The organism is Methyloprofundus sp., from assembly GCF_965251085.1.
GTDB lineage: Bacteria > Pseudomonadota > Gammaproteobacteria > Methylococcales > Methylomonadaceae > Methyloprofundus.
In genome coordinates this window covers 1,903,157-2,825,902 of the sequence record NZ_OZ252594.1, presented here as the reverse complement: position 1 = coordinate 2,825,902, position 922,746 = coordinate 1,903,157, and the positions used below count along the sequence as shown (strand labels likewise).

At 41.9% G+C, this 922,746-nt stretch carries 846 protein-coding genes, 5 tRNA genes, 38 pseudogenes and 1 CRISPR repeat array (2 of these 890 only partly in view); of the genes and pseudogenes, 515 read left to right on the top strand and 374 right to left on the bottom strand.

Features of this window, described 5'->3' with window-relative positions:
- The 10 genes from aceF to lipB all read left to right on the top strand — a co-directional run.
- Window positions 1–194, top strand: the end of a protein-coding gene (gene aceF / locus ACQY3F_RS13130; protein WP_428357683.1) for a dihydrolipoyllysine-residue acetyltransferase. It extends 1,066 nt beyond the left edge of the window; only the last 194 of its 1,260 coding nucleotides appear in the window; its start codon lies off the left edge, out of view; the stop codon is at window positions 192–194.
- Between the two features lie 12 nt (window positions 195–206).
- Window positions 207–1,619, top strand: a complete 1,413-nt coding sequence (gene lpdA / locus ACQY3F_RS13125) for a dihydrolipoyl dehydrogenase (RefSeq protein ID WP_428355329.1) — start codon at window positions 207–209, stop codon at window positions 1,617–1,619.
- A gap of 164 nt (window positions 1,620–1,783) precedes the next feature.
- Complete coding sequence (gene mltB, locus ACQY3F_RS13120) at window positions 1,784–2,770, top strand: lytic murein transglycosylase B (protein WP_428355328.1); 987 nt, start codon at window positions 1,784–1,786, stop codon at window positions 2,768–2,770.
- A complete protein-coding gene (locus ACQY3F_RS13115; protein WP_428355327.1) occupies window positions 2,767–3,555 on the top strand; it encodes a septal ring lytic transglycosylase RlpA family protein in 789 nt (262 codons plus the stop codon). The genes mltB and ACQY3F_RS13115 overlap by 4 nt, the downstream gene beginning before the upstream one ends.
- 372 nt (window positions 3,556–3,927) lie before the next feature.
- A complete protein-coding gene (locus ACQY3F_RS13110) occupies window positions 3,928–5,124 on the top strand; it encodes an ISAzo13 family transposase (protein WP_428352931.1) in 1,197 nt (398 codons plus the stop codon).
- Window positions 5,125–5,195: 71 nt separating this feature from the next.
- Window positions 5,196–6,350 carry a D-alanyl-D-alanine carboxypeptidase family protein gene (locus ACQY3F_RS13105; RefSeq protein ID WP_428355325.1) on the top strand — a complete coding sequence of 385 codons (1,155 nt, stop codon included), beginning with the start codon at window positions 5,196–5,198 and terminating at the stop codon, window positions 6,348–6,350.
- 4 nt (window positions 6,351–6,354) lie between these two features.
- On the top strand, window positions 6,355–7,194 hold the full coding sequence (locus ACQY3F_RS13100) for a D-amino acid aminotransferase (RefSeq protein ID WP_428355323.1): 840 nt from the start codon (window positions 6,355–6,357) through the stop codon (window positions 7,192–7,194).
- Window positions 7,191–7,463 carry a YbeD family protein gene (locus tag ACQY3F_RS13095; RefSeq protein WP_428355321.1) on the top strand — a complete coding sequence of 91 codons (273 nt, stop codon included), beginning with the start codon at window positions 7,191–7,193 and terminating at the stop codon, window positions 7,461–7,463. The genes ACQY3F_RS13100 and ACQY3F_RS13095 overlap by 4 nt, the downstream gene beginning before the upstream one ends.
- A gap of 123 nt (window positions 7,464–7,586) precedes the next feature.
- Window positions 7,587–8,087, top strand: a complete 501-nt coding sequence (locus tag ACQY3F_RS13090) for a DUF523 domain-containing protein (RefSeq protein ID WP_428355320.1) — start codon at window positions 7,587–7,589, stop codon at window positions 8,085–8,087.
- Window positions 8,077–8,700 carry a lipoyl(octanoyl) transferase LipB gene (gene lipB, locus ACQY3F_RS13085; RefSeq protein WP_428355318.1) on the top strand — a complete coding sequence of 208 codons (624 nt, stop codon included), beginning with the start codon at window positions 8,077–8,079 and terminating at the stop codon, window positions 8,698–8,700. Before ACQY3F_RS13090 ends, lipB begins: the two co-directional genes overlap by 11 nt.
- Here lipB and ACQY3F_RS13080 read toward each other — a convergent pair.
- Complete coding sequence (locus ACQY3F_RS13080; RefSeq protein WP_428355316.1) at window positions 8,693–9,229, bottom strand: hypothetical protein; 537 nt, start codon at window positions 9,227–9,229, stop codon at window positions 8,693–8,695. The two genes, lipB and ACQY3F_RS13080, sit on opposite strands and share 8 nt — an antisense overlap.
- A 470-nt stretch (window positions 9,230–9,699) precedes the next feature.
- Here ACQY3F_RS13080 and ACQY3F_RS13075 point away from each other — a divergent pair, with 470 nt between their 5' ends.
- From ACQY3F_RS13075 to ACQY3F_RS13065, 3 genes are all read left to right on the top strand, one after another.
- Complete coding sequence (locus ACQY3F_RS13075; RefSeq protein WP_428353676.1) at window positions 9,700–10,164, top strand: hypothetical protein; 465 nt, start codon at window positions 9,700–9,702, stop codon at window positions 10,162–10,164.
- The gene (locus ACQY3F_RS13070; protein WP_428357611.1) at window positions 10,161–11,957 is read left to right on the top strand and encodes a putative transposase; all 1,797 of its coding nucleotides are present in this window, start codon (window positions 10,161–10,163) and stop codon (window positions 11,955–11,957) included. The genes ACQY3F_RS13075 and ACQY3F_RS13070 overlap by 4 nt, the downstream gene beginning before the upstream one ends.
- Window positions 11,958–12,316: 359 nt before the next feature.
- Window positions 12,317–13,069 (top strand): glycerophosphodiester phosphodiesterase, encoded by a 753-nt coding sequence (locus ACQY3F_RS13065; protein ID WP_428355314.1) that lies wholly within the window; start codon window positions 12,317–12,319, stop codon window positions 13,067–13,069.
- A gap of 255 nt (window positions 13,070–13,324) precedes the next feature.
- Here the strand turns inward: ACQY3F_RS13065 and glnD are convergent, their stop codons facing one another.
- Both glnD and map read right to left on the bottom strand, forming a co-directional pair.
- Window positions 13,325–15,943, bottom strand: coding sequence for a [protein-PII] uridylyltransferase (gene glnD, locus ACQY3F_RS13060; protein WP_428355313.1), 2,619 nt, complete (start codon window positions 15,941–15,943; stop codon window positions 13,325–13,327).
- Window positions 15,940–16,704 (bottom strand): type I methionyl aminopeptidase, encoded by a 765-nt coding sequence (gene map, locus ACQY3F_RS13055; protein ID WP_428355312.1) that lies wholly within the window; start codon window positions 16,702–16,704, stop codon window positions 15,940–15,942. Before map ends, glnD begins: the two co-directional genes overlap by 4 nt.
- A 287-nt stretch (window positions 16,705–16,991) precedes the next feature.
- Between map and rpsB the strand changes: the two genes are divergently transcribed.
- The 12 genes from rpsB (at window position 16,992) to ACQY3F_RS12995 (ending at window position 28,441) form a co-directional block, all read left to right on the top strand.
- Window positions 16,992–17,735: a 30S ribosomal protein S2 gene (gene rpsB, locus ACQY3F_RS13050; RefSeq protein ID WP_428355311.1), complete on the top strand. Its 744-nt coding sequence runs from the start codon at window positions 16,992–16,994 to the stop codon at window positions 17,733–17,735.
- A 141-nt stretch (window positions 17,736–17,876) separates the two neighbouring features.
- The gene (gene tsf, locus ACQY3F_RS13045) at window positions 17,877–18,755 is read left to right on the top strand and encodes a translation elongation factor Ts (RefSeq protein ID WP_428355309.1); all 879 of its coding nucleotides are present in this window, start codon (window positions 17,877–17,879) and stop codon (window positions 18,753–18,755) included.
- A 199-nt stretch (window positions 18,756–18,954) separates the two neighbouring features.
- Window positions 18,955–19,674 (top strand): UMP kinase, encoded by a 720-nt coding sequence (gene pyrH, locus ACQY3F_RS13040; RefSeq protein WP_428355307.1) that lies wholly within the window; start codon window positions 18,955–18,957, stop codon window positions 19,672–19,674.
- 5 nt (window positions 19,675–19,679) lie between these two features.
- Complete coding sequence (frr, locus tag ACQY3F_RS13035; RefSeq protein ID WP_428355306.1) at window positions 19,680–20,237, top strand: ribosome recycling factor; 558 nt, start codon at window positions 19,680–19,682, stop codon at window positions 20,235–20,237.
- Between the two features lie 11 nt (window positions 20,238–20,248).
- On the top strand, window positions 20,249–21,004 hold the full coding sequence (locus tag ACQY3F_RS13030; RefSeq protein WP_428355304.1) for an isoprenyl transferase: 756 nt from the start codon (window positions 20,249–20,251) through the stop codon (window positions 21,002–21,004).
- A gap of 55 nt (window positions 21,005–21,059) precedes the next feature.
- Window positions 21,060–21,932, top strand: coding sequence for a phosphatidate cytidylyltransferase (locus ACQY3F_RS13025; protein ID WP_428355303.1), 873 nt, complete (start codon window positions 21,060–21,062; stop codon window positions 21,930–21,932).
- Complete coding sequence (gene ispC / locus ACQY3F_RS13020; RefSeq protein ID WP_428355302.1) at window positions 21,929–23,113, top strand: 1-deoxy-D-xylulose-5-phosphate reductoisomerase; 1,185 nt, start codon at window positions 21,929–21,931, stop codon at window positions 23,111–23,113. The genes ACQY3F_RS13025 and ispC overlap by 4 nt, the downstream gene beginning before the upstream one ends.
- Window positions 23,113–24,474 carry an RIP metalloprotease RseP gene (gene rseP, locus ACQY3F_RS13015; RefSeq protein ID WP_428355301.1) on the top strand — a complete coding sequence of 454 codons (1,362 nt, stop codon included), beginning with the start codon at window positions 23,113–23,115 and terminating at the stop codon, window positions 24,472–24,474. The genes ispC and rseP overlap by 1 nt, the downstream gene beginning before the upstream one ends.
- Before the next feature lie 43 nt (window positions 24,475–24,517).
- Entirely contained in the window at window positions 24,518–25,240 is a 723-nt protein-coding gene (locus ACQY3F_RS13010) for a DsbC family protein (RefSeq protein ID WP_428355300.1), read from the top strand.
- A gap of 281 nt (window positions 25,241–25,521) precedes the next feature.
- A complete protein-coding gene (rpe, locus tag ACQY3F_RS13005) occupies window positions 25,522–26,190 on the top strand; it encodes a ribulose-phosphate 3-epimerase (RefSeq protein WP_428355299.1) in 669 nt (222 codons plus the stop codon).
- 162 nt (window positions 26,191–26,352) lie between these two features.
- Window positions 26,353–27,012, top strand: coding sequence for a ribose-5-phosphate isomerase RpiA (gene rpiA / locus ACQY3F_RS13000; RefSeq protein WP_428355298.1), 660 nt, complete (start codon window positions 26,353–26,355; stop codon window positions 27,010–27,012).
- Window positions 27,013–27,502: 490 nt separating this feature from the next.
- On the top strand, window positions 27,503–28,441 hold the full coding sequence (locus ACQY3F_RS12995; RefSeq protein ID WP_428355296.1) for a hypothetical protein: 939 nt from the start codon (window positions 27,503–27,505) through the stop codon (window positions 28,439–28,441).
- A 295-nt stretch (window positions 28,442–28,736) separates the two neighbouring features.
- On the opposite strand, the gene ACQY3F_RS12990 is transcribed toward ACQY3F_RS12995, so the two are convergent.
- The 20 genes from ACQY3F_RS12990 to dsbD form a co-directional block, all read right to left on the bottom strand.
- Complete coding sequence (locus tag ACQY3F_RS12990) at window positions 28,737–30,038, bottom strand: DUF3422 family protein (protein WP_428355295.1); 1,302 nt, start codon at window positions 30,036–30,038, stop codon at window positions 28,737–28,739.
- A gap of 254 nt (window positions 30,039–30,292) precedes the next feature.
- Window positions 30,293–31,567: a phosphoribosylamine--glycine ligase gene (gene purD / locus ACQY3F_RS12985; RefSeq protein ID WP_428355294.1), complete on the bottom strand. Its 1,275-nt coding sequence runs from the start codon at window positions 31,565–31,567 to the stop codon at window positions 30,293–30,295.
- Between the two features lie 125 nt (window positions 31,568–31,692).
- A complete protein-coding gene (purH, locus tag ACQY3F_RS12980) occupies window positions 31,693–33,252 on the bottom strand; it encodes a bifunctional phosphoribosylaminoimidazolecarboxamide formyltransferase/IMP cyclohydrolase (protein ID WP_428355293.1) in 1,560 nt (519 codons plus the stop codon).
- A gap of 27 nt (window positions 33,253–33,279) precedes the next feature.
- Window positions 33,280–33,525, bottom strand: coding sequence for a helix-turn-helix domain-containing protein (locus tag ACQY3F_RS12975; protein WP_428355292.1), 246 nt, complete (start codon window positions 33,523–33,525; stop codon window positions 33,280–33,282).
- 1 nt (window position 33,526) lies between these two features.
- Window positions 33,527–34,531, bottom strand: coding sequence for a tRNA dihydrouridine synthase DusB (gene dusB / locus ACQY3F_RS12970; RefSeq protein ID WP_428355290.1), 1,005 nt, complete (start codon window positions 34,529–34,531; stop codon window positions 33,527–33,529).
- A 387-nt stretch (window positions 34,532–34,918) separates the two neighbouring features.
- A complete protein-coding gene (locus ACQY3F_RS12965; protein ID WP_428355288.1) occupies window positions 34,919–35,710 on the bottom strand; it encodes an EcsC family protein in 792 nt (263 codons plus the stop codon).
- 8 nt (window positions 35,711–35,718) lie between these two features.
- Window positions 35,719–36,516 carry a sulfite exporter TauE/SafE family protein gene (locus ACQY3F_RS12960; protein WP_428355287.1) on the bottom strand — a complete coding sequence of 266 codons (798 nt, stop codon included), beginning with the start codon at window positions 36,514–36,516 and terminating at the stop codon, window positions 35,719–35,721.
- A 1-nt stretch (window position 36,517) separates the two neighbouring features.
- Window positions 36,518–38,971, bottom strand: coding sequence for a heavy metal translocating P-type ATPase (locus tag ACQY3F_RS12955; RefSeq protein WP_428355285.1), 2,454 nt, complete (start codon window positions 38,969–38,971; stop codon window positions 36,518–36,520).
- Between the two features lie 14 nt (window positions 38,972–38,985).
- Window positions 38,986–39,600 carry a hypothetical protein gene (locus ACQY3F_RS12950; protein ID WP_428355284.1) on the bottom strand — a complete coding sequence of 205 codons (615 nt, stop codon included), beginning with the start codon at window positions 39,598–39,600 and terminating at the stop codon, window positions 38,986–38,988.
- Window positions 39,601–39,792: 192 nt separating this feature from the next.
- Window positions 39,793–40,134, bottom strand: coding sequence for a hypothetical protein (locus tag ACQY3F_RS12945; RefSeq protein ID WP_428355283.1), 342 nt, complete (start codon window positions 40,132–40,134; stop codon window positions 39,793–39,795).
- A 35-nt stretch (window positions 40,135–40,169) separates the two neighbouring features.
- Entirely contained in the window at window positions 40,170–40,337 is a 168-nt protein-coding gene (locus tag ACQY3F_RS12940; RefSeq protein WP_428355282.1) for a heavy metal translocating P-type ATPase metal-binding domain-containing protein, read from the bottom strand.
- A 176-nt stretch (window positions 40,338–40,513) separates the two neighbouring features.
- Window positions 40,514–40,762 carry a hypothetical protein gene (locus ACQY3F_RS12935; protein ID WP_428355281.1) on the bottom strand — a complete coding sequence of 83 codons (249 nt, stop codon included), beginning with the start codon at window positions 40,760–40,762 and terminating at the stop codon, window positions 40,514–40,516.
- A 446-nt stretch (window positions 40,763–41,208) separates the two neighbouring features.
- The gene (locus ACQY3F_RS12930; RefSeq protein ID WP_428355280.1) at window positions 41,209–42,405 is read right to left on the bottom strand and encodes a class I SAM-dependent rRNA methyltransferase; all 1,197 of its coding nucleotides are present in this window, start codon (window positions 42,403–42,405) and stop codon (window positions 41,209–41,211) included.
- 806 nt (window positions 42,406–43,211) lie between these two features.
- Complete coding sequence (locus ACQY3F_RS12925; RefSeq protein WP_428355278.1) at window positions 43,212–43,727, bottom strand: DUF3426 domain-containing protein; 516 nt, start codon at window positions 43,725–43,727, stop codon at window positions 43,212–43,214.
- Window positions 43,728–43,866: 139 nt separating this feature from the next.
- Window positions 43,867–44,745 (bottom strand): 50S ribosomal protein L11 methyltransferase, encoded by an 879-nt coding sequence (gene prmA, locus ACQY3F_RS12920; RefSeq protein ID WP_428355277.1) that lies wholly within the window; start codon window positions 44,743–44,745, stop codon window positions 43,867–43,869.
- A gap of 381 nt (window positions 44,746–45,126) precedes the next feature.
- The gene (gene accC, locus ACQY3F_RS12915; protein ID WP_428355275.1) at window positions 45,127–46,470 is read right to left on the bottom strand and encodes an acetyl-CoA carboxylase biotin carboxylase subunit; all 1,344 of its coding nucleotides are present in this window, start codon (window positions 46,468–46,470) and stop codon (window positions 45,127–45,129) included.
- Window positions 46,471–46,486: 16 nt separating this feature from the next.
- The gene (gene accB, locus ACQY3F_RS12910; RefSeq protein WP_428355273.1) at window positions 46,487–46,930 is read right to left on the bottom strand and encodes an acetyl-CoA carboxylase biotin carboxyl carrier protein; all 444 of its coding nucleotides are present in this window, start codon (window positions 46,928–46,930) and stop codon (window positions 46,487–46,489) included.
- Window positions 46,931–46,933: 3 nt separating this feature from the next.
- The gene (gene aroQ, locus ACQY3F_RS12905) at window positions 46,934–47,380 is read right to left on the bottom strand and encodes a type II 3-dehydroquinate dehydratase (protein WP_428355271.1); all 447 of its coding nucleotides are present in this window, start codon (window positions 47,378–47,380) and stop codon (window positions 46,934–46,936) included.
- Window positions 47,381–47,692: 312 nt separating this feature from the next.
- Window positions 47,693–48,211, bottom strand: a complete 519-nt coding sequence (locus ACQY3F_RS12900) for a TlpA family protein disulfide reductase (protein ID WP_428355270.1) — start codon at window positions 48,209–48,211, stop codon at window positions 47,693–47,695.
- A 345-nt stretch (window positions 48,212–48,556) separates the two neighbouring features.
- The gene (gene dsbD / locus ACQY3F_RS12895) at window positions 48,557–50,803 is read right to left on the bottom strand and encodes a protein-disulfide reductase DsbD (protein ID WP_428355269.1); all 2,247 of its coding nucleotides are present in this window, start codon (window positions 50,801–50,803) and stop codon (window positions 48,557–48,559) included.
- 67 nt (window positions 50,804–50,870) lie between these two features.
- On the opposite strand from dsbD, the gene ACQY3F_RS12890 reads away from it, so the two are divergent.
- Window positions 50,871–51,068 carry a hypothetical protein gene (locus ACQY3F_RS12890; RefSeq protein ID WP_428355268.1) on the top strand — a complete coding sequence of 66 codons (198 nt, stop codon included), beginning with the start codon at window positions 50,871–50,873 and terminating at the stop codon, window positions 51,066–51,068.
- Between the two features lie 505 nt (window positions 51,069–51,573).
- Window positions 51,574–52,014 (top strand): FxsA family protein, encoded by a 441-nt coding sequence (locus tag ACQY3F_RS12885; RefSeq protein WP_428355267.1) that lies wholly within the window; start codon window positions 51,574–51,576, stop codon window positions 52,012–52,014.
- A gap of 286 nt (window positions 52,015–52,300) precedes the next feature.
- On the opposite strand, the gene ACQY3F_RS12880 is transcribed toward ACQY3F_RS12885, so the two are convergent.
- Together ACQY3F_RS12880 and ACQY3F_RS12875 are read right to left on the bottom strand one after the other, a co-directional pair.
- A complete protein-coding gene (locus tag ACQY3F_RS12880; protein ID WP_428355266.1) occupies window positions 52,301–54,016 on the bottom strand; it encodes a mechanosensitive ion channel family protein in 1,716 nt (571 codons plus the stop codon).
- A gap of 267 nt (window positions 54,017–54,283) precedes the next feature.
- The gene (locus tag ACQY3F_RS12875; protein WP_428355264.1) at window positions 54,284–55,063 is read right to left on the bottom strand and encodes a UDP-2,3-diacylglucosamine diphosphatase; all 780 of its coding nucleotides are present in this window, start codon (window positions 55,061–55,063) and stop codon (window positions 54,284–54,286) included.
- Between the two features lie 232 nt (window positions 55,064–55,295).
- Here ACQY3F_RS12875 and ACQY3F_RS12870 point away from each other — a divergent pair, with 232 nt between their 5' ends.
- Window positions 55,296–56,492 carry an ISAzo13 family transposase gene (locus tag ACQY3F_RS12870; RefSeq protein ID WP_428352931.1) on the top strand — a complete coding sequence of 399 codons (1,197 nt, stop codon included), beginning with the start codon at window positions 55,296–55,298 and terminating at the stop codon, window positions 56,490–56,492.
- Here the strand turns inward: ACQY3F_RS12870 and ACQY3F_RS12865 are convergent.
- From ACQY3F_RS12865 to ppx, 4 genes are all read right to left on the bottom strand, one after another.
- Entirely contained in the window at window positions 56,423–57,112 is a 690-nt protein-coding gene (locus tag ACQY3F_RS12865) for a TVP38/TMEM64 family protein (protein ID WP_428355263.1), read from the bottom strand. The genes ACQY3F_RS12870 and ACQY3F_RS12865 overlap by 70 nt on opposite strands.
- 480 nt (window positions 57,113–57,592) lie before the next feature.
- Window positions 57,593–58,420, bottom strand: coding sequence for a 23S rRNA (guanine(745)-N(1))-methyltransferase (gene rlmA / locus ACQY3F_RS12860; RefSeq protein WP_428355261.1), 828 nt, complete (start codon window positions 58,418–58,420; stop codon window positions 57,593–57,595).
- An 11-nt stretch (window positions 58,421–58,431) separates the two neighbouring features.
- Complete coding sequence (locus ACQY3F_RS12855; RefSeq protein WP_428355260.1) at window positions 58,432–59,685, bottom strand: hypothetical protein; 1,254 nt, start codon at window positions 59,683–59,685, stop codon at window positions 58,432–58,434.
- Window positions 59,686–59,690: 5 nt separating this feature from the next.
- Complete coding sequence (gene ppx, locus ACQY3F_RS12850) at window positions 59,691–61,202, bottom strand: exopolyphosphatase (RefSeq protein WP_428355259.1); 1,512 nt, start codon at window positions 61,200–61,202, stop codon at window positions 59,691–59,693.
- A 229-nt stretch (window positions 61,203–61,431) separates the two neighbouring features.
- Between ppx and ACQY3F_RS12845 the strand changes: the two genes are divergently transcribed.
- From ACQY3F_RS12845 to ACQY3F_RS12825, 5 genes are all read left to right on the top strand, one after another.
- Window positions 61,432–62,352: an ABC transporter ATP-binding protein gene (locus ACQY3F_RS12845; protein WP_428355257.1), complete on the top strand. Its 921-nt coding sequence runs from the start codon at window positions 61,432–61,434 to the stop codon at window positions 62,350–62,352.
- 222 nt (window positions 62,353–62,574) lie between these two features.
- The gene (gene mutL / locus ACQY3F_RS12840; RefSeq protein WP_428357682.1) at window positions 62,575–64,422 is read left to right on the top strand and encodes a DNA mismatch repair endonuclease MutL; all 1,848 of its coding nucleotides are present in this window, start codon (window positions 62,575–62,577) and stop codon (window positions 64,420–64,422) included.
- Between the two features lie 69 nt (window positions 64,423–64,491).
- Window positions 64,492–65,400, top strand: coding sequence for a tRNA (adenosine(37)-N6)-dimethylallyltransferase MiaA (gene miaA / locus ACQY3F_RS12835; RefSeq protein WP_428355256.1), 909 nt, complete (start codon window positions 64,492–64,494; stop codon window positions 65,398–65,400).
- Window positions 65,401–65,743: 343 nt separating this feature from the next.
- Window positions 65,744–67,114: a right-handed parallel beta-helix repeat-containing protein gene (locus ACQY3F_RS12830; RefSeq protein WP_428355254.1), complete on the top strand. Its 1,371-nt coding sequence runs from the start codon at window positions 65,744–65,746 to the stop codon at window positions 67,112–67,114.
- Between the two features lie 43 nt (window positions 67,115–67,157).
- On the top strand, window positions 67,158–67,715 hold the full coding sequence (locus ACQY3F_RS12825) for a hypothetical protein (protein ID WP_428355252.1): 558 nt from the start codon (window positions 67,158–67,160) through the stop codon (window positions 67,713–67,715).
- Window positions 67,716–67,911: 196 nt separating this feature from the next.
- Here ACQY3F_RS12825 and ACQY3F_RS12820 read toward each other — a convergent pair whose 3' ends face one another.
- On the bottom strand, window positions 67,912–69,042 hold the full coding sequence (locus ACQY3F_RS12820; RefSeq protein ID WP_428355251.1) for a PQQ-dependent sugar dehydrogenase: 1,131 nt from the start codon (window positions 69,040–69,042) through the stop codon (window positions 67,912–67,914).
- A 90-nt stretch (window positions 69,043–69,132) separates the two neighbouring features.
- Between ACQY3F_RS12820 and ACQY3F_RS12815 the strand changes: the two genes are divergently transcribed.
- Window positions 69,133–69,711, top strand: coding sequence for a DUF4136 domain-containing protein (locus tag ACQY3F_RS12815; protein ID WP_428355250.1), 579 nt, complete (start codon window positions 69,133–69,135; stop codon window positions 69,709–69,711).
- Window positions 69,712–69,750: 39 nt separating this feature from the next.
- A complete protein-coding gene (locus tag ACQY3F_RS12810; RefSeq protein WP_428355248.1) occupies window positions 69,751–70,011 on the top strand; it encodes a hypothetical protein in 261 nt (86 codons plus the stop codon).
- On the opposite strand, the gene ACQY3F_RS12805 is transcribed toward ACQY3F_RS12810, so the two are convergent.
- The gene (locus tag ACQY3F_RS12805) at window positions 70,008–70,166 is read right to left on the bottom strand and encodes a hypothetical protein (RefSeq protein WP_428355247.1); all 159 of its coding nucleotides are present in this window, start codon (window positions 70,164–70,166) and stop codon (window positions 70,008–70,010) included. The genes ACQY3F_RS12810 and ACQY3F_RS12805 overlap by 4 nt on opposite strands.
- 327 nt (window positions 70,167–70,493) lie before the next feature.
- On the bottom strand, window positions 70,494–71,213 hold the full coding sequence (locus tag ACQY3F_RS12800) for a Crp/Fnr family transcriptional regulator (protein WP_428355246.1): 720 nt from the start codon (window positions 71,211–71,213) through the stop codon (window positions 70,494–70,496).
- 303 nt (window positions 71,214–71,516) lie between these two features.
- Here ACQY3F_RS12800 and ACQY3F_RS12795 point away from each other — a divergent pair, with 303 nt between their 5' ends.
- The 5 genes from ACQY3F_RS12795 (at window position 71,517) to ACQY3F_RS12775 (ending at window position 75,120) form a co-directional block, all read left to right on the top strand.
- Entirely contained in the window at window positions 71,517–71,648 is a 132-nt protein-coding gene (locus tag ACQY3F_RS12795; protein WP_428355245.1) for a hypothetical protein, read from the top strand.
- Window positions 71,649–72,249: 601 nt separating this feature from the next.
- Window positions 72,250–72,744 carry a 5-(carboxyamino)imidazole ribonucleotide mutase gene (gene purE / locus ACQY3F_RS12790; protein ID WP_428355244.1) on the top strand — a complete coding sequence of 165 codons (495 nt, stop codon included), beginning with the start codon at window positions 72,250–72,252 and terminating at the stop codon, window positions 72,742–72,744.
- Complete coding sequence (locus ACQY3F_RS12785) at window positions 72,744–73,838, top strand: 5-(carboxyamino)imidazole ribonucleotide synthase (protein ID WP_428355243.1); 1,095 nt, start codon at window positions 72,744–72,746, stop codon at window positions 73,836–73,838. Before purE ends, ACQY3F_RS12785 begins: the two co-directional genes overlap by 1 nt.
- A 33-nt stretch (window positions 73,839–73,871) precedes the next feature.
- On the top strand, window positions 73,872–74,354 hold the full coding sequence (locus ACQY3F_RS12780; RefSeq protein WP_428355242.1) for an FKBP-type peptidyl-prolyl cis-trans isomerase: 483 nt from the start codon (window positions 73,872–73,874) through the stop codon (window positions 74,352–74,354).
- Window positions 74,355–74,649: 295 nt separating this feature from the next.
- Entirely contained in the window at window positions 74,650–75,120 is a 471-nt protein-coding gene (locus ACQY3F_RS12775) for an NUDIX domain-containing protein (protein ID WP_428355241.1), read from the top strand.
- A 69-nt stretch (window positions 75,121–75,189) separates the two neighbouring features.
- Here ACQY3F_RS12775 and ubiD read toward each other — a convergent pair whose 3' ends face one another.
- The 5 genes from ubiD to ACQY3F_RS12750 all read right to left on the bottom strand — a co-directional run bounded on the left by ubiD (window position 75,190) and on the right by ACQY3F_RS12750 (window position 81,425).
- Entirely contained in the window at window positions 75,190–76,656 is a 1,467-nt protein-coding gene (ubiD, locus tag ACQY3F_RS12770) for a 4-hydroxy-3-polyprenylbenzoate decarboxylase (protein ID WP_428355240.1), read from the bottom strand.
- Complete coding sequence (gene prlC / locus ACQY3F_RS12765; protein WP_428355239.1) at window positions 76,653–78,689, bottom strand: oligopeptidase A; 2,037 nt, start codon at window positions 78,687–78,689, stop codon at window positions 76,653–76,655. The genes ubiD and prlC overlap by 4 nt, the downstream gene beginning before the upstream one ends.
- Window positions 78,690–78,727: 38 nt before the next feature.
- Window positions 78,728–79,483 (bottom strand): HDOD domain-containing protein, encoded by a 756-nt coding sequence (locus ACQY3F_RS12760; RefSeq protein ID WP_428355238.1) that lies wholly within the window; start codon window positions 79,481–79,483, stop codon window positions 78,728–78,730.
- Window positions 79,484–79,508: 25 nt separating this feature from the next.
- Complete coding sequence (locus tag ACQY3F_RS12755; RefSeq protein WP_428352931.1) at window positions 79,509–80,705, bottom strand: ISAzo13 family transposase; 1,197 nt, start codon at window positions 80,703–80,705, stop codon at window positions 79,509–79,511.
- Between the two features lie 66 nt (window positions 80,706–80,771).
- Window positions 80,772–81,425: a hypothetical protein gene (locus tag ACQY3F_RS12750; RefSeq protein ID WP_428355236.1), complete on the bottom strand. Its 654-nt coding sequence runs from the start codon at window positions 81,423–81,425 to the stop codon at window positions 80,772–80,774.
- 451 nt (window positions 81,426–81,876) lie between these two features.
- Here ACQY3F_RS12750 and ACQY3F_RS12745 point away from each other — a divergent pair, with 451 nt between their 5' ends.
- Window positions 81,877–82,521 (top strand): transposase, encoded by a 645-nt coding sequence (locus ACQY3F_RS12745; RefSeq protein ID WP_428355235.1) that lies wholly within the window; start codon window positions 81,877–81,879, stop codon window positions 82,519–82,521.
- Between the two features lie 9 nt (window positions 82,522–82,530).
- Here the strand turns inward: ACQY3F_RS12745 and ACQY3F_RS12740 are convergent, their stop codons facing one another.
- Window positions 82,531–84,285, bottom strand: a complete 1,755-nt coding sequence (locus ACQY3F_RS12740) for a putative transposase (RefSeq protein WP_428357615.1) — start codon at window positions 84,283–84,285, stop codon at window positions 82,531–82,533.
- 38 nt (window positions 84,286–84,323) lie between these two features.
- On the bottom strand, window positions 84,324–84,788 hold the full coding sequence (locus ACQY3F_RS12735) for a hypothetical protein (RefSeq protein ID WP_428353676.1): 465 nt from the start codon (window positions 84,786–84,788) through the stop codon (window positions 84,324–84,326).
- A 172-nt stretch (window positions 84,789–84,960) separates the two neighbouring features.
- Between ACQY3F_RS12735 and ACQY3F_RS12730 the strand changes: the two are divergent.
- A pseudogene (locus tag ACQY3F_RS12730) lies at window positions 84,961–85,713 on the top strand (transposase); the annotation flags it as partial.
- A gap of 621 nt (window positions 85,714–86,334) precedes the next feature.
- Here the strand turns inward: ACQY3F_RS12730 and ACQY3F_RS12725 are convergent.
- Together ACQY3F_RS12725 and ACQY3F_RS12720 are read right to left on the bottom strand one after the other, a co-directional pair.
- Window positions 86,335–87,411 carry an IS91 family transposase gene (locus ACQY3F_RS12725; protein ID WP_428352924.1) on the bottom strand — a complete coding sequence of 359 codons (1,077 nt, stop codon included), beginning with the start codon at window positions 87,409–87,411 and terminating at the stop codon, window positions 86,335–86,337.
- Window positions 87,408–88,315: pseudogene (locus ACQY3F_RS12720) on the bottom strand (tyrosine-type recombinase/integrase). The gene ACQY3F_RS12725 and the pseudogene ACQY3F_RS12720 overlap by 4 nt, the downstream one beginning before the upstream one ends.
- 182 nt (window positions 88,316–88,497) lie before the next feature.
- Here ACQY3F_RS12720 and ACQY3F_RS12715 point away from each other — a divergent pair.
- Window positions 88,498–90,153, top strand: a complete 1,656-nt coding sequence (locus ACQY3F_RS12715; protein WP_428355234.1) for a hypothetical protein — start codon at window positions 88,498–88,500, stop codon at window positions 90,151–90,153.
- Between the two features lie 173 nt (window positions 90,154–90,326).
- Here ACQY3F_RS12715 and ACQY3F_RS12710 read toward each other — a convergent pair whose 3' ends face one another.
- From ACQY3F_RS12710 to ACQY3F_RS12695, 4 genes and pseudogenes are all read right to left on the bottom strand, one after another.
- Window positions 90,327–90,671: a zf-TFIIB domain-containing protein gene (locus ACQY3F_RS12710; RefSeq protein WP_428355232.1), complete on the bottom strand. Its 345-nt coding sequence runs from the start codon at window positions 90,669–90,671 to the stop codon at window positions 90,327–90,329.
- 34 nt (window positions 90,672–90,705) lie between these two features.
- Window positions 90,706–92,438: pseudogene (locus ACQY3F_RS12705) on the bottom strand (putative transposase).
- 59 nt (window positions 92,439–92,497) lie between these two features.
- Complete coding sequence (locus ACQY3F_RS12700; protein ID WP_428353027.1) at window positions 92,498–92,962, bottom strand: hypothetical protein; 465 nt, start codon at window positions 92,960–92,962, stop codon at window positions 92,498–92,500.
- A gap of 159 nt (window positions 92,963–93,121) precedes the next feature.
- Entirely contained in the window at window positions 93,122–93,463 is a 342-nt protein-coding gene (locus ACQY3F_RS12695; protein ID WP_428355231.1) for a zf-TFIIB domain-containing protein, read from the bottom strand.
- A gap of 300 nt (window positions 93,464–93,763) precedes the next feature.
- Here ACQY3F_RS12695 and ACQY3F_RS12690 point away from each other — a divergent pair, with 300 nt between their 5' ends.
- Window positions 93,764–94,294 (top strand): gamma carbonic anhydrase family protein, encoded by a 531-nt coding sequence (locus tag ACQY3F_RS12690; protein WP_428355229.1) that lies wholly within the window; start codon window positions 93,764–93,766, stop codon window positions 94,292–94,294.
- 197 nt (window positions 94,295–94,491) lie between these two features.
- Here ACQY3F_RS12690 and fdxA read toward each other — a convergent pair whose 3' ends face one another.
- A complete protein-coding gene (gene fdxA, locus ACQY3F_RS12685) occupies window positions 94,492–94,815 on the bottom strand; it encodes a ferredoxin FdxA (RefSeq protein ID WP_428355228.1) in 324 nt (107 codons plus the stop codon).
- A 335-nt stretch (window positions 94,816–95,150) separates the two neighbouring features.
- On the opposite strand from fdxA, the gene ACQY3F_RS12680 reads away from it, so the two are divergent.
- Window positions 95,151–96,512 carry an IS1380 family transposase gene (locus ACQY3F_RS12680; RefSeq protein WP_428352972.1) on the top strand — a complete coding sequence of 454 codons (1,362 nt, stop codon included), beginning with the start codon at window positions 95,151–95,153 and terminating at the stop codon, window positions 96,510–96,512.
- Window positions 96,513–96,858: 346 nt separating this feature from the next.
- On the opposite strand, the gene ACQY3F_RS12675 is transcribed toward ACQY3F_RS12680, so the two are convergent.
- The 3 genes from ACQY3F_RS12675 to ACQY3F_RS12665 are packed head-to-tail and all read right to left on the bottom strand — an operon-like array spanning window position 96,859 to window position 98,532.
- Window positions 96,859–97,683, bottom strand: coding sequence for a sulfite exporter TauE/SafE family protein (locus ACQY3F_RS12675; RefSeq protein WP_428355227.1), 825 nt, complete (start codon window positions 97,681–97,683; stop codon window positions 96,859–96,861).
- A gap of 7 nt (window positions 97,684–97,690) precedes the next feature.
- Window positions 97,691–98,104 carry a DUF6691 family protein gene (locus ACQY3F_RS12670; protein ID WP_428355226.1) on the bottom strand — a complete coding sequence of 138 codons (414 nt, stop codon included), beginning with the start codon at window positions 98,102–98,104 and terminating at the stop codon, window positions 97,691–97,693.
- Window positions 98,104–98,532 carry a YeeE/YedE family protein gene (locus ACQY3F_RS12665; protein WP_428355225.1) on the bottom strand — a complete coding sequence of 143 codons (429 nt, stop codon included), beginning with the start codon at window positions 98,530–98,532 and terminating at the stop codon, window positions 98,104–98,106. Before ACQY3F_RS12665 ends, ACQY3F_RS12670 begins: the two co-directional genes overlap by 1 nt.
- Before the next feature lie 115 nt (window positions 98,533–98,647).
- Between ACQY3F_RS12665 and pap the strand changes: the two genes are divergently transcribed.
- The 7 genes from pap (at window position 98,648) to metA (ending at window position 104,902) form a co-directional block, all read left to right on the top strand.
- Window positions 98,648–100,132 (top strand): polyphosphate:AMP phosphotransferase, encoded by a 1,485-nt coding sequence (gene pap, locus ACQY3F_RS12660; RefSeq protein ID WP_428355224.1) that lies wholly within the window; start codon window positions 98,648–98,650, stop codon window positions 100,130–100,132.
- A complete protein-coding gene (locus ACQY3F_RS12655; protein ID WP_428355222.1) occupies window positions 100,132–100,650 on the top strand; it encodes a methylated-DNA--[protein]-cysteine S-methyltransferase in 519 nt (172 codons plus the stop codon). The genes pap and ACQY3F_RS12655 overlap by 1 nt, the downstream gene beginning before the upstream one ends.
- A complete protein-coding gene (gene xerD / locus ACQY3F_RS12650) occupies window positions 100,640–101,524 on the top strand; it encodes a site-specific tyrosine recombinase XerD (RefSeq protein ID WP_428355221.1) in 885 nt (294 codons plus the stop codon). Before ACQY3F_RS12655 ends, xerD begins: the two co-directional genes overlap by 11 nt.
- 5 nt (window positions 101,525–101,529) lie before the next feature.
- Complete coding sequence (gene lpxA, locus ACQY3F_RS12645) at window positions 101,530–102,306, top strand: acyl-ACP--UDP-N-acetylglucosamine O-acyltransferase (RefSeq protein WP_428355220.1); 777 nt, start codon at window positions 101,530–101,532, stop codon at window positions 102,304–102,306.
- A 270-nt stretch (window positions 102,307–102,576) separates the two neighbouring features.
- A complete protein-coding gene (locus ACQY3F_RS12640) occupies window positions 102,577–102,876 on the top strand; it encodes a DUF6763 family protein (protein ID WP_428355219.1) in 300 nt (99 codons plus the stop codon).
- 106 nt (window positions 102,877–102,982) lie between these two features.
- Entirely contained in the window at window positions 102,983–103,831 is an 849-nt protein-coding gene (locus tag ACQY3F_RS12635; RefSeq protein ID WP_428355218.1) for an ATPase, read from the top strand.
- Window positions 103,832–103,837: 6 nt separating this feature from the next.
- Window positions 103,838–104,902 carry a homoserine O-succinyltransferase MetA gene (metA, locus tag ACQY3F_RS12630; protein WP_428355216.1) on the top strand — a complete coding sequence of 355 codons (1,065 nt, stop codon included), beginning with the start codon at window positions 103,838–103,840 and terminating at the stop codon, window positions 104,900–104,902.
- 261 nt (window positions 104,903–105,163) lie between these two features.
- Here the strand turns inward: metA and ACQY3F_RS12625 are convergent, their stop codons facing one another.
- The gene (locus ACQY3F_RS12625) at window positions 105,164–106,324 is read right to left on the bottom strand and encodes an ISAzo13 family transposase (protein ID WP_428355215.1); all 1,161 of its coding nucleotides are present in this window, start codon (window positions 106,322–106,324) and stop codon (window positions 105,164–105,166) included.
- Between the two features lie 318 nt (window positions 106,325–106,642).
- Here ACQY3F_RS12625 and ffh point away from each other — a divergent pair, with 318 nt between their 5' ends.
- From ffh to rplS, 5 genes are all read left to right on the top strand, one after another.
- Entirely contained in the window at window positions 106,643–107,998 is a 1,356-nt protein-coding gene (gene ffh / locus ACQY3F_RS12620) for a signal recognition particle protein (RefSeq protein ID WP_428355214.1), read from the top strand.
- A gap of 104 nt (window positions 107,999–108,102) precedes the next feature.
- Entirely contained in the window at window positions 108,103–108,360 is a 258-nt protein-coding gene (gene rpsP, locus ACQY3F_RS12615) for a 30S ribosomal protein S16 (protein WP_428355212.1), read from the top strand.
- Window positions 108,361–108,362: 2 nt separating this feature from the next.
- Window positions 108,363–108,866, top strand: a complete 504-nt coding sequence (gene rimM, locus ACQY3F_RS12610) for a ribosome maturation factor RimM (protein WP_428355211.1) — start codon at window positions 108,363–108,365, stop codon at window positions 108,864–108,866.
- A complete protein-coding gene (gene trmD / locus ACQY3F_RS12605) occupies window positions 108,866–109,615 on the top strand; it encodes a tRNA (guanosine(37)-N1)-methyltransferase TrmD (RefSeq protein ID WP_428355210.1) in 750 nt (249 codons plus the stop codon). The genes rimM and trmD overlap by 1 nt, the downstream gene beginning before the upstream one ends.
- Window positions 109,616–109,624: 9 nt before the next feature.
- The gene (gene rplS / locus ACQY3F_RS12600; RefSeq protein ID WP_428355209.1) at window positions 109,625–109,969 is read left to right on the top strand and encodes a 50S ribosomal protein L19; all 345 of its coding nucleotides are present in this window, start codon (window positions 109,625–109,627) and stop codon (window positions 109,967–109,969) included.
- 139 nt (window positions 109,970–110,108) lie between these two features.
- On the opposite strand, the gene ACQY3F_RS12595 is transcribed toward rplS, so the two are convergent.
- Window positions 110,109–111,035 carry an ExeA family protein gene (locus tag ACQY3F_RS12595; RefSeq protein ID WP_428355208.1) on the bottom strand — a complete coding sequence of 309 codons (927 nt, stop codon included), beginning with the start codon at window positions 111,033–111,035 and terminating at the stop codon, window positions 110,109–110,111.
- Between the two features lie 207 nt (window positions 111,036–111,242).
- Between ACQY3F_RS12595 and rapA the strand changes: the two genes are divergently transcribed.
- Complete coding sequence (gene rapA, locus ACQY3F_RS12590; RefSeq protein WP_428355206.1) at window positions 111,243–112,769, top strand: RNA polymerase-associated protein RapA; 1,527 nt, start codon at window positions 111,243–111,245, stop codon at window positions 112,767–112,769.
- Window positions 112,770–112,798: 29 nt separating this feature from the next.
- Here rapA and ACQY3F_RS12585 read toward each other — a convergent pair whose 3' ends face one another.
- Window positions 112,799–114,532 carry a putative transposase gene (locus ACQY3F_RS12585; RefSeq protein ID WP_428355181.1) on the bottom strand — a complete coding sequence of 578 codons (1,734 nt, stop codon included), beginning with the start codon at window positions 114,530–114,532 and terminating at the stop codon, window positions 112,799–112,801.
- Window positions 114,533–114,591: 59 nt separating this feature from the next.
- On the bottom strand, window positions 114,592–115,056 hold the full coding sequence (locus ACQY3F_RS12580) for a hypothetical protein (RefSeq protein ID WP_428353027.1): 465 nt from the start codon (window positions 115,054–115,056) through the stop codon (window positions 114,592–114,594).
- 164 nt (window positions 115,057–115,220) lie between these two features.
- On the opposite strand from ACQY3F_RS12580, the gene ACQY3F_RS12575 reads away from it, so the two are divergent.
- The 3 genes from ACQY3F_RS12575 to sodB all read left to right on the top strand — a co-directional run bounded on the left by ACQY3F_RS12575 (window position 115,221) and on the right by sodB (window position 118,394).
- Entirely contained in the window at window positions 115,221–116,465 is a 1,245-nt protein-coding gene (locus tag ACQY3F_RS12575; RefSeq protein WP_428355204.1) for a helicase-related protein, read from the top strand.
- A gap of 81 nt (window positions 116,466–116,546) precedes the next feature.
- Window positions 116,547–117,272 carry a hypothetical protein gene (locus tag ACQY3F_RS12570; RefSeq protein WP_428355202.1) on the top strand — a complete coding sequence of 242 codons (726 nt, stop codon included), beginning with the start codon at window positions 116,547–116,549 and terminating at the stop codon, window positions 117,270–117,272.
- Window positions 117,273–117,812: 540 nt separating this feature from the next.
- Window positions 117,813–118,394: a superoxide dismutase [Fe] gene (sodB, locus tag ACQY3F_RS12565; protein WP_428355201.1), complete on the top strand. Its 582-nt coding sequence runs from the start codon at window positions 117,813–117,815 to the stop codon at window positions 118,392–118,394.
- An 81-nt stretch (window positions 118,395–118,475) separates the two neighbouring features.
- On the opposite strand, the gene ACQY3F_RS12560 is transcribed toward sodB, so the two are convergent.
- The 4 genes from ACQY3F_RS12560 to ACQY3F_RS12545 form a co-directional block, all read right to left on the bottom strand.
- Window positions 118,476–118,850, bottom strand: a complete 375-nt coding sequence (locus ACQY3F_RS12560; protein ID WP_428355200.1) for a ClpXP protease specificity-enhancing factor — start codon at window positions 118,848–118,850, stop codon at window positions 118,476–118,478.
- A complete protein-coding gene (locus tag ACQY3F_RS12555; protein WP_428355198.1) occupies window positions 118,847–119,458 on the bottom strand; it encodes a glutathione S-transferase N-terminal domain-containing protein in 612 nt (203 codons plus the stop codon). Before ACQY3F_RS12555 ends, ACQY3F_RS12560 begins: the two co-directional genes overlap by 4 nt.
- A gap of 735 nt (window positions 119,459–120,193) precedes the next feature.
- Window positions 120,194–121,459 (bottom strand): cation:proton antiporter, encoded by a 1,266-nt coding sequence (locus ACQY3F_RS12550; protein WP_428355197.1) that lies wholly within the window; start codon window positions 121,457–121,459, stop codon window positions 120,194–120,196.
- A gap of 160 nt (window positions 121,460–121,619) precedes the next feature.
- Complete coding sequence (locus ACQY3F_RS12545) at window positions 121,620–122,195, bottom strand: STAS domain-containing protein (protein WP_428355195.1); 576 nt, start codon at window positions 122,193–122,195, stop codon at window positions 121,620–121,622.
- 101 nt (window positions 122,196–122,296) lie between these two features.
- On the opposite strand from ACQY3F_RS12545, the pseudogene ACQY3F_RS12540 reads away from it, so the two are divergent.
- The 6 genes and pseudogenes from ACQY3F_RS12540 to ACQY3F_RS12515 all read left to right on the top strand — a co-directional run.
- Window positions 122,297–122,590 (top strand): annotated as a pseudogene (locus ACQY3F_RS12540) (hypothetical protein); the annotation flags it as partial.
- An 18-nt stretch (window positions 122,591–122,608) separates the two neighbouring features.
- Window positions 122,609–123,757, top strand: a complete 1,149-nt coding sequence (locus ACQY3F_RS12535) for a hypothetical protein (protein ID WP_428357681.1) — start codon at window positions 122,609–122,611, stop codon at window positions 123,755–123,757.
- 120 nt (window positions 123,758–123,877) lie between these two features.
- Window positions 123,878–124,795: a hypothetical protein gene (locus ACQY3F_RS12530; protein ID WP_428355194.1), complete on the top strand. Its 918-nt coding sequence runs from the start codon at window positions 123,878–123,880 to the stop codon at window positions 124,793–124,795.
- Between the two features lie 24 nt (window positions 124,796–124,819).
- Window positions 124,820–125,581 (top strand): annotated as a pseudogene (locus tag ACQY3F_RS12525) (DcaP family trimeric outer membrane transporter); the annotation flags it as partial.
- Window positions 125,582–125,604: 23 nt separating this feature from the next.
- Window positions 125,605–126,252, top strand: coding sequence for a hypothetical protein (locus tag ACQY3F_RS12520; protein WP_428355193.1), 648 nt, complete (start codon window positions 125,605–125,607; stop codon window positions 126,250–126,252).
- Window positions 126,253–126,465: 213 nt separating this feature from the next.
- The gene (locus tag ACQY3F_RS12515) at window positions 126,466–126,951 is read left to right on the top strand and encodes a protease complex subunit PrcB family protein (RefSeq protein WP_428355192.1); all 486 of its coding nucleotides are present in this window, start codon (window positions 126,466–126,468) and stop codon (window positions 126,949–126,951) included.
- Window positions 126,952–127,659: 708 nt separating this feature from the next.
- On the opposite strand, the gene ACQY3F_RS12510 is transcribed toward ACQY3F_RS12515, so the two are convergent.
- Window positions 127,660–128,856: an ISAzo13 family transposase gene (locus ACQY3F_RS12510; RefSeq protein ID WP_428352931.1), complete on the bottom strand. Its 1,197-nt coding sequence runs from the start codon at window positions 128,854–128,856 to the stop codon at window positions 127,660–127,662.
- Window positions 128,857–128,957: 101 nt separating this feature from the next.
- The gene (locus ACQY3F_RS12505; protein ID WP_428355191.1) at window positions 128,958–129,434 is read right to left on the bottom strand and encodes an ion channel; all 477 of its coding nucleotides are present in this window, start codon (window positions 129,432–129,434) and stop codon (window positions 128,958–128,960) included.
- Between the two features lie 96 nt (window positions 129,435–129,530).
- Here ACQY3F_RS12505 and ACQY3F_RS12500 point away from each other — a divergent pair, with 96 nt between their 5' ends.
- Entirely contained in the window at window positions 129,531–130,892 is a 1,362-nt protein-coding gene (locus ACQY3F_RS12500) for an IS1380 family transposase (RefSeq protein WP_428352972.1), read from the top strand.
- Window positions 130,893–131,516: 624 nt separating this feature from the next.
- On the opposite strand, the gene ACQY3F_RS12495 is transcribed toward ACQY3F_RS12500, so the two are convergent.
- Window positions 131,517–132,713, bottom strand: coding sequence for an ISAzo13 family transposase (locus tag ACQY3F_RS12495; RefSeq protein WP_428352931.1), 1,197 nt, complete (start codon window positions 132,711–132,713; stop codon window positions 131,517–131,519).
- Window positions 132,714–132,900: 187 nt separating this feature from the next.
- Between ACQY3F_RS12495 and ACQY3F_RS12490 the strand changes: the two genes are divergently transcribed.
- Window positions 132,901–133,953 carry a Druantia anti-phage system protein DruA gene (locus ACQY3F_RS12490; protein ID WP_428353913.1) on the top strand — a complete coding sequence of 351 codons (1,053 nt, stop codon included), beginning with the start codon at window positions 132,901–132,903 and terminating at the stop codon, window positions 133,951–133,953.
- On the top strand, window positions 133,932–134,681 hold the full coding sequence (locus tag ACQY3F_RS12485; protein WP_428353157.1) for an ISAs1 family transposase: 750 nt from the start codon (window positions 133,932–133,934) through the stop codon (window positions 134,679–134,681). The genes ACQY3F_RS12490 and ACQY3F_RS12485 overlap by 22 nt, the downstream gene beginning before the upstream one ends.
- A gap of 413 nt (window positions 134,682–135,094) precedes the next feature.
- Here ACQY3F_RS12485 and ACQY3F_RS12480 read toward each other — a convergent pair whose 3' ends face one another.
- From ACQY3F_RS12480 to ACQY3F_RS12445, 8 genes are all read right to left on the bottom strand, one after another.
- The gene (locus ACQY3F_RS12480; RefSeq protein ID WP_428355189.1) at window positions 135,095–135,805 is read right to left on the bottom strand and encodes an aminotransferase class III-fold pyridoxal phosphate-dependent enzyme; all 711 of its coding nucleotides are present in this window, start codon (window positions 135,803–135,805) and stop codon (window positions 135,095–135,097) included.
- Between the two features lie 34 nt (window positions 135,806–135,839).
- A complete protein-coding gene (locus ACQY3F_RS12475) occupies window positions 135,840–137,573 on the bottom strand; it encodes a putative transposase (RefSeq protein WP_428355188.1) in 1,734 nt (577 codons plus the stop codon).
- 59 nt (window positions 137,574–137,632) lie between these two features.
- On the bottom strand, window positions 137,633–138,097 hold the full coding sequence (locus ACQY3F_RS12470) for a hypothetical protein (protein ID WP_428353027.1): 465 nt from the start codon (window positions 138,095–138,097) through the stop codon (window positions 137,633–137,635).
- A gap of 159 nt (window positions 138,098–138,256) precedes the next feature.
- A complete protein-coding gene (locus ACQY3F_RS12465; protein ID WP_428355186.1) occupies window positions 138,257–138,850 on the bottom strand; it encodes an aminotransferase class III-fold pyridoxal phosphate-dependent enzyme in 594 nt (197 codons plus the stop codon).
- Between the two features lie 24 nt (window positions 138,851–138,874).
- Window positions 138,875–140,329, bottom strand: a complete 1,455-nt coding sequence (locus ACQY3F_RS12460; RefSeq protein ID WP_428355185.1) for an NAD-dependent succinate-semialdehyde dehydrogenase — start codon at window positions 140,327–140,329, stop codon at window positions 138,875–138,877.
- Between the two features lie 229 nt (window positions 140,330–140,558).
- On the bottom strand, window positions 140,559–141,203 hold the full coding sequence (locus ACQY3F_RS12455) for a hypothetical protein (RefSeq protein WP_428355184.1): 645 nt from the start codon (window positions 141,201–141,203) through the stop codon (window positions 140,559–140,561).
- Between the two features lie 440 nt (window positions 141,204–141,643).
- Window positions 141,644–142,195, bottom strand: a complete 552-nt coding sequence (locus ACQY3F_RS12450) for a hypothetical protein (RefSeq protein ID WP_428355183.1) — start codon at window positions 142,193–142,195, stop codon at window positions 141,644–141,646.
- A gap of 495 nt (window positions 142,196–142,690) precedes the next feature.
- Window positions 142,691–144,052 carry an IS1380 family transposase gene (locus ACQY3F_RS12445; RefSeq protein ID WP_428352976.1) on the bottom strand — a complete coding sequence of 454 codons (1,362 nt, stop codon included), beginning with the start codon at window positions 144,050–144,052 and terminating at the stop codon, window positions 142,691–142,693.
- A 234-nt stretch (window positions 144,053–144,286) separates the two neighbouring features.
- On the opposite strand from ACQY3F_RS12445, the gene ACQY3F_RS12440 reads away from it, so the two are divergent.
- The gene (locus ACQY3F_RS12440; RefSeq protein ID WP_428355182.1) at window positions 144,287–144,658 is read left to right on the top strand and encodes a hypothetical protein; all 372 of its coding nucleotides are present in this window, start codon (window positions 144,287–144,289) and stop codon (window positions 144,656–144,658) included.
- Here the strand turns inward: ACQY3F_RS12440 and ACQY3F_RS12435 are convergent.
- Both ACQY3F_RS12435 and ACQY3F_RS12430 read right to left on the bottom strand, forming a co-directional pair.
- Window positions 144,597–146,330, bottom strand: a complete 1,734-nt coding sequence (locus tag ACQY3F_RS12435; protein ID WP_428355181.1) for a putative transposase — start codon at window positions 146,328–146,330, stop codon at window positions 144,597–144,599. The two genes, ACQY3F_RS12440 and ACQY3F_RS12435, sit on opposite strands and share 62 nt — an antisense overlap.
- A gap of 59 nt (window positions 146,331–146,389) precedes the next feature.
- Window positions 146,390–146,854, bottom strand: a complete 465-nt coding sequence (locus tag ACQY3F_RS12430) for a hypothetical protein (RefSeq protein ID WP_428353027.1) — start codon at window positions 146,852–146,854, stop codon at window positions 146,390–146,392.
- 135 nt (window positions 146,855–146,989) lie between these two features.
- On the opposite strand from ACQY3F_RS12430, the gene ACQY3F_RS12425 reads away from it, so the two are divergent.
- A complete protein-coding gene (locus tag ACQY3F_RS12425) occupies window positions 146,990–148,009 on the top strand; it encodes a hypothetical protein (RefSeq protein ID WP_428355179.1) in 1,020 nt (339 codons plus the stop codon).
- 465 nt (window positions 148,010–148,474) lie between these two features.
- The gene (locus ACQY3F_RS12420; RefSeq protein ID WP_428352931.1) at window positions 148,475–149,671 is read left to right on the top strand and encodes an ISAzo13 family transposase; all 1,197 of its coding nucleotides are present in this window, start codon (window positions 148,475–148,477) and stop codon (window positions 149,669–149,671) included.
- A gap of 52 nt (window positions 149,672–149,723) precedes the next feature.
- On the opposite strand, the gene ACQY3F_RS12415 is transcribed toward ACQY3F_RS12420, so the two are convergent.
- The gene (locus ACQY3F_RS12415) at window positions 149,724–151,022 is read right to left on the bottom strand and encodes an ISNCY family transposase (RefSeq protein ID WP_428355177.1); all 1,299 of its coding nucleotides are present in this window, start codon (window positions 151,020–151,022) and stop codon (window positions 149,724–149,726) included.
- A gap of 79 nt (window positions 151,023–151,101) precedes the next feature.
- On the opposite strand from ACQY3F_RS12415, the gene ACQY3F_RS12410 reads away from it, so the two are divergent.
- Entirely contained in the window at window positions 151,102–152,298 is a 1,197-nt protein-coding gene (locus ACQY3F_RS12410) for an ISAzo13 family transposase (protein WP_428352931.1), read from the top strand.
- On the opposite strand, the gene ACQY3F_RS12405 is transcribed toward ACQY3F_RS12410, so the two are convergent.
- Window positions 152,299–152,541, bottom strand: a complete 243-nt coding sequence (locus ACQY3F_RS12405) for a hypothetical protein (protein WP_428355175.1) — start codon at window positions 152,539–152,541, stop codon at window positions 152,299–152,301.
- A 382-nt stretch (window positions 152,542–152,923) separates the two neighbouring features.
- Here ACQY3F_RS12405 and ACQY3F_RS12400 point away from each other — a divergent pair, with 382 nt between their 5' ends.
- The 5 genes from ACQY3F_RS12400 (at window position 152,924) to ACQY3F_RS12380 (ending at window position 155,326) form a co-directional block, all read left to right on the top strand.
- Window positions 152,924–153,352 carry a hypothetical protein gene (locus tag ACQY3F_RS12400; RefSeq protein ID WP_428355174.1) on the top strand — a complete coding sequence of 143 codons (429 nt, stop codon included), beginning with the start codon at window positions 152,924–152,926 and terminating at the stop codon, window positions 153,350–153,352.
- On the top strand, window positions 153,349–154,398 hold the full coding sequence (locus ACQY3F_RS12395) for a hypothetical protein (protein WP_428355172.1): 1,050 nt from the start codon (window positions 153,349–153,351) through the stop codon (window positions 154,396–154,398). The genes ACQY3F_RS12400 and ACQY3F_RS12395 overlap by 4 nt, the downstream gene beginning before the upstream one ends.
- A 139-nt stretch (window positions 154,399–154,537) precedes the next feature.
- Window positions 154,538–154,750 carry a DUF1656 domain-containing protein gene (locus ACQY3F_RS12390; RefSeq protein ID WP_428355171.1) on the top strand — a complete coding sequence of 71 codons (213 nt, stop codon included), beginning with the start codon at window positions 154,538–154,540 and terminating at the stop codon, window positions 154,748–154,750.
- A 3-nt stretch (window positions 154,751–154,753) separates the two neighbouring features.
- On the top strand, window positions 154,754–155,098 hold the full coding sequence (locus ACQY3F_RS12385; RefSeq protein ID WP_428355170.1) for an HlyD family secretion protein: 345 nt from the start codon (window positions 154,754–154,756) through the stop codon (window positions 155,096–155,098).
- Window positions 155,099–155,170: 72 nt separating this feature from the next.
- On the top strand, window positions 155,171–155,326 hold the full coding sequence (locus ACQY3F_RS12380) for a hypothetical protein (protein ID WP_428355169.1): 156 nt from the start codon (window positions 155,171–155,173) through the stop codon (window positions 155,324–155,326).
- A gap of 29 nt (window positions 155,327–155,355) precedes the next feature.
- Here ACQY3F_RS12380 and ACQY3F_RS12375 read toward each other — a convergent pair whose 3' ends face one another.
- Window positions 155,356–157,089, bottom strand: a complete 1,734-nt coding sequence (locus ACQY3F_RS12375) for a putative transposase (protein ID WP_428353026.1) — start codon at window positions 157,087–157,089, stop codon at window positions 155,356–155,358.
- Window positions 157,090–157,148: 59 nt separating this feature from the next.
- Window positions 157,149–157,613 (bottom strand): hypothetical protein, encoded by a 465-nt coding sequence (locus tag ACQY3F_RS12370; RefSeq protein WP_428353027.1) that lies wholly within the window; start codon window positions 157,611–157,613, stop codon window positions 157,149–157,151.
- A 210-nt stretch (window positions 157,614–157,823) separates the two neighbouring features.
- Between ACQY3F_RS12370 and ACQY3F_RS12365 the strand changes: the two genes are divergently transcribed.
- On the top strand, window positions 157,824–158,354 hold the full coding sequence (locus ACQY3F_RS12365; RefSeq protein ID WP_428355167.1) for an efflux RND transporter periplasmic adaptor subunit: 531 nt from the start codon (window positions 157,824–157,826) through the stop codon (window positions 158,352–158,354).
- Window positions 158,355–158,488: 134 nt separating this feature from the next.
- On the opposite strand, the gene ACQY3F_RS12360 is transcribed toward ACQY3F_RS12365, so the two are convergent.
- Window positions 158,489–159,802, bottom strand: a complete 1,314-nt coding sequence (locus tag ACQY3F_RS12360; protein WP_428355166.1) for a TolC family outer membrane protein — start codon at window positions 159,800–159,802, stop codon at window positions 158,489–158,491.
- Window positions 159,803–159,932: 130 nt separating this feature from the next.
- On the opposite strand from ACQY3F_RS12360, the gene ACQY3F_RS12355 reads away from it, so the two are divergent.
- Together ACQY3F_RS12355 and ACQY3F_RS12350 are read left to right on the top strand one after the other, a co-directional pair.
- Window positions 159,933–161,294 carry an IS1380 family transposase gene (locus ACQY3F_RS12355; RefSeq protein WP_428352972.1) on the top strand — a complete coding sequence of 454 codons (1,362 nt, stop codon included), beginning with the start codon at window positions 159,933–159,935 and terminating at the stop codon, window positions 161,292–161,294.
- Window positions 161,295–161,643: 349 nt separating this feature from the next.
- Window positions 161,644–163,005 (top strand): IS1380 family transposase, encoded by a 1,362-nt coding sequence (locus ACQY3F_RS12350; RefSeq protein WP_428352972.1) that lies wholly within the window; start codon window positions 161,644–161,646, stop codon window positions 163,003–163,005.
- Window positions 163,006–163,300: 295 nt separating this feature from the next.
- Here ACQY3F_RS12350 and ACQY3F_RS12345 read toward each other — a convergent pair whose 3' ends face one another.
- The 4 genes from ACQY3F_RS12345 to ACQY3F_RS12330 form a co-directional block, all read right to left on the bottom strand.
- Entirely contained in the window at window positions 163,301–164,317 is a 1,017-nt protein-coding gene (locus tag ACQY3F_RS12345; protein ID WP_428355164.1) for a helix-turn-helix domain-containing protein, read from the bottom strand.
- A gap of 60 nt (window positions 164,318–164,377) precedes the next feature.
- Entirely contained in the window at window positions 164,378–165,439 is a 1,062-nt protein-coding gene (tnpC, locus tag ACQY3F_RS12340; RefSeq protein WP_428355163.1) for an IS66 family transposase, read from the bottom strand.
- Between the two features lie 290 nt (window positions 165,440–165,729).
- Window positions 165,730–165,951, bottom strand: a complete 222-nt coding sequence (locus ACQY3F_RS12335) for a DUF6444 domain-containing protein (protein ID WP_428355162.1) — start codon at window positions 165,949–165,951, stop codon at window positions 165,730–165,732.
- 385 nt (window positions 165,952–166,336) lie between these two features.
- On the bottom strand, window positions 166,337–167,005 hold the full coding sequence (locus ACQY3F_RS12330) for a leucine-rich repeat domain-containing protein (RefSeq protein ID WP_428355160.1): 669 nt from the start codon (window positions 167,003–167,005) through the stop codon (window positions 166,337–166,339).
- Between the two features lie 347 nt (window positions 167,006–167,352).
- Between ACQY3F_RS12330 and ACQY3F_RS12325 the strand changes: the two genes are divergently transcribed.
- Window positions 167,353–168,102, top strand: coding sequence for a DUF547 domain-containing protein (locus ACQY3F_RS12325; protein WP_428355159.1), 750 nt, complete (start codon window positions 167,353–167,355; stop codon window positions 168,100–168,102).
- Window positions 168,103–168,208: 106 nt separating this feature from the next.
- Here ACQY3F_RS12325 and ACQY3F_RS12320 read toward each other — a convergent pair whose 3' ends face one another.
- Together ACQY3F_RS12320 and ACQY3F_RS12315 are read right to left on the bottom strand one after the other, a co-directional pair.
- Window positions 168,209–168,475 carry a Txe/YoeB family addiction module toxin gene (locus tag ACQY3F_RS12320; RefSeq protein WP_428355158.1) on the bottom strand — a complete coding sequence of 89 codons (267 nt, stop codon included), beginning with the start codon at window positions 168,473–168,475 and terminating at the stop codon, window positions 168,209–168,211.
- A complete protein-coding gene (locus ACQY3F_RS12315; RefSeq protein WP_428355156.1) occupies window positions 168,456–168,728 on the bottom strand; it encodes a type II toxin-antitoxin system Phd/YefM family antitoxin in 273 nt (90 codons plus the stop codon). The genes ACQY3F_RS12320 and ACQY3F_RS12315 overlap by 20 nt, the downstream gene beginning before the upstream one ends.
- 378 nt (window positions 168,729–169,106) lie before the next feature.
- On the opposite strand from ACQY3F_RS12315, the gene ACQY3F_RS12310 reads away from it, so the two are divergent.
- The 18 genes from ACQY3F_RS12310 (at window position 169,107) to ACQY3F_RS12225 (ending at window position 181,321) form a co-directional block, all read left to right on the top strand.
- Window positions 169,107–169,850, top strand: a complete 744-nt coding sequence (locus ACQY3F_RS12310; protein ID WP_428355155.1) for a DUF547 domain-containing protein — start codon at window positions 169,107–169,109, stop codon at window positions 169,848–169,850.
- A gap of 22 nt (window positions 169,851–169,872) precedes the next feature.
- On the top strand, window positions 169,873–170,352 hold the full coding sequence (locus ACQY3F_RS12305) for an arsenate reductase ArsC (RefSeq protein ID WP_428355153.1): 480 nt from the start codon (window positions 169,873–169,875) through the stop codon (window positions 170,350–170,352).
- Between the two features lie 346 nt (window positions 170,353–170,698).
- Window positions 170,699–172,846, top strand: coding sequence for an FAD-dependent oxidoreductase (locus tag ACQY3F_RS12300; RefSeq protein WP_428355152.1), 2,148 nt, complete (start codon window positions 170,699–170,701; stop codon window positions 172,844–172,846).
- Between the two features lie 208 nt (window positions 172,847–173,054).
- Entirely contained in the window at window positions 173,055–173,624 is a 570-nt protein-coding gene (locus ACQY3F_RS12295; protein ID WP_428355151.1) for a sigma-70 family RNA polymerase sigma factor, read from the top strand.
- 3 nt (window positions 173,625–173,627) lie between these two features.
- Window positions 173,628–173,885 carry a hypothetical protein gene (locus tag ACQY3F_RS12290; RefSeq protein ID WP_428355150.1) on the top strand — a complete coding sequence of 86 codons (258 nt, stop codon included), beginning with the start codon at window positions 173,628–173,630 and terminating at the stop codon, window positions 173,883–173,885.
- Window positions 173,886–174,728: 843 nt separating this feature from the next.
- The gene (locus tag ACQY3F_RS12285; protein WP_428355149.1) at window positions 174,729–175,301 is read left to right on the top strand and encodes a Uma2 family endonuclease; all 573 of its coding nucleotides are present in this window, start codon (window positions 174,729–174,731) and stop codon (window positions 175,299–175,301) included.
- A gap of 196 nt (window positions 175,302–175,497) precedes the next feature.
- Window positions 175,498–175,695 carry a hypothetical protein gene (locus tag ACQY3F_RS12280; RefSeq protein ID WP_428355148.1) on the top strand — a complete coding sequence of 66 codons (198 nt, stop codon included), beginning with the start codon at window positions 175,498–175,500 and terminating at the stop codon, window positions 175,693–175,695.
- Window positions 175,696–176,071: 376 nt separating this feature from the next.
- On the top strand, window positions 176,072–176,305 hold the full coding sequence (gene vapB / locus ACQY3F_RS12275; RefSeq protein ID WP_428355146.1) for a type II toxin-antitoxin system antitoxin VapB: 234 nt from the start codon (window positions 176,072–176,074) through the stop codon (window positions 176,303–176,305).
- A complete protein-coding gene (locus ACQY3F_RS12270; protein ID WP_428355145.1) occupies window positions 176,305–176,700 on the top strand; it encodes a type II toxin-antitoxin system VapC family toxin in 396 nt (131 codons plus the stop codon). Before vapB ends, ACQY3F_RS12270 begins: the two co-directional genes overlap by 1 nt.
- A gap of 188 nt (window positions 176,701–176,888) precedes the next feature.
- A complete protein-coding gene (locus ACQY3F_RS12265; protein ID WP_428355144.1) occupies window positions 176,889–177,101 on the top strand; it encodes a hypothetical protein in 213 nt (70 codons plus the stop codon).
- A gap of 175 nt (window positions 177,102–177,276) precedes the next feature.
- Entirely contained in the window at window positions 177,277–178,842 is a 1,566-nt protein-coding gene (gene tnpC / locus ACQY3F_RS12260; RefSeq protein WP_428353782.1) for an IS66 family transposase, read from the top strand.
- A gap of 88 nt (window positions 178,843–178,930) precedes the next feature.
- Window positions 178,931–179,143 (top strand): hypothetical protein, encoded by a 213-nt coding sequence (locus ACQY3F_RS12255; protein ID WP_428355143.1) that lies wholly within the window; start codon window positions 178,931–178,933, stop codon window positions 179,141–179,143.
- A gap of 198 nt (window positions 179,144–179,341) precedes the next feature.
- On the top strand, window positions 179,342–179,602 hold the full coding sequence (locus ACQY3F_RS12250) for a type II toxin-antitoxin system RelB/DinJ family antitoxin (RefSeq protein ID WP_428355142.1): 261 nt from the start codon (window positions 179,342–179,344) through the stop codon (window positions 179,600–179,602).
- The gene (locus ACQY3F_RS12245; RefSeq protein WP_428355141.1) at window positions 179,599–179,874 is read left to right on the top strand and encodes a type II toxin-antitoxin system YafQ family toxin; all 276 of its coding nucleotides are present in this window, start codon (window positions 179,599–179,601) and stop codon (window positions 179,872–179,874) included. The genes ACQY3F_RS12250 and ACQY3F_RS12245 overlap by 4 nt, the downstream gene beginning before the upstream one ends.
- Before the next feature lie 128 nt (window positions 179,875–180,002).
- The gene (locus ACQY3F_RS12240) at window positions 180,003–180,215 is read left to right on the top strand and encodes a DUF2281 domain-containing protein (protein WP_428355139.1); all 213 of its coding nucleotides are present in this window, start codon (window positions 180,003–180,005) and stop codon (window positions 180,213–180,215) included.
- Entirely contained in the window at window positions 180,212–180,595 is a 384-nt protein-coding gene (locus tag ACQY3F_RS12235) for a type II toxin-antitoxin system VapC family toxin (protein ID WP_428355138.1), read from the top strand. Before ACQY3F_RS12240 ends, ACQY3F_RS12235 begins: the two co-directional genes overlap by 4 nt.
- 142 nt (window positions 180,596–180,737) lie before the next feature.
- Window positions 180,738–180,992, top strand: coding sequence for a type II toxin-antitoxin system HicA family toxin (locus tag ACQY3F_RS12230; RefSeq protein ID WP_428355137.1), 255 nt, complete (start codon window positions 180,738–180,740; stop codon window positions 180,990–180,992).
- A complete protein-coding gene (locus ACQY3F_RS12225; protein WP_428355136.1) occupies window positions 180,989–181,321 on the top strand; it encodes a type II toxin-antitoxin system HicB family antitoxin in 333 nt (110 codons plus the stop codon). Before ACQY3F_RS12230 ends, ACQY3F_RS12225 begins: the two co-directional genes overlap by 4 nt.
- A gap of 158 nt (window positions 181,322–181,479) precedes the next feature.
- On the opposite strand, the gene ACQY3F_RS12220 is transcribed toward ACQY3F_RS12225, so the two are convergent.
- A complete protein-coding gene (locus ACQY3F_RS12220) occupies window positions 181,480–181,872 on the bottom strand; it encodes a hypothetical protein (protein ID WP_428355134.1) in 393 nt (130 codons plus the stop codon).
- 103 nt (window positions 181,873–181,975) lie between these two features.
- Complete coding sequence (locus ACQY3F_RS12215; RefSeq protein WP_428357680.1) at window positions 181,976–182,392, bottom strand: pilin; 417 nt, start codon at window positions 182,390–182,392, stop codon at window positions 181,976–181,978.
- A 1,000-nt stretch (window positions 182,393–183,392) separates the two neighbouring features.
- Here ACQY3F_RS12215 and ACQY3F_RS12210 point away from each other — a divergent pair.
- The 5 genes from ACQY3F_RS12210 (at window position 183,393) to ACQY3F_RS12190 (ending at window position 185,374) form a co-directional block, all read left to right on the top strand.
- On the top strand, window positions 183,393–183,653 hold the full coding sequence (locus tag ACQY3F_RS12210) for a DUF4160 domain-containing protein (RefSeq protein ID WP_428355133.1): 261 nt from the start codon (window positions 183,393–183,395) through the stop codon (window positions 183,651–183,653).
- A 10-nt stretch (window positions 183,654–183,663) separates the two neighbouring features.
- Complete coding sequence (locus ACQY3F_RS12205; RefSeq protein ID WP_428355132.1) at window positions 183,664–183,951, top strand: DUF2442 domain-containing protein; 288 nt, start codon at window positions 183,664–183,666, stop codon at window positions 183,949–183,951.
- A 388-nt stretch (window positions 183,952–184,339) separates the two neighbouring features.
- Complete coding sequence (locus ACQY3F_RS12200) at window positions 184,340–184,519, top strand: hypothetical protein (protein WP_428355131.1); 180 nt, start codon at window positions 184,340–184,342, stop codon at window positions 184,517–184,519.
- A 348-nt stretch (window positions 184,520–184,867) separates the two neighbouring features.
- Window positions 184,868–185,071, top strand: coding sequence for a DUF4160 domain-containing protein (locus ACQY3F_RS12195; protein ID WP_428355130.1), 204 nt, complete (start codon window positions 184,868–184,870; stop codon window positions 185,069–185,071).
- Window positions 185,072–185,176: 105 nt separating this feature from the next.
- Entirely contained in the window at window positions 185,177–185,374 is a 198-nt protein-coding gene (locus tag ACQY3F_RS12190; RefSeq protein ID WP_428355129.1) for a DUF2442 domain-containing protein, read from the top strand.
- 145 nt (window positions 185,375–185,519) lie between these two features.
- On the opposite strand, the gene ACQY3F_RS12185 is transcribed toward ACQY3F_RS12190, so the two are convergent.
- Both ACQY3F_RS12185 and ACQY3F_RS12180 read right to left on the bottom strand, forming a co-directional pair.
- The gene (locus tag ACQY3F_RS12185; RefSeq protein WP_428355127.1) at window positions 185,520–185,855 is read right to left on the bottom strand and encodes a type II toxin-antitoxin system RelE/ParE family toxin; all 336 of its coding nucleotides are present in this window, start codon (window positions 185,853–185,855) and stop codon (window positions 185,520–185,522) included.
- Entirely contained in the window at window positions 185,843–186,100 is a 258-nt protein-coding gene (locus ACQY3F_RS12180; RefSeq protein WP_428355125.1) for a type II toxin-antitoxin system Phd/YefM family antitoxin, read from the bottom strand. The genes ACQY3F_RS12185 and ACQY3F_RS12180 overlap by 13 nt, the downstream gene beginning before the upstream one ends.
- A 140-nt stretch (window positions 186,101–186,240) precedes the next feature.
- Between ACQY3F_RS12180 and ACQY3F_RS12175 the strand changes: the two genes are divergently transcribed.
- The 17 genes from ACQY3F_RS12175 (at window position 186,241) to lpxK (ending at window position 198,514) form a co-directional block, all read left to right on the top strand.
- Entirely contained in the window at window positions 186,241–186,534 is a 294-nt protein-coding gene (locus ACQY3F_RS12175) for a BrnT family toxin (RefSeq protein ID WP_428355123.1), read from the top strand.
- Entirely contained in the window at window positions 186,524–186,808 is a 285-nt protein-coding gene (locus tag ACQY3F_RS12170) for a hypothetical protein (protein WP_428355122.1), read from the top strand. The genes ACQY3F_RS12175 and ACQY3F_RS12170 overlap by 11 nt, the downstream gene beginning before the upstream one ends.
- Before the next feature lie 464 nt (window positions 186,809–187,272).
- Window positions 187,273–187,503, top strand: a complete 231-nt coding sequence (locus ACQY3F_RS12165) for a hypothetical protein (protein ID WP_428355121.1) — start codon at window positions 187,273–187,275, stop codon at window positions 187,501–187,503.
- Between the two features lie 1,067 nt (window positions 187,504–188,570).
- On the top strand, window positions 188,571–188,957 hold the full coding sequence (gene sdhC / locus ACQY3F_RS12160) for a succinate dehydrogenase, cytochrome b556 subunit (protein WP_428355120.1): 387 nt from the start codon (window positions 188,571–188,573) through the stop codon (window positions 188,955–188,957).
- 2 nt (window positions 188,958–188,959) lie between these two features.
- Window positions 188,960–189,343, top strand: a complete 384-nt coding sequence (gene sdhD, locus ACQY3F_RS12155; RefSeq protein WP_428355119.1) for a succinate dehydrogenase, hydrophobic membrane anchor protein — start codon at window positions 188,960–188,962, stop codon at window positions 189,341–189,343.
- A gap of 6 nt (window positions 189,344–189,349) precedes the next feature.
- The gene (gene sdhA / locus ACQY3F_RS12150) at window positions 189,350–191,134 is read left to right on the top strand and encodes a succinate dehydrogenase flavoprotein subunit (RefSeq protein ID WP_428355118.1); all 1,785 of its coding nucleotides are present in this window, start codon (window positions 189,350–189,352) and stop codon (window positions 191,132–191,134) included.
- Window positions 191,134–191,919, top strand: a complete 786-nt coding sequence (locus tag ACQY3F_RS12145; protein WP_428355117.1) for a succinate dehydrogenase iron-sulfur subunit — start codon at window positions 191,134–191,136, stop codon at window positions 191,917–191,919. Before sdhA ends, ACQY3F_RS12145 begins: the two co-directional genes overlap by 1 nt.
- A gap of 10 nt (window positions 191,920–191,929) precedes the next feature.
- Entirely contained in the window at window positions 191,930–192,163 is a 234-nt protein-coding gene (locus ACQY3F_RS12140) for a succinate dehydrogenase assembly factor 2 (protein WP_428355116.1), read from the top strand.
- The gene (locus ACQY3F_RS12135) at window positions 192,129–192,554 is read left to right on the top strand and encodes a protein YgfX (RefSeq protein WP_428355115.1); all 426 of its coding nucleotides are present in this window, start codon (window positions 192,129–192,131) and stop codon (window positions 192,552–192,554) included. Before ACQY3F_RS12140 ends, ACQY3F_RS12135 begins: the two co-directional genes overlap by 35 nt.
- Window positions 192,555–192,647: 93 nt before the next feature.
- Window positions 192,648–193,580 carry a 50S ribosomal protein L3 N(5)-glutamine methyltransferase gene (gene prmB, locus ACQY3F_RS12130; protein WP_428355114.1) on the top strand — a complete coding sequence of 311 codons (933 nt, stop codon included), beginning with the start codon at window positions 192,648–192,650 and terminating at the stop codon, window positions 193,578–193,580.
- A 2-nt stretch (window positions 193,581–193,582) separates the two neighbouring features.
- Window positions 193,583–194,671, top strand: coding sequence for a chorismate synthase (aroC, locus tag ACQY3F_RS12125; protein WP_428355113.1), 1,089 nt, complete (start codon window positions 193,583–193,585; stop codon window positions 194,669–194,671).
- A gap of 35 nt (window positions 194,672–194,706) precedes the next feature.
- A complete protein-coding gene (locus ACQY3F_RS12120; protein WP_428355111.1) occupies window positions 194,707–194,922 on the top strand; it encodes a hypothetical protein in 216 nt (71 codons plus the stop codon).
- Entirely contained in the window at window positions 194,912–195,316 is a 405-nt protein-coding gene (locus ACQY3F_RS12115; RefSeq protein ID WP_428355110.1) for a PIN domain-containing protein, read from the top strand. The genes ACQY3F_RS12120 and ACQY3F_RS12115 overlap by 11 nt, the downstream gene beginning before the upstream one ends.
- A complete protein-coding gene (locus ACQY3F_RS12110) occupies window positions 195,316–196,473 on the top strand; it encodes an MFS transporter (protein WP_428355109.1) in 1,158 nt (385 codons plus the stop codon). Before ACQY3F_RS12115 ends, ACQY3F_RS12110 begins: the two co-directional genes overlap by 1 nt.
- A gap of 151 nt (window positions 196,474–196,624) precedes the next feature.
- Window positions 196,625–197,116, top strand: a complete 492-nt coding sequence (locus ACQY3F_RS12105; RefSeq protein ID WP_428355107.1) for a MotA/TolQ/ExbB proton channel family protein — start codon at window positions 196,625–196,627, stop codon at window positions 197,114–197,116.
- A complete protein-coding gene (locus ACQY3F_RS12100; RefSeq protein WP_428355106.1) occupies window positions 197,116–197,526 on the top strand; it encodes an ExbD/TolR family protein in 411 nt (136 codons plus the stop codon). Before ACQY3F_RS12105 ends, ACQY3F_RS12100 begins: the two co-directional genes overlap by 1 nt.
- 1 nt (window position 197,527) lies before the next feature.
- Complete coding sequence (gene lpxK, locus ACQY3F_RS12095) at window positions 197,528–198,514, top strand: tetraacyldisaccharide 4'-kinase (protein ID WP_428355105.1); 987 nt, start codon at window positions 197,528–197,530, stop codon at window positions 198,512–198,514.
- 195 nt (window positions 198,515–198,709) lie between these two features.
- Here lpxK and ACQY3F_RS12090 read toward each other — a convergent pair whose 3' ends face one another.
- Window positions 198,710–199,003 carry a DsrH/TusB family sulfur metabolism protein gene (locus ACQY3F_RS12090; protein ID WP_428355104.1) on the bottom strand — a complete coding sequence of 98 codons (294 nt, stop codon included), beginning with the start codon at window positions 199,001–199,003 and terminating at the stop codon, window positions 198,710–198,712.
- Between the two features lie 184 nt (window positions 199,004–199,187).
- On the opposite strand from ACQY3F_RS12090, the gene ubiA reads away from it, so the two are divergent.
- Window positions 199,188–200,063: a 4-hydroxybenzoate octaprenyltransferase gene (ubiA, locus tag ACQY3F_RS12085; protein WP_428355102.1), complete on the top strand. Its 876-nt coding sequence runs from the start codon at window positions 199,188–199,190 to the stop codon at window positions 200,061–200,063.
- A 371-nt stretch (window positions 200,064–200,434) separates the two neighbouring features.
- On the opposite strand, the gene ACQY3F_RS12080 is transcribed toward ubiA, so the two are convergent.
- Complete coding sequence (locus ACQY3F_RS12080) at window positions 200,435–200,704, bottom strand: DUF5710 domain-containing protein (RefSeq protein ID WP_428355100.1); 270 nt, start codon at window positions 200,702–200,704, stop codon at window positions 200,435–200,437.
- Window positions 200,705–201,126: 422 nt separating this feature from the next.
- Window positions 201,127–203,019 carry an ATP-binding cassette domain-containing protein gene (locus ACQY3F_RS12075; RefSeq protein WP_428355099.1) on the bottom strand — a complete coding sequence of 631 codons (1,893 nt, stop codon included), beginning with the start codon at window positions 203,017–203,019 and terminating at the stop codon, window positions 201,127–201,129.
- 7 nt (window positions 203,020–203,026) lie between these two features.
- Here ACQY3F_RS12075 and ACQY3F_RS12070 point away from each other — a divergent pair, with 7 nt between their 5' ends.
- The gene (locus ACQY3F_RS12070; protein ID WP_428355098.1) at window positions 203,027–203,203 is read left to right on the top strand and encodes a hypothetical protein; all 177 of its coding nucleotides are present in this window, start codon (window positions 203,027–203,029) and stop codon (window positions 203,201–203,203) included.
- Window positions 203,204–203,293: 90 nt separating this feature from the next.
- Here ACQY3F_RS12070 and ACQY3F_RS12065 read toward each other — a convergent pair whose 3' ends face one another.
- The 8 genes from ACQY3F_RS12065 to ACQY3F_RS12030 all read right to left on the bottom strand — a co-directional run bounded on the left by ACQY3F_RS12065 (window position 203,294) and on the right by ACQY3F_RS12030 (window position 215,817).
- The gene (locus ACQY3F_RS12065; protein WP_428355097.1) at window positions 203,294–203,815 is read right to left on the bottom strand and encodes a YcxB family protein; all 522 of its coding nucleotides are present in this window, start codon (window positions 203,813–203,815) and stop codon (window positions 203,294–203,296) included.
- Window positions 203,816–204,304: 489 nt separating this feature from the next.
- Complete coding sequence (locus ACQY3F_RS12060; protein WP_428355096.1) at window positions 204,305–206,428, bottom strand: molybdopterin-containing oxidoreductase family protein; 2,124 nt, start codon at window positions 206,426–206,428, stop codon at window positions 204,305–204,307.
- A 472-nt stretch (window positions 206,429–206,900) separates the two neighbouring features.
- Window positions 206,901–208,262, bottom strand: a complete 1,362-nt coding sequence (locus ACQY3F_RS12055) for an IS1380 family transposase (RefSeq protein ID WP_428352976.1) — start codon at window positions 208,260–208,262, stop codon at window positions 206,901–206,903.
- A 283-nt stretch (window positions 208,263–208,545) separates the two neighbouring features.
- Window positions 208,546–209,916, bottom strand: coding sequence for a DNA repair protein RadA (radA, locus tag ACQY3F_RS12050; RefSeq protein WP_428355094.1), 1,371 nt, complete (start codon window positions 209,914–209,916; stop codon window positions 208,546–208,548).
- An 86-nt stretch (window positions 209,917–210,002) separates the two neighbouring features.
- Window positions 210,003–210,374, bottom strand: coding sequence for a PilZ domain-containing protein (locus ACQY3F_RS12045; RefSeq protein WP_428355093.1), 372 nt, complete (start codon window positions 210,372–210,374; stop codon window positions 210,003–210,005).
- 2 nt (window positions 210,375–210,376) lie between these two features.
- Window positions 210,377–211,000 carry an FHA domain-containing protein gene (locus ACQY3F_RS12040; protein ID WP_428355092.1) on the bottom strand — a complete coding sequence of 208 codons (624 nt, stop codon included), beginning with the start codon at window positions 210,998–211,000 and terminating at the stop codon, window positions 210,377–210,379.
- Between the two features lie 290 nt (window positions 211,001–211,290).
- The gene (locus ACQY3F_RS12035) at window positions 211,291–212,550 is read right to left on the bottom strand and encodes an HlyC/CorC family transporter (protein ID WP_428355091.1); all 1,260 of its coding nucleotides are present in this window, start codon (window positions 212,548–212,550) and stop codon (window positions 211,291–211,293) included.
- 621 nt (window positions 212,551–213,171) lie between these two features.
- Window positions 213,172–215,817 (bottom strand): efflux RND transporter permease subunit, encoded by a 2,646-nt coding sequence (locus tag ACQY3F_RS12030; protein ID WP_428355090.1) that lies wholly within the window; start codon window positions 215,815–215,817, stop codon window positions 213,172–213,174.
- An 83-nt stretch (window positions 215,818–215,900) separates the two neighbouring features.
- Between ACQY3F_RS12030 and ACQY3F_RS12025 the strand changes: the two genes are divergently transcribed.
- Complete coding sequence (locus ACQY3F_RS12025) at window positions 215,901–217,262, top strand: IS1380 family transposase (RefSeq protein WP_428352972.1); 1,362 nt, start codon at window positions 215,901–215,903, stop codon at window positions 217,260–217,262.
- Between the two features lie 230 nt (window positions 217,263–217,492).
- On the opposite strand, the gene ACQY3F_RS12020 is transcribed toward ACQY3F_RS12025, so the two are convergent.
- The 4 genes from ACQY3F_RS12020 to ACQY3F_RS12005 form a co-directional block, all read right to left on the bottom strand.
- Window positions 217,493–217,813, bottom strand: a complete 321-nt coding sequence (locus tag ACQY3F_RS12020) for an efflux RND transporter permease subunit (protein WP_428355088.1) — start codon at window positions 217,811–217,813, stop codon at window positions 217,493–217,495.
- A gap of 1 nt (window position 217,814) precedes the next feature.
- Window positions 217,815–219,182 (bottom strand): efflux RND transporter periplasmic adaptor subunit, encoded by a 1,368-nt coding sequence (locus tag ACQY3F_RS12015; protein ID WP_428355087.1) that lies wholly within the window; start codon window positions 219,180–219,182, stop codon window positions 217,815–217,817.
- 201 nt (window positions 219,183–219,383) lie between these two features.
- Window positions 219,384–220,049 carry an alpha/beta hydrolase gene (locus tag ACQY3F_RS12010; RefSeq protein ID WP_428355085.1) on the bottom strand — a complete coding sequence of 222 codons (666 nt, stop codon included), beginning with the start codon at window positions 220,047–220,049 and terminating at the stop codon, window positions 219,384–219,386.
- Between the two features lie 16 nt (window positions 220,050–220,065).
- Window positions 220,066–220,884 carry a DsbA family protein gene (locus tag ACQY3F_RS12005; RefSeq protein ID WP_428355084.1) on the bottom strand — a complete coding sequence of 273 codons (819 nt, stop codon included), beginning with the start codon at window positions 220,882–220,884 and terminating at the stop codon, window positions 220,066–220,068.
- A 602-nt stretch (window positions 220,885–221,486) separates the two neighbouring features.
- On the opposite strand from ACQY3F_RS12005, the gene ACQY3F_RS12000 reads away from it, so the two are divergent.
- On the top strand, window positions 221,487–223,190 hold the full coding sequence (locus ACQY3F_RS12000) for a SulP family inorganic anion transporter (protein WP_428355083.1): 1,704 nt from the start codon (window positions 221,487–221,489) through the stop codon (window positions 223,188–223,190).
- 470 nt (window positions 223,191–223,660) lie between these two features.
- Here ACQY3F_RS12000 and ACQY3F_RS11995 read toward each other — a convergent pair whose 3' ends face one another.
- The 7 genes and pseudogenes from ACQY3F_RS11995 to fae (ACQY3F_RS11965) form a co-directional block, all read right to left on the bottom strand.
- Entirely contained in the window at window positions 223,661–223,762 is a 102-nt protein-coding gene (locus ACQY3F_RS11995) for an IPTL-CTERM sorting domain-containing protein (RefSeq protein WP_428357678.1), read from the bottom strand.
- A gap of 9 nt (window positions 223,763–223,771) precedes the next feature.
- Window positions 223,772–226,039: pseudogene (locus ACQY3F_RS11990) on the bottom strand (Ig-like domain-containing protein); the annotation flags it as partial.
- A gap of 342 nt (window positions 226,040–226,381) precedes the next feature.
- On the bottom strand, window positions 226,382–227,458 hold the full coding sequence (locus ACQY3F_RS11985) for an IS91 family transposase (protein WP_428352924.1): 1,077 nt from the start codon (window positions 227,456–227,458) through the stop codon (window positions 226,382–226,384).
- Window positions 227,455–228,362 (bottom strand): annotated as a pseudogene (locus tag ACQY3F_RS11980) (tyrosine-type recombinase/integrase). Before ACQY3F_RS11980 ends, ACQY3F_RS11985 begins: the two are co-directional and overlap by 4 nt.
- 73 nt (window positions 228,363–228,435) lie before the next feature.
- Window positions 228,436–229,962: an Ig-like domain-containing protein gene (locus ACQY3F_RS11975; RefSeq protein ID WP_428355082.1), complete on the bottom strand. Its 1,527-nt coding sequence runs from the start codon at window positions 229,960–229,962 to the stop codon at window positions 228,436–228,438.
- Window positions 229,963–230,336: 374 nt separating this feature from the next.
- The gene (locus ACQY3F_RS11970) at window positions 230,337–231,122 is read right to left on the bottom strand and encodes a CshA/CshB family fibrillar adhesin-related protein (protein ID WP_428355080.1); all 786 of its coding nucleotides are present in this window, start codon (window positions 231,120–231,122) and stop codon (window positions 230,337–230,339) included.
- A 767-nt stretch (window positions 231,123–231,889) separates the two neighbouring features.
- Window positions 231,890–232,438, bottom strand: a complete 549-nt coding sequence (gene fae, locus ACQY3F_RS11965; protein WP_428355079.1) for a formaldehyde-activating enzyme — start codon at window positions 232,436–232,438, stop codon at window positions 231,890–231,892.
- Window positions 232,439–232,514: 76 nt separating this feature from the next.
- Between fae (ACQY3F_RS11965) and ACQY3F_RS11960 the strand changes: the two genes are divergently transcribed.
- The gene (locus tag ACQY3F_RS11960; protein ID WP_428355078.1) at window positions 232,515–233,375 is read left to right on the top strand and encodes a radical SAM protein; all 861 of its coding nucleotides are present in this window, start codon (window positions 232,515–232,517) and stop codon (window positions 233,373–233,375) included.
- Between the two features lie 403 nt (window positions 233,376–233,778).
- On the opposite strand, the gene ACQY3F_RS11955 is transcribed toward ACQY3F_RS11960, so the two are convergent.
- Both ACQY3F_RS11955 and ACQY3F_RS11950 read right to left on the bottom strand, forming a co-directional pair.
- Window positions 233,779–235,005, bottom strand: a complete 1,227-nt coding sequence (locus ACQY3F_RS11955) for an ISKra4 family transposase (RefSeq protein ID WP_428357676.1) — start codon at window positions 235,003–235,005, stop codon at window positions 233,779–233,781.
- A gap of 252 nt (window positions 235,006–235,257) precedes the next feature.
- The gene (locus ACQY3F_RS11950; RefSeq protein ID WP_428352976.1) at window positions 235,258–236,619 is read right to left on the bottom strand and encodes an IS1380 family transposase; all 1,362 of its coding nucleotides are present in this window, start codon (window positions 236,617–236,619) and stop codon (window positions 235,258–235,260) included.
- A gap of 715 nt (window positions 236,620–237,334) precedes the next feature.
- Here ACQY3F_RS11950 and ltrA (ACQY3F_RS11945) point away from each other — a divergent pair.
- Window positions 237,335–238,648 (top strand): group II intron reverse transcriptase/maturase, encoded by a 1,314-nt coding sequence (ltrA, locus tag ACQY3F_RS11945; protein WP_428353786.1) that lies wholly within the window; start codon window positions 237,335–237,337, stop codon window positions 238,646–238,648.
- A gap of 477 nt (window positions 238,649–239,125) precedes the next feature.
- Here the strand turns inward: ltrA (ACQY3F_RS11945) and ACQY3F_RS11940 are convergent.
- Window positions 239,126–239,210: transfer RNA gene (locus ACQY3F_RS11940), tRNA-Leu, on the bottom strand.
- A 97-nt stretch (window positions 239,211–239,307) separates the two neighbouring features.
- Between ACQY3F_RS11940 and ACQY3F_RS11935 the strand changes: the two genes are divergently transcribed.
- Window positions 239,308–239,517: an S-adenosylmethionine:tRNA ribosyltransferase-isomerase gene (locus ACQY3F_RS11935; RefSeq protein WP_428355077.1), complete on the top strand. Its 210-nt coding sequence runs from the start codon at window positions 239,308–239,310 to the stop codon at window positions 239,515–239,517.
- A gap of 137 nt (window positions 239,518–239,654) precedes the next feature.
- Here the strand turns inward: ACQY3F_RS11935 and ACQY3F_RS11930 are convergent, their stop codons facing one another.
- Window positions 239,655–240,659 carry an IS630 family transposase gene (locus ACQY3F_RS11930; RefSeq protein WP_428353111.1) on the bottom strand — a complete coding sequence of 335 codons (1,005 nt, stop codon included), beginning with the start codon at window positions 240,657–240,659 and terminating at the stop codon, window positions 239,655–239,657.
- 27 nt (window positions 240,660–240,686) lie between these two features.
- On the opposite strand from ACQY3F_RS11930, the gene ACQY3F_RS11925 reads away from it, so the two are divergent.
- Window positions 240,687–241,379 (top strand): transposase, encoded by a 693-nt coding sequence (locus tag ACQY3F_RS11925; RefSeq protein WP_428355075.1) that lies wholly within the window; start codon window positions 240,687–240,689, stop codon window positions 241,377–241,379.
- A 210-nt stretch (window positions 241,380–241,589) separates the two neighbouring features.
- Here ACQY3F_RS11925 and ACQY3F_RS11920 read toward each other — a convergent pair whose 3' ends face one another.
- From ACQY3F_RS11920 to ACQY3F_RS11905, 4 genes and pseudogenes are all read right to left on the bottom strand, one after another.
- Window positions 241,590–242,666 (bottom strand): IS91 family transposase, encoded by a 1,077-nt coding sequence (locus ACQY3F_RS11920; protein ID WP_428355073.1) that lies wholly within the window; start codon window positions 242,664–242,666, stop codon window positions 241,590–241,592.
- Window positions 242,663–243,570 (bottom strand): annotated as a pseudogene (locus ACQY3F_RS11915) (tyrosine-type recombinase/integrase). Before ACQY3F_RS11915 ends, ACQY3F_RS11920 begins: the two are co-directional and overlap by 4 nt.
- 457 nt (window positions 243,571–244,027) lie before the next feature.
- Window positions 244,028–245,104: an IS91 family transposase gene (locus ACQY3F_RS11910; protein ID WP_428355073.1), complete on the bottom strand. Its 1,077-nt coding sequence runs from the start codon at window positions 245,102–245,104 to the stop codon at window positions 244,028–244,030.
- Window positions 245,101–246,008: pseudogene (locus tag ACQY3F_RS11905) on the bottom strand (tyrosine-type recombinase/integrase). The gene ACQY3F_RS11910 and the pseudogene ACQY3F_RS11905 overlap by 4 nt, the downstream one beginning before the upstream one ends.
- A 127-nt stretch (window positions 246,009–246,135) precedes the next feature.
- On the opposite strand from ACQY3F_RS11905, the pseudogene ACQY3F_RS11900 reads away from it, so the two are divergent.
- From ACQY3F_RS11900 to ACQY3F_RS11880, 5 genes and pseudogenes are all read left to right on the top strand, one after another.
- Window positions 246,136–246,927: pseudogene (locus tag ACQY3F_RS11900) on the top strand (IS1380 family transposase); the annotation flags it as partial.
- 234 nt (window positions 246,928–247,161) lie between these two features.
- The gene (gene queA, locus ACQY3F_RS11895) at window positions 247,162–248,019 is read left to right on the top strand and encodes a tRNA preQ1(34) S-adenosylmethionine ribosyltransferase-isomerase QueA (RefSeq protein WP_428355072.1); all 858 of its coding nucleotides are present in this window, start codon (window positions 247,162–247,164) and stop codon (window positions 248,017–248,019) included.
- Between the two features lie 227 nt (window positions 248,020–248,246).
- Complete coding sequence (gene mfd, locus ACQY3F_RS11890; RefSeq protein ID WP_428355070.1) at window positions 248,247–251,699, top strand: transcription-repair coupling factor; 3,453 nt, start codon at window positions 248,247–248,249, stop codon at window positions 251,697–251,699.
- The gene (locus ACQY3F_RS11885; RefSeq protein WP_428355069.1) at window positions 251,696–252,226 is read left to right on the top strand and encodes a CsiV family protein; all 531 of its coding nucleotides are present in this window, start codon (window positions 251,696–251,698) and stop codon (window positions 252,224–252,226) included. Before mfd ends, ACQY3F_RS11885 begins: the two co-directional genes overlap by 4 nt.
- Window positions 252,223–252,480 (top strand): hypothetical protein, encoded by a 258-nt coding sequence (locus tag ACQY3F_RS11880; RefSeq protein ID WP_428355068.1) that lies wholly within the window; start codon window positions 252,223–252,225, stop codon window positions 252,478–252,480. Before ACQY3F_RS11885 ends, ACQY3F_RS11880 begins: the two co-directional genes overlap by 4 nt.
- Before the next feature lie 631 nt (window positions 252,481–253,111).
- On the opposite strand, the gene ACQY3F_RS11875 is transcribed toward ACQY3F_RS11880, so the two are convergent.
- The 3 genes from ACQY3F_RS11875 to ACQY3F_RS11865 form a co-directional block, all read right to left on the bottom strand.
- Window positions 253,112–254,032, bottom strand: a complete 921-nt coding sequence (locus ACQY3F_RS11875; protein ID WP_428355067.1) for an ABC transporter ATP-binding protein — start codon at window positions 254,030–254,032, stop codon at window positions 253,112–253,114.
- A complete protein-coding gene (locus ACQY3F_RS11870) occupies window positions 254,029–254,850 on the bottom strand; it encodes an ABC transporter permease subunit (protein ID WP_428355065.1) in 822 nt (273 codons plus the stop codon). Before ACQY3F_RS11870 ends, ACQY3F_RS11875 begins: the two co-directional genes overlap by 4 nt.
- Before the next feature lie 562 nt (window positions 254,851–255,412).
- Window positions 255,413–256,318, bottom strand: coding sequence for an IS110 family transposase (locus ACQY3F_RS11865; protein ID WP_428355063.1), 906 nt, complete (start codon window positions 256,316–256,318; stop codon window positions 255,413–255,415).
- Window positions 256,319–256,905: 587 nt separating this feature from the next.
- On the opposite strand from ACQY3F_RS11865, the gene ACQY3F_RS11860 reads away from it, so the two are divergent.
- The 4 genes from ACQY3F_RS11860 to ACQY3F_RS11845 all read left to right on the top strand — a co-directional run bounded on the left by ACQY3F_RS11860 (window position 256,906) and on the right by ACQY3F_RS11845 (window position 262,544).
- Entirely contained in the window at window positions 256,906–258,654 is a 1,749-nt protein-coding gene (locus tag ACQY3F_RS11860) for a carbamoyltransferase family protein (protein WP_428355062.1), read from the top strand.
- Complete coding sequence (locus tag ACQY3F_RS11855) at window positions 258,647–260,821, top strand: iron-containing redox enzyme family protein (RefSeq protein WP_428355060.1); 2,175 nt, start codon at window positions 258,647–258,649, stop codon at window positions 260,819–260,821. The genes ACQY3F_RS11860 and ACQY3F_RS11855 overlap by 8 nt, the downstream gene beginning before the upstream one ends.
- Window positions 260,822–260,901: 80 nt before the next feature.
- A complete protein-coding gene (locus ACQY3F_RS11850) occupies window positions 260,902–261,972 on the top strand; it encodes a fatty acid desaturase (protein WP_428355058.1) in 1,071 nt (356 codons plus the stop codon).
- A complete protein-coding gene (locus ACQY3F_RS11845; protein WP_428355057.1) occupies window positions 261,969–262,544 on the top strand; it encodes a CDP-alcohol phosphatidyltransferase family protein in 576 nt (191 codons plus the stop codon). Before ACQY3F_RS11850 ends, ACQY3F_RS11845 begins: the two co-directional genes overlap by 4 nt.
- Before the next feature lie 201 nt (window positions 262,545–262,745).
- Here the strand turns inward: ACQY3F_RS11845 and ACQY3F_RS11840 are convergent, their stop codons facing one another.
- Together ACQY3F_RS11840 and tnpC (ACQY3F_RS11835) are read right to left on the bottom strand one after the other, a co-directional pair.
- A complete protein-coding gene (locus ACQY3F_RS11840) occupies window positions 262,746–263,603 on the bottom strand; it encodes a Druantia anti-phage system protein DruA (RefSeq protein WP_428355056.1) in 858 nt (285 codons plus the stop codon).
- Window positions 263,600–265,321: an IS66 family transposase gene (gene tnpC, locus ACQY3F_RS11835; protein WP_428355055.1), complete on the bottom strand. Its 1,722-nt coding sequence runs from the start codon at window positions 265,319–265,321 to the stop codon at window positions 263,600–263,602. Before tnpC (ACQY3F_RS11835) ends, ACQY3F_RS11840 begins: the two co-directional genes overlap by 4 nt.
- Window positions 265,322–265,922: 601 nt before the next feature.
- On the opposite strand from tnpC (ACQY3F_RS11835), the gene ACQY3F_RS11830 reads away from it, so the two are divergent.
- From ACQY3F_RS11830 to ACQY3F_RS11810, 5 genes are all read left to right on the top strand, one after another.
- Entirely contained in the window at window positions 265,923–267,815 is a 1,893-nt protein-coding gene (locus ACQY3F_RS11830) for a TIGR00341 family protein (protein ID WP_428355054.1), read from the top strand.
- Window positions 267,816–267,877: 62 nt separating this feature from the next.
- On the top strand, window positions 267,878–269,044 hold the full coding sequence (locus tag ACQY3F_RS11825) for an ABC transporter substrate-binding protein (RefSeq protein ID WP_428355052.1): 1,167 nt from the start codon (window positions 267,878–267,880) through the stop codon (window positions 269,042–269,044).
- Window positions 269,045–269,118: 74 nt separating this feature from the next.
- Entirely contained in the window at window positions 269,119–269,970 is an 852-nt protein-coding gene (locus tag ACQY3F_RS11820) for an META domain-containing protein (RefSeq protein WP_428355051.1), read from the top strand.
- A 275-nt stretch (window positions 269,971–270,245) separates the two neighbouring features.
- Window positions 270,246–271,166, top strand: coding sequence for an endonuclease/exonuclease/phosphatase family protein (locus ACQY3F_RS11815; RefSeq protein WP_428355050.1), 921 nt, complete (start codon window positions 270,246–270,248; stop codon window positions 271,164–271,166).
- A gap of 62 nt (window positions 271,167–271,228) precedes the next feature.
- Window positions 271,229–273,007: a phospholipase D-like domain-containing protein gene (locus ACQY3F_RS11810; RefSeq protein WP_428355049.1), complete on the top strand. Its 1,779-nt coding sequence runs from the start codon at window positions 271,229–271,231 to the stop codon at window positions 273,005–273,007.
- Window positions 273,008–273,256: 249 nt separating this feature from the next.
- Here the strand turns inward: ACQY3F_RS11810 and ACQY3F_RS11805 are convergent, their stop codons facing one another.
- Window positions 273,257–273,631 (bottom strand): hypothetical protein, encoded by a 375-nt coding sequence (locus ACQY3F_RS11805; RefSeq protein WP_428355048.1) that lies wholly within the window; start codon window positions 273,629–273,631, stop codon window positions 273,257–273,259.
- Between the two features lie 417 nt (window positions 273,632–274,048).
- Here ACQY3F_RS11805 and ACQY3F_RS11800 point away from each other — a divergent pair, with 417 nt between their 5' ends.
- Window positions 274,049–274,513 (top strand): hypothetical protein, encoded by a 465-nt coding sequence (locus ACQY3F_RS11800; RefSeq protein ID WP_428353676.1) that lies wholly within the window; start codon window positions 274,049–274,051, stop codon window positions 274,511–274,513.
- Entirely contained in the window at window positions 274,510–276,306 is a 1,797-nt protein-coding gene (locus ACQY3F_RS11795; RefSeq protein WP_428357611.1) for a putative transposase, read from the top strand. The genes ACQY3F_RS11800 and ACQY3F_RS11795 overlap by 4 nt, the downstream gene beginning before the upstream one ends.
- Window positions 276,307–276,706: 400 nt before the next feature.
- On the opposite strand, the gene ACQY3F_RS11790 is transcribed toward ACQY3F_RS11795, so the two are convergent.
- Complete coding sequence (locus ACQY3F_RS11790) at window positions 276,707–277,210, bottom strand: SOS response-associated peptidase (protein ID WP_428355047.1); 504 nt, start codon at window positions 277,208–277,210, stop codon at window positions 276,707–276,709.
- 760 nt (window positions 277,211–277,970) lie between these two features.
- Between ACQY3F_RS11790 and ACQY3F_RS11785 the strand changes: the two genes are divergently transcribed.
- The 6 genes from ACQY3F_RS11785 to ACQY3F_RS11760 are packed head-to-tail and all read left to right on the top strand — an operon-like array spanning window position 277,971 to window position 281,386.
- On the top strand, window positions 277,971–278,378 hold the full coding sequence (locus tag ACQY3F_RS11785; protein ID WP_428357674.1) for a LexA family protein: 408 nt from the start codon (window positions 277,971–277,973) through the stop codon (window positions 278,376–278,378).
- On the top strand, window positions 278,375–278,629 hold the full coding sequence (locus ACQY3F_RS11780; protein WP_428355045.1) for a hypothetical protein: 255 nt from the start codon (window positions 278,375–278,377) through the stop codon (window positions 278,627–278,629). Before ACQY3F_RS11785 ends, ACQY3F_RS11780 begins: the two co-directional genes overlap by 4 nt.
- Window positions 278,630–278,671: 42 nt before the next feature.
- The gene (tnpA, locus tag ACQY3F_RS11775) at window positions 278,672–278,989 is read left to right on the top strand and encodes an IS66 family insertion sequence element accessory protein TnpA (protein ID WP_428352923.1); all 318 of its coding nucleotides are present in this window, start codon (window positions 278,672–278,674) and stop codon (window positions 278,987–278,989) included.
- A complete protein-coding gene (gene tnpB, locus ACQY3F_RS11770) occupies window positions 278,986–279,351 on the top strand; it encodes an IS66 family insertion sequence element accessory protein TnpB (protein ID WP_428353150.1) in 366 nt (121 codons plus the stop codon). Before tnpA (ACQY3F_RS11775) ends, tnpB (ACQY3F_RS11770) begins: the two co-directional genes overlap by 4 nt.
- Window positions 279,335–281,032, top strand: a complete 1,698-nt coding sequence (gene tnpC, locus ACQY3F_RS11765) for an IS66 family transposase (RefSeq protein ID WP_428354273.1) — start codon at window positions 279,335–279,337, stop codon at window positions 281,030–281,032. Before tnpB (ACQY3F_RS11770) ends, tnpC (ACQY3F_RS11765) begins: the two co-directional genes overlap by 17 nt.
- A gap of 33 nt (window positions 281,033–281,065) precedes the next feature.
- Window positions 281,066–281,386: a hypothetical protein gene (locus tag ACQY3F_RS11760; protein ID WP_428357673.1), complete on the top strand. Its 321-nt coding sequence runs from the start codon at window positions 281,066–281,068 to the stop codon at window positions 281,384–281,386.
- Between the two features lie 198 nt (window positions 281,387–281,584).
- Here ACQY3F_RS11760 and ACQY3F_RS11755 read toward each other — a convergent pair whose 3' ends face one another.
- Window positions 281,585–282,946 (bottom strand): IS1380 family transposase, encoded by a 1,362-nt coding sequence (locus ACQY3F_RS11755; RefSeq protein ID WP_428352976.1) that lies wholly within the window; start codon window positions 282,944–282,946, stop codon window positions 281,585–281,587.
- A gap of 124 nt (window positions 282,947–283,070) precedes the next feature.
- Between ACQY3F_RS11755 and ACQY3F_RS11750 the strand changes: the two genes are divergently transcribed.
- Window positions 283,071–283,853: a DUF4113 domain-containing protein gene (locus ACQY3F_RS11750; RefSeq protein ID WP_428355043.1), complete on the top strand. Its 783-nt coding sequence runs from the start codon at window positions 283,071–283,073 to the stop codon at window positions 283,851–283,853.
- A gap of 225 nt (window positions 283,854–284,078) precedes the next feature.
- On the opposite strand, the gene ACQY3F_RS11745 is transcribed toward ACQY3F_RS11750, so the two are convergent.
- The 6 genes from ACQY3F_RS11745 to ACQY3F_RS11720 all read right to left on the bottom strand — a co-directional run bounded on the left by ACQY3F_RS11745 (window position 284,079) and on the right by ACQY3F_RS11720 (window position 293,973).
- Window positions 284,079–285,989, bottom strand: a complete 1,911-nt coding sequence (locus tag ACQY3F_RS11745; RefSeq protein ID WP_428355041.1) for a DmsC/YnfH family molybdoenzyme membrane anchor subunit — start codon at window positions 285,987–285,989, stop codon at window positions 284,079–284,081.
- A gap of 131 nt (window positions 285,990–286,120) precedes the next feature.
- Window positions 286,121–288,322 (bottom strand): molybdopterin oxidoreductase family protein, encoded by a 2,202-nt coding sequence (locus tag ACQY3F_RS11740; RefSeq protein ID WP_428355039.1) that lies wholly within the window; start codon window positions 288,320–288,322, stop codon window positions 286,121–286,123.
- A 272-nt stretch (window positions 288,323–288,594) separates the two neighbouring features.
- Window positions 288,595–289,515, bottom strand: a complete 921-nt coding sequence (locus ACQY3F_RS11735) for a PhzF family phenazine biosynthesis protein (RefSeq protein ID WP_428355038.1) — start codon at window positions 289,513–289,515, stop codon at window positions 288,595–288,597.
- A gap of 4 nt (window positions 289,516–289,519) precedes the next feature.
- Window positions 289,520–289,852, bottom strand: a complete 333-nt coding sequence (gene nirD, locus ACQY3F_RS11730; RefSeq protein ID WP_428355036.1) for a nitrite reductase small subunit NirD — start codon at window positions 289,850–289,852, stop codon at window positions 289,520–289,522.
- Window positions 289,852–292,389, bottom strand: coding sequence for a nitrite reductase large subunit NirB (gene nirB, locus ACQY3F_RS11725; RefSeq protein ID WP_428355034.1), 2,538 nt, complete (start codon window positions 292,387–292,389; stop codon window positions 289,852–289,854). Before nirB ends, nirD begins: the two co-directional genes overlap by 1 nt.
- Window positions 292,390–292,887: 498 nt before the next feature.
- On the bottom strand, window positions 292,888–293,973 hold the full coding sequence (locus ACQY3F_RS11720; RefSeq protein WP_428355033.1) for a lipocalin family protein: 1,086 nt from the start codon (window positions 293,971–293,973) through the stop codon (window positions 292,888–292,890).
- Between the two features lie 122 nt (window positions 293,974–294,095).
- On the opposite strand from ACQY3F_RS11720, the gene ACQY3F_RS11715 reads away from it, so the two are divergent.
- On the top strand, window positions 294,096–294,947 hold the full coding sequence (locus ACQY3F_RS11715) for an NAD(P)H-binding protein (RefSeq protein ID WP_428355032.1): 852 nt from the start codon (window positions 294,096–294,098) through the stop codon (window positions 294,945–294,947).
- Window positions 294,948–295,049: 102 nt separating this feature from the next.
- Here the strand turns inward: ACQY3F_RS11715 and ACQY3F_RS11710 are convergent, their stop codons facing one another.
- Both ACQY3F_RS11710 and ACQY3F_RS11705 read right to left on the bottom strand, forming a co-directional pair.
- Window positions 295,050–296,390 carry an alginate export family protein gene (locus ACQY3F_RS11710; protein WP_428355031.1) on the bottom strand — a complete coding sequence of 447 codons (1,341 nt, stop codon included), beginning with the start codon at window positions 296,388–296,390 and terminating at the stop codon, window positions 295,050–295,052.
- Window positions 296,391–296,417: 27 nt separating this feature from the next.
- A pseudogene (locus ACQY3F_RS11705) lies at window positions 296,418–296,686 on the bottom strand (ABC transporter ATP-binding protein); the annotation flags it as partial.
- Window positions 296,687–297,023: 337 nt separating this feature from the next.
- On the opposite strand from ACQY3F_RS11705, the gene ACQY3F_RS11700 reads away from it, so the two are divergent.
- Together ACQY3F_RS11700 and ACQY3F_RS11695 are read left to right on the top strand one after the other, a co-directional pair.
- Window positions 297,024–297,185, top strand: a complete 162-nt coding sequence (locus ACQY3F_RS11700) for a hypothetical protein (protein WP_428355029.1) — start codon at window positions 297,024–297,026, stop codon at window positions 297,183–297,185.
- Window positions 297,186–297,366: 181 nt separating this feature from the next.
- Entirely contained in the window at window positions 297,367–298,299 is a 933-nt protein-coding gene (locus ACQY3F_RS11695; RefSeq protein ID WP_428355028.1) for a hypothetical protein, read from the top strand.
- 338 nt (window positions 298,300–298,637) lie between these two features.
- Here ACQY3F_RS11695 and ACQY3F_RS11690 read toward each other — a convergent pair whose 3' ends face one another.
- Window positions 298,638–299,168, bottom strand: a complete 531-nt coding sequence (locus ACQY3F_RS11690; RefSeq protein ID WP_428355027.1) for a hypothetical protein — start codon at window positions 299,166–299,168, stop codon at window positions 298,638–298,640.
- Window positions 299,169–300,355: 1,187 nt separating this feature from the next.
- On the opposite strand from ACQY3F_RS11690, the gene ACQY3F_RS11685 reads away from it, so the two are divergent.
- From ACQY3F_RS11685 to ACQY3F_RS11670, 4 genes are read left to right on the top strand one after another with little or no spacing between them, the layout of a single operon-like run.
- Entirely contained in the window at window positions 300,356–300,697 is a 342-nt protein-coding gene (locus ACQY3F_RS11685) for a PilZ domain-containing protein (protein WP_428355026.1), read from the top strand.
- A gap of 22 nt (window positions 300,698–300,719) precedes the next feature.
- Complete coding sequence (locus ACQY3F_RS11680) at window positions 300,720–301,052, top strand: hypothetical protein (protein WP_428355025.1); 333 nt, start codon at window positions 300,720–300,722, stop codon at window positions 301,050–301,052.
- Window positions 301,045–301,644 (top strand): c-type cytochrome, encoded by a 600-nt coding sequence (locus ACQY3F_RS11675; protein ID WP_428355023.1) that lies wholly within the window; start codon window positions 301,045–301,047, stop codon window positions 301,642–301,644. The genes ACQY3F_RS11680 and ACQY3F_RS11675 overlap by 8 nt, the downstream gene beginning before the upstream one ends.
- Before the next feature lie 2 nt (window positions 301,645–301,646).
- Window positions 301,647–303,143, top strand: a complete 1,497-nt coding sequence (locus tag ACQY3F_RS11670; protein ID WP_428355022.1) for a cbb3-type cytochrome c oxidase subunit I — start codon at window positions 301,647–301,649, stop codon at window positions 303,141–303,143.
- A gap of 429 nt (window positions 303,144–303,572) precedes the next feature.
- Here the strand turns inward: ACQY3F_RS11670 and ACQY3F_RS11665 are convergent, their stop codons facing one another.
- From ACQY3F_RS11665 to ppa, 6 genes are all read right to left on the bottom strand, one after another.
- Entirely contained in the window at window positions 303,573–304,226 is a 654-nt protein-coding gene (locus ACQY3F_RS11665) for an NrsF family protein (protein WP_428355020.1), read from the bottom strand.
- Window positions 304,223–304,774, bottom strand: coding sequence for a sigma-70 family RNA polymerase sigma factor (locus ACQY3F_RS11660; RefSeq protein ID WP_428355019.1), 552 nt, complete (start codon window positions 304,772–304,774; stop codon window positions 304,223–304,225). The genes ACQY3F_RS11665 and ACQY3F_RS11660 overlap by 4 nt, the downstream gene beginning before the upstream one ends.
- Before the next feature lie 59 nt (window positions 304,775–304,833).
- Window positions 304,834–305,523 (bottom strand): spondin domain-containing protein, encoded by a 690-nt coding sequence (locus tag ACQY3F_RS11655; protein ID WP_428355018.1) that lies wholly within the window; start codon window positions 305,521–305,523, stop codon window positions 304,834–304,836.
- Between the two features lie 571 nt (window positions 305,524–306,094).
- A complete protein-coding gene (locus ACQY3F_RS11650; protein WP_428355016.1) occupies window positions 306,095–306,835 on the bottom strand; it encodes an alpha/beta fold hydrolase in 741 nt (246 codons plus the stop codon).
- 51 nt (window positions 306,836–306,886) lie between these two features.
- Window positions 306,887–307,855: a M14 family zinc carboxypeptidase gene (locus ACQY3F_RS11645; protein ID WP_428355015.1), complete on the bottom strand. Its 969-nt coding sequence runs from the start codon at window positions 307,853–307,855 to the stop codon at window positions 306,887–306,889.
- 1,168 nt (window positions 307,856–309,023) lie between these two features.
- A complete protein-coding gene (ppa, locus tag ACQY3F_RS11640) occupies window positions 309,024–309,560 on the bottom strand; it encodes an inorganic diphosphatase (protein ID WP_428355013.1) in 537 nt (178 codons plus the stop codon).
- A 126-nt stretch (window positions 309,561–309,686) separates the two neighbouring features.
- On the opposite strand from ppa, the gene ACQY3F_RS11635 reads away from it, so the two are divergent.
- Complete coding sequence (locus ACQY3F_RS11635) at window positions 309,687–310,481, top strand: DUF2797 domain-containing protein (protein WP_428355012.1); 795 nt, start codon at window positions 309,687–309,689, stop codon at window positions 310,479–310,481.
- Window positions 310,478–311,017: a peptide deformylase gene (def, locus tag ACQY3F_RS11630; RefSeq protein WP_428355011.1), complete on the top strand. Its 540-nt coding sequence runs from the start codon at window positions 310,478–310,480 to the stop codon at window positions 311,015–311,017. Before ACQY3F_RS11635 ends, def begins: the two co-directional genes overlap by 4 nt.
- A 298-nt stretch (window positions 311,018–311,315) precedes the next feature.
- Here def and ACQY3F_RS11625 read toward each other — a convergent pair whose 3' ends face one another.
- The 5 genes from ACQY3F_RS11625 to ACQY3F_RS11605 all read right to left on the bottom strand — a co-directional run bounded on the left by ACQY3F_RS11625 (window position 311,316) and on the right by ACQY3F_RS11605 (window position 314,306).
- Entirely contained in the window at window positions 311,316–312,500 is a 1,185-nt protein-coding gene (locus ACQY3F_RS11625) for a patatin-like phospholipase family protein (RefSeq protein ID WP_428355010.1), read from the bottom strand.
- Between the two features lie 235 nt (window positions 312,501–312,735).
- A complete protein-coding gene (locus tag ACQY3F_RS11620; RefSeq protein ID WP_428355008.1) occupies window positions 312,736–313,116 on the bottom strand; it encodes a type II toxin-antitoxin system VapC family toxin in 381 nt (126 codons plus the stop codon).
- On the bottom strand, window positions 313,116–313,367 hold the full coding sequence (locus ACQY3F_RS11615) for a hypothetical protein (RefSeq protein WP_428355006.1): 252 nt from the start codon (window positions 313,365–313,367) through the stop codon (window positions 313,116–313,118). The genes ACQY3F_RS11620 and ACQY3F_RS11615 overlap by 1 nt, the downstream gene beginning before the upstream one ends.
- Before the next feature lie 175 nt (window positions 313,368–313,542).
- A complete protein-coding gene (locus ACQY3F_RS11610; protein ID WP_428355005.1) occupies window positions 313,543–313,947 on the bottom strand; it encodes a type II toxin-antitoxin system VapC family toxin in 405 nt (134 codons plus the stop codon).
- Complete coding sequence (locus ACQY3F_RS11605) at window positions 313,947–314,306, bottom strand: AbrB/MazE/SpoVT family DNA-binding domain-containing protein (protein WP_428355004.1); 360 nt, start codon at window positions 314,304–314,306, stop codon at window positions 313,947–313,949. Before ACQY3F_RS11605 ends, ACQY3F_RS11610 begins: the two co-directional genes overlap by 1 nt.
- 371 nt (window positions 314,307–314,677) lie before the next feature.
- Between ACQY3F_RS11605 and ACQY3F_RS11600 the strand changes: the two genes are divergently transcribed.
- The 3 genes and pseudogenes from ACQY3F_RS11600 to ACQY3F_RS11590 all read left to right on the top strand — a co-directional run bounded on the left by ACQY3F_RS11600 (window position 314,678) and on the right by ACQY3F_RS11590 (window position 317,797).
- Window positions 314,678–316,039 (top strand): IS1380 family transposase, encoded by a 1,362-nt coding sequence (locus ACQY3F_RS11600; protein ID WP_428352972.1) that lies wholly within the window; start codon window positions 314,678–314,680, stop codon window positions 316,037–316,039.
- Between the two features lie 215 nt (window positions 316,040–316,254).
- Window positions 316,255–317,459 (top strand): annotated as a pseudogene (locus ACQY3F_RS11595) (ISAzo13 family transposase).
- Window positions 317,460–317,563: 104 nt separating this feature from the next.
- The gene (locus ACQY3F_RS11590; protein WP_428355003.1) at window positions 317,564–317,797 is read left to right on the top strand and encodes a hypothetical protein; all 234 of its coding nucleotides are present in this window, start codon (window positions 317,564–317,566) and stop codon (window positions 317,795–317,797) included.
- Window positions 317,798–317,819: 22 nt separating this feature from the next.
- Here ACQY3F_RS11590 and ACQY3F_RS11585 read toward each other — a convergent pair whose 3' ends face one another.
- From ACQY3F_RS11585 to ACQY3F_RS11530, 12 genes are all read right to left on the bottom strand, one after another.
- On the bottom strand, window positions 317,820–318,125 hold the full coding sequence (locus ACQY3F_RS11585; RefSeq protein WP_428355002.1) for a hypothetical protein: 306 nt from the start codon (window positions 318,123–318,125) through the stop codon (window positions 317,820–317,822).
- A complete protein-coding gene (locus tag ACQY3F_RS11580) occupies window positions 318,109–321,135 on the bottom strand; it encodes an SNF2-related protein (protein WP_428355000.1) in 3,027 nt (1,008 codons plus the stop codon). Before ACQY3F_RS11580 ends, ACQY3F_RS11585 begins: the two co-directional genes overlap by 17 nt.
- Before the next feature lie 135 nt (window positions 321,136–321,270).
- Window positions 321,271–322,224 carry a 4-hydroxy-3-methylbut-2-enyl diphosphate reductase gene (ispH, locus tag ACQY3F_RS11575; protein ID WP_428354999.1) on the bottom strand — a complete coding sequence of 318 codons (954 nt, stop codon included), beginning with the start codon at window positions 322,222–322,224 and terminating at the stop codon, window positions 321,271–321,273.
- 7 nt (window positions 322,225–322,231) lie between these two features.
- Window positions 322,232–322,717, bottom strand: coding sequence for a ribonuclease E activity regulator RraA (rraA, locus tag ACQY3F_RS11570; RefSeq protein WP_428354997.1), 486 nt, complete (start codon window positions 322,715–322,717; stop codon window positions 322,232–322,234).
- A gap of 58 nt (window positions 322,718–322,775) precedes the next feature.
- Window positions 322,776–322,970, bottom strand: coding sequence for a YgaP family membrane protein (locus ACQY3F_RS11565; RefSeq protein ID WP_428354995.1), 195 nt, complete (start codon window positions 322,968–322,970; stop codon window positions 322,776–322,778).
- 1,015 nt (window positions 322,971–323,985) lie between these two features.
- Window positions 323,986–324,273 carry a type II toxin-antitoxin system RelE family toxin gene (locus ACQY3F_RS11560; RefSeq protein WP_428354993.1) on the bottom strand — a complete coding sequence of 96 codons (288 nt, stop codon included), beginning with the start codon at window positions 324,271–324,273 and terminating at the stop codon, window positions 323,986–323,988.
- Window positions 324,263–324,517: a type II toxin-antitoxin system Phd/YefM family antitoxin gene (locus ACQY3F_RS11555; protein WP_428354992.1), complete on the bottom strand. Its 255-nt coding sequence runs from the start codon at window positions 324,515–324,517 to the stop codon at window positions 324,263–324,265. Before ACQY3F_RS11555 ends, ACQY3F_RS11560 begins: the two co-directional genes overlap by 11 nt.
- 198 nt (window positions 324,518–324,715) lie before the next feature.
- Window positions 324,716–325,078, bottom strand: a complete 363-nt coding sequence (locus tag ACQY3F_RS11550) for a hypothetical protein (protein ID WP_428354990.1) — start codon at window positions 325,076–325,078, stop codon at window positions 324,716–324,718.
- A 23-nt stretch (window positions 325,079–325,101) separates the two neighbouring features.
- A complete protein-coding gene (locus ACQY3F_RS11545) occupies window positions 325,102–325,467 on the bottom strand; it encodes a hypothetical protein (RefSeq protein WP_428354988.1) in 366 nt (121 codons plus the stop codon).
- Between the two features lie 3 nt (window positions 325,468–325,470).
- Window positions 325,471–327,150: a dynamin family protein gene (locus tag ACQY3F_RS11540; protein WP_428354987.1), complete on the bottom strand. Its 1,680-nt coding sequence runs from the start codon at window positions 327,148–327,150 to the stop codon at window positions 325,471–325,473.
- Entirely contained in the window at window positions 327,147–328,955 is a 1,809-nt protein-coding gene (locus tag ACQY3F_RS11535; protein WP_428354986.1) for a dynamin family protein, read from the bottom strand. Before ACQY3F_RS11535 ends, ACQY3F_RS11540 begins: the two co-directional genes overlap by 4 nt.
- Before the next feature lie 56 nt (window positions 328,956–329,011).
- A complete protein-coding gene (locus ACQY3F_RS11530; RefSeq protein WP_428354985.1) occupies window positions 329,012–330,835 on the bottom strand; it encodes a dynamin family protein in 1,824 nt (607 codons plus the stop codon).
- 482 nt (window positions 330,836–331,317) lie between these two features.
- Here ACQY3F_RS11530 and rpsF point away from each other — a divergent pair, with 482 nt between their 5' ends.
- From rpsF to waaA, 5 genes are all read left to right on the top strand, one after another.
- A complete protein-coding gene (gene rpsF / locus ACQY3F_RS11525) occupies window positions 331,318–331,794 on the top strand; it encodes a 30S ribosomal protein S6 (protein WP_428354983.1) in 477 nt (158 codons plus the stop codon).
- Window positions 331,795–331,824: 30 nt separating this feature from the next.
- Window positions 331,825–332,055 carry a 30S ribosomal protein S18 gene (gene rpsR, locus ACQY3F_RS11520; protein WP_428354982.1) on the top strand — a complete coding sequence of 77 codons (231 nt, stop codon included), beginning with the start codon at window positions 331,825–331,827 and terminating at the stop codon, window positions 332,053–332,055.
- A 19-nt stretch (window positions 332,056–332,074) separates the two neighbouring features.
- Window positions 332,075–332,983 (top strand): DUF2232 domain-containing protein, encoded by a 909-nt coding sequence (locus tag ACQY3F_RS11515; protein WP_428354981.1) that lies wholly within the window; start codon window positions 332,075–332,077, stop codon window positions 332,981–332,983.
- A 44-nt stretch (window positions 332,984–333,027) separates the two neighbouring features.
- Entirely contained in the window at window positions 333,028–333,477 is a 450-nt protein-coding gene (rplI, locus tag ACQY3F_RS11510; protein WP_428354979.1) for a 50S ribosomal protein L9, read from the top strand.
- A gap of 343 nt (window positions 333,478–333,820) precedes the next feature.
- A complete protein-coding gene (gene waaA / locus ACQY3F_RS11505) occupies window positions 333,821–335,107 on the top strand; it encodes a lipid IV(A) 3-deoxy-D-manno-octulosonic acid transferase (protein ID WP_428354978.1) in 1,287 nt (428 codons plus the stop codon).
- Here waaA and ACQY3F_RS11500 read toward each other — a convergent pair.
- Complete coding sequence (locus tag ACQY3F_RS11500) at window positions 335,070–335,408, bottom strand: ComF family protein (RefSeq protein WP_428357804.1); 339 nt, start codon at window positions 335,406–335,408, stop codon at window positions 335,070–335,072. The two genes, waaA and ACQY3F_RS11500, sit on opposite strands and share 38 nt — an antisense overlap.
- A gap of 174 nt (window positions 335,409–335,582) precedes the next feature.
- Window positions 335,583–335,777 (bottom strand): annotated as a pseudogene (locus ACQY3F_RS11495) (double zinc ribbon domain-containing protein); the annotation flags it as partial.
- A 58-nt stretch (window positions 335,778–335,835) separates the two neighbouring features.
- On the opposite strand from ACQY3F_RS11495, the gene bioB reads away from it, so the two are divergent.
- From bioB to ACQY3F_RS11450, 9 genes are all read left to right on the top strand, one after another.
- Complete coding sequence (gene bioB / locus ACQY3F_RS11490) at window positions 335,836–336,819, top strand: biotin synthase BioB (RefSeq protein ID WP_428354977.1); 984 nt, start codon at window positions 335,836–335,838, stop codon at window positions 336,817–336,819.
- A 195-nt stretch (window positions 336,820–337,014) separates the two neighbouring features.
- Window positions 337,015–338,178, top strand: coding sequence for an 8-amino-7-oxononanoate synthase (gene bioF / locus ACQY3F_RS11485; protein WP_428354976.1), 1,164 nt, complete (start codon window positions 337,015–337,017; stop codon window positions 338,176–338,178).
- On the top strand, window positions 338,175–338,963 hold the full coding sequence (gene bioH / locus ACQY3F_RS11480) for a pimeloyl-ACP methyl ester esterase BioH (protein ID WP_428354975.1): 789 nt from the start codon (window positions 338,175–338,177) through the stop codon (window positions 338,961–338,963). Before bioF ends, bioH begins: the two co-directional genes overlap by 4 nt.
- Entirely contained in the window at window positions 338,950–339,741 is a 792-nt protein-coding gene (gene bioC, locus ACQY3F_RS11475; protein WP_428354974.1) for a malonyl-ACP O-methyltransferase BioC, read from the top strand. The genes bioH and bioC overlap by 14 nt, the downstream gene beginning before the upstream one ends.
- Entirely contained in the window at window positions 339,738–340,409 is a 672-nt protein-coding gene (gene bioD, locus ACQY3F_RS11470) for a dethiobiotin synthase (protein ID WP_428354973.1), read from the top strand. The genes bioC and bioD overlap by 4 nt, the downstream gene beginning before the upstream one ends.
- Before the next feature lie 554 nt (window positions 340,410–340,963).
- On the top strand, window positions 340,964–342,124 hold the full coding sequence (coxB, locus tag ACQY3F_RS11465; RefSeq protein ID WP_428354972.1) for a cytochrome c oxidase subunit II: 1,161 nt from the start codon (window positions 340,964–340,966) through the stop codon (window positions 342,122–342,124).
- 59 nt (window positions 342,125–342,183) lie between these two features.
- Complete coding sequence (gene ctaD, locus ACQY3F_RS11460) at window positions 342,184–343,797, top strand: cytochrome c oxidase subunit I (RefSeq protein ID WP_428354971.1); 1,614 nt, start codon at window positions 342,184–342,186, stop codon at window positions 343,795–343,797.
- A gap of 147 nt (window positions 343,798–343,944) precedes the next feature.
- Window positions 343,945–344,481, top strand: coding sequence for a cytochrome c oxidase assembly protein (locus ACQY3F_RS11455; RefSeq protein ID WP_428354970.1), 537 nt, complete (start codon window positions 343,945–343,947; stop codon window positions 344,479–344,481).
- Between the two features lie 6 nt (window positions 344,482–344,487).
- Window positions 344,488–345,354 carry a cytochrome c oxidase subunit 3 gene (locus ACQY3F_RS11450; protein WP_428354968.1) on the top strand — a complete coding sequence of 289 codons (867 nt, stop codon included), beginning with the start codon at window positions 344,488–344,490 and terminating at the stop codon, window positions 345,352–345,354.
- 286 nt (window positions 345,355–345,640) lie between these two features.
- On the opposite strand, the gene ACQY3F_RS11445 is transcribed toward ACQY3F_RS11450, so the two are convergent.
- A complete protein-coding gene (locus ACQY3F_RS11445; protein ID WP_428354966.1) occupies window positions 345,641–345,886 on the bottom strand; it encodes a twin transmembrane helix small protein in 246 nt (81 codons plus the stop codon).
- 79 nt (window positions 345,887–345,965) lie between these two features.
- Between ACQY3F_RS11445 and ACQY3F_RS11440 the strand changes: the two genes are divergently transcribed.
- From ACQY3F_RS11440 to ftsX, 5 genes are all read left to right on the top strand, one after another.
- A complete protein-coding gene (locus ACQY3F_RS11440; RefSeq protein WP_428354965.1) occupies window positions 345,966–346,709 on the top strand; it encodes an SURF1 family protein in 744 nt (247 codons plus the stop codon).
- A complete protein-coding gene (locus ACQY3F_RS11435; protein ID WP_428354963.1) occupies window positions 346,702–347,298 on the top strand; it encodes a hypothetical protein in 597 nt (198 codons plus the stop codon). Before ACQY3F_RS11440 ends, ACQY3F_RS11435 begins: the two co-directional genes overlap by 8 nt.
- Before the next feature lie 132 nt (window positions 347,299–347,430).
- Window positions 347,431–349,239, top strand: a complete 1,809-nt coding sequence (gene ftsY / locus ACQY3F_RS11430; RefSeq protein WP_428354962.1) for a signal recognition particle-docking protein FtsY — start codon at window positions 347,431–347,433, stop codon at window positions 349,237–349,239.
- Window positions 349,240–349,242: 3 nt separating this feature from the next.
- Window positions 349,243–349,905: a cell division ATP-binding protein FtsE gene (gene ftsE, locus ACQY3F_RS11425; RefSeq protein ID WP_428354960.1), complete on the top strand. Its 663-nt coding sequence runs from the start codon at window positions 349,243–349,245 to the stop codon at window positions 349,903–349,905.
- Window positions 349,902–350,891: a permease-like cell division protein FtsX gene (ftsX, locus tag ACQY3F_RS11420; protein ID WP_428354959.1), complete on the top strand. Its 990-nt coding sequence runs from the start codon at window positions 349,902–349,904 to the stop codon at window positions 350,889–350,891. Before ftsE ends, ftsX begins: the two co-directional genes overlap by 4 nt.
- A 474-nt stretch (window positions 350,892–351,365) precedes the next feature.
- Here ftsX and ACQY3F_RS11415 read toward each other — a convergent pair whose 3' ends face one another.
- On the bottom strand, window positions 351,366–353,540 hold the full coding sequence (locus ACQY3F_RS11415) for a TonB-dependent siderophore receptor (RefSeq protein WP_428354958.1): 2,175 nt from the start codon (window positions 353,538–353,540) through the stop codon (window positions 351,366–351,368).
- 268 nt (window positions 353,541–353,808) lie between these two features.
- On the opposite strand from ACQY3F_RS11415, the gene ACQY3F_RS11410 reads away from it, so the two are divergent.
- On the top strand, window positions 353,809–354,723 hold the full coding sequence (locus ACQY3F_RS11410; protein WP_428354956.1) for an ISAzo13-like element transposase-related protein: 915 nt from the start codon (window positions 353,809–353,811) through the stop codon (window positions 354,721–354,723).
- Here the strand turns inward: ACQY3F_RS11410 and ACQY3F_RS11405 are convergent.
- Entirely contained in the window at window positions 354,665–355,294 is a 630-nt protein-coding gene (locus ACQY3F_RS11405) for a TonB-dependent receptor plug domain-containing protein (protein ID WP_428354955.1), read from the bottom strand. The two genes, ACQY3F_RS11410 and ACQY3F_RS11405, sit on opposite strands and share 59 nt — an antisense overlap.
- 268 nt (window positions 355,295–355,562) lie before the next feature.
- Between ACQY3F_RS11405 and ACQY3F_RS11400 the strand changes: the two genes are divergently transcribed.
- Window positions 355,563–356,759, top strand: a complete 1,197-nt coding sequence (locus ACQY3F_RS11400) for an ISAzo13 family transposase (protein ID WP_428352931.1) — start codon at window positions 355,563–355,565, stop codon at window positions 356,757–356,759.
- 350 nt (window positions 356,760–357,109) lie between these two features.
- Window positions 357,110–358,123 carry an IS110 family transposase gene (locus ACQY3F_RS11395; RefSeq protein ID WP_428354954.1) on the top strand — a complete coding sequence of 338 codons (1,014 nt, stop codon included), beginning with the start codon at window positions 357,110–357,112 and terminating at the stop codon, window positions 358,121–358,123.
- Window positions 358,124–358,191: 68 nt separating this feature from the next.
- Here ACQY3F_RS11395 and ACQY3F_RS11390 read toward each other — a convergent pair whose 3' ends face one another.
- The 9 genes from ACQY3F_RS11390 to ACQY3F_RS11350 form a co-directional block, all read right to left on the bottom strand.
- Window positions 358,192–359,361, bottom strand: a complete 1,170-nt coding sequence (locus ACQY3F_RS11390; protein ID WP_428354953.1) for a hypothetical protein — start codon at window positions 359,359–359,361, stop codon at window positions 358,192–358,194.
- A 116-nt stretch (window positions 359,362–359,477) separates the two neighbouring features.
- Window positions 359,478–360,482 carry a hypothetical protein gene (locus tag ACQY3F_RS11385; protein WP_428354951.1) on the bottom strand — a complete coding sequence of 335 codons (1,005 nt, stop codon included), beginning with the start codon at window positions 360,480–360,482 and terminating at the stop codon, window positions 359,478–359,480.
- A gap of 191 nt (window positions 360,483–360,673) precedes the next feature.
- Complete coding sequence (locus ACQY3F_RS11380) at window positions 360,674–361,513, bottom strand: DJ-1/PfpI family protein (protein ID WP_428354949.1); 840 nt, start codon at window positions 361,511–361,513, stop codon at window positions 360,674–360,676.
- Window positions 361,514–361,561: 48 nt separating this feature from the next.
- The gene (locus ACQY3F_RS11375; protein WP_428354948.1) at window positions 361,562–364,039 is read right to left on the bottom strand and encodes a TonB-dependent siderophore receptor; all 2,478 of its coding nucleotides are present in this window, start codon (window positions 364,037–364,039) and stop codon (window positions 361,562–361,564) included.
- Between the two features lie 52 nt (window positions 364,040–364,091).
- Window positions 364,092–365,117, bottom strand: a complete 1,026-nt coding sequence (locus tag ACQY3F_RS11370) for a FecR family protein (protein ID WP_428354947.1) — start codon at window positions 365,115–365,117, stop codon at window positions 364,092–364,094.
- 255 nt (window positions 365,118–365,372) lie between these two features.
- Entirely contained in the window at window positions 365,373–366,734 is a 1,362-nt protein-coding gene (locus tag ACQY3F_RS11365; RefSeq protein ID WP_428352972.1) for an IS1380 family transposase, read from the bottom strand.
- A 154-nt stretch (window positions 366,735–366,888) separates the two neighbouring features.
- Window positions 366,889–367,218: an RNA polymerase sigma factor gene (locus ACQY3F_RS11360; RefSeq protein WP_428354946.1), complete on the bottom strand. Its 330-nt coding sequence runs from the start codon at window positions 367,216–367,218 to the stop codon at window positions 366,889–366,891.
- On the bottom strand, window positions 367,215–368,411 hold the full coding sequence (locus ACQY3F_RS11355) for an ISAzo13 family transposase (protein WP_428352931.1): 1,197 nt from the start codon (window positions 368,409–368,411) through the stop codon (window positions 367,215–367,217). The genes ACQY3F_RS11360 and ACQY3F_RS11355 overlap by 4 nt, the downstream gene beginning before the upstream one ends.
- 101 nt (window positions 368,412–368,512) lie before the next feature.
- Complete coding sequence (locus ACQY3F_RS11350) at window positions 368,513–368,797, bottom strand: RNA polymerase sigma factor (RefSeq protein WP_428354945.1); 285 nt, start codon at window positions 368,795–368,797, stop codon at window positions 368,513–368,515.
- A 506-nt stretch (window positions 368,798–369,303) separates the two neighbouring features.
- On the opposite strand from ACQY3F_RS11350, the gene hfq reads away from it, so the two are divergent.
- The 6 genes from hfq to ACQY3F_RS11320 all read left to right on the top strand — a co-directional run bounded on the left by hfq (window position 369,304) and on the right by ACQY3F_RS11320 (window position 375,585).
- On the top strand, window positions 369,304–369,540 hold the full coding sequence (gene hfq, locus ACQY3F_RS11345) for an RNA chaperone Hfq (RefSeq protein WP_428354944.1): 237 nt from the start codon (window positions 369,304–369,306) through the stop codon (window positions 369,538–369,540).
- A 32-nt stretch (window positions 369,541–369,572) separates the two neighbouring features.
- The gene (hflX, locus tag ACQY3F_RS11340; RefSeq protein ID WP_428354943.1) at window positions 369,573–370,844 is read left to right on the top strand and encodes a ribosome rescue GTPase HflX; all 1,272 of its coding nucleotides are present in this window, start codon (window positions 369,573–369,575) and stop codon (window positions 370,842–370,844) included.
- A gap of 112 nt (window positions 370,845–370,956) precedes the next feature.
- A complete protein-coding gene (hflK, locus tag ACQY3F_RS11335) occupies window positions 370,957–372,150 on the top strand; it encodes an FtsH protease activity modulator HflK (RefSeq protein WP_428354941.1) in 1,194 nt (397 codons plus the stop codon).
- A 2-nt stretch (window positions 372,151–372,152) separates the two neighbouring features.
- The gene (gene hflC / locus ACQY3F_RS11330) at window positions 372,153–373,010 is read left to right on the top strand and encodes a protease modulator HflC (protein WP_428354940.1); all 858 of its coding nucleotides are present in this window, start codon (window positions 372,153–372,155) and stop codon (window positions 373,008–373,010) included.
- Window positions 373,011–373,086: 76 nt separating this feature from the next.
- Window positions 373,087–374,280 (top strand): ATP phosphoribosyltransferase regulatory subunit, encoded by a 1,194-nt coding sequence (locus ACQY3F_RS11325; protein ID WP_428354938.1) that lies wholly within the window; start codon window positions 373,087–373,089, stop codon window positions 374,278–374,280.
- A gap of 12 nt (window positions 374,281–374,292) precedes the next feature.
- Window positions 374,293–375,585: an adenylosuccinate synthase gene (locus tag ACQY3F_RS11320; RefSeq protein WP_428354937.1), complete on the top strand. Its 1,293-nt coding sequence runs from the start codon at window positions 374,293–374,295 to the stop codon at window positions 375,583–375,585.
- A gap of 419 nt (window positions 375,586–376,004) precedes the next feature.
- On the opposite strand, the gene ACQY3F_RS11315 is transcribed toward ACQY3F_RS11320, so the two are convergent.
- Window positions 376,005–376,292: a DUF2325 domain-containing protein gene (locus ACQY3F_RS11315; RefSeq protein ID WP_428354936.1), complete on the bottom strand. Its 288-nt coding sequence runs from the start codon at window positions 376,290–376,292 to the stop codon at window positions 376,005–376,007.
- Between the two features lie 163 nt (window positions 376,293–376,455).
- On the opposite strand from ACQY3F_RS11315, the gene lnt reads away from it, so the two are divergent.
- From lnt to ACQY3F_RS11285, 6 genes are all read left to right on the top strand, one after another.
- A complete protein-coding gene (gene lnt, locus ACQY3F_RS11310; RefSeq protein WP_428354935.1) occupies window positions 376,456–377,985 on the top strand; it encodes an apolipoprotein N-acyltransferase in 1,530 nt (509 codons plus the stop codon).
- A gap of 307 nt (window positions 377,986–378,292) precedes the next feature.
- The gene (locus tag ACQY3F_RS11305) at window positions 378,293–379,987 is read left to right on the top strand and encodes an imelysin family protein (protein WP_428354934.1); all 1,695 of its coding nucleotides are present in this window, start codon (window positions 378,293–378,295) and stop codon (window positions 379,985–379,987) included.
- A gap of 421 nt (window positions 379,988–380,408) precedes the next feature.
- On the top strand, window positions 380,409–382,217 hold the full coding sequence (locus ACQY3F_RS11300) for a di-heme oxidoredictase family protein (RefSeq protein WP_428354933.1): 1,809 nt from the start codon (window positions 380,409–380,411) through the stop codon (window positions 382,215–382,217).
- Between the two features lie 34 nt (window positions 382,218–382,251).
- Window positions 382,252–383,505: an imelysin family protein gene (locus tag ACQY3F_RS11295; RefSeq protein WP_428354932.1), complete on the top strand. Its 1,254-nt coding sequence runs from the start codon at window positions 382,252–382,254 to the stop codon at window positions 383,503–383,505.
- Complete coding sequence (locus ACQY3F_RS11290; protein WP_428354931.1) at window positions 383,477–384,646, top strand: DUF1513 domain-containing protein; 1,170 nt, start codon at window positions 383,477–383,479, stop codon at window positions 384,644–384,646. Before ACQY3F_RS11295 ends, ACQY3F_RS11290 begins: the two co-directional genes overlap by 29 nt.
- A gap of 88 nt (window positions 384,647–384,734) precedes the next feature.
- The gene (locus tag ACQY3F_RS11285) at window positions 384,735–385,136 is read left to right on the top strand and encodes a hypothetical protein (protein ID WP_428354930.1); all 402 of its coding nucleotides are present in this window, start codon (window positions 384,735–384,737) and stop codon (window positions 385,134–385,136) included.
- Window positions 385,137–385,503: 367 nt separating this feature from the next.
- On the opposite strand, the gene tnpC (ACQY3F_RS11280) is transcribed toward ACQY3F_RS11285, so the two are convergent.
- From tnpC (ACQY3F_RS11280) to ACQY3F_RS11245, 8 genes are all read right to left on the bottom strand, one after another.
- Window positions 385,504–387,138 (bottom strand): IS66 family transposase, encoded by a 1,635-nt coding sequence (tnpC, locus tag ACQY3F_RS11280; RefSeq protein ID WP_428352934.1) that lies wholly within the window; start codon window positions 387,136–387,138, stop codon window positions 385,504–385,506.
- A 46-nt stretch (window positions 387,139–387,184) separates the two neighbouring features.
- A complete protein-coding gene (tnpB, locus tag ACQY3F_RS11275; protein ID WP_428353150.1) occupies window positions 387,185–387,550 on the bottom strand; it encodes an IS66 family insertion sequence element accessory protein TnpB in 366 nt (121 codons plus the stop codon).
- Window positions 387,547–387,864 carry an IS66 family insertion sequence element accessory protein TnpA gene (gene tnpA, locus ACQY3F_RS11270; RefSeq protein ID WP_428352923.1) on the bottom strand — a complete coding sequence of 106 codons (318 nt, stop codon included), beginning with the start codon at window positions 387,862–387,864 and terminating at the stop codon, window positions 387,547–387,549. The genes tnpB (ACQY3F_RS11275) and tnpA (ACQY3F_RS11270) overlap by 4 nt, the downstream gene beginning before the upstream one ends.
- 186 nt (window positions 387,865–388,050) lie before the next feature.
- Window positions 388,051–388,521, bottom strand: a complete 471-nt coding sequence (locus ACQY3F_RS11265; protein WP_428354928.1) for a hypothetical protein — start codon at window positions 388,519–388,521, stop codon at window positions 388,051–388,053.
- A 68-nt stretch (window positions 388,522–388,589) separates the two neighbouring features.
- Window positions 388,590–389,126, bottom strand: coding sequence for a flavodoxin (locus ACQY3F_RS11260; RefSeq protein ID WP_428354927.1), 537 nt, complete (start codon window positions 389,124–389,126; stop codon window positions 388,590–388,592).
- A gap of 288 nt (window positions 389,127–389,414) precedes the next feature.
- Entirely contained in the window at window positions 389,415–389,708 is a 294-nt protein-coding gene (locus tag ACQY3F_RS11255; RefSeq protein WP_428354925.1) for a hypothetical protein, read from the bottom strand.
- A gap of 589 nt (window positions 389,709–390,297) precedes the next feature.
- Window positions 390,298–390,507, bottom strand: a complete 210-nt coding sequence (locus tag ACQY3F_RS11250; protein WP_428354924.1) for a DUF2934 domain-containing protein — start codon at window positions 390,505–390,507, stop codon at window positions 390,298–390,300.
- 614 nt (window positions 390,508–391,121) lie between these two features.
- On the bottom strand, window positions 391,122–391,457 hold the full coding sequence (locus ACQY3F_RS11245; RefSeq protein ID WP_428354923.1) for a DUF2325 domain-containing protein: 336 nt from the start codon (window positions 391,455–391,457) through the stop codon (window positions 391,122–391,124).
- A gap of 152 nt (window positions 391,458–391,609) precedes the next feature.
- Here ACQY3F_RS11245 and ACQY3F_RS11240 point away from each other — a divergent pair, with 152 nt between their 5' ends.
- Complete coding sequence (locus ACQY3F_RS11240) at window positions 391,610–391,915, top strand: hypothetical protein (RefSeq protein ID WP_428354922.1); 306 nt, start codon at window positions 391,610–391,612, stop codon at window positions 391,913–391,915.
- On the opposite strand, the gene ACQY3F_RS11235 is transcribed toward ACQY3F_RS11240, so the two are convergent.
- Window positions 391,854–393,539 carry a putative transposase gene (locus ACQY3F_RS11235; RefSeq protein ID WP_428354407.1) on the bottom strand — a complete coding sequence of 562 codons (1,686 nt, stop codon included), beginning with the start codon at window positions 393,537–393,539 and terminating at the stop codon, window positions 391,854–391,856. The genes ACQY3F_RS11240 and ACQY3F_RS11235 overlap by 62 nt on opposite strands.
- A gap of 107 nt (window positions 393,540–393,646) precedes the next feature.
- The gene (locus ACQY3F_RS11230; protein ID WP_428353676.1) at window positions 393,647–394,111 is read right to left on the bottom strand and encodes a hypothetical protein; all 465 of its coding nucleotides are present in this window, start codon (window positions 394,109–394,111) and stop codon (window positions 393,647–393,649) included.
- 183 nt (window positions 394,112–394,294) lie between these two features.
- Here ACQY3F_RS11230 and ACQY3F_RS11225 point away from each other — a divergent pair, with 183 nt between their 5' ends.
- On the top strand, window positions 394,295–396,316 hold the full coding sequence (locus ACQY3F_RS11225; RefSeq protein ID WP_428354921.1) for an IS4 family transposase: 2,022 nt from the start codon (window positions 394,295–394,297) through the stop codon (window positions 396,314–396,316).
- 66 nt (window positions 396,317–396,382) lie between these two features.
- On the opposite strand, the gene ACQY3F_RS11220 is transcribed toward ACQY3F_RS11225, so the two are convergent.
- The 3 genes from ACQY3F_RS11220 to ACQY3F_RS11210 form a co-directional block, all read right to left on the bottom strand.
- Window positions 396,383–397,357 (bottom strand): hypothetical protein, encoded by a 975-nt coding sequence (locus ACQY3F_RS11220; RefSeq protein WP_428354919.1) that lies wholly within the window; start codon window positions 397,355–397,357, stop codon window positions 396,383–396,385.
- A gap of 163 nt (window positions 397,358–397,520) precedes the next feature.
- Window positions 397,521–397,784, bottom strand: coding sequence for a hypothetical protein (locus ACQY3F_RS11215; protein WP_428354918.1), 264 nt, complete (start codon window positions 397,782–397,784; stop codon window positions 397,521–397,523).
- Window positions 397,785–397,840: 56 nt separating this feature from the next.
- A complete protein-coding gene (locus ACQY3F_RS11210) occupies window positions 397,841–398,212 on the bottom strand; it encodes a hypothetical protein (protein ID WP_428354917.1) in 372 nt (123 codons plus the stop codon).
- Window positions 398,213–398,785: 573 nt separating this feature from the next.
- Between ACQY3F_RS11210 and ACQY3F_RS11205 the strand changes: the two genes are divergently transcribed.
- Window positions 398,786–399,589: a spermine synthase gene (locus ACQY3F_RS11205; protein ID WP_428354916.1), complete on the top strand. Its 804-nt coding sequence runs from the start codon at window positions 398,786–398,788 to the stop codon at window positions 399,587–399,589.
- A pseudogene (locus ACQY3F_RS11200) lies at window positions 399,586–400,680 on the top strand (YgiQ family radical SAM protein); the annotation flags it as partial. The gene ACQY3F_RS11205 and the pseudogene ACQY3F_RS11200, both read left to right, overlap by 4 nt.
- 28 nt (window positions 400,681–400,708) lie before the next feature.
- Here the strand turns inward: ACQY3F_RS11200 and ACQY3F_RS11195 are convergent.
- Together ACQY3F_RS11195 and ACQY3F_RS11190 are read right to left on the bottom strand one after the other, a co-directional pair.
- On the bottom strand, window positions 400,709–401,458 hold the full coding sequence (locus ACQY3F_RS11195) for an ISAs1 family transposase (RefSeq protein ID WP_428354915.1): 750 nt from the start codon (window positions 401,456–401,458) through the stop codon (window positions 400,709–400,711).
- Window positions 401,437–402,489, bottom strand: coding sequence for a Druantia anti-phage system protein DruA (locus ACQY3F_RS11190; RefSeq protein ID WP_428353913.1), 1,053 nt, complete (start codon window positions 402,487–402,489; stop codon window positions 401,437–401,439). Before ACQY3F_RS11190 ends, ACQY3F_RS11195 begins: the two co-directional genes overlap by 22 nt.
- A gap of 115 nt (window positions 402,490–402,604) precedes the next feature.
- On the opposite strand from ACQY3F_RS11190, the pseudogene ACQY3F_RS11185 reads away from it, so the two are divergent.
- The 4 genes and pseudogenes from ACQY3F_RS11185 to ACQY3F_RS11170 all read left to right on the top strand — a co-directional run.
- Window positions 402,605–403,663, top strand: a pseudogene (locus tag ACQY3F_RS11185) (DUF3362 domain-containing protein); the annotation flags it as partial.
- Between the two features lie 184 nt (window positions 403,664–403,847).
- Window positions 403,848–403,923: transfer RNA gene (locus tag ACQY3F_RS11180), tRNA-Thr, on the top strand.
- 46 nt (window positions 403,924–403,969) lie between these two features.
- A tRNA-Thr gene (locus tag ACQY3F_RS11175) sits at window positions 403,970–404,045 on the top strand.
- A gap of 423 nt (window positions 404,046–404,468) precedes the next feature.
- Window positions 404,469–406,652, top strand: coding sequence for an IS4 family transposase (locus ACQY3F_RS11170; protein WP_428354914.1), 2,184 nt, complete (start codon window positions 404,469–404,471; stop codon window positions 406,650–406,652).
- A gap of 346 nt (window positions 406,653–406,998) precedes the next feature.
- Here the strand turns inward: ACQY3F_RS11170 and ACQY3F_RS11165 are convergent, their stop codons facing one another.
- The 4 genes and pseudogenes from ACQY3F_RS11165 to ACQY3F_RS11150 all read right to left on the bottom strand — a co-directional run.
- Window positions 406,999–407,196, bottom strand: coding sequence for a (2Fe-2S)-binding protein (locus tag ACQY3F_RS11165; RefSeq protein ID WP_428354912.1), 198 nt, complete (start codon window positions 407,194–407,196; stop codon window positions 406,999–407,001).
- 33 nt (window positions 407,197–407,229) lie between these two features.
- Window positions 407,230–407,469 (bottom strand): hypothetical protein, encoded by a 240-nt coding sequence (locus ACQY3F_RS11160; RefSeq protein WP_428354910.1) that lies wholly within the window; start codon window positions 407,467–407,469, stop codon window positions 407,230–407,232.
- Window positions 407,470–407,505: 36 nt separating this feature from the next.
- A complete protein-coding gene (locus ACQY3F_RS11155; RefSeq protein ID WP_428357672.1) occupies window positions 407,506–408,231 on the bottom strand; it encodes a CBS domain-containing protein in 726 nt (241 codons plus the stop codon).
- A gap of 6 nt (window positions 408,232–408,237) precedes the next feature.
- Window positions 408,238–408,696: pseudogene (locus tag ACQY3F_RS11150) on the bottom strand (HPP family protein); the annotation flags it as partial.
- A 448-nt stretch (window positions 408,697–409,144) separates the two neighbouring features.
- On the opposite strand from ACQY3F_RS11150, the gene ACQY3F_RS11145 reads away from it, so the two are divergent.
- The gene (locus ACQY3F_RS11145) at window positions 409,145–410,119 is read left to right on the top strand and encodes a hypothetical protein (protein ID WP_428354909.1); all 975 of its coding nucleotides are present in this window, start codon (window positions 409,145–409,147) and stop codon (window positions 410,117–410,119) included.
- 320 nt (window positions 410,120–410,439) lie between these two features.
- On the opposite strand, the gene ACQY3F_RS11140 is transcribed toward ACQY3F_RS11145, so the two are convergent.
- Both ACQY3F_RS11140 and ACQY3F_RS11135 read right to left on the bottom strand, forming a co-directional pair.
- Window positions 410,440–411,516, bottom strand: coding sequence for an IS91 family transposase (locus ACQY3F_RS11140; RefSeq protein ID WP_428352924.1), 1,077 nt, complete (start codon window positions 411,514–411,516; stop codon window positions 410,440–410,442).
- Window positions 411,513–412,420, bottom strand: a pseudogene (locus tag ACQY3F_RS11135) (tyrosine-type recombinase/integrase). The gene ACQY3F_RS11140 and the pseudogene ACQY3F_RS11135 overlap by 4 nt, the downstream one beginning before the upstream one ends.
- Window positions 412,421–412,563: 143 nt before the next feature.
- On the opposite strand from ACQY3F_RS11135, the gene ACQY3F_RS11130 reads away from it, so the two are divergent.
- The 10 genes from ACQY3F_RS11130 to ACQY3F_RS11085 all read left to right on the top strand — a co-directional run bounded on the left by ACQY3F_RS11130 (window position 412,564) and on the right by ACQY3F_RS11085 (window position 424,248).
- The gene (locus ACQY3F_RS11130; RefSeq protein WP_428354908.1) at window positions 412,564–413,196 is read left to right on the top strand and encodes an MFS transporter; all 633 of its coding nucleotides are present in this window, start codon (window positions 412,564–412,566) and stop codon (window positions 413,194–413,196) included.
- 155 nt (window positions 413,197–413,351) lie between these two features.
- Window positions 413,352–417,113 carry a nitrate reductase subunit alpha gene (locus ACQY3F_RS11125; protein WP_428353484.1) on the top strand — a complete coding sequence of 1,254 codons (3,762 nt, stop codon included), beginning with the start codon at window positions 413,352–413,354 and terminating at the stop codon, window positions 417,111–417,113.
- On the top strand, window positions 417,113–417,580 hold the full coding sequence (locus ACQY3F_RS11120; RefSeq protein WP_428354907.1) for a Uma2 family endonuclease: 468 nt from the start codon (window positions 417,113–417,115) through the stop codon (window positions 417,578–417,580). Before ACQY3F_RS11125 ends, ACQY3F_RS11120 begins: the two co-directional genes overlap by 1 nt.
- A gap of 12 nt (window positions 417,581–417,592) precedes the next feature.
- Window positions 417,593–419,164 (top strand): nitrate reductase subunit beta, encoded by a 1,572-nt coding sequence (narH, locus tag ACQY3F_RS11115; protein ID WP_428353481.1) that lies wholly within the window; start codon window positions 417,593–417,595, stop codon window positions 419,162–419,164.
- Complete coding sequence (gene narJ / locus ACQY3F_RS11110) at window positions 419,161–419,688, top strand: nitrate reductase molybdenum cofactor assembly chaperone (RefSeq protein ID WP_428353479.1); 528 nt, start codon at window positions 419,161–419,163, stop codon at window positions 419,686–419,688. Before narH ends, narJ begins: the two co-directional genes overlap by 4 nt.
- An 8-nt stretch (window positions 419,689–419,696) precedes the next feature.
- Complete coding sequence (gene narI, locus ACQY3F_RS11105; RefSeq protein WP_428353478.1) at window positions 419,697–420,392, top strand: respiratory nitrate reductase subunit gamma; 696 nt, start codon at window positions 419,697–419,699, stop codon at window positions 420,390–420,392.
- A gap of 294 nt (window positions 420,393–420,686) precedes the next feature.
- Entirely contained in the window at window positions 420,687–421,208 is a 522-nt protein-coding gene (locus tag ACQY3F_RS11100; protein WP_428353477.1) for a hemerythrin domain-containing protein, read from the top strand.
- A 236-nt stretch (window positions 421,209–421,444) separates the two neighbouring features.
- Entirely contained in the window at window positions 421,445–422,527 is a 1,083-nt protein-coding gene (gene nirK / locus ACQY3F_RS11095) for a copper-containing nitrite reductase (protein WP_428353476.1), read from the top strand.
- Between the two features lie 241 nt (window positions 422,528–422,768).
- On the top strand, window positions 422,769–424,088 hold the full coding sequence (locus tag ACQY3F_RS11090; protein WP_428354906.1) for an MFS transporter: 1,320 nt from the start codon (window positions 422,769–422,771) through the stop codon (window positions 424,086–424,088).
- Window positions 424,072–424,248: a hypothetical protein gene (locus tag ACQY3F_RS11085; protein WP_428354905.1), complete on the top strand. Its 177-nt coding sequence runs from the start codon at window positions 424,072–424,074 to the stop codon at window positions 424,246–424,248. The genes ACQY3F_RS11090 and ACQY3F_RS11085 overlap by 17 nt, the downstream gene beginning before the upstream one ends.
- A gap of 173 nt (window positions 424,249–424,421) precedes the next feature.
- On the opposite strand, the gene ACQY3F_RS11080 is transcribed toward ACQY3F_RS11085, so the two are convergent.
- The 3 genes from ACQY3F_RS11080 to ACQY3F_RS11070 all read right to left on the bottom strand — a co-directional run bounded on the left by ACQY3F_RS11080 (window position 424,422) and on the right by ACQY3F_RS11070 (window position 427,316).
- Window positions 424,422–426,176, bottom strand: coding sequence for a putative transposase (locus ACQY3F_RS11080; RefSeq protein ID WP_428357602.1), 1,755 nt, complete (start codon window positions 426,174–426,176; stop codon window positions 424,422–424,424).
- A 38-nt stretch (window positions 426,177–426,214) separates the two neighbouring features.
- Window positions 426,215–426,679 carry a hypothetical protein gene (locus ACQY3F_RS11075; protein WP_428353676.1) on the bottom strand — a complete coding sequence of 155 codons (465 nt, stop codon included), beginning with the start codon at window positions 426,677–426,679 and terminating at the stop codon, window positions 426,215–426,217.
- A 388-nt stretch (window positions 426,680–427,067) separates the two neighbouring features.
- Window positions 427,068–427,316, bottom strand: coding sequence for a hypothetical protein (locus ACQY3F_RS11070; RefSeq protein ID WP_428354903.1), 249 nt, complete (start codon window positions 427,314–427,316; stop codon window positions 427,068–427,070).
- Window positions 427,317–427,585: 269 nt separating this feature from the next.
- On the opposite strand from ACQY3F_RS11070, the gene ACQY3F_RS11065 reads away from it, so the two are divergent.
- Window positions 427,586–428,050 (top strand): hypothetical protein, encoded by a 465-nt coding sequence (locus ACQY3F_RS11065; protein ID WP_428353676.1) that lies wholly within the window; start codon window positions 427,586–427,588, stop codon window positions 428,048–428,050.
- Here the strand turns inward: ACQY3F_RS11065 and ACQY3F_RS11060 are convergent.
- On the bottom strand, window positions 428,010–428,270 hold the full coding sequence (locus ACQY3F_RS11060; protein ID WP_428354902.1) for a hypothetical protein: 261 nt from the start codon (window positions 428,268–428,270) through the stop codon (window positions 428,010–428,012). The genes ACQY3F_RS11065 and ACQY3F_RS11060 overlap by 41 nt on opposite strands.
- Window positions 428,267–429,463, bottom strand: coding sequence for an ISAzo13 family transposase (locus ACQY3F_RS11055; RefSeq protein WP_428352931.1), 1,197 nt, complete (start codon window positions 429,461–429,463; stop codon window positions 428,267–428,269). Before ACQY3F_RS11055 ends, ACQY3F_RS11060 begins: the two co-directional genes overlap by 4 nt.
- 75 nt (window positions 429,464–429,538) lie before the next feature.
- Between ACQY3F_RS11055 and ACQY3F_RS11050 the strand changes: the two genes are divergently transcribed.
- Together ACQY3F_RS11050 and ACQY3F_RS11045 are read left to right on the top strand one after the other, a co-directional pair.
- Window positions 429,539–431,164, top strand: a complete 1,626-nt coding sequence (locus tag ACQY3F_RS11050; RefSeq protein ID WP_428354901.1) for a putative transposase — start codon at window positions 429,539–429,541, stop codon at window positions 431,162–431,164.
- Window positions 431,165–431,416: 252 nt separating this feature from the next.
- The gene (locus tag ACQY3F_RS11045) at window positions 431,417–431,590 is read left to right on the top strand and encodes a hypothetical protein (protein WP_428357803.1); all 174 of its coding nucleotides are present in this window, start codon (window positions 431,417–431,419) and stop codon (window positions 431,588–431,590) included.
- Window positions 431,591–431,738: 148 nt separating this feature from the next.
- On the opposite strand, the gene ACQY3F_RS11040 is transcribed toward ACQY3F_RS11045, so the two are convergent.
- Together ACQY3F_RS11040 and ACQY3F_RS11035 are read right to left on the bottom strand one after the other, a co-directional pair.
- Window positions 431,739–431,966, bottom strand: coding sequence for a hypothetical protein (locus ACQY3F_RS11040; RefSeq protein ID WP_428354899.1), 228 nt, complete (start codon window positions 431,964–431,966; stop codon window positions 431,739–431,741).
- A 6-nt stretch (window positions 431,967–431,972) separates the two neighbouring features.
- Window positions 431,973–433,922: an IS4 family transposase gene (locus ACQY3F_RS11035; protein ID WP_428354897.1), complete on the bottom strand. Its 1,950-nt coding sequence runs from the start codon at window positions 433,920–433,922 to the stop codon at window positions 431,973–431,975.
- A gap of 373 nt (window positions 433,923–434,295) precedes the next feature.
- On the opposite strand from ACQY3F_RS11035, the pseudogene ACQY3F_RS11030 reads away from it, so the two are divergent.
- Window positions 434,296–434,994 (top strand): annotated as a pseudogene (locus tag ACQY3F_RS11030) (Druantia anti-phage system protein DruA).
- A gap of 241 nt (window positions 434,995–435,235) precedes the next feature.
- On the opposite strand, the gene ACQY3F_RS11025 reads toward ACQY3F_RS11030, so the two are convergent.
- Window positions 435,236–436,597, bottom strand: coding sequence for an IS1380 family transposase (locus ACQY3F_RS11025; protein WP_428352972.1), 1,362 nt, complete (start codon window positions 436,595–436,597; stop codon window positions 435,236–435,238).
- Between the two features lie 202 nt (window positions 436,598–436,799).
- Between ACQY3F_RS11025 and ACQY3F_RS11020 the strand changes: the two genes are divergently transcribed.
- From ACQY3F_RS11020 to rpoS, 6 genes are all read left to right on the top strand, one after another.
- Complete coding sequence (locus ACQY3F_RS11020) at window positions 436,800–437,135, top strand: ArsR/SmtB family transcription factor (protein WP_428354895.1); 336 nt, start codon at window positions 436,800–436,802, stop codon at window positions 437,133–437,135.
- Between the two features lie 174 nt (window positions 437,136–437,309).
- Window positions 437,310–438,320: an ArsJ-associated glyceraldehyde-3-phosphate dehydrogenase gene (locus ACQY3F_RS11015; protein ID WP_428354894.1), complete on the top strand. Its 1,011-nt coding sequence runs from the start codon at window positions 437,310–437,312 to the stop codon at window positions 438,318–438,320.
- Window positions 438,321–438,819: 499 nt separating this feature from the next.
- Window positions 438,820–440,028: an organoarsenical effux MFS transporter ArsJ gene (gene arsJ / locus ACQY3F_RS11010; RefSeq protein WP_428354893.1), complete on the top strand. Its 1,209-nt coding sequence runs from the start codon at window positions 438,820–438,822 to the stop codon at window positions 440,026–440,028.
- A 258-nt stretch (window positions 440,029–440,286) separates the two neighbouring features.
- Window positions 440,287–440,664: a DnaJ domain-containing protein gene (locus tag ACQY3F_RS11005; protein WP_428354892.1), complete on the top strand. Its 378-nt coding sequence runs from the start codon at window positions 440,287–440,289 to the stop codon at window positions 440,662–440,664.
- A 24-nt stretch (window positions 440,665–440,688) separates the two neighbouring features.
- Window positions 440,689–441,393, top strand: coding sequence for a peptidoglycan DD-metalloendopeptidase family protein (locus ACQY3F_RS11000; RefSeq protein ID WP_428354891.1), 705 nt, complete (start codon window positions 440,689–440,691; stop codon window positions 441,391–441,393).
- Window positions 441,394–441,441: 48 nt separating this feature from the next.
- Entirely contained in the window at window positions 441,442–442,416 is a 975-nt protein-coding gene (rpoS, locus tag ACQY3F_RS10995; protein ID WP_428354889.1) for an RNA polymerase sigma factor RpoS, read from the top strand.
- A 241-nt stretch (window positions 442,417–442,657) separates the two neighbouring features.
- Here rpoS and ACQY3F_RS10990 read toward each other — a convergent pair whose 3' ends face one another.
- The 3 genes from ACQY3F_RS10990 to ACQY3F_RS10980 all read right to left on the bottom strand — a co-directional run bounded on the left by ACQY3F_RS10990 (window position 442,658) and on the right by ACQY3F_RS10980 (window position 444,593).
- Window positions 442,658–443,236: a Sua5/YciO/YrdC/YwlC family protein gene (locus ACQY3F_RS10990; RefSeq protein ID WP_428354887.1), complete on the bottom strand. Its 579-nt coding sequence runs from the start codon at window positions 443,234–443,236 to the stop codon at window positions 442,658–442,660.
- The gene (gene lgt / locus ACQY3F_RS10985) at window positions 443,233–444,015 is read right to left on the bottom strand and encodes a prolipoprotein diacylglyceryl transferase (protein WP_428354886.1); all 783 of its coding nucleotides are present in this window, start codon (window positions 444,013–444,015) and stop codon (window positions 443,233–443,235) included. Before lgt ends, ACQY3F_RS10990 begins: the two co-directional genes overlap by 4 nt.
- A gap of 101 nt (window positions 444,016–444,116) precedes the next feature.
- A complete protein-coding gene (locus ACQY3F_RS10980) occupies window positions 444,117–444,593 on the bottom strand; it encodes a DUF302 domain-containing protein (protein ID WP_428354884.1) in 477 nt (158 codons plus the stop codon).
- A 203-nt stretch (window positions 444,594–444,796) separates the two neighbouring features.
- On the opposite strand from ACQY3F_RS10980, the gene ACQY3F_RS10975 reads away from it, so the two are divergent.
- The 3 genes from ACQY3F_RS10975 to ACQY3F_RS10965 are packed head-to-tail and all read left to right on the top strand — an operon-like array spanning window position 444,797 to window position 448,689.
- Window positions 444,797–446,032 (top strand): cytochrome P450, encoded by a 1,236-nt coding sequence (locus ACQY3F_RS10975; protein ID WP_428354883.1) that lies wholly within the window; start codon window positions 444,797–444,799, stop codon window positions 446,030–446,032.
- Between the two features lie 7 nt (window positions 446,033–446,039).
- Complete coding sequence (locus ACQY3F_RS10970; RefSeq protein ID WP_428354881.1) at window positions 446,040–448,007, top strand: non-ribosomal peptide synthetase; 1,968 nt, start codon at window positions 446,040–446,042, stop codon at window positions 448,005–448,007.
- A gap of 4 nt (window positions 448,008–448,011) precedes the next feature.
- Complete coding sequence (locus ACQY3F_RS10965; protein ID WP_428354880.1) at window positions 448,012–448,689, top strand: lysophospholipid acyltransferase family protein; 678 nt, start codon at window positions 448,012–448,014, stop codon at window positions 448,687–448,689.
- 199 nt (window positions 448,690–448,888) lie between these two features.
- Here ACQY3F_RS10965 and ACQY3F_RS10960 read toward each other — a convergent pair whose 3' ends face one another.
- Window positions 448,889–449,899 (bottom strand): endo alpha-1,4 polygalactosaminidase, encoded by a 1,011-nt coding sequence (locus ACQY3F_RS10960; protein ID WP_428354879.1) that lies wholly within the window; start codon window positions 449,897–449,899, stop codon window positions 448,889–448,891.
- Between the two features lie 261 nt (window positions 449,900–450,160).
- Between ACQY3F_RS10960 and mobA the strand changes: the two genes are divergently transcribed.
- Together mobA and ACQY3F_RS10950 are read left to right on the top strand one after the other, a co-directional pair.
- Complete coding sequence (mobA, locus tag ACQY3F_RS10955) at window positions 450,161–450,751, top strand: molybdenum cofactor guanylyltransferase MobA (protein WP_428354878.1); 591 nt, start codon at window positions 450,161–450,163, stop codon at window positions 450,749–450,751.
- A gap of 2 nt (window positions 450,752–450,753) precedes the next feature.
- Window positions 450,754–451,563, top strand: a complete 810-nt coding sequence (locus ACQY3F_RS10950; protein ID WP_428354876.1) for a formate dehydrogenase accessory sulfurtransferase FdhD — start codon at window positions 450,754–450,756, stop codon at window positions 451,561–451,563.
- A 184-nt stretch (window positions 451,564–451,747) separates the two neighbouring features.
- Here the strand turns inward: ACQY3F_RS10950 and egtD are convergent, their stop codons facing one another.
- The 5 genes and pseudogenes from egtD to egtB form a co-directional block, all read right to left on the bottom strand.
- Window positions 451,748–452,698: an L-histidine N(alpha)-methyltransferase gene (gene egtD, locus ACQY3F_RS10945; RefSeq protein WP_428354875.1), complete on the bottom strand. Its 951-nt coding sequence runs from the start codon at window positions 452,696–452,698 to the stop codon at window positions 451,748–451,750.
- Between the two features lie 23 nt (window positions 452,699–452,721).
- Window positions 452,722–452,940, bottom strand: a pseudogene (locus ACQY3F_RS10940) (ergothioneine biosynthesis protein EgtB); the annotation flags it as partial.
- Window positions 452,941–453,000: 60 nt separating this feature from the next.
- Window positions 453,001–454,734 (bottom strand): putative transposase, encoded by a 1,734-nt coding sequence (locus tag ACQY3F_RS10935; RefSeq protein ID WP_428354873.1) that lies wholly within the window; start codon window positions 454,732–454,734, stop codon window positions 453,001–453,003.
- Between the two features lie 59 nt (window positions 454,735–454,793).
- On the bottom strand, window positions 454,794–455,258 hold the full coding sequence (locus ACQY3F_RS10930) for a hypothetical protein (RefSeq protein ID WP_428353027.1): 465 nt from the start codon (window positions 455,256–455,258) through the stop codon (window positions 454,794–454,796).
- Between the two features lie 64 nt (window positions 455,259–455,322).
- Complete coding sequence (gene egtB / locus ACQY3F_RS10925; protein ID WP_428354872.1) at window positions 455,323–456,447, bottom strand: ergothioneine biosynthesis protein EgtB; 1,125 nt, start codon at window positions 456,445–456,447, stop codon at window positions 455,323–455,325.
- 689 nt (window positions 456,448–457,136) lie between these two features.
- On the opposite strand from egtB, the gene ACQY3F_RS10920 reads away from it, so the two are divergent.
- On the top strand, window positions 457,137–457,814 hold the full coding sequence (locus ACQY3F_RS10920; protein ID WP_428354871.1) for a hypothetical protein: 678 nt from the start codon (window positions 457,137–457,139) through the stop codon (window positions 457,812–457,814).
- A gap of 43 nt (window positions 457,815–457,857) precedes the next feature.
- Window positions 457,858–459,054: an ISAzo13 family transposase gene (locus ACQY3F_RS10915; protein ID WP_428352931.1), complete on the top strand. Its 1,197-nt coding sequence runs from the start codon at window positions 457,858–457,860 to the stop codon at window positions 459,052–459,054.
- 308 nt (window positions 459,055–459,362) lie between these two features.
- Here the strand turns inward: ACQY3F_RS10915 and ACQY3F_RS10910 are convergent, their stop codons facing one another.
- Together ACQY3F_RS10910 and ACQY3F_RS10905 are read right to left on the bottom strand one after the other, a co-directional pair.
- Window positions 459,363–461,072, bottom strand: a complete 1,710-nt coding sequence (locus tag ACQY3F_RS10910) for a ferric reductase-like transmembrane domain-containing protein (RefSeq protein WP_428354870.1) — start codon at window positions 461,070–461,072, stop codon at window positions 459,363–459,365.
- A 20-nt stretch (window positions 461,073–461,092) separates the two neighbouring features.
- Complete coding sequence (locus ACQY3F_RS10905) at window positions 461,093–461,566, bottom strand: hypothetical protein (RefSeq protein ID WP_428354868.1); 474 nt, start codon at window positions 461,564–461,566, stop codon at window positions 461,093–461,095.
- An 83-nt stretch (window positions 461,567–461,649) separates the two neighbouring features.
- On the opposite strand from ACQY3F_RS10905, the gene ACQY3F_RS10900 reads away from it, so the two are divergent.
- The 7 genes from ACQY3F_RS10900 (at window position 461,650) to ACQY3F_RS10870 (ending at window position 471,198) form a co-directional block, all read left to right on the top strand.
- Window positions 461,650–463,011 (top strand): IS1380 family transposase, encoded by a 1,362-nt coding sequence (locus tag ACQY3F_RS10900; protein ID WP_428352972.1) that lies wholly within the window; start codon window positions 461,650–461,652, stop codon window positions 463,009–463,011.
- A gap of 107 nt (window positions 463,012–463,118) precedes the next feature.
- Window positions 463,119–464,315, top strand: a complete 1,197-nt coding sequence (locus tag ACQY3F_RS10895; RefSeq protein ID WP_428352931.1) for an ISAzo13 family transposase — start codon at window positions 463,119–463,121, stop codon at window positions 464,313–464,315.
- Window positions 464,316–464,439: 124 nt separating this feature from the next.
- The gene (locus tag ACQY3F_RS10890) at window positions 464,440–465,636 is read left to right on the top strand and encodes an ISAzo13 family transposase (RefSeq protein ID WP_428352931.1); all 1,197 of its coding nucleotides are present in this window, start codon (window positions 464,440–464,442) and stop codon (window positions 465,634–465,636) included.
- Between the two features lie 1,394 nt (window positions 465,637–467,030).
- A complete protein-coding gene (msrB, locus tag ACQY3F_RS10885) occupies window positions 467,031–468,131 on the top strand; it encodes a peptide-methionine (R)-S-oxide reductase MsrB (RefSeq protein WP_428354867.1) in 1,101 nt (366 codons plus the stop codon).
- A gap of 300 nt (window positions 468,132–468,431) precedes the next feature.
- Complete coding sequence (locus tag ACQY3F_RS10880; RefSeq protein ID WP_428354866.1) at window positions 468,432–469,073, top strand: hypothetical protein; 642 nt, start codon at window positions 468,432–468,434, stop codon at window positions 469,071–469,073.
- 452 nt (window positions 469,074–469,525) lie between these two features.
- Window positions 469,526–469,897 carry a helix-turn-helix domain-containing protein gene (locus ACQY3F_RS10875; protein WP_428354865.1) on the top strand — a complete coding sequence of 124 codons (372 nt, stop codon included), beginning with the start codon at window positions 469,526–469,528 and terminating at the stop codon, window positions 469,895–469,897.
- Window positions 469,897–471,198 carry a type II toxin-antitoxin system HipA family toxin gene (locus tag ACQY3F_RS10870; protein WP_428354863.1) on the top strand — a complete coding sequence of 434 codons (1,302 nt, stop codon included), beginning with the start codon at window positions 469,897–469,899 and terminating at the stop codon, window positions 471,196–471,198. Before ACQY3F_RS10875 ends, ACQY3F_RS10870 begins: the two co-directional genes overlap by 1 nt.
- A gap of 932 nt (window positions 471,199–472,130) precedes the next feature.
- Here ACQY3F_RS10870 and ACQY3F_RS10865 read toward each other — a convergent pair.
- The 4 genes from ACQY3F_RS10865 to ACQY3F_RS10850 form a co-directional block, all read right to left on the bottom strand.
- The gene (locus tag ACQY3F_RS10865) at window positions 472,131–472,427 is read right to left on the bottom strand and encodes a hypothetical protein (protein ID WP_428354862.1); all 297 of its coding nucleotides are present in this window, start codon (window positions 472,425–472,427) and stop codon (window positions 472,131–472,133) included.
- A 69-nt stretch (window positions 472,428–472,496) separates the two neighbouring features.
- A complete protein-coding gene (locus tag ACQY3F_RS10860; RefSeq protein WP_428354860.1) occupies window positions 472,497–473,456 on the bottom strand; it encodes a hypothetical protein in 960 nt (319 codons plus the stop codon).
- Window positions 473,457–473,487: 31 nt separating this feature from the next.
- Complete coding sequence (locus ACQY3F_RS10855) at window positions 473,488–473,781, bottom strand: hypothetical protein (RefSeq protein WP_428354859.1); 294 nt, start codon at window positions 473,779–473,781, stop codon at window positions 473,488–473,490.
- Window positions 473,782–473,907: 126 nt separating this feature from the next.
- Window positions 473,908–474,621 (bottom strand): hypothetical protein, encoded by a 714-nt coding sequence (locus tag ACQY3F_RS10850; RefSeq protein WP_428354858.1) that lies wholly within the window; start codon window positions 474,619–474,621, stop codon window positions 473,908–473,910.
- Window positions 474,622–474,695: 74 nt separating this feature from the next.
- Here ACQY3F_RS10850 and tnpA (ACQY3F_RS10845) point away from each other — a divergent pair, with 74 nt between their 5' ends.
- Genes tnpA (ACQY3F_RS10845) through tnpC (ACQY3F_RS10835) form a run of 3 tightly spaced genes read left to right on the top strand, consistent with a single transcriptional unit; the run spans window position 474,696 to window position 477,056 of the window.
- Window positions 474,696–475,013: an IS66 family insertion sequence element accessory protein TnpA gene (tnpA, locus tag ACQY3F_RS10845; RefSeq protein WP_428352923.1), complete on the top strand. Its 318-nt coding sequence runs from the start codon at window positions 474,696–474,698 to the stop codon at window positions 475,011–475,013.
- Window positions 475,010–475,375, top strand: a complete 366-nt coding sequence (gene tnpB, locus ACQY3F_RS10840; RefSeq protein ID WP_428353150.1) for an IS66 family insertion sequence element accessory protein TnpB — start codon at window positions 475,010–475,012, stop codon at window positions 475,373–475,375. The genes tnpA (ACQY3F_RS10845) and tnpB (ACQY3F_RS10840) overlap by 4 nt, the downstream gene beginning before the upstream one ends.
- Before the next feature lie 46 nt (window positions 475,376–475,421).
- Window positions 475,422–477,056: an IS66 family transposase gene (gene tnpC / locus ACQY3F_RS10835; RefSeq protein WP_428354787.1), complete on the top strand. Its 1,635-nt coding sequence runs from the start codon at window positions 475,422–475,424 to the stop codon at window positions 477,054–477,056.
- Window positions 477,057–477,217: 161 nt separating this feature from the next.
- On the opposite strand, the gene ACQY3F_RS10830 is transcribed toward tnpC (ACQY3F_RS10835), so the two are convergent.
- Window positions 477,218–477,370 (bottom strand): hypothetical protein, encoded by a 153-nt coding sequence (locus ACQY3F_RS10830; RefSeq protein WP_428354857.1) that lies wholly within the window; start codon window positions 477,368–477,370, stop codon window positions 477,218–477,220.
- A gap of 545 nt (window positions 477,371–477,915) precedes the next feature.
- Between ACQY3F_RS10830 and tnpA (ACQY3F_RS10825) the strand changes: the two genes are divergently transcribed.
- The 3 genes from tnpA (ACQY3F_RS10825) (at window position 477,916) to ACQY3F_RS10815 (ending at window position 479,535) form a co-directional block, all read left to right on the top strand.
- Window positions 477,916–478,317: an IS200/IS605 family transposase gene (tnpA, locus tag ACQY3F_RS10825; protein ID WP_428353936.1), complete on the top strand. Its 402-nt coding sequence runs from the start codon at window positions 477,916–477,918 to the stop codon at window positions 478,315–478,317.
- A gap of 269 nt (window positions 478,318–478,586) precedes the next feature.
- Window positions 478,587–478,958: a thiol-disulfide oxidoreductase DCC family protein gene (locus ACQY3F_RS10820; protein ID WP_428354856.1), complete on the top strand. Its 372-nt coding sequence runs from the start codon at window positions 478,587–478,589 to the stop codon at window positions 478,956–478,958.
- A gap of 133 nt (window positions 478,959–479,091) precedes the next feature.
- Window positions 479,092–479,535: a ferritin-like domain-containing protein gene (locus ACQY3F_RS10815; protein ID WP_428354855.1), complete on the top strand. Its 444-nt coding sequence runs from the start codon at window positions 479,092–479,094 to the stop codon at window positions 479,533–479,535.
- 102 nt (window positions 479,536–479,637) lie between these two features.
- Here ACQY3F_RS10815 and ACQY3F_RS10810 read toward each other — a convergent pair whose 3' ends face one another.
- Together ACQY3F_RS10810 and ACQY3F_RS10805 are read right to left on the bottom strand one after the other, a co-directional pair.
- Window positions 479,638–483,159, bottom strand: coding sequence for an FAD-dependent oxidoreductase (locus ACQY3F_RS10810; RefSeq protein ID WP_428354854.1), 3,522 nt, complete (start codon window positions 483,157–483,159; stop codon window positions 479,638–479,640).
- Between the two features lie 259 nt (window positions 483,160–483,418).
- On the bottom strand, window positions 483,419–483,649 hold the full coding sequence (locus ACQY3F_RS10805) for a DUF2789 domain-containing protein (RefSeq protein ID WP_428354853.1): 231 nt from the start codon (window positions 483,647–483,649) through the stop codon (window positions 483,419–483,421).
- Window positions 483,650–484,230: 581 nt separating this feature from the next.
- On the opposite strand from ACQY3F_RS10805, the gene ACQY3F_RS10800 reads away from it, so the two are divergent.
- On the top strand, window positions 484,231–485,715 hold the full coding sequence (locus ACQY3F_RS10800; RefSeq protein WP_428354851.1) for a peptidoglycan-binding protein: 1,485 nt from the start codon (window positions 484,231–484,233) through the stop codon (window positions 485,713–485,715).
- A gap of 1,927 nt (window positions 485,716–487,642) precedes the next feature.
- Window positions 487,643–488,647, top strand: coding sequence for an IS630 family transposase (locus tag ACQY3F_RS10795; RefSeq protein ID WP_428353111.1), 1,005 nt, complete (start codon window positions 487,643–487,645; stop codon window positions 488,645–488,647).
- Window positions 488,648–488,945: 298 nt separating this feature from the next.
- Here ACQY3F_RS10795 and ACQY3F_RS10790 read toward each other — a convergent pair whose 3' ends face one another.
- Window positions 488,946–491,177 (bottom strand): IS4 family transposase, encoded by a 2,232-nt coding sequence (locus tag ACQY3F_RS10790; protein ID WP_428354849.1) that lies wholly within the window; start codon window positions 491,175–491,177, stop codon window positions 488,946–488,948.
- A gap of 814 nt (window positions 491,178–491,991) precedes the next feature.
- On the opposite strand from ACQY3F_RS10790, the gene istA reads away from it, so the two are divergent.
- The 6 genes from istA (at window position 491,992) to ACQY3F_RS10760 (ending at window position 497,687) form a co-directional block, all read left to right on the top strand.
- Entirely contained in the window at window positions 491,992–493,542 is a 1,551-nt protein-coding gene (gene istA / locus ACQY3F_RS10785) for an IS21 family transposase (protein WP_428357671.1), read from the top strand.
- Between the two features lie 93 nt (window positions 493,543–493,635).
- Window positions 493,636–494,391, top strand: coding sequence for an IS21-like element helper ATPase IstB (gene istB / locus ACQY3F_RS10780; RefSeq protein ID WP_428354848.1), 756 nt, complete (start codon window positions 493,636–493,638; stop codon window positions 494,389–494,391).
- 106 nt (window positions 494,392–494,497) lie between these two features.
- A complete protein-coding gene (locus ACQY3F_RS10775; RefSeq protein WP_428353027.1) occupies window positions 494,498–494,962 on the top strand; it encodes a hypothetical protein in 465 nt (154 codons plus the stop codon).
- A 59-nt stretch (window positions 494,963–495,021) separates the two neighbouring features.
- Window positions 495,022–495,519 carry a putative transposase gene (locus ACQY3F_RS10770; protein ID WP_428354847.1) on the top strand — a complete coding sequence of 166 codons (498 nt, stop codon included), beginning with the start codon at window positions 495,022–495,024 and terminating at the stop codon, window positions 495,517–495,519.
- The gene (locus ACQY3F_RS10765) at window positions 495,500–496,702 is read left to right on the top strand and encodes a putative transposase (RefSeq protein ID WP_428357669.1); all 1,203 of its coding nucleotides are present in this window, start codon (window positions 495,500–495,502) and stop codon (window positions 496,700–496,702) included. The genes ACQY3F_RS10770 and ACQY3F_RS10765 overlap by 20 nt, the downstream gene beginning before the upstream one ends.
- Window positions 496,703–496,937: 235 nt before the next feature.
- Window positions 496,938–497,687 (top strand): ISAs1 family transposase, encoded by a 750-nt coding sequence (locus ACQY3F_RS10760; RefSeq protein WP_428353157.1) that lies wholly within the window; start codon window positions 496,938–496,940, stop codon window positions 497,685–497,687.
- Between the two features lie 94 nt (window positions 497,688–497,781).
- Here the strand turns inward: ACQY3F_RS10760 and ACQY3F_RS10755 are convergent, their stop codons facing one another.
- From ACQY3F_RS10755 to ACQY3F_RS10745, 3 genes are all read right to left on the bottom strand, one after another.
- Window positions 497,782–498,093, bottom strand: coding sequence for an anti-sigma factor family protein (locus ACQY3F_RS10755; protein WP_428354845.1), 312 nt, complete (start codon window positions 498,091–498,093; stop codon window positions 497,782–497,784).
- On the bottom strand, window positions 498,090–498,686 hold the full coding sequence (locus ACQY3F_RS10750) for an RNA polymerase sigma factor (RefSeq protein ID WP_428354844.1): 597 nt from the start codon (window positions 498,684–498,686) through the stop codon (window positions 498,090–498,092). The genes ACQY3F_RS10755 and ACQY3F_RS10750 overlap by 4 nt, the downstream gene beginning before the upstream one ends.
- 618 nt (window positions 498,687–499,304) lie before the next feature.
- A complete protein-coding gene (locus ACQY3F_RS10745; protein ID WP_428357667.1) occupies window positions 499,305–499,763 on the bottom strand; it encodes a DUF924 family protein in 459 nt (152 codons plus the stop codon).
- Here ACQY3F_RS10745 and ACQY3F_RS10740 point away from each other — a divergent pair.
- From ACQY3F_RS10740 to ACQY3F_RS10680, 13 genes are all read left to right on the top strand, one after another.
- Entirely contained in the window at window positions 499,718–499,894 is a 177-nt protein-coding gene (locus ACQY3F_RS10740) for a helix-turn-helix domain-containing protein (protein WP_428357666.1), read from the top strand. The genes ACQY3F_RS10745 and ACQY3F_RS10740 overlap by 46 nt on opposite strands.
- Window positions 499,895–500,194: 300 nt before the next feature.
- Entirely contained in the window at window positions 500,195–500,674 is a 480-nt protein-coding gene (locus tag ACQY3F_RS10735) for a hypothetical protein (protein ID WP_428354843.1), read from the top strand.
- Between the two features lie 41 nt (window positions 500,675–500,715).
- Window positions 500,716–501,465, top strand: coding sequence for a putative transposase (locus ACQY3F_RS10730; RefSeq protein ID WP_428354551.1), 750 nt, complete (start codon window positions 500,716–500,718; stop codon window positions 501,463–501,465).
- The gene (locus tag ACQY3F_RS10725) at window positions 501,431–502,411 is read left to right on the top strand and encodes a putative transposase (protein WP_428354842.1); all 981 of its coding nucleotides are present in this window, start codon (window positions 501,431–501,433) and stop codon (window positions 502,409–502,411) included. The genes ACQY3F_RS10730 and ACQY3F_RS10725 overlap by 35 nt, the downstream gene beginning before the upstream one ends.
- Before the next feature lie 40 nt (window positions 502,412–502,451).
- Entirely contained in the window at window positions 502,452–502,922 is a 471-nt protein-coding gene (locus ACQY3F_RS10720) for a DUF308 domain-containing protein (protein WP_428354841.1), read from the top strand.
- A gap of 85 nt (window positions 502,923–503,007) precedes the next feature.
- Window positions 503,008–504,261, top strand: coding sequence for a paraquat-inducible protein A (locus tag ACQY3F_RS10715; RefSeq protein ID WP_428354839.1), 1,254 nt, complete (start codon window positions 503,008–503,010; stop codon window positions 504,259–504,261).
- Window positions 504,254–505,822 (top strand): intermembrane transport protein PqiB, encoded by a 1,569-nt coding sequence (locus tag ACQY3F_RS10710; RefSeq protein ID WP_428354838.1) that lies wholly within the window; start codon window positions 504,254–504,256, stop codon window positions 505,820–505,822. Before ACQY3F_RS10715 ends, ACQY3F_RS10710 begins: the two co-directional genes overlap by 8 nt.
- A 2-nt stretch (window positions 505,823–505,824) precedes the next feature.
- On the top strand, window positions 505,825–506,433 hold the full coding sequence (locus ACQY3F_RS10705; RefSeq protein WP_428354837.1) for a PqiC family protein: 609 nt from the start codon (window positions 505,825–505,827) through the stop codon (window positions 506,431–506,433).
- A 101-nt stretch (window positions 506,434–506,534) separates the two neighbouring features.
- Entirely contained in the window at window positions 506,535–507,050 is a 516-nt protein-coding gene (locus ACQY3F_RS10700) for a hypothetical protein (RefSeq protein WP_428354836.1), read from the top strand.
- Window positions 507,051–507,115: 65 nt separating this feature from the next.
- Window positions 507,116–507,463, top strand: a complete 348-nt coding sequence (locus ACQY3F_RS10695; RefSeq protein ID WP_428354835.1) for a hypothetical protein — start codon at window positions 507,116–507,118, stop codon at window positions 507,461–507,463.
- Window positions 507,464–507,541: 78 nt separating this feature from the next.
- Window positions 507,542–508,438 (top strand): AsmA family protein, encoded by an 897-nt coding sequence (locus ACQY3F_RS10690; RefSeq protein WP_428354834.1) that lies wholly within the window; start codon window positions 507,542–507,544, stop codon window positions 508,436–508,438.
- Window positions 508,439–508,530: 92 nt separating this feature from the next.
- A complete protein-coding gene (locus ACQY3F_RS10685) occupies window positions 508,531–509,892 on the top strand; it encodes an IS1380 family transposase (protein ID WP_428352972.1) in 1,362 nt (453 codons plus the stop codon).
- A 215-nt stretch (window positions 509,893–510,107) separates the two neighbouring features.
- On the top strand, window positions 510,108–510,536 hold the full coding sequence (locus tag ACQY3F_RS10680) for a hypothetical protein (protein WP_428354833.1): 429 nt from the start codon (window positions 510,108–510,110) through the stop codon (window positions 510,534–510,536).
- Window positions 510,537–510,694: 158 nt separating this feature from the next.
- On the opposite strand, the gene ACQY3F_RS10675 is transcribed toward ACQY3F_RS10680, so the two are convergent.
- Window positions 510,695–511,597: an NAD(P)-dependent methylenetetrahydromethanopterin dehydrogenase gene (locus ACQY3F_RS10675; RefSeq protein ID WP_428354831.1), complete on the bottom strand. Its 903-nt coding sequence runs from the start codon at window positions 511,595–511,597 to the stop codon at window positions 510,695–510,697.
- Window positions 511,598–511,641: 44 nt separating this feature from the next.
- Window positions 511,642–512,550, bottom strand: a complete 909-nt coding sequence (locus ACQY3F_RS10670; protein ID WP_428354830.1) for an NAD(P)-dependent methylenetetrahydromethanopterin dehydrogenase — start codon at window positions 512,548–512,550, stop codon at window positions 511,642–511,644.
- Between the two features lie 141 nt (window positions 512,551–512,691).
- On the opposite strand from ACQY3F_RS10670, the pseudogene ACQY3F_RS10665 reads away from it, so the two are divergent.
- The 5 genes and pseudogenes from ACQY3F_RS10665 to ACQY3F_RS10645 form a co-directional block, all read left to right on the top strand.
- A pseudogene (locus tag ACQY3F_RS10665) lies at window positions 512,692–513,378 on the top strand (isocitrate/isopropylmalate family dehydrogenase); the annotation flags it as partial.
- A gap of 5 nt (window positions 513,379–513,383) precedes the next feature.
- Window positions 513,384–514,388: an IS630 family transposase gene (locus ACQY3F_RS10660; RefSeq protein WP_428353111.1), complete on the top strand. Its 1,005-nt coding sequence runs from the start codon at window positions 513,384–513,386 to the stop codon at window positions 514,386–514,388.
- Between the two features lie 29 nt (window positions 514,389–514,417).
- Window positions 514,418–514,801, top strand: a pseudogene (locus ACQY3F_RS10655) (isocitrate/isopropylmalate family dehydrogenase); the annotation flags it as partial.
- 80 nt (window positions 514,802–514,881) lie between these two features.
- The gene (locus ACQY3F_RS10650; protein ID WP_428354828.1) at window positions 514,882–515,478 is read left to right on the top strand and encodes a 5-formyltetrahydrofolate cyclo-ligase; all 597 of its coding nucleotides are present in this window, start codon (window positions 514,882–514,884) and stop codon (window positions 515,476–515,478) included.
- Window positions 515,479–515,779: 301 nt separating this feature from the next.
- Complete coding sequence (locus ACQY3F_RS10645) at window positions 515,780–516,115, top strand: DMT family transporter (RefSeq protein WP_428354826.1); 336 nt, start codon at window positions 515,780–515,782, stop codon at window positions 516,113–516,115.
- 43 nt (window positions 516,116–516,158) lie between these two features.
- Here the strand turns inward: ACQY3F_RS10645 and cyoE are convergent, their stop codons facing one another.
- The gene (gene cyoE / locus ACQY3F_RS10640) at window positions 516,159–517,049 is read right to left on the bottom strand and encodes a heme o synthase (RefSeq protein WP_428354825.1); all 891 of its coding nucleotides are present in this window, start codon (window positions 517,047–517,049) and stop codon (window positions 516,159–516,161) included.
- A gap of 283 nt (window positions 517,050–517,332) precedes the next feature.
- Here cyoE and ACQY3F_RS10635 point away from each other — a divergent pair, with 283 nt between their 5' ends.
- The 10 genes from ACQY3F_RS10635 to ACQY3F_RS10590 all read left to right on the top strand — a co-directional run bounded on the left by ACQY3F_RS10635 (window position 517,333) and on the right by ACQY3F_RS10590 (window position 527,006).
- Complete coding sequence (locus ACQY3F_RS10635) at window positions 517,333–518,685, top strand: M16 family metallopeptidase (protein WP_428354823.1); 1,353 nt, start codon at window positions 517,333–517,335, stop codon at window positions 518,683–518,685.
- The gene (locus ACQY3F_RS10630; protein ID WP_428354822.1) at window positions 518,675–519,979 is read left to right on the top strand and encodes a M16 family metallopeptidase; all 1,305 of its coding nucleotides are present in this window, start codon (window positions 518,675–518,677) and stop codon (window positions 519,977–519,979) included. The genes ACQY3F_RS10635 and ACQY3F_RS10630 overlap by 11 nt, the downstream gene beginning before the upstream one ends.
- On the top strand, window positions 519,972–520,526 hold the full coding sequence (gene rsmD, locus ACQY3F_RS10625; protein WP_428357664.1) for a 16S rRNA (guanine(966)-N(2))-methyltransferase RsmD: 555 nt from the start codon (window positions 519,972–519,974) through the stop codon (window positions 520,524–520,526). Before ACQY3F_RS10630 ends, rsmD begins: the two co-directional genes overlap by 8 nt.
- Before the next feature lie 384 nt (window positions 520,527–520,910).
- Window positions 520,911–521,396: a pantetheine-phosphate adenylyltransferase gene (coaD, locus tag ACQY3F_RS10620; RefSeq protein ID WP_428354820.1), complete on the top strand. Its 486-nt coding sequence runs from the start codon at window positions 520,911–520,913 to the stop codon at window positions 521,394–521,396.
- 2 nt (window positions 521,397–521,398) lie between these two features.
- Window positions 521,399–521,644, top strand: coding sequence for a YfhL family 4Fe-4S dicluster ferredoxin (locus tag ACQY3F_RS10615; protein WP_428354819.1), 246 nt, complete (start codon window positions 521,399–521,401; stop codon window positions 521,642–521,644).
- Window positions 521,645–521,999: 355 nt separating this feature from the next.
- Complete coding sequence (locus ACQY3F_RS10610) at window positions 522,000–523,895, top strand: ATP-binding cassette domain-containing protein (RefSeq protein ID WP_428354818.1); 1,896 nt, start codon at window positions 522,000–522,002, stop codon at window positions 523,893–523,895.
- A gap of 67 nt (window positions 523,896–523,962) precedes the next feature.
- Window positions 523,963–524,050, top strand: a tRNA-Ser gene (locus tag ACQY3F_RS10605).
- 92 nt (window positions 524,051–524,142) lie between these two features.
- Entirely contained in the window at window positions 524,143–524,610 is a 468-nt protein-coding gene (locus ACQY3F_RS10600; RefSeq protein ID WP_428354817.1) for a hypothetical protein, read from the top strand.
- A 216-nt stretch (window positions 524,611–524,826) separates the two neighbouring features.
- Entirely contained in the window at window positions 524,827–526,080 is a 1,254-nt protein-coding gene (locus ACQY3F_RS10595; protein WP_428354815.1) for a glutamate-5-semialdehyde dehydrogenase, read from the top strand.
- A 311-nt stretch (window positions 526,081–526,391) separates the two neighbouring features.
- On the top strand, window positions 526,392–527,006 hold the full coding sequence (locus ACQY3F_RS10590) for a YqiA/YcfP family alpha/beta fold hydrolase (protein WP_428354814.1): 615 nt from the start codon (window positions 526,392–526,394) through the stop codon (window positions 527,004–527,006).
- Between the two features lie 1,118 nt (window positions 527,007–528,124).
- Here the strand turns inward: ACQY3F_RS10590 and ACQY3F_RS10585 are convergent.
- The gene (locus tag ACQY3F_RS10585) at window positions 528,125–529,486 is read right to left on the bottom strand and encodes an IS1380 family transposase (RefSeq protein ID WP_428352972.1); all 1,362 of its coding nucleotides are present in this window, start codon (window positions 529,484–529,486) and stop codon (window positions 528,125–528,127) included.
- Between the two features lie 83 nt (window positions 529,487–529,569).
- Here ACQY3F_RS10585 and ppsA point away from each other — a divergent pair, with 83 nt between their 5' ends.
- On the top strand, window positions 529,570–531,987 hold the full coding sequence (gene ppsA / locus ACQY3F_RS10580; protein ID WP_428354813.1) for a phosphoenolpyruvate synthase: 2,418 nt from the start codon (window positions 529,570–529,572) through the stop codon (window positions 531,985–531,987).
- Window positions 531,988–532,079: 92 nt separating this feature from the next.
- Window positions 532,080–532,592, top strand: coding sequence for an RNA 2',3'-cyclic phosphodiesterase (thpR, locus tag ACQY3F_RS10575; RefSeq protein WP_428354812.1), 513 nt, complete (start codon window positions 532,080–532,082; stop codon window positions 532,590–532,592).
- Here thpR and ACQY3F_RS10570 read toward each other — a convergent pair.
- Together ACQY3F_RS10570 and ACQY3F_RS10565 are read right to left on the bottom strand one after the other, a co-directional pair.
- A complete protein-coding gene (locus ACQY3F_RS10570) occupies window positions 532,589–533,611 on the bottom strand; it encodes an NAD(P)/FAD-dependent oxidoreductase (RefSeq protein ID WP_428354810.1) in 1,023 nt (340 codons plus the stop codon). The two genes, thpR and ACQY3F_RS10570, sit on opposite strands and share 4 nt — an antisense overlap.
- Window positions 533,612–533,630: 19 nt before the next feature.
- Window positions 533,631–533,801, bottom strand: coding sequence for a rubredoxin (locus ACQY3F_RS10565; protein WP_428354809.1), 171 nt, complete (start codon window positions 533,799–533,801; stop codon window positions 533,631–533,633).
- Between the two features lie 555 nt (window positions 533,802–534,356).
- Here ACQY3F_RS10565 and ACQY3F_RS10560 point away from each other — a divergent pair.
- The 5 genes from ACQY3F_RS10560 (at window position 534,357) to eutC (ending at window position 542,284) form a co-directional block, all read left to right on the top strand.
- Entirely contained in the window at window positions 534,357–537,086 is a 2,730-nt protein-coding gene (locus ACQY3F_RS10560) for a cytochrome C (protein WP_428354808.1), read from the top strand.
- A gap of 485 nt (window positions 537,087–537,571) precedes the next feature.
- Window positions 537,572–538,579 (top strand): zinc-binding alcohol dehydrogenase family protein, encoded by a 1,008-nt coding sequence (locus ACQY3F_RS10555; RefSeq protein ID WP_428354807.1) that lies wholly within the window; start codon window positions 537,572–537,574, stop codon window positions 538,577–538,579.
- A gap of 333 nt (window positions 538,580–538,912) precedes the next feature.
- The gene (locus ACQY3F_RS10550) at window positions 538,913–539,287 is read left to right on the top strand and encodes a group I truncated hemoglobin (protein WP_428354805.1); all 375 of its coding nucleotides are present in this window, start codon (window positions 538,913–538,915) and stop codon (window positions 539,285–539,287) included.
- Between the two features lie 762 nt (window positions 539,288–540,049).
- Entirely contained in the window at window positions 540,050–541,435 is a 1,386-nt protein-coding gene (locus ACQY3F_RS10545; RefSeq protein ID WP_428354803.1) for an ethanolamine ammonia-lyase subunit EutB, read from the top strand.
- Between the two features lie 42 nt (window positions 541,436–541,477).
- Complete coding sequence (gene eutC, locus ACQY3F_RS10540) at window positions 541,478–542,284, top strand: ethanolamine ammonia-lyase subunit EutC (RefSeq protein WP_428354801.1); 807 nt, start codon at window positions 541,478–541,480, stop codon at window positions 542,282–542,284.
- A gap of 752 nt (window positions 542,285–543,036) precedes the next feature.
- Here the strand turns inward: eutC and ACQY3F_RS10535 are convergent.
- Window positions 543,037–543,828 (bottom strand): annotated as a pseudogene (locus ACQY3F_RS10535) (IS1380 family transposase); the annotation flags it as partial.
- Window positions 543,829–543,955: 127 nt separating this feature from the next.
- On the opposite strand from ACQY3F_RS10535, the pseudogene ACQY3F_RS10530 reads away from it, so the two are divergent.
- Together ACQY3F_RS10530 and ACQY3F_RS10525 are read left to right on the top strand one after the other, a co-directional pair.
- Window positions 543,956–544,863, top strand: a pseudogene (locus tag ACQY3F_RS10530) (tyrosine-type recombinase/integrase).
- Complete coding sequence (locus tag ACQY3F_RS10525; RefSeq protein ID WP_428352924.1) at window positions 544,860–545,936, top strand: IS91 family transposase; 1,077 nt, start codon at window positions 544,860–544,862, stop codon at window positions 545,934–545,936. Before ACQY3F_RS10530 ends, ACQY3F_RS10525 begins: the two are co-directional and overlap by 4 nt.
- A 210-nt stretch (window positions 545,937–546,146) precedes the next feature.
- On the opposite strand, the gene ACQY3F_RS10520 is transcribed toward ACQY3F_RS10525, so the two are convergent.
- Entirely contained in the window at window positions 546,147–546,836 is a 690-nt protein-coding gene (locus tag ACQY3F_RS10520) for a transposase (RefSeq protein WP_428353770.1), read from the bottom strand.
- 210 nt (window positions 546,837–547,046) lie between these two features.
- Between ACQY3F_RS10520 and ACQY3F_RS10515 the strand changes: the two genes are divergently transcribed.
- Entirely contained in the window at window positions 547,047–547,832 is a 786-nt protein-coding gene (locus tag ACQY3F_RS10515) for a hypothetical protein (RefSeq protein WP_428354800.1), read from the top strand.
- Between the two features lie 853 nt (window positions 547,833–548,685).
- Window positions 548,686–552,123, top strand: a complete 3,438-nt coding sequence (locus ACQY3F_RS10510; RefSeq protein ID WP_428354799.1) for an ATP-binding protein — start codon at window positions 548,686–548,688, stop codon at window positions 552,121–552,123.
- 125 nt (window positions 552,124–552,248) lie between these two features.
- On the opposite strand, the gene ACQY3F_RS10505 is transcribed toward ACQY3F_RS10510, so the two are convergent.
- A complete protein-coding gene (locus tag ACQY3F_RS10505) occupies window positions 552,249–552,686 on the bottom strand; it encodes an exosortase system-associated protein, TIGR04073 family (RefSeq protein ID WP_428354798.1) in 438 nt (145 codons plus the stop codon).
- A 632-nt stretch (window positions 552,687–553,318) separates the two neighbouring features.
- On the opposite strand from ACQY3F_RS10505, the gene ACQY3F_RS10500 reads away from it, so the two are divergent.
- From ACQY3F_RS10500 to ACQY3F_RS10480, 5 genes are all read left to right on the top strand, one after another.
- Window positions 553,319–554,221, top strand: a complete 903-nt coding sequence (locus ACQY3F_RS10500) for a serine/threonine protein kinase (protein WP_428354797.1) — start codon at window positions 553,319–553,321, stop codon at window positions 554,219–554,221.
- Between the two features lie 288 nt (window positions 554,222–554,509).
- Window positions 554,510–555,439 carry a bifunctional riboflavin kinase/FAD synthetase gene (ribF, locus tag ACQY3F_RS10495; RefSeq protein WP_428354796.1) on the top strand — a complete coding sequence of 310 codons (930 nt, stop codon included), beginning with the start codon at window positions 554,510–554,512 and terminating at the stop codon, window positions 555,437–555,439.
- 6 nt (window positions 555,440–555,445) lie between these two features.
- Window positions 555,446–558,277 carry an isoleucine--tRNA ligase gene (gene ileS / locus ACQY3F_RS10490; RefSeq protein ID WP_428354794.1) on the top strand — a complete coding sequence of 944 codons (2,832 nt, stop codon included), beginning with the start codon at window positions 555,446–555,448 and terminating at the stop codon, window positions 558,275–558,277.
- A gap of 265 nt (window positions 558,278–558,542) precedes the next feature.
- A complete protein-coding gene (lspA, locus tag ACQY3F_RS10485) occupies window positions 558,543–559,010 on the top strand; it encodes a signal peptidase II (protein WP_428354793.1) in 468 nt (155 codons plus the stop codon).
- 69 nt (window positions 559,011–559,079) lie between these two features.
- Window positions 559,080–559,265 carry a hypothetical protein gene (locus ACQY3F_RS10480; protein WP_428354792.1) on the top strand — a complete coding sequence of 62 codons (186 nt, stop codon included), beginning with the start codon at window positions 559,080–559,082 and terminating at the stop codon, window positions 559,263–559,265.
- Window positions 559,266–560,088: 823 nt separating this feature from the next.
- Here the strand turns inward: ACQY3F_RS10480 and ACQY3F_RS10475 are convergent.
- From ACQY3F_RS10475 to ACQY3F_RS10465, 3 genes are all read right to left on the bottom strand, one after another.
- Window positions 560,089–561,873, bottom strand: a complete 1,785-nt coding sequence (locus ACQY3F_RS10475; RefSeq protein WP_428354791.1) for a vanadium-dependent haloperoxidase — start codon at window positions 561,871–561,873, stop codon at window positions 560,089–560,091.
- A gap of 769 nt (window positions 561,874–562,642) precedes the next feature.
- Complete coding sequence (locus ACQY3F_RS10470) at window positions 562,643–562,963, bottom strand: hypothetical protein (protein WP_428354790.1); 321 nt, start codon at window positions 562,961–562,963, stop codon at window positions 562,643–562,645.
- 164 nt (window positions 562,964–563,127) lie between these two features.
- Window positions 563,128–563,523 carry a tyrosinase family protein gene (locus tag ACQY3F_RS10465; RefSeq protein WP_428354789.1) on the bottom strand — a complete coding sequence of 132 codons (396 nt, stop codon included), beginning with the start codon at window positions 563,521–563,523 and terminating at the stop codon, window positions 563,128–563,130.
- A gap of 375 nt (window positions 563,524–563,898) precedes the next feature.
- Here ACQY3F_RS10465 and ACQY3F_RS10460 point away from each other — a divergent pair, with 375 nt between their 5' ends.
- Window positions 563,899–565,782 carry an IS1634 family transposase gene (locus ACQY3F_RS10460; RefSeq protein ID WP_428353388.1) on the top strand — a complete coding sequence of 628 codons (1,884 nt, stop codon included), beginning with the start codon at window positions 563,899–563,901 and terminating at the stop codon, window positions 565,780–565,782.
- Between the two features lie 42 nt (window positions 565,783–565,824).
- On the opposite strand, the gene ACQY3F_RS10455 is transcribed toward ACQY3F_RS10460, so the two are convergent.
- Window positions 565,825–566,235 (bottom strand): tyrosinase family protein, encoded by a 411-nt coding sequence (locus ACQY3F_RS10455; protein WP_428354788.1) that lies wholly within the window; start codon window positions 566,233–566,235, stop codon window positions 565,825–565,827.
- Window positions 566,236–566,547: 312 nt separating this feature from the next.
- Here ACQY3F_RS10455 and tnpA (ACQY3F_RS10450) point away from each other — a divergent pair, with 312 nt between their 5' ends.
- Genes tnpA (ACQY3F_RS10450) through tnpC (ACQY3F_RS10440) form a run of 3 tightly spaced genes read left to right on the top strand, consistent with a single transcriptional unit; the run spans window position 566,548 to window position 568,908 of the window.
- On the top strand, window positions 566,548–566,865 hold the full coding sequence (gene tnpA, locus ACQY3F_RS10450; protein WP_428352923.1) for an IS66 family insertion sequence element accessory protein TnpA: 318 nt from the start codon (window positions 566,548–566,550) through the stop codon (window positions 566,863–566,865).
- Window positions 566,862–567,227: an IS66 family insertion sequence element accessory protein TnpB gene (tnpB, locus tag ACQY3F_RS10445; protein WP_428353150.1), complete on the top strand. Its 366-nt coding sequence runs from the start codon at window positions 566,862–566,864 to the stop codon at window positions 567,225–567,227. Before tnpA (ACQY3F_RS10450) ends, tnpB (ACQY3F_RS10445) begins: the two co-directional genes overlap by 4 nt.
- A 46-nt stretch (window positions 567,228–567,273) precedes the next feature.
- Entirely contained in the window at window positions 567,274–568,908 is a 1,635-nt protein-coding gene (tnpC, locus tag ACQY3F_RS10440; RefSeq protein ID WP_428354787.1) for an IS66 family transposase, read from the top strand.
- On the opposite strand, the gene ACQY3F_RS10435 is transcribed toward tnpC (ACQY3F_RS10440), so the two are convergent.
- From ACQY3F_RS10435 to ACQY3F_RS10420, 4 genes are all read right to left on the bottom strand, one after another.
- On the bottom strand, window positions 568,891–569,268 hold the full coding sequence (locus ACQY3F_RS10435; RefSeq protein WP_428354786.1) for a hypothetical protein: 378 nt from the start codon (window positions 569,266–569,268) through the stop codon (window positions 568,891–568,893). The genes tnpC (ACQY3F_RS10440) and ACQY3F_RS10435 overlap by 18 nt on opposite strands.
- Window positions 569,232–569,735, bottom strand: a complete 504-nt coding sequence (locus tag ACQY3F_RS10430; protein ID WP_428354722.1) for a transposase — start codon at window positions 569,733–569,735, stop codon at window positions 569,232–569,234. Before ACQY3F_RS10430 ends, ACQY3F_RS10435 begins: the two co-directional genes overlap by 37 nt.
- Window positions 569,696–570,811, bottom strand: a complete 1,116-nt coding sequence (locus ACQY3F_RS10425) for a Druantia anti-phage system protein DruA (RefSeq protein ID WP_428354785.1) — start codon at window positions 570,809–570,811, stop codon at window positions 569,696–569,698. Before ACQY3F_RS10425 ends, ACQY3F_RS10430 begins: the two co-directional genes overlap by 40 nt.
- 825 nt (window positions 570,812–571,636) lie before the next feature.
- Window positions 571,637–572,998, bottom strand: a complete 1,362-nt coding sequence (locus ACQY3F_RS10420; protein ID WP_428352972.1) for an IS1380 family transposase — start codon at window positions 572,996–572,998, stop codon at window positions 571,637–571,639.
- Window positions 572,999–573,701: 703 nt separating this feature from the next.
- On the opposite strand from ACQY3F_RS10420, the gene ACQY3F_RS10415 reads away from it, so the two are divergent.
- Window positions 573,702–574,307, top strand: coding sequence for a YfiR family protein (locus ACQY3F_RS10415; RefSeq protein ID WP_428354783.1), 606 nt, complete (start codon window positions 573,702–573,704; stop codon window positions 574,305–574,307).
- 5 nt (window positions 574,308–574,312) lie between these two features.
- A complete protein-coding gene (locus ACQY3F_RS10410; RefSeq protein WP_428354782.1) occupies window positions 574,313–575,794 on the top strand; it encodes an ATP-binding protein in 1,482 nt (493 codons plus the stop codon).
- Between the two features lie 256 nt (window positions 575,795–576,050).
- Here the strand turns inward: ACQY3F_RS10410 and ACQY3F_RS10405 are convergent, their stop codons facing one another.
- The 4 genes from ACQY3F_RS10405 to ampD form a co-directional block, all read right to left on the bottom strand.
- Window positions 576,051–576,275 carry a winged helix-turn-helix domain-containing protein gene (locus ACQY3F_RS10405; protein ID WP_428357662.1) on the bottom strand — a complete coding sequence of 75 codons (225 nt, stop codon included), beginning with the start codon at window positions 576,273–576,275 and terminating at the stop codon, window positions 576,051–576,053.
- A gap of 12 nt (window positions 576,276–576,287) precedes the next feature.
- Entirely contained in the window at window positions 576,288–577,484 is a 1,197-nt protein-coding gene (locus ACQY3F_RS10400) for an ISAzo13 family transposase (RefSeq protein WP_428352931.1), read from the bottom strand.
- Between the two features lie 43 nt (window positions 577,485–577,527).
- A complete protein-coding gene (locus ACQY3F_RS10395) occupies window positions 577,528–578,085 on the bottom strand; it encodes a response regulator transcription factor (protein ID WP_428354780.1) in 558 nt (185 codons plus the stop codon).
- Window positions 578,086–578,450: 365 nt separating this feature from the next.
- Entirely contained in the window at window positions 578,451–579,002 is a 552-nt protein-coding gene (ampD, locus tag ACQY3F_RS10390) for a 1,6-anhydro-N-acetylmuramyl-L-alanine amidase AmpD (protein WP_428354779.1), read from the bottom strand.
- A 158-nt stretch (window positions 579,003–579,160) separates the two neighbouring features.
- On the opposite strand from ampD, the gene ACQY3F_RS10385 reads away from it, so the two are divergent.
- From ACQY3F_RS10385 to greA, 6 genes are all read left to right on the top strand, one after another.
- Window positions 579,161–579,724, top strand: a complete 564-nt coding sequence (locus ACQY3F_RS10385) for a hypothetical protein (RefSeq protein ID WP_428354778.1) — start codon at window positions 579,161–579,163, stop codon at window positions 579,722–579,724.
- A gap of 288 nt (window positions 579,725–580,012) precedes the next feature.
- Window positions 580,013–580,840: a carboxylating nicotinate-nucleotide diphosphorylase gene (gene nadC, locus ACQY3F_RS10380; protein WP_428354776.1), complete on the top strand. Its 828-nt coding sequence runs from the start codon at window positions 580,013–580,015 to the stop codon at window positions 580,838–580,840.
- Window positions 580,841–580,842: 2 nt separating this feature from the next.
- Window positions 580,843–581,331: a flavin reductase family protein gene (locus tag ACQY3F_RS10375; protein WP_428354775.1), complete on the top strand. Its 489-nt coding sequence runs from the start codon at window positions 580,843–580,845 to the stop codon at window positions 581,329–581,331.
- Between the two features lie 683 nt (window positions 581,332–582,014).
- Window positions 582,015–583,142: a glutamine-hydrolyzing carbamoyl-phosphate synthase small subunit gene (carA, locus tag ACQY3F_RS10370; RefSeq protein ID WP_428354774.1), complete on the top strand. Its 1,128-nt coding sequence runs from the start codon at window positions 582,015–582,017 to the stop codon at window positions 583,140–583,142.
- Between the two features lie 23 nt (window positions 583,143–583,165).
- Window positions 583,166–586,384, top strand: a complete 3,219-nt coding sequence (gene carB / locus ACQY3F_RS10365) for a carbamoyl-phosphate synthase large subunit (RefSeq protein WP_428354773.1) — start codon at window positions 583,166–583,168, stop codon at window positions 586,382–586,384.
- A 315-nt stretch (window positions 586,385–586,699) separates the two neighbouring features.
- On the top strand, window positions 586,700–587,176 hold the full coding sequence (gene greA / locus ACQY3F_RS10360) for a transcription elongation factor GreA (RefSeq protein ID WP_428354772.1): 477 nt from the start codon (window positions 586,700–586,702) through the stop codon (window positions 587,174–587,176).
- Window positions 587,177–587,586: 410 nt separating this feature from the next.
- Here greA and yhbY read toward each other — a convergent pair whose 3' ends face one another.
- Window positions 587,587–587,910 (bottom strand): ribosome assembly RNA-binding protein YhbY, encoded by a 324-nt coding sequence (gene yhbY, locus ACQY3F_RS10355; RefSeq protein ID WP_428354771.1) that lies wholly within the window; start codon window positions 587,908–587,910, stop codon window positions 587,587–587,589.
- Window positions 587,911–587,958: 48 nt separating this feature from the next.
- Here yhbY and rlmE point away from each other — a divergent pair, with 48 nt between their 5' ends.
- The 11 genes and pseudogenes from rlmE to ACQY3F_RS10300 all read left to right on the top strand — a co-directional run bounded on the left by rlmE (window position 587,959) and on the right by ACQY3F_RS10300 (window position 597,959).
- Entirely contained in the window at window positions 587,959–588,582 is a 624-nt protein-coding gene (gene rlmE / locus ACQY3F_RS10350; RefSeq protein ID WP_428354770.1) for a 23S rRNA (uridine(2552)-2'-O)-methyltransferase RlmE, read from the top strand.
- A gap of 316 nt (window positions 588,583–588,898) precedes the next feature.
- A complete protein-coding gene (ftsH, locus tag ACQY3F_RS10345; RefSeq protein WP_428354768.1) occupies window positions 588,899–590,818 on the top strand; it encodes an ATP-dependent zinc metalloprotease FtsH in 1,920 nt (639 codons plus the stop codon).
- 118 nt (window positions 590,819–590,936) lie between these two features.
- A complete protein-coding gene (glmM, locus tag ACQY3F_RS10340; RefSeq protein WP_428354767.1) occupies window positions 590,937–592,277 on the top strand; it encodes a phosphoglucosamine mutase in 1,341 nt (446 codons plus the stop codon).
- Window positions 592,278–592,331: 54 nt separating this feature from the next.
- Complete coding sequence (gene tpiA / locus ACQY3F_RS10335) at window positions 592,332–593,084, top strand: triose-phosphate isomerase (protein ID WP_428357661.1); 753 nt, start codon at window positions 592,332–592,334, stop codon at window positions 593,082–593,084.
- Window position 593,085: 1 nt separating this feature from the next.
- Window positions 593,086–593,526 (top strand): preprotein translocase subunit SecG, encoded by a 441-nt coding sequence (secG, locus tag ACQY3F_RS10330; protein WP_428354766.1) that lies wholly within the window; start codon window positions 593,086–593,088, stop codon window positions 593,524–593,526.
- Between the two features lie 11 nt (window positions 593,527–593,537).
- Window positions 593,538–593,622 (top strand) — tRNA-Leu (locus tag ACQY3F_RS10325).
- Between the two features lie 269 nt (window positions 593,623–593,891).
- The gene (locus tag ACQY3F_RS10320) at window positions 593,892–594,437 is read left to right on the top strand and encodes a hypothetical protein (protein ID WP_428354764.1); all 546 of its coding nucleotides are present in this window, start codon (window positions 593,892–593,894) and stop codon (window positions 594,435–594,437) included.
- Between the two features lie 50 nt (window positions 594,438–594,487).
- Window positions 594,488–595,291 carry a site-specific integrase gene (locus ACQY3F_RS10315; protein ID WP_428354763.1) on the top strand — a complete coding sequence of 268 codons (804 nt, stop codon included), beginning with the start codon at window positions 594,488–594,490 and terminating at the stop codon, window positions 595,289–595,291.
- 295 nt (window positions 595,292–595,586) lie between these two features.
- The gene (locus ACQY3F_RS10310) at window positions 595,587–595,988 is read left to right on the top strand and encodes a hypothetical protein (protein ID WP_428354761.1); all 402 of its coding nucleotides are present in this window, start codon (window positions 595,587–595,589) and stop codon (window positions 595,986–595,988) included.
- Window positions 595,957–596,763: pseudogene (locus ACQY3F_RS10305) on the top strand (ISL3 family transposase); the annotation flags it as partial. The gene ACQY3F_RS10310 and the pseudogene ACQY3F_RS10305, both read left to right, overlap by 32 nt.
- Before the next feature lie 191 nt (window positions 596,764–596,954).
- Entirely contained in the window at window positions 596,955–597,959 is a 1,005-nt protein-coding gene (locus ACQY3F_RS10300; protein WP_428353111.1) for an IS630 family transposase, read from the top strand.
- Window positions 597,960–597,963: 4 nt separating this feature from the next.
- On the opposite strand, the pseudogene ACQY3F_RS10295 reads toward ACQY3F_RS10300, so the two are convergent.
- A pseudogene (locus tag ACQY3F_RS10295) lies at window positions 597,964–598,317 on the bottom strand (IS1595 family transposase); the annotation flags it as partial.
- Window positions 598,318–598,426: 109 nt separating this feature from the next.
- Here ACQY3F_RS10295 and ACQY3F_RS10290 point away from each other — a divergent pair.
- Window positions 598,427–598,876: pseudogene (locus ACQY3F_RS10290) on the top strand (Druantia anti-phage system protein DruA); the annotation flags it as partial.
- A gap of 87 nt (window positions 598,877–598,963) precedes the next feature.
- On the opposite strand, the gene ltrA (ACQY3F_RS10285) reads toward ACQY3F_RS10290, so the two are convergent.
- The gene (ltrA, locus tag ACQY3F_RS10285; protein ID WP_428354428.1) at window positions 598,964–600,277 is read right to left on the bottom strand and encodes a group II intron reverse transcriptase/maturase; all 1,314 of its coding nucleotides are present in this window, start codon (window positions 600,275–600,277) and stop codon (window positions 598,964–598,966) included.
- A 729-nt stretch (window positions 600,278–601,006) separates the two neighbouring features.
- Here ltrA (ACQY3F_RS10285) and ACQY3F_RS10280 point away from each other — a divergent pair.
- A complete protein-coding gene (locus ACQY3F_RS10280; protein ID WP_428354759.1) occupies window positions 601,007–601,459 on the top strand; it encodes a transposase family protein in 453 nt (150 codons plus the stop codon).
- The gene (locus ACQY3F_RS10275) at window positions 601,438–602,187 is read left to right on the top strand and encodes an ISAs1 family transposase (protein ID WP_428353157.1); all 750 of its coding nucleotides are present in this window, start codon (window positions 601,438–601,440) and stop codon (window positions 602,185–602,187) included. The genes ACQY3F_RS10280 and ACQY3F_RS10275 overlap by 22 nt, the downstream gene beginning before the upstream one ends.
- A gap of 3 nt (window positions 602,188–602,190) precedes the next feature.
- On the opposite strand, the gene ACQY3F_RS10270 is transcribed toward ACQY3F_RS10275, so the two are convergent.
- From ACQY3F_RS10270 to mtaB, 3 genes are all read right to left on the bottom strand, one after another.
- Window positions 602,191–602,403, bottom strand: coding sequence for a transposase (locus ACQY3F_RS10270; protein WP_428354758.1), 213 nt, complete (start codon window positions 602,401–602,403; stop codon window positions 602,191–602,193).
- 51 nt (window positions 602,404–602,454) lie between these two features.
- Complete coding sequence (locus ACQY3F_RS10265) at window positions 602,455–602,790, bottom strand: transposase (protein WP_428357659.1); 336 nt, start codon at window positions 602,788–602,790, stop codon at window positions 602,455–602,457.
- Window positions 602,791–603,052: 262 nt separating this feature from the next.
- On the bottom strand, window positions 603,053–604,339 hold the full coding sequence (gene mtaB / locus ACQY3F_RS10260; RefSeq protein ID WP_428354757.1) for a tRNA (N(6)-L-threonylcarbamoyladenosine(37)-C(2))-methylthiotransferase MtaB: 1,287 nt from the start codon (window positions 604,337–604,339) through the stop codon (window positions 603,053–603,055).
- A 319-nt stretch (window positions 604,340–604,658) separates the two neighbouring features.
- Between mtaB and ACQY3F_RS10255 the strand changes: the two genes are divergently transcribed.
- Window positions 604,659–604,811 carry a hypothetical protein gene (locus ACQY3F_RS10255; RefSeq protein WP_428354756.1) on the top strand — a complete coding sequence of 51 codons (153 nt, stop codon included), beginning with the start codon at window positions 604,659–604,661 and terminating at the stop codon, window positions 604,809–604,811.
- Window positions 604,812–604,940: 129 nt separating this feature from the next.
- On the opposite strand, the gene ACQY3F_RS10250 is transcribed toward ACQY3F_RS10255, so the two are convergent.
- The 7 genes from ACQY3F_RS10250 to ACQY3F_RS10220 all read right to left on the bottom strand — a co-directional run bounded on the left by ACQY3F_RS10250 (window position 604,941) and on the right by ACQY3F_RS10220 (window position 612,998).
- Window positions 604,941–605,381: a VOC family protein gene (locus ACQY3F_RS10250; RefSeq protein WP_428354755.1), complete on the bottom strand. Its 441-nt coding sequence runs from the start codon at window positions 605,379–605,381 to the stop codon at window positions 604,941–604,943.
- Window positions 605,382–605,768: 387 nt separating this feature from the next.
- Window positions 605,769–606,329, bottom strand: coding sequence for a chorismate--pyruvate lyase family protein (locus ACQY3F_RS10245; protein ID WP_428354754.1), 561 nt, complete (start codon window positions 606,327–606,329; stop codon window positions 605,769–605,771).
- Window positions 606,330–606,334: 5 nt separating this feature from the next.
- Window positions 606,335–608,425: an ATP-dependent DNA helicase RecG gene (gene recG, locus ACQY3F_RS10240; RefSeq protein ID WP_428354753.1), complete on the bottom strand. Its 2,091-nt coding sequence runs from the start codon at window positions 608,423–608,425 to the stop codon at window positions 606,335–606,337.
- An 87-nt stretch (window positions 608,426–608,512) separates the two neighbouring features.
- Window positions 608,513–608,911, bottom strand: a complete 399-nt coding sequence (locus ACQY3F_RS10235; protein WP_428354752.1) for a RidA family protein — start codon at window positions 608,909–608,911, stop codon at window positions 608,513–608,515.
- Window positions 608,912–608,920: 9 nt separating this feature from the next.
- Window positions 608,921–611,089 (bottom strand): RelA/SpoT family protein, encoded by a 2,169-nt coding sequence (locus ACQY3F_RS10230; protein ID WP_428354751.1) that lies wholly within the window; start codon window positions 611,087–611,089, stop codon window positions 608,921–608,923.
- Window positions 611,090–611,092: 3 nt separating this feature from the next.
- Complete coding sequence (gene rpoZ, locus ACQY3F_RS10225) at window positions 611,093–611,338, bottom strand: DNA-directed RNA polymerase subunit omega (RefSeq protein WP_428354749.1); 246 nt, start codon at window positions 611,336–611,338, stop codon at window positions 611,093–611,095.
- A gap of 490 nt (window positions 611,339–611,828) precedes the next feature.
- On the bottom strand, window positions 611,829–612,998 hold the full coding sequence (locus tag ACQY3F_RS10220) for a phosphoglycerate kinase (RefSeq protein ID WP_428354747.1): 1,170 nt from the start codon (window positions 612,996–612,998) through the stop codon (window positions 611,829–611,831).
- Window positions 612,999–613,183: 185 nt separating this feature from the next.
- Between ACQY3F_RS10220 and ACQY3F_RS10215 the strand changes: the two genes are divergently transcribed.
- A complete protein-coding gene (locus tag ACQY3F_RS10215) occupies window positions 613,184–613,663 on the top strand; it encodes a flavin reductase family protein (protein ID WP_428354746.1) in 480 nt (159 codons plus the stop codon).
- Window positions 613,664–614,009: 346 nt separating this feature from the next.
- Here the strand turns inward: ACQY3F_RS10215 and ACQY3F_RS10210 are convergent, their stop codons facing one another.
- On the bottom strand, window positions 614,010–615,218 hold the full coding sequence (locus ACQY3F_RS10210; protein WP_428354745.1) for a N(5)-(carboxyethyl)ornithine synthase: 1,209 nt from the start codon (window positions 615,216–615,218) through the stop codon (window positions 614,010–614,012).
- Window positions 615,219–615,870: 652 nt separating this feature from the next.
- On the opposite strand from ACQY3F_RS10210, the gene ACQY3F_RS10205 reads away from it, so the two are divergent.
- Together ACQY3F_RS10205 and ACQY3F_RS10200 are read left to right on the top strand one after the other, a co-directional pair.
- Window positions 615,871–617,232: an IS1380 family transposase gene (locus ACQY3F_RS10205; RefSeq protein ID WP_428354744.1), complete on the top strand. Its 1,362-nt coding sequence runs from the start codon at window positions 615,871–615,873 to the stop codon at window positions 617,230–617,232.
- A 731-nt stretch (window positions 617,233–617,963) separates the two neighbouring features.
- Window positions 617,964–618,137, top strand: a pseudogene (locus ACQY3F_RS10200) (DDE-type integrase/transposase/recombinase); the annotation flags it as partial.
- 20 nt (window positions 618,138–618,157) lie between these two features.
- Here ACQY3F_RS10200 and ACQY3F_RS10195 read toward each other — a convergent pair.
- Both ACQY3F_RS10195 and ACQY3F_RS10190 read right to left on the bottom strand, forming a co-directional pair.
- Window positions 618,158–619,633, bottom strand: coding sequence for a lipase family protein (locus ACQY3F_RS10195; protein ID WP_428354743.1), 1,476 nt, complete (start codon window positions 619,631–619,633; stop codon window positions 618,158–618,160).
- A 209-nt stretch (window positions 619,634–619,842) separates the two neighbouring features.
- A complete protein-coding gene (locus ACQY3F_RS10190; protein WP_428354741.1) occupies window positions 619,843–620,856 on the bottom strand; it encodes a multiheme c-type cytochrome in 1,014 nt (337 codons plus the stop codon).
- A gap of 77 nt (window positions 620,857–620,933) precedes the next feature.
- Between ACQY3F_RS10190 and ACQY3F_RS10185 the strand changes: the two genes are divergently transcribed.
- Window positions 620,934–621,938, top strand: a complete 1,005-nt coding sequence (locus ACQY3F_RS10185) for an IS630 family transposase (RefSeq protein WP_428353111.1) — start codon at window positions 620,934–620,936, stop codon at window positions 621,936–621,938.
- On the opposite strand, the gene ACQY3F_RS10180 is transcribed toward ACQY3F_RS10185, so the two are convergent.
- The 3 genes from ACQY3F_RS10180 to ACQY3F_RS10170 form a co-directional block, all read right to left on the bottom strand.
- Complete coding sequence (locus ACQY3F_RS10180) at window positions 621,917–622,147, bottom strand: multiheme c-type cytochrome (RefSeq protein ID WP_428354740.1); 231 nt, start codon at window positions 622,145–622,147, stop codon at window positions 621,917–621,919. The two genes, ACQY3F_RS10185 and ACQY3F_RS10180, sit on opposite strands and share 22 nt — an antisense overlap.
- Window positions 622,148–623,075: 928 nt before the next feature.
- Complete coding sequence (locus ACQY3F_RS10175; protein ID WP_428352972.1) at window positions 623,076–624,437, bottom strand: IS1380 family transposase; 1,362 nt, start codon at window positions 624,435–624,437, stop codon at window positions 623,076–623,078.
- Window positions 624,438–624,767: 330 nt separating this feature from the next.
- Window positions 624,768–624,893 (bottom strand): hypothetical protein, encoded by a 126-nt coding sequence (locus ACQY3F_RS10170; RefSeq protein WP_428354739.1) that lies wholly within the window; start codon window positions 624,891–624,893, stop codon window positions 624,768–624,770.
- Window positions 624,894–625,477: 584 nt separating this feature from the next.
- On the opposite strand from ACQY3F_RS10170, the gene ACQY3F_RS10165 reads away from it, so the two are divergent.
- Entirely contained in the window at window positions 625,478–626,644 is a 1,167-nt protein-coding gene (locus ACQY3F_RS10165) for an ATP-binding protein (RefSeq protein ID WP_428354738.1), read from the top strand.
- Window positions 626,645–627,239: 595 nt separating this feature from the next.
- Entirely contained in the window at window positions 627,240–627,605 is a 366-nt protein-coding gene (locus ACQY3F_RS10160) for a NifB/NifX family molybdenum-iron cluster-binding protein (protein ID WP_428354736.1), read from the top strand.
- Window positions 627,606–627,786: 181 nt separating this feature from the next.
- Here the strand turns inward: ACQY3F_RS10160 and ACQY3F_RS10155 are convergent, their stop codons facing one another.
- From ACQY3F_RS10155 to ACQY3F_RS10130, 6 genes are all read right to left on the bottom strand, one after another.
- A complete protein-coding gene (locus tag ACQY3F_RS10155) occupies window positions 627,787–628,410 on the bottom strand; it encodes an IS4 family transposase (RefSeq protein ID WP_428357658.1) in 624 nt (207 codons plus the stop codon).
- Between the two features lie 21 nt (window positions 628,411–628,431).
- The gene (locus ACQY3F_RS10150) at window positions 628,432–629,628 is read right to left on the bottom strand and encodes an ISAzo13 family transposase (RefSeq protein WP_428352931.1); all 1,197 of its coding nucleotides are present in this window, start codon (window positions 629,626–629,628) and stop codon (window positions 628,432–628,434) included.
- Window positions 629,629–629,948: 320 nt separating this feature from the next.
- On the bottom strand, window positions 629,949–631,310 hold the full coding sequence (locus tag ACQY3F_RS10145) for an IS1380 family transposase (protein WP_428352972.1): 1,362 nt from the start codon (window positions 631,308–631,310) through the stop codon (window positions 629,949–629,951).
- 92 nt (window positions 631,311–631,402) lie between these two features.
- Complete coding sequence (locus ACQY3F_RS10140) at window positions 631,403–632,308, bottom strand: IS3 family transposase (RefSeq protein WP_428354721.1); 906 nt, start codon at window positions 632,306–632,308, stop codon at window positions 631,403–631,405.
- The gene (locus ACQY3F_RS10135; RefSeq protein ID WP_428354722.1) at window positions 632,272–632,775 is read right to left on the bottom strand and encodes a transposase; all 504 of its coding nucleotides are present in this window, start codon (window positions 632,773–632,775) and stop codon (window positions 632,272–632,274) included. Before ACQY3F_RS10135 ends, ACQY3F_RS10140 begins: the two co-directional genes overlap by 37 nt.
- Window positions 632,776–632,797: 22 nt before the next feature.
- Entirely contained in the window at window positions 632,798–633,376 is a 579-nt protein-coding gene (locus ACQY3F_RS10130; RefSeq protein ID WP_428354734.1) for a hypothetical protein, read from the bottom strand.
- 369 nt (window positions 633,377–633,745) lie between these two features.
- On the opposite strand from ACQY3F_RS10130, the gene ACQY3F_RS10125 reads away from it, so the two are divergent.
- The 3 genes from ACQY3F_RS10125 (at window position 633,746) to ACQY3F_RS10115 (ending at window position 635,709) form a co-directional block, all read left to right on the top strand.
- On the top strand, window positions 633,746–634,102 hold the full coding sequence (locus tag ACQY3F_RS10125; protein ID WP_428354732.1) for a DUF2782 domain-containing protein: 357 nt from the start codon (window positions 633,746–633,748) through the stop codon (window positions 634,100–634,102).
- A gap of 4 nt (window positions 634,103–634,106) precedes the next feature.
- Complete coding sequence (locus ACQY3F_RS10120; protein ID WP_428354731.1) at window positions 634,107–635,051, top strand: homoserine kinase; 945 nt, start codon at window positions 634,107–634,109, stop codon at window positions 635,049–635,051.
- Window positions 635,052–635,322: 271 nt separating this feature from the next.
- Window positions 635,323–635,709 (top strand): hypothetical protein, encoded by a 387-nt coding sequence (locus ACQY3F_RS10115; protein WP_428354730.1) that lies wholly within the window; start codon window positions 635,323–635,325, stop codon window positions 635,707–635,709.
- Between the two features lie 39 nt (window positions 635,710–635,748).
- Here ACQY3F_RS10115 and bluB read toward each other — a convergent pair whose 3' ends face one another.
- From bluB to ACQY3F_RS10085, 6 genes are all read right to left on the bottom strand, one after another.
- A complete protein-coding gene (gene bluB, locus ACQY3F_RS10110) occupies window positions 635,749–636,393 on the bottom strand; it encodes a 5,6-dimethylbenzimidazole synthase (protein WP_428354729.1) in 645 nt (214 codons plus the stop codon).
- Window positions 636,386–637,120 (bottom strand): adenosylcobinamide-GDP ribazoletransferase, encoded by a 735-nt coding sequence (locus tag ACQY3F_RS10105; protein WP_428354728.1) that lies wholly within the window; start codon window positions 637,118–637,120, stop codon window positions 636,386–636,388. Before ACQY3F_RS10105 ends, bluB begins: the two co-directional genes overlap by 8 nt.
- 39 nt (window positions 637,121–637,159) lie before the next feature.
- The gene (locus ACQY3F_RS10100; RefSeq protein ID WP_428354727.1) at window positions 637,160–637,579 is read right to left on the bottom strand and encodes a TM2 domain-containing protein; all 420 of its coding nucleotides are present in this window, start codon (window positions 637,577–637,579) and stop codon (window positions 637,160–637,162) included.
- 495 nt (window positions 637,580–638,074) lie between these two features.
- On the bottom strand, window positions 638,075–638,497 hold the full coding sequence (locus ACQY3F_RS10095) for a helix-turn-helix domain-containing protein (RefSeq protein ID WP_428354726.1): 423 nt from the start codon (window positions 638,495–638,497) through the stop codon (window positions 638,075–638,077).
- 393 nt (window positions 638,498–638,890) lie between these two features.
- Window positions 638,891–639,763 carry an IS1634 family transposase gene (locus ACQY3F_RS10090; RefSeq protein ID WP_428354725.1) on the bottom strand — a complete coding sequence of 291 codons (873 nt, stop codon included), beginning with the start codon at window positions 639,761–639,763 and terminating at the stop codon, window positions 638,891–638,893.
- Complete coding sequence (locus tag ACQY3F_RS10085) at window positions 639,735–640,322, bottom strand: IS1634 family transposase (RefSeq protein WP_428354724.1); 588 nt, start codon at window positions 640,320–640,322, stop codon at window positions 639,735–639,737. Before ACQY3F_RS10085 ends, ACQY3F_RS10090 begins: the two co-directional genes overlap by 29 nt.
- 217 nt (window positions 640,323–640,539) lie before the next feature.
- On the opposite strand from ACQY3F_RS10085, the gene ACQY3F_RS10080 reads away from it, so the two are divergent.
- Together ACQY3F_RS10080 and ACQY3F_RS10075 are read left to right on the top strand one after the other, a co-directional pair.
- The gene (locus ACQY3F_RS10080) at window positions 640,540–641,043 is read left to right on the top strand and encodes a transposase (protein ID WP_428354722.1); all 504 of its coding nucleotides are present in this window, start codon (window positions 640,540–640,542) and stop codon (window positions 641,041–641,043) included.
- On the top strand, window positions 641,007–641,912 hold the full coding sequence (locus tag ACQY3F_RS10075) for an IS3 family transposase (RefSeq protein WP_428354721.1): 906 nt from the start codon (window positions 641,007–641,009) through the stop codon (window positions 641,910–641,912). Before ACQY3F_RS10080 ends, ACQY3F_RS10075 begins: the two co-directional genes overlap by 37 nt.
- A gap of 230 nt (window positions 641,913–642,142) precedes the next feature.
- Here the strand turns inward: ACQY3F_RS10075 and ACQY3F_RS10070 are convergent, their stop codons facing one another.
- A complete protein-coding gene (locus ACQY3F_RS10070; RefSeq protein ID WP_428352972.1) occupies window positions 642,143–643,504 on the bottom strand; it encodes an IS1380 family transposase in 1,362 nt (453 codons plus the stop codon).
- Window positions 643,505–643,587: 83 nt separating this feature from the next.
- On the opposite strand from ACQY3F_RS10070, the gene ACQY3F_RS10065 reads away from it, so the two are divergent.
- Window positions 643,588–643,812 carry a hypothetical protein gene (locus tag ACQY3F_RS10065; protein ID WP_428354720.1) on the top strand — a complete coding sequence of 75 codons (225 nt, stop codon included), beginning with the start codon at window positions 643,588–643,590 and terminating at the stop codon, window positions 643,810–643,812.
- A 158-nt stretch (window positions 643,813–643,970) separates the two neighbouring features.
- Here the strand turns inward: ACQY3F_RS10065 and ACQY3F_RS10060 are convergent, their stop codons facing one another.
- On the bottom strand, window positions 643,971–644,204 hold the full coding sequence (locus ACQY3F_RS10060) for a hypothetical protein (protein ID WP_428354719.1): 234 nt from the start codon (window positions 644,202–644,204) through the stop codon (window positions 643,971–643,973).
- 134 nt (window positions 644,205–644,338) lie between these two features.
- On the opposite strand from ACQY3F_RS10060, the pseudogene ACQY3F_RS10055 reads away from it, so the two are divergent.
- From ACQY3F_RS10055 to ACQY3F_RS10035, 5 genes and pseudogenes are all read left to right on the top strand, one after another.
- Window positions 644,339–645,010 (top strand): annotated as a pseudogene (locus ACQY3F_RS10055) (IS110 family transposase); the annotation flags it as partial.
- A 220-nt stretch (window positions 645,011–645,230) separates the two neighbouring features.
- Entirely contained in the window at window positions 645,231–646,727 is a 1,497-nt protein-coding gene (locus ACQY3F_RS10050; RefSeq protein WP_428354718.1) for an ISNCY family transposase, read from the top strand.
- Between the two features lie 182 nt (window positions 646,728–646,909).
- Window positions 646,910–647,290, top strand: a pseudogene (locus ACQY3F_RS10045) (transposase); the annotation flags it as partial.
- Between the two features lie 401 nt (window positions 647,291–647,691).
- Window positions 647,692–647,898 carry a hypothetical protein gene (locus tag ACQY3F_RS10040; protein ID WP_428354716.1) on the top strand — a complete coding sequence of 69 codons (207 nt, stop codon included), beginning with the start codon at window positions 647,692–647,694 and terminating at the stop codon, window positions 647,896–647,898.
- Window positions 647,899–648,426: 528 nt separating this feature from the next.
- A complete protein-coding gene (locus ACQY3F_RS10035) occupies window positions 648,427–648,702 on the top strand; it encodes a hypothetical protein (RefSeq protein ID WP_428354715.1) in 276 nt (91 codons plus the stop codon).
- Between the two features lie 65 nt (window positions 648,703–648,767).
- Here the strand turns inward: ACQY3F_RS10035 and tnpC (ACQY3F_RS10030) are convergent, their stop codons facing one another.
- Genes tnpC (ACQY3F_RS10030) through tnpA (ACQY3F_RS10020) form a run of 3 tightly spaced genes read right to left on the bottom strand, consistent with a single transcriptional unit; the run spans window position 648,768 to window position 651,128 of the window.
- Window positions 648,768–650,402, bottom strand: coding sequence for an IS66 family transposase (gene tnpC / locus ACQY3F_RS10030; protein ID WP_428352934.1), 1,635 nt, complete (start codon window positions 650,400–650,402; stop codon window positions 648,768–648,770).
- 46 nt (window positions 650,403–650,448) lie between these two features.
- Window positions 650,449–650,814: an IS66 family insertion sequence element accessory protein TnpB gene (tnpB, locus tag ACQY3F_RS10025; protein ID WP_428353150.1), complete on the bottom strand. Its 366-nt coding sequence runs from the start codon at window positions 650,812–650,814 to the stop codon at window positions 650,449–650,451.
- Window positions 650,811–651,128: an IS66 family insertion sequence element accessory protein TnpA gene (gene tnpA / locus ACQY3F_RS10020; RefSeq protein WP_428352923.1), complete on the bottom strand. Its 318-nt coding sequence runs from the start codon at window positions 651,126–651,128 to the stop codon at window positions 650,811–650,813. The genes tnpB (ACQY3F_RS10025) and tnpA (ACQY3F_RS10020) overlap by 4 nt, the downstream gene beginning before the upstream one ends.
- A 67-nt stretch (window positions 651,129–651,195) precedes the next feature.
- Between tnpA (ACQY3F_RS10020) and ACQY3F_RS10015 the strand changes: the two genes are divergently transcribed.
- Window positions 651,196–652,131 (top strand): DUF2235 domain-containing protein, encoded by a 936-nt coding sequence (locus ACQY3F_RS10015; protein WP_428357656.1) that lies wholly within the window; start codon window positions 651,196–651,198, stop codon window positions 652,129–652,131.
- Window positions 652,132–652,716: 585 nt separating this feature from the next.
- Here the strand turns inward: ACQY3F_RS10015 and ACQY3F_RS10010 are convergent.
- The 5 genes from ACQY3F_RS10010 to ACQY3F_RS09990 all read right to left on the bottom strand — a co-directional run bounded on the left by ACQY3F_RS10010 (window position 652,717) and on the right by ACQY3F_RS09990 (window position 658,595).
- Window positions 652,717–654,861, bottom strand: a complete 2,145-nt coding sequence (locus tag ACQY3F_RS10010; RefSeq protein ID WP_428354714.1) for an AMP-binding protein — start codon at window positions 654,859–654,861, stop codon at window positions 652,717–652,719.
- Window positions 654,862–654,934: 73 nt separating this feature from the next.
- Window positions 654,935–655,918, bottom strand: coding sequence for a COX15/CtaA family protein (locus tag ACQY3F_RS10005; RefSeq protein ID WP_428357654.1), 984 nt, complete (start codon window positions 655,916–655,918; stop codon window positions 654,935–654,937).
- Between the two features lie 5 nt (window positions 655,919–655,923).
- A complete protein-coding gene (locus ACQY3F_RS10000) occupies window positions 655,924–656,847 on the bottom strand; it encodes a YgfZ/GcvT domain-containing protein (protein ID WP_428354713.1) in 924 nt (307 codons plus the stop codon).
- Window positions 656,848–657,198: 351 nt separating this feature from the next.
- Window positions 657,199–657,471 carry a hypothetical protein gene (locus tag ACQY3F_RS09995; protein WP_428354712.1) on the bottom strand — a complete coding sequence of 91 codons (273 nt, stop codon included), beginning with the start codon at window positions 657,469–657,471 and terminating at the stop codon, window positions 657,199–657,201.
- 545 nt (window positions 657,472–658,016) lie between these two features.
- Window positions 658,017–658,595, bottom strand: coding sequence for a beta-class carbonic anhydrase (locus tag ACQY3F_RS09990; protein ID WP_428354711.1), 579 nt, complete (start codon window positions 658,593–658,595; stop codon window positions 658,017–658,019).
- A 299-nt stretch (window positions 658,596–658,894) separates the two neighbouring features.
- Here ACQY3F_RS09990 and ACQY3F_RS09985 point away from each other — a divergent pair, with 299 nt between their 5' ends.
- The 3 genes from ACQY3F_RS09985 (at window position 658,895) to aqpZ (ending at window position 662,295) form a co-directional block, all read left to right on the top strand.
- Complete coding sequence (locus ACQY3F_RS09985) at window positions 658,895–660,256, top strand: IS1380 family transposase (protein ID WP_428352972.1); 1,362 nt, start codon at window positions 658,895–658,897, stop codon at window positions 660,254–660,256.
- A gap of 273 nt (window positions 660,257–660,529) precedes the next feature.
- Window positions 660,530–661,414, top strand: coding sequence for a LysR family transcriptional regulator (locus ACQY3F_RS09980; RefSeq protein ID WP_428354710.1), 885 nt, complete (start codon window positions 660,530–660,532; stop codon window positions 661,412–661,414).
- A gap of 188 nt (window positions 661,415–661,602) precedes the next feature.
- Window positions 661,603–662,295: an aquaporin Z gene (gene aqpZ / locus ACQY3F_RS09975; protein WP_428354708.1), complete on the top strand. Its 693-nt coding sequence runs from the start codon at window positions 661,603–661,605 to the stop codon at window positions 662,293–662,295.
- A 470-nt stretch (window positions 662,296–662,765) separates the two neighbouring features.
- Here the strand turns inward: aqpZ and ACQY3F_RS09970 are convergent, their stop codons facing one another.
- Window positions 662,766–663,623, bottom strand: coding sequence for a glycosyltransferase family 2 protein (locus tag ACQY3F_RS09970; protein ID WP_428354707.1), 858 nt, complete (start codon window positions 663,621–663,623; stop codon window positions 662,766–662,768).
- Window positions 663,624–663,740: 117 nt separating this feature from the next.
- Complete coding sequence (locus tag ACQY3F_RS09965; RefSeq protein WP_428354706.1) at window positions 663,741–664,157, bottom strand: hypothetical protein; 417 nt, start codon at window positions 664,155–664,157, stop codon at window positions 663,741–663,743.
- A gap of 189 nt (window positions 664,158–664,346) precedes the next feature.
- Between ACQY3F_RS09965 and dusA the strand changes: the two genes are divergently transcribed.
- The 5 genes from dusA (at window position 664,347) to ACQY3F_RS09940 (ending at window position 669,656) form a co-directional block, all read left to right on the top strand.
- A complete protein-coding gene (gene dusA / locus ACQY3F_RS09960; RefSeq protein WP_428354705.1) occupies window positions 664,347–665,360 on the top strand; it encodes a tRNA dihydrouridine(20/20a) synthase DusA in 1,014 nt (337 codons plus the stop codon).
- 203 nt (window positions 665,361–665,563) lie between these two features.
- The gene (gene folE, locus ACQY3F_RS09955; RefSeq protein ID WP_428354704.1) at window positions 665,564–666,106 is read left to right on the top strand and encodes a GTP cyclohydrolase I FolE; all 543 of its coding nucleotides are present in this window, start codon (window positions 665,564–665,566) and stop codon (window positions 666,104–666,106) included.
- Between the two features lie 15 nt (window positions 666,107–666,121).
- Entirely contained in the window at window positions 666,122–667,096 is a 975-nt protein-coding gene (gene hemH / locus ACQY3F_RS09950) for a ferrochelatase (protein WP_428354703.1), read from the top strand.
- 388 nt (window positions 667,097–667,484) lie between these two features.
- Window positions 667,485–669,056, top strand: a complete 1,572-nt coding sequence (locus ACQY3F_RS09945; RefSeq protein WP_428354702.1) for a MutS-related protein — start codon at window positions 667,485–667,487, stop codon at window positions 669,054–669,056.
- Entirely contained in the window at window positions 669,057–669,656 is a 600-nt protein-coding gene (locus ACQY3F_RS09940; protein WP_428354701.1) for a lytic transglycosylase domain-containing protein, read from the top strand. It abuts the gene before it with no gap.
- 69 nt (window positions 669,657–669,725) lie between these two features.
- Window positions 669,726–671,014: direct repeats of the CRISPR family, unit length 28 nt; unit sequence TTTCTAAGCTGCCTGTGCGGCAGTGAAC.
- A gap of 144 nt (window positions 671,015–671,158) precedes the next feature.
- Here the strand turns inward: ACQY3F_RS09940 and ACQY3F_RS09935 are convergent.
- The 11 genes from ACQY3F_RS09935 to cas3f form a co-directional block, all read right to left on the bottom strand.
- Window positions 671,159–671,746 carry a zeta toxin family protein gene (locus ACQY3F_RS09935; protein WP_428354700.1) on the bottom strand — a complete coding sequence of 196 codons (588 nt, stop codon included), beginning with the start codon at window positions 671,744–671,746 and terminating at the stop codon, window positions 671,159–671,161.
- Entirely contained in the window at window positions 671,743–672,159 is a 417-nt protein-coding gene (locus tag ACQY3F_RS09930; protein ID WP_428354699.1) for a TA system antitoxin ParD family protein, read from the bottom strand. Before ACQY3F_RS09930 ends, ACQY3F_RS09935 begins: the two co-directional genes overlap by 4 nt.
- 325 nt (window positions 672,160–672,484) lie before the next feature.
- Window positions 672,485–672,586: a type I-F CRISPR-associated endoribonuclease Cas6/Csy4 gene (locus tag ACQY3F_RS09925; RefSeq protein ID WP_428354698.1), complete on the bottom strand. Its 102-nt coding sequence runs from the start codon at window positions 672,584–672,586 to the stop codon at window positions 672,485–672,487.
- Window positions 672,586–672,816, bottom strand: a complete 231-nt coding sequence (locus ACQY3F_RS09920; protein WP_428354697.1) for a hypothetical protein — start codon at window positions 672,814–672,816, stop codon at window positions 672,586–672,588. Before ACQY3F_RS09920 ends, ACQY3F_RS09925 begins: the two co-directional genes overlap by 1 nt.
- 182 nt (window positions 672,817–672,998) lie before the next feature.
- Window positions 672,999–673,553 (bottom strand): type I-F CRISPR-associated endoribonuclease Cas6/Csy4, encoded by a 555-nt coding sequence (gene cas6f, locus ACQY3F_RS09915; protein WP_428354695.1) that lies wholly within the window; start codon window positions 673,551–673,553, stop codon window positions 672,999–673,001.
- Window positions 673,553–674,560: a type I-F CRISPR-associated protein Csy3 gene (gene csy3 / locus ACQY3F_RS09910; RefSeq protein ID WP_428354694.1), complete on the bottom strand. Its 1,008-nt coding sequence runs from the start codon at window positions 674,558–674,560 to the stop codon at window positions 673,553–673,555. The genes cas6f and csy3 overlap by 1 nt, the downstream gene beginning before the upstream one ends.
- Window positions 674,557–675,450, bottom strand: a complete 894-nt coding sequence (gene csy2, locus ACQY3F_RS09905; protein ID WP_428354693.1) for a type I-F CRISPR-associated protein Csy2 — start codon at window positions 675,448–675,450, stop codon at window positions 674,557–674,559. Before csy2 ends, csy3 begins: the two co-directional genes overlap by 4 nt.
- A complete protein-coding gene (gene csy1 / locus ACQY3F_RS09900) occupies window positions 675,447–676,697 on the bottom strand; it encodes a type I-F CRISPR-associated protein Csy1 (RefSeq protein ID WP_428354691.1) in 1,251 nt (416 codons plus the stop codon). The genes csy2 and csy1 overlap by 4 nt, the downstream gene beginning before the upstream one ends.
- A 28-nt stretch (window positions 676,698–676,725) precedes the next feature.
- Window positions 676,726–676,959 carry a DUF2442 domain-containing protein gene (locus tag ACQY3F_RS09895; protein WP_428354689.1) on the bottom strand — a complete coding sequence of 78 codons (234 nt, stop codon included), beginning with the start codon at window positions 676,957–676,959 and terminating at the stop codon, window positions 676,726–676,728.
- Window positions 676,960–676,978: 19 nt separating this feature from the next.
- Entirely contained in the window at window positions 676,979–677,239 is a 261-nt protein-coding gene (locus tag ACQY3F_RS09890; protein ID WP_428354688.1) for a DUF4160 domain-containing protein, read from the bottom strand.
- A 255-nt stretch (window positions 677,240–677,494) separates the two neighbouring features.
- Entirely contained in the window at window positions 677,495–680,665 is a 3,171-nt protein-coding gene (cas3f, locus tag ACQY3F_RS09885) for a type I-F CRISPR-associated helicase Cas3f (protein WP_428354686.1), read from the bottom strand.
- Window positions 680,666–680,764: 99 nt separating this feature from the next.
- Between cas3f and ACQY3F_RS09880 the strand changes: the two genes are divergently transcribed.
- Entirely contained in the window at window positions 680,765–680,965 is a 201-nt protein-coding gene (locus ACQY3F_RS09880) for a type II toxin-antitoxin system VapB family antitoxin (RefSeq protein WP_428354685.1), read from the top strand.
- Window positions 680,966–681,176: 211 nt separating this feature from the next.
- Here the strand turns inward: ACQY3F_RS09880 and cas1f are convergent, their stop codons facing one another.
- Window positions 681,177–682,136, bottom strand: coding sequence for a type I-F CRISPR-associated endonuclease Cas1f (cas1f, locus tag ACQY3F_RS09875; protein WP_428354684.1), 960 nt, complete (start codon window positions 682,134–682,136; stop codon window positions 681,177–681,179).
- Between the two features lie 470 nt (window positions 682,137–682,606).
- Here cas1f and gyrA point away from each other — a divergent pair, with 470 nt between their 5' ends.
- From gyrA to ACQY3F_RS09825, 10 genes are all read left to right on the top strand, one after another.
- Entirely contained in the window at window positions 682,607–685,315 is a 2,709-nt protein-coding gene (gene gyrA / locus ACQY3F_RS09870) for a DNA gyrase subunit A (RefSeq protein ID WP_428354683.1), read from the top strand.
- Window positions 685,299–686,378, top strand: coding sequence for a 3-phosphoserine/phosphohydroxythreonine transaminase (serC, locus tag ACQY3F_RS09865; protein WP_428354681.1), 1,080 nt, complete (start codon window positions 685,299–685,301; stop codon window positions 686,376–686,378). The genes gyrA and serC overlap by 17 nt, the downstream gene beginning before the upstream one ends.
- 16 nt (window positions 686,379–686,394) lie before the next feature.
- Complete coding sequence (pheA, locus tag ACQY3F_RS09860; RefSeq protein WP_428354680.1) at window positions 686,395–687,480, top strand: prephenate dehydratase; 1,086 nt, start codon at window positions 686,395–686,397, stop codon at window positions 687,478–687,480.
- 600 nt (window positions 687,481–688,080) lie between these two features.
- On the top strand, window positions 688,081–688,743 hold the full coding sequence (locus ACQY3F_RS09855) for a hypothetical protein (RefSeq protein ID WP_428354679.1): 663 nt from the start codon (window positions 688,081–688,083) through the stop codon (window positions 688,741–688,743).
- Between the two features lie 561 nt (window positions 688,744–689,304).
- Window positions 689,305–690,411, top strand: a complete 1,107-nt coding sequence (gene hisC / locus ACQY3F_RS09850) for a histidinol-phosphate transaminase (protein ID WP_428354678.1) — start codon at window positions 689,305–689,307, stop codon at window positions 690,409–690,411.
- The gene (locus ACQY3F_RS09845; protein WP_428354677.1) at window positions 690,404–692,596 is read left to right on the top strand and encodes a bifunctional prephenate dehydrogenase/3-phosphoshikimate 1-carboxyvinyltransferase; all 2,193 of its coding nucleotides are present in this window, start codon (window positions 690,404–690,406) and stop codon (window positions 692,594–692,596) included. Before hisC ends, ACQY3F_RS09845 begins: the two co-directional genes overlap by 8 nt.
- The gene (cmk, locus tag ACQY3F_RS09840; RefSeq protein ID WP_428354675.1) at window positions 692,596–693,255 is read left to right on the top strand and encodes a (d)CMP kinase; all 660 of its coding nucleotides are present in this window, start codon (window positions 692,596–692,598) and stop codon (window positions 693,253–693,255) included. The genes ACQY3F_RS09845 and cmk overlap by 1 nt, the downstream gene beginning before the upstream one ends.
- 96 nt (window positions 693,256–693,351) lie before the next feature.
- Window positions 693,352–695,013 (top strand): 30S ribosomal protein S1, encoded by a 1,662-nt coding sequence (rpsA, locus tag ACQY3F_RS09835; RefSeq protein WP_428354674.1) that lies wholly within the window; start codon window positions 693,352–693,354, stop codon window positions 695,011–695,013.
- 137 nt (window positions 695,014–695,150) lie between these two features.
- Window positions 695,151–695,456 (top strand): integration host factor subunit beta, encoded by a 306-nt coding sequence (locus ACQY3F_RS09830; RefSeq protein ID WP_428354672.1) that lies wholly within the window; start codon window positions 695,151–695,153, stop codon window positions 695,454–695,456.
- Window positions 695,457–695,476: 20 nt separating this feature from the next.
- Window positions 695,477–695,740 carry a LapA family protein gene (locus ACQY3F_RS09825; RefSeq protein ID WP_428354671.1) on the top strand — a complete coding sequence of 88 codons (264 nt, stop codon included), beginning with the start codon at window positions 695,477–695,479 and terminating at the stop codon, window positions 695,738–695,740.
- Between the two features lie 444 nt (window positions 695,741–696,184).
- Here the strand turns inward: ACQY3F_RS09825 and ntrC are convergent, their stop codons facing one another.
- The 3 genes from ntrC to glnA form a co-directional block, all read right to left on the bottom strand.
- Window positions 696,185–697,612: a nitrogen regulation protein NR(I) gene (gene ntrC, locus ACQY3F_RS09820; RefSeq protein WP_428354670.1), complete on the bottom strand. Its 1,428-nt coding sequence runs from the start codon at window positions 697,610–697,612 to the stop codon at window positions 696,185–696,187.
- Entirely contained in the window at window positions 697,605–698,660 is a 1,056-nt protein-coding gene (gene glnL / locus ACQY3F_RS09815; RefSeq protein ID WP_428354669.1) for a nitrogen regulation protein NR(II), read from the bottom strand. Before glnL ends, ntrC begins: the two co-directional genes overlap by 8 nt.
- A gap of 587 nt (window positions 698,661–699,247) precedes the next feature.
- A complete protein-coding gene (glnA, locus tag ACQY3F_RS09810; protein ID WP_428354667.1) occupies window positions 699,248–700,657 on the bottom strand; it encodes a glutamate--ammonia ligase in 1,410 nt (469 codons plus the stop codon).
- 368 nt (window positions 700,658–701,025) lie between these two features.
- On the opposite strand from glnA, the gene ACQY3F_RS09805 reads away from it, so the two are divergent.
- Window positions 701,026–701,625 (top strand): OmpA family protein, encoded by a 600-nt coding sequence (locus tag ACQY3F_RS09805; RefSeq protein ID WP_428354666.1) that lies wholly within the window; start codon window positions 701,026–701,028, stop codon window positions 701,623–701,625.
- Window positions 701,626–701,664: 39 nt separating this feature from the next.
- Complete coding sequence (locus tag ACQY3F_RS09800; protein ID WP_428354665.1) at window positions 701,665–702,960, top strand: alginate export family protein; 1,296 nt, start codon at window positions 701,665–701,667, stop codon at window positions 702,958–702,960.
- Between the two features lie 67 nt (window positions 702,961–703,027).
- Here the strand turns inward: ACQY3F_RS09800 and ACQY3F_RS09795 are convergent, their stop codons facing one another.
- From ACQY3F_RS09795 to ACQY3F_RS09785, 3 genes are all read right to left on the bottom strand, one after another.
- Window positions 703,028–704,212: a pyridoxal phosphate-dependent aminotransferase gene (locus ACQY3F_RS09795; RefSeq protein WP_428354664.1), complete on the bottom strand. Its 1,185-nt coding sequence runs from the start codon at window positions 704,210–704,212 to the stop codon at window positions 703,028–703,030.
- 192 nt (window positions 704,213–704,404) lie between these two features.
- Window positions 704,405–705,166, bottom strand: coding sequence for a Nif3-like dinuclear metal center hexameric protein (locus tag ACQY3F_RS09790; protein WP_428354663.1), 762 nt, complete (start codon window positions 705,164–705,166; stop codon window positions 704,405–704,407).
- A gap of 4 nt (window positions 705,167–705,170) precedes the next feature.
- Window positions 705,171–705,668, bottom strand: a complete 498-nt coding sequence (locus tag ACQY3F_RS09785) for an NUDIX hydrolase (protein WP_428354662.1) — start codon at window positions 705,666–705,668, stop codon at window positions 705,171–705,173.
- Window positions 705,669–705,802: 134 nt separating this feature from the next.
- Here ACQY3F_RS09785 and ACQY3F_RS09780 point away from each other — a divergent pair, with 134 nt between their 5' ends.
- Window positions 705,803–706,387 (top strand): TetR/AcrR family transcriptional regulator, encoded by a 585-nt coding sequence (locus ACQY3F_RS09780; RefSeq protein ID WP_428354661.1) that lies wholly within the window; start codon window positions 705,803–705,805, stop codon window positions 706,385–706,387.
- A 4-nt stretch (window positions 706,388–706,391) separates the two neighbouring features.
- Here ACQY3F_RS09780 and ACQY3F_RS09775 read toward each other — a convergent pair whose 3' ends face one another.
- Window positions 706,392–706,694 (bottom strand): transposase, encoded by a 303-nt coding sequence (locus ACQY3F_RS09775; RefSeq protein WP_428354660.1) that lies wholly within the window; start codon window positions 706,692–706,694, stop codon window positions 706,392–706,394.
- Window positions 706,695–706,792: 98 nt separating this feature from the next.
- Between ACQY3F_RS09775 and tnpC (ACQY3F_RS09770) the strand changes: the two genes are divergently transcribed.
- Window positions 706,793–708,358, top strand: a complete 1,566-nt coding sequence (tnpC, locus tag ACQY3F_RS09770) for an IS66 family transposase (protein ID WP_428353782.1) — start codon at window positions 706,793–706,795, stop codon at window positions 708,356–708,358.
- On the opposite strand, the gene ACQY3F_RS09765 is transcribed toward tnpC (ACQY3F_RS09770), so the two are convergent.
- Together ACQY3F_RS09765 and ACQY3F_RS09760 are read right to left on the bottom strand one after the other, a co-directional pair.
- Complete coding sequence (locus ACQY3F_RS09765; RefSeq protein ID WP_428354659.1) at window positions 708,304–709,062, bottom strand: IS630 family transposase; 759 nt, start codon at window positions 709,060–709,062, stop codon at window positions 708,304–708,306. The two genes, tnpC (ACQY3F_RS09770) and ACQY3F_RS09765, sit on opposite strands and share 55 nt — an antisense overlap.
- 66 nt (window positions 709,063–709,128) lie before the next feature.
- Window positions 709,129–709,806, bottom strand: a complete 678-nt coding sequence (locus ACQY3F_RS09760) for a DNA-3-methyladenine glycosylase (RefSeq protein ID WP_428354658.1) — start codon at window positions 709,804–709,806, stop codon at window positions 709,129–709,131.
- A 358-nt stretch (window positions 709,807–710,164) separates the two neighbouring features.
- On the opposite strand from ACQY3F_RS09760, the gene ACQY3F_RS09755 reads away from it, so the two are divergent.
- From ACQY3F_RS09755 to ACQY3F_RS09640, 24 genes are all read left to right on the top strand, one after another.
- On the top strand, window positions 710,165–710,893 hold the full coding sequence (locus ACQY3F_RS09755; RefSeq protein WP_428354657.1) for a M48 family metallopeptidase: 729 nt from the start codon (window positions 710,165–710,167) through the stop codon (window positions 710,891–710,893).
- A gap of 120 nt (window positions 710,894–711,013) precedes the next feature.
- Window positions 711,014–711,484 (top strand): hypothetical protein, encoded by a 471-nt coding sequence (locus ACQY3F_RS09750; protein ID WP_428354655.1) that lies wholly within the window; start codon window positions 711,014–711,016, stop codon window positions 711,482–711,484.
- 481 nt (window positions 711,485–711,965) lie between these two features.
- Entirely contained in the window at window positions 711,966–712,454 is a 489-nt protein-coding gene (locus ACQY3F_RS09745) for a protein disulfide oxidoreductase (protein WP_428354654.1), read from the top strand.
- A gap of 66 nt (window positions 712,455–712,520) precedes the next feature.
- Window positions 712,521–713,453: a Gfo/Idh/MocA family oxidoreductase gene (locus ACQY3F_RS09740; protein ID WP_428354653.1), complete on the top strand. Its 933-nt coding sequence runs from the start codon at window positions 712,521–712,523 to the stop codon at window positions 713,451–713,453.
- Between the two features lie 332 nt (window positions 713,454–713,785).
- A complete protein-coding gene (locus tag ACQY3F_RS09735) occupies window positions 713,786–714,883 on the top strand; it encodes a DegT/DnrJ/EryC1/StrS family aminotransferase (protein ID WP_428354652.1) in 1,098 nt (365 codons plus the stop codon).
- Between the two features lie 6 nt (window positions 714,884–714,889).
- A complete protein-coding gene (locus ACQY3F_RS09730; protein WP_428354651.1) occupies window positions 714,890–715,624 on the top strand; it encodes an HAD family hydrolase in 735 nt (244 codons plus the stop codon).
- Window positions 715,625–715,695: 71 nt separating this feature from the next.
- Entirely contained in the window at window positions 715,696–715,920 is a 225-nt protein-coding gene (locus ACQY3F_RS09725) for a type II toxin-antitoxin system VapB family antitoxin (RefSeq protein WP_428354650.1), read from the top strand.
- Window positions 715,910–716,344 carry a PIN domain-containing protein gene (locus ACQY3F_RS09720; RefSeq protein WP_428354649.1) on the top strand — a complete coding sequence of 145 codons (435 nt, stop codon included), beginning with the start codon at window positions 715,910–715,912 and terminating at the stop codon, window positions 716,342–716,344. Before ACQY3F_RS09725 ends, ACQY3F_RS09720 begins: the two co-directional genes overlap by 11 nt.
- Window positions 716,341–716,709: a 4a-hydroxytetrahydrobiopterin dehydratase gene (locus ACQY3F_RS09715; RefSeq protein ID WP_428354648.1), complete on the top strand. Its 369-nt coding sequence runs from the start codon at window positions 716,341–716,343 to the stop codon at window positions 716,707–716,709. The genes ACQY3F_RS09720 and ACQY3F_RS09715 overlap by 4 nt, the downstream gene beginning before the upstream one ends.
- Before the next feature lie 10 nt (window positions 716,710–716,719).
- A complete protein-coding gene (locus ACQY3F_RS09710; RefSeq protein WP_428354647.1) occupies window positions 716,720–717,979 on the top strand; it encodes a formylmethanofuran dehydrogenase subunit B in 1,260 nt (419 codons plus the stop codon).
- 12 nt (window positions 717,980–717,991) lie between these two features.
- Window positions 717,992–719,656 carry a formylmethanofuran dehydrogenase subunit A gene (locus tag ACQY3F_RS09705; RefSeq protein WP_428354646.1) on the top strand — a complete coding sequence of 555 codons (1,665 nt, stop codon included), beginning with the start codon at window positions 717,992–717,994 and terminating at the stop codon, window positions 719,654–719,656.
- A complete protein-coding gene (locus ACQY3F_RS09700) occupies window positions 719,653–719,970 on the top strand; it encodes a coiled-coil domain-containing protein (RefSeq protein ID WP_428354645.1) in 318 nt (105 codons plus the stop codon). The genes ACQY3F_RS09705 and ACQY3F_RS09700 overlap by 4 nt, the downstream gene beginning before the upstream one ends.
- On the top strand, window positions 719,967–720,863 hold the full coding sequence (gene fhcD / locus ACQY3F_RS09695) for a formylmethanofuran--tetrahydromethanopterin N-formyltransferase (protein ID WP_428354644.1): 897 nt from the start codon (window positions 719,967–719,969) through the stop codon (window positions 720,861–720,863). Before ACQY3F_RS09700 ends, fhcD begins: the two co-directional genes overlap by 4 nt.
- Complete coding sequence (locus ACQY3F_RS09690; protein ID WP_428354643.1) at window positions 720,860–721,723, top strand: formylmethanofuran dehydrogenase subunit C; 864 nt, start codon at window positions 720,860–720,862, stop codon at window positions 721,721–721,723. Before fhcD ends, ACQY3F_RS09690 begins: the two co-directional genes overlap by 4 nt.
- Window positions 721,724–721,959: 236 nt before the next feature.
- The gene (gene ribA, locus ACQY3F_RS09685) at window positions 721,960–722,565 is read left to right on the top strand and encodes a GTP cyclohydrolase II (RefSeq protein ID WP_428354641.1); all 606 of its coding nucleotides are present in this window, start codon (window positions 721,960–721,962) and stop codon (window positions 722,563–722,565) included.
- A gap of 151 nt (window positions 722,566–722,716) precedes the next feature.
- A complete protein-coding gene (gene miaB, locus ACQY3F_RS09680; protein ID WP_428354640.1) occupies window positions 722,717–724,072 on the top strand; it encodes a tRNA (N6-isopentenyl adenosine(37)-C2)-methylthiotransferase MiaB in 1,356 nt (451 codons plus the stop codon).
- A gap of 3 nt (window positions 724,073–724,075) precedes the next feature.
- The gene (locus tag ACQY3F_RS09675) at window positions 724,076–725,050 is read left to right on the top strand and encodes a PhoH family protein (protein WP_428354639.1); all 975 of its coding nucleotides are present in this window, start codon (window positions 724,076–724,078) and stop codon (window positions 725,048–725,050) included.
- 5 nt (window positions 725,051–725,055) lie between these two features.
- Window positions 725,056–725,523: an rRNA maturation RNase YbeY gene (ybeY, locus tag ACQY3F_RS09670; protein ID WP_428354637.1), complete on the top strand. Its 468-nt coding sequence runs from the start codon at window positions 725,056–725,058 to the stop codon at window positions 725,521–725,523.
- Window positions 725,516–726,364, top strand: coding sequence for an HlyC/CorC family transporter (locus ACQY3F_RS09665; RefSeq protein ID WP_428354635.1), 849 nt, complete (start codon window positions 725,516–725,518; stop codon window positions 726,362–726,364). The genes ybeY and ACQY3F_RS09665 overlap by 8 nt, the downstream gene beginning before the upstream one ends.
- 166 nt (window positions 726,365–726,530) lie before the next feature.
- Window positions 726,531–726,785, top strand: coding sequence for a UDP-N-acetylglucosamine 2-epimerase (locus tag ACQY3F_RS09660; RefSeq protein ID WP_428357652.1), 255 nt, complete (start codon window positions 726,531–726,533; stop codon window positions 726,783–726,785).
- 119 nt (window positions 726,786–726,904) lie between these two features.
- Window positions 726,905–727,153, top strand: a complete 249-nt coding sequence (locus tag ACQY3F_RS09655) for a hypothetical protein (protein WP_428354634.1) — start codon at window positions 726,905–726,907, stop codon at window positions 727,151–727,153.
- On the top strand, window positions 727,141–727,260 hold the full coding sequence (locus ACQY3F_RS09650; RefSeq protein WP_428354633.1) for a hypothetical protein: 120 nt from the start codon (window positions 727,141–727,143) through the stop codon (window positions 727,258–727,260). The genes ACQY3F_RS09655 and ACQY3F_RS09650 overlap by 13 nt, the downstream gene beginning before the upstream one ends.
- A gap of 52 nt (window positions 727,261–727,312) precedes the next feature.
- Window positions 727,313–727,585: a hypothetical protein gene (locus ACQY3F_RS09645; RefSeq protein WP_428354632.1), complete on the top strand. Its 273-nt coding sequence runs from the start codon at window positions 727,313–727,315 to the stop codon at window positions 727,583–727,585.
- Window positions 727,586–727,956: 371 nt separating this feature from the next.
- Window positions 727,957–729,153: an ISAzo13 family transposase gene (locus ACQY3F_RS09640; protein ID WP_428352931.1), complete on the top strand. Its 1,197-nt coding sequence runs from the start codon at window positions 727,957–727,959 to the stop codon at window positions 729,151–729,153.
- 371 nt (window positions 729,154–729,524) lie between these two features.
- On the opposite strand, the gene ACQY3F_RS09635 is transcribed toward ACQY3F_RS09640, so the two are convergent.
- The 5 genes from ACQY3F_RS09635 to ligA all read right to left on the bottom strand — a co-directional run bounded on the left by ACQY3F_RS09635 (window position 729,525) and on the right by ligA (window position 737,471).
- On the bottom strand, window positions 729,525–730,481 hold the full coding sequence (locus tag ACQY3F_RS09635; protein ID WP_428354631.1) for a DHH family phosphoesterase: 957 nt from the start codon (window positions 730,479–730,481) through the stop codon (window positions 729,525–729,527).
- Between the two features lie 4 nt (window positions 730,482–730,485).
- Window positions 730,486–731,109, bottom strand: a complete 624-nt coding sequence (gene cysC, locus ACQY3F_RS09630; RefSeq protein WP_428354630.1) for an adenylyl-sulfate kinase — start codon at window positions 731,107–731,109, stop codon at window positions 730,486–730,488.
- Window positions 731,110–731,333: 224 nt separating this feature from the next.
- Window positions 731,334–732,173, bottom strand: coding sequence for an alpha/beta fold hydrolase (locus ACQY3F_RS09625; RefSeq protein ID WP_428354629.1), 840 nt, complete (start codon window positions 732,171–732,173; stop codon window positions 731,334–731,336).
- Between the two features lie 1,047 nt (window positions 732,174–733,220).
- Window positions 733,221–735,104 (bottom strand): IS1634 family transposase, encoded by a 1,884-nt coding sequence (locus ACQY3F_RS09620; protein ID WP_428353388.1) that lies wholly within the window; start codon window positions 735,102–735,104, stop codon window positions 733,221–733,223.
- A 342-nt stretch (window positions 735,105–735,446) separates the two neighbouring features.
- Window positions 735,447–737,471, bottom strand: coding sequence for an NAD-dependent DNA ligase LigA (gene ligA / locus ACQY3F_RS09615; RefSeq protein ID WP_428354628.1), 2,025 nt, complete (start codon window positions 737,469–737,471; stop codon window positions 735,447–735,449).
- A gap of 55 nt (window positions 737,472–737,526) precedes the next feature.
- Here ligA and ACQY3F_RS09610 point away from each other — a divergent pair, with 55 nt between their 5' ends.
- The 8 genes from ACQY3F_RS09610 to ACQY3F_RS09575 all read left to right on the top strand — a co-directional run bounded on the left by ACQY3F_RS09610 (window position 737,527) and on the right by ACQY3F_RS09575 (window position 746,497).
- Complete coding sequence (locus ACQY3F_RS09610; protein WP_428354627.1) at window positions 737,527–738,669, top strand: diguanylate cyclase domain-containing protein; 1,143 nt, start codon at window positions 737,527–737,529, stop codon at window positions 738,667–738,669.
- Window positions 738,670–738,690: 21 nt separating this feature from the next.
- Entirely contained in the window at window positions 738,691–740,064 is a 1,374-nt protein-coding gene (locus ACQY3F_RS09605) for a V-type ATP synthase subunit B (RefSeq protein WP_428354626.1), read from the top strand.
- A 7-nt stretch (window positions 740,065–740,071) separates the two neighbouring features.
- Entirely contained in the window at window positions 740,072–740,680 is a 609-nt protein-coding gene (locus ACQY3F_RS09600; protein ID WP_428354625.1) for a V-type ATP synthase subunit D, read from the top strand.
- A complete protein-coding gene (locus tag ACQY3F_RS09595; RefSeq protein ID WP_428354624.1) occupies window positions 740,680–742,479 on the top strand; it encodes a V-type ATP synthase subunit I in 1,800 nt (599 codons plus the stop codon). The genes ACQY3F_RS09600 and ACQY3F_RS09595 overlap by 1 nt, the downstream gene beginning before the upstream one ends.
- Window positions 742,479–742,928 carry an ATP synthase subunit C gene (locus tag ACQY3F_RS09590; RefSeq protein WP_428354623.1) on the top strand — a complete coding sequence of 150 codons (450 nt, stop codon included), beginning with the start codon at window positions 742,479–742,481 and terminating at the stop codon, window positions 742,926–742,928. The genes ACQY3F_RS09595 and ACQY3F_RS09590 overlap by 1 nt, the downstream gene beginning before the upstream one ends.
- A 223-nt stretch (window positions 742,929–743,151) precedes the next feature.
- Complete coding sequence (locus ACQY3F_RS09585; RefSeq protein ID WP_428354622.1) at window positions 743,152–743,841, top strand: hypothetical protein; 690 nt, start codon at window positions 743,152–743,154, stop codon at window positions 743,839–743,841.
- Complete coding sequence (locus ACQY3F_RS09580) at window positions 743,838–744,530, top strand: DUF2764 family protein (protein WP_428354621.1); 693 nt, start codon at window positions 743,838–743,840, stop codon at window positions 744,528–744,530. The genes ACQY3F_RS09585 and ACQY3F_RS09580 overlap by 4 nt, the downstream gene beginning before the upstream one ends.
- A 146-nt stretch (window positions 744,531–744,676) precedes the next feature.
- Window positions 744,677–746,497 carry a V-type ATP synthase subunit A gene (locus tag ACQY3F_RS09575; RefSeq protein WP_428354619.1) on the top strand — a complete coding sequence of 607 codons (1,821 nt, stop codon included), beginning with the start codon at window positions 744,677–744,679 and terminating at the stop codon, window positions 746,495–746,497.
- A 125-nt stretch (window positions 746,498–746,622) separates the two neighbouring features.
- Here the strand turns inward: ACQY3F_RS09575 and ACQY3F_RS09570 are convergent, their stop codons facing one another.
- Window positions 746,623–747,168: a DUF4136 domain-containing protein gene (locus ACQY3F_RS09570; RefSeq protein WP_428354617.1), complete on the bottom strand. Its 546-nt coding sequence runs from the start codon at window positions 747,166–747,168 to the stop codon at window positions 746,623–746,625.
- 624 nt (window positions 747,169–747,792) lie between these two features.
- Between ACQY3F_RS09570 and ACQY3F_RS09565 the strand changes: the two genes are divergently transcribed.
- The 8 genes from ACQY3F_RS09565 to ACQY3F_RS09530 all read left to right on the top strand — a co-directional run bounded on the left by ACQY3F_RS09565 (window position 747,793) and on the right by ACQY3F_RS09530 (window position 759,192).
- A complete protein-coding gene (locus ACQY3F_RS09565; RefSeq protein ID WP_428354616.1) occupies window positions 747,793–748,965 on the top strand; it encodes an efflux RND transporter periplasmic adaptor subunit in 1,173 nt (390 codons plus the stop codon).
- 4 nt (window positions 748,966–748,969) lie between these two features.
- Window positions 748,970–752,083: an efflux RND transporter permease subunit gene (locus ACQY3F_RS09560; protein ID WP_428354614.1), complete on the top strand. Its 3,114-nt coding sequence runs from the start codon at window positions 748,970–748,972 to the stop codon at window positions 752,081–752,083.
- Between the two features lie 206 nt (window positions 752,084–752,289).
- Window positions 752,290–753,192, top strand: coding sequence for a DUF4105 domain-containing protein (locus ACQY3F_RS09555; RefSeq protein ID WP_428354613.1), 903 nt, complete (start codon window positions 752,290–752,292; stop codon window positions 753,190–753,192).
- Between the two features lie 12 nt (window positions 753,193–753,204).
- Complete coding sequence (locus tag ACQY3F_RS09550) at window positions 753,205–754,743, top strand: sensor histidine kinase (RefSeq protein WP_428354611.1); 1,539 nt, start codon at window positions 753,205–753,207, stop codon at window positions 754,741–754,743.
- A gap of 2 nt (window positions 754,744–754,745) precedes the next feature.
- A complete protein-coding gene (locus ACQY3F_RS09545; protein ID WP_428354610.1) occupies window positions 754,746–755,267 on the top strand; it encodes a hypothetical protein in 522 nt (173 codons plus the stop codon).
- Window positions 755,268–755,274: 7 nt separating this feature from the next.
- Window positions 755,275–756,666 carry a sigma 54-interacting transcriptional regulator gene (locus ACQY3F_RS09540; RefSeq protein WP_428354609.1) on the top strand — a complete coding sequence of 464 codons (1,392 nt, stop codon included), beginning with the start codon at window positions 755,275–755,277 and terminating at the stop codon, window positions 756,664–756,666.
- Between the two features lie 268 nt (window positions 756,667–756,934).
- Complete coding sequence (locus ACQY3F_RS09535; RefSeq protein ID WP_428353027.1) at window positions 756,935–757,399, top strand: hypothetical protein; 465 nt, start codon at window positions 756,935–756,937, stop codon at window positions 757,397–757,399.
- A 59-nt stretch (window positions 757,400–757,458) separates the two neighbouring features.
- A complete protein-coding gene (locus ACQY3F_RS09530; protein WP_428354458.1) occupies window positions 757,459–759,192 on the top strand; it encodes a putative transposase in 1,734 nt (577 codons plus the stop codon).
- Window positions 759,193–759,297: 105 nt separating this feature from the next.
- On the opposite strand, the gene ACQY3F_RS09525 is transcribed toward ACQY3F_RS09530, so the two are convergent.
- Window positions 759,298–759,630, bottom strand: coding sequence for a hypothetical protein (locus ACQY3F_RS09525; RefSeq protein WP_428354608.1), 333 nt, complete (start codon window positions 759,628–759,630; stop codon window positions 759,298–759,300).
- A gap of 777 nt (window positions 759,631–760,407) precedes the next feature.
- On the opposite strand from ACQY3F_RS09525, the gene ACQY3F_RS09520 reads away from it, so the two are divergent.
- On the top strand, window positions 760,408–760,611 hold the full coding sequence (locus ACQY3F_RS09520) for a hypothetical protein (RefSeq protein ID WP_428354607.1): 204 nt from the start codon (window positions 760,408–760,410) through the stop codon (window positions 760,609–760,611).
- Window positions 760,612–761,048: 437 nt separating this feature from the next.
- On the opposite strand, the gene ACQY3F_RS09515 is transcribed toward ACQY3F_RS09520, so the two are convergent.
- Window positions 761,049–762,410, bottom strand: coding sequence for an IS1380 family transposase (locus tag ACQY3F_RS09515; RefSeq protein ID WP_428352972.1), 1,362 nt, complete (start codon window positions 762,408–762,410; stop codon window positions 761,049–761,051).
- Between the two features lie 492 nt (window positions 762,411–762,902).
- On the opposite strand from ACQY3F_RS09515, the gene ACQY3F_RS09510 reads away from it, so the two are divergent.
- The 3 genes from ACQY3F_RS09510 (at window position 762,903) to ACQY3F_RS09500 (ending at window position 765,855) form a co-directional block, all read left to right on the top strand.
- On the top strand, window positions 762,903–764,099 hold the full coding sequence (locus ACQY3F_RS09510; protein WP_428352931.1) for an ISAzo13 family transposase: 1,197 nt from the start codon (window positions 762,903–762,905) through the stop codon (window positions 764,097–764,099).
- Between the two features lie 155 nt (window positions 764,100–764,254).
- Complete coding sequence (locus ACQY3F_RS09505; protein WP_428357651.1) at window positions 764,255–765,415, top strand: ISAzo13 family transposase; 1,161 nt, start codon at window positions 764,255–764,257, stop codon at window positions 765,413–765,415.
- Between the two features lie 74 nt (window positions 765,416–765,489).
- On the top strand, window positions 765,490–765,855 hold the full coding sequence (locus ACQY3F_RS09500; RefSeq protein WP_428354606.1) for a hypothetical protein: 366 nt from the start codon (window positions 765,490–765,492) through the stop codon (window positions 765,853–765,855).
- Between the two features lie 319 nt (window positions 765,856–766,174).
- Here the strand turns inward: ACQY3F_RS09500 and ACQY3F_RS09495 are convergent, their stop codons facing one another.
- The gene (locus tag ACQY3F_RS09495; RefSeq protein WP_428354605.1) at window positions 766,175–767,389 is read right to left on the bottom strand and encodes a fatty acid desaturase family protein; all 1,215 of its coding nucleotides are present in this window, start codon (window positions 767,387–767,389) and stop codon (window positions 766,175–766,177) included.
- Window positions 767,390–767,456: 67 nt separating this feature from the next.
- Between ACQY3F_RS09495 and ACQY3F_RS09490 the strand changes: the two are divergent.
- Window positions 767,457–768,364: pseudogene (locus ACQY3F_RS09490) on the top strand (tyrosine-type recombinase/integrase).
- The gene (locus tag ACQY3F_RS09485) at window positions 768,361–769,437 is read left to right on the top strand and encodes an IS91 family transposase (protein WP_428352924.1); all 1,077 of its coding nucleotides are present in this window, start codon (window positions 768,361–768,363) and stop codon (window positions 769,435–769,437) included. Before ACQY3F_RS09490 ends, ACQY3F_RS09485 begins: the two are co-directional and overlap by 4 nt.
- A gap of 320 nt (window positions 769,438–769,757) precedes the next feature.
- On the opposite strand, the gene ACQY3F_RS09480 is transcribed toward ACQY3F_RS09485, so the two are convergent.
- Both ACQY3F_RS09480 and ACQY3F_RS09475 read right to left on the bottom strand, forming a co-directional pair.
- Window positions 769,758–770,723, bottom strand: coding sequence for a 2-hydroxyacid dehydrogenase (locus ACQY3F_RS09480; protein WP_428354604.1), 966 nt, complete (start codon window positions 770,721–770,723; stop codon window positions 769,758–769,760).
- A 91-nt stretch (window positions 770,724–770,814) separates the two neighbouring features.
- Complete coding sequence (locus tag ACQY3F_RS09475) at window positions 770,815–771,984, bottom strand: aminotransferase class V-fold PLP-dependent enzyme (RefSeq protein WP_428357650.1); 1,170 nt, start codon at window positions 771,982–771,984, stop codon at window positions 770,815–770,817.
- A gap of 468 nt (window positions 771,985–772,452) precedes the next feature.
- On the opposite strand from ACQY3F_RS09475, the gene ACQY3F_RS09470 reads away from it, so the two are divergent.
- Window positions 772,453–772,803, top strand: a complete 351-nt coding sequence (locus ACQY3F_RS09470; RefSeq protein ID WP_428354603.1) for a hypothetical protein — start codon at window positions 772,453–772,455, stop codon at window positions 772,801–772,803.
- A 183-nt stretch (window positions 772,804–772,986) separates the two neighbouring features.
- Here ACQY3F_RS09470 and nirJ read toward each other — a convergent pair whose 3' ends face one another.
- The 5 genes from nirJ to ACQY3F_RS09445 all read right to left on the bottom strand — a co-directional run bounded on the left by nirJ (window position 772,987) and on the right by ACQY3F_RS09445 (window position 776,270).
- Window positions 772,987–774,120: a heme d1 biosynthesis radical SAM protein NirJ gene (gene nirJ, locus ACQY3F_RS09465; protein ID WP_428354602.1), complete on the bottom strand. Its 1,134-nt coding sequence runs from the start codon at window positions 774,118–774,120 to the stop codon at window positions 772,987–772,989.
- Entirely contained in the window at window positions 774,107–774,595 is a 489-nt protein-coding gene (locus tag ACQY3F_RS09460; RefSeq protein WP_428354601.1) for an AsnC family transcriptional regulator, read from the bottom strand. Before ACQY3F_RS09460 ends, nirJ begins: the two co-directional genes overlap by 14 nt.
- A gap of 244 nt (window positions 774,596–774,839) precedes the next feature.
- Window positions 774,840–775,283, bottom strand: coding sequence for an Lrp/AsnC family transcriptional regulator (locus ACQY3F_RS09455; protein ID WP_428354599.1), 444 nt, complete (start codon window positions 775,281–775,283; stop codon window positions 774,840–774,842).
- Window positions 775,284–775,296: 13 nt separating this feature from the next.
- Window positions 775,297–775,791 carry an AsnC family protein gene (locus ACQY3F_RS09450; protein ID WP_428354598.1) on the bottom strand — a complete coding sequence of 165 codons (495 nt, stop codon included), beginning with the start codon at window positions 775,789–775,791 and terminating at the stop codon, window positions 775,297–775,299.
- The gene (locus ACQY3F_RS09445; RefSeq protein WP_428354597.1) at window positions 775,788–776,270 is read right to left on the bottom strand and encodes an Lrp/AsnC family transcriptional regulator; all 483 of its coding nucleotides are present in this window, start codon (window positions 776,268–776,270) and stop codon (window positions 775,788–775,790) included. Before ACQY3F_RS09445 ends, ACQY3F_RS09450 begins: the two co-directional genes overlap by 4 nt.
- 509 nt (window positions 776,271–776,779) lie before the next feature.
- On the opposite strand from ACQY3F_RS09445, the gene ACQY3F_RS09440 reads away from it, so the two are divergent.
- Complete coding sequence (locus ACQY3F_RS09440; protein ID WP_428354596.1) at window positions 776,780–778,129, top strand: IS4/Tn5 family transposase DNA-binding protein; 1,350 nt, start codon at window positions 776,780–776,782, stop codon at window positions 778,127–778,129.
- Window positions 778,130–778,205: 76 nt separating this feature from the next.
- Window positions 778,206–779,132: an IS1595 family transposase gene (locus ACQY3F_RS09435; RefSeq protein ID WP_428354595.1), complete on the top strand. Its 927-nt coding sequence runs from the start codon at window positions 778,206–778,208 to the stop codon at window positions 779,130–779,132.
- A 64-nt stretch (window positions 779,133–779,196) separates the two neighbouring features.
- Here the strand turns inward: ACQY3F_RS09435 and ACQY3F_RS09430 are convergent, their stop codons facing one another.
- Both ACQY3F_RS09430 and ACQY3F_RS09425 read right to left on the bottom strand, forming a co-directional pair.
- The gene (locus tag ACQY3F_RS09430; RefSeq protein ID WP_428354594.1) at window positions 779,197–780,069 is read right to left on the bottom strand and encodes an IS1634 family transposase; all 873 of its coding nucleotides are present in this window, start codon (window positions 780,067–780,069) and stop codon (window positions 779,197–779,199) included.
- Window positions 780,041–781,000, bottom strand: coding sequence for an IS1634 family transposase (locus ACQY3F_RS09425; RefSeq protein WP_428353366.1), 960 nt, complete (start codon window positions 780,998–781,000; stop codon window positions 780,041–780,043). Before ACQY3F_RS09425 ends, ACQY3F_RS09430 begins: the two co-directional genes overlap by 29 nt.
- 80 nt (window positions 781,001–781,080) lie before the next feature.
- On the opposite strand from ACQY3F_RS09425, the gene ACQY3F_RS09420 reads away from it, so the two are divergent.
- Window positions 781,081–782,022: an IS4 family transposase gene (locus ACQY3F_RS09420; protein WP_428354593.1), complete on the top strand. Its 942-nt coding sequence runs from the start codon at window positions 781,081–781,083 to the stop codon at window positions 782,020–782,022.
- A gap of 237 nt (window positions 782,023–782,259) precedes the next feature.
- Here ACQY3F_RS09420 and ACQY3F_RS09415 read toward each other — a convergent pair whose 3' ends face one another.
- The 5 genes from ACQY3F_RS09415 to ACQY3F_RS09395 all read right to left on the bottom strand — a co-directional run bounded on the left by ACQY3F_RS09415 (window position 782,260) and on the right by ACQY3F_RS09395 (window position 786,305).
- Window positions 782,260–783,426, bottom strand: coding sequence for a cytochrome D1 domain-containing protein (locus tag ACQY3F_RS09415; protein WP_428354592.1), 1,167 nt, complete (start codon window positions 783,424–783,426; stop codon window positions 782,260–782,262).
- A gap of 155 nt (window positions 783,427–783,581) precedes the next feature.
- Window positions 783,582–784,043 carry a CreA family protein gene (locus ACQY3F_RS09410; protein ID WP_428354591.1) on the bottom strand — a complete coding sequence of 154 codons (462 nt, stop codon included), beginning with the start codon at window positions 784,041–784,043 and terminating at the stop codon, window positions 783,582–783,584.
- 41 nt (window positions 784,044–784,084) lie between these two features.
- Window positions 784,085–784,417, bottom strand: coding sequence for a c-type cytochrome (locus ACQY3F_RS09405; protein ID WP_428354590.1), 333 nt, complete (start codon window positions 784,415–784,417; stop codon window positions 784,085–784,087).
- Window positions 784,414–784,725, bottom strand: coding sequence for a c-type cytochrome (locus ACQY3F_RS09400; protein WP_428354589.1), 312 nt, complete (start codon window positions 784,723–784,725; stop codon window positions 784,414–784,416). Before ACQY3F_RS09400 ends, ACQY3F_RS09405 begins: the two co-directional genes overlap by 4 nt.
- Before the next feature lie 5 nt (window positions 784,726–784,730).
- Entirely contained in the window at window positions 784,731–786,305 is a 1,575-nt protein-coding gene (locus tag ACQY3F_RS09395; protein ID WP_428354588.1) for a cytochrome D1 domain-containing protein, read from the bottom strand.
- A gap of 373 nt (window positions 786,306–786,678) precedes the next feature.
- Here ACQY3F_RS09395 and ACQY3F_RS09390 point away from each other — a divergent pair, with 373 nt between their 5' ends.
- Window positions 786,679–788,889, top strand: a complete 2,211-nt coding sequence (locus tag ACQY3F_RS09390; protein ID WP_428354587.1) for a bifunctional SulP family inorganic anion transporter/carbonic anhydrase — start codon at window positions 786,679–786,681, stop codon at window positions 788,887–788,889.
- 141 nt (window positions 788,890–789,030) lie between these two features.
- Here the strand turns inward: ACQY3F_RS09390 and ACQY3F_RS09385 are convergent, their stop codons facing one another.
- Entirely contained in the window at window positions 789,031–789,864 is an 834-nt protein-coding gene (locus ACQY3F_RS09385) for a DNA ligase (protein ID WP_428354586.1), read from the bottom strand.
- Window positions 789,865–790,733: 869 nt separating this feature from the next.
- Between ACQY3F_RS09385 and ltrA (ACQY3F_RS09380) the strand changes: the two genes are divergently transcribed.
- The 3 genes from ltrA (ACQY3F_RS09380) to ACQY3F_RS09370 all read left to right on the top strand — a co-directional run bounded on the left by ltrA (ACQY3F_RS09380) (window position 790,734) and on the right by ACQY3F_RS09370 (window position 794,027).
- Window positions 790,734–792,047: a group II intron reverse transcriptase/maturase gene (gene ltrA / locus ACQY3F_RS09380; protein ID WP_428354585.1), complete on the top strand. Its 1,314-nt coding sequence runs from the start codon at window positions 790,734–790,736 to the stop codon at window positions 792,045–792,047.
- 418 nt (window positions 792,048–792,465) lie between these two features.
- The gene (locus ACQY3F_RS09375) at window positions 792,466–792,990 is read left to right on the top strand and encodes a phosphatase PAP2 family protein (protein WP_428354584.1); all 525 of its coding nucleotides are present in this window, start codon (window positions 792,466–792,468) and stop codon (window positions 792,988–792,990) included.
- On the top strand, window positions 792,987–794,027 hold the full coding sequence (locus ACQY3F_RS09370) for an MJ1255/VC2487 family glycosyltransferase (protein WP_428354583.1): 1,041 nt from the start codon (window positions 792,987–792,989) through the stop codon (window positions 794,025–794,027). Before ACQY3F_RS09375 ends, ACQY3F_RS09370 begins: the two co-directional genes overlap by 4 nt.
- Before the next feature lie 555 nt (window positions 794,028–794,582).
- Here ACQY3F_RS09370 and ACQY3F_RS09365 read toward each other — a convergent pair.
- The 4 genes from ACQY3F_RS09365 to ACQY3F_RS09350 all read right to left on the bottom strand — a co-directional run bounded on the left by ACQY3F_RS09365 (window position 794,583) and on the right by ACQY3F_RS09350 (window position 799,171).
- Complete coding sequence (locus ACQY3F_RS09365; protein WP_428354581.1) at window positions 794,583–794,756, bottom strand: hypothetical protein; 174 nt, start codon at window positions 794,754–794,756, stop codon at window positions 794,583–794,585.
- Between the two features lie 69 nt (window positions 794,757–794,825).
- A complete protein-coding gene (locus tag ACQY3F_RS09360) occupies window positions 794,826–796,022 on the bottom strand; it encodes an ISAzo13 family transposase (RefSeq protein WP_428352931.1) in 1,197 nt (398 codons plus the stop codon).
- A gap of 43 nt (window positions 796,023–796,065) precedes the next feature.
- Window positions 796,066–797,106 carry an ISAzo13 family transposase gene (locus ACQY3F_RS09355; protein ID WP_428354579.1) on the bottom strand — a complete coding sequence of 347 codons (1,041 nt, stop codon included), beginning with the start codon at window positions 797,104–797,106 and terminating at the stop codon, window positions 796,066–796,068.
- A 43-nt stretch (window positions 797,107–797,149) separates the two neighbouring features.
- Window positions 797,150–799,171, bottom strand: coding sequence for an IS4 family transposase (locus ACQY3F_RS09350; RefSeq protein ID WP_428354578.1), 2,022 nt, complete (start codon window positions 799,169–799,171; stop codon window positions 797,150–797,152).
- Window positions 799,172–799,505: 334 nt separating this feature from the next.
- On the opposite strand from ACQY3F_RS09350, the gene ACQY3F_RS09345 reads away from it, so the two are divergent.
- From ACQY3F_RS09345 to ACQY3F_RS09335, 3 genes are all read left to right on the top strand, one after another.
- A complete protein-coding gene (locus tag ACQY3F_RS09345; RefSeq protein WP_428354577.1) occupies window positions 799,506–799,886 on the top strand; it encodes a hypothetical protein in 381 nt (126 codons plus the stop codon).
- A 231-nt stretch (window positions 799,887–800,117) separates the two neighbouring features.
- A complete protein-coding gene (locus tag ACQY3F_RS09340; RefSeq protein WP_428354576.1) occupies window positions 800,118–801,389 on the top strand; it encodes a lipase maturation factor family protein in 1,272 nt (423 codons plus the stop codon).
- A gap of 59 nt (window positions 801,390–801,448) precedes the next feature.
- On the top strand, window positions 801,449–802,174 hold the full coding sequence (locus tag ACQY3F_RS09335; protein WP_428354574.1) for a glutathione S-transferase family protein: 726 nt from the start codon (window positions 801,449–801,451) through the stop codon (window positions 802,172–802,174).
- A gap of 38 nt (window positions 802,175–802,212) precedes the next feature.
- Here the strand turns inward: ACQY3F_RS09335 and ACQY3F_RS09330 are convergent, their stop codons facing one another.
- Complete coding sequence (locus tag ACQY3F_RS09330) at window positions 802,213–802,689, bottom strand: MEKHLA domain-containing protein (RefSeq protein WP_428354573.1); 477 nt, start codon at window positions 802,687–802,689, stop codon at window positions 802,213–802,215.
- A gap of 151 nt (window positions 802,690–802,840) precedes the next feature.
- Between ACQY3F_RS09330 and ACQY3F_RS09325 the strand changes: the two genes are divergently transcribed.
- The 7 genes and pseudogenes from ACQY3F_RS09325 to ACQY3F_RS09295 all read left to right on the top strand — a co-directional run bounded on the left by ACQY3F_RS09325 (window position 802,841) and on the right by ACQY3F_RS09295 (window position 807,433).
- Complete coding sequence (locus ACQY3F_RS09325; protein WP_428354572.1) at window positions 802,841–803,197, top strand: hypothetical protein; 357 nt, start codon at window positions 802,841–802,843, stop codon at window positions 803,195–803,197.
- The gene (locus ACQY3F_RS09320) at window positions 803,194–803,508 is read left to right on the top strand and encodes a hypothetical protein (protein WP_428354571.1); all 315 of its coding nucleotides are present in this window, start codon (window positions 803,194–803,196) and stop codon (window positions 803,506–803,508) included. Before ACQY3F_RS09325 ends, ACQY3F_RS09320 begins: the two co-directional genes overlap by 4 nt.
- 181 nt (window positions 803,509–803,689) lie before the next feature.
- A pseudogene (locus tag ACQY3F_RS09315) lies at window positions 803,690–803,998 on the top strand (EamA family transporter); the annotation flags it as partial.
- 204 nt (window positions 803,999–804,202) lie between these two features.
- Window positions 804,203–804,616, top strand: coding sequence for an alternative ribosome rescue aminoacyl-tRNA hydrolase ArfB (gene arfB / locus ACQY3F_RS09310; RefSeq protein ID WP_428354570.1), 414 nt, complete (start codon window positions 804,203–804,205; stop codon window positions 804,614–804,616).
- Between the two features lie 529 nt (window positions 804,617–805,145).
- Entirely contained in the window at window positions 805,146–806,360 is a 1,215-nt protein-coding gene (locus ACQY3F_RS09305; protein WP_428354568.1) for a cation:proton antiporter, read from the top strand.
- A 7-nt stretch (window positions 806,361–806,367) separates the two neighbouring features.
- Window positions 806,368–806,796: a CBS domain-containing protein gene (locus ACQY3F_RS09300; RefSeq protein WP_428354566.1), complete on the top strand. Its 429-nt coding sequence runs from the start codon at window positions 806,368–806,370 to the stop codon at window positions 806,794–806,796.
- Window positions 806,797–806,884: 88 nt separating this feature from the next.
- Window positions 806,885–807,433, top strand: a complete 549-nt coding sequence (locus ACQY3F_RS09295; RefSeq protein WP_428354564.1) for an ADP-ribosylglycohydrolase family protein — start codon at window positions 806,885–806,887, stop codon at window positions 807,431–807,433.
- 846 nt (window positions 807,434–808,279) lie between these two features.
- On the opposite strand, the gene ACQY3F_RS09290 is transcribed toward ACQY3F_RS09295, so the two are convergent.
- Complete coding sequence (locus tag ACQY3F_RS09290) at window positions 808,280–808,942, bottom strand: ISAzo13 family transposase (protein WP_428354562.1); 663 nt, start codon at window positions 808,940–808,942, stop codon at window positions 808,280–808,282.
- Between the two features lie 135 nt (window positions 808,943–809,077).
- Here ACQY3F_RS09290 and tnpA (ACQY3F_RS09285) point away from each other — a divergent pair, with 135 nt between their 5' ends.
- Entirely contained in the window at window positions 809,078–809,527 is a 450-nt protein-coding gene (gene tnpA, locus ACQY3F_RS09285) for an IS200/IS605 family transposase (protein ID WP_428354560.1), read from the top strand.
- On the opposite strand, the gene ACQY3F_RS09280 is transcribed toward tnpA (ACQY3F_RS09285), so the two are convergent.
- A complete protein-coding gene (locus tag ACQY3F_RS09280) occupies window positions 809,466–809,825 on the bottom strand; it encodes a putative transposase (protein WP_428354558.1) in 360 nt (119 codons plus the stop codon). The genes tnpA (ACQY3F_RS09285) and ACQY3F_RS09280 overlap by 62 nt on opposite strands.
- 79 nt (window positions 809,826–809,904) lie before the next feature.
- Between ACQY3F_RS09280 and ACQY3F_RS09275 the strand changes: the two genes are divergently transcribed.
- On the top strand, window positions 809,905–811,101 hold the full coding sequence (locus ACQY3F_RS09275; RefSeq protein ID WP_428352931.1) for an ISAzo13 family transposase: 1,197 nt from the start codon (window positions 809,905–809,907) through the stop codon (window positions 811,099–811,101).
- Here ACQY3F_RS09275 and ACQY3F_RS09270 read toward each other — a convergent pair whose 3' ends face one another.
- From ACQY3F_RS09270 to ACQY3F_RS09255, 4 genes are all read right to left on the bottom strand, one after another.
- The gene (locus ACQY3F_RS09270) at window positions 811,102–812,520 is read right to left on the bottom strand and encodes a putative transposase (protein ID WP_428354557.1); all 1,419 of its coding nucleotides are present in this window, start codon (window positions 812,518–812,520) and stop codon (window positions 811,102–811,104) included.
- Window positions 812,521–812,579: 59 nt separating this feature from the next.
- Entirely contained in the window at window positions 812,580–813,044 is a 465-nt protein-coding gene (locus tag ACQY3F_RS09265; RefSeq protein ID WP_428353027.1) for a hypothetical protein, read from the bottom strand.
- 264 nt (window positions 813,045–813,308) lie between these two features.
- Complete coding sequence (locus ACQY3F_RS09260) at window positions 813,309–813,917, bottom strand: ISAzo13-like element transposase-related protein (protein ID WP_428354555.1); 609 nt, start codon at window positions 813,915–813,917, stop codon at window positions 813,309–813,311.
- Window positions 813,918–814,117: 200 nt separating this feature from the next.
- Complete coding sequence (locus ACQY3F_RS09255; RefSeq protein WP_428357648.1) at window positions 814,118–814,507, bottom strand: single-stranded DNA-binding protein; 390 nt, start codon at window positions 814,505–814,507, stop codon at window positions 814,118–814,120.
- 60 nt (window positions 814,508–814,567) lie between these two features.
- On the opposite strand from ACQY3F_RS09255, the gene ACQY3F_RS09250 reads away from it, so the two are divergent.
- The 12 genes from ACQY3F_RS09250 to ACQY3F_RS09195 all read left to right on the top strand — a co-directional run bounded on the left by ACQY3F_RS09250 (window position 814,568) and on the right by ACQY3F_RS09195 (window position 820,935).
- Window positions 814,568–814,798, top strand: coding sequence for a hypothetical protein (locus ACQY3F_RS09250; RefSeq protein ID WP_428354554.1), 231 nt, complete (start codon window positions 814,568–814,570; stop codon window positions 814,796–814,798).
- Window positions 814,795–815,136, top strand: a complete 342-nt coding sequence (locus ACQY3F_RS09245) for a putative transposase (RefSeq protein ID WP_428357646.1) — start codon at window positions 814,795–814,797, stop codon at window positions 815,134–815,136. The genes ACQY3F_RS09250 and ACQY3F_RS09245 overlap by 4 nt, the downstream gene beginning before the upstream one ends.
- Before the next feature lie 177 nt (window positions 815,137–815,313).
- On the top strand, window positions 815,314–815,787 hold the full coding sequence (locus ACQY3F_RS09240) for a hypothetical protein (RefSeq protein ID WP_428354553.1): 474 nt from the start codon (window positions 815,314–815,316) through the stop codon (window positions 815,785–815,787).
- 41 nt (window positions 815,788–815,828) lie between these two features.
- Window positions 815,829–816,578 (top strand): putative transposase, encoded by a 750-nt coding sequence (locus ACQY3F_RS09235; RefSeq protein WP_428354551.1) that lies wholly within the window; start codon window positions 815,829–815,831, stop codon window positions 816,576–816,578.
- Complete coding sequence (locus ACQY3F_RS09230; RefSeq protein WP_428354549.1) at window positions 816,544–817,494, top strand: putative transposase; 951 nt, start codon at window positions 816,544–816,546, stop codon at window positions 817,492–817,494. The genes ACQY3F_RS09235 and ACQY3F_RS09230 overlap by 35 nt, the downstream gene beginning before the upstream one ends.
- A 39-nt stretch (window positions 817,495–817,533) precedes the next feature.
- Window positions 817,534–818,388, top strand: coding sequence for a putative transposase (locus tag ACQY3F_RS09225; RefSeq protein WP_428357645.1), 855 nt, complete (start codon window positions 817,534–817,536; stop codon window positions 818,386–818,388).
- Window positions 818,389–818,411: 23 nt separating this feature from the next.
- A complete protein-coding gene (locus ACQY3F_RS09220; RefSeq protein WP_428354547.1) occupies window positions 818,412–819,017 on the top strand; it encodes a putative transposase in 606 nt (201 codons plus the stop codon).
- 34 nt (window positions 819,018–819,051) lie between these two features.
- Window positions 819,052–819,285, top strand: a complete 234-nt coding sequence (locus tag ACQY3F_RS09215) for an integrase core domain-containing protein (protein WP_428354545.1) — start codon at window positions 819,052–819,054, stop codon at window positions 819,283–819,285.
- A 51-nt stretch (window positions 819,286–819,336) separates the two neighbouring features.
- Window positions 819,337–819,492, top strand: a complete 156-nt coding sequence (locus tag ACQY3F_RS09210) for a hypothetical protein (protein WP_428354543.1) — start codon at window positions 819,337–819,339, stop codon at window positions 819,490–819,492.
- 307 nt (window positions 819,493–819,799) lie between these two features.
- Window positions 819,800–820,162 (top strand): antitoxin Xre/MbcA/ParS toxin-binding domain-containing protein, encoded by a 363-nt coding sequence (locus ACQY3F_RS09205; protein WP_428354541.1) that lies wholly within the window; start codon window positions 819,800–819,802, stop codon window positions 820,160–820,162.
- Between the two features lie 2 nt (window positions 820,163–820,164).
- On the top strand, window positions 820,165–820,698 hold the full coding sequence (locus ACQY3F_RS09200) for an RES family NAD+ phosphorylase (protein WP_428354539.1): 534 nt from the start codon (window positions 820,165–820,167) through the stop codon (window positions 820,696–820,698).
- 39 nt (window positions 820,699–820,737) lie between these two features.
- The gene (locus ACQY3F_RS09195; RefSeq protein ID WP_428354537.1) at window positions 820,738–820,935 is read left to right on the top strand and encodes a hypothetical protein; all 198 of its coding nucleotides are present in this window, start codon (window positions 820,738–820,740) and stop codon (window positions 820,933–820,935) included.
- Between the two features lie 196 nt (window positions 820,936–821,131).
- On the opposite strand, the gene ACQY3F_RS09190 is transcribed toward ACQY3F_RS09195, so the two are convergent.
- Window positions 821,132–822,493: an IS1380 family transposase gene (locus tag ACQY3F_RS09190; RefSeq protein WP_428352972.1), complete on the bottom strand. Its 1,362-nt coding sequence runs from the start codon at window positions 822,491–822,493 to the stop codon at window positions 821,132–821,134.
- Window positions 822,494–822,612: 119 nt separating this feature from the next.
- Here ACQY3F_RS09190 and ACQY3F_RS09185 point away from each other — a divergent pair, with 119 nt between their 5' ends.
- The gene (locus ACQY3F_RS09185) at window positions 822,613–824,415 is read left to right on the top strand and encodes a hypothetical protein (RefSeq protein WP_428354535.1); all 1,803 of its coding nucleotides are present in this window, start codon (window positions 822,613–822,615) and stop codon (window positions 824,413–824,415) included.
- Window positions 824,360–824,761 (top strand): MotA/TolQ/ExbB proton channel family protein, encoded by a 402-nt coding sequence (locus ACQY3F_RS09180; RefSeq protein WP_428354533.1) that lies wholly within the window; start codon window positions 824,360–824,362, stop codon window positions 824,759–824,761. The genes ACQY3F_RS09185 and ACQY3F_RS09180 overlap by 56 nt, the downstream gene beginning before the upstream one ends.
- Here the strand turns inward: ACQY3F_RS09180 and ACQY3F_RS09175 are convergent.
- Entirely contained in the window at window positions 824,694–826,004 is a 1,311-nt protein-coding gene (locus ACQY3F_RS09175) for a mechanosensitive ion channel family protein (RefSeq protein WP_428354531.1), read from the bottom strand. The genes ACQY3F_RS09180 and ACQY3F_RS09175 overlap by 68 nt on opposite strands.
- A gap of 1,720 nt (window positions 826,005–827,724) precedes the next feature.
- On the opposite strand from ACQY3F_RS09175, the gene ltrA (ACQY3F_RS09170) reads away from it, so the two are divergent.
- The 9 genes from ltrA (ACQY3F_RS09170) to ACQY3F_RS09130 all read left to right on the top strand — a co-directional run bounded on the left by ltrA (ACQY3F_RS09170) (window position 827,725) and on the right by ACQY3F_RS09130 (window position 838,957).
- Window positions 827,725–829,038 carry a group II intron reverse transcriptase/maturase gene (gene ltrA / locus ACQY3F_RS09170; protein WP_428354428.1) on the top strand — a complete coding sequence of 438 codons (1,314 nt, stop codon included), beginning with the start codon at window positions 827,725–827,727 and terminating at the stop codon, window positions 829,036–829,038.
- Window positions 829,039–829,389: 351 nt separating this feature from the next.
- Window positions 829,390–830,751, top strand: a complete 1,362-nt coding sequence (locus ACQY3F_RS09165; protein WP_428352976.1) for an IS1380 family transposase — start codon at window positions 829,390–829,392, stop codon at window positions 830,749–830,751.
- A 267-nt stretch (window positions 830,752–831,018) separates the two neighbouring features.
- Window positions 831,019–831,207, top strand: a complete 189-nt coding sequence (locus ACQY3F_RS09160) for a hypothetical protein (RefSeq protein ID WP_428354529.1) — start codon at window positions 831,019–831,021, stop codon at window positions 831,205–831,207.
- Window positions 831,208–831,295: 88 nt separating this feature from the next.
- A complete protein-coding gene (gene hrcA / locus ACQY3F_RS09155) occupies window positions 831,296–832,336 on the top strand; it encodes a heat-inducible transcriptional repressor HrcA (protein ID WP_428354527.1) in 1,041 nt (346 codons plus the stop codon).
- Window positions 832,337–832,583: 247 nt separating this feature from the next.
- Window positions 832,584–833,195, top strand: a complete 612-nt coding sequence (gene grpE, locus ACQY3F_RS09150; protein WP_428354525.1) for a nucleotide exchange factor GrpE — start codon at window positions 832,584–832,586, stop codon at window positions 833,193–833,195.
- A gap of 93 nt (window positions 833,196–833,288) precedes the next feature.
- A complete protein-coding gene (gene dnaK, locus ACQY3F_RS09145; RefSeq protein ID WP_428354523.1) occupies window positions 833,289–835,217 on the top strand; it encodes a molecular chaperone DnaK in 1,929 nt (642 codons plus the stop codon).
- A gap of 335 nt (window positions 835,218–835,552) precedes the next feature.
- Window positions 835,553–836,695 carry a molecular chaperone DnaJ gene (gene dnaJ / locus ACQY3F_RS09140; RefSeq protein WP_428354521.1) on the top strand — a complete coding sequence of 381 codons (1,143 nt, stop codon included), beginning with the start codon at window positions 835,553–835,555 and terminating at the stop codon, window positions 836,693–836,695.
- Between the two features lie 5 nt (window positions 836,696–836,700).
- Entirely contained in the window at window positions 836,701–837,510 is an 810-nt protein-coding gene (dapB, locus tag ACQY3F_RS09135; RefSeq protein ID WP_428354519.1) for a 4-hydroxy-tetrahydrodipicolinate reductase, read from the top strand.
- Window positions 837,511–838,348: 838 nt separating this feature from the next.
- Window positions 838,349–838,957, top strand: a complete 609-nt coding sequence (locus tag ACQY3F_RS09130) for a DUF3465 domain-containing protein (RefSeq protein WP_428354517.1) — start codon at window positions 838,349–838,351, stop codon at window positions 838,955–838,957.
- Window positions 838,958–839,187: 230 nt separating this feature from the next.
- Here the strand turns inward: ACQY3F_RS09130 and ACQY3F_RS09125 are convergent, their stop codons facing one another.
- From ACQY3F_RS09125 to ubiG, 6 genes are all read right to left on the bottom strand, one after another.
- On the bottom strand, window positions 839,188–840,549 hold the full coding sequence (locus ACQY3F_RS09125) for an IS1380 family transposase (RefSeq protein WP_428352972.1): 1,362 nt from the start codon (window positions 840,547–840,549) through the stop codon (window positions 839,188–839,190).
- A 417-nt stretch (window positions 840,550–840,966) separates the two neighbouring features.
- Window positions 840,967–841,749 carry a pentapeptide repeat-containing protein gene (locus ACQY3F_RS09120; protein WP_428354516.1) on the bottom strand — a complete coding sequence of 261 codons (783 nt, stop codon included), beginning with the start codon at window positions 841,747–841,749 and terminating at the stop codon, window positions 840,967–840,969.
- Window positions 841,750–841,889: 140 nt separating this feature from the next.
- A complete protein-coding gene (sufT, locus tag ACQY3F_RS09115; protein ID WP_428354514.1) occupies window positions 841,890–842,438 on the bottom strand; it encodes a putative Fe-S cluster assembly protein SufT in 549 nt (182 codons plus the stop codon).
- Between the two features lie 11 nt (window positions 842,439–842,449).
- A complete protein-coding gene (locus ACQY3F_RS09110; protein WP_428354513.1) occupies window positions 842,450–843,178 on the bottom strand; it encodes an SDR family NAD(P)-dependent oxidoreductase in 729 nt (242 codons plus the stop codon).
- Window positions 843,165–843,851, bottom strand: a complete 687-nt coding sequence (locus ACQY3F_RS09105; RefSeq protein WP_428354512.1) for an HAD family hydrolase — start codon at window positions 843,849–843,851, stop codon at window positions 843,165–843,167. Before ACQY3F_RS09105 ends, ACQY3F_RS09110 begins: the two co-directional genes overlap by 14 nt.
- Before the next feature lie 4 nt (window positions 843,852–843,855).
- The gene (gene ubiG / locus ACQY3F_RS09100; protein WP_428354511.1) at window positions 843,856–844,563 is read right to left on the bottom strand and encodes a bifunctional 2-polyprenyl-6-hydroxyphenol methylase/3-demethylubiquinol 3-O-methyltransferase UbiG; all 708 of its coding nucleotides are present in this window, start codon (window positions 844,561–844,563) and stop codon (window positions 843,856–843,858) included.
- A 331-nt stretch (window positions 844,564–844,894) separates the two neighbouring features.
- On the opposite strand from ubiG, the gene ACQY3F_RS09095 reads away from it, so the two are divergent.
- The 3 genes from ACQY3F_RS09095 (at window position 844,895) to fae (ACQY3F_RS09085) (ending at window position 847,269) form a co-directional block, all read left to right on the top strand.
- Window positions 844,895–845,806 (top strand): ATP-grasp domain-containing protein, encoded by a 912-nt coding sequence (locus ACQY3F_RS09095; RefSeq protein WP_428354510.1) that lies wholly within the window; start codon window positions 844,895–844,897, stop codon window positions 845,804–845,806.
- A gap of 14 nt (window positions 845,807–845,820) precedes the next feature.
- Window positions 845,821–846,651: a triphosphoribosyl-dephospho-CoA synthase gene (locus ACQY3F_RS09090; RefSeq protein WP_428354509.1), complete on the top strand. Its 831-nt coding sequence runs from the start codon at window positions 845,821–845,823 to the stop codon at window positions 846,649–846,651.
- Window positions 846,652–846,753: 102 nt separating this feature from the next.
- Window positions 846,754–847,269, top strand: coding sequence for a formaldehyde-activating enzyme (gene fae / locus ACQY3F_RS09085; RefSeq protein WP_300371908.1), 516 nt, complete (start codon window positions 846,754–846,756; stop codon window positions 847,267–847,269).
- A gap of 64 nt (window positions 847,270–847,333) precedes the next feature.
- Here the strand turns inward: fae (ACQY3F_RS09085) and ACQY3F_RS09080 are convergent, their stop codons facing one another.
- Window positions 847,334–847,975: a DUF3047 domain-containing protein gene (locus ACQY3F_RS09080; protein WP_428354508.1), complete on the bottom strand. Its 642-nt coding sequence runs from the start codon at window positions 847,973–847,975 to the stop codon at window positions 847,334–847,336.
- Window positions 847,976–848,255: 280 nt separating this feature from the next.
- On the opposite strand from ACQY3F_RS09080, the gene ACQY3F_RS09075 reads away from it, so the two are divergent.
- The 3 genes from ACQY3F_RS09075 to yaaA all read left to right on the top strand — a co-directional run bounded on the left by ACQY3F_RS09075 (window position 848,256) and on the right by yaaA (window position 850,280).
- A complete protein-coding gene (locus ACQY3F_RS09075) occupies window positions 848,256–848,942 on the top strand; it encodes a rhomboid family intramembrane serine protease (RefSeq protein ID WP_428354507.1) in 687 nt (228 codons plus the stop codon).
- A 96-nt stretch (window positions 848,943–849,038) separates the two neighbouring features.
- Entirely contained in the window at window positions 849,039–849,362 is a 324-nt protein-coding gene (locus tag ACQY3F_RS09070) for a hypothetical protein (RefSeq protein WP_428354506.1), read from the top strand.
- A gap of 147 nt (window positions 849,363–849,509) precedes the next feature.
- Window positions 849,510–850,280: a peroxide stress protein YaaA gene (gene yaaA, locus ACQY3F_RS09065; protein ID WP_428354505.1), complete on the top strand. Its 771-nt coding sequence runs from the start codon at window positions 849,510–849,512 to the stop codon at window positions 850,278–850,280.
- A gap of 196 nt (window positions 850,281–850,476) precedes the next feature.
- Here the strand turns inward: yaaA and ACQY3F_RS09060 are convergent, their stop codons facing one another.
- Window positions 850,477–851,094, bottom strand: coding sequence for a hypothetical protein (locus ACQY3F_RS09060; RefSeq protein ID WP_428354504.1), 618 nt, complete (start codon window positions 851,092–851,094; stop codon window positions 850,477–850,479).
- 1,377 nt (window positions 851,095–852,471) lie between these two features.
- Between ACQY3F_RS09060 and ACQY3F_RS09055 the strand changes: the two are divergent.
- The 16 genes and pseudogenes from ACQY3F_RS09055 (at window position 852,472) to ACQY3F_RS08980 (ending at window position 868,117) form a co-directional block, all read left to right on the top strand.
- Window positions 852,472–853,682 (top strand): annotated as a pseudogene (locus ACQY3F_RS09055) (ISAzo13 family transposase).
- 128 nt (window positions 853,683–853,810) lie between these two features.
- Window positions 853,811–854,062 (top strand): helix-turn-helix domain-containing protein, encoded by a 252-nt coding sequence (locus ACQY3F_RS09050; RefSeq protein WP_428354502.1) that lies wholly within the window; start codon window positions 853,811–853,813, stop codon window positions 854,060–854,062.
- Window positions 854,063–854,168: 106 nt separating this feature from the next.
- Window positions 854,169–855,569 (top strand): mannose-1-phosphate guanylyltransferase/mannose-6-phosphate isomerase, encoded by a 1,401-nt coding sequence (locus ACQY3F_RS09045; RefSeq protein ID WP_428354500.1) that lies wholly within the window; start codon window positions 854,169–854,171, stop codon window positions 855,567–855,569.
- Window positions 855,570–855,959: 390 nt separating this feature from the next.
- The gene (gene ccmA / locus ACQY3F_RS09040) at window positions 855,960–856,577 is read left to right on the top strand and encodes a cytochrome c biogenesis heme-transporting ATPase CcmA (RefSeq protein WP_428354499.1); all 618 of its coding nucleotides are present in this window, start codon (window positions 855,960–855,962) and stop codon (window positions 856,575–856,577) included.
- Window positions 856,574–857,242, top strand: coding sequence for a heme exporter protein CcmB (ccmB, locus tag ACQY3F_RS09035; RefSeq protein ID WP_428354498.1), 669 nt, complete (start codon window positions 856,574–856,576; stop codon window positions 857,240–857,242). The genes ccmA and ccmB overlap by 4 nt, the downstream gene beginning before the upstream one ends.
- Window positions 857,243–857,420: 178 nt before the next feature.
- Window positions 857,421–858,170, top strand: coding sequence for a heme ABC transporter permease (locus tag ACQY3F_RS09030; RefSeq protein ID WP_428354497.1), 750 nt, complete (start codon window positions 857,421–857,423; stop codon window positions 858,168–858,170).
- Window positions 858,171–858,271: 101 nt separating this feature from the next.
- Window positions 858,272–858,454 (top strand): heme exporter protein CcmD, encoded by a 183-nt coding sequence (gene ccmD / locus ACQY3F_RS09025; RefSeq protein ID WP_428354496.1) that lies wholly within the window; start codon window positions 858,272–858,274, stop codon window positions 858,452–858,454.
- Window positions 858,451–858,888: a cytochrome c maturation protein CcmE gene (gene ccmE / locus ACQY3F_RS09020; RefSeq protein ID WP_428354495.1), complete on the top strand. Its 438-nt coding sequence runs from the start codon at window positions 858,451–858,453 to the stop codon at window positions 858,886–858,888. The genes ccmD and ccmE overlap by 4 nt, the downstream gene beginning before the upstream one ends.
- Entirely contained in the window at window positions 858,885–860,843 is a 1,959-nt protein-coding gene (locus ACQY3F_RS09015; RefSeq protein ID WP_428354494.1) for a heme lyase CcmF/NrfE family subunit, read from the top strand. Before ccmE ends, ACQY3F_RS09015 begins: the two co-directional genes overlap by 4 nt.
- Window positions 860,836–861,375 (top strand): DsbE family thiol:disulfide interchange protein, encoded by a 540-nt coding sequence (locus tag ACQY3F_RS09010; RefSeq protein WP_428354493.1) that lies wholly within the window; start codon window positions 860,836–860,838, stop codon window positions 861,373–861,375. The genes ACQY3F_RS09015 and ACQY3F_RS09010 overlap by 8 nt, the downstream gene beginning before the upstream one ends.
- Entirely contained in the window at window positions 861,362–861,850 is a 489-nt protein-coding gene (locus tag ACQY3F_RS09005; protein WP_428354492.1) for a cytochrome c-type biogenesis protein, read from the top strand. Before ACQY3F_RS09010 ends, ACQY3F_RS09005 begins: the two co-directional genes overlap by 14 nt.
- Entirely contained in the window at window positions 861,850–863,145 is a 1,296-nt protein-coding gene (gene ccmI / locus ACQY3F_RS09000; protein ID WP_428354491.1) for a c-type cytochrome biogenesis protein CcmI, read from the top strand. The genes ACQY3F_RS09005 and ccmI overlap by 1 nt, the downstream gene beginning before the upstream one ends.
- A 255-nt stretch (window positions 863,146–863,400) precedes the next feature.
- Window positions 863,401–863,937, top strand: coding sequence for a PAQR family membrane homeostasis protein TrhA (trhA, locus tag ACQY3F_RS08995; protein ID WP_428354490.1), 537 nt, complete (start codon window positions 863,401–863,403; stop codon window positions 863,935–863,937).
- 92 nt (window positions 863,938–864,029) lie between these two features.
- Window positions 864,030–865,391, top strand: coding sequence for an IS1380 family transposase (locus tag ACQY3F_RS08990; RefSeq protein ID WP_428352976.1), 1,362 nt, complete (start codon window positions 864,030–864,032; stop codon window positions 865,389–865,391).
- Window positions 865,392–866,055: 664 nt separating this feature from the next.
- Window positions 866,056–866,748 carry an SAM-dependent methyltransferase gene (locus tag ACQY3F_RS08985; protein ID WP_428354489.1) on the top strand — a complete coding sequence of 231 codons (693 nt, stop codon included), beginning with the start codon at window positions 866,056–866,058 and terminating at the stop codon, window positions 866,746–866,748.
- 157 nt (window positions 866,749–866,905) lie between these two features.
- Entirely contained in the window at window positions 866,906–868,117 is a 1,212-nt protein-coding gene (locus ACQY3F_RS08980) for an acetylornithine transaminase (protein WP_428354488.1), read from the top strand.
- On the opposite strand, the pseudogene ACQY3F_RS08975 reads toward ACQY3F_RS08980, so the two are convergent.
- The 6 genes and pseudogenes from ACQY3F_RS08975 to tnpA (ACQY3F_RS08950) all read right to left on the bottom strand — a co-directional run bounded on the left by ACQY3F_RS08975 (window position 868,106) and on the right by tnpA (ACQY3F_RS08950) (window position 873,804).
- Window positions 868,106–868,783: pseudogene (locus ACQY3F_RS08975) on the bottom strand (Druantia anti-phage system protein DruA). The gene ACQY3F_RS08980 and the pseudogene ACQY3F_RS08975 overlap by 12 nt on opposite strands.
- 176 nt (window positions 868,784–868,959) lie before the next feature.
- Window positions 868,960–870,459, bottom strand: a complete 1,500-nt coding sequence (tnpC, locus tag ACQY3F_RS08970; RefSeq protein WP_428354487.1) for an IS66 family transposase — start codon at window positions 870,457–870,459, stop codon at window positions 868,960–868,962.
- An 80-nt stretch (window positions 870,460–870,539) separates the two neighbouring features.
- Window positions 870,540–872,273 (bottom strand): putative transposase, encoded by a 1,734-nt coding sequence (locus tag ACQY3F_RS08965; RefSeq protein ID WP_428354486.1) that lies wholly within the window; start codon window positions 872,271–872,273, stop codon window positions 870,540–870,542.
- Between the two features lie 59 nt (window positions 872,274–872,332).
- On the bottom strand, window positions 872,333–872,797 hold the full coding sequence (locus ACQY3F_RS08960; RefSeq protein ID WP_428353027.1) for a hypothetical protein: 465 nt from the start codon (window positions 872,795–872,797) through the stop codon (window positions 872,333–872,335).
- A gap of 146 nt (window positions 872,798–872,943) precedes the next feature.
- Window positions 872,944–873,156: a hypothetical protein gene (locus ACQY3F_RS08955; RefSeq protein ID WP_428354485.1), complete on the bottom strand. Its 213-nt coding sequence runs from the start codon at window positions 873,154–873,156 to the stop codon at window positions 872,944–872,946.
- 207 nt (window positions 873,157–873,363) lie between these two features.
- Window positions 873,364–873,804 (bottom strand): annotated as a pseudogene (tnpA, locus tag ACQY3F_RS08950) (IS200/IS605 family transposase).
- Window positions 873,805–874,450: 646 nt separating this feature from the next.
- Here tnpA (ACQY3F_RS08950) and ACQY3F_RS08945 point away from each other — a divergent pair.
- The 4 genes from ACQY3F_RS08945 (at window position 874,451) to ACQY3F_RS08930 (ending at window position 877,789) form a co-directional block, all read left to right on the top strand.
- Window positions 874,451–875,101 carry a class I SAM-dependent methyltransferase gene (locus ACQY3F_RS08945; protein WP_428354484.1) on the top strand — a complete coding sequence of 217 codons (651 nt, stop codon included), beginning with the start codon at window positions 874,451–874,453 and terminating at the stop codon, window positions 875,099–875,101.
- Between the two features lie 238 nt (window positions 875,102–875,339).
- Complete coding sequence (locus tag ACQY3F_RS08940; RefSeq protein WP_428354483.1) at window positions 875,340–876,164, top strand: Mur ligase family protein; 825 nt, start codon at window positions 875,340–875,342, stop codon at window positions 876,162–876,164.
- Between the two features lie 442 nt (window positions 876,165–876,606).
- The gene (locus ACQY3F_RS08935) at window positions 876,607–876,864 is read left to right on the top strand and encodes a DUF1488 domain-containing protein (RefSeq protein WP_428354482.1); all 258 of its coding nucleotides are present in this window, start codon (window positions 876,607–876,609) and stop codon (window positions 876,862–876,864) included.
- A gap of 361 nt (window positions 876,865–877,225) precedes the next feature.
- Window positions 877,226–877,789: a hypothetical protein gene (locus ACQY3F_RS08930; protein WP_428354481.1), complete on the top strand. Its 564-nt coding sequence runs from the start codon at window positions 877,226–877,228 to the stop codon at window positions 877,787–877,789.
- Window positions 877,790–878,623: 834 nt separating this feature from the next.
- Here the strand turns inward: ACQY3F_RS08930 and ACQY3F_RS08925 are convergent.
- Window positions 878,624–878,974: a cupin domain-containing protein gene (locus tag ACQY3F_RS08925; RefSeq protein ID WP_428354480.1), complete on the bottom strand. Its 351-nt coding sequence runs from the start codon at window positions 878,972–878,974 to the stop codon at window positions 878,624–878,626.
- A 595-nt stretch (window positions 878,975–879,569) separates the two neighbouring features.
- On the opposite strand from ACQY3F_RS08925, the gene ACQY3F_RS08920 reads away from it, so the two are divergent.
- Window positions 879,570–880,511 carry a hypothetical protein gene (locus ACQY3F_RS08920; RefSeq protein ID WP_428354479.1) on the top strand — a complete coding sequence of 314 codons (942 nt, stop codon included), beginning with the start codon at window positions 879,570–879,572 and terminating at the stop codon, window positions 880,509–880,511.
- An 872-nt stretch (window positions 880,512–881,383) separates the two neighbouring features.
- Here the strand turns inward: ACQY3F_RS08920 and cobT are convergent.
- The 4 genes from cobT to ACQY3F_RS08900 all read right to left on the bottom strand — a co-directional run bounded on the left by cobT (window position 881,384) and on the right by ACQY3F_RS08900 (window position 884,312).
- Window positions 881,384–882,427 (bottom strand): nicotinate-nucleotide--dimethylbenzimidazole phosphoribosyltransferase, encoded by a 1,044-nt coding sequence (gene cobT, locus ACQY3F_RS08915; protein ID WP_428354478.1) that lies wholly within the window; start codon window positions 882,425–882,427, stop codon window positions 881,384–881,386.
- 2 nt (window positions 882,428–882,429) lie between these two features.
- Entirely contained in the window at window positions 882,430–882,954 is a 525-nt protein-coding gene (cobU, locus tag ACQY3F_RS08910; protein ID WP_428354477.1) for a bifunctional adenosylcobinamide kinase/adenosylcobinamide-phosphate guanylyltransferase, read from the bottom strand.
- Window positions 882,955–882,957: 3 nt separating this feature from the next.
- A complete protein-coding gene (locus ACQY3F_RS08905; RefSeq protein ID WP_428354476.1) occupies window positions 882,958–883,401 on the bottom strand; it encodes a universal stress protein in 444 nt (147 codons plus the stop codon).
- A gap of 266 nt (window positions 883,402–883,667) precedes the next feature.
- Window positions 883,668–884,312, bottom strand: coding sequence for a hypothetical protein (locus tag ACQY3F_RS08900; protein ID WP_428354475.1), 645 nt, complete (start codon window positions 884,310–884,312; stop codon window positions 883,668–883,670).
- Window positions 884,313–884,529: 217 nt separating this feature from the next.
- Between ACQY3F_RS08900 and ACQY3F_RS08895 the strand changes: the two genes are divergently transcribed.
- From ACQY3F_RS08895 to ACQY3F_RS08870, 6 genes are all read left to right on the top strand, one after another.
- Entirely contained in the window at window positions 884,530–885,471 is a 942-nt protein-coding gene (locus ACQY3F_RS08895; protein WP_428354474.1) for a CsgG/HfaB family protein, read from the top strand.
- 49 nt (window positions 885,472–885,520) lie between these two features.
- Window positions 885,521–887,032, top strand: a complete 1,512-nt coding sequence (locus ACQY3F_RS08890; RefSeq protein WP_428354473.1) for a COG3014 family protein — start codon at window positions 885,521–885,523, stop codon at window positions 887,030–887,032.
- Window positions 887,033–887,056: 24 nt separating this feature from the next.
- Window positions 887,057–887,518, top strand: coding sequence for a DUF1425 domain-containing protein (locus tag ACQY3F_RS08885; RefSeq protein ID WP_428354472.1), 462 nt, complete (start codon window positions 887,057–887,059; stop codon window positions 887,516–887,518).
- Window positions 887,519–887,558: 40 nt separating this feature from the next.
- A complete protein-coding gene (gene lpoB / locus ACQY3F_RS08880) occupies window positions 887,559–888,173 on the top strand; it encodes a penicillin-binding protein activator LpoB (protein ID WP_428354471.1) in 615 nt (204 codons plus the stop codon).
- A gap of 509 nt (window positions 888,174–888,682) precedes the next feature.
- A complete protein-coding gene (locus ACQY3F_RS08875) occupies window positions 888,683–889,525 on the top strand; it encodes a hypothetical protein (protein WP_428354470.1) in 843 nt (280 codons plus the stop codon).
- The gene (locus tag ACQY3F_RS08870) at window positions 889,522–890,721 is read left to right on the top strand and encodes a hypothetical protein (RefSeq protein ID WP_428354469.1); all 1,200 of its coding nucleotides are present in this window, start codon (window positions 889,522–889,524) and stop codon (window positions 890,719–890,721) included. The genes ACQY3F_RS08875 and ACQY3F_RS08870 overlap by 4 nt, the downstream gene beginning before the upstream one ends.
- A gap of 82 nt (window positions 890,722–890,803) precedes the next feature.
- Here ACQY3F_RS08870 and ACQY3F_RS08865 read toward each other — a convergent pair whose 3' ends face one another.
- Both ACQY3F_RS08865 and ACQY3F_RS08860 read right to left on the bottom strand, forming a co-directional pair.
- Window positions 890,804–891,208 carry a DUF4332 domain-containing protein gene (locus tag ACQY3F_RS08865; protein WP_428354468.1) on the bottom strand — a complete coding sequence of 135 codons (405 nt, stop codon included), beginning with the start codon at window positions 891,206–891,208 and terminating at the stop codon, window positions 890,804–890,806.
- A 256-nt stretch (window positions 891,209–891,464) separates the two neighbouring features.
- A complete protein-coding gene (locus ACQY3F_RS08860; RefSeq protein ID WP_428354467.1) occupies window positions 891,465–892,268 on the bottom strand; it encodes a sulfite exporter TauE/SafE family protein in 804 nt (267 codons plus the stop codon).
- A 244-nt stretch (window positions 892,269–892,512) separates the two neighbouring features.
- On the opposite strand from ACQY3F_RS08860, the gene ACQY3F_RS08855 reads away from it, so the two are divergent.
- Genes ACQY3F_RS08855 through ACQY3F_RS08845 form a run of 3 tightly spaced genes read left to right on the top strand, consistent with a single transcriptional unit; the run spans window position 892,513 to window position 893,844 of the window.
- A complete protein-coding gene (locus ACQY3F_RS08855; RefSeq protein WP_428354466.1) occupies window positions 892,513–892,839 on the top strand; it encodes a hypothetical protein in 327 nt (108 codons plus the stop codon).
- A 40-nt stretch (window positions 892,840–892,879) separates the two neighbouring features.
- Window positions 892,880–893,176 (top strand): hypothetical protein, encoded by a 297-nt coding sequence (locus tag ACQY3F_RS08850; RefSeq protein WP_428354465.1) that lies wholly within the window; start codon window positions 892,880–892,882, stop codon window positions 893,174–893,176.
- Between the two features lie 38 nt (window positions 893,177–893,214).
- Window positions 893,215–893,844 (top strand): group II intron maturase-specific domain-containing protein, encoded by a 630-nt coding sequence (locus tag ACQY3F_RS08845; protein WP_428354464.1) that lies wholly within the window; start codon window positions 893,215–893,217, stop codon window positions 893,842–893,844.
- Between the two features lie 133 nt (window positions 893,845–893,977).
- On the opposite strand, the gene ACQY3F_RS08840 is transcribed toward ACQY3F_RS08845, so the two are convergent.
- Together ACQY3F_RS08840 and ACQY3F_RS08835 are read right to left on the bottom strand one after the other, a co-directional pair.
- Complete coding sequence (locus ACQY3F_RS08840; RefSeq protein WP_428354463.1) at window positions 893,978–894,265, bottom strand: helix-turn-helix domain-containing protein; 288 nt, start codon at window positions 894,263–894,265, stop codon at window positions 893,978–893,980.
- Complete coding sequence (locus ACQY3F_RS08835; protein WP_428354462.1) at window positions 894,246–894,599, bottom strand: type II toxin-antitoxin system RelE/ParE family toxin; 354 nt, start codon at window positions 894,597–894,599, stop codon at window positions 894,246–894,248. Before ACQY3F_RS08835 ends, ACQY3F_RS08840 begins: the two co-directional genes overlap by 20 nt.
- A 332-nt stretch (window positions 894,600–894,931) precedes the next feature.
- Between ACQY3F_RS08835 and ACQY3F_RS08830 the strand changes: the two genes are divergently transcribed.
- Window positions 894,932–895,387, top strand: coding sequence for a hypothetical protein (locus ACQY3F_RS08830; RefSeq protein WP_428354461.1), 456 nt, complete (start codon window positions 894,932–894,934; stop codon window positions 895,385–895,387).
- A 594-nt stretch (window positions 895,388–895,981) separates the two neighbouring features.
- On the opposite strand, the gene ACQY3F_RS08825 is transcribed toward ACQY3F_RS08830, so the two are convergent.
- The 3 genes from ACQY3F_RS08825 to ltrA (ACQY3F_RS08815) all read right to left on the bottom strand — a co-directional run bounded on the left by ACQY3F_RS08825 (window position 895,982) and on the right by ltrA (ACQY3F_RS08815) (window position 900,438).
- The gene (locus ACQY3F_RS08825) at window positions 895,982–897,178 is read right to left on the bottom strand and encodes an ISAzo13 family transposase (RefSeq protein ID WP_428352931.1); all 1,197 of its coding nucleotides are present in this window, start codon (window positions 897,176–897,178) and stop codon (window positions 895,982–895,984) included.
- A 151-nt stretch (window positions 897,179–897,329) separates the two neighbouring features.
- On the bottom strand, window positions 897,330–898,526 hold the full coding sequence (locus ACQY3F_RS08820) for an ISAzo13 family transposase (RefSeq protein WP_428352931.1): 1,197 nt from the start codon (window positions 898,524–898,526) through the stop codon (window positions 897,330–897,332).
- 409 nt (window positions 898,527–898,935) lie between these two features.
- Complete coding sequence (gene ltrA / locus ACQY3F_RS08815) at window positions 898,936–900,438, bottom strand: group II intron reverse transcriptase/maturase (protein WP_428353824.1); 1,503 nt, start codon at window positions 900,436–900,438, stop codon at window positions 898,936–898,938.
- Between the two features lie 584 nt (window positions 900,439–901,022).
- Here ltrA (ACQY3F_RS08815) and ACQY3F_RS08810 point away from each other — a divergent pair.
- The 7 genes from ACQY3F_RS08810 to ACQY3F_RS08780 all read left to right on the top strand — a co-directional run bounded on the left by ACQY3F_RS08810 (window position 901,023) and on the right by ACQY3F_RS08780 (window position 906,594).
- Window positions 901,023–901,343 carry a hypothetical protein gene (locus ACQY3F_RS08810; RefSeq protein ID WP_428354460.1) on the top strand — a complete coding sequence of 107 codons (321 nt, stop codon included), beginning with the start codon at window positions 901,023–901,025 and terminating at the stop codon, window positions 901,341–901,343.
- Window positions 901,325–902,329, top strand: coding sequence for an IS630 family transposase (locus ACQY3F_RS08805; protein WP_428353111.1), 1,005 nt, complete (start codon window positions 901,325–901,327; stop codon window positions 902,327–902,329). The genes ACQY3F_RS08810 and ACQY3F_RS08805 overlap by 19 nt, the downstream gene beginning before the upstream one ends.
- Before the next feature lie 29 nt (window positions 902,330–902,358).
- On the top strand, window positions 902,359–902,589 hold the full coding sequence (locus ACQY3F_RS08800; protein ID WP_428354459.1) for a hypothetical protein: 231 nt from the start codon (window positions 902,359–902,361) through the stop codon (window positions 902,587–902,589).
- Window positions 902,590–902,648: 59 nt separating this feature from the next.
- Window positions 902,649–904,382: a putative transposase gene (locus ACQY3F_RS08795; protein ID WP_428354458.1), complete on the top strand. Its 1,734-nt coding sequence runs from the start codon at window positions 902,649–902,651 to the stop codon at window positions 904,380–904,382.
- Window positions 904,383–904,869: 487 nt separating this feature from the next.
- A complete protein-coding gene (locus tag ACQY3F_RS08790; protein WP_428354457.1) occupies window positions 904,870–905,196 on the top strand; it encodes a hypothetical protein in 327 nt (108 codons plus the stop codon).
- Between the two features lie 40 nt (window positions 905,197–905,236).
- Complete coding sequence (locus tag ACQY3F_RS08785) at window positions 905,237–905,533, top strand: hypothetical protein (RefSeq protein ID WP_428354456.1); 297 nt, start codon at window positions 905,237–905,239, stop codon at window positions 905,531–905,533.
- Window positions 905,534–905,571: 38 nt separating this feature from the next.
- Window positions 905,572–906,594, top strand: a complete 1,023-nt coding sequence (locus ACQY3F_RS08780) for a reverse transcriptase domain-containing protein (RefSeq protein WP_428354455.1) — start codon at window positions 905,572–905,574, stop codon at window positions 906,592–906,594.
- A gap of 133 nt (window positions 906,595–906,727) precedes the next feature.
- Here the strand turns inward: ACQY3F_RS08780 and ACQY3F_RS08775 are convergent, their stop codons facing one another.
- Complete coding sequence (locus tag ACQY3F_RS08775) at window positions 906,728–907,033, bottom strand: helix-turn-helix domain-containing protein (protein ID WP_428354454.1); 306 nt, start codon at window positions 907,031–907,033, stop codon at window positions 906,728–906,730.
- On the bottom strand, window positions 907,033–907,386 hold the full coding sequence (locus tag ACQY3F_RS08770; RefSeq protein WP_428354453.1) for a type II toxin-antitoxin system RelE/ParE family toxin: 354 nt from the start codon (window positions 907,384–907,386) through the stop codon (window positions 907,033–907,035). The genes ACQY3F_RS08775 and ACQY3F_RS08770 overlap by 1 nt, the downstream gene beginning before the upstream one ends.
- Before the next feature lie 770 nt (window positions 907,387–908,156).
- On the opposite strand from ACQY3F_RS08770, the gene ACQY3F_RS08765 reads away from it, so the two are divergent.
- Complete coding sequence (locus ACQY3F_RS08765; protein WP_428354452.1) at window positions 908,157–908,582, top strand: hypothetical protein; 426 nt, start codon at window positions 908,157–908,159, stop codon at window positions 908,580–908,582.
- A 47-nt stretch (window positions 908,583–908,629) separates the two neighbouring features.
- Window positions 908,630–909,442 carry a reverse transcriptase domain-containing protein gene (locus ACQY3F_RS08760; RefSeq protein ID WP_428354451.1) on the top strand — a complete coding sequence of 271 codons (813 nt, stop codon included), beginning with the start codon at window positions 908,630–908,632 and terminating at the stop codon, window positions 909,440–909,442.
- 123 nt (window positions 909,443–909,565) lie between these two features.
- On the opposite strand, the gene ACQY3F_RS08755 is transcribed toward ACQY3F_RS08760, so the two are convergent.
- Complete coding sequence (locus ACQY3F_RS08755) at window positions 909,566–909,877, bottom strand: hypothetical protein (RefSeq protein ID WP_428354450.1); 312 nt, start codon at window positions 909,875–909,877, stop codon at window positions 909,566–909,568.
- A gap of 393 nt (window positions 909,878–910,270) precedes the next feature.
- Here ACQY3F_RS08755 and ACQY3F_RS08750 point away from each other — a divergent pair.
- From ACQY3F_RS08750 to ACQY3F_RS08720, 7 genes and pseudogenes are all read left to right on the top strand, one after another.
- A pseudogene (locus tag ACQY3F_RS08750) lies at window positions 910,271–911,178 on the top strand (tyrosine-type recombinase/integrase).
- On the top strand, window positions 911,175–912,251 hold the full coding sequence (locus ACQY3F_RS08745; RefSeq protein WP_428352924.1) for an IS91 family transposase: 1,077 nt from the start codon (window positions 911,175–911,177) through the stop codon (window positions 912,249–912,251). Before ACQY3F_RS08750 ends, ACQY3F_RS08745 begins: the two are co-directional and overlap by 4 nt.
- Window positions 912,252–912,708: 457 nt before the next feature.
- Window positions 912,709–913,176: a site-specific integrase gene (locus ACQY3F_RS08740; protein ID WP_428354449.1), complete on the top strand. Its 468-nt coding sequence runs from the start codon at window positions 912,709–912,711 to the stop codon at window positions 913,174–913,176.
- 66 nt (window positions 913,177–913,242) lie between these two features.
- Entirely contained in the window at window positions 913,243–914,439 is a 1,197-nt protein-coding gene (locus ACQY3F_RS08735; RefSeq protein WP_428352931.1) for an ISAzo13 family transposase, read from the top strand.
- 60 nt (window positions 914,440–914,499) lie between these two features.
- Window positions 914,500–914,820 carry a type II toxin-antitoxin system RelE/ParE family toxin gene (locus ACQY3F_RS08730; RefSeq protein ID WP_428354448.1) on the top strand — a complete coding sequence of 107 codons (321 nt, stop codon included), beginning with the start codon at window positions 914,500–914,502 and terminating at the stop codon, window positions 914,818–914,820.
- The gene (locus tag ACQY3F_RS08725; RefSeq protein ID WP_428354447.1) at window positions 914,813–915,115 is read left to right on the top strand and encodes a helix-turn-helix domain-containing protein; all 303 of its coding nucleotides are present in this window, start codon (window positions 914,813–914,815) and stop codon (window positions 915,113–915,115) included. The genes ACQY3F_RS08730 and ACQY3F_RS08725 overlap by 8 nt, the downstream gene beginning before the upstream one ends.
- 262 nt (window positions 915,116–915,377) lie before the next feature.
- Entirely contained in the window at window positions 915,378–915,701 is a 324-nt protein-coding gene (locus ACQY3F_RS08720; protein WP_428354446.1) for a hypothetical protein, read from the top strand.
- Window positions 915,702–916,355: 654 nt separating this feature from the next.
- On the opposite strand, the pseudogene ACQY3F_RS08715 reads toward ACQY3F_RS08720, so the two are convergent.
- Together ACQY3F_RS08715 and ACQY3F_RS08710 are read right to left on the bottom strand one after the other, a co-directional pair.
- Window positions 916,356–916,904, bottom strand: a pseudogene (locus ACQY3F_RS08715) (IS91 family transposase); the annotation flags it as partial.
- Between the two features lie 20 nt (window positions 916,905–916,924).
- Window positions 916,925–918,121: an ISAzo13 family transposase gene (locus ACQY3F_RS08710; protein WP_428352931.1), complete on the bottom strand. Its 1,197-nt coding sequence runs from the start codon at window positions 918,119–918,121 to the stop codon at window positions 916,925–916,927.
- A 379-nt stretch (window positions 918,122–918,500) separates the two neighbouring features.
- On the opposite strand from ACQY3F_RS08710, the pseudogene ACQY3F_RS08705 reads away from it, so the two are divergent.
- The 4 genes and pseudogenes from ACQY3F_RS08705 to ACQY3F_RS08690 all read left to right on the top strand — a co-directional run.
- Window positions 918,501–919,408 (top strand): annotated as a pseudogene (locus tag ACQY3F_RS08705) (tyrosine-type recombinase/integrase).
- A complete protein-coding gene (locus tag ACQY3F_RS08700) occupies window positions 919,405–920,481 on the top strand; it encodes an IS91 family transposase (protein ID WP_428352924.1) in 1,077 nt (358 codons plus the stop codon). Before ACQY3F_RS08705 ends, ACQY3F_RS08700 begins: the two are co-directional and overlap by 4 nt.
- A 457-nt stretch (window positions 920,482–920,938) precedes the next feature.
- Window positions 920,939–921,846 (top strand): annotated as a pseudogene (locus tag ACQY3F_RS08695) (tyrosine-type recombinase/integrase).
- Window positions 921,843–922,746, top strand: the 5' portion of a protein-coding gene (locus tag ACQY3F_RS08690; protein ID WP_428354445.1) for an IS91 family transposase. 173 nt of this gene lie beyond the right edge of the window; only the first 904 of its 1,077 coding nucleotides appear in the window; its start codon is at window positions 921,843–921,845; its stop codon lies beyond the right edge, outside the window. The pseudogene ACQY3F_RS08695 and the gene ACQY3F_RS08690 overlap by 4 nt, the downstream one beginning before the upstream one ends.

Sequence of the window (922,746 nt, the reverse complement as noted above, 5' to 3'; positions counted from 1 at the left end):
CACCAGAAGTGGCAATACTAGGAGTCACTCGCTCGTCTATGCAGCCAGTGTGGAATGGTTCTGAGTTTGTTCCTAAGCTGATGTTGCCCCTGGATATAACTTATGATCATCGGGTGGTTGATGGTGCAGATGGAGCGCGATTTATGTCGACAATAATTAAATACTTAAGCGATATACGCCGCTTATTACTATAGGGAGTTGAGAATATGACAGAAGTTATACATGCGGAAGTCCTGGTTTTAGGTGGTGGTCCTGGCGGTTATACGGCGGCATTTCGTGCAGCAGATTTAGGTAAGCAGGTTGTGCTGGTGGAGAAATATCCTGTTTTAGGCGGGGTATGCCTGAATGTTGGTTGTATTCCTTCCAAAGCTTTATTGCATGTAGCACAGATAGTGCACGAAGCTAAACATTTTGAACAACACGGCTTAAGCTTTGGTAAACCTGAGTTTGATTTAGATAAAATCAGAGGCTGGAAAGAAGGTATTACCAATACCTTGACAGGAGGTTTAGCAAAATTAGCTAAACAGCGTAAGGTTCAGCTAGTTCAAGGTCTGGGTGAATTCACCGGGGCTAATTCTCTGCAGGTAGTCAGTGAGTCAGGCACTCAGCAAATCACCTTTGATAACGCTATTATTGCAGCAGGTTCGCAGGTTAATAAAGTTCCTGTCTTCCCTAATGATGATCCACGTTTGATGGATTCTACTGAAGCTTTGAATCTAGAAGATGTACCCAAAAAACTGTTGGTAGTGGGTGGCGGTATTATCGGTCTGGAAATGGCAACGGTTTATCATGCCTTGGGTTCTGAAATAAGCGTAGTCGAGCTTATGGATCAGATTATTCCTGGCTGCGATAAAGATTTAGTCACGCCATTGCAACGCCATATTAAAAAGCAATATAAAAACATCTGGTTAAAAACCAAAGTTGCGAGTATAGAGCCTCAAGATGATGGGCTTAAAGTGACTTTTGATGGGGATAAAGCACCCGAGCCTGAAGTCTTTGATAAAGTGCTGGTTGCTATCGGGCGTAAGCCAAATGGACTTTTGATCGGTGCTGAAAAAGCAGGTGTGAATGTTGATGAGCGTGGCTTTATTGCAGTTGATAAACAACAAAAAACCAACGTGCCGTATATTTATGCGATTGGCGATATAGTGGGTAACCCCATGCTGGCACATAAAGCCGTTTATGAAGGCAAAATTGCAGCTGAAGTAACTGCAGGACATAAATCCGGGTTTGATGCGCTAACGATTCCTTCGGTTGCCTACACCGATCCAGAAGTCGCATGGATGGGCTTAACTGAAAATCAGGCGAAAGAACAAGGAATAGCCTATGACAAAGGAGCTTTTCCTTGGGCAGCAAGCGGACGTTCTTTAAGTCTAAGCCGCAATGAAGGTTTAACAAAAATGCTGTGCGATCCTGAAACAGGGCGTATTTTAGGGGCGGGTATGGTGGGTCCAAATGCCGGCGAACTGATTGCCGAAGCAGTTTTAGCGCTGGAAATGGGGGCTGATGCTGAAGATGTAGGTTTAAGCATACATGCACATCCTACACTTTCAGAAACCTTTGCTTTGGCAGCAGAAATGGTGACGGGTACGATCACCGATCTGTATGTTAAAAAATAAGCTTATTATGAGTTTTTTTGCTTTGTATTGCTGCCATTAAGTTAAGCAAGTTGATACAGGATGTGCTGAGGAACGAAGCGCATCTTTTGTTCTTGATGAGCTTCCTGTCGTCAGCAGATCCTATGTAATTCGTATCTATATTTATTATATAAACAACCTTTATTATGCAAAAACTATTGCTTGCTACCTTGTTTTTTTTCGCACTTATCAGTCATTCGGTTGCTCAGGCAGAGATCAAAGATAAGGCGGCTGTTGATAAATTTATCAACAAAATGGTTACTGAGCATCAGTTCGATCGTGCCGAGTTAAATACTTTATTCGAATCTGTAGAGATACAACCCAAAATTATCGCAGCGATGACTCGCCCTGCAGAAGGTATGCCCTGGTATAAATATCGTAAAATTTTTATACGTGACTCACGCATACAGGGCGGTGTTAAATTCTGGCAGGATAATCAGCAGAGTTTAGCGGCAATGCAGCAGAAACATGGCATTCCTGAAGAAATTATTGTGGCGATTATCGGTGTTGAAACCTTGTATGGAGAAAGGACTGGCGGACATCGGGTTATTGATGCACTGGCGACATTAGGTTTTGATTATCCTAAGCGTAGCAAGTTCTTTCTCAGCGAGTTAGAGAACTTTTTGCTATTGTGCCGTGAAGAAAAAATGGATCCATTAGTTCCGGTTGGCTCTTATGCGGGTGCTATGGGCATGCCACAGTTTATGCCAAGTAGTTACCGTAACTTTGCTGCTGATTATGAAGGCGATGCTAAGCGTGATATCTGGAATAATCCTGCAGATGCGATTGCCAGTGTGGCAAATTATTTTGCTAAACATCACTGGCAGCCCGGCAAAGATATTGCGTTTCCTGTTACTGCGACAGGCGAGCAATATAAACAGGCATTAACGAAAGGCTTGAAGCCAGATACTAATGCAGCGCAATTGAGAGCTATGCAGGTCGAGCTTCCAAAGCAAATGGCGGATGATGAGCCGCTAAAATTATTAAGCTTTGAGCAAGAAAAAGGCCAGGATTTATGGGTAGGCTTAGAGAATTTTTATGTGATTACCCGCTATAACCATAGCCCTCTATATGCTTTGGCAGTTTTTCAATTAAGTCAGGCAGTTAAACAGCAATACCCTGGTCATCAATGAATAAAGCCGTACTCGTATTATTGATAGCAGGTTTAAGTGCCTGTTCTGCTCCAGAAAAAAAAGAGCCTATTGTTGTTATCGATGGTGGCCCAGAAAATATAACGGTTAATATTTCGGCCATTCCGGATGCGGTGCCACGCTATGAACCCTGGTCGCCCTCTGTTAACCCTGAATCTTATATTGTTTTGGGTGAAACTTATCATGTGCAGCCTAGCAATAAGGGTTATAGAAAGCAAGGCATCGCTTCCTGGTATGGCACTAAGTTTCACCAGAAAAATACCGCAACAGGAGAGGTTTATGATATGTGGGCGATGACTGCTGCACATAAAACATTACCTATTCCCAGTTATGTACGCGTGACAAATTTAGATAACCAGCGTAGCGTAATAGTTAGAGTCAATGATCGCGGACCTTTTCATGCGCATAGAATTATTGATTTATCATTTGCGGCTGCTGCGAAATTAGGTCTGGCTAAAGCAGGCACCGGTTTTGTGGATGTTATTGCGCTGCAGCCTGGGGATAATGAAATGGGTGATGATGTTGCTCAGACTCATAAGATTTATTATCAGGTCGGTGCTTTTTCAACACGTGAAAATGCGCTTTTATTGCAACAAAAAATGTCCGCTGTGGAATTGTCAGAAAGTAGAATCGTAACGGACGAAAGCGCAGGAAGTAAATTCTTTAAAGTACAGCTTGGCCCTATCTCTTCAGTAACAGAAGCAGATCATATCAGCGCAAAATTAAAACAGCTAGGTATAGAGCAGGGTCATTATATTTCTGAATGAAACATCAGGCCTCTAGTCTAGACCTTGCTTGGAATAAAAACCTGTTTTTTACCATGAAGAGCATGAAGGGCTTGAAGGTGTATTGTCATTGTTTCGTCATTCCTGCATGCTTTTAGCAGGAATCTCGCAGGTTAAGCATAGATTCCCGATAAAAGACTTCGGGAATGACGCTTTTTTGTCCTTCATGGCAATAAAAAATAGTCTTCAATATATTTCAAATTACCTGCGAAAATGCAGTGCTCTATAAAAAATGCACTGAAAGCATTATTAGGGAGATGGAAAGAAATAATCATCCAAACGAAGTAAGCTTGTGTCTCAATAATTTATAATAATGAATTCTGAATTTATTCTCACACTAGGCAGATAAGCTTGTTGATATTAACAGATAGCATTATAGGTTGGATTATAAATACAGCCCATCGTTTAAAAGGCTCGGTACGTCGTATATTCATGGCTGAAACGGTGGAGCTACTAGGCTCAGGTGGTGCAAGTATTGCTGAAGAAAAACTAGGATGGAATAGAGGCACTATCCGAAAAGGACAATATGAACTTGAAACTCAGCCCATAGAAGATAATTTTTCAGCGAGAGGGCGTAATAAAAGTGAAGAGCATTTTCCTCATCTACTTGATGACATAAAAAAAATTGCTGAACCGGAGTGTCAAACGGATCCCTCTTTTAATTCCTGTCGATTATATACCCGGCTAACGGCTAAAGAAGTTAGAAAACGTTTACTGGAGATTGATTATTACGATGAAAAAACATTACCTTGCTCAAAAACTATCAATACAAAATTAAATGACCTGAGTTACCATCCAAAAAAGGTACAAAAAACAAAGCCTCATAAGAAAATCAAGGAAACGGATGCAATTTTTGAACAAGTTCATTCAGTCAATGGAATGGCAGATATCAACCCAAAAGAGATTCGTATATCAATTGATGCCAAAGCAAGAATGAATATAGGAAATTTTTCACGGGGAGGACGAAATCGGGTTTTAACAAAAGCAGAGGATCATGATTTAGATGTTAAGGAAAAGTTAACTCCTTTTGGTTTTTATCTGCCTGAACATGATGATTTTTTCCTTTTCTTTACAGCAGGCTATGCCAGCAGTGATTTCATCGTTGACCGATTGGAAGAAATTTGGCCAGAAATTCAAGAAAAATATGGAGTAGATATTCTGACAATTAACGCTGACAATGGTATGGAGAACAGTAGCTCCAGAACTCAGTTTATAAAAAGGCTTGTGGAGTTTGCTGAAAAAAGCAACATAAAGATAAAACTGGCCTACTACCCTCCTTATCATAGTAAATATAACCCAATTGAACGAGTATGGGGAGCCTATGAAAATCATATTAGTGGCGACATAATGGATACAGTTGAAACAACTTTAAAATTTGCCAAAAGTATGACCTACAATGGCAAAGCACCTATTGTTAAATTAACAGAAAAAATATATGAAACAGGAGTAAAGGTAGGTAAAAAAGCAATGAAGACGTATTATCAGTTTGTTGACCGAATGCCATCGTTGGAGAAATGGTTTTTGACCATTTCTCCTGGTTGTTCTGGATGATTATTTCTTTCCATCTCCCTTAGATATACATGGTATAATTTTTTCAACTTATAGTTCATACCCTTACGTTTATGTTCCCAAAAATCCAGCAACAATTAGTTTTATTTGTTTTTTTATTACTGCCTTTGACCTACAGTCAGGCAGAAAATGAAATAAAAATACCTGCACCCCCTCGCTTGAATGCAAGCAGCTATTTTTTACAGGATTTCGATAGTGGACGAATTTTAGCCGAGAGAAATGCGGATGAAGTGCTTCCACCAGCAAGTCTGACTAAAATTATGACGGTTTATATCGCTTTTCGTGAATTGAGTAATAACCGCTTGAGTCTTGATGAGATGGTCACTATCAGCGAAAAAGCCTGGCGTACACCGGGTTCAAAAATGTTTATTGAAGTTAATAAACAGGTCAAGGTAGAAGATTTACTCAAAGGCATCATTATTCAATCTGGAAATGATGCCAGTGTTGCTATTGCAGAACATATCGCAGGTGATGAACATACTTTTGCTGAAATGATGAACCAGCAGGCGCAGCGTCTGGGAATGTATAGTACGCATTTTATGAATGCCACAGGTTTACCCGTTCCTGACGAACATTACACAACGGCACGCGATTTAGCGACTTTAACGCGTGCGGTGATTAATGAATTTCCAGAATATTATCGCTGGGATTCTGAAAAAGAATTCACGTATAACAATATCACCCAACAAAACCGCAATACTTTATTATGGCGCGATGAGTCAGTTGATGGAGTTAAGACGGGACATACGGAAGAAGCAGGGTATTGCTTAATCGCATCTGCAAAACGCGAACAAATGCGTTTGATTTCAGTCGTTTTAGGTACTAAAAGTAAGAGCGCCCGTGCCAATGAAAGCCAGACTTTATTGAATTATGGTTTCCGCTTTTTTGAAACGCACAAGCTCTACGACGCGAATACCGAATTAACCACTGCCAGAGTCTGGAAGGGCGCAAGCGACACAGTAAGCCTAGGTGTTCCAGAAGACTTATACGTGACCATTTCCAGAAGACATTATAAAGAAATGAAAGCGGCAACCAGTGTTGACGTTAATATTATGGCACCTGTAAAACAAGGTGATCAGCTGGGTGTGGTTAACGTTACCTTACGTGATGAAACCGTTCGGTCTATGCCTTTGGTAGCACTTAATGCTGTGGAAAAAGGCAGCTTTTTACAGCGCACCTACGATTCAGGTTTAATGTTAATCAAATAAGCTTATGCAAGGTAAAGCAGTTTATTTGAATGGCGAATATTTGCCTTTATCAGAGGCAAAAGTTTCCGTGCTGGACCGAGGGTTTTTATTTGGTGATGGCGTGTATGAAGTGATTCCCGCTTATTTCGGCCATTTATTTTGCCTGGAAGCACATTTGCAACGCCTGAATAATAGTTTAAATGGGATACGCCTGACAGTCTCTTTAGATACTCAGCAATGGCTAGATATCATACAGCCGTTGTTAGTTGAAGGTGAGGCGCAATATATTTATCTGCAAATTACCCGTGGCGTAGCCGATACCAGGGACCATGCATTTCCGCAGCAGAGCAAGCCAACAATTTTTGCCATGTGTTCTGCGATTGCTCCTTTTGCACGAGAACAGGGCGTAAAAGCAATTACTCTGGATGATATGCGCTGGGAATTGTGTAGTATTAAAGCAACGACCTTATTGGCAAATATATTATTACGTCAGCAAGCGGTAGATAAATCCTGTGCTGAAGCTATTTTGATTAAAGACGGCTTTGCTACAGAAGGCGCTGCGAGTAATGTTTTTGCTGTGATAGAGGGTGTATTGGTCACGCCACCCAATAGCAATGAAATTTTGCCGGGCATCACCCGAGATGTCATTATAGATTTAGCTAAATCAAATAAGATGAGTCTGCGCGAAGAAGCAATTGCCGAAGTAGATTTGCGCAAAGCAAGTGAAATCTGGTTGACCAGTTCTACGCGAGAAATTTTACCGGTTATCACGCTGGATAATGAGCGAGTAGGTGATGGCCAGGTGGGTCCTGTGTGGGAAAAAATGCAGCAATTATTTCAACAATACAAGCGAGCAGTTTCATGACCGAATTAGAACATGAATCACCCTTTGATTTCCCTTGCCAGTTTCCGATCAAGGCCATGGGTAAAAATATCCCTGATCTGGATGCGATTATCGTGGAACTGGTTCGTCGCCATGTGGAGGATTTAACTGAAGGAGCCGTTAAAACACGCTTGAGTAAAGGCGGCAATTTTATTGCCATTACGGTAGAAATTGAAGCACAAAGCAAAGCGCAACTGGATGCTATTTATACGGATTTAAACGCTTGCCCGCATATAACTATGACGTTGTAGGGCGTGGCTTTAGCCCGCCAATTTTTAGATTATTAAAGGCGGGCTAAAGCCGCGCCCTACGGTTTATATCGAAACCTGCATTCCAGAACTCACTATTTTATAGTAATCCCCGAGTACGCAAGAATGCCACAAATAAAATCCATAGCAATCAGCGCCTGCCTACTAGGCCATAAAGTCCGCTACGATGGGGATCACCAGGAAAACACGATCATCAAGCAACTAACCGAGCACTTTACTATTATTCCCGTCTGCCCCGAAGTAGAAATCGGTCTGGGTGTGCCGCGTGCAAAAATAGAACTACATCAACAAGGCACAAAAATTCATTTGTTAACCTGTACTCAGCCGGTAGTCGATCTAACAGAAAAGATGATGAGCTATGCAGAAACCTTTCTGGACAATTCGCAAATATCCGGTTTTATTTTAAAAGATAAATCGCCGAGTTGCGGAGTCGATAATTGCAAACAATGGAATGAGAAAGGGAAAATGCAACGTAATGGCACAGGCATTTTTACGGCTGCAATTTTAAAGTTAAAACCTGGCTTACCGATGTTACAAAGTAATTTAGTAACACAGGCGAGTGATCTGGATAATTTTATCCAGCAAGTGGCTGCTTATGAAGATTAGTATTTATAATAAAAGCCACCAAGACTATCTAAGTTGCTGGCAGAAAATGCAGGATTTTACTTTGGCCAGAGGTGAACATAGCGCAGATGAAATCTGGATAGTCGAACATGCTCCGGTGTTTACTCAGGGGCTCAATGGTAAACCGGAACACTTATTACAGGCTGTAGATATTCCGCTAGTCAATACTGATAGGGGCGGACAAATTACCTATCATGCGCCAGGGCAGTTGGTTGTTTACACGCTTATAGATATTAAGCGTAGAGGGCTGGGAGTACGCCAGTTGGTGAGCATTATTGAACAGGCTATGATGACAGCCCTTGCTCAATATGGTTTGCATGCAATTGCAAAAGCTGAAGCACCAGGCGTTTACATTCAGGGCAAGAAAATTGGCTCAGTGGGCCTACGCATTAAAAAGGGCTGTAGTTATCATGGCTTGAGCTTAAATAACAATATGGATTTAAGCCCGTTTAGTTTTATAAATCCTTGCGGATACCAAGGCTTGCAGGTTACACAACTAGCCGAACTGGGGGTAAATATTAACACTAGTGAACTGGCGTTACCTGTGGTGAATTCTATCGTTGATGCGCTCGGTGAAATTCCGGCTATTAATTAAATATTTTTAATCCGCCTATCGCCCTGATGGCATAATGGCGGTTTGTTATATGAGTAAAACTGGTTGCTGCATCATTACTGCCCCCTGCATCAGAGTTCGTTAACAGTGTTGTGCCATTGTTATCCTCGCTATAACTCACTGAACTCTGGTCGGGATAGTACATACCCACAAAATCTCCAGCCTTAACATCAATTAGTTTGTTGCGTAGTTCAAACTGATTATATCCCTCTTGGGGTGTTTCTATTTCGCTCCTACCAACGACAATGAATTTATCACCTTCCCGTCTGTAAATAACCAGCTGGACTAAATTTTCATTATTGGCAATAATTTCCCAGCGCTTAAGTATACCCCCGGCATTAAAAGGCTTGCCTAGGTCAATTATATGGAAGTTTCTCCATGAGTCGGAAATTTCATTATTCAGAAAGAGGCTTTGATCTATAATAGTAGAGCCAGCTTTGGTAGGTCCGGTTAGGAATATTATCAGGGCAAGCATAATGCCTGAAAATAATGCGGGTAAAGTTTTCATCATTAGACTCCTTGAATTATCATGAGTTTAGTTGTTATTCGTATTTGTTATGGGGCCTGTGTATTTACTCATAAATTAAGGTCATGAACTATGAACTAAATCACTTTGAGAAATTTTTTTATAATTCTCTTTGTCTAAGTACGCGGACAGCGAATGTAGCTTAAGTTGCTTTGTCCAGGCTGGAAGGGGAGGCAGAATGTACCTTTCTCTTGTTAAACAATACGTTTAAATACATAATTAACCTAACTGGGGAGTCATCTTGTGCGTTAGAGTGTCATAAAAAATGCCTGGATAAACAACTTCAGACATCTTGATTCGCTATCCTGAAAGAAATCCATTAAAACTTAAACTAGGCAATATAATTAAAGGGTTAGGGAATTATTGTCAAATGATTGATATTTTCAGCTAAAGAAATGAAAACGGTACTCATTTAGGTTAAACTAAGCCCTCATATCATACGAGGTATTCAATTAATGCAGCAACTCATGCTCCCAATAATTCCTCAGGGTACGACTATTATAAATGGTCAGGTCAGTGTTGATAACCGAAATGATGAGTGGTTTTATTTCCTCGGCGGTATCCCGATCTATTCTCACCAGGCTGACAATAAGAGATTATTTAGACTTCACACCTCTCAACTCATCAATACCGGCTCCTGTCGTTCAATCGATATTATTACAACCTTTGGTGTCTCTAAAAGTAGTGTTATGCGCTCATTAAGGCAACTACGAGAAAAAGGGGCTGATTCGTTTTTTGAACCTCGCCCGACTCGCAAGGGAGGACCACTCTTTACGCTTGAGGTTTTGCAGCAAGCTCAGGAATATCTGGATCAAGGTATGACGCCTAACGAAGCCGCTAAAGAATTAGGCATCCGGGCAGATACCTTTCGCAAGGCGATCAGTGATGGACGTTTAAAAAAAAGTCTGCCGTATCAATAGACCCCAATGATGGCAGTACCAAATCAGCCCGTGATATTATTGATGCCAGTGCAGCCGAGTCACTCGGTACGGCCTGCACTCGAGTAGAAGAGCGAATCCAGGCGGCTTTGGGTGAGCAGGAAAAGGGAGCCTCAATCGAATTCGAATCCTGTTTAGATGTTCCTAAAGGCGGTGTGTTATGTGCATTGCCCGCGTTACTTAGCAATGGCTTATTAAATGACATTGAGCACCACCTTGGCAAACTGACAGGTTATTATCAAACCTTTCATATCCTATTGCTACTCGCCTTTATGGGACTATGTCGCATCAAAAATGCCGAACAACTTCGCGAGCATGCACCGGGTGAATTCGGCAAACTACTTGGCCTGGATCGGGTTCCCGAAGTGCGCTGTTTAAGAACCAAAGTAAAAGGACTGTCTGATCCAGAATCAGTTGAAAGCTGGGCGGCCGACCTCAGTCGACAATGGATGGAAAATGAACCAGAGGCAGCAGGAACACTCTACATAGATGGTCATGTCCGTGTCTATCATGGACACTTGACTAAACTTCCCAAACGGCATGTTTCACGCGAAAAACTCTGCTTACGGGGTATCACCGACTACTGGGTTAATGATGGTACGGGGCGTCCCTTCTTTGTCGTTGAAAAAACGGTGGATCCGGGCTTACTAAAAACGCTGGAAGAAGATATCGTCCCCCGATTACTCAAAGACATTCCGAATCAACCGAGTGCACAAGCATTACAGCAAAACAAACAAGCCTGTCGTTTTATCCTGGTGTTTGATAGAGAAGGCTATAGCCCCGCATTCTTTAGAAAGATGTGGGACAAGCATCGTGTCGCTTGCATGACCTATCATAAATTTCCCACCGAAAATTGGCCACTGGACAATTTTTCCAGTCAGGAGATCACACTACCGAGTGGTGAAAAAGTCATCATGAAACTCGCCGAACGAGGCAGTCTGGTTGGAACCAAAAAACAGGCGATGTGGATGAGAGAAGTGCGCAAGTTGACTGATTCTGGTCACCAAACCAGTATTATTACCACAGCCTATGAACTAGAATTGACGGCTGTTTCTGGGCGAATGTTTAGCCGGTGGTGCCAAGAGAACTTTTTTAGATATATGAAGCACCACTATGGGCTAGATATGCTACAGGAGTATGGAATAGAGCCACTATCCGATACCCAAAAGGTGGTCAACCCTGATAGGCGCCAACAGGAAGGACAGCGTAATTCGATACAATCCAAACTCAATTACCGTCTATCTCGATTTGCAGCGATGGAACTTCATCCGGTGATTAAAAAAGATGAAACGGAAGATGTGAAATACAAGAAATGGGAAAGAAAACGAGCAGAATTACTCGAAGAAATAGAGCATTATGAAAATGAACTAAAAACCATCAAGGAAAAACTAAGCCAAACGCCCAAACACATTACCTGGCAAGAGTTGAGAGACGAAGATAAGTTCGAACAGCTTCTGCCAGGGAAAAAGCGGCTGATAGATACTGTCAACATGATCGCTTATCGGGCAGAAACAGCAATGGCCGCTCTGCTAACCTCACCGACAATCGACTTTCCGATGGCAAGGCAACTATTACAAACGCTGTTTGTGACAGAAGCAGATATATTACCCGATGAAGTAAAAAAACAACTTCGGATACGTGTGCATAGTACTTCCCGACCTGCAAGTAATAAAGCAATAGAAAAGTTATTTGAACAACTCAATCAAACGGAACTCAATTATCCAGGAACCGATCTGCGCTTAATTTATGAGCTGACTTCATCCGCAAAAAATTAGGAAATGGTCTCAAATTAGTTTCGTCTGAATCAAGATGTCTGAACTTAGTGCTGCATTGTTTAAATAAAGTAATTTCGTGTGCCACGCGCAGTCGTTCTACACTCTGGGCTCTTCGCTACTAAATACGTTCGCATATTTTCAGTCATGATAAAGTTTTCCATTCTACTTTGACTGCGTGTACCTCGCGCTGATTTTGAACAAACTGCTAATTCAAGTTCTGCATTATTAATTCGTGCTGTGATGATTTCTTTAGTTAAACTGATTTTTCTAGGTTTAAGCAGCCAATTGCACCGTTATGGGTATAGGTTGGCAAAGCTCTTTGTGCTACTATCAAGATTGCATATTAAATGGGCTAAAGCATGAGAATAGAACCCTTAAATTTTTGTAATATCTATGCGCACCGAGGTGCCAGACTGGAAGCTGCAGATAATACAAGGAAGGCCTTTGAAAAAGCATTGTTGTACCCAGTCGATGGCATGGAGACAGATGTACAATTAACAAAAGATAGTGTATCTGTACTCTGGCATGATCGCTATCTTGATAAATTGGGTTATCCAGGAAAACACATCGATGATTTCACTTTTGCAGAACTGCAGCAGTTTAATTTCGCGGCTTTTTTTACAGGTGCCGAAGAGGAAGGGGTCTTTAGTTTACAAGCCTTTGTCAATCAGTATAGAGGCCGCTGCAAATTACAGATCGAAATCAAGAATCGTGAGTGGGAAACACTGCAGCGGCAGCAAAAAAAAGTGCAGCAATGCCTAGAAATTCTAGGTTCAGCTCATGATCTGGATGTGTTTATTTCCTCGTTTAATCTGCACAGTCTGCAATACGCACATCGATTAAGCACTGATATAGAACTGGTTTATGCTGTGGATGAAAGTGATAAAATTTCGGATATTATAACGACGGTGAGCGAAAATCATTTTTTAGCGGGAATCTGTCAGCCCATTGCAACACTTAATGAAGAGCTGGCTGACTTTCTGCGGGAACACAATAAACTGATTGTGACCTATACTTGTAATACTGGGCAAGATATTCAAAAAGCTTTAGACCTTAACGTTGACATATTGATCACTGATGATCCGGCAAAAGCAATACATATGAGAGGCTAATGTAAAGACCAAAGCTGGCGTTGAAAAATCAGCAGTTGGACTTGCTGGTCTGTGGCGGCGCGGCATTTATGGTGCATGGATTGCCTATGATGCTAGAAAAATCAGTTGCTCACGGCTTCTAGCACAAGTTCTTGATTCCACCGCACTTGCAAAAAATATCCGCCTAAGCTATGGGTGAAGCTAAGATTTTTTGAAAGTATTATATGAATTCAATATCTTGCACTATAAATTCGCGCTCAACTGATTTTTCTAGAATTATTGTCTGAGTAAGTTTTTTAACTCATCAATAAAAACCTGTTGCTGTTCAGGGTTGATTGGTTGTTTATTCTGTGTGCTAAGGGTAAACATATCTTCGGCACGACTACCGATGGTGGTAATTTTTGCATTCAGAAGATTAAAGTGATGCTCGCGGAAAAGGCTGGCTAATTTAGAGAGTAGGCCTGGGTGGTCGGTGGTAATTAGCTCTAAAATACTATGCTGATTTTGCACATCCTGATGAAAATGTGCTTTGGTGGCGATAGGGAAATGCTCAGCCTGGCGTGATTGATGATGTAGGTTTTGCTCTAGTTTGCTGGATTGTTTTTGTAGTTGTTGATTGACGGTAGAGCATATATGTAATTCTCTGCGCAGGTCACTGATAGGTTCGCCTGATTGCTCTAATACTTGAAAGCTATTTATTGCGTATTGGTTCTCTGTGGTAATAATTCTTGCATCCAGGATGGTTAGGCCAAGTTTATCTAATGAGGCGGTTGTATTTGAAAAGATAAAATCTTCTTGCTGGTGAGCCGCGTAGATAAAAATTTCCGCACTACCTCGTTGATTTTGAGGGCGTAAAAGCACCAAAGGTAAATCCTGGTCGGCGCAATTATTGATGGCAATAGTATGCCAGATGATTTCATCGGCATAATAGCGCAGAAAATAATCGGAATTGATATGCTGCCAGGCTTTATCAATGCTGCTGTTGGAAAGGCCTTTTCTGAGTAGTTCGCTGCGTGCTTCTGCTTTGGTTTCCTTGATAGTGTCTTGTTGGTTAATCGGGTTTTCCAGTCCGCGTCTTAAGGCATTCAGGGTTGCGATATAAAGCTCTTTAAGCAATGAGTCTTTCCAGGAAGTCCAAAGCTTGGGGTTGGTTGCTCGTATATCGGCAACTGTCAGTAAATAGAGATAATTCAGGTTTTCCGTTTTACCAACCTTTGCTGAGAATTCATGGATGACATCGGGGTCGCTAATATCCTTGCGCTGGGCCGTCGTTGACATGACCAAATGGTTTTTGACTAGCCAGCAAATTAGCTTGGTATCGTGCTCTGAGATTTCATGATCTATACAAAACTGTTGTGCAATGACTTGACCTAGTTCGGAATGGTCGCCTTTTTTGCCTTTAGCTATATCATGAAATAATCCAGCTATATAGAGTATATGCGGCTTAGAAATTAACAGAAAGATATCATTGCAAAAGGGCAGTTCATGATTGTGCTTGGTTAGCGCAAAGCGGCGTAAATTACGGATGACAAACATTGTGTGCTCATCCACGGTATAGATATGAAATAGGTCGTATTGCATACGCGCGACGATGTTATCAAAGCTTGGCAGGTAGGCTGCCAATATGCCATAGCGATTCATACGCCGTAAGGCTGAAGTGATGCCGCGAGGCTGACGTAATATTTTGATAAACAGTTGGCGGTTTACTGGGTCTTTGCGGAAGTTATCATCGATCAGGTGTAAATTACTTCTAATCAGGCGAATTGTTGTTGCTCTTACGCCTTTTAATGAGGGGATTTTTTGTATTAGTATGAATATCTCAAAAAAAGCGTGCGGGTGGGTTTGGAAAATATTGACACTACGTGCGGCGATATATCCAGCTATGCTGTCAAATTTGTCGTTTATGACATTTGCTTTGTAGGCTTTATCATCATGGGGCAGGCAGTATTCGTTGAATAGTTGCAGCAGTGTTTCGTTAAGGCGCTCTAATTGCATTACGGTTTTAAAAAAAAGCTGCATAAACTGCTCGACACCGTGATTATTCTCCTGCTCAGTAAAGCCGAAAGTGTTCGCTAGGTCACGTTGGTAATCAAACAGTAAACGGTCTTCGCAGCGTCCGGTTAATAAGTGTAATGCGAAACGAATTTTCCATAATAATTCCTGAGCAGCATATAGTTCCTCATATTCTGACTGTGGTAAAAAATCGAATTTTGTGAGTTCGCCTAAGGTTGCCGTTTGATAATGATGCTTGAATACCCAGGCTAAAATTTGTATGTCTCTCAAGCCGCCTGGACCTTCTTTAATGTTGGGCTCAAGGTTATAAGCCGTGTTATGAAATTTTAGGTAGCGTGATTGTTGCTCCTCGATTTTTGCGTTATAAAATGCTTCTGAAGACCAGGGTGGGTTGGTTGATAATTGCTTGCCAAGGCCGGAGTTTAGTTTTGGGTTCCCTATCAGGTGGCGAGATTCCATCAAGTTGGTGAGGATGGTTTGATCATCAATACAGGCTTGAAAGCATTCTGAACTACTACGTACGCTTAATCCTAGCTTTAACCCGATATCCCAGAGAAAGGTGCAGAAATCACTGAGTTGTTGTTTTTCGGCTTCGGTCGTGTCGTCGTGAAAGAGTATCAGTAGGTCAATATCAGAATGTGGGAACATTTCCTGGCGACCATAGCCTCCCACCGCGACTAAGGCAAAATTATCTGGGTTATCGCGAATAAAGTATTTCCAGGGAATACACAGTGCCTCATCAATAAACTGTGTTTTTGCGTGTAAGAAGTCTTGAATCGGTTTTTGCGGAGAGAATGTTTCTTGCAATAGGATATTGTGTCGTTTTATAGCCTGTTTGATTCGTTTGGCATCGGGGCGGGGTTGGGTGTTGATAGGGTTCATTGTTCTTCTTTGCGTAAAGTTAGAACTTCATGCCCTGTCGGGGTAACCAGGATGGTATGTTCCCATTGAGCAGAGAGTGAGCGGTCCTTGGTAACAGCAGTCCAGCCATCTTTTAAAACTTTGGCATGGCGCTTGCCGATATTGATCATCGGCTCAATAGTCAATATCATGTTTTCTTTTAGAGCAATGCCTTCGCCGGGTTTGCCGTAATGCAGTACCTGGGGCTCTTCGTGGAATTTCTTACCTATGCCATGACCACAGAACTCGCGTACGACCGAGTAGCGATTCGATTCGGCATGTTTTTGGATAGCGTAGCCAATATCCCCTAAAGTGCAACCTGGTTTAACGTGTTCAATTGCGAGCATTAGGCATTCCTGGGTAATGCTGCATAAGCGCTTCGCATGGGGTGCAACATCTCCTACATAAAACATCTTACTGGTGTCGCCATGATAATCATCTTTGATGACGGTGATATCCACATTAATAATATCGCCTTTTTTTAGTTTTTTATCATTGGGAATGCCGTGACAAATTGTATGGTTGATTGAGGTGCAAATTGATTTGGGAAAACCACGATAATTAAGGGGGGCTGGAATGGTGTCCTGGATATTCACCATATAATCGTGACAAAGCTGATCAATTTCATTACTGGTGATGCCCGGTACTATATGAGGCTCTATGAACTCTAGAACTTCTGCTGCTAGTCTTCCGGCGATGCGCATTTTTTCAATTTCGGCATCCGTTTTAATAGTAATGGTCATGAGTGTGAGCTTAAACGTAAGGTGAAATAAATAGTATGTTATCAGACTTTCAGAATAGATAAGCTTTAACAGGTTTTTCGTTGTTGTAAAAAGATAAATATGGTATAAAGGTAAGTTCATTAGTGCTCTGCTTGACTGTTTTTTAGATAGTCGGCCTGGCATGATTAAAACTCACATCTATCGTCACGGTTGGTAGGGTGCTGGTTTTTTATAAAACTGGTTTCCAGCTGGGGTAGGTGGAGGCGTAACCCTTTCGGAATTGCTTCCGAAAATTATTGGAGAAAAAAATGGCCGCAGTATCAATGCGTCAAATGCTAGAAGCAGGTGTTCACTTTGGGCACCAAACTCGTTACTGGAATCCTCAAATGGCACCTTATATCTTTGGTGCGCGCAGCAAAATTCATATTATTAACCTGGAAAAAACACTTCCTTTGTTTAATGATGCAATGAATTATGTAGGACAAATGACAGCAAATAAAGGTAATATTTTATTTGTTGGAACTAAAAAATCTGCTCGTAAAGCAGTTGCCGAGCAAGCTCTTCGTTGTGGCATGCCTTACGTAAATCACCGCTGGTTAGGCGGAATGCTAACTAACTTTAAAACCATTAAAAAATCAATTGGTCGTTTAAAAGAGCTGGAAGCAATGCAAGCAGACGGTACTATGCTACAGCGTTTTAGTAAAAAAGAAGCGTTGGGTATGGAACGTGAAATGGAAAAACTAGAGCGTAGTTTAGGTGGTATTAAAGACATGCGTGGAACTCCTGATGCAATTTTCGTGTTAGATGTGGGTTACGAAAAAAATGCATTAAGCGAAGCGAAAAAATTAGGTATTCCTGTTATCGGTATTGTTGATACTAACAACTCTCCGGTTGGTGTTGATTACGTTATTCCTGGTAATGATGATTCAATTCGTGCAGTTAAGCTATATACAGAAAGTATTGCTACCGCTATTTTAGAAGCGAAAGCTGCAAGACTGGATGTTTCTGCTAAAGCTGATGAGTTTGTTGAACAAGTAACAGACGCGGAGTAAGCGATTAAACAAACAACAAGCAGTTGTTTGTTGAGCTTTTAGGACGCCTCCATCTGGGGGCGTTTTTATAGAATTAGACCTGAGTTTTTGTCGCTTTAAAGACAATGGACTCGGGTTAAAGAACTTTAAGGTATAAATAGCATGAGTGTAACTGCTGCAATGGTAAAAGAACTACGTGGAAGAACGGGTTCTGGAATGATGGAATGTAGAAGAGCTTTGGTTGAAGCCAATACTGATATGGAGCTTGCAATCGAAAACATGCGTAAAGCAGGTTTGGCAAAAGCGGATAAGAAGTCGAATCGTATTGCCGCTGAAGGGCGTATTGCAGTCGCGCAAAGTGCAGATACTAAGAGTGCTGCCATTATTGATGTGAATTGTGAGACTGATTTTGTTGCTAAAGGCGATACTTTCAAAGAGTTTGCGAATGCAGTGGCAGAAGCAATTCTAGCCGCTGATGTTAGTACGGTAGATGAAGCTTATACGCTTAAATTAGCCGATGGCAAAACGATTGATGAAGTACGTCGTGGTTTGATTGCTACTCTGGGGGAAAATATCACTTTAAGGCGTTTCCAGAAAGTGGCTACAGAGGGTGGTACAGGTTTTTACCTGCATGGTGAAAAAATTGGTGTTTTAGTTGAATTAGCAACACCGGATGCTGAATTGGCTAAAGACGTTGCAATGCATGTTGCGGCAAGTAAGCCTATGTGTGTTGCTGAAGCTGATGTACCTGCAGAGACTGTAGCAAAGGAAAAAGCAATTTTTGTTGCACAAGCAGAAGAGAGTGGTAAGCCAGCCGCAATTATTGAAAAAATGATTGGTGGTCGTATCAAGAAATTCCTTGCTGAAGTGACTCTGGAAGGCCAGTCGTTTATTAAAGATGACAAAGTAACCGTTGCTCAGCTTGTAAAAGGTAAAGGTAATCAGGTGCTAAGTTTTATTCATCTACAAGTGGGTGAAGGCATAGAAAAAGACGAAGGCGATTTTGCCGCTGAAGTTATGGCGCAAGTTCGCGGAGCCTAAGTCGCGTTAAACCTTTGGACGTGAGGGGTATTGCGAAGGTCGCATACTGTCTGTAATATTTGTTACGGGCAGTTTAACGCCAGGTCTAAGAAAATGGAAAGGAGCAAAACTAAATAGTAAATCAATGGATTGCTATTATTTACAGCATAGGTAAGAAACTAAACCTAGAAAAATCATTAACCAATAAAGGAAAATAGTCATGACTAAACTCATTTGCCAAAGAATTATGCTGAAATTAAGTGGTGAAGCGTTAATGAGCGAAACGGGGGGCAATATTGACCCGGCAATCGTAAAGCGCTTGGCAACAGAAATAAAAGAACTCTGTGATGCAGGCGTACAGGTTGGTTTAGTTATTGGTGGGGGAAATATTTTACGCGGTGCAGACCAGGCTGCTGAAGGTTTAAATCGCGTTACGGGCGACCAGATGGGAATGCTGGCGACGGTAATGAATGCTTTGGCAATGCAGGATTGCTTAGAGTTTCTGGGCCAGCCTGTGCGGGTAATGAGTGCGCTGAAAATCAACCAGGTTTGTGAAGATTATATCCGCCGCAAAGCTGTTAGGCATTTGGAGAAAGGCCGAGTCACCATTTTTGCTGCAGGCACGGGAAATCCATTTTTTACCACGGATTCGGCTGCAAGTTTACGAGCGATTGAGGTTGATGCGGAGTTGATGATTAAGGCAACTAAAGTAAAAGGTGTCTATTCCGCAGATCCTGAAAAAGTTGCGGATGCTGTTTTTTATCCGACATTAACTTATGATGAAGCATTGGATCAACGACTGAATGTTATGGATACTACGGCATTAGTACTTTGTCGAGATAATAATTTACCCATGCGGGTGATGAATATTTTTGAATCAGGTGCTATTATGCGTTTGATGCAAGGTGAAGATATAGGCTCTCTTATAGAGCGAGGATAATAATAATGATAAGTGATATTCAACAAGATGCATCTGGCAAGATGGATAAAAGTATCGAAGCGCTTAAAAAAGGCTTTACAAAAATAAGAACAGGTCGTGCTCATCCCAGTTTGCTGGATCAGGTAGTTGTGTCTTACTACGGTGCTGATACCCCCTTGTCTCAGGTGGCTAGTGTTGCTGTTGATGATTCACGTACTCTGGCTGTTACACCCTGGGAAAAGGGTATGATGCAAGCGATAGAAAAAGCCATTATGTCTTCGGATCTAGGATTGAACCCAGTGACAAATGGCAATATTATTCGTGTGCCATTACCTATGTTGACTGAAGAACGTCGTCGTGATTTGGTCAAAGTGGTTAAAGCAGAAGCCGAGAATGGTCGCGTCTCTATTCGTAGTATTCGCCGTGATGCTAACTCTGAAATAAAGGAAGCATTAAAAGAAAAAATGGTCTCCAAGGATGAGGCACATGCAGGTGAAGAAAAAGTTCAGAAGATTACCAATGAATACATCAAGCAGGTAGAAAAGCTTTTAGAGGAAAAAGAGGCTGATCTACTGTCGATATAAGGCACATTATTATGCAAGAAAAACCAGGCGATATGGATAAGTCGCACTACCCTAAGCATATAGCCATTATTATGGATGGTAATGGCCGCTGGGCGCAAAAGCGTCATTTGCCTCGCATAATGGGGCATCCGGCTGGGGTAAAAGCAGTTAAGCGAGTGGTCAAGTTTTGTGCCGAGGAAGATATACAGGTGCTTACTTTATTTGCTTTCAGCAGTGAGAATTGGCGTCGCCCTAAGGATGAAGTTTCCAAGTTAATGGGACTTTTTATGCTGACCATGGAAAAAGAAGTCAAACGTCTGCATAAAAATAATATACGTCTGCGCTTTATCGGCGAGCGTACTGATTTCTCAGAGAGTATTCAGCTTAAAATGGCCGAAAGTGAGCAGCTGACGCAAGATAATGCCGGATTAACTCTGGTAATTGCTGCAAATTATGGGGGACATAGAGATATAACCCTTGCTGTACAGGATATTGCTCAACAGGTTAAAGAAGGAATTATTGCGCCTGACGAGATCGATGAGACGATGATCGCCGGTAGCTTATCGATACCCGATTTGCCAGACCCTGATTTGTTTATCAGATCAGGAGGGGAGAAGCGCATTAGTAATTTTCTGTTATGGCAACTGGCTTATACAGAGTTTTATTTTACGGATGAACTTTGGCCAGACTTCAAAGCAGAAACCATGCAAGTAGCGATTGATGATTTTCTCACCCGGGAGCGTCGATTTGGCCGGACTAGTGAACAAGTTCAAAGTATGTCTAACTAGATTTTATTGTTAGGCTGTCTTTTTATAACCTTTTTTAGAAAAAATAATAAAAAATATGTTACTTCAACGCGTTATTACAGCTTCTATCTTGGCTCCTTTGGTAGCTTTGGCTGTTTTTAAATTAGATCATCTCTATTTTTCAATACTTTGGGCCGTTATTATATTTGGCGCTGCCTGGGAATGGGCAAACCTGGCAGGCGTTAAATCAGTCATAGGAAAACTAGCGTTTTTACTTGTTATGCTGTTGCCAATGTTATTCCTACATTTCTGGACCCAGGTACTTGAAATTATTACGCAGTTAACTAACTATCCTGAAATTAGAAAATATTCGGGTGTGATAGAAACTTTGATGATTCCTATCGTTTTGTTCTGGCTTTGGATGATGTTTAAAATTCGCAAGTCTGCTGATGAATTATTAGACCCCAATAAAAGCAAGGGTAAACAGTTATTTATTGGTGGTTTTGTTTTAGTTTCAGCATGGTTCTTCTTAAGCCGCTTAATGGTAATGGAAGAGCCTGCTATGACCATGTACTTGTTTCTGTTAATCTGGGCTGCTGATGTTGCCGCCTATTTTGTCGGTAAAAAATTTGGTATTACCAAATTAGCGATAGAGATTAGTCCGGGGAAAACAGTAGAAGGTATGTATGGCGCGATAGGCGCTGCAGTTGTTATGGGCTTGTGTTTAACACTGTATTTTGGTTATCCTGCGTTGGTCACTATTGATTTTATTTTACTTTCAGTCATTACCGTCATGGTCTCTATTTACGGAGACCTATTCTTTAGTGCGGCAAAACGTACTCGTGGCGTTAAAGACAGCGGTTCAATTTTACCTGGGCACGGTGGGCTGCTGGATCGTCTGGATAGTTTTATTGCAGCAATTCCTATCTTTTATTCTGGTGTTTGGTTTATACGGTGGATGTATTCATGAAGGGAATATGCATATTAGGAGCGACAGGCTCGATTGGTGTTAGCACTTTAGATGTTGTTAAGCGCCATGCAGATCAATATAAGGTCATTGCTTTAACGGCGAATACTAATACCTATGCTTTATTTAACCAGTGTATGGAGTTTAAGCCTGAATATGCAGTGGTTGTTAATGAAGCAAAGGGTGCTGAATTTAAACAACAAATCGTCGGCACTGATATTGCTGGCATGACGGTTCTGGTCGGTGCTGAAGCATTGGAAACGGTAGCAACGCTAGAATCGGTTGACTCTGTTATGGCTGCCATCGTTGGCGCCGCAGGATTACTTTCTGCATTAGCAGCGGCTCAGGCAGGTAAAACAGTGTTGCTTGCCAATAAAGAATCACTGGTAATGTCGGGCGACATTTTTATGCAGGCGATAAAAGACGCAGGTGCAGTCTTATTACCTATTGATAGTGAGCACAATGCCATCTTTCAATGTATGCCTGCTAACTATACGGCTGGGCATGATGCGCATGGTGCAAGACGTATACTCTTAACGGCATCCGGTGGCCCGTTTAGAACAACACCTCTGGATCAATTAGCGGATGTAACCGTGGCTCAGGCAGTAGCACATCCTAAATGGGATATGGGCAGAAAAATTTCAGTTGACTCTGCGACCATGATGAATAAAGGTCTGGAGTTAATTGAAGCGTGCTTGCTATTCAATATGCAGCCGGAGCAAATTCAAGTCGTTATTCATCAGCAAAGTATTATTCACTCGATGGTAGATTATGAGGATGGCAGTGTGCTGGCGCAAATGGGTAATCCCGATATGCGTGTGCCGATTGCCCATGCAATGGCATGGCCTGAACGGTTTGACTCGGGAGTTGCGCCACTGGATATTTTTGCGGTCAAGCATATGGATTTTGAGCCGGCTGATTTAAAGAGATTTCCTTGTTTACGTCTTGCAATGGAAGCCATTTCAGCTGGTGGTATTATGCCTACCGTTTTAAATGCGGCTAATGAGGTTGCTGTTGAAGCCTTTTTAAATGAGCAAATACGCTTTACCGATATTCCGCTGGTGATAGAACGCAGTATGCATCAATTTACGCCTACACAGGCCGATACTTTAGAACATATTCTTGATGCAGATAAGCAGGCTCGGGAACAAGCTGATAAAGTTATTGAAACGTTAGTTGCCTGATGGAAACTTTAAATTCCCTGTTTTATTTTATTGTCGCCGTCGGGCTATTAGTTGCGATTCATGAGTTTGGTCACTTCTGGGTGGCTAGAAAAGCCGGGGTAAAAGTACTCCGCTTCTCAATCGGTTTTGGTAAGGTTATCTGGAAATATCAGAAAGATAGTGCCGCGACCGAGTATGTCTTGTCGGCAATTCCTCTGGGTGGCTATGTAAAAATGCTTGATGAGCGTGAGGGTGATGTTGCAGCAGAAGATTTGCCCTATGCGTTTACGCAGAAATCTTTATGGGCACGCACAGCTATTGTTGCAGCGGGACCAATCTTCAACCTATTGTTGGCAGTATTGCTTTACTGGGCCATTTTTATGCTGGGTGATACCGGTATGCGTCCTGTGGTTGGTCAGGTTGAATCAGGTACTTTGCTGGATAAAGCTGGGTTTGTGGAAGGTGAAGAGATCGTTGCCGTTAATAATAGAAACACCGCGACCTTGCGCGAAGCCGTTGAAACAATTCTATCCTCAGCAATGGATGCTGATCAAGGTATACCGGTAGAAGTAAAAACTGCAGAAGGCGCTCTACTGACGCATAATTTAGTCATCCCTTTAGAGTTTAGCCAAGAGCCAGAACGCTTATTTGCAGAACTCGGTTTTCAGGCATGGCAACCTGCTTTAATTCCTGTCATAGGACGAGTAATACAGGATAGCGTTGCTGCGCATGCGGGTTTGCGGGTCGGGGATTTGATTGTTAGCGCGGATGGCATTGAATTTACGGACTGGATGGACTGGGTCGCGTATGTTCAAGAGCATGCAGGTCAGCTTATGAATGTTATAGTCGAGCGTGATGGACAAATAAAGGATATTGCTTTAACTCCTGAGAATGTTATCGAGAATGAGAAGATTACAGGAAAAATTGGTGTAGGAGTTCAGGTTCCGGAAGGTTTACGTGAATCAATGATGATCACATACTCACTACCACCTTTACAGGCACTACAAGCAGCAGTCGAACGTACCTGGTATTATTCCGGTGTAACTTTAAAAATGATGGGCTATATGTTTGTTGGCAAGGCATCGGTAGAAAATCTGAGCGGGCCAGTAAGTATTGCAAAATATGCAGGCAAATCTGCAGAAATGGGCTTGATAGCATTTCTTAAATTTTTAGCCATAGTCAGTATCAGTTTAGGGATACTTAACTTATTACCTATCCCGGTTTTAGACGGTGGGCATTTATTGATGTTTGCCATTGAAGCAATTAAAGGCAGTCCAGTGTCTGAGAAAGTGCAAATATTTTTTCAGCAAATTGGCATGACAGCCTTATTAGCATTGATGGGGCTGGCCATGTTTTTAGATATAGAGCGTTTATTTCAATAACAAACAGCCCTGCTGGGCATGTTTATACTTTTATGGATTAGAAATGAAAAGATTTATACAGACGTTATTAGTAGTTAGCTTTTTTATATCCGCTAGTGCAAATGCGGAACTGGATAAAAGTGAGTTGAAAAAGGTGCTGATGGAAAGTATGCCATCACTGGTAGTTGAAGAAAAGAATATCAGCTCTTCTGAAATAAAAGGTCTGTATGAGGTGATGGTCGGAGCGAATATCTACTATGTGTCTGTTGATGGCAGATATTTAATTCAAGGTCGTATGTTTGATTTAGTAGATAAAAAAGACTTAACTGAAGAAAAACTGGCGGTTGCAAAAGCAGCCATGATCAATGCCGTGCCATTAGAAGAAATGATCATATTTAAAGCACCTATGCAGAAATATGTGATTAATATATTTACAGATATAGACTGTGGCTATTGCCGCAAGCTACATTCTGAAATTGATCAATATATGGCAGAAGGAATCACCGTTAGATATTTATTCTTTCCACGCGCTGGGAAAGGCTCAGATTCTTATAAAAAAGCAATTTCAGTCTGGTGTGCAGATGACAGAGCGGCAGCTTTAACAGCCGCTAAATCTGGTACAACTCCACCCCCTGAAAAAACCTGTGATAACACAGTTGATAAGCAAATGGCTTTAGGCGACGAATTAGGAGTACGTGGTACGCCAATGATGATTAGTCCAAAAGGCTATGTATATCCGGGGTATATGCCTGCCAAGCAATTAGTTGAAGCCTTGAGTCAGGAATAATAAAAGCGATCCTTGATTCGTGATAGATAAGATGTAATAAGCTATGTTAAGATTAAAAGTTGCATAAAGACGAGCATAGGCATCAGGAAATAAATAAGTGTCCAGTATTTGGGCAGTATTTTTGTTTGTCATCAGTGCTGTAGCAATAGGAGCACAGCAGGCTACGTAACTGTTGCTACTGTGCTGATGGCGGACAAAAAGGCTAGCAAGGATGTTTATTTGTTTCTAGGTGCCTTAGTATGACCTATAAAATATAACAATAATTTAATTGGAGAAACGATATGACTGATAACTGGATTGCACCCTCTATTCTATCTGCGGATTTTGCAAAACTAGGTGAAGAAGTTGATAAGGTCCTGGCCGACGGCGCTGATGTTGTGCATTTTGATGTAATGGATAATCACTTTGTACCTAATTTAACTATCGGGCCTCTGGTTTGTGATGCACTAAGAAAACATGGTGTTACTGCGCCGATTGACGTGCATTTAATGGTAGAGCCAGTAGATCGCATTATTCCTGACTTTGCAAAAGCAGGCGCAAGCATGATTACTTTTCACCCAGAAGCGTCCACGCATATTGATAGAACTTTGCAAATGGTGCGTGACTTAGGCTGTAAATCTGGTCTGGTATTTAACCCGGCGACTTCTTTATCTTATCTTGATTATGTGATGGATAAAGTAGATATTATCTTATTAATGTCAGTTAACCCAGGTTTTGGTGGCCAGTCATTTATTCCTGCTACCTTAGACAAGTTACGTGAAGCAAGAAAAAGAATTGATGACAGTGGTTTCGATATACGCCTGGAAATTGATGGTGGTGTAAAAGTAGATAATATCCGTGGAATTAAAGCAGCAGGCGCAGATATGTTTGTTGCCGGCTCTGCGATTTTCAGTCAGCCGAATTATAAAACGGTTATTGACGAAATGCGTGTTGAATTAGCAAAAGCATAGTCGCTAACGCTATTGCTCTGAACTCTAAATAATCGAAAAACGGGTTAAATGCTGCATCGGGGAGTAGGCTTTAGCCTACACTAGCCCTTATACAGGCAGGCTAAAGCCGACTCCCCAGTTTTTCCTTTTTTTAACTTACATAATGTTTAGGAAGATAAACGCATGACACAAGATGAAAGCAAACGTAAAGCAGCAGAAGCGGCTTTACCTTATATTAAAGGTGTTTCAATATTAGGTGTAGGTACTGGTTCGACAGTTAATCATTTTATTGATTGTCTGGTGGACTTTAACTTAACAAACGATATTAAAGGTGCGGTTTCAAGCTCGATTGCGACCACAGAAAGACTGAAAAAAATCGGTATTCCGGTTATGGAGCTCAGCGAATCAGGTAATCTGGATGTGTATGTCGATGGAGCTGATGAAGTTAACCCACTAAAAGAATTGATTAAAGGCGGCGGTGGTGCATTAACACGCGAAAAAATTATAGCCGGCGCAAGTAAGAAATTTGTTTGTATCGTTGATCAAAGCAAAACAGTTAAAGTATTAGGTGAGTTTCCTCTGCCGATTGAAGTTATCCCAATGGCACGTAGTTATGTCGCACGTGAAATTGTTAAACTAGGTGGCCAGCCCATCTGGCGGGAAAACTACCTTACCGATAATGGCTGTGAAATTATCGATGTACATAATATGCAAATCGCAGAGCCACTGGCACTGGAAAGATTAGTTAATAATATTGCTGGAGTAGTAACAGTGGGTATTTTTGGCGTAAGACCAGCTGATGTTGTGTTGATTGCCACAGATTCTGGCGTTGAAACCATGTAAGTATTGGGGTTCAGCATTGCTTAAGAAAGGGCTAGTTTGCTTATAGTATAAAGCAAGCTGGCCCTTTTTTTGTCGCTAATATATATTGACCAGCATGAAGAGTGCTAAGGAAGACGTATATTAGTCTGGATAAAGATGCAATCTTACTACAAATAGGCAGCCATGCTCAGTTGTTTAAATAGAGGCACTAGTGCGGCACTAATACGGATTTAACAACTATTATCCTAAAAAAATCAGTTGCCCACAATTTCTAGCACAAGCTCTTGATTCCACAGCACTTCAGAAAAATACCCACTTAAGCTATGGGTGAAGCTAAGGTTTTTTGATTGTATTATAATAACTCAATAACTTGCACTATAAATCCGCGTTCAACCGATTTTTCTAGGATGATGCCTCAAATATCTCAAGAAACATTATGAAACTATCTTTGTCTATATTGTGTTATCTTTCTGTGTTTATAAATACTAGCCTAGCTGCTGAATTACCTAGCGTGAGCACACTACTTCTTGAAACACCTTTTAGCGAAAAACATACGCAACAAGTGCTGGCAGGTAAAATTACTACCACCGATATCGTCCCGGTATCCAAAAATGAACTTGCTCAAGGCGTAGCCTGTTTAGTTAAAGATGATGCGCAAATTAACCTGGACACAATTCGGCAAGGTACATGGTTAGCACCCGAGCAACATATTCTAGCAAGCTCTCTAATAGCTGAAAATGCTACACCAGCTGATTTTGAGGCTATCCGCTTTAATGCGCAGAATGAAAAGGAGTTAAAGCGATTTATAGACGCCAAAGAGGGCAGGGAGCTTAATCTTTCTGCGCTGGAAATCAGCGAATTTGCAAAACTAAAGCAAGCGCAAAACAAGCATCTGGATGTACAAAATACCCAACTGCTTATTCAGAATATATTGCTGAAGCGTTATCAGCAATACCGCAAACTAGGCTTAAAAGGCTTGTCACCCTATGCGCGAGGTGGCAATAAACAAACGCAACCAGAATACCAGTTGAAGACTTCTCTGGAAGAATCTTTGGGATTGAAAAAATTGTATCCGCAGTTATATTCCTTGCTAAAGGATTATCCCCAGGGTATTAACGATTCGCTCGTCGAAGACTATTACTGGTACCTGGTAAACCTGGGTGATCGTCCGGCAGTGGGCTTGAGTCATCGCATCTATAGCAATAGTGGTGGAGTCACTTTGCAAATCGAACGTGGTTATTATATTAGCCATACTTTGGATTCAGTGCAGGTTTTTATAGGGCTGATACCGGTAAAGGAAGGCAACTTGCTAGTCTACATCAATCGCACTTGGACAGAGGAAATTTCGGGATTTTTCAGTTTTGTAAAACGAAAAATTGCACACAAAATTATGTTATCCGAAATGGATCATGTAATGAAAAATATTAATATCTGTAGAAAGGTGAATTAGTGAATCTCACTGTCCTGAAGATCGGACACTGTTCTAGCGTGTTCCTGATATTTAAATTAAACCATGGTGAAATCATCTTTTCGTCTGGACTACAACCCTATTTTCATCCTGTAGAGCGTGGTTTTAACCGACAAATTTATCTAATGCCTGAAAATTGAGCTAAGCCTCTGACGCTTGAAAAGCATGCTGGAGTTCAGGGTTGATAGGTGTTGTAGAGCGGACTTTAGTCCGTAATTTTCATGGCTATTAGCAGACTAAAGTCCGCTCTACCGGGAAAAGGAATAGTGTATACCAGTCATTCAATTTTTTTTATTACTTTATGCAAACGTCGTACACCGATAGCAACAATAATCAGCACAAAAGGAATGGCGACCCCGGCAATTATATCCGGATGAAATTCCTTGAATCCGAGTGTGTGAATTGCTTTTACGCTTGAGTGTAGTAGGCTGATAATATAGGTAGTGATGGCAACAATAGACAGGCCTTCAACGGTCTCTTGAAAGCGCAGTTGTATTTTTGCGCGTAAATCCATCGAGGTAAGGAGTGCCTGATTTTGCCTTTCTATGGAAATATCGACACGGGTGCGTAATAATTGACTGGCATTGCTGATTCTTTCCGAGATTGAATCGAAGCGCTGCGAGGTTGTTTTACAGGACATGATTGCAGGCTGTAGTCGTTTGGTCAGAAACTCACCAATCGTTTGTATGCCCTGAATTTTTATTTCGCGTATATCAGTAATGCGCTGTTCTACAATTTTGTAATAAGCCTGTGCTGCCCAGAAGCGAAATTGACTGTGTGAAATATGGCTTTCTACTTCTGCAGCTAGCTGGGTCAAGTTATCCAGTAAAACCGTATCATTACATTTGGGCTGGGCCATTGCCGTAGTAATATCTGATAAACGTTGCTCCGATTCATTTACTTTAGGGGCAAGCTGTTGCGCTATCGGTAGCGCTAGTAGTGCCATTACCCGATAGACCTCAATTTCAAAAAGCCGTTGCAATAATCGCCCTGCCTGTTGAGATTGTAGTTTTTTATCGAATATAATAAACCGGCTAAAGCCATCATTATGGATACGGAAATCAGTAAATGCCATGGCATCTTCGCCGGTCATTTTGGAACCTACGATTGCATTCCCTGCGAAATAAGCGCTGAGAGTCTCAGGGTCTACTTGTTGTTGCTGGTTGGCAGGCATTATCACTGCGTGAGCTGCAACAATGGTTTGGCCCGCTAGTTTATCAAGCCAGTCTATAGGCGCGAATGCTAATGCGGGTTTTGCGAAAGGGTCTTTTATGTTTACGCTGTTAACATAAAAGCAATAAGTGCTAAATTCACCATGTTGTTCCCAGTGAAGCAGAAAGTTATCGCAACTTGCAATAAAGTGTCTGGCATCCTTTTGGGGGGGGTTAATAGCAAATCTTTGACATAAGTTCGCTAAATGTACATGTTCTTGCTGCTTTTCCTGGTCACTAAAAGTGATAGCCAGATGGCTTGCGCTCACCGGGAGTTTTAATGATACGGGCGGGCGTGCATGAATCTCATTATGCAAGGCGAAGCGTTGCGCATGATTTTCAGGGATAGGGAATAATTTTGGCACCATATGATGTTTAGTCTGTTCATCCTAGAAGAATCAGTTGAGCGCGAATTTATAGTGCAAGATATTGTTTTCACAGTGCTTTCAGAAAATTTTAGCTTCACCCATAGGTTAAGCGGACATTTTTTGGAAGTGCGGTGGAATCAAGAGCTTGTGCTAGAAAACGTGAGCAACTGATTTTTCTAGGTTCATGTAGGGCGCGGCTTTAGCCCGCCTATATCGATATCAATAAAGGAGGATTAAAGCACGCTCACAGAATGTTATTTGAGAGCTTTAAAACCAATATCAGTACGATAATAGACTTTATCCCAGCTGATTTTCTCAGTGAGCTGATAGGCCTTTTCCTGGGCCTGTTTAATATCGTCACCCAGGGCACAGGCACATAAAACTCGTCCGCCTGCAGTGACAACTTCGTTGTCGACTAAACGGGTACCTGCATGAAAAACTTTGCTATCATTCGTACCAGTATCTGGTAGTCCGCTAATCACATCATCTTTAAGATAGTTATCGGGATAGCCGCCAGCCGCTAAAACAACACCTAATGCACTGCGTTCATCCCATTCAGTACTAAGATTAGCTAAGTCCTGGGTTAATGCTGCTTCACATAGCTCCACTAAGTCACTTTTCAGGCGCATCATAATCGGCTGCGTTTCCGGATCACCGAAACGGCAGTTATACTCTAAAACTTTGAGCTCACCATTAGGCTTAATCATTAAGCCGGCATATAAAAAGCCAGTATAGGGCATGCCATCTTCGCTCATGCCTTTTAACGTGGGATTAATCACTTCGTTCATCACTCGTTGGTGAATATCATCGGTGATAATCGGGGCAGGGGAATAAGCACCCATACCGCCAGTGTTCGGACCTTTATCACCATTGTCACGCGCTTTATGGTCTTGTGAGCTAGCCATAGGGAGTGCCTGTATACCATCGGCGATTACGATAAAGCTGGCTTCTTCTCCGCTTAGGAATTCTTCGATTACGACGCGGCTACCCGCTGCTCCAAAGCTATTGCCAGAAAGCATATCTTGCACAGCAGAAATAGCCTCGGCTTCACTCTGGGCAACGATAACGCCTTTGCCCGCAGCCAGGCCATCGGCTTTAACGACGATAGGTGCGCCTTTTTTCTGAATATAATCGATGGCTGCTTTGGTCTCTGTAAAGGTCTGGTACTCTGCTGTCGGGATGTTATGTCGTGCCATAAAGTCCTTACAGAATTTTTTCGAGCCTTCCAATTGTGCCGCCTGTGCACTTGGGCCAAAGCATTTAAGCCCAGCTGCTTGAAAGGCATCGACTATGCCTGCGACCAGAGGTACTTCAGGGCCGATAATGGTTAGACCTATCTTTTCCTTTTGCGCAAAGCTGAGTAAACCTTGGATATCTTCTACTGCAAGATCTATATTGGTGAGTTTGTCTTCTAAAGCTGTACCTGCATTGCCTGGAGCTACATAAACAGTGTCTACTTTAGGAGATTGACTAGCTTTCCAGGCCAGCGCATGTTCACGCCCGCCACTACCGACTATAAGAATTTTCATAATACTGGAGATTTTGGTATAGAGGTTTTATCGTGTAGGGCGTGGCTTTAGCCCGCTTTACTTGCTATTTAGCATCAAAAAAGGCGAGTTAAAGTCACGCCCTACAGGGTATGAAGTGGAGTTATTTAATGCTTGAAATGACGCATGCCGGTAAATACCATGGCGATATTATGCTCATCTGCGGCGGCAATAACTTCGGCATCACGCATCGAACCACCCGGCTGAATAACGGCAGTAATACCTGCTTCTGCCGCGGCATCCAGGCCATCTCTGAATGGGAAAAAAGCATCTGATGCCATGACCGACCCGGGAACTGTTAAGCCTTCATCTGTTGCTTTTATGCCTGCGATTTTGGCAGAATAAACACGGCTCATTTGCCCAGCGCCCACACCGATTGTGCGACCGTCTTTGCAATACACGATGGCATTGGATTTAACAAATTTAGCCACTTTCCAGGCAAATAATAAATCAGTTAATTCCTGCTCGGTTGGTGTGCGTTTGCTGACTACTTTAACTTCTGCGGCGGTGATCATACCATGATCTTTGTCTTGAACTAATAAACCACCAGATATGCGCTTATAGTCCAGGCTAGGTTCGTTACCACTATTCCATAGCCCACATTCTAGAACCCGGACATTTTGTTTTGCTGTCAGTACTGTTTGTGCTTTAAGGCTAATTGTCGGGGCAATAATAACTTCGACGAATTGGCGCTTAATGATCTCGGCAGCAGTCGCTGCATCTAATTCTCGGTTAAACGCAATGATACCGCCAAAGGATGATGTGGGGTCAGTAGCATAAGCTAGCTTATAAGCGTCCAGAATAGAGTCTGCCTGAGCAACACCACATGGGTTGGCATGTTTGACAATAACGCAGGTGGCTTTATTTTCGAAGGATTTAACACATTCTAATGCAGCGTCGGTATCGGCAATATTATTATAGGAAAGCTCTTTACCTTGCAGTTGTCTGGCCGCTGCAATCGATCCCGCGACAGGTGATTTTTCTTTGTAAAAAGCTGCATTTTGATGGGGGTTTTCTCCGTAACGCATGCTTTGGATCTTATTAAATTGCAAATTAAGCGTTTCAGGAAAGGTTTGCTGGTTCACTTTAGCTAAATATTGTGCAATAGCAGTATCGTAACTTGCTGTGTGTTCAAAGCTTTTCAGCGCAAGATTAAAGCGTGTTTGTTCGGATAATTGCTTTTCATTATTAAGCAGTTCATTTAATACCGTTGTATAGTCGTTTGGATCTACTACAATTGCGACGTCTTTGTGGTTCTTGGCGGCACCACGAATCATGCTTGGCCCACCAATATCTATATTTTCTATAGCGGTGTCAAAATCACAATCAGGGCGGGCAACGGTTTCTTCAAACGGGTAAAGGTTAACCACCACCATATCAATCGCTTTGATACCGCTATCCGCCATGATGTTATCATCAATACCCCGGCGTCCTAAAATACCCCCGTGAATTTTCGGGTGTAAAGTCTTGACCCGGCCATCCATCATTTCGGGGAAACCGGTGTAATCAGATACCTCGGTAACATTAATATCATTGTCGGCTAATAAACTGGCCGTGCCGCCTGTAGATAATAGTTCTATGCCTAACTGGTCCAGCTCACGGCAAAAATCAAGTACGCCAGTTTTGTTAGAAACGCTGATTAATGCGCGGTTAACTTTTTTATTCATGTAGATCTCTAAAGAAAAAGGAGGGGGTTAGGATATGCCGTATTGATCTAGTTTTTTACGTAAGGTGCTACGGCTGATACCAAGAATTTGTGCGGTTTTGGTCTGGTTATAACCTGAGTATTGATAGGTTGCTTCAAATAGCGGTTTTTCGATTTCAGTGAGTACCAGCGCGTGCAGGTCTGTTGTGTGATGTCCATCCAGTTGTGCGAGGTATTGATCTACAGCTGTCCTTACCTGCATAGATAAGGGAATAGGGGTGGTAATTGTCATCATATCAATACTTTATTGCTGCTTGCTTCTGTGGCAAAGCTTTATCAAAAAGGTCAAACGCAGAGCTAACGAGAGATAGCTGGGTTTCCGGGGAGATTGTCTGGTATATCGGTTTTTTTATCGCAGCGGGTAGTGAACCTAAATGTTCGAAATACCAGCCGATATGTTTCCTGCCTATTCTAACACCATTCAGTGCACCGTAAAATAGATACAGCTCTTCTAAATGCAGCAGTAAGGTGTTTTTAATTTTATTTATATCAGCCTGAATAGCTTGTTCGCCGGTTTGTAAATAGTGTTGAATTTCATTAAAAAACCAGGGCCTGCCTTGAGCAGCGCGGCCTATCATAATAGCGTCTGCAGAGGTGTAATTTAGCACGTATCTGGCTTTTTCTACCGTGGATATATCACCATTTGCGATGACCGGAATGGATACGGCTGCTTTGACCGCTTTAATGGTATCGTATTCAGCTGCACCCTTAAATGCACAGGCGCGTGTACGGCCATGCACGGTCAGGGCGGCAATACCGGATTGTTCAGCTAATTGGGCAATATTAATAGCATTGCGACTGTCTTTATCCCATCCGGTACGAATTTTTAGAGTGACCGGAACATCAACTGACTGTACAACCTTGTGTAGAATTCGTTTTACTAGCTCTTCATCGCGTAATAATGCAGAACCCGCTGCAACTGAGCAGACTTTCTTTGCCGGGCAACCCATATTGATATCGATAATTTGTGCGCCGCGTTGGGCGTTAAATTGTGCCGCGTCTGCCATTTGTTCGGGGTCTGTGCCAAGAATCTGCACGGAGCGCAAACCTGTTTCGCCTGTATGGTCGGCTTTTAACAAGGTGCGTTTATGTTTGCGTAAGGCCGGATTAGACGCGACCATTTCCGAAACAGCCAGTCCCGCACCGTTTTGTTTGCATAAGTTTCTAAACGGCCGGTCGGTAATCCCTGCCATGGGCGCTAAGATAAGATTATTTTGTAATTGGTAGGAACCTATCTTCATTATTATTGCAGGATAATTCTTTACGGGGCTAACTATAATACTACGAAACCATTTTTAATCTTAGGAATATTGGGTTAAGAAACAATTTAGTTTTACGCTTATGGAAATGGATAGTTTTCAGGATTTTTTATCCTAAAAACCGCAGTTGAATGCTAAAAAATACTCTAAGCATTTGAATATAAATCATAATGACCGTAACAACTTATCCCCTGCAGGGTGAACAGACTCCGCTTCACGGTTTTGTGAATAAACCTGATCGCGAAATGCTGCGTTACAGCTATTGCCAAGGGCTATGGCCATTGCCTGCTAGCGGTGCCTTGTCTTTCGCACTCAGATTCCCCACAAAATCCCTGCTCAACTGCGGTTTCTAGGATAATGGGGGGGATATTAGTACTGCTGCTGTGCCAGATATTTTTGGTAATTTAATTTGACGATTTCTGGTGTGTAGTTACGTTCTAGCCTGCGCAAAGCAAAATGCGCGTGAGCCAGGTTCTGGAAATAGCTAATAAATAACAGGTTAATTGTTGCGCCGCCAATAGCACCAATAACAGGTACGGATTGGGCCGCTAATTTTTCAGAAACAGGAACACTAAATCGAGCTGCAATTTGATTAATGGCTTTACTGACTATAGGTGCACTTTCCTTGCTTATAACTGGAGTGCTCAGTTGGGTTGATGCATCGGCTAGCCCTTTAGCTAATATTGAACGAATCGCATAATAACCCGTTTCTGATCCATGCTTAGTCGTGTCACTTAAGGCAAAAACCTCCAGGCAGGCCATCTTGGTATTGCTGTGGCTCAGGTTTTCACCATAGAAACGTGCTATATCGGCAATAGAGCGCAGCATAATAGTGGTTGAAATAGGCAGTTCTACAGTAATCGCAGTAAAACCGAAAGCACCGCCTACTGCACCGCTTAAGCAAGCAAAAAATTTATGCGTTCTATTATAGGGAATGCTGCTTTTGCGGGAATTTAAAGTGAATATTGCACCTTCCAGTGATTTTTCCAGGGCTGTGCGAGTTATATCATTTAATGATAGAGCGACTTGTGCGGGTAATATAGCAATCGTTTTTTCAACAGCACCACCCACAGTTTTTGTGAGTTTAGAACTAAAGCTAGGGTTTTCTAATACATCTGCTGCCTGATGCAAAACTGTTAGATCTTTAGTGGTGAGTTTCATCTTAAACGTTAAGGCATATTGTGCTTAGAGTGATCCATTTCCATGCCGGTTTGTTGTTCTGGTTTGCTGCCCAAGCTCATCAATTCCATCGATTGCATATGGTGCTGCATGTCCTTGAATCCGTTATCAGCAGCAAGGAAACGAATGCCGTTATACATGGTATTTGCTCCCATTACAATCATAAGGACAGCAGCGACTTTCAGCATTAATCCTCGTGCTGCAGTGCCTAGCTTACCAAATGCAAAAGTAACCACAAACATGGTGGGTAAGGTGCCCACGCCTAAAGCCAACATCATTAGGCCACCTTCTAAGGGGCTCGGTGCCGTGGTTGCATTGACGGCCATAGCAAAGGTTAGCGGGCAGGGCATTAGGCCATTTAACATACCGCCCATGCTGGCACCTAAAACAGAGCCACGTCTAGCCGCTGACATAAATATTTTATTCAGTACATTAGTCGGCATGTACTTCATTGAAAATTGCCAGGGAGAGAGTCCTACGATACCTAGGGCTAAAACAATGACGAAAAAGCCAATGGTGACCTGTAAAAACCCCTGAATATGTCCTAATAAACCAGTAGATACCAGTGCTACGCCTAGCAAGGCAGCGATAATGCCGACTATAAAATACATCGTAATGCGGGCAAAGTGATAGGCTATATAAGGCCAGACACTTTTCTTCTCGGTTTTCATAAAGAAGCCAGCAACCAGCGCTCCGCACATACCAGCGCAGTGTCCGCTACCAAAAAAACCAGTCAATAAAGCAAGGGTGTAAACCGTGTAATCCAGGTTGGCAAAAAAATCGACCACGTTATTTTCCGTTAATACGTAAAGAGTTGACGATCACCGAGACAGAGCTTAATGCCATGGCAGCTGAAGCTATCATTGGGTTTAGCTTGCCGACTGCAGCAATAGGGATGGCGATGGTGTTGTAACCGAAAGCCCAGAATAAATTTTGTTTGATAATTTTCATCGTGTAAGTGCTGAGTTCAACTGTTTCAGCTACTTTGGAAATATCTCCATTGACCAATGTCAAATCAGCCGATTCAATTGCAATATCAGTTCCATGACCTATGGCAAAACCAACATTCGCAGCCGCCAGGGCAGGAGCATCATTAATACCATCACCAATCATACCGACTGAACCGCCTTCATTTTGCAGGCGATGAATTTCCTGCAGTTTTTGCTCAGGTGTTGCATGAGCGATAACTGTTTTAATGCCGACCAGATCAGCAATATGGTTGGCTGTCTCAATAGTATCACCTGTGACCATCAGGGTTTCAATATTTAACTGGTTCAGTGCGGCAATCGCCTGTTTGGCTGATTCTCTGGGTTGGTCAGCAATACCAAATATCGCACTTGCCTTACCATTAAAAGCAGTAAAAACAGGTGTTTTGCCTTTTAGCCCTAATTCGTAAGCATGAGGCAGTAATTCATTAATACCGATATTTTGTTCTTCTAACCAGGCCTGGTTACCAATCAATACCTGGTAATGTCCTACTTTTGTTTGCAGACCACGACCCGCGGTAACCTGAAAATCTTTTACCGCTTTAAAATCAAAATCATGTTCTGTCTGTGCATAATTAACAATCGCCTGAGCCAGGAAATGCTCTGAGTTATTTTCGGCAGAAGCAATATGCGTAAGCAGTATTTCATTATCCAGTTGACTGATGTTAATAAAGTCGGTCACCACCGGTTTTCCTTCGGTAATGGTTCCAGTTTTATCAAAGATTATGGCTGTTAAGTGGGTGGCTGTTTCCAAGCTTTCGCCATTGCGGATAAAAACGCCGCGTTTCGCGGATTGCCCAGTACCCACCATGATTGCTGTTGGTGTTGCTAAACCCAGTGCGCAAGGGCAGGCAATGAGTAGCACAGTCACTGCGCTGCTAAAAGCAAAGCTGAAAGGTGCCCCCGCAATAGTCCATGAAACAAAGGTGAGTGCTGAAATACCCATAACACTGGGCACAAATACGGCCGAAATTTTATCGACCATTTTTTGTACCGGTAATTTAGATGCCTGTGCGTGATCGACCATATGGATAATCCCCGCGAGCACTGTATCCATGCCGATAGCTGTTGCTTCGATAGTCAGTACGCCAGTGCCATTAACGCAGCCGCCAATGACTTTGTGTCCGGTTTCTTTGATAACAGGAATACTTTCACCGGTCACCATGGCTTCATCTACGGTTGAAATTCCATCAATAACTTCGCCATCTGTAGGGATTTTTTCCCCAGGGCGGACGAGTAAGGCATCGCCTAATTCGATATCATCAATACCAATAGTAATTTCGCTACCATCTTTTAACAGTGTCGCCGTTTGTGGTTGTAAATCTACCAGCTTCCTAATGGCTTCGCCGGCCTTTCCTTTGGCACTTTCTTCCATATAACGTCCCAGCAGGACAAAGGAAATAATACTGGCAGCCGCTTCAAAATACAGATGTCCACTACCTCTTAACAGGGAGGGTATGCTATAGCCATAAGCGGAGCCAACACCGATAGCGATTAAACTATCCATATTTGCCCGGCCCATTTTTGCAAGCAACCAGGCTTTGCTAAAAAAGCTTAGGCCTGCGCCAAACACTACCGGGGTCGTTAATGCAAATTGAATCCAGTGATATACACGTCCTGCAGGCATTGCCATACCGATTGCAACGACCGGGGCGCTGAGGACGCTGGCCCAAATAAATCGTTTTTTAGCGCTGGCCAGGCGCAGGTGCTCCTTTCTTATAAGCTCCTGACGCTGCGACAGCGTATCCATTAAGTTAGCTTTATAACCGACTTTGCTGATGATTTGAGCCATGTCCTGACGCGATAAACGGCCATTAGATGAAGCGATAGCCGAGGCAAAGTTGACTGTAGCGTCATGGACGCGTGGGTCCCGCTTTAGGCTCATTTCCAGTAATAATGCGCAAGAGGCGCAGCTCATACCTTCAATAGCCAGGCTAATATCTTGTAAAGGAATACTGGTGTCTTCAATAATATTGCTTTTTGGCAGGCTGATTTTTTTCTTGCCGATATTACCCAGCACCAAATCCAGCAAGGTCAGGAAATTCTCTTTAGGTAAGTTTTTGTGATCAAAATACAGGGTTACCGAGCCAATTTCCGGGATAGATTTTATGCTTTTTATTGCAGGGCGTTTTTTTAATATGATCTCAAAAATATAAGTTCGCTCAGGATCCTTTTTCAGAATAGGAACTAAAATCCGAATACGGTTTTTCAATTCATGAACGAGCTTAAAATTTTTAGGCTGAAAAGATGAATTCATAAGAAACTTGAGCGTTATTTGTTTTTAGAGGTTTTAGAGCGAATAAATAAAAACATCAGGTAAAAAATGGTTAGCCATTGATAGCGGTACTTCATAGGCGCCAATATCCATTTTTTAGTAATCAGCTTCCAGTGCGTTTTAATGAGGAAAAGTACTAAAACGTCATTAAAAAAAGTAATCAGGGTTTTTTCGGGGTTAGCGAGAATTTCGGGTTTTTTTTTCAGCCCTAGTTTCGCCAAAATGCTGATGGCTTGTGCTGTTTCTTTGGTTTCTGTATATTTTTCTTTAGCCCAGCGGGTGCTTTTCCAGTTAGGTAGCTTAAAGTTTTCAGTGAACTTGCTGCTGTTTCCGGTGTCTGGTTTAGCTTTGAAAAAGCCTTTTTTTTCCAGGTCGGTAAGCAATTTAAAAAGCTGCTGATCTAATTCTTGCAGTGACAGGATTTCTTCAGTGTAACGAATGGCCAGTTTGCGCTTGTTTCTGAATAAATTAACCCGATACACACCGTCAAAATCATTGATTGCATCAGCTACGAAACTTGCGACTTCGTCGCTACATAAGCGTTCCGGAATTTGGAATCTCACATGGCCAGAAGATTTGTAACGCAAAATAATTTCTTGTTGTATAGACATGTCAGTAGTAAAACGAGAGATAAGAGTGACTGTTGAAAAGGAAAATCAGCATTAGTCAAGTGCTACGAATTAGCACCAATAAGAGACACTATTGAACTGCGCTCCCTGCATTTTTCGCTAGGGCGGGGTTACAAACCTCGCCCTAAATCGAGTGACTCAGTAAAATACATCGCCGCTGTGAGGAGAAGAATTTTATTCTTGGTCTTCCTTAGACTCAGCAACCATATCTTCCAGGTTTTCTTTTTGTTGTAGTACAAAGTCCTTACCTTTATCGCCAACTGAGGTGACTGAAGAAAGGATTTCTTTGCGGTATTTGTGAGCATAGTAGCCAGCTACCATGCCAATACCTATTAATAATAGTGGGTGTTTAGTGATTTTACTCATAATTGTTTTTCCAGTTTGTGCGCCTGCAGACATAACAGCACCTTTAATTAATGTAGTTGAAACTTCATGCTTATCCATCCCATGATGGGCTAGGTTTTTAGCATGTTTTAATGTTGTAGCAGCAGCTTTTTTACCATGATTGTGAGCCATTATTTAATAGTCCAGTTGAAAATGTGAATAAAGATTTATTTTTGGGCTTCTTCAGGTAGCAGGTTTTCTTCGTTGAGCATTTGATAAATGCCCTGGCAGCCTTCGCAGCAAAATTCTTTGTTACCTTCTTTTGTAAGCAGAGTAAAGCCTTCGACTTCTACAGGGAGCCCACATAAATCACATGATTTCTTTTCGTCAGCCATAAGTGTCAATTGTAAGGATAGATAATAAATTCGAGAAGCGTATTCAGGGATTATTTGACATTCAATAATAAGCCTTGGGTACGCTCTGAAAAAAGACTATACCAGAATTTAGGTATAAAAGTGGGGTTTTTGTTGGAAATTAGAGGTAGTTAACAGTAAAACCTAGGGAGGGAGTGTTAATTACATTCGGTATCCGGAGCGCAGATTTCTGAATTATTTTGCCCATTGTTGGGATTTTGATGACAGACTTTAGTTGATGCTTTCATTAAAGCGATGCGCATGGCTCCCGTTAGACTGGACCCTAGACCAAGACGTGCTGCAACAGCAGGGAGTACGATAAATGAGGCGAGTGCGAGGCCCGCACCCAACAGAATTGCACTATTTGAAACCTGAGATTCTTGTTGTACTGATGGTTGATTGCTCATTTTTCCGACTTGATTAATTGAGGATGGTATATTAATCATACAAAAAGTAAGCCAACTTTTAACTAATTGTTATATAAAAATAAAAGTCTTTTAAAAATATAAATAAGGTTAAAAATAAGTTATTTGATGGTGTTGTTTTCAGTTATATAACATAGCTTAATAAATGTCTTCCTGGTATTGAACTATCGCTACAGTGCTGATGATGGACAAAAAGACCAGCAAGGATGGATGATTGTTTTTTTTTAGGTCCCTGAACACGCAGTTAATAATTTGAGTAAAAGTAGCGTGTGGCTTATTTTTCTATAGTCTCAGTAACCTGATCTCTCTGAAAACAATTGGATACTTATTACGGCATCGTAGGATGCTGCTGAGGAACGAAGCGCATCATTCGCGATAGATGCGCTTCATGGTGATTATTGCCCCGCTTTAAGTGTGTAACCTTTTTACTAAAGACTCTCAGAAACAGCGCAGAAATAAGTTTTTAAGTATTCTGTTTCTGAAATTGCGGGATGAATTGGATGATCAGGTGCCTGCCCGCCCATTGCGACGATACTTAGACTTCTATCTATATGGCGTGCTGACGAACGTAATATTTCATGTAAATTCGCTTTGCTTAAATGGTACGAGCAAGATGCAGAAACTAGAATGCCATCTTTTTCTAATACTTGCAAAGCCAGATGGTTGAGGCGGCGGTAGGCTTCATAACCTGATTTAAAGTCTTTTTTACGTTTAATTAAAGCGGGTGGATCTAAAATTACAATATCAAATCGCTGCTTTTCCAGACGTGCCTTTTTTAAGAATTCGAATACATCGCTGTGTACAAACTGCATGCTATCGCTGACATGATTTAAGTGGGCATTTTGCTCTGCCAAGGCGATTGCGCCGGCTGAAGAATCAACACAGGTTACTTGCTGCGCAGCATTCATTGCGGCAGGTATGCCCCAGGCTCCGGCATAGGAAAATAGGTCTAACACCGTTTTGCCTTTAGTTAATTTTGCCAATTCGGCACGGCTGCTGCGGTGATCGTAGAACCAGCCAGTTTTCTGTCCCGCTACGATATCTATTTTGAATTGTGCGTTATTTTCTTCAATAATTAATTGTTCGGGTAATGCGCCGTATGCACAGACAGACTCGGTGGATAAGCCCTCTAACTCTCTTTGTGGGTTATCATTTTTAAGCAAGATGGCACTGGGTTGTAACAGTTCTACTAATACCTCTAATAAGGGTTCCTTTTGGCGTTCAATGCCTGCGGTTGTTATTTGTACGGATAATACATCGGCAAAGCGGTCGATTACCAGACCTGGGAGGCCGTCCGATTCGCCAAATATAAGCCGGTAATAGGGTTTGTTGTAAAAACGTTCGCGCAAGGCCAGTGCCCGGGCAATGCGTGTACTAAACATTTTGGCACCTAATTTTGCAGTAGGTTTTCTGGATAATACTCGCGCGCAAACAAGAGTGGCTGGATTGATATAGGCACTCCCCATAACTTGACCATCACTTGCGACAACCTTAACCATGTCACCCGGCGTAAATTGATTGAGCGGGCTGCGCGCAGTGTCAACCTCATTACTGAACACCCAAAGGTGACCTTTGCGTAAGCGCTTATCTTCGTTTTTCTTTAGAAATAATTCAGGGTGTGCCATAAGGGATATTAGTTGTTAAGAGCGAGTTGAGTATTATAACGAACTCCGCTGAGCGCATGGAATAAATCCCGCGATAGCGCAAGTCTCTAATGGGTAGGGGTTAACTTTGTAAAGTGGTGGGGTTATTATTTTTTACCATGAAGGTCATGAAGGTCATGAAGAGCATGAAGGTGGGGAGTTTATTATCAGTATAAGTAGTAAAACCAATTGTTTTTCTTCATTATCTTTGTGCGCTTTATGGTAATAATACTTGGTTACGGTGATACTTAAGCCGTACTAAAAGCCTTTATATCAGGCTGTTCAGATTATTATTTGTTTTACCATGAAGTTAATGAAGAACACGAAGGTGGGGGGGGGGATTATCTGTATAGGTAGTATAAGCCAACTGCTTTTCTTCATTATCTTCATGCGCTTTATGGCAATAATACTTGGTTACGGTGATACTTAAGTCGTGCTAAAAAACCTTCATATCAGGCTGTTCAGGTTATTATTTTTTTACCATGAAGTTCATGAAGAACACGAAGGTGGGGGGGGGGTTATCTGTATAGGTAGTATAAATCAACTGCTTTTCTTCATTATCTTCATGCGCTTTATGGCAATAATACTTGGTTACGGTGATACTTAAGCCGTGCTAAAAAACCTTCATATCAGGCTGTTCAGGTTATTATTTTTTTACCATGAAGTTCATGAAGAACACGAAGGTGGGGGGGGGATTATCTGTATAGGTAGTATAAACCAACTGCTTTTCTTCATTATCTTCATGAACTTCATGGTAAAAAAATAAGTCCTACGTTCTAGTGCTGCACTTATTTTAACTCGATGCTATAGCCAGCAATTTCCTGCTCAGGAACAGAAATAAAGAAATCAATATCAGCAGTAGCAGAACTCTGAATAAGCTGAATTGCGTTTTGCTTGATTAAATATTCACTGGGAACGAGTGTTCTTTGGGCAAATAAACCGCCATGCAAGTTATGCAACGATACAAGAAGATCCGGGTAACGTTGAGCAAAGTCAGCATGGTTAATCAGGCTGACCTGCAGGCGATAGTTGTTAGCATTAAGTTTATCTAGTGCACTGCCGATAGTGGTGAATTCGGCAAGATTACGGTAAGTAGGTAGTGGGTAATTAAGCTGTGTACTTAGAGCCTGGAGCGAAGGTCTTAGGTGCGCATTTTGTGCCAGCGGGTAGCCATAAAAGTAAACCAGCTGATACGCAAATAATAAAACTGCGACGAAGCTTCCTGTTATCCAGCTTTTGGTATGAGGGATGTTAGTTTTTTGCCAGGGATAGGTTTCAATAATGCTAGGTTCATCCTTTGGCAAGGAGGGTTCGCTTAAGCAGTCGTGAAGGTTAAACTTAAACTTGCATTGCGCACAGCTTATTCTGCCGTGCTTTTTTTTCAGTTGTCTGGTGCTGATTTTTTGTGGGTGCGAACACTTGGGGCAAAAAGTGTCCATGTGCTTAGTTTTTTACACCATCCAGACGACACCAGTCATCCTGAATAATAGGGTTATTCATAGCAAAATTGGCCTGATAAGCCGTAGCAACAGCATCAGCCTGTTCTTTGAGTATGCCAGATAATACCAGGCTACCTTTAGGTTTCACTAAGCTGCTAATATGCTCAGAAAGTTCAATAAGAGGGTTGGCAAGAATATTTGCCAGCACAATATCTGCTGCCAAAGGATCAAATTGTTCCGCTAAATAGGTTTTTATTTTAGAGCCTACCTGATTTTTCTGTGCATTATCCTGAGTGGCAGTCAGAGCCTGAGGGTCTATATCAATCGCGTGCGCTTGTTTAGCGCCAAGTAATACCGCAGCAACCGCGAGAATGCCAGAGCCACAGCCGAAATCAATGACTGTTTTTCCCGTGACATCATTCTTTGCCAACCATTCAAGACAGAGTGCAGTGGTCGGGTGGGTGCCTGAGCCAAAGGCTAGTCCCGGGTCGAGAATTAAACTGACCGTCCCTGTTTTGGACTGCTCTTGACCAGTAGGATATACCCATAGGCGTTCGCCAAACTGCATAGGCTGGAAATGCTCCATCCAGGCGCGTTCCCAGGTTTGGTCCTGCAGGATTTCAGCATGCCAGTCGTGTACGGTTTTGCTGTCAAACTGCTGCAAAAGCACAGTCTTGATGATTTCAGGAGAGGCATCTAGTTCGAATAAGGCAACAGTTTTAGTATGCTCCCAGATTCTTGTCTCGCCTATATCTGGCTCATAAACGGGCTGAGCTGAGGCATTCATAAAGGTGACTGAAACAGCGCCGAGTTCACTAAGAAAATCGGAAATATCGTCTGCGGCAGCTTTGTCGCTGACCACAGAAATTTGATGCCAGGCCATAATGATTTTTTCGAGTAGAGCGGACTTTAGTCCGCTAAGGCATAGAAAGAAAGGGAATGGGTAAATGCTATATTGAAATTAGTGCAGGGCTAGCGATTATAACCATGAAGGTTTATTCAGCTAAATATCTTTCGTGCGGTCACGGATGCAGATTTCTAACGGCTGATTTTTTGCCGCTAGCCACGTTGCTGAAACCTTTACGTAGCTAACTATGCCAGTTTCAGCATCTTGCTATCGACAAAAATCAGCTCACTATATTTCCTCATCCGTGACCGCGCGAAGTATATTAGATTGAAGTAGGCGGTGTATTTCTTCAGGCTCTTCATGATTAAAAAACATGGTTAGCTGATACGGGCGGACTGAAGTCCGCCCTACACAGGCTTAACTCTTACCTAGCTTCTTTTCCAAATAATGGATGTTCTGGCTACCTGCTACGAAAGCGCTATCTGCCATAATCTCCTGTTGTAATGGAATATTGGTCTTGATGCCATCGATGACCATTTCACTTAGCGCTGTACGCATACGCGCGATAGAGCTGGCTCTGTCATCGCCATGGGCAATCAGTTTGCCGATCATTGAGTCATAATATGGAGGCACTTTATAACCATTATAAATATGCGTTTCGCAACGAATACCCGGGCCTCCCGGCATGTGAAACAGATCTATCGTGCCAGGGCACGGCATAAAAGTAACGGGATCTTCTGCATTTAAACGGCACTCAATCGCATGACCGCGTATAACCACATCGTCCTGAGTATAAGACAAAGGTTCACCTGCCGCTATACGTAATTGTTCTTTGACAATATCAATCCCGGTGACCATTTCTGTGACCGGGTGTTCTACTTGAATACGGGTATTCATTTCGATAAAGAAAAACTCGCCGTTCTCAAACAGGAATTCGAAGGTCCCCGCTCCTAGATAGCCCATGTCAACACAGGCTTGTGCACATCGCTCACCTATAAACTTACGCTGTTCTTCGGTGATACCTGGCGCGGGGGCTTCTTCAACCACTTTTTGATGCCGACGTTGCATAGAGCAATCTCGCTCGCCTAAGTGTATGGCATTGCCGTGCGCATCGGAAAGCACCTGAATCTCGATATGGCGGGGGTCTTCAAGGAATTTTTCCATATAGACCGTTGGGTTTCCAAAAAACGAGCCCGCTTCTGATTTGGTCAGGGCAATTGAGCTAATTAATGCGCCTTCCGTGTGTACCGTACGCATACCGCGACCACCACCGCCGCCAGCCGCTTTGATGATAATCGGATAGCCAATTTCGTGCGCCATTTTTTGGTTAGTCGCATTATCATCCCCCAAAGGGGCGCCATTACCGGGAACACAAGGAATACCTGAAGCAATCATGGCTTTTTTAGCTTCGATTTTGTCACCCATTTTGCGAATGGTATCGGCTTCAGGGCCAACAAAAACAAAACCGCTTTGTTTTACTTTTTCAGAGAATTCGGCGCTTTCAGCTAGAAAACCATAGCCGGGGTGTATCGCTTCGGCATCAGTTACTTCGGCAGCACTAATAAGTGCAGGAATATTTAAATAACTATCTACAGAGGCTGGAGGACCAATGCAAATAGCTTCATCAGCCAGGCGTACATGTTTTAAGTCGCGATCCGCACTAGAGTAGACAGCGACTGTTTTAATGCCTAATTCACGACAGGCACGTAAAATTCGTAGAGCAATTTCACCACGATTTGCAATAACAAGTTTATCGAACATAGTTTTTACCTCGTTATTATTCTATGATGAATAGTGGTTGATCATATTCAACCGCTTGTGCATCTTCGATTAACATTTGCTTGATAACGCCAGTTTTATCCGCTTCTATCTGGTTAAGAATCTTCATTGCTTCAATTATACAAAGCGTATCGCCTTCATTAACAGACTGGCCGACCTCTACAAACGGAGCTGAGCCAGGAGAGGCCGAACGATAGAAGGTACCTACCATCGGTGATTTAACTGCATGGCCTGAAGGTTCATTCACTACCGGCGCGTTAGCCGTAGGAATTGCTACAGGTGCCGCAGCAACTGGTGCGGGCGCAGCAGCAACTGCAACCGGGGCAGCCAAACTAGAGTAGCGGTTAATACGCACAGACTCTTCGCCTTCGGTAATTTCAATTTCAGCGATATCTGATTCTTCAATAATTTCGATTAGTTTTTTTATTTTTCTAATATCCACGATTTATTTTCTCTCGAGTAGTATCTGGTGAGCAGCCTGTAAGGCCAGTTCGTATCCAGTTGCTCCCAGCCCACAAATAACACCCTCTGCGATATCAGAGAAATAAGAGTGTTTGCGAAATGATTCGCGCGCGTGGACATTGGACAAATGGACTTCTATAAAAGGAATTTTTGTTGCTAATAAAGCATCGCGAATCGCGACGCTGGTATGCGTAAATGCGGCCGGGTTGATAATAATAAAATCAACCTGATCAGAAAAAGCCTGATGAACAAGTTCAACAAGTTCGTGTTCGGCATTTTTTTGATAAAATTTTAAGCTATGCCCGGCATTGGTAGCAAAGGATTCGCTATTTTTTTGAATATCGGCCAGAGTTTTATTGCCATAATGACCTGGCTCCCGAATACCGAGCAGGTTGAGATTAGGGCCATTAAGAACAGTGATTTTTGCCATTTTGTTACGTTGTTATTTTTATTTTACGTAAGAAAGGTCTAATTTTCCCTAATTTGTAAGGTTTTGTCCAGATATATGTTTTTTAGCAACAGTTCGCGACAAAACTAGCTATTTTTTTACTACTTAAGTGTGTAATGAAGTTAGGGCTTGGCACTTAATAAGCCACCTGGAAACTAATGATCATTCATCCTTGCTGGTCTTTTTGTGCGTCATCAGCAATGTAGCAATAGTTACGTAGCCAGCTATGTGCCTATTGCTACAGCACTGATGACAAACAAAAATCCTGCCCAAATATTAGGCAGTTATTTATTTTCAGGTGCCTAATGCTCCAATAATAAGTTCTTGTAAACGTTGTTTAGATAATTCCCCTGGATGATAAAAAATAATTTCTTGTTGCCGGTTAACTAGCGCAGTAAAGGGGATGGCTTTAATAGTATTACCTAACTTTTGCGAGAGCTCTGCTCCTTCTGATTCAGCAATCAGCACAGGGTAATTAATGTTGCTAAAGCTTAAGTAGTCAGCTACTAAATCAGCATCATCGATAGCGATGCCAATAAATTGCACATTCTGTTCTGCATACTCAGCTTGTAATTCAATAAATTCAGGAATTTCTTTTAGGCAAGGTGGACACCAGGTAGCCCAGAAATTAATCACCAAAATTTTTCCATGCCACTCAGAAATAGGGTGGATAGTGCCTGCAAGGTCGGGGAGAGAAAATTCAGGCAATGTAATAGTAGGTTGTGCTTGCGCGGGTTTTAAACTATTTTCCCATACAAGAAATGTGCTGATTAGCAGTGTAATGGCTATTAGAGCAATAAAGGGCTTAGGCATAATCCTAGAAACCGCAGTTGAGCAGGGATTTTGCGGGAAATCTGAGTGCGAAAGACAAGGCACAGCTAGCAGGCAATGGCCGTAGCCCTTGGCAATAGCTGTAACGCAGTATTTCGCGCGCAGATTTATTCACAAAACCGTGAAGCGGAGTCTGTTCACCCTGCAGGTGATAGGTTGTTATGGTCATTATTTTTTATATTCAAATACTTAGAGTGTTGTTTAGCGTTCAACTGCGGTTTTTAGGATAATTAAGGCTAGGTTAAAAACTGTGGGCGGGCATACAGCCCTTGTTTGTCATTTGATATAAATTACTGTGAATAGCGGATTGAAGTACGCCTTACAGAATTAATTAAACTGGCTCAAGTGTTGCAAAAATTCATCTGCTTTTTGGTAGCCAATGACTCGTGCAGCAGATTGTTCCTGCTGTTCAGGGTTAAAGAATAATATTGCAGGAGGGCCTATTAGGTTATAGGCTTTTAATAAGGCTTTTTCCTGCTCATTATTGGCAGTAACATCTGCTTGCAAGATCACAAAACCAGACAGGGCCTGTTTAACTTCGGGATTGCTTAATGTATAGGCTTCCATTTCTTTACAGCTGATACACCAATCAGCATAGAAATCCAGCATGACCCACTTTCCTTGAGCGCTTGCAATTTGTAGTTGCTGGTTTAATTCGCTTAGAGAGACCACACGTTTAAATTTGATTGGTGTTTCCTGTTGCGAGCTGGATAAACCTGGCGAAAGTCCTTTTAAGGGGAGTAAGGGGTTACTACTGCCAGCGCTCAGACCTAAAAGAATAAATAAGCCATAAGCAAATAAAATGACCCCAAATCCTTTCCATAGTTTATGCCAGCCACTATCTACTTCAGGTAAAGGGTCTAACACGCGCAGATAGATAGCTGGAATAATACACAGCATAGCCCAGAATAACATAGTGACTTCAGGGGCTATTACTCGCTCAAGCATCCATACCGCGACAGCCAGCATAATAACGCCAAACACAGATTTGCTGGCATTAAGCCAGTGCCCGGCTTTGGGTAATAAGCTACCCGCAGAGGCACCTATAATTAATAGTGGAATACCCATGCCAAAGCCCATTACAAACAATGCAGAACCGCCGAGGATAACATCCCCCGTCTGTCCTATATACATCAGTGCTGCAGCCAAAGGAGCGGCTACACAAGGCCCGACTATAAGTGAAGAAAATATGCCCATCAAAGCTGCACCGATAAACGATCCATCCCGGTGATGATCGCTGGCATTGTGTAAGCGTGACTGTAAAGACTTTGGCAGCTCAAAATTGTAAAAGCCAAACATCGATAAAGATAAAGCGACAAAAATACCACTAAATAAGTAAATTACCCAGGGCGCTTGAAAGGTTGCCTGGAGATTACTGCCAAATAATGCGGCAAGCACACCAAATAAGGTATAGGTAATAGCTGAAGCTAGAACAAAGCTTAAAGACAGGAAGAAAGCCTTGCGATGGGTGATATCCTTACCCTGACCAACGATAATACCCGATAAAATGGGGATCATTGGAAACACACAAGGCGTAAAAGCTAATAATAAGCCAAAGCCTAAAAAGCTCAGCAAGGTTAGGAAAAAAGAGTCCTGCTGTAAAGACGCTACGATGAGGTCTTGCTCAGAATCGGTTTTTTTAGCTGGACCGGCTGTATCCGAGATTGCTGCAGTACTAATAGCAGGTAATAATAATGTGACTGATTGCTGCATAGGTGGGTAGCAAACCCCCCGTTCCGCACACCCTTGAAACTTGGCGATTAGCGTAATATTTTGTTCTGTGACTTTACTGCGTGCCAGAGGAACATCTATACTGAGATTGTTATATAACAGCTCAACATCGCCAAAAGCTTCATCATATTTAGCTATGCCGTGTGGGATTTCATAACTGAGCAACTGCGTATCGGTAGTAGCGGATAATTGCAGCTCAAATTTTTCCCGATACAGATAATAGCCATCGGCAATACGCCATTGTAAATTCAAAGTTTGACCATCTTTAACGCTGGCAAAAAATTGAAAAGCTTCTTCAGCCGGTAATAATTTATCAGAAAATAGCTGTAAACCTAGGTTTAGGCCTTTGCTTAACTGATCCAACGGGTTAAATGAGCCGCTAGATTGTGGCGTCTTTATAGCAGGCAAATCAATCTGCAGAAGGGTTTGTTGCGGAGGGTAACAAAGTCCTAAATCAGAGCAACCCTGGTGCTTAATTAGCAGGGAAAAAGTCAGCGCAGTGACTGGACGTTTAAGAGTTAATAAAGATTCTGCCGCATGACGATAAATCTGCATATCACCAAAATTTGGATCCTTTTTCATTTCACCAGCCGGTAAATCAGCTTGCTCAATAATGACCGAATCCGTTTTAGAGCTAAAAGATATTTTCTTGCGATATAAATAATAACCATCGGCAATTAGCCAGGAAACCTTTACATTACCATCGGCAGTAGCAACTGCAGAGACTTTAAATGCCTGCTCAGGGGGCAATAACTTATCCGGATCAAGTGCATAAGCCCACTGGCTTACAAGAACAAAAAAACAGGCTAAAGTAAATTTCAAATAATGCATTAAATTATCCATTGTAGTAAAGTCAGATCAGCTCTATTGCTAGGAAAAACCGATTATAGTGTTTGTTGTGGCAGCTACTTTGACAAAAAATTCTCGGTATCTGTTTGCAGCAGGTGTAGGGCGTAGAAACTTATTATGCTTATGGATTAACCGAGTTAGGAGCGAGGATTTAATGCTATCCGCAAGTATGACGCAGGATTTTGGCATCACACCTGCGGAGTCAAAAGAAACGTCATTCCTGCGTAGGCAGGAACAAGTCAGACTCGGGTATTATTGAATTCTCGCTCCTAAGTTAGTAAGAATATTACCACAGGCAGCTAGTTTGGTTGCAAGGATTTACGCGGGAAAGGTTTTTCCAGATTAAAAAATCCTACGCAATATGGGTGGGTTTTTATTGCGCGTTACCATAAACCTAAAAACCGCAGTTGAACGCTAAAAAACACTTTAAGTGTTTGAATGTAAAACATAATGACCGTAACAACTTATAACCTGCAGGGTGAACAGACTCCGCTTCATGGTTTTGTGAATAAATCTGAACGCGAAATACTGCGTTACAGCTATTGCCAAGGGCTACGGCCATTGTCTGCTAGCGGTGCCTTGTCTTTCGCACTCAGATTTTCCACAAAATCCCTGCTCAACTGCGGTTTCTAGGATAAACAGCATTCTGCGGTGACTGAAATTTGATTTTTTAAAAAAAGTCCTTATTGTAGATAGATCGCACATATAAAACTAAATCAGTTTGTTGCAACTGAATTTCTTAGGATAAACAAAGAGGTCATACCATGAACCCAGTACAGCTCGTCTTTTTAGCCTTTTTAATTGTCCCGTTTATAGAGATATACTTATTACTCCAGATTGGCGGTATGGTTGGGGTATTCCCTACCATTGCTCTGGTTGTTACTACCGCTGTTATTGGTGCGAGCATGTTAAGGACGCAAGGCCTGGCGACCCTGCAACGCTTTCAGGATAATTTACAAAGAGGTGAACTGCCTGCTTATGAAATGGTAGAAGGGCCTATATTACTGGTTGGTGGTGCATTATTATTGACTCCGGGTTTCTTTACCGATGGCATAGGTTTTGCTTGTTTAATCCCTTCAGTTCGTAAAAGAATCGCTCAATACATCATTGAGAAGCGCCTAGTACAGGCTGGCGTAGCTCCAGGGCAACAAAAACCAAAAGCAGAACCAGGAGTCATCGAGGGAGAATATAAGCGGGACGACTAGGCCCCTTGTAGAGCGGACTTCAGTCCGCTACAAGCAAAACCAGCAGTGTAAAATTGCGCATTTAAGTCTGCTCTAGCGCATACGAAAAACCTAGGTAGATAAGTTTTAGGCAACGCGCAATAAATAACCCCCCCATATTGCGTAGGATTTTTGTTTGTCTTCAAAGCCTGCCCCGTACTTGATACGGGGGCGTAGAAATAGGCGCATAGCTAGCTACGTCACTATTTTTACAACGTAGAAGACGGACAAAAAAACTAGCAAAGTGAGTTATTTATTGCGCATTGCCTTAGCTACTTTGGCCTTCTTGAATAACATGTACATCGCGTTGAGGAAAAGGAATGGAAATGCCCTCGGCATCAAAACGCTCTTTTACTTGACGCGTAATATCCCAGTAAACCTCCCAGTAATCCTGAGTTTTTACCCAGGGGCGGACAATAAAATCAACAGAAGATTCCCCTAAAGTATGTATTTTGATGACTGTTTCTGGTTTTTTTAAAATCAGCTCATGCTTGTCTACAATATCCTGCAAAACCCTTTCAGCCTCATTCATACTATCTCCGTAGCCTATGCCAAACACGAAATCTATGCGGCGTACCCTTTCTGCGGTCACATTAGTGATAATATCGCCCCATATTTTGCTGTTTGGAATAATCAAACGTTGATTATCAATAGTTAAAATGGTGGTTGAAACCAGGTTCATTTGTTTTACTTCACCGCTAATACCGCCGGCAACATTCACAAAATTACCAATATCAAAAGGCCGATAAAACAAAATCATCAAGCCAGAAGCAAAGTTTGATAAGGAATCCTGTAGGGCAAAGCCCACCACAAACCCCATAATCCCCATACCTGCTAACAGGGGAGCAATTTCAATACCTAGTTGTGATAGGGCAATCATAAAACCAATAATCATGACCAGTCTATGCGCCATTGAACCGAGGAAATCTTTTAACAATTGTGACAAATCAAATTTTGCTCTAGCGGTAGCCTTATTAACGACACCACGGAAAACCGCAGCAATAATTCTAAACACCAAAATAATTAAGATAAAAGATAAAACCCGAAAAATCATCAGCGGCAAGTTGTCCTGTAACCAAAGCATGGACTTGTTTAGTAGCTTCTTGAATAAACTAATAACAACTTTGGTCTCAACATTGGCGTGTAAAATCTCACCGGTAGCAACAACCAATACTTGTCCGAATTTAGTGGTATCCATATGTAGTTGTTGCATAATCTCCATCATTAGCTCGAGATTTTTCGCTGCCGTTGATTTAGTCCATTCCAGATTGGTCAATTGCTTAGTGATGAGGTTTTGATCTTCCGCATCGGCATTAGCCATCATTGCATCCAATTCCTTAATCGTATCCAGGCTGATCTGAATTTTACCGGTCTGGGCAATAGCAATAAACTGAACAATTCTGCGTAGTCGATCCAGGCTGGCAGTAACATCCATATCGAGCAACTTTTGGTGTTCAATATTATTTTGCCAATCAAAGAGTAGGCCAAAAAGTGTTTGTTTTGCCCGCTCTACGGTTAAATCTGTTGAGCTGCCTGGACTGTCCTGAGTTTTTAATTTCCCAATGAGGTCTTTAAGAATTGAGATTTCATTTTTTAAAGTTTCTTCCTGCGCAGTCGTCAGCTGGTTAAGCTGTTTGCTTAAATCTGCATATTCAATACTATTTTTGTTCAGTTTTTGTTGAATTGCCATTAAGCGGTCAATTTCAACCCGAACCTCTTTTTCAACATTAATGATCAGGGTGATAAACAATAAGCGGTCAAAAGCAGGTATTTCGGTAGCGAAAGCCTTGAGTTCAGCAGTGCGTACGGATAGATTGTGGATATTATCTAAAATCGCCTCACTTTCAACGATAGATGATGGTTCGGTATTCAGCTCAGTGACCGTTGTTTCAGGGCTTGCTTCTTCGGCAATGGCTAGCGAACCTGATGTAGAGAATAATAAGCACAGTAGACAAGCTAAAAGCCTGATATTAATCATGTTCATAATGATATTGGGTCCTGGTGGCTGTCAATTCGAGGGTCGTTATATTTCGCGCGGTCACGGATGCGGAGAATATAGTGAGCTGATTTTTGTCGATAGCAAGACGCTGAAACAGGCGCATAGCTTGCTGCGTAACGATTTCAGCAACGTAGCTATCGGCAAAAATTCAGCCACTAGAAGTCCGCAGTCGTGGCCGCGCGAAGTATAATAGTACTAGAATTTTGCGGCTTTCGTTGGTTTACGAAACTAAATATCAATTGGCTTCTGCACTCAATTTATTTCATTTAACTCTGTATTATTTTCAGGGCTCGATTCTGTCCAGTGTACTAGCTCTAGGCGGCCATCAAAATGTTCGACAATTGCGGTACAACTTTCTACGAAGTCGCCTGTGTTGATATACAGAAATTGATCGATCTGTTTGATTTCAGCATGGTGAATATGCCCGCATATCACGCCGTCAACATCCTCTTTTTTTAGTGTGTTGACTATGTTTTCTTCATAATCTGAGATGAATTGAACGGCATTTTTTACTTTATATTTAATATAAGCCGCGAGTGAGAAATGGGAAGTCACTCCAAAATATCGTCTGACGGTTTTAATCACTCGGTTTATCTCGATAAGAATATCATAGCCACTACTGCCTAGTTTTGCGATCCATTGGTGATATTGTGCGATGGTATCGTACTCATCGCCGTGGACGATTAAGAAGCGCCTGTTATCTGCCGTAGTATGGATATCCGAGTTTTTTACGATAATATCTCCGAAGACATAACTATCGTAGTCTCTGACATTTTCATCATGATTACCTGGTACATAAATGATATGTGTTCCATGGCGGGCTTTACGCAGAATTTTCTGGATCACCGTGTTATGTTCTCTGGGCCAGTACATTTTTTTTGAGAGTGCCCAAAAATCGATGATGTCACCGACTAGATATAGTTTTTCACTTTCATTGCATTTTAAAAAGTCCAGTAGTATGTCTGCCTGACATTGTGTCGAGCCAATATGTAAATCTGAAATCCAGATGGTTCGGTAGGTATTAATGTTCATTTTCTTCTTCCGTAACTTATGATGATGCTGGGTAAATGTTAACGGGTGATGATATTAAATTTTTTGTTTAAAACGGGGAATATTGCAATAAGGGCAATAAAAAAAAAGGCAATAAATGTTGTTGGGCTTAGGGAGATGGAAAGAAATAATCATCCAAACGAAGTAAGCTTGTGTCTCAATAATTTATAATAATGAATTCTGAATTTATTCTCACACTAGGCAGATAAGCTTGTTGATATTAACAGATAGCATTATAGGTTGGATTATAAATACAGCCCATCGTTTAAAAGGCTCGGTACGTCGTATATTCATGGCTGAAACGGTGGAGCTACTAGGCTCAGGTGGTGCAAGTATTGCTGAAGAAAAACTAGGATGGAATAGAGGCACTATCCGAAAAGGACAATATGAACTTGAAACTCAGCCCATAGAAGATAATTTTTCAGCGAGAGGGCGTAATAAAAGTGAAGAGCATTTTCCTCATCTACTTGATGACATAAAAAAAATTGCTGAACCGGAGTGTCAAACGGATCCCTCTTTTAATTCCTGTCGATTATATACCCGGCTAACGGCTAAAGAAGTTAGAAAACGTTTACTGGAGATTGATTATTACGATGAAAAAACATTACCTTGCTCAAAAACTATCAATACAAAATTAAATGACCTGAGTTACCATCCAAAAAAGGTACAAAAAACAAAGCCTCATAAGAAAATCAAGGAAACGGATGCAATTTTTGAACAAGTTCATTCAGTCAATGGAATGGCAGATATCAACCCAAAAGAGATTCGTATATCAATTGATGCCAAAGCAAGAATGAATATAGGAAATTTTTCACGGGGAGGACGAAATCGGGTTTTAACAAAAGCAGAGGATCATGATTTAGATGTTAAGGAAAAGTTAACTCCTTTTGGTTTTTATCTGCCTGAACATGATGATTTTTTCCTTTTCTTTACAGCAGGCTATGCCAGCAGTGATTTCATCGTTGACCGATTGGAAGAAATTTGGCCAGAAATTCAAGAAAAATATGGAGTAGATATTCTGACAATTAACGCTGACAATGGTATGGAGAACAGTAGCTCCAGAACTCAGTTTATAAAAAGGCTTGTGGAGTTTGCTGAAAAAAGCAACATAAAGATAAAACTGGCCTACTACCCTCCTTATCATAGTAAATATAACCCAATTGAACGAGTATGGGGAGCCTATGAAAATCATATTAGTGGCGACATAATGGATACAGTTGAAACAACTTTAAAATTTGCCAAAAGTATGACCTACAATGGCAAAGCACCTATTGTTAAATTAACAGAAAAAATATATGAAACAGGAGTAAAGGTAGGTAAAAAAGCAATGAAGACGTATTATCAGTTTGTTGACCGAATGCCATCGTTGGAGAAATGGTTTTTGACCATTTCTCCTGGTTGTTCTGGATGATTATTTCTTTCCATCTCCCTTAGTAGTTGTGCGACCGTGGTAATTTGCTCTAGCTTGCTGCCTGCATTGGCATAAACAAGTGATGCAGGTATCACTCCCAGAGTGGTGCTGAGAAAATAACTTTTGAATGAAATTCTGGATAGTCCTGCCAGTATATTGGTCAGAGCATAGGGGACAATCATGATGAGCCTTAAGGTCAATATATAATAGAAACCGTTGGATTCTAGTTCATCTTCTATCGCTTTTAGTCGTTTATAGAAGCGTTTTTCAAAAGTCTGTTTAAATGCATGTCGGCTAAGCCCAAAGCCAACCAGGCAGGCAATGATTGTTGCAATGATATTGAATAGTGCGCCTATGTAAAAACCGAAAAAGAAGCCACCTAGAAGTTTTACCATGGCAGCAAGAGGAACGGGTGAATTGACAAAAATAATGCAAGCGATAAAAAAAATGAGTACTGATAAGTAATAATGCTTATCAACAAATTGAGCAATTAAAATTTTATTGGCATTGATGTTTTCAACTGATAAGTAATCTATAGACCAGACTGTCAACAGAACAAAAATAAGAAAAATAGTGAGTGCGTAGCTAATGTATTTAGTTTCTTTTGCTTTTGTAGACATCTATATTTTTAATTTTTATTATAGAAACCGGACTTTTTTAATTATTAAGCTTTGGGTTGTTTAAGTTTTTAGTTGGTAGATTATTTTGTAATATTTACCAAGCTAAAAAACTGATAGGTAATTTTTATCATTTGTTTGTGACTATAATGTGAAAAGGGCAGAATAGTCGTAAATGATATGTGCCTGTTTTTTTATTGAGAAGCTGTTAGAGAGTCATCGTTTTGGAGTGCCTAAGTGCGATAGTCAGGCTTTAGGTTTAGTGCTTTGTGTAGTGTTGATATTTTAGAGTGTTTCCTGAGGCATAATATACTTCGCGCGGTTAGGGATGCGAAGAATATAGTGAGCTGATTTTTGTCGATAGCAAAGCGCTGAAACTGGCGCATAGCTGGCTACGTAACGACTTCAGCAACGTAGCTACGGCAAAAACTCAGCCGCTAGAAATACGCAGTTGCGACCGCGCGAAGTATAATTATGAGGATGTTATTTTTTTTTGACCGCTAGTGTCAATATGAAGTCTGTTTCTATTTGTAAATCATGACTGTGTTGTATTTTATTTTGCACGTCTGCATTGGCGCGCCAGGCGAAGGGAGTCATTTGTAGCAATGCCATCCGCTGATCTCGGTCTGGCTGTATTTTAAAGCTAACTCTCTGGCTTTCTATTAGGCTAAAGTCCTCAGGAAGGGGAGCGTCTACAGCATGCTCTTTGACTTCTTTGTAGATGAATTCTTTGAGTTGCCATAAATGTCTAGGGCCAGGTGTTACGATTAATAGCAGTCCTTGCGGCTTTAATAGGCGAGAAATCTCTTGATCGTTCGCTGGCGCATATATTCTCAGCAATAGATCAAAATATTGATCTGCGTAGGGCATGTTATTGGTACTGGCAACAATAAAACGGGCATTATCTTGTTTTTTTGCGGCGGCTAAAATAGCGTTTTTGGCTATATCTATTCCGTGTAAATCCAGTTTTTTGCTATCGTCTGAGTAGGCTTCAATTTGTCGGCTATAGTAGCCTTCACCACAACCAACATCAAGAATGTGCATCTCGGTGGGGGCTGTCTGATGGGTGTTGATGATACCTGCGAGGGCTTTTGCCATGGGTTGATAAAACCCGGCTTCAAGAAAATTACGGCGTGCGCGCATCATCGCGCGACTATCTCCGGGTTGTTTAGACTTTTTGTATTGTGCAGGCAGCAGGTTTAAGTAGCCTTCTTTTGCCAGGTCAAAATGATGCTTTTTACTGCAATAGTAACCTTTTGATGCCTGATGCAGCATGAGTGGGTTTTGGCAAATGGGGCAAATATAGGGCATGATTGTTTTAATTATTCTATTTGCTGGTAGATTTCACTGGCGGCTATGCGCTGGTCTATATCTTGTAATACACGTTGATATTCGGGACTATAGATAGATTGATATTGTTGGGTAAATGCCTCGGAGCTCAGGCTTTCAGGCAAATCTCTTATCTCCGGCATAAATGCCTGGTAATTTTTGATATGGGCCATTTTTTGTTGTATTTGTAACGCAAGTTCAGGGCTGGCTGTCGCTTGTTTGCCAAAGTATATGCCGGCCCGGTCGGCTGCCAGGTCGATAAAACTAAAGCCGCTGCCTTTTTTTGCATCACTCAGTTCTTTTTCTATGCCCAGTATATTTGCTAAATGACTATTACCCAACGCTGAGAAAGTAGCGGACCACATAAAATGTTGTGCCATATCGATGCGTTTATACAAAAATACGGAGTACCGTAGCGTTGATTTGTTTTCCTTGTAAGCTGTTGAGCCCGGGTATTGATTAACATACCGGTTGGCGATAAAGATTGCCAGGCGATTTTCTGCGATAGCATTATCTGCAGTTGAGCGCTGTTGGGCAAGTTGAAACAAAGGCTGTAGTACATTACTTAAAGATAAGCGCCAATCTGGGTCATGTGTGCGCAAAGCTTCGTCTAGCTTTTGTTGATATTGGTCCAATGCCCGGTTATCAATTTCTGGTGTGAGCAGACGTTGTATGTTGTTACTGGTCGAGTCAGGAGATTGATAGACAAGATGCAGTTGCTGGGCTTGTATACGAAAGACCGTCAAGTTTTTGCTAATTAATTGCAGGTATTTATTTAAACGTGTGTGCTCGATAGCGGTATCTATAAACAAGCCCGCGTAGCGGTCTGGTACACTTATTTTACCTATATACAAACTGTCTATGTTGGGCGGTTGATGCTTGGGCGTATGTAACTGAAAGCGTATGTCCAGGTGGCGACCAAATAGATTATCGGGCAAGGTAAAGCTTAGCTTAAACGCTATGTAGTCATCGAACAGTTGTATATGGGACTGGCTGTCTGTATAGATGTTGAGTAAATAGGCACAGGCGATATTGAGGTCCCTTTCTGTCAGGATTAAGCTAACCTGATTTCCTGTGACGTGTTTATTGGCATGTAATATACTTTTTGCACGTTGTATATCAGCGCCAGTCAATTCCCATTTAGGCAGCGCAAGGTTTTTGTTACTGGTGCTTAGCGTAAAAAACAGAGCAAGGATAACGGCTGGTACGCCTATCCCATATAAGATTACGCGCAGCAATAAAAGCACTGGAATTAGCTAACTTGCAAGCTGAATTTAGCTTTTTCCAGATAAGTTTCTTCCAGTTTTAAATCAGCTTGTGTCAGTGGGGCATTATCCAGCCAGTTTTCAGGAAACTGAATATTTACAGTGTTTTTCGACAGGGTGATGTTAAATTCAGGCGTGGCTGAGTTACTGCGGTTTCTCTGCAGAAGCACTGCAAGCCTTAGAATTATTACCATATAAATAGCCAGATGATTCCAAGGTGGCGGAAGATCCTTTATTTTTTTTACAGGAATTTTACGTCGATGGGATAGCACCAAAGTAGACAGCAAATTTTGATCTTGTTGTGAAAAACCTGCTAAATCACCGTGTTTGATGATGTAGGCCCCGTGTTTGTGATATTGACTATGAGCGATAGGGCGACCTATTTCATGCAGTTCTGCTGCCCAGTTCAGGTATTGGTGCATAACTCTGGATTGTGCGCCTAGAAAAGGACTAACCTGCTCTAATATATTATCTATAGTGGTTTTGATCAGGTCAGTTTGCTGGCTATCAGTATGGTAATGTTCTGCTAGAAACTGCGCAGTGTCTGAGCGTACGTCATGATTAAACATGCGTCCCATATAATCGTATATCAAGCCTTCGCGCAAAGCACCATCAGAGACACTCATCTTGTCTATATCTAGCGTTTTAAAGGTTGTGTACAGTATTGCCAGCCCCCCCATAAAGACCGGGAGTCTATCAGGGTCTAGCTCCGGTAAATCTAGCTCTGATACATTTTTACAGTTGAGAGCATGCTTTTTTAACTTTTCCAGGCCTTCAAGGGTAATGCCGCCATGGCTCCATTCTGTCGCAAGCAGGACTTTGCGGATAGCTCTTATGCTACCTGAAGCACCGATGGCTTCATCCCATTGATTATGGGTAAACAGTTTTTTGTAGGTGTTAAGCTGCTGGTTAACGAAAATTTCCGCTTTTTTGAATTGTTGTGAGCTAATAGCACCATCAGGGAAAAACCGGTTGCTTACAGTAACACAGCCCATACGCAGACTTTCTTTTTCTGTGGGATCAGAATTGGTGCCGATAATGTATTCGGTACTTCCGCCGCCAATATCCATTACCAGACGACGATTGACATTGCTTTGCAGGCTGTGAGCCACGCCCTGGTAAATAAGTCGGGCTTCTTCAATCCCGGAAATAATGTGTATCGGATAACCAATCGCTTGCTCTGCTTTATGCAAAAATTGTTTGGCATTTTTTGCAGTACGTAAAGTATTCGTGCCTACGATACGCACATTGTTCTCGGGAAAGTTTTGTATGCGTTGACCAAATCGCTCTAAACAGGCAAGTGCGCGCTGCTGGGTGTCATCGTCGAGAATGTTTTTTTTGTTTAAACCCGAAGCGAGTCTGACCATTTCTCTTAGCCGATCCAGAGTTTTGAGTTGACCTTTATGTACACTACAAACGATCATGTGAAAACTGTTTGAGCCTAAATCAACGGCTGCAACAAGTTCGGGGGCTTCTTCCTGTTCAGTAGTCTGTGTCATTTGTTTATAGTGTAAGTGGATTTTCTGCTAAAATTTATCAAGTTTTTTACATAATGTAACGCATTTAGTGAGCTACGTTAAGTAATGAGTGTGATTATAACAAAGGTAGTTTGTGTTTCAGAGACTTATATTGTTCTACATTGCTGCTCAATCTGACTAGCGTGAACCTGATTATCGCTACACTATGATTCTGCATGTCGATCTATTTTTCAAAGGCTAAATAATATCCGTGAAAGCTTTATCTATTCGTAATTTAAAGAAAGTTTATGCTAATGGTTTAGTGGCTGTAAAAGGCATAGACCTGGATGTGGAAGAAGGTGATTTCTTCGCATTATTAGGCCCTAATGGCGCGGGTAAATCGACTACTATTGGTATTATTAGCTCTCTGGTTAATGCTAGCAGTGGCGATGTGAGGATTTTTGATGCTGATTTAAAACGTAATAAGCAATTAGCAAAAAGTTATATAGGGCTTGTGCCTCAGGAGGTTAATTTTAATCAGTTTGAGACAGCACGAAATATTGTTATGAATCAGGCCGGCTACTATGGCATGTCAAGAAAAGAGGCTAGCAAGCAAACTGAGCACTGTCTTAAGTTAATGCATTTATGGGATCAGCGCAATACGGTATCGAGACGCTTGTCAGGGGGTATGAAGCGGCGTGTGATGATTGCACGGGCGATGGTGCATCAACCTAAATTGCTAATTTTAGACGAGCCGACTGCGGGTGTGGATATAGAAATCCGCCGCTCGATGTGGGACACCATGAAACAGGTTAATGAGCAAGGGACGACAATTATTTTAACCACACATTATCTGGAAGAAGCAGAAAGTTTATGCCGCAATATCGCCATTATTAATCAGGGTAGAATAGTGGAACATACAGATATGCAAAGCCTGCTGGCGCGCCTGGATGAAGAGCATTTTATTTGCGATGTTAAAAAACCCTTGCAAGCAGTCATCCCTATCCCCGGCTATAAAATTGAATTGCTGAATGCTATGCAAATTAGTGTTTCTGTGCCTAAAGCTTTGGGGTTGAACGAATTATTTCTAGGTTTATCAGAGCAGCAGATTGAAGTGGTCAGCTTAAAAAATGGCTCGAACCGTTTAGAGCAATTGTTTCTGGATTTGATTGATACGGATAATCAGAGTTAAGGTAACGCGCAATAAATAACCCACTCATATTGCGTAGGTTTTTGTTTGTCTTCTGCGTTGTAGAAATAGGCGCTTAGCTAGCTACGTTATTTATTGCGAGTTGCCTAAGCATCACCCATAAATATTAAATAGCATGTGCTGGAGTATGCAGCGCATCAAGTCGATGATATGGAGCGCTTGATACCTAAGCGTCCGATCTCTCTAACAATAATGAGTTATTTTATGCGCATTCATGCATTACCTCCCCAGTTAATTAATCAGATTGCCGCCGGTGAAGTAGTTGAGCGACCGGCTTCTGTGGTTAAAGAGTTAGTTGAAAACTGTTTCGATGCGGGAGCCAGCCAGATTATAGTTGAGATAGAGCAGGGTGGGGCGCGGCTGATTAAGGTCAGAGATAATGGCTGCGGTATAGAAAAAGAAGATTTGCCACTCGCTTTATCCCGCCATGCTACCAGTAAAATCCAGTCTTTACATGATCTGGAGGAGGTAGCAACCATGGGCTTTCGTGGCGAGGCCTTGCCGAGTATTAGTTCGGTATCGCGTTTAAGTCTTATTTCAAGAGTTGCAGAGGCTGATTGCGCCTGGCGAGTACAGGCGGATGGCTCGGAAGAAGAGCTAGATCCGCAGCCCGATCCGCACCCATTAGGGACGACTATTGAAGTCTGTGATCTTTTTTATAATACACCTGCACGGCGTAAATTTTTAAAAACCGATAAAACAGAATTTGCTCATATCGATACGCTATTTAAGCGCATGGCATTAAGCCGTTTTGATATTACATTTGAATTGAAGCATAACCAGCGAGAAGTCTTCAATTTTAAAAAAGCAGAGACACAAGCGGAACAGGAACAACGTGTCGCGCAAATTTTTGGCTCGACTTTTCTAGAAAATTCTGTAGTCGTTGATTTTAATGCGTCGGGAATGCACCTGTATGGGTGGGTAGGTTTGCCAACTTTTTCGCGTAGTCAGCAGGATATGCAGTACTTTTATGTGAATGGAAGATTGATCAAGGATCGATTGGTCTCGCATGCTATTAAACAGGCATATCAGGATGTATTGTTTCATGGACGGCATCCGGTGTATGTATTGTATCTGGTGCTAGATCCAGGTCTGGTCGATGTGAATGCGCATCCGCAGAAACTGGAAGTACGGTTCCGGGAAGGGCGTACCGTACATGATTTTTTATATAAAGCACTACACCGCTCATTAGCTGATGTACGGCCTAAGCCGCAAGAGCAAATAGCTGAATCGGAAGCTGTGACTACTCGTCCCGATGTGCAACAGGTAGTTGATTTTCAACCCTTGCCGGCAAGCGATAGTAACCCCGTTGTTCGTCAAAGTTACCAGCCCTCTGCAGTACCACGCCAATCGTCCCTGCCTTTAGATGTCGATGCACAGATTGAAGCTTATACCCGAGTCGTTGCACCTAGCAAAGCAATGGATGTACATGAGCCGCCTATTTCTGAACCAGCGAATACAGAAGCAGCGCCTGCATTAGGTTATGCAGTAGCGCATTTGCATGACATATATATATTATCGGAGACGCAAAACGGTATTATTCTGGTCGATGCACATGCCGCTCATGAACGGGTCACTTATGAACAATTTAAAAGCCAGTACCAGCAAGGCTCTATACCTTCTCAGCCTTTATTGCTGCCAGTGCAAATTCAAGTCAGCAGTGGTGAGGCAGATTTAGCCGACGATCAGCAGGCTTTTTTTATGCGCCTGGGATTTGAACTAAATCGTATGGCTGAAGAGACGCTTGTGGTCAGAGCTGCTCCAGCATTATTAACGGGAATAGATATCGCTTTATTAGTTAAAGATGTGCTGGCGGATATCATCGAGCATGGCATGAGCCAGCGTATCGAGCAGCGCTGTAATGAAATCCTTTCAAGCATCGCGTGTCATGGTTCGGTACGCGCTAACCGGCGTTTAACCATTCCAGAAATGAATGCCCTGCTTAGGGATATGGAAAAAACCGAGCGCAGTGGGCAATGTAATCATGGCCGACCCACATGGGTGGAATTAAGCAAAAAAGAGCTTGATAAGCTATTTTTGCGTGGGCAGTAGAAGGAGTGAGGTCTATGAGCACCTATTCGGAGTATCCTATTGAATAGCCTTCCCCCCGCAATTTTCCTAATGGGCCCGACGGCCTCTGGTAAAAGCGCTTTATCGGTCAAATTGGCACAACAACTGAATGCTGAAATTATCAGTGTCGATTCAGCGCTGGTTTTTAAAGGCATGGATATCGGAACGGCAAAGCCAACTTTAGAGGAAAGAGCAGGGATTGCGCACCATTTAATCGATATTTTAGATCCGGCAGAGAGCTTTTCTACAGGCACATTTAGAACCAGCGCGCTAGAGTTAATGACAGACATAACGGCTCGAGGCAAAGTACCGTTGTTGGTTGGCGGCACCATGTTGTATTTTAATTCTTTGTTCAATGGTCTGGCAGAGTTGCCTACGGCGAATAGTACATTGCGCGAGAAACTAGATGCTGAGGCCAGAGAAATAGGCAAACAAGCGATGCATGCCAGGCTTCTGGCTATAGACCCCGTTGCAGCTGCGCGCATACATCCGAATGACCCACAGCGTGTACAACGCGCACTAGAAGTTTATATACTGTCAGGTAAGTCGATAACGCAGTTACATGAAGAAGCAAAGGTAGAAAGCCTACCCTATCGGCAAATAAAATTGATTATTGCGCCGCGAGATCGGACCGTGTTGCATAAGAAAATTGCCCTGCGATTTAAACTGATGATAGAACAGGGATTGGTTAATGAAGTAGAAGCCCTGTATAAGCGAGGCGATTTAAGCGTGCAAATGCCATCCGTGCGGGCTGTAGGTTATCGCCAGGTGTGGTCTTTTTTAGACGGTGAAATCACTCAGGATGAAATGCAGGAACTTGGTATTATTGCGACACGACAGTTAGCGAAACGCCAATTTACTTGGCTACGCAGGGAAACAGATGCGCAAATTTTTTATACTGAAGGCAGGGATGTTTTTAGTCGTGTGCTAGAAACAGTGCAGATGCAATTGGGTAGCTAAGGGGCGCGCACGGAATAAGTTGAGCACCTGACGCAGGATTTATTCGTATTCAAAGCCTGCCCCGTGCTCGATACGGGGGCGTAGAAACAGGCGCATAGCCAGCTACGATATAGTTTCTACAACGCAGAAGACGGATAAAAAGATAAGCCAGTTGCTCAACTTATTCTGTGACTGCGCGAAATCTATGTTTCATCTTTAACAATATCCTCAATACTGCCAGCATGTTGCTCAACAATCTAGTGAGGTGATTATGAAATCAAAAGTAAACTATAGCTGCTGGGCTTGTGCAGTACTATGCTTCAGTTATACGGTTAGGAGCGAGGATTTAATAATATCCGCAAATATGACGCAGGGTTTTGGCATCACAGTCGCGCAAGGAAAGCAGGCGTATAGCAGGCTACGCAACTGTTTTCCTTGCGCGACTGTGGAGTCAAAAGACAAGTTAGACTCGGGTATTATTGAATTCTCGCTCCTAAATGCAGATATGGATATTCGGCTTAACAACAGTCAAGTGTCTATTTTACCGACCGAGGCAAAGGAAATTGCATCAAAAAATTTTAAGAGTCATCAAACGCGAAGGGAAGACACAAAGTCATCTAGTCAAAACGCTAATACACCAGAACAACACATATATCAGGTGGGATCTTCATCTATGTATGCAACTCCCAGTGATATTTCGCGAGAAGTTGGGGATAATTCAATTGTTGAAATTGAAGCGGGGGAGTATTTTGAGGATGTTACTGTCTGGAGACAGAGCAATATAACCATACGAGGCATTGGTGGTCGAGCACATTTGAAAGCTAATGGAAAGGCAGCTGAAGGCAAAGCAATCTGGGTTTTTAAAGGTAATAATGTTGCGATTGAAAATATTGAATTTTCCGAGGCTAAAGTGGCTTCTAGAAATGGCGCGGGGATTCGCATGGAAGGTAGCAACTTAACAATACGAAATTGTCATTTTCATGATAATGAGATGGGTATTTTAACGGGTAAAAATCTTGCCAGCGAAATCATTATCGAAAACTCCGAGTTCAATAATAATACGGTTGATTATAATCGCCATAAACGCTTAGGTCATAATATATACATCGGCGAAATAGCTAAATTTACCTTAACGGGTAGTTATATTCACGATGCTGAAACAGGGCATAATATTAAATCACGTGCTCATGAAAATTATATTCTTTACAACAAAATTACCGATGAAAAGTTAGGTTCAAGTTACCTTCTGGATATGCCAAATGGAGGCGATGCCTTTGTTGTCGGAAACTTATTTCATCAAAATACTGCCAATGATAATTATACTTTGCTTTCCTATTCTGCTGAAAGAAAGCAGAATAAAGCCTCGTCATTACTCTATGTGGTTAATAATACATTTGTTAATTCTGCTCAGGATTCTCAATTTATCAAAAATCATGCGGCGGGATTAACGGTTTTAGTGAATAATTTGTTTGTTGGTCCTGGACAAATAATGCAGGGCGCAGCTGTACAGTTCAGTAATGTCCAGCTAGCGGTTGCTGATTTTGTGAATGCAGAAAATTATGATTACCGCTTAAAGCATGCAATGAGTGCATTAACCAATAGAGGAATTGTGCCAGGTGAGGCTAGAAATGGTTTTATATTAAGCCCTAAATACCAATATCGTCATCCTGCTACAACTGAGCTTAGGCCTCTCAATGGAAATATAGATATTGGCGCCTATGAGTTTGTGCCGTAAAAGTGCCAAATAAGCTAATACGGAATCACTTTTTATACTTAATATGAATACAACTAACAATAAAACAACGCTATTTGTCGCTAAAACACTGGAAAGCATACTGGTCATAGGCTATATCCTGTTCGAGGAGCTGATCTGGAATGTTTTTGCCAAGCCTGTTTATCAGTACCTTAAAAGCCTTATTATCTTAGAGCCGCTAAAAAAGACATTTTTACAGATGAACCGTTATTTGCTGCTGACGGTGTTTATTTTTATTTTATTGGTGGCAGAGGCGATGGGATTTCTCGCTGGATACTGTTTTATAGAAGGTTATTTTGTCACTGGGATGATGGTGTATGCTGTAAAGATACCGGTAGCTGCCTTTACTTTCTGGTTATTTGATTTAACTAAGCAAACATTGATGACATTTTCATGGCTGAAAACCAGCTATGGTTGGACTATGGGCATGATTGAAAAATTACTTAATTCTGCCATCCATATTTATATCAAGGGTAGAATCATAGCAATCAGGCTAAAAGTGCAGCAGACCCTTCGTCAGTACTTTGGCGAAGCCGGCTTTATAGCGAGTGTTAAAGCCCATTACAAAGCTTTCAAATCTTAGGAACGCGCAGGAAATAACTTAAGCAACTAGCTAGTCTTTTGTCCGTTATCAGCACAATAGCAACAGTTACGTCGCTAGCTATGCGCCTATTTCTACAGCACTGATGACAAACAAAAATTCTGCCCAAATATTGGACACTTATTAATTTTCAGGTGGCTTATATCGCCAGTTTTTCTAGGTTAAACGCTAGTGATTGCTATTTACCCGTATAAGTAATTTTATAGATTACACCCGCCAGGTCATCCGAGACGAGTAAACTACCATCAGCTAATTCAAGGATATCCACAGGGCGGCCTATCGCTTTGCCGTTTTCGCCTAGCCAGCCTTCGGCAAAGACTTGTTCGGAAGCGACCTTGCCCCATTTGAATTTAAGCAAGGCTATGCGGTAACCATGAGGTATAGCGCGGTTCCATGAGCCGTGTTGGGCTACAAAAAGCTGTCTATGATAGCTTTTTGGAAATTGCTGACCACGATAAAAACGAATTCCCAGTGGTGCCATATGTGCTTTAAATTTCCATTCTGGTGCGCTATAAGACTTACAATTTTTACCCTTTCCAAACTCAGGGTCTAGAAGCTCACCGGCATGACAAAAAGGGTAGCCAAAATTTTGTCCTTTTTTTGTCCATTTATTGAGTTCATCAGGTGGAATATCATCGCCTAACATATCCCGACCATTTTCAGTGAAATACAGTGTGTTTGTTTTTGGTTGCCAGTCAAACCCCACCGTATTGCGAATGCCGCGCGCTAATATTTCCATATCAGTGCCATCTGTATTTAAGCGTAGTAAAGAGCTAAAGATTGTTTGTTTGGGTAGGCATATGTTGCACGGCGCTCCCACAGCGGTATAAAGCTTATTATCCGGGCCAAAACGCAAGTATTTCCAGCCATGCCTTTTTGTATCAGGGAACTGATTATAAACAACGCTAGGCTCAGGCGGCTGGCTTAGCTGTTGATCTATATTATCGAAGCGAATAATACGCTGTAATTCTGCGACATAAAGCGTTCCATCCTTATAGGCAAGGCCATTAGGCATGTTCAAGCCAGTAGCAATGACATAACGCTGGTCTGCCTTGCCATCCTGATTCTTATCTTGCAAAGCATACACTTTACCCGCGCTCCTGGTGCCGACAAAGACCGTGCCACCTTTACCCAATGCCATGGTTCTGGCATTGGGTACGTCATCGGCAAACAGGCTGATTGTAAATCCCTGAGGAAGCTTGATATTGTTCAGGAGCGCTTGTTTTTCAGTCGCCTGTAATGGGCTGCTGAGTAAAATAGTCAGCCAGCCTGTCGCTAGAAATTGATTGAATAGTTTAGCTTTGAACATGATAATACCCTTTAAAAATTGTAGTTTCGTGGTCTGTTACTCATCTAGCTAATCAGACTTCCCCCGTATTTGTCAAAAATATCAAGGCTTATGTATAGAAAAGCGTGTTTATTAGCAAACTTAATATTATTTAGTGTTTTACTGGTTTCTTGCTCTACTAAGCAATACGTTGCGCAGGAAGAGATGCGCGTGTCATTTATCACTGTGCATCATTCTAAGTTGCTTTTACCCGAAAATGCAACTTACCAATGGTCAAAAGGCTTTCTACAGCAGTCGGGTAGTGGACTCATTAAAAATGTGGATATGTGGGCTTTGTTAAAGCAAAGTATAGAACGGCATATGCGGAAAAAAGGCTATAAGCAGGTAGCAGGAGCAGAGCAAGCAGATTTAAATATTTGTTTTGTTGCAAGCCTGCAGTCAGCATTGAGCGATGAAGAGATCGCGCGTCGATATGGTTTAGTGCCAGGTCTAATGGTACATAATATTGATAAAGCGCGTTATGAAAAAGGTACTTTGATATTTGATGTGGTCAACCCGAAAACCAATCAATTAGTTTGGCGTACTGCAGGGCAGGCATTAGCAACTCTTGAGGATATTCCTCTGGATGCAAGAAAATCCAGAATTGATATATTTGTAAAAAAACTATTAGCCTTTTTACCCGAAAAGTAATTAAATGTAATTCCAGCACTAATTTTAGGAGAATTGAAAATGAAACAAGAATTTGAAGAGTTAATGGCGAAACTCGCTACCGAACGCGATGAGTTGAATTTAAAATTGCATTTAGCTTCTATGCAAGCCAAGGAGGAATTTTCTAGCGCGGAAGAGATCTGGGAGCAAGTTAAGCAAAAAGCAGGCGATATTGCCGATGATTCAGTGGAAACTACGGACGAATTTATTAGCTCTGCCAAGGTTGTAGGTGAAGAGCTAATCGAAGCATATCAGCGCATTGCCGGTCGTCTTAAAAGCTAAACTAGGCGTAGAGTGGAAAGCCTTAGGCACCTGGAACAAATAATCATCCATCCTTGCTGGTCTTTTTGTCCATCATCAGCACTGTAGCAATAGTTACGTAGCCAGCTTAGCGCCTGTTTTCCTGGTGCAACTGTGAGGCCAAAATCCTGCGTCATACTTTAGGGTGTTATTGAATCCTCGCTCCTTAGGGGGTAATTCTGGTAAGGCTATACATTATTTAGGTTAAGAATTACTCTTTATCCTAGAAGCCGCAGTTGAGCAGGGATTTTGTGGAAAATCTGAGTGCGAAAGACAAGGCACCGCTAGCAGGCAATGGCCGTAGCCCTTGGCAATAGCTGTAACGCAGTATTTCGCGCTCAGATTTATTCACAGAACCGTGAAGCGGAGTCTGTTCACCCTGCAGGTGGTAAGTTGTTACGGTCATTATGTTTTATACTCAAATGCTTAGAGTGTTTTTTAGCGTTCAACTGCGGTTTTTAGGTTTATTCAGATAAGCCAGAGTGGATGTTTAATAGACCTTGTAAATTAGTAATTTCAATATGCCGCCTTTGTACCTTTAGAAAACCATCATTCTGAAATTGCTTCAGTGTTCTACTTACTGTTTCCAGAGTCAGGCCTAAATGTTCGCCAATTTCCTGGCGAGTCAGTGTTATATTGAATTGCACTGAAGAATACCCCCGTTTACTTAAACGGTCTGATAAGTTTAATAAAAACCTGGCTACCTTTTCTTCCGCAGAACTTGTTCCCGCCATTACCTGGTTCTGAGACTCATTGAGAGTCTCACTTGAATGTTTTAAAAGTTCTCGCGCAATCCCAGGGATCTTGGCACACAAAGCATCGAATTTATCTGCGGGTAAGGCACAGAAACTTAAATTTTCCAGTGCTATTGCCGAGCAACTATATTTATTCTGAAACAGGCCTTCAAAACCTATCAACTCACCAGGTAAGAGTACATTGAGTATATGCTCATTGCCTTGGTCATCACTGGAAACCAGTTTTGCAGACCCTGACTTAATAGCCACAATCATATTAAACTCATCTCCCTGGCGATAAATATATTCACCTTTCTGTACTGAAATATTGTTTTTAACTTCAATACTCAAATTTTCTACTTCTTGTTGCGACAAGCCACGAGGAAGACAAATTTCATCCAGGCTGCAGTTAGTGCAACTGATTTTAAAGTCTTTTACCATTTGATCCATTTTTACCCCCCCGGCTTCAATACTTTGTATGGCTGGCTCTACGAAATATTATAGAAATTGTTAACTAGTTCACGATTTATTGATCTATATCAATAAGTAAAAACTCAAAAGAATTAATATATCCCCCGAAGCCAAACAAAGCATAAAGCTTCTAATAACTGGCTATCTAAGAGTTACAGTAGTGATGATAACCTTCTCAGGACTCATTCAATTTGCCTCTTAAGATAAGCCACCAAAAGATTTTTATACGCAAGTTCACACTACTTTAATGAACTTCAAATCAATAACATTGAGGATTAATAAATGAAAAATTCAATTAAAAAAATTAGCGCTATGGTACTTGTAATTGCAAGCATGTCAGTTTTAGTTGGTTGTGGTACTGGTGCAGATAGCGGTGGCATGGGCGCTTCTTCAGCTACAACAGTTTTAAAGTAATAGTCTAATCCTAATAATAACCCTCGTCTATGCTGAGGGTTATTATTCTGGCTTGTTTAGCACATTTTTGAGCTAGCCAATAAAAACTCCCACTTTCATAGTGTCTCAATTGATCTCATTATAGCCGCATTCCCCCTTTAAAACGTAACAATCCCAAGGCTTATTTTTATTAATCTTATAAGCAAGCATGCTTATAATAAGTCTCAAACAATTAGCTACAAAAAATCTGCGATAACCAAGCTCCCGCTTGCGTTTCCATCATCCTAGAAAAATCAGTTGAGCGCGAATTTATAGTGCATGATATTGGTTTCACAGTGCTTTCAAAAAATCTGAGCTTCACCCGTAGGTTAAGCGGGCATTTTTTGGAAGTGCGGTGGAATCAAGAGCTTGTGCTAGAAATCGTGAGCAACTGATTTTTCTAGGATCACTGCCTCCTCATAAAAATCCCGACCGCCTGATTTTAATTCGATACGCTTTATAAAATCTCAATTCTGGTATTTTAAAATGCAATAAACTTAAGTATAATCAATTACTTTTTGCTAACGAATGAGCAGGTTTATCGCTACAACGTCAGCTGATTATTTGCATAAAAAGGACATACATGACTGCATTAGTGGGAATTATCATGGGCTCAACTTCTGATTGGGAAACCATGCGCTTTGCATCTGAAAAACTGGAACAACTGGGCATTCCTTTTGACGTAGAAGTGGTTTCTGCGCATCGTACACCGGATAAACTTTTTGAATATGCATCAACTGCCGAAGGCAAAGGCATTGAAGTCATTATTGCCGGTGCTGGTGGCGCAGCGCACTTACCGGGTATGGCTGCTGCAAAAACAGTGATTCCAGTACTCGGTGTACCTATACAGTCGAAAGCTTTAAACGGCATGGATTCTTTATTATCTATTGCGCAAATGCCGGCAGGAATTCCCGTAGGAACACTCGCTATAGGTAAGGCGGGAGCCATAAATGCCGCACTGCTGGCCGCCGCTATTGTTGCCAATAAACATACTGAATATAAAGCACCGCTGAATGCCTTCCGCCAACAGCAAACTGAAACGGTTCTTGCAAACTCAGATCCGCGGGAGCTTGTCTAATGGTTATAGGTATCTTAGGCGCTGGGCAATTAGCCAGAATGCTTGCGTTAGCAGGCAAACCCTTAGGGCTTAAATTTATTTTTTTAGACCCGACTCCGATTGCCTGTGCAGCTGACGTAGGCATACACCTAGTTGGCGAGTACACCGATAAGGCCTTGCTCAGCCAGTTAGCAGAACAAGCGGATATTATCACTTACGAATTTGAAAATGTACCGGTTGAAATTATAGATTTCTTAAGTCAAACGACCTCGGTTTATCCGCCGGCGAAAGCTTTACTGATTGGTCAGGACAGGGTTACCGAAAAAACATTTTTGCAGGATTTAGGCATTGCCACCGCATCTTTTGCAGCGGTCTCTAGCTTAGATGAACTGCAACAGGCAATGTCCAATATAGGCTATCCTGCGATCCTTAAGACACGGCGCTTCGGCTATGATGGTAAAGGACAAGTCGTACTGCATAGCGAGCAGGATCTCGCCGAAGCATGGCTAGCCGTTAAAAATGCGCCGTGTGTGGTAGAAGGCTTTGTGCCTTTTGATAGAGAAATTTCTATTATTGCCAGCCGTAGCGTTTCGGGTGAAGTTGTCTATTACCCCTTATCTGAAAATGAGCATCATAAAGGTATTTTACGTCTGGCCAAAAATACCCGTAACGATCCGTTACAGGCGCAGGCCGAAAGTGCTGTTAATGCCATTCTGACGGAGCTTGATTATGTAGGCACGATAGCGTTGGAATTATTTGCAGTGCGCGATACCATTATAGCCAACGAATTTGCCCCACGAGTACATAATTCAGGGCACTGGACCATAGAAGGCTCTGAAACCAGTCAATTTGAAAATCACCTAAGAGCCATTATGGACATGCCTCTAGGTGCAACCAGCTCGATCGGCTATGCCGCTATGCAAAATTTTATAGGTAATGTACCTGCAAATGAAAAGTTACTTTCATTATCGCAAGTGCACCTGCATTTGTATGATAAAGCTGCACGCAAAGGGCGCAAGCTTGCTCATGCGACCGTCAGAACAGAGTCATTAGAAAAATTTACTGATTTAATTGCAGCGCTCACCAAGCTTGCCAGGCAAAGTGATGATTCATAAAACCTATTCTTAAACTATAATATATTCATTCATATGAAAAATACAGAAAACCCCGTTGTATCAATACACTACACTTTAACCAACAAAGCTGGCGAGAAATTAGACAGCTCTATTGGTGCAGAACCTTTAAGCTACTTGCACGGTGCAGGCAATATTATCCCTGGACTTGAAAGTGCGCTGAGTGAGTCATCGGTAGGTGATAAATTAACCGTAACTATTGAGCCAAAAGATGCTTATGGCGAGCGTAATGAAGCGCAAATTCAGACAGTATCCAAAGAAATGTTCCCGGGCATTGAGACAATCGAAGTAGGCATGCAATTTCAGGCAGACTCTAGCAGTGGACCCGCTGTTGTGACTATTACTAAGTTAGAAGGTGACGATATTACGATTGATGGTAACCACCCACTTGCTGGTGAGCAATTAACCTTTGATGTTGAAGTAATGGAGATACGCTCTGCAACTGAGACTGAAATGGAACACGGCCATATTCATGGTGCGGGTTGTAATCACGATTAAGTAGTTAAGCCTTATGGGGTAGGGCGTGGCTTTAGCCCGCCATTTAGCTGAGAAGCTAGAGAAAAGCGGGCTAAGGCACCTGAAAATAAATAATCATCCAACTTTGCTGGTCTTTTTGTCCGTTATTAGCACTGTAGCAGTCGTTACGTAGCCAACTATGCGCCTACAGCTACAATACTAATGACAAACAAAAATCCAGCCCAAATATTGGACGTTTTTTTATTTCCAGTTGCCTAAAGCCGCGCCCTACATCTCACGTTATCATTTTCTTGATTAACCACTAGCAACTAGACAAATGGATAAATTACAGTCAGGAATACGCATTACGGTGCGCGCGGTTATTGTGCAGGATGGAAAAATTCTGCTAATCAAGAAAGACAGCCAGGAGGATGGTATACGCTACACTTTGCCTGGCGGTGCTTTAGAATCAGGGGAAACCTTACACCAAGCGGTCATTCGCGAGTGCCAGGAAGAAATTAATACCCTTGTCGATGCTTATGACGTACTGCATATTGCTGATTTTTTTATCCCCAAGTTTGACCCGCAGCCCTATACTCGCCATCAGTTAGAAGTATTGATTCAATGCCAAACACCTGCCGAATATATCCCTAGTTCCGGGCCTGACCCAGATAAACATCAGGTCGGGGTTGAGTGGCTGCCTGTTAATGAGCTCGCTGAGCATACTATTTCTCCCAACTTCTTTGCTGAACTGCTGGTTAATTTGCATAGCCAGACGCATAATATTTATGTGGGTTCGGTGACTTAGCGACTAGTTTGTAACTCTAGCTATTTCGGAGAGGCTCACCAAACCCGTATTACGCAAGTTTTATACGGGCTACATGATACCCAGACTTTCCCACATTTCATCGACTTTTTTTACGACCTCTTCTGACATAGTAATCGTTCTCCCCCATTCTCGTGTGGTTTCCCCTGGCCATTTATTAGTCGCATCAAAACCCACCTTAGAACCTAGGCCTGATACCGGAGACGCAAAATCCAGATAATCAATGGGCGTGTTTTCCAGAATAGTTAAATCCCGTGCGGGATCCATACGCGTAGTAATTGCCCAGATCACTTCCTGCCAGTTATGTACATCGATATCATCATCGACAACGATAACAAATTTGGTATACATAAACTGACGTAAATATGACCAGGTACCCAGCATAACGCGCTTGGCATGACCGGCATACTGCTTTTTCATACTAATAACGGCCATACGATAGGAGCAGCCTTCGGGGGGTAAATAGAAATCAGTAATTTCCGGAAATTGCTTTTGTAGAATCGGCACAAACACTTCATTTAAAGCCACGCCTAAGATGGCTGGCTCGTCAGGTGGTTTGCCCGTATAGGTACTGTGATAAATGGGTGCCTGACGCTGAGTAATACGTTCTATGGTAAACACCGGAAACTCACCTACTTCATTATAATAACCGGTATGATCGCCAAACGGCCCTTCAGGTGCCATTTCACCAGGGTACAAAAAACCTTCCAGAACAATTTCCGCACTAGCAGGCACTTGTAAATCATTCGTCATGGATTTTGCCACCTCGGTCTTACTGCCGCGTAGTAAACCCGCAAAAGCATATTCTGATAGCGTATCCGGTACAGGAGTGACTGCAGCTAAAATAGTGGCGGGATCAGCGCCTAATGCCACCGAGATAGGAAAGGGTTCGCCCGGATGTGTTTCCTGCCATTCCCTATAGTCCAATGCACCACCACGATGCGCTAACCAGCGCATAATCACTTTATTTTTTGCAATCACTTGCAAGCGATAAATACCTAGGTTTTGCCGCTCTTTATACGGCCCTTTGGTAATCACTAAAGGCCAGGTAATGAGCGGCCCTGCATCATCAGGCCAGCAGGTTTGAATCGGGTACTGTCCTAAATCAATTTCATCACCGACACGAATTAATTCCTGGCAGGGAGGATTTTTTACCAGTTTAGGTGCCATATTTAGCACATTTTTAAACACTGGGATTTTATCTATCGCATCTTTCATGCCTTTAGGCGGCTCGGGCTCTTTTAATTGCGATAATAATTCGCCCACTCCACGTAGAGCTGTCACCGAAGTTTCCCCCATACCCATTGCAACCCGGTCAGGTGTACCAAATAAATTTGCCAGCACAGGAATGTTATATCCTTTTGGGTTTTCAAATAATAGAGCTGGCCCGCCCTGCTTCAGAGTGCGGTCACAAATTTCAGTCATTTCCAGTACTGGATCTACTTCCTGAGTAATGCGTTTGAGCTCACCTTTTTTTTCTAATTGCGCTATAAAATCTCTTAAGTCTTTATATTTCATGCCGCAATCCCGCTATGTCTTAATAAAGCATCAATTTTCGGCTCACGCCCTCTGAATTTGACAAATAATTCCATGGCATCCGCGCTGCCGCCCGTTTCCAGAATATGAGTTAAAAAGGCATCGCCGGTTTTTTGATCAAAAATACCGTTTTCTTCAAATAAGGAATAGGCGTCGCTGGATAATACTTCGGCCCATTTATAGCTGTAATAACCTGCGGCATAACCCCCGGCAAAAATATGTGAAAAACCATGTGCAAAGCGATTAAAGTCTGGAGGAAGCATCACCGATACCTTTTCCCGAATCGTATTCAAGCGCTCATAAATTTTCGCACCCTGCTCAGGCGTGTAGTCCTGATGCATTTTGAAATCAAACAAACTGAATTCCAACTGCCTAACCATAACCATGCCCGCTTGAAAATTTTTCGCTGCCAGCATTTTATTAAATAAACTTTCCGGTAATGCGTCACCTGATTTGTAATGTCCTGATATTAAGGCCAGGCCTTCTTTCTCCCAGCACCAGTTTTCCATAAACTGGCTAGGCAATTCCACTGCATCCCATTCAACACCATTAATACACGATACACCCAGATAATCTACCTTGGTCAGCATATGCTGCAGCCCATGACCAAATTCATGAAATAAAGTCAGAACTTCATCATGGGTTAAAAGCGCCGGATCATTACCTGCCGGTGGAGTGAAATTACAGGTTAAATAGGCAACCGGAATCTGAATATTGTCAGCCATTTTTTTACGGCCAACGCAATCATCCATCCAGGCGCCTCCGCGTTTTTTAGGGCGCGCATACAGGTCGATATAAAATTTACCGCGTAACTCGCCCAATCTGTCTTTAATCTGGAAAAAACGTACATCTTTGTGCCAGAGATCAACTCCCTCGACTTCATTGATATTTAAGCCATACAGCTTTTCAACCACATCAAATAAGCCTTGTAAAACACGCGGTGCAGGGAAGTATTGCCTTACTTCTTCTTGTGATAGATCATAGGCATGCTGACGCATTTTCTCAGAGTAATAACCCGTATCCCAGGTATATAGCTTTGTTATGCCATATTGCTGTTTAGCAAATTCGGTCAGTTCAAACAGGTCTTTATGCGCCTGAGGTAATGATTTCTCAGCAAGCTCTTCTAAAAAGTCAGTGACTTGCTGAGTTGAATCGGCCATTTTTGTTGCCAGCGATAACTCGGCATAATTATTAAAGCCTAATAACTGCGCCTTTTCATGGCGCAATGCAATAGTCTTTTCCATAATCTCGCTATTATCCCAATCGCTATTCGCGCCTAGTTCAGAAGCGCGCGTGGAAAAGGCTTTATACATATCCGCACGTAATTGCCTATCATCAGCATAAGTCATCACTGCGATATAAGATGGAAACTGCAGGGTTAACAACCAGCCTTTTTTACCTGCTTGTTCAGCTGTTTGCTTTGCTTGCTGTAAGGCAGATTCGGGTAAACCCGCCAGCTCACTTTTTTTGCTGATTAGCTTCTGCCATGCGTTAGTCGCATCCAGCAAATTTTCTTCATACTTGCTGGATAGCTGCGAGAGTTCCAGGCTGATTTCTTTATAACGCGCTTTTTTCGCATCGTCTAAATCCACACCCGATAGGCGAAAACTGCGTAAGGAATTTTGAATTACTTTTTGTTGTGCGGGTTCTAATTTCACGTAAGCTGCGCTGTCAGCAATTGATAAATAAGCGTTAAACAAACCCTCATGCTGACCCATTTCAGTTGAGTAGGCGCTTAACTTTGGTAGGCAGGCATTATAGGCATCGCGCAGTTCATCATTATTAACCACGGAATTCATATGGCTCACGGGAGACCAGGCTTTATTAATTCTATTTTCTGCTTCATCCAACGGAGCAATAAGGTTATCCCAGCTATAAATTTTGTTCTCAGCTAACAGCTTTTCTACACAACTTTGAGCATCGCTTAAGAGTTGTACGATGGCTGGTTCTATATGCTCAGGCTTAATTTGTGAAAATAAGGGCAGTTCGTTGTTCTCAAGTAAAGGGTTAGTCATTTCTTTTATTGTGAGTCGATTACAGGGTTCAATTAATTCTAGGCTAATACGTCTATCACAGCCTTAATACGCTGGCTGGCCTGACGCAATACATTCAGGGAAAAGTCAGGGGTTAATTTACCATTTTTGAGCTTTGCATAGGCAGGAATAGTATTTATAAAAGGTAATTGATAGGTGTGTTGTGATCCAAAATAACTATGAAGTTTGGCTAAAATAACGATATCAACTAAACTCAATTCTCCCCCGCTTTCATAGCGCCAGTCTTCCGAATGTAGCTGAATACTGAGTAGATCTTCGGAAAAGCCAAACCCCAGAGAGTTCAACAATAAGTTTCCTACAGGAGCGCGTATAAAAGGAACAACTTTTTCTAATTGTTCTATTTCCGGTAGTTCGCCGGCATATTGATCGGCGAAACGTAATAAGGGAATCACGCCTATATCACTCATCAAGCCTGCCAATAAAGCATCATCGGAATTAATTTCACCCACTTCTTCTGCCAGCACAAAACTTAAGCAGGAGACATATAAACTACGCCGCCAGAGATTTTGCATCGCTGCCATCAGTTGCTTATCATGACATATAAATAGCTGCCTTAGGGTAATGCAGGTTACTAAATTGGCAGTAGCCGATAATCCTAAACAGGAAACCACATCCTCACAGCTTTTGATTTCACTTGCGGACGTGTAGAGGGGGCTGTTGGCAAGCTGAATTAATTTTTGGGCTAGCTCAGCGTCGGTTTGAATGATATTGATAACTTCCGAGGCCGGTAAATCATGAATGATCGCTTCTTTCAACCTTAAGGGAGATGGAAAGAAATAATCATCCAGAACAACCAGGAGAAATGGTCAAAAACCATTTCTCCAACGATGGCATTCGGTCAACAAACTGATAATACGTCTTCATTGCTTTTTTACCTACCTTTACTCCTGTTTCATATATTTTTTCTGTTAATTTAACAATAGGTGCTTTGCCATTGTAGGTCATACTTTTGGCAAATTTTAAAGTTGTTTCAACTGTATCCATTATGTCGCCACTAATATGATTTTCATAGGCTCCCCATACTCGTTCAATTGGGTTATATTTACTATGATAAGGAGGGTAGTAGGCCAGTTTTATCTTTATGTTGCTTTTTTCAGCAAACTCCACAAGCCTTTTTATAAACTGAGTTCTGGAGCTACTGTTCTCCATACCATTGTCAGCGTTAATTGTCAGAATATCTACTCCATATTTTTCTTGAATTTCTGGCCAAATTTCTTCCAATCGGTCAACGATGAAATCACTGCTGGCATAGCCTGCTGTAAAGAAAAGGAAAAAATCATCATGTTCAGGCAGATAAAAACCAAAAGGAGTTAACTTTTCCTTAACATCTAAATCATGATCCTCTGCTTTTGTTAAAACCCGATTTCGTCCTCCCCGTGAAAAATTTCCTATATTCATTCTTGCTTTGGCATCAATTGATATACGAATCTCTTTTGGGTTGATATCTGCCATTCCATTGACTGAATGAACTTGTTCAAAAATTGCATCCGTTTCCTTGATTTTCTTATGAGGCTTTGTTTTTTGTACCTTTTTTGGATGGTAACTCAGGTCATTTAATTTTGTATTGATAGTTTTTGAGCAAGGTAATGTTTTTTCATCGTAATAATCAATCTCCAGTAAACGTTTTCTAACTTCTTTAGCCGTTAGCCGGGTATATAATCGACAGGAATTAAAAGAGGGATCCGTTTGACACTCCGGTTCAGCAATTTTTTTTATGTCATCAAGTAGATGAGGAAAATGCTCTTCACTTTTATTACGCCCTCTCGCTGAAAAATTATCTTCTATGGGCTGAGTTTCAAGTTCATATTGTCCTTTTCGGATAGTGCCTCTATTCCATCCTAGTTTTTCTTCAGCAATACTTGCACCACCTGAGCCTAGTAGCTCCACCGTTTCAGCCATGAATATACGACGTACCGAGCCTTTTAAACGATGGGCTGTATTTATAATCCAACCTATAATGCTATCTGTTAATATCAACAAGCTTATCTGCCTAGTGTGAGAATAAATTCAGAATTCATTATTATAAATTATTGAGACACAAGCTTACTTCGTTTGGATGATTATTTCTTTCCATCTCCCTAAACCCATATCAGGCAATAATGGCAGGCTAAGTTTGTTGTCACGATATGCATTAGTAAAATCAGCTATTAATGGCAAGCTGGCTAAGGATTCTGGTAAGTTGAGATCCATTAACTCGACAAAATTCATCTCACTCTTACTTTTTGTCGTCCACAACTGCTTTAAATCTGCATCAACCAGCAGAATCTTGACTTCGGTGCTAGCAACGACTGTCGCACTAAAATTCTGCCCACTATTAATTGGCAAATGCGCCCGCGTGGAGCCCGCAGTAATTTGATAGCTATTGCCCATATTGGGCAATATAGTAATCGTACCTGCTAGCAGATAGTAAACATATTCAGCCGCTTGGTCGTAGATAAATATGACGGATTGTTCTGCATAAGTCTGGGTTTTATGGATTAAGCCAGATATAGCCGGTATATCTAAATGGCGTAAAGGGACTAAATGTTGTATTTGACCATAGTTTAGCGGTTCGGTATTTTCTGCAATAGGCGCAGTACATTCTTTGCACTCTGCTAGAGTTAGTAATTGACTGGTTGAAAAGGGTTCGATTCCTTCAGCTTCCGACTGATTGAACGGAGGGTTTTTTAAAGGAAAAACAGCCTTAAACCACTTCATAGTCTCTTCCCAAAAAAATTAGTTGCATAAACAAACGGAATAAATATATTAGAGATATGAGTTTAGGATTTGTAGCAAAAATTAAACCTATAGCTCGAATTTCTCATATTCGCCGAGGTTTTTCAGTACTTTAGTCAAGTTTTAGGCTCCTGGAAACAAATAATTATCCATCCTTGCTGATCTTATTGTCCGCCATCGGAACAGTAACAACAGTTACGTACCCTACTATGTGTCTATTGCTACAGCACTGATGAAAAACAAAAATACGGCCCAAATATTGGACACTTATTTATTTTCAGGTGCTTTAGCGGAAAAAATGTTTAGCTGTCGCTAACGAGTACAATTATAATACTTCCTAAATCCTGCAAGCATTATACATAATAATCCACAAAACTCCTTATTAAACAATGATATAATATCATTTTCCTGATTTCACTATCTCATTGTTTTAATGAAGCCCTCTAAAGTATCAAAATCCTCATCTCACGTAAGAAACCGTACCCGAACGGTAAAAATGACATCTACAGCACATGGATTGACAAGCCAGGCGGGACTGATTCCCGTCGTGAAATATTTAGACAGGATAGGTTTTGAAAAAACCGTAAAACAAAGCGTTCCACATCGGCGGGGTGAAAATGCAGACCATCACTTATCTGATGTGGTTCTATTGACGTTGGTTGGCATGATGGGGGGAGCAACATCAATGGCAAAGGTGACGACCGTATGGGCAGATAGCGTACTGCGCAAAGTAGCTGGCTGGATAAAGATTCCTGTTGAAACCACAATTTTACGGATCTTTAAAGAAGTAAGTGATAGGCAGATAAGCCAGTTTGAAACGCTCACGCATACTTTGCGTGGTCAACACTGGCGGCGATTGCTTCGTTCCGGAAAATCGAAAACTGGCATACAATCCGTCCAGTGGGTCGATGTCGATTCAACTGTGGACACCGTTTGTGGTCGACAAGAAGGAAGTGCCAAAGGCTTCAACCCCAAAAAGAAAGGTGCCCGTTCATACCATCCACAACTCGCTTTTCTAGCGGAAACAAAAGAAATTTTACAAGCCTCAGACATCTTGATTCAGACGAAACTAATTTGAGACCATTTCCTAATTTTTTGCGGATGAAGTCAGCTCATAAATTAAGCGCAGATCGGTTCCTGGATAATTGAGTTCCGTTTGATTGAGTTGTTCAAATAACTTTTCTATTGCTTTATTACTTGCAGGTCGGGAAGTACTATGCACACGTATCCGAAGTTGTTTTTTTACTTCATCGGGTAATATATCTGCTTCTGTCACAAACAGCGTTTGTAATAGTTGCCTTGCCATCGGAAAGTCGATTGTCGGTGAGGTTAGCAGAGCGGCCATTGCTGTTTCTGCCCGATAAGCGATCATGTTGACAGTATCTATCAGCCGCTTTTTCCCTGGCAGAAGCTGTTCGAACTTATCTTCGTCTCTCAACTCTTGCCAGGTAATGTGTTTGGGCGTTTGGCTTAGTTTTTCCTTGATGGTTTTTAGTTCATTTTCATAATGCTCTATTTCTTCGAGTAATTCTGCTCGTTTTCTTTCCCATTTCTTGTATTTCACATCTTCCGTTTCATCTTTTTTAATCACCGGATGAAGTTCCATCGCTGCAAATCGAGATAGACGGTAATTGAGTTTGGATTGTATCGAATTACGCTGTCCTTCCTGTTGGCGCCTATCAGGGTTGACCACCTTTTGGGTATCGGATAGTGGCTCTATTCCATACTCCTGTAGCATATCTAGCCCATAGTGGTGCTTCATATATCTAAAAAAGTTCTCTTGGCACCACCGGCTAAACATTCGCCCAGAAACAGCCGTCAACTCTAGTTCATAGGCTGTGGTAATAATACTGGTTTGGTGACCAGAATCAGTCAACTTGCGCACTTCTCTCATCCACATCGCCTGTTTTTTGGTTCCAACCAGACTGCCTCGTTCGGCGAGTTTCATGATGACTTTTTCACCACTCGGTAGTGTGATCTCCTGACTGGAAAAATTGTCCAGTGGCCAATTTTCGGTGGGAAATTTATGATAGGTCATGCAAGCGACACGATGCTTGTCCCACATCTTTCTAAAGAATGCGGGGCTATAGCCTTCTCTATCAAACACCAGGATAAAACGACAGGCTTGTTTGTTTTGCTGTAATGCTTGTGCACTCGGTTGATTCGGAATGTCTTTGAGTAATCGGGGGACGATATCTTCTTCCAGCGTTTTTAGTAAGCCCGGATCCACCGTTTTTTCAACGACAAAGAAGGGACGCCCCGTACCATCATTAACCCAGTAGTCGGTGATACCCCGTAAGCAGAGTTTTTCGCGTGAAACATGCCGTTTGGGAAGTTTAGTCAAGTGTCCATGATAGACACGGACATGACCATCTATGTAGAGTGTTCCTGCTGCCTCTGGTTCATTTTCCATCCATTGTCGACTGAGGTCGGCCGCCCAGCTTTCAACTGATTCTGGATCAGACAGTCCTTTTACTTTGGTTCTTAAACAGCGCACTTCGGGAACCCGATCCAGGCCAAGTAGTTTGCCGAATTCACCCGGTGCATGCTCGCGAAGTTGTTCGGCATTTTTGATGCGACATAGTCCCATAAAGGCGAGTAGCAATAGGATATGAAAGGTTTGATAATAACCTGTCAGTTTGCCAAGGTGGTGCTCAATGTCATTTAATAAGCCATTGCTAAGTAACGCGGGCAATGCACATAACACACCGCCTTTAGGAACATCTAAACAGGATTCGAATTCGATTGAGGCTCCCTTTTCCTGCTCACCCAAAGCCGCCTGGATTCGCTCTTCTACTCGAGTGCAGGCCGTACCGAGTGACTCGGCTGCACTGGCATCAATAATATCACGGGCTGATTTGGTACTGCCATCATTGGGGTCTATTGATACGGCAGACTTTTTTTTAAACGTCCATCACTGATCGCCTTGCGAAAGGTATCTGCCCGGATGCCTAATTCTTTAGCGGCTTCGTTAGGCGTCATACCTTGATCCAGATATTCCTGAGCTTGCTGCAAAACCTCAAGCGTAAAGAGTGGTCCTCCCTTGCGAGTCGGGCGAGGTTCAAAAAACGAATCAGCCCCTTTTTCTCGTAGTTGCCTTAATGAGCGCATAACACTACTTTTAGAGACACCAAAGGTTGTAATAATATCGATTGAACGACAGGAGCCGGTATTGATGAGTTGAGAGGTGTGAAGTCTAAATAATCTCTTATTGTCAGCCTGGTGAGAATAGATCGGGATACCGCCGAGGAAATAAAACCACTCATCATTTCGGTTATCAACACTGACCTGACCATTTATAATAGTCGTACCCTGAGGAATTATTGGGAGCATGAGTTGCTGCATTAATTGAATACCTCGTATGATATGAGGGCTTAGTTTAACCTAAATGAGTACCGTTTTCATTTCTTTAGCTGAAAATATCAATCATTTGACAATAATTCCCTAACCCTTTAATTATATTGCCTAGTTTAAGTTTTAATGGATTTCTTTCAGGATAGCGAATCAAGATGTCTGAGCCTGGTTCCGGACAGGCAATGCCTTTACAAGCAATGGTGTTGTAGAATTTACCAAACAGTTACTTGCACACTTGCCCAATCGGATGCGCATTATTTTTCGCGGTGACAGTGGTTATTTTGTCGGTGATTTGCTTGAATTTCTCGATACCAGAGGGCATGGGTATCTAATAAAGGTTAAACTTAAGAATTTGAACGCATTGCTGGCCAAACAGGCCTGGACAGCCATACAAGGCCGACCCGGTTGGGAGCAGAGCGAGTTTCAATATCGTTGTGGTGGCTGGTCTCGCTCTCGTCAGTTTGTCGCGGTCAGGATAAAGCAACCTAAACAAGTGACAGGACCTCAGTCCGAGCTTTGGGATACGGCAGAATATGACTATTTTTGTTATGTAACAACTGAACCTCTATCGCCTTGGCAAACACATAAGAAGTATGGTGAACGAGCGACGTGCGAAACATGGATTGAAGAAGCAAAATCACAAATGGGTTTAGGTAAAATCAGAACGAATCAATTTCTGGCTAATGCCGCATTATTTCATTGCGCCGTTCTTGCCTACAATACCGTGCGCTGGATGGCTCAATTGAGTGGCAACAAAACGTTGTGCCAATGGGAGCCGGATACACTTCGTACTTATCTGATTCGGGTGGCTGGAAAATTACTCACAGGCAATAATCAGCTGAGAGTCAGAACACCTGCAGATCCGCTCTATCCACAGGAATGGGATGATTGGGTTAAGGTGGGGTTACTCGCTTAACATTAACCGAAGTTAAGTCACTTTGATTAAAAGGTCATGGCACGTTGGCAGGGTGTTTATTGCCTTGGGCTCGGGGGATATCCATACGATACAAAAAATTTCCTCTATTTATGATTTAAATCTGGATATTTTGATCGGTTGGACAAAGAGGGCTGGCAAAGCGGCAGTAAAAACCTAATAACCACTTAGCTAGACAGGTTAATGAGAGTCAAAATATGGGCTTGCAGGATTTAGGTACTTTATTAAACATACTTAGAATAAAGATTATTTGCAAGGGAGGCAATCAATGGATAACGAATAAGGTTAGATTGTGATCGCGAAGCGAGCCACAATCTGAACCGTTTGTTGGACAAGCCCGGCACGATAGTAGGAATTCATTTAATGCGCTCTATGAAAATAGCTTTTTGTTGATCAGCCCGACTGATGAATCGAACCTCTGTTTTTACCTGTTTAACTGAACTTTGAGCGTTGTCCATTGCAGTCAACTCTCAAAGTCCAAGTATCGGAGCAAAATTCTGCCTTAATCTCCGATTTTAGCCCAAGCAACTCCCTCAGCATTTAATCCGCTGATAGCCTGGGTCGAAGTGTTTAAATTTACATAAGCGCTAGTGATTCCAATTGTTAAGTTGGCAAAGGCTGAAACATTATTTCCACCCTGGGTATTTGCCGACGCCCAACAACCATCGCCCCGCCACAACATTTGCAACTGAATGCCGGCCGTACTTTGAGTGCACGCAATATCTTCGTCGGGTCAAACTTTAGCAGGGAGTGAATCAACTTAATAACACCCTTGCTATTCGGATGTAAAAAGCCATAATTGCGCGCACGACGAAAGCCTTTAGGCAAAACATGTTGCAGCACCAGCCACAGAAATTTAGCCCCCGATACCGTTTTGGTTTGATAGCGTTTGGTTTTGCTGTCTTGATAACGGTAGGTTACTTTGCCATTTTGGCAGGATAAGATATCCTGTTCACGAATCACACCACGATACAGGTATCGACCCAGATATATCAATGCTTTATCGCCTGCACCGACAAACTTACAATCGACCACCCATTTTTCCGGAATAGCTGTGGGAAATGGCAACTTTTCTTCGTTCATACGCGCTAGCATCTTTGCACGAAATACTTTTGCTAGTGCTTTATGATGAAACAGGTATTTGCCTTCCTTAGTGCGCCAGAGCTTCTTGATTTTATCCACGATTGCCGCAGGCATAATGACATGAATATGCGGATGATAATTTAATTCGCGTGAGTGTGTATGTAAGACAGCAATCGCCCCGGCATCGCCTTGCAACTGCTTATCATTTTTACTAAAACTCTGTAAAGTCGCCCAGGCACAGTCAAACATCATACTGTAAAGTAACCGCGGATGCTGCCTGGCTAACGACCTTAACTGCGCAGGTAAGGTAAAGGTATTCATAAAATAATCAGCAGGGACTTGTTTTTGTACCTGTCGTTCAATCCATTGTTGACTCTCATGATGTTGACAATGCGGGCAGTTACGCTGGCCACAGGAATGAGGCACAAAGGTTTGATAGTCACAGTCTGCACAGTTAACCTGCATCACAGGACTCAGCTGTGTCCGACAGCTCTTCATGGCATGTAATGCACTGATCTGATTGGAGCGTAAACGAGATTGATACTCGCTTAAAAAGTCAGACTGAAATTGATCAATCACTGCAGCTAGGGTTATCATGAAATCTGCCCCCAGTGAATAGAAAAGTCATTGACTAACTGATTAATGTGCAGCTCTGCATTCTCATCGGTAATATCGGTCAAATGCGTATAGCGAGCCGTGGTTACTAAACTGGTATGGCCCAGAATCTTCTGCAACTCAACTAAATCAACCCCGGCTTCTAACAGGTGAGTGGCGTAACTGTGGCGCAGCGAGTGGCAGGAAATCTTTTTTTTAGTCCCATTTCTTGCGTCACAAGACGGATTGTCTTCTGGATGCCACCGCGATCAAGGGGGGATTCAGCAAGATGTGCACCTTTTAGACCCCGGGCACGGTTGGGAAATACCAGCACTGGATTTTTATGCACAGCCCAAAACTTACGCAACACCTTCAAGGTATTCACAGGCAAAGGCACAAGCCGATCCTTATTGCCTTTGGCATTGCGAATATGTACCCGCATGCGTGTCGCATCAATATCACCTACTTTCAGGCTTAAGCCCTCGCCCAAACGTAAACCTAGACTGTAAATCGTAAAATAAAAAACTCGATAGCTTAGATTACGGGTCGACATAAACAGTTGTTGTGCTTCAACCACAGTGACAATATCGGGTATACGCGTACATCGTGGTGGTTTAATCATTAGCACATCAACCCACGGCTTTTGTAGCACATGTGTATAGAAAAACTTGAGACCATAGAGATCTAGTTTCACGGCACTCCAGGAAAGGCGGCTTAAAAGAGCATGAAAATAATCCACCAGTTGATCTTGCGTTAAGTTATCCAGATGCCCCTGAAAGTGTTCCCCGATACGGCGAATAGCGCGTGAATAAGCGTCAATGGTTTTGGGTTGCAGTCCCTTAAGCTTTAAATGCTTACAGTGCTGGATATAATAATGGTTGAATTTAAGCTCTATCGATGGTGTCATAACAGTGTAACCTCATTATTGTTAGTTGGATGAGCTTACAAGTTACCTGTTATGCATATAACAGGCAATGAGGTTACACTTTAAATTTAAGGGATGCGCTGTTTTTCTCCGCGATAGCGGCTTCGTCCAACTATAAATTTAAGCTCATATCTGCGGATAAGCTTTTCCAGATTCCTTTTGCTTTGTCCCCTAAATCTTTTAATAGCTGGTTAACTTCGCTACAAAGTAGTCCTGCTGCTGAGCAAGCCTACCTGGTTCTATTAGCAATCCAGGCTATCAATCAAGAAAAAAAACTCTCTAAGCAACAAAAATCATTGTTGTTAGCGAGCATTTATAACGCCATGGTTACATTTTTACCTGAGCTGAACCTAAGCCCTATTAATAGTCCGTTTCCACTCGCGAAAAAAAAGCAACTTTACGCACAGTATTGCGTATCAATCTATGCCGAGCTGGCTAATGGTTTTGCTAGCTGTTTAAGTGAAACCAGTAATCTGTCTACCGTACAAACACTATTTTTTGGTTTGCAAAGCTTAATTTCCGCTTATATTCACATCGCTGAAGTATACCAGCAAGTCTATCCTAACTTCTGGAAGCTAAGTTATTTTTTCTATGCCTTAGCGTCCAAATTAGAAATACAGGATACCAATATTCAACAGCATGGGTATCACAGCAATACTGTAAGCATGGCATTTAAACACTTATTGGCACTGCACCATTGTCGCTTAGATCAGCAGCGCCCGCGTGCTATGCAAGCTATTTCCAGCTGTATTGAAAAGCATACCTCGAAGATGCAAATTGGTAAAAAAATACAGCTGGAAAAGGCTAGCCGTTATTCTGGCCTGGATTTAAATACAGATAATTCTCCTATTGATTTAAGCAGCCTTAGGCCGTCTGAAAACAGCTCTATATGTTACTTTTCAGCCTACGCGGCTGCAATAGAAATAACAAAAAACGCGGTACAAGAAGCCTCTGGTTCCGGGGTTATTAAATCAATAAACCGTGAAATTATTTTACAGACGGCAAAAAACCTCAGTATGTCTCAAAATCGGCAATTTACACGCGTGGATGAACAGGCTGAGCGAGATGGCGTCATCGGCTTTAAGCAGATTATTGATCAGTTACAGAGTGTTAACTCACTGATTCCTGATACGCAAAATAAAAAAAACATAAACCAGGTAGACTCCAGATTAGCAGGCGGTTGGTCTGTACCTGATATAGACCTGGTGAGTGAAGGTTATGAGTCTATTGATGCCATAAAAATGAATTTCCAGCAAAGTGGGCTTTTAAGAGAAGAGCAAAGCAAAATAAAGCAGGATATACAAAACTCGCTTAGCCAAAACATATGGGGGGAATCTGACAGCAGCCCCAAAAGTGATTCTTCTAGCAACCCCGAGAAACTAATTATTTTAGACAGCAGTCTGAAAGGATATAAAATTATTTTTGATCCCGCCAACACGCATTCAAAAGTGCAGATTGGCGATATTATTGGTATTGACAATAAAGGTGCGCAGGAAATTGGTATTGTTTGGAGGATAAAGCAGTTAACAGACAATAAAATCCAGCTGGGCATTAAACTTTTAGCCCTGGAGTCAGAAATTTCTTATATCTCCATCCCCGGTCATGATTCCACCTACGCCTGGGCTATTTTCCTGCCTGGCATAAAAGCACTGAATACAGCTGACAGCATTATTATTAATGACAGTAAATTTCATTGTGGCGAATTTATAAATCTGCACCGAGCTAACGCAGGTACGCAATCCTGTCGTTTAAATAAACTGTTACACTTGAGTTCGGCCGCAATGCATATTGAACTTTTTGATTCCACGGTTATGCAATGACCGCTAAGGAACGCGCGCGGAATAAGTTGAGCATCTGGCGCAGGATTTTTATTCGTATTCAAGACGTAGAAACAGGCGCATAGCCAGCTACGAAACAGTTTCTACAACGCAGAAGACGGATAAAAAGACAAGCCAGTTGCTTAAGTTATTCCGTGCACGTTCCTAATCACTGATTACACTATTTTTCGAGCAATAGACGCTAATAGTTCCAGTAAATCAGCTTCCAACGTACTCTCTTGCTTGTATTTGGACATCCGTCCTAAGCTACTTGAAAAGTCGTTTTGCATTTTTTTAGCACGTGGCGTTTGTTTCATCTGCACTTGCGCATGTAATAATTGCCCGCCGGCCTTCTTCCATTCCAGTAAATGCGTTACTTCGCCACTGTCCAGCCATAAGCCATGCGCTGAGCACCTATCGACAATCACTCCGCTTTTTTGCGCAAAATTGTTGCGCCTCATAAACTCCCTGCATACAGGACATTTAATGTATTTCACTGCGCGATTCTTAGGGTCAGACATCTTGATTCAGACGAAACTAATTTGAGACCATTTCCTAATTTTTTGCGGATGAAGTCAGCTCATAAATTAAGCGCAGATCGGTTCCTGGATAATTGAGTTCCGTTTGATTGAGTTGTTCAAATAACTTTTCTATTGCTTTATTACTTGCAGGTCGGGAAGTACTATGCACACGTATCCGAAGTTGTTTTTTTACTTCATCGGGTAATATATCTGCTTCTGTCACAAACAGCGTTTGTAATAGTTGCCTTGCCATCGGAAAGTCGATTGTCGGTGAGGTTAGCAGAGCGGCCATTGCTGTTTCTGCCCGATAAGCGATCATGTTGACAGTATCTATCAGCCGCTTTTTCCCTGGCAGAAGCTGTTCGAACTTATCTTCGTCTCTCAACTCTTGCCAGGTAATGTGTTTGGGCGTTTGGCTTAGTTGTTCCTTGATGGTTTTTAGTTCATTTTCATAATGCTCTATTTCTTCGAGTAATTCTGCTCGTTTTCTTTCCCATTTCTTGTATTTCACATCTTCCGTTTCATCTTTTTTAATCACCGGATGAAGTTCCATCGCTGCAAATCGAGATAGACGGTAATTGAGTTTGGATTGTATCGAATTACGCTGTCCTTCCTGTTGGCGCCTATCAGGGTTGACCACCTTTTGGGTATCGGATAGTGGCTCTATTCCATACTCCTGTAGCATATCTAGCCCATGTGGTGCTTCATATATCTAAAAAAGTTCTCTTGGCACCACCGGCTAAACATTCGCCCAGAAACAGCCGTCAATTCTAGTTCATAGGCTGTGGTAATAATACTGGTTTGGTGACCAGAATCAGTCAACTTGCGCACTTCTCTCATCCACATCGCCTGTTTTCCAGTTCCAACCAGACTGCCTCGTTCGGCGAGTTTCATGATGACTTTTTCACCACTCGGTAGGGTGATCTCCTGACTGGAAAAATTGTCCAGTGGCCAATTTTCGGTGGGAAATTTATGATAGGTCATGCAAGCGACACGATGCTTGTCCCACATCTTTCTAAAGAATGCGGGGCTATAGCCTTCTCTATCAAACACCAGGATAAAACGACAGGCTTGTTTGTTTTGCTGTAATGCTTGTGCACTCGGTTGATTCGGAATGTCTTTGAGTAATCGGGGGACGATATCTTCTTCCAGCGTTTTTAGTAAGCCCGGATCCACCGTTTTTTCAACGACAAAGAAGGGACGCCCCGTACCATCATTAACCCAGTAGTCGGTGATACCCCGTAAGCAGAGTTTTTCGCGTGAAACATGCCGTTTGGGAAGTTTAGTCAAGTGTCCATGATAGACACGGACATGACCATCTATGTAGAGTGTTCCTGCTGCCTCTGGTTCATTTTCCATCCATTGTCGACTGAGGTCGGCCGCCCAGCTTTCGACTGATTTTGGTTCAGCCAGTCCTTTTACTTTGGATCTTAAACAACGCACTTCGGGAGCCCGATCCAGGCCAAGTAGTTTTCCGAATTCACCCGGTGCATGCTCGCGAAGTTGTTCGGCATTTTTGATGCGACATAGCCCCATAAAGGCGAGTAGCAATAGAATATGAAAGGTTTGATAGTAACCTGTCAGTTTGCCCAGGTGGCGCTCAATGTCATTTAATAAGCCATTGCCAAGTAACGCGGGCAATGCACATAACACACCGCCTTTAGGAACATCTAAACAGGATTCGAATTCGATTGAGGCTCCCTTTTCCTGCTCACCCAAAGCAGCCTGGATTCGCTCTTCTACTCGAGTGCAGGCCGTACCAAGCACATCGGCTGCATTGGCATCTATAATATCACGGGCTGATTTGGTACTGCCATCATTGGGGTCTATTGATGCGGCAGACTTTTTTTTAAACGTCCATCACTGATCGCCTTGCGAAAGGTATCTGCCCGGATGCCTAATTCTTTAGCGGCTTCGTTAGGCGTCATACCTTGATCCAGATATTCCTGAGCTTGCTGCAAAACCTCAAGCGTAAAGAGTGGTCCTCCCTTGCGAGTCGGGCGAGGTTCAAAAAACGAATCAGCCCCTTTTTCTCGTAGTTGCCTTAATGAGCGCATAACACTACTTTTAGAGACACCAAAGGTTGTAATAATATCGATTGAACGACAGGAACCGGTATTGATGAGTTGAGAGGTGTGAAGTCTAAATAATCTCTTATTGTCAGCCTGGTGAGAATAGATCGGGATACCGCCGAGGAAATAAAACCACTCATCATTTCGGTTATCAACACTGACCTGACCATTTATAATAGTCGTACCCTGAGGAATTATTGGGAGCATGAGTTGCTGCATTAATTGAATACCTCGTATGATATGAGGGCTTAGTTTAACCTAAATGAGTACCATTTTCATTTCTTTAGCTGAAAATATCAATCATTTGACAATAATTCCCTAACCCTTTAATTATATTGCCTAGTTTAAGTTTTAATGGATTTCTTTCAGGATAGCGAATCAAGATGTCTGAGGGTATCGGTCGGTATTGATATTATCGATATGCTTTCTATTAATTGTCTTTACATGAGATACCGAATAATCGAGTAATATGTCCAATTCCCCTAAATCAAAAAACAAACCAAAACAGCTATCACAACGTTCAATAATCACTGGCTGGGGCAATTGAATTTGTATGCTTTGCAAAGACTTATCACAATGCGGACAAGTTTTATCCGAGACTTGTTGAAAAACGGTGTAATTTTGTTTTGCGTGTAGGTCGACATCATTACGTACGCCGCAATATTGACAGCGATTGGTATTTGCTAATAAGGGAGCCGAACAGGACTTGCAGGTAGCCATAACAATATATAATCTAAAAACATCAGTTGAACGTTATATTCTCAAATAACTTGATGAAAAGATAATGTTTTTAGTCTAGTGGTGGTCCACCCGTTGTTGAGTGAGTCAATACAGCTTCACGGTTTTGTGAAGAAATCTGGGTGCGAAATCTTGCAGAATCGCTTTCGACAAGGGAGTAACGATTATTTTCAACTGATTTTTCTAAGTTTAAATGCCGCAGAGTATTTCCGAATTGAATAGCTGAATAATTCTAAAAAAAACAGTATCATTAATGCTTTGTCAAAATCCAAAGGTGTTTACATGTCCGTTCGCTCTTTCAAAAACATACATCCGAAGATAGGTAAGGCTACTTATATTGACGAAAGTGCTGTGATTATTGGTGATGTGACCATAGCAGAACATGTTTCAGTATGGCCTGCAGTTGTGATACGTGGGGATGTCAGCAGTGTGAGTATAGGTGCTGGGACGAATATTCAAGATGGCTCTGTTTTACATGTCTCACATGCCGGTAGTTATGCTCCTGAAGAAGCACCTTTAAAAATAGGCAAAGGGGTAACGGTAGGGCACCGAGCCGTCGTACACGCATGTACGGTACACGATTATTGCTTAATCGGTATTGGAGCAATTATTCTGGATAATGCGATTTTAGAAGATTATGTCATGCTGGGCGCTGGTGCATTGGTAACGCCAGGCAAGGTACTGGAAAGTGGATTCCTATACCTAGGTTCACCCGCTAAAAGGGCACGTGCTTTAAGTGCCAGCGAAAAGCAATTTTTAGAATATTCAGCCGCGCATTATGTGCAACTGAAAGATGAATATTTAGGCAAGTAAACTAGATTACTTGCCTAAGGCACCTGGAAACACACATCACCCAACTTTGCGGGTCTTTTTGTCCGTCATTAGCTCTGTAGCAATAGTTACGTAGCCTGCTATACGCCTATTTCTGCAGCACTAATGACAAACAAAAATCCTGCCCAAATATTGGATGCTTATTTATTTCCAGGTACCTAATTTTTTTCGCAATTAAGTTATCTTTCCAGCAAAGCCATTTTATCTGGCTTACCATTCCACTCTTCAGCATCCGCATCAGGTTCTTTGATATCAGTAATAACAGGCCAGGTCAGTGATAATTCTGCATTAAGCTCAATAAACTGTTCTTGACCTTCCGGCAATTCATCATCTGAAAAAATTGCTTCTGCAGGGCACTCAGGCTCACATAGCGTGCAATCAATACATTCATCTGGATCAATAACCAGAAAGTTGGGGCCTTCATGGAAGCAATCAACAGGACATACATCAACGCAATCAGTAAATTTACATTTGATGCAGTTCTCGGTAACGACAAAAGTCATACTAAAATACCTTTTATAAAATTCATTAAAAATTATGTGTTTAAAGTGTGCCAGTGCAACACTATAAACGATCCAAATATATCATCCAAGAATTGGATTAACGGAACATTTTATCAGAAAGAGCTAAGAAAATGCACATTATTAACCCCCTACTTTTTAACAATGAATCCGCTCGCTTAAACCTAGAAAAATCAGTTGAGCGCGAATTTATAGTGCAAGATATTGAATTAATATAATACCTAAATCCTGCAAGCATTATACATAATAATCCACAAAACTCCTTATTAAACAATGATATAATATCATTTTCCTGATTTCACTATCTCATTGTTTTAATGAAGCCCTCTAAAGTATCAAAATCCTCATCTCACGTAAGAAACCGTACCCGAACGGTAAAAATGACATCTACAGCACATGGATTGACAAGCCAGGCGGGACTGATTCCCGTCGTGAAATATTTAGACAGGATAGGTTTTGAAAAAACCGTAAAACAAAGCGTTCCACATCGGCGGGGTGAAAATGCAGACCATCACTTATCTGATGTGGTTCTATTGACGTTGGTTGGCATGATGGGGGGAGCAACATCAATGGCAAAGGTGACGACCGTATGGGCAGATAGCGTACTGCGCAAAGTAGCTGGCTGGATAAAGATTCCTGTTGAAACCACAATTTTACGGATCTTTAAAGAAGTAAGTGATAGGCAGATAAGCCAGTTTGAAACGCTCACGCATACTTTGCGTGGTCAACACTGGCGGCGATTGCTTCGTTCCGGAAAATCGAAAACTGGCATACAATCCGTCCAGTGGGTCGATGTCGATTCAACTGTGGACACCGTTTGTGGTCGACAAGAAGGAAGTGCCAAAGGCTTCAACCCCAAAAAGAAAGGTGCCCGTTCATACCATCCACAACTCGCTTTTCTAGCGGAAACAAAAGAAATTTTACAAGCCTGGTTCCGGACAGGCAATGCCTTTACAAGCAATGGTGTTGTAGAATTTACCAAACAGTTACTTGCACACTTGCCCAATCGGATGCGCATTATTTTTCGCGGTGACAGTGGTTATTTTGTCGGTGATTTGCTTGAATTTCTCGATACCAGAGGGCATGGGTATCTAATAAAGGTTAAACTTAAGAATTTGAACGCATTGCTGGCCAAACAGGCCTGGACAGCCATACAAGGCCGACCCGGTTGGGAGCAGAGCGAGTTTCAATATCGTTGTGGTGGCTGGTCTCGCTCTCGTCAGTTTGTCGCGGTCAGGATAAAGCAACCTAAACAAGTGACAGGACCTCAGTCCGAGCTTTGGGATACGGCAGAATATGACTATTTTTGTTATGTAACAACTGAACCTCTATCGCCTTGGCAAACACATAAGAAGTATGGTGAACGAGCGACGTGCGAAACATGGATTGAAGAAGCAAAATCACAAATGGGTTTAGGTAAAATCAGAACGAATCAATTTCTGGCTAATGCCGCATTATTTCATTGCGCCGTTCTTGCCTACAATACCGTGCGCTGGATGGCTCAATTGAGTGGCAACAAAACGTTGTGCCAATGGGAGCCGGATACACTTCGTACTTATCTGATTCGGGTGGCTGGAAAATTACTCACAGGCAATAATCAGCTGAGAGTCAGAACACCTGCAGATCCGCTCTATCCACAGGAATGGGATGATTGGGTTAAGGTGGGGTTACTCGCTTAACATTAACCGAAGTTAAGTCACTTTGATTAAAAGGTCATGGCACGTTGGCAGGGTGTTTATTGCCTTGGGCTCGGGGGATATCCATACGATACAAAAAATTTCCTCTATTTATGATTTAAATCTGGATATTTTGATCGGTTGGACAAAGAGGGCTGGCAAAGCGGCAGTAAAAACCTAATAACCACTTAGCTAGACAGGTTAATGAGAGTCAAAATATGGGCTTGCAGGATTTAGGTAATACTTTCAAAAAATTTTAGCTTCACCCATAGGTTAAGCGGACATTTTTGCAAGTGCAGTGGAATCAAGAGCTTGTGCTAGAAAACGTGAGCAATTGATTTTTTTGAGGCTAAACAGCGAGCTTGATCCCCATGGCAAATAATAATATAGCAATTGCTATTCTTAGCCAATGGTCAGGAATATGTTGGCCAATCAGGCTACCCAGGTAAATTGCAGGAATTCCACCTGCCAGCAAGCCAAATAACAAATTATAGTCCACCGAGCCAAAATGCATATGCCCCATGCCGGCAATCGCCGTTAAAGGAACTGCATGGGCAATATCAGTGCCGACTATGGAGATAGGTTTCTTACGTGGGTAGAGTAAAAATAGTATAGCCGAACCGATCGCTCCTGCGCCTACTGAAGAAATAGTCACTAGTATACCCAACGCAACACCCGAAAGTACCGTAATATGTGGTCGATATTTTTTAATCAGCAGCACAGCTTTTGATTCACTGTGGTGATGACTAACATATGAAACAAGGCGGCCTTTAATCAAGATGATAAACGACGTTAGTATCAACATGACGCTTAGAGTAAGCATCATCAGTCGGTCAGAGTTAAATCCAGCTGTTTTAATCTGTTCCAGCAAAGCAACAGTGATAATTGAGCTAGGGACACTGCCCGCCGCTAATAAACCGACTATCCGCCAATCAACTGTTTTATTTCTATGATGAAAAAAAACCCCGCTGCATTTAGTCAGCGCTGCATATAATAAGTCGGTACCCACCGCAATGGCAGGAGCAATGCCAAAACCCAGCACCAGTATTGGGGTCATTAATGAACCGCCGCCAACACCTGTTAAGCCAATGACAAAGCCAACCAGGCTACCAGCTGCAATATGGATTAATTCAAAAGAGAGTATATAGGATACGACGTGCTCTAAAAGTTCCATTTTATAGTTATTTGTTAGCGATCCAGCGTTGGCTAAAAAAACCCGCATAGATAGCAATTACCATAACGATAGCTTCAACTGAAAACAGGCCTAGGCTTGCTACTGCAGGCCCTGGGCAATACCCGCTCATCCCCCAGCCTATGCCAAAGAGTGTGGCACCTAATAATAGCGGCCTATCGATTATGGTTTGCCTAGACACATGAAAGCTAGAGTCTAATAGCGGCGCTGAGCGCTTTAAAATAAAACGAAAGCTCAGCATAGTCACCGCTAGTGCGCCCATCATGACAAAGGCAAGACTAGGATCCCAGTTTCCGGTCACATCGAGAAAGTTGAGCACTTTATTGGGATCAATCATTTGCGACAAAGCTAAACCTAGGCCAAAAATTATTCCTGCCAGTAATGCTACGAAATTAATTTTCATTAAGCAGCTCCCAACAAGTGCTTAATTATAAAGACCGTAAGCATGCCACTAAGCATAAATGTCACTGTTGCCATAATTGATCTAATAGAAAAATTAGCAATTCCGCAAATACCGTGACCACTGGTGCAGCCACTACCCATACGCGTACCAAAACCAACCAGGAAGCCACCTATAATAAGTAGTACCAGCGGATAGCCCTGACGTAATTGCACGCTACCGTCGGTAAAAAACTGGAAAATAAAGGCTCCGAGAATCAGACCGACTAAAAATAAACCGCGCCAGATCTCTTCCTTTTTCGGCGCGATAAACAAACCATTCATAATGCCACTGATTCCTGCTATACGTCCGTTGAATAAGAGCAGTAAACTGACACTTAAACCAATTAATGCACCACCTGCCAAAGCAGAGATAGGTGTAAAATTTTCCAAAGACTTACCCATTGAGATTAATTTAAAATTGCGTCATTATAAGGGTTCCAATGGCTAGCTAGCAAACAACTGTGCTCGTTCTTTTTATGAAACTTAACTCCCCCTATAAACTGATATGTTTGAAATCGCCGAATTAGGTTACTCCGTCAGCAAAGCTGACTACCTGGAAAAAGTACCCGACTTACGAACCCAATTATTAACCATACAGCAGCAGCTTAATCGTTTTAACTTCTCGGTTATTATTTTAATTTCAGGGGTTGATGGGGGGGGCAAAGGCGAGGTAATTAATCTATTGAATGAATGGCTAGACCCGCGAATTATGCGTACAAATGCCTATGATTCACCCAGTGATGAAGAGCTGGAGCGGCCTAAATTCTGGCGTTTCTGGCGTACCATGCCAGCCAAGGGAACGATTGGTATTTATGTCGGTTCCTGGTACAGCGAGCCTATTGCCCAGCGCGTACATAACGATACTGAAGATACGGACTTACAGCGACAACTTACGCAAATCAAGCAATTAGAGCAAGAGCTTGCGGATGACGGTACATTAATCATAAAGTGTTGGTTGCACTTAAAAAAAGATCAGCAAAAAAAACGTCTGAAACAACTGGAAAAAAATCCCGAAACATCCTGGCAGGTTACCGAACGCGACAAAAAACACCTGAAAATGTACGATGATTTCGCTAAAGTCGCTGAAACGGTATTAAAAGAAACCAGCAGTGCGCAAAATCCCTGGCGCATTATCGATGGCAGCAATATTCGATATAGTAGTCTGACTGTCGGCCAGCATGTACTGGATAAAATTAAAGCACATATGCAAATGCATGAATTACAGCAGAGCATACCTGCGCCATCTCAGTCGCCAGAGATTATTCATGGCAATCAACTGCGGATTTTAGATTCACTGGATCTAAGCCTGGAACTGGATAAAAAAGAATACACCGAACAGTTAAACTTCTATCAAGGCAAACTCAATAAACTAGCAAGACAGGCACACCAAAAAAAGGTCTCTAGCGTTCTGGTTTTTGAAGGCTGGGATGCGGGTGGCAAAGGAGGCGCAATCAGACGCTTGACGCGTGCTCTTGATGCCAGAAACTATCAGGTTATTCCCATTGCTTCGCCTACCGATGAAGAGCGAGAGCAACATTATTTATGGCGTTTTTGGCGACATATGCCGCGTGCAGGCCGTATCACTATATATGATCGCAGCTGGTATGGGAGGGTGCTAGTCGAGCGCGTTGAGGGCTTTGCTACTGAGCAAGAGTGGACGCGTGCCTATTCGGAAATCAGTAACTTTGAAGAGGCATTAACCAATTCCGGCATAGTTTTATTAAAGTTCTGGCTGCATATCGATCCAGATGAGCAATTAAGCCGCTTTAAAGAGCGTGAACAGATCAGTTACAAGCAGCATAAAATCACGGAAGAAGATTATCGCAATCGTGATAAATGGGCCGAGTATTCGCTTGCTGTGAATGATATGGTTGCGCACACCAGCTCCCAAACCACGCCCTGGGTTTTAGTTGAGGCGAATAATAAACGCTATGCGCGTATAAAAGTGCTAAAAACTTACTGCGCAGCACTGGAAAAAGCATTAGGATAATGTACAACTCCTCCCTCAATTGGCAGTCTCCTGAAACTCCGCAAGCGGTGCAAAGCTATTACTACACCACGCCCATCGGAGTACTGGCAATACAAATGCAAGGTACGCTATTAAGTAAGCTATATTGGGCCCTAGCTCCACAAGCAGAACCCCAGCTTACTCATCTGTCTGGCGCTCTGGAACAACAATTAAATGAGTATTGGTTAAGCGGTAAAATGATCCATAACTCAAGTCTGCTCAAGCAAGGCACTGAGTTTCAGCAGAAAGCCTGGAATGCTCTCAGCCGAATTCCATTGGGTCAGACTAGAACTTATGGCGAACTGGCCAATGAATTAGGTACAGCTCCCAGAGCTTTAGCTAATGCCTGCCGTAAAAATCCTTTCCCGGTTATTATTCCCTGTCATAGAGTACTCGCTAAAACAGGTATCGGCGGCTATGCCGGAGCCACGTCAGGAAAGTTGATCAATATTAAATTAGCGTTATTAAAACATGAAGAAATGATGCTTAATGAGCTCTAAGCAACTTATCGAAGCCTTTATTGATGCCTTGTGGGTAGAAAATGGCCTAAGCAAGAATACGCTCAGTGCCTATGCTAGTGACCTGCGCATCTTCAACAAAAGCCTGAGCAATAAACCCATCGAGCGGGTCAGTCATAGTGATGTCGCTTTATTTTTAAGTCAGCGTTATGAAGCAGGTATTAGTTCTCGCTCATCCGCCCGTGTTTTATCCAGCCTGCGGCGTTTCTATGCCTATTTACTGCGCGAAAGTCATATCCATACTGATCCGACTGCATTAATAGAAGCGCCGCGCATAGGTCGCTCCTTACCTATTTCCTTATCCGAACACGATGTGGAGCTCTTGCTGAACGCACCTGAAATCACCTCCGTATTGGGCGCGCGCGATAAGGCCATGCTGGAAATGCTGTATGCGACAGGTTTGCGTGTCTCAGAGTTAGTCACCTTAAGCACCCGTCAAGTGAACCTACGCCTAGGTGTGTTACGCGTGACAGGAAAAGGTAATAAAGAGCGCCTGACTCCAATTGGCGAGCAAGCCATGGATAGCCTGGAAAATTATATGCAACATAGCCGGATAGCGTTATTATCTGCCAGACCCTGCGATACTGTATTTGTCACCAATAGAGCCGCAGGCATGACTCGCCAGGCATTCTGGTATATTATTAAACGCTATGCGAAAAAAGCTGGCATTAGTAAAGAGTTATCGCCCCACACACTGCGCCATGCCTTTGCTACACATTTATTAAATCACGGCGCTGACTTGCGCGTTGTGCAGCTATTGCTAGGCCATAGTGATTTATCAACCACTCAGATTTATACTCATATCGCCAATGAGCGATTAAAAGACTTGCATTCACAATTTCATCCACGAGGCTGATTTACATGACACAAAATATCCACCCTAGCGCCTACATAGCAGAGCAAGCCAGCATAGGCGAAAATGTCAGCATTGGCCCTTTTGCTGTTATCGAGGAGCATGTTCAAATTGGCGATCATTGTAAAATAGGCGCGCATGCGGTTATCCGATCTTATACAAAAATGGGCGCAGGTAATGCCGTGCATGCGCATGTAGTTCTGGGAGATTTACCTCAGGATATCAGCTTTAAAGAAAGCACGGTTTCCTGGTTGGAAATCGGTGATAATAATACCTTTAGAGAAGGATTTACCGCACATAGAGCCTCAGAAGAAAGTGGCATGACGCGCATCGGCTCAAACTGTTTTTTTATGAATAACAGCCATGTAGCACATGATTGCCAAATCGGTAATCACACGATCTTTGCTAATAATGTCGCCATTGGTGGCTTTGTACAAATTGATGACCGGGTATTTATGGGCGGTGCCGTGGTTGCGCATCAGTTTTGCCGTATTGGTTCTTACGCTATCGTTCAGGGTACGACCGCGCTGAATAAAGATGTGCTTCCCTTTTGTTTAATTGCAGGCTATCCAGCAAAACATTACCGCTTAAACACCATAGGTTTAAAACGTGCCGGTATTGCCGGAGAGCGTTATAAAGTTATTTCTACCGCGTTTAGGTTGCTAAGGCAAAATGCCAGTATCGAGCACCTTGAAAATACCGCAGAGATAAAATATCTGAAGCAGTGGCTAGCTGTGAAGTCCAAGCGCGGCTTACATGGTTTTATGGAGCTGGAGCGAAAATAGTCGTAACGCTTACAGCATACTCAATATAAAAATTCAGGCATATTCTATGCCAGTTGTAGGATTGAGAGTGATAATTCAGAGGGTTAAATTACTTGCCTACTAGAACCCAACAAAACTCTGATTCTGGCCTTGCATTCTGCACTGCTTAGGCATAACATCATACTATCAGCGTACACAAAGGATACTCTACACACGATAAGCGAAACACCCAGTTTTAGTTTTTTACCAGTTCTACACACAAACTAGAACATTTAAAACAAGGAATTAATTATGGCTACCGTAACTGACCCTGTAATCGACCAATGGTATAAAGATGTAGAAAATGATCTGACTTTCAAAGTTGTTGCCTATGACGAAGGAGACGATAGCATTGACGTGCAATATCATAATGGTGATATTGGCGAATTTGATAATGACAGCTGGTATAACTCGACTTTTGACTTTATCGAGGCCCCTGAAGACTGGAATGCACCTTTCGACGACTTAGAACCTGATGATTTAGGCTATTCTAACTCGGACACTCGCCGCAGTGATATGGATGATGCCCCGCTGCAAGAATTTCTGGACTAGTACTGGAAAGAAGGAAAAATTTTGCAAGCTAAATGTTAAACCAGAAACTTAAAAACACCTCTATCCAGCAAAGGAAAACAAGGACTGAACCAGGAAAAAGATCTACATGAAAATGAGTTCTCAGGAGTTCCTGCAGTGGGGCTCCAAAAGCATCACGCTATTAGCTATGTCGGGTGCAGGAAAAACCACATTGGCAAACAAATTACCTAAAGAAAAATGGTTTCATTACTCAGGTGATTATCGCATAGGTACAAAATACTTAGGCGAACCGATACTGGATAATATCAAACAGCAAGCCATGGAAGTGCCTTTTTTAAAAGATCTACTACTTTCTGATTCTATTTATATTTGTAATAACGTTTCCGTAGATAATCTTGCGCCGGTTTCCAGTTTTTTAGGCAAAATCGGCGACAGCAACTTAGGCGGCCTGACACTCGGTGAATTTAAACGCAGACAGGCGCTGCACCATAAAGCCGAAATAGCAGCAATGTACGATGTCAGTGAATTTATTCATAAGGCCGAAAGCATTTATGACTATAAACACTTTATTAATGATGCTGGAGGCAGTGTTTGCGAATTAGACGATGCAGCGGTATTAGAACACCTTGCAAAACATACCCTGATAATTTATATCAAAACGTCACCAGAACTGAACGAAACCATTATCGAGCGTGCAAAATCATCGCCCAAGCCGCTATATTATAGGGAAGCTTTTTTAGATAAAAACCTGGCAGAATATATGCTCGAAAATAATTTTAGCGATGCTGATAACATTCCCCCTGACGACTTTGTCTGCTGGATTTTTCCTAAGCTATTTAAGTCTCGTCTGCCACGCTATCAGGCAATTGCCGATCAATATGGTTACACGCTAGATGCCTGCGATGTCGCTAAAGTAAATAATGACGATGATTTTATTCAACTTATTGCCGCTGCTATAGAACGGCAAACACCTTAAATAGCTATGCCATTAGTCGCACACACTCAATTACCCACATTCCAGCGTCTGCAAGAAGAGGGTGAGGATATTCTTAACCCTGATCGCGCTACTCATCAGCATATCCGCGAACTGCATATAGGCTTTCTGAATATTATGCCGGATGCCGCACTGGAAGCTACGGAAAGGCAATTCTTTCGCCTCATTGGTGCCTGCAATCAAATCGCCCAATTTCATGTGCACCCTTTTACCATCAAGGGTTTGCCTAGAGGCGCAGAAGCACAGACACACATAGATCAATACTATGAAACCTTTGAACAACTAAAACAAGATGGCCTGGATGCGCTGATCATCAGCGGCGCAAATGTTACGCATGAACATCTGCAGGATGAGGATTTCTGGCAACCGCTAACAGAAGTATTTGAGTGGGCTAAACAAAATGTAACTTCCACACTCTGTTCCTGCCTTGCAACACACGCCCTAATTCAATATTGCTATGGCATAGAACGAACTCGCTTGCCAGCCAAGCGCTGGGGTGTTTATGCGCATAAAGTAATCGATCGTAAGCACCCTTTAATCGCTGAAATCAATACCCGGTTTGACGTGCCACATTCTCGCTTTAATGAAGTGTTTCAACAAGATTTACAGCAACACGGAGTCAAAACTCTGGTTAGCAGTTCAGAGGCGGGTGTTCATCTCGCTGTGAGCCCTGATGGCTTTCGTATCGTGTATTTTCAAGGGCATCCTGAATACGATGCGATTAGCTTGATGAAAGAGTACAAGCGTGAAGTCATGCGATTTATCAATCAGCAAACAGAACACTATCCACCTTTTCCAGAGCATTATTTTAATGCTGAAATACAGGCAGTGTTCAATACCTTTGCTGAGCAGGTAAAAAATACACAGAAAAACAATCAACCCGCGCCTCTTTTCCCGGAGCAAGATATTGAAGCTCTATTGGATAATACCTGGCGCGATACCGCAAGAGCTGTATTTAATAACTGGCTGGGCAAAGTCTATCAGATTACCAATCAGGACAGGCGTCTGCCTTTTATGCAGGGAATCAACCCTGATAACCCGCTAGGCTTATAAGTATGGAGGCATAATTATTTTAACATTTTTTTTTAAGGTTTTGCGTAGGATGGGTAGAGCGTCTTTTTGCGAAACCCATCATTTTACGTGGGATTGATGGTTTCTCTGCACACCTAAAAAACCGATGCTACGTTCTACCCATCCTACAGGATTGTTAAATGTGTTTACGCGGGTACTTAGGAACGTGCACGAAATAACTTGAGCAACTTCTAAAATTGCTTTTCAGGAACAGCAACATAATTCCATAGCCTAAGATGTTCATCAAAAAACAATTCTCATGGAATCTTTAAACCCGGGCATAACCTTTCTGCCCGTTTCATAAACTCTATTTAAAATTGAGGCAAAAACTTTTAAACCAGACTTTGTTGTTGCCGTTTCTATCAATTCTTTTGTTAACTGGTGACTTGTTAAAACAACACCTTGCATTGCGCGAGTAATATGAGGAAAGGCCTTGTGTTCAACAGGATTCCATTTAGATGTGTAGGGAGGATAATGAGCAACGCGTATATTAACGCCAATCTCATCTGCCAAAACTTGTAAATCCTGTTTAAAAATATAGTGTCGAGATGAATTACTGCCACCTCCATCCATCAACATTAAAATAGAAGTGGCCTGCGTATAGTGATGTATTCCATAGTTGTACCACCAATGGCGAAGCGAATCACAGGCAAATTCACTGGTGTCTCGACTTGTCCCAATGGTGACGTATGCCTCATTGCGTGTTTGGTCATAAACGGTATGCGGTACGGCAACCCCCTCCGCCAATGACGGAAAATCATGATCAAAAACTTCAACAGTCTCAGTGGTATAAATCTTACCTTCACGAGATAAATTCCCTATTTGTTCCTTTTTCTTAGTGTCCACGCTAATCACTGGATTACCAGCAGCACTATATTTTTCTTTTAATTCGGCAATACGTTCAAATTGGGCGTTACGATCCACATGACCTCCTCCAGCCTTATTTTTTAAGGGCTTCCGTTTTACATATCCATTTTTTTTCAATAATTGTCTAACAATATTACGACTGGCTTTAAAACCTTTTTTAGCTAATAAATCGCTAATATTAGCCCGCGTTAAATTTGTCCATTTTTGCGTTTCATCCATTGGGTTACCTGCCGTATGCTCTGTAAGCAAAAGTAGAAAAACCTCATTAATATCAGGCTGTTTTTCAAGGGTTGCCTTTCGACCGCCTCCCTTACGTCTACTGCGATTTTGGTCAATCGTTTCTTCCTCCTGAAGTGCTTCAATTCCAAATTGAACAGTATTGCGTGAACAATTAAAAAGCTTAGCAATATAAGTAACCCCACCAAAAGCAAGTTTTAAAGCTTCAATGCCTGCATATAAGCGTCTATTTTTCTCTGGCAGACGACTGTAAAATTCTTGCATCCGCTCTTCTATCTCTTTTGCATAAGCTATAATCATTCGTTAATTTTAAACAAAACTTATTTTTTTAACCAACGTTACAATGATTTTATAATTAAATTTACGCATGAACTTGCTCAAATTATTTCATGCGCGTTCCTTAGTGCTTGCCGAGCTATTTGAAGATTAACTCATTTTTTCATTAATCTTCTCGTGAGAATTATGTTTCTCTAGGTTGGATTGCAAAGATTATTTGTTTACCATTTAATAAAAATTTAGGATAATAAAGGGTTGATGCGATTTTAGATGCTGTTTTGGGGTGTTTTTGTGATTTTAAACATGCCTTAGACGGCCTTTTTGTGAGATCTAGTACTGATTATGTTTGATAATTTAACTGACCGTTTAGGTAAAACCTTAAAAAATCTTCGTGGACAAGGGCGGCTGTCCGAAGAGAATATTAAAGAAGCAATGCGTGATGTGCGTATGGCTTTGCTGGAAGCTGATGTCGCGTTACCTGTTGTTACCGCATTTATTGATAAGGTAAGAGAAGGTGCTCTGGGTCAGGAAGTGCAAACAAGCCTGTCGCCTGGGCAGGCACTTATCAAGGTCGTTCAGTCTGAACTTGAAAAAATCATGGGTGAGCATAATGAGGAGCTGAATTTAAAAGCTAATCCTCCTGCTGTTATCCTGGTGGCCGGTTTGCAAGGGGCGGGTAAAACAACGACGGTTGCAAAACTAGGTCGTTGGTTGCAAGAGACTCAAAAGAAATCCGTTGGAGTGGTGAGTGCGGATATTTATCGTCCCGCGGCGATCAAGCAACTACAAACACTCGCGGAAGACGTATCGCTGACTTTTTTTGATACGGATGTAACTAAAAGTGCGGCTGAAATCGCGACTCATGCTATTGACCAGGCAAAAAAGAAGTTCCTGGATGTGGTTATTGTCGATACAGCGGGACGTCTGCATGTAGATGATGAAATGATGGAGGAGATTAAGCAGTTGCATGCTGCTATTAATCCGGTTGAGACATTATTTGTTGTTGATAGTATGACTGGGCAAGATGCTGCGAATACTGCCAAGGCATTTGATGATGCATTACCTTTAACAGGTGTGATATTAACCAAGACAGATGGTGATGCGCGTGGCGGAGCGGCTTTATCGATTCGTCATATAACGGGCAAGCCCATTAAGTTTGTTGGGGTCGGTGAGAAAACAGATGCTTTAGAGCCGTTTTATCCTGACCGGGTTGCTTCAAGAATTCTGGGTATGGGAGACATGCTCAGTCTGATCGAAGATATTGAGCAGAAGGTCGATAAGGACAAAGCTGACAAATTAGCAAAAAAATTACTAAAGGGTAAAGGCTTTGATCTCTCTGACTTTGTTGGGCAATTAGAACAAATGCAGAATATGGGTGGTGTAGGTGCAATGATGGATAAATTGCCAGGCATGAATGAAGTCCCGAAGGAAATGAGAGATAAGGTTGATGATAGGCAGTTAACGCGGCAAATAGCCGTTATTCGTTCCATGACCAAACAAGAAAAGCGTCACCCTGACCTGATTAAGGGTAATCGTAAAAAGCGTATTGCTGCTGGATGCGGGCAAGAATTGCAGGATGTGAATCGAGTTTTGAAGCAATTCAAAATGATGCAGAAAATGATGAAGCGATTCAAAAAGGGAAATATGGCGAATATGATGCGCGGAATTAAGGGTAATATGCGTGGGATGCGTACGTAAATTCGATTCAGTTTTATGTTTTTAAGAATTTCGCTTCACATAATAATTAAAGCGCGTAGAATAGTTGGATTAAATTTGATTAAATGTAATTTTGAGGAAGTTAGATGGTAGTTATTCGTCTTGCCAGAGGTGGGCAAAAAAATCGTCCTTTTTATCATGTCGTTGTTACTGATAGCAGAAACAGCCGTGATGGACGTTATATTGAGCGCTTAGGTTTTTTTAATCCTTTAGCAAAAGGATCTGAAGAAAGATTAAGACTTGATGAAGAGCGCGTTGCGTATTGGCAATCAAAAGGTGCACAACCTTCTGAGCGTGTTGCAAAATTAATTAAAGACGCTAAAAAACAAGCAGTTGCTGCATAAGTTTGGCTGAAGAACTGGTAAGTGTTGGTAAGGTTTCAGGCATTTTTGGTGTCAGAGGCTGGATAAAAGTATATTCGTATACTGAAACACGCGAAAATATACTGACTTACTCACCCTGGACTTTAATCAGGGGCCAGGAAAGCAAAGAAGTTCAAGTGATTGATGGCCGACGACATGGAAAAACAGTCGTGGCTCGCCTGGAAGGTCTTGATGATAGAGATGAAGCAGCAGCGTTAAATGGCTGGGAAATCTATATTCATGCTGATCAATTGCCAAAAGCAAGGCGGGGTGAATATTATTGGGCTGATCTTGTTGGTTTGCAGGTTAAGTCTGTAGAGGGTGTCGATTTCGGTACTGTTGAGCAAATGCTGGAGACTGGGGCAAATGATGTTGTGGTTGTCTCGGGTGAAAGGGAACGGCTAATACCGTTCTTACAAGGGCAGACTATAATCAATATTGATTTGCTGGCTGGTGAGATGCTGGTTGACTGGGATGCTGATTTTTAATGCGCTTTGATGTCGTCACAATTTTTCCGCAAATGGTGCTAGATAGTGCTATGAACGGAGTGACAGGGCGTGCTATTAAGCGGGGCTTAGTTGACTTGTCAGTATGGAACCCTAGAGACTATACTGCTGATAAGCATAAAACAGTCGATGACCGGCCTTATGGTGGTGGTCCTGGAATGGTGATGAAGTATCAGCCTTTAAAGGATGCAATTGATAGTGCCAAAGGTTCGGTAAATGCAGAGCAACAGGTTAAGGTTGTTTATTTAAGTCCGCAAGGTAGGCCTATTACTCAGCAATTATTGAACGAAAGTGTGGCTTTAGATCAATTGATTTTAATTGCGGGGCGTTATGAGGGCATTGATGAACGCTTTATTGAGGAGCAATGTCAGGAAGAATGGTCACTGGGTGATTTTGTCATTAGTGGTGGTGAATTAGCGGCACTGGTTGTGATTGATGCAGTTAGTCGATTATTACCTGGTGTTCTGGGTGATGAAGAGTCAGCTAAACAGGACTCGCATATGCATGGGTTTCTGGATTGTCCTCACTATACAAGGCCAGAAGTTATAGCAGGAAAAAAAGTTCCTGATGTTTTGTTGAGTGGTAATCATAAAGGAATTGAACGCTGGCGGTTGCAGCAATCATTGGGGCGAACCTGGCAAAAAAGACCAGATTTGTTGTTGAATAACGAATTAACAGCGGAACAGCAGACGTTGTTAGAAGAATTTAAAACTGAATTAAAGAATAAATAAGGTGCAGTAATGAGTAATATTATTAGTCAATTAGAAGCAGAGCAGCAGAAAACAGATTTACCAGTGTTTAATCCTGGTGACACCGTTGTTGTGCAGGTAAGAGTAAAAGAAGGAGATCGCGAGAGGCTACAGGCATTTGAAGGTATTGTTATTGCTAAACGTAATCGTGGCTTAAATTCAGCATTTACTGTTAGAAAGATTTCTCATGGTGTAGGCGTTGAGCGTGTTTTCCAAACACACAGCCCTCTCGTTGGAGATATTCAGGTTAAGCGCCGTGGTGCGGTACGTAGAGCTAAATTGTACTATTTGCGTGAATTGTCAGGTAGAGCGGCACGTATTAAAGAAAAACTATAAGGACTGCTGTTTTTGTAGTGCATAAAGAAAAAGGTGCTTTTTAGCACCTTTTTTTATATCTGTTGAAGTATGTATTTAGGTGGAGTATGTATTCAGGGAGCGGGGAAAGATTAGGCTTATTATAATATGCCGGATCTATTTACAAATCCTTAGATATGTCCACGCCTGTTTCTTCTATCAAAGCTCGGCGTAGCTTCTCTGCTTCAGCTGCGCGCTCAATGATATTGGGCGTCAGGCACGCCTTGCCTTCAAAGCGTTTTATTCCCCCAGTTGTACGTTCGCTAACGACATCGACAATGATCTTCCAATTGATTTTCTTTTTATCGGCAGCAAAAGCAAAAACCAGTGCCAGATCTCCCAGGTTATTGATTAAACGAGGAACGCCACCAGAATAGCAGTATAAAGCAGCGCAAGCCGAAGGGTGGAAAATAGTATCCTTGCTACCAGCAACCTTTAAGCGGTAATGAATATATTTTGCTGTTTCCTGATAGCTTAAGGGCTGTAGGTGGTATTCAATGGAGATGCGCTGGGAAAATTGAACCAGTTCTGGGCGATTTAACTTTTCGACTAACTCTGGCTGCCCCACTAATACGAGTTGCAGCATTATGTCCTGATTAACGTTGATATTGGAGAGTAAGCGCAGTTCTTCCAGGGTTTGAATATCCATGTTCTGGGCTTCATCTACGATTAATACAACACGCTTGTGTGAATCACTTTTTTCTGTAATAAAGTCAACAAAAGCCTGATAGCGCCCAGCTTTGTTGGTAGCAGACGATTCGATTTTAAAGGCCGCTAAAACCCAGGTTAGTAAATCGCCAAATGCGCTATGGGTGTTAGTGATCAAGCCGACTTCGCACTCACTGCGTAACTTATCCAATAAGCTACGTATCAGAGTTGTTTTTCCTGAGCCTATTTCTCCCGTAATTACCGTAAATCCTGCCTGACTTACAAGACCATATTGCAAAGTTGTTAAGGCTTTTTTATGTTTTTCGCTTAAATATAGAAAGCTTGGATCGGGAATTAATGAAAAAGGCTTTTTTGAGAGGCCGAAAAACTTAGTATACATACGTAATAATGCTAGCTATTGTTCATTGATGGGCAACTCATAAAATATTATACCGTACTTATTTTTTGTAGAATGATTAAGAGCACTAGCTTATATTGTGAGTGGACTAAATGACTAAGAAAACTGGCTGAGTATGATTAGCAGCGTAAAACAGAGCTGTAATGACAATCGCAGTATTATTTACAAAGATAGAAAAATGGAATGTACATGAGTGAGTATGTGATAGGGCAGCGCTGGATTAGTGCTTCCGAGCCAGAGCTGGGCTTGGGTATGGTGTCTGCAGTGGCGGTTAATAGAGTGACAATTGTCTATTTAGCGAGTGATGAGTGTAGGGTCTATGCTCAAGATAATGCACCTTTAACCCGGGTAAGGTTTTTTGCTGAAGATGTTGTGGAAACTGTAGCAGGTCTGCAAGGCGTTGTTAAATCAATAACAGAGCTGGAAGGCATTATCAGCTATCGGCTGTTAAGTAAACAGGGTGAAATAGAGTGGATTGATGAGCAGGCTTTGAGCCATCATCTGCAATTTAATAAACCACAAGATAAGCTATTTATCGGTCAGGCGGAAGAAGGGCGGTGGTTTGCGTTGCGCTACCAAAGCTGGCAGCATTTACAGCGCTTGCAGAAAAGCCCGGTTAAAGGCTTGTTAGGTGCTCGAGTTGCTTTAATCCCTCACCAATTATATATTGCACATGAAGTGACTCAGCGAGATAAAGTGCGGGTTATGCTCGCGGACGAGGTTGGTCTGGGAAAAACGATTGAAGCTGGCTTAATTATGCATTATAGCTTACATACGGGATTGTCTGAGCGCATATTAGTCATCGTACCTGAAAGCTTGCAGCATCAGTGGTTGGTTGAAATGTTGCGGCGCTTTAATTTAAAATTCAGTCTTTTTGATGAGTCCCGCTGTGAGGCGATAGAAGAAGAAAATCCTTTTTTGAGTGAACAGCTAGTTCTATGTAGTCTGGAATTTTTCGAGCAGCATGCAGATAGAAAAGCACAGGCTGTGAGTGCTTTGTGGGACATTGTTGTAGTCGATGAGGCGCATCACTTGCAATGGTCAGAGCAAGCTCCAGGGGAAGCTTATGAGTTTGTTGAGCAGTTAGCGGAAAGCACAGATGGCTTGATTTTACTATCGGCAACACCTGAACAATTAGGTAAAGAAACGTATTTTGCGCAATTAAAATTACTCGATGCAGATCGATTTTATAGTCTGGAGCAATTTAACAAGGAACAGCAGGAATTTGAACCCATTGCTCGTTTAGCAGAAAAAATAGTACATCGGAGCGTCTTAAATGACGCAGATAAAAAGCAGTTAAAAATGCTTATTGAGCAAGATCTTGGTGCTGATTTTTTAAATAATATTGAAGATGAGGTGTTAAGGCAGGAAGTTATTGATCAGTTAATTGACCGACATGGCACAGGGCGAATTTTATTCAGAAATTCCCGGCATGTTATTAAGGGGTTTCCGCAAAGAAAATTTTATGCTTACCCCTTAGAGCAAGATAATAAAGATGAAACTGTTTGTTTGCAATGGCTGGTTACGTATTTAAAGAGCCTGGGGCAGGAACAGGTATTGTTAATTTGTCAGCATGCAGATACGGTGCTACGTCTGCATAAGCAGTTGCGCGATAAATATGCACTTAATGTCGCAGCATTTCATGAAGGAATGAGTATTATTGAACGTGACAGAGCGGCTGCTTATTTTGCAGATCAAGAAGCTCAGACATCTTGATTCAGACGAAACTAATTTGAGACCATTTCCTAATTTTTTGCGGATGAAGTCAGCTCATAAATTAAGCGCAGATCGGTTCCTGGATAATTGAGTTCCGTTTGATTGAGTTGTTCAAATAACTTTTCTATTGCTTTATTACTTGCAGGTCGGGAAGTACTATGCACACGTATCCGAAGTTGTTTTTTTACTTCATCGGGTAATATATCTGCTTCTGTCACAAACAGCGTTTGTAATAGTTGCCTTGCCATCGGAAAGTCGATTGTCGGTGAGGTTAGCAGAGCGGCCATTGCTGTTTCTGCCCGATAAGCGATCATGTTGACAGTATCTATCAGCCGCTTTTTCCCTGGCAGAAGCTGTTCGAACTTATCTTCGTCTCTCAACTCTTGCCAGGTAATGTGTTTGGGCGTTTGGCTTAGTTTTTCCTTGATGGTTTTTAGTTCATTTTCATAATGCTCTATTTCTTCGAGTAATTCTGCTCGTTTTCTTTCCCATTTCTTGTATTTCACATCTTCCGTTTCATCTTTTTTAATCACCGGATGAAGTTCCATCGCTGCAAATCGAGATAGACGGTAATTGAGTTTGGATTGTATCGAATTACGCTGTCCTTCCTGTTGGCGCCTATCAGGGTTGACCACCTTTTGGGTATCGGATAGTGGCTCTATTCCATACTCCTGTAGCATATCTAGCCCATAGTGGTGCTTCATATATCTAAAAAAGTTCTCTTGGCACCACCGGCTAAACATTCGCCCAGAAACAGCCGTCAATTCTAGTTCATAGGCTGTGGTAATAATACTGGTTTGGTGACCAGAATCAGTCAACTTGCGCACTTCTCTCATCCACATCGCCTGTTTTCCAGTTCCAACCAGACTGCCTCGTTCGGCGAGTTTCATGATGACTTTTTCACCACTCGGTAGGGTGATCTCCTGACTGGAAAAATTGTCCAGTGGCCAATTTTCGGTGGGAAATTTATGATAGGTCATGCAAGCGACACGATGCTTGTCCCACATCTTTCTAAAGAATGCGGGGCTATAGCCTTCTCTATCAAACACCAGGATAAAACGACAGGCTTGTTTGTTTTGCTGTAATGCTTGTGCACTCGGTTGATTCGGAATGTCTTTGAGTAATCGGGGGACGATATCTTCTTCCAGCGTTTTTAGTAAGCCCGGATCCACCGTTTTTTCAACGACAAAGAAGGGACGCCCCGTACCATCATTAACCCAGTAGTCGGTGATACCCCGTAAGCAGAGTTTTTCGCGTGAAACATGCCGTTTGGGAAGTTTAGTCAAGTGTCCATGATAGACACGGACATGACCATCTATGTAGAGTGTTCCTGCTGCCTCTGGTTCATTTTCCATCCATTGTCGACTGAGGTCGGCCGCCCAGCTTTCGACTGATTTTGGTTCAGCCAGTCCTTTTACTTTGGATCTTAAACAACGCACTTCGGGAGCCCGATCCAGGCCAAGTAGTTTTCCGAATTCACCCGGTGCATGCTCGCGAAGTTGTTCGGCATTTTTGATGCGACATAGCCCCATAAAGGCGAGTAGCAATAGAATATGAAAGGTTTGATAGTAACCTGTCAGTTTGCCCAGGTGGCGCTCAATGTCATTTAATAAGCCATTGCCAAGTAACGCGGGCAATGCACATAACACACCGCCTTTAGGAACATCTAAACAGGATTCGAATTCGATTGAGGCTCCCTTTTCCTGCTCACCCAAAGCAGCCTGGATTCGCTCTTCTACTCGAGTGCAGGCCGTACCAAGCACATCGGCTGCATTGGCATCTATAATATCACGGGCTGATTTGGTACTGCCATCATTGGGGTCTATTGATGCGGCAGACTTTTTTTTAAACGTCCATCACTGATCGCCTTGCGAAAGGTATCTGCCCGGATGCCTAATTCTTTAGCGGCTTCGTTAGGCGTCATACCTTGATCCAGATATTCCTGAGCTTGCTGCAAAACCTCAAGCGTAAAGAGTGGTCCTCCCTTGCGAGTCGGGCGAGGTTCAAAAAACGAATCAGCCCCTTTTTCTCGTAGTTGCCTTAATGAGCGCATAACACTACTTTTAGAGACACCAAAGGTTGTAATAATATCGATTGAACGACAGGAACCGGTATTGATGAGTTGAGAGGTGTGAAGTCTAAATAATCTCTTATTGTCAGCCTGGTGAGAATAGATCGGGATACCGCCGAGGAAATAAAACCACTCATCATTTCGGTTATCAACACTGACCTGACCATTTATAATAGTCGTACCCTGAGGAATTATTGGGAGCATGAGTTGCTGCATTAATTGAATACCTCGTATGATATGAGGGCTTAGTTTAACCTAAATGAGTACCATTTTCATTTCTTTAGCTGAAAATATCAATCATTTGACAATAATTCCCTAACCCTTTAATTATATTGCCTAGTTTAAGTTTTAATGGATTTCTTTCAGGATAGCGAATCAAGATGTCTGAAGCTCAGGTGCAAATATTACTTTGTTCGGAAATTGGTAGCGAAGGGCGAAATTTTCAGTTTGTACATCATCTGATTTTATTAGAATTACCTGAAAATCCAGATTTATTGCAACAAAGAATTGGCCGTCTTGATCGAATCGGTCAACAGCATACTATTAAGATTCATGTGCCTTATATTGTAGGCAGTAAGCAGCATAGCTTATATCGCTGGTATGCTGAGGGCTTAAAGCTGTTTCAGCAAAATAGCAATGCGGCCAGTGAAGTTTATCGATTGCAACGGCTCACTCTTGAAGAGGTTTGCCTGAGTGATAGTCAGCAAGGGTTGGATCAGCTTGTTGAATCCGCAAGATTGCATCTACAGCAGATTGAAACGCAGATGCATCAGTCAAGAGATGTGCTATTAGAGCTTAACTCTTTTCGAGAAAAGGTAGCTGAGGAGCTAGCTGAAGAAATAGATAATATCTCTTATTCCAAGGCTTTATGGCGATATATGGAAGAAATATTTGAATGCTTTGGTATAGAGTCTGAGTATCATTCGGAAGATTGCGCTATTTTGCAGGCGGGTCAATTGCAAAGAGTAAGTGACTTTCCTGGTGTGCCGGAAGATGGGGTGACGGTCACTACCAATAGAAATATTGCGCTGGCGCGCGAGGATATGCAATATTTAAGCTGGGAACACCCAATGCTGGTGTCAGCAATGGACCTGGTATTATCAGGGAAAGTAGGTCATGCAACAGTCAGTATTATTAAGCATGAAGAGTTACCGGCGGGGCAATATTTGCTGGAATGCCTTTACCTGGTTGAATGTAGCGCGCCTTTGCATTTGCAGCTCAGCAGATTTTTACCTGCCACACCGATACGTATCTTAGTCGATCAGCAGCTGCAAGACCTAACAGCACAGTTTACACATGCTGAATTGCGGGAAATAGACGAGAAAATTGAAATGGATCAAGTAAGTGCTTTTATCAGTAGTGAGCAGAAAAATATTAATGCCATGATTGCCACTGCCGAGCAAAAAGCTGAAATTAATATGCAAGGTATTATTGGTCAGGCGAAAACAGAGATGCTAAAGTCTCTAGCCAAGGAAATAAAGCGGCTAGATGCTTTGAGCCGGGTGAATTCTTTGATAAAACCAGAAGAAATTTCGGACTTAAAAACCAGTGCAATCGCTTCTCATGAATATATTGCGGGTGCTAAATTGCGCTTAGATGCTGTTCGATTTATTATAAGCAGTTAGTTTTGAAATTTTGGTAGTTCAGTTCTTATTGATTAAGCTCTGAGTGTTAGAATAATAATAATCAAAGAATAGAGGAAAAACATGGGCTTATTTGGGTCAATATCAGGTAAATCAAAAGTAAAAGCAGCTAATAAAATGGTACAGAAGGCGCGAGTCAGCAATGACCCTGCACAAACTGAAAAATTATTAACTGAAGCAGCGCATATATATGAAAGTATTCCTTCGGGTAATGCTGCCTTTAATGATGCGCTATATAACTGGGGGATGGCGCTGCTGTATCTAGCGCGATTAAAGAAAAATGAGGAATCAATCGCTCTTTACCAGGAAGCGGGAACAAAATTTTCATATTGTCTGGTGGCAAAACCTGACTACCTGGGAGCGGCTCTGGACTGGGGTGTTGCCTTAATGGAGTTGGCCGCACTACAAACTGCTGCTGACAAAGAAGCTAGTTATGCTTTGGCAAAAGAAAAGTTCACTATTGCGGATGGTATACAAGAAGGCGTAGCCAGCTACAATTTTGCTTGTTTGCATGCGGTACATAATGACTTTGATGCTTGTAAAAAAGCATTAGAGCAGGCTTTAGAATGTGGCAACCTGCCTGATAAAGAAGACATAATAAGTGATGCCGATATGAGTGTGGCAAAAACCAAGCCCTGGTTTAATGATTTTATTGTTTCGATTGATGCGCCGGAAAGTGAAGAAGATTCTGCAGAAGATAAAAAAGCTGAGAAAAGTAGCAAAGCCTCTGTTTATAGCAAGACTAAAGTCCGCACTGATGGATATAAAGTCGAATATGATAAAAAATGAAGAGTAGTTATCGCTTGAATTTCGTATTCCCTGTTGGACTATAGAAAATGACAGAATTTTCTCAAAATTAGCAGGTATTATGGCGTCGGCTATTGGGTAGGAATTCTCGCTCCTTAAGGTCGGAGAGGACGCTTTAACCTAAAAGCCGCAGTTGAGCGTTAAAAGCACTCTAAGTATTTGAATGTAAGGCATAATGACCTAACAACTTATCAGCTGCAGAGTGAATAGACTCCGCTTCACGGTTTTGTGAATAAATCTGAGCGCGAAATACTGCGTTACAGCTATTGCCAAGGGCTACGGCCATTGCCTGCGAGCTGTGCCTTGTCTTTCGCACTCAGATTTTCCAAAAAATCCCTGCTCAACTACGGTTTCTAGGTTTAATCATAATACTGTACTAAAATACTTGGTATTTAAGGGATTAATAATTTATACTCTTTGAATCCAGTGTTAGCTATTAAGGAATTCTTGCTAAAACTCAGCGAGGGCAATCATAATAGTTAAAACTGATGGAGTTTTTTAAACTATTTAGGAGAATTATCAATGGCTTACGAATTACCTGCTCTACCATATGCGAAAGATGCGCTTGCACCTCATATTTCTGAAGAAACATTGGAGTTTCATTATGGTAAGCATCATCAGACTTATGTAACAAATTTAAACAATTTGGTGCCAGGAACTGAGTTCGAAGGTGCGTCTGTAGAAAGCTTGATGATGCGTTCATCAGGGGGTATTTTCAATAATGCTGCACAGGTATGGAATCATACTTTTTACTGGAATAGTTTGTCTCCTAAAGGTGGTGGTGAGCCAACGGGTGCATTAGCAGATGCTATTAACACAACATTTGGTTCGTTTGCTGAATTTAAAGAGGCATTTACTAAATGTGCCGTCACTACTTTTGGTTCGGGTTGGGCGTGGTTAGTAAAAAATGCTGATGGTAGCTTAGAGCTTGTTAGTACAAGCAATGCAGGCTGCCCATTAACAGCAGGGCAAACACCTTTATTAACATGTGATGTTTGGGAGCATGCTTATTACATAGATTATCGTAATGCGCGCCCTAAATATTTAGCAGCCTTCTGGGCTTTGGTAAACTGGGAGTTTGCCGCTGGAAATTATGCTGGCTAGGTAAATACAGCCTGCTTTAAGCGTACTTTTAGTGTAAATAAAAAAGCCTGAGTTTGAAAAAACTCAGGCTTTTTTTTGGGATTATTTTACTACGCGAAGATGGGGTCTTGCGGGTGGGGAATTTCCGGGAGGAGGTGTGTCCTCATCTTCATTCTCGTCGAAGACCATGCCTTTACCGTTTTCTTTTGCGTAGATAGCCTTCACTGCAGGTACAGGAGCAATGATATGCATAGATTGACCATTAAAGCGCGCGTTGAACTCAATGGTTGTATTTTCAAGCGATAGGCCCTGGATTGCTTCGGGGCGCATATTAAGTACTATCTTACTATCTTCAATATAATCCTTCGGTAAGGATGCGTGCGGATGTGTCGCATCAACCAGTAGGTGTGGCGTTAAATTATTATCAATAATCCATTCATAAATCGAGCGGATAAGATAGGGCTTTAAAGACGTCATTTTTTGCCGGTTACTTTAGCCATTTCTTGTTCCTCTTCGCTTAAACTAGCGATAAATGCTTCACGGCTAAAAAGGCGCTTGGCATAAGCATCAATGACACTTGCGCTTTCTGTTAAATCAATGCCGATATCAGGTAAGCGCCATAGCAAGGGTGCCAGAGTACAGTCTATTAAAGAAAAATCTTCGCTCATAAAATACTCATTAGCTGCAAACAAGGGAGCGGAGGAAATAAGGCTTTCTTTAAGCATTTTTTTTGCGCGGGCAGATTTTTTCTCACCTGAATTGAGAACTTCATCCAGTAAATGATACCAATCCTGATCTATGCGCTTGATAATCATGCGTGCATTGGCGCGTGAAACCGGATCCATTTGATGCAAGGGTGGATGAGGAAAGCGTTCATCCAGGTATTCCATGATGATGCGTGAGTCATATAAGACTAGATCACGTTCAACTAATGTCGGTGACGTACCATTAGGGTTGAGTTCTAATAAGCTTTCTGGTGGATCGCTAGGATCAAAATATTCAATTTCTGCAGTGACACCTTTTTCGTGCATGGCGAATCTTGTACAGTGACTCATTGCGCAAGTAGGTGAAGAAAACAGTGTCATGACTGAACGACGAGTATTAACAGTTACCACGAATCATAACTCCAAATTAGTTAAAGGTTAGACAAATATGATCATTATATCATACCCCGTTGCAACCGGTTTGAGCATTTTTAGTGGCTAATAAAATCCTGCACTACAAGTGGAGGGGGGCTTAGGGGCTTTAGCAACCCGCAAAAGACACTCAATTCATCCTGTGCTAATGTTTAAAGCAATAATATTAAGGATTAGAAAAGTCTTGCTTGTTATCGAGAAACGGCAAGCCTCAGACCACCTGAGCTCTAGGATAATAACTTGATACCAATGATTAACATGTAGGTTGGCGCTGAGTATGCGAAGCCCAACAATCACTGTGCAATATCATGTTGGGCTTCGCATACTCAGCGCCAACCTACGCGCGTTAGTGTCATCTAATTATCTTGTGAAAACGGTAAGCTTTTGATTTCTTTATGTCGAGGTCAGGTGTTCTGAGCCTCGATCTATAGGATGTGCTGAGGAACGAAGCGCATCAATCACTTGAGCACAATGGGGTGCGGATCTTTAGTCCGCCTTTTAAAATGCAGGCTAAAGAGGCTGTGAAAGTATTCTGAAATTATGCAAAAAATCACATTCCGGCGACTAATAATCAATAGCTTACAATGTATTTTTTGCTGTTTTTAGTGATTTTATCGAATACTTTCACAGTCTCTAAAGACCTGCGCCCCCTATCATGATGTAAATGTGTGTCGTGCACGTTCCTCAGTCGTCATTTTCGACCACAGGCGGTATTCCAGCGCGCTTCAGACGTGCAACCAGTACAGCTATCGCAGGATTAGCGCTAAGTCCGTGCGCAATGATGCTGAACAAAATGGTACAGACCACGGTGCTGGTGATGATATCACCACCGGGCAGGTGCTTTTCGACTACCATCACGCCAAATACGATGCTGGCCAGTCCACGCGGCCCGAACCACCCTATGAATAACTTCTCATCGCTGCTAATTCCGCAACCGGTGAGTACCAGAAACACCGGTAACATGCGCACTACAGTCAGACTAAGTACCGCGTACAGCACCACCTGCCAGGTAAAATCACCCATCGCCTGACCCACAACCGCACCACCGAACGCTACCCAGGTAATCAGTGCCAGTGTATCGCTGGTCCCTTCCGCTGCGAGTAACAGTCTATGCTTTATATGCTTATGTTCTTGAGCAATCCAGCTAAATAACAAGCCACCGGTAAAGCAGGCAATGAATCCGCTGCCACCGAGAATCTGCGCCAGCGCGAAACAGGTCAGTGCCAGTGCAATCACCGGCAGTTGCCGCCAGCTCACGGTAATCCAGCCGCGCCTGAAAAATTGCCTGATCAGAAAAACGCCGACAGCGGTTAGCCCAATACCCACGCCGACACCGATACCGATCTGTTCGACGAGCAACTTCAGCACAAGATGTGTCGTAGTCTCTCCCTCGGTACTGGCTCCAGCAATTGTAGCAAGCGTCAGAAACACCAGCAGGACCGGTACACAGATGCCATCATTCAGACCGCTTTCAACATTCAGACTCTCGCGAACTCTGGACGGTACAGATTCATTGCTTACCACCGCTTTGCCCAAGGCGGCATCGGTAGGTGCCAGCATAGTTGCTAATATGGCGATCTCCAGTAGTCCCAGCCCATCGAACACCAGCATACCAACGCCGAAACCCAGTAGAATGGTCAGCGGCAGCCCAACCAATAGCAACCGATTGGGAATGCGAACGCTGTCTTTGAGCACACTAAGATTCGCGTTGGCCGCATCGGTAAACAGCACTAAACCCAGAGTTAGTTCTGCCAGTGAACGCAACAGTTCTCTGTCTACGACCATGTCCATAAAACCAAGACCGTCAGGAAGACCGAAACCGAAAGGGCCGAGGGCTAACCCGAAGGCCATGTAAACGATGGCCCCATTGATCGGCGTACGTTCAAGCCCTCCGGCAACGATGCTATAGAGAAAAACGAAGGCAGCGAGAATCGCTAAAGGTTCATACATAGTTCAGAATTCCTTGATGTGATGGTATAGCGGTAGGGCGCGGCTTCAGCCCGCCAGTACCATACGCTATCTAAAGGCGGGCTGAAGCCACGCCCTACAAATATAATAATGTTTTAGCTGGGAGGAACTATTTTTTCTATAGTAGACGCATACCTCCAAACTACCCCACCTTTTTATGATAATCTTCCAGTACATCATCCAAGGTATCATAGAAATTATCCTTACCGAACAAATCGATCAGATCATAACCACATTCTTCTTTTACATCATCCTGAACCTGAGCAATAACAAAACGAACCTCCTTTTCTTGCAACTGTTGGAAAAGTGAGCGTAGTGTTTCAGAAGCCGAAAAGTCGACATCGTCAACCGCAGAGACATCAATGCAGAACCATTTCAAAGGTGGCCGTGCATTTTTTGTCAATTTGACTACCTGTTCCGAGAGCCATTCGGAATTAGCGTAGTACATACTATGGGTAAAACGGTAGATCATCAATCCGGGTACCGTTTGTAATGCTTGTTCCACTGGGATCGGATGCCAGCTACCTGTCTCTTTTTTGACTAGAACCACATTCTTCGGCCTATATCCACGTCTTATATGATCAAGCAGGGAAAGGATAATGGCCAGAATGATTCCCTCTTCCACCCCAATGAAGACCACTGTTAGTGTGGTAATCAATGCTACCCAGAATTCAGATCGACGCTGATCAAAAATTCGGCGCATGCCTTTTATATCCACCAGCTCTTCGGCATTAACTATTCGATCCCGGGAATCGTCTCCTCTATTTTTCTGTTAATGTTTATGTATGCCCTTGGCCTTAAAGTCGACCACAGTTTTTCGCAGGTCTTAAAAGTGGCGGTTTGGCATTTATTGTTCTGGCTCTGATCGTATGGTCACTGAACTGGCTGATCGTTTTTTTCGGCGTAAAACTGGCTGGTCTCGCGCCGGGCTATGCGGCGGGGATCATCTCGGGCAGCTATACCGTCACTGCAGTGATCGGTGTAGCAACCTCGGCTTTACAAAGCGGCGCTTACACTCCGCCGCCAGGAATGTCAGTCGAACAGGTCAGTGCCAATATCGCTGCTGGCTACGCAATCAGCTATGTTATTTCCACCATTGGCATTATTTTATTAATCAAATATTTGCCACAAATGTTCGGCCATGACCCAGTCGCAGATGCCAAACAAGCTGAACAGGACATGAGTGGTGGTGCTACCGAACTGGTTCCCGGGGCAGCCGGTTCTCTGACAATTGGGTTCTCAGCTCTGGAAATCCGTGCTTACAAACTAGAGCATGATACTTTGATCGGTAAAACCATTGAGCAACTCTTTCAGCTTTATCCCAGTGCACCGATTCTACGCATCGTACGTGGTGGGCAGGTTATAGAGTCCTCTGATAATCCGACCTTGCAGAAAGACGATATTATTGCCGTGCGTTCCGATGTCCATGAACTGATCCTTAAAGGCACGGAAGTCATTGGCGAAGAAGTAGACGAGCCTTTGGCTCTCAATATCCAGCTTGAAGCTGCAGATATACGTGTTGGAGCTCCCGGTATATCCGGCAAAACCCTAGCAGAACTGGCTAAGGAAATTGGCTTTGGCTTGCAACTCAAGGGTATGTTCCGCCAGGGCGTGCAAATACCGGCATTACCTAAAACAGTAATCCAGTTCGGTGATGTTATCCGGGTTGTCGGTCCTGACTGGTGTGTACAGAAAGTAGCTAAAGCACTAGGTAGTCGCGCGCTGCTTGATACCTCGGTTACTGAAGTTATGTGGATGGCAATCGCCATGGTTATCGGCTACCTGGTAGGCCTACTCAGTTTCACCGCTGGCGGCATTCCATTTGCATTGGGAACTTCGGCAGGTTGTCTGCTTGCCGGCATCTTTGTCAGCTACTTCCGCAGCCGTAATCCTGAGTTTGGTGGCCCAGTGAGCGAAGGGGCACGTAGCTTCCTGCAAGATATAGGTCTAAATATGTTTATTGCAGTCCTGGCTGCCAATGTTGGACCGAAAGTGATTAACTCGTTCCACGGCGATACAGTGATCTGGGTAGCCATTATTGGTGCTTGTGCAACGCTTTTACCTGTCATCGTCGCATTTATTGTCGGTATCAAGGTATTCAAACTAAATTCAGTGATCTGCGATGGTGCCTGTACTGGGGCACGTAACAGCACACCAGGCTTGAATGCTATCAACGATCAGTCACAAAGCTCGATTGCGGCATCACCTTATCCGGTGACCTATGCATTAACAACGGTGCTGGTGCTAATTGGTGGATATATCGCGCAAATCCTGTCATAAGCAATAGTAGAAGTTTGGGATGAGGAGATTAACAGTAAACACAAGCTCCTGATCTCAAGCTCCTTGCGCTGGAAAAGTTGCTTAGGAGCGTGGTCAGCACGGCAACAACAAGAGATTATTATGATTAAGAAGAACTGGGATATTACAAAATTATGGCTATCTTTTAATTTAGCAAAGCACGGTATAACTGGATGGAGTCAGTTAATACAAGCGATGTTATACAAATTAAAGCTGATTTTTTTTAGCCTGTCTTTAGGGCTATTGGGACTAGCGCCTGCCATTAGCATGGCTGATGAGACTTCGGTACAACAGCAACTAGAGACATTGGCACGGCAGTTAGAGCAGCAGCAGAAAATGATGCAGCAGCAACAGACCCTGATACAGGAAATGCAACGACAGCTCAACCAGCAGGCAGCCGCTGCAAAAGCGACACAGCAAGCAACACAAGGTACAGCCAAAGATTCAACGGGCGTTGTAAAAAAATCTGTGGCTACGACCAAGGATGTTGCCAAAAAAGAGGTTAAAAGTGTTGAGCAGATGGTCGAAGGGACGGTGGAGCATCCTACAAGTGTCATAAAACAAGTTGAAGGAACGGCAGAAACTATCGTTGAGGGTACCGAAAAAGTTGCCGTAACCGCTGTGAAACTGCCAATTGAAAGCGTTAAAAGAGTGACGCAAAATATGGGTGTTAATCTATCTCAGGAAATGTTTCGTTATAAAGGGAAAGGAACCACTATCAAGGTACCAAAAGTGGATACAGCGTTAACGATTGGTGGATTTATCAGAGCATCGTTTATCCATGATTTTAACGCTATCGAGAGTCCCTACAAATTCGTCGCCAAGGATATTGTCGTCAATGGTCAACCCAGTGGTGTACCCGATAAGCGAACTACTTTTACCGCTAATACTTCGCGGCTATTTTTCAGCTCAGCAACACCTTTAAGTGTAGGCCAACTCACTACTTTCTTTTCCTTTGACCTTGCCGGCAACACGACTTCAGCCTCTCCAGAATTTCGCTTCCGTCAGGGCTGGGCATAATTAGATGATTTTGTTTTTGGCGGCAACCTGCGTGTCGGTCAAGCGTGGTCTACCTGGGATGATGTGGATGTTTTACCCGAGACTATGGATTTTGAAGGACCCAACGGTTCACAACAAAACCGTCAACCTTTGGTTAGATGGTCGCGTGATTACAGCGATGCTTATTTATTCTCAGTGGCTTTAGAAAATCCTGGCTACACTATTACCGATGGTAATAACACGACTGGCTGGCCAGATTCAGTTGTTGCATTGTCATGGCACGAAGACTGGGGTCATGTGAAATCTGCATTTCTTGGCCGTTTTCTCAGAGGCGATGGTACCGACAAACACGGCACTTATCATTCAGGAACTGCATTTGGCTGGGGTTTGCAAGTTTCGGGAGACGTCAAAGTGCCTCTACTGCACCCTAAAGACAATGTTAAATTTCAGATAGTCTATGGCGCAGGGACGGGTAGTTATAATAATGATGGCTATGATGATGCGCTTTTTTCTACTAACGGAGATCTAAGAACCATCAATGCCTTTCAAGGATTTGGCGCATACCAGCACTGGTGGACAGATACCATTCGCTCCAATGCTGTATTCGGCTGGGTCAATATGGATAATAATAGCGACCTGACTGCCGACGATCTGAATCGAACTTTGTATGCTGCCGGTAATCTGGTCTGGAGTCCTTTCAAGCAGGTTGATATAGGGTTAGAGTATTTATGGGGTCAACGTAGAAACGTAAATTATGATGTCGGTGTGGCAAATCGCATTCAGGCGACCACCCATTTCTCATTTTAACAGGCACATTGAAAGCAAATCAGTTGAAGCATTGTGATGCTGTTATAGCAAATGGCATCACTATCGTGAACCAGCTTTTTAAATTCTGTATTGCCGGGCTGCTGCTAAGTTCACTGCATGGCTGTATGACATTTTCAGGTGATCAATTAACCGACCTTGAGCCCATCAAGCCGGTAATATCTCCAGTAATTCAAATCAGTGTCGGTGCCTTTACTGCCCAGTTTGATGAGGATAGTACGCTGACGGCTGCAGCCGCCGCAGGGAAAATCATTAACGATAAAATCATCCAGAACTGGAAAGAGCAGGGGTATATCAGTGACTTTAGCTCTGATGAAAATGCTAATGTCTTAGCAAATACACAATACAGTCTGCTGCTGCAGGGGAGTCAACAAGACTCGTCCAGTACTTTTATGAAAATCATCAGTGCATTAACTTTTCTCATAATACCTGCGACGATAGAAACTTCTTATGAACTAAGTTATGAGCTGACAGAAGTCAAAACAGGGGAAAAATACAGGGTGAAAATTGCCGATAATGTCAACACCACAACCTGGCTATTATTTTTCCCCGCAATTCCGTTTTCATCTGCTGGTTCAAATACCACGTTTGACCGCTTTGCAGAACATCTGTATCAGGGCTTTGTTAAACAAGGCGCGTTTCAAGCCCGCTAAAGTCTCAAGTAGATCCAAAGTAAAGTAATCTACCACGAAGACAGGGCATGAATAAATGTAAAATGTTTTGCGGATTGGACTTAGCCTATGACTAATTTCTACTTTCCTTGACTAGCTATTGTCCTAGTATTATTAGTTATATATCCTAAGTTTTAAGAGGTATTTGCAATTGTGCGCCAGAGTAGTTTTATTTAGGTTTAAGGAGGACTGAAAATGAAAAAGCTATTGGATAAAATTTTAGTTTTTATTGCTTTGCTGATAGCCGGTTTAATGCCCGTCTATTCAGCCGATATTTTTTCGCATACAGTGCTTTTGATGCCTAATGACCTAGATAATGAAAAACCCTGGGTAAAGGTTATTAAAAACCAGCAGGAATGGGAGGCATATTTTTATGCGACTACGGCTGCCGTAAGCTATCCGATCGGTAAGGCACCTGTTGCACCAAAACTAGATTTTAATCATTATCAGGTGATAGCGGGAGGCCTGGGTCTTCGTTTTAGTGGCGGCTATTCATTATCTATTGATAGCGTGCATACTTCTGAGGATGCCATGACCATACATCTCCTCGATATTCGCCCCGGTGTACGCTGTCTGGTAACGATGGGCTTAACTCAGCCAACGATGACAATAATGGTTAAGAAAACAGATAACCCCATACACTACATCGTGTCGGAAGTCATTTTCCCGTGCGCTGAATAATCACAGCTTATTGGAGCATTACTTCCGCTTTCCGTATTACTGCGTCCCCTGGCTTAGAATAATACGACTGAGTTTTCTAGGATAATGGTCTTTTTGCCCGATTTCAGCGTTGAACCTAGAAACCGCAGTTGAGCACGTTGTTGTGGAAACTCTGAGCGCGAAAGACAAGGTACAGCTAGCAGGCAATGGCCGTAGTCCTTGGCAATAGCTGTAACGCAGTATTTCGTGCTCAGATTTATTCACAAAACCGTCAGATAAGCTGATCTCTCTGAAAACAGTATGATACTTATTACGGTTCGTAGGATGCTGCTGAGGAACGAAGCGCATCATTCGCGATAGATGCGCTTCGTTCCTCAGCAGCATCCTACCTATTTTAGTCTCACCTTATTATCTGTGATGAATTACTATGCTTTTGATTTCATTATGTCGAGATCAGGTATTCTGACCGTAAAGCAGGGGCTGTTTACCCAACAGGTGGTAAGTTGTTACGATCATTAGTGTTATATTCAAATACTTAGAGTGCTTTATAGCGTTCAACTGCGGTTTTTAGGTTGAATGGTTTTCTGCGGTTCTCGAAAAACATTCGCCTTGAACTCGAACAAAAATCCTAATTATTAGAAGCACGTTATTATTGTCTGTCCTGAGCAATACGTCTGCCAACCAGGTTAGCAATTAATATGGCAAGGTAAGGGAGATGGAAAGAAATAATCATCCAGAACAACCAGGAGAAATGGTCAAAAACCATTTCTCCAACGATGGCATTCGGTCAACAAACTGATAATACGTCTTCATTGCTTTTTTACCTACCTTTACTCCTGTTTCATATATTTTTTCTGTTAATTTAACAATAGGTGCTTTGCCATTGTAGGTCATACTTTTGGCAAATTTTAAAGTTGTTTCAACTGTATCCATTATGTCGCCACTAATATGATTTTCATAGGCTCCCCATACTCGTTCAATTGGGTTATATTTACTATGATAAGGAGGGTAGTAGGCCAGTTTTATCTTTATGTTGCTTTTTTCAGCAAACTCCACAAGCCTTTTTATAAACTGAGTTCTGGAGCTACTGTTCTCCATACCATTGTCAGCGTTAATTGTCAGAATATCTACTCCATATTTTTCTTGAATTTCTGGCCAAATTTCTTCCAATCGGTCAACGATGAAATCACTGCTGGCATAGCCTGCTGTAAAGAAAAGGAAAAAATCATCATGTTCAGGCAGATAAAAACCAAAAGGAGTTAACTTTTCCTTAACATCTAAATCATGATCCTCTGCTTTTGTTAAAACCCGATTTCGTCCTCCCCGTGAAAAATTTCCTATATTCATTCTTGCTTTGGCATCAATTGATATACGAATCTCTTTTGGGTTGATATCTGCCATTCCATTGACTGAATGAACTTGTTCAAAAATTGCATCCGTTTCCTTGATTTTCTTATGAGGCTTTGTTTTTTGTACCTTTTTTGGATGGTAACTCAGGTCATTTAATTTTGTATTGATAGTTTTTGAGCAAGGTAATGTTTTTTCATCGTAATAATCAATCTCCAGTAAACGTTTTCTAACTTCTTTAGCCGTTAGCCGGGTATATAATCGACAGGAATTAAAAGAGGGATCCGTTTGACACTCCGGTTCAGCAATTTTTTTTATGTCATCAAGTAGATGAGGAAAATGCTCTTCACTTTTATTACGCCCTCTCGCTGAAAAATTATCTTCTATGGGCTGAGTTTCAAGTTCATATTGTCCTTTTCGGATAGTGCCTCTATTCCATCCTAGTTTTTCTTCAGCAATACTTGCACCACCTGAGCCTAGTAGCTCCACCGTTTCAGCCATGAATATACGACGTACCGAGCCTTTTAAACGATGGGCTGTATTTATAATCCAACCTATAATGCTATCTGTTAATATCAACAAGCTTATCTGCCTAGTGTGAGAATAAATTCAGAATTCATTATTATAAATTATTGAGACACAAGCTTACTTCGTTTGGATGATTATTTCTTTCCATCTCCCTAAAATTGCCCCATAATAGCTTCTAATACTACAAATACTCGAGCTAACATAGTAGAAGGGGTAATATCACCATAGCCTAGCGTAGTCAGAGTAACCATACTGAAATACCACATCTGGAAAATAAAATTTTGTTCGTTGGCAGCGCTGTTAGACAGTGCAAAAGAATGTGGGGCACTGATTTCTAATAACTGATAGGTACCTGCCCATGCCAGGCCAAAAATAAAGTAGACCGCTATGGCTGCATAAATTAATTCAGCGGTAATAATGTGCTGATGGAGAATAAACTTGAGTAAATACACCGCAATATAAATCCAGAACAGGATATTAGTAATGTTCTCTAAGAGAAACCATAAATCGAGCTGATAGAAATAGTGAATCCAGCGTAATGCGACGGCTAAAAATGCCAGGCCTATACTGATAAACAAGGGGCGTCGAGTATCGGAGATCGCTAACACACCGGATAATATAATTAGCACCTAAATCCTGCAAGCATTATACATAATAATCCACAAAACTCCTTATTAAACAATGATATAATATCATTTTCCTGATTTCACTATCTCATTGTTTTAATGAAGCCCTCTAAAGTATCAAAATCCTCATCTCACGTAAGAAACCGTACCCGAACGGTAAAAATGACATCTACAGCACATGGATTGACAAGCCAGGCGGGACTGATTCCCGTCGTGAAATATTTAGACAGGATAGGTTTTGAAAAAACCGTAAAACAAAGCGTTCCACATCGGCGGGGTGAAAATGCAGACCATCACTTATCTGATGTGGTTCTATTGACGTTGGTTGGCATGATGGGGGGAGCAACATCAATGGCAAAGGTGACGACCGTATGGGCAGATAGCGTACTGCGCAAAGTAGCTGGCTGGATAAAGATTCCTGTTGAAACCACAATTTTACGGATCTTTAAAGAAGTAAGTGATAGGCAGATAAGCCAGTTTGAAACGCTCACGCATACTTTGCGTGGTCAACACTGGCGGCGATTGCTTCGTTCCGGAAAATCGAAAACTGGCATACAATCCGTCCAGTGGGTCGATGTCGATTCAACTGTGGACACCGTTTGTGGTCGACAAGAAGGAAGTGCCAAAGGCTTCAACCCCAAAAAGAAAGGTGCCCGTTCATACCATCCACAACTCGCTTTTCTAGCGGAAACAAAAGAAATTTTACAAGCCTGGTTCCGGACAGGCAATGCCTTTACAAGCAATGGTGTTGTAGAATTTACCAAACAGTTACTTGCACACTTGCCCAATCGGATGCGCATTATTTTTCGCGGTGACAGTGGTTATTTTGTCGGTGATTTGCTTGAATTTCTCGATACCAGAGGGCATGGGTATCTAATAAAGGTTAAACTTAAGAATTTGAACGCATTGCTGGCCAAACAGGCCTGGACAGCCATACAAGGCCGACCCGGTTGGGAGCAGAGCGAGTTTCAATATCGTTGTGGTGGCTGGTCTCGCTCTCGTCAGTTTGTCGCGGTCAGGATAAAGCAACCTAAACAAGTGACAGGACCTCAGTCCGAGCTTTGGGATACGGCAGAATATGACTATTTTTGTTATGTAACAACTGAACCTCTATCGCCTTGGCAAACACATAAGAAGTATGGTGAACGAGCGACGTGCGAAACATGGATTGAAGAAGCAAAATCACAAATGGGTTTAGGTAAAATCAGAACGAATCAATTTCTGGCTAATGCCGCATTATTTCATTGCGCCGTTCTTGCCTACAATACCGTGCGCTGGATGGCTCAATTGAGTGGCAACAAAACGTTGTGCCAATGGGAGCCGGATACACTTCGTACTTATCTGATTCGGGTGGCTGGAAAATTACTCACAGGCAATAATCAGCTGAGAGTCAGAACACCTGCAGATCCGCTCTATCCACAGGAATGGGATGATTGGGTTAAGGTGGGGTTACTCGCTTAACATTAACCGAAGTTAAGTCACTTTGATTAAAAGGTCATGGCACGTTGGCAGGGTGTTTATTGCCTTGGGCTCGGGGGATATCCATACGATACAAAAAATTTCCTCTATTTATGATTTAAATCTGGATATTTTGATCGGTTGGACAAAGAGGGCTGGCAAAGCGGCAGTAAAAACCTAATAACCACTTAGCTAGACAGGTTAATGAGAGTCAAAATATGGGCTTGCAGGATTTAGGTAGCATAGAAAACACATTTAAAACCAATGATGCGAGTGGATAATTTTGGACGATGGGATAACATGCAAAAAACAGGACTAATGAGACTAATAATATTAAAAAACGATTGTTTTTTTGCAAGAAGATTATATTTAACAAGGTATGCTTGTGCATTTTACTCTCAAAGACTCGAATTAACAGTGTTTGTTTTATCACATCGACACAGCAAGGTTAAGTAGTTCTTGAAATCAGACGGTTGCTTAGAAAAGTTTCCCTGATAAGTACTGCAGGTTGACCTGCAATTATGACTTCTTGTGTATGAGTATATCCGATGGATTGTAAGTTCAGTGTGTCAACATCACGGCTAATTTGTTCTAGCTATAAAGGGTAAGGGAGATGGAAAGAAATAATCATCCAGAACAACCAGGAGAAATGGTCAAAAACCATTTCTCCAACGATGGCATTCGGTCAACAAACTGATAATACGTCTTCATTGCTTTTTTACCTACCTTTACTCCTGTTTCATATATTTTTTCTGTTAATTTAACAATAGGTGCTTTGCCATTGTAGGTCATACTTTTGGCAAATTTTAAAGTTGTTTCAACTGTATCCATTATGTCGCCACTAATATGATTTTCATAGGCTCCCCATACTCGTTCAATTGGGTTATATTTACTATGATAAGGAGGGTAGTAGGCCAGTTTTATCTTTATGTTGCTTTTTTCAGCAAACTCCACAAGCCTTTTTATAAACTGAGTTCTGGAGCTACTGTTCTCCATACCATTGTCAGCGTTAATTGTCAGAATATCTACTCCATATTTTTCTTGAATTTCTGGCCAAATTTCTTCCAATCGGTCAACGATGAAATCACTGCTGGCATAGCCTGCTGTAAAGAAAAGGAAAAAATCATCATGTTCAGGCAGATAAAAACCAAAAGGAGTTAACTTTTCCTTAACATCTAAATCATGATCCTCTGCTTTTGTTAAAACCCGATTTCGTCCTCCCCGTGAAAAATTTCCTATATTCATTCTTGCTTTGGCATCAATTGATATACGAATCTCTTTTGGGTTGATATCTGCCATTCCATTGACTGAATGAACTTGTTCAAAAATTGCATCCGTTTCCTTGATTTTCTTATGAGGCTTTGTTTTTTGTACCTTTTTTGGATGGTAACTCAGGTCATTTAATTTTGTATTGATAGTTTTTGAGCAAGGTAATGTTTTTTCATCGTAATAATCAATCTCCAGTAAACGTTTTCTAACTTCTTTAGCCGTTAGCCGGGTATATAATCGACAGGAATTAAAAGAGGGATCCGTTTGACACTCCGGTTCAGCAATTTTTTTTATGTCATCAAGTAGATGAGGAAAATGCTCTTCACTTTTATTACGCCCTCTCGCTGAAAAATTATCTTCTATGGGCTGAGTTTCAAGTTCATATTGTCCTTTTCGGATAGTGCCTCTATTCCATCCTAGTTTTTCTTCAGCAATACTTGCACCACCTGAGCCTAGTAGCTCCACCGTTTCAGCCATGAATATACGACGTACCGAGCCTTTTAAACGATGGGCTGTATTTATAATCCAACCTATAATGCTATCTGTTAATATCAACAAGCTTATCTGCCTAGTGTGAGAATAAATTCAGAATTCATTATTATAAATTATTGAGACACAAGCTTACTTCGTTTGGATGATTATTTCTTTCCATCTCCCTAAGCATGGTAATGAGTTACACCCCAAGATGAACAAACCCATGAAAAGCATGTATAGTTTCTATCCAGTTTCTTGAGATAAAACGATGCAACTCAACCAAATATCAGTCAGGCCCATTTTAAAGCAAGAAGAACCAAAATATCAGGATTTGATGGAGGCCCAGCATTACTTAGGTGCTATTCCAAAAATTGGTGAAACCCTTTGGTATGTGGCCTATTCTGAAACAGAATGGATTGCACTGATCAGCTTTTCGGCCGCCGCATTAAAGTGTGCGGCTCGTGATAGCTGGATAGGATGGAGTTATCGCCACCAAACGGGCCGCTTAAAACTGATTGCCAACAACAGCCGTTTTTTGATATTACCGACGAGGCATGATAAAAACCTAGGATCACGCCTCCTTTCACTGTGCCTTAAACGCTTATCCAATGATTGGGTTGAAAAGTATGGACACCCTATTTTGTTGGTCGAGACCTTTGTCGATCCAAAGCGATTTCATGGAGGTGTTTATCGAGCCAGTAACTGGCAGGCTATTGGTTACACGAAAGGGTTTCGCAGGGTAACAGACGGTTACTCTGCTCAAACAGAGCACAAAAAGCTGATTTTCGTTAAGCCACTTCATCGTCGAGCACAATCTGTTTTATCTCACACTATATTAAGTCATCATTTTTTATTAGGTGAGGTAAAAATGAAAATAACGCGTCATCAAATGCGTTCATTACCGGATTTCTTCAAGGAAATTAATGATCCCCGTAGAGCCCAAGGGCGACGCCATAGAATACAGACTGTTCTGGGAATAGCCGCTGGAGCTGTGTTATGCGGCATGAGGAGCTATGAATCTATTTTTGACTGGGCTGAAAGCTTATCTCAAAAGTCCAGAGCGCATTTTCGTTGCCGTTATGATAAAGGCCGTTATGTGATTCCAAGCCTAAGCATTTTTAGAAATATCTTAGTAAGAGTAGACCCGAATGAACTTGACGCAGCCTTTAATGCCTGGAACAAAGCCTATGCCCAGGATGACAACTCACTCGCAATAGATGGCAAAGTCATGTGTAATGCGATTGATGAATCAGGGCGCCAAACACAAATAATGAGTGCTGTTGGGCATACCACAGGAATTTGCTACGCCCAAAAAAAGTAGGTACTTTGCCTGTTGGAGATGGGTCGGATGAAGTTAAGCAAACCAATGAAATAACATTTGCTCCGAAATTATTAGATACACTACCGATTGAAAATAAAGATATCACCAGCGATGCTTTGCACACCCAGACTGAATTCGCGCGTTATTTAGTAGAACAACGAAAAGCGCATTATTATTTTAGTGTCAAAGGAAACCAGCCGACACTGCTTGATGATATTACCACCTACTTTTCAAATGATAGCCGTTTGGCAGATTATGAAGACAAAGTGTCTGTCGGGCACGGACGAATTGAGATTCGTAGAATCTGGGTCACATCGGAATTAAGTGAGTATGTATTATTCCCTCATGTTGCCCAGGTTTATCGCATAGAACGAGAAATAACGGACAAGAAAAGTGGGAAAACATCACTTGCGACCGCTTACGGTGTGACCAGCAGAACAAAAAAAGACGCAGATCCGAAAACCATCTTATATAAAGTTCGAGGTCACTGGTCTATTGAAGTCAGTCATTATATTATTGACTGGGTTTTTGATGAAGATCGCTCAACAATTCGTACCGGTTATGGCCCTGAGAACATGACCCGTCTTAGGCGCTTTGCTATCGGATTAATAAAATCAAAAGTTGAGAAAGGGATTTCAAAGAAAATGAGGCAACTCAATAAGAATACCAGAGCTGTTTTAGACTATTTGAAAATTACAAAAAATACCAGGAGGCCTTGTGCCGCATAAGGTTTAGAATATGAACAAATTAACCCTGGTGTCAACATAAGTATCTATTGCTCGAACCGTGTTTTTATCACTCACATAGTCTTCGACCCGTGAAGGTAATAACATTTCCTGTTGGCGGTTTAAACTTTTTTGGTATCGGCGTAAGGACATTTTGCTTAGAAAATAGACTTTGGAGAGGCTAATATTATACCGCACGGGTAGGCTGAATACTTTCATAGTCTCTGGTGCATCATTGCCATTAAGTTAAGGGATAAAATAATAATAAACAACATGTTACATTGTAGGCTGGGTTAGCTTAGCAAGCGAAGTGCAGATAACGTAACCCAGCCTACAGTGTCATTCACTGATTATGAGATAATGAATCCTTAACTTAATGGCAGTGACGCTAGAGCAAACGAGGTACTCTAATGTTTTTAAGCAATCTCAATCAACGCGGCTTCCAGAATATTTAATCCTTCTTCCAGATGTGCCTCTGGAATTGTAAGCGGGACAAGGATACGTATCGTATTCGCAAAATAACCACAGGAAAGCAGGATCAAGCCTTTCTCGGCTACTTTAGCGGTTAATTTACCAATCAGAACCGGGTTAGGCTCATTGCCGCCGCGTTCTTTTACCAGCTCAAATGCCACCATGCAACCTACACCGCGCACATTACCAATGGCTGGCACGTCATCACGAGCCTTAATTTCATTCAAACGTTCAACCAGACGCTTACCCAGATTTACACTACGCTCTACCAAGCCTTCATCTTCAATCGCAGCTATCGTTGCCAGAGCTGCCGCACAGGCAACAGGGTTACCGCCATACGTGCCTCCTAGTCCTCCTGGTTTGGTGCTATCTATGACAGCAGCCTTGCCGATCACACCAGAGACAGGAAAACCACCTCCCATCGCTTTGGCAACCGTTATCAAATCAGGCTCAATACCACTATGCTCAGATGCAAACAGCTTACCTGTGCGGCCAAACCCAGTTTGTATTTCATCACAAATCAGCATGATGCCATGATCATCGCATAGGGCGCGTAACCTTTGCATAAAGTCATTTGGCGCCTGATAGAAACCTCCTTCTCCTTGTACAGGTTCCAGAATGATGGCCGCCACATCTTGAGCTTCAATTTCAGACATCTTGATTCAGACGAAACTAATTTGAGACCATTTCCTAATTTTTTGCGGATGAAGTCAGCTCATAAATTAAGCGCAGATCGGTTCCTGGATAATTGAGTTCCGTTTGATTGAGTTGTTCAAATAACTTTTCTATTGCTTTATTACTTGCAGGTCGGGAAGTACTATGCACACGTATCCGAAGTTGTTTTTTTACTTCATCGGGTAATATATCTGCTTCTGTCACAAACAGCGTTTGTAATAGTTGCCTTGCCATCGGAAAGTCGATTGTCGGTGAGGTTAGCAGAGCGGCCATTGCTGTTTCTGCCCGATAAGCGATCATGTTGACAGTATCTATCAGCCGCTTTTTCCCTGGCAGAAGCTGTTCGAACTTATCTTCGTCTCTCAACTCTTGCCAGGTAATGTGTTTGGGCGTTTGGCTTAGTTTTTCCTTGATGGTTTTTAGTTCATTTTCATAATGCTCTATTTCTTCGAGTAATTCTGCTCGTTTTCTTTCCCATTTCTTGTATTTCACATCTTCCGTTTCATCTTTTTTAATCACCGGATGAAGTTCCATCGCTGCAAATCGAGATAGACGGTAATTGAGTTTGGATTGTATCGAATTACGCTGTCCTTCCTGTTGGCGCCTATCAGGGTTGACCACCTTTTGGGTATCGGATAGTGGCTCTATTCCATACTCCTGTAGCATATCTAGCCCATAGTGGCGCTTCATATATCTAAAAAAGTTCTCTTGGCACCACCGGCTAAACATTCGCCCAGAAACAGCCGTCAACTCTAGTTCATAGGCTGTGGTAATAATACTGGTTTGGTGACCAGAATCAGTCAACTTGCGCACTTCTCTCATCCACATCGCCTGTTTTTTGGTTCCAACCAGACTGCCTCGTTCGGCGAGTTTCATGATGACTTTTTCACCACTCGGTAGGGTGATCTCCTGACTGGAAAAATTGTCCAGTGGCCAATTTTCGGTGGGAAATTTATGATAGGTCATGCAAGCGACACGATGCTTGTCCCACATCTTTCTAAAGAATGCGGGGCTATAGCCTTCTCTATCAAACACCAGGATAAAACGACAGGCTTGTTTGTTTTGCTGTAATGCTTGTGCACTCGGTTGATTCGGAATGTCTTTGAGTAATCGGGGGACGATATCTTCTTCCAGCGTTTTTAGTAAGCCCGGATCCACCGTTTTTTCAACGACAAAGAAGGGACGCCCCGTACCATCATTAACCCAGTAGTCGGTGATACCCCGTAAGCAGAGTTTTTCGCGTGAAACATGCCGTTTGGGAAGTTTAGTCAAGTGTCCATGATAGACACGGACATGACCATCTATGTAGAGTGTTCCTGCTGCCTCTGGTTCATTTTCCATCCATTGTCGACTGAGGTCGGCCGCCCAGCTTTCAACTGATTCTGGATCAGACAGTCCTTTTACTTTGGTTCTTAAACAGCGCACTTCGGGAACCCGATCCAGGCCAAGTAGTTTGCCGAATTCACCCGGTGCATGCTCGCGAAGTTGTTCGGCATTTTTGATGCGACATAGTCCCATAAAGGCGAGTAGCAATAGGATATGAAAGGTTTGATAATAACCTGTCAGTTTGCCAAGGTGGTGCTCAATGTCATTTAATAAGCCATTGCTAAGTAACGCGGGCAATGCACATAACACACCGCCTTTAGGAACATCTAAACAGGATTCGAATTCGATTGAGGCTCCCTTTTCCTGCTCACCCAAAGCCGCCTGGATTCGCTCTTCTACTCGAGTGCAGGCCGTACCAAGCACATCGGCTGCATTGGCATCTATAATATCACGGGCTGATTTGGTACTGCCATCATTGGGGTCTATTGATGCGGCAGACTTTTTTTTAAACGTCCATCACTGATCGCCTTGCGAAAGGTATCTGCCCGGATGCCTAATTCTTTAGCGGCTTCGTTAGGCGTCATACCTTGATCCAGATATTCCTGAGCTTGCTGCAAAACCTCAAGCGTAAAGAGTGGTCCTCCCTTGCGAGTCGGGCGAGGTTCAAAAAACGAATCAGCCCCTTTTTCTCGTAGTTGCCTTAATGAGCGCATAACACTACTTTTAGAGACACCAAAGGTTGTAATAATATCGATTGAACGACAGGAACCGGTATTGATGAGTTGAGAGGTGTGAAGTCTAAATAATCTCTTATTGTCAGCCTGGTGAGAATAGATCGGGATACCGCCGAGGAAATAAAACCACTCATCATTTCGGTTATCAACACTGACCTGACCATTTATAATAGTCGTACCCTGAGGAATTATTGGGAGCATGAGTTGCTGCATTAATTGAATACCTCGTATGATATGAGGGCTTAGTTTAACCTAAATGAGTACCATTTTCATTTCTTTAGCTGAAAATATCAATCATTTGACAATAATTCCCTAACCCTTTAATTATATTGCCTAGTTTAAGTTTTAATGGATTTCTTTCAGGATAGCGAATCAAGATGTCTGAATTTCTGTTTTAAAGATCGTTGCCAGACCTGCCATAGCATCATCCACAGAGATACCATGATGCGCAATAGGAAAGGGTGCATGGAAGACATTTGCCATGCCAACACCGCCACCTGCTCGATAAGGTACAATCTTTCCCGTGAGTGTGCTGGTCAGTGCTGTACGACCATGAAAAGCACCGCGAAAAGCGATAACGCCCTGATGGCCTGTGTGGACCCGTGCAATTTTCACCGCATTTTCAACGGCCTCAGCACCGGTAGAAAAAAGTACCGACTTCGCATCCTTAATCGGTGCGATTGCATTCAATTTTTCACACAGCGCTATATAGGGCTCATAAGGGGATACCTGAAAAGCAGTATGGGTGAAGTTGTCACACTGGGCTTTTGCTGCCGCTATCACCTTTGGATGGCAATGGCCGGTATTACAAACTGCGATACCCATAGCAAAATCAAGATAGCGTTTACCATCAGCATCCCAGATTTCAGCATTGAGTGCTGTTGCAGCAAAGACAGTGGTCGCAGATGCAACACCGGGTGCAACAGCCGCTTGCCGGCGCGCTAATAGATCAGCATTTTTAGTCATATTTTTATCCTTGTTTTTGGCATTTTAAATACCGCCCATACACATATATTTAATTTCCAGGTAATCATCTAGCCCATAGTGGGAGCCTTCACGACCTAGACCTGATTCTTTCACGCAGCCAAAGGGAGCGACCTCGGTCGAGATAATACCTTCATTAATGCCGACGATGCCATATTCCAGTGCTTCACCCACACGCCAGACCCGTCCAATATCACGGGTGTAGAAATAAGATGCCAGGCCAAATTCTGTGTCATTGGCCATGGTTATGGCTTCTTCTTCGGTTTTAAAGCGGAACACCGGGGCAAGAGGGCCAAAAGTTTCTTCCCTGGCCACCTTCATCTCGGGTGTGACATCGGCAATAATGGTGGGTTCATAGAAAAAGCGACCCAGTGCATGGGGTTGACCACCTGTGACGACACGTCCCCCTTTACTCAATGCATCTGCAACATGAGCAGCAATTTTTTCCACACCCGCTAGATTGATAAGTGGTCCCTGGGTAACGCCTTCATCAGCACCATTACCTACCTTAAGTTTTTTAACTGCAGCCATTAATTTTTCAACAAAGGCATCGTAAATGCCATCCTGTACCAGGAAGCGATTGACGCAAACACATGTCTGGCCAGAATTTCTGTATTTGCTCGCCATTGCTCCAGCAACGGCCGCATCCAGATCCGCATCATCAAAAACAATAAAGGGGGCATTGCCGCCTAATTCCAATGACAATTTCTTGACAGTGTCTGCACTCTGGCGCATCAAAATTTTACCCACAGCAGTAGAACCGGTGAAGCTTATTTTTCTTATAATGGGGTTCGCTGTTAATTCAGCGCCAATTTTTACGCCATCAGCTGAGGTCACGACCGAGAATATTCCTGCAGGGATGCCAGCCTGTTCGGCGAGTTCCGCAATAGCAAGCGCCGATAGAGGTGTTTCGGCTGCTGGTTTTAGGATGACTGGGCAACCCGCTGCTAACGCTGGGCCAATCTTGCGTGTGATCATGGCATTGGGGAAATTCCACGGCGTGATCGCCGCACAAACGCCGATTGCCTGCTTGGTCACCACAATGCGACGGTTAATCTGTGTCGCTGGTATCAACTCGCCATAAGCTCGCTTCGCCTCTTCTCCAAACCATTCTATAAAGGAAGCGCCATATGCAATTTCTCCGCGTGCTTCAGCTAAAGGCTTGCCACATTCAGCCGTGAGGATTTGTGCCAGGTCTTCCTGGTTATCCATCATCAGGTCAAACAGCTTACGCAGAATCCCCGCGCGTTGTTTACCCGTTTTCGATTTCCAGGTCTCCCACGCCTTATTAGCCGCTGCAATTGCGCGACTAGTCTCAGCGACTCCAAGATCAGGCAAGGTGGCAAGTATCTCACCTGTTGCTGGATTAAGCACATCAAAGGTAGTTCCATCATCGGCCTCAACCCATGTGCCATTTACATAAGCCTTGTCTTTCAGTAAAGATTTATTGGTAATTTTCATTGGTTCACCTTTTTCTCTGAGTTGGTTTGTATTTTAGGTAAAACGCAGGGTGTATAAGAATAGCTGAGGGTTATGGGTAATCAGCATTTTAAGCTTTGCCAGAAAGCCAACCAGCTACAAATAACAAAACCATATAAAACAAGTGTTTATGTTTTTGTTACTTAGAAGGTAAAATTATAAGGCAGCCACCTCGCTTTGTTCTACTCAGTATTGATAGCCATTGTAGACCTCAATATTGAATATAAGTTGACCATGAATAAGGTTTCCTAGTGTTCTTTGGAGTGACCCAGGTATCAACTGTTGTTTCATCGGGTTTTGTCATTACGCGTACGCTACGATCCCATTTATCTTCAAAATGTTCTATCAGCCGTCCATAGGTATGTACATCATTAAGGTCGGTGAAGCTAAACGGACCGATAAAAATAAGAAAGGTTATATCAGTGTAATGCGTTTCCCCGGAAAAGGCGGGCGATGTCGCGAGTAGTTTGCCCTCGCTTGTCCAAAAGTTGAGGTAAATTCGGGCGCGACCACGTTGACCATTATCATGATAGAAACTGATGGACGATTCACCCATGGTACCTGGAATGGGAATTCCTAGTATGAAAGAATCAATGTCGGTGCCCGCGAATTGTACGACTGCTTCAATGACGGGAAGGTTGTCTGAGGCTATGGTTGAGATATTGGCACCTAATTTAGTGAGGTGTTGGCGCAGTTGGGTACGCGTCCAGCTATCATCGGTCCTGTTAGCGGATGCCAGCTCGATTTTCCAGCGACCATCAAGCGCCTCTTTAATGATCGGTAGTTGATTTACTGCTCGAAAAATTGCACCGCGTGTCAGTTCTTGTTCCATGGCAGACCGCTTATCAATCATCATTTTAGGGTTGAAGCAAGCAGTCAGTAATGTGAACAGAAACCCAATATATATTAGACGCATAAAGTTAATAGATCATCAGTAAAAAAGATTTTTGCAATTTTAATGTAAGTAGTCGATCAAAATTATCCTAATATTTTATTAAACCCTGAAATTTAGTTCCATATTTTCTTTATCATGGTTGGCTACTTAAGCCACGGGATATATGGATTGAGAGAAATAAGTAATTTAATGAAATAATTCACAAATATTAGAAAAATAATGGTTACTTACTTTTATAGGTAGTCCAAATAAATTTGAATCGTTTTGCTAACAATTTTCATGGTTTTAAAAGTCAATTGTTGTTTCTATATGTATGATAATATTATAGAAAGTTCAATTTCAACTCACTATTTTCACATAAACACATAAAGAAAAATATATGACGATTGTCTCAGCTAAATTCAAAACCAAAGTAAGGGTTGAAAAAATTGCAGAGCGAAAATATGTAGACTGTTCAAAGGTGGATCCGTTGCAGCATATTGTATATTCCAGACTTGCGCATAGACCCAGTAAATGGGAATCTGCAGTGCTAAATAGTAACCGACAACCCACCGTCGTTGCTGTTGGGTAATTGGGCTTTTGTAGCTAATCATTATCGGCGCTATATAGGTTGTCAGGCTCCAGATAGCACCTCCGATAAAAACTAATACCAATATTAGGTTGTCTTCAGAAAAGGATAAAGAGCCAGTGTTTGCGGCATGTATAGACAACGCAGTTTTAATCACTGATTCGACCCCAATCAAATACTCGTGCATAAAGGCTGTGAGAGTCTGCGAAAGCGCAAGATAGCAGGTGACGGCTCCAAAGGTAAAGGGTAAGGGGCGACTTAAGCCCTGGGCATCCAGATCCTGCGAAGATAGCAGCCAGAAAATCCCCAGAATGGTTAGAAAAAAACCTAGAAATAAAGCAACAGTACTGTTCAAATGCTCTAGATGATTGAAATTAGAATTCAATCTACTCGATGCGGTCATTGAAAGCATTAACGCAATAATGGTCAGATTGAATGCCAGGACAGTTAATCGCGTTCGAGCAATATTAAGCGCTATGTCTGTATTTTGTTGAGTAGTCATCGTCGTTTAGGTGTCCTGTCTCTCTTGAGCTTTATTGATACTTGATCCTCAAGGTTTTCAATGGAGCAAGGAGGGAGACTTGTGTTAAATAATAGAACGCTGGATTTCGACTCGTCTCAATCCTTCACTATTTTATTGTATAACCTAAATCCTGCAAGCCCATATTTTGACTCTCATTAACCTGTCTAGCTAAGTGGTTATTAGGTTTTTACTGCCGCTTTGCCAGCCCTCTTTGTCCAACCGATCAAAATATCCAGATTTAAATCATAAATAGAGGAAATTTTTTGTATCGTATGGATATCCCCCGAGCCCAAGGCAATAAACACCCTGCCAACGTGCCATGACCTTTTAATCAAAGTGACTTAACTTCGGTTAATGTTAAGCGAGTAACCCCACCTTAACCCAATCATCCCATTCCTGTGGATAGAGCGGACCTGCAGGTGTTCTGACTCTCAGCTGATTATTGCCTGTGAGTAATTTTCCAGCCACCCGAATCAGATAAGTACGAAGTGTATCCGGCTCCCATTGGCACAACGTTTTGTTGCCACTCAATTGAGCCATCCAGCGCACGGTATTGTAGGCAAGAACGGCGCAATGAAATAATGCGGCATTAGCCAGAAATTGATTCGTTCTGATTTTACCTAAACCCATTTGTGATTTTGCTTCTTCAATCCATGTTTCGCACGTCGCTCGTTCACCATACTTCTTATGTGTTTGCCAAGGCGATAGAGGTTCAGTTGTTACATAACAAAAATAGTCATATTCTGCCGTATCCCAAAGCTCGGACTGAGGTCCTGTCACTTGTTTAGGTTGCTTTATCCTGACCGCGACAAACTGACGAGAGCGAGACCAGCCACCACAACGATATTGAAACTCGCTCTGCTCCCAACCGGGTCGGCCTTGTATGGCTGTCCAGGCCTGTTTGGCCAGCAATGCGTTCAAATTCTTAAGTTTAACCTTTATTAGATACCCATGCCCTCTGGTATCGAGAAATTCAAGCAAATCACCGACAAAATAACCACTGTCACCGCGAAAAATAATGCGCATCCGATTGGGCAAGTGTGCAAGTAACTGTTTGGTAAATTCTACAACACCATTGCTTGTAAAGGCATTGCCTGTCCGGAACCAGGCTTGTAAAATTTCTTTTGTTTCCGCTAGAAAAGCGAGTTGTGGATGGTATGAACGGGCACCTTTCTTTTTGGGGTTGAAGCCTTTGGCACTTCCTTCTTGTCGACCACAAACGGTGTCCACAGTTGAATCGACATCGACCCACTGGACGGATTGTATGCCAGTTTTCGATTTTCCGGAACGAAGCAATCGCCGCCAGTGTTGACCACGCAAAGTATGCGTGAGCGTTTCAAACTGGCTTATCTGCCTATCACTTACTTCTTTAAAGATCCGTAAAATTGTGGTTTCAACAGGAATCTTTATCCAGCCAGCTACTTTGCGCAGTACGCTATCTGCCCATACGGTCGTCACCTTTGCCATTGATGTTGCTCCCCCCATCATGCCAACCAACGTCAATAGAACCACATCAGATAAGTGATGGTCTGCATTTTCACCCCGCCGATGTGGAACGCTTTGTTTTACGGTTTTTTCAAAACCTATCCTGTCTAAATATTTCACGACGGGAATCAGTCCCGCCTGGCTTGTCAATCCATGTGCTGTAGATGTCATTTTTACCGTTCGGGTACGGTTTCTTACGTGAGATGAGGATTTTGATACTTTAGAGGGCTTCATTAAAACAATGAGATAGTGAAATCAGGAAAATGATATTATATCATTGTTTAATAAGGAGTTTTGTGGATTATTATGTATAATGCTTGCAGGATTTAGGTATAAAGATTATATGTAGCAAGGTTTAGCCTTCTCCAATACGAAATGAGTCTGAAAGTAACCTCGTATTCTAATATAGAATGAGTCTAAACTGACAAAACCAGATAATCTGTTCATGATGAAGGAATGAAAGCCATCATGAATCTTAAAGCACTAAAAAATACGGAAGAATTACAATCATTTTTGGAGGGATCACAAGCGGTTGCCTTTAGCCTGCCAGGTAAAAAGGAAGAGCGCTATGCCTTTATTCAATCTACCTTAAAACAGTTTCACTACCGAGCCATCACTAAACGGCAAAAAGGGGTTGTGATTCGGTTTTTACTGCAAGTAACCGATTATTCTCGGCAGCAACTAACACGACTGATTAACCAATACCTAAAGACAGGTGTTGTGCAGCTCAATAAAGTCAGACATCTTGATTCAGACGAAACTAATTTGAGACCATTTCCTAATTTTTTGCGGATGAAGTCAGCTCATAAATTAAGCGCAGATCGGTTCCTGGATAATTGAGTTCCGTTTGATTGAGTTGTTCAAATAACTTTTCTATTGCTTTATTACTTGCAGGTCGGGAAGTACTATGCACACGTATCCGAAGTTGTTTTTTTACTTCATCGGGTAATATATCTGCTTCTGTCACAAACAGCGTTTGTAATAGTTGCCTTGCCATCGGAAAGTCGATTGTCGGTGAGGTTAGCAGAGCGGCCATTGCTGTTTCTGCCCGATAAGCGATCATGTTGACAGTATCTATCAGCCGCTTTTTCCCTGGCAGAAGCTGTTCGAACTTATCTTCGTCTCTCAACTCTTGCCAGGTAATGTGTTTGGGCGTTTGGCTTAGTTTTTCCTTGATGGTTTTTAGTTCATTTTCATAATGCTCTATTTCTTCGAGTAATTCTGCTCGTTTTCTTTCCCATTTCTTGTATTTCACATCTTCCGTTTCATCTTTTTTAATCACCGGATGAAGTTCCATCGCTGCAAATCGAGATAGACGGTAATTGAGTTTGGATTGTATCGAATTACGCTGTCCTTCCTGTTGGCGCCTATCAGGGTTGACCACCTTTTGGGTATCGGATAGTGGCTCTATTCCATACTCCTGTAGCATATCTAGCCCATAGTGGTGCTTCATATATCTAAAAAAGTTCTCTTGGCACCACCGGCTAAACATTCGCCCAGAAACAGCCGTCAATTCTAGTTCATAGGCTGTGGTAATAATACTGGTTTGGTGACCAGAATCAGTCAACTTGCGCACTTCTCTCATCCACATCGCCTGTTTTCCAGTTCCAACCAGACTGCCTCGTTCGGCGAGTTTCATGATGACTTTTTCACCACTCGGTAGGGTGATCTCCTGACTGGAAAAATTGTCCAGTGGCCAATTTTCGGTGGGAAATTTATGATAGGTCATGCAAGCGACACGATGCTTGTCCCACATCTTTCTAAAGAATGCGGGGCTATAGCCTTCTCTATCAAACACCAGGATAAAACGACAGGCTTGTTTGTTTTGCTGTAATGCTTGTGCACTCGGTTGATTCGGAATGTCTTTGAGTAATCGGGGGACGATATCTTCTTCCAGCGTTTTTAGTAAGCCCGGATCCACCGTTTTTTCAACGACAAAGAAGGGACGCCCCGTACCATCATTAACCCAGTAGTCGGTGATACCCCGTAAGCAGAGTTTTTCGCGTGAAACATGCCGTTTGGGAAGTTTAGTCAAGTGTCCATGATAGACACGGACATGACCATCTATGTAGAGTGTTCCTGCTGCCTCTGGTTCATTTTCCATCCATTGTCGACTGAGGTCGGCCGCCCAGCTTTCGACTGATTTTGGTTCAGCCAGTCCTTTTACTTTGGATCTTAAACAACGCACTTCGGGAGCCCGATCCAGGCCAAGTAGTTTTCCGAATTCACCCGGTGCATGCTCGCGAAGTTGTTCAGCATTTTTGATGCGACATAGCCCCATAAAGGCGAGTAGCAATAGAATATGAAAGGTTTGATAGTAACCTGTCAGTTTGCCCAGGTGGCGCTCAATGTCATTTAATAAGCCATTGCCAAGTAACGCGGGCAATGCACATAACACACCGCCTTTAGGAACATCTAAACAGGATTCGAATTCGATTGAGGCTCCCTTTTCCTGCTCACCCAAAGCAGCCTGGATTCGCTCTTCTACTCGAGTGCAGGCCGTACCAAGCACATCGGCTGCATTGGCATCTATAATATCACGGGCTGATTTGGTACTGCCATCATTGGGGTCTATTGATGCGGCAGACTTTTTTTTAAACGTCCATCACTGATCGCCTTGCGAAAGGTATCTGCCCGGATGCCTAATTCTTTAGCGGCTTCGTTAGGCGTCATACCTTGATCCAGATATTCCTGAGCTTGCTGCAAAACCTCAAGCGTAAAGAGTGGTCCTCCCTTGCGAGTCGGGCGAGGTTCAAAAAACGAATCAGCCCCTTTTTCTCGTAGTTGCCTTAATGAGCGCATAACACTACTTTTAGAGACACCAAAGGTTGTAATAATATCGATTGAACGACAGGAACCGGTATTGATGAGTTGAGAGGTGTGAAGTCTAAATAATCTCTTATTGTCAGCCTGGTGAGAATAGATCGGGATACCGCCGAGGAAATAAAACCACTCATCATTTCGGTTATCAACACTGACCTGACCATTTATAATAGTCGTACCCTGAGGAATTATTGGGAGCATGAGTTGCTGCATTAATTGAATACCTCGTATGATATGAGGGCTTAGTTTAACCTAAATGAGTACCATTTTCATTTCTTTAGCTGAAAATATCAATCATTTGACAATAATTCCCTAACCCTTTAATTATATTGCCTAGTTTAAGTTTTAATGGATTTCTTTCAGGATAGCGAATCAAGATGTCTGAAAGTACATAAGCCCCCAGGATTCAAACAGAAATACGGCGCAACCGATGTCGCGTTATTAGCAGAAATGGATGAGCGATATGACACACCAAGCGGCGCCGTTATTAAAAAGCTTTGTGAACGAGCCTACTGCATTTTTAATGAAGATGACTATCAAAATATTGCCAATATTTCAGTCTCACATCTCTATAATTTACGGCACTCTGCGGGCTATCAGAAGCAACGAAGAACCTTTGATAAAACCAAGTCTAGGAAGGTTGCCATTGGCGAAAGACGTAAACCAAAAGCAGAAGGTAAGCCTGGCTATATCCGTATAGATACGGTACATCAGGGCGATCAGGATGGTATAAAAGGCGTGTACCATATTAATGCCGTCGATGAAGTAACTCAATATGAAGTCGTCTTATCTTGCGAGCGGATTAGTGAACAATTTTTGCTACCCATTTTGACCGAAATGCTTGAAACTTTTCCCTTTAATATGAGGGGTTTTCATGCGGATAATGGCTCCGAATACATCAATCACAAAGTGGCTGAACTGCTTAACAAGCTCAATATTGAGCTCACTAAGTCACGGTCAAGGCACAGCAATGATAATGCATTAGCGGGAAGTAAAAATGCCTCAGTCGTGCGTAAAATCTTTGGTTATAGTCATATAGAGCAGCATTGGGCTGATGAACTTAATGTTTTTAATAGAGAGCACCTCATTCCCTTTATTAACTATCATCGTCCTTGCTATTTCCCAACGACCCTTACCGATGAAAAGGGAAAAGAAAGAAAACAATATCACTATGATAAAATGATGACGCCTTATGAAAAGTTGAAATCACTGGATCGGAGTGAAGATTACCTAAAAGATACGCTAACTTTTAAGATGCTTGATAACGAGGCTTACAAGGTAAGTGACAATCAAGCAGCTGACAAAATGAACCTCGCTAAAAAGCGATTATTTAAACAAATAAATGAACAGAAAAAAGCCTGCTTTTAGGGGTGGACTAAAGGCTCTGTTCAGACTCATTTGTTAATTGGAAAAAACTGGTTTGCTTGTGTATTTTTTACTCACAATCGTCTGAATTAACAATGGGCGTTTTGGCATCCTTCATAAAAGTATGCAACATGAAGTTTCATAATATGAGGCATTCGCGAAGTATTTATTTTCCAGCATGCCAAGGCTTTATGCGAATTGTGCCTGTTATTATTTAGTGCCTGAACGAAAAGTCAGTTTTTTAAAAAAACATCACACCCAATCTACCATAATATTTTCCGATTTGGCTTAGTTGAGATAACAATCCACCCATTATTACGAATTTGCTCAGCACAATGCTATTGTGCCACTTTTCAGACATACTAAGGGAGATGGAAAGAAATAATCATCCAAACGAAGTAAGCTTGTGTCTCAATAATTTATAATAATGAATTCTGAATTTATTCTCACACTAGGCAGATAAGCTTGTTGATATTAACAGATAGCATTATAGGTTGGATTATAAATACAGCCCATCGTTTAAAAGGCTCGGTACGTCGTATATTCATGGCTGAAACGGTGGAGCTACTAGGCTCAGGTGGTGCAAGTATTGCTGAAGAAAAACTAGGATGGAATAGAGGCACTATCCGAAAAGGACAATATGAACTTGAAACTCAGCCCATAGAAGATAATTTTTCAGCGAGAGGGCGTAATAAAAGTGAAGAGCATTTTCCTCATCTACTTGATGACATAAAAAAAATTGCTGAACCGGAGTGTCAAACGGATCCCTCTTTTAATTCCTGTCGATTATATACCCGGCTAACGGCTAAAGAAGTTAGAAAACGTTTACTGGAGATTGATTATTACGATGAAAAAACATTACCTTGCTCAAAAACTATCAATACAAAATTAAATGACCTGAGTTACCATCCAAAAAAGGTACAAAAAACAAAGCCTCATAAGAAAATCAAGGAAACGGATGCAATTTTTGAACAAGTTCATTCAGTCAATGGAATGGCAGATATCAACCCAAAAGAGATTCGTATATCAATTGATGCCAAAGCAAGAATGAATATAGGAAATTTTTCACGGGGAGGACGAAATCGGGTTTTAACAAAAGCAGAGGATCATGATTTAGATGTTAAGGAAAAGTTAACTCCTTTTGGTTTTTATCTGCCTGAACATGATGATTTTTTCCTTTTCTTTACAGCAGGCTATGCCAGCAGTGATTTCATCGTTGACCGATTGGAAGAAATTTGGCCAGAAATTCAAGAAAAATATGGAGTAGATATTCTGACAATTAACGCTGACAATGGTATGGAGAACAGTAGCTCCAGAACTCAGTTTATAAAAAGGCTTGTGGAGTTTGCTGAAAAAAGCAACATAAAGATAAAACTGGCCTACTACCCTCCTTATCATAGTAAATATAACCCAATTGAACGAGTATGGGGAGCCTATGAAAATCATATTAGTGGCGACATAATGGATACAGTTGAAACAACTTTAAAATTTGCCAAAAGTATGACCTACAATGGCAAAGCACCTATTGTTAAATTAACAGAAAAAATATATGAAACAGGAGTAAAGGTAGGTAAAAAAGCAATGAAGACGTATTATCAGTTTGTTGACCGAATGCCATCGTTGGAGAAATGGTTTTTGACCATTTCTCCTGGTTGTTCTGGATGATTATTTCTTTCCATCTCCCTAATCCCTCAGTAAGGCCACTTTCTTTAAAAACTTAAGCGGCTTTCTTTTTTTCTTTGGCCAATCGTTGTCGTTCCATATCTCGTTTAATTGCGCCCACTTTTTGTATGTCCCTTGATAATACAGCCAGTGCGGTATAGCGTTCAAAACCATCAATTCCATGGTCCCGACATTGACTCAATCCATGAACCTGCAATGCATTAATGGCCGACTCAACAGCTGAGTGTTTCTTTTTGGCCTGTTTAAATTCTTCGGCATATTCACGTTCCTTATCCTTGAGGGATAACTTCCCTTTTTTCGGCAAAGTCACTTCATCAAGTATCTCTTTCAGCCCACTTTGATTGCTCTTGCTATGAAAGCCTTTGTCAAAACTACACGCATTGAACGCTGGAAATTTCGCTTGTGTCGCTTCAACCATACCTATGGCTATTTTATCATCCGTTTCTTTTTGCATGACCTTATGATGCAGTATGAATCCGTGGTAGTCTTCAACTATACAGACGCGTATACCTAATTCAACGGGAACCCCTGCCTTGCCTTTGCTAATCCATTCGGTATGTGGCTGAAACAGGGAAAATACTTTTTCATCATGAGGGATGGTTTCTCCCTCAATGACGCGTCGTCTGATCTGATCGACTTGTCGATCGCCATGCTGGAGAAAGGTTTGCATCTTAAGCAATAGGACTTCTGGAACCTTATAGGTGCTTATTAATAACGCATAACTTTGAGTGACTCGGTTCAGGTACTTTTGAGCTAAATCAATATAAACCTGATGTGCGTTACAAATCAAATCGGCCTGAGCCCGTTTTTTCTTTTCGTCCTTCGAGGTGGAATGACGCAGCTTTTGAATCCGTCTATATTGTCGTTTGAATTCAGTGAGGTTATGTTTATGCTGCCGCCAATCGGGAAGGTCGTGTTCCTGGCACCAGTAAACACACTGACGGAATAAGACCCTCATCACATCGTAAAGCAAGTTAATGTCGGTTGGAAAGTGAACATCGGTTTTTAAGACAAATGAATCGCAACGCCCCTGAATGGATGCAGTGGACTCTAAATTAAGCAACTGATAACCCGAGCGAATGACTTCAGTATTAATGCGATCCATGATCTCAGGTGTAAATAACTTTAGATTATCTCTTAGGGTTTGTAAGCGATAGTTTTTGTCATCAAAAGTACCGTGCCCTAGCATCATTCTGAGCGTTCGATGTTCGTTGGCGAGTTCCTGGATACGATCGAAGTCAGCACCGAGTGCTACCCGTAAGGTGCCTAATACCAGAATACGCCACTGTTCCATGCCGGGACGACCTTTAGGGAGATGGAAAGAAATAATCATCCAAACGAAGTAAGCTTGTGTCTCAATAATTTATAATAATGAATTCTGAATTTATTCTCACACTAGGCAGATAAGCTTGTTGATATTAACAGATAGCATTATAGGTTGGATTATAAATACAGCCCATCGTTTAAAAGGCTCGGTACGTCGTATATTCATGGCTGAAACGGTGGAGCTACTAGGCTCAGGTGGTGCAAGTATTGCTGAAGAAAAACTAGGATGGAATAGAGGCACTATCCGAAAAGGACAATATGAACTTGAAACTCAGCCCATAGAAGATAATTTTTCAGCGAGAGGGCGTAATAAAAGTGAAGAGCATTTTCCTCATCTACTTGATGACATAAAAAAAATTGCTGAACCGGAGTGTCAAACGGATCCCTCTTTTAATTCCTGTCGATTATATACCCGGCTAACGGCTAAAGAAGTTAGAAAACGTTTACTGGAGATTGATTATTACGATGAAAAAACATTACCTTGCTCAAAAACTATCAATACAAAATTAAATGACCTGAGTTACCATCCAAAAAAGGTACAAAAAACAAAGCCTCATAAGAAAATCAAGGAAACGGATGCAATTTTTGAACAAGTTCATTCAGTCAATGGAATGGCAGATATCAACCCAAAAGAGATTCGTATATCAATTGATGCCAAAGCAAGAATGAATATAGGAAATTTTTCACGGGGAGGACGAAATCGGGTTTTAACAAAAGCAGAGGATCATGATTTAGATGTTAAGGAAAAGTTAACTCCTTTTGGTTTTTATCTGCCTGAACATGATGATTTTTTCCTTTTCTTTACAGCAGGCTATGCCAGCAGTGATTTCATCGTTGACCGATTGGAAGAAATTTGGCCAGAAATTCAAGAAAAATATGGAGTAGATATTCTGACAATTAACGCTGACAATGGTATGGAGAACAGTAGCTCCAGAACTCAGTTTATAAAAAGGCTTGTGGAGTTTGCTGAAAAAAGCAACATAAAGATAAAACTGGCCTACTACCCTCCTTATCATAGTAAATATAACCCAATTGAACGAGTATGGGGAGCCTATGAAAATCATATTAGTGGCGACATAATGGATACAGTTGAAACAACTTTAAAATTTGCCAAAAGTATGACCTACAATGGCAAAGCACCTATTGTTAAATTAACAGAAAAAATATATGAAACAGGAGTAAAGGTAGGTAAAAAAGCAATGAAGACGTATTATCAGTTTGTTGACCGAATGCCATCGTTGGAGAAATGGTTTTTGACCATTTCTCCTGGTTGTTCTGGATGATTATTTCTTTCCATCTCCCTTATTTGATGAGACGGCAGCTGTTTCATCACTGCCTTTTTTGTTCTTGCGCGGGATGACTTCTTGAAGAATTTTGAAAACAGCTTCTTTTAAAGGGCCAGTTGTATAGATGTGTTGCAAGCCCAGCAGGATGAGTGGAATATCATCGCGTGATGTGACATCAATGACGATGTTGGCAATATCGACTTGTCCTATTTCCAGTTGTGATGATATGACATTTCTCATGGTTTTTTTTGCGGCGAAGTTTTGCTAATAGAGGGCTGATATTGAAGGCTCAGTATTTGCTAATGCACTTTTTGGATAACAAGACCTATTTAAAAACAGTGACTTATGTGTTTTGTATGAAAAATACTAAAATGGCGGTTTTTGAATCTTCAATCGTTTTATTAGCTGTTATTATAGCATAGTTAGCTGATTTTAAAGGGAATTTAGTTATTTCCGTTCAAGCACTAATTACCATGCATGTATCGTAAGCTTTGATAGCAATGACAAATTAATTTCTGAGCGTAGTCAGAGTGACCAGCAACTCAATCAACTAGAACAGACAATTATTTCTGCAGCATCAGAGAGTTTTGATGTTCGTGAAGTTCGCCACCTCTGGAGACGTTTGCACCAATTAACTCTTGCCATGATGGAAAGTATGGATCGCTTACAGGCGGGGTATGTTGATCTGCAAGCGCTTGATGTAGAGAAGATACTTCCAGGACTACAGCAGCCTTTTTCCGAGTTAGATGCACGGTTTAAAAATGCACAGAGTTTGTTTGCCGGGCAATTGTCCTTATATGACTGTAATAGCATCCAGTTTACCTACAGTGACGAGAACTTTAGTGAGCTGGATCATTTTCAGCGTGCGGCTATTCAGCTAGCGATAAATGAGCTGGAAAAGCTCGACTCACTGTCGCGTGTAATGCTGGAGTGTGTGCGTGAAATTAAAGGAGATGCAAAGCAGAATCGAGTATTCCGAAGTTTGTCGGGGATAAACCCATACGCGCTCCATTCGGATTGCCAGTTCTGGATCCAGACCGGATCAGAGTGAGCGTGATGGTTGTAGTTTCCATGTGGGCTGGAACGCTGATCTGGATTTATCTGAACCCCCCTGGGCATGTGTCCTGGTATCAGTTTGTTCCTAACATCACATTAATTGCAGCACAGAACCCACAATTCAAATTTAATATACTAAAACCCTTTGCTTTTGCTTACTTGGCGGCACTTGTGGTTTATGTTTTTATTATGCCGCAGCTGTCAATGTTCTGGGAACTTGGGGCGGTGATTTTTGTGTTTACTTTTGCTGCAGCCTATTTCTTTTCTGGTATCGGTAGAACGGCTTTGTACTTGTCCATGTTTAACATGTTCGCAATTGAAAACCAGCAAAGCTACGATTTTGCTAGCCAGGCGAATAGCTTTTTGTTTACCATGCTTGCTCTGATTTTAGTCTATGCTTTGACCTATATTGCCCGTTCTCCTCGACAGGAAAAAGCTTTTTTGAGTATGATCAGCCGCTATTTTCGCAGCTGTGAATTCCTGATTTCCAGGCTTTCCGATACTGCACCAGCCCAGTCTATGGTTGAACGTATGAAGCTAGCCTACTATCGCCAGGAATTACAATCATTACCAGCCAAACTGGCAGCCTGGGGAGGGCAGATAGACAAAACAAAATTTTCTAATACCTCTGATCAGCAGATAAATGATATGGTAGAAAGCCTGCAAACACTCAGCTACCGTATTGAAGCGTTGCGCAAGGTACGTTCTGCTCCTCAGGCGGATGATTTAACCAAAGCATTGCGCGATGATATACGTGAGTGGCGCATCATTATCGAAACAGGGTTCAGCAAGTGGTCTGTTCTCCCCGAAGCTGAATCATCCGGTGATCTGCGTAGGCGATTAGCAGCACGACAAAGCAAACTTAACGAGCGCTTTGCGGAAACGCTCAACAGTATTGGCGATAAAAAAATAAGTACTGAGGAAAGTAGAAACTTCTATCAGTTATTAGGCAACTTCCAGAGCCTGACACAAGCAGCTATCGTCTATGCTGATACAGCCGGCAATATAGACTGGCAGCAATGGCGTGAAGAGCGGTTCTAAAAGGGAAGACATGAGTCGGAGCAAAGCTCCTATTAAGACAAGGTAGCAAAACGTAGTTTGAATGTGTTGCAGATATTAAGCATATAAAGTCTCATGCATAACGCATAATACAAGTTGAGTATTAACCAGAGTAAAAAACATGAATCAGGTACCTCACGAATTCAACTTGGGTGGGATTTATTTTTCGCCATTACTTATCGCGAGTATTTTTGGAGCCTTAGCTGCCTTGTTAACAGCTAGGTTACTTAATCGATACCGGCTGTCTAAATACTTTTTTTATCCACCGCTAGTACAACTGGCGTTGATGATTATCTATACCATTTTTATCGGCACTTTTATTATTAAGGCATAGTTTGTGGAAACCTATAAGAAATACCTATTAACAGGCGCGATAGTTTTACTTGCTGTTATAGCAATTTTATTCAAATACCGGGATTATGTGACTAATCCCTGGACACGTGATGGACAGGTTAGGGCGAATGTTATACAAGTGACCTCGCGCGTTACAGCGCCAATTATCAGTTTGCCGATTAAGGATAATCAATTTGTCAGGGCGGGTGAATTATTATTTGAAATTGACCCGCGCACCTTTAAAGCAAATCTGGATCAAGCGCATGCCAATTATGATCAGACCCGGGATAATCTTGCTGCCCTAGGGAAACAAGTGGAAGCTGCCAAAGCCAGTGTTGCCCAGTTTTAGTCATCCATTTCTGAGGCAAAATCAGCCTTACATGCGACCAAGGCACAACTCACTTATGCCAAGGCGACCTTTGTGCGAAATAAGGAATTAGTAGAAAAAGGAACGATTTCCAGGCAACGCTATGATGATTTATACATGCAATTTCAAGTAGCTATCAATAGTAAAGATCAGTCATTTGCAGCACTACTGGAAGCGGAAAGTGCGCTCTTGCAAGCTCAGACATCTTGATTCAGACGAAACTAATTTGAGACCATTTCCTAATTTTTTGCGGATGAAGTCAGCTCATAAATTAAGCGCAGATCGGTTCCTGGATAATTGAGTTCCGTTTGATTGAGTTGTTCAAATAACTTTTCTATTGCTTTATTACTTGCAGGTCGGGAAGTACTATGCACACGTATCCGAAGTTGTTTTTTTACTTCATCGGGTAATATATCTGCTTCTGTCACAAACAGCGTTTGTAATAGTTGCCTTGCCATCGGAAAGTCGATTGTCGGTGAGGTTAGCAGAGCGGCCATTGCTGTTTCTGCCCGATAAGCGATCATGTTGACAGTATCTATCAGCCGCTTTTTCCCTGGCAGAAGCTGTTCGAACTTATCTTCGTCTCTCAACTCTTGCCAGGTAATGTGTTTGGGCGTTTGGCTTAGTTTTTCCTTGATGGTTTTTAGTTCATTTTCATAATGCTCTATTTCTTCGAGTAATTCTGCTCGTTTTCTTTCCCATTTCTTGTATTTCACATCTTCCGTTTCATCTTTTTTAATCACCGGATGAAGTTCCATCGCTGCAAATCGAGATAGACGGTAATTGAGTTTGGATTGTATCGAATTACGCTGTCCTTCCTGTTGGCGCCTATCAGGGTTGACCACCTTTTGGGTATCGGATAGTGGCTCTATTCCATACTCCTGTAGCATATCTAGCCCATAGTGGTGCTTCATATATCTAAAAAAGTTCTCTTGGCACCACCGGCTAAACATTCGCCCAGAAACAGCCGTCAACTCTAGTTCATAGGCTGTGGTAATAATACTGGTTTGGTGACCAGAATCAGTCAACTTGCGCACTTCTCTCATCCACATCGCCTGTTTTTTGGTTCCAACCAGACTGCCTCGTTCGGCGAGTTTCATGATGACTTTTTCACCACTCGGTAGTGTGATCTCCTGACTGGAAAAATTGTCCAGTGGCCAATTTTCGGTGGGAAATTTATGATAGGTCATGCAAGCGACACGATGCTTGTCCCACATCTTTCTAAAGAATGCGGGGCTATAGCCTTCTCTATCAAACACCAGGATAAAACGACAGGCTTGTTTGTTTTGCTGTAATGCTTGTGCACTCGGTTGATTCGGAATGTCTTTGAGTAATCGGGGGACGATATCTTCTTCCAGCGTTTTTAGTAAGCCCGGATCCACCGTTTTTTCAACGACAAAGAAGGGACGCCCCGTACCATCATTAACCCAGTAGTCGGTGATACCCCGTAAGCAGAGTTTTTCGCGTGAAACATGCCGTTTGGGAAGTTTAGTCAAGTGTCCATGATAGACACGGACATGACCATCTATGTAGAGTGTTCCTGCTGCCTCTGGTTCATTTTCCATCCATTGTCGACTGAGGTCGGCCGCCCAGCTTTCAACTGATTCTGGATCAGACAGTCCTTTTACTTTGGTTCTTAAACAGCGCACTTCGGGAACCCGATCCAGGCCAAGTAGTTTGCCGAATTCACCCGGTGCATGCTCGCGAAGTTGTTCGGCATTTTTGATGCGACATAGTCCCATAAAGGCGAGTAGCAATAGGATATGAAAGGTTTGATAATAACCTGTCAGTTTGCCAAGGTGGTGCTCAATGTCATTTAATAAGCCATTGCTAAGTAACGCGGGCAATGCACATAACACACCGCCTTTAGGAACATCTAAACAGGATTCGAATTCGATTGAGGCTCCCTTTTCCTGCTCACCCAAAGCCGCCTGGATTCGCTCTTCTACTCGAGTGCAGGCCGTACCAAGCACATCGGCTGCATTGGCATCTATAATATCACGGGCTGATTTGGTACTGCCATCATTGGGGTCTATTGATGCGGCAGACTTTTTTTTAAACGTCCATCACTGATCGCCTTGCGAAAGGTATCTGCCCGGATGCCTAATTCTTTAGCGGCTTCGTTAGGCGTCATACCTTGATCCAGATATTCCTGAGCTTGCTGCAAAACCTCAAGCGTAAAGAGTGGTCCTCCCTTGCGAGTCGGGCGAGGTTCAAAAAACGAATCAGCCCCTTTTTCTCGTAGTTGCCTTAATGAGCGCATAACACTACTTTTAGAGACACCAAAGGTTGTAATAATATCGATTGAACGACAGGAACCGGTATTGATGAGTTGAGAGGTGTGAAGTCTAAATAATCTCTTATTGTCAGCCTGGTGAGAATAGATCGGGATACCGCCGAGGAAATAAAACCACTCATCATTTCGGTTATCAACACTGACCTGACCATTTATAATAGTCGTACCCTGAGGAATTATTGGGAGCATGAGTTGCTGCATTAATTGAATACCTCGTATGATATGAGGGCTTAGTTTAACCTAAATGAGTACCATTTTCATTTCTTTAGCTGAAAATATCAATCATTTGACAATAATTCCCTAACCCTTTAATTATATTGCCTAGTTTAAGTTTTAATGGATTTCTTTCAGGATAGCGAATCAAGATGTCTGAAGCTAGGGCAAATCTTGCTCAGGCAGAGGCCAATCTGGGTGCGCCTGGGGACAGTAACGCCCAGCTACGAAGTAGCCAGGGCAACTGTCGAACAAGCTGAGTTAGATTACCAGTTTACCCGTGTCTACGCCTCAGTAGATGGTTATATCACCAGTCTGAATTTGCGTCTGGGGAGTCAGGCGGTTGCAAATCAGCCCGCACTGGCGCTGGTTGATGTGAATAGTTACTGGATAGATGCTTATTTTCGTGAGAATTATATAAGCAATATGCGTGCTGGAGATATTGCTATCGTTACTTTAATGACTTACCCGGATAGGCCAATCAGGGGTAAAGTCGATAGCCTTGGTTGGGGGATAGCTCAGTCCGACGGGAGTACTGGATATAATCTGTTACCCACAGTCAACCCGACCTTTGAGTGGATCCGCCTGGCTCAGCGGATACCAGTACGAGTACATCTTGATAAAGTACCTGAAGACATAGCGTTAAGAATAGGCAGCACGGCTTCGGTTCTGGTTATCACGGGTGGTAAGGTTACTAACGAAGTTCCGGTAAACAGTCTGTTGCAATAAGTGTTGAGAAACGTGTGCAACGATAGCTACGCAAATATCAATGTTCTACTGTAGGGCGCGTCTTTATCCCGCCTTTAATCGTAGGGCATGGCGGGCTAAAGTCACGCGCTACGCAGTCTGTATAAAACTTATAGTTACTTTAAGTACCGGTTAATCGCTTCCAGGTCAGTAACGTTTAAAATACTCGCTGCATTCTTTAAGCGCACGCCATTCAGGATATAAGCATAGCGAGATTTTGAGTACTTGCTTTGAGCATCGGTGTAGTTACGGGTGGTAGAAAGCACGTCGACCATCGTTCTGGTGCCTACATCAAAGCCTGCTTCTGTTGCTTCTAAAGAACTTTTACCGGATTTAACCGCAGACTTTAATGCGCCTACCTGGCTAATACTCGATAGCACACCCCGGTAGGAATTTTTGACTTCTTTGGTGACTGCTCTTTGCGTGGCAATTAAATTTTCCTTGGCTTCGGTAAATTGGTATTCGGCTTCGCGTGTTCTTGAGTTGACTGCGCCACCTTCGAATAGCGGAATATTTAATTGCACCCCGATACTTTCGGTATTTCCTCTAGCGTCGAGGTTTCCACTCGTATCATTCAGGCCAAATGAGCCGACGACATCTAAAGTCGGATAATGACCACTACGTTGTATATCGATATTCTCCTGGATAATTTCGGACTCATTTCGAGCGACCAGAATTAGCAGGTTTTGATTTAACGCCTTGTTGTTCCATTCATCTATATCATTTGGTATAGGCTCAGGCAAGGGTAAAGTTTCGCCTAATACACTTAGCTTGCCAGAATAAGGCCCGATAATTTCCTTTAGGGCTTCTTTAGCATTTTGCACATTATTTTCTGCAGCAATTACATCTGATCTACTTTGATCATAACCGGCCTGTGCTTCATAAACATCGGTAATCGCAATAAGGCCTACTTCAAAGCGTTGTTGAGCTTGCTCTAACTGCCTAGCTATGGTTTTTTGTTCTGCCAGCGCAAAAGTAAGATCATCTTGAGCAGCTAAAACCGAGAAATAAGCATTGGTGGTTTTCAGCATTAAGTTTTGCTGTTCTGCAAGATAACTGGCATTCGCCTGGGCAATCTGCTTTTCTGACTGGGAGAGTTGCACCCACATATCATAATGAAATATCGGTTGTACCAGGTTAATACCAAACGCGCTATCGAGGAAGTCGTTTCTACGTGACTGGCCAGGGAATTTATCATTAAAGAAAGAGTCTTGATAGGTCCAATTATAAGCAGTACCAATACCAGCATTGACTGAAGGTAAAAGCCTGGCGATACTTTGGTCTTTGCTTTCGTCTACCGCCATTTTATTCGCTAAAGAGCGGCGCAAAATGGGGTCATTTTGTAGCGCAAGATCATAGGTTTCTAATAAATTTTGTGCGGATACTGCACTGGAAAATAACAGTAAAGCGGCAATGCCTGTTTTATTCATAAACGCTATCCAAAGCTAAAAATAATAATAGCACCTAAATCCTGCAAGCATTATACATAATAATCCACAAAACTCCTTATTAAACAATGATATAATATCATTTTCCTGATTTCACTATCTCATTGTTTTAATGAAGCCCTCTAAAGTATCAAAATCCTCATCTCACGTAAGAAACCGTACCCGAACGGTAAAAATGACATCTACAGCACATGGATTGACAAGCCAGGCGGGACTGATTCCCGTCGTGAAATATTTAGACAGGATAGGTTTTGAAAAAACCGTAAAACAAAGCGTTCCACATCGGCGGGGTGAAAATGCAGACCATCACTTATCTGATGTGGTTCTATTGACGTTGGTTGGCATGATGGGGGGAGCAACATCAATGGCAAAGGTGACGACCGTATGGGCAGATAGCGTACTGCGCAAAGTAGCTGGCTGGATAAAGATTCCTGTTGAAACCACAATTTTACGGATCTTTAAAGAAGTAAGTGATAGGCAGATAAGCCAGTTTGAAACGCTCACGCATACTTTGCGTGGTCAACACTGGCGGCGATTGCTTCGTTCCGGAAAATCGAAAACTGGCATACAATCCGTCCAGTGGGTCGATGTCGATTCAACTGTGGACACCGTTTGTGGTCGACAAGAAGGAAGTGCCAAAGGCTTCAACCCCAAAAAGAAAGGTGCCCGTTCATACCATCCACAACTCGCTTTTCTAGCGGAAACAAAAGAAATTTTACAAGCCTGGTTCCGGACAGGCAATGCCTTTACAAGCAATGGTGTTGTAGAATTTACCAAACAGTTACTTGCACACTTGCCCAATCGGATGCGCATTATTTTTCGCGGTGACAGTGGTTATTTTGTCGGTGATTTGCTTGAATTTCTCGATACCAGAGGGCATGGGTATCTAATAAAGGTTAAACTTAAGAATTTGAACGCATTGCTGGCCAAACAGGCCTGGACAGCCATACAAGGCCGACCCGGTTGGGAGCAGAGCGAGTTTCAATATCGTTGTGGTGGCTGGTCTCGCTCTCGTCAGTTTGTCGCGGTCAGGATAAAGCAACCTAAACAAGTGACAGGACCTCAGTCCGAGCTTTGGGATACGGCAGAATATGACTATTTTTGTTATGTAACAACTGAACCTCTATCGCCTTGGCAAACACATAAGAAGTATGGTGAACGAGCGACGTGCGAAACATGGATTGAAGAAGCAAAATCACAAATGGGTTTAGGTAAAATCAGAACGAATCAATTTCTGGCTAATGCCGCATTATTTCATTGCGCCGTTCTTGCCTACAATACCGTGCGCTGGATGGCTCAATTGAGTGGCAACAAAACGTTGTGCCAATGGGAGCCGGATACACTTCGTACTTATCTGATTCGGGTGGCTGGAAAATTACTCACAGGCAATAATCAGCTGAGAGTCAGAACACCTGCAGATCCGCTCTATCCACAGGAATGGGATGATTGGGTTAAGGTGGGGTTACTCGCTTAACATTAACCGAAGTTAAGTCACTTTGATTAAAAGGTCATGGCACGTTGGCAGGGTGTTTATTGCCTTGGGCTCGGGGGATATCCATACGATACAAAAAATTTCCTCTATTTATGATTTAAATCTGGATATTTTGATCGGTTGGACAAAGAGGGCTGGCAAAGCGGCAGTAAAAACCTAATAACCACTTAGCTAGACAGGTTAATGAGAGTCAAAATATGGGCTTGCAGGATTTAGGTAGCACATATTATAGTACCTAAATCCTGCAAGCATTATACATAATAATCCACAAAACTCCTTATTAAACAATGATATAATATCATTTTCCTGATTTCACTATCTCATTGTTTTAATGAAGCCCTCTAAAGTATCAAAATCCTCATCTCACGTAAGAAACCGTACCCGAACGGTAAAAATGACATCTACAGCACATGGATTGACAAGCCAGGCGGGACTGATTCCCGTCGTGAAATATTTAGACAGGATAGGTTTTGAAAAAACCGTAAAACAAAGCGTTCCACATCGGCGGGGTGAAAATGCAGACCATCACTTATCTGATGTGGTTCTATTGACGTTGGTTGGCATGATGGGGGGAGCAACATCAATGGCAAAGGTGACGACCGTATGGGCAGATAGCGTACTGCGCAAAGTAGCTGGCTGGATAAAGATTCCTGTTGAAACCACAATTTTACGGATCTTTAAAGAAGTAAGTGATAGGCAGATAAGCCAGTTTGAAACGCTCACGCATACTTTGCGTGGTCAACACTGGCGGCGATTGCTTCGTTCCGGAAAATCGAAAACTGGCATACAATCCGTCCAGTGGGTCGATGTCGATTCAACTGTGGACACCGTTTGTGGTCGACAAGAAGGAAGTGCCAAAGGCTTCAACCCCAAAAAGAAAGGTGCCCGTTCATACCATCCACAACTCGCTTTTCTAGCGGAAACAAAAGAAATTTTACAAGCCTGGTTCCGGACAGGCAATGCCTTTACAAGCAATGGTGTTGTAGAATTTACCAAACAGTTACTTGCACACTTGCCCAATCGGATGCGCATTATTTTTCGCGGTGACAGTGGTTATTTTGTCGGTGATTTGCTTGAATTTCTCGATACCAGAGGGCATGGGTATCTAATAAAGGTTAAACTTAAGAATTTGAACGCATTGCTGGCCAAACAGGCCTGGACAGCCATACAAGGCCGACCCGGTTGGGAGCAGAGCGAGTTTCAATATCGTTGTGGTGGCTGGTCTCGCTCTCGTCAGTTTGTCGCGGTCAGGATAAAGCAACCTAAACAAGTGACAGGACCTCAGTCCGAGCTTTGGGATACGGCAGAATATGACTATTTTTGTTATGTAACAACTGAACCTCTATCGCCTTGGCAAACACATAAGAAGTATGGTGAACGAGCGACGTGCGAAACATGGATTGAAGAAGCAAAATCACAAATGGGTTTAGGTAAAATCAGAACGAATCAATTTCTGGCTAATGCCGCATTATTTCATTGCGCCGTTCTTGCCTACAATACCGTGCGCTGGATGGCTCAATTGAGTGGCAACAAAACGTTGTGCCAATGGGAGCCGGATACACTTCGTACTTATCTGATTCGGGTGGCTGGAAAATTACTCACAGGCAATAATCAGCTGAGAGTCAGAACACCTGCAGATCCGCTCTATCCACAGGAATGGGATGATTGGGTTAAGGTGGGGTTACTCGCTTAACATTAACCGAAGTTAAGTCACTTTGATTAAAAGGTCATGGCACGTTGGCAGGGTGTTTATTGCCTTGGGCTCGGGGGATATCCATACGATACAAAAAATTTCCTCTATTTATGATTTAAATCTGGATATTTTGATCGGTTGGACAAAGAGGGCTGGCAAAGCGGCAGTAAAAACCTAATAACCACTTAGCTAGACAGGTTAATGAGAGTCAAAATATGGGCTTGCAGGATTTAGGTAGTATAAATAGTCTATGCGTGAAGTAGGTAATCAACATTCTACTCTTAGATTAAAGATCTTAATTGCTGGCTTTTCGGTATTCGGTAGGGCTCATGCCGGAGCTACGTCGAAAAGCACGGGCAAAATGTGACGCATCTTGATAGCCCAATCTAAACGCTATTTCATCAACCCGGAGATTATTGTCTTGTAGTAGTCTGCTTGCGGTATCAAAACGCGCTTGAGCCAGTAACTTTATATAACTGAGTTTTGTTTTGGCTAACTCCCGTTGTAGCGTGCGTACACTGGTACCTGTCATTTCTGCCGCTAATTCAATTTTTGGTGTTCCTTCTATTAAATGAGCTTGTAGGGCTTGCTTAAGTGAACCAATAAAATCAACGGCAGGTACACCTAAAGTACTCAACTTTAACGTCGGATCGGGCTCTACAAAACGCTTATTGTTTTTGGTCAGAGGAGGGAGGCTCAATAAAGGTGTTTCTATGTTTATATGGCCATATATCTGATTGCTACGAAATAGACCGTTGGGTAAGTATTCCCTGATCAAATTGCTGGGTGCATGACTTGACATTAAGCCGATTTCCTTTGGACGCCATAATGGCCCAGTGAATTCCTGTACGATTGCAATCATGGCAGCAAGGGCAAACCACTCCATTCGCTGCTGATTGCTATGTTTAACCCCATAGCTGGTTCGGTGGCAAAACTGAGTACTCCCAGGTCGGACACTGTAAACCAACATATGCGAGCGCGACGTACCGGTATTGACAGCCAGGCATGTTTTTATTAATGCATGATAAAGAGAAGGCGTGTTTGCTAGCACTTTGCGGTAGTTTGGATCGAGGGAATTAGCTCCAAAGTGTTTGCCAACAAGAAAGCCCAGGTCTGGTATACCTTCAATAGTGGCCATCTTTTCCACGAAAGCCCAAAATGCCAGGCTGGAGATGTAGTAGTCTGGATCATCCAGAGCCAGTGCAGGTAGCTTGACTAGTCGAAGAATACGCTCTACGGGGGCGACGACTTGATTCAGGTAATCTGTAAAGGGGCGGATAATAGTGGTTTTATGTAAAGCTATAGTCTCCATTAAAATCCTTAATATTACACATAGCAAATAGTTTCAAAGGCTGAAACTCCAGGGGTGTAATTATTCAGACCCCTTGGCAATTGGTAGCTTAGGAACCGCAACACCTACCCGCTGATTGTGAATAACGGCAGCTAAATATATCCATGGTGATTGCTGTCTTTTTCTACACGTTTCGATGACACTAATCAAAATAACAAATACACATGAACCTTCTTCAGTTCGTGTTCCATAGCTAATCCGCCTTAATATAACCCAGTGCCGTAAGGCACGTTCTGCTTCGTTATTTGTTAAGGGCAAATGAGGGAATTCGAGTACCCGAAAGATAGCCTCCCAATCATTGAGCATTTCGGTTGCTAGCGCATGGGTCTTTTTGTGTGTTGATGCTTTCATTTGTTCACACAGTTGTCGATAGGCCATTAATTGCATTTGATAGATTTCCGTTAGAGCCATGTCTGGAGGGTGGTGCCGTGCATCACGAATTGCGCCCATAAGCCTATTCATTAATTTGAGTGTTTGTTCTCCAAATAGCCGAGAGTCTGTATTTAAGCTCTCTTTTAATCCTTTTGCCTTACGAATTAGATGAGCCCAGCAACGGAGCCGATTAAGGTACTTTCGATAAACCTGATAACCATCACTCATTAGCCAACCGCAGTACGCTTGACCCAAGATGTTTTCAATCAATTCTGATGAGCGAGTTGAAATCCAGTAGGCTGTGACAGTATCTGTACTGAAAACCCATAGCCATAAAAAAGTGGTGAGTTCCAGCCAGGAGGTTTCATCAACATGAAGTAGCTGACTTTCTACGACTTCCTTTACTAATTCAGCTTCTATGGGCATGGCTGCTGCACCACTTTCATGTAATGCATTGTTTATGGTACCAACACTAAGCTGTAACCCTAGCCAATCACATAAAAACTCTTGAACACGTTCTCGTGAAAGCCGCATGCGATAAGTAAGACATATTATTAATGAGACAAGCCCTGGACCTACCAATCGCCATTGGCTATAGCTTATACCTTGTAAGGTGCCATGAAAATTGGACCGATGCGGCTCTTTTAGTGTGGTATGCCCACAGGGACAGGTAATTTCATAATAGGTATGTTTGGTATTTGTCAGTCTCAAACCTGGGTTTTTCTCGTCAGCTCATACGATATCAATGGTTTCAAAAGCCGTGTATGCTTTTTTGAAATGATCATTTAAGGGTTGATGGCAGAATTCACATATTTCTGGAAAGTGTTCTTTATAATCTGTGATCGCTATTTTCTGTTGCCGACCAAATCCTTTGGCTCAAGGCTGCTTTCCCGGGTTTCGTGATTCTTCTGTTTCATTTTTCGGGGACTGTCTGGATGGCTTATTGGTTTTTTCGGTAGGTGCTAACTGTGCTAACTCTTTTTTATCTGAAGTATCTTCTTTCACCTCTTCAGAATCATTTCCGGAATCCTTTTGAATGTCTTTTTCCCAGGGTGCTTCACTGCTGGGGGGCGAGAACTATTATGGGAATTCTGGTTTAACCGTTCACGAGCTTCTTTTAAATCTGTTAACAATTTTATTGAAAGACGACGCAACTCCTCTTCTGATAAATTCAGAAGCTCTTCTTCGTCAAGTTGGCTTAGGTCCTGATTACTTAATTGCATGGCCTACATAATACTTCTTCATATCATAAAGTTACAAGCCCTTTTTAAATTAGTTGTCAAGTTTAACGGTAGGGGTCTGAATATTTACCAAATATCAGCTTTAAATTTCTTGGATAGTATTAGTTAGAAAATATGATAAGTTCAAATTTTAATATAAATATTAGTCAATTTATGATAAACATTAGTAGGTTTTAATGTTTCAAAACTATCTCCACCTAGCCTAACGAATGCAAATAATTCAGGGAATGGACGCTCGTTTAATTGGATGCTTCTTAAATTAAGCCATAATCGCTCAGATTGTTTATACATAAATAAGATTCAGAGAGCTGTCAATTTGTTAATTATTAAATGTAGAGTACGCAACCCAGATTGGTTGCCAATAGACTCAGGGATTTTGGTTAGTTGGTTCCCATTCGAATTCCGAACATAAATTTTCCAAATTGGATAAATTTTTTATACAGTCTGGGAACGTAGTTAAGTTGTTATGCCATATACCAAGGCTAGTTAATTTAGATAAATTACCTATAGATTGATGAACTGTAGATAATTGGTTGTAGCTTAAATTCAAATGATCCAGATTACATATAGATTCAGGGATTTCTTTTAGCTGGTTTGTTGATAGGCCTAAATATTCCAAATTAGTCAAATTCCCAATAGACACTGGTAGCTTAGTTAGTTGATTTCGGAATAAACTTAACCTAGTCAATTTGGTCAGATTGCCAATAGATTCTGGTAGCGTTTTCAGTTTATTTTCATGTAATTTTAACACCCTAAGATTAACCAGATTACCTATAAACGTAGGAACCTCAGTTAGCTGATTATTGCTTAAATCCAATATAGTTATTTCTAAAATAGATTGTTTATCAAGCATAAGGTGTTTATTAGAAATACGGAGTGTTTTTGCCCAAGTAATAAATTCATCTACCCAACCCTCATCTTTTGCCGTCGATGTTTTGGTTGCAAGTATTTTATCGGTAATATCAAATAAGCTTTGAGATTTATGGAGAGCTAAACCTGTACTATCTTTTGGAATTAATTGTTTGTCATTACTCATAAGATATAATCTTTTTGTTTATAATTAAGTTTTTAACCTTAAATCTTTATCGCTAATCAGCACAGATTATAACAACAATCAATTCAATATCTATAAGCTATAATAAATTAGAAGAAATACTAAATATATTTATAAATTGGCGAGGTTACTCGTTTCAATGCCAGCTCTTGGCTGTAAACTGACACCCATTTTAAACTAAAAAAACCATAATTTCAGAGTGGCTAGACTACAGTTAGGGCTCTTTCTAAAAAAGTGGCTAAACATAGGAAAAAAAGTAAGGTTTCGGCTAATGCCACGACTTAAGGTTACAAAACTTTATTTATTATTTTGATTTAACAGGTGTATTTATGAAATATTCAGCTTTAAAAATTATTGCAGGCTTATTATTAGCGAACAATGTTGCAGCAGTAGAGCCAGACTGGAAAGATTATGCCAGTGTATTGGGCGCTGTTAAGCAAGGCGAGAAGCATGGGACGCCATTAGCCTTAGTCGATTATGCCGCTTTAAAGAAAAGTGGGCTGGTAGACAAAGTCTATCAACAGATTTCTGCCTTTCCTGTGCAATCACTTAGCGGTAGAGAGGAAAAGTTAGCGTTTTATATTAATACTTACAATATTTTGGCATTAAAAACGGTGGTGGATCATTGGCCTTTAGACAGTATTAAAGATGTCGGCAGTTTGTTTAGCCCGGTTTGGGGGAAAGAAGCGGGAACGATTGGTGGTAAGACCGTTTCTTTAGATGATATCGAGAATAAAATCATTCGGCCCATGGGAGAGCCACGCATCCATTTAGCAATAGTGTGTGCATCAGTGAGTTGCCCCGATCTAAGGAACGAACCGTATATTGCATCAACACTCAATAAACAGCTTGATGCGCAAGCTAATGCCTTTTTGCGTAATGATAAAAAAGGCCTATATATCGCTAAAGACGAGATCGTAGTTTCTAAGATCTTTAAATGGTTTAAACAGGATTTCGACAAAGTAGGCGGGGTAGAGACGTTTATTCGCGGGTATCGTCCTGACTTACCAGCATCATATCCTATAGATGCGTGCAAAACAAAAGGGTCAGTATCGATTGAAAATCATAAAGCTCAATGACTGCGCTGGGGCAAGCAGAGTCAAGTCTAACATTCCTACATTTGGGCGTAATGATAGATAATTACACAGAAAAGTTTACATCCTCAAAAACATCTCTACCTTGACCTTAATTATTATAATGTCCGCCAATTGCATAAATATAAACGTAGTCTTTATCGTATTTATAAATAACTCGGTCTTTCTGACTAATACGGCGTGACCATAAACCAGATAGGTCGTGTTTTAATGGTTCAGGTTTCCCAGTACCAGTGCTCGGATTATCACGAAGCATTTCTTTTAATAAACGGCAAAGCACTTTGTGCAGCTTCTTGTCTTTTAGTCTAAGTTCTTCGTATGCAGCCCAGGTATGTCCTTCAAATACCAGTGATCTCATCTAGCTCTCCAGATGTAGGTTTATACCCCTTCTTTTTCACATTTGTAACGGCTGATGCTGCAATTTGTTTCATTAAGTCATTATTTTGTAAGACATACAGTGTTTCTTGCTCACGCTCCCAGTCGTCTGCACTTAAAACAATAAAATCATCGCCACTTCTGCGAGTCACTTTAATCGGTATGTGCTCAGTAACTACTTTTTCTACATAACTTTTTAGATTATCTCTAAATTTATTTACACTAATGCTGTCCATTCCAATCACCTAATCATGTACGATAATGCCGTACATAATAGTGATAAAACCCTAACAAGTCAATTAACAACGACAGTAAAAAGCGCGTCGCGTTTTTTCAAACGTTAAATGATAAACCTGAATGTCCGCAGCAGTGGGTTATGAGTCAGTCACACTGATAGTTCTTTACCATTTTCCTTTTGATCATTAACTATCATTTCAACACACTTTCAAAGGAGCGTGGATTACAGTCCATGCCTTACAAGTATAGCAATGATCTTGCTTAATTAAGTTGATAGCCAATGATTCTTATGGGCTAAGCATAAAAAAAACGTAAGGTTTCGGTTTGTCCCACGACTTATCGTTAAATTTACTTTATTTATTATAATTTAACAAGATATGAAAAATTCAGCTTTAAAAGTGATTGCCGGTTTATTGTTAGCGAACAACGTTGCAGCAGTAGAACCAGACTGGAAAGATTATGCCAGTGTATTGGGTGCTGTTAAGCAAGGTGAGAAACATGGGACGCCATTAGCCATAGTCGATTATGCCGCTTTAAAGAAAAGTGGCCTAGTAGACAAAGTCTATCAACAGATTTCTGCCTTTCCTGTGGAATCACTTAGCGGTAGACAAGAAACGCTAGCGTTTTATATTAATACTTATAATATATTGGCATTAAAAACGGTGGTTGATCATTGGCCTTTAGACAGTATAAAAGATGTCGGCAGTATTTTTAGCCCGGTTTGGGGAAAAGACGCGGGAACGATTGGTGGTAAAACCGTTTCTTTAGATGATATCGAGAATAAAATCATTCGACCCATGGGCGAGCCACGCATTCATTTAGCTATAGTGTGTGCATCAGTGAGTTGCCCCGATCTAAGGAACGTGCCGTATACGGCATCGACGCTCAATAAACAGCTTGATGCGCAAGCCAATGCCTTTTTGCGTAATGATAAAAAAGGCCTTTATATCGCTAAAGACGAGATCGTGGTTTCTAAGATCTTTAAATGGTTTAAACAGGATTTCGACAAAGTAGGTGGGGTGGATACGTTTATTCGCGGCTATCGTCCTGATTTGCCGGTATCATACCCTATAGATGCGGATATAGATTATGATTGGTCGATTAACGCCTTAAATAATTAACTCATTGACTCAGAGAAATAATATGTTAAATATTTTAGTTGTTTGTACTGGAAACTCATGCCGTAGCGTGCTGGGTGAAGCCTTATTTAATCATTTAGGAGCAGGGCGGGTTGCCGCTTTTTCTGCGGGAAGTCATCCCATAGGTAGAATAAATTCTGATGCCTTAGCCACGTTACAGCGTCACGGATTAGCAACTGACGGATACAAGAGCCAGTCGTGGCATGAGTTTACTGAACAATCGATTGATATAGTCATAACCGTTTGTGATAACGCTGGGGGTGAGGTGTGTCCCGGCTATTTGCATTCTGCAACACGAGGACACTGGGGGTTAAATGATCCTAGCCATGTGAATGGTTCTGAGAGTGAATTGATTGCCGCGTTTGAGGATACTTATCGGGCTTTAGAGATGCGTATTCAGAAAATGTTGGCACTACCACTAGAGGTCATGTCATCGGCTCAATTAAGCAAAGAACTTAATGCCCTCGGTGCCAGCAAAAATTAACGGGCGTTATTATATAGAAAACTTTATTGCTCTCGTTCCAGCGTAGGCTGGGTTAGCTTATTGAGCAAAGCGAAATAACGTAACCCAGCAGAGGTAATGAGACTATCTTGCTGGGTTACGTTTTTTAATGCTTCGCAATAAAAAATCTAACCCAGCCTACGATTTTAGCCAATTCTTAGAGAATCACTTATTGTTTATTATGTGTATAGCCAAAGGATACATTAATTGAGTTGAATTGAATTGAATTGAATTGAATTGAATTGAATTGAATTGAATTGAATGTGCATGTAAGTTTCTATCCTACCCGGCGACTCATAATTAAATAATTTATTCCAACAAAAATACTATGACTTCTTCACGCATTATTTTGCTCATTGTTATCGCTGCCTTTATCAGTGCTTTTTTCTACTTTGATTTAGGGCATTATTTAAGCTTAGAAACCTTAAAAGCACAGCAATCAGCGATAGAAAACTATCGTGCTACACATCCCTTTTTAGCGATTGCGGTATATGCGCTGGTTTATATCGCAGTCACGGGTTTATCTCTTCCTGGTGCGGCGATCTTAACCTTGGCGGGTGGCGCTGTTTTCGGCGTATTATGGGGAACCCTGATTGTTTCTTTTGCGTCTAGTATCGGTGCAACATTAGCTTTCCTGGCGGCACGTTTTTTATTCCGTGATAGCGTCAAAGACAGGTTTGGTGAACGCCTTAAAGCGATTGATGAAGGCGTAGCAAAAGAAGGAAGTTTTTATTTATTTACCTTACGTTTAGTCCCGGTTTTCCCCTTTTTTATGATTAATCTATTAATGGGCTTAACCAATATGAAAACCTGGACTTTTTATATAGTAAGCCAGATAGGTATGTTAGCAGGCACTGCCGTTTATGTGAATGCGGGAACGCAGTTAGGTAAAATTGATTCTTTAGCAGGTATTTTATCGCCTGCATTGCTTGGGTCATTTATCTTATTAGGACTTTTCCCACTGATAGCAAAGAAAATTATCACAATTATAGGAGCTAGGAAAGTGTATAAGCAATGGCAAAAACCAGAAAAATTTGATAACAATATCGTGGTTATTGGCGGCGGTTCAGCTGGGCTGGTCACCTCTTATATTGCAGCGGCGGTTAAAGCGAAAGTGACGTTGATCGAAAAACATAAAATGGGCGGTGACTGTTTAAATACCGGCTGTGTTCCTTCTAAAGCGTTAATCAAATCCAGCAAGTTATTATCTACACTAAAACGCTCAAAAGAGTTTGGCATTAATGAGATGACAGCGGATTTTAAATTCAGCGAAGTGATGGAGCGTGTACAGGGTGTGGTGCAAACGGTTGCGCCGCATGATTCGGTGGAGCGTTATACAGCATTAGGCGTTGATGTCGTGGTAGGCGAGGCGAAAATTATTTCGCCATGGGAAGTTGAAGTTAAGACGGCTGAAGGTATCAAAATCATCAGCTCGCGCTCAATCGTGATTGCCGCTGGTGCACGTCCGTTCGTACCACCGATTCCTGGGCTGGATAAAATTGATTATTTAACCTCGGATAATGTCTGGAACTTGCGCGAACAACCTAAACGCATGGTGGTCTTAGGTGGTGGGCCGATTGGGAGTGAATTAGCCCAAGCCTTTGCCCGTTTAGGCGTTAATGTGACTCAGGTAGAAATGGCGCCACGCTTGTTGATTCGTGAAGATATTGAAGTGTCAGCAGCGGTCGCAGCCCGGTTTATCAAAGAAGGCATCGATGTCAGACTGGAACATACCGCCAAAGAATTTATTGTCGAAAATGGCGAAAAAATCCTGCTGGCAGAACATAAGGGTGAGCAAGTGCGCATTCCTTTTGACCAAGTGTTATTAGCGATTGGTCGTGTAGCAAATACCACGGGTTATGGTTTAGAAGAATTAGGTGTGCAATTATCCGATCGTCGTACCGTACAAATTAACGACTTTCAGGAAACTAACTACCCGAATATTTATGCTTGTGGTGATGTGTCAGGTCCGTATCAATTCACCCATACCGCTGCGCATCAGGCATGGTATGCCTCGGTCAATGCCTTATTTGGTTCATTTAAGAAGTTTAAAACCGATTATTCAGTGATTCCCTGGGCAACTTTTACTGATCCTGAAGTTGCGCGTGTCGGACTTAATGAACAAGAAGCAAAAGAGCAGGGTATCGCTTATGAAACCAGTGTTTATGGAATTGATGATTTAGACCGAGCCATTGCTGATGGTGAAGCGTATGGCTTTGTTAAAGTTCTGACCGTACCGGGTAAAGATAAAATTTTGGGTGTGACTATAGTGGGTGAGCATTCAGGGGATTTAATAGCCGAATTTGTCTTGGCAATGAAATATAAACTGGGCTTAAATAAAGTGTTAGGGACGATTCATATTTATCCGACGATGGCAGAAGCGAATAAATATGTCGCAGGTGTCTGGAAAAAGAACCACCAACCCGAAAAATTATTACAGTGGGTTGCTAAGTTTCATGCCTGGAAACGGGGATAAGTAATTATCGGCACTAACTTAACATAGAACAACTTTAGGGGAGTAGGCTTTAGCCTACTTGTGTCATTCGAATGCTACACCTGTAGACTAAAGCTTACTCCCCTCCGAATGTCTCGTTTTAAGTGCGTAGCCGATTGTTAGAATAACAAAATGGACTATTTGAGTATCATTTATAATAATGGGACTCATAAATTGAATGGATATTTTTATGGCTCAAACAGACACGTCACCTGAAAACTGGCTTAAAGACTATGGTGATCTTTTATATCGTTACGCCTTGATACGGGTTCGCTCCGAAGCAACAGCAGAAGATTTGGTACAAGAAACCCTGCTGGCAGGATTACAGGGCTTGGATCGATTTACAGGTCAATCTACGGTGAGAACCTGGTTAGTAGGGATTTTAAAGCACAAAATCATTGATCATTTTAGAAAAAACCGGCATGAAATAACCACATTAAATGATGATGAAACAGCTGAGGAAGTATTAGCTTATCAATTTGACCAGCAAGGAAACTGGAAAATTAATTTGATCGAATGGGGGACACCTGAAAAAAGCATGAACGATAAACAGTTCTGGATCGCGTTTAATGACTGCCTTTCACGTTTGCCACAACGTATGGCTGACCTCTTATTGTTACGCACCGTTGATGGTTTAGAAACAGAAGAATGCTGTGCTTTATTAGGCTTTGAAACAGATAACCAGCTGTGGGTGACTTTATCACGCACACGCGTAAAACTAAGACTATGTCTGGAAAAAAACTGGTTTAGTAAGGAATGACTTATGTATAAATGTAAAGAAATAATAGAACTGACATCACAGAATATGGAGACTTCATTGCCGTGGTACACGCGGTTGGAAATGAAGGCTCACTATTTAATGTGTACAACCTGCAACCGTTATGCTCAGCAATTGCAGTTTATGAACAAAGCCTTAGGGGCGTTTGAAGGTCACGCGCCTAATAAGGACTGTCAGTTATCAGATGACGCAAAGCAACGTATTACTAAGAAAATGGATCAAGCGAAACTAACAGGAGATTAATGAAACTGTGGTTTAGTCTCGCCTTTTGTAAAGATGTTTTTTTATACTCGGTAAAAACCGCCTTATAGTGGGTATATTACTCATGCTGATCTCATGGTGATGTTTTATGGGTGAGAGGTTTTTTATTACCTGACGAAATTATCAGAGTTCTTCTGACCTATATCGTACCTTATTGTGTTTCTACATGGACTAGTGTCGCGGCTTATAAACGTCACCACCCAGTTAGCATAGTATTGGGATATTTAAACGTAGCCAGTCTGTCTCTTTTTTACTCTTTCGGGTATTATTAAACCATCGTTCCTTATTGTTCGCTTAAACTTAGAAAAATCAGTTGCTCACGTTTTCTAGCACAAGCCCTTGATTCCACCGCACTTCCCAAAAATGTCCTTTTAACCTATGGATGAAGCTAAAGTTATTTAAAAGTATTATATTAACTCAATTCAATGTCTTGCACTATAAATTCGCGCTCAACTGATTTTTCTAGGATAAAACAATTAATGCGATATGATGATGTTAGCGAACGTGCAGAAAAAACTTACCTGATTACGTACAACTCTCAGCCATAGTAGAATAAAGCTTGAAACATCAGTATGTTAAAAACCTCGTCATTCCCGAAGTCTTGTATCGGGAATCTATGCTTATCTGACTAGATTCCTGCTTAAAGCATGCAGGAATGACGAAGTATAGCTGAGGGTTATGGGTAATCAGGAAAACTTAAGTAGCCTGGAAGCGGTAGCTTTAGTCTGCCAATGTCAAACATCTGTGCTAAAGGCGGGCTAAAGCCACGCCCTACAGTTTTCAGAGTGTCCCATGGTAAAATAATAGCCGAAAAAAGGAAAAGACATGTCGACTGCAGCCGAAAAAATTAAACTATCTGAACTTGAATATCTGGAAAGCGAAAAAACAGCTGAATTTAAGAATGAATATCTGCAAGGTGAAATATGGGCAATGGCAGGAGCCAGTGATAATCATGTGACTATTGCAATGAATCTTGCATTTTTACTCAAACAGCAACTTAAAGGTAACCCCTGCCGTAGCTATATTTCTGATATGAAAGTAAAGATCGAGTTAGCTAACGCCTTCTTTTATCCTGATGTATTTGTCAGCTGTGACCCACGTGATCAGGAACAAGATTTTAATTATTATAAAGAACGCCCTGTTTTTATAGCAGAAGTACTCTCCCCATCAACTGAAGCCTATGATCGAGGTGATAAATTTAAATATTATCAGCTACTGCCGGGGTTGCAGGAATATTGGCTAATTGATGCGCAAAAAATGACGCTTGATTGCTTTACTCGAGCAGATGATAATGCATGGACTTTGCACAGCTACTCCTCCCCCCAAGATCAAGCAAGCATAGTAGCACTGAATCTTACAATACAGCTTGATCAGTTATACGTAGACACCAATATATAAAACGGCATTAAGGCCTTGTTTTTCAAGGTAGGGTGGGCAACGCTTTATTGCCCACCTTTTTTATCGGCAAATGGTAAAGCTGTTTGCCCACCCTACAAGGTTGAATTTCTTTATAAGGCTGGTGTCCCAATTCTTCATTTTCACGCAACCGCTGACAGAAGATGATACAATCAAAAAAGAAAAGAGGAGAAATGAGATGGCAACAATACCCAATTTTGATACACAAGACGCGGTTAAGTCTCTCAAAGATAAAGGCTTCACCGATACCCAGGCCGACAAGATAGTAAACACTATCAAGAACAGTCAGACTAATTTACTCGCCAGAACTGATCTAAAGTTTATTTATATAGCTATCTTGCTTAGCCCTTGGTTTCCTGAGATAGTTAAGGTTTAGCAAAACTGATAAAATAAATCCCACAAACTCGATTTCATAATAATAGCCCCTTAATGGGGTTTTTTATTGTTTATAGAACAATGGGAGTCTCTGGCTACCGCTTCAACTAAAAAACGCCTTTCGCTCGAATTTCACGAAAAACGGTCTCTTTTTTTAAATCAAGCTGGCTGACCCTTGATTCTGCTTGATTGTCATAACCAAAAAAATTAACCAGTCGAGTTGTTAGAAAAGCTAAAAATTCGCAATTCGGGACTAGCCCCCATTTTTTTTATTCAATGGAGGCCTTCAATCGTCAGACTTGGATCAAAAAAATCTTCTGTTTATAACTATACGATATATACTTATAAATATATATTATTATTTTAGAGAGTGGGTTATGCATCAACAAACAGCAAAAATATTTACCAATGGAAGAAGCCAGGCCGTTCGCCTACCTAAAGAGTTTAGGTTTGATACTTCAGAAGTTTATATTCGTAAAGTAGGTGATGAAGTTATCATATCTGCAAAAAAAACATCATGGAAGGATTTTTTTAATAGAAAAAGTACATTTGGCGATGATTTTCTAGTGGAAAGAGATAACGATTTCCCCCAAGACAGAGAATCATTTTAATGTTCATGTTAGATACGAATATCTGCATTTATGTGCTAAAAGATAGACCTATCACAGTATTAAAGGCTTTTGAAGCTACAGATCAGTTACATATTTCTGCAATAGTATATGCAGAACTATGGTCAGGTATTGAAAAAAGTCCGTTAAAAATTAAAGGTAAAAGAAAAGAGGAATTATTGGAATTTTTGTCATTAATTACAATCCAAAGTTGGGATGAGTTAGCGGGGCGAGAGTACGCTAAGCAGCATACTTATCTAAAAAAGAATGGAATGATGATTGGTAACATGGATTTATTAATTGCATCTCATGCGAGAAGTCTCAAAGCGACATTAATAACAAATAATGTACATGAATTTGAAAGAGTAGAAGGGCTAAAAATAGAAAACTGGGTATGATGTTTCAGAGGTCCACAATTACGAATATGCTGATCTATCTTAAAAGGCATAGGAATTAAGAAAGGAAATTTATTCTGAGGTGTATTATAAATTAACCATAAAGAATTCGCAATTCGGGACCTGACCCCATTTTCCTTTGACCCCATTTTCCTTCTTTTGACTTAAATAAAACCAATATAGGATAAATAATGCAAGCATATGAATTTGAAATAGATGCGGATAAAAATATAATTGAAATTCCATCGCAGTACCAAGAATTATACTCAAAGCATATGAAAGTCATTATTCTGGTTGCTGAAGATAAAAAAAAACATAAATATGATTTTAACGATGTAGCTGGAAAACTCGAATGGCAAGGCGATGTTATTAAAGAGCAAAGGAAAATACGGGATGAATGGTAAGTTCTATTTTTTAGATACGAATGCTATTATTCAGTTACTTAAAGGTAATCAAAACCTTTTAGACATATTATCTGAAGCTGATTATATGTAAATATTCAGACCCCTACCGACAAACTTGACAACTAATTTAAAAAAGGCTTGTAACTTTATGATACCAAGAAGTATTATGTAGGCCATGCAATTAAGTAATCAGGATCTAAGCCAACTTGACGAAGAAGAGCTTCTAAATTTATCAGAAGAAGAGTTACGTCGTCTTTCAATAAGATTGCTTACAGATTTAAAGGAAGCTCGTGAACGGTTAAGCCAGAATTCCCATAATAGTTCTCGGCCTCCAAGCAGTGAAGCACCATGGGAAAGGGACACTCAAAAAGATTCCAGTAATGATTCCGAAGAGGAACAAGAAGCGACTTCAGATAAAAAAGAGTCATCTCCTACTGAAAAGCCCAATAAAACATCCAGACAGTCCCCGAAAAATGAAACAGAAGAACAACGAAAACCAGGGAAGCAACTTGGAGCCAAGGGTTTTGGGCGACAACAAAAAATAGTGATCACAGACTATCAGGAACATTTTCCTGAAATATGTGAATGCTGCCATCAACCATTAAATGACCATTTCAAAAAAGCATACACGGCTTTTGAAACCATTGATATCGTATGGTCTGATGAGAAAAATCCAGGCCTGAGGCTAACGAATACCAAGCATAGCTATTATGAAGTCACCTGTCACTGTGGACATATTACAATAAAAGAACCGCATCGTTCCAATTCCGATGGCACCTTGCAGGATATAAACTGTAGCCAATGGAGATTGGTAGGTCCGGGGCTTGCAGCATTAATTATATGCCTTACTTATCGCATGCGGCTTTCACGAGAACGTGTCCAAGAGTTTTTATGTGATTGGCTAGGGTTACAGATTAGTGTTGGCACGATTAACAATACATTACATGAAAGCGGCGCAGCAGCAATGCCTATAGAAGCTGAATTAGTAAAGGAAGTCGTAGAAAGTAATCTACTTCATGTTGATGAAACTTCCTGGATGGAACTCACCACTTTTTTATGGCTATGGGTTTTTAGTACAGATACCGTCACAGCCTACTGGATTTCAACTCGGTCATCAGAACTGATTGAAAACATCCTGGGTCAAGCATATTGCGGCTGGCTAATGAGTGATGGTTACCAGGTTTATCGAAAATACCTTAATCGAGCTCGTTGCTGGGCTCACCTGATTCGTAAGGCAAAAGGCTTAAAAGAGGGCTTAAATAAAGACTCTCAGCTATTTGGAGAACAAACACTCAAATTAATGAACATGCTTATGACAGCAATTCGTGAAGCACGGCACCACCCTCCAAACTCGCCACTGACGGAAATTTACCAAACGCAATTGATAGCCTATCGGCAACTGTGTGAACAAATGAAAGCATCAACACACACAAAGACCCATGCGCTAGCAACAGAAATGCTCAATGATTGGGAGGCTATCTTTCGGGTACTCGAATTCCCTCATTTACCCTTAACCAATAACGAAGCAGAACGTGCCTTACGGCACTGGGTTATATTAAGGCGAATCAGCTATGGAACACGAACTGAAGAAGGTTCATGTGTGTTTGCTATTTTGATTAGTGTCATCGAAACCTGTAGAAAAAGGCAGCAATCCCCATGGATATATTTAGCGGCCGTTATTCACAATCAGCGGGTAGGTGTTGCGGTTCCTAAGCTACCAATTGTTAAGGGGTCTGAATAATTACGATTATATCGCTTGCTCTGTAATTTCTAAGCTTGAATACTTATGCTTTGAAGGTTTGTCAAATACCGATATTAAGCTATTTAATTTGTTTTTAGAAAAAATTGAAGTCATAGAATTAACATCAGTTAATGACACCTTATTACAAAACATTATTTTTAGTCGAAAAGATAAAAACATGAAATTACCAGATGCGATTATTGCAGGTTGTAGTAAATATAAAGAATGCATATTACTAACAGCTGACAAGAAGCTATTGAATGCAACGGGAGATGCATCCCTGTCATATCAAGTAATATAAATAGTTGATTCAGTAATAAACAAAGCTCACTTATGTTTTGATAAGGAGCATCAATTAAGGGTATAGATCCCATTTTTTCCTTGGCTATTAAAATTCGCAATTCGGGACCCCATTTTTTTTCGTTTTTACGTTTATTTTTAGGATAAACGCATCCCATATGGTATGCTGAAAATCTATACTACACAAGGGTTTTGCAATATGAGCACAAAAACACAAACAAGTTTACGTTTAGACGAAAAAAAACTAACAGAAGCCAAGCAAATCCTTGCCGATCTTGGCTTAAACTTTAGTGAAGCCGTTAATATTTTTACTAGCTTGATTGTTGCTAAACAAGGCTTACCTTTTAATGTTACATTGCCCAATAAAGAAACTCAGGCTGCTATGCGGGATGTACGTGGAAGAAAGAACCTGGAATGCTCTTCACTAAAGCAGTTGAAACATGAACTCGCTAAAGAATGAAAGCTGTATCACGCCATAAATTGTTTATCAAGGACATGAAAAGCGTGCGCCTGACGGATACACAAATAACAAAATTATTCCTGTATGTTTCCAGGCTATTAGGCAATAAATCATTACCACCAGAATCAAAAGATCATAGCTTGCATGGTGAATGGAGTGACTTTAGAGAGTTGCATTTGGGTGGAGATACATTACTTATCTATCAGGCTGATGAGCACACTGTTTACCTGACACGATTAGGTAGTCATGCACAACTTTTTAAAGGGATGTGATAAGCGTATGCTTTGTCTAAACGTGATCTGCCCCTATTTTTAACCAGACTAATATTTTAGTAAACGGATTGAAATCAAGCTGGCTGACCCCTTGATATTGTTTTCTCTTTATTTTTTAAGGAGTTATTATGAATATAGCTGAACACAAATTAAGTTTATTTCGTCAAATTGACGGATTATCAGATGACTTATTAGTTGAAGTAGAAAAGCTAATCTTAAAGTTAGAAGTTAAGAAAAATAAAAAAACAAAGCGCCAAGTGGGTTGTATGAAAGGTTTTGTGGTTTATATGGCTGATGATTTTGATGCTCCTTTAGAAGACTTTAAGACGTATATGCAATGAAATATTTATTGGATACTCATACTTTGATTTGGTTTTTTGACGATGACAAAAGACTTCCTGAGTCTATTAAAGGCATTATTAGTGATGATGATTCGGATATTTATTTAAGTATTGTTAGTTTATGGGAAATGGCAATTAAAATATCACTTGGTAAATTAAGCTTATCGCAACCACTTGAGCAGCTGGTAGATATGCTGGAATATCAAAATATTACTTTGTTATCTGTTCAGCCAATGCATGTTTTAGGTGTAATAGATTTACCCTTTGAGCATCGTGATCCTTTTGATCGCCTTATGATTTCTCAATGTTTGTATGAGAAAATGAAGTTTATAACTAATGAGGCATTGTTTTTAAGATATGGTGTTGATAGGGTCTGGTGATTTTTTTTAAAAAATGGTCGTGTCATTATTGTCCTGTATTGTTCTCAGTTTGGTTTTGTGTAAATCAAGCTGGCTCCTTGATCTATTGCAATGATTGCAATAAATGATTGCATTTTGAGGTGAGCATTCCTATACTGTATAAATGAATTCAAAACAGCGAAAGGTCTTGGCTCTTGTTTATACAGATCCAATACCAAAATCTTTAGAATGGTTGGAAATTGAAAGCTTGTTACTTGCAGTTGGTGCAGAGTTGATAGAGGGTAATGGCTCAAGGGTCAGGTTTCAAAAAGATCGCATTGTAGCAACTTTTCACAGGCCGCACCCAAAAAAAGAAGCAAAACCATACCAGGTAAAAGATGCGCGTAATTTTTTAACTCAGCTAGGCATAAAACCATGAACTCATTACTTTACAAAGGGTATACCGCTAGAATAGATTTTAGTGATGAAGATGATTGCTTTATTGGTCATATTGTCGGAATTAAAGACGTTATTGGTTTTCATGGAGAAACGGTAAGGGAATTAAAAAATGCTTTTTACGAAGCAGTAGATGACTACAATGAGGCTTGTGAGGCAATAGGTAAAAAACCTCAAAAACCTTATTCAGGAAATTTAATGTTGCGCATTCCTCCAGAAGTGCATGCAGCAGTTGCAACGGCTGCTCAAGTACATGGCGTAAGTATAAATCAATGGGCTTCTAATGCACTCCTAAGAGAATCAGCATTATAAAGAGGGGCTAGGGGAGGTTTTTAGGCCGCTACATTTTAATCGAGTCTGACCCTTTTGGTTATTATTGTCCATGCTTTTTAAATTCACTATATGAATCCAAAGCTAAGTACCCCAAAAAAATAACAAACACCAACCCAATAAAAAACATAATAACCGAATTAAGCATCTTCTAGTTCCTTAATTAATTGTTTTATAAAACGATATTGATATATACCATAAACTGCAGAAGCGAGCGTACCAAAAAGTGCCAATAATAAAACAAATGCCGAAGTGTTCAAAAAATTTGAAGCTGACCAGCCAATTAAACCTACGATAACTGCCAGTGCTGCAAAAAACATTTTTTCATGAAAAGAAGTTTCCGCTTTTATTTTATCTAACTTACTAATTTTAATAAGATTACACCTATTATGTTTATAGGTCAATTTTTCATGTTTTACCAAAAGCTTTACTTTAATTAATCGTGGTCTGTCTTTTTGCACAGGAAAATGTCTCATGGAAAGACTTGACCCCATTTTTTCAGGAAAATGTCTCATGGAAAGACTTGACCCCATTTTTTTGACCCCATTTTTTTATTGGTTTTCTTTTCATTGTTGCTAAAAAAACATCCGAACTAATTAAAGCCCGGATGTTTTTATTTTTCTAAATCAAGCTGGCTTATGAAGCTGGAGCAACAGCAACAGGACCTGCACAAGTAGTGGTTGCGGCTAAGGCAATATTAACTGAACAAGTAAATGTAATAGGATTGACAGTAAGATCTGGTGTTAATGTAGCTATTGCAGCTAAAGCACCATTACCAATGGTATCACCTACAATTACTCCTGTAAGAAGAGTACAGCCACCAATTGCGCTACCTGTATTAGTACAAATCAGGTCGCCTGTGTTGAAATTTTCTGCCACTGCTAATTTCGCTGCCGATAAACCAGCAACAGAACTCGCACCATTTGCCTTCGCAACATACTCCCTATAGGCAGGGATAGCAATCGATGCCAAAATACCAATAATCGCAACTACGATCATTAACTCGATTAGGGTAAAACCCTGTTGTACTTTTTGAATGTTTAAATTTTTCATGATTTTTTCTACCTTTATATTATTAAGAAAGAGAATAATGAACTCATTTAAAATCAAGCATAGTTCATGCCATGATAATGACAAGCCTGAAATGCCATGATTTATAGTTTCCACCGTTTTTATTGAGACAGATGGGTAAAGGTGCTGACAAAAAACGTCACATTTTGTCTTTTTATTTCAGATAAAGAGATTCAAAAAAACGAATCAAAAGGGTCAGACTCGATTGAAAAAATAAAGGGTAAAGATCAAGGGGGCAAATGGCTTTATCATACAATAAAAAGGAATCATCCCACGTTTAATTAAATTCGCAACTACAAGAGATTGATGCATTATCCTTATCTGAGTCGCCTTAATTACTCAAACCCTATCAATTCAGTTCTTGATGATCAATGGTTAAGTTAAAATTGACAATAATTTTAATTAGCTGTAATCTCTAAACTAACGATTCAGGCTAAGGTATATTAAGATGTCATCAGAAGAAATTCGCTTAGAGTTAAATAAATTAATAACATCAAAAGGGTCAGACTCGATTGAAAAAATAAAGTGAAATCTTCAAGGGGTCAGCCAGCTTGATATGCGTAAAATAATTTCGAGGCTAAACCACTTTAACTTGCGCTTACGGCCTGCTGGCTTGCGCCCATCGTGCTTAACATTCGGAGTTACCTTCCTCCTGCCCGACGTTTGCTATCTGGTGGTTGACCTACCTTGCCAGAGCGGGGCTTTCACTCGCTGAAATTATCGACCTTGCTCGGCGGCACACCCCTTAATTAGTTGATTTTTTTATATTGGCAATAACTTCGCCTGTATGGGTTCCCATATTGATTGTGTACAAAGTTTTCATGTTTCTGTATGCTGAAGTAAGTAAACCTGTTTCTTGGGTATGTGGGGTATTGTTTCTTCTGATGGGGCGTTTATTTTAGAAAATAAAATTCCAATAGTGAAAACCATGCTCATGGCAATTTTTTAACCCCATTTTTAATTTTTCTGTAAAGCGTGAATTATGCCTGAACTGAGTAGATTTCTTGGAATTGTAATATACATGTATTTCAATGAGCATAATCCACCTCATTTTCATGCTGAGTACAATGAATATAAAGCCTCCATATCAATCAGAGAGCTTGGGTTAATTGAAGGAAAGCTACCACCAAAGGTCAGAAGTCTTGTTATTGAATGGGCACAAGAACGCCAAGATGAATTACTTGATAATTGGAATACCATTCAAGAAACAGGTAGATATCATAAAATTGCACCATTAGTATAGGTAAAAAAGTATGTTGAGTATAAATGAAGCGAAATATATTGGGGACTATAATCTCTGTCTAATATTCAATAATGGTAAAGAAGGTATTGCAAATCTTAAACAGACTATCTTTAATGATAAAAGACCAATTTTTTTAGAATTAAAAGAAGAATCAAATTTTTCTAATTTTAAAGTTTCTCATAGTACAGTTGTTTGGTTTAACGAATTAGATTTATCTCCAGAATATTTGTTTTACTTGGTTTTTAAAGAAGATGAGAGCTTTAAAGAAAAGTTTAAAGCTTGGGGTTATCTTGTTTAGAGGAATGGTTCAAAGGAGTTCAAGGGGTCAGTCAACTTGATTTAAAACAAAGAAATGAAAAACGGGGTCATATGAAAAACGGGGTCAGTGAAAAACGGGGTCAGGTCTTTGATTTATGATTACGAATCAAAAGGGTCAGACTCGATTGAAAAAATAAAGGGTAAAGATCAAGGGGGCAAATGGCTTTATCATACAATAAAAAGGAATCATCCCACGTTTAATTAAATTCGCAACTACAAGAGATTGATGCATTATCCTTATCTGAGTCGCCTTAATTACTCAAACCCTATCAATTCAGTTCTTGATGATCAATGGTTAAGTTAAAATTGACAATAATTTTAATTAGCTGTAATCTCTAAACTAACGATTCAGGCTGAGGTATATTAAGATGTCATCAGAAGAAATTCGCTTAGAGTTAAATAAATTAATGATAATTCAGGCAGAGCATGATGAACACATAAGGCATAATGCAATTAAACAGACTCACTGGGCATGGCAGAGGTGGTTCTGGGTTGGAACGGTTATTATTTTATCTGTTGTCCAGATTGTTGCTTTTCTGAGCAAATAAGGAGCAGGAGGTTCAAGCGTTCGAGGGGTCAGCCAGCTTGATTTAGTAGAAAACAGTAAAACCACCTAGGTATTAAATTAGTCTGGGTGGTTTTATTGTGTCTGTTAAGCAAAAAAAGCCATAGGTAGCAACTATATCCGCCCACGAGTAATATACTTATAGTAAAATTAAGCAATGCCAACTGTATTAAAAATAGGTCCTTTCGGGCATCCTTTATAGAAAGCCAAAAGTAGTTTACGTTTACAATAATAAACCCATCTTAAAAACTGTCCACGAAAGACACGAAAAGCACGAAAATATTTTTAACGGGTGACCAATTTATTCGCTGCCTTCAAAGGAATATGAAGGATGCCGTTAATTTTCCTGTCTTTCGTGATTTTCGTGGACAAAAGTGTAAACAGGGAAATGAAGGATGCCTCTTTTCGTTTCTTCTTTTATAGTAATGAAAATGGTGAGCCTGCACATATCCATATTCAGAGGGAAAGAATGTTAGCAAAGTTTTGGTTGAAACCTGTTGCATTGGCTAGTTCTACAAGATTTTCTCCTAAATAATTGAGAAAACTAGAGTCACTTGTAATTGAACACAAAGAAATATTATTGGAGACATGGAATGAGTACTTTAGCCGTTGAATTACACCCTCAAGCGCATAATATTAAATGTACAGGTATTATATAATTGTTGAATTAATTGATGGGCGCACGATTTCTGCACCTTTGGTTTGGTTTCCTAGGTTGTCTCAGGCAAGTAAAGAACAACTAGAAAATTGGGAGTTACTGGGAGATGGAGAAGGGATTTATTGGCCTGATGTAGATGAAGACCTTAGTATTTCGGGCTTACTAAAAGGCACACATTAAGTCGTCTAAAATCAAGGGTAGTACATTCCATTCAAGGGGCAGCCAGCTTGATTTAAAACAAAAGAAAACCACCCAGGCATTAAATTACTCTGAGTGGATTTTTTGAATTTATTCTGCGGCAAATAGCGGCGCGTTTAGGGTGGCACTAACATATGCTCTTGAAGCAATTATTAACTGTTTTTTCTTGCATTGAGTAAATATTTACGCAATTTTCTTTCACTTCGCATAACGTAAAGTATATAGACTTTATCACCTTCAATGCGATAAAAATACGGCATGGATTTACGATAACTTCTAAATATCTTGATTTATTAAATTCTGGTGGTTTACGCCCTAACTCTGGAAACAGCTCAAGTTGGTCTGTATTAGAAAAAACATTTTGCACTAGATTAATAGCCGCGCTTGGTTTATCAAGAGCTATATACTCAGCAATTGTATTAAAGTCAGATAGAGCAGGTTCAGTCCATATTACTTGAGCCATTTACTCATTTTTTCTTTTGCTTCTTCCTGAGTATAAATGCGATTTTCTAAAATAGCCATTTCACCCTTAGCTAATCCATCCAGGATTTCCATTCGATTTTGCATCATTTCATAATCCTGGACATCAACAAGATATGCAGATGGTCGACCATGCTCGGTGATAAGTACAGGCTCTTTTGAATCATGTAATTCAGCCAATATTTTGGTAGCCTGACGTTTTAAAGTGGTAACTAATTCAATTTTCATAAAGTAACACTATACTATCACTTTGTGTGTTTTCAAGTGTTTTTTAAAATGCGAAATTGACTTGGGTAAGCTTAAGGAGTGATGTTATGTTAAATCAATATGTATTGACAATGTAAATACATTGATATAGCATTCGAGTCATGGATGAACGGTTTGAATTACACAAAATTAATTTTGTTTGGGACACAAAAAAGCTAAAAATTAATCTTACAAAGCATGGAATAAGTTTTGAGCAAGCAGCAGAAGTGTTTTTCGATCCATTTATTAAAATTGTTGATGCCAGCCGCAACCACGAAGAACGTGATGCTATTATTGGCATGGATAAACAATGGACTCTTCTGTTTGTAGTTCATATTGCATTTGAGGATGATCAGATCAGAATAATATCTGCCCGAAAAGTTACACGTAGCGAGAAAAGTTTTTATGAAAATTGAAACCTTAAAAAAACGATTAACCCCCAACCGCCCAATGATAGCTGTGACACTTCGGATGCCAGAAGATGTTGTTGATGATTTAAAACAAATTGCCCCTTCTTTAGGTTTTTCTGGTTACCAGCCCTTAATTCGAGCATATGTCGGGCAGGGTCTTCGGGATGACTTAGAAAAAATTGAAAATGATAAGTTATTTTCTTTAGTGGCTAGTTTAAAACGGCATGGTGTAAATGATAAAATTCTTGAAGAAGCCCTTGCAGAAGTCGTATATCAATAAAAAGCATAACGAACAAGATACCGTCTGAAGTTCAAGGTGTCAAAAATTGAGATTCACATAAATGAATTAGGGGAGTTGTGATATGGGATTATATGCATTAATTATAGTCACAGTATTATTTTGCGCTTTACTTTTATATGGTAGTTTTAAGGTTGGCTAGTAAAAAAATCAAGGGTCAGTCAACTTGATTTAAAAGCAAGGAAAACCATCCAGTCATTAAATTAGTGCGGGTGGTTTTTTTGTGTCCAATGAAAAATGGTACGCTACCAAATGACATTCAGCTAAGGGCGTTGTATAGGATGCTCTGAGGAACGAAGCGCATCTGTCGCGATTGATGCGTTTCCTGTCGTCAACACATCCTATGCATTATTCTTCAGGAAATAGGGGTGGTACGATTAAATTGGAATGATTTTTTGCTGAAACGCAAAATTGACTTGGCTAAGCTTAAAGAGTAGCATTATTTTATGAGTAAGTTAGATGAAGTTAAAGAGATTTTAAATACTCTAAGAGTTGCCATGAGTTTATCATTTGGGATGCTTGTCGTTGTAGTAACAGGGATAATCAAACGTTTTGATAACAATGATATAGATTCTATATTTTGGCTAGGTGTCTGTTTTACTATATTTATTTTATTGACTATTTTTTTATTAGTGAATCAAATTTCTAAAAAAACAAAAGAGATTAAGGAGTTGTGATTATGACGATTGCTTTATTTGCAATATTTGGAATTGCAGTATTAACGGCTGCGGTGATGCTATTTAGTATCTATAAGTTATCAGAGGAATAAAGGGGATATTTATGAGTACGATGCTTGTTGAGATGTATGGGGCTTTAACAAAGGCAGGCGTTGATGAGAAAATGCTGCTAAGGCAGTTTTAGATACTGAAATTTTGGCCACAAAAAAAGATTTGGCGAAATTAAAAGCAGATATTATCAAATGGAATACAGGTACACTTTTCGCAGCTACAGGATTGTTTGCTTTTATTGTCAAAATCTTATAACTATTGACTACTAAGCGGGACTTTCAAGGTTTCTAGAGATCAGCCAACTTGATTTAGAGAAAAGCAAAACCATCCAGGCATTTAATTAGTCTGGGTGGTTTTTTTGTGCCCAATGAAAAGTGGTACGCTACCAAATGACATTCAGCTAAGGGCGTTGTATAGGATGCTCTGAGGAACGAAGCGCATCTGTCGCGATTGATGCATTTCCTGTCGTCAACACATCCTATGCATTATTCTTGAGGAAATAGGGGTAGTACGATTAAATTAGAATGATTTTTTGCTGAAACGCAAAAAGTCCTTCATAGAAAGCCAAATGTAGTTTACATTTACAATAATAAACCCATCTTAAAAACTGTCCACGAAAGACACGAAAATATTTTAACGAGTGATCAAGCTATTCGCTGCCATCAAAGGAATACCTGATTACGTACAACTCTCAGCTACAGTATAAGAAACCTAGAAAATTAGCATGTTAAAAACCTCGTCATTCCTGCAGTCTTTTATCGGGAATCTGTACTAAACCTATGAGATTCCTGCTAAAAGATTGCAGGAATGACGGAGAATGGCTGAGAGTTATGGGTAATCAGGAAGGAATATGAAGGATGCCTTCAATTTTCGTGTCTTTCGTGCTTTTCGTGGACAAAAGTGTAAACAGGGAAATGAAGAATTATGCGTTCTGCATAAAATTATAATTGATAATGGAATATTACTTTACGAGCCTGTATTATTAAGGGCTTAATTCTAAGTTGAGTAAGGGTGCTATGGAACAGAGAAAAAGACCGCTTTCACCTCATTTACAAGTGTATCGATTACCCTTGACTGCTGTGGTATCGATTACGCATAGAATGACAGGGGTATTATTAGCCGCTGGGTTAGTGTTATTTGTAATCAGTCTAGCCGTGATTCAGTGTGGTGCCAGTAGTTTTGAGTCTATGCAGCAGGTCATTCAGCAACCCTTGATAAGCATCGCCATCTGGTTGATGATCTATGCGCTGTTTTTTCATATGTGTCATGGTGTTCGCCATCTTTTCTGGGATGCGGGTGAGGGTTACGAAAAGCCTTTAATGAATTACTATATTTTACTGGAGCTTTTCGCTTCTCTAGCTTTGACATTGCTAAGTGTCTTATTTGTTCGTTTAGGAGGCTAATTATGGAATTTCAAACTCCTTTAGCAAAGGCACGCGGACTGGGTTCTGCAAAAAGTGGCACCTCTCATTGGTGGATGCAAAGAGTGACTGCTGTTGCTTTAGTTCCCTTATCTTTCTGGCTGATTTTATTTATAGACCAGCTTTTTGGTGCTTCATTTGATGAGATCAAATTGTGGATAATTTCTCCACTGAATTTTACTTTATTACTCGCTTGGGCATTTACCAGTTTTTATCATGCGGCATTAGGACTGCAGGTTGTCATTGAAGATTATGTCAATCCTGACTGGCTAAAAATTGTTATGGTCTGGGTGGTTAAACTGGCTTTTACTGGGATGGCTATTGCATCGCTAGTGTTGGTTATACGCATCGCTATTTCGGCAGGATAAATAAGCATGAAAGATACTTATAAGATTATTGAACATGAATACGATGTTGTTGTCGTAGGTGCTGGGGGCGCAGGGTTGCGGGCAACTTTCGGGATGGCTGAAAAAGGCTTGAAAACGGCGTGCATTAGTAAAGTATTTCCAACCCGCAGTCATACAGTTGCTGCACAGGGCGGAATCAGTGCAGCGCTGGGTAATAATGGCGAAGATGACTGGCGCTGGCATATGTACGATACGGTCAAAGGGTCAGATTGGTTAGGTGATCAGGATGCTATTGAATATATGTGTCGTGAGGCTATTCCTGCGGTATTAGAACTGGAACATTATGGCGTGCCGTTTTCGCGTAATGAGGACGGCAAGATTTATCAACGTGCCTTTGGCGGGATGACTACGCATTATGGTGAGGGCACGGCACAAAGAACTTGCGCTGCTGCTGATGTCACCGGACATGCTATTTTGCATACGCTTTATCAGCAATCACTAAAGCATGAGGCCGAGTTTTTTGTCGAATATATTGTTATCGACTTAATCATGGAAGACGGTGCCTGCCGTGGCGTTTTGGCTTGGTGCCTTGATGATGGTTCCATGCATGTGTTTAAGGCACATACGGTGGTTATCGCTACTGGCGGTTATGGACGTTGCTTCTTTTCTTGTACTTCTGCGCATACTGTGACGGGTGATGGAAGTGCTATGGTCTTGCGGGCAGGGTTGCCTTTACAGGATATGGAATTTATTCAATTCCATCCGACCGGAATTTATGGTGCGGGTTGTTTGATTTCCGAAGGCGTACGTGGCGAAGGCGGTTATTTAACCAATTCTGAAGGTACGCGATTTATGGAGGAATACGCGCCGCATGCAAAAGACTTAGCCTCTAGAGATGTGGTTAGCCGGGCAATTACTCTGGAAGTTAACGCCGGACGCGGTATTGGAGAGCATAAGGATCATGTTTATTTGCATGTTGAACATCTTGACTCTGAGGTGATTAATGAGCGTTTACCAGGAATTTCGGATTTAGCGAGGATTTTTGCCGGAGTCGATGTGACTAAGGAACCGATCCCGGTGATTCCAACGGTGCACTATAATATGGGTGGAATTCCGACCAATTATAAAGCCGAAGTGGTCACCTTGAAAGATGGCAATCCTGATGCAGTTGTTTCGGGATTAATGGCGATTGGTGAGGCGGCTTGTGTCTCGGTACATGGTGCAAATCGCTTAGGGTCTAATTCGTTGTTAGATTTGGTCGTTTTTGGTCGTGCCGCAGCCATACGTTGTGCCGAATTGATCAAGCCGGGGACAAAGCATAAGCCGCTGGCTGAAGGAGCATATGATAAAGCTCTGGAACGCTTTGATAGGCTGCGATTCGCTTCAGGTAGTCGTAAAACAGCCGAGATACGCCTGGATATGCAGAAAACCATGCAAAGTCATGCGGCAGTGTTTCGATCCGGAGATGTTTTAGCAGCAGGGGAGCAGAAGATTGCTGAGATTCGCGCGTCTTTTGCTGATGTTCAGGTCAGTGATCAATCCTTGATCTGGAATACCGATTTAGTTGAAACGCTGGAACTGGAAAATTTGCTGGATTTGTCTTTGGTTACTATTGCCGCAGCTTCCAATCGTACTGAAAGTCGAGGGGGACATGCGCGCGATGACTTTCCCGATCGGGATGATGAAAACTGGTTAAAACATTCGCTGTTATGGATCGAAGATAATAAAGTCAAGATTGACTATCGTCCGGTACATATGTACACACTAACCGATGAAGTGGAAATGATCCCACCGAAAAAGAGGGTTTACTAATGGTTGAATTTACTTTGCCGAAAAACTCAGTGGTACAAAAAGGTAAGTTTTTTTCTGCGCCTGAGGGAGCAACTCGTGTACAACGGGTTGAAGTGTATCGCTGGGATCCCGATACCGATGAAAATCCGCGTATAGATAGCTACGATATTGATTTAGATCAGTGCGGCGAGATGGTGCTGGATTTGATCCTTAAGATAAAAGACGAGATCGATAGTAGTCTGGCTTTCAGACGTTCCTGTCGTGAGGGTGTGTGTGGTTCCTGCTCGATGAATGTGAATGGTAAAAATACTCTGGCATGTATTAAAGCGATATCTGAATATACCGGAACGATTAAAATCTTTCCCTTACCGCATATGGATGTGGTTAAAGATCTGGTTGCCGATATGAACCATTTTTATGCGCAATATGCTTCCATTAAACCGTGGATAGAAACTCAGACTCCGCCTCCTGCAGATCGTGAGCGCTTACAAAGTGTTGAAGAACGCAAGCAATTAGACGGGCTGTATGAATGCGTATTATGCGCCTGTTGTTCAGCTAGCTGCCCGAGTTACTGGTGGAATAGCGAGAAATACCTTGGCCCTGCGGTATTGTTACAGGCTTCGCGCTGGTTAAATGACAGTCGTGATGAGAATACTGGCGAGCGTCTGGATGATTTACAAGACCCGTTTAAATTATACCGTTGTCATACCATTATGAATTGCACTGATACTTGTCCTAAAGGCTTGAATCCGGCAAAAGCGATAGCAGATATCAAAAAGATGTTGCTAGTCAGACAGGAAGGTTAAGCTGCAAAATATGAAACGCTTGCGCTGGCAATGCCGGCGCGGCGTGAAAGAGTTGGATGCAATGCTATGCGCCTATTTGGACAACCAATATCTGGCGGCAGAACTGGCTGATCAGCGTTTATTTTGCGAACTATTAAGCTCCGAAGATGATCTATTAATCGGCTATTTCTTTACTGATAAATTGCCAGAAAAACCAGAGTTAAAACAGCTTGTCGAAAAAATCAGAAGCACCTTTATGGGTTGATGTAAAACAATCGCGTTATTTACGGTTGTTTATCTATGTCGTGCATATTTTGGCGACACTGAGTTGTTTAATTTTGCCCCTGGATATTCTGCTAAAAATGCTGTTAATATTGCTACTAGCGTATAGTTTATATTTTTACATGCAGCGTTATCAACGAGGCTTTTATACCTTTAGCTTACGCCACACAGAAGAGCTGTCCTGGGAACTGATCGAGCATGATCACTATACCCATTTACGTATATTCAAATCCAGTGTGCTCACTACATTCCTTATAGTTCTGCAGGTCAAGATAGGAAAAAAACAGCGTAACTTGCTGGTATGTCGGGATGCCTTATCGGCGGAGAAATTTCGCCAGCTCTTTGTGGCGTTAAAAATTATGAAGCTGGAATGAGCTCAAATCCATTATTTGCTGAATGTTATCCTGCCTGCAGCTGATTTAGTTTAAAATTACACTCATATCACTTTTTCACAAGATTCAATTTTTATGTCACAAACATCGTTACAAACGGTTCAGGCACTGCAGACCGTCAGGGATTATATACGCTGGGCTGCGAGCCGCTTTGCCGAAGCAAAATTGTTTCATGGCCACGGTACAGCAACAGCGCTGGACGATGCTGCTGCTTTGATCCTCTATAGCTTGCATCTCCCTTATAATTTATCCGAAAGCTATTTTAGTGCGTGTTTGACTGAAGAGGAACGGCATAAAATTATTGATCTGGTTAATCGACGCATTCAGACACGTATTCCATCTGCCTATTTAACGCATGAGGCCATTTTTGCCGGTTTGACTTTTTATGTCGATGAGCGCGTTTTAGTGCCTAGATCACCGATTGCTGAGCTTATTCGTGAGCAGTTTACGCCTTGGGTTGATGCTGATCGGGTGAACCATGTGCTGGATCTATGTACCGGTAGTGCTTGTATTGCAATAGCCTGCGCTTATGCCTTTTCTGAAGCGCATGTGGATGCTGTGGATCTATCAGAAGATGCTTTAGAGGTGGCGAAAATAAATGCCGCCAAACATGAGCTAGCAGAACAATTAACGCTATATCATTCAGACTTGTTTACTGCCTTACCCGCACAGAAATACGATTTAATCGTTTCTAACCCGCCCTATGTGGCTATCAGTGAATGGGAGCAACTACCGGATGAATTTCATGCCGAGCCTGAAATAGGTTTTACCGGGGGTGAGACCGGGCTGGATCTGGTGATTAAAATTCTGGTGGATGCAGCTGATTATCTTAGCCAAGAAGGGGTTTTAATCATAGAAGTAGGCAGTAGTGCAGAAACTTTACAAGCGCAGTTTCCTGCTGTGCCCTTTTATTGGCTGGATTTTGAGCAGGGTGGTGACGGGGTATTTTTACTGAGGGCAGAGCAAGTGTTTGCATTTAATCAATTATTTAGAGAGGCATTAAAGTAAGTATGTCAGGTAATAGCATAGGAAAATTATTTACAGTCACGACTTTTGGCGAAAGTCATGGTATCGCATTAGGCGGCACAGTTGACGGCTGTCCGCCGGGTCTGGCTTTAACAGAGGCTGATTTACAGGGGGATCTGGATCGACGCAAACCGTGCACTTCAAGACATACCACTCAGCGCCGTGAAGCGGATCAGGTGGAGATTTTATCCGGTGTATTCGAGGGCAAGACTACCGGCACACCCATCGGTTTATTGATTAAAAACACCGATCAGCGCTCTAAAGACTACACCAATATCGCCGAAACCTTCCGTCCGGGTCATGCTGATTATGTATATGATCATAAATATGGTTTTCGGGATTATCGCGGTGGCGGACGTTCTTCGGCTAGAGAAACAGCAATGCGCGTGGCGGCAGGTGGTATAGCCAAGAAGTATTTGCAGCAGCAATATGGTATAGAGATTAAAGGTTATCTGGCACAATTAGGGCCGATTAAAATCGAGAAAATCGATTGGTCTGTGATGTCGAATAGCGAGTTCTTTTGCCCGGATAGGAGTAAGGAAGCAGAGTTAGTGGCTTATATGGATGCCTTGCGTAAAGAGGGTGAATCAATTGGCGCCAAGGTCAATGTGATGGCGACAAATGTTCCGCCAGGTTTAGGTGAGCCGATCTTTGATCGCCTGGATGCTGATTTGGCGCATGCTTTAATGAGTATTAATGCGGTTAAAGGAGTGGAAATTGGCGATGGTTTCGATTGTATTAATAGCAAAGGTACTGAGTTTAGGGATGAAATGACACCGCAAGGTTTTTTAAGTAATCATGCCGGCGGAGTTCTAGGGGGTATTTCCAGTGGTCAGGATATTGTTGCCAGCATTGCTTTAAAGCCGACTTCCAGCTTACATTTGCCTGGACGTAGTATTAACCGGAAGGGTGAGGCTATTGAGGTGGTGACTAAAGGTCGTCATGACCCTTGTGTGGGTATTCGTGCAACGCCCATTGCCGAGGCTATGATGGCAATCGTGTTGATGGATCATATGTTACGTCATAGAGCACAAAATTATGATGTGCAGACGACATTACCTGTGTTGCGTTAATAAAGGGTAAGTCCATTTACTTAGGAAATAAAATAATGCAACATATCATAGAGTTAGACCAACAGACAGAAAAGAACTTATCTGAAATAGCTCTACATACTCATAAATCAAAAGATGTTATTTTGCGTACAGTGATTAAAAATTTTTTACAACAACAGTCTAAACGTAATGATTTAGAACAGTTTCTAAAGCCTTATAGTATAGATTTGAATGGCTTTGAATTTGATAGAGATATGGCTAATGAGCGGTAGTTTTTTAGATAGTAATATCGTGATCTATAGTTTAGGTAATATTGAAGAAAAGCGGCAGCGTAGTATTGAACTAATTAGTGGACATCCCTTTATTTCAGTTCAGGTTTTAAATGAAACGGCAAATATTCTTATCAGGAAGTTTTTAATGCCTGTAAACGATATTCAAGTCATTATGAAAAGAATAGCAAGTGAATGTAAAGTGACTTTATTAACGGAGGAAATTCATTTTTCGGCACTCTCTGTTAAAGAGCGATATCAATTTTCATTCTACGATAGCTTGATAGTTGCTTCTGCATTAGAGGCCTCTTGTGACATACTTTATTCCGAAGATATGCAGCATGGGCAAATAATAGAAAATAGATTGAAGATAGCTAGCCCATTTGAAGTTATTTAGTGAAAACTAAAATTCCATACTGGCGCTTATCAGGATTCTACTTTTTTTATTTTGCGACATTGGGAGGTTTCCTTCCTTACTGGAGTCTGTACCTTAAAGAGTGTCAATTTAGTGCCGCTGAAATAGGTGAATTAACCGCCTTTATGGTGGGCACTAAAATTATTGCACCCAATCTTTGGGGCTGGATTGCAGATCAGACTGGAAAAAGTTTACGCGTTATTCGCATAGCGTCTTTTTTGGCCATGCTGTTGTTTGCTGGCTTTATATATCAGCAATCATTTCTGTGGTTTGCATTTGTTACTGTAAGTTTTAGTTTTTTCTGGAATGCGGCATTACCGCAATTTGAAGCAGCGACGCTACATCATTTGAAGGATGAGCGACATCGCTATAGTTATATCCGGTTATGGGGCTCTATCGGTTTTATTGCGACGGTTTTAGGGGTGGGATATTTACTGGACTTATATTCCATTAAATTATTACCTTATTTAATCGTTGCTTTGCTCGCCAGTATCTGGCTGATTTCTTTACTTACGCCTGAGGTGTCAACTGCCAAAGCCAGCCAGGCTGCTTTACGCATCTGGCAAATAGTTAAACAGCCTGAAATTATTGCGTTTTTGCTAGTCTATATGTTGTTACAGGCTGCGCATGGCCCTTACTACGTGTTTTTTTCTATTTACCTAAAACAGCTGGGATATACCTCTAGCATGATAGGCATGTTCTGGTCACTGGGTGCTGGAGCTGAGATTATTGTGTTTGTGTTGATGCGCCCGTTGTTGAAATTTGTATCCTTGCGGCGTCTATTGCTGGTAAGTGCTTTATTATCGGTATTGAGATGGTTGATGATCGCCTGGTATGCAGATAATATTTACATGCTACTGGGCGCACAGGTTTTGCATGCTGCAACTTTTGGTACGGCGCATGTCGCAGCGATTCATCTGGTACAAAGCTATTTTGGTCAGCATCATCAGGGTAAAGGGCAGGCACTTTATAGTAGTTTCAGTTTTGGTATAGGGGGTATGCTCGGTGGCTTATATAGTGGTTATGCCTGGGATGCTTTAGGTGGGCAATGGGTGTATAGTTTTGCAGCAATTTTAAGTGCATTAGCGTATATTATTGCAGTAATCTGGGTAGGTAAGGGCAAGGCATTCAGTCATTAATAGCATAAATATTATAGGAAGAATCTGTGTTTGAGTTAATTCAAAGTGGGGGGTTATTAATGATTCCCATTATTTTTTGTTCAGTTATAGCTATGGGTATCGTCGGTGAACGTTTCTGGACTTTGCGAAAAAATAAAATTTTGCCACCAGAATGGTTTCCCAGGTCTGGAACCTGGCTAAAGCAAAAAAACTGGATGCTATGACTTTGAAACACCTAAAAGATAGCTCGCCACTAGGTGCCATTTTAGCAACCGGCTTAATGAGCAGGAGTATGGGCCGTGAGGTGATGAAAGAATCAATCGCCGAGTCTGGGCGGCAAGTGGCGCATAAATTAGAGCGCTTCCTCAATACTCTGGGGACTATTGCGACGATTGCTCCTTTGTTAGGTTTGCTGGGGACTGTGTTGGGAATGATAAAAGTCTTTTCAGCGATAGTAAGTAATCATGGTGTTGGTGATCCTAGCGTACTTGCGGGCGGGATTTCAGAAGCATTAATTACGACGGCCGCAGGTCTGGCAGTCGCGATTCCCTGTGTCATTTTTCATCGTTATTTTGATGGTCTGGTTGATTCTTATGTTATTGGAATGGAAGAAGAGTCAATAAAATTAATTGAAGTCATTCACGGTACACGTGAAGAACTATAATGAATTTCCGCAATAAAAAGCATAAGCCACTGGAAGTTTCATTAACACCGATGATAGATGTGGTGTTTTTGTTGCTCATATTTTTTATGGTCACGACTACTTTCAGCAAGGAGTCTGTGATAAAAGTAATGTTGCCAGAAGCTGATGGTCAGGCAGTAGAAAGACCAGAACAGGCAATAGTGTTGAGCATAAACAAATCCGGCCAGTATTTTATAGACGATAACGCCTTGAGTGATACGAGTTTAGAAACTTTAACCCAGGCATTAACGGCGAGTAAAAATAATAGAAATATTCCCTTAATCATCCATGCTGATGCGAGTGCACCAGTGCAAGCAGCGATTTCTGTGCTGGATGTGGCATCCAGGATAGGTTTTAGAAATATTACTTTTGCAACACAAAAACACCCATAATATGAAAAAACTATTGGCAAAGTTTGTAGATGAAGTCTGGTATAGAGATCATTTTATCGGCACCTGGCTGATGCCTTTGTCTTTCCTATTCACAGATATAGCAAAATTTAGACGCTGGTTGTATAAAAAAGGCTACAAACCGGTCGAAAAACTGCCTGTACCGGTTATTATTGTAGGCAATATCACGCTGGGCGGGACAGGAAAAACACCCCTGGTTATTTATCTGGTCAAACAATTAAAAGCAGCTGGTTTTACCCCAGCTGTGATTAGCCGTGGCTATGGTGGACAATCAGCAAGCTGGCCGGTTCGAGTCAATGCGGAGAGTGATGCGACTCTGGTAGGTGATGAGCCTTTGCTCATTGCACAACAAGCCGATTGCCCCGTTGCAGTAGGGCCTGTACGGGCGGAATCGGCCCGGCTGTTACTGCAGAATGAAAAGATAGACGTGATTATTTCTGATGATGGATTGCAGCATTATGCTTTGCACCGGGATATAGAAATAGTTGTTATTGATGGCGAGCGCCGCTTTGGTAATAATTTTTGTCTACCTTCCGGGCCACTACGTGAGCCGCAGGAACGTATACAAGAAGTTGATTTTATCGTGTGTAATGGTGGTACAGCAGAAGAAAATGAAATTTTGATGAAGCTGGAGGGAGCTGATGCCGTTAATATGCTCACTCAGCAACGTAAACCGTTAGCTGAGTTCAGTAGTACTAACAGTCATGCTTTGGCAGGAATAGGCAATCCTCAGCGTTTCTTTGACCTATTAGCAAAGCAGGGATTAGCCTGTCAAACGCATGCTTTTCCTGATCACTATGCTTACACTGAGCGGGATATTAGTTTTAAATCAGCACAGGCCATTTTTATGACTGAAAAAGATGCAGTGAAGTGTCAGTCTTTTGCATCGGCACAGCATTGGTCTGTGCCAGTCCAAGTATCCATTACAAGTAGTTTTATGCAGCAACTGATCGCTTTATTAAAGACTTAGGCTACAAACTTAAGACGGGACAGCTTAAAATAGAGTCTCAAGAGAAGGTTGTTTTTTACCATGAAGGACATGAAGAAAATGAAGGGGTTAGTTTTTTTCTTCATTAGCTTCATGTTCTTCATGGTGAAATTTGTCCCGTCTTAAGTGCGTAGCCAAGACTTAGGTACCCTGAAATAAATAATACTCTAAGCTAATTTAGTTACACGATCGCATAGCGATATTTTGTGTCAGATATTCTTGATATTCATCTGTACTGTCAACAATTGCTACACCACGGATAAGTTCACAATTTGATATATTACGTAATGATAAATCTGCTTTACTCACGCAAAGATTAAGGTGAGAAAAGGTCTTCCTGGAGAGTGATGCCTTTATATTATCCTGTTTTGCAGCATAGACAGCGTTATCCTTTAAGATAATGGTATCGCCAGATTGCATTTGTTCTAAAAATGAACGCTGGATGGGAAAGTCATCGATGATATGTAACATAAGCGTACCTGCATGTATTTTGTTAGAAACTTTACATTAAATAGTTGTTGTAAGCATATAAAATATAAAGATTAAATTAATAGTAATACATTTTAATTGACTTTCCAAATGGTTTGTTCAAATTTCATGTAATTTATTAGGTTGTATTGGTTAAGTTATTGAATTAATTGGATTGGGTGTGGGTGTGAATATAGAAAAAATCTTCGATAGTGCGCAACAGTACTGGATACTAGCCCGCTTTAATAAACCAATTGGAATACTCATTTTATTATGGCCTGCTTTGTGGGCGCTGTGGATAGCGAGTTCTGGTCAACCGGATCTACTGGTATTAACGGTTATTTGTTGTGGCGTGGTATTAATGCGTGCTGCCGGATGTGTTATTAATGACTATGCTGATAGAGATTTTGATCCACATGTAGAGCGCACTAAATTAAGGCCTATTGCCGCTGGAAAAGTAAAGCCTAAAGAAGCACTGATTTTGTTTGCAGTATTATGCATAGCTGCCTTTGCATTGGTGTTATTGCTGAATCAGTACACCATCTTGCTATCTTTTGGGGGTGCCTTTTTGGCTGCAAGCTATCCATTTATGAAGCGCTACACGCAATTACCCCAGGCCTACTTAGGCATCGCTTTCGGCTGGGCTGTACCTATGTCGTTTGCGGCGCAAAGTAATGAAATTCCCGCTGTTGCCTGGTTGATGTATCTAGCAGTCGCGCTGTGGGCGCTGGTTTATGACACGATGTATGCTATGGTTGATAAAGAAGATGATTTAAAGATAGGCGTTAAATCAACTGCGATATTATTTGGCGATCGAGATCGCGAAATCTTGGCGGTACTGCAAATAATAATCATGCTGTTGTTGGTGCAAATAGGGCGTATGCAAGACTTATCCTGGGTTTACTATGTCTCTTTAATATGTGCCGGAGGCTTTTTTGTCTATCAGCAAAAGCTGATTTTTTATCGTAATAAGGCAGACTGTTTTAAAGCTTTTTTAAATAGCAATTGGTTTGGTTTAACGATATTTGTAGGCCTGCTACTGGAGTTTGCCATCAAACCATAGGGTTTGTGTCCAGTCATTGAGTGCTTTTGTTTTACCAATAAGAGCATTAAGTACCCAAGCATAATTAATCCTAGAAAAATCAGTTGCTCACGTTTTCTAGCACAAGCTCTTGATTCCACAACACTTCCAAAAAATGCCCGATTAACCTACGGGTGAATCTAAGGTTTTTTGAAAGCACTGTGAAAACAATATCTTGCACTATAAATTCGCGCTCAACTGATTTTTCTAGGTTAATTTAACAAATTTTACGCAGAATTTTTTTTCATTTTCAAGGCGCATACACGGCGCATAGCTGACTACGCAACTCTTTATGCAACGCTGAAAATGAGAAAAAAGACAAGTAAAATGTTGGATTAATTATGCTTGGGTACTTAGTCCCAAGGTGGTTTATCACCGCTATAGGCTACAAAGTTTGCATCCTTTGCATGCGTGATAATGCCAGTTAGCGGATTACTATTGGTGATTTTTTTAGTTTTTGCAGTCGCCGAGGCGGAATCAGTATGCCATTTACTAAAAACAGATGTGTCCAGGTTTTCAGGTACATACCATTTTTTCTTGTTGGCATCCCACCTTGCACCTAGCGCTTTTGCTGCGTCTTTTTCAGCGTAGCTTACATTTAAATAAGTTTTTGAAGTTTTCAATTTTTTATCGGGGGTATTTAAACCTAGAAACCGCAGTTGAGCAGGGGTTTTGTGGGAAATCTGAGTGCTAAAGACAAGGCACAGCTAGCAGACAATGGCCGTAGCCCTTGGCAATAGCTGTAACGCAGTATTTTGCGCTCAGATTTATTCACAAAACCGTGAAGCGGAGCCTGTTCACCCTGCAGGAAATAAGTTGTTACGGTAATTATACTTTATATTCAAATACTTAGAGTATTTTTTAGCGTTCAACTGCGGTTTTTAGGTTAAAGACTGTTGCATATACTTCGCAACCGTGGCCGTGCGAAGTATAGTATAAATTTCTTGCCTAAATGAAACTTATTACAAGTTATATGATCCTGGCAGCGAGGCCGTTTTACAAGTGATTATAGCCTTATTACCGGGCTTAATTTTATTCAGTTAAATTAACTTTCACTGGCCTCTAATTGTTCACTGATTTCCATCCATTCCATTTCGGTATCTTGCAGAGCTGAGTCTACTTGAGTTTTTTCTTGTATTAGCTGTTTTAGTAGTGTCTTATTAGATTCTTCATATAAACTGCTATCGGCTAATTGATTTTCCAGGTCTTTTTGTTGTTGGTGGTATTTTTCCAGTGCTTTGTCGGCTTTTTTTAGGGCATCATATAAGGGCTTTAATTTTTTGCGTCGCTCAGCATCCAGTTTACGTTGTGCTTTTTTATTCACCCCCGATGAACTACTGCCATCACCAGAAACGTCATTGCTTAATAATTTTTGTTCATTAAGCCATAGACGATAATCGTCTAAATCACCGTCAAAAGAAGACGCAGTACCATTCGCAACCAAATACAGTTGATCAGTTACTGAGCGTAGCATATGCCTATCATGCGAGACGATAATAATGGCACCTTGATAATCCTGTAGAGCAACACTTAAAGCGTGACGCATTTCTAGGTCTAGGTGGTTAGTGGGCTCATCCAGTAATAATAAATTAGGATTTTGATAAACCAGTAGGGCAAGTACTAAACGTGCTTTTTCGCCGCCTGAAAAGGGAGCAATTGGATCGAAGGTTTTATCATCTTGAAAATTAAAGCCACCGAGAAAATTACGTAACTCCTTTTCTGTTGCTTTAGGGTTTATTTTCTGTAAATGCCATAGTGGGCTTTCATCAAGATGTAATTGTTCTAGTTGATGCTGGGCGAAATAGCCTAATTTTAAGGTGTCGGCAAACTGAATTTCTCCTGAGTTTATACCGAGTTCATTTGCCAATACTTTGATTAGAGTAGATTTACCTGCGCCATTCGGGCCCAATAAACCAATCCGGTCGCCCGGAGAAATAAATAAATTTACATTGTCTAAAATATTACTGTCGCCATAGCCTATACTGACATTTTCCAGCTTGATCATAGGATTAGGTAGCTTTTCGGGCACAGGAAAGCTGAAATGAAAAGGCGAGTCTACATGTGCTTGCGCGATCAGCTCCATGCGCTGCAATGATTTTATCCGGCTTTGGGCTTGTTTTGCTTTGGTGGCCTGAGCACGAAAGCGTGTGATAAAGCTTTGGATATGCGCAATTTCACGCTGTTGTTTTTCGAAGGAGGATTGTTGCAGTGCCAGTTTTTCTGCACGCATTTTCTCAAAGGCTGAGTAGTTTCCTGTATAGATGGTACCTAGTTGATTTTCTATATTCACAATATGGTCAGTGATATCATCTAGAAATTCTCGATCATGGGAAATCAACAATAAGGTGCCTGGGTATTTACACAACCAGTCCTGGAGCCAGATAACAGCATCCAGGTCTAAATGGTTAGTCGGCTCATCGAGCAACAATACATCCGAGCGACACATTAATGCCTGAGCAAGGTTTAAGCGCATACGCCAGCCACCAGAAAATGAACTAACGCTGAGGTGCTCCTGAGGTTGTTTAAAGCCCAGGCCGTTCATTAAGCGGGCAGCTCGTGCCGTTGCCGTATAACCGCCGATGACATCCATTCTGGAGAATAATTCAGCTTGTTTGATACCATCATCAGCTTCTTCGGCTTTAATAATGGCTTGCTGTACTTTACGTAATTCTTGATCCCCATCAATAATATATTCAATTGCTGCTTGCTCTACAGCAGGTGTTTCCTGTGCAACATGGGCCACCTCTAATTGAGGTGGCATGGTAAAATCACCCACATCAGGATGTAATTCATCGCGTAGCAGAGCAAATAAACTGGACTTCCCTACGCCATTAGCTCCAGTAATGCCGACTTTCTGACCTTTGTGCAATGTAAATGAAGTATTGGCAAATAACACACGAGTGCCGCGCCGTAAGGAAACATTTTTAAAGTTCAACATAAATAATATGGTAAAGACAAAGAAACAACATAACCCGGTGTTTAAGCCACAAGATCGTTATTATATTAATCAACAAGGGTGGTGGTTTTTTACGGTGGAGATGATCAGTGGTCCATTCAACAGCAAACCAGACTGTGTCGATGCCTGCAGGTATTATATACAAAAGCGAGAGGGGGTTTTGTAAGCCTGGGGATAGCTTGATAAATGCGGGCGAGGAGGGATTAAGCGTGGAATCCCAGTCTAAAGACAAGGACTCCAGTTGCCAGTTAACAAATTATCCGTACAGGTCGATCATTTTCTTTACTTGTCTGCTGAAATCTTTTACTTCACCAGAGGTCACTTTCTCAATGGGGATAACCAATGCAGCCCCATTATCCAGAACGATATGGATATAGTCCCGGATATGTTCAATGCGCAGAATGGTTTTCCATGGCATTTTATTTTTACCGCTGGGAGATATCTCAGCTAGAGCTTTGGGGTCAATTCGTAAAGTATAATGCCCGAACATAGCGTCTTTTTCTTCTTTGGTATAGCTATTTAAAACTTGCTTACGAAAACTCAAAATAATAATTTGCGGAATAACGACAGCCCAGCAAATAGAAATAGTAACGATATAAAGGGCGGTACGGTAATCACTGTAATAAACCCAGAGAAACAGACCAAAAAGCGCGAGTACGCCAGGGAAAACTAGGCGGTTTCTTTTTAGTTTCTTTTGTAAGTCTTCCGATTTATCGATCTGTAGTTCATTGTAATGAACTAAATCTTTATCACCGAATTCATATTCAATTTCAAGCATTGCCTGGGCCTTTAAGTCTGATATGCAAAATATTGCAGTTTGTTATTATTTTTGAAGCGGTATTATAACCTTTAGTTCAACTTGTTATGGAAGTTTTTGACTTATACTTCGCGCGGCAACGGTTGCGGTTTTCTAGCAGCCGATTTTTGCCGATAACTGCGTTACTGAAACAGTTGTGTAGTTAGCTATGCGCTTGTTTCAGCGCCCCGTATCAAGTACGGGGCAGGCTTTGCTCTCAACCGAAATCGACTCGTTATAAAATCCGCAACCGTCACCGCCGCGAAGTATAGCTGATTGCTAAAAAAACTACCAGATCGCGTAAGAGGGGGGGGGGCTTACAACCTAAAAACATAAGTTGAGCACGAAAGGGTAATGTTTGTCATTGGTGCTGTAGCAATAGGCGCATAGCTGGCTACGTCACTATTGCTACAGTGCTGATGACGGACAAAAAGCTCAGCAAGGATGGATGATTATTTGTTTCCAGTTGCCTCAGCTTACCAATTCAATCTGAACTAAATTATCTGAAAATGTCGGTGCATGCCCCATATCAACAAATTCAGCGGAACTAATGCAATTAACGGTGCCGTTATTTAACTGTCGCCAATAACCTAATGTGGCCACAATAATTCCTGCACTCACATCATCGGTAATTTTGGCATCGCCTTCGAAGGCTCCGCGGTCATTAAAAACACGAACCTTATCATTTGCTTTAATACCACGCTCATCTGCATCAGCCACATGGATTAATACAAATTGCTCGCCTTGACCTTTAATTTTATGATCCATGTTGGCATAACAGGAGTTTAAAAAACCATGACTTTTAGGTGAAATAATATTCAGAGGATATTTCTTGGCCAGCTCAGGGTTAGTCTCAGCAGTTTCTCTGGAAGCAACATAATCAGGCAGATTATCCAACAATTCTCCCGCTTGAAAACCTTCATACATTTGACGAAAGGGGCCTGCGACAAAGTTGCGTGCATCGTCTAGTTTGAATTCACATTTACCCGAAGGTGTTGGAAAGTTGCCTTCTTTATGAGGGACACGATCATCTTTAGTGCCAACGTTTAATCGTGCAAAGCCATGTTCTCGCATATAAGCGAGATCTATACCTTCGCAGGCAGGGGACTCCCAATCTACATAGTTTTCTAAACATTCACTATCTGACCATTTGAAATTTTCTTCTTCATAACCCATTCGCTGCGCTAATCGACGGAAAATCTCATTATTCGGGATGGCTTCGCCTGGGGATTCGACACATTTTTCATTGTACGTCAGATACAGATGTCCCCAGGAGAGAACCATATCTTCCATTTCAGCACCCATCGATGCAGGCAGTACAATATCAGCATAGGCTGCCGTATCAGACATAAAATGTTCGGCAGATACCATAAACAGATCTTCGCGTTTCAATCCCTCGATAATCTTGTCAGTTTCAGGTGCCTGTGTCACTGGATTGGTATTCCAGCACATCATCGATTTAATCGGGGTATCAAGTTTTATCTCCCCCGTTAGCACTCGACCGAGTTGCAGGTTATTCACCACAGGTGTACCTTCTGGAATTAAATCCGGACGACAGATGACATCAAATTTATAAGGATGCTCCCATACAGGGAATTGTAATGCACCGCCACCGACATGACGCCATGCACCAATTAAGGCAGGAAGACAAGACACGGCACGAATAGCTTGACCACCACCAAAGTTTCTTTCTAAGGCGACACCCAGACGAATGGCGGCAGGTGGCGTTGTGGCATATTCTCTGGCAAACCTGCGTATATCTGCGGCAGGGATTCCGGTAATTTGTTCAGCCCATTCGGGTGATCTATCTTTGGCACGTTCAGCTAAGTCAGCATAACCAACGGTGTAATTATCGACATAATCTTGATCGACCAAATTTTCTTCAATAAGAGTATGCATCATAGCCATTGCCAAAGCACCATCTGTACCTGGTTTGGGAGCAATATGCCAATCTGCTTCTTTAGCCGTTTTTGAAGCAAAAGAATCTATAACAATAACTTTCGCCCCTTTTTTCTGCGCTTCTTTAACAATATGCCAATGGTGTAAATTGGTACTGACAGAATTACAAGCCCAAAGAACGATGTATTTAGAGTGAATAAAACTTTCAGGATCTACTCCCGCCGTAGGACCGACAGTTAATAACCAAGCCGTACAAGAACCTTCGCCACAAAATGTGCGCTCGGTAACCGTAGCACCCATACGATTAAAAAAGGCATCACCGCCATTTAACCCATGCACCAGTCCCTGATTTCCAAGGTAACTATTGGGCATAATCGCATGCGCGCCATGTTCGTCAATAATCGCTTTCCATTTTGTGGTTATTTCATCCAGTGCATCATCCCAGCTAATTCTTTCGAACTGTTTGCTGCCTTTAGGGCCCGTACGTCGCAATGGGTATAACAGGCGATCTGGGTGGTAATGCCTTTTTTCATAATCATTTAATTTGACACACAAGCCACCTCGGGTCATAGGATGATCAGGATTACCTTTAACCCCCACCAGTTTTCCATCCTCAACTTCATAGACCATTGAACAGGTATCAGGACAGTCATGTGGGCAACCACCATGCGCTGTTTTTTTTATTTGTGCGGACATCGTAAATTCCTCTTTTTTACATTTTTTTAGTTCTCTACTAATATTATACTTCGCGTGGCCACGACTGCGGATTTCTAACGGCTGAGTTTTTAAATCAAGGGTCAGCCACAACAAAGCTTAAACTTAGAAAAATCAGTTGCTCACGGTTTCTTGCGCAATCTATTGATCCCACAGCACTTCCAAAAAATGCCCACACAGCTATGGTTGAATCTAAGATTATTTGAAAGTATTATATTACCTAAATCCTGCAAGCCCATATTTTGACTCTCATTAACCTGTCTAGCTAAGTGGTTATTAGGTTTTTACTGCCGCTTTGCCAGCCCTCTTTGTCCAACCGATCAAAATATCCAGATTTAAATCATAAATAGAGGAAATTTTTTGTATCGTATGGATATCCCCCGAGCCCAAGGCAATAAACACCCTGCCAACGTGCCATGACCTTTTAATCAAAGTGACTTAACTTCGGTTAATGTTAAGCGAGTAACCCCACCTTAACCCAATCATCCCATTCCTGTGGATAGAGCGGACCTGCAGGTGTTCTGACTCTCAGCTGATTATTGCCTGTGAGTAATTTTCCAGCCACCCGAATCAGATAAGTACGAAGTGTATCCGGCTCCCATTGGCACAACGTTTTGTTGCCACTCAATTGAGCCATCCAGCGCACGGTATTGTAGGCAAGAACGGCGCAATGAAATAATGCGGCATTAGCCAGAAATTGATTCGTTCTGATTTTACCTAAACCCATTTGTGATTTTGCTTCTTCAATCCATGTTTCGCACGTCGCTCGTTCACCATACTTCTTATGTGTTTGCCAAGGCGATAGAGGTTCAGTTGTTACATAACAAAAATAGTCATATTCTGCCGTATCCCAAAGCTCGGACTGAGGTCCTGTCACTTGTTTAGGTTGCTTTATCCTGACCGCGACAAACTGACGAGAGCGAGACCAGCCACCACAACGATATTGAAACTCGCTCTGCTCCCAACCGGGTCGGCCTTGTATGGCTGTCCAGGCCTGTTTGGCCAGCAATGCGTTCAAATTCTTAAGTTTAACCTTTATTAGATACCCATGCCCTCTGGTATCGAGAAATTCAAGCAAATCACCGACAAAATAACCACTGTCACCGCGAAAAATAATGCGCATCCGATTGGGCAAGTGTGCAAGTAACTGTTTGGTAAATTCTACAACACCATTGCTTGTAAAGGCATTGCCTGTCCGGAACCAGGCTTGTAAAATTTCTTTTGTTTCCGCTAGAAAAGCGAGTTGTGGATGGTATGAACGGGCACCTTTCTTTTTGGGGTTGAAGCCTTTGGCACTTCCTTCTTGTCGACCACAAACGGTGTCCACAGTTGAATCGACATCGACCCACTGGACGGATTGTATGCCAGTTTTCGATTTTCCGGAACGAAGCAATCGCCGCCAGTGTTGACCACGCAAAGTATGCGTGAGCGTTTCAAACTGGCTTATCTGCCTATCACTTACTTCTTTAAAGATCCGTAAAATTGTGGTTTCAACAGGAATCTTTATCCAGCCAGCTACTTTGCGCAGTACGCTATCTGCCCATACGGTCGTCACCTTTGCCATTGATGTTGCTCCCCCCATCATGCCAACCAACGTCAATAGAACCACATCAGATAAGTGATGGTCTGCATTTTCACCCCGCCGATGTGGAACGCTTTGTTTTACGGTTTTTTCAAAACCTATCCTGTCTAAATATTTCACGACGGGAATCAGTCCCGCCTGGCTTGTCAATCCATGTGCTGTAGATGTCATTTTTACCGTTCGGGTACGGTTTCTTACGTGAGATGAGGATTTTGATACTTTAGAGGGCTTCATTAAAACAATGAGATAGTGAAATCAGGAAAATGATATTATATCATTGTTTAATAAGGAGTTTTGTGGATTATTATGTATAATGCTTGCAGGATTTAGGTATTAATTCAATATGTTGTACCATAATTCCGCGCTCAACTGATTTTTCTAGGTTAATTCAAGGCTATCATTAAAAAAGCTAAATAGTTAGTCGGTAATCAAAATTAAAGCAAGCTAGTGATTATACTTATAAATAAACCACTCAATTAACTCCTAGTAACCTGAACTAAGACTATTTTGACTGAAATTAGCTTATATCTGCAAGGGCTGTCAATGCTTCGGATAAACTGCTGACAGGAAATATCTGCAAGCCGGCAATGGTTTTCTTGGGCGCATTGGCTTTGGGAATGATTGCCTTTTTGAAACCATGTTTAGCAGCATCATTCAGGCGAGCATAGCCGTTGGCTACGGGTCTGATTTCACCGTTTAAGCCTAGCTCACCAAAGAAAAAACTATCGTGTGGCACAACAGTATCTTTTAGGCTAGAAACTATGCTAATCAGGATGGCAAGGTCGGAACTGGTTTCGGTTACTTTAATACCGCCTACGACATTGGCATAGATTTCGTCGCTGGCGGTGAATATGCCGCCATGTCGGGTTAATATTGCCAGTAGCATGGCCAGACGGTTTTGATCAAAGCCTACAGCAAGGCGACGCGGGTTACCATATTGGCATTCAGTGACTAAAGCCTGAATTTCTACTAATAGCGGGCGTGTACCTTCCCATAAAACCGTAACCACACTGCCGGGAGAAGGTTTTTCGGTACGATTAAGAAACATGGCAGAAGGGTTTCTAACTTCTTTTAAGCCGCTGCTATCCATGGCGAAAAAGCCTAATTCGCCGACACTGCCAAAACGGTTTTTATCCGCTCTGAGCACTCTAAACCGTGCGTCATCAGTAGACGCAAGTATCAACTGGGTGTCCACTATATGGCTGAGAGTCATTGGGCCAGCTAAGGACTGATCTTTTGTCACATGGCCAACCATAAAAACCGAGACATTATTTTTTTTGGCATATTGGGTTAAATAACTTGCGGATTCTTTAACCTGAGAAACTGAGCCCGGCGTAGATTCAGATGTTTGTGTATGCATTACCTGAATCGAGTCGATCACAAGAATACGGGGTTTTATTTCATCCAGCGTATTACAAATGCTCTGTACGGAGGTTTCTGCCAGCATTTTAATTTTGTTTAACGGCAGGCTTAGGCGTATCGCACGTTCAGCAATTTGTTGTAGGGACTCTTCGCCAGATACATATAGAACGCTAACATCCTGGTCGGCCAGTTTAGCGATTACCTGTAATAATAATGTACTCTTTCCTGCGCCTGGCGTACCACCAATAAGTACCACACTGCCACGTACTATACCGCCGCCTAACACGCGATCAAATTCGGAAATGCCGGTTATCAGGCGTTCTGTCTGTGTCAGGTTTACTTCGGATAATAATTGTACGCTGCTCTGGCTACCGCTATATCCCAGGTGTTGAGAGCTGACTGGATCACTACCCAGGTGGACTTCTTTGATGGTATTCCAGGCTTTGCATGCATTGCATTGGCCTGCCCAGCGAGGCGAGTCAGCGCCACAATCTGTGCATACAAATGCGGTTATTTTTTTTGCCATGTACTTATTATATGTGCGGGCTAAAGCACCGCCCTACAGTTGTTTGGAGGAGTAATAAAGATACAAAAAACAGGATTTTTCTAGGATTAACCGCAATGCATTAGCGCAATAAGCTCTCGATCTAATAATGTGATGTTAGCCTGGTTTAGCTCAACAAAATGGCTTAGCGCGGAGATATCGTCTAAATCCATATGCTCGCATTTAAACCCCACTTCATTATCGACTACATGGCTAATGGATAAGTTCATAACGATAGGTGTAGTCTCTGGCAACTCAAGTGTCAGGGTATAGAGTGATTCCAGGTCATGTTGTTCCCAGGTGTTTTTAAAACCTAATAAGCAGCCCTGCAGGGAAATATCAATAAGCTCACACGAGTATTCCCCATCATCATAACTCAATAGTGGGCAGGCTTGATCAAAAATGAGCTGGAATTGCTGCAGGTCTTTATTTGGGGTCATGATCATTTAATCCATATAAATTGTATGGGAATATCGTTAAGTAAAATAATATCGTTATTTTTTAGCTGTATGCTGTGACTAGCCAGTAGGGTATTGTTCAGCTTTATTCTATCATTTGCTTCAAGTACAGAAACAAAATATCCCTCTTTTCGCAGAGTAATGACGATGATACCAGAGCCTTGATGACCCATACGGGTCATGCTTTTATTGAGTGGAATAATATGTCCGATATGTTTGCCTGTCATAATCTGCAAACTGGCAGCAGGTTGTTCAATGTGCTTTGACGAGTTGTTTAAGTCTGTTGCTTTAGAGTTAGGTTGAGCTAGTGTCGTTTTATTTTCATCGGGATTGTAAATGATTTGATGCTTGCCTACAGTAATGATGTCGCCATTTTTTAAGCGGTGCTTATTATGGCGTTTGCCATTGATGATAAGTGGGAAGTTGGCATTAAGCTGTTTAATAATCGTTTCGTTATCACGCACGATAACAGCTGCATGCGCGGGTGCAAAAGCCAGGCTATCAATAGCCAGGTCATTGCTTTCATCGCGGCCGATATGAATAACACCTGATTTAAAAAGTGCAGAGAATAAAGACTCATCCCTAAGAAAAACACTAAATTTTGCCATTATTTCGAGTAATATTGATGCCCGATTTCAAACTGAGGTATTTTTAGTATAGACAAGTTTAAGCGCAGTTGCTTAAAATCTGTGTGTTTTTTATCTCTTTAGCGAGGTCAATTTATGCAATTGCTAAAAGGTAGCTGTTTGAGCTATTTAGGCACCTGGAAACACACATCATCCAACTTTGCTGGTCTTTTTTTCCGTCATTAGCATTGTAGCAATAGTTACGTAGCCAGCTATGTGCCTACTGCTACAGCACTAATGACAAACAAAAATCCTGCCCAAATATTGGACGCTTATTTATTTCCAGGTGCCTTAGCTAGAAACTTAACTTGGGTAATTGCATGTTTATTACGCGTAATAATTTCCAGGTGTTTATCATGCATCATTAAGCTCGTTCCAACCTGAGGGATAGTTTCCAGAAACTCGATAATTAAGCCGTTAATAGTTTTCGGACCTTCGGTAGGCAGGCTCCAGTGAGTAATACGATTGAGTTCACGGATGGTTACGCTACCGTCCACAAGGTAACTACCATCTGCAAACTTTTTAACATCAGCTTCCTCAGTCATGATTTCCCCTACGATACCTTGTAAGAGGTCATCCATGCTTACTAGGCCTTGTACATCACCATATTCATCAACCACTAAGCCTATGCGTATTTTGTCGATCTTGAAGCTTTGAATTTGTTTGTGTAGTGGAGTGGTTTCCGGGGTGAAAAAGGGGGTAATCAGGTTATTGGTAATATCTTGTTTACTAAATTTCTCAGTATTAAACAGCTGTGTAAGAATAGTTCTAAGATGTAAGAAACCTATAACGCGGTCGATGCTCTCTTTGTAAATAGGAATACGGGTATGCGGGCTGTTTTTAAGTTGCAGCACGATATCTTCAATCGGGTCTTCTATATTGATACCGATAATTTCATTTCGAGGCGTCATGATATCCTCGACAGTCGCACTTTCCAGATCAATAATTCCGAGTAAAATATTTTTATATCTATCCGGCATAATCGAATCGGTCTCAGCAACAATGCTTTTTAGCTCATCCTTATTAAGCGTTGCTTGGCTATGTTCGGCAGCCTTAATACCAAAAATGCGCAGTAAGCCATTGGCAATCAAATTGACAAACCAGACAATGGGGTAAAACAGTTTTAATAATGGGGTATAAATCCAGGAGGCAGGAAATGCGATTAATTCAGGCTTAAGAGCAGCCAGCGTTTTCGGCGCGACTTCAGAGAAAATTAGTACCACAAGCGTCAAAATACCAGCAGCTAAAGCGATACCTTCATCTCCCATAAGGCGCATGCCGATAACAGTTGCCAGAGAAGATGCCAGAATATTAACGAAGTTATTGCCTAGTAAGATAAGCCCTAGCAGTCTATCAGGGCGTTTTAATAAGCGCTGAGCTTTTTTTGCGCTTTTATGCCCTTGCTTTACCAAGTGTTGCAATCGGTAACGATTGAGGGTCATTAGCGCTGTTTCTGAGCTTGAGAAAAATGCGGATAAAAGTAGTAAAGCGGCGAGTACACCATAAAGTATACTAAGAGGAATGTCGTTCAAAAGGGGATATTTTGTTAGTTAAGATGAGTATAGTTTCTATGATGCAAAAATATTGTCAAGTTTCAGTTAATAAAATGCATGATATACGCTTCCTTATAATCTTGACTACATTATATTATTTATCTAACTTAATGATATGTAGTCATTATATTTGTAGTTATCTATATCTGTCATTCGGGCTGCTTTAGAAAAAAAACGCATTAGATACGTGTTTTTGGAAGCCAATTTTAATAATTCAGCTAAGTTCAAAGAAAAAGGGCCTGTCACTGTTAAGTGTTGAAAATATAACTCATAACTTTTGAGAGCTTGATTTGGCCAACTTTGAGTTGTATTTCATCGCGAGCTTAAGGTGTTGAAAAACTAAGTTTTTTTAAAATCCCACACTTAGCGGTGACAGAGCCAAGAAAAAAAATGGTTTCCAGAAATTCATTTTAAAAACAGTAATCTGATCGCTATAGAAAAGTTTAAATAGCGGTATTATTGCTAATTTTTACAACACCCAAATCTTCCAGAATGGTATACAAACATGGCACCACAAAAAGCACCAGAAGGGTAGAACTAAGTATGCCAAAAACAATACTGGTCGCCAGTGGAATTAAAATCTGTGCTTGTGGACTTTGCTCAAATAATAGGGGGTGTTAAACCGACAATCGTGGTTAATGAAGTGAGCACCACGGCTCTAAAACGCTCACCACTTGCTTTTGCGGCGGCCTGGTGGGGTGTCATTCCTTCATTGATATGTTGTTTGACGAACTCGACCAAGAGTATGGAGTCGTTGACCACGATACCGGCCAAAGAGACAAAGCCTAATAAAGACGGCATAGTAATATCCAGCCCCATAATCAGGTGGCCAAAGATAACACCAATAAAAGCCAGAGGGATATTGGCCATGACTAAAATGGGCTCGGAATAAGAACGAAATTGCAGGCTTAGCAGCGCAAAAATCCCGATGAGTCCCATTAGCATGCTTTTACGCATGGAGTTTCGGGTTAAGGGACCTTCCTTTACTTCACCTTCAAAATGGATGCTGATATCGGGGTGTTGCTGTTTAAATTCAGGCAGAAATGTGTTTTGCAAATCCTGAAAAATTGCCTGAGTATTATTCACTTCTGCATCTATATCGCCATAAATAGTCACGGCGCGTTGCGCATTGATACGCTGAATACGTGAAAAGTCGCGGGTAGCTGTGATTTCAGCGACATTTACCAGTGGAATCATATGCCCCGATACGGGGTGAATAATGGGGAAGTAATCAAAGTCTGCCAGTTCATCTTTGGAGGCATCATCCAGCTTAACGATCACTTCATACGTTTCTAAATCGATGGCACTTTCCAGTACTTCAATTCCCTGATAAGCCGCGCGTAACTGGGTGGCTATTTCCTGTGCAGTCAGGCCCAATGCGAAAGCACCGGGTTTTAGATTGAGGGTAAATTCAGGTTTTCCGGGGCGCAAATCATCCATTAGATTACTAACCCCGGGGTAACCCGCCAACCAGTTTTGCAGTTGGTGGGATGCTGTCGTAAGACTGCTGAGGTCATCGCCCTGCAAGCGTATATAAATAGCACGTCCTGCCGGGCTAATAACAGGCTCTTTAATGGCAATATTTAAAGCTTCGGGTACAACGCCCAGGTGCTTACGCCATTGCTCGGCTATTTGGTTTATTGACTGCTCACGTTGCTCGGCAGTGAGTAAATCAACGCTCACAGTTGCCAGATGCGCGCCGCCTTCAAAGGCATCAGCATTTTTACCATAATGTACGGTCATACCCTTGATAAGCGGGGTTTGATAATCGCTTTGATACTGGGTGTTAACGGCTTCTATGCTGCTAGTGATTTTGTCTAGGGTGCGCTGGGTTTGAGCTAGTGAACTACCAACGGGCATTAGTACCCGTGCCTGTAAAAGGTCACCTTCGACATTGGGAAAAGCGGAGAATTTAACGATGCCAGAGACTAATAAGCTAACCGACAAGATAAAAACACCGACCACTGAACCGATAAATAAATAGCGGTAGACAATCAGTTTTTTTACCCAGCCATTCACCTTAAGATGAAGTTTCTCGAAATAGATGAGGAATTGCTGACGAACTCTTGATGTGGGTTTTTCTGAAGCATGCTGTAAGGAATGCTGCAAATGATGCGGTAAAATAAAAAAAGCTTCCACCAGAGAGATCGTGATCACGGAAATTAATACCGCAGGAATGGTATACAGCAATTGACCAATATCGCCAGATAGGAATAATAAACCGGTAAAAATACACAGGGTGGTGATATAGGAAGAGAGCACGCCATTTTTTACCGCCATCGTGCCATCTATAGCGGCTTGTACAGGCGTTTTACCTAATGACATATGCTTGCCGATGCTTTCACTAATGACAATGGCGTCATCCATCAGAATACCCAGCGCCAGTAAAAGTGCAACCATCGAGAGCATGTTAACGCTAATTCCCCACTGGGCTAATATAAAGGCGCTGGCGAGGAAAGACACGGGGAGCCCCATGACCACCCAAAATGCATAACGGGTACCAAAAAACAGCCACATTACCGCAAAGACCAGTAATAAACCTTGCCAGGCATTACTCACGAGCAGTGCAATACGGTCTTCAACAATACTGGTAAAGTCTTGCGTTAAATTGAAAAAAACCTGCTCGGGAAGGCCTAGCTGTTCTCGTTTAATAAAACCTTTGACCTGTTCTAAAATACGCAGGCTATCGTCTTGCGAGTTCTTGCGAATTTTTAGGAACGCCGTGGGCATATTATTATAAGTTGCCTTATCTTCGGCTTTCTCAAAGCTGTCAATAATCGTGGCAATATCGCCCAAGCGTACTTCATTGCCATGCTCTCCGCTGATAATAACTAATTCTTTTAACTCAGTAGGTGAGCGGCGTTCATCATTGAAGCGAATTTGATAGTCACGCTCAGCCGTTTGAATTTCTCCCGTCGGTAAATCCAGATTCTGTTGGGCGATGATATTGGCCACAGATTGCAAACTGATCCCATATAAGCGGAGTTTATCTTGTGCAATTTGTACCTGAAACTGACGTTTAGAGAAGCCTTCAATACTAACCAGTGGAATACCAGGTTCGCGTAGCATACGTTCCTTGATGCTTTCGGCCAGGTCTTTTAATTCCGGTTTGGGTATATTGGCACTGAGTGCCACAGTGACCACGTCCTGGGTACGCCCCAGTTCTTTAATTATCGGCTCTTCGCTATCATTTGGGAAATTCTCAACTTCATCAACAGCACTACGAATATCACCTAAATCCTGCAAGCATTATACATAATAATCCACAAAACTCCTTATTAAACAATGATATAATATCATTTTCCTGATTTCACTATCTCATTGTTTTAATGAAGCCCTCTAAAGTATCAAAATCCTCATCTCACGTAAGAAACCGTACCCGAACGGTAAAAATGACATCTACAGCACATGGATTGACAAGCCAGGCGGGACTGATTCCCGTCGTGAAATATTTAGACAGGATAGGTTTTGAAAAAACCGTAAAACAAAGCGTTCCACATCGGCGGGGTGAAAATGCAGACCATCACTTATCTGATGTGGTTCTATTGACGTTGGTTGGCATGATGGGGGGAGCAACATCAATGGCAAAGGTGACGACCGTATGGGCAGATAGCGTACTGCGCAAAGTAGCTGGCTGGATAAAGATTCCTGTTGAAACCACAATTTTACGGATCTTTAAAGAAGTAAGTGATAGGCAGATAAGCCAGTTTGAAACGCTCACGCATACTTTGCGTGGTCAACACTGGCGGCGATTGCTTCGTTCCGGAAAATCGAAAACTGGCATACAATCCGTCCAGTGGGTCGATGTCGATTCAACTGTGGACACCGTTTGTGGTCGACAAGAAGGAAGTGCCAAAGGCTTCAACCCCAAAAAGAAAGGTGCCCGTTCATACCATCCACAACTCGCTTTTCTAGCGGAAACAAAAGAAATTTTACAAGCCTGGTTCCGGACAGGCAATGCCTTTACAAGCAATGGTGTTGTAGAATTTACCAAACAGTTACTTGCACACTTGCCCAATCGGATGCGCATTATTTTTCGCGGTGACAGTGGTTATTTTGTCGGTGATTTGCTTGAATTTCTCGATACCAGAGGGCATGGGTATCTAATAAAGGTTAAACTTAAGAATTTGAACGCATTGCTGGCCAAACAGGCCTGGACAGCCATACAAGGCCGACCCGGTTGGGAGCAGAGCGAGTTTCAATATCGTTGTGGTGGCTGGTCTCGCTCTCGTCAGTTTGTCGCGGTCAGGATAAAGCAACCTAAACAAGTGACAGGACCTCAGTCCGAGCTTTGGGATACGGCAGAATATGACTATTTTTGTTATGTAACAACTGAACCTCTATCGCCTTGGCAAACACATAAGAAGTATGGTGAACGAGCGACGTGCGAAACATGGATTGAAGAAGCAAAATCACAAATGGGTTTAGGTAAAATCAGAACGAATCAATTTCTGGCTAATGCCGCATTATTTCATTGCGCCGTTCTTGCCTACAATACCGTGCGCTGGATGGCTCAATTGAGTGGCAACAAAACGTTGTGCCAATGGGAGCCGGATACACTTCGTACTTATCTGATTCGGGTGGCTGGAAAATTACTCACAGGCAATAATCAGCTGAGAGTCAGAACACCTGCAGATCCGCTCTATCCACAGGAATGGGATGATTGGGTTAAGGTGGGGTTACTCGCTTAACATTAACCGAAGTTAAGTCACTTTGATTAAAAGGTCATGGCACGTTGGCAGGGTGTTTATTGCCTTGGGCTCGGGGGATATCCATACGATACAAAAAATTTCCTCTATTTATGATTTAAATCTGGATATTTTGATCGGTTGGACAAAGAGGGCTGGCAAAGCGGCAGTAAAAACCTAATAACCACTTAGCTAGACAGGTTAATGAGAGTCAAAATATGGGCTTGCAGGATTTAGGTATCATTATTAAACTGAACGAAATCGCCCTGTTCCTGCATCTTAATAGTCGCCACTGCCATAGACTGACGGGATTCACAGCGCATTTCATCTATATAACTGGTGCCATCAATGGTATTTTCTAAGGGTTTACATATTTTTTGCTCAATTTCTCGTGGCGTTGCACCGGGGTAGACAACTTTGACTTCAATTTCGTAGTGCTCAATTTCAGGAAACGTTTCGCGTTTCAGTGTCGGTAATGTGACTAGGCCAAGAATAATCAGCAAGCCCATTAATAGATTGGCGGCAGTGGGATGCAGGATAAAATAACGAATCATGTTATTGCTCCTTTGCCCAATCTGCAATGGATTGTTGTAGAGCTGTTTCTAGCGTTGTTTGAACTTGCATGCCTGGAATGGCAGGAAAGACATCGGAGACTATTAGCATTTCTCCTTGCTGTAAACCGGTGCTTAATAGCACCATCTTTCCTTGAATCTGCGCATTTTCGACCGGGCGACGTTCCAATTGGTTGTGCTTGTTGACGATAAAGATTTGGTTTTCATGCAGTGCATCACGTGGCAAAACATAGAAAGTTTTGGCTTTGCCCTGTAGGATGATTTCGGTAAACATACCTCGCATTAATGGCGGTTTAGTGCCAGGAATTATTTGTGTGTAGGGGTTGTCGACACTGACGATAACACCCAGAGTGCGCGTGTCTGGGTCAAGCTGGCTACTTATGCGTTCTACGTTTGCCTGCCAGAAAGGAGAGTCATTACTGGCAAGGCGAACTTTTGCGCTTAATCCCAGCTGCTTAAATGTATCGACTGTAAAACCCGAGGTAAAGGCTTCTCTAAGCAACGCTTCCTGACCTTGAAAATCTTTTGCCAACATTCTGAAATGCTGAAGAGCAAACTGAGCGTTAATCAGAATTTTATCGGTGGTTTGTGCGCTGTACAGTAGCGCCCCTTTATTAATATATTGATTTTCATCAACGGAAAGTTTCGAAATACGGGCATTAAAGGGTAGAGTGATTACCGTACGGTCTAGGTTGCGCTGTTGCGTATTAACTAAAGCGAGAGAGTTTTCCAGGTTTGCTTTTGCATTCGCTAATTGTTCAGGTAACGTTATAAGCTGGTTATTAAGATGTTGTAATTCTTGCTGTAATTGCAGAACCTTAACTTGCTGACTGTCACGGCTGGACTTAGAGACAGACTGTTTTCTGGCTAAAGACTGGATGCGCGATAATTCCAGTTTAACTAATTTAATTTTTTTCTTAACGATTGCAAGGTCTGCCCTTAGATTGCTCTCTTGTAAATGAATTTCTCTGATTTTTGCCTGATGACTAGCGACTGTAGCCTGAGCTTGTTGTAATGCCAGTTGGTAATCATCCGGCTCGATACGCATGATTACGATATCTTTCATCAAGATCGAACCATTGCGTAATTGCGGATGCACATAAATTATTTTACCCGAAATTTCAGCCTTGGCGTCCAGTAGAATATCAGGTTCAACTGTGCCAAAGCCTCTGATCGCAGGTCTTACTTCATAAGCCTTGACCTCGATAACATTGACCGGGGTTATCAGGCCGGCACTAGGCTCGTGTTGCATCTTGGGTTGCAATTTAACCAACGCAACAGCAACAATCAGACAAGCAAGCAGTGCGATAGGAAAATATCGGCGTAGGGTGAGATTTTTAAAGAGTGACATAGGTATATTTCCCATTCTTGCTCCCACGCTCAATGCGGGAATGTATTTAGAAACACTTCAATGTTTCGGGGCAGCGATACGATTCTCGTTCCCAAGCTCTGTTTGGGAATGCATGCAAAATAAGCTCTGCTTATCGAGATCACACAGCCGAGCTATTCTTCCACGTATTTCTAGGTAGAACGAGGGAACGCGGTGTCTGGCTTAAAAAACACGATTAATAAAATGTGAAATATCGATAATTTCTTCCAGGCAAAGTGAATGTTGCATCGGGTATTCATGCCAGCTAATTGGGTAATCCATTTCCTGTAAACGTTTAAAGGATTGTTTGGCGATTTGTGGGTAAACCACTGGATCCATGGTGCCGTGCGCCATAAAGATAGGTGTGTCATTATTGCTAACAGCACGTTCTGTTTTTAGCTGTTCAGTCGTTGGCATATAAGTTGATAAAGCCATAATGCCTGCTAACTTTTGCGCAAAGCGTAATCCTGTGTGTAAAGCAATGACGCCGCCTTGGGAAAACCCGGCCAGCAAGATATTTTCGGCTTTAATGCCTTTATCAATCTCACCTTGAATGATTTGTTCTAATAGTGCAGAGGATTGATAAATATCATCCACTGCAACTTCCCGATCCAGAGATGCTTCGAGTATGTCATACCATGAGCGCATTTCCATGCCACCATTAATCGTAACAGCTTGAACCGGAGCATTTGGAAATATAAAATTAATATGCTCAAGATTATCAATGCGCAGCTCTGGAACAATGCTTTCGAAATCATGACCATCTGCCCCCAGGCCGTGTAGCCAGATAATAGAGTAGAGTGGGTTGGAGCTTGCGGGTATTTCTACACAAGTGAGTTTTGCAGACATAGTGACTATCAGTAAGTTATATTAGGTTTTTATTATATATGTTTTTACGTTGCGCTGCTTGATCCAGAACAGCCTGCTTTTCAGCGTTATCACAGTATGCCCAGTTAGTTATTTCATTAAGCTGACGAAAGCAGCCCAGGCAAACATCCTGATCATTTAAGCGACAGTCACGGATGCAGGGAGACTCAACAACATCATTCTGATGACTGTTAAGCCGTTGATGGATTATATCGAGTGTTGGACTAATCACATTGTAGTCAATTGGAATTGTATAAGTTTCAGAATCTAGAGCTAAGCGCAAAGAGGGAAATGAATTCGCAACTAGTTGCTGCGAAAAGTGTCTATGCTCAGTCAATTTGAGATTAATTGCCATGCTCTGTAAGTCTTTGCTAAATTGATTGCTATTAAGGCCTAATTGTCTAGCACAATCAATTAGGACTTCGTTTAATGATGGGTTTCTAGCGTTCTGGTAATAAGCCTGCTGGATTGCCTGTCGCATGGGTTTAGCATACTCGGGCGCTTGATTTGTCGCTGCCAGAATTGCGCGGCAGGCGGAGTAAGTAGAGCGGTAAGGTGTATTTTTTGTCCAGAAATCAAAATTAAAGTGCACATTTGCGACTGTCTCTTCTATTTGTCGCCATGCAGATTGAATCATTGCCTGTGTTTCTATGGGCATAGGCGTTTGCGTGTCAGCTGCTAGCCCTCCCAGTATAGCTACAAAATGTAGTTCATCGGGCAATTGTTTCTGTAATGCTTGCAGGGATTGTTCATACGCATAGCACCAGCTGCACATAGGGTCGTAGATATAATAAAGCGTATTATTTTCGGTGTGCATGCAGTGTTGATTTAAACATCATTTAGTGGTGAGTACTGTTCATTCGATTATCCTTGAAAAATCAGTTGAGCACGAATTTATAGCGCAAGATACTGAATTAATGTCACACTTTCAAAAAATTTTAGCTTCACCCATAGCTTAAGCGGACATTTTTTGAAGTGCGGTGGAATCAAGAGCTTGTGCTAGAAACCGTGAGCAACTGATTTTTTTAGGATTATACATTGTGAGGTAAACATGAGTAGCAAGGAATGGCAGACTAAGTACCCAAACATAATTAATTTAACAAATTTTACACAGAATTTTTTTTCATTTTCACTGCGCATACACGGTGCATAGCAGGCTACGCAACTCTTTATGCAGCGCTGAAAATGAGAAAAAAGACAAGTAAAATGTTGGATTAATTATGCTTGGGTACTTATATATTCTGGCGGTGAGAAAAATATTTCATATAAGGTTATATAGGGTAAAATTCATGTACTAATTAGATAGTATTGATACCCTGAGTCGTTCCGCTTTAGACAGTCAATTTCTGAATGACTACGGGTGCTATTTTTTATTTAGGAGGGGCTAGGTTTCTCCTGTTAAATTTAACGAGAGTATTAATGAATAATAACAAATTAATCGATATCTCTAATTTACGAGGAGATTTTTTCGGTGGAATAACCGCAGGTGTGGTGGCTTTACCTCTGGCTCTGGCCTTTGGTGTGCAGTCGGGTATGGGTGCAATCGCCGGCATCTACGGAGCGATTGCGCTGGGAATTTTTGCTGCCTGGTTCGGGGGTACTAATACTCAGATCAGTGGCCCTACCGGACCTATGACGGTAGTTTCAGCGGTGGTGATTGCTACCGAAATTGAATTGCATGGTAGCCTGGATGCCGCACTGGGTACGATTATCGCTATTTTTCTTTTGGCAGGACTGCTACAGATTATTTTAGGCATTTTAAAAGTAGGTCAATATATTCGCTATATGCCATATCCGGTAGTCTCGGGATTTATGAGCGGAATTGGGGTGATTATTATAGTTTTACAGATATTTCCATTTTTAGGGCATGTTTCCCCGAAAAAAATACCGGATATCTTTGCTGAAGTACCTAATATTTTGCCGATGGCAAATTATGAATCGGTAGGGCTGGCAGTGGCAACCATCGCTACAATTTTTCTTTTTCCTCTGCTGACCAGGCTAATCCCCAGTGCTTTGGTTGCGCTCGTTGTCTTAACTGCCGCTTCTACCTTTTTGGGGCTAGATGTTGCAATTATTGGTAATATCCCCGAGGGCTTACCGGCATTACATTTGGATGCTCTGGATCATATCGATTTTAGCGATCCCATGCTGATTATTATTCCAGGTCTTACCCTGGCTGCATTGGGCACGATTGATTCTCTGTTAACTTCTATAGTGGCTGACAATATGACTAAAACCCAGCATAACAGCAATAAGGAACTGGTGGGCCAAGGCATAGGTAATATGGTTGCTGCTGTTCTTGGTGGTATTCCAGGTGCGGGTGCGACAATGCGTACGGTGATTAACATTAATTCAGGAGGTAAGACTAAATTATCGGGTGTTATACATGGTGTTGCCTTATTATTAGTCTTAATCGGAGCAGGGGCTTATGCCAGGTTGATTCCCTTGCCGGTTTTAGCAGGTATTTTGATTACTGTGGGTATCGGTATTATTGATTATAAAGGTCTAAAGCATATATTTCATGTCCCTAAATCAGATGCCGTTGTGATGCTGATCGTGTTGACGATGACGGTGTTTGTTGACTTATTGCAGGCCGTTGCAGTCGGTATGGTGCTGGCTTCAGTACTGTTTATGAAAAAAATGAGTGATATCGTGGAAGAAAAAACTTCCAGTAATTCGGCTGATGAGTTGGCGCGTGAAGTTGCCTGGATGGATGAAGCTGAATTAAGTGATGATATTTTGAAGAAAATATATATTAAGCATTTTGATGGCCCGATTTTCTTTGGATTTGCCTCCAAATTTCAGGAAATCAGTCGGGCTTTTCCTGAGGTTGATGTGGTTATTATGCGTATGAGAAAAGTACCTTATATAGATCAATCAGGTATGTATGCTATCGAAGATGCGGTGATGGCTTTAAATAAAAAAAATGTTTTGGTACTGGTGACAGGTATACAGAAACAGCCTAGGGATATGTTGAAACGGATTGGTATTGTTCCAGGGATGATAGCCGAGCAGCATTTGTATGAAGATTTTGATAGTTGTGTAGAAGAATTAAAATCTGGTGAGGTGTTTAAGGATGTACAGGAAAAAGAAGATTATGTATGGGAGCATATAACGCGGTAATTATGAGCAGAAATAGTTGAACCAGCTTCCAGTTTGGCACTTCACTGTCATTTATTAAGCCCATATTCCTAGAGGGCGCAGTGCTTTAGAGGCTGTGAAAGTATTCAGCGTAGGCTGGGTTGAGGTACGAAACCCAGCATAAATGTGAGTTAAGTTGTTGATTCTGTTTTGCGTTACCTCAACCCAGCTGTGTAACTGCATTTTTTATAGAGGCTAGGTAAGCCATTGATTGTTGAGGTTCGCAAGCTCACTCCAAGCTACGGAACTTTAATCATACCCGAACCTTTGTGTAGCCCGTATGGAGCGTGCGGAATACGGGAAAGTGGGTGCACTGCTATTCCTGTATTACGCAAGCTTCATACAGGCTACATTCTGATAATTTTAAAACAGAATAGAGTGAGCTTAAATAACAGGGCTATGCGCCCTGTATTCCGACTTTTAGTCGCCAAGCTCTTTCAGCGGGTGGTTGTTTATTTCCTCCAGTACTGAAATCTTCCCGCAACAGATAACATTAATAAACTCAGCAATACCACCGCCCACTGGCTCAGCGTAGGGATCGGTTTTGCGGGCACTGGCGCGGGGTTTAGACCCGAACTGACATTAAGAATTATGGCGACCTGAACACTTTTGCTGTGATTGTCTGTCCCGGCAATAATGAATTGGTCTTTGCCGGTATAACCAGGGTCTGGCGTATAGGTGAAGCTGCCATCTTTGTTCAAATGTAACGTCCCATGCGCAGGTCCTGAAATCAGAAGCGAATTAATCAGGTTGTTATTCAGATCGGTCGCTCCTGTTAATACGCCTTTGTGTACGTCAATTTGCAGTGCCGTATTGGGTGGTACTATGTGGTTGGTCGGTTGAACAAGGGGGGCCTGGTTCAATGCATGTACGGTAATTGATGCTGTTGCCACATTACTGTCTGCATTGCCATCACTTGCTTTGTAAGTAAACGTATCTGAACCTGCATATCCAGGATCTGGCTGGTAGGTAAACCCTCCGTCTGTCAGTACATGCAGTGAACCATGCTGAGGCTGACTCAGGATAATCATTTGTAATGTATTACCATCCGCATCGGTATCATTAACCAGTATGCCGTTAGCGGCACTTACCTGCAATGATGTGTCGGTGGCTATACTGTACTGATCATCTTTAGCCACGGGTGGATGATTAGTGAAATGCACGTCGATCCCCACTGTGGCGATATTGCTAACAAGTAAACTGTCTCTTGCCTTATAGCTAAAACTATCATGTCCGGCATAGCCTGCTGTGGGTGTATATTTAAAACTACCCTCTTTATTCAGCTGTACCGTGCCATGTTGTGGTTGGGCGACAATCATTGCTAACAATACATCTGCATCCTGATCTGTATCATTACTCAATACCCCAAGGGCTGTGCTAATCTGTAATACTGTATCACTTGGGGTGCTGTAGTTGTCATCCCCTGCTAACGGGGCGTGGTTAGTATGATTAACATGCAGGGTAACGGTCACGATCTGGCTATTTAACTGACTATCACTGGCCAGATAGGTATAGCTGTCGGTCCCCTGAAATCCTGGCGCAGGCTGATAAGTGAAGCCACCATCTAAATCCTGATGCAGCGTACCATTAACCGGAGAATTCTGGATAAGTACAGTAAGAGCGTCTCCATCTACATCCAGATCATTCACCAGCAACCCACTATTGGCCGGAATGGTCAAAACACCGTCCTGAGCAAGACTGTACACATCATCTGTCGCTAATGGTGGACGATTGGCATGATTAACCGTCAGATTAACCGTTACCGGCCCGCTATCTGCGCTACCGTCATTGACGGTATAGGTAAAGCTGTCAGGGCCACTGTACCCAGGTGTCGGCGTATAGTTAAATGAGCCATCCAGTTTTATTTGCAGGGTACCATGACTGACGTTAGTCGGAATATTGGTGGCTAACAGAGTATCTCCATCGACATCCAGGTCATTCACTAACAAGCCATTGGCTATCGTAACGCTCAACACGCCATCTTGTGCGACCGTATAGGCATCGCCATTCGGTAGTGCGGGATGGTTATTATGGTTTACAGTAATAGTGACGGTTGCCAGGTTGCTATCAACCTTTCCATCATTGGCCTTGTAGGTGAAGCTATCTGTCCCCGAAAACCCAGTCACGGGTTTGTAAGTGAAGCTACCATCAAGGCTCATATGCAGAGCACCACCACTGACGGTTGAACCTAGCGTTACCCGCAAATTATCAGCATCGGCATCGTGGTCATTCTTCAACAGTCCGCCCGCAAGCGTTACTTTTAGAAAACCATCTTCCCCTACAGAGTAGGAATCATCGGCCGCAACCGGTGCGTCATTGACGGCATGCACGTTGATGGTAACAGTAACATCTGCACTTGCTGCCACACTATCAGAAACCTGGTAGGTAAAACTATCGCTGCCATTGAAGTTTAGATTCGGCGTATAGATAAAGCTGCCATCCAGGCTTAAATTAACTTGACCATTGGCGGGTGAGCTGGTGATAAGCGCATGTAATATATCCCCGTCGAGATCGGTGTCATTGGCCAGCACGCCATTCGCGACAGCCATGTTAATCGGGGTGTCCTCTTGTGTGCTATAGCTGTCATTTATGCCCAAAGGCGCATCATTGAGCGCATGAACCGTTAAATTAACAACAGCAAGGGCACTATCCAGCTTGCCGTCGTTGACGTGGTAGCTAAAGAAATCAGTGCCGCCAAAATTGGCATCCGGCTGGTAGCTAAAAGAACCATCGGGATTCAAATGTAATAAGCCATGGGTAGGTGGTGAATTCAGTTGAGCGGTCAGCGCATCGCCATCAGGGTCACTGTCATTAGGCAGCAATCCCTGGCCAGCATTGACACTTAACGAATAAGGTTAGATTGTGATCGCGAAGCGAGCCACAATCTGAACCGTTTGTTGGACAAGCCCGGCACGATAGTAGGAATTCATTTAATGCGCTCTATGAAAATAGCTTTTTGTTGATCAGCCCGACTGATGAATCGAACCTCTGTTTTTACCTGTTTAACTGAACTTTGAGCGTTGTCCATTGCAGTCAACTCTCAAAGTCCAAGTATCGGAGCAAAATTCTGCCTTAATCTCCGATTTTAGCCCAAGCAACTCCCTCAGCATTTAATCCGCTGATAGCCTGGGTCGAAGTGTTTAAATTTACATAAGCGCTAGTGATTCCAATTGTTAAGTTGGCAAAGGCTGAAACATTATTTCCACCCTGGGTATTTGCCGACGCCCAACAACCATCGCCCCGCCACAACATTTGCAACTGAATGCCGGCCGTACTTTGAGTGCACGCAATATCTTCGTCGGGTCAAACTTTAGCAGGGAGTGAATCAACTTAATAACACCCTTGCTATTCGGATGTAAAAAGCCATAATTGCGCGCACGACGAAAGCCTTTAGGCAAAACATGTTGCAGCACCAGCCACAGAAATTTAGCCCCCGATACCGTTTTGGTTTGATAGCGTTTGGTTTTGCTGTCTTGATAACGGTAGGTTACTTTGCCATTTTGGCAGGATAAGATATCCTGTTCACGAATCACACCACGATACAGGTATCGACCCAGATATATCAATGCTTTATCGCCTGCACCGACAAACTTACAATCGACCACCCATTTTTCCGGAATAGCTGTGGGAAATGGCAACTTTTCTTCGTTCATACGCGCTAGCATCTTTGCACGAAATACTTTTGCTAGTGCTTTATGATGAAACAGGTATTTGCCTTCCTTAGTGCGCCAGAGCTTCTTGATTTTATCCACGATTGCCGCAGGCATAATGACATGAATATGCGGATGATAATTTAATTCGCGTGAGTGTGTATGTAAGACAGCAATCGCCCCGGCATCGCCTTGCAACTGCTTATCATTTTTACTAAAACTCTGTAAAGTCGCCCAGGCACAGTCAAACATCATACTGTAAAGTAACCGCGGATGCTGCCTGGCTAACGACCTTAACTGCGCAGGTAAGGTAAAGGTATTCATAAAATAATCAGCAGGGACTTGTTTTTGTACCTGTCGTTCAATCCATTGTTGACTCTCATGATGTTGACAATGCGGGCAGTTACGCTGGCCACAGGAATGAGGCACAAAGGTTTGATAGTCACAGTCTGCACAGTTAACCTGCATCACAGGACTCAGCTGTGTCCGACAGCTCTTCATGGCATGTAATGCACTGATCTGATTGGAGCGTAAACGAGATTGATACTCGCTTAAAAAGTCAGACTGAAATTGATCAATCACTGCAGCTAGGGTTATCATGAAATCTGCCCCCAGTGAATAGAAAAGTCATTGACTAACTGATTAATGTGCAGCTCTGCATTCTCATCGGTAATATCGGTCAAATGCGTATAGCGAGCCGTGGTTACTAAACTGGTATGGCCCAGAATCTTCTGCAACTCAACTAAATCAACCCCGGCTTCTAACAGGTGAGTGGCGTAACTGTGGCGCAGCGAGTGGCAGGAAATCTTTTTTTTAGTCCCATTTCTTGCGTCACAAGACGGATTGTCTTCTGGATGCCACCGCGATCAAGGGGGGATTCAGCAAGATGTGCACCTTTTAGACCCCGGGCACGGTTGGGAAATACCAGCACTGGATTTTTATGCACAGCCCAAAACTTACGCAACACCTTCAAGGTATTCACAGGCAAAGGCACAAGCCGATCCTTATTGCCTTTGGCATTGCGAATATGTACCCGCATGCGTGTCGCATCAATATCACCTACTTTCAGGCTTAAGCCCTCGCCCAAACGTAAACCTAGACTGTAAATCGTAAAATAAAAAACTCGATAGCTTAGATTACGGGTCGACATAAACAGTTGTTGTGCTTCAACCACAGTGACAATATCGGGTATACGCGTACATCGTGGTGGTTTAATCATTAGCACATCAACCCACGGCTTTTGTAGCACATGTGTATAGAAAAACTTGAGACCATAGAGATCTAGTTTCACGGCACTCCAGGAAAGGCGGCTTAAAAGAGCATGAAAATAATCCACCAGTTGATCTTGCGTTAAGTTATCCAGATGCCCCTGAAAGTGTTCCCCGATACGGCGAATAGCGCGTGAATAAGCGTCAATGGTTTTGGGTTGCAGTCCCTTAAGCTTTAAATGCTTACAGTGCTGGATATAATAATGGTTGAATTTAAGCTCTATCGATGGTGTCATAACAGTGTAACCTCATTATTGTTAGTTGGATGAGCTTACAAGTTACCTGTTATGCATATAACAGGCAATGAGGTTACACTTTAAATTTAAGGGATGCGCTGTTTTTCTCCGCGATAGCGGCTTCGTCCAACAAGGTGTCTTCAGAGGCTGTATAGCTATCGTTAGCCGCAAGCGGTGGATCGTTAACGGCGTCAATGCTCAGAAGCACCGTGACGGTGTTACTGTCAAGCTGGCCATCATTTGCCTGGTAGCTAAAGCTATCCGTGCCGTTGTAGTTAGCTGCAGGAGTGTAGTCAAAGCTGCCGTCGGTATTCAGATGCAGAGTACCGTGGCTGACATTAGAAGCCAGCTTGACGGTTAACTGGTTATGCTCGGGATCGACATCATTTTTAAGTAGTCCCGTTGCCGCCTTCACACTAAGGCCGGTATCTTCATGCACGAGATAAGCGTCCGACATCGCCACAGGCGGGTCATTAACCGCTGAAACACGGATAGAAACCGTCACAACGCTGCTGTCAAGCGAGCCATCATTGGCTTTGTAGGTAAAGCTATCGGTGCCATTAAAATTAGCATCGGGCGTGTACTTAAAACTACCATCTGACTGTAGCAGCAGCAGACCATGGCTCGGAGGGGTGACGCTGACCGCGGTAATAGAATTGCCATCGGCATCTCTATCATTATGCAATACGCCTGATAAGGCAGAAGTGTTGAGCTGCGTATCTTCTTGCGTATTATAGCTATCAACTTGTGCAACTGAGGGATCATTGACATCGGAGACAATAATCTGGACTGTCGCAATATTGCTGTCTAGATGTCCGTCATTAACTTTATAGGTAAAACTATCCGCACCGTTGTAGTTGGCATCCGGGGTATAGACCAGGCTCCCATTTGCGTTTAATGTAAGGCTACCGTGAGCAGGGTCAGCAACTTTGCTGGCCTGCAAGGTATCATGTACATCCGTGTCACTGTCATTACTCAAAACGCCAGAGGCTGGCAGCTTAAGCGGTGTATCTTCAATAGCAGTAATGAGATCATCTTGAGCAACCGGCGCATGATTAATGTGGTTTATTGTGATAGTGACCGTTACGATGTTGCTGTCACGACTGCCATCATTGGCTTTATAGGTGAAGCTGTCAGAACCTGAAAAGAACTTCGTTGGAGTATAGATAAAGCTGCCGTTCGATGCCAGGTTAAGTGTGCCATTGCTGACATCCGTCACCAGTATTGCGGTTAAAGGTTTACTGGCAGGATCGTGATCATTGGCTAAAACGCCCGCGGCGGCTACAGTCACTGTTCCATCTTCAGGCACAGAATAAGTATCAGCTGATGCCGTCGGGGGCAGAATCGCATAGTCTTCTACCTCACCATCGCCCGCACCACCTTCAGCACGCTCATCCTTTGCTGTGCCGCCTGAGTCAGATAAATTGGTACGCGTCAGTCGAAAGCGGGCATATACCGGTGTCCCAGGATTTAAAACGGGATTAATAGCATTCCATGTTAGTGTGACTGTAGATGTACTGTTAACCGTTGCGGTAGCGGCTTCTGCAGGCTGAAAAATGCCATCACTATTAAAATCTATCCAACCATAGAGATTAGCCACACTACCGGTATTGTGTACAGCAACATCAACCGCATAATTACCTGCAACTAATTGTGGAAAACCAGAGACAGATTGTTCATCATTATTGCCATTATTATTATCACCGACCGCATTAGCCTGCGAATCTTGTGTGCCGGGATCGGCATCAGGTTTGATGCTGCCTAAATAGAGATCAGGAGAATCTGCAATCGTAGCAAAATTAGTAAAGCTGGTGGCAGGATCATATACCTTTTGACCTCCGGGCTCTCCTCCAGCATAGGATTGGACAATGTAATGACCCGCCTCACCGAGGCTGGCAGGAGCATCACCATAGTCAAAAGGCAGGAATACGCCTAATGCAGCCGCAGAAATACCACCGCCTTTAAGTTCAAAATTTAAGCTGGTGAGTTAGTGGATACAGCCAACACCGTCCCAAAAGGGGTATGACCATTACCAAACAATTCAATTGTCTTGTCAGAGTTTGTCCAGCTTACTCTTAAGTTCACAGCCTCTACCTGCTCTAAAAGACGCCATGCGTCTCCATTTGTTCCCAATTTCATGAATTCATTAGTGTTAGCTGCCTCCGCATCTGCAGTAACTAAATCGACAGGAATTGATAAACCACCGACTGATGCAGTGAAAGACATGGTGAATTTATTATCACAGCCAAAACAACTTTGTATTGCGGTATGGCCCGTATTGGGATAGCCCTGAGTAAAGCCCCTGATATCCTTAGGAACTACGGCACTAAGACCACCGCCTGACACACCACTTAACGTTGCGGTAACAACAACTCCGCCCGGCAGGTTAAAGACTTTTGATTGACCATTTGAAAAAGAAAAGCCTTGCCAGTCAAGCCAGAAAATTTGATTTTGATGTTTGCCTATCCCGGTACCATCGGCATAGCCTGCATAGACATTAGGGATAAAGAAAAATAGAAATAGCGTACTCAATAATACGCCAAAAGATGTAGCATTCTTCATGGATTTGTTTTTAATAGACAGGTTAAACCCCTCTCTTAGATAAAGAGATAAGCCAATGGGTTGTTTAGATACACCTTGCTTATAAAGCCGGGTTACTTTTGTACCCTGAGGTCTCATTAGTGTTGTTAAGCCATTTAAGCTTAATGGATGGTTGGAATTTTTTGCAAATATTGAATACAAGATTTGTTGAAGTCTCATAATTTATCCTTAAAGTGTTTACAATTTGTGCATGCGAGAGCACGTGCAATAAGTGACTTTGTAGCTATAATATTCCTTTAGAAACATCAGCCTAATGAAACCGAGTAATTAAGTAACTTGTTCGGCCTTGTTCTAATCAGCAGTGATTGTATTTTATACTGCAAAAACAGCAAAGTATACCGGCTTTAATGTGCTGTCGTTCACAAAGCAGGAAAAAAGTACGGTAGGTTCGATTAGCGTAGCGTAATCGGACGCATGCTATGCTCGTTGCCCACCGTATGTGAAAAGGTGTCAGACCCTAATACTGCTAATGCTGCAAAATCGTAGATACTCTATTAAAACACAAGCGTAAATTTACAAAGATTCATATTTTTTTATGAATCTGTAGTGATAGGCAGCGTTGGATGAGATTTTTTATTGCGGAGCATTAAAAACGAAATCCGACATATAAAGGTACCCGAAAGTGTCGGATTTCGTTATCTACGCTCCGCTTGATAAGCTCATCCAACCTACGTATACGCCTTACGGGTTGGGTTAGCTTAGCAAGCGAAGTGCAGTTAACATAACCCAGCATTTTACGTATATGGGGCTTTGCTGGGTTACGTTTTTTTGCTTCGCTAAAAAAATCTAACCCAGCCTACGATGTAACATGTTGTTTATTACCCCTTAACTTAATGGCAGTGACTGTCTCCGTGGGAATGAGCACACAAAAAAGCCGCCATTCAATCTCTTGGATGGCGGCTTTTTGTTAATGGCTTTAAGACTTATTAAATCTTGCCATCTAATCCCATTTGGAAATACTTGTGCGTGATCTTATCCTGATTTTCTAATAACCAATCTATGCTCGGCTCATTATTCATTGCTTTTTTAATGGCTAGAGCGGTTGCTTTACGATGAATATCAAACAAAATTTGATGATCAAGGTTATCGTCAGTTGCCACACTTGGATTTAACCAGACTGAACAAATAATACCCAGGTCATTGGCTTTTTCTTTAGGAATATCGCCCGCACGAACAGCATCTAAAACACCATTAGCGATCGCAGCCTGTACGGTACCCATCAGGATATTTGTGTAACGGCTATTGGTAACGGTTACTTTACTCACCATTAATGTTACCGGGCGTACTTGAATATCGGTATTTAAAATAGCGAATACTTTAGAGTGGCCTTTAGCCTGGTCACCCGTTAAAGTTGCCAGTGCAGTCCCTACAGGACCGTCTAATTCACCGATAACAATTTCCGGCTCTGCTGCTGTTCCTGCTGGTCCGCCAGCAACTAATGCTTCGCCGGTACGCAGTACGATTCTATCGCTCATTATTTTCTCCAAAAAACTTAAAATATAATTTTCTAACCCAGTAGAATAACATTTTTTAAGATAAATTTTAGTTTTTATGTCCAGACTTTCTGTAAAAAATCACGATCGTGATGCCGCAGGGTATAAATATATATATCCTGTAAACTCTCGACGTTCTGGCGGCTTATCGATCGGTATTAATTTTAATACTAATAATGCCTGTAACTGGCGTTGTGTGTATTGTCAGGTGCCTGATTTAACCATAGGTGCGGCACCTGAGCTGGACTTTGAACTGCTGGCCATAGAATTAACTGATTTTTTGCAGGATGTCTTGCATGGGACTTTTTATCAACGATTTGAAATAGAGTCGGACAGGCGAGTGATTAAAGATATTGCGATTTCCGGCAACGGTGAACCTACCAGTGTTGATGATTTTTCCAAAGCAATTGCTTTAATTACTCAGATTGTAGAACAGGCTAATATTCCGCATCCATTTCAGTATGTATTGATCACAAATGGCAGTTTAATGCATAAGCCAGATGTCCAGGCAGGCTTGCAAGTGTTTAATCAATACCAGGGGCAAGTCTGGTATAAACTAGATAGCGGAACTGATGTGGGACGAGAAGCTGTGAACCATGCAGGCTTAAGTTTGCTCAAGCAACGGGAAAATCTAATTATTTCTGCAAAGCTATGTTCTACATGGGTTCAGACTTGTGTTTTAGGTTTTAAACCTGGTAAAGGGCAAGGGGGCTTGCTAGAGGCACTAGAGCAACAGGCCTATCTGTCGCTATTGGCAGAGGTTATTGAACAAGTTCCATTGCAAGGCGTTATGCTTTATAGTCTGGCCAGACCCTCATTACAACCTGAAGCAAGTACTATTACAACGGCTACTTTGCAGCAATTAAATGACTTTGCTGAGTCTATTCGGGAGATTGACTTACTTGTGACTGTTTCTTAGTAGATTGGGTGTGTTGATAACTTAATATCTTTGAAACTGCTCTGTGTTTCACAGTTTAGCCAAGTCTATAAAGCTACTTGATTACCCACAACTTTCAGCTAGACTCCGTCATTCCAGCTACCATTTTAAAACGGTACAAAGCAATGTAGGCTGGGTTAGCTTATCAAGCGAAGCGCAGATAACGTAGTGTGACTGGCATGATAGTCAGCTAGTTGGTGAAAGTCCAGCCTTTGCCCTGTGAGAAGGGAAGAAGTAGGCGAAAGCAAGGGTGTCCAAAGAAACTCTCCATAGCTACCCAACAGGGAACCACGGTTATAGAGAGCCAATGCGGAATCTGAAGGAAGCTCTAGCCAAATCAATCACCTAAGCGAAAGTGAGCCGGGTGAAGCCTTAATATGATGTTTTAAGAGTAGCATTGCGCGCCATATTGATTAATTTTATTCCAGAATTGTTCCCACCGATCGCCGGATTGAACAAGACTTCTAAGACTTAAAATAATCCCTGCCCCCTGGTTTTTCCAACGCATACCCGAACAACATAAGCGTTGCTTAACTAACGTTTTACAGGCTGCTTCCGTCACACCCGATCCAATCGGCAAATGAGCGGCGATATGTTCTGCATAATTCATTTGGTGCTGATGATTGTTAAAGTAGGTCAACGCCTGAGCTAGATCTTCTTTAACTGATTTAGTTAATCCTTTTTTTCGTGTTAGTGTTTCCATTTCCTTAATTAACTTTTTAGCGGCTTCAGAATCATGTTTTAGTTGATGACATCGATCCGATAGCCACTCTTTTCTTTTTGGCTTTCCTGTTTTTTGAGGGAAGGCGGCATAAGCCACTTTGCCGAGATATTCTGTCACATGATAGAAATCGAGTAATTGACGACTCGTGTGGGGTGTCAAAAATGACCAGTTATCTTTAGCTCCATCAGCTATGCCTAGATAAAGAGCATCTGGGTAAAGGGCTTTGATGTGCCGGATTTCTTTCTCGTACCGTTGCTTGAAGATGTCCTTACCATATTCTGGCGGCGCTCCCAGATAAAGTGAATGAAGCCGACTGCCTTCAGTATCATAGAAAGACACTGCTCCCACCATCGCCTCACGCCACCCGTCTTCTTGCATCAGAATATAAGCACCATCCATACTGAAGACAATGGTCGAGACAGCCTCATCTAATTCAGGCAAAGTATATGTCCAGTCTTCTTCTTTTGCCTGGGCAATTCCTCCCACCCAGTCCGCCATATTCTGGATGTAGGATTTGGCGAGTTTGCGATTATGGTTGGCTTGAAAATCGTGGCGAACTGCTTGTGCGTTCATATGAACATATTTATGTGAAACCTGTTTAGCTAACCGAGGAGTTCCCCCTCGGATGATACGCGCTTGCTCTTCCAGTGGACACCATACTTTACCGCCTTTTGAGGTTTGGTAGGTATAACGCTTAATCTCTACTACACCATAAGGCGTTTGATACTTTTTTTCACTGGCTTCCTTGGCTGTCCATTTTATACTTCCAGTCTGGAGTGCCCTCCCATCTGTATCAAAGTTTTTCAATGCTTTTTCGGTCGCTAGCAATCCTACTTCGTTGCAGGCATTTTGAATGGTATCTTCTGCTTCCAAAAGAGAACCATCTATATTAACTTTAACTTGTACCTAAATCCTGCAAGCCCATATTTTGACTCTCATTAACCTGTCTAGCTAAGTGGTTATTAGGTTTTTACTGCCGCTTTGCCAGCCCTCTTTGTCCAACCGATCAAAATATCCAGATTTAAATCATAAATAGAGGAAATTTTTTGTATCGTATGGATATCCCCCGAGCCCAAGGCAATAAACACCCTGCCAACGTGCCATGACCTTTTAATCAAAGTGACTTAACTTCGGTTAATGTTAAGCGAGTAACCCCACCTTAACCCAATCATCCCATTCCTGTGGATAGAGCGGACCTGCAGGTGTTCTGACTCTCAGCTGATTATTGCCTGTGAGTAATTTTCCAGCCACCCGAATCAGATAAGTACGAAGTGTATCCGGCTCCCATTGGCACAACGTTTTGTTGCCACTCAATTGAGCCATCCAGCGCACGGTATTGTAGGCAAGAACGGCGCAATGAAATAATGCGGCATTAGCCAGAAATTGATTCGTTCTGATTTTACCTAAACCCATTTGTGATTTTGCTTCTTCAATCCATGTTTCGCACGTCGCTCGTTCACCATACTTCTTATGTGTTTGCCAAGGCGATAGAGGTTCAGTTGTTACATAACAAAAATAGTCATATTCTGCCGTATCCCAAAGCTCGGACTGAGGTCCTGTCACTTGTTTAGGTTGCTTTATCCTGACCGCGACAAACTGACGAGAGCGAGACCAGCCACCACAACGATATTGAAACTCGCTCTGCTCCCAACCGGGTCGGCCTTGTATGGCTGTCCAGGCCTGTTTGGCCAGCAATGCGTTCAAATTCTTAAGTTTAACCTTTATTAGATACCCATGCCCTCTGGTATCGAGAAATTCAAGCAAATCACCGACAAAATAACCACTGTCACCGCGAAAAATAATGCGCATCCGATTGGGCAAGTGTGCAAGTAACTGTTTGGTAAATTCTACAACACCATTGCTTGTAAAGGCATTGCCTGTCCGGAACCAGGCTTGTAAAATTTCTTTTGTTTCCGCTAGAAAAGCGAGTTGTGGATGGTATGAACGGGCACCTTTCTTTTTGGGGTTGAAGCCTTTGGCACTTCCTTCTTGTCGACCACAAACGGTGTCCACAGTTGAATCGACATCGACCCACTGGACGGATTGTATGCCAGTTTTCGATTTTCCGGAACGAAGCAATCGCCGCCAGTGTTGACCACGCAAAGTATGCGTGAGCGTTTCAAACTGGCTTATCTGCCTATCACTTACTTCTTTAAAGATCCGTAAAATTGTGGTTTCAACAGGAATCTTTATCCAGCCAGCTACTTTGCGCAGTACGCTATCTGCCCATACGGTCGTCACCTTTGCCATTGATGTTGCTCCCCCCATCATGCCAACCAACGTCAATAGAACCACATCAGATAAGTGATGGTCTGCATTTTCACCCCGCCGATGTGGAACGCTTTGTTTTACGGTTTTTTCAAAACCTATCCTGTCTAAATATTTCACGACGGGAATCAGTCCCGCCTGGCTTGTCAATCCATGTGCTGTAGATGTCATTTTTACCGTTCGGGTACGGTTTCTTACGTGAGATGAGGATTTTGATACTTTAGAGGGCTTCATTAAAACAATGAGATAGTGAAATCAGGAAAATGATATTATATCATTGTTTAATAAGGAGTTTTGTGGATTATTATGTATAATGCTTGCAGGATTTAGGTTGTATTGTAAGTTCGTTTCCAGTGCGTGAAATTAAGTGTGCCATGAATTAAACAACTCTCCTGATTTATTATCAGTGAGTTATAGCATATATCTATAAGAAACATCAAGTAAAGGCTCCGCCCAGTGAACAGTGAACAGTGAACAGTGAACAGTGAACCTTTGTAAGGCGGCAATCAGGGGGTAAGGTGTCTGCAACCACCAAAGCCCGACATTCTCACCGTAACGGGTTGTCGTATTGAAGGTAGGTAGATTGAGAAACGGGTGACTATCTTACCCAGTGAGGAGCCGTCGGGTTTGGGTCGGAGTAACTGCGACTCTTTAAGCCCTAGGCGCTGCAGCAATGTAGTCGTTATGGACCGAGGGTTTTCAGATGAAGCCATAGTAATCGTAAAGTTCGGTGCCGATGAATTCATGGTGACATGGATGAGGGCAAAACATCGAATCAGCAACAGGGTGTTAGAGGTGAAGGGCGGAACACGTAAGCGGTCACGGCCGTTGATTATAGACTGGTGGTATGACATCTGCCTGAAAGGAGCAACTCACTATTCACAACGTATACTGTGAACGAATGGATTGTGCGAGATGCATGAAAGACCACTGCAAACGAAAGAGTAAAATGAACCAAAGAGACCTATTTGAAGAGGAACCAAGACTTTTCGAAAACCTATGCTCAACATTGTACTTGACTATAGGATTTGAACAGGTAAAGAAGAACAAAGGCAAGCCTGGAATAGACGGGATAAGCATAGTGGACTTTGAAGCCAGTTTAGACGAAGAGCTAAGCCAGCTGCAACAGGAACTGACAGACTGGACTTACAAACCCTCGCCCGTACGTCGAGTAGAAATACCTAAGCCGCAAGGCCAGGGAGTACGACTACTTGGCATACCGACGGTACGAGATCGAGTGGTACAAGCAACCATGAAAATACTACTAGACCCTATTTTTGAGCGGAATTTTTCACAGCATAGTTACGGCTTTATCTCAGGACGAAGTCAGCACCAAGCCGTGCAAATGGCTCAACATATAATAAAAAGTGGTAAGCCCTATGTGGTAGATATTGATTTATCGAAGTTTTTCGATCGAATCCACCACGACCGGTTAATAGCCCGAATGGGAGAGAAAGTATCGGATAAACGGATACTTCGTCTCGTAGGGATCATGTTGCGAAGCGGTGTCATGATAAAGGGTGTCGTTACCTCAAGCGAAGAAGGGGCGGTACAAGGAAGTCCACTAAGCCCTTTACTGAGCAACATAGTTCTGGATGAACTGGATCAGGAATTGGAAAAACGCGGACTTGAGTTTTGTCGATTCGCAGACGACTGTAACATCTTTGTCAAATCGCAAAAAGCGGCAGATAGAGTCATGGAAAAAGTCAGCCAATTTATCGAAAAGAAGCTAAAACTGAAAGTGAATCGGGATAAAAGCCAAGTGGCCAAATCCGAGAAGGTCAAGTTTTTGGGATTTACCGTGGTAGACGGGACGATTGCGATTGCGCATAAAGCCCTGCAATCCGCCATGGATAAAGTCAAAGAACTGACCCCAAGAGGCACTCATCAGACTCTGGAAACAACACTAGACGAGATCAATCAATGGTACGTGGGTTGGTCAAACTACTACAGTTTGACCTATTACCCCGCGCAACTAAAGAAAATTGAAGCGCATATAAGGCGACGATTACGATCAAGGATAGTGGATCAACAAAAGAGGAAAAAGCACCTGTATCGAAAACTGATCAAACGAGGAGTACCGCGAAAACAAGCAGGGAATGCCGTATTCTCAAACAACAAACGGTGGGTGTTATCAAATGCGCGAGCAGTGACGAAAGCCTATCCGAATAGTTGGTTTATAAAAGAGAAAGGGCAGGAAATACGATCTGACCGAAGGGTGAAGCATTGGTTTGAGGTTTCTCAATGGATAAGTCTTGCGTGAGGAGCCGTGTACGGACCCGTACGCACGGTGCTGTGGGCAGACGGAGGCTGCGGCCTCCTCTGACCCGATACCCAGCAAAGCCCCGTATACGTAAAGTGCTGGGTTACGTTATCTGCGCTTCGTTAGATAAGCTAACCCAGCCTACATTGCTTTGTCCCGTTTTAAAATGGTAGCTGGAATGACGGAGTCTAGCTGAGAGTTGTGGGTAATCAAGTAGGTTTTTAATCTGTGGGACTTTCACCTTGTTGAACTTTATCCAGTTGAAAGCCAATTTCTCTTTTTGTTTTATTAGGAAAGTTTTTTATTTTTCCAGTGTCTGCTCAAGGAATCACGTTTTTAGTGCATCCACTCAGAGCACAGTAAAAACAAGCCATCATTAATACTTACGCTGCTTAATATGTCAGCATAAGTGTGACACGGGAAATTTTAGGCATAAAAAAAGGCGTTGTGTGTTTACACAAAGCCTTTAATAATCTGTGGTACCGAGGGCCGGAATCGAACCGGCACTTCCGAAGAAACCGGATTTTGAATCCGGCGTGTCTACCAGTTTCACCACCCCGGCATAGAACAGCTAACAATTATAAATAATCTTTTTTTATATTGCCAGAAAATTCTATAAAATAGGCTTTTTTTATACAAATACTTGTTAAGCAGTGAATATGGCATGCATGAAAAAAAGTGATTTTTACTATGAGCTACCTGATGAGTTAATTGCTCAACAACCTTTATCTGAACGTAGTGCGAGCCGGTTATTATGTTTGCATCAAGATAGCGATGCGATTGAAGATAATCAGTTTAGCGACTTGTCGGCATTGCTGAATAAAGGTGACTTATTAGTGTTACCTAAATCCTGCAAGCATTATACATAATAATCCACAAAACTCCTTATTAAACAATGATATAATATCATTTTCCTGATTTCACTATCTCATTGTTTTAATGAAGCCCTCTAAAGTATCAAAATCCTCATCTCACGTAAGTACCCATGCAAAATTAATTTAACCTTTTATGCAAACTCTACTTTGTAATTCTTTCCAATATTAGACAGCACCTTAAATAATTCTTCCTGAAGAGAGGCATAGGATTCATAAGCTGAAAAAGGAAGCCATTCGTATTTTATTTTACGCCATATAATCTCGATAATATTTAACTCGGGTGAGTATGGCGGTATACGGTAAATGGATAGGTTTTTTTCTTTCCACCTTTCAAGGTTTTCATTAAATTCATTACTCGTATGAGTCGATGCATTATCAATAATAAGAGTTGTTGGTTTTTTAATCTGTTTAGCAAATTCATCAATACAAGCCACAACAACCGAAGTGTTTACACTCCCTTCAAAAACAAAAGAATCAAACCTGCAATCTCTGTTAACAAAACCTAATACATTAAGACGCTTGCTGTTTGAGCTTGGTATTTCAATCGTCTCACCTGACTGTTGCCAAGCATAAGGAACACAGGGTTCTAGTGTAAACCCCGACTCATCAAAGTAGCACAAATCAAGTTCATTCTCTTTATGTTGTTGTATTAATTCTTTTATTTCATCGGTTGCCAAATCAAATTTATCTTGATTACGCTTTATCCTTAAGGATTTTCTAACTCGTTTCCAAACAAGATCAGCTTGTTTACAAATACGTTTTATAGTATCAATGCTAACTGAAATGCCTAGATCTTCTTCAAATTTTGCTAGTACTGATTTTAATGATCTAGGAGATTTTTCAACTCTCTGGACTAAGCTTATTTGTTGTTTTTCAGTTAAAATACCTCGCCGTCCTCTTCCCTGACAGTCAACCAATCCATCGATTCCATTCTTTTCCCAGTTAGAAAACCAAGTGGAAACAGTTTGGCGGCATACGTTATAAATAGAACAAATCATGGGAACAGAATGCTCTTTGAAACTTAATAAAATAGCATGAGCTCGACTTCTACTTAAATGAAGTGGATGGTTTTTATGCATCACATTTAAAGCAGTAATTTCTTCTGGGAGTAGGTGTTTTATATAGAGCACAAACATTTAGAGTCAGCAAAATAATTGTTTATTATGACACCTTTTTTCGTTAAATTAATTTTGCGTAAGTACTTAAGAAACCGTACCCGAACGGTAAAAATGACATCTACAGCACATGGATTGACAAGCCAGGCGGGACTGATTCCCGTCGTGAAATATTTAGACAGGATAGGTTTTGAAAAAACCGTAAAACAAAGCGTTCCACATCGGCGGGGTGAAAATGCAGACCATCACTTATCTGATGTGGTTCTATTGACGTTGGTTGGCATGATGGGGGGAGCAACATCAATGGCAAAGGTGACGACCGTATGGGCAGATAGCGTACTGCGCAAAGTAGCTGGCTGGATAAAGATTCCTGTTGAAACCACAATTTTACGGATCTTTAAAGAAGTAAGTGATAGGCAGATAAGCCAGTTTGAAACGCTCACGCATACTTTGCGTGGTCAACACTGGCGGCGATTGCTTCGTTCCGGAAAATCGAAAACTGGCATACAATCCGTCCAGTGGGTCGATGTCGATTCAACTGTGGACACCGTTTGTGGTCGACAAGAAGGAAGTGCCAAAGGCTTCAACCCCAAAAAGAAAGGTGCCCGTTCATACCATCCACAACGAATAAGGTTAGATTGTGATCGCGAAGCGAGCCACAATCTGAACCGTTTGTTGGACAAGCCCGGCACGATAGTAGGAATTCATTTAATGCGCTCTATGAAAATAGCTTTTTGTTGATCAGCCCGACTGATGAATCGAACCTCTGTTTTTACCTGTTTAACTGAACTTTGAGCGTTGTCCATTGCAGTCAACTCTCAAAGTCCAAGTATCGGAGCAAAATTCTGCCTTAATCTCCGATTTTAGCCCAAGCAACTCCCTCAGCATTTAATCCGCTGATAGCCTGGGTCGAAGTGTTTAAATTTACATAAGCGCTAGTGATTCCAATTGTTAAGTTGGCAAAGGCTGAAACATTATTTCCACCCTGGGTATTTGCCGACGCCCAACAACCATCGCCCCGCCACAACATTTGCAACTGAATGCCGGCCGTACTTTGAGTGCACGCAATATCTTCGTCGGGTCAAACTTTAGCAGGGAGTGAATCAACTTAATAACACCCTTGCTATTCGGATGTAAAAAGCCATAATTGCGCGCACGACGAAAGCCTTTAGGCAAAACATGTTGCAGCACCAGCCACAGAAATTTAGCCCCCGATACCGTTTTGGTTTGATAGCGTTTGGTTTTGCTGTCTTGATAACGGTAGGTTACTTTGCCATTTTGGCAGGATAAGATATCCTGTTCACGAATCACACCACGATACAGGTATCGACCCAGATATATCAATGCTTTATCGCCTGCACCGACAAACTTACAATCGACCACCCATTTTTCCGGAATAGCTTTGGGAAATGGCAACTTTTCTTCGTTCATACGCGCTAGCATCTTTGCACGAAATACTTTTGCTAGTGCTTTATGATGAAACAGGTATTTGCCTTCCTTAGTGCGCCAGAGCTTCTTGATTTTATCCACGATTGCCGCAGGCATAATGACATGAATATGCGGATGATAATTTAATTCGCGTGAGTGTGTATGTAAGACAGCAATCGCCCCGGCATCGCCTTGCAACTGCTTATCATTTTTACTAAAACTCTGTAAAGTCGCCCAGGCACAGTCAAACATCATACTGTAAAGTAACCGCGGATGCTGCCTGGCTAACGACCTTAACTGCGCAGGTAAGGTAAAGGTATTCATAAAATAATCAGCAGGGACTTGTTTTTGTACCTGTCGTTCAATCCATTGTTGACTCTCATGATGTTGACAATGCGGGCAGTTACGCTGGCCACAGGAATGAGGCACAAAGGTTTGATAGTCACAGTCTGCACAGTTAACCTGCATCACAGGACTCAGCTGTGTCCGACAGCTCTTCATGGCATGTAATGCACTGATCTGATTGGAGCGTAAACGAGATTGATACTCGCTTAAAAAGTCAGACTGAAATTGATCAATCACTGCAGCTAGGGTTATCATGAAATCTGCCCCCAGTGAATAGAAAAGTCATTGACTAACTGATTAATGTGCAGCTCTGCATTCTCATCGGTAATATCGGTCAAATGCGTATAGCGAGCCGTGGTTACTAAACTGGTATGGCCCAGAATCTTCTGCAACTCAACTAAATCAACCCCGGCTTCTAACAGGTGAGTGGCGTAACTGTGGCGCAGCGAGTGGCAGGAAATCTTTTTTTTAGTCCCATTTCTTGCGTCACAAGACGGATTGTCTTCTGGATGCCACCGCGATCAAGGGGGGATTCAGCAAGATGTGCACCTTTTAGACCCCGGGCACGGTTGGGAAATACCAGCACTGGATTTTTATGCACAGCCCAAAACTTACGCAACACCTTCAAGGTATTCACAGGCAAAGGCACAAGCCGATCCTTATTGCCTTTGGCATTGCGAATATGTACCCGCATGCGTGTCGCATCAATATCACCTACTTTCAGGCTTAAGCCCTCGCCCAAACGTAAACCTAGACTGTAAATCGTAAAATAAAAAACTCGATAGCTTAGATTACGGGTCGACATAAACAGTTGTTGTGCTTCAACCACAGTGACAATATCGGGTATACGCGTACATCGTGGTGGTTTAATCATTAGCACATCAACCCACGGCTTTTGTAGCACATGTGTATAGAAAAACTTGAGACCATAGAGATCTAGTTTCACGGCACTCCAGGAAAGGCGGCTTAAAAGAGCATGAAAATAATCCACCAGTTGATCTTGCGTTAAGTTATCCAGATGCCCCTGAAAGTGTTCCCCGATACGGCGAATAGCGCGTGAATAAGCGTCAATGGTTTTGGGTTGCAGTCCCTTAAGCTTTAAATGCTTACAGTGCTGGATATAATAATGGTTGAATTTAAGCTCTATCGATGGTGTCATAACAGTGTAACCTCATTATTGTTAGTTGGATGAGCTTACAAGTTACCTGTTATGCATATAACAGGCAATGAGGTTACACTTTAAATTTAAGGGATGCGCTGTTTTTCTCCGCGATAGCGGCTTCGTCCAACGAATAAGGTTAGATTGTGATCGCGAAGCGAGCCACAATCTGAACCGTTTGTTGGACAAGCCCGGCACGATAGTAGGAATTCATTTAATGCGCTCTATGAAAATAGCTTTTTGTTGATCAGCCCGACTGATGAATCGAACCTCTGTTTTTACCTGTTTAACTGAACTTTGAGCGTTGTCCATTGCAGTCAACTCTCAAAGTCCAAGTATCGGAGCAAAATTCTGCCTTAATCTCCGATTTTAGCCCAAGCAACTCCCTCAGCATTTAATCCGCTGATAGCCTGGGTCGAAGTGTTTAAATTTACATAAGCGCTAGTGATTCCAATTGTTAAGTTGGCAAAGGCTGAAACATTATTTCCACCCTGGGTATTTGCCGACGCCCAACAACCATCGCCCCGCCACAACATTTGCAACTGAATGCCGGCCGTACTTTGAGTGCACGCAATATCTTCGTCGGGTCAAACTTTAGCAGGGAGTGAATCAACTTAATAACACCCTTGCTATTCGGATGTAAAAAGCCATAATTGCGCGCACGACGAAAGCCTTTAGGCAAAACATGTTGCAGCACCAGCCACAGAAATTTAGCCCCCGATACCGTTTTGGTTTGATAGCGTTTGGTTTTGCTGTCTTGATAACGGTAGGTTACTTTGCCATTTTGGCAGGATAAGATATCCTGTTCACGAATCACACCACGATACAGGTATCGACCCAGATATATCAATGCTTTATCGCCTGCACCGACAAACTTACAATCGACCACCCATTTTTCCGGAATAGCTTTGGGAAATGGCAACTTTTCTTCGTTCATACGCGCTAGCATCTTTGCACGAAATACTTTTGCTAGTGCTTTATGATGAAACAGGTATTTGCCTTCCTTAGTGCGCCAGAGCTTCTTGATTTTATCCACGATTGCCGCAGGCATAATGACATGAATATGCGGATGATAATTTAATTCGCGTGAGTGTGTATGTAAGACAGCAATCGCCCCGGCATCGCCTTGCAACTGCTTATCATTTTTACTAAAACTCTGTAAAGTCGCCCAGGCACAGTCAAACATCATACTGTAAAGTAACCGCGGATGCTGCCTGGCTAACGACCTTAACTGCGCAGGTAAGGTAAAGGTATTCATAAAATAATCAGCAGGGACTTGTTTTTGTACCTGTCGTTCAATCCATTGTTGACTCTCATGATGTTGACAATGCGGGCAGTTACGCTGGCCACAGGAATGAGGCACAAAGGTTTGATAGTCACAGTCTGCACAGTTAACCTGCATCACAGGACTCAGCTGTGTCCGACAGCTCTTCATGGCATGTAATGCACTGATCTGATTGGAGCGTAAACGAGATTGATACTCGCTTAAAAAGTCAGACTGAAATTGATCAATCACTGCAGCTAGGGTTATCATGAAATCTGCCCCCAGTGAATAGAAAAGTCATTGACTAACTGATTAATGTGCAGCTCTGCATTCTCATCGGTAATATCGGTCAAATGCGTATAGCGAGCCGTGGTTACTAAACTGGTATGGCCCAGAATCTTCTGCAACTCAACTAAATCAACCCCGGCTTCTAACAGGTGAGTGGCGTAACTGTGGCGCAGCGAGTGGCAGGAAATCTTTTTTTTAGTCCCATTTCTTGCGTCACAAGACGGATTGTCTTCTGGATGCCACCGCGATCAAGGGGGGATTCAGCAAGATGTGCACCTTTTAGACCCCGGGCACGGTTGGGAAATACCAGCACTGGATTTTTATGCACAGCCCAAAACTTACGCAACACCTTCAAGGTATTCACAGGCAAAGGCACAAGCCGATCCTTATTGCCTTTGGCATTGCGAATATGTACCCGCATGCGTGTCGCATCAATATCACCTACTTTCAGGCTTAAGCCCTCGCCCAAACGTAAACCTAGACTGTAAATCGTAAAATAAAAAACTCGATAGCTTAGATTACGGGTCGACATAAACAGTTGTTGTGCTTCAACCACAGTGACAATATCGGGTATACGCGTACATCGTGGTGGTTTAATCATTAGCACATCAACCCACGGCTTTTGTAGCACATGTGTATAGAAAAACTTGAGACCATAGAGATCTAGTTTCACGGCACTCCAGGAAAGGCGGCTTAAAAGAGCATGAAAATAATCCACCAGTTGATCTTGCGTTAAGTTATCCAGATGCCCCTGAAAGTGTTCCCCGATACGGCGAATAGCGCGTGAATAAGCGTCAATGGTTTTGGGTTGCAGTCCCTTAAGCTTTAAATGCTTACAGTGCTGGATATAATAATGGTTGAATTTAAGCTCTATCGATGGTGTCATAACAGTGTAACCTCATTATTGTTAGTTGGATGAGCTTACAAGTTACCTGTTATGCATATAACAGGCAATGAGGTTACACTTTAAATTTAAGGGATGCGCTGTTTTTCTCCGCGATAGCGGCTTCGTCCAACTCGCTTTTCTAGCGGAAACAAAAGAAATTTTACAAGCCTGGTTCCGGACAGGCAATGCCTTTACAAGCAATGGTGTTGTAGAATTTACCAAACAGTTACTTGCACACTTGCCCAATCGGATGCGCATTATTTTTCGCGGTGACAGTGGTTATTTTGTCGGTGATTTGCTTGAATTTCTCGATACCAGAGGGCATGGGTATCTAATAAAGGTTAAACTTAAGAATTTGAACGCATTGCTGGCCAAACAGGCCTGGACAGCCATACAAGGCCGACCCGGTTGGGAGCAGAGCGAGTTTCAATATCGTTGTGGTGGCTGGTCTCGCTCTCGTCAGTTTGTCGCGGTCAGGATAAAGCAACCTAAACAAGTGACAGGACCTCAGTCCGAGCTTTGGGATACGGCAGAATATGACTATTTTTGTTATGTAACAACTGAACCTCTATCGCCTTGGCAAACACATAAGAAGTATGGTGAACGAGCGACGTGCGAAACATGGATTGAAGAAGCAAAATCACAAATGGGTTTAGGTAAAATCAGAACGAATCAATTTCTGGCTAATGCCGCATTATTTCATTGCGCCGTTCTTGCCTACAATACCGTGCGCTGGATGGCTCAATTGAGTGGCAACAAAACGTTGTGCCAATGGGAGCCGGATACACTTCGTACTTATCTGATTCGGGTGGCTGGAAAATTACTCACAGGCAATAATCAGCTGAGAGTCAGAACACCTGCAGATCCGCTCTATCCACAGGAATGGGATGATTGGGTTAAGGTGGGGTTACTCGCTTAACATTAACCGAAGTTAAGTCACTTTGATTAAAAGGTCATGGCACGTTGGCAGGGTGTTTATTGCCTTGGGCTCGGGGGATATCCATACGATACAAAAAATTTCCTCTATTTATGATTTAAATCTGGATATTTTGATCGGTTGGACAAAGAGGGCTGGCAAAGCGGCAGTAAAAACCTAATAACCACTTAGCTAGACAGGTTAATGAGAGTCAAAATATGGGCTTGCAGGATTTAGGTGTTAAATAATACTAAAGTCATTCCCGCACGTTTATTTGGTCATAAACAGTCAGGCGGCAAGGTTGAGGTCTTAATTGAACGTGTGCTTGATGAGCGTGAGGTACTGGCGCATATGCGCTCTAGTAAATCACCCAAAGCGGGTGCTTTGATTGATCTAGATGCGGGCTTTCAATGCCAGGTGCTGGGGCGTGTGGATGATTTATTTCATTTGCAATTTAAAGGCGATGTGGCTCTGGCAGATATTTTAGAACGTATTGGTCATATGCCTTTACCTCCTTATATAGAACGCGCTGATAATATTAGTGATCAGACTCGTTATCAAACGGTTTTTGCTCAGCAAAGTGGCGCGGTGGCTGCACCCACGGCAGGTTTACATTTCGACGAGGCTATTCTGGAAAAAATTCGCGCTAAGGGGGTGAATATTGCCTTTGTCACCCTACATGTAGCCAGTGGAACTTTCAGGCCGGTCAAGGTTGAAAACCTGCAAGAGCATGTGATGCATAAGGAATACTTTAATGTATCGCAGGAGACGGTTGATGCAGTTGAGCAAACTAAAAGTCGGGGAGGGCGAGTAGTCGCAATTGGCACGACTGCAATGCGCTCTTTGGAATCTGCTTCACGTAAGGGTTATCTTGAAGTAAGCCAGGGTGATACCGATTTATTTATTACCCCAGGGTATCAATTCAAGACAGTCGATGCTTTGCTGACTAATTTTCATTTGCCTGAGTCGACATTGCTGATGCTGGTGTCTGCTTTTGCGGGTTATGAGCGGATTAAAAAGGTTTACCAACACGCGATAGCTAAAAAATACCGTTTTTTTAGTTATGGCGATGCTATGTTTATTCAACGTAAATAGCGGTAGGGCGTGGCTTTAGCCCGCTATTAATGCTTCTTGTTATATTGGCGGGCTAAAGCCACGCCCTACAGGTTTTGTGTTGAATGGTGTACTACTTCTGAAATAGATCAGAGTTAAGCAGAGACAAAATTTACGATTCTGCTTGCTCACTGTACATGTTTGCACCTTTCCCTGATAAAATATTGATCCGATCTAATATAATCAATCATTCTTGTATTTGTTTTATCATGTCAGAAGCTCAAGCTATTGTCGTACCTAAAGTCCCGCATAAAATAAAACAGCCTGTTTTCTGGGCGGGTCTCGTAGGTTGTGCTGATTCACTGGCAATTGCGACCGCGATTCAAAATGAAGCTCGCTTGTTTGTGGTGCTCACGGCTGATTCTCAGACAGCGTTGCGACTGGAGCATGAACTGTCTTTTTTCTTGCAAGATGAATACCCTATCTTGCATTTTCCTGACTGGGAAATATTACCCTACGATGTATTCTCTCCATTACCCGAGATTGTTTCTGAGCGGTTAAAATCCCTGGCAAAATTACCTGAAGTGACACGTGGCGCGTTAGTGTTGTCAGTAGCAACTTTAATGCATCGTCTGGCACCCAGAGAGCATATTTTAGCCAATAGTTTTGCTATTAATATCGGTAGTATTTTTAACCTGGATTTGAACCGGATTAAACTGGAAGCCGTAGGTTATCAATGTGTCTCGCAAGTGGTGCAACATGCTGAATTTGCAGTACGTGGCGCGATTATTGATTTGTTCCCCATGGGCAGCAAATATCCGTATCGTATCGAGTTGTTTGATGAAGAAGTCGAGTCGATCAGAACCTTTGACCCTGAAACCCAGCTTTCATTAGAAAAAGTACAAACTATACAGCTTTTCCCCGCGCGTGAATTTCCTTTTACTGATGAGGCTATCAAGCATTTTCGCCAGTCATTTCGTGAAGCGTTTCCAGAAAATTACCAAAATAATACTTTATATCAGGATGTCAGTAAGGGTATTACGCCGAGTGGAATTGAAGCGTATTTGCCTTTATTTGTCGATAAAACAGAAACCTTATTTGATTATCTTCCGCCCACAACCGCGTTTGTCTTGCCGGAAACTCTGGAGCAATCTGCGCAGCATTTTATAGCAGAAGTTGATGAGCGTTTTGAGCAACGTAAGTATGATCTTGAGCGCCCATTATTAGCGCCCGAAATGCTATATATACAGGCTGATGAATTTATTCAGCATATAGAGCAGTTTCGGCGTATTAATATCATTGCTAAGACAACAGACGATGCATGGCAGGCTGAAAGTATTGGTTTACCTGAGGTGACTATAGATCAGCGGTTGCGCGAACCGGCCAGTCGCTTAAAGGCATTTGTCGTAAATAGCGACAGTCGGGTGCTGTTTGTCGCGGAAACGGCGGGACATAGAGAAGCATTAATCGATAAGTTGCGCGGCTATAAGATCAGCGTTAAGCAAGTCGAAAGTTGGGGTCAGTTTGTACAGCTTAATGACTCTCCTTGTATTGTGGTTGCGCCTCTAGATCATAGCTTATATCTACAAAAGGCGGGCCTGGCGATTATTACCGAAAGTCAGCTCTCAGGTGATAAGGTACAGCAACGGCGCAGGCGCAAAAAATCAGCGGCATGTCAGTTGGAAAAGATTGTTAATAATCTTAATGAGCTCACCGTGGGCTCGCCTGTGGTGCATCAGGAACATGGCGTGGGGCGCTATTTAGGCTTACAGGTTCTACAGTTTGGTGATATTGATGCCGAGTTTCTGACTCTGGAATATGCCAATGAAGATAAGCTTTACGTGCCGGTTTCGGCCTTAGATGTGATTGGTCGTTATACCGGCGTTAACCCGGAAAATGCACCCTTGCATAAATTAGGTGGCGATCAATGGAGTAAAGCAAAGAAAAAAGCGCAGGAAAAAATCCATGATGTGGCAGTAGAATTATTGGATATTCATGCCAAACGGGCATTGCATAAAGGCCATGCGTTTGTCTATCAGGAAAGTGAATATCTAGCGTTTGCCGATGCTTTTCCGTTTGAAGAAACCCCTGATCAGCAAACTACAATTGATAGTATCCTTGAGGATATGAGTTCAGGCCAGCCTATGGACCGGGTGGTTTGTGGTGATGTAGGCTTTGGTAAAACCGAAGTAGCGATGCGGGCCGCTTTTATTGCTGCACAAAGTGGCAAGCAAGTGGCGGTGCTGGTACCGACCACCTTACTGGCACAGCAACATTTTCAGAATTTTCGTGATCGCTTTGCCGATTGGCCTATTAGAGTAGAGGTTTTGTCGCGTTTTGTTACGCCTAAGCAGCAAAAAATAATTATCGCAGACCTGGCAGCAGGCAAGGTCGATATTGTGATTGGCACGCATAAATTACTCTCCAAAGAAATACAATACCGCGAGCTAGGTATCGTCATTATTGATGAAGAGCATCGTTTTGGTGTGCGTCAAAAAGAACATTTCAAAGCGGTACGTCAGGAAGTGGACTTGTTGACACTAACGGCCACACCAATTCCACGAACCTTAAATATGGCCATGTCTGGTCTGCGCGATGTCTCGATTATAGCAACCCCGCCACCTAATCGGCATTCGATCAGAACCTTTATTACCGAGTGGATCGACTCATTGGTTAAAGAAGCCTGCCAACGCGAGCTTAAGCGTGGCGGGCAGATGTACTTCTTGCACAATGATGTTAAGTCTATGGACAAGATGGCGCGTGAGCTGGAAAAATTAGTCCCAGAAGCGCGAGTGGAAATCGCACACGGACAAATGCCAGAGCGGGAACTGGAGCGCATTATGCTGGATTTTTATCATCAGCGTTTTAATGTACTCTTAAGCACAACAATTATTGAAAGCGGTATCGATATACCTACTGCGAACACCATTATTATTAATCGTGCTGATAAGTTAGGTCTGGCACAATTACATCAATTACGTGGCCGGGTAGGGCGCTCACATCACCGTGCTTATGCTTATATGATTATCCCGAAAAAACTAATCAGCAAAGACGGCTTAAAGCGTCTAGAAGCGGTGGAAGCATCGGGCGAATTAGGTGCAGGATTTTTGCTATCCACACATGATATGGAAATACGTGGCGCGGGCGAGTTACTGGGCGATGGTCAAAGTGGACAAATCCAGGAGATCGGCTTTACTTTATATACGGAACTACTGGAGCGTGCGGTTAAAGCGTTGAAATCAGGAAATCAGCCCGAACTGAATGCACCGATGCACACTGGAACTGAAGTGGATCTACATACAGCGGCATTGATTCCGGAAGATTACTTGCCGGATATTCATGCGCGGCTAGTGTTATATAAACGTATTTCCAGTGCCGATACAAAGGAAGAATTACGCGACCTACAGATAGAAATGATAGACCGCTTTGGTCTGTTACCAGAACAAGTAAAAGCGTTATTTTCGGTAGCTGAATTAAAGCAGCAAGCGGATAAGGCTGGGATCAAGAAAATAGATGTTTACAGTGAAGGTGGGCGCTTACTCTTTACAGCCGACCCTAAATTGAATATGCAGCAGTTATTAATATTAATTCAGACTCAAGCGCATATATATAAGTTTGAAGGCGGAGATAAATTGCGCTTTACACAAAAATTCGCTACAACGGATGAAAAAATAGAGTTTGTTAGTGCGTTGCTAACACAATTAACGGAAGAAGATTTATGAGCTATCGATTACAGTTTCAGCTTGCTGCCTTACTATATTGTTTTACCAGCTTGGCTATGGCTAACCAGCGCTGGTTTCAGGTTGAGCTGATGGTGTTTCAACAGCAGGCTCCTAATACTGAAACCTTTGCTCAGAGCCAATCATTAATCAGGCCAGTTTCTCGATATGCTCAAGCCAGTACGGGCGCTAAGACTTTGCAAGGTACTTATAATCGACTAAAAAGAGCAGGTGCGTATCAGCCCTTTTATTATCAGTCATGGAAAATCCCGGTTGCTAGCGGCAGTATCAGTTTACCTATTGAAGTTACAGAGCCAGCAGTAGATTTGACTGGCTGGATAAAAATTCAGCGCGGTAACTTATTACATGTGATTGCTGATCTGGAATTCAGTCCCCCAGAATCTGCAGGCGTGATTTATCGGTTAAATGAAAAAAGGCGGGTGCTGTTAAATGAAGTTCATTATTTAGATCATCCAAAATTTGGGGTCGTGGTGAAAGTATCACCTGTAGAGATGGAGAGTTTGCAATGAGTATCAGAAATCTAGTGTATGTAGTGCTGTTAGGATCAGTAAGCGCCTGTCAAAGCACACCAGAAAGGCCTAGTGATTTAAGCGATTGCCCAGCAGTAAGGCCACAAGTATGTACCATGATCTATGCACCGGTCTGTGCCATGGAAGAGAGTGGCCGATTTACCAGCTATTCAAGTGACTGTACGGCGTGTAGTCATGCTGAAGTTATAGGTTATCAACCGGGCGTGTGTACTAAGGAAAATAAAAGGAAATAGTGCTCTAGCCCCTTTTATATAAGTATCGTTAATTGTTAAAAGAGCAGGTGGTTTTTTTGCCGAAAATCAGGTGGCTGCACCTGTGGCTATTTTACAAACCCAGAAGGAAGTTTATAGCAAATAGTCTGGCATGAAAATTATCACTTTTCAGCAGAGCAAAGCTAATCTCAGTGGGAATGATTTTTCACCATGAAGGGCTTGAAGAAAACATGGTATTAGTGAGTTTAGATTTTATGAATAAGAAACCGTCATTCTGTATGCTACCTGGTCAAACTGGGTATAGCTTTAGCAGGAGTTTGTTTGAACGTAGATTTCTGTTAAAAATTTTTCGGGTTAACGAATATATTTTTGATACCGAGAAAGCTTATTTTATAATGAATTGCACTTATTAGTTTAATCTAAGAATTGTTTTTTTCTTCATTACCTTCAACCTAGAAAAATCAGTTGCTCACGTTTTCTAGCACAAGCTCTTGATTCCACAACACTTCCAAAAAATGCCCGATTAACCTACGGGTGAATCTAAGATTTTTTGAAAGCACTGTGAAAACAATATCTTGCACTATAAATTCGCGCTCAACTGATTTTTCTAGGTTCATGTGCTTCATGGTGAAAATAGGTGTTAATAACTTTCTTACACCCCGTCAAAAAACAATTTCTCTTCTAGTGTTTTGCCCTGGCTCAGCTGACGATATTGCCAGTCATTATCACTAATACAGGTGAGGATTTTTAAATCCATTTTGCTATCCTTATCAGTCTTATACTCAATAATAAACTCATTTTTCTGTGGATTAGAAACCTGAATAATACCTGCGATTTGCTGCAGCTTTGCTAGTAGCTCAGTCGCAGGACAAGGCTCCATTTGCAAGGTAAAGAATCGGGTAGGGCTGTTATCTTCAGGTGCATTTAATTGCATACTGCTCATCATACCTTTGTCGAGCAATAAGACCTGCTGACATAAGCGGCCTAGCTCTGCAAGATCATGCGAACTGATAATAAAGCTAGTTGCGGGTGACAGCTCAGCGATAATTGCGCGAATTTTACGCGTATTAACCGGGTCTAATCCGGCAGTGGGTTCATCTAGTAATATTAGTTCGGGTTTACCTATTAAGGCTTGAGCAATGGCTGAGCGTTTTGACATGCCGTGGCTGAGCGCGCTAGGTTTTTCTTTTAAGGCATCTTTAAGGCCTACCGCTTCTAGTACTCGACTAACTTCAAGTCTGGCTTGTTGTGTACTTAAACCTTGTAAGCGTGCGTAAAACTGGAGTTGCTCTCCCACCGAGAAGGTCGGATCTAGCTGTGCATCTTGTGGTAAGGCTGAGACTCTACCACTCAGGGCAGGAGAGCCTGGTTTATGGCCAAATATTGTCACGCTACCTGAAATATTTTGCAGAAAACCACAAAGAATACTGAGCAAGGTACTTTTCCCTGCTCCGTTCGGGCCGACTAGGCCAATGGGTTCTGCTGACTCACAAGAAAAGCTGATTTGATTCAGTGCTGCATTGCCAGAATAACTATAGCTTAGATCTTTGCATTTTATTATCGGAGAATTCATAAGCTTTGCCTGTGCATAATCCAGCGCCCAATGATTAAGAGCGCTATGGTTTGGAGTAAGGGAATATAGGCAAGTTGCAGCGTTTGCCATTCGGCCAGTTGTGATAGAGCAGACATTTGATAACCGGGAATCAGTAATTTCAGATTATTTAGCGCAGGCAGGTAGGCGGAAAAAATGCTAATAATCCAGGCGAATACACTCCAGATTAAAATAGCCCAGACGGTGACTTGCCGGGCAGATTGAACGGTTGCAGACAAGGCAGACATCATCGCAGTAAACGGTAGCAAGACTATGACTAAGCTAAGGAAAATTGCCGTAGCGCTGTCAAAGGCTAAGGGTAATAAGGCAGGATCCCTATATGTGATCAAAGCTAAAGTGCTTAATAAGCTTGCAAGGACCAAGATAGACTGGGTTAGTATGGCACCAGAAAAGCGGCCAAAAAAAAGGCTGTCTCTGCTGACTCGCAAACTTAAAAAACGCAAAGTGCCTCGCTCTCTGTCTGAACTAGTCTGATCTGCCGAGCTCATCACGGTGAGTAATGGAAATAAAATAAGAGAAAAATGCCAGTACACCCCCAGTTCTGGTAACTTCCAGTTGAGTAGTGAGCCAAAACCTATAAACTGAAAAATACTATTACCTTCTAGTGAATTCTGCTGCTGGCCAAGAAAATCCGCTGCATAGCGAATCGGGTAGAGCAAAATAAAATACCAGATTAAAGCAAATGTAATCAGATAGAGCAGGCCTTTACGCGTGGTAAAAAACCTTTTAAGCTCAAACTGGCAGATGAGTGCGAGGTGTCTTAGAAAACCGGGGGTCATATATTATCCTGCTTATTAGCTAGGTTTAGATTGTATCTTAAGAATGTGCATGAAATATAACCTACAACAACTTCGTGCACATTCCTTAGGGTTAAAGTTCTGCTTTACATAGAGTCTGAGTAATAAGGCAGGCGTATCTCGTATGGTGTGATAGTTGCCACGAATATTGCGTATTCCGCAAGCGGTATAACGGGCTATAAAAAAATCAGTTGCTCACGTTTTCTAGCGCAAGCTATTGATTCCACTGTGTTTGAAAAAAATTTTTTCGCTTAACCTATATGGGTGAGGCTAAAAAATTTTTGAAAGTATTATATAAATTCAATATTTTGCACTATAAATTCAGAACTCCTGATCTCGACATAAAGAGATCAAAAGCTAACCGTTTTCACAAGATAATTAGATGATACTAAAGTGCAAGGTTCTCTATTAAAACGCAAGCGTAAATTTACAAATACTCATATTTTTTATGAATCTGTAGTTATGGGCAGCGTATAAAAACGCGCTCCATCAAATTCTTTATTCGTCCGTAACATGCCATGGATGGCGTGCAATAATTTACGCATTACAGAGCACGGACGGCTTGTACTTTTTTTAAGCCGTTATCATCAATTAAGTGATGATAATAGCCTTTAATATTTGGCTCGAAGCGGCTCGAAACCAGTGCAGGCATATACAAGGCCTGGCGAATATATTTATTCCCTACCTTACTGATACGTGGCTTCTTAGACACGCTACTCCCTGAATCAAAGATCCTTGGGTCCAGCCCCGCATGAGCAACCCATTGCCGAGCAGTCATATCCTTAGGTAAGATCATAAGCTCACTTAGTATTTGTACGGCTGAGGCTTGTGCAATCCCTTTGATTCCAGTGATTAATGTATAAGCCTGCTCCAGCTCTTCATTTTGATGAATGATATTAAGAGCACTGTCGCGAAGGGTTTTAATTTGTGCATCTAATATATCAATCAACTTTTCCGTCTGTTCAATGACCAGTGCAGGTGTTTCCACGGTTGATACTAAAGCATGAAGCTGGTTTTTAGTTTGTGTTTTTTGCTTATTTAGAGCTGCAATACGGCGCGCAGTGGCTTTTAAGCTGATACATTCATCGGCTGGACGTTCCCAGGCGTCAAAAGGCATTCTTTCAGCATAAATAGCTAAATTCCCTGCATCAATCGTATCGGTTTTGCTGCGTGTCATTAATACTTTAAAAAAATTGTGTGCAGCCTTAGGGTTAATAACCATCACCTCAATATTATCAGCCCTGCTAAGGGCGACAGCTAAATCAAAATGATAGACCCCTGTTGCCTCAATGCAAACCTTTGTTTCTCCTTTAAGTTTTGTTAAAGACCGAATAATTGATTGATGACCTAAGGGGGTATTATCAAAGGATTTAGCTTTACGTGCCTTGCCATTAACCATGACGACAACAACTAATTCCTTACAACTCACATCAATTCCGATATTATTCATTTTTTTTATCTCATATTTAAGTATTATAATGATCGCTGGTTTCCCAACCCTGACACTTCACCTACCGTCCTTGTGAATGCAGACTCAGAAGCATCGCTTACAGGTCTCAGATACTCCACGGCATGGATGACGAGGGTGGGGAGCCAATCTACGCACAAGCTCAAGGCTTAAGGTTGGGCCGGCTTCCCCAGAAAATCAGTTATTACTATAATTGTTTTGTGTTAAATAATCCTGTGTTTAAGAGATATGTTTAATATACAAGATACTCTGAGTATACGAAGCCCAACATGACATTGCACAGTGATTGTTGGGCTTCGCAAGCTCAGCGCCAACCTACATATCAAGCATTGGCATCAAGTTATTATCCTAGAGTTCAGGTGGTCTGAAATTCGCGCTCAACTGATTTTTCCAGGATAAAGACTTGTGAGTTATACGCAGCCAGATAACCCTATTATGAATGTTTTGTGTGTGTGTAAAAGTTAGCTCAAAATGCGAGTAGCAATTTTAATATCCATAAATTTCAAAACCTGTCTATGTTATTATCAATACATTCCTCAGTAGCATATTGCATACGCTTAGGGTGAACTGTGAAAAAATATTATATCGGCCTTTCGATTACCTATCATGATCCTGCATTGGCAATTGTTGATGAGCAGGGCAAGGTATTATTTGCTGAGGCGACAGAGCGTTATCTACAGAATAAGCGCGCGTTAAATTGTCCGGCCGATCCATTGCTGCTGGTGCAGCAATTGCTCAAACAATATTGTCCTGATCCCGGAGCGTTTGTAATTGCCAGTAACTGGCGAAAAAAACGTCCTGTATACGAAAATATCATAGCTGCACTTGGCTGTTTAAAGGCAGATGGCTTAATGAAAACGGGTATTAAAAAGCTGCGCTCTCCGCTGAGCAATTACCAGTTACATCATATGATTGCCAGCCAGCGCAATAACATAGGCAGTGCCGGGTTAAATCTGGCGCGTATTATGGGTGAATTTTATCCTCAATGTAACGTCTCCTTTGTTGATTATCATCATCATTTAACCCATGCTGCAACTGCCTGTTATAGCAGTCCATATACAGAGTCTGCATGCGCAGTCATTGATTCTTTCGGTGAAAATGGTTCTATGGGCTTTTACCATTTCAAGGATCAGCGCTTACATTGTTTATATGAAACCCGGGGTACCGGCAGTATTGGGTTTTATTATATGAAAGTGACAGAACTTTGTGGCTTTGACTGGCTCAAGGGTGAAGAATGGAAGGTAATGGGACTCGCTCCCTATGGCAAGCTTAATCAGGCGTTGTATGAATTATTAAAAACAACGATTAACGTGCAGGGCTTTGATTGCTTGCATCAGTCTAAAAGCCTGTTTAAAAGCATTGCAGCTCTGGAGAAATCCCGGCGGCATGATCAGGATCCTATCGTTCAGGCGGCTGATTTAGCTTTTACTGGGCAATATTTTTTCGCTGAATTAATGACCCAATTATTGCAATATTTACAGCAGCAGACTGGCAGTAAGAACCTAATTTTAGGGGGTGGTTGTGCCTTAAATTCGGCTTTTAATGGGCAGATAAAAGAGCGAACTGATTTTAACCAGGTATTTATCCCTTCTGCGCCGGCCGATGATGGTACTGCCTTGGGAGCTGCCTGGCTTGCTCTGCATCATGAGCAAGCTGATTTGAAAATTGCAGATACAGTTATTCAATCTGCTTATTTGGGTTCGACTATTAGTGACGCTGCTGTGAAAAACTTAATGCGCTACAACCGAGCCCTGGATATCCAGCATTTACCCGATAATATTTGTGCAGTAACAGCGGATTTACTGGCACAAGGTAAGCTAGTTGGCTGGATACAGGGCAGGGCAGAATTCGGCCCGCGAGCTTTAGGTAATCGTTCTATTCTGGCTGATCCTCGATTTGCTGAGACTAAAGATAATATTAATCAAAAGGTGAAATTTCGCGAAAGCTTTCGGCCTTTTGCGCCTTCGGTACTGCATGAGTATGCAGATGAATTTTTTGAGCAATACCAGGAATCTCCGTATATGGATAAGACCTTACGCATTCGCGATAGACAGCAGGCACACATAGCAGGAGTATGCCATGTTGATGGCACGGGGCGTTTGCAGACGGTCAAGGAGGAATGGAATCCGCGCTTTTATCAATTGATAACAAGTTTTTATCAACAAACTCAAATCCCGATGTTATTGAATACCAGCTTTAATGTGATGGGCAAGCCACTGGTTCATTCACTGGATGATGCACTCGCGGTATTTTTAAGCACAGGCCTGGATGTCTTGGTGGTAAATGACTATTTAATAAGTAAGCCGCGTAATGAATAAGTCAGAACATGCTTTTGACCCTGCTCTGGGCTTGCTATATACCCAGCAATTAGAAAGTGCTAGAAACCTGCCTGATAAGGCAGCTTTAGGCGCGCGGCAGTTATTTTATTTGTTGAATCAATCTGGAAATAATCAGCAAGTCATGCCTGATGCATATGCCTTTGTAAGTGAGTCTCTAAATGAATTGAACCCGGCCTATCAAGTCTTGCAAGACAGTGAACAAGTTGATGGCTGGGTCGCTAGACTCATTCCGCCTGAAATCTCTCCCTTGCCTAAGTCACTGCAGACACCGGACAATTTTTGTAAGCTAACTCATCAACTAGCAGCGATTCAATTAACCTCACCCTGCTGGCTAGAAAATATTTCTCAGATTGCTTGTAGCAAAACAAAAGTGACAGTGACTGTTATGTCGATATACCTACAGCTGGTCGGGGCAGGGCAACAAGGAGCTGATATTACGCAGTTGTACCGTGCGCTGCTTTTGTCTTGTGGTCATGAGCCTCCGGTTTTGCATAGCTATGATTATTGTCAGCAAGCTGAGTGGGTATCGGAAACCTTTGAGTTTGCCTGCATTCAACTTGCTTTAGCGCGATTTCCTCGTGTGTTATTTGCTGAAATACTTGGTTTTACCCTGGCGTATTGCCAGATGCCCACATTACTTGAAAGCTGTTTTCCAGACCAGCCTGAGGCAAATGCATTTTATGCGCTTAGCAAACAGCAAGCTCGCAAACAGTTATTGCCATTGCAAGCATGTATATCAAGTTACCTGGCTTTATTTCCTGGGCAAAAGCAGCCGCTATGGCAAAGAATACAAAATGGATTCTGGTTGTATCATCGTCAAATGCAGAGCTGCAGAGATGGGCTGCAGCAGTTTTTAGCTAGCTCTTTATCTACCCAGCAGGCAGCTATTCAGCTATTGCAGCAAAAAGCATCGGCAGCGATAGGTCATCATCAGAAAATTCAACTGCAAGGAAAGCCCCTAGATACCTGGTTTGCTGAATTGCCTGAAAATAGCCATGCATTTTTGCAGGCGCTAATAGAATCTGATTATGTGAATCAACAAAACCCGGAAGCCAGCTTACTGTTAAAGTTATTTGATTTCAAAGGGCCAATGTTTGGTGTTCTGGATCAAAGTGAATTAGAGATTATTAAAAACTGGATTAGCCTAAGTCTTAATGAGCAAACAGCGTATAAGCTCGAAGAGCCAAAAGGTACATCAACCAGTGAAAGTGAGCCAGCACCAGTTATCAAGCAGGCGCAAAATCACTATGCAAAACTAAGTAATAGAGAACTGTATTATTATCTCGCCAATGCGGATCTATTTCCGGATGTATTAGCGACGGCACAAAAAAAAGTACGCCATTGTTTGCAGGCCTGTGCCTGGTTTAACGGGCCGCCTTTCAAGCACTACAGCCATCAACAGCTAGATCGTTATATTGATGCTATTTATCAACAGGAAATGGGTGCTTATCAGCCTTTGCAGGGAGAACCAAAAATTTCCCGAGAAGCTTATGTCTGGGGACTGGAGCAAATCGCCCCGATGATTTTAATCGACGGCTGCTGGCTACAGAACAGTTTGGCCGTGCAACACGCTCACCCTGAAATCTCTGAGATTTTATTCAAAATTTATTGTGATGAAGTTGGTAATGGTGTTTTAGAACAAAACCACCCTTATATTTTTCAGCAATTACTGCAGAGTTTAGCCATCAAACTGCCGCCTGTGCATAGCAGGTCATTTGTTGAGCATCCTGGGTTTATAAATAGTGCTTTCGATCTGCCGGTGTATATGTTGTCTCTATCCAGTTTTAGCGCAGAATTTTTACCTGAATTGCTGGGTTTAAATATGGCTATTGAATTAAGTGGATTAGGTAAGAGCTACATGAGTTTGGTCGATGACTGGAATTATTGGGGTATCGATCCGAGCATTGCTAATATTCATATCTCTATTGATAACGCCGCCTCGGGACATACTTTTCTGGCAAAAAAAACCATAAAATTGTATATGGATGAGATTTTAAATCAGTCTGCGGATCGTAGCTTGTTAGATCAGCACTGGCGGCGAATTTATAGCGGTTATGCTTCTTTACGATTTGTCGGGGGGCGTTTCAAACTGAGTTTGCCGGTTGGGTATTTATGCAATAAATTCAGTGTAAAAAATAGGCAATAGCAAATATCCTGATAAGATTAAGCATAATAAAAATAAACAAATACTTCGAGCAGTCTTGACCGCGCAAAGTATAACGTTACATGAGGTCGGAAATGTTTGACCATTTGAAATATCTAAGCAGCTTGTTTTTACCGCTTTGTGTGCTGTTGTTTTTATTCACCGGCCCGCACGACGCATTAGTGGCACTGGCCTGGACTATACCGCTGTGGCTGTTGATTGTGCTCGACTGGTTTAGTCCTAAGGTTAATTTAACAAGAAAAAAAAAGCGGGTCGTAGCAGGATTTTATGATGCTATTTTATATACTCTGACATTCCTGCAATTTCTCAATATCGCTTTATTGCTCAACTATGCCAGCCACTTGCAATGGGGTTCTGTTGCAGAAATTAGCAACGCGATCATCAACCTTATCGTTTTAAGAATTCTGGTGGGAACTACTTCGGGCAGTTCAGCACTGATAGTTGCGCATGAATTAATACACCGCCGCCAAAGACATCAGCAGATATTAGGAAGGCTACTGTTATATACAGTTTGTTACGAGCATTTTGTTATTGCCCATCTACAAGGCCACCATTTAAACGTGGCAACTCCGAATGATATTGCGACCGCAAAACTAAACGAGGGTTTTAAAGCCTATTGGCAGCGAGTGACCTTGGGGCACTTTAAATATGCCTGGAATTTTGAACGACAGCGTCTGGGTTTAGAGCATACGCCTATCTATCATTATAAGATGCTAGCTAATTCGGTATTGCGAGGTTTGTTGGTTGAAGTTACTTTGGTACTATTGATTGTTGTTAATTTTGGCTGGGCTGCTGGCTTTATTTTTCTCTACCAGGCGCTTGCAGGCGTGCGTTTACTGGAAACTATTAATTATTACCAGCATTGGGGGCTGGAGCAGGGTAAGGCGGATAAAACCCTGGCCTGGGTTAATCAATCCAGTTTATCCGACTATGCTTTAGTTGGATTGACTAATCATATTGGGCATCATCAGCAATCATACCGCCCATTTCAACAGATTAGCTATTCTGCTCAAGGGCCTACAATGCCCCGAGGGTATTTAGTGACGAACCTCTGGGTAAAATTGCATAACCAGTCCTTTCGGCGCGTGTCAGCGGAGATACTGGATAATTATCTACACCAGATGAGAGTATGAATCTTGCCCATATTCGCCTTTTACTGACCCTGCCGAACCTGCTTTCTGGGGTACGCTTTGTTACTGCGCCTATTATGTTATATCTGGCATGGAATGGTTATGGATTGGCTTTTATGGCAGTGCTGACGGTTGCATTTTTGTCAGATATTCTGGATGGATTAGCAGCACGCCTTACCGGACAGGTTACTCAGTTTGGTGCCAGGCTTGATACCTGGGCTGACTTGGCAACTTATTTAACGATCGGTTTTGGCACATGGTGGTTATGGTCGGACATAGTTCACCGCGAGGATCTTTATCTATATGGGATTATCACCTGTTATCTAATTCCTGCAATTGTAGGAATGATTAAATTCGGTGCGTATGCCAGTTATCATACCTGGGGAGTGAAAATCGCGGCCGTTTCCATCGGGGCATCGCTATATCCCTTGTTTCTCGCTGATATTGCCTGGCCTCTGAGGGTTTCTGTCTATATTTATGCGCTAGCCGCTATAGAAGAGGTTGCTATTACGTTATGTTTAAAGGAATTAAAATCGAATGTGGGGACACTCTGGCATGTATTACAGCAAAAATAAGTGTATGGAATCATGGTGCATTGTTTAACCTGGAAAAATCAGTTGCCCACAATTTCTAGCACAAGCTCTTGATTCCAAGCACTTCAAAAAAATACCTACTTAACCTATGGGTGAAGCTAATATTTTTTTAAAGTATTATAATAAATCAATAACTTGCACTATAAATCCGGTAAATATTCGACCAACACATACTACCTAGAATCAGCGAGTTAGGTGGCTTCTAAACTGACGACACAGCGGATAAAGCCATAAGTCTTTGATGGGTACGCTTTGTTTACCAGCAGGTCCCAACTTGCCGCGCCCTTTGGTTTTACCTACGTAGATCCAGTTGGCGGCTTTGTAACAAGTCCCTGCAAATCGCTCGGTATCAACAAAAGTTTCCAGTAACACCGGACGGATGCCATAACGCTCTTCCCATTGTGTAGGAAGGCGACGAGCTATCATGGATAAAATAGTGGAAGCAAGATTTTTGGATTTCACCCAGGGCATAATCAGAAAACGGGCATTGTTCACGACTAACGGCAGGTTTTTTTGCCGCTGTTCGTGGCTCCAGCCAATAAACTGATCACGTGGTGCCGTTTGCCAGGCGGCCGCACTAAAACCGAGCGCTGCAATAATTTGCTCGTCGAGGATGACGAAGTAGCAAAGCTGTGCGCCGGGTAGCGGCTTGTGCCCCAGGTAGTGGTAGCGATGTATGTACTCATTCCATAGTCGTGAATGATCACGGGTGATGACTGGACAAAGCTGGATGGCCGCAAGTTCATGAACAGGCCGGAGGATCGCTGGTTGCGGGTCCGTCTGTTCAGTAAAGTTGAGTTTCTGTCGCGGGGGTGGTTTGCGCCGTGGTGGCGGCAGAGCGATAAGTCCATCTTCTGCCATGCGCAGCATGGCAACACGGCATGACATATCCTTGAGCCCCCCATCAGGCTTGTACCAATCAAGCATCCTGCAGGTCAGGCGCGAAAGTTCGGCACGCGTGCGCCCAGCATCCTCGGCAATCAATTTCCGCATCTGTTCCAGTTCCTGCTCGCTAAAGTTTCGTCCACAATACCGTGTCATGGTGATTGGGGCTGTTCTGACTCGAGTGGAGTCGCAGTCAGTTCAGGCAAGGGTTTGCTCAACTGCTGTTTACGCGACTCGCTCATCATCCAGGGAATAAACGGGCGGATGTCTGAGGGAGGCTGCCCACCATTATTCGCACAGGCATCTAGATAGTCGTGAAGCCAGTGATGTGGGTTCAATCCCCATAACAGGATTGTCTGAAACAGTGAAAACATCATGGCTGCCAGTCTGGCACTCCATTGACTCCCTGAACCATAATAGTTTTTACGCCCCATACCGGGATTACGCATACGCCGCTCAGCAGTATTGTTGTCCATGGGTACCTGGGGATTGAGTACGAATACCATCAATCCTTTCCAGTGGTTATTCAGGCTGTTTAGGATCTTGCATTGAATGCGCTCTAGGTTTTTGTTCTCTTTCTCCGCTTCCAGTAAATGCGCGTAGCGCTCTTTCATCTTTTGGCTTGCCTGTGCAAGGGCTTGATGGTGTTGCTTGAAGTCTTGATTCTGGGTTTCCAGGCTTTTTGTTTCGTCCCACTCTTTCAGGCGTTGCTTGTTAAGATGATAGAGTTCGGCAATGAGTTCGACCCAATCAAGCATCCATGCTTCAAGTTTCGGATAGCTTCTGGCGGCATCCAGAAAGTCACGGCGGACATGTGCCCAGCAGAAAGCCAGTATGATCTGTGGAATTTCCCGTGCCAGCCGAATGTAACCTTTATAACGATCACAGACCACAATGACCTGTTCCAGGTGTTTATCCAGTCCGGAAAAATACTTGATGGGTATATCACCACTACGGCTAGGTGCCAGTATGTAATAGACTACCGAACGGGACTGAGTGACCCACAACCACCAGCGGTAGCCCGTTTTTCCCTCTATGATTTCAAACACTTTCCAGCCGGTTTCATCATTATGGAATAGATCTTCGGTGAGTTGTTTTTTAACCAGTTCATTGACGAGCGGTTCGAATAGCGGAGCTATCTTCTGTAATCCACCCGTGAGTGTGCCAGGGGCAATGCATAGACCTCGATGTGTGTAATCTGTACACAAATTATTGAGTGCTCGTGAGAACAGAAACTTGTTAAGCAGAACTTCTCTCCATACCGAGATGCCAATACCACTTTTGGGGATAAGACGTGGTGCAGGAGGAGCCGTAATCAATCCGGTGACTCCCTCGCATTGACAGCCCTGAACATACACCTTTCGTTTGACACGACGAATATAGCTGTTAACCTTTATTTCAACAATATTTGAATCCTCTGTCTGTGACAGAAGCTTGTAGGGTTTTGTACAAACTAGGCACAACGTGTTTTCAGCAGCAATGTCATGCTCTTCTTCAATAATCGGCAAATCAGGACGGGGAGTGCGCCCGTGTCCCTTGCTACCTTTTTGCTGGCCACGAGGCCGAGGTGTATCAGTATGATTATGTCTTCCAGAACTATTTCTCTTGGCAACGCCTTTTTCAGTTTTTTTGCCAAATAGGCGTTGTTTCAGGTCTCGAATGCGTGCCTGTGCAGATTCAAGCTCTAGCTTAAGATCTTCATTTTTCTGTTTGACCTGGTGATACTGTCCTTTCCAATAGTTTGCATCCCATTTAAGCTGTATATACTCTGCTTGTGTCAGTTCAATGACAATTTGAGCAAAGGGAGACTTTGTGATTTCTCCTGTCTCTATGCGTTGCGGACACGCTGCTGAATGTTGGGAGGCACTTTCCATGAACACCTTTATACAGGGTTTTGGATGATGTGTTCCGTACTCTTTTTATTTATTGCTGTATAGATGGGTTAGTCGAATATTTACGAAGATTCTATTTATGAAACTGAATAGGAAATTACAAGGTTATTATAATTACTGCGGTGTTCGAGGAAACTATCAAAGCTTAAACAGTTTTGTTTACCGAGTCTGGCAACTTCTTTACAAATGGCTTAATAGGCGCAGTCAGCGTAGGAGTTATAATGTAAAAGGATTTAAAGGACTGGTAAAAGACTTTGGAATTGCGAAACCAAGGATATGTCATGATTTCTAAGAATAGACGTGTAGCGAAGTGCGAAGCGAGCAGTTCAGAAGAGCCCAGTGCGGTAATTCCGCACGCTGGGATCTGTTTGAGGGGCAGTTGGGTAACTGTCTATTATACCTTGATAAGTCTACCCAGTCAAACTGCGTGGGCACAAGCTTTATCGGGAATCTGTACTAAACCCATGAGATTCCTGCTAAAAGCTTGCAGGAATGACGGAGAATGGCTGAGAGTCATGGGTAATCAGGAATTAATATAAGCTATTCTGTAACTTAATTTGCGCTAACGCATGAGAAAAAATTAATGACCACTTATGTAAATTTTGCCCTGTTTGTTTATACTGAAAAAACCGAAGTTTTACTTGAGCAGTTGCAAAGCAATGCTTTTGGTACCCAGTTTAATACAATTTCTTATGATCGCTTATTGCTCAATCCCCAAGCGTCTTTAGAGGGGGTTGCGCATGTTATTATGGCCGGAGACATGGTCGAAACTAAGGCGATTTTTAGATTTGCATTAGAGTATGGTTTTAGCATTGCTCTGATCCCGGAGAAAAGCGAAAAGAAGTTAATCAAGTCATTTAATCTGCCAGCTGAAGCAGATAAAGCTATTGAACTTGCCTGCCGGGAGAATACTCAGGCGGTCGATCTAGTACTCTGCAATGACCATATTTTACTGTATAAGGCAACGCTCGGATGGCTACCATTACTTGATGCCAGCGCGGATAAAAGTAAAGTTCGGTTTCTAATTGATTCGTTTAAAAAAAGTTTCAAACTTAAGCTTTTAAAATTTTGCTTTACTACTGCCAAAGGGCAAAAAATTACCACAGCTGCCAGTGGCTGTATTCTAATTCAGCAGCATCAGGGAAGCTTGGTGTCAAAGTTTAGTGGAAATGATAGCACCATTAACGATGGAGCTATTTCAATGATGATTTTTTCTCCCATTTCTATCGTTGTCTATAGCAAAATCTTATTGCGTATGCTGACTTCGTCCAGTCAAAAAAATCGGTTACCTCCAGGCATAGGTTATATTAAAAGTAGTCAAATCGATATCGCAACTGAGCCTCAATTGAATGTTACTATCGATGATATCAGTGTGACCCAGACCCCATTGCATTGTGAGGTATTGCCGAAGGCCATTCGGTTGAATGTGGGGGACAAACAGAGTAAAGATTGTCAAAAGGCTAAAGATTCCAAGGAAAGTGTAAAAATCGCGAATCTTCCTAGTGACAAAGAGCTCGATCAAATTAGTCTCAAGCATATCCCGATATTTGCTTACGCTGCTGAAGAACGGTTCCGCGAGTTATTTATTTCTTTGCGCGATGACGCAAAGATGAGTTCAATTTATGTCACCTTGATGATATTAAGCACTTTGCTGGCAACCATTGGGCTTTTTCAGGACAGTACAGCTGTGGTTATCGGAGCCATGTTACTAGCACCTTTAATGGCTCCGATTGTTTCGCTGGCAATGGGTTTATTGCGTGGCAATATTGAGCTGTTAAAAAATGCGGCTAATAAAATTGCTCTAGGGATTATGCTTGCTCTATTGGCATCCGCATTAATTACGCAGTTATTTCCCTATAAAATGATAACCGATGAGATGACTGCGCGGCTGAGTCCTTCTTTACTGGACCTAGCTGTGGCTATTGTTTCGGGTGTCGCAGGTGCTTATTCCAAGTCATATAAGGAAATCATACAAAGCCTGGCTGGTGTCGCTATCGCTGTTGCATTGGTACCGCCACTTGCTGTTGCCGGTATAGGAATTGGTCGACTGGATATAAATTTCTTCTTACAGGCGTTTCTATTATTTTCAACCAACTTGATTGGTATTACCCTCGCGGCTACTTTGACCTTTAGATTCCTAGGCTACTCTCCCGTAGTTTATGCCAAGCGGGGACTCAGTATCGTATTTGTTTTGTTTATGGTTATAGCTGTGCCTTTATATACTTCTTACGACCAAATTGTGGAAAAGATTTCTTTCGAGTCGACCTTTCAGAAAAAGCGTTTTTTTGTAAATGGAAAATATATTATCGTTCAGAAAGTAAAACTGAATCGGGGCAATGAGCCCAAAATTGTCACAGCGGAAATTTTGATGCGCAGCACAATCACACGGAAAGATATGCTGGAATTAAAAAAGAAAATACAACTACATTTTCCTGGTAAACCGATTATAAGAATCAAGGTCACGTATAATTTATAACAAGCGCTGCATCAGCCTTTTTTCAAGGATTACATCATCAAGCCAGAATCTTAAAATCAGATATGAAATTAACTCATTTATTCTTATTGTTAGCCTTGCTGGCGATATTCTCGTGGTTTATGAAACATGAAAGTTTGCCGAAAATTACGCCTAGTGGTAGCAAGATCAAAGTAGGTATTATTGCACCTTTTAGCGGTGTCAACAAAGGAAAGGGTCAAGCGGGTCTGCAAGGTATAGAAATCAGTAAGGCATTACGACCTTATCTGAAAAATGGGGATGCACTGGAATTAATTGTGATTGATGATCGGGAAGACCCCGAGCAATCAATTAAGGCCTTACGTGAATTGGCGGAAGAGCATAAAGTGACAGCGATTATGATCTTTTCGGATAGTGACTCTGTGTTAGCGGTTGCTAAAAAGGCAGATCACTATAAAATTCCAGTGGTTGCACTTCTCGCCTCTCATCCTGATATTACTAAAGAGAGTTCTTTTGTTATGCAGCTAAATTTTGATGATACATTTCAGGCCTCAGTTGCTGCGCTTTATGTGCGCGATGAGTTATTTCTCGATCGAGTGGCTATCGTGGTTCAATCAGAGAATGCACATTATTTATATTTAGCCAATGAATTTTCCCGGCAGTTTAAGGAAGTAGACGGCGAGATTACTGATACGGTCACTATAACTACAGTTGAGCAAGACTATGTGAAAATGCTGCAGACAATAAAAAGCAGGGATCCGGAGCTATTGTATTTACCTGCCGATATAAATTATTTATTCGAAATCAAAACGGCACTAGCTGAGTTAGACTGGGACCCTGTGATTATGGTAAGTGATGGTATTATGGCGAATGTTAAAGCGCAAACAAAATACCCCTTGAGTTTTCTTGATGGAATGTTGGCCGTGGATACCTTTTCTTATGATATGCGCTTTACTGATTTTGGTCATCAATTGGTAGAGCAGATAGAAGCGATGGGACTTCCTATGCTAAGTCTCGGTACGCATAGTGCGCTGGGAATGGAAGGCTATGCGTTATTAGTCTATGCAATGAATCAATGCCTGCAATCTAAACAATTAAGCATCTGCATTAATAATTCAATACACAGTATAGAAAAGTTTGAAGGCATCAAGGGGATTATTTCTTTCGATGCAACAGGCCAGTCTCACCGCTCTCTGGTTATCAATACGATTAAAGATAATGGGACGATGGATTTTATCGTGCAGGTTTATTAATATCAGACAGGTTTCGAGCCGTTATAACAGTGGCAGTAACAACTCTTATTACTTAATTCAAAAGAACAACACTTATGCAAAAAAAACTATTATTTATTCTTATATTACTGCAAGGTTGCAGTGCAACACCAAACGGAAACACTGCGGCTGAGAAACTAATAGAGCCGCCTAATATAAGGTCAGCAGGCGCAATGTCAGATAAAGATATTGAAGAAGGAAAAAGCATGTATAATCCACTTTCCGAAGACCAATGGCAGTTAGTCAGTTATTTTACCGAGCAGGGTATGCAGGCTACACTACTAGACAACCCGGTAAGTATCGAATTTTCATGGCAGAAAATATCCGGCAGTACCGGTTGTAACCGATACTTTGCCAGCTATCAGTTAATGGGTGAAGACGGGGTGAAAATTTCTCATTCTGGTTTAACTATGATGGCCTGCCCAGAAAAGGTAGCAGCACAGGAACATCAATATTTAAAAAATCTGGCAGATATTAATTTCTATCAGTTTGAAGACGATAAATTACAATTATTAGATGTACAGCGACAAGTGCGCCTGATATATCAAAATTTACCTCCCTTAAGCCTAGAGCATACCGTGTGGCAGATGACCGGTATAAACAATGGTGCAGGCGGTGTGGTCAGTAGTATGCAAACTGGACAAGCAAGTTTGCAATTTATTGATGGCGAGTTACACGGAAATAGTGGCTGTAATGCATTAACTGCCAGCTATCAAATTAATGCTGGTGAATTAACGATTGGCCCTGTTAGCAGTACGCGTAAATTTTGCCCGGAAAATGACTTAATGGTTCAGGAAAAGCAATTATTACAGGCGCTAACACAGGTGACACATTATCAAATTCGTGCGCAGAAATTGCGCTTAGTCAATGCAAATGGCTCATTGATGTTGAGTTTAAAGCAGCCATGATTTTTCTGAGTTAAGCGTATAGCGAGTGAATACTTTGCTAATAGCCTTGTAAAATAAGACACCTGAATTTTTCAAGTATCAGATAACTTGATCTCTCTGAAAATAGTATGATACTTATTACGGTTCGTAGGATGCTGCTGAGGAACGAAGCGCATCATTCGCGATAGATGCGCTTCGTTCCTCAGCAGCATCCTACCTATTTTAGTCTCACCTTATTATCTTTGATGAATTGCTATGCTTTTGATTTTATTAGGCTGTGGTCAGGTATTCTGAGTATGATGTTTAACAACTCTGCAAAATGTTTTTTACTCGCTATTTTTCTGTTATTGACTGCATCGTGTGCTTCGAATAGTAAACAGGAGAATATATTAGTTAAGGGAGGTAGTTTTCAGGGCGATCCTGCTATTGCTAATCACCTGGCTAACCATACGGGTGTGCTGAAAATACTCAGCCTAAATGTTGCTCATGGAAGAAAACAGGCGACTAACCAGATTTTCTTAAGTAAACAACAGATTCAGCAGAACCTAAAGGATATTGCTAGTGCGATCGTCAATCAAAATGCGGATGTTGTTGCCTTACAGGAAGCGGATGGTCCTTCCCGCTGGAGTGGCGACTTTGATCATGTTGAATTTATAGCAAACCAGACAAGCTATCCCTGGTATTTTCGGGCAGTGAATGCACAAAGCTGGTTATTCAACTATGGCACAGCGGTAATATCCCGTTGGCCTGTTGCCGAAACGCTGGCTTACAATTTTAAACCCTCTCCGCCTACACTGAATAAAGGTTTTTTACTTACCCGAATAAAGTGGCAACCGAACCCAGTTGCCGATAAAGAAATTGATATTGATATTGTTTCTGTGCATCTTGATTTTTCTCGACAAACGGTGCGCGAAAAGCAAATAGCAGAAATGCGCGAACTCTTGTCTACAAGGAACAACCCAGTAATTATATTAGGTGATTTTAATAGTGAATGGTTTGCGGACAAGTCGGTTATTAAACGACTGGCTGAAAGGGGAGGCTTGCAAGTCTATAAACCGCAGGCAGATAATTTATCAACTTATAGCGATAGTGATAGTCGCTTAGACTGGATATTAATTTCCAGTGAACTGGCATTTGTTAGTTATAAAGTGCTGCCAGATAAACTCTCCGACCATCTGATGGTGGTTGCTGAAATACAATTAAATAATAATAAGTAACTATAAGAGAATGTTTTGCTTAACGACAGAGTAATATCAGCGATAACTGCTATGCTTTGATTATGACTAACCATCCAGAAAAAATCATCGTGGCTCTGCTTGCAGCTCTATTGCTTGGTTCATGCGCGGATTTAAGCCATAAACCTGCCATCGTTCCGCAGGCAGTAAAAAGTGATGATTTTGTCACCATGAATTACCAGCAACGCAGCTGGGTGCCTGCGGATGAGATGCTGTTTGATCCCATCGCTGTGGGTAGTATGGCAGAAATCCCAGTCAACCATGTACGCAGTAAAATTATTGGCCCGTCTTATCAGGATGCAGTCAATTCTCTGGCGGCAAAAATCTGGATGATAGAAAATGCACAATACACCGTAGATCTGGTTTATTATATTTTTAAGCGCGATACGGTGGGTTATGCAATTCTAGGAGCTTTGTGTAATGCGGTTAAACGCGGTGTTGATGTGCGACTCATGGTTGATTCTGTTGGCTCAATACATACGAGCCATAAAGAACTAAAAGCACTGGAAACCTGTGCCGATAAAGCCGGTTATATAAAAGATGAGGCGGGTATAGTGACCCCTAACAAAGCCCGTATTCAAGTCGTGATCATTAACGCTTTGTCCAAGGCATTTGTACGTATCAATCGCCGCTCACATGATAAGCTGATTGTGATAGATGGTCATGTCGCTGATAAAGCGATTATCATGACAGGTGGGCGCAATATATCGGTAGCCTATTATGGTATTAATGAAGATGGCTCACCTGATCCAACAGCCTATCAGGATCTTGAGATTGTTCTCAGACCGGATATGGAAACTGAGAATAAAGAACTGAGCGTGGGTACTTTAACCACCCATTACTACACTTTATTATTTCTTCATGCGGGTAACAGAAGACTACGCCCTAGCACCTGGTTCCAATGGGGTTATCAACAGGAGAAAGACAAGGCACAGGAAAAGCTGAATTTTGTTAAAAATATACCTGCAATACAAACAAGCCTAGCGAAAATGCCCAGTTTCTTGAATACCGGATACAGTAATTCAATGGTCAAGCTGGTACATCAGCTTGATAATTTAACCAATGAAAATGTCGTTACTGATGCACTAGAAAATCTGCAACAAAACCTTAATTCAATTCATAATATTAGTACCGCGCTGATTACCCATATGGTAGGGCCAGTAAAAACACTACGTATTTCTTCACCTTACTACTTTCTGGCTAGATATGATGATGCAGAAGGTGATGTCGTCTTTGATACGGTAAAAAATACTTATCGATGGCTGGAGGAAAATCCGCAAAGTAGCGTGGAAATTATTACCAACTCTGTATTGACCAGTGATAACTTTAGCGCTCAGGCGGTTATTGATATGGACACCGCGCCGCAATTACTTTTATCGCCCGAATTATTAGAACAATGGCTGTCTGGATTGGAAGAAGGTGAGTTTAACCCTGAGCTAGTTGAAAGCGAAGCATGGAAAAAGAGTGTTAATAACCCGCGATTAAAAATTTACCAGACCGGTAAACTTGATTCTGTGTTACTTGGTGGGGATCAGCATTATGGAAAATTACATGCAAAGTCTGTTGTTTTTGGTGATGTGGGATATGTCGGTACTTCAAACTTTGATTATCGCTCCAGACTATTCAACAATGAATTTGGTTATTTTTTCAAGGGTGATGAGCTTGCTGCAGATTTAAAACAAGTTTTTGCCGACCTGAAAGCCAAGTCTTATCGCTGGGGAAGTCCTGAGTGGCTGGAAATGCGTAAGCAGCTTATGGCTCTGGATACTAGCAAAGCAAGCGCAACACGCAAACAACGAGGGCTATTCAAAACTTTGAGGTGACAGGCTTGAAAAAACTTTTTTAGCGTGAAGCTTGTTGCAATCCAGTTGTCATAGCCTGCTTCCTATACCCAGCGGATAGTTTTGCCATAAACCTAGAAAAATCAGTTGGGCGCGGAATTATAGTGCAAGGTATGGAGTTATTATAATACTTTTAAAAAATCTTAGATTCACCCGTAGGTTAATCGGGCATTTTTTGGAAGTGCTGTGGAATCAAGAGCGTGTGCTAGAAACCGTGAGCAACTGATTTTTCTAGGTTAAAGCAACAAAGCTCGCACTTAAATATGCTAGCAACACAAATACCAAAACGCCAGATACTATGCGCAGGGTAATGACCCTGATGCTTTTCTGAGTTGCGTACAATGAGGTTGTGGTCCATACACCGGCAATAATGGCAGCTCCTATAGACAATATTCCGGTGGTCATAGATGTACACCAGGGGCATTTATGTTCTACATGGGGTTTATAAAAATTACATTTGGAGTCCAGCCCTGCCCACGGCCAGTCACAAGCACACTGAAACAGAAAACCACACAGAGGAGTAGTGATAATCAAGGTGATTATCAGTGTACTGATAGCTGAGTAGCGTTGTTCTTTTGTTGCTAATAAGGTTTGTAAATAAGGCATTATGTCAGATAGTTCTGGTCATCCTAAAAACATCAGTTGGGCATAGATTTCTTCACAAAGCCGTGAAGCGGTATAGGTCCACCAAATGGGTCAATGCTGTTGACTTAAGCCCTCTCTTGCTGGAGAGGGTTGGGTGAGGAGGATAAAATCAAGCATTTATAATCCCCTCATCCCAACCTTCTCCCTCTGGAGAGGGAGTTTATTCTTAAGTCAGCAGCATTGACCAAATGTGTGAGCCACTACTGTCAGACATCTTGATTCGCTATCCTGAAAGAAATCCATTAAAACTTAAACTAGGCAATATAATTAAAGGGTTAGGGAATTATTGTCAAATGATTGATATTTTCAGCTAAAGAAATGAAAACGGTACTCATTTAGGTTAAACTAAGCCCTCATATCATACGAGGTATTCAATTAATGCAGCAACTCATGCTCCCAATAATTCCTCAGGGTACGACTATTATAAATGGTCAGGTCAGTGTTGATAACCGAAATGATGAGTGGTTTTATTTCCTCGGCGGTATCCCGATCTATTCTCACCAGGCTGACAATAAGAGATTATTTAGACTTCACACCTCTCAACTCATCAATACCGGCTCCTGTCGTTCAATCGATATTATTACAACCTTTGGTGTCTCTAAAAGTAGTGTTATGCGCTCATTAAGGCAACTACGAGAAAAAGGGGCTGATTCGTTTTTTGAACCTCGCCCGACTCGCAAGGGAGGACCACTCTTTACGCTTGAGGTTTTGCAGCAAGCTCAGGAATATCTGGATCAAGGTATGACGCCTAACGAAGCCGCTAAAGAATTAGGCATCCGGGCAGATACCTTTCGCAAGGCGATCAGTGATGGACGTTTAAAAAAAAGTCTGCCGTATCAATAGACCCCAATGATGGCAGTACCAAATCAGCCCGTGATATTATTGATGCCAGTGCAGCCGAGTCACTCGGTACGGCCTGCACTCGAGTAGAAGAGCGAATCCAGGCGGCTTTGGGTGAGCAGGAAAAGGGAGCCTCAATCGAATTCGAATCCTGTTTAGATGTTCCTAAAGGCGGTGTGTTATGTGCATTGCCCGCGTTACTTAGCAATGGCTTATTAAATGACATTGAGCACCACCTTGGCAAACTGACAGGTTATTATCAAACCTTTCATATCCTATTGCTACTCGCCTTTATGGGACTATGTCGCATCAAAAATGCCGAACAACTTCGCGAGCATGCACCGGGTGAATTCGGCAAACTACTTGGCCTGGATCGGGTTCCCGAAGTGCGCTGTTTAAGAACCAAAGTAAAAGGACTGTCTGATCCAGAATCAGTTGAAAGCTGGGCGGCCGACCTCAGTCGACAATGGATGGAAAATGAACCAGAGGCAGCAGGAACACTCTACATAGATGGTCATGTCCGTGTCTATCATGGACACTTGACTAAACTTCCCAAACGGCATGTTTCACGCGAAAAACTCTGCTTACGGGGTATCACCGACTACTGGGTTAATGATGGTACGGGGCGTCCCTTCTTTGTCGTTGAAAAAACGGTGGATCCGGGCTTACTAAAAACGCTGGAAGAAGATATCGTCCCCCGATTACTCAAAGACATTCCGAATCAACCGAGTGCACAAGCATTACAGCAAAACAAACAAGCCTGTCGTTTTATCCTGGTGTTTGATAGAGAAGGCTATAGCCCCGCATTCTTTAGAAAGATGTGGGACAAGCATCGTGTCGCTTGCATGACCTATCATAAATTTCCCACCGAAAATTGGCCACTGGACAATTTTTCCAGTCAGGAGATCACCCTACCGAGTGGTGAAAAAGTCATCATGAAACTCGCCGAACGAGGCAGTCTGGTTGGAACCAAAAAACAGGCGATGTGGATGAGAGAAGTGCGCAAGTTGACTGATTCTGGTCACCAAACCAGTATTATTACCACAGCCTATGAACTAGAATTGACGGCTGTTTCTGGGCGAATGTTTAGCCGGTGGTGCCAAGAGAACTTTTTTAGATATATGAAGCACCACTATGGGCTAGATATGCTACAGGAGTATGGAATAGAGCCACTATCCGATACCCAAAAGGTGGTCAACCCTGATAGGCGCCAACAGGAAGGACAGCGTAATTCGATACAATCCAAACTCAATTACCGTCTATCTCGATTTGCAGCGATGGAACTTCATCCGGTGATTAAAAAAGATGAAACGGAAGATGTGAAATACAAGAAATGGGAAAGAAAACGAGCAGAATTACTCGAAGAAATAGAGCATTATGAAAATGAACTAAAAACCATCAAGGAAAAACTAAGCCAAACGCCCAAACACATTACCTGGCAAGAGTTGAGAGACGAAGATAAGTTCGAACAGCTTCTGCCAGGGAAAAAGCGGCTGATAGATACTGTCAACATGATCGCTTATCGGGCAGAAACAGCAATGGCCGCTCTGCTAACCTCACCGACAATCGACTTTCCGATGGCAAGGCAACTATTACAAACGCTGTTTGTGACAGAAGCAGATATATTACCCGATGAAGTAAAAAAACAACTTCGGATACGTGTGCATAGTACTTCCCGACCTGCAAGTAATAAAGCAATAGAAAAGTTATTTGAACAACTCAATCAAACGGAACTCAATTATCCAGGAACCGATCTGCGCTTAATTTATGAGCTGACTTCATCCGCAAAAAATTAGGAAATGGTCTCAAATTAGTTTCGTCTGAATCAAGATGTCTGACTGTACTAAAAAACTAATTTTTTCAAAATCTTGTTAAATAATATAGCCATCAACTGATGTTTTTAGGATCATTATGTTGAGGGTTATTTACCCAGTCACTTACCGGCTTGATTGCTATTTCCTGATAACCATCGCTTGCCAATATGTGTTCTGTTGTTTGCAGAGTAGATTGTTTGTCTAGCCAGTCATTATAATACTGCTTAGGAACGCGCACGGAATAAGTTGAGCATCTGGCGCAGGGTTTTTATTCGTATTCAAGACGTAGAAACAGGCGCATAGCCAGCTACGTAACAGTTTCTACAACGCAGAAGACGGATAAAAAGACCAGCGAGTTGCTTAAGTTATTTCGTGCGCGTTCCTAAGCTATGATAACGGGCATACGTTGATGTATGGGACTTATCGTGTGATTTGCCGAACGGGTAATAATGCTGCAGCTATAAACCGTTTCGGTACCCTGTTCCCAGTATTCCCAAAGTCCGGCAAAGGCAATTAATTGATCGTCTGTGCGGCTGATACAGTAGGCTTGTTTACCTTGTTCTAACGGTTGCCATTCATAAAACCCGCTAGCCGGAATAAGGCAACGGCGCTGTTTATAAACGCTTCTAAAAGCGGGTTTTTCAGTGAAGGTTTCTGCGCGGGCATTAATTAAATGATGGCTGATCTTGTTGTCTTTAGACCAGTGTGGAATTAACCCCCAGTGCAAATTAACGGCTTCAAAATGGCCACCATCAAGCTTGACGATGCTAAGTATCTTTTGCCCGGGTGGGATATTGTAGATCGTTGCATAGCGCGGTAAACCTGGTAACTGAAACGTGTCTCTCAGCTGCTCGGGACTTGCTGTTAAGTAAAATCGACCACACATAGCTACCTCTAAAAAATATATTCATTATCCTAAAAACCGCAGTTGAGCGCTAAAAACACTCTAAGCATTTGAATATAAAACATAATGACCGTAACAACTTCAGAACTCCTGATCTCGACATAAAGAAATCAAAAGCTTACCGTTTTCACAAGATAATCAGATGATACTAAAGTGCGTTGGCGCTGAGTATACGAAGCCCAACATGATATTGCACAGTGATTGTTGGGCTTCGCAAGCTCAGCGCCAACCTACATATCAAGCATTGGCATCAAGTTATTATCCTAGAGTTCAGGTGGTCTGAACTTAACACCTGCAGGGTGAACAGACTCCGCTTCACGGTTTTGTGAATAAATCTGCGCGCGAAATACTGCGTTACAGCTTATTGCCAAGTGCTACGGCCATTGCCCGCTAGCTGTGTCTTGTCTTTCGCACTCAGATTTTCCACAAAATCCCTGCTCAACTGCGGTTTCTAGGATTATTGCATTGTAATAGATATCGAAAAGAAGGGCTTGCTTGTTTTATTAAGAATACTGTACACTTTTCTAAATGATTTTTTTATGGTGTACTTATGTCCGATACAACTAGTAGTAAACGTGGTGGTGCCCGCTCTGGGGCAGGGCGTAAAAAAGGCTCTTCCGTGTATGGTGAAAGTACTCGCGCTATCCGTGTTCCCGAAAGTATGCTCCCGCAAGTTAAGATTATGCTCGGCTTACGTAAGCAGACGGTGCATGGCGAAGTCACTGATTTTTCGGCTGTTAGCTTGCCTGCTCAAACTCTCAGTGATTTACAGTTACCGTTATTTAATGGCAAGGTCTCAGCCGGATTTCCTTCGCCAGCAGATGATTATATAGAAAAAACGCTGGATTTGAATGACCTGCTGATTCAAAAGCCTGCTGCGACTTTTTTTGTCCGCGCGGAGGGAGAGTCTATGCTGGGAGCAGGTATACATCCCAATGATATTTTAGTGGTAGATCGCTCGCTTGAACCGGTAGTGGGGAAAATTGTTATCTGCGCATTAAATGGAGAGCTTACGGTAAAGCGCTTAAAAAGTATAGACAGGGAAATTGTTCTGCAAGCTGAAAACCCAGCTTATGCGGATATTATCGTGCAGGAATATGTTGAGCTGGTAATCTGGGGCGTAGTCACTAATGTTATTCATCCACTATGAAAACCTCAGCAGCCTCTAAGCTGATCGCATTAGTGGATTGTAATAATTTCTATGTAAGCTGTGAGCGGGTATTCCGTCCCGATCTATGGAATAAACCGGTAGCAGTGCTGAGTAATAATGATGGCTGTATCGTCGCGCGCAATCAGGAAGTTAAGGATCTCGGCATTAAAATGGCTGTGCCCGTGTATCAGGTTGAACATTTAATCAGTAAGCGCTCAATAGTCAGCGTACTTCACGGCAACTCAGATTAATGCCAAACTATCCCCATTGTTAAATACCACGGGGAATTTTAAATGGCAGCGTTAGAAAAAATACAGGCAAAGACTTTCTGGCCTATTCACATAGAGCACTGGCAGGCATCAGGCCAATCACAGGTAGCTTATTGTCGACAGCATGATTTATGTCCGCAAAAGTTAGGCTACTGGAAACGTAAATCGACTGTAAAGCCGACTACTTCCCCTACAGGGTTTACACGTATTCGGGTTGACGGGGATCGTTCATCTGCGCCAGTCCCAGGATTATCTTTGCAATTTAATGATGGTATTCGGTTGGAAGGTATTACGCAGGATACTATGCCGTGTATTCAACCACTGCTTGAGCTGTTGCGATGACGGTTGTTATGCGTCCCTCTCTGTCTTTGACAGAAGTGTATCTGTATCGGCAGCCCATTGATTTTCGTAAGTCACATCGGGGCTTATCGGCGATTGTTGAATGTGAGTTAGGGCATAATCCTTTTGAGGGGGCTCTCTATGCCTTTACGAATAAACGGCGGAATAAGATTAAATGCCTGTTTTGGGAAGATAATGGTTTTGTCCTTTATTACAAGTCATTGGTAGAAGAAACATTTAAGTGGCCTAAGGGTGAGGAAGAGACATTAACCTTAACAGGCCAGCCGTTAAACTGGCTGCTGGATGGCTTTGATATTAGCGCGATGAAAGGTCATAAAAAACTTCAATATGAGTCTGTTTTTTAGCTGTTTTTGTGTTCATTATTGCCACTATAAATGCTATAATAAAGCCATGATTTTAGCCGATATTTCAAATATAAAACAACAAGATAAAGCCGGTTCTTTGCTGTCGGAGAGTGTTGCTTTGTTGCTTGAAAAAAAACAGGCTATTGATGAACTGACGCGTGTGATTGAAGTTAAGTCTGGGGTGATTTCCGAACAGAAAAAACGCATCCTTATTCTGGAAGAGGTACTACGCTTATCTAAAATAAAACGCTTTGGATCATCCAGTGAACAATCTCATCAATCCTCTTTGTTTGATGAAGCAGAGAATGAAGCGGATAGCGATGAGGAGCTAGACCTGGAGGCTGATGAAGCACCTGAGGACGAAAAACAAACAAGTTCTACTGGCACCAAGAAAAAGCCGGGACGCAAACCCTTCTCAGATAAGTTACCTCGCGAGCAAATTTTTATTTATTTAACCGATGAAGAAAAAGAAGGTGCTATTGATACTTTCTTTACTAAAGTGAAAGAAGAGCTGGATATTATTCCTGCTAAAGTACGTGTTCTTGAATACATGCAGGAAAAAGCGGTCTTTATCAAACAGATTGAAGGCGAAAAACAACGCCAGGTTAAAGCCGCACAAATGCCCAGACACCCTATTGCCAGAGCAATGGGAAGCATCAGTTTAATGTGCTTTGTTATTATCGCCAAGTATGCTGACGGCTTACCTTTATATCGGCAAGAAGGCATCTTGTCTCGTTATGGGGGTGACATCTCCAGAGCGACATTAGCAAACTGGATGATCGCACTGGCTAAACAACTTCAGCCCCTGATTAACCTGATGCGAGAGCATCAACACACAGGGGCAGTCATACTCGCTGATGAAACGCGGGTTCAGGTATTAAAAGAACCGGGGCGGCCAGCGACCTCAGATAAATATATGTGGGTGACGCTTGGCGGGCCACCGGGTGAAAAAAGCATCCTGTTTGAATACGATCCCTCTCGTAGTGGAGACGTCCCCATGCGCCTGCTTGACGGCTTTAGTGGCTATCTGCAAACCGATGGCTATGCGGGGTACAATGCCGTGTGCCAAAAAAACAGCATCACCCAGCTGGGGTGCTGGGATCATGCGCGTCGTTATTTTAAAGATGCCCAGAATGCACAGCCTAAACGCAAAAAGGGACAAAATAACAAACCCTCAAAAGCAGGTAAAGCGCTGAGCCTGATCAATAAACTGTATGTCATTGAGCGAGAAATTAAAGACCTGTCAGTGGATGAAAAATATCAGCAGCGCCAGGAGAAGAGCATTCCTGTATTGAACCAGCTCAAAGCCTATCTGGAAGAAAACCAGCATAAAGTACCTAAAGATAGCCTGACAGGAAAGGCAATGACTTACCTGAGTAACCAGTGGGAAAAACTCAATGTGTATTGCACCCATGGTGAACTCAATATTAGCAACATCCTGGCAGAAAATGCGATTCGCCCGTTTGTGATAGGGCGCAAAGCCTGGTTATTTTCTGATACCCCTGCAGGTGCTCGTGCCAGTGCAATACATTACAGCCTGATAGAAACAGCTAAAGCAAATGGGCTGGAGCCTTATGCATATCTTAAGCAGGTTCTCACTGCTTTACCTTATGCTGATACGGTTGATAAAGTGGAGGCTTTGTTGCCCTGGAATATTAAAAAATCAGATACGCCTGAATAGGGCAAGTACGTGCTTCGTTGAGCGCTTACTTTAATCAAGCGCCATAACATTCGCTTATTTTCCTCTAATTACGCGCTTTACGCAGATATGTCCGAGCGGGTTATGCAATGCCTGGAGCCTTATAGTGCGCAGATTGAAGTGTATTCGATTGATGAATCCTTTCTCGATTTAACTAATCTTTGTTCGCATAACTCTAGCGCATATGCACAGCAAATAAAAAAAGCCGTATATCGGTCGACGGGGGTTCCTGTCTGTGTAGGCATGGGACCTACGAAAACCTTAGCCAAGCTTGCTAATTATGCCGCTAAAAAATGGCACCTAAATCCTGCAAGCCCATATTTTGACTCTCATTAACCTGTCTAGCTAAGTGGTTATTAGGTTTTTACTGCCGCTTTGCCAGCCCTCTTTGTCCAACCGATCAAAATATCCAGATTTAAATCATAAATAGAGGAAATTTTTTGTATCGTATGGATATCCCCCGAGCCCAAGGCAATAAACACCCTGCCAACGTGCCATGACCTTTTAATCAAAGTGACTTAACTTCGGTTAATGTTAAGCGAGTAACCCCACCTTAACCCAATCATCCCATTCCTGTGGATAGAGCGGACCTGCAGGTGTTCTGACTCTCAGCTGATTATTGCCTGTGAGTAATTTTCCAGCCACCCGAATCAGATAAGTACGAAGTGTATCCGGCTCCCATTGGCACAACGTTTTGTTGCCACTCAATTGAGCCATCCAGCGCACGGTATTGTAGGCAAGAACGGCGCAATGAAATAATGCGGCATTAGCCAGAAATTGATTCGTTCTGATTTTACCTAAACCCATTTGTGATTTTGCTTCTTCAATCCATGTTTCGCACGTCGCTCGTTCACCATACTTCTTATGTGTTTGCCAAGGCGATAGAGGTTCAGTTGTTACATAACAAAAATAGTCATATTCTGCCGTATCCCAAAGCTCGGACTGAGGTCCTGTCACTTGTTTAGGTTGCTTTATCCTGACCGCGACAAACTGACGAGAGCGAGACCAGCCACCACAACGATATTGAAACTCGCTCTGCTCCCAACCGGGTCGGCCTTGTATGGCTGTCCAGGCCTGTTTGGCCAGCAATGCGTTCAAATTCTTAAGTTTAACCTTTATTAGATACCCATGCCCTCTGGTATCGAGAAATTCAAGCAAATCACCGACAAAATAACCACTGTCACCGCGAAAAATAATGCGCATCCGATTGGGCAAGTGTGCAAGTAACTGTTTGGTAAATTCTACAACACCATTGCTTGTAAAGGCATTGCCTGTCCGGAACCAGGCTTGTAAAATTTCTTTTGTTTCCGCTAGAAAAGCGAGTTGTGGATGGTATGAACGGGCACCTTTCTTTTTGGGGTTGAAGCCTTTGGCACTTCCTTCTTGTCGACCACAAACGGTGTCCACAGTTGAATCGACATCGACCCACTGGACGGATTGTATGCCAGTTTTCGATTTTCCGGAACGAAGCAATCGCCGCCAGTGTTGACCACGCAAAGTATGCGTGAGCGTTTCAAACTGGCTTATCTGCCTATCACTTACTTCTTTAAAGATCCGTAAAATTGTGGTTTCAACAGGAATCTTTATCCAGCCAGCTACTTTGCGCAGTACGCTATCTGCCCATACGGTCGTCACCTTTGCCATTGATGTTGCTCCCCCCATCATGCCAACCAACGTCAATAGAACCACATCAGATAAGTGATGGTCTGCATTTTCACCCCGCCGATGTGGAACGCTTTGTTTTACGGTTTTTTCAAAACCTATCCTGTCTAAATATTTCACGACGGGAATCAGTCCCGCCTGGCTTGTCAATCCATGTGCTGTAGATGTCATTTTTACCGTTCGGGTACGGTTTCTTACGTGAGATGAGGATTTTGATACTTTAGAGGGCTTCATTAAAACAATGAGATAGTGAAATCAGGAAAATGATATTATATCATTGTTTAATAAGGAGTTTTGTGGATTATTATGTATAATGCTTGCAGGATTTAGGTGGCATAAAACTGGCGGGGTACTGGATTTGTCTGATCCTGTTCGTAGAGAAAAACTGATGCGCCTGGTGCCTGTTAATGAAATCTGGGGAATAGGGCGGCAGACCAGTAAGCGTTTGCAGCTAATGGGGATTAACACGGTTTATGATTTAGCAACACAGCCAGTAGACAGTATACAAGCACAGTTTAATATAGTTATTGCCAGAACGGTGATGGAATTAAAGGGTATCAGTTGTTTGTCACTGGAAGAAATTATCCCTGATAAACAGCAAATTGTTTGCTCGCGTAGCTTTAGCAGGCGTTTAACGCAATATCATGAATTGGCAGAGGCGTTGGCTAGTTTTGCCAGTAGAGCCGCAGAAAAATTGCGTAAACAAGGGTCTGTTGCCGGATCTATCAGCGTGTTTATTCGCACTAATACGCATAATGATAATGAACCACAATATCAGCGTTCAATCCGCATGGTGCTGCATCAGGCAAGCAGTGATACGCGTAAAATTATCAGCAACGCAAAAAAATTATTACAGGAAATTTTTAAATCAGGTTACCGCTATCAACAATGCGGTATTACCCTGGGGCAGATTCAGCCAGCCACCATGCCAGGCCAGTTAGACTTGTTTGATTTACCAGAAAGTCAACAGAGTAAAAGCAATGGACTGATGCTGACTATGGATAAAATTAATCAGCGCTTTCCCAAGGGTATTAGCGTCAGTGCTGCGCAAATGGGGAATAATTGGCAAAGCCCGGTAAAACTTCTATCCAGGCACTATACAACCGACTGGAATGAACTGCTGCTGGTAAAGTGTCATTAACCTAGAAATCGTGAGCAACTGATTTTTCTAGGATTAAGCATAAGCTAAATTCCGCGTCTATTCGGAGCTTGTTTCCTTATCGAGATGCCACTCGGAATAAATATGCAATGGATCGGGCATCAATCTACAGTGGCAATAGCTGATATGCTCCGCATCCGTAACCGCGCGAAGTATAACGAGGCGGGTGCACTATAGCTGTAGCGCACCCGGATTGGTCTGGGTTTTTTACTGTTTTTTACCGAATATCCATAACACATGTGCAAACATATCTTTGAGAGAGTTTTCTTTAATGGTTTGCATTAACTCATCTACTTTAAAGGCGTGATGCCTTTCGTAAACGACACCGACTTGTTCTGCTTCAGCCAGACCTGTTTCACGGGCATGATCAACAAAACCGTCATTTTTCCAGAAAAACGCGCCAGGCATGGTTGTGGGAATAACCAGTACAAAGAATAATGAACGCCCGAAAGCCGCCATAAAAATCATCGCTAGCGCCAATAAACCCGCAAGCACTAAACCTGAGGTAGCGGATAAGCCGGTATAAATAATACTCGCAGAAATAAGCAGGCTAAAAGCTAATAAACCATTGCGTAAACGATAGGATTTACCATATTGAGTTGTTTGGCGGTAATAAGAAGCAGCGCCTTCATTTTCAATTGTCTGCATATCACGGGCATGAATAATATGGCCGATACTTTCGATAAATAAGCCGGCTGTGATTATAATAGCCAGTGTTTGAATCAGTCCGGCCATTGTTGATAAAGGTAACAATATGAGACTAACAACAGCAATAATCAAGGCACCCAAGCTGAGCATGGAGCCCAGAAAAGCAGTCCCGGTTTGTAAATGATCCCAGAAAGGACGAGCTGGAATACGGTAAAGCTTATACATGAAATATAAACCGATCGGGCCACTGATTACGGCTAAATAAGCAAAAATATCGGCAACAATATTGAGCATAGGCATATCGAAAAGTGCAAAAAATGCGTAGCCAAGTAAGCCGGTATAAAACATTGAAACACCCGCGATTTCGCGGCTGACCGGTGATAGTCTTAAGTTGTTAAAACCGCGATAAAAACGATGTGGTTTGCCTAAATGCATATTTAGTTTATACAGACCAATAGTACTTAGTATAAAGATCGTAGCAACCAGACTGATGTGTATGCTGTATTCCGATAACAAGGCAAAGCCTGGTAAATCCATAGCAGAGCCTAATATCAGCATTAAAAAGGCACCGACAGTCGCTTGGGTAAACAAGGTGAAAATCACATGCGCACTTTCATGGCTGGTCAGTAATGAGCGCAGGTTCCAATGTTTCGCGCGGCCCATTTTCTCATCAACAACGGGCTTGTATTTCCCTTCGTTGTCATCTCTATGGTATTTCAGAGGCATCGAGTCGGTACGGGTCATTTCACGATGATTCTGCTTTTTTTGCTGAAAGCGAATATTGGGATTGGTAATATCTGTGGTAGGAAAGCCAGGGATTTCAGCAATTGCCTGATCACGTTTTTCAGGGATATTCTCAATCACGCCGAAATCCAAGGCATTACCTAAACAGGCACTGACGCAAGCGGGCTTTAGGCCAACCTCAAGACGATCAACACACATATTACATTTACTGACTTCACCTTTGACAGGGTCTAGCTGAGGTGCATTATATGGGCAAACCCAGGTACAGTAACCGCAACCAAAACAGATGTCAGGGTCCTGTAATACTGCGCCATATTCAGTGAATTTGGTGTAGGCGCGCGTTGGGCAGCCTGTCAGACAAACCGGATCATCACAATGATTACATGCCATAGAAATATTCAGGCGCTGATAATCTGGGTAAGTACCGCCTTCAACATAACCGACCGATCGGAACGAGATATGTGCTGGGGTATCGTTTTTCTCACTACAGGCCGCTTCACAGGCATGGCATCCGATACAGTTATCGGCATTAAGAAAAAAACCATGCTGTTTATTACGATTTGGGTTGTCTCCTATGCCATCATCACCATTGATATTGAGGCTTTTATTTCTGCGCTCGTCACCTTCCTCGGTGAGTTCAATATTTTTTCCATAGCGGTTCTTTTCTTTGGTTTCTTTATCCCAAAGATAGGCGTATTCAGGCTCGTCACTTCTTACTTTAATCATTTTTTGTTCTCGTTCCCACGCTCTGCGTGGAAATGTATGTTTAGACGCTTAGCGCCTCGGAACGCTGGAACGTTCCTGTATAGATTCTCATGCTAGAGCGTGGGAACCTGGAAATGTCGTTTTAAATAAAATTAAAAACTGCGTGACTCTTTATTGATTATTGCAGCTTCTTCCTGATTGATGTGCTCAATACGCACAGCAGATTGCTTAAATGCAGGTTGACGTGAGTGGGGGTCTAACAGGCCCAGAGTCAAACGGTTAACACAATCAAAAAAGTGGAAGGGGATAAACACCATATTTCTGGGTACTCTTTGTGTCAGCATTACCATAACCACTGCATCACTGCGTCGGGAAACAGCACGGACATAGCTCTGGTGTATTATGCCTAGCTCAGCAGCTGCATCCGGGTTCATTTCCATAAATGGAGTCGGGCTGTACTTGTTGTTATTGCCAATTTTTCCAGTACGCGTACGGGTATGAAAGTGCTCTACCAGACGCCCCGAATTTAACCAGAATGGAAAGTCCGCATCGGGCACTTCATTGTTATCGATAAAAGGTAAAGGAATCAATTTAGCCATACCATCAGCAAAGCGGAAGGTACCCGGTTCGCTATATAAACGCTTGCCACCTTGCGGAGGTGCTTCACCTCGTTTTGCCTGTTCCTCGGTATACGGCCATTGAATACCGCGATTTTCTTCAATTAAATCATGAGTCATTCCTGATATATCGACGAGTCGTCCTTTGGATAAATGACGCATTTCATCGAATACTTCGGAAGGATTGTAAGGAAAGGTCATTTTTTCTGATTGCTCGAACTGTTTAGCCACTTCATTAAAAATATGCAAATCAGTTTTGGTATTTTCATAAGGTTCTTTTACCTTACGCACGATATTCACGCGCCTTTCAGTATTGGTAAAGCAGCCTTCTTTTTCTGCCCAGATCGCTGCTGGAAGAAAGATATGTGCATATTCGGTGGTTTCTACATCCAGATAAGAATCCTGTACCACCAGACATTCAAGTTTTTCCAGTGTTTTACGTATCCGCGCCGTATTAGGCATCGAAGTCATGGGGTTAGTCCCAACTAACCATAAGCCTTTGATAGCACCTGTTTCGATAGCAGGGAAGATGTCTGTTTGCGCCATACCCCGTTGTTTAGGAAAAAACTCCGGGTCAACATTCCAGAATTTACCTATATCTTCACGATCCTGCGGATTTTCCAGCGAACGGTATCCAGGTAACCCGGAACATGATGACCATTCACGAGTTCCCATGGCATTACATTGCCCGGTAATGGATAAGCTGGTGCCGCCTTTTTTGCCGATATTACCCGTCAGTAAACTCAAGTTATTTAATCCGACTACGCCATCAGAGCCATGGGTGCTTTGATTGATTCCCATCGTCCAGATATTCATCGCTGCACCTGCTTTGGCATAAAGCCGCGCGACATGGCGAATGGTATCTTCATCAATCCCGCAAATTTTAGCGGCACTGGTTGGATCATACTTCTGTACTTCTTTTTCTAATTGCTCCAAGCCATGAGTATTGGCTGCTATATATTCTCTATCTTCCAGGCCTTCTGCCAGAATAACGTGCATTAAGGCATTTTGCAGCACTACATCGGTGCCTGGTGTGATTGCCAGGTGCATATCTGCATTTTGTGCCAGCATAGTGACACGCGGATCTATGACAATTAAAGGAAAAGGACGTTTTTCCTGCGCCTCTTTCATGCGCCAGTAAATAATAGGGTGTTGTTCGGGAAGATTAGATCCCCAGGCAATCAAGCACTCAGTATGTTCAAAATCTTCGTAACATCCAGGAGGTCCATCCGAACCAAATGAGCGTTTATAGCCTGATACCGCTGACGCCATACATAGGGTAGTATTACCATCGTAGTTGTTGGTGCCAATAACACCACGTGCAAGCTTTCCTAAAGTATAAAAGCCTTCGGTCAGAATTTGTCCGGTTGAGATGATAGCAAAGGAATCGCGCCCATAAGTAGACTGGATACGTTTGATTTCAGCGGCCATTTTCGCGGTTACATCATCCCAGCTAGCATTATTCCATGGATCATGAAAGTCACCTCTGATTAAAGGTGTTTTACCTCTACCCGCAGAATCAAATAACTCATGTCCAAAAATACCTTTCAAACAGAGCTTTCCCTGGTTTACATCCGCACCACCCACGCCACGGGAAGAGACCGGAATCCCGTCTTGATTTGTACCGATTTCAATTGAACACCCCGTAGAACAGTAACCGCAAGTTGAATAAGTCCATTTTTCAACTTTTTTATCTGCAATAGTTATGGGATTTTTTTTGTTACGACCAAATAGCATAATATTTCTATAGTGTAGTGATTCAGATCAGAGCACTTACGGTTTGTTAGGGCTAAGGTTTGATTTCTCGGAGTCTTAAACCGTGAGCAACTGATTTTCTTAGGTTAAGCCAATGTGTCTCAAAAATTTTCAGGCTGTGTCAAATCGTATTCTCTGCTTTGTATTGAGCCTAATGTAGTAAACTACCGGTGGCAAAAAAGCAGGGCGAAGTGCCGCTTTTTTGCCATCCGTGAGCGCGGGAAGTATATATAAACCGCAGTCTGGTGGTAGGGTTAAGCTTCGGGAATAACCATGGTTCCTTCAGCGACTTTTACGGCTTCACCACCAACACGCACGGTCAAGCTGTCTTCGCCCTTATGATCCATTTCCAGATTAAGCACGCTACGGCGCATTTTTTCATCGCCCCGCTGAACTGAAAAAGTATAAGTCCCTTTTTGCATGTGGTCGAAAGAGCATAAATAAGCAGCAAGAGAAGGTATAGCGGAACCCACGGGTGGGTCGTCATGTACACCAATATTGGGCCCTACCAGCCGGGCAGCAAAGTCTGAGTCTTGATAGGGCGTTTTTGGCGATACCAATAATATTTCCTGCGCTGCTGTTTGTGGTGCTAATGATTGACTCCAGGCGGATAAATTAAAAACTGCATCACGTACGGTTTGATAATAATAAACAGGCACAATCAAATACGGCATGCCACAGGAGACCAGGCGCGTGCAATATTTTTTCGAATCAATATGCGCTTCATCTATACCCAGGAAGCTTGCCAATTCAGACTCGGGTGGGGTGTAGTAGTCTACGACAGGTGACACGGTACGAGTGAATTGAATAAAGCTAGGTTGGCCGTTCGAGCTTGTAATACTGGTTTGTATATCTCCGGTATTTTGTGCAAAAACAACAGGCGTGTAAGTGTCTTGCAGAGACAGTTTATTGCAGGCAGCTAAAACATAAGCAGCTGCAATAATAGGATGTCCGGCAAAATCAATTTCCCCTAAAGGTGAAAAAATCTGCATGCGGAAATAATTTTCCTGGCCTTCTTTGTTGCTCAGAAATACCGTTTCAGTTAAGTTCAATTCTTTGGCGATCAGGCTCATTTGTTGAGCGCTTAATCCTTCGGCTTCTGGGAAAACAGCAACTTGCGCACCATTAAATACCGTCTTGGTAAAGACGTCAGCTATATAATATGTATAATTCATTGTGTTATCCCTCCAGGCTGATTTCTACGCGATTATTCTCTATACGAATGGCATAGGTTTCATTTTTAACGGTTTCGTCTTCAAAACAGATGCCTGTTTTTAAACTGAAATGTTGTTTATACAGAGGTGATGCTACCATCGGTTCGCCCTTGATGTCACCAATCAAGCCGCGTGATAGCACATGTACTTTACCAAAAGGGTCATAATTATTAATGGCATACAGAGCATTGTCTTTAGGCATATAAAAAATAGCGATTTGTTTATCTTCGACTAGAGCACAAACTCCAGAGTCTGGCTGCAAATCGTCTACAGGGCAAATATCAATCCATGTGCTCATTATGCTTCCTCTACTAGGGCAAAGTGCTGGCGTTCTTCTTCGTTGGCGGGACGGATTTGACCGCGCTCTTCAACAAAGATTATATTGTCATCAGTTTTATCACTGTTAATAAAGTGACGGAAACGCTTCAGTTTTTTTTCATCGGCAATTGTTGTTTTCCATTCACACTGATAAGTTTCAACAACATTCTGCATTTGCGTTTCCAAATCCTCGCAGAGTCCTAATTTATCCTCGATAACCACGGATTTTAGGTAATCCAGACCACCTTCCATATTTTCCATCCATACCGAAGTACGTTGTAAGCGGTCAGCCGTGCGCGCGTAAAAAATTAAGACCCGGTCGATATATTTGATTAAGGTTTCTTTGTCTAAATTAGTCGCAAATAAATCACCATGACGTGGCTTCATGCCACCATTACCGCAGACATAAAGATTCCAGCCGTCTTCAGTCGCGATAACACCAATATCTTTGCTTTGTGCTTCGGCACATTCGCGGGTACAACCGGAGACAGCAAACTTGATTTTGTGTGGTGCGCGTAGACCCTTATAACGATTTTCCAGCTGCACAGCCAAGCCAACACTATCGTCAACTCCAAAGCGACACCAGGTGCTACCAACGCAGGATTTAACGGTTCTTAAAGACTTGCCATAGGCGTGACCTGATTCAAAGCCTGCATCAATCAGTTCCTGCCAGATCAAAGGTAATTGATCGACTCGTGCGCCAAATAAATCGACACGCTGACCGCCTGTAACTTTCGTATATAACTTAAATTTTTTGGCGATCTGACCGATAGCAATTAAACCGTCGGGCGTAACTTCACCACCGGTCATACGTGGCACAACCGAATAGGTGCCATCTTTTTGCATATTAGCCAGAAAAGTATCGTTAGTATCTTGTAGGCTAAGGTGCTGGTTTTCTAAAATATAGTCATTCCAGTAAGAGGCTAGAATAGAACCTATAGCCTGACGACAGACCTCGCAACCACGGCCTTGACCATGTTGGGTAATTAATTCATCAAAGGATTTGATTTGATTAACCATAATCAGGTTGTATAAATCCTGGCGCGTATAAGCAAAATGCTCACAGATATCGGTATTGACCTCAAAACCTGATTTAGCAAGTTCACAATCTAGTACAGATTTTAATAAAGCGCTACAACCGCCACAACCGGTTGCGGCTTTAGTCGTCTCTTTTAGAGCGCCCATGGTATGGCTGCCGCCTTCAACTGCAGAACAGATTTGTCCTTTGGTAACATCAAAGCAGGAGCAAATTTGCGCGGACTCGGGCAGAGCATCTGGCCCCAAGCCCACTGATTCATCGGAACGAGCAGGTAAAATCAAACTGTCCGGATTTTCAGGTAAATCAATACCATTTAAATAGTATTGCGATAAAGTGCCATAACCAGTAGCATCACCGACCAGCACGGCGCCAAGGAGTTTCTTTTTATCAGCACTCACTACCAGGCGTTTGTAAATCTCGTCTGCACCATTTTGGTATGTATATACTAACGCGCCTTGTGAATTAGCATGTGCATCACCGATACTGGCAACATCAACGCCATTGAGTTTTAATTTAGTACTCATATCGGCACCGGTAAAACTGGCATCCCCACCTGCCAGGTTCGCGACAACCGTACGTCCCATATTGTAGCCAGGTGCAACCAAGCCAAAGGTTTGACCATTCCATACGGCACATTCGCCAATTGCATAAATGTCTGGATCGGACGTTTTACATTGGTTATCAATAACAATACCACCACGTGCACCGACTTCAATGCCACTGATGCGGGCAATTTCATCACGTGGGCGAATACCTGTTGAAAATAAAATAATATCGGTTTCCAGCTCGGTACCATCAGCAAACAACATTTTGTGTTTACATTCCGTACCATCGACAATTTTCTGCGTATTTTTGCTGGCCAGAACGGAAATGCCCAGAGCTTCGATTTTATTAGCTAGCATTTGTGCACCGCCTGCATCAAGCTGAGCAGACATTAAGCGTGGCGAAAACTGAATAACATTGGTTTTAAGATTCAGGTCTTTTAAAGCTTTAGCAGCTTCAAGGCCTAATAAACCACCTCCTACTACCGCACCCACTTTGGAGTTTTTAGCTGCTGCAGTTAGCGCTTCGAGGTCTTCGATAGTACGGTATACAAAACAATTCTCACGGTCATGCCCTTCTACCGGAGGGACAAAGGCATATGAACCCGTTGCCAGAACCAGTTTGTCATAACTAATCTGCACGCCTTTTTCCGAAGTAACAAATTTTTGCGCTTTATCAATCGCAACAGCTTTATCACCTAAGTGAATTTTAATATTGTTATCTTCAAAAAAGCCATCGCTGACCATAGAAAGGTCCTGCGCAGATTTTCCCGAGAAAAATTCTGTTAAATGCACCCGGTCATAAGCTGCTCGCTGTTCTTCACAGAAAGTGACTATCTCGTATGTATCTTTTACGTCACTGGCAATAAGGTTTTCCAGGAAGTTATGCCCGACCATACCATTACCAATAACCACTAAAGTTTGTTTTTTACTCATGCGATCCTCTATAGATGCGTAAATCTAATTTAGTTTTTTGAAGCATGTTTTGTGCCATGACTTAAGTTATTGTATTGTATTCTTAATAGCCTTAATCGTTAGCGCCCGAATATCCGTGCGCTCGTTTGTGGTGCAATGTCGTCTTTAAATGGTGCAATGCAAGGCTAATGGGGCAATGCTGTTGACTTAATAATAAGCTCCTTCTCCAGAGGGAGAAGGTTGGGATGAGGAGATTATCCTAGAAAAATCAGTTGCTCACGTTTTCTAGTACAAGCTCTTGATTCCACCGCACTTCCAAAAAATGCCCGCTTAACCTATGGGTGAAGCTAAAATTTTTTGAAAGTATTATATTAATTTCCATATCTTGCACTATAAATTCGCGCTCAACTGATTTTTCTAGGATTATAAATGCTTGATTTTATACTCCTCACCAACCCTCCAGCAAGAGAGGGCTTAAGTCAACAGCATTGAGGGGGGACTCCTATTTACAGCGGGCAATTACTTATTATCTCCCTTGTAACCTTGTAGCTCCATAAAACCCTGACCTGTATGACTTCCGCTGATATTTACCGCACCTTCCCAATAGATTAGGTAGGTGCTGAGCCTGGCATCCACTTCGCTGTTTTTAATAATACTGTGAATATTTAAATCTATATTTTTGCCCGGTATTTTTAAGTTCCAGACGACGGGATAATTGTTTCCTGTTTGTTTACTGTGCCACTTTTGACCCGGTGTCAGGGTAAATTCCGTTATATCCAGTATTTCAGTTACGCCATCTTTTGAAATGGTTGTAGAGTAACGTACCGGGTTACCTTGTTTGTCGCGTAGTTGGTAAAGCATTAAATCCATGCCATTATCTAGTTGGATACTAAACCAGTCCCAGGATAATTTTGCCGGTAAAAAATCTCCCCACTGGTGGTCAAACCAGGCAATACCTATCACTCGCTCCTGAGTGCCTGCAATGTCGAGTGTGCCAGTAATTTTCATACGGGTACGCGAATAATAATAGCTATCACCAGCGATATCTAATGAAATAATACCATCTTGACCATGACTTACCACGGGTTCAGAATTTTCTAATCGCAGATCAAAGGCAAAATTATCATTGCTAACTTTCAGGTGGTCATGCCCATTATCCCCGTGCATGTACCAGTTTTGATGTTTAAACAGGAAGCTATTTTTAATTCCGACCGTGGGGTTACCAGCGGTACGGCTTTGGTCAGTGTAATGTTGATTGCCGGAGTGATCCCCTAAAGAGCTATGAAACACTGTGTGGGTCATCATGTTATTAACCAGGAAGCTGGTAAAATGAAAACTATATTCCTTGCCGCTTTCTGTTGTTAGGCGGCCATTGTAATACCACCATTCCATTGTATTATCGTGGTAGCCATCATCTCTGGGTAATACTATGTTCTGTGTATTACTGACCCGGCTATCAAACCATTCTGTTGCGACTTTAGGCTTGGTCAGTTGGTAAAATGCCCAGAGGGTTGCTAAGAGCATAAAAATACCAACAAAGGCTAGGGTTTTGTAATTTTTTCTTTTCTTTTTGTATCTTTTTTTTACCCGCACTTTTTTATTCATAATGCATGTTTATAAATTAAGGCTCTGAGATTAGTTGCTACCCGAAATAAACCAATTGTAGCCCGTTATGGAGCTTGTGTAATACGGGTTTTATAAAATAGCTGAAAGATATACCTAATCAGGTGAGGTTATGCAAGGAACATGGGAAAATAGCAAATAAAATAATATTAAATTTATCTCACCGGAGTATTTATATCAAAACTCTCAGCATTTTAGGCAGTGGCTGGCTAGGTTTGCCGTTAGCCAGGTACTTTTTAAATATTGGCTTTCAAGTCAATGCTTCTACCCGGTCAGCAGCGCGTTTCCCAGAGCTTAAAGCAGCAGGTGTTCAGCCCTTTGTGATTGATATTGATAGGTTGGATGCCGCAGCTGCGAAATTTCTGCAAGCCAATATATTGATTATAAATATCACCAGTAAAAATCTCGCGAGTTTTAGTCAGCTGATATCGCTAATAGAGCAGTCAAGCATAGAAAAAGTACTATTTGTGAGTTCAACCTCGGTGTATGCCAACTTGAATAAAGTGGTTACCGAGAATGAGGGAGCAGAGCTAAAGCAAAGTCCTTTATGGCAGATAGAAAACAGCTTTAGGAATAATCTCCACTTTTCTACTACAGTCATACGCCTTAGTGGATTGATAGGCTACAGCCGACATCCGGGGCGTTTTTTTCGCCAAGGTAAGGTGGTCGATCAACCCGAGGCTCCAGTTAACCTGATTCATCGCGATGACTGTATCGGTATTATCAGTGCCATCATTGCGCAAGATATCTGGGGCGAGGTGTTTAATGCCTGTGCGGATACGCATCCGGGCAAACGAGAGTTTTATACCTATGCCAGAAAATTACTGGATTTGTCGCCACCGGAATTTGCAGAGAATACTGAAAATACTTATAAAATTGTCAGTAACGAAAAAGTGAAACGGTGTTTAAACTACCAATTTTTGCATGCTGATCTTATGCAAATAAGCTTTGCATAAGTAGGGGATTGTAGGGTTTAACAGAGCTAAACGCGGGATGAAAGGACTGCATTATAATCTTAGAGACAAAGTGTCCTCTGTCTCTAAGATATACTATGCAGCTTAGAACTTAACGCCAGCCTGTAACCAGAATTTATTGGTATTTTTTGTTAAAGCAGGGTTATATGCGACGTTACCATTAACGCTTGCTGCATCATAATAAGCGTATTTAGCCAAGATATGATAATGTTTGCCAAAGTTATGTGTGATCAAGAAATCATATTCATTACCGTAATCTATACTGTTGGTAACACTTTGGAAGTTATGATAAACAAAGGCTAGTTTAGTGTTGCCTAGAATCTTACCTGCTAAAGTAGCATTGATATCGCGCACACCATCTTTAGGCGTGACCAGGAACTTATCTGCCCAACCCTGGAATTTATGGTTTGTTCCAAAAGGAGTCTGGAAGGCTTGAGCTCCATTGGCACCTAACTCTTCTACTGCACCTTTTAAAGTGACTCCCATATAGCTAGCGCCTCCCATTAAGCTGTAACGACTTAATTTTACACTGTTGGGGTTATTTGCATAATTAGATTGATAACTGTATTCAGCTCGGTAATGTAGTTTGACGTCTTTAGTTATTTTAGGTGAGCCAGTCACTGCTAATCCGTATGTTTGACTTGACAGTCCCCCAGAAGGAGGTTGATTTGGAACTTCACCATCATCATAACCATAATTAGCTATCCAAAAACCATAACCCGTTAAGCTCGCAATATCTTTAAATTTGTAGTTAACGTTAGCAAAAGGAAAGTTAACATCTCTTTCTTGAGACCAAATATCTTGAACCTGGCCTATATAACCCGCCTTTAATGTTAAGTTTTCAATTGATTTATTGGTGATTACCCCTGAGTCAAAGGTTTGCTCCATTTGACGCCAAGCCACAGCCCCTATAAAACGCTGATCATCCATATTAATAACTTGTCGACCTGCTTTGATTTCAGTGTCAGGAATACCTTTATAACTTACCCATAACTGGTTTAACTCACTAGTCTGAGGATCTGCAATGACATCACGGCTTGGGTCTCCTTTCCAGTGTGATTTAGGGGAAAAGTAGTCATCTTGCATAGCCAGGTTTCCTTCATATTCAACATACCCCTGTAAACCTTGATATTCAGGTGTTAAATAACCCAAACGCAAGCGCAAGGTATTGGCATAGGCTGTTTCTTTACCACTGTTAGCGACATCGGCCAATTCAAAACGGTAACGTAAATCAAATTTTACCTGGCCATATTTGCCAGTTTCATTCTCAAATTTTAAAGCATCTTCGACTTGATTATCAAGCGCATCAATATATGTCTCTACAGCGACAGCAGGCTGAATGAAGAAAGATGCCAGAATGGCAGTGGATAGGACGGTTTTAACAAAACGTTTAGGTTTTGTTGGTTTATTTGCTTTTGACAGCATGTTAGGGACTCCTAAGTTTAAAAAAAATTAATGTGCTTTATCGCATTCGGCCAAGAAAGTTAATAAACTTTCTCGGTATTTATAATAATCAGGGTGTTGCAACAGGTTTTTTCGTGTTCTGGGTCTTGGTAAATCACAACTTCGACTTTACCGACCTTGGCGTTGGGTCCATTACTCATCATAACCACTCGGTCAGCTAATAGAATGGCTTCATCAACATCATGGGTAACCATAATTGCGGTCACCTGAGTACGTTGCCATACTTCCATTAGCACTTCTTGTAACTCCCAGCTAGTTTGTTATTGATCTAGAGGTCAACAATAGTCAGCCGCAGGTGGAATGTTTCATTGGTATAGCAGTGAGAAACGTGACTTGCTCAACTATGGTTTTATATCGTTCAAGAGCTGGACTATCAAAGTAGATGATGTCCAAAAACGGATCGGACAATTACCACTTAGAAAATGCATTATTTTTGAAACGCGAGTAATATACCCTATTTCAATAATATTAATAGGTTTTTATATTAAAGCACGAATTATCCCTTTGGTTTCTTCAAATTATCAGCATTTTTTATTTGGCAGGTACACGCAAAGAGAGACTATGCATTCTGAAAAATGACGTCATCCAAGAGTCGTGCCTAAAGATTTATCTGCACAGCTACACGTTAGTCGTCCTCCTGATGAAGAGCTGACGATGGGTGGTGGTGTTGTTGACCTAAGCTACTCAGGAATTAAAATTAAACTGAATTCTCCTTTAGTTGCTAAGGTAAAGGATAAGGTTACTATGAACCAATAGGGTTAGATTCGATTGAAAATATATTACATTAAAAATCAAATAGATACATAATTTCTTATATCAATCACGTCTGCCCCATTGATTCTTGAATTTGAAAAAAAAGACACATCAGTTTCAGGTTTTATAAAATTCTCAGCCCTAAGTATCGGTATAATGAGCAAAATCTATATAAGGATAAACAATGAAAACTATAAAACAACTTAGCTTAGCAATGCTCTTTTTCTTGATATTTTCCCTATCAGGAGGTGCTTATTCATCTCCGGCAGGAACAAATCAGCTGCGCTTGCAAACCGGGTTTTCTAAAAGAACTGGGGAAACGGCATTTTCCTATTTAGTGACATGGCGCAAAGGAGACGAGGCGCTAAAAGATATTAATGGACTCATGTTTGTAAATGGAACCGAAACGGCATCTCCGATGACTGATGTTGAAGTGGCTTATAAAATGACTAAAGCGCTCAACGCAGCGGTCGTAACACGTACACCTCTTGACCGTGGTGCTATTGTAAAAAACAATAAATCTAAGCTTCTTGTAGGCAACAAGGATGGTTTCGAATTAACTCGAATTACAACCAGAGATTACAGTAATCAGGAATTGAAATATTCTATTCCTGATAAAAGCTTTAAGTCTGCATCAACGGGTATCGCAATAGATATTGTTTATTCTGCGGCTGTTGAATATATTGCTGGCTTTTCTACGGCGGTAAAAAAAGAAACAGCGGGAGGCTTTGTGAGTGTCACTATTGATAATAATGCCCCCATAAAAATAATAACGGATGGTAAGACAACTAAAGAAATTGAATCTGAACTTGCTGATGCTCTGGGTTCAGGTGCCAGCTTTTCTTCGACGGCTATTTATCCTAATTTTGTACAAATTCGATCTAAAAACTACAAGTCTTTTGATGGTGGGGAAATACAAATCCCCTTTTTAAATGCACAGTCTATTACCATTGATGTCAATGACTCTGGCCTAGGCGTACTCACTAAATTTGTGTTCACTAGCGTTAAGCAACCCATACAAATTATCAGTAAAGTACCTTATATTATTGGTTTTTTACTGACGGGTATTTTGGGATATGTATTCTGGAAAAAGAAAAAACCTGTTGTGACAGGGTAAAAAAAGTAGAAATAACTGGGGAAACCTTAGGTTGACCCCATTGATTGGAAAAACGGGGTTAAATAATGGAGTAAGGTCTTTCCACAACACATTTATATATACTTAGGAGCGAGAATTCAATAATACCCGAGTCTGACTTGTCTTTTGACTCCACAGTCGCGCTAGAAAAACAGTTGCGTAGCCTGCTATGCGCCTGTTTTCCTAACACGCCTGTGATGCCAAAACCCTGCGCCATACTTTCGGGTATTATTAAATTCTCGCTCCTTAGATAATTAATATTGCGCTATAGAAAGACCCTTTTAGTTTAATAGCTAAAAGCAACAAGGTGTTAAATTAGACTACTCCTGCTCCTTTGTTTTTGATAAGGCTAGGGACTCCATATTAACTAGCCAATTATCTGAGTGTCCTCTTCGATCCATTTCTAGAGAATAATATTTTCCATCAACATCAAGGCATGGGATATGCATACTGCCCTCCTCTAAATCAACAGTAGCGTTCTTATCACAATGATGATGGTCGTCATCATCTTCCTTGTCAGTTTCTTTGCTTAAACACGCACTGATATTGACTGTTTTAAGGATTTCAGCTGAATTAAAATTAGCCACAACCGCATAGTCACCTTGCAGAATGATATCGAGTGCTATTTGTTGATCACCCTCTATTGGTATAGGGGTACTTTTAGGGCAGTCTTCAGGTAACTCATAGTCAACTTGTGAAGTCATGTTACCGACTGCTAATGGTGCGATGGTTAATGAACTATTGGCAGCAATAAAGCTTAAGTTTCCTTTGATAGCAATGGGATCAGCCCCAGAAATACCAGGTGATAAAAGAACTGCCAATAAGGGGGGAAGTGTATAGTTTAATTTCATTAATTTTTCCAGGTGTATAAAAAATTTTCTTTCAAGTTAAGTCAAACAAACTCCGCTAAACCCATATGAGAGATGAGCAGCTAATAATATTCAGTATGATTGACACTCATTTGGATGCTTGATTGCATGTCTACCTCTGCAATTGATATGCCATGTTCAAGCACAGCCCTATTAATGGAAGCCCGACAGTCAATATTGAGAATATAAAACCTTTATTGACGCCTAAAGTGTACTCAATACCCGACAATTACATGAATTCACAAGAATAATGCCTCAACTGGGTTCTCATAAAATTTGCTGATTACGTACAACTCTCAGCTACAGTAGAATAAACCTAAAAAATCAGCATGTTAAAAACCTCGTCATTCCCGAAGTCTTTTATCGGGAATCTGTACTAAACCGATGAGATTCCTGCTAAAAGCTTGCAGGAATGACGGAGAATGGCTGAGAGTCATGGGTAATCAGGTAAACTTTTATCTGTCTAATTATTACCGTAACGACCTGTTCGTTATTTAATTTTTCTTAGGTAATTTAAGTTTTTTTGTCGTGCTATTGCAACAAAACACTAATATTTCAAAAGTTATAGCACCTAGCCTTGTCTCGAATTGATCGGACGATGAATATCGCAGTGCTACTTGAACCGATAGTCAAGGAAGTTCATGTGGGCGTAGAGGATCAACAGCTCTGGCCAAAGGGCTGATCTTGATTGAAATGTTGAAAGTTTCACCGGCTCCTTTGATTCGTCATCTGCTATTCACCATTCTATTCATAGTTAATTGTTCTTTAAGAAATGTCGGTCGTTAGTTTTCATCAACTCCCAGCAGTGTCTGTATGATTTAATTGCGACTAATATAGATAAGAGCAATAGCTGAATATTAAACTGTTTATTATTGATCTAGAGACCAACAATAGTTAGCCGCAGTGGAATGTTTCATTGGTATAGCAGGGAGAAACGTAACTTGCTCAGCTATGGTTTTATATCCTTCAAGAGCAGAACTATTAAAGTAGATGATGTTCAAAAACGGATGGGATAATTACCCCTTAGAAAATGCATTATTTTTGAAAAGCGAGTAATATACCCTAATCCAATAAGATAATTAAGTTTTTATATTAAAGTATGAATTATCCCTTTGGTTTCTTCAACTTATCAGCATTTTTGATTTGACAGGTACACGCAAAGAGGGACTATGCATTCTGAAAAACGACGCCATCCAAGAGTCGAGCCTAACGATTTATCTGCACAGATACTCATTAGTCGTCCTCCTGATGAAGAGCTGACGATGGATGGTGTTGTCGTTGACTTAAGCTACTCAGGAATTAAAATCAAACTAAATTCTCCTTTAGTTGCTAAGGTAAAGGATAAGATTACTATTACCCTAAAGCTTCCAAAAACGGGCATTCCCATCCGTATTCATGGTGTTATCATCCATTGCCACACGGAGTCAGAGTGTGGAGTCCATTTTATCGACCCGCTAGCTAAAAAAGACATGGATGGCTTAATGTTTGAGTGCGTCATGCATCCTCACTAATTCTTATTAATCTAAAATAAATATGCTAGAACCCGTCGCTTTAAAAGATTTTTTTATTACCTTCTTTTCCTCAGCTTTAATTATTATGGCCGGGGCAAGTTATGCGCTGTTATTTTCCTGGTCTAAGGTTAATTCTCGGCTGAGCATCAAACTATCAGCTTATGCCTCTTACGTAGTGCTGCTTGTTTCAGTCTATCAATTAACGCTTGCTGCTAACCTGGATGGTTACTGGCGAATTATTTCCTATCTTATGGTTATTGGTTATTTTTTTGCCCCTATCGCTATCTGGCATTTGTGCAAACAAACCCATGACGAACCCGATTTAATGACTACCCCGGAGAAAGAAAATGAGTGAAACACCTCAATGGGCTTCCGAGTCCTTTTGGAAAAAAGTTGCTGTGTGGGTGACCGCCGGCTCTTTTTTAATTTTGGTTATTTTAACCTTTGATACCTTAAAACAAACCTCTGCCGGAGGAGAGCGTGTCCCAGCCTATTCCGTTATTAATAAAAAAATAGATTACCAATTTGATGAAACACTGCATAAATTTATGCCTGTGATTGGTGGCCAGGAATTATTATTTGGCAAAGAGTTTACTGAGGAAGAAGCGGAGCAATTGGTAACCTTAGGTAAAAAAACCACGCAGGCTAAAAACTGTATGAATTGCCATACCTTATTGGGTAATGGTGCTTATTATGCGCCAGATTTAACCAAAGCATGGCTAGATCAAGGCTGGCTAACGGTAGACTTACGTGAAGAACAGATGCTGAAGTTTTTGATGGACCCTGAAAAGAACGCGCGTACCTTTGGTACAGGGCGAAAAATGCCTAATCTTGATATTACTGAGGAAGAAGCGAAAGGCGTTGTTGCATTCTTAAAATGGATGTCGAGTATTGATACCAATGGCTTCCCTTATAATTTCACAACCATATACGCAGAGGATGATTAATTATGAGTGCGAATACTGAAACCGCTAAATCTTCAATACAAGACAAATTAAACACCTTTCATAACTGGGCAGGTGTTGACGATAGCACCCTAAATGGTGGTCAGAAATTGGCTGTCAAATATTTTATGGGAGCCATTATATTATTTATCTTCCAGATACTATTCGGTTTACTGGCTGGAATACAATTTATTGCTCCAGAGTTTCTTTATGAAATTCTAGACTTTAGTGTAAACCGCATGGTGCATATTAATGCCATGATTTTATGGATGCTTTATGGCTTTATCGGCTGTACTTACTGGCTCTTAGAAGATGAAAGTGGGACAGAAATTGTTGGCTTAAAATTTGGTATCCTGGGCTTTTGGGTGTTTTCTGCTACGATTACTGTCGTCGTTTTGGTTTATCTATTAATACAAACAGGCGCAGGAAACGATACCACCTTATGGCTGATTAACGAAGGTCGCGAATATATAGAAGCGCCTCGCTGGGCGGATATTGGCATCGTCGTTGTCATGCTGGTTTTCTTCTACAACGTGGTCATGACCTTTAGTCAAGGTAAATGGTCAGGAATCGCAGGTGTTTTAACACTGGATTTAGTCGCATTAGCAGGTTTATATGTTGCGGGTATGTTCTATATGACCAATATCACTCATGAGCAATTCTGGTGGTGGTGGGTGATACACCTATGGGTTGAAGCAACATGGGAAGTATTAGTCGGTGTTATTATGGCCTGGTCACTGATGACTATTTTAGGGGTTAGCCGTAGGATTGTGACTACCTGGTTATATATAGAAGTCGCCTTAATGTTTGGCTCCGGTATTTTAGGCTTAGGGCATCATTATTTCTGGATAGGTACACCTGAGTACTGGCTCTCCATTGGTGGTTTTTTCTCCGCCTTAGAACCGATTCCTTTGGTGGCCATGGTCGTTCATGCTGTTTATGACTCAGGCGAACGTGGCTTTAAAAACATGAACCACCCGGCAATGGCATGGCTGATTGCTCATGCCTTTGGTAATTTTTTTGGTGCTGGAGTCTGGGGCTTTATGCATACTTTGCCACAGATTAATTTATACACGCATGGGACTCAATGGTCTGCATCACATGGTCATTTAGCCTTTTTTGGGGCTTATGCAACGATCAATATCGCTTTCTTTTATATTGCCATTCAACACTGGCGTGGTAATGTCTGGATGGGGGCCGATTCGCAAAATGCCTGGCGCTGGAAATGGTCACTGGCTTTATTAAATATTGGCGTGCTCGGGATGACGATTGCTTTGCTAATCGCCGGCTATGAACAGTCCTTTATAGAACGGGCCATAGGCGGCTCTACCTGGGGGGGCTATTTTGCCGCACAAACCCACCCATCGTTTTTGACAGCCATGAATTGGCGTATGTTTTTTGGTCTAGTAACAGCTTCAGGCTTAGGTTTGTTAGTCTGGGATTTATTAACCATAGGAAAAGGTGAGACGCGCAAGGCGGAAGTTATTGCTCAGTCAGAATAAGCCTTATCTATTGCCTTTAGTGCTGTGGAACTAGTTCCCAGCACTAGTGCCGTAGGTCTATTGTAATATCTATAGTTGGGGATTGAAAAAAATCTAAGGAGCGAGAATTTTATTAAATCCAAAAGTTATTGGATGTGCTGAGCTACGAAGTGCATATTTAGCGTGTGATGCGCTTCGTACCTCAGCGCATCCTATTAGGTCTAGTTTCGGGTATTATTAAATCCTTATTTCCTAATGCGACTGTAATAAGAAAAACTTACCACGAAGGACATGAAGAGCACGAAGGGATAGCATATTGGTTTTTCTTCGTGCTCTTCATGTCCTTCGTGGTTTGTTATTTTTTCAGAGAATCCAGGGTGATTGACCTTGTATGCTCTACAAAAAAACCTACACGTCAACACAAGTGTGATGGAGTAATAGAGTAAACGCTTATTTTAGGTTGCTTTGTTTCTTGAAAACCACACCGAGTAAAGCACCAGCAATAACCGTAATAGTGATAGGTCCTATATGGTGAGTCAGCATATGTTGGGGGTCATACATACAGGAAAATTGCATAAAAAGTGCGGGCAGCATGCCTGCCCCGATTCCCATAAAAACACCTGCTTGCAGGGAGTTGAGTGGAAATCGTCGATAGATTATAAGATAAGCGACGCTCAGAGGTGGAATGCTATAAAGATAGGCTTCAAGTACGCAATGTGCTCGTTTACCTATTAAAGAAGGCTCAAGCGCAGGAAACCACAGTCCGAAAACATAACAGCTAATCCAGAAGAGTGCACTAAAGTAAGTTAAATAGATGAGCCATTGTCGGCGTATTCCGGGAATTGACTCTTGAAAGGCAATGAGACAAAAGAGTGCGCCCGAAATAAATCCGATTGAGGATTCAAAAGCAAATTGGGGCGATATTAAGAGAGACTCGATTGCATTAGGTCTTAACGGACCTAGATAAATACTTAGAGAAATAACATAGATCCAGTTTAATGAGAACCAGAGTATCGCAGGTAGTAACACACTACCTCTGGGGCGAACGGATGGCACATTGGTACTAAGTTCTTTGATTAAATCGAGCCGGTTTTGGTGCGTCATTTTTCTATCTGTTCGTTTTGTAGAATTTTGCGTGTCTCCTTAATTCCCCGGTGTACACGCACGCGCACTGCACTTTCCGATAATCCTAGTTTTTCCGCCGCTTCTGCGGTGGTGAATCCAGCCACTTTGGTTAGTAATAAGACATCACGATAGGCTGGTGCAAGCATAGAGAATACCATGCTTTTGTTTACCTCATCCTCAACAGGGGAAGAGGTTCCCTCAATATGCCCCAGTCTATTTTTTTCTAAGGCAGTCTTATAAGATTTCTGGCTACGTAACATATCAATGGTTCGGTTACGCACAATGGCAAAAAACCAAGGGCGGAATAGCCTTTTTGTGTCATAAGTATGCCGGGCAGAATGTATGGCGATAAGACATTCCTGGGTGCAGTCTTCGATTAAATCAATCGGACCAAACCGAGAGCGTAAAAATGCGGCAATGACCCTGCCCAGTTCTTCTAGTAACTGTGCATAACTCTGCTCGTCCCCTTGCTGGGCATTACCCATCAATTGTGACCAGCGCTGTTCGTCCTTGAGTGTATCTGCCATAGTCGATAAGTATCACACACTGCCTATGACAAAACAATGTGTGATGACCTTTTTAACGTCTAATGTTTATGCTCTTCTTTTTTACCCTTATTTTTATGCATTGCTTTAATAGTAATCAATGCAACCGGATTATGCCAATCATAAGTTGCAGGATCGAGATCTCCGATATTATGAATTCCATTACTCACGTAAACATATCCTTCATCAGTATCACTTGCCTCTGAGACAGCTTCCCCGCCGCAAAGAGGTCCTGGGATGTGTGCACACAGTTGGTCATTTGCTTCAGTTCCTGCATCATAGGCGCGTGCCAGGTAGGAAGTTGAGCCCTTTTTAGGTAAAGCTACCCCAGTCAGGGCAACCATAGTGTCATTTGTTGGTAATAACATGGCGGCTATGGTCAAATTATGATGGTTATGATGTCCGCTGATTTCGAAAGTTCTTGTTTCCCCAGGGTGTAGTAGCATAGGTGCGGTAAGCACATGGCCTATTTCATTGGGAAAGCTAAGCATTTCAGCCGTCAAGGCATCAGTATTTCCAGCCTCCGCCAATAAGGCCAGAGAGGCACTTGCTGGTTGGCCGAGGGTAAATAAACTGACAGCATCAGTATGGGTTGCTGCCAGAATAGGGGTGAATGTCTGTCCTTTAGTGATGTTAGTTACCGAGACTTCATATTGCTGCATACCATTGTCTGCCAACGCCAGGCTTGAAGAGACTAGTAATGCAATTGCTAGGGGTAATCGAAATATCATGGGTGTAGCTCCTTTTTTGTTTTAAAAACCTAATACGAGCAGCAGGGAGAAAATGTTACAAATTAAAAAAAATTAATTGTTTTAACCTCAGAACACCTGACCCCAACCTAATAAAATCAAAAGCATAGCAATTCATCAAAGATAATAAGGTGAGACTAAAATAGGTAGGATGCTGCTGAGGAACGAAGCGCATCTATCGCGAATGATGCGCTTCGTTCCTCAGCAGCATCCTACGAACCGTAATAAGTATCCTATTGTTTTCAGAGAGATTAGGTTATCTGAACCTAGGAAAATCAGTTGAGCGAGAATTTATAGAGCAAGATGATTGAATTAATATAATACGTTCAAAAAATTTTAGCTTTACCCATAGGTTAAGCGGATATTTTTTGCAAGTGCTGTGGAATCAATGGCTTGTGCTAAAAAACGTGAGAAACTGATTTTTCTAGGATTAATAGCGGTGTGATTGTAGAGCAGGTTTTAGTTCGCTTTACGATTACAGTTCTAAGTGATACACACTCTATCTAAGCAGTGTAATGATCCAATATGTCAGTAATATGAAGGGGGCTTATTGTTACTGGAACCACTGGCTTATGGTTACCAATAGCCAGTCTGGATCATCCAGTGGTAAATCATGTCCTGCAGTGGTGTGTTGCTGGTAATCCTTGTGCCAGTTATTTTGGAGTTTCAGGCTGCAGTGGTAATCTACCAAGCGATCGGCTGAACTGCTAATAAACAGCATAGGATGCTCCGGTTTAGTCCCCGTAGAATAGGATGCAGAAGCACGAAGTTGATTGATGGCACTGCTAGCTGAAACAGAGATTTCCATCTGCCACTGCTGCCATTTGGCAAGTAATTTAGAGTTGTTTGCATGTTTATTTGATGTCAGCGCTAGTATTATTTTCTCGCGCTTGAGTCTGGAAGCAAATAGAAGCGGGATAATCTTATGATAGTTTTGCCAGCGCAGGCGTTGATAAAATGGGTTGAAATTTGCCAAACTGGTATTAATTAAGACAGCTGAATTGACCTCGGTTGGGTAGCGGTTCATCCAGTCGATGGCAATCATACCTCCCATTGAAATGGCAATCAGATATATAGGCGTGTGAGTAGATACCTGCTTACGCAAGGCATCGGTCATGCCTGGGATCGTATTTGGGCTGGTTAGGTGATTTAACGAGCCATTGCCTGGAATGTCAGGGCATAGAATCTGAGCGTCGGGATACTGTTGTTGTAATAAACCGGGAAAATCTCCCCAGTGCCTGGCCTCACGTAATAAGCCGCGAATAAGTACTATGCAAAAGTTAGAGTTTTTCATGATACCAAAGTGCTAAAGCTTCTTTTTCTATTTTAGTGGTGTGACTTTCAGTTAACCATTTTGATAAGACAAGGTCGCATGGAGCAGGTATTCCATTAGCACTAAATGTCCGCGTAATACCCGGTTAACCCGATGCTGTTTTACGGGGTGAAAAAGTCCCATCGATTTACGTAATTGTAACGGATTTTTGCGCACCCAGCGCCAGGAAACCATTTCTAGTGTTAGCGGTAAGAATATATTATTGTGTGCCAAAGATTGCTGATATAGATGATCCCACAAATCTCCATGCGTTAGGTAATGTTGGGACTGGGGCTCAAAGCGGTAATTCTGATAAGGGTAAGTCTGCATAAACAGCTTGCGTAAAAAATACACTTCCCCCAGGTGTTTAATTGGCTCTATGCGGCTCTTGGCATAGGGGAACCAGATTTGATTGTGATAGCCAAAACCCGAGTGGCAATCTAGAGTCACGCTAAAAGGAGAGGGTAAAACCTGTTCCTGAATAAAATTGACTAGCACTTGTGCTTCCCGCTGCATAGGCTCATTTTCTTTGCCTCTATACCAGGGAAGAGTAGGAGAAATTCTATGTCCCCCTGCCAGCCAGATAGTTTTTTCAATGCTGTCAACGGGAGCATTACGCATTAAGTCAATGCCCTGACCATTGGAGCGTGTATGATTTATCATCCCCACAGGATTGATAAGCGGCAGAAAATTGATGCGTACGCGTTGCAATATATCTGTAAAACATTGGTCCCAGTGTAATCGCTCCAGCAATGTTTCAAGAAAGGCTAAAACAACCTGAGTACCAATTCGTTCCAGGCTGTGAATGCCTCCAATAAAAGTAATACTGGGTATATCTTTTGCCTGATTACCCAGGCTTAAAGCATAAATAGGCAGTGCTTCGTTTAGATGGGAAACATGGCAAAGAGTTTGGCAGGAGAGAAGTTGTTTATGATCTCTCTGGATGATCGCTTCAATTTGCTGTAATTCAGTAAGGTTATCTGGAAAAGGGGAGCGGGTCATTTAAGCTTATATTTCAATAAGGAAGGTGCGCCTATTCTAACCAGCAATTAAGATGTTATTGTTACAGTTGTATTGCAAAAAGGTAGGTGGGGGAATTTAAGACATAAAAATGACCACCACAAAGGACAGTGAATGCACCTGGAGCACATAGTTTAGCTTTTCGTTCCGACTTTTGTATTTGCTCCTAAAATCCCCAGAAATACTATTGAAAAAAGCTTATCCGGTTTAAAAAAATGAAATTTCGTAACTACTCAGACATGCTGAGTAGTGACAGTAAAATAAACACTGTAGGATGGGCAAAGGGCTTCATCCGTGCCCATCAACGAAAACATGATGGGCACGTCGTACCTCCTTTGCCCATCCTACAAAAAAACGCTTGTTCCATCAGGGTATTTTTTATCAAATATCTGCTTCTCTGGTACCTGGCTGGAAATATACAATCTAATTTCGTAACTATCAGATACGCTGAGTAGTTACGAAATTTCTTCTGTTTCTCTGCATAATCTGCAAGCAGTTATACTTTGCGTGGTCACGGATGCGGATTTCTAGCGGCTGAGTTTTTGCCAATAGCTACGTTGCTGAAACTGTTACGTAGCTAGCTATGGGAACAGCCAATAAGGCCGCTAAATCTAGAGAGGTGAAAGTCCTCTTACCGTCAGTTGCCCGAAAACGGACGGTAAGTATATCCACTGATTGGTGAGGTAACACACCAAAATATGCGTGGAAGTAAAAGCCACATTTGCTTGATATATCAGCAAAGCTGAAATATTGCGGTAGGAGCAATAGTACTAGAAAACGTGAGCAACTGATTTTTCTAGGATTATCTTGAGTGTATGTGAGTAAGTGAGCACTTAAACGTTGGATATTATTGGGAAGGGCCTTGGGGAAAAGCTACTGCTGCTAACCGGATTCGGGAAATCCGACTGTCCGGGATGAGAGGGGAAGCGGAAATGCTGAAACGGCCAAGCCTATGATTAAGGTTGCGCGCGCCGTATTTCTACGCCCCCGTATCAAGTGCGGGGCAGGCTTTGAATATGAATATAAATCCTGCGCCAGTTACCAAACTTATTCCGTGCGCGTTCCTTAGGGATTTTTTGTGTTGCAATAAAGTAACCCGACAAAAGAAATATGTTGGGTTACTTTATTTTGCAATGTTTAATGTTACCGTTTAATTACCAGTGTTGTTATAACGCTCAATACTGGCCAGAATTTCGGCTTCAGCATCGCTAATTCCAAACCAGCCTTCAACTTTAACCCATTTACCTTTTTCCAGGTCTTTGTAATGCTCAAAGAAATGCGAAATTTTATCTAACTCTGCTTCGGGGAAATCCAGATAAGTCTCAATTTTATTATAATACTGAGTCAGTTTTTGTACTGGTACGGCTAAAATTTTTGCATCTTCACCCGCTTCGTCAGACATTTTCAGTACGCCAATCGGGCGACAACGAATAACACTACCGCCTATAATCGGGTGTGGAGTAATAACCAGTACATCAACCGGGTCACCATCATCAGATAAAGTGCTTGGAATATAACCATAATTAGCAGGGTATTGCATGGCTGTACCCATAAACCGATCGACTGTTAAGGCTCCAGTGTCTTTGTCTACTTCATATTTTACAGGGTCGCTGTAAGCAGGGATCTCAATAATAACATTGATATCACTAGGGACATCTTTACCAGGTGTGACGTTTGTAAATGACATAGTGTTTCTCTATCTGTGAAAAATTAATAACTATGTAATTATACGCATTTTCTTTATACTTTGAATGCTGATATTTGTTTAATTCTGATTTGAAAGGTGGAGTAAGTGCTGGGAACATTGCGTAAAATGACAACTGAGTTACAACAGCCGGTAAAGTATCATTTACCGTTAGGTGAGCAGTTGATAGAATTAAATCCCTATATAGGCAAACACATTAAGCTTCGCTATACCGGCAAGATTTTTTGTGTGCACTGTCAGCGCTCGATTAAAAAGAGTTTTAATCAAGGCTTTTGCTATCCCTGTTTTACCTCTCTGGCGCAATGCGATATGTGTATTATGAAGCCTGAGTTGTGTCATTATGATGCGGGGACTTGTCGAGAACCGAAGTGGGGTGAGGAGTTTTGCTTTCAGCCGCATTATGTTTATTTAGCAAATTCATCGGGTATTAAGGTAGGCATTACCCGGCATACCCAGATCCCGACTCGCTGGATCGATCAGGGAGCGGTGCAGGCTTTACCCATATTAAAGGTAGCGTCACGTTATATTTCCGGTCTAGCCGAGATTGCCATAGCTGAGCATGTCAGTGATAAAACCAGTTGGCAGAGGATGTTAAAAAACCTACAAGAACCCGTTGATTTGATAACTAGGCGTGATGAGTTGCTAGCTGAATGTCAGGAGCAATTAGCAGCAATAACTGAAAAGTTTGGTGATCAGGCTATTGAATTTTTGCCTGAAGAAAAAGTGATTGATATTCAGTTCCCGGTTGAGCAGTACCCCGTTAAAGTAAAGTCATTTAATTTTGATAAAGTGGCTGAGGTAGAAGGGGTATTACAAGGTATTAAAGGCCAGTATTTATTGCTCGATACCGGGGTGATTAATATTCGCAAATTTACCGGATATGAAGTGGAGTTTGAGGCATGAGCCAGGTACGTGAAATAGCGCAGTTAGGGGCTCAAGTCCTACGTTTACAGGCCAAAGAAGTGCAAAATATTCAGTCACCTGAGATGCAGTCCATTGTCATTGATATGTTTACCACTTTAGCTGATACCAATGGCGTAGGTATAGCCGCACCACAAATATCAGCATCCTGGCGCTTGATGATTATTGCCTCCAGGCCTTCGGAACGCTATCCTTATGCGCCTGAAATGGAACCTGTGCTGATGATTAACCCTGAATTTTCAGCGCTGAGTGAAACAAAGGAAAAAGACTGGGAAGGGTGCTTAAGCATACCGGGGATACGCGCTAAAGTACCACGCTATACTAGGATTAAAGTGAATTATACAAATACGGCAGGAGAGACTATTAGTCAGGTTTTTGAAGACTTTATAGCGCGTGTTTTTCAGCATGAATATGATCACCTTAATGGCCTGGTTTATCTGGATCGGGTGGAGAATAACCGGGATATCATTGCCGAAGTGGAGTTTGCTAAATTAATGGCAAGTTCTGGCAAGGATTGAGCGTGCTGCTATGCATGATAAATAGCAGAACTTGTTTTTCTTACTATAACGGAAACAAGTAAAATAGTTCGTAGGGCGTGGCTTTAGCCCGCCAATTCTCAAAGACGTGCTAATAGCGGGCTAAAGCCACTCCCTACAGAGAAAAAAAGAAAAAACTCTGCATTTATCATCAATATCAGATTCTGATTGATTGACGCTTTGAAATAAAGAATCAACCACTAATGTGCGTTTTTCAATTGGAAGCGAAACAGCTTTATTTATTAGTTCTTCACATTTGGAGATATTTGATTTCGTTGCTTTACTGAGCAATATTATAACCAGGAGGGTGTTTTTCCCAAGGGTATGATTCCTGTGCCATTTGGTAACCCAGATCGAAGAGTTTTTGCATATATACGGGATCAAAACCTTCGCTAGGATCTTCGGTAAAGGTTGACGGTATATAAGCAAGATTAAAATCATTGCCATCACGTTTACAAAGGGTATAAATTTGATATAGATCGCCAACGCCCTGAGTTCTTATCAATGAGGCAATGGTTCTCGATGCAATGGGAAGTACACCTCGTTGTTTACCATTATAATCCGGCTGCAAAAAAGAGTTCCTGATAGCAAACACTTTAGGTTCTCCCTGCACTTTGAGTTTTTTTGCAACTACCCTCCAGTTTATTCCTGCAGGGTAAATAAATACCTGACTTCCGGCACCTCCGTCCACATGCATTTCATCGAAGTGTTGATCATTACAGGTCACTGGCATTAATACTGGCGGAAATGCGACCGGTATAGAGGCTGATGCAAGTAGTATGTCGTGAATCAGGTTTACTTTCTCTGGATGATTACTATCAGCAATAGCGCCAATATTCCAGATAGTGGAGCGAAGTGCATCCAGGTTGACAGTACCAATAAACAAGCGTCGACCTCTCTGGTGTTGCTTTGCAATGGCATCAATGATGTCAATATTGATATTTTTGGCAATCAAACGCCTCAACGGTTTGGTATCAGATAGCGAATCTCCAAGTGCAGCAACAATAATATTATTTTTCTTGACAACATCTCGGGTATGGATGGTTGTGTATACTTCTTTCAATTGCTCGTCATACTCTGCACCAAGAAAAGCTAAAGGAGCGGTTAATGATCCGGTGCTAATTCCAGTTACCATGGTAAATTCAGGGCGCGTTCCAGAAGCCGTCCATCCTGAAAGCAGACCTGCGCCGAAGGCACCATTCGCTCCACCGCCTGAAATGGCAAGATAATTATGCGGCTTATTATAAATACCTGAAAAATGTTGGAGAAGATCAGCTTCCGTGTATGTTTCAAGAAAGTCTTTTGCATATTGAGGCCATTCGTCACCCCAGAAACGCGCGTTTGGAACGTCGGGAATATTTGCAAAGTTGGTAAGTTCTTGTGGTACAGGGTGTCGCTCTACAATAGAACAGCCAGCCAAGCGACGGGCAGATGCAAGCAGCCATTTAAATATTCGTGATTTCATAATATTAATTTGTAAGATAAAGGGGGCGCTATTCTTTAATTAGGAATGAACATCAATAATGTATTCAATTTAGTAAAAAACAAAGAGGAACGTTACCTTTTTTAAAAGGGGCTTGCTACGCGCAGTAGTATATGTTGCAAGTGCTATAATGCAAGACCCCATTTTTTTTACTTTTTTTTTGTTTTTTTCCTGCTCACATTATTAAAATACCATCCATAGCAATTTTTATAGAGGTTTAAGAGGCGATTTCAATATCTGTTTGAGAGAAATCATTTCCTTTAAACAATAATGGTTGCTTTAAGTGTTTCGCAGTAGCATAGCTACAACAATCACCAAAATTTAATTTTGCTGGATGTCTTCCTTTTCCATATGCTCTCCATGCAATACGCGCTAAAGTAGCTTGCTGAACATCAAAAGAAACTACTGTTGGAGTAATGGTCTTTAAAAGCTCATCGTATTGTTGCTCCCCTTTTTTGTATTCAATTACCATTGAGGACTCAACAATACTGACAGCACTAATGTAAACACTATCCGCATCAATCAGAAATTTTGTAAAACGTTTTGCTTCAGCCTCCTGTAACAAAATAGCGATTAAAACAGATGAGTCAACTACCACTACTCATCACCCCATAAGCCCATTTCACTTTTCTCATAGCCTAAAATTTCATCAGATGTTCGATGATCCAGTGTAGGTAAGCTAGAGCACTTTTTAGCGATATTCATAATGGCTTGGTATTTTTGTTTTTTATTATTTGCTATAGGTGTTATCAGTTTAGCCTGCTCTCTTAATTTTCCCTCAAACTCAGTTATTTGCTGTTGAATAACGGCTTCTGGTAGGTTTTCAGGAATATTGATAGTTACTTGCATAGTAGTCTCCTTAGTAGGTTTAATTAGGTACCTTGCTAGTTATAAGTTGAAACCAAAAGGGTTTGTTCTAATAGCATTCTGATCATGTGTTGTTTGCTTTCTGACAGCTACTTTTAAATTCGCAATTCGGCCCCCGTGTTTTCTTATTTGCCAAAAAACTGAGCTTACTTATTAGTCAGTGGGGGGTTATTCCTATATCATGAATAGATTTTTTTTCAAAATAGTCAACATCAACTAGCCCTTTAAAATGGTCATCAGAGGTAACCAGATTTGCCTGATTAAATTGAGCCGTTGCGTAAATAATAGAATCCGCAAAAGACAGTTTATGTTCAGCTGAAAAATCAGCTGCAGAGAGCGCAATAGATGTCGATAGGGGAATTACCGTCGCTTGTTCGGTTAAAGCAATGGTTTCTAATGCCTGTTGAATACTACTGACGCGAGCCACCCACTTGTAAAGTTCAAATTGAACTGACGTGGGCACAATCATAGAATCGATTTGATTAAAATAGGGTTCGTACTGGTCACTGAGTTTCCCATTGGTTAACCATTCAATCCAGCCACAGGTATCAACTAAAAACATTACAACGCTCTTTCTTGTCTATCCCGATAGTTGGAAAAATCCTTAACTTCACACGATGCCAGCATCCCTCTGGCTTCATTAATTGAACGCATAGGAATAAGCTCAATAATATTACCTCGTGCTATCAGCGTAAATTGCTGACCCGGTTGTAAGTGCAAATCATTTCTTATGGCTTTGGGGATAGATAATTGGAATTTGCTGGAGAGTTTAGCTTGCAACATGGCTTTACCTTTTTTGAATCGATAGTTGAATGGTAAAGTTAAATAAGGAAATACGCAAGGCTTAGGCGAGGGTTTAATAATATCCGAACAATGACGCAGGATTTTGGTATCACAGGAGTGCTTGGAAAACAGTTGCATAGCAGGCTAGAAGTTCATGGGAGCCAGCTGGGTTGTTTGCAAAGTAGTAAAAACACGAAACGACGCGATCATTGCGGCTTACTGAGGGTGGTGATATAGCTTAAAAGAGGTTGGGGATTATTTTAAACTTCACTAAGGAACGAGGATTTAATAACTTCCGTAACTTAGTTGTATTTTTAATTGGTTATGAGCATAAGTTAAAGTATCCTATCACTTATGATTATACAAGCCTATCCCTCAGAAATTGAACAACAAATGCACAACTTTTATAATACCTAAATCCTGCAAGCATTATACATAATAATCCACAAAACTCCTTATTAAACAATGATATAATATCATTTTCCTGATTTCACTATCTCATTGTTTTAATGAAGCCCTCTAAAGTATCAAAATCCTCATCTCACGTAAGAAACCGTACCCGAACGGTAAAAATGACATCTACAGCACATGGATTGACAAGCCAGGCGGGACTGATTCCCGTCGTGAAATATTTAGACAGGATAGGTTTTGAAAAAACCGTAAAACAAAGCGTTCCACATCGGCGGGGTGAAAATGCAGACCATCACTTATCTGATGTGGTTCTATTGACGTTGGTTGGCATGATGGGGGGAGCAACATCAATGGCAAAGGTGACGACCGTATGGGCAGATAGCGTACTGCGCAAAGTAGCTGGCTGGATAAAGATTCCTGTTGAAACCACAATTTTACGGATCTTTAAAGAAGTAAGTGATAGGCAGATAAGCCAGTTTGAAACGCTCACGCATACTTTGCGTGGTCAACACTGGCGGCGATTGCTTCGTTCCGGAAAATCGAAAACTGGCATACAATCCGTCCAGTGGGTCGATGTCGATTCAACTGTGGACACCGTTTGTGGTCGACAAGAAGGAAGTGCCAAAGGCTTCAACCCCAAAAAGAAAGGTGCCCGTTCATACCATCCACAACTCGCTTTTCTAGCGGAAACAAAAGAAATTTTACAAGCCTGGTTCCGGACAGGCAATGCCTTTACAAGCAATGGTGTTGTAGAATTTACCAAACAGTTACTTGCACACTTGCCCAATCGGATGCGCATTATTTTTCGCGGTGACAGTGGTTATTTTGTCGGTGATTTGCTTGAATTTCTCGATACCAGAGGGCATGGGTATCTAATAAAGGTTAAACTTAAGAATTTGAACGCATTGCTGGCCAAACAGGCCTGGACAGCCATACAAGGCCGACCCGGTTGGGAGCAGAGCGAGTTTCAATATCGTTGTGGTGGCTGGTCTCGCTCTCGTCAGTTTGTCGCGGTCAGGATAAAGCAACCTAAACAAGTGACAGGACCTCAGTCCGAGCTTTGGGATACGGCAGAATATGACTATTTTTGTTATGTAACAACTGAACCTCTATCGCCTTGGCAAACACATAAGAAGTATGGTGAACGAGCGACGTGCGAAACATGGATTGAAGAAGCAAAATCACAAATGGGTTTAGGTAAAATCAGAACGAATCAATTTCTGGCTAATGCCGCATTATTTCATTGCGCCGTTCTTGCCTACAATACCGTGCGCTGGATGGCTCAATTGAGTGGCAACAAAACGTTGTGCCAATGGGAGCCGGATACACTTCGTACTTATCTGATTCGGGTGGCTGGAAAATTACTCACAGGCAATAATCAGCTGAGAGTCAGAACACCTGCAGATCCGCTCTATCCACAGGAATGGGATGATTGGGTTAAGGTGGGGTTACTCGCTTAACATTAACCGAAGTTAAGTCACTTTGATTAAAAGGTCATGGCACGTTGGCAGGGTGTTTATTGCCTTGGGCTCGGGGGATATCCATACGATACAAAAAATTTCCTCTATTTATGATTTAAATCTGGATATTTTGATCGGTTGGACAAAGAGGGCTGGCAAAGCGGCAGTAAAAACCTAATAACCACTTAGCTAGACAGGTTAATGAGAGTCAAAATATGGGCTTGCAGGATTTAGGTAATAGCTTATCGGAAAAGGATCGTCGTCGATATGCTGCTATAGAAGCAACTAAACTAGGTTATGGGGGAACTGTTTATATAAGTGGCATTTTGCAATGTGATGACAAGACAATTATCCGAGGTCAGAGGGAGTTAAACACTGAGTTTTCAAGTGAAACAAAAAGAATTCGTCAAAAGGGAGCAGGACGAAAGGAGGTACTAGCCATTACAAAAGGGTTAGATGACGAATTTTTAGATCTCTTAAAAAACAATACAGCAGGATCGCCCATGGATGAAACGATTAAGTGGACAAACCTATCCCGACCTTCCATTGCTGAAGAATTGAAAGGTCGTGGCTTTAAAGTAAGTGTTACAGTCGTTGATAGACTCCTAAAAAAACATGGATTTCGTCGCCGCCAAGCATTCAAAGTTGAAGCTGGAAAAAAGAATATTCCACAACGAGATGAGCAATTTAAGAATATTGAAGACCTCAAACAACAATATATCTCAGAAGGAAACCCAGTGTTAAGTATGGACGTAAAAAAAAAGAATTAATTGGCAACTTCTACCGTTCAGGCAAGCTGTATACAAATGAAACGATACGAGTCAATGATCATGACTTTGCGTCACAGGCAACTGGCAAAGTGGTTCCGCATGGGCTATATGATATCAACAGTAATGTGGGTTATATGACTTTGGGTATAAGCCATGACACATCAGAATTTGCCTGTGAATGCATTCGAAAATGGTGGCTGGAGCATGGTCAGCGAGACTATGAAGGAGCGTCTGCAATCATGTTGCTTTGCGACTGTGGGGGTAGCAACAATGCTCGCTATTACCTCTTTAAAGAAGGAATTCAAAAACTATCTGATCAGTTGGGTATTAAAATTCGAATTGCTCACTATCCACCATACACATCCAAGTATAACCCGATAGAGCACCGTCTTTTTCCTCATATAACGAGAGCCTGCCAGGGAGTCATTTTCAAAACGGTTGAAGTAGTTAATGAGTATATGGCTAAAACCAAGACAACGACAGGGTTGAAAGTATTCACTAGTATTATAGAAAAAACATTTGAAACAGGACGTAAAGTAGCGAGTGATTTCAAGAAAAACATGCGAATTCAATTTGACGAATTCTTACCGCAATGGAACTATGTTGCTATCCCTAAGAAATCCATAGTTCCGGAAGTAATTAAATCCTGAGTCCTAATCGACAGTCAGTGGTATTGATAAGAATCATAAACCAAAGGCCTGACCCCAAATTGTGACCCCAAATTGGACCCCAAATTGCATTTGGAAGGTATTTATTGGGCGTAGTTTCTGCGGCTAATCAATACGAGCCTGCGCACTACGCTTATGCCACTATAAAGATCCGAGTAAAAAATGGCGCTAGTAAAATAACAATCACACCTGAGTCATTTGTGTATGCAGTTGGTAATCCATACACTTTGTACACAAAGGATGACGCTGAGAAAGATGTAAAAGCGTTGTTATCTTCATATGAAAGCACTATGCAAGAAAAAATTGATAATAGTTGGTAATGATTAAATATATACTAAAGTGCTAACGAATAAGGTCAGTTCGTGGCTTCGCGCTGCGCGAAGCCACGAACTGAACCGTTTGTTGGACAAGCCCGGTAATGGTTAAATTCGCTATAAAATCAAACTGGCTGCCCCTTGATACTTTTGATATCCGTTGTGCGTAGGGCGTGGCTTTAGCCCGCCAATAATCAGAGAATGTTGAATAAGGCGGGCTAAAGCCACGCCCTACAGAGAGGAAGGGGGAATTCTTCAAGCCCTGCATAGTAAAAACAAATGGCAAAGCCCAGATGAGTTTTATCTGTTTTATCGCTTTATCCGTATTGCGCAAATAATAGCTGCGTATCGAGCAATGATTGTTGTACCAATGCATCAGGCACATCAATATTTTGACTTAAAGCAATAACCCGGACTATGGTTGCGATTTGCTCAGCGGTCATTAACTGTTGTGGTAAAACATCGCTGTATAGCCATACCGTAGCTTTTTCCAGCTGAGGTACTTGTTGTTGGTCGCTGGCAATGGCGGCAACAGTCAGGCTAGTTGTGGCTAAAATCTCCATGACCCCGGCATAGCATTGCTGCTCAACCAGAACTTCGGCAGAACGTAATTTATCCTGCGCTATTTTAATTAGTGGATTGATGGTTTCTTGCGGCTTTTCTTCAGCTTGATAAATAAGCTGTGCATCAGCAACTGGGGAGGCGGCTCCTAATCGCTGTAGATTAGCAAATGTTTTGGCCTCTATCACCACCACAGGTAATTCTGCGGTAGATAATTTGTCTGCTAAGTCTTCATCAGCTGAATCACTCTGATTTAGCACCACGAGTAAACCACCGCCTGAAGCTGAAATTCGCTCAATACGCTGAGCAAAGCTAGTTTGAATCTGGCTAATTAATGCATGTGTCGCACTATTGTCTTCATGTTGCTCTAAACTGATCTTGCCATCTATAGTCTGGTTCTGAGCTGTTTCTACAAGCTCTTCTGGCTGCTCTGTCTCTGCTAGAGCTAATTCTGGCGACGCAGGTTCAGCTAAATCATCAACAATACTTTGCAGCATTTTTTTAGAGACACCCACGACATCTTCTGTTGCATCAGGGCTGATCACATTATCAAACAGATCACGCTTACCTTTTACCAGGCTTGCGACCTGCTGTTCATAGGAGTGCTCTGCCAATAGCAGAAAAATCTGCACTTTCTGTTTCTGGCCTAAACGATGAATACGCGCAATACGTTGATCCAGAACTGCTGGATTCCAGGGCATATCCAGATTAATCAGCGCTGAACCCGACTGTAAATTCAAGCCCACACCACCCGCATCAGTAGAGATAAATACCTGCACAGCATCGTCATTCTGGAATTTATCCATTAATTCACCGCGCTTATGCGTGGGTATGCCGCCATGTAAACGTACAAAACCAAGACCTAGAGAATGTGCTATTGATTCGACCATTTCGGTCATCATGGCCCATTGGGAAAATACCACCACTTTTTGATTGCTTTGTAAGCACAGCTCTTCTAACAAGCGCGAGACTTCGTCAAGTTTGGGTGAGCCTTGGGTCACTTTATCAACCAGGCCAGCAGCATTGCAGGCCATACGCGCCTGTTGTAATGCGGCCATTAATCTGTTTGATTCACTGGGGGTTAAAGGCCTGCGTTTCGCAATATTAGCCAGCTGTCCTGCGCCAGACATGGCTGAGTCGTGGATATCCTGTTGTACCTGGGTCATAGGAATATCCAGACGCACTTCAGTTCGATCGGGAAGCTGATCACTAACCAGGCTGCGATTGCGTCTTAACATTACTGAGCTAATACGCTGGCGTAGCTCGGACAAATTACGGTAGCCAATGACTTTGCCACGCTCATCAGTGATATGAAAATCTAGTAAACAGCGCCATAAAGGTCCCAAAACACGTGCATCAACCACTTGTAATAAACTGTATAAATCCTCAATACGATTTTCCAGTGGCGTACCGGTTAATACAAACACATAACGTGAGGAAATTAATTTAACCGTAGACGCAATTTTGGTACGCCAGTTTTTTATCCTTTGTGCTTCATCTAATATCAGTAAGTCTGGCTTCAGGGTTTCACTGATTACGGTTAAGTCGCGTAATATCAGTTCATAGTTAACGATATAAAATAAAGCATCGGCACGGTACTGTACCTGTCTGTTTTCAACTGGTCCCTGTATTATTTGTACGGACTGGGAGGAGAATTTTTCGATTTCTCTTGCCCATTGATGTTTTAAAGAGGCAGGGCATACGATCAAGACTTTTTTAACGCCAGAATGATCAGCTAGCCAGACAGCTGCGCTGATTGCCTGAATGGTTTTCCCTAGCCCCATATCATCGGCTAATAAGGCTCTGCCGCGTGATGCTAAAAAGGCGACGCCAGTAGATTGATAGGGAAATAAGCGTGCTTTAATGCCAGGGAGAACACCCTTGGCCTGCATAATCTGTCGGGAAATTTCCTGAGCCCTTATTTGCTGGCTCGCATCCTCGGCATACTGGCGTACATAAAGTAAGGCATCATCGCCAATATCCAGGTCTTCATAGCTGCTGAACTTCTCGGCAAAGTAATTAAAATCCTCGGGTAAGCGGCCTTTAAAACGGTGATCACTGGTAAAAAACTCAGCTAATTCCTCGCTTAGGGTTGCTTCAATATTGTGCGCTTTATGTAGGCGAAGAACAGGTTCAGTTGCTGATTCCCAGGCTAAATAAACAAATGAAACAGCTGCGCCTAATGCTGATAATTCCTCATATGCTGGCTGTTTTTTAGCATAGTGCAAGACGGCTTCTATATGTTTACAGGTGCCTAAGCGATTAGTTGCCAGATCAGGACAGGTGCAATAATTCTTGCGTTGCTCCAGGGAACGGATATAAACATGGTAGGTAGTCGGTCGATAAGTAGCAGAAATAATGGATTTAGCCTGCCACATGCCAAAAGCCAGGTTGCCACTGATGAGTTTAACACTGACTTCATTGCGCCCTTTTTTTACCCGTTCTTTTACTGCCTCATCAACTGCGCCGCCAAAGTTTTCCTGCTCTTTATTAAGGCAGTCCTCAGCATAGCTATAGAGCGTTGCAATCGCATGTTTACACACTTTTTCTTGTGCATCACAATCACACTCTATATGTAGCTCATCATCACTATTTTTAGTCAATTCCACCCAGTAAGGCTGGTCTATTAAAGAGCCTTCCACCTGAGAGGTGAGCTGATCATCAGCTACGCTTAAAGCAAAAACGCGATTTTCAGTAAAATAGGCTAGACCTTGTTTTACAGTTTCTGCTGTTGCGAGTGTATTTAATTGTTCGGTATCGTAGAGGAAGAAGTCGCTAGGCATGATGGGAGGTTAACGCGGTGAATTTATGGGTGAGGTAGAGCAGACTACAACCAGCAGTTTTTTCGATACTACTGGTTATAATGTTAGCAATAGCGGACTAAAGTTCGCTCTACCTATATTGTCAGGAAATGTGAATTAACGATTATCCATATGTAACTTTAATTCTTTAGGCAAAGTGAATACCACTTTCTCTTCTATGCCTTTAATCTCAGTCGCTGTTTCGCCGCCCCAGTCCTGTAGTTGGGTAATGACTTCCTGAACAAGCACTTCGGGAGCAGATGCGCCCGCTGTAACGCCTACGACATTCACATCAGTAAACCAGTCTTTATGCATGTCTGCTGCAGTGTCGATGAGGTGTGCTGGTTTGCCCAGTTGCTCAGCGATTTCTCTTAGACGATTGGAATTGGAGCTATTAGTAGAGCCAACAACCAGAATAATATCTGCATTTTCAGCCAGGTCGTGTACTGCATCCTGACGATTCTGAGTGGCGTAACAGATATCATCCTTCTTTTGTTCCTGAATATGCGGAAAATGCTCATGTAGCGCATCAACCATAATGCTGGTATCGGTCATAGAAAGCGTGGTTTGCGTAACATAGGCCAGATTTTCAGGGTTGTTAACCTTAAGGGTTCTGACATCTTCGGGAGTTTCAACCAGATAAATGGCACCATTTTCAGTGCATTTTTCATATTGCCCCATCGTGCCTTCTACCTCAGGGTGACCTTCATGGCCGATCAGGAAAACTTCTCGATCAGCTTTGGCATGTTTGGCAACCTGGATATGAACTTTAGTGACTAAAGGACAGGTGGCATCGAATACTGTCAGGTTTCTTTCGACGGCTTCTTTCTGTACTTTTTTGGATACTCCGTGGGCGCTAAAAATAAGATAAGAGCCTTCAGGGACATCACTTAATTCTTCAATAAAAATAGCCCCTTTTTCACTAAGGCCGTCAACGACAGTTCGGTTGTGTACCACTTCATGGCGGACATAAATCGGTGCGCCAAATGCTTCAATAGCGCGGTCAACGATTTCAATGGCGCGGTCTACACCGGCACAAAAACCTCTAGGGTTAGCAAGTTCAATTTTCATGGTTTTATTATGTTAATGGATTTTGAGAAACGATAAGGCCGTCATTATCCGCATACAGATAATGATCAGTTTTAAAATGTACACCGGCAAACACACAGGTGATATCACGTTCTCCTATGCCTTTTTTATGACTTTTTAATGGATGAGTATGTAACGCGCGAATACCAATGGCTAGTTTGTTAATTTCGTCGGAGTCGCGTATGCAGCCATAATTAATAATGCCTTGCCAGCCGTTTTGATAGGCAAGGCTTGCAAGGTCTTCACCCAGTAATGCACAGCGCTGAGATCCACCGCCATCAATCACTAAAATACGCTTGCTCACGTGTTGTTCTAATAGGCTGCGGATCAGTATATTGTCTTCAAATACTTTAACAGTACTGATTTGGCCGGAAAAGTTGTGTTCCATGCCGAACGATTTGAAAATAGGCTCAGCTATTTGAAACCCAGGTTCTGAAGAGTGTTTATCGCAAAGGTCGGCAGTGGTGAATGTCATGAGGTGATGGTGTCAGTGCTAGAAAGCATAGGTTGTAAGTCTTTGCCTTATGCCACTTTTATTTTGTATTACTGGCTTTTCGGGTGGAGATGCCAAATGGGAAGTAGCCCGGGCACCAGTTGATTAAGGCTGTACCTAGAGGAACAATGCCTATTGCACCCCACCAGGATTGAAAATATGCGCCCGCTGCCATAATGATTATTCCTGCAGCAATTCTGATTTTTTTATCAATTCCGCCTACATTAGGTGTCATAGTTTTGCCTCTATATATCTGGATAAGTAAGGTACCTGGAAGCAAATATTGGACGCTTATTTATTTCCAAGTGCCTAAGCCCAGTTTATTTTCAAAAGAAGGGAAGGGGATTTTAACTTCATATCCGCCCCTGGTGCTTCCTACATTTCATGTCCGTGCATATCTTCCATGCGTTACACGATAATATCATGATTTCTAACAGGATGTATAAACTCCAGTTTGCCTCCGACTGAGACTTTATTCTTGACCAGGGTTTCTGCTAAGCCCGTGTTTATATTATGGACTCTGATTCCGCTGGAAAAAAACATTAGCATAGCCACGGTTTTCGTCAAGAAAGTCACTGTTTGGAACACGAAGTCTGTACCATGGCCGTTTTGTTAAACGGCATCAGACCCGTAAGCAAAGTTTTAGAGAATGTGAAAGTATTGCGTGTAGATGGGTAGAGGCACGAAACCCATCAAAACCAATACTTCGATGTTCGATGGGTTTCATTTCGTGCCTAAAAGGCACTGCATTCTACCCATCCTACACGCAAATAGTGCCGTGGATGAGCTTGCGAAAAAACAAAGCTACGCATCATACTTTCACGATTTCTAAAGCCTGCGCCCCAATTGAGAAAAAAAGATAACTCATTAGTCCTGGATTTTTTATACGCTGAGTAGTTACCTCAATTTTTCATAAATTAATGCTGAAGTTTAGTTACCGGGTATTTTACCCGATTGTGTGCAGGTAAAATAGTTTAGTTATTTTGAGGTAATTTATCCTGTTAATTTTTGATGGTTTAGATTTGACAAAATATCAGGGTCAAGGATTGACACATAAACAAGGACGGTTTTAGTTGGTCAGACCCTGTCAATAATTCTGTGTAACTGTCCGGTAAAATCGGATGCTAACTGGCATCAGAATAAGCAGCTTCTCCAATGGAGAAGCTTGTGCTGAGCGTGATTATATTTATCACCCCAATCACAAATATATCAGGATATAATTAAGGAATATAAGGAAATATATTTCATTCTTACTGAACTCTATTTAGCGCAACTTTGTACACTGTATTTCGCTCACGTTTACCAACAGCCAAGACCAGAACAACCACTTCATCATTAATAACTTGATATACCAATCTATATCCCACTGCCTTCAATTTAATTTTGTAACAATTTTCAGCACCAGACACCCTAGAGCTTTTAACGATAGGTTGTTTTAGTCGTTCCTCAAGTTTTTTCTTAAACGGGTCTCTAACAACAGCATCTAATTTACGCCACTCCTTAAGTGCTCGCTTGTCGAATTTAAGCTTAAAGGTCATCTAAGCTAACCTCGACAGTTTCACCCCCCATGCGACTATTTGCAATAGTTGCCAATTCAATGTCTTCCAGGCGATCAACAATCAACTCCCACGTTTCAGCTGGAACACAATAAAAAGCAGGCTGGTTATGGTTAAGTATTGCAATAGGGAAGCCATCCGCACCAGCAACAGTAGCCATTGGATTTTTTTTTAGCTCAGAAATGCTTGCTGAACTATCTGCCAAAATACTATTTATCTTACTCATTATATTACCTTCGTTAGGACCTAATATAAGACTAATTATAGGTCTTTTTTATGTTTGATAACAACGCCCAGCTATTTTTAGCTATACCGCTTATTGGGGAGTAGGCTTTAGCCTACACCAATCATTATTTTTTATAGATGCGAGTATAAATGATCACAAGGTGGAATATAGCAACATACACCATAAGGTTAAGAAAACTTAACTATCAAAATCGATCTGTTCACGTAAATACCCATACATGTAGGCAAAGCGTTTTGAATCATCCGTATTAGGGCCTTTAAACCAATATTGGATTTCTTCGCGATAAACATCGTGAATAATTCGCATAAAATAGATCCGCACCCGTACATCTTGAATAGCATTAATTTCTTTCGCAATATCAGCATCATTAATATGTACATAATGCTGATATTCACTTATGGATAGATTAAAACATTCATTTAGTAACCGTAGGACAGGATGCTCAGCATCATTAGGCTCACCATCACGAATAAAAATCGAGTAGAGTGCGCGCATAAAGCGCAGTTTTTCTTCTTGCGTAAGTTGTAAAGGTTTTTGCATGATTTTCCTGGCTTAAATAAAACCTATGATCCTTTTATATCGATATTTTCTTGCAAAAAAGGATATATTATTTTAAATTTCTTTGCATGATCGGCTGCCTGGCCAGTAAACAGGTGCTTTATTTCTTTGCGATAAACATCGTGGATAACCCTCATAAAATAGATCCGCACTCGTACATCAGCAATAGCATTTATTTCTTTAGTTATATCACCTACATTAACATGAACATAATGCCGGTAATCGCTGGTAGACATATCGAAACATCGATTTAATAAATTTAATACAGGGCGTTCAGTGGAATTAATCTGCTTATCACGATAAAAAACCGAGTAAAGTGCACGCATAAAACCCAACTGTTCTTCTTTAGTAAGCTGTAATGGTAGTTGCATAATTTACTCAGTCATAATTTGCGTTGCTGTATCCAGTTGCTTGATAGCATCGGCACTAATTGAATTTAACTCGGCAACTATACCTTTAACAATACGGTTAGAAATAATATGACTAATATCTGATTGATAACTTTCCAGAATCGACTCAGAAATATTATTTGCAATATATTGACTAAAGAGTATTTTTTTTGAAGGTGAATTTAAGTTGAGAATTCCATCATTTAAGACATTCAATTCTAACTTAAAGGTAATGGGGGCGCTTGAGCCAGAGGGGTTTGAATCGAAATGTTTAATACCCATTAATCTAAGTATTTCAATTGTCCTATCTGTTGCAGGCAGGTAATGCAGGCAAGAATCATCATTGTCGGTATCGTCTAGCCGATAATAGGCGATTAAGGTATTAACCCGATCAATCAAAGATTGATGATTGCTGGGTAAGAAAGCAATAATTTGTTCCAGCACTATCAGTAGCTCTTCTCGGTAACGATTCTGCCACTCATTTAAAAAGTTGCCATAATCCTTTTGTAAAGCTAAAAATTGATCATAAAGATCCTTTATTAAGTAATCAGCGACAAATGAATTCGCTGAAAAAATTATCTTGGTATTTAAACCAGCACACTTCTGGCAGTAGCTACCGAGACTTATGCACAGTTCGGACGCTGCATCTCCAATACGGAAAAATAACTCATTCCGGTCTCGCGCAATAAGAAAATCAACATTATTTTGTGCTTCAAATGTTACTAAGCGGTGCTGGAGTTGCGTGTAGCGGTTAGATTCATCTTTTAATAATTGCTTAAGACTTTCTGCTTGCTCTTCTATCAGGGATAGTGAGAGTTTCAGGTCGGCATTTAGAATTACCTGGCTAAAATGCGCTACAAATTGCTGAAATTTCCCATCCCAGAATGGGTCTGTTGCCTGACTTGAAATAAGGTGAATATCCTCATTCTGGAAAAAATTCAGAAAAGCATTGTCTGCTAAATTGCTTGTAAGTTCTTCCTTTGCACTTAGGTATGCTGCGCTATCGGATATATGCACATCTGCCTTGTTGATTATCAAATAGAGTCGCTTGATCCGCTGCTGAATAGTTGCAAGTTTCTCGAATTCTGTTTTTTTTGCCAGCTGATTATAATCGCCAATCCAGATGACTATATCTGCATTCGCCAAGGCGCTAATGCTCTTATCATCCATAGACTGATCATGGTTGAAACCCGGAGTATCAAGTAAATGTAATTTAGTGAGGATAATGTTATTTACAAATACCCTGACTTCACGAATCCGTTCTAGCTCTTGTAGAAACACGGGGTCATTGACTTTAGCGGCACGTTGTAACTCGCTAAATATTTCATATCCTGAGTGGTGTTTGCTAATAAGCTTACCGTCAAAGTCATAGTCAATTTCCACAGCCGCTTCAGTGCCATACACTAGTCGTGTTAATGTCGCTGTTTTAGGGAGTACTGAAACTGGCAAGGCATCAATGCCTAGTAGTCTGTTTAGAAAGCTTGATTTTCCGGCACTAAACTCGCCCATTATTGCTACAGTAATGGGCTGCGTAATCGTGTGGTTTATGCGGTCGAGTAAAAAGTCAATTTCCGGGTGCTTTCCATCTAAGACTGTACGAATTTTGCGTGCTTTGACAGCCAGAAGATTATCTTTTAATGCATGTGTTTTATCCATTACGCTCATGGATTGACCTCCAGTTTCATGTTTGTGATTTTCTGAGACAAAGCTTCCAGTTGTGCCCCTTGATCCTCTATGGAATCGATCTGCTTTAATTCTGTTTGCTTCTGTTGATAAGTTTGATTGATTTCATAATCAACATCTATACAAATCTGCTCAAGGTTCTGACTTTGATTATTCACAATATAATCTATGCATTTATCCTTTTGCTCAAGCATTGATTGTTCAATTTGTCTGGCTGAATTTTTTAGCTGTCGCATAATTTCTTGTGCGGATTTCTGTTTAAAATAGAAAGCACCACATACAGCAGTTGCACCTATAATAATTCCGGGCAAACCAAACGCCATAAAACTTGATGTCGTTGCTGCAGTAGTAGAGCCGAACAGCCAACCTCCAAATACTGAAATAACCCCCTGTGAAACTACTGGCGCAGCTGCGGATTGTACAAAAGTCCCAGCACCCAGGAGTATGCCGGCAATGCCCACAGCACCACTGGCAACAGAGGCTGTTTCTAAATTTTCAATATTTGCAACTCTATCCCATTTTAGAAAATAGTCCTCAGTATTAACGATACTATCAGTAGGTAAATCTATCAGCCCTTTTTGCTCTTCAATTCTGTCTTTAATATTTTCCAGAAATCTGAGCTCCTTTGATTTCATTTCACGAGTTAAATTGTCTTGTAAGCGGCTAAGTTGTGAGCTTAGTAATAGGTTAACTTCATCTTTATCTGGATTGTTTTGGAGTATTTGATTGGTCATCATCTTTATCTGCTGGATGAGTTGCTCAAACAAGTCTTCAATGGTGCTTTTATATTCTTCAAACTCAGGCTTTAATGTTTGTTTTAGGTTTCGATTAAACTGTTCGCGCTGCCTGGCATAATCAGCGATTTCAGCTTCCAATGCGATACGGTGTTTTTCTCTTGACTTACGGTCCTGTTTCACCAGGATAATTTGCTTATCGAGAGACTGAATATGGTTGTCAATATAGCTATTTAAGCGTTGAACCCTAATAGCAAGTACATCTTCAAACTTACGGTCAGCAATATATTTCCAGATGGTTTGCTTAACCTGTTCACTATTTTCTCCCGTTTTTGAAGAGACGGGAAGAATTTTCAGGCTGCTAAGGTTTTGTCTTACATTATCGGAAAAAGTCAGTCCTAAAGACGCTTGCAATTGCTGTTGCAAATATTCTAAAACATCTGCCCGATCACTATTGTCTATCTGATCCCAGTAATTTGCCAAGATAAATAATTTATCGATATCTTGCCTATTCAATAATTCTTGTTCAAAAAACAGCTTTTGATAACGCGTCCAGGGTTGTTGTGCGTTAAGAAAAAACAGAACCGCATCGGCTTTATGCAGATAATCAAAAGTTTGCTTCATTCGCTCTGCATCTGGATCATTTAGACCTGGTGCATCAACTAATTCTATACCATCCTGTAACATGGCAGAGGGCGATTCCAGAATGACATGGCTTACTTTCTCAACATCACTGCCCCCAGCTGAGACCGTCTCAAGTAGGCGCTGTGCGACATTTTCACAGACTTCTTCCTGGCTTCCATCTTGAAAATATAAATGTGCTTTCAGTGTTTTACCAAAACGAATAACAGTGGGTCTTGTTGTCGTCGGTTTAGGAAAGGCGGGTAGAATATTCTCTTGTAATAAAAATTGATTGATAAATGTACTCTTACCTGAACTAAAGTCACCTATACAAAGGATCTTGAAAGATAAGTCTGCAGATAATTCACGATTAAATTTCTCTAGTAGCTGAATATCTCGACCGTCTAATTCTGCTGCAACAATTTCTGCCAATTTAGTAGCAGTGTCCTGCAGTTGCTGTTTTCTTTCTCTAAAGGAGGTAAAACTGTTCATGATTTTTCGCCTGCTAGTTCGCCATGCATTACTTTAAACACCTCTTGCCGCATCCATATCATTTCCTTTATATTGGCTGTTAGCCACTGACGGTCTACTAAAATTTCCTGCTTTTGTCTGACCGTAATATCTTGTTTCAGAGGGAATTTATTTTCAATAAAAGCAGCACTTATTTGCTCGGGTACTACTTTGGAGTCTAGTTCTTTAATCATGAGCATTTGCATCTCGAAGATTATCTTATCTAATTCGGCCAGGTAACGCTGTTTGTCATTTTCATCAACCCAGCTATGAATTTTATCGCGAACACCGGTATAAGCAAATCCAGTAAGACTAGAGCCACCGGATACTAAGCTACCTACTCCGGATATTAGGGTTGAACCTAAACCTGGTAGAAAAAAAGCGCCAATAGCAGCAATGCCGCCTACCCCGGCAATCAGTGGCAGTGCCGCTGAGACTAGTGCATACCCAGCGCTTGCTACTCCCGTACCCGCAATAATAGGGGAGAAGTCATATGACTTTTTTATTCCCTCTATATTATCTATGGAGCGGTTTAGAGATGGCGTAATTTGCAGGTCAAAATCAGCACTGATAATTTTAATTTCCTGCGCAAAATTTTCTAATAAGGGAGGTATTTTATCATCTACCAGCTTTCTGATATGCTTCTGAGTCCAGTCAGCATTGCCTATATCAGGATTATTTGCCGATAAGATAATAGATTTAACATTTTCTCTGATAGAGTTAAATTCTTCTTCAACCTTACTTAGCATCTCGCGTTTCTTTTTGCGAATACTGTCGCGAAAAGCAAATTCTTCGGACTGAATTCTGGTTCTAAAATCATTGATTTCGGCATTAACCTCGCTCAGTGCCTGTTGATAACCCAGGTCTTTTTCTTCTGCCTGATCTATAGCAACTGAGAGTGTGTTAGTAATCATTTGCGCAACCTCAGTGAGCGCATTATCAGAGAACTCACTGACCAATTCTTCAAAGCTAGCGGTCGAAAATCCATGTATGTCGTGCAGTAATTGATGATGTGTGTGCAGAAAATTAGCTGCAGACTCATCCGCTAATGCTGCTTCGGATTTGGCATGAGCTAGGGTTTGCTTTGCAGAATAGAGAAAAACTCGCTCAGATAATGCTTTCACTGGCCACTGTAGGAATTTTCCCAGGACATTGATCACGTGTTTTTGTACGTCAATTGCATCAGCAGGCTCTAAGGTATCAGCGAAATTGATAATAAAGAAAAATTTCCCCAGATCTTTTTTGGGAACCAGTTGTTTTATAAAATCAATTTCGGTTTCCTTTAATGCGCTATCTGCGCGCAGCAGAAAAATAATAACATCAACCTTGCCGAGTAAATCGAAAATAATTTCCTCACTTAAAGAGGCCGGATCATTCACCCCCGGCGTGTCGTAAATGATGAATTGATCCATCGGAGCTGGAATCGCTGTCTTAATAACTAATGAATCATGCGTATCATTTGCCAGTTGTTTAATATTCTCTTTAGTCAAAGGAATAGGGCTATGCCCAGAACCTTGCCTGTCTATACACACTTCACTACGACTTGCATCATGTTGAATTTTCATGATTTGGTTAGTCGTGGGCCTGTAGGTAGCAGGCAGTAAATCATGTTGTAAAAGTGCATTAATAAAGCTTGATTTACCCGTTGAAAACTCACCAATCACAGCAATTTCAAAACGAGGGGAATCGATACGTTTTTTTAGCATGGCTAGATTTTCTAGTCCTTCGCTAAAATCAAGTTCATCAATTTCCTGTGCAATATTTTCTAAAGCATTAATTTTTTCTATTATTTTAAGTGACATTTGCAAATCCATTCATTGTAAAAGTGAAATTCAACTGTGATTTATAATTCTAGTGTAGTGGTTATTTTTGATAGATGGTGAAGTAAGTAATATTAGGCATTTTTCATTTGCCTAAAAATAGCTTACATTTTTAACATTCAATCTGGCTCAGGAGTAAAAAAGCTTTAGCTTTTTTCGTACACAGCAATAGCTAAAGCTATTGCACTCCCATTCGCCTATTTTGTTATTTTTAGGATTTTCAATTAAGCCGAATTTAAGTGCTCTGTTTTTGCAAGGGAAGTTAAGGGGGAGTTTTAGTATACTAAAGCTGTGAAATAATTTGATTTTTCAGGCTGTATCGGACTTTTTTTCGAGTTCAGATAAACTATTTTGCAATAAAAGTAAATATAAATTACAATGGCGAGTTCTTTAATGGGGTGTGAAAACCCTCCTTGCCTTACTATGCTTAAACAGATAGAAGGCTTTAACCCGAAAGGAAAATTATGCGACATTATGAAATTGTCTTTTTAGTTCATCCTGATCAAAGTGCTCAAGTGCCTGCAATGATAGATCGTTATCGTGCATCTATTGAGGGAGCATCAGGAACCATTCATCGCCTTGAAGATTGGGGGCGTAGACACCTAGCTTATCCAATTAAAAAGCTGCAAAAAGCACATTATGTATTAATGAATATTGAATGTGATCAGGAAACTCTTACCGAGCTGGAAAGTAGCTTCCGTTTTAATGACGCTGTGCTACGTAGCATGACTTTGTTGATGAAAACTGCTATTACTAATGCATCGGTTATAGCCGCGGAAACTGTTGAAGAGGCTAAGCCTGAAAAAACAGCGCCTGAAAAGCCAGCAACTGAAAAAACAGCGGCTGAAAAACCAGCACCTGAAGCGGAAACAGTAAAGACAGATTCTGTTGAAGTGGCAGAAAAAGTTACTGCAACTGCAGTAGAAGCTGATTCTGAATAACATTTAATAAATTACATAGAGGTTAAGCTTATGGCACGTCAAATGAGACGCAAAAAGCATTATACTTTTGGTGCGGAAGGTGAAAGCAATGCAATCGATTATAAAAACACCGAATTGCTAGGTGAGTTCGTTACTGAAACAGGAAAAATTGTACCTAGCCGTATTACAGGTACAACAGCAAAAAATCAAAGACAAATAACAACGGCTATTAAGCGTGCGCGTTATATTGCCTTGATGCCGTTTTGTGACGCACACGAATAATTAATATCAGGTAGGCTCAGTGAATTTTTTAGCAAACTTTATTATGCGAGGAAGAATGCAGGCAATGTCTGTGGCCTCTGCTTTTGCTTTGCTTTCACTGCTTATGCCGCCTATTAGTATCGTAAGTTCAGCGACGGTAGCATTGGTTACATTGCGTCGTGGTGGATATGAAGGTTTATTGGTCTTATTGAGTGCCAGCTTAGCGGCGGCGACATTAGGTTATTTAGTTATTGGGAATTTTCAATTTTCCTTTGGCTATGTGCTTGTTTTGTGGCTTCCGGTCTGGGTGTTATCTATAGTGTTACGCGAAGGACGACATTTGTCGCTGGCATTTGAAATAGCTTCGGCATTAGGCATACTGTTCGTTATAGGTTTTTACTGGTTTGCCGAGGCTCCGGCACTTTATTGGCAGGCAGTGCTGGATATCGTAGTTCAGCCTATGTTGCAGGCCTCTGAAGTACCTGTAGAGCAAATCGAACAGACGGTTATCTTGATGGCTAAATATATGACCGGCATTATGGCAGCGGGATCAGTTGCCGGATTGCTACTGGGTTTGTTGTTAGCGCGCTGGTGGCAAGCTAATTTATACAACCCGGGTGGCTTTGCTGTTGAGTACTTGTCTATAAGAATGCCTCAGCGTTTTACTATGATGACTTTGCTTATCTTTTTGATAGCATTATTGTCTAATGGGACGTTTTCCGAGTTAGCTTGGAATATAGGTATCATTCTATTTATGTTATATGCATTTATAGGAACCGCCATTGCGCATGCGTTGATATCGACCTTTAAAGCGAAACGCTTTTTACTACCGCTGTTTTATATGAGTGTTTTAGTTGTTCCGCATATTGTATTACCCGTAGCGATAATTGGTATGAGTGATACGTGGCTGAATTTACGAAAAAATATAACCCCCCCATCCAGTACTTAACAGTATTGTGAAATCGGTATACCGATAACTATGAGGATTTAAAGATGGAAGTTATCCTTCTTGAGAAAGTTGTTAACCTAGGTAATCTAGGTGATAAAGTCAATGTGAAATCTGGATTTGCTAGAAATTTCCTGGTTCCACAAAAAAAAGCAGTTATGGCGACTAAAGAAAAAATCGCTGAATTTGAATCGCGTAGAGCTGATCTGGAACGAGCTGCTGCCGAGAAATTAACTGCGGCTCAGAAAAGAGCAGATGCGCTAAGTGGCGTTGAAGTTGTTATTACGCACAAAGCAGGTGAAGAAGGTAAGCTTTTCGGATCTGTGGGTACGCTAGATATCGCTGAAGCTATCACTGCGGCTGGTGCTGCAGTTGATAAAAGCGAAATAAGATTACCTGAAGGTATTATTCGTCAAATCGGTGAATATGCAATTGATGTTAATCTTCATGCTGATATTACTGTTGCAGTTGCTGTTCAGATTGCAGCGGAAGAGTAATAGTACTACATTGTTGCTTTGATGGATAGCCGTGTTTTTATGGCATTAATTTAATTTTAAATTAATGCCATTTAATCATCTTTTCATCAGTAAATGCTGTACTAGTTTGTGTGTTTTTTAATTCACTGACCCTATTTGTAGGGTCAGTGGGTTAATGATGTTGCAATCAATAATACCCACCTTAAGAGAGTTAAAACTATTACTTTAATTGTAATATTTATTATATTTCTTCTGGTTTAAGATTTCTTTTTGGTCTATCGTTCGTATATGCCGATCACTATTTTTGTACCCGGTTTTATAAGTTACATCCGCAGAATTAATTAGCACTTTTGTAGGGGCGTGCATGTACTTTTTTTATACCGCTTTAATCTATTTACTACTGCCTTTTTTAATAATTTTTCAATATGTTAGAGGCATAAAGAAGAAAGACTACCATGCTCGCTGGAAAGAATATTTTGGTTTTTATTCTGCCAAACATACTCAGCACGTTATCTGGTTGCACGCCGCATCAGTCGGTGAAGTCGAAGCGGCCAATGCTTTAATCAATTACTTTCACGCGCATTATTCCTATAAAATCCTGATTACCACCAGTACCGAACCTGGCTATCAACGAGTGCGTGCATTACAAGGCGACAAAGTTGAGCATGTGTATCTGCCTTTAGATCTACCCGATGCGATGGCGCGTTTTTTTGGGCACTTTCAACCTAGGATAGCCGTTATTATGGAGACGGAGATCTGGCCTGTTTTGTTTATTCAATGTGCAGAAAAATCAACCCCGTTATTTATAGTGAATGCCAGGTTATCTGAAAAGTCTGCGCAATCCTACCGAAAGCTTAGCGGTTTTCTGCAGAAAGTTTTCTCGGGTATTAAGGGTGTTGTGGTGCAAACAGAAGATGATGCCCAGCGATATCAGGATATTGGGGTGAGCGCTAATAAAATTACCGTATCTGGCAATATTAAATTAGATATGGACATTCCTGAGTCAATCAAAGTAGAGGCAGTTCAGCTAAGGCGAAAGCTATTCCCAGAGCGTCTGATTTTTGTCGTAGGTAGCACTCATCAGGGAGAGGAAGAGTTATTCTTAAAGGTTTATCAGCGCCTGAAACCACAATTTCCTGGGCTGTTATTAATATTAGTCCCGCGCCAGCCCAGGCGGGCAAAAGAAATTACCCGTTTATGTCAGGCTGAAAATCTTGCTGTTGTTGCCAGAACCGGGAATAGATCTTGTACCCCAGCCACAGATGTCTATTTAGTCGATATGATGGGGGAATTGAAGCAAATGTATGCGCTTGCGGATTGCAGTTTTGTTGCCGGTAGTATGGTGCCGATCGGAGGGCATAATATATTTGAGCCAGTTTTACTCGATGTGCCTGTGATGTTTGGGCCGTATATGAAAAATTCTGAATTATTAGCTCAGCAGTTGTTAGATGCGAAAGGCGCGCTGCAGTGTTTTGATGAAGCAGATATTGTTGACAATGTTTCGTTAATTTTCAGTGATAGCAAAGAAAAAGATCGTTTGGTGAGTGCAGGGCGAGCTTTTATTGAGCAAAACAAAGGGGCAGTGAAAAGGACTGCAGCCGTTATTGACCGGTTTATGCCCGAGCACAAACCCAAACATCAACGCGGCTAACACCAGTTATTTTTAGCTCTTTAGCTAGTTCATTAGCCGTTGCACCTGTGGTTAAAACATCATCCAGAATGGCAATATGCTGAGCTTCTGGTGTGGACTGCAGCTGAAATGCGTTTTTAATATTTTTTTGCCTTTGTTTGCCGCTCAGAGAGATTTGATGGGGGGTGTTTTTTATATGTAAGCAACAGCGGTTGTCAATTGGAATAAAAAGCTGCTGGGATATGATTTTGCCAATTTCCAGGGTTTGATTGAAGCCTCTCTGACGGTAGCGCTTTGGGTGTAAAGGCACAGGAATAATCAACTCGGGAAGTTCTGCGTTTTCATGTAGGAAATCAGCGAGTAGCAGTCCTAAAAGGCGGGTGTACTTATAAGCGGCATTAAATTTACAATGATTAATTAGATAGCGTATCGCTCCTTGATGTACAAAGGGTGCATAGGTTCTATCAAACGCAGGGGTGTTTTTCTGGCATTCGCCGCATAGATGTAGATTTGTACCGTCACTGGCGAATGCTTTAGCACAGCAATAGCAATGATTTCCTAGTCTTAATAGCCCGTTATAGCAGGGCTGGCACAGATCCATTTGATGCATGCCTTTATTTCCACATAAGATACAGCTAGGCGGAAGCAAACTATATTGTATAATATTGCACCAGTTGTTTACCGTTTTCATATTATTAGGTTGATTAGTTTTGACTTAATCGATAATACAGACCTTGGAGATTTGCAGAATGTCATCACATCCCGTCAATACTAACGCCATATTACGCCATGATTGGCAGCTAGAGGAAGTGAAAGCTTTATTCAGTCAGCCTTTTAATGATTTGTTGTTTCAGGCGCAAACAGTGCATCGAGCACATTTTGATCCGAATGAAGTACAAATCAGTAGCTTGTTAAGTATCAAAACGGGCTCTTGTTCCGAAGACTGTGGTTATTGCCCGCAAAGCGCACGCTATGATTCTGGGCTAACGCCTGAAGCGTTGATGCCTGTCGATGAGGTTTTGCAATCCGCCCAACTAGCCAAAGATCAAGGTGCAACACGTTTTTGTATGGGAGCTGCCTGGCGTAGCCCGAAAGATAAAGATGTCGCACGTGTCGTCGAGATGGTGCAAGGAGTAAAGGCATTAGGAATGGAAACCTGTGTAACTCTGGGGATGCTGACTGACCAGCAGACGCAAACTTTAAAAGAGGGGGGGCTGGATTATTACAACCATAATCTGGATACCTCGGAAGACTATTATTCAGAAGTCATTACCACCCGAACATATCAGGATCGCTTAGACACTTTAGCGCGTGTGCGCGATGCTGGAATTAATGTGTGTTGTGGCGGCATTGTAGGTATGGGCGAAAATGATGATGATCGCGCTAATTTATTAATCGAATTGGCAAATTTACCTAAGCACCCGGAAAGTGTGCCGATTAATATGCTGGTGCAAGTGGAAGGGACGCCTTTAATGGGTACTGAGGAGTTAGAGCCATTTATGTTTATCCGCATGATTGCGGTGGCGCGTATTTTAATGCCGCAATCTCGCGTCAGGCTATCTGCAGGTCGTACTGATATGTCAGATGAAATGCAGGCACTGTGTTTTTTTTCGGGTGCAAATTCTATATTTTATGGTGATAAGTTATTAACCACTGATAATCCCATGACAAATCATGATCTCGCTTTATTCGAACGTTTAGGTGTGCGTTCTGCAGGCTCGAGTTACGCGTAGGCTGGAATAGCGGTAGCGTTTTCTGGCTTATTGCTATGTTGTTGTAAGTTACAGTTTTACCATGAAGTGCATGAAGAGCATGAAGGAGGGGGCTTTGCTCTGTCAGTTTCATTTAAGTTTCTTTATGTATTCTGGTATTGCAGTAATTAATTCGATGCGTCCTTCGTCTGTTTCTTCATTTGCTTCACGTCCTTCATGGTAAATCAAAATAATTTGCGCGCCAGGCTTGATGAATTAAAGCAAGCTGACTTGTATCGATCCAGACGAGTAATAGACGCTGTGCAGGGTGTTTTTTTACAGGTAGGTGGTCGCAAACTGTTAAATTTTTGTAGTAATGATTATTTAGGGCTAGCGGGTCACCCAGAAGTTGTTGCCGCATTCCAGAATGCCGCTGATAAGTATGGTGTAGGCAGTGGCTCAGCCCACTTGGTTTGTGGTCATGGGCATGAGCATAATGCGTTAGAGCAAGAGCTGGCAGATTTTACCGGGCGTACTCGAGCCTTGTTGTTTTCTACCGGTTATATGGCGAATTTGGGCGTCATTACGGCATTAATTGGTAAAAATGATGTTATCTATCAGGATAGATTAAATCATGCTTCTTTGTTAGACGGAGGCATGATGTCTGGGGCACGGTTTAAGCGATATTTACATGCTGATATGTATAATTTACAGCAAAAAATGCAAGCTCGATCTGCACAGCAGAAAGCTATGGTTGTTACCGATGGCGTATTCAGTATGGATGGTGACTACGCGCCCTTAGGTCAATTGGCAGAAATTGCGCAGCAGCAGTCAGCTTATTTAATGGTTGATGACGCGCATGGTTTTGGAGTATTGGGCGCAAGCGGAGCAGGATTGGTAGAGCAATGCCAGTTAGATCAGCAGCAAGTCCCGGTTTTGGTGGGTACTTTAGGTAAGGCATTTGGTACCAGTGGCGCATTTGTTGCTGGTTCTGAAACATTGATAGAGACTATTATCCAGTCAGCGAGATCTTATATTTATACCACCGCTTTACCCCCGGCAATTGCTGCGGCAACAAGAACAAGTCTGCATTATATTAAGCATGATAATTGGCGCAGAGACAAGCTCAAGGCTTTAATACAACGCTTCCAGAGTGGTGTTGGTCAAATAGGTTTGTCATTGCTGCCCTCAGAATCGGCTATTCAACCTATCGTTTTAGGCAGTAGTCAACATGCATTACGAGCGAGTGATTATTTATTTCAACAAGGTTTCTGGGTGAGTGCAATACGCCCGCCGACAGTGCCTCAGGGCAGTGCGCGATTGCGCATAACTTTATCAGCTCTGCATACTGAGCAACAAATTGATCAGCTATTGAGTGCTTTAGAGAGCCTGCCTAGATGACCGATCTGCACATAGAAGTATATGGTCAGGGGGAGGTAATAGTGATGCTACACGGCTGGGCTATGCATACCGGTATATGGCGGGATTTTGCACAGTTGCTAGCGACAGAATATCAGGTCAGATGTATGGATCTCCCTGGGCATGGGCGAAGTGCGAATATTACGCCCTATACTTTAGAGTCCATTGTAGATGCAATCCATGCGCAGCTACCTGAAAAAAAATGTATGTTATTGGGCTGGTCGCTGGGTGGAAATGTTGCTTTGCGGCTAGCGGAAAAATATCCACAGCGTATTAAGTCTTTAATGCTGGTTGCCAGTAATCCCAGGTTTACTCAATCTAAGTCGTGGCCAGGTGTCGCTCCTCAGAACCTGCAGGAGTTTGCTGATAATTTGCAAGCAAACCCGGTGCATACTTTATTGCGCTTTATGAGTTTACAAGTGCTGGGAAAGCCTGATGCTAAATCCATGTTAAAGCAAATTAAATTAGTCATGCAGGAATCTCCCGTTGCTGACCCTGGTGCATTGCAGGGCGGGTTGAGGGTATTGCAGACAATTGATCAACGAGAAACTATTCGGCATTTAGCGTTGCCTGTGCTGATGGTATTTGGTGGATTGGATACCTTGGTGCCTGTGTCAGTTGCTAAAGAGTGTCAGTTATTATCAGAGCGAATTGAAACAAGAACGATAGACGGGGCGGGGCATATTCCTTTTTTTAGCGAACAACAGCAGTTACTGGCTCTACTGCAGGATTTTATTTTGAGGAATGCACGCAATGGCAGAGGCTGAGCTGGATAAGCAACAGATCAGACGATCCTTTGCTAATGCTGCACAAAGCTACGATGCCATGGCTACTTTGCAACGGCAGGTAGGGCATGAGCTTCTAACCAAGCTATCCCTGCCTTATGATGCGTTGGTCGTTGATGCGGGCTGTGGTACAGGTTTCTTTACCCAGCAACTGCAGAGCAGGGCGCTGTTAAAAAATATAATTGCGCTAGATATTGCACTGCCAATGCTGCATAAAACGCACGATCGGCTGAATGAGAAGGTTCCCTTGTTGTGTGCTGATGTGGAGCAGTTGCCAATTGCAAGTGATAGTATCGATAGCCTGGTATCTAACTTAGCCTTGCAGTGGTGTCAGGGGCTAGGTGAGCTGTTTATTGATGTGCAAAGAGTGTTGCGGGATAACGGGCAGTTTAGCTTTTCTATTTTTGGTGAGAGCGCTTTATGTGAGTTAAAATCTGCATGGGCTGAGGTTGATGATTATCCGCATGTTAATGACTTTTGCAGTTTGCAGGAAATTAAACAGCTCATGCAGCAAGCAGGCTTTGTTGATGTGCAGTTAGAGAGCCAGATTTATCAAATTAAATACACTGATGTTATTGAGCTTATGCGTGAGTTAAAGGGCATAGGAGCACATAATGTGAGCAAGGCACGCAATAAGCAATTAACCACTAAGGGGCATTTTCAGGCTTTATTAGCTGCGTACCCCGTGGATGATGACGGCAAGATTACAGCAAGTTACGAAATTATATATGTGCAGGCTAAATCCGCGATGAAGAGATGACTCAAGGCTATTTTATTACCGGGACCGATACCGGAATTGGCAAAACCTGGAGCACGGTTGCCTTAATGCACTATTTTAAAAATCAGGGAAAAACCGTGTTGGGCATGAAGCCTATTGCATCCGGTTGTGAAGAGATTGATGGGCAGTTGAGAAATGCAGACGCATTGTTATTGCAGCAATATGCATCGATTGTGTTGCCGTACCAGGAAATTAACCCCTACGCTTTTGCATTGCCAGTTTCCCCGCATATTGCGGCGCAGCAGTCGGGTGTTGAGATAGTATTGGATAAGGTTGTAGAGAAATACCAACAAATTGCACAGCAAGCTGACGTTGTGCTGGTTGAAGGTGTGGGCGGCTGGCTAGTGCCGCTCAACGATCATCAGGATGTAGCTGATCTGGCGCAAAAATTAGACTTGCCTGTGATTGTTGTCGTGGGTATTCGATTAGGTTGTATTAATCAGGCTAAATTAACTTTTGCGGCATTACAGCAAGCTGGGGTGCAATGTCATGGCTGGATTGCTTCTTGTGTGGAGCGGGATATGCTAATGCGCGATGAGAATATACATACAATAAGTAAGTCTACAGAGCTTCCTTTATTAGGCGTGTTGCCTTATATGCAAAGCTTAGAGCCAGAAAGTTTGGCAAAGGGAATTAAATCAAACCTTTAACCTAGAAAAATCAGTTGCTCACGTTTTCTAGCGCAAGCTCTTGATTCCACTGCACTTGCAAAAAACATCCGCTTAACCTATGGGTGAAGCTAAAATTTTTTGAAAGTGTTACATTAATTCCATATCTTGCACTATAAATTCGCGCTCAACTGATTTTTCTAGGTTTAAGCTATTGCAAATAGCTAGGTCGTGGCGAGCTAAATTTATCCGAACAAGCTAAATTTATTTTTCTAGGTTCAAGATTAATTTAACAATCATTGACCTAAATCAATTGAATTTCTAGGTATAATCATATTATCTGTTTATGCATGCAATAAATATTACAATTTTTAAGTTAAAGTTGAGCATAATCAAAAAGCTTCTCTAGCATAGAGAGCGCTCATAGGTTAAAATTGCAGAGTTTGTTTGTGATGATAATAAAAAGGACAGTGCTAAGGGAATAATAGCTGATCACAACGATTTTGGAGTGTGTATAGTCGCGCTTAAAGCTATAACAACATTCTGCGTTTAACGCATCAATCAGTTTATAATTAATTAGGGGAGGTTACTCCGTGGTGAAAGCAAAGCAATTATTCTCAGGTCTGTCCCTGATGACCCTTGGTCTAGGAACAGCTCGGGCAGAATATACTCTTAACTTAATGGAGGGCGTAACAACACTTAGTCGTGATGTTTATGGTCTGCATATGATGGTGTTATGGGTCTGTGTATTCATTGGTGTTGCAGTATTCGGCACCATGTTTTACTCGATCTATTTTCATCGTAAGTCGAGGGGTTATAAAGCATCAAATTTCCATGAAAGTACCAAGATAGAAATTCTTTGGACAATTATTCCAACGATCATTTTAATTGTATTAGCTATTCCAGCAACTCAAGTTATGCTGGAAATGGATGATACTAGAGATTCAGAAATGACGATTAAGGTCACTGGGTGGCAATGGAAATGGGAATATGAATATCTGGATAATGGCATTCGCTTTTTTAGTAGCCTTGATGAGGCCAGTAACAAAGCAAGACAGCTGAACTCAGGTATAGACCCTAGAACAATACCGAATTATCTATTAGAAGTTGATAAGCCTCTGGTCGTTCCTATTAATACTAAAATTCGCTTCCTGTTTACTGCAGCGGATGTGATTCACTCATGGTGGGTGCCTGACCTAGGCTGGAAAAAAGATACCATCCCTGGCTATATTAATGAAGCATGGACATCAGTGGATACGGCAGGTACATATCGCGGACAATGTACAGAGCTTTGTGGCAGAGACCACGGCTTTATGCCGATCGTTGTCATTGCTATGGAAAAGCCTGACTATGAAGCCTGGGTAGTCAAACAGCAAGGCCTTGCTGTTGAAACTGCAGCTGCAGCGGAGAAAGACTGGACTCAGGAAGATTTAATAGCAAAAGGTGAAAGTGTCTACGCAAATAACTGTGCTTCTTGTCATATGGCGGATGGAGCGGGTCTAGCTGGTACTTTCCCAGCTATTACGGCAAGTTCGGTGGTGACTGGCGGTATGGACGCACAAGTTGACTTGATGCTTCAGGGTAAAGGCATGATGCCTGCTTTTGGACAAATGTTAAACCCAGTTGATTTTGCAGCCGTATCTACATTTATTCGTAATGGCTTAGGCAATTCAGTAGGTGATTCAATTCAGCCTGCAGCGGTAAAAAATTTGCAAGCAGCAATTCCAGCAATCGAATATGACGATGATGATGAATAATTTTCATCATTGCGTATTTGCATCGAATTCTATCTATAGTATTTAACGAGGTATTTATTATGTCTGCTGTCGTAGCTGAACATGAACACGATGATCATCATGATCACGGGCCTGAAAAAGGCTTATTGAGGTGGATAATTACCACTAACCATAAAGATATAGGCACTCTGTATTTGTTGTTTTCTCTAGCGATGTTTTTCGTCGGTGGGTCAATGGCATTGATTATTCGTGCTGAATTATTTGAGCCGGGTATGCAGTTTGTTAGCCCGCAGTTCTTTAATTCAATGACCACCATGCACGCTCTAGTCATGGTATTTGGTGCAGTTATGCCAGGCTTTGTAGGGTTTGCAAACTGGCAAATACCGATGATGATTGGTGCGCCAGATATGGCATTACCAAGAATGAATAATATGAGTTTCTGGTTATTAGTTGCCGGAATATTTATGTTGGCTAGTACTTTGTTTATGGAAGGTGGAGCGCCGGCATCAGGCTGGACTTTATACCCGCCCCTAGTATTGCAAACAGGTGCTGCATTACCTTTCGCCATTTTCTCAGTGCATTTATTAGGTATCTCGTCGATTATGGGAGCGATTAATATTATCGCAACTATTTTCAATATGCGTGCGCCGAAAATGACCTTGATGAAAATGCCATTATTCGTCTGGACCTGGTTAATCACCGCTTTCTTATTGATTGCTATTATGCCGGTGTTTGCAGGCGCGGTAACGATGTTATTAACCGACCGATTTTTCGATACCAGCTTTTTCGATGCAGCGGGTGGCGGTGATCCTGTGCTATATCAACATATCTTCTGGTTTTTTGGACACCCTGAAGTGTATGTCATGATTCTGCCTACTTTTGGAATAGCTTCAACGATTATTCCGGTATTTGCTCGTAAGCCTTTATTCGGTTACAGCTCTATGGTGTATGCAACAGCGGCCATTGCTTTCTTATCCTTTGTTGTCTGGGCGCATCACATGTTTACCGTGGGTATGCCAGTCGCGGGTGAGTTGTACTTTATGTATGCCACGATGTTAATTGCCATTCCGACCGGGGTGAAGATTTTTAACTGGACGGCAACCATGTGGCAGGGGTCTATGACCTTTGAAACGCCCATGCTATTCTCCATTGCTTTTGTGGTTTTATTTACGCTAGGTGGATTTACCGGCTTAATGATGGCGTTGGCACCAGTAGATTTTCAGTATCATGATACTTATTTTATTGTTGCGCATTTTCATTACACGCTAGTCCCTGCTTCTATTTTTATTTTAATGGCGGGTGGCTATTTCTGGTTGCCTAAGTGGACTGGAAATATGTATGACGAAAGATTGGCAAAGTTTCATTTCTGGTTATCCGCTATTTCTGTGAACATCTTATTCTTCCCGCAACATTTCTTGGGGTTAGCAGGTATGCCGCGTCGTATTCCTGATTATGCGGTACAGTTTGCTGACTGGAATATGGTGTCAAGTATTGGTGCGTTTATCTTTGGCTTTAGTCAGTTGTTATTCCTTTATATTGTTATTAAAACAATTAGAGGCGGAACCGGTGAGAAAGTGACAGATGAAGTTTGGGAAGATGCGCATAAGCATGGTTTAGAGTGGACTTTGCCTTCGCCAGTGCCTTATCATACTTTTGCAACTCCGCCAGAAAAGATTCCAACAGAACATTTCTAGGGAGAAACTGGGCTTTGTCTGCGCTGAGCAGTGTAGACAAAGCCAAAAAATAATGAAAACTAAAACAAAAAATATTTTGACAGCACTCGCCTTGGCGGCTGTTGTGATGACGATTTATGTTTTTGCTGTTATAAGAGCTACTTCTCAGTGAAGCTGGATGATGATTTAGAGCAGAGGAATAAAAAAACAGTACGTGGCTTGCTTCTATTAGTGTTCGTGATGTTTTTATTTGCAGTTGCCTTAATACCTTTGTACGATATTTTGTGCGAAATTACCGGTATTAATGGTAAGACCAGGCAAGAGTCCTCAGTCTTAAATTTTACAGTTGATACACAGCGAGAAATAAGCTTCGAATTTATTACTTCAACAGGTGCAGGTACAGGTCTCGCTTTTAAAGCGGATAAGTATCAGGTAAAAGTACATCCTGGTGAAATAATAAGCATGACTTATACAGTAACAAATAAAACAGACAAACGCATGCTTGCTAAGGCGAATCCTAGTGTTACACCAGGGCCTGCAGTAAGCTATGTTAAAAATACCCAATGTTTTTGTTTTGCTACACAGGTTTTTGAAGCAGGAGAGACTCAGCATCTTGAGGTGCAATTAGTTATCGATCCTGCCTTACCTAAGCACTACAAAAGACTGACATTTGGGCTAACATTTTATGATACAACACCTAAATAGGGGATAATGATGTCTACAGGCGCATATTACATTCCAAATAAGGCAACCTGGCCGATTATTGCAACGGCTGGTTTATTGACCTCCTTAGCCGGCTTTGCAAATTATCTGAATGGTAATGCTGCAGGGTATACTTTTATGTTACTCGGGCTGGCAATTTTTATAGTAATGCTGGCCGGCTGGTTTACCTTGCAGGCAAATGAAAGTGAATCTGGCATGTATAGCCATCAAGTAGGGATTTCCTACCGTATGGGGATGATGTGGTTTATTTTTTCGGAAATCATGTTTTTCGCAGTGTTTTTCGGCACTCTTTGGTATACGCGTAATTTATCTGCTGACTGGTTATCAGGTATTGGTGATGGACCAGGCCGTTCAAGTAATATGTTATGGCCTTCATTTGCCTCTGTATGGCCTTCTAACGGTCCCGGTAATATCGGCGGCGAATTCGAGCCTATGGGGGCTTTTGGTCTGCCATTATTGAATACCTTAATCCTACTGACCAGTGGAGTAACCTGCACTTGGGCGCATCATGGTCTGCTAGCCAAGAATCGTTCGCAACTGATTAAAGGATTAGGGGCAACGGTTTGTCTGGGGTTTTTATTCGTTGGTTTTCAGGCCTTAGAGTACCACGAAGCCTATTATGATATGGGCTTAACCTTAGGTTCTGGAATTTATGGTTCAACCTTCTTTATGCTGACAGGTTTTCACGGTGCACACGTGTGTATCGGGGCAATTATGCTAACGGTTGTTTTATTCCGTAGCTCTAAAGGTCACTTTACACCGGAAAATCATTTCGTTTTCGAAGCTGCTGCCTGGTATTGGCATTTTGTGGATGTCGTATGGTTAGGCTTGTTTATCTTTGTTTATTTGTTATAAACGAACTGCTTGATGCGAAAAAGCACGGCCTATAAAAAGGCCGTGCTTTTTTTTTGCCTATCATTAATTTGTCCTGGTTTTAGAGCCTGTGAAAGTATTTTTGTAGGTTGGGGGTGAAGCATGAACCCCAACAACCGAGGCTAAGTAAGTCATTGATTGTTGGGGTTCGCAAGCTCACCCCAACCTACGGAACCTGTCGTTGTAGTCATAATATTGAATACTTTCACAGCCTCTAAAGCCTGCGCCCCATTAAGTAGGCTGAATAGATACGAATATTATTAATAAATTATTGTTGTTGTGCCATTTTTTCTTTCTGCAGCTGCATCTGCATGCCTATTCCGGTCGGTTGTATAAGCCCGGACATTAGAGCAATGGACAATAAGATAAATAAAGCAAGCGAAATACTAATTCGGTAGGTCAGTGCTTTAACCGTTTTTTCAGAAGTTTCTTTATTTTTTATCAGATGAAATAGTGCGATGCCAAGGCTGGCGATAATGGCAAGAAAGACAAGAATAATAAGAATTTTTAGCATAATGTTAAGATAGTCTACAGAATAATACTTATATCTTAATACATTAATACATAACAAACATTAAAGTAACGACCTATCCATGACCTCTGGTTTTAGAGTATGCCGCTGTAGAATAAAAATTTTACCGCTGATTGTGTTTGTCACTATGCTGGTTTTATTAGTGCGGCTGGGATTTTGGCAGTTAAGCCGAGCGCAAGAAAAGCGTGAACTATTAGCCAGTCAGAGTGCCCGGTTGCTTACTGATAAGCAGCCGCTAGGCGAATTATTAGCTGGGGATAATGATCTCAGATATAGACAGGTTGTCACACGGGGGCATTATGATGTGCAGCATCAGATATTATTAGATAGTCAGATTTTAAATGGAAAAGTGGGCTATGCTGTTTTAACCCCCTTTATACTCGCGGATGAAGCTAAAACAATTCTGGTCAATCGTGGCTGGGTGTTGATGGGCAAGGATAGAAAGAGTCTGCCAAATATAGAGCTTATACCCCCTGCGGGGAATATTGCGATTAGCGGGATGCTTAATCATTTCCCCCAGGTAGGCCTGGTACTTGCAGGTGCTGATGAGCCCGGGGACGGCTGGCCGACCGTGGTGCAAATAATAAATAAACAAAAAATAAGCAAAAAATTAAATCAGCCTATAGAAGATTTTCAATTACAGTTGTCAGCTGCAGAACCCTATGGTTATGTTCGCGATTGGCAAATTCACGCACGCATACCCCCAGAGAAACATACAGCTTATGCATTTCAATGGTTTGCTCTTGCGGCTACTTTAACTCTATTGGTTCTATGGATCAGTTGTAAAACACATAAAAATGACTAAGCAAATACAAAAAAACCACCGCACGATTATTATTCTAGCCCTAATGACGCTTATCCCTTTTTCGGTTGCCTGGTATTTAACGACAGACCCTGATTTTAAGCCTGCTTCAACCAATAATGGCGATTTGATTATTCCGGTTATTACCATGCAACGCTCTGAATTTCAGGGTGTAGATGAATTTTCAAAAGAAAATATAAAACAACTGGATGGCCACTGGGTCATGCTTAATATTATCCCCGCTGGTAAATGTAACAAGCTTTGTGTCGATGCCATTCATGCGACCAGGCAATTACGTTTAATGCTGAATAAAGATCTCACGCGCACCAGGCGTGCAGTTATGATTATGCAGGGAAAACAAGAGCCTGGATTTCAGCCCTGGTGGGATGAAGATGATCGGCTGATAAAAGTACAACCAGCACCTGCTCTAGCGTTGAAAATTAAACAACTGTTAGGCGGAGAAATAACAGAAGGCAGGTTATTAATAATGGATCCTCTGGGAAATATTATGATGCAATACCAGGCAGGTTTTGATCCGTATGCAGTAAAAGGTGATTTGAAAAAATTACTTAGAATTTCTCAAATTGGGTAGGCAGGTATGTTCAGATTATTTACTTTTTTAGTTTGTATTTTTGTTTTAATACTGACAGCATCTGGCACCTACCTGCGAGTGACTCATCAAAGCCCTATCTCTTGTAGCGAGCTTTCTGGCTGTTATACACAGATGACAGAAATGCTCAGTCAAGCGAATATGAGTACTGAAAATATAGTGGGATTAAGCCACTTTATCAGTACCTTTGATTTGCTGCTGTTTCTAGGCGCGATGTTAATTGCAAGTTTTTTGCAAAAAACAGCGCGTCTTAAGTTAATTGTTTATACCCTAATTCTAGGTGGTTTAGTAGCAGTGCAAATTCTACTGAGCATACATCCAGAGTTATTGCCAAGTCCGGTTCTTCGGCATTTTTTACATTATTTAATCAGTGCAGGCAGTTTATTTATTGGCTCCCTTGCATACTTAAGCAGTCAACCGGGGTATATAAAGAAGGTGGATGCTGGCAAGCAATGGTTGCTCGCTATCAGTATGATTCTTTTATTACTGCAATTGACGCTAGGGGCATGGCTAGCTGCAAATAATGCAGCATTGGTTTGTGGTGATTTTCCGCGCTGCTTAAATACCTGGTGGCCTCAGGCAGATTATCAAAATGCATTTAACCTGTTCGCACCTTTATCGTTTGCTGCAAAAGTTGCCTTAAACTGGTCGCACCGACTATTGGCATTAGTGATCTTTGTTGTGCTGACATGGGTAATGTTTTCTGCGACTCAAAGCCGGGTTAAACAGGTGCGCTGGTCAGGTGTGGCAATCAGCATATTATTGCTAGTGCAATTTGCAGCGGGTATAGGCATCGTCAAAATGGCAATGCCTGCCTGGCTGGCAGTTATACATAGTCTAAATGGGCTGGTATTGATGCTGCCGCTGATTGCTATTAGTTTTTATAGTCGCTATACCAGCTCAGAGCTATTAGAAACGCCAGTTCAACCGGGCGACCAGGATGGGTTAATTCCTGAGCCTGAATTAGCAGTCGTTGTACCTGAACCGGTTGAGCCTGAGTCGCTGTATTTACGCTTAAAGTCTCAATTAGGCAAGACACGTACGGGCTTAGGCGCGGCGCTGTCGGTGGTAACTTTTGCCAATAGAAAGATTGATCAGGATTTACTCGAAGAGATCGAAACTAGCTTGCTAATGGCTGATGTGGGTATGGATGTCACCACTGAAATCATTGCCAGGCTGGAAGAAAGCGTAGAGAAACATCAATTACAGGATGTGAGTGCTTTATCGACATTGCTTAAGCAGCAATTATTAGAGCTGCTGGAGCCGGTGAGCCAGCCTTTGGTGATTCCTGACAGGTCAGAACCTTATGTTATTCTGGTTGTTGGCGTTAATGGTGTGGGCAAAACCACAACTATTGGTAAGCTGGCACAAAGATTACAGCAACAAGGACATAGTGTGATGCTGGCAGCAGGCGATACCTTTAGAGCCGCTGCAGTTGAGCAGTTACAGGTGTGGGGAGAACGCAATAATGTTCACGTAGTAGCACAGCATACAGGCGCAGATTCAGCTTCGGTTATTTTTGATGCAGTACAATCCGCTCAGGCAAAAGGTGTTGATGTGTTGATTGCCGATACAGCGGGTCGTTTGCATACCAAATCCAACCTGATGGAAGAGTTAAAGAAAATCAAACGTATTATCGCTAAAGTCGACGATACTGCACCGCATGAGGTATTGCTGGTGCTAGATGCAGGCACGGGGCAAAATGCGCTCTCTCAGGCAGAACATTTCAATAAAACGGTTGAATTAACAGGCCTTGCACTCACTAAACTGGATGGAACAGCAAAAGGCGGGATGATTTTTGCCTTGGCAAAACAAATAGGCGTGCCCATTCGTTTCTTAGGTGTAGGTGAGGGTATAAATGATCTGCAAGACTTTAATGCCGAGCAGTTTATAGATGCCTTATTTGGCGAAGACGCGCAATAGATTATGCTAACTGTTGACCATGTATTTAAACGCTATGCCGATGCAGGCGATGCCTTGCTTGATGTAAGCTTTCATCTCGATAAAGGTGAAATGGCATTCCTAACAGGTCATTCAGGTGCCGGTAAAAGTACCTTGCTAAAACTGATTGCGGCCATTGAGCGTAGCTCGCGTGGACAGTTGCTGATTGATGGGCAGAACTTGAACCGCTTATCAGACAGACAGGTGCCTTATTTACGGCGTAAACTAGGGCTGATTTTTCAGGATTATAAATTACTGTTTGATAAAACCGTATTTGACAATATTGCCTTGCCTCTTGTGGTGACAGGTGTGGGTCCAAATGAAGTTGCACGGCGGGTACGCGCGGCACTCGACAAAGTGGGCTTACTAGGTAAAGAGAAGAAGTATCCGCTGGCTTTATCAGGGGGTGAGCAGCAACGTATCGGGATTGCTCGTGCTGTGGTTAACAAGCCTGCGTTGATTTTAGCGGATGAGCCTACTGGAAATCTGGACCCTGAATTATCAGCAGAAATTATGCATCTGTTTGAACAATTCAAACAGGTGGGCGTGACCGTTTTAATTGCGACACATGATATAGACTTAGTGAACCGGTTAAATCATCGAGTGTTAAAACTGGATCATGGTCGACTGTTAGGTCAGTACCAATGAAACGGGTAAGACAAGGGCAAAATACAAAGGCTAGAGCCGCGAGAGTGATTAAGCGTGGTCCGGAAAATCGTGCGCTAACGGCTCTGAAGTTGCAGGGAAAATCACTGAATGCTAGCTTGGTACGTCTGCTACAAGCGCCGTTTACCTCGGCAATGGCCATTACAGTGATGGCAATAGCTATCGCCCTGGCAGGTAGTTTCTATGTACTAGTGAATAATGCTCAGCAACTGGTCGATTCATTGCAAACAGGAAAGCAAATATCATTATTTCTGGAACAAAAAATTAGCGATAAGCAAGCCAAAAAAATCGCTAAAAAGCTACAAGCTAATGCAGTGATAGATAAAGTCCGTGTTATATCTAAACAGCAGGCGCTAGCTGAATTTCGTGAATACAGTGGTTTTGGAGCGGCCTTAAATGCATTGGAAAACAACCCATTGCCTGCAGTGATACAGGTCTATCCTAAAGATTCATTAACCGAGGCCTACCAACTACAGCACTTAGTAGAGCAATTGCAACATGATCCTGCCGTTGATTTTGCGCAAATGGATATGCAATGGCTTGCACGCTTACAGGCGATTATGCAAATGGCTAATAGTATCGTGCTTATATTAACGGTATTGCTGGCAGTTGCGGTGCTGTTTATTATCGGCAATACCATACGCTCTGAATTACAAACACGTAGGGATGAAGTGATAGTGACTAAGCTGGTAGGTGGGACTAATGCGTTTATTAGTCTGCCTTTTGTTTACACCGGTTTTTGGTATGGCTTTATCTCTGGTGTAGTGGCATGGTGTATTATTGTTGTATTACTTATGGTTATTCAGGGACCTATTGATCAACTATCACTGCTTTACCAAAGTCAGTTTCAATTACGCTTTATGAATTTTAGAGACTCGGTTACTCTGATATTTTCTGCATCAATACTAGGCATGATCGGTGCATTTGTAGTTGTAAGATATCAACTAAAGTTATTAAAGCCTGAGTAGTTTAGTTATTTAAAATGCCACGATTTAAACTTGGAAAATCAGTTGAGCGAAAAGTTATAGTGCAAGATATTGAATTAATGTAACGCTTTCAAAAAACTTTAGCTTCACCCATAGGTTAAGCGGACATTTTTTTGCAAGTGCGGTGGAATCAAGAGCTTGTGCTAGACAGCGTGAACAACTGATTTTTCTAGGTTCCGACCTCCTGAACTCTAGGGTAATAACTTGATACCAGTGATTGACATGTAGGTTGGCGCTGAGCTTGCGAAGCCCAACAATTACTGTGCAATATCATGTGGGGCTTCGTATCCTCAGCGCCAACCTACGCGTTTTAGGATCATCTTAATTATCTTGTGAAAACAGTAAGTTTTTAATTTCATTTTGTCGAAATCAGGTGTTCTGAGGTTAAAACTGTAGTGACCCGATTGGACGGGGCAAAGCACATACAGAGAGGAGGGGGGGGAATTGCAGTCTTGATTAGAAATGTGCTGTGAGTGTTGCAAATGCCGATATCGGTGGGCCAGGTGAGACCACCTCATCCTGTAAAAAAAGGAAAGGTTCATAGTATTGAGTGTTGGTCAGGTTTTGTATATTGATCGTTAAATCCAGATGCTTTGTCAGTGGGTAAGAAGCCTGCATATCCATGCGGTAAAATCCATCCACAGTATAAGTATTTGGCAAACTGATTTCCCTGTTAGACATTGCAGTAATTCCCATGCCGATACCCAGCCCCTCAAAAATACCCTCTAAAAAACGATAACGTACGGCAACACGCCCGCTATGTTCTGGGACGCGAGGTAGCCGATCTCCCACACCTAGTTCAGGGTCAGGATGTTCAGTTAAGGTGGCATGTGTATAGGCATAGTTGCCCAAAATAGAAAGGGACTCTAGTGGCTCCCATAAAAAATCAATCTCTGCACCATAAGACATTTGCTCACCTGCTTGAATAGAACTGAATGCCCCATCAGGATCTGGAACCACGACATTTTCGCGTATAAGTTGATACCCGGCAACTGAGCCGCTCAGCCCATATTGAAAAAAATCAAATTTAACCCCACCTTCAACCTGACTGGATTCTTCAGGCTCGGCGGTATCGCCAAATAAGGCGGTCACTGCTCTAAAGCCTTCACCATAGCCGGCAAAAACAGAGATTGAGTCAGTCATGTCAAACACAGCGCCAACTCGCGGCGTGACGTTGGAATTCGTTGTTTTCGCCCCAATTTCATCGACGCTAACGTGGGTCCAGCGTAATGATGTTAAGAGATGAAAACGCGAACTAATATCCATTTGATCCTGTAAATACACACCAATCGTTTGATAGCGGTCATCTTGAGCTTGCGAAATATTGCCATTTTTTATGCCCAGGTAAGTGATATCATCATGCCGGTCTGCAACATTCAGCCAGATATCATCAAGCTCGTCATAAAAAACCCCTAGTTGCGCTTGACTTCGGGTATTGTCATACTCTAGCCCAAACAGCACTTTATGCGTCACATCGGTCATAAACCCGGTATCAAAGTCAATCACCAGGTTGGGGTTAATAACAAACTCATGTACCGTAGCTGGCAATACGCCTGAGAAATAGGGGAGGTAGGATGGTCCTGGCTTGCCAAAATCCCCCACGCCATCAATGATAAGTGTATGGGTAAAAGAGCTAAACTCATCAATCGTACTTTGATAATAGCGTGCCTGAATTGAAGCTTCCACATGACTTGAAAAGCGATGCGAAAACTCAGCGGTTACCATGGCATTTTCTACTGTTGATCTAGGCGTATCTGTCGCACCTGAATAGCGATAGGCTGGAATTGTATAAGGATCAGGCCCTGGCACATCAGCGATAGTGCCTTCTGCGCGTAGTCCTGAATATTCTAGAAATTTGACATGACTATATTGGCCGCGAATAATCAGTTGCGTTGCAGGTGAAAAGTTAAAGGCTATAGTTGGAAAGATAGAAAAATTCTCATTTTCGAGTGCATCTATATAACTTTTTGAGTACTCATATTCTCCGGTCAGCCTGAATAATACCGTATCATCTTCGGTTAACGGCTGGTTAATATCAAAGGAAGGATTGAGCGTGGTAAAACTCCCACCACGAAAAGACACAATGTATTGTGCTTCCGGCAGTGGTTGTTTAGAGACGACATTTATCAGGCCGCCTGTGGGCGCTCCCAGGCCACCGCCAAAAAGCGTTGAGGTTGGCCCTTTTACCACTTCTATTCGCTCTACATTAACTAATGAGAGTGGGTCGGCTCCATTCCCCTGACCATAGGTGGGCATACTATCGGTATAAAATTGTGATTTAAAGCCACGGATAATAAATTCACTGGTCAATAGCTCAGTGGTTTTAGGCGCAACAACAGAAGAGACATTTTCCACCGCGCTACCTAAGGTTTGCAGATCCTGATCGCGTAGTACCGCCTTGGGTATAACCTGTATGGATTGGGGTATCTCCATAATAGGTGTATCTGTTTTGGTTGCAGAGCTGGCGTCGAAGACATTGTAGCTCATCGGAGCTAGTGAATTTTCCTCGATTAACAGCGTATCAAAAACAACCGTGCCACCGGGAGTGAGTTGCTCTGAGCCGAGTGATATTGTGCCCGAAGTAGACGAGTCACTAGCGGGCTCTATGCCTGCTAAAGGCTCTGCGTACACAGGGCAAGTCCATAGGCTATAGATTGCTATACTGCATGTTAAGCTTTTCCTGATACGATTAATGCCTTTATTTTGTGACCTAATCGTTAGCACTCTAGTACAGCATCCATTTTAATAGTTAATAAAAATATGGAACTACTCAGCGTATCTGATAGTTACGAGATTAGGGAGATGGAAAGAAATAATCATCCAAACGAAGTAAGCTTGTGTCTCAATAATTTATAATAATGAATTCTGAATTTATTCTCACACTAGGCAGATAAGCTTGTTGATATTAACAGATAGCATTATAGGTTGGATTATAAATACAGCCCATCGTTTAAAAGGCTCGGTACGTCGTATATTCATGGCTGAAACGGTGGAGCTACTAGGCTCAGGTGGTGCAAGTATTGCTGAAGAAAAACTAGGATGGAATAGAGGCACTATCCGAAAAGGACAATATGAACTTGAAACTCAGCCCATAGAAGATAATTTTTCAGCGAGAGGGCGTAATAAAAGTGAAGAGCATTTTCCTCATCTACTTGATGACATAAAAAAAATTGCTGAACCGGAGTGTCAAACGGATCCCTCTTTTAATTCCTGTCGATTATATACCCGGCTAACGGCTAAAGAAGTTAGAAAACGTTTACTGGAGATTGATTATTACGATGAAAAAACATTACCTTGCTCAAAAACTATCAATACAAAATTAAATGACCTGAGTTACCATCCAAAAAAGGTACAAAAAACAAAGCCTCATAAGAAAATCAAGGAAACGGATGCAATTTTTGAACAAGTTCATTCAGTCAATGGAATGGCAGATATCAACCCAAAAGAGATTCGTATATCAATTGATGCCAAAGCAAGAATGAATATAGGAAATTTTTCACGGGGAGGACGAAATCGGGTTTTAACAAAAGCAGAGGATCATGATTTAGATGTTAAGGAAAAGTTAACTCCTTTTGGTTTTTATCTGCCTGAACATGATGATTTTTTCCTTTTCTTTACAGCAGGCTATGCCAGCAGTGATTTCATCGTTGACCGATTGGAAGAAATTTGGCCAGAAATTCAAGAAAAATATGGAGTAGATATTCTGACAATTAACGCTGACAATGGTATGGAGAACAGTAGCTCCAGAACTCAGTTTATAAAAAGGCTTGTGGAGTTTGCTGAAAAAAGCAACATAAAGATAAAACTGGCCTAAAACTCCCACCACGAAAAGACACAATGTATTGTGCTTCCGGCAGTGGTTGTTTAGAGACGACATTTATCAGGCCGCCTGTGGGCGCTCCCAGGCCACCGCCAAAAAGCGTTGAGGTTGGCCCTTTTACCACTTCTATTCGCTCTACATTAACTAATGAGAGTGGGTCGGCTCCATTCCCCTGACCATAGGTGGGCATACTATCGGTATAAAATTGTGATTTAAAGCCACGGATAATAAATTCACTGGTCAATAGCTCAGTGGTTTTAGGCGCAACAACAGAAGAGACATTTTCCACCGCGCTACCTAAGGTTTGCAGATCCTGATCGCGTAGTACCGCCTTGGGTATAACCTGTATGGATTGGGGTATCTCCATAATAGGTGTATCTGTTTTGGTTGCAGAGCTGGCGTCGAAGACATTGTAGCTCATCGGAGCTAGTGAATTTTCCTCGATTAACAGCGTATCAAAAACAACCGTGCCACCGGGAGTGAGTTGCTCTGAGCCGAGTGATATTGTGCCCGAAGTAGACGAGTCACTAGCGGGCTCTATGCCTGCTAAAGGCTCTGCGTACACAGGGCAAGTCCATAGGCTATAGATTGCTATACTGCATGTTAAGCTTTTCCTGATACGATTAATGCCTTTATTTTGTGACCTAATCGTTAGCACTCTAGTACAGCATCCATTTTAATAGTTAATAAAAATATGGAACTACTCAGCGTATCTGATAGTTACGAGATTAGGGAGATGGAAAGAAATAATCATCCAAACGAAGTAAGCTTGTGTCTCAATAATTTATAATAATGAATTCTGAATTTATTCTCACACTAGGCAGATAAGCTTGTTGATATTAACAGATAGCATTATAGGTTGGATTATAAATACAGCCCATCGTTTAAAAGGCTCGGTACGTCGTATATTCATGGCTGAAACGGTGGAGCTACTAGGCTCAGGTGGTGCAAGTATTGCTGAAGAAAAACTAGGATGGAATAGAGGCACTATCCGAAAAGGACAATATGAACTTGAAACTCAGCCCATAGAAGATAATTTTTCAGCGAGAGGGCGTAATAAAAGTGAAGAGCATTTTCCTCATCTACTTGATGACATAAAAAAAATTGCTGAACCGGAGTGTCAAACGGATCCCTCTTTTAATTCCTGTCGATTATATACCCGGCTAACGGCTAAAGAAGTTAGAAAACGTTTACTGGAGATTGATTATTACGATGAAAAAACATTACCTTGCTCAAAAACTATCAATACAAAATTAAATGACCTGAGTTACCATCCAAAAAAGGTACAAAAAACAAAGCCTCATAAGAAAATCAAGGAAACGGATGCAATTTTTGAACAAGTTCATTCAGTCAATGGAATGGCAGATATCAACCCAAAAGAGATTCGTATATCAATTGATGCCAAAGCAAGAATGAATATAGGAAATTTTTCACGGGGAGGACGAAATCGGGTTTTAACAAAAGCAGAGGATCATGATTTAGATGTTAAGGAAAAGTTAACTCCTTTTGGTTTTTATCTGCCTGAACATGATGATTTTTTCCTTTTCTTTACAGCAGGCTATGCCAGCAGTGATTTCATCGTTGACCGATTGGAAGAAATTTGGCCAGAAATTCAAGAAAAATATGGAGTAGATATTCTGACAATTAACGCTGACAATGGTATGGAGAACAGTAGCTCCAGAACTCAGTTTATAAAAAGGCTTGTGGAGTTTGCTGAAAAAAGCAACATAAAGATAAAACTGGCCTACTACCCTCCTTATCATAGTAAATATAACCCAATTGAACGAGTATGGGGAGCCTATGAAAATCATATTAGTGGCGACATAATGGATACAGTTGAAACAACTTTAAAATTTGCCAAAAGTATGACCTACAATGGCAAAGCACCTATTGTTAAATTAACAGAAAAAATATATGAAACAGGAGTAAAGGTAGGTAAAAAAGCAATGAAGACGTATTATCAGTTTGTTGACCGAATGCCATCGTTGGAGAAATGGTTTTTGACCATTTCTCCTGGTTGTTCTGGATGATTATTTCTTTCCATCTCCCTTAGTTTTGTAGGATGGGCAAAGGAGGTACGACGTGCCCATCATGTTTTCGTTGATGGGCACGGATGAAGCCCTTTGCCCATCCTTGTATATTAAACATATCTCTTAAACACAGGATTATTTAACACAAAACAATTATAGTAATAACTGATTTTCTGGGGAAGCCGGCCCATCCTGAAGCTTCGAGCTTGTATGTAGATTGGCTCCCCACCCTCGTCATCCATGCCGTGGAGTATCTGAGACCTGTAAGCGATGCTTCTGAGTCTGCATTCACAAGGACGGTAGGTGAAGTGTCAGGGCCTCGAAACCAGTGATCATTATAATACTTAAATATGAGAGAAAAAATGAATACTATCGGAATTGATGTGAGTTGTAAGGAATTAGTTGTTGTCGTCATGGTTAATGGCAAGGCACGTAAAGCTAAATCCTTTGATAATACTCCCTTAGGTCATCAATCAATTATTCGGTCTTTAACAAAACTTAAAGGAGAAACAAAGGTTTGCATTGAGGCAACAGGGGTCTATCATTTTGATTTAGCTGTCGCCCTTAGCAGGGCTGATAATATTGAGGTGATGGTTATTAACCCTAAGGCTGCACACAATTTTTTTAAAGTATTAATGACACGCAGCAAAACCGATACGATTGATGCAGGGAATTTAGCTATTTATGCTGAAAGAATGCCTTTTGACGCCTGGGAACGTCCAGCCGATGAATGTATCAGCTTAAAAGCCACTGCGCGCCGTATTGCAGCTCTAAATAAGCAAAAAACACAAACTAAAAACCAGCTTCATGCTTTAGTATCAACCGTGGAAACACCTGCACTGGTCATTGAACAGACGGAAAAGTTGATTGATATATTAGATGCACAAATTAAAACCCTTCGCGACAGTGCTCTTAATATCATTCATCAAAATGAAGAGCTGGAGCAGGCTTATACATTAATCACTGGAATCAAAGGGATTGCACAAGCCTCAGCCGTACAAATACTAAGTGAGCTTATGATCTTACCTAAGGATATGACTGCTCGGCAATGGGTTGCTCATGCGGGGCTGGACCCAAGGATCTTTGATTCAGGGAGTAGCGTGTCTAAGAAGCCACGTATCAGTAAGGTAGGGAATAAATATATTCGCCAGGCCTTGTATATGCCTGCACTGGTTTCGAGCCGCTTCGAGCCAAATATTAAAGGCTATTATCATCACTTAATTGATGATAACGGCTTAAAAAAAGTACAAGCCGTCTGTGCTGTAATGCGTAAATTATTGCACGCCATCCATGGCATGTTACGGACGAATAAAGAATTTGATGGAGCGCGTTTTTATACGCTGCCCATCACTACAGATTCATAAAAAATATGAGTATTTGTAAATTTACGCTTGCGTTTTAATAGAGTATCTACCGTGTTTATTTTGCTGTACTAATCTACAATTAGCGTGCTATGTGCAAAGCGATAAGGCTCGTCGAAGTTGCCGTTTTGTGTTGCATCTACCCCAAAATAAACCTCAATCATTGAGCCTGATGGCAGGTTGTTTATAGCCTGCAGAGGGCTGGGCAAAGCTATGTTTCTTAAGTCAATTAAGCTACCCTGGTAAGCTGCGGATGCTGTTGTTGTCCATTGAAAATTCTGATTTAACCAATACAAGGTTCCTTGATACAAAAATGCCACAAAATAATCTGCATCGATATCCTGACCAGTTGTAGCAACACCAAGATCTACAGCTATGTGTATTTGCTCGGGAGCTGAAATAGTGGTATTTCCAGTTTTCCCATTCAGAGTAATATTTGGAAATACACAGGGAATTTGCGCTGCAGGTTGTTCTGCGAGTGCATTATCATCTTGAGCACACAGGACAAATTTTGCGCTGATACGATATAGCTCTTGCTCAGGAAAAAAAGCAGATACTAGTTCGGGGGACCAGCCCAATTCACCGGATAAATAAAACGAATCTGCATTGCTAAATATTTCTGAATTCAGTATATCGTAGCCAATCGTAGGGAAATCTATATGGTTACGCAAAAACCAGCCAGATACGCCATAGTCAGAGGGGCGAATAGGCTTGTTTACATTATCGGAAAAATTATAATCTTGCGTACGAGCCGCATCATATTCCAGCGTCCAGTCGCCCATCATAAAATATTGCGGCGTACCGTCAGATTTGGCAGGAAGATCGAAACGCATAACGCCGCCTAAGCCTATGCGGCCCTTACTAGCATTCTGCAGTACATTATCTTCAGTAAATTCAAACTGGCTGGGAAAAGAATTGATGCCCGGAACTCGCATTGGACTATTCTTAAAATCCGTACCATGTACTGTATATATAAAGGTCGAAGTATCTAATGGACCTGGGCCTAATAGGATATCTGAATTAAGGTCATTTCTTAGCCGAGTCGATAAGGCAAGATCATCAAAAAAGTCACTCACCACAAAAGTAGTGCTTTCTTCCAGAGCTTGCGGATCATTCGTTTGAATAAAGTGTCCACTATTTACTTCCAGCGCATAGGCAGAATGACATAGCACCCAGCTACTGCATATAATTGCCAGGGATTTAGGTATGATACGGTTGGTTTTTTTTATGAGATTTAACATGATTTCTTATCCTGGTGAGAGTGAAGTATGAGACTACGCAAAAAACAAACTTTCTTACTTAGCAAGTTTATTTCATGCGCAAAGTAATTTACATATCGCTGAGCAATCAGATAAAATTATTCAGCAATCGCCTCTACGTTACCTAAGATAAATCTCGCAGGGAAATAACCCGGCTCAAGTTTCATGGTGGCTTTTACTTTACTTCCCACAGCATCGTCACCCACCAGCAGTGCGACTTCTGGCATAGCAAGCACGCCCGTGTTCATATCAAGCATGGCATGTGAATGTGTCATTGCTGAGCTGGGGTTAAGTGTTTTCAGGTCGAGCGCAACACGTCCATCGGCTAGTACAGATGTTGAAAAACTTGCTGCATACATAGATTTACCTGCCATCAACGCGGGTAAAGTCAGTGTGTTGGTGATATCAGAATAAGATGCCATAGCGCCTTCAATGCCTGGATCACTATCACCTACTGTGGTAAAACTGAAATCACCAACATCAGTTCCTTCATCTGCTTGTAGCATCAAGCTCAGACCGCTAGCAATAACCACATCTCCCGTCATGCTGAAGTTTTCATCATCAATAATGCTTATTTCCACATTAGTTAATTCAAAAGATCTCAGCGCAAAAGCATGATAATTGGTGATCAACCAACCCGAACTATTCGCATTATTGCCTACGCGGCTGGCATCATAAGTTAAGCCATAATCACCCATAGACATTCCACCACCGATGGTAGAAATAACATGAAAGCCTGCCAGACCTATCGTCCCTGTGCCATTAGTTGGGTTGCCTTCATAGGTAAAGGTTGATGCCTGTGGAGACCGCTCTTCCAAACCCATAGGGGGTGTTGCTATGGATGCACCAAAGACTTTAAATACAAATGAATCGGGTACCGCATCAGCAGGTGGCGTTTCGCGCATTTGCTGTGGCGTTTTATCTGCGCTGGCTACGCTGTCAAACCAGTTTACATTGACCACCTGTACATCCAGGTTTTGCAAGGCTGCTTCATCAAAGTCCAGTACAAACTCGCCACTTGTTACCGAGCCAGCGGAGACATTTGCACTTAGAAACATGCCGCTTAAGGCAAGTACTCTGGTTAAATTAGATATTATTTGCATTTATTTATTCCTTTTATTATTTAAAAAATGGTTGTCAACTTGAGCTGAAAGACCCTGACTGTCATGCACTTGTTTAGCAATGGTAATACTGCTCTTGTAGATAAGACGACAGGGCGAAACAAAACTATCTACTCTGATTATTAATTTTCTTTATTTTGCGGATATAAGCCATGTGCAAGCAGGCAAATTGTTTAAGTCTCTAATTCGTGCTCCATACTCACAAGTAAGGGCGCAAACATATTTGCCACCGTATCGCGAACAAAGGGGCTGGCTTTATCTGGTGAGCCGGCATTGAAGGGTGGTGCAGGGTCATACTCTGCCTGTAGCTGAATGACCTCGGCATATTGCTGGCCACGTAACGCTGCCAGAATTTCCAGAGCAAAATCGATACCCGCAGTTACACCGCCCCCGGTAACTATATTGCCATCCCAGACGACCCGCTCTTTAACCGCTGTGGTGCCAAATTTTGCTAATATATCCAGGGTGGTCCAATGCGAAGTGGCTTTTTTACCCTTTAACAAGCCTGCTTTGGCAAGTAACAGGCTACCTGTACACACGCTGGTAATGTATTTTGCTTTTGCTGCTTTGGCTTTTATAAAAGCAATAAACTGCTGGTTTTGCATCGCCTTTAAAGTACCCATTGCACCGCCAGGGATAAATAATATATCCAGGTCATCCGGACATTCACTTTGCCTATGCGTGGGAACAATGGAAATACCTCCGGCCTCAACAGGCGTTAAATCTTCAGTGGGTGAGACTAGATAGATTTTAGCGCCCATCATGGAGTTAAAAATAAACTGCGGGTTAACCAGGTCAGCTGCGTAAAATCCTGGGTATAGCAACATGGCAATTTTTTCATTGCCCATCATTTTTATGCCCTCCACGGCCATAAAATCTTTATGTGCTTTAATAGACACAGCATCCGCCTGAGTTTTTCGCTGTTCAAAACTTGCTTCTGCTTGCGCGACACTGATAAACGGAGCAAGACTGGCACCAGCAATGGCAAGCCGGGTAAATTGACGTCGATTCATAATAGATCCTTTAGGTTAATGGGGAGGGGTAATGTCTAGGTTAAAATGTTACTGACCCGGAGAAAAAACTTCTGTGCCCTGAGCCGGTATCACTCGCGAGCCAAAATAATTAAGTCTTTGGTAATAATCTACATCGGTCAGGTTTTTTACTGAAATACCCAGTTTATATCGCTCTCTGGTATAGGCAAGTGAAGCATCCATAGTGTAAAAAGCATCACTTTTGAATAGGTTTTCATTTTCAATATAGGTACTGGACTGAGCATAAATCCCCGTTCCTATACTTAAGCCTTGAAGCAGTTTTTGTTGAAAGGCATAATTCACCCAGAAACGACCGGCATGTTCAGGTACGCCGGGTATATGATTCCCTTCAGATACAATCAGATCATCTGCAAACCAGGCATCGGTATAGGCATAAGTAGCGAGAAAACTTAAGCTCTCAGTGGCATGCCAGTTTAGGTTGGTTTCTATGCCCTGTGAGCTTTGTTTACCTTTCGTGGTGGAGCGAAATAAGGGGTCTGTAAAATCGGTAACTACAATGTTTTGTTTGTTAATCCGGTACAGCGCCAATTGTCCGGTTAGTTGCCTAGCTATATCAAACTTTATACCAAGCTCTACTTGATCGGATAATTCAGGCTTGGGAGTAGAAACAAAGTTCACGCCACTTTGAGCGCGCATTCCCTGGCTATAATTTACAAAAAAGCCAAATTCATCCGTTAAGGTGATCACCACACCGATATTCGGTAATACCCGTGTAGTACTGGTATTAGAACTAAATTCAAATCCTGGCGTGGTATTATTAAAGTCGCTAATGATGGTGCTTACACGAAAGCCTGCCAACAAATGCAGGCGTTCATAGAGAGTGCTTTGCGCTTGTATATAGGAACCAAAGGTGGTGTTTTTTGTAAATTGGTTATTATTCCGCACGCCCGGGTAAGTGTCAGGAAAAAAGCTGGGGTTGGTTAAATCAACAATCTGTGTGGGTAACTGGTCAAATTCGATAAACCCTGCTTCATCATGCTTACTAAAGTCAGCGCCTATAATCACTGAGTTGTAACTGGCTGAAAAATCAAACTGAGCGGTACTATACAGCTGAAAAGTCATCTCATCAGATTGCTGAAATAGTTCAGTATTACTTAAACCCCAGGTATGCGGTAAGTCGGGATACCCTAGTAACGCTAAATCTTCAGAGTTTAGCGGTATATCAGCCGCAAAATCAAAACCTTCTCCTACCAGACCCTGGCTGAGAGTATCATGCATAGAATAGGCATAACGCGCTTTAGCTGTCATATCCCAGATAGGGTTAAAGCGATGTTTAAAAGTTGCCCAGACACTGCCTAGTTTTGAAACACTCTCGCCTATATCTGCTGGCCCTATAAAAAGTTCTGGCTTAATCGTAAAATCTCCCGCAACAGTGCCTGTTGAAGGTAAGCCTTGGTAATCCTGTTGTTGCCAGTTTGAATATTTTCCCTGCAGCGTGAATGAAGTATTATCGTTATTAGTCCATGTAATAGATGGATTTATGTTGTAACGCTGAGTGTCTAATACCTCAATATGATTTTTATTATGGGTATATTCGCCGGTAAAGCGGAATAAATAGTTCTCGTTTAGCGGCTGGTTAATATCCATATAAGGTTGAACAAATTGGTAATTACCGGTTTTTATCCCAAACGTATAAAAAGCTTCTTGCTCAGGTAATTTAGACAGCAAATTTATCACTCCGCCCGATGGCGAGCCGTCACCACCACTGTACAGCGTTGCATTGGGGCCTTTAATAACCTCTATTTGCGCTACATTGACTAAACTTTCCTGGTCGCCGGTATTAAGATTTTGGTAAAAGCCATCAATCATTTGCATGGTCGAAAAGCCACGGATCAATGTCGGTTCAAAATTGGGTGTAATGCTCAGTGACCGAGGTACGACGCCGCTGATATTACGTAAACTCTCACTGATCGTAATGGCTTGCTGGTCATCAATTAAGGCGCGTGTTATGACCTGTACAGATTGAGGTAACTGCATAAGCGGTGTGTTAATGCGCGTTGCGGTACTGGAATAAAAGCTTGAATAGCTTCGCCTGGCTTCATTATTCCTGCTAAGGTCTATCTGACCTAAAGGTCTGTTTTGATCTGCGAAATCCGTGTAAACAACCATTGCGGGCTCTAAAGATATTACCTCTGGAGGTCGGTTTTCACTGCTGGCAGGTGATAATGCTACAGACTGTGACTCGGTAAAACGGTATTGTATGCCGGTATTTTCCAGTAACTTACTCAGGGCTTGCTGTGGAGTGTATTGCCCGATTAAGGACTTGCTAGTTATCGAGCGCGTAGATTCTGCTTTAAAAAATATTTTTATGCCGCTTTGTTCCGAGAACTGCAATAAAGCCGAAGCTAAAGGCTGTGCGGGAATATTAAATGCAGTGGTTTGATCGGCGCGTACCGGTGCAGACTGACACTGCATAACGGTATATATTAATAATACCGAAGTCCGTTCAGTTATGCGCACGTGCTTTGCAAGGGCAATAATGGTCATGTAGATAAGACGACAGTACGCCACTAAAATATCTATGTGTGTGTTAAATTTATTATTGTGCAGAGATAAAAACCAGTTTTTCAGTAATTTTAGTCATTGTTACCGGCAGGGTTTGCTCAATTGTCGCTAAGGCGATATTGGTATCTTTGGTATCAAAAACGCCGGTGACTGATAAGGCTTTTGTTTTACTATCCAGAATAATAATGCTGCCAGCGCGGTAATGACTTAGTTCAGCCACCACTTCAGCCAGTGGTTTATCCTGAAAAATAATACGCTGCTTACGCCAGGATTGCGTGCGCGCTAAATTGGCAGCACCCGGTTTGGAAAAAGAGGATTCAGTAAAGCCAAGTTGTTGTCCCTGTGGCAGATGACTCATAACCTCCCCTGTGTTTAGAGACACGCTGACCGCATGTTCAAAAACAGTCACAAGCACTCTTTCATCTCTATTTTTAATATCAAATTCCGTGCCTAATGCGCGCACTTGCCCTGCCGTTGTTTTGACCACAAAAGGGCGTGTATTATCTGCTGCGACAGCAAAATACGCTTCACCTTGATGCAAGTTAATATTTCGCTGCGCTTGAGTAAAATCAACCGAGAGAGTGGTATCACTATTGAGCATGATTTGCGAGCCATCACTTAAAACTAGCGTACGTAGCTCACCAGGAGCCGTATGATAATCGGCGAAATACTGTGGTATATGTGTGTAAAACACAGAAAACATCAGTAACATTGAAGCGGCCATACCCAGTAATGATCTGGAAAAATTGCGCCCTGTTAAAAAGGCCGTTTTTTTAATTTGTGTATGTATAGGCTGAATACTGGGTGTTTCGATGTTATCAATTGGCAAAGGAATTACATCAGCAAAGTCATCAATAAAGCTAATATCTACGTCGCTAAGACACTCTAGTTGCGACCAGAAAGTGTTGATTTCCTGCCATGCATATAGATGGGCTTCACTGTGATTAAGCCAGATATCAAATTTGCTTTGTTGTTCAGTCGTTAATTGATCTGAACTTAGCCTGGCTTGCCAAATAGCCGCCTGGTTAAGCACGTCGTCGTCGTGCATGGGTGGTTTCATATCATAAGTTTATTCTACTACCTAAATCCTGCAAGCCCATATTTTGACTCTCATTAACCTGTCTAGCTAAGTGGTTATTAGGTTTTTACTGCCGCTTTGCCAGCCCTCTTTGTCCAACCGATCAAAATATCCAGATTTAAATCATAAATAGAGGAAATTTTTTGTATCGTATGGATATCCCCCGAGCCCAAGGCAATAAACACCCTGCCAACGTGCCATGACCTTTTAATCAAAGTGACTTAACTTCGGTTAATGTTAAGCGAGTAACCCCACCTTAACCCAATCATCCCATTCCTGTGGATAGAGCGGATCTGCAGGTGTTCTGACTCTCAGCTGATTATTGCCTGTGAGTAATTTTCCAGCCACCCGAATCAGATAAGTACGAAGTGTATCCGGCTCCCATTGGCACAACGTTTTGTTGCCACTCAATTGAGCCATCCAGCGCACGGTATTGTAGGCAAGAACGGCGCAATGAAATAATGCGGCATTAGCCAGAAATTGATTCGTTCTGATTTTACCTAAACCCATTTGTGATTTTGCTTCTTCAATCCATGTTTCGCACGTCGCTCGTTCACCATACTTCTTATGTGTTTGCCAAGGCGATAGAGGTTCAGTTGTTACATAACAAAAATAGTCATATTCTGCCGTATCCCAAAGCTCGGACTGAGGTCCTGTCACTTGTTTAGGTTGCTTTATCCTGACCGCGACAAACTGACGAGAGCGAGACCAGCCACCACAACGATATTGAAACTCGCTCTGCTCCCAACCGGGTCGGCCTTGTATGGCTGTCCAGGCCTGTTTGGCCAGCAATGCGTTCAAATTCTTAAGTTTAACCTTTATTAGATACCCATGCCCTCTGGTATCGAGAAATTCAAGCAAATCACCGACAAAATAACCACTGTCACCGCGAAAAATAATGCGCATCCGATTGGGCAAGTGTGCAAGTAACTGTTTGGTAAATTCTACAACACCATTGCTTGTAAAGGCATTGCCTGTCCGGAACCAGGCTTGTAAAATTTCTTTTGTTTCCGCTAGAAAAGCGAGTTGTGGATGGTATGAACGGGCACCTTTCTTTTTGGGGTTGAAGCCTTTGGCACTTCCTTCTTGTCGACCACAAACGGTGTCCACAGTTGAATCGACATCGACCCACTGGACGGATTGTATGCCAGTTTTCGATTTTCCGGAACGAAGCAATCGCCGCCAGTGTTGACCACGCAAAGTATGCGTGAGCGTTTCAAACTGGCTTATCTGCCTATCACTTACTTCTTTAAAGATCCGTAAAATTGTGGTTTCAACAGGAATCTTTATCCAGCCAGCTACTTTGCGCAGTACGCTATCTGCCCATACGGTCGTCACCTTTGCCATTGATGTTGCTCCCCCCATCATGCCAACCAACGTCAATAGAACCACATCAGATAAGTGATGGTCTGCATTTTCACCCCGCCGATGTGGAACGCTTTGTTTTACGGTTTTTTCAAAACCTATCCTGTCTAAATATTTCACGACGGGAATCAGTCCCGCCTGGCTTGTCAATCCATGTGCTGTAGATGTCATTTTTACCGTTCGGGTACGGTTTCTTACGTGAGATGAGGATTTTGATACTTTAGAGGGCTTCATTAAAACAATGAGATAGTGAAATCAGGAAAATGATATTATATCATTGTTTAATAAGGAGTTTTGTGGATTATTATGTATAATGCTTGCAGGATTTAGGTACTATTTTAAATAAGACGTTACAGCAGCGACTAAGTATCTATTTAGGGTGTGTGATTTATTCAGGATCTAGCTCAGCCATACGTCGGCGACAATGTTGCATTGCTTTTACCATATGTTTTAAGACGGTACTTTCAGCGATATTCAGTTCCTGCATTATTATTGAGTAAGGGTAAGATCTAAATTTATGCAGGATAAACACTTGGCGGCATTTAGGGGGAAGTTCCGCAATGGCCTGTTTTAAAAAAACCAGCTGTTCCTGAGTATACACTTGATGGTCTGGTGCCGGGGATGGATCGGCCAGTGCAAAGAGTTCAGTTTCGTCAGCATGCCGGGCTTGACGTCTATTGTTGCTACGATGGTAAGGGAGATGGAAAGAAATAATCATCCAGAACAACCAGGAGAAATGGTCAAAAACCATTTCTCCAACGATGGCATTCGGTCAACAAACTGATAATACGTCTTCATTGCTTTTTTACCTACCTTTACTCCTGTTTCATATATTTTTTCTGTTAATTTAACAATAGGTGCTTTGCCATTGTAGGTCATACTTTTGGCAAATTTTAAAGTTGTTTCAACTGTATCCATTATGTCGCCACTAATATGATTTTCATAGGCTCCCCATACTCGTTCAATTGGGTTATATTTACTATGATAAGGAGGGTAGTAGGCCAGTTTTATCTTTATGTTGCTTTTTTCAGCAAACTCCACAAGCCTTTTTATAAACTGAGTTCTGGAGCTACTGTTCTCCATACCATTGTCAGCGTTAATTGTCAGAATATCTACTCCATATTTTTCTTGAATTTCTGGCCAAATTTCTTCCAATCGGTCAACGATGAAATCACTGCTGGCATAGCCTGCTGTAAAGAAAAGGAAAAAATCATCATGTTCAGGCAGATAAAAACCAAAAGGAGTTAACTTTTCCTTAACATCTAAATCATGATCCTCTGCTTTTGTTAAAACCCGATTTCGTCCTCCCCGTGAAAAATTTCCTATATTCATTCTTGCTTTGGCATCAATTGATATACGAATCTCTTTTGGGTTGATATCTGCCATTCCATTGACTGAATGAACTTGTTCAAAAATTGCATCCGTTTCCTTGATTTTCTTATGAGGCTTTGTTTTTTGTACCTTTTTTGGATGGTAACTCAGGTCATTTAATTTTGTATTGATAGTTTTTGAGCAAGGTAATGTTTTTTCATCGTAATAATCAATCTCCAGTAAACGTTTTCTAACTTCTTTAGCCGTTAGCCGGGTATATAATCGACAGGAATTAAAAGAGGGATCCGTTTGACACTCCGGTTCAGCAATTTTTTTTATGTCATCAAGTAGATGAGGAAAATGCTCTTCACTTTTATTACGCCCTCTCGCTGAAAAATTATCTTCTATGGGCTGAGTTTCAAGTTCATATTGTCCTTTTCGGATAGTGCCTCTATTCCATCCTAGTTTTTCTTCAGCAATACTTGCACCACCTGAGCCTAGTAGCTCCACCGTTTCAGCCATGAATATACGACGTACCGAGCCTTTTAAACGATGGGCTGTATTTATAATCCAACCTATAATGCTATCTGTTAATATCAACAAGCTTATCTGCCTAGTGTGAGAATAAATTCAGAATTCATTATTATAAATTATTGAGACACAAGCTTACTTCGTTTGGATGATTATTTCTTTCCATCTCCCTAATCAATGGCTAGATTATTGACAATTTTATATAAATAAGCGCGAGTATTTTTTATTTCCTTGTCAGGACTGGCATTGATTAAACGTAAATAGGCGTCTTGTAAAATATCTGAAGCTACGTCAGAGCAGTGATTTCGTTGTATAAGATAATGGGTTAATTCATCCTGATGTTGTTGAATTAATTTCGATGCTGTGACAGCTGATATTTTATACATACTAAAGTGAATTAAACCCCATATTTTCAAATGCACTGCCAGCCTAAGGCGAGGATTTATTAAATCCAACAGTTATAGGCTAGGCTAGGCTAGGCTAGGTACTTCAGCACATCCTGTCTAGTTTCGGGTATTTTTAAAATCTCGTTCCTAGGGGGAATGCTGTGTTATATAGACTGAAAATTGGTGTTAGGAATTATTTATCCGGGGGTAAAGAATATAAGCAATAATCTAACCATAATTGAATTATGCTATTTTTCAGTGTGTTATAGTAGGTGCATCGAATAGGGCATTAATTAAACTATGTTAAACAATTCGTTTTGACTGTTATAAAGCATTGATTTGACGCATAGGTATAATGCAGATAACAAATACTCATATCTGCTAAAAACAAGCTGGACAATAGAGAGGCTGAGTTGCTTGAGTGCCTCTGGGGTAGGTGAAAAAATGAAGAAGGCTTGTTTTTTAACATTGAGACCTTATATCTTGTAAATCAGTTTAATTGCCGGTAAGGTATCCATGCTTTGTTTGGATAGTTTTAAGCGACAGATAAAAATAACAACAAAATGGAGAGGCGTATGCCAAAAAGTCAAAATTTACAGGATACTTTTTTAAATGCGCTAAGAAAGGAGCATACGCCTGTATCTATTTTCTTAGTTAATGGCATTAAGCTGCAAGGCCGGGTTGATTCATTTGATCAATATGTCGTGATGCTGAAAAATACTATGGTGCAAATGGTCTATAAACATGCTATTTCGACTATAGTACCTGGCAAGCCGGTTACTATGATAAATAAAGATCTTGAGGTTGAATAATTTGAGAATTTGCTGGGGCAAGGAGAATATCCTTGTTTGATCGTCCTGAATCTGGGGAAAAAGCTGTTCTAGTACATATTAATCTTTACGCAGGCCAGGAAGATTTAAATGAATTAAAAGAATTGGCAAGTTCCGCAGGAGCGGAAGTTGTGCATGTGCTAACAGGCTCGCGTAAGTATCCGGATGCCAAATATTTTATAGGCTCGGGTAAGCTAGAAGAGCTTAAGGCAGCAATTGAGGAAAGCGAAGCTGATCTGGTGTTGTTTAACCATGTCTTAACGCCTAGTCAGGAGCGTAACTTAGAAGCTGCGCTAGAATTTAGAGTAGTAGACCGTAATGGTTTAATTCTGGATATTTTTGCCCTGCGCGCAAAATCCTATGATGGTAAATTACAGGTCGAACTGGCGCAATTAAATCACCTTTCTTCACGTCTAACCCGAGGATGGACGCATCTGGATAGACAAAAAGGGGGTATCGGTATGCGGGGTACCGGAGAGACCCAGTTAGAGGATGATAGACGTCAGGTAGGCGCGCGTATCAAGCTGGTACAAAGCCGCCTGGAAAAAGTAGTAAAACAGCGACATCAGGGGCGTGCCAGGCGTAAGCGCTCGGAGACTCCAGGCTTATCATTGGTGGGCTATACCAATGCGGGAAAATCGACCTTATTTAATACTCTGACAGGCGCAGATATTTATACGGCGGATCAGTTATTTGCAACGCTGGACCCGACACTAAGACGCTTTAAGTTACCCAATGCATCAGAAGTTGTTTTGGCTGATACGGTTGGCTTTATACGCCATTTGCCGCATGAATTAGTGGCGGCATTTAAATCGACGTTGCAGGAAGCAACAGAAGCGGATTTATTGTTACATGTTATTGATGCAAATGATGAGTATCGGGCGGAAACCATTGCTGAAGTCAATCGTGTATTGAAAGAAATTGGTGCAGATGTAAACCAGCAACTGGAAGTTTTTAATAAGATTGACCTATTGGATGATTTTGCACCACGTATAGATCGAAATGATCTTGGCTTGCCAGTACGTGTTTGGGTATCAGCACAGACGGGGGCGGGTATGGACTTGTTATTACAGGCGCTGGCAGAACTGTTTTCGGCAAGCAAAGTGACGCGTCTTTGTCATTTATTACCCAGCCAGGGCAATGTGCGTGCTAAATTATTCTCTGTCGCCAATATAATGCGCGAAGACTATACCGAGCAAGGAGGCTGGGACCTACTGGTAGAGATAGATCGGCAGCACATGGGCGTTTTGGATGAAGTAGATGTTGAAGAAATTGTTGAACAATGATTGTGTAATGATAAGTTTTTTAGGATAATTGCTGAGTAAAATAATAACAATTTGGCTGGCGATTTGATTAAATGTCATAAATTTTTTGCAGTATAAATGTGGAGTTAGAAGAATGTCTTGGAATGAACCGGGCGGCGATAAAAAGAAAGACCCTTGGAGTGGTCGCAGTGAGGAAAATAGTCCTCCCGATTTAGATGAAGCGATTCGATCGCTACAAGATAAATTAGGTGGCTTGTTTGGGGGTAATAAAGGGGGTGATGGCGGTGATGAAAACTCAGCTCCTTCACTCAAGGGTTTGGGCTTTTTAGCGCTAGGAGCTATCGCTCTCTGGGCTGCAAGCGGCTTCTATATTGTGGATGAAGGAAATCGTGGCGTTGAATTACGCTTTGGTAAATATATTGCAACCACACAGCCGGGTTTAAACTGGAAGCTCCCTGCGCCTATTGATAGTGTCGAGATTGTTAATATTTCCCAGGTACGATCTTTGGAAGTTGGTTATCGCTCTGGTGGGGGTCGTAAAGGCTCTGTCCCTCAGGAAGCGCTGATGTTGACTAAAGATGAAAATATAGTTGATGTGCGTCTTGCCGTGCAGTATCAGGTGAGTGATGCTAAAAAATATTTATTTAATATTCTTAATCAGACAGCCACGCTTAAACAAGTGACCGAAAGTGTGGAGCGTGGCGTTGTTGGTGGAAATACCATGGATTTTGCTTTAACGGAAGGTCGTAGTCAGATTGTTGCTGATATTAAAACCGAGATTCAGCAAGTCATGGATTCTTATGAGTCAGGTATTATCATTACCAGTGTCAACTTACAAGATGCGCAGCCGCCTGATCAAGTACAAAGCGCCTTTGAAGACGCGATTAAAGCGCGTGAAGATAAACAGCGCTTGATTAACGAAGCTGAAGCTTATGCCAATGACATCGTGCCGAAAGCGCGAGGTGCGGCAGCAAGGCTGACCCAGGAATCTGAAGGTTATAAATCACGTATTATTTCAGCAGCGGAAGGTGACGTGAGTCGTTTTACGCAAATTTTAAAGGAATATAAAAAAGCGCCTAAAGTCACTCGTCAGCGTATTTATCTAGATACCATGGAGTCTGTCATGAGTGGCACGGATACCGTGATGGTTGATGTACAAGGTGGCAATAGTCTTATGTATTTACCGTTAGATAAACTAGGCAATAAGTCAAGGGCAGCCAATAAACTAGTGAATAGCTATCAATCTGAGTCAAGAGTAACTGAGTCTTATAACCCTACTAATACGCCTCGACCTAGCAGTCGTGGTCGCATGCCAAGAGGTCGCTAAAAATGTCAGTAAATAAAGTTTTAGTCGGTCTAGGTATTATCTTTACCGTGGTAACAATGAGTGTTTTTACTGTTAGCGAAACAGAAAAAGCAATTAAATTTAAATTCGGGGAAATTGTTGAGTCAGATTATCAACCGGGCTTACATTTTAAAGTTCCGGTCATTAATAATGTCAAGAAATTTGACTCGCGTATTTTAACGCTTGATTCCACTCCTGAGCGTTTTTTAACCGCAGAAAAGAAAAACGTTATTGTTGATTCGTTTGTTAAATGGCGCATCGGTGATGTGACAACGTTCTATACCTCGGTTGCGGGAGATGTTTATCAGGCTAATGTACGTCTGGATCAGATCATTAAAGATGCATTTCGTAGTGAGTTTAGTAAACGTGATATTAAACAGCTTGTATCTACAGACCGTAGCGCAGTTCGTAAGGCATTGATTGCAAACACCACAGAAGTTGCTTCCAAACTGGGTATTGAGATTGTTGATGTACAGGTTAAGCGTATTGATTTACCTAAAGAGGTGAGTCAATCAGTGTATAGCCGTATGGAAGCAGAACGTGAACGGGTTGCACGTGAATTTAGATCACAGGGTTCAGAGGCAGCTGAGCGTGTACGTGCAGACGCGGATAAGCAAAAAGAAATTATCTTAGCGAATGCTTATAGAGATGCTGAAGTAACTAAAGGTCAGGGGGATGCAACAGCATCGGAAATTTATGCCCAGGCTTATGGTGAAGATATTGAGTTCTATGCTTTTTATCGCAGTATGGCGGCCTATAAAGAAACCTTTTCTAACTCATCAAATCTTATGGTGACAGAACCAGATTCTGATTTCTTTAAATATTTCAAACAAATGAAATAAGTAAAATTATTTCCTGGCTTGAACGAAAAAACGCTCCGCCTATGCGGAGCGTTTTTGTGTGAACTGGATAATTATCATGTTACAAAGAGATCCCTGGCTATTGCCAGATGGTGTAGAGGAAATTTTACCTGTAGATGCGCAACACCTGGAGATATTACGTCGTCAATTGCTTGATGTATTTGAATGTTGGGGCTATGAAAAAGTAGTTCCCCCGTTTATCGATTATTTAGATTCATTGCTTACGGGCTCCGCGCACGACTTAAATTTGCAGACCTTTAAGTTGACTGATCAACTGAGTGGCGAAATGTTAGGTATCCGCGCGGACATGACTCCGCAGGTGGCGCGCATAGATGCACATAGCCTGAGCCATCAGCAAGTATCGCGCTTATGCTACGAAGGAACTACGCTACATACGCGGGGGGATGCGCTAGGTAAAACTCGCATTCCCATGCAGATTGGTGCAGAATTATTTGGTCATGCCGGGATAGATAGCGATACTGAAGTGATTCGGCTTATGCTTGAAGTTTTGGCCATGGCAGGATTAAAAAATGTGCATCTTGATTTAGGCCATGTAGGTATATATCGCGGGCTTGTTACTCAGGCTAGTCTAACGCAGGAGCAGGAGTTGGCGCTGTTCGAAGTATTACAGCGCAAATCTAACTGTGAATTAGAAGTGCTCTTGGAAAACTATGCGATTGCCCCGGAGTTACAGACTATCTTTCTGGCACTGCCGAAATTAAATGGAGATAAGTCGGTATTGGCGCAAGCAAGAACGGTTTTTGCCAGTGCCGATGCGAGTGTGGGTGAAGCTTTAGCACAGCTAGAACAGCTGGCAGATATCTTACACAGCTATTATCCTGAATTAACTATCAGCTTTGATTTGGCTGAATTACGCGGTTATCACTATCACACCGGGATGGTGTTTTCCGCATTTGTTCCCGAAGTAGGCAAAGAAATTGCACGTGGCGGACGTTATGATAATATTGGTTTGGTGTTTGGCAATGCACGACCTGCTACCGGTTTTAGTGCGGATTTAAAAGTGCTGGCTGCGCTGACTAAAGGCACACAGGAGAGTGATGGTAGAGCTAGAGTTTTCGCACCTTTTGCTCCTGAAGATCGTGCGCTGGATGAAAAGGTTGGTGATCTTAGAGCCACAGGTTGTATCGTTATTAGGCAGCTGTCTGGTCAGCAGGATCATGCTGAGGACTTAGCTTGTAAGCAAAAATTAGAAAAAATAGATGAGAACTGGGTTCTTGTCCCGTTAAATTAATCTGGAATAGTTATGGGCAAAAATGTTGTAGTTATCGGCACGCAATGGGGCGATGAAGGCAAAGGTAAGTTAGTCGATTTGTTAACTGATCAGGCAAAGGCAGTGGTGCGTTTCCAAGGCGGACATAATGCCGGACATACGCTGGTGATTAAGGGCAAAACGACAGTTTTACATTTAGTGCCTTCAGGTGTATTGCGTGAAGACGTACAATGTTTAATTGGCAATGGCGTGGTGTTATCACCTGAAGCTTTGCTAAAAGAAATTAAGATACTGGAAAAAGCAGGTATTCCAGTACGTTCGCGCTTATTAATAAGTGAAGCTTGTGCGCTGATTTTACCGATTCATGTCGCTATTGATCAGGCGCGTGAAATAGCCAAAGGTGCAAAAGCCATTGGTACCACAGGACGTGGAATTGGACCGGCTTATGAAGATAAGATAGCGCGTCGCGGTGTGCGTGCGGGTGATTTGTTAAATCCTGAATTATTTACCGAAAAGCTACGCGAATTAACCGCCTTCCATAACTTTATGCTGACCGAATACTATAAAGTACCGGCAGTCGATTTTGATACTATGCTAGCTGAGACTCTGGAGTTAGCCGAGCATATCAAACCGATGTTAACAGATGTTGCCGAGCAGTTGCATGACTATCAAAAAGCAGGTTGTAATTTATTATTTGAAGGTGCACAAGGAGCGTTGCTAGATATTGACCATGGTACTTATCCTTATGTCACTTCATCGAATACGACAGCGGGAGGGGCAGCCACAGGTGCTGGAATTGGGCCTTTAGATATAGATTATGTTCTGGGTATTACCAAAGCCTATTCAACGCGGGTAGGAAATGGACCTTTTCCAACCGAATTAGATGATAAATATGGTCAGCATCTGGGTGAAAAAGGTCATGAATTTGGCGCAACCACCGGAAGAAAAAGACGTACCGGTTGGTTTGATGCCGTTTCCATGCGTAAATCAGCGCAGTTGAATTCACTAAGCGGTATGTGCCTTACTAAGCTAGATGTACTCGATGGCCTGGATAAAATTGGTATTTGTATCGCATACAACATAGCTGGTGAGGAAGTCAGCGTTGCGCCATTAGGCGCTGAGAAATATGCAGCCTGTGTACCGGTTTTCGAATATATGGAGGGTTGGTCAGAAATCACCAAAGGCGTGACTGAGCTAGATAAATTACCCGATAATGCGCGTGCTTATGTCAAGCGTCTGGAAGAGCTAGTGGGTGTTAAGATTTCTATCTTATCGACTGGTCCAGAGCGCAATGAAACGATCGTTTTAAGTAATCCTTTTGCTTAACAATTCCCTCGTTCTATAAAAGAGGGAGGGAAAGTTTTTCCTGATTGTCTATAACTCATAGCGACATTTTGGCATTCCTGCATGCTACCCAGTAAAGCGTGGGCACAAACTCGAGCAGGAATTGCAAAGATCAAGTACAAACTCCCAATAAAAATGCTTTGGGAGTGAAAGGTTTTTAACTTGCTGATACTAAAGGATTTAATGTGTTTTAGCCAAGATATATTCATAACCAGAAAGCCATGTGGCAATTTTTAGTAGCCCGTATGGAGCAGACGGAACACGGGATAATTATTGTAGTTATTTCCCTTATCGCGTAGATTTCATGCGGGCTTGTATCTCTCTATTGTGGGCAGAATGTTGTCGAGTACACTTGATAGTGAGTAAAGCCCGGAACTTTTTAAATACTGGTAAGGTTTGTTCTATTTTTTACAGGTCTGTTTGATCTTCCAATAAGCATCATGGCTGATACAGGAACTCGGAAATACAATAACATCGGCTTTGCTTAATGAGTATTGTAAATCTTGAGTGTTTTTTTCTATTCCGCCATCATGATGCATAAAGGTACCAGCGTGCTCTTCGACTAATTCGCGATAAAAGGGGGTTAGGTTGATCTTGTCCCCCTTTACATAAAGCACACTGCTGCTTGATGAGGTATTTGTATTTACCCCGTCCATATTGTTGTTACTAACACATTGTGCTATCAACATTTGAAGCGGGGTGAATTCCTCGTCTCGCAAATAACAACTCTGGTTCCCAAGCAGATTTTGGGAGCGCGAATTGTTACACTTCCCTTCTATCCTTATCATTTTAGCTAGCCTATTTATTATATAAGCTACTTTCTGCCAGAATTAGCCAAAGCGTACTCGAAGAATGAGTTTTTTAAAATTGCAAATGCTGTTCGAGAAACACATTAGCCCTATAGCGGGCGACGGCGTGGTTTTGTTAGGTGGCGTATTGCTGACGCTTTCATTCGCTCCCTTTAATAATCCGCTTCTGGCGATTATTGCGCTGATTATATTATTGTTAAACTGGCAGCATGTGAGCCTTGGAAAAGCAGTCTGGAGAGGATACCTTTTTGGTTTTGGGCAATTTGGTACAGGAATCTACTGGGTATATTTCGGTATTCATGACTGGGGAGGTATTAATGAAATTATTTCAATTGGGTTGAGCGCTCTTCTCGTTGCTTATTTAGCTTCCTATTCGGCTCTGCTCGGCTGGCTAATGGTGGGGTATTGCAATAAGCATAAAGTGATTCGCTTGCTATTCGTCTTTCCAGCTGCCTGGGGATTGCTAGAGTGGTTTCGCGGCTGGTTTTTAACAGGCTTTCCCTGGTTGCAGCTAGGTTATAGTCAGATCGATACACCCCTTTCTGGCTTAGCGCCTATTACTGGCATCTACGGGGTGAGCTGGTTGGTTGCTTTTTCCTCAGCTGCACTTGTTGCTATGTGTTATTTCAGGGATTGGCGACGGTGGGGGGTGTTATGCCTACTGCTGAGTCTTTGGGGAACTGCGCAATTGTTAAGATCTGTCTCATGGACACAACCTCTAGGGAAGCCTTTTCAGGCTACTCTAATACAGGGCAATATCCCATTACAGAGAAAATGGTTACCTGAGCAACGCGATGATACACTTCAAACCTATGCATCCATAACTCGACAACATTGGGATTCAAGTCTTATTGTCTGGCCTGAAACAGCCTTGCCTGTTATATATAACAGTCTAGATCCGTTATTTATAAATACAATTAATGCAGAAGCAATTGCCCATCGCAGTGATATTTTATTAGGCGTAATCGCTTCGGGTGAACGTGTGAGTGAGTTTTATAATGCTATGCAGCTATGGGGCGAAACTAAAGGAACTTATTATAAGCGTCATTTAGTGCCAATTGGCGAATACTTACCTTTTCAGCCTGTATCAAATGTCATGGCAGAATTAATAGGCTTTCCAGTTTCGAACTTTAAGAAAGGGGCAGACAGTCAAGATTTGTTATACGCAGCGGGTTATTACTTTGTTGCTTCTATATGTTATGAAAGCGTATTTGGTCAGGAGTTATTGATGGGATTACCAGAGGCTGCCTATTTGGTTAACATAACTGATGATGGCTGGTGGAGAAACTCGGTGCAGCCATATCAGCATTTACAAATGGCACGTTTTCGTGCCCTTGAAACAGGGCGATATATGCTCAGATCATCCGCGACAGGTATCACTGCATTCATTAATGAAAAGGGCAAGGTAGTCAGTAGTTTAGCTGCATTTAAACGAGCTGCACTTACAGACTCTGTTGTACCTATGATAGGGAATACACCTTATATGTGGTGGGGGGATGCATTAGCATTAGCTATCTTTATGTTAAGCATGGTGCTTGCATTTCTATTGGTGTATCGAGCTAGAAGTCATTGAGTGTCAAGATAAGGGGACTTCGTACAGCCACTGGTGTGAATCTTTAGCGGCCGATTTTAGCTGGTAGCTGTATTGCTGAAATAATTACATAGCTAGCTCTAGCTATACGCCTATTTCAACACTTTACTCGCGACAAAAATCAGTTGGTTATTGGGCTGCATTGGTTGCCTGTCGAAGTATAGAAATTTAAAGTTGATATAACCTTAAATACATTATAGAATATTTACAAAGATATTAATGTTGTTGAGAATGATTATCATTAGTGATATTATATGCGTTTATATAACTGCTTTAAGGACTTTAGCTTATGAAAATATTACCGACCATTAATCATTTAACTGCCGTGATTGTGCTGGCTCTTTCAACGTCTGGGCCTGCTTTGGCGCTAACGCAAGATTACCCCGTTGCCATGCTAGGCGCAGGTTCCGCGACTGCGTCTATTGCTGGGACAATCGGAGGTGTTCCAAATTCAGATGGCTTGTTTCAGGTTTCTGATAACCTGACCGTTTCTGCTTTAATTCCTGTGGCAGCAGAAGATGTTGGTTCCAGTGGTTCCTTTTATGCCGTTGTTATTAACCGTGGTCAGGCATTGATGAAAACGTCCTCAGGTGCTTGGCTGCCTTGGGATGGTAATATTGATAATCTTCAACCTGCGCGGGAAGATAGTGCTCTGGAAGCAGAAGAAATGCTGAATGTCTACCGTAGCCTTTCAGGGAGGTCTGGAAAATTTGATATTTTCGTTGGTTATAAGAATAGTGCGGGTACTCTGAGATATAACTCAATGCCTATTCATATTGATATTAAGGTTGATGAGGCAGATGTCTTGAAAGGCTATGTCAGGCTTGCACATGCTGGATATGAAGATGCATTGATTACTGCATTGCAATTAAAAGAGGCTGTTATAGCGTTCATCGATAATCCATCGCAAGCTACACAAGATACAGCTAAAGCAGCCTGGAAAGCAGCACGTATACCTTATTTACAAACAGAAACTTTCCGCTTTTCTAATCCTGTTGTCGATGAGTGGGAAGGTAAAGTTAATGCCTGGCCTCTGGATGAGGGGTTGATTGATTATGTCGATACAACTTTGTATGACAGTGAGTTAGGAAATGAATGGTCACAGGCGAATATCATCGCTAATAATGCCAATATCACTATCGGTGGTGAAACACTAGATGCTAGCAATATTACCCCAGAATTGCTTCAAGGCCTGCATGAAGTGGCGGGCTCAGAAGCGAATGTTGCTACCGGGTATCATGCGGTAGAATTTTTACTCTGGGGACAAGATTTAAATGGAACTGAAGAAGGGGCAGGTGAGCGTTCTTATACTGACTACCTGAGTGGAGGTGATTGTACTAATGACAACTGTGATAGACGTGCTCAATACTTAATGGCAGCCACAGTATTGTTAGTTGAGGATTTACAATTTATTGTTAATGAGTGGGATCTTCAAGGGGGTACAGGTGGACAGAATTATGCAACTGAATTTCTTGCCGGTGATGCTGAAGAAGGTTTGCGTAAAATGCTTTTCGGCATGGGGAGCTTGTCTTTTGGTGAATTAGCCGGTGAGCGTATGAAAGTAGCTCTGATTGCTAATTCTACAGAGGATGAGCATGATTGTTTTAGTGATAATACTCATTCCTCATATTTCTTTGACGCACTGGGTATCAAAAATGTCTACACAGGTACATACAATCGTATTGATGGCAGTAAAGTCGTCACCACAAGTCTTGCGGAATTGGTCGCTTATGAAAATGCGGATGTCAGTGATGAGCTTGTGCAAAGAATGAATGACTCTCAGGATGCGATACAAAAAATTGTCACCAAAGCTGAGTCTGGTGAGGCATTTGATCAACTGATTGCACCGGGAAATGAACTTGGTGCTGCGACTATTAATGCAGCCATTCAATCGTTGGGGCAGCAAACCATTCAGATTGAAGCCGTCGCTGAAGCATTAGGTATCACTAACCTTAATCCTGATGCCTCTGGGCATGAGCTGTAAGTCATAGTTGTAAAAGTATTTGATATCGATATAAATATTCTCCGTCGTTCTTTAAGACGGGGAATATGTTTTAGTTTGTAGCAAATAGATCATGCGTCATAAGTAGTGCGGTAGGTTTGCACCCTATTTATTGGGTGTTTTAAACATCTATTGCGACAGAGTGAATTATAGACAGAAACTTTACCAAAAAATATGAAATTTCGTGTTAAGTTTCCACCTTTCATTTTTGCCTAAAAGTACTTAACATTTTAATAGTAAGATTCACCCCAGCGCAGGATTAATAACTTTAGCTTTTTCCGCACACAGCAATAGCTAAAGCTATTGCACTCCTGACATAATGAAAAATGAAAGATGGTGTAACGTTTTTTTGTCTAATCGCCAATTTACAAAGTCAAATATGTTAAACATAAATAAAATATCCTTGGCTATAATTGTAGTCTTATATGCCACTCATAGTATGGCTGCAACCCATACGCGTGACACCATTTTCTTAAATGGCGAAAAAGCAGGTGCACAGGTTGAATTTAACATTCAGGTGCCTTCTGAAGCCAATATTTCAGAAGCCGATATGTTATCTGTTTCTGCGACCTTTGCTAGTCCGAAGAACAGCATCGGTGGTTCGGGTCAGCTGTATCTGGTAGCTATTCAAGCGGGTGTCGCTTGGGTGAAAACTGCGGAATCAACCTGGGTACCTTGGGATCGTAGCATAGCTTCACTTATCCCCTTGCAAATATACAATGATAACCTGCCTGCGAATATTCAGCTTTCCATCGTGGAGAACTTACATGATTTACCGGGTGACATTACCCTGTATATCGGCTTTGAAGGTGAGACAGGGCAATTCCTTTTTACCTCGCCAGCAGTACAGTTTTCGATTAAGCAGAACTTTAGCGAGGCCGAACAAAATGAGCATCTTTTAGGTGGAAGTGCGACCAGTTTTACTTTCAATGCAGATGCTTTTTCTCGTCCTTCGGCTAGTCTGGGTGTGGTTAGACGCCTGGATTTTTCCGTAGGTAATTCATTTTTTCGTAACCCCTGGGTGCCTGCGCCCACAGTAACGACTGCTCGTGATGGCCTAGGGCCGTTGTTTAATACCAATGCCTGTCAAAATTGCCATATTAAAGATGGGCGAGGGCACCCCCCCGAGAACGATCAGGATAGTGCAATCTCAATGTTGATGAGGTTGAGTGTTCCTGCAGAAACAGAGCAAGAACAGTTATTACAGCAACAACACGGGCCACTTCCAGAGCCAAATTACGGTGGCCAGCTACAGGATTTTTCCAGTCCTAATATTGATCCTGAAGGACAGGTAAAAGTAAGCTATACGGGTATTAGCGAAAGATTCACGGATGGTTATAAAGTCGAGTTACGGCAGCCTACCTTCCATATTGAACAACTCAAGTACGGTCCATTTGCGAATCATGTAATGACTTCACCGCGAGTGGCTCCACCGATGATTGGTCTTGGCTTGATTGATACCATTCCACAAAGTACTATCCTGGCACGAGAAGACCCTATAGATCTAGATAATGATGGTATCAGTGGTCGTGTTAACTGGGTGTGGGATGTTGAAAAACAAGGTCAAGCACTAGGGCGTTACGGTTGGAAACTAGGGCAACCGACAGTCAGACAGCAATCTGCAGGTGCATTTAATGGAGATATGGGCTTAACCAGCTCAATTTTTCCAGCTGACGAGTGTACAGCCGAGCAGGTCGATTGTTTGTTAGAACCCAATGGGGGCGACCCTGAAGTAAGTGATGAGATACTTGATTTTGTGGTGTTTTATTCTAGCAATCTCGCTGTACCTGCCAGGCGGAATGTTAATGATCCCGTTGTTCTACAAGGTAAAAAATTATTTAATGAAGCCTTATGTGCAGCTTGTCACATCCCTACTTTAAGAACGGGTGATTCACAAGTTTTCCCTGAGTTAGCAAATCAAACTATTCACCCTTTTACTGACTTATTGCTGCATGATATGGGCGAAGGTTTAGCTGATAACAGACCTGAGTTTCTAGCAAATGGTCGTGAATGGCGAACAACTCCATTATGGGGAATTGGTATGACTGAAACAGTTAACGGACATACGAATTTTTTACATGATGGGCGTGCACGTAATCTGATGGAAGCTATATTGTGGCATAACGGTGAAGCTGAGACGTCAAAACAAAGGGTTCTGTCTTTCGATGCAGAACAAAGAAACGCCTTAATTAAATTTCTTGAATCTTTATAATGACTTATATTATTTTTAATACTGGAAAATAACAATGGATATACCTTTTATAGCGCAAGGATTACTGATTAACGATACGACGCATAATAAAGTTTCTCAAAGTAAATTAAACTCTACTGAATATGGATTGGATCACCAGCGGAGTATTTGCTTCATGACAGGCTTAGTCATGATGCTAGTACTCTTCCTATGTTTAGGTTCTACGGCTTTTGCTGCTGGCAGTATGCAGGGAGCTTTTATTAATGTGGGTGATAAGCAAGCGGCAAATCGTGCGTTTGTAAAAGATGTCAGTGAACGAGTGTTACTTCCCTCTTTTGAAGCTTTTTCAATGCAAAGCAGGCATTTATCTCAAACAGCCAATACCTTTTGTAACGCGGGGCGTACTACTGAGCAATTTGCACAGCTTAAAAACTCCTGGCGTACCACGCAGCAAGCATGGGCACAGACCTTGCCTTTTCGCTTCGGCCCAGTATTAGAGAACTTCCTTGACCTCAAAATCCAATTTTGGTCAGATGATAAAAACCTGGTCAGAAGCCAAGCGCAGAGATTTTTGCGTGCCAATTCATCGCCTACCGCTGAGCAACTTGCTAAAGCGGCATCACCAGCACAAGGGCTACCGGCAATAGAATATCTTTTATTTGACTCTGAAGAAGGAGGGTTTGCTACTTTTACAGATGGCGGCAGTGCTAATCAGCGTTGTGATTACCTAAAAGCAGCAGCGCAGAACGTTAGTAATAAGTCACGAGACTTGCTTAACGCTTGGGGGAATTCTAGTCGTGGCTACCTTGCAGAGTTTACCTATTCGAGTAACCCGGAGGTTATTAATGAATCTTTTGCGGTTATATTGCGTGAAGCATTAGTCGCAGTAGAAGTTGTCAAAAATCTTAAAGTAGCAAAGCCTTCGGGTTTGCACTTGCCAAATGCAAAAGTAAATGCTTTTTTTCTGGAATCATGGCGTAGTCAACGATCTCAGGAAAATATGATCAGTAGCTTAATTACTTTTCAGCAAATTTATTATGGTGGTAGTCATTTTGGTTTAGATGATTTATTAATCAGTAATTATAATGAGCCAGACGTAGAGTTTAGGTTGCGCACTCAAATATCCAAGTGTCTTGAACTTGCATCCGCACTTCCAAAACCGTTATTTAGCGAAATAAAGAAGTCAAAGACGCAGGGTCAGATGGAGGAATTACATAGAGAATTAATTAAATTAATTGCTATGATTAAACAAAGTCTGTCCCAGACTTTGGGAATTACCATTGGTTTTAGTAGTAATGATGGTGATTAATCAACCTGCAGCCCCTGAAAAAAAGCCCGATTTTTATCGCCGCCGCATGCTTGCTGCGACGGCAATTGGTTGTTTATTGCCCTTTATTCCTGGGTGTGGTCAACAAATAAGGTATAAGCCAGAGCAAAAATTACGCTTCCTCTCTGCAAGTACACGCGAAGAGCATTTTTATTCAGTCAGTAGTTTTGATAGTAGTGGGAAGGTTGCTTTTTCGATACCTACAGGCATGCGCCTTCACAGTGGTGTATTTCATCCGCTTGATAGTCATATTGTTGTTATCTTTGCGCGACGACCAGGAACACAGTTACTAATTGTGGATGCTAACAAGGGGCAGGTACTTAGCACAATAGAGTGTCCAAAAGATCGACACTTTTATGGACATGGCTGTTTTTCCGGAGATGGAAGTTATTTATATACTGCTGAAAATGACTACGAAAAAGGTGTAGGTACTATCGGCATATGGGATGGTAAAGATTATTCCAGACTAGGTGAAATGAACAGTTACGGCATCGGTCCACATGATGTGCATTTATTATCGGATAGTAAGACGCTGGTGGTTGCTAATGGAGGTATTCGAACTCATCCGGATTATCAACGACGAAAGTTAAATCTGGACAGTATGCAGCCTGCGCTGGTGTATATTGATGCGGAAAACGGGACATTAATCCAGAGTATCGCAATACAAAACCGGTCATTAAGTACACGCCACTTGGCACTTACTGGCGATGATAAAGTGCTTATCGCTATGCAGTATGAAGGCCCGAAAGAGGATGTCGTACCATTAGTGGGTATCCAGAATGGTAACTCAGCGATTCAAATGTTTCAAGGGCCTGAAGATGAATTGCGCCGTATGCGGCACTATACGGCAAGCATATGTTTTCATCCTCAGAGTGGAGTTATTGGTGTAACCTGTCCGCGTGGAAATATCGTGACTTTTTGGCAGGTAAATACCCTGACATGGGTGAAAACTCTTGAAATTGCCGATGCAGGAGGAATTGCTATGAATCAGGAAAATAGTCATTTTGTGATAACAACGGGCAGTGGAAGGGTCTTTCTAGTCAATCCTGTGAACTTTGAGCAACGCTTACTTTATGTTGATAAAACTTTAGGCTGGGACAACCATCTGATTTGTTCAGCTTAATAGGAAATATATGTATCAGATAGTAGCTACTTTTTTAGAATAACTTAGCTGTTATATATAGTACCCCAACAGAAACAGAGAACTTTTTGTGGTATTAAATTTGGATAATACCCTCTTAAATTTTTTAATGGAGATATTTATGAAATACTTTTGTGCAGCCATTTTTTTTACACTGGTTTCGTTTGAAACTTATGCAGGTGATTTTGATGGTGTCTGGGCCACTGATTCGAGGCCAGGTGAATATTTTATGGTGCGTAGCGTCGGAGGGAGTGTTGTAGTCGTGCGCCTAGGTGATAATTATGAGATTTTTTTGGGCAACCTGAATGAAGTAGATGCACATATTGAAACATTCAAAGGGGAAGCTTCATTTGCCGCTGATATTAATTTTGTATCTAATAATGAAGCAACATTGAGTGTGTTGAGTTGCGCGCCTATTGAAGTTTGTGATTTTCAACCGGGCAGTGTGCTTGCCTTCAAAAAGTTCTTCTAGTGCACTGACGTTAAGTGCTAGATAAATAGTTGCTGCTTAGAGGTCTCTTCAGACATGCGGTAAAGCGACCCCAGCAACCAGTTATTAGCTATTAGGTTTCAATATCGCGCTAGTACAGTACCCCTTAAGTTTAATTAATGGCGATAACGGATGTACTTTTCAAGACGGGAGATTTTAGGGAAGTGGGCTTTAGTAATCACTTGCAAACGGGCGAAGCTTGTTTGCCAAGCTCTGTTTCGCAAAGAGAGTGACTACGCCCTAAGTCTAGCCCCATCATTTTGGTGGCTTATTTAGTGCGAGTAACTTATCCATCTCTATATCCGGATTATTGAAAGAACGTAAGCGCTCAACGAAGCACGTACTTGCCCTATTCAGGCGTATCTGATTTTTTAATATTCCAGGGCAACAAAGCCTCCACTTTATCAACCGTATCAGCATAAGGTAAAGCAGTGAGAACCTGCTTAAGATATGCATAAGGCTCCAGCCCATTTGCTTTAGCTGTTTCTATCAGGCTGTAATGTATTGCACTGGCACGAGCACCTGCAGGGGTATCAGAAAATAACCAGGCTTTGCGCCCTATCACAAACGGGCGAATCGCATTTTCTGCCAGGATGTTGCTAATATTGAGTTCACCATGGGTGCAATACACATTGAGTTTTTCCCACTGGTTACTCAGGTAAGTCATTGCCTTTCCTGTCAGGCTATCTTTAGGTACTTTATGCTGGTTTTCTTCCAGATAGGCTTTGAGCTGGTTCAATACAGGAATGCTCTTCTCCTGGCGCTGCTGATATTTTTCATCCACTGACAGGTCTTTAATTTCTCGCTCAATGACATACAGTTTATTGATCAGGCTCAGCGCTTTACCTGCTTTTGAGGGTTTGTTATTTTGTCCCTTTTTGCGTTTAGGCTGTGCATTCTGGGCATCTTTAAAATAACGACGCGCATGATCCCAGCACCCCAGCTGGGTGATGCTGTTTTTTTGGCACACGGCATTGTACCCCGCATAGCCATCGGTTTGCAGATAGCCACTAAAGCCGTCAAGCAGGCGCATGGGGACGTCTCCACTACGAGAGGGATCGTATTCAAACAGGATGCTTTTTTCACCCGGTGGCCCGCCAAGCGTCACCCACATATATTTATCTGAGGTCGCTGGCCGCCCCGGTTCTTTTAATACCTGAACCCGCGTTTCATCAGCGAGTATGACTGCCCCTGTGTGTTGATGCTCTCGCATCAGGTTAATCAGGGGCTGAAGTTGTTTAGCCAGTGCGATCATCCAGTTTGCTAATGTCGCTCTGGAGATGTCACCCCCATAACGAGACAAGATGCCTTCTTGCCGATATAAAGGTAAGCCGTCAGCATACTTGGCGATAATAACAAAGCACATTAAACTGATGCTTCCCATTGCTCTGGCAATAGGGTGTCTGGGCATTTGTGCGGCTTTAACCTGGCGTTGTTTTTCGCCTTCAATCTGTTTGATAAAGACCGCTTTTTCCTGCATGTATTCAAGAACACGTACTTTAGCAGGAATAATATCCAGCTCTTCTTTCACTTTAGTAAAGAAAGTATCAATAGCACCTTCTTTTTCTTCATCGGTTAAATAAATAAAAATTTGCTCGCGAGGTAACTTATCTGAGAAGGGTTTGCGTCCCGGCTTTTTCTTGGTGCCAGTAGAACTTGTTTGTTTTTCGTCCTCAGGTGCTTCATCAGCCTCCAGGTCTAGCTCCTCATCGCTATCCGCTTCATTCTCTGCTTCATCAAACAAAGAGGATTGATGAGATTGTTCACTGGATGATCCAAAGCGTTTTATTTTAGATAAGCGTAGTACCTCTTCCAGAATAAGGATGCGTTTTTTCTGTTCGGAAATCACCCCAGACTTAACTTCAATCACACGCGTCAGTTCATCAATAGCCTGTTTTTTTTCAAGCAACAAAGCAACACTCTCCGACAGCAAAGAACCGGCTTTATCTTGTTGTTTTATATTTGAAATATCGGCTAAAATCATGGCTTTATTATAGCATTTATAGTGGCAATAATGAACACAAAAACAGCTAAAAAACAGACTCATATTGAAGTTTTTTATGACCTTTCATCGCGCTAATATCAAAGCCATCCAGCAGCCAGTTTAACGGCTGGCCTGTTAAGGTTAATGTCTCTTCCTCACCCTTAGGCCACTTAAATGTTTCTTCTACCAATGACTTGTAATAAAGGACAAAACCATTATCTTCCCAAAACAGGCATTTAATCTTATTCCGCCGTTTATTCGTAAAGGCATAGAGAGCCCCCTCAAAAGGATTATGCCCTAACTCACATTCAACAATCGCCGATAAGCCCCGATGTGACTTACGAAAATCAATGGGCTGCCGATACAGATACACTTCTGTCAAAGACAGAGAGGGACGCATAACAACCGTCATCGCAACAGCTCAAGCAGTGGTTGAATACACGGCATAGTATCCTGCGTAATACCTTCCAACCGAATACCATCATTAAATTGCAAAGATAATCCTGGGACTGGCGCAGATGAACGATCCCCGTCAACCCGAATACGTGTAAACCCTGTAGGGGAAGTAGTCGGCTTTACAGTCGATTTACGTTTCCAGTAGCCTAACTTTTGCGGACATAAATCATGCTGTCGACAATAAGCTACCTGTGATTGGCCTGATGCCTGCCAGTGCTCTATGTGAATAGGCCAGAAAGTCTTTGCCTGTATTTTTTCTAACGCTGCCATTTAAAATTCCCCGTGGTATTTAACAATGGGGATAGTTTGGCATTAATCTGAGTTGCCGTGAAGTACGCTGACTATTGAGCGCTTACGAAAGAACGGCTAAAACTTATTGCACTTGATAAGGCGTTAAAGCTCTTGCTATTCTAGTAACTTAAAATAACAAAGGAGTGGCAAAAAAATTCTTCATAGTTAATGAATCGTACTTGTCCGGGATTGATAAAGAATTGCTAGTGCGGCAAAATCTTTCTCAGTTTTATTAAGCATTTGCCAGGCTTCGATTTCCTTAAAACATTGACAAAGCTCTAGATATATTTTGCTAGCTCCTCCATATATTTGGTGACTTAAAGCGAGTGTTATACTGTGCTCGTATAACAGAGAATTCAGGTAATCGTAAATTTCAATTAAACAGAGTATTTGTTCTTTTTTTTTGTTTTCCGCCGCCCAGCAATCAGCGATATTGAGATACGAAATGACTAATACGGCTGTTAGTGATCCCGGTAAGGGAGTGGCACTTTTGTAATCCGTAAATAATTTCTGAGCGATTCTGAGTGCCGCTTTGGAGTGTTTAAATGAGGGCGAGATGTCTCCTGCTGAAAAATCTTCGTTGGCTAGTTTTATTTTATTTTTCCATAGTTCATCGTTGTATTTTTTTTGATTCATTTTAATTATCCTCAGTCAGGATGTTTGATTTAAAATTTTTCTTGCTAAATCGCACAGATAAAAATTTTCTAAATAAGTGATGCCCGCCAATTATCAACAGCTAGCTCTGCTAGTAATAGCTTTAACCAGGTTTTTATTCTACTAACGGTTAAGTCGGCCTGCCGGTCTTCATCTAGGGGTAGGCCGATAAATGTATGTTCATCAATTAAAGCTTTGGAGTCAGTAAATTCATAACCTACAGAAGGCCAGTTACCAATTATTGTAGCGCCAGATTCTTGAGCTTTTAGGGCTAATGGCATCATGGCATCGCAAAAATATTCTCCCCAGTCTTCTTGCTCGCCCAGTCCATAGATTGCGACTTTACGGTTGCTTAAGTCTACTTTTGCCAGGTCATCAAGTTTATTTGCCCATTCACTTTGCATTTCTCCGTCGTACCAGGTAGGTACACCTAGAATAATAAAATCATACTGAATAATGGTATCTTGTAGATCTGTTTTAAAAACCTCATGAATGTCCATGATCTCCTCTCCAATCTCGTCGCGCATTAGTTCTGCAACGCATTCGGTATTACCTGTATCGCTGCTATAGAATAATCCTATCTTCATTTATCACTTCCTAGTGTAATTGGTTTAATTCAAGTATCTGTGTCTCTTTTTGGTTCTGCGCTTTTTTTCCTTTGAGTATTTTTGTTGCGTTATAAAAAATATCGGAAATTTCAATAAATTGCTGCGTGTCTAATTGAAAGGATATTCGTCCTGGCAAGCTAAGGTTAACGATATTACATTCCATGCAAACACTTAAATGGCAATATTTTGATGATATTAAAGGTTCAATAGGGCAAGAATTGTTTGACATAAGTTTTTTGAGTTTATATTCAAGATATGTATTAAGCTTTAATGCGCAATTACTTTGTTTATTTCCAAATTTTCTGCAGTGAGTAATTCCACCGTGTGTTGATTAGAGATGGTCTCCCACTGGTTTAGTAGTTGCTGTAAGGTGTTTTGCCATTTCCCTAAAGAATTTGCCTCTGAAGAATTCAGCGACAGTATTAAATATCGATTAATGCTCGTAGCAATCGGTTCGCAGGGACTTATTGCATATAGCGTCATCAGTTGACAGATAAGAAGTAGCCTAGGTAAATCAATTTGATCTTCTTCGGTTCCCGTTGCGGGTAGTGTTTGAGGCATAAGTATTTTCCTTGTTTAATCTACGTCAATATCAAAGACATTTTTTGATTTTTAACGGGGGCATCTTTACGATGAACCCGATAGTTGTGTAATTTTCTATCAAGGGATGAGCACGAAATAAAATCTACAACAAGTAATGGAATCGGTATCCTTAGCCCTGCCATTTCGATGTGGGACTAAAGAGGCTGTGAAACTAATCAAAAAAAAAATTTTACATTTTATTCGTCATGGTATTAAGCGAATTGAGGAGTGCGAAAACATATTTTTGCACTCCAATAGGCAATACTTTCTCAGCCTCTAAAGATACCGCTTCCAATTTGACTAAGTTATTTCGTGCACATTCCTGAGCGTTAGAGTGGCGGTATGTTTTACAGGTAACTTCAGCCCATTTTTATAGTGACAGGCTGAAGTCGATTTCTACAATTATTAAAAATATTCCTTGTTAAAATACTTGTCTAAATAGGCATCGTGAAGCTACGACTAGCGATTTCAAATACATTGGTGACTTCGCAAAGCATGTCAATGAAATTAGTTCATACAGGCTAGGGTATAAACTGCCTAGATTTTCAAGTTATATTGCTTATTAATGTTAAGCTGGAATTGTTTTAATATACTTTTGTTCGGCAGTACTCCAGTCCTTTTGTTCATATCCTGGGATAAAACCTCGCGCTTCAGACATATAATATGCGCATTCTTCGATCCATAATTCACGGTCAGAAGGCCCTGCAATATCAAGAGTTACTTCCCGGGTAATTTTCTGCTGCTCTGTTGGGACAGGTTTCTTTTTGCTAACGGTCATTATCTTTCTCCTAATGATTGAATAAAATAAAAGTACATCCCTGTAAATTTTTCTCCGGATAAACAGTCTGCATTGTTTACCTTGTTGCTTATTAAGGCAGTTGAAATAGATTATTATTTTGTTCTGCCTTAACTCATATTCGCTTGCTAGTTGAATCAACGTCGTTTCAATTACTTCGCAATAAAGAAGGGTTTATAAAGAACGAAGCATTTAAATGTCGCTGAATATGCAAGCTTTTTTCATGCCTGTATGCGGCATGTCCTTTGTTGCCACAATCCTTTGTAGCTCAAGAGCTTGTCTAGCCTGGGCTGTAACAAAAAAACCACTGTCCTGTTGGTTTTGTACTCTTGAAAAGCAGATTCTACTGCTTATATTGAATGTAAGTTAAAAGCAGAATCATAAATACTCTTGGCCTTATCAATTCTCCTGCTTTTTTGTTACATTCTTTATTCAGGCCTTGCTCTGGTTTAATGGGCGACCTCCAGGTAGGGTTGCAAAAGTTTGTTTATACTTATAGTAATACGAATGATTCTCAATTGCAATAAAGTTTATATTTTTTGTATATTGTTTAACGCGACAAGGGCGCTGAAGCACTTATTCTAGACTATTATCCTTTAGGAATTTACGCAGGTACCCGTAGTCTCTGACCTTTCTATCGTGGACATGATTTTGTTGAGGGCGCTTGATAGTGAGTAAAGGCCTGAGCTTTTTAAATATTGGTATGGTTTGTTCTGTTTATTACAGATGCGTTTAATTTTCCAATAAGCATCATGGCTGATGCAGGAACTTGGAAATACTACCACATCGGCTTTGCTTAATGATTGCTGTAAATCTTGAGTGTTTTTTTCCAGGCCGCCATCATGGTGCATAAAGGTACCAGCGTGTTCTTCGACTAATTCGCGATAAAAAGGGATGAGATTGGTCTTGCCCCCTACATAAAGCAATGTCATTCACTTAAATACAAAAATAACAAAAAAAAATAAAGTGATTAAAACTCATAAGCTTAAGCAACACTTTCCTCAGTTACTTTTTGCCTTGACTATATCCATCTAATCTGCCAACATAAGCATGGATAATTTAATTTTTGCAGGCAGGCAACATAATGACAACAGCTATTACCCAACCCCTTACACTTTCTGCTCGTTATTTTTCTAAAAAAGAACTCGCCTACGTTCAGCAAACCGTTAACACGTTCCCCAACTTAAGCCTGACCGAACTTGCCGAAACGCTATGCGAACATTTGCACTGGGTCACGGCAAAAAAACGCAATAAAATTAATGCCTGCCTAAGCGCCTTAGCTAAGCTCAGACATCTTGATTCAGACGAAACTAATTTGAGACCATTTCCTAATTTTTTGCGGATGAAGTCAGCTCATAAATTAAGCGCAGATCGGTTCCTGGATAATTGAGTTCCGTTTGATTGAGTTGTTCAAATAACTTTTCTATTGCTTTATTACTTGCAGGTCGGGAAGTACTATGCACACGTATCCGAAGTTGTTTTTTTACTTCATCGGGTAATATATCTGCTTCTGTCACAAACAGCGTTTGTAATAGTTGCCTTGCCATCGGAAAGTCGATTGTCGGTGAGGTTAGCAGAGCGGCCATTGCTGTTTCTGCCCGATAAGCGATCATGTTGACAGTATCTATCAGCCGCTTTTTCCCTGGCAGAAGCTGTTCGAACTTATCTTCGTCTCTCAACTCTTGCCAGGTAATGTGTTTGGGCGTTTGGCTTAGTTTTTCCTTGATGGTTTTTAGTTCATTTTCATAATGCTCTATTTCTTCGAGTAATTCTGCTCGTTTTCTTTCCCATTTCTTGTATTTCACATCTTCCGTTTCATCTTTTTTAATCACCGGATGAAGTTCCATCGCTGCAAATCGAGATAGACGGTAATTGAGTTTGGATTGTATCGAATTACGCTGTCCTTCCTGTTGGCGCCTATCAGGGTTGACCACCTTTTGGGTATCGGATAGTGGCTCTATTCCATACTCCTGTAGCATATCTAGCCCATAGTGGTGCTTCATATATCTAAAAAAGTTCTCTTGGCACCACCGGCTAAACATTCGCCCAGAAACAGCCGTCAATTCTAGTTCATAGGCTGTGGTAATAATACTGGTTTGGTGACCAGAATCAGTCAACTTGCGCACTTCTCTCATCCACATCGCCTGTTTTTTGGTTCCAACCAGACTGCCTCGTTCGGCGAGTTTCATGATGACTTTTTCACCACTCGGTAGGGTGATCTCCTGACTGGAAAAATTGTCCAGTGGCCAATTTTCGGTGGGAAATTTATGATAGGTCATGCAAGCGACACGATGCTTGTCCCACATCTTTCTAAAGAATGCGGGGCTATAGCCTTCTCTATCAAACACCAGGATAAAACGACAGGCTTGTTTGTTTTGCTGTAATGCTTGTGCACTCGGTTGATTCGGAATGTCTTTGAGTAATCGGGGGACGATATCTTCTTCCAGCGTTTTTAGTAAGCCCGGATCCACCGTTTTTTCAACGACAAAGAAGGGACGCCCCGTACCATCATTAACCCAGTAGTCGGTGATACCCCGTAAGCAGAGTTTTTCGCGTGAAACATGCCGTTTGGGAAGTTTAGTCAAGTGTCCATGATAGACACGGACATGACCATCTATGTAGAGTGTTCCTGCTGCCTCTGGTTCATTTTCCATCCATTGTCGACTGAGGTCGGCCGCCCAGCTTTCAACTGATTCTGGATCAGACAGTCCTTTTACTTTGGTTCTTAAACAGCGCACTTCGGGAACCCGATCCAGGCCAAGTAGTTTGCCGAATTCACCCGGTGCATGCTCGCGAAGTTGTTCGGCATTTTTGATGCGACATAGTCCCATAAAGGCGAGTAGCAATAGGATATGAAAGGTTTGATAATAACCTGTCAGTTTGCCAAGGTGGTGCTCAATGTCATTTAATAAGCCATTGCTAAGTAACGCGGGCAATGCACATAACACACCGCCTTTAGGAACATCTAAACAGGATTCGAATTCGATTGAGGCTCCCTTTTCCTGCTCACCCAAAGCCGCCTGGATTCGCTCTTCTACTCGAGTGCAGGCCGTACCGAGTGACTCGGCTGCACTGGCATCAATAATATCACGGGCTGATTTGGTACTGCCATCATTGGGGTCTATTGATACGGCAGACTTTTTTTTAAACGTCCATCACTGATCGCCTTGCGAAAGGTATCTGCCCGGATGCCTAATTCTTTAGCGGCTTCGTTAGGCGTCATACCTTGATCCAGATATTCCTGAGCTTGCTGCAAAACCTCAAGCGTAAAGAGTGGTCCTCCCTTGCGAGTCGGGCGAGGTTCAAAAAACGAATCAGCCCCTTTTTCTCGTAGTTGCCTTAATGAGCGCATAACACTACTTTTAGAGACACCAAAGGTTGTAATAATATCGATTGAACGACAGGAGCCGGTATTGATGAGTTGAGAGGTGTGAAGTCTAAATAATCTCTTATTGTCAGCCTGGTGAGAATAGATCGGGATACCGCCGAGGAAATAAAACCACTCATCATTTCGGTTATCAACACTGACCTGACCATTTATAATAGTCGTACCCTGAGGAATTATTGGGAGCATGAGTTGCTGCATTAATTGAATACCTCGTATGATATGAGGGCTTAGTTTAACCTAAATGAGTACCGTTTTCATTTCTTTAGCTGAAAATATCAATCATTTGACAATAATTCCCTAACCCTTTAATTATATTGCCTAGTTTAAGTTTTAATGGATTTCTTTCAGGATAGCGAATCAAGATGTCTGAAGCTGGAAAAATTGGGCTATATCAGCTTACCGGTAAAACGCGTTCAAAAGAAACGCGAATCAAAACCGATCATCTGGACATCACAATCGGTTCCTGGTGTACCTATTGAATGTGAGCTCAGTTCCTTGGGGCCTATAGAATTAGAGGTTGTCACAGATAAGGCGGATGTCGCGCTTTGGAATGAGCTCGTTGATCGGCATCATTACCTGGGTTATCGTCATCCTATCGGTGCGGCCTTAAAATACTTTATCATCTCCAATACACCGACACGACAAATCCTGGGTTGCCTGCAGTTTTCAGCCTCTGTCTGGCACCTGGCTGACCGTGATCACTGGATTGGCTGGCAAACGAAAGATAGGGAGCAACGCTTAAACCTGATCATTAATAACACCCGTTTTTTGATTTTACCCTGGGTCAAAGTCAAAAATTTAGCCAGTCACGCCTTATCTATCGTGACTCGTCAAATTGCAGATGATTGGGATAAAACGCACGCTTACCGCCCCGTCTTGATTGAAACCTTTGTGGACACCACGCAATACCACGGCACCTGTTATCTCGCTGCTAATTGGTCACATATCGGCGAAACCAGTGGCAAAGACTGGCAAAAGGCGACGGATAATAAAGAGGGCACCATTAAGAAGTTGTTTGTTTTTCCGCTTAATCCACACTTTAGAGCCGTATTGAAAAATGAACCTGTCAGCCAAAAAAAATCGATCATTGATGACGACTTTTTAAACTTATGGGGCAAGGTTGTCAATATCATCTCTGAGGTGGCTCTTGCCTACGATGCCACCTGGCAAAAACGCAAACGGGTGATAGACTCATTATTACTGGTTTTTCTTATTTTTCGCCTGGTTTTTTCAAAAAACACACAGAGCTATGGCACCACCATTACCGAATTCTGGCACAATTGCCATCGGATGAAGTTTCCCTTGCCCCAAAAACAAGCCATTTCAGCCTCATCCTTTACCGAGGCACGTAAAAAACTGAATGAATCCATTTTTATCGAGTTGAACCAGCGCATTATCCAGGCCTGTCCTGAGAAAACATCAGAACGCTGGTTGGGACATCGCCTGTTTGGAGTGGATGGTAGCAAGATCAATCTGCCCCGAGAATTAATCAAAGCAGGTTATGCCACACCACAACAAAACAGCCATTACCCACAAGGCCTGCTCAGTTGCTGCTATCAACTTAAATCAAAAATCCCCTATGATTTTGATCTGGTCAGTCATGGCAATGAACGCAAGTGTGCTTTGGCGCATTTACAAACACTAGAGCCAAATGACGTTTGCGTCTATGATCGCGGTTATTTTTCTTACGCCTCTTTATTCCAGCACATTCAAGCGGACGTACACCCTGTTTTTAGAATGAAGAGACACGCAGGAAAAGCGATTGATGAATTTATCGACAGTGATAAAACGGATGAGATCATTACCCTGATGCCAACAAAAGCGCGCCAGAGAGAGATCAAAAAAGAATTTCCTCAGATGATCTTTGTACCGCTAAAGATACGTCTCATCAAATATGTCATTGATGGCACGAGTTACTGTATTGGCACCACGCTAATGGATAAGCAATACACCATTGATGCGTTGAAATCGGTCTATCATGATCGCTGGGGCATTGAGGAGCTTTATAAAGTGAGTAAAAACCTGATTGAGGTTGATGGTTTTCATGGGCGCAGTGAGCGCACGGTCAAACAAGAACTGTACGCTCACTTTGTGTTGATCACCATGAGTCGACTCTGCGCGAGGGCCTCTGAGCATTTACTGGCGAGTTTGCTGAATCTTCCTGTCGATGAAGAATCAGAGGCAGAGCAAACCATTCAGGTGAACTTTAAAAATACATTAACGACCGTAGCCCGACATCTTGAGGAGATTTTGTATGCACCCAGTATTTACATCAATCAGGTGATGACTGAGTTGGTTTGTTCAATTTCACGTTACTATCACAAGAAAAGGAAGGGGCGTCATTACGCAAGAGAATCGAAACAGTCAGCACAGCAATGGAATACGCGGAGAAATAGCGCTTGATTTTTTAACATAAGAATGTGGGTTGGGTTGAAGTTTATCTGATTCTTAACCGAATAGGAGTGTTTCTTAAACGAATGACATTGCTACATAAAGTACGCATTGCCCGCAAAGTTCCTGTTTTTGTAATGGACATTGGGGTTGTGTTTTTTCTAATAATGCAGATTGTAAATATTCCACCTCATTTTGATAGACAAGTAACTGATCCTGGCTTCGCATAATATGTTGCTTTTGTCTAGCAATTATTTTAGGTGATTGTTGTTTAATCTTCTGATATTTAGAGATTTCAATTTTCTGGCAATCGAGTTTATTAGCCAGCTTCTCAACTAAATTATCTAGTTCTTGTCTTTCTTTTGTGCTCTGCAATATCATTAATTGATCATGGCTATTTTTCAGCGCATACACTCGATTTTCAAGATCTGATCGTTGTTCATGGTGGCTTTTTGCATCATTTAGTAAGCGGTTATTTTCGCAGGCTAATTTATTACATTTTACCTCCCATGATCGCATTTCACTCTGATGATTCCGACGCTCTTGTTCAAGTAGGCTTAAGCGTTTAAGGTCCGCTCTATTAGAGGCGCCTGATAGATGAGAAAGCATATGAATATCGCCATAAAATATTCTTTTCATTTCTTCGTCACTTTCGGAGTGAGACATTACGGCCCAAAAAACACCAATCATGTCACCAGAATAAAGTGCGGCTTTCCAAAAGCCCTTTAATTGATCTGCGTGCATTTTTTTAGTCTCTAGCACAGCCGATTGGAACTTTTTATCTAGATAACTTTGTACCTTTTTACTCGGGCGATTGTTTTCTGAAATCAACGTTACTATCGTTGTATGCAACTCGTATGGGAGGAATCCGTTAGTGCCAATATGCAATTGTCTGAGTAGTTTTTTGACTTCATCCAATGTCAGACAAGTGCCTATAACGGCACAGTGATAATTATGGTCTAAATGCCATAATTTTACCTTATCTTGTTTTTTTTTCTGAGAGGGGAGCCAATCCCGAAATTTTTCTTTTATTTGTATGCTTTCTTGCATCATAATCTCCATACCTATTTGAGGGGTCTATACTAAAAGCGGGGCAGATCTCCTGCATAACAAGCAGTGTGGGCGGTTTTTTGCCTACCTTTCAAGTTATATAGTTTGTCTTGCTTTTAGTTAGTAGTCTATTAGAGCGTTTAGGGCGCTCTGAATTTATTGTTTTCTAGTTTATGCATTCATGTTTTGTTTCTATCCAGGCGAGACAGCTCCAATGTGCGGACAAGCGTCTCAATGCGCAGCGATGTTTAATATCAGAAATAAATCCTGGAAAGGATAAAATGGCATTGATATGCTCTACGACTGCTTCTGCAACAAATGTATTTTTATCTTTTAGGTATATTCGAATGAGCATGCTCGTTCTTAATTCTATTTGCTCAGGGCGATCTTTTTCTGAAATAGTAAAAAAAGGATATGGATTTGGGCTCATGTTTTTTCCTTATGACTAGAGTCGGATGGTTAGTGAATAGACAGCCGTATAAAGATTTACTTTCCAGTAAGGTAATTTTCTAGGCAAAGCTTCATTAGGCAATGCTTTGAGTCTGAATCTAAACAACGGATATCTGCAGCGCAAATTTGCTTATTTTGTAACAGCTCATTTATTTTCTCTGTACTGATTTCCAGGAAAATTGGAGATGTAATTTTACTGTTCGTTGTTTTGTGTGCGCCTTGGTGGGCTGCTTTTGAAGTAAAAATTAAGTTAAATATGCAAATAACAGGATGTGCTAAGGAGCAATGCACATCAAAAAATTTATGTTGCCCATTTTTTATATCAGAAAAAGGTTGGGATGCTTTTATCTGTGAAAAAAAACTTAATAGTGGTGTTCTCTGCCATCTAATGTCGTTTACAAGGTACATAACATACTCCAGGTTCAAATATTTTTAATAATGGTATTGCAAATGATTCTTATTTGCAATAAGTTTTTATTATTTTTATTTGAGAACCCACGTCGTATTGGTTTTGATTTTTCATAAATGAAATAAAAATTATAAAGCTGAGTGTACATTTGGCATCATTCATATTTTCCAAGAAGTAATTAATACGTTTCGATATTAAAGCTACGCAAGAGTTTAATAGTTTGTTTTCTCTCGTTAGCATAGATCGGATTAATCCACTGGCAGAACAAAGAAGGTGATAGCTTGCGTGGCATTGAAACGTCAAGTTTGTATGAGTGGTACTTTAGATATGGCTAAAGAATATGTATCAACTGATATCAACACTTTACCGCTCAATCCGAGGGGGATTTAGATCCAAAAACAGAAGGCCATGAAATATATAGATTTTGTAAGCGCTTAATAACCAAGAAAAATAGATAAATACCTAGTACAATAGTAGGTTTTAGCCCATACAAATCGAATATCGCGCTTCCCGGAGTTTTTGGTGGCATAGGAGCAGGTAGGGTCTAGGTCTTTCGCCTTTTTTAGTGATTTATGTACAAATACGATGGTCTGCTTACTTACCAGGAGCAAGACGAGCATGGCCTAATAGAAATTGTCGAAACTGATGGCGTGCGTGCCCTGCATTTCGGTACGCAGCCCAGGCAAAGCAGTATGCATATTGATGCACCTGACGTATTACATTCTAAATATGTCAGAGCGATGATGGCCTGGCTGATATTTAAAGAACGACCTGAAAATGTTCTAATGATTGGAGTCGGTGGCGGCTTATTAAGCAAATACCTGCTGTATCAATTCCCTCAATGTCAGATAAAGGCGATAGAGTTTCGTCAGGCGATTGTTAAGATTGCGCGACGCTTTTTTGCCTTACCCCTCGATCCCCGTTTAAAAGTAAAAATCGGCGATGGTGCGCAGTATATCAAGCAGCAAAGCCAGCAAGAGTCGGAACTACATGATTTAATTATTATCGATGCCTTTGATGCTGCTGGGATGGCAGATACTATGCAAGGCGTTAGTCTGTTTGCCGCCTGTCAACAATTACTCACCCAGCAAGGAATGCTGGTAGTAAATTTATGGGGAACAAATAAGGACTTATTTAAACAAATAAGCTGGGAAATGGGCACGATTTTCGACTGGAAAGTATTGTATTTACCCGTGCGTGGGCGGGGAAATGTTATTGCTATTGCCTTTGCTGATGGCGTGGGTACTTATTCAATGAAGGCATTAAAAACCCGCGCCAAACAACTCGATGAAGAGTATCATATTGAATTTATAGACTTTATTAAAGATCTACAAAGAAATAATAGCAAAGAATTAAAACGAGTAATCAAAGCATGAATATTTTAGACGCCAAACATATATTTTCCTATCGAAAACATTGGGCGCAACGTTTCGGAACGGCACAAGAGTTGCCGATGAGTAGAGCAGAAATGGATATTCTGGGCTGGGATAGTTGTGATGTAGTGTTAGTCACGGGGGATGCCTATATCGATCACCCAAGTTTTGGTATGGCTCTGATTGGGCGAGTACTTGAAGCTCAGGGATTTCGCGTGGGTATTATTTCCCAACCTGACTGGCAGAGTGCGGATGATTTTAGCGAGCTAGGGCGACCGAATTTATTTTTTGGGGTGACCGGAGGTAATATGGACTCTATGGTCAACCGTTACACAGCCGATAAAAAAATCCGCTCTAACGATGCCTATACGGCAAATGGGGATGGCGGGAAACGACCTGACAGGGCGGTTAACGTTTATTCTCACCGTTGCCGCGAAGCCTTTAAAGATGTACCGATCATTATTGGTGGAATCGAAGCCAGCTTAAGGCGTATTGCACATTACGATTACTGGTCAGATAAAGTCAGGAAGTCTGTTCTATTAGACTCTAAGGCAGACTTGCTGGTTTATGGAAATGCGGAAAGACAAATTACTGAAATTGCCCATCGCCTGGCTGCAGGCGAATTAATTGCTGATTTAAAGGGCATACGTGGCACTGTACATTTTGTTAAACAGGTACCGGCTGGCTGGTCAGTGAAAGATTCTTCCGATCTTGATACGCCAGGCAAAGTGATAAAACCGAAAAGCCCTTATTTAATGGAAGAGAAATCGGTTTGTGCCGAGAAACAGGAAGAAGCACAAGAGAAAGAGTCGTTGAACTCAAGAATTGGTAATGCGCAACGTGCAAAGACAGTTATTCGTTTGCCTGATTTTGAAACGGTAAAAGACGACCCCATCCAGTATGCCCATGCTTCACGAGTGATGCACGGCGAGACTAACCCGGGGAATGCTCGTCCTTTATTACAAAAACATATGCAACGTTATATCTGGGTAAATCCACCGCCTATACCGCTTACTATGAGTGAAATGGATGGTGTATTTGATTTATCTTACTCACGTTTGCCGCATACGGCCTATGGCAAAGCGAATATACCCCAGGGTTAATTTGTTCATATTCTAAACCTTATGCGGCACAAGGCCTCCTGGTATTTTTTGTAATTTTCAAATAGTCTAAAACAGCTCTGGTATTCTTATTGAGTTGCCTCATTTTCTTTGAAATCCCTTTCTCAACTTTTGATTTTATTAATCCGATAGCAAAGCGCCTAAGACGGGTCATGTTCTCAGGGCCATAACCGGTACGAATTGTTGAGCGATCTTCATCAAAAACCCAGTCAATAATATAATGACTGACTTCAATAGACCAGTGACCTCGAACTTTATATAAGATGGTTTTCGGATCTGCGTCTTTTTTTGTTCTGCTGGTCACACCGTAAGCGGTCGCAAGTGATGTTTTCCCACTTTTCTTGTCCGTTATTTCTCGTTCTATGCGATAAACCTGGGCAACATGAGGGAATAATACATACTTACTTAATTCCGATGTGACCCAGATTCTACGAATCTCAATTCGTCCGTGCCCGACAGACACTTTGTCTTCATAATCTGCCAAACGGCTATCATTTGAAAAGTAGGTGGTAATATCATCAAGCAGTGTCGGCTGGTTTCCTTTGACACTAAAATAATAATGCGCTTTTCGTTGTTCTACTAAATAACGCGCGAATTCAGTCTGGGTGTGCAAAGCATCGCTGGTGATATCTTTATTTTCAATCGGTAGTGTATCTAATGATTTCGGAGCAAATGTTATTTCATTGGTTTGCTTAACTTCATCCGACCCATCTCCAACAGGCAAAGTACCTACTTTTTTTGGGCGTAGCAAATTCCTGTGGTATGCCCAACAGCACTCATTATTTGTGTTTGGCGCCCTGATTCATCAATCGCATTACACATGACTTTGCCATCTATTGCGAGTGAGTTGTCATCCTGGGCATAGGCTTTGTTCCAGGCATTAAAGGCTGCGTCAAGTTCATTCGGGTCTACTCTTACTAAGATATTTCTAAAAATGCTTAGGCTTGGAATCACATAACGGCCTTTATCATAACGGCAACGAAAATGCGCTCTGGACTTTTGAGATAAGCTTTCAGCCCAGTCAAAAATAGATTCATAGCTCCTCATGCCGCATAACACAGCTCCAGCGGCTATTCCCAGAACAGTCTGTATTCTATGGCGTCGCCCTTGGGCTCTACGGGGATCATTAATTTCCTTGAAGAAATCCGGTAATGAACGCATTTGATGACGCGTTATTTTCATTTTTACCTCACCTAATAAAAAATGATGACTTAATATAGTGTGAGATAAAACAGATTGTGCTCGACGATGAAGTGGCTTAACGAAAATCAGCTTTTTGTGCTCTGTTTGAGCAGAGTAACCGTCTGTTACCCTGCGAAACCCTTTCGTGTAACCAATAGCCTGCCAGTTACTGGCTCGATAAACACCTCCATGAAATCGCTTTGGATCGACAAAGGTCTCGACCAACAAAATAGGGTGTCCATACTTTTCAACCCAATCATTGGATAAGCGTTTAAGGCACAGTGAAAGGAGGCGTGATCCTAGGTTTTTATCATGCCTCGTCGGTAATATCAAAAAACGGCTGTTGTTGGCAATCAGTTTTAAGCGGCCCGTTTGGTGGCGATAACTCCATCCTATCCAGCTATCACGAGCCGCACACTTTAATGCGGCGGCCGAAAAGCTGATCAGTGCAATCCATTCTGTTTCAGAATAGGCCACATACCAAAGGGTTTCACCAATTTTTGGAATAGCACCTAAGTAATGCTGGGCCTCCATCAAATCCTGATATTTTGGTTCTTCTTGCTTTAAAATGGGCCTGACTGATATTTGGTTGAGTTGCATCGTTTTATCTCAAGAAACTGGATAGAAACTATACATGCTTTTCATGGGTTTGTCCATCTTGGGGTGTAACTCATTACCATGCTTACCCTTTATAGCTAGAACAAATTAGCCGTGGAATATACCCGCATTTGAAATGATTCAGCACTCGGTTAATATTATGCGCGGCTGTTTTGGTGGCTGTTCATTTTGTTCGATTACCGAGCATGAAGGGCGTATTATTCAAAGTCGTTCCGAAGATTCTATCATCAAGGAAATTGAAGCGATTAGAGATACTTCGCCTAATTTTACTGGGCATATATCTGATCTTGGCGGACCTACGGCTAATATGTATCGCCTGGCTTGTAAAGATGAAAAGATTGAGCAAGCTTGTCGTCGGCCTTCCTGTGTGTTTCCTGGGATTTGTGAAAATCTGGATACTGATCATACCCCGTTAATTAAATTATATAGACGCGCGCGCGCCTTACCGGGTATCAAGAAAATACTCATAGCATCTGGATTACGTTACGATCTGGCTGTTGAATCACCGGAATATGTTAAAGAGTTGGTCACGCACCATGTCGGAGGTTATTTGAAAATTGCCCCCGAACATACCGAACAAGGTCCTTTATCTAAAATGATGAAGCCCGGCATGGGAAGCTATGACAATTTCAAACAAATGTTTGAAAAATACTCAAAAGAAGCAGGTAAGGAACAATACCTGATTCCTTATTTCATTGCAGCGCACCCAGGTACGGAAGATCTTGATATGCTTAACCTAGCCTTGTGGCTAAAGCGAAATGGATTCCGCGCGGATCAGGTGCAGGCCTTTTTGCCATCCCCCATGTCTATTGCTACTGCGATGTACCACTCAGGGAAAAATACCTTGAACAAGGTGAGTCGCCGCCAGGTATCAAATATGTCCATACCCAAAGGCATAAAACAACGCCGTTTGCATAAAGCCTTCTTGCGCTACCATGATTCAAAGAACTGGCCATTACTACGTGAGGCGTTAAAAAATATGGGTCGTGCAGACTTAATTGGTAATGGTAAACAACAACTTATTCCTGCCTGGCAACCTAAAGAGGGTGGTAAAGATGACCGGATTAAAGGGAAGGGCAAGTCGTTTAGAACCCAGCGCACGGAGTATAATCCGCGCCGTGCTCCCGCTAAAAAGCGTATGCAAAAGAGCAGGTGAGCTTTAACCTAAATAAGGCATATTGGTAGGGCGTGGCTTTTGCCCGCCAATATAATCACATGTTTTAAAATAGCAGGCTAAAGCCATGCCCTACGCTGTATTTTGGGATCTAAGATTAAGATATTTAATAACTAAAAAAATGCTTTTCAAGTAATGAATAAGCGACTATAATACTCGCTCTTTAGCTGGTGTAGCTCAATCGGTAGAGCAACTGATTTGTAATCAGTAGGTCGCGGGTTCGATTCCCATCACCAGCTCCATATTTAAGATCACTCATGGATTAGAGTGGTAAATTACAGTTTATACGCTGGTGTAGCTCAATCGGTAGAGCAACTGATTTGTAATCAGTAGGTCGCGGGTTCGATTCCCATCACCAGCTCCATATATTAAAGCCCTATTGCATATTAATGTAACAGGGCTTTTTTTATGCCTAGTACCTGGCTAAAATTCTCATAAGTTGCAGAAAAGCCATTCTCTCTATAAATATACCTGGTGAAATTTTAAGCAAGTATTTTTCGATAACTTCAGAACATCTGATCTCGATATATTGAAATCAAAAGCTTACTGTTTTCACAAGATAATTAAATGATACAAGGTTGGCGCTGAGTATGCGAAGCCCAACATGATATTGCACAGTGTTGTTGGGCTTCGTATACTCAGCGCCAACCTACATGTCAATCATGGGTATCAAGTTATTATCCTAGAGCTCAGGTGGTCTGAACTTAGAGTTGGATGTGCCTAGATCTGCCTATTACCCATAAATTACAGCTGGACAAACTAGAATAATTATTGCATGCTATAGGGCATGAATAAACAAAACCAAATCAAACGAACACTCTCCTTATCAAGCAATATAGAATACATCAAACAATTACTGGAAGGCAAGGGGGTTGCACATAGAAGCGATTTAGCCAAACAAGTCTGTACACACTTTGAATTTCACGATGCACGCGGGAAAATGCAAACCAGTGGCTGCCTGAAAGCACTCCGTGCTCTAGAATCATCGGGGCATTTTGAGCTACCCAGGGTGCAACACAAAACGGGCACAAAATCACCCCGCCGTTTAACGGACTCCGTACCACATCCTGTTGATGTACCCGATGAAGTCAGGCACATTGCAGCGCTTGAATTGGTACTAGTACAAGAGGCAGATCAGATGCGAACCTGGAATGAACTGATGCTTACAGAACACTACCTGAAAGCAGCAATATTGGTGGGCAGGCAAATGCGCTACCTGATTCGTTCCGAGCATGGCTGGTTAGGAGGGATTGGGTATGCCGCGCCGGCTTTGCAATTATCCGCCCGCGATCAATGGATAGGCTGGAATCAAGAAGAGCATCAAGCACAGCTCCATATGATCGTCGGGATGAGTCGTTTTTTGATCCGTCCCAGTGTCAACTGCAAAAACCTGGCATCGAAAGTACTAGGCATGAGCATGGCAACGATAGCAAAAGATTTTAACCGGCAGTATGGATACTCACCCTTGCTCATTGAAAGCTTTGTTGATACCGAGCACTATTCGGGCACCTGCTATAAGGCTTCAAACTGGTTGGCCATCGGAAAAACCAAAGGGCGGGGACGCCAGGACCGGCATAATGACTCGACATTAAGTCAAAAAACGATTTATATGTACCCACTCGATACCTCTTTCAGGAAACAGCTGGGATTATCAGCCAATGCAGGTCTGGGCGCACTGACTATCAGTGAAGGACTGGATGCTGAGCAATGGGCCGAACATGAATTTGGCGGTGCGCCACTGGGCGATAAACGATTAAGTAAAAGGCTCGTCAACGTCGCTGATGCTAAAGCCCAGAATCCTGGCAGTGCCTTCTCAGGGACAGTTGAAGGTGACTGGCCCGCCACCAAGGCCTACTATCGCATGATTGACCAGCCAGAAGGCTCAGCCGTTAATCTGGAAAATATCTTGCAACCTCACCGCGAACGGACAGCGCGACGAATGATGGGGCAAAAAACGGTTCTATGTCTGCAAGATGGCAGTGAACTCAACTACACAAACCTGGATAAATGCAGTGGTTTAGGGGAGTTGAAAGCCAACCAGACCGGTGCAAAAACCAAAGGACTGAATTTACACTCAAGCTTCGCCATTGCGCCCAATGGCTTGCCATTGGGCGTCCTAAAAGCACAGTGTATTGCTCCGCACCCCCGATTGCCCGATGACAAACGTAAGCCATCAAAAATACCGATTGAAGAAAAAAAGACCTTTGTCTGGATAGAGCACCACCGTGATTTAGTTGAATTAGCGGCCACCATGCCGCAAACACAACTGGTTAATGTCTGTGACCGGGAAGCTGATTTTTTTGAATTGTTTGATGAACAAAGAAAAAACCCCCGTGTTGAACTGCTTATTCGTGCTCAGCACGACCGTAATATTAATCAATCCCCCTTCAAACTGTTCGCAGCCATTCGTGAAACCAGCGTACAAAGTCGAGTCAGCGTGAATGTTCCCCAGCAAAGTGCCCGACCTAAAAAAAGCAAGCAAAAAGCCAAAGCAGCAAGACCAGGAAGGCGGGCAGAACTGGCATTGCGTCACTTAGCCATACAACTCCCTGCTCCCAGCTATTATCATGACAAAGAGCCGGTTGAAATACAGCTTATCCATGCGCTAGAAGAAAACCCGCCTCAAGGCACAAAGGCCGTCGAGTGGTTTTTACTGACAACGATTAAAATTGAATCCGCAAAGGACATTGAAAAGTGTTTGCGTTGGTATACGTTGCGCTGGCGAATTGAAGACTGGCATCGTGTGCTAAAATCAGGCTGTAAAATTGACGATCTTGCTCATGAAACGGCTGAGCGGTTGCGTCGGGCGATTGGTATCAATCTGGTTATCGCCTGGCGGATCATGCTCATGACGCTTCTGGGTAGAGAAACGCCTGAGCTTCCTGCTGAAATATTATTTTCTGATGTTGAATTGCGTACCCTGCACGCCTACGCAAAAAAAAAGATTAAACCCCCCTTTGTTACTAGGTGAAGCTGTACAATTGGTAGCAAGAATTGGAGGACATCTGGGGCGGAAAAAAGATCCCCCGCCCGGTCATCAAATCATGTGGCGAGGGTGCGCAGCTTTGCAGCTTTTGTGTGCCGGGTTCTTGCTGCTGGAAGGCGGGTGATATTGTGTGTCATGATTTATGGGTAATAGGCAGGCCTAGGAGGCTGTCCGAGAATAGAAAGTCTACTGCGGAAAAGCTGATTTTGGTCAGGTTTCCCGATTATTTTCGTTAAAGAGCCTGCTATTCTTCTCTAATAATCGAAAAATCTGACTCAAAATAGCTTCCCCTTGCTACAGCCTCTATTCTCGGATAGCCTTCTAGGCATCTCTATTTCGGATTCTTGTCTGTTAGTAATTCCAGAATTAATATATCGCATGAGCCACAGCCCGTATTGGCTCCAGTGGCGGATTCTATCTTATCCAAAGTATCTGCTCCCTTGGCAATCAATTGCTCAATTTTTTCTCTACTCGTTCCAGTGCAGGTGCAAATAATGGTTTCTTGTTGGGTGTCGCTACTGGCGTTCATTGGAAAATTTCATTAGTTTCAATTATTTGCGGATTAATCTTCATGAACTAGAGCATGCAAACGTTGCCATTCTTGTTCCAAAGTATTATCGGGCATAGGCGACTCAGCCCGCTTATACCAATATTCTGCATTGCCCAGATCACCTTCGACTCGATGTAGATAAGCATGAATCAAACAGGATATGGTATCTGAATAAGGCTGGATTTGTTGATGTGCGGCATCCCAGTCTCCTTGTTTTGCAGTGTCTAGTACAGCCAGGTAATTTACAGTCATTTTTCTAGATATTTTTAGTAATTTAAGGATATATTATCAGCTACTCACCGACTGAGCCAGTCCTTGATGATACAGTGCGGTAACCAGGTTTTCCTGATAAACCATACCGACCAAGCGGTGCTGCTCATTTATTATGGGGATTTGATGGTAGCCTTGCACAGCCATTAAGGGGATCAGTTCTACGATATGGGTTGTTTCAGCTAAGGTAATAACAGAGCGAGTCATAATATGACCTACGGCCTCAGGTTTATTTGTCTCTATTTTGGCAGTGCGACGAATAAAACTGCGCAATTGATCTTGTAGGCTGTCGTAGGCATTCAAATTGATATATTTAAAAAAATCATGCTGGGTGATAATACCTATAACACGATTAGCGCTGTCCACAACGGGGATGACTTTGAGTTTACTGGTCTGCATTAACTGCCAGGCATCTTCTACTTCTGTGCCATATTCTACTGTGCAGATATCACGTAGCATAATATCAGCGCAACTGATATCACCTCGCACACGCTTGAAGGTATTTATTTCAGCGCTACTTAATAGGTGACTTAGCTCTGTGGCTGTTATATCTACAAAACTGTCTGAATCTTTTAATGCTTGTGCGAAATCTTGTGTAGTAATGCCGGTATTATGATTTTTTTTAGTTGTTGTATGAGTCTGTTTTTTTGCGGTTTGTTGTATTGCGGCTTGTTGTATTGCTATTGCATTGGGGTATTCCCGGTTCATCACCCAGCGATTAATAATGACGGCTAGTAATAACATAATTCCGACATTAATACCGACAGGCACCCAGATAAAGGTGTATCCCAAAGAAGTGATGCTTGCACCTGCCATAACTGGAGCCAGGGCCGTTGCCGCGGCTGGCGGGTGTAAACAGCGAAATATTAACATAACCAGAACAGAAGCTCCGACTGCGACAGCTGCGGCAGAGGCTGTTTCAGCGATATTTAGAGCGCAACTCATTCCAACTAATGCGGAACTTAATTGCCCGCCCACAAATGGCCAGGGCTGGGCTAATGGACTGTTAGGGATGAAAAATAAAATAACAGATGAAGCGCCCATTGATGCAACAATGATGGGCGAATTTGAGATTCCTATTGTGGCTTGAGTGATCAGTGCAATAAAAAAGATAGCGCAAAAACAGGCAAGCAAAGAAAGTATTTTGGCCTTTATATTTAGCTGAACCGGGTCAACAGTAAAGGCTTGAAGTAGGTGTATTAAATTCATTATTTTTATGCTAACTGATTAATGCACGCAAAAGCGATTGAAAATTATAAAAAAGTAACATGTAAATGAATCATAGCAAAGGTTATTTTTTTTAGTTGATTTTAAAGCTACAACGATTAGGATGAAGCTGAGTCAGTATAGTTTCATACTGCAAGGAAGGCGCATTAAATAGGAATAATTGAATGATTGAGTGTAATTAAAAAAAATTGAATAAAAATTATAAAACAATAGGAAAATTAATGTTTTATTGATTATATAGTTAAATAACCTTATAAATTATACTGATGCATCTTTTTATGCAGCATAAATGGATAATAACCTAGTGCAGGGCTTGGTTATTTCCTTTTGTATATCAGTGTGTTATAGTGTTGTTGCGCACAATGATCATGAGCTTTTTGTCAGGATGTAGAGTAATATACCCCCAATTATTATGTATCTGGGAGTGTGTATGGCTGATTTAAAAAAGTGGGATGTCGAAGACCCTGAGTTTTGGGAGTCTGAAGGTAAGAAAATTGCGAACCGAAATTTATGGATTTCGATTCCCAGTTTATTATGTGGTTTTGCCGTGTGGTTGTACTGGGGCATTATTACTGTACAAATGTTGAACCTAGGGTTTCCGTATCCAAAATCTGATTTATTTACTTTAATGGCGATTGCAGGTTTAACGGGCGCAACGCTGAGAATTCCCAGTAGTTTTTTTATTCGCTTATGTGGTGGGCGTAATACTATCTTCTTTACCACTGCATTATTAATGATTCCAGCTTTAGGAACGGGTCTTGCGTTGCGAGATCAAAGTACTCCGTTTTGGGTGTTTCAGGTGTTGGCATTATTATCTGGCTTTGGTGGCGGTAACTTTGCATCTTCGATGTCAAATATCAGCTTTTTCTTTCCCAAGAAAGTGCAGGGTTTAGCGTTAGGGCTTAATGCAGGCTTAGGTAATTTTGGTGTAACCACCATGCAAATTCTTATCCCACTGTCTATGACCTTTGGTCTGTTTGGCTCATTAGGTGGCGATCCAATGATTTTACAATCTGCCTCGGGTACGTTGATTGGTAAGATTCCTGCAGGTACTGAAACCTATATTCAAAATGCGGGTTTTATCTGGTTATTATTGCTTATCCCACTCGCTTTTTTTGGCTGGTTTGGTATGAATAATATACGTACTGAAGAAGTCTCGCCCGTTGAGCGTGGTCCAATCCTTAGCTTTAGCATGATCACGAGTATGTTATTGATTAGTTTTATCAGTGCCGTGTTTGGTTTATGGTTAATCTTGCCTGAGTCTGTATATGGGTCGGGTTTTCAGGTACCTAAAGAAATTGCTTTATTTATTGTTATTGCCTTAACGGTTTCTTTATTAAAAATTATCCCTGGGCAAATAGGTGAAAGCCTTGGTAGGCAATATCAGATTTTTGATAACGAATAAGGTTAGATTGTGATCGCGAAGCGAGCCACAATCTGAACCGTTTGTTGGACAAGCCCGGCACGATAGTAGGAATTCATTTAATGCGCTCTATGAAAATAGCTTTTTGTTGATCAGCCCGACTGATGAATCGAACCTCTGTTTTTACCTGTTTAACTGAACTTTGAGCGTTGTCCATTGCAGTCAACTCTCAAAGTCCAAGTATCGGAGCAAAATTCTGCCTTAATCTCCGATTTTAGCCCAAGCAACTCCCTCAGCATTTAATCCGCTGATAGCCTGGGTCGAAGTGTTTAAATTTACATAAGCGCTAGTGATTCCAATTGTTAAGTTGGCAAAGGCTGAAACATTATTTCCACCCTGGGTATTTGCCGACGCCCAACAACCATCGCCCCGCCACAACATTTGCAACTGAATGCCGGCCGTACTTTGAGTGCACGCAATATCTTCGTCGGGTCAAACTTTAGCAGGGAGTGAATCAACTTAATAACACCCTTGCTATTCGGATGTAAAAAGCCATAATTGCGCGCACGACGAAAGCCTTTAGGCAAAACATGTTGCAGCACCAGCCACAGAAATTTAGCCCCCGATACCGTTTTGGTTTGATAGCGTTTGGTTTTGCTGTCTTGATAACGGTAGGTTACTTTGCCATTTTGGCAGGATAAGATATCCTGTTCACGAATCACACCACGATACAGGTATCGACCCAGATATATCAATGCTTTATCGCCTGCACCGACAAACTTACAATCGACCACCCATTTTTCCGGAATAGCTGTGGGAAATGGCAACTTTTCTTCGTTCATACGCGCTAGCATCTTTGCACGAAATACTTTTGCTAGTGCTTTATGATGAAACAGGTATTTGCCTTCCTTAGTGCGCCAGAGCTTCTTGATTTTATCCACGATTGCCGCAGGCATAATGACATGAATATGCGGATGATAATTTAATTCGCGTGAGTGTGTATGTAAGACAGCAATCGCCCCGGCATCGCCTTGCAACTGCTTATCATTTTTACTAAAACTCTGTAAAGTCGCCCAGGCACAGTCAAACATCATACTGTAAAGTAACCGCGGATGCTGCCTGGCTAACGACCTTAACTGCGCAGGTAAGGTAAAGGTATTCATAAAATAATCAGCAGGGACTTGTTTTTGTACCTGTCGTTCAATCCATTGTTGACTCTCATGATGTTGACAATGCGGGCAGTTACGCTGGCCACAGGAATGAGGCACAAAGGTTTGATAGTCACAGTCTGCACAGTTAACCTGCATCACAGGACTCAGCTGTGTCCGACAGCTCTTCATGGCATGTAATGCACTGATCTGATTGGAGCGTAAACGAGATTGATACTCGCTTAAAAAGTCAGACTGAAATTGATCAATCACTGCAGCTAGGGTTATCATGAAATCTGCCCCCAGTGAATAGAAAAGTCATTGACTAACTGATTAATGTGCAGCTCTGCATTCTCATCGGTAATATCGGTCAAATGCGTATAGCGAGCCGTGGTTACTAAACTGGTATGGCCCAGAATCTTCTGCAACTCAACTAAATCAACCCCGGCTTCTAACAGGTGAGTGGCGTAACTGTGGCGCAGCGAGTGGCAGGAAATCTTTTTTTTAGTCCCATTTCTTGCGTCACAAGACGGATTGTCTTCTGGATGCCACCGCGATCAAGGGGGGATTCAGCAAGATGTGCACCTTTTAGACCCCGGGCACGGTTGGGAAATACCAGCACTGGATTTTTATGCACAGCCCAAAACTTACGCAACACCTTCAAGGTATTCACAGGCAAAGGCACAAGCCGATCCTTATTGCCTTTGGCATTGCGAATATGTACCCGCATGCGTGTCGCATCAATATCACCTACTTTCAGGCTTAAGCCCTCGCCCAAACGTAAACCTAGACTGTAAATCGTAAAATAAAAAACTCGATAGCTTAGATTACGGGTCGACATAAACAGTTGTTGTGCTTCAACCACAGTGACAATATCGGGTATACGCGTACATCGTGGTGGTTTAATCATTAGCACATCAACCCACGGCTTTTGTAGCACATGTGTATAGAAAAACTTGAGACCATAGAGATCTAGTTTCACGGCACTCCAGGAAAGGCGGCTTAAAAGAGCATGAAAATAATCCACCAGTTGATCTTGCGTTAAGTTATCCAGATGCCCCTGAAAGTGTTCCCCGATACGGCGAATAGCGCGTGAATAAGCGTCAATGGTTTTGGGTTGCAGTCCCTTAAGCTTTAAATGCTTACAGTGCTGGATATAATAATGGTTGAATTTAAGCTCTATCGATGGTGTCATAACAGTGTAACCTCATTATTGTTAGTTGGATGAGCTTACAAGTTACCTGTTATGCATATAACAGGCAATGAGGTTACACTTTAAATTTAAGGGATGCGCTGTTTTTCTCCGCGATAGCGGCTTCGTCCAACAAACATACCTGGGTGATGAGTATTATCTATACGATGACTTTTGGTTCTTTTATCGGTTTTGCCGCCTGTTTTCCACTGGCAATTAAAGTTATTTTTGGTTATCAACATGTCATGGTTGATGGTGTGATGAACCATGATATCGCAAACCCAAATGGTCCTAGTGCATTAATGTATGCCTGGACAGGTGCTTTTATTGGTGCCTTAATTCGTCCAGTCGGTGGCATGATTGCGGATAAGTTTGGTGGTGCCTGGGTGACACATATCTGCTCATTTGTTATGGTAATTAGTGCAGGGGGAGTTGCTTACTATATGAAGGCGGCATACAACTCGGCCACACCTGAAGAGTATTTTGTGCCCTTTTTAATTATCTTCCTGATTTTGTTTGCAGCAACAGGTATCGGTAACGGTTCAACGTTCAGAACCATTGCCCATGTTTTCCCTAAAGAGCAAGTGGGGCCCGTTTTAGGCTGGACTTCTGCAGTTGCGGCTTATGGTGCTTTTTATATTCCCAAAGTGTTTGGTGAGCAAATTAAAGCAACCACGCCTGAAGTGGCATTAATGGGGTTTGCATCGTTTTATGTGGTCTGTATTATGATTAACTGGTGGTTTTATTTACGTAAGGATGGTGAGTTTTATAACCCCTAAGGCAGAGTTTTTGGCATATAACATGCTTGATTTATTAGATGTCCAAAAAATGCTGTATTTATAACTAAATGTTGTCCAAAATGGTGCTTAAATAGCTGTCTATGCACCAACTTAAAGCAAATTAATTGCTGTTCTAGAATCCAGGAGAAAAATCGATGAGTCATTTTTTAGACCGTCTAAACTTTTTCAAAAAAGTTCAAAGTAAATTTTCGGGTGGTCACGGTATTGTTACCAATGAAGACCGCCAATGGGAAGACGGTTACCGTAATCGCTGGCGTTATGATAAAGTCGTGCGCTCGACGCACGGGGTCAACTGTACCGGAAGTTGTTCATGGAATATCCATGTTAAAAATGGCCTGGTTGCTTTCGAAATGCAGGCAACAGATTACCCACGTACACGCCCTGATATGCCCAACCATGAACCACGTGGTTGTCCGCGTGGGGCAAGTTTTTCCTGGTATTTATATAGTCCATTACGCGTTAAGCACCCGTTAATCCGTGAGCGTTTAGTCTCTTTATATAGAGATGAACGTGCAACAGGCAAAGATCCTGTCGAAGCCTGGGGTGCCATTCAGGAAGATCCTGAAAAACGTAAAAAATATACCGCAGTACGTGGCTTGGGTGGTTTTGTCCGTGTTGACTGGGAAGAGGTTGCAGAAATTATTGCCGCTTCTAATATCTATACCATCAAGGTGCACGGTCCTGACAGAATCGCAGGGTTCTCTCCCATTCCAGCTATGTCAATGATAAGTTATGCGGCAGGAACCCGCTATTTATCTCTAATTGGCGGTGCTGTATTATCATTTTATGATTGGTACTGTGATTTACCACCTGCGTCACCACAAACCTGGGGTGAGCAAACCGATGTGCCTGAGTCTGCTGACTGGTATAACTCAACCTATATTGTGGTTGCAGGGTCTAACTTGCCGATGACACGTACGCCAGATGCGCATTTTTATGCAGAAGTACGCTATAAAGGTGCGAAAGTCGTTGCTATTTCGCCTGATTATGCAGAGTACGTTAAATTTGCTGACTTATGGATGCCTGCTAAGCAAGGAACTGATGCCGCCATATTCCTGGCAATGGGGCATGTTGCCTTAAAAGAATTCTTTATTGATAATCAAGACGCTTATTTTGAAGAATATGCACGTACTTATACTGATATGCCCATGCTGGTTATATTGGATGAATATGAAGGCTCGTATGTTAATGGTCGTTTTCTGCGTGCTGCCGATTTTGATGATTCATTAGGCGAAAGTAATAACCCGGACTGGAAAACAGTGGTTATTGATGAAAAGACGGGCGATATTATCGCACCTAATGGTTCTATTGGTTTCCGCTGGGGTGAAGAGGGAAAATGGAATCTGGTTCCTAAGAAAGGGCGTAGAAATACCAAGCCGCGTCTTAGCCTGATTTTCGATAAAGATGATGTCGTAGAAGTCTTAATGCCTGACTTTCAAACTGGTGTTGATGTACCTATGCGGCGCAATGTACCAGTAAAAAAAGTCACGTTGAATGGCAAAGAAACGCTGGTAGCGACTGTATTTGACTTACAACTTGCACAATATGGTCTTGATCGTGGGCTGGGTGGCGATATAGCCTCCGGCTATGATGATGCAAGCATTCCCAATACGCCTGCATGGGCTGAAAAAATCACGGGGGTGAAACAAGCCGATATTATTCGTAGTGGTAGGGAATTTGCTGATAATGCTTCCAAGACTATGGGTAAATCCATGGTCATCTTGGGTGCTGGTTTAAATCACTGGTATCACAATGATATGCATTACCGTGCCATTATGAACCTGCTACATATGTGTGGTTGTATAGGACAAAGTGGTGGGGGTTGGTGTCATTATGTAGGTCAGGAAAAACTACGCCCACAAGCTGGCTGGGCACCGGTTGCTTTTGCACTCGACTGGCAAAAGCCGCCACGCCATATGAATGGTACGACTTATTTTTATTTCCATACCGATCAATGGCGTTATGAGAAAGTAGAAGCGGACGGGTTATTAGCAGCGACGGCACAGGCTAATTATAAAGGTCATAATCTGGCTGATTACAATGTTGTATCGCAGCGTTTAGGTTGGTTGCCATCTGCCCCGCACTTTAACAAGAATCCTATGCAGATTGTTAAAGACGCAGAAGCGGCGGGTGCAGCTGATGAAAAGGGTGTTGCTGATTATATTGTTAAGCAACTTAAATCAGGTGATATTAAATTTGCCGCTGAAGATATTGATGCGCCGGAAAATCATCCACGCAACTTGTTTGTCTGGCGAGCTAATCTGATTGGTTGTAGTGCCAAAGGTCATGAATATTTCCTTAAGCATTTGTTAGGGGCACAGAATGGCGTGATGCAAGATGTACTTCCAGAAGCGGAAGGACAGGAAATTAAATGGCATAAAGATGCGCCGATCGCCAAACTGGATTTAATGGTGGATATTAACTTCCGTTTAAATTCTACCGGTGCGTATTCAGATATTGTTTTACCGACGGCTACCTGGTATGAGAAAAATGATTTGAATACCACGGATATGCATCCGTTTATTCACCCCTTAACCCAGGCGGTTGATCCAGGCTGGGAGTCACGTTCTGACTGGCAAATTTTTAAGACTATCTCCAAATCATTTTCCGAATTAGCCGAGAAACATCTGGGTATCCAAAAAGATGTGGTGGCTTTACCGCTGTTGCATGACACCCCCGCTGAATTGGCTCAGGCGATGGATGTGAAAGACTGGAAGCGTGGCGAGTGTGAGCCTATACCAGGCAAAACAATGCCTGTGTTAAAAGTCGTTGAACGTGATTTTGCCAATACCTATAAAAAGTACACTGCACTAGGGCCGCTACTGCCTAAGCAAGGTAATAATATTAAAGGGATTGACTGGAATACCGAGAAAGAATACGAGCACCTCAAAGAGATTAATTACACTATTAAAGAGGAAGGTATTTCTAAAGGGATGCCATCGCTAGAAGATGATATTAGTGTTTGTGAAACGATTTTGGCACTGGCTCCAGAAACCAATGGCGAAGTGGCTGTGAGATCCTGGAAAGCATTAGGTACTAAAACGGGGGTAGACCATACTCATCTAGCATTACCGCGTGAAGATGACAAAATTACTTTCCGTGATATTAAGGCACAACCGCGTAAGATCATTACTGCGCCGACCTGGAGTGGTATTGAGTCGGAAAAAGTGAGTTATAACGCTTGTTATACCAATATCCACGAGCATATTCCTTTTCGTACTTTGACGGGGCGTGCACAGTTCTATCAAGATCATCAGTGGATGCGTGATTTTGGTGAAGCTTTCTGTACCTACAAACCAGCGGTGGATATGTTATCAACGGCTGAAATGATGAAGAAAGTGGGTGATAAACCACACTTGAAATTGAACTGGATTACTCCGCATAGTAAGTGGGGCATACACAGTACTTATCAAGATAACTTGCGCATGTTGACTTTGTCTCGCGGAGGACCACATCTGTGGATTTCCGAAACTGATGCTGAAAAAGCAGGGATCGAAGATAACGACTGGGTCGAAGCACTGAATATCAATGGTGCAACCGTTGCCAGAGCGGTAGTCAGTCAACGTATTCCGGATGGTATGGCAATGATGTATCACGCGCAGGAGAAGAACGTTAATGTACCAGGGTCTAATACCACAGGTAAGCGTGGCGGTATTTTAAACAGTGTCACCCGTATTACGGTTAAGCCGACACATATGATTGGTGGTTATGCGCAGTTAAGCTATGGTTTTAACTACTATGGAACCATCGGTTCGCAACGTGATGAGTATGTGATCTTGCATAAAATTGAAGATCAGGATATTCAATGGCTGGAAGAGCCGTTAACGGCTGCTAAAGAAAAACAGCTGAATCCTGAGGGCGTACCACAGGCACCTTATGTGCATGAGGAGGACTAATGCAATGGCAAGATGTTTTAGCGGATAAATCTTTACAGGATTTACCCTACAAAATAGAACTCAATGAACGAGGAAAAATAGAAATGTCCCCCGTTTCCTTAATACATAGCCGTTTGCAAGGTAAATTAGCAAAAATTTTAGGTACTGAATTAGGGGGTGAAATATTTACTGAACTCGCTATTGAAACCCGACTTGGCGTTAAAGTGCCTGATGTTGCCTGGGGAACAGAGGAATATTTCCAACAACATTGTGAAGAAGTTTGTGCTACCTCTGCCCCTGAAATTTGTATTGAAATTCTTTCGCCTTCAAATACTATGGTTGAAATGCAAGACAAAATTTTATTGTATTTAGAAGCGGGAGCTGTTGAAGTTTGGCTGGTAGAGCAGCAAGGTATGATCCGTTTTTTTAATAGGGATGGAGAACAAAAAAACAGTCTCTTTACGACAAAAATTACAAAAATTAGTTAAGGTGAAATAACAATGAAAGTAAGAGCAAATTTTTCACTGGTGATGAATCTCGATAAATGTATCGGGTGTCATACCTGTTCAGTAACGTGTAAAAATGTCTGGACCAACCGTAAAGGGATGGAATACGCCTGGTTTAATAATGTTGAATCAAAACCCGGTATCGGCTATCCAAAAAACTGGGAAGACCAGGAAAAGTGGAACGGTGGATGGGAATTAAACGGGGGTAAACTGCAATTAAAATCAGGTAATCGGTTAAATATTTTAAAGAATATTTTCATGAACCCGAATATGCCGACCATTGATGATTATTATGAGCCGTTTACCTATGACTATGCCACGCTACAAAACAGTGAATTAGTTGAAGCAACACCTACGGCGAGACCTCGTTCCCTGGTTGATGGCTTACGCATGGACAAAATTGAGTGGGGGCCAAACTGGGAAGATGATTTAGGCGGTAAGTTCAAACATCGTGGTGCTGACGTTAACTTTAGCAACATGGAAAAGCAGATATACGGAGAGTTTGAACAGACTTTCCTGATGTATTTGCCACGTATGTGTAACCATTGTATTAACCCTTCTTGTGTCGCATCGTGCCCTTCAGGTTCTTTATATAAACGTGAAGAAGACGGTATTGTTCTGGTTGATCAGGACAAGTGTCGTAGCTGGCGTATGTGTATCAGTGCCTGTCCGTACAAGAAAATGTTTTATAACTGGGAGTCCGGTAAAGCAGAAAAATGTACCGGTTGTTACCCTCGTGTAGAGTCTGGCTTGCCAACCGTTTGTTCGGAATCCTGTGTCGGGCGTATCCGTTACAATGGCGTAATGCTTTATGATGCAGATCGTATATCGGAACTTGCTGCTGTCGAAAATGATCAGGATTTATATCAGGCGCAACTGGATATATTCCTCGATCCAAATGATCCAGAAGTGATTAAACAAGCGAAAGAAGATGGTATTCCAGAATCGTGGATGGACGCGGCTCGTAACTCGCCGATTCGTAAATTAATCGTAGACTGGAAAGTCGCTTTCCCTTTACATCCTGAATTCCGTACTCTGCCGATGGTCTGGTATGTGCCGCCACTATCACCGGTACAATCACAAATTGACCAAGGGAATTTATCGACGATGGCCGATGGTGCGATTCCTAGCATTGAAACCTTGCGTTTGCCGATGAAATATCTGGCGAATATGTTTACTGCGGGCGATGAAAAGCCCATAGTTCAGGCTTTAAAACGTATGATTGCCATGCGTAGTTTTTATCGCTCTAAACATGTTGAAGGCAAAACGGATTTAGCTGTACTGGAGGAAGTAGGGTTAAGCGAAGAGCAAGTGAACGAAATGTACCGTTATATGGCGATTGCCAATTACGAGGATCGTTTTGTCATTCCAACCAGTCATGAAGAATTGCGCCAGGAAGATTTTCATAGTTTTCAGGGGCAAAATGGTTTTAGCTTTGGTAACGACGGTTGTAGTATCAGCCCTGAGGCCTCGTTATTTCCGGATAAGCGCACCAAAACTGCTGATAATCTGGAATTTGTGCGGTATCACCCCGCTGCCAAGCGCTCTGATGGGGAGGTAGTATGACTCAGATTTATAAAGTCCTCGCTGTGTTATTGGAATATCCGCGTAAGGAACTGGTAGAGAACTGGGATGAAATGCGTCAACTTGTCTCAGAATTACCCAACCTGGAAGATGAAGATAAAAGCAAACTGACTGACTTTATTGCATGGGCATCTGCTTTACCATTGACAAAGTTTCAAGCTAAATATGTAGATAGCTTTGATATGACGGCTGAAAACTCACTGTATCTGACTTATCATTTATTTGATGAGCAAGACAGAGAAAGAGGACCTGCACTCATTGAATTGACTGAGCTTTATAAGTCAACTGGCTTTGAAATCAGTGATGGTGAATTGCCCGATTATTTACCCCTTATTCTGGAATATGTCTCCACCATGGATGATGCTGAAAGTGCCCATGCGTTTTTAAAGCAAACGGCACAAGCGGCTGACATTATTGCCAGTAATCTTGAAAAGAATGCAAGCCCATACGCACCACTGGTAAGAGTAGTGGAAAGTCATGGCCTTTTAGCAGATATTGCAGCATAGGTATCGATATGAATTTAAGTAATTTATTATTTGGGATTTATCCTTATATCGCACTGACTACCTTTATAGTCGGCAGTGTGATTCGTTTTGATAGAGAACAATACACCTGGAAAGCGGACTCCAGCCAGCTATTTGAAAAAGAACAATTGCAAAAAGGCAGTATTCTGTTTCATGTGGGTGTACTTGCATTGTTTATGGGACATTTTGCTGGCTTAGTGATTCCGCATACCTGGTTTTTAGCCATAGGTGTTTCTGATATGATGCATCAAGTGGTCGCCATTTCAGCCGGAGCTGCGTTTGGTTCCGTGTGTATGATGGGCGGAGTGATTTTATGGAAACGCCGCATGTATCATCCGCGTGTAAGAGCGAATAGCCGTTTTATGGATATTTTTATTCTTGACTGGATTTTAGTGACATTAGCCGTGGGTCTATTAACCATTCCTGTGTCGATTTACCATGCTTTTAATGGTGATGCATCGGTGATGATCGCTTTGGCAGAGTGGGTGCAAAGTATGTTGTCATTTAATTCTCAGGTTGAATATTTATCCGGAGTAGGACTTATTTATAAACTGCATTTATTCCTAGGTATGTCAGTGTTTTTCTTATTTCCCTTTAGCCGCCTGGTACATGTCTGGAGCATGCCTTTAGGCTATATGTTTAGACCTTATCAGATAGTCAGAACTAAATTTGTAAAACAGCGGTAAGTTCTCATCCCCACGCTCCGCGTGGGAATGCTCGGATGGGGAGTAGGCTTTAGCCTACAAAAGTAAGTGCCCAAGCATAATTAATCCAACATTTTATTGGTTTTTTTCTCATTTTCAGCGTTGCATAAAGAGTTGCGTAGCCACACTGCGCCGTATATACGCCTTGAAAATGAAAAAAATCCTGCGTAAAATTTGTTAAATTAATTATGCTTGGGTACTTAGTGTGGATTGTACGGGTAGGCTAAAGCCTACTCCCCGATTGAAGAAACAAGCAAAAGTAAATTAGGATCATAAGTGGAATTTAAATATAAAGAACCTGTTTCAGGCTTTAGTGATGGCCTGGTTGTTTTAAAGTCTTATCATGAAGACTTTTTAGAGCGTGGTGAGCAATTATTGCAACTGGTCGCCAACCTTAAAGCAAAGGGTATGAATGAGGATTATGCTAACCAGTGCATGGAGGTCTATTGTCATTACCAACATGCAACACACTTACATCACCAAGATGAAGAGCTGAGCTTATTCCCACTATTGCTAGGAAGTTCAGCTTTAGTAGACGGTATGATTGAACGCTTAATGATGGATCATGAGGAAATTGAAGAGGCCTGGAAGGTAGTCGCTAAACAGCTAAAGCAACCTGAAAAAATTACAAATTTTGATGCCTTACAGCACTATACAACTGTATTTGAGAAACTATTACGCGAACACTTGACGCGTGAAGATGAAGATTTTTCACCACATGCCCAGGCCATATTGAACGATAAGCAAAGAGCCGAAGCAGGGGAAAAAATGGCAGAGTTACGACATTTAGTAGTATAAGCTAATTCGCTTAAAGGTGTAGGTTGTGGGTGAGGTACGAACCCCAACAATAGAGCAGGCATGCTACTTTTTTCGAGCATGATTATGCATGTGAGACAGGCGGGCTAAAGTCCGCTCTACTACAGGGATGTTGCAATAGATGTATTCTTAACCCTAAATAGTAGAGAATCAGCATGAAAATAAAACGAATAATAAAAAATACATTTAATACGCGAGAGCTGTTAATGCCTGTATTCGTGGCACTACTTTTTGCTTTTCCTGTGCATGCAAATGAGAGTAATAAGCATCACTCATCTAAGCATTCGTCAAAGCAAGTTAATTTTGGACCGGGGGACCATTATCAGCACCGTATGTCGGTTAAGCTGTCAGACTATCAAAAGATTAAAGACATTAGTCATAAAGCATCTGATTTACCTGGGCCCTTACTTAGAAAACGCGTAGAAAAAATTACTATTAAACTGAATGCAACGGAAGTTATTGCAGAGATAGCACCGGGTATTTCTTATCATTACTGGACCTTTAACAATACAGTGCCAGGCCCCTTTTTGCGAGTGCGGGAAGGTGATACGGTTGAGCTGAGTTTACATAATGAAGAAAATAGTAGTCATGCTCACGCGATAGATCTACATGCTGTCACGGGTCCTGGTGGTGGTATGGCGGTGACGCAGGTTGAACCGGGAGAAACAAAAAACCTGTTATTTAAAGCGACGACTCCGGGACTATTTGTCTATCATTGCGCAGCAGGTAACGCAGCAACACATATTGCCAACGGTATGTATGGCTTGATATTAGTCGAACCAACGCAAGGCTTAAGTAAAGTTGATCACGAGTTTTATGTGATGCAAGGCGAGCTGTATACGCATGGCAGAATGGGCAAAAAAGGCTTTCAGGCATTTGACAGCCGGAAAATGATCGATGAACGTCCTGAATACATTATCTTTAATGGTCGCACAGGTGCGCTAGTAGGTGATGGACAATTGCATGCCAAAGTTGGAGATAAGATTCGACTCTTTATTGGTAACGCTGGCGTCGCTAAAATATCCTCGTTTCATATTATTGGCGAAATTTTTGATCGCGTTTATCCAGAAGCCTCCTTAGGCAGCCCATTAAAAAATGTCCAGACAACACTGGTTCCTGCCGGTGGCGCAACGATGGTCGAGTTTCAGGTTGATTATCCGGGTAATTATGTCCTGGTTGATCACGCATTAACACGGATAGATAGAGGTGCCTGGGGCATTTTAAATGTTACAGGTAAAAAGAATGCTGCACTTTATTCCGGCGATACCGATTCACACGCTGAGCAGGGTGATGAACATTAACATTATCGCCCCAAAAATAGATTGTATTGCCTATATTACCTGAATACCTTTGGGTGATATGGGTAGGGATTACTGAAAACCTATAGCAAAAAAACTCCTCGGTATCTCAAAGATGCGTAGGGCGTGGCTTTAGCCCGCCATTCCTGTGATAAGGCGGGCTAAAGCCACGCCCTACAGGTATAAACCCCTTGCTTGGGTCTGATTTCAACCTTATTATTTTTATTTTTTAGGAGTTATTTTTATGCATGAACTTGATGGCGTTACCAGTAGCCAGCAAACCAAAAGTCTAGCCGTTAGTACCATTGCTTTTACAGTATGCTTTGCAGTCTGGACGATTTTTTCTATTATCGGAATTAAAATCAAACAAAACCTGGGTCTGAATGATACCGAGTTTGGCTTACTGGTTGCAACACCTATTTTAACGGGTTCATTAAGCCGTATTTTTCTAGGCATCTGGACAGATCAGTTTGGTGGACGGATCGTCTTTTTTGTATTAATGCTGGCAACCTCAGTATCGGTGTATTTATTATCCATGGTCTCGACTTATCCTATGTATCTGTTAGCTGCATTGGGAGTAGGTCTTGCCGGGGGCTCATTTGCAGTTGGAATTGCGTACGTGTCGCGCTGGTATGAATCAGATCGTCAGGGAACGGCATTAGGTGTCTTTGGTATGGGCAATGTCGGGGCTGCGGTCACTAACTTTGGTGCTCCTTTTTTGCTAATTGCGTATGGGTGGGAAAATGTTGCCAAAATTTATGCCGTGGTCTTATTTGTTATGGCCATTGTGTTCTGGTTGACTACACAAGAAGACCCTTTTACCAAGGCGCGTAAAGAAAAAGGTGAGAAAGTAAGACCTGCCTTAATGCAGTTAGAGCCTTTAAAGCATTTAAGAGTCTGGCGTTTTGCAACTTATTACTTCTTCGTATTTGGAGCGTATGTTGCCTTAGCTTTATGGTTGCCGCGTTACTATATGGGGGTTTATGGTCTGGAAATTGCCACTGCAGGTATGCTGGCTGCGTGTTATGCGCTACCTGGTGGTATCTTCCGTGCCTTAGGTGGCTGGATGTCAGATAAAATAGGTGCAAGAAGAGTGATGTACCTTACTTTTCTGGGCTGTCTGACAATCCTGTTTTTTCTATCCTATCCTTCTACAGAGTACACCGTGCATGGCATACAAGGCCCCATTAACTTTAGCATTGAAATTGGAATAGTGCCCTTTGTTATTTTGACCATTTTTCTGGGTTTCTTTATGTCTCTGGGTAAAGCGGCTGTATATAAACATATCCCGGTGTATTACCCTGATCATGTAGGTGCAGTGGGGGGGTTAGTGGGGATGATTGGTGGCTTAGGTGGTTTTATTCTGCCAATATGCTTTGGTTTTATGAATGATGTAATTGGTGTCTGGACCAGCTGTTTTATGCTGCTTTTTGTTATTGTCGCAATTTCAGTCGTCTGGATGCACATTTCCATCGTCCTGTCTGATAGAAAACTTCATCCTGAATTGAAGGGACCGAAGTCTTTACCTGAGATGCTGAATATATCTGATGAAGAATACCCTTAGGAGCGAGGATTTAATAATATCCGCAAGTATGACTCAGGGTTTTGGCATCACAGGCGTGCTAGGAAAACAGGCGGATAGCAGGCTACGCAACTATTTTTCTAGTGTGACTGTGGAGTCAAAATACAAGTCAGACCTGGGTATTATAAATTCTCGCTCCTAAGCGATAACAAACGTCTTTGATCTACCACAGAGTACAGAGGGTACAGAGGTTTTTATAAGGTTCTGTGTCCTTTGTGTTATTTATGAGACTTTGAGTGGCAATGCTGAATTTGAGGGTAACAAATATTAGCCTCAGACATCTTGATTCAGACGAAACTAATTTGAGACCATTTCCTAATTTTTTGCGGATGAAGTCAGCTCATAAATTAAGCGCAGATCGGTTCCTGGATAATTGAGTTCCGTTTGATTGAGTTGTTCAAATAACTTTTCTATTGCTTTATTACTTGCAGGTCGGGAAGTACTATGCACACGTATCCGAAGTTGTTTTTTTACTTCATCGGGTAATATATCTGCTTCTGTCACAAACAGCGTTTGTAATAGTTGCCTTGCCATCGGAAAGTCGATTGTCGGTGAGGTTAGCAGAGCGGCCATTGCTGTTTCTGCCCGATAAGCGATCATGTTGACAGTATCTATCAGCCGCTTTTTCCCTGGCAGAAGCTGTTCGAACTTATCTTCGTCTCTCAACTCTTGCCAGGTAATGTGTTTGGGCGTTTGGCTTAGTTTTTCCTTGATGGTTTTTAGTTCATTTTCATAATGCTCTATTTCTTCGAGTAATTCTGCTCGTTTTCTTTCCCATTTCTTGTATTTCACATCTTCCGTTTCATCTTTTTTAATCACCGGATGAAGTTCCATCGCTGCAAATCGAGATAGACGGTAATTGAGTTTGGATTGTATCGAATTACGCTGTCCTTCCTGTTGGCGCCTATCAGGGTTGACCACCTTTTGGGTATCGGATAGTGGCTCTATTCCATGCTCCTGTAGCATATCTAGCCCATAGTGGTGCTTCATATATCTAAAAAAGTTCTCTTGGCACCACCGGCTAAACATTCGCCCAGAAACAGCCGTCAACTCTAGTTCATAGGCTGTGGTAATAATACTGGTTTGGTGACCAGAATCAGTCAACTTGCGCACTTCTCTCATCCACATCGCCTGTTTTTTGGTTCCAACCAGACTGCCTCGTTCGGCGAGTTTCATGATGACTTTTTCACCACTCGGTAGTGTGATCTCCTGACTGGAAAAATTGTCCAGTGGCCAATTTTCGGTGGGAAATTTATGATAGGTCATGCAAGCGACACGATGCTTGTCCCACATCTTTCTAAAGAATGCGGGGCTATAGCCTTCTCTATCAAACACCAGGATAAAACGACAGGCTTGTTTGTTTTGCTGTAATGCTTGTGCACTCGGTTGATTCGGAATGTCTTTGAGTAATCGGGGGACGATATCTTCTTCCAGCGTTTTTAGTAAGCCCGGATCCACCGTTTTTTCAACGACAAAGAAGGGACGCCCCGTACCATCATTAACCCAGTAGTCGGTGATACCCCGTAAGCAGAGTTTTTCGCGTGAAACATGCCGTTTGGGAAGTTTAGTCAAGTGTCCATGATAGACACGGACATGACCATCTATGTAGAGTGTTCCTGCTGCCTCTGGTTCATTTTCCATCCATTGTCGACTGAGGTCGGCCGCCCAGCTTTCAACTGATTCTGGATCAGACAGTCCTTTTACTTTGGTTCTTAAACAGCGCACTTCGGGAACCCGATCCAGGCCAAGTAGTTTGCCGAATTCACCCGGTGCATGCTCGCGAAGTTGTTCGGCATTTTTGATGCGACATAGTCCCATAAAGGCGAGTAGCAATAGGATATGAAAGGTTTGATAATAACCTGTCAGTTTGCCAAGGTGGTGCTCAATGTCATTTAATAAGCCATTGCTAAGTAACGCGGGCAATGCACATAACACACCGCCTTTAGGAACATCTAAACAGGATTCGAATTCGATTGAGGCTCCCTTTTCCTGCTCACCCAAAGCCGCCTGGATTCGCTCTTCTACTCGAGTGCAGGCCGTACCGAGTGACTCGGCTGCACTGGCATCAATAATATCACGGGCTGATTTGGTACTGCCATCATTGGGGTCTATTGATACGGCAGACTTTTTTTTAAACGTCCATCACTGATCGCCTTGCGAAAGGTATCTGCCCGGATGCCTAATTCTTTAGCGGCTTCGTTAGGCGTCATACCTTGATCCAGATATTCCTGAGCTTGCTGCAAAACCTCAAGCGTAAAGAGTGGTCCTCCCTTGCGAGTCGGGCGAGGTTCAAAAAACGAATCAGCCCCTTTTTCTCGTAGTTGCCTTAATGAGCGCATAACACTACTTTTAGAGACACCAAAGGTTGTAATAATATCGATTGAACGACAGGAGCCGGTATTGATGAGTTGAGAGGTGTGAAGTCTAAATAATCTCTTATTGTCAGCCTGGTGAGAATAGATCGGGATACCGCCGAGGAAATAAAACCACTCATCATTTCGGTTATCAACACTGACCTGACCATTTATAATAGTCGTACCCTGAGGAATTATTGGGAGCATGAGTTGCTGCATTAATTGAATACCTCGTATGATATGAGGGCTTAGTTTAACCTAAATGAGTACCGTTTTCATTTCTTTAGCTGAAAATATCAATCATTTGACAATAATTCCCTAACCCTTTAATTATATTGCCTAGTTTAAGTTTTAATGGATTTCTTTCAGGATAGCGAATCAAGATGTCTGAGCCTATTGTATTAAGCTCGGTCTGGAGATCGTCATTAGACATTTCAGTCAAAGGTAAGGACAACATTTTAGTAATGCGTTGCTCGAAAACCTGGTAGGTATCTTCAAAAGCAGTGAGTACCGCATCACCCCCTCCTTGAACATGGCTGGGTTCTATTGTGTCCCAATGTACTCTCAGGGCAGAGGATAAATAGCTGGGACAGGTTTCACCTGCAGCTCAATCACATACGGTAATAATAATATCGAACTGCAGTTTACTGAGGCTATTCCATGATTTACTGGATATGCCTTCTGTACAAACCCCATGCCTTTTCAATAAACTAAGCGCGCGGACGTTTACACTGCCTTTAGCTTTACTGCCAGCGGAAAATGACTGGATTCGCCCTTGTCCAAGATAGTTGAATATTGCTTCGCCAATAACACTGCGACATGAATTTTCAGTGCAAATAACAAGAATTTTTAGCATGCTGTTAAGACTCCTATAGCTTGTGGCAGAACACGATAATATTTGTTAATGGTACCTGAGACTTTAGCATTAATTTCTAAATCATGTATAGACAGTATCAGACATCTTGATTCGCTATCCTGAAAGAAATCCATTGAAACTTAAACTAGGCAATATAATTAAAGGGTTAGGGAATTATTGTCAAATGATTGATATTTTCAGCTAAAGAAATGAAAATGGTACTCATTTAGGTTAAACTAAGCCCTCATATCATACGAGGTATTCAATTAATGCAGCAACTCATGCTCCCAATAATTCCTCAGGGTACGACTATTATAAATGGTCAGGTCAGTGTTGATAACCGAAATGATGAGTGGTTTTATTTCCTCGGCGGTATCCCGATCTATTCTCACCAGGCTGACAATAAGAGATTATTTAGACTTCACACCTCTCAACTCATCAATACCGGCTCCTGTCGTTCAATCGATATTATTACAACCTTTGGTGTCTCTAAAAGTAGTGTTATGCGCTCATTAAGGCAACTACGAGAAAAAGGGGCTGATTCGTTTTTTGAACCTCGCCCGACTCGCAAGGGAGGACCACTCTTTACGCTTGAGGTTTTGCAGCAAGCTCAGGAATATCTGGATCAAGGTATGACGCCTAACGAAGCCGCTAAAGAATTAGGCATCCGGGCAGATACCTTTCGCAAGGCGATCAGTGATGGACGTTTAAAAAAAAGTCTGCCGTATCAATAGACCCCAATGATGGCAGTACCAAATCAGCCCGTGATATTATTGATGCCAGTGCAGCCGAGTCACTCGGTACGGCCTGCACTCGAGTAGAAGAGCGAATCCAGGCGGCTTTGGGTGAGCAGGAAAAGGGAGCCTCAATCGAATTCGAATCCTGTTTAGATGTTCCTAAAGGCGGTGTGTTATGTGCATTGCCCGCGTTAGGGAGATGGAAAGAAATAATCATCCAGAACAACCAGGAGAAATGGTCAAAAACCATTTCTCCAACGATGGCATTCGGTCAACAAACTGATAATACGTCTTCATTGCTTTTTTACCTACCTTTACTCCTGTTTCATATATTTTTTCTGTTAATTTAACAATAGGTGCTTTGCCATTGTAGGTCATACTTTTGGCAAATTTTAAAGTTGTTTCAACTGTATCCATTATGTCGCCACTAATATGATTTTCATAGGCTCCCCATACTCGTTCAATTGGGTTATATTTACTATGATAAGGAGGGTAGTAGGCCAGTTTTATCTTTATGTTGCTTTTTTCAGCAAACTCCACAAGCCTTTTTATAAACTGAGTTCTGGAGCTACTGTTCTCCATACCATTGTCAGCGTTAATTGTCAGAATATCTACTCCATATTTTTCTTGAATTTCTGGCCAAATTTCTTCCAATCGGTCAACGATGAAATCACTGCTGGCATAGCCTGCTGTAAAGAAAAGGAAAAAATCATCATGTTCAGGCAGATAAAAACCAAAAGGAGTTAACTTTTCCTTAACATCTAAATCATGATCCTCTGCTTTTGTTAAAACCCGATTTCGTCCTCCCCGTGAAAAATTTCCTATATTCATTCTTGCTTTGGCATCAATTGATATACGAATCTCTTTTGGGTTGATATCTGCCATTCCATTGACTGAATGAACTTGTTCAAAAATTGCATCCGTTTCCTTGATTTTCTTATGAGGCTTTGTTTTTTGTACCTTTTTTGGATGGTAACTCAGGTCATTTAATTTTGTATTGATAGTTTTTGAGCAAGGTAATGTTTTTTCATCGTAATAATCAATCTCCAGTAAACGTTTTCTAACTTCTTTAGCCGTTAGCCGGGTATATAATCGACAGGAATTAAAAGAGGGATCCGTTTGACACTCCGGTTCAGCAATTTTTTTTATGTCATCAAGTAGATGAGGAAAATGCTCTTCACTTTTATTACGCCCTCTCGCTGAAAAATTATCTTCTATGGGCTGAGTTTCAAGTTCATATTGTCCTTTTCGGATAGTGCCTCTATTCCATCCTAGTTTTTCTTCAGCAATACTTGCACCACCTGAGCCTAGTAGCTCCACCGTTTCAGCCATGAATATACGACGTACCGAGCCTTTTAAACGATGGGCTGTATTTATAATCCAACCTATAATGCTATCTGTTAATATCAACAAGCTTATCTGCCTAGTGTGAGAATAAATTCAGAATTCATTATTATAAATTATTGAGACACAAGCTTACTTCGTTTGGATGATTATTTCTTTCCATCTCCCTTACTTAGCAATGGCTTATTAAATGACATTGAGCACCACCTTGGCAAACTGACAGGTTATTATCAAACCTTTCATATCCTATTGCTACTCGCCTTTATGGGACTATGTCGCATCAAAAATGCCGAACAACTTCGCGAGCATGCACCGGGTGAATTCGGCAAACTACTTGGCCTGGATCGGGTTCCCGAAGTGCGCTGTTTAAGAACCAAAGTAAAAGGACTGTCTGATCCAGAATCAGTTGAAAGCTGGGCGGCCGACCTCAGTCGACAATGGATGGAAAATGAACCAGAGGCAGCAGGAACACTCTACATAGATGGTCATGTCCGTGTCTATCATGGACACTTGACTAAACTTCCCAAACGGCATGTTTCACGCGAAAAACTCTGCTTACGGGGTATCACCGACTACTGGGTTAATGATGGTACGGGGCGTCCCTTCTTTGTCGTTGAAAAAACGGTGGATCCGGGCTTACTAAAAACGCTGGAAGAAGATATCGTCCCCCGATTACTCAAAGACATTCCGAATCAACCGAGTGCACAAGCATTACAGCAAAACAAACAAGCCTGTCGTTTTATCCTGGTGTTTGATAGAGAAGGCTATAGCCCCGCATTCTTTAGAAAGATGTGGGACAAGCATCGTGTCGCTTGCATGACCTATCATAAATTTCCCACCGAAAATTGGCCACTGGACAATTTTTCCAGTCAGGAGATCACCCTACCGAGTGGTGAAAAAGTCATCATGAAACTCGCCGAACGAGGCAGTCTGGTTGGAACTGGAAAACAGGCGATGTGGATGAGAGAAGTGCGCAAGTTGACTGATTCTGGTCACCAAACCAGTATTATTACCACAGCCTATGAACTAGAATTGACGGCTGTTTCTGGGCGAATGTTTAGCCGGTGGTGCCAAGAGAACTTTTTTAGATATATGAAGCACCACTATGGGATAGATATGCTACAGGAGTATGGAATAGAGCCACTATCCGATACCCAAAAGGTGGTCAACCCTGATAGGCGCCAACAGGAAGGACAGCGTAATTCGATACAATCCAAACTCAATTACCGTCTATCTCGATTTGCAGCGATGGAACTTCATCCGGTGATTAAAAAAGATGAAACGGAAGATGTGAAATACAAGAAATGGGAAAGAAAACGAGCAGAATTACTCGAAGAAATAGAGCATTATGAAAATGAACTAAAAACCATCAAGGAAAAACTAAGCCAAACGCCCAAACACATTACCTGGCAAGAGTTGAGAGACGAAGATAAGTTCGAACAGCTTCTGCCAGGGAAAAAGCGGCTGATAGATACTGTCAACATGATCGCTTATCGGGCAGAAACAGCAATGGCCGCTCTGCTAACCTCACCGACAATCGACTTTCCGATGGCAAGGCAACTATTACAAACGCTGTTTGTGACAGAAGCAGATATATTACCCGATGAAGTAAAAAAACAACTTCGGATACGTGTGCATAGTACTTCCCGACCTGCAAGTAATAAAGCAATAGAAAAGTTATTTGAACAACTCAATCAAACGGAACTCAATTATCCAGGAACCGATCTGCGCTTAATTTATGAGCTGACTTCATCCGCAAAAAATTAGGAAATGGTCTCAAATTAGTTTCGTCTGAATCAAGATGTCTGAGTATTGGAATCACGAAGTACAGCTAAGAAAAGTAGATGTGAGCGCAAGTTCCTCTGAAAGTGTGTTGAAAAAATCAAATAGCTTTGATCAACACTGACAAAACTCTAAAGTGAAAGTGACGATCATAATTGACTGACTCATAACGACCCTAAGCAGACGGTAATAAAACTTGCTTTCAATCGAGTCTGACCCCAATGTCACGTGACCCCAATGTCACGTAATCCCGGTATGGGGCGTAAAAACTATTATGGTTCAGGGAGTCAATGGAGTGCCAGACTGGCAGCCATGATGTTTTCACTGTTTCAGACAATCCTGTTATGGGGATTGAACCCACATCACTGGCTTCACGACTATCTAGGCCTGCCTATTACCCATAAATCATGACACACAATATCATCCGCCTTCCAGCAGCAAGAACCCGGCACACAAAAGCTGCAAAGCTGCGCACCCTCGCCACATGATTTGATGACCGGGCGGGGGATCTTTTTTCCGCCCCAGATGTCCTCCAATTCTTGCTACCAATTGTACAGCTTCACCTAGTAACAAAGGGGGGTTTAATCTTTTTTTTTGCGTAGGCGTGCAGGGTACGCAATTCAACATCAGAAAATAATATTTCAGCAGGAAGCTCAGGCGTTTCTCTACCCAGAAGCGTCATGAGCATGATCCGCCAGGCGATAACCAGATTGATACCAATCGCCCGACGCAACCGCTCAGCCGTTTCATGAGCAAGATCGTCAATTTTACAGCCTGATTTTAGCACACGATGCTAGTCTTCAATTCGCCAGCGCAACGTATACCAACGCAAACACTTTTCAATGTCCTTTGCGGATTCAATTTTAATCGTTGTCAGTAAAAACCACTCGACGGCCTTTGTGCCTTGAGGCGGGTTTTCTTCTAGCGCATGGATAAGCTGTATTTCAACCGGCTCTTTGTCATGATAATAGCTGGGAGCAGGGAGTTGTATGGCTAAGTGACGCAATGCCAGTTCTGCCCGCCTTCCTGGTCTTGCTGCTTTGGCTTTTTGCTTGCTTTTTTTAGGTCGGGCACTTTGCTGGGGAACATTCACGCTGACTCGACTTTGTACGCTGGTTTCACGAATGGCTGCGAACAGTTTGAAGGGGGATTGATTAATATTACGGTCGTGCTGAGCACGAATAAGCAGTTCAACACGGGGGTTTTTTCTTTGTTCATCAAACAATTCAAAAAAATCAGCTTCCCGGTCACAGACATTAACCAGTTGTGTTTGCGGCATGGTGGCCGCTAATTCAACTAAATCACGGTGGTGCTCTATCCAGACAAAGGTCTTTTTTTCTTCAATCGGTATTTTTGATGGCTTACGTTTGTCATCGGGCAATCGGGGGTGCGGAGCAATACACTGTGCTTTTAGGACGCCCAATGGCAAGCCATTGGGCGCAATGGCGAAGCTTGAGTGTAAATTCAGTCCTTTGGTTTTTGCACCGGTCTGGTTGGCTTTCAACTCCCCTAAACCACTGCATTTATCCAGGTTTGTGTAGTTGAGTTCACTGCCATCTTGCAGACATAGAACCGTTTTTTGCCCCATCATTCGTCGCGCTGTCCGTTCGCGGTGAGGTTGCAAGATATTTTCCAGATTAACGGCTGAGCCTTCTGGCTGGTCAATCATGCGATAGTAGGCCTTGGTGGCGGGCCAGTCACCTTCAACTGTCCCTGAGAAGGCACTGCCAGGATTCTGGGCTTTAGCATCAGCGACGTTGACGAGCCTTTTACTTAATCGTTTATCGCCCAGTGGCGCACCGCCAAATTCATGTTCGGCCCATTGCTCAGCATCCAGTCCTTCACTGATAGTCAGTGCGCCCAGACCTGCATTGGCTGATAATCCCAGCTGTTTCCTGAAAGAGGTATCGAGTGGGTACATATAAATCGTTTTTTGACTTAATGTCGAGTCATTATGCCGGTCCTGGCGTCCCCGCCCTTTGGTTTTTCCGATGGCCAACCAGTTTGAAGCCTTATAGCAGGTGCCCGAATAGTGCTCGGTATCAACAAAGCTTTCAATGAGCAAGGGTGAGTATCCATACTGCCGGTTAAAATCTTTTGCTATCGTTGCCATGCTCATGCCTAGTACTTTCGATGCCAGGTTTTTGCAGTTGACACTGGGACGGATCAAAAAACGACTCATCCCGACGATCATATGGAGCTGTGCTTGATGCTCTTCTTGATTCCAGCCTATCCATTGATCGCGGGCGGATAATTGCAAAGCCGGCGCGGCATACCCAATCCCTCCTAACCAGCCATGCTCGGAACGAATCAGGTAGCGCATTTGCCTGCCCACCAATATTGCTGCTTTCAGGTAGTGTTCTGTAAGCATCAGTTCATTCCAGGTTCGCATCTGATCTGCCTCTTGTACTAGTACCAATTCAAGCGCTGCAATGTGCCTGACTTCATCGGGTACATCAACAGGATGTGGTACGGAGTCCGTTAAACGGCGGGGTGATTTTGTGCCCGTTTTGTGTTGCACCCTGGGTAGCTCAAAATGCCCCGATGATTCTAGAGCACGGAGTGCTTTCAGGCAGCCACTGGTTTGCATTTTCCCGCGTGCATCGTGAAATTCAAAGTGTGTACAGACTTGTTTGGCTAAATCGCTTCTATGTTCAACTCCCTTGCCTTCCAGTAATTGTTTGATGTATTCTATATTGCTTGATAAGGAGAGTGTTCGTTTGATTTGGTTTTGTTTATTCATGCCTTATAGCATGCAATAATTATTCTTGATTGTCCAGCTGTAATTTATGGGTAATAGGCAGATCTAGATGCCTGTGCGAATAATGGTGGGCAGCCTCCCTCAGACATCCGCCCGTTTATTCCCTGGATGATGAGCGAGTCGCGCAAACAGCAGTTGAGCAAACCCTTGCCTGAACTGACTGCGACTCCACTCGAGTCAGAACAGCCCCAATCACCATGACACGGTATTGTGGACGAAACTTTAGCGAGCAGGAACTGGAACAGATGCGGAAATTGATTGCCGAGGATGCTGGGCGCACGCGTGCCGAACTTTCGCGCCTGACCTGCAGGATGCTTGATTGGTACAAGCCTGATGGGGGGCTCAAGGATATGTCATGCCGTGCTGCCGCATGGCAGAAGATGGACTTATCGCTCTGCCGCCACCACGGCGCAAACCACCCCCGCGACAGAAACTCAACTTTACTGAACAGACGGACCCGCAACCAGCGATCCTCCGGCCTGTTCATGAACTTGCGGCCATCCAGCTTTGTCCAGTCATCACCCGTGATCATTCACGACTATGGAATGAGTACATACATCGCTACCACTACCTGGGGCACAAGCCGCTACCCGGCGCACAGCTTTGCTACTTCGTCATCCTCGACGAGCAAATTATTGCAGCGCTCGGTTTTAGTGCGGCCGCCTGGCAAACGGCACCACGTGATCAGTTTATTGGCTGGAGCCACGAACAGCGGCAAAAAAACCTGCCGTTAGTCGTGAACAATGCCCGTTTTCTGATTATGCCCTAGGTGAAATCCAAAAATCTTGCTTCCACTATTTTATCCATGATAGCTCGTCGCCTTCCTACACAATGGGAAGAGCGTTATGGCATCCGTCCGGTGTTACTGGAAACTTTTGTTGATACCGAGCGATTTGCAGGGACTTGTTACAAAGCCGCCAACTGGATCTACGTAGGTAAAACCAAAGGGCGCGGCAAGTTGGGACCTGCTGGTAAACAAAGCGTACCCATCAAAGACTTATGGCTTTATCCGCTGTGTCGTCAGTTTAGAAGCCACCTAACTCGCTGGTTCTAGGTAGTACCTAAATCCTGCAAGCCCATATTTTGACTCTCATTAACCTGTCTAGCTAAGTGGTTATTAGGTTTTTACTGCCGCTTTGCCAGCCCTCTTTGTCCAACCGATCAAAATATCCAGATTTAAATCATAAATAGAGGAAATTTTTTGTATCGTATGGATATCCCCCGAGCCCAAGGCAATAAACACCCTGCCAACGTGCCATGACCTTTTAATCAAAGTGACTTAACTTCGGTTAATGTTAAGCGAGTAACCCCACCTTAACCCAATCATCCCATTCCTGTGGATAGAGCGGATCTGCAGGTGTTCTGACTCTCAGCTGATTATTGCCTGTGAGTAATTTTCCAGCCACCCGAATCAGATAAGTACGAAGTGTATCCGGCTCCCATTGGCACAACGTTTTGTTGCCACTCAATTGAGCCATCCAGCGCACGGTATTGTAGGCAAGAACGGCGCAATGAAATAATGCGGCATTAGCCAGAAATTGATTCGTTCTGATTTTACCTAAACCCATTTGTGATTTTGCTTCTTCAATCCATGTTTCGCACGTCGCTCGTTCACCATACTTCTTATGTGTTTGCCAAGGCGATAGAGGTTCAGTTGTTACATAACAAAAATAGTCATATTCTGCCGTATCCCAAAGCTCGGACTGAGGTCCTGTCACTTGTTTAGGTTGCTTTATCCTGACCGCGACAAACTGACGAGAGCGAGACCAGCCACCACAACGATATTGAAACTCGCTCTGCTCCCAACCGGGTCGGCCTTGTATGGCTGTCCAGGCCTGTTTGGCCAGCAATGCGTTCAAATTCTTAAGTTTAACCTTTATTAGATACCCATGCCCTCTGGTATCGAGAAATTCAAGCAAATCACCGACAAAATAACCACTGTCACCGCGAAAAATAATGCGCATCCGATTGGGCAAGTGTGCAAGTAACTGTTTGGTAAATTCTACAACACCATTGCTTGTAAAGGCATTGCCTGTCCGGAACCAGGCTTGTAAAATTTCTTTTGTTTCCGCTAGAAAAGCGAGTTGTGGATGGTATGAACGGGCACCTTTCTTTTTGGGGTTGAAGCCTTTGGCACTTCCTTCTTGTCGACCACAAACGGTGTCCACAGTTGAATCGACATCGACCCACTGGACGGATTGTATGCCAGTTTTCGATTTTCCGGAACGAAGCAATCGCCGCCAGTGTTGACCACGCAAAGTATGCGTGAGCGTTTCAAACTGGCTTATCTGCCTATCACTTACTTCTTTAAAGATCCGTAAAATTGTGGTTTCAACAGGAATCTTTATCCAGCCAGCTACTTTGCGCAGTACGCTATCTGCCCATACGGTCGTCACCTTTGCCATTGATGTTGCTCCCCCCATCATGCCAACCAACGTCAATAGAACCACATCAGATAAGTGATGGTCTGCATTTTCACCCCGCCGATGTGGAACGCTTTGTTTTACGGTTTTTTCAAAACCTATCCTGTCTAAATATTTCACGACGGGAATCAGTCCCGCCTGGCTTGTCAATCCATGTGCTGTAGATGTCATTTTTACCGTTCGGGTACGGTTTCTTACGTGAGATGAGGATTTTGATACTTTAGAGGGCTTCATTAAAACAATGAGATAGTGAAATCAGGAAAATGATATTATATCATTGTTTAATAAGGAGTTTTGTGGATTATTATGTATAATGCTTGCAGGATTTAGGTAGTATGTGTTGGTCGAATATTTACAAAATAAGAAGGTTTTATCTAGTAACGCTGCACTAGTCAGTATATTTGCCTATATACGCATAAGCAAATATAATGTCTTAATGAATACAGATACCTTGGCCAATATTTTTAAAGCACTTTCAGAGCCTGTCCGCTTGCGCATTCTTGCATTGTTGCTCAGCAAAGGGGAGCTTTGCGTTTGCGACCTGGTAGATACTCTTGCATTATCGCAAAGCGTGACTTCCCGGCATCTGGCTTATTTACGCAACAACAATATTGTTACAGCCAGACGTGAAGGTGTGTGGATGCATTACCAGTTAACGGATTATGCACAGCTAGAGTTAAAACCGCTGTTTCATTTTATTCAGCAAAGCCTTGAGGATAATACTGAGGTACGAGAGGATTTGGTTAAGGTGGATAGCGCACAAGGTTGCTGATATTTACATTATCGCTTGGTGAGATTGAGTGCTTCTACACCCGCAGCTGAAAATTTATCTCTATCTGGGTTTTGTTAATTTTAAAAGTGTAATAATAGCTTCTCAGGCTGGAGATAAAATACCTGAGAAGGCTTATTTATATTTGTTTAAACGTATATACGTAAAGAAGGGAATATGACTATTAAAGTAGCGATTAACGGTTTTGGCCGTATGGGAAGGCTGGCATTTCGTGCCGCATGGGATTGGCCGGAATTTGAGATCGTGCATATTAATGAAAAAGCAGGCGATGCGGCTACAGCGGCTCATTTGCTTAATTTTGATTCAGTGCATGGCCGCTGGCAGCATGCCGCCGAAAGTAATGAAAAAGGGCTGCTGATTAATGGGCAGTCGATTAGTTACTCGCAAAATGCACAACTAGAAGCGACACCGTGGCATCAATTAGGTGTCGATATTGTGGTTGAATGCACGGGAAAATTTAAGTCCAAACAAGCTTTAGCGCCTTATCTTCAACAAGGTGTTAAAAAAGTAGTAGTTTCCGCACCGGTTAAAGACGGCACGTTAAATATTGTGATGGGCGTTAATGATCAGCTTTACGATCCTGCAGTGCATAATATCGTAACAGCCGCTTCTTGTACCACGAATTGTATTGCACCTGTTGTCAAAGTGATTCATGAGAATTTTGGGATTAAGCATGGTTCAATCACAACCATTCATGATATGACCAACACGCAAAGCATACTCGATGAATATCATCCGGATTTGCGTCGCGCACGGGCAAGTGCTTTATCGCTGATTCCAACCAGTACGGGTTCGGCTACGGCTATTACCGAAATATTTCCTGAATTAAAAGGCCGATTGAATGGTATTGCGGTGCGAGTGCCCTTGGCTAATGCATCTTTAACGGATTGTGTTTTTGAAGTCGAGCAAGCTGTGACTGTTGAAGCCATTAATGCGGCATTAAAAACTTCAGCAGAGGGCGAGTTAAACGGAATTCTGGGTTATGAAACCAGACCTTTAGTTTCTGCTGATTATACTAATGATACCCATTCGAGTACTGTAGATGCGCTGTCAACCATGGTGGTTAATGGCACGCAGGTTAAAATATTAACCTGGTACGACAATGAAATTGGCTACGTGCATCGCATGATGGAATTGTGTAAAAAACTGGCTCTCTCATTATCCTAGAAACTGCAGTTGAGCAGGGATTTTGTGGGAAATCTGAGTGCGAAAGACAAGGCACAGCTAGCAGGCAATGGCCGTAGCCCTTGGCAATAGCTGTAACGCAGTATTTCGCGCTCAGATTTATTCACAAAACCGTGAAGCGGAGTCTGTTCACCCTGCAGGTGATAAGTTGTTACGGTTATTATGTTTTATATTCAAATGCCTAGAGTGTTTTTTAGCGTTCAACTGCGGTTTTTAGGATTATCCTAGAAACCGCAGTTGAGCAGGGATTTTGTGGAAAATCTGAGTGCGAAAGACAAGGCACAGCTAGCAGGCAATGGCCGTAGCCCTTGGCAATAGCTGTAACGCAGTATTTCGCGCTCAGATTTATTCACAAAACCGTGAAGCGGAGTCTGTTCGCCCTGTAGGGGATAAGTTGTTACGGTCATTATGTTTTATATTCAAATACTTAGAGTGTTTTTTAGCGTTCAACTGCGGTTTTTAGGATTATAGGTACAATGAGATGAATAGCCCCGTGCAACAATACGCAGTGGTTACCGGGAGTTACTGGGCTTTTACTTTGACCGATGGCGCACTCAGAATGTTGGTGATTCTGTATTTTCATCAGCTGGGTTATAGCCCTCTAGAAGTCGCTAGTCTGTTTCTGCTGTATGAATTTTGCGGAGTTATTACTAATCTGATCGGTGGCTGGCTCGCTACACGTATGGGCTTGAATACGATTATGCATTTCGGATTGGCTTTGCAAATTCTTGCCCTAAGCATGTTATTAGTCGAGCCCGAATATCTTGATGTAGTGTATGTTATGGTAGCTCAGGCTATTTCTGGTATAGCCAAAGACCTGAATAAGATGAGTGCCAAAAGCAGCATTAAATTATTAGTGCCTGATCATGCGCAGGGAAAGCTGTATCAATGGGTATCGTTATTGACCGGGTCAAAGAACACGCTTAAGGGTGTGGGGTTTTTTCTGGGTGCCATGCTGTTGACTACTTTGGGGTTTAGAGGAGGTATTGCTCTGATGGCAGGCGGTCTAATGCTAGTGTTACTGCTAAGCTTTATTTTGCTAAAAAAAGAGCTGGGTAAAACGTCTTATAAGCCTAAATTTACCGATATATTTTCAAAAAGTGCCGCAGTGAACCGCTTATCGGCAGCGCGATTTTTTTTATTTGGGGCGCGAGATATCTGGTTTGTTATTGCGCTACCGGTTTTTCTTCAGGAGCATTTGCATTGGGATTATGCGGATGTCGGCACTTTTCTGGCTAGCTGGGTGATTGGCTATGGTTTTGTGCAATCTGTAACACCTTTAATAACGGGAATCCGGCGCGGCAAGATTCCAGACGGCAGGACAGCGATGCTATGGGCTATATTATTAGCAATTCTGCCGCTTGCAATTGCCGCTTTGCTTTATCAAGGTTTACCGGCGACTGTGGTATTGATTGTGGGTTTATTTTTTTTCGGGGTGATATTTGCTATTAATTCTGCGGTGCATTCCTATCTGATTGTTGCTTATGCCAATGAAGATGGCGTGTCGCTGGATGTCGGTTTTTATTATATGGCTAATGCCTTGGGACGTTTGGTGGGTACTCTATTATCTGGCTGGGTGTACCAGTCTTCAGGGCTGGTTGCCTGTCTTTTAGTCTCGGCAGTATTTATTATTATCGCCAGTATAATATCACTCGCTCTTCCGAGGCACACGGCTGTTGCAGCAACCTAGTTATCGGCAAAAACTCAGCCGCTAGAAATTCGTATCCATGACCGCGCGAAGTATATTTATTCTCGTTTATGTTTCTTCTGTAGTATCCTTTATATTGATTCTAGTGCGCTGTAAGCCATAAGACGTTACAAGGGATGAGTTTTGATTAGAGTTTATATAATAGTTTTGGTTATCGCTGCATTTTTTTGGTTTAAAGTTTTTTTGTCAACAGCACCTGATGAACGTAAATCTTTCATTAAGAAAAGCGCTATATATGGTATGGCACTGAGCTTTTTGCTATTGGCGATAATGGGACGCTTAAGCTGGATAATTGCAGCACTCAGCGTGGGTGCCGCATTTGTGTCGCGCTTTCTGCCGCTGGCTTTGCGCTACGCTCCTCAATTGCAACGCCTGTGGTCACTGTTTCGTGAACAAAGTGGGCATGCAACAGGAAATTCTGGGGCTAGAAGTAGTGCGGGTGCTATGACTAGCGAAGAAGCGTATAAAATTCTGGGAGTCAGCCTATCAGCAACTCGACAGGAAATCATTGAAGCTCACCGTAAGCTAATGTTAAAGAATCATCCTGACCGGGGAGGGAGTAGTTATCTTGCTGCACAAATAAACCTGGCTAAAGAAATGTTGTTAAAAAATAAATAGATATGCTTGCTTATAATTTCAATTATGCGCTGGCCATTTAGAGTCATTACCTTTGTCATAATTGTCCTGGCTATTTTCGGCTGTACAACGACCCAATCCAAGGCACCGGTTCAACCACATAAGCGTGACTTGACCAAGGGGACGTATTACACAGTAAAAAAAGGTGACACCCTATATGCAATTGGCTTTAGATCAGGACATGGCTATAAGCGTCTGGCAAAGTGGAACAATATTCCTCCGCCCTATAAAGTTTATTTAGGACAAAAGATAAAATTATTTCGTGGAACTCGATATAAAAAATCACAAAAAAAGAAAAAATATAATAAAAAAACATCAAGTATTTCAATTAATAAGAAAAGAGTGTTAAGGTTGTACTGGCAGTGGCCGGTGCAAGGAAAAATATTAAGGAGCTTTTATGCAACGGGTAATAAAGGGATTGATATAGCCGGTCATATAGGTAAAAAAATTAGAGCAGCAGAGTCAGGTATTGTGGTCTATAGCGGGAGTGGCCTTGTAGGGTATGGGAATTTATTAATTATTAAACATAATTATTTATATTTAAGTGCCTATGCACATAATCGTCGTTTACTTGTAAAAGAAGGGCATAAAGTTAAAAAAGGGCAGTTGATCGCAGAGATGGGAGCAGGTGTCGATGCGAAACCCGCTTTACATTTCGAGATTAGGAAAAATGGTAAATCTGTTAACCCTATAAGCTATATGCCTAAATAAGGAACGCGTACGGTGTAACTAAAAAATAACAAAAAGTAGGAGTTAATAATGACGGAAGAATTAATGAGTACTGCAGGTGAAGTTATGCCTGAGAGCATTGATCTGGATGCGACGGGTATTGCTCGTGATGCTGATGCTGAGCCATCGCATGCTGCTGTACCTGAATCCATTACTGCAGAGAAACAAGATCATTCTTTTGATGCGACAAAGTTCTATCTTAATGATTTAAGTCGATCGGTGCTATTAACTGCTGAGCAAGAAAAAAAATATGGCGCACGAGCTTTAGGAGGGGACCTGAAGGCACGTCAGATTATGATTGAAAGTAATTTGCGCCTCGTCGTTAAGATTGCCCGGCGTTATTTAAATCGTGGCTTACCCTTACTAGATTTAATAGAGGAAGGTAACCTGGGTTTAATCCGTGCGGTAGAAAAATTTGATCCAGAATTAGGCTTTCGTTTTTCGACTTATGCGACCTGGTGGATACGGCAAACAATTGAGCGGGCAATTATGAATCAAACTCGCACTATAAGGTTGCCTATCCATGTGCTTAAAGAAATGAATGTTTATATCAAGGCACAACGACATTTAGTGCAGACATTGGGAACTGAACCCAGTGCAGAAGAGATAGCCCGTTATTTAGATAAGCCAGTCAAACTGGTAGAGAAAATGCTTAAGTTAAACGAACGCGTAACTTCAATGGACGCACCTAGCCCTTTTGATTCAGAAAGGACGTTATTGGATTCGATTTCAGATGAAGGTGCTTGTAGTCTAGTTGAGCAGGTTCATGATGAAGGGGTTAAGGAAAATATTAAGGTTTGGTTGGCGAAATTATCTAGTAAACAGGCGGAAGTCATATGTCGCCGTTATGGTTTATGTGGTTATGAGAATGCCACGCTGGAAGTTGTTGCTGGTGAACTAGGAGTCACTCGTGAACGGGTTCGGCAAATACAAATGGATGGCTTGAAAAATCTCAAAGAGATTATTGAGGTTGATGGGCATTCGCTGGAAGGCATTCTACAATAAAGATTTAGAGCCTTCTCGGTTAAATTTTTTCCCTTTGAATAATCCTAAAAACCGCAGTTGAACGCTAAAAAAACGCTAAGCATTTGAATATAAAACATAATGACCGTAACAACTTATCCCCTACAGGGTGGACAGACTCTGCTTCACGATTTTGTGAATAAATCTGAGCGCGAAATACTGCGTTGCAACTATTGCCAAGGGCTGCGGCCATTGCTTGCTAGCTGTGCCTTGTCTTTCGTACTCAGATTTTCCTAGGTTTAGAAGCTCGTAAACAATCTCCATTCTGGGCATTATAAATGGCTGTAGCCTGTTGGTGATGTTCGGTTGCCCCTGTCAGGATTAATATATCCTCAGTTTGAAATTTCTTCTGTACCTCTAATGCAGTGCGTGCTGGCGCTTGCTGGCTGATATTTGCACTGGTCGATACTATCGCGCCAGCGTAGTTTGAACACAATTGTTGTACCAGAGGATGGGCGCTCACTCGAACCGCCAGGGAATCATGTTTTCCCCGTAAATAGCGAGGCACCCAGGGCTGCGCAGGAACCACCCAGGTAATTGCCCCAGGCCAGGTAGGTAATATTCGCTCAAGCATGCTCGGGCTAGGGTTAATATAAGGTTGTAATTGTGCAAAGTCCGATGCAATCAGAATAAGCCCTTTATGCATAGGTCGCTGTTTGATACGTAGTAAGTGCATAACCGCAGCTTCATTTAATGGATCGCAGCCTAAACCATAGACAGCTTCTGTAGGATAAGCAATAAGTTTGCCCTGATTTAAAGCATGGCTAGCCATGTGTATTTTAAAAGGTGATAAATAACTCATTGATCAAGCTGCTTTTGAGCGCGGTAAAGTATATATATACCCGTCAGAATAAATGGGATGCTGAGCATTTGTCCTGTACTTAGCGAAGTGTCTGGACTGTAGCTAACCAAACTCTGTTTATAAAATTCTAGAACAAAACGTGTGCTAAATATTAGAATTAAGAACCAGGCGCAGAGTTGTCCATTAAAGTTTAAAGTGCGGCTTTTATTGTATAAATACAGTAAAAATAGAAAAATACCAGCATAGCAAATCGCTTCGTAAAGCTGTACCGGGTGTCTGGGGATATTGTCCAGGCGTTTGAAAATGACCGCCCAGGGAACATCCGTAGCCGTTCCAGTGATTTCTGAGTTTAAAAAATTTCCAATACGCACTAGGCAGCCACTGAACGATGCTGCAATTGCAGCTCTATCCAGAATCCACCAGTAATCAAAAGGCGCTTTACGCTGATAGATATACAAGGAAATGAGTACCCCAAAAGTACCACCATGACTGGCCAGTCCACCTTCCCAGATAGCAAAAATTTTAAGGGGATCAGAAAAATAATAGCTAGGGTTATAAAATAAAACGTGACCCAGCCTAGCCCCCAATATAGAGCCACCCATACAGTACCAGAGCAAACGATCCACATCATCTGCCGTGCCTAATTCGCGTAAGTATACCCAGTGCATAAACAAGTAATTACTCAGTAAAGCCAAGGCAAACAAAGCACCGTACCAATGTATCTGGATGTGTTTAAAGCTGGCTAAGATAGGATCAAAATCCCAGATAATAGGGTCCATATTGATTTTCGTTGTGTGGGCTAGGAAGGCTAATAAGTTCTCTGTTCTTGTTTATCCTAGAAAACGTGAGCAACTGATTTTTCTAGGTTTATTGATGGATTTCAGTCTTCCACTGCAAAATTAACAATCTCTTTAAGTGTACTGTTCATTTTTGCAGCAAAGGCATTGAGTTCAGGGTTGTCTGAATCCATAGGAATTAAATGCGTACGCACGATGGTTTTACCTTGGTATTGATAGGTCACTATATTACAGGGCATAAAGCGTACGGCATGGGGTGACATAAGTAATAGCGTTTTTGCATGGGTTAGATTACAAAACTGTAAGGTGTCATATTCAGGAAAGTCTTTAGTGCCCCGGTCGCGAATGACCTTGCCGATCCGGCTATGTCCAGTGATTCTAAAATTTTGTTCTGAAATCGCAATTTCTAGTTCTGCGAGCACGTCTGCATAAGGCTTGTCGGTTTCTGCCTGATAATAGGGGACAAACTCCCCTTTGGGTGTCTGTGCGCAGGCGCTGATTAAAACCAGGTAGCTGATTAGTAATACAATCGGGTGTTTTTTAGCGCGAAAAAATTTCATATGCTATTTTAACATTGCTAATTACTCTAGCCAAAGTAAGGCAGGTTATTTAAATGGCGGGTAGGGACTGTGGTAAAATTATCGAGTATTAATACTCTTCCCTTATAACCTCTTTTGTAAATTAAGATATGTCTGATGCTACCTCACTTTGCTTGCCTCCAGGCGAAGGGATCATTATTGATTACCACCAGCTTGAGCAGGTTTTGCAGCAGCTCGGCAGCCAGGTAGACACCCATGGTAATATCTTTAAGGCAAAATTTCCTGACCAAGATAGCTGGGTTTATAACATTTGTGACCCTGAAATGGCCAAACATATTCTGGTCAGTAATTACAAAAATTACTTAAAAGGCGTAGGCATTAAACAGATTAATGTCTTATTAGGACGTGGCATTATTGTTAGTGAAGGGGATTTATGGAAGCGTCAACGGAAAATGATGCAGCCGCTCTTCAGCAACAAGTTGCTCACTCAGCAACTACCTTTAATGATTAACTGTGCTGATAAATTATTAGCCAGCTGGAAAGATGATATTGAAGCTGGGAAAGCTATTAATATCACTGAATCCATGAGTCAGACTGCGCTAGATTTTATTTTACATGCGTTGTTTAGTGAAGATTTAGACCGAATTATCGAAGAAACGGGGGAGAACCCATTTCTCATGGTAACCGATGATTCTGCCAGGGATTTGTTATTTGCGCGTCGCTTTCGGAAACTGACGCACGTGGTAAGTGACATGATGCAACGTCGTCGGGCAGAAAATCGCCAGCCTTTTGACTTGCTCAGCATGGTCATGAACGCGACTGAAAAACGTAGTGGTGATGCCATGCCCGAAAAATTACAAATCGACGAGATCTTGACCTTAATTATTGCCGGGCATGAAACCACTGCAAGTGTTTTAAACTGGACCTGGTATTTACTCGCGCAGCACCCTGAAATTGAACAGCAGGTCTTAGCAGAAAGTCAGCAATATATGCCGCTAAATGACCTGCCTGGTATGGATGAGATTGCCCAGCTTAAGTTAACCCAGCAGGTGCTGGATGAATCCATGCGTCTCTACCCTCCAGTCTGGGTAATTACCCGAAAAGCGATAGCTGACGATCATTTCAATGGCATAGATATTCCGGCGGGTACGGACATTTTGATCCCCCCCTATTTAGTACACCGAAATCCTGCTTATTGGCCGGATCCAGAAAAATTTGATCCGCAGCGCTTTAGCCCCGAAAACAAAAAAAGCCAGCATATTGGTGCTTACTTACCCTTTGCAATTGGCCCCAGACGGTGTATCGGTGACAGTATGGCTATTCAGGAAATGGCGGTACATATTAGCCGTCTTATTCAAAAAGTTCATTTTGAATTAATCCCGGGTCAAACAATTGAGCTGGAGCCTTTGGTTAATTTAAGGCCCAAGCAAGATATATTATTTCATGCAACATATAGATAACTATTAAATGAACGCAACATCATTTCCAGTCACCCTCGTAGATGCTTTACAACAGACTGCCAAAGGTAATAAAAGCATTACCTATATTAAAGCCAAGAACGATGAACTCAGAGTAAGCTATACAGAGCTCTATACGCGCGCTCTGCAGCTGTTATATCAATTACAGCAAGCGGGTGTGAAACAGGGAGATGAACTGATCTTGCTGGCAGAAAGCAATGAGCAGTTTGTCGACGTATTCTGGGCCGCGATATTAGGCGGGATTATAGTTGTACCCTTAAATGCTTCCAGTCAGAATACCGCGCAAAAACGTGTATTAGCAGTATTTCAAAAATTAAATAAGCCTTTTGTCTGGACCTCATCAGATGCTCTGGAGCAGTTATTTAGCTATGCCGATGAGCAGCAGCTAGGGCATATGAAGGCATTATTGCAACAGCAGGTTGTATTGGCTGAGCAATTGCTGCCAGATCAAAATCAGGCAACTCCAGCGGAGATTAATCCTCAGCATACCGCTTTTATCCAGTTTTCTTCAGGATCTACCGGTGAGCCAAAAGGAGTCGTGCTTTCGCATCATAATTTAATGACTAATATCGCTTCGATTCTGATTGGCAGTAAAGCAACAGAAGAGGATGTTAGTTTAAGCTGGATGCCATTAACCCATGATATGGGTATTATTGGTTTTCATTTATCGCCGCTGGTATTAAATACCGATGTCTATTTAATGTCATCGGAATTGTTCGTGCGCAGACCGAATCTATGGCTGGATAAAATCAGTGAAAAAAAGGCTACGGTATCGGCAGCACCAAACTTTGCTTATCAACATATTTTAAAATATTTTAAACCCGAAAAGCAGGCACATCTTGACCTATCCTCACTACGCTTGATTTTTAATGGGGCGGAGCAAATTTCAGCTGCAATATGTCGTGAATTCAATCAAGTATTAAAGCCTTTCGGCTTTAAAGAGACGGTCATTTTCCCTGTCTATGGTCTGGCTGAAGCCTCTCTTGCTTCTGCTTTTACTGAGCCGGCCTTGGCCATACAATCCATTTTTATTAACCGTCAGCGTTTGCAGCTGGGTGATGAGATTATTTTATCCTCGGCAGAACAAGCAGATAGCCTGGAAATGGTGTTATTAGGCAAGCCAGTTAGCAATACTGGATTGGTCATTGCCAATAATAGCGGTCAGGAATTACCCGAACTGACGTTGGGGCATGTGCTTATTCGCGGTGAAAATGTAACTAAGGGCTATTATGACGATAGCCAATTAAACTCGGAAACCATTAATGCCGAAGGCTGGCTGGATACTGGGGATATAGGTTTTATGTATCAGCAGCAGCTAGTTTTGACAGGGCGCTTTAAAGATCTGATTATTGTTAATGGACAGAATTACCATGCACATGATTTAGAGCAGCTATGTGAAGGCCTACCTGAAATAGGCAAGCATAAAGTAGCGGCGTGTGCGATACCGGGCCAAGATGGCGAGGCCCTGGCTGTTTTCGTCAGCTATAAAGCGGATTTACAAAATTTTATCCCTATGGCAAATGCTATCCGTGCTGCTCTGGCAAAAGATGCGGGTATAGAAGTGGCTGAGGTGATTCCGGTTTCTGCTTTTCCTAAAACCACCAGTGGTAAGGTGCAGCGCTTTAATCTGTCTAATCAGTTTATTGCCGGAGCCTACGCAGATACACTTGCTGAGATCAAGCAGATAACCGCACCGAAATCTGAAGAAGAGCCAAGTGAAGAGGGTTCAATCGAGCAGCAATTATTGCAGATATGCAAAGAAGTGATTCCAGAGCGTGAGATTGTACCCAATGATGACTTATTTGAAATTGGTATAAGTTCATTATCCTTAACGCAAATTCATGAGCGCCTGGACCAGCTGTTTCCCGATCAGATTGAGCTCACCGATTTATTTGACTATCCGAGTATCGCGGCCTTGGCTAGCTTTCTGGAACAACAAATTGCAAAACAGGAGTAGCCTTTTGAAATTATTTTTAAAGACTGTTACCATGCAAAAAATGGCTGCTGTTTTAGTCGGTACCTATGTAAAGTTATTGCTTAAAACATGTAAGGTGCATATTAAAGGCGCGGAGCAGTTACAACCCTATATAGATGCAGAGCGAGCGATGTTACCTTGCTACTGGCATCAGCAAATGACCTTTGCAATACAGTTTATGCTGGGGCTTTGTCAGCAAGGTGTTAAAGTTAGGGTATTGGTGAGTCCTTCAAAAGATGGCGATATTGGTGATGCAGTTTTACAGCAACTGGGAGTAGGAGTGCTACGCGGGTCTGCGCATCGCACCGGTGCTTTAGCATTACGCGATATTTATTTAACGATTAGTAAAGAAAAATGCAGCGTCGGTGCAGCAGTAGATGGGCCATTGGGGCCAGCACGTGAAGCCAAAGTGGGTGCAATTACCTTAGCGCAACTGAGTGGCGCGCCGATTATTCCGATTACTAATGCCTGTAGTCATAAGATACAGTTTAATAGCTGGGATAGCTTTTTTCTACCTCTGCCTTTTAGTACTGTTAATATTTTAATTGGCGAACCGATAGTCGTTGAAAAACGTGTCTCAGCGGAACAGATTGCTGAATTCCAACAGCAACTGACTGATCAGCTGAACCAATTAAGTCTCCAGAGCGAGCAGCTGTTAAATTGATTTTGATAGGGTAGTCATATTTATTCCTGATTACCCATAACCCTCAGCTATACTTCGTCATTCCTGTATGCTTTAAGCAGGAATCTAGTCGGATAAGCATAGATTCCCGATAACAGACTTCGGGAATGACGAGGTTTTTAACAGACTGATGTTTCAAGCTTTATTCTACTATGGCTGAGAGTTGTACGTAATCAGGTGTTTATTTGCAGCTAAACCGAAATGAGTCATCTAGGGCCAGAGGTAAGATTAGAGTCTGAAATTGTCGGTTATTTGCCTGTTCGCAGATGGTGTTTTGAGCCTCTCCATTATTGACGTAAGCGTCGCTATATTCTGCATTGAAAACGGGTTTTCCCTGATTTGTAAAAGGCTCGAGATTGGCGCACTCTGCAAATTCAAAGCACTCTTCATTAACAGCAAAGTCGAAGTAATCAACCAGCTCATTAATTTGCCCTAGGTCATTTTTCAAGCCAATTGACAAACCTCGGGTATGAGCAGCATTAGCCAGACTACGGTTAAATGCTAATTGATCTGCCGCTGTTAAAGCAAAACCGGAAGTGTTGGTATAGGCCGTCATATTGTCCGGTTCCACGCCATCACAGCCTTTTTGTAACGCTAGCTCAAGTCGGGCCTGCATAATAGCAAATACTCTGTTTGAACGGATGTCCAGCCAGCGCTCACCCGGCCAGCCATCTAGTGGTGTACCGAGGTCATTGTTAGTAAATTGTTCAGCATCGGACCGCCATTCCTCGAAAGATCCTGCGGAAAAATAACATATAACCTTTTTACCTGAACTATGTAATTGTGCAATAGTTTCTGCGCTGACATCGAATAAATCTATATCATACATACCTACCGCATAGCCGGAATTTACGGCTCCTTGTAACTGCCATTGCCAGGTCGTATCTAAGCCGGGACGATACCAGTGACCCACGGTTATGGGCTCTGCATTTTGTACAAGACCTGAGTTATGTGGCTTTTGCAGGGGAATTTCCTGTAAAGATGACCAGTCTATATGAAAAGAGGGTTGTTTAAGCTCAGCAGGAGATATTAGTTTGACTTTATAGGCTTTTTTTTCACCGACTTGATTGGCTAATTCGAAATAGGCAATATCAATTTGAATACCATTTTCATTAATTGATACCTCAGGCGGCTGTTGTGCCTTTGTAATAGATACAAAAGTAAAAAATACTAGTAAGGTAATTTTTAACATTTGTGCTCCTTATGTCCAGAGTAAATCAAACGACAGATTAGAGAGTCTATTTCTAAAGACAGTTGATCGAATAAACACTCGGGATGCATAGATAAGAATATCATTCATCTGATTATAACTGCAACTACTATGGCCTGCATTTTTAACGCTGAAAAACTGATGTTCTAAAGTTAAACGGGGGAGGAAGGTAAATCTAATTGCTAAAAAGTCATATAAATGTTTTTATGGGTTTGACCAGGAAACTACTAGCATTAATAGAGTATGAATAAACAATCAGGCGTATCGGGCGTAATCCTTGCAGGCGGCTTAGCAAGACGCATGCATCAACAGGACAAAGGATTAGTCCTCTTTAATAATAAAGCAATGATTACTTATGCGATACAAGCGATGGCCCCCGTGGTCGATGAGCTATTCGTCAATGCTAATCGTAATATTACCCGATACCAGCAATTCGAATATCCCGTCATCAGCGATGCTACAGATGATTTTTCTGGACCTTTAGCTGGGGTGTATGCGGCTTTGAAAGTTTGTCTCAATGATGTTTTGCTGGTGATCCCTTGTGATTCTCCTTTTATCACTGCAAAGGGCTTGCAGAGTCTGATAGATGAGCGTGAATCTACTGCGGCAGATATTGCTGTTGCATTTGATGGCGAACGAATTCACCCGGTTTTTATGGTAATCAAAAGCTCGCTTAAACAAAGTCTACAAAATTATTTAGCGCAGGGTGAACGTAAAATAGACCGCTGGTTTGATCAGCATAACTGGGTAAAAGTAGATTTCAGTGCCAATCCTGAATTTTTCTCTAATATCAATACTCTGGAACAATTAGCTGAATTAGAAATCAAGGAATAATGATGCAACCAGAAATGACAGATGCAGGCCTCAGTGTTGCCAAACAGGTTACCGGAATTGATGAGCAAGGGGAAGAGCGCGAACTCCAGCTAGTGGGTGAAAGAGCCATGACCCTTTATGTAGATAAGCAGGAAATAGTGACCTTAATGACCATAGGCTCGCATCCTGAATTATTAACCTTGGGCTACTTAAAAAATCAGGGTTTCTTTGAATGCATAAATGAAATTAAGATCGTACAGGTAGACTGGGAAACTGAGTCAGTCGCTGTCGTAACCGCTGGTGAGGATAGTGATTTTTCAAAGCAAATGGAACGGCACACGGTCACTACGGGCTGTGGGCAGGGAACTGTATTTGGCCGCTTAATGGAAAAATTGCAGAAAATTCGTGTGCCTGAGAACAGTGTTAAGCAGTCAACCTTATATGCACTTTTAGCGTCGGTTAGGACGCATAATGAGGTGTATAAAAAAGCAGGTGCGGTGCATGGTTGTGCTTTATACATGGGTGATAAGCTAGAGTTATTTGTAGAAGATGTGGGCAGGCATAATGCGGTGGATGCGATTGCCGGGTATATGTGGCTGAATGGAGTGAGCGGTGATAATAAGATTTTTTATACTACTGGGCGTTTAACTTCTGAGATGGTGATAAAAATCTCGCAAATGGGAATTCCGGTTTTACTCTCGCGCTCAGGCGCAACGCAAATGGGGCTGGAAATGGCGCAATTATCAGGGGTGACTCTAATTTCCCGGTCGCGTGGTAAGCATTTTATGGTGCTCCATGGCGCGCAGAATATTGAGTTTGATGCCAAATTATGAATAAGCTTTGCAGATAATACTTCGCATCTGCGACCGCACGAAGTATAGGTATAACCTTCAGTCTATCTGTAAAATTAAGTATGGTGCATAAGGAATAAGTTATATTAGCAGCATGTTTTTCCGCACCCCGTATACATTATGCGAACTATGACAGTTGATAAATAATAGTTTTTCCCAGGTTGAATTAGCTAACACGGAGAAAATGCACACTAAAATATCCGTTTTCATCCTGCCAGACTCTTTCACTCTGCCAGCCAGCTTCTTTGGCTAGCGCCACAAATTCAACCGGTGTGTATTTGTAGGAATTTTCGGTGTGAATTGATTCCCCTGATTGAAAATGGAAGATGCTGTCGTTAACCCGAACTTTTTGATCCTTGTGGCTGCGCAAGTGCATTTCAATTCGGCCGTGCTCGAAATTGTAGAAGGCATGATGAGTAAAGCTGGTAGTATCTAACTCAGAGTCCATTTCACTTTGAATGCGCTTGAGCAGATTCATGTTAAAAGCCGCTGTCATTCCCGTTGCATCATTATAGGCAAGGTTAAGCACTTCGGCCGGCTTTTTTGTATCGATACCAATCAATAAAGCGCCGTCTTTTCCTGCTTTAGCGTGTAGATCCCGTAGAAAGTGAATCGCATCTTCAGGGTCAAAGTTTCCTAGGCTGGAACCTGGGTAAAAAAACACCCTTTTATCAGCAGGTATTTCAGTAGGTAGTTCATAGGGTTTTGTGTGGTCTACACATATTGCATGAATGGGAAGGTCAGGGTAGTCTTCCGCCAGTTTTTGTGCTGAGATCCGCAGGTGTTCAGATGAAATATCCATCGGTACATACATGGCAGGGTTGATACGGTCGAGTAAAAACCGAATTTTATGACTACTGCCTGCACCAGGCTCAATGATATGGCAGTCTTCACCCAGACATGCAATTATTTCATCGGCAAAATCTTCACAAATGCTGCGCTCTACATTAGGTAAATAATATTCGGGTTGTTCACAAATCTGCTCAAAAATACTGGAGCCTTCCTTGTCATAGAAAAATTTGGGGTGTAGCTGTTTAGGCGATTGACTCAGTCCATGCTCAACGGCGGTAGGTAAATCTTCAAATTCAGGTTGGTAGTAGTGGAATTGGAATTTCATAGCTAGTTTCTTATTATAGTTATTTACTTAGTATCATTCGCTAAACGAATACCGCTAAACTGCCAGCGATCATAGGGTGTGAAAAAATTTCGATAAGTTGCCCGCATATGATTTTGTGAGGTTACACTGCTACCTCCACGTAGTACCATTTGGTTACTCATGAATTTTCCATTGTATTCGCCCGCAGACCCTGGCAGCGGTGTAAACCCAGGATAAGCGTGATAGGCAGTGCTAGTCCAGGTCCATAAATCTCCATACCATCAGACATCTTGATTCAGACGAAACTAATTTGAGACCATTTCCTAATTTTTTGCGGATGAAGTCAGCTCATAAATTAAGCGCAGATCGGTTCCTGGATAATTGAGTTCCGTTTGATTGAGTTGTTCAAATAACTTTTCTATTGCTTTATTACTTGCAGGTCGGGAAGTACTATGCACACGTATCCGAAGTTGTTTTTTTACTTCATCGGGTAATATATCTGCTTCTGTCACAAACAGCGTTTGTAATAGTTGCCTTGCCATCGGAAAGTCGATTGTCGGTGAGGTTAGCAGAGCGGCCATTGCTGTTTCTGCCCGATAAGCGATCATGTTGACAGTATCTATCAGCCGCTTTTTCCCTGGCAGAAGCTGTTCGAACTTATCTTCGTCTCTCAACTCTTGCCAGGTAATGTGTTTGGGCGTTTGGCTTAGTTTTTCCTTGATGGTTTTTAGTTCATTTTCATAATGCTCTATTTCTTCGAGTAATTCTGCTCGTTTTCTTTCCCATTTCTTGTATTTCACATCTTCCGTTTCATCTTTTTTAATCACCGGATGAAGTTCCATCGCTGCAAATCGAGATAGACGGTAATTGAGTTTGGATTGTATCGAATTACGCTGTCCTTCCTGTTGGCGCCTATCAGGGTTGACCACCTTTTGGGTATCGGATAGTGGCTCTATTCCATACTCCTGTAGCATATCTAGCCCATAGTGGTGCTTCATATATCTAAAAAAGTTCTCTTGGCACCACCGGCTAAACATTCGCCCAGAAACAGCCGTCAACTCTAGTTCATAGGCTGTGGTAATAATACTGGTTTGGTGACCAGAATCAGTCAACTTGCGCACTTCTCTCATCCACATCGCCTGTTTTTTGGTTCCAACCAGACTGCCTCGTTCGGCGAGTTTCATGATGACTTTTTCACCACTCGGTAGGGTGATCTCCTGACTGGAAAAATTGTCCAGTGGCCAATTTTCGGTGGGAAATTTATGATAGGTCATGCAAGCGACACGATGCTTGTCCCACATCTTTCTAAAGAATGCGGGGCTATAGCCTTCTCTATCAAACACCAGGATAAAACGACAGGCTTGTTTGTTTTGCTGTAATGCTTGTGCACTCGGTTGATTCGGAATGTCTTTGAGTAATCGGGGGACGATATCTTCTTCCAGCGTTTTTAGTAAGCCCGGATCCACCGTTTTTTCAACGACAAAGAAGGGACGCCCCGTACCATCATTAACCCAGTAGTCGGTGATACCCCGTAAGCAGAGTTTTTCGCGTGAAACATGCCGTTTGGGAAGTTTAGTCAAGTGTCCATGATAGACACGGACATGACCATCTATGTAGAGTGTTCCTGCTGCCTCTGGTTCATTTTCCATCCATTGTCGACTGAGGTCGGCCGCCCAGCTTTCGACTGATTTTGGTTCAGCCAGTCCTTTTACTTTGGATCTTAAACAACGCACTTCGGGAGCCCGATCCAGGCCAAGTAGTTTTCCGAATTCACCCGGTGCATGCTCGCGAAGTTGTTCGGCATTTTTGATGCGACATAGCCCCATAAAGGCGAGTAGCAATAGAATATGAAAGGTTTGATAGTAACCTGTCAGTTTGCCCAGGTGGCGCTCAATGTCATTTAATAAGCCATTGCCAAGTAACGCGGGCAATGCACATAACACACCGCCTTTAGGAACATCTAAACAGGATTCGAATTCGATTGAGGCTCCCTTTTCCTGCTCACCCAAAGCAGCCTGGATTCGCTCTTCTACTCGAGTGCAGGCCGTACCAAGCACATCGGCTGCATTGGCATCTATAATATCACGGGCTGATTTGGTACTGCCATCATTGGGGTCTATTGATGCGGCAGACTTTTTTTTAAACGTCCATCACTGATCGCCTTGCGAAAGGTATCTGCCCGGATGCCTAATTCTTTAGCGGCTTCGTTAGGCGTCATACCTTGATCCAGATATTCCTGAGCTTGCTGCAAAACCTCAAGCGTAAAGAGTGGTCCTCCCTTGCGAGTCGGGCGAGGTTCAAAAAACGAATCAGCCCCTTTTTCTCGTAGTTGCCTTAATGAGCGCATAACACTACTTTTAGAGACACCAAAGGTTGTAATAATATCGATTGAACGACAGGAACCGGTATTGATGAGTTGAGAGGTGTGAAGTCTAAATAATCTCTTATTGTCAGCCTGGTGAGAATAGATCGGGATACCGCCGAGGAAATAAAACCACTCATCATTTCGGTTATCAACACTGACCTGACCATTTATAATAGTCGTACCCTGAGGAATTATTGGGAGCATGAGTTGCTGCATTAATTGAATACCTCGTATGATATGAGGACTTAGTTTAACCTAAATGAGTACCATTTTCATTTCTTTAGCTGAAAATATCAATCATTTGACAATAATTCCCTAACCCTTTAATTATATTGCCTAGTTTAAGTTTTAATGGATTTCTTTCAGGATAGCGAATCAAGATGTCTGACCATTGGCCATCGTTACCTGCAGGCTGAGGGTGAAGACAATCTTGTTCAAAGAAGTTTCCCGTTATGGGTTTATTCTCTAATACAACTTCGATTTCCGCTTCAGTTGGCAAGCGTTTACCGGCCCAGCGAGCATAGGCATCGGCTTCATAGTAGCTGATGTGGCATACTGGGGAATGAAGGTTCAGTGGGTGCATGCCTCCTAGAGTCATTTCCAGCCAGTTACTATCATCTTGATGCCAATACAAAGGGTGCTGCCAATTGTGTTGGCGGATATGGTGCCATCCATCTGATAACCATAACTCTACCTGTTGGTAGCCCCGATCTTCAATAAATTCCAGATATTCGCCATTAGTTACCAGCCGATTTGCTAAATGGAAGTCCGGTAAGTAATGAGCATGCCGAGGTGATTCATTGTCATAGGCGAAATGAGTGCTTGTATGGCCAATTTTATAGTTTCCGGCAGCTTGTTCATGCCATTTTATTTTAGTTACATCACTATAGGTTAAGGGCGTGGTAAGGTTCTTGCGGTAAACGGGTTTTAGTGGATTGACAGAAAAGTTATGCTTGATATCCATGCACATCAACTCCTGATGTTGCTGCTCGTGATTCAAGCCTAGTTCGATGAAAAACTGTAGCTGATTATTAGGTTTTTGTTCCAGCGTATCGAAAAGTTCAGTCATAGCTTCATCTACGGCACGGCGGTATGCATATACTTCCTTGACTAATGGACGCGACAATAAACCGCGTTGAGCCCGAGGGTGGAATGTACCTAGCGTTTCGTAATATGAGTTGAATAGTATTTCAAATTGAGGGTGAAAGGGTTGATAATTCTTGTGATGCGGTTTGAGTAAAAAGGTTTCGAAAAACCAGGTGACATGGGCGAGATGCCATTTAGGCGGGCTCGTTTCAATAATTGACTGGATTTGATAGTCTTCTGTTTCTAACGGTGCACAAATCTGTTCGGATATAAGGCGTATTTGTTGGTAACGTGCTCTCAATGTCTGGAGGTTTTGCATGGATGCCTATGAGTTTCAGACTATTCAGGAGATTTAAATTTTAACCTACCTGTTCAGGAAAGGAAATTTAATTGGAAAAATCAATCCGTTTATAACCGGATTGATAGCAGACTAGGTTGAATCTTTGCTTAGGAGTTTCCACGTTTAAAATCAAGTCTTTTTTCCTAGCACGCTTGTGATGCTAAAATCCTGCGTCATACTTTCGGAAATTATTTAATCCTCGCTCCTTAGGGTAATGGAAATAATTAATTATCCAATGTGCTAACTCATAGGTTACCTCTATAAGAGGGTTAATATAGGAAGCGCATCAATCACGAAAAGATGCGCTTTGTTCCTCAGCACATCCTGCCTTTTACCTTAACTGAGTTATAGAACGTGAGAGGCTGGGACAATATTTTTTCCTTATCCCCTTAGTGAGGTCATTCAGGAGTTAACGTGGGATAACCCTCTATATTAAGTGTACGTGTGCAACTTTTTTAACTTACATGACGTATCTCTAAGTCATAATATCTCGTATATTCACGATATATAGTGTTTCCTGTCTTTTTGTTTTGATCTTTATTACTTGGGGTGTTTGTAAGTGTTTGTTTTATAGGTTTACTTTAGTGTTTTTATTTCTGGCATAGCTTCTGCTTGAACTAGGTTAGCGGTGCGTTTGTTTGGTGCCGTGATACTCGGAGAATAAACTCATGAAAACCAATATTCATTTTTATACAATTTTTATATTGTTAGCCTTTATATCTTTTGCTACTTATAGTGCTGATCAGATAAATTTAGCTAAGCCTACATTCAATAATTTACCTGGCTCTCCTATTTATAAAAATTCAGCGGCAGGATCTGCTAATACCAATTTACTCTTATGTAAGACAGATACTGCTGCACTTGAACAGTTAATTTTAAATCGCAAATCGCCAGCAGAGGAAAATCGTCAGCCGATTGTATCTTTCGAATATTTTAATGAGCCGGTTAAGGCTGCTTATACTACAATGAGTAATGGAGTGACCAGGCATGTAACAATGGCTGTTGCCAAGTCTTTTTTCGATTTCAGTATTGACGGACTTGCGCCTAAAAGTATAGCGAATTTTGTTTCTATTGGTACTCAGGCTTTTCTGCCTTTTGAGTTTGCCAACGGGGTAAAAATTACTCAGGTAGTTTCTAGAGGAAGTACTGTTATATACAGAACTGAAATGCCAATAGCACAAAATCATAGTCAGGTAGAACATCTTGCTTTAGCTGGGAGGGTTTCAACTACCAGCTCTGTTTGTAATGACAATACAATGGTTACTGATCTGTTAGAACGACATATTAGGGAGATGGAAAGAAATAATCATCCAAACGAAGTAAGCTTGTGTCTCAATAATTTATAATAATGAATTCTGAATTTATTCTCACACTAGGCAGATAAGCTTGTTGATATTAACAGATAGCATTATAGGTTGGATTATAAATACAGCCCATCGTTTAAAAGGCTCGGTACGTCGTATATTCATGGCTGAAACGGTGGAGCTACTAGGCTCAGGTGGTGCAAGTATTGCTGAAGAAAAACTAGGATGGAATAGAGGCACTATCCGAAAAGGACAATATGAACTTGAAACTCAGCCCATAGAAGATAATTTTTCAGCGAGAGGGCGTAATAAAAGTGAAGAGCATTTTCCTCATCTACTTGATGACATAAAAAAAATTGCTGAACCGGAGTGTCAAACGGATCCCTCTTTTAATTCCTGTCGATTATATACCCGGCTAACGGCTAAAGAAGTTAGAAAACGTTTACTGGAGATTGATTATTACGATGAAAAAACATTACCTTGCTCAAAAACTATCAATACAAAATTAAATGACCTGAGTTACCATCCAAAAAAGGTACAAAAAACAAAGCCTCATAAGAAAATCAAGGAAACGGATGCAATTTTTGAACAAGTTCATTCAGTCAATGGAATGGCAGATATCAACCCAAAAGAGATTCGTATATCAATTGATGCCAAAGCAAGAATGAATATAGGAAATTTTTCACGGGGAGGACGAAATCGGGTTTTAACAAAAGCAGAGGATCATGATTTAGATGTTAAGGAAAAGTTAACTCCTTTTGGTTTTTATCTGCCTGAACATGATGATTTTTTCCTTTTCTTTACAGCAGGCTATGCCAGCAGTGATTTCATCGTTGACCGATTGGAAGAAATTTGGCCAGAAATTCAAGAAAAATATGGAGTAGATATTCTGACAATTAACGCTGACAATGGTATGGAGAACAGTAGCTCCAGAACTCAGTTTATAAAAAGGCTTGTGGAGTTTGCTGAAAAAAGCAACATAAAGATAAAACTGGCCTACTACCCTCCTTATCATAGTAAATATAACCCAATTGAACGAGTATGGGGAGCCTATGAAAATCATATTAGTGGCGACATAATGGATACAGTTGAAACAACTTTAAAATTTGCCAAAAGTATGACCTACAATGGCAAAGCACCTATTGTTAAATTAACAGAAAAAATATATGAAACAGGAGTAAAGGTAGGTAAAAAAGCAATGAAGACGTATTATCAGTTTGTTGACCGAATGCCATCGTTGGAGAAATGGTTTTTGACCATTTCTCCTGGTTGTTCTGGATGATTATTTCTTTCCATCTCCCTTAGTATCCAGTATGACTATTATGATGCTCATGGTGTTTTTTTTAGCTCTTTTACCATCAACCTAGAAAAATCAGTTGCTCACGTTTTATAGCACAAGCTCTTGATTCCACCACACTTCCAAAAAATGTCCGCTTAACTTATGGGTGTAGCTAAGATTTTTGAAAGTGTTATATTAATTCCATATCTTGCACTATAAATTCGCGCTCAACTGATTTTTCTAGGATCAATGGATAGTAGATAGTTCTGTTGTGCTTAGGCTAAAGCATAGAGTAGAGAAGTTGCGTTGAATTATGCCAATTCAATATCGGATACAGGTACAGAGCTACAAGTTAGGCAATGGCCTTCCTCAGGCGTAAAGGAAGGCTCTACCGGGTAATGTACCTCGCCTTTTACCAGTTTTTGGCTACAAGAGCCGCAATTCCCCATACGACAGCCAAAGGGTAGGGTAACGCCATTGGCTTCGGCAAACTCTAGAAGGCACTCTGATTCTCCTGTCCAATTCAGGGTTTTACCCGTTTGGTCAAATTTCACCTGATATTGATTATCGCTTTTTACTGGCGCTGATTTACGCTTGACAGTAGAGGGGCCGAAAGCTTCAAAATGAATACGTTCATCTGCTACGCCCCATAAATCCAGTCCTTCTGCTAAATCAGCCATCATCGGGCCAGGGCCACAGAAATAAAAGTCAAAATCGTTGCCTGGTAACGTTTTTTTCAATAAATCCAGCGAGACACGGCCTTTAATATGGTAATCCTCCCCCAAAGTATCCTGCTCGTCCGGCGTGCTATAACAAACGTGAAGCTTAAGATGCTTGTTTGCCGATGCAATTGTTTTCAGGTGCTGCTTCATAATCTGTTCACTGCCATTTCTGACACCGTAGAAAAACCAGATATCAGAGCCGCGTTTAATGCCTATTTTGTGCAGATGATTTAGCATGCTGAGCACTGGGGTAATACCAATTCCAGAACCAATCATGACAATTTTACTCAGCTTATTCCCCTCAGGAAGACAGAAATTTCCGTTAGGTGCTAGCACTTTTATAGTGTCTCCTTCTTTAACATGATCGTGCAAAAAGCTAGAAGAAAGGCCCGGCGGTAATTCAGGTTTGTTGCGTGGAGCCGGGATGCGTTTCACTGAAATCCGGAAATAATCATTACCGGGTGCATCTGAGAGACTGTAACAACGGACGACAGGTTTTTCCTGCTCAGGAATATCAAAACGAAAGGTCAGAAATTGCCCCGGCTTGTAATTTGGTAGTTTAAATTTTTCGGTGGGTTTTAAATAAAATGAATGCACCTGATCGGATTCCACCACAATCTTATCGACACAGAATAGCTTCTCATCATCCCATACAAGGACTGGAGGCGGCTGTTTTGCAGGCGCATCTTTAAACAATAATTGCAGAAAATTTCTGCCTATGCGTAAACTCTCCAACACTATCAGAGGTAGAAATATCAGTAGGGTGCCAAATAAATCATCATTTTCACCAAAGCCGCGATGTAGAAACAGAATAATCGCCGCTAGATAAGCAATACGATGTAAGCGTTTCCACCATTTGTACTTTAAATGCTTAACAGAAAAATTATTACTGGTGAGAAATAAAGGTAACAGCAAGCATAGTCCCATGAGCCCAAAATAAAGATAAAATAAATCGGGTTGCTGAAAATCGCGTACGATTTCGGAGGGGCCATCAGTCTGGTTTACATAAAGAAAAGCGTGAAATGAAGCATAAAGAAAGCAGCTAATTCCAGTTGCCCGGCGGTGGACATTAAGTGCTGCGATGACTGGCCATTTGGGAAAGAACTGTTTCAGAGGTGTCAGGCACAAGACAATGATAAGACAGCCAATTGCTGTGTTGCCAAAAAAATCCTGCATTTCTGAATATTTCCAGGCACTCAGACTGCCATCCAGAAATAAAAACAACATATAAGTTGCGGGAAAAGCCAGTAAAGGCCAGGCAAACAGTTTTTTAGAAATGACTGAAGCGATAGATTTCATTTGGGACTCTGCTTGCTGGATTAAAAGAAGACGCTAAAAACCGAACGTACACCGTAACCGACGCTACGTTTATGATTCTTCTGATGGCTTACATATGAGCCCAGAGTCCATAGGAAATTACTGCCTAGCGCCTGCTCGAATTGACCGCCAAAAGCTATCGCACTATCTTTGGCAACTCCGCCAAATTCAAAGATTATTTTTCTATGAATGGAGCCCAGATATCGCTCATACCCGATGGCACCACCGAACATGTTTTGTGCGTCACTTGCTAATGCAGGGCCATAATTCCCGAGGCCTGTTGCGGAGAATAACAGGCCTACCTGGCCTAGTGGCCCACCAGCATTAGCGTTACGCGCTGCCGAGGTATACTGGCCAATACCCCAGAATACGTTCATATAGGCATTATCGACCGTGTAAGGAGGGGTTAGATTGAACTGGGAAAGTAATAAGGCACCGGTTTGCGAACGTGAAGTATTGTTACCTAAATCCTGCAAGCATTATACATAATAATCCACAAAACTCCTTATTAAACAATGATATAATATCATTTTCCTGATTTCACTATCTCATTGTTTTAATGAAGCCCTCTAAAGTATCAAAATCCTCATCTCACGTAAGAAACCGTACCCGAACGGTAAAAATGACATCTACAGCACATGGATTGACAAGCCAGGCGGGACTGATTCCCGTCGTGAAATATTTAGACAGGATAGGTTTTGAAAAAACCGTAAAACAAAGCGTTCCACATCGGCGGGGTGAAAATGCAGACCATCACTTATCTGATGTGGTTCTATTGACGTTGGTTGGCATGATGGGGGGAGCAACATCAATGGCAAAGGTGACGACCGTATGGGCAGATAGCGTACTGCGCAAAGTAGCTGGCTGGATAAAGATTCCTGTTGAAACCACAATTTTACGGATCTTTAAAGAAGTAAGTGATAGGCAGATAAGCCAGTTTGAAACGCTCACGCATACTTTGCGTGGTCAACACTGGCGGCGATTGCTTCGTTCCGGAAAATCGAAAACTGGCATACAATCCGTCCAGTGGGTCGATGTCGATTCAACTGTGGACACCGTTTGTGGTCGACAAGAAGGAAGTGCCAAAGGCTTCAACCCCAAAAAGAAAGGTGCCCGTTCATACCATCCACAACTCGCTTTTCTAGCGGAAACAAAAGAAATTTTACAAGCCTGGTTCCGGACAGGCAATGCCTTTACAAGCAATGGTGTTGTAGAATTTACCAAACAGTTACTTGCACACTTGCCCAATCGGATGCGCATTATTTTTCGCGGTGACAGTGGTTATTTTGTCGGTGATTTGCTTGAATTTCTCGATACCAGAGGGCATGGGTATCTAATAAAGGTTAAACTTAAGAATTTGAACGCATTGCTGGCCAAACAGGCCTGGACAGCCATACAAGGCCGACCCGGTTGGGAGCAGAGCGAGTTTCAATATCGTTGTGGTGGCTGGTCTCGCTCTCGTCAGTTTGTCGCGGTCAGGATAAAGCAACCTAAACAAGTGACAGGACCTCAGTCCGAGCTTTGGGATACGGCAGAATATGACTATTTTTGTTATGTAACAACTGAACCTCTATCGCCTTGGCAAACACATAAGAAGTATGGTGAACGAGCGACGTGCGAAACATGGATTGAAGAAGCAAAATCACAAATGGGTTTAGGTAAAATCAGAACGAATCAATTTCTGGCTAATGCCGCATTATTTCATTGCGCCGTTCTTGCCTACAATACCGTGCGCTGGATGGCTCAATTGAGTGGCAACAAAACGTTGTGCCAATGGGAGCCGGATACACTTCGTACTTATCTGATTCGGGTGGCTGGAAAATTACTCACAGGCAATAATCAGCTGAGAGTCAGAACACCTGCAGATCCGCTCTATCCACAGGAATGGGATGATTGGGTTAAGGTGGGGTTACTCGCTTAACATTAGGGAGATGGAAAGAAATAATCATCCAAACGAAGTAAGCTTGTGTCTCAATAATTTATAATAATGAATTCTGAATTTATTCTCACACTAGGCAGATAAGCTTGTTGATATTAACAGATAGCATTATAGGTTGGATTATAAATACAGCCCATCGTTTAAAAGGCTCGGTACGTCGTATATTCATGGCTGAAACGGTGGAGCTACTAGGCTCAGGTGGTGCAAGTATTGCTGAAGAAAAACTAGGATGGAATAGAGGCACTATCCGAAAAGGACAATATGAACTTGAAACTCAGCCCATAGAAGATAATTTTTCAGCGAGAGGGCGTAATAAAAGTGAAGAGCATTTTCCTCATCTACTTGATGACATAAAAAAAATTGCTGAACCGGAGTGTCAAACGGATCCCTCTTTTAATTCCTGTCGATTATATACCCGGCTAACGGCTAAAGAAGTTAGAAAACGTTTACTGGAGATTGATTATTACGATGAAAAAACATTACCTTGCTCAAAAACTATCAATACAAAATTAAATGACCTGAGTTACCATCCAAAAAAGGTACAAAAAACAAAGCCTCATAAGAAAATCAAGGAAACGGATGCAATTTTTGAACAAGTTCATTCAGTCAATGGAATGGCAGATATCAACCCAAAAGAGATTCGTATATCAATTGATGCCAAAGCAAGAATGAATATAGGAAATTTTTCACGGGGAGGACGAAATCGGGTTTTAACAAAAGCAGAGGATCATGATTTAGATGTTAAGGAAAAGTTAACTCCTTTTGGTTTTTATCTGCCTGAACATGATGATTTTTTCCTTTTCTTTACAGCAGGCTATGCCAGCAGTGATTTCATCGTTGACCGATTGGAAGAAATTTGGCCAGAAATTCAAGAAAAATATGGAGTAGATATTCTGACAATTAACGCTGACAATGGTATGGAGAACAGTAGCTCCAGAACTCAGTTTATAAAAAGGCTTGTGGAGTTTGCTGAAAAAAGCAACATAAAGATAAAACTGGCCTACTACCCTCCTTATCATAGTAAATATAACCCAATTGAACGAGTATGGGGAGCCTATGAAAATCATATTAGTGGCGACATAATGGATACAGTTGAAACAACTTTAAAATTTGCCAAAAGTATGACCTACAATGGCAAAGCACCTATTGTTAAATTAACAGAAAAAATATATGAAACAGGAGTAAAGGTAGGTAAAAAAGCAATGAAGACGTATTATCAGTTTGTTGACCGAATGCCATCGTTGGAGAAATGGTTTTTGACCATTTCTCCTGGTTGTTCTGGATGATTATTTCTTTCCATCTCCCTTAGGGAGATGGAAAGAAATAATCATCCAAACGAAGTAAGCTTGTGTCTCAATAATTTATAATAATGAATTCTGAATTTATTCTCACACTAGGCAGATAAGCTTGTTGATATTAACAGATAGCATTATAGGTTGGATTATAAATACAGCCCATCGTTTAAAAGGCTCGGTACGTCGTATATTCATGGCTGAAACGGTGGAGCTACTAGGCTCAGGTGGTGCAAGTATTGCTGAAGAAAAACTAGGATGGAATAGAGGCACTATCCGAAAAGGACAATATGAACTTGAAACTCAGCCCATAGAAGATAATTTTTCAGCGAGAGGGCGTAATAAAAGTGAAGAGCATTTTCCTCATCTACTTGATGACATAAAAAAAATTGCTGAACCGGAGTGTCAAACGGATCCCTCTTTTAATTCCTGTCGATTATATACCCGGCTAACGGCTAAAGAAGTTAGAAAACGTTTACTGGAGATTGATTATTACGATGAAAAAACATTACCTTGCTCAAAAACTATCAATACAAAATTAAATGACCTGAGTTACCATCCAAAAAAGGTACAAAAAACAAAGCCTCATAAGAAAATCAAGGAAACGGATGCAATTTTTGAACAAGTTCATTCAGTCAATGGAATGGCAGATATCAACCCAAAAGAGATTCGTATATCAATTGATGCCAAAGCAAGAATGAATATAGGAAATTTTTCACGGGGAGGACGAAATCGGGTTTTAACAAAAGCAGAGGATCATGATTTAGATGTTAAGGAAAAGTTAACTCCTTTTGGTTTTTATCTGCCTGAACATGATGATTTTTTCCTTTTCTTTACAGCAGGCTATGCCAGCAGTGATTTCATCGTTGACCGATTGGAAGAAATTTGGCCAGAAATTCAAGAAAAATATGGAGTAGATATTCTGACAATTAACGCTGACAATGGTATGGAGAACAGTAGCTCCAGAACTCAGTTTATAAAAAGGCTTGTGGAGTTTGCTGAAAAAAGCAACATAAAGATAAAACTGGCCTACTACCCTCCTTATCATAGTAAATATAACCCAATTGAACGAGTATGGGGAGCCTATGAAAATCATATTAGTGGCGACATAATGGATACAGTTGAAACAACTTTAAAATTTGCCAAAAGTATGACCTACAATGGCAAAGCACCTATTGTTAAATTAACAGAAAAAATATATGAAACAGGAGTAAAGGTAGGTAAAAAAGCAATGAAGACGTATTATCAGTTTGTTGACCGAATGCCATCGTTGGAGAAATGGTTTTTGACCATTTCTCCTGGTTGTTCTGGATGATTATTTCTTTCCATCTCCCTTAACCGAAGTTAAGTCACTTTGATTAAAAGGTCATGGCACGTTGGCAGGGTGTTTATTGCCTTGGGCTCGGGGGATATCCATACGATACAAAAAATTTCCTCTATTTATGATTTAAATCTGGATATTTTGATCGGTTGGACAAAGAGGGCTGGCAAAGCGGCAGTAAAAACCTAATAACCACTTAGCTAGACAGGTTAATGAGAGTCAAAATATGGGCTTGCAGGATTTAGGTAAGAATAAGAAAGTAAGTAATGACTTTAATAATGGCGTAGGTTGTGTGTGCATAATAATCCCAAAAAGGAAGAGAAGTAATGATAGGTTCTCTACAGCACAAAACAATAAATCAGACTCGCCTTGAAAGAGGGAGGGTGCTAAACCATTTTACTCCTTTATGCTTCCTGCTTATGCTTACCTATCCTTGGTGTTTTGCGAATAAACCGATTAGCGGTGTTTTCAACACCCACCTATAATAATACTATTAAGCAAAGTAAGCTAGCACAGCGATGTGTTGGATGAATGCGAGCAAGACAAACAAGAAATAAGGATCAATAATTCTACGATACCCTTGATCCTAGTTCTGCTTGCTCTAAGCTGTGTAGAATTTGATAGTTCTGGATATAGTGAAAGTAATTCGTAACTGATTTTTCTAGGATAATAGCCGAATGGGACGATAGATATTTTGTTGGTCTTTGAATAAGGTTTCCTGGTTGCCAATAACCCTCAGCTATAAGTTGTCATTCCTGCATGCTTTAACCTAAAAACCGCAGTAGAACGCAAAAAAACACTCTAAGAATTTGAATATAAAGCATAATTACCGTAACAACTTATCACCTGCAAGGTGAACAAACTCCGCTTCACGGTTTTGTGAATAAATCTGAGCGGCGAAATACTGCGTTACAGCTATTGCCAAGGGCTACGGCCATTGCCTGCTAGCTGTGCCTTGTCTGTCGCACTCAGATTTTCCACAAAATTCCTGCTCAACTGCGGTTTCTAGGTTTAAGCAAGAATCTAGCCGGAGAAGCATAGATTCCCGATAAAAGGACTTCGGGAATGAGGAGGTTTTTAACATACTGATGTTTCAAACTGTATTCTACTATGGCTGAGAGTTGTACGTAATCAGGTAAGGTTTTTAGAATAAATTAGTTGCTGTGGCTGAAACAAGTAACAAAATGGTGCCCAGCTACGAATTAGCTTTAAATTTGTTTAATTTTTATCGAAACACATTCTGGTTTATTCTATCAGCGCGTAAGGGAGATGAAGAAACCATGATTAAGCAAAACCTTGCAGATTGAAAACAAGCTAACATAATAGCTATACTTCGCGCAGTCGTGACCGCGCGAAGTATAGCACCAATACAAAATGAGGATACAGCTATGAAAATGAAATCTTATACAATGACTTTATATTTAACAGCCTTACTTAACTTCTGGGCTTTTTCAGCTTATGCAGAAAAAGCCAACTCAGGGTTGATTGAACCGCTTCCAGCAATAGAAGTTGCGACCTTTGCAGGTGGATGTTTCTGGTGTACTGAAGCGGATTTTGAGAAAGTTAAGGGTGTACAAAAAGTCATTTCTGGGTATAGCGGAGGGCATGTTGCGAGTCCGGATTATGAGCAAGTCTCACAAGCTACTACGGGTCACGTAGAAGCAGTGCAAGTGTATTTTGATCCTACAGTGGTTTCTTATCGCGATATACTTGAATCGTTCTGGAGACAAATCAACCCAACCGATAATGGCGGTCAATTTGTTGACCGGGGAGAGCAATACCGCTCGGTTATTTTTTACCATAATGAGCAGCAACGCCAGCAGTCAAATGAATCAAAAAAACAGTTACAGCAATCAGGAAGGTATAGCGAGCCCGTAGTCACGGAATTGATGACTTTTGAAAAATTTTATCCTGCTGAAGAACATCATCAGGACTATTACAAAAACAACCCAATTCGCTATAAATATTATCGATACCGATCTGGGCGAGATCAGTATTTATCAAAAACCTGGGGTGACGATCTTAAGTATACGCCTGAGCAAGTACAAAAATATGCAAAACCTTCCGATGAAATATTACGTCAGAAATTAACACCGCTACAGTTTCAGGTAACTCAAGATGATGCCACCGAACGAGCTTTTAATAATGAATACTGGAATGAAGGCAGGGCGGGTATTTATGTTGATATCGTTAGTGGAGAGCCTTTATTCTCGTCAACGGATAAATTTAAATCAGGTACTGGCTGGCCTAGTTTTACTCAACCTATTAAGGCGGCACATGTGGTCGAGAAAACAGATTATTTATTGATTCTTCCGCGCACTGAAGTTCGTAGTAAATCAGCAGATTCACATTTAGGGCATGTTTTTAAAGATGGTCCTGAACCAACAGGTCTGCGTTATTGCATCAATTCAGCAGCATTAAAATTTATTCCTGTAGCGCAATTAGAAGCAGTTGGATATAGTGAATTCACTGAAATTTTTGCTAAATAAGGTAGACACCTGGAAGCACACATCACCCAACTTTGCTGGTTTTTTTGTCTGTCATAGCACTGTAGCAATAGTTACCTAGCCAGCTATGCGCCAGTTTCAGCGTCCCCGTATCAAGTACGGGGCAGGCTTGCTATTGACAAAATTAGCTCACACTATTTTCCGCATGCGTGACTGCACAAAGTATATGCATGCTACTGTATAAATATTCATAACTTCTTCAATAAGTTAAAATTAGACAGAACGATTACTCTTATACTTAGGACGCTAGTGCGAATATTTAAAATATTACTGCTTTTATTTATGATTCTTGTCGTTATAGGGAGTGTCTGGTCATTTAGAAATGGGACGTTTTCTATCTTTGACTCTGAAGACATTAGCCAAGGTTTTGACACGTTTGTGTCATTGGAAGGGGGCGACGAATATGTTATTGCCAAGTTCAGCACCAAAGAAGAATTAACTCGGACTCAATACAATCCGATATTTGGTTTGCCAGTAGGGGATACTCAAGTCACTTTATCTCTTGTGGCTAATTATAAGTATTATGTAAAGCTTGGGGAGCTAACTCAAAATCTAGAGGGTGATACCTTATTTATTAATGCCCCTGAACTCTATTTATCCACGCCTGTAGCATTTGAATTCTCTAGCGTAAGAGAAAAGGGAGAAGTCTCAGCATTTGGCCCTGACCCACAAAAAATGCTTAACAAACTAAAGCGTGATGCTTCTACTGAGCTGGCTTTCAAAGGACGTTTGCATACAAGCATCGCCTACGATAAAGCTGCCAAAGCTTTGGCAGAAAACTTTAACAACTACTTTAAAGCTAATGGAATGCAAAGCTATTATAAAAGCATCGCTGTTAGTTTTTCCAGTGAAAAAGAACAAACCATCAGACGTTTTTTGTTTAGTAAGGGACGAGCATGGAGTAAGGCACTTGGAAACAAATAATCATCCAACTTTGCTGGTCTTTTTGTCCGTCATTAGCACTGTAGCAATAGTTACGTAGCCAGCTATGTGCCAGTTTCAACGCCCCCGTATCACAAGTATGGGGCAGGCTTTGCTATAGACAAAAATCAGCTCACTATACAACCGCATCCGTGATCGCGTGAAGTATGTTTTAATGCGTTATGGAAATACCTGCCCCTGAGTTTCCTTTGTTTGAGAAAACATGTCGTCAGATAGCATAGTGGCTTGTGGTTTCAGTAGCATCGTTTTGTTCTTATGATATCCTTATAAGCATATAACCCGCAATATATAGCAATTAAATGGAATATATTCATGTAATACGCATATATTTACATATTAAGTGTCAAGCAAACTTGGAATGCAGATATAATCCGCTATAATTTACGTGTAATAAGAGTATTCTTTGATAGCATGCAAATTAATGTGGGTAACTAATGAACAATAACTTTGAGATCATAGCGTCATCCGCCAGGTTTGTTCGTTTACAACGAAACATTGATCAAGAAAGCGCAGCGAATGAAACAGGCGTTTCATTACGCACAATTCAAAACATTGAAGCTGGCAAAGCAGTTAATTCATCGTCTTTATTTGCTTACCTAAACTATCTTGATCTGCTCGATAATATGCTTGCTACACTGCCAGATCCGGCTAAGCTAACTCCAATGGAGCAATTAAAAGCCACTCCTACTCGACGTGCACGAGCCAGAGGCGCAGTAAAAAATACAGCAATAACATCATTATCAAACAATAGCAGTAATAAGACAGGGAAGAATAAACAAGGCTTTCAGTGGGGCGATGAAAAATAATGGCGACTAATATCGCAGCAGTCAGCCTTTGGGGGACACAAATCGGTGCGCTAGTTTGGCATCCTGATTCCCTGCATGGTGAGTTTCAATATTCTCCCGCGCTACAAAACTCAGGAATAGAGCCATGCCCAGTGACTATGCCTGTTAGAAGTGAGCCGTATGAATTCCGCTCATTAAATAGAGAAACATTTAAAGGCTTACCTGGAATGCTGGCGGATGTGCTACCAGATAAGTTTGGTAACGCACTGATTGATCAATGGCTTGCTCGGCAGGGCAGAGATAAAGCAGATTTTAACCCGGTAGAGCGTCTTTGCTATATAGGCAATCGTGGAATGGGTGCGTTAGAATTTGCACCCTTGCTGGGAGATAACAAACTTGCAGATGCGCCCATCAACATTCAGGAGATGGTTCAGTTAGCCAGTGATATTTTAACGGCAAAAAAAATTGATATTCAACTCAAGAATGAAAAAATTGATGCGCAGGCACTGGCACAAATTCTTGAAATTGGGACATCTGCCGGTGGAGCGAGAGCGAAAGCTGTTATTGCATGGAACAAAACGACCAAGACTATCTGTTCTGGTCATATGCAGCCTAAACCTGGATTTTCGTACTGGCTGATAAAGTTCGATGGTGTCAGTGGTAACAATGATAAAGAATTGAATGACCCTAAAGGTTATGGGCGCATAGAATACGCCTACTATCTTTGTGCACGAAAGGCTGGTATAGCTATGTCCGAATGCCAATTGTTAGAAGAAGGTGGTCGTACTCATTTTATGTCACAACGATTTGATCGGAGTGCACAGGGTAGAAAGTACCACATGATTTCACTATGCGGAATGGCACACTATGATTATCAGGTGCCAGGAGCAACAAGTTATGAGCAAGCATTACAAGTCTGTCAAAAGCTCAAATTACCCATGGATGATAAATTACAATTGTTTAGCAGAATGGTTTTCAACGTCATTATGAGAAATCAAGATGATCATACTAAAAACATCAGTTTTATAATGGATCGGGTAGGTAAATGGCGCATATCACCGGCCTATGATATGACCTATAGCTATAATCCAGTGGGAGATTGGACATCAAAGCATCAAATGAGCATTAATGGCAAGCAGGATGATTTTTCTATGAATGACCTATTAGCCACTGCTAAAGTTGCAGGGCTGAACCGTTCCAAGTGTAAAAAAATCATTAGTGATGTGCTCAGTATTTCACATGACTGGGAAAGAATTGCCAAAAATGTCGGGATAGAGAAGCAACGAATTAGTGCAATCAGGCAAACATTTAGGAGATTGTAATTGAATTATTGGGCCATTAGACGTAGCCCGTATGGAGTTTGCGGAATACGGGGTTTTCGTTGCACCTGATTCCCGTATTCCGTTGTATGTCATTAATCCTAGAAAAATTAGTTGCTCACGTTTTCTAGCACAAGCTCTTGATTCCACCGCACTTTCAAAAAATGTCCGCTTAACCTATGGGTGAAGCTAAAATTTCTTGAAAGCACTGTGAAATCCATATCTTGCACTATAAATTCGCGCTCAACTGATTTTTCTAGGTTAATAGGGTAGAAATTTTTTGGGTGGTTGAAGCTTGTGGGTCATTAGGAAATCATTTTCTCACCAAAGCGACTCTGTTTTTTTGATGGTCAGAAAAAGAACGAATAATACCTTGGCCTAACCACTTGACTAAGCTTGCTACAGAGGATTAGCTCACTTCGTTTTCAGGTATAAACTCGGTCAATTGTTTACATATATCAGCATAATGATTCCCGTTGATTATGCATTCAAACATAATATATTCGCTCATCGTTAAGGAACTAAATTCGGTTAACCGTTCAACATTTCGCCAAATAATCCAGCTACTCTTTACTTCTTCTGGTTGTGGAGGAGACTGTTGCTGTTTTAGGCTTTGCCAAGTCGCAACACTATTAAAGTTTGCTTTAAACCGTTGTACACTAGGGTGTAAACGAAAGTGTAATTCTGGCCAGTCTTCTGGAAGAACCTGTTTGAGCTCTTCCAGCTTGACTGTACTTGCATCAGGGGCATCAAAAGAAGTCAGTAGATGACGTTCAAAACGCCCTAACTCAGCAATAATGGGGTGTTCTTTAAAAGGTGCTTCCTGAGCTAGAAAGTCAGGTAATAAGTCGCAAAAATTACGGAAAGACGTGGCCTCATTTGAGGTCCGTTTGACCTAATATCTAGGTTCACATGTTAGAGTAAAGTAATGGTCTCTACTGGAAAAATTTTTTAAACTGGCTACCTAATCCCACGTGCATTCCACCTTCCATAATGTCATGAATAGAATCTGCCGCGTTGCTAACAGCTTTAACATCCTTGGAGCTAAGACTACCACCCTGGTGATCTTGCTCTGATTTTTCTTTAAGCTTCTCCATGATAGCGAATACCGACAAATCGGCATCTACCACTATTTCTAGTCCGTGTTCATCATCGCCAATTGTAATGCGTTTGGCTCCTATTTCTTCCCATAAAGTATTGAAACGATTATTAGCATCCTGTACTTCTGTCATAACAAACCTCACTCAGTAACGATAGGCTTTAAGATAAATTAAACCTAAAAAAATCAGTTTAATCAGGAATTATACTTTGACCTGATTAACTGTCAGTTCATCTAGCACTAAACCACCCAGTTTTATGCCTTTGGCCTCAATTTCTGCACTTGCTCCTTCGACACTCACCGAACCAATCGATGCAGATGCTTCAAGCTCAGACAAGACAAGTTCACCTATTTGCAGATGCAGAATCGGGGTAGTAATAAAGTAAACTTTAAAAAAGTTACCTATTTTAAAGACAGGTGCTCTAAATTCTTCCGGTTGTATATCCATGATAGAAACTGCACCTTCGGAGGTCACGTCATCAATGCCGACAAAAGGAACATCTATACCATTCACAGAAATTGTTGGCAGATCTACTGGCTGATCAGGCGAAAATTGTCCAATGGTGACCTCTTCACTATCGCTGGCTGGTACGCCGAAGGATTCTAGCTCAAATGATTTAAAATCCATCCCCGATATACTAAAACCATCGGAGGGCAAATTTGTATTATTAACCGCTAACTGTGCAAAGGCTACACCACCAAGATTGATATTTTGCACGGGCTGAATATCTGCTTCCAGATCCTCGACAGTTGCTTCCGGAATATTCAGTTCTATATCTTGCAACATGGGTAGCTTAATATCATGCAATGGGATTGGTTTTGCTTCTGAACCTAACACTTTAGTGCCACTATCACTGCCCATCCATTTCAAGTCATATGACCAATTAACTGTATAATGCAATTCCAGAATCACCCGAACATCATGTAATATAGCTGCTCCGCATTTGATCTTTGTTGTTAGATCCTTAATATTAACTTTATCTACCTTGACACCATCAAAGGTAACATTATCAATATCAGTTGATGCAGCACTACCACTAGCCGAAGCTAAGCGGGCAATATTGACTCTGCGCAATACTGCGCTGGTCAGTGAGGCTAGCAGACTGGTATCCAGTTGTGGAATAAAAGCTGCTTTAACCATAGAATCAGATGGAGTTGACATTGCTTATCCCCTTTCTACTTTGAAATATAAATCATTTTAATGACTCTAAAGACTCAAGTGCTTCTGCCAGTATGACAGGGTCAATAGTCTCAATCACTTCGGTCACCTGGGCAATGGCACCTTGCATTTGATGCTGCTGATCCGAGTCGATAATATCCGCGCTTTGCAGTTTGTCTGCAAGACCTGAAAGTCTTTGTAATAGAGGGATTACCGGAATATTTGGGTCACTATATTCTATCTTTACTGCCCTATGAATTTCTCGCTTAGTAATTGCTTTTAGCCATAAGGATTCAAATTCATCAACTGCCAATTTATTGTCTATCATCATCATTCCTCTAATATAACTTGTGCAACACCGAGTCGCATAAATGGATAAAGGTCTAACCGCCTAATGTGCATTAGCTTTACCAGCATTTTTATCCCGATAACTTTGTTCAGTATCAGCACATAATTATCCATTGGTCGCAATGCTTTCAAGTTCAATATTCTTCAGCTCAACGCCGTCAACATTCACGCCAGTAACTTGCACAGATGCCTGAGTGTCTCGCAAATTAATCTTCTTAATAGTAGAATCAGCTGAAATATCATTGATCACCATACTACCAATAAAGATCGTTAACGTAGGCGTAATATCAATACTTGCAACAAGCAATCCTTCTGTTAAGCCTATTCTCTGCATACTTGAAGTCACGCCTGGAACTACGACGGGCCCTTCAGATTCCGCTTGTGGAGCAGAAGTCTGTGGCAATTTGATGTCTTTAACGCTGATTGAAGGCAGAATCATTGGACTGTCTGGACTAAATTCGCCAATAGAAAGCCGCTCTGAAGAAATAGAGGGTACGCTGACATCACTTACTTTTAATGCTCCCATACTGAGGCCACTCATACCAAATCCAGCACTTGGCACAACCGTATCACCGAGTTTGACATCATTAAATGTGCCCCCACCCAAGTCTAGATTATTAATTGGATCGATAGATGCCTGAATATCATTCAAGGTTGCAGAAGGTATATCCAGATCAATATTATTTAACGCCGGAATGGTTATTTGTCCTATATCAAAATCAAAGTCTGGGGGATCTGGAATGGGAAAGCTTTCTTCAATATCAATGTCAGGAATCCCCCAGGGAAGATTAATATGAATGCCAAATGTGTAAGCGCTCAATAGTCAGCGTACTTCACGGCAACTCAGATTAATGCCAAACTATCCCCATTGTTAAATACCACGGGGAATTTTAAATGGCAGCGTTAGAAAAAATACAGGCAAAGACTTTCTGGCCTATTCACATAGAGCACTGGCAGGCATCAGGCCAATCACAGGTAGCTTATTGTCGACAGCATGATTTATGTCCGCAAAAGTTAGGCTACTGGAAACGTAAATCGACTGTAAAGCCGACTACTTCCCCTACAGGGTTTACACGTATTCGGGTTGACGGGGATCGTTCATCTGCGCCAGTCCCAGGATTATCTTTGCAATTTAATGATGGTATTCGGTTGGAAGGTATTACGCAGGATACTATGCCGTGTATTCAACCACTGCTTGAGCTGTTGCGATGACGGTTGTTATGCGTCCCTCTCTGTCTTTGACAGAAGTGTATCTGTATCGGCAGCCCATTGATTTTCGTAAGTCACATCGGGGCTTATCGGCGATTGTTGAATGTGAGTTAGGGCATAATCCTTTTGAGGGGGCTCTCTATGCCTTTACGAATAAACGGCGGAATAAGATTAAATGCCTGTTTTGGGAAGATAATGGTTTTGTCCTTTATTACAAGTCATTGGTAGAAGAAACATTTAAGTGGCCTAAGGGTGAGGAAGAGACATTAACCTTAACAGGCCAGCCGTTAAACTGGCTGCTGGATGGCTTTGATATTAGCGCGATGAAAGGTCATAAAAAACTTCAATATGAGTCTGTTTTTTAGCTGTTTTTGTGTTCATTATTGCCACTATAAATGCTATAATAAAGCCATGATTTTAGCCGATATTTCAAATATAAAACAACAAGATAAAGCCGGTTCTTTGCTGTCGGAGAGTGTTGCTTTTTTGCTTGAAAAAAAACAGGCTATTGATGAACTGACGCGTGTGATTGAAGTTAAGTCTGGGGTGATTTCCGAACAGAAAAAACGCATCCTTATTCTGGAAGAGGTACTACGCTTATCTAAAATAAAACGCTTTGGATCATCCAGTGAACAATCTCATCAATCCTCTTTGTTTGATGAAGCAGAGAATGAAGCGGATAGCGATGAGGAGCTAGACCTGGAGGCTGATGAAGCACCTGAGGACGAAAAACAAACAAGTTCTACTGGCACCAAGAAAAAGCCGGGACGCAAACCCTTCTCAGATAAGTTACCTCGCGAGCAAATTTTTATTTATTTAACCGATGAAGAAAAAGAAGGTGCTATTGATACTTTCTTTACTAAAGTGAAAGAAGAGCTGGATATTATTCCTGCTAAAGTACGTGTTCTTGAATACATGCAGGAAAAAGCGGTCTTTATCAAACAGATTGAAGGCGAAAAACAACGCCAGGTTAAAGCCGCACAAATGCCCAGACACCCTATTGCCAGAGCAATGGGAAGCATCAGTTTAATGTGCTTTGTTATTATCGCCAAGTATGCTGACGGCTTACCTTTATATCGGCAAGAAGGCATCTTGTCTCGTTATGGGGGTGACATCTCCAGAGCGACATTAGCAAACTGGATGATCGCACTGGCTAAACAACTTCAGCCCCTGATTAACCTGATGCGAGAGCATCAACACACAGGGGCAGTCATACTCGCTGATGAAACGCGGGTTCAGGTATTAAAAGAACCGGGGCGGCCAGCGACCTCAGATAAATATATGTGGGTGACGCTTGGCGGGCCACCGGGTGAAAAAAGCATCCTGTTTGAATACGATCCCTCTCGTAGTGGAGACGTCCCCATGCGCCTGCTTGACGGCTTTAGTGGCTATCTGCAAACCGATGGCTATGCGGGGTACAATGCCGTGTGCCAAAAAAACAGCATCACCCAGCTGGGGTGCTGGGATCATGCGCGTCGTTATTTTAAAGATGCCCAGAATGCACAGCCTAAACGCAAAAAGGGACAAAATAACAAACCCTCAAAAGCAGGTAAAGCGCTGAGCCTGATCAATAAACTGTATGTCATTGAGCGAGAAATTAAAGACCTGTCAGTGGATGAAAAATATCAGCAGCGCCAGGAGAAGAGCATTCCTGTATTGAACCAGCTCAAAGCCTATCTGGAAGAAAACCAGCATAAAGTACCTAAAGATAGCCTGACAGGAAAGGCAATGACTTACCTGAGTAACCAGTGGGAAAAACTCAATGTGTATTGCACCCATGGTGAACTCAATATTAGCAACATCCTGGCAGAAAATGCGATTCGCCCGTTTGTGATAGGGCGCAAAGCCTGGTTATTTTCTGATACCCCTGCGGGTGCTCGTGCCAGTGCAATACATTACAGCCTGATAGAAACAGCTAAAGCAAATGGGCTGGAGCCTTATGCATATCTTAAGCAGGTTCTCACTGCTTTACCTTATGCTGATACGGTTGATAAAGTGGAGGCTTTGTTGCCCTGGAATATTAAAAAATCAGATACGCCTGAATAGGGCAAGTACGTGCTTCGTTGAGCGCTTACCCAAATGTAAAGCGCAGACTTAGGCTTACAACAGCTCGCGCATCTTCCATATTTATAGTGCCTGTGGCAACTTGAGTATTAATATCTTCTATATCAATATGGTCAACTGTGGCATTATTGAGTTTGATTTGGTCAAATTTTTATAGCCTGGGCGCTACCGGATGCAGAAATAAATTTGGGCAAACTTATACGGCGCATAACTGCGGCCGCCAGAATAGATGTAAGACTACTAACTGAAATTGAGTCTGGTGTATTTGACTCGAGCGAGTCATCTAACTCAGCCATTATGCCTCCTAAACTAGTAAAGATTATTAAATTAGAATGAATAATCTATCCATCAGATATGCAACTGAACTCAGTTTCCTTTTAACAGTAAAATATATATATGTCAATATAATAGTTTTTATGAATACTATGGTTTACTTTCTATCCCTTTATTTAACATGCTTAGGGTGTTTTAAAAACAGCAATAAACTCTAACTGACAGGTCCGGTTGACTGGTTAGTTTTTTAATTTAATACAAACAATTAACCCAACAACACGCTGATTACATGAAAATGTCGGATTACGTTATCTGCGCTTTGCTTGATAAGCTAACCCAACCTACGATTATAAGATGTTGTTTACTAAGCTGTTATCGCTTAAGTAAGTAGTATTAGAATCAGGCTCGATCGATATAAGTAATAATGTATCTAATTGATTTTTAATATAATATATTACAACTTAGATAACCGCGCCCTGTGGGCGGGGGTAAAAAAAGCTTTGCGTAAAGGTCTGCTCAAGAGTATCAAGTAGTTAAGTTGTTCCCGCAATTTAACTAGGAGAAACAAATGAGCAGATTTCAAAAATTATCACATGTCGTCTGGTTTTGCCAGTACCCTATTGTTTTTGTGCCAAAGTACCGTTATCAAATTTTAAAAGGAGATCTTGGGAAGTATGTTTACCAGAGCATTTATGCTCATACTGAGAGAGCAGGGTGTGAAGTTATCGAATTAAATGTACAACCTGACCATGTCCATTTGCTTGTGAAAGTTTCCCCAAAGATTTCAATATCAGATTTGGTTGGGAGAGTAAAAGGAAAGACTGCAATTCAGGCTTTCCAGAAATTTCCCAATTTGCGTACAAAGAAATACTGGGGAAATCATTTTTGGTCGGCTGGTTACTGTGTTGATACCGTAGGTATGGATGCAGAAATGATAAGAAAGTATGTAAAGTTCCAGGATAATAAATAACCACTGAAATATTGGGAACAACTTGATCTTATTTCAGCAAGGCCCCAGAGGGGTTTTGCTGAGGACGGCCTTTTAGGTCGAACTCAAACCACGTTTTATAAGCGTGGTCGTTAATTTTGGCCCTATTGGTTCTCGATTTCAGCGTTGAATGGTTTTCTGCGGTCCTCATGTATTTCATATACACTACGGTTCTCGAAAAACATCCGCCTTGAACTCGAACAAAAATCCTAATTATTAGAGGCACCCTTCACTGAGATCAGGAAAATATTATGGCTGAGAATCACGGTAAAATTTGTGTCTATTATGATGGTGCTTGTCCTAAATGCATTCGAGATCGCCAGACTTATGAAAAATTAGCGGGCAAGTTAGGCAAAAGTGTTAGCTGGATGGATATCACAGGTCAAGAACAGGCATTACATGACATAGGCATAGACCCTTTAAAAGCATTAACTGAATTACATGTTAAAGATGAGCATGGGGAGTTTTTTTCTGAATTAAACGCCTATATTTTGCTTATGAGTAGGGTTCCTTTACTACGTCCCTTAGCCTGGCTGATTGGCTTACCAGGACTGCGACCGATGCTCGCCAAAATTTATCATTGGCAAGTTAATCGGCGGCTTCGTCGCAGTAAGCGATTATAGCTTTGCTGGACATAGGCTGATCAGAAGAGGGTTTTATCTAATATCAGTTACATAAATCTAAAAATCTGCGGTATTCAAATCAGGGAAAAAGAGTTATAGTCAAGTTTCCATCATTCTGATTTAGGAGGCAATCATGTCTAACAGCGGAATTGATAATAACGCAGTCATCAAAGTACTAAACAATATTCTGGAAACAGAACTAGCCGGTGTCGTTCGTTACACTCACTATTCATTAATGATTTTTGGCTACAATCGTATCCCTATTATTTCCTGGATGCGCAGTCAGGCAAGCGAATCTCTGGATCACGCGACCCAGGCCGGTGAGCTAATTACTCACTTAGGTGGCCACCCTTCTTTAGGTATCGGGCCGCTATTAGAAACACATCAGCACGATATCGGCGATATTATGAAAGAATCGCTAGAGCATGAAGCATTAGCTTTAGCTGAATACCATATTTTATTAGATCTGGTTAACGGCCAGGATGTCATGCTTGAAGAATATGCACGGCGCATGATATCGCTGGAAGAAATGCACCTTGGTGAAGTACGTAAAATGCTAAGAAAACCAGGCGACTAAGCTAAGCGAAGTTAGCTTTTTAGCGGCATAGCAATAATAGACTTTCCCATTGTGAAGGGTTTAAAGATAAGCCGATAATATACTGGCTCAGAGCTGGAAAAATTATTCGATATCTTCCATCAAGTGTTGTAACCACAATGAAGACAATTTTTCCTGTACCGAATTTTGCCGCAGACGGGCATGAAGATTGTCAAAGTCTACCCGGTCTAGCTCTTGATCCTGGTTGTAACAGGAATAGACAAAGTATTCTGCGCCCGAATCAGGATCAATATGCTTACATAGGCATTGCGCACATACCCCTTTCATCATGCATTGCATCGGTGAGTTAATGGAGCCTATGGCGGTATGATGTTTTTTTAAATAAGGCTGCAGTACGCCATGTCGCGCTAGTTTAACGGCCGCCATCATGCGGTCCGATCCAATGACGATTAAGTGATCAACATCATCAAGGTGAATAGGTGTTGCACCCAGTTCTCCACGAGCATAGGCGAGCATGGCTTCGACTATATTGCCGACAAAGCTTTTATCCTGAGGTCGCGTGATAGGAATCGCTTCGTTTCCCGGGCGTTTATCGACAGCCCAGATAATAATGTCAGAAGCTGCTTCTATATCTTCTACCTTGAATACATCTGCATGCTGACGATAACCGGCAAAATAGATGACCTGGTTGCCGGCTGCGCGCATTGCTTTACCGATGGAAAACAGCACCGCATTTCCCAGTCCGCCGCCCAGCAATAGAACTGTCTGGCCTGAGGGAATATCAGTCGGTGCGCCAGTAACCCCCATCACGACGATGGGATCGCCAGCTTTCCAGCTTGCGCAGAGTCGTGTGGAACTGCCCATTTCCAGCGTAATCAGAGAAATCAAGCCGTTTTCCTTATCCACCCAGGCGCCAGTGAGCGCGACACCTTCGGAAGCCAGCACTGTACCTTTTTTAACCGCAGCCAGTGATTCATAATTCTGTACCCGATAAAATTGTCCGGGACAAAACTTTCTGGCCGCCAAAGGAGCCCGAACGATCACTTCTATAATAGTCGGAGTCAAGCGGTTGATTGCAACAATACGAGCATTGAGGGCATCGTCCAGTTGTTGCTGCATAAGGTGCAGTTTTTTATCACGCTGTGACTGCTCAGTCGGATTTAAAGTCAAGATATCCTGCTCAAACAGTTTGACTACATAGGGATAACCATCTTTGGCACTGGCCATTGCTTTAACAACATTGCCAGCATATACCGGGTGATTGTCGCCATAAAAAGAGATGAATTTTCCATCACGATGATAGGAGGTTAAAGGTGCCGGTGTACCGATTTTTGGTATCCGGGTATCGTCTTTAGCAACTAACTTGAGTTCTTTTTGCACCCAGTCTGGTTCATAGCGTTGATAGAATTTACCATCCATCTCAAAACTGTCTGGGTGTTCCGATTCGTAGATTGTATTCGGTGAAGTTCCGGCAGCAATAAACAGGCTACGCAGATTGACTTGCAGCTCGGTCTGTTTTTGCCACTTGCCATCTTGTTGTTGCAGTTTATCAAACTTCACTGCCTGCAGATGCTGGTATTGATCAGCAATGGCCTCAACAGGACTCATACCTTCCGCCAACACAATACCTTCGGTTAATGCCTGGTAAATTTCCTCGTGATTTTGCCGGTAGGCGGGGGCATCTTTAATACCTTTGCGATAAAATAGGGTCACTCCACCCCATTCCTGCATAAACGGTAGAAAATCGGGTGTCTCTTCGGCAGCAGTGGCTCGTTTCCGTTCTTCTTGAATGATACGCCCGTGCATCAGAAACTCATCCAGAATGAGCAGTTCTTCCTCATCGTAAGCTAGTCTAAGATTCTCTTCTCCATGGACAGCCAGCAGTTTTTCATAGCGATGTAAAATTTTACTAACCTGAACTGGATAGTAGGCCAGTAGTTCTGTTGCTGTATCAATCGCTGTCAATCCACCACCGATGACACCGGCTGGTAAACGAACCTGAAGATTAGCCAGAGAAGATTCCTTGGCTGCTCCAGAGAGCTGCAAGCCCATTAAAAAATCGGAAGCTTTACGGATACCGCGGATTAAATTGTTTTTTATCTCGATCACTGTCGGTTTTCCGGCACCACTAGCGATAGCGATATGGTCAAAGCCAAAATCCCAGGCATCATTGATGGTGAGTGTCCCTCCAAAGCGAATGCCGCCGTAACACCGGAAAGCCTGATGACGCAGCAGATTAAGATAAATGACTTTGAGAAAGTTTTTATCCCAGCGTACCGTAATACCGTATTCAGCTACACCGCCGAATCCAAGCATGACCCGCTTATCCAGGTCATCGTAAAGTGTATTGAAGTCCCTTATCGGTAATGGCACTGTTTCGCTGTCGCCAGTCAGAGCTTTAGGGAGTGGCTCAATTTTTAAGCCGTCGATACCCGTCACTGAAAAGCCTTCATTTAACAAATAATGAGCCAGTGTATAGCCTGCCGGCCCCATGCCGGCTACCAGTACGTTTTTACCATTGTAAGGCAGCGCGTATGGACGTTTGATATTTAGCGGGTTCCAGCGCGACAACAGACTATATATCTCAAATCCCCAGGGCATAAACAGGACATCGGTTAATACATTGGTTTCGATTTGAGGTATATCGACCGGCTCGGTTTTCTGATAGATGCAACCTTTCATGCAATCATTACAAATACGGTGACCAGTGCCGGTGCACATGGGGTTATCAATCATCACGATAGCCAGGGCGCCGATATTGTCACCCTGCCGTTTGAGCACATGCATTTCCGAAATTTTTTCCTCCAGTGGGCAACCAGTAATGGTGACACCCAGCGGATTAGTTTTGAAGCTACCGTCCTTTTTGTTTTTCATGCCCTTGGAGCAGGAGTCTGTATCGCGGTCGTGACAGTATATACAGTGATCTACTTCATACAGTATCTGGCGCAGATTAAAGCGTTTATCGGTTAATGCAAAACCATCCCGGCGACGCAGGTGGCTTTTGTGTGCGGACCAAACTGGGTAATGATTCTCTACACGGATTTCATGTTCAACCAGATCCTTAAAATCTGTTTTGGCGGGAGTTTTAAAGCTAAGCCAATGGGCTACCAGCGCTTGCATTTCAGGGATTTTCAGAGCAGTAAAACTCCAGCGCCGGACTATGTCTAACAGTGACTCTAAAAATTCGGCAGGGTCCTGTATTTCCAGTTGCTGTGCTAAAAGAGACGTAGAGCGTGGGTTTTCGCCTAGTTGATTTTTAATTAACAATGCTTTTGAGTGCAGTTCGTCTGCGTTGTCATGACGATCGGATTTATCGTTTGATGCGCGCCACAATTCGCTGCCCAATTCACTGATGGCCATTTCCGGATCATTAAGCCATAAATCTGATCGTCCGGTACCTGCCAGTAATGCCTCCAGTTGCTGCTGCAATGTCTGGATATTCCAGCTGCTAATGTCTTCCTGGGTAAAATGTTTTGTCAGTTTGCTAACTATTTCATTGCGATAGACAAAGACATGATCAAATTCATGCTGAACTCTATTGATCTGCTGAATTCTGCTATCATCATTATTAAATAATTTTGCTATAAAGGCGCCTACCAATGGTGCCATTCTGACCAGTAGTTCAGAAATGTGCATCGCGCTCATGCCCTTACCCTGACCGCGTCGATACTCGGTGAATTCGGTGTACAGGGCTGAGTCCTGAGTTTTTACTGAATGCTCAAATTGGGTGAGAAGTTCAGCTAATTTTTCTGGTTTATGTAGGTCAGCATATTCATATCCAGCTATGCCTAGTATCAGAGGTGTGGAACTTTAAGATTGATATTTCATGACTGGCTCCTATTGCATCACTCACTTGTTACGGTATGACGGTATCTCGAATACCTACCGTGCGTCAAGTATCAGATCAACGTAGCATCGCATCCAGTTGATCAACTATATCAGCCCAGTCTGCATCTTCCTCTTTTGCCTGTTTTAAAAAACTGGCTTGTGACCTATTCCAGATATTTACATTGCACAAGTCCACATGTCCCGGCAACGGTTTATTCCTGTTGATGAAATCCTCAATCGCCTCGATTGAGCTGTCTAGCCCCAACTGATCAAATAGAGAGGCTAGCGTATGCGTAGGTGTTTCCATTATTTCTCCTTATCAAGCTATGATTTTTAAGTGAGAAAGACAGTTATTAAATGTATAAAATCTATGATCTATTGCTTAATAACTTCTACTCGCTTTCTCCCCGAATAACAAGAAAATATTTCCTGACTAAGTATTCAGACCGGGTAACAGAATACACCCATAAATAATGGTCATAACCAGTATAGTATTTGACTTATAAGAGACAACTCTGAGAGAATGCTTATGATAGCTACTAGGGCGTAAGTCAGTTAATATTAATTCATAAACATATGAATTGTAGTTTCTGCTTTTACGTTTATATTATGAATTACTTAACTAATCTAGGGAAATAAATAATTTTGATATATTAGGAGCTGTTCTCGTTTCGTAAAAATGAACATAAATTCAAAGGGCCTGAGACAAAAAGTAACTTAATTTTAAGATAAATTATTTAAGTGGATTACGGCTTGATATAACGCATTTTATGGCTTTTTATGAAACGACAACAGCTCTTCTAGTCAGCCCATCAAATAATTGCTTTAGAATTACTTACTACTAGAATCTAATAATTATAAATATTTAACTCTATGGGGAACTATAAGATGAAAAAAAATAAACTTATACCACTATTAGTCGCGTTAGGATTATCGGGTTGTGCTTCCACTCCTGATAATAATGTGGCTACAATCCAAAGTGAACTTGATCAGGTTCAGCAAGAAAATAGCAGACTGACGCAACTGAATCAAGAACTAGAGTCTTCAAATACAGTAATAAGAAACTCTAATGCGACAAGTGCAGGTGATGATTTACTCCCACCTAATGCAAAGCCTGGCGAATGTTATGCGCGTATTTTAATTCCTGAAACGTATGAAATGACCTCTTCCAGGATGTTAAAGTCTGCTGCAACTGAGCGAGTAGAAATTATTCCAGCTACTTATAAAATGGTAGATAAAAGTGTTCTAGTCAGCGAAGCAAGTAAAACTACACATGCCGTACCCGCACAGTACGAAATGGTAGATGAACGAGTTATGACTCGTGAAGAAAGCGAAAAGAAACGTGTTATTCCTGCACGCTTTGAATTTGACAAAGAGCCGATTGAAGTTTGTGATACCAAAATTATTGATAAAGTAATTCCAGCAAGATACACAATGGTTGAAGAAAAGGTCAAAATTTCAGAAGAAGGCCAGACACTTAAAGTGGTTCCAGCCAAGTATACTTATAAAGAAGAGCGTATCCTTGTATCTGAGGCTAGCAGTAAACTGGTAACACACCCAGCAACTTTCAAAACGGAAACAGAAAGAGTTTTGGTTAAGGCTGCACATACTATCTGGAAGAAGGGACGTGGACCGATTGAGCAGATCAACAATTCAACTGGTGAAATTATGTGTTTAGTAGAAATACCTGCTGAATACAAAACTGTCACTCGTAGTGTCGTTGATACTCCAGCCCGTACTGAGACCGTTAATATCCCAGCAAAATATAAAACAGTTAAAAAACGCATATTAGCTCAGGAAGCTCAGGAACTAAAAACTGTCATCCCTGCAAAGTATAAAACCGTTAAAGTTCGTAAAATGGTCGAAGCACCTCGCACTGTACAGGAAGAAGTTGCTGGAAAATGCCATATGGTAAAAATTCGCAAAATGGTTGAACCTGCTAAAACTATTACGGATATAATCCCAGCTGAATATGAAACTGTTAAAGTACGCAAAATGGTTACTGCACCATCAACAATCACCAAAGATGTTCCTGCTAAATATAAATCAATTCAGGTTCGTGCAGTAGATACACCAGCATCAGAAAAACGTATTCCAATTGAAGCAATATACCAGACTGTTAGCAAACGTAATAAAGTAAGCGATAGCTCTTTGGAGTGGCGTACTATTCTTTGTGAAACTAATGTTACCCCAGAATTAGTTCGTAACCTTCAATCAGAATTGAAAAGCCAAGGTTATTACAAAGGAAGCATTGATGGCATTTTGGGAAGTGGTACGGCAAGCGCAGTAACTCGCTACCAACGTGCTAACAATATGCCTTCTGGTCAGGTTACTATGGAGTCATTGAAAAAATTAGGCGTATATGGAAACTAATTTTGACAGTAATGGAACGCTACCCTTTATAATATTCAACAGATATTAAATAAAGGTAAAAAGAAAGGGGTCTCATGACCCCTTTTTTGTTTCTCTTTTTTTATTTTTTTATCGTGTAGAATCACGGTGCGCACATGATTAGGCTGAAGACATTCACTATTGTATCCAGCGTTTCCAGTTTCGTGGCTATTTGAACAACAACCCTACATCACGTTTCCGTGAAGCCCTCCTCTCATCCCTGGCGGTCGGATTTCCCGAGTTCGGTTGGCGACCTATCATTGTTTTGCCACTGTAACGCCTTCCTATTATTAATGGAAACTTAAGTGCACGCACCATAGGCCCCTCATTAATGTGGTTTTTTCCAGGTGCTAATCTGGCCTGAAGAAATTTTATGTGCGGAAATAAGCTCTGTTGCTGTTTTATCGCATTTATAAGCTTCTAAGGCAACCTTGCCGCCTTAAACCTTGCGCTGTGCGTTTTTCGTTTTGTACCCATAATAATATCCCCTATAACTAACCTATATTTTGAGCTTTGTGCTCCTTAAGTATTGGTCTAAATATTGGGGGCCACTATAGAGCTTCTCTCCATGTGATCCCTTTCCGTGAAACTGAAAAAGCAAACCGTCGTGGAAATAAAACCAGTTATTGTGAGGATGCTGTGATTGTTTGGTGCTGTAACAAAAATATCACGGGTATTAATGTCTTTTTTGTTTATGATTAATCATGGGCTACTGACTAGGTAGGCCAAAAATCTTGCCCACCGTGGCGATTAATCACAAAGCCCCTAATACCGCTACCTGTAACGCATTAAAGTTTTGAATTACAACAATAAAGACTAAATTCTTGTCATGTTTTCTAAAATCATAGTCACTTTAAAAACAATGGCTTGAGCAGATGTATTTTAATTTTGTGGTTCAATTTGTAATAAACAAAGTCCGTAAGCTATTGTTTATTACAGTCGCCGCCATTTTTAATCATGTATAAAATCCGTAACCAATTGATTTATTAGAACTTAAAATGACAGGTAGCGGTATTGCTGGCTGACCCCATGATTATACTGGGTTTTATCCATAAACTTGAAGCCATAATCACAAGCTGCTGCATATCTATTCCTTATTGCTAGAAAATGAAGTAAAGATTAAATGCTTTTACACGCGATATTGTTAGATAATGTAACTAAGTGCCCAAGCATAATTAATCCAACATTTTACTGGTTTTTTTTCTCATTTTCAGGGTTGCATAAATAGTTGCGTAGCCTGCTATGGGAGCGGCCGACAAGGCTGTAAATCTTGGAGGGTGAAAGTCCTTTCACCGTCAGTTGCCCGATAACGGACGGTTAGTATATCCCCTGTTCAGCGAGGTAACAGACTGAAATATGCGGGGAAGTAAAAGCCCTGACTGCCTGGAGTTGAGAAATTCTGCGGTAGGAGCAATTTGGGGGGCGAGCAAATCTGCGGGCAGGAACATTAGAGAATGACTGCAGCCTCGAAAACTACGCCACACAGAAGTTGCAGTGTGGGTTATTGCCAAGCGCCGACCAGTTCATAGCGCTGGGAAGGCCGTTGTCTTGTGGGAAGAAACGGGTAAATGCACCATGAGAGCAGCCGGGGTAGGGGTCCTTGCACGCAGAGAAAGGTTTGTAGAGATAACGTCGGGAAGATCCTACTTCCAGCAGGGGTTGACAGCAACCTGCAAAGACCTTATGTTCAAGGTTAATTCCGTAGGCATAAGGAGGATTTAGGATTGTCGCATGAGTTCGTATGAGCGATGAAGGCAGGGTAACTCCTGCTGACGGGGTGCTGGATGCCTCGGTGTGAAAGGTAACGCCTTGAACATGCAAAGGGACTCTGGGCGCTTGATAAGTACTTACGCAAAATTAATTTAACGAAAAAAGGTGTCATAATAAACAATTATTTTGCTGACTCTAAATGTTTGTGCTCTATATAAAACACCTACTCCCAGAAGAAATTACTGCTTTAAATGTGATGCATAAAAACCATCCACTTCATTTAAGTAGAAGTCGAGCTCATGCTATTTTATTAAGTTTCAAAGAGCATTCTGTTCCCATGATTTGTTCTATTTATAACGTATGCCGCCAAACTGTTTCCACTTGGTTTTCTAACTGGGAAAAGAATGGAATCGATGGATTGGTTGACTGTCAGGGAAGAGGACGGCGAGGTATTTTAACTGAAAAACAACAAATAAGCTTAGTCCAGAGAGTTGAAAAATCTCCTAGATCATTAAAATCAGTACTAGCAAAATTTGAAGAAGATCTAGGCATTTCAGTTAGCATTGATACTATAAAACGTATTTGTAAACAAGCTGATCTTGTTTGGAAACGAGTTAGAAAATCCTTAAGGATAAAGCGTAATCAAGATAAATTTGATTTGGCAACCGATGAAATAAAAGAATTAATACAACAACATAAAGAGAATGAACTTGATTTGTGCTACTTTGATGAGTCGGGGTTTACACTAGAACCCTGTGTTCCTTATGCTTGGCAACAGTCAGGTGAGACGATTGAAATACCAAGCTCAAACAGCAAGCGTCTTAATGTATTAGGTTTTGTTAACAGAGATTGCAGGTTTGATTCTTTTGTTTTTGAAGGGAGTGTAAACACTTCGGTTGTTGTGGCTTGTATTGATGAATTTGCTAAACAGATTAAAAAACCAACAACTCTTATTATTGATAATGCATCGACTCATACGAGTAATGAATTTAATGAAAACCTTGAAAGGTGGAAAGAAAAAAACCTATCCATTTACCGTATACCGCCATACTCACCCGAGTTAAATATTATCGAGATTATATGGCGTAAAATAAAATACGAATGGCTTCCTTTTTCAGCTTATGAATCCTATGCCTCTCTTCAGGAAGAATTATTTAAGGTGCTGTCTAATATTGGAAAGAATTACAAAGTAGAGTTTGCATAAAAGGTTAAATTAATTTTGCATGGGTACTTAGCCTCTTGAGTACTCGGACAATGTAAGGTCGAGGAACATATTAGAGGTAACCTTGGAAGTAAATTAAGGAGCAGAGGGGTGTATGTGAGTCAACACTTAAGCTTCATGCTCTTTGGGAAGGCGACTGAAGGTATTAATCAAGGTCAGAACCGGATTCGGGAAAACCGACCGTCCGGGATCGTAGGCAATGTCATTCGTTTAAGAAACACTCCTATTCGGTTAAGAATCAGATAAACTTCAACCCAACCCACATTCTTATGTTAAAAAATCAAGCGCTATTTCTCCGCGTATTCCATTGCTGTGCTGACTGTTTCGATTCTCTTGCGTAATGACGCCCCTTCCTTTTCTTGTGATAGTAACGTGAAATTGAACAAACCAACTCAGTCATCACCTGATTGATGTAAATACTGGGTGCATACAAAATCTCCTCAAGATGTCGGGCTACGGTCGTTAATGTATTTTTAAAGTTCACCTGAATGGTTTGCTCTGCCTCTGATTCTTCATCGACAGGAAGATTCAGCAAACTCGCCAGTAAATGCTCAGAGGCCCTCGCGCAGAGTCGACTCATGGTGATCAACACAAAGTGAGCGTACAGTTCTTGTTTGACCGTGCGCTCACTGCGCCCATGAAAATCATCAACCTCAATCAGGTTTTTACTCACTTTATAAAGCTCCTCAATGCCCCAGCGATCATGATAGACCGATTTCAACGCATCAATGGTGTATTGCTTATCCATTAGCGTGGTGCCAATACAGTAACTCGTGCCATCAATGACATATTTGATGAGACGTATCTTTAGCGGTACAAAGATCATCTGAGGAAATTCTTTTTTGATCTCTCTCTGGCGCGCTTTTGTTGGCATCAGGGTAATGATCTCATCCGTTTTATCACTGTCGATAAATTCATCAATCGCTTTTCCTGCGTGTCTCTTCATTCTAAAAACAGGGTGTACGTCCGCTTGAATGTGCTGGAATAAAGAGGCGTAAGAAAAATAACCGCGATCATAGACGCAAACGTCATTTGGCTCTAGTGTTTGTAAATGCGCCAAAGCACACTTGCGTTCATTGCCATGACTGACCAGATCAAAATCATAGGGGATTTTTGATTTAAGTTGATAGCAGCAACTGAGCAGGCCTTGTGGGTAATGGCTGTTTTGTTGTGGTGTGGCATAACCTGCTTTGATTAATTCTCGGGGCAGATTGATCTTGCTACCATCCACTCCAAACAGGCGATGTCCCAACCAGCGTTCTGATGTTTTCTCAGGACAGGCCTGGATAATGCGCTGGTTCAACTCGATAAAAATGGATTCATTCAGTTTTTTACGTGCCTCGGTAAAGGATGAGGCTGAAATGGCTTGTTTTTGGGGCAAGGGAAACTTCATCCGATGGCAATTGTGCCAGAATTCGGTAATGGTGGTGCCATAGCTCTGTGTGTTTTTTGAAAAAACCAGGCGAAAAATAAGAAAAACCAGTAATAATGAGTCTATCACCCGTTTGCGTTTTTGCCAGGTGGCATCGTAGGCAAGAGCCACCTCAGAGATGATATTGACAACCTTGCCCCATAAGTTTAAAAAGTCGTCATCAATGATCGATTTTTTTTGGCTGACAGGTTCATTTTTCAATACGGCTCTAAAGTGTGGATTAAGCGGAAAAACAAACAACTTCTTAATGGTGCCCTCTTTATTATCCGTCGCTTTTTGCCAGTCTTTGCCACTGGTTTCACCGATATGTGACCAATTAGCAGCGAGATAACAGGTGCCGTGGTATTGCGTGGTGTCCACAAAGGTTTCAATCAAGACGGGACGGTAAGCGTGCGTTTTATCCCAATCATCTGCAATTTGACGAGTCACGATAGATAAGGCGTGACTGGCTAAATTTTTGACTTTGACCCAGGGTAAAATCAAAAAACGGGTGTTATTAATGATCAGGTTTAAGCGTTGCTCCCTATCTTTCGTTTGCCAGCCAATCCAGTGATCACGGTCAGCCAGGTGCCAGACAGAGGCTGAAAACTGCAGGCAACCCAGGATTTGTCGTGTCGGTGTATTGGAGATGATAAAGTATTTTAAGGCCGCACCGATAGGATGACGATAACCCAGGTAATGATGCCGATCAACGAGCTCATTCCAAAGCGCGACATCCGCCTTATCTGTGACAACCTCTAATTCTATAGGCCCCAAGGAACTGAGCTCACATTCAATAGGTACACCAGGAACCGATTGTGATGTCCAGATGATCGGTTTTGATTCGCGTTTCTTTTGAACGCGTTTTACCGGTAAGCTGATATAGCCCAATTTTTCCAGCTTAGCTAAGGCGCTTAGGCAGGCATTAATTTTATTGCGTTTTTTTGCCGTGACCCAGTGCAAATGTTCGCATAGCGTTTCGGCAAGTTCGGTCAGGCTTAAGTTGGGGAACGTGTTAACGGTTTGCTGAACGTAGGCGAGTTCTTTTTTAGAAAAATAACGAGCAGAAAGTGTAAGGGGTTGGGTAATAGCTGTTGTCATTATGTTGCCTGCCTGCAAAAATTAAATTATCCATGCTTATGTTGGCAGATTAGATGGATATAGTCAAGGCAAAAAGTAACTGAGGAAAGCGTTGCTTAAGCTTATGAGTATTAATCACTTTATTTTTTTTTGTTATTTTTGTATTTAAGTGAATGACATTGGGATCGTAGGGGGGCTTGCGGAAACGTGATGTATGGTCAATGGCTATTTGCTACTAATCTGGAAACAGAGGATACCATGGATAAACTATTGGCCTAAGCCTGCGCGCGCCGTATTTCTACCCCGACCGCCGTGTATACGCCTTGAAAATGAAAAAAAATCCTGCGTAAAATTTGTTAAATTAATTATGCTTGGGTACTTAATAGTCTGTGAGCAATGTTAGCTTGCTGTTACGGCACACAAAATCACGCGATACCTACAATAAAGGGACTTATGTTCGAGCAAACCTTCAAGAATATCAGACATCTTGATTCGCTATCCTGAAAGAAATCCATTGAAACTTAAACTAGGCAATATAATTAAAGGGTTAGGGAATTATTGTCAAATGATTGATATTTTCAGCTAAAGAAATGAAAATGGTACTCATTTAGGTTAAACTAAGCCCTCATATTGCATATTCGCACCCATCATGAACACCTATTCTTATGCGTCGTGAACGCTGATTCTTATCAAGCGTGAACACCCATTCGCACCGAAACATGAACACTTTTGGTGTTGCATGCGAATGGGTGTTCACGATCAATAATTCCCTTATTTACGCATTGATTTTTTGAAAACTGTTACCGTTCTTATTTATTAAAAATAAGAGATGGTGATGCCAACAAAGAGAATATCAATGCGAAAATTACGCGAAGTATTACGGCTTCGATTTCATGCTGACCTGAGTATGCGTCAGATCAGAAATAGCACCCGGGTCAGCCTCGGTGTGATTCAAAAGATTGTGTCTAACGCTGAACAGCAAGGACTGGACTGGCCGACTATTCAAGCCCTAAGTGACACACAATTAACCGAAAGGATTTATTCGAAACCTGATGTGCCGCAGGTAGCCACGCAGAAACAATTGCCCGACTGGTCCGAGGTGTATCGAGAGTTGATGCGTAAAGGCCTGACGCTGCAACTGCTTTGGGAAGAGCATGTCGAGCAATATCCTGCATACAGCTTTAGTTACTCCCAATATTGTCGGCTCTATCGTCAGTGGCTAAAAAAGCAAAGGCGCTCGATGCGACAAACCCATAAAGCCGGTGAAAAACTGTTCGTCGACTATGCCGGCCAGACTGTGCCTATTATGAGCCACGCCACCGGTGAAGTACGTACTGCACAAATCTTTGTCGCCGTATTAGGTGCCTCGAATTACACCTTTTGCGAGGCCACCTGGAGTCAAAAACTGGCTGACTGGATTAACAGCCATATCCGCGCTTTCGAGTTCATTCAGGGCGTACCGGCAATGGTGGTGCCGGATAATCTCAAAAGCGGCGTGAGCAAAGCCTGTCGTTATGATCCGGATATTAATCCTTCCTATCAGCAACTGGCAGCACACTATGATGTTGCACTGATCCCAGCGCGACCCTTGAAGCCCAAAGATAAAGCGAAAGCCGAAGTCGGGGTACAAATTATCGAGCGCTGGATATTGGCACGCTTACGGCATCACACCTTCTTTTCCCTGAGCGAACTAAATCACTGCATCAAAGCGCTGCTGGAAGACGTGAATAATAAACCCTTTAAACAGTTAAAAGGCACACGCAAAGAATGGTTTGAATCCATTGACAAGCCAGCGCTGGCACCGCTCCCCCTGCATGCCTATCAATACACCGAGATAAAAATAGTCAAAGTGAATATTGACTACCATATCCAATATGACAACCATGTGTATTCGGTACCGCATCAGCTAGTGGGTGAAAAAATCGAACTTCACGCCAAAGAAAACCTAATTGAGCTGTACTTTCATAACAAACGCATGGCCAGCCACGCCAGGAAATATCACCCAGGCACCACCACCGTGCCAGATCACATGCCCATCAGACATGAGAAACATCATCAATGGAGTTCAGGCCGGTTAATGAACTGGGCGAAAGACATCGGTGATGAGGTACTGCTCTGGGTCCAAACTCTGCTCAAACAAAAACAGCATCAAGAGCAAGCCTATCGCGTTTGCCTGGGCCTATTGAGCCTCTCACGAAGTTATCCTGCTGAACGGCTGAATAATGCCTGTGCGATCGCCAACCAAAACAAGCTATACCGGCTGAAACAGATCAAAGAGATACTGCGTAGCAATCAAGATAAATTACTCGCAGAAGAGCGAAAAGCCACAACGGCTATTATGTCGCAAAACCATGAAAACATACGCGGTCCGGAAAGCTTTCACTAGACAAACGTATTACTTAATTCCTTAAATCATAAGCTGCCTGCGACTGATCAATCAGAGACAAAAGTTGCAGACAGCCCTTATAGAGACAAAACAATGATCCAGCAAACACTCACACAATTGAGAGAACTCAGACTATCTGGCATGGCAAATTCTTTATTGAGTCAAATAGAACAGCCCGCGACCTACGAAGGTTTATCCTTTGAAGAGCGACTGCAATTATTAACGGACAGTGAAGCGAATGATCGTGAAAACCGCAAACAACAACGTCTACTCAAGGCCGCCAAATTGAAACTCTCAGCGCATGCGCGAGATATCGACTATCAGCACCCTCGAGGGCTAAAGCAATCAGTTATGGCCTCACTGTTACAGTGTCACTGGATTAATAAAGCCCAGAACCTGCTTATCACAGGGCCATGCGGCAGTGGCAAAACCTATCTTGCCTGTGCACTAGGTGAAACAGCCTGCCTGCAAGGCTATAGTGTTAAATACTACCGTATTTCAAGGCTGATGCTGGCCCTGACACAAGCCAAAGCAGATGGAAGCTACAGCAAAGCGCTGCAAAACCTGGCCAAGATAGACTGTTTGATTATTGATGACTGGGGGCTAGAACCTTTAACCGCTGCACAGCGCAATGACCTGATGGAAATTATGGACGATCGACATGAAGAAACATCAACTATCATTATGAGTCAATTACCGACGGATCAATGGTATCAATCTATCGGTGATAATACACTGGCAGATGCAATTTTAGACCGACTTATGCACAATGCTCATCGTATAAAATTAAAGGGTGAATCCATGCGAAAAATACAATCAAATTTGACTGATGGTGAACACTTAGAGTAAAAACACACCCGACCCAATGCGTGAATAAAGAAGGTGTTCACGATCATAAGAATGGGTGTTCATGATCATAAGAATATGCACTCATATCATACGAGGTATTCAATTAATGCAGCAACTCATGCTCCCAATAATTCCTCAGGGTACGACTATTATAAATGGTCAGGTCAGTGTTGATAACCGAAATGATGAGTGGTTTTATTTCCTCGGCGGTATCCCGATCTATTCTCACCAGGCTGACAATAAGAGATTATTTAGACTTCACACCTCTCAACTCATCAATACCGGTTCCTGTCGTTCAATCGATATTATTACAACCTTTGGTGTCTCTAAAAGTAGTGTTATGCGCTCATTAAGGCAACTACGAGAAAAAGGGGCTGATTCGTTTTTTGAACCTCGCCCGACTCGCAAGGGAGGACCACTCTTTACGCTTGAGGTTTTGCAGCAAGCTCAGGAATATCTGGATCAAGGTATGACGCCTAACGAAGCCGCTAAAGAATTAGGCATCCGGGCAGATACCTTTCGCAAGGCGATCAGTGATGGACGTTTAAAAAAAAGTCTGCCGCATCAATAGACCCCAATGATGGCAGTACCAAATCAGCCCGTGATATTATAGATGCCAATGCAGCCGATGTGCTTGGTACGGCCTGCACTCGAGTAGAAGAGCGAATCCAGGCTGCTTTGGGTGAGCAGGAAAAGGGAGCCTCAATCGAATTCGAATCCTGTTTAGATGTTCCTAAAGGCGGTGTGTTATGTGCATTGCCCGCGTTACTTGGCAATGGCTTATTAAATGACATTGAGCGCCACCTGGGCAAACTGACAGGTTACTATCAAACCTTTCATATTCTATTGCTACTCGCCTTTATGGGGCTATGTCGCATCAAAAATGCCGAACAACTTCGCGAGCATGCACCGGGTGAATTCGGAAAACTACTTGGCCTGGATCGGGCTCCCGAAGTGCGTTGTTTAAGATCCAAAGTAAAAGGACTGGCTGAACCAAAATCAGTCGAAAGCTGGGCGGCCGACCTCAGTCGACAATGGATGGAAAATGAACCAGAGGCAGCAGGAACACTAACGGCATGTTTCACGCGAAAAACTCTGCTTACGGGGTATCACCGACTACTGGGTTAATGATGGTACGGGGCGTCCCTTCTTTGTCGTTGAAAAAACGGTGGATCCGGGCTTACTAAAAACGCTGGAAGAAGATATCGTCCCCCGATTACTCAAAGACATTCCGAATCAACCGAGTGCACAAGCATTACAGCAAAACAAACAAGCCTGTCGTTTTATCCTGGTGTTTGATAGAGAAGGCTATAGCCCCGCATTCTTTAGAAAGATGTGGGACAAGCATCGTGTCGCTTGCATGACCTATCATAAATTTCCCACCGAAAATTGGCCACTGGACAATTTTTCCAGTCAGGAGATCACACTACCGAGTGGTGAAAAAGTCATCATGAAACTCGCCGAACGAGGCAGTCTGGTTGGAACCAAAAAACAGGCGATGTGGATGAGAGAAGTGCGCAAGTTGACTGATTCTGGTCACCAAACCAGTATTATTACCACAGCCTATGAACTAGAATTGACGGCTGTTTCTGGGCGAATGTTTAGCCGGTGGTGCCAAGAGAACTTTTTTAGATATATGAAGCACCACTATGGGCTAGATATGCTACAGGAGTATGGAATAGAGCCACTATCCGATACCCAAAAGGTGGTCAACCCTGATAGGCGCCAACAGGAAGGACAGCGTAATTCGATACAATCCAAACTCAATTACCGTCTATCTCGATTTGCAGCGATGGAACTTCATCCGGTGATTAAAAAAGATGAAACGGAAGATGTGAAATACAAGAAATGGGAAAGAAAACGAGCAGAATTACTCGAAGAAATAGAGCATTATGAAAATGAACTAAAAACCATCAAGGAACAACTAAGCCAAACGCCCAAACACATTACCTGGCAAGAGTTGAGAGACGAAGATAAGTTCGAACAGCTTCTGCCAGGGAAAAAGCGGCTGATAGATACTGTCAACATGATCGCTTATCGGGCAGAAACAGCAATGGCCGCTCTGCTAACCTCACCGACAATCGACTTTCCGATGGCAAGGCAACTATTACAAACGCTGTTTGTGACAGAAGCAGATATATTACCCGATGAAGTAAAAAAACAACTTCGGATACGTGTGCATAGTACTTCCCGACCTGCAAGTAATAAAGCAATAGAAAAGTTATTTGAACAACTCAATCAAACGGAACTCAATTATCCAGGAACCGATCTGCGCTTAATTTATGAGCTGACTTCATCCGCAAAAAATTAGGAAATGGTCTCAAATTAGTTTCGTCTGAATCAAGATGTCTGAGCCTAAGCATTTTTAGAAATATCTTAGTAAGAGTAGACCCGAATGAACTTGACGCAGCCTTTAATGCCTGGAACAAAGCCTATGCCCAGGATGACAACTCACTCGCAATAGATGGCAAAGTCATGTGTAATGCGATTGATGAATCAGGGCGCCAAACACAAATAATGAGTGCTGTTGGGCATACCACAGGAATTTGCTACGCCCAAAAAAAGTAGGTACTTTGCCTGTTGGAGATGGGTCGGATGAAGTTAAGCAAACCAATGAAATAACATTTGCTCCGAAATTATTAGATACACTACCGATTGAAAATAAAGATATCACCAGCGATGCTTTGCACACCCAGACTGAATTCGCGCGTTATTTAGTAGAACAACGAAAAGCGCATTATTATTTTAGTGTCAAAGGAAACCAGCCGACACTGCTTGATGATATTACCACCTACTTTTCAAATGATAGCCGTTTGGCAGATTATGAAGACAAAGTGTCTGTCGGGCACGGACGAATTGAGATTCGTAGAATCTGGGTCACATCGGAATTAAGTGAGTATGTATTATTCCCTCATGTTGCCCAGGTTTATCGCATAGAACGAGAAATAACGGACAAGAAAAGTGGAAAAACATCACTTGCGACCGCTTACGGTGTGACCAGCAGAACAAAAAAAGACGCAGATCCGAAAACCATCTTATATAAAGTTCGAGGTCACTGGTCTATTGAAGTCAGTCATTATATTATTGACTGGGTTTTTGATGAAGATCGCTCAACAATTCGTACCGGTTATGGCCCTGAGAACATGACCCGTCTTAGGCGCTTTGCTATCGGATTAATAAAATCAAAAGTTGAGAAAGGGATTTCAAAGAAAATGAGGCAACTCAATAAGAATACCAGAGCTGTTTTAGACTATTTGAAAATTACAAAAAATACCAGGAGGCCTTGTGCCGCATAAGGTTTAGAATATGAACAAATTAACCCTGGTTTTCGTACCGCTGTACTTCAGACCCCTAATCTAAATAATTATCTCGCTTTGCCTAGCAATAATCCTAATTTTTACGTGCCATAAGTATTGCGTTGATCAAGTCTTCCGGCACGTCATCAGGAACCAAGTCATCTGGCGCAGGAAACACGGCACGACTGACCTCCACCGTGCGTTGATAGGCTTTCAGGTACTGCTTACATTCACGGCACAATCGTATATGCCGTTCGAACCGGGATCGTTGCAAGGCAGGAAGCTCATCATCCAGATAGTCCAGTACAAAATCCTCAAATTCCTTGCAGGTAATCATGCCATGCATATGCCTTTGCATAAAACCTTTTAACCAGCGTAATAGGTTGTTTTTATGGTGTTGTTTCATGTTGATACCTCTCCGCGTAGCAAGGGTTCAATCAGCTTTTTCAATGCGGCTCGTGCTCGATGCAGGCGAACTTTGACATTGCTTTCAGAAATGTCCAGTAGGTGCGCAACCTCGCCAGTGTCATATCCCTCGATGTCGCGGAGTAACAAAACGATACGGTAGGCATCAGGCAATTGGTTAATCGCTGTATGGATCTGTACTCGTTGCTGTTCATTGGCAATAATGTCTTCGGTACTTGGAATGGCTTGCCAAGCAGCTTCAATACGACATTCGTTTTTATCAAATTCAGGTAAAAACTCATCAATGGGTTGCTCAGCCAGTCGCTTAAGCTGGCGTAATTTCATTAAAGCAGTATTGACAGTAATGCGGTGTAACCATGTCCTCAGCGTTGAACGATTTTGAAACTTATCGAGTCCGCGAAATGCCGAAATAAATGCCTCTTGAACAACATCTTCCGCCAGTGCACGATCACCTAATAGCCTATCTGCAACACAGATCATCCAGCCTATATTATTGCGCACCATAGCTTCTCTATAGGTCGAATCAGGAATTTCCAGTAAGTGTTTATTTAAATGTTGTTTGGGGATTTCCATAATACGCAAATGGCATCTATAAAGTTTGACTGAGAATAAATACTGTTGCATTCATGCTTCAATTTGCTTTTTCAGCGCAGTCTGTTTTCACGACTAAGCTTATTTTTTAAGGTCAAGTTTTGTTAATACATCGAACGGGATTTGCTCTTTCAAACTTAGATTTCTTTTATGCAACCAGCTTTCGCTCTACACAGATAACCATGAATTAACCAGCCTATTTCACATCCGAAACTTGGCAAACCGCTGGCTTATTTTCTCCGCAACAAACTACGGATAAGAAGAACCTGGCTGGTTGAATGCCAAGTTATAAAAGCTTGGCAGATTTCAGACTTTGCTTTCACAGCTCTCTGTTTTGCTCTTTTTAAATCTCTTGGTAGTATGTCGAACTTGCATTACCCACACTCCACTTGGCAAACATCAAGATTTACTTTTGCTTTTTCGTAGGCTTATGTTTTCCACTTCCACGTTCGCTTCTTCACATCAAAACTTGAGTTGCAACACTTAACTTCTGCTCTTTCAATAGCACAATATTTTCCACTTTTTACCTTCTAACAAAAACCATAGTCACTTGTTATATTCATTTTAAAACCCAACTCTTTCCTGTTCTAAAAATTTGATTTATTTCTCAGTTGAGATTCTACCAAGGATTTTATTCCGATGGGGATAACGACCGAATTTTTCGATAATTTCTTTGTGTTTGACCTCAAAAGTAAGATTCGATTGAACCCCGTTTTTTTGGTACAAAACCATAGCGACCTCATGTATTTTCAAAGATTCACTATGCATGAATGGCAAATAGAGAACGCTTCGTTGAATTGAATTTAACTCTTTATCTGCCTCACATAAAATGGCTTCTTGAGATAAGGCTAAAGCTAATGGGTCGTTAGCAAAAGATAACGGTGATTCTCTAAACATATTTCTTGAAAACTGATCCAAGACTATAATTTCAGCTACTCTGCCTTCGGCTATTTTTCTCCATTCAAAAAGCTCACAATGAATTGCTTTAGCATGAATGTCAGAAAACCTTTGCAATATTATTTGATCAATATGTTCGTCCTTCGACCACCATTGAGATATCTCTATCCATCATAGAGATTGCTTTTCAACTGGGTTATACCAACCCAGCGAATTTTACCCGTGCGTTTAATCGTTGGGCGGGCATGTCCCCCAGTAAATTCAGGAATACTTATAAAGATGTTCCAAAATAACTAAAATAATAATGAATCAATGAATTACAAGGGAGGCATCAGGTTTCTGTCAAAGATTAAAAAGGAGACAATCTGTTAGGAATAATCAATATTTTGGCATTGGCTCTGTTTCGTCAAAGTACGATAACTTAAGTAAATTATAATCCCTTAGGAACGTGCACGAAATAACTTGAGCAACTTCTAAAATTGCTTTTCAGGAACAGCAACATAATTCCACAGCCTAAGATGCTCATCAAAAACAATTCTCATGGAGTCTTTAAACCCTGCCACAACCTTTTTGCACTGCGCCAAAAACGCTCAATGCAAATATTATCTGTTGCTCTCCCAACACCGTCAGTGGGCTCGACCCTTGTAACCCATGATCTTGCCGTTGAAAAGAGAGACGGTAAAATTACTTATTTTTATGCGACTCTGCCCGTTTTTACTCATGATGAGAACGATGATGCATCGTTCCAAATGATTACAGCCCAGTTCTATGCCAATAGCTATGTCAAACAAATGGATATCGTTCGTGCCTTTGGTGTCACGCCGATTAGCGTCAAACGTGCGGTTAAACGCTATCAAGAACAGGGAGTGCAAGGATTTTATGCCCCGAAAAATACAAGGGGAGCCGCTGTTTTGACTGATGAAGTTTTGCAGGCCGCTCAACAATTATTAAGCCAAGGACAAGATCCCTGTGATGTGGCTGATCAATTAAATATAAAACGCGATACCTTCAGCAAAGCGATTCGTGCTGGACGCTTGCATAAAAACAGTAAAAAAAAGAGTCAGCAACGTTAAGCAGTAAAAGTGAACGGAGTGAGCAGGATAATACAGCACCCATGGGGATGGGGGCTCAGAATTCTGAAGCACGGCTGGCGGCCAGCATTGGGAAGCTAGACGAACCTGTCGCACCGGATTTTCAGGCGGTACAAGACGTACCTAAAGGCGGTGTACTCTTTGCACTGCCGGTTTTATTGGTCAGCGGACTATTAAAAACCAGTGAAAACTTTTTCAAACTCCGCAAAGGTTACTATGGACTGGACAGTCTGCTCATCATACTGGCTTTTACTGCACTGGTTCGGCTCAAATCCATTGAATCCTTGCGCTATAGCGCACCCGGCGAATGGGGTAAACTGATCGGACTGGATCGTATTCCCGAAGTTCGTACCCTGCGGCGTAAAATCAAACAGCTCACACAAGACGATGGCTCCCGGCAATGGAGTGAAGCACTGTGTAAAGAATGGATGCAAAGTGCCCCTGAACAGGCGAGCATCCTTTATATTGACGGTCATGTCCGCGTCTACAATGGACAGCAAACAAAACTCCCGCGTCACCACGTTGCCCGTCAAAAACTGTGTTTGCGAGCGACAACCGATTATTGGGTCAATGCGATGGATGGCCAACCTTTTATGGTGATAAATAAGGCTGTTGATCCCGGCATGATCAAAGTCATTGAAAATGATATTCTTCCCCAGCTTGAAAAAGCCTTGCCTGACTTTGTCAGCGCAGAGGAGCTTGCAGCTGACCCCCTACTGCACCGGTTTACACTGGTCTGTGACAGAGAATCTTATAGCCCCCCCTTATTTTAAACGCTTGAAAGCGCAACGGGTTGCCTGTTTAACCTATCATAAACATCCCGGTGAAAACTGGCCAGAAGATGAATTTTACCCTCATCAAGTCACCCTACCATCAGGAGAGCAAGCAGAGCTCAAACTGGCTGAACGAGGTCATTGTTTAAGCAATGGTCTTTGGGTGCGTGAAATACGCAAGCTGACTCAGAAAGGTCACCAAACCAGCATTATCGGAACCGATTACCGTTCGGACATGATTCCGCTCGCAGTCGCCATGTTCGCTAGATGGTCTCAAGAAAACTTCTTCAAATACTGCCGTGAACACTTTGGATTAGATAAGCTTGTAGACTATGGTACAGAACCCGTTTCCGAGTCCACAGAAGTGGTCAACCCAGCCTATCGTCAACTGGATAGCCAAATAAAATCAAGCCAGGGGAAATTAAATCGATTATTGGCCCGGTTTGCTACGTTGACACTGGATGCCCCCATTGAACCTAAAAAAGTCGAACCCTTCCTGCAAAAGAAGGCTGCTTGCCAGGAAGAGATTGAAGCCTTTCAGGAACAGATCAAGACGCTTAAAGAACAGCGCAAACGGGTAGCCCGTCACATTAAAGTGAAAGATTTACCTGAGAAAGATCAATTTGAACAACTCAGCACCCAAAGCAAACATTTCATAGACACTATCAAAATGATTACTTATCGCTCTGAAACGGCCATGGCCAATCTGTTAAGAGAAACGCTCACTCGTCCTGATGAAGTGCGCAGCCTATTGCGTGCAATTTATAGTAGTGAGGCAGATCTGATTACAGACCATGAACAAGGGACATTAACGATACGGTTACATCATTTGGCTAATCGAAGTTATGATGAGGCAATACTAAAACTATGTAATGAGCTCAATACCACAGAAACCCAATTTCCGCGAACTAATTTAAGGATGATTTTTAAACTCGGGTCAAAGTAATTTTCGCGAGATCAGGTGGTTTGAGCCTACAGGCATCATAATGATCGTAATAGGCATTATTGGTATTGTGTTTCCGACGGTCATAAGCCTGACGCTTAATTTTTTTGTTAGTAGTCTATTTTTTCTCAGTGCACTTGCACTGACTTATTCCGCGTTTGTCTGTAGAACGCAGACTTTAATGATGTGGATTAAACCGTTTATTTTGCTTGTGCTTGCTTTGTTAATTTTATTTCATCCCGCTGTGGTGGTTTCGACACTGGGTATTATTCTGGCATTGTATTTTTTATTCGATGGTTTTGCTGGGATTGCCTTGTCTGTTGAAATGAAACCTGCCAAAGGCTGGTTTTTTATGTTACTGAATGGTCTGTTATCACTGCTGTTGGGTGCCATAGTATTAGCCGGCTGGCCCTTAAGTTCAGCTTGGCTGGTAGGGTTGTTGATTGGTATCAGCTTTCTGTTTGATGGTATTGCATTGCTGGCCATTGCGGGAAATATCCGTGCAACTGAGTAGTGGCGGCCTGAATTTCAATAGTTTTATGTTTAATAACTATTAAATATTGCTAGAATGAGTATACATTAAACCTTTGTAGTATTTTATGACTCAATTTGTTCCTGTCACCTCTTGTCACGATTGCGGTTTATTACAACAGATAAGCCATATGCCCGAGGATGGTGCGGTTAAATGTTGCCGTTGTGATGCTACTTTGCGTAAACGGCAACGTGTTGAGCCTGCTAAAAGTATTGAACATACCTTGGCACTGGTTATTACTGCGCTGGTTTTACTGGTGATCTCTAATGTTTATCCTATTATTCAGGTCGATGCAGAAGGCCATGAAATGGCTGCTACTTTATTCGGCTGTGTCAAATACCTGTTTAATAATGAGATGGAGCTTCTTGCCGGGCTGGTTTTTTTAACCACCATCGGCGCACCACTTATCCAGTTAAGTGGCTTATTATATATTTTATTGCCGGTTAATTTTAACTGGATACCTCCCTTTGCCCCGCAACTCTATCGCCTGGTACGAATTATTACCTCATGGAGCATGTTAGAAGTGCTGATGCTGGGTATCCTGGTTTCTATCGTTAAATTATCTGCTTTATCTACTGTGGTCCCTAGTATCGCCTTGTGGACGTTTGCCTTATTAATGATATTGATTGCGGCTATTTTGAGTGATCTGGATACGGAAATGTTATGGGAACAGATCAGCCCCAAGATAAAGCCGATAGACGTACAAAACATCAAACAGGGCATTCAATTAACGAATTGCCATAATTGTAATTTACTCTGTAGTGTCAGCGCAGGACATGAAACTTGTTGTCCGCGCTGTAATGCTGTTGTACATTTACGCAAGCCGAATAGTTTAACGCGCTGTACCGCATTAGTGATTGCGGCGGCAGTCTTGTATATACCCGCTAATTTATTACCGGTCATGGTGGTGACTAGTCTGGGTAAGACTGAGGGTGATACGATTATCAGCGGGGTTATTTATCTGGCTAAAACGGGAGATATGCCCCTGGCGATTATTCTTTTTATCGCCAGTATTTGTGTGCCTACGATTAAGCTTATTATTCTGACGTTATTATTAATGACAGTGCATTTTAAATCACAATGGCGGCCGATAGAACGTACTCGTTTATACCGCTTAACTGAGTTTATCGGTCGCTGGTCTATGGTAGATATTTTTGTCGATACCTTAATGGCTGCTTTAATACAAATTCAGGGGCTGATGGTGATAGAAGTCGGTATTGGTGCAGTTGCTTTTGGCGCCGTTGTGGTTTTAACTATGCTAGCGGCAATGGCTTTTGATCCGCGATTAATTTGGGATAATATGGAGAAAGTAAATGAGTGAACCGATGCAGGGTGAAACAATGAATAATTTGCCTGAGAGCAATATTCAGCCCCGGTCAAAATTTTCTATCGTCTGGATAGTTCCTATCGTCGCTGTCTTGATAGGTGCCTGGATTGGATATAAAGCCTGGTCTGATATGGGGCCAATGATTACCATTACTTTCAAGACAGCGGATGGCCTGGAAGCAGGCAAAACTAAAATAAAATATAAGAATGTCGAGATTGGTGTCGTTAAAAGCATTCATATTAACCATGAGACAGACGATGTTATTGTCAAAGCTGAAATGGTCAAAGACGTAAAATCCTTTCTTACCGATAAAACGCGTTTCTGGGTCGTTCGAGCACGTATTAATGCCAGTGGTGTATCAGGCCTGGATACTTTGCTGTCCGGTGCTTATGTCGGTATAGACCTAAGTTCAGATGGCAACAAAACAAATAAATTTAAAGGTTTAGAGATCCCTCCTGTCATTACCGGAAAAATGGCGGGTAAGCATTTTATATTACATACTAAAAACCTGGCTTCAATTGAAAGAGATGTCCCTATTTATTATCGAAAATTTAGTGTCGGTAGTGTCGAAGATGTCAAACTCGATGATGATGGTGAGTCAGTGACTGTAAAAATCTTTATCAAAGCACCCTTTGATAAATGGGTTAATAAAACGACTAAGTTCTGGAATGCCAGTGGCGTTGCTTTTTCATTGGGCGCTGACGGGATTGAGGTAGAAACCGAATCTTTGGTCTCGATCTTAATTGGCGGGATTGCATTTGAATCAAGTGACCTGAGTACAGAAATTACTGAAGCGCAAAATAACAGTGAATTTAAACTCTACAAAGATCGTAAAGACGCGTTAAAAAAAGAATACAAAATTGGTAGGAAATATGTGCTTAATTTTAACGAATCGGTGCGTGGACTTACCGTGGGTGCGCCGGTTAGTTTCAGAGGGATACAGATGGGTGAAGTCACTGATATCCAATTATCGTTTGACACTGTCAATAAAGCAATAACCGTTCCGGTAACAGTCACGATTGACTATGGCAGAATTGCGCTGAAAGGTAACGATAAAACTGCGAAGTACATGGCGATTAATCGTGAAAGTCGCATCGACTATTTTGCAGAACATGGGCTTCGAGCGCAATTGCAGACAGGAAGCTTATTGACAGGGAGCTTGTATGTAGCACTCGATTTTTTTCCTGATGCAAAGCCTTTTGTTATAGACTGGAGTACCGAACTCACCGAATTCCCTACAGAACCAGGAACCTTGTCGGGACTTAAGCTTCATTTAAGCAGTATTCTGGAAAAAGTGGATGACATGATGACTCAGGTTAAAGAGCTAAGCTACAAGCTGAATCATAATCTGGAGCCTAAATTATCAGGTACTTTGAAACAAGCTGAAAATACACTGGTGACTATCCAGGACACTTTGAAAAATGACTCACCTCTGCAACAGGATTTACAAATCGCATTACGTGAATTTACTAAGGCAGCTCGATCTATTAAAACCTTGACCGATTATCTGGAAAGACATCCAGAATCATTAATACAAGGTAAAACAGGAGACTAATTGTGAATAAACAGACTATTATTACCGCATCGCTTATTTCAATAACGTTGTTATTTACAGGCTGCGGCAGCTCTCCTAATGCCAAACTGTATATTCTTGACGCGATGCCTAGTAATAATTCACCATCGGTAATGACTATAGAAGACCGTAGCGTTGCGGTTAAAGTGGGTCCTGTTTCTATTACGGATACGCTGGATCAGTCGCAGATTGTTACGCGCATAGGTCCGAATATGCTGGTAGCAGATGAATTTAACCGCTGGGGTGGTGATTTACAAAGCGATATTCAGCGCGTGATAGGAGAAAATATTTCCACATTAGTCCCTACAGATCAGGTGATTTTAAGTCAGGAAATTAGCTTATTACCGATAGATTATCAGGTATTGGTAAATGTACGCCAGTTTGATGGCACACTGGGTGGCATTGTGACTTTAAATGTTGACTGGACAGTGGCGGCAAAAGGCAAAGATAAAAGCATAGTAAGCAAAAAAACAGTTCTGCAGGAAAATGCAGATGCTGCTGGCTATCCTGCTTATGTCGCTGCGCAAAGTCGCCTGCTACAAAAGCTGAGTCAGGAAATCGCAGATGAAATTAGAAAGCAACTGATTAAATAAGCACAAAGTAGGGCGTGGCTTTAGCCCGCCGTTTGAGCATTACAAGCGGGCTAAAGCCTCACTTTACATTGACCAATGGTTAAAAAAAATAAGGGGAAGTCATGAGTATTTTAGCGAATAAAATGTCCACTATGGACAAAGTAGTTTATGTAGCATTGGTACTGCTATCCATAGCTGAGATGGCAGTCACCAATTTTTCACCGGCTGATGCGCATACTTACTGGTTAGTGATGACGCTGGTTTTTGCCATTGGAGCCATTGTGACCGGATGGCATAATGCGCCTGACAAACATGCTAAGACCAGATTAGTGACATCGCAGCTGTTTCATTGGGGCAGTACTCTGATTGCCGTGCTGGTAGTGTACGCTTTTCTGCACTCCGGTCAGATTCAGAATGAAACAGTATCTCTGATGATTCTGCTGATTTTATCGCTATCAACCTTTCTGGATGGTATTCATGTCGGGTGGCAATTTTCTGTACTGGGTATTCTACTCGCCATTTCGACGGTGATTATTTCCTATTTAGATGAATATATCTGGATTATTGCTATCATCGCTGTTGCTTTTATTGGTTTATCCTTCCTCTGGAATAAATATATAGGGAAGAGTAAGAAATAAAATTACTGTTAGTTTCCTTGTGATTTTCGCCAATTGTGCCTGTTGGGCCCATGTAAAAATCGTAAATGTCTAAAATTACCAGCATTCTGCTGCCATTAATTGGACTCGCTGCTGTATTAATTGCTATTCTGGCATACATTTTAAGTAGCTATGACAATCAGGATTATAAGCGCCTATTAATCAAGGCTGTAGACAATTTTTCTACTTATAAATTAGACATTAACGGGAAATTTGAACTGCAGCCTTCATTAATCCCAATCCTGTCTGCATCAGCAATAAAACTCCAGTCTAAAGTAGATGCCAGTTACATTCATATAGATAACTTTAGAATTCAGCTCACTTTAGCAGCCTTACTCGATAACACCTTACTGATTAACGATTTGCAGGTGGAAAATTTGCGGGCTGTCATATAATCCGGCAAAGAGCGGAATGACGATAATGAAACAAGTAATTTTCCTCTGCTGATTATTGAGAATGCGGAACTAAAAAATATGCAGCTGATATATGGTGATGATAAGCAAGCCTATCGTCTAGATAGGCTGCTTATTGTTGTAAATGATCGTCAGGATCAATTACAAGTTCAAGTTGCAGGTCAGCTAAATAAACGCAAATTAGCAATTAATGGCAATGTATCACTATTAAACGCTGAAAATGCAGTCCTGGTTTTCAGTTCTGATTCTGTGGCAGAATTTATTTCAGCTGGGGAGACTAAAGCGAAATTTAAAGGCCAAGCCAGTTTAGGGAAAACAAAGTTAAATAGTGAATTGCTGTTGTTTTTTACTCAGGGAAAACCCGAAATTAAAGGAGAAATCATTTCGAGCGGCTTGTTTTTGCATGATCTGGGTATTTTTCCAGCCAGCACTGTGCCAGTTAAGCAGCAGGATAAACTGGCCAAACCCCGATTATTGTTTAGTTATGATCCCATTCCCTTACAAGGTTTCGATAATCTAAATCTCGATTTAAAGCTCAAAATAAGCCGACTCACAGCTGAAAATTATAAGCTCAACAACTTAGTTATTCATCTACTTTTACGCGACAAGAGGTTATCTCTAGCCCCGGTGAGTTTTAATTTTTCCGGGGAACGTGTACAGTTCACTGCAACTATAGAGCTTAGAGCTAAGCCCATATGGACTTTAAGTATAGTGGCTAATAATATTCCGCTGGACAAATTGTTAGGGCAAAAGAATACTGCGCATAGGGGTAAAGTGAGCGTGGAAACAAAGCTTAAAGGCGTAGGGCAGAGTATGCATGAAATTGCTTCCAGTTTAAAGGGTGATTTCAGTGTTGTGTTGGAGAATGAGACGATAAGCCGAAGTGAATTGGAGCTGGTTTTTCTTAACCCTATGGGCTGGATTTTTAGTCAGGGTATTTTTAGTAATGAAACCTAAATCCTGCAAGCATTATACATAATAATCCACAAAACTCCTTATTAAACAATGATATAATATCATTTTCCTGATTTCACTATCTCATTGTTTTAATGAAGCCCTCTAAAGTATCAAAATCCTCATCTCACGTAAGAAACCGTACCCGAACGGTAAAAATGACATCTACAGCACATGGATTGACAAGCCAGGCGGGACTGATTCCCGTCGTGAAATATTTAGACAGGATAGGTTTTGAAAAAACCGTAAAACAAAGCGTTCCACATCGGCGGGGTGAAAATGCAGACCATCACTTATCTGATGTGGTTCTATTGACGTTGGTTGGCATGATGGGGGGAGCAACATCAATGGCAAAGGTGACGACCGTATGGGCAGATAGCGTACTGCGCAAAGTAGCTGGCTGGATAAAGATTCCTGTTGAAACCACAATTTTACGGATCTTTAAAGAAGTAAGTGATAGGCAGATAAGCCAGTTTGAAACGCTCACGCATACTTTGCGTGGTCAACACTGGCGGCGATTGCTTCGTTCCGGAAAATCGAAAACTGGCATACAATCCGTCCAGTGGGTCGATGTCGATTCAACTGTGGACACCGTTTGTGGTCGACAAGAAGGAAGTGCCAAAGGCTTCAACCCCAAAAAGAAAGGTGCCCGTTCATACCATCCACAACTCGCTTTTCTAGCGGAAACAAAAGAAATTTTACAAGCCTGGTTCCGGACAGGCAATGCCTTTACAAGCAATGGTGTTGTAGAATTTACCAAACAGTTACTTGCACACTTGCCCAATCGGATGCGCATTATTTTTCGCGGTGACAGTGGTTATTTTGTCGGTGATTTGCTTGAATTTCTCGATACCAGAGGGCATGGGTATCTAATAAAGGTTAAACTTAAGAATTTGAACGCATTGCTGGCCAAACAGGCCTGGACAGCCATACAAGGCCGACCCGGTTGGGAGCAGAGCGAGTTTCAATATCGTTGTGGTGGCTGGTCTCGCTCTCGTCAGTTTGTCGCGGTCAGGATAAAGCAACCTAAACAAGTGACAGGACCTCAGTCCGAGCTTTGGGATACGGCAGAATATGACTATTTTTGTTATGTAACAACTGAACCTCTATCGCCTTGGCAAACACATAAGAAGTATGGTGAACGAGCGACGTGCGAAACATGGATTGAAGAAGCAAAATCACAAATGGGTTTAGGTAAAATCAGAACGAATCAATTTCTGGCTAATGCCGCATTATTTCATTGCGCCGTTCTTGCCTACAATACCGTGCGCTGGATGGCTCAATTGAGTGGCAACAAAACGTTGTGCCAATGGGAGCCGGATACACTTCGTACTTATCTGATTCGGGTGGCTGGAAAATTACTCACAGGCAATAATCAGCTGAGAGTCAGAACACCTGCAGATCCGCTCTATCCACAGGAATGGGATGATTGGGTTAAGGTGGGGTTACTCGCTTAACATTAACCGAAGTTAAGTCACTTTGATTAAAAGGTCATGGCACGTTGGCAGGGTGTTTATTGCCTTGGGCTCGGGGGATATCCATACGATACAAAAAATTTCCTCTATTTATGATTTAAATCTGGATATTTTGATCGGTTGGACAAAGAGGGCTGGCAAAGCGGCAGTAAAAACCTAATAACCACTTAGCTAGACAGGTTAATGAGAGTCAAAATATGGGCTTGCAGGATTTAGGTGAAATACTAATATCATGTGGCTTGGCTCAATATAGTATTAAGCAGGGTATTGCTAAATCAACACTTTTATTAATCGATGGGCCTAAGCTGTTTCTTCGGGGGAATGAAGAAGTAAATCTGGGCAAAGAGACAATTAATGCCTATTACAATTTACAAAAAAAGAATATTTTTGAAAATACTCTGTTCTTAGACTCATTTAATACCCATGTGCCTATAAAAGTCAGTGGTAATATCATCGACCCTGTTGTCGAGCAAGCGCCGCTGGAGTCGCTGGAGTCGAAAGCAAGTCGTTATGTTTTTGCGCCGGTTGCAACCATTCCGCGAGAAGTTATTGCAACTGTGTTAGACATATTTGAGGACAATAGAGAAGAAGCGCAGAGTCCTTGTAAAGAATTTCTGCAGCATTAATACTGCGCGCGCCTGTAGGGCCAATGCTGTTGACTTAAGCCCTCTCTTGCTGGTGGGTTGGGTGAGGAGAATAAAATCATGCATTGATAATCCCCTCATCCCAACCTTCTCCCTCTGGAGAAGAAGCTTATTCTTAAGTCTACAGGCAACAAGTAGCGCTATGAATCTAATATTTCTTTGGCTTTTTCAAACGCTGTAATAAAGTCTAAATAAACAGGTTTGTCACCGGTAAGCATTGAACTTAGCAAAGCGTGTTGCACTTTGTATTTAACATTACCTACTGCTAAAGGGCCTATTGCAACTGCATTCTCAGTACCTGCTAGCGGAGCACCAAAATCATTGACCTGTACTCCTGCAATACCCGCTGGAGGCACAGCATTTACATCACCCACTACTTTGAGTTGTTTGGCGTGGCCTAATACTTCAGTACTTAAGATTTGTATGCCCGCTTTAGCAGTACAAAAAATCAAGTCTGCATCTTCGATAAGTTTAATTTTATCTTCATCAAAAGTGGCTATAGTACCGCTGAGATTACATTCAAAACGGCGGTTATATTCTTCGGCCAGACCTTCTGCTTCTGCGCAAGAAAAATGATCGACCAGGGTTGCATCAGCCCCAGCTAATGATGCAATGACACCGGTTGCAATACCGACGGGCCCAGTGCCACCAAAAACCAGAGCTTTACAGTCTTTTAACGGCTTATTAAATTTATTTTTTAGTTCTTTTTCCACGCAGGCGACTAGTGCAGCCGCTGTTGTAAATGCGCCACTAGGGTCAGCTAAAACCGAGACTTCAAAAGGCGGGACCATGGACTTTTTAGCGCTATTAAGCATGTCGATTGCAACGCCTATATCACGACCGCCGATAAAAATACCGGTCTGTTTAACACCCTTGGGACCACGAGAAAATATAACATCCTGGGTGAGGCGATGCATGCTATCTGGCTTAACATTAGCATAAGGCATTAAGATGTCGAAATCACAATCCAGTGCCATATTGACATCGAAAGGACTGATATTTGGCATGGGGTCGAACATGTGTAATATGCTTCTTTTAGCCATTTTTTTTCCTTGGTAGTTAGGCGAAGTGCTTAAATAAGCACAGATTATTTATTCGTTTTAATATAGTCGCGAGCGATTGCAAAAGCGTGTTCAAAGTGTAAGAAAACAGGTTTATCAACTTCGGTCATTTTCTTTAATAACATGCTTTGCACCTGGTATTTTACATTACCGATGGCTAAAGCACCGACACCAACAGCGCCGCTATTAGATCCAGCTATGTCCTTAGCATTATCAAAAACATCGAGACCAGCGACGCCTGAGGGTGGAACAGCGTTCACATCAGCCGCAACTTTTAACTGTGTCGCCGAGGCGATCATTGCTGCGTTTAATAATTCAACACCCGCTGCACCCGTAGCAAAGACGACATCAGCTGTTTGCATATAATCAGCCTTATCCGCATCAGTGCCGGCGAGAATATTAATTTCACCGCCGCCAAATTTCTGGCTACACATATCCGCGATGCGCTGTGCTTTTTCCTGTTGACGGCCTATAATTCTGACATTCGCGCCAGCCTGAGCGGCTAATACGGCAACAACCTGGCCCACGGGACCTGTGCCTCCAAGGGCAAGTACTGTTTTACCGGACAGATCAGTAGAAAATTTGGATTTTAAGGTATCTTCTACGACAGCGACCATGGCTGCAGCCGTTGTAAATGCACCACTTGGGTCTGCAAAAACAGATACTTCAAACGGTGTGAACATGGATTTTTGTGCGCTTTTAAGCATCTCCATTGCTTGTTGGGTATCGCGTCCACCAATAAATATGCCGGTGTTTTTTAATCCTTTAGGACTACGCGAAAATATCGTATCTTGAACTAAACTACAGACTTCACCCGGCTCTACATTAATATAAGGTATGGCAGCCAGCCATCCCGCATCAATTGCCATATTGACATCAAAAGGGCTTAGATTTTTTGCGGTGGTGAACATATGTAAGATAAACGGTTTAGTCATGGCATCCTCTGTAAACGTGGCTCAATTTCAAAACTCAGCCTGCAAGTATAAAATAAAATCCAGTTCAATACATTGATATTTTCAAATTCACATAAAGGTGTGTATTATTTCTCTAACGAAAACTATTAGGAGTCTATCTGAATGCATAATGTAACTCTGATTAAAGGAGATGGCATAGGTCCATCAATTATGGGTGTAGCGGTCAAAATTATTGATGCGACGGGCGTTAAAATTAACTGGGAAGAGGCGTATGCGGGCATGGCTGCCTATGAACAATTTGGCACGGCTATTCCGGATGAAACCCTGGCTTCTATTGATAAAAATAGAGTGGCGTTCAAAGGCCCATTAACGACACCCGTGGGTAAGGGCTTTAGAAGTATTAATGTTGCTCTGCGCCAGAAATACGATTTATATGCAAACGTGCGCCCGGCAAGATCATGGAAAGGCGCGCAAAGTAAATTTACAGATATAGATATAGTGGTGATTAGAGAAAATACCGAAGGGCTTTATATGGGCCTGGAACATTATTTAACTAAAGAAAAAGATGTTGCTGAAAGCCTGGCGGTCATCACACGCAAAGGTTCTGAGCGGATTATTGAGTATGCTTTTCAGTATGCACAAGATAATGAGCGTAAAAAAATCACCTTATGTCATAAGGCAAATATTTTAAAATATACGTCGGGCTTGTTTTTAGACGTGGGACGTGAGATCGCAGAACGTTATCCAGAAATTGAATTTGATGAAAAAATTATCGATGCGACCTGTAAGTACTTACGCAAAATTAATTTAACGAAAAAAGGTGTCATAATAAACAATTATTTTGCTGACTCTAAATGTTTGTGCTCTATATAAAACACCTACTCCCAGAAGAAATTACTGCTTTAAATGTGATGCATAAAAACCATCCACTTCATTTAAGTAGAAGTCGAGCTCATGCTATTTTATTAAGTTTCAAAGAGCATTCTGTTCCCATGATTTGTTCTATTTATAACGTATGCCGCCAAACTGTTTCCACTTGGTTTTCTAACTGGGAAAAGAATGGAATCGATGGATTGGTTGACTGTCAGGGAAGAGGACGGCGAGGTATTTTAACTGAAAAACAACAAATAAGCTTAGTCCAGAGAGTTGAAAAATCTCCTAGATCATTAAAATCAGTACTAGCAAAATTTGAAGAAGATCTAGGCATTTCAGTTAGCATTGATACTATAAAACGTATTTGTAAACAAGCTGATCTTGTTTGGAAACGAGTTAGAAAATCCTTAAGGATAAAGCGTAATCAAGATAAATTTGATTTGGCAACCGATGAAATAAAAGAATTAATACAACAACATAAAGAGAATGAACTTGATTTGTGCTACTTTGATGAGTCGGGGTTTACACTAGAACCCTGTGTTCCTTATGCTTGGCAACAGTCAGGTGAGACGATTGAAATACCAAGCTCAAACAGCAAGCGTCTTAATGTATTAGGTTTTGTTAACAGAGATTGCAGGTTTGATTCTTTTGTTTTTGAAGGGAGTGTAAACACTTCGGTTGTTGTGGCTTGTATTGATGAATTTGCTAAACAGATTAAAAAACCAACAACTCTTATTATTGATAATGCATCGACTCATACGAGTAATGAATTTAATGAAAACCTTGAAAGGTGGAAAGAAAAAAACCTATCCATTTACCGTATACCGCCATACTCACCCGAGTTAAATATTATCGAGATTATATGGCGTAAAATAAAATACGAATGGCTTCCTTTTTCAGCTTATGAATCCTATGCCTCTCTTCAGGAAGAATTATTTAAGGTGCTGTCTAATATTGGAAAGAATTACAAAGTAGAGTTTGCATAAAAGGTTAAATTAATTTTGCATGGGTACTTATGCATCTGGTGATGGACCCCCATCAGTTTGATGTCATTGTTACAACGAATATGTTTGGTGATATTTTATCCGATTTAACTGCGGGGCTGGTCGGTGGTTTAGGCTTGATTCCGGGGGCAAATATAGGTGAAGATGCGGCCTTGTTTGAAGCAGTACACGGTAGTGCACCTGATATAGCAGGTAAAAATATCGCGAATCCTGCCGCAGTGATAATGGCTGGCGTGATGATGTTGCAGCATCTAGGTGAAAAACAAGCGGCTAAGCGCATTCAGACAGCGCTGGAAAAAATAGTTGATGCCGGTGAATTTGTTACTCCGGATTTAAATCCGAATTCTAAAGCCGGGACTATAGAAATGGGTGATGCGATTATTGCTGCTTTGTAAAGAAAATAGACAGTGAAAGTAATCTATGTAGGCTGGGTAGAGGTACGAAACCCAGCAGATCAGTCCACTTACTTATAGCGATGCTGAGTAAATCTATGCAACGCCGCATGGCATACGATGCGCGCAATACGCAACAGGATAAACAGAGATTAAGCCAGAAAATTTGCCAGCAAGTGCTTGCGCTGGAGGAATACCAGCAGGCAAATACAGTGCTGTGGTATTTACATTGTCGCTCTGAAGTACAAACCTATCAGACTGTGGTGGCGGAGTTGCAAAAGCAGGATAAGCAAATCGTTATTCCTTATTGTACAAAAGATAGTCAGGGTGATAATCATCTGGGCTTATGGCACTTAGAAGATTTCTCAGAGCTATCTGCGGGGACCTGGGGTATTTTGGAACCTCCACAACAGCGCTGGGGTGAAACAGGCAAAGAAATATCGCCTGAACAGATCGATATGGTTATCGTGCCTGGTGTTGCATTTGATCGGCAATGTGGTAGATTAGGCAATGGCGCTGGTTATTATGACCGTTTGTTTGCACATCTGGCAGCGCAATGTAAATTGATTGCTATGGGTTTTGACAGCCAGATTTTCGAGCATATTCTTATGCAGGAGCATGATGTGTATATGCATGCTGTCATAACAGAGTCTCGAATTTATCATAAAAGTAGCCGTTAATAATTGGGTACAAATTACTCAAGGTAGGATATTTTCATTAACCGTAAATCAAGCTTGTAATGATCAATGAAAAAATTTGCTTGATAACGGTAAAACTTATAACTGGATAGAAAACATGATGGGCACGTCGTACCTCCTTTGCCCATCCTACAAAAACGCTTGTTCCATCAGGGTATTTTTTATCAAATACCTGCTTCTCTGGTGCCTGGCTGGAAATATAAAATCTAATTTCGTAACTATCAGATACGCTGAGTAGTTACACTTTTTGTTTGATAACGGTAAAACTTATAACTGCATAGTCATGACTCAACAAACCTTAGCTTACCTTTATCTTGCTATTGCGATAGTGACTGAAGTCTCAGCAACAAGTGCACTAAAGGCCTCGGCCGAGTTTACCCGGGTTATTCCCAGTCTGATTGTGGTAGTGGGTTATGCAGTATCATTTTATTTTATGACGCTGGTGTTAAAAACCATGCCAGTGGGTATTACCTATGCAATATGGGCGGGCCTAGGGATTGTTTTAGTCGCTATAGTTGGCGCAGTCACCTATAAGGAAATACCTGGTATTCCTGCGATGATAGGTATGGCCTTAATTATTGCCGGTGTGGTCATTATTCATGTTTTCGAAAAACATTGAAAAAGGAGTGCAATAGCTTTAGCTATTGCAGTACTCATGTTTATCAGTTAAGCGTATATTTAAAATAATGGTCAATTAACAATAGCGCAAAAATTAGCATCAAATATACGATGGAATAGCTAAAAGTTTGCATGGCAGTTTTATCTGATTTAGTACGCATCATTTTGATCGCATAATAAATAAAACCTAAGCTCAATAAACTACCCGGAACCACATAAATCAAGCCACTCATTCCGGTCAGGTAAGGCAGCAGGGTGACGATAAACAGTAGAATGGTGTATAGCAGGATATGTAGCCGGGTAAATTCTGTGCCATGAGTGACGGGTAACATAGGGATATTAACCTTTGCATATTCATCGCGTCGTGCGATCGCTAATGCCCAGAAATGTGGCGGTGTCCAGACAAAAATCAATAAGAATAATAATAAAGCGTAGGGGTGAACTTCGCCAGTCATTGCACACCAGCCCAGTAAAGGCGGTGCTGCACCTGCAGCGCCCCCAATCACGATATTTTGCGGGGTCATGCGCTTAAGGTAGACGGTGTAGATAACGGCGTAGCCAATGAGAGAAATAAAAGTAAGTACGGCGGTCAGTGTGTTGACTAGAAAAACCAGAATCAGCATGGCAGTAATGCCTAATATGGCTGCAAAAGTCAGAACATTAGTAGAATTCAGGTCACCTTTGGGCAACGGGCGATTCTTCGTGCGCGCCATTTCAGCGTCTGCTTTTTGATCGATAAAATGGTTAATTGCAGCAGCGGATGCAGAAGCTAGGCCGATACCCAGTGTCGCGTATATAAACAAGGCAATAGGCGGCATACCCGGAACAGCAAGTAGCATACCTACGTTTGCTGTAAATACCAGTAGCGCCACTACTTTGGGTTTGCATAACTCAAGGTAGTTTTTCCAGGTCATATTAGTTTTTTCATTTGTCATGCGTTGTTTACTTATTTAATTCTTATCTGAGATAGAATACACCATTTACTGATATTTTATGGGCATCTTTCACTGGTCAGTTTACACTTTGCACCTTAAGTCGGGATTGCTACGGAGGGGAGTAGGCTTTAGCCTACACGTACAGCTCAAGTGTTACACGTGTAGGCAAAACCTACTCCCCACAATAACTGGATTCAATTTTAAAAGGGGTCATCAAAAATGTAAACTACTTTGAAGGCCATATGAAGGGTGCCATTTTATGCTCTATAGTTAGGGAGAAACTGTGAAGATTGTTCGTCTTTTAATATTGTTATTATTTTATTCATCTAGTGCTTATGCTACAGAAGTTCAGGAGCGTGTACTCGCAAATGGACTTAAGGTGTTAGTGAAACAAGAACACCGCTCTCCGGTGGTGGTGTCGCAAATCTGGTACAAGGTGGGTTCAAGTTACGAGCCTTCTGGTATTACCGGTATTTCTCATATGCTCGAGCATATGATGTTTAAGGGTACTGACAGTCATCCAGCGGGTGAGTTTTCTGAAATTGTTGCAGAAAACGGGGGGCGGGAAAATGCCTTTACCGGGCGTGATTATACCGCATATTTTCAAACCCTGGAAAAGTCTCGTCTGGCTATTAGCTTTGAACTGGAGGCAGATCGAATGCAGCATCTGCATTTATTAGCAGAAGAACTGGATAAAGAATTACAGGTCGTAATGGAAGAGCGCCGTATGCGCACTGAAGATAATCCTCGTGCCAAGTTGCAAGAGTATTTAATGGCCATGGCATACTCCAGTTCACCCTATAGAAACCCCGTGATTGGCTGGCCGTCGGATATAGAAAATTATAAGGTTGATGATCTGCAGCAATGGTATCAACAATGGTACACGCCAAATAATGCAACCTTGATTGTTGCGGGTGATGTACAAGCCGAAGAGGTATTTAAACTGGCGGAGCAGTATTTTGGAGCTATTCCTAAACGCGAAATTAAAACTTTAAAGCCACAAACGGAAATGGCGCAAGTGGGTGTCCGCCGCATGACCGTTAAATTGCCTGCGAAAGTTCCTTATATACTGATGGCTTATAAAGTTCCCAGTTTAAATACTGTAGGTGATGAATGGGAAGCCTACGCTCTAGATGTTTTAGCCGCAGTGCTGGATGGTGGTAACAGTGCGCGTTTACCAGCCAGGTTGCAACGGGGACAGCAAATTGCCAGTTCAGTCGGAGCAGGCTACGATTTGGGCGGTCGTTTAGAAGAGTTATTTATGTTTGAAGCAACACCGGTAAAAGGTAAGACACTATTAGATATGGAAATTGCATTAAAAACAGAAATACGTGCTTTGCAATCTAAAGTTATCAGTGCGCAGGAATTATCGCGAGTTAAAGCGCAGGTATTAGCGAGTTCGGTTTATGAGCAGGATTCATTGTTTTACCAGGCGATGAAACTGGGTATGGCTGAAACAGTCGGACTAGGCTGGCAAAAATCAGAGCAATACAGAGAGAAAATTAATCAGGTGACCGCTGAGCAAGTACGTCTGGTTGCAGATAAATATCTAGTCGAATCACAATTAAGTATTGCCTATCTAGAGCCGCAGAGCATGTCGGCTAATGCTAATTCGGGAGCTCGTCATGCGCATTAATCAATTATTAACCCTGGCTGTATTTAGTCTGGCAAGTACTTCCCTATTTGCATTTACCCCCATTCAGCATTGGCAAACAAGCCAGGGAGGACAGGTTTATTTTGTCAAAAGCCCGGGCTTACCTATGGTAGATATACGTATGGTTTTTGATGCCGGGAGTGCGCGAGATGGTAAACAGTACGGTATTGCATCTCTAACCAATAGCTTATTGGCAACGGGGGCAGGGCAGTGGAATGCTGACCAGATTGCTCAGCGATTTGACGCAGTTGGCGCAAAATATAGTGCTTCCAGTAATCGTGATACTAGCTGGGTGGGTTTGCGTAGTTTGACTCAGGCTGATTTGTTAACACAGGCTGTCGATACATTTGTGCAAATCATTGCTCAGCCAAATTTCGCACAAACAGAGTTCCAGCGCATCAAGCAGCAAAAGCTTATTGGGCTAAAGCAACAGCAAGAAAAACCTGGCTATATTGCTAAAAAAACCTTCTATCAGTCTATTTATGGTGAACACCCGTATGCGCATCTGGTTGCAGGCGAAATTAATACCCTGGAGGAAATACAGTTAGCCGATATTAAACAATTCTATGAACAATATTATATTAACCAGAATGCAGTTTTAGCCATAGTTGGAGATTTAACAGAGCAACAGGCCAGGCAAATGGCAGAAACATTGTTCCAACAGTTAAAGCCAGGCAACAAGGCCGAGCCGTTAGCTAAAGTAGAATTACCCGTTAAAGCTAAACAAGAGCATATCAACTTCCCCTCAACGCAAACGCATATTCTCGCTGGCTTGCCGGGTTTAAGTCGTAAAGATGATGATTATTTTCCTTTATATGTAGGTAATCATATTTTAGGTGGCGGAGGATTGGTTTCGTTATTGTTTAAAGAAATTCGTGAAGATAGAGGCCTGGCTTATAGTGCGTATAGTTATTTTTCGCCTTTAGAGCAGCTGGGGCCGTTTACCATGGGCCTGCAAACTCAGAATAAACAAAGCCGTATGGCAATCGAAGTGATGCAAAAAACCTTGGCTGATTTTATTAAGCTCGGCCCCACGCAAGAGCAGTTAACTGCGGCTCAGAAAAACTTGACCGGAGGCTTCGTGTTGCGCTTTGATAGTAATAAGAAATTATTAAATTATGTTGCCACCATCGCTTTTTATGAATTGCCTTTAGATTATCTGGAAAGCTTTTCGGGTAAAGTTTCCAGGCTGACTACGCAACAGATCAAATCAGCATTCCAGCGCAGAATCAATACGAATCTATTGCAAATCATTAGTGTCGGTGGGCATGAGTAATAAAGTCAGAATCATTGGCGGAGAGTGGCGCGGACGCAATCTGCCTTTTCCTGACGTACAAGGTTTGCGTCCCACGCCAGCACGGGTGCGGGAGACGGTTTTTAACTGGTTGCAATATGACCTTGTAGCCAGCCGTTGCCTGGATTTATATGCTGGAAGCGGGGCCTTAGGTATGGAAGCCGCTTCACGTGGAGCAAAATCAGTCGTACAGGTGGAAAGTGACGCAAAAGTGTGTCGGCAATTAAAACAAAATGCTGAACTAGTCGGCACCAGCAAGATTAAAATTGTCCAGCAAGATGTTTTTCGCTATCTGTCCGGAAATGCTGAAGAATTTGATCTGGTTTTTTTAGACCCACCGTTTGCAAAAGGCTATGCCATCCAGGCAGCTAACTGGTTGGATGATAAGTTGTGGTTGGCTAATCACGCTAAAATTTATATAGAAGTAGAACGTCAGCTCAAATTAACTGACCTGCCTGAAAACTGGGGAGTGTTAAAGCAAAAAACAGCCGGTGAAGTGGCCTATTATTTATTTGAGCGTATAGCTTAGCTACTGTAGGGTATGGCTTTAGACGCTATAATGCAGGTTGGGTAGAGGTACGAAACCCAGGAATCGTTGTCACCTAAGCTATGGATTATTGAGTTTCCTCAGTTCCCCCGCCTTAAACTCAATGCTGTTGACTTAAGAATAAACGCCTTCTCCAGAGGGAGAAGGTTGGGATGAGGGGATTATCAATGCATGATTTTATTTTCCTCACCCAACCCTCTCCAGCGAGAGAGGGCTTAAGTCAACAGCATTGCCCTTTGATAAATTGTCCAAGCTAAAAATTAATGCATAAATCTAAAAAATCATCACAACCGCGTTATTACAAGTTATAATATTTGGCTAAGAAAATTCTGCGCATTAGCTATGTGCCTGGATTAGAAAAAAATAATGAAGATAACGGCAATATACCCCGGGACATTTGACCCGGTTACTAATGGACATTTAGATATTATTGCCCGCGCGGCAAAGCTATATCATAAGGTGATTGTCGCGGTTGCTGTTAATAGTAATAAAGCGCCTTTGTTTGATATCAAACAACGCGTTGAGTTACTAGAGCAAGTGACCACTGAATTTACCAATGTAGACATTATAGGCTTTGATAATTTACTGGTTGATTGCGCAAAACAACAAGGTGCAAATGTTGTCTTGCGGGGTTTAAGGGCGATATCAGATTTTGAATATGAGTTTCAATTAGCCGGAATGAATCGACGTTTATCGCCAGAGTTGGAAACCATGTTCCTAACTCCGGCGGAACAATATGAATTTATTTCATCCAGCATGATCAAGGAAATTGCTCGACTGGGCGGCGATGTTGCAGAGTTTGTGCCTGAAAATGTACTACAGCATTTAAAAGAAAAGTTTAATAGAGGATAAACATGTCACTACTTATTGATGATGAGTGTATCAATTGCGATGTTTGTGAGCCAGAGTGCCCAAATGGTGCAATTTCTCAAGGGGAAGATATCTATATTATCGATCCGGATTTGTGTACTGAATGTGTCGGACATTATGATGTCCCACAGTGTATTGAAGTATGCCCGGTTGATTGTATCGATAAAGATCCGGCTAAGGTTGAAAAACAAGATTCTTTATATCAAAAGTATCTAAAACTGACCGCCTGATAAATTGATAATTCGATAAAAAAAGAGGAGCATTAGCTCCTTTTTTTGTAACTACTCAGACATGCTGAGTAATGACAGCAAAATAAACACTGTAGGATGGGCAAAGGGCTTCATCCGTGCCCATCAACGAAAACATGATGGGCATGTCGTACCTCCTTTGCCCATCCTACAAAAACGCTTGTTCCATCAGGGTATTTTTTATCAAATACCTGCTTTTCTGGTGCCTGGCTGGAAATGTACAATCTACTTTTGTAACTACTCAGATACTCTGAGTAGTTACCTTTTTTTTGCATAAATATTGCACGGATTCTGTTCGCAAGTTGCTAAACAAATATTTGAAATTAAATAAAACCACATGGCCTTACTACGCTTAAAAAAAGTCTCAATTGCATTTGGCACTCACGCCATACTTAAACAGGCCGAATTTCAATTAGAAGATGGCGAACGTGTTGGTCTGTTAGGCCGTAATGGTGAAGGGAAATCGACCTTAATGAAAGTCGTTATGCGGCAGATTCAGGCTGATGAAGGTGAAATCTGGTACAAGCCCGAATTACGCATTGCGGTATTAGAACAAATGCCCCATCTCCCGGATGAAGAAACTATTTATGAAGTTGTTGCAGGTGGATTGGGTGAAGTAGGGAACTGGATTAAGCGCTATCATGAGTTGACCTTATTACCCGACTTTACGGATGCGCATATGAAAGAAATGGGCGACTTGCAACATAAGCTCGACGTGCATAACGGCTGGCAAATACAGCAACGTGTGGAAAATATTTTAAGCCGCCTGAACCTACCTTCTGAAACTCGGGTAAAGGGCCTGTCTGGGGGCTGGAAACGTCGTGTTTCATTAGCTAAAGCGTTGGTTGTAGATCCTGAGGTCTTACTATTAGATGAGCCAACAAACCACCTGGATCTGGAAAGTATCATGTGGCTGGAAGAGCAGTTGCTTAGTTTCAAAGGCGCCATTTTATTCGTTACCCATGATCGATCCTTCCTACAAAAATTAGCCACGCGGATTATTGACCTGGATAGAGGGCAATTAGTTTCATGGCCGGGTGATTATGCAGATTACCTGATTAAAAAAGCCGCCGCACTTGAAGAAGAGTCTACGCAAAATGCATTGTTCGATAAAAAACTGGCCGAAGAAGAAGTCTGGATACGCCAGGGTATCAAAGCTCGCAGAACACGTAATGAAGGTCGTGTTCGCGCCTTGAAAGCATTACGTAAAGAACGCTCACAACGCCGCAGTTTACAAGGCACCAGTAAGCTATCAATGGAAAGTGGTGAAGCTTCAGGTAAAAAAGTCATAGAAATGCTGGATGTCAGTTTTGCCTATCCGGATAAAACAATTGTCAAAAACTTTTCTACTGTGATTCAGCGTGGCGATAAAATCGGCTTAATCGGCCCTAATGGCGCAGGGAAAACCAGTTTTCTGAAGCTATTATTAAAAAATTTGCAGCCTGACAGTGGTTCTGTAGAGCAAGGAACTAAATTACAAGTCGCATATTTTGACCAATTAAGAGAAGAGCTCAATCTTGAAATCAGCGTGGCCGATTCAATTGCAGATGGAAATGATCATGTGTTGATTAATGGCGAACCACGGCATGTTATTTCCTATCTTGGGGATTTTTTATTTGCACCCGTGCGTGCACGCTCACCGGTTAAAACTTTATCGGGTGGAGAAAAAAATCGCTTATTACTCGCGAAATTATTTACCAAAACTGCCAATCTAATCATAATGGATGAACCCACCAATGATTTAGATATGGAAACCTTGGAGCTACTGGAAGAAAGGCTGGTTGAGTATAAAGGTACATTATTGATCGTAAGCCACGATCGGGTGTTTTTAGATAATGTCGTTACCAGTGTTATCGTTTTTGAAGGCGAGGGCGTGGTCAGCGAATTTGTCGGTGGCTACACTGATTGGTTAAGCTATAACCGTGCAAAGGCAAAAGAGCAGGAAAAAGCTGTAAAACAAGTAGCCAAACTTGAGAAAAACCAGGAAAGTTCAACAGCTAAAAAAAAGAAGCTCAGCTACAAAGATAAAAAGGAATTGACTGAGCTGCCTGCCATTATTGAAACAATGGAAAATAAACAGGCAGAAATTAATGAGAACATAGCCGCCCCAGCGTTTTATCAACAGGATCAGCAACAAGTAAATTTAGTCCTTGAGACGTTAGCCAAAGTAGATGCAGATTTGCAACAAGCTTATGCGCGCTGGGATGAACTAGAAGCGTTGGCAGAAGAATAGATTGCAATAAGCACTAAGCTGTTTTATTATAGCTTGCTGTTCAACGCTCGTTGAACTGTCAAATTACGGAGAGCTGGCCGAGCGGTCGAAGGCGCACGCCTGGAAAGTGTGTATACGGCAACGTATCAAGAGTTCGAATCTCTTGCTCTCCGCCATTTAAATAGACACCTAAAGATGCATACAAAAGCAAAATTAGTGGCTATAATTATTTGTTAGAAACTATCCTCATAGCTGACTAACAGGCCGTATGGAACACGAAAATGAAACTCCTGAACAACAAGCCAGAATACAAATAGATAAACAGCTTGTTCAAGCAGGTTGGGTAATTCAAGATAAAAAACGCTTAAACCTATACGCATCACTGGGTATTGCCGTCAGGGAAATGGATACTGACACAGGTCCAGCCGATTACATGCTTTTTATAGATGGCAAAGCCTGCGGTATTATTGAAGCAAAACGAGAGGGTACCCATCTAGGGCAAGTCGCAGAACAATCAGGGCGATATGCTACTTCACTAACAAAAAACATTCGTCGTTGGGTAGGTGATGATGAACCTTTACCTTTTTTATATGAAGCGACTAATGTAGAAATCTACTTTCGGGATGAACGTGACCCTAAACCACGAAGTCGAAATGTTTTCCATTTTCACCAACCCGAAACCTGCCGCCGCTGGTTAAAAGAACACACGACCGTTAGAACTAGACTACAGCGATAATACAGATGGCTTACGAGACTGCCAGATATCACGAAGGAAACCCTTTAGTTACGATGAATTAATAGCACGTGATAAAGCTAATCTGGATGTTTTCTGGTTAAAAGATGAATCACTAGAAGATACTGAAAATTTACCTGCACCTGAAATACTAGCTCAAGAGATTGTCGAACAACTGCAAGCCGCGTTGGATGAGTTTAAAATAGTAGAAGACATTATATGAGAACCAGCACTATTCAGGCTATCGCTAAACAAAGTAGTCTGGCAGCTCGTCAGTTAGCAGCGACACCCGAGTCCGTACGTAATCTTGCTCTTGTGCGGATGGCAGAATCGCTAGAGGCGGTTAAAGTTCAGTTGCTGGAAATTAATGCACAGGAAGTCGCGCAAGCCCAACAGGGTGGGCAATCGCTTGCGATGACTAAGCGTTTGACTATTAATGACAAAGTGTTTGAGACTATGTTGTCCAGGTTGAGAAAAGTAGCGCAACAGCCTGATCCATTAAATCGTGTGCTGCAAGGACATACCAACCCAGAGGGGCTGCAAGTCTACAAAAAATCAGTACCGTTGGGTGTTGTGGGCATAATTTATGAATCGCGGCCGAATGTAACAACGGATGCTGCGGGCGTCTGTATAAAAAGCGGTAATGCAATTATATTGAGGGGTGGATCCGAAGCGCTGCAAACTAACAGTTTTTTGGCTGATGCCATGATTAAAGGCGCTATTGATGCTGGTTTACCAGAGTATGCGATTCAGATAATTCGTACGCCAGGCCATGCAGCTGTTGGCGAGCTACTTAAAATGGACGAATATGTGGATGTGTTGATCCCTCGTGGAGGCAAAGGTCTGATAAAGCGAATTGCGGAGGGAACCCGAATTCCGGTGATTAAACATTATGATGGTATCTGTCATCTGTATATAGCAGCAGATGCCGATCCTGTACAAGCCGTTGATCTAGCGATTAACTCAAAATGTCAAAGTATTCAGGTTTGTAATGCACTGGAAACATTATTAGTCGATAACCTGTGTGCCGAACAGATTTTGCCATTGTTGCTGTCGGCATTTAACTTAAATAATATCGAGCTACGCGGGTGCGAAGTGACACAACGAATATTGCCGGAGGTTGCCCTGGCAACAGAAGAGGACTGGAATACTGAATATTTGGCTCCAGTGCTGTCTATAAAGGTTGTTAATGGGATAGCAGAGGCAATTGAGCATATCAATCATTATGGCTCAGGGCATACTGATGGAATTGTCACTCAAAGTCTGCAAATGGCGCAAGAATTTGAGCAGCAGGTTGATTCTGCATCGGTATTAGTAAATGCTTCTACCAGGCTATCAGGTGGTGGTGATTATGGATTAGGAGCGGTTATCGGTATTAGTACGGATAAGCTGCATGCGCGTGGCCCAGTTGGCCCTGAGGAGCTAACGACGTACAAATGGGTCGTTTATGGAAAGGGGCATTTAAGGAATTAAAACTCTTCATGTGTTTGCGGGCTGAAGCGGCTGTGAAAGTATTCATCAATATCACGCTCCTTATCAAGGAGGGGCTAGGGGCAATGCTGTTGACTTAATAATAAGCTCCTTCTCCAGAGGGAGAAGGTTGGGATGAGGGGATTATAAATGTATGATTTTATTCTCCTCACCCAACCCTTGTATGCAAGAGAAGGCTTATAAGTCAACAGCATTGCCCCTCAATCCCCCTTCTCAAGGGGGAGGCTAACAGAATAATACTTTCACAGTCTCTGCAGCCGCGCTCTACAACTATATTGGAAAAGCAAATGACCATGAAAAAAGCAATTATTTACTTACACGGATTCAATTCTGCATCTTTGGATTTACACGACAACTTGCTTATCAGCAAAGAGAAGCTGCAGATTATGCAGGAATTTTGTTTGCAAAAAGATATCTATTTTTATAGCCCAAATGTTGATTACAGGGATTTTGAAGGCATCGTAGAAGATATGCTATTACAGTGGAATCAATTTTTGGATCAATCCTGTGATGTTTCTTTTATGGGTTCGTCTATGGGCGGGTTTGCCAGTGAATATCTGGCAATGAAAACCGGCTGTAAGGCATTTATGATTAACCCCGCGATAGCCCCAAACGAGTTATTAACCCAGTTTATCGGTGTAACAGAAAACTATGAAACAGGACAGCCTTACCAATGGGAGCTGGAACACTGTGAGCAATATGCAGAATATGAACAAGAGCTTAACAATAGCCGCCAGGTTATAGATAGAACCATTTTACTGGATATGGCTGATGAATTAATCGACTCTGCGAACACTGTAGTGAAATATAAAGATAAAGCAAATATTCAGACTTATCAGGGTGGCTCACATAGTTTTGAACATATGAGACAGGCCTTATCCATTATTGAACAGGCACTGTTTAGCTGAGGTTGTTAGCCATCGAGCGCAATCGCTACCTAATTCTTCAGTAGCATATTGTTCATACTTTTACCTGATTGCCCATAACCCTCAGCTATACGTTGTCATTCCTGCATGCTTTAAGCAGGAATCTAGCCGGAGAAGCATGGGTTCCCGATAAACCTAGAAAAATCAGTTGCTCACGGATTCTATCGCAAGCTATTGATTCCACAGCACTTCCAAAAAATACCCGATTAACCTACGGGTGAATCTAAGATTTTTTGAAAGCACTGTGAAACCAAAATCTTGCACTATAATTCCGCGCCAACTGATTTTTCTAGGATAAAAGGACTTCGGGAGTGACGAGGTTTTTAACATACTAATGTTTCAAGCTTTATCCTACTATGGCTGAGAGTTGTACGTAATCAGGTACTTTTATGACGTATGTTTTGCAGGATATCCCGCCAGCGACCCTTTGTGCCTTTAATTTCAGGCTTAAAGTTCGGGAATTAGAAATTTTTCACATGATGTCTACTGCTGACAACGAGGTAGCGTTAACTGCTATCCGTGCACAGGGTTCAGGCCAATGCTGTTGACTTAAGAATAAACGCCTTCTCCAGAGGGAGAAGGCTGGGATGAGGGGATTATCAATGCATGATTTTATTCTCCTCACCCAACCCTCTCCAGCAAGAGAGGGCTTAAGTCAACAGCATTGAGGGTTCAGGCGGGTATGCAGTAAAACGTAGCGTTGTTAAACCAAGCCGCTACAGGATAAAGTAGTTAAATAAACCTATATTATGCAGGGTATTTTATAATCCCATTTAATTTTTGTGTGAATAAGGCTAGAAAAGCTGTGTTTTTATTGGTATGCTCAAATTAAGTATTCTTTAGGGGGTGGAGGTTATGAATTACACCTAAATCCTGCAAGCCCATATTTTGACTCTCATTAACCTGTCTAGCTAAGTGGTTATTAGGTTTTTACTGCCGCTTTGCCAGCCCTCTTTGTCCAACCGATCAAAATATCCAGATTTAAATCATAAATAGAGGAAATTTTTTGTATCGTATGGATATCCCCCGAGCCCAAGGCAATAAACACCCTGCCAACGTGCCATGACCTTTTAATCAAAGTGACTTAACTTCGGTTAATGTTAAGCGAGTAACCCCACCTTAACCCAATCATCCCATTCCTGTGGATAGAGCGGATCTGCAGGTGTTCTGACTCTCAGCTGATTATTGCCTGTGAGTAATTTTCCAGCCACCCGAATCAGATAAGTACGAAGTGTATCCGGCTCCCATTGGCACAACGTTTTGTTGCCACTCAATTGAGCCATCCAGCGCACGGTATTGTAGGCAAGAACGGCGCAATGAAATAATGCGGCATTAGCCAGAAATTGATTCGTTCTGATTTTACCTAAACCCATTTGTGATTTTGCTTCTTCAATCCATGTTTCGCACGTCGCTCGTTCACCATACTTCTTATGTGTTTGCCAAGGCGATAGAGGTTCAGTTGTTACATAACAAAAATAGTCATATTCTGCCGTATCCCAAAGCTCGGACTGAGGTCCTGTCACTTGTTTAGGTTGCTTTATCCTGACCGCGACAAACTGACGAGAGCGAGACCAGCCACCACAACGATATTGAAACTCGCTCTGCTCCCAACCGGGTCGGCCTTGTATGGCTGTCCAGGCCTGTTTGGCCAGCAATGCGTTCAAATTCTTAAGTTTAACCTTTATTAGATACCCATGCCCTCTGGTATCGAGAAATTCAAGCAAATCACCGACAAAATAACCACTGTCACCGCGAAAAATAATGCGCATCCGATTGGGCAAGTGTGCAAGTAACTGTTTGGTAAATTCTACAACACCATTGCTTGTAAAGGCATTGCCTGTCCGGAACCAGGCTTGTAAAATTTCTTTTGTTTCCGCTAGAAAAGCGAGTTGTGGATGGTATGAACGGGCACCTTTCTTTTTGGGGTTGAAGCCTTTGGCACTTCCTTCTTGTCGACCACAAACGGTGTCCACAGTTGAATCGACATCGACCCACTGGACGGATTGTATGCCAGTTTTCGATTTTCCGGAACGAAGCAATCGCCGCCAGTGTTGACCACGCAAAGTATGCGTGAGCGTTTCAAACTGGCTTATCTGCCTATCACTTACTTCTTTAAAGATCCGTAAAATTGTGGTTTCAACAGGAATCTTTATCCAGCCAGCTACTTTGCGCAGTACGCTATCTGCCCATACGGTCGTCACCTTTGCCATTGATGTTGCTCCCCCCATCATGCCAACCAACGTCAATAGAACCACATCAGATAAGTGATGGTCTGCATTTTCACCCCGCCGATGTGGAACGCTTTGTTTTACGGTTTTTTCAAAACCTATCCTGTCTAAATATTTCACGACGGGAATCAGTCCCGCCTGGCTTGTCAATCCATGTGCTGTAGATGTCATTTTTACCGTTCGGGTACGGTTTCTTACGTGAGATGAGGATTTTGATACTTTAGAGGGCTTCATTAAAACAATGAGATAGTGAAATCAGGAAAATGATATTATATCATTGTTTAATAAGGAGTTTTGTGGATTATTATGTATAATGCTTGCAGGATTTAGGTTACATTAGATTTTTTGACTCAGTTGGTATGAATGATGTTGGATTGGTCGGTGGAAAAAACGCTAGTCTGGGAGAAATGTATCAGAATTTGACTCAGCTAGGATTGAAAATTCCCAATGGCTTTTCAACCACACGAGATGCATACGAATTGTTACTCGCTCAGAATAATCTTGCCCAACGTATTGATGCGCAAATGAGTGACCTGAATATTGAAGATGTGGCTCAGCTGCAATCCTGTGGTAAAGCCCTGCGAGAAATGATTCTGAATGAGCCGCTGCCAACAGAGCTGGTAACTGAAATTACTGAAGCGTACAAACAGCTTTCTGCTAGTTATAAGGAAAGTAATATTGATGTTGCTGTACGTTCTTCCGCTACGGCTGAAGACCTTCCAGATGCGAGCTTTGCGGGACAACAGGAGAGTTTTTTAAATATTCGTGGTGAGCTGTCCTTATTGATCCATGTCAGAAAGTGTTTTGCCTCGCTATTTACCGATCGGGCGATCAGCTATCGACACAGTCGTGGTTTTGATTATCGGCAGGTTGCGCTATGTGTCGGGATTCAGAAGATGGTACGTAGTGATCAGGCGAGCAGTGGGGTGATGTTTACCCTGGATACGCAAAGTGGTAATGCTAATGTGATCATGATTAATGCTATTTTCGGCCTGGGTGAAAATATAGTCGGAGGACGGGTTAATCCAGATGAATTTTTTGTCTTCAAACCTTCTTTAAAAGCGAATAAGTCGGCGATTATCAAACGTCAGTTAGGTTCTAAAGAGATGAAGATGATTTATGACGATAAACTCAAGACCCTGAATGTTTCGACTACTTTGAATGAAAGAGCACGCTTTTCGCTGAACGATGAAGAGGTCGTAACGCTGGCACGTAATGCGCTCATTATCGAAGAGCATTATGCGACTGCTATGGATATAGAGTGGGCAAAAGATACCAGTCAGGGAGAGTTCTATATAGTTCAGGCACGGCCAGAGACGGTTCATTCCAGACGCTTACACAGCAAGCAATCTGTGGCTATAAAAAAATATACGCTTAAAGAAGATACTAATAACAGAACAGCTCTAATAAGCGGCCTGGCTATAGGCGAGAAAATTGGCGTGGGAGTGGTGAAAATTATTCACGACTTAAGTGAAGCCTGCAGGTTTAATGCGGGTGAAGTCTTGGTCACTGATATTACCGATCCTAACTGGGAGCCGTTAATGAAAAAAGCGGCAGCTGTCGTCACAAATAAAGGTGGGCGTACTTGTCATGCTGCTATTGTGGCGCGAGAAATAGGTGTTAGTACTATCGTCGGTACGTCAAACGCGATGGATGTGTTGCAAGATGGCGTGGAAGTAACAGTCTGCTGTGCGGAAGGTGAAAAGGGGAATGTTTATCAGGGAGTGATTGATTTCGAGATTGAATCTATAGACTTGCAGAATCTACAAGAGCCCAAAACAAAGTTGTTTATGAATGTTGGGAACCCAGAGCAAGCATTGAGTTTAGCAGCTATTCCTAATCAGGGCGTGGGGCTGGCGCGTATGGAATTTATCATTAATAACCATATTCAGGCGCACCCTATGGCGCTCTATGATATGCATAAGGGGAAGTATGTCAAAGGTAGTGAAAAGATCCAGCAGTTGATGCAAGGATTTTTCGATCCAAAGCATTTCTTTATGGATAAATTATCCGCAGGAATCGGTATGATTGCTGCCGCTTTTTACCCCAAACCGGTGATAGTTCGTACCAGTGATTTTAAAACCAATGAATATAAACATATGCTGGGCGGTGAAGCCTATGAAACGGATGAAGAAAACCCCATGATAGGCTTTCGAGGAGCGAGTCGATATTATTCTGATGCGTATAAAGAAGCGTTCAAATGGGAATGTATTGCGCTTAAAAAAGTGCGTGATGAGATGGGTCTGAGCAATGTTAAATTGATGATCCCTTTTGTCAGAACTCCTGATGAAGGTCGCCGGGTAATTGCTATCATGAATGAAATGGGGTTGGTTCAAGGACAGAATGACCTAGAGATCTACGCCATGTGCGAAATTCCCAGTAATGTGATCTTCGCTGAAGAATTTTTAAAAGTGTTTGATGGTTATAGTATAGGTTCGAACGATTTAACTCAGCTTACTTTAGGGGTAGATCGAGATAGTACTTTAGTGGCCCATATATTCGATGAGCGTAACGAAGCTGTGAAACGGATGTTAAAGCTAGCGATTGATGCCTGTAAAAAAGCAGACAAATATATAGGGATTTGTGGTCAGGCACCCTCAGATTATCCGGAAATTACAGAATTTCTGGTGGAAAATGGTATTAGTTCAATCTCGCTAAATCCTGATTCGATTCTCAAAATGCGCCAAGTGGTAGTGGACATTGAAAGCCGGCTTAGTAAAAATTCATCCATCTAGAACACACCGTAGGGCGCGGCTTTAGCCCGCCATAAATATGACATTGAGTATTGGCGGGCTAAAGCCACGCCCTACAGTGAAATGAGGAAACTGTGAAAAGATTATTTTTTGCCTTATGGCCGAGTGACGAGACTAGAAAGCAGCTTAATAGTTTTAATCAATCCATTGCACAAAATGGATTAAGGAAGTTAAAAGCAGATAATCTGCATATTACGTTACTTTTTTTGGGTAATACATGTGCGATAACTGAAATCTTGCTTAGGAAAAAGGCAGATAGCATTAGAGTTCAACCCTTCGTATTAACACTAGATCAGCTTGAATTTTGGCGCAAAGCAAAGGTTTTGTGCTTAACAACAGCGCAATATGATCCGCAGTTAGGGTTATTAGTTGATGCATTAAATCAGTTAGCTGAGCAATGCGCTATGCACATCGAAGAGAGAGCTTATAAACCCCATATTACTCTGGCCAGAAAAGCACAAAAGTTAATAGATATAAAGGTATTGCCGATACAATGGCAGGCAGATTCGTTTTGTTTGATTGAGTCTTGTAGTACAGCTGAGGGTGTTCATTATCAGGTACTGCAAAGCTGGAGTTTTGCGGGTTAGAAAATATAGGCATGTTCTGCAGTAAAGCCGTGTATTTTCGCCTTAGGCTTAAATATCGGGGGTGACCAGGGTTCAGTGTTATCACCATTTAGGTGCGCCGCTAGCCATAAGGCCTGACTGCGAATAGGCATGATAAAGGCATAGATATTTTCATTGGGTAACTGGGCAACATCACCTAGCGCATAGATATTTTCATCCGAAGTCTGTAAAAAATCATTGACAGTAATACCTCGCCCGGTAGCTAAACCAGAATCTTGCGCTAAATCAGTCCGGGGTTTAAAACCGCAGGAAATGATAACGGCATGATGGTCGCTATTTTCGCTAGTGTTTGCAACGAGTACTTTAGTTTTGCCGGCCTGTTGCTCAAATCCTTGTACAGCTTGATCCAGTCGTATATCGACACCAAGTGCTTCAAAGTGATTTAATAACAGTGCCGAATCTTCAGCGACTAATTGCCGTTCCATCAGCCTGTCCATCGCATGGTAAACCGTGACCTGATCACCCGCAGCATTTAAATCAGAGGCCAGTTCACAACCAATTAAGCCACCGCCGATAATCGCCCAGTCAGTCGATTTTCCTTGATCAATAAAAGACTGACGAAGCTTACGTAATACTTTTAAATCAGTCAGACTATTAAACACATAAAACTGCTTGCGGAATGCTAGAAAAGGCGGGGGGATAAATGCAGCAGATCCCTGCGCCAGAACCAATTGATCATAATCCAGTTTCTCTATACCCGAGCCGTTGTTAAAGCTAACAGATTGCTGCTCGCGATCTATGGTAATCACCTCTACACCCGCATTGATATGAATACCGTTTTGCTCAAGTTGTGCAAAGGTTTTCATAATAATTGTTTTTTCGATATCCTGCTTACTAAAGCCATGCGAAAGAATAGGGCGGGAATAGTAACCATCGGTTTCTTTGGTTAAAAGAATTATTTCCGCAGCCAGATTCAAAGCGCGAAATTTTTCGGCAAAAGTGATGCCGGCTATCCCGGAACCAATGATTACTATACGCATGATTATTCCTTAACGGGAGTTATGGCATTAATACAAAATCACCTTTTTCTGCACCGCACTCCGGGCACACCCAGTAGTCGGGGATATCGTCCCACAAGGTACCTGGATCTATACCACTATCGGGGTCTCCTAGTGCTTCATCATAAATATGGTCGCAAACAGAGCACTGGTATTTTTTGAAGTCAGACATGGTTGTTTTCCTTTATGAAAAGAATAGACAGAATTTAATATTTTTTTAAATCCACATCTTAAGAATGTAACAGTATTTTGCTCATAGCTCAAATGAAAAATTGAGTTGTAAGCGGCAGATTACCTTACTATATACGGTGTAATGGCATAAATTAAACATTGTTATATAGCAGTTTTTGTATTGGTATTTAACTTAGAGTTGGTGTTAGAAGAAAGTTAAATCTTTACAATTCAGCTATTAAAAAGAGTTGAAAAATATAAAAAATAATTTTTATATTTTGTAAGTAAAGATAATCGGGTGACAAAAAATCGGTTAAAAATTTAAAATCATACCTTTATAAAACAACAACTAGCAAAGCTAGTGTTATAAGTAAATTCAGACAATAAAGGTTAGGTTTAATAGTCGTTATGGATGTGAAAAAAGTATAATTTTAGTTTTATATGATATGGGCATGATTATTGCTTTTGTTATTTTTTGTGTATGAATTTGTTGAAATGGGTCAACGCATACTACTACTTAATAATAAAAAACTACTTTTGATAGAGGGAAACACCTATGAATTATATAAAATCCTGTGGGAGGCATAAATGGCTCAGTAGTCTGAGCTGTTTATTTATGCTTTTCATGTTTTCTAGCAGTCATGCCGTAATCAACGCGTTTGACAAGCCGGTAAATCATCCACCTATACCTTTATTAGATGAACAAGGTAACCATGTTCTAGAGTCTAATAATCCGTATAGCCCGAAAAAAAGCTGTGAAGGTAGCGGTTGTCATGATTATGACGCCATTACACATGCCTACCATTTTGAAATGGGCCGGGATGAATCCAGCGATGACTACGGTGCTAAACGTGGCATGCCTCATTTAGTATCACCGGGGTATTACGGTGGCTATACTTGTATGGGTGGCGACACACAGCGTGTTTTAGCTAAAAAGGTCAATACTGATCCAGAAAATTTTGCAGACTTAGGGTCCGCTGGCTGGGTTAAAGCTTGTATGAGCTGTCATACTGGTGGTGGCTGGGCAGAGAAGGATCGTGAAGGCATTCGTTACGACGAGAAAAAGATTGCTGACATTAAGCCTTTAGATGGTGATTATTATGAGCGTGAAATTGATAGCGTCACCGGTGAAGAAACATTTGTCTTGTGGGACTGGAAAAAAAGTGGTGTGGGTGAAGCGGATTGTCTTTTTTGTCATGTAGATTTCAATACACTAAAAACACCTGAAGATAGTGGCCTGGAAAAAATGCTAACGCCTAGAAGAGCCAGGCAGGCGTTTACCACAGCTGGATTTTTCCGTCAGGCTGCATCAGGTCTTATTGAAAATGTTGTCGATAAGGATGGCAAAAACATCATGACAATTGCTAGATCTATGCAAGGTGGTGAACATTCTCAGCATGGTGGTGGTGAACCGACACTAGGACATACATTAGATGAAAACGGAATGCCTGTTTTTAACTGGAATCCTGAAGCATTTGACGGAAATGGTAGAACCACTATTCCTATGATACGCTTTCCAGCCAATGAAAACTGCATGGAATGTCATAGAACCAGTAACTCGCGTCGTGGATTTTATGGTTTTGGTGAAGCTGCTTCAGCAACCTTGGAAGGTGCTGGTGAAAGTTCTGCCGATGGTACATTAGTAGATGATTATCAGGACGATGTGCATAAAGGTAAAACCTACACAGATGATAATGGCCAGACACGTGATATAGAAAACTGTAATAGTTGTCACTCTAAGCAGTACTTTAAATCTCCATTATTAAATGTAGATTTAGATGCCAACCATGACTTTCCTAAAGGAAATTCAGATATGGACGTGCGCAACGATCTGGATTATGCACCGAATGCCAAATCCTGTGAAGATTGCCATATTAAAGCCAAGACGCCTATTATTCCATCAGGCCATGACACCTTGTTGGCAGCACATATCGAGCTATGGAAAGGTAATGGCGATATGGCAGGTTATAGTAAAGATAGCCTGACACAGGTGACACAAACTCACTTTGATATCGTGTCTTGTCAAGCATGTCATATTAACGGCAAGATAAGCAGAGGCAAGCCACTTCAGATTCTATTCCGTTATAGAATCGCTGAAAATGGCATGTCAACAATGGTTCCTTATAATCCAAGAGTTCGTAGCTACTGGAAAGATAAAACCAGCGGTCGTGTTATCGTTAGTTCCGAGCTTAGTTCTGTATTTGAAAAAGGGACAGATGCTGATGGCAACCTTTTTGGCTCTATCACAGATCCTATTAGTGGGGAATCACTAGGTAAAGTGTCTGCTAGCGAAGGTCGTCATGGCCTTAGATATGGTAAGCCAGAAACTTACGAGTCCTTTATGGCTTTAAAATCAGCATACGATAGCCTATTACGTAAAAAAGGATTTACTGATCCTGATACAGCAGAAGTCTTAACCGAGTCAAATGAGTATATTATTTCTCATAATACTCGTCCTTCTCCAGATGCTGTTCAGTGTGAAGAATGTCATGAGCGTAAGCAGAGTGGTGCGTTTAGCGCATTAGTTTCACCTTTTGGTATTATGGGTAAAGCGAATGAGAAAACAATCAGAACGATTCCTGATGCACGCTTAGTCGCAGAAGGTCATTACATTCTGGATCTAGCTTATATGAAAGTAGCAGACAATGGCGACGTAACACAAAATGTCGAAGATATTTTGTTTGAAACCAAAGTTGATCCGTTTATGACTATATTGAAAAACTCCAGTGCGACTGAAGTTATTTCAGAATTCAAAAAAGTGAATACTGAGGAGTTCCTTGCAACTTCAAGTTCTGATTTAAGCGCTTTGATGGCGGCAGACTTGGTGAGCCCGAATTCGTTTGTATTCCAGGCGAATAAAGGTAATCAAAACCTAAGAAATATGACGGCTGTTATCGACGGTAATACTGTTAATAATATTTTATTCCCTACTTATCGTGGTGCGTTAGGTGTGGTGATAGGTGCGGAGTCGGCAGCACAAGGTATTAGTGATGCACGTGGGTATGGGCAACTACGCTCAGCTGTGTATTCATTCGATGTACGTGATAGTGCTAAAAAACAGGTCACCACATACAATGGTGCTGCGATGTTTGTTAAAGTGCCTTACAAAGGCTCTAAAACTGATCTGAACAGTATCAATGTGGTCATGGCTAACTGGAGTTTAAACAGTGTGACTACTGTTGCGATGCCAGACTTGGTAATGATGGAGCCTGCTGATGAGGGTGTTGATGGTTATGTTATCTTTAAGACAGCAGAACCTGGCTTTTTTATCGTGACTGATAAATAAGCTTATTAAGGGACGAGGATTTAATAATATCCGAAAGTATGACGCAGGATTTTGGCTGTACAGTCAAAAGACAAGTCAGATCTCGGGTGTTATTGAATTCTCGTTCCTAAGAGGCTTTGGCAAACTTAAGGCACAAGGAAGTGCTATTGATAGTGATGTAATTGATAATGTTAAATAATTAACTTTATGTCATTGTAAGTTTGTTAAGTCTTTTAATAATCAATTGTTTTTAACAAGGACTAAAAAGGGGGGCGATTTATTTCGCTCCCCTTTTTTTTGTTTATAAGCTATAGTGCCTAGGCAACTCGCAATAAATAACCTACCCACCTTGCTGGTCTTTTTGTCCGTCTTCTGCGTTGTAGAAATAGTTACGTAGCTAGCTACGCGCCTATTTCTACGCCTTGAAGACAAACAAAAATCCTACGCAATATGGGTGGGTTATTTATTGCGCGTTACCTTACTTATTTATAAGGCTTTAGGAAAAAATGAAAGCGATAATTTATAAAATTGAAAGTGTAGACAAAACAGGACATTTTGTAGAAATAGACCTGCCAGTTCCGAAAGCAGAAGGTCATGATTTGCTGGTGGCAATTGAAGCAATATCGGTAAATCCTGTTGATTTCAAAGTACGCAAGAGTATTTCTGCCCCCCAGCTTGAGCCAAAAATTCTGGGCTGGGATGCTGCGGGTGTAGTGGAGTTCGTAGGAGAAAAAGTGAGTCTGTTTAAACCGGGAGACCGTGTTTTTTATGCAGGAGATATTACCCGTAGCGGTAGTAATGCTTCTCATCAATTAGTCGATGAACGTATTGTAGGCAGGATGCCCGAATCGCTAGGCTTTACCGAAGCAGCAGCTTTACCGCTGACTGGTATTACTGCCTGGGAGGCTTTATTCGATCGCTTAAAAATTAACCCAGAGACGGATAGAGGTAAGCAGTTATTGATTATTGGAGGAGCGGGTGGAGTAGGCTCAATTGCTATTCAACTGGCTAAACAGGTCGCTGGGTTAAATGTCATTGCTACCGCTTCCAGAGAAGCAAGCAGTCAGTGGTGCCTGTCCCTAGGCGCAGACCAGGTGATTAATCATCATAAAGATATGTCAGAGCAGTTTAAGCAAAACGGCCTTGCCGCACCTGATTATATTCTTTGCCTTAATAATACTGACTTACACATGGATGCTATGATGCAGCTAATAGCCCCGCAGGGAATGATTTGCAGTGTAGTGGAAACTAAACAAATTCATGACCTGGATAAGCTTAAAGCTAAAAGCGCAGGTTTTGTCTGGGAGTTTATGTTTACCCGGTCGATGTTTAAAACTGCAGATATGATTGATCAACATCACTTGTTGAATGAAATAGCCAGATTAGTAGACTCTGGCATACTTAAAACGACCTTAAATGAAATCTACGGACAGATCTCTGCAGAAAATATTATGGCTGTACACAAACAACTGGAAAGTGGATCAAGTATCGGTAAAGTTGTATTGCTAAAGTAAAGGACCTGAAGCTAAGGAGCGAGGATTTAATACTATGCGCAAGTATGACTCAGGATTTTGGCATCACAGACGTGCTAGGAAAACAGGCGCATAGCAGGCTACGCAACTGTTTTTCTAGTGTGGCTGTGGAGTCAAAAGACAAGTCAGACTCGAGTATTATTGATTTTCGCTTTTAAGTAAATAATGGAATAAATATATTTAGGTATTGAGCTGATTGGTCTTTTCTTGAATGACAGATAGTTTTAATAGTCTTTCTGCAATTGCATAGTATGCGTATACTTGTTAATATCAATCGGTAATATAAAAGTAGAATAATTATAAAGAGGAAACAAGATGAGTGAAGAACTAAGTCTATATGATCAAATCGGTGGAGAAGCCGCGGTTGATGCAGCGGTTGAGTTGTTTTATCGTAAAGTATTAAGCGATCATCGTATTAATCGATTTTTTGATAAAACCAATATGGAAGAGCAGATTGCCAAGCAGAAAGCATTTTTTACCATGGCATTCGGTGGTCCTAATAGTTATACCGGCGGGGATATGCGTGAGGTTCATGCACACCTGGTTAAAATGGGTTTAAATGAATCTCATTTTGATGCGGTTATGGAACACTTAGGCGCATCCCTGACCGAGCTGGGTGTACCAGGTGAGTTAATAGCTCAGGCTGCAGCAATTGCGGAAAGCACACGAAAGGATGTGTTAGGTAAGTAAAGTATTCGTGCGTTTCTTATATAAATAAGGAACGCGCACGGAATAAGTTGAGCATCTGGCGCAGGATTTTTATTCGTATTCAAGACGTAGAAATAGGCGCATAGCCAGCTACGTAACAGTTTCTACAACGCAGAAGACGGATAAAAAGACCAGCCAGTTGCTTAAGTTATTTTGTGCGCGTTCCTAAGGAACGCATAGCCCATCCCCATCTTCATAGCAACCAGCATTACCATGTCTTGCTCTTTTTAATAGAGAAGCACCATTCGAGTTGTTTGTAATCCAATTTGCTACATTTTAGACTCCCAGGCATTTGCATAGAATCAAAATCACATAGTTAAAGGTTAGTAACTAATGTTTTTTTCTTAGCCTATCCTTACGGCATCACCTTATTGCTAAATATTCCCCCTCATTTTAAATAACCACTTTCAGAGTCTTCCTGCTTTGTAACATGCATTATTATTTGCAGAAGTATTGGATATGCAGAATTGTATTGTTTCGGGTTTAACAAACATTGTCTGCCCAAGGTTAATGGCACTATCATCGTAGAGCTATGATATGATTTTTTAGTCATATACTTCGCGCGTTCACGGCTGCGGATTTCTAACGGCTGAGTTTTGCCGGTAGCTACGTTGCTGAAACTGTTACGTAGCTAGCTATACGATAGTTTCAGCGCTTTGCTATCGATAAAAATGAGCTCACTATACAACCGCATCCGTGATCGCGCGAAGTATAGTAGGCTAGATCTACAATAGGTGATGACCCATGGTTTACAAAACGCAAATTGCAGGCTTAGTCTATGCTTTCAACGGCCTTAGCGAACTCTTAGCGAAAGCTACGCCAGCGCGTTCGGGTGACGTTCTAGCGGGGGTTGCAGCAGAATCTAATCTGGAGCGCGTTGCTGCTCAATGGGTACTGGCCGATGTGCCACTGACACAATTTTTACTTGAACCATTGATTCCTTGTGAAGCAGATGAAGTTAGCCGTCTGATTTTTGAACAACATGATGCACACGCGTTTGCCCCGGTTAGTCATTTAACAGTAGGAAGCTTTAGGGACTGGTTATTGTCTGATCAGGCTACAACTGAAGTTCTGCAGCAAATTGCTTTTGGCTTAACGCCTGAAATGGTCGCGGCTGTTAGCAAATTGATGCGCATCCAGGACTTAATTCTGGTGGCTAAAAAGTGCCGCGTAGTGACTAAGTTTAGAAATACCATTGGCCTGAAAAATCGTTTATCTACACGCCTACAACCCAATCATGCAACAGATGATCCCGCAGGTATCGCGGCGGTAATTCTGGATGGGTTGTTATATGGTAGTGGCGATGCCGTGATTGGCATCAATCCCGCTTCAGATAATCTGCAATCGACTCGGGTATTGATTCAAATGCTCAACGATGTCATAGAGCGCTATCAAATTCCTACCCAGTCTTGTGTATTATCCCATGTTACAACTACTCTTCAGGCGATAAATGCTGGGGCACCTGTCGATTTGATATTTCAGTCGATTGCAGGTACCGAGCAGGCAAATGCAAATTTCGGCGTTAATTTAGCCTTATTGGAGGAAGCGTATGATGCTGCACTAAGTCTGGACCGAGGCACGATAGGCAATAATTGTATGTATTTTGAAACCGGGCAGGGCAGCGCACTGTCTGCAAATGCACATCATGGGCTGGATCAGCAGACTTGCGAGGCTAGAGCTTATGCGGTTGCACGTCAGTTTAAACCATTGCTGGTGAATACTGTTGTCGGTTTTATCGGCCCTGAATATTTGTATGATGGTAAGCAAATTATCCGCGCAGGACTGGAAGATCATTTTTGCGGTAAATTGCTGGGTTTACCTATGGGTTGTGATATTTGTTATACCAATCATGCCGAAGCTGACCAGGATGATATGGATATGTTACTCACTCAGTTTGCAGTTGCGGGTGGCACTTTTATTATGGGCGTTCCGGGTGCGGATGATGTGATGCTCAATTACCAATCCACTTCATTTCACGATGCATTATATTTACGCCAGGTATTAGGATTAGCCCCCGCTCCGGAATTTTTACAATGGCTACAACAACATCAGATTTTTGATGAAAATATGCATTTATATAGTCCCGGAGAAGTGCCTGCTCTGTTTTCTAAATCATTAAAAAAACTGTAAAGTGGGTCTTTCCTATACAAACAACATGATAGGGTGGTGTAGATGGCTAATAATTCCGTAAGTGATGCAAATAAACAACCCTTACAAGTATTAAAGCAATTTACTAATGCACGCATAGCACTGGGAAGGGCAGGAACCAGTCTACCCATACAGGCCAATCTTGATTTTCAGCTTGCTCATGCACTCGCCAGAGATGCGGTCAGTATCCCGCTGGATTTTGCAGCTTTAACTCAACAGTTATCGGCTTTGCACGCAGTCATCCCCTTACAGTCACAAGTGGAAAATCATTCGGAATACCTGCAACGGCCAGACAAAGGGCGCTTGCAAAGCCCAGAATCTAGAGAAAAACTGGAGAGTTCACAGATAATAGCAGCTACAACGGATATTGCGATTATTGTTGCAGACGGCCTTTCTTCTACAGCGATAGCCAATCATGCGTCTGCTTTACTGAATATATTGATTCCTAAATTACAAGAGTCGGGATTTTCCTTGGCTCCGATCTTGCTGGCTAGGTACGCTCGTGTGGCAATTGGTGATCCGATCGGTGAAATATGCAATGCAAAAATGAGTGTAGTTTTAATTGGTGAGCGCCCGGGCCTCAGTTCTCCAGATAGCATGGGAATCTATTTCACTTACCAGCCTAAGTCCGGGAATACTGATGCTCAGCGCAATTGTATTTCTAATATCCATAGTCAGGGGCTAGATTATCAGCAGGCAATCAACAAATTGATGTTTTTGATTCATGAGTCTTGTCGTTTGAAAATTTCTGGTGTGCACCTGAAAGATGCAAGCGAAGAAGGAAGCGTGTTAGAAGATCAGCCGCGACATCACAATTTTTTGCTGGAATAAAGGAAGTATAGCTAGCAAGTGTTTTGTCTCACATTACTTTGCGAGGCGGCAGGTTAAAGCAAGCGAAGGGTAGGTGTAGAATGACTTGCCTTGATGCTTTTGACTCCAATGCACTTATTACCCGGTTAAAGCAATGAAAGTTGATTTTTTTGTATATTTCCAGCCAGGTACCAGAGAAGCAGGTATTTGATAAAAAATATCATGATAGAACAAGCGTTTTGTAGGATGGGCAATGGAGGTACGACGTGCCCATCATGTTTTCGTTGATGGGCACGGATGAAGCCCTTTGCCCATCCTACAGTGTTTATTTTGCTGTAACTACTCTCAGCATGTCTGAGTAGTTACATTATTATTTTTTTAGATTGTAGGTGAACTGACCTGTTTGCTAGGCAAAACAACTATTTTAACAGTAGAAAGTATATTCTACTTTTACTAAAAAATCAGCGCAAATAAATTGTCATTAGAATGATCGTTATAATATATTTTAAGTAATTGAATATAAATATAATATATAGAACCTAAATCCTGCAAGCCCATATTTTGACTCTCATTAACCTGTCTAGCTAAGTGGTTATTAGGTTTTTACTGCCGCTTTGCCAGCCCTCTTTGTCCAACCGATCAAAATATCCAGATTTAAATCATAAATAGAGGAAATTTTTTGTATCGTATGGATATCCCCCGAGCCCAAGGCAATAAACACCCTGCCAACGTGCCATGACCTTTTAATCAAAGTGACTTAACTTCGGTTAATGTTAAGCGAGTAACCCCACCTTAACCCAATCATCCCATTCCTGTGGATAGAGCGGACCTGCAGGTGTTCTGACTCTCAGCTGATTATTGCCTGTGAGTAATTTTCCAGCCACCCGAATCAGATAAGTACGAAGTGTATCCGGCTCCCATTGGCACAACGTTTTGTTGCCACTCAATTGAGCCATCCAGCGCACGGTATTGTAGGCAAGAACGGCGCAATGAAATAATGCGGCATTAGCCAGAAATTGATTCGTTCTGATTTTACCTAAACCCATTTGTGATTTTGCTTCTTCAATCCATGTTTCGCACGTCGCTCGTTCACCATACTTCTTATGTGTTTGCCAAGGCGATAGAGGTTCAGTTGTTACATAACAAAAATAGTCATATTCTGCCGTATCCCAAAGCTCGGACTGAGGTCCTGTCACTTGTTTAGGTTGCTTTATCCTGACCGCGACAAACTGACGAGAGCGAGACCAGCCACCACAACGATATTGAAACTCGCTCTGCTCCCAACCGGGTCGGCCTTGTATGGCTGTCCAGGCCTGTTTGGCCAGCAATGCGTTCAAATTCTTAAGTTTAACCTTTATTAGATACCCATGCCCTCTGGTATCGAGAAATTCAAGCAAATCACCGACAAAATAACCACTGTCACCGCGAAAAATAATGCGCATCCGATTGGGCAAGTGTGCAAGTAACTGTTTGGTAAATTCTACAACACCATTGCTTGTAAAGGCATTGCCTGTCCGGAACCAGGCTTGTAAAATTTCTTTTGTTTCCGCTAGAAAAGCGAGTTGGACGAAGCCGCTATCGCGGAGAAAAACAGCGCATCCCTTAAATTTAAAGTGTAACCTCATTGCCTGTTATATGCATAACAGGTAACTTGTAAGCTCATCCAACTAACAATAATGAGGTTACACTGTTATGACACCATCGATAGAGCTTAAATTCAACCATTATTATATCCAGCACTGTAAGCATTTAAAGCTTAAGGGACTGCAACCCAAAACCATTGACGCTTATTCACGCGCTATTCGCCGTATCGGGGAACACTTTCAGGGGCATCTGGATAACTTAACGCAAGATCAACTGGTGGATTATTTTCATGCTCTTTTAAGCCGCCTTTCCTGGAGTGCCGTGAAACTAGATCTCTATGGTCTCAAGTTTTTCTATACACATGTGCTACAAAAGCCGTGGGTTGATGTGCTAATGATTAAACCACCACGATGTACGCGTATACCCGATATTGTCACTGTGGTTGAAGCACAACAACTGTTTATGTCGACCCGTAATCTAAGCTATCGAGTTTTTTATTTTACGATTTACAGTCTAGGTTTACGTTTGGGCGAGGGCTTAAGCCTGAAAGTAGGTGATATTGATGCGACACGCATGCGGGTACATATTCGCAATGCCAAAGGCAATAAGGATCGGCTTGTGCCTTTGCCTGTGAATACCTTGAAGGTGTTGCGTAAGTTTTGGGCTGTGCATAAAAATCCAGTGCTGGTATTTCCCAACCGTGCCCGGGGTCTAAAAGGTGCACATCTTGCTGAATCCCCCCTTGATCGCGGTGGCATCCAGAAGACAATCCGTCTTGTGACGCAAGAAATGGGACTAAAAAAAAGATTTCCTGCCACTCGCTGCGCCACAGTTACGCCACTCACCTGTTAGAAGCCGGGGTTGATTTAGTTGAGTTGCAGAAGATTCTGGGCCATACCAGTTTAGTAACCACGGCTCGCTATACGCATTTGACCGATATTACCGATGAGAATGCAGAGCTGCACATTAATCAGTTAGTCAATGACTTTTCTATTCACTGGGGGCAGATTTCATGATAACCCTAGCTGCAGTGATTGATCAATTTCAGTCTGACTTTTTAAGCGAGTATCAATCTCGTTTACGCTCCAATCAGATCAGTGCATTACATGCCATGAAGAGCTGTCGGACACAGCTGAGTCCTGTGATGCAGGTTAACTGTGCAGACTGTGACTATCAAACCTTTGTGCCTCATTCCTGTGGCCAGCGTAACTGCCCGCATTGTCAACATCATGAGAGTCAACAATGGATTGAACGACAGGTACAAAAACAAGTCCCTGCTGATTATTTTATGAATACCTTTACCTTACCTGCGCAGTTAAGGTCGTTAGCCAGGCAGCATCCGCGGTTACTTTACAGTATGATGTTTGACTGTGCCTGGGCGACTTTACAGAGTTTTAGTAAAAATGATAAGCAGTTGCAAGGCGATGCCGGGGCGATTGCTGTCTTACATACACACTCACGCGAATTAAATTATCATCCGCATATTCATGTCATTATGCCTGCGGCAATCGTGGATAAAATCAAGAAGCTCTGGCGCACTAAGGAAGGCAAATACCTGTTTCATCATAAAGCACTAGCAAAAGTATTTCGTGCAAAGATGCTAGCGCGTATGAACGAAGAAAAGTTGCCATTTCCCACAGCTATTCCGGAAAAATGGGTGGTCGATTGTAAGTTTGTCGGTGCAGGCGATAAAGCATTGATATATCTGGGTCGATACCTGTATCGTGGTGTGATTCGTGAACAGGATATCTTATCCTGCCAAAATGGCAAAGTAACCTACCGTTATCAAGACAGCAAAACCAAACGCTATCAAACCAAAACGGTATCGGGGGCTAAATTTCTGTGGCTGGTGCTGCAACATGTTTTGCCTAAAGGCTTTCGTCGTGCGCGCAATTATGGCTTTTTACATCCGAATAGCAAGGGTGTTATTAAGTTGATTCACTCCCTGCTAAAGTTTGACCCGACGAAGATATTGCGTGCACTCAAAGTACGGCCGGCATTCAGTTGCAAATGTTGTGGCGGGGCGATGGTTGTTGGGCGTCGGCAAATACCCAGGGTGGAAATAATGTTTCAGCCTTTGCCAACTTAACAATTGGAATCACTAGCGCTTATGTAAATTTAAACACTTCGACCCAGGCTATCAGCGGATTAAATGCTGAGGGAGTTGCTTGGGCTAAAATCGGAGATTAAGGCAGAATTTTGCTCCGATACTTGGACTTTGAGAGTTGACTGCAATGGACAACGCTCAAAGTTCAGTTAAACAGGTAAAAACAGAGGTTCGATTCATCAGTCGGGCTGATCAACAAAAAGCTATTTTCATAGAGCGCATTAAATGAATTCCTACTATCGTGCCGGGCTTGTCCAACAAACGGTTCAGATTGTGGCTCGCTTCGCGATCACAATCTAACCTTATTCGTTGTGGATGGTATGAACGGGCACCTTTCTTTTTGGGGTTGAAGCCTTTGGCACTTCCTTCTTGTCGACCACAAACGGTGTCCACAGTTGAATCGACATCGACCCACTGGACGGATTGTATGCCAGTTTTCGATTTTCCGGAACGAAGCAATCGCCGCCAGTGTTGACCACGCAAAGTATGCGTGAGCGTTTCAAACTGGCTTATCTGCCTATCACTTACTTCTTTAAAGATCCGTAAAATTGTGGTTTCAACAGGAATCTTTATCCAGCCAGCTACTTTGCGCAGTACGCTATCTGCCCATACGGTCGTCACCTTTGCCATTGATGTTGCTCCCCCCATCATGCCAACCAACGTCAATAGAACCACATCAGATAAGTGATGGTCTGCATTTTCACCCCGCCGATGTGGAACGCTTTGTTTTACGGTTTTTTCAAAACCTATCCTGTCTAAATATTTCACGACGGGAATCAGTCCCGCCTGGCTTGTCAATCCATGTGCTGTAGATGTCATTTTTACCGTTCGGGTACGGTTTCTTACGTGAGATGAGGATTTTGATACTTTAGAGGGCTTCATTAAAACAATGAGATAGTGAAATCAGGAAAATGATATTATATCATTGTTTAATAAGGAGTTTTGTGGATTATTATGTATAATGCTTGCAGGATTTAGGTAGAATGTGCGTTGTGAGTTTGGATAAGTGATCTTAGATGGCCTGATTATTGCCTTGATTCTATTTGACATAGTTTACTGTCAAATAAAAAATTAAAATAATGGAGTCAAACAATGAAAATTATAGCAAAGCTAGCGCTTTTTTTTGGTGCCTTAATAGTATCAAATCTACAGGCCGCAACAACATTTACAGAAGGGGCGCGTGACACAGTAACGCTACATCCGAGCTGTAGGACAGAAAATACCGGGCTAACTGCAATTGGTGTAGCGTTGCCTGTTGGGCCTGAGGTTAATGTCACTATGCCTAACGCTGATGGAGAGGATGTTACGACAGTCATGAGTTTGCCGTATAGTGATGCGCTGATTACGACAAGCAGAAGTGGAGATGTATTTAACGCGAACCCCATTATGGGAGCAAGTCCCTCTTTCAATCAAGCGGCAATTTTTGGAATGGATACGATTCAAGGGACGGTTGCTCCTTATGGTAGCAAAAATAAGACTGAAGACACTAAATCAGTTTTTTGGAAACTTAAGGGCGTTAATTCCTACGACTTAGCTTCCAACTCTCTTGTTACACTGGCTTATTTGCCAGCGGGTAAATTGATTACCGTAGAACTGGGCTTTGCTTTACCTAAATTTACCCCTGAAAGCTGTCTTGTGACCTTGAATGTTCGTGGTGCTCAACTTGCTCGGTGCGATCAGATTGATCCAGTGACTAAAACTGTTCTAGCACAGAGTGAACCCGATATTCGCAAAAAACGCATGCGTTTGACAGTAAAGCGGGATCTGGTAAAAAAACCACTTCCTGCTCATTGTGGCAAAGGTATTACCGCTACGGTAGAACCCACAGATTTAGAAGTTGAAGAAATGATAGCGAAAATGGGAACCATGACCCCTTAGTTGATAGTAAGCTTTGGGTTGGTTATTAAGCCCCCTTTCTTATTAGCCATCACTTTAAACTGTAATTTGTCATTCCCGCTGGCTTAACGCGGGAATGTTTTTTAACTTTTTATAGAGTTACCGGGCCCATAATGGGTTCTAGCCTTTCTATGATGCATTTTCTGCAGAGTAACGAGGGTTTAGAGAAAAATTAAATTTTCACTCTCGTTATTTGAAGCCTTTCCTACGACCCGCACATAATTCTGCTCTTACTGTTTCGTAAAAAATAGTCATACGAAAATTATATTGTCCTAAATTATATAATTTGTAGGGTTTGAGTATGCATCGACTACTTTAGATCAAGATATTACGCCATTGTCCGAGTTATACTTTTTCCTGATTACCCATAACTCTCAGCTATACTTCGTCATTCCTGCATGCTTTAAGCAGGAATCCAGTCGGATAAGCATAGATTCCCGATAAAAGACTTCGGGAATGACGAGGTTTTTAACCTACTGATGTTTCAAGCTTTATTCTACTAAGGCTGAGAGTTGTACATAATCAGGGACTTTTTTACGTCATTTAACAAGACACTCCATTTTCTTTGCTTTCCCCCTGTTAGCTAATAATTGCGGCCAGAAAGTAATTTGGAGAGTCTTAGTGCCCCAAATTATTTACATACAAGACTTGTTCAAAGTTGGCAATAAAGCAGGTATTTTAAAAATACTCAGGGATTATGCTGATAATAATTAGAATACTTTTTTTTCATCTATAATGTCTCTATAAATTATAAAGGCGCAATGTTGATGGATAGCAGCCCTGAGGCGATGCTTGTATTGCGTGAATTGAAAAAATATTTGCAAATCATTGTGTTATGAAAATACTGAACGTTTATTTTAATAATATTAATTCGCTGGCTGGTGAGACCCGAATTGATTTTGATAAAGCGCCGATTGCCGATGCCGGGGTGTTTGCGATTACCGGGCCGAATGGTTCCGGGAAAAGCAGTATTTTAGATGCCATCAGCCTGGCTTTATATGGTGAGACTTTCCGGTTTAATAAGCCTGCTGAAAATGTAATGACGAACAATACGGCCGTGTGTTTTGCCCAGGTCGAATATTTAATCAGCGGTGAAAAATATCGCTCTAGCTGGCAGGTAAAGCGAGAGGATGCCTCGCCTGAAGGTCAGCTTATGGCAGCGCAAATGCAGCTGGTTCATGTCAATGGTGAAGAGCAGGTCATCGAGCAGGAAGTGCATAAGGTATTGGCATTCAATACTGAAATAACAGGGATGGATTTTCGTCGTTTTAGTCGCTCAATTATGCTGGCACAAGGAGATTTTGCAGCATTTTTAAATGCTCTGGATGCAGAGCGCCTAGATGTGCTGGAGCGTATTATCAGCAATGATATCTATGCTGACTATAAACAACAGATTCAGGTTTTAACAAAGCAGGCGGAACAGCAGTTAGCGAGCTTGCAGGTGCGCCTAGATGAAATTGATTTAATGACCGACGTTCAGCGTGAAGCGGCTGAGCTGGATTTAGAGGACCAAAAGTTAACTTTTGCTGAATTAAAGCAAGAAAATACCAGTTTTCTACAGTTACAGGCAGGCTTACAGAGCCTGCAAAAATTAGAGCAGAATATTAGTCAGTTAGAGCGAGCTCAATCTGAAGATTTGCTCCGCGAAGAACAGGCACAAGCTGATTTAGTGACTATTGCAAACTCAACGGATGTTATGGCCTTTAAGCCCGGCCTTGATAGTGTCGCTGAGAAAAAGAGTTTAATAGAGCAAACACAACAGCAACAAGCGGTATATCAGCAAGATTTGAAAAAAAATGAGGATAAACTAGCTGTTGATGGTGTTGATGAAAGTAAATTAGCAAGTTTGACCAGACAGGACTCAGCCGTTACCCAGCAAAAGATTGCTGATTTAAAAACTAAAACTGCACAAATCAAGACAGAAAGACAATCAGAAGCTGCATTGTTAAATGCCATAGAAGTTCAATTGCCAGACAAGCAGAAGAATTTTTCAATGGTCGAAAGCTGGCTGGGTGAGCGTAAGAAAGATCATATTCTTATTGAGAATATGCCTGAATTAGGGCGCTTAAAAAATTTACGCAGTCGAAGTATTGATATACAAAAACAGCTTAAGGCTTTTAATAAAGTCCATAAAAATAGCTCTTCAGCCTCAGTAAAAAACCTCAAAAGATTATCAGTAGCAGAGAAAGAAATAACCAGTGGCAAGATATCTTTAGAAAAATTGCAGGGTGAACTGGAGTTTATAGCTGATGGGCACAGCCTTGAAGAGATCTTCGCGTTACATAAAGAACAGCAAGAGCGCACGGCAAATTTTGTCGAATTATTGAATTTGTCAAAAGTACATAAGCGGTTTGTTAAAAAAGGCTTTTCTAAACGCTATGCGCATTTTGATAAGGCGGAATTAGATAGGCAATTAGATGCAAAAAACGATCAAATAGATTCAGCGCAAAATATACAGCAAATATTGGAAAAAGCAGTCTATCGTGAACAATTTACACTGCAACTAGCGGAAGATCGAAAAAAGCTGGAATATGATGCGCCTTGTCCGTTGTGCGGGTCTCTAAGTCACCCCTATACCAGCAAGGCTCCGAATATTTATGATTCTCAAAAAGCGTTGAATGACCAGTTTGCAACGGTAAAATCTTTACAAAACGAAGTTAAACGAATTACTCAGCAGGCTACAGCCTATAACAATGTACAAGATAAAAATGCAGAGCAAGCTGAGCGAATTAATCGGGTTCAAGCCGAGTGGTTGACGTTGTGTACGCGCCTCAATGCAGTGAATGATAAGTTCGATGTAAATAGCCCTCGAGCAATGCAAAGCCGCATAAAAACAGAAAAACAAGAACTTAAAAATATCGCTGCCCTGATCAAACGCTTTCAAGCTAAAAAGAAGGAAATAGCTAAGCTGGATGTGGGGGTAATCAAAAAACAGGCAATTAGTGAAAAATTACAAAGCAAACAGAAAGAGTTGGATGAAAGTGGTCTGGGGCGTCCACAGGAAATTGTTAATCTGGAAACTGAACTAGCCAAATGCATGCAGGAAGAAAGTGCACTGGCAAAGATGATTAGCGCGCTATTAACTGAATTAGGCGAGAAATTACCGGGAATGGGCAAAGAGGATGGTCTGTATGACTTGCTTAGTAAACGTCGGCAGGATTATCAGAGCTACAGTTTGAGGCAAAGGTCGTTATCGGCAGAGATTACACAGATCAAGCTTAAGGTGACGGCAAGTAATGACATATTGCATGATCAGGATCAACAGTACCAGGCATTATTAGCGCAAATTCGTGAGCAAGAGATTGCGCAGCTGTATTTTGCAAAATTAGATTTGCAAGCGCAATTGGTAGGACAGGGCAAAACTATCGCTAGACTAGAGCTAGATTCCAGCCAGAAACTTTCTGCCCTAAACGTGCAATTACAGCAATCCAGTTATCAATCTTTGGACAATGTTCAGGAATTGATTGATTTATGTGAGCGAAAAGAAGAAATACAGAATTTATTGCAGCAGATGCAGGATAATATTGCGCGGTATCCTGCTGAAATTGAGACCTTGGACAAACAATTGGATGCTGAGCGTGTGCATATAGCGACTCAGGAAACGCTGGAAAGTGTTGTGATAAAACTGAGAGAAAAGCAGGTCCAGATGGAAATTGCACAGCAAGAAGTAGCGACATTAAAAGCTAGTCTGCAACAGCAGCAGCAGTTACATCAACAGAATGCGCAACTGATTAAACATATAGCACAGCAGGAATTATCTGTACAACAAAAGCAGGAACAACAGCAGAAAATTGCAGCTGAGCCGGAGAATGTGTTCAGACGGCGAGTGCAAATAGCGGTAGCAGAAAAATTGCTGGTTTTGACTAATAGCTTTCTGGATAAAATAAATGGCCGATATCACGTAGTAAGCATTCCGAGCGAGCTTGGTTTGGCAATAGAAATTATTGATAACAGGCAGAAACAAAGTAAGCGTGCGGTTAAATCGTTATCAGGGGGTGAGACTTTTGTAGTGAGTCTGGCTATGGCTTTAGGGTTATCAGAAATAGCCAACAACGGTAGAGCTATAGATTCCTTGTTTATTGATGAGGGTTTTGGGAATCTGGATGCAGAGACGCTGTATACAGTTGTAACAACGCTAGAAGCCTTAAAGGCACAAGGGAAAACGATAGGTATTATCTCTCATGTTCAAGGCATCAAGGAGCGTATTAAGACGCAGATCGAATTAATCAAGGAACCCAATGGCCTGAGTCGAGTGATTGCTCAGGGGCAGTAACTGAATCAGCTTATTTTCCAAAGATCAGTAAAAGGTTGAAGGTTGAAATGGCTGGAAGGTTGAGAATGCATCCAGATATTGACTTTGGCGCGCTCTTTCCTTTAAGAAGGAGCGCGACCTATACCTTAAAAGTCTAATACAAACATATTGTTATAGCTAGTATACACATCGACATACTTATTCCAGGGGTAAACTGGCTGAGCAATGGGTTTAGTGGCCAAAGGGAAAGTAAGCAGATCAAGCAGACCGACAGAGATACGACCTGCTGTGTTTAAGATGCCTAGTCCAGTACCGCCAGTCAGGCCATATAGCAGGTTAGATCGATTGCTTACAATAATGATATTTTTGGGGATTTCTATCACCCCCAGTGTGATGTTGGCTAAAGACCTGAGTGCTTTATCGCCTACTTTTGGCCCATAAGGATCTTCAGTCACTTCTGACCTATTTTCTTCATCCACATAAATCATTTCTTGCGCATTACCTTCAGCAGCAACGCTAATGCTAAACAAAGATAGACAAAGACTGGTTAATAAAGCTAAGACAATTGTTTTATTAAATTTCATCAGACGACCCTGGATAAGAATAGTTATTTTTTAATTTAGTATAGCAGAACTTTGTAAGAACTAAGCCTTAGGCAGCTGGAAATAAATAAGCGTCTAAAATTTGGGCAGGATTTTTGTTTGTCATTAGTGCCGTAGCAGTAGGCGCATAGCTGACTACGTAACTATTTCTACTGTGCGAATGACGGACAAAAAGACCACAAAGTTGGATGATTATTTGTTTCCAGGTGTCTTAGGGTAATAAAATAGCCCGTATTGCTTAAACCTAGAAAAATCAGTTGCTCACGGTTTCTAGCACAAGATCTTGATCTCACTGCACTTCCAAAAAATGCCCGCTTAGCCTATGGGTGAAGCTAAGATTTTTTGAAAGTATTATAATAACTCAATATCTTGCACTATAAATTCGCGCTCAACTGATTTTTCTAGTTAAACCTTTAAACTGAGAATCACTGATTTTTACAGAGTCAAGATTCGCAAACGCAAGAACAGAGGGGTTAACAACTTTTATCTCCCCTAGTTGTGATTATAAAGCGGTTTTACGTTTGTTTTATTGATTTCGTGTTAGCATATTTGGTAGCTACTGTGATCTTTGCAAAGTATAAATAATTTATAGCTGACTCCTTTTTCCGTGTTTTATGTCTGAATATTACGATCCTGAAACTTACCCAAAACAGTGGAATTATTTACAGCCTGGTACCGTTGTAGATGATTATATAATCGAACGGGAGATTGCGCATGGTGGGTTTAGTTCAGTATATTTAGCACGACATCGAAAAACCCAGGTGCAGGTGGCAATTAAAGAATATTTGCCACGTAAATTAGCGCATCGAACCTGGAATAATAATATTGTTGCAAATACTGAGCAGACTAAAAAATTATTTGTTCATGGGCGTAGTCTGTTTGTTGAGGAAGCAAAGGTCCTAGCGACATTAAAACACACGAATATTGTTGAGGTTGTTAGTTTTTTTCATGCTAATTCTACGGTTTATCTAGTGATGAATTATGCTTATGGCATTACTTTAGATAAATTACTGCTTGGGCAAACAATCAATATCAATAGTCAGTGGTTAAATAATATTTTTAGTTCAATGTTAGAGGGCTTGTCTTTGATTCATCAGCATAATATGCTGCATCTGGATATCAAGCCCGCGAACTTAATGATTACCCCGGATAATAGCGCACTATTACTCGATTTTGGAGCGATTCAGGCATTTCCCCTGACGAAAGCAAAACAGAAATCACAGGTATTAAGCAAAGGTTTCTCGCCTCCAGAGCAATATTCTGCAAACGGGGTTTTGGGGCCATTTTCCGATATCTACTCAGTGGGTGCCAGTATGCGTGCCTGCCTAGATTTAAATGTGCCCCCGGAAGCCCCCGGCCGAGTGGGTAATGATGAATTCCCCCTTGCACAAAAAGCCTATGCAGACGCTTTTGATTTGAAATTATTGGCAATTATTGACTGGTGTATGGAATTGGGCCCTGCAGATCGTCCCCAGTCCATAAAAGAGTTGCAGGATGCTTTATCAAGTTTACGCTAAGCCGCAGAGTTGAAGTAGTGACTAAGGAACGCGCACGAAATAACTTAAGCAACTGGCTTGTCTTTTTATCCGTTTTCTGCGTTGTAGAAACTGTTACGTAGCTGGCTATGCGCCTGTTTCTACGTCTTGAATACGAATAAAAATCCTGCGCCAGATGCTCAACTTATTCCGTGCGCGTTCCTAAACTATACTTCAACCTAGAAAAATCAGCTCACACTATTTTCCGCATCCGTGACCGCGCGAAGTATAATAATGTTAAAATGCTGGTTTTTTCTAAAGCATAATTGAATGCAGCTAATTCGTGGCATAAAAAAGCTACAGTCCTTTGCTTCGGGCTGTGTGCTTACAATCGGAAACTTTGATGGTGTACATAAAGGCCATAGTGTTGTTATCAACAAGTTAGCTGAAAAAGGTAAACTGCTGAATTTGCCTGTTGTGGTAATGGTATTTGAGCCACAGCCACTGGAATTTTTTCTTAAAGATAATGCGCCGTCACGCTTAACGCGTCTAAGAGAAAAAATCATTCACTTTAAACATTTGCCGGTTAATAATTTACTTATCGTTAATTTTAACCAGAGCTTTGCTGATTTAGACCCTGCATATTTCATCCAGGAAATATTAGTAGAACGTTTAAAGGTAAAATATCTGGTAGTGGGTGATGATTTTCATTTTGGTAAAGCCCGACGCGGAAATTTTGCATTATTGGAAGCAGCAGGAAAGCAATTTGATTTTAAAGTGATTGATACCGCCTCTTACTCGGTTAAAGGCAGTCGAGTCAGTAGTACCCTGATTAGAGATGCCCTGAGTAATGGTGATTTAGCGATTGCTGAATCAATGTTAGGACGCAATTACTCGGTGTGCGGTAGAGTTGTTCATGGCGAAAAACTGGGGCGCAAGATCGGTTTTCCTACGGCCAATATACAGATGCAACGAAAAAACACACCCATACAAGGTGTGTTTGCCGTAACCATGACTGGCATAGGCGAAAAGCCGATCTATGGTGTTGCAAACGTCGGTACCAAGCCAACGGTTAATGGCGAAGCAAAAGTGTTATTGGAGACACATTTGTTTAATTTTGACCAGGATATCTATGGAAAGTATGTAGAAGTGCATTTCAAACATAAAATAAGGAGTGAAATGCGCTTCCAATCAGTGGACGATTTAAAACGGCAGATTCAATTGGATGCTGCACAAGCAAAGACTTTAATGCATATTTAATAAACAATGACCATCGATTATAAAAAGACCCTCAACCTACCCAAAACAGCCTTTCCCATGAAAGGTAATTTGGCGCAACGTGAACCTGAACGCTTAAAGAAATGGACTGAAGCGCAGCTTTACCAAAAAATTCGCGCTGAATTTGCAGGCAAGCCGCAATTTATTTTGCATGATGGCCCACCCTACGCAAATGGCCCTATTCATATAGGACATGCGGTAAATAAAGTTCTTAAAGATATTATCATTAAGTCTAAAACACTGTCTGGCTATGATGCCCCTTATGTTCCGGGCTGGGATTGTCATGGCTTGCCGATCGAGTTAATGGTCGAAAAGAAAGTCGGTAAGGCGGGTGGAAAAGTCTCTGCAGAAGTATTTCGTAAAGCTTGTCGGGAATATGCGACCAAACAGGTCAAAATGCAAAAGGATGAGTTCGTGCGTCTGGGGGTGCTGGGCGATTGGGACGAGCCTTACCTGACCATGAATTATAAGTTTGAAGCCGATATTGTACGCTCTTTAGGTAAAATAAATGCTAAAGGACACTTAAGCAAAGGCTTTAAGCCTGTGCACTGGTGTACAGATTGCGGATCGGCATTGGCCGAAGCGGAGGTCGAGTACGAAGATAAACATTCGCCTGCGATTGATGTGCGCTTTGAAGTTATCGATGAAGCAAAGTTCTTTGCCAGTTGCGAGCATGTGCCAGAGCATGAAGGGGAAGGGCCGTTATCAGTCGTTATCTGGACGACAACACCGTGGACCTTGCCTGCAAACCAGGCTGTGAGTCTAAATCCTAAGTACGAATATGTCGTTGTGCAGTGCGAGAAAGACGGACATAAAGAGCGCCTGGTATTAGTCAGTCAGTTATGGAATGATGCCGTGGCACGTTATGGCATGGAAAATAGCCGTGTGCTTGCTTATTGTAAAGGTGATGCTTTAGAGAACCAATTACTCATGCACCCTTTTTATCATCGTAAAGTGCCGATTGTTTTGGGTGATCATGTTACCGCAGAGGCAGGTACGGGAGCGGTACATACAGCTCCGGGACATGGACAGGATGACTATGTAGTAGGGCAGCGCTATGGTTTGCCGATCGATAACCCGGTTGGCGATAATGGCGTATTTTTACCCAATACAGAACTCTTTGCTGGCGAGCATGTATTCTCGGCAAATGATCATGTAATTGAGGTTTTGACTAGCAAGCATAAGCTCTTGCATCACGAAGCAATATTACATAGTTACCCGCATTGCTGGCGGCATAAAACGCCAATCATTTTTCGTGCGACACCGCAGTGGTTTATTTCCATGGAGCAAGGTGAGCTGCGTGAAAAAGCCATGCAAGAAATTAAAAAAGTTCAATGGATACCTGACTGGGGGCAAGCTCGAATTGAAGGCATGGTAGAAAACCGCCCCGACTGGTGTATCTCAAGACAGCGTACCTGGGGTGTGCCGATTCCTTTCTTTGTACATAAAGAAACAGGCAAATTACACCCTGAAACCGATAAACTGGTTGAAGATATAGCCTTGCATATAGAACAAAAAGGCATAGAAGCCTGGTTTGCTCTAGATAAGGCAGAATGGCTGGGTGAAGAAGCCGAATTATATGAAAAAACTTCCGATACACTAGATGTTTGGCTGGATTCTGGAGTGACTCATCAAGCCGTGTTAAATCAGCGTGAGCAACTTAGCTTTCCAGCTGATTTATATCTGGAAGGTTCGGATCAACATCGTGGCTGGTTTCAATCTTCCTTATTATCTTCAGTTGCGATGAATGGCGTAGCGCCATATAAGTCCGTGTTAACACATGGCTTTACCGTTGATGCCGAAGGTAAGAAAATGTCCAAATCGCGCGGTAATGTGGTTGCTCCACAATCGGTGATGAAATCATTAGGCGCGGATGTGTTACGCCTTTGGGTATCCGGTACAGATTATCGGGGTGAGATGACAGTTTCCGATGAAATCTTAAAGCGTACTTCGGATGTTTACCGGCGCTTAAGAAATACCTCACGCTTTTTATTGTCTAATCTGAATGGTTTTGATCCGGCACTGCATAGTGTCCAGCCTGAAGAGATGCTAGCACTGGATCGCTGGATTGTCGATCGGGCATTACAGTTACAACAAGACGTTATAGAAGCCTATGACCAATACCAATTTCATGTTATTAACCAGAAAGTGCATCATTTTTGTGCCATGGATCTGGGTGGTTTTTATCTGGATATTATCAAAGATCGTCAATACACAGCCAAAGAAGAAAGTCTGGCTCGACGCTCAGCGCAAACAGCGATGTATCATGTGATGGAAGCGATGGTACGCTGGCTGGCACCTATCACCTGTTATACTGCAGATGAAATCTGGCAATATATACCGGGTGAGCGTAGCGACTCGGTACATTTGGCAACCTGGTATCAGGGCTTATTTCCTCTGGCGCAAGATGCTATTCTGTCGAATGTAGACTGGGAACAAATCATGGCGGTGCGTGTCGCAGTGAGTAAAGAACTGGAGCAAATGCGTAAATCCGATATTATTGGTGCCTCATTAAACGCCGAAGTTACTTTATATTGTAGTAACCAATATGCTTCAGTCTTAAGTAAACTGGCAGATGAATTACGCTTTATTTTTATTACCTCTAAAGCATTTGTTGTACCGCTACAGGATGCAAGTAGTGATGCGATAGAAACAGAGTTAGAGGGCATAAAGGTCAAAGTCATTGCCTCTGAGCATGAAAAATGTGTCCGTTGTTGGCATTATGTAGAAGATATAGGTAACCATGCGGAGCACCCGGAGTTATGTGGACGTTGTATCGAAAATATCGCTGGCGAGGGCGAAGTTCGGCAGTTTGCCTAATTCTATGACTTGACTTGTAGGGCGTGGCTTTAGCCCGCGTTTATTTGATATTGGCGGGCTAAAGCCACGCCCTACAGGCAGTATTTAAATATTCGAGTAGGTTGGATAAGCGTAGCGCAATCCGACAAAGTATTACACGAAAGCTGATTTTTATAGGATGTGCTGACCATAGGAAGCGCATCAAGCATCAAAAGATGCGCTTCGTTCCTAGCTCATCCTATGTGAACAACTTTTAGCTTAATGACTCTTTTACAAATGAAATAATATGATGAAATGGCTTTGGCTGTCAGTCTTGACAGTTATCCTGGACCAACTGAGTAAAATCTGGATAGATACAAATATGAGCTTGTATCAATCTATCCCGGTATTTCCAGGTTTCAATATCACATATGTGCATAATTTTGGCGCTGCTTTTAGCTTTTTAAGCGAGCAGGGCGGTTGGCAGCGCTGGTTTTTTGCAGTACTAGCCGCTTCAATCAGTGTCGGTATTGTCATCTGGATTAAACGCCTGAAACCAGTGGAAACTTTATCAGCAATTTCCCTCAGTCTTATCCTTGGCGGTGCCATTGGTAATTTAATTGACCGGGTTATTTACGGCTATGTCATCGACTTTTTTGATGTCTATTATCAGACCTGGCACTGGCCGGTTTTTAATATTGCCGATTCAGCAATAACCTTAGGCGTGGTTTTTATGATCTATGAATCATTTGTGCAGAATGAGCAGGAAGACTAGTAGATCAGGTTTGGTTTATTAAGACCGGTATTTTAATAGTATTAACAATATAGTGTAAAAGGAAGAATAGTGCCCGAATTAGCTCAGCAACGTATCCAGTTTATCAATTATTTACATGAGGTTTTTCTAAGAAATAAGGGTTATGGTGCGTTAGCCTACATTACGCTACCAGAAATGCTTAACTTATTTGAACAGTTTTTAACATCGGGTGATTCAGCCGATCATTTTATTAACCAATATGTCAGGTCTATTTAGCTGAGGTCAAGTGGCAACTGTTGACTTAAGAATAAACGCCTTCTCCAGAGGGAGAAGGTTGGGATGAGGGGATTATCAATGCATGATTTTATCCTCCTCACCCAACCCTCCAGCAAGAGAGGGCTTAAGTCAACAGCATTGAGGTCAAGTGGGAGTATTGTTTTTGTATTTACTAGGTCCATGGAAAAATTGGCTCTATGTGAATTGGCTCTATGTGAATTGTAATTAGCGACTTGATTTTTTCCAAATTCAGACCACCTGAACTCTAGGATAATAACTTGATGCTAATGCTTAATATGTAGGTTGGCGCTGAGTATACGAAGCCCAACAATTACTGTGCAATATCATGTTGGGCTTCGTATACTCAGCGCCAACCTACGCACTTTAGTATCCTCTAATTATCTTGTGAAAACGGTAAGCTTTTGATTTCTTTATGTCGAGATCAGGAGCTCTGAAATTAGCTAATGGCTGCTCGTAGCGTAACAAAAGTATGCTGAAGCCAGTATGAAGCTTGCGGAATACGGAGAATTGAATTATCCGGTATCGAGCAAGCCTCATACAGGCAACAGTTAGATTATCTAAGAGAACATCAAATTTCAGGTGTTATTAACCCCATAATCTGACCTGATGACGTACAACTCTCATCCATAGTAGAATAAGGTTTGAAACATCAGTATGTTAAAAACCTAGTCATTCCCGAAGTCTTGTATCGGGAATCTATGCTTATCCGGCTAGATTCCTGCTTAAGCTTGTGCCCACGCTTGACTGGGTAGCATGCAGGAATGACGAAGTATAGCTGAGGGTTATGGGTAATCAGGTCATCTTATATTCTTATCGATCCACCATCAAACAATGGCACAGTCATCGAAAAGTTTTCAGCAAACGTTAATTTCTGCTCTTCCAGAATGCCAATAGCGATCTGTTCACCCATGCGTAAAGACTCAATATAGTCGGTAAAATAATGCACACCTGCCCAGTCACGTCCAGTGGAAATATTCGAAGCGAGTTTATTCAACTCACCTTCAACCGTTAACTTACCGCCAACAACATCGATACATTTCAGACTCATACCATTCGTTGTCGGTACAAAAGCCTGGGTATCACCCCCCGCCATCGTCAATGGGTGCTTGTGATCAAAAAAAGCCTTAAGAATTGTCACGCATGCGCCTGCTACCGTTGCATGGCCTGCACCATAAGCAGGGTGCATAGGCGAGCCCTCACAAAATGCCATTGGTAATAGGTAGTTGCATTTCCCTAAAGCCTTGTCTTTCGGGTTTCTAGCAGAAATTAAACGCAGAATCGGCTGTAATTGACACACCATCGTATCAATTTCAGTAACACACAAATCCGCATGTTTGCTTAATCTTGCCGCCAGCGCCTCAGGTCTCAGTCTACGATGTACATTAAATTTCTGATGTCTCACCGCCTTTAACGCACGAGTGGCTACTTCAGTAACTAATGACAGAATATGCGGGCCACCGAAATGAGCAAAACCTTGTTGATGATCGAGATGATCGCCCCTTTGGAAAGGGATTCCAGGGTCTAGAGGAGTCTTTTCACCCAAGAGAATCAAACAGGCATTGAGATAAGATTCATATAATGCATCATAGTGCACGTAAGTTGCCATATCTCTAGGAGTGGTAATAAACCGATAGGCTTCAGGCCCAGATTCATAGGACTCCTTTCCTCCAAGGTCAGCCCCTTCCTGCACATCCAGCCACTCATTCCACAGCGTCAGATGATCTTCACAAGGCTTTGCATAACGTACGCGTTGGTCTGCTCGAATAGATCCATAAGAAATAAATCCATCTTTATATTGGTTGATTTTATCATCAGGATTAACGCCCCTGTTACCCACTAGTAGAAATTGCGAGATATAAGGACCGATATCATCCCCGGGTGTGATACCCCGGAATACCGTTTGACCTGATTGTTTTCCTCGTTTACGACTCGCCTCATGCGCACTTAATGAACAACAATTGTCTGAGAACCAAGTTAAATTATTGAGCTCGCTCACGATGTCATTGACTGTTAATGGGTCAGAATCACAGGTATTGCAATTAACAGATCCTGAGCAATCTACAATCTCTGTAAAAGGCACGTCTCTTAATAAAGCTTGCGCATAGACTTCACCCATCTCAGCAATTAATTCATCACTGCCGATTGCAGGTGCCGGTGGCATAGTGAGTGAATGTGCATCAGGTCCTTCCAGGTCATAAGTATTTCCCGCACCCTGACTTTCCCAGGCTCGGACTTTAGCACCTGCAGACTTTGTTGATCGCCATTCAGGTTCTTCTATTGTTCCTGGGGGGTGATCTGTCGATCCTTCACCACGCCCTAATCGCGTATCGTTAAAGTCTCGCGGATCTCCGCTATCAATACCTTGAACAAACTGTTGAAAGTCATTCGGATCGGATACAAGCCCTGTATCATCATTATGAGGCATCCCTTTGGTAAAGCTCGCTAAATAAGATGGCTTAGAACCATCGGTATTGCGAAACTTCTGTTCATCGCCATTTGTAATATGACGTGGATGTTCACGGTTATAAGCAAGTTCTGCAGCAGAAATACGCACTTGCCGTGCTTGTTGTTTTCTATTGTCTGTCATTAGATCGCCTCTTTTGGTGGTTGATGCTGAAATAAATCAGCAAGTAAAAAACGTAAATATTCGGCCAACCGGTCTTATAAAAACAATAGGTTACAAGCACTGTCAAGCAATTATTGCTGATAAAAAACCGCTAAGTTATTGGTTTTGTCAATATGAGAAAATGTTAAATGTTTGTACATGTTGATTTGTAAAGTACATGTGTTGGCCGAACATATACTAAAAAACTGTTAAAATTAAATCTCCTTATCGGACAGGTCTTTTAGAATAATTCAAAAAAATCAGCGAATTAGAATTTTCTTAGGCTTGAGCTATAAACTCTAACATATTAAATGTGCGGCCTAAGGAGTGTATTAGAACCTTATAGTATTAAGATCAAGCAACTTTCAGGATGGTCATACTAAAGCTATATCCAGTAAGTCTAGTGATAAAAGCCCACCTGGCTCACTATCAGTAGTTTCATTTCGCTCAAGTAGGGTTTTCATGGGGTTAGTCAATATGATTATTGAAGACCTTAATTAGGTGGTTTAATTTTAGTTTTTCAGGCTGACGAACCCCTTGAATTTCGTTGAGTTCATTTACTCATGGCAAATGCGAATGACCTATGAGCTAGATCACAGTTTAGGAATTTATTTTAAAGGTTTCAAGAGGTCAGCCAACATGATTATTAGCTAGGTGGTTTATTTTTTTCAAACTGACTGCCCCTTGAACTTACTTGAACTTACTTGAACTGACTAGGGCTATTAATACCCAATGATTAAGGTTTTCAGTATTAATGAACCTGCTCTACAGGAATCTGAGCGATAGATTCATTATCAAGAAATACCTCAACCTGATCGTATCTTGTACTAGTAGGGGTTAGGATTTTATCAAACCTTGCTTGTACGCTAGTTAAAACATCAGGCCATACTCCTGGTTTTTGAACTAAATGTATATTTAAAAGCAAAATTTTTGGGTTGATACCTTGTGGTTCTTTAGCGCATAAATGTACTTCGATACCAGGATTTCCAACAACTACTTCACCAACCACATGAAAGTCATCTGGCTTCGGAGGCATTAAATTTATCCAAGCGTACCATTCATTAGTTTTCATTATAATCTCCTGAGTGGCGAGGTTGTAATATGATGGCTTCAGGGCTACCTCGTAAAAACCTCATGAAGCAACAAAGTAATTTAATAACTTTAAATCTAAGCTTTAGTAAAAAATAGAAATCTCTTTTTCAACAAATTATAGAGGTCTAAAATTTTTTCAATTCTTTAGGCATATTTATAACCAAGAGATGCAATATCAATGACAGACTCAGGCGATACTGCTGATTCTGATGTAAAATCAGGCCATGGAATACCAGCTGGCCTAGTTAAACTCTGATAATTTCTTGCACCACCAACCCATGGCCACATTGAATCTTTTAGGTTATGCCCCATATCAAACCCAGCTTCTGGATAAAATTCAGTGCCCGAATGACCTTCATCCTGCCATTCGCTCCAAATTCTATCAATATTACAATGGTGCATAAAAAAAATAGGATCTAGAGGGGATGTAAATGGGTGTCCCATTTGCCCTCCAATCCAACCATGCCCGAAATTATGCGTTCGAGGAACCCCTCCGCCCCCTCCACCTTCGATCCTTTTCCGAAACCCACCGTCTAGCAAATATTGTCGGTTGGTCCCCGGCTCTAACCAGTCTATGCTAGCTCCGCCTTCATAGTTATCGGTATCTTTTACAATATTAATATGGTCTAGAGTCGCTAGATCTCTTGAGTCTGCTGATCTACTTAAACCTTGGCCTCTACCATACTGTAATTGTTTAGGTATTCTCCATCCCTTTAATGATGCAACCCACCAGTCAGGCCTTTTAACCCATCTTCGTCACTTTTATCTTTCCAAGTTATTGATTTATCGTTCGCATAAAATTTTCATCAAAAAAGCTCCTTTAAAATCAAAGGTGTTTTTTTTGAGGCTCCTGTAGTGCCATTTTAGTTTGCTCTGCCTATTGATTTTTCCTGGTTTTTCCTTGATGCTAGTGGCATGTATATTCGAAGAACCAAAACAAAGAGTCTGGAAGACGGCTCCGCTTATTTCACTTACCGCATTGTTGAGTCTTTTCGTATAGGGAAACAAGTCAAGCAACGCACATTGCTCAATATAGGTGCGGACTTTACTATCGAGAAAAAGTATTGGCCCCTGCTAACGGCCAGAATTGAACAATTACAACAAGGTTCGGAACCCCATCAGGAAGAGCTATTCCATTTAGCTGATGATTTAAATCAACTGCTGGAAGCAACGGCTCAACGCTATAGCGCACTGATGACTGCAAAACTGTCACAACCACTAGACTCACAAAGCTCAGAACGGGATTATCATTCTGTTGATATTAACCATGTCGAAGCCATTAATGCCCGCAGTATAGGCGTGGAAACCTTGGCACTGCATGCTGCACAGCAATTGCAGCTAGATGAGAAACTCACAGCACTGGGCTTTAATAAAATCGATACGGTGACAGCACTGGGCAGTATCATCGGACGTATAGTTTCACCCGGCAGTGAATTGAAAACACATGATTGGTTGCAAAATCGAACGGGGCTGGGTGAGCTGCTGGATCATGACTACGGCAATACAAGCCTGACACGATTATATACGGTCAGTGACAAGTTACTCAAACACCAGGCAACTCTTGAATCATTTCTGGCTAACCGCGAGCAGACTTTATTCAATTTAAACCGCAAGATTGTATTGTACGATCTGACCAATACTTATTTTGAAGGCCAATGTACCCAAAACCCGAAAGCGCAATTCGGTCGCTCCAAAGAGAAACGCACAGACTGTCCACTAGTGACCCTGGGGCTGATTTTGGATGGTGACGGTTTCCCATTGAGTAGTCAGGTTTTTCCCGGCAATGCCAGTGAGCCCGCGACTCTGAAGCTCATGCTTGAGGGACTGCGAGACAAGGATCCCTTTCATCAAATAAAGCCGGTGGTTATCATGGATGCCGGCATTGCCAGTGCCGACAATGTTGCCTGGTTAATCGAACAAGATTATCATTATCTCGTCGTCAGTCGAGAACAGCACGTAAAAAACCCAAGAGACCAGGAAAGCCCGGTAACAGTCAGGGATACCCCGGACAGTAATGTCGTTGTGTATCGTGAAGTTGATCCAGAAACCAGGGAAACCCGACTCTATTGTCACTCAGAACAAAAGGCAAAAAAAGAACAAGGTATCCGTAACCGCTTTCATGTTCGTCTGGAAGAAGCCCTGGAAAAACTGCACACGGGCCTGAGCAAAAAAGGCACCCTTAAAAAATACGACAAAATACTGGAACGTATCGGCCGGCTACGTGAAAAACATAGCCGCGTTGCTGCTGACTACACCATCAACGTCATGGCGGATGACAAAAAAAACAAAGCCACCAGTATCGAATGGAAACGTAAACCTGAAAGTGACCAGAAAGATCAACACTGTGGTGTGTACTGCCTAAGAACAAATATCCCTGACTGGTCGGAAGAACAGTTATGGACGACCTATACCATGCTCACAGAGATTGAAGCGACCTTTAGAAGCCTGAAAACCGAACTGGGTTTGCGCCCTGTCTACCACCAAAAAGAAGACCGGGTTACCGGACAGCTATTCATTACATTATTAGCTTACCACTTGGTACATACACTGCGTTATCAGCTTAAACTGCAGGGCATTCATCTAAGCTGGGAAAGCATTCGCAACATTATGTCGACCCAGCAACGTTTGACCATTACCTTACCCACTGATAACGATACAATCATTCACTTGCGAACCACAAGCAAAGCAGAAACCAGACAAAAACAAATCTATACTGCTTTGAATATTAACCCCGACCCGATAGGAAAAATTAAAACGACCGTTGATATGAAATCTGTAGTGCCAACTGAGACCGATTGAAAAATTTAACTCATTGAAATAATGGGGAATTGACTGTATAAGTCACGAAGATGGGTTAAGAGTATTGGCTCCCGTACCAGGTGCATCAAATGCAAAATAACCATTAACAATGGGCCCACTTCTTTCACCCAACCTTTTTTTTGTAAAGAGTTTTGCGATTCCTTGATGGTCTGTCCAGTCCCAATAAGGAATAAAGCTCGACGGCACTTTTTTTTGCATTTCCTTTTCAAGTCTCAATAAAAACTCACGATGCCAAGGGCAAAATCCTGCTGAGTTATGTCCCATATTTGTTGTAGATCTATCTGGCGTTCTAACTCTTCTAATACCAATATGAATTGCATTAAAAAGATCATACACGCTGATTTGCTCATCTTCAGGGTCTTCAGGGTTAAGAATGTCGGCTTTCAATAGAATCAAGGCCTTTGCAAAATTTCCCCAGTCCTTTTTTTTCATTTTTGTAGCACTTTTCCTGGTTACCATGGTTAATTCTCCTTATTTATTAAGATAATATTTTAATTATTCAGCTCAAAAAAACATTCCAAAAGAATTTTAATAACACTAACAGTTGATAACTTAATCAAAGGGGGGAGTAAAAAATTCGAGAGGGAATATGATATTAATTTAAATGAAAAAAGCATATCAGTTAAATCTCTACTCCATTTAGTTTATTAATTAGATTGTAAGCGCTCAATAGTCAGCGTACTTCACGGCAACTCAGATTAATGCCAAACTATCCCCATTGTTAAATACCACGGGGAATTTTAAATGGCAGCGTTAGAAAAAATACAGGCAAAGACTTTCTGGCCTATTCACATAGAGCACTGGCAGGCATCAGGCCAATCACAGGTAGCTTATTGTCGACAGCATGATTTATGTCCGCAAAAGTTAGGCTACTGGAAACGTAAATCGACTGTAAAGCCGACTACTTCCCCTACAGGGTTTACACGTATTCGGGTTGACGGGGATCGTTCATCTGCGCCAGTCCCAGGATTATCTTTGCAATTTAATGATGGTATTCGGTTGGAAGGTATTACGCAGGATACTATGCCGTGTATTCAACCACTGCTTGAGCTGTTGCGATGACGGTTGTTATGCGTCCCTCTCTGTCTTTGACAGAAGTGTATCTGTATCGGCAGCCCATTGATTTTCGTAAGTCACATCGGGGCTTATCGGCGATTGTTGAATGTGAGTTAGGGCATAATCCTTTTGAGGGGGCTCTCTATGCCTTTACGAATAAACGGCGGAATAAGATTAAATGCCTGTTTTGGGAAGATAATGGTTTTGTCCTTTATTACAAGTCATTGGTAGAAGAAACATTTAAGTGGCCTAAGGGTGAGGAAGAGACATTAACCTTAACAGGCCAGCCGTTAAACTGGCTGCTGGATGGCTTTGATATTAGCGCGATGAAAGGTCATAAAAAACTTCAATATGAGTCTGTTTTTTAGCTGTTTTTGTGTTCATTATTGCCACTATAAATGCTATAATAAAGCCATGATTTTAGCCGATATTTCAAATATAAAACAACAAGATAAAGCCGGTTCTTTGCTGTCGGAGAGTGTTGCTTTTTTGCTTGAAAAAAAACAGGCTATTGATGAACTGACGCGTGTGATTGAAGTTAAGTCTGGGGTGATTTCCGAACAGAAAAAACGCATCCTTATTCTGGAAGAGGTACTACGCTTATCTAAAATAAAACGCTTTGGATCATCCAGTGAACAATCTCATCAATCCTCTTTGTTTGATGAAGCAGAGAATGAAGCGGATAGCGATGAGGAGCTAGACCTGGAGGCTGATGAAGCACCTGAGGACGAAAAACAAACAAGTTCTACTGGCACCAAGAAAAAGCCGGGACGCAAACCCTTCTCAGATAAGTTACCTCGCGAGCAAATTTTTATTTATTTAACCGATGAAGAAAAAGAAGGTGCTATTGATACTTTCTTTACTAAAGTGAAAGAAGAGCTGGATATTATTCCTGCTAAAGTACGTGTTCTTGAATACATGCAGGAAAAAGCGGTCTTTATCAAACAGATTGAAGGCGAAAAACAACGCCAGGTTAAAGCCGCACAAATGCCCAGACACCCTATTGCCAGAGCAATGGGAAGCATCAGTTTAATGTGCTTTGTTATTATCGCCAAGTATGCTGACGGCTTACCTTTATATCGGCAAGAAGGCATCTTGTCTCGTTATGGGGGTGACATCTCCAGAGCGACATTAGCAAACTGGATGATCGCACTGGCTAAACAACTTCAGCCCCTGATTAACCTGATGCGAGAGCATCAACACACAGGGGCAGTCATACTCGCTGATGAAACGCGGGTTCAGGTATTAAAAGAACCGGGGCGGCCAGCGACCTCAGATAAATATATGTGGGTGACGCTTGGCGGGCCACCGGGTGAAAAAAGCATCCTGTTTGAATACGATCCCTCTCGTAGTGGAGACGTCCCCATGCGCCTGCTTGACGGCTTTAGTGGCTATCTGCAAACCGATGGCTATGCGGGGTACAATGCCGTGTGCCAAAAAAACAGCATCACCCAGCTGGGGTGCTGGGATCATGCGCGTCGTTATTTTAAAGATGCCCAGAATGCACAGCCTAAACGCAAAAAGGGACAAAATAACAAACCCTCAAAAGCAGGTAAAGCGCTGAGCCTGATCAATAAACTGTATGTCATTGAGCGAGAAATTAAAGACCTGTCAGTGGATGAAAAATATCAGCAGCGCCAGGAGAAGAGCATTCCTGTATTGAACCAGCTCAAAGCCTATCTGGAAGAAAACCAGCATAAAGTACCTAAAGATAGCCTGACAGGAAAGGCAATGACTTACCTGAGTAACCAGTGGGAAAAACTCAATGTGTATTGCACCCATGGTGAACTCAATATTAGCAACATCCTGGCAGAAAATGCGATTCGCCCGTTTGTGATAGGGCGCAAAGCCTGGTTATTTTCTGATACCCCTGCGGGTGCTCGTGCCAGTGCAATACATTACAGCCTGATAGAAACAGCTAAAGCAAATGGGCTGGAGCCTTATGCATATCTTAAGCAGGTTCTCACTGCTTTACCTTATGCTGATACGGTTGATAAAGTGGAGGCTTTGTTGCCCTGGAATATTAAAAAATCAGATACGCCTGAATAGGGCAAGTACGTGCTTCGTTGAGCGCTTACCAATATAGTGACCTGAATCTAATAAAGTAGGTACTATTTGATAAGGGGTTAACGTGCTATATTCTGGCAGGTTAATGACCTTTAATATTTCTTGCGTAACGGCCTCTGATAGCTTGTTGTGTGCAGGGGTATCATTATAAATTCTTTGGTCTTCTGATAATTTCTCACCCTGATTCCATCGTTGATAAGTACGGGCAGTAATGCCAACAAGCTCGCAAGCCAGCTGTTGTCTTGCTCCATTTTGTACCGCCTCATTAACGAGTGCACAGTATTGTTTGCGATCTGGGTAGGAGATTAATCGACCTCCGTTTCCCCCCAGATCGCTTGGCACTTTTTTGATAACACCAGTAAAGCCGCCGTTTCAGAGAGAGCTCTGTCCTTACGATTGAGCTCTTTCTGTAGTCGTTTATTTTCTTGTTTGAGTTTTTTTTGTTCCTGCCTGGAGGTAGAATTAGATGCTTGATGTTCTGATAAAAAATCTGATTTCCATTCCTGAACATGATGCGGGTAAATTCCATTTTCTCGGCAGTAAGAGCTAAGATGCTCATCGTTCAGGCCGTGACAGTCCATTACAGCCTCAAGACGTTGTGCTTTAGTCCAGCTCTGTGGGCTTTTTTCAGTTGACATATTTGTTTCAGGATTTTCTAGTTTATTTTCCTTGGCTAATCGGATCCATCTTTGAAGTGTTGAATAACCAATATGTAAATTATCGGCAATATCGTGAAGCGTTTGTTCGTCACGTTTGGATAATGCTTTTTCTACAGATTGTACTTTAAATTCTTGGCTATATATGGCCATTTCTGTCTCCTAATATTAATTTTTACAGGCGACAGGTATGTTGACATAGGGGGTGAGTCTATCACCCGTTTGCGTTTTTGCCAGGTGGCATCGTAGGCAAGAGCCACCTCAGAGATGATATTGACAACCTTGCCCCATAAGTTTAAAAAGTCGTCATCAATGATCGATTTTTTTTGGCTGACAGGTTCATTTTTCAATACGGCTCTAAAGTGTGGATTAAGCGGAAAAACAAACAACTTCTTAATGGTGCCCTCTTTATTATCCGTCGCTTTTTGCCAGTCTTTGCCACTGGTTTCACCGATATGTGACCAATTAGCAGCGAGATAACAGGTGCCGTGGTATTGCGTGGTGTCCACAAAGGTTTCAATCAAGACGGGACGGTAAGCGTGCGTTTTATCCCAATCATCTGCAATTTGACGAGTCACGATAGACAAGGCGTGACTGGCTAAATTTTTGACTTTGACCCAGGGTAAAATCAAAAAACGGGTGTTATTAATGATCAGGTTTAAGCGTTGCTCCCTATCTTTCGTTTGCCAGCCAATCCAGTGATCACGGTCAGCCAGGTGCCAGACAGAGGCTGAAAACTGCAGGCAACCCAGGATTTGTCGTGTCGGTGTATTGGAGATGATAAAGTATTTTAAGGCCGCACCGATAGGATGACGATAACCCAGGTAATGATGCCGATCAACGAGCTCATTCCAAAGCGCGACATCCGCCTTATCTGTGACAACCTCTAATTCTATAGGCCCCAAGGAACTGAGCTCACATTCAATAGGTACACCAGGAACCGATTGTGATGTCCAGATGATCGGTTTTGATTCGCGTTTCTTTTGAACGCGTTTTACCGGTAAGCTGATATAGCCCAATTTTTCCAGCTTAGCTAAGGCGCTTAGGCAGGCATTAATTTTATTGCGTTTTTTTGCCGTGACCCAGTGCAAATGTTCGCATAGCGTTTCGGCAAGTTCGGTCAGGCTTAAGTTGGGGAACGTGTTAACGGTTTGCTGAACGTAGGCGAGTTCTTTTTTAGAAAAATAACGAGCAGAAAGTGTAAGGGGTTGGGTAATAGCTGTTGTCATTATGTTGCCTGCCTGCAAAAATTAAATTATCCATGCTTATGTTGGCAGATTAGATGGATATAGTCAAGGCAAAAAGTAACTGAGGAAAGTGTTGCTTAAGCTTATGAGTTTTAATCACTTTATTTTTTTTTGTTATTTTTGTATTTAAGTGAATGACATTGGATCTGTGAGGGGATAGTTGGGTAACTGGCTGTTCTACCTTGATAAGTCTACCCAGTCAAGCGTGGGCACACGCTTTATCGGGAATCTATGCATAACCTACGAGATCCCTGCTAAAAGCATGCAGGAATGACAGCTACGCACTTAAGACGGGACACCGTAGGCTGGGTTAGATTTTTTTGACGAAGTAAAAAAACGTAACCCAGAAAAGCCCCGTATACGTAAAATGCTGGGTTACGTTATCTGCGCTTCGCTAGATAAGCTAACCCAGCCTACATTGCTTTGTCCCGTTTTAAAATGGTAGCTGGAATGACGGAGTCTAGCTAAGAGTTGTGGGTAATCAAGTATGATTATGAAGAAATATGAATATTGCTATTATCCATTATATTTATAAGGGATTTGTGCCATGCTGTTGGAAAATTAGAATGGTTCCTAAATCCTGCAAGCCCATATTTTGACTCTCATTAACCTGTCTAGCTAAGTGGTTATTAGGTTTTTACTGCCGCTTTGCCAGCCCTCTTTGTCCAACCGATCAAAATATCCAGATTTAAATCATAAATAGAGGAAATTTTTTGTATCGTATGGATATCCCCCGAGCCCAAGGCAATAAACACCCTGCCAACGTGCCATGACCTTTTAATCAAAGTGACTTAACTTCGGTTAATGTTAAGCGAGTAACCCCACCTTAACCCAATCATCCCATTCCTGTGGATAGAGCGGATCTGCAGGTGTTCTGACTCTCAGCTGATTATTGCCTGTGAGTAATTTTCCAGCCACCCGAATCAGATAAGTACGAAGTGTATCCGGCTCCCATTGGCACAACGTTTTGTTGCCACTCAATTGAGCCATCCAGCGCACGGTATTGTAGGCAAGAACGGCGCAATGAAATAATGCGGCATTAGCCAGAAATTGATTCGTTCTGATTTTACCTAAACCCATTTGTGATTTTGCTTCTTCAATCCATGTTTCGCACGTCGCTCGTTCACCATACTTCTTATGTGTTTGCCAAGGCGATAGAGGTTCAGTTGTTACATAACAAAAATAGTCATATTCTGCCGTATCCCAAAGCTCGGACTGAGGTCCTGTCACTTGTTTAGGTTGCTTTATCCTGACCGCGACAAACTGACGAGAGCGAGACCAGCCACCACAACGATATTGAAACTCGCTCTGCTCCCAACCGGGTCGGCCTTGTATGGCTGTCCAGGCCTGTTTGGCCAGCAATGCGTTCAAATTCTTAAGTTTAACCTTTATTAGATACCCATGCCCTCTGGTATCGAGAAATTCAAGCAAATCACCGACAAAATAACCACTGTCACCGCGAAAAATAATGCGCATCCGATTGGGCAAGTGTGCAAGTAACTGTTTGGTAAATTCTACAACACCATTGCTTGTAAAGGCATTGCCTGTCCGGAACCAGGCTTGTAAAATTTCTTTTGTTTCCGCTAGAAAAGCGAGTTGTGGATGGTATGAACGGGCACCTTTCTTTTTGGGGTTGAAGCCTTTGGCACTTCCTTCTTGTCGACCACAAACGGTGTCCACAGTTGAATCGACATCGACCCACTGGACGGATTGTATGCCAGTTTTCGATTTTCCGGAACGAAGCAATCGCCGCCAGTGTTGACCACGCAAAGTATGCGTGAGCGTTTCAAACTGGCTTATCTGCCTATCACTTACTTCTTTAAAGATCCGTAAAATTGTGGTTTCAACAGGAATCTTTATCCAGCCAGCTACTTTGCGCAGTACGCTATCTGCCCATACGGTCGTCACCTTTGCCATTGATGTTGCTCCCCCCATCATGCCAACCAACGTCAATAGAACCACATCAGATAAGTGATGGTCTGCATTTTCACCCCGCCGATGTGGAACGCTTTGTTTTACGGTTTTTTCAAAACCTATCCTGTCTAAATATTTCACGACGGGAATCAGTCCCGCCTGGCTTGTCAATCCATGTGCTGTAGATGTCATTTTTACCGTTCGGGTACGGTTTCTTACGTGAGATGAGGATTTTGATACTTTAGAGGGCTTCATTAAAACAATGAGATAGTGAAATCAGGAAAATGATATTATATCATTGTTTAATAAGGAGTTTTGTGGATTATTATGTATAATGCTTGCAGGATTTAGGTGGTTTAATATGAGGCGATAAATATCGCAGCAAAAACAGGCATAAACAGGGGTAGCGGAGTCTCAATGCTGTTGACTTAAGAATAAACGCCTTCTGCAGAGGGAGAAGGTTGGGATGAGGGGATTATCAATGCATGATTTTATCCTCCTCACCTAACCCTCCAGCAAGAGAGGGTTTAAGTCAACAGCATTGTAGCGAAGTCTACCTAAATACTAATGGAGTTCGCGTTATTTTGTCAGGGAAAGTGCTAGGATGCTTTTTAACACAAACTTAAGATACCCAAGAATAATTTCAATAACCTGGAAGTGGGGTCTTCAGAGATTGTGAAAGTGTTTTTTTTTAATTTGGGTTGAGGTACGAAACCCAACAATCGAGGCAACGTAAATTCTTGATTGTTCAGGTTCGCAAGCTCATTCTAAGATTAAAGTCTTTTTGTTGGTTGACAAATCCAATGGATGGTAATACCTAAGATGTTGAATTATTATAATGGCTTAATGATAAAGTTAAGGTTCAGTTTCAGCTTCAATCCATCTTGTGGTTCTAAACAATGGTGGAATGAAGAAGCCATGCCTGCAGAGTTGATCTTGCATTGATAGTCATGACTTTATGAATATCAGGATTATAAAACAACTTGATGGCTTATTAGGCTTCATGCCTACCTGGGCACAGGTAGGCATCTTGCTGCTTTGCTATTCACTGTCTTTAAATGCGAGCACTGCAGGTGAGCTGGATCAGGCAACACTCAAGGTGCTATATTCCTATAAATTCGGTAAGTTTACTAATTGGCCTGAAGCAAAGCTTAATGCTTCCAGTGATTCTTTTCAGTATTGCATTCTGGGCCAGAATCCTTTCCCCCAGGTAACGCAAAATATGATCATCGGTAAGCCAATCCAGGGTATACCTCTCGCGATTGATTTATTCGATTACGGTCTTATTCCTGAAGAGGTATTAACTACTTGTCATATACTTTTTATCAGCAAATCAGAAAGACATCGGCTAGCGACTATTCTTACTCGCTTAAAACAAACCCCAGTGCTGACAGTAAGCGATATTCATGGGTTTTCAAGGGTAGGTGGAATGATCACTCTGGTTGAAGATCATGGCAAACTGCGTTTTCAGATCAATCTCGATTCGTTACAACAGGCAGGTATTTCTATAAGCTCCAAAATTCTGGAACTGGCTGAAATAGTTAACACTAGGCAAGGCTTATAATGGCTATGCAAAGTATAAAAAGTATGTCGCTAAAACGTAAGTTGATCATGATTATGATGGCCACTAGTTGTACCGCCATTATATTGATGGCCCTATTGGTTATGGTTAATCAGGCTATCAATAGCCAGCGAACAATTCAGCAGCAATTGATTACTTTGGCTGATGTGCTGGGATCAAGAAGTACCGGAGCAATAACTTTTGATGACCAGGCTACCGGTAAAGAAATTTTAAGTGCGCTGGCTGCAAAACCTCATATCATTTACGCAGTTATTGAGCGTGTTGAGGGAGGTTCATTCGCAGAATTTGGCGATCAATCGGTAGCGACTGAAGTACTGCTTTTGCCGCTTACCGATGATTCAAGCCCCTTATGGAACAACCTGCTTGCAAATAAAATTCATGTGGCACGTGATATTTATCTGGAAATGGAACGCATCGGAAGAATACGTATAGTGTCTAGTCTGGAACAGCTAGAGGATGATTTAATAAATTATATGCTCTTGCTGGCTGTTATTGCATGCATCTGTTTTGTGATTACTTTTTTAATTTGTACCCGTTTACAAAAAGTTGTTTCAGAGCCGATAGTAAGCTTACAAAACGCGATGAGTTTAGTTTCAGAAAATAAAGATTATTCTTTGCGCGTGGAGAATAAACAAGACAATGAACTGGGAGTTCTTGTTGAGGGTTTCAATCATATGTTACAGCAAATTCAAATGCGCGATATGCAATTGGCCAGGCACAGTATCAATCTGGAAAAAACCATTGTCACTCGAACTCTGGAATTGGACCAAGAAAATCAGAAGCGGATTTTATGGCTGGAAACCATGGCTAAATTTCTCAGGCATGAGCTAAAAAACTCATCTGTAGGTATTAAGACATCGCTAGACCTTATAGAACGTCGAAGTTTAGAAAAGAAAAAAGTTGATATTTATCTTGCCAGAGCTAGAAAAAGTATGGCTAGTATGAATGCTTTACTGCAAAGCGCAGGAAATGCCAGTAACCTAGAAGCTATTTTGTATAAGGAACAGCATCATTGTCTGGACTTGTCAGCTGTAATGCTAGAGCATCTGGATTCATATCTTGCAGTGTACCCTGATTGTGTTTTTAAAGTTGACTGCCAACCTGACATTTGGGTACTAGGCAATGAATTGCGCTTACAACAGTTGCTGGATAAATTAATAGCCAATGCGGTAGAGCATTCAGATAGTCTATCAACGGCAATAGAAGTTTGCTTGCAACTGAATGCTGGAAAAGCGCAACTGTTCGTTAAAAATATCGGAGCAAAATTGCCTAAAGACAAAAAAGCCATGTTTGACCTGTTTGTTTCCTTAAGAACCTCTGAAAGGAAAACGGATGAGAATTTTGGCCTGGGTTTATATATTGTTAAGTTGATTGCAGAATCCCATGCGGGTCAAGTGAATGCGTATGACTTGAGCGGCGAAACGGGTGCTGTGTTTGAGTTGACTCTACCCATAGTGGCAGCGGAATAAGCATGATTTCCTGCCCAGGTTTATTTACAAAACTGTGAAAAGGGGGAATGCTGGCATCAATGCTGTTGACTAAATCCCTCTCTTGTTGGAGAGGGTTGGGTGAGGAGGATAAAATCAAGCATTTATAACCCCCTCATCCCAACCTTCTCCCTCTGGAGAAGGGGATTATTCTTAAGTCAACAGCATTGGGTGCTGACATATTCCATATGCAACTGATTTTTATAGGATAACGGGCTACAAGTAGCGCGGCTGAAAGTTATACGCAAGTATCTAACCAGCGATAGCCTATGCCTCGTTCAGTTTTAATACAGTTAAACGTTTCATCAATTGCTTTAAAGCGATTGCGGATGGTCTTTATATGTGCCGTAATGGTGTTGGGTTCTACATATATTTTGGCAGCCTTCATTAATTGTTGATAGCTTTTGACCTGACGAGGTTCTGTTAACAATTCTTGCACAATCCAGAATTGGGTAAGGGAGATGGAAAGAAATAATCATCCAGAACAACCAGGAGAAATGGTCAAAAACCATTTCTCCAACGATGGCATTCGGTCAACAAACTGATAATACGTCTTCATTGCTTTTTTACCTACCTTTACTCCTGTTTCATATATTTTTTCTGTTAATTTAACAATAGGTGCTTTGCCATTGTAGGTCATACTTTTGGCAAATTTTAAAGTTGTTTCAACTGTATCCATTATGTCGCCACTAATATGATTTTCATAGGCTCCCCATACTCGTTCAATTGGGTTATATTTACTATGATAAGGAGGGTAGTAGGCCAGTTTTATCTTTATGTTGCTTTTTTCAGCAAACTCCACAAGCCTTTTTATAAACTGAGTTCTGGAGCTACTGTTCTCCATACCATTGTCAGCGTTAATTGTCAGAATATCTACTCCATATTTTTCTTGAATTTCTGGCCAAATTTCTTCCAATCGGTCAACGATGAAATCACTGCTGGCATAGCCTGCTGTAAAGAAAAGGAAAAAATCATCATGTTCAGGCAGATAAAAACCAAAAGGAGTTAACTTTTCCTTAACATCTAAATCATGATCCTCTGCTTTTGTTAAAACCCGATTTCGTCCTCCCCGTGAAAAATTTCCTATATTCATTCTTGCTTTGGCATCAATTGATATACGAATCTCTTTTGGGTTGATATCTGCCATTCCATTGACTGAATGAACTTGTTCAAAAATTGCATCCGTTTCCTTGATTTTCTTATGAGGCTTTGTTTTTTGTACCTTTTTTGGATGGTAACTCAGGTCATTTAATTTTGTATTGATAGTTTTTGAGCAAGGTAATGTTTTTTCATCGTAATAATCAATCTCCAGTAAACGTTTTCTAACTTCTTTAGCCGTTAGCCGGGTATATAATCGACAGGAATTAAAAGAGGGATCCGTTTGACACTCCGGTTCAGCAATTTTTTTTATGTCATCAAGTAGATGAGGAAAATGCTCTTCACTTTTATTACGCCCTCTCGCTGAAAAATTATCTTCTATGGGCTGAGTTTCAAGTTCATATTGTCCTTTTCGGATAGTGCCTCTATTCCATCCTAGTTTTTCTTCAGCAATACTTGCACCACCTGAGCCTAGTAGCTCCACCGTTTCAGCCATGAATATACGACGTACCGAGCCTTTTAAACGATGGGCTGTATTTATAATCCAACCTATAATGCTATCTGTTAATATCAACAAGCTTATCTGCCTAGTGTGAGAATAAATTCAGAATTCATTATTATAAATTATTGAGACACAAGCTTACTTCGTTTGGATGATTATTTCTTTCCATCTCCCTAAGTGTTAGATCAATCGCCTGATTTTGCCAGAAAATCAGTAGGCGGTCTTCATCTATCTGTATACTTTTTTGGGAGTTCTGATTGTCGCTGACGGTGACTTGTTGCTGATTGCGCTTGCCCAAAGTTTCGTAGCGCCGTAATAAGGCTTCGATACGTACAATTAAGTATTCTATGCTGATATCTTTGGTCAGGTAATCGTCAGCGCCAAGCCGAAAGCCAGATATTTTATCTACTTCACTGCCGTGCGAGGTTAAGAATAAGATGGGTAGTTCGGGGGATAACTGTCTTAGATACATGCACAGCTGGAAGCCACCTTCGCGTTCTTCTTCTAGGCTGATGTCAAGGATGGCAATATCTGGAAGCTGCTGGCTAAAATACGCCATTGCTTCTTCATGGTTTCTATAAGCCTTTACATTAAAGCCTTCATCACTTAGCAATTCAGAATAATTTTCCCTAATAACATCATCGTCTTCGACTAATACAATTTCCTTAAGCATTACAGCCTCCGTCTGATTGTTATTGAACATAAAGGGGAACTACTCAGACATGCTGAGTAGTTACAGTAAAATAAACACAAGGATGGGCAAAGGGCTTTATCCGTGCCCATCAACGAAAACATGATGGGCACGACGTACCTCCTTTGCCCATCCTACAAAACGCTTGTTCTATCATGATTTTTTTTATCAAATACCTGCTTCTCTGGTGCCTGGCTGGAAATATACAATCTATTTATATCATACAAGGATTGATATGGTTTTAACTCAAACTTTCATAAATCTTCATATTCATCCATAAGCAGTTATCCTAAGCGGCACTAGCGTTGGCTAATGTGCATCATGTAAAAATTTGGGCTAAACAGTTTTTAGCCGGTTGCGGCTAAACATTGATGTAGTTTACTCCAGTCAAAAAACTTGCCCGGGTCTTTTTTGCGCAAGGGCGCAATATCGCTATGCCCGGTGATGTTTTGCAGGTTTAGCTTTGGATAGGCCTGCGTTAGGCACTGAATTAATGTGGCAAGTTGTAAGTATTGAGCTTCAGTATATGCGCTAGCTACAGTTCCCTCTAGCTCTATACCGATAGAAAAATCATTACATTTTTCTCGGCCTTTATATTCAGAGCATCCAGCATGCCAGGCGCGCATATTAAAGGGGACATATTGCGTGATCAAGCCGTTACGGTCAATGACGATATGGCTGGATACTTGTAACTGACATATTTCAGCAAAACGGGTGTTCGCTTGTGCATCTAATTGATTGGTAAATAATTGTTCTATAAATGGGGTTCCAAACTGGCCTTCAGGTAAGCTGATGCAATGTATGACAATAAGTGAGATATCACTTTCATCGACGCGTTCATCGCAGTTTGGTGAGCATATTTTATGTGCTGATGTTAGCCAGTGATTGGAGATTTTCATTGTTAAGAGCGGCTTAAAAAGAAAAAAAATTCTATTACTATCCGCTTTATTATATGGAATAATGCGTGCTGGGTAATGGGAATTTGCTAAGAATATTTAAGATGTCTGTTTTTGGTCCTATTGAAAAATATAAGAATAAATAATAAAAGGGGATGAATGTGATTGAAATTGGGGTGATTTTAGCGGTTATAGTTGCGGCATGGTTTTATCTACGCTCAAACGATGAATCGGATAGTTCGACAGTAGTGTCGGAAAATGAACCAGCCACTGAGCAGGCGAAGACGCCAAAAGCTGAATCTGTTCAGACACCTGCACCAGTAATAAAAGCGGCTCAGCCGGTTATTGTTGTTCCAGAAGATTCCACGTTAAGACGGCATTATATGCAAAACTTAACGGCAAATAAGCAAGTTGTGGAAACGCCCTTTCCAGAAGATTCTGCTTTAAGACGCCATTATCAACAGAATCTAGCAGCTCAGCAGGAAAACAATTCTACAAGCCAGGATGATACTAAACAAGCCGCTGAAGAAATAGTCATTCCAGCAAGTCCTAAGACAGTTGTGCCTAAAGAAGCGGAATTAAAACGTGATGTTATTCAACAGCTGGTTGCTGAAACTGAAGCGACATTACCTCCGCGCCCAACAGATTCAACTCTAAAGCGTCATTACGATACGCATTTAATGAGCATTGTTCTGGGTAAGTTGAAGTTGCAGACAGCGAAATAAGTTAAGGAACGTGCACCGAAATAAGTTGAGCAACTAACTTGTCTTTTTATTCGTCTTCAGCGTTGTAGAAACAGTTACGTAGCTGGCTATGCGCCTGTTTCTACGTCCCCGTATCAAGCACGAGGCAGGCTTTGAATACGAATAAAAATACTGCGCCAGATGCTCAACTTATTTCGTGCGCGTTCCTAATCTAATCTTTGTGGGTGCGTAACTGTATTACGCACCACTCTCTTCTAGTGGTTTTATTTATTTGAATCACCCATATCTGCACAGTTTTCCTCAATAAAGATGACCTATCCAAGCCCTATTAATGTTCAAGCTTTTCTAGATGAAGATATAGGCAGTGGTGATATTACTGCATTAATTATTCCTGATGACAGGGACGCGGTAGCGAAAGTGATTACCCGTGAGACGATGGTTTGTTGTGGACAGGACTGGTTTAATGCGGTTTTTAAAGCATTACAGCCTGACTTACTGGTTAAGTGGCATGTTGATGAAGGACAATGGTTAGAAGCAAATACCTTATTATGTACCTTAAAGGGTAATGCCCGCTCTTTATTAACCGGCGAGCGGACGGCACTGAATTTATTGCAAACCCTTTCGGCTACTGCGACCCAGGCGCGTATCTATGCGAATAAGGTTGCAGGAACAGACTGTAAAGTTCTTGATACACGCAAAACCATACCAGGCTTACGCGATGCACAAAAATATGCAGTTACCTGTGGCGGTTGCCATAATCACCGTGTTGGCTTGTATGATGGGATTTTAATTAAAGAAAATCATATTCTTGCCGCTGGATCAATTGCACAGGCGGTAGCGCAAGCCAGAAAATTAAGTAATAAGCTGCTGGAAGTCGAAGTTGAATCAATGGCTGAGCTTGAACAGGCTTTAGCGGCACAGCCTGATAGAATCATGCTGGATAATTTTTCTGTGCCTGAATTACAAACGGCAGTTTTAAAAGTAGCCGGTCGCTGTGCCCTCGAAGCGTCGGGTAATATTACATTGGCTAATATTAGAGAGAGTGCCGAGACAGGAGTCGACTATATTTCCATCGGTGCTTTAACCAAAAATGTTAAGGCGATTGACTTATCTATGCGCATTGTTCTGGAGGAATAGTCATGCAAAATATAGAAAATATATTGCAACAACTCTCCCAGGGCGTTTATGTGATTGGCGTTGCCGATGGTGAAAAGGTCAATGCCTTTACTGCCGCATGGGTGATGCAGGTGTCTTTTTCTCCAGTGTTATTAGCGATCAGTATTCATCCTGAGCATTACTCTTACCAGTTACTTAAGCAGGGCAATGTTTGTAGTGTTAATGTATTAAGTCAGAAGCAAATGCACCTGGCAGCGCATTTTGGCCAATCCGGCCTTAAAGATAAAATGTCAGTAGGAACCTGGGCGGCGGCAGTGACCGGAGCGCCTGTACTGCAAGAGAGCCTTGCTTATTTTGACTGCAAAATGAGTCATGAAGTCGCGGCTGGTGATCATCAATTAGTTGTTTGCGAAGTGCTGGAAGCAAGACAACTCAACGTTGGAACCGCTATGTTGTATAGCGATACGGGGACTATGGATAATAGTTCAGAGCTATACTCCGCGGGGTCATGAATGCGGAAAATAGAGTGAACTGATTTTTGTCTATAGCAAAGCCTGCCCCGTACTTGATACAGGGAGGGGTGCTGAAACTGGCGCATAGATGGCTACGTAACTGTTTCAGCAACGTAGCCATCGGCAAATACTCAGCCGCTAGAAATCCGCAGTCGTGACCGCGCGAAGTATACATTGATTAGCTTTCATTTTAGTAACTACTCAGCGTATCTGAGTAGTTACTAAAATAGATTGTATATTTCCAGCCAGGCACCAGAGAAGCAGGTATTTGATAAAAAATATCATGATAGAACAACGTTTTGTAGGATGGGCAAAGGAGGTACGACGTGCCCATCATGTTTCCGTTGATGGGCACGGATGAAGCCCTTTGCCCATCCTACCGTGTTTATTTTGCTGTAACTACTCAGCATGTCTGAGTAGTTACTCATTTTCTTTATGAGAGCGCGGCTTTAGCCCGCAAATACAGAATAATGAGGTGGCGTGGATTTAATCCTTGCTCTAGGTTAATTAGAAGTCCTGAATAATAAGATAATTTAAAAATCTTAATGACCGCAACCTGATAATTCAGTAAAATCATACTAATGATTCGGTTATCCGAATGACGCAGTTGTCGGGCGTATTAATTCTATAACGGGAAGGGCCGCAAGGTGCTTCCCGTTTTTTGTACATTTAAGGTGCTTACATTGAACAAACCTGCATTATTGATGTTGGAAGACGGAACAGTATTTAACGGCGTGTCTATCGGTGCGGATGGGTGTTCTGCCGGAGAAGTAGTATTTAATACATCCATGACCGGGTATCAGGAAATTCTTAGTGATCCTTCTTATGCAAAACAGATCGTCACTTTAACCTATCCGCATATCGGCAATGTCGGAACCAATGATGAAGATAATGAGTCGGTGGCTGTGTTTGCCAGTGGTCTGGTTATTCGGGACTTACCGTTGCTGGCGAGTAACTTTCGTTCAGAACTCAGTTTATCAGACTATTTACAGGCTAATAATGTCGTCGCCATTGCTGAAATTGATACGCGCCAATTAACCCGACTATTACGTGATAAAGGTGCACAGCGCGGTTGCATAATGGCGGGTGAGGTCGTTGATCAGGTAGCGGCAAAATTTGCTTTAGATAGCTTTCCGGGCCTAAAAGGTATGGACTTAGCAAAACAGGTAAGCACCGCTGACCAATATGAGTGGACGGAAGATACCTGGGACCTTGAGCAAGGGCATACTGCAGCAAGAAATTTGACCAGGCATGTCGTTGCTTATGATTTTGGTGTCAAGCGTAATATCTTGCGTTTATTAGCAAACCGTGGCTGCCGAGTAACAGTGGTGCCTGCAACAACGCCTGCTGCCGATGTGCTGGCAATGAATCCAGATGGTGTTTTTCTATCCAATGGTCCCGGTGATCCAGAGCCTTGTACTTATGCCATTGCTGCTATACAAAGTATTTTAGAGAAAAAAATACCAGTCTTTGGTATTTGCCTGGGCCATCAATTATTAGCTCTGGCTTGTGGCGCTAAAACAGAAAAGATGAAGTTTGGACATCATGGTGCCAATCATCCAGTGCAAGAAAAAGCCACTGGGCGAGTAATGATTAGTAGCCAGAATCATGGTTTTTCAGTGGATGCAACAAGCTTGCCGGATAATTTGACAGCAACCTATCATTCGTTATTTGATGGTAGTCTGCAAGGTATAGCGCGTACTGATATTCCGGCAATGAGCTTTCAGGGTCATCCAGAAGCGAGTCCGGGGCCGCATGATGTAGAGTCATTATTTGATGACTTTATTGCAATGATGAATCAAGCAAATTAATCACAGCAGAGCACAATACTAATATGCCAAAAAGAACCGACATAAAATCCATTTTATTATTAGGCGCAGGCCCGATTGTGATTGGTCAAGCCTGTGAATTTGATTACTCAGGCACACAAGCCTGTAAAGCACTGCGTGAAGAGGGTTACCGGATTATTCTAGTAAACTCGAATCCGGCAACGATTATGACCGATCCGGATATGGCGGATGCGATTTATATCGAACCTATCGATTGGCAGACAGTTGAAAAAATCATCGAAAAAGAACGTCCAGATGCGGTGTTACCAACCATGGGTGGGCAGACAGCATTAAACTGTGCGCTGGATCTTGATAAGCACGGTGTGCTGGAAAAATACGCCGTGGAAATGATCGGCGCAACAAAAGAAGCCATTAATATGGCGGAAGATAGGGAGCTATTTAACCAAGCGATGGGTCGATTGGGTTTTGAAGTAGCAAAATCTAAAACTGCGCATAGCATGGAAGAAGCTTTTTCCGCACAGGCAGAGGTAGGCTATCCAACGGTTATTCGTCCCTCGTTTACCATGGGCGGTAGTGGTGGTGGTATCGCGTATAACAAAGAAGAATTTGTCGAAATTTGTGAACGTGGCTTGTATTTGTCACCCACCAATGAGTTATTGGTTGAAGAGTCTGTGTTGGGCTGGAAAGAATATGAAATGGAAGTGGTGCGCGATAGCAATGATAACTGCATCATTATCTGTTCAATTGAAAATTTTGACCCGATGGGTGTGCATACCGGTGATTCAATCACCGTTGCTCCTGCGCAGACTTTAACCGACAAAGAATATCAAATTCTGCGTAATGTCTCGCTTGCTGTATTGCGTGAAATTGGCGTCGATACGGGTGGTTCGAATGTACAGGTCGCGATCAATCCGGCCGATGGCCGTATGGTGGTTATTGAAATGAACCCACGTGTGTCGCGTTCTTCCGCATTAGCGTCTAAAGCAACGGGTTTTCCAATTGCTAAAGTAGCTGCCAAGCTGGCGGTTGGCTACACGTTGGATGAATTGAAAAATGAAATTACCGGTGGCGCAACCCCAGCTTCATTTGAGCCAACTATTGATTATGTGGTCACTAAAGTGCCACGTTTCACGTTTGAAAAATTTCCGCAGGCAGACGATAGGCTAACCACGCAGATGAAGTCAGTCGGTGAGGTAATGGCTATTGGACGTACTTTTCAGGAGTCTTTGCAAAAAGCCTTGCGCGGCCTGGAAATCGGAGTGGATGGTTTAGACGAAATTGTAGATTTTACTGAATCTGATGCCAGCGATAGAATGCAGCGTGAAATGCGTCATCCAGGACCAGAAAGGCTTTGGTATGTGGCAGATGCATTCCGTAGTGGACTGTCAAACGCTGAGGTGCATGAGGCGAGTAAAATTGATCCCTGGTTTTTAGCACAAATAGAAGATCTGGTATTAACCGAGAAATCTTTGGCTGCAAAAACACTGGCTACTTTAAAACGCGAAGAGTTATTTCGCCTGAAGCAAAAAGGTTTTTCTGATGCGCGTTTAGCGAAGCTGCTGGATACTAAGGAATCAGATATACGTAAAGCGCGTCACCAGCAGGATATCCGCCCTGTATATAAGCGCATTGATTCCTGTGCTGCCGAGTTTTCTTCAGATACTGCTTATTTATATTCTACCTATGAACAGGAATGTGAAGCGCGCGTCTCTGATAAGCAGAAAATTATAATTCTAGGGGGTGGCCCTAACCGTATCGGACAAGGGATTGAGTTTGATTATTGTTGTGTGCATGCGGCTTTAGCATTACGCGAAGAAGGTTTTGAAACCATTATGGTGAATTGTAACCCGGAAACTGTGTCTACCGATTTTGATACCTCAGACCGATTATATTTTGAGTCATTAACGCTGGAAGATGTGCTGGAAATCATTCATCTGGAAAATCCTAAAGGCGTTATTGTGCAGTATGGTGGTCAAACGCCATTGAAATTAGCGCGTGCGCTGGAGGCAGCTGGTGCGCCGATTATCGGAACTTCGCCTGATGCGATTGACCTGGCAGAAGATAGGGAACGCTTCCAGAAATTACTCATTAAATTAGATTTGAAGCAACCACCTAACGGCATAGCTTCTTCAGTAGAGCAAGCGTTGAATGTTGCAAAAGAATTGGGATTTCCTTTGGTGGTGCGTCCTTCTTATGTATTAGGCGGACGGGGCATGGAAATCGTTTACAACGAAGAGTCTTTGCAGCGTTATATGAAAGAAGCGATTAGCGTGTCTAATGATTCGCCAGTGTTGCTGGATCGCTTTCTGGACGATGCCATTGAAATGGATGTGGATGCAATTTACGATGGTGAAACGCTGTTAATTGGTGGTTTAATGCAGCATGTAGAGCAAGCCGGAGTACATTCGGGTGACTCTGCCTGTTCTATTCCACCTTACGATTTAGCGCCACATTTGCAAGATGAATTGCGTGTTCAGGTAGCCAAAATGGCAGAAGCATTAGGTGTGAGAGGTCTGATGAACACTCAGTTTGCGATTCAGGGTGAAACGATTTATGTATTAGAAGTAAACCCCAGAGCATCACGGACGGCACCTTTTGTGTCTAAAGCAACAGGGTACCCGTTGGCAAAAATTGCTGCCTTATGTATGGCGGGCAAATCACTGATAGAGCAAGGTATTACAGAAGAGCGTATTCCTGGGTACTTTTCAGTTAAAGAAGCGGTTTTTCCATTTGTGAAATTTCCAGGTGTTGATCCATTATTAGGCCCGGAAATGAAGTCGACTGGAGAAGTGATGGGTGTGGGCAAAACGTTTGGTGAGGCGTTTGCCAAATCACAACGTGCTGCGGGTGTAGATTTAAGCCATAGCGGTAAAGTGCTGATTAGTATCCGCGAAGCTGATAAGCCCAAGGTCGTCGAAATTGCACAAATGTTGATTGCTAAGAACTACCAGATTGTGGCTACTCGTGGAACCGCTAGAGTTCTTGAGGAAGCTGGGATAGAATGCGAAGTTGTTTGTAAAGTTAATGAAGGGCGCCCGAATACCGTAGACATGATTAAAAATGATCAGGTGCAATTAATTGTAAATACCACAGAAGGCGTTAAAGCGGTAGCGGACTCATTTACCATGCGCAGAGAGGCGTTACAGCATCATGTCACCTATTACACAACGATGGCAGGTGCAAAAGCGGCTTGCTATGCTTTAGGTGAATTGGATGCGGGCGATGTCAATTGCCTGCAGGATTTACATCGTAGTTTACATTAAGGAATGAGGGTTTAATAATGCCCGAAAGTATGGCGAAGGATTTTGGCTTCACAGGTGTGTTAGGAAAACCGGCGCATAGCAGGGCTACGCAACTGTTTTTCTAGTACGGTTGTGGAGTCAAAAGACAAGTCAGACTCGGGTATTATTGAATTCTCGTTCCTAAAAGAAAGATTAATCTAGATAAGCAAAGGCTGGCTTATGCTAGGCTTTGTTTTGTTGTTAAAAATTTAAAACATGTATGCTAGTTTCTGCCTTAAGTGTAGATTCTGGTTTTTAAATAAATTGAATATAATATTTACAAGTTTGGAGTTATAGATGGATAAGGTACCTCTTACAGTTGCGGGAGCAGAAAAGTTACAGACTGAATTAGACGAGCTAAAAACAGTGACAAGACCGCGTATAGTCGAGGCAATTGCAACTGCAAGAGCGCATGGTGATTTAAAAGAAAATGCTGAATACCATGCTGCGCGTGAACAACAGAGTTTTTCAGAGGGGCGTATTAATGAAATTGAGGCTAAATTGTCAAATGCGCAGATCATAGATGTGACCAAAATCGATGCAAATGGTAAAGTTATTTTTGGTGCAACTGTCGAAATTGAAGATCTGGAATCCGAGAAAAAAGTGACTTATCAGATTGTCGGTCAAGATGAAGCGGACATTAAAGCAGGGCGGGTTTCTGTAGGATCGCCTATTGCCAGAGCAATGATTGGTAAAGAAGAAGAAGATGTGATTACCGTAAAAACACCGGGCGGTGTAGTGGATTACGAGATTCTGTCTATAAAGTATATTTAGCAAAAAAAAGTAACTACTCAGCGTATCTGAGTAGTGACAAAAATAGATTGTATATTTCCAGCTAGGCAGCAGAGAAGCAGGTATTTGATAAAAAATATCATGATAGAGCAAGCGTTTTGTAGGATGGGCAAAGGAGGTACGACGTGCCCATCATGTTTTCGTTGTTATTAAATGTAGGGCGTGGCTTTAGCCCGCTTTTTTCTGAGTTTAGATATTAGCGGGCTAAGGAACCTGGAAACAAATATCCATCCTTGCTAGTCTTTTTGTCCGTCATCAGTACAGTAACAATAGTTTCGTAGCCAGCTATGCGCCTATTGCTACAGCACTGATGACAAGCAAAAATCCTGCCCACACTTGGACGCTTATTTATTTTCAGGTGCCTAAAGCCACGCCCTACAAAATGTTATTTTCTAGTGTGTGCCATCTCTTCTGCGGGTATGAGGCGCTGGTTTTTTTGGGGCTTGTTCGGTTTTTTTTCGGTAAATAACGCTAATTTGACCGATACTCTGGATAAGTTCAGCTTTAGTGTCTGAGCAAATTTGCTGCTGAATCAATTTTTTATCGTCTCTTTCTGCACGAATTTTTACTTTAATCAGTTCGTGGGTATCAAGCGCTAGTTCAATTTCTTTTAGTACCGCTTCTGTTAAGCCTGCTTGGCCTATCATAATAACGGGCTTTAGCTCATGAGCCCTGGTTTTCATTTGTTTCAGTTGTTCAGCGTTCACTGTGTACATTTCCTTAAATATAAATAATCATGCAATTCTACACTATTAAGACTCTATATGGCGCGCAGTAAAAGTAGTAATCAATGGATGCAAGAGCATCTTAATGATGAATATGTTAAAAAAGCTAAAGCGCTAGGCTATCGCTCGCGGGCTACGTTTAAATTAATCGAAATTATCGAAAAAGATAAACTGGTACAAACCGGTATGAACGTGGTTGACCTAGGGGCGGCTCCCGGTGGCTGGTCAGAATATGTGCGTGGTGTCGTGGGTAAAAAACAAAAAGTGGTTGCCCTGGATATTCTAGATATAGAGCCTATAGAAGGCGTTGATTTTATTCAGGGTGATTTCAGGGATAATGAAGTTTACGAGCAGCTTAATAATATTTTGGATGGTGCTGCTATCGATGTGGTGTTATCCGATATGGCGCCAAATTTAAGTGGTAATAAAGCCATAGATCAGCCAGGAGCCATGTACTTATGTGAGCTGGCACTAGAAACCGCCGAAGCTATTCTGGTCGAGGGTGGCTCGTTTTTGGTTAAAGCGTTTCAGGGGGCTGGTTTTGAGGCTTATAAAAAGCAGGTTGCAAGCTCTTTTACTAAGGTGTTGATAAGAAAACCCAAGTCTTCAAGAGCGCGTAGTAATGAGGTTTATATTTTAGCTAAGGGCTTTAAAAAGCGATAATAGCCCTTATAGTATATGTTTACTGGTTTGGTAATGACAAACTGGAATAAACCTAGAATAATCAGTTGCCCATAGTTTCTAGCACAAGTTATTGATTCCACAACACTTCCAAAAAACACCCACTTAACCTCCTATGGGTGAAGCTAAGATTTTTTGTAAGCACTGTGAAACCAATAACTTGCACTATAACTCCTTGTTCAACTGATTTTTCTAGGATGAATGGTGGTAAGTTAGCGCGGTTAATGCCGATATAATCACTGTCTAATGTTTTTTTGATAAGGACTGTTCTGGTCAGGGGCGAATTAAATTGAACGATATGTTTAAAAATATACTTTTATGGGTGGTCATTGCCGTTGTTTTGACGTCCGTATTTAATAATTTTGGTTCCCGTGGAACGCAAAGAAATGAAGCACTCTCCTATTCTCAATTTATAGATGCGGTCAAGTCAGGGCAAGTGCAAAGTGTTGTTTTAGATGATGAAAATGGCATAAAAGGAAATCTTCAAGGAGGCGAGAAATTTAGCTCTTATGCGCCTAATGATCCACATCTAGTTGATGATTTACTCGCAAATGGCGTAGAGATCAAAGCCCAGGCTGCAGATCAGGAATCTATGTTAATGCAGATATTTATTTCCTGGTTTCCAATGCTATTGTTAATTGGTGTCTGGGTGTTTTTTATGCGTCAGATGCAAGGTGGTGCTGGCGGTAAGGGTGGGCCAATGAGCTTTGGTAAAAGCAAAGCCCGGATGCTTGAAGAAGATCAAATTAAAGTAACTTTTGCTGATGTTGCCGGTTGTGATGAGGCTAAAGAAGAAGTGGAAGAAATGGTGGACTTTCTTAGAGATCCATCAAAATACCAGAAACTTGGCGGTAAAATCCCTCGCGGAGCTTTAATGATAGGGCCTCCAGGGACCGGTAAGACACTGTTGGCTAGGGCTATTGCCGGTGAGGCGAAGGTACCTTTTTTCACTATTTCAGGATCTGATTTTGTGGAAATGTTTGTCGGTGTGGGGGCTTCGCGAGTCAGAGATATGTTTGAACAGGCAAAAAAGCACTCTCCGTGCATTATCTTTATAGATGAGCTCGATGCGGTGGGTCGTCAGCGTGGCGCTGGCCTGGGCGGCGGTAATGACGAACGTGAACAAACCTTGAATCAGCTACTCGTTGAAATGGATGGCTTTGAAGGTAATGAAGGCGTTATTGTTATTGCGGCCACAAATAGACCGGATGTGCTAGATGCTGCTTTATTGCGTCCAGGGCGTTTTGATCGTCAGGTAACGGTTAGTTTGCCAGATGTCAGAGGTCGTGAAAAAATTCTGGCTGTACATATGGGCAAAGTTCCTGCTGCAGATGATGTGCAAATCAAATATATTGCACAAGGGACGCCTGGTTTTTCGGGTGCTGATTTAGCAAACCTGGTTAACGAGGCCGCTTTATATGCCGCTAGAATGAATAAACGTCTGGTCAGTATGTTTGACCTTGAGAAAGCAAAGGATAAGCTTATTATGGGCGCAGAAAGGCGTTCTATGGTGATGGACCCTAAAGAGAAAAAAATGACCGCTTATCATGAAGCGGGGCATGCCATAGTCGGTAAAATAGTGCCTGAGCATGACCCTGTTTATAAAGTGAGCATTATGCCGCGAGGTCGTGCTTTGGGTGTGACTATGTTCTTGCCCGAAAAGGATCAGTACAGTGCCAGTAAACGTAAGCTGGATAGCATGATTTCCAGTTTATATGGTGGGCGGATTGCCGAAGCTCAGATTTTTGGCTGGGAGCAGGTTTCCACGGGTGCTTCAAATGATATAGAGCGAGCGACAGAGCTAGCAAGAAATATGGTCACAAAATGGGGCTTTTCGCAACGTTTAGGGCCTCTGGCCTACAGCGAAGAAGAAGGCGAAGTGTTTTTAGGGCGCTCAGTGACCCAGCATAAAAGTGTTGCCGATGAGACTTCGCATACGATAGACGAAGAAATCCGCTCAATTATTGACAAAAACTATGAGCGTGCGGAAAAAATCTTAAAAGATAACGAAGATATACTGCATGCCATGGCTGAGTCCTTAATGAAGTATGAGACCATTGATAAAGATCAGATTGATGATCTGATGGCGCGTAGATCGGTCAGAGATCCACAGGGCTGGGATGATACTGAGCCACCTAGTCAGGGGAATAAAGTTGTTGACACTGTTGATGCTAAACAGTCTGCCGCTCCTAATGCGGATGCAGCAGAGCAAATTTAAACCTGCCTTGGCTGAGTATACTTGGCATAATAATGTAATCAAAATCGCTTGAAATATAGAAAGGGAGAAGTGTTAAGCTTCTCCTTTTTTTTGTCATGAATAAACAGGATAGAGTTTTATGAGCAAGAAATATTTTGGAACTGATGGTATTCGAGGTACGGTGGGAGAGCAGCCTATCACGCCAGATTTCTTTCTAAGATTAGGCTGGGCGACGGGTAGAGTATTTGCCAAAGAAGGACAAGGCTTCGTTATTGTGGGCAAGGATACCCGTATTTCCGGCTATATGTTTGAATCTGCTTTAGAAGCAGGGCTTTCCGCAGCAGGCGTTAACACTCGATTGCTAGGCCCTATGCCAACCCCGGGAATTGCCTATTTGACCCGCACGTTACGCGCGCAGGCGGGAATAGTTATCAGTGCTTCACATAATCCATATTATGATAATGGCATTAAGTTTTTTTCTACCGAAGGAACTAAATTAGCTGATGAATTAGAACATAAAATTGAGTACTACCTGGATCAACCGATGACTACGGTTGCTTCGGATAAATTAGGAAAGGCAAAGCGCCTTCCTGATGCAGCGGGGCGGTATATAGAATTTTGTAAAGCAAGTATTCCCGCTAATATTGATTTTAATGGACTCAGAATTGTAGTCGATTGTGCGAATGGCTCGGGATATCACATTGCCCCGCATGTCTTTAGCGAAGTTGGGGCTGAAGTAATTCCTATTGCGGCTGATCCAGATGGGATTAATATTAATGAAAACTGTGGTGCAACTAGCCCTGAACAATTACAAGAGGCAGTCATAGAATATCGGGCGGACTTAGGGATTGCTCTGGATGGTGATGGCGATAGACTGGTTATGGTTGACCATAAAGGCGAAGTTGTCGATGGCGATGAGTTGATTTTTATTATTGCTAAAGCGCGTCAGGCTACTGGTGACCTACAAGGACCAGTGGTGGGTACCTTAATGAGTAATTTAGGGATGGAACATGCGCTAAAAAAATTAAATATCAATTTACTGCGCGCCAACGTCGGTGACCGTTATGTGATGGAGCTAATGCGCAAGCATAAAAGTGTTCTAGGCGGCGAAGGGTCTGGGCATATTATTTGCCTAGATAGAACAACGACGGGTGATGGTATCGTTTCTGCCCTGCAAATACTGTCTGAAGTGCATAAAACGGGTAAAAGCCTGCATCAATTAAAATCTGAGATGCAGAAATATCCACAGGTTTTATTGAATGTCAGAGTCGCCGAAAAAGTTAAACTGGATGAGCATGAAGCGATTCAAAAATCGGTTAAAGCAGTAGAGAAGGCGCTGGGTAACGAAGGGAGGGTATTACTTCGTGCCTCAGGAACAGAGCCGGTGATTCGCGTTATGGTCGAAGGTGCGGATGAAGTAAAAGTTAATAAATATGCGCATTCCCTCGCTAACGATGTTAAGAATGCAATCACTGCTTGAAATGCAAGGCCATAATAGCTAGAATAAGCGGTTTATTTAATTCTGGAGTGTGTGATGCGTAGAGATATAGTAATTGGCAACTGGAAGATGAAGATTAATCAGCAGAGTGCGCAAGCGTTGGTTGATGAAATTATCGCCGGTATCCCTGATGTAGATGCCGATCTAGCTGTTTGTCCTCCGTATTTGTATATTCCCGAGGTAGGTCAGCGTCTTGCTGGTACTCGAATTGGCCTAGGTGCGCAAAATATTGCAACACACCTGGAAGGTGCTTATACAGGTGAAATCGCAGCGCCGATGCTGAAAGAATTCCTGTGCAAATATGCGCTAGTAGGACACTCTGAACGTAGAGCAAACTATGCCGATACTGATGAAACGGTAGCAATGCGTTTTCAGCAGGCTATAGATGCTGATATTATCCCAGTTCTTGCTATAGGTGAGTTACTAGAGGAAAGAGAGCAAGGCGTCACTTTTGACGTGGTTGCCAGACAACTCAATGCGGTAATAGATTTTTCCGGTATCGAAAATTTCCAAAATGCCATTATTGCGTACGAGCCGGTATGGGCAATAGGTACAGGCTTGACTGCATCAGCAGAACAGGCACAAGAAGTACATTTATATATTCGCCAATTATTAGCCGATAAAAATCAGCGAATTGCCGAAAATATACAGATTATCTATGGGGGAAGTGTTAAACCCCAAAACGCCGAAGCATTATTTGCAATGCCAGATATTGATGGCGCACTTGTTGGCGGAGATTCGTTAAAAGCGGACTCTTTTTTAAAGATTTACTCTTCATTTCAAAAATAAAATGTATCAAGTTATTATCATAGGTCATGTTTTAGTTGGTTTAGCCGTCATCGGCTTAGTATTAATGCAGCACGGAAAAGGTGCGGATGCAGGGGCTGCTTTTGGTAGTGGTTCATCAGGTACTGTATTCGGTGCACAAGGTTCAGCCTCGTTCTTATCAAGAACAACAGCAGTGCTTGCTGTGGTGTTTTTCTCTACCAGCTTAGGACTTGCCGTGCTTAGTGGTAAATCAAATAGTGATACGGATATTATGGATGTTCCAGTTGTTGAAACGCTGGAAGAAGAAGTGCCTATGATAGCGGGTGAGCAAGTTATTATGGATGAGCCAGTAGTCATTGAAACGAATCTGATTGAAGTTATTGAACAAGTCACTATTGAAGAAGGTGTACCTGAGATAGTAACTGATGAAGTCGTTATTGAAGATGACGTAGTCACGCCATAATAGCAAAAAAAGCCGATGTGGTGAAATTGGTAGACACGCCACCTTGAGGGGGTGGTGACGCAAGTCGTGCCGGTTCAACTCCGGCCATCGGCACCAAAATATAGGTTTTTTAGCTTGTAAATCAATGAGTTAAAAAACCTTTTTTTGTTTTAAGTTCAAAAAGTGCGTTACCTTGGTGCGTTACTTTGATTACTAAAAACCCCTCATATATCACCAAAAACCGTCTTGGAATTTATATTTTCCAATGCAAAATCCCCTCTCATCTCCGTAAGAATAACTCTACACTAAAAGTTCTATTCAGAAAGTCTCTGCGCACACGTTGCCATCGAGAAGCACTAAAAAAATCAAGAATGCTGATTGTTTATATGGATGACTTAGAAAAAAAATATTTTAAAGACCCTGAAGCATACAAAATGGCAATGGAATTGCTGAAGAATGATGAATATATGGTTCGTCAATATCCGGATTTTGATAAATATGAAAAAAATTTCCTAAGTGATTTAGATGAGGGGGAAATTAATTTACTACGCAAAGCTTACGCTTTAAATGAAGAGAGGAATGCACAGTCAGAGGTGGATTGTGCTGAAGTTGAACGCTTAAAAAAAACGATAGATGTATTGAACAAGTTTTCAGGTGGTATGAATGATAAGGAAGATATTTATTTATCTGAACTGATAGATAAGTGGTTGGTAGAGAAAAGCAGGCGAACCAAGGTTGCTTCCATGAACGAATATACAGTAGCAACGAAATTACTTACCCGAATAGTTAGTGAGAAGCTTGATAACCAAAACCTTCGTATTAGTAGGGTAGAGACAAGTATAATAAATGATTACATTTCAACGCTTCACCTTTTACCTGCGAACCTAAACAAAAAAAAGCCACGAAAAATAAAAATATTTGCGAAATTATAACTCTCGAACTTGAACCACGTAGTCCTTCTACAGTGTATAAGGAAATTACTATGGTTGCTGAAATGTTTAGCTGGGGAGAGGATAAAAACTATAAAATTTCCAAGGGAATTGTAACGTCTTTAAATACCGTTGCTAAGCCAAAGTCAAGAGATAAGAAGAAGAGAAAACCTTGGGATTTGTTAGATTTGGAAAAGCATTTCAATTCAAAGGAATATCAGCAAGGGCAGTATTTTAAGCAGGCCAGCATGGTTTGGGTTCCCTTGATTGCATTATTTACTGGTGGAACTCTTAGTGAATTAGTCCAACTATATTCTTCAGATATTTTTGAAAAAGAGGGTGAGTGGGTTATTGATATTAATTCAGGGGACGATAAAGAATTAAAAGTTGAAGGGAGTGACGATGATGAACCCGATGGTAGGCCGCGAATAATTCCTATTCATCAACAACTTATAAAATTGGGCTTTATTGATTTTGTAGAGCATCAGCAATCAAAGGGCGAACAAAAACTTTTTCCCGATGAACCACGAAACAAAAACTATAAATTTGATAATTTTTCAAAAAGATTTCGTTACTATAGAGATAAAGTTGGTGCCGGCCCAAGAAATGACAAAGAATTCAGGGATTTTCACTCATTTCGGCATTTAGTTAGAACGAACCTTGAAGAGATTGGTGTGGAAACTGGGTTGATTGATGATATTATTGGGCATACATCAAAAGACCGTTCAATGGGGAAGCAGATATACTCACATAGTGAATTGATAAAGAGGAAAGCTGCTGCAATAAAGAAACTAAATTATCCTTGTATAGACTTTACAAAAATTAGAGACTGGAAACACCATAAGTTCAAAATTTAGTAGAATGGCTCATTTTGTGTCTTTATGGCCTAACAGGTATAAATCTTCATTAATGAATTATGGATGGAAACAGAAATGATACTATCTTCTGTTTTCACTCTCCCCTCCCATAAATCTAATTTCTCTATTTTTGCAACTCTGTAGTGCCGATTAATTGGCAGGATTAGAATGATTGAATGGGTACGGGTTAGAGTAGAAATTCAGATATACTCGGATCTTTTAGAGCTACAACTAAAAAATGCAAGTTTTCTGCTATACTTTCTCTTAAGTTATGTAATAAATCACAAGGAGTTCTATGAGTTTTGAGTATTCAAAAAGGTTCGGAAGGTTCTGGGATGATGCCAAAACTTTAAATAACATGATTTATGATTATCCATTCCACACTACAGGTAAAAATGAACGTGACTTCGAAAATGGGTTTGCATCAACGTTAATAACCGTAAAAAATCAATTTAATTGTAAGGTTATTACGCAAATTGATAAATCAACAACTGTAAAAAGTGTTTATTGTTTTGGAAAAAGGCATCGCCCAGATATGACTTTAGATGAAAATGGCATCGCAATTGAATTAAAGTTTATTCATTATAAAGGGTTAAAAGATGCTATTGCTCAAGGCTACCTATATAGACTTCAGTATAGGTTTGTATTCCTTGTACTTATAGCGTCATTGGATCGGCAAAGCAAAAATAGCCGATGACGTTTCATCAATAACTCAGCTTGGGATTGATGAAACATCATCAAAAAAAGGCCATAAATATGTCACTTTAGCGGTTGATTTAGAAGAGTCTCGGGTGGTTTTTGTGACTGAGGGTAAAGGCAAAGCGACGTTGCATAATCTTCAGCAACACCTTAAGGATAAAGGGGTAGAGAAAGAACAAATTGAACAAATAAGTATGGATTTATCCCCCTCCTTTATTGCTGGAGCCGCAGAAGCCTTTCCCGAAGCTGAGATAACCTTCGATAGATTTCATGTCGTCAAATTATTAAATGAAGCAATGAATCAAGTACGGATTGATGAGCGAAAAGAGCATGCTGCACTCAAAGGACATAAATACACATTTTTAAGGAACCGAGAGAATCTAACCAACAAGCAAGAGGCTTCATTAGCTGAAATGATTGAACTTTACCCTAAGTTAGGGCAGGCATACCGTCTTAAAGAGCTTTTTAATGACTTGTGGTCAATGCCTGACAAATCATCGGCTGAAGCCTTTTTAAAGCAGTGGTGCGCGGAAGTGGAAAGTTCAAAAATACCCGCATTTATGAAGTTTGTTAAGACCGTTCGGAGCCACTGGTCTGGTATTATTCATTTCGTTGAAACGAGGATTACAAATGGAATTCTTGAAGGAATTAATAGTAAGGTTCAACTGGCCAAACGACGAGCGAGAGGCTATCGCAATATTGATAATTTTATCAATATGATTTACTTTCTTTGTGGCAAGTTAAAATTCGATTACCCACTGTATTTCACATAGAGCCAATAAAAGTAAAGGGGGTATCCACTTCACTCTCGTAGCCACTACATGTTGTGTTTTATTAATTGTCATTCCATGATTATTTTGGCTCTCGAAATATGCTCAACATGAACAGCCTGTTCTAAGTACTTACGCAAAATTAATTTAACGAAAAAAGGTGTCATAATAAACAATTATTTTGCTGACTCTAAATGTTTGTGCTCTATATAAAACACCTACTCCCAGAAGAAATTACTGCTTTAAATGTGATGCATAAAAACCATCCACTTCATTTAAGTAGAAGTCGAGCTCATGCTATTTTATTAAGTTTCAAAGAGCATTCTGTTCCCATGATTTGTTCTATTTATAACGTATGCCGCCAAACTGTTTCCACTTGGTTTTCTAACTGGGAAAAGAATGGAATCGATGGATTGGTTGACTGTCAGGGAAGAGGACGGCGAGGTATTTTAACTGAAAAACAACAAATAAGCTTAGTCCAGAGAGTTGAAAAATCTCCTAGATCATTAAAATCAGTACTAGCAAAATTTGAAGAAGATCTAGGCATTTCAGTTAGCATTGATACTATAAAACGTATTTGTAAACAAGCTGATCTTGTTTGGAAACGAGTTAGAAAATCCTTAAGGATAAAGCGTAATCAAGATAAATTTGATTTGGCAACCGATGAAATAAAAGAATTAATACAACAACATAAAGAGAATGAACTTGATTTGTGCTACTTTGATGAGTCGGGGTTTACACTAGAACCCTGTGTTCCTTATGCTTGGCAACAGTCAGGTGAGACGATTGAAATACCAAGCTCAAACAGCAAGCGTCTTAATGTATTAGGTTTTGTTAACAGAGATTGCAGGTTTGATTCTTTTGTTTTTGAAGGGAGTGTAAACACTTCGGTTGTTGTGGCTTGTATTGATGAATTTGCTAAACAGATTAAAAAACCAACAACTCTTATTATTGATAATGCATCGACTCATACGAGTAATGAATTTAATGAAAACCTTGAAAGGTGGAAAGAAAAAAACCTATCCATTTACCGTATACCGCCATACTCACCCGAGTTAAATATTATCGAGATTATATGGCGTAAAATAAAATACGAATGGCTTCCTTTTTCAGCTTATGAATCCTATGCCTCTCTTCAGGAAGAATTATTTAAGGTGCTGTCTAATATTGGAAAGAATTACAAAGTAGAGTTTGCATAAAAGGTTAAATTAATTTTGCATGGGTACTTACGAGTCGATAGAACAGCAAACCACGGGCTTGAGCGGTACGGCGGTTGAACCGGAATGTGTACTTATCCAAGTAGTAATCAAGATATTTATTACTAACTGATCCTTGATAGGTACCCAGCAACCAACGTTTGAGAAGTGCAGCGATCCGATGTACTCCAGGCATTGAAACATGTGCAGGATCGCCAGATGATGAGAGAATCATTTTACGATGGATGTAGTTGTGCTCAGACAAAGTGTTGTATCCACCCCAGCCGTCGGTTAGTACTTCCGATCCAGATTCTACCATATCGCATACGAAGGGAACAAGACTGTCTCCCGACACCCACGGCTAATTTGTTCTAGCTATAAAGGGTAAGCATGGTAATGAGTTACACCCCAAGATGGACAAACCCATGAAAAGCATGTATAGTTTCTATCCAGTTTCTTGAGATAAAACGATGCAACTCAACCAAATATCAGTCAGGCCCATTTTAAAGCAAGAAGAACCAAAATATCAGGATTTGATGGAGGCCCAGCATTACTTAGGTGCTATTCCAAAAATTGGTGAAACCCTTTGGTATGTGGTCTATTCTGAAACAGAATGGATTGCACTGATCAGCTTTTCGGCCGCCGCATTAAAGTGTGCGGCTCGTGATAGCTGGATAGGATGGAGTTATCGCCACCAAACGGGCCGCTTAAAACTGATTGCCAACAACAGCCGTTTTTTGATATTACCGACGAGGCATGATAAAAACCTAGGATCACGCCTCCTTTCACTGTGCCTTAAACGCTTATCCAATGATTGGGTTGAAAAGTATGGACACCCTATTTTGTTGGTCGAGACCTTTGTCGATCCAAAGCGATTTCATGGAGGTGTTTATCGAGCCAGTAACTGGCAGGCTATTGGTTACACGAAAGGGTTTATCGGGTCAGAGGGAGGCCCCGCAGCCTCCGTCTGCCCACAGCACCGTGCGTACGGGTCCGTACACGGCTCCTCACGCAAGACTTATCCATTGAGAAACCTCAAACCAATGCTTCACCCTTCGGTCAGATCGTATTTCCTGCCCTTTCTCTTTTATAAACCAACTATTCGGATAGGCTTTCGTCACTGCTCGCGCATTTGATAACACCCACCGTTTGTTGTTTGAGAATACGGCATTCCCTGCTTGTTTTCGCGGTACTCCTCGTTTGATCAGTTTTCGATACAGGTGCTTTTTCCTCTTTTGTTGATCCACTATCCTTGATCGTAATCGTCGCCTTATATGCGCTTCAATTTTCTTTAGTTGCGCGGGGTAATAGGTCAAACTGTAGTAGTTTGACCAACCCACGTACCATTGATTGATCTCGTCTAGTGTTGTTTCCAGAGTCTGATGAGTGCCTCTTGGGGTCAGTTCTTTGACTTTATCCATGGCGGCTTGCAGGGCTTTATGCGCAATCGCAATCATCCCGCCTACCACGGTAAATCCCAAAAACTTGACCTTCTCGGATTTGGCCACTTGGCTTTTATCCCGATTCACTTTCAGTTTTAGCTTCTTTTCGATAAATTGGCTGACTTTTTCCATGACTCTATCTGCCGCTTTTTGCGATTTGACAAAGATGTTACAGTCGTCTGCGAATCGACAAAACTCAAGTCCGCGTTTTTCCAATTCCTGATCCAGTTCATCCAGAACTATGTTGCTCAGTAAAGGGCTTAGTGGACTTCCTTGTACCGCCCCTTCTTCGCTTGAGGTAACGACACCCTTTATCATGACACCGCTTCGCAACATGATCCCTACGAGACGAAGTATCCGTTTATCCGATACTTTCTCTCCCATTCGGGCTATTAACCGGTCGTGGTGGATTCGATCGAAAAACTTCGATAAATCAATATCTACCACATAGGGCTTACCACTTTTTATTATATGTTGAGCCATTTGCACGGCTTGGTGCTGACTTCGTCCTGAGATAAAGCCGTAACTATGCTGTGAAAAATCCCGCTCAAAAATAGGGTTTAGTAGTAGTTTCATGGTTGCTTGTACCACTCGATCTCGTACCGTCGGTATGCCAAGTAGTCGTACTCCCTGGCCTTGCGGCTTAGGTATTTCTACTCGACGTACGGGCGAGGGTTTGTAAGTCCAGTCTGTCAGTTCCTGTTGCAGCTGGCTTAGCTCTTCGTCTAAACTGGCTTCAAAGTCCACTATGCTTATCCCGTCTATTCCAGGCTTGCCTTTGTTCTTCTTTACCTGTTCAAATCCTATAGTCAAGTACAATGTTGAGCATAGGTTTTCGAAAAGTCTTGGTTCCTCTTCAAATAGGTCTCTTTGGTTCATTTTACTCTTTCGTTTGCAGTGGTCTTTCATGCATCTCGCACAATCCATTCGTTCACAGTATACGTTGTGAATAGTGAGTTGCTCCTTTCAGGCAGATGTCATACCACCAGTCTATAATCAACGGCCGTGACCGCTTACGTGTTCCGCCCTTCACCTCTAACACCCTGTTGCTGATTCGATGTTTTGCCCTCATCCATGTCACCATGAATTCATCGGCACCGAACTTTACGATTACTATGGCTTCATCTGAAAACCCTCGGTCCATAACGACTACATTGCTGCAGCGCTTAGGGCTTAAAGAGTCGCAGTTACTCCGACCCAAATCCGACAACCCGTTACGGTGAGAATGTCGGGCTTTGGTGGTTGCAGACACCTTACCCCCTGATTGCCGCCTTACGAAGGTTCACTTTCGCTTAGGTGATTGATTTGGCAAGAGCTTCCTTCAGATTCCGCATTGGCTCTCTATAACCGTGGTTCCCTGTTGGGTAGCTATGGAGAGTTTCTTTGGACACCCTTGCTTTCGCCTACTTCTTCCCTTCTCACAGGGCAAAGGCTGGACTTTCACCAACTAGCTGACTATCATGCCAGCCACACCGCAGGGTAACAGACGGTTACTCTGCTCAAACAGAGCACAAAAAGCTGATTTTCGTTAAGCCACTTCATCGTCGAGCACAATCTGTTTTATCTCACACTATATTAAGTCATCATTTTTTATTAGGTGAGGTAAAAATGAAAATAACGCGTCATCAAATGCGTTCATTACCGGATTTCTTCAAGGAAATTAATGATCCCCGTAGAGCCCAAGGGCGACGCCATAGAATACAGACTGTTCTGGGAATAGCCGCTGGAGCTGTGTTATGCGGCATGAGGAGCTATGAATCTATTTTTGACTGGGCTGAAAGCTTATCTCAAAAGTCCAGAGCGCATTTTCGTTGCCGTTATGATAAAGGCCGTTATGTGATTCCAAGCCTAAGCATTTTTAGAAATATCTTAGTAAGAGTAGACCCGAATGAACTTGACGCAGCCTTTAATGCCTGGAACAAAGCCTATGCCCAGGATGACAACTCACTCGCAATAGATGGCAAAGTCATGTGTAATGCGATTGATGAATCAGGGCGCCAAACACAAATAATGAGTGCTGTTGGGCATACCACAGGAATTTGCTACGCCCAAAAAAAGTAGGTACTTTGCCTGTTGGAGATGGGTCGGATGAAGTTAAGCAAACCAATGAAATAACATTTGCTCCGAAATTATTAGATACACTACCGATTGAAAATAAAGATATCACCAGCGATGCTTTGCACACCCAGACTGAATTCGCGCGTTATTTAGTAGAACAACGAAAAGCGCATTATTATTTTAGTGTCAAAGGAAACCAGCCGACACTGCTTGATGATATTACCACCTACTTTTCAAATGATAGCCGTTTGGCAGATTATGAAGACAAAGTGTCTGTCGGGCACGGACGAATTGAGATTCGTAGAATCTGGGTCACATCGGAATTAAGTGAGTATGTATTATTCCCTCATGTTGCCCAGGTTTATCGCATAGAACGAGAAATAACGGACAAGAAAAGTGGAAAAACATCACTTGCGACCGCTTACGGTGTGACCAGCAGAACAAAAAAAGACGCAGATCCGAAAACCATCTTATATAAAGTTCGAGGTCACTGGTCTATTGAAGTCAGTCATTATATTATTGACTGGGTTTTTGATGAAGATCGCTCAACAATTCGTACCGGTTATGGCCCTGAGAACATGACCCGTCTTAGGCGCTTTGCTATCGGATTAATAAAATCAAAAGTTGAGAAAGGGATTTCAAAGAAAATGAGGCAACTCAATAAGAATACCAGAGCTGTTTTAGACTATTTGAAAATTACAAAAAATACCAGGAGGCCTTGTGCCGCATAAGGTTTAGAATATGAACAAATTAACCCTGCCCGACACATCAGGCACTTGATGAAGACGCACACGACCAAAGCCATATGGCTCAAGTATTTCTATAGCAACCACGACAATCGCCTTTTCCTCGGTTTTGCGGCCACGAACACCGGTTTCCTTCCCACCAACATACGTTTCATCCACTTCAACTATACCGCTGAGACGATCTCGACCTGGTAGTACCATCGCGTGTCGCATCTTGTGTAACCAAGTCCATGCTGTCTGATAACTTCCAAATCAAACTACTCGTTTAAGACCGAGTGCATTACCTCCGTACTTCTGGCTTGTTATGTACCACATTGCTTGAAACCATGTGCGAAGCGGTTTTCGGGTTCCTTCGAAAAGTGTACCCGCAATTACTGAGGTCTGCCGCTGACAACACGAGCATCGTAGCAACCCTCTGCCTGTTTGCCATGTTTTGTTTCCACCACAACTTGGACACCGAAATTCAACAGGCCAGCGCAGTCTTCGGAGGTATTCAACGCAGGCCGCCTCGTTTGAAAACCATTCGTCAAATTCTTGTAGGGTCCGTGGATAATCCACGCCACCCACTGGGTGCGATTTCTTGCTCATCCATATATATATATATATATATATATATATATATATATACATCTTGTGCCTACGAGAGTGAAGTGGATACCCCCTTAAAAGTACGACTCATTGACTAGCTTCCGTCTACTCGACCAGCCAGCTTGATTCGCAACGATGCAAGGCACAGTGGGTTCATCATGAGATGAGTAAATTAATTTCAAGAGCAATAAAGCTTACAGTACATGGTGGAGACAGGAAAAGTGAAAATTACTTGATATTTAAGACAGTATCTACAGAAATATTAAATTAACTCAGAGAGTAAGGCATTATCAGCGATCTCTCTTGATATCGCCGGGATGATTTTATTTTCTAGTGATTCTTTATGATCAACAATCGTCGCTACGCGTAAGTAATTTGGGGTATAGCCAAACACTCTAATTTTTGTCGCATCAAATTCTTCTTTTTGCCCCTCCCATAAAATTTCCATGGGTTCATTTAGGTTTTTAGTTAGAAAATCTTGCTTCATTTGCTCGGCAAGTTGATGTAATTGCTGACTACGCTGCTTTTTAAGCGTCTGTTGTACTGGGTCAGGCAAAGTCGCAGCTTTGGTTCCGCTACGAGTGGAATAAGTGAAAATATGAATATGCCCAAAACCGGTCTGTTTAATGAAGTTAAAGCTTTCTTGCCATTCTTGTTCAGTTTCGCCAGGAAAGCCCACAATAATATCGGTAGTGATGTTAATGTTCGGTACTTGGTGACGTGCCTGTTGCACAATCTGGCTAAATTCTGCCGTTTTACAGCGCCTGGCCATACGTTTTAAAACACTATCTGAACCGCTTTGCAAAGGGAGGTGCAAGTGTGGCATTAAGCGTGGGTTGCTAAATAAATCAAAGAAATTTTCAGGCAAATCCCAGGGCTCCAATGAGCCTAAGCGTAATCTTGGAACGCTGGTGTGCTGAAGAATAGCTTGAATTAAGTCAGCTAGGTTGTGATCAATATCAGCGCCATAACCGCCTAAATGCACGCCAGTTAGAATGACTTCTTTAACACCTTGTTTTACAAAATTATTAATGTCTTTAATAATTTGTTCTATAGAGGTACTTTTTTCTTCACCGCGAGCGACAGTAACAATACAAAAAGTGCATCGATAACGGCAGCCATCTTGCACTTTAATAAACGCGCGTTGCCGACCCCGGCGGAATAATGAAATTTCTGCAGGTTCTGTCGACATGGCCGGCATGCTAGGTATATCGAGTTCGGCAATAGCCAGTTCAACCAGGCGGTCTTTATCCTGGTTGCTAACGATTAAGTCCACGCCCAGTAACTCAGCAGCTTCATCTGATTGTAGGGTGACATAACAGCCACTGGCGACAATTTTTGCGCTGGGGTTGTCTCGGTGAATACGTCGAATTAACTGGCGAGATTTGCGCACGGCATCTTGGGTAACGGCACAAGAGTTGATGATAATCAGTTGCGCTGTCTGTTGGTCGCGGATGATGGTATGCCCCGCATTTTGAAAGGCTTGAGCCCAGCTTTCTAGCTCGGCTTCGTTAAGGCGGCAACCTAAAGTTCTAAGGTGTACTAACATGATACAAAAACGCTAAACAAAGTGTATTGCAGCAATATCGCCTGCAAAACCCAATATCTTCTCACAAGTAAACGCCAGGTAAAAATATTTAGTTATTTTTCTCGAAGCAGTTAAGAGGCGTTGTTTATTGATGAATATCTACAGAGACTATTATGTATTGAGCGAGCCTATTATGAGTTTTATGTGATGCATTTCACATTTTTTTGCATAATTGTTTCCTATTAAGAAACAAGTTAGCAATAGATCACTATATTGTTATTTTCTTATGTCGCTGTATAGTATGTATCAAATACTTAACAACTGAGAGACGGAAACACTAATGACTGATTTACAAAAAGATATTTTAGTAGGCCTATTATTTATCACTGGCCTGTATGGCTTTATTTCTGGTGCGTTTATAGTATCAGCTACTGTTTTTGCAGCTTCTGCGATTATTAGTAATATCCACCTAAGTGGTCGTTTGCAAGGTTAAGAGTTTATAGTTTTTTCATGTAGTACCTTTTGGAAGTACCAAATAAACTGGATTTCTCCTCGTTGTCTAGTTTATCTTTTATAACGCCTGTTGCGGTCCGGTAACAGGCGTTTTTTTTTGGCTAATGCTTTACCAGGCTCCGGTATTTTGCATAGAGGCCCAGGGTTCAGCAGGGCTGAGCGCTGCTCCTTTTTGCAATAACTCAATAGAAATCTGGTCGGGTGAGCGTATAAAGGCCATATGGCCATCCCGGGGAGGTCTATTGATAGTCACGCCACTATCCTGTAAATTCTTGCAAGTAGTGTAAATATCATCGACTTCAAAAGCTAAATGACCAAAATTACGTCCCCCGGTATAGGCTTCTGTATCCCAGTTATAGGTCAATTCTATTAATGGAGCCTCGGTGTTTTTTGCCAGTTCGACATCGGCTGGAGCATTTAAATATACCAGTGTATAACGTCCCGCCTCATCATCAAAACGATGCGACTCCTGTAGGCCAAGTTGCTGGCAATAAAAATGTAGTGAAGCGTCCAGGTCTTGAACTCGAACCATGGTATGTAAAAAACGCATAGGTATTCCCCTTATATTAGATTTATGTTGTATTTACTAGCTACGCACTTAATGCGGGACAATAATCACCATGAAGCGCATGAAGGACATGAAGAAAAAGACTAAAGACTTCATTCTCTCCATGTCCTTCATGGTAAAAAATTATATCTTCACTGGAACTTTTAGCTGTGTCCCGTATTGAACTCGTAGCCCATGTACTTTTCTGATTAGCGACAACTCTCAGCTATGCTTCGTCAACCTATGCTTTTAGCAGGAATCTCGATGGTTAAGCAAAGATTCCCGATAAAATATTTCGGGAATGACGAATTTTTTAACATCCTGATGTATCAAGTTTATTTACTTATGGCTGAGAGTAATACGTAATCAGGTGTGTTGTTTTATTGGGGTTTAATGATTTAAAATTTCTGCTAAAAAAAACTCGCTCACTAATAGGGGATGGTGATGAATGGCATAGATGGTTCGGCGGCCCCATATTGATTGATCAATTTGCGCTTTTTCCAGTATCGAATCTCTCCATTGCCGAGTCTGGAGTTGAGTAATTTCTAGTGCCAGGCGTTCTAGGCGTGGATAGGAAAAAATCACTTCGCCCAACGGACGATTGCCTAAATGCGAAAGGTTGCGATGCGCACTACGAATGGTAGGGTCAGGTATAATCGTTCGCGCTAAAACCAGGGGAATGTCGCCCGCATAAAGCAGTACTTCCCGGGTTAGAGTGTATTTTTCAGGGTGAGTCTTTAGTAGGCGACTTTCTGAAATATAGGCTCTTTGCCAGCTGTTATTCAATACTTGCACACGCACCCTTGGGCCATAGTAATCACGCAGTCGTTGTGTAATAGAGCCAGACTCATATATCCATGAAGCGGCATTTTCTGGGATATTTAAGCGACTCTTTAGCCGATTACAAAACCAGACGGGCTCCTTGGGGTATAAGCTACTTATATTGCTCAATGTTGTTAAACCTCTGCATATTTAGTGGTGGTGCCTAACCAGCGCTCAATTAGCGGCTGGATATTTTCAGGGTGGTTTTGCTGGATCATAGCGACGGCTTCTGCTACCTGATCCAGTAAGTCGGTATCGCGTTCCAGATTAGCTATTTTAAATTGCATCTGTCCGGTTTGCCGGGTACCCATCATCTCACCCGGGCCGCGTAATTCTAAGTCTTTTTCTGCAATAATAAAACCGTCACTGGTTTCGCGTAAGATATTAAGCCGCTCACCTGCTGTATTGGAAAGTGGGGATTGATACATTAATAGACAGAAACTATCATCACTTCCGCGTCCCACACGTCCACGTAACTGATGTAGTTGCGAAAGCCCCAGACGCTCGGGGTTTTCTATAATCATCAGGCCTGCATTCGGTACATCAACTCCGACTTCGATCACTGTCGTAGCCACCAGTAAATCAAGTTGATGTTGCTTAAAGGCCTGCATCACCGCCTCTTTTTCTGCTGCTTTCATACGACCATGTACCAGACCAATACGCACATCTGACAGTCTTTCGGCTAACATTGTTGCTGTTTTTTCGGCAGCTTCACATTGTAAAACTTCGGATTCTTCGATCAAGGTACACACCCAGTAGCTCTGCCTGCCTTGTTGTACCCAGTTGCTGATTTTGGCAATAACCTCACTACGCCGATCAGCAGAAATGGCACGTGTCACGACAGGAATTCTTCCCGGGGGGAGTTGATCAATTATGGAAATATCCAGGTCAGAATAATTCAGCATAGCCAGAGTTCTTGGGATAGGCGTAGCGGTCATGATTAACTGATGCGGCTTGGTGTTATTATGCTGCCCTTTATCTCTGAGCGCCATACGTTGGTTAACACCAAAGCGGTGTTGCTCATCAATGATGATTAAACCCAGGCGGGCAAAGCTAACAGCATCCTGAAATAGTGCATGCGTACCGATGATTATACTCGCGCTGCCATCGGCAATGTCTTGGAGTGCTTGCTGACGTTTTTTACCTTTTAGTTGCCCGGTTAAGAAAATTATCTTGCAATTAAATTCCTTAAACCAGAGACTAAAGTTGCGTAGGTGTTGTTCAGCGAGTAGTTCTGTCGGCGCCATAATGGCGACCTGATAATCACTGCAGAGTGCAAGCAGTGCTGCATAAGCTGAAACCACGGTTTTTCCTGAACCTACGTCACCCTGAATTAACCGCAACATGGGTGAGTTATTGGCGCAGTCAGCTTTGACCTCTGCAACTACTCGCTGTTGAGCCTGAGTTAGATTAAAACCTAGCGTGTTTAGAAATTGTTGCGCTTGTTTTTGGCTGCACTCTAATACAGGTGCCTGCCACTGCTTATCTAGTAGTTTGCTTTGCAGCTGGCTTAACTGGTGGGCAATAAATTCTTCAAATGCCAGGCGTTTTAGAGCTGGATTGGGGGCGTTTAGTAAGCTATACACCGATATGCCAGCAGCAGGAGTATGCAAGGTGTTTAACGCTGCATTAAGAGCAGGGTATTGGAATTTTTCGAGTACTTTTGATGGTAATAAGTCGGGCAATGAATCTGGGGTATTGTTGTATAGGGATAATGCCTGTTGCACCGCTTTTCTAATGCTGGATTGGCGCAGTCCATCGGTCAGCGGGTAAATAGCGGTGAGAGTATCGCTGGTGATGCAATCATCTGGGTGCTGGATTACTTTGTATTCAGGATGAATCATTTCATAGCCTGAATAGCCATCTTTGATTTCGCCGAAGCAGCTAATTAAGGTGCCTGAACTTAAGCTATTGTGTTGTTTGGCACTAAAATGAAAGAATCGCAGACCAAGATAACCCGTTTCATCACTAATCTGGCAGGTCAATGTGCGCCGGCCATGGTTTAAAATACTGGTAGACACGACTGTGGCGCATATTAATGCGATGCTACCCGGAGTTAGTTCATTAATCGTCTGCACGCGCGTGCGATCTTCGTAACGCAATGGCAGGTGAAAAATTAAATCCCGAAGCTGGCGGATTTCTAGTTTTTCCAGGCGGCTGACTGTTTGTCCGCCAATGCCCTTGAGTGACACGACCGATTGATTAAGAACTGCCTGTGAATTCATGAAAAAAGATGAATAGGTAAATATTGTATCTAAAAGGTGGGTAAATCATTGCTGATTGATATGCATAGCTTTACATCCACCCAGGACTTAATAATATTCAGGTGCTTTTAATTCCATAATTGCATCCATTTCCACAGCGACTCCTTTGGGTAAAGCAGCAACACCTACCGCAGCGCGAGCAGGGTAGGGCTGGGTAAAATATTCGCCCATTATTTCATTAACAATAGGAAAATTTGATAAGTCAGTGAGAAATACATTTAATTTAACGATATCCTCTAATTCACCACCAGCAGCCTGTGCAACCGCTGTCAGATTATCAAACACACGTTTGATATGCACGTTGATATCACCGCTAACAATTTCCATGGTATCTGGATCGAGTGGAATTTGTCCTGATAGGTATACTGTCGTACCGACTTTAATGGCCTGGGAATAAGTGCCTATAGCCTGAGGCGCTGAGTCAGTGTGAATAGTCTCTTTTTGCATAGAATAGTCCTAACCTCGGGTACGGGTGATTTTTAAAACAATAAATAACTTCTTAAGTTGACGCATTATATTTGCCAGATGCACTCTGTCTTTGACTGTTAGGGTAAAGAAATCAACAGAAACCCGCCCATCCTGATTGGAAATATTGACACTTTCTATATTGGAATCCATTTTTGATATCGTCGAGGCAATGGTTGCCAGAGTCCCTGGCTGGTTTAATAACTCCAGACGTATTTCAGTTGGATATTCACCCGCTGCATCATGACTCCATTCAACTTCTAGCCAGTCAGTAGATTTTTTACGTTCATTGGTACTGTTTCTACATTCATGGTGATGTACTACGATCCCTTTGCCTGGATTAAAATAGCCGACGATAGGGTCGCCCGGAATAGGCCTGCAACATTTTGCAATAGTGACAACCATGCCTTCCGTGCCCTTGATCGGCAAAGGAGTTTCTTTACGTATTTCAGCGTCTTCCAGTTTTATTGTGGCACTTACATCCGCTTGACTGAGTTGTTTGGCAATTAAAAAGGGCATTTTATTACCCAGGCCAATTTCCTCATGCAGGGTATCCATACTATCCAGCTTGACTACTTGCAATAGTTGCTGTTGCATAGACTCAGAGATATCTTCAGTAGACTTTCCCATGTCTTGCAGTTCTTTTTCCAGCAGACGCCGCCCCAGATTAATGGCTTCTTGCTGCTTAAAATGCTTAAGATAAGAGCGTATGCCGGAGCGTGCTTTATTGGTGACAACATAATTTAACCAAAGTGGATTCGGCCTCGCCCAGGATGCAGTGATCACTTCAACAGTCACACCATTTTCCAGTTTTGCCTGTAACGGGACCAGGCGTTTATCGATACGTGCAGATACACAGGAGTTGCCTATATCGGTATGTACAGCATAGGCAAAGTCAACCACACTGGAATCACGGGGGAGTTTAATGATGCTGCCCTGTGGGGTAAAAACGAAAATTTCTTGAGGGAATAAATCGATCTTTAAATTGTCGATAAATTCCAGCGAATTGCCTGCTGTTTTTTGAATTTCCAGTAAATCACGCACCCATTCGTTGGCGCGGGTTTTCGAGTTAGAATGATCTTCGTCATCAGACTTATACAGCCAGTGCGCAGCAATGCCTGATTCTGACATGCGGTGCATTTGGTGGGTACGGATTTGAATTTCTATGGGCACCCCATAAGGGCCTATTAAAATGGTATGCAAAGACTGATAGCCATTGGCTTTTGGTAAGGCGATATAGTCTTTGAATTTCCCTGGAATAGGTTTAAAAAGGTTATGTACGACACCTAAAACGCGATAACAGGTATCAACATCTTCACATTGGATGCGAAATGCGTATACATCAAAAATGTCTGAGAAAGACAGTTTTTTGCTCAGCATTTTTTTATAAATACTGTATAAATACTTTTCTCGGCCTTGTATATCACAAGTGATATGCGCTTGATGTAAGCGTGTTTTTAGGGAGTTAGTAATCGTTTCAATAATTTCTTTGCGATTGCCGCGTGCTTTTTTTACCGCATTATCCAGAATACGGTAACGCATTGGGTACATGGCTTCAAAGCACAATGATTCTAGAGTGTGGCGAATGCTGTTCATGCCCAGACGATTGGCGATGGGCGTGTATATATCCAGAGTTTCTTTTGCTATGCGGCGTTTTTTTTCCGGGCGCATGACACCGAGTGTCTGCATATTATGCAAACGGTCTCCCAGTTTAACCATGATCACGCGCATGTCTTTAGCCATTGCCATGCACATCTTGCGAACATTTTCGGCCTGTGCTTCAGCCTGGGTTTTACAGTTTAGCTGAGTTAGTTTAGTGACACCATCAACCAATTCTGCGACATCTTCACCAAATAACTCTAAGATGTCTGCTTTGCTAACATCTGTGTCTTCAATAAGGTCATGCAGGATAGCGGCCATAATGCCATGCACATCCATGCGCATTTTTGCAAGTGAAATGGCGACAGCAAGAGGGTGACATATATAGGCTTCGCCACTTTTACGAAATTGTCCGGCGTGATGTTTAGCACTAAATTGATAAGCTAGATATACTTCGTCCAGATGGGTTTGATCTAAGTACTTGCTTAATAAGTCATTGAGTTGCTCATATAAGAGTTGCTCAGGTCTTGCAGTAATAACTGTAGGTTCCTGAGCGCTCATAACTTAGTTGAAGGTACTTGAAAATGCATCAGTAGGCTCGCCAACTTGATGTAGCAGGTCGATATTTTCCTTAGTGACATGGCCTTCAGCAATTTCGCGTAAGGCAATCACGCAAACTTTATCTTTTCCGCGAGCAACAAACTCATCAGCACCTTTTTCCAGCTGGCGCGCTCTTTGAGATGCTAGTAATACTAGCTCAAAGCGGTTTTCTACATTATCTAAACAATCTTCGATAGTAACTCGTGCCATTTTATAACCTTTTGTGGATAATAAGGAACGCGTGCGAAATAACTTAAAACTGGCTGTGCGCCTGTTTCTATGTCTTGAATACGAATAAAAATCTTGCGCTAGATGCCCAGCTTATTCCGTGTGCGTTCCTAAATCAAAATAGTAACTTAACAGTCTATTATATGAGACTTTTAAGTTCTTATAAAACTTTCCTTTAGAAAAAGAGAGATTTAGGGCGGTGAAAATATATTTTGTCGCTTGGGTAGAAGGACAAAATCCAATAGCCGAAGTTAAGTAAACTCTTGATTATTGGGGGGTCACAAGCTCACCCTAAGCTACAATCCCCCTTTTTATTTAAGTGTAGTTGAATACTTTTTACAAACTCTTTAAGTAGAGTTTTGTGCAGCTAGTGCAGCACCTTGTCGGTATGTTTTAAAGTAGCAGATATAAAGTATAGCTATAATCTTTCCGCCCCAGGGTGCTGTACATGTATCTGCACGGTATTCAGAATTTATTTCGCTTCAAGAGCTGCAATAGCGGGAAGTTCTTTACCTTCTAGAAATTCTAAAAAGGCACCGCCGCCAGTAGAGGTATACGACACTTTATCTTTAATACCATATTTGTCAATGGCGGCTAGGGTATCGCCACCACCGGCAATTGAAAAAGCATCACTATCAGCAATGGCAAAAGCCAGCGTTTTGGTTCCTTCGGCAAATTGATCAATTTCAAATACGCCAACCGGGCCATTCCAAACGATAGTTTTGGCAGTTTTCAGGATCGCTGCATATTGTTTAGCAGTTTCAGGGCCGATATCCAACACCATGTCATCATCAGCAATCTCACTGACCTTTTTAATAGTGGCTTCAGCGGTATCAGAAAATTCTTTTGCGCATACGACATCAACGGGAACAGGGATATCCGAGTTATTGGCTTTAGCCGCTGCTATTAATGCTTTAGCATCATCAATTAAATCAGCTTCATATAGCGACTTACCCACAGAATAGCCCGCTGCTGCGATAAAGGTATTAGCAATACCACCACCGACAATCAACTGATCAACTTTTGTGGATAAGGTTTCTAATACGGACAGTTTAGAGGAAACTTTAGAGCCACCAACAATAGCAACAACAGGACTTTCAGGGTTATTTAAGGATTTACCTAAAGCCTCAAGTTCTGCTGATAATAAAGGGCCAGCACAGGCAACCTTAGCATGCTCGATAACACTGTGAGTTGATGCTTGCGCTCTATGTGCTGTACCAAATGCATCCATGACAAAAATATCACATAAAGCCGCCATCTTTTTGCCTAACTCTGCGCTATTTGCTTTTTCGCCGACATTAAAACGCACGTTTTCGCATAAAACGACTTCACCGGATTTGATTTGTATGCCATCAATCCAGTCTTTTTCCAGGCGGACCGGTTTACCCAGTAGTTCTGCTAGACGTTCTGCAACAGGCTGTAGAGAAGCGGCTGTATCAAATTTACCTTCAGTTGGCCTACCCAGGTGCGACATCAACATAACTGCAGCACCAGAATCCAGGCCAAGCTGGATTGCTGGTAAGCTGGCACGGATGCGAATATCACTAGTGATTTTCCCATCTTTTACAGGTACGTTCAGGTCTTGGCGAATTAGAATACGTTTTCCATTTAAATCTAAATCTGCCATTTTTTTTACAGGCATCGTGGTCTCCGAGAATAAAGTGTGAAGTAAAGAATGAGCTAGATTTATACGCTCATAAATTTAGCCTTATATAGAAAAATATTATACCTTAAGTCTGTCTTGTGATTAAATTAAGCCTGCATATTCACTCTCAAGATTTAGTTCTGGAGTGACTTTTGAATTATGGCAGTCAATGTGAGGAAATAATGGCTATAGAAAATCAAGAATTTAAAAATACTCTTAAGCTTTGGGCGAGTGGTGTCTCTGTCGTTACCGCTCAATCTGAAGAAGATGAGTTAGGTATGACCGCTACATCATTTGCCAGTGTCTCCATGGATCCGCCACAAATTTTAGTTTGCTTAAATGAAACCACTGAAACAGGTGCAACGATTCTGCAAAATAAGAAATTCGCAATCAATGTTTTAACCAGTGCTCAGGAGCAAGTTTCTAATCAATTTGCTGGTGGTAGTAGCATGGATGAGCGTTTTAAAAATGTACTCTGGCATAAAGGTGCGCTTGGTGTGCCAGTTCTGGATGAAGCGCTTGCTATTATGGAATGTACGGTGGTGCACCAGTTTAAAGCAGGTACGCATTGGGTGGTGATCGGTGAAATTCAATATAATCAGGTTAATAGCGGGGAACCATTGCTTTATTATAATTCAGCCTACCAACAAATTTCTGCTTAAGTAATTCATAAAGACCCCATTCCGAGAGCGTGGTCTTTAGTTTTCGCGGATGGGTAGAGCGTTTTTTTTGCGACTCACTGCGCACCTAAAAAGACAGGTGCTACGTTCTACCCATCTTGAATTGTTAAATGTGTTTACGCAGGTACTTATATACTTCGAGTGGTCACGACTGTGGATTTCTAGCGGCTGAGTTTTGCCGTTAGCTACGTATTGCACTCCACCCGATTTTTTGAACACCAACGATGCTAAAAACACCCTTCTAGGGTGTCATAAAACCACGTTCATAGAACGTGGATATTTAATTTTTCGCATCCGTGACCGCGCGAAGTATTGATAGGCAAATTCGTTAGGAAATATTATCTGTGACAGGATTTTCAGTCGAACTAAAATGTTCGTGAGGGTAGTCCAGCTCACGCTTTTGAAACGACAGAATAGCGTCATTCTGAATCACGCCACTATCAATATTAATCGCCTGTCGAATAGTCTCATTTTTTTGCCAACTATCACGGCCCGCCAGTACCGCCGACAAATAAACAATGAGAGCGGCAGAAATTGATCGCGTGGCACTTTCCCAGAGATAACTAGGTGTATGATCCACAGCGTAGTAATCTATGGATTCATACTTAAACATCGGATTCTTGAATGTAGTTGGTTTGGCAAAAAAGAAGCCCATTCCTTCATCGCAGCTGACATCAATAATCAGACTATTGGGCTTGAGGCATGCGCTTTCTGCTTCGGTAACAAAATCGGTAGGATTTTCTGTATCTTGATAGGTTCCATTTACGATGATATCTGCTTCACTAATCAAGTCAGTTAGCGGTCGCACGGTTCCGTCGTATTTCACCACCACCATGCGTGCCTCACCTTCGCTGCCTGCTCGAATTCTGGCATAGTTACAATCGAGCACCTCTTCACGCACCTCGTGGTCAGGGCGCTGAATGCAGATAGTGATATCTCTAAAACCATGCGCCTTGAGCGCGTATATCGCACCACGGCTGACGGCACCAAACCCGAAAATAATTGTCTTGCGTTGATTGCCATAATGGCCATCAATACCTTTAAGTTGCAAGGCATGGATGACTGCGCAATAGCCAGCCATTTCGTTATTCTTATAGAATGTATGACGACCCATATGCCCGCTAGGAGACCAAACATACATATCCTCAAAGGCAATGAGCGTCTGTTTACGATCGATAGCCGCCTGAGTGATGTCTTGCTGTTGCACGCAATGCACATAACCCCAAAGTGTTCCTCCTTCACGAAGTTCCTCTAAATCAGCTAACACAGGCTTGTTAATAATAACCGTGCCAATGTCGGCCAATAATTCATGGCGCGTGGCAATACCACCTGTCAGTGCAGAAATTTCCGAGTCTGCGATACCAAAGGGTGCACCATAACCCTCTTCAAATACTAGCTGGAGGCGAAGTGCTTCAGGAATGCGTTGCAAATGCCCTGGATGGATTGGAAACCGTCGTTCATCTTGTTTTCTTGAAGTCCCAATGACTCCTACTCTTAATGTATTCATATCGTCGTTTTCTTGTTTTAAATAATTCAATTAGGTGTGACTTCATGATCGAATGATTAGGACCTGGAAATAAATAAGCGTCCAGTATTTGGGCAGGATTTTTGTTTGTCATTAGTGCTGTAGCAGTAGGCGCATAGCTGGCTACGTAACTATTGCTACAGTGCGAATGACGGACAAAAAGACCCGCAAAGTTGGATGATGTGTGTTTCCAGGTGCCTTAGTTTCGCCAATAGGCCTGTTTCTTTATGTTCTGTCGAAAGTGTTCCAGAGTTTCAGCAAGCACAGTTCTGTAGAAATAACTGGGATATTAAGCCTAAAGCGAATTATCACTAAAATGTTTTGCATCAAATCAGCTCACTATACAACCGCATCCGTGACCGCGCAAAGTATATGCCGAAGTACTGGTTCTGGTGCAGTTATGGATCTATTACGACAAAAACTGGCGGAGATGGAAAAGTCTTTTTCAGCGTGTATTGATAATTATCATACACTCTAATTCTAACTCGATGTCGATAATATACCTCGCACAACCGTGGCCGTGCGAAGTATAGATTTAATTATGCATAACAATAAAAAAATATTACACCTAAATCCTGCAAGCATTATACATAATAATCCACAAAACTCCTTATTAAACAATGATATAATATCATTTTCCTGATTTCACTATCTCATTGTTTTAATGAAGCCCCCTAAAGTATCAAAATCCTCATCTCACGTAAGAAACCGTACCCGAACGGTAAAAATGACATCTACAGCACATGGATTGACAAGCCAGACGGGACTGATTCCCGTCGTGAAATATTTAGACAGGATAGGTTTTGAAAAAACCGTAAAACAAAGCGTTCCACATCGGCGGGGTGAAAATGCAGACCATCACTTATCTGATGTGGTTCTATTGACGTTGGTTGGCATGATGGGGGGAGCAACATCAATGGCAAAGGTGACGACCGTATGGGCAGATAGCGTACTGCGCAAAGTAGCTGGCTGGATAAAGATTCCTGTTGAAACCACAATTTTACGGATCTTTAAAGAAGTAAGTGATAGGCAGATAAGCCAGTTTGAAACGCTCACGCATACTTTGCGTGGTCAACACTGGCGGCGATTGCTTCGTTCCGGAAAATCGAAAACTGGCATACAATCCGTCCAGTGGGTCGATGTCGATTCAACTGTGGACACCGTTTGTGGTCGACAAGAAGGAAGTGCCAAAGGCTTCAACCCCAAAAAGAAAGGTGCCCGTTCATACCATCCACAACTCGCTTTTCTAGCGGAAACAAAAGAAATTTTACAAGCCTGGTTCCGGACAGGCAATGCCTTTACAAGCAATGGTGTTGTAGAATTTACCAAACAGTTACTTGCACACTTGCCCAATCGGATGCGCATTATTTTTCGCGGTGACAGTGGTTATTTTGTCGGTGATTTGCTTGAATTTCTCGATACCAGAGGGCATGGGTATCTAATAAAGGTTAAACTTAAGAATTTGAACGCATTGCTGGCCAAACAGGCCTGGACAGCCATACAAGGCCGACCCGGTTGGGAGCAGAGCGAGTTTCAATATCGTTGTGGTGGCTGGTCTCGCTCTCGTCAGTTTGTCGCGGTCAGGATAAAGCAACCTAAACAAGTGACAGGACCTCAGTCCGAGCTTTGGGATACGGCAGAATATGACTATTTTTGTTATGTAACAACTGAACCTCTATCGCCTTGGCAAACACATAAGAAGTATGGTGAACGAGCGACGTGCGAAACATGGATTGAAGAAGCAAAATCACAAATGGGTTTAGGTAAAATCAGAACGAATCAATTTCTGGCTAATGCCGCATTATTTCATTGCGCCGTTCTTGCCTACAATACCGTGCGCTGGATGGCTCAATTGAGTGGCAACAAAACGTTGTGCCAATGGGAGCCGGATACACTTCGTACTTATCTGATTCGGGTGGCTGGAAAATTACTCACAGGCAATAATCAGCTGAGAGTCAGAACACCTGCAGATCCGCTCTATCCACAGGAATGGGATGATTGGGTTAAGGTGGGGTTACTCGCTTAACATTAACCGAAGTTAAGTCACTTTGATTAAAAGGTCATGGCACGTTGGCAGGGTGTTTATTGCCTTGGGCTCGGGGGATATCCATACGATACAAAAAATTTCCTCTATTTATGATTTAAATCTGGATATTTTGATCGGTTGGACAAAGAGGGCTGGCAAAGCGGCAGTAAAAACCTAATAACCACTTAGCTAGACAGGTTAATGAGAGTCAAAATATGGGCTTGCAGGATTTAGGTTACATATTCAATCTGAGCAAACACTTCGCATATCAAGATACTTTCAGAGGGTAATACTGCTTACTTAAGAAAAACTTCTTATGTATTAATAGCTGCACAAGCCTGGTCTTGTGGCTCTGTTAGCAAGGAATGGCACGGTTAGGCCTGGAAGTACGTTATCCTAAGAAATTTAAAGTGACAACTGACAGTGATCATAATGATTCACAACACCGAATACGCTGAATCGAGCAGTGAGGTAACAGAGCCTAATAGGGGCTGGGCAACTGATATAACTTATGTATGGACCCTTGAAGGCTGGCTCTATATCGCGGTTGTCATAGATTTACCTGATTACGTACAACTGTCAGCCATAGTAGAATAAAGCTTGAAACATCAGTATGTTAAAAACCTCGTCATTCCCGAAGTCTTGTATCGGGAATCTATGCTTATCTGACTAGATTCCTGCTTAAAGCATGCAGGAATGACGAAGTATAGCTGAGGGTTATGGGTAATCAGGTAGATTTATTTTCTCGGCAGGTTGTGGGATGGGCGGTTGATGATCATATGCGAACATCATTATGTGTCAGAGCACTACAAATGGCTTTTTGGAGAAAACAACCAGTACCCGGTGTACTACACCACTCGGATAGAGGCAGTCAGTATGCAAGCTACGAGTATCGTCTGCATCTTTATCTACTGGGGCGTACGAACTACCTTGAAATAAGTAAGGTATCAAACCATGCTTTAGCCATTAACATTAAGGGTAATGCGCATTTAGCATGGGTGCCAGTTAGATCATAGCTATTATGCTGTAGCGCGATTAAACCTACATCTTGTGCTCCGGCTGAAAGAAAAAAATCATAAGCCATTTGAGAGTTTTGAAAAGGCGCTATTTCATCATTAATACAATGATACAAGCGAGTGGGTGCATGAGGTTTCCAACGATAGATATTATTTTCTGAGAGCGACGCATATAAGGGCGAGTCTTTGTTCTCCAGCATGGAATAGAACTCTTCGGTAAACAATTGCCGGAAATTTTCAGGAAGAATATTATCGATTTCTGGAAACGAATATTCGCCATTAAAATAGTGTTCAATAACCGTATCAAATGGCGGTAAAAAAACACTGTCTAAGTTATCATAAAGCCCATAAACCTGATTAAATGAAAGTATCAGATAAGGAAGCAGACTTGGAATTGGAAAAGGCGCTGACTCCTGTAAAATATATTCCAGTGTCCAGATTAAATCATAAGAACTCGCTATAGGTGCTGAGCCGGTAATAGTAAACTCGTTAGCGTAATTATTCTGTATTTCTCTTTGCACAGCCAATGTTGCATAACCCCCTTCGGAATAACCCATCAAAAACAACTGACCGTTTAATGAAACATTTTTTTTCAGTGACAAGTGGCGACCCGCGCGTAGGGCATCAATAACACTGCTGGCAAGGGATTGTGCATGTAACAAGGGGTGCAAGCAGAGAGATTCTCCTAGTCCCAGATAATCAGCTATGACTACGTAATATCCATTAGCTGCTACCCCCAGTGAAAAGCCATCTATGTCATTACTACTGGGCGCATTGCTACGCTTTATAATTCCACCATATTGTATCGCGATTATTGGTAGGGAGGAATTTTCAGTCAATGGAATAGCAATAAGAGCAGAGGCAGTTGTTAAGTCGCCTGCAGGATCTACAGTCTGATAAATGATCTTATAAACATCAACATCATAATTGGCAACTATCTCTTCTGAACTAATAGTATCCTTGCTGATTGTTGAGATTAGTTCAGATGAAATAATTTGCCCGCGCTGCTCATTCGACTGATCCGAAAGTTGCCAATTGGCAATCATAAAATCGTTGCTAATTGGCTGAAAATTAATATCCGCCTGATACAGTTGTCCACCTAAAGCAATGCGGGAAAGCTGCAAGTCCATTGCATCACTAACTTGAATTTTTTCACCATAGATTGGTGATATATTATGGGTTCTCAGGGTATAAGAAAATATCTCTAGCCGGTTGGTGAGCGGAGAATAGATGAAGCTGACATCATAGACCGCATTCATAAATTCAAGATAGGAGCTATGCAGTTTCCGCGTTGGTTCTGAGTAAATGCTATCTGCAGAGCAAACAGCAGAAATAAGTAAAGCTAATTGCAGAATGGAATAACTGAGTATTTTAAGGGCTTTCATTTTTCTATCTTAAAAACATGCTCTCGAAAACGGAAACATAAGTACTTAGGAGCGAGGATTAAATAATATGCGAAAGATTGACACAGAATTATTGTTCGTCTTCAAGGCGTAGAAGCAGGCATATAGCTGGCTACGCAACTGTTTCTACAACGCAGAAGACGAACAAAAATCCTGCCCAAATATTGAACGATTATTAATTTCCAGGTGCCTTAATAATCAATCATATTTTCACTGACAGCGATAATTTGAGAGGTGACTAAATCCTTATGCTCTGGCTTAGGGAATTTCTTTTTCATCGCTGGTAATAGTAAATCGTAATAGGCCACTGCTTTCAGTTTGGTGATTTTTCCCTTGGCAAGCGTGTAATTCAATTCTCGTGTTTCGTGGGGTTTCAGGCGTGTATCACCTAATACTTGAGTTGCCTTAGGCGGTGGAGCAGGGTTGCCCTTGGCATCACCTAGGCTATACATAAACATAGCTTTTTTATCATCTTGAACTGGGTGTGATTGACTACTAACCCAGACTATCTGTCCCTGTTTATCATACCCAGTTAACTTGATATATACATTTCTGAATGGCGCGCCCGTGGGGAAATTATGCGGCAGCTGATTGCTTAGTTTTATCGTCACATTAAGCGTTTTACCTTGCTTGACGGTAGCCATTGTCATCAACAGGCCTTTGCTCACCATTTTGGCTGAATGCCCGCCTAATAAACTATGGTCAGCTTTGCCGTTGATAGTGGGCATATGGCAACTCAGGCAATTTGTATCTCCATCTGATGTAGCGATTTCATCACCTGTTTGACACAGTGCTACCTTATTAGAATTTTTGCGCTGGTCATGGCAACCCATACAAACTGCATTGCTCTTAAAAATATCAGGATTTGCAGTATTTTGAAATATAGGATGCTGCCAATCGGGAGTCGTATGATTTGTACCCGGACCTTGAAGTGACGTGCTGGAAAACTCATAAGCCTGTGTACCCAGTCTCAATCCACCTGTGGTTTTTTTAGTCCCTTTGAAACGGCTTATAGTATGACAGGCAACACAGTTTACCCCCTCATTATAGACAGGCATGGCAGTCAGGTTGGTTTTGCCGTCTTTAGCTGCAGCAGGGGCATGACATTGCAAACAGACTGGATATTTGCCATTTTTCTTTATATCTTCTTGTTCTGGATTACCGATCACCGCTTTATAAAATTTACCGTGAATAGGGTCTTTCAACGCGGTACTAAGTACTTACGCAAAATTAATTTAACGAAAAAAGGTGTCATAATAAACAATTATTTTGCTGACTCTAAATGTTTGTGCTCTATATAAAACACCTACTCCCAGAAGAAATTACTGCTTTAAATGTGATGCATAAAAACCATCCACTTCATTTAAGTAGAAGTCGAGCTCATGCTATTTTATTAAGTTTCAAAGAGCATTCTGTTCCCATGATTTGTTCTATTTATAACGTATGCCGCCAAACTGTTTCCACTTGGTTTTCTAACTGGGAAAAGAATGGAATCGATGGATTGGTTGACTGTCAGGGAAGAGGACGGCGAGGTATTTTAACTGAAAAACAACAAATAAGCTTAGTCCAGAGAGTTGAAAAATCTCCTAGATCATTAAAATCAGTACTAGCAAAATTTGAAGAAGATCTAGGCATTTCAGTTAGCATTGATACTATAAAACGTATTTGTAAACAAGCTGATCTTGTTTGGAAACGAGTTAGAAAATCCTTAAGGATAAAGCGTAATCAAGATAAATTTGATTTGGCAACCGATGAAATAAAAGAATTAATACAACAACATAAAGAGAATGAACTTGATTTGTGCTACTTTGATGAGTCGGGGTTTACACTAGAACCCTGTGTTCCTTATGCTTGGCAACAGTCAGGTGAGACGATTGAAATACCAAGCTCAAACAGCAAGCGTCTTAATGTATTAGGTTTTGTTAACAGAGATTGCAGGTTTGATTCTTTTGTTTTTGAAGGGAGTGTAAACACTTCGGTTGTTGTGGCTTGTATTGATGAATTTGCTAAACAGATTAAAAAACCAACAACTCTTATTATTGATAATGCATCGACTCATACGAGTAATGAATTTAATGAAAACCTTGAAAGGTGGAAAGAAAAAAACCTATCCATTTACCGTATACCGCCATACTCACCCGAGTTAAATATTATCGAGATTATATGGCGTAAAATAAAATACGAATGGCTTCCTTTTTCAGCTTATGAATCCTATGCCTCTCTTCAGGAAGAATTATTTAAGGTGCTGTCTAATATTGGAAAGAATTACAAAGTAGAGTTTGCATAAAAGGTTAAATTAATTTTGCATGGGTACTTATTCGCATGCATAGAGCCTTGCCATTGAGAGTAAATTTCTTCGTGACAGGTTTTACATTCTTTTGCAGATACTTGGTGAAGAGGCTGATTGGCATTCGCCAAGACAGATTCAATAGAAACGCTGAAAAATAACAGCAGAAATAGTGCATAAAAGGGGGGCGTATAGTTTGTATTTAACATGAAAGCTCCAGCTGGATAATGTGCCTAAGTGGTTACAAGGGAATATAAATATTTTAACTATATAACCAATTCACAATATACTAAAATTGCTGGGTATTTGCAAAACTTTAACGCTACAGGAGCAGACGATTGATTTAGGCTTTCATAATTAGCCTGACCCTTGGCGATAAATAGCCCAGCCTACGCAAAGCGTTTGCGAAATAACTCTGAGCATTGACCAACAAGTTGCCTAGAGCATTTAAACCATTATCAATAATCTCCGCACCGGGCCAAACACCGGCTCACCCGCATACAGCAAGGTAGGTCCGATTAGCGCTGCGTAATCGGACGCATGTTATTCATCACTGCCCACCGAAATATTTATATCGCCTCCCCAGTTCGGCAAATAAATACCCTGAGCAACGTATTGATGAAAAATAGAGTAGGGCCAATCTATAACACGCCGCACCGTATCGCGTAGCAAATAGATCTCTCGAATCAATAAGTTGTTTTCATGCCGTTGTATTATTATGCAATAAGTGAATGTTAGCTTAGATAATCATTCGTCCGATTACGCTGCGCTAATCGGACCTACCGTGCTGGAGGCGTCGGGTTTGACAGGAATAGGTTGGTTTTCTCCATTAACCCCTAACAGGTTGGATAGTGAAAAAAATAAAAAACCAGTTAAAACTAAAATCGAAATAAAGCATATTACCTAAATCCTGCAAGCCCATATTTTGACTCTCATTAACCTGTCTAGCTAAGTGGTTATTAGGTTTTTACTGCCGTTTTGCCAGCCCTCTTTGTCCAACCGATCAAAATATCCAGATTTAAATCATAAATAGAGGAAATTTTTTGTATCGTATGGATATCCCCCGAGCCCAAGGCAATAAACACCCTGCCAACGTGCCATGACCTTTTAATCAAAGTGACTTAACTTCGGTTAATGTTAAGCGAGTAACCCCACCTTAACCCAATCATCCCATTCCTGTGGATAGAGCGGATCTGCAGGTGTTCTGACTCTCAGCTGATTATTGCCTGTGAGTAATTTTCCAGCCACCCGAATCAGATAAGTACGAAGTGTATCCGGCTCCCATTGGCACAACGTTTTGTTGCCACTCAATTGAGCCATCCAGCGCACGGTATTGTAGGCAAGAACGGCGCAATGAAATAATGCGGCATTAGCCAGAAATTGATTCGTTCTGATTTTACCTAAACCCATTTGTGATTTTGCTTCTTCAATCCATGTTTCGCACGTCGCTCGTTCACCATACTTCTTATGTGTTTGCCAAGGCGATAGAGGTTCAGTTGTTACATAACAAAAATAGTCATATTCTGCCGTATCCCAAAGCTCGGACTGAGGTCCTGTCACTTGTTTAGGTTGCTTTATCCTGACCGCGACAAACTGACGAGAGCGAGACCAGCCACCACAACGATATTGAAACTCGCTCTGCTCCCAACCGGGTCGGCCTTGTATGGCTGTCCAGGCCTGTTTGGCCAGCAATGCGTTCAAATTCTTAAGTTTAACCTTTATTAGATACCCATGCCCTCTGGTATCGAGAAATTCAAGCAAATCACCGACAAAATAACCACTGTCACCGCGAAAAATAATGCGCATCCGATTGGGCAAGTGTGCAAGTAACTGTTTGGTAAATTCTACAACACCATTGCTTGTAAAGGCATTGCCTGTCCGGAACCAGGCTTGTAAAATTTCTTTTGTTTCCGCTAGAAAAGCGAGTTGTGGATGGTATGAACGGGCACCTTTCTTTTTGGGGTTGAAGCCTTTGGCACTTCCTTCTTGTCGACCACAAACGGTGTCCACAGTTGAATCGACATCGACCCACTGGACGGATTGTATGCCAGTTTTCGATTTTCCGGAACGAAGCAATCGCCGCCAGTGTTGACCACGCAAAGTATGCGTGAGCGTTTCAAACTGGCTTATCTGCCTATCACTTACTTCTTTAAAGATCCGTAAAATTGTGGTTTCAACAGGAATCTTTATCCAGCCAGCTACTTTGCGCAGTACGCTATCTGCCCATACGGTCGTCACCTTTGCCATTGATGTTGCTCCCCCCATCATGCCAACCAACGTCAATAGAACCACATCAGATAAGTGATGGTCTGCATTTTCACCCCGCCGATGTGGAACGCTTTGTTTTACGGTTTTTTCAAAACCTATCCTGTCTAAATATTTCACGACGGGAATCAGTCCCGCCTGGCTTGTCAATCCATGTGCTGTAGATGTCATTTTTACCGTTCGGGTACGGTTTCTTACGTGAGATGAGGATTTTGATACTTTAGAGGGCTTCATTAAAACAATGAGATAGTGAAATCAGGAAAATGATATTATATCATTGTTTAATAAGGAGTTTTGTGGATTATTATGTATAATGCTTGCAGGATTTAGGTATTATTTGCACTCTGCAAACCTTGTATTCATGGAAAGAATATTATCAAAATGACTTGTAACTTTATTTTTTCAAACCAGTCACCGTATATTTCACTAAAGACTTCAAACGGTGTGATGTTTGCCATATGCTTGGTCTATTAAGTTAGGTTGAAAATGACATTAGGGAATAAGGGTTTAATAATGCCCGAAACGAAATCTATAGGATTTCATTAAACCCTAGCTCCTAAGCAATCAGATTTTCTGCTGTTTAAAAATCGAAACCAGAAATAACAATGCACTGGCAATAATGATTAACGGGCCCGCAGGTATTTCTAAAATAGCATAATTAATAACCCCAGATACAGGCAAGGCTGCCAACAATGACTGCCGTCATCAGCCAACCGACGATACGCACTCTTAGTACAGCAGTCCCAGAATAAGACAAAGCCTTCATTAACTTCATGCTCTCTATGGTGAAATTAATTTCGTCATATACCTATATTAATTTTCTGTAACTACGCTGAGTAGTTACTAAATTACTTACTAATCGAATCATGATCATCCTTTCTTTAAATATTTAGTTAATAATAGGGTGGGCAAGAAAAAACATCGCATTCTAAAAATACGTTCAATTATTTGCCTTATATATTTCAAACTGTACTGGTAGAGTAACAGCTAAAGGGCATCATAAGTACCCACGTAAATTAAAACTTTAATAGTATGCATAAGCTGAATGGTATACCCGTAGGTTCGACAAATTCGTACCGAAAAAATCTATTTAACACAAGGTACGAATTTGTCGAACCTACAAAAACGTTTTGTAATTATTCCTTGGTACTTAAAGGAAATAGGAAAAGTGAATAATTAGAAAGCAAAAACTCTGACCTTTTGACTTTCAGTAAGTAAGGTGTAAATTTTAAGTACAACTTCATATTTGCACCAAGTCATGTTATTGTCAACATATGATACAACGTCAACTCTTAAATGAACTTCTCCAATCAGCCAAAGACTATCCTGTTGTTACCGTTATTGGTCCAAGGCAAGCGGGTAAGACCACTTTAGTTAAAATGGCCTTTCCCGACTATGATTACTGTAATCTAGAAAACCCTGAAATTCGTGATTTAGCACTGTCCGACCCCAATGCATTATTTTCCAGGTATTCAGGAAAATGTATTTTTGATGAAATTCAGCGTGTTCCCGAGTTACTTTCTTATATTCAAGTTAAAGTTGATGATGAGATCAATGGTAAAGGTAAAGGGAAATATATTCTGACAGGAAGCCATCAATTACAGTTGCATCAATCCATTTCTCAATCACTTGCTGGAAGAACAGCCATCTTAAGATTATTACCTCTGTCGATAAGTGAGTTAAAACAGAGTGGTGTAGAAATTGATAAATTTGAACTAATGTATCGAGGTTTTTTACCACGAATATACAAAGACAATATTAACCCTACTAGACTGTACAGAAATTATTACGAAACATATATTGAGCGTGATGTAAGACAGCTGATTAACCTAAAGGACTTGTCCACTTTTACAAAATTTATTAAATTACTGGCGGGTAGAGTGGGTCAAATTGTTAATCTATCTTCACTAGCAAATGATACCGGGGTGAGTAGTAATACCTTGAAAAGCTGGCTAGCGGTTTTAGAAGCATCTTTTATTATCTTTAAACTAGAACCTTATTTTGAAAACTTTGGTAAAAGAGTCATTAAATCACCTAAAATATATTTTACAGATATTGGTTTGTTAATTTATATATTGGGCATAGGCAAACCATCTCAAATTGAAAGAGATCCATTATATGGTAGCATTTTTGAGAACCTGGTGATTACAGAAGCGTTAAAAGCAAGATACAACCAGGGTGAGGCGCATAATTTATATTACTATCGCACTAGTAAAGGTAACGAGCTTGATTTAATTTATAAAAAAGGTCGAGAGTTAGTGCCTATCGAAATAAAATCATCAATGACATTTCATCGAGATTTTATTAAGGGGATACGTTTTTTTAATGATCTTAGTAAAAGCACTACCAAGGGGTTTGTTATTTATTCAGGTGAGTTAGTTTACGAGTCGACAGATTATAATTTAATAAACTATATCGATACCGCTGCAATATTTACATAATTAAAGTATCGACAACAGAAAGAAATCGATCATTATTTTAGTACACCTTATTCAGTCTACATTTAATGCATTAGCCCAAGTAAAAGAGGTGCGGTAGGTGGCTTATAAGTCATTATTTGCAGATAGACTCCCTGTGAAAATGATTGAGTTGATTAGTGATAAATAATGCTGGGTAATGCAATGACGCATAACTTGTCTCTATCCCATGAATAATGCACTTAAAAAGACTCATAAAATAAAGGGCCATTTTTATTGAAGCGGTTAGCAAAATAGCTTGCATTTATTTAGAGTTTTATAATATTCTAAAGTTAATCATAACGAATCCTTTGGATGATTGATATGAAAAATCCGGCTACCATTTTAACGTGGGACATATTGAAAGGGCGTGGCTTCAGCCCGCCAATGCTAAAGGGTCATTTAATGGCGGGCTGAAGCCACGCCCTACCATGTATAGCTAATGTCCCGTCTTAAGTTTATAGCCAATAAATTAATATGTGACATTCCCAGCTACCGTCATGTATTTATAACCATGGAAAGAAGGCGTATAGTCAGGTCACATCTGAAAAAACAGTGATTTAAACAGGAGTTTAAACGAATGAAAATTGCAGTAGCAAGTCAAAATCGACGAGAAATTACCGACCATACCGGTCGGTGTAGGAAATTCTGGATTTATCAGGTAGAAAACGAAACAATTACAAATAAAGAATTATTAGAACTGGCCAAGGAACAATCCTTTCATGACAGTTCACCTAACGATTCATCTCCCTTAGATGACATACAGGTTTTGATTGCCGGTGGCATGGGAACTGGTTTAGTTCGTCGACTTGAAAATAAAGACATCCAACCTTTAATCACAACGGAAACGGACCCTGATAAAGCGGTTGAGGATTATCTGCAAGGAAGCCTGATTACCAAAGCGGCTGAGCCTCATGAACATGGTCATAAACATACTGAAAAATGATGGCTAGTACTGCCTATTACCCATAAATCATGACACACAATATCACCCGCCTTCCAGCAGCAAGAACCCGGCACACAAAAGCTGCAAAGCTGCGTACCCTCGCCACATGATTTGATGACCGGGCGGGGGATCTTTTTTCCGCCCCAGATGTCCTCCAATTCTTGCTACCAATTGTACAGCTTCACCTAGTAACAAAGGGGGGTTTAATCTTTTTTTTTGCGTAGGCGTGCAGGGTACGCAATTCAACATCAGAAAATAATATTTCAGCAGGAAGCTCAGGCGTTTCTCTACCCAGAAGCGTCATGAGCATGATCCGCCAGGCGATAACCAGATTGATACCAATCGCCCGACGCAACCGCTCAGCCGTTTCATGAGCAAGATCGTCAATTTTACAGCCTGATTTTAGCACACGATGCCAGTCTTCAATTCGCCAGCGCAACGTATACCAACGCAAACACTTTTCAATGTCCTTTGCGGATTCAATTTTAATCGTTGTCAGTAAAAACCACTCGACGGCCTTTGTGCCTTGAGGCGGGTTTTCTTCTAGCGCATGGATAAGCTGTATTTCAACCGGCTCTTTGTCATGATAATAGCTGGGAGCAGGGAGTTGTATGGCTAAGTGACGCAATGCCAGTTCTGCCCGCCTTCCTGGTCTTGCTGCTTTGGCTTTTTGCTTGCTTTTTTTAGGCCGGGCACTTTGCTGGGGAACATTGACGCTAACTCGACTTTGTACTCTGGTTTCACGAATGGCTGCGAACAGCTTGAAGGGGGATTCATTAATATTACGGTCGTGCTGAGCACGAATAAGGGAGATGGAAAGAAATAATCATCCAGAACAACCAGGAGAAATGGTCAAAAACCATTTCTCCAACGATGGCATTCGGTCAACAAACTGATAATACGTCTTCATTGCTTTTTTACCTACCTTTACTCCTGTTTCATATATTTTTTCTGTTAATTTAACAATAGGTGCTTTGCCATTGTAGGTCATACTTTTGGCAAATTTTAAAGTTGTTTCAACTGTATCCATTATGTCGCCACTAATATGATTTTCATAGGCTCCCCATACTCGTTCAATTGGGTTATATTTACTATGATAAGGAGGGTAGTAGGCCAGTTTTATCTTTATGTTGCTTTTTTCAGCAAACTCCACAAGCCTTTTTATAAACTGAGTTCTGGAGCTACTGTTCTCCATACCATTGTCAGCGTTAATTGTCAGAATATCTACTCCATATTTTTCTTGAATTTCTGGCCAAATTTCTTCCAATCGGTCAACGATGAAATCACTGCTGGCATAGCCTGCTGTAAAGAAAAGGAAAAAATCATCATGTTCAGGCAGATAAAAACCAAAAGGAGTTAACTTTTCCTTAACATCTAAATCATGATCCTCTGCTTTTGTTAAAACCCGATTTCGTCCTCCCCGTGAAAAATTTCCTATATTCATTCTTGCTTTGGCATCAATTGATATACGAATCTCTTTTGGGTTGATATCTGCCATTCCATTGACTGAATGAACTTGTTCAAAAATTGCATCCGTTTCCTTGATTTTCTTATGAGGCTTTGTTTTTTGTACCTTTTTTGGATGGTAACTCAGGTCATTTAATTTTGTATTGATAGTTTTTGAGCAAGGTAATGTTTTTTCATCGTAATAATCAATCTCCAGTAAACGTTTTCTAACTTCTTTAGCCGTTAGCCGGGTATATAATCGACAGGAATTAAAAGAGGGATCCGTTTGACACTCCGGTTCAGCAATTTTTTTTATGTCATCAAGTAGATGAGGAAAATGCTCTTCACTTTTATTACGCCCTCTCGCTGAAAAATTATCTTCTATGGGCTGAGTTTCAAGTTCATATTGTCCTTTTCGGATAGTGCCTCTATTCCATCCTAGTTTTTCTTCAGCAATACTTGCACCACCTGAGCCTAGTAGCTCCACCGTTTCAGCCATGAATATACGACGTACCGAGCCTTTTAAACGATGGGCTGTATTTATAATCCAACCTATAATGCTATCTGTTAATATCAACAAGCTTATCTGCCTAGTGTGAGAATAAATTCAGAATTCATTATTATAAATTATTGAGACACAAGCTTACTTCGTTTGGATGATTCCTAAATCCTGCAAGCCCATATTTTGACTCTCATTAACCTGTCTAGCTAAGTGGTTATTAGGTTTTTACTGCCGCTTTGCCAGCCCTCTTTGTCCAACCGATCAAAATATCCAGATTTAAATCATAAATAGAGGAAATTTTTTGTATCGTATGGATATCCCCCGAGCCCAAGGCAATAAACACCCTGCCAACGTGCCATGACCTTTTAATCAAAGTGACTTAACTTCGGTTAATGTTAAGCGAGTAACCCCACCTTAACCCAATCATCCCATTCCTGTGGATAGAGCGGATCTGCAGGTGTTCTGACTCTCAGCTGATTATTGCCTGTGAGTAATTTTCCAGCCACCCGAATCAGATAAGTACGAAGTGTATCCGGCTCCCATTGGCACAACGTTTTGTTGCCACTCAATTGAGCCATCCAGCGCACGGTATTGTAGGCAAGAACGGCGCAATGAAATAATGCGGCATTAGCCAGAAATTGATTCGTTCTGATTTTACCTAAACCCATTTGTGATTTTGCTTCTTCAATCCATGTTTCGCACGTCGCTCGTTCACCATACTTCTTATGTGTTTGCCAAGGCGATAGAGGTTCAGTTGTTACATAACAAAAATAGTCATATTCTGCCGTATCCCAAAGCTCGGACTGAGGTCCTGTCACTTGTTTAGGTTGCTTTATCCTGACCGCGACAAACTGACGAGAGCGAGACCAGCCACCACAACGATATTGAAACTCGCTCTGCTCCCAACCGGGTCGGCCTTGTATGGCTGTCCAGGCCTGTTTGGCCAGCAATGCGTTCAAATTCTTAAGTTTAACCTTTATTAGATACCCATGCCCTCTGGTATCGAGAAATTCAAGCAAATCACCGACAAAATAACCACTGTCACCGCGAAAAATAATGCGCATCCGATTGGGCAAGTGTGCAAGTAACTGTTTGGTAAATTCTACAACACCATTGCTTGTAAAGGCATTGCCTGTCCGGAACCAGGCTTGTAAAATTTCTTTTGTTTCCGCTAGAAAAGCGAGTTGTGGATGGTATGAACGGGCACCTTTCTTTTTGGGGTTGAAGCCTTTGGCACTTCCTTCTTGTCGACCACAAACGGTGTCCACAGTTGAATCGACATCGACCCACTGGACGGATTGTATGCCAGTTTTCGATTTTCCGGAACGAAGCAATCGCCGCCAGTGTTGACCACGCAAAGTATGCGTGAGCGTTTCAAACTGGCTTATCTGCCTATCACTTACTTCTTTAAAGATCCGTAAAATTGTGGTTTCAACAGGAATCTTTATCCAGCCAGCTACTTTGCGCAGTACGCTATCTGCCCATACGGTCGTCACCTTTGCCATTGATGTTGCTCCCCCCATCATGCCAACCAACGTCAATAGAACCACATCAGATAAGTGATGGTCTGCATTTTCACCCCGCCGATGTGGAACGCTTTGTTTTACGGTTTTTTCAAAACCTATCCTGTCTAAATATTTCACGACGGGAATCAGTCCCGCCTGGCTTGTCAATCCATGTGCTGTAGATGTCATTTTTACCGTTCGGGTACGGTTTCTTACGTGAGATGAGGATTTTGATACTTTAGAGGGCTTCATTAAAACAATGAGATAGTGAAATCAGGAAAATGATATTATATCATTGTTTAATAAGGAGTTTTGTGGATTATTATGTATAATGCTTGCAGGATTTAGGTTACATATTTAATCGTACTGTGTTGATGCTCATTGTTATACCAATCTACAAACTGTTCCACCCAGTGCCTTGCTTCGTGTAGGTTGACAAAGGGGGCTTCTGGAAAGGTGTAATGGTATTTGACCGTTTTAAATAGAGACTCCGAATAGGGGTTATCATTACTAACACGTGGCCTGCTGTACGATGGACTGATTTCCAGATCTATCATTTTTGCTCTTAACGTTGCACCTTTCATCGGGCTTCCATTGTCGGAATGAATTACCAACTGGTTTTTATCTATTTTTTCTCGGTAGACAATATCTTCTATTAAATCAGCAGCATGAGAACTTGATTCACAATCATGAGCCTGCCAGCCAACTATTTTTCGGCTATAAATATCCATCACCATATACAAATAATAGTACTGTCCCTTTACCGGGCTTAATAAATAGGTAATATCCCATGAATAGATTTCATTGGCTGCAGTCGCTTTTAGTGACCGGGGTTTCTTGCGCTGAGCTGCTGTCCCTTTACCTCTGTGTTTAAGTAGATTATGCGCCTTCATTACTCGGTAAAATGTTGATTCTGATGCAATATAGTGACCTGAATCTAATAAAGTAGGTACTATTTGATAAGGGGTTAACGTGCTATATTCTGGCAGGTTAATGACCTTTAATATTTCTTGCGTAACGGCCTCTGATAGCTTGTTGTGTGCAGGGGTATCATTATAAATTCTTTGGTCTTCTGATAATTTCTCACCCTGATTCCATCGTTGATAAGTACGGGCAGTAATGCCAACAAGCTCGCAAGCCAGCTGTTGTCTTGCTCCATTTTGTACCGCCTCATTAACGAGTGCACAGTATTGTTTGCGATCTGGGTAGGAGATTAATCGACCTCCGTTTCCCCCCAGATCGCTTGGCACTTTTTTGATAACACCAGTAAAGCCGCCGTTTCAGAGAGAGCTCTGTCCTTACGATTGAGCTCTTTCTGTAGTCGTTTATTTTCTTGTTTGAGTTTTTTTTGTTCCTGCCTGGAGGTAGAATTAGATGCTTGATGTTCTGATAAAAAATCTGATTTCCATTCCTGAACATGATGCGGGTAAATTCCATTTTCTCGGCAGTAAGAGCTAAGATGCTCATCGTTCAGGCCGTGACAGTCCATTACAGCCTCAAGACGTTGTGCTTTAGTCCAGCTCTGTGGGCTTTTTTCAGTTGACATATTTGTTTCAGGATTTTCTAGTTTATTTTCCTTGGCTAATCGGATCCATCTTTGAAGTGTTGAATAACCAATATGTAAATTATCGGCAATATCGTGAAGCGTTTGTTCGTCACGTTTGGATAATGCTTTTTCTACAGATTGTACTTTAAATTCTTGGCTATATATGGCCATTTCTGTCTCCTAATATTAATTTTTACAGGCGACAGGTATGTTGACATAGGGGGATACTGAAGACAATGGTCGAGACAGCCTCATCTAATTCAGGCAAAGTATATGTCCAGTCTTCTTCTTTTGCCTGGGCAATTCCTCCCACCCAGTCCGCCATATTCTGGATGTAGGATTTGGCGAGTTTGCGATTATGGTAGGCTTGAAAATCGTGGCGAACTGCTTGTGCGTTCATATGAACATATTTATGTGAAACCTGTTTAGCTAACCGAGGAGTTCCCCCTCGGATGATACGCGCTTGCTCTTCCAGTGGACACCATACTTTACCGCCTTTTGAGGTTTGGTAGGTATAACGCTTAATCTCTACTACACCATAAGGCGTTTGATACTTTTTTTCACTGGCTTCCTTGGCTGTCCATTTTATACTTCCAGTCTGGAGTGCCCTCCCATCTGTATCAAAGTTTTTCAATGCTTTTTCGGTCGCTAGCAATCCTACTTCGTTGCAGGCATTTTGAATGGTATCTTCTGCTTCCAAAAGAGAACCATCTATATTAACTTTAACTTGTATTGTAAGTTCGTTTCCAGTGCGTGAAATTAAGTGTGCCATGAATTAAACAACTCTCCTGATTTATTATCAGTGAGTTATAGCATATATCTATAAGAAACATCAAGTAAAGGCTCCACCCTTTAGAAGTTTAGAAGCCACCTAACTCGCTGATTCTAGGTAGTATGTGTTGGTCGAATATTTACCATAATTATAGTGCAAGTTTGAATTAATATAATACTTTAAAAAAATTTAGATTCACCGTAGGTTAATTTGGCATTTTTTGGAAGTGCAGTGGAATCAAAAGCTTGCGCTAAAAACTGTAATCGCGAGAAGTATAACAGTGGAAAAGGCATACTTTGATAAATTCCGCAAATTGTGGCATCTGTGGGTATAATAAAGTAACTTTTTAATTTTATACGGATGACTAGTATGCTTCGTTACCTATTAGTGTGTTTATTGGTATTTTCCACGACAGCTGGGGCTGAAGAGAAAATTCCTGAAGAGCAAACTTCTGAAGCAATTGACTCTTCAGAAATACCAGAAATGCCAATGCCTGTCCAAGATGGTGAACCCATGGACGCGGATATTACCATTACCCGGCGAGGTGAAAAAACCATTCATGAGTACCGGGTTAATGGCAAAATCTATAAAATTAAAGTGATTCCGGATATAGGCCCGGCTTATTATTTTGTTGATCATGATGGTGATGGTGAAATGGAAGAAGTGAGTGAAAGCGACCTGAATAGTTTAAGTAAAATAAATCAATGGACGCTGTTTAGCTGGTAAACTATTGTCTGTCTACACATCCCTTTCCCGAACAGAAATTGAGTCTGTATTAAGTCGCTTCCATCTCTCTCAGCTGATTCGCTATTCCGGCATAAGTGCCGGCATAGAAAACACCAATTATTTAATCCAGACTGCGCAAGGTGATTTCGTATTAACTTTATATGAGCACTTTGCAGTCACAGAGATAAAGCAGTATCTGAATTTGCTAGGGCAATTAGCGGAGCATGCAAGTTACTATCCGCTGCCGCTTGCAGATACACAACATCAATATTTACAGCGAATAGCAGAAAAGCCAGCCGCGCTGTTTGCATGTTTACCTGGAAAGTCAGTTGAATATCCCTCTCATGCGCAGTTAAAAGCAGTTGCTGAGGCACTGGCGCGTTTTCATCAACATAGTTCAAACCTTACTTTTAATAAAATGAATCCGCGTAATATGCAGTGGATGCAAGAGAGTGCACTACAAGTGAGTCCTGATTTATCAGAGCAGGATGCCAAGCTACTAGACGATGAACTGAGCTATCAGCGACAGTACACCACCCTGCATTTACCTCAGGGCATCATTCATGCTGATTTATTTAAAGATAATGTGCTGTTTGCGGGAGATAGCTTAACCGCCATGCTGGATTTTTATGTGGCTTGCAGAGACTGTTATTTACTGGATATAGCCATTGCATTAAACGACTGGTGTGTGGATCAGAACGGTCAGTATAGCTATGTGCAACACCGCGTTTTTATTGCTGCGTATCAGCAAGTCAGAGTGTTGGATCAGCAGGAAGAAAACTACCTGCCGGTATTATTGCGTCGCGCCTGCTTAAGGTTCTGGCTGTCTCGCCTGGAGCATAAGCTTAATCCACGAGAAGGAGAAATGACGCAGGAAAAAGATCCGCAATTTTTTAAAAAATTATTATTACAACACCGGCAATTTAATAGTCAGCAAGAAACCTCTTGAATAATCCTGGAAAAAACAGTTGAGCGCGGAATTGTGGTGCAACATATTGAATTAATAATACTTTCAAAAAAAATTAGCTTCACACCATAGGTGTGTGGGCATTTTTTGGAAGTGCTGTGGGATCAATAGATTGCGCTAGAAACCGTGAGCAACTGATTTTTCTAGGATAATACGCTTTATAGATGGCAACTGCGTGGTACAATCGAATACTCATACTTAGAGCGGAAAACAGCCCAGAGTATTATTATAATAAATATAAAAGGAGAGGTTTATGTTGAAACTAAAACAAGCTTTATTGGCAGTTGTAGTACTTTTATTCTCAATTTCTGCCAATGCAGAAGTTTTATTAGAGGATAACTCAAAAATTTTGGGTACATGGACGTTGTATGCAGAAGCAGCCCAGTTACATAAAGAGAAGGTAGAGCTTTTTTCTGTTTGGGATTTTAGAACAGATGGCATCATTCACACTGAATCGGAAGATCGCTTTGGACGTACAAAAACGCTAAAGATTGATTTAAAATACGCAGTCGAAAACGGTAAAGTCATGAAACAAAAAAACCCGGGTCGTTCAAAAATGGATACCTGTTCAATTGTGAAGATGGAGGGTCGTGAAATGATTATGAAATGCCCATTCGTTTATTTGTTTTTCAGAAGATAATAACTACAGGTATTGGGGGAGTGGGCCTACGCTTGCCCCCTATGCTGACCAATAATTCTCGCTGATAAAATCCTCCAGGTCACCGGGCTCTGCCCAGTTCTCCAATTCCAGCATCGGTCTGGAATAAAACTCTTCAACATGGCCAAGACAAAGAATAGCAATAGGCTGGCTGCCTTCCGGCATCTTCAATAGATTAGCTAATTGCTCAGGATCAAATAAAGAAACCCAGCCCATACCCAGCCCTTCGGCTCTGGCAGCAAGCCAGATATTTTGTATGGCACAGGCCGTGGAAGCAATATCCATTGCAGGTAAAGTTCGCCGGCCAAAAATATGCTGCTCTCGCTTATCCGGTAGCGCAACCACTAATAACTCGGCACATTCCAGAATACCCTCCACCTTAAGTCTCATAAACTCATCCTGACGCTCGCCTAATGCTTTTGCAGTCAGTTGACGTTCCTGATCGACTAACTGGTAGACGGCATGGCGTAAATCTGAATCGCTGATTCTGATAAAACGCCAGGGCTGCATAAGCCCGACACTGCCTGCCTGATGGGCGGCTTGTAATAGCCGAGCTAGAGTTTCGGCGGGTACTGCTTTATCAATAAAGTGGCGCATATCTCGGCGCTCTGCTATAGCGCGGTACACACCGGAAATTTCGGCGTCAGAAAATTTATGCTTATCCATAAGCTAGGGCCAGACTGACTAAAACTGCAGCCTCTACCAGTTCAACACTGGCACCATAAACATCGCCAGTCACGCCCTGAATACGTTGCATGGCAAGGTGGCGAAGCCAGTAAATCAGCAAAATCACAGTGAGCAGAGTATAAATATTTAACAGCCAGGCGCACAGCAGTAAAGAAGCGCAGACAATTAACCCGGCGGCAAATCGGGGCAGATGTATTTGCATGGCATTGCCCAGGCCATTTGTACTAATATACGGTGTGCTCAGCATTAACATTAAAATACTCAAACGGCCTAAAAATGGGGTAAGCAGAAGAAAGCCCAGCGTAAGATCAACTTGCAGCAAGCTTTGTATGGCGGCCCATTTTAATAGCAGAACCAACAGCAGCATAATCACTGCAATAGGTCCTGCGGCAGGGTCTTTCATAATCTTTAAACTGCGTTGCTGATCGCCCAGACCACCCGCCCAGGCATCACTACAATCAGCCAGCCCATCTAGGTGTAGACCGCCGGTTAACAATACCCAGGTAGATAAGATAATAGCCGCATTGAGAGCAAAGCTTTGGGCGGGCAACAGCCAGGTAAGCAATAACAACAGGGTGCCGATCAACAAACCGACCAAAGGGTAGAACAGCACCGATTGGCCGAGCCTTTGCTCAGTAACAGGAATGTTGATATTTAACGGAATACGCGTGAGAAACTGTGCCGCGAGCGCAAAAGAAGCAAGCATATAAATACCTGTGATAATCCTGATTGCGCTAATAGTTTATTACTTTAAAGGCCTGCCTTGCTGGTCTTTATAAATCTTACCTGTATACAGTAAAAAAGCATCCACACAAGGCCAGATTATGCCAAAGCCTACGGTGACAATACAGAAAATAGTTTGCACTACAGCCAACTTATAAAAGCCCAGATACCAGCGATGGCCGCCAAAAAGCCCCGTTAAAGGAAATAGCGCTAAAGCGATAGCAGTTCTGCGAGATTTTACCGCTTCCTGATGATCCAGATAGCTACCAATCAGAGTAACCATCGTGGCGTTTTCGCCTTCATCCTCAAACAGGACATCAGAATCAATAATAGGCGCAACAGGTTCACTCCAGTCATTGACATGAAATTCGTAAAATTGCTCATCGCTTTTAATTACACCCGTCTGAGTGTCCTCATCGTAACTTTTAATTTTTCCAATCATGACCTAAACCCTTTTCAAGAATGCGCTGATTTTACTACACTTAAACTTAAAAAGGGGATTAAAGTAAAGTCACAGCATCCTCATATGGTGTGTTGTAGCCTGTATGGAGCCAGTAGAGTACAGAGATAGGAGCTCATATTGCATATGGGATATCTCTACGATCTTCTCATAACGATCTTTAGCCATTTCATATATGCTCTGAAATGCCAGCTCGGAAGTGGGTTCGACAGTGACCGATGCTATGGCGACCAAAACCAGCATCACGTCCAGTATTTCAACCAGGGTGAGAAATCTGTTTATTGTTTGCTTATTTAATTCATAGTGTTTTCTAGTTTCCACGCTCTGCGTGGGAATTCATGAGGGAACGCTCTGCGTTCTGCGATACCGAGCATCGCATGTTGCGTTTCCACACGGCCCGCGGGAACAAGGACGTGATGCTAGCGGAACTCTGCATGGTTAAAGCCTTTAAACAGCGTTAAAAATATGATCTTTAAATCAAACCATACGCCATATCTTATGATCGGAGACTCCCGTTAAACCACTCACATTGTAAACTGGCATAGCTTTGCATAATTGAATTGATAACGCCTCAAATAATAGCGTGAAACCTGAAACCTTGCCTTCCCAAGGAGTGGGGATGAGTCTGACTTTTCCATCATCACGTTTAATTCTGGGAACTCGTGCATGTAAATGGCACTCATATTCAAAAAAATTTAAATGTTGCCAGCTTTTTTGAACGGTATCATAAGCTTTATACTGCTTTACTTCCTTATCACCTGCATCCGGATCTGCAAAAGTACTTCCTCGCTTAAAGTCTATCTGTATATCAAGTCGTTTTTCTTCAGCATTAAAATCAATGGATTTAATCAGCCAAGGTGAAGTAATATGGAGTGCTTTTTGAAACAATTCTGTTATCATAAAAAAACGGATTTAGGTGACTTATAAGGACTGTTAATTATAATTTACCCACTCATTTTTCAAAAGAGCCAAAAATGACAAGTAAAATGTTAGATTAATGATACTTGGGTACTTATGCAGGTTCGTGCTGCGCATGAAGTTTATGCAATGCGGGAAACAGGGGGTACGAATATCCCATATTGCGCAAGCTCCATAGCGGGCTACCAGGCATTTTAAACAAGGTTATACCAAATCTGGATAACTTATTTAGCCATTTGGCCCACGGCAGAGCGCAAATGTTGTTGACTTAACCCATCTTTCGATTTCAGTGACAACAACTCATTTAAAAACAATTAGATACGCACAATCTGGCCTTGGTGTTGGCACTACAGATTTTTTTATTTTGAATTAAAGCTAAATCAATGTTTTTTTAACACCTCCTGGCTGCGCTGAAATTTCCAGTGCTTTATAAATGACGGATTGTCGTGGCTCTGCATTCGTTGCTTTCCTTAGATGAATGGCTTTTCCATCTTCCCGCCGTAAAACAACGGTAATGCGTTGCTGGTTTTCCATTGTCCGCCGAATCGTCTGCCAGCTATCATTAATATGTTCAGCTTTGAGTTGATAACGAAGCGTCTGGACGAGATGATAGGCAATGAGAGTGATAAAGATATGCCCATTAACCCGTTCTTCTTTTCGATGGTAGATAGGGCGTAGCCCGAGTTCACTTTTCAGACTGCGAAAAACACTTTCTAGATCGGTTAGCAGGGTGTAGGTGCGCCAGAGCGTTTCTTCATTCCAGTCGGTCAGGTTGGTGCGTAAGCAATAGACACCGGGGTGGGTTGCCTGCGAGTTGGCTTTTTCCACACGCTTCCAGCTGATTGAGTTGGCCTTGTCTCCTTCATCATCAGGTACGACCGTTACTTCATAGTGCTGTGCTGCACGCGCGTATTTTTCCTTTATGCGTCCCAGCCGTTCTAACACTTTTGTATAATTTTTTGTGGTTCCTTTTTTGCTCAATCTAGCATGCAGGCTGTTGAGTGCGGTTTCATATTTTTCTGAAAAACTATCCTGCATGGCCTGTTCTTTCTTTTCCCTGAGTTGCGAGTGACAGTACAGTTCAACTTCTCCAGTCTCTTCTACAGTCACTTTTTGAACTTTTACGCGTTGCCCCGGAATATCTTTGATCAGAGTTGCCTTTTCTTCATCGAAATCCCGCTTGCGTTTGCGTGAGACAACAATATAGTGAAAGCCATGCTCAATGAAGATACTGGATGTTTTCTTCACTGGCAATGCCTGCATCAAGTATCACAGTGGATCCTGTTCGCCCTTCCAGTCCTTCAAGTATGGTTTGCAGGGTTTGTGGTTCACTTGCATTACCTGGGAAGATCTGGCTTTTACGTGGAAAGCCACTGCCATCAAGCACCAGCCCTAATGTAACCAGGGGACAGTCACTGCGCTTTTCCTTGGAGCGGCCTCTTTGGGCGGCTGGGTTTGTTTTGGCTTCGCCTTCAAAGAAGGTATTTGTCAGATCATAAAGCGTGATAGTTTCACTGAAGCTGAACAGATCCCGTTCTTGCTGATATAAATGGGTTTCAATGGCTTCCCGGTGTTTCCATAATTGGTCGGATACCTGATACAGACGATCCAGCCCCATGTCTTCGAAGTCATAGTCGATTAACTCACCGAGGCCGCTGGTTGTCTGCAGCCAGCCGTGTGTGGCTAATTCACTTGCAGGACAGGCCATGCGAGCAATGATAGTACCGAGGGAGGCGGCAAGCTGGTGCTGGTTAAATCCCAGAGATTTCAATTTATCATCCAGGGTTAACTGCCTTACCGCGTGCAACGCTATTTGCTCGACTCCCACACGGCGCGGTCGTACAAGCTCTAAACTGCCGATATCAACGGTCTCAAAGTGAACGCTATCGTCAAGGGTTGTACTTCGGGATGTGATGATTTGAGTGGCGTAATATTGTGCCCGTGTTTCGAGTGATTCCTCTAGGTCAATAGCCCCCTATGTCAACATACCTGTCGCCTGTAAAAATTAATATTAGGAGACAGAAATGGCCATATATAGCCAAGAATTTAAAGTACAATCTGTAGAAAAAGCATTATCCAAACGTGACGAACAAACGCTTCACGATATTGCCGATAATTTACATATTGGTTATTCAACACTTCAAAGATGGATCCGATTAGCCAAGGAAAATAAACTAGAAAATCCTGAAACAAATATGTCAACTGAAAAAAGCCCACAGAGCTGGACTAAAGCACAACGTCTTGAGGCTGTAATGGACTGTCACGGCCTGAACGATGAGCATCTTAGCTCTTACTGCCGAGAAAATGGAATTTACCCGCATCATGTTCAGGAATGGAAATCAGATTTTTTATCAGAACATCAAGCATCTAATTCTACCTCCAGGCAGGAACAAAAAAAACTCAAACAAGAAAATAAACGACTACAGAAAGAGCTCAATCGTAAGGACAGAGCTCTCTCTGAAACGGCGGCTTTACTGGTGTTATCAAAAAAGTGCCAAGCGATCTGGGGGGAAACGGAGGTCGATTAATCTCCTACCCAGATCGCAAACAATACTGTGCACTCGTTAATGAGGCGGTACAAAATGGAGCAAGACAACAGCTGGCTTGCGAGCTTGTTGGCATTACTGCCCGTACTTATCAACGATGGAATCAGGGTGAGAAATTATCAGAAGACCAAAGAATTTATAATGATACCCCTGCACACAACAAGCTATCAGAGGCCGTTACGCAAGAAATATTAAAGGTCATTAACCTGCCAGAATATAGCACGTTAACCCCTTATCAAATAGTACCTACTTTATTAGATTCAGGTCACTATATTGCATCAGAATCAACATTTTACCGAGTAATGAAGGCGCATAATCTACTTAAACACAGAGGTAAAGGGACAGCAGCTCAGCGCAAGAAACCCCGGTCACTAAAAGCGACTGCAGCCAATGAAATCTATTCATGGGATATTACCTATTTATTAAGCCCGGTAAAGGGACAGTACTATTATTTGTATATGGTGATGGATATTTATAGCCGAAAAATAGTTGGCTGGCAGGCTCATGATTGTGAATCAAGTTCTCATGCTGCTGATTTAATAGAAGATATTGTCTACCGAGAAAAAATAGATAAAAACCAGTTGGTAATTCATTCCGACAATGGAAGCCCGATGAAAGGTGCAACGTTAAGAGCAAAAATGATAGATCTGGAAATCAGTCCATCGTACAGCAGGCCACGTGTTAGTAATGATAACCCCTATTCGGAGTCTCTATTTAAAACGGTCAAATACCATTACACCTTTCCAGAAGCCCCCTTTGTCAACCTACACGAAGCAAGGCACTGGGTGGAACAGTTTGTAGATTGGTATAACAATGAGCATCAACACAGTACGATTAAATATGTAACCTAAATCCTGCAAGCCCATATTTTGACTCTCATTAACCTGTCTAGCTAAGTGGTTATTAGGTTTTTACTGCCGCTTTGCCAGCCCTCTTTGTCCAACCGATCAAAATATCCAGATTTAAATCATAAATAGAGGAAATTTTTTGTATCGTATGGATATCCCCCGAGCCCAAGGCAATAAACACCCTGCCAACGTGCCATGACCTTTTAATCAAAGTGACTTAACTTCGGTTAATGTTAAGCGAGTAACCCCACCTTAACCCAATCATCCCATTCCTGTGGATAGAGCGGATCTGCAGGTGTTCTGACTCTCAGCTGATTATTGCCTGTGAGTAATTTTCCAGCCACCCGAATCAGATAAGTACGAAGTGTATCCGGCTCCCATTGGCACAACGTTTTGTTGCCACTCAATTGAGCCATCCAGCGCACGGTATTGTAGGCAAGAACGGCGCAATGAAATAATGCGGCATTAGCCAGAAATTGATTCGTTCTGATTTTACCTAAACCCATTTGTGATTTTGCTTCTTCAATCCATGTTTCGCACGTCGCTCGTTCACCATACTTCTTATGTGTTTGCCAAGGCGATAGAGGTTCAGTTGTTACATAACAAAAATAGTCATATTCTGCCGTATCCCAAAGCTCGGACTGAGGTCCTGTCACTTGTTTAGGTTGCTTTATCCTGACCGCGACAAACTGACGAGAGCGAGACCAGCCACCACAACGATATTGAAACTCGCTCTGCTCCCAACCGGGTCGGCCTTGTATGGCTGTCCAGGCCTGTTTGGCCAGCAATGCGTTCAAATTCTTAAGTTTAACCTTTATTAGATACCCATGCCCTCTGGTATCGAGAAATTCAAGCAAATCACCGACAAAATAACCACTGTCACCGCGAAAAATAATGCGCATCCGATTGGGCAAGTGTGCAAGTAACTGTTTGGTAAATTCTACAACACCATTGCTTGTAAAGGCATTGCCTGTCCGGAACCAGGCTTGTAAAATTTCTTTTGTTTCCGCTAGAAAAGCGAGTTGTGGATGGTATGAACGGGCACCTTTCTTTTTGGGGTTGAAGCCTTTGGCACTTCCTTCTTGTCGACCACAAACGGTGTCCACAGTTGAATCGACATCGACCCACTGGACGGATTGTATGCCAGTTTTCGATTTTCCGGAACGAAGCAATCGCCGCCAGTGTTGACCACGCAAAGTATGCGTGAGCGTTTCAAACTGGCTTATCTGCCTATCACTTACTTCTTTAAAGATCCGTAAAATTGTGGTTTCAACAGGAATCTTTATCCAGCCAGCTACTTTGCGCAGTACGCTATCTGCCCATACGGTCGTCACCTTTGCCATTGATGTTGCTCCCCCCATCATGCCAACCAACGTCAATAGAACCACATCAGATAAGTGATGGTCTGCATTTTCACCCCGCCGATGTGGAACGCTTTGTTTTACGGTTTTTTCAAAACCTATCCTGTCTAAATATTTCACGACGGGAATCAGTCCCGCCTGGCTTGTCAATCCATGTGCTGTAGATGTCATTTTTACCGTTCGGGTACGGTTTCTTACGTGAGATGAGGATTTTGATACTTTAGAGGGCTTCATTAAAACAATGAGATAGTGAAATCAGGAAAATGATATTATATCATTGTTTAATAAGGAGTTTTGTGGATTATTATGTATAATGCTTGCAGGATTTAGGTGTAACACCTAATCAACGCCATAAGGGCTTAGATAGTGCAATTCTAGAGAAGAGAAAGAGTGTTATCGAGCAAGCGAAGGAATGTCATCCTGAGCGCTGGAATGGGCGTAACACAAGGAATTTAGACCCTATAAAAACTGTTTTTCTGAATCCTGATAAGGATGAAATCAGCTCGGCAGAAAACGAATTACAGTTGAAAAATATCGCTTAAGTTAACAGTAAAGCAATCGGCGACATAAGCCGCCCATTACCCTTGACAGTCATCGGCTCCTCAGCCTGTACTGTAAGAATATTATATCATTACCCTTGCTTAAATACCTTGGGGGTTTGGGGGCAAAGCCCCCATGAACTTGCGTAGCAAGTTTTATATCACAAAAATGCGACAGGTTGGTTGACATATAGCGATAGTGAGCCAGTCAGTAATTGATCAATACGACTTGATAATGACTTCCACTGGGACTTGGGCACATCGAAGAAACGACCCAGATTAAGCAGGGTACGTTGCTTGACCTTGCCATCAATTCGCTCGGACTCAACTAGCCGAAACGTTTTGTAGGTCTCGCCAGTTGCCTTGGTTCGGGTCGTTGTGCATCGGATATACATACTTGAATTTTTCCATAAAAATCAAGTAAATGCAGCTATTTTTGTTATGTTATGGCACTACGCTTTGCTTGAAAATGCAAATGTTTGTAATGATTAGGTTTTTATTTTTTTATCCTATTAAAATAGACCTGTTAGTGGTTTTTGAGCGAAAAACGACTGAACATGGGTTAGCAAAAGAAGTTATTCAAGTTTGTATTTATACAAACAAAAAGGTGCATTCCAATAAAGAAATGACACATAACGAATTTCTTCACTGGCTTTTTAAAACCAAGCCAAGCATCACTATATTTGAAGCATGTGGCACATCAAACTACTGGAAACAAAGAGCGATTGAAGCAGGGCACCATGCACGTCTTATTTCGGCTAAATTAGTAGCAACCGTCAGGCAGAACCAGAAAACAGATAAAAATGATGCACTGGCCATTGTTCAGGCCGCTCAACTTCCTGAAATAAGGTTTATAGACGGTAAGAATGAAAAACAGCAACAATTACAGTCTGTATTACGTTTACGAGAGCTTTCAATTAAGCAAAAAACAGCTTTAAATAATCAGCTGAAAGCTTTATTGCTTGAATTTAATATTCGGATATCGACTAAAAATGGTGGCTTAAAAGGCGTTGTCACATCGGTATTAGAAGATGCAGAAAATGGTTTTTCCTGTGAGTTCAGGCAGGCTTTAGATATCGCCTGGAAGCAGTATTCGCAATTATTGGAATCAATTCGAGTCTACGATGAGTGTTTAGAATCCTCTATAAACGAGCATAAGGATTGCAAACGCTTACTGAAACTTGAAGGCGTAGGTAGTGTTTGAACGGAAATAACTAAATTCCCTTTAAAATCAGATAACTATGCTATAATAACAGCTAATAAAACGATTGAAGATTAAAAAATCGCCATTTTAGTATTTTTCATACAAAACACATAAGTCACTGTTTTTAAATAGGTCTTTTTACCCAGAAAGTGCATTGGCAAATACCGAACCTTTAATTCCAGCCCTCTATTAGCAAAACTTCGCCGCAAAAAAAACCATGAGAAATGTCATATCATCACAACTGGAAATAGGACAAGTCGATATTGCCAACATCGTCATTGATGTCACATCACGCGATGATATTCCACTCATCCTGCTGGGCTTGCAACACATCTATACAACTGGCCCTTTAAAAGAAGCTGTTTTCAAAATTCTTCAAGAAGTCATCCCGCGCAAGAACAAAAAAGGCAGTGATGAAACAGCTGCCGTCTCATCAAATAAAGGTCGTCCCGGCATGGAACAGTGGCGTATTCTGGTATTAGGCACCTTACGGGTAGCACTCGGTGCTGACTTCGATCGTATCCAGGAACTCGCCAACGAACATCGAACGCTCAGAATGATGCTAGGGCACGGTACTTTTGATGACAAAAACTATCGCTTACAAACCCTAAGAGATAATCTAAAGTTATTTACACCTGAGATCATGGATCGCATTAATACTGAAGTCATTCGCTCGGGTTATCAGTTGCTTAATTTAGAGTCCACTGCATCCATTCAGGGGCGTTGCGATTCATTTGTCTTAAAAACCGATGTTCACTTTCCAACCGACATTAACTTGCTTTACGATGTGATGAGGGTCTTATTCCGTCAGTGTGTTTACTGGTGCCAGGAACACGACCTTCCCGATTGGCGGCAGCATAAACATAACCTCACTGAATTCAAACGACAATATAGACGGATTCAAAAGCTGCGTCATTCCACCTCGAAGGACGAAAAGAAAAAACGGGCTCAGGCCGATTTGATTTGTAACGCACATCAGGTTTATATTGATTTAGCTCAAAAGTACCTGAACCGAGTCACTCAAAGTTATGCGTTATTAATAAGCACCTATAAGGTTCCAGAAGTCCTATTGCTTAAGATGCAAACCTTTCTCCAGCATGGCGATCGACAAGTCGATCAGATCAGACGACGCGTCATTGAGGGAGAAACCATCCCTCATGATGAAAAAGTATTTTCCCTGTTTCAGCCACATACCGAATGGATTAGCAAAGGCAAGGCAGGGGTTCCCGTTGAATTAGGTATACGCGTCTGTATAGTTGAAGACTACCACGGATTCATACTGCATCATAAGGTCATGCAAAAAGAAACGGATGATAAAATAGCCATAGGTATGGTTGAAGCGACACAAGCGAAATTTCCAGCGTTCAATGCGTGTAGTTTTGACAAAGGCTTTCATAGCAAGAGCAATCAAAGTGGGCTGAAAGAGATACTTGATGAAGTGACTTTGCCGAAAAAAGGGAAATTATCGGTCAAGGACAAGGAACGTGAATATGCCGATCAATTTAAACAGGCCAAAAAGAAACACTCAGCTGTTGAGTCGGCCATTAATGCATTGCAGGTTCATGGATTGAGTCAATGTCGGGACCATGGAATTGATGGTTTTGAACGCTATACCGCACTGGCTGTATTATCAAGGAACATACAAAAAGTGGGCGCAATTAAACGAGATATGGAACGACAACGATTGGCCAAAGAAAAAAAGAAAGCCGCTTAAGTTTTTTAAAGAAAGTGGCCTTACTGAGGGATTAGTATGTCTGAAAAGTGGCACAATAGCATTGTGCTGAGCAAATTCGTAATAATGGGTGGATTGTTATCTCAACTAAGCCAAATCGGAAAATATTATGGTAGATTGGGTGTGATGTTTTTTTAAAAAACTGACTTTTCGTTCAGGCACTAGGTATATTGAATGCCATTAATCTCTACATTGCCTTGGGGTGTGCCGAGTTGGGTGCCTTTAAAAAAGGGAAAGATGCCTCGGCTTGTATTGGGTTAACACCGTTACAATATTCCTCTGGGGGAAAAACGAACCTCGGGTCTATTGGCCGGTATGTGAAAAATAGTACGCTTAGAAGTCAGCTCATTACAGGTGCCATGTCAGCAGTAAGTCAGGTTGTAAAAAGAGAGGCAAAGACCAAAAAGAATGCATGGATACAAGGATTAGTTGAGCGTCGAGGTAAAAAATGTGCGGCTGTCGCATTGGCTAATAAAACAGCGAGAACGGCTTATGCCATGCTCACTCAATGCACAGAATACAAAGCAGAGCTACTCGCTGTTTAAAAAGAGTTCCAACAATAAAAAATGCAAAATCGAAGATAAAAATCAGCGTGTTAAATCAGTACGTAACAAAGAGCTTCGAGCTCGCTGAATAGATTTGAAAACACGTTCGCGTAAATATCATAGAGCCTGAGTTAGCTACTCTATATAGAGCTCGTACATAAGTACGAATTTATTTCCAGGTGCCTAAACTTATAGTCAGTAAGTTTTTAATAGCTGATAAAAAGACGCTTTTGCAATGAGGATAGGACGGATAGCGACAATAGATATAATTTGGTTCGCTCCGATAGGTGGTTAAAGGTATAATAACTTTAATATAATTAAACAAAACTATAATGTTTTTCCAGACACTTGATATGCCAAGGGTCTGGTCGATTTAAACTAACTGGGCATGGAGATAAAAAATGAAAAAAATAATCGCTGGTTTAGGGTTGATGTTACTAAGTACTGTTTTATATGCTAAACCTTATGTGTGTGTTGCTTATACGGATGGTGTTGCTAGCGAAGAACCTATGACGGTTAATGCAACTAAAACACCTATTGCCGAAGATAAAGCTTATGATCGCTTAAGAAAGAAAGGCAAAAAAGTAGATTACGTGAAGTGTAAATAATTCAATTTTTGCTTCAATAAAATCTGGATGATGCTTTTAAACTAATAAAAGTATTATCTCAGATAAATAAGGCCGTTATAACCGACTGTACTTTTAAGAGTACAATCAGTTAAACGGCCTTTTTTTTCGGAATTTTTTCCTGCACAACTAGATTTACTGTGCGCTACCTTCTAACCCTTTTTGCATAATTATAAATTGTAGGCGATGGGTACCTCAGGTAGTAAAGTAGATTTGGCAAAGCCTGCTTAAGGTAGAGTTTAAAAACAACGGTTTTTACAGAACTCCTTGATGTTGAACTACACTATAGAGGTATTGCAAAATTATTGGCAGGTATTAAATAATTTAAGCCTGATGTTATAGTCATGCACAGCCAGCAGTCAATTAAAACAGCAGTTAGCAGTAAAGATCAGGCAAAGGCTCAACTCTTTGTCGTTCAGCTCTATTCTAGAATGAGAATAATTTATGAAAAATATGATACGTGGTTTTTGTATTTCGTGCCTAGCTGTTATTATTTCTGCTTGTGCTACTATGACAATTGAAGGTGATGGCGATAAAACACCTTGCTCTAAGACCGGGACCCATACTGTACATGGTTCATTTTATGGCTTCGTCTGGGCCCAGCCTGATGTCGATAAGTGTGAGAATGGTCGAGGCCTGTATCGGGCGCGTTACCATACCAACCTAGGCTATGTGTTAGCGCCAGTTTTTTCCTTGGGGCTGTATGTTCCACAGACCGTTGAATGGTGGTGCGATGGTAGAACAAATGATGAAGGTGAAGAAGAATATCAACCAGAATCACTGTAACAGGAGAAAAAAGTGACTTCCACACGTAACTTAATCGTAAGCGCTCAACGAAGCACGTACTTGCCCTATTCAGGCGTATCTGATTTTTTAATATTCCAGGGCAACAAAGCCTCCACTTTATCAACCGTATCAGCATAAGGTAAAGCAGTGAGAACCTGCTTAAGATATGCATAAGGCTCCAGCCCATTTGCTTTAGCTGTTTCTATCAGGCTGTAATGTATTGCACTGGCACGAGCACCCGCAGGGGTATCAGAAAATAACCAGGCTTTGCGCCCTATCACAAACGGGCGAATCGCATTTTCTGCCAGGATGTTGCTAATATTGAGTTCACCATGGGTGCAATACACATTGAGTTTTTCCCACTGGTTACTCAGGTAAGTCATTGCCTTTCCTGTCAGGCTATCTTTAGGTACTTTATGCTGGTTTTCTTCCAGATAGGCTTTGAGCTGGTTCAATACAGGAATGCTCTTCTCCTGGCGCTGCTGATATTTTTCATCCACTGACAGGTCTTTAATTTCTCGCTCAATGACATACAGTTTATTGATCAGGCTCAGCGCTTTACCTGCTTTTGAGGGTTTGTTATTTTGTCCCTTTTTGCGTTTAGGCTGTGCATTCTGGGCATCTTTAAAATAACGACGCGCATGATCCCAGCACCCCAGCTGGGTGATGCTGTTTTTTTGGCACACGGCATTGTACCCCGCATAGCCATCGGTTTGCAGATAGCCACTAAAGCCGTCAAGCAGGCGCATGGGGACGTCTCCACTACGAGAGGGATCGTATTCAAACAGGATGCTTTTTTCACCCGGTGGCCCGCCAAGCGTCACCCACATATATTTATCTGAGGTCGCTGGCCGCCCCGGTTCTTTTAATACCTGAACCCGCGTTTCATCAGCGAGTATGACTGCCCCTGTGTGTTGATGCTCTCGCATCAGGTTAATCAGGGGCTGAAGTTGTTTAGCCAGTGCGATCATCCAGTTTGCTAATGTCGCTCTGGAGATGTCACCCCCATAACGAGACAAGATGCCTTCTTGCCGATATAAAGGTAAGCCGTCAGCATACTTGGCGATAATAACAAAGCACATTAAACTGATGCTTCCCATTGCTCTGGCAATAGGGTGTCTGGGCATTTGTGCGGCTTTAACCTGGCGTTGTTTTTCGCCTTCAATCTGTTTGATAAAGACCGCTTTTTCCTGCATGTATTCAAGAACACGTACTTTAGCAGGAATAATATCCAGCTCTTCTTTCACTTTAGTAAAGAAAGTATCAATAGCACCTTCTTTTTCTTCATCGGTTAAATAAATAAAAATTTGCTCGCGAGGTAACTTATCTGAGAAGGGTTTGCGTCCCGGCTTTTTCTTGGTGCCAGTAGAACTTGTTTGTTTTTCGTCCTCAGGTGCTTCATCAGCCTCCAGGTCTAGCTCCTCATCGCTATCCGCTTCATTCTCTGCTTCATCAAACAAAGAGGATTGATGAGATTGTTCACTGGATGATCCAAAGCGTTTTATTTTAGATAAGCGTAGTACCTCTTCCAGAATAAGGATGCGTTTTTTCTGTTCGGAAATCACCCCAGACTTAACTTCAATCACACGCGTCAGTTCATCAATAGCCTGTTTTTTTTCAAGCAACAAAGCAACACTCTCCGACAGCAAAGAACCGGCTTTATCTTGTTGTTTTATATTTGAAATATCGGCTAAAATCATGGCTTTATTATAGCATTTATAGTGGCAATAATGAACACAAAAACAGCTAAAAAACAGACTCATATTGAAGTTTTTTATGACCTTTCATCGCGCTAATATCAAAGCCATCCAGCAGCCAGTTTAACGGCTGGCCTGTTAAGGTTAATGTCTCTTCCTCACCCTTAGGCCACTTAAATGTTTCTTCTACCAATGACTTGTAATAAAGGACAAAACCATTATCTTCCCAAAACAGGCATTTAATCTTATTCCGCCGTTTATTCGTAAAGGCATAGAGAGCCCCCTCAAAAGGATTATGCCCTAACTCACATTCAACAATCGCCGATAAGCCCCGATGTGACTTACGAAAATCAATGGGCTGCCGATACAGATACACTTCTGTCAAAGACAGAGAGGGACGCATAACAACCGTCATCGCAACAGCTCAAGCAGTGGTTGAATACACGGCATAGTATCCTGCGTAATACCTTCCAACCGAATACCATCATTAAATTGCAAAGATAATCCTGGGACTGGCGCAGATGAACGATCCCCGTCAACCCGAATACGTGTAAACCCTGTAGGGGAAGTAGTCGGCTTTACAGTCGATTTACGTTTCCAGTAGCCTAACTTTTGCGGACATAAATCATGCTGTCGACAATAAGCTACCTGTGATTGGCCTGATGCCTGCCAGTGCTCTATGTGAATAGGCCAGAAAGTCTTTGCCTGTATTTTTTCTAACGCTGCCATTTAAAATTCCCCGTGGTATTTAACAATGGGGATAGTTTGGCATTAATCTGAGTTGCCGTGAAGTACGCTGACTATTGAGCGCTTACACTTAATCATTGGCTGTGACGGGACCTGGAATGATACTGATGAAACAGCATTAACCAACGTCCCTAGGCTATTACAAGCTTGTTCGTCGAAAAAACAACGTATCCATTATGAAGAAGGGGTTGGAACGGCTTATCTGGAAACATTGATCGGAGGTGTTTATGGCAAAGGTCTGGAGCGGCAAATTCTTGGCGCTTATCGTTTCTTACGTAAACGTTTTGCTGATAAGGATTGGGAAAAAGATGCCAATAAAGTGTTTATTTTTGGTTTTAGTCGAGGAGCCTATGCTGCACGCCGCTTGGCGGGTCTAATAGCCCAGTGTGGCATTCCGTCAAAATCCCGTGATGTGGATATCGCCTGGCAGCTTTATTTAAGGCGTGATGCACGAAGTATTAGAGAGTTAAAGAGAGCAGGGCGTTTATTTGATATTTCGGTGGAAATGGTGGGTGTCTGGGACTCGGTAAAAACGACTACGGATGAAGATTTCAATGATAATAAGTTACCTGATTGCGTGCTTAAAGGATATCACGCAATAGCGATTGATGAAAAACGCAAGTTTTTCCCGGTTTTGAAATGGCATGCCGAGTCGCGCGTCACTCAAACATGGTTCCCTGGTGTACACTCTGATGTTGGGGGAGGTTATGAAGATTCCGGTTTGGCTGATATTACTTTGAAATGGATGATTGACCGAGCGTATGAGCACGGTGTAAAGTTCAAAGCGAAAGCAGTGGGCAAACTCAATCACGACCCTTGTGCCAAAATGCATGAGTCACATACGGGTATCTGGAAAAAATTTGGTGTTAAAGTACGTGCAATTAATAAAACGGCCCAGGTACAGAGTGTCACTCAGGAACGGGTACAAAAATTAGCGGACTATGATCCCGGAAATTTACCCGAAAACCCGAATTATGTCGCTTAAGCACTATCGACCTATCAGCAATACATTGCGCAAAAAGCTGACAGCAATTACCCCAGAAAAATCAGTTGCTCACGTTTTCTAGTACAAGCTCTTGATTCCACCGCACTTGCAAAAAAACATCAGCTTAACCTACGGGTGAAGCTAAAATTTTTTGAAAGCGTTGTATTAAAAAATAAGTAACTACTCAGCGTATCTGATAGCTACGAAATTAGATTGTATATTTCCAGTCAGGCACCAGAGAAGCAGGTATTTGATAAAAAATACTCTGATGGAACAAGCGTTTTTGTAGGATGGGCAAAGGAGGTACGACGTGCCCATCATGTTTTCGTTGATGGGCACGGATGAAGCCCTTTGCCCATCCTTGTGTTTATTTTGCTGTAACTACTCAGCTTGTCTGAGTAGTAAAAAAGCGTTAGCTTTTTCCGCAACAACAATAGCTGAATCTATTGCACTCCACCCGATTTTTTGAACACCAACGATGCTAAAAACACATCTAGGATGTGAATACCACGTTCTTAGAGCGTGTATATTTAATTAATTCAATATCTTGCACTATAAATTCGCGCTCAACTTATTTTTCTAGGATTAATTAAAATAATTCTGAGCTAATTCAGTCGCTTCTATATAGTTAATTTTTCCGGTTGCCAGCACGGGAACCTGCTCAACAGTGATAAATTTTTTCGGTAAATTAATACTGGATACATTTTTGGCCAGTGCATGAAGTTCTTTGCTATTGGCATTTTCCTGCGTGCTTATAAGGACTAATTGCTCGCCTTTTTTCTCATCAGGAATAAACACGACAACATGCTGCGCATCGGGCCATATCTCATTGATCAGCTGTTCGGTCGCCGTTAAGGAAACCATTTCACCAGCAATTTTCGCAAAGCGTTTACTGCGTCCACGGATGGAAACATAGCGCTCATTATCTACATGCACTATATCACCCGTATCATACCAGCCCTTTCCATAGATGGAACTGGGTGGTACGAGCACTCCGGGATTATCATCTAGCAGATAACCCTGCATGATATTTTCGCCATAAAGATGCAGTTTTCCGCCATTTTCAATGCCGGGAATGGTTTCCAACTTGTATTGCATACCAGGCATTAAACGGCCAACCGTACCTGCTTTATAAAACATTGGAGTATTAACCGCGGCAACTGGGCTGGTTTCAGTCGCGCCATAACCTTCTAATACACGGATACCAAATTTATCAGCCCATAATTTTCGGGTATTTTCATGCAGCTTTTCAGCGCCTGCAACTACATAGCGGATATTGTAAAAGTCATAGGGATGTGCTTTTTTTCCGTAAGCGGCTAGAAAGGTGTTGGTGCCAAAGATAATGGTGGAACTGGTTTCATATGCCATTTCGGGAATAATGCTGTAATGTAATGGCGATGGGTAAAAGAAAGTGGTCATGCCAGTCATAATGGGTAACATGGTGCCCACTGTGAAACCAAAAGAATGAAACATGGGGAGAAAATTTAATACCGTATCCTGGGCATTAAAAGTAATACGTGCAGCAACCTGTTTATGATTTGCCAGGATATTTTTATGCGATAGGACGACGCCTTTAGGAGTGCCTTCCGAACCCGAGGTAAATAACACAACAGCAGGGCTATCCGGACTGGGTTCTTTACCGGGGTACCATAAGTGAGCAGTTTTAGCCTGCAATAAGGCACTGAGCTTATTGAAAGTGCTGATATTTTTAGCTAAATCTTCCAGGTAAACAAGATTGATGTTTTCAGATAAGGTTTGCGCATCTTCAGCAAACTTACCCAATTCAATAAAGCGGTGGGAAGTTAATACTGTTTTAATTTTAGCAGTATGACAGGCAGAGAGCATACCTGCTGCACCCGTCGAATAATTCAACATGGCGGGTACGCGCTGATGAATTTGTAAACCCATGACTACATTGAATGTTTTGCTGCTATTAGGTAGGTAGACTCCTACGTTTTCACCTTTTTCAGTGATTTTTGTCAGCGCGTTACCGATCGCCAGAGAACGTGTGATTAAGGTTTCATAAGATAAAGGAACTCGATCCAGGTCTTCTGCAACAGTGTGTTTGCGCCCATGAATGGATTTTGCTTCCAGCATTGCAGAAAATAAGCTTTGTCTAAATAGACTAGTGCTAAACATCATATCGCTCATGATGTCTGTTAGAACCAAACCACTAGCATGGCGTCTATTTCTTCCGCGTAAATCTTTGTCTACTATAATTTTCGTAGGCGGGAGAATGTGCAAGGTTATTTTAGGGAAAAAACGTAAGCGGACTATATTACGTAAGCGTGAAAAATGAGTGTATTGTGCCCCTTCTATACGGATAGGCAGAATGGTCGCTCCGGATTTATCTGCGACCATTCCGGTACCATCGTATATCTTCATCATTGAGCCGGTAACGGTAATTCTACCCTCGGGAAAAATGACAGTTTTACTGGGTTTTTGTAAATAATGGATCAGGTTTTTTAAGGAAATCGGGTGTGTCGGATCCATCGGGAAAACTTGGGACAAACTGAGAAACGGTTTTAACCACCAGCGCTCGGCAATATGGCTATTGATAGCAAAAGTAATATTATCTGGCAAGAAAACCCCGAGTAATAAGGGGTCAAGAAAAGAGCTGTGATTGGCAATAATCAGTACGCGATCACCCGCCTGTTTATAATTCTCTAGCCCTTTTACTTCAACTTTAAAAAGAAAAGTCAGTAGCCATCTTAAAAATATTTTTAGCATCAGAGTCTCGGTATATAGAACAGATGAAGCGGATTGTGTTCACCTGTCGCTTGTTGTGTAGGGTCTAGTGAATTTAAGAGCTAACTACGGGAGTCATTTCTTTAGCTGCATAATTGATACAGATAAAGATAAAAAACTGCACGCCAAAAATTAAGGTTGCCAATAATAAATGGATAGGCTGCGCAACAGCCGGCATACCTAGTCGATCTAAAGACATACCTGCAAGAATAGCACATATGATGAGCCCGACAAGTACCGCGCCGAGGCGAAATAACAAACTATTTTTATCGACCGACTGATATACCTTCCAGACTAACCATAAATTGGTGAACAATATAACGGCTGAAAATGACCGGTGTATGTAAAAAATTAGGGGGAAACTATCCCGCCAATATTCCCGATCTATATAATTATGATGTGTGGCAATTAAATCTACTGCTTCTCTAACCTGTGTGCCCATGCCCACTTGTAATAAAGTAAAACCCATGGCGATGATCAGCACAGCTTTGAATTTAGCGGGTAATGCTGAAATATCTATTTGACGTAATAAATCATTCTGCGATCGGGCAATAGCGTAAATCAATAAGGCAACAATAAACAGTGCGAGCAGCATATGCGCAGTGATCATCAAAGGGTGCAAGTGTGTTTTTACGACCACAGAACCTAGCCATCCCTGAAAGCCTACGAGTAAAAAACAGGCTAATGATAAATAAAAGACTGCTTTATCTGTTTTCAGGTAGGCGCGAGATGACCATAAGGTCAGAAAAATTAAAAAGCCAATAGTGACACCTGTAAGACGGTTAAGATATTCAGTCCAGGTTTTGATGACATTAAAATCAGTATTGGCATAACCGACGGCATAGATCTCATGATAATTACTCGGCAGTTCGGCTTCGCTAGTGGGTGGAATCAGTTGTCCAAAACAGGTAGGCCAGTCCGGACAGCCCATGCCCGCACCCGAAGCGCGGACTATGCCGCCTACCAGAATTACAAAGTAGACTGCGAAAATTGTTAGCGTACCTAAGCGTCTAAAATATCTTGCGGTTTCGGGACTCATTTGCATTAATTGTGGCTAGGGTTTAGCGTGATTTTATCGTGGTTTTGGTTTTTTAGCTGAAGATTTTCAGTCTCCATTGCCTGGTCTTTCAGCACCACAAGTAACTGAGTACTTATGTCATTTGTAGCGGCTAAAACCACAGTGCCCATGACTGCTTCTTGATTGTCGGTAACAATGCAGCCCGGAGCGATATCACTGCTTACTGAACAATGAGCCTGGTACATGGCGCGTTTATTCTTGCCTAAATAATGCGTACGGGCAACGATTTCCTGGCCGGTATAGCAGCCCTTTTCAAAACTGATTGCATTCAGCTTGTGCAGGTTCAACATTTGCGGAACAAATTCTTCACTGGTTTGTGAGTACAACCAGGGAATGCCAGCCTGTATATCCAGTTCGAGCCAGGCATATCCATTAACCCGGTGTATAGGTTGTTGCTGTGTTAGTTCGCCCCAGAATAAGCGCGACTCATCAGGGGAAGCGATAAACAGAAAGCCGTCATTTAGTTGCGGATAAGGGTATAAATTTTCTTGAGGACTTAAGTCAATATTAGCGATACCGGTAAGACATAATTCATCGCTTAGGTCAGCTAACTGTACGTCAGAACGCAGCACATACATTTGCAGTTTTTTTCTAACTGTGTCGATTAAATCATGAGTAAGAATAAGCAGAAATGACTCTTTTTGGCGAATAATAATAAAGCTACTGATAGTCCGACCTTTGGCATTGCAATAAGCACCCAAAGAAGGTTGAGAATCAACTAATGCTTTAATGTCACAAGTGGTTTGTCCCTGTAAAAAATTTTCTGCATCAATACCTGAAACTGATAAAACCGCTAAATGAGTGAGAGGGGCTAATACTGCTTGTTTGCCGGGTGGTGTGTGGGCTAATAAGTTTTGTGTTTCCAGGTAGGCTATCCAGTCAGCGTGCATAATGTGTCGTTATAAGTATTATTTATAGGATTCTAATATTAGGATCTATATTATAACGGGATATACTTTTTAATGCCGCGAATTACGGGCAGAGTGACGCATAAATGAACGGCCTAACAGGAAAAGAAGCATTAGCTTTTTGTTGTGACAGCAATAGCTGAGAGCTTGTATGGCTGAAACTACTAAGGAACGCGCAGGGAATAAGTTGAGCATCTGGCGCAGGATTTTTATTCGTATTCAAGACGTAGAAACAGGCGCATAGCCAGCTACGTAACAGTTTCTACAACGCAGAAGACGGATAAAAAGACAAGCCAGTTGCTTAAGTTATTTCGTGCGCGTTTCTAAGTAAGCTTAACTTCTAAAGATTTTGAACCATACCCAGGTAGAACAAATTGAAACAAGCACCACGTAGGCATAGTTCGCAGTTAACATGAGTAGGGTATTGCTGGGGTCATGTTGTAAGGTATCTTTTAAACCCGGGGTAATAAAAAAGGTCCAGAGCAGGGCAGGTATAAAAAAAGTTAGAAATCCAGTTAACCCCATATGCACAGCGTTTTTATCCGAATCTAATCCAGATTTAAAAAATAGGACAGTGATAATAATGGCAGCGAGTGTACCGGGCATTGCAGTCTCCAATTTATTGATTTGCTATGCATCATAGTCCTTAGAGCTGTTACTGTCTATATGGGGCACAAAGTGGGTTGAAATGATTTGGGTAAGAGTATGCTAAGTACTGATGCATAATTATATTAACATTTGTGTTAAGGTTTTGCGTAGATGGGTAGAGCGTCTTTTTGCGAAACCCATCATTTTACATGGGATTGATGAGTGTCGCTACGCGCTCTTGCGAGTCACTGCGCACCTAAAAGACCGATGAAACGATCTACCCATCTACAGAAATGTTAAATTAATTCATTACATATACTTACCTGATTACCCATGACTCTCAGCCATTCTCCGTCATTCCTGCAAGCTTTTAGCAGGAATCTCATGGGTTTAGTACAGATTCCCGATAAAGCTTGTGCCCACGCTTGACTGGGTAGACTTCGGGAATGACGAGGTTTTTAACATGCTGATGTTTCAAGCTTTATTCTACTATGGCTGAGAGTTGTACATAATCAATTTCATCTATGTTATTTGATGCATCATTTAAGCAAAGCTACGAAAATTTAGCTGCACTTTCCTGCGTTTGTAGCTTCAGGCACTTCAACTAGCGAGCCTGTTTTAACATCATAAATATAACCATAAACTGGAATATCAGTAGGAACCAGCGGATGATTTCTTATACGTGTAACATCATCAAGAACACTTTGTGTTTGTTCTTCAATAGTAAGCCAGTCTATATAATTCGCTTCGTTTGAGCCATTGCCCTCACAACAATCATGCCAGCCAGTTTCATCGACAGAGGCTGTTTTTAAGCTAGTGGAAAGTAATTCGCGCATAATGGTATCGGTAAAGGTTTCCATGCCACAATCTGTATGATGGATTACAAACCATTCTCGCGTACCGAGTAGCTTATAAGAAATAACCAGAGAACGAATGGCATCGTCACTTGCTCTACCGCCTGCATTTCGAATAACATGGGCATCGCCCTCAGCAAGCCCTGCATACTTTGCTGGATCCAGGCGTGCATCCATACAGGTTAGTATGGCGAATTGACGAGCGGGTGGCATTGCAAGGTCAGCTTTATCAAAGTTCGCTGTATATTGACGGTTAGCCAGGAGTACTTCATTTAAAATTTTAGTCATTATTTCACCTTTTAGCTGAGTGAATAAAAAAAACGCCAAATTATAAAAAGTTTGAGCTAGTTTTCTTATCTATATATGATTAATTCAAAAGAATTAAGAAACTGTGCTACAAACTGAGCATATAATTAAGCGTTTTGTTATCTCCGGAACAAATTTTATCGCCAGAGGGTGATTTTGTATAGATAGCAGCAAGTTTATGCTACCTAAATCCTGCAAGCATTATACATAATAATCCACAAAACTCCTTATTAAACAATGATATAATATCATTTTCCTGATTTCACTATCTCATTGTTTTAATGAAGCCCTCTAAAGTATCAAAATCCTCATCTCACGTAAGAAACCGTACCCGAACGGTAAAAATGACATCTACAGCACATGGATTGACAAGCCAGGCGGGACTGATTCCCGTCGTGAAATATTTAGACAGGATAGGTTTTGAAAAAACCGTAAAACAAAGCGTTCCACATCGGCGGGGTGAAAATGCAGACCATCACTTATCTGATGTGGTTCTATTGACGTTGGTTGGCATGATGGGGGGAGCAACATCAATGGCAAAGGTGACGACCGTATGGGCAGATAGCGTACTGCGCAAAGTAGCTGGCTGGATAAAGATTCCTGTTGAAACCACAATTTTACGGATCTTTAAAGAAGTAAGTGATAGGCAGATAAGCCAGTTTGAAACGCTCACGCATACTTTGCGTGGTCAACACTGGCGGCGATTGCTTCGTTCCGGAAAATCGAAAACTGGCATACAATCCGTCCAGTGGGTCGATGTCGATTCAACTGTGGACACCGTTTGTGGTCGACAAGAAGGAAGTGCCAAAGGCTTCAACCCCAAAAAGAAAGGTGCCCGTTCATACCATCCACAACTCGCTTTTCTAGCGGAAACAAAAGAAATTTTACAAGCCTGGTTCCGGACAGGCAATGCCTTTACAAGCAATGGTGTTGTAGAATTTACCAAACAGTTACTTGCACACTTGCCCAATCGGATGCGCATTATTTTTCGCGGTGACAGTGGTTATTTTGTCGGTGATTTGCTTGAATTTCTCGATACCAGAGGGCATGGGTATCTAATAAAGGTTAAACTTAAGAATTTGAACGCATTGCTGGCCAAACAGGCCTGGACAGCCATACAAGGCCGACCCGGTTGGGAGCAGAGCGAGTTTCAATATCGTTGTGGTGGCTGGTCTCGCTCTCGTCAGTTTGTCGCGGTCAGGATAAAGCAACCTAAACAAGTGACAGGACCTCAGTCCGAGCTTTGGGATACGGCAGAATATGACTATTTTTGTTATGTAACAACTGAACCTCTATCGCCTTGGCAAACACATAAGAAGTATGGTGAACGAGCGACGTGCGAAACATGGATTGAAGAAGCAAAATCACAAATGGGTTTAGGTAAAATCAGAACGAATCAATTTCTGGCTAATGCCGCATTATTTCATTGCGCCGTTCTTGCCTACAATACCGTGCGCTGGATGGCTCAATTGAGTGGCAACAAAACGTTGTGCCAATGGGAGCCGGATACACTTCGTACTTATCTGATTCGGGTGGCTGGAAAATTACTCACAGGCAATAATCAGCTGAGAGTCAGAACACCTGCAGATCCGCTCTATCCACAGGAATGGGATGATTGGGTTAAGGTGGGGTTACTCGCTTAACATTAACCGAAGTTAAGTCACTTTGATTAAAAGGTCATGGCACGTTGGCAGGGTGTTTATTGCCTTGGGCTCGGGGGATATCCATACGATACAAAAAATTTCCTCTATTTATGATTTAAATCTGGATATTTTGATCGGTTGGACAAAGAGGGCTGGCAAAGCGGCAGTAAAAACCTAATAACCACTTAGCTAGACAGGTTAATGAGAGTCAAAATATGGGCTTGCAGGATTTAGGTGCTATATAAACCTAGGGTTTACAGTGGTGAGTAAATTATGGATAAGTTAAAAAACATGCAGGTGTTCTGCCGTGTTGTTGAGCTGGGTACGTTTGCCGCAGTCGCCCGGGAAATGCAGGTATCACCCATGATGGTTAGCAAGTATATGCGTAGCTTAGAGAGTTCTCTAAGCATTACCTTAATCAATCGTAAGACGCAAAAATTACATGTCACTGAACTAGGTCAGGCCTATTATCAGCAGTGTAAGCAGATTCTGGGCGATTTGAATGATTTGGAAAGCTCAATTACCCAATCGGGAAAGATGGTGAAAGGGGTGCTAAAAATTAGTGCACCCATTGATTTTGGTAGCATCTATATGTTGCCGGTTATCAATGCCTACCAAAAGAAGTATCCCGATGTGAATGTTTTAATGAGTCTGGATAATGCGTTTGTTAACCTGCGTTCCGGGAAATCTGACATTGCTATCGTGGTGACTGACAAGCTGGATCAGGGGGTGGTTGCGCGGAAAATAGCTCAGACATCTTTATGTACCTACGCCTCGCCCGGTTATCTTCAGCAATATGGAACGCCCGAATCTATTGAGGATTTAGCTGAGCATAAATGCCTGCATTACTTAGACACTCCGCATGCCGATGCCTGGATTTTTAATAAAGCAAAAGAGCGCGTTGAATTTCGGCCCAAATGGACGTTTGCTTCAAATAATGGCGGTGCTTTGTGTCAAGCCGCTTCTTTAGGTATGGGAGTGATACGTTCGCCGGCCTTATCAGTAAGAGGCTTTGTACAATCAGGTGAATTAGTCGAAATACTAGAAGATTTTAAATTGTCTAGTTTGTCTGTTTATGCCACTTATTTACAACGTAATTACTATCCAGCCAAAATAACTACTTTTATAGATTTTCTGGTCGATGCATTTGCAGGATAAGGATTATCCTAGGATTATGCATAGTATTTAAAAACAGCTCAGCTGCCACGTCACTTGATTTAGTGTTTGAGTTTTATTGTATTTTCATTAAGTTCTGCTAGATTCATATTAACCCGTTGTGGATTCTCATCGAGAGTAGTCTATATTTGGCGGTGGGACATTAAAATAAATCTTTGGAGAATAAAAGCATGAAAAAGTATGTAGCAGAATTTATTGGTACCTTTTGGTTGGTGCTGGGCGGTTGCGGAAGTGCAGTGTTAGCAGCTGGATTTCCCGAATTGGGTATAGGCTTTCTCGGGGTTGCCTTGGCATTTGGTTTAACCGTGTTAACCATGGCTTTTGCAATCGGCCACATTTCTGGTTGTCATTTAAATCCGGCTATTTCAATTGGACTTTGGGCCGGTGGACGTTTTCCTGCCAATCAATTAATCCAATATATAATTGCTCAAGTCTTAGGCGCTATAGTTGCGGGTGGTGTACTTTATCTAATTGCTACTGGTCAACCAGGTTTTGATATAGGTAGTTTTGCGGCTAATGGTTATGGTGAGCATTCACCAGGCGGTTATTCTTTGTTTGCAGCCTTGTTAACTGAAATAGTGATGACCATGATGTTTTTATTCGTCATTATGGGGGCTACTGATGAGCGTGCCCCGGCGGGTTTAGCGCCAATAGCCATCGGTTTCTGTCTTACTTTAATTCATTTAATAAGTATTCCTGTTACGAATACTGCTGTAAACCCGGCTCGTAGTACCGGTGTTGCTGTTTATGTCGGCGACTGGGCTATGGGGCAACTATGGTTATTCTGGGTAGCTCCTATTATAGGTGGGATTATAGGCGCGTTAATCTATCGTTACATAGGAAGTGCTGAAGAAGAAGCATAGGGTTTGTGAGTCTAACAAGTACCCTAAAGGTACCATGTGTAGCTTTAGGAGCGAGGATTTAATAATATCCGCAAGTATGATGCAGGATTTTGGCATTCCTGCGTAGGCAGGAACAAGTCAGACTCGGGTATTATTGAATTCTCGCTCCTTCAGGGTATGGCTAGATAAAGTAGTATCTTTTCAAACTAATTTTTGGGGCAACATTGCTGGCGGCCACTTTAAAATATGTAATGCCGCCAATAATAAAGTTACAGCAAAATAAACACGGTAGGATGGGCAAAGGGCTTCATACGTGCCCATCAACTAAAACATGATGGGCACGTCGTACCTCCTTTGCCCATCCTACAAACGCTTGTTCTATCATGATGTTTTTTATCAAATACCTGCTTCTCTTGTGCCTGGCTGGAAATATACAATCTAATTTTGTAACGACTCAGATACGCTAAGTAGTTACAAAATTTTTAGAGTCCTTAATCGTCTTCAGCATGCCGGTAATGTAATGCTGAGACCTGTTCTGACAGAAATCCCATTAGGAAAGTGATCACTGAGGTATTGAGTAATAGCGCACTCATATTGGTAAAGCGATGTAAGGTAATAAATGTATAGGCATAATAACCTATGCCAAGTAAAAACAGGCTAATACTGACGGGTAAGAACAAACGCATAGGTGAGAATAATGAGCCTATGCGCAGGATAATAATAAAGAAGCGCGTACCATCTCTAAATAATCGTATATGACTTTTTCCTTTGCGTTGACCTGCATGAATAGGGACGTAGGCTACTGGAAATCCAGAACGAAAAAATGCCATTGTACTGGTTGTCGGGTAGGAAAACCCATTCGGCATTAGGTAGAGAAATTTTTTAAATTTATTTGTTTTAACGGCGCGAAAACCTGATGTTAAATCGTCAATTTTATGTCCAGTCATCAACGTTGCGAAACGATTGTAAAAGGCATTGCCGAAACGTCTTAGTAAAGAAGCTTGAGATTTTACATTTCTTGCACCTACGACCATGTCATAGCCTTCGGCCATTTTTTCTAGAAACATAGGGATATCGACAGGGTTATGCTGGCCGTCACCATCCATAAAAATGGTAATTTCTCCGCTAGCATTTCTCGCTCCGGTTTTGATAGCTGCGCCGTTGCCCTGGCTATAGGGGTGGCTAATAACGGTTGCGCCAGCTAGCTCAGCTAATTCAGCGGTGTTATCGGTAGAGCCATCATTAATAACGAGTACTTCTGCATCAAGTTCCAGAGATTGAATGCTCTGTAGTACGGCAGTGATATTTTGTGCTTCGTTTTTTGCTGGAAGTACGATTGTGATTTTCATTAATTATTATTTTGGGCGAGGCAGCACCGTTGTGAGTAGCGCAAGGTTGTACGCAGAATGCTGAAACTAAGCCTTTAGAGCTATATTTTAGACATAAATCAGCAAAAGGGATGTGCGCTACCTAGGAACTAAGGGTTCTGGAGTCGGGCGAACAGGTTGTATTGGAGTATAAGGACGTAGGCTGCGTATTTCTTCAGAGTTACGCTCATATTGTAATGCTCGATCTTCATTTGCTCTGGCATTTAGATAGGCGGCATCCGCTTTTTCTTCTTGCGCTTGGATCAGGCGCTCTTTGTCGTTCGCTTCTTTTTGTTGTTGTCTTTTTGCGGCTTGTATGGCCAAATCTTTATCGAGTTTTTCGACAGCGGCTTTTTGTTCTTCCTGACTAATGTCTTTGGGTGGAATGAATTCCTTGCCACCTTGTTTGCAGGGGAATTGTTGATAACTTTTTATGCCATTTTCTTCGCATTCATAAATTGCTGCATGGACAGGTGAAATAGCAAGTACCAAGATGAGCCTAGCGATGATTTTCATGGTTTGTATTCTCTGTGTACAATAACGCAATGTTATTGGTTGTGAAAAGCAGTCATTAGTATTTGAACTGTGTTTTTGGCTTAATTATATGCCTATTAACTGTATAAAGTAATGATATTTGCTGAGCAGAATATTTCCCCTTTTTTTTCAATGTCTTGACTAATGCTTAGCCGTGGCAATCACGGGAATATGACTTTAAAATATAGCAACTCCAGTATGCAACACAAACCCTTTTTATTTTCAGCGCATAAACTCTGCGTAGCCCCTATGCTCGATTGGTCTGATCGGCATTGCCGCTATTTTCATCGTTTGCTATCTAGCCACACTGTTTTATATACCGAAATGGTTACCACGGGTGCCTTGTTATTTGGTGATGCGGAGCGACATCTTGGTTTTACACAACAGGAACATCCGCTAGCATTACAACTAGGAGGTAGTTCTGCACAAGACTTGTCTACCTGTAGCAAAATCGCACAGGACTATGGTTATGATGAAGTAAATTTAAATGTGGGTTGCCCCAGTGATCGGGTGCAAAATGGTCGATTTGGTGCTTGTCTAATGGCTCAACCTGACTTGGTGGCCGAGTGTGTTGCTGCTATGCAAGAAGCGGTGACTATCCCGGTTACGGTTAAGTCTCGAATAGGTATAGATGATCAAGATTCTTATGCAGAACTAGCCAATTTTATTGCTACTGTTGCGGCAGGAGGTTGTCGTCGTTTTATTATTCATGCGCGAAAAGCCTGGTTATCTGGACTTTCCCCTAAACAGAACAGGGAAGTCCCGCCATTACGTTACGATGTGGTACTGCAGATTAAACAGGACTTCCCTGAGCTGGAAATTATTATAAATGGCGGAATCACTAGTTTAGAGCAATCAATTGACTTATTACAGGGTATTGACGGAGTAATGATTGGCCGTGAGGCTTATCACAATCCTTATATTCTAGCTGAGGTAGATCATAGGATTTATCAGCAACCAAGTGAGCTTAAAACGCGTCATCAGGTGGTGGCAGAAATGTTGCCTTATATTCAACAACAATTGGAAGTAGGTGTGCGTTTGCATAGTATAACGCGACATATGCTGGGTTTGTTTCATGGTATTAAAGGCGCGCGGGCATGGCGCAGGCATTTAAGCGAGCAAGGACCTAAAGCCGGAGCAGATGAGAATGTTGTTTTGCAGGCATTAGAATTAGTACAACTATAATCCTAGAAAAATCAGTTGCTCACGTTTTCTAGCACAAGCTCTTGATTCCACCGCTCTTCCAAAAATGTCCGCTTAAGCTATGGGTGAAGGTAACATTTTTTGAAAGTATTATATTAATTCAATATCTTGCACTATAAATTCACGCTCAACTGATTTTCTAGGATGATGTATACTAACAGGCTAATTATTTTTAGAGGCAGATGATGGAAGAGTATTTCGGTAAGATTATTGAAGGAATTGGTGAAGATTTATCGCGTGAAGGTTTAGTTGATACCCCTATGCGAGCAGCTAAAGCCTTTAAATTTTTAAATAATGGTTATGAGAAAACGTTAGAAGAAGTTTTAAATGGCGCGATTTTTGAAGCCGATACTGAAGATATGGTGATCGTGAAAGATATAGAGCTGTATTCTTTATGTGAACATCATTTACTCCCCTTTGTTGGTAAATGTCATATTGCTTATTTGCCGGATGGACATGTATTAGGTCTTTCCAAACTGGCGAGAATCGTGGATATGTATGCTAGACGACTACAGATTCAGGAAAGGCTCACCAAGCAAATTGCGGATGCAGTTGAAATGGCTGTGAATGCTAAAGGTGTTGCCGTCGTTATCGAAGCGAAACATATGTGCATGATGATGCGCGGCGTTGAGAAGCAAAATTCAGTCATGACCACATCGGTAATGACAGGAATTTTCCGCAAAGAAAACAGTACCAGAGCTGAATTTTTAAGTTTAATTAGTCGCTAAACGGAAGGGTGGCGTGTGGTGAATAAAATAAGGACTATTTTAATTGTTAACCTGGGTTCCCCTAAGCAGTTAACGGTAAGATCTGTTAGGCGCTTTTTACGCCAGTTTTTGAGTGATCCGAGGGTGGTGAATTTGCCGCGCTTACTTTGGTGGTTTATTTTAAACTTTGTAGTCTTACCATTCAGGCCGCGCCAGTCAAAGAAGGCTTATGCAAAGGTGTGGACAGATCGAGGTTCGCCTCTTACTTATTTAACTCAGGACTTGACTGATAAAGTGGCTAAGCACTTTGCTCAAGATGAACAAGTGACTGTGCAAATGGCGATGAGTTATGGAGCGCCGTCTATCGCTACGCAAGTGCGAAAATTACAAAAAACTCAATGCGAGCAGATTACTATTTTGCCCTTGTATCCGCAATATTCATCAACGACTACAGCCAGTGTGTTTGACGCAGTAGCGACTGAACTAATGCAATGGCGGCATGTTCCGGAATTAAACTTTATTAGCGAATATCACCAGCACGCTTTGTATATTAAGGCTATTGCTGATTCAATACAGCAATCCTGGACTGAAGAAGGGCGCGGCGAGTTATTATTGATGTCATTTCACGGATTACCTGACCTACTGACTAAAAAAGGTGATCCTTATTATTATCAATGCCTTAAAACTGCCGAACTCATCGCAGCACAGTTAGAGTTGCAAGAACACGAGTGGCGCGTGGTATTTCAGTCACGATTTGGTAAGGCTAAATGGTTGCAACCTTATTGCATAGAAACCTTGATGGCGCTGCCTGAGGAAGGTTTTAAAAATGTTGATATCATCTGTCCGGGGTTTGCAATAGATTGCCTGGAAACCCTGGAGGAAATTAATATGGCTAATAAGGATATTTTTATGCAGGCGGGAGGGGAGCGCTATCAATATATCCCCGCTCTAAACGACTCTGATGCAAATGTTCAGTTGATGGTAGACTTGATTAATCATCGTGGGAGTTAATTAAAGAGTGTTGTTTTTCTGTAACGTAGGGTGCGTTTTACGCACCGTATTAATATTAGAGAGTGTTAAGAGAAGCGGTATAACACGGTTACCTTTTTAAAAGGGCTCAAAGAGGGGGGAGTAAAAAAGCTTTAGCTTTTTCCGCAACAGCAATAGCTGAAGCTATTGCACTCCACCCGATTTTTTGAACACCAACGATGCTAAAAACACCCTTCTAGCGTGTCATAAAACCATGTTCTTAGAGCGTGGATATTTAATTTTCTGCATCCGTGACCGCGCGAAATATAACAGAAAAAAGCGAAAGCTTTTCTACTCCCGCTTGTGTGTTTGTTGAGAGTGTATGCCGCGTTTTTTAGTAGATCAATTTTAATAAAAAAAGAAGATAAGTATGACTTTACTCAAGGCGTGGCAAGAAAAATGGCCAGATATTCGTGTTAGTAAACCGGCAGAAACGGGTGTGGGTGTACTGGATTCTGGCGCATTTAAAAGTATAGAAGTAGAAAAAATATTTGCTACTATCAATCATGCTCAGACGAGCATAGGCGAGGCTGTTCTTTATCGCTCACTGGCTCAGCCCTCGGATAATCTTCAGGATATCCTCGAAAAGCAGCAAGCAGTCAAAGAACTACAGGCTGATCGTGAGCTAAAAAATGCATTACAACAATTGCTGCTGAATGCAAAAAAGGATGAAAAACTTTTTTATCAATTACTCTTTGCCAAGTTTTTAGGATCGTCAGGTACCGCGCGAGATGATGCAGAAATTGAGGGTTATGGCTATAAACAATATCGTGGGGGTATGCGCTTTATTTTAGGTTTTGTTAATGCTGTATTGCCTATGCAAAAACCTAAAAGCAAGTACCTTGAAGCGCTGTTTAATGAACTATCGGCATTTACTAAAACGCGAATTTACGCATTGATGACTGGGCCTGTCTACATCACGGAAAAAGGTATACAGAGTACCATCGATAGAAAAAAATTAATGCCTGCGATCATTTTTAAACCACATGTTTTCAAGCCTTTATTAATTTCGCTGGTATTTGTGACATTGTTGCTGGTTAATCTGTTTGTGCCTATTGGTTTCTTTAGTTTCTCGCCCGCTGTTACTATTTTTCTAGTGCCGATGATGCTGGTTTACTTTCCGGTTGTTGGCGGCTTTGATAGGGATAGCTGCATTTTGCCTTTGCGTGAAGAGTATAGAAAATCAAACGAGCTGGGCAGAGCTCTGGATGTTATTGGGCAGCTGGATGAGTTAATGTCTTTAGTGAAATTCGCTGAAGCGAATGCAGACACATTAGTGTTGCCTGAGTTGATTGAGGCTGAGCATCATAAAATCAGTTTAAAAAATGCAAAAAATCCTGTATTAGGTAAAGTGGATCCAACCTATGTGGGTAATGATTTTGCAATGGATAAGGAGAAACTAGCACTTATCACAGGGCCTAATAGTGGAGGCAAAACGGCTTTCTGTAAAACCTTGACTCAAATCCAGTTATTAGCGCAGATCGGTAGTTATGTGCCAGCAGACTCGGCATCATTAACAGTGGCCGATAAAATTTTCTATCAAACCCCGGAAATTAGCCAGCTTGATGATGGCGAAGGGCGCTTTGGCTCTGAGTTAAAGCGTACTAAAGCAATTTTTCTGGCAAGCACACAAAAAAGTTTAGTGGTGCTGGATGAGATAGCAGAAGGAACAACTTTTGAAGAGAAAATGGAAACCTCGGCAAATGTGCTCAATGGCTTTTATCAAAAAGGAAATAACACCCTATTAATCACCCATAATCACCAGTTGGTTGATCATTTTCTGGAAGAAAGTAAAGGTATTGCACTGCAGGTTGAATTTGTAGGTGAAGATCCCACGCATAAGCTTATTCCAGGTATTTCAAGGGTAAGTCACGCGCATCGCGTAGCGAAAAAAATTGGCTTTTCCAAGGAAGATATAGCCGGATATCTGGCGGATAGCTAATTGAATTTTTTTAACGGTTTGAAACTTGGTGTGTGTGTAACGGTCTTATATGCCACAAGTTTTAGTCTATGCGCGGATGTCTATAAATATACCGCCCCGGACGGCGGGGTATATTACACCGACCAACCGCCACACAAAAAATACAAGCTGATCATTCGTAGCAAGCCTAAAGGCTATAAAGCATCGTTTAAGCATCTGCAGAAAAATAAAAAGAAATACACGCCAATTATAGAACAAGCAGCGAGTAAGCATAATATAGACCCTAAGCTAGTGCATGCAGTGATTTATGCTGAATCTGCCTATAATGCGGCCGCTATATCTAGTGCGGGTGCTGTAGGCTTAATGCAATTAATGCCAGCAACAGCAAAGCAATACGGTGCGAAAAACCGCAAAGACCCTAAGCAGAATGTTTTTGCCGGCACTCGCTATCTAAAGTACTTACTTGGCCTGTTTAAAGGTGATTTAAGTCTGTCGATTGCCGCATATAATGCGGGTGAAAATGCCGTCAAAAAATATAATAATCAAATTCCACCCTATCCTGAAACGCAAAAATATGTAAAGCAGGTTTTGCGTCTTTATAATAAAGAAGAGTCTTTATAGTAATCAATAAAATTTAGCTGCCTGTGCGGTAGTGAAAATTGTCCACGAAAAACACCAAAGGTACGAAAGTTTCTAAGCTGCCTGTGCGGCAGTGAACTAAATGTGGTCACGCACCAAATATGCCTCGCTTTTCTAAGCTGCCTGTGCGGCAGTAAACAGAACCCGAGCAGGTAGAAAAACCCGTGAATGTTTCTAAGCTGCCTGTGCGGCAGTGAACGAGGCTAAAATAATGGAAAGCCGTCTAACATTTTTCTAAGCTGCCTGTGCGGCAGTGAACGAGACTTGCGACTGTTCGGTATCGTTGTGAAATTTCTAAGCTGCCTGTGCGGCAGTGAACAGGAATCAATCATGTCAAATTTAGCAATTACCTTTCTAAGCTGCCTGTGCGGCAGTGAACGTATCACGAATATCCTATAGACGCACCAGTATTTTCTAAGCTGCCTGTGCGGCAGTGAACTTTCGCCTGTAAAGATTGTGAATTCTTTATCATTTCTAAGCTGCCTGTGCGGCAGTGAACTTGCTTAACACTGAAGCTCAAGTTGTTTAATATTTCTAAGCTGCCTGTGCGGCAGTGAACTATCTATTATATAAACTCCCTCACTGTATCGATTTCTAAGCTGCCTGTGCGGCAGTGAACGGTGATTGATAAAATCCTGAAGTGTACATTTTTTTCTAAGCTGCCTGTGCGGCAGTGAACCGTCTAAGCTGTAGTAGTGCAAGTCGTTGGATTTTCTAAGCTGCCTGTGCGGCAGTGAACTTCAGCACACAGTTTCAGCCACTCGATCTGATTTTCTAAGCTGCCTGTGCGGCAGTGAACTTATGACACTGCTATCCAGTGTCACCGATATATTTCTAAGCTGCCTGTGCGGCAGTGAACTGGCGCTGCAAGCAGTCATGGCTATATCGCTATTTCTAAGCTGCCTGTGCGGCAGTGAACATATGGCTGTTTTCCATGCTGATTGTAGTCTTGTTTCTAAGCTGCCTGTGCGGCAGTGAACGAGAAAACCCTGACAGCCCTACTAAAAACACTTTTCTAAGCTGCCTGTGCGGCAGTGAACTACCGCCTTTGGTTCGCGCTCCTAGGCTTGATTTTCTAAGCTGCCTGTGCGGCAGTGAACAAATTGAAGCTGATGTTTGGGTTCAACATGGCTTTCTAAGCTGCCTGTGCGGCAGTGAACAAGAATTTGAATTATAACCCTGTGTTTGGGTATTTCTAAGCTGCCTGTGCGGCAGTGAACATACAATTAAGAGAACATGCTCGCCTGGTTATTTTCTAAGCTGCCTGTGCGGCAGTGAACCTAAAACCGCCTCATTGAGTAGTTGACTGGTATTTCTAAGCTGCCTGTGCGGCAGTGAACAGTAGTATAAAGCACAAAAAATTAGTTACAACAGCTATTTAGGTGTTTTTTCAAGAAAACACCAATGCTTTTTTACGCCACTGTAACTTGTTGATTTTTAGATATTGTTAAAGAACTTGAAAAACTTTGCTTATTAACTCTATTTTACAATAGGTAGTCAGCTAATAAAATCTTCGCCCATTCTGGAAGTAAATCTACTTGAATCGTTATTTGTCCGTTTTGTATTTCCGCAATCTGCTGAAATGGGCTGTCGAAACTAGAGTTATTTAGCAAATAAACTCGGTTACATAAAGCTAAGGTTTGTTTAATATTTTGTAGCGTTCTAGGAATTCGACTGCTCACTTTATCTTCGGGAACCGTGTGCCCTCCTTCACTAACCCGCTGTGCAACACGCGCGTGATTTAGTGAAATCGTATCTAAGTGAATAAAAACCAATATAACTTCATACCCCATCATTTTTGCCTGGGAAGCAAAGTCGATTTTAGAAGGATGAGAAAAAACGGATTCAAAGCAAAAGCTGCGTCCTTGGTGTAGTAATTGCATTCTCATTTCTTCTGCAATTTTTGCTGCTTCGTAGCTGTGCTGTTCTGGTTGTTCGGGAGACAGTAGTTCGGCCAGAATATCTGCATTGATAAACGGCAAGCCTAATGGCTCTAACTGTGTTCGGTAGAAAGTGCTCTTACCAGCACCATTTCCCCCAGCTAATAGCCAGAGCTGTTTGCCCTTGTTCAAAAATCAATGCTCGTTAATTCGATAAACTGGCCATTTTTAAATTGCCCCATCGTGATCTTGCCATCGGGATCAATTTTCTCCAGAGTGCCAGGGTGTTTTGTTGATGCTTGATATTTGATTGCATTGTTTGTTACTTTTTTCCGTAACTCTCCAGATTGTCGTTCACTTTCAAGTGCTTGGAAAACAAACTCTGGGTCAATTGGCGCGCTAAAAACAGGCTCCGTTTTTATGATGGATAAGCCAGACGAAACAGAGAGCAATATATCAGGATCTAATGTTGTTGCTACCTTGCGTCCTAAATCAGCCCAATACTCGATCTGTTCCGCTGTACTGCGATGAAATCGCTTTGCGGTTGATTCTGCTGCCTGCATCAATTCTTCTTGCAAACGGATTGGGGAAGCTGCTTTTACCATGTTTAAGTCTCATTGATGGTTTCAATTATTGCATATTGTAGCAGATTGCTACAATACTTTATGGTTATATTCAAAACCATGGAACAGTGGCAATTTTATTTAACACGGGACATTCAGAGTAAATGACTGAATCGTGTGAGACAGAACGCGCGTGGAGGGGAGTAGGCTTTAGCCTACACGTGTAGCAGATGGGTAATTCGTGTAGGCTAAAGCCTACTCCCCTATGATTATCTCGCATTGGGTAGGGCGAGGCTAAAGCCTCACTTCCAAGTTGCTCAAATTATTTCGGCACATTCCTAAGCGGCATAGGAAGCGATGGTTATATTCAAAACCATGGAACAGTTGCAATTTTACTTAATCCAAACGGGTCAAACTGGCCTTGTACGGCTTGAGCTTTCACCTTCCCAAACTGAATATAACTATCCATTAAATTTTTTCCCTTTCTACATCTTGCCCTTCGCCTGTCCGTAAATCTTCAGCAAAAAACATATCCTGCCATGCTCCCGCTAAAGCCTTAACTGAATCTGACCATGATGTGATGGTTTGTTCATCTATGATGCGTTTTAACCATTGCTGAGATGAAAGCCCAGCTGTTTTAGCTGCCGTGTTCATCCTAGCTTCGGTCGCATCATCTATTTCTAAAATAAAGTGTTTCATCTTTTACCTCTCATTAAAAATTGACGCGACTATTCAGTATCTTTTGAAATCTTATTGATTGCAATAGCTCCATCCAATAGGCTAGTTAATTCCTATTGCATAATAAATGGCATAGGGGTGGGTGGTTCAACTAATTTCAAATCATCAAGTAGTAGACTGCTACTTGATTTTCCACTGCCTATTTAAAACCAAGGAATTGTGGCTGTTTTACTTAGACCGAATTGGTCAAATTCACCTTTCACAGTGTGAGAATTTAATTTTCCAAATTGAATATAACGCCGATGTTTGTGTCCATTCGAGACACTTTGTAATTCCAGGTAAGGGTTGTCAAGCCCTGTGGATAACATTTTAGCCTCATAGATTTTAATTTTTCCGCCTGCAATTGAACCTCTGTTGATAAGACGTTGTAATTTAGAGTTACTCATATTTTGTCTTATGCGTGAAACGGTTCGATAGCCTTGTATATTTTCCGGCACTGGTAAAATGCTACTTACCTGACAATAACCTGCTAAGCCACCAAGCCAGTTTATTTGTTGTAAAGTATCTAAACTTGATTTGTTACCGTGAATTCTAACGACATTGCCTAATTTGCTCTTATATTTTGGAAAGCTTACACCTATAGAATTTTGCTTTAAGTTATTAAGGACTTTGTGGAATTTAGTAAAAACCTTGTTTCTAATAAAGTAGATTGGAACCTCTTCATCCGCTTGCAATACCAAGTCAATATAAAAATCCATTATTGCTTTTCTCCAAACACTCCCCCACGAACTAAAACCGCCATAACAAAATGTTCTTCTTCGACATTTTCTAATTTTTCAGCCTGGGAAAATCTATCAAATAAAGAAAAAAAGTCTATTTTTTGTTTTGGTTGACGGTAGGCTCTACCCAAATTTGTTACCGCACCATAGGGATCAATTGCAATGGGCTTTTTGTGAGTATCAAAATCAGGATACCATGTATCAATTGTTCGTATTGCATTGCCAATTTTTTGGGAATGCATCGCAGCAACATCATTAACGTGATATAAAATTTTACTTTTCTTTTCTTTGCTACTGTTTTTATCAAGTACCAATTCTTCACTTGGGTAAACATCTTGAGACTTGCCGACTTTAGCAAAAGCATTGATTTCCAGCAATAAAAACTCATTTTCACCTGATAATGTTTTTGCAATTAGACTTCCCATTTCAGTGACATCATTTGAAAGGTTGCTAAAATCCTGCGTATCATTGTCTAAGCTATTAAATGTCCAGTTTTTATCACTGTCATTATTTAAGACATTAATTTTTACTTCTAGCATTTCACACCCAACTCTGTTTCTCCAAAAAAAACTGCCGTTGGCAAGATTTGATGCATAACGGTTGGCTATTTCAGTAAAGCTATGCTCTTTTATATAATCAGTAACTGCTTGAGTATAGGTTTGATTAAATCCTTCATGATTACATGCCGAGGGATGCTCGACTCCACTTAATACTTTTAATGTGAAATTTAACTTTAAAGTATCTTGTTCTGGCGTTAAAGCACAACTGTCAACCGTTTGCAGGTTTGCGCTTTCTATTTTTGCATCTATCTTGCCTTCCTCAGATTTTTTAAGTCTGTTAGAAATAGTGCCCCGTACAGATTTCTCTTGCAATTTAAGCGGTGTAGATTGTGAGTTTCTACCTTCCCAGGTTGTGCCGTACATTAAACCATCAGAGGGCACTAATTTTTTTTCAAACGCTAAAACCGATGCTGGAATTTTACTCATAATTTACTCTCCTGATTATTAATTAAATAGTTGTTTTGACAAAGATAGAAACCATCACCTTGGTATTGCTGATAGCGCCATATCATTTCGTCTATATTGTCAAAACGATACGCCATTTTAAATTCACCTAAAGTCACAATGCTTTCTGCAAATCTATGTGGTGTGTTTTCATCTCGGGTGTTTTTTAATTGCCCTAGATCACTGATTCCTTGATAGCCAATACTGATAGGAACAATCCACCCCTTTTCTTTTTTAGTTGGCTTGCCTTTGGTGACTTTATGGTTTTCATCAATTTCCACTGCTGTTGTGGTTGTCAGATACTCCAGCATGGCATCTATCGCATCTTTGCCCTTTTGCATTGCTTGTTGCATTAAGTCTTGTCTTGTAACCAAGCAAAAACCTGGCATTAAATATTTGCTTAAGTCTCTAGGTTTGTGATTGTCAACTTGTAGATGTCGGCCTGGTTTAAAACTTTCTATATCCCCACCAGCAACCTTCATTGTGTGCAGGATATTATCAATACAACGTGTCAGTTTTTCGTAGTCAATAACGCCTATTTCACATTCTACTGCGATAGTAACCTCTATATCACAACGGGCTTCTTCAATAAATGAGGGTCTACTGCCTGATTTATCTAAGGGGTTACTTGTCGCTATAATTGAGCTAATATAGTCACCTCTGCCTTTATAAGTTTGCAGACTCATATCCAGACAACTCACAATAATGCCTGATAATTTAATCTCTTTAAATTCTGTACTTTTCAACTTCCGTTCAAGCGCATGCATAAAACCTAACCATGCAGTCATCGCAGGAAAACCTATCGTGTAAGGACTCGATAATGCATTAGCATTGTGAATTTTTATATTTGGAATTAACAATATGTCTTTCATTTTAGCAATGCCTGTTCTTGTTCTAGAAGGCTTTTAATATGGTCTATATCATCATCCCCTAGCAATTTATTATCTTTCGTTACTTGCTTATAATTGCCGATAAACCAATTGGCAAAATAGCTTTGGGCATTAGTCAGGTAATCATGATTTTGTTGATCATCAGTTCTAATATCTGCATACTTTTCATCCAGCCAAATCTTTTGCCAACGCACTACGCCTTCATAAGTTTCACTATCTGACCAGCCTGTATTAATATCACGAATATTTTCAACCAACCTTTTAACTTTGGTAATGGAATTAAGAACAATATCGTCGCGCTTGTCTCTAATGTCTTTATTGTTTTTTCGCCAACTTAATACTTTATGAAACTGCTCAAAGTCGCTTTTAAATAATCCAGCCCAAAGGCAATTTTCAAAAAAATCATTTTTGGGTGGCTGGGTTTGGCGTTTTTCTAGCTGTGGAGGCATAGATGATAATAAATAGCTAACCCCGCCGTTTTGAGCATTTAAGGTGCTAATATTCTGTGCTTGTGTTCCTCCATAACCTACCGCTGTTAAACCATATATTTCAGTTATTTCTCCTTTTGTTTGAGCTGGTTTTGCTTTTTTCAATTCATCTCTTAGTCTTTTGTTTTCTTCAGAAAAACGCAGGTCATTTGTTTTTTGTTTTAGTTTATAAATGATTCCTGAAGCGTTTAAAACTGATAATAAGTGATAGTCATCATCTACAGGGAAATAGACTTGCTTTAATTTTTCGCTGGTTTGATCTAAATCGGAATGTCTAATTTTCAAAAAGCCCTCTCTTATCTCTTTAAAGGAGGCTTCATGTATTGCAAACTGCTGTTTTATCGTCTCTGTGTTTTCTTCTAAATGCTGTAAAACTGTTTTTTTGTCTTGCAACTCTATCCTTAGAAATTTTTCAACATCTAATGCGGCTGCATTACCAAATACATCCAGTTCAACGGCTACATTTCCTGAGCGTAATAAACCATCGTTTTCTTTTTTTCTATCTGCAATAATGCTACTGGCTTTGGCATTTGGATGAACAAATTTAGCGGGATGGGAAGTAAGTGATAATTGCTTGGCGCGTTGTGACGCATCAATTAACCAGCTTTCAATAGCATATTTTTCTTGTGCTTCTTGCCTAAAACTAAGCTTATCTTCTTCACTGGTATTGCCTTTCACTCTTTTCTTTAGGTAATCTTGCTTTTTGTTTTCTAAAAATGCAGTTATTGCTTTGTCCAACATATAGCCCTCCTTTAATTCAAGTATAAAATTAGCAGGTTATTTTTTCATACAATGTTTCAGGCGCAATATCAGCCCCGTTTGGCCATGAAATGGTTCCACCTTCAATTTTTGCCTGCTTAAAAAACTCCTTATTTCTTAAGGGAGCAAACACAAAACCTCTAGCGGCATACTCTGAAAAATCAACTTCCCCTGAGGCACCATTATCAAATACTATATAAAACGTATAATTCCCCTTATATTCAATATTTATGACATCATTCATATCCCACATAATTTCACCACTAAGTTAAAGGTTCAATTTTATTAATTTCCCGGTTTTCTCGAGCTAATTTCCAATCAATGACGAGTTCTTCGCCATGCATATCAACCCAGCCCCTGACTAATTTGGTTGCTGTTTTCGATCCAAGATTGCCTTTTATGACGTTCCCATCAAAGTCAAAGACCGCTTTTTTACCTGAGTATTCAGCATGAAAATGAGGTGGATTGTGCTCATCATAAAACATCCTGATTATTATTCCGAAAAACCTTGATATTTCTGGCATTTCTGTTTCTCTCTTTATAAATAAGCTTGTAAACAGTGATCTTAAGTACGAAGTTAACAAATAACTTCGCCTCACTGTCGATAATAATAACTAACAAATTTAATATAGTCAACCATGTAGTATTTTATCTATATATTATAAAACTTATCAAAAACTATATTTTTTCTGTAGGTTACAATATTCACACTACTGCAAAAGTAGCTTAGAAAATGTAGTATTTAATCTATGCTTTAACTATTACCGCCGCACAGGCGGCTACTGTCTGGTTAGCCCTAACTGCTCATTGTAATTAAACTGATGAGGCGTTAGCGGCTTACCATACGTTGGTAAATTTATTTCGCCATATATTAATGCCGTTTCCTTTAAATCTCCATTTTTAGCTTTCTCAGTTAACAAATCTACATAACTGCGTGTGAACCATACGTTTTTCATTTCTAGTTCACTTAGTGATTCAATCGCTATATTATTTTTCCCTACTTCAACAGTATTATCTCTATCACCTTTTTCTAAAAATATATTTTCAACCGTTAAAAACACCGTCATATCTTTACTTCGATTGCCTCTAAAACGGATATACTGCTGGGGCAATGCCGTCAACCACCAATCACTGTCTAACCAACCTTGCATAGACTCTGGACCTTTTGATTCATAGTTTGTTAGTAACTCATGTATGACCTTGTGCTCTATGTCAGCAAGTTCTGATGAATTTGTTTTTTGTATACGATTTGTTGCATCAAGCTTTTTAGCTAATTCCTGGGTGTTGACCAACTTATCTAAGTCATAGCTTGTTAAATCCTCCACTTCTTGTTGATAACCTGGCCATTTAAATGCTACCTTTTTCCCTGCTGTTTTTAAGGCTCGATAGTTATATTTCATAATGGCAATATTGGGTTTTAGAACTTCTTTTTCTCTGTGCCTAAGCACTCTACCTGCTAACTGAATAAAAGACCGGAAAGAAGAGGGTTCTATTACCGCCCAATCAAAATCATGATCTCTACCCACTTCTTCAACAGGCGTTGCTACGAGCACAAATATAATGTTGTCGACTTGAGAGTTATCAATGTGCTTTCTTATCACCGAATCTGCGAGGATATGTTCATCCCCCTTATTACGTTTGAGTATTTTGTCTAAATATTTTTCTTGTTCGTGGCGCATCAATAAAACTTGCCTAGAGTGATATGCCATTGCTTTTATTTCAGTATTTTCTGCCAAACTTTCTTTTAATAAGAATTGGGTTAAAGCGACACAAGGATCCACATTAGCAATTCTGACCACACCAATACTTATTTTTTTATTAGTCTTTGTATCGATAAAATGATGATGTCTATGTTTTTCTAAAACAGCTTGTTTTATCGCTTGAAAATATTCTCTGGGATCCGTACTGCAAGGAGCTATATTGGCTTTTCGCCTTACAGGCTGTTCCTTAAGTTTTTCTATTCGTTTTTTTATGAACTTATCATGTTCTTTTTTAAATGCTTCTCTATTTTCAATGTTAATGACTTTAGGTTTAAATTCATCAATCCACGCACATCCTATTGAAGGCTTTTTACCCCTCATTTTTGCAAAAATATCCCAGCCAGATTGATAAGCATTAAAATAACCTTCTGCTAAATCAGGCGGGATGGTGGCGGATGAAATCATTACCTTTCTGCCTAACATACCGGCAAGGTGAATTAACCTGCCTATGGCGATTAAATCCTCGTTGTCAAAATCATCAATTTCATCAATTACTAAATCAGAAGACATAAGGCGTAATGTAGGTAATATATATCGACCGCCTCGTATCACCTCAATTGCTTGAATAATATGATCAATCGTACAGGCAAGCACAGGCGCGTATAAAAAATGTCTATCTTTTGTGTTTTTTAGTACGGTATCTAAGCCTTGCTCTGGAAAATCGCCACTAAATATTATTTCATTATCCAGCAAACTTGTACCTGACTCTGAACCCGTCTGATTTTTTTGTTGATGTAAATTGAGTATAGCTTTAGAACCAATTAATACCGCTAATTCATCATTTTTTAAACCTATTTTATCTTTATACTCATCTCCCGTTTGCAAAGTGAGTGTTCTCAACCCAAGGGCTAATATATATCTTAAACTTTCCTCATTAGCAGAAAGTGCTTGCATAATTTTTGCATTGGCAAATGTTTTTCCTTTGCCCGTTGATGCCATATTAACGGCAAAAAAACCAAATTGATTTTTATCCAACTCACTGTTATTTCGTTTCCATTTTTTGATACTACTTACTGCGTCATCCTGCCATTGGTAACCCTCTGGACTTTTTCTACCTATCTTTTCATTATTTATAACACGGATATTTTGATTAAAAATAGCTTCAAATTGTGGTAGTTTGTGGGTGTTTTTCTTGGCTTGTTTTGCTACACCGACAAGATGCTCATCCAACTGTTGTTTTAGTTTATTTTGTGGGTCAGTATTTGCAAAAAGTTTTACGCTACTATGCCAATGACTATCTTTTGGCTGAGATGAATAATAATGATCACCTAACATCAAACACAGACGTGCATATGTCATTACTGGTCGAAACAGCTCGGAATTAAAAATAGTGTCTATTTGAGATAAACTGTTTTTTAACTTAATGGCATAAGACTTAACTTTTTGCTGCCAATCAATTGATTTACTCGGTAACTCTGTACATTTAAACCATTCATTAAAAGCTATTTTTTCTTTTTTACTTTCGTAACCCCATGCTTGTGAAATGACTTTAAACAATTCACTCCGTTTTATTGGCTTGCCAGCATTCTTTTTTTCTTCCAATACGGGTAATTTATGATGTGTCAAAATTAGCCATGCCACCATACTGGCAACGGGCGGTAAATCTGCGAGTGGCTTTTCAATATTCTCAATGGTTAATTTTGATATTTTTTGATGAATGTCATCACTTATTAAATCGGTAAGCCACTCTTCATCACTTTTGTTATCAACAATAGCGATTAAAAACAGCAATGAAATGTATTCATGCCTTAATGGGTCGCTTTGGCTCTTATTTTTCCCTTTTAATTTATTTTGGAATAAAACAGTTGCTTTGCCAAAGTCATGCAATAAAGCTGAAAAAACAGTTAGTGATTCAATAATGGGTAAAAACTGCCAATCATTTTCATTAGATGAAGAGGCGATTACTTGATCCGTATAATTCACTGGCACAAACCCTTCTTTATTAAACTTACCTTTACTCCCCACCACCCACAAAAACTCACTCCGACTTCGGCTCCTAATCCAATGACAAGACACCGCCGTATTTTTAGTCGCACTTTTACGCAGTAATTTTTTAACGGCCTGCAAGCCATCCTCGGTAATCACGGTTTGCCAGGTACGGCTACCGATACGATTGGCAAACGCATCTAACACACGGCGTGTACGATTTAGTGCCTTGTGTTCACATTGCGAGACAAAGGTCACCATCATGATATATACCTCATTAAAGCGTATAAGTTAAAAAGCATCATAAGCAGCATATAATGATGTTTTATTTGATATTTACTTTGTTCATCACAAGAGGTTTTTATGCGTACAACACTTAATGTTGATGACGATCTATATGCCAAGGCGGTTGAATTAACGGGTGTCCATGACAAAACGGCATTACTGCGTGAAGGTTTAAAAGCGTTGATTGAGCGGGAAAGTGCACAGCGATTAGCATTGTTGGGTGGTTCTGATCCCAGTCTTAAGAAAATCCCTCGCCGACAGACTGATGAGCTTAAATAATAGCGGGAATATTGGTTGATACCTCGAATTGGATTGATCATTTGTGTCATAAATCTTCCTGATTACGTATGACTCTCAGTCATAGTAAAAAAACGTGAATAATCAGCATGTTAACAAACTCGTCATTCCCGAAGTTTTTTATCGGGAATCTATGCTTAACCAACTAGATTCCTGCTAGAAGCATGCAGGAATGACAAGTTATAGCTGAGAGTTATGGGTAATCAGGTAAATCTTTACCCTCTACACTGGCTCGTTTAACCGCTTCAAACATAAAATCCAGTGCTTTATGCTGTGTAAAGTTTAGCAAGCATTGCTGGCGAAATTCTTGCTCGGTCGCTTGTTCTTTTGCACAGATAAAAGCCCATGGCAAAATCAGAGTATCTTTTATTAAATCAGCAACATCAAACACTAAGGCACCACGTCTGGTTTTACCGTGCATCACCGCAAATCCGTGAGGAATGCCTAGCACCCAAAGTGTGGTTGCTGCGAGTCCATAGGCTAAATAATTGCCATGATTCAGAAAGTCATTGGCAGCGTCCATACTGTCGTGCTGGCGTACAAAGTCTTTTTGTTTTGTCTGCTTAGCGGCAATTTTGTACAGCGATTTAGTCAGCTGTGCTTCGACTAATAGTAAGTTAGTCACGTCTGCACACTGTTCTATTTTGCTGGAAAAGTTGGCTAAAGCCCGTTGTATGTCTTTGTCTTCTAGCGTGAATCCTTCATTTTGCAGTTCCCTGTCCTTACCCCAGACCTTTTGCATATACTGGATGCGCTGTTGCTGGAATTGTTTAGCGACTTGCAGTCGTTTTCTCTCGTCAAACCAGAAGGCCATCCAGCCTTGTACATATTCTGTCGGACGATATTCGCTTTGCGGTGACAACCATTCTATTTCATTTGCCGCAATCAGTGGCGTTCCACCACCGCCACTAAAGCCAATTAATACGCCTGCTGAGGCTAACATTCTAACGGCGGCTTGAGTAATGGATGTGCCCGTGCCTAACAATATAACCGTGGTATTGGCTATTGGGATATTCCAGTACTGTTTTTCGCTATCGGCTTCGGTTAGGTAGAGCACTCGACCATCTTTTTGCATCACCCGGCATTTATCCAGATAATAAATATTGGCGCGCTTTGAATGCAGTATGGCTTTTAAGTCTGTTAATTGTTCCATTTTGCTGATCTCCGTGGTCGTTACTTTTTACTTTACTCTATTGTCTTATCTGGGAGGCTGTCCGAGAATAGAAGCCGTAGCGAGGGAAAGCGTGTTGAGTTAGATTTTTCGATTTTTTGAGGAGAATAGCAGGCTCTTTAACGAAAATAATCGGGGAATCTGGCCAAAATCAGCTTTTCCGCAGTAGACTTTCTATTCTCGGATAGCCTCCTGGTATGGCTCTAATACTAATGTAGTCTTTATAACAAAACAATCTTCTAATAGCCATTCTGCCTGCGCTTGATTGTCTTTAGTCTGGCAGAAAGTCTTTTCTAGGATTATTGTTAACTTTTAGACTCTATGAGCCTTAATTGTTGTTATAATAAGCGGTTATCGAAACCCATATTAATTTGGTTTTAAAAGCCCGGATTATGTAGAAAATTACTAGCCGATAAATAGACTTATCAGCGATACAGACGTATAGACGGACCATGTCAGAATTTGCTAAAGAAATAACCCCAGTTAATCTCGAAGACGAGATGCAGCAGTCCTACCTGGATTACGCAATGAGCGTTATCATTGGTCGGGCACTCCCGGATGTTAGGGATGGTTTAAAGCCCGTTCATCGACGAGTGTTATACGCGATGAATGTTCTGGGCAATGACTGGAATAAGTCGTATAAAAAATCAGCACGTGTGGTCGGGGATGTGATCGGTAAATACCATCCACATGGTGATACGGCTGTTTACGATACTATTGTTCGTATGGCACAGCCATTTTCCTTGCGCTATATGCTGATAGACGGGCAGGGTAACTTTGGTTCGGTCGATGGCGACTCTCCGGCTGCGATGCGTTATACCGAAGTGCGTATGTCTAAAATTGCGCATGAGATGCTGGCGGATCTTGACAAGGAAACAGTCGATTTTAATGCCAACTATGATGAATCAGAATCTGAGCCGGCCGTTTTACCCGCTAGAGTGCCTGCGCTATTAGTCAATGGTTCTTCGGGTATTGCTGTGGGGATGGCCACCAATATTCCACCGCATAATCTGGGTGAAGTGATTAGTGCCTGTCTGGCATTTATGGATAATCCGGATATTGATACCCGCGCGTTACTGGAATATATTCCGGGGCCTGATTTTCCTACCGCCGGAATTATTAACGGTGTCTCGGGTATTTATGATGCTTATATGACCGGGCGCGGTAAAGTCCATATCCGCGCGCGTAGTCATGTGGAAGATTATAACCAAGGTACGCGTCAGGCCATTATCGTCACCGAATTGCCTTATCAGGTTAACAAGGCGCGTCTACTGGAAAAAATTGCCGAACTGGTTAAAGAATCAAAAATCGAAGGTATTTCCGGTTTGCGCGATGAGTCTGATAAAGACGGTATGCGCATGGTGATCGAAGTACGTCGAGGTGAAGTGCCTGAAGTCGTACTGAATAATCTGTATAAACAAACTCAAATGCGTACCGTGTTTGGGATCAATATGGTGGCTATTTCCAATAGCCGTCCGCAGTGCATGAATTTAAAAGAAATTCTGCATGCCTTTATTAATCATCGCCGTGAGGTTGTTACCCGGCGGACAATTTATTTATTACGCAAAGCGCGTGAGCGTGCGCATGTATTGGAAGGTCTGGCTGTTGCCATGTCCAATATTGATGAAATGATCGCTTTAATCAAAGCGGCGGCTAATCCTGCAGAGGCTAAAATTGGCTTATTAGCCCAGACCTGGAATTCAGGTCTGGTTGCGTCTTTGTTAGAACATGCAGATGCTGATCGCTCGCGTCCTGATGGCTTAAGTATGGAATTTGGTATTCATGGTGCTGAATATCGTCTTTCAGAGGCTCAGGCATCGGCAGTCTTAGACTTGCGTTTGCACCGTTTAACCGGTCTTGAGCAAGATAAAATTGTTGATGAATACAAGAAATTACTGGATATGATTGATGAGTATCTGGAGATTCTTGGCAGTGCAGTACGTTTGATGGAAGTGATTCGTGAAGAGCTAGAGGCGATTAAAGAAGAGTATGCAGATGAGCGCCGTACCGAAATAGTTATCGATCAGCTTAGTTTATCCGAAGAGGACTTTATCACCGAAGAAGACGTGGTCGTCACCATGTCCCATGAAGGCTACGTGAAATCCCAGCGTCTGGAAGATTATCAGGCGCAGCGCCGTGGAGGACGGGGTAAGTCGGCAACGGCAACTAAAGAAGAAGATTTTGTCGATAAGCTCATTGTTGCCAATACCCACGATACTATTTTATGTTTTTCTTCTGCGGGTAAAGTTTACTGGCTAAAAGTTTATCAATTGCCTATTGCTAGCCGCGCATCACGAGGCAAGCCGTTTGTTAATCTATTACCATTAGATAAAGATGAGCAAATCAGTGCAATGCTAACGGTACGTGAATATAGCGAAGCTCAGTATATTTTTATGTCGACGGCTGCCGGTACGGTTAAGAAGACACCCTTAAAAGAATTTGAGCGGCAGCGATCTAACGGTAAAATTGCCATTGATTTACGCGAAGGCGATAAATTAGTGGGCGTTGCCGTCACTGATGGCGAACAAAATATTCTGCTATTTAGTAGTAATGGTAAGGCAAACTGCTTTAATGAAACAGATGTGCGTTCCATGGGTCGTACCGCAATGGGTGTCCGTGGAATGCGCTTGAAAGAAGGGCAGAGAATAATTTCCATGATTACTTCTTCTGAAGGTACGGTATTGAATATTACCGAAAATGGTTATGGTAAGCGCACGCGTTTAGCCGAGTTTACCCGACATAAACGTGGTGGACAGGGCATGATTGCCATGCAGACTTCTGAGCGTAACGGCAAGTTAGTTGGAGCAGTACTGGTTGAAGAGCATGATGAAATTATGTTGATTACTGATGGTGGTGTTCTGGTGCGTACCCGAGTCAATGAAATTTCAGTGGTTGGAAGAAACACGCAGGGTGTAAGAGTGATACGTCTGGATAGCAAAGAAAAGCTGATTGGCGTAGATAAAATTGATGGCCTGGTTGAGGATGAGTCCGAAGAAGGTTTTGAGCAGGACGAAACGATAGTTGATGAACAAGTTGAGCAAGTTGAGCAAGTTGAGCAAGTTGTAGACGAGCAAGTTACAGATTCAGATGACGTAGCTAGTGAAGCAGTGGATAAAGTAGACCCAGATACGGCGAGAGTGAATAATGAGCAAAGTATATAATTTTAGTGCCGGGCCTTCTATGTTGCCCCAGGCTGTTTTAAAGCAAGCACAGGCAGAAATGCTGGATTGGCAGGGTTCTGGTATGTCAGTGATGGAAATGAGCCATCGCGGTGCTGAGTTTATGGCGTTTGCCAAAACTTTGCAGGAGGATTTACGCGAGTTAATGGCTATTCCGGATAATTATAAGGTTCTGTTTTTACAGGGTGGTGCAACGGGGCAGTTTTCGTTTATTCCGGCAAATATTTTAGATGGCAAGGATAAGGCTTGTTATATCAATACCGGTGCCTGGTCCGAAAAAGCTATTAAAAGTGCAAAAGCTTATTGTAATGTCATTGTTTCTGCCAGTGGTGAAGCCAATAATTTCACCTCTATCCCAGAGCGTTCGACCTGGAATATTGACGAACAGGCGGCTTATTTACATTACACGCCTAATGAGACGATTCATGGCGTGGAGTTTCAGGATATTCCTGAGGTTGGCGATTTGCCTCTGGTGGCAGATATGTCATCTAATATCTTATCGCGTGAAATTGATGTCAGTAAATTTGGCATTATCTATGCCGGAACGCAAAAAAATATGGGCCCAGCCGGTGCAGTGGTCGTTATTGTTAGAGACGACTTGGTGGGTAAGGCGCAAAAAGGTCTGCCGGATATTTTTAATTATGAAAAGCAGGCTAAGCAAGATTCCATGCTCAATACCCCCGCGACTTACACCTGGTATTTAGTGGGTCTGGTGTTGCAGTGGGTCAAAGCGCAAGGTGGCGTTGCTGCGATGGAGCAAATTAATCAGCGTAAAGCCGCTAAGTTGTATGCTGCTATAGATCAGTCTGCTTTATACAGTAACCCGGTTGCTGTTGCTGACAGGTCACGTATGAATGTGCCTTTTGTCCTTAGCGATAATGAACTGGATAAAGCCTTTCTAAGTAGCGCTAAAGAGCAGGGATTTTTATCATTAAAAGGCCATCGTGCTGTGGGTGGTATGCGTGCCAGTATTTATAATGCCATGCCAGAATCAGGTATTGAGGCCTTAATTCAGTTTATGGCTGAGTTTGAGCGTACTCATTAAGTAAAAACGTATTAATATGACTGATGTAATCCCCCTTCCTGAGCTAAGGAATCAGATCGATGCAATAGATCAACAAATATTGCAATTGATTAACCAGCGTGCATCGTTGGCTGAAGAAGTTGCCAAAACCAAGATTGCATCAGGTGAGGATAGTTGCTTTTATCGCCCGGATCGGGAAGCATTGGTTTTAAGGCGGATTAAAGAATTAAACCCAGGGCCTTTAGATGATGATACGGCAGCACGTTTTTTTCGGGAACTTATGTCTGCTTGTCTGGCGCTGGAAAAACCATTACAAGTGGCATTTTTAGGGCCGGAAGGGACTTTTACTCAGCAGGCTGCTTTTAAGCATTTTGGTCATGCGGTGGCAACTGAGCCTGTTTCCACTATTGAAGATATATTTCAGGCAGTAGAATCAGGTCATTGTCAGTTTGGCGTGGTACCGATAGAAAATTCAACTGAAGGTGTAGTTACGCCAACACTGGATCGCTTTGTCGCTTCTCCGGTACAAATTTGTGGTGAAGTGGCGATCAGAATACAGCATAACCTAATGACCCATGCCGCCAGTTTGAGTGAAGTCACTGAGGTATATTCGCACAGGCAATCCTTAGCGCAATGCCGTCAATGGCTGGATAAACATATGCCTGGTGTACCCTGTATAGAAGTGAATAGTAATGCAGAAGCCGCTAAAATTGCCTCTGCCAGGCAGGGTGTCGCTGCGATTGCAGGCGAAGTGGCTGCTGAAATATACAATTTGCCAATTCTTCAGCAGGGTATAGAAGACCAGTCAGATAATACCACGCGCTTTGTGATTATTGGCCATCTGACCTCGACAGCAACGAGTGAGGATAAAACGTCATTGCTGATTTCTACTAAAAATCATGCAGGAGCCCTGTATAGCATTATCGAGCCATTTTCTAGGCATGGCATCAGTATGACCAAAATAGAATCGCGGCCTTCGCGACAAGGTTTGTGGGATTACCTGTTCTTTATTGATATTGATGGGCATCAAACAGACCCGGAAATAACCTTTGCGCTAGAAGAATTAGAGTCGCGTGTCACTATGATAAAAATTTTAGGCTCATACCCTAAAGCGATTTTGTAACGAATGAGATGATCGTAGCCTGTATGAAGCTTGCGTAATACGGGAAAGCTGGAGCTTCAACTGTGTTACAGGGCAATGATGGATTATTACCATGAAGGGCATGAAGGTAATGAAGGAATGGTTGTTTAGTCAAACAAGGAAATTGATTATGCAATCGTTGATATGTCATAGTTCAAAAACTCATGTGGTTGATTTCAATCTCCATTAAATCTAAGTTATATTGAATGTTTGATTTCGGCCATAAGCAGGCATTCAATAATTTAGCTAAGACAAGAAGTGAAGGCATTTAGAGATATTTTTGATAAGATGAATCGTATAGTATGGACTGATTTCATGCTTTGAAACTTAAGTGCTGAATATTATCCGTACCGGTTTATCTTGTAATAAATGTATGTTAACTCGTTTAGAGTTAGTGCCTTTCTGTGTTGTTATTGACATGGGGCAGGATTAGAGCGTCCGATAACCCGACGCTCAGTAGAACCTGACCAAAACTAACTCCTATCAGAAAGCTGATAACAAGTAGCCCCAGTCAGGTATTTTTGAGATGATAAAGTCATCTCAAAAATACTCCTGAGCGTCAGGTTAGAATTCAAGGAAAGTATGAACCAATTTGTAGTTACTCTTATAATAATACTGATTCCAGGAATTATTGCCGCCGTAATTTGCGACAAGATTACCGTCCATTCTAAATGGAACGCATTTAAGTTTGGCCTCTACGCTCTAATCCTTGGTCTTTTTGCATATGCAGGGCTTCAAATAATATTTTATGCGTGGGATGTGATTAAATCATGTTCTTTTGATATTTCTAATTGGTCTCACCTGAACGTATGGAGTAGTACTTTATCTGAAACACACAAAATTTCTGCCAAAGAAGTTGTTTTTGCGACCATGTTATCTTTACCAGCCGCATTTTTTGCAAGTTTTCTTATTAACTACAAAGTATTTAACAAGCTTGCCAAAATGCTTAAAATTTCATCTAAATATGGCGATGAAAACTTATATTCATATTACTTGAATGCAAAAGAAATTGATTGGGTTTATGTGCGAGATATTGAAAACAACTTGACATACCAAGGGCGTGTTGAATCATATGCAGAAAATGACCACATGCAAGAGTTGGTAATGTACGATGTTACCGTTTTTCGGTATGAAGATTCTGTTCAATTATATTCCGTACCTACAATATATTTAACTAAAGAAATGGGTAGGTTTATAATTGAGGCAATTCCAAAAGAACTTTTAGGAGAAGCAAATGGCGACTAGACAACCGCTGACTGAAGGCAATACACGTAATATACAAAAGGGCAATGTCGTACAGCCTAGTTCGCAACCAAATGTAAGGCCAACAGCGCCACCACCGGCGCCGGCTCCTGTGCCACCGACTCAACAAAACACAAATAATGGAAATAGCTCTAGTAATGGGGCAGACTGAATTCTAACCATTGCTTCTACTCGGAAAAAATAACGCTGCGCCGTGCCGCTCTGCAACTTTATTTCCCCCAAATACGAACAAATACGGGGTCAGGTTCCAAATTGCGAATTCCTTGTTATTGTTACGAATAACTGGGGCAGTGTAAAATTAATGGGCTAATTCCTCAAGCGTTAAATGACTCCAATGACCGGTTTGGGTCGTTATGAGTCAGTCAATTATGATAGTTATTTGCGTTATGACATTTTCTCAGTATTAATCAAAACTATTTAATTTTTTCAACACACTTTCAGAGGGGCTTAGGTGGATTTAGGTATTTCTTCAAGTCCTTCATGCTCTTCATGGTAAATTAATATTGCTCCTGAATTCATATAACTCTTTATTTCCTTTTTAATATGCCACAAAGTATCTATCAACTCGCCACCGCAGGTGTACAAACATTAGTTCCCTATCAGCCGGGAAAACCTATTTCTGATTTAGAGCGCGAGCTGGGTTTAAGCCATATAGTTAAACTGGCGTCGAATGAAAATCCTTTGGGGCCTAGTGAAAAGGTTAAACAAGCGATACAGGCCAGTTTTACGGATTTGTCACGCTATCCTGACGGTAATGGTTTTGCTTTAAAGGCGGCGTTAGCAGAAAAATGGGGAGTTGATAGCAGTCAGATTACCTTAGGCAATGGCTCTAATGAAATTCTAGAGTTATTAGCCAGGGCTTTTTTAACCACCGAACATGAAGTGGTTTTCTCGCAACATGCTTTTGCTGTTTATCCTCTAGTCACCCAGGCTGTAGGCGCTCAGGCCAAAGTTATTCGAGCAATAGACTATGGTCACGATTTAAACGGCATGCTCGCGGCCATTAGTGATAAAACACGGCTATTGTTTATTGCTAACCCCAATAATCCCACCGGCACTTATTTAACAGAGCAAGCCTTAAGCGAGTTTTTAGCAGCAGTTCCTGCGCATGTTATCTGTGTGCTGGACGAAGCCTATTTTGAATATGTTGCTCAAGATGATTATCCGGATTCTATCGGCTGGTTAAGTGTGTATCCTAACTTGATAATCACACGTACATTTTCTAAAGCCTATGGTCTGGCTGGGTTACGAGTGGGTTATGGTTTGTCGAGTCCAGAAATGGCAGATATATTAAATCGCGTGCGCCAGCCCTTTAATAATAATGCGCTGGCACTAGCGGCAGCAGAGGTTGCTATTCAGGATACTGAGTATCTGGCAAAAACTGTTGCACTGAATAAGGCAGGCATGGAGTATTTATGTGATGCTTTTTCAACGATGGGTTTGCCCTGGATTGAATCGGTAGGGAATTTTGTCTCTGTCGATTTACAACGTGAGGCGGCCAGTATTAATACTGCTTTATTACATAAAGGTGTGATTGTGCGGCCCGTTGCTAATTATGAAATGCCCAACCATTTGCGCATCAGTATTGGTACAGAAGCGGAAAATACTTTCTTTATTGATGCACTGAAAGCTGTCTTGGCAGATGTTTAAAAAGCTTTGCATTATTGGTGTAGGGCTGATTGGTGGTTCAATTGCCCGGGCTGCACGGGAAAATAATCTGTGCGCAACAATCTCGGCTTATGGGCGAGAACAGGATCTGGATAATTTACAGCAGGCTCTGGCATTGAAGGTTATTGATAGTTATAGTCTTAATCTGGAAGAAGCTGTTTATGGTGCTGATTGTGTGGTTATCGCTACGCCTGTAGGGGCAATGACGGGTATTTTTAAACTATTAGCTCCCTATTGGTCAGATCAGGCTCTGTATATGGACGCAGGCAGCACTAAAGGAAGTGTTGTAGCGGCTTTGTGCGAAATATTTAACCAAATTCCGGGTAATTTTGTTCCGGTGCATCCCATTGCCGGTGCAGAAAACAGTGGTGTAGATGCGGCTTTGGCCGATTTATTCCAGCAAAAAAGGGTGGTCTTTACCCCCTGTGCCCAGACAGATAAAGCTTTTATTAAGCAGGCTAGCCGCTTTTGGCAGGGCATGGGTAGCAGTGTTTCCTATATGCAGGTAGAACAACATGATGCTGTTCTGGCCGCTACCAGTCATTTGCCACATATTATCGCTTTTGCTTTGGTAGATTTATTAGGCAGGAAAGATGAGCAAGGCGATATTTTCAAATATGCGGCTGGCGGGTTTAAAGATTTTACCCGTATCGCCTCCAGTGACCCGACCATGTGGCTGGATATCTGCATGGCCAATAAACAACAGATTATTCCATTAATCGAGCAGTTAAGTTCTGAGTTAGAGACCGTTAAGCAAATGTTGCAAGACGACCAGACTCAGGCACTGCATGATACTTTTACTTATGCCCGAAATGCTCGGCAGCGCTTTTTAGATCAACACAATAACATGACTCAATCAATACAATTTACAGTTCAGCCAGGGGGCCACTTACAAGGTGAAGTACGTGTGCCAGGAGATAAATCCATTTCGCATCGCTCTATTATGCTAGGTTCACTTGCACAAGGTACGACGCATGTTTCAGGTTTTCTGGAAGGCGATGATGCCTTGGCAACCCTGCGTGCGTTTCAGGCTATGGGTGTGCAGATTGAAGGGCCTGTGGATGGCAACGTGACTATTCATGGCGTTGGACTGGATGGTTTACAAGCCCCTAAAGAGCCTATTTATCTAGGTAATTCGGGTACTTCTATGCGCTTGCTCTGTGGACTACTGGCAGGGCAAAAATTTGATGCGGTACTGACAGGGGATAAGTCCTTATCAGGTCGTCCTATGCGTCGGGTGATCGACCCTTTAAGTAAAATGGGGGCTAAAATTGAGAGCACAGAAAACGGCACTGCGCCTTTAACAATCAGAGGCCAAAGTGGCGCTTTACAAGGCATACATTATGATATGCCGATTGCCAGTGCACAGGTTAAGTCTTGCTTATTATTAGCTGGCTTATATGCGCAGGGTGAAACTTCTGTGACAGAACCAGCGCCGACGCGTGATCATACTGAAAGGATGCTTTCCGGATTTGCACATCCTGTTAAGCAGGCCGGTAATTTAGTCACAATTTCCCGCCACGGCCAGCTAAAAGCTACGGATATTGAAGTGCCGAGTGATATTTCATCGACGGCCTTTTTTTTGGTGGGGGCTTCTATAGCGGAAAATTCTGATTTGACATTAAAACATGTGGGTATTAATCCCACTCGTACAGGTGTGATCAATATTTTGCAATTAATGGGCGCTAATATTGAATTGCTTAATCAGCGCACTGTAGGTGGCGAGCCGGTTGCTGATATACGGGTACGTAGTGCCGCTTTAAAAGGTATTGCAATCCCGGAAGAATTTGTTGCTCTGGCCATAGATGAATTCCCCGTGTTATTTGTTGCAGCTGCCTGTGCAGAGGGTACAACTATCTTAACTGGAGCAAAAGAACTAAGGGTTAAAGAGAGTGATCGTATTCAGGTAATGGCAGATGGATTACAAATACTCGGCGTTGATGCTCAGCCTACTGAAGATGGCATGGTGATACAGGGCGGGCCTATCGGCGGTGGCTCGGTAATCTCACATGGTGATCATCGTATTGCCATGTCTTTTGCTATGGCAGGATTGCGCGCAAGCGATACCATTGTGATTGATGATTGTGCCAATGTGAATACGTCATTTCCAGGTTTCGTAGCTTTGACTGCGCAATTAGGGCTGAATATCAGTAGTGAGGACGTTTAATGAGCATTCCTGTCTTAACCATTGATGGGCCGAGTGGAGCTGGAAAGGGTACGGTTAGTCGGGCAGTAGCAAAGAAATTAGGCTGGCATTATCTGGATAGCGGTTCTATTTATCGTTCACTGGCGATTTCTGCGCTGGATCAACAATTAGACTTAAATGATGCTGTCGCGGTTGCCCTGTGTGCAGAACAAATGCATTTGGCATTTGAATGTAAGCATGAGTTAGTTGTCACGCTGGATGGCATTGATATTACCTCGCGCCTGCCTGGCGAAGATACAGGCGCTGCTGCTTCACAAGTCGCGGCATACCCTGAGGTTAGAGCTGTTTTATTGCAAAAGCAAAAGGACTTTCGTCAGCTTCCTGGTCTGGTCGCTGATGGCCGTGATATGGGCACGGTTGTTTTTGTTGATGCCCCGGCAAAGGTGTTTTTAACGGCGAGTGCGCCAGAAAGAGGGAAAAGACGATACAAACAGTTGAAAGAAAAAGGAATTGATGCTAACCTTGATAAGATTACTCAGGAGATACAATTGCGTGATCGTCGCGATAGCGAGCGAAAAACATCGCCCTTGATTCCTGCAGAAGATGCTTTTTACCTGGACTCATCTAGTCTTACCATTGATGAAGTGATTGAACAGGTAATGACTTTAGCTGTTACGTAATATTGGTGGGTTGTACGCTGACTGAATGTACAATCTTTATTTAACTACTTAGAAAAAGAGACTTGATGAGTTTAAGCAAGTCTTGGGATAGAAAACATGAGCGAGAGCTTTGCTGAATTATTTGAAGAAAGTGTAAAACAAACGGAAATGCGTACTGGCGCTATGCTAGTAGGTACGGTCGTTGATATCGATAACGATAAAGTGATTGTCAGTGCGGGATTAAAATCAGAAGGTGTGATTCCTAAATGGCAATTCTTAAATGAGGAAGGTGATCTTGAGGTTAGTGTCGGCGACGAAGTTGAAGTTGCGCTGGACTTAATCGAAGATGGCCTGGGTGCTACCTTACTTTCTCGTGATAAAGCGAAGAAACACCGAGCTTGGGGTGAACTGGAAGCTGCTTTTGAAGCGGAAGAGACCATTGTTGGCCGCATTAACGGAAAAGTTCGTGGTGGTTTTACGGTTGCTGTGGGTGCATTGCGCGCCTTCTTACCTGGTTCATTAGTTGATGTTCGTCCAATTAGAGACACTACTTTCCTAGAAGGTCGTGATCTTGAATTCAAAGTCATTAAAATAGACCAAAAACGTAATAATGTTGTGTTATCTCGTCGTGCTGTGGTTGAAAAAGAATACAGCGCAGAAAGAGATGAGTTACTTAAAACACTGGCTGATGGCATTGTTGTAAAAGGTATTGTTAAGAATTTAACCGACTACGGTGCATTTATCGATCTAGGCGGAATTGACGGTTTATTACATATTACAGATATGGCATGGCGTCGTGTACGTCACCCATCTGAGTGTGTGGAAATTGGTCAGGAAATCGAAGTTAAGGTACTTAAGTTCGACAAAGAAAAAACACGTGTTTCATTAGGTATGAAACAAATGGCGGAAGATCCATGGCATGATATTGCTACCCGTTACCCAGCAGGTACTCGTGTAACAGGTAAAGTAAATAACTTAACTGATTACGGTTGTTTCATTGAAATTGAAGAAGGCGTTGAAGGTTTGGTTCACGTTTCTGAAATGGACTGGACAAACAAAAACGTTAATCCGGCTAAAGTTGTACAGCTAGGTGACCCGGTGGAAGTTATGATCCTGGAAATCGATGAAGAAAGACGCCGTATTTCATTAGGTATGAAGCAGTGTCGTACTAATCCTTGGGATGAGTTTGCTGCTACGCATAACAAAGGCGATAAAATTTCCGGAAAAATCAAATCAATTACTGATTTTGGTATCTTTATCGGTCTGGATGGAAATATTGACGGTCTGGTACATATGTCTGATATTTCATGGTCTGATGCTCAGGAAGAATCAATCCGTGAATACCAGAAAGGTGATGAAGTAGAAACTGTTATTTTAGCGGTTGATGCTGAGCGTGAGCGTATTTCACTAGGAATCAAACAATTACAGCAAGACCCATTCCAGAACTATATTGCGATCAACGAAAAAGGCAGCATGGTTAAAGGTGTCGTTAAAGAGGTGGATGCTAAAGGTGCAGTAATTACCCTAGCTGAAAACATCGAAGGCTATTTAAGAGCTTCTGAAATACAGCGTGATCGTGTTGAAGATGCAACTAAATTACTGACTGTCGGTGATGAGATTGAAGCTAAATTTCTTGGCGTAGACAAGAAAAACAAATCTATTTCTTTGTCTATCAAAGCTAAAGATTCTGATGCCGAAGCTAGCGTTATGAAAGAATATTCAGAACAAGCTTCTGGTACACCAACAATGGGCGATTTGTTCAAGCAATTGGATAAATAATAACTTATTGTTAGTATAAAGGAGGGGTTTAATTTGCAAGGATTAAACCCCTTTTTTTATTCAACCGTGTTTTTGCTGTGAACAGCGAAAACCATTTAAGTAAAATATAGAAAAATCACAATAATTTAGGAAAACCCGTGACTAAATCTGAATTAATTGAACAATTATCTAAGAAACAACCTCATTTGGCTTTGCAGGATGTAGAGCTTGCTGTTAAGTGTATGCTTGAGCAAATGAGTCAGTCTTTATCGACGAATGAAAGAATAGAAGTACGTGGTTTTGGAAGTTTTTCTTTGCATCACCGTAAGCCTAGAATGGGTCGCAACCCTAAAACAGGAGATGCCGTTTCATTAACAGAAAAATATGTGCCACATTTTAAACCAGGAAAGGAATTACGTGACCGGGTTGACGAAACTAGACATACACATCAAATTACTGATTAACAAATAAAAGAGATAGTTCGATGATGCGGATTTTGATGCTTGTTTTTTTTACATTAATTGCTGTAATTGCTTTGATCTTCTCCTTACGTAATTTTCAGAACGTCTCAATTGATCTGTATTTTACGAGTATACAAATGCCTTTAGCTCTGGCATTAACCATAGAATTATTTGCCGGAATTTCTATCGGTTTCCTGGTTGCATTTATGCATATCTTAAAATTGAAGTCTGAGTATAAACTGCTGGATAGAAAAGTACGCAATACTTTGCCTACAGACTCACAGTAGTTCTTCAGGGTGGGTATTTGCTCTTTGCCCACCACTACTTGCTGGTTACTCAATCGCGAGCTTTTTATCCTAGAAAAATCAGTTGCTCACGATTTCTAGCACAAGCTCTTGATTCCACCGCACTTGCAAAAAATGTCCGCTTAACCTTAGAACTCCTGATCTCGACATAAAGAAATCAAAATCTTACCGTTTTCACAAGATAATTAAATGATACTAAAGTGCGTAGGTTGGCGCTGAGTATACGAAGCCCAACATGATATTGCACAGTGATTGTTGGGCTTCGCAAGCTCAGCGCCAACCTACATATCAATCATTGGCATCAAGTTATTATCCTAGAGTTCAGGTGGTCTGAACCTATGGGTGAAGCTAAAAAAATTTTCTGAAAGTATTATATTCATTCAATATCTTGCACTATAAATTCTCGCTCAACTGATTTTTCTAGGTTTATTCAATAACTAACTCTTTAATTTTTCGGGTTAAAGTATTGCGGCCCCAGCCTAATAAAATAGCTGCCTCATGACGATGTCCCTGAGTATGCTCTAAAGCCGATTTAATCAGAATAGTTTCTGTTAATGGAATGATATGTTTAGCGATATCTTGCTGTCCTTGTTGAATTCTTTCTGCAATCGCATTTTTTAATCCTATTTCCCAGCTATTTTCAGATTCAGCTGAACCTTTATTGGGTTGGGCTGCGTTGTAACCAGGTAATAATTCAGGAGGTAGGTCGACTAGATGTATTTCTCTGCCAGAGGCCATTACTGTAATCCAGCGACAAATATTCTCTAGTTGTCGTACATTTCCAGGCCAGATTAAAGTGCACAAATAGTCTTCCGCTTCAGGCGTTAATATTTTAACTTCACTTTCTAGTTCTTGTGCTGCTGCAGCTAGAAAGTAGCGCATTAATATAGGAATATCCTGAGTGCGTTCATTTAGTGGTGGAATATGTATACGTATTACATTGAGACGATGAAATAAATCTTCCCTGAATAAGCCCTGCTCAACTAGTCTTTCCAGATTTTGATGTGTTGCAGCAATGATACGTACGTTAACCCGGGTGGGTGTATGTGCACCAATAGGGTAAAACTCATTATCTGCTAAGACGCGCAATAAACGCGTCTGTAATTCTGCCGGCATATCGCCTATTTCATCTAGAAACAGGGTGCCGTTATCGGCTTGCTCAAACCGTCCCGCACGCCGCGAATGTGCACCTGTAAAGGCACCTTTTTCATGGCCAAATAGCTCAGACTCCATTAAATCTTTGGGAATGGCTGCCATATTTAAGGCAATAAAGGGTTGTTTTTCGCGCGGACTGTGGCGATGCAAGGCTTTTGCAACCAGTTCTTTTCCTGTGCCCGATTGACCGTTAATGAGTACGGTAATATGTGAGCGTGCTAGACGCCCTATGGCACGAAATACCTCCTGCATGGCAGGCGCCTCACCAATGATTTCCGGTGATTCTTCAATTTCATTGCTATGATCTGGAGTGTTATCTGCCTGTTGCTTTTTATGCAAGCAGGCGCGCTGTACTACCGCTAACATTTCTTTTATATCGAAAGGTTTGGGTAGGTATTCAAATGCACCGCCATGAAATGCTGACACGGCACTTTCTAGATCAGAATGCGCAGTCATAATAATAACTGGAAGAGTAGGGTGGCTCTGTTGAAGTTTTTTTAGTAACTGAAAGCCATCCATCCCGGGCATACGTATATCGGATATGAGTACGTCGGGGGTGTCACTTTCCAGTGCTTTCAGAAGCTCCTGAGCAGAGGCAAAGCTGCGTGTCACGATTGCATCCTTATTCAGCGCTTTTTCAATGACCCAGCGAATAGATTTATCATCATCGGTGATCCATACGTGGCTGCTGTTAGTCATGCGCATTTCCTACAGGTAAATAAATTGAAAATACGGTATTTTCCGCTGTATTGCTACATTCGATAATGCCGTTATATTGATTAATAATGGATTGCGAGATCGGCAGGCCAAGCCCCGTGCCATTGCTACGCCCAGTAATCATGGGATAAAAAATCTGGTCTAATAATTCGGGCTTTATACCGCTGCCATTATCAATAATGTCTATTCGTGCGGCGAGCCTATGAAGCTTTCCGGCTATTGTTATTTGCCTGTATATACGGGTGCGTAGAATAATTTCTCCGCTATCAGTTATGGCCTGGCTGGCATTGCGTACAATATTTAAAAGCGCTTGAATAAGCTGGTTTTTGTCTGCTTTTAGTTCGGGGATGCTGGGGTCGTAATCACGCCTGATAGTGATAGAGTCACTGACTTCAGCCTGAACTAATTGCCTTACACGTTCAAGTGCTTCATGTATATTTAAAGCGACTTTATTGGGCAATTTGTTTGGCCCCAGCATTTTATCCATTAATGCTTTCATGCGGTCTGCTTCTTTGATAATAATCTGGGTATACTCTTTTAACTCATCATCTTGAAGTTCAAGCTCCAGAAGCTGAGCTGCACCGCGCAAGCCTCCTAGCGGGTTTTTAATTTCATGTGCAAAGCCACGCATTAGCATACGTGAAGTATGTTCTTGAGCAATTAACTGCTCCTCTTTAGAGATGCGTATATGCCGATCGAGTTGCTGTAATTCTACCAGTACCTCTGGATTATCCGGATTATCCGGATTATCCAGAATAGGCGTTGCACTGAAGCTAACAGTGACTGTTTGATGGAATAATTTCAGTGTAAGTTCGCGGTCAAAAAACCCTTCATTGCTTTTCAGGCATTGTAATAAGTCATTATTTAGTGATGAGTCGGTACCCAGTAAATCTTTGGCAGTTCTAGCCATTAAATGCCTTGCGCTATCTTCAAATAGAATTTCACCAGCAGTATTGATATAAATAAGCTTAAGATCCCTATTAAATAAGAGAATAGCTTCATTGATAGTATCGAGAATTTTATCGTGCACTTTTAGATCTTGATGGAAGTGGTTTGTATGTTAGAAGCAAGTTGTAGACCAACTAAGGAACGCGCACGGAATGACTTAAGCAACTGGCTTGTTTTTTTATCCGTCTTCTGCGTTGTAGAAGCTGTTACGTAGCTGGCTATGCGCCAGTTTCTACGTCCCCGTATCAAGCACGGGGCAGGCTTTGAATACGAATAAAAATCCTACGGCAGATGCTCAACTTATTCCGTGCGCGTTCCTAAGCAAAAATAAGGAAATAGGGAGATAAGGCACCTGGAAACACACATCATCCAACTTTTCTGGTCTTTTTGTCCGTCATTAGCGCTGTAGAAATAGTTACGTAGCCAGCTATGCACCTATTGTTACAGCGCTAATGACAAACAAAAAGTCCAGCTAAATATTGGACACTTATTTATTTCCAGGTGCCTAAGGTTGGATGATTTCTATTATGCACCATAATGATTCGTTAGACTAGTGCTGCGTGCACTAATATAGTGCTTCGTGGATTTATGCAAAAAAAAGGGCAACTGCATAAACAGTTGCCCTTTTTGATTAAAAACGACTACTGTTTGCAGTAGCAGTTTTTGTACTTACAAGCTGTAATACATTTCAAATTCAACAGGGTGTGTGCTCATACGCAGACGTTGAACTTCTTCATTTTTCAGATCAATATAACCGTCAATCACATCATCTGTGAATACGCCGCCATTTGTTAGGAATTCACGATCTTCGTCTAGTGCTTTCAATGCTTCATCAAAAGAGAAAGCAACTTGAGGGATCAATTTTTCTTCTTCTGGTGGCAAGTCATATAAATCTTTATCCATTGCATCGCCAGGATGAATTTTATTCTGGATACCATCAAGGCCGGCCATTAACATTGCTGCGAAGCATAGGTAAGGGTTAGCTGTAGAGTCACCAAAACGTAATTCAATACGACGGCCTTTAGGGTTGTTAACAAAAGGTATACGGATAGAAGCAGAGCGGTTACGAGCTGAATAAGCAAGCATAACAGGCGCTTCAAAACCTGGAACCAGACGTTTATAGCTGTTTGTTGAAGCATTGGCGAAAGCGTTTAATGCTTTGGCGTGCTTGATGATACCACCAATATAGTACAGAGCGGTTTCTGACAGGCCACCGTATAAATCACCTGAGAAAAGGTTTTCGCCATCTTTAAATAAACTCTGGTGTACGTGCATGCCATTACCGTTATCACCGACTAGAGGCTTAGGCATAAATGTAGCAGTCTTGCCATAAGCATGTGCGATATTGGCAACCACATATTTAAGCTCTAAAACTTCGTCAGCTTTTTTGACTAAGGTGTTAAATTTAGAGCCAATTTCACATTGTCCGGCAGTTGCTACTTCATGATGGTGAACTTCAGTGATCTGGCCCATTTCTTCTAGAACCAGGCACATTGCAGAGCGCATATCTTGTAGTGAGTCAACGGGTGGTACAGGAAAATAACCCCCTTTTACGCCTGGGCGGTGACCGATATTACCATCTTCATAGGCTTTTTCAGAATTCCAGCCGGCTTCTTCAGAATCGATTTTGTAGCCACAGCTACCCATGTCGTTATTCCAGCGTACATCATCAAAAACGAAAAATTCATTTTCAGGACCAAAAAAAGCAGTGTCAGCAATGCCTGTAGATTGCATAAAAGCTTCAGCACGTCTAGCGATTGAACGCGGGTCACGTTCGTAACCTTGCATGTCACTAGGCTCAATGATATCGCAACGAATAATGAGCGTGTTGTCATCGAAAAAAGGGTCAATCTTTGCGGTTGCAGGATCCGGCATTAAAATCATGTCAGACTCATTGATTCCTTTCCAACCTGCAACGGAAGAGCCATCAAACATGTTGCCTTCTTCAAAAGTATCTTCATCGATTGAATGGGCAGGAAAGGTAACATGTTGTTCTTTACCACGAGTATCACAAAAACGAAAATCAACAAATTTGATATCGTTTTCTTGTATCATTTTTAGTACGTTATCTACTGACATTTAAGACGTTTCCTCATTTAGTTTTTTTAATTTAGCTACTAATACACAGCGTAACAGATCGAATATATCATATTACAATGTAAAATAAAAATTTTCTAATTCCTTATGGGTTGTGTTTTATTTGGTATATATCCAACATAAATTGCATTTATACAATAAGTCATTGTTTTACTTTATTTGCCAGGAGGGAGTTGACTCTTGTTGTTGTACTGCAAGCAGAGAGGTTAATTATATAAATGGGCCTAGTCGCTATTTTTCAGCGGCATTCAAAATTGAATAAATTTTATTCTTGAAACGGGTTTGATGGCAAGCATAGATATTAGGAGTTTGGTATCATAGTCTTTTAAATTTCAACCTATGATAACAATATGAAACGACTAATTTTTGCATTCATTTTAGGGACCTTAATTACTGCATGTCAGACATATTCAAGGGATAATGACCCCGGCCCTACATCTACTGAGGCACCAGGTATTGTAGCTTTTGGTCCTTTGGCAGGAATAGACAGGAAACAATATTTAACTGAGCAGCATGCATTGATTAGAGGTAAATTAGCAGATAAAGGCGTCGAATCGGAAATCCAGGGGCAGACACTGATTGTTAATATTCCCGGGAATATTGCTTTTGGTATTAATTCTGCGCGAATGAATTGGAATGTGCATGATATTCTGGATAAGATTTCACCTATTTTCCAAGAATACAAATATACATCTATTCTTGTCTTGGGGCACTCAGATTCTAGAGGTGATAAGGAGCTTAATCAATTGCTTTCTGAGCAACGAGCGAGACTTGTACGTGAATACTTTATTAACAGTGGTGTTGACGAGCAACGTATTACTTCTAGGGGCTTAGGTGGAAATGATCCATTAATTACAGATGAATTGACCACTCTGGAACGCTCATTGAATAGAAGAATTACCCTGGAAATTAAGATAGACGATCCAGTAAATTCGCAAGGTTCTAAGTGATAAAGTTAACTAATGTTGCACAGTGGTACAGTTAAACTAATGGGTGATTTTTTTAATATTAAGTCAGTATGTTATATACAGTTCAATCAGGCAGGGAAAAAAAAGGGTTTTATCCTCAGTGTAGGTGTTGCTGTTTTGCTGATGATTTTGCCTGTGCAGGCCGCGAATATTAATGAAGCTGTAGAAAATGCACTTTTGTTGGGTGAGCAAGGTCAATATGGACAGCTTAAGTTTGATTTACGCTATCGCTATGAAAACGTACATATTACGGATGATTTACCGATAAAAACAGCGAATGCCAATACTTTGCGCTTGCGCTTTGGTTATCTTACTCCGGCGTTCTACGGTGTACAGGTTTACGCTGAATATGAAGGTAATCTTGCTATGCAAGAAGACTACAATAGCCTGCGTAATGGAAAGACTAACTATGAAGTTGTTGCTGATCCTCAAAAGCAAGAGCTTAATCAATTCTGGCTGAGTTATAAAGGAATTCCTGATACTTTAGTTCAAGGTGGACGGCAAAGAATAGCGTTAGATAATCAGCGTTTTATAGGGAATGTGGATTGGCGACAAATGGAGCAAACCTTTGATTCTGTATTGATTCAAAATCGGTCGATAGAAAATCTAACGTTGAATGTTATTTATATCGGCCAGGTAAAAACAGTGATTTCTACAGAGCGCCCAATCACTTTGCCGCTACTAAATTTCAGCTATAAATTTGGCCGCTTTAGTACCTTAACCGGATATGGGTACTGGTTAGCTGATTATGTTGATGGGCTTAACTCTACGCAAACATATGGTGTGCGAATACATGGAGAACCTAAGTTAAGACATGAAATCAAGCTATCTTATGACGTGGGTTATAGTAATCAATCTGACTATAAAAACAATCCTGGAAACTATGCTTTAGATAGATACAATATTCTGCTGGGAGCAACGTATGTTGGTGTTACCATTAAATCCGGAATGGAGCAATTAGATGGCAATGGAACTTACGCTTTTCAAACGCCGCTAGGCACTAATCACGCTTTTCAAGGCTGGGCGGACAAGTTTCTGGTAACACCGGATACTGGCGTTCGGGATATTCAAGCAACCATAGATAAAAGTTTCTACGGTGTAAAATTAATGTTTGCCTACCATTACTTTACCGATTCAAACGGGCAGGGAGAGTATGGTAATGAATATGATTTCCTGATGAGCAAGAGCTTTGGTAAGCATTATCATTTATTGGCGAAATATGCTTATTATGATGCTGATAATAGTTCCACTGCTGTCAATGCGGGAGTAGCAAAGGACACGCAAAAAATCTGGGTGCAGGGTAGTGTGAGTTTTTAAATACCCATGTAGGACGGGTTACATTTGTTACTACATTGCAATAACAAATGTAACCCGGCAAGAGTTCCTAAGTAGTAGCTTTGCTAATGCGTTGCAGAGCTGTTTGTAAATTTTCCATGCTAGTGGCAATAGAAATCCTGATGTGCCCAGGGCACCCAAAAGCTGAACCAGGTACTAAGGCAACGTCTGCCTGTTCTATAAAATATTCGGCTAAATCAAGGTCATTATTTATCCCATCAAGTTGCGCAATCAATTCTTCAACATTCGGGAAAACATAGAATGTTCCATCGGATTTAATGCACTCAATGCCGGGCATTTTATTTAGTTCATCAACGACATAATCATGACGTTTTTTAAATTCTACCAGCATTGTATCAATACAGCTTTGATCGCCTTTTAAAGCCTCTTCTGCTGCTACCTGAGAAATTGAAGTAGGGTTGGAGGTACTTTGCGATTGTACTTTTCGCATGCCCGCAATAATAGCTTCAGGTCCTGCTGCATAACCTATGCGCCAACCGGTCATTGAATAGGCTTTGGATACACCGTTCAGGACCATCGTACGATTATATAGTTCGGGGCAGGCATTAAGAATGTTTACAAAGCTGCCTTTTTTCCACAGGATATGCTCATACATATCATCTGTTGCGACAATAATATTGGGATAATCCAGTAAAACATGAGCGAGTGCCTGTAGTTCTCCTAAGGAGTATGCAGCGCCTGTAGGGTTAGACGGGCTGTTAATAACAAATAAACGCGTTTGATCGGTAATAGCTGCACGAAGTTGGGCGGGAGTTATCTTAAAGTTTTGTGCCTGCGTGGTTTTGATAATGACCGGAATTGCATCTGCTAACAGCACAATATCAGGATAAGAAACCCAGTAAGGCGCAGGAATAATGACTTCATCGCCTTTGTTCAGTAACGCTTGAGCTAAATTATAGAAGCTTTGCTTGCCACCAGAAGAGACCAGGATTTGCTTAAGGGTATAGTCAAAACCATTATCGTTTTTAAATTTATCAATAACAGCCTGTTTTAGACTCGGTGTGCCATCGACGGCTGTATATTTTGTAAAGCCATTATTAATCGCCGTGATAGCGGCAGCTTTAATATGCTCGGGAGTGTCAAAGTCTGGTTCACCAGCCCCCAGGCCAATAATATCTTTTCCTGCTGCCCGCATTTCTGCAGCTCTGGCTGTAATGGCTAGAGTAGGTGATGGTTTAACTGCGCTAAGTCGGTCAGAAAGTTTGATACTCATTAATCTCCCTCGAATCAATTGATAGTAACTAAATAGCAAAATTATACCCTATGAATATTGGTTGCTAAAATGATATTCACATAAACAGTAAAACAGCGATTATCATTGGCTTGTTTGAGTTGATGCCGCGCGAAGTATAGATGAGTTTGTTTAGCGCGAAAAACGAGCTCATTTATAACAGTATCAAATCTTTTATGCCGGGTTGTCACTATCAATAAAGACACACTCTAAACGGCAATGTATTTGAATTTTTTGCATCAGGGCAAGTATGCCAAAAATCTCAGTGGCATAATGCCCGCCGGCAAACATATGGATGTCGCTTTCCTGGCTCTCATGCCAGTCATGTTCGGATATTTCTCCAGTAATATAGGCGTCTAATCCTGCTTTTTTCGCTAATACCCAATCACTGTTTGCACCGCCCGTAATAATACCGACTGATTCTATTATTTGATTCTCATCCGGACTGGCAATAATCACATCATGATTCAGTACGGATTGTAATTTTAAGGCGAATTCTTTGGCGGGTAGTGGTTGATCAAGTAGACCTTCGATGCCCGTTGGATTTCCTTTGTAATCACCAAAGGGGCTTTGCTGCTGACAACCTAGCAGTTGGCCTAGTACTGCAGCGTTGCCAACTTCGGGGTGAGCGTCCAGAGGTAAGTGATAGGCAAATAAGTTGATATTTTTTCGTACTAATGGAAAAATGCGTTTAGCAAAAGAGCCCGTTAAGGTGCGAGCACCGTGGAAATTCCAGAAGAGTCCGTGGTGCACAACTAAAGTATCGGCGCCTAACTCGGCTGCTTGAGTAATGGAGTCCCGGGTGGCAGAGACAGCAAAGGCAATTTTATTGATACTTTGATTGCCTTCTACCTGTAAGCCATTGGGGCAATAATCTTTAAAACTTGTAGGGTTGAGCAAGTCGTTAAAATAATGGTTTAATTTATCCCTATGCATAGTATTATTCCTCGAATTGTAACCATAAGGTTTTAAAAGTGTCGGTTAAAGTACGGTCTTTATCGGCAACACGTTGAGAAATATCTTTTATATCAAACCATTCGCCGCCATCGATCTCTTCGGCTTCCAAGGTAAACGGGCCGTTATGTGAACTGCTATAAACCTGTACAAATTCCATACCTGTTTCGGGTATTGCGGGCAGTTTGAATAAAAATTTAAGCGTTGCATCGACACATACGCCGAGTTCTTCAATAGTTTCCCTATGAGCACAGGCAGCGTAAGTTTCCCCAGCATCGACATGGCCAGCTGCAGATGTATCCCATAGCCCGGCATTAATATCTTTGTTCAGTGAGCGTTTTTGTAAAAACAGCTGATTCTTATCATTAAAGACTAAAATATGCACAGCTCTGTGGCGTAAGCCGAGTTGGTGGACTTTATTACGCGGGATGTTTTCGATAAATTGGTCATTTTCATCCACAACGGCAATTAGTTCTTGGTTCATAAGTCTCCGGGCAACAACAAACCTATTAAATCTAGGGTAAAGATCTACTGTACAATTGATTTAAAGGAGAAAGGCTTTAGCCTTTTTCAGTATTAAGGTATTCTAAAACATTCATCAGCGAATGCGGTAATAATATGGCAAGACGTAGTGAACATAGTCAGGCAGAAATAAAGCAGATGGTACTGGAGGCCGCGGAAGATATAGTTCGGGAAAATGGCTACTCGGCATTAAAAGTACGTAAAATTGCTGCAGATATTGGTTATACCGTCGGTAGTATTTATATGGTTTTTGCTAATATGAATGATTTAAATATGCATATTAAAGCGCGTACCTGGCAGAAATTGTATCAATATTTGCAAACGCAATTAACACAACCTGCGACGCCTGCAACAATGAAAAATATTGCACTTGCTTATCTTGATTTTTCCGTCGACAACGAAGGCCTGTGGCGCATGTTATTTGAACATCAGTTAGCTTTGGGCGAGCCTGTGCCCGATTGGTATTTGCAAGAAAGTCAGCGCGTTTTTGGCTTAATGCATGCACCGATTAGACAGCTTGATCACACGCATTCGGATAACGAAATACAATTAGCAGCGCAGGTTTTGATGAAAAGTGTGCAGGGAATAGCAATGCAATTATTAATGCAAAAGCAATCGCTGGAATACATTAAAATGGCAAAGTCGGAAATTGTTGTAAGTACCCATGCAAAATTAATTTAACCTTTTATGCAAACTCTACTTTGTAATTCTTTCCAATATTAGACAGCACCTTAAATAATTCTTCCTGAAGAGAGGCATAGGATTCATAAGCTGAAAAAGGAAGCCATTCGTATTTTATTTTACGCCATATAATCTCGATAATATTTAACTCGGGTGAGTATGGCGGTATACGGTAAATGGATAGGTTTTTTTCTTTCCACCTTTCAAGGTTTTCATTAAATTCATTACTCGTATGAGTCGATGCATTATCAATAATAAGAGTTGTTGGTTTTTTAATCTGTTTAGCAAATTCATCAATACAAGCCACAACAACCGAAGTAAATATTCAGACCCCTACCGACAAACTTGACAACTAATTTAAAAAAGGCTTGTAACTTTATGATACCAAGAAGTATTATGTAGGCCATGCAATTAAGTAATCAGGATCTAAGCCAACTTGACGAAGAAGAGCTTCTAAATTTATCAGAAGAAGAGTTACGTCGTCTTTCAATAAGATTGCTTACAGATTTAAAGGAAGCTCGTGAACGGTTAAGCCAGAATTCCCATAATAGTTCTCGGCCTCCAAGCAGTGAAGCACCATGGGAAAGGGACACTCAAAAAGATTCCAGTAATGATTCCGAAGAGGAACAAGAAGCGACTTCAGATAAAAAAGAGTCATCTCCTACTGAAAAGCCCAATAAAACATCCAGACAGTCCCCGAAAAATGAAACAGAAGAACAACGAAAACCAGGGAAGCAACTTGGAGCCAAGGGTTTTGGGCGACAACAAAAAATAGTGATCACAGACTATCAGGAACATTTTCCTGAAATATGTGAATGCTGCCATCAACCATTAAATGACCATTTCAAAAAAGCATACACGGCTTTTGAAACCATTGATATCGTATGGTCTGATGAGAAAAATCCAGGCCTGAGGCTAACGAATACCAAGCATAGCTATTATGAAGTCACCTGTCACTGTGGACATATTACAATAAAAGAACCGCATCGTTCCAATTCCGATGGCACCTTGCAGGATATAAACTGTAGCCAATGGAGATTGGTAGGTCCGGGGCTTGCAGCATTAATTATATGCCTTACTTATCGCATGCGGCTTTCACGAGAACGTGTCCAAGAGTTTTTATGTGATTGGCTAGGGTTACAGATTAGTGTTGGCACGATTAACAATACATTACATGAAAGCGGCGCAGCAGCAATGCCTATAGAAGCTGAATTAGTAAAGGAAGTCGTAGAAAGTAATCTACTTCATGTTGATGAAACTTCCTGGATGGAACTCACCACTTTTTTATGGCTATGGGTTTTTAGTACAGATACCGTCACAGCCTACTGGATTTCAACTCGGTCATCAGAACTGATTGAAAACATCCTGGGTCAAGCATATTGCGGCTGGCTAATGAGTGATGGTTACCAGGTTTATCGAAAATACCTTAATCGAGCTCGTTGCTGGGCTCACCTGATTCGTAAGGCAAAAGGCTTAAAAGAGGGCTTAAATAAAGACTCTCAGCTATTTGGAGAACAAACACTCAAATTAATGAACATGCTTATGACAGCAATTCGTGAAGCACGGCACCACCCTCCAAACTCGCCACTGACGGAAATTTACCAAACGCAATTGATAGCCTATCGGCAACTGTGTGAACAAATGAAAGCATCAACACACACAAAGACCCATGCGCTAGCAACAGAAATGCTCAATGATTGGGAGGCTATCTTTCGGGTACTCGAATTCCCTCATTTACCCTTAACCAATAACGAAGCAGAACGTGCCTTACGGCACTGGGTTATATTAAGGCGAATCAGCTATGGAACACGAACTGAAGAAGGTTCATGTGTGTTTGCTATTTTGATTAGTGTCATCGAAACCTGTAGAAAAAGGCAGCAATCCCCATGGATATATTTAGCGGCCGTTATTCACAATCAGCGGGTAGGTGTTGCGGTTCCTAAGCTACCAATTGTTAAGGGGTCTGAATAATTACCAACCGAAGTGTTTACACTCCCTTCAAAAACAAAAGAATCAAACCTGCAATCTCTGTTAACAAAACCTAATACATTAAGACGCTTGCTGTTTGAGCTTGGTATTTCAATCGTCTCACCTGACTGTTGCCAAGCATAAGGAACACAGGGTTCTAGTGTAAACCCCGACTCATCAAAGTAGCACAAATCAAGTTCATTCTCTTTATGTTGTTGTATTAATTCTTTTATTTCATCGGTTGCCAAATCAAATTTATCTTGATTACGCTTTATCCTTAAGGATTTTCTAACTCGTTTCCAAACAAGATCAGCTTGTTTACAAATACGTTTTATAGTATCAATGCTAACTGAAATGCCTAGATCTTCTTCAAATTTTGCTAGTACTGATTTTAATGATCTAGGAGATTTTTCAACTCTCTGGACTAAGCTTATTTGTTGTTTTTCAGTTAAAATACCTCGCCGTCCTCTTCCCTGACAGTCAACCAATCCATCGATTCCATTCTTTTCCCAGTTAGAAAACCAAGTGGAAACAGTTTGGCGGCATACGTTATAAATAGAACAAATCATGGGAACAGAATGCTCTTTGAAACTTAATAAAATAGCATGAGCTCGACTTCTACTTAAATGAAGTGGATGGTTTTTATGCATCACATTTAAAGCAGTAATTTCTTCTGGGAGTAGGTGTTTTATATAGAGCACAAACATTTAGAGTCAGCAAAATAATTGTTTATTATGACACCTTTTTTCGTTAAATTAATTTTGCGTAAGTACTTACTGGTAGACCATTTTTTGCGTGGCTGGAGCAATGAGTAACTTTTGATACGTGCGTGTGGTTAATGGATTTTTAGTGCAGTATTTAACAAAGTCATAATCTATAAATCGATAGGGAAGTGATTCATCGCGGCCTTTGGGTATTCCTAGTCGTGTCGTCTGGATTGTTTTTTCAGGAACATTGTGCACATCATCAATATAAAACTGCTGAGAATCAAATGTTTTTTGATCCCATTCAGTGACCTTCAGGTTTAGTGAGCGGCATAATAAGGATTGTCCATTGCATAGTTTCTCAAGTGATCGAGTTTTTCCTGAGGGGTGTGGGTTAAGTTGCTGCATAGACTCTATGGAAAGAGCTTCTGATAGCGCATCCTGGTAGGGAAAGGCCGATTTAATCAATACGGCGTTACCTTTACCCCGACAGCTGATATTGAGCGAATCGCGCCCATGTGCGTAATACATATAAATAGTGCCGGCTTGCATAAACAGAGCCTTGCGTTTCTCGGTAAAGCCGAGTGACGCGTGACTGCCTTTATCTTCCAGGTAATATGCCTCGGTTTCGATAATTCTTGCTGCCAGCCATTGCTGTTTATATTTACGCCGTATCACTTTACCCAGTAGCTCCCTGGCTACCGTGCAAGCATCTCTGTTAAAAAATGATTCAGATAATAGGTTCATAGTCTTTAGGCATGGTTGCTTTAATGGCAAAGGAATTTTTGAAAAATTGGCTCGCTTAATGGTTAGGAATGAGCATGACACACTTGAGCATGGTGAGACGCGGATCTTTAGTCCGCCTTTTAAAATGCAGGCTAAAGAGGCTGTGAAAGTATTCAATAATATACCTAAAAAGATAGATTCCGTAGGGTGGGGTGAGCTTGCGAACCCCAACAATCAATGACTTGCCTAGCATCAGTTGTTGGGGTTCATGCTTCACCCCAACCTACGCATAATACTTTCATAGCCTCTAAAAACCTGCGCCCCATATCAAAATGTAAATGTATGTCGTATATGTTCCTTAGTATAAATTCCAGGAAATATGAATAGTAAACAAACGTATCAAATCCGCCGCAGTCAGCGTGCCAAACGAGCCAGAATCGTGGTGACTGCTGAAAAGATAGAGGTGGTTGCGCCGTTACGTATGCCTGAAAAGCAAATTCAGCAATTTATGCGGGCTAAACAGGCGTGGATTGAATCAGCGCAAAATAAAGTGCAGCATCATGTTGCTAAGATCAGCAGCTTTGCGCCTGAAATCTACCAACAAGGGGCAATGATTCCCTATCAGGGCGAGCAATATTCGTTGCAGATTAAAGCCAGTCAGGAACGGCGCATTAGAATAGATTTTACACAGGTATTTGTCGCTTATGTGCCAGAAGATTTAAATAAGACGCTGAGCGTTTCAGAATTAAGTGAGCAGATTCGGCGAGAGCTTATTAGCTGGATGGGGCAGGTAGCAGCAAAACAGGCGGAAAAATATACATATAAATACGCCCCTCTATACAAACTGATTCCACGATCTATTACCATCAAAACTCAGAAAAGTCGCTGGGGTAGTTGTGGCATACATGATGATATTAATTTGAACTGGTTGTTGATTCTGGCACCTGCGTCAGTTTTTGAATATGTGGTCATTCATGAGTTATGCCATATAGAGCAACGCAATCATTCTGCTGCCTTTTGGGCGTTGGTTGCCCGGCATTGTCCTGACTATCAGCGACAGCGAAAGTGGCTTAAGCAACATGGCGCGAGTTTGATGCTGGGCTTATAAAGGGGTACAGGTATGGGAGTTTTTAACCCCGTTTGTTCAATGCAGGGCTTTGTTTCCAGGTAATAGATGCGGATTTTAATGCACAATCTTTGGTTTTTTACCATGAAGGACATGAAGATAATGAAGCAAAGACATCAGACCTTCGTGTCCTTCATGCTCTTCATGGTAAATACAATGAGTTGGGCAGGGAAGCGGGCTTTAGTTTTGTCTGTTCAATGCAAGCCCCGGCTTCCAGGTAATAGATGCGGATTTATTTTAATGCACAATCTTTGGTTTTTCACCATGAAGGACATGAAGTTAATGAAGCAAAGACATCAGACCTTCGTGTCCTTCATGCTCTTCATGGTAAATACAATGAGTTGGGCAGGGAGGCGGGCTTTAGTTTTGTCTGTTCAATGCAAGCCCCGGCTTCCAGGTAATAGATGCGGGTTTAATTTAATGCACAACCCTTGGTTTTTCACCATGAAGGGCATAAAGATAATGAAGCAAAGACATCAGACCTTCATGCTCTTCATGGTAAATACAATGAATTGGGCAGGTGAAGCGGGCTTTAGTTTTGTCTGTTCAATGCAAGCCCCGGCTTCCAGGTAATGGATGCGGATTGTTTTTAATGCACAATCCCTTTGTTTTTCACCATGAAGGACATGAAGATAATGAAGCAAAGACATCAGACCTTCGTGTCCTTCATGCTCTCATGGTAAATACAATGAGTTGGGCAGGGAAGCGGGCTTTAGCCTCGACTGTTCAATGCAGGGCTCCGCTTCTAGATAATAGATGCGGATTTAATTTAATGCACAATCTTTGGTTTTTCACCATGAAGGACATGAAGATAATGAAGCAAAGACATCAGACCTTCGTGTCCTTCATGCTCTTCATGGTAAATACAATGAGTTGGGCAGGGAGGCGGGCTTTAGTTTTGTCTGTTCAATGCAGGGCACCGCTTCCAGGTAATAGATGCGGGTTTAATTTAATGCACAACCCTTGGTTTTTCACCATGAAGGGCATAAAGATAATGAAGCAAAGACATGCAAACCTTCGTGTCCTTCATGGTAAATACAATGATAATTAATCAATGAAACTTTTAAGAGATCTGCTTTTTATCGTGATTTTTATCAGCTTGTTACAAGCTTTTATGCAGCGTGATATGCGTTCAGGGGATATGCCTGACTTAACGGTTAAAACCATTAGCGGCATGGATAGTGCCAGTCTGATTACTGATAAACCGGCAATCATTTATTTCTGGGGAAGCTGGTGTGGTATCTGTGCCACTATTCAGGGCACCATCAGTGATGTTTTGCAGGATTATCCGGGCGTGACTGTCGCTTTGCGTTCGGGTAATAACGCGGATGTTTTAAGTTATCAACGCAAGCATCAGCTGGACTGGCCAGTGATTAATGATAATGATGGCACTTTGGCACAACAATTTGGCGTTAGTGCCGTGCCTGCGGTGTTTATTATTGGGCCTGATGGAAAAATAAACTTTGTTACTTTGGGCTATGTGACTGAAATAGGTTTACGAATCAGGTTGTGGTGGTCAGCTTCTGGTTATTGGCGCCTCTGATACTGATTTAATGTAAGTCGTAAATAATATACAATAGGAAAAAATTTTTAACAGAAAAGAAAACAAATGAGTAAACTTAAATGTGCTGTTATTGGAACGGGCTACCTAGGTAAATTTCATGCGGAAAAATACGCATCGTTGGCCGATTGTGAATTAGTTGCTGTAGTTGATATTAACGAGCAAGCGGCGAAAGAAGTCGCTGAAAAACATGGGGCAGAAGCTTTAACAGATTATCAGTCTTTACTAGGCGAAGTTGATGCGGTCAGTATCGTTGTGCCGACTACTTTGCACCATCAGGTTTCCAAGGATTTTTTAAATGCCGGTGCACATGTATTAGTAGAAAAACCGATTACCGTGACTGTCGAAGAAGCGGATGAATTGATTGCCATTGCCAAACAGAAAAATCTGGTTTTACAGGTAGGGCATTTAGAGCGCTTTAACCCAGCAGTAATGGGGCTGGGCGAGTTGGAGGATAAACCTTTATTTATCGAATCTCATCGCTTATCGCCGTTTAATCCCCGAGCCAATGATGTCAGTGTAGTGCTGGATTTGATGATTCATGATATTGATATTATTTTAGCCATCGTCGATTCCGAAATAGATCATATCGAAGCCAGTGGTACTGCTGTATTGACGAAAGGAACAGATATTGCCAATGCGCGTTTGACCTTTAAAAGTGGCTGTGTGGCCAATGTCACGGCGAGCCGTATCAGCATGAAGATGGAGCGTAAAATGCGTATGTTCCGTCCCAACTCATATATTTCAATTGATTTTCAAAACCGGGTTTTAACCAAACATTATGCGGGTGAGGGAGAAATGTTCCCGGGCGTACCAAAAATCGAAACGGATAAATCTGTGTTTGAAAATGGCGATGCCTTGCTAGAGGAAATTAAGCATTTTGTTGAGTGTATTCAGTCAGGAAGTACGCCTGATGTGTCTGGTGAAGCGGGTCGACGTGCTCTGGCAACTGCGATTGAAATTACCGATTTATTGCAGTAGTTTGATGCGCGGGCGCTAGCCCTCTCAGATACTAATACTGCTTACTTAAGAAACAATGCTTTAGTAAACAGCATTTTATAATCGTAGGTTGGGTTAGCTTATCAAGCGAAGCGCAGATAACGTAATCCAACATTTTCATGTAATTCAGCGTGTTGTTGGGTTACGTTTTTTTACTTCGTAAAAAAATCTAACCCAACCCAACCTTACGTCTTAACTTATTGATATTGAATTAATAAATGTTTAAGTAAGCGGCATTACTCTCAGATACGATATCTATGTTGTCGATTTAACAGAGATACACAAAAAAATTATATTTTAAAAGGTAGTGAATTATGATCCCAATGGTAAACCTGAAAGCTCAGTATGCTGAGATAAAAGATGAAGTCGAGCAAGGTTTGGCGCAAACCATAGAAAACTGTTCCTTTATTCTTGGCCCTAATGTTCAGGCTTTTGAAAAAGAAGCGGCTGAATATTTAGGCGTTAAGCATGCGATTGGCGTGGCTTCAGGTACTGATGCCTTGCATCTGGCATTGCTAGCGGAAGGCATAGGCGAGGGTGATGAGGTGATCACCACGGCATTTACCTTTATTGCCACTGCCGAAGCGATTCGCTATGTGGGTGCAAAGCCCGTGTTTGTTGATGTAGACCCGAAAACCTATAATATTACCGCAGCAACGATAGAAGCCGCGATTACCGATAAAACGACAGCGGTCATGCCGGTGCATTTATTTGGTCAGCCGGTGGATATGGCGGCTATTAAGGCCGTTTGCGATAAGCATAATTTGAAGTTGATAGAAGATTGTGCGCAGTCCTTTGGTGCATCCATAGCAGGCAAGCAAACAGGAAGTATAGGTAATGCAGCGGGATATAGTTTTTTCCCAAGTAAAAACCTGGGCGCATTTGGTGATGGCGGCTTAGTCGGTACCAATTCAGATGCAACAGCGGAAATGGTTAAGCAATTACGTAATCATGGCTCTAAAGTGCGTTATTATCATGATGTAGTGGGGTTTAATAGCCGCCTGGATGAGATGCAAGCGGTCGTTTTACGCGCTAAACTAAAGCGCATTGATCGTTATAATGAGAGTCGTCGTCATGCTGCGCATTTGTATTCTGAATTGATGGCTGACTTGCCTATTGAGACACCGTATGAAGACGGTATCGGTGTGCATGTTTATCATCAATATACTTTACTCTCTGATCGTAGGGATGAAATATTAGAGGCTTTACAGGCTAAGCAAATTGCCGGTTCGGTTTTTTACCCTGTGCCATTGCATCAGCAAAATGTCTTTAAAGAAGATTGTGCGGGGGTGAGCTTACCCGCGACAGAAGCGATTGCTGCACGGTGCATGTCTTTACCTATCTGTTCTGAATTGAGTGATGAGTCGGTGAAAGAGATTGTTGCTGTCATTCGTAGTGTGTTTGCAGGGTAATTGTTTATGAAGCATCCGATTTATGCACTGGATTTTGATGGTGTCATCTGTGATAGTGCTGTTGAAACAGCGATTACCGGCTGGAAGGCGGCTACTCATGTCTGGCCTGACATGGCCAATACGGTTCCGGATGAGTCCCATATAGAGCAATTTCGCGCTTTGCGCCCCAGCCTGGAAACAGGCTATGAGGCAATTATATTAATGCGCCTGTTGCAGCAAGGCGAGTCAGTCGAGAATATTAAGGCGAATATAACAACTTTTATAAAGCAGCTGGGAGCAGACAGTACACTCTTAAAGCAATTGTTTGGCGAAACGCGCGACCAATGGATTCAACATGCACGGGACGAGTGGATCATAATGAACCCTTTATTTGAGGGTGTTGCCGAAAGGCTGCAAAAATTAAGCGGCCAGACCTGGTACATTGTGACGACCAAACAGGAGCGCTTTGTAGAGCAAATATTACAGTCAAATCAGGTGGAATTGCCGGTTGATATTTATGGCCTGGATCGAAAAATGGGCAAACAGGCGGTGTTACAGGAATTATTAGAGAAACATGGTGCGCATACGATTCGATTGATTGAAGATAGACTGCCCACCTTATTGGGTGTTTTAGAGAATACGCAATTAAGCGCGGTTGATATGCAGCTGGTTGATTGGGGATATAATACCGAACAAGATAGAGCGGATGCCAGGACAAAAGGGATTAAGGTGATTGGTTTGTCTGAGTTTTTGTTAAATTAGATACGCTGAGTATCACAAATTTAATAGTGTGATACGATGTGTATAAGTCATACACATCGTGAGAGTTTGTTATGCGGACCAATATTGTATTAGATGATAGCTTAGTGACACAAGCACTTGCATTGACAGGGGCAGAGAGTAAGAAAGACGTTGTTAATCTGGCCTTGAGTAAGTTGGTGGACTCATATAAAGAAAAAAATATTCATAAACAGAATTTTATTGAATCTTATATCGAAAATCCAATAAAATCTAAAGACTTTGCTCCCTTGGCAAGGGAAGATATCTATGCAAGATAAGGTCTTTATTGATAGTAATATCTGGTTATATGCGTTGATTCAAGGCCAGACGGATCAGGATAAAAGAGCAAAAGCAAAAGCCTGTGTTGTGGAGGCAAATGAAATTATTGTTAGTACGCAAGTTGTAAATGAGGTTGGTGTAAATCTAATGCGGAAAGCCGGTAAGGATAATGTCTTTATAGGTCAATTTTTGAGTGATTTTGTAGCAACGTATATTGTCCAGTCGCAAACAAAAGAAGACGTGTTGCAAGCAGCAAGCATTAGAGAAGACTATCATTTTTCCTATTGGGATAGTTTAATCGTTGCCAGTGCTTTACGCAGTCACTGTAACGTACTTTATACTGAGGATATGCAGCATGGGCTGCATGTTTACCAGCAATTGAAGATTTGTAATCCATTGACAGTTAATAGAGGTGAGTCATGACTGAAGCATACACTGAAGCAGAGATTGAGAGCCGATTAAAAGAAGAGTTACCTCACTGGTATTATGAAAACGGCTGGATACGGCGCAAAATTAAAACCAGTGGCTGGAAAGCAAGCCTGATGGTGGTGACTACGGTTGGACATCTGGCGGAAAAGGCCTGGCATCATCCTGATCTAACCGTGTCTTATGCCTTTGTGATTGTAAAATTAGTCACTCACTCTGCTAAAGGAATAACCGATAAAGATTTTTTATTAGCTAAAAAAATTGAAGAAGTCGTCATGTGGGATGCTGCTGCTACATCGGAAGGTATTTTTGAAGGGACACCCGATGATCCGCGCTTTAAATATATAAAACAAGATAAATGAGGAACAGCGAGTGACTGAAATAACTGAAGTGCCCAGTCCTTTTTGCGGTATTGGTACCGATGATCTGACCATTCAAGTAGATGGCTTGTCGCTAAAAGTCAGCGAAAATGGCTGTGCAGTGAATACGCCAGCCTTTGAACAAGCGATCACGGACACCAAAGCGCGAGTCGATGCTAAAGAAGTGAGTATGGAAGTCGCTGTTGCAAAGGCCGCTGAACTATTACGTGCTAGTAATCAGCCTGTCATCGGGGGTTGTGCAACAGATGTTAATGGTATGCGTGGACTTATGGCTTTAGCTGATCACTGTGGTGCGGTGGTCGATAATATGAATTTTACCGGCGCACGGCGTAATTTTCTGGCCTTGCAAGATACGGGCTGGATGAACACCACTTTGGCAGAAATTAAAAACCGATGTGATTATTTCTTGGTCGTTGGTGTTGATCTGGAAGGCTTTGCCCCGCGCTTTTTTGAGCGTTATCTTTGGAACCAGGAATCCATGTTTCTCACCGATACTAGTCAACGTGAGATTGTTTATATTGGTAAAGCACCGTCGGGTGATGCTTCGACATCACCTGCTGGCGTTAAAGCAAAAGTGCTGCCTTGTGCAGATGCGGACCTACCCGAAGTAATGGCGGTTTTAAGAGCTTTAGTTAAGGAAAAAAAGGTTGTTGCTGAAAATATCTGTGGTATTGCACTCAGTGATTTGAAAATTGTTGCAGAGCAATTAAAGGCTGCAAAATATGGTGTAGTCGCCTGGGCGGCAGGTGCATTGAATTTTGACCAGGCTGAGTTGACGGTACAAATGTTGTCGGAAATGGTTAAAGATATTAATACCATGGATACTCGTTGTTCAGGTTTCCCTTTAGGCGGCAAAGAAGGTGATCAGACAGCTAATCAGGTCTGTGGCTGGACATCGGCTTACCCTGCAAGAGCACGTTTTTCCAGTGGCTTTCCTGAATATGATCCCTTTTTGTATGACTCAAATGCCATGTTAGCCAATGGTGAGGCAGATGTATTAGTCTGGGTGCAAGCATTTAATGCCGCATCTGTACCACCACAAACAGACAAGCCGACGATTGTTGTGGCGCGATCAGGTATGGTCTTTGATAAAGAACCCGATGTCTTTATTCCCGTGGGTACGCCAGGTATTGATCATACTGGTCACGCTTATAGACTGGATAATGTGGTGGCAATTCGCCTTAAAAAATGTCGTGATTCAGGTTTGCCGAGTACGGCAGATGTCTTGAACGCAATTGAACAAGCTTTGTAGGAAAGAATAATCATGTTGATAAAATTAACAGGTGGAACGGTTTATGATCCTGCAAGCGGGATTGATGGAAAGGTGCAAGCGCTTTATGTTCAGGACGGTAAGTTTATTAAGCCGCCAGCCAGCGACGTAAAAATTGATAAAGAATATGATTTAACAGGCAAGGTTGTGATGTCTGGCGCTATCGATATGCACACGCATATTGGTGGCGGTAAAGGTAATATTGCACGTATGCTGATTCCTGAAGATCATCGCAAGGATCCTGTGCATCGCTCTGATATTACCCGCTCAGGCTGTGGTCATGCCATGCCGAGTACTTTTACTACGGGGTATCGTTACGCAGAAATGGGTTATACCGCAGGGTTTGAGCCTGCTATTTTACCGATTAATGCGCGTCAGGCGCATATGGAAATGGGCGATATCCCTATTCTAGATAAAGGCGGCTATGTGATGCTGGGTAGTGATGATTACCTACTACGTATGCTGACCGCAAAGAAAGATCAAAAGGCGATCAATGATTATGTTGCCTGGACCATGAATGCAGCGAAGGCGATAGGTGTTAAAGTGGTTAATCCGGGTGGGATTAATGCCTTTAAATTTAATCAGCGTCAATTAGATCTGGATGAAAAAAACAATCATTATCAGGTCACGCCACGAGAAATTCTGCAAGTATTAGCGACCGCGGTGAAGGAAATCGGGGTAAAACATCCTTTACATGTACATGGTTGTAATTTGGGTGTACCGGGTAACGTAGAGACCACGCTGGATACTATGCAAGGTATCGGCGGTTTGCCGATGCATTTAACGCATATCCAGTTCCATAGTTATGGCACCGAAGGGGATTTTAAGTTTTCTTCCGGTGGGGCGGCGATTGCTGAAGCGATTAATAAACATAAGAACATCACTGCCGATGTCGGACAGATTTTATTTGGCCAGACAATTACCGCATCGGGTGATAATATGCGTCAGCATGCCAACCATGGTTTTGCTAACCCGAATAAATGGGTGTGCATGGATATAGAATGTGATGCAGGTTGTGGTGTGGTACCGTTTAAATACCGCGACCAGAACTTTGTGAATGCGCTACAGTGGGCGATTGGTCTGGAAATCTTCTTATTAGTGGATGATCCCTGGCGTATATTCTTGACCACAGATCACCCGAATGGCGCACCCTTTACTTCGTACCCGCATTTAATTCGCTTGTTGATGGATAAGAGCTTTCGTAATGATATGCTGGCAACCATTCATCCTGAAGCGCAAAAAATGACCACTTTGGCATCTATTGATCGTGAGTATAGTTTACAGGAGATTGCTATTCTAACGCGGGCAGGGGCGGCTAAATTAGTCGGCTTAGAAGATCGTGGTAGCTTGGCTGAAGGTGCCTGGGCGGATATTACTGTGTACACAGAAAACGCAGATCGCGAGAAAATGTTTGAGAAACCGGATTATGTTTTCAAGGATGGCGAGTTAGTCGTGGTTGACGGTAAAGTAGTGCATACAAAATGGGGTACAACGCATATTGTACGTCCAGATTGGGATGTCTCTGTCGAGAAAGATTTACAAAAGTATTTTGATCGCTTTATGACCATGAAAGTCGGTAATTTTAAAATCAGTGATGATGAAATTACCGAAGATGGCCGTGGCAGTTTAACCACGCATACATTGAATGGTGTTACATGAGTGCGTTAGTTTTTGACACGCATGACTTTGTTAGAAGATTGCATAAAGTAGGGTTTTCTGAAGAGCAGGCAGAAATGGTCACTAAATTGCAGCAAGAGGCTGTGAATGCAAGTTTAGAGCTAATGCATAATGCCGAAGTTGCAACAAAGCATGACCTGAAAGAAACCGAATTAAAGCTGGAAATACGGATTGCCGAAATACAAGCTAAGATTGCTGAAACCAAGTCTGAGTTAGTACGTTGGGTTGTGGCAGCAGGCTTTTTACAAACTGCCTTAATCACAGCATTATTACTTAAAGTGAGTTCTGGATTATGATTATTAATGGTGTCAGCATTGATGAAACCTTCGCTGAAGCGTTTCCAATGAAAGCAACCCGCGCAATTATCACCGCGCAAAATGAAAAGTGGGCAATGATTTCTGCGCAAGCGATGACAGGTTTTGCAACCTCGGTGATTGCCTGTGGCTGTGAGGCGGGTATAGAAAAAGTGCTTGATCCATCAGAAACCCCGGATGGCCGTCCCGGTGTCTCTGTCTTGATTTTCGCCATGGGTGGTAAAGGTCTAGCTAAGCAATTGGAAACAAGGGCGGGGCAATGTGTGTTAACCTCACCTACCTCGGCCTTATTTGCCGGGATTGATGAAGGCTTGCAAATTCCCTTAGGTAAGAATTTACGTTATTTTGGTGATGGTTATCAAATAGCAAAAAAAATCGACGGTAAGCGATACTGGCGCATACCTGTTATGGATGGTGAGTTTTTAACTGAAGCAACCACGGGGCGAGTCGATGCTGTAGGGGGAGGTAACTTTTTAGTATTGGCAGAATCGCAACCTCAGGCTTTAACAGCCTGTGAAGCAGCGATTATTGAAATGAAGAAAATGCCGAATGTGATTATGCCGTTTCCTGGTGGTGTGGTACGTTCAGGCTCTAAGATAGGTTCCAAATACCCTGCATTAGGCGCGTCAACGAATGATGCGTTTTGTCCAACCTTAAAAGGTGTGACTAAAACCGATCTTTCTCCCGAGATTGAATCGGTGATGGAAATTGTGATTGATGGTTTAACCAAACAAGATATAGATAAAGTCATGCGGGTCGGGATACAGGCTGTTTGTGATTTGGGCGCTGAAAATGGCATTAAACGTATTAGTGCAGGTAACTATGGCGGTAAACTAGGGCCATTCCATTTTCATTTACAGGAGATTATGGCATGAGTGCTTTAACTTTTACGGTCAAGCAAGAAACGGCACAACGTGTGGATATGTCCCCTTTGGTCTGTCAGTTATTAAAAGATAAGAGTGTGACTGATATTGCGGCGATTGAGTTGCAAAATGGTAAGCGTAAAATTCGTACCGATGAGTTATTCGAAATTACCGGCTCAGACACGCAGAATATTGTTATAAAAAAAAGTTTTTCAAAATTAGACTTTATTGCCAAAGAGTTACAAGACGGCAGTGTTACCGTAGTCGGTGAGGCGGGTGCTTATCTGGGGTTAGGCATGAAATCAGGGACGGTAACCGTTAATGGTAATGTTGGTCTATATGCGGCGTGTGAAATGAAAAATGGCTTATTGACCATTAGAGGGAATGCGGGAGATTTTTTAGGCGCGGCATTACCGGGCAATAAACAAGGTATGAAAGGGGGTACGGTACTGGTTAAAGGGAATGTTGGCCAGCGTGCAGGTGATCATATGCGTCGTGGTACTATGCTTATAGAAGGTAACGCGGGTGATTACTGTGGTTCACGCATGATTGCAGGAACCATTGCAGTGATGGGCCATACAGGCCGGTTTTTAGGTTATGCTATGCAAAGGGGAACCTTGTTATTGTGGCAACAGCCGACTCTATCCGCGACCTTTAATGATTGTGGTTCGCATACCCTGGCTTTTTTACCTATTTTGTTTAAGTCATTTACCAAATTGGATTCTAAATTCGCAAAAAAATCAGTAGAATTCAATAGGGTACGACGCTATGGTGGTGATATGGCCGAAAAAGGTCGGGCTGAAGTTTTGGTTAGACTAGACAAGGGTATAACACAGAATAACGCCGCGTTTTCTGCAGAAAGATTTCATTAAGCCGTTTTTTTCGCATTTCAAATCCTTGAACCTAGAAAAATCAGTTGAGCGCGAATTTATAGTGCAAGCTATTGAATTCATATAATACTTTCAAAAAATTTTAGCTTCACCCAGAGGTTAAGCGGACATTTTTTGGAAGTGCGGTGGAATCAAGAGCTTGTGCTAGAAAACGTGAGCAACTGATTTTTCTAGGTTGAAATTGTCGCTTTTTTTTTGATTGATTAGGTTTTAACACATTGACAACAGCAATTACCAATCTGGTACAAACACGCATCCCGACTCAATATGGTGAGTTTGTACTGCATTATTTTAGTAATACACTGGATGATAAAGAGCACATTGCTTTTGTGTTTGGTGATATCACCCATAAGGCTGAGGTGCCTGTCAGAATCCATTCAGAATGCTTTACCGGTGATGTCTTAGGTTCCAGACGTTGTGATTGTGGTGATCAACTGGATAGAGCGTTACAGTTGATCAGCGAGCATGGTTTTGGGGTGTTGATTTATCTTCGTCAGGAAGGGCGTGGTATAGGCTTATTGAAAAAATTACAGGCTTATAATTTACAAGATAAAGGCATGGATACGGTTGATGCAAATATTCACTTAGGCCACTTAGCTGATGAGCGAGAATACACTATTGCGGCGTTAATGTTAGAAAACTTGCAGGTAGAGTCTATTCAACTAATAACTAATAATCCAAATAAGATTGAACAACTACAGTCACTTGATGTAAATGTTGAGGGTCGTATCGCAATTGAAATTGAGTCAAATTGTGACAACCGTGCCTATTTGCAGACCAAAGCTCATAAAATGGATCATTTAATAAGCAAGACCAAAAAATAGTTATCTTTGCTAAGATCACCTTTGGGCTTAATCTAAGCTTTAATTTACGTTAATTATTTCACCAAACACAATGGCAAGAGTATAATGCTTGAATTTACTGTCAAACAAACTTGATAGTTGTTAGCAATACAGGTTAACCCTCACGTAGTCTATGGCGCAGAAATTATTTATTTTGACGACAGGTTGTCAAATGAACGAGTACGATTCGGATAAAATGGCCGATGTACTGAAAGCTTCTCATAATATGGAAGTAACGGAAACGCCGGAAGAAGCGGATGTCTTGCTGTTAAATACTTGTTCAATTCGAGAAAAAGCGCAAGAAAAAGTATTTTCATTATTGGGTCGCTGGCGCAAAATAAAAGCAAAGCGCCCGGATATTATTATCGGTGTCGGTGGTTGTGTCGCGAGTCAGGAGGGTGAGGCGATTCAAAAGCGTGCACCCTTTGTTGATATTGTCTTTGGTCCGCAAACCCTGCATCGTTTACCTGAACTACTGAATAAATCACGTAGCGGTGTCAAGCGGGTAGTTGATATATCCTTTCCCGAAATTGAAAAATTCGATGCCTTACCTGAGCCCAGAGCAGACGGCCCCAAGGCCTTTGTGTCGGTAATGGAAGGTTGTAGTAAGTATTGCACCTTCTGTGTGGTGCCGTATACGCGCGGAGAGGAAATTAGCCGTCCGGTACAGAGTGTACTTGATGAGATTACCACTCTTGCCGAGCAAGGTGTAAGGGAAGTTAATCTGCTGGGTCAAAATGTCAATGCTTTCCGTGGTGAAATGGAAGACGGCGAGCTTGCTGATTTTGCACTATTACTGCACTTCGTAGCCGCTATAGATGGCATTGATCGAATTCGTTTTACCACCTCACATCCAATAGAGTTCACTGATGAACTAGTGGATGCCTTCGCCGAAATTCCTGAACTAGTCAATCATCTTCATTTACCCGTACAAAGTGGTAGCGATAGCATTTTATCAATGATGAAGCGCGGACATACGCGAGCTGATTATTTAACTACCATGGAAAAAGTTAAAGCCGTGCGACCGGGTATCAGCTTATCTTCCGATTTCATTATTGGTTTTCCGGGTGAAACGGATGCGGATTTTGCCGATACCATGGATTTAATTGAGCAAGTCGGTTTTGATTTTTCTTATAGTTTTGTTTATAGCCCACGCCCAGGAACGCCAGCTGCAGATTTTCCTGACGATACTAGCGAAGACACAAAAAAACAACGACTGAAAATATTACAGAAGCGCTTAGATGAAATGACTATGGCGATATCCTCGGGAATGGTTGATACGGTACAGACAGTACTAGTTGAAGGTGTCTCTAAGAAAAATCAGTTACAGGTAACGGGGCGGACAGAAAATAATCGTGTGGTGAATTTTATAGGCCATCCTCGTCTAACAGGGCAGTTTGTTGATGTGCTGGTTACCGAAGCTTTGCCTAACTCTCTGCGCGGCAGATTAGTAGAATCCTCTCTTGATAAAATCTTACAGCAGGTATAGTGGGTGAGCAGAGAAACATTAGAATTAACCCTGGAACCTGTTGATAATCAGCGTTTAGCAAATCTGTGTGGGCAGTTTAATGCACATTTACAGCAAATAGAACGACGCTTAAACGTAGAAATTGCTAATCGAGGTAATCAATTTAAAATCACGGGGTTAGTCCAGGCGACTAAAGCGACTAAAGCAATATTACAAGCATTGTTTAGTGATGCTGCAAATGAAGAGATTACGCCCGAACAGATTCACCTATCCATGCAACAGTCAAATATAGAAGATATAGTAGAGGAATCTCCTCAGGATGAGGTCAACTCAGAAGTCTTTATTAAAACCAAGCGTGGTGTTTTAAAAGGGCGAGGAAGCAATCAAAGGGACTATTTAAAAAGAATAATGTCTTATGATATTAATTTTGGCGTTGGACCTGCCGGAACAGGAAAAACCTATTTAGCGGTTGCTTGTGCGGTGGAGGCATTACAGTCAGAGCAAGTGCGACGTATCGTACTGGTAAGACCTGCAGTAGAAGCTGGCGAGAAATTGGGTTTTTTGCCGGGTGATATGGCGCAAAAAGTCGATCCTTATTTAAGGCCTCTTTATGATGCCCTGTATGAAATGTTAGGTGTTGAGCGGACAGAGAAATTGATTGAGCGTAAAGTTATCGAGGTTGCGCCACTCGCATTTATGCGGGGTCGCACCTTAAATGATGCGTTTATTATTTTGGATGAAGCGCAAAATACGACAAATGAGCAGATTAAAATGTTCTTAACACGAGTAGGCTTTGGTTCGACAACAGTTATTACGGGGGATATTACCCAGATAGATTTACCCAACGAGAAAATGTCAGGCCTAAAGCATGTTTTAAAGGTACTCAAAGACGTTGATGGTATTAGCTTTACATTTTTTAATGCTAAAGATGTCGTGCGACATCCTTTGGTGCAGCGTATCGTGGTAGCCTACGAAGACTATGAGCGCAAGCAAGACTGATGCTAATGCGTAACCTGGAAGTACAGCGAATTATCGATTCCCCTCTCTTGCCTGACGATGCAGAACTGCAGCTTTGGGTAGAAAAGGCACTGATTGATTATACTAGGGATGCAGAAGTCCTTATCCGTATCGTTGATACTCAAGAGATAACAGATCTGAATGAAAAATATCGGCATAAGCAAGGCCCTACAAATATATTAAGTTTTCCGTTTGAAAAGCCTGCAGACGTAGAAGGTCTCCATCTGTTAGGTGACCTGGTTGTTTGTGCTGAAGTTTTGCAACTGGAAGCAAGAAATCAGGGTAAAGCCTTAAGTGATCATTGGGCACATATTATAATCCATGGTGTTTTGCATCTTATTGGTTTTGATCATATTAATGACACAGAAGCTCATGAGATGGAAACGAAAGAAGTTTATTTGTTACAACAATTAAAGATAGATAATCCTTATCAGGAGAATGAAGTAAATGGCTGACGAGCTAGCGGACGGTAATAAATCTTCGCAAAAAAGCTGGATGGAACGTATTGGACAGATGATGGGGGGAGAGCCTCAAGATAGAGAAGATTTGTTAGGTATTTTAAGAGAGGCAGAAGAAAAACATCTTTTAGATAAATATGCGCTGAAGATGTTAGAAGGTGTATTGCAGGTTTCTGAGCAGCGAGCACGCGATGTCATGGTGCCGCGCAAGAAAATGATCGTACTTAAAAAGGACGCCTCATTAGAAGATATTTATCCGGTGGTTATCGAATATGGTCACTCACGGTTTCCGGTGATTAGTGAAGATAAAAGTGAAGTCGTCGGAATACTATTAGCAAAGGATTTGTTGGTACATGCTTTAGATAGAAAAAATATTAAAGTCGAAGAGCTCATGCGTACTGCAACTGTAGTGCCGGAAAGCAAAAGGCTGAATGTCCTATTAAAAGAATTTCGGTCAAAACGTAGCCATATGGCAATTGTGGTAGATGAGTATGGTGCGGTAGCAGGTGTCGTCACCATTGAAGATGTGTTGGAGCAAATTGTAGGTGAGATAGAAGACGAACATGACTATGCAGATGAAGAGTACATTACAAAGCGTAGTGATAAAGAGTATATTGTACAAGCGTTAACACCACTAGAAGACTTTAATGAATACTTCTCGGTAAATTTTGATACCGAAGAATTTGATACGATAGGCGGCTTTATTGTTGGGCGTTTAGAGCACATGCCTAAAAAAGGTGAAAAAGTCGAAGAAGACAGGTTTCGTTTTGAGGTACTAAGAGCAGATGGGCGCCAGGTTCATTTGCTAAAGTTAAAAATTAAGGGTAAAAAGAAATAAAGCAGTTGTTATTTAACTAAGGATGCAAAAATGATAATAGGCAATATTGGTAATAAAGTGAAGAAAAGGGGTAACTACTCAGCGTAAATAATTAAAAAAGTTCTTGACAGGGTTTTAGCCCGATTTTTGTGTTTTTTAGTCTCCTGCATACCCGCTATAAAATAGGCTGTTTATTGCCTCTGTCTATATAGTTAGTCGCTATGTTTATTTAATGAGTATTGCGACTATTAGTCTTACCGACTCAGGGGGCATTCAAGAAGAAGCACCTTCTTTAGCTAAACCCGTGTTGGAAATGTGGGATACGACTGAAAGACCAGAGTCGGTAACAGCGGGTACTGTTAGGCTAGTAGGTGCTGATAAAGAAAAATCACCCAGAATGTATGTCTACTTTTGGATAATCAAGAGGAATATCGTAAAATGAGTTTCGCACATAATCCCTATGGTGATGGTCAGGCTAGTCAACGAATAGTCGAGGGAGTTGCGACCTATGCATAAAACAGTATTTAAAAAGTTTCGGTAATAGGATTAGGCTACATAGGCTTGCCAACAGCCGCGGTGATTGCTTCAAGAGGTGTAGAGGTTATCGGCGTAGATGTCTCGCAACATGCTGTGGATACGATTAATCAGGGTAAAATTCATATCGTCGAGCCTGACCTGGATATGCTGGTGCAAAGTGCGGTAACCACTGGGAAATTACGGGCGATTATAGAACCAGAAGCGGCCGATGTGATTATGATTGCTGTGCCGACACCTTTTTCTGATGGCTTAAACCGGATGTGTCTTATATAGAATCCGCCGTTAAAAAAATTGCCCCAGTGCTTGAAAAAGGGAATTTGGTTATTTTAGAATCGACTTCTCCGGTGGGTACTACTGAAAAGATTTCGCAATGGAAGTGAACAGACGGATATACAAGTTGCACATTGCCCTGAGCGAGTACTGCCTGGTCATGTGATACAGGAACTGGTTTCAAATGATAGAGTGATAGGTGGCATAACACCTTATTGTGCTGAGAAGGCAAAATCTTTATATCAATTATTTGTTAAAGCTGAATGTATTATCACTGATGTACGAACAGCTGAAATGGCAAAATTAACTGAGAATTCCTTTAGAGATGTGAATATTGCTTTTGCGAATGAATTGTCTCTCATTTGCGATAAGCTCAGTATCAATGTTTGGGAACTTATTAAGCTGGCAAACCGTCACCCCCGTGTGAATAATTAAAACTTGGGCCTGGTGTGGGTGGGCATTGTATAGCAGTTGATTTTTGGTTTATAGTTGACTCCGCTCCGGATGAGGCAAGATTGATTCGAACAACTAGGTAAGTAAATGATTCAAATCCCGAGTTCGTACTGAATAAATTTCGCCATGTTGCTGAACAATTTAAGCACCCTAAAGTCGCATTATTAGGTTTGGCTTTCAACGCAGATATTGATGATTTAAGAGAAAGTCCCGTCGTTGGAATTGCACAGAAAGTGATACTAGAAAGCTTAGGGAGATGGAAAGAAATAATCATCCAAACGAAGTAAGCTTGTGTCTCAATAATTTATAATAATGAATTCTGAATTTATTCTCACACTAGGCAGATAAGCTTGTTGATATTAACAGATAGCATTATAGGTTGGATTATAAATACAGCCCATCGTTTAAAAGGCTCGGTACGTCGTATATTCATGGCTGAAACGGTGGAGCTACTAGGCTCAGGTGGTGCAAGTATTGCTGAAGAAAAACTAGGATGGAATAGAGGCACTATCCGAAAAGGACAATATGAACTTGAAACTCAGCCCATAGAAGATAATTTTTCAGCGAGAGGGCGTAATAAAAGTGAAGAGCATTTTCCTCATCTACTTGATGACATAAAAAAAATTGCTGAACCGGAGTGTCAAACGGATCCCTCTTTTAATTCCTGTCGATTATATACCCGGCTAACGGCTAAAGAAGTTAGAAAACGTTTACTGGAGATTGATTATTACGATGAAAAAACATTACCTTGCTCAAAAACTATCAATACAAAATTAAATGACCTGAGTTACCATCCAAAAAAGGTACAAAAAACAAAGCCTCATAAGAAAATCAAGGAAACGGATGCAATTTTTGAACAAGTTCATTCAGTCAATGGAATGGCAGATATCAACCCAAAAGAGATTCGTATATCAATTGATGCCAAAGCAAGAATGAATATAGGAAATTTTTCACGGGGAGGACGAAATCGGGTTTTAACAAAAGCAGAGGATCATGATTTAGATGTTAAGGAAAAGTTAACTCCTTTTGGTTTTTATCTGCCTGAACATGATGATTTTTTCCTTTTCTTTACAGCAGGCTATGCCAGCAGTGATTTCATCGTTGACCGATTGGAAGAAATTTGGCCAGAAATTCAAGAAAAATATGGAGTAGATATTCTGACAATTAACGCTGACAATGGTATGGAGAACAGTAGCTCCAGAACTCAGTTTATAAAAAGGCTTGTGGAGTTTGCTGAAAAAAGCAACATAAAGATAAAACTGGCCTACTACCCTCCTTATCATAGTAAATATAACCCAATTGAACGAGTATGGGGAGCCTATGAAAATCATATTAGTGGCGACATAATGGATACAGTTGAAACAACTTTAAAATTTGCCAAAAGTATGACCTACAATGGCAAAGCACCTATTGTTAAATTAACAGAAAAAATATATGAAACAGGAGTAAAGGTAGGTAAAAAAGCAATGAAGACGTATTATCAGTTTGTTGACCGAATGCCATCGTTGGAGAAATGGTTTTTGACCATTTCTCCTGGTTGTTCTGGATGATTATTTCTTTCCATCTCCCTTATGCCTCCGGCGGCCCCGATTCGTCCTCGTCCCGACCCAATAAGGGGGCGGAACATTGGCTCCAAATGACTTGACGCCGTGTCGGATGGCCTTTTTATTTTGTCTCCCCCTTCGCTATCGCTCAGACTACGACAAAACAATCGGCCCTACGGCTATCGCGGACTAAAAATCATCACTTCGCTCGCGCTCCGTTTCCATGATTTTCAGCGTATGAAACACTTTTATAACTTTACAGAAAAACTCGAACATTTGTGAATGAGTGTTCATGCTTGTATGGTGGGTAGGTAAAGCATAAAAGCAATTTGAAATAGGGGTACTATGATTGGATAGGTGAGTGTAGAAACAAATGTTTATTTATAAATATCATTAAACTTGGCAATAAAGGCGGGTAAAGTAGTCAGTGGCAAGTGGTTGATTCCCGCAGCCGCTTTACGCCCACCACCGGTAGGAAATGAAGAACATAGTTCGTCAGCCATTATTTTGTTATTTAAAGGGGCTCTTACGCTAACTTGGTAGTCATTATCTGGTGTTAAAGTAAGAACTGCATGTGCCTTATCAGGGGATTGGTTCGCCAGGTCATTACTAAAAACACCACTTACTCGTCTTGCCCAGGCATGATCAGGTAATATAAAAACGGCAGTTTTGTTACAACTATATTCTGGTTTTATCTGCACTGCTTGCTGCATATCTTGGAGATATCCATTTTCTAATTGCTGATAGATAAGGTGATTCTGGTTAATGAAATCTAATGGCGATTTGTAGTTTGTCATTTCAAGATAGAGCTTATCCGGGGGGAAGTGCAAATCTTCAAGGCAACTCCCATAACCATTATAGTTGATGTAGGTCCCCAGGTTTTTTAGTAACTGAAGGTTTTGAGCGTTGATATTAATAGACTTGGCCAGAAACTCTGCACTGTCGTACAAATTATCCCCGAATGCTGCAGTAATTGCCCACATTGAGAATTGACCTGATAGATGTTTGTCTATGATTAAACTGGTACACGTATCCGTACTAGTATCAATTAATGCAGTTAAGTTTGGGTGTTCTGGTATATTACCCGCCTGGTGATGGTCTGCATAGAATATGTTTGCACCCCTAGACAGTAAATCATTTAGTTGCTGACTATTTTTTTGCATAGAAATATCTAAAACAGTTAGCTGATCACCTTTAAGGGCATCGACTCTTTTGAGTAATTGTATATCTCGTTTAATACCCGTGATTAATGTCGATTCAAGAGGGTTTGCGAGGCGCAATTGTATCAGGGCGCAGATGCCATCAGCATCACCATTAAAAATGTCGTAATACATTGTTTTAGCTTGCTTCCGGTAATATATGTCTTTCGCGTAATAATGCAATAACCTGGTTTGCAGCTGCTTCAAGGCTTAGCGAATTTGTGTCTACTTTTAACTCAGGTTTAACTGGCGCTTCATAGGGGGAGGAGATACCAGTGAAGTCTTTGATTTCACCGTTACGCGCCCTTTTATAAAGTCCTTTCACATCTCTGGTTTCACAAACTTCTAACGGACAGTAACAGTGGATTTCGATGAAATCACCATGAGGCATTAGGCTTCTTGCCATTTCTCTTTCGACTTTAAAGGGTGAAATGAAAGCTGTTAAAGTTATCACGCCTGCTTCTAACATTAGCTTTGCAGCTTCACTAATACGGCGGATATTTTCTTTGCGGTCCTGGTCACTAAAGCCTAGGTCCTTATTAAGACCATGACGTACATTATCACCATCCAGAACAAAGGTATTCAGCCCAAGTTGGTAGAGTTTTTCTTCTACTGCATGAGCTAAGGTTGACTTTCCGGAACCAGATAAGCCAGTAAACCAGAGGACAACAGATTTATGTTTGTTTTTTTCTTCACGGCGTTTCCTGCTGACAGTAGATTGATGCCAAACGACATTGCTGGATTTTTCCGGTTGTTTGCTCATAATAGAGAATTATAGAATAAAGGATTGGAGGGGATTTGATATTTCTGGTTGTAAAGGTTAGCAAAGCATACTAAGTACATATGGTGAATTAATTTAACATTTTTGTAGGTGCGCTCTCACGAGTCACAAAAAGACGCTCTACGCAAAACCTTAACACAAATGTTAATTAACGACCACTCTCTCTCCCTAACGCCTGAATTAATCTTATAGCACGAATGAACTCTTTAAAAGAGCTTTAAAATTTCAGGCCATACTTGAGTCCAGCAACAGCGGTGGTCCTGGTTCGGAACTAGTAGGAACTCGGCATTGGCTTGGCTGTTAGCAAATTGCTCGATGATATAGGGCGGTACTATTTTATCTTCGCTAGCGGCAATATGAAGTTGGTGGATCTGAGATGTTTCAGTCGTATGGTCAGCTGGGTTTAAGGAGTTTTGTAACGGTAAGTAACCATGATGCCGGCTCCATTCGTTTACATTCAGGTTTGCTGCAAATGTGACAACTGTTTTGAGTTTGGGAACCTGCTTTGCTAATAACATGGCTAATACTCCGCCTCCGCTATAACCTATCAGGATGACTTGATTATATTTCCTTATTGCCAGCCATTGCCTGAGGGCTTGTGCCATACTCTGTACTACAAGTGAGGAATATCTGTGTGATGTCCAGTATTGAGCCGAGCACTTTGGGTTTTTGTGTAAGCCGTGATAACAGGGTCTGCCCAGAAGAATGGCGGGTGATCGATCCAGCTGCATTAAGTTCAGAATCATCGGGTTTCTGGATGTTGGGTCTATGGCTGGCCAGCGATTGTGTTCCCAGGGAGTACCATCACCATCGAGGTAGACATGGATAATATTGGAATTCTCTTTATAGTGAGCAACAGGGTTTGCAAAGATTTGGTGCTCGAAAATTTGTGTTTTGATGAGTTGTTGGTGGTACTGTAAGTCTATTGCTGTCTGGGAAAAATTTTCAGCAGGCGTAGTACAGCTGTTGAGACAAAAGAAAACAATACAGGCAAATATTCTTTTAATTAACACAGAATTTAGAAAAGCTGTTTTTTTGCAATGCATAAATTTACCTGATTACCCATAAGTCTCAGCTATACTTCGTCATTCCTGATGCTTCTAGCAGGAATCTAGTGGGTTAAGCATAGATTCCCGATAAAAGACTTCGGGAATGACGAGTTTGTTAACATGCTGATTATTCATGTTTTATTTTACTATGGCTGAGAGTCATACGTAATCAGGTAAATTTAAGAATAGTGAACTTAGAGTCGAGAATTTAATAATATCCGCAAGTATAACGCAGGGTCTTGGCATCACAGGCGTGTTAGGAAAATAGGTGCATAGCAGGCTACGTAACTGTTTTTCTAGCGCGACTGAGGCGTCAAAAGAATCGTCTTTCCTGCGTAGGCAGGAACCAGTTAGACTCGGTTATTATTGAATGCTCGCTCCTTAGTTTTTTGGATGGGCAAAGGAGGTACGACGTGCCCATCATGTTTTCGTTGATGGGCACGGATGAAGCCCTTTGCCCATCCTACAGTATTTATTTTGCTGTAACTACTCAGCATGTCTGAGTAGTTACAAAATTCTTTTAAATAACACAGAATTTAGAAAAGCTGTTTTTTTGCAATGCATAAATTAAGAATAGTGGGCTTAGGATCGAGAATTTAATAATATCCGCAAGTATGACCCAAGGTTTTGGCATCACAGGCGTGTTAGGAAAACAGGTGCATAGCAGGCTACGTAACTGTTTTTCTAGCGCGACTGAGGCGTCAAAAGAATCGTCTTTCCTGCGTAGGCAGGAACCAGTTAGACTCGGTTATTATTGAATGCTCGCTGCTTAGTTTTGTAGGATGGGCAAAGGAGGTACGACGTGCCCATCATGTTTTCGTTGATGGGCACGGATGAAGCCCTTTGCCCATCCTACAGTATTTATTTTGCTGTAACTACTCAGCATGTCTGAGTAGTTACAAAATTCTTTTAAATAACACAGAATTTAGAAAAGCTGTTTTTTTGCAATGCATAAATTAAGAATAGTGGGCTTAGGATCGAGAATTTAACCCATCTTCGTGACTTATACAGTCAATTCCCCATTATTTCAATGAGTTAAATTTTTCAATCGGTCTCAGTTGGCACTACAGATTTCATATCAACGGTCGTTTTAATTTTTCCTATCGGGTCGGGGTTAATATTCAAAGCAGTATAGATTTGTTTTTGTCTGGTTTCTGCTTTGCTTGTGGTTCGCAAGTGAATGATTGTATCGTTATCAGTGGGTAAGGTAATGGTCAAACGTTGCTGGGTCGACATAATGTTGCGAATGCTTTCCCAGCTTAGATGAATGCCCTGCAGTTTAAGCTGATAACGCAGTGTATGTACCAAGTGGTAAGCTAATAATGTAATGAATAGCTGTCCGGTAACCCGGTCTTCTTTTTGGTGGTAGACAGGGCGCAAACCCAGTTCGGTTTTCAGGCTTCTAAAGGTCGCTTCAATCTCTGTGAGCATGGTATAGGTCGTCCATAACTGTTCTTCCGACCAGTCAGGGATATTTGTTCTTAGGCAGTACACACCACAGTGTTGATCTTTCTGGTCACTTTCAGGTTTACGTTTCCATTCGATACTGGTGGCTTTGTTTTTTTTGTCATCCGCCATGACGTTGATGGTGTAGTCAGCAGCAACGCGGCTATGTTTTTCACGTAGCCGGCCGATACGTTCCAGTATTTTGTCGTATTTTTTAAGGGTGCCTTTTTTGCTCAGGCCCGTGTGCAGTTTTTCCAGGGCTTCTTCCAGACGAACATGAAAGCGGTTACGGATACCTTGTTCTTTTTTTGCCTTTTGTTCTGAGTGACAATAGAGTCGGGTTTCCCTGGTTTCTGGATCAACTTCACGATACACAACGACATTACTGTCCGGGGTATCCCTGACTGTTACCGGGCTTTCCTGGTCTCTTGGGTTTTTTACGTGCTGTTCTCGACTGACGACGAGATAATGATAATCTTGTTCGATTAACCAGGCAACATTGTCGGCACTGGCAATGCCGGCATCCATGATAACCACCGGCTTTATTTGATGAAAGGGATCCTTGTCTCGCAGTCCCTCAAGCATGAGCTTCAGAGTCGCGGGCTCACTGGCATTGCCGGGAAAAACCTGACTACTCAATGGGAAACCGTCACCATCCAAAATCAGCCCCAGGGTCACTAGTGGACAGTCTGTGCGTTTCTCTTTGGAGCGACCGAATTGCGCTTTCGGGTTTTGGGTACATTGGCCTTCAAAATAAGTATTGGTCAGATCGTACAATACAATCTTGCGGTTTAAATTGAATAAAGTCTGCTCGCGGTTAGCCAGAAATGATTCAAGAGTTGCCTGGTGTTTGAGTAACTTGTCACTGACCGTATATAATCGTGTCAGGCTTGTATTGCCGTAGTCATGATCCAGCAGCTCACCCAGCCCCGTTCGATTTTGCAACCAATCATGTGTTTTCAATTCACTGCCGGGTGAAACTATACGTCCGATGATACTGCCCAGTGCTGTCACCGTATCGATTTTATTAAAGCCCAGTGCTGTGAGTTTCTCATCTAGCTGCAATTGCTGTGCAGCATGCAGTGCCAAGGTTTCCACGCCTATACTGCGGGCATTAATGGCTTCGACATGGTTAATATCAACAGAATGATAATCCCGTTCTGAGCTTTGTGAGTCTAGTGGTTGTGACAGTTTTGCAGTCATCAGTGCGCTATAGCGTTGAGCCGTTGCTTCCAGCAGTTGATTTAAATCATCAGCTAAATGGAATAGCTCTTCCTGATGGGGTTCCGAACCTTGTTGTAATTGTTCAATTCTGGCCGTTAGCAGGGGCCAATACTTTTTCTCGATAGTAAAGTCCGCACCTATATTGAGCAATGTGCGTTGCTTGACTTGTTTCCCTATACGAAAAGACTCAACAATGCGGTAAGTGAAATAAGCGGAGCCGTCTTCCAGACTCTTTGTTTTGGTTCTTCGAATATACATGCCACTAGCATCAAGGAAAAACCAGGAAAAATCAATAGGCAGAGCAAACTAAAATGGCACTACAGGAGCCTCAAAAAAAACACCTTTGATTTTAAAGGAGCTTTTTTGATGAAAATTTTATGCGAACGATAAATCAATAACTTGGAAAGATAAAAGTGACGAAGATGGGTTAATAATATCCGCAAGTATAACGCAGGGTCTTGGCATCACAGGCGTGTTAGGAAAATAGGTGCATAGCAGGCTACGTAACTGTTTTTCTAGCGCGACTGAGGCGTCAAAAGAATCGTCTTTCCTGCGTAGGCAGGAACCAGTTAGACTCGGTTATTATTGAATGCTCGCTGCTTAGTTTTCAGGCTGATTAATAGTCTTTAATAAGTTCAATAATTCGCCTTCAGTTAATATGGCAATACCTAGCTCTTGAGCTTTCGCTAATTTCGAGCCTGCAGCTTCGCCTGCGACAACATAATCTGTTTTTTTAGACACACTCCCTGATACTTTCGCACCCAACTCCTGTAGCGCTTGTTTGGCTTTATTACGGTCCATTTGGGTTAGGGTGCCGGTTAATACATAGGTTTTGCCAGCCAGGGGTAATTCTTGCTTTGCTTTAGCCAGAATTTCTGGCCAATGTATCCCCGCTGCCAGGAGTGCTTGTAAGACTTGCTGATTATGTGCCTGACGAAAAAAGGTGACGATATGTCTGGCGACGATAGCACCGACATCATCCACCTGTTCCAGCTCTTCTACTTCTGCCTTTTGTAAGGCATCCAGCGTAAGATAATGTTCCGCCAAATTCTTTGCCGTAGCCTCGCCAACTTCGCGTATGCCGAGTGCGAGTATAAATTTAGCCAGGGTGGTTTGCTTGCATTTTTGTATTGCATTGAGTAGGTTTTCTGCTTTTTTGGCAGCCATTCGTTCTAAGGGAATGAGTTGTTCGGCTGTTAGCTTAAATAAATCAGCCGGGTTATTAATCAGCTGTTCGTCTACTAGTTGTTCTACAACTTTTTCTCCCAATCCATCAATATTCATGGCTTTACGTGAGGTAAAGTATTTGATTGCTTGTTTGCGCTGGGCTGCACAATATAAGCCGCCCGTACAGCGGGCTATAGCTTCTCCTGCTAAGCGTTCGACTTCAGAATCACACACTGGGCAGGTGATTGGAAAAATAATGTCTCTTTGCGGCTTAGCGCTGGGTAATGCTTTGACAATTTGTGGAATGACATCTGCAGCACGCCTGATAATCACTGTATTGCCAATTTTAAGTTCTAGGCGTGCTATTTCATCAGCATTGTGTAAACTGGCTCGACTCACGGTTACGCCGCCGACAAAGACCGGCTCAAGAATGGCAACCGGGGTAATGGCGCCGGTTCTACCGACCTGAAATTCTACATTAAGTAATTGCGTCTGCTCTTCTTGTGCGGGAAATTTATGTGCCGTCGCCCAGCGGGGAGCGCGCGCTACAAAGCCTAATTGCTCTTGTAACGCGATAGCATCGACTTTATAAACGATACCATCTATTTCATAATCCAGGTTCGCGCGTTTTTCTAGTAGTTGATGATAGGCGGAAATACATTCTTTTGCGCCATTTTGCAAACTCACTTCAGAGGTTAAGGGTAAGCCCCAGGCTTTTAATTGCAGCAAACGTTGATAATGGCTTCCAGCCAGTTTGCCACCCTCCATAATACCGATACCATAACTATAAAAAGCAAGTGGCCTTAGTGCGGTAATATTAGAATCCAGCTGGCGCAGGCTTCCGGCAGCAGCATTACGTGGATTTACAAAGCCTTTGGTGTCAGCGTTCTTTGCCTGCTGGTTAAAAGCATGGAAGTCTTTTATCGGCATAATGACTTCGCCACGCACTTCGAGTCGCTTAGGGATGTCGCCTCCTTGTAGTGTATGCGGAATGTTTTTTATGGTTTTGACATTATGGGTAACATCTTCACCTACGCTTCCGTCACCGCGTGTCGCTGCCCGAACCAGTTTGCCTTGTTGGTATAATAAGCTGATCGCCAGACCGTCTAATTTAGGTTCTACGCAAAAGGTCAGTTCCTGAGTATCTTTTAAGCGATTATAGATACGCTCAATAAACTCATCCAGTTCCTGTTCAGAGTACACATTGCCCAGCGATAACATGGCCATCTCATGCTTTACTTTGCTGAAAGAACTTAATATCGGTCCGCCTACCGTTAGACTGGGGGAATCGGTGGCTGCATATTGTGGGTATTTTTCTTCTAATTCGCGTAAGGAGCGAATTTGTCTGTCATATTCCGCATCAGTAATGGTGGGAGAATCTTGAGTATAGTATGCGTAGTTATGCTCTTGAATTTGCTGGCGTAGCGTGGCTATTTTATGGGCGATTGACTCTGTCATAGGATAATTACTTTCGTTTTTTTCTGAAACTGCTAATCTTAGACTTATCGTTATTTTGTTGAGAAATATTTTGGAAGAAGATTTAACAACTGGATTAATGGCCTTACAAGGCCAACTAGAAGGCATGTTAGAGCGTGTGCACGATAATAGTGCCACGTTAAAACGCTTTCAAATGTTCGAGAAGGGTTTACTTAAGCTTAATACTTTAGTCGAAATGCTCGAATATGTATTAACTGCTGAGGAATTTTTTGATCTTGATTATATTGGTTTTTGTCTGGTTGATGCAAAGGAAGAGTTAGAAAATTATTTATCTGCGGATGGTTTTGATTTCAATGCTAAGCCGCGTTTAATCATTTTACCTGATGATAAGCTTTTACAGGCCAAGTTTGGGCGCTCGGAAAAGCCCTATTTAGGCGCATTTAAAACAACAAAATGCGCTGACTTTTTTAACTATGATAAACGTAAGCCCGCGAGTGTGGCGATTATTCCTCTAGTACGCCGAGGAAAGTTCCTCGGGGCTATCAGTATGGGCAGTCTGGACCCAAGCCGCTTTGAACATACCATGGCGACTGATTTTATTGAACATATGGGGGCTGTCACCGGGCTCTGCCTGGAAAATCAGCTGAACTTTGAAGCAGTGAACCGTAGCAGTTTGATTGATACGTTAACCGGGATGAATAATCGTTATTTCCTTGAACAGCGTTTAGCTGAAGAAATAACCAGAGCGCAGAGGTCTATCGAACCTATATGCTGTTTCTATCTGGATATTGATAACTTTAGAGAAGTTAATGAGAGTTATGGGCGTCAAGTTGCTGATCAGGTATTAATAGCTGTTGCAGCGGATATTCGCGAGCAATTACGCAATAATGACATTTTAGTGCGTTATTCTGGTGAAACGTTTATTGCCTTGCTGGCAAATAGTCAACAAGCTCAGGCGCAAGAGATAGCAGAGCGAATCCGGGTATCAGTAAAAGCAATGCAATTTGACTCAGCAGATTGTGTGACTATTTCGATTGGCATTTGCTGTTATAAAAGTTCTAGCAGTTCCCAGTTAAAACCTGCTAAAGTAAAGGTTAATTTACTTCATGGTGCTGAAAAAGCATTGCAGCAAGCAAAAAGTGCAGGTAAGGATAGAGTGCTTATGGCGGAAAGTATTGCTGACCCTATGTCTCTGGTAAATTTATTTAAACGGCATTAACAATAACCACAGGAGTTTTGTATGATTCGGCAAATGGTCAGGCATCATAATATTCTTTCCATCGTAGGTAATATTATTACGGTTAGTGTTGCAGAAACGGAAGGGAATTCTGATGCGGTCACACGGTTTGGTGATCTTGCAATGGTCGAGGATGAGTCTAGTAGTTCAATCGCCCAGGTTATTAAAATTGATCGTGATGAAATTGCATTGCAAGTATTTTCAGGTACCCAGGGTGTATCAAATGCAGCTTCCATACGTTTTCTAGGGACTGCCATGAAAGTGACCTATTCGGCTGATATTCTGGGGCGGATATTTAATAGCCTGGGAGAGCCGATGGATGGTGGATCGGATTTGGCGCATGATCCGAAAGTGGGTATAGACGGTCCTTCGGTTAATCCGGTTAAGCGTATTCTTGCTTCCAAGATGATACGTACAAATGTGCCGATGATTGATATCTTCAATTGTCTGGTTGAGAGTCAAAAAATTCCGATATTTTCTGTTTCCGGAGAACCTTATAACCCCTTTCTGGCACGTATAGGTATTCAGGCGGATGCCGATATCGTCGTGTTTGCAGGGCTGGGTTTGATTTTTGATGATTTCCATTATTTTCGCGCCCAGTTTGAAGATGCGGGAGTGTTTGCGCGCACGGTGATGTTCTGTAATCTGGCTTCAGACCCCATTGTGGAACGCTTAATTGTTCTGGATATGGCGCTGGCTGTTGCCGAACGTTTTGCGGTAGAAGAGGGCAAGCGCGTACTGGTTTTAGCCACCGATATGACAGCTTATGCTGATGCCATGAAAGAAGTCGGAATTTCTATGGAGCGTGTTCCAGCGAACCGGGGCTATATGGGAGATTTATATTCGCAATTAGCGCGGCGTTATGAAAAAGCCTGTGATTATGATGGTGCGGGGTCGGTAACTATCTTATCGGTTACTACAATGCCGGGTGGGGATGTTACTCATCCTGTTCCGGATAATACCGGTTATATTACCGAGGGCCAGTTTTACTTGCATGATCATATGCTTGATCCGTTTGGTTCTTTATCGCGTTTAAAACAGCATGTAATCGGTTCTTCTACCCGGGAAGACCATTCGCAAATCATGAATACCATGATCCGCTTTTATTCCGGAGCCACAGAAGCCGAGCAAAAGCAGGCGATGGCATTCGACCTATCGAGTTTTGATGAAAAGCAAATAAAATTTGGTGAATTATTCAGACAGCGCTTTATGCGTCTGGATGTTTCTATACCGCTGGATGAAGCCCTGGATTTATGTTGGCAAACGTTGGCAGAATGCTTTGATGAAAGTGAATTATTAATGAAGCAGGTTTTGATTGATAAATACTTTCCTAAAGCGGCTGCTAAACCTCCTCAGCCTGAAGCTTTGCAAGAGTAATACTATCATGGCGAGGCTCGCATATAGTAAAGCATCCTTAAGTAATATCAGTGCAAAACTGAAGCGTTATAAACAGTTTTTGCCTTCTCTGGATTTAAAGCGCCAACAACTCGCAGCTGAACGAAAAAAAGCGCAATTAAAGTTCACGGCAACGGAACTTGAAATACAGGACTGTTATAAGCGTACTGCAGAAATGTTGCCAATGCTGGCGGATAAAACTATCCACGTGAAAAATCTAGTGCAAGTTACCGAGGTTGAAATGACTGAGGAAAATGTTGTCGGCGTGCATTTACCCTGCTTAAAAAAACTTAACATGGATGTGCAGAGCTATTCACTGTTTACCGAGCCGCACTGGGTAGACCAATTAGTCGTTCAGTTAAAAACCATGATGCAATTAAAAATACAGCATCAGATTGAAGAGCAACGCGTAGCAGCGCTTAGTGAAGCATTGAAAAAAGTGACCCAGAGAGTTAACTTATTCGATAAGGTGCTAATCCCTAAAGCACAACAGGATATACGTAAAATACGTATCTATCTTTCTGATTTAGAAAGGGCCGGAGTCGTCCGTGCGAAAAGTACCAAACAAAAACGCTTAAGATTGAAAGAGGCGAGCTAATGGCTATTGTGACCCTAAAAAAGTTAACACTATGTGGCTTGATTGCAGAGAAGTCAGCAGTGTTGAATGAATTGCATAGTCTGGGCGGCACACACCTTATCTCTATGCAGGGCGCGTTAAAAAAATCAGAAAATGTACCGGCGCAGCATATAGACGAAGCGCTGACCGCTTTGAAATATCTACAGCAATGTAATAAGCACCGCCATCAAGTCAGACATGCCGAAGACTTTGATTTTAATGCGGTAGTACAGGATGTGCTGGCTGTAAAAAATAACTTGAGAGAGTTGTTGGAGCAGCAGGAGTTTTTACTGGACCGTATTAAACAAGTTGCCTTATGGGGGGATTTTAATCTAGCGCAAGAAGGGGATATAGCAGGTTATAAGCTCTGGTTTTATATAGTGCCTAAACGCCTAATGCCTCAAGTTATTGCATCGAAACTGATCTGGGAGCAGGTGAATCAATCCAACACTGATGCTTATATTGCAGTGATTGCTAAACAGGAACCTCCCGCCAAAGCCATGCCTGTTCCCAGAACTCACACCGGGAAGTTCTCTTTGTCTGAATTGAAAAAGCAATTAGAAGAGGTTGAGTTAGACCTGGAAGATGCGTATGCCAAACGGGAATATCTCACGCGCTGGATGTCGTTAATTTTATTGAATTTGGCTGAGTATGAGAATAAATCAGCTTTGAAGGCGGCGCATTTATTGACACGCGATGAACCCGATGTATTCGTTTTACAGTCCTGGGTTGCTGTTGAGGACCTTCCCCGGATTGAGAAATTTGCACTAAAGCTACAATTAGCTTACCTGCTGGAAGATCCTGATGGTGATGAATTGCCACCGACTTTATTAAATAATACTAACACTTTTGCTGGTGGAGAAGAGATTGTAAAATTCTATCAGATGCCTAATTATTATGCTTGGGACCCATCAATAGTGGTGTTCTTTTCTTTTGCTTTATTTTTTGCAATGATTCTTTCAGATGCGGGCTATGCGGCGGTGTTTATGAGTTTTCTGCTGCTCAAATGGAAACCCATGGGACTAACCGTTAAAGGTTTGCGTTTCAGACAGTTACTATTAATTACTTTAACAGCTTCTTTTGTCTGGGGTGTTCTGGTGGGTAGTTATTTTGGTGTCAGTCCTGGGGTTGGCACTTTTCCTGCCAAGTTAAAATTATTAGATATGAATGATTTTGATAGCATGATGAAGATCTCGATTTTTGTCGGAGTGATTCATATCGCGTTTGCAAATCTGGTGCAGGCCTACCAGCATCGGCAGAAGACCACCCGGTTTGCTTCTTTAGGCTGGGCGATGTTTGTTATTGGCGGATTTATGTTGTGGCAGGGAACCGCCAGCCAACAGTTAATGCTGGAACAAAGTGCTTTCGGCCTAATAGGTCTGGCTGTTTTATGCCTGATCCTATTTAGTACTGATAGGCCGATCCGTGGGCCAGTTGATTTTATTTTACGTTTATTTGATGGCATAAAAAGTTTAACTAGCATTACTAAAATATTTGGTGATGTTTTAAGTTATATGCGTTTATTCGCGCTTGGCCTAGCGAGTGCTTCTTTAGCGCTAACGTTTAATGATCTGGCAACACAGGTATATCATGCCATGCCTGGGATGGGCTTATTATTCAGTATATTGATTTTACTCATAGGGCATACACTGAATATTATGCTGGGCATTATGAGTGGTGTTGTGCATGGCTTACGCTTGAATTTTATTGAGTTTTATAACTGGAGTGTATCCGATGAAGGTTATCCGTTTAATGCATTTTCTAAAAAAGAGGGTTATTGATGAATGATTTTGTAATTGTTTTAGGATGGATAGGGCTTTATGCACCGATGGCTTTGGGTGCGATTGGTAGTATTATGGGTTGTGCGGTAGCAGGACAGGCGGCGATTGGTGCGATGCTGGATACGGATAGTGGTTACGGGCGATATGTAGGTGTGTCTGCAATGCCTTCATCACAGGTTATTTACGGTATTGTGGTGATGTTTACTCTGAATAGACCGGTGACTGCAGAAGTTGCTCCTGGCTTATTTGCGATAGGTGTGTTGGCTGGATTGGCGCTGATGTTCAGTGCTATTTATCAGGGACAGTGCTGTGCTTCAGCGATACATGCTTCCAAAGCCAAACCTGAAATTTTTGGTTTATCAGTCGCACCCGCTGCTATTGTTGAAGGTTTCGCGGTATTTGCCTTTATTTTTGCACTTGTGATTAGTGGCAATATTCCCCAGACATAATCGAAAGTGGGACGCTAAGCCCCTGCCATATTACATAGCGGAGCTAAAGACCCAATGCTGTTGACTTAAGCCCTCTCTTGCTGGAGAGGGTAGGGTGAGGAGGATAAAATCAAGCATTGATAATCCCCTCATCCCAACCTTCTCCCTCTGGAGAAGGCGTTTATTGTTAAGTCAACAGCATTGAACTAAAGGCCTCACTTGCATTTATAAAGGATAAACAAATATGAATGAGCAACATTCAAAAGCCACCTCATCGGGGGTAGAAGACCTAATTCAACGCTTACGAGATCAAGGCGTAGAAGCAGGGCAGGAAAAAGCTGAAAGCATAGTGCTGGATGCACAGAAACGTGCTGAATGGATTGTTGAAGAAGCTGAATTAGAAGCGCAGCAGTTAATTAATGAGGCAAAAAGCAAAAGTGATGCCTTGCGAATTGCGGGTGAGGATGCTTTAAAGTTAGCGACACGCGATGCACTGTTAAAATTACGCGATACCTTATTAGGCAGCTTTAGCAAGGAAGTGCAGCGCGTAGTCGGGCAAAAAATGGATCAGGAAGCATTTCTGGAGCGCCTTATCTTGCAATTGGCGGGTAAGGTACGCGAGCAACTGGATCTGGATGACAAAGAAAACGTGAGTATCTTTTTACCCAATAGTCCGGTTGGTGTGGAAGAGTTAAAAAACAATCCCGAAGAATTAAAACTGGGAACTTTAACTCACTTTACGGCGGCTTTGGCCGCTGATATGTTGCGTAAAGGTGTCTCTATCAAGGTTTCCGATGATGTTAGCGCTGGTTTGTCGGTCAGGTTAGAAGATGACGATATGGTCGTGGATTTTACTGATGAAACGCTTTCAGTGCTGTTATTAGAACATTTACAGCCCCGCTTTAGAACCTTATTACAGGGCATAGTAAAGTGAGCCAGAATCAGACAGGCTATGCAATGCTAATGGCGAGTTTGCCACCCCATTCTCTGTCATTATGGGATGTGAAAAATAAACCCATTTCGCGCTTACACCTAGAGCGCCGCTTAACACTATTAAATGATGCCGATAGACAACAGTTAAGCGCCATAGAAAGCATTCTGCACTGGGCCAGGATTAGTACAGACAATGATGACCAGACTATCGCGGTCGCGACAGAACAGGTTATACAATCATTAGCTAAGCCTTTGCTACGCGATGTCATTACCTGGCGCATGGAAATACGTACGATTATGGCAGCCATTCGTATGCGCAAACTGGGGATGGATGCACCGGCAAAAAATGAGCCTTGGGGTTATGGTCAGGTTGTTCCATTTGTCCGCAAAAACTGGGTAGTTGACGATTTTTCTTTAAGTCATCGCTTTGCCTGGATAAACCAGGCAAATACGCTATTCACAACTGAGCAAAGTGTAGAGTTAGAAAAATTATTATTAAATTTAAGCTGGGAATATTATGCAAGCATTGGACATAGCCATTACTTTGATTTTGAAGCAGTGGTGATCTATGTTTTACGCTGGAATATTGTCAATAGATGGGTGCAGTGTAATGAGCAGGAAGCGATGCAGCAATTTGAATTGTTGGTAAAAAAGGGCTTGGGCGATTTTTATCATCCTGTTACCGAGTAGTTTTGAACCTGCTATTTAGTATTTTACAGCTGGATTTGGCACTTATTGCATTATCCTAGAAAACGTGGGCAACTGATTTTTCTAGGATTATACACAAGACAGAATAATTCCATATCAGCTATTTTCTTTTGACTGATGAGAAATAAATGAATAACACAATTAAGGCAACAGCACGAGTCGTATCTATTCAAGATAGTCTGGTTTCTATCGAAACATTAACGGGTAGTGACCAGCCATTAACCAAAAATGAAGTTATTTATATTTTACCCGCACGTAGTGATGCTAAGCATCAGGAACGATTAAAAGCTGAGGTTTTGCGTATTAATGGTTCTATAGCCGATGCACAGGTGTTTGAAAGCACGGCGGGTGTATCAGTCGGTGATCTGGTTGAGCAAAGCGCCGAAATGCTGTCGGTCGAATTAGGCCCTGGATTATTAGGCCAGGTTTATGATGGCTTGCAAAACCCGCTGGATAAGTTGGCCAGTGAATTTGGTTACTTTTTACCTAAAGGAATTGATTTTCCAGCGTTGGACGGTAATGCTAAATGGGCCTTTACGCCTATTGTGCAGACAGGAACAGTATTACAGGCCAGTGCAGTGATTGGTACGGTACAGGAACGAGGATTTACGCATAAGATTATGCTGCCTTTTGATGTTCAAGGGGAAGCAACTGTCAGCTGGATACAGGAAGGTTCTGTGACCGTAAATGAACCGGTAGCAAAAATAAAGTTGGCTTCGGGCAAAGAGAGAACCCTAACTTTAAAACAACGCTGGCCAGTGCGCAAAGCAATACCACAGCCTTTGTTAAAACAGAATATTGTCCAGCGTATGTACCCGCATGAACCTCTCATTACTCACTTAAGGCTGATTGATAGCTTTTTTCCTATAGCCAAAGGTGGTATGGGTTGTATTCCCGGGCCCTTTGGAGCAGGAAAAACGGTGTTACAGAATTTAATTTCGCGTAATTCAGATGTAGATATCGTAATCGTCGTAGCTTGCGGTGAGCGGGCAGGAGAAGTAGTAGAAACCATTACTGAATTCCCTAAACTCAAAGATGTTAAGGGCAAAACCTTAATGGATCGCACAGTGATAATCTGTAATACGTCATCCATGCCTGTTGCTGCGCGGGAAGCATCGATTTATACCGGAATTACTCTGGGCGAATATTATCGTCAGATGGGCTTAAATGTTTTGATTATTGCCGATTCTACTTCACGCTGGGCACAGGCGATGCGCGAAACATCGGGACGCCTGGAAGAAATTCCAGGCGAAGAAGCGTTTCCTGCCTATCTTGATTCCGCAATTAAAGGAATATACGAACGCTCCGGGGTCATTAAAACAGCGGATCAAAGTGAAGGTAGTCTGACGATGATCGGGACGGTCTCACCGGCGGGAGGAAATTTTGAAGAGCCAGTAACCCAGTCGACATTAGGGACGGTGAAAACTTTTCTAGGTTTAAGTGCCGATCGAGCTTATAAACGCTTTTACCCTGCTGTGGATCCGTTATTATCCTGGTCACGTTATCTAGAGCAGTTACAACCCTGGTTTACTGAGCACCTATCACAATCCTGGGTAGATAATGTGCAGGATTTATTGAAGCTATTGAAAAAAGGCGACACTATTTTGCAAATGATCCAGGTCACCGGTGAAGAAGGGATTACCACGGAGGATTTTGTTATCTACCAGCAAGCATTGTTTCTGGATATGGTGTATTTACAGCAAGATGCCTTTGATGCTGTCGATGTTGCAGTGCCTTTAGCAAGACAGCAGGAAAGCTTAAATCGTATTGTCGCGTTGGTGAATATGCCTTACCAATTCGATGATAAAGATGCAGTACGCGATTACTTTACCAAATTGACGGGTTTATTTAAAAACCTGAATTATTCACCGACAAACTCCAGTGAATATAAGGACTATTGCGATAAAATAGATCAATTAAGCAAGTCGGTAATAATAGACAAAAGCTAGTCAATTATCAGCAGAATGCATGCAGTAAATCTGCCATTAATCAGGAGTTTAGGTCTTTAGCCCCGCTGGTTTGCAGCTGGGCTAAAGTATCAGGGTGCGTTGATCGGCACCCTACGTTATAGGTTTTATTTAAACCATGAATCATAAAAACGTGGGTTAAACATTTTGTTTACTGCATAAGCGATACGCGCTTTAGTTTCTTTAACGCTTGCGCCTTCTTTAACGTCGCCCGTTGCAACGCCCATCCAGATGACATAACCTGTTTTAATATCTAGAGCCACAACGATTAATGCTGCTTTAGGCACATTTTCAGGGATTTCAACATCAGTTGCAGGGTCAGTTTTTAATTGCTGAGCGTCCATATCTACACCCGTAAAGAAGCTTATTGCAACTTCTGCATCCTGATCAGCTACTTCAGTTAGATTCTTACTGCGTAATTCGCTATCAATCAGAAATTTAATATCGCTAGAAATATCAAATTTTGCTGGCTGCCATTTTCCTTCTGGATCGTTTAGTACTTCAGCAGAACCTAACCAGGCATAGGTTTTATAGCCTTCTAAATTAACTTTAGGATCAGAGGCAGTTTCAACTTCTATATCTTTGGTCGTAGCACAACCTGATAGTAATACAGTTAGAAATAATAAGGCTAAAGGGGAATAAAATTTTTTCATGAGTCTATTTTAATATGAAGTAAAAGTCTTACTTTACCTTAAAAGGTCTACTGATTCCATTGAAATATCATGGAATATTGGCACCTGGAAATAAATAATCGTCTAATATTTGGGCAGGATTTTTGCTTGACATCGGTGCTGTAGCAATAGACGCATAGCTGGCTACTTAACTATTGCTACCGTGTTGATGACGGACAAAAAGACCAGCAAGGATGGCTGATTATTTATTTCCAGGTGCCATTAGTGAAGTTATGTATTGTTTATGCCAACAAATGCTATTTGGAGAAATGGCCCAGCTAGATCAGTTAATGCGGGCTTAATAATAATTAATTTTCCTGAGTTTAAAAAAACCAGGTTAAGTTTTAGTTTAATCAGAAGAAAAAATCCTGGGTCACAGCTCTTAGGTAGAGGTGCTTAACAGCATAGTATCTTACAGTAATAACTTACGAGGGATGGGGCGTAACAATCAAAACATATCAGCCGCTTTTCTCTTGCAAATTGCTCTTTACAGCTTGTTTAACAGTATGTTAAATAAGGTTTCTGGGTAATAAAAATTCTACTTGGCCTGAGCATGTGATTTAATAAGCCTATTCTACCTGTTAGTTCACTTTATTTGAGTTCATTATGACCCGTTTTGTTCACAGTCGGTATTGCTCTTTTTTGATTATGTTGCTTGGCCTGTTATTAAATGCCTGTGAATCGAAAAATGAATTTATTGCCCCGCCACCGCCAGAAGTCACCGTTAGCCTGCCAACACAGCAAAGTGTCACAGAATATTTAGAGTTTACCGGGACAACTCAGTCAGTGGGTTATGCCGAAGTTAGAGCACGGGTTTCGGGGATTTTAGAAAGTATGCACTTTGTACCTGGGGTTCATGTTGAACAGGGAGATTTATTATTTATTATTGACCCAGAGCCATACGAAGCGGAGCTAGAGGCTGCCAAGGCTGAATTAGTCAGTGCTAAAGCAGAAGCCAGCCGAACCCAGACAGAGCTAGAGCGTGCTGATCAGTTAATCAAGAAAAATTATATTTCCAAAACCGACCATTTACGCCGTAAAACTGAGCGTGATGTGGCGCAAGCATCTATTGGCTTAAAAGCGGCCAAAGTGCATAGCGCAGAAATTCAACTGGAGTACACGCAAGTCGTCGCGCCTATCAGCGGGCGTGTCAGTCGGAATATGGTGGATATCGGCAATCTGGTCGGTGAAGGCGAAGCCACTTTATTAACCACGGTTACTCAATATAAGCCCATGTATGTTTACTTTCATTTAAATGAACGTGATTTATTAAGTTTAATGACATTGCGTCAAGAAGTCGCTGAAAAAGAGGGGCACGATACTGACGAAACATCTGATAATGAATTAAATATTCCGCTTGATATGGGGCTTGCTGATGAAGATGGCTACCCTCATAAAGGCGTGTTAGATTTTGGCGAATCAGAACTTAACACCAGTACTGGCACCATAGAATTACGCGGTGTATTTGCCAATGCAGAAAAACCAGCTCGCTTACTACCTGGTTTATTTACCCGTTTACGCTTACCGATAGGGCAAACTCCAGATGCCTTATTAATTAGTGAACGTGCTATAGCAGCCGATCAGAGTGGTCAATATCTATTAGTGGTTAATAAGGAAAATAAAGTTGAGAAGCGTCTCGTGACTTTAGGCCAGCGCCTTGATGGCAGGGTCGTTATTGAGCAGGGAATTAAAGCAAACGATAAAGTGATAATTAATGGCTTGCAAAAAGCCAGACCTGGTAGCGTAGTTAACCCTCAGACAGACTCAACTGCAGGATAAGACTATGTTTTCTCGATTTTTTATCGAACGCCCGATTTTTGCCAGCGTTATTTCCATTGTTTTGCTGATTGCGGGAACGGTATCCGTACTGACCTTACCCAGTGCTCAATACCCCGATATCACACCGCCGACCGTAGAAGTTAAAGCGACTTATCCAGGAGCCAATGCCCAAGTTGTCGCTGAAACCGTTGCCGCCCCCATAGAACAGCAAGTGAATGGCGTGGAAAACATGCTGTATATGTCATCAACCAGTGCCGGTGATGGCTCATATACTTTAACCGTCACATTTGAAGTCGGAACCGATCTGGATATGGCGCAGGTCATGGTGCAAAACCGTGTTGCCCTGGCGACCCCCAACCTCCCTGAAGAAGTTAATCGGCAAGGGGTAAATACTAAAAAGAAATCAGCTAATATTATTTTATTTGTTTCACTTATTTCGCCCGATAAAACATTTGATGAACTTTATTTAAGTAATTATGCCACGCTGAATATTCGTGACCAGATTAGTCGTATAAAAGGGGTAGGGGATGTGACAATTTTCCCACCCAGCGATTACAGCATGCGTATCTGGTTAAATCCGGAGCAGTTGAAATCCCGAGGTATCACCACGCAAGATGTTTTAAATGAGATGCGTGAGCAGAATGTACAGGTTGCTGCTGGCCAGATTGGTCAACCTCCAGTACCGTCAGGCACAAATTTTCAATATACCATTAATGTTCTGGGACGACTGACTGACATTGCCCAGTTTGAAGACATGATTATCAAAACGGGAGAAAGTGGCAATATCACCCGTTTAAAAGATGTGGCGCGGGTTGATTTAGGCGGGAAAACCTATGATATCAGTTCCAATATGACCGGCTCTCCTTCTGCCAGTATCAGTATATATCAATTACCCGGGGCTAATGCGCTGGATGTCGCGGATCAGGTCAGGGCAATGATGAAAGAGCTCGCTGCCAATTTTCCTCAAGGCCTGGAATACAAAATTCCTTATGACACCACGTTATTTGTCAGTGCCTCTATACATGAAGTCTTTGTTACACTATTTCAGGCAGGGGCTCTGGTTTTTATCGTGTTATTTATTTTCTTGCAAGACTGGCGGGCAACACTGATTCCAGCGGTGACTATTCCAGTTTCCTTAATTGCCACTTTTATAGTGATGGCGATGATGGGGTTTTCCTTGAATATGCTGACCCTGTTTGGTCTGGTACTTGCTATTGGAATTGTGGTCGATGATTCGATAGTGGTGGTCGAAGCGACTGCAGCTTATATTGAAAAAGGCTTATCATCAAAAGAAGCGGCCATTCAAGCAATGAATGATGTATCTGGGCCTGTAGTCGCTACAACACTGGTATTATTAGCCGTATTTGTCCCTACGGCTTTTTTACCGGGTATTACCGGAGAAATGTATCGACAATTCTCGCTTACCATTGCTGTGGCTACAGTTTTCAGCTCCTTAAACGCCTTAACTTTAAGTCCTGCCCTGGCCAGCTTATTATTGCGCCCGGCATCTACCGATAAAAATGCTTTTTTTCGTGGCTTTGACCGGTTTTTTGCAAAGGCTTCTAACGGCTATGCGAATTTTTTAAAAATAGTCGTTCGGCGCGGTTTTTTAATGATGTTGATTGCTGCCGGTATTGCGGTCGCAAGTGGCTGGCAATTTAGCAAAATCCCATCGGCCTTTTTACCTGTAGAAGATCAGGGTTATGTGATCACTAGCGTACAATTGCCTGATGCAGCTTCAAAAGAGCGTACTGATGAAGTATTGCAGCAAATAAATGAAATTCTAGAAGCAACACCAGGACTACAAGACTGGGTGTCTCTAGGTGGTTTTTCTATGATAGACGGGACTAACTCGTCTAATGCCGCAACGATTTTTGTGGTTATGAAGCCCTGGGATGAGCGTACTGCGGAAAATGAAACTCAGGAGGCAATTTTACAACACCTCAATAAAAGCTTTAGCAAGATACAAGAAGCCATTGTGTTTACTTTTGTACCGCCTGCTATTCCAGGCTTAGGTGTTTCCGGTGGTTTTCAAATGCAGATTCAGGATAAGGGTAATGTGGGTCTGGATGAATTACAACGCATGGCTACTGAAATGATTGCAGACAGTCAGACGCAATCGGGTCTGGCTAGATTAAATTCAACCTTTAGAGCCGGAGTGCCACAGCTCTTTGCTGAAGTGGATCGTACTAAGGCGAAAACTCTGGATATTCCGTTAAACGAAGTATTTAGTACCTTACAAGCCTATTTAGGCTCGGCTTATGTGAATGACTTTAATAAATTTGGTCGTACCTGGCAGGTGAAAGTGCAGGCGGATGCGCAGTTCCGCTTAAAACCTGAAGATATACGTCAGTTAGAAGTGCGTAATAGTAAGGGCGATATGATTCCTTTAGGGACTTTAATCAGAGTCGATGAAACCCTGGGTCCGCAAACCATTCTACGTTACAACCTTTATCCTGCCGCGTCTATTACCGGCAGTGCCGCGCCTGGCTTTAGTTCGGGTGAAGCCTTGAATTTGATGGAGCAAATGGCCAAAACCAAGTTCCCGGATTCGATGGGTTATGAATGGACCGGCATGTCTTATCAGGAGAAAAAAGTCGGTAATGAAGCAATCGTCATTTTTGCTCTGGCGATTGTTTTAGTGTTTTTGGTGCTGGCCGCTCAATATGAAAGCTGGACATTGCCTATGGCCGTATTACTGGTGGTTCCTCTCGCCTTATTAGGCACAGTTGCCGCACTGATGATGCGCGAATTTGATAATAATGTTTATACCCAGATTGGTATTGTATTGATTATAGGCCTGGCCAGTAAGAATGCGATTTTGATTGTTGAACTGGCGGCAGAGCAGCGCGCTAAAGGCGTGAGTATTTTTGATTCGGCCGTGGAAGCCTCAAGATTACGCTTCCGGGCCATTTTAATGACCGCATTTTCATCAGTATTAGGCTTTCTGCCCTTAGTGGTTGCCAGTGGGGCGGGAGCAGCAAGTCGGCAAGCCATTGGTACCGCTGTGGTCGGTGGTATGATTGCCGCAGTGACCATGTCATTAATTTTTACGCCGGTATTTTATGCGGTTATGCAAAGCATGGGGGAACGCTTTAGTCGACCTAAAGAGAGTTAAGCGGTTTGGGTGGGGCGTTACTTTGGCCCGCTAATACCCAAAAAAACAGCGGGCTAAAGTCACGCTCTACTAATCATTCTAATTTACTGCGGAAATACATAGTTATGTTTAATTTATTGTTCCATATGATTCTGTACTTCGTGCTGTTTGTTTTCTGGCTTTGGTGTTCAGTTGCACTCTATTTTACGTTTTTGCCAGATGGACAAATGGCTGCTATTGCAGCGGGAATATTTGCCTTTGCCATACCACTGATTCTATTTCTAGTTCCACAGCGAAATCTAGCGTTAGTAATAATTATTCTGTCTTATATAGCTGTAACGACAGCCTGGATGAATATGCCGGCTTCAAATGATCGTGACTGGATGCCGAGTGTGGCAAAATCGCCTTATGCGATTACTCAGGGAAATCAGGTTGCTGTGCATAATATACGTAATTTTGATTATCGGACTGAATTTGATTTTAGCGAAAATTACTATGATAAAACCTATAACCTGGATGACCTGGAAAGCTTAAACTTTCTTCTGTCCTACTGGGGAGGTGGAACGACCTTTGCGCATACGATACTCAGCTTTGGCTTTAGTAATGGCGATTATCTGGCTGTGTCAGCAGAGACAAGATTAGAAAAAGGTGAGCCACAATCGCTTGTGAGCGGTTTTTTTAACCAGTATGAGATGACTTATATTCTGGCCGATGAGCGCGATATTATTCGTTTGAGAACCAATTTTCGGAAGCTCGACCCCGAAGATGTGTATTTTTATCCGACGACATTGAGTAAACAAGAAGTGCGTCAGGTTTTTGAAGTCATTATGGCTAGAGTTAATCAACTTTATCAGCAACCTGAATTTTATAATACCATTACCCAGAATTGCTTCACGACCTTACGGGCTGATTTCAATAGCATTGCGCCGCCTAAAAACAGTCTAGACTGGAGAATTATTGCCAATGGCTATTCAGATCAGATGCTATATGAAAATGGTACGATTGATACCGACCTAAGTTTTCCCGAGGCGAGGGAGTATTTTCATATTAATCAGTATGTATCTGATGATAATAGCCCGGTTGATTACTCAAAACGAATCCGGCCCAACCTGAATAAACCTAGTTTGTGATGATTAGTTTTTATGCCAGCGCATAACTCACCTTCTGCTGAACATCAGGTACTGGATCGTCGTAAACGCAAACGCTGGCAAGTGAGTAATCTGTTGCAAATGGTTTCCATTTATCAATGGACCTTGCTTATTTTTTTTGTAGTAACATTACCCTTGATTTTAACGTTAATTTATAGTGTCAAAAGCATTCAGGATTATACGGATCGAAGTCATGCTACCTTGTTTCAAACGGTACGCGTATCAGAGAATAATGAGGCTTTACTGAATCATTTATTAGTGATGGATAGAAGTATTCGTCAATATCAAATTCTTGAAGACGTCGCTATTTTTAATGTTTTTCAGAACAATCACCAGCGATTTATTGAAATTGCCGCGCGTACAAGTCAGTTCCAGATTCCCAGAACGATACAGCAATTATTAGCTAAGCTTATCCAGAATGAACTACGAGTTTACGATCAAATTTTAGCTATTAAGGATCTGCAAACAGAAAAATTATCTGCGGAAGATATTACCGAATACGTGCAATTGCGTACAGAAGCGCAAGCCTTAGTAAGCAAAGGTAATAGCCAGATTTATATTGAGACAGAATCATTATCTGCGCTGGCAATATTGGTGAGAAATCAGGTGACTTATTCAGCACTGGTTTCGGTGCTACTGGCTTTTTTGTTGGGCTTGCTATTATTGTATTTAATCAATAAGCCAATCAAGAGTATTGCCAGGGCAATTCATAAGCTGGGTAACGCGCAGGTGAATGAGCGGATTTATATTGAAGGACCAAAAGATCTGCGCGAAGTTGGGCAGCAGCTGGAATGGTTGAGGCAAAGGCTCAATCAACTCGATAATAGTAAACAGTTTTTTATTAAGACTATTTCCCACGAGCTTAAAACGCCATTAGCGACTATTATGGAGGGAGCTGATCTGCTGCAGGATGAAGTGGTCGGCGAGCTAAATGCAGAGCAGCATAAAATTATCGAATTGTTACAAATAGCGAATATTCGATTAAACAGTTTGATAGAGAATTTAATCGAATATCAAAAAGCCGGATCTACTTTGGCGACTATGAATTATGCAAAATTCAATCTTAACCAGTTGCTTAAACATATTTGTGTTGAGTACCAGCTATTGCTTGATAGTAAACAGGTGAGTATTGATTTTACCGCCAAATCCATTGATTTTGTTGCTGACCGAGATAAAATGAGGATTATAATTAGTAACTTAATTTCAAATGCGCTTAAGTTTTCTCCCCAGGGTGGACAAATCAAGATTGAACTTCAGACCACTCATAATAAGCTACAAATACTAATTGCTGATCAGGGTCCAGGCATTGCTAAAAACCACCAGGCGCATATTTTTAGCGAATTTTATAAACAACCCATACCTGAAAGCTGGAAAATAAAAAGCTCAGGACTTGGGCTCAGTCTAGTTAAAGATTATGTTATGGCGCATCGCGGTCAAGTCAGGATTTTAGAGTCTGATAGTGAATATAGTGGCGCGCATTTTTTAGTTATATTGCCGTTGACACCTAGGCATCTTACTGCAGAAAAATTATAGATATGAAATGGTATTCATTAATGCCGGGCATTTTATTGCTCGGCCTGGCGGGTTGTCAAAATTTCCCAGCGCTTTATTCTTCTGCAAAACCTCAAATTACAACTGAAAAAATTGAGCAGCTATCTGAATATGGCGCAAAATTTGCTACAGAATATAATCGTGCAGCACAAAAAACCTGTACGAAATATACCCGCTTATATCAGCAAGGCGACTGGCGTGCAGGCTGGGTATTAGCATTGCAAGTTAGCGCAACCAATAATAAACACTGTCTGGATAACACAGCAGCGATACAGATTCTCGAAACACTAGAGTCGCAAAAAAAGATTGATCCTGAATTATTATGGCTTACACAGGTACATTTGAACTGGCTTAAAGAGTTAGAACAACAAACAAAAAGTGTCAGTCAGTTAAAGCGTGCGGCAAATCGAAAACAGTCTCGTGTAAACGAGCTAGTGAAAGAAAATCAGGATCTAGTGGAGAAACTTGAAGCGCTTAAAGCTATTGAAACCAGTATTAATCAATAATTAAACTATGAGTAACAGCTTTTCAAATAAATTTAATAAACAAAACATACTGTTAGTCGATGATGACCCCAGTTTACTGGAACTACTTTCATTACGCTTAAAGGCCGTAGGGCTGAATGTTAAAACAGCTGCGAGTGGAGCTGAAGCCTTAAGTTTTATACCTCAGTGCCAGCCAGATCTGGTTATCACTGATTTACGTATGGATGAAATGGATGGCATGCAGTTGTGCAAGCTGATTCAGCAAAGCTACCCTACCTTACCGATTATCATTATTACTGCTCATGGCACGATTAAAGAAGCGGTTGAAGCGACCACTGAAGGGGTGTTTGGCTTTATTACCAAGCCGATCGATAACAGCGAACTGCTGGATAAAATTGCTAAAGCATTAAGCCTAAGCGCGGGAAATACACAGTACAAAAAACAGGAAAATTGGCGCGCTAGTATACTGACCCGCAGTCAATTAATGGAAAATCTGTTAAGTGAAGTCAAGCGTCTGGCACAAGGCGATGCTAGCCTGTTTATTCATGGTGAAAGTGGTACAGGTAAAGAACTGATAGCCCAGGCTATTCATAAAGCAAGTCCCCGTCATAGTGAACCTTTTGTTGCAGTCAACTGCAGTGCTATCCCAGAAGACCTGCTGGAATCCGAGTTATTTGGGCATAAAAAAGGCGCTTTCTCAGGCGCTTTCGAACATCGGCAAGGTTTGTTTCAGGCAGCAGACAAGGGGACTTTGTTTCTGGATGAAATAGGGGATATGTCCTCGGCTTTTCAGGTCAAGCTGCTGCGGGCCTTGCAAGAGCGTCAAATTCGACCCGTAGGTTCGGATAGCAGTGTTTCTGTTGACGTACGTATAGTTTCAGCTAGTCACCATGATCTGGAAAAGAAAGCTAATGACGGTGGCTTTAGAATGGATTTGTATTATCGTTTGAATGTTGCGAAATTAACTTTGCCTAAGTTATCTGAACGGCGCGAAGATATTTCATTGTTAGCTAATTATTTTATTACCCATCCAGAGAGCACCTACAGTTATGTTGCCAAAGGGTTTTCAAATCAGGCAATGGAGTTGATGCTGAGCTATGATTGGCCGGGTAATGTGCGGCAATTGCAAAATGTAGTCGAACACGTGTCTGCATTGGCGACAACACCTATCGTTCCAGCTAATCTGGTGGAGAGAGTGCTGCAAGAAAAAAATAGCTCTATGCAAGGTTTAAAAGAAGCTAAAAGCCAATTTGAAAAAGAGTATTTAATTAAACTGCTGAAATCTGTTGATGGAAATGTCAGTCAGGCAGCAAGATTGGCTAAGCGTAATCGTACTGAGTTTTATAAACTATTGGATAGACATCAGTTAAAACCAACAGCATTTAAGCAGATGCGTGTTGAAGCTGATGCCAAAAAGTGATGAAATTCTTAATAAAAGCTAGAGAAGGTTGTCGATTTTTTGAGACAGGTGACTTGCGAGCGAGCGGGAAAGGAATATAAATCTGAGAGACTAAGGTCAGACATCTTGATTCGCTATCCTGAAAGAAATCCATTAAAACTTAAACTAGGCAATATAATTAAAGGGTTAGGGAATTATTGTCAAATGATTGATATTTTCAGCTAAAGAAATGAAAATGGTACTCATTTAGGTTAAACTAAGCCCTCATATCATACGAGGTATTCAATTAATGCAGCAACTCATGCTCCCAATAATTCCTCAGGGTACGACTATTATAAATGGTCAGGTCAGTGTTGATAACCGAAATGATGAGTGGTTTTATTTCCTCGGCGGTATCCCGATCTATTCTCACCAGGCTGACAATAAGAGATTATTTAGACTTCACACCTCTCAACTCATCAATACCGGTTCCTGTCGTTCAATCGATATTATTACAACCTTTGGTGTCTCTAAAAGTAGTGTTATGCGCTCATTAAGGCAACTACGAGAAAAAGGGGCTGATTCGTTTTTTGAACCTCGCCCGACTCGCAAGGGAGGACCACTCTTTACGCTTGAGGTTTTGCAGCAAGCTCAGGAATATCTGGATCAAGGTATGACGCCTAACGAAGCCGCTAAAGAATTAGGCATCCGGGCAGATACCTTTCGCAAGGCGATCAGTGATGGACGTTTAAAAAAAAGTCTGCCGCATCAATAGACCCCAATGATGGCAGTACCAAATCAGCCCGTGATATTATAGATGCCAATGCAGCCGATGTGCTTGGTACGGCCTGCACTCGAGTAGAAGAGCGAATCCAGGCTGCTTTGGGTGAGCAGGAAAAGGGAGCCTCAATCGAATTCGAATCCTGTTTAGATGTTCCTAAAGGCGGTGTGTTATGTGCATTGCCCGCGTTACTTGGCAATGGCTTATTAAATGACATTGAGCGCCACCTGGGCAAACTGACAGGTTACTATCAAACCTTTCATATTCTATTGCTACTCGCCTTTATGGGGCTATGTCGCATCAAAAATGCCGAACAACTTCGCGAGCATGCACCGGGTGAATTCGGCAAACTACTTGGCCTGGATCGGGCTCCCGAAGTGCGTTGTTTAAGATCCAAAGTAAAAGGACTGGCTGAACCAAAATCAGTCGAAAGCTGGGCGGCCGACCTCAGTCGACAATGGATGGAAAATGAACCAGAGGCAGCAGGAACACTCTACATAGATGGTCATGTCCGTGTCTATCATGGACACTTGACTAAACTTCCCAAACGGCATGTTTCACGCGAAAAACTCTGCTTACGGGGTATCACCGACTACTGGGTTAATGATGGTACGGGGCGTCCCTTCTTTGTCGTTGAAAAAACGGTGGATCCGGGCTTACTAAAAACGCTGGAAGAAGATATCGTCCCCCGATTACTCAAAGACATTCCGAATCAACCGAGTGCACAAGCATTACAGCAAAACAAACAAGCCTGTCGTTTTATCCTGGTGTTTGATAGAGAAGGCTATAGCCCCGCATTCTTTAGAAAGATGTGGGACAAGCATCGTGTCGCTTGCATGACCTATCATAAATTTCCCACCGAAAATTGGCCACTGGACAATTTTTCCAGTCAGGAGATCACCCTACCGAGTGGTGAAAAAGTCATCATGAAACTCGCCGAACGAGGCAGTCTGGTTGGAACTGGAAAACAGGCGATGTGGATGAGAGAAGTGCGCAAGTTGACTGATTCTGGTCACCAAACCAGTATTATTACCACAGCCTATGAACTAGAATTGACGGCTGTTTCTGGGCGAATGTTTAGCCGGTGGTGCCAAGAGAACTTTTTTAGATATATGAAGCACCACTATGGGCTAGATATGCTACAGGAGTATGGAATAGAGCCACTATCCGATACCCAAAAGGTGGTCAACCCTGATAGGCGCCAACAGGAAGGACAGCGTAATTCGATACAATCCAAACTCAATTACCGTCTATCTCGATTTGCAGCGATGGAACTTCATCCGGTGATTAAAAAAGATGAAACGGAAGATGTGAAATACAAGAAATGGGAAAGAAAACGAGCAGAATTACTCGAAGAAATAGAGCATTATGAAAATGAACTAAAAACCATCAAGGAAAAACTAAGCCAAACGCCCAAACACATTACCTGGCAAGAGTTGAGAGACGAAGATAAGTTCGAACAGCTTCTGCCAGGGAAAAAGCGGCTGATAGATACTGTCAACATGATCGCTTATCGGGCAGAAACAGCAATGGCCGCTCTGCTAACCTCACCGACAATCGACTTTCCGATGGCAAGGCAACTATTACAAACGCTGTTTGTGACAGAAGCAGATATATTACCCGATAAAGTAAAAAAACAACTTCGGATACGTGTGCATAGTACTTCCCGACCTGCAAGTAATAAAGCAATAGAAAAGTTATTTGAACAACTCAATCAAACGGAACTCAACTATCCAGGAACCGATCTGCGCTTAATTTATGAGCTGACTTCATCCGCAAAAAATTAGGAAATGGTCTCAAATTAGTTTCGTCTGAATCAAGATGTCTGAAGGTGCCTAATGAAAAAAAGCCTGGATATGGGCCTCCAGGCTTTTAGCGTTTTAGGGAATGAATTATAATTTATTCAATCCAGATTTTGCGCCATCAATAACACCCTTTGTACCGCCATCAACAATTGATCCACCTGCCGTAGCGCCGCTTACTGCACCATCAACACCACTCGTAGCGCTCTCTGTCGCTACGCCTTTGGCCATATCGGTCACAGATTTTTCTTTTAGTTCTGCCGCTTGCTCAGATACGTTTTGTGCAGTATCAGAAGCTTCTTGAGCAGAATCAGTTGCGGCATTAACGCCGTTTGTAGCATCATTAATTTCCTGAAGTCCAAATGCCATTACGTTTTGAGTACTAAAGATAAATAAACTTGCGAAGATGATTTTTTTTAACATTGTATTTTCCTTAAATAGTAAAAAGTATGTAAATAAAAATTAACACGCTGTGTAGAGTTGTTTTAATTCCCGGTTTTTGGCTGGCCTGGAAATCCACACGTGTATCAATTAATATTAGTTCTAGTGTAGCAGTTTTGATGCCAACTTTGTTTTTTTGCAAAAAAACTTACGCTAAAGTTAATAATTCAGGGGGGGGGCGGTGAGCATGTCAGTGAAATTGAGTTCGGTAGGGAAATGATTCATTGTGCTAGAACTGATTTTTTTGAGGCTTATAGCGTCGTGAAGTAGCGACTATTTACATTATGCTTAAAAAAATAGTCTCAAGTTACAGTTACAGCGCAGTATGATTTATCCTAGAAACCGCAGTTGAGCAGGGATTTTGTGGAAAATCTGAGTGCGAAAGACAAGGCACAGCTAGCAGGCAATGGCCGTAGCCCTTGGCAATAGCTGTAACGCAGTATTTCGCGCTCAGATTTATTCACAAAACCGTGAAGCGGAGTCTATTCAACCTGCAGGTGATAAGTTGTTACGGTCATTATGTTTTATATTCAAATGCTTAGAGTGTTTTTTAGCGTTCAACTGAGGTTTTTAGGTTTATAAGCATGCCTTTTGCAAAGCGCTCTTATAGGGCTGTTCATTGCAGATAAAATTGGTCTCATTTGGGAGACAAAGAGTCTTTAATATGAGTATAAGCTGGAAAATTGCGTAGCAGTGCGATTGTCATATTTTTTTAACATAACTAATGCATAATGTTCTTTTTTATAATTGAGAATCAATATGCTTGTAAGTCAATATTTACAAAGTTTTCAGCTTAGAAAAGTCTCAAATGATGAGAAATACCTAGGTATGGGAGCTGAGCTGAGCCCAGAGATTATGCATTTAATCCACACGGAAAAAGAACTAGTTTGCAATCAAGCCTATTATCATTCGGGCTGTCAAACATTGCAGCTAGATGAGCATGAGTTGGCGCTGGCCAGCTGAGAGTAGTATTGCGGAATTACTTTTCAGAGGAAATGTTATTTCGTGCACGTTCCTTAGGTGGAAGAAAAATATAAGTTGCTAGTTAAACCAGAAAAATCAGTTGCTCACGTTTTCTAGCACAAGCTCTTGATTCCACCGTACTTCCAAAAAATGTCCGCTTAATCTATGGGTGAAGCTAAAATTTTTTGAAAGTATTATATTACCTAAATCCTGCAAGCCCATATTTTGACTCTCATTAACCTGTCTAGCTAAGTGGTTATTAGGTTTTTACTGCCGCTTTGCCAGCCCTCTTTGTCCAACCGATCAAAATATCCAGATTTAAATCATAAATAGAGGAAATTTTTTGTATCGTATGGATATCCCCCGAGCCCAAGGCAATAAACACCCTGCCAACGTGCCATGACCTTTTAATCAAAGTGACTTAACTTCGGTTAATGTTAAGCGAGTAACCCCACCTTAACCCAATCATCCCATTCCTGTGGATAGAGCGGATCTGCAGGTGTTCTGACTCTCAGCTGATTATTGCCTGTGAGTAATTTTCCAGCCACCCGAATCAGATAAGTACGAAGTGTATCCGGCTCCCATTGGCACAACGTTTTGTTGCCACTCAATTGAGCCATCCAGCGCACGGTATTGTAGGCAAGAACGGCGCAATGAAATAATGCGGCATTAGCCAGAAATTGATTCGTTCTGATTTTACCTAAACCCATTTGTGATTTTGCTTCTTCAATCCATGTTTCGCACGTCGCTCGTTCACCATACTTCTTATGTGTTTGCCAAGGCGATAGAGGTTCAGTTGTTACATAACAAAAATAGTCATATTCTGCCGTATCCCAAAGCTCGGACTGAGGTCCTGTCACTTGTTTAGGTTGCTTTATCCTGACCGCGACAAACTGACGAGAGCGAGACCAGCCACCACAACGATATTGAAACTCGCTCTGCTCCCAACCGGGTCGGCCTTGTATGGCTGTCCAGGCCTGTTTGGCCAGCAATGCGTTCAAATTCTTAAGTTTAACCTTTATTAGATACCCATGCCCTCTGGTATCGAGAAATTCAAGCAAATCACCGACAAAATAACCACTGTCACCGCGAAAAATAATGCGCATCCGATTGGGCAAGTGTGCAAGTAACTGTTTGGTAAATTCTACAACACCATTGCTTGTAAAGGCATTGCCTGTCCGGAACCAGGCTTGTAAAATTTCTTTTGTTTCCGCTAGAAAAGCGAGTTGTGGATGGTATGAACGGGCACCTTTCTTTTTGGGGTTGAAGCCTTTGGCACTTCCTTCTTGTCGACCACAAACGGTGTCCACAGTTGAATCGACATCGACCCACTGGACGGATTGTATGCCAGTTTTCGATTTTCCGGAACGAAGCAATCGCCGCCAGTGTTGACCACGCAAAGTATGCGTGAGCGTTTCAAACTGGCTTATCTGCCTATCACTTACTTCTTTAAAGATCCGTAAAATTGTGGTTTCAACAGGAATCTTTATCCAGCCAGCTACTTTGCGCAGTACGCTATCTGCCCATACGGTCGTCACCTTTGCCATTGATGTTGCTCCCCCCATCATGCCAACCAACGTCAATAGAACCACATCAGATAAGTGATGGTCTGCATTTTCACCCCGCCGATGTGGAACGCTTTGTTTTACGGTTTTTTCAAAACCTATCCTGTCTAAATATTTCACGACGGGAATCAGTCCCGCCTGGCTTGTCAATCCATGTGCTGTAGATGTCATTTTTACCGTTCGGGTACGGTTTCTTACGTGAGATGAGGATTTTGATACTTTAGAGGGCTTCATTAAAACAATGAGATAGTGAAATCAGGAAAATGATATTATATCATTGTTTAATAAGGAGTTTTGTGGATTATTATGTATAATGCTTGCAGGATTTAGGTATTAATTCAATATCTTGCACTATAAATTCGAGCTCAACTGATTTTTCTGGTTAAACGGTGAGTTGTATTTTGATTCCCAGGCGGAGATAGTTTTAATAGCGATTGCAATTGTAGCTTAGCTGAGACCATAAACGCTTCCATTTATGAGCTGAATTTAGTTAAATATTAATGCTTCTGCATATTCCATTCTCTTAAGGGAGATGGAAAGAAATAATCATCCAAACGAAGTAAGCTTGTGTCTCAATAATTTATAATAATGAATTCTGAATTTATTCTCACACTAGGCAGATAAGGGAGATGGAAAGAAATAATCATCCAAACGAAGTAAGCTTGTGTCTCAATAATTTATAATAATGAATTCTGAATTTATTCTCACACTAGGCAGATAAGCTTGTTGATATTAACAGATAGCATTATAGGTTGGATTATAAATACAGCCCATCGTTTAAAAGGCTCGGTACGTCGTATATTCATGGCTGAAACGGTGGAGCTACTAGGCTCAGGTGGTGCAAGTATTGCTGAAGAAAAACTAGGATGGAATAGAGGCACTATCCGAAAAGGACAATATGAACTTGAAACTCAGCCCATAGAAGATAATTTTTCAGCGAGAGGGCGTAATAAAAGTGAAGAGCATTTTCCTCATCTACTTGATGACATAAAAAAAATTGCTGAACCGGAGTGTCAAACGGATCCCTCTTTTAATTCCTGTCGATTATATACCCGGCTAACGGCTAAAGAAGTTAGAAAACGTTTACTGGAGATTGATTATTACGATGAAAAAACATTACCTTGCTCAAAAACTATCAATACAAAATTAAATGACCTGAGTTACCATCCAAAAAAGGTACAAAAAACAAAGCCTCATAAGAAAATCAAGGAAACGGATGCAATTTTTGAACAAGTTCATTCAGTCAATGGAATGGCAGATATCAACCCAAAAGAGATTCGTATATCAATTGATGCCAAAGCAAGAATGAATATAGGAAATTTTTCACGGGGAGGACGAAATCGGGTTTTAACAAAAGCAGAGGATCATGATTTAGATGTTAAGGAAAAGTTAACTCCTTTTGGTTTTTATCTGCCTGAACATGATGATTTTTTCCTTTTCTTTACAGCAGGCTATGCCAGCAGTGATTTCATCGTTGACCGATTGGAAGAAATTTGGCCAGAAATTCAAGAAAAATATGGAGTAGATATTCTGACAATTAACGCTGACAATGGTATGGAGAACAGTAGCTCCAGAACTCAGTTTATAAAAAGGCTTGTGGAGTTTGCTGAAAAAAGCAACATAAAGATAAAACTGGCCTACTACCCTCCTTATCATAGTAAATATAACCCAATTGAACGAGTATGGGGAGCCTATGAAAATCATATTAGTGGCGACATAATGGATACAGTTGAAACAACTTTAAAATTTGCCAAAAGTATGACCTACAATGGCAAAGCACCTATTGTTAAATTAACAGAAAAAATATATGAAACAGGAGTAAAGGTAGGTAAAAAAGCAATGAAGACGTATTATCAGTTTGTTGACCGAATGCCATCGTTGGAGAAATGGTTTTTGACCATTTCTCCTGGTTGTTCTGGATGATTATTTCTTTCCATCTCCCTAAAGATGGAAAGAAGTCATATCTCCGTATCCCAAAGCTTGTGACAATAGGTCCTGTCATTCTGAATTTATTCTCACACTAGGCAGATCCTGACTTGTTGATGACGATTAACAGATAGCATTATATTGGATTATAAATAACTCGCCCTGCTCCCAAAGGCTCGGTACGTCGTATATTCATGGCTGAAACGGTGGAGCTACTAGGCTCAGGTGGTGCAAGTATTGCTGAAGAAAAACTAGGATGGAATAGAGGCACTATCCGAAAAGGACAATATGAACTTGAAACTCAGCCCATAGAAGATAATTTTTCAGCGAGAGGGCGTAATAAAAGTGAAGAGCATTTTCCTCATCTACTTGATGACATAAAAAAAATTGCTGAACCGGAGTGTCAAACGGATCCCTCTTTTAATTCCTGTCGATTATATACCCGGCTAACGGCTAAAGAAGTTAGAAAACGTTTACTGGAGATTGATTATTACGATGAAAAAACATTACCTTGCTCAAAAACTATCAATACAAAATTAAATGACCTGAGTTACCATCCAAAAAAGGTACAAAAAACAAAGCCTCATAAGAAAATCAAGGAAACGGATGCAATTTTTGAACAAGTTCATTCAGTCAATGGAATGGCAGATATCAACCCAAAAGAGATTCGTATATCAATTGATGCCAAAGCAAGAATGAATATAGGAAATTTTTCACGGGGAGGACGAAATCGGGTTTTAACAAAAGCAGAGGATCATGATTTAGATGTTAAGGAAAAGTTAACTCCTTTTGGTTTTTATCTGCCTGAACATGATGATTTTTTCCTTTTCTTTACAGCAGGCTATGCCAGCAGTGATTTCATCGTTGACCGATTGGAAGAAATTTGGCCAGAAATTCAAGAAAAATATGGAGTAGATATTCTGACAATTAACGCTGACAATGGTATGGAGAACAGTAGCTCCAGAACTCAGTTTATAAAAAGGCTTGTGGAGTTTGCTGAAAAAAGCAACATAAAGATAAAACTGGCCTACTACCCTCCTTATCATAGTAAATATAACCCAATTGAACGAGTATGGGGAGCCTATGAAAATCATATTAGTGGCGACATAATGGATACAGTTGAAACAACTTTAAAATTTGCCAAAAGTATGACCTACAATGGCAAAGCACCTATTGTTAAATTAACAGAAAAAATATATGAAACAGGAGTAAAGGTAGGTAAAAAAGCAATGAAGACGTATTATCAGTTTGTTGACCGAATGCCATCGTTGGAGAAATGGTTTTTGACCATTTCTCCTGGTTGTTCTGGATGATTATTTCTTTCCATCTCCCTAATTAGAATGGTAATATAATAAGCTTAAAAATAATAATGAAAAGAGGTGGAACTATGAAGTTTAATGTACTTGTTTTATTTGCTATGCTATTTGCTTTTTCTGGTCAATCATTTGCAGCCAGCGAAGGTCGTGAAGGTGACTGGGAAACGAGAATTGTTACCGGAGATCTGAAAGCGACAGCGGGTTGTAAAGACAAGGCCAAAGCAGAAAAACAAACTATTCCAGGTAGTTATCGCTTTAGGAAATACACCAAGATCATGTGCCAGACTATTGCTTATGGCTGGGGCAGGGATAAAGTCCTGGATAATGGTAAATTGGCTTGTGACGCCTGTGAGGGTGAGTACGAGGGCAAGGAAAAATACCGCTGCTATATGGAGAATGTAAAAGTGCAGTGCAAGATTGTTAAGCGCGGCTTTTAATTTATCCTAGAAAAATCAGTTGCTCACGTTTTCTAGCACAAGCTCTTGATTTCATCGCACTTGCAAAAAATGTCCGCTTAAGCTATGGGTGAAGCTAAAGTTTTTTGCAAGTATTATATTGATTCAATATCTTGCACTATAAATTCGCGCTCAACTGATTTTTCTAGGTTCGTAGCAATCAATTATCTGACAGTGTAGCCCGTATGAAATTTACGCAATACTAGGAGAGATGATAAACGCTCTGTATTGCGTATGTTCCATAAGGGCTTGTAGTGAGCTACAATAGCTTAGTTATTCCGATTTTAACAACTAACTATTGCTACCTCGTTGGTTCACTAACGGGTTTCAGCATTGAAGTACGTCCCACCATAATATCAACTGCTTTTTTTAACCTTTTAAATACCGAATCCTGTCGGTAGGGTATGCCATGTTTTTTACACACGGCGACTACTTTGGGTTGTACAAATTGATATTGGTTTAGTGGAATATCTGGCCATAAATGATGTTCTATCTGATAATTTAACCAGCCGTAAAAAAAGTCATTAAAATCTGATCCTGTCGGGTAATTGACCGAACCAAGAATTTGGCGCAGAAAAAATTCCCCCCGGCCTTTACCTTTATCTTCAAACATCATTACATCATCACCTGCATGATTGGGTACGATGACCAGAAAAGAATGCATATTGGTAAGCACTTCTGCCAGAATAGAAGTGATTAAAACGCTACCAGCAGCAAAAGTGCCCAATGGTAAAAACAATAAGGGCAGCAAGATAAAGCGAAAGCCTACATAGGGCAAAATACTTTCCAGCCATAATGCACGCCCCTGTTTGGTATAGGGACTCCAGGCGCCTGATCGGGTCATTTCCGGTAAAATTTCTCTTTGCTGTCTGGCTTGACTAATGCATAACTCTTTATGTGTCCTAGGGGTGTAATAGAGTATTTTCCACACAGAAGTAAACACAGCAACAATAACATAACGTAATCCCATAGGCGCTTTGGATTGTCTAAGCCATTCCATATTATGTTGCAAATGGTCAGGGTCAAGTTTTTCGCCGAGATTATAGTGATGTAATACATCATGTTCCTGATGCCAGCCTGCTGGTGTAATCCAGTCGGGCCAGTCTTTAAAGCGCCGCCAGCCCTGAGCAAATTTTCGACTGGTATATTTCTCAGGAATATTGGCAATTTTGTCATAGCCTTTATGCACGATAGGGTGGGTCATTTGAGTCCAGCGCGTGAAACTGCCCTGGCTGATCAATAAAGCTGAGATCGGGTTGGGGAAGATCCATGCAGTGCCATAACCCAACAGAGAGCAGAGTCGTCCCCAGCGTTCCATTTTTTTCAAATGCTTAAAGTCTTGCTCGCCTACACGGGCTAGTACCTCTTGATGTATTTCATTGAGGTCTTTTACGAGCTCTTCTCTATCTACGTTTTGGTAACTGTTTAAACTCATGTTCTTTAAATGACTTGGTTGGACGAAGCCGCTATCGCGGAGAAAAACAGCGCATCCCTTAAATTTAAAGTGTAACCTCATTGCCTGTTATATGCATAACAGGTAACTTGTAAGCTCATCCAACTAACAATAATGAGGTTACACTGTTATGACACCATCGATAGAGCTTAAATTCAACCATTATTATATCCAGCACTGTAAGCATTTAAAGCTTAAGGGACTGCAACCCAAAACCATTGACGCTTATTCACGCGCTATTCGCCGTATCGGGGAACACTTTCAGGGGCATCTGGATAACTTAACGCAAGATCAACTGGTGGATTATTTTCATGCTCTTTTAAGCCGCCTTTCCTGGAGTGCCGTGAAACTAGATCTCTATGGTCTCAAGTTTTTCTATACACATGTGCTACAAAAGCCGTGGGTTGATGTGCTAATGATTAAACCACCACGATGTACGCGTATACCCGATATTGTCACTGTGGTTGAAGCACAACAACTGTTTATGTCGACCCGTAATCTAAGCTATCGAGTTTTTTATTTTACGATTTACAGTCTAGGTTTACGTTTGGGCGAGGGCTTAAGCCTGAAAGTAGGTGATATTGATGCGACACGCATGCGGGTACATATTCGCAATGCCAAAGGCAATAAGGATCGGCTTGTGCCTTTGCCTGTGAATACCTTGAAGGTGTTGCGTAAGTTTTGGGCTGTGCATAAAAATCCAGTGCTGGTATTTCCCAACCGTGCCCGGGGTCTAAAAGGTGCACATCTTGCTGAATCCCCCCTTGATCGCGGTGGCATCCAGAAGACAATCCGTCTTGTGACGCAAGAAATGGGACTAAAAAAAAGATTTCCTGCCACTCGCTGCGCCACAGTTACGCCACTCACCTGTTAGAAGCCGGGGTTGATTTAGTTGAGTTGCAGAAGATTCTGGGCCATACCAGTTTAGTAACCACGGCTCGCTATACGCATTTGACCGATATTACCGATGAGAATGCAGAGCTGCACATTAATCAGTTAGTCAATGACTTTTCTATTCACTGGGGGCAGATTTCATGATAACCCTAGCTGCAGTGATTGATCAATTTCAGTCTGACTTTTTAAGCGAGTATCAATCTCGTTTACGCTCCAATCAGATCAGTGCATTACATGCCATGAAGAGCTGTCGGACACAGCTGAGTCCTGTGATGCAGGTTAACTGTGCAGACTGTGACTATCAAACCTTTGTGCCTCATTCCTGTGGCCAGCGTAACTGCCCGCATTGTCAACATCATGAGAGTCAACAATGGATTGAACGACAGGTACAAAAACAAGTCCCTGCTGATTATTTTATGAATACCTTTACCTTACCTGCGCAGTTAAGGTCGTTAGCCAGGCAGCATCCGCGGTTACTTTACAGTATGATGTTTGACTGTGCCTGGGCGACTTTACAGAGTTTTAGTAAAAATGATAAGCAGTTGCAAGGCGATGCCGGGGCGATTGCTGTCTTACATACACACTCACGCGAATTAAATTATCATCCGCATATTCATGTCATTATGCCTGCGGCAATCGTGGATAAAATCAAGAAGCTCTGGCGCACTAAGGAAGGCAAATACCTGTTTCATCATAAAGCACTAGCAAAAGTATTTCGTGCAAAGATGCTAGCGCGTATGAACGAAGAAAAGTTGCCATTTCCCACAGCTATTCCGGAAAAATGGGTGGTCGATTGTAAGTTTGTCGGTGCAGGCGATAAAGCATTGATATATCTGGGTCGATACCTGTATCGTGGTGTGATTCGTGAACAGGATATCTTATCCTGCCAAAATGGCAAAGTAACCTACCGTTATCAAGACAGCAAAACCAAACGCTATCAAACCAAAACGGTATCGGGGGCTAAATTTCTGTGGCTGGTGCTGCAACATGTTTTGCCTAAAGGCTTTCGTCGTGCGCGCAATTATGGCTTTTTACATCCGAATAGCAAGGGTGTTATTAAGTTGATTCACTCCCTGCTAAAGTTTGACCCGACGAAGATATTGCGTGCACTCAAAGTACGGCCGGCATTCAGTTGCAAATGTTGTGGCGGGGCGATGGTTGTTGGGCGTCGGCAAATACCCAGGGTGGAAATAATGTTTCAGCCTTTGCCAACTTAACAATTGGAATCACTAGCGCTTATGTAAATTTAAACACTTCGACCCAGGCTATCAGCGGATTAAATGCTGAGGGAGTTGCTTGGGCTAAAATCGGAGATTAAGGCAGAATTTTGCTCCGATACTTGGACTTTGAGAGTTGACTGCAATGGACAACGCTCAAAGTTCAGTTAAACAGGTAAAAACAGAGGTTCGATTCATCAGTCGGGCTGATCAACAAAAAGCTATTTTCATAGAGCGCATTAAATGAATTCCTACTATCGTGCCGGGCTTGTCCAACAAACGGTTCAGATTGTGGCTCGCTTCGCGATCACAATCTAACCTTATTCGTTAGGTAAGGGCTTGCCCGAAAAATGAGCATCTAGATTACTTAAAACTTTTTCACCCATGGCTATTCTAGTGGCGAGCGTAGCGCTACCCAGATGAGGTAATAGGGAGACATTATCCAATGCTAATAATTCGTCAGGCACATTTGGCTCAGCCTCATATACGTCTAGCCCAGCGCCAGCTATTTGTTTATTTTTCAACGCATTAATTAAAGCCTGGGTATCAATAACATCTCCCCTAGCTGTATTAATAAGGTGTGCTGAGGGTTGCATATAGTTTAATCTATCTGCATTAATCAAATGTCTGGTTGCATCACCCCCCGGGCAATGTAAAGACACAAAATCAGCTTTTTGTAGTAGTTCTTCAATCGTCTCACAACGAGTGGCTTGTAGATCATCAATAACATATTCTTCTGCGGGGCTGGGTTTGAAATAAAGTATGTTCATATCAAAGCCATGATGCGCTTTTCTAGCCATAGCCTGAGCAATTCTGCCAAAGCCGATCAGCCCCAGAGTGGCGCCGGTAACATTGCTACTTAACATATGTGTTGGGCTCCAGCCTTGCCATTGTTTATTGCGTACTAGTCTGTCTCCTTCAGCGCCACGGCGGGCAGACATTAGCAATAAAGTCATCGCTATATCAGCTGTGCTATGTGTTAAAACGTCAGGAGTATTGGTGATTGCTATGTTTTGCTGTTTAGCGACAGGCGTATTTATATGGTTAAAACCCACACCAAAATTAGCCAGGATTTTACAGCGTTTATTGACAACATTTAATACCTCGGCAGGAAACGAATCACATACAGTAGGGCAGACGGCATCATATTCTTGTAAAGCCGTTTTAAACTCCTCGGCACTAAGTGGGCGGTCAGCTAGGTTAAGTGTGACGTCATAGCGTTGTTTTAATTTAGCCTCGATAGCATCAGGCCATTTGCGTGTGATAAATATTTTAGGTTTATTCATGATGTAAACCGGGCTGGGTCAGCGCAAAGGTAAACAAGACATCATGTTGTTAGCCTGATATCTTGTATTACTCAATAGCTCAGTAGCTCAATTAGGCAGCAGCAGTTGAACGGTAATATTCGATTGCTGCAGCAACACCACTTCCAGGAATAATATCAAAGCCATTATCCAGCATTGCCATTTCTACACCGGCAATTGCGCCCAGCATAGAGACATCATTCATATCTCCGATATGACCAATACGGAATACTTTACCCATGACTTCTGTTAAGCCTGCGCCTAAAGAAATGTCGTATGTGTTAAAGGCAGTTGCAATCACATCACGCGCATCTTTGTCTTCTGGTACTACAATGGCTGAAACAGTATCTGATTCAAAACCAGGCTGAGCACAAAGTTTTAAGCCCCAGGCAGCAATCGCTTTACGCGTACCTTCGGCTAAACGGTGATGACGTGCATAAACGTTTTCCATGCCTTCTTCAAGCAATATATCCAGCGCTGCACGTAAGCCGTGTATCATCGGAGTAGAAGGGGTGTAAGGTGTGTAACCTAATGCATTCTGTGCCATTTGATCTTTTAGATCCAGAAAGCAGCGTGGGAAAGTCGCTGTTTCAGTCAACGCCAATGCTTTTTGGCTGAAAGCAACGATTGCCAGACCCGCTGGTAGCATAAAGCCTTTTTGCGAACCACTGATTGCACCATCAATACCCCATTCATCCATGCGGAAATCAAGACTAGCGATAGAACTTACACCGTCTACAAATAACAGAGCTGGGTGGTTAGAAGCATTCATGGCTTTACGTACACCTGCGATATCACTGGTTACGCCGGTTGCTGTTTCGTTGTGAGTCGCTAAGATTGCTTTAATTTCGTGTGCGCTATCTTGTTTTAAGCGGGCTTGCAAGTCATCTACCGGAATACCTTTTCCCCACTCAACTTCATGCATTTCCACATCTAGACCTAGACGCTGCGCCATATTCATCCATAAATGGCTGAATTGACCAAAACGATAGATAAGTACTTTATCGCCAGGGTTTAAAGTGTTGGTTAATGCAATTTCCCAGCCTGCAGTACCTGTTGCAGGAAAAACAAATGCCTGGCCTGTTTCTGTTCTAAAAACTTTTTTTAAGTCTTCCAGTACAGGTTTAAGTAGGAGCGGGAAGGTCGGAGCACGGTGATCTTCCATAGGAAGATGCATGGCACTTAGTACCTCATGAGGTGAGTTAGTAGGACCTGGGATATATAGATGGTTACGACCAGCCATTGAAATGCCTCTTAAAAGATTAAAATTATCGAAAAATTCATCAATGATGACATAGATAATGATGGACATCAAGTAACGAAAAAACTATACGTTAAGGGACCAAACATAAATAACAAGTCCTGGTTATCATCAGGTAAATGCAGCCTAAATATGCGATTGTTTATCCTAGAAAAATTGGTTGAACGCGGATTTAGTGCAAGTTATTGAGTAAATATAATACTTTAAAAAATTTTAGCTTCACCTATTAGGTTAAATAGGTGTTTTTTTAAGTGCGGTGGAATCAAAAACTTTTGCTAGAAACTGTGAGGAACTGATTTTATAGGTTTATATAGCTTGTCATCTTAATAGCCTGATTATTCTTACATGGAGGGGATTGTTTTGTTTTTCTCTATGTGCTTTGTATCTAGGTACTTTCGTCTAATAAGTTACCGTGTTATTATTAGCTTTTTGGATAAAACGGATAGCGTAATGAAAAAAATAATAATAGGTCTATTACCTGCATTGTTAGCTTTAACTGTATTTGATGCAAGCGCAGAGTATGCGGGGTACATTCCTTATTCAGGTAAGTCGAAAGCGAGTTTAGCTGCTGAGTATGATCAGAATAAGGATGGATATATTACTGCTGATGAAGTTGAAGTAGAACTGCGGGAAGATGCGATAGAAAAAGCCATTAAAATGCAGGCAAGAGGCAAGTCTCAAAAAGCGGTTGATCAAGTGATTATGAATATGGAAGATAGCATTGAACAGGATGCTGAAAAAATCATTGATAAAATGGATACAGATGGTGATGAGCTAGTAGAGCCAGAAGAAATTAAATAGTATTAGGCAGCTGGAAATAAATAAGCGTCCAATATTTGGGCAGGACTTTTGTTTGTCATTAGTGCTAATGACGGACAAAAATATCAGCAAAGCTGGATGATGTGTGTTTTCAGGTGCCTTACTATAGGTCTTAATGTAGCTACTCAAATAGAGCTACATTAAGACAAGTATCTCCAAACCGCTTCATATCTCTGTTTCACTCAAATAACATCCTGGATCTTCAGCCCAGGCATCAGCATAAACCTGTTGTGCTCTAACACGGGTATTTCCATTACAGATCTTTTGATAGTTACAGCTGCCACACCTCCCTTTTAACGGGCGTGGTGAGAGTTTTAACCCTGCCATGAGTGGGTCTGAAATATCTTGCCAGATTTCAGAAAAAGGACGCTGTTGTACGTTACCTAAATTATAATGCCACCAGAAAGTGTCTGGATGTACATTCCCTAGGTTATCTATATTGGCAACATTCACCCCAGATGCATTTCCACCCCATTGCTCGAGTTTGCTCTGTATATGTGACGCTTGTTGAGGAAAGTTTGCGCGTACCCAGTGTAAAAAATATACCGCATCAGCATCATTATTACCTGTCACAATTTCCCGGTGTATGCCTTGCTGTTCCCATTGCAAAGACTTTTCAAATAATTGGTCCATCACATCACGGGTCATACTGAAAAAAGCATCATCTTTTCGTTTTTTATTTCCCCGCCCACCATAATTAAGATGCGATAAATAAAATTTATCAATATCAGCATCATCCATTAGCTGTAACATGGCCGGAAAATCATCTACATTATCCTGGGTCAGGGTAAAGCGAATACCTGCTTTAATTCCCTGTTCTCTACAAAGCTCGATACCTCGTACGGATGCATCAAACGAGCCTGGTTGTTGGCGAAACCGATCATGAGTTGCGCCTATGCCATCTAGACTTACGCCCACATATTGATAATTAATAGCGGCTATTTGTGAGATATTCTGTTGCGTAATTAAAGTGCCGTTGCTGGATAGAGCAACATAAAATCCCATGTCTTTAGCATGCTGGGAAATAGCAAAGATATCCGGATGTAATAGCGGTTCGCCCCCGGAAAGAATTAACACCGGGACTTTAAACGCCTTTAAATCATCCATGACCTGATATATTGCCTGGGTCGTGAGTTCGCCCGGAAAATCAATATCTGCCGAAGTGGTATAGCAGTGTTTACATGTAAGATTACAGCGCCGAATCAGGTTCCATATGACTACCGGTGCAGCTGGTTTTCTAGCAGCTTTGAGTGGCGTGGGGTGAAGCACCTCGCGCATAAATTGACTAAGGCGAAACATTTTTTTTCCTAATTCTTAAGCCCGTTTTCTTCAGAATGCGGGTGCTGTAAAGTACTTCATTGGCACGACAATGTGTGCCGAGCAACGTGTCTATTTGGGCAATTTGTTGCGTAGCGACATCTGCTGTTTTTGCGTGAATCATGGCAAATAAATTATAGCGCCAGTCAGGTAAGTGACGAGGCCGATGATAGCAATGACTAACAAAATCTAGAGCGCCTATTTGTTTACCTAGTGTGTCAATATAGGCATCATCTATATCCCATACGGTCATGCCATTATGCGTGTAACCCAGTTTATAATGATTTGGAATGGCTCCGATCCGGCGGATAATGCCTGTGTTCTGCATACGTTTTAAACGTTGCATTAATTCATCTGCAGAGATGCCGATTTCGCTGGCAAGTACTTGATAAGGTTCGGGGGAGAGTGGTAGCCCTGCCTGACTAGCGGCTATGATTTCGCGATCTATATTATCCATTATCCTAGAAACCGCAGTTGAGCAGGGATTTTGTGGAAAATCTGAGTGCGAAAGACAAGGCACCGCTAGCAGGCAATGGCCGTAGTCCTTGGCAATAGCTGTAACGTAGTATTTCGCGCTCAGATTTATTCACAAAACCGTGAAGCGGAGTCTGTTCACCCTGCAGGTGATAAGTTGTTAGAGTCATTATATTTATATTCAAATGCTTAGAGTATTTTTTAGCGTTCAACTGCGGTTTTTAGGATTAAGCGTCCAGCTTTAAGCCGACAAAGTACTCTTGTATTTTTGGCATGTTATAAACAGTCAATCCGGTTTTTTCTTCGATGTTTGCGATCACCTGGTTTATTTGTTCGGGTGTTTCTGTCGCCAGCACAAACCACATATTTAAGTCATGCTCACGAGCGTAATTATGTGCTACTTCAGGAAAAGTGTTGATGGTTTCAGCGATATTGTCGAAGTCCTGTTCTGGTGCTTTGACCGCAGCCAGGGTTAAAGCTCCCCCCATATGCTCCGCATGAAACATAGGACCAAAACGAGATAATATGCCGCTATTAATTAGTGCTTTTAGGCGATCGAGCAATTCTTGTTCACTAAGCTTTAAATCATCGGCGACCCGTTTATAAGGCGAGTTGCAGATAGGGAAACCGATTTGTAAAGTGTTGATAATGGCGCGATCTATAGTGTCCATAAGGGTTACTTAATTAAAGTATTGCGGGTTCTTGCAAAGCATAGATTGCCCCGCGTTGCTTGAAACAGCGCGGGCTGAATAATATGTCATAGGTATAACCGGCTAAATCACAATGTTCAATCAGCTCTGCTAATTGTTCTAATACGACTTCACGGGATTTTCCGTGGATCATGCAAAATAAATTGTACGGCCATTGTTCACCCTGCCGGGGTCGTAAATAGCATAAATTAATAAACGCAAGCTGGCTAATTTCCTGACCTTTTTGCGTAGTGATATCATCGGGTATATCAAATACTACCATGGCATTGGATTGATAACCCAGTCGCCGATGTTTAACAATGACACCTAAACGTTTGATTAAGCCTTGCTGCTTTAAACGGCTCAGGCGCTCTATTACTTCCATTTCATCTATATCTAATTGTTCGGCGATAAGCGCATAAGGACGTGAAACGACCGCTAACCCTTCTTGAATGGCAACAATAAGTTGTAAATCGATAGGGTCGATCATGCTGGACAAAGTTCAGTCTTAAAGTTCGCTTCTAAGTCCAGCTGAAATCCCAGGTTAATAAAATAATCTTTTAAAAGCGGCAATTGCATGGTTTTAAACCCCGTACTTTGTTCTATCTCGCTGACCACTGATTCTAAGTGTTGTTGATTTGTAGCAATCAAAACAAACCAGAGATTGTAGTGGTGCTCACGTTCGTAGTTATGGTTCACTTCAGAAAAATCGCTGACGATATTGGCAATTGAAGTTAGCTGTTGATCTGGGATAGACATGGCAACTAAGGTGCTAAGGCCTATATGATTAGGTTGAATCACAGCTCCTATGCGGCTGATATAGTTATGTTCGACTAATTGATCAAATGCCTGTAACACTAAATCTTCAGTCACACCTAAACTCCTGGCAATATCCAGATAAGGCGTTGCAGATAAGGGGAACTCTTGCTGAAAATTATTGAGTAGTTGTTTGTGTAAAAGGGTCAGCATAGTAAGTCACTTCAGTCTAAAGGCAGGGTTTAGAAACATACTCGATAAACCTAAATACCTTAATCCCTCTTAGGAGGGTATTATTATTTTACTATGCCACGCCCACGCAAGAGTCTTCGTGTGCTTCTGAGTAAACGGGCAAGTAAGAGTCAGCAGTAGATGATAGCGTAATTGCTTCGGACTTAGCAAAAATAAATTTTGCCTATATGTAATTGAGCAGATTATATTAAAAAAAATACCCACGTCCTGTAGGCGTGGGCAGGTCCGTAGGCTCTGCCTGACACTATTAGAGAGTGTTAAGAGAAGCAGTATAACAGGACTACTTTTTTAAAAGGGCTTAAAGAGGGGAGTAAAAAGCGTTAGCTTTTTCCGCAACAGCAATAGCTGAAGCTATTGCACTCCACCGGTTTTTTAGAACACCAGATATGCTAAAAACACCCTTCTAGGGCTGCCTATTACCCATAAATTACAGCTGGACAATCAAGAATAATTATTGCATGCTATAAGGCATGAATAAACAAAACCAAATCAAACGAACACTCTCCTTATCAAGCAATATAGAATACATCAAACAATTACTGGAAGGCAAGGGAGTTGAACATAGAAGCGATTTAGCCAAACAAGTCTGTACACACTTTGAATTTCACGATGCACGCGGGAAAATGCAAACCAGTGGCTGCCTGAAAGCACTCCGTGCTCTAGAATCATCGGGGCATTTTGAGCTACCCAGGGTGCAACACAAAACGGGCACAAAATCACCCCGCCGTTTAACGGACTCCGTACCACATCCTGTTGATGTACCCGATGAAGTCAGGCACATTGCAGCGCTTGAATTGGTACTAGTACAAGAGGCAAATCAGATGCGAACCTGGAATGAACTGATGCTTACAGAACACTACCTGAAAGCAGCAATATTGGTGGGCAGGCAAATGCGCTACCTGATTCGTTCCGAGCATGGCTGGTTAGGAGGGATTGGGTATGCCGCGCCGGCTTTGCAATTATCCGCCCGCGATCAATGGATAGGCTGGAATCAAGAAGAGCATCAAGCACAGCTCCATATGATCGTCGGGATGAGTCGTTTTTTGATCCGTCCCAGTGTCAACTGCAAAAACCTGGCATCGAAAGTACTAGGCATGAGCATGGCAACGATAGCAAAAGATTTTAACCGGCAGTATGGATACTCACCCTTGCTCATTGAAAGCTTTGTTGATACCGAGCACTATTCGGGCACCTGCTATAAGGCTTCAAACTGGTTGGCCATCGGAAAAACCAAAGGGCGGGGACGCCAGGACCGGCATAATGACTCGACATTAAGTCAAAAAACGATTTATATGTACCCACTCGATACCTCTTTCAGGAAACAGCTGGGATTATCAGCCAATGCAGGTCTGGGCGCACTGACTATCAGTGAAGGACTGGATGCTGAGCAATGGGCCGAACATGAATTTGGCGGTGCGCCACTGGGCGATAAACGATTAAGTAAAAGGCTCGTCAACGTCGCTGATGCTAAAGCCCAGAATCCTGGCAGTGCCTTCTCAGGGACAGTTGAAGGTGACTGGCCCGCCACCAAGGCCTACTATCGCATGATTGACCAGCCAGAAGGCTCAGCCGTTAATCTGGAAAATATCTTGCAACCTCACCGCGAACGGACAGCGCGACGGATGATGGGGCAAAAAACGGTGCTATGCCTGCAAGATGGCAGTGAACTCAACTACACAAACCTGGATAAATGCAGTGGCTTAGGAGAGTTGAAAGCCAACCAGACCGGTGCAAAAACCAAAGGACTGAATTTACACTCAAGCTTCGCCATTGCGCCCAATGGCTTGCCATTGGGCGTCCTAACCCATCTTTCGATTTAAGTGACAACAACTCATTTAAAAACAATTAGATACGCTATGATTATGCACTTTGGACAGGTTGTGTTATTTTCAGTAAATGAAGAAGAAAAAACCTTATAAAGATTTTAGTTTACTTGATTTTCAGGATAAATTTTCAACTGAACAGATTTGTTGGGATTATTTGGTCAAAATGAAGTGGCCAGACGGAGTCACCTGTCCCCATTGTATTGATAGCAAGCTGGACTTCATACAAACACGCAAAGTGTTTGAATGTCGTCAATGTCATAGGCAAATTTATGCTATGGCAGGCACAATATTTCATAAGAGTCGAGTTCCTTTGCGTAAGTGGTTTTGGGCAATTTATCTTATGGCAACGTCTAAAAAGGGTGTTTCAATGTTATATCTCCAGAGTCAGCTAGGATTTGGGTCATATCACACGGCATGGTTGTTGGGGCATAAAATTCGTCAAGCGATGGCTCAGCGCGATAGCCTTTATACGTTGGGCGGTACTGTTGAAACAGATGAAATCCTCATAGGAGGCAAACAGTCCTTGGAAGAACGGCGTTTAAAAGGCGACAACAAAACACCCTTCCTGATAGCCGTAGAAGAAAACTCTAACGGAGGACCAAGGTTCTTGTCATTTGAAGAGCTCGAAACAATTTATGAAGAACATATAGTTCCTGCAATAAAAAATAATGTGCGTATTGGGAGCACGAGAAAATCCGATGGATCGGGTGTTTATGTTAAAGCCCAAAAGGCGGGCTATAAACACGAGCGATCAGTTGAGATGAAAGAACCTGAAAAAACGCACGAGCATTTAAAGTGGATTAACATCATTACGTCCAATTTAAAGCGATACCTTCTTTCTACTCATCATGGCGTGTTTCCTAAGTACAGAAAAGCATTTCTCGCTGAGTTTGCTTACCGCTTTAATAGGAGGTATTGGCCACACCAAGCCTTTGATAGGCTTCTGTATGCTTGTATTTACGCAAATCCTGCGCCTTTACCTGTGTTAAGTGCATAATCATAAGATACGCACAATCTGGCCTTGGTGTTGGCACTACAGATTTTTTTATTTTGAATTAAAGCTAAATCAATGTTTTTTTAACACCTCCTGGCTGCGCTGAAATTTCCAGTGCTTTATAAATAACGGATTGTCGCGGCTCTGCATTCGTCGCTTTCCTTAGATGAATGGTTTTTCCATCTTCCCGCCGTAAAATAACGGTAATGCGTTGCTGGTTTTCCATTGTCCGCCGAATCGTCTGCCAGCTATCATTAATATGTTCAGCTTTGAGTTGATAACGAAGCGTCTGGACGAGATGATAGGCAATGAGAGTGATAAAGATATGCCCATTAACCCGTTCTTCTTTTCGATGGTAGATAGGGCGTAGCCCGAGTTCACTTTTCAGACTGCGAAAAACACTTTCTAGATCGGTTAGCATGGTGTAGGTGCGCCAGAGCGTTTCTTCATTCCAGTCGGTCAGGTTGGTGCGTAAGCAATAGACACCGGGGTGGGTTGCCTGCGAGTTGGCTTTTTCCACACGCTTCCAGCTGATTGAGTTGGCCTTGTCTCCTTCATCATCAGGTACGACCGTTACTTCATAGTGCTGTGCTGCACGCGCGTATTTTTCCTTTATGCGTCCCAGCCGTTCTAACACTTTTGTATAATTTTTTGTGGTTCCTTTTTTGCTCAATCCAGCATGCAGGCTGTTGAGTGCGGTTTCATATTTTTCTGAAAAACTATCCTGCATGGCTTGTTCTTTCTTTTCCCTGAGTTGCGAGTGACAGTACAGTTCAATTTCTCCGGTCTCTTCTACAGTCACTTTTTGAACTTTTACGCGTTGCCCCGGAATATCTTTGATCAGAGTTGCCTTTTCTTCATCGAAATCCCGCTTGCGTTTGCGTGAGACAACAATATAGTGAAAGCCATGCTCAATGAAGATACTGGATGTTTTCTTCACTGGCAATGCCTGCATCAAGTATCACAGTGGATCCTGTTCGCCCTTCCAGTCCTTCAAGTATGGTTTGCAGGGTTTGTGGTTCACTTGCATTACCTGGGAAGATCTGGCTTTTACGTGGAAAGCCACTGCCATCAAGCACCAGCCCTAATGTAACCAGGGGACAGTCACTGCGCTTTTCCTTGGAGCGGCCTCTTTGGGCAGCTGGGTTTGTTTTGGCTTCGCCTTCAAAGAAGGTATTTGTCAGATCATAAAGCGTGATAGTTTCACTGAAGCTGAACAGATCCCGTTCTTGCTGATATAAATGGGTTTCAATGGCTTCCCGGTGTTTCCATAATTGGTCGGATACCTGATACAGACGATCCAGCCCCATGTCTTCGAAGTCATAGTCGATTAACTCACCGAGGCCGCTGGTTGTCTGCAGCCAGCCGTGTGTGGCTAATTCACTTGCAGGACAGGCCATGCGAGCAATGATAGTACCGAGGGAGGCGGCAAGCTGGTGCTGGTTAAATCCCAGAGATTTCAATTTATCATCCAGGGTTAACTGCCTTACAGCGTGCAACGCTATTTGCTCGACTCCCACACGGCGCGGTCGTACAAGCTCTAAACTGCCGATATCAACGGTCTCAAAGTGAACGCTATCGTCAAGGGTTGTACTTCGGGATGTGATGATTTGAGTGGCGTAATATTGTGCCCGTGTTTCGAGTGATTCCTCTAGGTCAATAGTGAGCCAGTCAGTCTGTGCTGTCAGTAATTGATCAATACGACTTGATAATGACTTCCACTGGGACTTGGGCACATCGAAGAAACGACCCAGATTAAGCAGGGTACGTTGCTTGACCTTGCCATCAATTCGCTCGGACTCAACTAGCCGAAACGTTTTGTAGGTCTCGCCAGTTGCCTTGGTTCGGGTCGTTGTGCATCGGATATACATACTTGAATTTTTCCATAAAAATCAAGTGAATGCAACTATTTTTGTTATGTTATGGCACTACGCTTTGCTTGGAAATGCAAATGTTTGTAATGATTAGGTTTTTATTTTTTTATCCTATGAAAATAGACCTGTTAGTGGTTTTTGAGCGAAAAACGACTGAACATGGGCTAAAAGCACAGTGTATTGCTCCGCACCCCCGATTGCCCGATGACAAACGTAAACCATCAAAAATACCGATTGAAGAAAAAAAGACCTTTGTCTGGATAGAGCACCACCGTGACCTGGTTGAATTAGCGGCAACCATGCCGCAAACACAACTGATTAATGTCTGTGACCGGGAAGCTGATTTTTTTGAATTGTTTGATGAACAAAGAAAAAATCCCTGTGTTGAACTGCTTATTCGTGCTCAGCACGACCGTAATATTAATGAATCCCCCTTCAAGCTGTTCGCAGCCATTCGTGAAACCAGAGTACAAAGTCGAGTTAGCGTCAATGTTCCCCAGCAAAGTGCCCGGCCTAAAAAAAGCAAGCAAAAAGCCAAAGCAGCAAGACCAGGAAGGCGGGCAGAACTGGCATTGCGTCACTTAGCCATACAACTCCCTGCTCCCAGCTATTATCATGACAAAGAGCCGGTTGAAATACAGCTTATCCATGCGCTAGAAGAAAACCCGCCTCAAGGCACAAAGGCCGTCGAGTGGTTTTTACTGACAACGATTAAAATTGAATCCGCAAAGGACATTGAAAAGTGTTTGCGTTGGTATACGTTGCGCTGGCGAATTGAAGACTGGCATCGTGTGCTAAAATCAGGCTGTAAAATTGACGATCTTGCTCATGAAACGGCTGAGCGGTTGCGTCGGGCGATTGGTATCAATCTGGTTATCGCCTGGCGGATCATGCTCATGACGCTTCTGGGTAGAGAAACGCCTGAGCTTCCTGCTGAAATATTATTTTCTGATGTTGAATTGCGTACCCTGCACGCCTACGCAAAAAAAAAGATTAAACCCCCCTTTGTTACTAGGTGAAGCTGTACAATTGGTAGCAAGAATTGGAGGACATCTGGGGCGGAAAAAAGATCCCCCGCCCGGTCATCAAATCATGTGGCGAGGGTACGCAGCTTTGCAGCTTTTGTGTGCCGGGTTCTTGCTGCTGGAAGGCGGGTGATATTGTGTGTCATGATTTATGGGTAATAGGCAGTTCTAGGGTGTCATAAAACCACGTTCTTAGAATGTGGATATATAATTTAGCGGTTTTTTGAATCATTACAAACCCATTTTATGAGCCCTAGAGCTAAAAAAGATACCACTCGGCTTATTTGCCGGTAAACGCATGATCTCTTTAAAGCTGTTGGTATCGTAAACAACAATGCGGTTATCATCTCGGGCAGAGACCCAGATATTTTCCCCTCGTGGCGTAAATTCCATATGCAAAACTGCTTTACCTGGGTTTAGTGACTTAACTAGGTCTAAGCTTTTCACATCAATAACCTGTAAGTGAGCATTATCAGGAAAGGCATAGTTCACCCAGACTTGTCGTCCATCAGGGCGAGCCATAACAAAAACAGGTTGGCCTAGCACAGGAATACGCTTGACTAGTTGCCATGTGTTTTTCTCAATGACTAGAACCTCATGTTGGCCAATCGCTGGAATAAACATCAGGTTTCCTGCCATTGCCCAACCTTCTAGGTGTGGCATTTTATAGACGGGTAGTTTTTCATCCTGTTTGCTATAGGCTGGAAGAATGCGCTTTACACCCTGCTCAAGAGACCATAGATCTAATAAAGCCAGGCCCTGGTCAGCAAATAGTCCGGCAATATAATAACGGCCATCAGGTGTGAGCAAAGCGTCATAAGGTTGCTTTCCTACTCCTTGGAATTTCTCAATTTTAACTTGAGTGGGGTTTTTTAGGTCAGCAACCCAAATTTCTCCCGCATCAAATAAGCTAAATACAAATTTTTGTCCAGGAGCATCAACTAGGCCGACGACTTTAGATAATTGATTGTCACCATACAGGGCAGGGATGTTGGCGACTAATTCGAGCGTTTCGCTGGAGAAGACTTTTACTCCGCCTGGTGTGTAGTTGGATACGGCTATTAAAGTTCCATCCTGGGAAATTGCGCCGCCTATGCTATTGCCGGCTTGAATAATACGCTTGACTATTTTATCCTGCAATAAGTCAATTTTAGTGAGCCCGCCATCGCGCCCGAAAATAAAGGCATAACGGGCATCTCGGGAAAACACCACCGAAGCGTGTGATAGGTCTCCTAGCTCGCTTATTCTACTTAATGATTTATTATGGGTTGTATTGATGATTTGTACAGCAGCAGGCTCTCTTTCAATAATCACGCCTAAATCTCCCGTGCCACGTAATTCAGCCAATGTGACTTGAGAGAACAAGAATAGGGTGAGTATAGGAATAAAATGCTGCATAGGGAATATAAGATTTCGGTGTATCAATGGATTGAATGCGGGCTATTTATTTTTACCATGAAGGGCATGAAGATAATGAAGGGTAAACCTCTATATACTTCAAGTCCTTCATGCACTTCATGGTAACTAAATAGTGCGCTTTTTAGTTAAGAGGCTTATTTAGTCCACGACATAATTGGCACAGTAGAAATACTGTTTGCAGGCGCTCCATCAATGATTTTACGGCTGATGGCAAGATAAACCAGTGTGTTACGTTTTTCATCAAATATTCGTACGACACGTGTTTCTTTAAAAAATAGTGAAGTGTCTTCACTAAATGCGACTTCTTGCAGAGGTAGTTTTGATTTAATTATAATTTTGCCCGTCTGGCGACAATCCAGGGAAAACTGCGCGGGGTCTTCGGCTAAACCAAAAGTGCCTTTAAGCCCGCCTTTTTTTGCCTGGCTCATATAGCAGCTTACACCTTTAACTTTCGGGTCATCATATGCCTGTACACAGACTTTATGATTGGAACCAATAAGTTTCCAGGAAGTGGTCACGCAGTCAACTTCTTCTGCATGGACATTAACAGCAGAGATGCTTGATAACAGCACGCATAGAGAGAGAATTTTTTTCATTATAGTTTCTGCTTTAAGTAAGTTCCAATAAATAGACTGCACTAGTGGTTTGAGGTTCGCTCTGCAGGTTTTCTGCGTAACTCTTGTACTAGCCAGCGTGTTTCATTTTCTGAAATAAAGGGCTTCCAGGGAGGCATCGCTGTACCTTTACGACCATTTTGTATTGTTGCTATTAAATAGTTATCAGATTTATTAACTAAATCCTGTGCGAATAAAGATGGCCCCAGCCCACCCTTTAATGTTAAGCCGTGGCAAGAGCCGCAGTCATGTTTTAGCAGGTTGCGAATTTCACTTTGTCTTTCCAGCGTTGGGGGCTGGGCTAAGGCAGAACCAGAACATAATAAGCACAGCCATAGGCATAAGCGATGGTTCAAGGTTTTAAGCGGCTGTAATAAGAAGCAATATTGTTAATGTCCCGGTCGGATAATGAGCCCGCGATATTATTCATAATTTCAGAAACGCGAGTCTTATCACGATACTGTTTTAAAGCCGATTCGAGGTATTCTTCATTACGCCCAGCCAGAGGAGGGAAGGGCGCTTCTGCACTAGTCAAACGTATTCCGTGGCATTGTGAACATACGGCTGCCGCTTTAGCCTGGCCGGCATAAATACTAGCTGCCTGGCTGCTGAAGCTAACACTTAAGGTCAGGATTGTGCTTAGGAAATAAGTGGCTATTTTCATAACGCTTACTCCATTTCGTCAGGTGATAAACCGCGAGTCATATATTTAACACGGCCACGAGAGAATATTCCTGCTGGACTTTCCATCGGGATATTGGCTGTTTTCTTCAGAGATGTTGAATCATAAACAATGACCTCATCACCCGCATATCCCGCGCTAATATATAAATATTTACCATCGGCACTGTATTCGGGGAAATACGCATGTCCACCGACATCCAGTGTTTTAACAACTTCCAGTGATTTTTTGTCAATTAACTGTATAGTGCGCGCGCGTCTGTCTTTAGTAATAATATCTACTGCGACATAAGGTGCGTTAGCATGTGCAGCAGGGGACTCAGTGCCGCCTGAAACAGGAACCTGCTTAACTAATTCCATTTTATCCAGATCCCAGACGCTGACCACATTTTTATCACAAGTACCGAAGTTAGTTCCAAAACCTAAAGTACGTCCATCGACTTTAACGGCAGCGCCGCCGCCTACATGAGGAACACAGCCGGCCTTTAATTTTTTGATGATTTCGCGTTTTTCTAAATCTAGCGCAATAACTACACTGTCGTCATAAGAGGCAACCATGAGTTTTTTACCTTTATGAGTCAGGAATGCGTCATGTAAATGCCGACCTACATTTTTTATTTTAGTGACAGGAAAGCCTTCTTCTAGATCTATTACCCAGACTTGGCCCGCATTTTCCAGGGCAATCGCGAAAATATCAGCATAGGGTGTACCTATGATCATACCTGAATCAGAGCTGACATGATTACCATCAGGATCGATGCCTTCTAATTCAAACAGTTTTAAAGGCTCTAGGGTTTCGGCATCTAAAATAACAGCATTGTGAGGCACAAAGGAGCCGGCCATAATGTATTTTCCATCACGCGAAACTCCCATGCCAGGTCCGTTCCAGCCAGTTTTAATGCTGCGTACGGCTTGCATGGTATATAAATCTACTTTGTAAATTTCGGCAGTATCGGTTTTTACATAAGCCCAGCGCTCATTAGCGGGGTCAAAGTCGATTATATGTGCAGCCGTTACGGTGGGGACTTTAGCAATAATCTCGTGCGTTTTGCTGTTGATAAAAACCGCTTCAGAACCCTTGCCTCGACCATATTTACCGCGTGCTGCGACGCCGATAATATCATCCATACTATCGATTTTAAACGTGGGCTTGTCAGGCAGGCTGGATTCATCTTTTACATAGACTTTTAAAGAAGCTTGCATATCTTTAATAGTCCAGGGAGGGTTATCTAGTTTTGGCGTGGCTTGCAGATGTTTCACCATATCGCGAATTTCGCTATCGGATAGGCGTCCAAAAAATGGAGGCATAAGTGTCTCAAAGCTACCTGTCATAATTAAGGTACGCAGGGCGGTGGGGCTGCGGCCTTTTAAAGTTTCGGAATTCAGTGCGGGAGCTAAATATCCGCCGTAATCAGAGCCATGACAGCTAGCACAGTTATCTTCATAGAGCTTGTGCATGTTGTGCTTATCATCAGACTTAGCGGTGGCATTACCCAGATTAAATAGTAAGGCGATACTTGCAGCTAAAATGGATTTTTTTAGTATTGTTGTTTTTAATTCCATGTGAATTCCTATGCCTGGAGTAACTGGTTTTTTTATTATTTTAAAACATGAATTTAACATATCTTTAACAGAATTAAAATTACTTAGATTTTCCTGATGATTTACAAGCTTTAGACGCAAAGAATAACGAGATAAATGCTATGCCAGCGTAGCCCGCTACGAAACAGTTTCTACAACGCTGAAGACGGAGAAAAAGACAAGTTAGTTGCTCAACTTATTCCGTGCGCGCTCCTAAGCTAGAACAAAAATGATTAAGACGTGTCATAAAGTTTGTTCAAACAGGTATAATTGTAAAGTCTGATTAATAATAATGCTGGATTTTTTTGCATGGAGAGCAAATTTTAATAAAAATAAAAACGAGAAATAATTAGCCATGATAAAAAATCCTTTTATAACAGGAAATGACCAGTTGTTGAGCTATAAAAATAGCCTGCGTCATGACCTTCCGGCCAGTATTGTTGTTTTTTTGTTGGCTCTACCCTTATGTTTGGGTATCGCGCTTGCTTCGGGAGCACCTCTGTCTGCCGGTTTAATAGCTGGGGTTATTGGTGGGCTTGTGGTAACCAGTTTTAGTGGCTCTGCGCTAGGCGTTAGTGGCCCGGCTGCGGGGTTGGCTGTGATCGTATTCTCAGCAGTTCAGGAATTGAGTTTTGAGGCAGTGCTACTGGCTGTTGTTATAGCCGGCGTTATTCAATTTATTATGGGTCATCTTGGTGCGGGTGTTATTGGCTATTTTTTTCCTTCAGCCGTTATTAAAGGTATGTTATCCGGCATTGGCATTATTATTTTTCTTAAGCAGATTCCTCATGCCATGGGTTATGACAAGGATTATGAAGGGGATCTTTCGTTTTTCCAGAAAGATGACTATACGACTCTGACAGAATTAAGCCATATGCTGGACTTTATTGCGCCAGGAGCTATCGTTATCAGTTTGGCTGGATTGGCCATATTGCTCTTATGGGAAACTAGCTGGATTAAACAATTCCTGTTTAAACAGTGGATTCATGGCTCGGTTCTTGTCGTGGTTGTCGGTGTCATATTAAATCAGTTTTTTTTGTTTTTTTACCCAGAGTGGGCGCTGGGTGCAAGTCATCTGGTCAGGTTGCCTGTAGCAGAAACATATCACGATTTACTCAGCTTGATTACCTTACCTGATTTTAGCCAGATTAGTAACCCTGCTATCTATCCGGTTGCTTTGTCTATCGCTATAGTCGCTAGCCTGGAAACTTTATTATGCGTGGAAGCGGTTGATAAACTTGATCCATTTAAACGCGTTACTTCAAATAATCGTGAGTTAAGAGCCCAGGGTATTGGCAATATTTGTTCAGGCTTGATTGGTGGCTTACCCATGACACAGCTAATTATACGTAGTTCGGCAAATATTCAATCAGGCGGGCGAACTAAAACATCATCCTTTACCCAGGGTTTATTCCTGTTAATAGTCGTGCTATTTATTCCTGGTGTGGCTAATATGATTCCCCTGGCTAGTCTTGCAGCCATATTATTGGTGGTTGGCTACAAGCTCGCTAAGCCAGCATTATTTAAGGCGATGTATCAGATAGGATACTTTCATTTTATTCCTTTTATAGCGACCATTCTCGGCCTTATCTTTTCAGATATGTTGACGGGTATTAGTATAGGAATGGGCTGCGCATTATTGTTTATTTTGCTCGAAAATTTGCACGTGGGGTTTCATTTGCATGAACAAGAAAAGTTAAAAAAAACTATTATTACTTTATCGGACAATGTTTCATTTTTGAATAAGTCAAAAATTTTGCATATATTGAGTAATCTGCCCAAAAAATCCAATTTAGTGATCGATGCGACTTATGCCAAATACATTGATTACGATGTATACGAAGTAATCCAGAATTTTAAAGTAGATGCCAGGCGTAAAAAGATCAACCTTGTGATCCAGAATCTAAGGGGCTTTGGGTTTTTAAAGCCGGTAGAACGAGCTTTGCCGGTCACCAAAGAGTCGCAGCAGGCTTTAAAGCCAGGGGATGTGCTGGAGATGCTGACAGCAGGGAATAATCGATTTGTAAATAATTTAAAAAATAATCGTAACCTTCTGGAGCAGGCAAATGAAAGTATAGATGGACAGTTTCCTATTGCTATTATCTTAAGCTGTATAGATTCACGCACTTCTTCGGAGTTGATTTTTGATCAGGGACTAGGGGATGTCTTTAGTGTCAGAGTCGCCGGGAATGTCGTGAATGAAGATATTCTAGGGAGTATGGAATTTGCCTGTAAAGCAGCTGGGTCCAAGCTAGTTGTGGTTTTAGGGCATACGCATTGTGGTGCGATTAAAGGCGCATGTGCAGGAACCAAATTGGGTAATTTGACAGGTTTGCTGGATAAAATACAGCCTGCAGTAGATTCCGTTAAAGTGGGCAAGGCCGCTAAATACAGTGTGCAGGGTTGTACCCACGTGGAACAAGTTGCTGAGCGTAATGTAGAAATAATGGTCGAGGAAGTTAAGCAACGGAGTGAGGTATTAGCTGAAATGGAAGCAGGGGGTGATATTCGTATAGTCGGAGCTATGTACAATATAGAAACAGGGATTGTAGAATTTTACAACTAAATATTCGGTGTATTCTTTTACCTGGTTAAGCGTATTCGTCAGTTTTTTAGCGATACTTCGCGCGGTTTCGGTTTCAGCAACGTAGCTATCGGAAAAAACTCAGCCGCTAGAAATCCGCAGTCGTGGCCGCGCGGAGTATAGTCAGGGCTCATCACGAACCCGAATAAAAACAGCAAATCTAGGAATCCCGCTATCGGTTAACCCCTGATGGCGAAAACTAACAGTACTGCCGATAGCGGGAGGGTATTCTCGGTCTTTGTGACTAAAACCACTGCCGATAAAAAATACTTTATCGCTAGCAGTTTTAACCTGAATTGCGCCCATCTTGCCTGTAAACTGACCTTTACCTGCTCGGTAATCGATCACAACGGCCTCCGCATCAGTGAACTGTTTTAGTTTAAGGAGATCATTACTCCGGCCACTACGATATATCCCTGCTTTATGATGTAGCATAAGTCCTTCGCCACCCCCGTCAACAATAAATTGCAGATGTTGCATAAGCTCTTGACTGGTCGTATAAAGGTGTTGAGGAATAATGCTCAGGTAAGGAGACTGATTGTGTCGTTCGATATTACGCAACTCCACCAGCCTTTCAGCAAAAGGCCCCTTGTGAGCGGGTAAATCAAATAACATAAATCTGATTTTTTTCCAGCCTGTATGCGGTTTTAATCGTTTAATAATCGATACCGTATGCTGATATTTTCCACGTGCAACCCATAACTCACCGTCTAAGGCTGTATCAGGAAACTCATCTACAAACCAGTCAGGCGCTGCAAGCACTTTACCGCCTCGGGAAATGAGCTGATGTCCATTCCAGCGTGCACGCACACCATCGAGTTTTTCACTCACCCAGTAATCCGAGACATCAACAGAGGCATGAAATACTTTGGCCAGCATGAGTGCCGGCTTATCAGCTGCAAATGAGGGTGATAATAAAAATAGCAGGAGATAAAATACTCTATAAGATATGCGCATTATTAATTCTTACCTGATTACGTACAACTCTCAGCCATAAGAGAATAAAACATTAAAAACAGTATATTAAAAAGCTCCTCATTCCCGAAGTCTTTTATCGGGAATCTATGCTTAACCTACGAGATGCCTGCTAAAAGCATGCAGGAATGACGGCTACGCACTTAAGGCGGGACACCGTAGGCTGGGTTAGATTTTTTTAACGAAGTAAAAAAACGTAGTGTGACTGGCATGATAGTCAGCTAGTTGGTGAAAGTCCAGCCTTTGCCCTGTGAGAAGGGAAGAAGTAGGCGAAAGCAAGGGTGTCCAAAGAAACTCTCCATAGCTACCCAACAGGGAACCACGGTTATAGAGAGCCAATGCGGAATCTGAAGGAAGCTCTAGCCAAATCAATCACCTAAGCGAAAGTGAACCTTTGTAAGGCGGCAATCAGGGGGTAAGGTGTCTGCAACCACCAAAGCCCGACATTCTCACCGTAACGGGTTGTCGTATTGAAGGTAGGTAGATTGAGAAACGGGTGACTATCTTACCCAGTGAGGAGCCGTCGGATTTGGGTCGGAGTAACTGCGACTCTTTAAGCCCTAAGCGCTGCAGCAATGTAGTCGTTATGGACCGAGGGTTTTCAGATGAAGCCATAGTAATCGTAAAGTTCGGTGCCGATGAATTCATGGTGACATGGATGAGGGCAAAACATCGAATCAGCAACAGGGTGTTAGAGGTGAAGGGCGGAACACGTAAGCGGTCACGGCCGTTGATTATAGACTGGTGGTATGACATCTGCCTGAAAGGAGCAACTCACTATTCACAACGTATACTGTGAACGAATGGATTGTGCGAGATGCATGAAAGACCACTGCAAACGAAAGAGTAAAATGAACCAAAGAGACCTATTTGAAGAGGAACCAAGACTTTTCGAAAACCTATGCTCAACATTGTACTTGACTATAGGATTTGAACAGGTAAAGAAGAACAAAGGCAAGCCTGGAATAGACGGGATAAGCATAGTGGACTTTGAAGCCAGTTTAGACGAAGAGCTAAGCCAGCTGCAACAGGAACTGACAGACTGGACTTACAAACCCTCGCCCGTACGTCGAGTAGAAATACCTAAGCCGCAAGGCCAGGGAGTACGACTACTTGGCATACCGACGGTACGAGATCGAGTGGTACAAGCAACCATGAAACTACTACTAAACCCTATTTTTGAGCGGGATTTTTCACAGCATAGTTACGGCTTTATCTCAGGACGAAGTCAGCACCAAGCCGTGCAAATGGCTCAACATATAATAAAAAGTGGTAAGCCCTATGTGGTAGATATTGATTTATCGAAGTTTTTCGATCGAATCCACCACGACCGGTTAATAGCCCGAATGGGAGAGAAAGTATCGGATAAACGGATACTTTCTCTCGTAGGGATCATGTTGCGAAGCGGTGTCATGATAAAGGGTGTCGTTACCTCAAGCGAAGAAGGGGCGGTACAAGGAAGTCCACTAAGCCCTTTACTGAGCAACATAGTTCTGGATGAACTGGATCAGGAATTGGAAAAACGCGGACTTGAGTTTTGTCGATTCGCAGACGACTGTAACATCTTTGTCAAATCGCAAAAAGCGGCAGATAGAGTCATGGAAAAAGTCAGCCAATTTATCGAAAAGAAGCTAAAACTGAAAGTGAATCGGGATAAAAGCCAAGTGGCCAAATCCGAGAAGGTCAAGTTTTTGGGATTTACCGTGGTAGGCGGGATGATTGCGATTGCGCATAAAGCCCTGCAAGCCGCCATGGATAAAGTCAAAGAACTGACCCCAAGAGGCACTCATCAGACTCTGGAAACAACACTAGACGAGATCAATCAATGGTACGTGGGTTGGTCAAACTACTACAGTTTGACCTATTACCCCGCGCAACTAAAGAAAATTGAAGCGCATATAAGGCGACGATTACGATCAAGGATAGTGGATCAACAAAAGAGGAAAAAGCACCTGTATCGAAAACTGATCAAACGAGGAGTACCGCGAAAACAAGCAGGGAATGCCGTATTCTCAAACAACAAACGGTGGGTGTTATCAAATGCGCGAGCAGTGACGAAAGCCTATCCGAATAGTTGGTTTATAAAAGAGAAAGGGCAGGAAATACGATCTGACCGAAGGGTGAAGCATTGGTTTGAGGTTTCTCAATGGATAAGTCTTGCGTGAGGAGCCGTGTACGGACCCGTACGCACGGTGCTGTGGGCAGACGGAGGCTGCGGCCTCCTCTGACCCGATACCCAGCAAAGCCCCGTATACGTAAAGTGCTGGGTTACGTTATCTGCGCTTCGCTAGATAAGCTAACCCAGCCTACATTGCTTTGTTCCGTTTTAAAATGGTAGCTGGAATGACGGAGTCTAGCTGAGAGTTGTGGGTAATCAAGTAATTATTTGGCATTTTTACAGACTGAGTAGTACAAAATATAAGCCACTAAATAGTAGCATTAGAGTATTTACGTTTGTCATAAAAGCTTCAAAAAACCTTCATCAATTTGTCATACAAGATCACTATCCTTTCAGTTTGAAATAAATACGCGATAAGAAATTGAATAATACTGCTTTTTTATTGTTACTGAGGGGTAAGAAAAATGAAACTGATCTATTCTGTGCATAAGTATGATGTTTTTATGTTCAACCGCCTTATTAATGCACGCTTTTATCATAATCTTGCAACAGCAGCGCGCTATATATCACGAACGGGGGATGGTTATTTATATTTGCTTTTAGTCACTGTACTGTATTTTAAAGATGGCTGGCAAAGTCCTTTTTTACAAACACTGCTGCTGGCTTTTTTAATGGAACGGCCGATATATTTTGTACTGAAAAACGGTTTTAAGCGCAACCGCCCGCAGGCTGCAATAAAAGAATTTCATAGTCTGGTCACACCTTCTGATAAATTCAGCTTTCCTTCCGGGCATACCTCTGCCGCATTTATGGTGGCGATTATTTCCGGCTTCTTTATTCCTGTCTTGTTATTACCTTTATTACTCTGGGCGGCATTAGTCGGATTTTCCCGTGTGGTGCTTGGAGTGCATTTTCCTACTGATACTTTGGTGGGAATGATTCTTGGTATTAGTGCCGCAACCTATAGTTTAAATCAAATAATTTTATGAAAATATTTTATGGAGTACAGGGAACCGGTAACGGTCATATTACGCGTGCGAGAGTGATGGCAAAGGAATTGTTTGCTGCTGGGTTTGATGTCGATTTTCAGTTTACCGGTCGCCCTAGTGATCAGTTTTTTGATATGCAGGTTTTTAATGGCTATCAACATAAGGAAGGTCTGACTTTTAATACAGATAAAGGTCAGGTGAATTATATTAAGTCTGTGCTGCAAGCTAAACCCATAACCTTTGTCAAAGATGTTAAAGGACTAGATTTATCTGCCTATGATCTGGTGATTAGTGATTTTGAACCAGTAACAGCTTGGGCGGGTAAAACCAAAAAAGTAAAAGTATTGGGTATTGGTCATCAATATGCTTTTGGCCATGATATTCCCCGTACCGGATACGATCCACTGGCCGATCTGGTGATAAAGAATTTTGCTCCCGTAAGTACCGGTGTTGGGTTGCATTGGCATCACTTTGGTCAGCCTATTTTGCCGCCTATTATTGATACTCCAGATTTCCCTAAAAGTACTGTAAAAAATAAAATTGTTGTTTATTTGCCCTTTGAAATTCAGCATGAAGTAATCAGGCATTTATGCCCGTTTAAAAATTTTCAATTTCATGTTTATTCACCGGTCCCTGTGGAAAGTAAATATGAACATATTACTTGCTACCCATTATCCAGAGAAGGTTTTCAAAAAGATTTATATGATAGTACTGGCATTATCAGCAATGCCGGGTTTGAACTGGCAAGCGAAGCGCTGCAATTAGGCAAGAAAATCCTGGCAAAGCCTTTGAGTTCTCAGATGGAGCAGATTTCAAATGCTGCTGCCTTAAACCAGTTGGGCTATGGACATACGATGAATAAAATACAGCCTGACAGCATTGAAGAATGGCTGCATCATAAGCATGCTGTACGTATAACTTATCCGAATATTGCCAAAGTCATCGTTGACTGGATGAAAGAGGGAATGCCAGCAATTGATACGGAATTCACCGAGCAAGTCTGGGAGGGTGTAGATGTATTGCAGATTGATGTTTAATATATTTCACGCGGTCACGGATGCGGTTGTATTGTGAACTGATTATTGTCTATAGCAAAGCCTGCCCCGTACTTGGTACGGGGGCGTTGAAGCTGGCACGTAGCTATCGGCAAAAACTCAGCCGCTAGAAATCCGCAGTCATGACCGCGCGAAGTATAGATTAAAAATAATAACCACGTCCTGTGGGCGGGGGTAGGTTTGTAGACTCTGCCTGACATTATTAGAGTGTGTTAAGAGAAACGGAATAACAGGGCTACCTTTATAAAAGGGCTTAAAGAGGGGAATGAAAAAGCTTTAGATTTTTCCGCAACAGCAATAGCTGAAGCTATTGCACTCCACCCGATTTTTTGAACACCAACGATGCTAAAAACACCCTTCTAGGGCTGCCTATTACCCATAAATCATGACACACAATATCACCCGCCTTCCAGCAGCAAGAACCCGGCACACAAAAGCTGCAAAGCTGCGTACCCTCGCCACATGATTTGATGACCGGGCGGGGGATCTTTTTTCCGCCCCAGATGTCCTCCAATTCTTGCTACCAATTGTACAGCTTCACCTAGTAACAAAGGGGGTTTTAATCTTTTTTTTTGCGTAGGCGTGCAGGGTACGCAATTCAACATCAGAAAATAATATTTCAGCAGGAAGCTCAGGCGTTTCTCTACCCAGAAGCGTCATGAGCATGATCCGCCAGGCGATAACCAGATTGATACCAATCGCCCGACGCAACCGCTCAGCCGTTTCATGAGCAAGATCGTCAATTTTACAGCCTGATTTTAGGGAGATGGAAAGAAATAATCATCCAGAACAACCAGGAGAAATGGTCAAAAACCATTTCTCCAACGATGGCATTCGGTCAACAAACTGATAATACGTCTTCATTGCTTTTTTACCTACCTTTACTCCTGTTTCATATATTTTTTCTGTTAATTTAACAATAGGTGCTTTGCCATTGTAGGTCATACTTTTGGCAAATTTTAAAGTTGTTTCAACTGTATCCATTATGTCGCCACTAATATGATTTTCATAGGCTCCCCATACTCGTTCAATTGGGTTATATTTACTATGATAAGGAGGGTAGTAGGCCAGTTTTATCTTTATGTTGCTTTTTTCAGCAAACTCCACAAGCCTTTTTATAAACTGAGTTCTGGAGCTACTGTTCTCCATACCATTGTCAGCGTTAATTGTCAGAATATCTACTCCATATTTTTCTTGAATTTCTGGCCAAATTTCTTCCAATCGGTCAACGATGAAATCACTGCTGGCATAGCCTGCTGTAAAGAAAAGGAAAAAATCATCATGTTCAGGCAGATAAAAACCAAAAGGAGTTAACTTTTCCTTAACATCTAAATCATGATCCTCTGCTTTTGTTAAAACCCGATTTCGTCCTCCCCGTGAAAAATTTCCTATATTCATTCTTGCTTTGGCATCAATTGATATACGAATCTCTTTTGGGTTGATATCTGCCATTCCATTGACTGAATGAACTTGTTCAAAAATTGCATCCGTTTCCTTGATTTTCTTATGAGGCTTTGTTTTTTGTACCTTTTTTGGATGGTAACTCAGGTCATTTAATTTTGTATTGATAGTTTTTGAGCAAGGTAATGTTTTTTCATCGTAATAATCAATCTCCAGTAAACGTTTTCTAACTTCTTTAGCCGTTAGCCGGGTATATAATCGACAGGAATTAAAAGAGGGATCCGTTTGACACTCCGGTTCAGCAATTTTTTTTATGTCATCAAGTAGATGAGGAAAATGCTCTTCACTTTTATTACGCCCTCTCGCTGAAAAATTATCTTCTATGGGCTGAGTTTCAAGTTCATATTGTCCTTTTCGGATAGTGCCTCTATTCCATCCTAGTTTTTCTTCAGCAATACTTGCACCACCTGAGCCTAGTAGCTCCACCGTTTCAGCCATGAATATACGACGTACCGAGCCTTTTAAACGATGGGCTGTATTTATAATCCAACCTATAATGCTATCTGTTAATATCAACAAGCTTATCTGCCTAGTGTGAGAATAAATTCAGAATTCATTATTATAAATTATTGAGACACAAGCTTACTTCGTTTGGATGATTATTTCTTTCCATCTCCCTAATATGATTTTCATAGGCTCCCCATACTCGTTCAATTGGGTTATATTTACTATGATAAGGAGGGTAGTAGGCCAGTTTTATCTTTATGTTGCTTTTTTCAGCAAACTCCACAAGCCTTTTTATAAACTGAGTTCTGGAGCTACTGTTCTCCATACCATTGTCAGCGTTAATTGTCAGAATATCTACTCCATATTTTTCTTGAATTTCTGGCCAAATTTCTTCCAATCGGTCAACGATGAAATCACTGCTGGCATAGCCTGCTGTAAAGAAAAGGAAAAAATCATCATGTTCAGGCAGATAAAAACCAAAAGGAGTTAACTTTTCCTTAACATCTAAATCATGATCCTCTGCTTTTGTTAAAACCCGATTTCGTCCTCCCCGTGAAAAATTTCCTATATTCATTCTTGCTTTGGCATCAATTGATATACGAATCTCTTTTGGGTTGATATCTGCCATTCCATTGACTGAATGAACTTGTTCAAAAATTGCATCCGTTTCCTTGATTTTCTTATGAGGCTTTGTTTTTTGTACCTTTTTTGGATGGTAACTCAGGTCATTTAATTTTGTATTGATAGTTTTTGAGCAAGGTAATGTTTTTTCATCGTAATAATCAATCTCCAGTAAACGTTTTCTAACTTCTTTAGCCGTTAGCCGGGTATATAATCGACAGGAATTAAAAGAGGGATCCGTTTGACACTCCGGTTCAGCAATTTTTTTTATGTCATCAAGTAGATGAGGAAAATGCTCTTCACTTTTATTACGCCCTCTCGCTGAAAAATTATCTTCTATGGGCTGAGTTTCAAGTTCATATTGTCCTTTTCGGATAGTGCCTCTATTCCATCCTAGTTTTTCTTCAGCAATACTTGCACCACCTGAGCCTAGTAGCTCCACCGTTTCAGCCATGAATATACGACGTACCGAGCCTTTTAAACGATGGGCTGTATTTATAATCCAACCTATAATGCTATCTGTTAATATCAACAAGCTTATCTGCCTAGTGTGAGAATAAATTCAGAATTCATTATTATAAATTATTGAGACACAAGCTTACTTCGTTTGGATGATTATTTCTTTCCATCTCCCTTAGCACACGATGCCAGTCTTCAATTCGCCAGCGCAACGTATACCAACGCAAACACTTTTCAATGTCCTTTGCGGATTCAATTTTAATCGTTGTCAGTAAAAACCACTCGACGGCCTTTGTGCCTTGAGGCGGGTTTTCTTCTAGCGCATGGATAAGCTGTATTTCAACCGGCTCTTTGTCATGATAATAGCTGGGAGCAGGGAGTTGTATGGCTAAGTGACGCAATGCCAGTTCTGCCCGCCTTCCTGGTCTTGCTGCTTTGGCTTTTTGCTTGCTTTTTTTAGGTCGGGCACTTTGCTGGGGAACATTCACGCTGACTCGACTTTGTACGCTGGTTTCACGAATGGCTGCGAACAGTTTGAAGGGGGATTGATTAATATTACGGTCGTGCTGAGCACGAATAAGCAGTTCAACACGGGGGTTTTTTCTTTGTTCATCAAACAATTCAAAAAAATCAGCTTCCCGGTCACAGACATTAACCAGTTGTGTTTGCGGCATGGTGGCCGCTAATTCAACTAAATCACGGTGGTGCTCTATCCAGACAAAGGTCTTTTTTTCTTCAATCGGTATTTTTGATGGTTTACGTTTGTCATCGGGCAACCGGGGGTGCGGGGCAATACACTGTGCTTTTAGGACGCCCAATGGCAATCCGTTTGGCGCAATGGCGAAGCTTGAGTGTAAAGTCAGTCCTTTGGTTTTTGCACCGGTCTGGTTGGCTTTCAACTCCCCTAAACCACTGCATTTATCCAGGTTTGTGTAGTTGAGTTCACTGCCATCTTGCAGACATAGAACCGTTTTTTGCCCCATCATTCGTCGCGCTGTCCGTTCGCGGTGAGGTTGCAAGATATTTTCCAGATTAACGGCTGAGCCTTCTGGCTGGTCAATCATGCGATAGTAGGCCTTGGTGGCTGGCCAGTCACCTTCAACTGTCCCTGAGAAGGCACTGCCAGGGTTCTGGGATTTTGCATCAGCGACGTTGACGAGTCTTTTGCTTAATCGTTTATCGCCCAGTGGCGCACCGCCAAATTCATGTTCGGCCCATTGCTCAGCATCCAGTCCTTCACTGATAGCCAGTGCGCCCAGACCTGCATTGGCTGATAATCCCAGCTGTTTCCTGAAAGAGGTATCGAGTGGGTACATATAAATCGTTTTTTGACTTAATGTCGAGTCATTATGCCGGTCCTGGCGTCCCCGCCCTTTGGTTTTTCCGATGGCCAACCAGTTTGAAGCCTTATAGCAGGTGCCCGAATAGTGCTCGGTATCAACAAAGCTTTCAATGAGCAAGGGTGAGTATCCATACTGCCGGTTAAAATCTTTTGCTATCGTTGCCATGCTCATGCCCAGTACTTTCGATGCCAGGTATTTGCAATTGACGCTGGGACGGATCAAAAAACGACTCATCCCTACGATCCTATGGAGCTGCGCTTGACGCTCTTCTTGATTCCAGCCTATCCATTGATCGCGGGCGGATAATTGCAAAGCCGGCGCGGCATACCCAATCCCTCCTAACCAGCCATGCTCGGAACGAATCAGGTAGCGCATTTGCCGGCCCACCAATGTTGCGGCTTTCAGGTAGTGCTCTGTGAGCATCAGTTCATTCCAGATTCGCATCTGCTCTGCCTCTTGTACTGGTACCAATTCAAGCGCTGTAATGTGAATGACTTCAGCGGGTACATCAACAGGGTGCGGCACGGAGTCCGTTAAGCGACGGGGTGATTTAGTGCCTGTTTTGTGTTGCGCCTTAGGGAGCTCAAAATGTCCCGATGATTCTAGATCACGGAGTGCTTTCAGGCAGCCACTGGTTTGCATTTTCCCGCGTGCATCGTGAAATTCAAAGTGTGTACAGACTTGTTTGGCTAAATCGCTTCTATGTGCAACTCCCTTGCCTCCCAGTAATTGTTTGATGTATTCTATATTGCTTGATAAGGAGAGTGTTCGTTTGATTTGGTGTTGTTTATTCATGCCTTATAGCATGCAATAATTATTCTTTATTGTCCAGCTGTAATTTATGGGTAATAGGCAGGCCTAGGGTGTAATAAAACCACGTTCTTAGAACGTGGATATTTAATTCCATGGAGTTTAAAGAACCACTGCAGTAGTGCTTGCAACGCGAATCTGAAATTTTTAGCAAGTGCGGAGGAATCAAGAGCTTGTGCTAGAAACCGCGCTCAACTGATTTTTCCAGGATAATTTCTACGGGCGTGTATCTCTCCAATCTATGAAAATATAATTGCATATAGGCTTTGAAAACTAGAGTATAGTGAAAGTTGTCTTAATTCTATATTGGAGCGAGTTTATGAATATTATTAAAATGATGACTGTCTTATTGCTTACCGTATTTAGTAGTAACGTACTAGCCTATGGCAGTAGCAGCAGTAGTAAAAAAGCATGTAAAAAACCAAAATTCACTGAATTCACTCCACCTCATTTAGAAGTAGTCGCAGCGCAATCGAAATTTTCCTTCAAGACTTCTATGTTCACTAATCCAGATAGCATTAAGGTCAGTGTAAAAAAGCAGCCTGTGGAAGTCAGCGTCGATAAGGTCAATAATGCTTATCAGGTTTCTGGAACGCTCCCTGCTAGTTTAAAGGGAACCTATGCCCGGGTCGAGATTAACGCGAAAGGCACAAATAACTGTAAAGGCAGTGATGGTTGGTTGTTGAATATCGAAGAGTAAATACTTTTTTATTGACTTTTCTTTAAGATAATCTCGTGCTTTAGCCGTTTGCGCATGAGGCTATTTTCTAAAGCTATCTGGAATACTTACAGTTCAGATTATATTTTACTGAGCTGGGTTTTTTTAAGAGCTTTGGCACTGATCTACTTTTTTGCCTTTGCATCACTCTCAGTGCAGATAGAAGGGTTAGTGGGTGCGAATGGCCTACTGCCTGCCAGCAGTTATTTAGCTTTGATTGAACAAATTTATCAAGGACAAAAATTCTGGCATACACCGACTATTTTCTGGTTTGATGCTTCAGATATAATGCTTGGTTTTGTCTGTTATGCAGGTATGGCAGCCGCATTTCTAGTGTTACTTAATATTTTTACCCGGCCTGCATTAATTAGCTGTTACTGCCTGAATCTGTCACTCGTTGAGATCGGTCAGGACTTTACGCATTTTCAATGGGATGTATTATTACTTGAAGTAGGTTTTTTAGCGATTTTTTTGACTTGGGGTTCGGGGATTATTGTGCTGGTATATCGCTGGTTACTCGCTCGGTTTATGTTTATGGGTGGATTGCTCAAGGTTGCCAGCGGTGATCCTAGTTGGGCAAATTGGAGTGCTTTGAATTTTCATTATGAAACTCAGCCTTTACCTACACCCGTTGCTTATTATGCTCATCAATTACCAGGATGGATCCACAAAGCAAGTGTCGGTGGGATGTTTTTTATTGAGCTGATCGTACCATTTTTTGTTTTTCTGCCCAGACCCTTCCGGATTTTTGCCTGTTGCGCTTTTATCCTGCTACAAAGTGGTATTATTCTCACAGGCAATTATAATTTTTTTAATCTATTAGTCTTGATGCTGTGCCTTTTTTTGCTAGAGGATCGAGATATTAAAAAAATATTGTCGCCGCGACTGATCGTTTATATTCAACAGCATAAAGCACTGCCGGGGAGTGTTGCTCATACGTTTGCAGGTCTATGGGGAGGGCTGATAATAATAATTTGCCTTAGCCAGGTTTGGCTATATCAGGCACACAAACCCCTGTATAAACCGCTCAAATCAATACTTAGAACAACATCAATTTTTTCTCTAGTCAATAACTACGGTCCCTTTGCTGTAATGACCACACAACGAAAAGAAATCATTGTGCAGGGTTCAACTGATGGACAATACTGGTTAGATTATGAATTCAAATACAAACCAGGGAATTTAAATCGCGACCTTAGCTGGATTATTCCGCATCAACCACGACTGGACTGGCAAATGTGGTTTGCTGCTCTGGGGCCGCCGCGTAAAGATTCCTGGTTTGATGGCTTGCTGAAACAGCTGCTACTAGGTTCTCCGCAGGTTCTGTCGTTGCTACTAGAAAATCCATTTGCGGATAACCCTCCTAAGTACGTTCGGGCTGTTTTGTATCGTTATACTTTTACGACATTAGAGCAAAAGCGTAGTAATAATCAAGTCTGGCAGCGCCAGTATGAAGGCGTTTACTGGCCTGTTAGTCGCTTGTAATGGTTTGATTAACCGGAAAAATTTATAATCATTGTCATAACATATTTATAGGCCTACCTATGATCACTTTATATCAATTTCCTATCTCGCATTATTGCGAAAAAGTGCGCTGGGCACTAGATTATAAACAATTAGACTATCAGGTGAAAAACCTGCTACTGGGTTTTCATAGTTTAACAACTAAAAAAATAGCAGAACAATCATCAGTGCCCGTCATAGTTGATGATGAAATGGTTATTCAAGGTTCTGCCAAGATTATCACCTATCTAGATGAGCATTATCCAGAACGCAGTCTTAGCCCCGAAGATGAACAGTTAAAAGCACAGGCTATAGAATGGGAGTGCTACGTTGATCGTGAAATAGGCCCACATATTCGTCGCTGTTGTTACCATATTTTGTTACAACACCCTGATATTGTCATTCCATTTTTTACTCATAATGGCCCCTGGTATGGGCCCATGCTGCTACGAATGAAATATCCATTATTAAAAGTCATGATGCAGAAAATAATGAAAATTAGTGAGGCATCAGCTTGGGAATCTCAGCTAAAACTAACTGTGGCTATTGATAAACTGTATCAGCATTTTCAAAACCATGATTTTCTGGTGGGTGGTCAATTTACCCGGGCAGATTTGGCGGCTGCTGCTTTATTAGCGCCTTTTTGTATGCCTGAAAAATATGGTCTGGATTGGCCAGAGCGTTTACCTAAAGAACTGGAAGAGCTTATTGCAGTGTATCAGGAGAGAATAGAGTGGGTGAATAATATTTATACTCTGTACAGGTAACCTGATGTGTACAGAATTGTGATTAATTTCGAGTTGCCTTATAGTTCTGACCATTGATAAAAGACGGCAGCTTGACCATAATAGGTGCCTTTTTTGTCGACAATATTCCACACAGTTGCCTCTTCAATCATGAAGTGTTCACCTGTTGAGGATATTCTTTCGCCTCGGTAATCATCTATAAATCCGTACTGACTGACACGAGCCAGGAGTTGCTGACGCTCTGCTTGATTTACGGGTTCTGCTGATTTTTGCGAGGGCAAAGTCGTAAACTCTAACCATTCCATTTGAAAAACATTGAGCGCGGTTTGATTGGCATAATTAAAAACCGGGTTAACTTCAGTGCCATGCGAGACTACTCCGAAGGGCGCTTCAAATAAGGCACGGTATATATTATCGCAAGGCCGCACGTATTCTAGTAAATCTTTACCAGTCCAATGCAGGTAACTAGAGGCTAGTAATTCTACATGTTCAGCTAAATAGTGGTTGTCAGGGCCAGGCTTATTTATGGAATGCATGCTTGTAATTATATGTGTTAATGAATATCAGAGTAGGGTGTTTTTAATATTTCAATTCCCGGTTTTAATTTTTTAATCTCACATATAATTTTGTGTGCTGGACGTATTATAATATTAAAATGCAATAATTCATGTAAGTAGTGACGAAGGGTTGTTAACCGGTATATACGGAAGCTATGCGCTTGTTGAAAAAACAGCGAAGGAAATAGAAATAGTGAAAAGCCAAGTAAATAAAACCATAATATCTACAGTTATCGCGCTATTGGCTTTTGCAGGAAATTCAGTTTTATGCCGATTGGCTTTGGGTGAAACTTCTATTGATGCGGCTAGTTTCACAAGTATCCGTTTGTTAGCAGGTATTGTTGTATTAGCGCTTATTTTAAAAATAAGTTCTAGGCAGAAAGCAGCGAGTTCAAAAGGAAGCTGGTTTGCATCCTTTATGTTATTTCTGTACGCAGTGAGTTTTTCCTATGCTTATATTTCTTTAGATACAGGGACGGGGCATTGATTTTATTCGCAGCCGTGCAGTTCACTATGGTTTTCATCAACTTGTTATCAGGCAATAAGCTGCATTTTGCTGAATGGCTAGGGCTCATTATTGCATTCTCAGGGTTTGTCTATTTTGTATTACCCAGCCTGACCAGCCCTTCATTAACGGGATTTATTTTGATGACAGTTGCGGGTATTGCATGGGGCTTCTATACGCTTAAAGGCCGGGTTTCAAAAGCAACCTTAAACCTAGAAACCGCAGTTGAGCAGGGATTTTGTGGAAAATCTGAGTGCGCAAGACAAGGCACCGCTAGCGGGCAATGGCCGTAGCCCTTGGCAATAAGCTGTAACGCAGTATTTCGCGCTTAGATTTATTCACAAAACCGTGAAGCGGAGTCTGTTCACCCAGCAGGGGATAAGTTGTTACGGTCATTATGATTTATATTCAAATGCTTAGAGTGCTTTTTAGCGTTCAACTGCGGTTTTTAGGTTAAACGATACGGCTTATAACTTTATCCGTACAACTCCGATGCTTGTTATTTTAATGCTTATAACATTTCAAGAGGCTTGGTTATCACTACAAGGCGTGTTGTTGGCCGTGATATCAGGGGCAATAACCTCAGGCATAGGCTATGCCGTTTGGTATAGTGCACTTAATGGGCTATCAGTGACACAAGCAGCTGTTGTACAACTATTTGTACCTATCATTGCAGCGATAGGTGGGGTGCTTTTTGCCAATGAAGTGATTAGCCTGCAACTGGTGCTATCAGCATTATTGATTCTCGGTGGAATATTAATCGTTGTAAGTACCCAGGTATAATTAATTTAACAAATTTTACGCAGGATTTTTTTTCATTTTCAAGGCGCATAAATAGACGCATAGCTGGCTACGCAACTATTTATGCAACGCTGAAAATGAGGAAAAAGACAAGTAAAATGTTGAATTAATTATGTCTGGATACTTATTAGGCCGGTCTTCTTTTGTACGCTCAGAGTTAGCAAAAATAAAACAAGGAAAATAACCGTGCTAGAAATTTCTAATCATGTTTCCATTCCAGACAATGAAATTGAAATTTCAGCGATCCGCGCACAGGGCGCTGGTGGTCAGAATGTTAATAAAGTCTCGTCAGCTATTCATCTACGTTTTGATATTAATGCTTCATCACTGCCCGAGTTTTATAAGCTACGGCTTTTAAGTTTGCGTGATAAACGCATCACCAAAGACGGCATTATTATTATTAAGGCTCAAAAATATCGCACTCAGGAAAAAAACCGAGAAGATGCATTTGAGCGCCTGTTGGAAATTATTAAACAAGTTACGGTCGTGCAAAAAGTAAGAAGGCCGACAAAGCCTACCAGAGGTTCTCAAAAAAGAAGGATGGATAGTAAGACCAAACGAAGTAAGACTAAAGCCCTGCGAGGTAAGGTGTTGGATTAGTGCTTGTGAAATAGCAAAGTCATAGTGTTTTATTATTTGATTACATGTCACTACTCAGCGTATCTGAGTAGTGACAAAAATAGATTGTATATTTCCAGCCAGGCACCAGAGAAGCAGGTATTTGATAAAAAAAATCATGATAGAACAAGCGTTTTGTAGGATGGGCAAAGGAGGTACGACGTGCCCATCATGTTTTCGTTGATGGGCACGGATGAAGCCCTTTGCCCATCCTACCGTGTTTATTTTGCTGTAACTACTCAGCTTGTCTGAGTAGTTACGATTACATATAGCCTTTAGTCACTATTAACATTCATTGTAGCCCGTTATGAAGCTTGCTGAATACGGGGTATTCGTGGCTCAGGCTGATCATTGCTTTTTGGGTGTACGGCAGGACAAGGGTCGAGTTGTACAGGGGTGTTAACATAAGCTTGGAGTAATCGAGTCATTCTCATTCAGGTGAGCCGCACCTTGCTTTAAGAAATCAGCCATAAATGTGGTGTTGCCTGTTTGTTTAGACTATAGTTTTAGTATGCAAATAGAGCAATCAAATATATTACTCATAGGTCTATTACTACTTGTAGGCCTTTTTTCAGGACAAGTAGCAAGTAAAATGGGTATCCCCCGAGTGGCCGCCTATGTGCTTACCGGAACCTTGTTTTCCCCTGAATTTTTGGGTCGTTTTATAACAGTGACTTCTGATGACTGGTCGCTACCTCTGACACACTCGGCTTTAGCCATTATTGCCTTTATTATTGGCGGCTCAATTACGGCTGCACAATTACAGCGTATGGGGAAATCGATAATCGGCATTGCACTCGGCGAGTCAATGGGTGCTGCAATTGCTGTGTTTTGCGGATTGTTATTATTAGCGCCATCCGTAGGTAGCATTCCGCTTTTATCCATTGCACTCATATTCTCAGCAATTTCCACGACAACCGCACCTGCCGGAACAATTGCTGTTTTACATCAATACCGGGCAAAAGGGCAACTCAGCACTACTTTACTGGGAGTTGTTGCTTTAGATGATGCCCTAGGCATCATTTTCTTTGCCGTGGTCATGGCTTTTCTCACGGGAGGGTCAGTTGAACATAATATTGAAATAGCTTTGACTGAAATTTCACTGGCGATTATTGCCGGTATCATTGCTGGCTTTTTTTTAGCCAAACTGGCAGCCTATGCACATAAAACAAACATGTTACTGCCATTAATCCTAGGCTCTATTTTTGTCATTTCGGGTTTAGCTGAAATGTTTCACTTTTCAGTCTTGTTATCTGCCATGGCTCTGGGTTTTGCTTCTCGTTTCTTCCTGTTTTCTGCAGGTGATAAATTGTTTGGCTCAATTGATTTTTTAGAAGAAACAGTATTCCTGTTATTTTTTACTCTGGCTGGAACGCATTTTCATTCAGCTGTTTTCTTGCAGCATATAGATCTTATTCTGGTTTACTTTTTTGCCAGAATTCTGGGTAAACTTATGGGCTCAGCCTTTGGTGCAAAAATTACTAAAGCGCCCATCGAAGTAACTCGCTGGCTGGGTTTTGCCTTAATTCCTCAAGCGGGTGTTGCTGTGGGTCTAGCACTAACATTAAGCCATCAAGCTGAATTTAAAGAGATCAGTTTGCTGGTTATCAATGTGATATTAGCAACGACTATCGTTTATGAATTTATAGGCCCTTTAACGGCCCGGTTTGCTCTACAACGTGCAGGTGAAATACCTGTTGTTAAACTAGGCGAGCATAAAAAATAGGTAAGCTATGAAAGTATCAGACTGGTTAAGTAAGCACCCAACACATGCTGGCGTTGTTCAAGAAGACTGGAGCCTGGAACAGATTATGCAAAAACTTCTGAGTAATTCCAGGTTAAATGATTTATATGTACAGGATGAAAAACATAGAGTCGTAGGTCATCTAAGTTATAAAAAACTGGCAAAACTTGTTTTGGCAGAACATTGTGCGGCGCATACACGCAGCCAAATTCTTGAACGAGTCGCCGCAGGCTCTGCAGCAGAGCTAATGGAAGTGCATTTTGCCAGTGCCACTGCAGATGAAGAGCTTGGTGAAATAATTTTTCGCCAATTAGATCATTGGGTAGAAGATCTGCCAGTTATTGATCAGGACGGTAAATTACTCGGGGTTATTAATTTATCGGATGTTTTGCTGGCGGTGATGAAATCAGGAAACTAAGTTTTGAGCTGATATGGACTGATAATAAGATATATGGCGGGGCTTTAAAGGAGAGTTTAAATATCGATCGAGTCTGACCCTATTGGTTATGACCCTATTGGTTACAGATAGTATTGCTGCATTTGCTGGTGGTCTGGTAGGTGCATTGAATGGACAAAAAATCATCCCTGAACGATGGAAAACCGTACAAGATATAAATTATTTAGATAAAATTTCAGAAAGACTTTTAGAAATATCTGAAGGTAGAGCAGAATTTAATGATATACCTATTGAGCCAACCCCTATATCAATTAATGTTATCAATTTAGATAATCATAAAAAAGGAGATAAGATATATTTTGAGCCACTAGGAAATGGATTTATAACACGAATAGATAGGCAAGATGCAATAACAAAAGGAAAATATAATATTATCTTGTCCGTTGATTTTGAATTAGGTCAGAGTTGTGTGTTTTCAAAACTGCTAAGCATGAATGATGATTCACTAGAAGATAACAAAAATAGCTGGCTATCCACAAATAGATTAAAGTTTAATGATAAAGAATACAATGAGTTGAAAAGTTTAAAAATGAAAAAGAACTGGGAAAAGATTATTGAGCTGCTATTAACTAAAATTCCTGATGGTAATGAGCAATAATCGCATAAAAAACATGCACAAGGATAAAATATAGGTACATTCGTTCCTTACTACGCTTTATTTTGTTAATGAGGTTAAGCATTATTTCGGTAACTTTTCACTGATTTCAATGTGGTGCCTGAAGTTAGACTGGCTTAAAAACGATGTCATCTTATGTGAATTTAAGCTAAATTAGCTATGTACTTTACTGATTAAAAACTAGAGTTTATAAATTAATTAGCTACCCAGGCTTATTGCTTGGGTAGCAAAAGGAACCTTGATACCATAATTTCTAGTTTACTATTACTTGCAGCTTACCTCTAAAAATAGCGTAACAGCTGTAACACCCGTAACATTCGATATGAAACAGAATCTTACGATGTAGCAAAGTTTTCTTGTGTTATTACAATTTGACCTTGGTTTATTCACCTGATCAGCTAATATTAACAGATAGTCTATATATAAATATTAAGTTCAACAGAGCTAATGGTTCAAGCCTGAACGATATAAAATAAAGGTGGCCTGAAATTGTTACAGCAGTGACACTTGTTACGGACTTATTGAATCTAGCTTGATGAAAATAGATTAAAATTATGTCTATGCTATATCTAATTATCTTGTATTAAACGCACATACCAATGGGGTCAGACTCGATTGATATAAGGTCTCGATCATTGCCACCCTGAATCACATGCTGATGCTGACCGAGGATTTCAAGGCTAGGAAGACGAACCATTTTTTAAAGCCTAAATTTAGTAGTATGGCAAATTATAGCATATCAATCGAGTCTGACCCCTTTGGTCTGACCCCTTTGCTCCAACCCCCTTTGGTCGTTAAGGAACGTGCACGAAATAACTTGAGCAACTTCTAAAATTGCTTTTCAGGAACAGCAACATAATTCCATAGCCTAAGATGTTCATCAAAAACAATTCTCATGGAATCTTTAAACCCGGCCATAACCTTTCTGCCCGTTTCATAAACTCTATTTAAAATTGAGGCAAAAACTTTTAAACCAGACTTTGTTGTTGCCGTTTCTATCAATTCTTTTGTTAACTGGTGACTTGTTAAAACAACACCTTGCATTGCCCGAGTAATATGAGGAAAGGCTTTGTGCTCAACAGGATTCCATTTGGATGTGTAGGGAGGATAATGAGCAACGCGTATATTAATCCCAATTTCATCTGCCAAAACTTGTAAATCCTGTTTAAAAATATAGTGTCGAGATGAATTACTGCCACCTCCATCCATCAACATTAAAATAGAAGTGGCCTGCGAGTAGTAATGTATTCCATAGTTGTACCACCAATGGCGAAGCGAATCACAAGCAAATTCACTGGTGTCTCGACTTGTCCCTATAGTGACGTATGCCTCATTGCGTGTTTGATCATAAACGGTATGCGGTACGGCAACCCCCTCCGCCAATGACGGGAAATCATGATCAAAAACTTCAACAGTCTCAGTGGTATAAATCTTACCTTCACGAGATAAATTCCCTATTTGTTCCTTTTTCTTAGTGTCTACGCTAATCACTGGATTCCCAGCAACACTATATTACAACTTAGATAACCGCGCCCTGTGGGCGGGGGTAAAAAAAGCTTTGCGTAAAAGTCTGCTCAAGAGTATCAACTAGTTAAGTTGTTCCCGCAATTTAACTAGGAGAGACAAATGAGCAGATTTAAAAAATCATCACATGTCATATTGTTTTGCCAGTACCCTATTGTATTTGTACCAAAGTATCGTTATCGAGTTTTAAAAGGGGATATCGGAAAATTTGTTTACCAGAGTATTTATGCCCATACAGAAAGGTCAGGGTGTGAAATTATCGAATTAAATGTTCAGCCAGATCATGTCCACTTGCTTGTAAAGGTTCCGCCAAAGATTTCAATATCAGATTTAGTAGGAAAAGTGAAAGGAAAGACAGCGATTCAAGCTTTCCAGAAATTCCCAAATTTACGGACAAAGAAGTACTGGGGAAACCATTTTTGGTCGGCTGGTTATTGTGTTGATACCGTCAGACATCTTGATTCAGACGAAACTAATTTGAGACCATTTCCTAATTTTTTGCGGATGAAGTCAGCTCATAAATTAAGCGCAGATCGGTTCCTGGATAATTGAGTTCCGTTTGATTGAGTTGTTCAAATAACTTTTCTATTGCTTTATTACTTGCAGGTCGGGAAGTACTATGCACACGTATCCGAAGTTGTTTTTTTACTTCATCGGGTAATATATCTGCTTCTGTCACAAACAGCGTTTGTAATAGTTGCCTTGCCATCGGAAAGTCGATTGTCGGTGAGGTTAGCAGAGCGGCCATTGCTGTTTCTGCCCGATAAGCGATCATGTTGACAGTATCTATCAGCCGCTTTTTCCCTGGCAGAAGCTGTTCGAACTTAGGGAGATGGAAAGAAATAATCATCCAAACGAAGTAAGCTTGTGTCTCAATAATTTATAATAATGAATTCTGAATTTATTCTCACACTAGGCAGATAAGCTTGTTGATATTAACAGATAGCATTATAGGTTGGATTATAAATACAGCCCATCGTTTAAAAGGCTCGGTACGTCGTATATTCATGGCTGAAACGGTGGAGCTACTAGGCTCAGGTGGTGCAAGTATTGCTGAAGAAAAACTAGGATGGAATAGAGGCACTATCCGAAAAGGACAATATGAACTTGAAACTCAGCCCATAGAAGATAATTTTTCAGCGAGAGGGCGTAATAAAAGTGAAGAGCATTTTCCTCATCTACTTGATGACATAAAAAAAATTGCTGAACCGGAGTGTCAAACGGATCCCTCTTTTAATTCCTGTCGATTATATACCCGGCTAACGGCTAAAGAAGTTAGAAAACGTTTACTGGAGATTGATTATTACGATGAAAAAACATTACCTTGCTCAAAAACTATCAATACAAAATTAAATGACCTGAGTTACCATCCAAAAAAGGTACAAAAAACAAAGCCTCATAAGAAAATCAAGGAAACGGATGCAATTTTTGAACAAGTTCATTCAGTCAATGGAATGGCAGATATCAACCCAAAAGAGATTCGTATATCAATTGATGCCAAAGCAAGAATGAATATAGGAAATTTTTCACGGGGAGGACGAAATCGGGTTTTAACAAAAGCAGAGGATCATGATTTAGATGTTAAGGAAAAGTTAACTCCTTTTGGTTTTTATCTGCCTGAACATGATGATTTTTTCCTTTTCTTTACAGCAGGCTATGCCAGCAGTGATTTCATCGTTGACCGATTGGAAGAAATTTGGCCAGAAATTCAAGAAAAATATGGAGTAGATATTCTGACAATTAACGCTGACAATGGTATGGAGAACAGTAGCTCCAGAACTCAGTTTATAAAAAGGCTTGTGGAGTTTGCTGAAAAAAGCAACATAAAGATAAAACTGGCCTACTACCCTCCTTATCATAGTAAATATAACCCAATTGAACGAGTATGGGGAGCCTATGAAAATCATATTAGTGGCGACATAATGGATACAGTTGAAACAACTTTAAAATTTGCCAAAAGTATGACCTACAATGGCAAAGCACCTATTGTTAAATTAACAGAAAAAATATATGAAACAGGAGTAAAGGTAGGTAAAAAAGCAATGAAGACGTATTATCAGTTTGTTGACCGAATGCCATCGTTGGAGAAATGGTTTTTGACCATTTCTCCTGGTTGTTCTGGATGATTATTTCTTTCCATCTCCCTTATCTTCGTCTCTCAACTCTTGCCAGGTAATGTGTTTGGGCGTTTGGCTTAGTTGTTCCTTGATGGTTTTTAGTTCATTTTCATAATGCTCTATTTCTTCGAGTAATTCTGCTCGTTTTCTTTCCCATTTCTTGTATTTCACATCTTCCGTTTCATCTTTTTTAATCACCGGATGAAGTTCCATCGCTGCAAATCGAGATAGACGGTAATTGAGTTTGGATTGTATCGAATTACGCTGTCCTTCCTGTTGGCGCATATCAGGGTTGACCACCTTTTGGGTGTCGGATAGTGGCTCTATTCCATACTCCTGTAGCATATCTATCCCATAGTGGTGCTTCATATATCTAAAAAAGTTCTCTTGGCACCACCGGCTAAACATTCGCCCAGAAACAGCCGTCAATTCTAGTTCATAGGCTGTGGTAATAATACTGGTTTGGTGACCAGAATCAGTCAACTTGCGCACTTCTCTCATCCACATCGCCTGTTTTCCAGTTCCAACCAGACTGCCTCGTTCGGCGAGTTTCATGATGACTTTTTCACCACTCGGTAGGGTGATCTCCTGACTGGAAAAATTGTCCAGTGGCCAATTTTCGGTGGGAAATTTATGATAGGTCATGCAAGCGACACGATGCTTGTCCCACATCTTTCTAAAGAATGCGGGGCTATAGCCTTCTCTATCAAACACCAGGATAAAACGACAGGCTTGTTTGTTTTGCTGTAATGCTTGTGCACTCGGTTGATTCGGAATGTCTTTGAGTAATCGGGGGACGATATCTTCTTCCAGCGTTTTTAGTAAGCCCGGATCCACCGTTTTTTCAACGACAAAGAAGGGACGCCCCGTACCATCATTAACCCAGTAGTCGGTGATACCCCGTAAGCAGAGTTTTTCGCGTGAAACATGCCGTTTGGGAAGTTTAGTCAAGTGTCCATGATAGACACGGACATGACCATCTATGTAGAGTGTTCCTGCTGCCTCTGGTTCATTTTCCATCCATTGTCGACTGAGGTCGGCCGCCCAGCTTTCGACTGATTTTGGTTCAGCCAGTCCTTTTACTTTGGATCTTAAACAACGCACTTCGGGAGCCCGATCCAGGCCAAGTAGTTTTCCGAATTCACCCGGTGCATGCTCGCGAAGTTGTTCGGCATTTTTGATGCGACATAGCCCCATAAAGGCGAGTAGCAATAGAATATGAAAGGTTTGATAGTAACCTGTCAGTTTGCCCAGGTGGCGCTCAATGTCATTTAATAAGCCATTGCCAAGTAACGCGGGCAATGCACATAACACACCGCCTTTAGGAACATCTAAACAGGATTCGAATTCGATTGAGGCTCCCTTTTCCTGCTCACCCAAAGCAGCCTGGATTCGCTCTTCTACTCGAGTGCAGGCCGTACCAAGCACATCGGCTGCATTGGCATCTATAATATCACGGGCTGATTTGGTACTGCCATCATTGGGGTCTATTGATGCGGCAGACTTTTTTTTAAACGTCCATCACTGATCGCCTTGCGAAAGGTATCTGCCCGGATGCCTAATTCTTTAGCGGCTTCGTTAGGCGTCATACCTTGATCCAGATATTCCTGAGCTTGCTGCAAAACCTCAAGCGTAAAGAGTGGTCCTCCCTTGCGAGTCGGGCGAGGTTCAAAAAACGAATCAGCCCCTTTTTCTCGTAGTTGCCTTAATGAGCGCATAACACTACTTTTAGAGACACCAAAGGTTGTAATAATATCGATTGAACGACAGGAACCGGTATTGATGAGTTGAGAGGTGTGAAGTCTAAATAATCTCTTATTGTCAGCCTGGTGAGAATAGATCGGGATACCGCCGAGGAAATAAAACCACTCATCATTTCGGTTATCAACACTGACCTGACCATTTATAATAGTCGTACCCTGAGGAATTATTGGGAGCATGAGTTGCTGCATTAATTGAATACCTCGTATGATATGAGGGCTTAGTTTAACCTAAATGAGTACCATTTTCATTTCTTTAGCTGAAAATATCAATCATTTGACAATAATTCCCTAACCCTTTAATTATATTGCCTAGTTTAAGTTTTAATGGATTTCTTTCAGGATAGCGAATCAAGATGTCTGACCGTAGGTATGGATGCAGAAATGATCAGAAAGTATGTAAAGTTCCAGGATAATAAATAATCACTGAAATATTGGGAACAACTTGATCTTATTTCAGCAAGGCCCCATCGGGGTTTTGCTGAGAACGGCCTTATAGGCCGAACTCAAACCACGTTTTATAAGCGTGGGAGTTAATTTTTCTTTTAATTCGGTAATACGTTCAAATTGGGCATTACGATCCACATGACCTCCTCCAGCCTTATTTTTTAAGGGCTTCCGTTTTACATATCCATTCTTTTTCAATAATTGTCTAACAATATTACGACTGGCTTTAAAACCTTTTTTAGCTAATAAATCGCTAATATTAGCCCGCGTTAAATTTGTCCATTTTTGCGTTTCATCCATTGGGTTACCTGCCGTATGCTCTGTAAGCAAAAGTAGAAAAACCTCATTAATATCAGGCTGTTTTTCAAGGGTTGCCTTTCGACCGCCTCCCTTACGTCTACTGCGATTTTGGTCAATCGTTTCTTCCTCCTGAAGTGCTTCAATTCCAAATTGAACAGTATTGCGTGAACAATTAAAAAGCTTAGCAATATAAGTAACCCCACCAAAAGCAAGTTTTAAAGCTTCAATGCCTGCATATAAGCGTCTATTTTTCTCTGGCAGATGACTGTAAAATTCTTGCATCCGCTCTTCTATCTCTTTTGCATAAGCTATAATCATTCGTTAATTATTTCTTTCCATCTCCCTAAGGTGACATACTGTCCTCTCTGGTCAACGTAAATACCACTTGGCGGGGCTAGCGCATAAACAGTAAAGCTAATCCCGGATAGCAAGAAAAATAAAACAGCATAAGCATTAACTCGCTTAAAAAAATGCATATCAATACCTAATTGTAAGTTTTTAAAATACCGGATAAGGAATTAACTAACACGGGCACCTGACTTAACATCACGCTTATTTTTAAACAGCAGACTCTCAACACACAGACTGTCAATAAAAAATGAATCCGCTGATAACCGCAGTTCGTTTTTCATTTCACCACTGGATTCATCAGTCCATGACTCTTCACGCATACTCCCTTTAACAAATATCCGCGAACCTTTTTTTAATAAGCGCATCGCTTCATCAGCACGAAATCCCCAAATATCAACAGACAACCAAAAGCCACCTTTCTCCTTAAAACCACCGTCCTGCCTATCGGGAACTTGACGATCAAAATACACCCGCATATTACATACACTACGAGATTCATTTTGTTCACCAACCCCATCCACTATCGTTAACTGCGGTGCCATCCCTAGGTTACCAATACCGGTTCCTGTCGTTCAATCGATATTATTACAACCTTTGGTGTCTCTAAAAGTAGTGTTATGCGCTCATTAAGGCAACTACGAGAAAAAGGGGCTGATTCGTTTTTTGAACCTCGCCCGACTCGCAAGGGAGGACCACTCTTTACGCTTGAGGTTTTGCAGCAAGCTCAGGAATATCTGGATCAAGGTATGACGCCTAACGACGCCGCTAAAGAATTAGGCATCCGGGCAGATACCTTTCGCAAGGCGATCAGTGATGGACGTTTAAAAAAAAGCCTGCCGTATCAATAGACCCCAATGATGGCAGTACCAAATCAGCCCGTGATATTATTGATGTCAGTGCAGCCGAGTCACTCGGTACGGCCTGCACTCGAGTAGAAGAGCGAATCCAGGCGGCTTTAGGTGAGCAGGAAAAGGGAGCCTCAATCGAATTCGAATCCTGTTTAGATGTTCCTAAAGGCGGTGTGTTATGTGCATTGCCCGCGTTACTTAGCAATGGCTTATTAAATGACATTGAGCACCACCTTGGCAAACTGACAGGTTATTATCAAACCTTTCATATCCTATTGCTACTCGCCTTTATGGGACTATGTCGCATCAAAAATGCCGAACAACTTCAGACCACCTGATCTCGGCTTTAATATAAACATCCTCGGTTTTCGATTAAATCGCTTTAAAATCAATGAACAGCCAATGGGCATCGGTATAAAGTCAATCAGCTATTCCAAAATTCATCAGATTCTGTAATGATACTTATCTTATAGTATTCGTAGACATTCCTCGTCAACCCTTGCCGGAAAATCCCCATGGTTCAGCGACAATTTCCAATGTTTCCAGTGGGCTCGACCCTTGTAACCCATGATCTTGCCGTTGAAAAGAGAGACGGTAAAATTACTTATTTTTATGCGACTCTGCCCGTTTTTACTCATGATGAGAACGATGATGCATCGTTCCAAATGATTACAGCCCAGTTCTATGCCAATAGCTATGTCAAACAAATGGATATCGTTCGTGCCTTTGGTGTCACGCCGATTAGCGTCAAACGTGCGGTTAAACGCTATCAAGAACAGGGAGTGCAAGGATTTTATGCCCCGAAAAATACAAGGGGAGCCGCTGTTTTGACTGATGAAGTTTTGCAGGCCGCTCAACAATTATTAAGCCAAGGACAAGATCCCTGTGATGTGGCTGATCAATTAAATATAAAACGCGATACCTTCAGCAAAGCGATTCGTGCTGGACGCTTGCATAAAAACAGTAAAAAAAAGAGTCAGCAACGTTAAGCAGTAAAAGTGAACGGAGTGAGCAGGATAATACAGCACCCATGGGGATGGGGGCTCAGAATTCTGAAGCACGGCTGGCGGCCAGCATTGGGAAGCTAGACGAACCTGTCGCACCGGATTTTCAGGCGGTACAAGACGTACCTAAAGGCGGTGTACTCTTTGCACTGCCGGTTTTATTGGTCAGCGGACTATTAAAAACCAGTGAAAACTTTTTCAAACTCCGCAAAGGTTACTATGGACTGGACAGTCTGCTCATCATACTGGCTTTTACTGCACTGGTTCGGCTCAAATCCATTGAATCCTTGCGCTATAGCGCACCCGGCGAATGGGGTAAACTGATCGGACTGGATCGTATTCCCGAAGTTCGTACCCTGCGGCGTAAAATCAAACAGCTCACACAAGACGATGGCTCCCGGCAATGGAGTGAAGCACTGTGTAAAGAATGGATGCAAAGTGCCCCTGAACAGGCGAGCATCCTTTATATTGACGGTCATGTCCGCGTCTACAATGGACAGCAAACAAAACTCCCGCGTCACCACGTTGCCCGTCAAAAACTGTGTTTGCGAGCGACAACCGATTATTGGGTCAATGCGATGGATGGCCAACCTTTTATGGTGATAAATAAGGCTGTTGATCCCGGCATGATCAAAGTCATTGAAAATGATATTCTTCCCCAGCTTGAAAAAGCCTTGCCTGACTTTGTCAGCGCAGAGGAGCTTGCAGCTGACCCCCTACTGCACCGGTTTACACTGGTCTGTGACAGAGAATCTTATAGCCCCCCCTTATTTTAAACGCTTGAAAGCGCAACGGGTTGCCTGTTTAACCTATCATAAACATCCCGGTGAAAACTGGCCAGAAGATGAATTTTACCCTCATCAAGTCACCCTACCATCAGGAGAGCAAGCAGAGCTCAAACTGGCTGAACGAGGTCATTGTTTAAGCAATGGTCTTTGGGTGCGTGAAATACGCAAGCTGACTCAGAAAGGTCACCAAACCAGCATTATCGGAACCGATTACCGTTCGGACATGATTCCGCTCGCAGTCGCCATGTTCGCTAGATGGTCTCAAGAAAACTTCTTCAAATACTGCCGTGAACACTTTGGATTAGATAAGCTTGTAGACTATGGTACAGAACCCGTTTCCGAGTCCACAGAAGTGGTCAACCCAGCCTATCGTCAACTGGATAGCCAAATAAAATCAAGCCAGGGGAAATTAAATCGATTATTGGCCCGGTTTGCTACGTTGACACTGGATGCCCCCATTGAACCTAAAAAAGTCGAACCCTTCCTGCAAAAGAAGGCTGCTTGCCAGGAAGAGATTGAAGCCTTTCAGGAACAGATCAAGACGCTTAAAGAACAGCGCAAACGGGTAGCCCGTCACATTAAAGTGAAAGATTTACCTGAGAAAGATCAATTTGAACAACTCAGCACCCAAAGCAAACATTTCATAGACACTATCAAAATGATTACTTATCGCTCTGAAACGGCCATGGCCAATCTGTTAAGAGAAACGCTCACTCGTCCTGATGAAGTGCGCAGCCTATTGCGTGCAATTTATAGTAGTGAGGCAGATCTGATTACAGACCATGAACAAGGGACATTAACGATACGGTTACATCATTTGGCTAATCGAAGTTATGATGAGGCAATACTAAAACTATGTAATGAGCTCAATACCACAGAAACCCAATTTCCGCGACTAATTTAAGGATGATTTTTAAACTCGGTTCAAAGTAGTTTCCGCGAAATCAGGTGGTCTGAACTTCGCGAGCATGCACCGGGTGAATTCGGAAAACTACTTGGCCTGGATCGGGTTCCCGAAGTGCGCTGTTTAAGAACCAAAGTAAAAGGACTGTCTGATCCAGAATCAGTTGAAAGCTGGGCGGCCGACCTCAGTCGACAATGGATGGAAAATGAACCAGAGGCAGCAGGAACACTCTACATAGATGGTCATGTCCGTGTCTATCATGGACACTTGACTAAACTTCCCAAACGGCATGTTTCACGCGAAAAACTCTGCTTACGGGGTATCACCGACTACTGGGTTAATGATGGTACGGGGCGTCCCTTCTTTGTCGTTGAAAAAACGGTGGATCCGGGCTTACTAAAAACGCTGGAAGAAGATATCGTCCCCCGATTACTCAAAGACATTCCGAATCAACCGAGTGCACAAGCATTACAGCAAAACAAACAAGCCTGTCGTTTTATCCAGGTGTTTGATAGAGAAGGCTATAGCCCCGCATTCTTTAGAAAGATGTGGGACAAACATCGTGTCGCTTGCATGACCTATCATAAATTTCCCACCGAAAATTGGCCACTGGACAATTTTTCCGGTCAGGAGATCACACTACCGAGTGGTGAAAAAGTCATCATGAAACTCGCCGAACGAGGCAGTCTGGTTGGAACCAAAAAACAGGCGATGTGGATGAGAGAAGTGTGCAAGTTGACTGATTCTGGTCACCAAACCAGTATTATTACCACAGCCTATGAACTAGAATTGACGGCTGTTTCTGGGCGAATGTTTAGCCGGTGGTGCCAAGAGAACTTTTTTAGATATATGAAGCACCACTATGGGCTAGATATGCACAGGAGTATGGAATAGAGCCACTATCCGATACCCAAAAGGTGGTCAACCCTGATAGGCGCCAACAGGAAGGACAGCGTAATTCGATACAATCCAAACTCAATTACCGTCTATCTCGATTTGCAGCGATGGAACTTCATCCGGTGATTAAAAAAGATGAAACGGAAGATGTGAAATACAAGAAATGGGAAAGAAAACGAGCAGAATTACTCGAAGAAATAGAGCATTATGAAAATGAACTAAAAACCATCAAGGAAAAACTAAGCCAAACGCCCAAACACATTACCTGGCAAGAGTTGAGAGACGAAGATAAGTTCGAACAGCTTCTGCCAGGGAAAAAGCGGCTGATAGATACTGTCAACATGATCGCTTATCGGGCAGAAACAGCAATGGCCGCTCTGCTAACCTCACCGACAATCGACTTTCCGATGGCAAGGCAACTATTACAAACGCTGTTTGTGACAGAAGCAGATATATTACCCGATAAAGTAAAAAAACAACTTCGGATACGTGTGCATAGTACTTCCCGACCTGCAAGTAATAAAGCAATAGAAAAGTTATTTGAACAACTCAATCAAACGGAACTCAATTATCCAGGAACCGATCTGCGCTTAATTTATGAGCTGACTTCATCCGCAAAAAATTAGGAAATGGTCTCAAATTAGTTTCGTCTGAATCAAGATGTCTGAGTATCGTCATCACGTGGATATTATGAATATTGAGCAAAGCATGAGCCGAAAAGGTACAAACTGGGATAACAGCCCGCCAGAACGGTTTTTTCGCAGCCTTAAACATGAGCAATTGATTTACGAAAAGTTCAGAACAAAAGAGCAAGCCAAATTGAGTATTATTGATTACCAGGTTTTTTATAGCGGCAAGCGAACACGTTCTAAATTAGGTTTTCAATCATCCTGACAATTTGAGCGAGAATTTTATAGGAAAGTGTCTTAAAAAAGTGTCCTATTTTTGAGAGACAGTTTTGAAAAAGAAACCAGACCAAAGCTAGATGTCCAGCTAGAAAAGCTAAAAATACAAGAAAAGAAACATTTTGAACAGCTAGACTTGTTGATGCAAAATAGTGAACAGTTGATTGCAATCAAAGAAAAAAAACAGCAACAATAAACCCAGGCGATCCGTAGCCGATTTGAAGAGTATCGACAATGGATAAAAGAAACCATGAATACCGAAGATCAGCCCTATATACAAATCGTTGCAGTAATGATTCATTAGTATTTTAATCATAAAAAAGGTAAATGGTATACCCTGAAAAGGTGTTGTAGGCTGATCAACGAGGAAAAATGGACATTACACTGAAAAATATTCAAGTGAATTTAGCTTGTGCTGCACTTGGTTAAATTTAAAAATTGTAAGCCACCATAAAAGCCCCTATAATCACCCCTTATTATGTAAATAAAATGAGGCGTTGATAATGAGCATTGATTTTTTACACACTGTTATCGGTAATGATGGCTTAGTTGCATCAGGTGCACTTGCAAAAGAGTTGCATATCACTAAAAGCGACCTTGCTGAAGTGACAGGCTTATCTAGAGATTCAGTCTCTAAAGTAGTCAGGCTCAAAAGCAAGGCAACACAAGCTAGGTTACGAGATACAGTAGAAATTATTAACCATGTCACTGAATGGTCAGGTAGTGTCGGTCGTGCTTTTGCATGGTTTCGCTCCCAACCGTTACATTCTTTTGGCGATAAAACAGCTGAAGATTTAGTTAAAGAAGGACGAGCAAAAGCGGTTAAAGAATATCTTTCCCGTATTGCCGAGGGCGGTTACGCTTGAGTATGCCCACATCTCGGTTTACTGGCATTGTCTATAGAGCGCACCATCCCATGTGGGCGTTTGATCCGCTATCGGGTGAAGGGGCTAAAAAACAGGGTGGGCGTTTTAATTGCCCTGAAAGCCTGGCCTTATATACGTCACTTGATTTAACAACGGCATGGATGGAGGCGCAACAAGGATTTCCTTTCAAAGCACAGCCTATGACTATCATTACCTATGATGTTGATTGTGCAAAGATTGTTGATCTCAATGATTCCAGTACACTCAGTTTACTGGGTTTTATTCCAACTGAATTAGCCTGTGCCTGGGAAGATTTGGCCACACAAAAACAAGAACCACCCACTTGGAAGTTAGTTAAACAATTACAATTATTAGGTGTTTCAGGTATTCAATGTCGAAGCTTTGCGCCAGGATGTACAGAGAAAAACCAAAATTTAGTGTTATGGCAATGGTCAGAGTCACCGCCCAATTTTATTCAGATTATTGATGATTTTAAGCGCCTACCAAAATCAAAAGTTTCTTGGAAAAATGAATAAGTATTAGACATACTGTCACTTAGGAGCGAGGGTTTAATAATGCCCGAAAGTATGGCGCAGGATTTTGGCTTCACAGCCGTGTTAGGAAAACAGGCGCATAGCAGGCTACGTAACTGTTTTTCTAGCGCGGCTGTGGAGTCAAAAGACAAGTCAGACTCGGGTATTATTGAATTCTCGTTCCTTATCACAACAAAATATAACCTAAATCCTGCAAGCCTATATTTTGACGCTCATTAACCATATTATTTTAGGATTATTGGGTTTTTATTGCCGCTTTGCCAGCCCATTTATGTCCATCTGCTCAAAATATCCAGTTTTCAAACATTAATAGAGGATTTTTTTTATCGTATGGATATCCCCCGAGCCCAAGGCAATAAACACCCTGCCAACGTGCCATGACCTTTTAATCAAAGTGACTTAACTTCGGTTAATGTTAAGCGAGTAACCCCACCTTAACCCAATCATCCCATTCCTGTGGATAGAGCGGATCTGCAGGTGTTCTGACTCTCAGCTGATTATTGCCTGTGAGTAATTTTCCAGCCACCCGAATCAGATAAGTACGAAGTGTATCCGGCTCCCATTGGCACAACGTTTTGTTGCCACTCAATTGAGCCATCCAGCGCACGGTATTGTAGGCAAGAACGGCGCAATGAAATAATGCGGCATTAGCCAGAAATTGATTCGTTCTGATTTTACCTAAACCCATTTGTGATTTTGCTTCTTCAATCCATGTTTCGCACGTCGCTCGTTCACCATACTTCTTATGTGTTTGCCAAGGCGATAGAGGTTCAGTTGTTACATAACAAAAATAGTCATATTCTGCCGTATCCCAAAGCTCGGACTGAGGTCCTGTCACTTGTTTAGGTTGCTTTATCCTGACCGCGACAAACTGACGAGAGCGAGACCAGCCACCACAACGATATTGAAACTCGCTCTGCTCCCAACCGGGTCGGCCTTGTATGGCTGTCCAGGCCTGTTTGGCCAGCAATGCGTTCAAATTCTTAAGTTTAACCTTTATTAGATACCCATGCCCTCTGGTATCGAGAAATTCAAGCAAATCACCGACAAAATAACCACTGTCACCGCGAAAAATAATGCGCATCCGATTGGGCAAGTGTGCAAGTAACTGTTTGGTAAATTCTACAACACCATTGCTTGTAAAGGCATTGCCTGTCCGGAACCAGGCTTGTAAAATTTCTTTTGTTTCCGCTAGAAAAGCGAGTTGTGGATGGTATGAACGGGCACCTTTCTTTTTGGGGTTGAAGCCTTTGGCACTTCCTTCTTGTCGACCACAAACGGTGTCCACAGTTGAATCGACATCGACCCACTGGACGGATTGTATGCCAGTTTTCGATTTTCCGGAACGAAGCAATCGCCGCCAGTGTTGACCACGCAAAGTATGCGTGAGCGTTTCAAACTGGCTTATCTGCCTATCACTTACTTCTTTAAAGATCCGTAAAATTGTGGTTTCAACAGGAATCTTTATCCAGCCAGCTACTTTGCGCAGTACGCTATCTGCCCATACGGTCGTCACCTTAGCCATTGATGTTGCTCCCCCCATCATGCCGACCAACGTCAATAGAACCACATCAGATAAGTGATGGTCTGCATTTTCACCCCGCCGATGTGGAACGCTTTGTTTTACGGTTTTTTCAAAACCTATCCTGTCTAAATATTTCACGACGGGAATCAGTCCCGCCTGGCTTGTCAATCCATGTGCTGTAGATGTCATTTTGACCGTTCGGGTACGGTTTCTTACGTGAGATGAGGATTTTGATACTTTAGAGGGCTTCATTAAAACAATGAGATAGTAAAATCAGGAAAATCATATTATATCATTGTTTAATAAGGGGTTTTGTGGCTTATTATGTGTAATTCTTGCAGGATTTAGGTATAAGACTAACAGGGAACCCTATGTCTCTCGACTTGTCAGGCATACAAAACGACAACGAATTGTACAGTCACCACTGCCTAACCGCGATATTTGAAGGCGATTTAAAAGACACGTTTAAACAATGGCAACAGCAAGAAGAAGGCTATCGGGAAGCACTCAAACAGACCCAAGCTAAAGCGGCTGATACGAGTAGCCCTGAACGTGCGCCGTGGATGCGCTTAAGAAGCTTATCTCAAGCTTTTTTTAAACGAGATAACCTTTTAGAAAAGAACACGACATTCACAGCCGAGAACAACTGCAACAGTCTTTTAATGCTCAATGGTTTACACGCACTAAATTACCAACCTCAAACTAGCTTAAAGTCATTAGACCTAGCGGGGGATATTCCTGTTATTGCAGAAGTCACACAAGGATTGCAACCCATAGTCTGGGTTATTCAGGCGATCAACCAAGACAAAGAACAAGACGATCCATTAACCATTAATTTACAGCGCCAGCAATGGCCGGCTGATGCAATACCAGAACCCTCTTTGTTAGCCTTAAGTTTTGAAGATTTAATCAGTAAACATATCTTTGCATTTGATAAACCAACGCGCTGGATAGTATTGATGGGCGAACAACAAATACGACTAATTGACCGTAGCAAATGGAATGAAAAGCGTTTATTAAGATTTAATCTTGATGAAATATTTGGCCGACGAGAAGACAGCAGCCTAAAAGCCACCGCTGCTTTACTTGTTAAAGACCACTTAGCCTCCGAACAAGGCTTATGTTTAATCGACTCACTGGATGAAAATGCCCATAAACACGCCTTTGCCGTTTCTGAAGATTTAAAATACGCCCTGCGTGAAAGTATCGAATTATTGGGCAACGAAGCAGTACGCCATTACAAAGAAGTCAGCAAAGAAGCTATACCCGCAGAAACACTCAACATAGAATGTCTGCGCTATATGTATCGGCTGTTATTCCTGTTTTATATAGAAGCCCGTCCCGAACTTGAATATGTTCCCGTAAAAAATTCCAGTGCCTATCTTAAAGGTTATAGCTTGGAATCATTGCGTGAATTGGAAATGGTACAATTGCACAGCGATGAAGCTCGCAATGGCAGTTATATGAGTGACAGTATTCAACTTCTATTTGATTTGATTTTTAAAGGCTTTCAGCCAGAAGCCACCCATAATATCTTTGCAACGGGTGATGTAGAAGCCTTTGATATCACCCCTTTAAAAAGCCACTTATTTGACCCAGCCAGCACCCAGACGTTAAATCGGGTTAAATTCCGTAACGAAGTGTTGCAGCAAGTGATACAGCTGATGTCACTGACACGTCCAGCCAAAGGTAAAAAACGCAGGGGGCGAATTTCATACGCACAACTGGGTATCAACCAACTCGGAGCAGTGTATGAAGCGCTATTATCCTACAAAGGCTTTTATGCTCCGCATGATTTATACGAAGTAAAAAAAGCTGATAGTAATCCCAATGAACTTGAATCCGCCTACTTTGTCCCCGAACATGAATTAAGTGAATATACCGAACAAGAGCGTGTACTCACTCAACAAGGCGCATTTAAAGTCTACAGCAAAGGCACGTTTATCTATCGCATGAGTGGAAGAGATAGAGAAAAATCAGCCTCTTACTACCCCCCAGAAGTCTTAACCCAGTCTCTAGTTAAATATGCGTTAAAAGAATTATTACAAGACAAAACCGCCGATCAAATCTTACGATTTAAGGTGTTAGAACCTGCAATGGGCTCAGCCGCGTTCTTGAATGAAGCGATTAACCAACTGGTTTCGAAAAACAGGGAAATCTCCTTCCTATGTTAATTATTCGGCTACCTTATTAACCTCTTTAGGTATTTTAGGTATTTTAGGTACATTTATAGGGATTGTTGTTGGTCTACTGGAATTTAATGCAGAAGATATTGATGGCAGTATCGGTTTGTTATTAGCTGGGCTTAAAACGGCCTTTATTACCAGTTTAGTGGGAATGTCAGCTTCTATCATTTTCAAAGTGCTGGGAACATTTAGTTTGTTTAATCAAAGCGTCCGTGACCCCGCGAAGTATAACTCGCAGCAAAGTGCCGATTTGCGAAGTAAACTAATTAATCAGTACCTTCCAGTCCCATTTGATCATCACCATGATGGACATGTACCTGTTCCGCATTTTTAGCTGGGGCGGGGATACTTTGCTGCTCTTGATAAATATGCAGGTCTTGCTGAGGATAAGGTATGGATAAGCCTTCAGCATCGAAACGTATTTTTACATTACGGGTAATATCCCAGTAAACCGTCCAGAAATCAGGGGTTCTAACCCACGGACGACAAATAAAGTTAACCGAAGAATCAGCGAGTTCATGTAGCTGGATTACTGCTTCTGGAGCGTCCAGAGTCAATGGGTGCTCACTAACAATTTCTTTCAAAACCTTAATGGCATGATCAACATCATCGCCATAACCGATACCAAATACCATATCAACACGGCGCTCTTTGCTTGCCGAAGCATTAGTGATGGTATTACCCCATATTTCGTTATTTGGTACGATCATGCGTTTGTTGTCAAAGGTGGTGATCGTAGTAGAAACTAAATTAAGTGAGCTCACCTTACCATTGATTCCAGCCACTTCCACCGCATCGTTCACATCGAAAGGACGATACAGCATAATCATAATTCCGCTAGCAAAATTACTCAGAGTCCCCTGTAAAGCAAAGGCAACCACGAAGCCAGCTGCACCAATAACAGCCATTAAAGGGCCTATATCGACTTCCAGCGCGGCAAGACCAAATATAATGCCGATAATCATGACAATTCGGAAAGTCATTCCCACCAGAAAATCATGTAGCAACATTGATTGCTTACTGCCAAACTTTAGTGCCCTGTGTGTCATTCCACTTAGGATATGGGCTAAAACCCAGGAGACAAAAATAATCAATAAAAAGCTGCCTATATTGAAAGTCCAACGTTGTCCGCCTTCTTTAGAATTGAACCAACCTTTAATACTGGCAAATGAACTCTCTGCATCAGACGTATCCAGTTTAATACCGCCGACAGCATCTGCGTAACGGCGATAAGCAAGAACATCTTCCTTCTCGCGGCCATTTTCTCCCAAACCAATTTTTTGGTTAATTCGCTCCAGAACAATATTAAGCCTATCTATCTCGGCGGTGCGTGTAGCACGTAGCTCTGTAAGTTGCTCCATAGCAGAAACTTTTTCTGCACTAGCTTGGGCATTCTCACCATTACTCTTTTTTTGCGATATTGATTTAATACGCAATTTTGCGTCTGCCACTTTATGTGCCGAAGCTTTAATTAGCTTAAGCCAGCCATCTGCTTCAGTTTTTAGCTCCTTCACAGTTAGAGGAGCCATCATAATATCGAGCGTATCAAGAGAGATTTGTGGTGTTTCACTGGTCAAACGGGCTTGTACCTCCCCCGATTCTTGCGCAAAAGCTGTGTGGGAGTTTATGCTTAACAACAATGAACAAATCAATATGAGGGGTTTAAGAAAAAAATACACTATAAAAACTCCATAGGGTTAGAAATAATAAATAGTTTTTGCAGATAGTACAGTAGGTACTATTGCATAAGTTTAAGAAAGATAATCTAAAAAATTCTTCGCTACCAGTTCGGCAGTGAGAGCTTAATCAAATTTGTAACTACTCAGCGTATCTGATAGTTACAAAATTAGATTGTATATTTCCAGCCAGGCACTAGACAAGCAGGTATTTGATAAAAATACCCTGATGGAACAAGTGTTTTTGTAGGATGGGCAAAGGAGGTACGACGTGCCCATCATGTTTTCGTTGATGGGCACGGATGAAGCCCTTTGCCCATCCTACAGTGTTTATTTTGCTGTAACTACTCAGCTTGTCTGAGTAGTTACTCAATTTTATTATAAAAATTAAGTTTTCTCCATGTATATCGGGACGTGATATTTTTTTAATAGAATGTAGGTTACGTACGTTAATATTAATGCTAAAAACTATAGTAACTACTCAGCGTATTTATTTAACCTGAAAAATCAGTTGAGCGCGAATTTATAGTGCAAGATATTGAATTAATATAACACTTTCAAAAATTTTAGCTTCACCCATAGGTTAAGCGGACATTTTTTGGAAGCTCTGTGGAATCAAGAGCTTGTGCTAGAAACCGTGAGCAACTGATTTTTCTAGGTTTAATGGGGCACAGGCTTTAGCCTGCATGGAAAACAAGATAAAGCCTGCGCTCCAAATCATTGATAAATAGATAATTATTCCTGATTACGTACAACTCTCAGCCATAAGAGAATAAAACATTAAAAACAGTATATTAAAAAACTCGTCATTCCGAAAGTCTACCCAGCCAAGCGTGGGCACAAGCTTTATCGGGAATCTATGCTTAACCTACGAGATGCCTGCTAAAAGCATGCAGGAATGACGGCTACGCACTTAAGGCGGGACACCGTAGGCTGGGTTAGATTTTTTTAACGAAGTAAAAAAACGTAGTGTGACTGGCATGATAGTCAGCTAGTTGGTGAAAGTCCAGCCTTTGCCCTGTGAGAAGGGAAGAAGTAGGCGAAAGCAAGGGTGTCCAAAGAAACTCTCCATAGCTACCCAACAGGGAACCACGGTTATAGAGAGCCAATGCGGAATCTGAAGGAAGCTCTAGCCAAATCAATCACCTAAGCGAAAGTGAACCTTTGTAAGGCGGCAATCAGGGGGTAAGGTGTCTGCAACCACCAAAGCCCGACATTCTCACCGTAACGGGTTGTCGTATTGAAGGTAGGTAGATTGAGAAACGGGTGACTATCTTACCCAGTGAGGAGCCGTCGGATTTGGGTCGGAGTAACTGCGACTCTTTAAGCCCTAGGCGCTGCAGCAATGTAGTCGTTATGGACCGAGGGTTTTCAGATGAAGCCATAGTAATCGTAAAGTTCGGTGCCGATGAATTCATGGTGACATGGATGAGGGCAAAACATCGAATCAGCAACAGGGTGTTAGAGGTGAAGGGCGGAACACGTAAGCGGTCACGGCCGTTGATTATAGACTGGTGGTATGACATCTGCCTGAAAGGAGCAACTCACTATTCACAACGTATACTGTGAACGAATGGATTGTGCGAGATGCATGAAAGACCACTGCAAACGAAAGAGTAAAATGAACCAAAGAGACCTATTTGAAGAGGAACCAAGACTTTTCGAAAACCTATGCTCAACATTGTACTTGACTATAGGATTTGAACAGGTAAAGAAGAACAAAGGCAAGCCTGGAATAGACGGGATAAGCATAGTGGACTTTGAAGCCAGTTTAGACGAAGAGCTAAGCCAGCTGCAACAGGAACTGACAGACTGGACTTACAAACCCTCGCCCGTACGTCGAGTAGAAATACCTAAGCCGCAAGGCCAGGGAGTACGACTACTTGGCATACCGACGGTACGAGATCGAGTGGTACAAGCAACCATGAAACTACTACTAAACCCTATTTTTGAGCGGGATTTTTCACAGCATAGTTACGGCTTTATCTCAGGACGAAGTCAGCACCAAGCCGTGCAAATGGCTCAACATATAATAAAAAGTGGTAAGCCCTATGTGGTAGATATTGATTTATCGAAGTTTTTCGATCGAATCCACCACGACCGGTTAATAGCCCGAATGGGAGAGAAAGTATCGGATAAACGGATACTTCGTCTCGTAGGGATCATGTTGCGAAGCGGTGTCATGATAAAGGGTGTCGTTACCTCAAGCGAAGAAGGGGCGGTACAAGGAAGTCCACTAAGCCCTTTACTGAGCAACATAGTTCTGGATGAACTGGATCAGGAATTGGAAAAACGCGGACTTGAGTTTTGTCGATTCGCAGACGACTGTAACATCTTTGTCAAATCGCAAAAAGCGGCAGATAGAGTCATGGAAAAAGTCAGCCAATTTATCGAAAAGAAGCTAAAACTGAAAGTGAATCGGGATAAAAGCCAAGTGGCCAAATCCGAGAAGGTCAAGTTTTTGGGATTTACCGTGGTAGGCGGGATGATTGCGATTGCGCATAAAGCCCTGCAAGCCGCCATGGATAAAGTCAAAGAACTGACCCCAAGAGGCACTCATCAGACTCTGGAAACAACACTAGACGAGATCAATCAATGGTACGTGGGTTGGTCAAACTACTACAGTTTGACCTATTACCCCGCGCAACTAAAGAAAATTGAAGCGCATATAAGGCGACGATTACGATCAAGGATAGTGGATCAACAAAAGAGGAAAAAGCACCTGTATCGAAAACTGATCAAACGAGGAGTACCGCGAAAACAAGCAGGGAATGCCGTATTCTCAAACAACAAACGGTGGGTGTTATCAAATGCGCGAGCAGTGACGAAAGCCTATCCGAATAGTTGGTTTATAAAAGAGAAAGGGCAGGAAATACGATCTGACCGAAGGGTGAAGCATTGGTTTGAGGTTTCTCAATGGATAAGTCTTGCGTGAGGAGCCGTGTACGGACCCGTACGCACGGTGCTGTGGGCAGACGGAGGCTGCGGCCTCCTCTGACCCGATACCCAGCAAAGCCCCGTATACGTAAAGTGCTGGGTTACGTTATCTGCGCTTCGCTAGATAAGCTAACCCAGCCTACATTGCTTTGTTCCGTTTTAATAATGGTAGCTGGAATGACAGAGTCTAGTTGAGAGTTGTGGGTAATCAAGAACGCTTATGAAATGCGTACTATTTGATAAATATTCATACCTAAATCCTGCAAGCATTATACATAATAATCCACAAAACTCCTTATTAAACAATGATATAATATCATTTTCCTGATTTCACTATCTCATTGTTTTAATGAAGCCCTCTAAAGTATCAAAATCCTCATCTCACGTAAGAAACCGTACCCGAACGGTAAAAATGACATCTACAGCACATGGATTGACAAGCCAGGCGGGACTGATTCCCGTCGTGAAATATTTAGACAGGATAGGTTTTGAAAAAACCGTAAAACAAAGCGTTCCACATCGGCGGGGTGAAAATGCAGACCATCACTTATCTGATGTGGTTCTATTGACGTTGGTTGGCATGATGGGGGGAGCAACATCAATGGCAAAGGTGACGACCGTATGGGCAGATAGCGTACTGCGCAAAGTAGCTGGCTGGATAAAGATTCCTGTTGAAACCACAATTTTACGGATCTTTAAAGAAGTAAGTGATAGGCAGATAAGCCAGTTTGAAACGCTCACGCATACTTTGCGTGGTCAACACTGGCGGCGATTGCTTCGTTCCGGAAAATCGAAAACTGGCATACAATCCGTCCAGTGGGTCGATGTCGATTCAACTGTGGACACCGTTTGTGGTCGACAAGAAGGAAGTGCCAAAGGCTTCAACCCCAAAAAGAAAGGTGCCCGTTCATACCATCCACAACTCGCTTTTCTAGCGGAAACAAAAGAAATTTTACAAGCCTGGTTCCGGACAGGCAATGCCTTTACAAGCAATGGTGTTGTAGAATTTACCAAACAGTTACTTGCACACTTGCCCAATCGGATGCGCATTATTTTTCGCGGTGACAGTGGTTATTTTGTCGGTGATTTGCTTGAATTTCTCGATACCAGAGGGCATGGGTATCTAATAAAGGTTAAACTTAAGAATTTGAACGCATTGCTGGCCAAACAGGCCTGGACAGCCATACAAGGCCGACCCGGTTGGGAGCAGAGCGAGTTTCAATATCGTTGTGGTGGCTGGTCTCGCTCTCGTCAGTTTGTCGCGGTCAGGATAAAGCAACCTAAACAAGTGACAGGACCTCAGTCCGAGCTTTGGGATACGGCAGAATATGACTATTTTTGTTATGTAACAACTGAACCTCTATCGCCTTGGCAAACACATAAGAAGTATGGTGAACGAGCGACGTGCGAAACATGGATTGAAGAAGCAAAATCACAAATGGGTTTAGGTAAAATCAGAACGAATCAATTTCTGGCTAATGCCGCATTATTTCATTGCGCCGTTCTTGCCTACAATACCGTGCGCTGGATGGCTCAATTGAGTGGCAACAAAACGTTGTGCCAATGGGAGCCGGATACACTTCGTACTTATCTGATTCGGGTGGCTGGAAAATTACTCACAGGCAATAATCAGCTGAGAGTCAGAACACCTGCAGGTCCGCTCTATCCACAGGAATGGGATGATTGGGTTAAGGTGGGGTTACTCGCTTAACATTAACCGAAGTTAAGTCACTTTGATTAAAAGGTCATGGCACGTTGGCAGGGTGTTTATTGCCTTGGGCTCGGGGGATATCCATACGATACAAAAAATTTCCTCTATTTATGATTTAAATCTGGATATTTTGATCGGTTGGACAAAGAGGGCTGGCAAAGCGGCAGTAAAAACCTAATAACCACTTAGCTAGACAGGTTAATGAGAGTCAAAATATGGGCTTGCAGGATTTAGGTATTACTAGATGAGCCGACTAACCATCTGGATATGGAGTCGATTGAAGCGCTAAACCTGGCATTAGAAAATTACCCAGGAACGTTAATTTTCGTTAGTCATGATCGGGAGTTTGTATCTAGCCTGGCCACGCGTATCCTGGAGTTAACGCCATCCGGGATCGTTGATTTTCGTGGGACTTATGAAGAGTATTTGGCAAGTCAGGGTTTAGATCAGGATTAACAATATTGCTTCTTTCTCAATAAGCTGTTATTTTCCTTTGCTGTCACTCGCACGACTACAGTGCTACTAATTACTAATTGAGGCAGATGTGGTAGTAACTCCTGAACTAAATGATCGTTCGCAACAATTATTAAAAACCCTGGTAGAGCGCTATATACATGATGGTCAACCCGTTGGCTCGCGCGTTTTATCCAAAGATTCTGATTTAAACCTAAGTCCAGCAACTATTCGCAATGTGATGGCTGACCTAGAAGAGTTGGGTTTGATTCATTCCCCTCATACTTCGGCTGGAAGGGTGCCGACAGTGAGTGGCTATCGTTTTTTTGTCGATACCTTATTATCAGTAAAGCCCTTGCAAGAACAGGAGCTGGGGTTATTACATGAGGGTTTAAGCAATCAGCAAAATGAGGATGTAGTCGGCGCCGCATCTAAATTACTATCTGAAACATCACATATGGCGGGTGTAGTGACTTTGCCGCGTACTAATCTGGTGTGTTTGCGGCATATAGAGTTCTTACCCTTATCCAATGCCCGTGTGCTGGTTATTTTCGTGACTAACGAGCATGAAGTGCATAACCGCATTATTCATACCTCAAAAAAGTTTTCTGCTGCAGAACTCCAACAAGCTGCAAACTACCTGACTTCACTGTATTCCGGGCAAAGCCTCGCTGCAGTTCGTGAAGCAGTTGTAAAAGAATTACAGGAAGATCAGCAACGCGTTAACCAAAGCATGCTGGACGCAGTGAGTATGGCGCAACTGGCGTTTAGTAATGATGATAAAAAGGATGATTATATTCTCTCAGGGCAAACTAATTTAATGGGTTTTTCTGAGCTATCGGATATGGATCGTTTAAAAGGCTTATTTGATGCCTTTAGCCAGAAGCGTGGCATTATTCACTTGCTGGATAAATGTCTGGAAGCCGATGGCGTACAGATTTATATAGGTGAAGAGTCCGGTTATCAGGCGTTTGATCACTGCAGTCTGGTGACTTTGTCTTATTCCGTTAATGATGAAGTTGTCGGCGTGTTAGGTGTAATAGGGCCTACGCGAATGGCTTATGAGAAAATTATCCCGTATGTTGATGTCACAGCAAAATTATTAGGTGCTGCCTTAAATACCAAGTCTTGAATAAACAGCAAGCATCCCCATCATAAAAACATCTTAGGAACGCGCACGAAATAAGTTGAGCATCTAGCGCAGGATTTTTATTCGTATTCAAGGTGTAGAAACCGGCGCATAGTCAGCTATGAAGTGTTTGTACAACGCTGAAGACGGATAAAAAGACAAGTTAGTTGCTTAATTATTTCCGTGCACGTTCCTTAATAAACGGTCACTGAGCGTAGTCGAAGTGACCATATTTTCTGGAGCACAATAAATGAGTAAAGACCAGCCATCCCCGGAGTCTCAATTAGATATCGAACTGGATGAAGATGTTGTTGAACAAGCCGCTGAACTTGATAATGAAGAAGCAGAGGTAGTTGAGGAGCTAGAGGCTGCAGAAGCAGAACTTTCGGTAGAAGAATTGCAAAAGCAATTGGCTAAGGCAGAGAACAAAGCCACTGAAAACTGGGATAAAGTTTTGCGTATTCAGGCTGAAATGGACAATCTAAAGCGACGCACACAAAAAGACCTGGATAGCGCGCATAAATACGGTCTGGAAAAATTTGCCAAAGAATTGCTCGGTGTGATTGATTCACTGGAATTAGGCATACAGGCGGCGACTAGCGATGTGCCGGAAGTTGTCAAACTAAAAGAAGGCAGTGAATTAACCGTTAAACAATTTGAAGCGGTGTTCGCTAAATTTAATATCGAAGCAATTGATCCTGTCGGTCAACCGTTTGCCCCTGAATTTCATCAGGCGATGACTATGGTACCTTCAGCGGATGCTGAACCCAATACGGTAGTGAATGTATTTCAAAAAGGCTATGTATTAAATGGCCGTTTAATTCGCCCAGCAATGGTAGTGGTTGCCCAAGCTAGTGCATAGTTTGCGTCAATTTTAATTTCAGGCTTGAAATTAAAATTAACAACCACATATCAGATTTAACTTTTAAATATATAAACCTTTTTGGAGCATTCAATGGCTAAAATGATTGGAATTGATCTAGGAACGACTAACTCTTGTGTTGCCGTTCTGGAAAATGGTAAAGCACGCGTTATCGAAAATAGCGAAGGCGCACGTACTACACCCTCTATTATTGCATTTACTAAAGACGATGAAGTATTAGTCGGTCAGTCTGCAAAACGTCAGGCAGTAACTAACCCGGAAAATACTTTATTTGCGATTAAACGTCTGATCGGACGTCGCTTTAAGGATGATGTGGTACAAAAAGACATCAAAATGGTGCCTTACAATATTATCGAAGCAGAAAATGGAGATGCCTGGGTAGAGTGCCATGGTAAGAAAATGGCTGCTCCTGAGATTTCTTCACGTGTGTTGATGAAATTGAAAAAAGATGCAGAAGCATTTTTAGGCGAAGAAGTAAAAGAAGCGGTCATTACCGTTCCTGCTTACTTTAATGATTCACAGCGTCAAGCAACAAAAGATGCCGGTCGTGTAGCGGGTCTTGATGTTAAACGTATTATCAATGAACCGACAGCCGCTGCATTAGCTTTTGGTATGGATCAAATGCCAGGCGATTCTACTATTGCTGTATATGACCTCGGTGGTGGTACTTTTGATATTTCGATTATTGAAATTGCAGAAGTTGAAGGCGAGCACCAGTTTGAAGTATTAGCGACTAATGGTGATACTTTCTTGGGTGGTGAAGATTTCGATTTACGTATCATCGATTATCTGGCTGCTGAATTTAAAAAAGACAATGGAATCGATTTACATAATGATCCATTAGCTTTACAGCGATTAAAAGAAGCGGCTGAAAAAGCAAAAATTGAATTGTCTTCTACTGAGCAAACGGATATTAATCTACCGTATGTGACAGCTGATGCTTCTGGACCTAAGCATTTAAATGTTAAATTAACGCGTGCTAAATTAGAGTCTTTAGTTGCTGATTTAATTGAGCGTACTAAAGGCCCATGTGAAATGGCATTAAAAGATTCTGGATTATCTGCTAGCCAGATTGATCATGTCATTATGGTCGGTGGTCAGTCACGTATGCCGAAAGTGCAGGAAATTGTACAGGGAATTTTTGGTAAAGAGCCGCGTAAAGACGTTAACCCTGATGAAGCTGTCGCTTTAGGTGCTGCAATTCAGGCGGGTGTTTTAGGTGGTGATGTTAAAGACGTATTACTATTAGATGTAACTCCTTTGTCTCTGGGTATTGAGACGATGGGTGGTGTGATGACCAAGTTGATCGAGAAAAATACTACGATCCCAACCAATGCATCACAGGTATTTTCTACAGCTGATGATAATCAGGCTGCTGTTACTGTGCATGTATTACAAGGTGAACGTGAAGTTGCGACAGGTAATAAATCATTAGGCCGTTTTGATCTGGCTGACATTCCACCAGCACGTCGTGGTGTACCACAGATTGAAGTGACCTTTGATATAGATGCCAACGGCATTTTGAACGTTTCTGCTAAAGACAAGGCAACTGGCAAAGAACAGTCGATCATCATTAAAGCATCGAGTGGCTTGTCGGATGATGAGGTTGAACGCATGGTTAAAGATGCTGAAGCCCATGCTGAAGAAGATAAAAAAGTAACTGAGCTGGTTTCTGCGCGTAATACAGCTGAAAGCATGATGAATGCAACTGAGACATCAATAAAAGATCTTGGTGAGCAAGTGACTGCCGAAGAAAAAACGGCTATTGAAGCGGCTGTAGAAGAGCTAAAAGAAGTCTTGAAAGGCGATGATAAAGAGGCTATCGAAGCAAAAACAACGGCTTTGACTGAACTCTCTGGCAAGCTGGCTGAGCGTGCTTATGCACAACAAGCAGGTGCTGAAGGTGCTCCTGATATGGAAGGCGCAGCAGGACAAGCTGATGTTGATGACAGTGTTGTTGATGCAGAGTTTGAAGAAGTAAAAGACGACGATAAAAAATAAGTCGTTACAACTACTCCATTTTATTAATGGAAGACGCCTCGTCACGGAATATTCTGTGACGGGGCGTTGTTGTATCAACCTAGAAAAATCAGTTGGGTGCGGAGTTATAGTGCAAGGTATTGAATTAATAGAGCACTTTCAAAAAATTTAGCTTCAACCATAGGTTAAGCTGATATTTTTTGCGGGTGCTGTGGAATCAAGAGCTTGTGCTAGAAACCGTGAGCAACTGATTTTTCTAGGGTTAACTGCAGATGCCTGTGTTCGGATCACTAGGTTGAAAACAGTCTTTGTATGAGTAAAAATAATTTCAAATTTAGCAGGGTGTGGACTGAACAATGGCAAAAGAAGATTTTTATAAGCTACTGGGTGTTGAAAAAAACGCAAGTGAAGCAGAAATAAAGAAAAGCTATCGCAAGATGGCAATGAAGTATCACCCTGATAGAAATAAAGAAAAGCCACAAGCCGCAGAGAAAAAATTCAAGCAGGTAAAAGAGGCTTACGAAATATTATCAGACGCACAGAAGCGCTCTGCTTATGATCAATTTGGTCATGCTGGTGTGGATAATTCCGCGGGTGGTTTTGGTGGTGGCGGTGGAGCTGAGGGCTTCGGTGACATATTTGGAGATGTTTTTGGCGATATTTTTGGTGGTGCCGGTGGAGGTGGTCGTCAACGCAGTAATGTGCAGCGCGGAGCAGATTTACGCTATAACCTGGAGCTTACACTCGAAGAAGCGGTTACCGGAACCGAAGCAAAAATCAGAGTACCTGTATTAACAACCTGTGGCGAATGTAGTGGTTCAGGTGCCAAGAAAGGTTCCAGTCCAGTTACGTGTTCTACCTGTCAGGGACATGGACAAGTCAGAATGCAGCAGGGGTTTTTCTCGGTACAACAGGCCTGTCCTACCTGTCATGGTACTGGACAACAAATTAAAGATCCTTGTCGTAAATGTCAGGGGCAGGGACGTGTACAGGAAAATAAAACCTTATCGGTTAAAGTGCCTAAAGGGGTTGATACCGGAGACCGTATACGCCTGGGTGGAGAAGGAGAAGCAGGTGCACATGGTGGCCCAGCGGGTGATTTATATGTACAGGTACAGGTCAAAGATCATCCTATTTTTACTCGTGATGGTGCCAATTTATATTGTGAAGTGCCGATTAGTTTTCCGGTTGCCTGCCTAGGTGGTGATTTGCAGGTACCTACTCTTAGCGGCAAGGTGAAATTAAAAATTCCTGCCGAAACACAGACAGGAAAATTATTCCGCTTACGTGGTAAAGGTGTTAAACCCGTACGGGGTGGGGCTGTCGGAGATTTGATGTGTCGTGTGCAGATTGAAACGCCAGTACGATTGACTAAAGAACAAAAAGCCTTGGTTGAAAAGTTTCGTGAGACCTTATCTTCTGGGGGGAAACACCATAGCCCGCAAGAACATGGCTGGGTTGATGGTGTAAAAAACTTTTTTGATAAATTAACAGGGTAATCAGCATGATCAGAGTTGCGGTTGTCGGTGCTTCGGGGCGTATGGGCTTGTGTTTGATTAAAGCCGCAGCGCTGGCAGAGAAAACTACGTTAAGTGCTGCTATCGCAAGAGCTGGAAGCGCCTCTTGTGGTAAAGATGCAGGCGACTTGGCAGGTATTGGCACGAATAATATTCGCATCATTGAGGATCTGGCGAATGCGCTGGATGAGTTCGATGTGTTGATTGACTTTACTCGTCCCGAACCCTCGATGCAATATATCGAGATCTGTCGTCAGGCTGGAAAAAATATAGTGATAGGCACGACAGGTTATAGTGCAGAGCAGAAAACTCAAATCGAAGCAGCTGCTAAAGATACGGCTATCGTTATCGCACCCAATATGAGTGTAGGGGTTAATCTGTCATTAAAGCTGCTAGAAATGACAGCAAAAGTGATGGGAGATTATACTGATATCGAAGTCATAGAAGCTCACCACAGGCATAAGGTAGATGCGCCATCGGGCACTGCTTTACGTATGGGTGAGGTAATTGCAGATGCTTTAGGACGTGATCTAAAAGACTGCGCTATATATGGCAGGGAAGGTGATACCGGCGAACGTGCTCGTAAAACAATTGGCTTTTCCACTATTCGTGCGGGTGATATCGTGGGTGAGCATACGGTCATGTTTGCCGATGAAGGCGAACGTTTAGAAATCACCCATAAAGCTACCAGCAGAATGACTTTTGCCAATGGTGCGGTACGTGCTGCAGTTTGGCTAGAGAATCAGCATAATGGCTTATATGATATGCAGGATGTTCTGGGTTTGAAGGATATCTAAATAAGTACATGAGGTGAATTAATTTAACATTTCTGTGGGGTGGGTAGAACGTAGCATCGGTTTTTTAGGTGCGCAGTGACTCGTGAGAGCGCGCAGCGAAACCCATCAATCCCACATAAAATGATGGGTTTCGCAAAAAGACGCTCTACCCATCAGCCGCAAAAACCTTTACACAAATGTTAACATAATTATGCATCAGTACTTACATGTACCTAGCGCGGTTACGACTGCGGATTTCTAGTGGCTGAGTTTTTACCGATAGCTACGAAGTCAGCTATGCACCAGTTTTAGTGTCCCCGTATCAAGTACGGGGCAGGCTTTGCTATTGATAAACCTGAAAAATTAGTTGCTCACGTTTTCTAGCATAAGCTCTTGATTCCACCGCACTTCCAAAAAATGTCCGCTTAACCTATGGGTGAAGCTAAAATGTTTCCTGATTACGTACAACTCTCAGCCATAGTAGAATAAAGCTTGAAACATCAGTCTGTTAAAAACCTCGTCATTCCCGAAGTCTTGTATCGGGAATCTATGCTTATCCGACTAGATTCCTGCTTAAGCTTGTGCCCACGCTTGACTGGATAACATGCAGGAATGACGAAGTATAGCTGAGGGTTATGGGTAATCAGGAAATTTTTTGAAAGTATTATATCAATTCAATATCTTGCACTATAAATTCGCGCTCAATTGATTTTCTAGGTTGAACCGCATCCCTGACTGCGCGAAGTATGACAATGTGGTTATGATCACATTTTGGAAATATAAAAGTGCCAGCTATTGAAGCGCTGGCATCCATAGAATAAACTCAAGTAGACAAGATAAATTGTTCGGAGTTAATGCGATGCGAGTTGTTTTATTATTTGTACTATATTGTTTTTCATTTGTGGTATCAGCCGATAGGCTAAGTGATAGCAATCAACTGTTTGATTATGCTGAAACGGCTTTTCCTCAATTTTTCAGTCCTGCTGGAGGGTCCACCTACGAAATTGATGATTATTTAGTGCGTCATTATCCTGATACTGATAATTATGTGGGTATTAAAGCAGATGAAGTTTTTGTTTACGGTGATATTTTCAATGGGTTGTTAAAAGTTGGTAATATTGCTGATTTTATAGAGCTTGAACCTGATTATGACGAAATATTAGCCGAATTATACGCCAGTGGTACCAGTGATGTGCAAGTGCGTGGAGTGGGGACGGTGCTGATTATTTTGGCTGACGATCTTCAAGGCTCACGTCACCAACGATTTATCATAGAGTTAGCTTCTGGGCAAACTTTACTGATAGCACATAATATTGATTTAGCACCAAAAATCAATGTCTTATCCTTAGGCGACGCTATTGAATTTTTTGGTGAATATGAGTGGAACGAGCAAGGTTGGGTGATTCACTGGACACATTATGATCCAGCAGGGAAACATGAAGATGGTTGGGTTTTACATGATACCTAAATCCTGCAAGCCCATATTTTGACTCTCATTAACCTGTCTAGCTAAGTGGTTATTAGGTTTTTACTGCCGCTTTGCCAGCCCTCTTTGTCCAACCGATCAAAATATCCAGATTTAAATCATAAATAGAGGAAATTTTTTGTATCGTATGGATATCCCCCGAGCCCAAGGCAATAAACACCCTGCCAACGTGCCATGACCTTTTAATCAAAGTGACTTAACTTCGGTTAATGTTAAGCGAGTAACCCCACCTTAACCCAATCATCCCATTCCTGTGGATAGAGCGGATCTGCAGGTGTTCTGACTCTCAGCTGATTATTGCCTGTGAGTAATTTTCCAGCCACCCGAATCAGATAAGTACGAAGTGTATCCGGCTCCCATTGGCACAACGTTTTGTTGCCACTCAATTGAGCCATCCAGCGCACGGTATTGTAGGCAAGAACGGCGCAATGAAATAATGCGGCATTAGCCAGAAATTGATTCGTTCTGATTTTACCTAAACCCATTTGTGATTTTGCTTCTTCAATCCATGTTTCGCACGTCGCTCGTTCACCATACTTCTTATGTGTTTGCCAAGGCGATAGAGGTTCAGTTGTTACATAACAAAAATAGTCATATTCTGCCGTATCCCAAAGCTCGGACTGAGGTCCTGTCACTTGTTTAGGTTGCTTTATCCTGACCGCGACAAACTGACGAGAGCGAGACCAGCCACCACAACGATATTGAAACTCGCTCTGCTCCCAACCGGGTCGGCCTTGTATGGCTGTCCAGGCCTGTTTGGCCAGCAATGCGTTCAAATTCTTAAGTTTAACCTTTATTAGATACCCATGCCCTCTGGTATCGAGAAATTCAAGCAAATCACCGACAAAATAACCACTGTCACCGCGAAAAATAATGCGCATCCGATTGGGCAAGTGTGCAAGTAACTGTTTGGTAAATTCTACAACACCATTGCTTGTAAAGGCATTGCCTGTCCGGAACCAGGCTTGTAAAATTTCTTTTGTTTCCGCTAGAAAAGCGAGTTGTGGATGGTATGAACGGGCACCTTTCTTTTTGGGGTTGAAGCCTTTGGCACTTCCTTCTTGTCGACCACAAACGGTGTCCACAGTTGAATCGACATCGACCCACTGGACGGATTGTATGCCAGTTTTCGATTTTCCGGAACGAAGCAATCGCCGCCAGTGTTGACCACGCAAAGTATGCGTGAGCGTTTCAAACTGGCTTATCTGCCTATCACTTACTTCTTTAAAGATCCGTAAAATTGTGGTTTCAACAGGAATCTTTATCCAGCCAGCTACTTTGCGCAGTACGCTATCTGCCCATACGGTCGTCACCTTTGCCATTGATGTTGCTCCCCCCATCATGCCAACCAACGTCAATAGAACCACATCAGATAAGTGATGGTCTGCATTTTCACCCCGCCGATGTGGAACGCTTTGTTTTACGGTTTTTTCAAAACCTATCCTGTCTAAATATTTCACGACGGGAATCAGTCCCGCCTGGCTTGTCAATCCATGTGCTGTAGATGTCATTTTTACCGTTCGGGTACGGTTTCTTACGTGAGATGAGGATTTTGATACTTTAGAGGGCTTCATTAAAACAATGAGATAGTGAAATCAGGGAAATGATATTATATCATTGTTTAATAAGGAGTTTTGTGGATTATTATGTATAATGCTTGCAGGATTTAGGTGATAATATTTTCTATCAGGCTTTGTAGAGATTTCCGCTTTTGAAATTCATTTAGTAACTACTCAGACATACTGAGTAGTTACAGCAAAATAAACACTGTAGGATGGGCAAAGGGCTTCATCCGTGCCCATCAACGAAAACATGATGGGCACGTCGTACCTCCTTTGCCCATCCTACAAAACGCTTGTTCTATCATGATATTTTTTATAAAATACCTGCTTCTCTGGTGCCTGGCTGGAAATATACAATCTATTTTGGTAACTACTCAGATACGCTGAGTAGTTACTTCATTTATTGATCGACAGCTGGTTTCCTAGATTCTAATTCAATATATTAGCACTTTTGGTTTTGTTGTTTTTCAATCCACGAGCACTGTCTAGTCCTTGTACTTTAGCAAACGTTGCGCCTGTTAAGATAGCGTCTGTGAAGTTTGCTTCGCCTAGTTTAGCCGCTGTGAAATCAACGCTGCTAAGATTGGCGTCAGTAAAATTGGCAGCGTCTAGTTGCGCGGAAATTAAGATCGCATTGCTTAAATTTGCATTGCTTAAGTTAGCGAAACGCATGGTGGAACGGCCTAAATCGGCATTTTTAAGATTTGCATTTGTCAGGTTTACTTTGTTCAGGCTAACGCGCATTAATCCCATAGGCTGATTTTTCATATCAGCACCCCAGCGTACATTGGATAAGTTCGCATTAGTCATATTGGAATTGTCTAGGTTGGCAATAACTCGGCTGTTGCTAAAGTTTACATTGCTTAAATCAGAACGCATCATACTGACGCCGAAGATGCTTACCCTAGATAGGTCTGCACCCGATAAATTGATGCCAGTCATAACGGTTAGATCTAATACCAGCCCAGACAGGTTACTTTTACTTAAATTGGCACCACGCAAATCTGCGCCCCATAAATCAGCATTGCGGAAGTCGATTTCAGATAAGTCCAGACCTTTTAAATCTTTGCGGCGCAGGTCTGCAGGGTTCGATTTGCTGGCTGTTTTAAGCAGTTGTTGTATTTCGCTACGGGTTAAATCAGCAGCAGAAACAGAGTTGGCAATAAGACCGGACAAGCTTAGTGCGAATGCGAGATTTATTAAGAGTTTCATGGGGAGGTTCCTGTTTATACCAATAGCTATCGGAATTTATGAGTAGCTCATAATACGGCGTAGGGCGTGGCTTCAGCCCGCATTTTAAATTGACGAGCTAAAGCCTGCCCTACGCGTTTGTTTTAATGATCAGGGCAGGGCTAAAAAAGTCCAAGCTGTACCTGCGCGACTTCAGACATCATTTCACGTGACCAAGGCGGATCTAGTACGATTTCTACCAGAACTGAATCTACCCCAGGTAAAGCGCGAATGGCTTTTTCTACATCACCCTGTATTACAGGGCCCATGCCACAGCCGGGAGCTGTCAGGGTCATCATAACGCGTACGCTATTTAGTTCCTGGCCGGCCGGTTCAACATTGCAGTTATAGACTAGGCCGAGGTCTACGATATTAACTGGAATTTCGGGGTCATAGACGGTTTTCATCACTTCCCAGCAATTTTTTTCCACGGCACTGGCATCCGTTTCCGAGACTAAGGTATGCAGCTCATGAGATTCTTTGCCTAGTGCATCCGCATCGGCACTGGAAATTCTTACCATATGCCCATGATCGGTAACAACAGTATAGTTGTTACCCAAATCTTGATGGATGGTCACTTCTTTGCCTTTGCTGAGGGTGCCGTGATTTCCATCCGGGATAAGCACAACGTTGACATCACGTGTCAGGATAATTGTTTCTCTTTCAGACATGATCGGACCTACTATAATTTAAAAGTTCGTGCATCAACAGTTTGGCCTGTTGTGCCTATGCTTAGCTTACCGAATAGATATTGGTATGCTGGGCTTATTTCATTCATTTCGGGTAGTTTATTTTTATCTTCGGCAGGAAAAGCTTTTTTTCTCAGGGGAGAATTTACCGGTCCAGGGACTAAAATATTCACTCTAATTTTGCCTGCATCGCTAAGTTCTTCTGCGAGAATTTTAGCATAGCTTTCGACTGCGATTTTTGATACACCGTAGGCGCCTGTATAGGCTCTGGCTTCGCGTACAAAGGAGTCGCTAGTGACAACGATGGAGGCATGCTCTGCCTTTTGCAGTACAGGAAGTAACACCTGTGTAAGCATGAAAACAGCATTCAAGTTTACATTCAGTGTGTGTCCCCATGCCATTGTGCTATGTATAGCCATCGGTGTAAATGCATCAAGCTCTGTTGCTGAGTGCAGTAAACCATTTAAATGCCCATATTTTTCTTCAATGGTACTCGCTAGCTCATGATATTGCACTTCTGTTGCGCCAGCTAAATCAAATGGGTAAATTGCGGGAGTAGGGGCCTTAGCTTCGATAATGGCATCGTAAATTTTTTCCAATTTAGGAATGCTTTTATCCAATAAAATGATGCTTGCGCCTTGCTTTGCCAGTGCCAGTGCAGCGGTGCTGCCTAAACCGCCCCCTGCTCCTGTGATAAGAATGGTTTGCTTAGTTAAAGGCATGATTTTGAGTACTTATCCAGTCTAAAATTTGCGTTGGGTGATGTATTAATGCGTCAGCTCCCCAGTCTTGTGGTTTGTCATCAGGTTTAAGGTAGCCCCAGGTTGCGGCCAGGGTTTTCATATTGGCCGCTTTTCCTGCGGTTATATCATGCTTGGCATCGCCTATATAAAGGCACTCTTCGGGAGCAACTTGTATTTGTCTACAAGCAGTTAACATAGGCTCAGGATGTGGTTTGCTATAGGCCGTCGTGTCGCCACAGATAATACAGGCAGAACGTTTGCTTAGATCCAGAGCATGCATCAAAGGGTGGGTCATGCGTTCGCGTTTATTGGTAATGACACCCCAGGGAATATTTGCATTTTCCAATGTCGCTAATAATTCAGGCATGCCGTCATAAAGCTGAGTAAATTCTGCAATGTGTTGTTCATAGTAATCCAATAGGTACTCTAAAATATCAGCCTTAATGGTATCACTGACCTCATGTTCTAGTGCGGTTTCAATCATGGCGGCTGCACCATAAGAAATATAAGGCGTTATCTCATTCACAGCCACTTCTGCGAAGTTATGTCGTACCAGCGCTTTATTGAGGGCAGTGGTTAGGTCTGGTGCTGTATTGAGTAGAGTGCCATCTAAATCAAATAACACGCAAGATAAGCCGAACTGGTTATTCATGATATTATTCAGGGCGTTTGTAAGCCGCTATGTAATTAATGTCTATATTTTTGTTTAAGCTGAAGCTTTTCGTCAATGGATTATATTGAATGCCTATCATTCCTTGTAACTCAAGCCCTGCATTGCGGGCTGACTGACTTAATTCAGAGGGCTTGATAAAAGTCTTATAATCATGTGTTCCTGCGGGCAGCATTTTCAAGATGTGCTCCGCTGCAACAATGGCTAATAGGTAAGCTTTTGGCTTGCGATTTAAGGTAGAGAAAAAGACGTAGCCGCCGGGTTTGACCATTTTTGCGCAGGCGGCAATAACCGAACCGGGTTCGGGTACATGTTCCAGCATTTCCATACAAACCACGTGATCAAAACTAGTGCTTTCTGCCTCTGCTAAAGCTTCTGCACTAATTTTCTTATAGTTGGCATTGATGCCCGACTCCAGACCATGCAAGTCAGCAATATCAATCAGATCTTCGCTTAAGTCTATGCCGAGCATGTCAGCGCCTTTTTTAGCGAGTCCTTCAGTAAGAATACCACCGCCGCAACCTACATCAACGATGCGTTGGTCTTGCAGGCTGATGAATTTCTGAATGAAACTGATGCGTAGTGGGTTAATGTCGTGTAGCGTTTTGAACTCGCCATTTCTATCCCACCAGCGCTCGGCTTGTGAACCAAATTTATTAATTTCGTGTTCGTGTACGTTCTCTGATGCTGTCATGATAATAAGCGGGTAATGATTTTGGCTATAGTATACTAGAATACTAGGTTATTCGGACATTGTATCAATAATTAACGTATGAAACACAGTCGTTTAGTTGCTGATTCCATGTTATATGATGATTTTTTACCATGAAGGTCATGAAGGCCATGAAGAAGAAATTTTTAATAAAGCAATCACGGTAAAATCATATATTAAAAAAACCTTCAAGCTCTTCATGTGCTTCATGGTAAAACAAGCTATATACAAACGTTGAGTAATATCGATAAGTAGTTGCAGATTAATTAACGGTATAATATTTTTTTACTATTTTACAGGTTTTAAATTTATTGTGGGACGAATAGCAATATTTACCGATGATCCTGGCTGGCATGGGAAGCAATTACGCATGGCTTTTGCCGCCCGTGGATATAGTGCAGAGTATGTTTCTTTAACTGAATGTCGCATCCAGTTGCAAGAAAGGCTTTTACCACTTTATATCCCTGGCTTTGCCGGGGCATTGCCTGATGCTGTGTTTGTGCGCGGTGTACCAGGTGGCTCTCTGGAAGAAGTGGTGCTGTATCTGGATATATTGCATGCGCTAAAAATTATGGGAATTCCCGTCTATAACGATGGGCATGCAATAGAGCGCAGTGTGGATAAAGGGATGACCAGTTTTTTACTGCAACAATCTGCTGTGCCCACTCCTCAGACATGGGTATTGAGAGACCGGCACGAGGCTTTGGCAATTGCCGAAGAGCAATTAAAGGCAGGGCATCAGTTGATTAGTAAGCCGATTTTTGGATCTCAGGGTGAAGGTATTCGGCGCATAGAAAAGTTAAGCGACTTATTTTGGTTAACGCACTCGAATGGGGTGTATTATTTACAGCGCTTTGTTTCGTGTGCGGGTGAGGGTTATTCTGACTGGCGTGTATTTGTTGTCGCTGGAAAGGTTATTGCCAGTATGCGTAGACGTGGAATACATTGGCTAAATAATGTTGCCCGGGGTGCGACTTGTGAAGCTGTGCCGATAAATCAAGGGATGGCTGAGATAGCTATAAAAGCAGTCGAAGCTTTGCAAATGAACTATGCGGGAGTGGATATTATTTGTAACCAGCAGGGCACTTATCAAGTGATTGAAGTGAATAGTATCCCCGCCTGGAAAGGGTTGGAAAGTGTTTGTGATGTGCGAGTGGGCGAGATTTTGGTGGATGATTTATTAAGCGCTTGTGTCGTGCCAGAAAAGGTGGGGGCTGTATGTTAAGTCAGCAGCAATTAATGCAAGCGTATGAATATGCCTGTGAAATTGAACTACGTGCATTTAAGCCCGGTAATGTTAGTATTTATGCCGATGGACATGATATGACTGCCGCAGATTTTAGGCTGAGTGCGGAGCAAAGTGCCTCGCCTTTAACAAATGCTAATTATAGCTTGGGCGAGCGAATTTATTATGCGGTAAAGGCGACTCGGGAAGCGGTAGGGTGTAATACAAATTTAGGTATTATTTTATTATGTGCGCCATTATTACTGGCTGCAGAAAAAGCTAAAACGGCAAGTGAATTAAGGGTAATGTTAGCAGATGTGCTGGCTAATACTACTGTGGCGGATGCAGAATGGGGTTTTCGTGCTATCGCATTGGCTGCGCCGGGAGGTCTGGGTAAGTCAGATGAGCAGGATGTTGCTGTAAAGCCTGATGTGACACTTACACAAGCGATGCGGATTGCAAGTGATCGAGATAGAATTGCGCTGCAGTTTATATCAAATTATAAAGATGTTTTCGAATTTTTGGTTTTAAGGTATAATGCAAAATTCAATCGGTGGGGTGATGCGGAATGGGCGGCTGTCGCAGTTTATGCGGCGATGTTAGCTACATATCCAGATAGTCATATCGAACGAAAATATGCCGATCTATATACCGATTTGGTAATGGATAAAATGGCTTTGGTTGATGATAAGTTATCCAAAACAGATAAACCCGAACAGTTAATGGGCTTGCTAGGGAAAATTGATAGTGAGTTTAAGTCCGCAGGGATTAATCCCGGGACAGCAGCTGATTTTACAGTAGTAACCGTTTTAGTAGCACAGTTAGAGCAGTTATTATCTGGGTGAGGTTTGTCTGGATTGTGATTATTGTTTTCCATAAAAATAGGGCATTGTAAAGTGTCAATTCTTGATATAGTTTTTTCTTTTTTTTCAGAGGATATTAGTAGCATGGCTAAAATTAACAACTTACGCGTTGGTGAATCTTTAAACGGTGACGGTAACGAAGTTGCGCACATTGACTTAATGATTGGACCTCGTGGTTCAGCTGCAGAGTCTGCTTTCGCAAACTGCTTAACAAACAACAAAGACGGTTTCTCAAGCTTATTAGCTGTTGTTGCTCCTAACCTTATGGTTAAGCCTGCAACTGTTATGTTCAACAAAGTAACCATCAAAGGTTCTAAGCAAGCAGTTCAAATGTTTGGCCCAGCACAACGTGGTGTTGCAATGGCTGTTGCTGATTGTGTTGAAGATGGAACTATCCCAGCTGATGAAGCTGATGATCTATTCATCTCTGTGGGTGTTTTCATTCACTGGTTAGCTGAAGATGACACAGCAATCGAGAAAAACAACTACGATGCGGTTAAAGCATCTATTAAAAATGCTGTAGCAGGTACTCCAACTGCAGCTGAAGTTGTTGCTCAAAAAGCAACTTCAGAGCATCCATTTGCTGCAAACAAAGTTTAATCTTAACGATTAAATAGTGTTGAAAAAAGCCCCGGTTTATCCGGGGCTTTTTTTTGCCTGCTGCTTATTTTTCGCTAAAATATATATCAGCATAATAGCTAACTGCATTGCCTGCCGAATTGTCGGTATCGGTCATAATAGCCAGCCCATCTACAAAGCGGATATCTTCGCCAAAGAGGTTTTTAAAGTCAGCTAATACATTGCGTTTTTCACTGTACCATTGTTTTACATTATCGCTATTGGAGCGCACAGCGACCATCATTACGCTGTCCCCCGCAAAAGGGTTTGCCCAGGCTGTATTGGCAGGGCTATGATTAGCCCAGACATAATTGATTGCCCGCGTTTGCCAGAACCCCCATTTACCTTTAATAATAAGGTAAATACGTGCGCTAAAATCATCACCCTGCTTGCTTTGTTCATCGCTAATGGAAAGTTTTTTCTCTATACGCCAGGACCAGTTTAAATAAGGTGTTTTCTGTAAGTCAATATGTATTTCTTTATACAGACTTGACGCACTTGCTGCGCTTTTAGCCTGTAGAACTGACTGCTTGTTTAAATTAACGATTTGGTATTGAGTGTAATCTTTAAATGATTTTTGCTCCCAGCCGTTAAGTTTCTGAGTAGAAAAATCACTGATAACAATAGGTTCAGCATGGCTATTTAGGGGGCAGAGCAAGGAAAGGGCGTATAAAATTCGTAAGCGCATATTATTTGTAAAGTAGGCTCTGTTTCTGTGTAAGGTAACATGCAATAAATAACCCACCAGTATTGCGCAGGATTTTTTTTGTTTGTATTCAAGGCGCAACGTAGGGAGCATAGCAGGCTATGTAGCCGAAGTTGCAACGCAGAAGACAGGCAAAAAGACAAGTAATACTGGTGGGTTATTTATTGCGAGTTGCCTAAGCATATCTAGCAACTAATTTACCTAACATGGTACAGTATTTTGTGTTGCAACTTAATTAACTCTTTTTAAATACAGTTTATTCATGATTCCTATCAGAGATACTGCACCCTGTTACACTCGGCCCTACGTCACTTGGGGGCTTATGTTTATATGCATTACACTGTTTTTGTTGGTTAAAGCCTCACCTGTTCAATTTCATCACTATATTATCCAGGTATTTGGTATGGTGCCCAGGCGCTATACTGATCCTGAGTGGGCAATAGCCATGGGTTACCCGTTTGATTATTATTTTTCGTTTATCAGTAACCTTTTTTTGCATGGTGGCTGGTGGCACCTGATTTTTAATATGTGGTTTCTGTGGATTTTTGCCGATAATATTGAAGACAGGATGGGGCACGGACGGTTTATCATTTTTTATTTGTTATGTGGCTTTATTGCTACCGCAATCCAGTGCCTTTACACGCCGCACCTGGTTATGCCGGTCGTTGGAGCATCAGGAGCAATTGCCGGCGTTTTAGGGGCGTACTTTTTTCTTTACCCGTACGCAAAAGTGGTGATTTGGATCCCTATTTTATTATTGCCCATTTTTGTTGAAGTGCCAGCGATTGCTTTTATCGGAATATGGGTGATTTTTCAGATGTCCAAAGCCACTACGTCAATTCTGTTTTATGAAGGGGCGTCAGATGTTGCATTATGGGCGCATTTGGGTGGCTTTATAGCTGGTTTTTTATTATTTCGTTTTTTCCTTAGAAAAGATTATCCTGCATAAATGCCTTTAAGGTATAATGCCCAGATAATTTTAAAAAGTCTCATTAAGCAGGTTTTGTCGTCTGCTCTGAGTTATTCTTAGGAAGTTGATACCAAAATGAAAAAAATTAATGTTGCCTTAGTCAGGCTTATCCAGTTTGTAGTTTTTGTTGTTTTTACCTTTGTAGTCATAGTTTATTTTGCTGCGATAATATTTATCCCTCTGGATGCTCTTGTTATGATAAGCAAATTATTGAGTGTAGTCGGTATAAATACCTTTATCGGTGCATTGATTGGGCTACCAATCGTAGGGTATTTGGGTAAAATGATTTATGAAACTCCTGGTCTGGTAAACATGATTCTGGAAACCGGTATGGACTTGGTAAAAACAGGTAAAGAAAAAGTAGAAGCATTCAATGCAGTTGCTGAATCTATTAAGTAGATAACTGTTTCAGCTTTTTGCTGATCTATTTAGAATAAGAAAGGTTCATATCTTGAGAAGATATGAACCTTTTTTTATGCCTGTTTGTAGTGTCTATGTGAAAAATGGTTTCTTAATATTAAAACTTAAGGTGAGAAAGGAATAGTTATGTTAATGCTTATTTCCCCGGCAAAGTCACTGGATATGCAGGCAACATTTCCTGTGTTGGAGGCGACACAAGCAAGATTATTAGATGATAGTCAATTGCTGATTGATCAATTGCAGGAATTTAATCCTGAAGAAATTAGGCAGTTGATGGGGATTAGTGAAAAGTTATCCGAGCTTAATTACCAGCGCTTTCAGGACTGGGTTCCTACAGGGGCAACGGCACAATGTCCGGCAGTGTTTGCTTTTCGAGGTGATGTTTATCAGGGTTTAGCCGTAGATTCGCTAACCGTGGATGAAATTGAGTTTGCTCAGCAGCATTTACGTATCTTATCTGGGCTCTATGGTTTATTACGACCTCTAGATGTCATGCAAGCCTATCGCCTGGAAATGGGAACCCGGTTAGAGAATACGCGAGGGGCAAATTTATATGCTTTCTGGGGTGACAAAATATCTCATTTAATTGATGCCGATATGCCAGAAGATGAGGCCTCCGAGTTGATCAATCTAGCTTCGAATGAATATTTTAAAGCAGTAAAACCTAAATTACTGACTAGCCAGGTAATCACCCCCGTTTTTAAGGACTTTAAAAACGGGAAATATAAAATAATCAGTTTTTATGCAAAAAAGGCACGCGGTATGATGGTGAAATATGCTATTCAGTATAAGATTACCAAAGCTGAGCAACTTAAAGGTTTCAGTAGTGCGGGGTATCGTTACGCTGAGGAATTATCTGATACAAAACAATGGGTGTTTATTCGCGATGAAACCTAACTATACTTCGCGCGGTTACGGTTACGGTTACGGTTGTATAGTGAGCTGATTTTGTCTATAGTAAAGCCTGCCCCGTACTTGATGCGGGGGCATTGAAACTGGCACATAGCTGGCTACGTAACGGTTTCAACAACGTAGCTATCGGCAAAAGCTCAGCCGTTAGAAATCCGCAGTCGTGACCGCGCGAAGTATATAACTATAAATGGAAATGAAAGTTTCCACCGCCGCATGATTTTTCCAAAGTTTTAATTATATTATTAGCATCTGTGGTGGATTCATTGGGCCCTTTGACATAACAAGGCATTTTATCTTTTCCATAGCGATAGCGTGACCAGCAGCGCCCCAGTTTTTGTTCGCCAAAGATGGTCTTTAAGCTGTGGTAATCTTTATGGCTACTAAAGCCCAGCTGTTTGGCATAATCAACTGCCCCAGTAATTAATTTTAATGCACAAGCCGGTTTTAATTTTGCGAATGGATAATCACCATGTGATTCGATAATACTTGGTTTAAAGACTTTTTCATATTCGGGTAAAGGCAGGGTTTTAAACAAAACTTTTTTTACACCTAAGCAGTAAACATCAATGATAAAGGAAGCCACTGCAACTTCGCCTTGAGGAGAAACCCGGGTAATCAGTATGTTACCTATGCCCGATTCAAATAAATTATTGGGCATCAAGCATTCATAAAAAGGATTTTCAAGATGAGGCGTTATTTTTTCAAGTAATAATTGTGCAGAATTTGCTTTGGATTGTGTGCTGCGTTTTTGCTTTTTTTGTTTTGCTTTTTTTTGTTTTTGTTGTTCTGTTAAGGCCATGATGTGTTTTTTGCATTAGTTTATCGGTATTAAGTTCATTATAATATATACTTCGCGCGGTCACGACTACGGATTTATAGCGGCTGAGTTTTTGTCGATAGCGACGTTTCTGAAACCGTTACGTAGCCTGTTATGGAAGCGGCCGACAAGGCTGCAAATCTTGGAGGGTGAAAGTCCTTTCACCGTCAGTTGCCCGATAACGGACGGTTAGTATATCCCCTGTTCAGCGAGGTAACAGACTGAAATATGCGGGGAAGTAAAAGCCCTGACTGCCTGGAGTTGAGAAATTCTGCGGTAGGAGCAATTTGGGGGGCGAGCAAATCTGCGGGCTGGAACATTAGAGAATGACTGCAGCCTCGAAAACTACGCCACACAGAAGTTGCAGTGTGGGTTATTGCCAAGCGCCGACCAGTTCATAGCGCTGGGAAGGCCGTTGTCTTGTGGGAAGAAACGGGTAAATGCACCATGAGAGCAGCCGGGGTAGGGGTCCTTGCACGCAGAGAAAGGTTTGTAGAGATAACGTCGGGAAGATCCTACTTCCAGCAGGGGTTGACAGCAACCTGCAAAGACCTTATGTTCAAGGTTAATTCCGTAGGCATAAGGAGGATTTAGGATTGTCGCATGAGTTCGTATGAGCGATGAAGGCAGGGTAACTCCTGCTGACGGGGTGCTGGATGCCTCGGTGTGAGAGGTAGCGCCTTGAGCATGCAAAGGGACTCTGGGCGCTTGATAGCCTCTTGAGTACTCGGACAATGTAAGGCCGAGGAACATATTAGAGGTAACCTTTGAAGTAAATCAAGGAGCAGAGGGGTGTATGTGAGTCAACACTTAAGCTTCATGCTCTTTGGGAAGGCGACTGAAGGTATTAATCAAGGTCAGAACCGGACTCGGGAAAACCGACCGTCCGGGATCGTAGGGGGCTTGCGGAAACGTGATGTATGGTCAATAGCTATTTGCTACTAATCTGGAAACAGAGGATACCATGGATAAACTATTGGCCTAAGCCTGCGCGCGCCGTATTTCTACCCCGACCGCCAGTTTCAGCGCCACCGTATCAAGTACGGGTCAGGCTTGCTATCGACAAGAATCAGCTCACTTCACTACACAACCACATCCGTGGCCGATCGAAGTATAAATCCAACGCTTAAATCTGTGATGTATCATTGAACCTAGAAACCGCAGTTGAGCAGGTTGAATGTAAGAAAGTGTTGCTGTGGATATTTACACTAAATAATTATTGGAAAAATATGCAAGATTTTGCTTTTTATAGTTACTTAGGAACGCGCATGAAATAACTTGAGCAAGTTCATGCGTAAATTTAATTATAAAATCATTGTAACGTTGGTTAAAAAAATAAGTTTTGTTTAAAATTAACGAATGATTATAGCTTATGCAAAAGAGATAGAAGAGCGGATGCAAGAATTTTACAGTCGTCTGCCAGAGAAAAATAGACGCTTATATGCAGGCATTGAAGCTTTAAAACTTGCTTTTGGTGGGGTTACTTATATTGCTAAGCTTTTTAATTGTTCACGCAATACTGTTCAATTTGGAATTGAAGCACTTCAGGAGGAAGAAACGATTGACCAAAATCGCAGTAGACGTAAGGGAGGCGGTCGAAAGGCAACCCTTGAAAAACAGCCTGATATTAATGAGGTTTTTCTACTTTTGCTTACAGAGCATACGGCAGGTAACCCAATGGATGAAACGCAAAAATGGACAAATTTAACGCGAGCTAATATTAGCGATTTATTAGCTAAAAAAGGTTTTAAAGCCAGTCGTAATATTGTTAGACAATTATTGAAAAAGAATGGGTATGTAAAACGGAAGCCTTTAAATATAAGGCTGGAGGAGGACATGTGGATCGTAATGCCCAATTTGAACGTATTACCGAATTAAAAGAAAAATATAGTGTTGCTGGGAATCCAGTGATTAGCGTAGACACTAAGAAAAAGGAACAAATAGGGAATTTATCTCGTGAAGGTAAGATTTATACCACTGAGACTGTTGAAGTTTTTGATCATGATTTCCCGTCATTGGCGGAGGGGGTTGCCGTACCGCATACCGTTTATGATCAAACACGCAATGAGGCATACGTCACTATAGGGACAAGTCGAGACACCAGTGAATTTGCTTGTGATTCGCTTCGCCATTGGTGGTACAACTATGGAATACATTACTACTCGCAGGCCACTTCTATTTTAATGTTGATGGATGGAGGTGGCAGTAATTCATCTCGACACTATATTTTTAAACAGGATTTACAAGTTTTGGCAGATGAAATTGGGATTAATATACGCGTTGCTCATTATCCTCCCTACACATCCAAATGGAATCCTGTTGAGCACAAAGCCTTTCCTCATATTACTCGGGCAATGCAAGGTGTTGTTTTAACAAGTCACCAGTTAACAAAAGAATTGATAGAAACGGCAACAACAAAGTCTGGTTTAAAAGTTTTTGCCTCAATTTTAAATAGAGTTTATGAAACGGGCAGAAAGGTTATGGCCGAGTTTAAAGATTCCATGAGAATTGTTTTTGATGAACATCTTAGGCTATGGAATTATGTTGCTGTTCCTGAAAAGCAATTTTAGAAGTTGCTCAAGTTATTTCGTGCACGTTCCTAAAAGGTTTTACGACAGAGGCAAAGCAAGCAATTGAAAGTTATCAATGGCCTGGTAATATTCGTGAACTGGAAAATAAATTAAAACGTGCTGTAGTCATGGCGGACGGACCTTATGTAAGTTCACTAGATTTAGAGCTACAGCAGCACCTGAAGGACGAAGATGTTTTACCTTTGAATTTAAAGCAGGTAAGAGAGCAAGCAGAGACTTTGGCTATTAGAAGAGCATTAGCTCATGCGGATAATAATGTTTCAAATACGGCTAAATTATTAGGTGTAGCGAGACCTACCTTGTATACCCTACTCAGTAAATATGCTATCGAAATGCATGAAGACAATAGTATAAAGTAACTTCTGTTATTCTGGGGAAATCCGTTATACAATTTTTCTAGCACAACAGACTTTTCCAGAGTTATTAAAATTCAATATTTTAATTTTTAATTTATCAAGGAATATCATGATACCTGTCATACTTTCTGGTGGTTCAGGAACGCGTTTATGGCCTTTGTCTCGAGGCGTATATCCTAAGCAGTTTTTACCTCTGGTTTCAGATAAAACCATGGTGCAAGAGACTGTGCTGCGCTTAGAAGGCATTGAGAATCTGCAAGCGCCTATTGCAGTATGTAATGAAGATCATCGCTTTATGATGGCTGAGCAACTCAGGGAAGTTGGCGTACAGCCCGAGGCTATTATTTTAGAGCCGATAGGCAAAAATACCGCGCCCGCAGTTGCTCTGGCTGCATTAGCAGCAAAAAAACCCAATGATATCTTGCTGGTGCTACCGGCTGATCATGTGATAGAAAATATTCCGGCTTTTCAGCAGGCAGTGATTAAAGCAGGAGCGTTGGCAGAGCAAGGTTATCTGGTTACTTTTGGTATTGTGCCAACGGCTGCAGAAACAGGTTATGGCTATATTAAGCGCTCTAAGGAAAATATTAGTGATGCTTTTAAAGTTGCTGAATTTGTAGAAAAACCCGATGCGGAGGTTGCTGAAGCTTATGTCAACAGTGGGGAATATTACTGGAATAGCGGCATGTTTGCTTTTAAAGCAGGGCGTTATCTGGAAGAGTTGGAAAAATTTTCCCCGGAAATGCTGGCTGCCTGTCGCTTGTCTTTTGCCGGCGCCCAGACTGATGTGGATTTTGTGCGCTTAAATAAAGATGCCTTTAATCGGTGCCCAGCAGATTCGATAGATTATGCGGTTATGGAAAAAACCGATAAAGCTGTGGTGATTCCTTTAGATGCCAGCTGGAGTGATGTAGGTTCATGGTCTGCCTTATGGGAAGTGCGCGAGAAAGATGCCTTTGGTAATGCCCTGACGGGTGATGTGATCGCACTGGATACGCAGAATTCCTTTATTCACTCAGGAAATAAGCTAGTGGCCGCAATTGGCGTTGAAAACATGATTATTATCGAAACAGATGATGCTGTGATGATAGCGCCTAAGGATAGAGTACAGGAAGTTAAGAAAATTGTTGCCGTATTAAAAAATGAACAGCGACCTGAGGCGGACTTGCATCGTAAAGTTTATCGTCCCTGGGGGCATTATGATTCGGTAGATAGTGGCGAGCGCCACAAAACCAAACGCATAGTGGTAAAGCCAGGTGCTAAATTATCGGTACAAAAACACCACCACCGTGCAGAACACTGGATCGTGGTTAAAGGAACGGCTATCGTCAGCAAGGGTGACGAAACCATGCTACTTTCGGAAAATGAATCAACGTTTATTCCGTTAGGCGTGATTCATAGCCTAGAGAATCCAGGGGTGATTCCATTAGAAATGGTTGAAGTGCAGTCGGGTAGCTATCTGGGTGAAGATGATATTGTTCGTTTTGAAGATAAATATGGCAGAACCTAATGCCTTACTGACAATACACCGACTAAGAATGTGATTGAACAATGAGTCTAAAAATGTTTGAATAGTCGATTAATTAAATCAGGGATTGATTTGAGAATGGATTCTTTTCACTTTTTTTTTCCCGAATTATTGAAGCCCTGGCTTGGGATTGTTAAATCAGTCTAAGGAGCGAGGATTTAATGATATCCGCAAGTATGACCCAGGTTTTGGCATTACAGTCACACTAGGAAAACAGGCGCATAGCAGGCTGCGCAACTGTTTTTGTAGTGTGACTGTGGAGTTAAAAGACAAGTCAGACTCGGGTATTATAAATCCTCGATCCTAAGTTAGGCTTCTGTGTCTTAATCTTTAAACACGCTACGTGTAAATTTATAATCCAAGATGTTAGAAGTGAAAAACTTGTTCTGTGAACGAGACGAGCGTGTATTGTTTGCAGATTTCTCATTTCAAGTTAACGCAGCTGAAATAGTACAGATAATAGGTCAAAATGGCAGTGGTAAAACCACGCTATTGCGCATTTTATGCGGTTTATCTGATGCTTACACTGGCGAAATTTACTGGCATGGTACAGATTTAGAAGAGGGTCGAGAGCAGTATTATCAATCTATGCTGTATGTCGGTCACCTAGCCGGGGTGAAAGGTTTTTTAACGGCAGAGGAAAATTTACAGTGGATGATGCAACTGGATAAAAATCTGAATAAATGTACTATTGCAGAGGCATTAAAGCAGGTGGGATTATTTGGTTTTGAAGATGTGCCATGTCATAGTTTGTCCGCCGGACAGCAAAGACGGGTTGGCCTGGCACGCTTATATTTGAGTAGCGCGCCGTTATGGATTTTAGATGAGCCGTTTACAGCGCTGGATAAAAAAGGGGTTAAGGAAAAAGAAGCTTTGATTGCTAATCATATACAAGAAGGGGGCTCGGTCATTTTAACAACACATCATGATTTGATGGTCCCGGGGCAGACCATACGCCCGATAAATCTGGATGAGGTTGCAGTGGCGTGAGTTTTTTCTTTGCCGCTCTAAAGCGTGATTTATTACTGGTTTTTCGCCATCGTAGCGATATTATTAACCCTCTGGCTTTCTTTTTGATGGTTGCGGTACTTTTTCCATTAGGTGTAAGTCCGGATCCTACATTTTTATCAGAAGTTGCCCCAGGTGTTATCTGGGTGGCGGCACTTCTGGCCTGTTTGTTATCGGTGGACGGTATTTTCCGCTCTGATTATGAGGATGGTTCATTAGAGCAAATGCTGGTAAGCCCTGAACCTTTGTTTGTGCTGGTTTTAGCCAAAGTTTTAAGCCACTGGATTGTGAGCGGCTTCTGCCTGGCGATTATTTCGCCATTAGTTGCACTGATGTTCTTTCTCCCTGAGCAGGGTTATCCCGCATTAATCCTTAGTTTATTGCTAGGAACACCCACCTTAAGCTTAATGGGGGCGATAGGCGCTGGCTTAACCGTAGGCTTACGCAGAGGCGGGGTGTTGATCTCATTATTAGTTTTGCCCTTGTATATTCCGGTGTTGATTTTTGGTGCAGGTACTGTGCAGGCAGGAGCCATGGGTTTGCCTATACAGGGTTATCTGGCTTTATTAGGAGCCATTCTGGTGTTTAGTATAATGCTGACACCTTTCGCTATTACTGCGGCGCTAAAAATCAGCGTACGTAGTTAGCTTAATGATTTATACCATGAAGGACATGAAGAACTTGAAGGTTTGATTTTTAAATATCATTTGAAGATGTTGTGAAGTAACTCATGCTCTTTACGGCCAAAAAATCAAACTGCAAAAACGGACTATGAATTTATAATAAACTCATAAGTCACAACACACTTATATTAGGATTTCATAGATGAAAATAAAAATGCCAAGGTGGTTTTTTCAGCTCGCATCGCCTAAATGGTTTTATGAATTTACCGGTGCATTGCTACCCTGGTTTACAGCGGCAGCCATGCTTTTGTTAGTCACCGGGACAGTTTGGGGACTGGTTTTTGCTCCAGCGGATTATCAACAAGGCAATAGTTTCCGTATTATCTATATACATGTTCCGGCCTCAATCTTAGCGCAATCCTGTTATATGTTGATGGCAGTTGCAGGGGCGATAGGCTTGGTCTGGAAGATGAAAATAGCGCATGTGATTGCGGGTGCTTGTGCTCCTATTGGGGCATCGATTGCAGTCATGTCTCTGGCAACGGGTGCCATCTGGGGTAAACCTACCTGGGGTGCCTGGTGGGTCTGGGATGCACGTCTAACTTCAATGCTGGTGTTATTATTCCTGTATATCGGAGTGATTGCCTTAAATTCGGCATTTGAAAATAAAGCCAGTGCGGATAAAGCAACGGCCATTTTATCATTAGTTGGCCTGGTTAATATTCCGATCATCAAGTACTCGGTTGAATGGTGGAATACCTTGCATCAGCCAGCGACTTTTACCGTAACGGCTAAACCCGCCATGCCACCGGAAATGTGGATGCCTTTATTGGTTATGGTGTTGGGTTTTTATTGTTTTTTTGCGGTTAACCTAATGAAAAGGGCACGCATAGAAGTGCTTCAGCGCGAAAAGCGTAGTGACTGGGTAAAGCGGGTTATTGCGGAATATTAACAGTTAACAAATAATTAATCGTAGGCTGGGTTAGCTTACCTAAGCGTAACGCAGGTAACGTAACCCAGCCTACATTTTAATGGTTTATAAAGGATTTTATTATGGGATATTTCTCATCATTTGCTGAATTTATACAGATGGGTACACATGGACTTTATGTGTGGCTGAGTTATGGCATCGCCTTAGGGATATTTATTTATAATATCGTTTCCGCTTTTTGGCTGAAAAGGCAGTTTTTTATCAATGCAAAACGTCGTTTAAGACGTGAACAGGGAAGAGTATGACCCCCAAAAGAAAGAAAAGATTAAGTATTATTTTAGGCCTGGTCTTCGGCAGTGCTTTAATTGTAGGCCTGGTTATGTATTCTCTGAGCGAGAATATCAATCTATTTTATTCAACTAGCCAGATCGCTAACGGCGAAGCGCCGGTAGGGACAAGAATTCGCGCGGGTGGAATGGTGGTAGATGACAGTGTTAAAAGATCAACTGATTCATTAAAGATACAGTTTGCAATTACTGATTTTGAGCATCAGGTCGTCGTTGAATTTACCGGTATTTTGCCTGACTTGTTCCGCGAGGGGCAGGGAATTATTGCGCAGGGAGCAATGGATGCGCAAGGCATTTTCCAGGCAGATGAAGTATTGGCAAAACATGATGAGAACTATATGCCGCCTGAAATTGCTGAATCCATGAAGAAAAAACAGGAGGCGATGCAATGATCCCTGAAATTGGTGAGTTTGCCCTGATTATTGCTTTGTTTTTATCGGTTGTTCTGGCGTTGGTACCTATGTATGGTGCCTCGACAGACAATGATATATGGATGACTTTTGCCAAGCCATTGGCAGCAGGGCAATTTCTGTTTGTCGTTATTAGTTTTATTTGTTTAGGCTATGCATTTTCTCAGGATGATTTCTCGGTAGTGTATGTCGCACAGCATTCCAACAGTCAGATGCCTATACAGTTTAAGCTCAGCGCTATCTGGGGCGGACATGAAGGCTCCTTGCTGTTATGGGCTCTTATTTTGACCGGATGGACTTTTGCCGTTAGTCGCTTTAGTAAGGCATTGCCCTTAGATATGCTGGCGCGTGTACTATCTGTTATGGGTATCGTGGCAACTGGCTTTGTTTCGTTTCTATTAATAACATCCAGCCCTTTTGCACGCCATTTACCGCGTTTCCCTCAGGATGGCGCAGATTTAAATCCTTTATTACAGGATTTTGGTTTGATTGTTCATCCCCCTATGTTGTATATGGGGTATGTTGGATTTTCAGTGGCTTTTGCCTTTGCTATTGCGGCCCTTTTATCTGGTCGAATGGACGCTGCATGGGCGCGCTGGGCAAGACCCTGGACTAATATTGCCTGGGCATTTCTGGGCATGGGAATTACCCTGGGTAGCTGGTGGGCTTATTATGAACTAGGCTGGGGCGGTTGGTGGTTCTGGGATCCAGTAGAAAATGCTTCCTTGATGCCTTGGTTAGTGGGTACTGCTTTAGTGCATTCACTAGCAGCGACCGAAAAACGAGGGGTGTTTAAAAGCTGGACTTTACTGCTGGCTATTTTTGCCTTTTCTTTGAGTTTATTAGGTACCTTCCTGGTGCGTTCCGGTGTATTAACCTCAGTACACGCCTTTGCCAGTGATCCGGAGCGCGGCTTTTTTATCTTGATGTTATTAGCCGTGACTATGGGCGGATCGCTTACCTTATATGCATTGAAAGCGCCAAATGTAAAAAGTGAATCCAGTTTTTCCTGGCTGTCCAGAGAAGTATTGCTATTGGTCAATAATGTTTTTCTCACGGTAATGGCTGTGACGGTGTTATTAGGAACGCTATACCCCTTGCTGATCGATGCTTTGGGTCAAGGAAAAATATCTGTAGGCCCGCCTTATTTTAATGCGGTGTTTGTGCCGATTATGTGTACCATGTCACTTGCTATGGGCGTGTCTGTCGCGGTGAGATGGCGAGAAACATCGCTTAAAGCTGTGCTGAATAAACTTTGGCTACCTGCCGTAATAAGTATTGTTTGTGGATTGGTTTTTCCATTTATCTATGGCAATGGCTTTAATGCGCGAGTTTTTCTAGGTATTAGCGTCGGCCTTTGGGTGATTAGTTGCATAGTGACCGAATTTATTGGCAAATTTCGCCAGACACAATCAATAACCAGCAGGCTGAAACAACTGCCGCTTAGCTATTACGGCATGATGGTCGCTCATATTGGTGTTGCTGTCACGGCCATCGGCATTACTCTGGTAACAGCCTATAGTGAAGAGCGTGATATGCGTATGCAAAAAGGGGACAGTGTCGAAATAGCAGACTACGAATTTACCTTTCAGGGCACGCATGTGGTTAAGGGCCCTAACTATATGGCTGACCAGGCAACTATCGAAGTAGTAGAAGGTGGCGATTACGTAGTCACTTTAAGACCTGAGAAACGTCGTTATAATGTTAAAAATGCAATGATGACCGAAGCTGATATCGATGCAAGCTTGTTCCGCGATTTATATGTTGCTCTGGGCGAGCCTTTAGATGATGGTGCCTGGGCAGTTAGAATGCACTATAAACCGTATGTGCGCTGGTTATGGTTAGGCGGCATACTGATGGCTCTGGGTGGTCTCTTGACGGTTGCTGACAAGCGCTATCGCCAACGTAACGCTAAACAGGAGGCTGTACATGCCTAGGCTGCTTTTATTTATCCCGTTATTATTATTTGCTGTACTGGCGGGTTTTTTATGGAAAGGATTAAGTATTGATCCTAGGAAATTACCTTCGGCATTGATCGATAAACCTTTTCCTGAATTTAGCCTGACCTCTTTACAGCAGCCGGAGCGAATTTTAACCAAACAGGATTTTATAGGTCAGCCTGTGCTGGTTAATGTCTGGGCAACCTGGTGTCCTTCTTGCAGGCAGGAACATGAGCAATTACTGGAAATTGCACAGGCAGATGAAATACCTATTATCGGGCTGAATTACAAAGATGAGCGGGATTTGGCCCTGCAGTGGTTACAACAGTTAGGTAATCCCTATCAATTTAATATTTACGATGTAGATGGGATGCTGGGTCTGGATCTAGGCGTTTATGGTGCGCCAGAAACTTATTTGCTAGATGCACAGGGTATTGTTCGGTATCGCCATGTAGGGGTGTTAACAGCACAAGACTGGCAGGAATTAAAACTGATGATTAAAAAAGGTTGGGGCAGTGTTAAAAATTAAAATAATAATCGGTTGCTTGATGCTGTTCGGCAGCTTTACGCTTTTTGCTGCGATTGATGTTTACCAGTTCGATGATACAGAGAAAGAAAAACGCTTTCATCAGCTGGCTTTCGAATTGCGTTGCCCGAAATGTCAAAATCAAAATATTGCGGATTCGAATTCAGAAATTGCCCAGGATTTACGTGCTAAAATTTTTCAGATGTTAAATACTGATAAAAGCGATGAGCAAATTGTCGATTATATGGTTGCGCGATATGGCGATTTTGTCCTTTATGAGCCCAAAGTAAAACCGCAAACTTATTTACTTTGGTATGGTCCTGGACTTTTTTTATTACTAGGCTTAATAATCGTCGTGTTTATTATCCGTAGCCGTAGCAAAGCTTATACAGAAACTCACGACCATCAGCCAGCATTATCAGATAGCGAAGCCAAGGCACTGAATGCGTTGCTGAAAACAAAACAAGGAAAAAAATAATGATGACACTATGGATAGTTATCGCAGCTATGCTATTACTTGCCGTGATCGTATTACTGTGGCCCCTGGCGGTTTATAAAGGGGCAGAAAATGACCCGCTAGTTATTTCGCAGCAACAAAAAAATATCAATATTTTTGAGGAACGCCTGGCAGAACTGGAAAATGAACAAATTCAGGGTAATCTTGATGCAGACACTTTTGCACAATTGAAAACCGAGCTGGAAAAAACCTTATTAGGCGATGTACAACTTGCAGGACAGCCGGTGAATAAAACTGCGAACAATGTCAGCATTCAGCACTGGCTGGTGATGGGTTTGATTACTAGTATACTTATACTGGGCAGTCTGGCAACTTATAACAGCTTGGGAGCCAGCGACAAATATCAACAATATTTAGCGATAGCTGATAATCCACAAGGGCATCAACAAGTTACGCAAAATGGTGCTGCAGCGCCAGATTTTAACAGTGCATTAATCGCTCTTAAAGCAAAATTAGCAGAAAATCCTGAAGATATAGAAAAATGGTTTCTGTTAGCCAATACCTATGCAGCAATGAGTGATTATAAGCAAGCTGGTGAAGTATACAACCGTATCGCAGGCATGCTGGGTGAAGATAATCCAGGTTATGCCGCTGCTAAAGCCGCTTATGCGCAAATGATGTATCAGGTGGCGGGAGAGCGCATGATTCCTGTGGTGAAAATGGCGATTACTGAAGCACTAAAAGTCGATCCAGAAGAACCAACGGCATTAATTTTACGTGGGCTAGGCGAATATCAACAACAAGCCTATGCAGATGCAATTTCCTCATGGGAAAAAGCTAAAACCAAAGCCGATGAAGCTCAGGTGAGTAACTTTATTGAGCCTGCTATAGTTGAAGCACGTAGACAGTCAGGTGTCGCCGGACCCGTACAACAAGCAAAATCAGAAAAACCTGTTCAAAAAGCTGTTGCAGGGGCGGCAAGTATCACCATTAATCTTGATATATCGCCTGCATTACGCGCCAAAGTCAGTGGTCAGGATCGGGTATTTGTTTTTGCCAAAGCCGGTATGCCTATGCCACTTGCAGCAGAGCGATTGCAGGTACAGGATTTACCGATTACTATTGTATTAGACGATACAAAAGCGGCCATGCCGACGGCAAAAATTTCCTCTGCTGAGTTTGTTGATATTACCGCTCGAGTTGCACTATCAGGTAGCCCACGAGCTACAAAAGGGGATTTTTACGCAACGGCAAAGCAAGTCGCAGTGCATAAAGGCGAAGAGCTAACTTTGGTTATTGATCAAATTGTAGAATAAAGATGTTTTTATAGCAGGTGTTTCCTGCTATAAAATCGCTGCTTAAAGCTTCTAGTACCTTAATCCTAGAAAAATCAGTTGCTCACGTTTTCTAGCACAAGCTCTTGATTCCACCGCACTTGCAAAAAAAGTTCGCTTAACCTATGGGTGAAGCTGAAATTTTTTGAAAGCACTGTGCAGCCAATATCTTGCACTATAAATTCGCGCTCAACTGATTTTTCTAGGTTAAATAAGCGGTACAAGACATCAATATTTATGTACGACGGCGAAAAATTCAATAGTATTACTCATTTGGTAGGAGCCGTACTGTCATTGGTTGGATTGGGGGCGTTGCTGACTATTAGCTTGCAGCAACAAAACCCGATGATTCTAATCAGCTTTACGATTTTCGGGCTTATGCTGGTAGTGCTTTATACCATGTCAACTCTCTACCATAGTTTTCACCCCCCGCAGCTTAAGAAAATATTTCAGAAGCTGGATCATATTTCTATTTATCTGCTGATTGCAGGCACTTATACGCCTTATATGCTAGTGTCATTAGCGGATAGTAACGGCCCCTTGATGTTATGTTTTGTCTGGGGGCTGGCAATTGTGGGGATTCTTCTGGATACCTTTAGCCCAAAACGTATTGAAGCCCTGCAAATACCAATCTATTTATTAATGGGTTGGGTGTGTGTACTGGAATATTCAAATCTTAAAGCAGCGATTAGTACAGTTGGAATGATCTGGCTAACTAGCGGTGGCATTGCTTATACCGTGGGCGTGGTTTTTTATGTTTTAGATAATACCTAAATCCTGCAAGCATTATACATAATAATCCACAAAACTCCTTATTAAACAATGATATAATATCATTTTCCTGATTTCACTATCTCATTGTTTTAATGAAGCCCTCTAAAGTATCAAAATCCTCATCTCACGTAAGAAACCGTACCCGAACGGTAAAAATGACATCTACAGCACATGGATTGACAAGCCAGGCGGGACTGATTCCCGTCGTGAAATATTTAGACAGGATAGGTTTTGAAAAAACCGTAAAACAAAGCGTTCCACATCGGCGGGGTGAAAATGCAGACCATCACTTATCTGATGTGGTTCTATTGACGTTGGTTGGCATGATGGGGGGAGCAACATCAATGGCAAAGGTGACGACCGTATGGGCAGATAGCGTACTGCGCAAAGTAGCTGGCTGGATAAAGATTCCTGTTGAAACCACAATTTTACGGATCTTTAAAGAAGTAAGTGATAGGCAGATAAGCCAGTTTGAAACGCTCACGCATACTTTGCGTGGTCAACACTGGCGGCGATTGCTTCGTTCCGGAAAATCGAAAACTGGCATACAATCCGTCCAGTGGGTCGATGTCGATTCAACTGTGGACACCGTTTGTGGTCGACAAGAAGGAAGTGCCAAAGGCTTCAACCCCAAAAAGAAAGGTGCCCGTTCATACCATCCACAACTCGCTTTTCTAGCGGAAACAAAAGAAATTTTACAAGCCTGGTTCCGGACAGGCAATGCCTTTACAAGCAATGGTGTTGTAGAATTTACCAAACAGTTACTTGCACACTTGCCCAATCGGATGCGCATTATTTTTCGCGGTGACAGTGGTTATTTTGTCGGTGATTTGCTTGAATTTCTCGATACCAGAGGGCATGGGTATCTAATAAAGGTTAAACTTAAGAATTTGAACGCATTGCTGGCCAAACAGGCCTGGACAGCCATACAAGGCCGACCCGGTTGGGAGCAGAGCGAGTTTCAATATCGTTGTGGTGGCTGGTCTCGCTCTCGTCAGTTTGTCGCGGTCAGGATAAAGCAACCTAAACAAGTGACAGGACCTCAGTCCGAGCTTTGGGATACGGCAGAATATGACTATTTTTGTTATGTAACAACTGAACCTCTATCGCCTTGGCAAACACATAAGAAGTATGGTGAACGAGCGACGTGCGAAACATGGATTGAAGAAGCAAAATCACAAATGGGTTTAGGTAAAATCAGAACGAATCAATTTCTGGCTAATGCCGCATTATTTCATTGCGCCGTTCTTGCCTACAATACCGTGCGCTGGATGGCTCAATTGAGTGGCAACAAAACGTTGTGCCAATGGGAGCCGGATACACTTCGTACTTATCTGATTCGGGTGGCTGGAAAATTACTCACAGGCAATAATCAGCTGAGAGTCAGAACACCTGCAGGTCCGCTCTATCCACAGGAATGGGATGATTGGGTTAAGGTGGGGTTACTCGCTTAACATTAACCGAAGTTAAGTCACTTTGATTAAAAGGTCATGGCACGTTGGCAGGGTGTTTATTGCCTTGGGCTCGGGGGATATCCATACGATACAAAAAATTTCCTCTATTTATGATTTAAATCTGGATATTTTGATCGGTTGGACAAAGAGGGCTGGCAAAGCGGCAGTAAAAACCTAATAACCACTTAGCTAGACAGGTTAATGAGAGTCAAAATATGGGCTTGCAGGATTTAGGTAATATGAATAAACTTAGGCATGCACATGGAATCTGGCATCTTTTTGTTCTATTAGGCTCAATCTGTCATTTTATCTCAGTTGTTGCTTATGTTCGGTAGCAAAGAAACGCCATTTTTACATGCTGATTTCTCGGCACAAATGTTAATTAAATATAGAAATTCGCAGTCTTGACCGCGCAAATTATAGTCAGAACTAATGACAATAAGTTGACTCACAAACAAAAAATACGCATACTTGCGCCCATGCTTAATTTGTCATTCAACCACAGACGTTCTACTTTACGCTGGCTACGAAGAAATTCATTGCTGGAGGGTGGAACTGTGTGTTTTAAAGTGATTCAATAATGTAAGCGTTTATTACGAATTCAATTTTATTAAGGCCACAGATTCATCTGAATCTGTGGCCTTTTTTTTGCCTGGAGAAAATGATGGGGTTTAATTTACAACAGGTCGTCCCCTGGGGGCGTTCCTTTGAGGAGTATTGTGCCATGTTTACTTTGGATGAACAGGATTTACAAAAATCAATCGTTGGAGTTGGTGATGGCCCGGCAGCTTTTAATGCGGTATTGACTGGACAAGGAGGCAGTATTATTTCTGCCGACCCGATTTATGCTTTTATTAGTGAGCAAATTGGTCAGCGTATTGATGAAATATTTGATGATATGCTGGTACAAGTCATGAACAATGCAAGTCAGTTACGTCTGGATAAATTTGGTTCAGCCGAAGCATTAGGACAGGTACGACTGCAGGCAATGAATCGCTTTTTACAGGATTTTGATGCCGGTAAACAGCAAGGGCGTTATGTGGATTTTGAATTACCGGTTTTGCCGTTTAATAACAAGCAATTCGAGCTGGCTTTATGTTCACATTTATTGTTTTTATACAGTGAGCAATTAGACCTGAATTTTCATATTCAGTCTGTTCTGGAATTATGCCGTATTGCAAAAGAAGTGCGTATTTTTCCATTGCTGGATTTATCGCATCAACCTTCTGCACACCTTGAGACCGTGGTGCAAGCTGTAGAACAGGCAGGTTTTATAGCCACGAATGAAGTGGTTGATTACGAATTTCAAGTCGGTGCTAATCAGATGCTACGTATAAAGTCATTGCCATTAAGTTAAGCTTCAAAAGTAGGATGGGCAAAGGAGGTACGACGTGCCCATCAACCACAATACGCTTGTGATGGGCACGCTATCGCTTTGCCCATCCTACATCTTCCTTACCTTAATTTCAGTGACGCATACAAACCCAATATAAACACACAGGAACTAAAACACTATGAACAACAAATTTAATGCCATTATGCCGATTGCCAAACGGCCTGAAACGGTTTTTGTTTCGGGTCAGGGCTCTTTTTTGACAGATGAATTAGGCAATACTTATTTGGATTTTATTCAAGGTTGGGCGGTGAATACCTTGGGACATAATCACCCAACGCTGGTAAAGGCCATTAAAACTCAGGCACAAACCCTAATTAATCCTAGCCCCGGTTTTTATAACGCACCGATGATACGACTGGCGGATCTACTGGTTGAGCACAGTGTGTTTGATCAGGTGTTTTTTACCAATAGTGGTGCTGAAGCTAACGAAGGTGCTATTAAACTAGCGCGAAAGTGGGGGAGTCTAAATAAAAAATCGGCCTATAAGATTATTACTTTCGATAATGGTTTTCACGGCCGGACGCTGGCAACCATGTCAGCTTCAGGTAAAAAAGGTTGGGATTCCCTATTGGAACCCAAAGTCCCTGGGTTTATTAAAGTTCCTTTTAATGATCTAGGGGCAGTGTGCGAGGTTATTGACCAGCAAACAGTAGCAATTATGCTTGAACCGATACAAGGCGAAGCAGGTGTTATTCCCGCTGATATGGATTTTATTCAAGGACTGCGCAAACTGGCCGACGAACATCAACTGTTATTGATCTTTGATGAGATACAAACAGGTGTTGCGCGTACCGGTGAACTGTTTTGTTATCAGCATTTTAATATCGAACCGGATATTATGACACTGGGTAAAGGCTTGGGCGGTGGTGTGCCATTAGCTGCGCTACTCGCCAAAAAACAAATCAGTTGTTTTGAACTGGGTGATCAAGGGGGCACATTTAACGGTAACCCCTTGGTAACAGCTGCTGGTTATGCAATTATCATTGAAGTTTTACAGCCTGGTTTTCTACAGGACGTTAAACACAAAAGTAAATTTTTACAGCAGTGTTTAAATAAGCTGGCTAAAAAACATAAGCTGGGAGCAGTGCGTGGCCGTGGATTATTACTGGCTTTGGACACCCGAATGATAGATGCGACAATTATTGTCAAACATGCGTTTGAGCAGAAATTGCTACTCAATGCACCACGCAAAAACAGCTTGCGTTTTATGCCCGCATTAAACGTAACAATAGCAGAAATAGAACAAATGATAGCGCTATTGGATAGTGTGTTGTCTGATATGCTTTGTAAATATTCGACCAACACATACTACCTAGAATCAGCGAGTTAGGTGGCTTCTAAACTGACGACACAGCGGATAAAGCCATAAGTCTTTGATGGGTACGCTTTGTTTGCCAGCAGGTCCCAACTTGCCGCGCCCTTTGGTTTTACCTACGTAGATCCAGTTGGCGGCTTTGTAACAAGTCCCTGCAAATCGCTCGGTATCAACAAAAGTTTCCAGTAACACCGGACGGATGCCATAACGCTCTTCCCATTGTGTAGGAAGGCGACGAGCTATCATGGATAAAATAGTGGAAGCAAGATTTTTGGATTTCACCTAGGGCATAATCAGAAAACGGGCATTGTTCACGACTAACGGCAGGTTTTTTTGCCGCTGTTCGTGGCTCCAGCCAATAAACTGATCACGTGGTGCCGTTTGCCAGGCGGCCGCACTAAAACCGAGCGCTGCAATAATTTGCTCGTCGAGGATGACGAAGTAGCAAAGCTGTGCGCCGGGTAGCGGCTTGTGCCCCAGGTAGTGGTAGCGATGTATGTACTCATTCCATAGTCGTGAATGATCACGGGTGATGACTGGACAAAGCTGGATGGCCACAAGTTCATGAACAGGCCGGAGGATCGCTGGTTGCGGGTCCGTCTGTTCAGTAAAGTTGAGTTTCTGTCGCGGGGGTGGTTTGCGCCGTGGTGGCGGCAGAGCGATAAGTCCATCTTCTGCCATGCACAGCATGGCAACACGGCATGACATATCCTTGAGCCCCCCATCAGGCTTGTACCAATCAAGCATCCTGCAGGTCAGGCGCGAAAGTTCGGCACGCGTGCGCCCAGCATCCTCGGCAATCAATTTCCGCATCTGTTCCAGTTCCTGCTCGCTAAAGTTTCGTCCACAATACCGTGTCATGGTGATTGGGGCTGTTCTGACTCGAGTGGAGTCGCAGTCAGTTCAGGCAAGGGTTTGCTCAACTGCTGTTTGCGCGACTCGCTCATCATCCAGGGAATAAACGGGCGGATGTCTGAGGGAGGCTGCCCACCATTATTCGCACAGGCATCTAGATAGTCGTGAAGCCAGTGATGTGGGTTCAATCCCCATAACAGGATTGTCTGAAACAGTGAAAACATCATGGCTGCCAGTCTGGCACTCCATTGACTCCCTGAACCATAATAGTTTTTACGCCCCATACCGGGATTACGCATACGCCGCTCGGCGATATTGTTGTCCATGGGCACCTGGGGATTAGCCACAAATACCATCAATCCTTTCCAGTGGTTATTCAGGCTGTTTAGGATCTTGCATTGAATGCGCTCTAGGTTTTTGTTCTCTTTCTCCGCTTCCAGTAAATGCGCGTAGCGCTCTTTCATCTTTTGGCTTGCCTGTGCAAGGGCTTGATGGTGTTGCTTGAAGTCTTGATTCTGGGTTTCCAGGCTTTTTGTTTCGTCCCACTCTTTCAGGCGTTGCTTGTTAAGATGATAGAGTTCGGCAATGAGTTCGACCCAATCAAGCATCCATGCTTCAAGTTTCGGATAGCTTCTGGCGGCATCCAGAAAGTCACGGCGGACATGTGCCCAGCAGAAAGCCAGTATGATCTGTGGAATTTCCCGTGCCAGCCGAATGTAACCTTTATAACGATCACAGACCACAATGACCTGTTCCAGGTGTTTATCCAGTCCGGAAAAATACTTGATGGGTATATCACCACTACGGCTAGGTGCCAGTATGTAATAGACTACCGAACGGGACTGAGTGACCCACAACCACCAGCGGTAGCCCGTTTTTCCCTCTATGATTTCAAACACTTTCCAGCCGGTTTCATCATTATGGAATAGATCTTCGGTGAGTTGTTTTTTAACCAGTTCATTGACGAGCGGTTCGAATAGCGGAGCTATCTTCTGTAATCCACCCGTGAGTGTGCCAGGGGCAATGCATAGACCTCGATGTGTGTAATCTGTACACAAATTATTGAGTGCTCGTGAGAACAGAAACTTGTTAAGCAGAACTTCTCTCCATACCGAGATGCCAATACCACTTTTGGGGATAAGACGTGGTGCAGGAGGAGCTGTAATCAATCCGGTGACTCCCTCGCATTGACAGCCCTGAACAGTCACCTTTCGTTTGACACGACGAATATAGCTGTTAACCTTTATTTCAACAATATTTGAATCCTCTGTCTGTGACAGAAGCTTGTAGGGTTTTGTACAAACTAGGCACAACGTGTTTTCAGCAGCAATGTCATGCTCTTCTTCAATAATCGGCAAATCAGGACGGGGAGTGCGCCCGTGTCCCTTGCTACCTTTTTGCTGGCCACGAGGCCGAGGTGTATCAGTATGATTATGTCTTCCAGAACTATTTCTCTTGGCAACGCCTTTTTCAGTTTTTTTGCCAAATAGGCGTTGTTTCAAGTCTCGAATGCGTGCCTGTGCAGATTCAAGCTCTAGCTTCAGACATCTTGATTCAGACGAAACTAATTTGAGACCATTTCCTAATTTTTTGCGGATGAAGTCAGCTCATAAATTAAGCGCAGATCGGTTCCTGGATAATTGAGTTCCGTTTGATTGAGTTGTTCAAATAACTTTTCTATTGCTTTATTACTTGCAGGTCGGGAAGTACTATGCACACGTATCCGAAGTTGTTTTTTTACTTCATCGGGTAATATATCTGCTTCTGTCACAAACAGCGTTTGTAATAGTTGCCTTGCCATCGGAAAGTCGATTGTCGGTGAGGTTAGCAGAGCGGCCATTGCTGTTTCTGCCCGATAAGCGATCATGTTGACAGTATCTATCAGCCGCTTTTTCCCTGGCAGAAGCTGTTCGAACTTATCTTCGTCTCTCAACTCTTGCCAGGTAATGTGTTTGGGCGTTTGGCTTAGTTGTTCCTTGATGGTTTTTAGTTCATTTTCATAATGCTCTATTTCTTCGAGTAATTCTGCTCGTTTTCTTTCCCATTTCTTGTATTTCACATCTTCCGTTTCATCTTTTTTAATCACCGGATGAAGTTCCATCGCTGCAAATCGAGATAGACGGTAATTGAGTTTGGATTGTATCGAATTACGCTGTCCTTCCTGTTGGCGCCTATCAGGGTTGACCACCTTTTGGGTATCGGATAGTGGCTCTATTCCATACTCCTGTAGCATATCTAGCCCATAGTGGTGCTTCATATATCTAAAAAAGTTCTCTTGGCACCACCGGCTAAACATTCGCCCAGAAACAGCCGTCAATTCTAGTTCATAGGCTGTGGTAATAATACTGGTTTGGTGACCAGAATCAGTCAACTTGCGCACTTCTCTCATCCACATCGCCTGTTTTCCAGTTCCAACCAGACTGCCTCGTTCGGCGAGTTTCATGATGACTTTTTCACCACTCGGTAGGGTGATCTCCTGACTGGAAAAATTGTCCAGTGGCCAATTTTCGGTGGGAAATTTATGATAGGTCATGCAAGCGACACGATGCTTGTCCCACATCTTTCTAAAGAATGCGGGGCTATAGCCTTCTCTATCAAACACCAGGATAAAACGACAGGCTTGTTTGTTTTGCTGTAATGCTTGTGCACTCGGTTGATTCGGAATGTCTTTGAGTAATCGGGGGACGATATCTTCTTCCAGCGTTTTTAGTAAGCCCGGATCCACCGTTTTTTCAACGACAAAGAAGGGACGCCCCGTACCATCATTAACCCAGTAGTCGGTGATACCCCGTAAGCAGAGTTTTTCGCGTGAAACATGCCGTTTGGGAAGTTTAGTCAAGTGTCCATGATAGACACGGACATGACCATCTATGTAGAGTGTTCCTGCTGCCTCTGGTTCATTTTCCATCCATTGTCGACTGAGGTCGGCCGCCCAGCTTTCGACTGATTTTGGTTCAGCCAGTCCTTTTACTTTGGATCTTAAACAACGCACTTCGGGAGCCCGATCCAGGCCAAGTAGTTTTCCGAATTCACCCGGTGCATGCTCGCGAAGTTGTTCGGCATTTTTGATGCGACATAGCCCCATAAAGGCGAGTAGCAATAGAATATGAAAGGTTTGATAGTAACCTGTCAGTTTGCCCAGGTGGCGCTCAATGTCATTTAATAAGCCATTGCCAAGTAACGCGGGCAATGCACATAACACACCGCCTTTAGGAACATCTAAACAGGATTCGAATTCGATTGAGGCTCCCTTTTCCTGCTCACCCAAAGCAGCCTGGATTCGCTCTTCTACTCGAGTGCAGGCCGTACCAAGCACATCGGCTGCATTGGCATCTATAATATCACGGGCTGATTTGGTACTGCCATCATTGGGGTCTATTGATGCGGCAGACTTTTTTTTAAACGTCCATCACTGATCGCCTTGCGAAAGGTATCTGCCCGGATGCCTAATTCTTTAGCGGCTTCGTTAGGCGTCATACCTTGATCCAGATATTCCTGAGCTTGCTGCAAAACCTCAAGCGTAAAGAGTGGTCCTCCCTTGCGAGTCGGGCGAGGTTCAAAAAACGAATCAGCCCCTTTTTCTCGTAGTTGCCTTAATGAGCGCATAACACTACTTTTAGAGACACCAAAGGTTGTAATAATATCGATTGAACGACAGGAACCGGTATTGATGAGTTGAGAGGTGTGAAGTCTAAATAATCTCTTATTGTCAGCCTGGTGAGAATAGATCGGGATACCGCCGAGGAAATAAAACCACTCATCATTTCGGTTATCAACACTGACCTGACCATTTATAATAGTCGTACCCTGAGGAATTATTGGGAGCATGAGTTGCTGCATTAATTGAATACCTCGTATGATATGAGGGCTTAGTTTAACCTAAATGAGTACCATTTTCATTTCTTTAGCTGAAAATATCAATCATTTGACAATAATTCCCTAACCCTTTAATTATATTGCCTAGTTTAAGTTTTAATGGATTTCTTTCAGGATAGCGAATCAAGATGTCTGAGCTTAAGATCTTCATTTTTCTGTTTGACCTGGTGATACTGTCCTTTCCAATAGTTTGCATCCCATTTAAGCTGTATATACTCTGCTTGTGTCAGTTCAATGACAATTTGAGCAAAGGGAGACTTTGTGATTTCTCCTGTCTCTATGCGTTGCGGACACGCTGCTGAATGTTGGGAGGCACTTTCCATGAACACCTTTATACAGGGTTTTGGATGATGTGTCCCGTACTCTTTTTATTTATTGCTGTATAGATGGGTTAGTCGAATATTTACGGATCTGTTGACTTTCCATATTGTGGAAGAACGGCAAGCCAATCTAAACAACCACCCGCTTAAAGACGGGTGGGTTAGAGAGTTTGGCGACTGAAAGTCGAGATTACAGGGCGAATAGCCCTGTTATTTTGGTTCACCATACTCTGCCTTAAAATTATCATTCGGATTTGCTTCAAAATGATGCTCCAAATAATTGGTAACCATTTCTTCGCTCATTTGCCCTACCGTGACACAAAAATACCCTCTTGCCCAAAAATGCTTTTCCCAATAACGCTTTTTCAATACTGGATACTCTTCAAAAAGTTTTCTTGCACTTCGTCCTTTTATCCTTCACATTGTCTCGCTAGGAGTCATGTTTGGCGGCGCTGAAACCACTATATGCACATGATCCTTACTAACAACTCCTGACAAAATCTTAATTTCAAATGCTTCACAGGTCTGCCTAACCAACTCCCTTACTCGCAAACTAACATCCCCACTTAACACTTGGTATCTATATTTTGTAACCCATACAAAATGGTATTCGATGTTGTAAACTGTATGATTGCCATAGCGATATTCCATTTCTTAAATTATAGCATTTGAGATAAATCTGTTCGCCTGAAAGGCGAAGGTTTTAACCTTACGAATGGAAAATAAATATCTAATTTATAGAATAAGGTGTATAGTAGTATTTACTCCATGACCGGGCTGGCTCGAAAGAGCTACTGCAATAGCACACTGCTCGTAAAGACATAAATCCAGTAACTTTCTTCCCCCCCCACTCTCATTGAACCTTTGTCGTAAGATCCGAATGCTATTGCTTATCGGTAACAAGCGGCTTCCATACTATCGATTATGCCTGTCATTAAGCTCTGGGGTATAAAACGATCATAGAAAAATTATTCATAAGAAGAAAGCTGCAACCAAATATTATTTTAGTTCAGGTTCTCTTTATTTTAGTCTTTGCTGCTAGCGCTTCCAATACTGTGTCAGCAGAAATCAAAAAGAAATTGATCCCAAGAAATGCTCAATTAAAAACTTATGGCAGTGGGTGGGAATGCAAACGTGGATATGCAGCGAGTAAGGATACTTGTATTGCTTTGAAAATTCCAGAGAACGCCCACATTGGTTATTCCGGGCACGTATGGGATTACACCCACCTTATACCAGACATATGGAACAGTGCAAACAGCCGGTGTCGAATTAATCTCCTCTATATGGTCAACTAATGTCTTTATTACGGTTTCGCTATCAAACGATTGAGTTTGGTGATATTGATATTCATCTACGAACCTTACGAGATAAGCAGCAATATCAAGACGTCGGTGATATCGCCGAAAAACTTGGTATATCATCGGCTATCTGGTCATTGTTTGGTGTTATCTGGCCGTCTAGTGAAGTGCTTGCTCATCTTTTATTGGAATATGAAATCGCAGGGAAACGTATTTTAGAAGTAGGTTGTGGAATCGGCTTGACTAGCTTATTGCTAAACGACCGCCACGCAAATATTACGGCTACGGATTACCACCCGGAAGTTGAACAATTCTTGCTAGAAAATGTACTCCTCAACAAAGGAAAAAAAATACCATTTATTCGTACTGGATGGGGTGATGGAGAGAGTGGTCTAGGTGAGTTCGATTTAATTGTTGGTAGTGACTTACTCTATGAAGGCGATCATGTTGAGCTCTTATCCAGCTTTATTAACCAGCATGCTAAACCCCATTGTGAAATTATCATAGTTGACCCTGGGCGTAGTTATCATGCCCGTTTCAGCAAAAAAATGATAACTTTAGGTTATACACATAGCCAGAGCAAAGCAGAGAATGCCGATTATCTTACGCAACCTTTTCGGGGTCAAATTCTGCGCTATGAACGTTAAATGTTCATGGTATGTATACATTTAGCTGAATGCTAGAAGAGTGTCATTATGCCTAATAATCTAGCTTGCAAAACCTATAATCACAAAGTTACAAACAAGAAAAAAATCTGTATTGATAATATAAAACAACAGATTGTAATATAATAGTTCAAACTCTAATAGAGGTTACTCAATTAAAAACCTAGAAACAAATAAAGCAATATTTAATTTAAAACGGGCCTACGACCCTGTCTGTAAAGTGACTGAAAAAACACCCCTTACATCTGAATTCCATATAACTAAACGCCCACAGATCATATATAAGAAAGATAAATCTTCTTTAGAACTGCTCAAGCAAAATCGAGAACATAATTTCGACTCTCAACTTCCCTCAAAGCGTGAAAGACTTTCTTTGAAAAGTCAGCAAAGCAAAGTTCACATAAAAAAACACTCGTTGCCCATAAAGTTAGCCCCTAACCGACATCCCTCAAAAGATCTGTATGTCATCGGCATTACCGGAACTAACGGAAAAACATCGGTTGCGTACTTAATTGCAGAAGTCCTAAAATCAGCGGGATATAAACCATTTGTCCTAGGTACATTGAACTCGGAGAATAAAGGTCTCTCTACACCAGATTCAGATGATGTTAAAAGCTATATGCAAGATCACTTAGACAGGGGTGGAACTCACTTTATTATGGAAGTGACTTCAGAGGGAATTGACCAGACGAGAATGTTAGATATTGATTTCAATATTAAACTACTGACAAATATTACTGAAGACCATCTGGACTACCATAAAACATTTGAAAAATATCAACAGGCAAAGTTAGGCTTTATGCGTGAAGGGACTGCACATACAATTTACCCACAAACCTTCAAAAAAGAACCGATAAATTTTACCACTAAGTTGTTAGGGCATTTTAATTGTTTAAATATTAAAGCGGCTGCTAGTGTACTTCGGCATATTAATATTTCTGAAAATAATATTCAAAAAACCTTATCTTCATTTTCATTCCAGGATGTGCCGCCACCTGAAAAACATACAGCCACAATAAACAGCAGAAATGTATCAACTCGCTAAGTCAGAGAAGAACTCTTTTCAGTATACTAAGGCACCTGGAAACACACATCATCCAACTTTGCTGGTCTTTTTGTCCGTCATTCGCACTGTATCAATAGTTACGTAGCCAGCTATGCACCTACTGCTACAGCACTAATTACAAACAAAAATCCTGCCCAAATATTGGACGCTTATTTATTTCCAGGTGCTTAAGTCTAAAACCGTAGTTCCATATCGCCAGGTTAAAGTGCGCCCGTTCAAAAATTGGATGCAGCATTGACAGCGTGTGATTTTTACAACGGCAAATTTGCTCACCCATTACATTCTAAATGAAGAAGGTAAAGAGTATTATGAAGATCTCTGGATTCACTGAGTAAAAATATAAAAATCTATTTTTAGGAGCGAAACAAATGAAAATAATGAAACCGAAAATACTTCAGAAGTATCTACAGGAGGAGAGACTATGATTTCATTTCCCAAACTTGAGAGTTGGAACGCGACCTCTAAAGTAGCGACGATAGTAGCAACGGTCGATAAAAAACGGATACTTTGCAGGGTTCCCCTCAAAATTTTGCATGATAAATACGGGGCAACTGAAGAAAAACCCATGCACTGTGTTAATCGACATAGAGAGGCTATTCAGGAAGCAGCGACAATCTTGATTGAAAATAGGGTATATGAAAGTGACGGTTCCGTTCTTATCAGTTCAGCTAATCTTTAAATAAAAAATAATACTAAATCCTCGCATCATTTATATACAGGAGTTTAGCGTTGATTTTTAATGTTATGCTAAAGCTTTACACTGGTTTCATGGACTATACTTCGCGCGGTCACACGGATGCGGAAAATAGTGGCAGCTGATTTGTCTATAGCCAAGCCTGCCCCGTACTTGATGCGGGGGCGTTGAAACTGGCACATAGCTGGCTACATTACAGTTTCAGCAACGTAACTATCGGCAAAAAATTCAGCCGCTAGAAATCCGCAGTCGTGACCGCGCGAAGTATAAATAATTATGTAAATTAATTAATGATGCCTGGGTTCTTTACAGCTTCTTTTTCTATATAACCTTTATAAAGGTAAAAATGACATCAAATATAAACTCTGAATTAATTCAGTTTACATCAAGGCCGGCCTGGTTTAAATTTCGAGGCAAAGCAATGATCTTTGTTGGCAGTTTAGTGGCTCTCTTAAGCGTGCTTTCCCCCGATGTTTATATTATGGGTGAGAGTGCTTCATGGATTCCTGTTATTAGTATTGTGGTATTGATAGTTGGTGTTTTTCGCTGTATTGATGCTTTGGCAGCCGATACAGCGCAAGGTTTTCTATATAATATACACGGCGGCGTATTAGATATTGTGGTCGGATTTTTGGTGGTTTTAAGCACTGATGGTGAAGCTAATAACTTAAACCTTCTGATTGTTGGCTATATGCTTACTCAAGGAATTTATCGAAATATTCTATTATCCGTTGCAAAAATTTCCAACCCATTATCGAATAGAATAACCGGGATAATTTCAATTATACTGGGCATAATGATTTGGATTGATTGGCCCACGTCCATGTGGTTTATAGCATTTTCGCTCAGCGTAGATATCAGTTTCCGAGGTTGGGCTTTGGTTGTTTTATCATCTTCGATAAACAAATAACCCGTGCTAGAGTAATAAGCCTGGCAACAAGCGGGGTTTGTTTTTTTTGACAAGGTGAAATGGAAGAAGCTGCTTAATATTCTGCTATAAGCTTGACCATTTGACCCTCTAATCATCTCAGTTTAATTCCATAGGGTATGCGGTGCATACCCTATGCTATAGTTTCTGAACGATGTAATAATAGATCGCATTGTTCACGACTTTGTACGCTGATATTTTGATCTATTTGTGCGAGCCAGCTTTGTCCCTGTACCCGGCGCTCAGTAGAACCTGAACAAAAATACTCCTGAGCATCGGGTTAGCTTTAAATCTAGTCGCGCTATCACTAAGGCAACTCGCAATAAATAACCCACCCACCTTGCTGGTCTTTTTGTCCGTCTTCTGCGTTGTAGAAATAGTTACGTAGCTAGCTAAGCTATGCGCCTATTTCTATGCCCCCGTATCAAGTACGGGGCAGGCGTTGAAGACAAACAAAAATCCTACGCAATATGGGTGGGTTATTTATTGCGCGTTACCTAAGCATTAAAAATGAACAGTAAACGACAATGTTTATCAGAAATTGTCGTCGTTAGGGCGAATAATGTTCTATAGCAAATTTAATAATATCGATACATTAATGTGAACAATGGATATAACTTAACGTAATCAAGGCATGAAAGCAGGTGCAATCTCAATTGATTGTATATTCTAGTTAAAGGATCGTTACCCATGATGATGAGTCTGATGTTGTAAACATAGCGTTGGGTAATAAAGAGGGTGCTATTTATTCATCTTCAGAATACGAACTTGTCAAAATATCAGCAGCTAATAGAGTGGAAATAATGGCAGTGAACTTTATTTCATAATTGATTTTATGGTATTTGATGTTATTTTCAAACGGTTAAACGTACATTTAACAAAGTTACCTCCATTATGTTTGAAGCGCTTTTTAAGTGCTTTTTTCACTTCCCAAGTACCTTTAAAGCCTATAGGAAATACCACTAAGTCACCCGCTTTGAACGTAGTTGAAGGGCTCCCATCTGCAGGTGTCATTTCACATTCACCTTCTAAAATAAGTGCTGTTTCTGTCGTAACGAATTCCCATGGGAATACAGATACTTCTTTTTCCCATGTTGGCCAGTGAGCAGCACCCATTTCTTTTAAAAGTGCTTCACTTGGGTTGCTATCAACTGTAATTTCTTTCATGTTAATTCCTAACGTTAGATTTATGCCCAGAACCAGAATGATTTGGGATGTGCCATAATATATTGTTCATCCCCTTTTGCCTACATTTTAAGAATATACTTCGCGCGGTCACGACTGCGGATTTCTAGCGGCTGCGTTTTTGCCGATAACGACGTTGCTGAAACCGTTGCCTAGCCAGCTATGCGCCAGTTTCAGCGCCTTACTATCAACAAAAATCAGCTCACACTTTTTTCCGCATCCGTGACCGCGCGAAGTATAATCATATCCGCAAGTTTGACGCAGGGTTTTGGCATCACAGGCGTGCTAGAAAAGCAGGTGCATAGTAGGCTACGCAACTGCTTTTCTAGGATAACCAAGCCCAGATTAGAATAAAGTGACCCTTTGATTTCACTCACTCATACCATTAACCTAGAAAAATCAGTTGCTCACGGTTTCTAGTAAAAGCTCTTGATTCCACCGCACTTTCAAAAAATTTCCGCTTAACCTATGGGTGAAGCTAAAATTTTTTGAAAGTGTTATATTAATTCAATATCTTGCACTATAAATTCGCGCTCAACAGATTTTTCTAAGTTTAAGAGGTTTTTTATTTACCGCTATGGAAAAACCAAGTATTTATTTTGCCAACGAACTGGCTGTGCTATTAAAACCATTTGAACAATCACTAGAGCAACTCAATACACAGCCACTAAAGCTAATCATCCATGCAGGCACGCCAAAAACTGGCACAACGAGCTTACAAACCTACCTTGATAAAAAGCAACGTAAGCTTAGAGGAAAAGGGATTCTTTACCCACATAACCTTAAAAGCCTACAAAATCTGAGTGCACCAAAACACCAATGGTTTGAGAAAAACTTAGTGACAACACATGTGGAAAACTTCCTGGAGAACTTTAAGAACATAATCTCGCAAGTTAAAAAAGATACTCACACCATCATTCTGTCATCTGAAGGTATTTATAATTACTGGTGGGACTTTCCTGACGAATCAAAAGATATTTTATGTGAGCTGAGTAAATTTTTCGACATTGAAATCTGGGTATGGTTTCGTGAACCAGTCGAGTTTATTGAAAGCTATTACAAACAATGTATTCGCAACCCACAAACTGAAAATAACTCGTGTTATGGCAAAGATCTATCCTTTGCTGAAATGTTAGATATCGAATGGTTTTCTCAACATTTAGATTATCAAGGCTTCGTCACCGAATGCCAGACATTGTTTGGTGAAAATAACGTTTCAGTCTTTAAATACGAAGGTGATGTGGTCCATGAAGTCATCCAGAAATTAGGGCTAGCAACTCCACACGACAATCCGACTCCAAGGAAAAATCAAAGTTTAAACAGTGCTTCAATAGCACTGCTAAGAACGATAAATCACTATGATATTAAAGCAAAAGACAAAGAGCTTTTGATACCTCATTTAAAAGACATCAATAGGATCCTTGAGAAATATGCAGAAGATAAATTGATTGATGAAGAATCTAGAAAAAGAGTCCTGGAGGTCTCTAATTTACCTAATAAAATAAATTTCACTTATTAGTTGAATCCATGCCTATCCGCTTACTAAACAATTCGTAAATGTTTACTTAAAAGTTTTCCTGATTACGTATGACTCTCAGCCATAGTAAAATTAAACATGAATAATCAGCATGTTAACAAACTCGTCATTCCCGAAGTCTTTTATCGGGAATCTATGCTTAACCAACTAGATTCCTGCTAGCAGCATGCAGGAATGACGAATTATAGCTGAGAGTTATGGGTAATCAGGAAAGTTTTTCACGGATGAATTGTCAAGGTATGTAAATAAAGACTTCAGAGTATGCATTAAGGGCAACCAACCATCATAATTTATTGATTGTTCAACAAACGGATAGGTATGGTTGAATCTAAGTAAGGAACGCGCACGGAATAAGTTGAGCATCTGGCGCAGGATTTTTATTCGTATTCAAAGCCTGCCCCGTGCTTGATACGGGGACGTAGAAACAGGCGCATAGCCAGCTACGTAACAGTTTCTACAACGCAGAAAACAGATAAAAAGACAAGTCAGTTGCTCAACTTATTCCGTGCGCGTTCCTAAGGAAGTTGGTTAATAAATAATCGTCCAAAAATCACGCAGGATTTTTGTTTCTGTTTAAATCTTCTCAAGAGGAGCATCGTTATTCTACGCGACGATTCAGAAGGTTTAAACCTAGAAAAATCAGTTGCTCACGGTTTCTAGCACAAGCTTTTGATTCCACTGCATTTTCAAAAAATGCCCACTTAAGCTATGGGTGAAGCTAAGATTTTTTGAAAGTATTATATGAATTCAATATCTTGCACTATAAATTCGCGTTCAACTGATTTTTCTAGGTTAAACAGGGAAAAAAAGACTAGAGAGATTGGATGATTATTTGTTTCCACCTGCCTAAATATTTAAACCTGAGAAACCTGAGAAACCTGTGCAAAGGTCGCCATTTGATTATGCAATGCACAAGCGGAGCGTAATAAGGGAATCGCAAGGGCTGCACCGCTGGCTTCTCCTAGGCGCATATTAAGGTTTAATAGCGGATTTGCATCTAAAGCTCTTAGGATTAATTTATGCCCTTGCTCATGGGAGCAGTGCGCAAAGATGAGCCAGGGTTTTATATTGGAATTGATCTGGCTAGCGATTAAAGCAGCGACGCTACAGATAAAGCCATCTACCAATACCGGCAGTTGTTGTTGAGCAGCAGCCAGATAAGCTCCGGTTAGAGCGGCTATTTCAAAACCACCGAAATTTTGTAAGGCTGAGAGTGGTGTAGAGGGAATATTCTTATGTTTATCCAATGCCTGCTGGATGATTCTGGCTTTGTGTTCTATGCCGGAAGTATCAAGGCCAGTACCTGCCCCCGTTAATTGCTGGGCATTCATCTCTAGTAAATGACAAGCAATGGCTGTGGCGCTACTGGTATTTGCAATACCCATTTCACCTGCGATAAATAACTGGCTATTATCAGCAAGTGCTCTTGTAATGGTATCTTTTCCAGCCTGTAAAGCTCGCCATAACTGTTGTTCAGTCATTGCAGGTTGAGTTAAGAAATTCGCGGTGCCCAAGGCGACTTTTTGATGAATAATATTTAAATCAACTAATGAACCGGCAACGCCGACATCGATTATTTCCAGCTGTGCGTGATGCTGTTTTGCCAGTACACTGATCGCAGCACCACCGTGTACAAAATTTTTTACCATTTCAGCGGTGACAGCCTGAGGAAAGGCTGAAACACCGGCATCGGCTATGCCATGGTCAGCGGCAAAAATACTAATCCATACTTTATCCACGCAGGGTGTTTCTGTCGCTTGCATTGCGGCAAGTCGCACCGCTAATTGTTCTAGTTCACCGAGCGAACTTGCTGGTTTAGTTAGTTGCTGTTGTCGTTTGATTGCCTTTTTTTGATAAGCTTGAGCGGGTGGCGCAATAGGCTGTTGTATCCAGTCCATAATTAATTTTTTAGCGCCTGTGGAAGTCCTGCGGTTACCAAAGTAACATGCGAGCAAATTTTTGCCAGTTGCTGGTGCAGTATTCCAGCTTCATCAACAAAGCGGCGTGACATTTTATCCATAGGCACAACGCCTAAACCTACTTCATTGCTAACCAGAGCAATTTCTGTATGTAAATCCGGAATTATTTCCAGCAAGGCCTGCTTTTGCTGGAGGAAAATATCTTCCTGATATTCTCCCTGGGCGTCAAATAGAATATTGCTTAACCATAAGGTTAAACAATCAACGAGCAGGTAATTATTGCTACCAGCATATTGACTTATAACATCAGCGAGAAGTACAGGTTCTTCAATAGTTTCCCAGTATCTCGGTCGTTCTGCCTGATGCTTTGCTATGCGTTCAAGCATTTCATTATCGCCTGCTGAGCCGGTTGCGATGTAAATAACTTGTTTATTACTGGCTTCTGCTAGTTGTTCGGCATAATGACTTTTACCCGAACGTGCACCTCCTAAAATAAGATGTTGCATGCTCTAGTCATCCTGTAGTCGCACAGCAAGCACATCACATTTTGCATGATGCAGCACGCCGTTAGCTGTTGAACCTAATAATAGGGCTAAACCGTGGCGACCATGCGAGCCGACGACAATAAGATCCACATGTTGTTCTTCTGCGGTAGCCACAATTTCCAGTTTGGCGCTGCCCATCTCCAGGAATTGTCTGTCTTCAGGAATAGACAGTTGTTTACCCAGTTCTGCAAGACGCCTTGTCGCGGCATTCATGAGCTCTTCGTTGAGGTCGATATCAAAAGGAATAACCGGTCCGTAGGCTGCATCGGTAATAGGTAAGTTATCAACTATATGAATAACGCTTAGTTTTGCCTGATATTTGCTCGCTAGATAACGCGCCTTTTGAGCGACGATTTCACCATGTTCGGAAAAATCTGCAGCGAGTAATATATGTGTATAGTTATTCATTCTAAGCTCCCTAAATAATTGAATAAGACTAATTTAACATTTTTTACTCCGCAGTGCATAAGCAGTCTATTGTTAAATCGCTAAGCAGCGAGGATTTAATAATATCCGCAAGTATGACGCAGGATTTTGGCATCACAGGCGTGCTAGGAAAACAGGCGCAGTGAGGCTACGCAACTGTTTTTCTAGTGCGACTGTGGAGTCCAAAGAAACGTCATTCCTGCGTAAGCAGGAATAAGTCAGACTCGGGTATTATTGAATTCTCGCGCCTAAGAACTGATAGACGGAAATAATGTGCCCATGATTTGTGAAGCACTAAAGACATATAAGAAGGCAATGCCTAATGCAAAAGAAAAGGACTTGTTTAAAGCGCGGCGGATAATATGTGCAATGACTAACCAGTTCCATAGCATAAGTCCTAGCATGGTCAAAATAACTGGCATATTACTGGAGTCCTGATGTAGCATGGCAAGAACAGGGATGGCAAAGGCACTAATCAGCGCATCTGTACCGAGTAATGTGCTTGTAGTTTGTATAAAGCGAGGCAGTTTTTTCGTTGTGCCCAGAAGCAGTGCTGCAAAGCTGAAAGTAATAATGAGCTCAGTGGCAACTTGAAGCAGGGCACGTATGCTACCATCAGAAAACTGTATCAGCAGATAACTAATGCACGCATATGCAATTGTTGAGAGGCGCAAAAGCTGAATTGAATGCGGAATATCTTCAGGCCCTTTTTTGAAAATACAGATATTGAAGAGTAGTTTTAGATAAGCGTACATGTTTTTATTGTTTAGAGAGCTGGTAGCTATGACCGTTATTTCGTGCACATTACTGGGTGAACGATGAAATGGTAAGTACCCAAGCATCATTAATTTAACAAATTTTACGCAGGATTTTTGTTCATTTTCAAGGCGCATAGATAGGCGCATAGCTGGCTACGCAACTCTTTATGCAACGTTGGAAATGAGTAAAAAGACAAGTAAAATGTTGGATTAATTATGCTTGGGTACTTATGAGCCTATTATACGTTCATTAAGCTCAGCGCCTGTATAAGAGAAAAAATATTGTACTCAATCAGTAAAGCCTTGTGCAGTATGCAGTATAATTTATTAGAAACCCACTAGGAAAATCATCATGCAAAAAATTCTTGTATTACTGTTAACCTTGTTTTTTGTCTCGTCATCCTACGCAGCCCCGGCAAATCAGCCAACCATGGCCGTGTTGCCCTTTCAACTCAGCCCTGTGATCGGAACAACAAATATAGGTGAGGTGGCTATCACGCGTACTCTGGCGGAACGAGAGTTTTCCAATCAGTTAATACAGTATCTGGCAAAATCCAGAAAGTTTAATATGCTGACTCGTACCCAGATCGATAAAGTTATTGCTGAAAACCGCTTAACTGAATCCTACTGGGCTGCACCTGGGCAAAGTGAAATTATGGGCAAGCTGCTGGTCGCTGATTATCTGGTAACCGGAGTGATTAATCGATTTGAAGTCAGTGCAGTAAGGCAGAATATTGCTATTACAGGAGAAACATTGCCGCGACTAGTGGCAACCTTTAAAAGCCAGTTCGAAGTTATTCAGAGTAGTACCGGGAAAATTGTATTAGCCGACCAGGTGATTCAGAAAATACGCTTTGATGAAATACGCCGTGAAATTCCTTCCTCAGAAAGACGCTACTGGACGGCGGCTGATTATAAAGACTTGCTGTTTACTAAAGCCGCAACAGAAGTGGGGAATGCCATTCTTGCCGGAATTTATCCAATAAAGGTGATTAAGGTATCGACTACGGGTGTCATTTTAAATAGAGGTAAAGGTGTAGGCCTAGAAGTTGGAAAACAGTGCAAGGTGGTTAATCAGGGCGAAGCAATTGTCGATGCAGATACAGGAGAATCCTTGGGAGGCTATGAAGAACAGGTTGGAATTATCGAAGTGACATCTGTTGAAGCCAAATTTACCAAGGCGAAAATAATCTCGGGAGCAGGGCGCATCCAATATGGGGATATCTGCAGGCTACTAAATACACTTACTAAAGACTCTGAACCTGCCTATCCAAGAGTCACTCCGGGATGGTAGCGAGACAATACCTGGAAGAAGCTTACTTTAGCCTTGAGAAGCAGTAAATATGGACGTACGTTTTAATTATAAGAATATCAATGTAGCGTTGCTGATTTGCATCCACACTTTGCTAACAGGCTGCTCTTCAATTATTGACGCCAGAAAACAAAAACAGCCGTATATTGATACTTATTATTCTGGCAATGTAACTCTTGCAGCAAAGGATTTCACCGAAAAAAGCGAGGATAGAACCGGTACTGGCGATGAATTGATGTGGTCGTTAGAAGCAGGAACAGCGAACTATAGCGCTAGTGAGTATCAAACCAGTATGCGTGAGTTTGAACAGTCTGAAGCATATATCAAGGAGTTTGACCAGCGCGCAGTTATTAATGCCAGAGCAGCCGGTTCAGAACTAGGATCTGCCCTGACCAACCCAAATGCCTTGCCGTATCAGGGTATGTATCTGGACAGGGTGATGTTGAATGTTTATAAGGCCTTAAATTATTTTGCCTTGAATGACACGGCCGGTGCGCAAGTTGAATTGCGCAGAATGCGCGAGGCGCAAAAGCAGGTAGTCAAAAAATTTGCTGATGAAATTCGTACTACTCAGAAAGAAATTGATGCACAAGTGCAGAAAAACCAGCAAAAAAGTCATTCTCTGGGTAATCAAAATACCAATATAAATTTTTCTAGCATCGTTAAAAGTCCTGCAGTAAACGATGCCTATAAGAGTTCCGCTAACAAGGCCAATAAACTCTATGGTAGTCTGGCGAATCCATTTGTTAGTTATTTTTCCGCGCTAGGTTATTTAATCGAAAATAATTATGGCGAAGCGCTGGTGGATTTTCGCAATCTATATAGAATGAATCCGCACAATCATTTGATTCAACGAGATTATGTCACAGCGGCAAAACGTATCGGTAGTGCAGTTCCTGCCCAGCTATCTGCCGTAGAGCCTTATGCATATCCCCTGAATAGTAAAATAGTCTATGTGGTGTTATTCAATGGTCGTGCCCCAGCGTTGAAACAGGAAAAATTTCAAATAGTGTTGCCCTATGTAGGCTATACCGGAATCGCGTTTCCCCGATATGAGTATTTTCCGGTTTTATTACCGGGGCTGGCAATTGATTTCACCTATCAGCATAAAGTGCAATCGATTAGAACAGAGCAGGTAGCGGATTTTGATGCCATTATGTCTCAGGAATATCATGATAAACTGCCATCAATGATTACTCGGCTGGTTATTTCAACCTTGACTAAGGAATTAGCAAGCTATGCTATTGTGCATGCAGCAAGGCAATCCGGGAATAGTGGTGCAGAGATAGGCGCTTATGCCCTAACCGGGATTTATAAGTTTATGTTTAATACAGCTGACACCCGGGGATGGGAAACCTTGCCTAAAGAAATTCAGGTAGCGCATGTGCCCATGCCTGAAGATGGCAAGTTAAAAATCAGTCCGATAGGTGTGGGCGGGCAGGGCAAAGAGATTGCCTTAAAAAAAGACACCAATATTGCTATCGTCTATGTACGGGCATTATCTGCGAATAAACTGATTTATAAACTGATCGAATTAGAATAAATATTATTAACAAAAGGACTAGAAATGAAAAAATTTTATATTCTTACACTGAGCTGTCTGTTGCTTTTCGGTTGCCAGGCAACGGTGAATACAGTGGAAAATGACCAAAAAAGTATGCAAGTTGAAGCGGTGGATACTTCTAAAGTGTCAACGGATGCATTCTTAAAAAATCGACTAGAGATTGTACGCGTTGATAAAACAGAATTGGAGGGTGGTTTACTTAAGGTTCAGGTTACCGCACGGAATATCAGGACAGGGTTCTGGGCGCAGCTAGCTTCCTGGTTTATGGGAGATAACCCTTACCAGATTGCCTATCGTTTTAGCTGGCTGGATATGCATGGCATGCAGGTTGATACTGCAACGAGCACGTGGATTCCAATGACAGTCATTCCAGGCGATACGGTCAGATTGAATGCCATTTCTCCCAACCCTAGATGCAAGGACTTTACTTTAAGTATCAGAGAAAATGATGCGGCTAGAAGTTAGAGTTTAAATTTAAAGATAAAGAATATAAAAGGAAAATAGAATGAATAAAAAACTTATTTCACTACTCGCTGCTACCAGTACCGCATTTTTTCTGACGGCCTGTGGTACAAGCCCAACACGTATAGATGCGACGGGTAATGATGGCCTGGTCACCGTCGATGGAGTAGACTTTAAAGATTGGCAGATCGCAGCTGAAAAAGGTATTAATTCTCTGCTCGAATCGGGTGTACTCAACCGAACGGATGGGCGTAAAACCATAATGATGATCAGTACGATAAAAAATTCTACTACTCAGCATATCAATACGCGGATTCTTACCGATAAGATTAGACAGGCATTGCTACGATCTGGCAAAGCCTTGACCACGACAGCCGTTGGCGGAAATGGTCCGGATGATGCTGCGAGTAAACAGGTACGCAGACTGGAAGAAGATGATATGTTCAATCAGTCAACAGTACAAAAACGCGGTACTGCTATTGCACCGGATATGAGCCTTTCTGGCGAAATCGTGCAGCAAACTAGCAAACAGGGAAGAATGCGCGAGTCCTATTTTTTCTTCCATATGGCAGTGACAGATCTAGCGACCGGCTTAGCTGTATGGGAAGATAATGTGGAAATAGCGAAGCAGGGGAAGCAGCCATTAATGGGCTGGTAGAAGCAGGTTTTTTCTGGCCTGAATCAGCTAATATTCAGAGCTAGAAACTATGGGCAACTAGGCTAAAAATAGATGTAATAACCCTATTGCAAAGAGTGGGGCCGAGTTTGGAAGATTCGAGTACAACTTGTTTTATTTCATAAATAATAGGGCGTACAACGTTGATACTTAATCATTGACAGTAACCTGGTAATTTAGTAGATTAAAATGTAACTACTCAGACATGCTGAGTAGTTACAGCAAAATAAACACAAGGATGGGCAAAGGGCTTCATCCGTGCCCATCAACGAAAACATGATGGGGTCACGGATGCGCCTGTTGCTACAGCACTAATGACAAACAAAAATCCTGCCCAAATATTGGACACTTATTTATTTCCAGGTACCTAGTTAGAGTATCTAAGCTTATAAAGTGGTCTTTTTTTTAAAATGATTCGTGGAGTTGAAAATATGTCTTATCAGTCGAAGTTCAGGGTTATCCCAAAGCAATATGTGCTTTTCATGGTTTTTATGACTGCATTTTTTCTGACGACTCCATCCCGTGTTTTAGCGGCAGCCTCCTGTAGTCTGACATATAACTTACAGGCCGACCTCACTCAGGATATTCCTAGTCAGGCGACAGATGCTGACTTTATGGAATTAGCCTGGAATCATTTTCTTGCTTTAAACGCCCCGACAGTAGGTGGGCAAATCAGTGTTACCGGGGATAACGTACCACAATGGACACAGTGGTCATCGACAGCGGATATGCTTAATCAGGCCAATCCGGGGCCATCAGGTTCGCGCTATTATCCTGAAGTTTGTAAATCCGTTGCTAACTACCAGAATTACCGTGTTCTACAGCAGGTAGGGAAAGTTGATGATTCATTCCTTGAAGCTCAATCTGGTGGACTTTCAGAGCACCCTGTTTTAGATTCTGCGGGAAATTTTCTGCGTTATGAAATTTTGCTTAGTCCGGCTATGTACAATGAAGTGTTAGCAAAACAATGGAATGATCCCGCTGTTCTTGCTGGCTTAAATAACAATGTACTATTTTCCTGTGGTGATGTGACTAAAGACACGGGGGGAGGTAATCCAGCTAATGCAAATATGGGGGCAATCGTACTAAAAGTTGCCTGGCGTGAAGGCAATGCACCTGACGTAAATGATACTAATTTCCACATGGAAGACTTATTAGTGTACTCGCCAAACTACCGTAATAGCAGCCAGACAGATACCTGTGAGCTGAAGTCAATGGCTATGGTGGGTATGCATATGGGACACAAAACAGTTAAGCAGCCAGCCTCAACCCGAATAATTGTAATGCAAGCGGTAATGAAGCTTGCGCATCCTGTAATAAACCTCCGGCAATGAATGGTATAGGAGAATGCGTCAATCCATTTTCTGATCCGGATGGTAAAGATGGTTGGTGTCTTGATTTGCCACCCAATCCGGTGGGTGGTTTATCGCAATTATGTAGACAAGTCCCAGTGGCAAACGGTTACTGTTCTACGGATGTCGATACCCAATGTACAGTTGACTCTGATTGCGCTACGGGTGCAAGTTGTATGGCATCATATCCAGCTGCTAATGATCAGAATACGGCATGTCATGCTGCGATTTCCAGTGCTCCGGATGCAAATGGACAGACACCCTGGTTAAAATACCAGCTTATTAGTGCTCACTGGGAAGCTAATTCTTATACAAGTTGCCGAAATGCGGCACAGATTATTACTCCAAAACCAGATTCACAACCGATTAATCAGACAGTTCTCCGTGAACAAGTGGTACTGGCAACTGATACAAGTGGAAACATAACTGAACAGCGGCCTATACTAGGCAATACTTCAATGGAATCCTATGACCGTGCGAACTGTATTGCCTGTCATACACGCTCTTACCTGAACGGTGTTTGCAGTAATGATAGTAGTACCACGTGTAGTACTGATAGTGACTGTAGCAGTGGTGCTAGCTGTACTCAGTATAATACCGACCTGATGTATTTTCTTAAACTAGAGGTATCTCAACCACCATCCTTGCAGCTGACGGGTTCGAACTTTAGCTTTATCCAGCATGGAGATGGAATCCCTGCGAGTTATTTAGAAGTACGCGCAGAATCTGACAATGTGGTTGCGGGTGCAAAAGAAAGCCAGGATGACCCACGTTGTAATGGCGATGCAAATGGTACGGTAAAAGCGCAATTACGTTTTAAAAGCAACGATGTTACGCTTTTTAATGGTAATTTGGATTTGCCTTGTCAGGGTTGGGAATTAAGCAGCACTCCTGAACGTGATACTTTTACTTATAAAGACCCTGAGCAACAATGGGGTTTATGTAGTTCTGTTGAATTAAGAGAAGGTCGGGCCGTGACAGCTGCATGTTCTACACATGAACTACCTTTCAGTAGTGGTGATGGAAATATAACGGTGATGTTAGTTACGGGGAGATTGCGCCATTGTGCTGATTATAATAGTAGCATTTTCACTGACCCGGGTAGACAAAAACGTGGCCAATTCAGTTCTATCATAAGCTCAAACAATGATAGGCCGGATAGTTGCCCTGACCTATAAATCGGAAAACTAATTTTGAACTGGCTTAGCGTATTTAAACTAAGCCAGTTCAGTATTTTAGAGTTTGTTACAAAGGTTGGAGTTAATGAGTAATAACTCGTGGTAATTCTTTTGCCTGTGCCACCCAGTCTTCTACTTGTGAGGCTGTTGGAACCTTACGCACCAGATTTTTCTCTGCATTGACTTCAGCCATCTTTTGCTGCAGGTTTTCTGCCTTACGTTGCGCCAGTTCAGGAACAGTATCTACGCCAGCACACTCAAGCAGATCAGCATATTGAGTGCTTACCCCTTTTATTCTAGATAAATCGGCTCTGTTTACCCAGTTAAGTAATTGCTTTTCAGTCAGGCCTGTTTGCTCTGAAATTTTCTTGCGTCCTTTTTTTTCACAACAACATTGCAAAAGGTTTTCTAAAGAACTAATACCTGCCTCTTCAAGCTTTGCAGAGTATGTTCCTCCAATACCTTCAATTTCGGATAGTTTTGCCATTTTGAACTCCATGTTAGTTAACAATGATAAATATTAGAATTTCTCTCAAATTATTAAGAGACATATTGCTTAGATTCGACTCATGTCCTCTTTAGATTCAAAAAATCTTGTCTATGATTACCTCGCTGCATAATACTCTATTTCTAGAAGATAATGCTGGCCTTTTCATTATTGTTTTGGTACCTACTTTCAATCGAGTCTGACCCCAATGTCATTCAATGTCATTGGAATTTTTTGTTAGGCTTTTTATACATAATTATAAAATTGAAATAAGCATTTTAATACTCAAAATAATTAACAATACAGAAAATACTTTTTTCAGAATAGAAACATTTAATCTGTGAGCTAACTTAGCACCATATGGCGCTGTAAAAAAACTTGCTATAGAAATCAACAGCACAGCAGGTAAATATACGAAGCCAAACGTATAGTTGCCCATTGAGTAGCTTTCCCAACCATTAATTACATAACCCAGAGTACCTGCAATTGAAATCGGCAACCCAATTGCAGCAGAAGTTCCAATTGCTCTTTTAATATCAACATTCTGCCAAGTAAGATACGGTACAGTTAAAGATCCGCCACCAATGGATACTAATGCTGATATTGCTCCAATTCCAGACCCTGCTATTAATAGTCCTCTGTTTCCAGCGAGCTTTCTGCTTGGTTTTGGCTTTTTATTTAAAAACATTTGAATGGAAACATAAGCCATGAACATTGAAAAGAATAACGCAAGATAAATAGAACTAATGTGTGAAACTAAAAAAGTCGCTATGAAGGTACCTGCAACAATTCCTGGTGCCATTCCTTTAACGATGTTCCAAACTACTCCACCCTTTGAATGGTGAGCGCGTAAGCTTGAAATTGACGTTACAATTATAGAAGCCATTGAGGATCCTAATGCTAGGTGTACTACATTTTCTACAGGAATTCCTTGCAACAAAAATATTGATGTTAGTACTGGTACCAGTATTCCTCTACCCCCTATCCCTAATAGCCCCGCCATAAACCCAACAAAAGATCCCAGCAATAAAAACGACAAAACCCACTCAATTTCTAACATTTTAAATTCATTTTAATTACGTCTTTTGAAGCCTAACGACCAAATCACTTGACGTAAAAAGGGGCAGTTTTTTTGCCTTAGCAAAAAAAGTGACGCTTTTTACGGTCAAGTGGATTTTCTGGTGTGTGCCCGGCATGGGCATGATCTTATGGGGTGCAAGTCCCCTGTGCATTATCTAGAGATTTATTTTATATGATAATTCTAAAAAGTACTAGCTGCCGATGGCAAGGGCGGAGGGCGACCAATGTCTGAAAGCAGCCTAAGTGCAAATCTGCGAGCCAATGGACAAGAACAGCATAGTAAGGCCGAACTGCAGGGTGAGTCAGCACAACATGACGAAGCCCATCTGGATCACTGCGGGATGGTAAATTCTGTGGTTGTGCAGAGAAAGATCATGTTCTTACCCGGGGAGATCTGCCTGCCTAAGTTGCCTAACGGCAGCGGTGGAACAGAGCCTGCGAAGGTGCGCGTTAACAGGGCAGAAGTCAGCCGAGAACGAGAACTCAGTGGAATGTTGCTGAGGAAAGGTTCGAAGGCAGTGTGGTATGGTGATATTCATGAGTTTTGGTAATTCCCAAACCCCGACCGGGGACTTGAATGCCAGGCGCGTCATGAATCCATCCTATATCGATCTTGCATCGGTGGAACACATCGTATCCAATACGAGTATAGCCGAGGCATGGAAAAAGGTAAGATCCAATAAGGGAGCGCCCGGTGTTGATAAAATCAGCATTGGGCAATTCCCAAAATGGGGGAGACCGAAATGGAAAATCATCAAGAATCAGGTGAGAGCTGGTATTTATCAGCCCATGCCTGCACGTCGAGTTGAGATTCCCAAAGAGTCTGGGGGAGTACGCCTTTTAGGATTATTCGAAGCATCCCTGCTTCTCACTCTTTGGGCCAGCTAAAGCTGTTCAAAATATTGCTCCTGCAATTTTGTCCTTGTGTGCTAGATCGAGTATTGATGCAATCCATCGCAAAAGTACTCAGTGATATGTTCAATCCTACTTTCTTGCTTCACAGCTACGGCTATATGCCTGGGCGATCTGTCCGGCAAGCTGCACTGCAATCTCAGGGGTTTTATCAGCAAGGCTATACCTATCAAATAGATATAGACCTGGAAAAGTTCTTCGATACGGTCAATCATGATATTCTCATGGATCGTGTAGGACGTAAGGTGAAAGACAAAGGCCTGATGAAACTTCTGGGGCGGGGTATCTCCATAGAATCACGCATCGTTCGCCTAAAGCAATACGCTCAAGGCTGGATGGCGCACTATGGCTGCGGACTAAAGTACGATAAAGCAGTGAACCTTGACGGATGGATACGAAGGCGACTCAGAATGTGTTATTGGAAACAGTGGCGCAGACCAAGACGTAGAATTCGAGAGCTGATCAAGCTAGGAGTGAGCAAACGCGAAGCTATTTACTTAGGTATATCGCGCAAAAGCTACTGGCGCTTATCTAAAACATTGGCAACTAACAGTCGGTTAAGCAACGCACATTTTGAACAAATTGGACTCATTTCCATCCGCACGTTATGGTGCAAGATTCACCATCCGGCTACGGCCCGATAGACACTTGATATGAAATCGATTTGCCCGATGAAGTATCTCAGTTAATAACTGGCTAGGCGCCGTATACGGACCCGTATGTGCGGTGCTGTGGGAAGGGGCTACTTGAGTAGCTCCCTATCCCGATTATGTATTTTTATTCTTGAATAGCTTCAATAATGGCCGTTGGATTGTGTTGTACAACTTTCAGTAAAACTCTTGCGGGTCCTCTAGGAGAACGGAGACCTTGCTCCCAATGCCGTAATGTACCAATTGAAATACCGAACGTAGCACAAAACTTTTGTTGACTCATTCCTGTTTTTTCACGAACAGCCTTTACGTTAATGGACTCAAGTTTATGCTCGACAACTTTTGTTGATTTACCTTTTGCATGTTCTATCGCCTCAGTAAGACCAGCAGATATTTCAGTGAATGCTTTGCTCATTTTTTTGCCTCCAATATGCCACTAATTCTTTAACTGCTTTTGACAAATGATGCTTTTCTTCAGCAGTAATATTTGCTTTCTCAGTTTTGCCAAACACAGCCAATAGATAAAGCGGCATAATTTCGCTATGAAAAAAATAGATTACTCGGACACCACTACTTTTTCCTTTAGCACCTTTTGCCCATCTCAACTTCCTGATTCCACCAGTCCCTTGAATTAAATCACCTGCTTTTGGATGCTCTGATAAGTAAGAAATTAGGTTTTCTTTTTCTTCCATAGAAAGTAACTTCTGAATTTTCTTTTGGAAAGGCTCGGTTTCAGCAACAGTAATCATACTCTAACAATATACGCCAATGGCGCATATGTCAAGATTTATGGAATTTATGAATTTGCTCTAAAATATAACATTTAGTTAACCCGCCACCAAAATGTATTTTTAAATTTATTGTACTTTATGTGGTCGGGTTCAACGGTGGGTTATGTTTATGACGGCCCTGTAACACGTCTATATATAAGTACGTATATTAATACACTTTGGGTTCATTCAGTTGCTGAATGAGTGTGGTATATTTATATTATTGATAGATAAACCGCACTTAAAACAACTATATATTAATAATATATAATGTTATTATGACTAATTGTTAATAAGATATAGTGGTTTATATGGCTAATTCTAAAAATAAAAGATTGAGTAAACTTCATCAAAAGGAACTTCTTGCTGCTCTTATTTCTGTAGGTGTTGGTGATGGTACCTCTAATGGCTTGGTTGCCTCTGATTATAGGATGGTTCTTTGGAGGCGTTATAAGAGCCTTACAGATTTCCGTGTTACTTTTAATGACTCTTCATTTGTTGTCTGTTTTTCTAGGTATAAGCCTATGTCGCTTTCTGATTATGAACGAGATAAGCCTGTTGCTGTTGTGGATAATGCTGATGTAAGCATTCCTGAGTCACAACCAAAGCGAAACGGTAGGGGGAAAGGTAAAAAACCAGTTAAAAAAGTGTTTTCAATGGCTTTGGAACCTGGGTTATTAGAAGAATTAAAAGAATATGCGTTAAATGAAGAGCGATCTGTTGGGTCTGTTGTTCGCCTTGCTATAAAAAAATATTTGAATGGTTAATAAAAGGTATTTTTTTAAAAAAGTTATTGGTTATTTTAGAAATAGGTAACTCAGAATAAGCTGGTATGGTGAGGTTGCAAATATCGCCATACCAGCCTGTTCTGAGTTATTGTTTTTTAAACAATTTCAAATCCTATTTCGTTTCTAAATAAACATTGTCATTTGTTCTTCTTCTTAATATTCCCCAAGTAGTGGGTATTTTTAAGATTATCCCTAAGTATCTACATGGTGCTTTTGTATGTATGTTCTCAATGTATAGAGTCTTCCAAAAAGTTTTCATGATCTTATCTTTTTTTTGATTAGTGAATCGCATCACTATCGAAAGGAAAGATTTTGTCAATTAAAATTAAATGAGTACCGGTTTTTTTTTTGTTTTTCTATTTATCTATGGCTCATTTCATTTTACTTTACAAAGTCTTGTATTCGATAAAATACGCGATCACTAATAAAAAAAGTGGGTTACTACGGACTTGCTTTTGATCTTTTTTAAGCTGCTGCGGTATTCCAACCTGTCAAGTATGCCTAGGATTCCATTAATGTTCATTGTTCAAGCTCTACCTGAACAAAGAGCATTAGGGAGATGGAAAGAAATAATCATCCAGAACAACCAGGAGAAATGGTCAAAAACCATTTCTCCAACGATGGCATTCGGTCAACAAACTGATAATACGTCTTCATTGCTTTTTTACCTACCTTTACTCCTGTTTCATATATTTTTTCTGTTAATTTAACAATAGGTGCTTTGCCATTGTAGGTCATACTTTTGGCAAATTTTAAAGTTGTTTCAACTGTATCCATTATGTCGCCACTAATATGATTTTCATAGGCTCCCCATACTCGTTCAATTGGGTTATATTTACTATGATAAGGAGGGTAGTAGGCCAGTTTTATCTTTATGTTGCTTTTTTCAGCAAACTCCACAAGCCTTTTTATAAACTGAGTTCTGGAGCTACTGTTCTCCATACCATTGTCAGCGTTAATTGTCAGAATATCTACTCCATATTTTTCTTGAATTTCTGGCCAAATTTCTTCCAATCGGTCAACGATGAAATCACTGCTGGCATAGCCTGCTGTAAAGAAAAGGAAAAAATCATCATGTTCAGGCAGATAAAAACCAAAAGGAGTTAACTTTTCCTTAACATCTAAATCATGATCCTCTGCTTTTGTTAAAACCCGATTTCGTCCTCCCCGTGAAAAATTTCCTATATTCATTCTTGCTTTGGCATCAATTGATATACGAATCTCTTTTGGGTTGATATCTGCCATTCCATTGACTGAATGAACTTGTTCAAAAATTGCATCCGTTTCCTTGATTTTCTTATGAGGCTTTGTTTTTTGTACCTTTTTTGGATGGTAACTCAGGTCATTTAATTTTGTATTGATAGTTTTTGAGCAAGGTAATGTTTTTTCATCGTAATAATCAATCTCCAGTAAACGTTTTCTAACTTCTTTAGCCGTTAGCCGGGTATATAATCGACAGGAATTAAAAGAGGGATCCGTTTGACACTCCGGTTCAGCAATTTTTTTTATGTCATCAAGTAGATGAGGAAAATGCTCTTCACTTTTATTACGCCCTCTCGCTGAAAAATTATCTTCTATGGGCTGAGTTTCAAGTTCATATTGTCCTTTTCGGATAGTGCCTCTATTCCATCCTAGTTTTTCTTCAGCAATACTTGCACCACCTGAGCCTAGTAGCTCCACCGTTTCAGCCATGAATATACGACGTACCGAGCCTTTTAAACGATGGGCTGTATTTATAATCCAACCTATAATGCTATCTGTTAATATCAACAAGCTTATCTGCCTAGTGTGAGAATAAATTCAGAATTCATTATTATAAATTATTGAGACACAAGCTTACTTCGTTTGGATGATTATTTCTTTCCATCTCCCTTAAAGGGATTTTATCAAGCGAAGCGATTAGGGAGATGGAAAGAAATAATCATCCAGAACAACCAGGAGAAATGGTCAAAAACCATTTCTCCAACGATGGCATTCGGTCAACAAACTGATAATACGTCTTCATTGCTTTTTTACCTACCTTTACTCCTGTTTCATATATTTTTTCTGTTAATTTAACAATAGGTGCTTTGCCATTGTAGGTCATACTTTTGGCAAATTTTAAAGTTGTTTCAACTGTATCCATTATGTCGCCACTAATATGATTTTCATAGGCTCCCCATACTCGTTCAATTGGGTTATATTTACTATGATAAGGAGGGTAGTAGGCCAGTTTTATCTTTATGTTGCTTTTTTCAGCAAACTCCACAAGCCTTTTTATAAACTGAGTTCTGGAGCTACTGTTCTCCATACCATTGTCAGCGTTAATTGTCAGAATATCTACTCCATATTTTTCTTGAATTTCTGGCCAAATTTCTTCCAATCGGTCAACGATGAAATCACTGCTGGCATAGCCTGCTGTAAAGAAAAGGAAAAAATCATCATGTTCAGGCAGATAAAAACCAAAAGGAGTTAACTTTTCCTTAACATCTAAATCATGATCCTCTGCTTTTGTTAAAACCCGATTTCGTCCTCCCCGTGAAAAATTTCCTATATTCATTCTTGCTTTGGCATCAATTGATATACGAATCTCTTTTGGGTTGATATCTGCCATTCCATTGACTGAATGAACTTGTTCAAAAATTGCATCCGTTTCCTTGATTTTCTTATGAGGCTTTGTTTTTTGTACCTTTTTTGGATGGTAACTCAGGTCATTTAATTTTGTATTGATAGTTTTTGAGCAAGGTAATGTTTTTTCATCGTAATAATCAATCTCCAGTAAACGTTTTCTAACTTCTTTAGCCGTTAGCCGGGTATATAATCGACAGGAATTAAAAGAGGGATCCGTTTGACACTCCGGTTCAGCAATTTTTTTTATGTCATCAAGTAGATGAGGAAAATGCTCTTCACTTTTATTACGCCCTCTCGCTGAAAAATTATCTTCTATGGGCTGAGTTTCAAGTTCATATTGTCCTTTTCGGATAGTGCCTCTATTCCATCCTAGTTTTTCTTCAGCAATACTTGCACCACCTGAGCCTAGTAGCTCCACCGTTTCAGCCATGAATATACGACGTACCGAGCCTTTTAAACGATGGGCTGTATTTATAATCCAACCTATAATGCTATCTGTTAATATCAACAAGCTTATCTGCCTAGTGTGAGAATAAATTCAGAATTCATTATTATAAATTATTGAGACACAAGCTTACTTCGTTTGGATGATTATTTCTTTCCATCTCCCTTAAAGGGATTTTATCAAGCGAAGCGATTACTTTGTCAGATACTTGTTTATTAAGCTATCTAAGGTTTTCAGGGTTCTTTTTCCCTGAAAGCCTGCCTAGTGGCGAGCGTTCTTTTGATCTTTTCTTTTGATCTTGTCTTTTTAGGTTGTATTCTTTGAGGTGGTCTAAATAAATACCGGATAGGTCAGGGCTTCGCAGCCCTTCCCCTCCTAAGAACCGTACTTGCGAGTTTCCCAGCATACGGCTCAAGCCCTTTAAAAGCCGAGTATATTCGACCCGATCGCTCATTTCTTATTAGTGGTCATATTACCCTCTAATCAAGGTTCTTTCCAGTGTTGTACTGGCTAAAAATAAACGATCATAGTTTCGTGTACGACATTGTTTCTCTGCACGGTCTTTAAAGTATTCCCGATAAGCAGGGTCATAAGGGTTAGCTTCGCCACGAACTTTAACGTGGTAACGGATAGGCACGTCGGCCATCCGAAATAACCCTAACCATTGTCGCTTCCCTTGTTTATTGATCACAAACGTACCGAAATTACTTCGTCCTTCTATGCGAGAACGATAACGGTGTGTTATCCATGCATTGGTTTTACTACGGTGGCAATGTCGCAACCAGCGACGTACACCATAATATATTTCATTATCCAACGTATTGAATAAACGTTTGGCCACGACCTGACGGTTTGAGAAAGCCCAGCCTCGAAGTTTGCTGTTCAATTTTCTAAGCATCGCTTCAAAGGGTAGCTTTTGCGATTCTTTAAAGAAAATTTTCAGCATTTCCCGAAACTGAGTGACTTTCTTTTGAGAAGGGCAGATTATCAATTTATCTTTGAACTTTCTAAGGGTAAACCCTAGAAAATCAACCCCTTCTTCAATCGGGCGTAGATGTGTCTTTTCCTCTGATAATGTCAGCCCTCGGGGCTGAAGAAAGTCTTTTACCGCAGGTAATATTTCGTCGCGTAGAATGCCTTCCGTTGCCCCCGTAATAACAAAATCATCCGCATAGCGGATCACGTTGAGTTTGCGGTGTTTCTTATTGCGTCCTTTTATGACGACAGTTTCCAGCCCATCCAAGGCCATATTGGCTAAGATAGGGGAAATAATACCGCCTTGCGGTGTGCCTTCATGACTATCATAGTACTTTGACTTCTCCATATACCCTGACTTGAGCCATTGTTTCAGTACCTTTTTCGGTAGCAGAATGTGCTCAAGCAGCCAGTCGTGGCTGATACGATCAAAACAGGCTTTAATATCAGCATCTAGTACCCAGGGCGCTGCCCTGCGTGTTGCCAGCGCTATAAAGCATTGCTTGACTGCATCATGTACACTACGTTTTTCCCGAAACCCATAAGAATGCTTGTCACCTAATGTTTCGGCAACAGGTTTTAGGGTCAATGCGTATAATGCTTGCATCGCCCGATCATGCATAATGGGGATGCCGAGAGGACGCAGTTTGCCATTGCTTTTAGGAATCCAGCAACGACGTAAGGGATGGGCTTTATAGCCCCGTATTTTTAGTTGTGACACGGCACACCAATAGTGCTGGTGTGTTTTCCAGATAACACCATCAATTCCTGATGTTCTTTTACCTTTGTTAGAAATGATTCGCTTTACGGCCAGCATTCTGGCATAAAACGAACGACTCAGAAGATATTGCAAAGCTTTCACCTTGTGCCATCGTCCTCGCCGTACGGCCTCTGCGATACGCATTTGCAGCCGATTAACCAAACACTCAACAATGGACCAGTTGACCTGATTCCAGTTCTGTTGATTGGCAGAAGGTGCACCAGCCATACAGGCCGTCATTTGCGTTTCCTTCTCAAAATCGGTTCTCCAAACTCTTTCGCAGAAAAGCACCAAATGGACGTGGGCACACTTTCGTGTCGGACAAATCTTGAATCCGTATCGACTACATTACATAATCGCCTTCGCTTTTTCCATTCTCTCATCGACGTACCGCCTTCGGCATCCCTTGCGGGCAGCTTTCTCCATCGCTGGAGGACGATACGACATTGCCACGTTCCACATAAATATCTTAACGAACGACTTAGGTGCTGCCTGTATCCCAGTAGTGCTTTATCTGCGTGAAACCGACGTTATAACAGTTCCACTGACTACCCACCTGTTGGTTACAGCCTATCAGTGCTTTTTGGCTGCTCTTTTGTTAACGGGACTTCAAGACGACAGTTCACATTACATTCACCCTATCATTCCATCCTCAGACATCTTGATTCGCTATCCTGAAAGAAATCCATTAAAACTTAAACTAGGCAATATAATTAAAGGGTTAGGGAATTATTGTCAAATGATTGATATTTTCAGCTAAAGAAATGAAAATGGTACTCATTTAGGTTAAACTAAGCCCTCATATCATACGAGGTATTCAATTAATGCAGCAACTCATGCTCCCAATAATTCCTCAGGGTACGACTATTATAAATGGTCAGGTCAGTGTTGATAACCGAAATGATGAGTGGTTTTATTTCCTCGGCGGTATCCCGATCTATTCTCACCAGGCTGACAATAAGAGATTATTTAGACTTCACACCTCTCAACTCATCAATACCGGTTCCTGTCGTTCAATCGATATTATTACAACCTTTGGTGTCTCTAAAAGTAGTGTTAAGTACTTACGCAAAATTAATTTAACGAAAAAAGGTGTCATAATAAACAATTATTTTGCTGACTCTAAATGTTTGTGCTCTATATAAAACACCTACTCCCAGAAGAAATTACTGCTTTAAATGTGATGCATAAAAACCATCCACTTCATTTAAGTAGAAGTCGAGCTCATGCTATTTTATTAAGTTTCAAAGAGCATTCTGTTCCCATGATTTGTTCTATTTATAACGTATGCCGCCAAACTGTTTCCACTTGGTTTTCTAACTGGGAAAAGAATGGAATCGATGGATTGGTTGACTGTCAGGGAAGAGGACGGCGAGGTATTTTAACTGAAAAACAACAAATAAGCTTAGTCCAGAGAGTTGAAAAATCTCCTAGATCATTAAAATCAGTACTAGCAAAATTTGAAGAAGATCTAGGCATTTCAGTTAGCATTGATACTATAAAACGTATTTGTAAACAAGCTGATCTTGTTTGGAAACGAGTTAGAAAATCCTTAAGGATAAAGCGTAATCAAGATAAATTTGATTTGGCAACCGATGAAATAAAAGAATTAATACAACAACATAAAGAGAATGAACTTGATTTGTGCTACTTTGATGAGTCGGGGTTTACACTAGAACCCTGTGTTCCTTATGCTTGGCAACAGTCAGGTGAGACGATTGAAATACCAAGCTCAAACAGCAAGCGTCTTAATGTATTAGGTTTTGTTAACAGAGATTGCAGGTTTGATTCTTTTGTTTTTGAAGGGAGTGTAAACACTTCGGTTGTTGTGGCTTGTATTGATGAATTTGCTAAACAGATTAAAAAACCAACAACTCTTATTATTGATAATGCATCGACTCATACGAGTAATGAATTTAATGAAAACCTTGAAAGGTGGAAAGAAAAAAACCTATCCATTTACCGTATACCGCCATACTCACCCGAGTTAAATATTATCGAGATTATATGGCGTAAAATAAAATACGAATGGCTTCCTTTTTCAGCTTATGAATCCTATGCCTCTCTTCAGGAAGAATTATTTAAGGTGCTGTCTAATATTGGAAAGAATTACAAAGTAGAGTTTGCATAAAAGGTTAAATTAATTTTGCATGGGTACTTATGCGCTCATTAAGGCAACTACGAGAAAAAGGGGCTGATTCGTTTTTTGAACCTCGCCCGACTCGCAAGGGAGGACCACTCTTTACGCTTGAGGTTTTGCAGCAAGCTCAGGAATATCTGGATCAAGGTATGACGCCTAACGAAGCCGCTAAAGAATTAGGCATCCGGGCAGATACCTTTCGCAAGGCGATCAGTGATGGACGTTTAAAAAAAAGTCTGCCGCATCAATAGACCCCAATGATGGCAGTACCAAATCAGCCCGTGATATTATAGATGCCAATGCAGCCGATGTGCTTGGTACGGCCTGCACTCGAGTAGAAGAGCGAATCCAGGCTGCTTTGGGTGAGCAGGAAAAGGGAGCCTCAATCGAATTCGAATCCTGTTTAGATGTTCCTAAAGGCGGTGTGTTATGTGCATTGCCCGCGTTACTTGGCAATGGCTTATTAAATGACATTGAGCGCCACCTGGGCAAACTGACAGGTTACTATCAAACCTTTCATATTCTATTGCTACTCGCCTTTATGGGGCTATGTCGCATCAAAAATGCCGAACAACTTCGCGAGCATGCACCGGGTGAATTCGGAAAACTACTTGGCCTGGATCGGGCTCCCGAAGTGCGTTGTTTAAGATCCAAAGTAAAAGGACTGGCTGAACCAAAATCAGTCGAAAGCTGGGCGGCCGACCTCAGTCGACAATGGATGGAAAATGAACCAGAGGCAGCAGGAACACTCTACATAGATGGTCATGTCCGTGTCTATCATGGACACTTGACTAAACTTCCCAAACGGCATGTTTCACGCGAAAAACTCTGCTTACGGGGTATCACCGACTACTGGGTTAATGATGGTACGGGGCGTCCCTTCTTTGTCGTTGAAAAAACGGTGGATCCGGGCTTACTAAAAACGCTGGAAGAAGATATCGTCCCCCGATTACTCAAAGACATTCCGAATCAACCGAGTGCACAAGCATTACAGCAAAACAAACAAGCCTGTCGTTTTATCCTGGTGTTTGATAGAGAAGGCTATAGCCCCGCATTCTTTAGAAAGATGTGGGACAAGCATCGTGTCGCTTGCATGACCTATCATAAATTTCCCACCGAAAATTGGCCACTGGACAATTTTTCCAGTCAGGAGATCACCCTACCGAGTGGTGAAAAAGTCATCATGAAACTCGCCGAACGAGGCAGTCTGGTTGGAACTGGAAAACAGGCGATGTGGATGAGAGAAGTGCGCAAGTTGACTGATTCTGGTCACCAAACCAGTATTATTACCACAGCCTATGAACTAGAATTGACGGCTGTTTCTGGGCGAATGTTTAGCCGGTGGTGCCAAGAGAACTTTTTTAGATATATGAAGCACCACTATGGGCTAGATATGCTACAGGAGTATGGAATAGAGCCACTATCCGATACCCAAAAGGTGGTCAACCCTGATAGGCGCCAACAGGAAGGACAGCGTAATTCGATACAATCCAAACTCAATTACCGTCTATCTCGATTTGCAGCGATGGAACTTCATCCGGTGATTAAAAAAGATGAAACGGAAGATGTGAAATACAAGAAATGGGAAAGAAAACGAGCAGAATTACTCGAAGAAATAGAGCATTATGAAAATGAACTAAAAACCATCAAGGAAAAACTAAGCCAAACGCCCAAACACATTACCTGGCAAGAGTTGAGAGACGAAGATAAGTTCGAACAGCTTCTGCCAGGGAAAAAGCGGCTGATAGATACTGTCAACATGATCGCTTATCGGGCAGAAACAGCAATGGCCGCTCTGCTAACCTCACCGACAATCGACTTTCCGATGGCAAGGCAACTATTACAAACGCTGTTTGTGACAGAAGCAGATATATTACCCGATAAAGTAAAAAAACAACTTCGGATACGTGTGCATAGTACTTCCCGACCTGCAAGTAATAAAGCAATAGAAAAGTTATTTGAACAACTCAATCAAACGGAACTCAACTATCCAGGAACCGATCTGCGCTTAATTTATGAGCTGACTTCATCCGCAAAAAATTAGGAAATGGTCTCAAATTAGTTTCGTCTGAATCAAGATGTCTGATCCTAGCTCCCGACCGCCTTAGCACTGGCAGAATACGAGTCCCCTCACGGTTCCTCTTATACGAGTTTCATTGTCCCAGACGCTTCACACCACATCCGTGTCGCATGGCCTGGTAGGATACTGGAGGCAGAACTCCAGGTTGCGCCTCACTTAAAAAAAGTGATTTACAACATATATTTATGCAACTTCGTGTCGCAAATAACGACCAAATCAGATGCCGTTGGCAGATGTAAGGTGAACTCTGACAAAGCACTGAACCTTGATAAAAAATGACCTTTGGAAACGAACTGCGCTGCCAACGGTCAGCTGGATTTGCCTGGTGTGTGCCCGGCATGGGCATGATCTTATGGGGTGCAAGTCCCCTGTACATTATCCAGAGATTTATTTTATATGATAATTCTAAAAAGTACTAACTGCTGCCGATGGCAAGGGCGGAGGGCGACCAATGTCTGAAAGCAGCCTAAGTGCAAATCTGCGAGCCAATGGACAAGAACAGCATAGTAAGGCCGAACTGCAGGGTGAGTCAGCACAACATGACGAAGCCCATCTGGATCACTGCGGGATGGTAAATGCTGTGGTTGTGCAGAGAAAGATCATGTTCTTACCCGGGGAGATCTGCCTGCCTAAGTTGCCTAACGGCAGCGGTGGAACAGAGCCTGCGAAGGTGCGCGTTAACAGGGCAGAAGTCAGCCGAGAACGAGAACTTAGTGGAATGTTGCTGAGGAAAGGTTCGAAGGCAGTGTGGTATGGTGATATTCATGAGTTTTGGTAATTCCCAAACCCCGACCGGGGACTTGAATGCCAGGCGCGTCATGAATCCATCCTATATCGATCTTGCATCGGTGGAATACATCGTATCGAATACGAGTATAGCCGAGGCATGGAAAAAGGTAAGATCCAATAAGGGAGCGCCCGGTGTTGATAAAATCAGTATTGGGCAATTCCCAAAATGGGGGAGACCGAAATGGAAAATCATCAAGAATCAGGTGAGAGCTGGTATTTATCAGCCCATGCCTGCACGTCGAGTTGAGATTCCCAAAGAGTCTGGGGGAGTACGCCTTTTGGGATTATTCGAAGCATCCCTGCTTCTCACCCTTTGGGCCAGCTAAAGCTGTTCAAAATATTGCTCCTGCAATTTTGTCCTTGTGTGCTAGATCGAGTATTGATGCAATCCATCGCAAAAGTACTCAGTGAACTGTTTAATCCTACTTTCTCGCTTCACAGCTACGGCTATATGCCTGGGCGATCTGTCCGGCAAGCTGCACTGCAATCTCAGGGGTTTTATCAGCAAGGCTATACCTATCAAATAGATATAGACCTGGAAAAGTTCTTCGATACGGTCAATCATGATATTCTCATGGATCGTGTAGGACGTAAGGTGAAAGACAAAGGCCTGATGAAACTTCTGGGGCGTTTTCTGCGTTCTGGTGTTGTGGTTAAAGGTCGGTTACAACCGACCCGGATTGGTGTGCCGCAAGGGAGTCCTGTTTCTCCAATATTGAGCAATATATTGTTGGACGAACTTGATGCAGAACTGGAAGCAAGAGGGCACAAGTTTGTACGTTATGCTGACGACCTGGCAATTTTTGTCAAATCTAAGCGTGCGGGTGAACGGGTGCTGGCGAGTGTAAGCCGTTATTTGGAGCAGAATCTCAAAGTAAAGGTAAACAAAGCCAAAAGTAAAGTAAGTCATGTTAAAGAGAGTTCAGTACTCGGCTTTAAAATCCATCGGAAAAAGTTAAGAACCCTGGATAGCAAAGTTAAAGTATTCAAACGTAAGTTAAAAGGCATCACTCGCCGATGTCCGGGTATCTCCATAGAATCACGCATCGTTCGCCTAAAGCAATACGCTCAAGGCTGGATGGCGCACTATGGCTGCGGACTAAAGTACGATAAAGCAGTGAACCTTGACGGATGGATACGAAGGCGACTCAGAATGTGTTATTGGAAACAGTGGCGCAGACCAAGACGTAGAATTCGAGAGCTGATCAAGCTAGGAGTGAGCAAACGCGAAGCTATTTACTTAGGTATATCGCGCAAAAGCTACTGGCGCTTATCTAAAACATTGGCAACTAACAGTCGGTTAAGCAACGCACATTTTGAACAAATTGGACTCATTTCCATCCGCACGTTATGGTGCAAGATTCACCATCCGGCTACGGCCCGATAGACACTTGATATGAAATCGATTTGCCCGATGAAGTATCTCAGTTAATAACTGGCTAGGCGCCGTATACGGACCCGTATGTGCGGTGCTGTGGGAAGGGGCTACTTGAGTAGCTCCCTATCCCGATTATGTATTTTTAAACCAGTGCCTCTAACCCTTTTCTTTCAACTATATCTAATAATTTTTTTGAAGCACCAGTAGGCTTTTTATTACCTTGCTCCCATTTTTGAACGGTTGAAGGACTGATATTGAATACACTAGCAAGGGCTGCTTGACTTAATTTTAATTTTTTTCTAATTGAAATGATTTTTTCTGGACTATACTCTTGAACCTTTGGAAGACATAGGCTTTCTATATTCTTCATGGTTATATCATTTACCAGACCACTTTTATTTAAATCAGCCACTGTATTCGTTATTGACTCTGCAATTGAATCTCTCATTATTTCACCTCATTAAAATCGCCATTTTCTACAGCTATCACTATTTCTTTTTCTGAAAGCCCTATCAAAATTTTAGAAAACTCTTTGAAAGCAATAAGCTCTTTTTTTGATAGATTCGATTTTTCATTTTTAGCAAACCCATGAATGAAAATTGCTCTGTCATCTTTTTTGTAGCAAATAATTGTTCTTCCACTGCCACTTTTACCTTGCCCTTCAAATCGAATTCGTTTTTTGTAAAGATGTCCGCCAAGATTTGCTTCAAATTTTCCAAGTTTAATTTCTGATATAGCTTCAGAAAGCCCATCTTGTACAATATTCTGGTTTGATACCCATTTCGAAAATTGTTTTGTCATCAGTTCCTGCATTGTTTAAATATAGCACTTAGTGATATAAATATCAAATTCAGGATATTAGATAATGGTAACTATTTTGTAAAAACATAACGTTCACTTCAGGTGACGCAGAAGATCCACCACGGAACTCAGCAACACAACTGAAACTTGATATAAAATTGACCCCCAAAAAAAACTGCGCTTTCTGCGGTCGCCTGGAAGTGCTTGTGTGTGCCCGGCATGGGCATGATCTTATGGGGTGCAAGTCCCCTGTACATTATCCAGAGATTTATTTTATATGATAATTCTAAAAAGTACTAGCCGATGGCAAGGGCGGAGGGTGACCAATGTCTGAAAGAAGCCTAAGTGCAAATCTGCGAGCCAATGGACAAAAACAGCATAGTAAGGCCGAACCGCAGGGCGAGTCAGCACAACATGACGAAGCCCATCTGGATCCCTGTGGGATGGTAAATGCTGTGGTTGTGCAGAGAAAGATCATGTTCTTACTTCGGGGGTTAAAAGTACAACCTTTAACGCGGAGGCAGGAGCCGAAGCCGGGCTTTTATGTGGAGCAGGGATGCGAAACATAAAAGTCTGCCTGCCTAAGTTGCCTAACGGCGGCGGTGGAACAGAGCCTGCGAAGGTGCGCGTTAACAGGGCAGAAGTCAGCCGAGAACGAGAACTCAGTGGAATGTTGCTGAGGAAAGGTTCGAAGGCAGTGTGGTATGGTGATATTCATGAGCTTTGGTAATTCTCTAGCCCCGACCGGGGACTTGAATGCCAGGCGCATCATGAATCCATCCTATATCGATCTTGCATCGGTGGAATACATCGTATCCAATACGAGTATAACCGAGGCATGGAAAAAGGTAAGATCCAATAAGGGAGCGCCCGGTGTTGATAAGATCAGCATTGTGAAATTCCCAAAATGGGGACGACCGAAATGGAAACTCATCAAGAATCAGGTCAAGGCTGGAAATTATCAGCCTATGCCCGCACGTCGAGTTGAGATTCCCAAAGAGTCTGGAGGAATACGCCTTCTGGGTATCCCTTGTGTGCTAGACCGAGTACTCATGCAATCCATCGCACAAGTACTCAGTGATATGTTTAACCCGACTTTTTCTCTTCATAGCTACGGCTATATGCCCGGAAGATCTGTCCGGCAAGCTGCATTACAAGCTCAGGGATTTTATCAGCAAGGCTATACTATCAAATAGATATAGATCTTGAAAAGTTCTTCGATACGGTCAATCATGATATTCTCATGGATCGTATAGGCCGTAAGGTGAAGGACAAAGGCCTGATGAAACTACTGGGCAGTTTTCTACGTGCAGGAGTTGTGGTCAACGGTCGATTACAGGCGACCCGGCTCGGCGTACCGCAAGGGAGTCCGGTTTCTCCAATATTGAGTAATATATTATTGGATGAACTGGATGCAGAGCTAGAAGCAAGGGGACACCGTTTTGTACGTTATGCTGACGATGTGGCGATATTTGTCAAATCCAAGCGTGCGGGCGAACGAGTGTTGGCGAGTATAAGCCGTTTTCTAGAGCAAAAGCTCAAAGTGACGGTTAACAAAGCCAAAAGTAAAGTCAGTCGTGTAAAAGATAGTTCAGTGCTGGGCTTTAAAGTCCACGGGGAAAAGTTAAAAACCCTGGACAGCAAAGTCAAAATATTCAAACGCAAGTTAAAACGCATTACCCGCCGATGCCCCGGAATCTCCATAGACTCACGCATTATCGACCTGAAGCAGTATATTCAGGGCTGGATGGCGCACTATGGGTGTGGGCTGAAGTACAATGATGCTGTTGAACTTGATGGATGGATAAGAAGGCGGTTAAGAATGTGCTATTGGAAGCAGTGGTGCAGACCCAGGCGCCGGATAGGGCAACTGATCAAGCTAGGAGTCAATAAACGCGAGGCCATTAGTTTAGGATTATCGCGCAAAAGCTACTGGCGGCTGTCGAAAACACTGGCAACAAACTGCGGGTTAAACAACGCACATTTTGAAGCAATAGGACTCAGTTCCATCCGCACGCTATGGTGCAAGATTCACCATCCGGCTACGGCCCGATAGACACTTGATATGAAATCGATTTGCCCGAGGAAGTATCTCAGTTAAAAACTGGCTAGACGCCGAATACGGACCCGTATGTGCGGTGTTGTGGGAGGGGGCTACTTGAGTAGTTCCCTATCCCGATTAGCTTTTAATTTTCATACCTGTAGATAATGCATTTCTTTTAATTTGGTACGTTATATTTTCAAAATGATCACACAGATCCCCTAACTCCTCAGACATTATAGCTGATTTAGCATGGTTAGATTCTGCTGCCATCCAACCTGCAATGTCATTTATATCATATGCGGACATTTGAATGGTATGCATCCCTTCTTTTTTTGACATTCGTATTAATGTGGATTTTAACTGGCCAAATACCATGGCATTATTTAATACTAATCTACACTCATACTCATTGAGTTCTACAGGATACTTCTCAGAATTTTTTGTCATATTTTTAAATTAGATTTATTGACTTGTTTTAAATAAATTTTTAATGACTATTTTACTTAGTTTTTAGCTTGTATGCATCAGTGTGGAATAAACTTTGAATATCTATTTTAACCAGTCTGACTTAGAGCTTGGTTATTGATAATTCTATGAAAGCTAACGTCGTGTTCAGTGGCGCCCAAAGTGGAGCATGGCTTGTGATAAAATGAAGCGAAGTGCAATTGCACAAGACATGCGGAGCTTTGGGCGTCAACTGCAACACTTTGTTGGACGAAGCCGCTATCGCGGAGAAAAACAGCGCATCCCTTAAATTTAAAGTGTAACCTCATTGCCTGTTATATGCATAACAGGTAACTTGTAAGCTCATCCAACTAACAATAATGAGGTTACACTGTTATGACACCATCGATAGAGCTTAAATTCAACCATTATTATATCCAGCACTGTAAGCATTTAAAGCTTAAGGGACTGCAACCCAAAACCATTGACGCTTATTCACGCGCTATTCGCCGTATCGGGGAACACTTTCAGGGGCATCTGGATAACTTAACGCAAGATCAACTGGTGGATTATTTTCATGCTCTTTTAAGCCGCCTTTCCTGGAGTGCCGTGAAACTAGATCTCTATGGTCTCAAGTTTTTCTATACACATGTGCTACAAAAGCCGTGGGTTGATGTGCTAATGATTAAACCACCACGATGTACGCGTATACCCGATATTGTCACTGTGGTTGAAGCACAACAACTGTTTATGTCGACCCGTAATCTAAGCTATCGAGTTTTTTATTTTACGATTTACAGTCTAGGTTTACGTTTGGGCGAGGGCTTAAGCCTGAAAGTAGGTGATATTGATGCGACACGCATGCGGGTACATATTCGCAATGCCAAAGGCAATAAGGATCGGCTTGTGCCTTTGCCTGTGAATACCTTGAAGGTGTTGCGTAAGTTTTGGGCTGTGCATAAAAATCCAGTGCTGGTATTTCCCAACCGTGCCCGGGGTCTAAAAGGTGCACATCTTGCTGAATCCCCCCTTGATCGCGGTGGCATCCAGAAGACAATCCGTCTTGTGACGCAAGAAATGGGACTAAAAAAAAGATTTCCTGCCACTCGCTGCGCCACAGTTACGCCACTCACCTGTTAGAAGCCGGGGTTGATTTAGTTGAGTTGCAGAAGATTCTGGGCCATACCAGTTTAGTAACCACGGCTCGCTATACGCATTTGACCGATATTACCGATGAGAATGCAGAGCTGCACATTAATCAGTTAGTCAATGACTTTTCTATTCACTGGGGGCAGATTTCATGATAACCCTAGCTGCAGTGATTGATCAATTTCAGTCTGACTTTTTAAGCGAGTATCAATCTCGTTTACGCTCCAATCAGATCAGTGCATTACATGCCATGAAGAGCTGTCGGACACAGCTGAGTCCTGTGATGCAGGTTAACTGTGCAGACTGTGACTATCAAACCTTTGTGCCTCATTCCTGTGGCCAGCGTAACTGCCCGCATTGTCAACATCATGAGAGTCAACAATGGATTGAACGACAGGTACAAAAACAAGTCCCTGCTGATTATTTTATGAATACCTTTACCTTACCTGCGCAGTTAAGGTCGTTAGCCAGGCAGCATCCGCGGTTACTTTACAGTATGATGTTTGACTGTGCCTGGGCGACTTTACAGAGTTTTAGTAAAAATGATAAGCAGTTGCAAGGCGATGCCGGGGCGATTGCTGTCTTACATACACACTCACGCGAATTAAATTATCATCCGCATATTCATGTCATTATGCCTGCGGCAATCGTGGATAAAATCAAGAAGCTCTGGCGCACTAAGGAAGGCAAATACCTGTTTCATCATAAAGCACTAGCAAAAGTATTTCGTGCAAAGATGCTAGCGCGTATGAACGAAGAAAAGTTGCCATTTCCCACAGCTATTCCGGAAAAATGGGTGGTCGATTGTAAGTTTGTCGGTGCAGGCGATAAAGCATTGATATATCTGGGTCGATACCTGTATCGTGGTGTGATTCGTGAACAGGATATCTTATCCTGCCAAAATGGCAAAGTAACCTACCGTTATCAAGACAGCAAAACCAAACGCTATCAAACCAAAACGGTATCGGGGGCTAAATTTCTGTGGCTGGTGCTGCAACATGTTTTGCCTAAAGGCTTTCGTCGTGCGCGCAATTATGGCTTTTTACATCCGAATAGCAAGGGTGTTATTAAGTTGATTCACTCCCTGCTAAAGTTTGACCCGACGAAGATATTGCGTGCACTCAAAGTACGGCCGGCATTCAGTTGCAAATGTTGTGGCGGGGCGATGGTTGTTGGGCGTCGGCAAATACCCAGGGTGGAAATAATGTTTCAGCCTTTGCCAACTTAACAATTGGAATCACTAGCGCTTATGTAAATTTAAACACTTCGACCCAGGCTATCAGCGGATTAAATGCTGAGGGAGTTGCTTGGGCTAAAATCGGAGATTAAGGCAGAATTTTGCTCCGATACTTGGACTTTGAGAGTTGACTGCAATGGACAACGCTCAAAGTTCAGTTAAACAGGTAAAAACAGAGGTTCGATTCATCAGTCGGGCTGATCAACAAAAAGCTATTTTCATAGAGCGCATTAAATGAATTCCTACTATCGTGCCGGGCTTGTCCAACAAACGGTTCAGATTGTGGCTCGCTTCGCGATCACAATCTAACCTTATTCGTTGGACGAAGCCGCTATCGCGGAGAAAAACAGCGCATCCCTTAAATTTAAAGTGTAACCTCATTGCCTGTTATATGCATAACAGGTAACTTGTAAGCTCATCCAACTAACAATAATGAGGTTACACTGTTATGACACCATCGATAGAGCTTAAATTCAACCATTATTATATCCAGCACTGTAAGCATTTAAAGCTTAAGGGACTGCAACCCAAAACCATTGACGCTTATTCACGCGCTATTCGCCGTATCGGGGAACACTTTCAGGGGCATCTGGATAACTTAACGCAAGATCAACTGGTGGATTATTTTCATGCTCTTTTAAGCCGCCTTTCCTGGAGTGCCGTGAAACTAGATCTCTATGGTCTCAAGTTTTTCTATACACATGTGCTACAAAAGCCGTGGGTTGATGTGCTAATGATTAAACCACCACGATGTACGCGTATACCCGATATTGTCACTGTGGTTGAAGCACAACAACTGTTTATGTCGACCCGTAATCTAAGCTATCGAGTTTTTTATTTTACGATTTACAGTCTAGGTTTACGTTTGGGCGAGGGCTTAGGGAGATGGAAAGAAATAATCATCCAAACGAAGTAAGCTTGTGTCTCAATAATTTATAATAATGAATTCTGAATTTATTCTCACACTAGGCAGATAAGCTTGTTGATATTAACAGATAGCATTATAGGTTGGATTATAAATACAGCCCATCGTTTAAAAGGCTCGGTACGTCGTATATTCATGGCTGAAACGGTGGAGCTACTAGGCTCAGGTGGTGCAAGTATTGCTGAAGAAAAACTAGGATGGAATAGAGGCACTATCCGAAAAGGACAATATGAACTTGAAACTCAGCCCATAGAAGATAATTTTTCAGCGAGAGGGCGTAATAAAAGTGAAGAGCATTTTCCTCATCTACTTGATGACATAAAAAAAATTGCTGAACCGGAGTGTCAAACGGATCCCTCTTTTAATTCCTGTCGATTATATACCCGGCTAACGGCTAAAGAAGTTAGAAAACGTTTACTGGAGATTGATTATTACGATGAAAAAACATTACCTTGCTCAAAAACTATCAATACAAAATTAAATGACCTGAGTTACCATCCAAAAAAGGTACAAAAAACAAAGCCTCATAAGAAAATCAAGGAAACGGATGCAATTTTTGAACAAGTTCATTCAGTCAATGGAATGGCAGATATCAACCCAAAAGAGATTCGTATATCAATTGATGCCAAAGCAAGAATGAATATAGGAAATTTTTCACGGGGAGGACGAAATCGGGTTTTAACAAAAGCAGAGGATCATGATTTAGATGTTAAGGAAAAGTTAACTCCTTTTGGTTTTTATCTGCCTGAACATGATGATTTTTTCCTTTTCTTTACAGCAGGCTATGCCAGCAGTGATTTCATCGTTGACCGATTGGAAGAAATTTGGCCAGAAATTCAAGAAAAATATGGAGTAGATATTCTGACAATTAACGCTGACAATGGTATGGAGAACAGTAGCTCCAGAACTCAGTTTATAAAAAGGCTTGTGGAGTTTGCTGAAAAAAGCAACATAAAGATAAAACTGGCCTACTACCCTCCTTATCATAGTAAATATAACCCAATTGAACGAGTATGGGGAGCCTATGAAAATCATATTAGTGGCGACATAATGGATACAGTTGAAACAACTTTAAAATTTGCCAAAAGTATGACCTACAATGGCAAAGCACCTATTGTTAAATTAACAGAAAAAATATATGAAACAGGAGTAAAGGTAGGTAAAAAAGCAATGAAGACGTATTATCAGTTTGTTGACCGAATGCCATCGTTGGAGAAATGGTTTTTGACCATTTCTCCTGGTTGTTCTGGATGATTATTTCTTTCCATCTCCCTTATTCTTGCAATAATACGACAATGCCGTATAATTCAGTGAATGATAACTCTCATCGAATCACCGCTATTCACAAAGCTATGGCCTGATTATTGGTCTGAAGATGAGCGAGGAGAATTTTCTGCATGGCTAGCTGAAAACCCTGAAGCTGGTGATGTTGTACCAGGGTCAGGTGGTATTCGAAAAGTTCGCTGGGCGAGAAAAGGCCAAGGAAAACGAGGTGGAATGCGAGTAATCTACTTTACCGAGTCTGCTAAAGGACTTATTTGGTTACTCACTATTTACGCAAAGTCTAAAAAAGAGAATGTACCTGCACACATTCTCAAAGCATTGAAAGAGGAGCTTATCGATGGTTATGAGTAAAAAAAAGCTTATTGAACGTGATTCCAATCGGGATGTTTGGCAAGAGACATTAGATTCTGTGCGTAGTATTAAAGCCGGTAAAGTTGGACATGTTGAAACAGTTCAGTTACTTCCGGTTGTCGAAGCCCGTCAAAAAGCTGGCTTATCACAGTCTCGATTTGCTGAACTTCTAGGTATTTCTGTTCGAACACTTCAAGATTGGGAGCAAGGTCGTCGTAAACCAAGTCGAGCAGCTATGTCGCTTATTCAAATTGCTAAACAACGCCCAGATGTCTTGCGTGAAGTATTTGGGTGAAAAGCTAACAATTGCTTGCACGCTGACTGCCATAAGCGTCATGTCTTTTGCAAAAAGACGCAAAAGCCACGCCACTCATGGCAGCAGGTAACGCGAAGCTCAGCAGAACTATCCAAAACTACCGATTATCGAAAATCCGATAACCAGAAGTTCCAGACAGATATTTTTGAGATGATAAAGCTATCTCAAAAATACTCCTGAGCTTCGCGTTATGTTCGCTATAAACACCACCAGTTCATACAAAAAAATTAAATAGAATAATATGTCCGTTACGAATGAAAGGGATCAAGCATTATCAATTCTTGATTTGAACCTAAATAAGCTGTCAAAACTATACAAAGAGTGTTATCTTTCAATGGGAAAAGGGGGGTTATTAGTGTACGCTCAAGATGTTCTTGAAAAGAAAATTCCAAATGAAGATAATTATAGAACAAAAGAAGAATTGCTTGAAGTATTTGATTCCCCTAGCTCTCAAACTAACTTGGTTGAAATGGTTGATAATTATGATCCAAAAAAGCAAGGTATATTGACACTGATCACCAGCTATTCAAACGCAACTTTTTTTGTTACTGTTAATCTCAAATAAAAATGTCGAAAAAATATTTTATTCCAAACAAATTGAGACTACACGGGTAGAAGTGAGGGAAATATCGCTGGTTACACGTCCAGATTCAAATGGCTAGAGAACTTGGTTTAAGCTCAAAGAATCTTGGTAACCTTTAGTTACACGAAAAAAGAACCGTGGAAACTCCCTTGCCAGAGTTTATCGAAGAAAGATACCTTAAGCTCTTTAAAAATAGAGTGCCAGGCAACGTAAAATCTATTGAACAACTAGAAAAAGACAAGGAAATAAAAAAGGCAGAGAGTAGGGTAATAAAGAAATAGCAAGGTTAGTAACGAAACAGAAACATAACGAATAAGGTTAGATTGTGATCGCGAAGCGAGCCACAATCTGAACCGTTTGTTGGACAAGCCCGGCACGATAGTAGGAATTCATTTAATGCGCTCTATGAAAATAGCTTTTTGTTGATCAGCCCGACTGATGAATCGAACCTCTGTTTTTACCTGTTTAACTGAACTTTGAGCGTTGTCCATTGCAGTCAACTCTCAAAGTCCAAGTATCGGAGCAAAATTCTGCCTTAATCTCCGATTTTAGCCCAAGCAACTCCCTCAGCATTTAATCCGCTGATAGCCTGGGTCGAAGTGTTTAAATTTACATAAGCGCTAGTGATTCCAATTGTTAAGTTGGCAAAGGCTGAAACATTATTTCCACCCTGGGTATTTGCCGACGCCCAACAACCATCGCCCCGCCACAATATTTGCAACTGAATGCCGGCCGTACTTTGAGTGCACGCAATATCTTCGTCGGGTCAAACTTTAGCAGGGAGTGAATCAACTTAATAACACCCTTGCTATTCGGATGTAAAAAGCCATAATTGCGCGCACGACGAAAGCCTTTAGGCAAAACATGTTGCAGCACCAGCCACAGAAATTTAGCCCCCGATACCGTTTTGGTTTGATAGCGTTTGGTTTTGCTGTCTTCATAACGGTAGGTTACTTTGCCATTTTGGCAGGATAAGATATCCTGTTCACGAATCACACCACGATACAGGTATCGACCCAGATATATCAACGCTTTATCGCCTGCACCGACAAACTTACAATCGACCACCCATTGTTTCGGAATAGCTGTGGGGAATGGCAACTTTTCTTCGTTCATACGCGCTAGCATCTTTGCACGAAATACTTTTGCCAGTGCTTTATGATGAAACAGGTATTTGCCTTCCTTAGGGAGATGGAAAGAAATAATCATCCAGAACAACCAGGAGAAATGGTCAAAAACCATTTCTCCAACGATGGCATTCGGTCAACAAACTGATAATACGTCTTCATTGCTTTTTTACCTACCTTTACTCCTGTTTCATATATTTTTTCTGTTAATTTAACAATAGGTGCTTTGCCATTGTAGGTCATACTTTTGGCAAATTTTAAAGTTGTTTCAACTGTATCCATTATGTCGCCACTAATATGATTTTCATAGGCTCCCCATACTCGTTCAATTGGGTTATATTTACTATGATAAGGAGGGTAGTAGGCCAGTTTTATCTTTATGTTGCTTTTTTCAGCAAACTCCACAAGCCTTTTTATAAACTGAGTTCTGGAGCTACTGTTCTCCATACCATTGTCAGCGTTAATTGTCAGAATATCTACTCCATATTTTTCTTGAATTTCTGGCCAAATTTCTTCCAATCGGTCAACGATGAAATCACTGCTGGCATAGCCTGCTGTAAAGAAAAGGAAAAAATCATCATGTTCAGGCAGATAAAAACCAAAAGGAGTTAACTTTTCCTTAACATCTAAATCATGATCCTCTGCTTTTGTTAAAACCCGATTTCGTCCTCCCCGTGAAAAATTTCCTATATTCATTCTTGCTTTGGCATCAATTGATATACGAATCTCTTTTGGGTTGATATCTGCCATTCCATTGACTGAATGAACTTGTTCAAAAATTGCATCCGTTTCCTTGATTTTCTTATGAGGCTTTGTTTTTTGTACCTTTTTTGGATGGTAACTCAGGTCATTTAATTTTGTATTGATAGTTTTTGAGCAAGGTAATGTTTTTTCATCGTAATAATCAATCTCCAGTAAACGTTTTCTAACTTCTTTAGCCGTTAGCCGGGTATATAATCGACAGGAATTAAAAGAGGGATCCGTTTGACACTCCGGTTCAGCAATTTTTTTTATGTCATCAAGTAGATGAGGAAAATGCTCTTCACTTTTATTACGCCCTCTCGCTGAAAAATTATCTTCTATGGGCTGAGTTTCAAGTTCATATTGTCCTTTTCGGATAGTGCCTCTATTCCATCCTAGTTTTTCTTCAGCAATACTTGCACCACCTGAGCCTAGTAGCTCCACCGTTTCAGCCATGAATATACGACGTACCGAGCCTTTTAAACGATGGGCTGTATTTATAATCCAACCTATAATGCTATCTGTTAATATCAACAAGCTTATCTGCCTAGTGTGAGAATAAATTCAGAATTCATTATTATAAATTATTGAGACACAAGCTTACTTCGTTTGGATGATTATTTCTTTCCATCTCCCTAAGGCAAGGATCTTCTTGAAAAGCTAACGACGTGGTCAGATGCCGTTGGCAGATATAAGATGAACTCTGACAAAACACTGAACCTTGATATAAAAATGAACTTTGGAAACGAACTGCGCTGCCAACGGTCAGCTGGACCACCCTTGTTGGACGAAGCCGCTATCGCGGAGAAAAACAGCGCATCCCTTAAATTTAAAGTGTAACCTCATTGCCTGTTATATGCATAACAGGTAACTTGTAAGCTCATCCAACTAACAATAATGAGGTTACACTGTTATGACACCATCGATAGAGCTTAAATTCAACCATTATTATATCCAGCACTGTAAGCATTTAAAGCTTAAGGGACTGCAACCCAAAACCATTGACGCTTATTCACGCGCTATTCGCCGTATCGGGGAACACTTTCAGGGGCATCTGGATAACTTAACGCAAGATCAACTGGTGGATTATTTTCATGCTCTTTTAAGCCGCCTTTCCTGGAGTGCCGTGAAACTAGATCTCTATGGTCTCAAGTTTTTCTATACACATGTGCTACAAAAGCCGTGGGTTGATGTGCTAATGATTAAACCACCACGATGTACGCGTATACCCGATATTGTCACTGTGGTTGAAGCACAACAACTGTTTATGTCGACCCGTAATCTAAGCTATCGAGTTTTTTATTTTACGATTTACAGTCTAGGTTTACGTTTGGGCGAGGGCTTAAGCCTGAAAGTAGGTGATATTGATGCGACACGCATGCGGGTACATATTCGCAATGCCAAAGGCAATAAGGATCGGCTTGTGCCTTTGCCTGTGAATACCTTGAAGGTGTTGCGTAAGTTTTGGGCTGTGCATAAAAATCCAGTGCTGGTATTTCCCAACCGTGCCCGGGGTCTAAAAGGTGCACATCTTGCTGAATCCCCCCTTGATCGCGGTGGCATCCAGAAGACAATCCGTCTTGTGACGCAAGAAATGGGACTAAAAAAAAGATTTCCTGCCACTCGCTGCGCCACAGTTACGCCACTCACCTGTTAGAAGCCGGGGTTGATTTAGTTGAGTTGCAGAAGATTCTGGGCCATACCAGTTTAGTAACCACGGCTCGCTATACGCATTTGACCGATATTACCGATGAGAATGCAGAGCTGCACATTAATCAGTTAGTCAATGACTTTTCTATTCACTGGGGGCAGATTTCATGATAACCCTAGCTGCAGTGATTGATCAATTTCAGTCTGACTTTTTAAGCGAGTATCAATCTCGTTTACGCTCCAATCAGATCAGTGCATTACATGCCATGAAGAGCTGTCGGACACAGCTGAGTCCTGTGATGCAGGTTAACTGTGCAGACTGTGACTATCAAACCTTTGTGCCTCATTCCTGTGGCCAGCGTAACTGCCCGCATTGTCAACATCATGAGAGTCAACAATGGATTGAACGACAGGTACAAAAACAAGTCCCTGCTGATTATTTTATGAATACCTTTACCTTACCTGCGCAGTTAAGGTCGTTAGCCAGGCAGCATCCGCGGTTACTTTACAGTATGATGTTTGACTGTGCCTGGGCGACTTTACAGAGTTTTAGTAAAAATGATAAGCAGTTGCAAGGCGATGCCGGGGCGATTGCTGTCTTACATACACACTCACGCGAATTAAATTATCATCCGCATATTCATGTCATTATGCCTGCGGCAATCGTGGATAAAATCAAGAAGCTCTGGCGCACTAAGGAAGGCAAATACCTGTTTCATCATAAAGCACTAGCAAAAGTATTTCGTGCAAAGATGCTAGCGCGTATGAACGAAGAAAAGTTGCCATTTCCCACAGCTATTCCGGAAAAATGGGTGGTCGATTGTAAGTTTGTCGGTGCAGGCGATAAAGCATTGATATATCTGGGTCGATACCTGTATCGTGGTGTGATTCGTGAACAGGATATCTTATCCTGCCAAAATGGCAAAGTAACCTACCGTTATCAAGACAGCAAAACCAAACGCTATCAAACCAAAACGGTATCGGGGGCTAAATTTCTGTGGCTGGTGCTGCAACATGTTTTGCCTAAAGGCTTTCGTCGTGCGCGCAATTATGGCTTTTTACATCCGAATAGCAAGGGTGTTATTAAGTTGATTCACTCCCTGCTAAAGTTTGACCCGACGAAGATATTGCGTGCACTCAAAGTACGGCCGGCATTCAGTTGCAAATGTTGTGGCGGGGCGATGGTTGTTGGGCGTCGGCAAATACCCAGGGTGGAAATAATGTTTCAGCCTTTGCCAACTTAACAATTGGAATCACTAGCGCTTATGTAAATTTAAACACTTCGACCCAGGCTATCAGCGGATTAAATGCTGAGGGAGTTGCTTGGGCTAAAATCGGAGATTAAGGCAGAATTTTGCTCCGATACTTGGACTTTGAGAGTTGACTGCAATGGACAACGCTCAAAGTTCAGTTAAACAGGTAAAAACAGAGGTTCGATTCATCAGTCGGGCTGATCAACAAAAAGCTATTTTCATAGAGCGCATTAAATGAATTCCTACTATCGTGCCGGGCTTGTCCAACAAACGGTTCAGATTGTGGCTCGCTTCGCGATCACAATCTAACCTTATTCGTTGGACGAAGCCGCTATCGCGGAGAAAAACAGCGCATCCCTTAAATTTAAAGTGTAACCTCATTGCCTGTTATATGCATAACAGGTAACTTGTAAGCTCATCCAACTAACAATAATGAGGTTACACTGTTATGACACCATCGATAGAGCTTAAATTCAACCATTATTATATCCAGCACTGTAAGCATTTAAAGCTTAAGGGACTGCAACCCAAAACCATTGACGCTTATTCACGCGCTATTCGCCGTATCGGGGAACACTTTCAGGGGCATCTGGATAACTTAACGCAAGATCAACTGGTGGATTATTTTCATGCTCTTTTAAGCCGCCTTTCCTGGAGTGCCGTGAAACTAGATCTCTATGGTCTCAAGTTTTTCTATACACATGTGCTACAAAAGCCGTGGGTTGATGTGCTAATGATTAAACCACCACGATGTACGCGTATACCCGATATTGTCACTGTGGTTGAAGCACAACAACTGTTTATGTCGACCCGTAATCTAAGCTATCGAGTTTTTTATTTTACGATTTACAGTCTAGGTTTATGTTTGGGCGAGGGCTTAAGCCTGAAAGTAGGTGATATTGATGCGACACGCATGCGGGTACATATTCGCAATGCCAAAGGCAATAAGGATCGGCTTGTGCCTTTGCCTGTGAATACCTTGAAGGTGTTGCGTAAGTTTTGGGCTGTGCATAAAAATCCAGTGCTGGTATTTCCCAACCGTGCCCGGGGTCTAAAAGGTGCACATCTTGCTGAATCCCCCCTTGATCGCGGTGGCATCCAGAAGACAATCCGTCTTGTGACGCAAGAAATGGGACTAAAAAAAAGATTTCCTGCCACTCGCTGCGCCACAGTTACGCCACTCACCTGTTAGAAGCCGGGGTTGATTTAGTTGAGTTGCAGAAGATTCTGGGCCATACCAGTTTAGTAACCACGGCTCGCTATACGCATTTGACCGATATTACCGATGAGAATGCAGAGCTGCACATTAATCAGTTAGTCAATGACTTTTCTATTCACTGGGGGCAGATTTCATGATAACCCTAGCTGCAGTGATTGATCAATTTCAGTCTGACTTTTTAAGCGAGTATCAATCTCGTTTACGCTCCAATCAGATCAGTGCATTACATGCCATGAAGAGCTGTCGGACACAGCTGAGTCCTGTGATGCAGGTTAACTGTGCAGACTGTGACTATCAAACCTTTGTGCCTCATTCCTGTGGCCAGCGTAACTGCCCGCATTGTCAACATCATGAGAGTCAACAATGGATTGAACGACAGGTACAAAAACAAGTCCCTGCTGATTATTTTATGAATACCTTTACCTTACCTGCGCAGTTAAGGTCGTTAGCCAGGCAGCATCCGCGGTTACTTTACAGTATGATGTTTGACTGTGCCTGGGCGACTTTACAGAGTTTTAGTAAAAATGATAAGCAGTTGCAAGGCGATGCCGGGGCGATTGCTGTCTTACATACACACTCACGCGAATTAAATTATCATCCGCATATTCATGTCATTATGCCTGCAGGCATCGTGGACAAAATCAAGAAGCTTTGGCGCACTAAGGAAGGCAAATACCTGTTTCATCATAAAGCACTGGCAAAAGTATTTCGTGCAAAGATGCTAGCGCGTATGAACGAAGAAAAGTTGCCATTCCCCACAGCTATTCCGAAACAATGGGTGGTCGATTGTAAGTTTGTCGGTGCAGGCGATAAAGCGTTGATATATCTGGGTCGATACCTGTATCGTGGTGTGATTCGTGAACAGGATATCTTATCCTGCCAAAATGGCAAAGTAACCTACCGTTATGAAGACAGCAAAACCAAACGCTATCAAACCAAAACGGTATCGGGGGCTAAATTTCTGTGGCTGGTGCTGCAACATGTTTTGCCTAAAGGCTTTCGTCGTGCGCGCAATTATGGCTTTTTACATCCGAATA

Excerpts from the sequence above, each read along its gene's own strand:
- lpdA (WP_428355329.1), top strand. The coding sequence starts at position 207 with ATGACAGAAGTTATACATGCGGAAGTCCTGGTTTTAGGTGGTGGTCCT.
- mltB (WP_428355328.1), top strand. The coding sequence starts at position 1,784 with ATGCAAAAACTATTGCTTGCTACCTTGTTTTTTTTCGCACTTATCAGT.
- ACQY3F_RS13115 (WP_428355327.1), top strand. The coding sequence starts at position 2,767 with ATGAATAAAGCCGTACTCGTATTATTGATAGCAGGTTTAAGTGCCTGT.
- ACQY3F_RS13105 (WP_428355325.1), top strand. The coding sequence starts at position 5,196 with ATGTTCCCAAAAATCCAGCAACAATTAGTTTTATTTGTTTTTTTATTA.
- ACQY3F_RS13100 (WP_428355323.1), top strand. The coding sequence starts at position 6,355 with ATGCAAGGTAAAGCAGTTTATTTGAATGGCGAATATTTGCCTTTATCA.
- ACQY3F_RS13095 (WP_428355321.1), top strand. The coding sequence starts at position 7,191 with ATGACCGAATTAGAACATGAATCACCCTTTGATTTCCCTTGCCAGTTT.
- ACQY3F_RS13090 (WP_428355320.1), top strand. The coding sequence starts at position 7,587 with ATGCCACAAATAAAATCCATAGCAATCAGCGCCTGCCTACTAGGCCAT.
- lipB (WP_428355318.1), top strand. The coding sequence starts at position 8,077 with ATGAAGATTAGTATTTATAATAAAAGCCACCAAGACTATCTAAGTTGC.
- ACQY3F_RS13080 (WP_428355316.1), bottom strand. The coding sequence starts at position 9,229 with ATGATGAAAACTTTACCCGCATTATTTTCAGGCATTATGCTTGCCCTG.
- ACQY3F_RS13075 (WP_428353676.1), top strand. The coding sequence starts at position 9,700 with ATGCAGCAACTCATGCTCCCAATAATTCCTCAGGGTACGACTATTATA.
- ACQY3F_RS13065 (WP_428355314.1), top strand. The coding sequence starts at position 12,317 with ATGAGAATAGAACCCTTAAATTTTTGTAATATCTATGCGCACCGAGGT.
- glnD (WP_428355313.1), bottom strand. The coding sequence starts at position 15,943 with ATGAACCCTATCAACACCCAACCCCGCCCCGATGCCAAACGAATCAAA.
- map (WP_428355312.1), bottom strand. The coding sequence starts at position 16,704 with ATGACCATTACTATTAAAACGGATGCCGAAATTGAAAAAATGCGCATC.
- rpsB (WP_428355311.1), top strand. The coding sequence starts at position 16,992 with ATGGCCGCAGTATCAATGCGTCAAATGCTAGAAGCAGGTGTTCACTTT.
- tsf (WP_428355309.1), top strand. The coding sequence starts at position 17,877 with ATGAGTGTAACTGCTGCAATGGTAAAAGAACTACGTGGAAGAACGGGT.
- pyrH (WP_428355307.1), top strand. The coding sequence starts at position 18,955 with ATGACTAAACTCATTTGCCAAAGAATTATGCTGAAATTAAGTGGTGAA.
- frr (WP_428355306.1), top strand. The coding sequence starts at position 19,680 with ATGATAAGTGATATTCAACAAGATGCATCTGGCAAGATGGATAAAAGT.
- ACQY3F_RS13030 (WP_428355304.1), top strand. The coding sequence starts at position 20,249 with ATGCAAGAAAAACCAGGCGATATGGATAAGTCGCACTACCCTAAGCAT.
- ACQY3F_RS13025 (WP_428355303.1), top strand. The coding sequence starts at position 21,060 with ATGTTACTTCAACGCGTTATTACAGCTTCTATCTTGGCTCCTTTGGTA.
- ispC (WP_428355302.1), top strand. The coding sequence starts at position 21,929 with ATGAAGGGAATATGCATATTAGGAGCGACAGGCTCGATTGGTGTTAGC.
- rseP (WP_428355301.1), top strand. The coding sequence starts at position 23,113 with ATGGAAACTTTAAATTCCCTGTTTTATTTTATTGTCGCCGTCGGGCTA.
- ACQY3F_RS13010 (WP_428355300.1), top strand. The coding sequence starts at position 24,518 with ATGAAAAGATTTATACAGACGTTATTAGTAGTTAGCTTTTTTATATCC.
- rpe (WP_428355299.1), top strand. The coding sequence starts at position 25,522 with ATGACTGATAACTGGATTGCACCCTCTATTCTATCTGCGGATTTTGCA.
- rpiA (WP_428355298.1), top strand. The coding sequence starts at position 26,353 with ATGACACAAGATGAAAGCAAACGTAAAGCAGCAGAAGCGGCTTTACCT.
- ACQY3F_RS12990 (WP_428355295.1), bottom strand. The coding sequence starts at position 30,038 with ATGGTGCCAAAATTATTCCCTATCCCTGAAAATCATGCGCAACGCTTC.
- purD (WP_428355294.1), bottom strand. The coding sequence starts at position 31,567 with ATGAAAATTCTTATAGTCGGTAGTGGCGGGCGTGAACATGCGCTGGCC.
- purH (WP_428355293.1), bottom strand. The coding sequence starts at position 33,252 with ATGAATAAAAAAGTTAACCGCGCATTAATCAGCGTTTCTAACAAAACT.
- ACQY3F_RS12975 (WP_428355292.1), bottom strand. The coding sequence starts at position 33,525 with ATGATGACAATTACCACCCCTATTCCCTTATCTATGCAGGTAAGGACA.
- dusB (WP_428355290.1), bottom strand. The coding sequence starts at position 34,531 with ATGAAGATAGGTTCCTACCAATTACAAAATAATCTTATCTTAGCGCCC.
- ACQY3F_RS12965 (WP_428355288.1), bottom strand. The coding sequence starts at position 35,710 with ATGAAACTCACCACTAAAGATCTAACAGTTTTGCATCAGGCAGCAGAT.
- ACQY3F_RS12955 (WP_428355285.1), bottom strand. The coding sequence starts at position 38,971 with ATGAATTCATCTTTTCAGCCTAAAAATTTTAAGCTCGTTCATGAATTG.
- ACQY3F_RS12950 (WP_428355284.1), bottom strand. The coding sequence starts at position 39,600 with ATGTCTATACAACAAGAAATTATTTTGCGTTACAAATCTTCTGGCCAT.
- ACQY3F_RS12945 (WP_428355283.1), bottom strand. The coding sequence starts at position 40,134 with ATGGCTCACAATCATGGTAAAAAAGCTGCTGCTACAACATTAAAACAT.
- ACQY3F_RS12940 (WP_428355282.1), bottom strand. The coding sequence starts at position 40,337 with ATGGCTGACGAAAAGAAATCATGTGATTTATGTGGGCTCCCTGTAGAA.
- ACQY3F_RS12935 (WP_428355281.1), bottom strand. The coding sequence starts at position 40,762 with ATGAGCAATCAACCATCAGTACAACAAGAATCTCAGGTTTCAAATAGT.
- ACQY3F_RS12930 (WP_428355280.1), bottom strand. The coding sequence starts at position 42,405 with ATGGCACACCCTGAATTATTTCTAAAGAAAAACGAAGATAAGCGCTTA.
- prmA (WP_428355277.1), bottom strand. The coding sequence starts at position 44,745 with ATGGCCTGGCATCAAATTTCTGTGGTCAGCGACAAAGCTGCCGCAGAC.
- accC (WP_428355275.1), bottom strand. The coding sequence starts at position 46,470 with ATGTTCGATAAACTTGTTATTGCAAATCGTGGTGAAATTGCTCTACGA.
- aroQ (WP_428355271.1), bottom strand. The coding sequence starts at position 47,380 with ATGGCAAAAATCACTGTTCTTAATGGCCCTAATCTCAACCTGCTCGGT.
- ACQY3F_RS12900 (WP_428355270.1), bottom strand. The coding sequence starts at position 48,211 with ATGCCTAAGCCCTTTATTGCTCTAATAGCCATTACACTGCTAATCAGC.
- dsbD (WP_428355269.1), bottom strand. The coding sequence starts at position 50,803 with ATGGATAATTTAATGCATTATTTGAAATTTACTTTAGCCTGTTTTTTT.
- ACQY3F_RS12885 (WP_428355267.1), top strand. The coding sequence starts at position 51,574 with ATGAACCCAGTACAGCTCGTCTTTTTAGCCTTTTTAATTGTCCCGTTT.
- ACQY3F_RS12880 (WP_428355266.1), bottom strand. The coding sequence starts at position 54,016 with ATGAACATGATTAATATCAGGCTTTTAGCTTGTCTACTGTGCTTATTA.
- ACQY3F_RS12875 (WP_428355264.1), bottom strand. The coding sequence starts at position 55,063 with ATGAACATTAATACCTACCGAACCATCTGGATTTCAGATTTACATATT.
- ACQY3F_RS12865 (WP_428355263.1), bottom strand. The coding sequence starts at position 57,112 with ATGTCTACAAAAGCAAAAGAAACTAAATACATTAGCTACGCACTCACT.
- rlmA (WP_428355261.1), bottom strand. The coding sequence starts at position 58,420 with ATGCCCTATATTTGCCCCATTTGCCAAAACCCACTCATGCTGCATCAG.
- ppx (WP_428355259.1), bottom strand. The coding sequence starts at position 61,202 with ATGACACAGACTACTGAACAGGAAGAAGCCCCCGAACTTGTTGCAGCC.
- mutL (WP_428357682.1), top strand. The coding sequence starts at position 62,575 with ATGCGCATTCATGCATTACCTCCCCAGTTAATTAATCAGATTGCCGCC.
- miaA (WP_428355256.1), top strand. The coding sequence starts at position 64,492 with ATGGGCCCGACGGCCTCTGGTAAAAGCGCTTTATCGGTCAAATTGGCA.
- ACQY3F_RS12830 (WP_428355254.1), top strand. The coding sequence starts at position 65,744 with ATGACGCAGGGTTTTGGCATCACAGTCGCGCAAGGAAAGCAGGCGTAT.
- ACQY3F_RS12825 (WP_428355252.1), top strand. The coding sequence starts at position 67,158 with ATGAATACAACTAACAATAAAACAACGCTATTTGTCGCTAAAACACTG.
- ACQY3F_RS12820 (WP_428355251.1), bottom strand. The coding sequence starts at position 69,042 with ATGTTCAAAGCTAAACTATTCAATCAATTTCTAGCGACAGGCTGGCTG.
- ACQY3F_RS12815 (WP_428355250.1), top strand. The coding sequence starts at position 69,133 with ATGTATAGAAAAGCGTGTTTATTAGCAAACTTAATATTATTTAGTGTT.
- ACQY3F_RS12810 (WP_428355248.1), top strand. The coding sequence starts at position 69,751 with ATGAAACAAGAATTTGAAGAGTTAATGGCGAAACTCGCTACCGAACGC.
- ACQY3F_RS12805 (WP_428355247.1), bottom strand. The coding sequence starts at position 70,166 with ATGACGCAGGATTTTGGCCTCACAGTTGCACCAGGAAAACAGGCGCTA.
- ACQY3F_RS12800 (WP_428355246.1), bottom strand. The coding sequence starts at position 71,213 with ATGGATCAAATGGTAAAAGACTTTAAAATCAGTTGCACTAACTGCAGC.
- ACQY3F_RS12795 (WP_428355245.1), top strand. The coding sequence starts at position 71,517 with ATGAAAAATTCAATTAAAAAAATTAGCGCTATGGTACTTGTAATTGCA.
- purE (WP_428355244.1), top strand. The coding sequence starts at position 72,250 with ATGACTGCATTAGTGGGAATTATCATGGGCTCAACTTCTGATTGGGAA.
- ACQY3F_RS12785 (WP_428355243.1), top strand. The coding sequence starts at position 72,744 with ATGGTTATAGGTATCTTAGGCGCTGGGCAATTAGCCAGAATGCTTGCG.
- ACQY3F_RS12780 (WP_428355242.1), top strand. The coding sequence starts at position 73,872 with ATGAAAAATACAGAAAACCCCGTTGTATCAATACACTACACTTTAACC.
- ACQY3F_RS12775 (WP_428355241.1), top strand. The coding sequence starts at position 74,650 with ATGGATAAATTACAGTCAGGAATACGCATTACGGTGCGCGCGGTTATT.
- ubiD (WP_428355240.1), bottom strand. The coding sequence starts at position 76,656 with ATGAAATATAAAGACTTAAGAGATTTTATAGCGCAATTAGAAAAAAAA.
- prlC (WP_428355239.1), bottom strand. The coding sequence starts at position 78,689 with ATGACTAACCCTTTACTTGAGAACAACGAACTGCCCTTATTTTCACAA.
- ACQY3F_RS12750 (WP_428355236.1), bottom strand. The coding sequence starts at position 81,425 with ATGAAGTGGTTTAAGGCTGTTTTTCCTTTAAAAAACCCTCCGTTCAAT.
- ACQY3F_RS12745 (WP_428355235.1), top strand. The coding sequence starts at position 81,877 with ATGAAGCCCTCTAAAGTATCAAAATCCTCATCTCACGTAAGAAACCGT.
- ACQY3F_RS12735 (WP_428353676.1), bottom strand. The coding sequence starts at position 84,788 with ATGCAGCAACTCATGCTCCCAATAATTCCTCAGGGTACGACTATTATA.
- ACQY3F_RS12725 (WP_428352924.1), bottom strand. The coding sequence starts at position 87,411 with ATGATAACCCTAGCTGCAGTGATTGATCAATTTCAGTCTGACTTTTTA.
- ACQY3F_RS12710 (WP_428355232.1), bottom strand. The coding sequence starts at position 90,671 with ATGTCTGACCCTAAGAATCGCGCAGTGAAATACATTAAATGTCCTGTA.
- ACQY3F_RS12700 (WP_428353027.1), bottom strand. The coding sequence starts at position 92,962 with ATGCAGCAACTCATGCTCCCAATAATTCCTCAGGGTACGACTATTATA.
- ACQY3F_RS12695 (WP_428355231.1), bottom strand. The coding sequence starts at position 93,463 with ATGGCTACCTGCAAGTCCTGTTCGGCTCCCTTATTAGCAAATACCAAT.
- ACQY3F_RS12690 (WP_428355229.1), top strand. The coding sequence starts at position 93,764 with ATGTCCGTTCGCTCTTTCAAAAACATACATCCGAAGATAGGTAAGGCT.
- fdxA (WP_428355228.1), bottom strand. The coding sequence starts at position 94,815 with ATGACTTTTGTCGTTACCGAGAACTGCATCAAATGTAAATTTACTGAT.
- ACQY3F_RS12680 (WP_428352972.1), top strand. The coding sequence starts at position 95,151 with ATGAAGCCCTCTAAAGTATCAAAATCCTCATCTCACGTAAGAAACCGT.
- ACQY3F_RS12675 (WP_428355227.1), bottom strand. The coding sequence starts at position 97,683 with ATGGAACTTTTAGAGCACGTCGTATCCTATATACTCTCTTTTGAATTA.
- ACQY3F_RS12670 (WP_428355226.1), bottom strand. The coding sequence starts at position 98,104 with ATGAAAATTAATTTCGTAGCATTACTGGCAGGAATAATTTTTGGCCTA.
- pap (WP_428355224.1), top strand. The coding sequence starts at position 98,648 with ATGTTTGAAATCGCCGAATTAGGTTACTCCGTCAGCAAAGCTGACTAC.
- ACQY3F_RS12655 (WP_428355222.1), top strand. The coding sequence starts at position 100,132 with ATGTACAACTCCTCCCTCAATTGGCAGTCTCCTGAAACTCCGCAAGCG.
- xerD (WP_428355221.1), top strand. The coding sequence starts at position 100,640 with ATGAGCTCTAAGCAACTTATCGAAGCCTTTATTGATGCCTTGTGGGTA.
- lpxA (WP_428355220.1), top strand. The coding sequence starts at position 101,530 with ATGACACAAAATATCCACCCTAGCGCCTACATAGCAGAGCAAGCCAGC.
- ACQY3F_RS12640 (WP_428355219.1), top strand. The coding sequence starts at position 102,577 with ATGGCTACCGTAACTGACCCTGTAATCGACCAATGGTATAAAGATGTA.
- ACQY3F_RS12635 (WP_428355218.1), top strand. The coding sequence starts at position 102,983 with ATGAAAATGAGTTCTCAGGAGTTCCTGCAGTGGGGCTCCAAAAGCATC.
- metA (WP_428355216.1), top strand. The coding sequence starts at position 103,838 with ATGCCATTAGTCGCACACACTCAATTACCCACATTCCAGCGTCTGCAA.
- ACQY3F_RS12625 (WP_428355215.1), bottom strand. The coding sequence starts at position 106,324 with ATGATTATAGCTTATGCAAAAGAGATAGAAGAGCGGATGCAAGAATTT.
- ffh (WP_428355214.1), top strand. The coding sequence starts at position 106,643 with ATGTTTGATAATTTAACTGACCGTTTAGGTAAAACCTTAAAAAATCTT.
- rpsP (WP_428355212.1), top strand. The coding sequence starts at position 108,103 with ATGGTAGTTATTCGTCTTGCCAGAGGTGGGCAAAAAAATCGTCCTTTT.
- trmD (WP_428355210.1), top strand. The coding sequence starts at position 108,866 with ATGCGCTTTGATGTCGTCACAATTTTTCCGCAAATGGTGCTAGATAGT.
- rplS (WP_428355209.1), top strand. The coding sequence starts at position 109,625 with ATGAGTAATATTATTAGTCAATTAGAAGCAGAGCAGCAGAAAACAGAT.
- ACQY3F_RS12595 (WP_428355208.1), bottom strand. The coding sequence starts at position 111,035 with ATGTATACTAAGTTTTTCGGCCTCTCAAAAAAGCCTTTTTCATTAATT.
- rapA (WP_428355206.1), top strand. The coding sequence starts at position 111,243 with ATGAGTGAGTATGTGATAGGGCAGCGCTGGATTAGTGCTTCCGAGCCA.
- ACQY3F_RS12580 (WP_428353027.1), bottom strand. The coding sequence starts at position 115,056 with ATGCAGCAACTCATGCTCCCAATAATTCCTCAGGGTACGACTATTATA.
- ACQY3F_RS12575 (WP_428355204.1), top strand. The coding sequence starts at position 115,221 with ATGTCTGAAGCTCAGGTGCAAATATTACTTTGTTCGGAAATTGGTAGC.
- ACQY3F_RS12570 (WP_428355202.1), top strand. The coding sequence starts at position 116,547 with ATGGGCTTATTTGGGTCAATATCAGGTAAATCAAAAGTAAAAGCAGCT.
- sodB (WP_428355201.1), top strand. The coding sequence starts at position 117,813 with ATGGCTTACGAATTACCTGCTCTACCATATGCGAAAGATGCGCTTGCA.
- ACQY3F_RS12560 (WP_428355200.1), bottom strand. The coding sequence starts at position 118,850 with ATGACGTCTTTAAAGCCCTATCTTATCCGCTCGATTTATGAATGGATT.
- ACQY3F_RS12555 (WP_428355198.1), bottom strand. The coding sequence starts at position 119,458 with ATGACACTGTTTTCTTCACCTACTTGCGCAATGAGTCACTGTACAAGA.
- ACQY3F_RS12550 (WP_428355197.1), bottom strand. The coding sequence starts at position 121,459 with ATGTATGAACCTTTAGCGATTCTCGCTGCCTTCGTTTTTCTCTATAGC.
- ACQY3F_RS12535 (WP_428357681.1), top strand. The coding sequence starts at position 122,609 with ATGTTCGGCCATGACCCAGTCGCAGATGCCAAACAAGCTGAACAGGAC.
- ACQY3F_RS12530 (WP_428355194.1), top strand. The coding sequence starts at position 123,878 with ATGATTAAGAAGAACTGGGATATTACAAAATTATGGCTATCTTTTAAT.
- ACQY3F_RS12515 (WP_428355192.1), top strand. The coding sequence starts at position 126,466 with ATGAAAAAGCTATTGGATAAAATTTTAGTTTTTATTGCTTTGCTGATA.
- ACQY3F_RS12500 (WP_428352972.1), top strand. The coding sequence starts at position 129,531 with ATGAAGCCCTCTAAAGTATCAAAATCCTCATCTCACGTAAGAAACCGT.
- ACQY3F_RS12490 (WP_428353913.1), top strand. The coding sequence starts at position 132,901 with ATGCAACTCAACCAAATATCAGTCAGGCCCATTTTAAAGCAAGAAGAA.
- ACQY3F_RS12480 (WP_428355189.1), bottom strand. The coding sequence starts at position 135,805 with ATGTCTGAAATTGAAGCTCAAGATGTGGCGGCCATCATTCTGGAACCT.
- ACQY3F_RS12470 (WP_428353027.1), bottom strand. The coding sequence starts at position 138,097 with ATGCAGCAACTCATGCTCCCAATAATTCCTCAGGGTACGACTATTATA.
- ACQY3F_RS12465 (WP_428355186.1), bottom strand. The coding sequence starts at position 138,850 with ATGACTAAAAATGCTGATCTATTAGCGCGCCGGCAAGCGGCTGTTGCA.
- ACQY3F_RS12460 (WP_428355185.1), bottom strand. The coding sequence starts at position 140,329 with ATGAAAATTACCAATAAATCTTTACTGAAAGACAAGGCTTATGTAAAT.
- ACQY3F_RS12455 (WP_428355184.1), bottom strand. The coding sequence starts at position 141,203 with ATGATGATTGATAAGCGGTCTGCCATGGAACAAGAACTGACACGCGGT.
- ACQY3F_RS12445 (WP_428352976.1), bottom strand. The coding sequence starts at position 144,052 with ATGAAGCCCTCTAAAGTATCAAAATCCTCATCTCACGTAAGAAACCGT.
- ACQY3F_RS12440 (WP_428355182.1), top strand. The coding sequence starts at position 144,287 with ATGAATCTTAAAGCACTAAAAAATACGGAAGAATTACAATCATTTTTG.
- ACQY3F_RS12430 (WP_428353027.1), bottom strand. The coding sequence starts at position 146,854 with ATGCAGCAACTCATGCTCCCAATAATTCCTCAGGGTACGACTATTATA.
- ACQY3F_RS12425 (WP_428355179.1), top strand. The coding sequence starts at position 146,990 with ATGGATTTCTTTCAGGATAGCGAATCAAGATGTCTGAAAGTACATAAG.
- ACQY3F_RS12415 (WP_428355177.1), bottom strand. The coding sequence starts at position 151,022 with ATGATTATTTCTTTCCATCTCCCTAAAGGTCGTCCCGGCATGGAACAG.
- ACQY3F_RS12405 (WP_428355175.1), bottom strand. The coding sequence starts at position 152,541 with ATGAGAAATGTCATATCATCACAACTGGAAATAGGACAAGTCGATATT.
- ACQY3F_RS12390 (WP_428355171.1), top strand. The coding sequence starts at position 154,538 with ATGAATCAGGTACCTCACGAATTCAACTTGGGTGGGATTTATTTTTCG.
- ACQY3F_RS12370 (WP_428353027.1), bottom strand. The coding sequence starts at position 157,613 with ATGCAGCAACTCATGCTCCCAATAATTCCTCAGGGTACGACTATTATA.
- ACQY3F_RS12360 (WP_428355166.1), bottom strand. The coding sequence starts at position 159,802 with ATGAATAAAACAGGCATTGCCGCTTTACTGTTATTTTCCAGTGCAGTA.
- ACQY3F_RS12355 (WP_428352972.1), top strand. The coding sequence starts at position 159,933 with ATGAAGCCCTCTAAAGTATCAAAATCCTCATCTCACGTAAGAAACCGT.
- ACQY3F_RS12350 (WP_428352972.1), top strand. The coding sequence starts at position 161,644 with ATGAAGCCCTCTAAAGTATCAAAATCCTCATCTCACGTAAGAAACCGT.
- ACQY3F_RS12345 (WP_428355164.1), bottom strand. The coding sequence starts at position 164,317 with ATGGAGACTATAGCTTTACATAAAACCACTATTATCCGCCCCTTTACA.
- ACQY3F_RS12335 (WP_428355162.1), bottom strand. The coding sequence starts at position 165,951 with ATGCAATTAAGTAATCAGGACCTAAGCCAACTTGACGAAGAAGAGCTT.
- ACQY3F_RS12330 (WP_428355160.1), bottom strand. The coding sequence starts at position 167,005 with ATGAGTAATGACAAACAATTAATTCCAAAAGATAGTACAGGTTTAGCT.
- ACQY3F_RS12325 (WP_428355159.1), top strand. The coding sequence starts at position 167,353 with ATGAAATATTCAGCTTTAAAAATTATTGCAGGCTTATTATTAGCGAAC.
- ACQY3F_RS12320 (WP_428355158.1), bottom strand. The coding sequence starts at position 168,475 with ATGAGATCACTGGTATTTGAAGGACATACCTGGGCTGCATACGAAGAA.
- ACQY3F_RS12315 (WP_428355156.1), bottom strand. The coding sequence starts at position 168,728 with ATGGACAGCATTAGTGTAAATAAATTTAGAGATAATCTAAAAAGTTAT.
- ACQY3F_RS12310 (WP_428355155.1), top strand. The coding sequence starts at position 169,107 with ATGAAAAATTCAGCTTTAAAAGTGATTGCCGGTTTATTGTTAGCGAAC.
- ACQY3F_RS12305 (WP_428355153.1), top strand. The coding sequence starts at position 169,873 with ATGTTAAATATTTTAGTTGTTTGTACTGGAAACTCATGCCGTAGCGTG.
- ACQY3F_RS12300 (WP_428355152.1), top strand. The coding sequence starts at position 170,699 with ATGACTTCTTCACGCATTATTTTGCTCATTGTTATCGCTGCCTTTATC.
- ACQY3F_RS12295 (WP_428355151.1), top strand. The coding sequence starts at position 173,055 with ATGGCTCAAACAGACACGTCACCTGAAAACTGGCTTAAAGACTATGGT.
- ACQY3F_RS12290 (WP_428355150.1), top strand. The coding sequence starts at position 173,628 with ATGTATAAATGTAAAGAAATAATAGAACTGACATCACAGAATATGGAG.
- ACQY3F_RS12285 (WP_428355149.1), top strand. The coding sequence starts at position 174,729 with ATGTCGACTGCAGCCGAAAAAATTAAACTATCTGAACTTGAATATCTG.
- ACQY3F_RS12280 (WP_428355148.1), top strand. The coding sequence starts at position 175,498 with ATGGCAACAATACCCAATTTTGATACACAAGACGCGGTTAAGTCTCTC.
- vapB (WP_428355146.1), top strand. The coding sequence starts at position 176,072 with ATGCATCAACAAACAGCAAAAATATTTACCAATGGAAGAAGCCAGGCC.
- ACQY3F_RS12270 (WP_428355145.1), top strand. The coding sequence starts at position 176,305 with ATGTTCATGTTAGATACGAATATCTGCATTTATGTGCTAAAAGATAGA.
- ACQY3F_RS12265 (WP_428355144.1), top strand. The coding sequence starts at position 176,889 with ATGCAAGCATATGAATTTGAAATAGATGCGGATAAAAATATAATTGAA.
- tnpC (WP_428353782.1), top strand. The coding sequence starts at position 177,277 with ATGCAATTAAGTAATCAGGATCTAAGCCAACTTGACGAAGAAGAGCTT.
- ACQY3F_RS12250 (WP_428355142.1), top strand. The coding sequence starts at position 179,342 with ATGAGCACAAAAACACAAACAAGTTTACGTTTAGACGAAAAAAAACTA.
- ACQY3F_RS12245 (WP_428355141.1), top strand. The coding sequence starts at position 179,599 with ATGAAAGCTGTATCACGCCATAAATTGTTTATCAAGGACATGAAAAGC.
- ACQY3F_RS12240 (WP_428355139.1), top strand. The coding sequence starts at position 180,003 with ATGAATATAGCTGAACACAAATTAAGTTTATTTCGTCAAATTGACGGA.
- ACQY3F_RS12235 (WP_428355138.1), top strand. The coding sequence starts at position 180,212 with ATGAAATATTTATTGGATACTCATACTTTGATTTGGTTTTTTGACGAT.
- ACQY3F_RS12230 (WP_428355137.1), top strand. The coding sequence starts at position 180,738 with ATGAATTCAAAACAGCGAAAGGTCTTGGCTCTTGTTTATACAGATCCA.
- ACQY3F_RS12225 (WP_428355136.1), top strand. The coding sequence starts at position 180,989 with ATGAACTCATTACTTTACAAAGGGTATACCGCTAGAATAGATTTTAGT.
- ACQY3F_RS12220 (WP_428355134.1), bottom strand. The coding sequence starts at position 181,872 with ATGGGGTCAAGTCTTTCCATGAGACATTTTCCTGAAAAAATGGGGTCA.
- ACQY3F_RS12215 (WP_428357680.1), bottom strand. The coding sequence starts at position 182,392 with ATGAAAAATTTAAACATTCAAAAAGTACAACAGGGTTTTACCCTAATC.
- ACQY3F_RS12210 (WP_428355133.1), top strand. The coding sequence starts at position 183,393 with ATGCCTGAACTGAGTAGATTTCTTGGAATTGTAATATACATGTATTTC.
- ACQY3F_RS12205 (WP_428355132.1), top strand. The coding sequence starts at position 183,664 with ATGTTGAGTATAAATGAAGCGAAATATATTGGGGACTATAATCTCTGT.
- ACQY3F_RS12200 (WP_428355131.1), top strand. The coding sequence starts at position 184,340 with ATGTCATCAGAAGAAATTCGCTTAGAGTTAAATAAATTAATGATAATT.
- ACQY3F_RS12195 (WP_428355130.1), top strand. The coding sequence starts at position 184,868 with ATGCCGTTAATTTTCCTGTCTTTCGTGATTTTCGTGGACAAAAGTGTA.
- ACQY3F_RS12190 (WP_428355129.1), top strand. The coding sequence starts at position 185,177 with ATGTACAGGTATTATATAATTGTTGAATTAATTGATGGGCGCACGATT.
- ACQY3F_RS12185 (WP_428355127.1), bottom strand. The coding sequence starts at position 185,855 with ATGGCTCAAGTAATATGGACTGAACCTGCTCTATCTGACTTTAATACA.
- ACQY3F_RS12180 (WP_428355125.1), bottom strand. The coding sequence starts at position 186,100 with ATGAAAATTGAATTAGTTACCACTTTAAAACGTCAGGCTACCAAAATA.
- ACQY3F_RS12175 (WP_428355123.1), top strand. The coding sequence starts at position 186,241 with ATGGATGAACGGTTTGAATTACACAAAATTAATTTTGTTTGGGACACA.
- ACQY3F_RS12170 (WP_428355122.1), top strand. The coding sequence starts at position 186,524 with ATGAAAATTGAAACCTTAAAAAAACGATTAACCCCCAACCGCCCAATG.
- ACQY3F_RS12165 (WP_428355121.1), top strand. The coding sequence starts at position 187,273 with ATGAGTAAGTTAGATGAAGTTAAAGAGATTTTAAATACTCTAAGAGTT.
- sdhC (WP_428355120.1), top strand. The coding sequence starts at position 188,571 with ATGGAACAGAGAAAAAGACCGCTTTCACCTCATTTACAAGTGTATCGA.
- sdhD (WP_428355119.1), top strand. The coding sequence starts at position 188,960 with ATGGAATTTCAAACTCCTTTAGCAAAGGCACGCGGACTGGGTTCTGCA.
- sdhA (WP_428355118.1), top strand. The coding sequence starts at position 189,350 with ATGAAAGATACTTATAAGATTATTGAACATGAATACGATGTTGTTGTC.
- ACQY3F_RS12145 (WP_428355117.1), top strand. The coding sequence starts at position 191,134 with ATGGTTGAATTTACTTTGCCGAAAAACTCAGTGGTACAAAAAGGTAAG.
- ACQY3F_RS12140 (WP_428355116.1), top strand. The coding sequence starts at position 191,930 with ATGAAACGCTTGCGCTGGCAATGCCGGCGCGGCGTGAAAGAGTTGGAT.
- prmB (WP_428355114.1), top strand. The coding sequence starts at position 192,648 with ATGTCACAAACATCGTTACAAACGGTTCAGGCACTGCAGACCGTCAGG.
- aroC (WP_428355113.1), top strand. The coding sequence starts at position 193,583 with ATGTCAGGTAATAGCATAGGAAAATTATTTACAGTCACGACTTTTGGC.
- ACQY3F_RS12120 (WP_428355111.1), top strand. The coding sequence starts at position 194,707 with ATGCAACATATCATAGAGTTAGACCAACAGACAGAAAAGAACTTATCT.
- ACQY3F_RS12115 (WP_428355110.1), top strand. The coding sequence starts at position 194,912 with ATGAGCGGTAGTTTTTTAGATAGTAATATCGTGATCTATAGTTTAGGT.
- ACQY3F_RS12105 (WP_428355107.1), top strand. The coding sequence starts at position 196,625 with ATGGTTTCCCAGGTCTGGAACCTGGCTAAAGCAAAAAAACTGGATGCT.
- ACQY3F_RS12100 (WP_428355106.1), top strand. The coding sequence starts at position 197,116 with ATGAATTTCCGCAATAAAAAGCATAAGCCACTGGAAGTTTCATTAACA.
- lpxK (WP_428355105.1), top strand. The coding sequence starts at position 197,528 with ATGAAAAAACTATTGGCAAAGTTTGTAGATGAAGTCTGGTATAGAGAT.
- ACQY3F_RS12090 (WP_428355104.1), bottom strand. The coding sequence starts at position 199,003 with ATGTTACATATCATCGATGACTTTCCCATCCAGCGTTCATTTTTAGAA.
- ACQY3F_RS12075 (WP_428355099.1), bottom strand. The coding sequence starts at position 203,019 with ATGTTGAACTTTAAAAATGTTTCCTTACGGCGCGGCACTCGTGTGTTA.
- ACQY3F_RS12070 (WP_428355098.1), top strand. The coding sequence starts at position 203,027 with ATGGTAAAGACAAAGAAACAACATAACCCGGTGTTTAAGCCACAAGAT.
- ACQY3F_RS12065 (WP_428355097.1), bottom strand. The coding sequence starts at position 203,815 with ATGCTTGAAATTGAATATGAATTCGGTGATAAAGATTTAGTTCATTAC.
- ACQY3F_RS12060 (WP_428355096.1), bottom strand. The coding sequence starts at position 206,428 with ATGTCCGCACAAATAAAAAAAACAGCGCATGGTGGTTGCCCACATGAC.
- ACQY3F_RS12055 (WP_428352976.1), bottom strand. The coding sequence starts at position 208,262 with ATGAAGCCCTCTAAAGTATCAAAATCCTCATCTCACGTAAGAAACCGT.
- radA (WP_428355094.1), bottom strand. The coding sequence starts at position 209,916 with ATGGCAAAAAAAATAACCGCATTTGTATGCACAGATTGTGGCGCTGAC.
- ACQY3F_RS12045 (WP_428355093.1), bottom strand. The coding sequence starts at position 210,374 with ATGACCCCAAATAAAGACCTGCAGCAATTCCAGCTCATTTTTGATCAA.
- ACQY3F_RS12040 (WP_428355092.1), bottom strand. The coding sequence starts at position 211,000 with ATGGCAAAATTTAGTGTTTTTCTTAGGGATGAGTCTTTATTCTCTGCA.
- ACQY3F_RS12025 (WP_428352972.1), top strand. The coding sequence starts at position 215,901 with ATGAAGCCCTCTAAAGTATCAAAATCCTCATCTCACGTAAGAAACCGT.
- ACQY3F_RS12020 (WP_428355088.1), bottom strand. The coding sequence starts at position 217,813 with ATGATTCGTTATTTTATCCTGCATCCCACTGCCGCCAATCTATTAATG.
- ACQY3F_RS12015 (WP_428355087.1), bottom strand. The coding sequence starts at position 219,182 with ATGTCACTCTTTAAAAATCTCACCCTACGCCGATATTTTCCTATCGCA.
- ACQY3F_RS12010 (WP_428355085.1), bottom strand. The coding sequence starts at position 220,049 with ATGTCTGCAAAACTCACTTGTGTAGAAATACCCGCAAGCTCCAACCCA.
- ACQY3F_RS12005 (WP_428355084.1), bottom strand. The coding sequence starts at position 220,884 with ATGCACACCGAAAATAATACGCTTTATTATATCTACGACCCTATGTGC.
- ACQY3F_RS12000 (WP_428355083.1), top strand. The coding sequence starts at position 221,487 with ATGAATAATAACAAATTAATCGATATCTCTAATTTACGAGGAGATTTT.
- ACQY3F_RS11985 (WP_428352924.1), bottom strand. The coding sequence starts at position 227,458 with ATGATAACCCTAGCTGCAGTGATTGATCAATTTCAGTCTGACTTTTTA.
- ACQY3F_RS11970 (WP_428355080.1), bottom strand. The coding sequence starts at position 231,122 with ATGAGACTTCAACAAATCTTGTATTCAATATTTGCAAAAAATTCCAAC.
- fae (WP_428355079.1), bottom strand. The coding sequence starts at position 232,438 with ATGAGCGATAGAATCGTACTGCGTACCGGCGAAGCATTAGTTGCTGGC.
- ACQY3F_RS11960 (WP_428355078.1), top strand. The coding sequence starts at position 232,515 with ATGTCCAGACTTTCTGTAAAAAATCACGATCGTGATGCCGCAGGGTAT.
- ACQY3F_RS11950 (WP_428352976.1), bottom strand. The coding sequence starts at position 236,619 with ATGAAGCCCTCTAAAGTATCAAAATCCTCATCTCACGTAAGAAACCGT.
- ltrA (WP_428353786.1), top strand. The coding sequence starts at position 237,335 with ATGAACCAAAGAGACCTATTTGAAGAGGAACCAAGACTTTTCGAAAAC.
- ACQY3F_RS11935 (WP_428355077.1), top strand. The coding sequence starts at position 239,308 with ATGGCATGCATGAAAAAAAGTGATTTTTACTATGAGCTACCTGATGAG.
- ACQY3F_RS11930 (WP_428353111.1), bottom strand. The coding sequence starts at position 240,659 with ATGTTTGTGCTCTATATAAAACACCTACTCCCAGAAGAAATTACTGCT.
- ACQY3F_RS11925 (WP_428355075.1), top strand. The coding sequence starts at position 240,687 with ATGACACCTTTTTTCGTTAAATTAATTTTGCGTAAGTACTTAAGAAAC.
- ACQY3F_RS11920 (WP_428355073.1), bottom strand. The coding sequence starts at position 242,666 with ATGATAACCCTAGCTGCAGTGATTGATCAATTTCAGTCTGACTTTTTA.
- ACQY3F_RS11910 (WP_428355073.1), bottom strand. The coding sequence starts at position 245,104 with ATGATAACCCTAGCTGCAGTGATTGATCAATTTCAGTCTGACTTTTTA.
- mfd (WP_428355070.1), top strand. The coding sequence starts at position 248,247 with ATGTCAGAAGCTCAAGCTATTGTCGTACCTAAAGTCCCGCATAAAATA.
- ACQY3F_RS11885 (WP_428355069.1), top strand. The coding sequence starts at position 251,696 with ATGAGCTATCGATTACAGTTTCAGCTTGCTGCCTTACTATATTGTTTT.
- ACQY3F_RS11880 (WP_428355068.1), top strand. The coding sequence starts at position 252,223 with ATGAGTATCAGAAATCTAGTGTATGTAGTGCTGTTAGGATCAGTAAGC.
- ACQY3F_RS11875 (WP_428355067.1), bottom strand. The coding sequence starts at position 254,032 with ATGAATTCTCCGATAATAAAATGCAAAGATCTAAGCTATAGTTATTCT.
- ACQY3F_RS11870 (WP_428355065.1), bottom strand. The coding sequence starts at position 254,850 with ATGACCCCCGGTTTTCTAAGACACCTCGCACTCATCTGCCAGTTTGAG.
- ACQY3F_RS11865 (WP_428355063.1), bottom strand. The coding sequence starts at position 256,318 with ATGAATAATATCGGAATTGATGTGAGTTGTAAGGAATTAGTTGTTGTC.
- ACQY3F_RS11855 (WP_428355060.1), top strand. The coding sequence starts at position 258,647 with ATGAATAAGTCAGAACATGCTTTTGACCCTGCTCTGGGCTTGCTATAT.
- ACQY3F_RS11850 (WP_428355058.1), top strand. The coding sequence starts at position 260,902 with ATGAGGTCGGAAATGTTTGACCATTTGAAATATCTAAGCAGCTTGTTT.
- ACQY3F_RS11845 (WP_428355057.1), top strand. The coding sequence starts at position 261,969 with ATGAATCTTGCCCATATTCGCCTTTTACTGACCCTGCCGAACCTGCTT.
- ACQY3F_RS11840 (WP_428355056.1), bottom strand. The coding sequence starts at position 263,603 with ATGACACGGTATTGTGGACGAAACTTTAGCGAGCAGGAACTGGAACAG.
- tnpC (WP_428355055.1), bottom strand. The coding sequence starts at position 265,321 with ATGGAAAGTGCCTCCCAACATTCAGCAGCGTGTCCGCAACGCATAGAG.
- ACQY3F_RS11830 (WP_428355054.1), top strand. The coding sequence starts at position 265,923 with ATGACCACTTATGTAAATTTTGCCCTGTTTGTTTATACTGAAAAAACC.
- ACQY3F_RS11825 (WP_428355052.1), top strand. The coding sequence starts at position 267,878 with ATGAAATTAACTCATTTATTCTTATTGTTAGCCTTGCTGGCGATATTC.
- ACQY3F_RS11820 (WP_428355051.1), top strand. The coding sequence starts at position 269,119 with ATGCAAAAAAAACTATTATTTATTCTTATATTACTGCAAGGTTGCAGT.
- ACQY3F_RS11815 (WP_428355050.1), top strand. The coding sequence starts at position 270,246 with ATGATGTTTAACAACTCTGCAAAATGTTTTTTACTCGCTATTTTTCTG.
- ACQY3F_RS11810 (WP_428355049.1), top strand. The coding sequence starts at position 271,229 with ATGACTAACCATCCAGAAAAAATCATCGTGGCTCTGCTTGCAGCTCTA.
- ACQY3F_RS11805 (WP_428355048.1), bottom strand. The coding sequence starts at position 273,631 with ATGCCTTATTTACAAACCTTATTAGCAACAAAAGAACAACGCTACTCA.
- ACQY3F_RS11800 (WP_428353676.1), top strand. The coding sequence starts at position 274,049 with ATGCAGCAACTCATGCTCCCAATAATTCCTCAGGGTACGACTATTATA.
- ACQY3F_RS11790 (WP_428355047.1), bottom strand. The coding sequence starts at position 277,210 with ATGTGTGGTCGATTTTACTTAACAGCAAGTCCCGAGCAGCTGAGAGAC.
- ACQY3F_RS11780 (WP_428355045.1), top strand. The coding sequence starts at position 278,375 with ATGAAAACCTCAGCAGCCTCTAAGCTGATCGCATTAGTGGATTGTAAT.
- tnpA (WP_428352923.1), top strand. The coding sequence starts at position 278,672 with ATGGCAGCGTTAGAAAAAATACAGGCAAAGACTTTCTGGCCTATTCAC.
- tnpB (WP_428353150.1), top strand. The coding sequence starts at position 278,986 with ATGACGGTTGTTATGCGTCCCTCTCTGTCTTTGACAGAAGTGTATCTG.
- tnpC (WP_428354273.1), top strand. The coding sequence starts at position 279,335 with ATGAGTCTGTTTTTTAGCTGTTTTTGTGTTCATTATTGCCACTATAAA.
- ACQY3F_RS11755 (WP_428352976.1), bottom strand. The coding sequence starts at position 282,946 with ATGAAGCCCTCTAAAGTATCAAAATCCTCATCTCACGTAAGAAACCGT.
- ACQY3F_RS11745 (WP_428355041.1), bottom strand. The coding sequence starts at position 285,989 with ATGATTAAAGTAAGAAGTGACGAGCCTGAATACGCCTATCTTTGGGAT.
- ACQY3F_RS11740 (WP_428355039.1), bottom strand. The coding sequence starts at position 288,322 with ATGCTATTTGGTCGTAACAAAAAAAATCCCATAACTATTGCAGATAAA.
- ACQY3F_RS11735 (WP_428355038.1), bottom strand. The coding sequence starts at position 289,515 with ATGAATTATACATATTATATAGCTGACGTCTTTACCAAGACGGTATTT.
- nirD (WP_428355036.1), bottom strand. The coding sequence starts at position 289,852 with ATGAGCACATGGATTGATATTTGCCCTGTAGACGATTTGCAGCCAGAC.
- nirB (WP_428355034.1), bottom strand. The coding sequence starts at position 292,389 with ATGAGTAAAAAACAAACTTTAGTGGTTATTGGTAATGGTATGGTCGGG.
- ACQY3F_RS11720 (WP_428355033.1), bottom strand. The coding sequence starts at position 293,973 with ATGAATAAAAAAGTGCGGGTAAAAAAAAGATACAAAAAGAAAAGAAAA.
- ACQY3F_RS11710 (WP_428355031.1), bottom strand. The coding sequence starts at position 296,390 with ATGCTGTCAAAAGCAAATAAACCAACAAAACCTAAACGTTTTGTTAAA.
- ACQY3F_RS11695 (WP_428355028.1), top strand. The coding sequence starts at position 297,367 with ATGAAAACTATAAAACAACTTAGCTTAGCAATGCTCTTTTTCTTGATA.
- ACQY3F_RS11690 (WP_428355027.1), bottom strand. The coding sequence starts at position 299,168 with ATGAAATTAAACTATACACTTCCCCCCTTATTGGCAGTTCTTTTATCA.
- ACQY3F_RS11685 (WP_428355026.1), top strand. The coding sequence starts at position 300,356 with ATGCATTCTGAAAAACGACGCCATCCAAGAGTCGAGCCTAACGATTTA.
- ACQY3F_RS11680 (WP_428355025.1), top strand. The coding sequence starts at position 300,720 with ATGCTAGAACCCGTCGCTTTAAAAGATTTTTTTATTACCTTCTTTTCC.
- ACQY3F_RS11675 (WP_428355023.1), top strand. The coding sequence starts at position 301,045 with ATGAGTGAAACACCTCAATGGGCTTCCGAGTCCTTTTGGAAAAAAGTT.
- ACQY3F_RS11670 (WP_428355022.1), top strand. The coding sequence starts at position 301,647 with ATGAGTGCGAATACTGAAACCGCTAAATCTTCAATACAAGACAAATTA.
- ACQY3F_RS11665 (WP_428355020.1), bottom strand. The coding sequence starts at position 304,226 with ATGACGCACCAAAACCGGCTCGATTTAATCAAAGAACTTAGTACCAAT.
- ACQY3F_RS11660 (WP_428355019.1), bottom strand. The coding sequence starts at position 304,774 with ATGGCAGATACACTCAAGGACGAACAGCGCTGGTCACAATTGATGGGT.
- ACQY3F_RS11655 (WP_428355018.1), bottom strand. The coding sequence starts at position 305,523 with ATGATATTTCGATTACCCCTAGCAATTGCATTACTAGTCTCTTCAAGC.
- ACQY3F_RS11650 (WP_428355016.1), bottom strand. The coding sequence starts at position 306,835 with ATGAAAAACTCTAACTTTTGCATAGTACTTATTCGCGGCTTATTACGT.
- ACQY3F_RS11645 (WP_428355015.1), bottom strand. The coding sequence starts at position 307,855 with ATGACCCGCTCCCCTTTTCCAGATAACCTTACTGAATTACAGCAAATT.
- ppa (WP_428355013.1), bottom strand. The coding sequence starts at position 309,560 with ATGTCATTTACAAACGTCACACCTGGTAAAGATGTCCCTAGTGATATC.
- ACQY3F_RS11635 (WP_428355012.1), top strand. The coding sequence starts at position 309,687 with ATGACAACTGAGTTACAACAGCCGGTAAAGTATCATTTACCGTTAGGT.
- def (WP_428355011.1), top strand. The coding sequence starts at position 310,478 with ATGAGCCAGGTACGTGAAATAGCGCAGTTAGGGGCTCAAGTCCTACGT.
- ACQY3F_RS11625 (WP_428355010.1), bottom strand. The coding sequence starts at position 312,500 with ATGAAATCACGAATATTTAAATGGCTGCTTGCATCTGCCCGTCGCTTG.
- ACQY3F_RS11615 (WP_428355006.1), bottom strand. The coding sequence starts at position 313,367 with ATGCAAGTAACTATCAATATTCCTGAAAACCTACCAGAAGCCGTTATT.
- ACQY3F_RS11610 (WP_428355005.1), bottom strand. The coding sequence starts at position 313,947 with ATGTTTTTAGTTGATACCTGTGGCTGGATTGAATGGTTAACCAATGGG.
- ACQY3F_RS11605 (WP_428355004.1), bottom strand. The coding sequence starts at position 314,306 with ATGCAACTGTTTTCCAAGCACTCCTGTGATACCAAAATCCTGCGTCAT.
- ACQY3F_RS11600 (WP_428352972.1), top strand. The coding sequence starts at position 314,678 with ATGAAGCCCTCTAAAGTATCAAAATCCTCATCTCACGTAAGAAACCGT.
- ACQY3F_RS11580 (WP_428355000.1), bottom strand. The coding sequence starts at position 321,135 with ATGCCTAGCGACTTCTTCCTCTACGATACCGAACAATTAAATACACTC.
- ispH (WP_428354999.1), bottom strand. The coding sequence starts at position 322,224 with ATGAAAATTGAACTTGCTAACCCTAGAGGTTTTTGTGCCGGTGTAGAC.
- rraA (WP_428354997.1), bottom strand. The coding sequence starts at position 322,717 with ATGACATTCACCACTGCCGACCTTTGCGATAAACACTCTTCAGAACCT.
- ACQY3F_RS11565 (WP_428354995.1), bottom strand. The coding sequence starts at position 322,970 with ATGACACCTAATGTAGGCGGAATTGATAAAAAAATCAGAATTGCTGCA.
- ACQY3F_RS11560 (WP_428354993.1), bottom strand. The coding sequence starts at position 324,273 with ATGACCTTTAAGCTTAAATTCGACAAGCGAGCACTTAAGGAGTGGCGT.
- ACQY3F_RS11555 (WP_428354992.1), bottom strand. The coding sequence starts at position 324,517 with ATGAGTAAGATAAATAGTATTTTGGCAGATAGTTCAGCAAGCATTTCT.
- ACQY3F_RS11550 (WP_428354990.1), bottom strand. The coding sequence starts at position 325,078 with ATGCAAAAACCTTTACAACTTACGCAAGAAGAAAAACTGCGCTTTATG.
- ACQY3F_RS11545 (WP_428354988.1), bottom strand. The coding sequence starts at position 325,467 with ATGCAACTACCATTACAGCTTACTAAAGAAGAACAGTTGGGTTTTATG.
- ACQY3F_RS11540 (WP_428354987.1), bottom strand. The coding sequence starts at position 327,150 with ATGAGCGTAATGGATAAAACACATGCATTAAAAGATAATCTTCTGGCT.
- ACQY3F_RS11530 (WP_428354985.1), bottom strand. The coding sequence starts at position 330,835 with ATGTCACTTAAAATAATAGAAAAAATTAATGCTTTAGAAAATATTGCA.
- rpsF (WP_428354983.1), top strand. The coding sequence starts at position 331,318 with ATGCGACATTATGAAATTGTCTTTTTAGTTCATCCTGATCAAAGTGCT.
- rpsR (WP_428354982.1), top strand. The coding sequence starts at position 331,825 with ATGGCACGTCAAATGAGACGCAAAAAGCATTATACTTTTGGTGCGGAA.
- rplI (WP_428354979.1), top strand. The coding sequence starts at position 333,028 with ATGGAAGTTATCCTTCTTGAGAAAGTTGTTAACCTAGGTAATCTAGGT.
- waaA (WP_428354978.1), top strand. The coding sequence starts at position 333,821 with ATGTACTTTTTTTATACCGCTTTAATCTATTTACTACTGCCTTTTTTA.
- bioB (WP_428354977.1), top strand. The coding sequence starts at position 335,836 with ATGTCATCACATCCCGTCAATACTAACGCCATATTACGCCATGATTGG.
- bioF (WP_428354976.1), top strand. The coding sequence starts at position 337,015 with ATGGTAAATCAAAATAATTTGCGCGCCAGGCTTGATGAATTAAAGCAA.
- bioH (WP_428354975.1), top strand. The coding sequence starts at position 338,175 with ATGACCGATCTGCACATAGAAGTATATGGTCAGGGGGAGGTAATAGTG.
- bioC (WP_428354974.1), top strand. The coding sequence starts at position 338,950 with ATGGCAGAGGCTGAGCTGGATAAGCAACAGATCAGACGATCCTTTGCT.
- bioD (WP_428354973.1), top strand. The coding sequence starts at position 339,738 with ATGACTCAAGGCTATTTTATTACCGGGACCGATACCGGAATTGGCAAA.
- ctaD (WP_428354971.1), top strand. The coding sequence starts at position 342,184 with ATGTCTGCTGTCGTAGCTGAACATGAACACGATGATCATCATGATCAC.
- ACQY3F_RS11450 (WP_428354968.1), top strand. The coding sequence starts at position 344,488 with ATGATGTCTACAGGCGCATATTACATTCCAAATAAGGCAACCTGGCCG.
- ACQY3F_RS11445 (WP_428354966.1), bottom strand. The coding sequence starts at position 345,886 with ATGCTAAAAATTCTTATTATTCTTGTCTTTCTTGCCATTATCGCCAGC.
- ACQY3F_RS11440 (WP_428354965.1), top strand. The coding sequence starts at position 345,966 with ATGACCTCTGGTTTTAGAGTATGCCGCTGTAGAATAAAAATTTTACCG.
- ACQY3F_RS11435 (WP_428354963.1), top strand. The coding sequence starts at position 346,702 with ATGACTAAGCAAATACAAAAAAACCACCGCACGATTATTATTCTAGCC.
- ftsY (WP_428354962.1), top strand. The coding sequence starts at position 347,431 with ATGACAGAAATGCTCAGTCAAGCGAATATGAGTACTGAAAATATAGTG.
- ftsE (WP_428354960.1), top strand. The coding sequence starts at position 349,243 with ATGCTAACTGTTGACCATGTATTTAAACGCTATGCCGATGCAGGCGAT.
- ftsX (WP_428354959.1), top strand. The coding sequence starts at position 349,902 with ATGAAACGGGTAAGACAAGGGCAAAATACAAAGGCTAGAGCCGCGAGA.
- ACQY3F_RS11395 (WP_428354954.1), top strand. The coding sequence starts at position 357,110 with ATGAGAGAAAAAATGAATACTATCGGAATTGATGTGAGTTGTAAGGAA.
- ACQY3F_RS11390 (WP_428354953.1), bottom strand. The coding sequence starts at position 359,361 with ATGTTAAATCTCATAAAAAAAACCAACCGTATCATACCTAAATCCCTG.
- ACQY3F_RS11385 (WP_428354951.1), bottom strand. The coding sequence starts at position 360,482 with ATGCAAATAATATCTAATTTAACCAGAGTACTTGCCTTAAGCGGCATG.
- ACQY3F_RS11380 (WP_428354949.1), bottom strand. The coding sequence starts at position 361,513 with ATGAATCGACGTCAATTTACCCGGCTTGCCATTGCTGGTGCCAGTCTT.
- ACQY3F_RS11375 (WP_428354948.1), bottom strand. The coding sequence starts at position 364,039 with ATGACCATTATTGCCCTTGCAAAGCACGTGCGCATAACTGAACGGACT.
- ACQY3F_RS11370 (WP_428354947.1), bottom strand. The coding sequence starts at position 365,117 with ATGAAACCACCCATGCACGACGACGACGTGCTTAACCAGGCGGCTATT.
- ACQY3F_RS11365 (WP_428352972.1), bottom strand. The coding sequence starts at position 366,734 with ATGAAGCCCTCTAAAGTATCAAAATCCTCATCTCACGTAAGAAACCGT.
- ACQY3F_RS11360 (WP_428354946.1), bottom strand. The coding sequence starts at position 367,218 with ATGATTATTTCTTTCCATCTCCCTTACCATCGTAGCAACAATAGACGT.
- hfq (WP_428354944.1), top strand. The coding sequence starts at position 369,304 with ATGCCAAAAAGTCAAAATTTACAGGATACTTTTTTAAATGCGCTAAGA.
- hflK (WP_428354941.1), top strand. The coding sequence starts at position 370,957 with ATGTCTTGGAATGAACCGGGCGGCGATAAAAAGAAAGACCCTTGGAGT.
- hflC (WP_428354940.1), top strand. The coding sequence starts at position 372,153 with ATGTCAGTAAATAAAGTTTTAGTCGGTCTAGGTATTATCTTTACCGTG.
- ACQY3F_RS11325 (WP_428354938.1), top strand. The coding sequence starts at position 373,087 with ATGTTACAAAGAGATCCCTGGCTATTGCCAGATGGTGTAGAGGAAATT.
- ACQY3F_RS11320 (WP_428354937.1), top strand. The coding sequence starts at position 374,293 with ATGGGCAAAAATGTTGTAGTTATCGGCACGCAATGGGGCGATGAAGGC.
- ACQY3F_RS11315 (WP_428354936.1), bottom strand. The coding sequence starts at position 376,292 with ATGTTGATAGCACAATGTGTTAGTAACAACAATATGGACGGGGTAAAT.
- lnt (WP_428354935.1), top strand. The coding sequence starts at position 376,456 with ATGAGTTTTTTAAAATTGCAAATGCTGTTCGAGAAACACATTAGCCCT.
- ACQY3F_RS11305 (WP_428354934.1), top strand. The coding sequence starts at position 378,293 with ATGAAAATATTACCGACCATTAATCATTTAACTGCCGTGATTGTGCTG.
- ACQY3F_RS11295 (WP_428354932.1), top strand. The coding sequence starts at position 382,252 with ATGGATATACCTTTTATAGCGCAAGGATTACTGATTAACGATACGACG.
- tnpC (WP_428352934.1), bottom strand. The coding sequence starts at position 387,138 with ATGATTTTAGCCGATATTTCAAATATAAAACAACAAGATAAAGCCGGT.
- tnpB (WP_428353150.1), bottom strand. The coding sequence starts at position 387,550 with ATGACGGTTGTTATGCGTCCCTCTCTGTCTTTGACAGAAGTGTATCTG.
- tnpA (WP_428352923.1), bottom strand. The coding sequence starts at position 387,864 with ATGGCAGCGTTAGAAAAAATACAGGCAAAGACTTTCTGGCCTATTCAC.
- ACQY3F_RS11265 (WP_428354928.1), bottom strand. The coding sequence starts at position 388,521 with ATGAATCAAAAAAAATACAACGATGAACTATGGAAAAATAAAATAAAA.
- ACQY3F_RS11260 (WP_428354927.1), bottom strand. The coding sequence starts at position 389,126 with ATGAAGATAGGATTATTCTATAGCAGCGATACAGGTAATACCGAATGC.
- ACQY3F_RS11255 (WP_428354925.1), bottom strand. The coding sequence starts at position 389,708 with ATGCCTCAAACACTACCCGCAACGGGAACCGAAGAAGATCAAATTGAT.
- ACQY3F_RS11250 (WP_428354924.1), bottom strand. The coding sequence starts at position 390,507 with ATGACCGTTAGCAAAAAGAAACCTGTCCCAACAGAGCAGCAGAAAATT.
- ACQY3F_RS11245 (WP_428354923.1), bottom strand. The coding sequence starts at position 391,457 with ATGACATTGCTTTATGTAGGGGGCAAGACCAATCTCATCCCTTTTTAT.
- ACQY3F_RS11240 (WP_428354922.1), top strand. The coding sequence starts at position 391,610 with ATGACAACAGCTATTACCCAACCCCTTACACTTTCTGCTCGTTATTTT.
- ACQY3F_RS11230 (WP_428353676.1), bottom strand. The coding sequence starts at position 394,111 with ATGCAGCAACTCATGCTCCCAATAATTCCTCAGGGTACGACTATTATA.
- ACQY3F_RS11220 (WP_428354919.1), bottom strand. The coding sequence starts at position 397,357 with ATGATGCAAGAAAGCATACAAATAAAAGAAAAATTTCGGGATTGGCTC.
- ACQY3F_RS11215 (WP_428354918.1), bottom strand. The coding sequence starts at position 397,784 with ATGAGCCCAAATCCATATCCTTTTTTTACTATTTCAGAAAAAGATCGC.
- ACQY3F_RS11210 (WP_428354917.1), bottom strand. The coding sequence starts at position 398,212 with ATGTACCTTGTAAACGACATTAGATGGCAGAGAACACCACTATTAAGT.
- ACQY3F_RS11205 (WP_428354916.1), top strand. The coding sequence starts at position 398,786 with ATGTACAAATACGATGGTCTGCTTACTTACCAGGAGCAAGACGAGCAT.
- ACQY3F_RS11190 (WP_428353913.1), bottom strand. The coding sequence starts at position 402,489 with ATGCAACTCAACCAAATATCAGTCAGGCCCATTTTAAAGCAAGAAGAA.
- ACQY3F_RS11170 (WP_428354914.1), top strand. The coding sequence starts at position 404,469 with ATGAATAAACAAAACCAAATCAAACGAACACTCTCCTTATCAAGCAAT.
- ACQY3F_RS11165 (WP_428354912.1), bottom strand. The coding sequence starts at position 407,196 with ATGAACGCCAGTAGCGACACCCAACAAGAAACCATTATTTGCACCTGC.
- ACQY3F_RS11160 (WP_428354910.1), bottom strand. The coding sequence starts at position 407,469 with ATGACTGTAAATTACCTGGCTGTACTAGACACTGCAAAACAAGGAGAC.
- ACQY3F_RS11155 (WP_428357672.1), bottom strand. The coding sequence starts at position 408,231 with ATGTTATTACTAGCCGTCATTATTAATCGCTGGGTGATGAACCGGGAA.
- ACQY3F_RS11145 (WP_428354909.1), top strand. The coding sequence starts at position 409,145 with ATGGCTGATTTAAAAAAGTGGGATGTCGAAGACCCTGAGTTTTGGGAG.
- ACQY3F_RS11140 (WP_428352924.1), bottom strand. The coding sequence starts at position 411,516 with ATGATAACCCTAGCTGCAGTGATTGATCAATTTCAGTCTGACTTTTTA.
- ACQY3F_RS11125 (WP_428353484.1), top strand. The coding sequence starts at position 413,352 with ATGAGTCATTTTTTAGACCGTCTAAACTTTTTCAAAAAAGTTCAAAGT.
- ACQY3F_RS11120 (WP_428354907.1), top strand. The coding sequence starts at position 417,113 with ATGCAATGGCAAGATGTTTTAGCGGATAAATCTTTACAGGATTTACCC.
- narH (WP_428353481.1), top strand. The coding sequence starts at position 417,593 with ATGAAAGTAAGAGCAAATTTTTCACTGGTGATGAATCTCGATAAATGT.
- narJ (WP_428353479.1), top strand. The coding sequence starts at position 419,161 with ATGACTCAGATTTATAAAGTCCTCGCTGTGTTATTGGAATATCCGCGT.
- narI (WP_428353478.1), top strand. The coding sequence starts at position 419,697 with ATGAATTTAAGTAATTTATTATTTGGGATTTATCCTTATATCGCACTG.
- ACQY3F_RS11090 (WP_428354906.1), top strand. The coding sequence starts at position 422,769 with ATGCATGAACTTGATGGCGTTACCAGTAGCCAGCAAACCAAAAGTCTA.
- ACQY3F_RS11085 (WP_428354905.1), top strand. The coding sequence starts at position 424,072 with ATGAAGAATACCCTTAGGAGCGAGGATTTAATAATATCCGCAAGTATG.
- ACQY3F_RS11075 (WP_428353676.1), bottom strand. The coding sequence starts at position 426,679 with ATGCAGCAACTCATGCTCCCAATAATTCCTCAGGGTACGACTATTATA.
- ACQY3F_RS11070 (WP_428354903.1), bottom strand. The coding sequence starts at position 427,316 with ATGCTAAAAATTCTTGTTATTTGCACTGAAAATTCATGTCGCAGTGTT.
- ACQY3F_RS11065 (WP_428353676.1), top strand. The coding sequence starts at position 427,586 with ATGCAGCAACTCATGCTCCCAATAATTCCTCAGGGTACGACTATTATA.
- ACQY3F_RS11060 (WP_428354902.1), bottom strand. The coding sequence starts at position 428,270 with ATGATTATTTCTTTCCATCTCCCTAACGCGGGCAATGCACATAACACA.
- ACQY3F_RS11045 (WP_428357803.1), top strand. The coding sequence starts at position 431,417 with ATGTCACGTAATCCCGGTATGGGGCGTAAAAACTATTATGGTTCAGGG.
- ACQY3F_RS11035 (WP_428354897.1), bottom strand. The coding sequence starts at position 433,922 with ATGAATAAACAAAACCAAATCAAACGAACACTCTCCTTATCAAGCAAT.
- ACQY3F_RS11025 (WP_428352972.1), bottom strand. The coding sequence starts at position 436,597 with ATGAAGCCCTCTAAAGTATCAAAATCCTCATCTCACGTAAGAAACCGT.
- ACQY3F_RS11020 (WP_428354895.1), top strand. The coding sequence starts at position 436,800 with ATGAATACAGATACCTTGGCCAATATTTTTAAAGCACTTTCAGAGCCT.
- ACQY3F_RS11015 (WP_428354894.1), top strand. The coding sequence starts at position 437,310 with ATGACTATTAAAGTAGCGATTAACGGTTTTGGCCGTATGGGAAGGCTG.
- arsJ (WP_428354893.1), top strand. The coding sequence starts at position 438,820 with ATGAATAGCCCCGTGCAACAATACGCAGTGGTTACCGGGAGTTACTGG.
- ACQY3F_RS11005 (WP_428354892.1), top strand. The coding sequence starts at position 440,287 with ATGGCACTGAGCTTTTTGCTATTGGCGATAATGGGACGCTTAAGCTGG.
- ACQY3F_RS11000 (WP_428354891.1), top strand. The coding sequence starts at position 440,689 with ATGCGCTGGCCATTTAGAGTCATTACCTTTGTCATAATTGTCCTGGCT.
- rpoS (WP_428354889.1), top strand. The coding sequence starts at position 441,442 with ATGACGGAAGAATTAATGAGTACTGCAGGTGAAGTTATGCCTGAGAGC.
- ACQY3F_RS10990 (WP_428354887.1), bottom strand. The coding sequence starts at position 443,236 with ATGAGTTATTTATCACCTTTTAAAATACACATGGCTAGCCATGCTTTA.
- lgt (WP_428354886.1), bottom strand. The coding sequence starts at position 444,015 with ATGGACCCTATTATCTGGGATTTTGATCCTATCTTAGCCAGCTTTAAA.
- ACQY3F_RS10980 (WP_428354884.1), bottom strand. The coding sequence starts at position 444,593 with ATGAAATTTTTTCGCGCTAAAAAACACCCGATTGTATTACTAATCAGC.
- ACQY3F_RS10970 (WP_428354881.1), top strand. The coding sequence starts at position 446,040 with ATGAACGCAACATCATTTCCAGTCACCCTCGTAGATGCTTTACAACAG.
- ACQY3F_RS10960 (WP_428354879.1), bottom strand. The coding sequence starts at position 449,899 with ATGTTAAAAATTACCTTACTAGTATTTTTTACTTTTGTATCTATTACA.
- mobA (WP_428354878.1), top strand. The coding sequence starts at position 450,161 with ATGAATAAACAATCAGGCGTATCGGGCGTAATCCTTGCAGGCGGCTTA.
- ACQY3F_RS10950 (WP_428354876.1), top strand. The coding sequence starts at position 450,754 with ATGCAACCAGAAATGACAGATGCAGGCCTCAGTGTTGCCAAACAGGTT.
- egtD (WP_428354875.1), bottom strand. The coding sequence starts at position 452,698 with ATGAAATTCCAATTCCACTACTACCAACCTGAATTTGAAGATTTACCT.
- ACQY3F_RS10930 (WP_428353027.1), bottom strand. The coding sequence starts at position 455,258 with ATGCAGCAACTCATGCTCCCAATAATTCCTCAGGGTACGACTATTATA.
- egtB (WP_428354872.1), bottom strand. The coding sequence starts at position 456,447 with ATGCAAAACCTCCAGACATTGAGAGCACGTTACCAACAAATACGCCTT.
- ACQY3F_RS10920 (WP_428354871.1), top strand. The coding sequence starts at position 457,137 with ATGAAAACCAATATTCATTTTTATACAATTTTTATATTGTTAGCCTTT.
- ACQY3F_RS10910 (WP_428354870.1), bottom strand. The coding sequence starts at position 461,072 with ATGAAATCTATCGCTTCAGTCATTTCTAAAAAACTGTTTGCCTGGCCT.
- ACQY3F_RS10900 (WP_428352972.1), top strand. The coding sequence starts at position 461,650 with ATGAAGCCCTCTAAAGTATCAAAATCCTCATCTCACGTAAGAAACCGT.
- msrB (WP_428354867.1), top strand. The coding sequence starts at position 467,031 with ATGAAAATGAAATCTTATACAATGACTTTATATTTAACAGCCTTACTT.
- ACQY3F_RS10880 (WP_428354866.1), top strand. The coding sequence starts at position 468,432 with ATGATTCTTGTCGTTATAGGGAGTGTCTGGTCATTTAGAAATGGGACG.
- ACQY3F_RS10875 (WP_428354865.1), top strand. The coding sequence starts at position 469,526 with ATGAACAATAACTTTGAGATCATAGCGTCATCCGCCAGGTTTGTTCGT.
- ACQY3F_RS10870 (WP_428354863.1), top strand. The coding sequence starts at position 469,897 with ATGGCGACTAATATCGCAGCAGTCAGCCTTTGGGGGACACAAATCGGT.
- ACQY3F_RS10865 (WP_428354862.1), bottom strand. The coding sequence starts at position 472,427 with ATGACAGAAGTACAGGATGCTAATAATCGTTTCAATACTTTATGGGAA.
- ACQY3F_RS10860 (WP_428354860.1), bottom strand. The coding sequence starts at position 473,456 with ATGTCAACTCCATCTGATTCTATGGTTAAAGCAGCTTTTATTCCACAA.
- ACQY3F_RS10855 (WP_428354859.1), bottom strand. The coding sequence starts at position 473,781 with ATGATAGACAATAAATTGGCAGTTGATGAATTTGAATCCTTATGGCTA.
- tnpA (WP_428352923.1), top strand. The coding sequence starts at position 474,696 with ATGGCAGCGTTAGAAAAAATACAGGCAAAGACTTTCTGGCCTATTCAC.
- tnpB (WP_428353150.1), top strand. The coding sequence starts at position 475,010 with ATGACGGTTGTTATGCGTCCCTCTCTGTCTTTGACAGAAGTGTATCTG.
- tnpC (WP_428354787.1), top strand. The coding sequence starts at position 475,422 with ATGATTTTAGCCGATATTTCAAATATAAAACAACAAGATAAAGCCGGT.
- ACQY3F_RS10830 (WP_428354857.1), bottom strand. The coding sequence starts at position 477,370 with ATGGCTGAGTTAGATGACTCGCTCGAGTCAAATACACCAGACTCAATT.
- tnpA (WP_428353936.1), top strand. The coding sequence starts at position 477,916 with ATGAGCAGATTTCAAAAATTATCACATGTCGTCTGGTTTTGCCAGTAC.
- ACQY3F_RS10820 (WP_428354856.1), top strand. The coding sequence starts at position 478,587 with ATGGCTGAGAATCACGGTAAAATTTGTGTCTATTATGATGGTGCTTGT.
- ACQY3F_RS10815 (WP_428354855.1), top strand. The coding sequence starts at position 479,092 with ATGTCTAACAGCGGAATTGATAATAACGCAGTCATCAAAGTACTAAAC.
- ACQY3F_RS10810 (WP_428354854.1), bottom strand. The coding sequence starts at position 483,159 with ATGAGCGCGATGCACATTTCTGAACTACTGGTCAGAATGGCACCATTG.
- ACQY3F_RS10805 (WP_428354853.1), bottom strand. The coding sequence starts at position 483,649 with ATGGAAACACCTACGCATACGCTAGCCTCTCTATTTGATCAGTTGGGG.
- ACQY3F_RS10800 (WP_428354851.1), top strand. The coding sequence starts at position 484,231 with ATGAAAAAAAATAAACTTATACCACTATTAGTCGCGTTAGGATTATCG.
- ACQY3F_RS10795 (WP_428353111.1), top strand. The coding sequence starts at position 487,643 with ATGTTTGTGCTCTATATAAAACACCTACTCCCAGAAGAAATTACTGCT.
- ACQY3F_RS10790 (WP_428354849.1), bottom strand. The coding sequence starts at position 491,177 with ATGACAACAGCTATTACCCAACCCCTTACACTTTCTGCTCGTTATTTT.
- istA (WP_428357671.1), top strand. The coding sequence starts at position 491,992 with ATGCCAACAAAGAGAATATCAATGCGAAAATTACGCGAAGTATTACGG.
- istB (WP_428354848.1), top strand. The coding sequence starts at position 493,636 with ATGATCCAGCAAACACTCACACAATTGAGAGAACTCAGACTATCTGGC.
- ACQY3F_RS10775 (WP_428353027.1), top strand. The coding sequence starts at position 494,498 with ATGCAGCAACTCATGCTCCCAATAATTCCTCAGGGTACGACTATTATA.
- ACQY3F_RS10755 (WP_428354845.1), bottom strand. The coding sequence starts at position 498,093 with ATGAAACAACACCATAAAAACAACCTATTACGCTGGTTAAAAGGTTTT.
- ACQY3F_RS10750 (WP_428354844.1), bottom strand. The coding sequence starts at position 498,686 with ATGGAAATCCCCAAACAACATTTAAATAAACACTTACTGGAAATTCCT.
- ACQY3F_RS10735 (WP_428354843.1), top strand. The coding sequence starts at position 500,195 with ATGCAAATATTATCTGTTGCTCTCCCAACACCGTCAGTGGGCTCGACC.
- ACQY3F_RS10730 (WP_428354551.1), top strand. The coding sequence starts at position 500,716 with ATGGGGATGGGGGCTCAGAATTCTGAAGCACGGCTGGCGGCCAGCATT.
- ACQY3F_RS10720 (WP_428354841.1), top strand. The coding sequence starts at position 502,452 with ATGATCGTAATAGGCATTATTGGTATTGTGTTTCCGACGGTCATAAGC.
- ACQY3F_RS10715 (WP_428354839.1), top strand. The coding sequence starts at position 503,008 with ATGACTCAATTTGTTCCTGTCACCTCTTGTCACGATTGCGGTTTATTA.
- ACQY3F_RS10710 (WP_428354838.1), top strand. The coding sequence starts at position 504,254 with ATGAGTGAACCGATGCAGGGTGAAACAATGAATAATTTGCCTGAGAGC.
- ACQY3F_RS10700 (WP_428354836.1), top strand. The coding sequence starts at position 506,535 with ATGAGTATTTTAGCGAATAAAATGTCCACTATGGACAAAGTAGTTTAT.
- ACQY3F_RS10695 (WP_428354835.1), top strand. The coding sequence starts at position 507,116 with ATGTCTAAAATTACCAGCATTCTGCTGCCATTAATTGGACTCGCTGCT.
- ACQY3F_RS10690 (WP_428354834.1), top strand. The coding sequence starts at position 507,542 with ATGCAGCTGATATATGGTGATGATAAGCAAGCCTATCGTCTAGATAGG.
- ACQY3F_RS10685 (WP_428352972.1), top strand. The coding sequence starts at position 508,531 with ATGAAGCCCTCTAAAGTATCAAAATCCTCATCTCACGTAAGAAACCGT.
- ACQY3F_RS10680 (WP_428354833.1), top strand. The coding sequence starts at position 510,108 with ATGGGCTTGCAGGATTTAGGTGAAATACTAATATCATGTGGCTTGGCT.
- ACQY3F_RS10675 (WP_428354831.1), bottom strand. The coding sequence starts at position 511,597 with ATGGCTAAAAGAAGCATATTACACATGTTCGACCCCATGCCAAATATC.
- ACQY3F_RS10670 (WP_428354830.1), bottom strand. The coding sequence starts at position 512,550 with ATGACTAAACCGTTTATCTTACATATGTTCACCACCGCAAAAAATCTA.
- ACQY3F_RS10660 (WP_428353111.1), top strand. The coding sequence starts at position 513,384 with ATGTTTGTGCTCTATATAAAACACCTACTCCCAGAAGAAATTACTGCT.
- ACQY3F_RS10650 (WP_428354828.1), top strand. The coding sequence starts at position 514,882 with ATGCTGAGTAAATCTATGCAACGCCGCATGGCATACGATGCGCGCAAT.
- ACQY3F_RS10645 (WP_428354826.1), top strand. The coding sequence starts at position 515,780 with ATGACTCAACAAACCTTAGCTTACCTTTATCTTGCTATTGCGATAGTG.
- cyoE (WP_428354825.1), bottom strand. The coding sequence starts at position 517,049 with ATGACAAATGAAAAAACTAATATGACCTGGAAAAACTACCTTGAGTTA.
- ACQY3F_RS10630 (WP_428354822.1), top strand. The coding sequence starts at position 518,675 with ATGCGCATTAATCAATTATTAACCCTGGCTGTATTTAGTCTGGCAAGT.
- rsmD (WP_428357664.1), top strand. The coding sequence starts at position 519,972 with ATGAGTAATAAAGTCAGAATCATTGGCGGAGAGTGGCGCGGACGCAAT.
- coaD (WP_428354820.1), top strand. The coding sequence starts at position 520,911 with ATGAAGATAACGGCAATATACCCCGGGACATTTGACCCGGTTACTAAT.
- ACQY3F_RS10615 (WP_428354819.1), top strand. The coding sequence starts at position 521,399 with ATGTCACTACTTATTGATGATGAGTGTATCAATTGCGATGTTTGTGAG.
- ACQY3F_RS10610 (WP_428354818.1), top strand. The coding sequence starts at position 522,000 with ATGGCCTTACTACGCTTAAAAAAAGTCTCAATTGCATTTGGCACTCAC.
- ACQY3F_RS10600 (WP_428354817.1), top strand. The coding sequence starts at position 524,143 with ATGGAACACGAAAATGAAACTCCTGAACAACAAGCCAGAATACAAATA.
- ACQY3F_RS10595 (WP_428354815.1), top strand. The coding sequence starts at position 524,827 with ATGAGAACCAGCACTATTCAGGCTATCGCTAAACAAAGTAGTCTGGCA.
- ACQY3F_RS10590 (WP_428354814.1), top strand. The coding sequence starts at position 526,392 with ATGAAAAAAGCAATTATTTACTTACACGGATTCAATTCTGCATCTTTG.
- ACQY3F_RS10585 (WP_428352972.1), bottom strand. The coding sequence starts at position 529,486 with ATGAAGCCCTCTAAAGTATCAAAATCCTCATCTCACGTAAGAAACCGT.
- ACQY3F_RS10570 (WP_428354810.1), bottom strand. The coding sequence starts at position 533,611 with ATGCGTATAGTAATCATTGGTTCCGGGATAGCCGGCATCACTTTTGCC.
- ACQY3F_RS10565 (WP_428354809.1), bottom strand. The coding sequence starts at position 533,801 with ATGTCTGACTTCAAAAAATACCAGTGCTCTGTTTGCGACCATATTTAT.
- ACQY3F_RS10560 (WP_428354808.1), top strand. The coding sequence starts at position 534,357 with ATGAATTATATAAAATCCTGTGGGAGGCATAAATGGCTCAGTAGTCTG.
- ACQY3F_RS10555 (WP_428354807.1), top strand. The coding sequence starts at position 537,572 with ATGAAAGCGATAATTTATAAAATTGAAAGTGTAGACAAAACAGGACAT.
- ACQY3F_RS10550 (WP_428354805.1), top strand. The coding sequence starts at position 538,913 with ATGAGTGAAGAACTAAGTCTATATGATCAAATCGGTGGAGAAGCCGCG.
- ACQY3F_RS10545 (WP_428354803.1), top strand. The coding sequence starts at position 540,050 with ATGGTTTACAAAACGCAAATTGCAGGCTTAGTCTATGCTTTCAACGGC.
- eutC (WP_428354801.1), top strand. The coding sequence starts at position 541,478 with ATGGCTAATAATTCCGTAAGTGATGCAAATAAACAACCCTTACAAGTA.
- ACQY3F_RS10525 (WP_428352924.1), top strand. The coding sequence starts at position 544,860 with ATGATAACCCTAGCTGCAGTGATTGATCAATTTCAGTCTGACTTTTTA.
- ACQY3F_RS10520 (WP_428353770.1), bottom strand. The coding sequence starts at position 546,836 with ATGAAGCCCTCTAAAGTATCAAAATCCTCATCTCACGTAAGAAACCGT.
- ACQY3F_RS10515 (WP_428354800.1), top strand. The coding sequence starts at position 547,047 with ATGAAAATTATAGCAAAGCTAGCGCTTTTTTTTGGTGCCTTAATAGTA.
- ACQY3F_RS10510 (WP_428354799.1), top strand. The coding sequence starts at position 548,686 with ATGAAAATACTGAACGTTTATTTTAATAATATTAATTCGCTGGCTGGT.
- ACQY3F_RS10505 (WP_428354798.1), bottom strand. The coding sequence starts at position 552,686 with ATGAAATTTAATAAAACAATTGTCTTAGCTTTATTAACCAGTCTTTGT.
- ACQY3F_RS10500 (WP_428354797.1), top strand. The coding sequence starts at position 553,319 with ATGTCTGAATATTACGATCCTGAAACTTACCCAAAACAGTGGAATTAT.
- ribF (WP_428354796.1), top strand. The coding sequence starts at position 554,510 with ATGCAGCTAATTCGTGGCATAAAAAAGCTACAGTCCTTTGCTTCGGGC.
- ileS (WP_428354794.1), top strand. The coding sequence starts at position 555,446 with ATGACCATCGATTATAAAAAGACCCTCAACCTACCCAAAACAGCCTTT.
- lspA (WP_428354793.1), top strand. The coding sequence starts at position 558,543 with ATGATGAAATGGCTTTGGCTGTCAGTCTTGACAGTTATCCTGGACCAA.
- ACQY3F_RS10475 (WP_428354791.1), bottom strand. The coding sequence starts at position 561,873 with ATGACAGACAATAGAAAACAACAAGCACGGCAAGTGCGTATTTCTGCT.
- ACQY3F_RS10470 (WP_428354790.1), bottom strand. The coding sequence starts at position 562,963 with ATGAAAACTAATGAATGGTACGCTTGGATAAATTTAATGCCTCCGAAG.
- ACQY3F_RS10460 (WP_428353388.1), top strand. The coding sequence starts at position 563,899 with ATGTATATTCGAAGAACCAAAACAAAGAGTCTGGAAGACGGCTCCGCT.
- ACQY3F_RS10455 (WP_428354788.1), bottom strand. The coding sequence starts at position 566,235 with ATGAAAAAAAAGGACTGGGGAAATTTTGCAAAGGCCTTGATTCTATTG.
- tnpA (WP_428352923.1), top strand. The coding sequence starts at position 566,548 with ATGGCAGCGTTAGAAAAAATACAGGCAAAGACTTTCTGGCCTATTCAC.
- tnpB (WP_428353150.1), top strand. The coding sequence starts at position 566,862 with ATGACGGTTGTTATGCGTCCCTCTCTGTCTTTGACAGAAGTGTATCTG.
- tnpC (WP_428354787.1), top strand. The coding sequence starts at position 567,274 with ATGATTTTAGCCGATATTTCAAATATAAAACAACAAGATAAAGCCGGT.
- ACQY3F_RS10430 (WP_428354722.1), bottom strand. The coding sequence starts at position 569,735 with ATGGCCATATATAGCCAAGAATTTAAAGTACAATCTGTAGAAAAAGCA.
- ACQY3F_RS10425 (WP_428354785.1), bottom strand. The coding sequence starts at position 570,811 with ATGACAACAGCTATTACCCAACCCCTTACACTTTCTGCTCGTTATTTT.
- ACQY3F_RS10420 (WP_428352972.1), bottom strand. The coding sequence starts at position 572,998 with ATGAAGCCCTCTAAAGTATCAAAATCCTCATCTCACGTAAGAAACCGT.
- ACQY3F_RS10415 (WP_428354783.1), top strand. The coding sequence starts at position 573,702 with ATGAATATCAGGATTATAAAACAACTTGATGGCTTATTAGGCTTCATG.
- ACQY3F_RS10410 (WP_428354782.1), top strand. The coding sequence starts at position 574,313 with ATGCAAAGTATAAAAAGTATGTCGCTAAAACGTAAGTTGATCATGATT.
- ACQY3F_RS10395 (WP_428354780.1), bottom strand. The coding sequence starts at position 578,085 with ATGCTTAAGGAAATTGTATTAGTCGAAGACGATGATGTTATTAGGGAA.
- ampD (WP_428354779.1), bottom strand. The coding sequence starts at position 579,002 with ATGAAAATCTCCAATCACTGGCTAACATCAGCACATAAAATATGCTCA.
- nadC (WP_428354776.1), top strand. The coding sequence starts at position 580,013 with ATGACCTATCCAAGCCCTATTAATGTTCAAGCTTTTCTAGATGAAGAT.
- ACQY3F_RS10375 (WP_428354775.1), top strand. The coding sequence starts at position 580,843 with ATGCAAAATATAGAAAATATATTGCAACAACTCTCCCAGGGCGTTTAT.
- carB (WP_428354773.1), top strand. The coding sequence starts at position 583,166 with ATGCCAAAAAGAACCGACATAAAATCCATTTTATTATTAGGCGCAGGC.
- greA (WP_428354772.1), top strand. The coding sequence starts at position 586,700 with ATGGATAAGGTACCTCTTACAGTTGCGGGAGCAGAAAAGTTACAGACT.
- yhbY (WP_428354771.1), bottom strand. The coding sequence starts at position 587,910 with ATGTACACAGTGAACGCTGAACAACTGAAACAAATGAAAACCAGGGCT.
- rlmE (WP_428354770.1), top strand. The coding sequence starts at position 587,959 with ATGGCGCGCAGTAAAAGTAGTAATCAATGGATGCAAGAGCATCTTAAT.
- ftsH (WP_428354768.1), top strand. The coding sequence starts at position 588,899 with ATGTTTAAAAATATACTTTTATGGGTGGTCATTGCCGTTGTTTTGACG.
- glmM (WP_428354767.1), top strand. The coding sequence starts at position 590,937 with ATGAGCAAGAAATATTTTGGAACTGATGGTATTCGAGGTACGGTGGGA.
- tpiA (WP_428357661.1), top strand. The coding sequence starts at position 592,332 with ATGCGTAGAGATATAGTAATTGGCAACTGGAAGATGAAGATTAATCAG.
- secG (WP_428354766.1), top strand. The coding sequence starts at position 593,086 with ATGTATCAAGTTATTATCATAGGTCATGTTTTAGTTGGTTTAGCCGTC.
- ACQY3F_RS10320 (WP_428354764.1), top strand. The coding sequence starts at position 593,892 with ATGGATGACTTAGAAAAAAAATATTTTAAAGACCCTGAAGCATACAAA.
- ACQY3F_RS10315 (WP_428354763.1), top strand. The coding sequence starts at position 594,488 with ATGGTTGCTGAAATGTTTAGCTGGGGAGAGGATAAAAACTATAAAATT.
- ACQY3F_RS10310 (WP_428354761.1), top strand. The coding sequence starts at position 595,587 with ATGAGTTTTGAGTATTCAAAAAGGTTCGGAAGGTTCTGGGATGATGCC.
- ACQY3F_RS10300 (WP_428353111.1), top strand. The coding sequence starts at position 596,955 with ATGTTTGTGCTCTATATAAAACACCTACTCCCAGAAGAAATTACTGCT.
- ltrA (WP_428354428.1), bottom strand. The coding sequence starts at position 600,277 with ATGAACCAAAGAGACCTATTTGAAGAGGAACCAAGACTTTTCGAAAAC.
- ACQY3F_RS10280 (WP_428354759.1), top strand. The coding sequence starts at position 601,007 with ATGAAAATAACGCGTCATCAAATGCGTTCATTACCGGATTTCTTCAAG.
- ACQY3F_RS10270 (WP_428354758.1), bottom strand. The coding sequence starts at position 602,403 with ATGGTACTACCAGGTCGAGATCGTCTCAGCGGTATAGTTGAAGTGGAT.
- ACQY3F_RS10265 (WP_428357659.1), bottom strand. The coding sequence starts at position 602,790 with ATGAGCAAGAAATCGCACCCAGTGGGTGGCGTGGATTATCCACGGACC.
- mtaB (WP_428354757.1), bottom strand. The coding sequence starts at position 604,339 with ATGTTAGTACACCTTAGAACTTTAGGTTGCCGCCTTAACGAAGCCGAG.
- ACQY3F_RS10255 (WP_428354756.1), top strand. The coding sequence starts at position 604,659 with ATGACTGATTTACAAAAAGATATTTTAGTAGGCCTATTATTTATCACT.
- ACQY3F_RS10250 (WP_428354755.1), bottom strand. The coding sequence starts at position 605,381 with ATGCGTTTTTTACATACCATGGTTCGAGTTCAAGACCTGGACGCTTCA.
- recG (WP_428354753.1), bottom strand. The coding sequence starts at position 608,425 with ATGAATTCACAGGCAGTTCTTAATCAATCGGTCGTGTCACTCAAGGGC.
- ACQY3F_RS10235 (WP_428354752.1), bottom strand. The coding sequence starts at position 608,911 with ATGCAAAAAGAGACTATTCACACTGACTCAGCGCCTCAGGCTATAGGC.
- ACQY3F_RS10230 (WP_428354751.1), bottom strand. The coding sequence starts at position 611,089 with ATGAGCGCTCAGGAACCTACAGTTATTACTGCAAGACCTGAGCAACTC.
- rpoZ (WP_428354749.1), bottom strand. The coding sequence starts at position 611,338 with ATGGCACGAGTTACTATCGAAGATTGTTTAGATAATGTAGAAAACCGC.
- ACQY3F_RS10220 (WP_428354747.1), bottom strand. The coding sequence starts at position 612,998 with ATGCCTGTAAAAAAAATGGCAGATTTAGATTTAAATGGAAAACGTATT.
- ACQY3F_RS10215 (WP_428354746.1), top strand. The coding sequence starts at position 613,184 with ATGGCTATAGAAAATCAAGAATTTAAAAATACTCTTAAGCTTTGGGCG.
- ACQY3F_RS10205 (WP_428354744.1), top strand. The coding sequence starts at position 615,871 with ATGAAGCCCCCTAAAGTATCAAAATCCTCATCTCACGTAAGAAACCGT.
- ACQY3F_RS10195 (WP_428354743.1), bottom strand. The coding sequence starts at position 619,633 with ATGAAAGCCCTTAAAATACTCAGTTATTCCATTCTGCAATTAGCTTTA.
- ACQY3F_RS10185 (WP_428353111.1), top strand. The coding sequence starts at position 620,934 with ATGTTTGTGCTCTATATAAAACACCTACTCCCAGAAGAAATTACTGCT.
- ACQY3F_RS10180 (WP_428354740.1), bottom strand. The coding sequence starts at position 622,147 with ATGTTAAATACAAACTATACGCCCCCCTTTTATGCACTATTTCTGCTG.
- ACQY3F_RS10175 (WP_428352972.1), bottom strand. The coding sequence starts at position 624,437 with ATGAAGCCCTCTAAAGTATCAAAATCCTCATCTCACGTAAGAAACCGT.
- ACQY3F_RS10165 (WP_428354738.1), top strand. The coding sequence starts at position 625,478 with ATGATACAACGTCAACTCTTAAATGAACTTCTCCAATCAGCCAAAGAC.
- ACQY3F_RS10160 (WP_428354736.1), top strand. The coding sequence starts at position 627,240 with ATGAAAATTGCAGTAGCAAGTCAAAATCGACGAGAAATTACCGACCAT.
- ACQY3F_RS10145 (WP_428352972.1), bottom strand. The coding sequence starts at position 631,310 with ATGAAGCCCTCTAAAGTATCAAAATCCTCATCTCACGTAAGAAACCGT.
- ACQY3F_RS10135 (WP_428354722.1), bottom strand. The coding sequence starts at position 632,775 with ATGGCCATATATAGCCAAGAATTTAAAGTACAATCTGTAGAAAAAGCA.
- ACQY3F_RS10130 (WP_428354734.1), bottom strand. The coding sequence starts at position 633,376 with ATGGCACACTTAATTTCACGCACTGGAAACGAACTTACAATACAAGTT.
- ACQY3F_RS10125 (WP_428354732.1), top strand. The coding sequence starts at position 633,746 with ATGCTTCGTTACCTATTAGTGTGTTTATTGGTATTTTCCACGACAGCT.
- ACQY3F_RS10115 (WP_428354730.1), top strand. The coding sequence starts at position 635,323 with ATGTTGAAACTAAAACAAGCTTTATTGGCAGTTGTAGTACTTTTATTC.
- bluB (WP_428354729.1), bottom strand. The coding sequence starts at position 636,393 with ATGGATAAGCATAAATTTTCTGACGCCGAAATTTCCGGTGTGTACCGC.
- ACQY3F_RS10105 (WP_428354728.1), bottom strand. The coding sequence starts at position 637,120 with ATGCTTGCTTCTTTTGCGCTCGCGGCACAGTTTCTCACGCGTATTCCG.
- ACQY3F_RS10100 (WP_428354727.1), bottom strand. The coding sequence starts at position 637,579 with ATGATTGGAAAAATTAAAAGTTACGATGAGGACACTCAGACGGGTGTA.
- ACQY3F_RS10095 (WP_428354726.1), bottom strand. The coding sequence starts at position 638,497 with ATGATAACAGAATTGTTTCAAAAAGCACTCCATATTACTTCACCTTGG.
- ACQY3F_RS10080 (WP_428354722.1), top strand. The coding sequence starts at position 640,540 with ATGGCCATATATAGCCAAGAATTTAAAGTACAATCTGTAGAAAAAGCA.
- ACQY3F_RS10070 (WP_428352972.1), bottom strand. The coding sequence starts at position 643,504 with ATGAAGCCCTCTAAAGTATCAAAATCCTCATCTCACGTAAGAAACCGT.
- ACQY3F_RS10060 (WP_428354719.1), bottom strand. The coding sequence starts at position 644,204 with ATGTATATCCGATGCACAACGACCCGAACCAAGGCAACTGGCGAGACC.
- ACQY3F_RS10050 (WP_428354718.1), top strand. The coding sequence starts at position 645,231 with ATGAGAAATGTCATATCATCACAACTGGAAATAGGACAAGTCGATATT.
- ACQY3F_RS10040 (WP_428354716.1), top strand. The coding sequence starts at position 647,692 with ATGAAAAAAATAATCGCTGGTTTAGGGTTGATGTTACTAAGTACTGTT.
- ACQY3F_RS10035 (WP_428354715.1), top strand. The coding sequence starts at position 648,427 with ATGACAATTGAAGGTGATGGCGATAAAACACCTTGCTCTAAGACCGGG.
- tnpC (WP_428352934.1), bottom strand. The coding sequence starts at position 650,402 with ATGATTTTAGCCGATATTTCAAATATAAAACAACAAGATAAAGCCGGT.
- tnpB (WP_428353150.1), bottom strand. The coding sequence starts at position 650,814 with ATGACGGTTGTTATGCGTCCCTCTCTGTCTTTGACAGAAGTGTATCTG.
- tnpA (WP_428352923.1), bottom strand. The coding sequence starts at position 651,128 with ATGGCAGCGTTAGAAAAAATACAGGCAAAGACTTTCTGGCCTATTCAC.
- ACQY3F_RS10010 (WP_428354714.1), bottom strand. The coding sequence starts at position 654,861 with ATGCTAAAAATATTTTTAAGATGGCTACTGACTTTTCTTTTTAAAGTT.
- ACQY3F_RS10005 (WP_428357654.1), bottom strand. The coding sequence starts at position 655,918 with ATGAGTCCCGAAACCGCAAGATATTTTAGACGCTTAGGTACGCTAACA.
- ACQY3F_RS10000 (WP_428354713.1), bottom strand. The coding sequence starts at position 656,847 with ATGCACGCTGACTGGATAGCCTACCTGGAAACACAAAACTTATTAGCC.
- ACQY3F_RS09995 (WP_428354712.1), bottom strand. The coding sequence starts at position 657,471 with ATGCCCGGTACACTCGCTGCCATTATTATCACTGTCCTATTTTTTAAA.
- ACQY3F_RS09990 (WP_428354711.1), bottom strand. The coding sequence starts at position 658,595 with ATGACTAAAATTTTAAATGAAGTACTCCTGGCTAACCGTCAATATACA.
- ACQY3F_RS09985 (WP_428352972.1), top strand. The coding sequence starts at position 658,895 with ATGAAGCCCTCTAAAGTATCAAAATCCTCATCTCACGTAAGAAACCGT.
- ACQY3F_RS09980 (WP_428354710.1), top strand. The coding sequence starts at position 660,530 with ATGGATAAGTTAAAAAACATGCAGGTGTTCTGCCGTGTTGTTGAGCTG.
- aqpZ (WP_428354708.1), top strand. The coding sequence starts at position 661,603 with ATGAAAAAGTATGTAGCAGAATTTATTGGTACCTTTTGGTTGGTGCTG.
- ACQY3F_RS09970 (WP_428354707.1), bottom strand. The coding sequence starts at position 663,623 with ATGAAAATCACAATCGTACTTCCAGCAAAAAACGAAGCACAAAATATC.
- ACQY3F_RS09965 (WP_428354706.1), bottom strand. The coding sequence starts at position 664,157 with ATGAAAATCATCGCTAGGCTCATCTTGGTACTTGCTATTTCACCTGTC.
- dusA (WP_428354705.1), top strand. The coding sequence starts at position 664,347 with ATGACTTTAAAATATAGCAACTCCAGTATGCAACACAAACCCTTTTTA.
- folE (WP_428354704.1), top strand. The coding sequence starts at position 665,564 with ATGGAAGAGTATTTCGGTAAGATTATTGAAGGAATTGGTGAAGATTTA.
- ACQY3F_RS09945 (WP_428354702.1), top strand. The coding sequence starts at position 667,485 with ATGACTTTACTCAAGGCGTGGCAAGAAAAATGGCCAGATATTCGTGTT.
- ACQY3F_RS09930 (WP_428354699.1), bottom strand. The coding sequence starts at position 672,159 with ATGGTAAAAGCAGCTTCCCCAATCCGTTTGCAAGAAGAATTGATGCAG.
- ACQY3F_RS09925 (WP_428354698.1), bottom strand. The coding sequence starts at position 672,586 with ATGGATAGTTATATTCAGTTTGGGAAGGTGAAAGCTCAAGCCGTACAA.
- ACQY3F_RS09920 (WP_428354697.1), bottom strand. The coding sequence starts at position 672,816 with ATGAAACACTTTATTTTAGAAATAGATGATGCGACCGAAGCTAGGATG.
- cas6f (WP_428354695.1), bottom strand. The coding sequence starts at position 673,553 with ATGGATTTTTATATTGACTTGGTATTGCAAGCGGATGAAGAGGTTCCA.
- csy3 (WP_428354694.1), bottom strand. The coding sequence starts at position 674,560 with ATGAGTAAAATTCCAGCATCGGTTTTAGCGTTTGAAAAAAAATTAGTG.
- csy2 (WP_428354693.1), bottom strand. The coding sequence starts at position 675,450 with ATGAAAGACATATTGTTAATTCCAAATATAAAAATTCACAATGCTAAT.
- csy1 (WP_428354691.1), bottom strand. The coding sequence starts at position 676,697 with ATGTTGGACAAAGCAATAACTGCATTTTTAGAAAACAAAAAGCAAGAT.
- ACQY3F_RS09895 (WP_428354689.1), bottom strand. The coding sequence starts at position 676,959 with ATGAATGATGTCATAAATATTGAATATAAGGGGAATTATACGTTTTAT.
- ACQY3F_RS09890 (WP_428354688.1), bottom strand. The coding sequence starts at position 677,239 with ATGCCAGAAATATCAAGGTTTTTCGGAATAATAATCAGGATGTTTTAT.
- cas3f (WP_428354686.1), bottom strand. The coding sequence starts at position 680,665 with ATGATGGTGACCTTTGTCTCGCAATGTGAACACAAGGCACTAAATCGT.
- ACQY3F_RS09880 (WP_428354685.1), top strand. The coding sequence starts at position 680,765 with ATGCGTACAACACTTAATGTTGATGACGATCTATATGCCAAGGCGGTT.
- cas1f (WP_428354684.1), bottom strand. The coding sequence starts at position 682,136 with ATGGAACAATTAACAGACTTAAAAGCCATACTGCATTCAAAGCGCGCC.
- gyrA (WP_428354683.1), top strand. The coding sequence starts at position 682,607 with ATGTCAGAATTTGCTAAAGAAATAACCCCAGTTAATCTCGAAGACGAG.
- serC (WP_428354681.1), top strand. The coding sequence starts at position 685,299 with ATGAGCAAAGTATATAATTTTAGTGCCGGGCCTTCTATGTTGCCCCAG.
- pheA (WP_428354680.1), top strand. The coding sequence starts at position 686,395 with ATGACTGATGTAATCCCCCTTCCTGAGCTAAGGAATCAGATCGATGCA.
- ACQY3F_RS09855 (WP_428354679.1), top strand. The coding sequence starts at position 688,081 with ATGAACCAATTTGTAGTTACTCTTATAATAATACTGATTCCAGGAATT.
- hisC (WP_428354678.1), top strand. The coding sequence starts at position 689,305 with ATGCCACAAAGTATCTATCAACTCGCCACCGCAGGTGTACAAACATTA.
- ACQY3F_RS09845 (WP_428354677.1), top strand. The coding sequence starts at position 690,404 with ATGTTTAAAAAGCTTTGCATTATTGGTGTAGGGCTGATTGGTGGTTCA.
- cmk (WP_428354675.1), top strand. The coding sequence starts at position 692,596 with ATGAGCATTCCTGTCTTAACCATTGATGGGCCGAGTGGAGCTGGAAAG.
- rpsA (WP_428354674.1), top strand. The coding sequence starts at position 693,352 with ATGAGCGAGAGCTTTGCTGAATTATTTGAAGAAAGTGTAAAACAAACG.
- ACQY3F_RS09825 (WP_428354671.1), top strand. The coding sequence starts at position 695,477 with ATGATGCGGATTTTGATGCTTGTTTTTTTTACATTAATTGCTGTAATT.
- ntrC (WP_428354670.1), bottom strand. The coding sequence starts at position 697,612 with ATGACTAACAGCAGCCACGTATGGATCACCGATGATGATAAATCTATT.
- glnA (WP_428354667.1), bottom strand. The coding sequence starts at position 700,657 with ATGTCAGTAGATAACGTACTAAAAATGATACAAGAAAACGATATCAAA.
- ACQY3F_RS09805 (WP_428354666.1), top strand. The coding sequence starts at position 701,026 with ATGAAACGACTAATTTTTGCATTCATTTTAGGGACCTTAATTACTGCA.
- ACQY3F_RS09800 (WP_428354665.1), top strand. The coding sequence starts at position 701,665 with ATGGGTGATTTTTTTAATATTAAGTCAGTATGTTATATACAGTTCAAT.
- ACQY3F_RS09795 (WP_428354664.1), bottom strand. The coding sequence starts at position 704,212 with ATGAGTATCAAACTTTCTGACCGACTTAGCGCAGTTAAACCATCACCT.
- ACQY3F_RS09790 (WP_428354663.1), bottom strand. The coding sequence starts at position 705,166 with ATGCATAGGGATAAATTAAACCATTATTTTAACGACTTGCTCAACCCT.
- ACQY3F_RS09785 (WP_428354662.1), bottom strand. The coding sequence starts at position 705,668 with ATGAACCAAGAACTAATTGCCGTTGTGGATGAAAATGACCAATTTATC.
- ACQY3F_RS09780 (WP_428354661.1), top strand. The coding sequence starts at position 705,803 with ATGGCAAGACGTAGTGAACATAGTCAGGCAGAAATAAAGCAGATGGTA.
- tnpC (WP_428353782.1), top strand. The coding sequence starts at position 706,793 with ATGCAATTAAGTAATCAGGATCTAAGCCAACTTGACGAAGAAGAGCTT.
- ACQY3F_RS09765 (WP_428354659.1), bottom strand. The coding sequence starts at position 709,062 with ATGTTTGTGCTCTATATAAAACACCTACTCCCAGAAGAAATTACTGCT.
- ACQY3F_RS09760 (WP_428354658.1), bottom strand. The coding sequence starts at position 709,806 with ATGAACCTATTATCTGAATCATTTTTTAACAGAGATGCTTGCACGGTA.
- ACQY3F_RS09755 (WP_428354657.1), top strand. The coding sequence starts at position 710,165 with ATGAATAGTAAACAAACGTATCAAATCCGCCGCAGTCAGCGTGCCAAA.
- ACQY3F_RS09750 (WP_428354655.1), top strand. The coding sequence starts at position 711,014 with ATGAAGCAAAGACATCAGACCTTCGTGTCCTTCATGCTCTTCATGGTA.
- ACQY3F_RS09745 (WP_428354654.1), top strand. The coding sequence starts at position 711,966 with ATGAAACTTTTAAGAGATCTGCTTTTTATCGTGATTTTTATCAGCTTG.
- ACQY3F_RS09740 (WP_428354653.1), top strand. The coding sequence starts at position 712,521 with ATGAGTAAACTTAAATGTGCTGTTATTGGAACGGGCTACCTAGGTAAA.
- ACQY3F_RS09735 (WP_428354652.1), top strand. The coding sequence starts at position 713,786 with ATGATCCCAATGGTAAACCTGAAAGCTCAGTATGCTGAGATAAAAGAT.
- ACQY3F_RS09730 (WP_428354651.1), top strand. The coding sequence starts at position 714,890 with ATGAAGCATCCGATTTATGCACTGGATTTTGATGGTGTCATCTGTGAT.
- ACQY3F_RS09725 (WP_428354650.1), top strand. The coding sequence starts at position 715,696 with ATGCGGACCAATATTGTATTAGATGATAGCTTAGTGACACAAGCACTT.
- ACQY3F_RS09720 (WP_428354649.1), top strand. The coding sequence starts at position 715,910 with ATGCAAGATAAGGTCTTTATTGATAGTAATATCTGGTTATATGCGTTG.
- ACQY3F_RS09715 (WP_428354648.1), top strand. The coding sequence starts at position 716,341 with ATGACTGAAGCATACACTGAAGCAGAGATTGAGAGCCGATTAAAAGAA.
- ACQY3F_RS09705 (WP_428354646.1), top strand. The coding sequence starts at position 717,992 with ATGTTGATAAAATTAACAGGTGGAACGGTTTATGATCCTGCAAGCGGG.
- ACQY3F_RS09700 (WP_428354645.1), top strand. The coding sequence starts at position 719,653 with ATGAGTGCGTTAGTTTTTGACACGCATGACTTTGTTAGAAGATTGCAT.
- fhcD (WP_428354644.1), top strand. The coding sequence starts at position 719,967 with ATGATTATTAATGGTGTCAGCATTGATGAAACCTTCGCTGAAGCGTTT.
- ACQY3F_RS09690 (WP_428354643.1), top strand. The coding sequence starts at position 720,860 with ATGAGTGCTTTAACTTTTACGGTCAAGCAAGAAACGGCACAACGTGTG.
- miaB (WP_428354640.1), top strand. The coding sequence starts at position 722,717 with ATGGCGCAGAAATTATTTATTTTGACGACAGGTTGTCAAATGAACGAG.
- ybeY (WP_428354637.1), top strand. The coding sequence starts at position 725,056 with ATGCGTAACCTGGAAGTACAGCGAATTATCGATTCCCCTCTCTTGCCT.
- ACQY3F_RS09665 (WP_428354635.1), top strand. The coding sequence starts at position 725,516 with ATGGCTGACGAGCTAGCGGACGGTAATAAATCTTCGCAAAAAAGCTGG.
- ACQY3F_RS09635 (WP_428354631.1), bottom strand. The coding sequence starts at position 730,481 with ATGTATTACGACATTTTTAATGGTGATGCTGATGGCATCTGCGCCCTG.
- cysC (WP_428354630.1), bottom strand. The coding sequence starts at position 731,109 with ATGAGCAAACAACCGGAAAAATCCAGCAATGTCGTTTGGCATCAATCT.
- ACQY3F_RS09625 (WP_428354629.1), bottom strand. The coding sequence starts at position 732,173 with ATGCATTGCAAAAAAACAGCTTTTCTAAATTCTGTGTTAATTAAAAGA.
- ACQY3F_RS09620 (WP_428353388.1), bottom strand. The coding sequence starts at position 735,104 with ATGTATATTCGAAGAACCAAAACAAAGAGTCTGGAAGACGGCTCCGCT.
- ligA (WP_428354628.1), bottom strand. The coding sequence starts at position 737,471 with ATGACAGAGTCAATCGCCCATAAAATAGCCACGCTACGCCAGCAAATT.
- ACQY3F_RS09605 (WP_428354626.1), top strand. The coding sequence starts at position 738,691 with ATGATTCGGCAAATGGTCAGGCATCATAATATTCTTTCCATCGTAGGT.
- ACQY3F_RS09600 (WP_428354625.1), top strand. The coding sequence starts at position 740,072 with ATGGCGAGGCTCGCATATAGTAAAGCATCCTTAAGTAATATCAGTGCA.
- ACQY3F_RS09595 (WP_428354624.1), top strand. The coding sequence starts at position 740,680 with ATGGCTATTGTGACCCTAAAAAAGTTAACACTATGTGGCTTGATTGCA.
- ACQY3F_RS09590 (WP_428354623.1), top strand. The coding sequence starts at position 742,479 with ATGAATGATTTTGTAATTGTTTTAGGATGGATAGGGCTTTATGCACCG.
- ACQY3F_RS09585 (WP_428354622.1), top strand. The coding sequence starts at position 743,152 with ATGAATGAGCAACATTCAAAAGCCACCTCATCGGGGGTAGAAGACCTA.
- ACQY3F_RS09575 (WP_428354619.1), top strand. The coding sequence starts at position 744,677 with ATGAATAACACAATTAAGGCAACAGCACGAGTCGTATCTATTCAAGAT.
- ACQY3F_RS09570 (WP_428354617.1), bottom strand. The coding sequence starts at position 747,168 with ATGAAAAAATTTTATTCCCCTTTAGCCTTATTATTTCTAACTGTATTA.
- ACQY3F_RS09565 (WP_428354616.1), top strand. The coding sequence starts at position 747,793 with ATGACCCGTTTTGTTCACAGTCGGTATTGCTCTTTTTTGATTATGTTG.
- ACQY3F_RS09560 (WP_428354614.1), top strand. The coding sequence starts at position 748,970 with ATGTTTTCTCGATTTTTTATCGAACGCCCGATTTTTGCCAGCGTTATT.
- ACQY3F_RS09555 (WP_428354613.1), top strand. The coding sequence starts at position 752,290 with ATGGCTGCTATTGCAGCGGGAATATTTGCCTTTGCCATACCACTGATT.
- ACQY3F_RS09550 (WP_428354611.1), top strand. The coding sequence starts at position 753,205 with ATGCCAGCGCATAACTCACCTTCTGCTGAACATCAGGTACTGGATCGT.
- ACQY3F_RS09545 (WP_428354610.1), top strand. The coding sequence starts at position 754,746 with ATGAAATGGTATTCATTAATGCCGGGCATTTTATTGCTCGGCCTGGCG.
- ACQY3F_RS09540 (WP_428354609.1), top strand. The coding sequence starts at position 755,275 with ATGAGTAACAGCTTTTCAAATAAATTTAATAAACAAAACATACTGTTA.
- ACQY3F_RS09535 (WP_428353027.1), top strand. The coding sequence starts at position 756,935 with ATGCAGCAACTCATGCTCCCAATAATTCCTCAGGGTACGACTATTATA.
- ACQY3F_RS09525 (WP_428354608.1), bottom strand. The coding sequence starts at position 759,630 with ATGTTAAAAAAAATCATCTTCGCAAGTTTATTTATCTTTAGTACTCAA.
- ACQY3F_RS09520 (WP_428354607.1), top strand. The coding sequence starts at position 760,408 with ATGCTTGTAAGTCAATATTTACAAAGTTTTCAGCTTAGAAAAGTCTCA.
- ACQY3F_RS09515 (WP_428352972.1), bottom strand. The coding sequence starts at position 762,410 with ATGAAGCCCTCTAAAGTATCAAAATCCTCATCTCACGTAAGAAACCGT.
- ACQY3F_RS09500 (WP_428354606.1), top strand. The coding sequence starts at position 765,490 with ATGAAGTTTAATGTACTTGTTTTATTTGCTATGCTATTTGCTTTTTCT.
- ACQY3F_RS09495 (WP_428354605.1), bottom strand. The coding sequence starts at position 767,389 with ATGAGGTTACACTTTAAATTTAAGGGATGCGCTGTTTTTCTCCGCGAT.
- ACQY3F_RS09485 (WP_428352924.1), top strand. The coding sequence starts at position 768,361 with ATGATAACCCTAGCTGCAGTGATTGATCAATTTCAGTCTGACTTTTTA.
- ACQY3F_RS09480 (WP_428354604.1), bottom strand. The coding sequence starts at position 770,723 with ATGAATAAACCTAAAATATTTATCACACGCAAATGGCCTGATGCTATC.
- ACQY3F_RS09475 (WP_428357650.1), bottom strand. The coding sequence starts at position 771,984 with ATGGCTGGTCGTAACCATCTATATATCCCAGGTCCTACTAACTCACCT.
- ACQY3F_RS09470 (WP_428354603.1), top strand. The coding sequence starts at position 772,453 with ATGAAAAAAATAATAATAGGTCTATTACCTGCATTGTTAGCTTTAACT.
- nirJ (WP_428354602.1), bottom strand. The coding sequence starts at position 774,120 with ATGTTTCGCCTTAGTCAATTTATGCGCGAGGTGCTTCACCCCACGCCA.
- ACQY3F_RS09460 (WP_428354601.1), bottom strand. The coding sequence starts at position 774,595 with ATGGATAATATAGATCGCGAAATCATAGCCGCTAGTCAGGCAGGGCTA.
- ACQY3F_RS09455 (WP_428354599.1), bottom strand. The coding sequence starts at position 775,283 with ATGGACACTATAGATCGCGCCATTATCAACACTTTACAAATCGGTTTC.
- ACQY3F_RS09450 (WP_428354598.1), bottom strand. The coding sequence starts at position 775,791 with ATGATCGACCCTATCGATTTACAACTTATTGTTGCCATTCAAGAAGGG.
- ACQY3F_RS09445 (WP_428354597.1), bottom strand. The coding sequence starts at position 776,270 with ATGCTGACCCTTTTACACAAACAACTACTCAATAATTTTCAGCAAGAG.
- ACQY3F_RS09440 (WP_428354596.1), top strand. The coding sequence starts at position 776,780 with ATGAATAAACAAAACCAAATCAAACGAACACTCTCCTTATCAAGCAAT.
- ACQY3F_RS09435 (WP_428354595.1), top strand. The coding sequence starts at position 778,206 with ATGAAGAAGAAAAAACCTTATAAAGATTTTAGTTTACTTGATTTTCAG.
- ACQY3F_RS09425 (WP_428353366.1), bottom strand. The coding sequence starts at position 781,000 with ATGTATATCCGATGCACAACGACCCGAACCAAGGCAACTGGCGAGACC.
- ACQY3F_RS09420 (WP_428354593.1), top strand. The coding sequence starts at position 781,081 with ATGTTTGTAATGATTAGGTTTTTATTTTTTTATCCTATGAAAATAGAC.
- ACQY3F_RS09415 (WP_428354592.1), bottom strand. The coding sequence starts at position 783,426 with ATGCAGCATTTTATTCCTATACTCACCCTATTCTTGTTCTCTCAAGTC.
- ACQY3F_RS09410 (WP_428354591.1), bottom strand. The coding sequence starts at position 784,043 with ATGAAAAAAATTCTCTCTCTATGCGTGCTGTTATCAAGCATCTCTGCT.
- ACQY3F_RS09400 (WP_428354589.1), bottom strand. The coding sequence starts at position 784,725 with ATGAAAATAGCCACTTATTTCCTAAGCACAATCCTGACCTTAAGTGTT.
- ACQY3F_RS09395 (WP_428354588.1), bottom strand. The coding sequence starts at position 786,305 with ATGGAATTAAAAACAACAATACTAAAAAAATCCATTTTAGCTGCAAGT.
- ACQY3F_RS09390 (WP_428354587.1), top strand. The coding sequence starts at position 786,679 with ATGATAAAAAATCCTTTTATAACAGGAAATGACCAGTTGTTGAGCTAT.
- ACQY3F_RS09385 (WP_428354586.1), bottom strand. The coding sequence starts at position 789,864 with ATGCGCATATCTTATAGAGTATTTTATCTCCTGCTATTTTTATTATCA.
- ltrA (WP_428354585.1), top strand. The coding sequence starts at position 790,734 with ATGAACCAAAGAGACCTATTTGAAGAGGAACCAAGACTTTTCGAAAAC.
- ACQY3F_RS09375 (WP_428354584.1), top strand. The coding sequence starts at position 792,466 with ATGAAACTGATCTATTCTGTGCATAAGTATGATGTTTTTATGTTCAAC.
- ACQY3F_RS09370 (WP_428354583.1), top strand. The coding sequence starts at position 792,987 with ATGAAAATATTTTATGGAGTACAGGGAACCGGTAACGGTCATATTACG.
- ACQY3F_RS09350 (WP_428354578.1), bottom strand. The coding sequence starts at position 799,171 with ATGAATAAACAACACCAAATCAAACGAACACTCTCCTTATCAAGCAAT.
- ACQY3F_RS09345 (WP_428354577.1), top strand. The coding sequence starts at position 799,506 with ATGAATATTATTAAAATGATGACTGTCTTATTGCTTACCGTATTTAGT.
- ACQY3F_RS09335 (WP_428354574.1), top strand. The coding sequence starts at position 801,449 with ATGATCACTTTATATCAATTTCCTATCTCGCATTATTGCGAAAAAGTG.
- ACQY3F_RS09330 (WP_428354573.1), bottom strand. The coding sequence starts at position 802,689 with ATGCATTCCATAAATAAGCCTGGCCCTGACAACCACTATTTAGCTGAA.
- ACQY3F_RS09305 (WP_428354568.1), top strand. The coding sequence starts at position 805,146 with ATGCAAATAGAGCAATCAAATATATTACTCATAGGTCTATTACTACTT.
- ACQY3F_RS09300 (WP_428354566.1), top strand. The coding sequence starts at position 806,368 with ATGAAAGTATCAGACTGGTTAAGTAAGCACCCAACACATGCTGGCGTT.
- ACQY3F_RS09295 (WP_428354564.1), top strand. The coding sequence starts at position 806,885 with ATGACCCTATTGGTTACAGATAGTATTGCTGCATTTGCTGGTGGTCTG.
- tnpA (WP_428354560.1), top strand. The coding sequence starts at position 809,078 with ATGAGCAGATTTAAAAAATCATCACATGTCATATTGTTTTGCCAGTAC.
- ACQY3F_RS09280 (WP_428354558.1), bottom strand. The coding sequence starts at position 809,825 with ATGATTATTTCTTTCCATCTCCCTAAGTTCGAACAGCTTCTGCCAGGG.
- ACQY3F_RS09265 (WP_428353027.1), bottom strand. The coding sequence starts at position 813,044 with ATGCAGCAACTCATGCTCCCAATAATTCCTCAGGGTACGACTATTATA.
- ACQY3F_RS09260 (WP_428354555.1), bottom strand. The coding sequence starts at position 813,917 with ATGATTATAGCTTATGCAAAAGAGATAGAAGAGCGGATGCAAGAATTT.
- ACQY3F_RS09250 (WP_428354554.1), top strand. The coding sequence starts at position 814,568 with ATGCGCTCATTAAGGCAACTACGAGAAAAAGGGGCTGATTCGTTTTTT.
- ACQY3F_RS09240 (WP_428354553.1), top strand. The coding sequence starts at position 815,314 with ATGGTTCAGCGACAATTTCCAATGTTTCCAGTGGGCTCGACCCTTGTA.
- ACQY3F_RS09235 (WP_428354551.1), top strand. The coding sequence starts at position 815,829 with ATGGGGATGGGGGCTCAGAATTCTGAAGCACGGCTGGCGGCCAGCATT.
- ACQY3F_RS09215 (WP_428354545.1), top strand. The coding sequence starts at position 819,052 with ATGTCTGAGTATCGTCATCACGTGGATATTATGAATATTGAGCAAAGC.
- ACQY3F_RS09205 (WP_428354541.1), top strand. The coding sequence starts at position 819,800 with ATGAGCATTGATTTTTTACACACTGTTATCGGTAATGATGGCTTAGTT.
- ACQY3F_RS09200 (WP_428354539.1), top strand. The coding sequence starts at position 820,165 with ATGCCCACATCTCGGTTTACTGGCATTGTCTATAGAGCGCACCATCCC.
- ACQY3F_RS09195 (WP_428354537.1), top strand. The coding sequence starts at position 820,738 with ATGCCCGAAAGTATGGCGCAGGATTTTGGCTTCACAGCCGTGTTAGGA.
- ACQY3F_RS09190 (WP_428352972.1), bottom strand. The coding sequence starts at position 822,493 with ATGAAGCCCTCTAAAGTATCAAAATCCTCATCTCACGTAAGAAACCGT.
- ACQY3F_RS09185 (WP_428354535.1), top strand. The coding sequence starts at position 822,613 with ATGTCTCTCGACTTGTCAGGCATACAAAACGACAACGAATTGTACAGT.
- ACQY3F_RS09180 (WP_428354533.1), top strand. The coding sequence starts at position 824,360 with ATGAAGCGATTAACCAACTGGTTTCGAAAAACAGGGAAATCTCCTTCC.
- ltrA (WP_428354428.1), top strand. The coding sequence starts at position 827,725 with ATGAACCAAAGAGACCTATTTGAAGAGGAACCAAGACTTTTCGAAAAC.
- ACQY3F_RS09165 (WP_428352976.1), top strand. The coding sequence starts at position 829,390 with ATGAAGCCCTCTAAAGTATCAAAATCCTCATCTCACGTAAGAAACCGT.
- ACQY3F_RS09160 (WP_428354529.1), top strand. The coding sequence starts at position 831,019 with ATGGAGTCGATTGAAGCGCTAAACCTGGCATTAGAAAATTACCCAGGA.
- grpE (WP_428354525.1), top strand. The coding sequence starts at position 832,584 with ATGAGTAAAGACCAGCCATCCCCGGAGTCTCAATTAGATATCGAACTG.
- dnaK (WP_428354523.1), top strand. The coding sequence starts at position 833,289 with ATGGCTAAAATGATTGGAATTGATCTAGGAACGACTAACTCTTGTGTT.
- dnaJ (WP_428354521.1), top strand. The coding sequence starts at position 835,553 with ATGGCAAAAGAAGATTTTTATAAGCTACTGGGTGTTGAAAAAAACGCA.
- dapB (WP_428354519.1), top strand. The coding sequence starts at position 836,701 with ATGATCAGAGTTGCGGTTGTCGGTGCTTCGGGGCGTATGGGCTTGTGT.
- ACQY3F_RS09130 (WP_428354517.1), top strand. The coding sequence starts at position 838,349 with ATGCGAGTTGTTTTATTATTTGTACTATATTGTTTTTCATTTGTGGTA.
- ACQY3F_RS09125 (WP_428352972.1), bottom strand. The coding sequence starts at position 840,549 with ATGAAGCCCTCTAAAGTATCAAAATCCTCATCTCACGTAAGAAACCGT.
- ACQY3F_RS09120 (WP_428354516.1), bottom strand. The coding sequence starts at position 841,749 with ATGAAACTCTTAATAAATCTCGCATTCGCACTAAGCTTGTCCGGTCTT.
- sufT (WP_428354514.1), bottom strand. The coding sequence starts at position 842,438 with ATGTCTGAAAGAGAAACAATTATCCTGACACGTGATGTCAACGTTGTG.
- ACQY3F_RS09110 (WP_428354513.1), bottom strand. The coding sequence starts at position 843,178 with ATGCCTTTAACTAAGCAAACCATTCTTATCACAGGAGCAGGGGGCGGT.
- ACQY3F_RS09105 (WP_428354512.1), bottom strand. The coding sequence starts at position 843,851 with ATGAATAACCAGTTCGGCTTATCTTGCGTGTTATTTGATTTAGATGGC.
- ubiG (WP_428354511.1), bottom strand. The coding sequence starts at position 844,563 with ATGACAGCATCAGAGAACGTACACGAACACGAAATTAATAAATTTGGT.
- ACQY3F_RS09090 (WP_428354509.1), top strand. The coding sequence starts at position 845,821 with ATGCAAGCGTATGAATATGCCTGTGAAATTGAACTACGTGCATTTAAG.
- fae (WP_300371908.1), top strand. The coding sequence starts at position 846,754 with ATGGCTAAAATTAACAACTTACGCGTTGGTGAATCTTTAAACGGTGAC.
- ACQY3F_RS09080 (WP_428354508.1), bottom strand. The coding sequence starts at position 847,975 with ATGCGCTTACGAATTTTATACGCCCTTTCCTTGCTCTGCCCCCTAAAT.
- ACQY3F_RS09075 (WP_428354507.1), top strand. The coding sequence starts at position 848,256 with ATGATTCCTATCAGAGATACTGCACCCTGTTACACTCGGCCCTACGTC.
- ACQY3F_RS09070 (WP_428354506.1), top strand. The coding sequence starts at position 849,039 with ATGAAAAAAATTAATGTTGCCTTAGTCAGGCTTATCCAGTTTGTAGTT.
- yaaA (WP_428354505.1), top strand. The coding sequence starts at position 849,510 with ATGTTAATGCTTATTTCCCCGGCAAAGTCACTGGATATGCAGGCAACA.
- ACQY3F_RS09060 (WP_428354504.1), bottom strand. The coding sequence starts at position 851,094 with ATGGCCTTAACAGAACAACAAAAACAAAAAAAAGCAAAACAAAAAAAG.
- ACQY3F_RS09050 (WP_428354502.1), top strand. The coding sequence starts at position 853,811 with ATGGCGGACGGACCTTATGTAAGTTCACTAGATTTAGAGCTACAGCAG.
- ACQY3F_RS09045 (WP_428354500.1), top strand. The coding sequence starts at position 854,169 with ATGATACCTGTCATACTTTCTGGTGGTTCAGGAACGCGTTTATGGCCT.
- ACQY3F_RS09030 (WP_428354497.1), top strand. The coding sequence starts at position 857,421 with ATGAAAATAAAAATGCCAAGGTGGTTTTTTCAGCTCGCATCGCCTAAA.
- ccmD (WP_428354496.1), top strand. The coding sequence starts at position 858,272 with ATGGGATATTTCTCATCATTTGCTGAATTTATACAGATGGGTACACAT.
- ccmE (WP_428354495.1), top strand. The coding sequence starts at position 858,451 with ATGACCCCCAAAAGAAAGAAAAGATTAAGTATTATTTTAGGCCTGGTC.
- ACQY3F_RS09015 (WP_428354494.1), top strand. The coding sequence starts at position 858,885 with ATGATCCCTGAAATTGGTGAGTTTGCCCTGATTATTGCTTTGTTTTTA.
- ACQY3F_RS09010 (WP_428354493.1), top strand. The coding sequence starts at position 860,836 with ATGCCTAGGCTGCTTTTATTTATCCCGTTATTATTATTTGCTGTACTG.
- ccmI (WP_428354491.1), top strand. The coding sequence starts at position 861,850 with ATGATGACACTATGGATAGTTATCGCAGCTATGCTATTACTTGCCGTG.
- trhA (WP_428354490.1), top strand. The coding sequence starts at position 863,401 with ATGTACGACGGCGAAAAATTCAATAGTATTACTCATTTGGTAGGAGCC.
- ACQY3F_RS08990 (WP_428352976.1), top strand. The coding sequence starts at position 864,030 with ATGAAGCCCTCTAAAGTATCAAAATCCTCATCTCACGTAAGAAACCGT.
- ACQY3F_RS08985 (WP_428354489.1), top strand. The coding sequence starts at position 866,056 with ATGGGGTTTAATTTACAACAGGTCGTCCCCTGGGGGCGTTCCTTTGAG.
- ACQY3F_RS08980 (WP_428354488.1), top strand. The coding sequence starts at position 866,906 with ATGAACAACAAATTTAATGCCATTATGCCGATTGCCAAACGGCCTGAA.
- ACQY3F_RS08960 (WP_428353027.1), bottom strand. The coding sequence starts at position 872,797 with ATGCAGCAACTCATGCTCCCAATAATTCCTCAGGGTACGACTATTATA.
- ACQY3F_RS08955 (WP_428354485.1), bottom strand. The coding sequence starts at position 873,156 with ATGGAAAGTGCCTCCCAACATTCAGCAGCGTGTCCGCAACGCATAGAG.
- ACQY3F_RS08945 (WP_428354484.1), top strand. The coding sequence starts at position 874,451 with ATGTCTTTATTACGGTTTCGCTATCAAACGATTGAGTTTGGTGATATT.
- ACQY3F_RS08935 (WP_428354482.1), top strand. The coding sequence starts at position 876,607 with ATGATTTCATTTCCCAAACTTGAGAGTTGGAACGCGACCTCTAAAGTA.
- ACQY3F_RS08930 (WP_428354481.1), top strand. The coding sequence starts at position 877,226 with ATGACATCAAATATAAACTCTGAATTAATTCAGTTTACATCAAGGCCG.
- ACQY3F_RS08925 (WP_428354480.1), bottom strand. The coding sequence starts at position 878,974 with ATGAAAGAAATTACAGTTGATAGCAACCCAAGTGAAGCACTTTTAAAA.
- ACQY3F_RS08920 (WP_428354479.1), top strand. The coding sequence starts at position 879,570 with ATGGAAAAACCAAGTATTTATTTTGCCAACGAACTGGCTGTGCTATTA.
- cobT (WP_428354478.1), bottom strand. The coding sequence starts at position 882,427 with ATGGACTGGATACAACAGCCTATTGCGCCACCCGCTCAAGCTTATCAA.
- cobU (WP_428354477.1), bottom strand. The coding sequence starts at position 882,954 with ATGCAACATCTTATTTTAGGAGGTGCACGTTCGGGTAAAAGTCATTAT.
- ACQY3F_RS08905 (WP_428354476.1), bottom strand. The coding sequence starts at position 883,401 with ATGAATAACTATACACATATATTACTCGCTGCAGATTTTTCCGAACAT.
- ACQY3F_RS08900 (WP_428354475.1), bottom strand. The coding sequence starts at position 884,312 with ATGCGCCTTGAAAATGAACAAAAATCCTGCGTAAAATTTGTTAAATTA.
- ACQY3F_RS08895 (WP_428354474.1), top strand. The coding sequence starts at position 884,530 with ATGCAAAAAATTCTTGTATTACTGTTAACCTTGTTTTTTGTCTCGTCA.
- ACQY3F_RS08890 (WP_428354473.1), top strand. The coding sequence starts at position 885,521 with ATGGACGTACGTTTTAATTATAAGAATATCAATGTAGCGTTGCTGATT.
- ACQY3F_RS08885 (WP_428354472.1), top strand. The coding sequence starts at position 887,057 with ATGAAAAAATTTTATATTCTTACACTGAGCTGTCTGTTGCTTTTCGGT.
- lpoB (WP_428354471.1), top strand. The coding sequence starts at position 887,559 with ATGAATAAAAAACTTATTTCACTACTCGCTGCTACCAGTACCGCATTT.
- ACQY3F_RS08875 (WP_428354470.1), top strand. The coding sequence starts at position 888,683 with ATGACTGCATTTTTTCTGACGACTCCATCCCGTGTTTTAGCGGCAGCC.
- ACQY3F_RS08870 (WP_428354469.1), top strand. The coding sequence starts at position 889,522 with ATGAATGGTATAGGAGAATGCGTCAATCCATTTTCTGATCCGGATGGT.
- ACQY3F_RS08865 (WP_428354468.1), bottom strand. The coding sequence starts at position 891,208 with ATGGCAAAACTATCCGAAATTGAAGGTATTGGAGGAACATACTCTGCA.
- ACQY3F_RS08860 (WP_428354467.1), bottom strand. The coding sequence starts at position 892,268 with ATGTTAGAAATTGAGTGGGTTTTGTCGTTTTTATTGCTGGGATCTTTT.
- ACQY3F_RS08855 (WP_428354466.1), top strand. The coding sequence starts at position 892,513 with ATGTCTGAAAGCAGCCTAAGTGCAAATCTGCGAGCCAATGGACAAGAA.
- ACQY3F_RS08850 (WP_428354465.1), top strand. The coding sequence starts at position 892,880 with ATGAATCCATCCTATATCGATCTTGCATCGGTGGAACACATCGTATCC.
- ACQY3F_RS08840 (WP_428354463.1), bottom strand. The coding sequence starts at position 894,265 with ATGAGCAAAGCATTCACTGAAATATCTGCTGGTCTTACTGAGGCGATA.
- ACQY3F_RS08835 (WP_428354462.1), bottom strand. The coding sequence starts at position 894,599 with ATGATTACTGTTGCTGAAACCGAGCCTTTCCAAAAGAAAATTCAGAAG.
- ACQY3F_RS08830 (WP_428354461.1), top strand. The coding sequence starts at position 894,932 with ATGGCTAATTCTAAAAATAAAAGATTGAGTAAACTTCATCAAAAGGAA.
- ltrA (WP_428353824.1), bottom strand. The coding sequence starts at position 900,438 with ATGACGGCCTGTATGGCTGGTGCACCTTCTGCCAATCAACAGAACTGG.
- ACQY3F_RS08810 (WP_428354460.1), top strand. The coding sequence starts at position 901,023 with ATGCAGCAACTCATGCTCCCAATAATTCCTCAGGGTACGACTATTATA.
- ACQY3F_RS08805 (WP_428353111.1), top strand. The coding sequence starts at position 901,325 with ATGTTTGTGCTCTATATAAAACACCTACTCCCAGAAGAAATTACTGCT.
- ACQY3F_RS08800 (WP_428354459.1), top strand. The coding sequence starts at position 902,359 with ATGCGCTCATTAAGGCAACTACGAGAAAAAGGGGCTGATTCGTTTTTT.
- ACQY3F_RS08790 (WP_428354457.1), top strand. The coding sequence starts at position 904,870 with ATGTCTGAAAGCAGCCTAAGTGCAAATCTGCGAGCCAATGGACAAGAA.
- ACQY3F_RS08785 (WP_428354456.1), top strand. The coding sequence starts at position 905,237 with ATGAATCCATCCTATATCGATCTTGCATCGGTGGAATACATCGTATCG.
- ACQY3F_RS08775 (WP_428354454.1), bottom strand. The coding sequence starts at position 907,033 with ATGAGAGATTCAATTGCAGAGTCAATAACGAATACAGTGGCTGATTTA.
- ACQY3F_RS08770 (WP_428354453.1), bottom strand. The coding sequence starts at position 907,386 with ATGACAAAACAATTTTCGAAATGGGTATCAAACCAGAATATTGTACAA.
- ACQY3F_RS08765 (WP_428354452.1), top strand. The coding sequence starts at position 908,157 with ATGAATCCATCCTATATCGATCTTGCATCGGTGGAATACATCGTATCC.
- ACQY3F_RS08760 (WP_428354451.1), top strand. The coding sequence starts at position 908,630 with ATGGATCGTATAGGCCGTAAGGTGAAGGACAAAGGCCTGATGAAACTA.
- ACQY3F_RS08755 (WP_428354450.1), bottom strand. The coding sequence starts at position 909,877 with ATGACAAAAAATTCTGAGAAGTATCCTGTAGAACTCAATGAGTATGAG.
- ACQY3F_RS08745 (WP_428352924.1), top strand. The coding sequence starts at position 911,175 with ATGATAACCCTAGCTGCAGTGATTGATCAATTTCAGTCTGACTTTTTA.
- ACQY3F_RS08740 (WP_428354449.1), top strand. The coding sequence starts at position 912,709 with ATGACACCATCGATAGAGCTTAAATTCAACCATTATTATATCCAGCAC.
- ACQY3F_RS08730 (WP_428354448.1), top strand. The coding sequence starts at position 914,500 with ATGATAACTCTCATCGAATCACCGCTATTCACAAAGCTATGGCCTGAT.
- ACQY3F_RS08725 (WP_428354447.1), top strand. The coding sequence starts at position 914,813 with ATGAGTAAAAAAAAGCTTATTGAACGTGATTCCAATCGGGATGTTTGG.
- ACQY3F_RS08720 (WP_428354446.1), top strand. The coding sequence starts at position 915,378 with ATGTCCGTTACGAATGAAAGGGATCAAGCATTATCAATTCTTGATTTG.
- ACQY3F_RS08700 (WP_428352924.1), top strand. The coding sequence starts at position 919,405 with ATGATAACCCTAGCTGCAGTGATTGATCAATTTCAGTCTGACTTTTTA.